The following is a 922,746-nucleotide window of genomic DNA, read 5'->3' on the forward strand; positions in this document are numbered from 1 at the left end:
TTTTATGGTGACTTGCCTCACACATCCCCCAGTATCAGGGGATGGTGCTAATTTGGGATCTCATGCTGAGCTTTATTTTTAACCAGCATAAAATGCTGAAGGAGTCACTTTTTTTGCCGTATCAAAAACGGGAAATCGCAAAGAAAAAATTTCTTGTCGGGCACGCTTTTTAACACGTTGATCTATGCTTGAAAGGAGGCTCTCCAGACAGAGAGAGCACCCACAACGAGGGCGCGCTAATGGCTACTATTGATTCCCTGAACAAGGACAACACACGTCTGAGCGATGGACCCGACTGGACCTTCGAGCTGCTGGATGTCTACCTCGCCGAAATCGACCGGGTAGCAAAACTGTATCGCCTGGATACCTATCCCCATCAAATTGAGGTGATTACCTCTGAACAGATGATGGACGCTTACTCCAGCGTCGGGATGCCGATCAACTATCCGCACTGGTCGTTTGGTAAAAAATTCATTGAAACGGAGCGCCTGTATAAACACGGTCAGCAGGGGCTGGCGTATGAGATTGTGATTAACTCCAATCCGTGTATTGCGTATTTAATGGAAGAGAACACCATTACCATGCAGGCGCTGGTGATGGCCCACGCCTGTTACGGCCATAACTCGTTTTTCAAAAATAACTATCTCTTCCGCAGCTGGACGGATGCCAGCTCCATCGTTGATTACCTGATCTTCGCGCGTAAATACATCACCGACTGCGAAGAGCGTTATGGCGTGGATGAGGTGGAGAAACTGCTCGACTCCTGCCACGCCCTGATGAACTACGGCGTGGACCGCTACAAACGCCCGCAGAAAATCTCCCTGCAGGAGGAGAAAGCCCGACAGAAAAGCCGCGAAGAGTATCTGCAAAGCCAGGTGAACATGCTGTGGCGCACCCTGCCGAAGCGTGAGGAAGAGAAAGCCGTCGCCGAGACGCGTCGTTATCCCTCCGAGCCGCAGGAAAACCTGCTCTACTTTATGGAGAAAAACGCCCCGCTGCTGGAGCCGTGGCAGCGTGAGATCCTGCGCATCGTGCGCAAGGTCAGCCAGTATTTCTATCCGCAGAAACAGACGCAGGTGATGAACGAAGGCTGGGCGACATTCTGGCACTACACCATCCTCAACCATCTGTATGACGAGGGGAAAGTGACCGAGCGGTTCATGATGGAGTTTCTCCACAGCCATACCAACGTCGTGTTTCAGCCGCCTTATAACAGCCCGTGGTACAGCGGGATTAACCCGTATGCGCTTGGCTTTGCGATGTTCCAGGATATTAAGCGTATCTGTCAGTCGCCAACGGAAGAAGACAAGTACTGGTTCCCGGATATCGCCGGTTCAGACTGGCTTGAAACGCTGCATTTTGCGATGCGCGATTTTAAGGACGAGAGCTTTATCAGCCAGTTTATGTCGCCGAAGATCATGCGTGATTTCCGCTTCTTCACCGTGCTGGACGATGATCGTAACAACTACCTGGAGATTTCTGCGATTCATAACGAAGAGGGGTATCGCGAGATCCGCTCACGGCTCTCTTCTCAGTACAACCTGAGCAATCTTGAGCCCAATATTCAGGTCTGGAACGTCGATTTACGCGGTGACCGTTCTCTGACGCTGCGTTATATCCCGCACAACCGCGCGCCGCTGGATAAAGGACGTAAAGAGGTGCTGAAGCATGTTCACCGCCTGTGGGGCTTTGACGTGCAGCTGGAACAGCAGAATGACGACGGCAGCGTAGAACTGCTGGAACGTTGCCCGGCGCGGTTGAATACGTTGTAATGTTTTTTGCCGGGTGGCGGCTACGCCTTACCCGGCCTACGGGTTTTGTAGGCCCGGTAAGCGAAGCGCCACCGGGCGAAAAAAAACCTCTCACTTGAGAGGTTTTTCTTTCAGCGACTCTGAATCGCTAAATCGCCCGGCAGCGTTTTTTGCATGCGATGCCAGATTTCACCGGAATCATGACCGTAGCGACGCACGGTTTCATAAACCTGATCGTGCAGCCCTTCGGTGCAGAGCTTGCTGAGCTTATGGTAGAAACCCAGTGCCAGACTGCGCGCTTCGGGATTGGCAAAGTAGTGACGACCAATGCGGGTATAGAGCCCTTTCATCCCGTTGAGGATAAGACCGTAAATCGGGTTGCCGGAGGCAAACGCCAGACCGCGGAAGACGTTGTAATCGAGGGTGGCAAAGGCATCGGCATGATCTTCGACCTCGTTTGCGCTGGCCAGCACTGCAAGCGCATCTTCCGGGTGCTGACGGAAAGCGGTACGAATAAAGATCGTCGCGATGTTGGTACGCACTGAGAGCAGATTATCAATGAGCTGCGGTACGCTTTCGTGGTCGAGGCGCGCCAGCGTTTCAAGAATGTTCAGCCCCGAGGTTTCCCAGAAGTTGTTTACTTTTGTTGGCTTGCCGTGCTGGATCGTCAACCATCCATCACGCGCCAGTCGCTGAAGCACTTCACGCAGCGTGGTGCGAGTGACGCCAATCAGTTCAGAGAGTTCGCGTTCAGCCGGAAGAATGGACCCTGCAGGGAAGCGATTATTCCAGATGCTTTCAATGATGTACTCTTCCGCGAAACCCGCCGGGCTCTGCGCCTTAATGACCATAGTGAGATTTCCATTACACAGCTTTAGCAAATTGCACTCATCATACCAGAGGCATGCAGCGGCAGGTAGCGCGGTAAAGAGAGAAAAGAGGGATCGCCGTTTCATTTTATGAAATTTACAATGCTCGCTTATCCGCCGCCGGGCCGCAATTTTGCGTATACTGATGTTTTGTTTTACGTGACGGGGAAGGACGTCTGTTGTGGAAATTTCTTTTGGGCGCGCGCTGTGGCGCAATTTTTTAGGTCAGTCTCCTGACTGGTACAAACTGATACTGCTGGTTTTCCTGGTCGTTAACCCCCTTATTTTTAGCGTGAACCCGTTTATCGCCGGATGGCTGCTGGTGGCGGAGTTTATCTTCACCCTGGCAATGGCGCTGAAATGTTACCCTCTGCTGCCTGGCGGTCTGCTGGCTTTTGAAGCAGTGGTCATCGGGATGACGTCTGCTGAGCATGTCAAAGCAGAGCTGGCGTCAAATCTGGAAGTGCTCCTGCTGCTGATATTTATGGTGGCCGGGATCTACTTTATGAAACAGCTGCTGCTGTTTATCTTCACTCGCCTGTTGCTCAGCATTCCGTCTAAAACGGTATTGTCGCTGGCGTTTTGCCTTGCTGCTGCCTTTCTTTCGGCCTTCCTGGATGCCTTGACCGTTGTTGCGGTGGTGATCAGCGTCGCCGTCGGGTTTTACGGGATTTATCACCGCGTGGCCTCGTCCCGCCCGGGCGAAGACTTGCAGGATGACAGCCACGTTGAGGCGCATAACCGTGAGGTGCTGGAGCAGTTCCGCGCGTTTCTGCGCAGTCTGATGATGCATGCTGGCGTAGGGACTGCGTTGGGCGGCGTGATGACCATGGTGGGTGAGCCGCAAAACCTGATCATCGCCAAAGCGGCTGAATGGCATTTTGGCGAGTTTTTCCTGCGCATGGCCCCCGTGAGCGTGCCTGTCCTTATCTGCGGGTTAGCAACCTGCATTCTGGTCGAAAAGTTCAGGGTATTCGGCTACGGCGCGCAACTGCCTGAGCCGGTCCGCAGTGAGCTGCATAAATTTGACGAGCAGAGCCGCAAACAGCGCACGCGGCAAGAGACGCTGCGTCTGATTGCGCAGGGTATCATTGGCGTCTGGCTTATCGTCGCGCTGGCATTGCATCTTGCAGAGGTGGGGTTGATTGGCCTCTCCGTAATTATTCTTGCGACCACCTTTAGCGGCGTAACGGATGAGCATGCTATTGGCAAAGCGTTTACGGAAGCCCTGCCATTTACCGCGCTGCTGGCCGTCTTCTTCGCGGTTGTGGCGGTGATTATCGATCAGCATCTGTTTGCCCCCATAATTACCTTTGTGCTGCAGGCTGCACCAGACGCGCAGCTTACGCTCTTCTATCTGTTCAACGGCCTCCTGTCGTCCATCTCCGATAACGTCTTTGTCGGGACGGTCTACATCAACGAAGCCAAATCTGCGATGGAAGAAGGCATTATTAACGCAGGACAGTTTGAGCTGCTGGCCGTGGCCATCAATACCGGCACTAACCTGCCGTCGGTAGCGACGCCAAATGGACAAGCCGCCTTCCTGTTCCTGCTGACCTCTGCCCTTGCGCCACTCATACGTCTTTCTTATGGAAGAATGGTCTGGATGGCGCTGCCCTATACGCTGGTACTCACAATTGTGGGATTGCTTTGCGTCAAAATTACCCTCATTCCCTGTACGCAATGGCTGATACAAGCGGGTATACTTGCGGCGCACTAAATGAGGCCTCTCGGGCAGTTCGCTGCCCGTTTGCCTTTTCGCACGATAAACATCCGATTACGTTTTATTTCGTCAGGTACAGGTGGCGCGAAAAACGAATTCGTTTACACTGCGCTTTCTAAGCATGTTCCAGGGAAATGATTATGTTGAGATTTTTAAACCAGTGCTCTCGCGGTCGCGGAGCGTGGTTGTTGATGGCCCTGACCGCCTTTGCGCTGGAAATGGTCGCGCTGTGGTTCCAGCACGTGATGGGGCTGAAACCCTGCGTGCTCTGTATCTACGAGCGCTGCGCCCTGTTTGGCATTATGGGTGCGGGCCTCGTAGGCGCCATCGCCCCGAAATCGCCGTTGCGCTACGCGGGTATTGCAATCTGGCTGTACAGCGCCTGGAAAGGAATTGAACTCTCCTGGCAGCACACCATGATGCAGCTGCATCCGTCACCGTTTATGACCTGTGATTTTGCCGCCCGCTTCCCGAGCTGGCTGCCGCTGGATAAATGGCTGCCGCAGGTGTTTGTCGCATCCGGTGACTGCTCTGTCCGTCAGTGGGAATTCCTGACGCTGGAGATGCCACAGTGGCTGGTGGGGATTTTTGTCGCCTACTTCGTCGTGGCGTTGCTGGTGCTGATTGCCCAGCCGTTCAAGCCGAAGAAACGTGATTTGTTCGGAAGGTAAAAGCAAAACGGCAACGTCAGTTTTGTAGGTCGGGTAAGCGCAGCGCCACCCGACACAACAGCGCATAATAAAAAACCCGCCTCGGCGGGTTTTTTATTATCACCGATTAGGGTGATTCATAATATGGTCTTCCCAGTCCCGCACCTCGGACTCTTTCACCGCGATGTGGCGCACCGAAATGCGCTCGCCGTGCATCGCCGCTTTCGAACCAGTCAGCAACGGATGCCAGTCTGGTAACCCTTTCCCTTCCGCCAGCAGGCGATACGCGCAGGTATGGGGCAGCCATTCAAAGGTGGGCAGATTATCACGGGTTAACTTGATGCAGTCCGGCTCAAATTCGAACCGACGTTCATAGTTGCGGCACTGGCAGGTTTTGATGTTCAACTGCTTGCAGGCCACGTTGGTGAAGTAGATTTCGTCCGTATCTTCATCCATCAGCTTGTGCAGGCAGCACTGCCCGCAGCCGTCGCACAATGATTCCCATTCCGCGTCAGTCATGTCGTCAAGAGTTTTGCTTTGCCAGAAAGGGATGTCGTTCATCAGGATGTCCACACGTCAAAAGAAAGCGCACCTTATAACGAGTCTGGCACGTTGTTGCAAGTTTTGCCGCCCTCTTCAGGCGGCAAGATGTGGTTACAGCACGCGGGTTTTCAGCGACAGGCCGTTAAAACCGACCTCCAGCTCATCGCCGCTGAGGAGCGGGCCAACCCCTTCAGGCGTACCGGTCAGGATCACATCTCCGGGTTTCAGGGTGAAGAAGCGGCTCATGTAGGCAATCAGCGGCACAATCTTATGGATCATGTCTGCCGTGCTGCCCTGCTGGCGGATGTCACCGTTCACCTTCAGGCTGAGCGGCGTGTCCTGTGGATCGGTGGTAAATTCACTGACCGGAATGAATCCCGAAATCGGACACGCGTTGTCAAAGCCTTTGGCTTTTTCCCACGGCTGCCCGGCCTTCTTCATTTTTCCCTGCACATCACGCAGCGTCAGATCCAGCGCGACGCCGTAGCCAGCAATCGCTTTCTGAACATGCTCTTCGGAGGCCTGGCGCAGCGTGGCGCCGATCAGCACCGCGAGCTCAACTTCGTGATGCACTGACCCCAGCCCCTGCGGCAACGCCAGCGGCTGGCGGATATCGCAAAGCGCCGTCTCTGGCTTAATAAACAGAACCGGCTCTTCTGGTGTTGCGCTGCCCATCTCCTGAATATGCTTTGCGTAGTTACTGCCCACGCAGACCACTTTGCTGACGGGATAATCCAGTAACGCACCTTGCCAGTTATGATGTTGATACATGCTCGACCCCTAATCGGTTGATGTGATGCGCCCGAAACAGCTGAGACTATTTTTTCCCGTTCGCCTCAAGGTGCTGTTTTAATAAATTCTCAGGCGGTGGTGGAAGCTGTAAATAATAGCCTTGCTCGGCTAATGCCGTTTTCACTTTATCCAGATCGGCATTGACCAGTTTCTTACGACCATCCAGCGGCAGCAGCATCGCCAGCTGTGGTCGGCCAAAGCTCTTCATTAATTCTTCAGGCACGCGTGAAAAATCGTCTTTCTTTTCGACATAAAGATAGGTCTGGTCACGGCTTGTACTTCTGTAGATCACACAAAACATGTTTTTACTCTGAATTAATGGGTGGTTGCTTGCCTCAATATACTCCTGACTATAACATGCCTGATACTCTTCGGAATATCGCAGCGAATGGTTGCGGTTAATAGCAAATTGAGTAAGGCCAGGATGTCAAACACGCCCATCGAGCTTAAAGGCAGTAGCTTCACCTTATCAGTGGTACATTTGCATGATGCAAAACCCGAGGTTATTCGTCAGGCGTTAGAAGACAAAATCGCGCAGGCTCCCGCTTTTCTGAAACACGCCCCTGTTGTTATCAACGTGAGTGGTCTTGAGGCTCCGGTTAACTGGAAACTTCTCCAGCAGGCCGTCTCCTCTACTGGCCTGCGAATTGTCGGCATCAGTGGCTGTAAAGATAGCGAGCTGAAAGCGGAAATCGACCGTGCCGGGCTGCCCCTTCTTAATGAAGGTAAAGAAAAAGCCCCGCGTGCAGCGCCTGCTGCCGTGCAGGCGCCCCCTCCTGTGGTGCAAAACGTTACTCCCGTCACAAAAACGCGAATGATTGACGTACCGGTTCGTTCCGGTCAGCGCATTTATGCACCAAACTGTGATCTGATTGTTACAAGCCACGTCAGTGCTGGCGCAGAGCTTATTGCAGATGGCAATATTCACGTTTACGGTATGATGCGTGGACGTGCGCTCGCAGGCGCAAGTGGCGATCGGGACGCGCAAATATTTTGTACTCACCTGACGGCGGAACTGGTGTCCATCGCAGGTGAATATTGGCTGAGCGACAAGATCCCAGCCGAATTTTATGGCAAAGCGGCTCGTCTGCGACTGGCAGACGACGCGTTGACCGTTCAACCGTTGAATTGATCCCTTTTTAACAAGGAATTTCTATGGCACGCATTATTGTTGTTACTTCGGGTAAAGGAGGCGTTGGCAAGACCACCTCCAGCGCGGCCATCGCTACTGGTTTGGCCCAGAAGGGAAAGAAAACCGTCGTTATCGACTTCGATATCGGCCTGCGTAACCTCGACCTGATTATGGGATGTGAGCGTCGCGTCGTGTATGACTTCGTCAACGTCATTCAGGGCGATGCCACGCTGAACCAGGCGCTGATTAAAGACAAGCGCACCGAGAACCTCTACATCCTCCCGGCCTCTCAGACGCGTGACAAAGACGCCCTGACCCGTGAAGGTGTCGAAAAGGTACTCGAGGAGCTGAGAAAAATGGAGTTCGACTTCGTTGTCTGTGACTCCCCTGCCGGCATCGAAACTGGTGCCCTGATGGCACTCTACTTTGCTGATGAAGCGATCATCACCACCAACCCTGAAGTCTCATCCGTGCGTGACTCCGACCGTATTCTCGGCATCCTCGCCTCCAAATCCCGTCGTGCGGAAAATGGCGAAGAGCCGATCAAAGAGCACCTGCTGCTGACCCGTTATAATCCGGGTCGCGTCAACAAAGGTGACATGCTGAGCATGGAAGACGTACTGGAGATCCTGCGCATTAAGCTGGTGGGCGTCATCCCGGAAGACCAGTCCGTGCTGCGCGCCTCTAACCAGGGCGAGCCCGTGATCCTTGATACGACGGCAGATGCAGGTAAAGCGTATGCTGATACTGTTGACCGTCTGCTGGGAGAAGAACGTCCTTTCCGCTTCATTGAAGAAGAGAAGAAAGGTTTCCTCAAACGCCTGTTCGGAGGATAAGTTATGGCATTACTGGACTTTTTTCTCTCGCGGAAAAAGAACACCGCCAACATCGCAAAAGAACGTCTGCAAATCATCGTTGCGGAGCGTCGTCGTAGCGACGCCGAGCCTCATTACCTGCCGCAGCTGCGTAAGGACATCCTGGAAGTGATCTGTAAGTACGTACAGATTGACCCGGAGATGGTCACGGTGCAGCTGGAGCAAAAAGACGGGGATATTTCGATTCTGGAGCTGAACGTGACGCTACCGGAAGCGGAAGAGTCGCGCCCGTAGGGTTGTGATTTTGTAGCCCCGGTAAGCGCAGCGCCACCGGGGGAATATGCCGGGTATATCGCCCGGCATATTTTTTACCGCGGATACCCTTCCAGCAGGGTATTTAGACGATCGGCCATCAATTCCCCACGCCAGCCCGCCATCAGTTCCGGCAGGCCATTCTGCGGTTTCAGCTTCCAGTGCCAGTTCAGCAGCTGGTTAATCTGACGACGCGATGCCAGCAGCTCAGCACTCAGCTTACTTTCAGTGGCGACGTTCTGCACCAGCGCTTTGATATCCTTAAACGCTTTGCGGTAACCCGGCATATCCATCAGATTCAACAGCGGTTCCGGCAGCGCATCTTCCGGCAACGCCTGCGCTTTTGCGACCAACGCCAGCAGGGTTTTACCGTGGAAACGGATCTCACTGCCCGAAAGCCCAATGCTGTCCAGCTCCCCCAGGCTACCCGGCATATAGCGCGCAACTGCCCAGAGATGTTCCTCGCGCACCACAAAGTTAACCGCCAGATCGCGCTCGCGCGCTTTGCGTAAACGCCAGTCCGCTAACAGCTGCAGGCACGCCAGCTGACGCGTACGCAGCTGCCAGGCGTTGCTGATATCACGCCAGGCGTCTTTCGGATCAACCACTTCCTGGCGACGCAGCTGCGTCATACGACACTCGTCCAGCGCGGCAGAGAGCCAACCGGAGGCCTCCGCCTCTTTCATCAGTTGTCCGGCAATCGGCAGAAGGTAAAACACGTCTGCCGCCGCATATTCCAGCTGACGTTCGGTAAGCGGGCGCGCCAGCCAGTCAGTACGGGATTCACTTTTGTCCAGCGTCAGGCCCGTATACTCCTCCACCATGGCGGCAAAGCCCCAGGAGAGCGGACGACCGCTAAAAGCCGCAAGGATCTGCGTATCGATCAGCGGCTGAGGCATGATGCCAAAGGTATTCAGAAAAACTTCCAGATCTTCACTGCCTGCGTGCAGGTATTTCGTTACTGCCGTATCCAGCAGCAGGTCACGCATCGGCGTCCAGTCGGTGATGCCTAGCGGGTCGATCAGCGAGACGTGCTTGCCGTCATACATCTGAATCAAACCCAGCTGCGGATAGTACGTCCGGGTACGGACAAACTCGGTATCCAGAGCGATGGCAGGAAAGTCGCGCGTCACTTCGCACAGCGAAGCCAGCTCGTCGTTGGTCGTGATCATCTGGTAATTCAAATCGGATTCTCTTTTGTTTGCGCCCATAAAAAACGCCGGCTTAACCGGCGTCAGGGCGATTAACGTGAAGCTCAGGCCTTATTGTCTACTTTGGCACGGGCTTCGTCACGTAATTCTCGTCGTAATATCTTCCCGACGTTGGATTTCGGCAGCTCATCGCGGAATTCCACCAGCTTCGGCACTTTATAGCCCGTCAGCTGACGACGACAGAACGTTATCAGCGCTTCCTCGGTGAGTGAAGGATCTTTTTTGACCACAAATATCTTCACCGCTTCACCGCTGCTGCCGGAAGGCACGCCCACCGCCGCAACTTCCAGCACGCCGCTGTGCTGCATGACCACGTCTTCGATTTCGTTCGGATAGACGTTGAAACCGGAGACCAGAATCATATCTTTTTTGCGATCGACGATGCGCAGGAAGCCTTCGTCATCCATCACCGCAATATCGCCGGTATGCAGCCAGCCGTCTTTAATGATTTCGTCTGTTGCATCCGGGCGTTGCCAGTAGCCCAGCATCACCTGCGGCCCTTTCACGCACAGCTCGCCCGGTTCGCCCGGCGCGACTTCGTTATCGTTGTCATCGACCAGTTTGGCCTCCGTGGAGGGAACCGGCAGGCCAATGCTTCCGCTGTGGTAGTCAATGTCATGCGGGTTGACGCTGACCAGCGGTGCGCATTCCGTCAGGCCATAACCTTCCAGCAGATACTGCCCGGTGAGTTTCACCCAGCGCTCGGCGACCGCCTGCTGAACCGGCATACCGCCTCCCGCAGAGAGGTGCAACGTTGAGAAATCCAGCTGCTGAAATTCTTTGTTGTTGAGCAGCGCGTTGAACAAGGTATTTACCCCGGTCATGGCGGTGAAGGGGTATTTTGCCAGCTCTTTCACCAGCCCCGGAATGTCTCGCGGGTTAGTGATCAGGACGTTTTGACCGCCCAGCTCGATAAACAGCAGGCAGTTCATGGTCAGCGCGAAAATGTGATACAGCGGTAGCGCCGTGATCACCAGTTCTTTGCCCGGATGCAGCAGCGGCCCGTAGGTGGCATTGACCTGTTCAAGGTTTGCCAGCATGTTGCGGTGGGTTAGCATCGCCCCTTTGGCCACGCCGGTTGTGCCACCGGTGTATTGCAGAAAAGCGAGGTCCTCAGAGACCACTTCCGGTTTGACGTATTGCATGCGATAGCCCGCATGCAGCGCACGGCGGAAGGAGATGGCATCCGGCAGATGGTATTTTGGCACCAGGCGCTTGACGTATTTAACCACAAAGTTAACCAGCGTCCCTTTGGCGGTGGACAGCTGATCCCCCATGCGCGTCAGGATGACATGTTTAACCTGGGTTTTGTCGACCACTTTTTCCAGGGTATGGGCAAAGTTAGAAACAATAACTATCGCCACCGCACCGCTGTCATTGAGCTGGTGTTCCAGCTCGCGCGGGGTGTAAAGCGGGTTGACGTTGACGACAATCATCCCGGCACGCAGGATGCCGAACAGCGCCACCGGGTATTGCAGCAGGTTCGGCATCATCAGCGCGACGCGGTCTCCTTTTTGCAGCCCAAGCCCTTCCTGCAGATAGGCCGCAAACGCCCGGCTACGCTCCTCAAGCTTACGGAACGTCATTACCTCGCCCATATTCACAAATGCGGGCTGGTCTGCGTAACGCCTTACCGAGTGTTCAAATAATTCAACCAGGGATTGATAACGGTCAGGATTGATCTCGGCAGGAACATCTGCGGGATAACGGTTAAGCCAAACCTTTTTCAATGCATCACCTCTGAAATGAGTGTTCGTCGTCATCACAACCCCGATAATAAACAGTTTGTTAACATTATATTAACTCAGCGTACCAGTTTATTAATTGTTCAGATTTAAGGTTGCGAAGCGCGTCACTCTTTTTTTTCGTATTATCCGTAAAAAAACAGAGACAGCGGCTAAGCCGCTGTCTCTTTCCTAGCAATAACAGTAAGTTACTCAGTTACGATCGTCTGGACCTGCGCAGGACCGGGGTTATACCAGCCCCAACCCGGGTAACCATAACGATAAGGATGCGGACCCCACATCCACGGGTCAATCGGCTGAGGCGGCATGATCACCTGCTGTGCCAGACGCCAGCGTTTATACCCATTGACCTGCATGGTCATGAATTTATAAGGCGTGTTACCGATTTTACCCTGCACGGCGCCGGTTATCGGTCCGACGACGGTCACCAGTTGCCCACGGAAATCAACGGGATCGAGGAAACCACTGACATCCGCATAGATGCGTCCCCGGGAGGCCTCACCCAGTACGGGTCGCGCACCGCTGTCCAGCGGCACGGTAGCAATCTCCAGCCGGGTTTTCCCCTGCTGGTTCTGCACCTCGATCACTTTCCCGCCGAAGCGCGCTTCCTGGCCGACGTAAAGCTCAGGCGCATTCATCACCCGAACCAGATCCTGCTGGGGCGTCGGGCTACTGCCCTTGATCGCATCAGGGACGGATACGCATCCGCTCAGTGCTATGGCAACCGCGCCTGCCATAAAAAGGCGTACTACTTTAGTCTGAACCGCCATGATGCGACTCCTTTTTCTCAGTTCCTGTTACTGAGATTCACTCGCGGCCCGGAAGTTTCTTCCACGCGACGGTGTTTCGCAAATAAACCGGCTCCGCGTGTTCAACGGCAACGGTTTTTCCTGCTGCGAGCAGCTGAGTGGCAATCGGAAGCATGTCTTCCGCCGCTGGCAGCAGCATGTTGCCGTCCACCAGCGTCACGCCAGTGTCGTTCGCCATGTCTGGCCATGCCGGCCAGCCCGTCCCCACGGTCGCCCACTCGCCGGACAGTTGCTTAAGACGTTCAGTGACCGCGTCAGGTTTAAGTACCGCTTCCGTCTCTTCGCCGTGCCAGACGCCGTTCTCATCACGGGTATATTCCGCCCAGTAAACTTCCCCCATGCGGGCATCAATGGCGGCCAGCACGCGGGTGGCGCCCGTCATACGCCAGGCCCCCTGCGCCATCGTCGCAAGCGTAGAGACGCCGATCATCGGCAGGTCAGCGCCCAGCGCCAGTCCCTGAGCAATGCCAATGCCAATACGGACGCCCGTAAAGCTGCCGGGCCCGCGGCCAAAGGCCAGGGCATCAAGGTCGGTTAAGGCGGTGTTGCCCTGAGTTAAAATGTCTTTTACCAGGGGCAGAATACGTTGGGTGTGTTCCCGTGGGCACTCTTCGAAATGAGCAGAAACAGCACCATCACTCAGCAGAGCAACAGAGCAAGCCTCTGTTGCGGTATCAATAGCCAGAATTCGCATCAGTCGTCGCGCTCTCGCAAGGGTCAGTCACAAAATGGCGCGCATCTTAGCACACTCCGGGGCAAATTACTCCGCCGTTGGGTTTGCCAGAAAACGCACCGCGCGTTTTATATCCCGCGTCCGTGGCGCTGGAGGGAGGCTCGCAAGGAAGGTTGCGCCGTATGGGCGCATGACCAGCCGGTTATCGCAGATAACCAGCACGCCGCGATCGGTCACGTCGCGGATTAAGCGCCCTACCCCTTGCTTGAGCGTGATGACCGCCTCAGGCAGCTGAACCTCGTCGAACGGATCGCCTCCGCGCAGGCGGCAGTCTTCCATCCGCGCTTTCAACAGCGGGTCATCCGGGGAGGTAAACGGTAGTTTGTCGATAATGACCAGCGAGAGCGTATCGCCACGCACATCCACCCCTTCCCAGAAGCTGCTGGTGGCAACCAGCAGGGCATTACCGGCGCTGACAAACTGCTGGAGCAGTTGTCCTTTGCTGGTTTCCCCCTGCAACAGCACCGGCAGAGTCATGGTGGCACGGAACTGCTCGGCGAGGTCACGCATCATGGCGTGCGACGTGCAAAGCATAAAGCAGCGGCCGTTGTTGGCCTCAATCATGGGCTTTAGCATCGCCGCCAGATGACGCGCCGCACCCGGCTGGTTTGGCAGCGGTAAATTGCGCGGGACGCAGAGCAGCGCCTGCTTTTCATAATCAAACGGGCTTGGCAGCAGCAGCGACTCCGCCTGCTCAATGCCGAGGCGCTCGGTAAAGTGGTGCAGATCGTCATTCACCGACAGGGTTGCCGAGGTAAAGATCCAGCTTCCCGGTTTCTGCGCCATCACCTCTTTAAATTTATCGGCCACGGTCAGCGGCGTAAGCGCCAGGGTGAAGTGGCGCGAGGTGCATTCATACCAGTAGCTGTACCCTGGCTGGTTGATTTCTTTCAGCCGTTTCAACCGTCCGCGGTACAACGTGGCGCGTTCGAAGGCGGCATCCAGCAGTGCGGAGCGACCAAGCGACAGCTTCGCGACGTCATAACAGAGTTCAAGGGCATCGTCGAGCAGCAGCAGCGCGCGCTGGATGTTTTTGTCCGCCAGCAGCTCGCGCAGGTTGCCGCGATAGCCGGGTTCACCAAGCTGTAAACGGAAATCCTGCGCGCTTTGCGCCAGGCGGTCGGCACACTTCTGCAACTGCTGGGTATCTTTGAGTTCGGTCCGGTAGGCGATGGTGAAATCTTTTGCCAGGTCCTGCAGCTGGCGGCTGGAGAGCGACTGGCCAAAATACTGGCTGGCGATATCCGGAAGCTGGTGGGCTTCATCGAAGATCATGACATCCGCTTCAGGGATCAGCTCACCGAAGCCGCTGTCCTTAACCACCATATCTGCGAGGAACAGATGGTGGTTGACCACCACCACATCGGCATCCATCGCCGTTTTACGCGCTTTCACCACAAAGCAGTCTTTATACAGCGGACAGTCGCTGCCGAGGCAGTTGTCGTTGGTGCTGGTCACCAGTGGCCAGGCAGGAGAGTCTTCCGGCACGCTCGCACAGGTGCTGATATCCCCCTCTTCCGTCTGGTTGGCCCAGGCGCGAAGGATAATCACGTCGCTCAGGGTCTGAACCGGCAGATCGCCGCCCGCCAGCGCCTGCTGTTCAAGGCGCTCCAGGCAAAGGTAGTTAGAACGGCCTTTCAGCAGCGCCAGTCGGCCCTTGTATTTCAGCGCTTTCGCCACGGTGGGCAAATCACGGCTGTAGAGCTGATCCTGCAGCGCTTTTGAACCGGTGGAGATAATGACCTTCTTTTTCGCCCGCAGCGCCGGAGCGAGATACGCGTAGGTTTTCCCCGTGCCGGTACCGGCCTCGACCACCAGCGGCTGCGCCTTGTCGATAGCGTGCGCTACGGCGTGCGCCATCTGCCGCTGAGGTTCACGCGGTTTGAAGCCGGGAATCGCTTGTGCTAACTGACCTTCAGGGGAAAAATCGTCTGCCACGGTGCTCTCTCACTGTATTTTTGCACAGGGATTATGTCAGTCCCGCCTCTCCAGTGCCACCCCAAATAGTGACGACGCCAGCACAATATGGCAGTCTTGCCGCCTGATGACGAAAAATAACGAGGAAACGTTTATGACGATTAAGCGCATTGATGCCGAAGCCCGCTGGTCTGATGTGGTGATCCACAATCAGACGCTCTACTACACTGGCGTACCGGCTAACCTGGACGCGGATGCCTTCGAGCAAACGGCCAACACGCTGGCGCAAATTGATGCCGTGCTGGAAAAACAGGGCAGCGATAAATCCCGCATTCTGGATGCGACCATTTTTCTGGCCAATAAAGATGATTTTGCGGCGATGAACAAAGCCTGGGATGCATGGGTGGTGGCGGGTCACGCGCCTGTACGCTGCACTGTACAGGCCACGCTGATGAAACCGGAGTATAAGGTCGAAATTAAGATTATCGCGGCGGTTTAAGCCCGATCACTCCTCTTGATCTTCTGGATCATCATCTTCGAATCGCGCCACAATCCGCTCGCCGGAATGACTGGCGCGAATCTCCTGAGCGACGACGGTAATCGCCTGTCCGCTGCTCATTCCCTGGGACATCAGTTCCTGAATTCGCTCAACCGCTTTCTGCTGCTGTTCATGGCTCAGAGAAGGTAAACCTGCAAACATCGTCAACTCCTGCTAAATTATTCGCGCTAATTATTTCACGCTGCCCGGTAGTATGCCACACATGAACATGCGCTTCCCCACTGTATTGACGTTGCCCTGGCGTGCTGACGCCGCGGAGTTCTGGTTTGCCCGCATAAGCCACCTTCCCTTTGCCATACTGCTGCATTCTGGCCATGCGGATCACCCCTACAGCCGCTTTGATATTCTGGTTGCCGACCCGCTTAAAACGCTGACAACCGATGACCTGGCGCCGACGCACGATCCCCTGATGCAGCTTCAGCAAGCGCTCAACGCGTTAGGCTTATCCGCCACACCAGACCCGGATCTCCCTTTTCAGGGTGGCGCGCTTGGTCTGTTTGGCTACGATTTGGGTCGCCGTTTCGAAACGCTGCCCGAGCATGCGCAGGCTGATATTTCCCTGCCAGACATGGCCGTGGGGCTGTATGACTGGGCGTTAATTGTCGATCACCAGAAAAAAACGGTTTCTCTGCTGAGCCATAGTGACGTGCAGGCGCGACTGGCCTGGCTTGAAGCGCAACAGCCCGCCCCGGCCCAGACGTTCAGGCTGACCTCCGGCTGGCGCTCGAATATGAGCGAGACGGAATACGATGAAAAATTCGCGCGCGTTCAGGCGTATCTGCAAAGCGGCGACTGTTATCAGGTGAACCTTGCCCAGCGTTTCCAGGCGACTTATCACGGAGATGAGTGGCAGGCGTTTTCCCGTCTTAATGCCAGCAACAAGGCGCCGTTCAGCGCATTCGTACGTCTGCCTCAGGGCGCTATCCTCAGCCTATCGCCAGAGCGCTTTATTCATCTGGCCGAGGGGGTCATTCAAACCCGCCCGATTAAAGGCACACTACCGCGTCTGGCGGACCCCAACGCCGATCGCCAGCAGGCGGAGAAACTCGCCGCATCGCCGAAAGATCGCGCCGAGAACCTGATGATCGTCGACCTGATGCGTAACGATATTGGCCGCGTCGCCGAACCCGGCAGCGTGCGCGTGCCGGAGCTGTTCGTCGTCGAGCCTTTCCCGGCGGTACATCATCTGGTCAGCACCATTACCGCGCGCCTGCCCGCCACGCGCACCGCCTGCGATCTGCTTCGCGCCGCGTTTCCGGGCGGCTCCATCACCGGAGCCCCCAAAATTCGCGCGATGGCTATCATCGACGAACTGGAACCGCACCGCCGCAACGCCTGGTGCGGCAGTATCGGCTATATCAGCCTGTGCGGCACCATGGATACCAGCATCACCATTCGTACCCTGACGGCCTGCGACGGCAATCTGTACTGCTCTGCAGGCGGTGGCATTGTGGCGGATAGCCAGGTCGAGGCGGAATATCAGGAAACCTTTGATAAAGTTAACCGTATCCTGAAACAACTGGAGAACTAACGGTGGAGAAAGAGAACCTGACGCTGGATGATTTTCTGTCGCGCTTTCAGCTTTTGCGACCGCAGGTCAACCGCGCCACGCTGAATCAACGTCAGGCGGCGGTGCTGATCCCGGTGGTGCGCCGGGAGCAGCCGGGGCTGTTGCTGACGCAGCGCTCGCCGCATATGCGTAAACACGCCGGTCAGGTTGCTTTTCCCGGAGGCGCGGTGGACAGCACCGATGCGTCGCTGATCGCCGCCGCGCTGCGGGAAGCTCAGGAAGAAGTGGCCATCCCGCCTGAGGCGGTCGAGGTGATAGGCGTGCTGCCGCCGGTCGACAGCGTGACCGGTTTTCAGGTCACGCCCGTGGTGGGTATTATCCCGCCGGGCCTGCAGTATCACGCCAGCGTCGATGAAGTGTCAGCCGTGTTTGAGATGCCGCTTGAAGAGGCGCTCCGGCTCAGCCGTTATCATCCGCTGGATATTCAGCGTCGAGGGCATGATCATCGGGTCTGGTTGTCCTGGTATCAGCATTATTTTGTCTGGGGCATGACGGCGGGGATCATTCGTGAACTGGCGCTGCAAATCGGCCTGAAACCTTGACTATACTTTACATTCCATCCTTTTTTGCAGGTTTGCGATCCGCGTCGCGCTATTAGCAAAACCCATCGTTAACCATTAGTTTAATTCATGTGAATAGTTAAGCCGAGGTCGGTGTTCCCTCTTACACTATGCGCAGTTATAACATCGTTACTGGAACCCCGGTAACCCTGTCAGGAGTGTGAAAGTGATTAGTATATTCGACATGTTTAAAGTGGGAATTGGCCCTTCGTCTTCCCATACTGTTGGGCCTATGAAGGCCGGTAAACAGTTCGTCGATGATCTGGTCGAAAAAGGATTACTGGAAAGCGTTACCCGTGTCGCCGTAGACGTTTACGGATCACTGTCATTAACGGGTAAAGGCCACCACACCGATATCGCCATTATTATGGGTCTGGCAGGCAATATGCCGGACACTGTTGATATTGATGCCATCCCGGCATTTATCCGCGACGTGGAAACGCGCGGACGCCTGCTGCTGGCTAACGGCCAGCATGAAGTGGATTTCCCGCAGGATGACGGCATGCGTTTTCGCAGCGACAACCTGCCGCTGCATGAAAACGGCATGACCATTCATGCCTGGAGCGGTGAAAAAGAGATTTACAGCAAAACGTACTACTCCATCGGCGGTGGCTTCATCGTGGATGAAGAGCATTTTGGCAAAGACAGCGTTGGCGACGTCAGCGTCCCGTATCCGTTTAAGTCGGCTACCGAGATGTTGGGGTACTGCAAAGAGACCGGTCTTTCCCTGTCCGGTATGGTTATGCAGAACGAACTGGCGCTGCACAGCAAAAAAGAGATTGAAGACTATTTTGCTAACGTGTGGCAAACCATGCGCGCCTGTATTGACCGCGGGATGAACACCGAAGGCGTATTGCCTGGGCCACTGCGCGTGCCGCGTCGTGCCTCTGCCCTGCGCCGTATGCTGGTGACCACGGATAAATTCTCGAATGACCCGATGAACGTGGTCGACTGGGTAAACATGTTTGCCCTGGCGGTTAACGAAGAGAACGCCGCCGGTGGCCGTGTCGTGACGGCGCCAACCAACGGTGCCTGCGGTATCGTTCCAGCGGTACTGGCCTACTACGATCACTTTATTGAGCCTGTCACGCCCGATATCTATATCCGCTATTTCCTCGCGGCAGGGGCCATCGGCGCGCTGTACAAGATGAACGCGTCCATCTCCGGTGCGGAAGTGGGCTGTCAGGGTGAAGTGGGCGTTGCCTGCTCGATGGCTGCCGCCGGTCTGGCTGAACTGTTGGGTGCAAGCCCTGAACAGGTTTGCGTGGCGGCAGAGATTGGTATGGAGCATAACCTCGGTCTGACCTGTGACCCTGTCGCGGGCCAGGTACAGGTACCGTGCATTGAGCGTAACGCGATTGCCTCTGTCAAAGCGATCAACGCCTCACGCATGGCGATGCGCCGTACCAGCGAACCGCGCGTGTCGCTGGATAAGGTCATCGAAACCATGTACGAAACCGGCAAAGACATGAACGCGAAGTACCGTGAGACGTCGCGTGGTGGTCTGGCTATTAAGGTGCAGTGCGACTAATACTCGCTTTCGCCCATCTGCAACGGATGGGCGAATTTCCCCCCTCTTTCTCGTCTCCTTTCGCTTTCCCCACTACACTTTTACTGTTGCGTCCGGCTTTTGGGGCTGGTGGCTTATCAGGCGACCGTTCATGCAAACTGCACAAACGATCATTAAACATTACCGCCGAAAACGCGTTATCGTCTGTGTGACGGTTGCGATCCTTACGCTCATTCTGACCCTGGGCGCTCGCTTTATTTCTCAGCGCAACGTTAACCAGCAGCGGGTACTCGACTTCAGCAGCCATACCGTTCGCTCTCTGGATAATCTTCTCCTTTCGCTGGAAAAACGCCGCAGCGTGTTCCAGCAGCTGGTGGGTCAGCCCTGCCCTCAGGCACATTTGGCCCTGCGAAAACAGGCGGCCATTTTGCAAACGGTACGCTCCATTGCCCTGATTAAAGACGGTATCCTGTATTGCTCCAGTGTTTTCGGCAGCCGTAATATTCCCATCCGCGACTTTCTCCCGGAATTACCCGCCAGCACGCCGAAGCTGATTTTATCGACCGATCGGTGGCTGATGAAGGGCAGTCCGATCTTGATCCAGTGGAACCCGGTGTCCCAGGACGGGGAAGATGGCGTCATTGAGATCATTAATATTGATTTGATCACCAGAATGATACTGGAGCCCGAGCGTCCACTTATTGATGATGTGGCGTTATCCGTGGGCGATCGTTTTTTGCGCTATGGTCAACGGGTCACCGATAGCCTGACTTTCGGAAAGGCTGGCGCGCTTGTTCAGCTGTCATCCACCCACAACCCCTTCTCCATCATCGTCAGCGGGCCAGGTCCAGGAGAGCTGGCCCTGAAGACCCTGCCCGCGCAGCTTCCGTTGGGTCTTATGCTGAGCCTGCTGCTGGGCTATCTCGCCTGGCTGGCGACGGCGAACAGGATGAGTTTCACGTGGGAGATTGATATGGGCATTGCGGCCCGGGAATTCGAGCTTTTCTGCCAGCCGCTGGTGAATGCCCGTACTCAGGCGTGCGTCGGCGTTGAAATTCTGCTGCGCTGGAATAACCCGCGACAGGGGTGGATCTCCCCGGAAGTGTTTATTCCTCTGGCGGAAGAACATAATCTGATTGTCCCTCTGACACGCTATGTCCTCGCCGAAACCGTACGTCAGATAGGCTACTTTCCTTCCAGCGCCGGTTTTCACATCGGCATTAACGTCGCAGCCAGCCATTTCCGTCACGCGGTGTTGTTACAGGACCTGAACCGCCTCTGGTTCAGCGCTAACCCGAGTCAGCAGCTGGTGATTGAATTAACGGAACGGGATGCCCTTCCGGATGCGGAATATCGTATTGTGCGCGAACTGCATCGCAAAGGGGTGAAGCTTGCCATCGACGATTTTGGTACCGGAAACAGCTCCCTCTCCTGGCTTGAAAAGCTGCACCCGGACGTACTAAAAATCGACCAGTCGTTTATCACCGCCATTGGCACCGACGCCGTGAATTCAACGGTGACGGATATCATCATTGCACTGGGTCAGCGACTCAATATCGAACTGGTGGCTGAAGGGGTCGAAACAGAGGAGCAGGCGCGATATCTGCGCCGCCATGGTGTATCTGTCTTGCAGGGATTTTACTATGCGCGGCCGATGCCGCTGAGAGACTTTCCACAATGGCTGGCGGGAAGTGCTCCCCCGCCAGCACAGCATAACGGACACATTGTGCCCTTAATGCCCCTGCGTTAAGCAGAGCTATTCTTCTTCATCGTGGACAGATTGTTCTTTAACAATACGGACCATATCAACGCGATAGTCGTTGGCTTCAACAATGGTAATGTGCAGCGGCGGCAACTCAATCACATCCCCGATACGCGGGATTTGCCCGTTCACGGCGATAACCAGACCGGCAACGGTCGCGATGTCTTCTTCATCGTTGACCACGTTTTCCACCCCGAGCGTGTGCGAGAGCGCGTGCAGGTCGGTCGTGCCTTTAACCAGCCAGCCTTCGCCGTCGGCGACGATCTCAGGCGTTTCGTCGGCATCCGGGAACTCACCGGCAATCGCTTCCAGCACGTCCAGCGGCGTGACCAGCCCCTGCACCACACCGAACTCGTTGGTGACGATAACGAAGCTACCGCGTGCGCGTCGCAACACGCCCAGCAGGTTGATCGGATCCAGCGTTTCCGGCACGACAATCGCAGGCGATGCAGCCGCAATGGCTTCGACGTTGACGCCCTCTTCCAGGGCCACCAGCATCTCTTTCGCGCGCACGACGCCGATGATCTCATCCAGCTCACCGCGACACACCGGGAACAGGCTGTGCGGTGAAGAGAGCAACTGCTGACGAATTTCATCCACGCTCAGGTTCGCATCGACCCAGCTGATTTCCCCGCGCGGGGTCATGATTCCGCGCAGCGAACGGGAAGCAAGGGAGAGCACGCCGTTGATCATGTAGCGCTCTTCTTCTACAAACGCCCCTTCCGGAACCGGCACCGGATTACGGTTTTCAGTATCAGACTGAACGTTCACCTGGCGACGACCGCCCATCAGACGCAGAATGGCATCCGCGGTCCGGGCACGCAGCGGCTGATTCGACTGCTGCTTAATAAAGTTCCGGCGCGCAATCTGGTTGAACAGTTCAATCAGGATCGAGAAGCCAATCGCGGCGTACAGATAACCTTTCGGAATATGGAAGCCAAAACCTTCCGCTACCAGGCTCAGACCAATCATCAGCAGGAAGCTCAGACAGAGCACAACCACCGTCGGATGTTGGTTGACGAAACGCGTCAGCGGTTTCGACGCCAGCAGCATGACCGCCATAGCAATGACCACAGCCGCCATCATCACCGGGAGATGGTTCACCATGCCGACCGCCGTGATTACCGCATCCAGCGAGAAGACCGCATCCAGCACGACGATCTGCAGCACCACCACCCAGAAACTGGCGTAGCCCTTACCGTGTCCATCGTCGTGCTGACGGTTTTCCAGCCGCTCGTGGAGTTCCGTGGTTGCTTTAAAGAGCAGGAATATCCCCCCGATCAGCATGATTAAATCACGCCCGGAGAAGGTGTAATCCATGACGGAGAACAGCGGTTTTGTCAGCGTGACCATCCAGGAAATGACGGAAAGCAGTCCCAGTCGCATGACCAGCGCCAGCGAGAGGCCAATCAGACGCGCTTTATCACGCTGTTTTGGCGGCAGCTTATCCGCAAGGATGGCGATAAACACCAGGTTATCAATGCCGAGAACGATCTCCAGCACCACCAGCGTGAGCAATCCCACCCAGATTGACGGGTCCATTAAGAATTCCATGACAAGCTCCTGCTAAAGGAATGACGAAACGGTGCCCCACTCAACGTGGGCAAAACAGAGGAAGACAGAGTCGGTACATGGCGAGGATCGCCGGTGAAAAAGGCGCAAATTGGCCTGAAATATGACTGACGTCGGTGACGGTCCATATAGTGGGCTGTAGCCCTATACTCCTGAACAGGTAAACGGAGGCTAAACATATCAGAGACACCAGGTTTTAAGCAAAGATTTACGTTCTTTTGCAAAAACGCAATAAGACTAAATTTGTGTTGAGAATTTTCTCGATCGGGAAAGCTAAATTACGGATCTTCATCACATAAATTATTTTTTCACTGTCTAAAATAATTCGCGGAAGTCTTAGTTTTTTGAACTCTAACCCTTATCTGAATCGATTCGGTTCGCCAATACGATTCTCAGTACGTCTGCCCGGCAGGCGTATTAATGATAATAAAAGGAGGTAGCAAGTGACCATTGCTATTGTCATAGGCACACATGGTTGGGCTGCTGAGCAGCTACTCAAAACGGCAGAGATGCTGTTGGGCGAGCAGGAAAACGTCGGCTGGATCGATTTCGTTCCCGGTGAAAACGCCGAGACGCTGATTGAGAAGTACAACGCTCAACTCTCGAAGCTAGATACCAGCAAAGGCGTGCTGTTTCTCGTTGATACATGGGGCGGCAGCCCGTTCAATGCTGCCAGCCGTATTGTCGTCGATAAAGAGCATTATGAAGTCGTCGCCGGCGTTAATATTCCCATGCTGGTGGAAACCTTTATGGCGCGCGACGACAACCCGACGTTTGATGAGCTTGTCGCCCTGGCGGTTGAAACGGGCCGTGAGGGCGTGAAAGCCCTGAAAGCACAGCCGGTTGAGAAACCCGCTCCCGCGGCAGCAGCAGCACCGAAAGTGGCTACACCGGCAAAACCCATGGGCCCGAATGATTATATGGTCATCGGCCTTGCACGTATTGATGACCGCTTAATCCACGGCCAGGTGGCAACGCGCTGGACTAAAGAGACCAACGTTCGCCGCATTATCGTCGTCAGCGACGAAGTTGCCGCCGACACCGTACGTAAAACCCTTCTGACTCAGGTTGCTCCTCCTGGCGTCACCGCGCACGTGGTGGATGTCGCCAAGATGATCCGCGTTTACAACAACCCGAAATACGCGGGTGAACGCGTAATGCTGCTGTTTACTAACCCGACAGACGTTGAGCGCATTGTTGAAGGCGGCGTGAAAATCACCTCCGTGAACATTGGGGGTATGGCGTTCCGTCAGGGCAAAACGCAGGTCAACAACGCCATTTCAGTCGATGCGAAAGATATCGAGGCATTCAACAAGCTGAATGCGCGCGGTATTGAGCTGGAAGCCCGTAAAGTTTCCACTGACCAGAAACTGAAAATGATGGATTTGATCGGTAAAGTTGGGAAATAAGCCCGCGCCGGTTTTTCACATAAAGCTTATGTAATAGGAGAAGTACAATGGAGATTACCACTCTTCAGATTGTGCTGGTGTTCGTCGTCGCATGTATTGCGGGTATGGAATCCGTACTTGATGAATTTCAGTTCCACCGTCCTCTGGTGGCCTGTACGTTGATTGGTGCCGTTCTGGGTGATATGAAAACCGGTATCATCATCGGGGGTACGCTGGAAATGATCGCCCTCGGCTGGATGAACATCGGTGCTGCCGTTGCGCCAGATGCCGCGCTGGCCTCCATCATTTCGACCGTTCTGGTTATTGCCGGTCATCAGAGTATCGGTGCAGGTATCGCTCTGGCCATCCCTCTGGCCGCAGCAGGCCAGGTTCTGACCATTATCGTACGTACCATCACCGTTGCTTTCCAGCACGCGGCGGATAAGGCGGCAGAAAACGGCAACCTCACGGCACTCTCCTGGATCCACGTTTCATCCCTGTTCCTGCAGGCGATGCGTATCGCCATTCCGGCGGTTATCGTTGCGATCTCAGTCGGTACCAGTGAAGTCCAGAGCATGCTGAACGCCATTCCAGAAGTGGTCACCGGCGGTCTGAACATCGCGGGCGGTATGATCGTGGTCGTTGGTTATGCGATGGTCATTAACATGATGCGCGCAGGCTACCTGATGCCGTTCTTCTACCTCGGCTTCGTCACCGCAGCATTCACCAACTTCAACCTGGTTGCACTGGGTGTCATTGGTGCCGTCATGGCGATTCTCTACATCCAGCTCAGCCCGAAATATAACCGCGTTGCGGGTGCCCCAGCGCAGGCTGCTGGTAACAACGATCTCGATAACGAACTGGACTAACAGGTGAGCGAAATGGTTGATATGACAAAAACTACCACCGAGAAAAAACTCACTCCGGGTGATATTCGTGGCGTGTTCATCCGTTCTAACCTGTTTCAGGGTTCATGGAACTTCGAACGTATGCAGGCGCTGGGCTTCTGCTTCTCCATGGTACCGGCGATCAAGCGCCTGTACCCGGAAAATAACGAAGCACGACGTCAGGCGATTAAGCGTCACCTGGAATTCTTCAACACCCATCCATATGTAGCCGCGCCGGTTCTGGGCGTAACGCTGGCGATGGAAGAGCAGCGTGCCAACGGCGCAGAGATTGACGATGGTGCGATCAACGGTATCAAAGTCGGTCTGATGGGTCCTCTGGCCGGTGTAGGTGACCCTATCTTCTGGGGTACGGTTCGTCCGGTCTTTGCCGCGCTGGGGGCGGGTATCGCCATGAGCGGCAGCTTGCTCGGTCCTCTGCTGTTCTTTATCCTGTTCAACGCGGTGCGCCTGCTGACCCGTTACTACGGCGTGGCCTACGGCTACCGCAAGGGCGTGGATATTGTTAAGGATATGGGCGGCGGCTTCCTGCAGAAACTGACCGAGGGGGCGTCAATCCTCGGCCTGTTTGTGATGGGGGCACTGGTGAACAAGTGGACGCACGTGAACATCCCGCTGGTGGTATCGACCATCACCGGCCAGGATGGTCAGACCCGCGTCACCACCGTGCAGACTATCCTGGATCAGCTGATGCCGGGCCTGGTACCGCTGCTGTTGACCTTCGCCTGTATGTGGCTGCTGCGTAAGAAGGTGAACCCGCTGTGGATCATCGTTGGCTTCTTCGTCATCGGTATCGCGGGCTACGCTGTCGGCCTGCTGGGTCTGTAAAGCAGTAACGTGAGACGCCGGGGGCTTGCCCCCGGTTTTTTATCGGTTATCCGGAGGATGAATGACTGTCACGGACATCGTACTGGTTTTATTTATTGTTGCCCTTATGGCTTACGCTATCTATGACGAGTTCATTATGCCTCGCCGCCACGGCGAGACGCTACTGACCCTTCCCCTCTTACGCCGCGGACGTATTGATGCGTTTATCTTCGCGGGTCTGGTGGTCATTCTGATCTACAATAACGTCACCAGCCACGGTGCAATATTAACCACATGGTTATTATGTGCGCTGGCATTAATGGCGATTTACCTTTTCTGGATCCGTTCGCCAAAACTCATTTTTAAAAAACACGGATTCTTCTTCGCCAACGTATGGATAGAATATAACCGCATTAAAGAGATGAATTTATCCGAAGACGGTGTGTTAGTGATGCAATTAGAACAACGCCGCCTGCTCATCCGGGTCAAGAATATTGATGACCTTGAGAAAATCTACACATTACTCCTTAAAACTCAATAAGTTAAATTTATAGCATCGGCTATATATTACGCTATTTTCTCACCCTGAATATAGCCGTTGCTATATCTGCTATCCTCTTTTGACTTATATTCATTAACGATATTTTCACGCATAAACCTAAATGAAAATCGTTATCAAGAGAGCGAGTAAATTAAGCCTTCCTCGATGTTGTTTTATATTCTCAAAATATGTTAAGGTTGCGCCCGTCGTTGGGGAGTAGCCGATTTCCTGCACGCAGGAAATGTACGTGTCAACATACTCGTTGAAAAACGTGGCACGTACGGATCGCTTTCAGCACGCTTACGGTGCAAAAGAGATCAGGCGAGACCATAGATACATCAACTGCTGTTTACTGGGGGCAGTGATGTGTCATATGGATATCCCCGGTCTGGACGCTGTTATGAATATCTCCGCTACGATCCTTCTCGCTTTTGGCATGTCCATGGACGCTTTTGCTGCCTCCATTGGCAAGGGTGCCACGCTCCAAAAACCTAAATTCTCAGAAGCACTGCGTACCGGGCTGATTTTTGGCGCCATCGAAACGCTGACACCGCTCATGGGTTGGGGTCTGGGTATGCTCGCCAGCCAGTTCGTGCTCGAGTGGAATCACTGGATCGCGTTCGTTCTGCTGGTGTTTCTCGGTGGCCGAATGGTCATCGAGGGTTTTCGCGGCGGGGATGATGAAGATGCTGAACCGCAATACCGCCATGGATTCTGGCTGCTGGTGACAACCGCTATCGCCACAAGCCTTGACGCCATGGCCGTCGGGGTGGGTCTGGCTTTCCTGCAGGTTAACATTATCGCCACTGCGCTGGCCATTGGCTGTGCAACACTGATTATGTCCACGCTGGGCATAATGGTCGGACGCTTTATCGGCCCGCTACTGGGTAAACGCGCCGAGATCTTAGGCGGTATCGTTTTGATCGGCATTGGTGCCCAGATCCTCTGGGCACACTTCGCGGGTTAAGCGTCGCGCTGCCAGACATGGATACTGAAATCTGTCTGGCAGCTAAACGTCGTCCGGGCCGCTAGCGCCGCCCAAACTTCCGGTTTTGCCCGCCACGCGAACGGCGTCATCTGCAACAGTGCTACCGCCTCCTGCCCCTCCAGATCCATTTGATACGCCACTGACTGCTCCTGCTTCAGCGTAAAACCGGCCAGCTGTTCAGAATGGGGGGCATGCAGACGCACGTCATCATAGATGAGCCCTTTCAGTTCCATCAGGTGACGCGGGCCGGGTGTGACGGTGATGACCCATCCGCCGGGTTTCACCACCCGTGCAAGCTCTTGCGCTTTACAGGGAGCATAGATGCGGATGATAGCGTCCATACTGGCATCTTCGAACGGCAACCGGTGGCTTGAAGCCACGCAGTACGTCACGCCAGCGTAGCGTTTAGCCGCCGCGCGAATGGCCACTTTCGACACGTCGAGACCGAATGTTACGGCCCCCTTCTCACGCACCACTTCCGCAAACCGCGCGGTGTAGTATCCTTCTCCACAACCGATATCCAGCATGGCGGACGCCGAATCAGGCAACATATCATCCAGCATCTGCGCAACTGTCTCCCGCAGCGGCAGATAGTGTCCGGCATCGAGAAATGCACGGCGTGCCTGCATCATCTCCGCACTATCGCCCGGATCGCGGGAGCGCTTATGCTGCACCGGCAGAAGATTCACATATCCTTCTTTCGCCATATCAAACTGATGTCCCTGCGGACAACGATAACTTTTATCTGAGCGCATCAGCGACGCATGACAAAGGGGGCAACTGAAGGACATGGCAACTCCGGGGCATAAACCAAAGGGCGAAGTGTACCGCTATTCGCCCCGCTATAAAACGGCTGGATTACCGCATGACGATAAGGTGGTCAGAACCGGCCGGGAGGCCATCAGGTTTTATATTCTCCAGGCGCAGCACGTTGCCCATGATTTCGCTGAAAACCGGCGCTGAAACCGCCCCACCGTAGTACGCCCCGTTTTGAGGCTCGTTAATCACCACGACCAGCGCAAAACGCGGATCGCTCGCAGGCGCGACGCCCGCGGTATAGGCGACATATTTATCGACATATTTGCCGCTGTCATCAATCTTCTTCGCCGTACCGGTTTTTACCGCCACGCGGTAATCACGCACCGCGGCCTTAACGCCACCGCCACCGGGTAGCGCAACGCTCTCCATCATATGCTCCACCTCATGCGCGATCTCCTCCGGCATAACGCGGTGCCCGATAACGGGGGGATCGATGCGGGTGATCGACAGGGGACGCTCCAGTCCAAATCCGCCAATCGTCGCATAGACGTGGGCAAGCTGGAGCGGCGTCACCATCAGGCCATAGCCGAAGGCAAAGGTCGCGCGGTCGAGCTGGCTCCAGTACTTACGCTGTGGCAACAGGCCCGCGCTCTCCCCCGTTAAGCCAAGACCCGTGTTCGTGCCAAAACCAAAGTTCCGGTAGGTATCAAGAAGGTGCTGTATGGGCATCGCCAGTGAGAGCCGGGAGACTCCGGTATCGCTCGATTTCTGCAGGATCCCGGTCATCGTCAGCTCCGGGTAGTAGCCCACGTCGCGAATACGGTGTCCATCAAGTGTATAAGGATGGGTGTCAATCACGCTGTCCGGCTGGACCAGCCCCTGCTGCAGCGCCGTCATCAGCACCAGCGGTTTAACGGTCGAACCGGGTTCGAACGTATCGCTAATAGCCCGGTTACGAAAATCGTTAATTGTCGCGCCTTCCCGGTTATTGGGGTTGAAGTCCGGGTAACTCGCCATGGCGAGTATTTCGCCGGTTGGGATATTGATCAATACCGATGCCCCTGACTCGGCCTTATTCCAGGCCACGGCATTATCCAGCGCGTCTTCGGTAATGGTCTGTAGCCGCTCGTCGATGCTGAGCTGAATGTTATGCGCTGGCGTGGGCGCAACTTCCGTCAGGTTTTCAACCACCCGGCCGTAGCGATCCTCCCTTACCTGTCGGACACCCGCTTTACCCGTCAGCTGAGTATTAAAGCTTTTTTCCACCCCTTCAATGCCCTGCCCGTCAATATTGGTGAAGCCAATCAGATTGGCCGCCACGTGGCCTGCCGGGTAAAAACGGCGCGATTCATCACGCAGGTTAATTCCCGGCAAATTCAGTTTATCAATCCATTTGGCCTGCGCAGGATCAACCTGACGAGCCAGGTAAATGAACCGGCCCCTGGGATTGGCGTTAATGCGCGAAGAGAGGGTATTCAGGGAGAGATGAAGCGCGCTCGCCAGCGCCTGCCAGCGATCGTCAAAACCAACGCCCCCTTTTGCGAGTACCGTTTTAGGGTCGGCCCATACGGCTCTGACGGGCACGCTGACCGCCAGAGGTCGGCCTTCACGATCCGTGATCATCCCTCGTGGAGCATCAATCGTCAGCTGACGCAGCGATCGCATATCTTCCTGCTTCACCAGGTTGTCTGGTTTGATGATTTGTAGCCAGGCAACACGACCCAGTAAAAAAGCCAGACTGCAGAAAATAGCAAAACAGAGCAGCGCAAAACGCGCTGGTGTGAAATTGCCAGCGCTCATAATTAATTTCTTTTTCACCTGAACCCCAGAGCTGTTAAACAACGCTCTGATTTAACGGGAAAAGATGCGCTGAGGGAGGCGAAACTGTGCTTCTAACCTCGCAGCTTTGCAACAAGTTGCTAACGAGACAGAGGATAGTCATATTTTGAAAGATAGGGGCATAAAAAAGCCCCGCATTGTGCGAGGCTTTATGTCTGAGATTGAAGTGCTACGCGCTTCAGTCAGCAGCGGTTCGATCAGATAGCAGTTACGTTAACTGCAGCTGGGCCTTTCTGGCCGTCCTGAATTTCGAACTCAACGTTCTGGCCTTCAGCCAGAGTTTTGAAGCCGTTACCCTGGATTGCAGAGAAGTGTACGAACACGTCTTTGCTGCCGTCAGCAGGAGTAATGAAACCAAAACCTTTAGACTCGTTGAACCACTTAACTTGACCTTTAATCTTTGCCATTTGCAAAATTCCTTAGAGTGTTTTCTTAGCCCGCAGGCATTGACTGAGATAAAACTGAGACATTACTGCATGAGGCACTAATATAAGGTTCGGCAGAGAAGCGGTATTCAACGACAACGTGTTTACTCAGGACTTCTTTACTGAAAATGCCACACATAAACAGAACTGTACCTCGTTTGACCCAAAACGTGTTATCACACACTATGTTTAATATGGCAAGCCATTTTTAAACATGTCTCGATCCGCCGCACAAATTCGAACACTGTCTGTAAGGATTTGCACAATTATGCGCGATACACACAGACAGCTTAACGCTCTTACACAGGCTCTACGGTGCTTTCGCAAGCACTGTAATCTAAGACTTTTTTAACATAGCTCAATCATTACAATGCGTCCAGCAACCGTGAAAAGAAATCTTCGGAATTGATTGAGTTAGAACAAATTGTGAAAACTTATGCTTAAATCATTGCAACGGGGGCGTATTGTTTCAGGAAAAACCCAATGTTAATAATCCGCACCGAACTGTATTAAAATGCAGCAGGTAATAAGGAGGGTTATGCACCAAAATAATGAAATTTTTATGACGCTGCATCAAAACAAGGCAAGCAAAACGTTTCGATAAAAATAAAACATTTTTGAGCGTAGATACATACAGAATATATGCAACAATTCATCGCTTCGTTTATAAGGATAAATAATCGCCAGTTTTCAGTATCCTGAAAGTACTATTAACTGGTGCTAAATTATCTGCCTTACCACTTAACGCGTTTTCAGGGAGGGATTACACCTGGACTGAACCAGACCACAGTCCCTCCCGGGACACGGCAATCAGCGCTCAGCCACCAGACGGATAAAATCGTCCTGATCCTGGTTGTTTTCAGCGACAGCCTCTTTTGACTCGTCTTTCCCTTCCGGTTCGTTAGCCTCGCACAGACGACGCAGCAGCGCATTCTGACGCTTTTGCTGATCGAGCAGCGCTTCCAGCAGTTCAATCTGCTCGTTTGTACGGGAACTGGCACGGTTCACGAAAAACCAAATGACCAGACCCACCAGCAGAACAACCAAAGAGATCATCAGGGATGCTACATTCAGCAACCCTGAGTTCAGTAACTCACCCATTTCACCACCTCAATAAAAACGCCTATTTTACCACTGGTGCGAAGGAAGGAAATCACCTTAAGAAAAAATGCGTGCTACCACGGGATAAACTTATTGATTGCGCAAACGCCGCTAAAAAACTGTACATCCTGATCGCACATCACATTGATCGTCTGCGTCCATAACACCACGCACGCTATCAGTACGACAATCAGAATCACCCAGCGTATTTTTTTCACTCCACACTCCGTCTAAAGACCTGATACAGCCAGGTTATCACGGTGACCTTAAACAAGGACTAACTGTACCAACATCAGGTCTTTTTCAGAATCCTGCACTTGTTTCATTACGTAAACCGTTTAGGCTAGCCTCATGATAACAACGATAAAAGAGGTAACAATGCGCGTAATCATTCGAACGATTATAGTACTGGCGATACTCTGGATTGGACTTTTGTTAACCGGCTACGGTGTGCTTGTGGGAAGCACCGAAAATGCAGCAGGCTTAGGTATTCAGTGTAAGTACGTAACAGCACAAGGCGTAAGCACGGCGCAGTATCTCCATTCTGATAGCGGCATCATTGGTTTAACCAACTGCCCGATACTGAGAAAGATGTCCGTCGTGGTTGATAATGGCTAACTGGCCTGGTTAACCACTGACGAAAAACGCCGCAGAAGATGCGGCGTTTTTTTATGCTAAAACGCGTTAAAAGGGATAGTCGTGATAGCCCATCTGCTCGGAAATCTTACGCGCGGCAGTGTGCAGAATAGCTACATACTCGTGCAGACGCTCTTCTGAGAAGCGCAGGGTTGGGAAAGAGATACTTAAACCCGCGATCACCACGCCAAAACGGTCAAACACCGGAACGCCGATGCAGCGCAGCCCTTCTTCCTGCTCTTCGTTATCTTCGCCGTATCCTTGTTCACGCACCTTGTCGAGTACCGTTAACAGTTCATCAGTATTGGTAATGGTTCGTTCCGTGCTGCGTTTATATTCCACGCCATCAAGGATCTGCTTCACCTCTTCGCGATCGCGCCACGCCAGCAGAACCTTGCCAATTGCCGTGCTATAAAGCGGGTTGCGGCGGCCAATGCGCGAATACATACGCAGGTTGTACATGGAGTCGATTTTATGGATGTAAACAATGCTGTCTTCATCCAGTGCACCCAGGTGAATGGTCTCTTTGGTCAGACGGGAGATCTCACGCATCTGAATGTCCGCGCTGCGGATCAAATCAACGTTTTGCAGCGCCCGGGCACCCAGTTCGAACAGCTTTAGCGTCAGAGAGTATTTTTCAGACTCTCCTTCCTGCGCTACATAACCCAGTGACTTCATGGTTTGCAAAAAGCGGTAAACGGTGCTTTTCGACATCATCACACGCTGCGACAACTCTGTAATACCAATTTCACGCTCTTCTCCGAGCGCCTGTAAGATGCCAAACACCTTCAGCACGGAAGAAACAGAATCTGGCTGTTTATCCAAATCCGCAATTGCCATTTACCACCTCATAGAGAGTGTTTTATAAAAATCAGAACCGGTTTTTATTATAAATTCCTGTGATGTTACCTGCAATCAATGCGCGTTTGTTTCGTTACAAATCTGCGACATATAACGGCGTTAACAGTGCTAAAATCGTTACCCTGAGAATAATTTCACCCTGAGCTTTTTATCCCCGATGGAAAAGAACCTTTCCGATGGTCTGCCTTTGCCCCTGCGGTATGGCGCCATTGCTACGATTATTATTGGGATCTCAATGGCCGTCCTCGATGGCGCGATTGCGAACGTTGCCCTGCCCACTATCGCCAGCGACCTGCAGGCCTCCCCGGCCAGCTCGATATGGATTGTTAACGCCTATCAGATTGCGATTGTGATTTCCCTGCTCTCCTTCTCTTTCCTCGGCGACATGTTCGGCCACCGTCGGGTCTATCAGTGCGGCCTGGTGGTGTTCACCTTTACCTCGCTGTTATGCGCCCTGTCTGACTCATTGCACACGCTGACGCTGGCGCGCATAGCGCAGGGCTTTGGCGGTGCGGCGCTGATGAGTGTAAATACGGCATTGATCCGCTTGATCTATCCGCAACGTCACCTTGGACGCGGGATGGGGATAAACTCGTTTATTGTCGCGGTTTCCTCCGCCGCCGGACCAACAATTGCAGCAGCCATACTTTCTGTCGCCTCATGGCAATGGCTCTTTGCCATAAACGTGCCGCTGGGTATCGTGGCTATCTTCTTTGCCCTGCGTTTTCTTCCTGCTAACGGCCCCAAAAGTACCATGCCGCGTTTTGACGTCCCCAGCGCAGTGATGAATGCACTGACCTTTGGTCTGCTGATTACAGCCCTGAGCGGCTTTGCTCAGGGGCAATCCATGGCGCTTACCGGCATCGAGCTTATCGCCCTGCTGGTAACAGGATTCTTCTTTGTTCGCCGTCAGCTCGCCCTGCCCGTTCCTTTGCTGCCGGTAGATCTGCTGCGTATCCCCCTCTTTTCGCTCTCCATCTGTACGTCCATTTGCTCGTTCTGCGCTCAGATGCTGGCGCTGGTTTCTCTGCCCTTCTTTCTGCAAAGCGTGGTAGGACGTTCGGAGGTGGAGACCGGGCTGCTGCTAACGCCCTGGCCACTGGCGACGATGGTGATGGCGCCGCTGGCGGGTTACTTAATTGAACGTATCCATGCCGGTTTGTTGGGTGCGGTGGGACTGGCCGTCATGGCAACCGGCCTTTTCGCGCTGGCACTGTTACCGTCATCACCCAGCGATCTGGACATCGTCTGGCGCATGATCCTCTGTGGTGCGGGGTTCGGCCTGTTTCAGTCCCCCAATAATCACACCATCATCACCTCTGCCCCCCGTCACCGCAGTGGCGGCGCCAGCGGGATGTTGGGAACTGCGCGCCTTATGGGGCAAAGCAGCGGCGCGGCGCTGGTTGCCCTGATGTTTAACCTTGCCGGGCAAAACGGTAACCACGTTGCGCTGCTCACCGCCGGCGCGCTTGCCACCCTCGCGGCCATCGTCAGCGGTCTGCGCGTTACCCAGCCCAGGGTTCAGGCATAAAAAAAGCCGGGCGGTGAATACGCCTGCCCGGCTTATTGTGACGCTTCGCGTTACTTCAGGTATTCCCCACTGCGCAGAGCTTCAATACGTTTATCCAGCGGCGGGTGAGACATAAACAGCTCACTGAGCGACTTTGATTTACCGTTGATGCAGAAGGCCATCATGCTGTTCGCTTCCTGCGGCTCGTAGCTGGTTTTCAGGCGCTGCAGGGCAGCAATCATCTTCTCGCGTCCCACCAGTTTCGCAGAGCCGGCATCCGCGTGGAATTCACGGTGGCGCGAGAACCACATGGTGATAATACTCGCCAGAATACCGAACACCAGTTCCAGCACCATCGACACGGCGAAGTAGATCAGCGGGTTACCGTTGCTCTCTTCACCTTCATCACGGTTGCCGCCCATAAAGCCCGCCGCAATCTGCGCCAGGATACGGGAGATAAAGATAACGAAGGTGTTCACCACGCCCTGAATCAGCGTCATGGTCACCATGTCGCCGTTGGCAATATGGCTGATTTCGTGAGCGATGACCGCTTCGGCTTCGTCACGGCTCATGTTTTGCAGCAACCCGGTGCTGACAGCAACCAGCGATGCATCACGACGGGCACCCGTAGCAAACGCGTTAATATCGGGCGCATGATAAATGGCCACCTGCGGCATGGCGATCCCGGCCTGACGGGATTGCTGAGCCACCGTATTCATCAGCCACTGTTCCATATCGTTACGCGGCTGCTCAATCACCTCACCGCCGACGGATTTCAGCGCCATCCACTTTGACATCAGCAGGGAAATGAACGAGCCACCAAAACCAAACAGCAGCGCCATAATCAACAGACCCTGAACGCTGCTCGACTGAATTCCTGTCAGGCTTAGCACGAGCCCGAAAACCACCATCACCGCCAGGTTGGTGAGCAGGAAGAGCGCGATTCGCATCATAATTTTCTTTTAACCTCAGTTTAACAAAGCGCACTATGCGATTACCCACATCGTATGGGTATTGCGGCTATTTTCAAGCATCCGGAGGGCGTAAGTCACCAGAAAGACACAACTTTACACAATTGGAAATCTGCCTGACGGAAGGATGCGGAACAAAAAGAAACAGGCACAATTTCTTGTGCCTGTTGGGGGATTATTTCGCCGGAGCGGGTTGCTCAGCAGGCTTATCTTTTTCCAGATTCGCCAGATCGAGGGCGATATGCACCGTCTCGTCCAGGTAAGGATCCGGCTCCTGGTAATCTTTTGGCAGATCGTCCAGTTTCTTGAGCAGAGGCTTACCTTCACGCTTGAAGCGGTCGTTGATACGGGCCAGACGCGTGGCATCGTCTTCGTTGTTCTCTTTCTCACGCTGGGCGTAGTTCAGAGAAACAATATTCCGTTTATCCTTCAGGGCATTGAAACGCGCAATGTCCTTCATGATGTACTGGAATTCCGGATCTTTCGCGATGCGGTCGTTATGCGCTTTCAGCAGTTCAGGGCCAAATTGCGTCATATCACCCGCTTTCACGTAGGTCGCAGCATTGATGCTGTCCCACGGTAACGCGTTATCTTCAAACTTCTCGCCAGTTTCGGTCTCTTCCGTTCCTGTCGGCATCATGATATCCGGCGTGACGCCTTTACGCTGCGTACTGCCGCCGTTGACGCGATAGAACTTCTGAATGGTGTACTGCACTGAACCCAGCGCAGGCCATTCCGGACGCAGCATCTGATCGTAGATACGGTTCAGCGATCGATACTGCTGAACGGTGCCTTTACCAAAGGTTGGCTCACCCACGATCAGCGCACGGCCGTAGTCCTGCATTGCCGCGGCAAAGATCTCAGACGCGGACGCACTGAAGCGGTCGACCAGCACGACCAGCGGGCCTTTGTAGTAGACCACACCGTCGTTGTCGGCATCTTCACGGACTTTACCGTTGTTATCACGCACCTGAACCACAGGGCCAGACGGGATGAAGAGGCCAGAGAGCGATACCGCTTCTGTCAGCGCACCACCACCGTTGCTGCGCAGGTCAATGATGACGCTGCTGACGTTCTGTTTCTCAAGTTTCTGCAGCTGAACCTTCACATCGTCGGTCAGCCCTACGTAGAAGCCTGGGATATCCAGGACACCCACCTTCTCTTTACCCACGGTTTTCACCGACATTTTCACCGCGCGGTCTTCCAGACGGATACGCTCACGAGTCAGGGTAACGATACGGGTTTTAGTGCCTTTACCCGCAGGCAGAATTTCCAGACGAACTTTGCTGCCTTTCGGACCTTTAATCAGCGCAACCACGTCGTCAAGACGCCAGCCAATGACATCGACCATGCCTTTACCGGTTTGTCCGACCCCGACAATGCGGTCACCTACGCTGATCGCTTTGCTTTTGGAGGCCGGGCCACCCGCCACCATGGAGTTGATCACGGTGTAATCATCGTCCATCTGCAGTACCGCACCGATACCTTCCAGAGACAGGCTCATTTCGGTATTGAACTGTTCGGTGTTGCGCGGGGAGAGATAGTTGGTGTGCGGATCGATTTCGTGCGCGAAAGCCGTCATCGCCAGAGAGAAGACATCCTCACTGTTGGTCTGCGCCAGACGACGAATGGCAAATTTGTAACGACGCGTCAGCGTGTCACGGATCTCTTTTTCATCTTTGCCGGTCAGCTTGAGACTCAGTTCGTCGTATTTGACCTTTCCGTCCCACAGCGCATTCAACTCGGCTTCATCTTTCGGCCACGGCGCTTTGCTGCGATCGAGATTAAAATTGTCGTTGCCGGTGAAGTCCATCGGACGTTCGAGCACTTTCAGGGCGTACTGATAGCGTTCAAAGCGGCGCTTTTGCGACAGGTTGTAGAGGTCGTAGAAAAGATCCAGCTTGCCTGACCGCAACTCATCACCCACCTCGGATTTGCGCTTAGCGAACTGCTCGACATCACTGGCGAGCAAAACGTTATGGCTGTAATCCAGCAAGTTCAGATAGCGGTCAAAGATTTTGGCCGAAAAGGCCTGATCGAGATCGAACTGACGATAGTGCGAGCGGGTGAAACGAGACGTCACGCGCTCGCTCACCGTCGCGTGCTGCGTCTCTTCCTTGAGTACCGGAATTTGATCAACGCGCGTGATATCGTCCACTGCGAAAGCATGGCCTGTTATAGCAAACAGACCCGCCAGCGCGGTGAGCTTAAAAAAAGTGTTCATGCCAGGCTTGGCCTCCGTTTCAGAACAACAAGTGTTCTGCGCGTACAATCATTGACATACCAGAAGTCAGCTGTACACGAACGCCATCTTTGGTGATTTCCAGTACGGTGGCGTCCATAGCATTGTTGCCCGCTTTGACCTTCAGCGCCTGACCCACGCTCAGCGCGTTGATGTCAGAAACCGGGGTATGGCGCGGCTCTTCACGAGGCGCACGTGGGGCTTTGGCTGCTGGTTTGTCTGCACGCGGTTTGCGATCGTTATTATCGTGACGACGCGGCGCAGGGCGCGGTTTACGCTCACGACGAGGCGCTTCCTCCTGGCCGTTTGCCGCTGCGGCTTCGCGTTTTTTCGCTTGCTGTTCTGCACGTTGTGCCTGAACGCGTGCTTTGGCTTCTTCAAGCTGCTTGCGTGCGTGTTCAACGTGCTGCTCGTCCAGCTCACCACAAGGGTTGCCGTCGAGATCCACGCGAGTCGCGCCCGGTTTGATACCGTACAGGTAACGCCAGCTCGAAGTATAAAGACGTAAGGCAGAACGCAACTGAGTTTTGCTGAGGTTCATTTCCCCCTCAACGCGCGCTACCAGATCCTGAAAAATACCGACTTTCAGGGGACGAGCTTCACCTTCCGCGCTGAAGCACTGCGGGAAACGCTCGGCCAGAAATGCGATAACTTCTTTACTGCTATTCAACTTAGGTTGATTTTCCATGAAATTTCCTGATTACAACGGACGTTGCCAACAAGCGCAGGCATGAACAGGCGTCATTATAATGACGCTATCAGTAAATGCTACGTTATCCGTTGATTATCCTGCGACGCTCGCAAAGAATTTTTGATAATCGGTGCCGGCAAGGACGTTTTCCAGATTCGCCACCAGCTCGCGCAGCCCTTGCTCGTCCTCGGTTGAGAAGCGACTGAAGACGGTGCTGTCGATATCCAAAACGCCAATAATCTGATTTCTTACCACCAGCGGCAGTACGATCTCAGAATTACTGGCGGCATCACAGGCGATATGCCCGTCAAACGCATGAACATCTTCCACACGCTGTACCTGATTCTCGGCCACCGCAGTACCGCATACACCGCGCCCTACCGGAATACGCACGCAAGCCAGTTTGCCCTGGAACGGGCCAAGTACCAGCGTGTCACCTTCCAGGAGGTAAAAGCCAGCCCAGTTCACGTCAGAGAGACGTTCGAACAACAATGCGCTAGTATTTGCCAGAGTGGCTAAGAAGCTGGTCTCACCCGCCATCAATGCCTTAAAATCGCGGTTCAGATCCGCGTAGAATTCTGTTTTGTTCATTATTCAATCACTTAGTTGTCTTACAAAATTACCGCATAGCCTATTAAAATAAGCATTAAATGCGCTCATGCTCAAGATGAATCCGTTCATGAGTTAATATAACGTTCAACAATACTTATTTGTGCGCAGCTGATGGCCTTAAAAACAACCAAAATTACGCCGACAAAAAAGATAACGGTCCATACGGTAAGAGACGCTTTGCCTCGTGCACATTATCAGCGTTGCCCCCAGTGCGATACGCTTTTTATGTTGCCGAAGATGAAATCGCACCAAAGTGCCTTTTGCCCCCGATGTGACGCGAAAATTCGTGACGGCCGAGACTGGTCGTTAACCCGTCTGGCCGCCATGGCCGTCACCATGCTGCTGCTGATGCCCTTCGCCTGGACCGAGCCCCTGCTGAAGCTCTACCTGCTTGGCGTACGCATTGATGCCAACGTGCTGCAGGGGATCTGGCAGATGACCCGCCAGGGCGATCCGATTACCGCTGCCATGGTGCTGTTTTGCACCGTTGGCGCGCCGCTGGTGCTGGTTGCAGCCATTGCCTATCTGTGGTTTGGCAACATCCTGGGGATGAATCTTCGCCCGGTGCTGCTGATGCTGGATAAACTCAAAGAGTGGGTGATGCTGGATATCTATCTGGTCGGTGTGGGTGTGGCATCAATTAAAGTGCAGGATTATGCTTTTCTGCAGCCGGGCGTCGGGCTTTTTGCCTTTATCTGCCTGGTGCTGCTCAGCATCCTGACGCTGATCCACCTGAACGTTGAGCAACTCTGGGAGCGTTTTTACCCTCAGCGCCCTGCCACCCGTCCGGATGAGAATCTCCGCGTCTGTCTGGGATGCCATTACACCGGGTTGCCCGATCCCCGTGGGCGCTGTCCGCGCTGCCACATACCCTTGCTGCATCGACGCAATAACAGTCTGCAAAAATGCTGGGCGGCGCTGATTGCCTCCCTGGTGTTCTTGATCCCCGCCAATATGCTGCCGATTTCCGTCATTTACGTGAATGGTGCCCGTCAGGAGGATACAATCCTCTCCGGCATTATCTCCCTGGCGCACAGCAACGTTGGGGTTGCGGCCATCGTCTTTATCGCCAGTATTCTGGTTCCTTTTACCAAAGTAATGGTGATGTTCACCCTGCTCATCAGCATTCACTTTAAGTGTGAGCAAGGATTACGAACCCGAATACTGCTTTTGCGATTCGTCACCTGGATTGGCCGCTGGTCCATGTTGGATCTGTTTGTGATTTCGCTGATGATGTCGCTGATCAATCGCGACCAGTTACTTGCTTTTACTATGGGACCCGCAGCTTTTTATTTCGGCTCTGCGGTGATATTGACTATTCTTGCTGTGGAATGGCTGGATAGCCGCTTACTTTGGGATGCACATGAGTCAGGAAACCCCCGCTTCGCCGACTGAAGCGAGAATTAAAACTAAACGCCGCATTTCGCCATTCTGGTTGCTGCCTGTCATCGCCCTGATGATTGCAGGCTGGCTTATCTGGACGAGCTATGAAGATCGCGGAAGTACCGTCACCATTGATTTCCAGACCGCCGACGGCATCGTCGCCGGACGAACCCCCGTTCGTTTTCAGGGGGTTGAAGTCGGTACGGTTCAGGACATCTCACTCGGAAAAGGGCTGAACAAAATTCAGGTGCGGGTCAGCATTAAATCGGACATGCAGGACGCGCTGCGCAGCGAAACGCAGTTCTGGCTGGTCACGCCGAAGGCGTCTCTGGCGGGTGTCTCGGGGCTGGATGCGCTGGTTGGCGGTAACTACATCGGTATGATGCCAGGCAAAGGCGAACCGCAGGATCACTTTGTCGCGCTGGATACGCAGCCAAAATACCGTCTCAATAACGGCGATCTGATGATCCATCTGCAGGCGCCGGATCTCGGCTCACTGAACAGTGGCTCGCTGGTCTATTTCCGAAAAATTCCGGTGGGTCGCGTTTACGATTACGCCATCAATCCTAACAAACAGGGCGTGACCATCGATGTGCTGATCGAAAGGCGATTCACCAACCTGGTGAAAAAAGGCAGCCGCTTCTGGAACGTGTCTGGCGTAGATGCCGACCTCAGCCTGAGCGGTGCTAAAGTGAAGCTGGAGAGCCTGGCCGCGCTGGTAAACGGGGCGATTGCCTTTGACTCCCCGGAGAACTCCAGCCCTGCTGCTGCCGATGATACGTTCGGGTTGTACGCTGATCTGGCGCACAGCCAGCGAGGGGTGATCGTCAAACTTGTTCTGCCCGATGCGAAAGGTCTGAAAGCCGGATCAACACCGCTGATGTATCAGGGTCTGCAGGTAGGTCAGCTCACCAAAATGACGCTCAACCCTGGCGGCTCGGTGACGGGCGAAATGACCGTAGACCCCAGCGTGGTCGATCTCCTGCGCGAGAAAACGCGTATCGAAATGCGCAGTCCGAAGCTCTCTCTTAACGATGCCAGTCTCAGCACTTTGCTGACCGGCAACACGTTTGAACTGATCCCCGGTGAAGGAAAGCCAAGCAATAACTTCGTGATCGCCCCGGCGGATAAAGCCCTGCTGCAAAAACCGGGCGTTGTGACGGTTACGCTAAATGCACCCGAAAGTTATGGTATTGAAGCCGGTCAGCCGCTGATCCTCCACGGTGTCCAGGTGGGTCAGGTTCTGGAGCGAACGCTTTCCGAAAACGGCGTGAGCTTCTCGGTAGCGATCGATCCGCAATACAGCAACCTCGTCCATGGCGACAGTAAATTCGTGGTGAACAGCCGCGTCGATGTGAAGGTAGGCCTGGACGGCGTAGAGTTCCTTGGTGCCAGTGCCAGCGAATGGGTTAACGGCGGCATTCGCATTTTGCCGGGCGATAAAGGCCCCATCCGCGAAAATTACCCGCTGTATGCCAACCTGGACAAAGCGATTGAAAACAGCCTGAGCGATCTGCCGACGACCACGCTGACCTTGAGCGCCGAGACGCTACCGGACGTCCAGGCGGGTTCTGTGGTGCTGTATCGCAAGTTTGAAGTCGGGGAAGTGATCGCCGTTCGCCCGCGTGCGGACGCGTTTGATATCGAACTGCATATCAAGCCGGAGTATCGCAAGCTGCTGACGCCAAACAGCGTCTTCTGGGCCGAAGGCGGCGCGAAAGTTCAGCTTAACGGTAACGGGCTGACCGTGCAGGCCTCCCCGCTCTCACGCGCGCTGCGCGGCGCCATTAGCTTCGATAACCTCAGCGGTGCAGGCGCAAACCTGCGTAAGGGCGATAAGCGTATTCTCTTCCCGTCCGAAACCGCCGCGCGTGCCGTGGGTGGGCAGATTACCCTGCATGCGTTTGATGCCGGTAAGCTGGCGGAAGGCATGCCGATTCGCTACCTGGGCATTGATATCGGCCAGATCCAGAAGCTGACGCTGATCACCTCCCGCAACGAGGTACAGGCCACCGCGGTGCTCTACCCGGAATATGTGCAGACCTTCGCCCGCACCGGTTCCCGCTTCTCGGTGGTGACGCCGCAGATTTCGGCCGCAGGCGTTGAACATCTCGACACTATTCTGCAGCCCTATATCAACGTCGAACCCGGCCAGGGCAATGCACGGCGTGATTTCGAACTGCAGGAAGCCACCATCACCGATTCGCGCTACCTCGGTGGCCTGAGCATTGTGGTGGAAGTCCCGGAAGCAGGCTCACTTGGCATCGGCACGCCGGTTCTGTTCCGCGGTATTGAGGTAGGTACGGTAACGGGTCTGACGCTTGGTACGCTCTCCGATCGTGTAATGGTGGCGTTACGTATCAGCGACCGTTACCAGCACCTGGTACGAAATAACTCAGTATTCTGGCTGGCATCTGGCTACTCGCTGGACTTCGGCCTGACGGGGGGCGTGGTGAAAACCGGTACCTTCAACCAGTTCATCCGTGGCGGTATTGCGTTTGCCACCCCGCCGGGCACGCCACTGGCGCCAAAAGCGCAGTCGGGGAAACACTTCCTGCTGCTCGAAAGCGAACCGAAAGAGTGGCGTGAATGGGGAACGGCCCTGCCGCGTTAATCTGAAAGGCTCCGGTGTCAACGCGCCGGAGCCTTTATGTTACACTGCGCACCTGAACTTTTCCCTGTGGTGTGCACGTGGCTCAAAACTCCGTATTTCTTCCTGAACAATTCCTTTCGCAAATGCGCGAGGCGCTTCCCTCTCACCTGTCGTTAGATGATTTTATCGCCGCCTGCCAGCGTCCGTTACGCCGGAGCATTCGCGTCAACACGCTGAAAATCAGCATTGATGATTTTCTGACGCTGGTTTCCCCCTACCACTGGCAGCTTACGCCGGTGCCCTGGTGTGCAGAGGGGTTTTGGATCGAGCGCGATGACGAAGATGCCGTGCCGCTGGGAAGTACCGCAGAACATCTGAGCGGTCTGTTTTATATTCAGGAAGCCAGTTCGATGCTGCCGGTTGCCGCCCTGTTCGCAGAAGGCAACGCACCTGAACGCGTGATGGACGTTGCCGCCGCGCCCGGCTCGAAAACAACACAAATTGCCGCCCGGATGGGTAATCACGGGGCGATTCTTGCCAACGAATTTTCCGCCAGCCGCGTGAAAGTCTTGCATGCCAACATCAGCCGCTGCGGTATCCAGAATGTCGCCCTGACGCATTTTGACGGACGCGTGTTTGGCGCCGCCTTGCCGGAAGCGTTCGATGCCATTCTGCTCGACGCCCCCTGCTCCGGTGAGGGGGTGGTGCGTAAAGATCCCGATGCGTTAAAGAACTGGTCTGTGGAAAGCAATCTTGAGATCGCTGCCACGCAGCGCGAACTGATCGACAGCGCCTTTCACGCCCTGCGACCCGGCGGCACGCTGGTGTACTCCACCTGTACCCTCAACCGCGATGAAAACGAAGACGTCTGTCTGTGGTTGAAAGCGCAATACCCGGATGCCGTTGAGTTCCTGCCACTTAACGATCTGTTTGCCACGGCAGATGAGGCCGCCACGCCGGAAGGTTTCCTGCACGTGTTCCCACAGATTTACGACTGCGAAGGGTTCTTTGTGGCTCGTCTGCGCAAAACTCAGGCGGTGGCTCCCCTGCCAGCCCCGAAATTTAAGGTCGGCAATTTCCCGTTCGCCCCGCTGAAAGGCCGCGATGCTGTGCAACTTAAAGCCGCCGCCAATAAGGTTGGGCTGATCTGGGATGAGAATCTGCACCTCTGGATGCGTGATAAAGAGATATGGCTGTTCCCGGCACCCATTGAGCCGCTTATTGGTAAAGTCCGTTTTTCACGTATCGGGATCCGCCTGGCGGAAGTGCATAAAAAAGGGTACCGCTGGCAGCACGAAGCGGTCATCGCCCTGGCGGACAGCGATAACACGTTTGAACTGACGCATCAGGAAGCCGAAGAGTGGTATCGTGGTCGCGACGTTTACCCGGAAACTACCCCGTCTCAGGATGAGGTTATTGTGACGTATCAGGGCTTCCCGTTGGGTCTGGCGAAAAAGGTCGGCTCGCGGCTGAAAAATAGTTATCCGCGGGAGTTGGTCCGCGATGGCCGGTTGTTTACGGGTAACAGTCCCACCGACTAAAAAAAAGCGCATTTTTTTACTGGCGATTTTGCTCTCCTTGTCTACGATCAAAAATGGATGCCCATACTGGTCATACCAGATTCTGAAAACCGACCCGGAGAGCACTATGACGAAAACCAGCGTGCGTATTGGCGCTTTTGAGATCGACGACGCAGAGCTGCGCGGCGAAGCACAAGGCGATCGAACGTTAAGTATTCCCTGCAAATCCGACCCGGATTTGTGCATGCAACTCGACGCATGGGATGCGGATACCAGCGTCCCGGCGATACTTGATGGCGAACACTCTGTTCTTTACCGTGAGCATTACGATAGCAAAACCGATGCCTGGGTCATGCGCCTTGCCTGACCTAAAGAGAACCCGCCCGAAGGCGGGTTATTTATTACTGTAGCTGTGCCAGCGTGAAGTAACCGTCGAACACCGCTCCGGTATCAATATAGTGCAGGTTATCAAAATCATACCGCCTGTCGACGGGCGTATGCCCGAACCAGAAATGATCCGCACCGCTAATCCCCTGCCCTTTGCCCACCATAAAGCCCATCAACCTGTCGCGATCCCACAGCACGCGCTGGGCGCTCACCGGTTTTTGCCAGCGGTATTCCGCGGCGGGGTAATCTGCGTGCGCAATAACATTGAGACCGTTTGCGCAGGTTATCTCGATAATATGCGGCAATTCGCGGCAGGCGTTTAGTAACGTTCGCGCCAGCGCCTGCTGCTCGCGATCAAGGCGCGTAAACCACACTCCACCATTCATCGCCCACAACGCAGAATCATTATTGTCCAGACTATCCATTGCCATTTGCTCATGGTTACCCCGCACGGCTCTGAACCATTTCTCATTGATGAGCTGCAGTGTTTTTACGCTGTCAGGACCGCGATCGATCAAATCGCCAACGGAAATAAGCAAATCCTCATACGGATTAAAATGGCGGCGTTTCAGTTCGTCCATAAGCCACTGATAACAGCCATGTATGTCGCTGACAACCCAGACGTGACGCCACATCCCACCCTCTATTCGCTGATACATAAGTCCTCCTTTAAACAGTATAGCCGCCGTATAAAATGCAAAAGACGGGAGTGGTCCTTACAAAGTCAAACAAACGGTAAACCAACCAGAAATAAAGATCCTCACGCTATTAATCCCTTATTCCTGGCTCCTTAGAATAGAGGCAGAAAAAAACGAGGGATCTTCACGTGTCTAATACACACCTGCATAACGATGTGTTCTACCCACATCGCACAAATATAATTTCCGAGCTGGTGAACGGCGAACGTGTCCCGGGACCCATCTGGCGAAAACGCGATTATCGGCTGAAGTTCCTTTTACGTTCGCTTCTGTTCTGGACTTCCACCCGTCGCATGCTGGAAGCCCTTTCAGGGCGTGACGATTTCGACAAACTTCTCGCCGCTCAAATTACATTGCCCAGCAAGACCCATCGGCAGTATCTGATGCGTGGCCTGACCGCGAACGATCGCGCCGACGCTATCGTTAACCATTATTACTGGATCGATAGCCTGAAAGAGCGCGCCCTCGCCCAGGCGCTGACCAGCCCGCAGGAACAAACCGTTGTTCAGTTCCATGCAAAAGAGGGCGTGATCTATACGGTTAATGCATCCTCTGCCGGGAAAGCCGAGCGCGAAGGTGAGAGCACGCTGTGGCTGCGCGATAACGAGGATACGCTGCTTGCCAGCCTGACCTTTAGCGTAGCCCGCAGCAACGGACAACGCGTAATAGTGATTGGCGGGCTTCAGGGCCCCCGCCGCTGCGTGTCGCGGGACGTCATTAAACAATCCACCCGCGCCTGTCACGGCCTGTTTCCTAAACGCGTGCTGATGGAAGTTCTTTTCCAGCTGGCCTTACAGTCATCTGTTAAGGCGATTTTTGCCGTCAGCGACGAGGGACACGTTTTCCGCGCATTGCGCTATCGCCTCAGCAAAGGCCGCCATTTCCACGCCAGCTATGACGAATTCTGGGATTCTCTGGGCGGTAAAAAGGTCTCCGGCTTCTGCTGGCAGCTCCCGCTGCAGATGGAACGCAAATCTCTCGACGAGATCGCGAGCAAGAAGCGTGCGGAATACCGCCGTCGTTTTGAATTGCTTGATGAAATTGAGGCGTCGGTAAAATCCCGCTTTTAAGCACGGCGCTGACTTTCCTTAATTGCTCACAAAAATTTAACAAAACAGGCAAAAAGGGCTGGACTTCCGCCTGCGGTGTTGTGATATGTTTTACGAAGTCGCACAGGATGCATCCGCTGTATAAAGATGATAAAAGACGTAACGTATTGTCTTTCATACAGATAAAAAGAGACCGAATACGATTCCTGTATTCGGTCCAGGGAAATGGCTCTTGGGAGAGAGCCGTGCGCTAAAAGTTGGCATTAATGCAGGCTAAGTCGCCTTGCCTTTTAAGAATAGATGACGACGCCAGGTTTTCCAGTCCACAGTTAAAGCGGCCAGAAAAAAAGCGTTAAATCATCATCAAAAACAAAAAACCGCAGTGCTTTCGCGAGCATCTGCGGTTTTTTATTGGAAACCTGAACGCTAGCAGAGCTTGTCAGCGCGTTCGATAAATGGTGTCAGGCTCATCTTCTGCCCTGGGTGAGCCGGGTCATCAATCTGGATCACGCTGATGGGCTGGCCGCTGCTCTTGCCGCTGGCCACCTGCTGCTCTGCAACCTCATTCAACGGGTATTGCACCAGCGTACTCGGGTTGATCGCGTATAACGCATGGCCCGGACGACAGGTCAGCATCACCTCTTCGCGATTAAACGCCCACTTGTCTTTACCCACTTCAAAACGGCTGACGGTGATCACCTGCGGCGCGGCCAGAGCGCTCCCCGTGCAGGCCAGCAATAAGAGCGAAAGTACTGTTTTTTTCATATGTTAGTTAACCTTGTCAGAAGGGTTCCCAGGTGGCGAACAGGCTGACCGCTGCCAGAACCAGCGCTCCCAGCACCACTTCTGCCTGTGTCATCCTGATAAAAAGCTGTTGTGCCCACCCGGAATCCGGACGAAACCGTGGCACCAGAAAATACCGATTTGCCAGCGCAATTGCCACCATCAACGCCACCAGCGCACATTTGAACAATAAAAGCTGCACGTAGCCAGCCTGCCAGGGAATATGGACGCCCAGAATCAAGAGCGAATTGATCGTCCCTGTGAGCAGCACGCCCGCGACGGCATAGTGGCCTACGCGCGAGAAACGCATCATGGTGTAGATGGCCGCGTTCTGCCAGCGCCCTTTTGCCAGATGCATGCAGAACAGCAGCGGCAGTAATCCGCCGAGCCAGGTTGCGGCACATAACAGATGAACGGCATGATTGAGACGCTGCACAGCCCCCAACGGACCTTCGTTCATCGTCGCGTGGCCTACCCCTGCCAGCAGGACAAACTGCCCCATTGCGAGCAGTAGCAGCCGGGAGCCTTTCAGCGGCGCAAGCCACGCGGCAGCAACCGTAATGGAAGCCAGGATAATTTGCCACAGCCAGACGCTGCCAAACTGCGTCCCCAGTACGCCGTGCCAGACTTGCGGGTTAAACACATCTCCCCAGCCATCGCCCATTAATCCGCCCTGAAGCATGAACATCAGAAGCGCAGCGGCCAGGGTGATTAAAGATGCCACCCGCTGCTGTAGCGCGAAACGCAGAGCCATCAGACGATGGAGAGAGGAAGGCGCCAACCAGACGCTGTATAGCGCATTACCAAAAACGAGCATCAGCGCCGCGAAATGGATAAAGCGAAACCCAACATAGACCAGTGCCAGCATGCTATTTCACGCTAAAGTGATAGCTGCCTTTGGTTTTGTGGCCGTCGACGGAAACCACATGCCAGTCCACCCGGTAGGTTCCGGTCGCCAGCGTTTGCGCCAGCGGAACGATCAGTTGAGCCTTGTTCTTTTCGTCTCGCGTTACGGCTCCCGTTTTGACGACCTGCTTGTGCGCATCCGTCACCACCACATCGCTAAACCCCGGTTCAATACCTTCCGAAAAATTCAGCGTCAGTGACTGCGGAGCGCTCACCACGCTGTCTGCTGCGGGGCTCTGCTGTTTAAGATGCGCATGCGCCAGCACAGCGGGCGAGATAATGACTGATGCCAGAAAAACCAGCGCGCATACCGTGCGTGAAGTGGATAATCCCATCGCGATCATTCCTTTTTGTTATGTCTGTATGCTAAAGAATAACGCTGTATAATAGACGAGTCGAGGATCATCCCACCTCCGCTTGTCATCGTCGCGCAATCGCGGTAACGTTGCCGCCGCATAAACAGGAGAAGGAAATGAAAATCAATCTGGCCGCCCTTCCTCAGGACGAGATGGATAAAGTTAATGTCGATCTCGCAGCCGCTGGCGTTGCGTTCAAAGAGCGTTACAACATGCCCATCGTGGCTGAAGTTGTGGAACGGGAACAACCCGCCCATTTGCGCGACTGGTTCCGGGAAAGATTAATTGCTCACCGTCTCGCTTCGGTCAACCTCTCTCGTCTGCCGTACGAGCCTAAAGTTAAATAAGCTTAACGAGTCGTTACACTTCCTTACGCGAAATCTGGCAGGATAAGAAAACCCTGATTAAATTAGGTGTATTCTTAAATCCCTGCGACTCAGTGTATAAGGAAGTCACGATGTCACAATGGAATATAGCGGCAGCCCAGTATGGCGGGCAGTATCACAGTGTTGATGAACACGTTACCCACCACCTACGCTTCATTGCCGAAGCGGCACAGCAGCAGTGCGATCTGCTGGTCTTCCCGGAACTCTCCTTAACCGGCTCAGGCACAACGACGTTACCTCCCCCACCGTGCGACGCACAGCTGGAACCCTTGCTTGATGCGGCACATTTTTACCAGATTAGCGTTATTGCCGGGCTTCCCCTTGAGCGGAATGGCCAGCGTCAGAAAGGTCTCGTGCTCTTTACGCCCTCTCGGCCGAGCATCGTGCGCTATCCGCAAGGCGGCGGTGCGAGCCTGGTTCCGGGGGATAAACAGCTCACCATCATTGATGCGCAGGGCGATTCCCCCAATCTCGATCCGCAGGCAACGCTGTTCACCAGCAGCCAGTCGGTAAGGGACAACCGCTGGCGGCAGTCCATCAGCACCCTGCAACGCTTTGCACACAAATATGCCATTGCGGTATTAATGGCGAACGCCAGCAACGGCAGCGCATTATGGGATGAAAAAGGCCAGTTGATCGTGCGGGCGGATAAAGGCGAGCTGCTGTTAACCGGCACGCTTAACCGACAGGGTTGGCAAGGCGATATCATTCCTTTAGGCTAAGCGTTTTAAGCTCAGGAGATTTTCATGCTGCGCGTCATTGATACCGAAACTTGCGATCTTCAGGGCGGAATTGTGGAGGTGGCCTCGGTCGACGTCGTTGACGGAAAAATAGTCAACCCGATGAGCCATCTGGTGCGGCCCGATCGCCCTATTAGCCCGCAGGCCATGGCTATCCATCGCATCACTGAATCAATGGTGGCGGATAAACCCTGGATAGAAGACATTATCCCGCACTACTATGGCAGCCCGTGGTATGTCGCCCACAACGCCAGCTTCGACCGTCGGGTTCTCCCCGACATGCCCGGGGAGTGGATTTGCACCATGAAGCTGGCGCGTCGCCTGTGGCCGGGGATCAAATACAGCAATATGGCGCTGTATAAATCCCGCAAGCTCAGCGTCAGAACGCCTGAAGGGCTTCACCATCACCGCGCGCTGTATGACTGCTATATCACCGCTGCGCTGCTGATCGATATTATGAATACTTCCGGCTGGACACCGGATGATATGGCGACGATTACCGGCCGTCCTGCACTGCTGACGACGTTCACCTTCGGAAAATACCGCGGCAGAGCAGTATCGGATATTGCGGATAAAGATCCGGGCTATCTGCGCTGGCTGTATAACAACCTCGACAAGATGAGCCCGGAGCTACGCTTAACCCTGAAGCATTATCTGGGTGAAGCTTAACGTTCAGCCTGGCCTGGAAGCGTATCCTGCGCCAGGCCGATCAAAAAGGCGTATTCCAGCGCCACCCCTTCATAAGATTTAAACCGCCCCGACTTCCCTCCGTGCCCGGAGTCCATATCGGTACAGAGCAGCAGCAGGTTGTCGTCGGTTTTCAGTTCCCGCAGCTTCGCCACCCATTTCGCCGGTTCCCAGTACTGCACCTGTGAGTCGTGCAAACCGGTGGTCACCAGCATGTGCGGGTAGGCTTTCGCTTCCACGTTATCGTACGGGCTGTACGCTTTCATATAGCGATAATAGGTTTCATCCTGTGGATTCCCCCACTCTTCAAACTCCCCGGTCGTCAGCGGGATAGATTCGTCGAGCATGGTGGTGACCACATCGACAAACGGTACCTGCGCAACGATGCCCTTAAAACGCTCGGGACGCTGATTGATCACAGCGCCCATCAGCATGCCGCCCGCGCTGCCGCCCATGCCAAAGCAGAGCTGCGGATCGCCATAGCCTTGTTCAATTAAGGCGTCGCAAACGTCGAGATAATCATTGAACGTGTTTTGCTTTTTCAGGAATTTCCCGTCTTCATACCAATGCTGGCCCAGCTCACCGCCGCCGCGAATATGAGCGATGGCAAAAACAAAGCCGCGATCGAGCAGACTTAATCTGCTGCTGCTGAAGTCGGCATCCATGCTGGAACCATAGGAGCCGTAGCCGTAAACCAGGACAGGGTTTTTACCTTTCTGAAAATGCGCCTTGTGATACACGAGCGAAACCGGCACCTCGACACCATCGCGCGCGGTAACCCACAGGTGTTCGCTACGATAATTGTCGGATTCAAATCCCTTCACTTCTGTTTGCTTCAACACCTGGCGCTGGCCGGTATCCATATCCAGTTCGAACAGCGTATCCGGCGTGGTCATCGACGAGTAGCCATAGCGCAGCCGGGACGATTCAGGCTCAGGATTAAAACCAATCCAGGTGACGTAGGCCGGGTCGTCAAACGCGATCCCTATCACCTCGCGCGTTTTGCGGTTGATTTGCCGGATACTGGTCAACCCCCGCTGACGCTCTTCCACCACCAGCCAGTCGGTAAACAGCGTGAACCCTTCGAGCATCACCTGTTCCCGCGCGGGAATAAGCACCTCCCACTTGCGCTCGTCGCGCACTTTGGTCTTATACAGGCCAAAGTTTTTTCCCTCGCGGTTTGAGCGCAGATAAAAGCTGTGCTGGAAGTGATCCAGACTGTACTCATGGTCTTTTCGGCGTGGCAGAAAGCAGAGCGGCTGGGCATCAGGCAGCTCGGCATCCAGCAGTAGCACCTCTGAGGTGGTTGCGCTGGCAAGAAAGATAATCACATAGTGGCGCGAGGACGTTTTATGCAGGCTGACATAAAACGTTTCGTCTTTCTCCTCATACACCAGTTCGTCATCGGCAGAGTCCGTGCCTACACTGTGGCGCCACACCTGATAAGGCAGCAGCGTGGCGGCGTGCTTTTTAACGTAGTAGACCGTCTCGGAATCGTTCGCCCAGACAAAATCCGGGGAGACGTTTTCCAGCATTTCCGGATACCAGTTACCGGTTTCCAGATTGCGGAATCGCAGGCCATACTGACGACGGGAGAGATAATCCTCCGCCAGCGCCATAATGGTGTTATCCGGGGAGATGGACATACCGCCCAGCGTATAAAACTCGCTGTGGGCGGCACGCTGGTTGGCATCCAGCAGAATATCCCATTCATCCCACTCGGCGCTTAATACCGACTGTCGCTGATAGATGGGATATTCACTGCCGGGCTCGTAGATATGCCGATAACGATAGCCGTTTTTGGTCCAGGGCGCGGAGATATCGCGCTGAGGAATGCGCTGCACCATTTCGTTCAGCAGCTGGTCCTGAAGCGCCTGCTGGCTGGACATGACCTTGCGACCGTAATCGTTTTCTTCATGCAGGTAGTCGAGTACCTCTGGGCGGGAACGTGAATCGTCCCGTAGCCAGTAATAGTTATCTATACGCGTATCGCCATGGGTGGTAATCGCATACGGAGTACGTCGGGCTTTCGGTGGCATGACATCATTCTTTTAAGTTTTACACCCTATAAGGTTGGCAAAACCCGCGCATGATGCAAGCGAAACATGGCTACATCAGCGATAGCTAGCCCTGTAGCGTCTGTTTTTGCTCCCGGATATCCTGCTCGATCCCCTCGCGAACATCCTGAGGAATTTTCAACGCATCGCCCAGGGCGTTGAGATAGCTGCGTTCCATAAAGTGGTCAATATCAATGGCGGCACAGCTCAGGAAATAGAGTTCCAGCGCCTCTTCCTCATTCTGCACGCTTTGCGCCAGACGCTGCGGATCGAGCGGCTGCTCAATGGCCTGCGCCACCAGCGTTCTGCCCTGCTCCTCCACGCCGGCTTCTCGCATCTGCTGCTCGATAGCCGCTCGTTCTTTATCATCAATATGCCCGTCGCTTTTTGCGGCAAACACCAGCGCAAGAATGAGCCGCTCCGTACGCAGATCCAGCGGCGAAGTCTCCTCCCCAAAGTGGGGTTCATCCTGGTGCGCCGCGCGTACCCTGTCCTTGTACTTATTCCACAGCACGGTACCGGCGATAGCGCCGCCACCGGCCAGCAACGCGCCGGTACCGTACTTTGCCAGCAGCTTACGTGAGGATTTATTGGCGACCAGCAGCCCTGCCAGCCCTCCGAGCGCCCCCGGTACCAGCAGTTTGCTGAGCCCCTGGTCGCCTGAACCTGATGTTTTCTGCCCTAACATGGATTGCAGTTGATTTAACCAGCCTGACATGGTTTCCCTCACTTAACGGTTAACATTTCCACAGCGTAAGCGAGCAGGCGTCAGGAAATGTCCGTCGAGGCTAAAGAAGCGCAAATTTCTCGTCGGCCCTTTTGCCCTGCGCAAGACAGACGCAAACGTTTTCGTTTATACTGCGCGCATCTTTTTCAGGGGGAATGTTATGACTCGTTTAGGAACCGCGCTGCGACCTGCGGCGACGCGTGTGATGCTGTTAGGATCGGGCGAGCTGGGGAAAGAAGTCGCCATTGAGTGCCAGCGTTTAGGGGTAGAAGTGATTGCCGTAGACCGCTACGCCGACGCGCCCGCCATGCATGTTGCCCATCGTTCTTATGTGATTAACATGCTGGACGGAGAAGCTCTGCGGACACTCATCACGCAGGAGAAACCGGATTTTGTGGTGCCGGAGATTGAAGCTATCGCGACCGATACGCTGATCGCGCTTGAGCAGGAAGGTCAGCGCGTGGTGCCTTGCGCCAACGCAGCGAAACTGACCATGAACCGCGAAGGCATTCGCCGCCTGGCGGCAGAGGAGCTGGGGCTGCCCACTTCAAGCTACCGTTTTGCGGGCGATAAAACCGCATTCCTGCAGGCCGTCGATGAGATGGGTTACCCGTGCATCATTAAGCCGGTGATGAGCTCCTCCGGAAAAGGACAGAGTTTTATCCGCGACAGCAGCACGCTGGACAAAGCCTGGGATTATGCGCAACAGGGTGGCCGTGCCGGAGCTGGCCGCGTGATCGTCGAGGGGGTGGTGAAGTTTGATTTCGAAATCACCCTGCTTACCGTCAGCGCCGTGGATGGCGTCCATTTCTGCGATCCGATCGGTCACCGCCAGGAGGATGGCGATTACCGCGAATCCTGGCAGCCACAGCAGATGAGCGCCCTGGCGCTGGAACGTGCCCAGGATATCGCCCGTAAAACCGTTCTGGCGTTAGGTGGTTACGGTCTGTTCGGCGTGGAGCTGTTTGTCTGCGGCGACGAGGTGATTTTCAGCGAAGTCTCCCCTCGCCCGCATGACACCGGTATGGTGACGTTGATATCGCAGGATCTCTCCGAGTTCGCCCTGCATGTTCGCGCCTTCCTTGGCCTGCCGGTTGGCGGTATTCGTCAGTACGGCCCGGCGGCCTCGGGGGTGATCCTGCCGCAGCTGACCAGTCAGAACGTGACGTTTGATAACGTCGAGGGCGCAACGGGCGCCGGGTTACAGGTACGTTTGTTCGGTAAGCCGGAGATCGACGGCACCCGTCGTCTGGGCGTGGCGTTAGCAACCGGGAATAACGTCGACGAGGCCATCGCACGCGCTAAAGCGGCGGCAGCGAACGTTGAGGTAGCAGGATAAAAAAAACGGGCCGAAAGGCCCGTTTTTCATACGATAAAAAACTTATTGCTTCGCGCCTTCAACCGCTTCGCGAGCCAGTTTCGTGATGCGATCCCAGTCGCCCGCTTCCAGCGCATCCGCTGGCACCAGCCATGAACCCCCGATGCACAGCACGCTTTTCAGCGCCAGGTAGTCACGGTAGTTCGCCGGAGAGATACCGCCCGTCGGGCAGAAACGCACCTGAGAGAATGGACCTGCAATCGCCTGCAGCGCTTTGGTGCCGCCGTTGGCTTCTGCCGGGAAGAATTTGAACTCTTTCAGGCCGTAGTCCATACCCAGCATCAGTTCAGACACGGTGCTGATACCCGGGATCAAAGGAATAGTGCCTTCGGTCGCTGCTTTCAGCAGCGGCTCGGTCAGGCCAGGGCTGATAGCGAACTGAGCTCCGGCCTCCGTGACTTCTGCCAGCTGTTGCGCGTTGAGAACAGTGCCCGCACCGATGATGGCGTCCGGCACTTCTTTGGCGATAGCGCGAATCGCATCCATCGCGCAGGCGGTACGCAGGGTCACTTCCAGAACACGAACGCCACCCGCAACCAGCGCTTTCGCCATTGGCACAGCGTGCTCCAGCTTGTTTACCACGATAACCGGCACGACAGGGCCAGTGGTCAGGATTGCTTCTGCACTTGTTTTCCAGTTTTTCATCAGAGTCTTCTCTCGCCAGATCGTTAAAATCAAGTCGTCTTAAAACGTAATACAGGTTGCGCCCTGCTCCGCACCGGAGAGTTTCTCACGCAGCGCGCTGAACATTTCGCGTCCGGTCCCCACGCGCGATGCGCTCAGGTCAGGAATATGTGGCTGACGTGCCGCCAGCTCTGCCTCATCCACCAGCAGGGTTAACTCACCTGTCTGACCGTTCACGCGGATCATGTCACCGTCGCGCACTTTCGCCAGCAAACCGCCGTCATAAGCTTCCGGCGTGACGTGGATGGCTGAAGGCACTTTGCCGGATGCACCGGAGAGGCGTCCATCGGTCACTAACGCAATTTTGAAACGGCGGTCCAATAATACACCAAGTGGTGGCATAAGTTTATGTAATTCTGGCATGCCGTTCGCTTTTGGCCCCTGATGACGCACTACCACCACACAGTCTTTATCAAGCAGACCCGCGTCAAAAGCGGGTAATACGTCGTGCTGGCTTTCAAACACCACAGCCGGCGCTTCAATAACCTGGTTCTCTTCCGGTACAGCAGACGTTTTCATCACCGCACGACCGAGGTTGCCGCTCAGCACTTTGGTGCCACCATGAGGAGAGAACGGTTTGTCGATGGTGGCAATCACCTGCGCATCGAGAGATGCGGTCGCCCCGTCGCGCCAGGCCAGCTCGCCATTGTTCAGCCACGGCTCCTGGGTATAGCGCTGCAGGCCAAAGCCTGCCACGGTGTTGACGTCTTCATGCAGCAAACCGCCTTTCAGCAGCTCGCGCATCAGCAGCGGTACGCCACCCGCAGCCTGGAAGTGGTTGATGTCCGCCGGACCGTTCGGGTAAAGACGTGCCATCAGCGGCACCACGGAAGAGATCTCAGAGAAATCATCCCAGTTGATCAGAATGCCCGCCGCGCGCGCCATGGCCACCAGGTGCATGGTGTGGTTGGTCGAACCGCCGGTGGCCAGCAGAGCCACAATACCGTTGACGATCACTTTTTCGTCGACCATTTTGCCCATCGGCATCCATTCATTGCCGTTTCCGGTCAGACGCGTCACCTGACGTGCTGCGGCCTCAGTCAAGGCCTGACGCAGAGGTGCATCCGGCTGGATAAAGGACGAGCCCGGCAGCTGCATGCCCATAAATTCCACCACCATCTGGTTGGTGTTGGCCGTGCCGTAGAATGTACAGGTACCCGGCGCATGGTAGGACGCGGCTTCCGCCTCCAGCAGCGCCTGACGGTCTGCTTTTCCTTCCGCATACAGCTGGCGAATACGCACTTTTTCTTTGTTCGGCAGACCGCTTGCCATCGGGCCAGACGGCACAAAGATCGCGGGCAGATGGCCAAACGACAGCGCTGCCATCACCAGTCCCGGGACGATCTTGTCGCACACGCCCAGGTACAGTGCGCCATCAAACATGTTGTGTGACAGGCCTACTGCAGCAGACATTGCAATCACTTCGCGGCTGAGCAGCGACAGCTCCATACCATCCTGCCCCTGGGTCACGCCGTCGCACATGGCCGGCACGCCACCCGCGACCTGACCTACCGCATTCACGCTGTGCAGCGCGTTACGAATGATATTGGGATAGACCTCATACGGCTGGTGGGCGGAGAGCATGTCGTTATAGGAGGTAATAATGGCGATATTGTTACGCAACATGCTTTTCAGGGAGGCTTTATCATCGGGCTGGCAGGCCGCGAAGCCGTGCGCCAGGTTACCACAGGCCAGCTGAGAGCGATGGACGGTATTGCTCTTTGCCTGTTCAATCCGGGCGAGGTAGGCCGAACGGGTCTCCTTCGAGCGCTCAATAATGCGTTGTGTTACGCGTAACAATGTCGGATTCATAAAAGCTCCTCTAATTTATCTGTCCGGGCTCAGGAGTTTACAACGTCGCTGGCAGTTGTTAACACCGCTGAAACGCTTGCCGTCCGGAGCTCTGGGGCAAAATCACTTCCGGCAGTGTAATAAAAAAAGCGCCGCGGGGAAATCCACGCGGCGCTTAAAAGAATAAAAATTGTGCCACTAGCTGTGTTAGATCATGTTACCGGTAAAATAACACTTTCGGGCTAGTGGATTATCCTACTCAAACTCGTTCCAGGAGCGGCCATCACGGGTGATCATGGCCACCGATGCAACCGGACCCCAGGTGCCCGCCTGATACGGTTTTGGCGCATCCTGATCGGCTGCCCAGGCTTCGGTAATGGAATCGACCCATTTCCACGCCTCTTCCACTTCATCGCGACGCACGAACAGCGCCTGGATACCACGCATGGTTTCCAGCAGCAGACGCTCATAAGCATCCGCGAGGTGCGTCTGGTTGAAGGTTTCGGAGTAGCTCAGATCCAGTTTGGTGGTCTGCAGGTTATGCTTGTGATCCAGGCCCGGCACTTTGTTGAGGATCTGGATATCAACCCCTTCGTCCGGCTGCAAACGAATGGTCAGTTTGTTCTGAGGCAGCTCCTGCCAGGACTCTTTGAACAGGTTCAGTTCCGGGTTTTTGAAGTAGACGACGACTTCGGAACATTTGGTTGGCAGACGTTTACCGGTACGCAGGTAGAACGGCACGCCCGCCCAGCGCCAGTCATCGATATCCACGCGGATCGCCACAAAAGTCTCGGTGTTGCTGGATTTGTTCGCGCCCTCTTCTTCCAGGTAGCCCGGCACTTTTTTGCCTTGCGCAAACCCGGCAGTGTACTGGCCGCGAACGGTCTTCTCGCGCACGTTGGAGCGGTCGATGCGGCGCAGCGACTTGAGCACTTTGACTTTGGCGTCGCGAATGCTGTCTGCCGTCAGGTCAGACGGCGGTGACATGGCGATCATGCACAGAATTTGCAGGAGGTGGTTCTGGATCATGTCGCGCATCTGGCCTGCCTGGTCAAAGTAACCCCAGCGGCCTTCGATACCTACCTCTTCCGCCACGGTGATTTCCACGTGGTCGATAGTGCGGTTGTCCCAGTTATTCACAAACAGGGAGTTAGCAAAACGCAGCGCCAGCAGGTTCAGTACCGTCTCTTTACCGAGATAGTGGTCGATACGGTAAACCTGGCACTCTTCGAAGAACTCTCCCACCTGGTCGTTGATTTCACGCGAGGTTGCCAGAGAGGTACCCAGCGGCTTCTCCATCACCACGCGCGCCGGTTTGGCGTTCAGTTTGGCTTCGCCGAGACCTTTGCAGATGGCGCCGAAAGTGCTTGGCGGCATGGCGAAATAGTTAATGGTGACACGGTTTTTCTGATCCAGCATGGCGCCCAGGCGGTTAAACGCGCTGACGTCATTGACGTCCAGGTTGCAGAAATCAAGACGACCGCTCAGAGTATCCCACAAACTTTCATCAATTTTTTCCTTCATGAAAGTTTCGAGCGCCTCGCGGACGACTTTGGTATAAGCGTCCTTATCCCAGTCGGCGCGCCCTACCCCCAGGATACGGGTATCCGGATGAATTTGGCCCGCTTTCTCCAGTTGATACAGGGAAGGCAGCAATTTTCGGCGTGCAAGATCGCCTTTCGCGCCGAAAATGACCAGGTCACATGCCTGGGCTGTTTGCGTTACCGCCATGTCATTCTCCTCAGTTGGATCACCTGGTACTTCTGCCAGGTATCGTTGTAATTTTATTACAATGCACTGTACTGCTTTTACGTCATTCCCGAAACCATTAGCACTTATCGTCTCGTGCGATACGGCAATTTTTCGCCTTGCAGCCGATTAAGGGGCATTATGACGCAACAAGCGTCGATAATTTGCGCAACAGGGTCATAGCAAAACCCGACATCGATCAAGTAATGAAAAAAAACAACAACATTATCTTGTCGACTGTTACCCTTTATGGAAGCCACAGGGGTAATATCGGCTAATCGAATGAAGATTTCATCCATTTATGAAATCGTTTCCACCCCCACGAGCGCCCTGTTAACAATGAATATGCTTGAAAAAATCCAGTATCAACTGGAACACCTTAGCAAATCCGAGCGAAAAGTGGCTGAAGTCATTCTTGCCTCTCCCGCTCAGGCGATTCATTCAAGCATCGCCGCGCTGGCTCAGGAAGCAGGCGTCAGCGAACCGACCGTTAACCGCTTCTGCCGTAGCCTGGAAACGCGCGGCTTTCCTGATTTTAAACTGCATCTGGCACAAAGTCTGGCAAACGGCACCCCTTATGTTAATCGTAATGTGGATGAAGACGACAGCGTAGATGCCTACACGGCGAAAATTTTTGAGTCAGCTATGGCCACGCTTGACCACGTTCGTCAGTCTCTGGATATGAGTTCGGTGAACCGTGCGGTGGATTTACTTACCCAGGCCAAGCGGATCGCGTTCTTCGGACTAGGGTCGTCGGCCGCCGTGGCGCACGATGCCATGAATAAATTCTTCCGCTTCAACGTGCCGGTGATTTATTCCGATGACATTGTGCTGCAACGCATGAGCTGTATGAATTGCAGTGAAGATGACGTCGTGGTACTCATTTCGCATACTGGCCGCACCAAAAGTCAGGTGGAACTGGCGCAGCTGGCCCGTGAAAACGATGCCATGGTGATCGCCCTCACCACCGCCGGTACGCCGCTGGCACGAGAGGCGACGCTCGCCATTACGCTGGACGTCCCGGAGGATACCGATATGTATATGCCTATGGTTTCCCGTCTGGCACAGCTCACGGTTATAGACGTGCTGGCGACCGGTTTTACCTTGCGCCGGGGCGCAAAATTCAGAGATAACTTGAAGCGAGTCAAGGAAGCGCTGAAGGAATCGCGTTTTGATAAAGAATTGCTCATAAAGAGCGATGTTTCCTTAAAGTAGATAACGAAGACGTAACCAATAATTACGATGTAATGATTTACGGCATTCGGTCCTCTCTTTGCTGCCTTGCGGCAGATGAAGGCCGATTCAATGTTCACGCAACACCAAAGTTGTTTCAGTCAACGGAGTATTACATGTCCAGAAGGCTTCGCAGAACCAAGATCGTTACCACCTTAGGCCCGGCCACCGACCGCGATAATAACCTTGAAAAGATTATCGCCGCGGGTGCCAACGTGGTGCGCATGAACTTCTCTCACGGTACGCCAGAAGACCATAAATTACGTGCCGACAAAGTGCGTGAGATCGCCGCTAAACTGGGCCGCCATGTCGCTATCCTCGGCGATCTGCAGGGTCCTAAAATTCGTGTCTCCACCTTCAAAGAAGGTAAAGTTTTCCTCAATATCGGCGATAAATTCCTGCTGGATGCCAACCTGGGCAAAGGCGAAGGCGATAAAGAAAAAGTCGGGATTGACTATAAAGGCCTGCCAGCTGACGTGGTGCCTGGCGATATCCTGCTGCTCGACGACGGACGCGTACAGCTGAAGGTGCTCGAAGTTCAGGGGATGAAAGTGTTCACCGAAGTCACCGTCGGCGGCCCGCTCTCCAACAATAAAGGTATCAACAAACTGGGCGGCGGCCTCTCTGCTGAAGCGCTGACCGATAAAGACAAAGCGGACATCGTTACTGCGGCTCTGATCGGCGTTGACTACCTGGCAGTCTCCTTCCCACGCTGTGGCGAAGATCTGAACTATGCACGCCGTCTGGCCCGTGATGCAGGCTGTGATGCCAAAATCGTTGCCAAGGTTGAACGCGCGGAAGCCGTTTGCGATCAGGACGCCATGGACGATGTGATCCTGGCTTCTGACGTGGTGATGGTGGCCCGCGGCGACTTGGGTGTGGAAATCGGCGATCCTGAGCTGGTTGGTATCCAGAAAGCGCTGATTCGTCGCGCACGTCAGCTGAACCGCGCGGTGATCACCGCGACCCAGATGATGGAATCCATGATCACCAACCCAATGCCAACCCGTGCGGAGGTGATGGACGTCGCTAACGCCGTGCTGGATGGTACCGATGCGGTAATGCTGTCTGCGGAAACCGCTGCGGGCCAGTATCCTGCTGAAACCGTGGCCGCGATGGCGCGTGTCTGCCTGGGCGCAGAGAAGATCCCAAGCATCAACGTCTCTAAACACCGTCTGGACGTGCAGTTCGACAACGTGGAAGAAGCGATTGCGATGTCTGCCATGTACGCGGCAAACCATCTGAAAGGGGTTACCGCGATCATCACCATGACCGAATCAGGCCGTACCGCGCTGATGACTTCCCGTATCAGCTCCGGTCTGCCGATCTTCGCCATGTCCCGTCATGAACGTACGCTGAACCTGACGGCGCTGTACCGCGGTGTGACGCCGGTGCACTTCGACAGCACCAATGACGGTGTGGCAGCCGCGCACGATGCCGTCAATCTGCTGCGCGACAAAGGTTACCTGGTGTCCGGTGATATCGTTATCGTGACGCAGGGCGATGTGATGAGCACCATCGGTTCAACCAACACCACCCGCGTTATGACCGTCGAGTAACAGCATCTGTATTAAAACGCCCTCTCCAGATGGAGAGGGCGTTTTTTATTTCCTCGGATAAAGCTCTTTGCGTTTATAAGGTTCCGTTTCACCCGGCTTTCGCGTTTTAAGCAGCTTCAATATCCACGTGTACTGCTCGGTATGCGGCCCCACCAGGATTTCCACCTCTTCGTTCATGCGACGCGCAATGGTGTGATCGTCTGCGGTCAGCAGGTCATCCATCGGCGGGCGGACTTCAATGCTCAGACGGTGCGTTTTACCATTATAAACCGGGAAGAGTGGGATCACGCGGGCGCGACACACCTTCATCAGGCGGCCAATCGCCGGAAGTGTGGCTTTGTAGGTCGCAAAGAAGTCGACAAACTCACTGTGCTCCGGTCCGTGGTCCTGATCCGGCAGATAGTAGCCCCAGTATCCCTGACGTACGGACTGAATAAACGGCTTGATACCATCGTTACGCGCATGCAAACGACCGCCAAAACGACGACGTACGGTATTCCAGACAAAGTCGTAGATTTTGTTGCCCTGGTTATGGAACATGGCCGCCATCTTCTGACCCTGAGAAGCCATCAGCATCGCCGGAATGTCGACACCCCAACCGTGAGGAACGAGGAAAATCACCTTCTCGTCATTGCGACGCATTTCGTCAATGATTTCCAGCCCTTTCCAGTCAACACGGTCAACGATTTTTTCCGGCCCTTTCAGCGCCAGCTCTGCCATCATTGCCATTGCCTGCGGCGCGGTGGTATACATCGCATCGATGATAGCCTCGCGCTCGGCATCGCTTTTTTCGGGAAAACAGTAATAGAGGTTGATCTGCGCACGGCGACGCGCGCTTTTGCCTAAACGCCCGGCCAGACGGCCAATTTTCCCCAGCAGGGGATCGCGCAGCGCAGCAGGCAGCATAGCGATGCCTGCAAAGGTGTAGACCCCGAGCCAGGCGCCCCAGTTGCGCGGATGGCGAAAGGATTTTTCAAACTCAGGAATGTATTCAATATTGTTTTTTTTTGTTTCCATGCTGGTTCCAGGGTCTGGTGACGCAAAATTTTATTGATAGTGTAGCGAGGCAGTCGTCCACGCACAAAAGAAAAAGCCGGCGCATACTGACACCGGCTTTTTTCACAAAAACAGAAGGCTTAGTTTAAGCTCAGCTGCGGTATCACCTCTTTCACCTGCGCCAGGTAATCAGAACGATCTTTACCCGTCAGGCCTTCGGTGCGTGGCAGTTTCGCCGTCAGCGGGTTTACGGCCTGTTGGTTAATCCACACTTCATAGTGCAGGTGCGGGCCGGTCGAGCGTCCGGTGTTGCCGGAGAGCGCGATACGGTCGCCACGTTTCACTTTCTGTCCAGGCTTAACCAGCAGTTTACGCAGGTGCATATAGCGGGTGGTGTAGGTACGACCGTGACGCACCGCGACATAGTAGCCTGCGGCACCGCTACGTTTAGCCACGACCACTTCACCATCACCCACAGCCAGCACCGGCGTGCCCTGCGGCATGGCAAAGTCAACGCCACGGTGTGGTGCGACGCGCCCGGTAACCGGGTTCAGACGACGCGGGTTAAAGTTAGAGGAAACGCGGAACTGTTTAGCCGTCGGGAAGCGCATAAAGCCTTTCGCCAGTCCCGTACCGCTGCGATCGTAGAACTTACCGTCTTCGGCACGGATGGCGTAGTAATCTTTGCCATCAGAGCGCAGACGTACGCCCACCAGTTGGCTCTGCTCACGCTTGCCGTCGAGCATTTCGCGAGACATCAGCACGGAAAACTCATCGCCCTTCTTCAGCTTGCGGAAATCCATCTGCCACTGCATGGCTTTGATCACCGCACTGATTTCAGAGCTGGTGAGACCGGCATCACGGGCGCTGGAAACGAAGCTTCCGCCTACTGTGCCTTTCATCACGCTGTTCACCCAGTCGCCCTTCTGCATTTCACTGGTCATTTTGAAACCGTTTGCAGTGCGATCGTAGGTGCGGGTTTCACGGCGGGACATCTCCCAGGTTAACCGCTGGAGATCGCCATCCGCCGTTAAGGTCCAGGAGAGCTGTTGCCCTATTTTCAGGTTACGCAGGTCTTTATCTGCAGCAGCAAGCTGACTGATATTCCCCATGTCGATACCGTACTGGTTGAGCACGCTGCTCAGCGTGTCACCGGTAGAGACAACATACTCGTGGATCCCGGCCTCGTTCTCGATTTTATCGTCCAGTTCATCCTGGGGAATCGCTTCATCTTCCTGAGCAGCCTGGTCGATAGGCTCACTGGCTTCAGGCAGTAAAGAACGGATCTCGCTCTTTTCAAGCTCGATGGTTTTGATGATAGGGGCAGAACTCGGGTGGTAAACATAGGGCCGCCAGACGGCGACCGCTAAGGTGAGTACTGTAAGCGACCCCAGCATAACGCGGTGGGGTCGAGGCAGATTGTTAAATGCCAGGGCGACAGAGCGGGCTATCTGTTGCACGTATTCACTTCCTCGTTAATCTCCTTTCAGGCAGCTCGCATACTGGTTCGCCAGTTGGCTGAGGAACTGCGAATAGCTCGCTTTGCTCAACTGGATATTCGTTCCTAGCGGGTCAAGGGTCCCCATGCGCACGGATGTCCCCCTGGCCACGGCTTCTACGACCGCTGGCCTGAACTGTGGCTCAGCAAAAACGCATGTCGCTTTTTGCTCAACCAACTGTGTTCTGATTTCATGTAAACGCTGCGCACCAGGTTGAATTTCAGGGTTGACGGTGAAGTGCCCAAGCGGGGTCAAACCATAGTGTTTTTCATAGTAGCCATAGGCGTCATGAAAAACGAAATACCCTTTTCCTTTCAACGGTGCGAGCTCATTACCTACCTGCTTATCGGTTGCGGCTAATTGTGCCTCAAAATCCTTCAGGTTGGCGTCTAGTTTGGCTCGACTTTGCGGCATAAGTTCCACTAATTTGTCGTGGATTGCAACCGCTGAAAGCCGCGCTATCTCTGGGGAAAGCCAGAGATGCATGTTGTACTCACCGTGATGGTGATCTCCATCACCTTTTTCACCCTCTGCCGCGTGATGGTCATGTTCATCACCGTCGTCATCCGTGCCTTTCATGAGCAACGGTTTCACGCCGGAAAGCCCGGCAATCGCAACCTGTTTATCGCCTGGAAACTGTTTGGCCGACTTCTGCATAAACGCTTCCATCTCTGGTCCAATCCAGACGACTAAGTCCGCGTTTTGTAAGCGTTTTACATCTGAAGGGCGAAGAGAATAGTCATGCTCAGAGGCCCCGTCAGGCAGCAAAACCTGGGTTTCCGTCACCCCATCGGCAATGGCCGACGCGATGAATCCAAGCGGTTTAAGCGAAGCGACAACCGCCGCGTTAACATCTTGTGCGGTTGTACCCCAAAGGGCAGCGGATAATGCTGCGAAAAGAAGCGTATTTTTATGTAACATAATGCGACTAATCATCGTAGTGAATGCGTGGAATGTGATATTATAACATTCGTTGACTTCTTCAAGCTTAAATTGACATGACGACACTGGTTTCTCTCGATAATATTTCGGTCTCTTTCGGCCAGCGCCGCGTCCTCTCTGACGTGTCGCTGGATCTGAAGCCCGGCAAAATTCTGACGCTGCTTGGTCCTAATGGCGCAGGTAAATCCACGCTGGTACGGGTTGTACTGGGTCTGGTGACGCCCGATGAAGGTGTTATCACCCGCGAGGAAAAATTGCGTATCGGCTATGTGCCTCAGAAATTACATCTGGACGCCACGCTGCCTTTAACGGTGAGTCGCTTTCTGCGCCTGCGCCCCGGCACGCGGAAAGCCGATATTCTCCCGGCGCTGAAACGCGTACAGGCGGGCCACCTTATTGACGCGCCGCTGCAAAAACTTTCCGGGGGTGAGACGCAGCGCGTTTTGCTGGCGCGCGCGCTGTTGAGCAGCCCGCAACTGCTGGTGCTTGATGAGCCTACCCAGGGGGTGGACGTTAATGGTCAGGTCGCGCTTTATGATTTGATCGATCAGCTTCGCCGTGAACTGAATTGCGCCGTGCTGATGGTCTCCCACGATCTCCATCTTGTCATGGCGAAAACGGACGAAGTGCTGTGCCTTAACCATCATATTTGCTGTTCCGGCACGCCTGAAGTGGTCTCGATGCACCCGGAGTTTATCTCCATGTTTGGCCCTCGTGGCGCTGAACAGCTGGGTATTTACCGTCATCATCATAATCACCGCCATGATTTACAGGGACGAATTGTCCTGCGCCGGGGAAATGGACACTCATGATTGAACTGTTACTGCCCGGCTGGCTGGCCGGGATTATGCTTGCCTGCGCCGCGGGTCCACTCGGCTCGTTTGTGGTCTGGCGCAGAATGTCCTATTTCGGTGATACCCTCGCGCACGCCTCTTTGCTGGGCGTGGCTTTTGGTTTACTGCTGGATGTGAATCCCTTCTACGCGGTGATTGTCGTCACCCTGCTGCTGGCAGCCGGGCTGGTCTGGCTGGAGAAACGTCCGCACCTCGCCATTGATACGCTGCTTGGCATTATGGCCCATAGCGCGCTCTCGCTGGGTCTGGTGGTGGTGAGTCTGATGTCGAATATCCGCGTCGACCTGATGGCCTATCTGTTTGGCGATCTGCTTGCCGTGACGCCGGAAGATTTAATTTCCATCGCCTTCGGTGTGGTGGTGGTACTCGGTATTCTGCTCTGGCAGTGGCGTAACCTGCTGGCGATGACCGTCAGCCCGGACCTGGCCTTCGTCGACGGCGTGAAGCTGCAGCGGGTTAAGCTACTGCTGATGCTGGTGACGGCATTAACCATCGGCGTGGCGATGAAGTTCGTCGGGGCGCTGATTATTACCTCGCTGCTGATCATCCCTGCCGCCACGGCGCGCCGTTTTGCCCGCACGCCGGAGCAGATGGCCGGTGTGGCCGTGATTATCGGAATGATTGCGGTAACGGGTGGGTTAACCTTCTCGGCGTTCTATGACACGCCTGCTGGGCCGTCAGTAGTGCTGAGTGCGGCGGTGCTGTTTATTTTCAGCATGATGAAAAAACAACCTAATGCCTGAATGAACGATTAGCGCTTCCACAGAGGGTGGCGCTTCGCTTCATGTGCTGTGATCAACGCATGGCGGGACTTAAACCGCTGGAGTGCGCCCATGTTGGGTGCACACGTAAATAAGCCCCGATGAAATTATCGGGGCTTATTTTATTACCTGGTACACGTTGCTAAATGCAATTTGGCACCTGGGACGTTTATGCCGCCTTCCATATCAAGACACTTGACAATACCATCGGTATCAACTTTTTTCAGCTGTCCGTTAATATAGTCCCAATGACTCGCAATAGGTTCATATTCGCGTATATAAACTTTGCCGCTTGCTGGTGCGAAGGCATATTCTGGATATGTTTCCAGCATCAGCATCCCATTAATAGCGAAATTGACCTCACGAATATTCTGCAATTCTGGATTAGAACCACATGGCTCCATCACCGCCTGCTGGTAAGCAATGCCAGTCATACATAATTTTCGTCCGTTACTGGTATTTTCAAGTTTATTATCCACCATTTTCCATGTTTGGGTTCCGGAAATAGCGGCATTCGCGGCGCCAGACAAAGCCGCCATAGTCAGAGCGGCAATAGTCAGAGCCGTCATTGTTTTCATTTTGTTATTCCTGATGTGATGATGAAATTTATTCATAGCATGGATATCGCTATAAATTCATCATAGAGGGAATAAGCGAATTATCTAAAATGATAGATAGGATAAATTTATCCAAAATAATATGGATGATAATTCAGATGAGGTAACTAATCGGTCAGCGTCGCAGGCGAAATTTAACATCCCGCCTGCTCATCATTACGGCATTGACGGTGGCGTAATGCCGAAATGATTCCACGCCCGCACCGTCGCCATACGACCACGCGGCGTACGCTGTAAGAATCCCTGCTGGATCAGATACGGCTCCAGAACATCCTCGATAGTTTCACGCTCTTCACCGATCGCCGCCGCCAGGTTATCCAGCCCGACCGGTCCGCCAAAGAATTTATCCAGCACCGCCAGCAGCAATTTGCGGTCCATATAGTCAAAGCCTTCGGCATCGACGTTAAGCATATCCAGCGCCTGGGCGGCAATCTCTGCCGAAATGGTGCCATCGTGCTTCACTTCGGCAAAGTCGCGCACGCGACGCAGCAGGCGGTTGGCAATACGCGGCGTACCACGCGAACGCTTCGCCACTTCAAAAGCGCCCTCTTCGCTCATCTCCAGCCCCATATAGCGCGCGCTACGACCGACAATATGCTGCAGGTCCGGCACCTGATAAAACTCCAGACGCTGCACGATACCGAAGCGGTCGCGCAGTGGAGAGGTCAACGATCCGGCACGGGTCGTTGCGCCAATCAGGGTAAACGGCGGCAGATCGATCTTGATGGAGCGCGCAGCCGGGCCTTCACCAATCATGATATCCAGCTGGTAATCTTCCATTGCCGGATAGAGGACTTCCTCTACCACCGGAGACAGACGGTGGATTTCATCGATAAACAGTACGTCATGCGGTTCAAGGTTGGTCAGCATTGCCGCCAGATCGCCGGCTTTCTCCAGCACCGGGCCGGAGGTCGTGCGCAAGTTGACGCCCATTTCATTGGCAACGATATTCGCCAGCGTGGTTTTCCCCAACCCTGGCGGGCCAAAAATCAGCAGGTGATCGAGCGCATCGCCGCGCAGCTTTGCCGCCTGGATGAAAATCTCCATCTGGGAACGTACCTGCGGCTGGCCGATATACTCATCAAGCAGCTTCGGGCGGATCGCACGATCCACCACGTCTTCTGCCTGAAGGGTGCCTGCCGATACCAGGCGGTCTGCTTCAATCATCCTTTACCTCACAATGCAGCGCGCAGCGCTTCACGAATCAGGGTTTCACTGCTGGCATCCGGTTTGGCAATTTTGCTTACCATCCGACTGGCCTCCTGAGGTTTATAGCCCAGCGCCACCAGCGCGGCAACCGCTTCCTGCTCAGCGTCATCATCTGTTGACGGCGCCCCAGGTGACGTCAGAACCAGATCGGTGGCTGGGGTGAACAGATCGCCATGCAGACCTTTAAAGCGGTCTTTCATCTCAACAATCAGACGCTCGGCGGTTTTCTTACCAATCCCCGGGAGTTTAATCAGCGCCGCAGGATCTTCGCGCTCAACGGCATTCACGAACTGCGGAGCAGACATACCGGACAAAATCGCCAGTGCCAGCTTCGGTCCCACGCCGTTGGTTTTAATCAGCTCGCGGAACAGGGTACGTTCCTGCTTGTTGTTGAAGCCGTAAAGCAACTGAGCATCTTCACGCACCACGAACTGAGTAAAGACAATCGCCTCTTTACCCGCGTCCGGCAACTCGTAGAAGCAGGTCATTGGCATGTGGACTTCATAGCCCACGCCACCCACTTCCAGCAGCACTAACGGGGGTTGTTTTTCAATGATGATGCCTCTGAGTCTGCCTATCACGTGACGCTCCTGCGTTCTGGAAAATGTTTGACTGGCGACATAATAAAAAAAGGCTGGATGTTTATCCAGCCTGATTTCTCTTTATCGTAACCTGCCTCGCGCCAGATTGAGCCGCGATTCACTCATTTGCATCGCGTTCTGGCTGACGTGACAGTGGGTAATCGCAATGGCCAGCGCATCGGCGGCATCGGCCTGCGGGTTTGCGGGAAGCTTCAGCAAGGTACGCACCATATGCTGCACCTGGCTTTTCTCCGCGCTACCTATCCCCACCACCGTCTGCTTTACCTGACGTGCGGCATATTCGAACACCGGAAGATCCTGGTTCACGGCGGCAACAATCGCCACGCCGCGCGCCTGCCCCAGCTTTAGCGCCGAATCGGCGTTTTTTGCCATAAAGACCTGCTCAATGGCAAAAAAATCAGGCTGAAACTGGGTGATGATTTCCGACACGCCCGCATAAATCAGCTTCAGGCGCGACGGCAGATCGTCCACTTTGGTGCGAATACAGCCGCTGCCGAGGTAGGTTAGCTGGCGTCCCACCTGGCGGATAACGCCATAACCGGTGACGCGCGAGCCGGGGTCAATCCCAAGGATAATCGACATCACGCGTCTCCCGTAAACGGCTTATACGCTCTCATCAGAGAGTCGCTGCAACCTCATCAGAGATTTCACCGTTGTGATACACTTCCTGCACGTCGTCGCAGTCTTCGAGCATGTCGATCAGACGCAGCAGTTTTGGCGCAGTTTCCGCATCCATGTCCGCTTTGGTGGACGGGATCATGGAGACTTCAGCGTTGTCCGCTTTCAGACCCGCGGCTTCGAGTGCATCGCGCACGGCGCCCATCTCTTCCCACGCGGTGTAAACGTCAATTGCGCCATCATCGTAGGTCACCACGTCTTCCGCACCGGCTTCCAGGGCGGCTTCCATGATCACATCTTCGTCGCCTTTCTCGAAGGAGATGACGCCTTTTTTGCTGAACAGGTAAGAAACGGAACCGTCGGTACCCAGGTTGCCGCCGGTTTTAGTGAATGCATGGCGCACTTCCGCAACGGTACGGTTACGGTTGTCGGACAGGCACTCAACCATCACGGCAGTACCGCCAGGGCCGTAACCTTCATAAATGATGGTTTCCATGTTCGCGTCTTCATCACCGCCTACACCACGTGCGATGGCACGGTTCAGGGTGTCACGCGTCATGTTGTTAGACAGCGCTTTATCCACCGCCGCGCGCAGACGCGGGTTAGAGGCCGGATCGCCGCCGCCCAGACGTGCCGCTGTCACCAGCTCACGAATGATTTTGGTAAAGATCTTACCGCGTTTGGCATCCTGTGCCGCTTTACGGTGTTTGGTGTTGGCCCACTTACTATGACCTGCCATAAAAAGTTCTCCAAAAATCGCGCCTTCTCAGGCAGCGTTAATTACAAATTCTTCAATCGCCTGCCGGTTGCTCCACGACTTGGTCAGTGCGGCGGCATCCGTCGCATCCACCCAGCGGTAGTTCAGGTGTTCGGTAAACACGATCTCCCTCTCATGGGGGAGCGCGAGACAGAACCACGATTCCGTATTGCGCTCAATGCCCGGCGCGTAGCGATGACGTAAATGGCTAAAAATTTCAAACTCCACCGTGCGCTGACAGTCCTTCAGGGTCAGTTGCTCGCGAGCAACATCAATGGTGACCTCTTCCTTTACTTCACGCGCGGCGGCCTGCGGCGCGGTTTCCCCCTCTTCCAGGCTGCCGGTAACCGACTGCCAGAAATCAGGATCGTCGCGCCGCTGCAACATTAGCACCCGCTTCGTGTCCTGGGCATAAATGACAACTAAGACAGAAACGGGAAGCTTGTATGTCATATCAGTTTTTCTCTTCCTTCTTCACCACCTCAATGCCCAGCTCAGCCAGTGCAGTCGGGTTAGCAAAGCTTGGCGCTTCGGTCATCAGACACGCTGCGGCAGTGGTTTTCGGGAAGGCAATAACATCACGAATGTTATCGGTGCCGGTCAGCAGCATGGTCAGACGGTCAAGACCGAAAGCCAGACCTGCGTGTGGCGGTGTACCGTATTTCAGGGCGTCCAGCAGGAAGCCAAATTTCTCACGCTGCTCCTGTTCGTTAATGCCCAGGATGCCGAACACGGTCTGCTGCATTTCGCCGCTGTGAATACGCACGGACCCCCCGCCCACTTCGTAGCCGTTGATCACCATGTCGTAGGCGTTTGCCACCGCATCTTCCGGAGACGCTTTCAGCTCTGCCGCCGTCATGTCTTTTGGCGAGGTGAACGGGTGGTGCATCGCGGTCAAACCGCCCTCACCGTCGTCTTCAAACATCGGGAAGTCGATAACCCACAGCGGTGCCCATTTGGTTTCGTCAGTCAGGCTGAGGTCTTTGCCCAGCTTCAGACGCAACGCGCCCATCGCATCGGCAACCACTTTCTTGTTGTCTGCGCCGAAGAAGATCATGTCGCCATCCTGCGCGCCGGTGCGCTCAAGAATCGCTTCCACGATGTCCGCATTCAGGAACTTCGCAACCGGGCTGGTGATCCCTTCCAGACCTTTCGCACGCTCGGTTACTTTAATATAGGCCAGACCTTTCGCGCCGTAGATCTTAATGAAGTTGCCGTAATCGTCGATCTGCTTACGGCTCAGTGCCGCACCGCCCGGTACGCGCAGGGCTGCAACACGGCCTTTCGGATCGTTAGCCGGGCCGGCAAATACCGCGAACTCAACGGATTTCACCAGGTCTGCAACATCCACCAGCTCCATCGGGTTACGCAGGTCTGGTTTGTCGGAACCGTAACGACGCTCGGCTTCGGCGAAGGTCATGATCGGGAAATCGCCCAGCTCGACGCCTTTCACGTCATTCCACAGGCTACGCACCAGCGCTTCCATCACTTCACGCACCTGCTCGGCGGTCATGAAGGAGGTTTCCACATCGATCTGGGTGAATTCTGGCTGACGGTCAGCACGCAGGTCTTCGTCGCGGAAACATTTGACGATCTGATAGTAGCGATCGAAACCGGACATCATCAGCAGCTGTTTGAACAGCTGTGGAGACTGTGGCAGCGCGTAGAATTTGCCTTTATGTACGCGGGATGGGACCAGATAATCGCGCGCACCTTCCGGTGTGGCTTTGGTCAGCATCGGGGTTTCGATATCGAGGAAACCGTGGTCATCCATGAAACGGCGCACCAGGCTGGTGATTTTCGCACGGGTTTTCAGGCGCTGGGCCATCTCCGGACGACGCAGATCCAGGTAGCGGTATTTCAGACGCGCTTCTTCCGTGTTGACGTGGTTGGAGTCCAGCGGCAGCGCTTCAGCACGGTTAATGATAACCAGATCGGACGCCAGCACTTCAATGGCACCCGTCGCCATGTCTGCGTTGACGTTTTTCTCGTCACGCGCACGCACGGTACCGGTGACCTGAATGCAGAACTCATTACGCAGCTCAGAAGCCAGCTTCAACGCATCCGCACGATCCGGGTCGAAGAACACCTGAACGATACCTTCACGGTCGCGCATATCGATGAAAATAAGGCTACCAAGATCACGACGACGGTTGACCCAACCACACAGGGTGACCTGCTGTCCGACGTGGGACTGACGCAGCTGCCCGCAATATTCTGTACGCATGAGATATCCCTTAATTAGCCGCAGGCTAAATGTCGCCTGGAATGCAGGCTACTATGTCGCAGCTTTCTGTATGTCACAACTGGATGAAAAAAGGCGGCTATTATACTGGAAATTCCGCCGGACGATAAGAGCGAACCACGGCCTGACGGTCGTTTGCTGCACTCTTATTGCGCATTCTCACAAAAATTAACAAAATTATCCGACCCATTACAGGTCATCACGTCGTATGGTGTTACGGAAGTGATTCATTTAACGGGAGTAACGATGTTAACACTGGATGCCAGCAAAACCGCGCTTGTGGTGATTGATTTACAGGAAGGGATCCTGCCCTTTGCCGGTGGCCCGCACGCTGCGGATGATGTGGTTAGCCGCGCCGCTCGTCTGGCGGAAAAATGCCGTGCCAGCGATGCCCCTGTAGTCATGGTGCGCGTCGGCTGGTCCGCTGATTTCGCCGAGGCGTTAAAACAGCCCGTTGATGCACAGGCGCCCGCCCATGCCCTGCCGGAAAACTGGTGGACGTATCCGGTGTCGCTGGGCAAACGCGACAGCGATATCGAAGTGACCAAACGTCAATGGGGCGCATTCTACGGAACCGATCTGGAACTGCAGCTCCGCCGTCGTGGTATCGACACCCTTATTCTGTGCGGCATTTCCACCAACATCGGCGTGGAGTCTACCGCCCGTAACGCCTGGGAGCTGGGCTTTAACCTGGTCATTGCGGAAGATGCCTGCAGCGCGGCTTCCGCGGAACAGCATCAGGGCAGCATGACCCATATCTTCCCGCGTATCGGACGCGTGCGCAGCACGGACGAGATCCTCAGCGCACTATGATGTATGTGGGGTTACCCCAGTGGTCGCACCCGAAATGGGTGCGCCTGGGCATCACCGGCCTGGAAGAATATGCCCGACACTTCAACTGTGTCGAGGGCAACACGACCCTCTACGCGCTGCCTAAAGCGGAGATTGTTGAACGCTGGCGGGAGCAAACGACCGACGATTTCAGGTTCTGTTTTAAGTTTCCGGCGACCATCTCCCACAACGCCGCGCTGCGCAACTGCGGGGATTTAACCGAAGAGTTCTTTACGCGCATGTCGCCACTGGCGAACCGGATTGGGCAATACTGGCTCCAGCTTCCCGCCACGTTCGGCCCGCGCGATCTGCCTGCCCTGTGGCAGTTTCTGGATAGCCTGCCCCGCGAGTTTACCTACGGCGTGGAGGTCAGGCATGCTGAATTTTTTGCCAAAGGTGAAGCAGAAATAGCGCTCAACCGCGGCCTGCTGGAACGTGCGGTCAACCGTGTCATTCTTGACAGTCGCCCCGTCCACAGTGCAATCCCGCACAGTGAAGCGATTGTGGATGCGCAACGCAAAAAACCGAAAGTGCCGGTCCACGCCATCGTCACCGCGCAAAACCCGATGGTCAGGTTCATCGGTAGCGACAACATGCTGCAAAATCAGGCGATGTTCGCCGTCTGGCTGCAAAAATTAGCAAAGTGGGAGCAAACCACTACGCCCTATCTCTTTTTGCACACACCGGATATTGCGCAGGCACCCGAACTGGTCGATGCTCTCTGGCAGGCCTTGCAGGCTGCGGTTCCCACCGTGGGCAACGCCCCCTCCATTCCACAACAATCTTCTCTTTTCTGATATCACCCCCTATCATAGTGAAGTGCCATCTGCCAAAAACAGGGAGTTTGTATGGTCAGCGCGCTGTATGCGGTGTTAGGTGCATTACTGCTGATTAAGTTTTCATTTGATGTTGTGCGTCTGAGAATGCAGTACCGTGTTTCTTATGGTGACGGCGGTTTTTCGGAACTGCAAAGTGCTATCCGCATTCACGGCAATGCAGTCGAATACATCCCCGTCGCCTTGATTTTACTGCTGTTTATGGAGATGAATGGCGCAGAAACTTGGATGGTTCACGTCTGTGGCCTGCTTCTGATTGCTGGCCGGCTTATGCATTATTATGGCTTTCACCACCGCTTATTCCGCTGGCGTCGTTCCGGCATGAGCGCGACCTGGTGTTCGCTTTTGCTGATGGTGCTGGCTAACCTTTGGTATATGCCGTGGGAGTTGGTTTTCTCCCTCCATTAGCGCACAATACGCCACTTTATTTTTCCCGGATTTTTACGTTATGTCAGATCGCGACACGCTTTTTTCCGCGCCTATCGCCAGCCTGGGCGACTGGACCTTCGATGAACGAGTAGCCGAAGTCTTCCCGGATATGATCCAGCGCTCTGTTCCCGGTTATTCCAATATTATCTCTATGATCGGTATGCTGGCTGAGCGCTTCGTTCAACCCGGCACGCAGGTCTATGACCTGGGCTGCTCGCTCGGCGCGGCAACGCTGTCGGTACGTCGTAACATTCATCATGAAGATTGCCGAATCATTGCCGTCGACAACTCCCCGGCGATGGTAGAACGCTGCCGTCGCCATATTGATGCGTATAAAGCCCCTGTACCGGTGGACGTCGTCGAAGGCGATATTCGTGAGATTGAAATTCACAACGCGTCGATGGTCATCCTGAATTTTACCCTGCAGTTCCTGGTGCCTGAAGACCGTCAGCTGCTGCTGGACAAAATTTACCAGGGGCTAAATCCCGGCGGCGCGCTGGTGCTTTCCGAGAAATTCAGCTTTGAGGATGCCGACGTTGGCGAACTGCTGTTCAATATGCACCACGATTTTAAACGTGCGAACGGTTACAGCGAGCTGGAGATCAGCCAGAAGCGCAGCATGCTGGAAAACGTGATGCTGACAGACTCCGTAGAAACCCACAAAGCACGCCTGCGCAAAGCCGGATTTGAGCATAGCGAACTGTGGTTCCAGTGCTTTAACTTTGGCTCACTGGTGGCGCTAAAAGCCGGAGATGCAGCATGATTGAGTTCAGTAATTTCTATCAGCTGATAGCTAAAAACCATCTGTCTCACTGGCTGGAAACTCTGCCCGCGCAGATTGCCGCATGGCAGCGCGATCAGCAGCACGGCCTGTTAAAGCAGTGGTCAAATGCGGTGGAGTATCTGCCAGAGCTGACCCCGCATCGTCTGGACCTGCTTCACAGCGTCACCGCAGAAAGCGAAGCACCGCTCCCGGCCGGGCAGATCAACCGCATCGAAACGCTGATGCGTAACCTGATGCCCTGGCGCAAAGGGCCTTTCTCGCTCTACGGGGTGAACATCAACACCGAATGGCGCTCCGACTGGAAATGGGATCGCGTTCTGCCTCATCTGTCTGACCTGACCGGGCGCACTATTCTGGACGTGGGCTGCGGCAGCGGTTACCACATGTGGCGCATGATTGGCGCAGGCGCGCATCTGGCAGTCGGTATCGACCCAATGCAACTGTTCCTGTGCCAGTTTGAAGCAGTGCGTAAACTGCTGGGCAACGACCAGCGCGCCCACCTGCTGCCGCTGGGAATTGAGCAACTTCCTGCCCTGAAAGCGTTTGATACCGTGTTCTCCATGGGCGTGCTCTATCATCGTCGCTCCCCGCTTGAACATCTGTGGCAGCTGAAAGATCAGCTGGTCAGCGGCGGCGAACTGGTACTGGAAACGCTGGTGATCGAAGGTGACGAACATGCTGTTCTGGTGCCGGGCGATCGCTACGCCCAGATGCGTAACGTCTACTTTATCCCGTCCGCGCTGGCATTGAAGAACTGGCTGGAGAAGTGCGGTTTTGTGGATGTGCGGATTGCCGATATCAGCGTGACGTCACTCGAGGAGCAGCGCCGCACCGACTGGATGATCACCGAGTCGCTGGAGCAGTTCCTTGACCCGGCCGACCACAGCAAAACCATCGAAGGCTATCCGGCACCGATGCGTGCGGTATTGATCGCGACGAAGCCGTAACCCTTTAGCCGGGTGACGGCTACGCCTTACCCGGCATACGCGTCGCACGTTTTCTCCAAAATAGTTCAAGTTGCAGCAAGGCGGCAAGGCGGCAAGGCAGCGAATCCCCGGGAGCTTACATCAGTAAGTGACCGGGGTGAGCGAGGCGGCCAACGCGGCTGCGGCTTGAAATATGAAGGAGAAAAAAAGGCCCCTGTGTAATTTGCAGGGGCCTGGTACAAGCAAGCATCATATTGGGCGACATGATGCGCGGTAAAAATCGGTACGTTGCTACACGTGATAGCGCTCAATCAGCGACTTCATTTCCGCAACCGACTCTCCATCTACACCGTAGCGTGAATACTCATCCGCTTCAGCATCCGTCGACATTGACAGCCCTGTATTGCGATAACGCATGGGTGAAGGTATCCATTTCCCCGCAGAGCTGTGAAGCTCTTCCACCCCGGCGTTTAAAAACCGTTCCAGATTGCCGGCACGGACTCCCGCACCCGCCATTATTATTGGAACACCGGAATGGGCTTTTAGTTCCGTAATTAATTGCAGACCTTTTTCAGCAGAAGACTGTTGCCCTGATGTCAGAACGCGCGCCACACCCAGTTCGGCAAGGGTATCAAACGCTTGCAGTGGGTTTTTGCACATATCAAACGCACGATGAAACGTCACGGCCATTCCTTTTGCGGCGTCCATCACCTGACGCATACGCGGCAGATCGACCTCACCGTCTTCATCCAGCAGGCCGGTCACCAGCCCGGGGAACCCGAGGTCACGAACAAGGGCGATATCTTCAAGCATGGCACTGAACTCACCCGACGTATAACAAAAATCACCGCCGCGAGGACGAATAATGGGGTGTACCGGAAGGGTGACGGCATTACGGGCCGACGTCAGCACGCCGTATGAGGGCGTTAACCCTCCTTCTTTCGGGGCGGCGCACAGTTCAATGCGATCGGCCCCTTTCCGTTGCGCGGTGACGGCACACTCCACGCTATAACAACAAATCTCCAGCAGCGCCATCGACTCCTCCTTAAAATCGGCTTAACGCGCCATCATGGCACGCCTCTTGTTTTGGGTCTCAGCGACGAGTCACAACTCTCAGGCTTCGCTGGCAACGATCTGCTCAATGGTCCACGGATGAAATTTCACCGTCACCTGCCCGTCAGTCACGGCCAGCGTCGGATTAGGCAGACGCTCACGCTCGCCTTTGGGCGAACTTGTCTTCACAAAAATGCCCGGCTGGCTTAATCCCTCGTCTGAGAGCAGGGCCAGCGCGCGCGCGTTCAACGTTTCCGGCTCACCCGGCAGGACGATTTCGATATGCTCCCAGCCTTCGTGCGGGTAACGTTTTTCACCCGGCCATGGCAGTTCTACAACGGTGAATTGCCAGTGCGCCACGCAGACCGGTTCATGCAGTTTGAACAGACAAATGGGACGACCATTAATCATGTTCTCAGAAAGCAACTCACCACACTGTTCAAACCCGCGACGCCAGCGCTCGGCAGTCGCGTTTTGATGGCAGCGCAAAGAGATGTGATCGGCCTCAAGCGGCGCGATATCCAGACCAAGACGGGTGGCAAGTTCTGTGAACGCCTGGGTGAAGCGCGGTAAATCTGCGGAAATATCATGCAGTTCGTCAATGGATTGCCAGTTCGCCATACGTCAGTCTCTTTTCATGTCGCAAAGCCGCTAATTTACTCTGTTGCCCTGTTTCGACCAACCTCTGAATCGCGGTTTTTACGACTGCATGTTTATGCACCTCTTCTCTGGCTGGATTCTGAGCAATCTTCGGGCCCCGCAATGCTGACGGCAGAAGGCATTTGCAGTATACTCCCGCCCTAAATTCTTTAACTGGCGCGGGCGGTTGTAGGCCCGCATCAAAAACGTAAGGTATCCAGGTGAATATTCAGGCTCTTCTCTCCGAAAAAGTCAGTCAGGCACTGATTGCCGCAGGTGCGCCTGCGGATTGCGAACCACAGGTTCGTCAGTCAGCAAAAGTACAGTTTGGCGACTATCAGGCTAATGGCGTGATGGCAGTGGCTAAAAAACTGGGCATGCCGCCGCGACAGCTCGCTGAGCAGGTATTGACGCATCTGGATCTCACCGGTATCGCCAGCAAAACCGAAATCGCTGGCCCGGGCTTTATCAACATTTTCCTGGAGCCTGCATTCCTGGCAAGCCACGTTGACGCGGCGCTGAAATCAGACCGTCTGGGTGTCTCCCGACCACAAGCGCAGACGGTGGTGATCGACTACTCTGCCCCGAACGTGGCGAAAGAGATGCACGTTGGCCACCTGCGTTCCACCATCATTGGTGATGCCGCGGTGCGCACGCTTGAGTTTCTCGGTCACAAGGTAATCCGCGCAAACCACGTTGGCGACTGGGGTACCCAGTTCGGCATGCTGATTGCTTACCTGGAAAAACAGCAGCAGGAAAACGCGGGCGAAATGGCGCTGGCGGACCTGGAAGGGTTCTACCGCGAAGCGAAAAAGCATTACGACGAAGACGAAGCCTTTGCCGAGCGCGCGCGCAGTTACGTCGTCAAGCTGCAGGGCGGGGATCAATACTTCCTCGAGATGTGGCGCAAGCTGGTGGACATCACCATGTCCCAGAACCAGCTTACCTATAACCGTCTGAACGTGACCCTGACCCGTGATGATGTGATGGGTGAGAGCCTTTATAACCCAATGCTGCCGGGCATTGTGGCGGACCTGAAAGCGAAAAACCTGGCGGTTGAGAGCGAAGGTGCAACGGTCGTGTTCCTTGATGAGTACAAAAACAAGGAAGGTGAACCGATGGGCGTGATCATCCAGAAAAAGGATGGCGGCTATCTCTACACCACCACCGATATCGCCTGCGCGAAGTACCGTTACGAAACCCTGCATGCTGACCGTGTGCTTTACTACATCGACTCCCGTCAGCACCAGCACCTGATGCAGGCCTGGACTATCGTGCGTAAAGCCGGTTACGTACCGGATTGCGTTCCGCTGGAACACCACATGTTCGGCATGATGCTCGGTAAAGACGGCAAGCCGTTCAAAACCCGTGCGGGTGGTACCGTGAAGCTGTCTGACCTGCTGGATGAAGCGCTGGAGCGCGCCCGTCGTCTGGTGGCAGAGAAGAACCCGGACATGCCTGCCGACGAGCTGGAAAAACTGGCTAACGCCGTCGGTATCGGCGCGGTGAAATACGCGGATCTCTCTAAAAACCGTACCACCGACTATATCTTCGACTGGGATAACATGCTGGCGTTTGAAGGCAACACGGCGCCTTACATGCAATATGCTTACACCCGCGTGCTCTCGGTGTTCCGTAAAGCGAACATTGATGAAAACGTGCTGGCGAATGCGACCGTGACCATCACGGAAGATCGTGAAGCCCAGCTGGCGGCGCGTCTACTGCAGTTTGAAGAGACGCTGACGGTTGTCGCCCGTGACGGTACGCCGCACGTTATGTGCGCTTACCTGTACGATCTGGCGGGTCTGTTCTCCGGCTTCTACGAGCACTGCCCTATTCTGTCTGCGGAAAATGAATCGGTCCGCAACAGCCGCCTGAAGCTGGCGCAGCTGACGGCGAAGACCCTGAAGCTGGGTCTGGATACCCTGGGTATCGAAACCGTAGAGCGTATGTAATACAAAAAACCCGGCAGCCGCCGGGTTTTTTATTATCAGAAATACTTCCGCAAATACTCCGTCAGACACAGAATCGCCATGGCCTGTCCATAGGGCATCGACGTCAGCGGGATTTGGCGATAAAACGCCAGGTCGCTGCCCATCCCCGTGCCGAACGACGTTTGCAATAACTCCCCTTCCGGCGAGATATTTTTCACGATGCCGCGAATCGCTTTTTCAGCAACGTCAGCATACGCAGGCGCAACATAGCGCTTACGCACCGCTTTCAGGATCCCGTAGGCAAACCCGGCCGTCGCGGACGCCTCCAGGTACGAGCCCGGATCGTCCAGCAGAGTATGCCACAAGCCGCTCTCGTCCTGACACTTTGCCAGCGCGGCAATTTGCGCATTCAATACCTGCACTAGATAACGGCGCACGGCGTTGTTTTCCGGCAAATCAATCAGTTCGAGGAAATCCGGAATCACGATGGTAAGCCAGCTGTTGCCCCTCGCCCAGCGGGCACGGGCAAAGTTATGGTTGCCGTCGTAACTCCAGCCGTGGAACCACAGGCCCGTCTCCCGGTCCATCAGGTTCTGCACGTGCAGCAGGAACTGATACACCGCCTCTTCAACGTACTCCGGTTTGTTGAGCAGTTTGCCGATTTTCGCCAGCGGCAACACCGTCATCATCAGCGTGTCATCCCACATCTGCTGATGATTCTCTTCCGCCAGGGTGATGTGCTGCATGCCACCGTGATCGGTGCGCGGCATCTCGGTCATCGCCCATTCCGCCCAGCTTTCCAGCCACGGCAGCCAGGCCGGGTTATTGGTCTCTTCATAACGACAGGCCAGCGTCAGGAACGGTGACATCGTATTGACGTTTTTGGTAGTGGCACCTTCAGCAAAACGGTCAGCAAACCAGCTGTCGATAATCTCGCGCATGCCTGTGTCACCGGTCTGGCAGTAATACTGCCAGATACCGTACAAACCGACGCCGTGCGTCCATTCCCATCCGGCCCAGCCTTTGGTGTCGATCACGCGCCCGTCGTCCAGCCGCAGCAAAAACTCACCCGTCTTGTCGTGGATATTGACCAGGTTATGCGTCACCTTTTGAATCAGTGCTTTCAGCTCATCTCTGGCGATAAAGCGTTCAGGTTGACGCAATAACGGGCTATGTTTGACAGGCCAAACTTTCATCATCTTAACCTCTGTTGTATGTCGAATTCAGTACTGCACGATCCTTCAGCGAAGGTGCGGCTGGCTTATTGCGATTCAGATAACCGATGTTGTTATTACCCCACAGTGACGCATACGGCATACCGGCCAGCATTTCGACAGTGGCGCGGGCGTGCGGCGTCGCTGATTCCGGTCTCGCATGACCCCACGCACGCATTTTCGCGGTCTCCTCGCGCAGCGTGCTGTGGGTCTGTAAATTCAGTCTGAAGCGCAGGGAAACGAGGAATCCGCAGAACAGCACCAGGAGGGTGCCCACACTCAGGATCATCAAAATGGTATGGCTCACTTCCGCAGGCTGTACTTTCTGACCGCTGACAAAGCCGGACATCTGCATCACGATGCCCACCAGCATCACCGCACCGGCCTGAGAGGCTTTACGGGTGAGGGTCATGATGCCGGCGAAGATCCCTTCGCGGCGCTGACCGGTGATCACTTCGTCCACATCAGCGATGTAGGTATAGGTATTCCACGGCACGTAGTTGATACCGCCGCGGCCAAGACCGGCAATGGCAGAAACCAGCAGCAGCAGAGAATAGATGTCGCTCAGCCCGGCATAATAGAGGACGGCGTAAGAAAGAGAGGCCAGGCCAAACAGTACCACCACCATGCGGTAGGACGGCGCAGGACCAAAGCGAATGCACAGCGGGATCATCCCGAGCACGGCGAGAAACTGGAAGATGGCCATCGTACCGAGCAGGTTAGAGGCCATTGAGGCTTCCTGCATCAGCACAAACACCACGTAGTAGGTGAAGACCGCGTTAAATACATCCTGCGCAATGTAGCCGCCGAGATACATCCCCAGATGCTGGCGGAAAATTTTAATTCGCAGCGTAGAACTCAGTTCCACGAACAGACGATTGAGGCTCTGGCCCAGCGTCAGCTTCTTCTTCTCTTCTTCAGCCCGCAGCGCCGCTTCGGACCATTCCTCACGCGGACGTTCCCAGGTAAAGCACCAGACGAAAATGAGCATCAGGGCGCACAGAACGGAGAAAACCAGGCTTGCATAGAAGAAGGAGACCGCATTGTCTTTACCGAAATGCGTGAGCAATATCCCGGGCAGAAAGGAGGCCAGAATGGCGGACATCTGCGCCATGGAAATACGCGCCCCGGAGAACTTGGTTTTCTGTTTGAAGTCATCGGTCATTTCCGGCACCAGCGTCTCGTACGGCACCAGAATCATGGTGTAGACGATATCAAACACCAGATAAGTCAGCAGGTAATACCAGAAATTCATGTCCCCCACCCACATCAGCGAGTAGCTGAACACGCACGGGATCCCCAGCAGAATAAAGAATTTACGGCGACCAAAGCGCCTTCCGAGCCAGGTCGTACCGAAGTTGTCCGTCAAAAACCCCATTAACGGACTGACAACGGCATCCAGCACCCGTGCCGCGGCAAAAATGAACGTTGCTTCAATCGGTGTGAGTCCACAGAAGGTGGTGTAAAAATACAAAAGCCAGGCCGCCGTCAGGGCGGTGGTACCCGCCCCGAGGAAATCACCTGACCCGTATGCAAGATAATTTGCGAGTCCAATTTTACGTGTTTTCATTGCCGTCAACCCTAATCAATGTTGGGAGACTCCCTGTAAGCAAACCTCGTCCGGGAGCTTTTACACGGCTACAGTAAAGGCATCGACTTCCTGATACCTTTCTGTTTCTGCCATCACGCAGGGGGGGAATGGCAAAAATGCAAAGAGTATCGTCACGCGTGTCACTGATTTATAAAACAGCGTTTCTTTTTCATCAAAAGGTGAGGTCAGTTTTGCGAGCCAGCCATCAGTATTCCCTGATGGCTGGTGAAAAAGCGGGCAGTTAGCGGTAGTTTACAATGACAGAATTGCTCTGCACTTTTAGCGCCGGGATCAAACGTCCCCCGCCCGGCACTTCCCAGATAAAACGCAAAGGTTCAATGGCGGGCACGCCGTTGAACGCCTGCGTCGTGCCATTCTCTCCGTCGATTTCCGTACAGCGACTCTGGGAGCAGAGCCGCACCCGCAGTCCGGCTGGCGTTGGGCCAATCAGTCTGTAATTCCAGACCACCATCCCCATCAGACCGGAAACCGCTTCAGAGGGCGACAGCGGAGTAGAAGACATGGCGACACCCCGGTTGCTCAGGGTCACGCCCATGCTGCTTGCCTGCCAGGCGCCTTCCCCGGCCGCCTGTGCCGCCAGCGGGAAGAGCATAATCCAAAGCCATTTAGCCATTATTTTCCTCCAATCGTCGCCGTCATGCGGATATGACGGTTATCCGACAACTCCATATTCGACAGCACCACCAGCTGGTTCAGGCTGCGACGCAGGAAGCGCGACAGCAGCGGACGCAGCGCATGGTTGACCAGCAGCACCGGTGGCGCCCCCAGCATCTCCTGACGTGCCAGCGCCTCCTGGGTCTGCTCCAGCAGGCGATCCGCCAGACCTGGCTCCAGGCCGCCCCCGCCCTGCAGAGCCTGCAGCAGCAGACGTTCAAGCGGCGTGTCGAGGCCAATCACCTGCACTTCTCCGGTTCCCGGGAACCACTGCTGCGTGATTGCACGCCCCAGCGCCACGCGCACCACCGCCGTCAGCTCGTGCGGATCGCTTTGCAGCGGCGCATGCTCGGCAAGGGTTTCCAGAATGGTTCGCATATCGCGGATCGGCACTTTTTCCTCGAGCAGGTTTTGCAGCACCTTGTGCAGCGTGGTTAACGTCAGCACGCCCGGGACCAGATCTTCCGTCAGCTTCGGCATCTCCTGCGTCACGCGGTCGAGAAGCTGCTGCGCTTCCTGACGACCAAACAGCTCTGCCGAGAATTGCCCAATCAGATGATTAAGGTGGGTTGCCACCACGGTACTGGCTTCGACCACCGTATACCCCTGGATTTGCGCCTGCTCTTTCAGCGCACTTTCAATCCAGATGGCCGCCAGACCAAAGGCCGGATCGACGGTTTGCTCGCCCGGCAGCGTGCCTGCCGCGGTGCCAGGGTTAATGGCCAGCCAGCGACCCGGGTAGGCATCGCCGCTGCCAATTTCGACCCCTTTCATCAGAATACGGTAGCGCGCAGGCGGCAGATCCATATTGTCACGGATGTGAACCACCGGCGGCAGGAAGCCCATATCCTGAGCGAATTTTTTACGGATACTGCGGATACGGCCAAGCAGCTCGCCATCCTGCTGAAAATCCACCATCGGGATCAGGCGATACCCCACTTCCATTCCCAGGGAATCTTCCAGCTGCACGTCGTTCCACGTCGCCTCGACGGCCTGAGTATTCTCCGGCATTTTCACCGGAACCGGATCCGCCGCCGGTTGGGTTTCACGGCCACGCATCCACCAGGCAAGGCCCAGCAGACCCGCCGTAAACAGCAGGAAGACGAGGTTTGGCATGCCCGGTACCAGACCAAGCAGACCCAGAACGGCAGCGGCCAGCAGCATTACGCGCGGGTTACTGAAGAGCTGGCCAACCATCTGCTCGCCAACGTCCTGATCGGTACTCACGCGGGTGACAATCACGCCCGCCGCCGTGGAGATGACCAGCGCCGGGATCTGCGCGACCAGACCATCACCAATAGTCAGCAGCGTGTAGCTTTCCGCCGCGTGGCCCATGTCCATGCCGTGCTGCAATACCCCCACCAGAAGGCCGCCCACCACGTTAATCACCATGATCAGAATGCCCGCGATGGCGTCACCGCGCACAAACTTACTCGCACCGTCCATGGATCCGTAGAAGTCCGCTTCCTGAGTGACTTCCGCACGGCGTTTTTTGGCTTCATCTTCCGCGATTAACCCGGCATTCAGATCGGCGTCGATCGCCATCTGCTTGCCCGGCATCCCGTCCAGCACAAAACGGGCGCCCACTTCCGCAATACGTCCGGCACCTTTGGTGATAACCATAAAGTTGATGATCACGAGGATAACGAATACCACGATACCGATAGCGAAATTACCGCCGACCAGGAAGTGGCCGAAGGCCTCCACCACTTTACCTGCTGCTGCCGCGCCGGTGTGTCCTTCCATCAGAATGATACGCGTGGACGCCACGTTCAGCGCCAGTCGCAGCAGAGTGGTAAACAGCAGAATGGTCGGGAACGCGGCAAACTCCAGGGTCCGCTGAGTGAACATCGCCACCAGCAGCACCATAATGGAGAGCGCAATATTAAACGTGAACAGCAGATCGAGGATGAATGCCGGGAGCGGCAGAACCATCATCGACAAAATTAACAGGATGAGAATCGGCCCGGCGAGGATCTGCCATTGGGTCGATTTCAGGTTGCCGGGCAGGCGCAACATTGCCACCAGATTAGCCATCAGTGTCCTTCTCGTTCATAAAATCCAGCGCGGCAGGCACCGGAAGGTTCTCAGGTTTCACAGGCCGTTGACCCCCGGCCAGACGCCAGCGTTTCAACTGCCATACCCAGGCCAGCACTTCCGCCACCGCGGCGTAGAGTTGTCCCGGGATCTGTTGTCCGATTTCCGCATGGCGGTATAAGGCACGCGCCAGCGGTGGAGCTTCCAGGATCGGCACGCGGTTTTCGGTGCCAATTTCCCGGATACGAAGTGCGATCAGCCCCGCCCCTTTCGCCACCACTTTCGGTGCGCTCATCTTGTTTTCGTCGTAGCGCAAGGCAACGGAATAGTGTGTCGGGTTGGTGACGATGACATCCGCCTTCGGCACATCCTCCATCATGCGCCGACGAGCGGCAGCACGCTGCATCTGACGGATACGCCCTTTAACGTGCGGGTCACCTTCCATCTGCTTATATTCGTCACGGATATCCTGACGTGACATCCGCAGTTTCTTGAAATGGCTATAAAGCTGGAAGATAACGTCAAAACCGACCATCGGGATAATGCTGAGCACCACCAGCAGCGCGCAGAGTCCAACCAGATTCAGGGCATTACTCATGGCAGTAAGGGGCGACTCGCTGATGAGGCGCATCATTTCGGGCCAGTGATACCAGAGGAAGAACCCGGCAGAACTGCCCATCAGCACCGATTTGAGAATAGCCTTGAGCAGCTCGGCGCCGGTCTGCGCCGAAAACATTTTCGCAATGCCCGGCAGTGGGTTCAGCTTCGAAAATTTGGGCTGCAGTGATTTTCCGCTAAACACCAGACCGCCCAGCATGACTGGAGAGACCAGCGCCACCAGCACCACGCCGGTAATTAAGGGCAGCAGCGCAACCATGGCCCCTTTTATTAACTGAATAATCTGGCTGAGGATCAGATTCGGGTCATTGACCATACTGTGGTCAAAACGTAAGCCAGTTGAGAGCATTCCCGCCAGCTTGCGGGCGAGCGACTCCCCACCCCACCAGATAATGCACACCCCTACGACAAGGATCAGCAGGGAGGTCAATTCTCGGGATCGGGGGATCTGCCCTTCCTCACGCGCTTTTTCAAGTCGGTGGGGTGTGGGGGCTTCCGTTTTGTCGTCGTTCTCTTCTGCCACAGTGCATGCTCAGCCCATTACGTCACGGTTATCTTGCCACGGGAGGTTATCGCCAATGGGTAGATAAACCCCTATAATCATGCCCTGTTAACCACTTTAACGATTAAACGCTGTAGCGAGGCCGTTTGCCGTTCAAAAAACGTACAGCTCAGGTTTGGCATTCACTTTTTAATACTGATTATTTTTTAAAAGTGTTTTTAATAAAAATAAATATACAATTTTTAAAAACTGAGTTGGCCGGTTTCATCATCAAAATACGTCTATTTTTTGATCAAAATATACTTATGGATAATATTAAATCGAAAAAATTATAATTGATTTATATCAATGATGGTTTTTCTCCAGTATTAAAATATTTTTCATGACGGTTATAATAATTAATATTAATCTTGACCCGCAATTACTTGAAGGAAATTACCCGCTATACTTCTGCACGGTGTCAATTGAGCCAAAATATTAAATTGAATACCTAACGTGTTTTTAAACTCAGGAGTTTTTGCAGATGGATTTCAAAAATAACTTTATGGCTGGCGCAGTACTTGCGGCCATTTCGATGGGCAGTTTTGCTGCCGAAATGAATGCGGGGACGGTCCACTTTACGGGAGAAATTATTGAACCGAGCTGCACCATTCAGGGTGATAGCGGCACGGACAGTTCGGTCCCTCTGGGGACGTACCCTAAATCTCTTTTTAAGGCGGTCGGAACTGAATCTTCCCTGACCCCGTTCTCGATTACGCTCGCAAACTGCCCGGTAAAGAGCGATGGGCTGCCGGCAGTACAGCTCACCTTTAACGGCACGACGACCCTGACCAATACCTCTACGCTGCTGGATGTCAGCAAAATCACCACCACCGGTGAGACTGCCGCTACCGGTATCGGCGTCGCCGTTAGCCCGGCGGGAAAAGACACTCAACTTATCACCATGGATGGGGCAGAAGGACAGGTTTATATTCAACTGGCCACCCGTACTACCGATACCATTAAAGCCGACTTTAACGCCCGCTATAAGTCATTTGCCGCAACGGTGACCGCTGGCCCTGCCGATGCGGATATGACGGTGAATATTTTATACCGTTAATACCTGTTTATCTAATATTCAGCATGCCACTGATTAGATAATGACACGTAATGCGTCATGCTCCGATAATAGTCCGAAAGCGGACTATTATCATTATTTCAACCTGCTCCAATAAGGGTTTCCCGTGCGCACATCCCTGCTGTTTTTATTATGCCTTCCCGTCATAACAAGTTCGTTTTGTCACGCCGCGGGAATACAAATCGGCCGCACCCGCATAATTTACGATGCTGCAAAAAAGGAAGTTGCCCTGCCGCTTACGAACAGTGAAAAAGAATTGCCCTGGCTGATCCAGACCTGGACAGACACTGGCGATGGCAAAACGCGTGGGCCCTTTATTGTCACGCCCCCCCTCTTTCGACTCGATCCTCAAAAAGAGCAAAGCCTGCGAATCACCTGGAACGGCAGCCCGTTACCGAAAGACAAAGAGACGCTGTTTTATTTGAATGTCCGCACGGTGCCCGCAACCGCCGCAGAGGATGCCGATAAAAACGTGCTACGACTCATCTACAAAACGCGACTGAAGCTGTTCTGGCGTCCCGTGGGGCTCAACGGGACGCCAGGCGAGTCCTGCAAGAATCTGCGCTTCGTTCGCCAGGGCCAGCAGCTGACGGTGATAAACGACAGTGCGTTTTACACCGTTTTTGACTCTCTCTCGCTAGGCTCGCAGAAGCTCGAAAGCGCCGATATGGTGGGGCCAGCATCACGCGTTGATATCCCTCTTCCCGACGCTGCACCGGCGAATGACGTCAGTTGGCGGTGCATTACCGATTACGGCAATGCCTCCGAAAAATACACGTTCCATCTGACCAGGGAATAAACGACAGAATGATTGCAGGACGTAATTTCTTGCCTGTTGGGGGAACCTTTCGGCTGAATTCGGTTACACGCTGTCTGGCGAGTACCCTGATGTTAATGATTTTTTCCGCAGATGCCCGGGAGTATCTCTTTTCCCCTTCCTCACTCGAAGGGGACATGCTGATGCAGCAGGATATCGACCTCTCGCTTTTTACAAAATCGAATGCCCAGTTGCCCGGCACCTACTCTTCCGTCATCACAATCAACGATCGCAGGCTGAAGGATGCCAACATTCGCTACGTCAGCAGATCTGACGGGCGCCTGATCCCCCAATTGAGCCCCGCGATGCTGAGCGCCTGGGGCATTAATATCGACCGTTATCCTCCGTTGCTGAAGCGTCCGGCGGAGGAAACGCTCCCAGAGTCGCTGGATAACTATATTCCACAGGCGTCTGCAGAGCTTGATTTCTCAACAATGACGCTTAGGTTGAGCATCCCCCAGGCCGCGCTGGCTGATAACGGTCGCGATTTTATCGATCCCTCGCGCTGGGACGATGGTGTTCCCGTCCTGTTCAGCGATTATTCGCTGTCGGGCTCGCAAAGCAAAGAAGATCGCGAGGACAGCACAGAAAGCCGCTATCTGAATTTGCGTACCGGGGCGAACCTGGGCGGCTGGCGTCTTCGAAACTACTCAACGTGGAGCAAATCGGACGGCGATTCACAGTGGGATAACATCAACACGTTCCTGCAGCACGACATCGACGCGCTGAGAGCGCAGTTCACCGCGGGCGAGAGCAGCACGCGTGGCGAAGTGTTCGACAGCCTGCAGTATCGGGGCGTCAATCTCGCCACGGACGAAGAAATGTTGCCCTATAGCCAACGCGGTTATGCACCGGTCATTCGCGGCGTCGCAAGCTCGAATGCGGTCGTCTCGGTGCGCCAGAACGGATATCTCATCTACCAGCAGAACGTTGCCCCCGGGGCGTTTGAGATCAACGACCTTTACTCCACCACCAACAGCGGCGACCTGGAAGTGACGGTGAAAGAGGCCGACGGCACCGAACATCACTTTACTCAACCCTACTCAAGCATCGCCATTATGCAGCGCCCGGGACACATGAAGTATGAATTGACGGCGGGCCGTTATCGCGCAGACAGCGGGAGTGACCAAAAGGAGCCCGACTTCCTTCAGGGGAGCGTCATCTACGGCGTCAACAATCTGCTGACCTGGTTTGGCGGGCTAACCCTTTCGCAAGACTATAGTGCCCTCAATACGGGCGCTGGCATCGCGCTGGGGCCGCTGGGTTCGCTCTCTACAGACGTCACCGCCGCCGATACCACGCTTGACGACGGCAGCAAGCATGTCGGCCAGTCCTGGCGCGTACTCTATTCGGGGAAAATTGACGCCACCGATACCAATTTCACGCTTGGCAGTTATCGCTACTCGAGTCGCGGGTATTACAGCTTTGCTGACGCTAATCAGAAGCAGGACGGACACGATAGCGATTTGCTCTTCCGCTATAACAAACGCAACCGCGTTCAGGCCAGTATCAGCCAGAACCTTGCTGGCGTCAGTCTCTATCTTAACGGCTACCAGCAGGACTACTGGGGGACGTCGAAAAAAGAACGCAGCCTGTCGTTAGGTTTTAACACCGTTCTGTCTGGGGTGAGTTATCACCTGGCATATACCTACAGTAAAACGAACGACGAGGAGGCCGACCGGATGGTCTCCTTCGGCTTTAGCGTGCCGCTAACTCGCTGGCTCCCCCGCGCGTGGAGTAGCTATAACATCAGCAACACCAAAAATGGCTACACCCGACACAATATCGGCGTCAACGGAACGCTGCTGGACGACGAACGTTTAAGCTATTCGCTGCAGCAAAGCCATTCTAATCACGATGGGGAGGATACCAGCAGCGTATATGGTACCTATCGTTCTCAATACGCCAACCTGAATGCCGGTTATTACGCCTCTTCCGGCAGCGCGGAGCAGATGAACTACGGGATCAGCGGGGCCATTGTTGCACACCCGCGCGGCGTTACGCTGGCGCAGCCGTTAGGGAGCCAGTTTGCCATTGTCAATGCCAACGGCGCCTCCGGTGTACGCTTCCAGAACCAGCAGGGTATTCAGACAGACTGGCTGGGTAACGCCGTTATCCCGTCCCTGACGCCGTATCAGGAAAATGCGATTCGTATCGACACCGCAAGCCTGCCCGAAAACGTGGAGAGCAGCGATACGTCAATCCGGGTGATCCCTTCACGTAATGCCGCCGTTGAAAGCCGGTTCGATGCGCACGTGGGTTATCGGATGCTGATCGCATTAACCCGCCCCGGCAATCAACGCGTCCCCTTTGGCGCAATCGTCACCAGCGCGAACGCGGACCTGAGCGGCATCGTGGACGATACCAGCACGGTATACCTGGCCGGCGTCGGCGAGCCCACACAGCTCACGGTGAAATGGGGAAAAGCGCCAGACCAACAGTGCGTCGCCCATATTTTACAGCAGGCAGAGGGATACACGGAGAGCCCTAACGGTATCCGTTCAACCCGCGCGCTTTGTCAGCAGGAAACAGCTTATGCTCACTAAAATGAAAAGACGAACCCTTACGGTTTTTCTGACCAGCACGCTGATGCTGGTATCGACGGGGTCTTTCGGCGCCGTCACGGTACTCAAAAATTGTTTCGGAGCCCCACAGACGTATTCCATTGATTACCATCATGAATTTACGTCGACGGAAAACGTTGCAAACAACGATTATGATATTCCGGGTCACCTGGTCGGCGCAGGTGCCGATCTGGAAGCAAACTGCACGTGCCCGGGAAACATGTTTTCGTCAAGCACCGTCTACGAAAAAACCCTGGCTGGCAGTCCCCTTAACCCCGGCACCAGCGGTACTGGCTATCTTACAGATAAAATTGATGCCCACATTACTGGCTATGCGGATGCGATTAACTCCCCGGACGGCAGCTCGCTCACCCCAATCCCGATCAATGAGTACCCGACCCCGCGGGGAAATATGCTTACCGTGCTCGAATCGAGCCTGTCCAAAACAGAAGAAGAAAGCGACGTATGCAGCAATGACTCCCGGCCTGACGGTGGTGCCGCATCGAAACGCAAGTTTCGCTGGAACGTCGTGGCCGTGCTGCTGCACATAAAAAAACCGATACTGGGTGAAGAGGTGATCCCGGCGACGCTCATCGCCCAAAACTACGCCTGCCTTTATATTGGCACCGGTGGAAGCTGCGACGCCACTCAGGCAGAACATGTCTCTGATATCTGGTTTGGCGGTACCCTTTCTGCACCGCTGAGCTGCACCATCAACGCAGGCAGCACGCTTGAAGTCCAGTTTGGCAACATCGTCAGTAAACAGTTTACCCGCAAAGGGCAACCGCCTCAGGGCTATGCCCTAAAAAGCGTCGATATTAACTACCACTGTGACGATAACGCCGTTGGTAATAATGACCGGATAAAGCTCACCCTGACGGCCGACCAGGGCATAGTGGATAGCAGTACGCCCTTCATTGCTAAGCTGCTTGAAAGGGACGATCTGGGCGTGCGGGTGTACGACGAAAATAGCCAGAACGTGGCGCTGGATGGGACTTATGCATTTCCAGTAAATCTGGACGAGCAGGGAAACGGCAGCGTTAAAATACAGGCGGTTCCCGTCAGCACTACGGATGCCACGCCCGCACCGGGGAGCTTCGAAGGAAACGTCACGGTGAAGATGGATCTGCGCTAGAACAGACCCTCAGGTTACGCAGGCAACCTGAGGGTAACGGCACCAATCAGAAGCCGAGGCTGTCCAGCAGATCGTCAACCTGATCCTGGCTTGCCACCACGCCCGCTTTGCTGGCGTCGAGCTGTGGGCCATTGAGCAGGCTTTCGTTCTCGCGTTTTGGACGGGCTGCCGGTTCCGGGATGTTCTCCAGCAGAACCATCAGCAGCTGGCGTTCAATCTCCTGAATCACATCCATCATGCGCTTGATCACCTGACCCGTCAGGTCCTGGAAATCCTGCGCCATCATGATATCCAGCAGTTGGGCGTTGGTGAAGCTGGTGTGGCCCGGCACATCCCCCAGGAACTGACGGGTATCGGTCACCAGCTCGCGGGCATTCGCCAGCTCGATCGGGTTCTCGAACCACTCGTCCCAGCGTTGGGTCAGCGCTTTCGCGCCTTTTTCCATCGCATCCTGATGGGGCTGCGACGCTTCAACGCTGTTCAGCGCACGTTCTGCCGCCTGGGCGGTCATCTGCACAACGTAGTCCAGACGATCTCGCGCGTCAGGAATCGCTTCCGCCGCTTCCGCAATCGCCTGATCCAGACCCAGCTCACGCAGGCTGTCACGCAGCATGCGCGTCAGACTGCCAATACGGACGATGATATCGCTCGGCGAGTGTTCTTCAACGGGTTTCATAGCAGGTTGCAACATTTCCATCACCTCACATGCCGAGTTTCTCGAAGATCTTACCGAGCTTCTCTTCCAGGGTTGCCGCGGTGAATGGCTTCACCACATAGCCGCTTGCGCCCGCCTGTGCAGCAGCAATGATGTTCTCTTTTTTCGCTTCTGCGGTGACCATCAGAACCGGCAAGGACGCCATTCCCGCATCGGCACGAATGGTTTTCAGCAGCTCCAGACCGTCCATGTTTGGCATGTTCCAGTCGGAGATAACAAAACCAAACCCACCCGCCTGCAGTTTGTTCAGCGCATCAACGCCGTCTTCTGCTTCTTCAACGTTGTTGAAGCCCAGCTCTTTCAGCAGGTTGCGCACAATGCGACGCATGGTGGAAAAGTCATCCACAACCAAAAACTTAAGCTCTTTATCCGCCATAAAATAATACTCCTGAGTCAAATACGTATTGCCTGTCCGGCACTGATTTTCGCCAGCATCTGCTGGCTTACCTGGCTAAGATCGACCACTTCGCTCACGCCACCCATATTGATGGCCTCGCGCGGCATGCCGAACACCACACAACTTGCTTCATTCTGCGCAATCGTCCAGGCGCCAGCCTGGTGCATTGCAAGCATTCCGGCGGCACCATCGTTGCCCATCCCCGTCAGGATCACCCCAACGGCGTTGCGCCCCGCATGTTTCGCCACCGAATGAAACAGCACATCCACCGACGGACGGTGCCGGTTGACCGGCGGTCCGTCATGAATTTTGATTTGATAGTTTGCACCGCTGCGCGCCAGCTCCATATGCTTATCACCCGGGGCGATATAGGCATGTCCCGGGAGCACGCGCTCGCCATCTTCCGCCTCTTTCACGCTGATCTGACACAGCTTATTCAGGCGTTCGGCGAACGAGCGGGTAAAGCCTGGCGGCATATGCTGGGTAATCAGAATACCCGGACTTGAAAGCGGCAATGGCTGGAGTACATGACGAATTGCCTCTGTTCCTCCGGTTGACGCCCCAATCACCAGCAGTTTTTCCGAGCTGAGTAACGGGCCGGCCTTCAGGGTTGCCGGGGCGGCCATTGGCTTATGGGCCGCCAGTTTTGCCCGCGATGCGGTACGAATTTTCTCCGCGATCATCTCGCTATACGCCAGCATCCCCTCGCGAATACCGAGCTGCGGTTTGGTGACAAAATCTACCGCCCCCAGCTCCAGCGCGCGCAGGGTGATTTCCGATCCTTTCCCGGTCAGGGAGGAGACCATCACCACCGGCATCGGCCGCAGCCGCATCAATTTCTCCAGGAAATCGATGCCATCCATGCGCGGCATCTCGACATCCAGCGTGAGCACGTCGGGGTTATATTTTTTAATTAAATCCCGCGCGACCAGCGGATCGGGCGCCGTTGCTACCATCTCCATGTCGCTGTGGCTATTGATGATTTCAGTCATGATCTGACGCATCAGCGCTGAATCGTCGACAGACAATACCCTGATTTTACTCATGCTTTTTCCTTACTCAGCGCATATACCGTTTGCCCACGCAGGCTAAACTCTCGCGCGAGGTTGCTGAAGTTTTCCGAGTGCCCGGCAAACAGTAAACCGTCAGGCTTGAGCAACGGAACAAACCGACGCAGAATGTCCTGTTGCGTCGTTTTATCAAAATAAATCATGACGTTACGGCAAAAAATGGCGTCGAATGGCCCCGGCACGTTGTACTGCTTGTCCAGCAGGTTAACGGGCGCGAATTCGACGCAATTCGCCAGCTCCTGGCGTACGCGTACCAGGCCTTCATGCGGGCCTGTCCCACGCATGAAATATCGCTGCAACTGCTGCGGCGACAGCGTTTTCAGTTCGTCCTGCCGATACACGCCGTTGCGCGCCTTCTCCAGCACCTCGGTGTCGATATCGCTGGCGTAAACCTTCCAGCGCCCGGGCGCCATCCCAAGCGTGTCGGCAAGTGTGATTGCCAGCGAGTACGGCTCTTCACCGGTCGAGGCGGCCGCACTCCAGACGCGATACTCCCCGGTACGACGCCGCGCGTGCTCGGCCAGTACCGGGAAGTGGTGGGCTTCGCGGAAAAAGGCCGTCAGGTTAGTGGTTAACGAGTTGATAAAAGCCTGCCACTCTGCGCTGTTCTGGTTGGCTTCGAGCATGCTCAGATAGCGACCAAAATCATCCAGCCCCAGCGTACGCAAGCGCCGCACCAGACGGTTGTAGACCATGTCCCGCTTATGATCCGCAAGCACGATCCCTGCACGCTGGTAGATTAACTGACATATCCGACGAAAATGCGCGTCGGACAGCGCGAGGCGCTGTGTCATCTGCAACAATAATGACGTTTGCCCAGGGGGCATTGGTGATGTCATAGCGCCTTCTTAATTACATTCAGGATACAACTGGCACGGCCTGCGACCGCCCGACTTCTGTTACTGCTTCAACGTGCTCTTTCACATTAAATACCGCGACCAGCCCGGTGAGACGATCCGCCTGGCTGGCCAGCTGATCGGTTGCCGCTGCCGCTTCCTCAACTAACGAGGCATTCTGTTGCGTCACCTGATCCATCTGGCTGACGGCCTGAGCAACCTGCTCAATGCCGCGACGCTGTTCGTCCGACGCAGACGCAATCTCGCCCATGATGTCGTTAACCCGCGTGACGGAGGTGACGATCTCATGCATGGTATGCGCCGCCGTATCCACCAGGGCTGAGCCTTGCTGGACGCGTGATACCGACTCTTCAATCAGGACCTTAATCTCTTTCGCCGCGTTGGCGCTGCGGCTGGCCAGGTTACGCACTTCCCCCGCCACGACCGCAAACCCACGCCCCTGCTCACCGGCGCGCGCCGCTTCTACCGCGGCATTCAGCGCCAGAATGTTGGTCTGGAACGCGATACCGTCGATCACGCTGATGATGTCACCAATCTTTTGCGAGCTGGTGGCAATCTCCTGCATGGTGCTGGCAACGTGAGAGGCCTGATCGCCCCCTTTTTTCGCCGTCATTGCCGCCTGTTTTGACAGGTCAGACGCCTGACGCGCGTTATCGGCGTTCTGGCTGACCGTCGCGGTCAGCTGCTCCATGCTGGCCGCCGTCTGCGCCAGCGAGGCCGCCTGCTGCTCGGTGCGGGAAGAGAGATCGTTGTTGCCTGCCGCAATCTCTGAGATCCCGGTGTGCATGGCATAACTGCCCTGACGCACATCGGAGACGGTTTCCCGCAGTGCACCCTGCATCGCCTTCAGGCTGGCAAAGATCGCCGAAATTTCGTTCTTACCGAACACCGCCACCGGACGCGCCAGATCGCCCTTCGCAATACTGTCGAAGTGGCTGCTGATAATCGCCAGCGGCTCTACAATCATTTTGCGTGACCAGAGCAGTGCCCCACCGGTCAGTAGCCCCGCCAGAATCACGACGACGCCAAAGATCACACCCGACATGTGATAGCTGATACGGCTGTCTTCCTCTGCACGTTGAACAGACTGGTTAATATCCTGCTGCCATGCGTTAAAGCTGCCGTCGAACGCATCCTGTGAGGCCTGCACCGGCGCGGTCATAAAGTCCGAGAGCTGGTTGTTCTCAAGCCAGGTCGCCTGGTGGTCCAGATCGCTGTACCACTGTTCAAAGTTCTTCTTCATGGCGGCTTTCAGCGCGTGCTCTTTCTCGCTGCCCGCCGCCTGCGCCGTGAAAGCGTTAAACTGTGCGCCAGCCTGTTTCAGGCTGCTTCGCGCGGTGGCCATCAGCGCTTTAATGTCATCAGGCGGATAGCTCAGCGCGGTTAAGGTGCCCGCCTTGTTCAGCGCAGTGCTTGCCTGCAACAGCACGGCACGCGTTTGTGCCAGTGCGGAGCGCTGCTGATTACTCGCCTCAACATCCTGCAAATTCTGATAGCCATCGCGAAACGCCCAAAAAGACAACCCGTTACTGCCAACCTGCAACACACCGCAAAGGATCAGAATCAAAAACAGTGTGGTCGAGATACGAATACGATTTAACATCCACGCTCCCATCAAGCGGCAAGCAGCCGCGGTTTAATTGTCAGTCAAAATGTTTCCCAGTTTTCATCTTGTCCGGCCGGTGCAGCACGCAGGCGAGTTGCCGTCGATTCGGCGGCAGGCGCTTTATACGTGGCTTGCGCAGTGACCGTATTTCCAGCGAGTGAAGCGAGACGAAACGCCGAGACGGCCATCTTCAGACGGCTCGCCTGGTCTTCAAGGGCAGCGGCCGCGGCAGCGGACTCCTGCACCAGCGCGGCGTTTTGTTGTGTCACGCGATCCATTTCCGATACCGCCAGGGCAACCTGATCGATACCACGACTCTGCTCATCAGATGCAGAGGCGATTTCACCCATGATGTCCGTTACGCGGGTAACAGCATTCACGATGTCATTCATGGTCTCCCCGGCGCTTTCCACCAGTACCGAGCCGGTATCCACGCGGGAGACGGAGTCTTCAATCAGGGCCTTAATCTCTTTCGCCGCGTTGGCGCTGCGGCTGGCCAAGTTGCGCACTTCCCCGGCAACCACCGCAAACCCGCGACCCTGCTCACCCGCCCTCGCCGCTTCCACGGCGGCGTTCAGCGCCAGAATATTGGTCTGGAAGGCGATGCCGTCGATGACGCTGATGATGTCGGCAATTTTCTTCGAGCTGTCGGCAATTTCGTGCATGGTTTTCACCACGCCATCCACCACGCGGCCGCCGCGCTGCGCCGTCTCGGAGGCGCTTTCTGCCAGCTGAGAGGCCTGACGGGCGTTATCGGCGTTCTGCTTCACGGTTGCGGTAAGCTGCTCCATGCTGGCAGCGGTCTCTTCCAGCGCGGACGCCTGCTGCTCGGTACGGGATGAGAGATCGTTATTCCCCATCGCAATTTCGCTGGTGCCGGTATAGATGGCATCCGTGCCGCTACGCACGTTGGCGACGGTATCGATGAGCGAACGCTGCATATGGTCAACGCTGTTAGCCAGTTCGGTAATCTCATTGCGCCCGGAAACGGCCAGCGTTTTGGTTAGATCGCCACTGGCAATTTCACGAATGTGGGCAATGACGCGACCGAGAGGATTCAGCAGGATGTGGCGAATGCCGTACCACACCGCGACCAGGACAATAACCAGCGCCAGCGCCATCGCCGCCATCTGCCATTTCGCAAAGCGGTAGTCATTCTGGCTTTCCGTAAAGGCCGAGTGATAGAGATCACCACTGGCCTTCGCATATTCCCCGAGCGCGGCGCCGAGTGCGTTTTGCATCCCCTGCGTGGGCTGTGCGAAATAGGCGTCCATGTTGCCGCTCTCCAGGAACTGGATCAGCTCCGTCAGGCCAGCAAAGTAGGCAGTGTATTTTTCATCAATATTCTGGCTAACCTGCGCCATAGCAGGCTGCGGCGCGATCTGTTTGAAGGCGGCGTAGTGTTTTGCGGCGTCAGCCAGGGTGGCGCGGGCATTTTTCAACAGATCGGTCTTCGCGCTGCTCTGCTGATTGTTAGGGTCCATCATCATGCGCGCGGACGAGCGGCTCAGGTTGATACGCGTTTGCAGCATCAGATCCCACGTCGAGGTGAGTTCACTCTGCTGCAGGCGAAGATCGTTCGAGGCGGCGAAACTGTCCTGGTTCTGTTTTAATGACGAGAAAAAAAGCCCGCCGGAGATAAGCTGAAGTAGTGCGAAAATGACCAGCACCATCATAAGCATTGTGACAACGCGGATACGGTTCAACATACAACACCTTCTCATAGATTTATTAACGGTGTTATCGGCACAGGCCACAGGAACTTTACATTTGCGAAAGGGAAAAGCGTGGACTAAAACGCGACGTCAACAATCAGCGTATCGGTGTAGGTACCTGCGGGGGGTGTGGCCTGACTGGTCAGGACCTTCGCGGTGTAGTTGTAGGTGCGCAGTAAACCGTCGGTGCTGACCTGGGACGAGGTCGCGCTGGTCCAGCGTTCGGCGCCGCTGCCGCCCCAGCGGTTGGTGGTGGCTTCTTTATAGATGTCGTAGCTCATATAGTTACTGCCGCTCACCATCCGCCGCACGTTGTTCAGGGCGTTGGCACCATTATTAATGCCAATGGTGTAGGTGCTGCCTTTAGTACAGGTCACGGCAATGGCCTGCGAAACGGTAGGGAAACTTTGTACCAGCGGCGCGCTGTTAAAGTTTACGTCCGGCGTGGTCATGGCACTGCAGTCGTTGGTGACGGTCATGTTCAGCAGAATAGTGGTTGTTGCTGTTCCCGACTGGGGAGATGTACAAAGGCTTCCAAGACCGACGGCGCAGACGTTGTAATTGATGCTGAAGGTCAACAGCACCTGGTAAGGCCCCGCCGTCACGTTTTGTCCGGCGACGGTGCGAAAATAGAGCGGTATGTTGTACCGCTTTGAGCCAAGCAACCCCAGCAGGGTATTACCGCTCCAGGTATACGATTTACTTATCTGCACTTCGCTACTGCTCGCACAACCCGATAATCCACACAGCCGGGTGGGGATCACATCCGTAATACTCGTGTCGTCGGTGCGTTTCAGGTTGGCGCGGCTGTTGCCCGAAACCGACGCCGCGGTGTAATTCAACGTCACCGAATCGTTGGTCAGAATATTCAGTACCGCATCGCATGCCACTACCAGCGTACCGGTGGTTTCCACCTCCCCGGTTCCGCTAAGCGCAAACGACGTGACGCTACCAAACGAGGCATTGACCGTACTGACGGTACACGCCGCCCAGCCCCCGCAGGAGAACAGCAGCAGCATCAACAGCAGCCAGCGTTTCACGGGTCCTCCCGACACACCAGCGGACCGTAGGTTTGCAGCTTATGCTGCGGATTAGGCCCCACGTTCAGGGTCGCCGTGCAGCGCTTCCCGGCAGGCGTGATCACCTCAAGCGGATTGACGTCGCTGAGATTCTCCAGCCAGGCGATCCCGTCATAGCCCACCACCGCATTACTGCGCGAGGCTCGCCGCACCTGGCTTCCAACCGGAATCGCTTGCCCTCGCGCATCATGCAGAATGACGCTTGCCACTCTCTCCTGCTCCATCGGGAAATCCACCAGATAACCGCTGTGACGACGGATGGCAATCCGCCGCTCTGTCTCTTTCAGCCGGGTATCCGCAGGCAGATTCAGCGTATCAATCCGGTAGCTTGCCGGGTAATACGCCGACACCCCGCTGACCAGCAGGTAACCGTTGTTATTCGTTTTACCCACGGGTTGGTTCTCATAGCTGACGGGCACGTCCGGATGACCGTCGGTGCTGATCACCACAAACGCATCGTTGATTTTGTTCGCCGCAAACAGCTCTCCGTCCATCAGGACAATCGCGCCCATTGCCTCGCCCCACCAGGTCATGGTGTCTCTTTCGCCGTAGCCGCCGCCCTGCAGTTCGATGTTGTTATTGCGCCAGCCCAGCGTACCTTGCTGATAATCACTGGATTTTGATTGGTTTGCCCAGGCCATGTTCCAGCTAAAACCGCCGTCAGAAGGCATGGAGTGGTTATAGTTAATCCGCTGCGTGCTGCCCGCATCCGGGGTGTTCTCAACGGTGACGGCAGCGCTGTCGCGTGCGCCCAGCGGCACCTGCAGCGAGAGCGCAACCGTCCAGTCCCCCCGCTGCTGGTCCCGGCTGCCGGCCAGGTAAATGCTGCTTGCGCCCCACAGATTTCGGCTCCACGAGAGATTCAGCAGCTCCGTTTTTTGGCCGTCAAAACTCTCTACGCCAATCCAGGCCGCGCCAATATTGCCGTACTGCCCCATGTTAAACGTCAGAGAATACTGGTCCGTATTGCGGCTGAAGCTGGCGATGGGTTTGTCGTTTTCGTCATACACCGTCGGCTGGTCATAAAGGGCGAGATTGCCAAAACCGCGATCGCGACGCGTGTGCTGGGTGGCCACGCTGAACTCGCTGGTGTTGTACTGGTAACCCCAGTTGATTTGCCCGCCGTTGTCTCCGCGCATGTGGCTTTGTGAGTACGAGGTATTCACTACGCCAAACTGGCCGAGTTTGATCACCGTCCCCGCCCCGCCCAGCGCCAGCTCCTGCGCCCCTTCCGCATGGCCCTCCAGCGTCAGCCAGTCGGTCACCCCGTAGCGATACGAGCCGCTACCGGCAGCAGGACCGTAGTCAAAGTTCCTGATGCCATAGTTACGGCGCAGGCTGCCGAGCGTCACGGCGCCGTCACTCAGCCCTTGTTTGAGCAAATCGCTGGTGACATAAAACGGTAGCGTAGTACTCACCTGACGGCCCAGCGCGTCGGTAGTGACCAGCACCGCATCCCCGGCACCGTTGATATAGGGCAGATTGGTCAGGGTGAAGGGGCCAGGCTGAAGCTGGGTTGAGCCAGAGCGATAGCCGTTGATAAACAGATCCACCGAGGTAGGCACCGCGGCTTCACCCGAAAACTCCGGCAGCGGCCATGTCACCAGGTCCGGGCGCAGGGAGAAATCACGTCCGTAGCTAATACCGCCCATCCGCACGCTGGAGGTCCAGCTCAGGGCATCGCTGATCACATCCCCCGCGCTCAAGGTGGTCGCGTCATCCTCACGGGTTATCAGCAGCGTCGTGTCATAGCGAACATACCCTTCCTGTTGACCGTCGTTTCCGGTGAAATTTTTCCGGGCGTAGCCGGTGGAGGAGAACGAGCCGTTCTCGTTGAAGTAGCGGAATTCATGCCAGAGCGACGCCTGACCGCCGATATGTTCCGTGTGGTTGGTATACAGATCGTAATTCAGCAGCGCCCCGCGCCCATAGTGCGGTTTGGTCTGCGCCGTTTGGGCACTGAAAGGCGTCACCCGGGCACTGATCCAGTCGCGGGGAACGGTCAGCAACAGGCGCTGTGCGGCACTGTCATACGCCACACGAACCTGACTTAGTGAGGAGAGATTCACCTCGCCGGCGGGCACATGTTCCGGGGGGAGCCCCGCGCGCAGCAAATCGGCGCTGGAGATAAAGAAAGCGCCGTTACGTTGCGTCACGGGTACCACCAGACCGGTGTCGTAGTGGTTGAGCACGAGGGCAAGCTGGAAAACAGCCTCATCATTTACCGCCTGCGCCTGAGGAGGCGGCGGTAAACTGTCGTCACCGGGATCGGCCCAGGTTGTGGTGCTGACGCAAAGCAGTAGCATCATTGCCGGCTTCAGTTGACGGGCGTCGACTGCCATTGTTCATCCCTGGCATTAATCTGCGCGCTCATCCGGTCCGGCTGACGAACGCCAGCGGGTATTGGCCAGCTGCGGGTGCTGCCCGGGAGGACGTAACCCAGTAATCCCTCCGCTACGGTGCGTTTCTGTCCGCCCTGCTCCAGTGACACCTGGCTTAATCTGACATGCACATCCCCCTGATTACGTACCTGTAATGCAGGCTGTCCTCCCTCGTGGGTCACGCGCCAGCTCAGGTTTCGGGTCTCGGCCAGGGCATGATGCGCCCCCTCTTTAAGGGTCGGGATACCCTGTCCGTAGACAAACAGCGGAATGGAATAGCGCATCTGTAATTTAAGGCCGATGGAGGGTTCGGCTTTCGCGTCGGGCTGGGGAATTTCATCAACAATAATGCGGTAGGCTTGTTCGACCCCGACAGGGACTGCGCTCTGTTTGATAAGGCGAATCAGCTGTTTATTGCCTTTCTGAATGGTGACAATGGGCGGGCTGGCGACCACGTCCTGCTGCGCGCTGTAGCGTTCGTATCCCCCTTCCTGCTTCCAGCGCACAATACGCACCTGCATCGTCGTTGCGCTGTTTCCCTGGTTCTGGATCCACAGCTCCGTGGCGTTGGCATCTGCGGCAAGCCAGGGATCGATGGGCCAGAGCAGAATGGTGGCCGCCGCCTGCGCCTCGCCTGTGGCCGCGACGCCTGATAAAACACCCGCCAGACACAACTGCCGGAACAATGGCTTCATCGACTCTCTCCCTTTATTACCATGACAAGGTCACGGTGAGCTGATCGGAATAGGTTCCTGCCGGGCTAAAGCCGGTCAGTAGCGCCACGCCAAACAGCGGCAGCGCGATGTTATTGCTGTTGGTATAGGTCACCGGTATTGCCTGGTTAACGCCAATTTCGCTGTTGGCGGCCAGCGAGCTACTGCTGTAGAGCCGGTACGGCACCAGTTCTGTTCCTCCGGACCGCTTCATCCGACGGACGGATGAATAATTTTGACCGCCATTAATGCTCATGCTCAGCGCCACGCCAGGCGTACAGGCGATAGACAACGCCCCGTTTGGCACAAAGCTGGTACTGACTGGCGCGCTTTCCACCCCGTTATGGGTGCCAAAATCCAGCGTACCGAGAAGCCCCCCGCTACCGGTGGCCACCGCGCAACCCGGTACAATGGTCGCGCTGACCTTAAAGGACTGCGATGTCACCGCCCCCGCAGCAGGTATCAGCAACAGCCCGACGATCAGCGCGAAAAAAGGCTGCACGCTTCCCTCTGCGCGTTTGCGCAGACCTGTAAAAGGGGCCTTCATGGCAGTGCAGATCTAATAGGTCACGCTGACGTTAATCGTGTCGGTATAGGTGCCGGGTACCACCGTTACGCTGTTCCCGCCTCCGGTAATGCGGCCGTACAGGGTATAACTGTCGACCCCACCTGCCGTAGACGCGATCGGCAACGCGGTGTTATTGGCAATCACAGAGTTGAACCCGCTGTCGCTGTACAGGCTATAAGCCACGCCCTGTGCCGCGTTGGCCGTATTGACCAGGTAGCGCTCAGGCGTCCCTGGCGACCCCACCACGGAGCCAGGGGCGGTGGAATGGGTATTGCCGGTTATCGCGACCGTATAGCTGGCGGTCGTACACTGGACGGTAAAGGTGTTTCCGCCGCTGGCGCCGCTCAACTGCGTCGTAAGGGTGGAAAACGTTGCGGGATGGGTACCAAAATCGAGCGTCCCGAAGTTAATACCACTTTGCGTGGGCGATCCGTTTATCAGGCAGCCGTTTGTCAGCGTCAGCGTCGCCCCGATGGTGCCGCTGCTGGTAACGGCCAGTACCTGATGAACTACGGTCGTCGTCAGTAATGTGCCTGCACAGATCAAAAGGAGTTTTCTTTTCATTTACCACCCTCCAGAAGACGTCTCCGTTCCCTTGCAACATTTTATTTTTAACGTTCAAGATGTTAGCCCCGCTTAACGTTCCTCTGAGGGGGTTATTGAGAATTTAGTTTACGGATATCGCTTCGACCACCCGACGCAGGGTAGTCACAACCTATGTCTTATTGACAGCATTTATTTTTTAAAAACAGAAAGTTAAACCGAAATAAAAGAATATTCGGGCGCGAAGCCTGAGGATATATCCGCAAAAGTGTGATAAGCGTCACAATATATCGTCTGCACATTAACAACAAAATTAATAAAACTTAAAAACTTGTTGTATCCCCCTACACTTTGCGTCAATTTATGTGCCGAATAATTTCCCGCGCAGTAATAAAAAATCTATATGTATCGGCGCGGGCGACATCTAAAGCGCATAGAGGGTCTTTTTTCGTGGCAAGTGCAAACAAACTCACACTCTTCATCGTGATATTCATGCTGGCGGGTATTCTTTCAGGGGCAGCAATTCATGAATACGCATCTGCGGATGCCATTAAAGCCTGGTCGGATAATATTACCCTGCTGACCGACATCTTCCTTCGTCTGATCAAAATGGTTATTGCGCCCTTGGTCTTCAGTACGCTGACCGTCGGCATTATGAAACTGGGCGAAACCTCCACCATTGGCCGCGTTGGCGGTAAAGCGATGGTGTGGTTTATCAGCTCATCGGTGCTCTCCATTCTGGTCGGACTGTTTATCGTCACGCTGGAGCATCCGGGAAGTGGTCTGAACCTGACGATCCCAACCGAGGCGGTAGATACCGGTCTGGCCGTTGGAGGCATGACGCTGAAAGCGTTTCTGTCTCACACTATTCCAACCAGTATCGCAGGCGCGATGTCGAACAATGAGATCCTGCAGATTGTAGTGTTCTCAATGTTCTTCGGTATCGGCGGTGCGTCGCTGGGGCAGAAATTCAACGCGCCGCTGGTTGCCGCGCTGGATGTGGTTTCCCATATCATGCTGAAGGTAACCGGTTACGTGATGTACGTTGCGCCGCTGGCCATCTTTGCGGCGATCTCCTCCGTCATTGCCACTCAGGGCTTAGGCATTCTGTTGAACTATGCCTCCTTTATTGGCGGTTACTATGTTGCCATCCTTCTCACCTGCCTGGTATTGCTCGCCGTGGGCTATATGGTTTTGAAAAAAGAGGTGTTTCGCCTGGTCAGCATGTTGAAAGACCCGGTACTGGTGGCGTTCACCACCAGCAGTTCTGAAGCCGCCTACCCTAAAACGCTGGAGCAACTGGAGCGTTTTGGCTGCTCACGCAATATCGCCTCTTTTGTTCTGCCAATTGGCTACTCCTTCAACCTGGTGGGGTCGATGGTGTACTGCTCGTTCGCGTCGATGTTTATCGCCCAGGCGTATAACATTCACCTGAGTTTCTCAGAGGTAACGGTACTGATGTTAACCCTGATGCTGGCGTCAAAGGGGATTGCGGGCGTACCGCGTTCGTCCCTGGTGGTGCTGGCTGCGACCATTCCAAGTTTTAATATCCCGGTAGCGGGCATTCTGCTGCTGATGGGGATTGACCACTTCCTGGATATGGGGCGTTCAGCCATTAACGTGCTGGGGAACGGGATTGCGACCGCGATGCTGTCGCAGAATGAAGGGGCGCGGGAAGCGGAAGCTGAGCTGGTAAAGCAGGAAGCGTAAGGATATGAAAGGGGTGAGGCCTGATGCCCTCACCCCGACCCTCTCCCACAGGGAGAGGGAGCAAACATAAAAAACGGCAACTGAGTTGCCGTTTTGCATTTACCTACGCTACGTGATTCGCCGCGATATCCAGCAGCGCCATCTCTTCGCTGTTCAGCAGCTTCTCAATGTTCACCAGAATCAGCATACGCTCGCCGAGCGCACCCAGACCGGTCAGGTATTCGGTCGACAGGGTGACCGCAAACTCCGGCGCAGGGCGAATCTGGTCAGAGGTCAGAGAGAGCACGTCAGATACGCCATCCACCACGATACCCACCACGCGCTGCCCCAGGTTCAGGACGATCACCACGGTGTTGTCATTGTAGTCAACGTCGCCCTGGCTGAACTTCACGCGCAGATCGACGATGGGCACAATGACGCCGCGCAGGTTGGTGACACCTTTAATAAAAGCAGGTGTGTTAGCGATGCGGGTAACCTGATCGTAACCACGAATTTCCTGCACTTTAAGGATATCGATGCCGTACTCCTCATCGCCTAAAGTGAATACCAGGAATTCCTGTCCTGATGGCTCGCCCGCCAGTTTCGTTACATTACTCATACCGGTCATGTTTTTACCTTCTACTTAATCAGGCGGCTGTGTACGCCACACGTTGTTCACGATTTAATCCCTGAAGCGCCGACACATCGACGATCAGCGCCACGCTACCATCACCCAGAATGGTCGCGGCAGAAATACCAGGCACTTTGCGGTAGTTGCTTTCGAGGTTCTTCACCACCACCTGATGCTGACCAATCAGCTGATCAACCAGCAGCGCATAGCGACGGCCCGCACTTTGCAGGATCACCACGATGCCCTGCGTGGCCTCTGTCTTCGCGCCGTCCACTTCGAACACTTTCCACAGTTCCACCAGCGGCAGATATTCCCCGCGCACTTCGAGCACGCGCTCACCGCCCGCCAGCGGATGCAGATCTTCTTCACGCGGCTGCAGGGATTCCATCACCGCGTTCAGCGGAAGAATGAACACTTCGTCTGCCACTTTCACGGACATCCCGTCGAGGATCGCCAGCGTCAGCGGAAGCAGGATGCGAATGGTGGTGCCGGAACCCTGCTTAGACTGGATCTCAACGTGGCCGCCCATCTCCTGGATGTTACGTTTCACCACGTCCATGCCGACGCCGCGCCCGGAAACGTCAGTCACCTGCTCTGCGGTAGAGAAGCCGGGCGCGAAGATCAGCATCCCCACTTCTTCATCGGTCATGTTTTCGTTGACCGCCATGCCCTGCGAAATCGCCTTCGCCAGAATACGCTCGCGGTTAAGACCCGCGCCGTCATCGGTCACTTCGATGCAAATATTCCCGCCCTGATGTTCCGCAGAGAGAATCAAATTGCCCACCGGCGATTTTCCGGCAGCAATGCGGTTTTCCGGCAGTTCAATACCGTGGTCGAGGCTGTTACGCACGAGGTGCGTTAACGGGTCGATGATGCGCTCGATCAGGCTCTTATCCAGCTCGGTGGAGCTACCCATCAGCGTCAGTTCAATCTGTTTATTCAGTTTGCTCGCGAGATCGCGTACCAGGCGCGGGAAGCGGCTGAAGACATATTCCATCGGCATCATACGGATGGACATGACCGATTCCTGCAGATCGCGGGCGTTACGTTGTAACTGACCCATGCTGGTGATCAGATCGCCATGGGTAACCGGGTCCAGTTCATTAGAACGTTGTGCCAGCATCGACTGGGTGATCACCAGTTCGCCCACCAGGTTGATCAGCTGGTCAACCTTCTCAACGGCAACGCGAATGCTGGTGGATTCGCTGGAGCGCGCGGCCGGTTTTTCACCACGTGCAGGTGCAGCAGCGTCTTTTGGCACCGCTTTCAGCGCCGGGGCCGCAGGCGCGACAGCCGGGGTCGGAGCCTGAGCGATGACGGCCACCTCTTCCTGCGCTACCGGAGCTTCCGCTTCGGCGGTTTCGGTTTCGGTTTCGGTTTCGGTTTCGGTTTCGAAGGCAATCTGGTCGGCTTCAATCACAAAGCACAGCACCGCCACGATATCGTCCTGACCAATCCCGTCATCAAGCGTAGCGGCGAGGCTGTCTTTGCCTTTCACGACATTGCTTAACGTCGCCAGGTTACCCAGCTCTTCTTCCAGCAGGTTAACCTCATTCTCTTTCAGGCGTGAAAGCACAACACGCAATTTGCCCGCTTGCGCAGCGGCTGGCGCGGTTTCACCGGCACCAACCGCATCGACAACGCTCAGTTTTGCAGCAGGGACAACGGCTGCTGCGACCTCACCTTTTGCTTCCAGGGCGAGCTGGCGAAGCGCATTGCAGATATATTCAAAGCTGGCGGCATCAGGCTCTGCCGAACTTTTATAGGCGTCGAGCTGTTCCTGCATAATATCTTTGGTTTCCAAAAACAGGTTGATAATGTCGGTATTGAGCTGCATCTCACCGCGTCGTGCTTCATCCAGCAGGTTTTCCATTAAATGGGTTGTTTCCTGCAGGATGGTAAATCCAAACGTTCCGGCTCCGCCCTTAATGGAATGCGCCGCACGGAAGATGGCATTGAGCTGCTCGGAGTCCGGTGCTTCGGGCACCAGGTCGAGCAAATGTTGCTCCATATCGGCCAACAATTCGTCGGCTTCATCAAAAAATGTCTGGTAAAAATCGCTAATATCCATGCTCACGCTATCACCTCGGATTGGCTGGTGGCGATGTTGGAACGGCAGCCGAAGGAACGGCCCCAGGCTGTTTTAAATCGTCCAGTGACTCATTCTGACTTTCGGCGTTTTCATGCAGGATGGCCTGCTCCGCCTGCTGGTTCAGCACTAAAAGACTGATACGACGGTTGATGGCGTCATCCGGCCCGCGGTCGGAGACGCGCATGGTTGCTGCCATGCCGACCACGCGCAGTACCTTGCCATCATCAAGCCCACCGGCCACCAGCTCGCGACGCGAGGCGTTGGCACGATCGGCAGAAAGCTCCCAGTTGCTGTATCCCTTCTCCCCACTGGCGTACGGGAAATCATCCGTGTGGCCTGACAGGCTGATTCGGTTAGGAATGCCGTTCAGCACCGGTGCAATAGCGCGCAGAATATCGCGCATGTACGGCTCAACCTCGGCGCTGCCGGTTTTAAACATCGGACGGTTCTGGCTATCAATGATCTGAATACGCAACCCTTCCTGCACCAGATCGATTTTCAGGTGCGGTCGCAACGCACGCAGTTTGGGGTCAGCCTCAATCAGCTGATCGAGATCGCCACGCAGTTTTTTCAGACGCGCCTGTTCCATCTTCCTCTTCAGCTCGTCGATGTTCGGCTCTTTTTTCACCTCACCCTTCTGCTGGGTGTAATCATCACCGCCGCCAGGAATGGGGCTGTCGCTGTTAGAGATACGCGGCCCACCGGTCACTGCCGTCGCCAGCGGCGTACGGAAATATTCGGCAATCTGGATCAGTTCTTTCGGGCTGGAGATGGAGATCAGCCACATCACCAGAAAGAACGCCATCATTGCAGTCATAAAGTCGGCGTACGCGATTTTCCACGAGCCGTGCGCGCCATGCCCACCGCCCTTGTGCTTGCGTTTTTTTACGATGACGATCGGATGGGACTGGTTTTTCATGCGTCCTCAGTTGTCGTCTGTTGGTTTGGGTTTTTCACCGCGCGCACGTGTTCTTCAAGTTCGATAAACGACGGACGCTCGCTGGAGTAAAGCGTTTTACGGCCAAATTCAACCGCGATCGGCGGCGCATAACCGTTGAGGTTTGAGAGCAGCGTGATCTTCACGCACTGCATCATTTTGGTGGTTTCCGCGCTCTTCTGGCGCAGGACGCTGGCCAGCGGAGAGATAAAACCATAAGCCAGCAAAATACCGAGGAAGGTCCCTACCATCGCATGGGCAATCAGCGCGCCCAGTTCGGCCGCCGGACGATCCGCCGAGGCCAGGGCATGTACCACCCCCATCACCGCCGCAACGATACCGAAAGCCGGAAGCGAGTCACCCACCAGCGCCAGGCTGTTAGCCGGCACTTCAGATTCGCTTTCGTGGGTTTCGATCTCTTCATCCATCAGCGCTTCGATTTCAAAGGTATTCATATTGCCGCTGATGATGAGTCGCAGATAATCGACGATGAAATCAAGCATCATGGCATCAGCCAGAATGCGCGGATAGCTGGCAAAAATTTCGCTCTCTTTCGGGTTTTCAATATCCCGCTCAAGAGAGAACATCCCCTGCTGACGTGACTTCGCCATCAGGCGATAGAGCAGCGCCAGCAGATCCATATACATGCTTTTGGTATATTTCGAGCGACGGAACAGCAATGGAATGGCTTTCAACGTGCCCTTGATGGATTTGCCGTTGTTACCAACGATAAAAGCCCCTACCCCTGCGCCGCCGATGATAATAAGTTCAGCCGGTTGATAGAGTGCTCCAAGGTGCCCGCCGGTCATCATGTAACCGCCGAAAACTGTACCGAGAACTACCAGGTAACCTAATAAGATAAGCACGACATCATCCTTCCGCTAGTGACTATGGCAAGGACGTTCAGTTCGTAGCGTTTACCGTTTGAGGGGTAAAAAAAAGCAGCGGTAATGACTTACCGCTGCTGGAATCTTGCCCACACGTTCGGGTTAAACAGCTTGTTCGATCTGTTCATCCAGCAGTTGTGGAATAATATCGGCAGCATCCCGGGAAAGTTTACGTCTTTTTACTGCGCGGGATGGAGGCTGGCATAAACTACAGGCGAAGCTGCCAACAGGCTGATGAGCATGGGTAATAAAATTGCCATCGCAGCAATTGCAGCGCGACAATTCAAGCATTCCGCTCTCAACAAAACGTACCAGCGTCCATGCGCGGGTCAGTGCCAGCAGGGGGCCTTCGTCCTGCTGCGGGCATTGTTCAAGGTAAAGTTTATACGCTTTGATCACGGCGTCGACGCCGCTACACAAACCGGTTTTCAGAAGGTATTGCCAGGCGTTACAGAACATCGATGCGTGGATATTTTGCTCCCACGTCATAAACCAGTCTGTCGAAAACGGCAACATGCCTTTCGGCGGGGGACTACCACGTAACTCTTTATACAGTTTAATGAGGCGACCACGGCTCAGCTGAGTCTCGCTTTCCAGCATTTGTAAACGAGCACCCAGCGTAATCAGCTCCATGGCAAGCTGTATGTCACGCGCTTCCTGAACAATGCTTTTCTCGCTCATTGCTAGGCCCTTTTCTTACGGGCTGCGTCATCAGGCTGGCTGATTTCGTTAAGCAAGCGAGTGGAGAGAAGAATACCGGTATGGATCTGTTGCAGATCGTCAACACGGGATTCCTGCGTCAGACGCGTGATCGTCTGCGGATTGTCAAAACGGAACTGGCAAACCAGTTGATTCGTTTCGGCCAGTTTTACCATCTGCGGGAGGGTTAAACCACCCAGCATGGTTGCCATTTCTTCGTTAATACCCAGACGAAACATCGCGGACGCTTTGTCCTGACTAATTAAACGCTGCGCGAGCAGTAAATATGACAAATTGATGTCATAGATATGTTTTAGCAACTCGGATGTATGCATTGTTCCCATCCCGAATAACCAACTATTATTTTTATGCGGAAAGACCGCACCCCGTGATGTCGCCGGGAAATCACCCGGTATAAAAAGAAAAGGCTAAATGCATAGTTGAATCTAGGTTTGTATTCATCGAAACGCGCAAGAGTCGAAACGCAGTAACGTCTCTTACGTGGTTTATCATTTCTTACAAATAACTAAGATTTTTCCTAATTCGACGCAAACTCTACTCGTCAGATTTGCCACATACAATGCAGCCACCCTCAAATTTAAAAAAAATGTGATCCACGTCACACAATTTAAGTGAATATCCTCCATAAATCCATCAGTATGACTTGTAGTTTGTTCATTTTTTGCCCAATTGGCACAGTTTTGTATTCTTAATCGACGAATAGTCATGCAGAAGGGTGAAGCGAACTGGCATGTATCGTGCTTTTCCTGCCGTGAGCGCGCCCCGGAAACCTTCACAAGATGCTCATCTTAAGGAAACATTTTTCTTACCGTGAAAAAACATAGAGTTATGCAAGCCGCCCACAAAAATTGTTTCAGAGCGTGATCATTCGAAATATGTTTATAACGGGTTAAAACGATTTAACGGCAAAAGAGGGAAATTGTGTGATTTACGTTAAGTTGTTAATTTTTTTCATTTAGACGCGTTTTTCAGTTATTCTTCTTATAAGAATAATTAATGAATAATTATGATAAGCTTCACACTAATGTCGTAATCCCCTCTTGCAGATCCTGGTCATTCGCGGTAATGGTGATCACACGCTGTCTTTCAGACATCTAAGGAGTGCGACATGAGTTACTCCCATCTGCTTGTATCTGTTGCTGTTTCCCCCGAAAGCCATCTGCTTGTTTCCCGGGCCGTGTCCATCGCCAGGCCCAGCAATGCGCGCATTAGCCTCATCACGCTTGCAGCCGAACCCGAGATGTATAATCAGCTGGCAGCCCCCATGCTGGAAGATATTCGTGAGGTATTGCAGGAAGAAACACAGCAATTTCTGCGAGAGTTGGTAGAAAAGGCACAATATCCTGTTTACGAGACCGTAATTGCGACCGGTGAACTTAATGCTCATATTCTCGACATGTGTCGCAAACAGAATATTGATTTAGTGATTTGCGGGAACCATAACCACAGCTTTTTATCACGCGCAGCTTGCGCGGCAAAATCGATTGTCGCGTCAAGCCAGGTTGATGTGCTGTTAGTGCCGCTTGGGGGGTCGTAAACCCCCCGGAGGAATATCAGGCGAGTTTAGGGAATGTTGCGATCTTTTTTTGCAGATCGCCTTCATGGCTTTGCGGCGTTATTTCGCGGAGATCCTGAATAAAACGCGCCTGCCAGTGATTAATATCGTTCTTACGGATCGTTTCCATCATCTCAGCATGGCGTGAAATGCGCTCCGTCAGCGGCATGGTCAACGCGCGGTTGAGGGCATTAGCCACGTCATCCCTATCGTAAGGGTTCACGATAAGCGCTGACGTGAGCTCATTCGCCGCCCCGGCAAACTGGGAAAGCACCAGTACCCCCGGGTCCGCCGGGTCCTGAGCCGCCACATACTCTTTTGCCACCAGGTTCATCCCGTCACGTAACGGGGTGACCAGCCCCACGTCTGCATAGCGGAAGACTTTCATCAGGATTTTGCGGTCAAAATGCTGATTCAGGTAAAAGAGCGGCGTCCAGCCAAGCTGACCATAGCGACCATTGATGCGCCCCGCTTCCGTTTCCAGCTGGTGACGAATATCCTGGTAGGCCTGAACTTCACCGCGCGACGTTGGCGCTATCTGGGTATAACGGATTTTACCGTGGTGCTGAGGGTATTTATCCAGCAGCGTTTCATAGGCCAGGAAGCGTTCCGGTAGCCCTTTGGAATAATCCAGACGCTCTACCGAGAAGATATTCTTCACATGCTTGAGTTCATTCTTCAGCTGCGCCAGCTTCGGCGGCAGCGGGCCGGAAGCCTGATCCGCAATCTCGTCGGGTTCAATCCCAATCGGATACACTTCGGTGTGGAAGGTTTTCCCCCACGCCGTATGGGTCTTGCCGCCTTTTGTCATCAGTCGCGTTTTACCTGACACCGAATCCAGGAACGCGAGGCGGTCATTTTCGGTCTGGAAGCCCAATAAATCGTAATCACACAGCCCCTCCAGCAGCGCTTCATGCGGCGGCAGTGCGGTAAAGATCTCCGGCGTCGGGAACGGTATGTGCAGGAAGAAGCCAATCCGGTTGTTTACCCCCCTTTTACGCAGCTCTCGGGCGAAGGGCAGCAGGTGATAATCGTGGATCCATAAAATATCGTCTTCCTCTATAAGAGGCAGCAGTTTATCCGCCAGCAGCGCGTTGACGCGCGAGTAGCCTTCGAAGGATTCACGCTGGAATTTGACCAGGTCAAGACGATAATGAAACGCAGGCCACAGCACGGCGTTGGAGAATTGCGAGTAATACTCGTCATAGTCTTTCTCTTTCAGCGCAAAGGATGCCCACGTGATATTCCCACGCGTCACTTTGTTAAGCGGTTTCTCTTCTTCACTGATTTCACCACTCCAGCCAAACCACAGCCCACCAGCAGCTTTCAAGGCACCTAACACCCCTACCGCCAGGCCACCTGCACTGGATTTTTTATCATCAGGCGGTGCAATTCGGTTAGAGACGACGACTAAGCGACCCATAATGATTTCCCCCTTTGTTTTGCGCTATTTGTTGTTGTTGCTGGTTAGCGATATCAGATATCCACTGCCAGACGGCGTCGACATTTGCCAGACGCCATTCTGCAACAGTGTTACCAGGCCCCACCTTAACGGCGATCCCTCCGGCCTGATTCACCACGCGAAATCCGGCCTCGTCGGTCAGATCATCGCCTAAAAATACCGGTATACGTCCCTTAAATGGCGGTTCCGCCATAAACGCCGCAATAGCAGCACCTTTATTAATGCCCTCAGGTTTTATCTCAACGACACACTTCCCCGGCTGCAGCGCGAGCTGCGGGTGTGCATCGACCACGCTACGGGCAATCGCAAATATCGCTGCTTCGTGATGCGGTGCCTGCCGATAGTGCAAGGCGAATGCCATGCCTTTCGCTTCCAGTTCCGTACCCGGGAGTGACGCCAGCGCCGAGGAGAGTTCAGTGTGTAACGCCTGAATTAAGGTATCGGGGAGTGATACAACATGCAGTTGATCATGGATATCGCGGCGCTCCGCTCCGTGTACACCGGCTAGCGGAAAGTGGTAAGGACTGGCGAGCACATCCAGCTCGGCCATTGAGCGCCCTGAAATCAATGCCAATGCGCCCTCGTTCAGTCGAGAGAGCTGCTGTAAATTCTCTAGCACCGTATCCGGTACGACCACGTCGTCAGGATGCGGCTGGATCCCGGCGAGCGTCCCGTCGAGGTCAAAAAAGAAAGCATATTTTCCGGGCAGTACAGGCGGTGCGGTTAACGAGTCAGCCACCCTTTTCCTCCTTACAGTTGATGAGAGGTAAACGCCTTTACCTCTTTCATAGCCATGTAAGTATAGACAGTGTGATGGGGCTCGCCATTTGACAACCGCCCCGCCAGCAAAACTGGCGAGGCGGTTCAGGGGTCAACTATGGTTATAAGTTGAGCAATAAAAAGTCAGCGTCGGGGTTACACGGTACGCTTTGCTTTTTGCTTGTAACGGTCGAATATCACCGCCGCCAGCAGGATCAGACCACGCACCACGTACTGAGAGAACGGCGAAATATTCAGCAGGTTCATGGCGTTCTCTACCGTCCCTAAAATCAGGATACCGGCCACCACATATGAGATTTTTCCGATGCCGCCCTTGAGGGAAACACCCCCTAAAACGCAGGCAGAAATGACGATCAGCTCATAACCAATCGAGGTCATTGGCTGGCCGCTGGTCATACGCGAGGCCAGAATAATCCCGGCGGCGGCAGAAACCAGTCCCGAGAGGACAAAGATAATAATCTTGGTGCGCACCACCGGCACACCGGCCAGACGTGCGGCTTCTTCATTGCCCCCGATCGCCAGAGTATTGCGGCCAAACGTGGTCCGGTTGAGCAGGAAGCCGAACAGGATCAGGCAGGCCACGGTGAGCCAGATTGGCGCAGGCAGGCCCAGCCAGTTGGCGTAACCCAGCGTAAAGAAGCGCTCGTCTTCAATCCCGACCGCTTTACCGTCGGAGATGATATAGGCCAGACCTCGCACAATTTGCATCGTCGCAAGCGTGGTGATCAGGGCGTTAATCTTCAGACGAGCAATGACAAAACCGTTCACCAGGCCGCTAAGCACGCCGAGTAACAGACCCGCCAGCACGCCAATCCACAGGCTTTCTGTCATGTTGATCACCACGGCGGTGGTCACGCCCGCACAGGCGATAACAGAGGCCACCGACAGGTCGAAATCACCGGAGGCCAGACAGAACAGCATACCGCAGGCCACCATGCCGGACATGGAAATGGCCAGGCCCAATCCTTTCATATTAATGAAAGTGGCAAAGTTAGGGACGAAGATCGCACAGGCGACGAAAAGTGCGGCAAAGACCACCAGCATGCCGTACTGATCCCAGATACGACCAAAACTAAAAGCCGACTTCGGCGCTCCGGATGTAGTAACAGAGGACATCATTAACTCCTTACTCAGGCGACTGCCTGGCTGACTTTAGGCATGGCGAGGTTCAACGCCTGTTGTTCATTCGCCTGTTCATGAAGTAATTCACCGGCGATTTCGCCTTCACGCATCACCACAATGCGGTCGGCAACGCCAAGCACCTCCGGCAGATCGCTGGAGGCGAAAAGTACCGCCACGCCGCGTTTTGCCAGTTCATAGATCACGTTATAAATCTCGTGTTTTGCGCCCACATCGATACCGCGCGTCGGCTCATCCAGCAAAATGACCTTCATGTCTTCCGACAACCAGCGGCCTAAAATGGCCTTCTGCTGGTTCCCCCCTGACAGATTCATAATCAACTGTTCCGGGCCGGGCGTTTTAATATTCAGCGAGCGAATATGGTGATCGGCATTGCTCGACTCCCAGCTGTCGTTTATCAGGCAACCCGCGCGAATAAACTTACGGCGGGCGGAAATATTGATGTTGTCACGCACCGAATGCACCGGAATGATCCCTTCCGCTTTGCGGTCTTCCGGACAGAGCATCATTCCTGCCCTGATTGCGTGGGCGGGTTTCTGGATATCAACCTGCTCACCGTCGATGGAGACCCGCCCTGCGGAAATGCGGGTACCTCCGAACAAGCCTTTCATTAATTCGCTGCGCCCCGCCCCTACCAGGCCAAACAGCCCGACGATCTCGCCGCTGCGGACGGATAATGAAACCGGTGTTCTCACGCCTGGCGCTTTCACGTTTTCCAGCCGCAGGCGTTCAGGGCCATACTCGCGCGGCTTCCAGTGATAGATATCGCCCAGATCGCGCCCGACCATCGCCTGAACAAGCTGGTCATGGTTAACCTGCTGCATATCGCTAAAGGTGCGCACATAGCGCCCATCTTTAAAGACGGTAATGGCATCGCTCAGGGCAAATATCTCTTCCATGCGGTGCGAGACGTACAAAATGGTGCGTCCTTCCTGTCGCAACTCGCGGATCACGCGGAACAGGTTTTCGATTTCACGCTTGGAGAGCGAGCTGGTGGGTTCATCGAAAGCAATAATTTTGGCGTTGCGCGCCAGCGCCTTGGCAATTTCAACCATCTGCCACTGGCCGATGGAGAGATATTTCAGCGGCGTCTGGGGATCGACATCCAGACCAAGATGTTTAAGCTGCAGCCCCGCTTCATAATTAAGTAGCGAACGGTTCACCACGCCGCCTTTGTGCGGAAGCTGGCCTAAATAGATATTTTCCGCCACGGTCATCTCGGGAATAAGGTGCAATTCCTGATAGATAATGGCCACCCCGGCATTAAGCGCCGCCGTGGTATCGGCAAAGGCCATCTCTTCGCCGCGAATAGCCAGCGTGCCGGTTGTTGGCGCGTAGTTGCCGCTGAGGATTTTTAACAGCGTGGATTTCCCCGCTCCGTTTTCCCCCATCAGGGCGTGAACCTGTCCGGCATAGCAGTCAAAGCTGATATCGGTCAGCGCATTAACACCGGGGAACGTTTTCCCGATGCCGCGAAAAGAGAGATAGGGATGAGACTGTTGCATAACGACTCCGTGATTCCTGTAGTCTGTACGTCTGGCCCCTTACGGCGAGTAAGGGGCACAATCACAGCGTATTACTTACCGCCCAGTCCTTTTTTCGCCAGTTCCTCTTTGAAGTTGTCGCGGGTGATCAGCACCACGTCGGTCACTTCGGTAAATTTCGGCGGTTCAGCGCCTTTGGTTACCCAGTTGTAGAGCATTTCGCTGGATTTGTAGCCGTGGACATCCGGGCTTGGCAGCAGAGAACCGTAGAAGCCGGTGGCCTGCGCTTTGGAAAGCTCACTGACGGCGTCAACGCCGTTGATGCCAATCCCGATCACATCGGGCGCTTTAAAGCCCTGGCCTTCTGTCGCACGGACCCCACCCAGCACGGTGTTATCGTTCATACCGACCACCAGCCAGTGCTTCACTTCCGGGTGCTGAACCAGCATGGAGTTCGCGGCGTCAAATGCCCCCGGGATATCGTTGGATTTGGTCGGGACTTTATAGATCTGTTTCTCCGGGAAACCGGCCGCTTTCAGCGCGTCCATTGAGCCCGTCGTGCGACGACGTGCCGTGTCCAGCTCATCAGCGGTAATGGCCATGACGGCGGTCTCTTTCACATCCCAGCCGCGTTTCTGCATTTCTTTATAGAGTTCCTGACCCTGACGTTCGCCGATTTTGGTCGCCGCCATCATGACCAGCGGCACGCTGTCCATCGGTTTGCCTTTGGCATTCACGAACTGATCGTCAACGGCAATGACTTTCATGTCATAACCGCGGGCTTTCGCCGCAATGGCGGACCCCAGTTTCGGATCCGGTGTACAGATAACAAAACCTTTTGCACCGCTGGCCGCCAGGCTGTCGATGGCGTTCAGCGTTTTCTCACCGTCGGGCACGGCGATTTTAATCACTTCAAAACCTAAATCTTTCCCGGCTTTATCTGCGAATTTCCACTCGGTCTGGAACCAGGGTTCTTCGGGCTGTTTTACCAGAAAACCGAGTTTTAAATTCTCAGCGATAGCGGATTGTGACATAACGGCAGCCAGACCGATGGCCGCCAGCGCTTTAGTAAATTTGTGCATGGTAAACTCCAGCTTTAGCATTCTTTTCTGTAGGGAATATTTGCGTGCTTCTTATTTAATCGGACTTAAAACAAGGCATTAGCGCTTACCTCGTCATAAGCGTTATTGCTGGTGATAGTTTTAGCGGGAAATTAATCATCCATAAGAGAGCCCCATCACACCGCAGAATTACAGTAATTGCGTACATAAATTCAGCGAAAAATGACATAAAAAAGGCAGGATTTGTCAGACAAATAAAAGAGGGGTGAGCAGAATTATCCATAAGATTAGCTAAGAAGTCCCTGATGCCATTAGACCGGTCACGCCGGGGCTAAGGGTTGAAAGGAACACCCTGCTTTCCATCAAAAAAACACACTCGCGCTGAAAATATATTTCCCGGCAAAAATTGATTTAGCGCAATTTTAATGAAACATCATATATGCGAAATGAATTATCTGTATTTCTTGCTTTCCCAGATAATTATTCCGGCGCAATACCCCCGAAACACAAACCGCAGCACTAAAAACAGACTATCTCTTTATTATCAGTAAGATAGTGAGATTTCATTTCATGGGAATCTATTTGCATATTTGTACTATATTAAATTTTGTAATGTATGGTAAAAACAGCGGGATTAAGACTTTTCTTAAATTAAAGACAACGGTATGCTTATTTATATCGAACACAGGAAGTGAATTTCGGTCAGCTTTGGCACTGCAGAATCTCTTTTTCTGCTCTATTTCTTCGTATTTGCCTGGCGCTCAGGTTAAGCAACGGACATCACGTCCCACAGTCTATAAGGATATGAGTATGGCTACCCAAACGATGATGCAAAAACTTAACGCGCAGATGAACCTTGAGTTTTACGCCTCAAATCTGCACCTTTACCTCAGTGCGTGGTGTTCCGAGAAAAGCCTTACGGGCTCTGCCACGTTCTTTCGTTCACAGGCCCAAAGCAACGTCACCCACATGATGCGCGTCTTTAATTTCCTGAAAGCGGCGGGGGCAAACCCGGTTGTTAAAGCCCTGGAGGGGATCAACGATAATTACTCTTCTCTGGAAGAATTGTTTGAAAAGACGCTTGAAGAGTATGAACAGCGTTGCACGACGCTCAACAAGCTGGCCGATGAAGCCAGAGCGCAGCATGACATGACCACGCTGAAATTCCTGCGCGATATGGATAAAGAGCAGCAGCAGGACGGAATGCTGCTGAAAACCCTTGCGGACGAGATCCATAATGCGCAACAGGCAGGTTTGTGCCCGGAACAAACCGATCGCCACCTGCTCGACATTGTCACAGTGCAGCATCACTGACGCTTTTGACCTGCTCCCGTTCGGAGCAGGTTACCTTCCCTGCGCCAACCTTCTGCTTTTGCTGAGATTTAACAAATCAGATCTCGCTCCCAATGATTAACCACACAACATGTAATGATTTATTTAATTACATAATCATTGACGAGGGAGCAGCATGATCACCATTGAGTTTATTGTCATTCTCCTCTGCCTGCTGACGGGTACACGTTTCGGCGGCATGGGGCTTGGGTTAATCAGCGGGATTGGCCTTTTTATTTTGTGTTTTGTCTTTGGTCTCCAGCCCGGCAAGCCGCCGGTTGACGTGATGTTGACCATTCTCGCCGTGATTGGTTGTGCAGCCACCCTGCAAACTGCCGGTGGGCTCAATGTCATGATGCAATTTGCCGAACGCCTCCTGCGCAAACATCCGCAGCACATCACGCTTCTCGCCCCGTTTACCACCTGGATGCTGACCTTTCTCTGCGGTACCGGCCATGTGGTCTACACCATGTTCCCCATCATTGCGGATATCGCCCTGAAAAAAGGGATCCGACCCGAGCGCCCAATGGCCGTGGCATCGGTAGCATCGCAGATGGCAATCACGGCATCACCGGTTTCCGTCGCCGTCGTGTCGCTGGTCTCCATCCTGGCCGCCCAGCATGGGATCGGTCACGCATGGGGGATCCTGGAAATACTCGCCGTGTCGGTTCCCGCTTCACTTTTTGGTGTCGCCATTGCTGCCCTGTGGAGTTTACGCCGCGGGAAAGATTTGTCTGACGACAGGGAGTTTCAGGAAAAACTAAAAGATCCAAAGCAGCGTGAGTTTATCTATGGCGGTACGGAGACGTTAATGAATCAACGTTTTCCGAAGCAGGCTTACTGGTCGACCTGGATTTTCTTTGCCGGTATTGCCGTGGTTGTCCTGCTCGGGGCCTTCCCCGAACTGCGCCCCGCCTTCGAGTTGAAAGGCAAAATGACGGCGCTGTCGATGAACCTGGTCATTCAGATGATGATGCTCATTGCCGGTGCCGTGATGCTGATGGCCTGCAAGGTCAATGCCTCAGCCATTTCTAACGGCGCGGTATTTAAGGCCGGTATGGTGGCGATTTTCTCGGTGTTCGGGGTGGCGTGGATGAGCGATACCTTTTTCCAGGCGCATCTCGACGAGTTAAAACTGGCGCTGGAAGGCGTGGTGAAAAGCCATCCGTGGACATATGCCATCGTGCTTTTCCTGGTGTCGAAACTGGTGAACAGCCAGGCGGCTGCCCTGACGGCCGTGGCGCCAATGGGGCTGATGCTGGGGATCGATCCAAAAATGCTGATCGCCTTTTTCCCGGCGTCATACGGCTATTTTGTTCTGCCGACCTATCCCAGTGATTTAGCCTGCATCGGCTTCGATCGCTCAGGAACCACCCGCATCGGCAAATTCATCATTAACCACAGCTTCATTCTGCCCGGGTTAATCGGTGTGAGCTGCGCGTGTGCGGCGAGCTACCTGCTGGTACAGACTTTCTTTTAAAGGCATCAACGGGCGACTTACGCGGTCGCCCGTTTGCAGATATTAATGCGACTCGCCCTGCGGGGTGAAGCGCAGCTCAATCAGCGCGATGGCTTTCTGGATCGCACGAAGCGTCACCGGGTCAGCGGCGGCAGGATGGCTGGTGAAATCAATGTTTCTCAGCTGCGTGGACATCTTCTCGCGGACTTCAACCGGGGCAATAACATCCAGAACATCAAGGATTTGCTTAATAACCAGCTGACAGGCAACAACGTCAGAGACCAGTTCCTGATCGGCGCTCAGGTTTTGTGACATGGGGCTTCTCCTTATTTAAAGGCCGTCATAGTATCAAAACGCAGCCCCTGACATCTCCCCTTCGTCACCAGCAGGGACAAAAAAACCCGCCGAAGCAGGTTTTTTTTTATCAGAACATGGCGCCCGGCGGCACGTCTTTAAAGGTGCGGCAGTAATTGGCCCACATACTTTTGAGGATTTTGCGCAGTTTCATTGTGATGCTCCATTAACTTGTCATACAGCTTTATCGTCAATGCGCCTATAATATGACCACCATCACAAAAATCAATGTTTTTGTGACATGCATCACAATTCAATTTACTGCAACACCTGTTAGCCAGCAAAACCGCGAACAAAATCAAAGAGAGAAGGCAGATCGTCCGGCTATTCCTGGCATTGGGCTACGTCTCTGCGGGTACGATAACGTATCTCCATCCACTCAGAGCGAACCATGAAAAGAGTCATCGTAGCCGGTACGATCCTGCTGCTCGCGGGATGCAGCGTTAACCGTCAGGCGGAAATCAGTAGCCTCGACGCACCAAACGGCATTGTCCGCCTCGATTACGGTCAGGCCGTGCTGCAAAATGCCTGGTCTGACGAATATGTAAATAACGGCACCGCAGTGAAAGCCTGCCAGGGTATGGGGTATGCCACCGCCTCTGCCTACGGGCAACCCGTCAAAACCTGTACGCTGATAAGCGGCTCTTTGTGCCTTAACGAAAGCGTGACCATTCAGTATAAATGCATGGGTTATGCCGTTAACCCTAAGTCAAATAATCCCTGGTATTAATCCAAGCTGCCAGCGTTTGCTGGCACTTTATTTAACTAAGAACAAAAACAATTCGCATTAATATAAAACCGACAATGCGTTTTATTCCCATTCGTATTTTGAAGTAATGAATATTTATTTTACGTTTTGCAAATAATTAAATAACAAATTATAGTGTCGCTCATTGTGAACCAGTAATAATAACCCGGAGCGTCACCATGCTGAAAACTGAAATGATCGACAAGCTCAATGCGCAAATGAACCTTGAGCTCTTTTCATCCCTTCTCTACCAGCAGATGAGCGCCTGGTGCAGCTACCACAGCTTTGAAGGTGCGGCCGCGTTTCTGCGTCGCCATGCGCAGGAAGAGATGACCCACATGCAGCGCCTGTTTGACTATCTGACCGACACCGGCAGCCTGCCGCGCATTGAGACCGTGGCCTCGCCTTTTGCCGAGTATAATTCTCTCGATGAACTGTTCCGCGCCACCTACGAGCACGAACAGCTGATCACGCAGAAAATTAACGAACTGGTTCATGCGGCAATGACCAGCCAGGATTATCCAACTTTTAATTTCCTGCAATGGTATGTGGCAGAACAGCATGAAGAAGAGAAGCTGTTTAAATCCGTGCTGGATAAATTATCCCTGGTGGGTAAATCAGGTGAAGGTCTTTACTTTATTGATAAAGAACTTTCCACTCTCGATACACAGAACTAATTTCAACGCGGTGCGGGTTTCCTGCACCGCGTTAATTTACATACATCCTGCGCAGCTGGTACAGCGCCAGTCATGGGGATTGACGGCCTGATAAAAATAGCGGTAGCTGGCCGTCTCAAGCGGAATACCCACCTCGAAAAACAGGTCTGTCAGCCAGTCAACGTTTTCGATAATCCACTCATCTTCCTGTAAGCCTTGTGCAAAGGTTTCATCTTCAGGATCAATAACCGAATAAATTGCCCAGGTGCCCATATCCTTTTCGCGGCGGGACTCAGGCAGCGTCAGAGGCTGGTTCTGCCAGCTTATTATCCAGTGTCCATGGCACAACAGATTGCCTCCCCGGCTCCATGCCGCCGTAAATGGATTCTCCCCCGCCATAAAAAACCCTCACATTATTTTATTATTTGCACGAGTTGTTTACGTTACGCCTGAAATTTGCGCCGTGACATTGCTCTTATGAAGTAGGTATCGCCCCATTAAGGATCACAGTACGCCTAACCTGTAAATATTTAATTACACATCTTGTAACGGTGATTTGACGAATTACGGCTTTTCCCTTACTCTGCGCCGCAGAAATTGTCGCGATTCACCATCGTTGTAGAGGAAAGCGTGAAAAACAGAACCCTGGGAAGTATTTTTATCGTCGCCGGAACGACGATTGGCGCAGGAATGCTGGCAATGCCCCTGGCTGCTGCAGGTGTGGGATTCGGGATGACGCTGCTGCTTCTTGGCACACTCTGGGCGCTGATGTGTTACACCGCGCTGCTATTGCTTGAGGTTTACCAGCACGTGCCCGCCGACACCGGTCTGGGTTCACTGGCGGCGCGCTACCTGGGACGCTACGGTCAGTGGATAACCGGCTTTAGCATGATGTTCCTGATGTACGCCCTGACTGCCGCGTATATTAGCGGGGCCGGGGAGCTCATCGCCTCCAGCGTCAATGACTGGTTTGGCTCTGACATTACCCCGGCGACGGGGGCAATCTTCTTTGCGCTCATCGGCGGCGGCGTGGTCTGCGTGGGGACCTCGCTGGTCGATCTGTTCAATCGTTTTCTCTTCAGCGCCAAAATTCTGTTTCTGATTGTCATGCTGGTCCTGCTGGCACCGCATGTGCACAAGGTTAATCTGCTGACGTTGCCGCTGGAAAAAGGGCTCGCACTTTCCGCTATCCCGGTGATTTTCACCTCGTTTGGCTTCCACGGCAGCGTACCGAGTATTGTCAGCTATATGAACGGCGATATTCGCAAGCTGCGCCGCGTGTTTGTTATCGGCAGCGCGATCCCCCTCATCGCCTATATTTTCTGGCAACTGGTGACGCTGGGCAGCATTGACTCTTCAACCTTTATTGGACTCATGGCGCAGCACGCTGGCCTGAATGGTTTTCTGCTGGCACTGCGCGAGGTCGTCACGTCTCCTCACGTGGAGCTGGCGGTCCACCTGTTTGCCGACCTGGCGCTGGCGACCTCGTTCCTGGGCGTGGCGCTCGGCCTGTTTGATTACCTGGCCGACCTGTTCCAGCGTCGCAATACGGTTAGCGGGCGGTTACAGACGGGGGTAATTACTTTCCTGCCGCCGCTCGCGTTTGCGCTGTTTTACCCACGCGGGTTTGTGATGGCGCTGGGTTACGCCGGCGTGGCGCTGTCGATCCTGGCACTGTTACTCCCTTCCCTGCTGGCATGGAAGAGCCGCCAGCAGCATCCTCAGCAGGGGTACCGCGTGGCGGGAGGAAAACCGCTGCTGGGCATTGTGTTTAGCTGTGGGGTGGTGATTATTCTGGTGCAGGTATTGATTGCCGCCGGCATGTTGCCGGAAGTGGGTTAAATAAAAAAGGGGCTATCTTTAGCCCCTTTTTTATCAATGCAAACAGCAGCTCTTAAACTTCTTCCCGCTGCCGCAAGGACACGGATCGTTACGCCCGACCTTCGTGCCGTTCACAATCGGCTTCTTTGCTTCCGGCTGCTGCGGGTTATCTACCCAGTATTGATATAAACGCAGTGCCGCTGGCTGGATGCGCTCAATGCTGGCGATATAGTCTGCTTCGCTCAGTTCATCCAGCTTCTCGCTGTTCTCTTCCGTACCGTGCAGGGCAATCACTTCGAGATCGGCCTTCAGAGACTCCGGCAAGGCTGACCAGTCCGTCAACGCCACGCCGCGCATATAGCCATAGCACCACTCTTCCACCACGGTGTAGCTCTCACCGTCGACGTCGTTATATCCAAACATCGGCTCAAACTGGTCCGGGTATTCGCTCAGCCGCTCAGCAATGTCGTTCATATGTTTAAAGCAGAGATCGATAAAACGGTTCATTTCACGATCGTTTTTCCAGCGCGGAATGTATTTCTCCCCGCCCCACACGGCCACCAGCCAGGTATCTGGCTCAACGACAACAGGGCCGGAAAGCACTGCGGTAAGCATGCCGTCCAGTTCGGATACGTCAATCACGGACGCATCGTCATGGCCGTAAGACATGAGAGTCTCTTCCAGCCATGCCATTTCGCTTTCATTTAATGGACCTTCCGTCATCGCGGACACTCCTGATAAAAAGGAAAAGATCCTAACACAGTTCTCACGCCGTTCCCGGCTGAAGTTTAGGTCTTTATTGCTGCAAAAGTGTGCAAATCGTGACCCTTGCACAACTTATGGGCTTTAATGTTAACGATATGTGATCTCCGCTGTAATTTCTTCTCCTGCCGCAGGGCGGCAGAACGCGGCGCTCTATACTCAAAGATGTCATAACCCCGTCAAGGGGTTAACCATTCTGGCAACGTTTTTGCTTGCTGTTCTTCGCGCGACGCTGCGCATGGAAACCTCGCCGTATCATGCAGGATGCCGTTCGTTTAGTGCATTTTGTTCTTGCCCGTGTTTTGGATTGGCTGCGCCCTGGGCGTTCAGGTTTACGCCGTGGTGCAAAAACCTCTTTGCTAAGGAACATAATAATGTCGCTGAAATTAATCAGAACTCCCCTGTCTCTTGTGTTAGCTGGTTGTCTGGTGACGGCGTTTTCCGCCCGGGCAGATATCGTGATTGGTGTCGCCGGGCCGTTTACGGGACCCAATGCCACCTATGGCGATCAGTACTGGCACGGCGCAACGCAGGCCGCTGAAGATATTAACGCTGCCGGCGGGATTAACGGTGAGAAAATCAAGCTGGTTCAGGGTGACGATGCGTGCGAGCCTAAACAGGCCGTGGCAGTCGCCAACCGCTTAGTCGACCAGGATAAAGTCAACGCCGTTGTCGGCCATTTCTGCTCCTCATCGACCATGCCCGCCTCTGAGGTGTATAGCGATGCGGGGATCATTTCCATTACCCCCGGCTCGACGAACCCGCTGATCACCGAACGCGGTATGAGCGATATGTTCCGCATGTGCGGCCGCGATGACCAGCAGGGCCAGGTTGCCAGCGACTTCATCATCGATAAGCTAAAAGCCAAACGCGTGGCGATCATTCACGATAAAGACACCTATGGGCAAGGGCTGGCAGACGCCACCAAAGCGGCACTGGCGAAACGCGGGGTCAAGGATGTGATGTACGAGGGGTTATCGCGCGGTGAAAAAGACTTTAACGCGCTGGTGACGAAGATTGGCGCGCAAAAACCGGACGTGGTGTTCTTCGGTGGCTGTCACCCGGAAGCCGGTCCGCTGGTTCGCCAGATGCGTGAACAGGGCGTGCAGGCGAAATTCTTCTCCGGCGACTGCATTGTTAATGAAGAGATGGTGACGGCGGCGGGCGGTCCACAGTATACCAACGGCATTTATATGACTTTCGGTAAAGATCCTCGTCTGATCCCGGACGGTAAAGCAGTGATTGAGAAATTCCGGGCCGCTAAATTCGAACCGGAAGGTTACACCCTCTACTCCTATGCTTCCGTGCAGGCCATTGCTGCTGCGTTTAAAGCCACGGGCGGCAAGGACTCCGCCAAAGCCAGCGAGTGGCTAAAAGCGAATACGGTCGACACGGTGATGGGTAAAAAAGCCTGGGACAGCAAGGGCGATCTGAAAGTCTCCGACTACGTGGTTTACCAGTGGGACGACAAAGGAAAATATAAGGAAGTGCAGTAACGGGACGGAATCACGCTCAACGTCGGCGGGCCTGCCTGCCGGCGCGTAATAAACATCAGGCTGCACACCACGTGCAGCCTATAAAACGAGCGCGCTAAGATGAGTACATTCTTCCTGCAGCAGTTAATCAATGGCTTAACGCTGGGCTCCGTCTACGGCCTCATCGCCATCGGCTACACCATGGTGTATGGCATTATCGGGATGATCAATTTCGCCCACGGCGAAGTGTATATGATTTCCGCTTACCTCTGCGCCATTGGCCTGGCGCTACTCTCTTTCTTCGGCCTGCAGTCATTCCCCCTGCTGATACTGGGAACGCTGGTATTCACCATTGTCGTTACGGGGGTGTACGGCTGGACCATCGAGCGTATTGCTTATAAGCCGTTGCGGAACTCTACGCGCCTGGCACCGCTTATCTCTGCCATCGGGATGTCGCTTATCCTGCAAAACTACGCGCAGCTGAGCCAGGGGCCGCGCCAGCAAGGGGTGCCAACCATGCTCGACGGCGTACTTCGTCTGCATCTGGGCGAAGGTTTTGTGCAAATAACTTATACCAAAGTATTTATCCTGGTCGCCTCGTTTGCCGGCATGCTGGTGCTGACCTGGATAATCAACCATACCCGGCTGGGGCGGATGTGCCGCGCGGTACAGCAGGACCGTAAAATGGCCTCCATTCTGGGGATCAACACCGACCGGATTATCTCCCTGGTCTTTGTCATTGGTGCGGCCATGGCGGGCCTGGCAGGTGTGCTCATCACCATGAATTACGGCACCTTTGATTTCTACGTCGGGTTTGTGATTGGCATTAAGGCGTTTACCGCAGCGGTGCTCGGCGGGATTGGCTCCCTGCCGGGCGCGATGCTCGGTGGGTTGATTCTGGGCGTCGCCGAGGCGCAATTTTCCGGCATGGTGAACTCCGATTATAAAGATGTGTTCTCGTTTGGCTTGCTGGTCTTGATCCTGATTTTTCGCCCTCAGGGTCTGCTTGGCCGCCCGATTGTCGCCAAAGTGTGAAGGAGAATACGATGACCTCTCACGGCTTTTCGCTTAAGCGCTGTATTCTGGACGCCATTTTTTCCGGCCTGATTGCGTTAATCATTTTTGGCCCGATTGCCGGCGTGGTGCTGGACGGATACAGCTTTAACTTCGCCGGACAGCGACTCGCATGGATAGTCGGCATCGTTATGCTGGGTCGTTTTCTGCTGAGCGCTTTTTTAAGTACCGCCCCAGGCGCACGTTTCCAGGCACGTTTTGAAGCCGACAGCGCAGGTGTTTATGTCCGGCCACCGGAATACAAAAGCCGCATGCGCTGGATTATTCCCCTGGTGATTGCCGTTGCCATTTGCTTCCCGTTTGTCGCCACTAAATATGTGCTGACCGTCGCCATTCTCGGGCTGATCTACGTGCTTCTTGGGCTGGGGCTGAACATCGTCGTGGGTCTGGCGGGTTTGCTGGATCTGGGGTATGTCGCTTTCTATGCGATTGGTGCGTACGGACTGGCGCTGGGGTATCAGTATCTCGGCTTAGGCTTCTGGAGCATGCTGCCGCTGGCGGCCATTATGGCCGCTGCCGCGGGCGCCCTGCTCGGTTTTCCGGTACTGCGCATGCACGGCGACTATCTGGCCATTGTCACCCTCGGGTTCGGGGAGATCATTCGCCTGATCCTGAACAACTGGCTGACGTTCACCGGCGGGCCTAATGGCGTGTCGGCCCCTCCTCCTACCTTTTTCGGCCTTGAGTTTGGACGACGCGCAAAAGAAGGCGGCGTGCCTTTTCACGAGTTTTTCCACCTCACCTATAACCCGAACATGAAGTTTATCTTTATCTATACGGTGCTGTTTCTGGTGGTAATGCTGGTGCTCTATATCAAGCACCGCCTGACGCGGATGCCGATCGGCCGGGCGTGGGAAGCCCTGCGGGAAGACGAAATTGCCTGTCGCTCCATGGGGCTCAATCATGTGCTGGTCAAGCTTTCGGCCTTTACGCTGGGCGCATCGACTGCGGGCATCGCCGGGGTATTCTTCGCCACCTATCAGGGGTTCGTGAACCCGACATCGTTTACCTTCTTTGAATCCGCGCTGATCCTCGCCATTGTGGTACTGGGCGGCATGGGGTCTACGCTTGGCGTGGTGCTGGCCGCCTTTGTGCTGACGGTCACGCCGGAACTGCTGCGCAGTTTTGCCGAGTACCGGGTCCTGCTGTTTGGCATGCTGATGGTGGTGATGATGATCTGGCGTCCACGCGGTTTGATCCGCATTAACCGCAGCGGATTTGCCGTGCGTAAGGGCGTCGCGCCATGAACGAAACGATATTGCGCGTTGAACATCTGATGATGCACTTCGGCGGGATTAAGGCGCTAAACGACGTCAACCTGGACGTGCAGCGCGGTTCCATTACTGCCCTGATTGGGCCAAACGGGGCGGGAAAAACCACCGTATTTAACTGCCTGACCGGCTTCTACAGAGCCTCCGGCGGCAATATTTTATTTACCAGCCGCAATAAGACGACCAACGTCATTCAGGTACTCGGGCAAAAATTTCAGCCGGGTGACTGGATTAACCCCGCGCAGTTCGGGCAGCGTCTGTTCTATAAAATGTTTGGCGGAACCCACCTGGTCAACCGCGCCGGGCTGGCACGCACCTTCCAGAACATCCGTCTGTTTCGCGAGATGTCGGTCGTGGAAAATCTGCTGGTCGCACAGCATATGCGCGTTAACCGTAATCTGCTCGCCGGGATCGTTAATTCCCCGGCCTACCGTCGGGCGGAAAGCGACGCCCTCGACAGAGCTTTCTACTGGCTGGAAGTGGTCGATCTGGTGGACTGTGCCAATCGCCTGGCGGGAGAGATGTCGTACGGTCAGCAGCGTCGCCTGGAGATCGCCCGGGCAATGTGTACCGGACCGGAGATGATCTGTCTCGACGAACCTGCCGCCGGGCTAAACCCGGTTGAAACGCATAAGCTGAGCAGCATTATCCGTTTTCTGCGGGATCATCATGACATCACGGTATTACTGATTGAGCATGACATGGGGATGGTGATGGAGATTTCGGACGATATTATCGTGCTCGACCACGGTGACGTGATTGCCAGGGGGAAACCCGCGCAGATCCAGCATGATGAAAAGGTCATTGCCGCCTATCTGGGCACGGATGAAAGCGAGGTCACCCTATGAGCGAACCGCTGCTGGCCTTCCGCGAGGTGGATGTATTTTACGGCGTGATTCAGGCGCTGAAACAGGTCTCCCTTGAGGTGAATACAGGAGAAACCGTGGCGCTGATTGGCGCAAACGGCGCGGGTAAATCGACATTACTGATGTCCATCTTTGGCCAGCCGCGTATCCGCAACGGACAGATCCTTTATCGCGGCGAAGACATCAGCCATAAATCCACCCATTACGTCGCCTCCGGCGGCATTGCGCAGGCACCTGAAGGCAGACGTATCTTTCCGGATATGACCGTCGAAGAGAACCTGCTGATGGGGACCATCCCGATTGGCAACCAGTTTGCGGCCGAAGATATGCAAACGATGTTCGATCTGTTCCCTCGCCTGAAAGAACGGCGTAAACAGCGCGCGATGACCCTGTCCGGCGGAGAACAGCAAATGCTGGCTATCGCCCGGGCGCTGATGAGCCGTCCGACGCTGCTGTTGCTGGATGAGCCCAGCCTGGGCTTAGCCCCGATTGTGGTGAAACAGATTTTCCAGACGCTGCGCGAGCTGGCCCGCAACGGGATGACGATCTTCCTGGTGGAGCAGAATGCGCACCACGCGCTGAAGCTTTCCGATCGCGGGTATGTGATGGTTAACGGGCAGATCCGCCTGAGCGGCAGCGGCGAGGAGCTGCTGGGCAATCAGGAGGTGAGGAAGGCGTATTTGGGTGGGGTGTGACGACACGATGTTCATGCACCATTGAACCAGCTTTATACTGTAACATCGGCAATTCAGCGGCATTTCATGACGTATATCGCTGCACTTATCCTCCTTTAAGCCACAACAATGCTTTCACTGAAACAGGATAAAATAATTTACTCGCGTAAATTCTTTTTATAGGCAATAAGTGTCCTTATGCGATAAAGTAATAAGGTGAAATTCTCACATTATTTTCGCAGCAAAACTATTAGCTAACAGGTGATTTCATGAAGAAATTTATTAAATGGATTTTTTATATCTTTATTGCTTTGATGATTCTGGGATATATCGTCGGTAAAAACGACAAATCGGAAGCAGGCGCGACTTCGTCTTCTGCACCAGTTGCGGATACGCAGAAGTCAGTACCACAAAAAGAAGTGTTTACGACCTCCGCAAAACAGCTTTTTAAAGCTTATGAAGAGAATGAAGTCGCAACCGATGAAAACATGAAAGGTAAGCTCATCTCAGTCAACGGGGTTGTTCAGTCCATTGATAAAGATTTTACAGACTCAATTATCATCGGCTTACAAACAGACAATCAGTTCATGCCTGCACGAATGGAGATGGAAAACTCAGAAAAGGCTACTGCCGTAGCATTGAAAAAAGGACAGCAGGTCACTGTGATTTGTAAAAAAATGATCCGAGTAATGGGTGCACCTTCTGGGCGAGATTGTATATTCGCAAAATAACGAATCGGGAGGGTTACCCTCCCATTCCATTCTTCCGAACACCTGCTGTCGCCCACATCATGCCATTCACCAATACCTGACATGCTTATATAATTCCCCTTATTCCACACACCAACTCCGTTGCAGTATCGGGGCAACATAACAATATGTAGACGCAATGATGTAATCGGTAAGCTGTACTTGCGAAAAGTGGGAATAATGGGAGAGTGAAATTAGAAAATAAAAAAACCACCTTTCGGTGGTTTATACGACACTGCTTATTGCTTTGATTATTCTTTGTTTCCCATGGTAGCCGGAGTGGGACTTGAACCCACACAGCGCGAACGCCGAGGGATTTTAAATCCCTTGTGTCTACCGATTCCACCATCCGGCCAGGGAAGAAAGTGGAGGCGCGTTCCGGAGTCGAACCGGACTAGACGGATTTGCAATCCGCTACATAACCGCTTTGCTAACGCGCCGTAAAACTTTTCTAACTGACACCCGCTACTGCGCATGTCTTTAATCTGGAGCGGGAAACGAGACTCGAACTCGCGACCCCGACCTTGGCAAGGTCGTGCTCTACCAACTGAGCTATTCCCGCATGTCATCAAGTCAACTTCTAAACACTTGATTTCATTATCGTCCGGCTTGCTGTGCCGCCGTTCGATGCGTTGCATTCTACTGATATGACGTTATGAGTCAACGTTATTTTTTGCTTCCCTGGATCGTTTGCTGAAAATTACGGCGAAACGATCACTGATCAAGCAAATCCCCGCGCGCAGCGTTCAAATATTGCAGCATTGACCACAACGTCAGCACTGCCGCTACCCACAGCAGACCAATTCCCGCCCACTCAACCCAGGCGTTTGGACGCCAGAGCATCCAGACCAGCGCCGCCATCTGTGCGGTCGTTTTCACTTTCCCGATCCAGGAGACCGCCACGCTGCTGCGTTTACCCAACTCCGCCATCCACTCACGCAGCGCAGAAATGATGATTTCACGGCCGATCATGGTTGCCGCAGGCAGCGTCACCCACCAGGTATGATAGTGTTCAGCCACCAGCACCATCGCGATAGCAACCATGACCTTATCCGCTACCGGATCGAGAAACGCGCCGAAGCGAGTGCTTTGATTCCAGCGACGCGCCAGATAGCCATCAAACCAGTCCGTTACCGCTGCGATAAGGAAGATCAGTGCGCAGGCAAAAGGTGCCCACACAACCGGCAGATAAAACGCCAGCACGAAGAACGGAATGAGTACAACACGAAAGAGAGTGAGCAACGTAGGGATATTATATTGCATAGTGACGGTAACTATTTGTTGTCAGTAAAATTTAGCTCTATGTTGCTACAGAGCCCTCAATGTTTCAACGAGTAGTAGATCTTTTCTGCCAGCCCTTGCGAAATACCCGGCACTTTTGCAATTTCCTCCATGCTGGCGTTGAGTAATCCTTGCAATCCGCCCATATACTTCAGCAGCATCTGGCGACGTTTTGGCCCGACGCCCTCAATGGTTTCCAGAGTACTGGTATTTTTCACCTTCGCCCGTTTTTTACGGTGCCCGCTGATAGCATGGTCGTGCGATTCATCGCGAATATGCTGGATAACATGCAGCGCCGGAGAGTCTGGCGGCAGAGTGAAGCCCTCACCTTCCGGTTCGAAGAACAACGTCTCCAGACCCGCCTTACGATCGGCCCCTTTCGCCACACCTAACAGCAGCGGATGATTTTTGTCCCACTCAACGTCGAGTGATTCAAATACCGTTTTCGCCTGGCCAAGCTGGCCTTTACCACCGTCAATCAGGATCACATCCGGGATCTTGCTCTCTTCAATTGCTTTACCGTAACGACGACGCAACACCTGATTCATGGCGGCATAGTCGTCTCCCGGCGTAATGCCGGTGATGTTGTAGCGTCGATACTCGGCGCGAAGCGGGCCATTAGCATCAAAAACGACGCAGGATGCTACCGTCTGCTCGCCCATCGTATGGCTGATATCGAAACACTCCATACGTTTCACTTCCGGCAACTTCAGTAGCGTTGCCAGCGCGGTTAACCGCTGGCTGACCGTCGATTGCTGAGACAATTTTGTGGTCAGCGCCGTCGCCGCGTTGGTCCGCGCGAGCTTCAGATAACGCGCCCTGTCGCCGCGGGGTTTGGTTTGTACGTTGACCCGACGGCCCGCCAGCTCGGAAAGCGAATCGGCCAGCAGGGTTTTATCGTCAAGGTTGAAATCGAGCAGGATCTCCGAGGGGAGCGTGCGCATCTGGCTTCCCTGTAGATAGAACTGGCCGACAAAGGTTTCCACCACTTCCCCCAGCTCGGTGCCACCAGGCACTTTAGGGAAATAGCTGCGGCTGCCGAGTACTTTGCCCTGGCGGATAAACAGCACGTGAACACAGGCCATTCCGGCGTCAAAGGAGACGCCGATAACGTCGAGATCGTCACCGGTATTCGAGACAAACTGTTTCTCGGTGACCCGGCGCACCGCCTGAATTTGGTCACGGATCCGTGCGGCCTCTTCAAACTCAAGTGCGGCGCTGGCTTTTTCCATCCGCGCGATCAGCTGGGTTAACACCTGATCGTCTTTTCCGGCTAAGAACAGGCGTACATAGTCCACCTGCTGGGCATACTCATCTTCACTGACCAGCCCGGCGACACAGGGGCCCAGGCAGCGTCCAATCTGGTACTGCAGACACGGACGCGAGCGGTTACGGTAGACACTGTTTTCGCACTGACGAATCGGGAAGATTTTTTGCAGCAGTGCGAGCGTCTCCCGCACGGCATAGCCATTCGGGAAAGGACCAAAATATTCCCCCTTCGCGTGTTTTGCACCACGGTGCATCGCCAGACGCGGATGGGTATCGCCACTCAGGAAGATAAAGGGATAGGATTTATCGTCCCGCAACAGCACGTTATAGCGCGGCTGATAGAGCTTTATATAATTGTGCTCAAGCAGCAGAGCTTCGGTTTCGGTATGCGTGACGGTGACATCAATATTATGAATGAGAGAGACCAGCGCTTCAGTCTTACGGGAGGCAAGGTTGCTGCGAAAATAGCTGGAAAGGCGTTTTTTAAGGTCTTTCGCCTTCCCCACATAGATAACCGTACCGCCAGCGTCATACATCCGATAGACGCCAGGCTGGCTGGTTACCGTTTTCAGAAATGCTTTTGAATCGAACACATCACTCACTGACTTAACAACGTCTCCGCATTACATAAACCATGTCGGATGGCCAGATGAGTCAGTTCAACATCACCATGAATGTTCAGTTTACTGAACATTCGATAACGATAGCTGTTCACCGTTTTCGGGCTGAGGTTCAGCTGTTCCGAGATCTCATTTACCTTCTGACCTTTCGTGATCATCAGCATAATCTGCAATTCGCGCTCAGACAAACTGGCAAACGGGGACTCGCTTTTCTCGGGTTCGATCTGGCTCAAAGCCATCTGTTGCGCAATGTCAGAGGCGATGTAACGCTGCCCGGCAAACACGGAGCGGATGGCATTGACGACCTCCTGCGGAGCGGCACCTTTGCTCAGGTAACCGGCCGCACCCGCCTGCATCACTTTCGCAGGCAGTGGATTTTCAGTATGCACGGTCAGCATGATGACTTTGGTATCTACGAAGGTACGCGCAATTTTGCGCGTTGCCTCAAGGCCACCGATGCCGGGCATGTTCATATCCATCAGCACCACATCGGCGGAGTTTGTGCGGCACCATTTTACGGCATCTTCCCCACAGCACACCTCTCCGGCAACTTTAATCCCTTTTATATCTTCAAGAATGCGTCGTATCCCTGCGCGCACCAGTTCGTGGTCATCAACAAGAAGGACGTTGATCAAAGGAAATGTCTCCAGAATAGGGATAACGCTACTGAGTGATAATTTGGTTTATATTAACGGTTTTCCTCACAAGATTAAAACGTTAAAAAATCGGCTATTCGATTTTGCTCTCGTTTTTGGAAATTAGCCTGTACAGTCCGTGGAAAGAGAGTCCTTGCCATCAGGGCTTTTGCGCTTTTTTTTAAGCATCCGTATTCAAAAAGTTACAAAAACCTTGCTCCTTTTCCTCGGGGAAAACAGTTTTCAGATTTTTGTAACAATAATTAACGGTAAGCAAACCACTCATAAACAATTAATAGTCATACCAGGGCATCAGTCTACCGCCTGGCGGAGTTTACGCAAATAAACAGCGCAGTAAAAGTACGAAAAACAACCGCTGCATTTTTTGCTTCAGCTTGTGGTATACTCCGCCGCCTTGACTTTCGTCGTCGCGCTTTAGCGCCGTTTAATAATGAGGAAAATAAATGAGCACACCTGAATTTGCCACTGCGGAGAATAACCAGGAACTGGCACAGGAAGTAAACTGCCTGAAAGCACTGCTGACGCTGATGCTGCAGGCGATGGGCCAGGCTGATGCTGGTCGTGTGATCATTAAAATGGAAAAGCAAATCGCGCAGATGGAAGACCAGGCGGAATCGGCTGTATTTGCAAACACCGTTAAGCAAATTAAACAAGCGTACCGCCAGTAACAAAAAACGGCTGGATGCACTGCATTCAGCCGTCCGCTCGTCTGTCACGCAGAACGTACTCTCTAATCAGATCAGTCCCGTTGCCGCCGCGTAACAAGCAATCTGGGTTTTGTTGGGTGCATTGAATTTTTTCTGCATATTCTTCTGATGGAAGTTAACCGTATTCTCTGAAATGGAGAGAATGATCGCTATTTCCGCTGACGTCTTCCCTTCCGCAGTCCATTTCAGAATTTCCCGCTCACGCTTGCTGAATTTCATCTCTGGCGGCATCACCATCCCATCTTCAAAACGCAACAGCGTGGTTAATGCCATTTGCACCAGCATTTGCAACCGTAGTTCTATTTCTTCCTGTCTGTACGGCACATCCTGCACACTCGTACGGGAAACCGAGAGGAAACCGAGCGCGTGATTAGGCAGCATCAGACACTGCGTTATTCCCGTGCGTAAACCGTGATCCTGTGCGTTATGCCATAACTCCTGCGCATCCGCGAATAATGCATCCGACCAGGGAAGATGACCCTGAATGAAATTCTCCGGCTTTAAAACCGGATCAATCGCGAAATAGTTCGCGGATTGATATTGCGCCATCCACTGCTTTGGATAAGTGGTTTGCAGCGAGACCTTGGGTCGCGTAAATGGCACGGGATGGCGCACGCAGAGCGCGTAATAATCGAATTCGAGCGCCTGCGTTTGTCGCTGAAGTTCCTGATATACCTCGTCGGCACAGGTCAATTCCTGAAACCGGAGGAAGCAATCCCGTCGCCAGGTGAAAAAGTCTGAATCCTTCATACTTACTAAAAGAAGCCTCTGAAAAGATAATCATTATTATGGTGAATATAACCTAACACATAAAACTTATTTCTAACCACAAAATATCGGCAATAGCACAATTAACTTTACTATTGATAAGGCTTATCTGCGTCGGGTGGAATAAAAAAGCAGACGCCCGGGGCAACAGGGAGAATAATTTGCTCCAGAAAAGATTTCCGGAGCAAATAAGGACAAAAATGCTACTGCATGAGGAATTTTTCAAGGAACTGACGGGTTCGCGGCTGTTGAGGATCCGCAAATAAACTTTTCGCCGGCCCCTGCTCCACAATCCGCCCCTGGTCCATGAAAATGGCCCTGTCCGCCACGTCACGAGCAAAGCTCATTTCATGGGTCACGATGACCATCGTGCGCTTCTCCTGCGCCAGCTGGCGAATGGTGTTCAGCACTTCGCCCACCAGCTCGGGGTCGAGCGCCGAGGTCGGTTCATCAAACAGGATCACGTCAGGGCGCATCGCCAGCGCACGCGCTATCGCCACGCGCTGCTGCTGGCCTCCTGACAGGCGGCGCGGATAGCTGGTCTCTTTACCTGCCAGCCCAACTTTAGCGAGCAGCTCGCGGGCACGCGCCGTCGCGTCCTCTTTTGGCTCACCTTTTACGATAACCGGCCCTTCAATAATGTTTTCCAGTACCGTGCGGTGCGGAAAAAGATTGAAGTTCTGGAACACAAAGCCCACATGCTGACGCAGACGGCGAATTAATCCTTTCTGCTGGCTGATGGATTTACCGGTATCAATCGTAATCTCCCCGACCCGGATGGTGCCCCCTTCCGGTTGTTCAAGCAGGTTAATACTGCGCAGCAGCGTCGTTTTTCCCGACCCGCTCGGCCCGATAATAGCCACCACTTCGCCCTGCTCCACTTCCAGATCGATCCCGTGGAGCACCGTTTGACCATGGAATTTTTTCACCAGGTTTTTAACGTCGATAGCACTCATTTTGGATCACGCTCCTGGCGGTTAAGCTGGTTTTCAAAATAGTTTTGCAGAGCAGACAACACCGTTGCCATCACCCAGTAAATCAGCGAGGCAGCCAGATACATGGTGAAGACTTCAAGGGTGCGCGAGGTAATAAGCTGCGCCTGACGGAACAGTTCAGGCACCTGAATCGTTGCGGCCAGAGAGGTATCTTTGACCAGGCTAATGAAGCTGTTGCTCAGCGGCGGAAGCGCCACACGCGCAGCCTGCGGCAAAATAGCGCGACGCAATGTTTGCCACGGCGTCATCCCGATACTGGCCGCCGCTTCCCACTGACCTTTATCAATGGACGAGATTGCCGCGCGCAGGGTTTCAGAGGTATAGGCCGCCGTATTGAGCGACAGGCCAATCATCGCCGCCGGGATCGGATCCAGCTCGATACCGAATTGCGGTAGACCGTAGTAGATCATAAAGAGCTGAGCAATGAGTGGCGTACCGCGAAACACGGAGATATAAAAACGCGCCAGCCAGCGTACCGGCAGAATGGGCGACATACGCATTAAGGCCAGCACGAAGCCCAGTACGAGGCCGAAGAACATCCCGCCAATACTCAGCTGGAGCGTAAATACCGCACCTTTCAGCAGATACGGCAGGGAATCAATAACCAGTTGTATACTTTCTTGCATTATTATTTTTCGACCTGATTTTTAGACATGAGGATGATAAGCAAACAGCGCGGGCGCCCCGCCGGTGTGCACAAATAAAATCGGCCCTTCATCCTTAAAGCGTTTCTGCGTAATGCCATCTATAAGCCCGGCCATCGCTTTACCCGTATAGACCGGATCAAGCAGTATACCCTCAAGGCGCGCCAGCAGTTTAACCGCCTCCATCCCCTCTTCATTAGGCGTGCCGTAGCCCGGCGCAAAATAGTCATCCCAGAGCAGAATATCGGCTTTTGCCTTAAGCGCCAGCTGCTCTGCCACCGCCTGCTGTAACGTGACCACTTTCGGCTTTTGATCCGCAACGCTGCGGGACACCGTCACGCCTATCAGTTCCACCTCGGGCATCAGCTGCTCCAGCCCCACCGCCAGCCCGGCGTGCGTGCCCGCACTGCCAGACGCGACAACCACGGAGGAGAGGCTCACCGCCCCCTCACACTGCTGCACGATCTCCAGCGCACTTTCCACATAACCCAGCGCGCCCAGCGCATTCGAACCGCCGACAGGGATGACATAAGGACGGAAACCCTGCGCTTCGAGGCGCGTAGCCAGTTCGTCGAGCTGCGCAGTCGGGTCGGTCAACGCATCGACCATCTCCACCTGCACATTAAACAGATCCAGCAGCAGACGATTACCGTTGGTGAGATAATTTTCTGCCCGCGTGCCAATTGGGTTTTCCAGCAGTGCCACGCAATGGAGACCAAGCTTCGCCGCGACTGCCGCCGTCTGACGAACGTGGTTGGACTGGATTGCCCCGGCGGTGATGAGCGTGTCCGCCCCTTCACGCAGTGCATCCGCGGCCAGAAACTCCAGCTTACGCAGCTTGTTGCCCCCCATCGCCATCGGCGTTACGTCATCGCGCTTAATGAAAATATCGCGTCCTACGTAATCAGAAAATCGCGGCAGATACTCCAGCGGAGTCGGCGCGCCGATAAACTCCAGGCGGGGAAAGCGCGTTAAATTCTGTAGTGACATGGGTTCTCCGGTAACTCAGACAAAATGTGATATTTTTCATTATGCACGCAGACGCGTAAGAAATAAAAAAGGCGCTTTTAAAAGCGCCTTTTTTTCACGTCAAAGACTTATTTGGTGACGTCTGCGCCGAACCACTTCTCGGAGAGCGCCTTCAGGCTGCCGTCTTTTTGCATATCAGCAATCGCAGCGTCGATCGCTTTCACCAGGTCTTCGTTACCTTTACGGACCGCAACACCGGATTCCTGACGAGAGAACGCATCACCGGCAACCGCCAGAGTGTTGTTGGTTTTCTTCACCAGATCCAGCGCGGCCAGGCGGTCAACCAGAATGGCGTCAATACGGCCTACGCGCAGATCCTGGTATTTCGTCGGGTCATCATCATAGGTTCGGATGTCCACGCCCTGAACGTTCTGGCGCAGCCACTCCTCGTAGTTAGTGCCCAGGCCGACACCCACTTTTTTACCTTTCAGGTCGGCCGCGGTTTTGATGGTGCCTTCGTTACCTTTCTTCACCAGCGCCTGAATACCGGACACGGTGTACGGCGTGGAGAAGTCATACTTCTTCTTACGCTCGTCAGAAATGGTCACCTGGTTAATCACCACGTCAATGCGTTTGGAATCCAGCGATGCCAGCATACCGTCCCATTTGGTCGGTTTCAGGGAGGCTTTCACGCCGAGGTGTTTTGCCAGTTCTTCGGCAAATTCCACTTCAAAACCGGTCAGTTTGCCGTCGTCGCCCTGGAAGCTGAACGGAGGATAGGTTCCTTCCAGCCCAACCAGCAGCGTTCCGCGCTCTTTTACTTTGTTCAGCAGATTTTCTGCAGCGAACGTTTTCACGCTCATACCCGCAACCAGCGCCACGGCCATAACGCCCATCAACGCCTGACGACCCAGAAGTGCTAATTTCATAAATACCCCGATAGCGTAGAATTTTTACGTAGTGTAGAGAAATCGCCTGCGACGTCAAAGGCGACTGCGCTACATCTTATTCTTTTTTAATATATATCAGAAGTTGTTCCGGCGTGGCCTTTCTGCTTCATCGCACCCGGCATTTGTACCTTATATTGCGCATACTTGCGCAGCGCAATACGGTAGTTGTTGGTGCTGGTGGCAGGCAGCCACGGCTCCAGATTCTCATCCAGATAACCGGTTTTTAGCAGATCGCGAGAGATGTTGTTAACGGTCAGATGCTGTCCAAGGCGGCGCAGGCGAACCACATATTCGCGCACGGTGCCGTGGCTCATCTCCGTTTGTTCAAACAGGAATTGTTTGAAGCCGATAATGTCGAAGAAGTCGCTTTGCTCTTTGCAGTGGAGATCGCCACAGAAACGGCAAAGCGCCACCCACTCTTTCTGCTCTTCGAGCCACGCCGCTTCGTCCATCAACGTGTCGAGGCGAGAGATCGCGATTTTATTCACGATCTCGCCACGGCGAACCAGCGTGATACGATCGAGTAGTTTCTTACAGTGGGCGCAATGCGTCTGGCTGTGTTTAAAGTCTTTCAGGTAGCGGCTTAAAGGCCGTCTTTTTGATTGCTGCACCGTCATGATAACTCCTGGTTGTCAATACGTTGTGCGGCATTTTTCGGGTGAAAAAATCACCTATAACTTACCCAGCTTGGTTCGTAAGCGTTTAATGGCCTGGCTGTGCAACTGGCTAACCCGAGACTCCCCCACCTCCAGAACAGCGCCAATCTCTTTGAGATTAAGCTCTTCCTGGTAATAAAGGGTCAACACCAGCTGTTCGCGTTCAGGCAGCGCTTCAATCGCTTCCATTACGCGCTGGCGTAAATTCCCTTCCATTAAATGGTGTAACGGGTTTTCCTGCTGGTGCTCATCCGTCACCAGCTCGATGCTATCGCCATGCTCTTCGCGCCACTCGTCATAAGAGAAGAGTTGGCTATTATTGGTATCGAGCAACATCTGACGATACTCTTCAACAGCAATGCCAAGACGTTCCGCCACTTCGGTTTCCGTTGCGTTGCGTCCCAGTTCCTGTTCCAGCTGCCCCATCGCATGCGCCACTTCGCGGGCGTTGCGGCGAACACTTCGCGGCACCCAGTCACGGCTGCGCAGTTCGTCCAGCATCGCACCACGAATACGCTGAACTGCGTAAGTCGTAAATGCCGTTCCTTGCAGAGCGTCGTATCGGTCAACTGCATTCAATAACCCGATACCGCCCGCCTGTAGCAGATCGTCAAGTTCCACGCTCGCCGGCAAGCGCACCTGGAGGCGCAATGCTTCGTGACGCACCAGCGGGACATAACGCTGCCACAGCGAGTGTTTATCCATTACACCTTCAGCGGTATAGAGTGAATTCACGATAAACAGCCCTGCGTTAATTGAGTTATCGGCATGATTATCCGATTCTGCAGGGGTTTCAATTGGGTGAATAGTGGGTGAAATGAGGGGTTATTTGGGGGGTTATGCGAATAGCGCTAAATAAAAAACCCCGCCGAAGCGGGGTTTGAGCATTATCAGGCGATTAGCCCTGCAGCAGAGACAGAACCTGCTGAGGAACCTGGTTAGCTTTGGACAGCACGGAGTTACCGGCCTGCTGGATAATCTGCGCTTTAGACATATTGGACACTTCGGTCGCATAGTCGGCGTCCTGAATACGGGACTGCGCTTCAGACAGGTTGGTGGTGGTGTTGTTCAGGTTGGTTACCGCAGAGCTCAGACGGTTCTGTACCGCACCCAGAGAAGAACGGAATTTATCAACAGACGCGATAGCTTTGTCCAGCAGAGCCAGTGGATCTGCAGTAGACACGCCTTTGAACTCGCCAGCTGCGTTCAGGGTAACAGTCTGCGCGTTGTTCAGCGTACCGCCTGCGCCGCCATCAGCGATAGCAGTTGCAGTCAGGGAGTAGTTTTTACCCTGAACTTCAGCATAACCTGCAGCCGCGCCAGCAGCGTCTGCGCCAACTTTAACAGCAACACCGGTCAGTGTACCTGTACCACCGTTTGCATCGGTATAGGTGATGTCAGCGGTGTTCACTTTCACGCTGCCAGTTGCATCGTCAACAGACACAGCGTAGTTGTCAGAACCAGAAGAAACCACGTAGGTCGCAGTAGATGCGCCAGCTGGAGTCTGCACGTTGTGCAGAGTCAGGCTCTTCGCGTCCACACCCAGGGTGGTAGCAACTGCGCTCAGGTCAACATCTTTCAGAGAACCGCTCGCGCCAACCTGAGTGATAGAATCGCTCAGTTTCAGTGCGTTGTTAGAAACAGAGAAGCCGTTCAGACCCAGAGTAGAAGAATCGATCTGCTGCAGGTCGATGGAGATAGTCTGGCCGTCGTTCGCACCAACCTGAATCTTCATGGAACCGTCTTTAGCCAGTACGTTCACGCCGTTGAACTGAGTCTGACCCGATACGCGGTCGATTTCAGACAGACGGGATTTGATTTCGTCCTGGATTGAAGACAGGTCAGAATCAGAGTTAGTACCGGTGGTCGCCTGAACGGTCAGTTCACGAACACGCTGCAGGTTGTTGTTGATTTCAGACAGCGCGCCTTCAGTGGTCTGCGCCAGAGAGATACCGTCGTTAGCGTTACGTGCAGCCTGAGTCAGACCTTTGATGTTAGACGTGAAGCGGTTAGCGATAGCCTGGCCCGCAGCATCATCTTTAGCGCTGTTGATACGCAGACCAGAAGACAGACGCTCGATAGAAGAAGACAGAGCAGACTGGTTCTTGTTGATGTTGTTCTGAGTGATCAGCGAGAGGCTGTTGGTATTAATGACTTGTGCCATGATTTCGATTCCTGTTGTTCATCAAATCTGTTTGGTTAGATTTGGGTTTCCACCCTTCGGCTTCATCGCCGTCAAAGGTGTTATCGTCTGGTCCAAAACAACCTTTAGATTTTTTTTCAGGATCTCGATAATTTTTTTAGCCACGGAAATACTCTTCTCTATTACCGTTATTCCCGCCATTAAAAAAAAGAAATTAACCGTAAACTTTCCCCCATTAAGGCCGATAACCCCACTATTCGTTCTACGTGTCGATAGATTAAGGAATAAATATGGCAAGTATTTCATCATTGGGGATTGGTTCGGGTCTTCAGTTAGCAGACATTCTGGATAGTCTGACCAAGGCCGAAAAAGAGCAGCTAACACCGATTTCCAAACAACAGTCATCTTATACCGCCAAGCTTAGCGCTTACGGCACGTTGAAGAGTTCACTGGAAGCGTTTCAGACCGCCAACACCGCGCTGAATAAAGCCGACTTGTTTACGGCCACCAGCACGGCGAGCAGCACCACGGCATTCAGCGCCACCACCTCCGGCAGCGCGATTGCGGGTAAATACACCATTAGCGTGTCGCAGCTGGCGCAGGCGCAAACGCTGACCACCAAAAATACCCAGGCGGATACTAAAACCGCTATCGCCACGACAGATAGCAAAATTACCTTTACCGCAGGCAACGGTAAAAAACCGGTGACGGTAGATATCAGCGCGGCCAACTCCTCGCTGACCGGCATTCGTGATGCCATTAACAAAGCGGATGCCGGTGTCACCGCCAGTATTATTAACGTCGGTAATGGTCAGTATCGTCTGTCCATCACCTCTACCGAAACCGGGGCGGACAACGCGGTCAGCATCAGCGTGAGCGGCGACAGCGCTCTGCAATCCTTTATGGGTTATAACGGCACCAGCACCGACGCCAGCAACGGGATGACGGAAAGCGTCACCGCGCAGAACGCGAAGCTGAAGGTGAACAACGTAGATATCGAAAACAGCAGCAATACTATCAGCGATGCGCTGGAAGATATCACCCTGAACCTGAACGATGTCACCACCGGCAACCAGACGCTGACGATCACCAAAGATACGTCGAAAGCGGAAACGGCAATGAAAGCCTGGGTGGATGCCTACAACACCCTTCAGGACAGCTTTGCAACATTAACCAAATATACGGCGGTGGATGCAGGTACAGATGCACAGGATGCCAGCAACGGTGCCCTGCTCGGTGACAGCACGCTGCGTACGATCCAGACCCAGTTGAAAACCATGCTGAGCAACACCGTAGGCGGTACCACCTATAAGACGCTGTCGTCACTGGGCATTACCTCAGACCCAAGCTCAGGCAAACTGGAGCTGGACAGCACGAAGCTGAAAAAAGCGCTAACTGATAACCCGATCGCCGTAAAAGATCTGGTTGTGGGCGACGGTAAAGCCACCGGTATCACCACCACCATGGCCACCAATCTGACTGACTGGCTCTCCAGCAAAGGGATTATCCAGGCGGCAAAAGATGGGGTCAGCAAAACGCTGAACAAGCTGACGGATCAATACAACTCAGTCAGCGATCGTATTGATGCTCGTGTGGCACAGTATAAAGCTCAGTTTACCCAGCTGGACGTACTGATGACCTCATTGAACAACACCAGTAGCTACCTGACGCAGCAGTTTGAAAATACGTCCAGCAACAAGTAGTAAACGCTAATCAGACCCGAGGGGGATAACATGTACGGCGCAAAAGGTACACAAGCCTACGCAAAAATAGAGGTTGAAAGCGCGGTGATGAGCGCCAGCCAGCAACAGCTGGTTATCATGCTATTTGATGGAGCCCTCAGCGCGCTGGTTCGCGCGCGTCTGTTCCTGCAAGACGGCAATATCCCGGCAAAGGGACTCGCGATTTCGAAAGCGATCAACATTATCGAGAACGGTCTGAAGGTCGGCCTGGTGGAAAGTAATGGTGATGAGCTCACACAAAACCTGATCGCCCTTTATGCCTATATGGTTCGTCGCCTCCTGCACGCCAATGTGAATAACGACGCCAGCGCCATCGAAGAGGTGGAAACATTGCTGCGCAATATCGCTGACGGGTGGAAGGAGGTTGCCGGTACCCCACAACTGATGCAGGACGCCGTCTAATGAGTAATGCACCGCAGCTCTATACCCTTTATCAGCAACTCCTTGAGCAGAGCCAGTTGATGTTGCGACTGGCCCGGCAGGGGCTATGGGATGATCTGATCATCTGTGAAACCGACTATGTTAATGCGGTGCACTCACTGGCTCGTCTCACTCAGGAAAGTGAACCTTCGATGCAGATTCAGGAGCAGCTTCGCCCGACGCTGCGGGTGATCCTGGACAACGAAGGCCAGGTAAAAACATTGCTGCAAGCCAGAATGGATGAGCTGGCGAAGCTGGTTGGGCAATCCTCCATCCAGAAAACCGTTCTCTCCACCTACGGTAATCAAGGCGGCCATGTCCTGGTTCCGCAAAGTAATAGCGATATCAGTTAGCCATTTAACTGGCGTACGAACATTAACCGTTTCGTACGCCAGCATTTCTGCCAAACCTGCGCCATACTTGAGTTTCGCGACCTCATGGAGATGGTGCATGCGCAACCCAACACTTTTACAATGTTTTCACTGGTATTACCCTGCTGGCGGTGAATTGTGGCGCGAAGTCACGGCGTTAGCCCCTAATCTTAATGAAATCGGCATCAATATGATCTGGCTTCCCCCCGCGTATAAAGGTGCGTCCGGCGGGTATTCGGTTGGCTATGACTCATACGATCTGTTCGATCTCGGCGAATTTGACCAGAAAGGCAGTATCGCCACGAAATACGGTGACAAAGCGCAGCTGCTGGAGGCCATTGAGGCGTTGAAAAGCAATGAAATCGCCGTGCTGCTGGACGTCGTGGTGAACCACAAGATGGGGGCAGACGAGAAAGAGCCTGTCCGCGTTCAGCGCGTGAACGAGCAGGACCGCACGCAAATTGATGATGAAATCATTGAGTGTGAAGCCTGGACCCGCTATACCTTCCCTGCCCGTGCCGGGCAATATTCCCAGTTCATCTGGGATTACAAATGCTTCAGCGGCGTGGACCATATTGAAAACCCGGATGAAGACGGCATCTTTAAAATCGTCAACGACTACACCGGCGAAGGCTGGAACGATCAGGTTGATGATGAGATGGGTAACTTCGATTATCTGATGGGCGAGAACATTGATTTTCGCAATCACGCGGTCACCGAAGAGATCAAATACTGGGCCCGCTGGGTCATGGAACAGACGGGCTGCAACGGTTTTCGTCTGGATGCCGTCAAGCATATTCCCGCATGGTTTTATAAAGAGTGGATTGAGCACGTCCAGGACGTCGCTGACCAGCCGCTGTTTATTGTGGCAGAATACTGGTCCCACGAGGTGGATAAACTGCAGGCCTATATTGACCAGGTCGACGGTAAAACCATGCTCTTTGATGCTCCCCTGCAGATGAAATTCCACGAAGCGTCTCGTCAGGGACGGGATTATGACATGAGCCAGATCTTCACCGGTACGCTGGTGGAGGCGGATCCGTTCCATGCGGTCACTCTCGTCGCTAACCACGACACCCAACCTTTGCAGGCGCTGGAAGCACCGGTCGAAGCCTGGTTTAAACCGCTGGCGTATGCGTTGATCCTGCTGCGGGAAAACGGCGTGCCGAGCGTGTTTTATCCGGATCTCTTCGGGGCGAGCTATGACGATACGGGTGGAGATGGCGAGACCTACCACATCGACATGCCGGTCATTGAGCAGCTTCATGAACTGATCCTCGCCCGGCAGCGTTTTGCCCACGGCGTGCAGACCCTGTTTTTTGACCATCCTAACTGCATCGCCTTCAGCCGCAGCGGTACGGAAGACGATCCCGGCTGTGTGGTAGTGATGTCGAACGGCGACGACGGCGAGAAAGTGATTTGCCTTGGGGAAAATTACGGCGACAAAACGTGGCGTGATTTCCTCGGCAATCGCGAAGAAACGGTCACCACCGCGGCAGATGGCGAAGGCACCTTTACCTGTAATGGAGGGAGTGTCAGCGTTTGGGTAATAGAAGATGCGCTGTAGAAACAATGCCGGGTGGCGCTGACGCTTACCCGGCTTACGGGACGGTACTTTTGTAGGCCGGGCCAGGCGAAACCGCCACCCGGCAACAAACGGCTACGGTAGTTTACTCTCCAGCGGGTTTTTGCTCAGGTAATCAGCACATTCCACCGTTGGGCGGTCAACCTTCTGCAGCTCCATCCCGTCATACTCAAGCGTCGCGCCATCGCGCTCCAGCGGATAGATATCCAGCTTGCGGGTAACGTTGTAGTAGCTGTCTGAACGCAGCATGATTTTACCCGGCACGGCAATCACGCGCTGCCACTGGCGGCAGTCCAGCGTATCGCCCTCTTCGGTCACCACCAGCGTGGCAATCGCTTCAGGACTGACCAGGCTACTCTGCGGTCCTTTTGACTGCCAGTATCCCGCCAGATGCGCCGGGACAGGATGCTTGATTACATCCTGATAGTTATCGACCTGTACGCACCCGGTCAGTGCCAGCAGCGCGCCAGCAATTGCTATTTTTTTCATCATCTTTCCTGCTTTCGAAGAAAAAAATATTGTGGCATTAAAGCGCTGCGGCTGCCAGCGAAGATAAAAGGCTTAAACCTGCATGCCCATCACTTCCTGATACGCCGACACCAGTTTATTCCGCACCTGAATCCCCATCTGGAGGGAAACCGTGGCTTTCTGCAAATCGGCCATCACATCATTCAGCGCCACGCCCGGCTCACCGAGGGTGAATTTCTCCGCCTGGGTACGCGCCGCGGTCTGGGTATCGCTGATACGGTCAAGAGCGGCATGCAGTTGCCCCGCAAAGCTGATGGTCGGCTGTTGTTCTGCCACATTCTGATTACGGGCCGTCATCGCCGTTGCCTGCAACTGACTGATTACCCCTTCAATGCCCTGTATAGCCATGACTCTCCCCTGGATGGTTTTTTACGCGGTCAAGACTAACAGCTTGTCAATAAGATAATGGCGGTAAATAGCGTGAAAAAACCAGGTTATTTGACGCATAGAAAATCCGGAATCATCAAATAATGGCAGGGCCATCAATATGGAACTTTTGTCGTGTTTGCCGACCCGGGAGTCAGTTTTGTTTCTCTACACGAATAACGTAAACCACCAGGATTTAAGAGGTGCGCAATGAGTGCAACAGCATCGACAGCGCCGCAAAATAAATCACTCGAGTGGATGAACCGCCTTCGCGCGAATCCTAAAATCCCGTTGATCGTGGCAGGCGCTGCCGCTATTGCCATCCTTGTAGCGATGGTTTTATGGGCAAAAAGCCCTGATTACCGCACGCTCTATAGCAACCTTTCCGATCAGGATGGCGGTGCCATCGTCACCCAGCTTACCCAGATGAACATCCCTTATCGCTTTGCCGATAACGGCGGTGCCCTTGAGGTGCCTGCTGATAAGGTCCACGAGCTGCGTCTGCGTCTGGCTCAGCAGGGCCTGCCGAAGGGCGGTGCGGTCGGTTTTGAACTGCTGGATCAGGAAAAGTTCGGTATCAGCCAGTTCAGCGAGCAGGTGAACTACCAGCGTGCGCTGGAAGGTGAGCTTGCCCGCACCATTGAAACGTTAGGCCCGGTGAAGAGTGCCCGTGTGCATCTGGCGATGCCTAAGCCTTCTTTATTTGTTCGCGAACAGAAATCCCCTTCAGCTTCCGTGACCGTGAACCTCGAACCTGGCCGCGCGCTGGACGAAGGGCAAATCAGCGCGGTGACGCATCTCGTCTCCAGCGCCGTCGCCGGTCTGCCACCGGGTAACGTGACGGTGGTCGATCAAAGCGGACACCTGCTGACCCAATCCAATACCGCCGGGCGTGACCTGAACGACGCGCAGCTGAAATATGCCGCAGACGTAGAAAACCGTCTCCAGCGTCGCATTGAAGCGATCCTCGGCCCGGTTGTCGGTAACAGCAACGTGCATGCGCAGGTGACCGCGCAGATTGACTTCTCTAATAAAGAACAAACCGAAGAGCAATACAGCCCGAACGGCGATCCGGCTCAGGCGGTGATGCGCTCGCGTCAGATCAACTCCAGCGAACAGGTAGGCGGCGCCTACCCTGGCGGCGTGCCGGGTGCGCTCTCTAACCAGCCGGCTCCGGCAAACGCGGCACCGATTTCCACGCCGCCGGCCAATCAGCAGAACGGTCAGCAAAATAATCAGCAGACCACCTCAACGACCAGTAACGCCGGTCCACGCACCAGTAGCCGTAACGAAACCACGAACTACGAAGTGGATCGGACGATCCGCCACACTAAACTCAACGTGGGCGATATTCAGCGTCTCTCTGTTGCGGTGGTGGTGAACTACAAAACGCTGGCGGATGGCAAACCGTTGCCGTTAACCGCCGAGCAGATGAAGCAGATTGAAAACCTGACCCGCGAAGCAATGGGCTACTCCGAGAAGCGTGGCGACACCCTTAACGTGGTGAACTCGCCGTTCAACGCGGTTGAAGAGACCGGCGGTGAACTGCCGTTCTGGCAACAGCAGGCGTTTATCGACCAGCTGATGTCCGCAGGACGCTGGCTGCTGGTGCTGATTGTCGCGTGGCTGCTGTGGCGTAAGGGCGTTCGTCCACAGCTCCAGCGTCGTGCTGAAGCAGAAAAAGCCGCTCGCGAACAGATGTCTACGCGTCAGGAAACGGAAGAAGCGGTTGAAGTTCGCCTCAGCAAAGATGAGCAGATGCAGCAGCGTCGGGCTAACCAGCGCATGGGCGCCGAAGTGATGAGCCAGCGCATTCGCGAAATGTCAGATAACGATCCGCGCGTCGTGGCGCTGGTCATCCGCCAGTGGATGGGTAACGAACATGAGTAATACGCTTACAGGCACCGATAAAAGCGTCATCCTGCTGATGACCATTGGCGAAGACCGCGCGGCAGAGGTGTTTAAGCACCTCTCCCAGCGGGAAGTGCAAATCCTCAGTGCGGCCATGGCCAACGTGCGTCAGATCTCCAATAAACAGCTGACCGAAGTGCTGTCGGAATTTGAGCAGGAAGCCGAACAGTTTGCCGCGCTCAACGTCAACGCCAACGACTACCTGCGCTCCGTCCTGGTCAAGGCGCTGGGCGAAGAGCGTGCCGCCAGCCTGCTGGAAGACATTCTGGAAACGCGCGATACCGCCAGCGGGATCGAAACGCTTAACTTTATGGAGCCGCAGAGTGCCGCCGACCTTATTCGCGACGAGCACCCGCAGATTATCGCCACCATCCTTGTCCACCTCAAACGGGGTCAGGCAGCCGATATTCTGGCCCTGTTCGAAGAGCGTCTGCGTCACGATGTGATGCTGCGTATCGCAACCTTCGGTGGCGTCCAGCCGGCCGCGCTGGCGGAGCTGACCGAAGTACTGAACAACCTGCTCGACGGTCAGAACCTCAAGCGCAGCAAAATGGGCGGCGTGAGAACGGCGGCGGAAATCATCAACCTGATGAAAACGCAGCAGGAAGAAGCGGTTATTACCGCGGTTCGCGAATTCGACGGCGAGCTGGCACAGAAAATTATCGACGAGATGTTCCTGTTCGAAAACCTGGTCGAAGTGGACGATCGCAGCATCCAGCGCCTGCTCCAGGAAGTGGACTCCGAATCGCTGCTTATCGCCCTCAAAGGTGCCGAACAGCCGCTGCGCGAGAAGTTCCTGCGCAACATGTCTCAGCGTGCGGCGGATATCCTGCGCGACGACCTTGCCAACCGCGGTCCGGTTCGTCTGTCTCAGGTGGAGAACGAACAGAAAGCCATCCTGCTTATTGTTCGTCGTCTGGCGGAAACCGGCGAGATGGTGATTGGCAGCGGAGACGACACTTATGTCTAATGAGCTGTCGTGGAAGCGCTGGACGCCAGACGATCTGGCCCCTCCCCTTTCGGAATTCACGCCCGCGAAGGCCTCGTCCGCAGAGCCTGACGTCGACGTCGAACAGCCCGAACTGAGCGAGGAGGAGCAGCAAGCGCAGATGCTGGCGCAGCTGCAAATGCAGGCGCATGAGCAGGGCTACAATGCCGGTCTGAATGAAGGCCGCCAGAAAGGTCACGATCTGGGCTATCAGGAAGGTCTGGCGAAAGGATTAGAGCACGGTATCGACCAGGCGCGTCAGCAGCAGGCACCGATCCACGCCCGCATGCAGCAGCTGGTCAGCGAGTTCCAGCACACGCTGGACGCGCTGGACAGCGTGATTGCGTCCCGTCTGATGCAAATGGCGCTGGAAGCTGCACGTCAGGTCATCGGCCAGACGCCTGTGGTGGATAACACGGCGCTGATCAAACAGATTCAGGGGCTTCTGCAGCAGGAACCGCTGTTTAGCGGCAAACCGCAGCTGCGCGTTCACCCGGACGATCTGCAGCGCGTTGAGGAGAGCCTGGGGGCAACCCTCAGCCTGCACGGCTGGCGTCTGCGCGGCGATCCGTCGTTACACCACGGCGGCTGCAAAGTCTCTGCCGACGAAGGTGACCTGGATGCCAGCGTCGCCACTCGCTGGCAGGAACTGTGCCGCCTGGCGGCACCGGGAGTCGTCTGATGACCGCACGCCTCACCCGCTGGCTCAACACGCTCGACAACTTTGAGACGAAGATGGCGCAACTGCCATCCGTTCGTCGTTATGGACGACTGACGCGCGCGACCGGTCTGGTACTGGAAGCCACCGGTCTGCAGCTTCCGCTGGGCGCAACCTGCGTGATTGAGCGCCAGGATGGTCAGGAAACGCGTGAAGTCGAAAGCGAAGTGGTTGGATTTAACGGTCAGCGACTGTTCCTGATGCCGCTTGAAGAGGTGGAAGGTATTCTCCCCGGCGCCCGCGTCTACGCGAAAAACATCAGCGGCGACGGCCTGCAAAGCGGGAAACAGCTGCCGCTTGGTCCGGCCCTGCTCGGCCGCGTGCTCGACGGCAGCGGGAAACCGCTGGATGGCCTGCCCGCGCCGGACACCACCGAAACCGGGGCGTTGATCACCCAGCCGTTTAACCCCCTGCAGCGTACCCCTATTGAACATGTGCTGGACACTGGCGTACGGCCGATTAACGCTCTGCTCACGGTAGGACGCGGACAACGTATGGGTTTGTTCGCCGGCTCCGGCGTGGGTAAATCGGTCCTGCTAGGCATGATGGCGCGTTATACCCAGGCCGACGTGATCGTCGTTGGGCTGATCGGTGAGCGTGGCCGTGAAGTCAAAGATTTCATCGAAAACATTCTGGGTGCGGAAGGCCGGGCCCGTTCGGTGGTTATCGCCGCCCCGGCGGATGTGTCCCCCCTGCTACGTATGCAGGGTGCCGCCTACGCCACCCGTATTGCCGAAGATTTCCGCGACCGCGGCAAGCACGTACTGCTGATCATGGACTCCCTCACCCGCTACGCGATGGCGCAGCGTGAAATTGCGCTGGCTATCGGTGAGCCACCGGCCACCAAAGGCTACCCGCCTTCGGTCTTTGCCAAACTTCCTGCGCTGGTTGAACGCGCAGGGAACGGCATCAGCGGCGGTGGCTCCATCACTGCATTTTATACGGTACTGACCGAAGGCGATGACCAGCAGGACCCGATTGCCGACTCCGCGCGCGCCATTCTCGACGGTCATATTGTGTTATCGCGTCGTCTGGCTGAAGCCGGACACTACCCGGCGATTGATATTGAAGCATCCATCAGCCGCGCAATGACGGCGCTGATCACCGAGAAGCATTACGCCCGCGTGCGTAACTTTAAACAACTCCTCTCCAGCTTCCAGCGCAACCGCGATCTGGTCAGCGTGGGGGCGTATGCCAAAGGCAGCGATCCTATGCTCGACAAAGCGATTAGCCTGTGGCCGCAGCTGGAGGCGTTTTTACAACAGGGCATTTTTGAACGTGCCGACTGGGAAGATTCAATCCAGGCTCTGGAGCTGATTTTCCCGCAGGTGTAACACAGGTGGAGGGCGAAGGTCATGGCGCAAAACAGCGCGTTATCAACGCTGAAAGATCTGGCTGAAAAAGAAGTTGATGATGCCGCATTGCAGCTTGGCGCAATGCGACGCGGGTGCCAGCAGGCTGAAGAACAGTTGAAGATGTTAATCGACTATCAGCATGAGTATCGCACCAACCTCAATACCGATATGACCCAGGGCATTGGAAGCCAGCGGTGGATTAACTATCAGCAGTTTATCCAGACGCTGGAGAAGGCGATAGAGCAGCACCGCCAGCAGCTTAACCAGTGGACCCAAAAAGTCGATACCGCGCTGAATTTCTGGCGTGAGAAAAAACAGCGGCTGCAGGCCTGGCAAACCTTACAGGACCGGCAGATCGCAGCCGCGACCCTGGCGGAAAACCGTCTGGATCAGAAAAAAATGGATGAGTTTGCCCAGCGCGCATCAATGAGGAAACCGGAATGATCACACTGCAACAACTGCTGATGAGCGACAGCGACCTGTCGGGCGGGATGCAAACAGGGAAAGGCACCGACGGTGCGCAAGACTTTCTCTCCCTGCTGACGGGTGCCCTGACGGACGCGACGGGCAAGGGCAAAGATGCGCCGCTGACCCTGGCTGACCTGAAAGCCGCTGGCAGTAAGCTGTCAAAAGTCGCTCAGGACGCCAAAGGCGATACCGCGCTGCAGGCCAAAATTGCCGACCTGCTCGCGCGTCAGCCAGCCCTGAGTGGCGATGAAACGGCGCAGCTTGCCACGCCTGAAACCCTGATTTCCGGGCTGGTGCCGCTGTCAAAGGGCGATGCCCTGAAAACGCTCAATGCGGCCAACAGCAAGGATGACAGCAAAAGCGAACTGAGCGAAGAAGAGCTGGCCGGATTAAGCGCGCTGATGGCAATGCTGCCGCACCAGCAGACCAGCACGCCTCACGCGGCGGGCAGTAACGGCGTTTCCGCAACCTCAACGTTGAGTTCAGCGACGCTTTCGCCAAACGCAGCGGGCCACTCCCCCCTGAACGCGGTAGCGGGAGACCACGATAAAGCGCAGCTTTCCGCACCTTATCAGAGTCAGGCGAAAAACAACGGCCCGGATCTCTCCGCCAATGCGCCAGTCACTCCGGTCGTGGCCGCTGCGGCAGAGAAGCAGGAATTCGCCAGTTCTTCTTCATCATCCTCACCCACGGCTACACTGGCGCCGATCATGTCCAGTCATGCCACCAGCCAGCCTGCCGCCACCGTTGCCACCGCGCCGGTGTTAAGCCAGCCGCTGGGTACTCACGAATGGCAGCAGTCCCTGAGCCAGCACATCACGCTGTTCACTAAGCAGGGGCAACAGACTGCGGAGCTGCGCCTGCACCCGGAAGATCTGGGCCAGGTGCAAATCTCGCTTAAACTGGATGATAACCAGGCGCAGCTGCAGATGGTCTCGGCACACAGCCACGTGCGCGCGGCGCTGGAAGCGGCACTGCCTGTCCTGCGGACGTCACTGGCAGAGAACGGTATTCAGCTCTCTCAGAGCAGCGTCAGCAGCGAAAGCTTTGCCGGCCAACAGCAATCCTCATCGCAGCAGCATCAGGCTTCACGTTCCGGTCACAACGGCGGATTTAATGAAGAGAGCGAGGAGCTACTGCCCACCCCTGCCGCCCTGCAATCCGCGGCGCGCGGTAACAGCGCCGTAGACATCTTCGCCTAAACGCCAGAGGTAGCGTGATTATCCCCGTCTTTTCCACGCTTTGACGACGGCAGGACACGGGATAATCACCTTATTAAGCTGTACCGAAACAGGAAGCTCGTATCAGATGACAGACTCCGCTATCACCAAAAAAAGTAAGCGTTCCATCTGGATCCCGCTGCTGGTGTTGATCACGCTCGCCGCCTGCGCTACCGCGGGCTATAGTTACTGGCGTATGCAGCAGGAACCTTCAACCGCTGCCGCCAAAGCCGAACCCGCACCGCCGCCGGCGCCGGTCTTTTTCCCTCTGGACACCTTCACCGTTAACCTCGGTGATGCGGATCGTGTGCTGTATGTCGGTATTACGCTGCGCCTGAAGGATGAAGCCACCCGCGCGCGCCTGAATGATTATCTTCCGGAAGTGCGTAGCCGCCTTCTTCTGCTGTTCTCTCGTCAGGACGCCTCCGCGCTGGCCACCGACGTGGGTAAGCAAAAGCTGGTCGACGCCATCAAAGAGACGCTGGCCACCCCGCTGGTAAACGGTCAACCTAAGCAGGAAGTCACTGACGTTCTGTATACAGCCTTCATTCTGCGGTAACGACATGGGCGACAGTATTCTTTCTCAGGCAGAAATCGATGCGCTGCTTAACGGCGACAGCGATAAAAACGATGATCCGCAACCGGGCCTAACGGGTGACGACAATATTCGTCCCTACGATCCGAATACCCAGCGCCGCGTGGTACGTGAACGTCTGCAGGCGCTGGAGATCATTAACGAACGTTTTGCACGTCAGTTCCGTATGGGGCTGTTCAACCTGTTGCGTCGTAGCCCGGATATCACGGTCGGTGCGATCCGCATTCAGCCGTATCACGAGTTTGCCCGCAACCTGCCGGTGCCAACCAACCTTAACCTGATTCATCTGAAGCCGCTGCGCGGCACCGGTCTGGTCGTGTTTTCGCCAAGCCTGGTGTTCATTGCGGTGGATAACCTGTTCGGCGGCGACGGGCGTTTCCCGACCAAAGTAGAAGGTCGTGAGTTCACCCACACCGAACAGCGCGTCATCAACCGCATGCTGAAGCTGGCGCTGGAGTCCTACAGCGACGCGTGGAAAGCGATTAACCCGCTGGAAGTGGAATACGTTCGTTCCGAGATGCAGGTGAAGTTTACCAATATCACCACCTCCCCGAACGATATCGTCGTCAACACGCCGTTCCACGTTGAGATCGGTAACCTGACCGGCGAGTTCAATATCTGTCTGCCGTTCAGCATGATTGAACCGCTGCGCGAGTTGCTGGTTAACCCGCCGCTGGAAAACTCACGCAACGAAGATCAGAACTGGCGTGAAAACCTGGTTCGCCAGGTCCAGCACTCACAGCTTGAGCTGGTGGCTAACTTTGCCGACATCTCAATGCGGTTATCCCAGATCCTGAAATTACAACCCGGCGACGTTTTGCCGATAGACAAACCCGACCGCATTATTGCCCATGTGGATGGTGTCCCCGTGCTGACAAGCCAGTACGGCACGATTAACGGTCAGTATGCGTTACGCGTTGAGCACTTGATCAACCCGATTTTGAATTCGCTGAATGAGGAACAGCCCAAATGAGTGACATGAACAATCCGTCCGATGAAAACAGCGGAGCACTGGACGATCTGTGGGCTGACGCGTTAAACGAACAAAAAGCGACCCCAACGAAAAGCGCAGCGGATGCGGTATTCCAGCAGCTCGGCGGCGGTGACGTCAGCGGCACGCTGCAGGATATCGACCTGATTATGGACATCCCGGTCAAGCTGACCGTTGAACTGGGACGCACCCGGATGACCATTAAAGAGCTGCTGCGTCTGACGCAGGGTTCCGTCGTGGCGCTTGATGGTCTGGCGGGTGAGCCGCTGGATATTCTGATCAACGGTTATCTGATTGCCCAGGGTGAAGTGGTGGTGGTTGCCGATAAATACGGCGTGCGTATCACGGACATCATCACCCCATCTGAACGTATGCGTCGTCTGAGCCGATAAGTATGAAAACCCAGGCAACACTATCGCAACCGTCTGCCGTTCCCGGTTCCCCGCTGCTCCAGGTGAGCGGGGCGTTGTTCGGTATTATTGCCTTTATTCTTATCGCCGCCTGGCTGGCGAAGCGTTTTGGTCTGGCGGGTAAAACCGCCGGCACCCGCGGCCTGAAGGTGAGCGCCAGCACCACGCTGGGGCCGCGTGAACGCGTGGTTATCGTCGAGGTGGACGATGCGCGTCTGGTTTTGGGTGTCACCGCCTCGAACATCAACGTATTACATAAACTGCCGCCCGCCCCTGTCACGGTGGAGGAGCGCGCACAAGCCCCTGCGGATTTTCAGTCCGTCATGAAGAGTTTGCTTAAGCGTTCCGGGAGATCCTGATGCGCCGTTTGTTATCCCTTACGCTTGCGGGCATTGGCCTGTTTGCTCCCGCGGTTTATGCGCAACTGCCCGGTCTGGTCTCAACGCCCATTGCCGGTGGCGGTCAGAGCTGGTCGCTCCCGGTGCAGACGCTGGTATTCATCACCTCGCTGACCTTTATCCCGGCCATCCTGCTGATGATGACCAGCTTCACCCGCATCATTATCGTCTTTGGTCTGCTGCGAAACGCGCTCGGTACCCCTTCCGCGCCGCCAAACCAGGTGCTGCTGGGGCTGGCGCTGTTTTTGACCTTTTTCATTATGTCGCCGGTCATCGATAAGATTTATACCGACGCGTACCAGCCGTTCAGCGAAGATAAAATCTCCATGCAGGAGGCGCTGGATAAAGGCGCACAGCCGCTGCGGGAATTTATGCTGCGCCAGACGCGCGAAGCGGATCTGGCACTCTTTGTCCGCTTGTCCAATACCGGCGAATTGCAGGGGCCGGAAGCGGTACCCATGCGCGTTCTGCTGCCTGCCTACGTCACCAGCGAGCTGAAAACGGCGTTTCAGATTGGCTTTACCATCTTTATTCCGTTCCTGATTATCGACCTGGTGATCGCCAGCGTCCTGATGGCGCTCGGGATGATGATGGTGCCGCCCGCAACCATTGCCCTGCCCTTTAAGATCATGCTCTTTGTACTGGTCGATGGCTGGCAGCTGCTGGTCAGTTCGCTGGCGCAGAGTTTCTACAGTTAAGGAACGGCAATGACACCCGAATCGGTCATGATGATGGGCACGGAAGCGATGAAAATCGCCATTGCCGTTGCCGCTCCCCTGCTGCTTGTCGCGCTGGTTACCGGTCTGATTATCAGTATTCTGCAGGCCGCCACGCAGATTAACGAAATGACGCTGTCCTTCATTCCAAAAATCATCGCCGTATTCGTGGCGATTATCGTGGCCGGACCGTGGATGCTGAACCTGTTGCTGGACTATATGCGCAACCTGTTTACCAATCTGCCGTACATCATCGGCTGACCTGACGATGCTGCACTTCACCAGCGACCAGTGGGTTCAGTGGCTCGGCGTCTATTTCTGGCCGATGCTGCGCATTCTGGCGCTGATCACCACCGCCCCGATTCTCAGTGAGAAATCGATCCCCAAGCGTGTCAAAGTGGGGCTGGGCATTATCATCACCATCATCGTCGCCCCTTCCCTTCCCCCGGTGGATATTCCGATCTTCTCGGCGAATGCGGTGTGGGTGGCATTACAGCAGGTGATGATTGGCGTTGCCGTAGGCTTTACCATGCAGCTCGCCTTTGCCGCCGTTCGCACGGCCGGGGAGCTGATTGGCCTGCAGATGGGCTTATCGTTCGCCACGTTTGTTGACCCCGGCAGCCACCTCAATATGCCGGTGCTGGCGCGCATTATCGATCTGCTCGCCATGCTGCTGTTCCTGTCGTTTAACGGTCATCTGTGGCTTATCTCCATGCTGGTGGATACTTTTCATACGCTGCCGATTGGTGAAAACCCGGTCAACAGCAATGCCTTTCTCGCGCTCACCCGCGCGGCGGGGCTGATCTTCCTCAACGGCCTGATGCTGGCGTTGCCGATTATCACCCTGCTCCTGACCGTCAACCTGGCATTAGGTCTGTTGAACCGCATGGCACCGCAGCTCTCCATCTTTGTGATCGGTTTTCCGCTGACGTTGACGGTCGGAATTTTATTAATGTCATTACTGATGCCCCTTATCGCCCCCTTCTGTGAACACTTATTCGGCGAGATATTCAATCTGTTAGCTGATATTGTCAGCGAGCTGCCACGTAAATAATAGTCCTCACGATTGATATTGTCTTTCTGAGGATATTCCTAAAATAAAACATGAAAAACATCTTCCAGGATATATCTGACGGGGTTTAATTGTTTCTAACCACCTCACAATACTTAATATTTACTTTACTTTAAGAAGATTCCTGGCAAATTATACGTAACTTTACGGGATAGTGAGTCCGCCTGAAAGTCTTTGTCATGCTCACAGGTTTATTATTTTTTTCCATCCCGTATGGCTGTTTTGAGCTCTCAGGCAGATGGTGAATTATCGTTACGCATTGAGTGAGGGTATGCCATGTCAACGATCATTATGGATTTATGCAGCTACACCCGGCTAGGGTTAACCGGGTACCTGGCAAGCAGAGGGGTAAGAAAGAGAGACATCAACGATGCACACACCGTTGACGAACTCGCAGCCGCTTGTGACGAACTAAAACCAGGCGTGGTGTTTATTAATGAGGACTGTTTCATTCACGATCCAGCCAACAGTCAGCACATTAAGCAAATCATTAATCAGCATCCAAAAACTCTGTTTATTGTTTTTATGGCGATCGCGAATATCCATTTCGATGAGTATTTGTTGGTCCGTAAAAATTTATTGATCAGTTCTAAGTCGATTAAGCCCGAGTCGCTGGATGACATTCTGGGTGATTATTTGAATAAAGAAGTTAAAAATGTAGGAGCGGTTAACTTACCCACCCTATCATTAAGCAGGACTGAATCAAGTATGCTGCGAATGTGGATGGCAGGACAAGGAACTATTCAGATCTCTGACCAGATGAATATTAAAGCAAAAACCGTTTCATCACATAAAGGAAATATTAAAAGGAAAATTAAAACGCATAATAAGCAAGTGATCTATCACGTGGTACGTTTGACCGATAATGTGACGAACGGGATTTTCGTCAACATGCGTTAGTGGCTTAAACCCCTTTGCACCCTACCTTTGATCTCTGGCCAGGCCAGAGATTTTTGCTTATGTGGGCGTTGTCGGGCAACCGCAATGCCACCCGACGCTGTGTTACTCCGCTTTTTCGACAAAAATGCCGTCCGGATGCCCCAGTTCATTAAAAAACCAGATGCCGAGCGGGTAGTCTTCCAGTGATACCAGGTACATTGTCCCCTCACTGAACTCTTCAATTGCCAGTACCACCCCCGGGCGGCGCGGCCCACCGTCCGTTTTAACGGTAACCCGATCGTTGACCTTCATACATTCCTCCTCTGGTTTTGAGCCAGTGTAGAACAAAACGCATGCGCTGACATCGCTGACGGATGCGAATGCCGTTTTTGTGTGCGGTCTATACTTAACCGTGGACACGTTTATATGAGGTACCCCGTAATGAAGACCAACAAAGCGTATAGCGACACCATCAAGCGCGAAGTCGAAGTGGATGTCGATGCCCTGCTGGCCGCCATCAATGAGATCAGTGAATCCGAAGTACGTCGTGCAGAGGATGATTCCGAGAGGGTGATGGTGAACGGGAGGGATTACCATACCTACCGCGAACTGGCGGAGGCCTTCGAGCTTGATATACACGACTTTAGCGTGTCTGAAGCCAATCGATAGCGCGAAAAAAATCCCGGTCATGGGGATGGCCGGGATCAAAACTTGCTTATGCAAGAAGCACTTGAAAATTCGTTACACCAGGAAATCTGATGTACAAACCACACTATCCCCAACGATTTTGTCTGACAAGCATATATTCTTACGGCGAATATAATATTTTTAACATAATCATTTTTGTTATGAGCAATAACGCACGGTGAATGCGGCTTTGGCTGAATCGCGTCTTATAAAGACGGTTTTCCCTTCAGTATTTTTTTAAGAATATTCTTAGGTAGAGGCGCGTGCGCTTTCAGGAGTCATCATGCTTTCACTTCAGGGTCCCCTGCTGGTTTTTTCCGATCTGGATGGATCGCTTCTGGACTTTCATACCTACGAGTGGCAACCCGCGATGCCATGGCTGGACAAACTGCAGGATTATCAGGTGCCGGTGATTCTGTGCAGCAGCAAGAGTGCCGCAGAGATGCTGGATATCCAACAGGATCTGGGCCTGGAGGGGTTACCTTTTATTGCTGAGAACGGCGCGGTCATTCAGCCTGATGTGCGCTGGGAGAGGGGGCAGCGCCAGATCGCAGGGATGACGCATCGGGAAATTCATCCGCTTATTGAGCAAATCCGCCAGCAGGCAGGCTTTAAATTCGTCACGTTTGATGACGTGAACGAACGCGTCATCAGCGAATGGACCGGGCTGACGCGCTACCGTGCGGCGCTTGCACGCAAACACGACGCCTCTGTCACGCTCATCTGGCGTGATACCGACGACGCAATGGTCCGCTTTGAAGAGGCGCTGGCGCAAAGGGGTCTGAAATGTCTACAGGGCGCCCGTTTCTGGCACATTCTGGATGCACGCTGCGGTAAAGACGTGGCGGTTAACTGGCTGATTGCGCAGTACCGCGAGCAGGAAGATTGTGTCCCCACCACACTGGGGCTGGGGGATGGCCCAAACGATGCGCCGCTGCTGGACAGCGTCGACTTCGCCGTGGTGATTAAAAGCATAAACCGCCAGGGCATTACGCTACAGAATGATAGCCCTGAACGGGCTTATCACACGCAGCAGAGCGGTCCCTTAGGCTGGCGGGAAGGGATGGATCACTTTTTCTCCTGATCGCTCCAGCACACCCGGTTACGCCCGCTCTGCTTGGCCTGATACAGCCTGTCGTCCGCGGCAGACTGCAGCTGTTCAAAAACATAGTTCTCTTTTTCCTGCGCGCTGGCAACGCCCAGGGAGGCGCTAATGCGAACGGTCGTGCTCTTTTTCACCAGGATCTCCCTGCTGTTGATGCGTGACCGGATGCGCTCCGCGACCCTTCTCCCCTCTTCCAGGCTGCTCCCCGGCAGGACGACGCAAAACTCTTCCCCGCCCACGCGCCCGGCAACGTCATTTTTGCGCAGCACGCTGGCAATCAACCCTGCGGCATGGGACAGCACTTTGTCACCCGCCTGATGCCCGTACTGGTCATTAATGCATTTGAAATGGTCAAGATCGATCTGTATCACCGTAAACGGCTGACCCTGTTGTCGACAGATCTCCGCAATCCCTTTTGCGCGCTCAAACAGCGCGCCGCGGTTATTCAGACGCGTGAGGGGATCGTGCCAGGCCTGCCACTGCAGGGAGTGCTGCAGGGTGTACATATTGCTGACCATCCTGCGGATGACCAGCCATGAAACAAGCAGCATGGCGGTAAAGAGCGCCCACAGCAGGGCCAGCACAATACTGATACTGCCAAAGTCACCCTGTACGCCTTCGTGCAACGTATGAACGCGTAAGATCACCCCGTCAAAATGATCGAGTCGCTCCCAGCTAATAAAACGGCTTCCAAGGCGAATTCCGCCTCGGGTGTCGTGTTCAATCGCGTGCGCAATTTGCGCCGTTTCAACCTCATCAAAGCGGTTCACCTGACTGCCGTCCACTTCTGACGTGGCAATCATGTTCAGACGCGTGTCATACAGTTGATACTCGCCCTCCGTCCGGTCCTGCGTCGCCTCAGTCAGCAGGCGTTTCATGGTGTGTATGGAGAAATCCATCGCTACCACGCCATACCAGTAATGCTCAAAATAGATGGGCACGCTCGCCGTTATCGTGCGCTCCCCATTGCTCCAGGGCGACGGCGCCGAAATAAACCAGCGCACCGCGCGCGCGCGATTGTGGCGTTCTGAGTGTAAGGTAAACCAGGGTTGGGTCACCAGAAAGTAATAGCGGGCGCTGATATCGTCAGCCATATCAGGCGTGTCTGTCGAAAGATAAAACCCCGCGCGGGAAACGTAGATAATCCGCTCTTCACTTTGCACACCCGACGAGGCCAGGCGCAGTAAATACCCCACTTCCAGCGCGGCAGAAATCTCATTACTGATACGCTCACTATCACGGTTAAGGAGCGTGGATTTTGCAACGAAGGCATCTGACACGCCGTTCAGGGGAAGGGTGCGTTTTTTATCAACGGCCAGCTGCCAGGTTTCATCCGTCCGCACGGCGCTAAAACGAGACACCGCATCGCGCAGGACATCAAACCCCAGGGGGGTCTGTAAGGCATCATGCATGCTGGTGCGGAAAAACAGCATTTTGTCCACGCTGTACTGCAGCTGACGGTCCAGCGACGTGGCGACCGTTTCGAGATGGTTACGCTGGCTGGAGATATACGCCTCCTCCAGGACCACCACCTCACGCCAGGTCAGGAGGGTGGAAAAGACAAGGACGACAAGAAAACAGAGATTAACGATTAACCCCGGATTGCTACGCTTATGCAGCCATTGCAGAAAATATTGTTTTACAACAAAGGTATCGCGCTGCACACACACTCCCTGATTACTGCCTTACACCCGGTACATGAGATAAAAACGCCCGGCAAAGCCGGGCGTTATGTGATTAAGCCTTGTCCCGCTTGTGCTGCCCGTCGCCCGGCTGAAGCTCATCTTCACGAAATGCTTCCCGCTTGATGCTATAGCCATCGTGCCACCGACACTCCACCATTCCGCTGGAATAGCCTGTGACAATCATACGTGGGCCACCTTTCTTAGGCTTAACTTCATCACTGACCAAAAAGACCATACCTGCCTCCTGTATCAGGGTGAAACTGTTTCAATTTAGACGAGGAATAGTCTTTTTGCATACCACAACAGGTAACAATTAGTGCGCCGAACCGCGCATTTTCTCGACCAGTTTCACCGCCGCCACCACGATAGCGCCAACGATAAAGCCCAGCACAAGATTAAGCAGCGTCGGCAGAATAGCGGCCACCACGCTCCCCTGCGCCGAGGAGAACTGTTCGATCGCATGGTGCAGCGGAGCAATGCCGTGGACCACAATACCGCCCCCCACCAGGAACATCGCCAGGGTGCCAACCACCGACAAGCTCTTCATCAACCACGGTGCCAGCGTCAGTAAGCTTTTACCGATGCCTTTTGCCACCGCGCTTGATTTCTCCTCCAGCCAGTAGCCGATATCATCCAGCTTCACGATCAATCCGACCAGACCGTACACGCCGACGGTGACCAGAATGGCGATGCCGGAGAGGATCAACACCTGATTGAGCAGCGGCGCATCGGAGACAATACCCAACGTAATGGCGACGATCTCTGCCGAGAGAATAAAGTCGGTCCGAATGGCGCCTTTGACTTTATCGCGCTCGAAGGTTTTCGGATCCTGCGCGGCCAGCGCGTCCAGACGCTGCTGGCGCATCTCCGGCGTGTCGTTCTGCTTGCGTGCGCTGAAGGAGTGCAGGACTTTCTCCACGCCTTCAAAGCATAAAAATGCCCCGCCAATCATCAGCAACGGCGTGATGGCCCAGGGAATAAATGCACTGATCAGCAGCGCCAGCGGCACCAGGATCACTTTATTCAGAAACGAGCCTTTTGCCACGCCCCACACCACCGGCAGTTCGCGGTTAGCCCGTACACCGCTCACCTGTTGAGCGTTAAGCGATAAATCATCCCCCAGCACACCCGCGGTTTTCTTCGCCGCCAGTTTCCCCATCACGGAAATATCATCCAGTAAGGTGGCAATATCATCCAGCAATGTTAATAAGCTACTTCCTGCCAAAATCGTGATCCTTCTTTTTTTGGTAATTAAGTGAATAGTATGGAGCAAAAGCGCAAACGCGGAAACAGGCACCTCACGTCAACAAAAAATTCACATCAACTACACAATTAAAGGGCTCGCCAGCAGGATAGTTTTCGCGTTTACTATCAGCGACCTTTTTATTTCGTCGTGAGGGATTATGCGTTTCCGGCAACTGCTACCGCTCATCGGGGCACTTTTTTCGCTTTATATCATCTGGGGTTCGACCTACTTTGTCATTCGCATCGGCGTGGAAAGCTGGCCGCCGCTGATGATGGCGGGCATTCGTTTCCTCTCGGCGGGCGTCTTGCTGCTGGCCTTTCTGCTGCTGCGCGGTCATAAGCTACCGCCGCTGCGCCCGATGCTCAACGCCGCCCTGATTGGCCTGCTGCTATTGGCGGTAGGGAATGGGTTTGTGACCATTGCCGAGCACCAGAACGTACCGTCGGGGATCGCCGCCGTGGTCGTTGCCACCGTACCGCTGTTTACCCTCTGCTTCAGCCGTCTTTTTGGCATCCGTACCCGCAAGCTGGAATGGTTGGGGATTGGCATCGGCCTGGCGGGCATTATTCTGCTCAACAGCGGCGGTAACCTGAGCGGCAATCCGTGGGGCGCGATCATTATTCTTATCGGCTCAATGAGCTGGGCGTTTGGTTCGGTATACGGTTCGCGTATCGAACTGCCAACCGGCATGATGGCGGGGGCGATTGAGATGCTTGCCGCGGGGATCGTGCTTCTGATGGCTTCCATGCTGACGGGGGAAAGGCTGACGACCATGCCGGATCTGTCGGGCTTCCTGGCGGTCGGGTATCTGGCGCTGTTTGGTTCGCTCATTGCAATCAATGCCTACATGTTCCTGATCCGCAATGTGTCTCCGGCGGTTGCCACCAGCTATGCCTACGTCAACCCGGTCGTGGCCGTGCTGCTCGGTACCGGGCTCGGCGGGGAAACGCTCTCTCCGATTGAGTGGTTAGCATTAGGGGTGATTGTTTTTGCCGTCGTGCTGGTGACGCTGGGCAAATATTTACTGCCGGCGAAGCCCGTGATTACGCCTTGCGGGGTGGAGAAACCGTAAGCGCGTGGATCCCCTGTGTGTCGATCTGCGCGGTGTGTCCGCCGCCGCAGATCCACTCTTCCAGCCGTTCGCGCAGATCGGCATCGTTCAGTTTTAGCCGCCCTCTCAGCGCACACTCCCAGACGATCAGCACGCGCCAGCCCTGCGCGATAAGCGTGGTGAGATCCCGCGCGTCGCGCGCAACGTTCTTGCCAATCTTCTCCAGCCAGAAATCAGTGCGCGTTGCCGGAACTTTAAACAGGTAACAGTCGTGATGATGCCAGAAACAGCCGTGGGTAAAGATAATGCACTGATACGCGTCGATGACGAAATCCGGTCGTCCCGCCAGCGCGGCATCCTGCACGCGGAAATCAAACCCCGCCTGCGTCAATAATCCGGCCAGACGCTTTTCAATGGCGGTATCACGCGTGCCGATGGCACGCATGTTTTTGCTGCGCGTTGCCTTATCGTGAACGTCCGTCATTGACGGCCTCACTCTGGCGGAGTGCCACCGCCTGCCGGATACGTGAGGCCAGCAGTTTTGCCACCGCCGCAAAGGCGGGCACCACCACCGAGTTACCAAACTGACGGTATGCCTGAGTGTCCGACACCGGAATACGGAAACTGTAGCCCTGCGGCGTTTCAAAGCCCATCAGCCGGGCACATTCCCGTGGCGTGAGGCGTCGTGGACGGTGGAGCTGGTTTTGCGGATCGTCGAAATCCCTCTCGCCCAGCGCTTTATCCCAGCCTCTGTCGATCAGGATTTCCGCGCCGTCTTTATAATAACGGGCGGACAAGGTGCGGGTCACGCTGTGCGGATCGTGAGGATTAACCATGCCAAATCCGAAGCCGTTGCCTTTTGCCTGATGCTTTTTGGCATAGCGGTAGAGGTATTTCCACAGAACGGGCGTAAGGATAAATTTCGCGTCGACCACAGGCTCCAGCAGGTCGGCGACGGTTGGACGACGCTCGGGATACAGAGACGGGATATCCCGCAGGGTAAAATCTCCCTTCAGATTGAGATCGCGGCGGAAGCCGACCAGCACAATGCGCTCGCGATGCTGGGGCAGGAAATGTTTCCCGTCAATGATTTTTGGGTCATCCGCGCCCATATCCTCAGAATCGGCCACGTCGTAACCCAGCTCATCCAGGGTCTGCATAATAATGCGGAAGGTTTTTCCGCCGTCATGGCTCTTTAAGTTTTTGACGTTTTCCAGCACAAAAATGGCCGGACGGCGGGCGTCAATGATGCGGGCCACATCAAAAAACAGCGTTCCCTGCGTATCGCAGGCGAAACCGTGGGCGCGTCCGAGGGCATTCTTTTTCGATACGCCGGCCAGCGAGAAAGGCTGGCAGGGGAAGCCAGCCAGCAGCACGTCGTGCGCCGGGATCGTCTGACGAATATGCCCGGCGGCCTGTTCATCCGTGACGCCGCTTTTATGGCTCAGGGTGACATCACGTATATCGGCGTTGAAGTGATGCTCGTGCGGATCGCAGTACCAGTTCGCTTTATAGGTGCGTACCGCATGTTTGTTCCACTCGCTGGTAAACACGCACTGACCGCCGATGGCTTCAAAACCGTGCCGGATCCCACCGATACCGGCGAACAGATCGATAAAGCGGAATGCATAGTCCGGGTGCGCGGCAGACGGACGCGGAAGCAGGTTTTGCAGATAACGAAACTCACCGTCGCTCAGGCGGCGCCCTGCCCGCTCGCTGGTCAGCAGTCGCTTAAGGATGGCCGGGCTCCAGTGGCTCTCACCGTGCGCTATCAGCTGGTTCGCCACCGTTTTGACATCATAAATATCCAGCAGCTGGCGCAGTAATGCCTGCACCGTTGCCGTTGATTTCTCAGCCTGCTCTGGCGCGGGCCCTGTCACTGATCGATTTTCCTGCATTCTTTTAACCGGAGAATAAAGACTGGGAACAGATTACCACAGTTCAGTTGGGCAAACTGCGACAGAAGCGGTTCTGAATCTGGCTATCCAGCCCGATGCAGTCGCCCTGTAATTCGGCACTGAGTTTCGCCATAAAGTGAACGAGAAAATCGGCGTTATGTTGCGCGAGCTCGCGCCCGACGTCGGTTTGCATTGTATCAGGCAAGCGCAGCAGCTTAGTCTGAAAATGATCGAGGGCAAATGCCCGGTCATCCAGCGAGCGCGCATCGGCAAAGGGATCTTCCGCGTCAAACAGTGCCACGCCCAGCGCCCCCGAGACGGCAAACACGCGCGCCAGGCCAATCGCGCCCAGCGCTTCGAGACGGTCGGCGTCCTGGACAATTTTGGCCTCGATACTTTGCGGCGCAATACCCGCGCTGAAACTGTGCGCCTCGATGGCATGCTCCACGGCGGCAAAGCGATCCGGCGGAAAGTCCGGGAAATCGCGGTGCAGAATGTCCCGCGTTTTGCGCGCCGCCAGACGCGATGACTGACTGCGTTCAGGATGATTTTTCGGCAGGCTAACGATGTCGTGAAAATAGCAGGCGGTCAGGACCACCAGCGGCTCGGCCTGATGATGAATCATTATTTTGCGGGCCGTCATCCAGACGCGTCGGAAGTGCGAAATATCATGCGCACTGTCTTCGCTGGCGTGATGTTCATCAAGCCAGGATTCAAAACGCTGCTGCCACTGTATGGGTTCCATCATTCTATCCTGTGACGAAAACAGGCTGTGGATTATAACACAGCCGAATTAAATGATTTAAAAAATAGAAATGAGAAATACTTAATAATAATTATGCACAATGAATTCAGTTCATTAATTCACATGAAAAATAATGAGAGCTTTAGAAATATTTTGCAATATTTTTACCGATTTAATTACATTTATTTTTGAACCAAAATAACAATCCATAGAATAGTATCAAAATCGTAATTACGGAGGGTGATTACATATATTCATATAAATTATCTTTAAAGGGAATATATAATGAAAAGAAAAGTTCTGGCAATTCTGGTACCCGCATTATTAATGGCTGGCGCAGCAAATGCGGCTGAAATTTATAATAAAAACGGCAACAAAGTTGACCTGTATGGCAAAGTTGATGCGCGTCATACCTTCTCTGACAACCCTGGTGACGACGGCGATGAAACCTATGTACAGGTGGGTTTCAAAGGCGAAACTCAGATTACTAATGAGCTGACGGGTTACGGCCAATGGGAATATAAAACCTACGCCAACGATACTGAAAACGCAGGTGGTAACTCTTTCAACCGTCTGGCGTACGCTGGCCTGAAATATGGCGAATACGGTTCATTTGACTATGGCCGTAATTATGGCGTGGTGTATGACGTTGAAGCCTGGACCGATATGCTGCCAGTATTCGGCGGTGATTCTTACACCTGGACCGATAACTTCATGAACGGCCGTGCTAACGGTCTGGCAACCTACCGTAATAGTGATTTCTTCGGTCTGGTTGAAGGTCTGAATTTCGCGCTGCAGTATCAGGGGGCGAATGAAGATCAGTTTGCTCAAGAAGACCAGGAAGGCACCAAAAACGGTCATAAAGACGTACGCTTCCAGAACGGTGACGGCTTCGGCATGTCTACCTCCTATGACTTCTCGGGCGATCTGTCCGGCCTGAGCCTGGGTGCGGCGTACTCTTCCTCTGACCGTACTAACAAACAGGAAGCAGCAGGCCAATACAGCGCGCGTTTTGCGAGCGGTAAAACAGCTGAAGCGTGGACCCTTGGCGCGAAATACGACGCCAACAACGTCTATTTGGCGATGATGTACGCTGAAACTCGCAACATGACACCATATGGTGATTATGGTATCGCGGATCAGACTCAGAACTTCGAAGCGGTAGCACAGTACCAGTTCGACTTCGGCCTGCGTCCATCCCTGGCATGGGTTTACTCAAAGGGCAAGGACATGGCTTATCCTGGCAATGCCAGCAACCCGCAGGGTCAGCATGGTGACATGGACCTGGTTAACTACATCGACCTGGGCATGACTTACAGCTTCAATAAAAACTTCTCTACCTATGTTGATTACAAAATCAATATGCTGGACAACGATGAAAGCTTCTACGAAGCAAATGGTATCTCTACCGACGACATCGTTGGCGTAGGCATGACCTACCAGTTCTAATTCCCCAAAAATACTAAAGCCCGCACTCGCGGGCTTTTTTTCATTTATAAGAGCCGAATTTACGGCGCTTCCTGCAACGCCACGCGAATAAACCCGTTATTCTGCGCCAGCAGTTCGTGGGCTTTCCATGCATCCAGCCCGGTCAGTACCATCAGGACTGCCGTTTTACAGTTATGGTTACAGCTCTCCAGCGCGGCTTTTGCCTGCGCCCGGGTGCAGCCCCCCGCCTCCATCACAATGGCAATTTGTCGTTCGGCCCATTTGGTATTGCGTGCCTCCAGATCCACCCGCAGGTTGCTGTAAACGCGCCCGGTCCGCACGGCCAGCCCGGTGGTGACCATCGAGAGGATCATTTTTTGCGCAATACCCGCTTTGGTATTGCTAAAGCCTGCCACCACATCAGCTCCCAGCGCCGGGGCAATTACCATGCTTGCCAGCTGCGCCGCTTCACTTTGTGCATCACCGGTTATGATGGCGACCATAGAGCCCAGCGACCATGCATGGCGCATTGCCCCCCAGACCCACGGCGTTTTTCCGCTAACGGTAACCGCCAGCATCATATCGTGTTCACCAAACTTAATGGCCTGCAGATCGGCAACGCCACGCTCGTAGCTCCCTTCCCCTTCCTGTGCCGTCACGGCAATCACAGGGGTTTTGCCCGGCGCATATTCATCGGCAGCCTGTTGTGCGACACGGCCAGACGGCCCCGCCCCGACAATGACCAGACGGCCCCCGTGACTAAGAGTCGCCGCGGCGTTATCCACCACGCGGGCGATCGTCGTTAAACAGGGGGATATTGCAGCGGAAATGAGTGCATCTTCCTGGTGAATGACCTTCAGCATGTCCAGCGTGGACAATCTATCAATATTCATCGTGCTGGCGTGCCGTCTTTCCTTGACCGAACCGGTAAGCATAATGCTCATAAACAGCCTCCTTATTATGAGTACCCACACACTATAAAGTGTTTTATATGGATGACCTGCGAGGAGGGTCACGAAAAGAGGACCAAATCCACGCCTTTACATGGCTTTAAGAAACGCGCGTCATCAGCGATAATTACCCCTTTGTTAATCATCGCGGAGTATTGATGAGCGATTTGCAGCCTTTCCTTCTGACGCGCAAGCGCCCCATGAAACTGAACACGCTGGTCACGTTGATGGTATGCGCGATTATTGCCTCTGTGCTGCTTCTGGTCTTTGCGCTCTACTCCGTTCAGATCACCCGGGCCACCCGCGATGATGTCAAAGACACCGCACTGGGTATCGCCCGCACGCTGGCCGACAGCCCGGAGATCCAGCGAGGTCTGATGCAGTCCCCGCAGGCCGACATCATTCAGCCCATCGCCAAAGCGGTCACCCAACGCAACGATCTGCTGCTCACCGTGGTGACCGACATGCGCGGTATTCGTTACTCGCACCCAAACGAAGCACTGATTGGCCTGCATTTTATTGGTAACGATCTGGAACCCGCCCTGGAAGGTAAAGAGAATGTCTCGGTTAACCGGGGCGCCCTCGCCGAAGCGCTTCGCGTCTTTACCCCGGTTTATGACCGCCAGCACGATCAGATCGGGGTGGTGGTGGTCGGTATCTCTCTCAAAAAGGTGGAAGACCAGATTGCCCGCGGGCGGCTGAATGCGCTCTGGACGATATTATTCAGTATCTTTATGAGTTCGATGGCGATTTGGGGCCTGGTGCGGGTGCTGAAGCGCATTCTGTTCGGCCTCGAACCCTACGAGATATCCGCCCTTTTCGAACAACGTCAGGCGATGCTGCAGTCGCTTCGCGAAGGCGTACTGGCCGTCGATATTCACGGGCGCGTGACGATGATCAACCACACCGCCAGAGAAATTTTACTCCTGCCCTCCGGCAAGCAAACGGAAAACGCCAGCGCACCACTTTTAGCCAGCCTGCGTGAGATTTCAAAAACCGGCGTCGCGCGCCAGGATCAGGAGATCAGCTGTAACGGTCGGCTGTTGCTGTGCAACATGGTGCCGGTCAAAAGCCAGGAGCAGGTCATCGGGGCGATCGCCACCTTCCGCGATAAAACGGAAATCAGCCAGCTGATGCAGCGCATTGATGGCATGGTCAACTACGTCGACGCCCTGCGCAGCCACACGCACGAGTTTATGAATAAACTGCATGTGATCCTTGGCCTGCTGCATATGAAGCGCTATGACAAGCTGGAGGAGTACATCATCCAGACGGCGCATAATTACCAGACGGATATCGGTACGATCCAGAGCAAGGTAAAATCGCCGGTCATTGCCGGGTTCCTGCTGGGTAAAATCAACCGGGCAAAAGAGGCGGGCGTCACCCTGACGCTGGCGGACGAAAGCCAGATACCGGATACCGCCAGCGAAGAGCAGGTCGCGGTGTTGATCACCGCGCTGGGTAACCTGATTGAAAACGCGCTCGACGCGATGGAAGGACAGCAGGAAGGCGAGATCGGCCTGCTGCTGCATTATCAGAATGGCTGGCTTAGTTGCGAAGTCAGCGACGATGGCCCCGGCATTGATCCCACTCAGCTGGAGGCTATTTTTACTAAGGGCTTCTCAACGAAAGGTGAAAACCGCGGCGTTGGGCTGTTCCTTGCTCGCCAGCAGATTCAGAACCTGGGCGGAGAGATCTCCGTGGAGTCTGAGCCTGGCGTCTTTACCCAATTTTTTGTTCACATCCCCTGGGATAGCGAGAGGAATATCGCGTGATAAATGTATTAATTGTCGATGATGACGCCATGGTGGCCGACCTCAACCGTCTGTATGTCAACCGTGTTGAAGGCTTTAGCTGCTGCGGTGTCGCCTCCACGCTCAACCAGGCGAAGGCCATGATTAACGACCCCGGTCAGCCGGTCGATCTGGTGCTACTGGATGTCTATATGCAGCAGGATAACGGGCTGGATCTGCTGCCCGTGATTCGCGCGTCCGGCCGCCCGATCGATGTCATTATGATCTCCTCGGCCGCCGATGCCGCCACGATCCAGACCTCTATCCACTACGGCGTGGTGGATTACCTGATCAAACCCTTCCAGTTCCCGCGCTTTGAAGAGGCGCTCAACGGCTGGAAAGCGAAGCATAACCTGATGGAATCGCATCCGTATTATGAACAGGCCGACGTTGACCGCCTGATCCACGGCGGAGCGCCGGAGCTGGCGGACAGCAAAAAGCTGCCGAAAGGGTTAACGCCGCAGACGCTGCGCACGATCTGCCAGTGGATTGACGCCCACCCGGAGATGGAGTTTTCCACCGATGACCTGGCGAGCGCGGTGAATATCTCCCGCGTCTCGTGCCGCAAATACCTGATCTGGCTGGCGCAAATCAACATTCTGTTCACCAGCATTCACTACGGTGCCACCGGGCGGCCAGTGTATCGTTACCGTCTCCAGCCGGAACAGACGGGGCTGCTTAAGCAGTACTGTCAGTAACGCGGTAGGTATTATCCAGCAACGTAAAGCGGAAGTGGTGCATCGATGAGATCACCACTTCTTTTGTTTTGGTCACAAAAATGGCTTCAATATCCGGGCGAGAGCGCAGCACCGCGCAGCCCTTCTCTATGCCCATGCCGTACATCAGCGTGGTCCAGATATCGCCGTCGATAGACTCTTTTGACACGATGGTGACGCTGTCCAGCGCGTTGTCCAGCGGGTATCCGGTGCGCGGATCGAGAATATGGTGATAGCGCTTGCCGTTTTGCTCAAAGAAGCGCTCGTAGGTTCCTGACGTCACCACGGAGCGGTTTTCCACCGTCATCGCGCCAATCAGCGCGCCGCTGACGAACGGTTTTTTCAGCCCGACGCTCCAGCCCCCTTCCGGTGAGCCCAACGTCTGGATATTTCCCCCCAGGTTGATGAGTCCCCGCTCGGTCCCCTCTTTGTGCAGGTAATCCCGCACCCGGTCAGCGATATAGCCTTTGGCGATGGCGCCCAGGTCGATCTCCATGCCTGCTCTCGCCAGAAACACGCTGCTCTGCGCCTCATCAAGGATGACATCCTCAGGACGGGTAATCGCCAGCAGCGCCGCAATGTCATCAGCAGGCGGAACGCTGTCACCCCGGAAACCAATTTTCCAGCGCTTCACCAGCGGGCCTATCGCCAGGTTAAAAGCGCTGTCCTTGAGCAGGCTTGCCGCTTTTGCACAGCGGATCAGCTCGAACACCGGTCGGCTGACGATGACCGGATGCTGCCCAGCCGCGTGGTTGATGTCCATCACCTGCGAGTGGGCACGGTTGACGGTAAGCAGATCTTCATACTGTTTGATGAGTCGAAACACGCGGGAGGCGAGGGCTTCGTCATGGGTGAAGAGTTTCAGGAGGATGGGGGAACCCATCAGGACGGCGGAGTAACTGTAAACACGGTTATCTGACATGCATGTTTCCTCAGATGTAGCCCCGGCAAGCACCGCGCCGCCGGGGAAATCGCCGGATAACGTTGCGTTTATCCGGCCTACAACACAGGTGCTTTATGCCATTTTTGCGCGCATCGCCGCCTGATGTCCGGCAAGGGTACCAAAAATAATGATGTCTGCCACCGCGTTACCGCCGATACGGTTACCGCCGTGGATCCCGCCGACCACTTCACCCGCAGCAAATGCCCCTGGCAGCACGTTGTGGTTGCTGTCCAGCACGCAGGTTTCAGTGTTGATGGTCACACCGCCCATGGTGTGGTGCACGCCCGGCGCAATCTGAATGGCGTAGAACGGCCCTTCATTGATTGGCGCACGCAGCGCGGTGGTACGGCCAAAATCATCGTCGTGCTGTTTCTCGACAAAGCCGTTGTAGCGTTCCAGCGTTGCCAGGAAGGCGTGATGATCCATGCCCAGCGCTTCGGCCAGGGCTTTTGGTGAGCTGGCGCTGGTCACGAACCCTTTGGCGATGTACTCATCCGCAGCTTTGTTTTTGGCGCGTACGTGTTCATCAAAGACGATGTAAGCGTATTTCTCTGGCAGCGCGATGATCTGCGCGGAGACTTTGTCGCGGGTCGACATTTCGTTGTAGAAGCGCTCCCCTTTCTGATTGACCAGAATCGCCCCGCCGCCGCGGATGGATTCGGAAATCAGGTACGAGGTTTTCTGCTCCACGGTGGGGTGAATCTGAATTTCGCCCATATCCACGGTGCCCGCCCCGATGCGCTCCAGCAGTGCGATACCGCCGCCGGTGGCCCCTTTATGGTTGGTGGTGACGAATCCTTCCAGATCCGGACGGTATTTCACCACCATCTGGCTGTTGGCGCTGAAGCCGCCGGTCGCCACAATCACGCTTTTGGTTGCCACGATGACGGTTTCATTCTCTTCGGTCGTCAGGCGCACGCCGGTCACTTCGCCGTTTTCGAAAATAATGTCACTGACGGAGGTATCCAGCATCACCTCGATGTTGCGTTTGTTGACGTTACGCACCAGACCGCTGATCAGATAGCCGCCTACTGCAGAACCGTCTTTTGGACGGTGAGTACGGTCGATGCTCATCCCGCCGGTGGTGGTGATGTCGTTGAGCATAATGCCGCGGGTTGCCAGCCACTCAATTGCTTCCGGTGCGTTCTCGACAAAGCGACGCAGCAGTTCCGGGTTGTTCTTGTTACCGCCGCCTTTCAGGCTTTCCTGGTAGAACAGCTCTTTACTGTCCTGAATACCCTTCACGCGCTGGAAGCGAGTTTCAGCGGCGTTCATCCCGGCAGAAGCTTTGATGGTGTTACCGCCGATGGTTGGCATTTTCTCGACAATCAGCACGCTTGCGCCTTCGTCGTGCGCCTGAATCGCCGCCGCCAGACCGGCACCGCCGCTGCCCACGACAACCACGTCAACGCTGCGGGTTTCGTTCGGGTCAACGCCCTCCTCTGCCGCCAGCGCTTTACTGGATTTCAGCATCGCTTTAGAAACCGCTTTTTTCACCGCTTCACTCTGGCTGGTTGCGCCGGTGATGGCATCTACGTGCGGGGTGTTGGCATCCAGAATGCGGGTACGGATCTCTTCGAAGCTGGTCACAAACTCAACGTCTTCGCTTGGGCCGGAGGCCAGCGCGATGTCCGCAATGCGGTCGGTTTCCAGGCTGACGTTAATCACCAGCTCGTTAGCGTCGTCCTGCACTTTCTCGACGAAGGTGCCCGGTTTGAATTTAGACTCGCCCATGCTCATGTCGCGGATCATCGCTTCCACCAGCGAGAAGCGCCACAGCGGTTCCGGGATGCTCAGCTCCTCGCGTTTGGTGCTGTCCATAAACAGCTCAAGGCTTTCGCCAGCCGCGATGCGGTCTGTCCAGTCCGGATAAGCGATGGTGGCGCGGCCAACGGCAATCAGGTCGTAACCGTGGTCCAGCGCGTCATTCACGTCTGAAGCATTCACCACGCCGCCCACGCCCATGACCGGAACCTGCGCCAGCGTTTCTGAACGCATCGCGCAGTATTTTTCGATGAGCGGGGTCGGGTCCTGGGTGTCGACAATCGAAGGACGCAGGGTTGCACCGACGGAGAAGTGCAGGTAATCCACGCCGCGCGCGGCCAGTTTCTCCAGCAGGTACATGGTGTCTTCAAAACGGATGCCCGGGACTTCCAGCTCTTCAGGGGAGAAGCGGTAACCAATGATGAAGGCATCATCCGCGTACTGGCGCACCATTTTGTGCGTAATGTCCAGCACTGCCAGCGGGAACTTCGCGCGGTTGTCGCGGCTGCCGCCCCACTCGTCATCGCGCTGGTTAGAGTTCGGTGAGTAGAACTGCTGAATCAGGTAGGTGTTGGCCCCGTGGATTTCCACTCCGTCGAAACCGGCCTGAATGGCGCGACGCACAGCTTCCCCAAACTTGCCGATCATTCCTTCTACTTCTTCGGCGGTCAGTGCAACCGGCGTTGCGGCACCGTCACGCGGTGCGGCCACCGCGCTTGGGCCAACCGGGGTACGGCCACCAATCAGTTTTGGGTCAACCATACGGCCGCCGTGGTAGATCTGCAGCAGCGCTTTCGAACCTTTGGATTTAATCGCCTCTGCGATTTTCGCCAGCCCGGCAATTTTCTCGTCGTTATCAATACCGATGGCGCCCGGGAAGGCGAGACCGAGATCGTCAACGAAGCAGCACTCCACGATGATGGTACCGATGCTGCCGGAGCGAGCCCGGTAGTACTCCACCAGCTCACTGGTGACAGTACCGTCATAGTAGCCGGTACAGGTGGTCATCGGGGCCATTAACAAACGGTTTTTCAGTTCAGTGCCATTCGGTAATGTGAAGGGGCTAAGAATGCGTTCGTTAGTGCTCATAATAGAAACTCCAAACTTTTAAAATTAAGAATTCGTTATCGGGTTTAATTTTTAAATTGGTTGTTATTTGCCGATGTCATGATACTAATATAATGATTTTTTTAGTTTCCAAAGCCATTACGTTAGTTAAAAAACTATTTAATCCCTGAGATAACAGAAATAACACAATGGTGTTAGTGATAATAATTTACCCGTTTACAATAATTTAAAATACGTTAAATAAATATTGGTCATACCAATTTCCTTTAACCATAAAAAATTCAATAAAATCAAACAATAAAAAGAATACCAGATTTGGAATTGTTACAAGAATGATAAAGAAAACGATAAAAATAAATAATAACCCCATACGCCAGAGTGGTTATTAATAAAAGCACGAAAATAACGCTGCACTTCTGTTTTTTTGATCCCGATCAATAGTTGCAGCATCCAAAAGCGCAATATAAAAACATCATCAATTTTTAATTTAACGCACACAGAAAGGCGTTGAATCGTTATTAATGAAAAAACCAAACCGCACCTTTAATAACTAAAAAAAGCAAAGAAACTTAAAAAAACGCATTTGGTTTTTTCTGCACCACCGAATTTTTGACAACTTAAGACGTGAAACTATGAATACAAAAACTGCTGTAACGCCCCCAGTGGCGAACCAGGCATCAAATGGAAAAGCGAAACGACTGCTGATGATGGCGTTGCCCGTCATCGTCGCCGTACTGCTGCTGTTTGTTCCGGTACCGGAAGGTTTACCGCCTTACGCGTGGCACTACTTCGCTATCTTCGTTGGCGTGATCGTCGGGTTGATCTTCGAACCACTGCCTGGCGCGGTGATTGGCCTGACCGGCGTGGTCGCCATTGCGCTGTGTAGCCAGTGGGTGCTCTTCAGCCCGGACCAGCTGGCAGATCCAAAATTCAAGCTGGCAGGCGCCTCCTTCAAATGGGCGGTGAGCGGGTTCGGTAACTCCACGGTCTGGTTGATTTTCGGTGCCTTTATGTTTGCCGCAGGCTATGACAAAACCCGCTTCGGCCGCCGTCTGGCGCTGATTCTGGTAAAATATCTCGGCCGTCGCAGCCTGACGCTCGGGTATGCTATTACCTTTGCAGACCTGCTGCTGGCACCGTTTACCCCGTCCAACACGGCGCGCAGCGGCGGGACCATCTACCCGATTATCGCTAACCTGCCGCCGCTGTACGGCTCAAAACCCAACGACCCAAGCGCGCGCAAAATTGGTTCTTATCTGATGTGGGTGGCTATCACCGCGGCCTGTATCACCAGTTCTATGTTCCTCTCCGCTCTGGCGCCGAACCTGCTGGCGCTGGCGCTGGTGAAAAGCACCGTTGGGATTGATATCTCCTGGGGCACCTGGTTCCTCGCGTTCCTGCCGCTGGGCATCCTGTTGATTCTGACCATGCCGCTGCTGGCCTACTGGTTCTACCCGCCTGAAGTGAAAGTGAATAACGAAGTACCGCTGTGGGCGACCCGCGAGCTGGAAAAACTTGGCAAACTGTCGCGCAATGAGATCCTGCTGCTGGTCTTCGTGTGCTGTGCGTTGCTGATGTGGATCTTCGCCGCCGCGTGGATTGAACCTGCCATGGCTGCCCTGTTAATTGTCGGTCTGATGCTGTGGACCGGTGTGCTGGAGTGGAACGATATCACTGGTAACAAAGCCGCGTGGAACACCTTCGTCTGGTTCGCCACCCTGGTGGCGCTGGCGGATGGCCTCTCCTCTACCGGCTTTATCAGCTGGTTAGGTAAAGAAGGCGGTCTGCTGATGAGCGGTATCTCTCCGGGCGTGGCGACTATCGTCCTGCTGCTGGCGTTCTACCTGCTGCACTACCTGTTTGCCAGCACCACCGCACACACCACCGCGCTGCTGCCCGCGATGCTGACCATCGCCTCCACCATTCCGGGCATGAATATGGAAGTGTTCGTCCTGCTGATGGTGACCTCGCTGGGTGTAATGGGGATCATCACCCCATACGGTACCGGCCCAAGCCCGATTTACTACGGTAGCGGCTACCTGCCAACCAAAGACTACTGGCGCCTGGGCACTATCTTCGGTGCCATCTTCCTGGCGGCCCTGCTGCTGATTGGTTATCCGTGGATGTCGATGATGTTCTGATTTCTGACCGCCGGGGTCTTCCTCCGGCGGTTTTATTTTTGTGGAGCAAGCTATGTCAAACAAACCGTTTATCTACCAGAACCCCTTCCCTCTTTCCCATGACGACACAGAATATTATCTGCTCACCAAAGAGCACGTTTCCGTTGCCGAGTTCGAGGGGCAGGAAATCCTGAAAGTCGAGCCGCAAGCCCTGACGCTGCTGGCGCAGCAGGCCTTCCACGATGCCGCCTTTATGCTGCGTCCTTCTCATCAGAAACAGGTTGCCGCCATTCTTAACGACCCGGAAGCCAGCCAGAACGATAAGTACGTCGCCCTGCAGTTCCTGCGCAACTCTGAAATTGCCGCCAAAGGCGTCCTGCCGACCTGTCAGGATACCGGCACCGCGATCATCATGGGCAAGAAAGGCCAGCGCGTCTGGACCGGCGGCGGTGACGAAGCCGCCCTGAGCCAGGGCGTGTATAACACCTACATTGAAGACAACCTGCGTTATTCCCAGAACGCCGCGCTGGATATGTATAAAGAGGTGAATACCGGCACCAACCTGCCCGCGCAGATTGACCTCTACAGCGTGGACGGTGATGAGTACAAATTCCTGTGCATGGCAAAAGGCGGCGGTTCCGCGAATAAAACCTATCTCTATCAGGAAACCAAAGCGCTGATCGTCCCGGCGAAGCTGAAAAACTATCTCGTTGAGAAGATGCGCACGCTCGGCACCGCCGCCTGCCCGCCTTACCATATCGCGTTTGTGATCGGCGGTACCTCCGCAGAAGCCACGCTGAAAACCGTGAAGCTGGCCTCTACCCGCTACTATGACGCGCTGCCAACCGAAGGTAACGAACATGGCCAGGCGTTCCGCGACGTTAAGCTGGAACAGGAACTGCTCGAGGAAGCGCAGAACCTCGGCCTGGGCGCACAGTTTGGCGGTAAATATTTTGCCCACGACATCCGCGTGATTCGCCTGCCGCGCCACGGCGCGTCCTGCCCGATCGGCATGGGGGTTTCCTGCTCCGCAGACCGCAACATCAAAGCGAAAATCAACCGCGACGGGATCTGGATTGAAAAACTGGAACACAACCCGGGCCAGTATATTCCTGAATCAATGCGTCAGCAGGGTGAAGGCGACGTGGTGAGCATCAACCTGAACAAGCCAATGAACGAGATCCTGGCCCAGCTCTCCGCGCACCCGGTCTCTACCCGTCTGTCGCTGAACGGGACCATCATCGTGGCGCGCGATATTGCCCATGCGAAGCTGAAAGAGCTGCTGGATAACGGCGAGGAACTGCCGCAGTACGTTAAAGATCATCCGATTTACTACGCAGGTCCGGCAAAAACGCCGGAAGGTTATGCCTCTGGCTCACTCGGCCCGACCACCGCGGGACGTATGGACTCGTACGTAGACTTACTGCAATCCCACGGTGCGAGCATGATCATGCTGGCGAAGGGCAACCGCAGCCAGCAGGTAACCGACGCCTGCCATAAGCACGGCGGCTTCTACCTCGGCAGCATTGGCGGTCCGGCGGCGGTGCTGGCGCAAAACAGCATTAAGAGCCTGGAGTGCGTGGCGTATCCTGAACTGGGTATGGAAGCCATCTGGAAAATTGAAGTGGAAAATTTCCCGGCGTTTATCCTGGTGGATGACAAAGGCAACGATTTCTTCCAGCAGATCCAGAATCAACAGTGCAAAGGCTGCTCACAGCGCTGAGGCCTTCCACAACGCCGGTAACAGCGACAGCGTTTCGTTGATAAGCCCGCGCTTGTCGCTACCCGGTTTCCAGATGGTCACCATCGTCTGAGCTATTCCCTGGCTGCCCACCTCGGTGGGCAGCCTTTTTACATCCTTCCACTGCGCCGCATGAAGATGCGTCGGCAAAAATCCCCAGCCGCACCCCTTTTCCAGCAGACCGCGCAGCATCTCAAGTTCGTTGGTAAAAAGGGTATGTCCGGAGATTTGCAGACGGCGCGCGACCGGCTCGTCAGACGCCGCATGCATAATGACCTGCGGCACCAGAGAGAGATCGAGTAGCGAAACCGGAGAGGCGTTATCCCGGAACAGCGCTTTCGAGGCGTAAAAATCCATCTCAATGGACCCTAACGCCCGCCATTCCATCTCATTGCCTACGCTGCGATTACGTGCCTGACAGATCCCAATATCGGCCTCACCGCTGGCGAGCATCGCTTCCGCTTCATCACGCGAGGTGCTGGTCAGGCTCAGCCGAATATTCTGGCTCGCCATTTTTGCTATCAGCGCCTGCAAAAAAACGCGCGGGGTGAACGGATCGTAGACGAGCGCAATATCCTGCGTCGCGCTTTGCGGAACGGCTCTGGCGAACGCCTCAAAGGCTTTTACCTGACGCATCAACAGATGCGCCTGCCGCTGTAACTGCTCCCCCTCCAGCGTTAAACGCAGGGTTCGCCCCTCGCGCAGGAACAACGCGTAACCCAGACCATCTTCCAGAAAATCAATCAGATCGCGCAGGGTCGTGCGGTCTTTACCCAGTTTAGTGGCCGCCTTCACCAGACTGCCATGTTCAGCCACGGCGGTGAACGCCTCAAGCTGGGCAAACGAATAGATCAATGACGCCACGCGATCCTCCACAGTTCCTTTTCGGGGGATTTTCCCCCATAACGCGTTTTTTATTATAGGCCGCGGGTTCGTAAACTGAAGTCCTTCCTGAGCCATACGAGAAAAACATGAAAAACAAAACAAACCGCACTCTGCTCGCGGCGCTGATTGTCAGCAGCCTGCTCTCTCCTGCCGCCATGGCTGCCTGCAACGGTACCGTTCTCGACACCTGTCCTGCCCCTTTTGATACAAAACTGCCGGACGCACATACGATGCTCACCTGGAGCCAGGCCGACCGCGTCGTGGGTTTCCGCAATGACTACCGCAACTATGCGGGCGACGTGTTCCATCACGGCAACGCCTCGCCGTTGCTGGCCGCAGAAAAACCGCTGACCGATGCCCGCTATCAGGTGAATGGCAAGACCTACGATCTTCATGATTACCTGAAACGCCAGAACGTCAGCGGCATGCTGGTATTAAAAAACGGCCACGTTGCCTATAAGTATCTGGGTGAAGGGAATACCGACAGCACGCTCTGGACCTCACGCTCTGTCGGTAAATCGGTGGTCTCTGCGCTGGTTGGGGTAGCGATTAAAGAGGGAAAAATCCACTCCCTCGACGATCTTATTACCCAATATGAACCTGATTTGAAAGGCACCGCCTGGGACGGTGTGACGCTGAGACAGCTTATTACCCACACCTCCGGCGTGGCGTGGAATGAGGACTACACGAATCCGGGATCCGATTTCGCAAAGCTGACAGAGTGCGAAGCCAAACCGGGCACCTATGACTGCGTGCGGACATTAGTAAAAGGGTTACACCGCGTGCACCCTGCGGGCGAAAACTGGTCCTATTCCTCGGGCGGCGCGTGGCTGCTGGGTGACGTGCTTGAACGCGCAACCGGCATGACGCTCGCGGCGTATCTGGAGAAAAGTATCTGGCAACCCTACGGCATGGCCAGCGACGGCGTGTGGCATGCCTACAGCAAAGGCCAGCATGATGTCGGCGCCCACGGCTTTAACGCCACGCTGGAAGACTGGGGCCGCTTCGGTCAGTTCATCCTTCATAACGGCACATTGCCCGGCGGGAAGCAGATCCTGCCCGAAGGCTGGGTAAAACAGTCCTCAGACTGGACGCAGGCAAAAGGTTCGGTGTCCGCCGCGCATCCGAACGGGTTGTATGGCTATCAGTGGTGGAACAACGAAGTGCCGGTTAATGCCACCCACGTCGCGCCAAAGGTCGACAACTCACTTAAAGGGTCGCTCTGGGCGCTGGGGATCTTTGGACAGATGATTATGGTGAATCAGAAAGAGAACCTGGTTATCGTCCAGTGGTCCACCTGGCCGCAGGCGGAACCGTCCTTCAGCGCTCAGCCGCTGGAAGCATCGTTAATGTTTAGCGCAATCGCGAACGCGCTACGCTGATTTTTAGAGCCAGGCGCTGCCTGGCGTCTCCTCTGCGCGATGTCACAAAACAGCGATATCAGCAACTTAGCGAATTAGCGTGAATAAAAAATCACAAGATTGTTAAGTTATTGTTAGGTATGTAAATCCTGGTCAACATCCTGTCATTGATGCACAACGCGCATCAGTTCATTCACTCTTTGCGCTTATTAATTTCCGTTTCCTGATCCAGTTTTCAAAAACAGACGAGCATAACGTCACGATAAAAACTGGAGATAATCATGGTTTCCTCAACCTCACCTGCAACGGTCCGTGCGAAAGCGGGCGCGATTTTTCGCGTCACCTCGGGCAACTTTCTTGAGCAATTCGACTTCTTTCTGTTCGGCTTTTATGCCACCTACATCGCGCATACGTTCTTCCCGGCGAGCAGTGAATTTGCCTCGCTGATGATGACCTTTGCCGTCTTTGGCGCGGGCTTTTTGATGCGTCCGATCGGCGCTATTGTGCTCGGCGCTTACATCGATAAAGTGGGTCGTCGTAAAGGGCTGATTGTCACCTTGTCGATCATGGCTGCCGGAACATTCCTGATTGTGCTTATTCCGTCGTATCAGAGCATTGGGCTGTGGGCACCGCTGCTGGTGCTGACGGGCCGTTTGCTGCAGGGCTTTTCCGCCGGTGCGGAGCTTGGCGGCGTCTCGGTCTATCTGGCAGAAATCGCCACGCCGGGCCGCAAAGGTTTTTACACCAGCTGGCAGTCCGGCAGCCAGCAGGTTGCCATTATGGTCGCCGCGGCGATGGGCTTTGCCCTGAATGCCCTGATGGAGGAGAGCGCCATTCGCGAGTGGGGCTGGCGCATCCCGTTCCTGTTTGGCTGTTTAATCGTGCCGTTCATCTTTTTCCTGCGTCGTAAGCTGGAGGAGACCGAAGCGTTCAACGCACGGCGCCATCATCTGGCGATGCGCCAGGTTTTCAAAACGCTGCTGACAAACTGGCAGGTGGTGGTCGCAGGTATGTTGATGGTAGCGATGACCACCACCGCGTTCTACCTGATCACCGTTTACGCGCCAACCTTCGGCAAAAAAGTGCTGATGCTGAGCGCGTCGGACAGCCTGCTGGTCACGCTGCTGGTGGCCGTCTCTAACTTCATCTGGCTGCCGATAGGTGGAGCCCTCTCGGACCGCTTCGGTCGTAAACCGGTGCTGGTTGTCATGACGCTGCTGGCGCTCGCCACCAGCTACCCGGCACTGACGATGCTGGCGGCGGCCCCCAGCTTCTCCATGATGCTGAGCGTCCTGCTGTGGCTCTCTTTCCTCTACGGCCTGTATAACGGCGCGATGATCCCGGCGCTGACGGAAATCATGCCTGCTGAAGTCCGCGTGGCGGGGTTCTCGCTGGCTTATAGCCTGGCTACCGCCGTCTTTGGCGGTTTCACCCCGGTGATGTCCACCGCGCTGATTGAATACACGGGTGACAAAGCCTCGCCGGGATACTGGATGAGCTTTGCGGCGGTCTGCGCGTTGCTGGCAACGCTCTACCTCTACCGTCGCCGCGCGGCATCACTGCAAAACATCGTTAAGTCACAGGGGGCCGCATGAAACGTACGTCTCGCTCTACCGCCATCGCGCTAATGGCAATGTTCCTGAGCGTCAATGCCTGCGCAGAGGACGTGAAGGTCATGATTTCGGGCGGATTCAAGGCCGCCCTGGAAAAGCTGGCTCCGGAGTATGAACGCCGGACCGGGGATAACATTGTGATCATCCCCGGTCCCTCAATGGGCACTACGCCGCAGGCAATCCCAAACCGGCTCGCGCGCGGAGAGAAAGCCGACGTGGTGATTATGGTGGGCAATGCACTGGCGAAGCTTGAACAGGCCCGTCTGACCCGGCCGGGTACGCGGACTGAACTCGCGGACTCTCCCATCGGCATGGTCGTGAAAAAAGGTGCGGATATCCCTGATATCAGCAGCGAGACGACGCTGCGTAATACCCTGCTGCAGGCTCGCTCCATCGCCTACTCAGACAGCGCCAGCGGCAGGTATGTCAGTGAAGAATTGTTCAAAAAGCTGGGGATTGAAAAGGAGGTGACGGGCAAAGCGACAAAAGTCGAGCGCATTCCGGTCGCATCAGAAGTGGCGAAAGGAAAATACGCCGTCGGGTTCCAGCAGGTCAGCGAGCTGCTGCCGATTCAGGGCGTCACCTTTATCGGTAAAATCCCGGATAATTTGCAATACATCACGCGCTTCGCTGGCGCGGTCACCCGTGACGCGGAACATCCCGCGGAGGGAAAAGCGCTGCTGAACTATCTCGCCTCACCGCCCTCAAGGGGAGTCATCCGCGAGACGGGGATGATCCCCGTTACGTCCGGCGATACTGCTCGGTGATCTGTTTTTCAAGCTCAGCCGCAATATAGGACTGGATGCGCCCCCGGCGTCGGATAAGCCCCACGGTACGCTTCACCTCCGGCGCCACCAGCGGCAAATGGGTCAGCAGCGTGTGCTCTGACGTCGGCATCGACATGGCGGGAACGGCAGCAATGCCGATCCCCGCCTCTACCATACCGAGCATCGTGGTGACATGACGCGTTTCGCAGACGCTGGGACGCTCGGGAATGATATCCCCCAGCAGGCGATCGAGCAGGTTGCGATTGCCGGACGTTTTATCGAGAGAGATGTAATCCTGCTGAAAAAATGCCTGCCACGTCAGCTGGCTCTTCTGCGCCAGCGGGTGATCCTTTCTGCATGCTGCAACATACACATCCTCCACCAGCGGGAAAAATTCGATTTCAGACGACAAGTTTCCTGCGAAGCAAATACCAAAATCCGCCTGGCTTCGGGCCACGGCGTCCATCACGTTGCCCGCGCTGCTGTCGATGAGCTTAATGCGAACGCGCGGATAGCGAGACTGAAAGCGACGGATCACATCGGGCATAAAGTAACAGGCTGCGGAAGGTACCGTGGCCACCGTGATCAGCCCCGTCCGCTCTTCGCTGGCTTTATCGACATCAGCCAGCATTGACTCTACGTTATCGAGCAGCTGCGCGGAGCGTTCCGCAAAGTTTTGCCCGTATAACGTCAGCGAGACGCGGCGGGTGGTTCGGTCAAAGAGTCGGTTCCCCAGCGCGGCTTCCAGCTTTTCAATCCTGCGGCTCAGCGCTGACTGGGACAGGCAGATAGATTCAGCGGCGACACGGAAGTTACCGTATTCCACTAACGCTCTGAAGGCATAGAGATCGTTGAGGTCAAAATTCACGGGCATAGTATCTGGCGGTCCTGTCAGGGAATACGTTACAAAGTCCAAAATAATAACGGCTTATTAACCTGCCGCAACCGGCGCGGTGTCGGAATGCCGTTCAAAGGTCGTTGAGATTGAGACGAATGTGTCCGGCGCGCTCAGCAATAGCGTGTCGTTCCTCTTCCGTCATATCCGCGAGTTGTTTAAAGACAATGCCCAGCCGGGGGTTGTGACCGAGACGTGCCTGGTTACGCACAAAGAAATCCCAGTAAAGCGCATTGAAGGGACACGCCAGCTCACCGGTGCGTTGATTGTGTTGGTACCGACATCCCTGACAGTAGTTACTCATCTTATGGATGTAAGACGCGCTTGAAACATAAGGCTTACTGGCCAGTAAACCGCCATCGCCAAACTGGCTCATGCCGAGAGTATTGGGCAATTCCACCCACTCAAACGCATCAATATACACGCCCAGATACCATTCATGTACCGCCTGCGGCGAGAGACCACCGAGCAGGCTAAAATTCCCGATAATCATCAGGCGCTGGATATGGTGAGCGTAAGCCTCAGTGAGCGACTGTCCAATGGCGTGCGCCAGGCAGCGCATTTGCGTCTCGCCCGTCCAGAACCACTCCGGCAGCGGGGTGTGCTGCTCTAACGCATTCAGCTCCCGATAGCCCGGCATTTGCGACCAGTAGATCCCGCGCACATACTCCCGCCAGCCAAGAATTTGCCGGATGAACCCTTCGACAGCAGGCAACGGCGCATCACCCGAGCGCCATGCCTGCTCGGCGGCGGCAACCACTTCACGGGGATTGAGCATTTTGGTGTTCAGCGCAAATGAAATTAAAGAGTGGAAAAGAAAAGGTTCTTCCGTGTGCATTGCATCCTGCCAGTTACCAAACTGGGGCAGGACGTGCGAAATAAACGCATCCAGCCGGGCTTTAGCTTCAGCACGGTCGACTGGCCAGCGAAAAGTGTTGGCCTGCGGTTCGCCAAAGGTGCGTACGCCGCAGCGTTGGATCTCTTCCCATAATGCTGAGCGATCGTGGCAGATGCGAGAGTCATCCGGAGCAGGCGGTTCACCGGACCAGCGCTTGCGGTTTTCAGCATCGAAATTCCATTTCCCCCCTTCGGGCTCGCCTTCCGGGGTCAACAGCACGCCATGCTGACGACGCATTTCCCGATAAAAATATTCCATTCGCCAGCTTTTACGCGATGCAAAGAACGCGCTCACCTGCTCTCGGGAGGAGAAAAAATGCTCGCTGCTGACGCAGGTCGTCTCGACGGTCGCCGTTTTCGCCCACGCCTGCAACTGCGCATCAAGGCGCCATTCATCGGGCTCCTGCCACATCACCCTGCCAGCATGGTAATGTGCGATAAGCGCGTTGAGATTATCTTCCAGCGCGCCGCGATTTGAACCCTCAGAGAGCCGGACATACCTTACCCGATGCCCCTTCTCTTTTAACTCAGCGGCAAACGCGCGCATGGCCGCGAAGATAGCGATGATTTTCTGAGCATGATGAAGGACATACGCGGTTTCTGCCCGCAGTTCCAGCATCACGTAAATGACATTCGGGCTGCAGGTATCAAACCAGCTGTGATGTGGATTGAGCTGATCGCCCAGAATCAGGCGTAGTTCGGTCAACGGTGGCTCCTGCGACAGCGCTCAGAACAGTATTTGACCTCATCCCAGCATTTCGCCCACTTCTTGCGCCACGTCATGGGCCGCTGGCAGTGCACACACGCTCGACTGGGCAGGTTCTGCTTGTTACCTTTGAAATCACTCATCTTTTCAATACCGGACTGATTTATTCACTCGGGCTGCGGATAAAGGCTACGACAGACATCACAAAATGAAGGTGATGCCTGCAAAGCGCTACCCACTGCTCTGTACGAAATGATAGTTTATTCAGGCTGGAAGTGTAGAAATAAGCCATTTTCTGGCATCTTAACTGAACCTGACTTTCCCATTTTTGTTCAAGTGACGAGTTTGCGAGCAAAGCGATGATTAAGTGGCCCTGGAAAACGAATGAGGCTGGCCGGGATATGGCGCTGCCGTGGGATGACGCGCTGGCGATCCCTGTTCTGGCGAATCTCCAGCCGGACGAACAGTCAAAACTGGTTCAGCTGGCGGATCGTTTTTTGCAGCAAAAACGCCTGGTTCCTCTGCAGGGGTTCGAGCTGGATCCCCTGAAAAACGCGCGTATCGCCCTGCTTTTCTGCCTGCCGGTGCTTGAACTGGGTATCGAGTGGCTGGACGGCTTCCACGAAGTGCTGATCTACCCGGCGCCCTTCATCGTCGACGATGAGTGGGAGGATGACATCGGCCTGGTACACAACCAGCGGGTGGTACAGTCCGGACAAAGCTGGCAGCAAGGGCCGATTATCCTGAACTGGCTCGACATTCAGGACTCGTTCGACGCGTCAGGCTTTAATCTGATCATTCATGAAGTCGCGCATAAGCTGGATACCCGCAACGGCGACCGCGCCAGCGGTGTTCCGCTGATCCCGCTGCGTGAAGTCGCAGGATGGGAGCACGATCTGCATGCGGCGATGGATAACATCCAGGACGAGATCGATCTCGTGGGCGAAAGTGCCGCCAGCATTGATGCCTACGCGGCGACCGACCCCGCAGAGTGCTTCGCGGTGCTTTCAGAGTACTTCTTCAGCGCCCCCGAACTCTTCGCCCCGCGTTTCCCGGCGCTATGGCAGCGTTTTACCCAGTTTTATCAGCAGGATCCGCTTAAGCGTCTGCGTCAAAATGAGGCGGTCGGCCCTTCCCCTCACCAGGTCCATTAATTTTTTTCGACAGGGGTGCGCCCGGTTAACCGTACCCCGATGCTCAGTACGAAAAACAGCACCGCCATTCCCCCTGCCGCCATCGTTAAATACTGCTCACCGAAAAAGCGCGTGACTACGGGCACCAGCAGCGCGCTGATGCCGTAGCCTAACGTATGGCTGGTGGCGATCGCGCCCGCGCCTTTCCCCGTGGTCAGCCGATCGTTCAACAGTAGCTGATAGCCCGGTGTAGCCATCGCCGCGCCGAGCGAGGTGACAGCAATTCCCACGTAAAACAGCGCCAGCCCGGCAATACACATCAACCCAAGTCCTGCCACCATCAATACCGCCGCCATACAGAGCAACGTCAGCGGGCTGAAGTGCTGCGGGCGAACAATCAAAAATTGCGCCGCGAGCGTGGCCAGCGCGGCCAGGCTCAGCAGGAGCGCAACATGGTGGCTGATCTCACGGGCGTTGCCCTCCAGCAAGGGGCTGAGATGCGGCGTGAGGCCAAGCTGCATCAGGCTCACCAGCGCCGCCAGCAGCATCGCCAGCAGCAGGAACGGCAGCATAGAGACCTGCAGACGGGTCGCCTGATGCGCCACCGGCGGCAGCGGAGGGTCGGCCACTTCTCGCAGCACCAGCAGCAGAGCGATAAACGGCGCAATCGCCATGAGCCAGAGCGGTGCCACCGGGTTAATGCTGAGCATCATTGCTGCCAGCGGTGGCCCCAGCAGACGGCCGCAGCTCAGGCCGGAGCTGATGGTGGCCAGCGCCGCCATGCGTTTGTCCAGCCCCGCACGCTGAATAGCCCAGGTCTGGGCGGCAGGCACCATCCCCGACACGGTTAAACCGTAGAGCAGGCGCGAAAAGATCAGCCCCGCCAGCCCCCAGGTGCTCTGGAGCAATCCGGCCGCCATTGCCCAGACCACCACGGCCATCACGGCGAAGCTGGCAAGATAGCCGCTGAGCGAGGCCACCATCACGACCTTACAGCCGCGTCGCTCGCTCTGACGCCCCCACCAGGGCGATGCCGGTAAAAAAAGCATGGAGCCGAACATTAACAGCCCGGCCCAGACCGAGAGCGACAGCCCGGTCAGGTTCACCAGCTGCGGGAGCATGACCAGCAAACCGTTCTGCCCGATGCCCAATAAACCTGCACAGAGTGCCAGCGGCCAGTTGGCTTTAGAGGTGACGTTTTCAGTCAGCGTTTCTGAGTTAGCGCGCATGAGAATGTGAACATAGTGTCAATAAATGTGTGGAAATTATGAAGTTTATGAAAACAAATATTGCAAAAATGGTTGCGAGTGTAAATAGAATGAATATCATAACGAGAATTATTATCAATCATGGAATGAGGTACATCTATGCGTACTCTGCCCCGCTCCGCCGGTACAGACGTTGCGGCCCAGTGTTTTTTAAACGCCCTGCTGCGCGAAACGACGGACTGGCGCTATCTCCCCGCAGCCGCTGCGGATGAGCTGGCGCATATTCATATCCCGCTTTCTCCCGCTCAGGCCCTGCGGGTACCGGTACGCTATTTCTCCCCCACCCAGCACCATCAGTACTGTTTCCCGGCAACGCTTATCCAGAGCGATAGCGACTGCGGTGACGCCGTCACATATACCCAACTGGTTGATTTACTTCTTGAAAAACCATCAGTAAAAGGCGTTCTTGATGCCGATACGCTGGCGCGTTTTAAGCAACGCGTGCTGGAAAGTCATGCACATACCTGGCAGGCGATCGACCTGCGCCACAGCTGGTCCACGCTGCGTGATAAACCGCTGACGTTTGCTGAAGCAGAACAGGCGCTGCTGGTCGGCCACGCATTTCACCCGGCACCGAAGTCGCACGAGCCATTCAACGAAACCGAAGCGCGTCGCTATCTGCCTGATTTTGCCTCCCGTTTCCCGCTGCGCTGGTTTGCCGTTGAGAGCACGCGCATTGCTGGTGACAGCCTGAACGTCTCCCTGCGCGAACGTCTGCTGCGCTTCGCCGCCCAGAGCGCGCCTGAGCTGCTCGGCCACTTCACCGACACGCGCTGGCTGTTGCCTATGCACCCATGGCAGGCAGAGCATCTGCTGGGTCAGGCCTGGTGCCAGCGTCTGGTGGAAAACGGTTCATTGCAGGATCTGGGCGAAGCGGGCGCACAGTGGCTGCCCACCAGCTCGTCCCGCTCGCTGTACTGCGAATCCAACAGCGACATGATTAAATTCTCCCTCAGCGTGCGCCTGACCAATTCCGTGCGCACGCTGTCGGTGAAAGAAGTTAAGCGTGGGATGCGCCTGGCGCGCCTGGCGAAAACGGAACGCTGGCAAACGCTTCAGGCACGCTACCCGACGATGCGCGTGATGCAGGAAGACGGCTGGGCGGGGCTGCGTGACGAAAACGGCGTGGTGCAGGAAGAGAGCCTGATGGCCCTGCGCGTCAATCTGCTGTTTGACACGCCGGACACGCAGACCAACGTGCTGGTCAGCCTGACCCAGGCCGCCCCGGATGGCGGTGACAGCCTGCTGGCTGCGGCAGTGCGTCGTCTGAGCCAGCGTCTGGATTTACCCCTCGCTCAGGCCGCACGCTGCTGGCTGGACGCCTATTGTGACCGCGTGTTACTCCCCCTGTTCAGCGCCGAGGCGGACTACGGCCTGGTGCTGCTCGCCCACCAGCAAAATATCCTGGTTGAGATGCAGCAGGATTTCCCCGTCGGGCTTATCTACCGTGACTGCCAGGGCAGCGCCTGGACCGAAGGAGCCGACGGGTGGCTGAAAGAGGCGGGTGAAACTGACGTGGAAAACCGCTTCGGTGAGAGCCAGCTGCTGCGCTACTTCCCTTACTACCTGCTGCTGAACTCCACCCTTGCGGTGACTGCCGCCCTTGCCGCCGCCGGTTTCGACAGTGAAGAGCGCCTGATGGCGCGCGTGCGTGACGCGCTGGTCGCGCTGCGCCGTACGGCGAAGCAGACCCGCTGCCTTGACTACGTGCTGGACAGCCCGACCTGGAACTGCAAAGGCAACTTCTTCTGTTATCTGCACGATCGCAACGAAAACACCATCGCCGATCCGGCGGTGATCTATTTCGACTTTAGCAACCCGTTCTACAAGGAGAAGGCGTAATGGCCATCGCGAATATCGTCCATTCTGGCTTCGGCTTTCGCTGCACCGCAACGGATACCGCGCTGCCGCTGACGTTAGGTCTCGACGGCAGCGCGGTGCTGGAGCGTCTCGGGGCTATCCCGGCGGGCTGGCTGGTGGAAGCGCTGGATCAGCTGTTTGTCGCCGCACCCGCGCTGACCGGCATTACGCTGCCGTGGGCAACCTGGCAGGATGAACCTCAGGCAAAGGCGCTGTTTAGCCTGGCCCACGGGGATTACCTGGCGCGTGAAACCTTCTGGCAATTGCCGCTCTGGCTGAAAGGTGAACGACCGCAGGCGAGCAACGGTATGCAGTTTGATGAGAGCCGTCAGCTGTACTTCCCGCAGCGCCCTCGCCGCCCCCAGGGTGAGGTGTATCGCCGTTACGATCCGCAAATTAAACGCACGCTGAGCTTCCGCGTGGCCGACGTGGCGCTGGACGGCGAACGATTCACTCAATGGATGAACAACCCGCGCGTGAACGCCTTCTGGGAGATGGCCGGCCCGCAGGCCGAACAGGAAAACTACCTGCGCCGTCAGCTTGACTCGACGTACTGCTACCCGGTTATCGGCTGCTTCGACGACCAGCCGTTCGGCTACTTTGAACTCTACTGGGCGCCAGAAGACCGCATTGGCCGCCACTACCGCTGGCAGCCGTTCGACCGCGGGCTGCATATGCTGGTGGGCGAAGAGCGCTGGCGCGGCGCGCAGTACATCCGCAGCTGGCTGCGCGGTCTGAGCCACTACCTGTATCTGGATGAACCGCGCACGACGCGCATTGTGGCCGAGCCGCGCTTCGACAACCAACGCCTGTTCCGCCACCTGGCGTCCGCCGGTTTCGACACCGCAAAAGAGTTCGACTTCCCGCACAAGCGCTCGCGCCTGATCGTGAGCGAGCGTCACCGCTTCTTCCATGAGGTGAGACTGTGAACGCGCTCTGGCAGAAAGTAAACCGCGAGATGGTGGCGAAGATCCTCGCCGAACTGGAATACGAACGTACCCTGCGCGCTGAGCCGGTTTCATCGGACGGCTGGCGCATCACCATGGGCTCGGAGTCCTGGCAGTTTCGCGCCACGCGCGGGATCTGGGGCTGGCTGCATATCGATCCTGATTCCCTGACCACCGCCAGCGGCGCCGCCGTGGAAGCGGAAAGCGCGCTGCTGCAGCTGGCGACCGTGCTGGAGATGAGCGACGCGCAAACGGCGGAGCATATGGAAGATCTTTACGCCACGCTGCGCGGTGATATTCAGCTGCTCCAGGCGCGTGAAGCGCTGGATGCCGACGCACTGATCCACCTCGACCCGGATGAATTACAGTGTCTGATGAGCGGTCATCCTAAGTTTATTTTCAACAAAGGCCGCCGCGGATGGGGGCTGGATGCCCTGCATCAGTACGCACCTGAGTATCGCGGACGTTTTCGTCTGCACTGGGTTGCCGTTCAGCGTGAACACCTGGTCTGGAGCAGCGACGCCGATTGCGACATTCAGAATCTGCTTGCCAGTACCATGGACAACGCCGAGCGCGTCCGGTTTGAGCATCGCTGGCAGGCGCTGGGGCTCGACGAAAGCTGGCTGCCCGTGCCGCTACACCCGTGGCAGTGGCAGCAGAAAATTGCCATTCACTTCCTGGCGCAGCTGGCGCGCGGTGAGATGGTGGAGCTGGGCGAATTTGGCGATGAGTATCTGGCGCAGCAGTCTCTGCGCACGCTCACCAACGCCAGCCGTCGCGCGCCGTTTGACATCAAGCTGCCGCTGACCATCTATAACACCTCCTGCTATCGCGGCATTCCGGGCAAATACATTGCCGCCGGGCCGCTGGCCTCACGCTGGCTGCAGCAGCAGTTCGCCTCTGACGCCACGCTGATTCGCTGCGGCGCGCAGGTACTGGGTGAACCCGCCGCCGGATATCTGTCGCATCCGGGCTATGCCGCATTACCGAAAGCGCCCTACCGCTATCAGGAGATGCTGGGGGTGATCTGGCGCGAGAATCCGTCCTGTTATTTAGAAGACGGTGAACAGGCGGTGCTGATGGCGGCGCTGATGGAAACCGATAACGCCGGGCGTCCGCTGATCGACGCGTGGATTAAACGCTCGGGGCTAAGCGCCGACGCCTGGCTGGAAAAGCTGTTCGACGCGACGGTGATCCCGTTCTATCACCTGCTCTGCCGCTACGGCGTGGCGCTGATCGCCCACGGTCAGAACGTGACGCTGGTGATGAAAAACTACGTACCGCAGCGCATCCTGCTGAAGGATTTCCAGGGTGATATGCGTCTGGTGGACGAAGATTTCTCGCAGGCGCAGAGCCTGCCGGCGCAGGTGAAGGACGTTACAGCACGTCTGAGCGCGGATTACATCATCCACGACCTGCAAACCGGCAACTTTGTAACGGTGCTGCGCTTTATCTCGCGTCTCACCCTGCAATGCGGCGTGAGCGAAATCCGTTTCTATCAAATCCTGGCGGGGGTATTGCGCCGGTATATGGCTGCGCACCCCGAGCTTGCGGAACGTTTCGCGATGTTCGACCTGTTTAAGCCGCAAATTATTCGCGTGATCCTCAACCCGGTCAAACTGACCTTCTCCGAGCATGACGGCGGCAGCCGCATGCTGCCGAACTACGTTACCGACCTTGATAACCCTCTTTTTCTGGCCTCCCGGGAGTCAGCGCAATGAAAACCTATGATTTCATCGGCATTGGTATTGGCCCGTTTAACCTCAGCATCGCCGCCCTGGCAGAAGGACTGGACGGTTTTAGCTCGCTGTTCCTTGAGCGCAAGCCGCACTTCTCCTGGCACCCGGGGATGATGGTGCCGGACTGCCACATGCAGACCAGCTTCCTGAAGGATCTGGTCAGCGCCGTAGAGCCCACCAACCGCCACAGCTTTCTGAACTACCTGGTGCAGCGTAAAAAGTTCTACCGCTTCCTGACCACCGAACAGCGCACGGTGTCTCGCGAAGAGTTTGCCGATTACCTGTGCTGGGCGGCAGAAAACCTCACCAACCTCGCCTTCAGCCAGCAGGTGCAGCAGGTGAGCTTTGATGAGACAAGCGGTCTGTTTGAGGTCGTGACCCAGCGGGATCGGTTCTTTGCCCGCCACGTCTGCGTGGGGATTGGCAAACAGATTAACCTCCCGGATTGCGTGACGGTGCAGGACGACACCTGTTTCCACGCCAGCGAGATGATGCTGCGCACGCCAAATTTAGCGGGCAAGCGCGTGACCGTCGTCGGTGGCGGCCAGAGCGGTGCCGACCTGTTCTTAAATATCTTCCGCGGGGAATGGGGCCAGCCGCTAAGCCTGAACTGGGTGTCGCGCCGTAACAATTATAACGCGCTGGATGAAGCCGCCTTCGCCAACGAGTACTTCACGCCGGAGTATGTGGACAGCTTCTCCACGCTCGGCGAAGAGGCCCGTCGTCAGATGCTGCACGAGCAGAAGATGACCTCTGACGGCATTACCACCGAGTCCCTGCTGGCAATTTACCGCGCCATGTATCACCGCTTTGAGGTGCTGCGTGAAAAACCGTGGGCGCACCTTTTGCCGTCCCGCTCGGTGACGTCACTGGCGCGTCAGGAAAACGGTCAGCGTCTGAGCATACAGCATCATCTCGACGGCGGTCGCGAACAGCTGGATACCGACGTGGTGATCTTTGCCACCGGTTACCGCGCCGCGCAGCCTGCGTTCCTTGCCCCGCTGTCTCACCGCCTGCATCTGGATACGGACGAAGCCTTCTGCATCAACAACGATTTCACCCTCGAATGGGACGGCCCGCAGAGCAACCGCCTGTTTGCCGTCAATGCCGGGATGCACCGTCTCGGCATTGCTGAACCTCAGCTCAGCCTGATGGCCTGGCGTGCCGCACGCATTCTTAACCGCGCGCATCCTGACGAGCCATTTGAGCTGGCTACCACACCCGGCGTTATCCACTGGCGCACCACCGCCAGCCAGGACAGCAGCCCGGTTTTTAACGCGTTAGAGAAAACGACCGAGTACTGACACACACAATCAGGATCAACATAACAATGAAACGTTCTCATCTTTGGGTTTTAAATCCTTGCTTGCTTGCAATGCTTTCTACCTCTGCGTGGGCGGAAGAACAAAAGGAAGAAAATATCGTGGTCTCCGCCAGCCGTGCACACCGCAGCGTGGCCGAGATGGCGCAGACCACGTGGGTTATTGAACGGTCTGAAATTGAGCAGCAGGTTCAGGGCGGAAAGGAGATTAAAGAAGTCCTGGCGCAGCTGATCCCGGGCATGGACGTCAGCAGCCAGGGGCGTACCAACTACGGTATGAACCTGCGCGGCCGCTCGATGATGGTGATGGTGGACGGCGTGCGCCTGAACTCCTCCCGCAGCGACAGCCGCCAGCTCGACTCCATCGATCCGTTCAACATTGACCGTATCGAAGTGATCTCCGGCGCCACGTCCCTCTACGGCGGCGGCAGCACCGGCGGCCTGGTGAACATCGTCACCAAAAAAGGCCAGCCGGAGACCGAAGTTGAGTTCCAGACCGGAGCAAAAAGCGGCTTTAACAGCCACAACGACCACGATGAGAACGTGTCGGCGGCGATCAGCGGCGGCAACGACAACGCCTCGGGTCGTCTGTCGGTGTCGTATCAGCGTTACGGCGGCTGGTATGACGGCAACGGCGACGAGGTGATCATTGATAACACCCAGACCGGCTTACAGTATTCCGACCGTATTGATGTGATGGGGACCGGCACCCTCAACATTGACGAACACCAGCAGCTTCAGCTCACGACGCAGTACTATAAGAGCGAGTCCGACGGCAAGCATGGCCTGTACCTCGGGAAAAACTTCTCGGCGGTCACGGGCGATGCGACTGCCTATAACAAAGGTAATCTCGATTCTGACCGTATACCGGGTACCGAGCGTCATCTGATTAACCTGCAATACTCCAATACCGACTTCTGGGGCCAGGATCTGGTTGCGCAGATTTACTATCGTGACGAAAGCCTGACCTACTACCCCTTCCCGACCCTGACCAAAGGCGTCGTGAGCAGCATCGGTGCGTCGCAGCAGAAAACCGATTTTTACGGCGGCAAGCTGACGCTGAACAGCAAACCGGTGGATGATTTAACCCTGACCTGGGGTGTGGATGCCGACCATGAAACCTTCGATGCCAATCAGCAGTTCTTTGATCTGAGCAAAGCAGCGGCGAGCGGCGGCATGGAGCTTGATAATGCCTATAACGTGGGCCGCTACCCGGGTTACAGCATTACCAACCTCGCCCCGTTCCTGCAGGCCAGCTACGACATTGACGCCATCACCCTGAGCGGCGGCGTGCGCTACCAGTACACCGAAAACAAGGTGGACGATTTTGTGGGTTACGCCCAGCAGCAGGCCATTGCAACCGGGAAAGCCACCTCCGCAGACGCGGTGCCGGGCGGGAAAACCGATTACAACAACTTCCTGTTTAACGCCGGGATCCTCGGTCGTCTGACCGAACAGCAGCAGCTGTGGTTTAACTTCTCCCAGGGCTTTGAAATTCCGGATCTGGCGAAGTACTACGGTTCCGGGACTTATCAGCTCAGCAACGGTCACTATCGCCTGCTGAACAGCGTGAACGTGAACGACTCGACGCTCGACGGCATCAAGGTCAACGCTTACGAGCTGGGCTGGCGCTACACCGGCGATAACCTGCGTACCCAGGTCGCGGCATATTACTCGCTCTCGGACAAAACGATCACCATCAACAAGACGGACATGACCATCAACCTCGAAGACGACAAGCGTCGTATCTACGGGATTGAAGGCCAGGTGGACTATTTCTTCACCGACAGCGACTGGAGTACGGGCGCGAACTTTAACGCCATTAAGTCTGAAACCCGCGAAAACGGTAAATGGGAGAAGCTGACGGTAGACAGCGCCAGCCCGTCAAAAGCCAGCGCATGGGTCAACTGGGCGCCGGGCGACTGGACCCTGCGCGTGCAGAGCACGCAGACCTTTGACGTGTCAGATGCGGACGGCAAGAAGATCGATGGCTATAACACGGTCGACTTCCTGGGCAGCTACGCCCTGCCGGTGGGTAAAGTGAGCTTCAGCGTGGAAAACGTGTTGGACAAAGACTACACCACCGCCTGGGGCCAGCGCGCGCCGGGGCTGTATAGCCCAACCTACGGTGCACCAGGTCTGTATACCTATAAAGGCCGTGGCCGTACGTTTGGTCTGAACTACTCCGTACTGTTCTAATCCTGTGCGCCGCCTGCGGGCGGCGCAATTTGCTGCGTAATTTCAGCGCGAATTTGCTATAAAATCAGCGATTTGCTGAAATTGTCGGCAAACGAACGAAAAGTACGTTTTCCCCCTTTGACAAGACGAACTGAGGTCGCTACTATGCGCCTCGTTCACACGATTCCTCTGTAGTTCAGTCGGTAGAACGGCGGACTGTTAATCCGTATGTCACTGGTTCGAGTCCAGTCAGAGGAGCCAAATTTAAAAAGCCTGCTTTTAGAGCAGGCTTTTTGATTTTCTGCGTCTCAGATGTTAATTCAGAATCGCATCCAGCCTGGCAAGCACCTCATTCACCACAGCGTCTGGTATGCGTTCCAGCCGCTTGCCGCTCCGGGCAGCCATATCAATGGTTCTGGGCTGGTCGCAGCGAATAGCGCCCATCGTTTTTGTTCCCGCACCGTCCAGGGAGACGGTAAAACCGGCTGTACGTGCAAAGTTTCCACCGCTGGTGATGGGAACAACAACGGGTAACCGGGTCAGCTTGTTAAAAGATGCCTTCGATACGATAAGCACCGGACGTTTTCCGCTTTGTTCATGTCCGGCTGTAGGATCCAGTGAGACGAGCCAAATTTCCCCTCTGTCCATTTACAGGATCTCCTTGCCCACCGCAGGCGCATCAATCCATTCCCGATCCTCGTCGCTCATTTCGGCGTGCGGATCGCACTGTGCCAGCAGTTCCTCAAGCGAATAACGGGGCCGTTTCTGGGGTTCAATAATCAGGCAGCCATTATTTATGGTCATGCCGACTTCGCTGTCCGTCGACAGCTCCAGTGTTTTGAGCACGGCGGGAGGAACCGCCAACATGATGGATCCGCCGACCTTTTTCAGGCGAGTGGTATACATAGAGCACCTCCGAATATTATATTTTAATATAACATCCATGACTGGTGGAGCGCAATTTTTAGTCAGATTCATTATGGTTTCCTTAGTGTAACTAAGCGTGAAGGAGGCCTTAATCCGTCCTAAGACAGATCCGGCAGCTTTCAAAGGCTGCATTACAGGTAAAACGCCGACCATCCTGATACATCGGGCGCTTCTTTCACGTCATGAAGCATTTTGTGCAGGCGGTGGCTTAGTTCGTGGTAAGAAGACCGATAATAGAAAACTGTTTTTGCGGTTCAAAGGATTATGACGGATGAGATAAACGAAATGCGGCGCAGCTTCCGTAAATGGGCTGCGCCGTAAGGACATCAGAGATAGCGTGAAGGCTAGATTTTTTCAGGCGCAACATCTAACGCTTCAGCAATCAATGTTTCGCCTTTGGGCCAACACGGCGGGTAAGCGCATTTGCCAGTGTGGAGGATGCCAGCCCAACCTGACGCGAAAGCGCTGACAGCGAAGTGCCACGTTTTTTCAGCCCGGAGATAATGTCGGCAGGATGCCAGTCAGGCTGCGTCATACTTTGACCTCCACACCGTCGATAAACTTCATGCCACCGGCAGTACGCAACCAACGCGGGGCTTTCATTTTCGCTGCGAAGTAATTAATCAGGTCGTACAGCAGCCAGCAAAGGTGCTTCTCCGTTTCAGAGGCAAATCCCAGCCCCGACAGGGTTTGCGTGATAGCAAGGCAGTAACGACAAAGCTCCGTACATTCAGGCTCAAAACGGGGAGTGGTCGCAGGAAGCGTGTCAACGGTCAGGCTTTCAACCAGATGGGGAGGAACTGGCTCTAACAGTGTGGGTTACAGCAGCGTCAGACAGGTGTTGATTCTCCCGCAAAGCGCCATTTTCAACGAGGGATCGTTGCTTTCAATCAGGGTTTCGACAAAGGTTTCGTAGTGACTGGTGTGTATGGTGAAATCCGTGGTGGCATTAAAGGGAACAACAAGTGACGGGTGTGTCTGAGTGAGGAGTATAGCCATAAGGCAACCTCCGGTATGTGAATTTAAATTCCACCACCGAAGAGACCAATCTTACGGATGGTGAACTGAACGGAGTTGGTCTTACCGGTCATACCTACACCGATGCACCTTGCGATACCCCCCAGCCGCCAATAGAGATGTAGCCGAACGCACGACATAAAAAAAGTGCGAATGCGCCATTATGTCGCAATGACGGTTTTACCCGGGTACTGTACTTTTATCTCTTTGTTTTACCAATCGCCTGTCCGTAAAATAAACGCCAACACGGAATTCATGCTATGAAGGTGAAACTTGTCTGATACGAATATGAGCGGTCCCTCAAACGGTGGTGGCGCGGCAACCAGCAGCGGTATTATCTTTCAACAACAATTAGGCGCGTTTTTCGCCGCTCAGATCCTGAGTAATGACCCGTTGGATCCTTCATTAGTACTGGGTGATGCAGCACCTGTTCGGCTTCGTTTCGAAACTGAAGCGCCAGTTGACGATATTCTTGTGGCAACTTCTGTGGGCGGATTTCTTGCAATTCAGGCAAAAACAACGGTCCCACTTTCAGATAAAGAAAAGAGTCCTTTTTACCGGACAATTGAACAGTTCGTCCAACACTGGCTAACCTGTCGGGATGGTGATGGTTCTCTGGAATGGAACCGCCCTCTGTCGCCGGAGAAAGATCGGCTGATTTTAGCCGTAAGTATCAAAGCATCAGCGACTGTTCGGACCGATCTTTCCGCCGCGTTACGCCATCTTTCCCAGCAAGGCCGCGGAGCTATGAACAGGAAACAGAAATCAGCGTCTGATATTTTCGAACGCTGTGTGTTGACGGCGTGGGGCCGAATTACCACGGAGCCCCGGCCATCAGATCTGTTAGCCGAACTTGCCCGTCTGATTGTCGTTCACGTTGTTGATGTTGAAAATATCGCATCAACACTTCAGATGCGACTTAGCCGCAGTCTTGCCAGAGAAACTGACTCAGCAGCAGCCCTGAGTATTCTTGTCACCACCTGTGGGGAGATAATGTCCCGACGTGGTGGCTGTGATGCATTATTATTACGTAACCTGCTGGCAGGAAAAGGGATTAAACTGGCCGCACCGCCACAATATCAGGCGGATATTCATCAACTTATCCGCCACTCTCAGCACGTTGCCAATGCCTTGCAGCAGTATGAAACCATCGATAATCCCTCCGGCCAGCCGATTACCTTGCGCAGGGAATGCCAGGATGCGGTTGAGCAAGCTGTGCAGTCCGGCTCGCTATTAATTATTGGTGAACCCGGAGCCGGTAAAAGCGGCGTACTGAATGCGCTGGCACGTAGCCTGCGCAATCGTGGGGACGATGTTCTTGAACTGGCGGTTGATCACTATTCGGTTGAGTCACTCGAAGGACTGAGCCGTGAACTCCGGCTGGATCATTGTCTGACTGAAGTGCTTGAAGCATGGGATGGTACGTCTCACGGCTGGCTGATTATTGATGCACTGGATGCGACCCGTGGGGGTAAAGGTGAGGCTGTTTTTCGTCCCCTGATTGAACAGGTACTGAATCAAAAGGGGCGATGGCGCGTTATTGCCTCTATTCGCAGTTTCGATTTGCGTATGGGGGTGAAGCTTCGCGATCTGTTTAAGGGGCATCCTCCAGTGACGGAACGTGCCGATACGCAGTTTTCTTCGGTTCGCCATATTGTTATTCCACGCTGGTCAGATAACGAATTCAGCCAGTTACTGGAACAATCTTCGGCGCTGACAGCAGCACTTAAGCAGCTTTCTGACAGGCTTCGCGATTTAGCAAAAGTACCGTTTAATACACGATTGCTGGCCGACCTGGTTTCGCAATATGCGGATATTAATCTGAGTCGTATTTCATCCCAGAGCGAATTATTAAAACTCTACTGGCAGTATCGCGTTGAGAAACATGGGCTGAATGCCCGGCAGTGTCTTAAGGCTCTGGTTGATCATATGATTGCCACTCGTTCACTCAGGGCTCCATCTCTGTTGACAGGCACAGATGCCGATATGATTGATACACTCTCTCGTGAAGGCGTTGTCGTCAGGGAGGCTAGCGATCGCTGGGTACAGTTTCGTCATCATCTGCTCTTTGACTATGCTGCGGCAAAAATATCATTCGATCCTGACGCACTCATTGCGGGAGCCTTGCGTTTCCCTAAACAGCAGGCTCAGGGATTGTTGCTTTCTCCCGCCCTGGGTTTTGTGCTCCAGGAGATCTGGGATTATAACGAAGATCATCACGGTTTCTGGCAAGCGGTAAGTCATCTGGTTAATGATAGCGATGGCGATCCCATTATCCGTAGTGCAACAGGCCGGATTGCGGCTGAATACCCTGTTGCACAAAACGACCTGCTCTGGCTCGCTAAACGTGTGGCAATGGACGATCAGAACGTTATTTCCACACTCAGTCATCTCTGCGGCGCGCTGGCAATTCGGTTTGAAGATGAAAAAGACGTGGCTCTGCTTCCGTGGGTATATCTGGTCTCTGCTTTAACGCCTGACATCAATAAAGTCGCGGAGACATTGCGATTTTTGCTGCATCCGATTACTAAGCAGGTGACTGATCCTGATCTACGCAATATTCTGGGTACAGCCTGCCGCGCCGTGCTTTCTTATGGCCTTGAGCAGAGTCAGCCGGGCTATTTTGTCAGAAGTGCTATACCTTTCGTTGCAGATACGATCAATACCGATGTTGATGCATCTTGCCGTTTACTGGAGCAAATTATTTCCGTCAAACGTCTCCAGCATTTTGGTTCAGAGGAAATTCCCATTCTCTGTTACAACATCAAGAAAATCGCAGATTATGCTCCTGAGTTTGTTGCCAGCGTATTCGAGTTTGTCTACAGCTACGATGTCACCGAAGAACGGGAAACAACGCTGGGGAACAGCCGAATTCTCCCTCTGAGATCAAACGCCCGACAGGACTATGAATCGGCTCGTTATTCCCTCGGTGAGTTTTTCTCCCATTTTCTCGAACAACATCCCGAGCAGGCTGTTGATGCTGCCGTTAACGCTTTAAATGGATATGTTGCCCGGCACCATCCTGTCGATTCCCCAGTGATGCATTTATCCATTTCCGGGAATGATATCTCTCTTAAAGCCGATCACAGCCACATCTGGGCGTACAATCCTACAGGCGAACACGCGCATGACGGAGAAGTACTGGTTAAGAAACTATTTCAGCATTTGAAAAGCGCGACTGAACCAGACGTGTTAGTTCTCGCAGAACTTTTTCGTCAAAAAGCCTCACTGGCAATCTTCTGGGCCAGGCTCTTTCTGGCGGCAAATGAACGTAATGATAGCCTGGTTGATTTTCTCTGGCCCATTGCCGCGCAGGAAGCGTTTATCCGGAACGAAGACACCCGTAAAGATGCTATCGATTTGGTCAGCAAAGGAATTGCACGGCGTCCAGTGGAGGAACGGCAAATGCTGGAGAATGCAGCATTCCAGTATAATTTCTCTGGCTATATTTACCCGGAAGAAGCAAAGAAACGACTGTTATATCGCCTTTTCAACGCGATTGGCTCAGATAATCTTTCTACTGAAGCCGCCCGGGACTTTCTGAAAAACACGCAGGGAGATGATGAAATATCAGGCAATAAAAGGCTTTTCGATATTTCTCCGGTCAATGTTAGCACGGGTATACCTTATGATTTTATCGAAGGTCTGGATCAAAATGAGCCAGTCAATGCCATGCTTATCAGTGCTGTCAAAACAGCGAAAACTGCACTGGGGTTAACGACAAATAATACACTCTCCTCTGAATTATCGCTGGAAGATGTTTTTGGCATTCTCGAGCCGCTTCGTGAACAACTCAATGCTGTAAATATTCATACCTATGTGCGCACAACTGCAGAGGATGTTATTGTTCGGGCCTGCGCTGCGGCTGTTGAACAGAAATTATTACCGCCTGTAAATGACCATCGGGCAGATGAGCTGACCCCTCATTTTTTGGACTTATTGCATATGACTTCTCGCGCAATATCTCCAACTATCAATGAAGATACCGAGGATAATTTTGCCAACAGCGTTAGCTGGGGCTCTCCTTCACCGAGGATTGATGCTGCACGAATTTTTCTGGATGTAATGCCTTTACGTCCCGATCTGTATGATCTACTGAAACCTGATATCGAAAGGATGCTGGTTGACCCTCACCCGGCCGTTCGTCTTCAGGCATCAACACGCCTGTTAAGGTTGTGGGATATTGCTCCGGATAGCGTATGGCATTACCTGAATGAACGCGTGGAGCAGGAAATCAATACCGGCATAATAGAGCATATAGTTGGGGATGGAATCAGACGTCTGCTATATAACGACCCGACGTATTCCTTCTGTCTTATCCAGAAACTGCTGGGACGTTTTAGTAACGATCCTGAACGTCAGCACCGTATTCGCAAGATAGTTAGCATCGATCTGGCAATTCTCTGGGGAGTCCATGAAATCAGGGAAGCATATGATATTCTTCAAGGCTGGATTGTCGATCCCACTATTTATAGCCATGAACTTAAACAAATTTTATTTACATTAAGGGATGGATTCATTCTTGGCTTTACCGAACAGAGTACACCGAAGGACATTGGAATCAGACGACGGGCGTTAGATATAGCCTATAGCATTATTGATGCTGCAGGAAAAAAACTGGAAGAGTATTCATCCCGCACTGATCTGACAGAGATTGAACTGGAAGACGTAAGGCGCTGTTTTGCAATTATAGACGGAGCATGTCTGCAACTTCGCTTTGTTTGTGAAGGGAAACATAATCCTGAGAAACCATTAGAAAAAGAAGAAGTTAAGAGATTTCTAAACGAAACTGAACTGCACATGCGGCGCATTGGTGATTGCAGTACGCCACACACTATTTACTACCTCCTGGAACTGCTGGAAACGCTTGTTCCTGTCGATCCTGCAAAATGTTTTGATCTGATGGCCCATGCATTACGTCACGGAACAAGGTTTGGTTTCCAGAATGAACATATGGGAATGGAACAGTTGGTAAAAATGATGGGGATGTTTCTTGCTGACTATAAAATCATTTTTGAAGAGGAACACCGACGTACCTGTTTGATAGAAAGCCTGGATATTTTTATGGATGCAGGCTGGCCATCTGCCAGGCGTTTGCTTTATAGGTTGCCGGAGTTGATTCAGTGAATGAACAGGCTCGATATTATCCGGTTTAAAGATATTCAGGCCATAGCATATGGCCTGATAAAGAATAACCCACGTTAAAAGCTGATAAAATTAGTTATGCAGCATCAAACGCGATATTTTTTCCAGAAGAGATGTCTGACTGACTTCATTATAACGGGTGGTATCGTAAGTTAAAGTTCGCAACAGTAATTCAGTTGCTGGTTGCGTCATCACATCAGCCTCCTTACCGTCAAATGTTGTCGCCACCAAATTATAAACTAAGGTAGCCCTGTCCATAATCTGGTTGGGCTGGTTGCTTTTAGTACAAAAAAGTAATGCTTCATTACCTCGTTTTTCAATAAAGAGTTGTTGATACTGGCTGACAGCATGACTTTTAGGTTTTGGCGTTAAGTAGTAAGGCAAACATGTTTTATCCGCTGCACCAAATTTATTAATTTTATCCTGATTATTTTCTGCTACCTGAAGAGAACAACGCTCCGCAGAACCTAATAATCTCGGAATACGAACAGTATTGTATCGCTTAATCACAATCTTATTTATTGTATCAACAAGATAGAAATTATCATCACGCAATTTATCAATACAGTTGATATTCATCCCCGGAACATTATTACGGAAAGCCACCTCATTTGTATACATTTTTGGCTCTGCGATGTTCATTACGCCATGACTGAATATTACGGGCGTGGCAACGCCATAAAAATCATTCCCTCTTCTGTTTCCGGAAGAGGAGCAACGAATTGAGACAAGAATATACTCACCATCGTTAATGTTAAAACCGGTAAGTTTCTTTCTCACCAGCACTGCTTCTTTTAGCCAAAGTTCACTGCGGATCATTTCCAGCTTAGCGACAGGTACTGGATTAAGCACTTTTTTAACCGACTGGGTAACAGGATCTTTTTTATTCTGCTCTATAGATTCAATATTACATCCCTGAAAGACTCGCTGATGATTATTCTCAAAATCAAGGATGAAATCCACTTTTAGCCTTGAATAATAATCCAATAGCTCTTTTTTACCCGCTTTTGCTTCATTCAATGCCTGCCAGGTAGAGTTTAAGAAGGTATCTTCACCAAGAGAAATGCTGGACCCGTTTATTTTTTTAGACTGATTCAGCACCAGATAGTTAACATTTTTATCCAGTTCAATAAGTTCTCGAGGTGGCATTATAACTACTGCACCTAATTCTTTTTTCAGATAGTGAATAAATAGCTGATGCGCCTCTGGATTTTCTCCACTATTAATATTATCTATAATAACTAACGGACGCTGAAGTATTTTACTATTGGTCGTCAAAAAGTTTAACTGGCAGTGGGTAGCATAAAAAACACGTGGCGAGAAAGTGATATTAGCCTGAGACAGGATATCACCGAGCACGCGCTGAACCAGATTCTCTGCGTGATTTTTGCAGCCAGAATAATCCTTACTGGCAAAACGCATATAGGGCATTTTCCGGTATTTTCTACCATCTACTTTCTCAAGCAACTGCAATGATTTTTTACCCTTAATCAGAATCCGACCATAATCGCTGAGTACACCAAGCTCTTCCGCTTTAGCTCTGAAGCAGATCCCTTTCAGAGTAAAGGTGAGGTCACCATAATCCGGGCTGTAAAAGAGGTCACTTTGCAATGCATCTACGTAATAGTTTCCTCTCTTGTCTGGTTCTTCTTTTTGTACGACAGCACCCAGAAAAACTTCGCTATTATAGGCCCCATAACTCACCTCAAAATACTTCCCGGCATTCTCTAAAAAATGTAGTTTCAGACGCAACCCGAGCACAGTTTGAGCAATTTTATATTGATCAAAGCCCTTTATTTTTAGTTCATTAACCCATTGATGATACGGACGGGCATCTGGTGACAGAAACATCACAAGATAGCTGTTTGCTTTTCTTAATGTTTGATACTGAAACTCCCTGTTATTTTTCACTCCCAGCTTTAAGGATAATGTATTTTGAATTTCCCTGTGCAACTCAATAAAAAAATCATCCCATTTCATGGTGTATTCTTTTACCTTGTTGATACAGATTGCATCAATTCCCCAACCATTTGCCGAGGGTAATTGCAGAAGTTTTTCCAACATTACATCAGCAGCATCATGAATATCAAAGAGCTGTGTTCGTGCTTTAGGTGCATAATCTGAAGGCTGAAGGTCCCATTCGGCAGCCATCACAACATCCGTTTCATTATGCTGTAGACTATCAGTTACATCAGTCATAATTCACTCCTAAAAGATTAAGTAAGTATTCATTTATTCTTAATTCTGATTTTATTTTTGCATCATAAGGATTTTTGCCATTATCTTTTTCATAACATGAAATACTTTTAAAAAGGTTATAATAACAGATCCCCTTATGGTTAGAATGTTCGGCACGAATGTTGAGGCTGTTTAAAGCATATCGGGTATTAAGATAAACAACATCAACACCATCAAACTGTGTTTTTTCTTCAACGATTTTCTGCAACTCACTGACTTTCCCCAATGAGTTATTATGCATTTTTTTCGCTAATTGGCGGTTATTTCCTTGCATTCGCCAGTTTTTTACATCGATTGCAACAATCCGGTTCTTGTTAATGCAGTACACATCAAACAGCTCATAACAATGGCTATCCAGATAGTGTGACAGCTCTTGTGGTAGGATGGGCGTAATATTCATTTCCTGGAGCACAAGGTGTAATTGCCATTCACCAATGTTGCCAATCAAAAGTGGCATCAATGAAGGGATGGGAATGTATTGTTGTAAAGGCGTGGCCTCTAATCCCAGAATCTTCGCAAAAATACGCTGTTCAGTTCCGGATGACTCTTCAGCCATGGCTTCATGATATTGGGGTAAACAATATTCCGGTTTGTATGGATTTGCCCCAGCTGAAATATCTGTTAATCCATAACCATCTAAGGTTTTAGCTAGTATCACATTTTCCCAATCGGCAGTGCGCTCCAGATAAAAATGGCTTACACAGTCGCTAAGGTAAGCATTTTTCTTAATAATCGCGTTGCGTTTAAGACGCTTCATATATGACTGAGGATCGGTAAAACAGTCCCGGTGACGTAATGCTTCATTTAACTCAATTGCATTTCGATCACCTTGTCTTGCCAGTGGCAGAATTTTATTTTTCAGTTCGGCTTCAAAGTCACTATACATATTTATTGCTTTAACAACTTTATTTTCAAATTCGCTACGCTGACTATCGGAAGAAAAGCTGGCTTTTAATAAATCCTCTTTTGCGCGTTTGAACCATAGGTGGTTATGCAGACTCAGGGAAGCAAGTAACGGTTGTGCATTTGGATGACGATCCAAATCCCGAAAAACACACAATGCATTATGATGAACACCAGAAGGTAAACGAATAATGCCATCCATTTGGGCATCACGCCGTTCTGTACGGCCAATAGTTTGCATTGCAATTTTATGAAGCTCGACGGTATGTTCAGTATCCAGCAATTGGGCAGCATCAGAATCAACTAGATCCGTATCGAAATCACCAACCTGACGAGGCACGCTTCCATGAGCATAATGCTTGAGTAAGGTAATATAATTTTCCAGCGTGTTTCGCGATGGAGTTGCATTAATCTGACTCCAGTAGCTACCGCAGACCATTGCTAATTCATCAAAGTCGATTTGCTCTGAATCTGCTCCTGTAGGTTCTGACGGTACCGGATAAGTGACATAATAATTAAGCCCTGTGCCAGCCCCCTGGAAGTGGGAAACCATGCATATTGCTAAGTTTTGGTGATCAATTTGCAGATAGTCTCTTACCGGATCTTCCCGGTTGAGTTTTGAATCAAACATGACGACACGTAATCTATGCCGCTCAGCAAAAGGAGTGATTTCAAATACACGAGATAAATCGTTCCCCCGACGTGTTTCATTGTCAAGAATAGCGACCCCACGATAGGGATTTGCACTTAACTTATTGGCACGAAGAAAATTCCCGATAATCGCAAAAAAACGGCTACTGATCCCAATACATAGAATGTGCCGACCAGTATAGGCCGCAAGTAACATACTCTGTAACTGGCGATGAAACTCTCGTTTATGATAGCGATTAAACTGAACGGCTGTAGAGTATGGTTCGAGCATTTTGAGCCACAAACGATATGCATTCCTGAACTCAGGCTCCTCGTTTTGTGGTAAAAACTCCAGTACCTGATCGTCAAATACCTCCAGCGCTACAGGACGATGAAGGTTTCTGTTGTCGCGGATCGCCGACAGGGGCGAAGCAGAATTAACATCCCGCTGCCTGATGCGATAGTTCAAGTCACGGGCGTATTTATCCAGAAACGGGCGGCTGTACTGTCCATTATACGTTGCAGGAAATCCTGCTGTAGCAGACAGTAAAATAATAGTATTACGTGTATTATAAAGCACACGTAATAATGCTATTTCGGGTAACTCCTTAATTAACTCCATCCGAAATTTGAGTAATACCCATCCCCTCAGTTGTTCAGCCTCAATTCTTACCTGTTCACGTGGCGAAAGGGAAAACAATGTCTTGGGTTGAAAATAGGTAAAAAAGTCATCTATCAACTGTTCTTTCTGAGGCTCACTGGAAGATAAATGATCTATATCTCCTTTAATACTTTGGGCTTTACGAATGAAAACAGACAATGGGTTATTCTGATTTGCCATCTCCTGCTGTGCAAGCAAATCGCAGACATGTTTGGGTGTTTCCAACCGGGCAGAGGCTAATAATAGAGCAGTCAGTGTCTGATACATTTCATATAGGGTAAATTCATCTGGAACTTTTTTGTCATCTTCAGAAACATAGACTTCAGTGTATGAATGACGCCCGTGACTACGTAAATGAATACGACGAAGATCTGACTCACGGTAAAATCGCTGAATCTGATAACTGAAAACATTACCAATTAACGCGATAACCTGCTCAGCATTACGACTATCGACGACGATATCAAGCAAACTATTTCTAAAGAGTCTGGTCAGCTTCTTAAGATCGAAATCTGGTCGTAAATCACATTGTAATAAGGCTTTGTTGATCTCATCGACATAATTTTTCAGAGGGATATACCCTGGCGCTCTTTCATCGGAAGAACATTCATCCACATATTCCAGTACACGATGTAAAATTGCCAGTAACGAAGGAAGCTGCTGATCGTCGTTCATTAATGTCTGGCAAACATTCTGCTGGAAGATACGGTAGGCTTCGTGCTCTTCGTCCAGAACTAATGTAAAACGAATATCACGTTGTGCGAAAGGTGAGTCTTCATCGGTTATCCAATATTGCTCTTTTAAGCTCTCAATTCGCTGTGGATTAGTCTGGTTAGCAATCTCGCCTAACGGATTCACTTTGAGGCTTTTTTTCTGACCCAGAACGTGGTCCAGTTGTTGTGAACTCCGGTGATAGCCGCCTTCTTTATCGCGTTTCAGTAACAGCACACTGCCATCGAACTTTTTCGTCGTGGCCAGCAGGATACATCGGCGATACAGTGCAATCTGAAACGGGAAAAGATGTTTAACCATTTCCGTCGCCAGTGCATATCGAGGGTTAGTCGCTTCCCCATCAAGTAAAGCCGCCAGATCCTGATTCAGGGCATTAAGCATCGCCACAGTCGCTTCCTGTAAGCGACCGGCTAAATGAAAACTATTGAGACGTAACTCATCCTCCAGACGTTTTTGCTCAAACGTTGCCCCCACTTTAATCTCTGTTTCCAGACGTACTTCCAGACTATTACGAGCATCAACTTCCGCTTTCAGACGTTGAAAAATGAGCTGAATGTCACCCGACATCAATTTGTCGGCTTGCTTGATCCAGCGGCGATACCGTTCCCGGTTTGTAGGTGTTTTCCCTTCAGGAGATTTCACCCATGAAGTAAAACCAAGATCTGCGATATCCCCTTGCGAAAGATAAGGTAACAATTCAATCTTCTTATCTCGGGCGCGAGCGATAAGTTGTTCCGGGATGTCAATTTGTGATTTCAGCGGTGTGATAAACACCAGATTGCGATGGCTATTGCCTAGGTTGATTGCTGGATTTACGCTTTCGATGTATTGAGCGAAAACGTTATAGCTTTTGCCACTCGCCGTACCATCCTGGGACTGAATCAGTAGTGGTGTATCTGCTTCGGTAAAGGAGTAAAACGTACCGGCCTGTTTTCTTGCTGCGGTAATGGCTTCTCTGACACTGTGTGGTAATGGAAGATGTCGAATGTTTTGATTTTGTTCGGATTGCATGTCTTCAATTCCTTCTGGCACAACTGCAATTTGAAAATCGGGTATGGACGTATTAACGCACCAAACACAGCGTTAGAGGGCTATGTGAAATACTCGCTGAGACGGCTTGTATTCGAGAGGTTGTACGGGCACTTATTATGCTACGCTCAATCGCAACTGTGATGGCAGTTAAGTGCTTATTTTACCTGACATTATGCAAACATCAGAAACTTAATCCCATATTTTTTATATGGAAAAATTCCTGGCTGATGCTGATTGATTTGCTTCAATTTGGCTCATATCTCACCGCTGAGCTACGTCTGGATAAGTAGGCAGATATGGTATAGATGATATGCCGGTTCATTGTAGTTGGCTTGCATGACGGCAAGAAAAATCAGTAATAAATAAGTGGTCATTGTGATGGTCTTGATAACCTCAATTTTTAGGTTTAACTTACCAATCAGCTAGTTAATGGCAAAGGCGATCCCAGTCAGAGGAGCCACATTTGAAAAGCCTGCTTTTTGAGCAGGCTTTTTGCTTTTCTGTTAGCCGTTACTTTCCACAGCCCCTGTCAACTGACGCCAGGCCGCCACTTCCTCATCCAGCCACTCACTAAAGAGAGCCACCTCCGGTTTCGCTTCCGTTAACTGCGATGTCACCAGCCAGTAAGGCCAGGGATAAGGTGCAGTGAAAGGGGTAAGCTGGACCAGTTCGCCCCGGGTGATGGCATCCTGTACCAGAGAGCGACGTTCCAGCGCGATACCTTTACCGAGTCTGACAGCCTCAAGGACTAAATTTGAGTCGTTAATGCATAACCCGCCGGGCACAATATCTTTTTCCAGTCCCGCATTGAAACACCAGGTTTTCCACGACTCCATGGAGAATATGATTTTACTCTTTGCCACCTCTGCTGGCGTTGCCGGGAGGATGCCGCCGTTATAACCGGGTGCTGCAACCACAATCAGTTCATCTGAAAACAGATAATGGCAGTCGCTTCCTTCCCAGTTACCTTTCCCCATGCGTATCGCCACATCTATCCCTTCCTGCTGCATGCTGGTGATCGTCAGACTGGCCTGGATCCGCAGCGTGATGTGTGGATATTTTTCCCGAAACCGCTCCAGACGCGGCAACAACCAGTGACAACCAAAAGACGGCACCATCGCCAGCGTCAGTTCCAGTATTCTCGGTTTCACCTGCACTAACCGGGTAGCATCTGCGATATGATTCAGCGCTTCGCGCACCTGTAACGCGTAGAGACGCCCCTCTTCGTTGATCTGCACCCCTCGCCCATGACGGATAAACAGCTTCACCCCCACCATTTCCTCCAGCACTTTAATCTGCTGGCTGATGGCGGAATGGGTAACGTGAAGCTCTTTCGCCGCAAGCGTTACGCTGCCAAGGCGAGCCACAGCTTCAAAACTACGCAAACTTGCGATAGGTGGAAAATCCGACATGAAACCACTCCCTCATAGACTGAATCTGATAAACGCTAACCGGCCAATCTGTCAGTAATACTAACTCAGGCCGTAAGATACTGATGATATTCGCCATAACGAATTTATTGTAATGTCTGTTTATCATCTTCAATGAAGCGTTTTTTCACACAGACAGGAAAACTGGAATCATGATAAAGCTGATTGGCATGATGGATTCTCCTTATGTACGCCGCGTGGCGGTCTCCCTGGAACTTTATGGCGTTGCGTTTGAAAGCCAGCCGTTGTCCGTATTCAGCACATTTGAGGAATTTTCCCGGATTAACCCTGCGGTAAAAGCGCCAACGCTGGTTCTGGAGAATGGAACACGTCTGATGGACTCGTCTCTCATACTGAATTATTTTGAGGCTCAGGCCGCGCCTGAACGGAGACTCCTGCCCGTGACGCCGGATGCACTGGCGAACGATCTCCAGACGCTGGGCTTTATCCTCGCCGCCGCGGAGAAAGCTGTGCAAAATGTGTACGAACACAACCTGCGCCCGGCGGAGAAAAAACATAATCCGTGGATAGAACGTATTACCGTCCAGCTGCTGGCTGCCTGTCGGGAATGGAACGCGCTGCTGGAAGCCCGTCCGGAAAATGCGGTGGCCGATCAGGTTGCTGTCACCAGTACGGTTATCTGGACATTTATTCAGTCAATGATCCCTCACGTCGTTAACGCCGGGGATTTTAAAAAGATTCAGGCGGTTGCCGACGTTTTCGAAAACCAGGCGGCATTTAAAAAATACCCTTTTAGTTAACGCTTCGCTCGGCGTGTTATGGGGCTTTTCAGCCCCTTTTTTTTAGGCAGGAATCGACAGACCCGCGGTGGTGGCATAGCGACCGTTGAAAAAGATGAGCGGTTCACCTTCAGTATGTAACGAATCCACCACCTCACCGATGAATATCCAGTGATCGCCACCGTCTACCTGACGCCACATTTTACATTCAAGATGCGCGAGTGCCCCGTCAATCAAAGGCAGTTTAAAGCCGCTGACCCGGTGGTCTACGCGATGAAATTTGTCGCTCCCCGCGCTGGCAAAAATATCGCTAACCTGATGCTGATGGCCCGACAGGACATTTATCGCAAAGGCGTCCGCCTCCAGAAAATGCTGAGCGTACCAGGATTGCTTGCGCAGGCTCCAGAGCACCAGCGGGGGTTCCAGGGAGACGGTGTTAAAGCTGCTGATGGTTAGCCCATGGAAATTGTTATCTTTATCCATCATGGTCACGACACACACGCCAGTTGCGAATTGACCAAATACGTTCCGTAATGTTCGGCTATCAAACTGCGCCATATTATTTCACCTCTGCTAAGCCTGAAGACGCGACCTGCTGCAGCGCGCCGGCAAAAATTGTCAGCCCTTCATCCAGAACGCTGTCTTCAATCGTTAGCGGCATTAAAAAGCGGATAGCATTTGCCTGTTTGCCGCATTTAAGAAGAATAAGCCCCTCACGGGCACAGCTTTTGACTAACCGATCGATAAGCCCGGTCGCCGGGGTTCGCTCTCCATGCTCCAGAGAAAAAAGCTCCAGCGCAATCATGGCGCCAGTCCCGCGTATCTCATAGCCAATCGACAGAGGGCTGACAATGGACACTAAAGCGGAGCGCAGACGTTGACCCAGACGCCGGGCTGCGCCCAGCAGGTCCGTCTCTTCAAAGAGCTTAAGTACCGCCAGCGCCGCCGCGCAGGAAAGCGGGTTGCCTGCCCAGGTTCCACCAAGACCGCCCGGTGCCACCTGGTTGATAAGCGACTCACGGCCCACCACGCCAGACAGCGGAAGCCCGCCGGCAACGGATTTACCGAACACAATTAAATCGGCGTCAACACCGGTTTGTTCCATAGCAAAGAACGTCCCCGTGCGCCCCGCGCCAGACTGAACTTCATCCGCGATTAACACGATGCCTTCCCGGTCACAGAGTTCACGCAGAGCACGCATAAACGCAGGCGGCACGACGTAAAACCCGCCCTCTCCCTGAACGGGCTCAATGACGATGGCGGCCACATCCTGGGGGGCAATGTCGCTCGTTAATATCATCTTGAGGCCCGCCAGCGCCTGAGCAATATCACGCTCCGTCTCTCCCTGCGGGAAGGGTGCCCGGAAGACCGGGCCGGGCATGATCCCCATCCCCTGGCTGTAGGGCGCAATTTTGCCGTTCATCGCGAGGGTCATAAACGTACGCCCGTGATAGGCACCGCTGAAAACAATCACACCGCTTCGCCGCGTGGCCACGCGGGCAACCTTAAGCGCGCTTTCCACCGCTTCGGACCCCGTCGTCAGGAGAAAACTCCGTCGGTCAAAATCTCCCGGCATTAAGGCGTTAATACGTTCACACACCGCGATATACGATTCATAAGGGGTGGCGGCAAAACAGCTGTGGGTAAACTGGTGCAGCTGGCGCTCAACGGCCGCGATGACGTTGGGATGAAGATGGCCGGTATTGAGCGCGGCAATGCCGCCGGAAAAATCAATGTAGCGACGGTTGTTGACGTCATACATCACCGCATTTTCCGCTCGTTGAATATAAACCGGATGCATCTGGTTAATACCACGGGCGACGGCACCCTCCCGTCGCTGCAAAAGCTGCTCGACTACAGTATCCATAACGCTCTCCTCAGGGGGCGGTCGGAACAACCGCCCGTCAGGTTATTGATGACGCGCCTGTTGCAACATGGCATCTGCATGCTGGTTTAACTGCTGACGATCGCCATAGCGGTAAGGATCGAGGAAATCGAAACGGACCGGTTTATCTCCGCGGTCGAACAAGTGCCCGATTCCGCCAGGCGCGTTATGAGCCCAGTAGAACAGAGAATCGGCAAATTCCTCCGTTGCCCGGGACAGGTAACGATTGGTGAAATCAGAGAAATCGATGGGGAAATGCTCGCGGTTGTCAGCAAAAAGCGAATGAAGCGTAGCAATCACCTCTTTTTCTGAAAGATTACCGGCGCGATAGGCTTCCATTGTTTCGCAGGCCTTATCGAAAATAGCCTCATAGTAAGGGCTCTCAATGGAAAGATGTCCCGGATAGGTTGCGCTTTCAAATTCCTTCTCAAGCCGCTCGTCATCACCGTGCTGCTGATAGTCGCTGAGGATTTTACGCAGACGCAACACGCCGATGTAACTGCCGCTAATCCAGATACGGAACCACGCATTCCACAGTGGGAAGCTATCAAATGCGGTGAATGAATTTGCCACCAGCCTGTCGTTTACCTTCACCACTTCCAGGCTGTAATCCTGATAGCTGGCGAAATTCGCTGCTGACCAGTCATCCTGTCTGACGGCACGAACAATTTTAGGCGCGACGCGCAGAATCGATTCGAACGTATTCACCAACCCGCGCGAGAACAGCGGATCGACAAAGCCCACTGCATGGCCTAAAAGGCAATAACGCTCCCCTACGCTTTCGCGGCTGGTGTAATTCAGACGAGGTGCAACGGTCCATTCGCGTACCCGTGCCGCGCTCTCAAAGTGACGGGCAACGGAGGGGTGCTCATCGAGAAAACGGGTAAACTCTTCTTCCGGATCGCCTGCGGGACCATGTTTATCAATATCGAACTGCAGGCCGACGCTGCATAAGGTATTGGTCGAATAGGGGTGGTTGTTGAACGGAATAATCCACAGCCATCCGCCTTCAAACATGTGGTGCAGCGTGCTCTGTGAGAGCGGGGTCGGCGAACCGGTCACGTCCGTTGAGGCGATGACGTCTTCATACAGTTTGACCCCTGTCATATGGGTGAACAACGAACGCGTACGGCTCTGCATCTCACGAGCACCTTCGCGCAGGCCAAACTTATCGGCAACCGGTGAACGATAGCCTGCTGCATCCACGACGTACCTGGCTTTTATCTGCTCTTTTCCCAGCTCCAGCAGCATCCCGTCGCCGGTTTCTTCAATCGACTGGATGCGGGTTTGCTGGCGAATATCGGCCCCCAGACGTGCGGCCAGCGCCAGATAATAGGCATCAATATCCTGACGGAACAGATGCGCTTCCGGCGACAATACCGGTGTCGACACAACGTCCTGGGGATTATGCGCTTTATTCTTACCGTTCCATGCAAAGCTGAACGCCAGTTTAATACCGGCGCTCGACGTACCAATATTTTCCATCAGCGCGTGAATTTCCCCCGGCCACGCCAGCTCAGGAATATTGTACTGACGCGCCAGAATTTTCAACAGTACAGCACTTTCCGGCACCATCGATTCCCCGACGGCAAAGCGAGGATGGGTACCGGCATCAATAATTACCACGTTTAATTTCTGTTTTGCCAGAATAGCGCCGAGCATGGTTCCTGCAATACCGCTCCCGATGATGGCCACATCATAATGACTTTGTTTCATTGCTTTACCCTTAATAATATTACTGAGTGACTAACTGAGTTGTTATTTCGATTTCATGTTCACGCGTGTGATCTGCCTGAATCAGAAAAAGATATGTTGCCTGTTGTGTTAACCATTCTCTCGCCAGAGACAGGGCAATTTCTTTGCCAGTGCGCTGCGGCATTGTCAGCACCATGGTGGGTCCCTGAAAGCGATAGCGCGTACAGCAAATGGAAATAGGTGCCCCAACATTGGCATTAATAAAATCGACCGGAGAGACGCGCGATTTTATTGCCAGGTCATGAATAATTTTCTCACTGGTATTCACCGGGAATGCCGTGCCAAACTGAATAATCCCGACGCTTTCAAGATGATTATCCAGCAATGCCTGGTGCTGTTGATAAAGTTCATCGACAGTAAACAGCACATTTAAAGACAATGGGTCGGCTGTTTTTAGCCCCCGGCGCAAGGTCTCATCTAAATCTGACCAGATTAATGAGCGTGCGTTACTCGTAGAAACGATCTTCATAAGCTGCCCCACCTTTTACATTACGGTAAATATCAGGCAGGTGTTAAAACCACCAAACCCAATCGTCATGCTTAACCCGGTCTTTCCCGTTAAGGGCTGAGGCTGCGCGGCAGGTAAATTAAAACGCAGGCCATCAATCGGCTTTTTCAGTTCATACACCGGGGGGATCGTGCCCGCATTGAGGCTATGAATGAGCGCGATGGCTTCCAGCGCCCCTGTCGCCCCCAGCGTATGGCCAAAATTGCCCTTCGTCGCGAAGACCCAGGGACGATGTGTGAAAAACTGGTTATAGGCATTGCTTTCAACCCGATCGTTGGTCAGGGTGCCCGAACCGTGCGCATTAATAAGCGCAATATCGCCAGGTTCAAGTCCCGCCTGCGTCAGGGCACGCTGCAATGCCAGGCGGATGCCATTGCCTTGCTCATCCGGCGCGGTCAAGCCTGCCGCATCGTTAGACGCCCCAGCACCGACAAGCCTTGCCAGCACGCGTGGTGCAGAGCCGCCTTCTCGTTGCAGCACCAGAAAACCGGCCCCTTCTCCGAGAATGGTTCCTTCGTGTGTAGCATCGAACGATTTCAGGGTAGAAAGTGAGAGCGTGCCTAATGCGCTATGGGCCAGACGTTTTGAATCAGTAAGAATATCGGCGCCGCCGCACACGCACAGATCGGCTTGCCCCGTTGCAATTAAATGCGCCCCCAGAAGAAGAGCATCCGAGCCCGAGGAGCAGGCGGTAGAAAGGGCTATCCCTTCCATTCCCAGCGACTCTGCCACCTCGTTGACCCAGCCGTCGAGCGGCTCCCGGCAAAACGCCTCGCTGTCGAGGCGGAATCCCAGACTGGTTCCGACAATCAAAAAGCGTCGCTCCTCCGGCACAGGTTCTGCTGCACCCGAATCCTCTAGCGCCTGGCGGGCCGTGCGTTTCGTCAGAGCGATCAATTTTTCGCGCATTTCGGCAGGCCATTCACCCGGCAGCATGGCGGCCAGATCGGTACGCAAGCTTCGATCCGATGGCGCAGGCGCAATACCGGTTTGTTTTTCCAGTAAAGTCTGGAAAACATCCTCGATACGATCGCCAGACGCAGTTGTCCATCCCATGCCGACAACATTGGCGACATACGTTGTAGTAGTCATCATTTTTTCCTTTACCGCAAAATAGTACGGTAAGCTGGTTAAAGTGAATTAACGATATATCAGTGGAACGCGCGCAAAAATTCGTTTGAAGGTTTATCTTCAAGCGGAGAAGGAGAAAAATTATCTTTAATCTCGCCTGCCGTTAATTCTATCTTTCGTTGATAAGGTTCTTTTTGTAGCCAGCGTGGACTTTCAATAAAATCAAATGCGATGTCTGTCGCATCAAATCCTTCGAGCTCGGCAGGCTTAACCACTTTCCTTCTTTTACGGTCCAGAACCTGTGCATAAGCAGAAATATCAAAATATCGAATGCGATCATCTTCCACTACTGCATTAATACAATGCCAGGGGCGGGGCAAATAAAGATAATTCACAAAAATATTCCGAAGAGAATACACTGGCTTGTTGATTATCTGGCTATACAGTATTGCCGAGACATCGGCCATTTCCGAACAGAAGCAGGGCAAGCGCTGTGTTTGACCCAGCATTTCACGAAGATAATCCTGAGGTGTCAGGTTACGTATGACCTCGTCGCGAAAATGCTCGTAACGTGAAATATAATAATCCCAATGCTCCTCAGGAAATTTGAGGCGAACGATGTCTGCCGGCCATGTTTCAAACACATCTGATTCCTGAAGGACATGGCACATTGTTTTTGGAACTTCACGTAGAATATCATCAAGGCTCGCCAGGTGATATTTTTCAATGACTGCCCGTGCCAGTTCCCGAAGTTCATCATTCATAACATCACCTTACTTATATTGTGTTAAAGAGGCCGCGCCACAATAAACAAAGTTTATATTACGTGGCCGTTCGTGGCGTTTGAGCTTTTTCAGCAGGCTGGCACTGTGCTGCTGGCAATTGGTTTCATTGATCACTGATTCATCGCAGGTCAAAACAATATCGAATCCCGCAATTTGATCCCCTTCATTGACAATTTGGGTCTTGCAGGTCATCACCCCTTTAATTTCCCGGCACAGCTGCTTAACGGCGCCGATATTGACTTTCTCATCCCTGATAACGATAAAATCACTGATTCTGCCTTTGAAAAACAGGAACCCATCAGCGTCCTGGAAGAAGATGTCTCCGGTGCGAAGCCAGCGTTTGCCATCAAGCTCAATGAACGTTTGTCGGTTACCGCGCCCAATGCGCTTGACGAGCAACGTATCAGAACTAATTAGCAACTCCCCCTGCCCGTCCTGGCCGTCTGCACCGGGCAGGATACGAACGTCCGTCTGGTCAATAGGACGTCCGGCTGACGCATAATATCCTCTCCCCAGCAGATGAGCCGGGCATGTCGACACCCGCGGTCCGGCCTCACTGATGCCATAAGTCAGATATAACTCAAGCCATGGCTGTCGGAGTAAAAAGGCTTCCACCTCATTCGGCGCAGCCAAATCGCCCCCAATCGTCAGTTTGTTTAACCCCGGCGGAAGCGTTGTTTCCCAGGCGTTCAACTGTCGCAGCAATACGGGCGTGAGCGAACTGAGGGTCACGCCGTATCGCTGTAAATCATCCAGATAATGGGGTACAGAAAACGGAGGTCCACTGATAACAATTTCGCAGCCCGTCTCCAGGGCAGCAATCATCTGGGCAACCAGCGCGGTGGAATAGCACATCGGCAAACTGATCAATACCCTGTCGCTGGCGCTCATGCCGATACTTTTGGCATGACGCAGCGCGTTACGCCGCAGCGAATCAAAATGATGGACACAGCCGCTGCTGAACGACGACGACGTGCCGGACGTGGCTATCACGACCTGCCCCGGCTGTGTCTGTACGGGTCCGCCATCACGGCATTTTCCCACCTGCCAGCGCCCGAGGGGTTCAGCTGCGCTTACGCCCAGCTCCTGCCATCGTCCTGGCTGAACCGGCGTACGCACCAGCGCCCCCGCCGCAAAGTCCTCATGCATCTGCAGGATGCGTTCTGCTGGCGTGAGCGGCGGGATCAGCGCAGGCACAAAGCCACTGTTGAGGACAGCAAAGAACATATACATCAAGTCCGGGCAGTTCGGCATCGCTATCAGCACCACCCGACCGGGTTCCAGACTCTGCCGCTGCCAGTAATCGACATAGTATTGATAACTCTCTCCTTCAGTGCCGCTGGTCCCCACCGCAGACGTTGCCTGCACCGGAGAAAATAAACCGGCAGGCTCATAGGGAACAAATGCGGCACATTCTTCTGCTCGCGTTAACATTCTCAGGCTCCAAGCTTATTCATAATGAAACGCGAAAGGGTTTGGCACGAATAAAAATTCGCGGGCGAAAACTCTTTATCTTCAACTTTAATATTAAACTCTTCCTCACACTGGAAGCGTAATTCTACAAATCCAATAGAATCCATTCCTACCATTGAGGCGAGACCGGTCTCGTCAGCAATATCTTCGCGCTCGACATCCAGACCAATACGTTCAGCGATGATTTCTTTAATACGATCGACAATTACAGGCATATCCAGTTTCATAATTTTACCCTTTAATGTTTTCAAGTGTTTTATTTACTACAGCGGAAGATGATTCTTTATTTAACCAACGTAATATTGGCGGTGTGGTTGCCGTTACCACGAGCGCCACGATGACCATAATGGAGTAGACGCGTTGTGAAATAAGATGCAATTCGAGCCCGATAGACAGCACAACCAGCTCCATCAGACCACGCGTATTCATGAGCGCGCCAATCATGGAGGCTTCACGAAGGGAATATCCTGAAATACGCGCCCCGAGCAGAGCACCACTGAATTTGGTTATAAATGCCAGTAAGGTGAACCCAATTATCCAGGCAATGTCCTGCGTTGCCATGCTGAAGTCGAAATGCGTTTTCAGACCGGCGCTGACAAACAACACGGGAAGTAAAAGATAGTGCATGAAACCGTTCATACTCGCATGCCATTGCTTCGCTAACCCGGGGATCCGCGCGAACATGCTGCCCGCCAGCAAGGCACCGAAACCACTGTGCAGGTGAAGATACTCCGCTCCCCACGCGCTGACCAAAATCCAAAAAATGATTGCCGGAAATCTCATCTCCGGCCTGTGCGCATACCGTATAAGCAGGGGGACCACGACTTTGCCGGTCACCAACCCATAAAGTACCAGGGCTGCCGTCACGACCGCCAAATACGACCACAGCGAATCAGATTTTCCTTCAACCGCGGCAAATACGCTGTCCAAAGCCAAAATCCCCCAGCCTGTCACATCGGTAAGAATGGCAGCGGTAATGACGGGAGGAATGATGGCCAGGTGAAGCATTTTTAAATCTTCAATGATTCGCACAATGACCGGCAGAGCGGATACCGCCAGCGCCGTTCCCATAAAGATATTAAATAAAAGACGATCGGTTTGTGGCGCCAGTTCGGCATGTACCGAATTTCCCGCTAACATGCCACCGATAAACGGCAGCAGCATGCCCAGGAACGCTATTTTCAATGCAGCGATAGTCTGCTTTCGATGGCCATGATTATGACCATGAAAATGCGACAACCCAATATCGAACATGAGCAGAATCATGCCCAGATTCGCCAGCTTATCTATGGTGGTCAGCGACTCCTGGCTAAATAAAGACGTTTGAAATGAGAACAGAGACATTATCCCGGGAAAGAAAGTCGGTCCCAATAAAACGCCTGCAGCAATATGGCCAATAACCTGTGTTTGACCTATTTGCTCCATAAGTTTGCCGACGACATAGCAGGCAAAAACAATGACCGAAAGCTGAATAATAAACATGGGTATCCCCGCCAATGCTAGCGTTGAGTTTATTGATATTAAAAGTGTTTAGTTCGAAACGTGGGCGACGCTGTTCTCGTTAAAATACCCCATCGCGGTGGTTATCATCGCTATCATCACCATAACGAGGCTCAGCAAACAGATGCCCTGCCAGTCCCACCTTTCATAAACCCACGGACCGGTAACGGATCCGGCTGCGCCCAATGCATAATAAAAGAACATATAAAGCGCATAGATGCTGCTTCTTTTATCCGGATGTAATCCGAGAACACGCGTCTGGTTAGCCACCTGCGCGGCAAAACACCCTAAATCGAATAATATAATGCCCAGCGTAATTCCCGGTAAGGACGCAGGAAAAAGAAATAGTATGGCTATTCCCGCAACCACAAATACCATTCCGCCAAAAATCACGCTGCGACACCCGAAGCGGTCAGCCAGTTTCCCCGCATAGTTCGCCAGTACAAGACCGACGATACCCGCCAGGCCAAATAATCCGGCTGTTCCCGCTGGCAGATGGAGTGGCGGTCTTTGCAGATGAAGCATGATGGTCACCCATAACAGGCTAAAGACGAAAAACCATGCCCCTCCGGTGACGGCAGATTCAATAAGCCGCACGTTACGCAGCAAGCCCGGCAATTGCACCATGACGCTCAGATACCCCGTCTCCCTTGCGGGTTTAACATCAGGCAGGCATCTGATGGCCAGTAGCGCCATGGAGGCCATAACGGCTGCGACGATGGCCAGCATCCCTCGCCAGCCAAGCGCATCGGCCAGACTGCCGCCCACGAGCCTCGCGAGCAAAATTCCTGCCGAAATGCCCATGGTGATCAGTCCGACCGTAGCGCCTTTTGGCGTAATGTGAAATCCAAGCGCATTCAGTTGCACTGCGCTTGTCGCCATGGCGCCTGTCACTATTCCCGCGCTAAAAAGGAGCAACGGCTGACGGGTCAGGGAAGCGGCGAAGAGCGCAAGTGAGAGGAGAATAAACTGAGAAATAATCAGTTTCTTACGGTTAACGCTGTCTCCAAGCGGAACAAGAAACAGTATTCCCAGCATATAACCTATTTGCATGCTCGCCGCAATGAAGCCGGTATAAAACAGAGGCAACTGCAAAGATGCCGCGATAGCGGGCAATACGGGCTGAAGAATATAGTTATTTGCCATAGCCGTACCCGCCGCGATGCTGGCGAACCAGATAAATAACGGCGAAACCGGATTTTCTTGCGCGATATCACTCATTAATCGCCCCCTGTCTTTTTTTTGCCACAATATCAATTGCTACTTTCATTTTTTTCTCGGGAAACGGTAAGACATGCAATAACGTAAATGCAGGTCGGGAATCACGGAAATAGTGCCCATGGATACGCGCTACCTGCTGCCATTCTTCAATTTCAGTCAGATACAGCCTGCTTTGTATTACATCGTCTATTGCATAACCACTGGATTCAAGTATCCCCTTGATCTTATTCAGAACGCATTCCGTTTGCAGTGAGATGTCATCAGATTCAATCTCACCACAAGAATTAAGAGGTCCCGTTTTCGAAATATATAGCCAACCGTCTGCTTCTACCGCTCGCGAGAAACCGAAAGCCTCCTCCCAGCTGCTGCCAGAAGTAATAAGTCTTTTTGATTCCACAATGTCATGCCTTTCATCACAGGGTGAAACAAACATATTACAACCCAATCAAATTTGTCCAGAAAAAATAACAAAAAAATTGACCTGAAATTTAGCAGGTAATTAAGTAAGCATTTCCTGGATAAGCTGTAAGCACAGCTAACCAATCAATATCTAAATTAATAAAATTAAATGATAAATAAGGCAGAAAATTTCCCACAGATAACGGCAATTAAATGTGCTGAGTATTAAAATAATGACTCTTTTATTTAACCGCGAGTTTTTACCGCACGCAGATATTACCCTCACCTAAAAGAATCATATTTCGTTATTTATTTTTATATGTAACTCAATGGAAAATATGAGAAATATTTAAATATAAGACAACCTTATGACGTTACAAAGTATCGTTGTTAATCAGGGTATTCTTAAGAATAAGCGGTCAGGAAATTAAACGGTTTCAATAAAAAAGCCTGCTTTAATTGCAGGCTTGTGCTTCTTGTCGACGGAGACGGCGCTATAAAGGGCTTAAATCTGATAATCAATCGCCACTTCTTCTGGCTCCATCACCTGACGTTTAATCTCATCAACGGACAGCCCGGCGTTGCAAAGTTCGATAAAACGCCACACATAGTTGCGCTGCAGCTGTCCACGCTTCAGGCCGAGCCATACGGTATTGGCATCAAACAGATGACGTGTATCAAGACGCACCAGATCTCCCCCCTCGCGTTCGCCACTGGACTGTTCTGCCACCAGACCTATGCCCAGCCCGAGCTCGACGTAGGTTTTGATTACATCAGAGTCCTGTGCGCTCAGCACCACGTCCGGCGTGAGCCCTTTGCGGTTGAAGGCTTCATCAATGCGCGAGCGTCCGGTAATGCCCTGGCGATAGGTAATCAGCGGCCATTTGGCAATGTCTTCCAGCGTCAAGGGCGAAACCTGATTCAACGGATGATCGGCGGGGAGCAACAAACTGTGATACCAGCGGAACCAGGGAAAAGCCACCAGCAGCGGGTCGTTGCTCAGGCGTTCACTGGCAATGCCGATATCTGCCCCACCGTTTTGCAGCAGCACTTCAATTTCCTGCGGCGTCCCCTGGATAAGCTCCAGGCGGACGTCGGGAAAGAGTTCGCGAAAGGCTTTAATCACCGGCGGCAGGCTATAACGCGCCTGGGTGTGGGTGGTAGCGATAGTGAGAACGCCCGAGGCGTCATTCGTGAAGAGATCCGCCAGGCGGCGCACATTGCTGGCTTCGTTGAGGATCCGCTCCGCAATGGTCAGCAAGGCTTTGCCCGGCTCCGTCATGCCAAGCAGACGTTTGCCGCGACGGATAAAAATCTCTATCCCCAGTTCTTCTTCCAGCTCGCGGATATGGCGACTGACGCCGGACTGAGAGGTATAAAGCATATTGGCGACCTCGGTCAGGTTGTAATCCCGCCTGGCCGCCTCACGGATAATTTTAAGTTGCTGGAAATTCACGATTCACTCCGGCGCATCTGACATAACGCTATTGTTAGAGTCAGCCGCACTGCAGAACAAATAATAAAAACCCGCAACTTATGCTTTTATGGAATATCAGCTCACGAGCTGGAGTTCACGGTTCTCAAGCGATGGCTTGCTGACCAGCGACATCAAAATCTCTTTTACCGCCTGCGCCTGTGGCGTCAGCGAGCCGCGTGCGGACATGTTGAGCGACAGCGGCAGGCTCATCGAAGGCGTGGTGATCCGTGCCATCCAGCCATTTGCCGCACTGCAGAGCGAGCGCGCTGCGGATTCTGGCAACACGGTGACGCCCATTCCGCTGGCAATGGCCGCGGTCAGCGTGGAGAGTGAGTCGATCTCGCCGATGATTTTGGCCGTCAGGCGACGCAGGGAGAATGCTTCATCCACGCGCACACGCACGGCGCTGTAATCACGCGGCAGATAGAGGTTCATTTCTGCCACGGCGGTAAGATCGACGCTCTGCCCCGGACAGTCGCGGGTGCCCACGAGGTAGAGATCTTCTTTCAGCAGCGGCTGGCTGGTGATCCCGGCGACCGGAGAACGATCGTAAAGGACCGCCATATCCAGCTGTCCATTGAGCAGTTTGTCATTGAGTACCGAACCGCTGTTCTCGTGCAGATAGACCAGCACTTCCGGCAGCTCAGCACGAACGGCCTGCAGCAGCGGCATGGTGATAGAAGACGCCGCAGTGCCCGGCGCAAGACCAATGGAAACGTGCCCGCTGAGGGTCTGGCCGACGTTGTTGACCGCCAGTTGCGCCTGTTCGCACTGGCGCAGAATAGTGCGGGCATGGGTATAAAGAATTTTTCCGGCTTCCGTTGGCGTGACGCCGCGTTTGGTACGAATCAATAATTGCTGATCCATCTCGCCTTCCAGAGTAGCCACCTGCTGGCTCAGCGCAGGCTGCGCGATATGCAGCACTTCTGCCGCTTGAGTCAGGCTGCCGATATCGACGATTTTTACGAAGTATTTCAGTCGTCTTAAGTTCATTTTGCCCCCTGTTCGAAATGCTTTGCCGGTACTGGCTATCGTTGTTGAACAGGTTTTGCAATATGAATGCCACTTTTACCGGGCGGTCTGAATTCCTCGCTAAGCGCCTGAAAATAAGGAAACCTAATCATGGAGGGGGGTTTTATTACTGAAACAGCAGTTTATGATCTGCCCCATTAGAGGTATATACGCACCAAAGCGGTGCATTACGCTGTCAAAAACATCACATTGCCGATTTTGTCAGCAAACGATCAAAAGGCGTTGATCCACCCTTTGACAAGCGCGGCTGACGTCGATAATATGCGCCCCGTTCACACGATTCCTCTGTAGTTCAGTCGGTAGAACGGCGGACTGTTAATCCGTATGTCACTGGTTCGAGTCCAGTCAGAGGAGCCAAATTTGAAAAGCCTGCTTTTAAGCAGGCTTTTTGCTTTTCTGCATCTGGTAAAATTGTCGGGTGGCGGCTTCGCCTTACCCGACCTACAAAAACCCCGAATCGTAGGCCGGGTAAGGCGAAGCCGCCACCCGGCGAAAATCACCTCACATACCGATCTTAACCGGCAACCCCGACCGACGTTCCAGCTCCGCTCCCGCGCCCTCGTTAATCAACTGCGTCCGCTGCGCGGCCGAAATGGGCAGAGGCACTTTCCGGGTTGACTCGAATTCCGCCCGATTGCGTGATAGCGGTTCGTGAACCTCCACCCACCGGCTACCGTCCGGCTCTGTCGTCACTTTAACGGGGCGATCGATAATCTGCACACGGGTGCCCACGGGAACATTATCGAAAAGATATTTGATATCGGCGTTACGCAGACGAATACATCCCTGGCTAACCCGTAGCCCGATACCGAAATTCGAGTTGGTGCCGTGAATCGCATACAGCCTGCCGATATATATCGCATACAGGCCCATCGGGTTATCCGGCCCGGCGGGCACGAAGGCCGGAAGCGTTTTCCCCTCTGCCGCATAGGCACGACGCGTATTCGGCGTCGGAGACCAGGTGGGGCCTTCCTGCTTACGCTCAACGGCCGTTACCCAGTTTCGCGGAGTTTCACGCCCGGCCTGACCGATGCCGATGGGCAATACGTCAACGGTATGACTGCCCGGTGGATAATAGTAGAGACGCATTTCCGCCACGTTAACGACAATCCCCTCGCGGACGGTGTCGGGCAAAATCAGTTGCTGGGGGATCACCAGCCGGGTGCCGGACGTAGGCAGAAAAGGATCCACGCCCGGGTTTGCTTCAAGCATATTGCTTAGGCCCTGTCCGTGCTGCGCGGCGAAAGCCTCCAGAGGCAGCGTGTTGCCCTGCGGAACGGTGACGATAATCGGCGTTCCCACCAGACGACTGCCTTCCGGCGGTAGGGTATAGGTTACGGCAAACGCACCGGGAACAGCGGCACACAGCGTAAGGACGAACCAGATAAATCGAATCATAGTTTCCTGCGCTCAAAAAAGAGAAAGCCCGATCTCCGTCAGGCTTTCTCAGCATATACTATCTCACCTCGGTTTTGCGCCACCTGCGTGTCAGCACCTTTTCCGCCTCGACAATCAGGAACATCACAAAACCAATCAGGAAGGTAATGACCCAGTAGCGGAACGGCAGCGCTTCGGTGCCAAACAGCATCTGCATGAACGGCGCGTAAATAATAAGAAGTTGTAGCGCCAGCAGTACGCCGCTCACGATCCAAATCCCTTTATTCTCCAGCAGGCCTTTGCTCAGTGAGAAGCCGTCATTAACGCGGCAGTTAAGCATGTAGAACCACTGCGCGGTCACCAGGGTTTGCAACAGCACGGTGCGGATAAATTCCGCCGAGTAACCGCGCGGCTGTAGCCAGGCTTCCAGCACGAAGGCGCTGATGGCAATCATCAGGCCGACAAACACTACGCGCCAGATGGCATAGCCGTCCATCACATGCAAATTCGCCTTGCGCGGCGGCCGGTTCATGATGTCCTTCTCACCCGCTTCAAACGCCAGGCCAAACGACAGCGTTGCCGATGTTGCCATGTTCATCCACAGGATCAGAACCGGCGTCAGCGGGATGAGGTTCCCCGCCAGCAGCGCAATGATGATCAGCAGGGCCTGGGCGATGTTGCTGGGGATAACGAACAGGATGGTCTTTTTCAGGTTATCGTAAACCCGACGACCCTCGTGCACCGCGCTGGCAATGGTGGCAAAGTTGTCATCCGTTAACACCATGTCCGCGGCTTCCTTGGTGACTTCAGTCCCCTTAATCCCCATGGCGATCCCCACATCCGCCCGCTTGAGCGCCGGAGCGTCATTCACGCCATCCCCGGTCATCCCTACCACTTCCTGTTTACTTTGCAGGGCCTGCACGAGGCGGAATTTATCCTCCGGGCTGGTGCGGGCGAAAATATCGTACTGTTGCGCGGCGTCGCTCAGCTGACGATCGTCCATCGCCTCCAGCTCACGTCCGGTAATAGCGCTTGCGGCGTTACCAATCCCCAACATTTGCCCAATGCTCATCGCCGTTTGCGGGTGGTCGCCGGTGATCATTTTCACGCGGATCCCGGCCTGCAGGCAGTCGGCAATCGCGGTAATGGCCTCCGGACGCGGGGGATCCATCATCCCGGCGATACCGAGCAGAATAATGCCATCCTGCAGGTCAGGGTGATCCAGCTCACGCTGTCCCTCGCGGGCGGGTTTCCAGGCCGCAGCCACCATGCGCAGCCCCTCGCGGGCATACTCTTCAATCTTCCCTTCCCAGTATGGCTGATCGAACGGCTGCAGTCCGTCATTCGTCTGCTGGTACTGGCAGAGACGGAACAGGACGTCCGGCGCGCCGGTGAGTAAAATCACCTCTTCTTCGCCCAGACGGTACAGCGTGGACATGTATTTATACTGCGAATCAAACGGGATTTTACTGCGCATTTCGGTATCCAGCGCGGGAAGCGGGATTTTCGCCGCCAGCACCTTCAGCGCGCCTTCGGTCGGGCCGCCGGTTATTTTCCACAGTCCCTGTTCGTCTTTGATCAGCTGACTGTCGTTACAGAGGTCGATGGTCCGCAGGTAGCGTTCCAGCACGGAACCCTGCGTCACGCTGACGGGCGTCGGATCATCTACGGGGTGAATATTGCCGACCGGCTCGTAGCTTTCTCCCTCCACGCGATAGATCGTATCAGCGGTAATCACCGCCTTGACCGTCATTTCGTTCATGGTCAGGGTGCCGGTTTTATCCGAGCAGATGACCGTCATTGCGCCCAGGGTTTCCACCGTAGGCAACTTACGAATGATGGCCTTACGGCGCGCCATGGCCTGCACGCCAAGCGAAAGGATAATGGAGATGATGGCGGGCAGGCCTTCCGGCACGGCAGCAACGGCTAAGCTGATAAGCGACAGCACCAGTTCAGAAACGGGCATATCCCGGAACAGAAGGCTAAAAACAAACAGCGCCACCATCATCACCAGAATGGTAATGAAGATGGTTTTTCCAAGCTTATCCATCTGCACCATCAGCGGCGTGCGGTGCTTTTCAATGTCGGACATCATCTGATTGATGTGGCCCAGCTCGGTCTCGCCCCCGGTCGCCACCACCACGCCTTTACCGCCGCCAGAGCTGACGGTTGTCCCTGAATAGAGCAAATTGTAGCGATCGCCCAGAGGCAGTTCCCCGCTTAACGCATCGCTGTTTTTCTCAACAACGGTGGATTCACCGGTGAGGATGGCCTCCTCCACGCGAAGGTTATGCGCTTCAATCACGCGCAGGTCCGCAGGGATGCGATCCCCGGCGCGGATCACCACGATATCACCCGGTACCAACGCCGTGGTGGGGATTGTTTCATGATTCCCCTGTCTTACCACCACGGCTTCGCTGGAGAGCATATTACGAATACTCTGCAACGATTTTTCAGCATTGCTCTCCTGAATATGGCCAATCAGCGCGTTGACGATCGCAACCCCAAGGATCACCAGCATGTCTACCCAGTGGCCCATAAAGAGCTTAAGCAACGCGGCCACCAGCAGAACGTAAATCAACACATCGTTAAAATGTGCCAGGAAGCGCAGCCAGGCAGGCTTGCCCTCTTTTTGCGGTAACGCATTCTCTCCATGCTGCTGAAGTCGGACGGATGCCTCAGTGCCGCTAAGCCCTTCCAGGGTGGAGTGAATATTCGACAGGGTTTCGTCAACGGTTTGTTGATAATACGGACGGTCAGGTTTTCCTGTTTTCATCGTTCCTTCCTCAGGTTCTATTCAGAAATCACCTTGCTTTCATGTAATTAACGAATAACGAAAACAGGAACATGGGCGTAACGAACAATACTTGCCGCCTCTGAGCCTAACAAATGGGTTTGAATATTGGGGTTTCGAGAGCCGACAATAATCGCGCCGACGGCAAGTTCATCCGCCAGCTTAATCACCTCATCACGAACATTCCCGCTCCGGACATGGAGGTGAACGCGTTCTTCTGGCAAATTCAATTTTTTGATCAGGTCAGACAGTTTTTCCTTCGAATTATTAATCATATATTCATCCATCTTACGCGCATCTGAAATAAAACCACGCGTCAGTTCGGCTGAAAATTTTGGCATAACGTGCAGCAAATGAATGTCACCCGATGCGCTTTGCGCCAGAAAATGGGCATGCTGCAACGCTTTATCCGCCAGGCTTGTCTCGTAGACATCCACCGGAACGAGAATGTTTTTGTACATATCGAGCATCCTTTTTATAACCAACACGAGAGTGAGAGAAGCAAAAAGCGCATTAAATGCAGGGGGTTGCCCTTAATGCCAGTTACGGTAAAAAGAGATGATTGATATTAAACGTAGCACATGAATATCAGGTTTAGCGCCACCCACTGATAATGGTTATTTAACATTTATCTTTTCGCCGACTATGCTCATAGTCAGCCACCGCTTCCGGCTCATGGAGGAATTTATGTATGGTTTAAGCCTGCTCCGCCTCGGTCTGTTTATTGCGCTTGCCATTATCGCCAGTACGGCGATTGGTTTATTTACCTATATGGTCGTCACTGTTCTGGCAGAATAGTGTCACCCCTGCCCAGGTTATGGAATAAATAAAACAGTTATTTATTAGGGGAATACAGTGAACCGCTACCTCTCTCTTTTACCATTCGTTTTGTTAATGCTCACGGCATGTGACCCGAAACCTAAGCAAGCTCCCCCTCTGCCCAGAATGGTAAAAGTGGCGGAGGTGACGGTCCCCGGTCACGCCCAGCAGCGCGTTTTTCCCGCACGCATTGAATCGGGTGATGCCACAGACCTTTCCTTCAAGCGCGCAGGTCAAATTGAGGCACTCGATATACGTCAGGGTGCAGCCATCAAGCAGGGTCAACAGCTTGCGAGATTAAATGCCCGTGAAGCCCAGCAGCGGGTTAACGACAGACAAACAGCGGCGACGCTGGCCCAGCGGCAGTTCGATCGCTTTCAGACGCTGGCGGGCCGCCAGGCTATCTCTAAAGCAGAGATGGACGTACAGCGCGCGAACCGTGATTCGGCGAATGCGGCGCTAAAGATTGCCCGTGAAGAGCTCAATCAGATGACGCTCGTCGCCCCCTTCAGCGGAACGGTGGCCAGCGTGCATGTCCGAAACCATCAGGTGGTGTCTGCGGGTCAGCCTGTTGTGACTTTAACCCGCACAGACCTGCTGGATGTGGTGTTTAGTATTCCTGAGAACCTGTTCAGGACCTTTGATATTCGTAACGCGCAGTATCGCCCCGTGGTGAGAATTAACGCCTTCCCGGATCGGGAGTTTACCGCCGTCTATAAAGAGCACTCGGGTAGCAGCGATAGCAACACCCTGACCTGGCAGGTGATCCTCACCATGCCGCGCCCGGATGATTTTCCCGCCGTGGGAGGCGTCAGCGGTACGGTGACAATCAATTTAACCAATCTCCCGGCAGGTGCGGGCGCTGAGGCACTGGTCGTCCCGGTGGAGGCGGTCTTTAACCCAAACAACAGCCCGCGCAATGAGCCGCACGTCTGGGTCGTCGTGAGAGAAGGCGACGCGCTCCATCTTGAAGACCGCAAGGTCAGCGTGGGGCAAGTCACCACTGAGGGCGTTGTCATTACGCATGGGCTCAAGGCGGGCGAACGCGTGGTGGCTGCAGGCGTGGGTGAGCTTCATGCTAACCAGCCGGTGCGTATCTGGACGCGTGAACGGGGACTATAATGGATATCTCTCGCCAGTTTATTAATAACCCCATTCGCGTCTGGCTAACGATCCTGCTGCTCGGCGTGGGGGGCATTTTCGCCCTGCTGAACATTGGCAGACTGGAAGATCCGGCCTTTACCATCAAAACGGCCGTGGTCATTACCCACTATCCTGGGGCCTCTGCTCAGCAGGTGGAAGAGGAGGTCACGCTGCCCCTCGAGAATGCCCTTCAGCAGCTGCCCTATCTGGACAATGTCAGCTCTATCTCATCAAACGGCTTGTCGCAAATCACCGTGAACATTGCCTCGCGCTATCATTCGAACGAACTGCCGCAGATTTGGGACGAACTGCGCCGTCGCGTGGGCGATGCCGCGCGCCAGTTCCCACCCGGCGTCGTGACGCCCTTTGTAAATGATGATTTTGGCGATGTCTTCGGCTTTTTCTTCGCGATTTCCGGGGATGAATTCAGCAATCCTGAACTGGTGAGGTATGCCGAGCAGCTGCGTCGTGAACTGATTCTGGTCCCCGGCGTCGGTAAAGTTGCCATCGGCGGGGCCATCAGCCAGCAGGTCAACATCGATATTTCCCTGACCAAAATGGCCGCGCGCGGCATCACGCTGAACCAGCTTTCCGCCCTGCTCGGCAGGCTGAACGTGGTATCCAGCGCCGGAGAAATCACCTCGGGAACGGAATCTATTCGCCTGCATCCAACCGGTGAGTTTGAAAATCTGGATGAACTGGCCGATCTCATCATCACCCCTCCCGGCACCGGGGCAGCGACGCGTCTACGGGATATCGCCACGCTGTCGCGCGGGCTGAACGAATCGCCCGCCAGTATCTACCATGCTAACGGCAGAAAAGCCGTCACGATGGGCGTCTCGTTTATTCCCGGCGTGAACGTGATCGACGTGGGCCACGCGCTGGAGGCGAAGCTAAACCAGATGTCAGCGGAAAAACCGGCGGGGATACACATCGACCTGTTCTACGATCAGGCCGCCGAAGTGGGCCACTCTGTTAACGGTTTTATCATTAACTTTCTGATGGCGCTGGCGATTGTCATCGGCGTGCTGCTGATCTTTATGGGCGTACGCAGCGGGATTATCATCGCGTTTTCCCTCGCGCTTAACGTGCTGGGCACGCTGCTGATCATGTATCTGTGGGGCATTGAGCTGCAGCGTATCTCGCTCGGCGCGCTGATCATCGCCCTCAGCATGCTGGTGGATAACGCCATCGTGATAGTTGAAGGGGTACTGATTGCGCGTCAGCAGGGCTCGCCACTATTGACCGCCATTAGCTACATCATCCGTCGCTCCGCCCTGCCGCTGCTGGGGGCAACGGTGATCGCCATCCTGGCTTTTGCGCCTATCGGGCTGTCGCAGGATTCTACCGGGGAATATTGTAAATCCCTGTTCCAGGTGCTGCTGATTTCCCTGATGCTGAGCTGGTTCTCTGCGCTTACCATCACGCCGGTGCTGATTAAGTGGTGGTTGTTTAAAAACGACGGCGCAGCTGTGAAACCCGACGAGTCAAATCCTTATGACAAACGCCTCTACCGACTTTATCAGCGTCTCCTGAACGCGCTGCTGTTCCAGAAAACGCCGACACTCATCGTGATGGCTGCGCTGCTGGTCGCGTCAGTCTGGGGTTTTGGCGCCGTGCGGCAAAACTTTTTCCCCTCGTCTAATACGCCGATTTTCTTTGTCGACCTGTGGTTACCGTATGGCACCGATATCAAATGGACCGAGAAGATGACCAGTGATATCGAAAAAACCATCAACGGCCAGCCCGGCGTGGAAACCACCGTTTCAACCATCGGTCAGGGCAGCATGCGGTTTATTCTGACCTACAGCGGACAGCGGCAGTACAGCAACTACGCGCAGATCATGGTGCGCATGGATGACCAGCGCAACATCTCCGCATTGACGCGTCACGTCGATGAGTACATTGCGCGAAACTATCCGCAGGTTAACGCCAGCACCAAACGCGTGATGTTTGGCCCCTCCGGGGACAGCGCCATTGAGGTGCGCATCAAGGGTCCCGATCCTGACAGGCTGCGCCTGATTGCCAGCCAGGTGGACGATATTCTGGCGCGCGACCCGGCGACAAGCAGCGTGAGAAACGACTGGCAAAACCGCAGCAAGGTGATCCGTCCGCAGTACGTCGCCGCGCTTGGACGCGAGCTTGGCGTGGACAAGCAGGACGTCGACAACGCGCTGGAGATGAATTTTTCCGGCAGCCGGGCAGGATTATATCGGGAAGGCAGCGACCTGCTCCCTGTCGTGGTGCGCCCGCCGGAGAGCGAACGGCTGGACGCCAATCACCTGAACAACGTGCTGGTCTGGAGCCAGACGCGGCAGCAGTATATCCCGCTAAGTAACGTTGTTAGCCGTTTCTCGCTGGAGTGGGAAGATCCGCTTATTCTGCGCCGCGACCGCTCGCGGGTGCTGACGGTTATGACCGACCCCGATCCCCTCAGCCAGCAAACCTCCGGCGATATTCTCGCCCGGGTGAAGCCGCACATTGACGCCCTCCCTCTGCCCCACGGCTACAGCATCGAGTGGGGAGGCGATGCAGAAAACTCCAGCGAAGCCCAGCAGGGGCTCTTCACCACGCTGCCGATCGGATTCCTGGTCATGTTTGTTATCACAGTGTTGATGTTCAGCTCGGTGAAAAACGCCGTCGCCATCTGGCTGACCGTGCCGCTGGCGCTGATTGGCGTTACGCCGGGATTCTTAATTACCGGGATCCCGTTCGGCTTTATGGCGCTGATTGGTCTCCTGAGCCTGAGCGGAATGCTCATTCGCAACGGCATCGTGTTGGTGGAAGAGATCGAGCAGCAGAAGGCGCATAAAGGTCAGCACGAGGCGATCGTTTACGCCGCCACCTCGCGCCTGCGGCCTATCCTGCTTACCGCATTTACGACCGTACTGGGCCTGGCGCCGCTGCTGCTGGATGTTTTCTTCCAGAGCATGGCCGTTGTGATTATGTTTGGACTGGGGTTTGCGACTATCCTGACGCTGCTGGTTCTTCCTGTAATATATGCATGTTTCCATCGTAAGGACGAAGCCAGACAACAATGAATGCGACAGGACTGAACATTATCAAGACGCTGGGCTGTATGACGGCGGTTACCTTCTTCACCATCTACAACACCTGGGATCGTTATGATTATGACTATCACTGGATCCTGGGGTTTTTAACCTTTATCTCGACGATTGCCACACCGTTGTTTTTTGTGGTGTCAGGCTATCTCGACGGACAGTCCCGGCACGGCAGCCACTGGCAGCTGGGCAAAATTAAAAGCCTGGTGACCGTCTTTCTTTTCTGGATAACGATCTACTACCTGTGGGAGCCGTATCAGCGCGGGTATTTAATCCAGCCGTGGTTCGTGTTTGCGTTTGTCGTGATTTACGCCTTCCACCCTGCGGTGGAATGGCTCAGCCAGCGGCGAGCGTTGTTCTGCACCGCGATTGCTGCACTGCTGGTCTTTTCTTACGGATACGACCTATTATCGGCGCTTTATCCTGACGCGCACGTCCTCTCTCTGTCACCGCAGTATCGGCTGTGGACATGGCTGCTGTTTTATCTGACGGGGCAACTCTTCTGCGACCCCAAAATAGCCGAGTGGATAAGCCGCAAATCGGTGGTTCGGGCAGCGGTTATTGCCATCCCGTTCATCTACCTCTTTACCTGGTTTTACGAGCGCCACTTCTTTTTTGCCCTGTTTAAGGCCGACAGGAACGCTTTTATCCTCACCGGCTCTCAAATTTACATTCTGATCGTCGCGCTGGTGATTGCGGCGAACGGCGTACGCTTTCGCCGCAATGCTGAACTGAAGGAGTCCATCCTGGCCGCCATCAGCAAAACGATGACCGGCGTGTACATTGTGCACTACTCGGTATTTCATCTGCTGACGGCGCTGATACCGGTGACGTCTCTCGGCATGAAGCTGACGCTGATTGTGCTCACGTTCGTCAGCTCAGTTCTCTTCTCCATGCTGGTACTGTCTAACGCTGTGGCAAAAAAGGTGATCACCCTTTAAAAGCCTAAGCGCAGCCAGGCAAAAAGCACGTTCCCGTTGTTATAGGTTCCGGGAATATAGGTGAACTGAACGGTAACGCGCTTATAGCTGGCCGAGAACAGCGGGAAGATGAACGGTAGCGGTACATAGTTTGCAAAATCATCTCGCGCCGTGATCCCCACCGCGGCGCCGAGCCCAAGCCGGAAATCGTTGGCGTCATCCAGATACCAGCCCTTCTCCCAGCCATAGCCCATTGCGGGCTGCCATTCGTTGTGCGAGTCTTTGAACATCATTGCGAAAAGCGCGCTCCAGTTGCCCTCTTCGTTATAGCGGGAGACGCCCAGGCCACCGCCCCACGGCATTTCATTGTAATTGTCGGTTTTTTCTTTGTCGTACATAAAGCGGGCATGCCAGCTCAAAAATGGCAGGTACAGATCGTAACGTTGAGGCTGCTCCCAGGTTTGCGAAATATCATCCGTCAGCGCATTCCACCAGCCGCTGATGCGCTGTTCACCGTAGACGTTGGGCTCCGCGTGAAGCGGTGCGACGAATAAAAACAGGATCATCCAGATTGCCGAAAAGGTGCGTTGCATCGTGATTCCCTCAGCTTAACTCACGCAGCGGTCACTATTACTGTAAACCATTCAGCAGATAACCGCGTCAAGCAGACATAATTATATCGCTGAAGGTGTTGATGAAATTTCTTTATTCAGCGCCATCCGGAAAGATAAAAACGTTTTCTCAGACGTTCTGTCGCGGTAGTCTCATAGGTTCCGTTTATATGACGGCTGCTATGTGAGTGACCTTTTCTTATACCAATAATTAAAATCAGTATGGACAGGACAACTATGGACTCCACCCTCATCTCCGAACGTCCCGGCGAGGAGACCCCTTCGCTCAATCGTGCCCGTCGTGCCGCCCTCGGCAGCTTCGCGGGCGCCGTCGTCGACTGGTATGATTTTCTGCTCTACGGTATCACCGCCGCGCTGGTGTTTAACCGTGAATTCTTCCCCCAGGTCAGCCCCGCGATGGGCACCCTCGCCGCATTTGCCACCTTCGGCGTCGGGTTCCTGTTTCGTCCGCTTGGTGGGGTGATCTTCGGCCACTTCGGCGACCGGCTGGGCCGCAAACGCATGCTAATGCTTACCGTCTGGATGATGGGGATTGCCACTGCGCTGATTGGCATTCTCCCTTCGTTTTCCGCCATTGGCTGGTGGGCACCGGTATTGCTGGTGATACTGCGCGCCATCCAGGGCTTCGCCGTAGGCGGCGAATGGGGCGGTGCGGCGCTGTTGTCCGTTGAGAGCGCACCGAAAAACCGGAAAGCGTTCTACAGCAGCGGCGTACAGGTGGGATATGGCGTGGGGCTGCTGCTGTCGACCGGGCTGGTGTCACTCATCAGCCATTACACCACCGACGAGCAGTTCCTGAGCTGGGGCTGGCGCATTCCGTTTATCTTCAGCATCGTGCTGGTCATTGCCGCGCTGTGGATCCGTAACGGGATGGAGGAGTCGGCAGAATTCGAAAAGCAGCAGGAAAAGCCTTCCGTCAAAAAACGCCTTCCGGTTATGGAAGCCCTCGTCCGGCACCCTGGCGCTTTTCTGAAAATTATCGCCCTGCGCCTGTGTGAGCTGCTGACGATGTACATCGTCACCGCGTTTGCCCTGAACTACTCGACGCAAAATCTCGGTCTGCCGCGTGAGCTATTCCTGAATATTGGTCTGGTGGTCGGCGGGATCAGCTGCCTGACTATCCCCTGTTTCGCCTGGCTGGCGGACAAATTTGGCCGCCGTCGCGTCTATATCACCGGCGCGCTGATTGGTACCCTCAGCGCCTGGCCGTTCTTTATGGCGCTGGAGGCGCAGTCTGTGTTCTGGATTGTCTTCTTCGCCATTATGCTCGCGAACATCGCTCACGATATGGTGGTCTGCGTACAACAGCCGATGTTTACCGAACTGTTTGGCGCGAGCTATCGCTACAGCGGCGCGGGCGTGGGCTACCAGGTTGCCAGCGTGGTCGGCGGCGGCTTCACGCCGTTTATTGCCGCCGCGCTGGTGACCTTCTCCGGGGGAAACTGGCACAGCGTGGCGATTTATCTGCTGGCAGGATGCCTGCTGTCAGCGGCGACGGCGCTACTGATGAAAGAGACGCGCCACAGCTGATCTCCCTTTTGTTTCACAGGCGTGTGACATACTATCGGGTAGAGTCGCACACCTGTGGAACAAGGAGACAGAGATGAATAATAAGGGCTCCAGCCTGACCCCGGCTCAGGCGCTGGAAAAACTCGACGCACTGTATGAACAGTCCGTCAACGCGCTGCGTAGCGCCATCAGCGAATATATCGAAACAGGGAAACTTCCCGACGAAAAGGCCAGAAGTGAGGGCCTTTTTGTTTATCCATCGCTCTCTGTGACCTGGGACGGCAGCGCCAGCACGACGCCAAAAACCCGCGCCTATGCCCGTTTTACCCACTCCGGCTGCTACAGCACCACCGTCACCCGCCCTGCACTGTTCCGCCCTTATCTTGAAGAGCAACTCACGCTGTTATACCAGGATTACGGCGCACACATTGCCGTAGAACCTTCACAGCATGAGATCCCGTATCCTTACGTGATTGACGGTTCGGCGCTAACCCTTGATCGTTCCATGAGCGCGGGACTGACCCGCCATTTCCCAACCACCGAGCTTTCACAGATTGGCGATGAAACGGCAGACGGGATTTATCACCCGGCAGAATTTTCTCCCCTCTCGCACTTTGATGCCCGCCGGGTGGATTTCTCGCTGGCACGCCTGCGCCACTACACCGGCACGCCCGCCGAGCATTTCCAGCCGTTCGTGCTGTTTACCAACTACACCCGTTACGTCGATGAGTTTGTCCGCTGGGGCTGCAGCCAGATCCTTGACCCGGAAAGCCCGTACATCGCGCTCTCCTGTGCGGGCGGGATCTGGATCACCGCAGAGACCGAAGCGCCCGAGCAGGCCATTTCCGACCAGGCATGGAAAAAGCACCAGATGCCTGCCTGGCACCTGATCACCGCCGACGGCCAGGGCATCACGCTGATCAACATCGGCGTGGGGCCGTCGAACGCCAAAACCATCTGCGACCATCTGGCGGTACTGCGCCCGGACGTCTGGCTGATGATCGGCCATTGCGGCGGCCTGCGCGAAAGCCAGCTGATTGGTGATTACGTGCTGGCCCACGCCTACTTACGCGACGACCACGTTCTCGACGCCGTGCTGCCGCCAGACATTCCGATTCCGAGCATCGCTGAAGTGCAGCGCGCGCTGTATGACGCCACCAAAGAGGTGAGCGGCATGCCCGGTGAAGAGGTTAAGCAGCGCCTGCGCACCGGTACGGTGGTCACTACCGATGACCGTAACTGGGAGCTGCGTTACTCCGCCTCCGCGCTGCGGTTCAACCTGAGCCGTGCGGTGGCGATTGATATGGAGAGCGCCACCATTGCCGCGCAGGGGTATCGCTTCCGCGTGCCTTACGGCACCTTGCTCTGCGTGTCCGATAAGCCGCTGCATGGCGAAATCAAGCTGCCGGGTCAGGCCAACCGCTTCTATGAAGGGGCGATATCCGAACACCTGCAAATTGGCATTCGTGCCATTGATTTGCTGCGGGCGGAAGGTGACAAACTGCATTCCCGCAAGTTGCGTACCTTCAACGAGCCACCGTTCCGCTGATAACTATTAAGGAAAATGCATGTCCACCTCATCACCCTTAGCGGCCCTGCGCCAGTGGCTTCAGGAAAACCATCTCGACGGGATAATCGTCCCGCGCGCGGATGCCTGGCAGAGTGAATGCTGCGCGCCGTATGATGAAAAACTGGCCTGGCTGACGGGCTTTGACGGCTCGGCTGGCCTGGCGCTGGTTCTGAAAGACAAAGCGTTGCTGTTCGTCGACGGGCGCTATCAGGTGCAGGCCCGCGTTCAGGTCAACCTGGATGAGATTGAAATTCATCATCTGCACAATGAACCGCTGGCAGCATGGCTGGTGGCAAACGTCGAGCCCGCCACACGCATCGGTTTTGATCCACTGCTGATGACAAATACCGAGTTTACGCAACTTTCTGCCACGCCGTGTCAGCTCGTCCCGCTGAATGCCTCACCGTTTGACACGCTCTGGATCGATCGTCCTGCCGCACCGGCGGGGCCGATCCGTGAAATGCCGGTTGCGGTAAGCGGTGAAAGCAGCGAAGACAAACGTCAGCGCGTTGCCGCCGTGCTGGCCGCGAACAATGCTGATTATCTGGCGGTTACGCTGCCGGATAACATTGCCTGGCTGCTCAACGTACGCGGGTCAGATATCCCCACCAGCCCGGTACCGCTCTCTTTTGCCCTGTTGCGTCGCGACGGTCACGTGGAGTGGTTTGTTAACGACACTAAGCTCAGCGCCCTGCCCGAAGCCGTGCGTAACACGCTCGCCACTGCGCCACAGGACGCCTTTATCGAACGCTGCCGAGAAATTGCAGAAGGTAAACGAGTCATGGTCGATGCCGATTCAGCACCGGTAGCCCTGCGCTTCGCCATTGAACCCCAGGGGGAGATCGTCTGGCAGACCGATCCGATCACCCTGCTGAAAGCCACCAAAAACCCGGTCGAGCTGGCAGGGTATCGTGAATGTCATCACCAGGACGGCGCCGCGTGGGTCAACTTCCTGGCCTGGCTGAGCCGTGAAGTGCCGCGACGTGAAGCGGCTGGAAATCCGTTAACCGAGCTCGAAGTACAGGCGCAACAGCTCGCGTTCCGTAAACAGCAGCCCGGCTTTATCGAGCAGAGCTTTGCGACCATTTCCGCCTCTTCGAGCAACGCGGCGATGTGCCACTATCACTCCAGCGAGGCCAGCAACAAACCCATCGGCCACGATCATTTTTACCTGAATGATTCTGGCGGTCAGTACACTAACGGCACCACCGACGCCACGCGCACGCTTGCCTGGGGTCATGTTCCCCCGCAGCAGCGTATGCATTATACCGCCGTACTGAGAGGCTTTCTGTCGCTGATAACCCTGCAGTTCCCATCCGGCACACACGGGCATCAGCTGGACGCTTTCGCGCGACGTCCGCTGTGGGAAATGGGGCTGGATTACGATCACGGCACGGGACATGGCGTGGGGCATCAGCTTCTTATCCATGAAAACCCACACCGCATCGCCAAAAAGGTTAACCCCTGGCCACTGGTGGCGGGCAATATCATGACCATTGAACCGGGGTATTATCTGGGCGGCAGCCACGGTATCCGCATTGAAAACCAGGTGGAAATTGTTGAAAGCCGCCCGGGGTTCTGCACGTTTTCTTCGCTAACGCTGATCCCGATTGATTTAAGCCAGGTGGAATTGCAGCTGTTGACCGGGCAGGAAAAGCAGTGGCTGGATGAATATCATCAGCAGGTTCGCGAGGCGCTGTCACCGCTGGTGAATAGCGAGGCGCGTCCGTGGCTGATTGAGGCGACGGCGCCGATTAGTTTGGCTCGATAGTGCGGCTTTTGCCGGATGGCGGCTTTGCCTTACCCGGCCTACGGAACAAGTAGGCCCGGTAAGCGCAGCGCCACCGGGCAATACTTCCAGAGATTAAAAAGCAAAAAGCCTGCTTTAAAAGCAGGCTTTTTAAATTTGGCTCCTCTGACTGGACTCGAACCAGTGACATACGGATTAACAGTCCGCCGTTCTACCGACTGAACTACAGAGGAATCGTGTGAACGGGGCGCATATTATCGATGCTCCCCCGGGATGTCAAAGGCAGAATGCAGATTTCCGATCGTTTGCCGATTTATTCTCCATTTCGCGCATTTGTCAGGCATTTTGGCGCGGATATTTCCATAGCCAGCGCCCGCTGACCATACGCCAGTAGAACAGCGCCCCGCGCACGGCCCAGTCAAGGAACATTCCCAGCCAGACACCCACCACGCCCCAGCCAAGCACTACACCTAACGTATAACCCGCCACAACCCGACACCCCCACATGCCGAGCATCGACACCCACATCGCAAAACGAGCATCACGCGCCCCTTTCAGCCCCGCGGGTAGCACCCATGAGGCCGCCCAGATGGGCATAAACGCGGCATTGAGCCAGATAAGGATCTTAACAACCTCTTTCACATCCTGTTCATGGGTATAAAACGCGGCCATCAGCCCGGCAAAGGGGGCGGTTCCCCAGGCGATCGCCGTCAGGCCAATCGTTGACAGCCAGAACACGTGGCGCAGCTGACGTTCCGCCTGGCCTATCTGCCCTTTCCCGAGCCGTTTGCCCGTGATGATGGTCGAGGCTGAACCCAGCGCGTTACCCGGCAGGTTAATCAGCGAGGCGATGGAGAAGGCGATAAAGTTACCGGCGATAACGTCGGTCCCCATACCGGCGACAAACATCTGCGTCAGCAGCTTACCGCCGTTAAACAGCACTGATTCAATACTGGCGGGAATACCAATCCCCATCACTTCCCAGATAATGGCGAAGTTAAAGGGTCGGAAGTAGCTTTTCAGCGTAAGCCGCAGCGAAGGCGTGATGCCCGTCATCAGCACCCCGATAATCGCCGCAGCACCAATGTAGCGAGAAATGGTTAGCCCCAGACCGGCACCGACGAACCCCAACCCTTCCCATGAAAACACGCCGTAGATCAGCACGCTGCTGATGATGATATTCAGGATATTCATCCCGCCGTTGATCAGCAGCGGGATTTTGGTGTTACCTGCCCCGCGCAGCGCACCACTGCCAATCAGCGCGATAGCCGCGGCCGGATAGCTTATGACGGTCATTTCGAGGTAGGTTAGCGCCAGGTCCTTCACCTCGTTCGTGGCTTCCCCGGCGACAACGTCGATAATCTCTTTACCGAAATAGTGGATCACCGCCGCCAGAACGATCGAAAAAATGGTCATGATCATCAGCGACTGGCGAGCCGCCTCGCGGGCCCGTTTGGGGTCAAGCTTGCCGAGGCTGAAGGCCACCACGACGGTTGTCCCAAGGTCGATAGCCGCGAAGAAGGACATCACCACCATGTTGAAGCTGTCCGCCAGCCCAACCCCCGCCATCGCCTCTTTCCCCAGCCAGCTGACAAGGAAGGTGCTCAACACCCCCATCAGCAGTACGCAGGTATTCTCCAGAAAGATAGGCACCGCAAGGGGGGTGATTTCACGCCAGAAGAGGACACGATAGCTTTTACGTTTTGCGTACCAGGGCGTGCGCATGATCGCCTGGCGCAGAGGAGCAGTGACGTTCAAAATGGACCTTAGCGAGAAAAGTTGAAACTCCATTTCAAATGATGGGGGAGAAATGCTCATCCTGCAAAGTATTTTCCTGAAAAAGATGTGTGGATTTACAACAAACTGACGACAGATTCAGCAGTCAGTCGATTTTCTCTAAGATCAGGTTTGACAAAAGTTTTTTCGCCGCTAAGATAAGCCTCCACAACGATTCCTCTGTAGTTCAGTCGGTAGAACGGCGGACTGTTAATCCGTATGTCACTGGTTCGAGTCCAGTCAGAGGAGCCAAATTTAAAAAGCCTGCTTTTAAAGCAGGCTTTTTGCTTTTCTGTGCCTGATAAAATTGTCGGGTGGCGGCTTGCGCCTTACCCGACCTACTAAAATAAAAAAGGCTCTCTGTCACCAGAGAGCCTTTTTCACCATTCATTGCGATTACTCGCTTTTTGCTTCGCCGTTTTTGATTTCGCCCATCACTTTCAGCTTTTTAGAGATATCGCGACGCTCTTTGGACAGCTCAGCATTTTTGATGATGTAGTCATCCACGCGGTCTTCATAGTCGCTCTTCATGCTGGCGATGATGCCCTGAATAGCTTCAACGCTCATGCCTGGCTTGATGTAGTCGCTCAGGTTGTCGAGCAGCAGGACACGTTTCTGGTTGTCACGGATCTTCTTCTCAACGTCCTGGATTTCACGCTGCAGTTTGTTTTTGCGGCGGAACAGGCGGACGAATTCCAGAACATCCTGGAACGAAGGCTTGGTAGTTTCCATTTTTACACCCCTGATAATGTGAGATTCGGATTCGTTAAAGCAACCGTTGTATCAATAACCTTACTGACAGCGGCTGCGAATGACAATGACTATATCGTTTAAAGCTATCATAACCCCAATTGCTGCTGAATCGAAGCAGCAGGCGTCACATCCGCGTTTTATTTGCGCAGCGCCCGGCAAATGAGGTGCGATAACAGTTCAAGCTGCCGGGCCAGTTCCAGGCTCAACCAGACATAGCCATGAATGGGCGTTTCCGCCACGTTATCACCCTGCCGCTCGCTAATAAGCGTTTTCAGCTCCGCCACAATGTCATTCAGACGCTCGCTGTTCGCCAGTATCGGCTGCGGGTTGCCTTCATAGAGCGCATGAGCGATGGTCAACAGGGTTTGCTGCGTCATCTGCTGTGTCTCTTTCAGCGTATGTGCGTTGAGCATCAGCAGATGGCTTGGGCGAGAAGCCCAGTGCGCGTTAATCTGCAGCTCAAGCATGCAGACCAGATTGCGGCTTACGGTCTGAATAGCCTCGAAAATCGCTTTCTGAATATGGGTCTCTTTGCTCGCGGGGGTAATCAGGCCGCGCATTTTGACCACGTCATTAAGGATGGTTTGCAGATGCTTTTCCAGCCGTGGGCGCTCAACCAGATTGGGGGAGAAACCGGCCTGGTAAACGCGGTTAAACGCGGTGACATAGCTGGCCATCTGGATACGCCAGTGCAAAAAAGCACGCTGCGGCCAGATGCCGGTAAACAGCATGGCAAGCAGCGAGCCCAGGATGACATCCCCGCTTCGCCAGAGCGCCGTAGTCATATCCCCGGCCGGTGCGCCAACCACCACCGCAAGCGTGATACCAATCAGCAGCGCCTGATAGGGGCGTTTGCCCAACGCCAGCCAACCGCAGAGGAACATGGCCGCACCGCACCATGCCAGCATGACCGGAAATGAGATAAGCTCCAGCTTCAGGGCAATAAGCCCCAGCGCAGAGCCAAGAACGGTACCGCCGATCCGCTCGAAGGCGCGAGGAACAACGTTCCCCCAAAATGAGATAGGCCCCATCACCACCACCAGCGTGATCAGCGGCCACGTCCCCTCCGGAACATCCAGCAGTCGGACCAGTATAAAGGTCAATACGAACGCCAGCGCAATGCGGCACCCATGCACCACGCGGTAATGTTTGTATAGACGAATTTCAAACGGCGTTAATGATTTGTCGGGACGCACACCCGCTCTCCAGCTACACGGCAAATCACAATTGTACTGTGTTTTCAGCCGGGAGGATCACACCCGGCTGAAAAACCCTTCATTTAGCAGGCTTAAGCCGTTTTGTGCTCTACCGCGATAAACATTTCGATATCCCAGTAACCGTCCGCGTTGCCATCATTGAGATAGCGTTCGAAGCAGGGTTTGAGCGCCATCTGGTATTTATTGTCCTGCAACAGGGAATTGAAGAACTGATACCACGGTGTTGCAAAGTCGTAGTTTTCCACACGCGCCGTGGCCACGGCATAATCACCCGCCGCGATTTCCGTCATCATGACGCCTTCGCTGTTATCCGGGATAACAAAATCCTCCGGTACCGTAACGGCCGTATCACAGCGCAGTTTTTCCGCCGGGACCTCATCAGGATTATCGTAGTAGACCGCCACCCACTCCAGCGGCTCAATGTGACGTCCGTCCACCCACATGACCAGCTGTTCAAATCCCTGCTTAACCGTTTTTTCCCACGGCCCAACAAGATGAAAACCCGCAATCTTACGCTTCTGTTGCTGCTTGATGCTGTAGTCCATACTGCCTCCGCTTATTACTGTATATTTATACACTATAAAACAGGAACAATATTATCGGCAAACGAGGAGTGTTTATTATGTGAGCAGACTCGCAACCCTGCCAGTCTGCTCAGAAAGGTTAGATTTTTTGGTGCAGGTAATCACTGAGGCGAGAGAAAATCCCACCCTTATCAACACGTTCCAGGGTGACCAGCGGCCAGTGTGCCACCACTTTGTCGCGGTCATAGAGCTGGATCTCCCCAACCCGCTGATGTGCGGCAATCGGCGCTTCCAGCTCTTTCTTATCCAGAACGTATTTCGCCTTAATGTTCGCCACTTCCGCTTTCGGTAAAGCCAGCCAGAAGTCCTGATCCGTACCCAGATTTACCTGTTCTTTATCACCGTACCAGATACGTTCTGTCCCTACTTTTTTACCGCTGTGCAGAATCTGCACCGTATCGAAATTCTGCTGACCCCAGTGCAGCAGTTTCCGGGCCTGGTCTTCGCGCCCTTTCGGGCTGTCCGCCCCCATCACCACCGCGATTAAACGGCGCTGACCGTCAACGGCGGAAGCAATCAGGTTAAAGCCCGCGCCAGAAGTGTGCCCCGTTTTGAGGCCATCCACGTTCATGGTTTTATCCCACAGCAGGCCGTTACGGTTTTGCTGGGTGATCCCGTTCCAGGTGAGGCTCTTTTCGCTGTACATATGGTAAAACTCAGGCTCGCCGTGAATGATAGCCCGGGAGAGAACGGCCAGGTCATAGGCCGAGCTGTGTTGACCCGGCGCATCAAGCCCATGGACGGTTTCAAAGTGCGTATCGCGCAGGTTCAGCTTCTGCACATAGTCGTTCATCATCTTCACAAACTGCGGCTGCCCACCCGCTACGTGATCGGCCAGCGCCACGCAGGCGTCGTTGCCGGAATCCACAATCAGCCCGCGGCTTAAGTCCCGCACGGAGACGCGATCGCCCTCTTTCAGGAACATCAGGGATGATCCGTCAAAAACCGGGTTCCCTTTGGCCCATGCGTCACGGCCTACGGTGACAATGTCATCCGGCGTAATGCGATGGCTATCAATGGCCCGATCAACCACATAACCCGTCATCAGCTTAGTAAGGCTCGCCGGATTACGTTGTTGATGTTCGTTGCCCGCCGTTAAGATCTGACCAGTCGTGTAATCCATCAGCACCCACGAGCCCGCCTGAATGGCCGGAGGCTGCGGGGAAAAATCCAGCGGTTCGGCCGCAAAAGCAGATGAGATACTCGAAGCGAGTAAAGAAACAGCAATAAACAGACGGCGTTTCAACGGTATATCCTCAGGTCATTAAAAATCGATGACCTTTTTACGGGAGTTCTGATGTCGTTACCTGGGTTAATTGCAAAAAAATGTGACAGAACGCAGGTTTCACGCTGAATCTGTCTCGCAAATTTGCACCACGGCGGCGCTTTTTATTCGGTCTGACCCGCACGATCGTTTACCATAGTGGCGTCATTTTTTAACAGGATGGTATTACTGGTGTCTGACTCTGCCGCACGCCCCACTTTTTTATTCCACGACTATGAAACCTTTGGCACGCACCCGGCGCTGGACCGACCGGCGCAGTTTGCCGCCATCCGTACCGACGACGAATTCAACATCATTGGCGAGCCTGAGGTCTTTTACTGCAAACCTGCTGATGATTACCTGCCGCAGCCAGGCGCGGTCATGGTCACCGGGATCACCCCTCAGGAAGCGCGGGACAAGGGGGTGAACGAGGCGGAGTTCGCCCGCCGCATCCACGATCTGTTTACCGTCCCCAATACCTGCGTGGTCGGTTACAACAACATCCGTTTCGATGACGAAGTGACCCGCAACGTTTTCTATCGCAACTTCTACGATCCGTACGCCTGGAGCTGGCAGAACCGCAACTCGCGCTGGGATCTGCTGGATATCATGCGCGCCTGTTATGCCCTGCGTCCTGAAGGCATCAACTGGCCGGAAAATGAGGAAGGTCTGACGAGCTTCCGCCTGGAACACCTGACGCGCGCTAATGGCATTGAGCACAGCAATGCCCACGACGCAATGGCGGACGTCTATGCCACTATTGCCATGGCGAAGCTGGTGAAAGCCGCGCAGCCCCGGCTGTTTGAGTATTTGCTGAGCCATCGCAGCAAGCAGAAGCTCATGACCCTTATCGACGTGCCGCAGATGAAACCCCTGGTGCATATCTCCGGTATGTTCGGTGCCTGGCGCGGTAATACCAGCTGGGTGGCACCGCTGGCGTGGCATCCGGACAACCGTAACGCCGTTATTATGGTGGATTTAGCGGGCGATATTTCGCCGCTGCTGGAACTTGACAGCGATACCCTGCGCGAACGGCTCTACACCCCGAAAAATGAGCTTGGTGACCTGCCCGCGGTGCCGGTCAAACTGGTGCATATCAATAAATGTCCGGTACTGGCGCAGGCGAATACGCTGCGCCCGGAGGATGCTGACAGGCTGGGCATTAACCGTCAGCACTGCCTGGATAACCTGAAAGTGCTGCGCGAAAATCCGCAGGTACGCGAGAAAGTGGTCGCGATCTTCGCCGAAGCGGAGCCGTTTGTGCCGTCGGAAAACGTCGATGCACAGCTCTACAACGGCTTCTTCAGCGATGCCGACCGTGCAGCGATGAATATTGTCCTGCAAACCGAGCCGCGGAACCTGCCGGCGCTGGACATCACTTTCGCCGATAAACGCATCGAAAAGCTGATGTTTAATTACCGCGCACGTAACTACCCCGGTACGCTGGATGAAACAGAGCAGGAGCGCTGGCTGCAGCATCGTCGTAACGTGTTTACGCCAGAGTATCTGCACAACTACGCCCAGGAGCTGGAGATGCTTTACGGTCAGTACGAAGGGAATGCAGAGAAACAGGCGCTGCTGAAAGCGCTGTTTCAGTACGCGCAAGAGATAGTCTGAAAATCAGACATAAAAAAGCGGAGACGATGGTCTCCGCTTTTTTTTGCCCGGTGGCGCTTCGCTTACGCGGGCCTACAGGAGTGTTGTTTTGTAGGCCGGGTAAGCGCTAGCGCCACCCGGCGAGTCATCACGCAACGTCTTCGTACTGAGGAACCGGGTTACGGAAGCTCTTCGTTACGCAGGCCAGGTAAACCAGGCCGATACCGCCCCAGATCAGCCCCAGAATCATAGAGCTCTCTTCAAGGTTGATCCACAGCGCACCCACCGTCAGCGCACCACACACTGGCAGCACCAGATAGTTGAAGTGGTCTTTCAGCGTTTTGTTGCGCTTCTCACGGATCCAGAACTGCGAAATCACGGAGAGGTTAACGAAGGTGAACGCCACCAGCGCACCGAAGTTAATCAGCGCAGTTGCAGTTACCAGGTCGAATTTAATCGCCATCAGCGCAATCGCGCCAACCAACAGCACGTTCCACGCCGGAGTACGCCATTTTGGATGCACATAACCGAAGAAGCGAGTCGGGAACACGCCGTCACGGCCCATAACATACATCAGACGAGAAACGCCTGCGTGTGCCGCCATACCGGATGCCAGTACGGTCACGCTGGAAAAAATCAGCACGCCCCACTGGAACGTTTTACCCGCAACATAAAGCATGATTTCAGGCTGCGACGCATCCGGATCTTTAAAGCGAGAGATATCCGGGAAGTACAGCTGCAGGAAGTAGGAGGCACCGATGAAGATCAGGCCGCCAATCAGCGCCGTCAGGAAAATCGCTTTCGGGATCACGCGCTCAGCATCTTTGGTCTCTTCTGACAGAGAAGAGATACCGTCAAAGCCCAGGAACGAGAAGCACAGAATCGTCGCACCGGTAATCATCGGCACAACATGTGCGCCTTCAGACCAGAATGGACGCGTGCTGGTCAGCGTGCCCGCACCTTCACCGTGAGAAACACCGTAGATGATCAGGCCGACGATAACTGCCACGATGCCCATCTGCAGAATAACAATCAGGGTGTTGAAGTTTGCCACGGTCTTGATGCTGCGCAGGTTAGAAATGGTCATAAAGGCCACCAGCGCGACAACAAAGATCCACGACGGCACGGAAGGCACCAGCGCTTCAAAGTAAATTTTTGCCAGCAGAATGTTGATCATCGGCATGAACAGGTAGTCCAGCAGAGATGACCAGCCCACCATAAAGCCAACTGCCGGGCTAATGGATTTCTGAGCATAGGTGTACGCAGAGCCTGCTGACGGGAAACGGCGGACCAGTTTTCCGTAGCTCAGCGCGGTAAAGAGGATCGCGACCAGTGCGAAGGCGTACGCCGTCGCAACGTGACCGTTGGTGAGGCCCGATACGATACCGAATGTATCGAACAGCGTCATCGGTTGCATATAGGCAAGGCCCATCATAACAACCGGAATCAACGTAAGCGTTTTACGTAATTCCACGCGAGAGGTGTTTGGAGTTGCGTTATGCGACATAGTTATTCTCCTTTACGGTGATAACCGCCACGTAAGCGAAAAATTGCCCCATTTCTTTCTTCCTCAGCGACAACAACTGTCGGATTTTAGTAAATATCTATCCGGTACGAAGCCCGGCCTCTTGGTTTTTAGTTTCGTTTCGTACATGCAAAAAAAAATAACCGACGCCTTTTATATCGTCGATTATTCATTTGGTTGCAGCGGCGGCATTTTGCCCCACATCGGATACAAAAGGCAATACTTTGCAACGCACCGGGCCGTTTTCTTTCTGCTAACTGGCTGATTTCTGGACGCCGGGCTGAGAGTAAATTGCCGCGATAGCACTATTTGCTAAAATTTCATCCCGCCACCAGGCGCTCGCAAGCCCGGCGGTTTGTTCATTCCAGCCCATCCATACCGATTCGTTACTGCTTTGAGCAAGTACCTGTTTTTCAACAAGCGCACCGCTATCAATAAACCGCTGCGCCAGATAGCGCGGTAAGTAGCCGCAGCCGAGTCCACTAATTTGCAGTTCCAGCTTAGTTTTAAAGTCAAAAACCGTGATGGCTTCCTGCTCATCAAGCAGTTGCGAGGAAACCGAACATTCCGGGCGAGCGTTATCCCCCACCACGATGGCGCGATAGCCTTTAATCACGCGGCGGTTAAGGGGCTCTGGCTCCTGAGCCAGCGGATGATGAGGCGCCACGGCGAACACCTGCTCCAGCACGCCAAGTCGGGCAAAGCCAAATTCACTCAGCTGGGGGGGCTCATGCAATGCCCCGACAAAAATATCTGCCCTGCCCTGCGTTAAGGCATCCCAGGAGCCGCCAAGCACACCGTTGATGAAGATAAGCCGGGTGACGCTGTGATGTTGATAAAACGCTTCGATCAGCGGGGTCAAAAGAGAGAACGGGAAGGTATCATCCACGCCAATGACCAGCTCGTTCTCCCATCCCTGGTGGAGCTTGACGGCCTGTTTTTCCAGTTCACGAACGGTGTGCAGGACTTCGCGGCCTTTTTCCAGCAGCATCTGTCCGGTACGGGTAAAACGCGCGCGATGTCCGGTGCGATCGAGGATTTGGATATTAAGATCGCTTTCCAGTTTTTGAACGGTGTAACTCAATGCCGAAGGGGTTTTATAGAGCTTTGCTGAAGCAGCCGCAAAGCTTCCCTCTTTTTCCAGTGCATCCAGAATAATAAGAACATCCAGCAGCGGTTTCATGCTCGCCCCCTTCCGGTGTGCGATCGTTTCCGCTGCGGGACTTATTCCATAGGCATCACCAGCGGATCGGGATATTGATACTCAAACCCCAGCTCATGACAAATGCGATTGCCATCAACAATTTTGCCTTTGCTTTCGTCCTTTGCCTCAGCAAAAACCGGCGGAGCCAGGCCAAGCTGACGCGCCATCAGCGGGTAAAACGTGCTGCGCGCAGGATGAGAAGGTGCACATATATTATAGATGTGTCCACCTTTTGGAGCTTTTAAGAGTAGCTCAATCGCGCCAATAACATCCTCAAGATGAACAAGATTGACGACATGCTGCCCGTCCGGCGCCAATTTCCCGGCAAAAAAGCGTCCCGGATGCCGCCCGGGGCCGACCAGCCCCGCCAGACGGACGATATCCACCTGCGTGCCGGGCAAATTATGCAGCCAGTCTTCCAGCTCTTTAAGGACCTTGCCACTCGCGGTCACCGGACGGCGCTCAGTTCCTTCTTTCATTACGCCCGGAGCATCGCCATAGACCGACGTCGAACTGGTAAAAATGATACGCGGAACATGGTGCGCAAGGGCACTGTCGACAATCTCCTGCATTGCCTGCAGATAGAATGATTCACCCGGGCCGCTGCGCCGCGCGGGTAGTGTAATCACCAGCGCATCGACGTTCATCAGCGTGTCCAGATCGTCCGCATCACACACCAGCTCCGGTTCCAGACGCAGTTCAACGCCATCAATACCGCACATGCGTGCCGCTTCGACCCCATCCCTCGTCGTTTTGCTCCCGGTCACCTGCCAGCCTTTCGCGGCTAATGACATCGCCAGCGGCATTCCCAGCCAGCCCAAACCGACAATCGCGACCTTTTTCATGCGAATTCTCCTGACTCTCACTCGTCTTTCATAAGGCTACGCCAGCCTGGCAGAACACACAATTCATAGCATCAATATGAAATGAATTAATGATCAAAAAAAGCCCTTGCAATCTGTCACACAACTGGTTTAGGTTAAAAGACATCAAATGAATAAGCATTCATCGAGAATTTATATGACACGCGTTCAATTTAAACACCACCATCATCACCATCATCCTGACTAGTCTTTCAGGCGATGTGTGCTGGAAGACGTTTGGATCTTCCAGTGGTGCATGAACGCATGATAAAGCCCCCGGAAGATCTTCTTCCGGGGGCTTTTTTTTGGACCAAATTCAGACAGGTTAAAACAGGTTAACGAGGAATAAAGAATGTTAGATAACTCACGCTTACGCATAGCTATTCAAAAATCAGGTCGTTTGAGTGATGATTCACGCGAACTGCTGGCCCGCTGCGGGATTAAAATCAACCTGCACACCCAGCGCCTGATTGCTCTGGCTGAAAACATGCCGATCGACATTCTGCGCGTGCGTGATGACGATATTCCAGGCCTGGTCATGGATGGCGTCGTTGATCTCGGGATTATCGGTGAAAACGTGCTGGAAGAAGAATTGCTGACCCGCCGTGCGCAGGGCGAAGACCCGCGTTACTTCACCCTGCGTCGTCTGGATTTTGGCGGCTGCCGCCTGTCGCTGGCAACGCCGGTTGATGAACCCTGGGACGGTCCGGCCGCGCTGAATGGCAAACGTATCGCCACCTCCTACCCTCACCTGTTAAAGCGTTATCTGGATCAGAAAGGCGTGCAGTTTAAATCCTGCCTGCTGAACGGCTCGGTTGAAGTGGCACCGCGTGCGGGTCTGGCGGACGCTATCTGTGACCTCGTCTCTACCGGCGCGACGCTGGAAGCGAACGGCCTGCGCGAGGTCGAAGTGATTTACCGCTCCAAAGCGTGTCTGATCCAGCGTGATGGCGATATGGCCGATGCCAAGCAGCAGCTCATCGACAAACTGCTGACCCGTATTCAGGGCGTGATTCAGGCACGTGAATCCAAATACATCATGATGCATGCGCCGACCGAGCGTCTGGATGAAGTGATTGCCCTGCTGCCGGGCGCAGAACGTCCAACCATTCTGCCGCTGGCGGGCGATCAGCAGCGCGTGGCAATGCACATGGTCAGTAGCGAAACCCTCTTCTGGGAAACCATGGAAAAACTGAAGGCGCTGGGCGCAAGCTCCATTCTGGTGCTGCCAATTGAGAAGATGATGGAGTAACGGCCATGCGTTTTAACACAATCATCGACTGGAATACCTGTAGCGACGCACAGCAGCACGAGCTGCTGATGCGCCCGGCGATTTCCGCCTCCGAAAGCATCTCCCGCACCGTGGCGGAGATCCTTGATAGCGTCAAAACGCGTGGCGATGACGCGCTGCGTGAATACAGTGCAAAGTTTGATAAAACCGAAGTTGACGCGCTACAGGTCACCGGGCAGGAAATCGCGGAGGCGGAAAGCCGCCTCGGTGACGACATCAAACAGGCGATGGCCGTCGCGGTGAAAAACATTGAGACCTTTCACGTTGCGCAGAAACTGCCGACCGTGGACGTGGAAACCCTGCCCGGCGTGCGTTGTCAGCAGGTGACTCGCCCGGTGGCGTCAGTCGGGCTTTATATCCCTGGCGGTTCAGCGCCGCTGTTTTCAACCGTATTAATGCTCGCAACCCCGGCGCGTATCGCCGGATGCCAGAAAGTGGTGCTGTGCTCTCCGCCACCGATTGCCGATGAGATCCTTTATGCGGCAAAGCTGTGCGGCGTACAGGCAGTCTATAAAGTGGGTGGTGCCCAAGCCATTTCGGCCCTGGCGTTCGGGACTGAATCCATTCCGAAGGTCGACAAAATCTTTGGACCGGGCAACGCGTATGTAACCGAAGCCAAGCGCCAGGTCAGCCAGCGTCTGGACGGTGCGGCAATTGATATGCCAGCCGGCCCTTCTGAGGTACTGGTGATTGCCGACAGCGGCGCAACGCCGGATTTCGTGGCGTCCGACCTGCTTTCACAGGCTGAACACGGCCCGGACTCCCAGGTCATTTTGCTGACACCGGACGCCGATATGGCTAAACGTGTGGGTGAGGCCGTTGAGCGTCAGCTTGCCGACCTGCCCCGTGCCGACACGGCACGCCAGGCGTTATCCGCCAGCCGCCTGATTGTGGCGCGTGACCTGGAGCAGTGCATTGCTATTTCCAACCAGTACGGCCCGGAGCATCTGATTATTCAGACCCGCAACGCCCGCGATCTGGTCGACAGCATTACCAGCGCTGGCTCGGTGTTCCTCGGCGACTGGTCACCGGAATCCGCGGGCGACTACGCTTCTGGTACCAACCACGTTCTGCCGACGTATGGCTATACCTCAACCTGTTCCAGCCTGGGCCTGGCGGATTTCCAGAAACGGATGACCGTGCAGGAACTTTCCCGAGAAGGGTTTGCCTCGCTGGCTTCAACTATTGAGACGCTGGCCGCCGCCGAACGTCTGACTGCCCATAAAAATGCCGTTACGCTGCGCGTTGCTGCGCTGAAGGAGCAAGCATGAACATTGAAGAATTAGCCCGCGAAAATGTCCGTCGCCTGACGCCTTATCAGTCCGCGCGCCGCCTGGGTGGCAAAGGCGATGTCTGGCTGAACGCCAACGAATTCCCGACGGCGGTGCAGTTTGAGCTGTCGCAGCAAACGTTGAACCGTTATCCGGAGTGTCAGCCGAAAGCGGTAATCGAAAACTACGCCCAGTACGCAGGCGTGAAGCCGGAGCAGGTGCTGGTCAGCCGTGGGGCAGACGAAGGCATTGAACTGCTGATCCGCGCGTTCTGCGAGCCGGGAAAAGACGCAGTAATGTACTGCCAGCCGACCTACGGCATGTACAGCGTCAGCGCCGAAACCTTCGGCGTGGCGTGCCGCAACGTGCAGGCGCTGGAGAACTGGCAGCTGGATCTGCAGGGGATTGCCGACAATCTTGACGGCGTAAAAGTCGTGTTTGTCTGCAGCCCGAACAATCCAACCGGGCAGATTATCACGCCACAGGATATTCGTACCCTGCTGGAAATGACGCGCGGTAAAGCGCTGGTGGTCGCGGACGAAGCCTATATTGAGTTCTGCCCACAGGCGACGCTGACAGGCTGGCTTGAGGAGTATCCGCATCTTGTTGTGCTGCGCACACTGTCGAAGGCTTTCGCCCTCGCGGGCTTGCGCTGCGGATTCACCCTGGCGAATAAAGCAGTCATCGACCTGCTTTTGAAAGTCATCGCCCCGTATCCACTCTCCACGCCGGTTGCGGATATTGCGGCACAGGCGTTGACGCCTCAGGGCATTAATGCGATGCGCGAACGCGTGGCGCAGATCCTGGAAGAACGCCAGTACCTGGTCACCGCCCTGAAGGATATTGCGTGCGTGGAGCAGGTGTTTGACTCGGAAACCAATTACATCCTGGTGCGTTTTACCGCCTCGAGTGCCGTATTTAAATCTTTGTGGGATCAGGGCATTATCTTACGAGACCAGAATAAACAACCTTCCCTGAGCGGCTGCCTGCGCATTACCGTAGGCACCCGCGCAGAGAGCCAGCGCGTGATTGACGCCCTGAAAGCGGAGAAAGTATGACCCAGAAGATCCTTTTCATCGATCGTGACGGCACCCTTATTTCAGAGCCACCAGCCGATTTTCAGGTCGATCGTTTCGACAAACTGGCTTTTGAACCGGACGTGATACCGGTGCTGCTTACGCTGCAAAAAGCCGGTTATAAGCTGGTGATGATTACCAACCAGGACGGTCTGGGTACCGACAGCTTCCCGCAGGCAGACTTTGACGGCCCCCATAATTTAATGATGCAGGTGTTGACCTCTCAGGGCGTAGCGTTCGATGAGGTACTGATTTGCCCGCACATGCCAGCCGATGAGTGCGACTGCCGTAAGCCAAAAGTGAAGCTGGTTGAGCGCTATCTGGCTGAGGATATGCTGGATAAAACCAACAGCTATGTCATCGGGGATCGCATCACTGATATTACGCTGGCGGAAAATATGGGCATTGCGGGGCTTCGCTACGACCGCAACAATCTTGGCTGGGCAAAGATTGGCGAACAGCTGACAAAACGTGACCGCTACTCGCACGTTGAACGCAACACCAAAGAGACACAGATTGATGTGAAGGTCTGGCTGGACCGTGAAGGCGGCAGCAAGATCCACACCGGTGTCGGTTTCTTTGACCATATGCTGGACCAGATTGCCACCCACGGCGGTTTCCGCATGGAAATCTCGGTGAAGGGTGACCTTTACATTGACGATCACCACACCGTAGAAGATACCGGTCTGGCGCTGGGTGAAGCCCTGAAGCTAGCGCTCGGAGACAAACGCGGCATCAACCGTTTTGGTTTTGTTCTGCCGATGGACGAATGTCTGGCGCGCTGCGCGATGGACATCTCCGGTCGTCCGCACCTGGAATACAAAGCCGACTTCACCTACCAGCGCGTGGGCGATCTCAGCACCGAAATGGTGGAGCATTTCTTCCGTTCCTTGTCCTACACCATGGGCCTGACGTTGCATCTGAAAACGAAAGGCAAAAACGATCACCACCGCGTGGAAAGTCTGTTTAAAGCCTTTGGCCGTACACTGCGTCAGGCGATCCGCGTGGAAGGTGACGCCCTTCCCTCGTCGAAAGGAGTGCTGTGATGAACGTGGTGATTCTGGATACCGGATGCGCCAATCTGAACTCCGTCAAATCGGCCATTGCGCGCCACGGCTACGAGCCGGTGGTGAGCCGTGATCCGGACGTGGTATTGCGCGCCGACAAGCTTTTCCTGCCCGGCGTAGGCACCGCCCAGGCGGCGATGGATCAGATCCACGAGCGCGAGCTGGTCGATTTGATTAAAGCCTGTACCCAACCGGTACTGGGGATTTGCTTAGGCATGCAGCTTCTGGGTCGCCGCAGCGAAGAGAGCAACGGCGTTGACCTGCTGGGTATTATTGACGAAGACGTACCGAAAATGACCGACCACGGCCTGCCGCTACCGCATATGGGGTGGAACCGCGTTTACGCGAAAGCAGGTGACCGTCTGTTTCGCGGCATCGAAGACGGTGCGTATTTTTACTTCGTGCACAGCTACGCCATGCCGGTGAACGCCCATACCATCGCCCAGTGCAACTACGGCGAGGCATTTACTGCCGCGGTGCAGAAAGACAATTTCTTCGGCGTGCAGTTTCACCCGGAACGTTCGGGCGCCGCGGGCGCGCAGTTGCTGAAAAACTTCCTGGAGATGTGATGATCATTCCCGCTTTAGATTTAATTGACGGCACGGTTGTCCGTCTGCATCAGGGCGATTACGGCCAGCAGCGTGACTACGGGAACGACCCGCTGCCGCGTCTGCAGGATTATGCGGCTCAGGGCGCGCAGGTATTGCATCTGGTGGATTTGACGGGCGCGAAAGATCCGGCGAAACGCCAGATCCCGCTGCTGAAAAACCTGGTTGCTGGCGTTAATGTGCCCGTACAGGTCGGCGGCGGCGTGCGTACGGAAGAGGATGTTGCGGCACTGCTGGATGCAGGCGTGGCGCGCGTGGTGGTAGGCTCAACCGCGGTCAACGATCCTGAGACCGTGAAAGGCTGGTTCCGCCGCTTCGGCGCCGATGCGCTGGTGCTGGCGCTGGACGTTCGCATTGACGAACAAGGTAATAAGCAGGTGGCGATCAGCGGCTGGCAGGAAAACTCCGGGGTAACGCTGGAAGAACTGGTCGAGATGTATCTGCCCGTTGGCCTGAAGCACGTGCTGTGCACCGATATCTCTCGCGACGGTACGCTGGCAGGCTCTAATGTCTCGCTGTATGAAGAGGTTTGTGCACGTTATCCGCAGGTGGCGTTCCAGTCTTCAGGCGGCATCGGCGATATAGACGACGTGGCTGCGCTGCGCGGTACCGGTGTAAAGGGTGTGATTGTAGGCCGTGCCCTGCTGGAAGGTAAATTTACTGTAACGGAGGCGATTCAATGCTGGCAAAACGGATAATCCCTTGTCTTGACGTACGCGACGGTCAGGTTGTGAAAGGCGTGCAGTTCCGCAACCACGAGATTATTGGCGACATCGTTCCGCTGGCAAAACGTTATGCCGATGAAGGCGCAGACGAGCTGGTCTTTTACGATATCACCGCCTCAAGCGATGGTCGCGTGGTCGACAAAAGCTGGGTCGCGCGCGTGGCGGAAGTGATTGATATTCCGTTCTGTGTCGCGGGCGGGATTAAGTCCGCTGACGACGCGGCCAAAATTCTCTCTTTTGGTGCCGACAAGATTTCCATCAACTCCCCTGCCCTGGCCGACCCGGAGCTGATTACCCGTCTGGCCGATCGCTTTGGCGTGCAGTGCATTGTGGTTGGGATCGACACCTGGTATGACGCTGCAACCGGTAAATATCACGTCAACCAGTATACCGGTGATGAGAGCCGGACGCGTGTCACCCAATGGGAAACGCTGGACTGGGTGCAGGAAGTGCAGAAGCGCGGCGCGGGTGAGATTGTGCTGAACATGATGAACCAGGACGGCGTGCGTAACGGGTATGACCTCGAGCAGCTGAAAAAAGTCCGCGCGGTCTGCCACGTGCCGCTGATTGCCTCCGGCGGTGCGGGCACCATGGAGCACTTCCTGGAAGCTTTCCGTGATGCGAACGTAGACGGTGCGCTGGCGGCGTCCGTGTTCCACAAACAGATTATTAATATTGGTGAGTTAAAGACGTACCTGGCCGACCAGGGCGTGGAGATCAGGGTATGTTAACAGAGCAACAACAGGCGCAGCTGGACTGGGAAAAAACTGACGGATTACTGCCGGTGGTTGTACAGCATGCCGTCTCAGGCGAAGTGCTGATGCTGGGGTATATGAACCAGGACGCGCTGGCGAAAACGATCGACAGCGGCAAGGTGACGTTTTTCTCACGCACGAAACAGCGTCTGTGGACCAAAGGTGAAACCTCAGGTCATTTCCTGAATGTGGCCAGCATGGCGCCAGACTGCGATAACGACACCCTGCTGGTGCTGGCCAATCCGATCGGGCCGACCTGCCACAAGGGCACCAGCAGCTGCTTCGGTGAGACGAGCCACCAGTGGCTGTTCCTGTATCAACTGGAACAGCTGCTGGCAGAGCGTAAAACGGCGGATCCTGAAAGCTCTTACACTGCGAAGTTGTACGCCAGCGGAACCAAGCGTATTGCGCAAAAGGTAGGGGAAGAAGGCGTTGAGACTGCGCTGGCTGCGACGGTGCATGACCGCGAGGAGCTGACCAATGAGGCGTCGGATTTGATGTATCACCTTCTGGTACTGCTGCAGGATCAGGAGCTGGATTTGACGGCGGTGATCGAGAATCTTCGTAAGCGCCACAAATAAAAAAACCGGGGAATTTCCCCGGTTTTTTTATATCCAATGTGGTTCAGGATTTGGGTTTGTAGTTACGCAGTGCATTGCGGCCCAGTACCACACCAGAACCAATAATCCCGCCCAGCAGAACCGCCAGAATTAAGGTGATCGCCTTTTTCGGGCTATCACGTCGGACAGGGAGATCCGGCTTCATGACGTAACGATAGACGTGAATCGTGTCTGGATTCACATTCAACTTCTCGATATCCAGTAAGTTTTGTTTCGTCTGATAGTAAGCAGGAGAGAACACTAGCGGGCGAGACGCTTCGTTATCAATCATCGATTTCAGCGCTTCACTACCCAGCAGGAACATAGTTTCCTGGGTCACATCCTGAGTTTGCTGGATCTGTGGGGTCGCGATTTTTGCAGCTTCCGCATTTTTAAGCGCCTCAGTGATCTGTTTGATTCGCAGATCTTTCTGCTCCTGAGCAACCTTTTCCTGGTTTTCCAGAGAGTCATTTAGCGTGGTAATTTGCTGCTTGATATTATCTTTGAGGTCGAGAGAAAGTTCTTTCGCTGTTTGCTGATCAACCTGCTGTATGTATTGCGCCAGCTGTTTTTGAGCCGCTTCTGCAGACTCCCCCTGATAGGAGACGCTTAACGGCAGCGGTTGCCCCTTAACGGTGGTGTCGATAGTCAGCTTTTCTGGAATGTCCTGGTTTTCGAGAGCCTGAGCTAAAGCAGAAAACGAGGAATTGAAACGATTAATAGCACGGTTCTGGATATCCAGCATTGAAGGTGCAGCGCTACCGTAAAGGATATTCAGTGCATTGGCGTAAGTGGCGATCTGCGCCGCATCTGGCTGAGCAATAATGGCGGAGGAAGTCCATTTCTCTTTCGCGACTGTAATGTATACGCCCGCTAATACGATAAAAACCGCAATAAATGCCCCAATTACCCACTTTCCGCGCCAAAGTTGCAGCACTAAATCAAGTAAATCAATTTGCTCCGGGTCAGTACTGCGCGTGACCAGGCTATTGTTGTTTTGCGTCATACAATCCCTAACAGATGAAAAAGGGCAAAAAAAATTATGTTTACGTAGTTTATCTGTTGCTGAGGATTTTTCTATAGGAATTCGATGAGTTATATCGGAAAGATGGGTTATGTATCGGGTGTGCTACGCGCTATCATAGACAAATTCGGATGCCCTATGCATCACAAGAACGAAGCGTTAACGAGGAAAGATATGAAATTTTTGGTAACGGGCGCAGCAGGTTTTATCGGTTCACATGTCAGCAAGCGACTGCTGGACGCAAGCCATCAGGTTGTCGGTATTGATAATCTGAATGACTACTATGACGTCAATCTTAAGCTGGCACGTCTGGACTTGCTCAAATCTGACAATTTCTCTTTCCATAAACTTGATTTAGCCGACCGTGAAGGGATGTCTGCGCTCTTCGCCGATGAGAAGTTTGACCGTGTGATCCATCTGGCCGCGCAGGCTGGGGTTCGCTACTCGCTGGATAATCCACATGCTTATGCAGAAGCCAACCTGGTGGGTCATCTCAACGTGCTGGAAGGCTGTCGCCATAATAAGGTTCAACACCTGCTTTACGCCTCATCCAGCTCCGTTTATGGGCTCAACCGTAAGATGCCTTTCTCTACGGACGATTCAGTGGATCACCCTGTTTCGCTGTATGCGGCAACTAAAAAGGCCAATGAGCTGATGTCGCATACCTATTCTCATTTGTACAACCTGCCAACGACCGGCCTGCGCTTCTTTACCGTGTACGGCCCGTGGGGGCGACCGGACATGGCCTTGTTCAAATTTACCAAAGCAATGATCGAAGATAAGCCGATTGATGTTTACAACTACGGCAAGATGAAGCGCGACTTCACTTACATCGACGATATCGCCGAAGCCATTATTCGTCTGCAGGATGTCATTCCTCAGGCCGATGCAGACTGGACCGTCGAGACCGGTTCCCCGGCGACCAGCTCCGCGCCTTATCGCGTTTACAACATTGGTAATAGCTCTCCGGTCGAGCTTATGGATTACATCACGGCGCTGGAAGAAGCTCTCGGCAAAGAAGCAGAGAAAAACATGATGCCGATTCAACCGGGTGACGTGCTGGAGACCAGCGCGGATACGAAAGCGTTGTATGACGTTATTGGCTTTAAACCGCAGACGTCGGTCAAAGACGGAGTGAAGAACTTTGTCGACTGGTATCGCGCTTTCTACAAGGTCTGAAAATAAAAAACCCGGCTACATGGCCGGGTTTTTTACGTGCGTTAAGAGTAATCAATCGCTTCCGAACAGATCGCGGGTATAGACTTTATCCGCCACGTCCGCCAGCTCTTCCGCCATGCGGTTAGAGATGATCACGTCCGCTTCCTGCTTGAATGCATCCAGATCACGAATCACGCGGGAGTGGAAGAACTCATCTTCCTGCATCGCGGGTTCATAAATAATAACCTGCACCCCTTTAGCCTTAATGCGCTTCATGATGCCCTGAATGGAAGAGGCACGGAAGTTATCTGAACCGCTCTTCATGATCAGACGATACACACCCACAACTTTAGGCTGACGCGCAAGGATGGAGTCAGAGATGAAATCTTTACGCGTGCGGTTGGCATCTACAATGGCTGAAATGAGGTTATTCGGTACAGCCTGATAGTTGGCCAGCAACTGTTTGGTATCTTTTGGCAGGCAGTAGCCGCCGTAACCGAAGGACGGGTTGTTATAGTGGTTGCCGATGCGAGGGTCGAGGCACACGCCTTCTATGATCTGACGGGTATTCAGGCCCAAACTCTCTGCGTAGCTGTCCAGCTCGTTGAAGTACGCTACACGCATCGCCAGATAAGTATTGGCGAACAGCTTGATGGCTTCGGCTTCCGTGGAGTCGGTAAACAGAACCGGAATGTCTTTCTTGATTGCGCCTTCCTGGAGCAGCGCGGCAAAACGCTCCGCCCGCTCAGAGCGCTCACCGATCACGATACGCGAGGGGTGCAGGTTATCGTATAGCGCCCTGCCCTCGCGCAGAAACTCTGGCGAGAAGAAGACATTATCAATACCCAACTCTTCTTTAATCGATTTGGTGAAGCCTACCGGAATGGTCGACTTAATGATCATCACTGCTTGAGGGTTGATTGCGATAACGTCTTTGATCACGGCTTCAACAGTAGAGGTGTTGAAGTAATTGGTTTTGGGATCGTAATCTGTTGGTGTCGCAATGATGACGAAATCTGCACCACGATAGGCATCTTCTTTGTCCGTCGTCGCACGAAAATTCAGAGGTTTGTTGGCAAGATAGTCCTGGATCTCTTTATCGACAATCGGAGACTGCTTCTGATTGAGCATATCTACTTTGGACTGAACGATATCCAGCGCAACCACTTCATGGTTTTGTGCAATCAGGATGCCGTTTGAAAGCCCAACATAGCCCGTTCCGGAGATAGTTATTTTCATTCGTTCAACTTCTTCAAGTTTTGAGTTTCAGGAGGCATAAACACCCCACCGCAATAAACAACTGTTGAGGTTTTTACCTCTTATGTTGAGCGGCTGTCAAGGCGAATGCCTGGCTACAGAAATGAGAAAATGCAGTGGTTTATATGGTGTTAAACGATGCTCGTTGAGCAAAGCAAGTCCACATGGGCGTAAGCGCGATAAAAAAAGCCCGATGAGGTTCATCAGGCTTTGTTATCAGACGGAGTTAAATCAGATTAATCCAGCCATTCGGTATGGAACACACCTTCTTTATCAGTGCGTTTGTAGGTATGCGCACCGAAGTAGTCACGCTGTGCCTGAATCAGGTTCGCCGGCAGTACGGCAGCACGGTAGCTGTCATAGTACGCCACGGCAGCGGAGAAGGTCGGAACCGGAATACCGTTCTGTACAGCGTAAGCAACCACATCACGCAGCGCCTGCTGATATTCATCCGCAATTTTCTTGAAATACGGAGCCAGCAGCAGGTTCGCGATACCCGCGTTTTCTGCATAGGCATCGGTGATTTTCTGCAGGAATTGCGCACGAATGATGCAGCCCGCACGGAAGATCTTCGCGATTTCACCGTAGTTCAAATCCCAGTTGTTCTCGTCAGACGCTGCACGCAGCTGTGAGAAGCCCTGCGCGTAGGAAACGATTTTACCCAGGTACAGAGCACGACGAACTTTCTCAACGAATTCCGCTTTGTCACCCGTTGGCTTAGCCTGCGGACCAGAGAGCACTTTAGATGCCGCAACGCGCTGCTCTTTCAGAGAGGAAATGTAACGTGCAAACACAGATTCGGTGATCAGGGACAGAGGTTCGCCCAGATCCAGAGAGCTCTGGCTGGTCCATTTACCGGTACCCTTGTTCGCTGCTTCATCCAGAATCACATCAACCAGGTATTTACCCTCTTCATCTTTTTTAGTGAAGATATCTTTGGTGATGTCGATCAGGTAGCTGTTCAGCTCACCTTTGTTCCACTCGGTGAAGGTTTCAGCCAGCTCTTCGTTAGAAAGGTTCAGACCGCCTTTGAGCAGGGAGTAGGCTTCTGCAATCAGCTGCATATCACCGTATTCGATACCGTTGTGAACCATCTTAACGTAGTGGCCCGCACCGTCCGGACCGATATAGGTCACGCACGGTTCGCCATCTTCGGCAACCGCTGCGATTTTGGTCAGGATAGGTGCAACCAGTTCGTAGGCTTCTTTCTGGCCGCCAGGCATGATTGATGGGCCTTTCAGGGCGCCCTCTTCACCACCGGAGACACCGGTACCGATGAAGTTAAAGCCTTCAGCAGACAGTTCACGGTTACGACGGATGGTGTCGTGGAAGAAGGTGTTGCCGCCATCAATGATGATGTCGCCTTTATCCAGATACGGTTTCAGGGAATCGATAGCAGCATCGGTACCTGCGCCCGCTTTCACCATTAACAGGATACGACGAGGCGTTTCCAGAGACTCAACGAACTCTTTAACCGTATAGAAAGGAACCAGTTTCTTGCCTGGATTCTCAGCGATGACTTCTTCAGTCTTATCACGGGAGCGGTTGAAAACGGAGACGGTATAACCACGGCTTTCGATGTTGAGCGCCAGGTTGCGCCCCATCACTGCCATACCGACAACGCCGATCTGTTGCTTGGACATTACATACTCCTGTCAGGTGTGGTCACCGCGACTTATGCGCGGCTTGAATGTGTTCACTATGTTAACTCAGTTTCAAAGGTAAAGAGTAGTTGAACATGCTCTATAAGATTTTCTTTCAATGAGATTTTGCATAACGTTCTGTTATCGCCTAAAAATCGCACGCCAAGCGTAATGAACAAATGAAACGGAGGAATGATACATATTCAATTTTTCAAACTCCCTATATATTTGCCATTGCCTCTTACATTTCTTAAATTTATTCCGAGAAATAGAATTGGGTAAAACTCTATACTTCGTAAGAACTTTATTTAATAAATATGCTTTTTTACCTTGCTTAAGCAATTTAAGCCATAAGGCATAATCTTGCCCAGTCCTTATCAATGGCATTTTACAATCGCTAAAAGCTGATTTCCGTAACATAACAGTTGAACAACCTAGAGTAGCTTTTTTACGCAACATGTCAAAGTAATCAAAAGAGCAATTATCGCCCTGGAGATCTACTATCCTTCCAAATCCAGCGCCATTCTCATCAATTATTTCATATGCCGTAAAAGAAAAATCTATATCATTATCTTTCATAAATGAAAGCTGCTCTTTCAATTTGTCTTTATGCCACAAGTCATCGCTATCAAGAAAAGCAATATAATCACCACTGGCTCTATCGATTGAGTTATTTCTACTAACCGCAGCACCTGAATTTGTTATGTTGGTAAAAATTTTGATTCTCAAATCAACTGCAGCGTATTCTTGAACAATAGATGCTGTATTGTCTTTTGAACAATCATCGGTAATCAAAAGCTCCCAATTTGAATGCGACTGATTAACAATTGAATCAATAGACTCTCTAATTGTTTTAGCTGAATTAAAACTGGGCATGATGATGGATATTAAATCATTCATAGTCTAACGAAACTCACGTTCGAATGAATCTTTCCCTAAACCGAAGTAGGATAGTGAATTAGTGAATTGTCTTGTGTTGAGATCTTCATTCACATTCATTTTTTCTAGCCCCTTGGTGAGGGATGTAACAAGTGGAGGAAAATGGTCAATGATATTATCCAAAATTACCGATTGATAACCATTCGCGGTCGTAATCATTTTATACCATATGTCATCTGCATAAGGACATAACTTTTCTATGCTATCAAAATCTGATATTCTCATATCGAGAGCCTTAATAGGATAGCATATACCTGAAACTCCGGTAGGTAGTATATAATTACTTTCATTATGAGTTATATCAGCTAGCGGCCAATATTTATAGGGTTTTAACTGCTCAGTATTGCTTTCAAAGGAAATTACTCTTCCTCTATTGCAAAGGATATGACTATTAACTTTTGGATTTTCGACGAAATTTCGCAGCCAATATTTAGGATAAAACACATCATCATCTGCAGTAACAACAAAACTAAAATCACAATTTGTTTGAGATAAAATATATGATAGTTTTTTAAATGATCTTATATCTCTTTCAACATATCGGACTTTTAGCCCTCTTTTGACTTGTTTTTCTAAAAACCACTTTGCAATAGGGGAAATGTGTTCATCCTTATGAATCCAAAGATATATTACTGAAGGCTTGATCTCTTGAAAGAAAATACTTTCAATAGTTAAAAAAACAAAATTATACCTCCAACCATAAGTAGTTAGTGATACCACAAAATCGGCATGACCATCTTTTAGAGTTGAATGACTAAAACATCCTCTAATTAAAAAGAAAAGTGATAAAACAATTGACTTAAATAATAGTAAAAATCTTCTAAAGTTTTTTTGAATCATTTGATTCCATCCTTCAGTACTGATTCAAATTTTTGTTTATCAACCTCTGTGAGAGATAAAGAATCAGAAATCAAACTCTTCAAAAAAGCATAAGAACTACGAAGACCTAATTTATTTATTTTTAGGAGATTAATCATAACTTTCAAAATAGATGGTATAAGCCACAGATACCACGTGATGCCTAAATGAAGTTTCATATTTACAAATCTATTAAGATAATGAATATAGGCTTTTCGTAAAAGTCTTTCAGGACTTCCTTGTATACTAGCTCCAACTTTATGGTATATAATTGAGTGGGTGTTACAAACTACTTTAGCTTTGTTTTTCAATAGCCTCAAGGCCAATTCTACATCTTCTTCACCAAAGAAAAATCTCTCAGTGAATCTGCCAATCTTTTTAAAGTAAACTGTTTTAAACAACAAACAGCACCCTGTTGCAAAGGTGACTCTAAAAATAGCCCTAGGGAAAATAATATCATTTATATTTTTCTTAGCAAAATAATATTTTCTTGAACCAACCCTGGAAATTTCTCCACCACAATTCCACATGAGACTTTTATCATGATAGTATCGTATTTGAGGTATTACTGCATCAGCGCTATCAATACTTGCTAATAACGGTTCCAAGAAGTCAGGTTCAACAACAGTGTCATTATTAAGAAAAAGAATGTATTCATAGCCGTTTTGTTCAGCATACTCTGCACCAAGATTACACCCTTTTGCGAACCCATGATTTAAAGAACATCTAAATAAATATACATTATTGTGTACCTGTGTATCAATTAATCCATAATTACTGATTAAATCATGTGAAACTGATATTTCTTGCGATTCACCAAAAAGATCTGCCAACCCACCACATAGATATTTATAAGAATCCATATTTGAATCATTATCTATGATAATTAAGTCGGCTAAACCTTGGTTAAATCTTTGGACACTTTTCATGCTTTCACAACATGCCAGAGTGTCTTGAGAGCCATTCCAGTTCAATAATATAATGAGCAGTTTTTTTTTGTTTTCCATTTATCTAAATTCCAATCAGTTTTAAGTTAACCAAATAACAGTATAAACATACCCAAGAAAAAATTATCAAACTTGCTATCCATGACGGTTTGAACTTTGAGACAATAACTGGCAGAGAAAATATAAAAGATACTGCAAACAACTCAAAAGTGCGAGATGCCAAGACAGGAACTGAAGAAAATAGATAAAATATCGTTAGCATAATGCTAAATAGTTTGAGAAATATTACATCCTCAGCTTTAATAATAGATTTTGTACAAGCGTATAAATACAAGACAAAGAATGCGAATGCAGATAAAGTAAACTTACTAAATATGTTCACCTCATCAAAACGACCAAATTGCTCAACCCCTATGATATAAGAAATTGCTTTAGTAGATAAAGGTTCCGGCAAATACCTGAAAAGCGAAATTAGAACAGGATTCATGTCCCCAATGAGCAAGATGATTGCTAACATAATCAGTGGTGATGAGAACACTAAGCTTAGATTTATTTTTTTTGATGATAAAAAAACTAAAGGTAAAAGTATAACCGCACTGAAATGGCACAAACATGCTAGTAAAATTTTGATAATATACTTTTTACGGTCTTGTTTAATTAGGTCCGGAATCGCTAAGAGAAAGAAACTTGATGCAAGCCCAACCCTAATCTGAGTCATTTCATGTAGAATAAAAAACATGCCTGCATAAATAACCAGAGATAATCCAATTCTCTTTGAATATTTTGCTATGGCATAAGTCTTAAAAAATACAGAGAAGGCGGCATAAAGAACAAAAACGATTCGCGTAGTTTCATTAAATAATTTTTCGCTAATATAGCTGAATATTATAAATATTGGCTCTTTAATTTCTGAATTCCCTTTGTAAAAGGAAATTATCTCATCTTGATATGTTAATGAATCATTATCAATACCAATTGGTCTAAATGCTGCGATTAGGAATAAGAGAGTTGAAATTAAAATTAATAAAACCAACTGAAAACTGTTGCTCTGTTTTGCAGCTACTAAATCATGTCTCATGTTACGCTCATAGTTAATGAGTGATCATACTTCTGGTTTCTGAATATTTTCAACGCAAACAAGCAGCTTTGAAATATTGCAAGACACAGTTAACTACATTTACATATCATATAGCATCATCTAAATAAAATTATCATTCCTTTATATGACTGAGAAATCAATATTAGATTCAAATAATTATTTTTATGCTATATAATATTTTATGGAATTAAAAACCTCTGCCTGCTTTCATATATACTAAAACCTCCAAAAGCAGTTCTTAAAATGAGTACATTATTCATTTGAATTGCCTTCCATATTATCTTAGCTTGAAGTAATCGGCCATTTCATTTAGGCAGCACTGAACATTTTCAGTAGATCGTTGATGTTCAGCGAGTATGTGATTATAAACATTTTCTCTTGTGCGTTCTGCCCACTCCTCTTGCTCTTTTGAGAATCCAAAAGAAATACCATATCTGTCCGATAAATTTGGATACCAATCTTCTATCGACTGCCCTTGAGCTGGTACAACATATGACGGGCAACCGCATAACACAGCAAAAATTGAATAGGCGGTGTAATCATCATAACAAATGAATTTTTTAGAGCGTTTGAAAATAGAGGCTACTTCTTTATGACCTAAACCGTCAATTTGTACTGCATTAGCGGGATGTATTTTTTCTTTATAAGTCCCTTTTCTAACCATGAAACAGCAGTCTATATCTTTTACATCATTACTTTCATTATATATATCGATTGGGTAATAAATAACTTTCAATTCACGCTGAGATGTAAACGATCCATCTCTATGAAAATCTTTAATAGCTGAATTAAACTTATAATACATTTCGCCAACTTCATAATCGATGATGGAGGTATGAAAGCCAGGTTGATGCAGTAACCATCTTACGACATGTTTGGCCCTAAGAGGATTACCATTCACTATTTCCGGATATACGACAACACTGTCTTCAGGAATTTTTTTCGCATTCCATAGCGGAGTATTCCATTCAGGATGTGTTTTATAACAGGACTTTGAATGAATCATCCATTTTAATTGCTGCAATAACTTTATACAGGTTATCTTTCCTGAGTAAGATGGCTTTAACTGTACTAGGAAAGCATCATGCTGGCTGAATTCATTAATAATATGACACAAACGATGAAGAACAACGGAACCACCACTATTTTCATCAAAAGAAGGCGCGCATATAAATACTTTCATTTTTTACTCATTTTAAAATCAAAAGAAGGTAACATTCTATGCATTCCAAAAACATACCCCATAGCAATCACCAAACTTCCAAACCCAATAAAAGATAAATAGATGAAAGACAACAACCTGCTTCCGCTAAATAGTTCTATATTAGACATAAAATAATAATAAATGAATTCTATAATTACCAAAGGTAAAATATAAAATGCCATTATTCCTATCCCATTACTGAATCTTTCAATGAGATTATATCCTCCCCACATAACAAATAAGAGGATAGCATTCATTGCATAAAAAATAGACGTACCATCACCATGAAAGTTCTTGGCAATAAAAATATTCAGCGGAATTATTATCATACTAAAAATAACATACACAATTGTATGTTTTTTTAACTCTCCATGGCTATAGAGCAGCAGGAATATTAAATTTGAATAGATTGAAAAAACACCACCTAAAAACAACCATGGTAAATACTTCGATACTTCTGTAGCAAGATGTATGTTATTGCTCCATACAAAAAGTATTTTTTCAGAAAAGAAAAACAAAAAAACACTTAAAGGTATAGTAATCGTTATAATAAATTTAAATGCATTAAAATATAAACGTGAATATTCTCGCGTATCTCTTTCATGGAAATATTTAGTAAGTCTTGGTTGTAAGTATTGATTTAGTGGATCGCTGATAATTGCTAAAATCCCCATTATTGAAACGGCGATGCTATACATCGCATACTCGGATAAGGGCAAAAAACGCGTGAGCGTTAATTTATCGGATTGATTTACTACAACCCACAATATCGTAAGCATTGATAATTGCAATGCAAACGAAAAGAATTTGGAAATCGAAATCTCACCAACACCATCATCAAAGTTAGGTTGTTCACTGATGTTTTTTAAAATTTTTCTCCTAACGCACTCACTAAAAAAAATCATCAGTCCACATGTTAATGCTGCACTCAGAAGCTGCATTACAAAATAAAAAACAACATCGCCTTTGAAGAAATATAATAAAAAGAGTGTAATAGGTTGTGATAGTGTTGTATTTATTAAATTAATCGTTGTAATTGTAACTTGTGATTCATTAGAAAGTAATAGACTTCTGAACGGCCCCTGTAAGTATCTTAGTGCAAAAATACAAAACATCAGTGCTGAACATACGACTATAGTTGAATTTTCAATATTTGTTTTTAGCCATGAGGCGCTAAACTTTATGCTGAAAACGCCTCCTAACAGGACAAGCAATATTGCAATAACTACAAATATTACAATTATTTTCCGATACAGTACGTTAAATTTTTCAAATCTTCTAATGTTTTGCTTCGAAATAATAGCTTCTCTTGTTAAAACCCCACCTACTCCTGCATCTAAAATACTTAAACATGCCTGTAATACTGTAAAGAAGCCAAGTAATCCATATGCTTCTACACCAATCCTTTTTATTAAAAAAGGAATGAGTAAGATTGCAACAACAGCTGTATATATTCTTACGCCATAGATATATGTCAATAACTTGACTTCTTTAATCATTATTTAGATTTCTTGTTAATCAGAAGAGAATTGTCTGGCGATCAAACTAATGTTATGCGACCAAACTATCAGATATAGAAATTTTTTATTTTTTCACATATGAAATCCACTTGCTCTATTGTTAACTCATAGAACATTGGAAGTCTTAACAGACAATCACTAAAATGGTCACTATTTGGCAATTCAACATTATTACCAATTGATAAATAGTAGTCACTTTTATTAAGTGATAAATAATGGAAAACAGAGTGAATTTCGAAACCTTTTAAATAATTAATTAACTCAGTTCTTTTGTCTATATCACTACATACTATATAAAACATATGAGCATTGTTTGTAGCAAACTCGGGAATTACCGGTAGTTTGATAAGCCCTTTAGATTCTATTTCACACAAATTAGAATGATAACGTTCCCATAATGTTTTTCGCTGCTTTTGAATTATCTCTAAATTTTCTAATTGCGCAAAAAGATATGCCGCTATTATATCAGATGGAAGGAAAGATGAACCTATATCGACCCATCCATATTTATTCACTTCGCCCCTGAAAAATGAAGACCTATTAGTACCTTTTTCTCTTATGATCTCAGCTCGTTGAAAATAGCTTTCATCATTTATGACAAGCATTCCACCTTCACCAGAAATAATGTTTTTCGTTTCATGGAATGAAAAAGTACCAAATGTACCAATGCTTCCCAGAGGTCTACCGTTATGGAAGGAGTCAATAGCTTGAGCTGCATCCTCAATGACAGGAATGTTGTATTCACGCGAAATAGACATTATTTCATCCATATCACATGCTACACCTGCATAATGTACGACAATAATAGCTTTAGTCTTTTCGGTAATATTAATTCGAATAGATTCAGGATCTATATTTGGATTGTCAATATAGCTATCAGCAAAAACTAATTTGGCTCCCCGTAATGCAAAAGCATTCACTGTTGATACAAATGTATATGCTGGTGCAATGACTTCATCCCCTGGTTTTATATCAAGTAAGATCGCAGCCATTTCAAGAGCATCGGTACAAGAAGTGGTCAACAATACTTTTTCAAAGTCATATTTATCTTCAAAGAACTCGTGACATTTTTTTGTGAAAAAACCATCACCAGATATTTTACCAAAACTTACCGCTTGAGATATGTAAAAGAGTTCTTTACCTTGTAAGTATGGCTTATTGAACGGAATCATTATTCATCCTTAATATTTTCTACAAAACCTGGAGCTAACTTATCTTTCTCTGATAAAATTACTTCTTTCTCAGAAACTGGCCAATGTACATTTAAAATTGGGTCATTCCATGCAATGCATCGTTCAGAAGTGGGGTTGTAATAATTTGTAGTTTTATATTGGAACTCTGCAGTATCACTAAGAACAACAAATCCGTGGGCAAAACCTTCAGGAATCCATAGCTGACGTTTATTCTCAGCAGAAAGATATACCCCAACCCATTGACCAAATGTCTCTGATTCTTTACGTATATCCACAGCGACGTCAAAAACTTCACCCACTATACAGCGAACTAATTTCCCTTGCGCATAAGGTGCTAGCTGGTAATGAAGACCACGTAGTACATTTTTGCAGGATTTAGAATGGTTATCCTGTACAAATTCAATCTCACGTCCTGTTATTTCTTCAAAGCTTTTCTTATTAAAACTTTCGAAGAAAAATCCTCGCTCATCACCAAAAACTTTCGGCTCAAGTATCAGTACATCTTCAATATCTGTTTTTACAACGTTCATAAATTAGTAGCCTTTAATCATTTTGAGCAGATATTGACCGTAAGCATTCTTTTTCAGTGGTTCAGCAAGTATTTTGACCTGTCCTGCATCAATAAATCCCTTGCGAAAAGCAATTTCTTCCGGACAGGAGACTTTAAGCCCCTGACGCTCTTCAATTGTCGCAATAAAGTTACTCGCTTCAATCAGGCTCTGATGTGTACCCGTATCCAGCCAGGCATAGCCACGCCCCATCATGGCCACTGAAAGACGTCCCTGCTCCAGATAAATACGGTTGATATCCGTGATTTCGAGTTCACCGCGCGCAGACGGTTTAAGGTTTTTAGCCATTTCTACAACATCATTATCGTAGAAATAGAGACCCGTTACGGCATAGTTGCTTTTAGGCTCCAGCGGCTTTTCTTCCAGGCTGATGGCCGTACCGTTTTTATCAAACTCCACAACGCCATAACGTTCAGGGTCGTTAACGTGATAGGCAAATACCGTTGCACCATCATCTTTATTCAGGGCTGCTTCGAGCTGTTTAGGCAAATCATGACCATAGAAAATGTTATCGCCCAAAACCAGCGCGCAGCTATCGTCACCAATGAACTCTTCACCAATGATAAAGGCCTGCGCCAGTCCATCCGGGCTTGGCTGCACTTTATATTGAAGGTTTAACCCCCACTGGCTACCGTCACCCAGAAGCTGTTCAAAGCGTGGGGTATCCTGTGGCGTACTGATGATCAGAATGTCTTTAATCCCCGCCAGCATCAGTGTAGACAGCGGATAGTAAATCATTGGTTTGTCGTAAATGGGCAGCAGTTGTTTACTCACCGCCATGGTCACAGGGTAGAGACGAGTGCCGGATCCACCAGCAAGAATAATACCTTTACGCGTAGCCATTGTAATTTCTCTATAAATGCAAATTGCCCGAATCCGGGCAATTATTTAATGATTAGATTGATTCAGCGGTAAAAAGCTCGGCGAGCATTCGCTTAACGCCCACATCCCATGCCGGTAATACCAGGCCAAAGTTGCGCTGGAATTTCTCTGTATTTAAACGCGAATTATGTGGCCGACGCGCAGGCGTAGGATATGCGGTGGTTGGAACGGCATTGAGTTTTTCAATTTCCAGTTCAATCCCCGCCTTTCTGGCTTCATCGAATACTAGCGCAGCATAGTCATACCAAGTGGTCGTGTCTGATGCAACAAGATGATACAGGCCAGCCACTTCCGGCTTTACCATCGCTACACGGATAGCATGCGCAGTACAGTCAGCCAGTAACTCAGCGCCTGTCGGTGCGCCAACCTGATCGTTGATGACGGAGAGCTCTTTACGCGCTTTCGCCAGGCGAAGCATTGTTTTTGCAAAGTTATTGCCTTTGCCGGCGTAAACCCAACTTGTGCGGAAAATCAGGTGCTTAGCACAATGAGACTGGAGCGCTTTTTCACCCTCGAGCTTGGTCTGCCCATATACATTAAGAGGTGCGGTAGCATCCGTTTCGCACCATGGCGTTTCGCCATCCCCTGGAAACACGTAATCAGTAGAATAGTGTACAACCCAGGCACCGATTTTAGCCGCTTCTTTCGCAATTGCCTCGACGCTGGTTGCGTTGAGCAGCTGAGCGAATTCCTGCTCTGATTCAGCTTTATCGACTGCGGTATGCGCCGCAGCATTGACGATGACGTCGGGCTTAATTGTACGAACGGTTTCAGCGATACCTTCAGGGTTGCTAAAATCACCACAATATTCTTTCGACTGCACATCGAGTGCAATCACGTTCCCTAATGGTGCGAGTGCACGCTGGAGTTCCCAACCCACCTGCCCTGTCTTGCCGAACAGAAGAATGTTCATTATTGACGTTCTCCGTAATTCTGTTCGATCCAGGTCTTGTAGGCACCGCTTTTAACATTGTTTACCCAGTCCTGGTTGCTCAAATACCATTCCACGGTCTTGCGGATACCGCTTTCGAATGTCTCTTCGGGTTTCCAGCCCAGCTCAACGCCAATTTTATGTGCGTCAATTGCGTAGCGCCGATCATGCCCTGGACGGTCAGCGACGTAAGTAATCTGATCGCGATAGGAGCCTTCTTTCGGCACGATTTCATCCAGCAGATCGCAGATGGTGTGTACCACATCCAGATTCTGCTTTTCGTTATGCCCACCAATGTTATATGTTTCACCCGGCTTACCTTGGGTTACAACGGTATACAGCGCACGCGCATGGTCTTCAACATACAGCCAGTCACGTATCTGGTCACCTTTGCCGTAAATTGGCAGCGCTTTACCGTCCAGAGCATTCAAAATCACCAACGGGATCAGCTTCTCAGGGAAATGATACGGACCGTAGTTATTTGAGCAGTTGGTTACAATCGTTGGGAAACCGTAGGTACGCAACCATGCGCGAACCAGGTGATCGCTGGAGGCTTTAGAGGCGGAATACGGGCTGCTTGGCGCATAGGCTGTGGTTTCGGTAAACAGCGGCAACTCAGCAGACGCAGGATGTTCATCAGGGTGAGGCAAATCACCGTACACTTCATCAGTTGAGATGTGGTGGAAACGAAACGCCGCTTTAGCCGCATCATCTAACTTCAACCAGTAGGCACGGGCGGCCTCCAGAAGGACATAGGTACCCACAATGTTAGTTTCAATAAACGCAGCGGGGCCGGTAATAGAACGGTCAACATGACTCTCTGCCGCAAGGTGCATCACCGCATCCGGTTTGTGCTCGTCGAAAATGCGATCCATAGCGGCTCTATCGCAAATGTCTGCATGTTCAAAGACATAACGATCGCTATCATTGACGTCGGTCAGTGACTCCAGGTTACCGGCGTAAGTCAGTTTATCCACATTGACGACCGCATCCTGGGTATTCTTAATAATATGCCGCACAACCGCTGAGCCGATAAATCCGGCACCGCCCGTAACAAGGATTTTCACGTTAGCTATTCCATCTATTGGGTTTATCGAGATATTGATGCTCTGGAACCCGATTAATAATAATGATTTCAGAAATTTTGCACGCTACCGCCCCTGGCTTAACAGCTACCAGTGCACTGAGCGATAGTTAGATAAAGGATTTTGGGTCTGATTACAGACGAAAAACTGCCGTTAATTGTCGTCCTAAATGGCCCTGGAAACAAGCACAAATCGTTACAAATCAGCCCACAATTGAATCAGATAACTGCATGTTATTGCTAGAATTAATAATAAAAAACGGCAGTTACCATTTTGGTTATGTTTGACATAGCCAAATGATAACTGCCGCTTATTCAAAAAGACAAAAAGGAATATCAGTCGTTAGCCAGCAGCTTCTCAATCCGGCTTCTGAACTTCGCCCCTTCCTTCAGGTTACGCAGCCCATAGTTCACAAACGCCTGCATATACCCCATTTTCTTACCGCAGTCATAGCTGTCACCCGTCATCAGCATGGCATCCACAGACTGCTTCTTCGCCAGTTCAGCAATCGCGTCAGTCAGCTGAATACGGTCCCAGGCACCTGGCTCGGTTTTTTCCAGTTCCGCCCAGATATCGGCATTCAGAACATAACGACCCACCGCCATCAGGTCGGAGTCTAGCGTCTGCGGCTGATCCGGTTTTTCGATGAACTCAACGATGCGGCTCACCTGCCCTTCCGTCTCCAGCGCTTCTTTCGTCTGAATCACAGAGTACTCAGAGAGATCGCCCTTCATGCGTTTCGCCAGCACCTGGCTGCGACCGGTTTCGTTGAAACGCGCCACCATGGCCGCCAGGTTGTAGCGCAGCGGATCGGCAGACGCGGTATCAATGATGATGTCCGGAAGAACAACGATGAACGGGTTATCACCGACAACCGGACGGGCACACAGGATGGAGTGGCCCAGCCCCAACGGCTGCGCCTGGCGCACGTTCATGATGGTCACGCCAGGTGGACAAATAGATTGCACTTCCGCCAGCAGCTGGCGTTTGACGCGCTGCTCAAGCAACGCTTCGAGTTCGTAAGAGGTGTCGAAGTGGTTTTCAACCGCATTCTTGGACGAGTGCGTAACCAGGACGATTTCTTTGATCCCTGCAGCAACAATCTCGTCGACGATGTATTGAATCATCGGTTTGTCGACGATCGGCAGCATTTCTTTAGGAATGGCTTTTGTGGCTGGCAGCATATGCATGCCCAGGCCTGCTACCGGAATGACTGCTTTCAAATTAATCATTATTTCTTCCACCTTAAAATGGTTGACGAATTATAGCTCTTAAACCTGTTTTCGCCAGCATGATTTGCCGTAATCCTGAGGTAATGTTACGCCTCAGCATCACAAATTTCTGTAGTTGTAATCTGATTCGATCGCGCTTTTGTGCCAGGAATAGTCTCAAAACAGACGATCGTCGATTATTTGCGCGGAAGTGCAAAGTTCAGCCTTTCCACATTAACCACCTGCTGGTCCACCCGGTCAATATCCACCGAGCTCTGCCCCTTCTCATTCACCGCTTTTATGTTCGCCAATGACAGCAGGGTCTCATCTTTGGCCATAAATTTGCCCCGCACATCCTTACGTAAGTCAAAGTTTATCTTCAGCGCAGGACCGATAGCAGCCTCCTGCATCACGTTGATATTACGTAAGAACAGATGCTGCGGCTTATTGTGCAGCTCAAGCGTCGCGCGCTTCATCTCGACGTTGGTGATCGCCACAAAGGAGGTGGCATTGCCGGATGATATTTGGATTCCGCGCAGCTTATACGCAAGCTGGCGATTATCCAGATGAATATTGTTTAGCTTGAAGTTCTGGGGAATGGACAAATAATCGCCTTTAATGACCCCATAGCCAATTAGCATTCCGGCACTATTGACCATATCGACATTATCAATAATGAAATTATCACACCCATAAATAGCTACCGTGGCGTTATCTATTCCCGCCTTTTTACTGAAGTCGGGGGTAATATTTTTGGCCTTTATATTGCGGATAACAAAGTGTTTACCGTTTTCAACATGCACCAGCTGGCGACAGTTGCTGCCGGTAATGTTGGCCACCACGAAGTTCTTAACGGTCTGTTTTTCAGGATAGTCGTTGTCGTAGGTGCTCCCGGCGAGGCCAATACCGATACCCCAGTTGATCTTGCCGTTGGTGCAGTTGATGTTGTCGATGACGTGATCGGAGATCAGGATATTGCGGTCATTGATCGCCACATTCCACTCAATCGCATCGCCCTGCAGGTGGCTGAATTTGCTGTTGGTAATACGGGCCCCATCGATCTGGTTATGAAAACCCTGACGCAGGATAGCGTAGTTAGCCTGGCTCACGCTGATATTATCAATCAGCAAATTGCGCATCACTTTGGGTTTCTTACCGCCAATGTAGATCTGCGTTACCGGGCCAAACCCACTCATTGCCAGCCCTTTAATCACACAATCTGAGCCACGAACGTCGAGCGTAATGTTCTCCGTGCGCCCTGCCCCTTCGCCAATGACCTTGCAGCCTTCCTGCAGAACAAAGCGGCCGCGCCCGTTGCCGGTTAACGCCCCGCGGATCAGCAGCGTTTTACCGTCAGGAATGAAAATGCCCGTATTGATGTTTTCGCAGGTGAGTCCCGCCGGGACAACGACGATGTCACCCTCTTTAAACGCCTGCTTAAAGGCAGCGATCCAGTCGTTGTTATTGTACTGATTAACAGAGACCGTCTTTCCGCCTGCCGCCCGCGCGAGGCGGGACGACAGCAGCGGCGTGGCCGCCAGTACGGACAGAGAAGAGACAAAAGTGCGTCGGGTAATCTTTTTCAGCATACAACCTCGGCGTTACAGCGTTTGCAGCAGGCTCGCTAACTGGCGATTAATCACCTGCTGGTTAAAATCGGTTTCTACTTTTTGTCTGGCATTGTGAAGCACGGGCTCCAGCGCCTGCTGGTCGATGTCGCTGAAGGCCGCTAACCGGTCAGCAAGGGCCATCGCGTTATTCTCCGGCACCAGCCAGCCGGAATGGTCAGATTTAATCAGCTCCGGGATCCCGCTGTGCAGGGTCGATACCACCGGAATACCCACGGCCATCGCCTCCATCAGCGCCACCGGAATGCCTTCCATGTCACCATCGGCGCCCGTCACGGAGGGCAGCAGGAACACGTCCGCCTCATCGAGCATGGCCTTAACTTCATGGCTCGGCTTAAAGCCCGGCATCTCCACGACATCGTCCAGCTGATACTGTTCGATAAGCGTGCGCAGACGACGTTCCCACGGCCCAATGCCGAGAATGCGATAGTGGAACGCCACCCCGCGCGCTTTTAGCTGACGGCAGGCCTCAATGGCCACATGCAGACCTTTCTTTTCGGTCAGACGTGCCACAGAGATGATCTGTAGCGGTTTTCCCGGCACCTTCACCGGACGACGCGTAAAGCGCGTTAAATCGACGCCCATGCGCGAAACTGCAATCTTCTCACCCGGGCAGCCCATACTTTTCAGGCGTCCGGCCCACAGGTCGCTGATGGGCAGCATCATGTCACCGCGGCGGAAAAGCTGCTGATACTCTGGCGTATAGTGGTTCAACACTTCACGGCTTGAGATGTCGATTCCGTGGAAAATAGTCGCAATCTTGCCGTCTATTACCCCCAGTTCGCGCAGCTTCGCGGCAGTGACACCCGCCGGGCCGAAGTGGGCGATAAACACATCGGCACGATACGGCTGCGCCGTTTGCCCGCAGATGGCCGACAGGATCAGATTGCGAGATTCGGACCCATAGCGGGAAACATTCAGCGCCCGCCAGGTCTGCGGCCGATGGATCCCGCGTAAGGTCTGGCTGGCCCGGTGGCGCAGCTTGCTCAACTTCCCGGAAGGCTCATCCTGCAGCCAGCGGGTTTTCGCCTCCAGCCCATACTGGGTATAGGCCGCATGGGTGTTTTGGGTATCGCCCTTTTGCAGGGCGATAATCTCCACGTCATATCCCATATCGATAAACGCGGTAATTTGGTTCAGCACAAAGGTCTCGGACGACAGCGGAAATTTCAGTAAGAAGAAACCAACCTTCATTTCCCCTCCCGTACGCGGTCGAGTACCGATTTCACCATGCCAATGCCCTTCTCGCGCTCGGCTTTCACCGCCACGGCCAGCCGTTCGTTGATGGCGGGCAGTTGACCCAGCGTGTCCCCCACCATCGCACCAAGCGAACCATCCAGCAGGTGACGAATATCCACTGCCATTTCCGGCATGCCAAGCTGCTGCATAATCCCGGCGGATTTGTGTTCGTAGTTAATGGCGATGGCCGGCGTACCGAAGTTCATGGAGATAATGGCCGAATGCAGGCGGGTGCCGACGGTCAGGTCACAGGCGCCGAGCAGCTTGCCCATTTCAAGGTCGTTCAGCTCATCCATCACAACGTGATAACGGGACGGATCGTTAACCAGGTTGCGCAGATTCAGCGCCACCATGCGGTCATCTTTGTTGTAGCTGTCGATGCCGGTACAGGTGGAAAGCGCCAGTACCTGATAACCGCTGTCCAGCACGCGGTTCACCACGTCGGCAAAGGCTTTCTCATACGCCGCCTGGGTGGTGCCTAGCCGTTTATCAAAGGGAGCCAGTTCACGCAGCGTGATGGCGACCGTTTTTTGTTTTGCCGCCACGTCCAGCCAGTGCTGTACCGCGTAGCTTGCCTGGAAGCTGTCATCCTGATGATCCACCAACCAGGCGGTGTCCACGCCGTGTTCTACTTTAGACGTGTCAATTTCGCTGCGCTTCATCATATCCAGACTCACCGACTCACGCAGGATCAGCGCGTCGCAGTGCCCAAAGACATAGTTCGCCAGCTGGTTAAACTGCGGATCCTGGAAAGGTCCGACGCTGTGGCCAATCATAAACAACGGCTTTTTGGCCATAAACGTGCAGAGCGCATGTTCAAACTGAGGTACGCCGTAGAGATCGACGAAGAACGAACCGCCAACCTGAATAATCGCGTCGTAGCCGGACAGCAGCCGCACGAAATCGGTAAAGCCCTGCGCAATCGCAATGTTGCGCAGCTTGCCGGTATCCGTCACGCGGGAAAGCAGCACCTGGTGCTGGTAGCGACGACGCAGGACTTTCTTCACTCGCCCCATCACGCCTGCGGCGTTGTTATGCTGTTTCATCTGGCTGTAGAGCGGGTCGCCCATTACCGGGCGGTTCAGTAACCAGGATGAGCTGACCGGATAACGGCTCATCACGTCCACTTCGGTCTCAGGCTTAAGGGTGTTAATTGCATCCAGTAAACCGCGCAGGATGGCGCTGTCGCCACGGTTGCCGCAGGTATGGTTGCCAAGAATTAATAATTTCATAATGGCCTCTTAAATAACTAGCCTGCGCGAAGCAGCGTTTTCATTTTTTCGTTACGGCAAAACTGGCGCTTCATTTCGACCACCAGCGCATTGCGTGACAGCACAATCATCACGCCAAATGCCAGCGCGCCGGCGGCCACCTGCACCGCTAGCAGTGCGGCCAGCGGCAGATGGCCGCGAAGGATAATGCCCAGACCGTAGCTCACAGCCAGGGTTGGCAGTGAGAGGTAAAAAGGCAGCCACAGACTCAAAATGTACTGACGGTAGCTGGAGCCCAGCACCGGCTTAATCATGATGAAGTAGCTCAGAACGGTATTGACTACCTGCACCAGCAGGAAGCCCAGCGTGACGCCGATGGCGCCCGCCATATGGCCACCGACGATAATTGCCGGAATAAACAGGAAGGTTTTGAACACGTTGAACTTGAAGCTGATATCCACCCGTGCCTTCGCCATCAGCAGCGAACCAATCGGATTCCCCACAGAGCGCAGCAGTCCCACCACGCAGAGCAATTGCAGGATCGGGATAATGCCGTTCCACTTCTCGCCAAACACCAGCGGTACGAAGTTGCTCGAGACCACCATCAACCCCAGCAGCACCGGGAAGTTGATGATCCCTACCACGGACAGCAGCTTGTAAAAATTAACGCGCAGCTTTTCGGTATCGTCCTGAATCTTGGCAAACGCCGGGAACAGGACGCGGGTGATAATCGGGTTCAGCTTCATCGGCGGTACAACCGCAACGTTATAGGCCAGGTTGTAGCCCCCCGCGACGCTCGCCCCAAGAATACGTGCCAGCACCAGCGTTGAGAGGTTGGTATTCACGTAGTTAATGATGCTGTCCGCCGTCAGCCACGCGCCAAAGCGCAGGTTAGACGAGACGGACGTGAGAGAGAAATGCAGCCCCGGGCGATAAATTTTGCGGCCAAAATAGCCAAACAGCAGCGTACGCACGGCGGAGTTGACCAGGTAACCGAGGATGGCCGTCATCGCCAGCGGCCAGAAATGGGCGCTGACCACGGTGAAGGTAAAGCCCGCCAGCACGGCGCTGGTTTCGATCATGCCGATTTTGTTGAACTCCAGCTCTTTCTGCATCAGCGCGCGGAACTGCTGCCCGTGTGGGATCACCACGAAGGCAAAGGACAATGTGCGCATCAGCGGGGCGAGATCCGGGTTGTGCAGCACGCTGGCGATAGTACCGCTCAGCAGAAAGACCAGCACAAACACGAAAATTCCCAGCCCCACATTCAGCCAGTAGAGCGTGGTCAGCTCCAGATGGCTGATCTCTTTACGCTGGATAATCGAGTTGGCGATACCAAAGTCCGACAGCGTGTCGGCCAGCGCAATAATCACCAGCGAGACGGTCAGCAGGCCGAACTGGTGATTATCAATAATGCGCGCCAGCACCGTCATCTGCACCAGGCCGAGGCCAATGATGACGATGGTCGCCATCGCTGACCACTTGGCGCCGCTGATGGTTTTTTCACGTAAGCTCATCTTAGTACGCCGCTTTGTTCACGAAGCCTTTGAAAATGGTCAGAAAAACAATCTTGATATCGAACCAGAGGCTCCACTCGCGGATGTACTCCAGATCGAACTCGATGCGTTTTTCCATTTTTTCCAGCGTGTCGGTTTCACCGCGCCAGCCGTTGATCTGTGCCCAGCCGGTGATGCCCGGCTTCACCTTATGGCGCAGCATGTAGCCTTCAATCAGCGAGCGGTACTGCTCGTTGTGCGCCACGGCGTGCGGACGGGGGCCAACAATCGACATGCCGCCGGTAAAGACATTGATAAACTGCGGCAGCTCGTCCAGCGAGGTGCGACGCAGGAAGTTACCTACGCGGGTGACGCGCGGATCGTTCTGCGTCGCCTGGGTGACCACCTTGTCGTTCTCCATCACCTTCATAGAGCGGAATTTCCAGACCATGATCGGCTTACCGTCCATGCCGTAGCGGGTCTGACGGAAAATGACCGGGCCGGGGGAGCTCAGCTTCACCGCCAGAGCGATGCAGCACAGTACCGGGGAGATGAGGAGTAAAATCAGCGAAGAGAGCACGATATCCTCCACGCGCTTGAGCACGCGGTTAATGCCCGACAACGGCGTATCGTACAGCGGTACCACCGGTACGCCGTTCACCTCTTCAATACGGGAATGCAGAATGTTAAAGGTAAACACATCCGGGATGAGGATCACCGAGCAGGTGGTATCCGCCAGTTCGCGCATCAGCTGCTTAATGCGGGATTCGTCTTTCATCTGCATGGCGATATAAACGTTGTGAATTTTTCCGGCTTTCGCGTCTTCAATCAGCTGGACGTAATTCCCCGCCCAGTCCGACGGCACGCCGCCCGGTTTCGCGTCGTGATAAATGCCCACCACTTCAAACCCTAACCACGGCTCTTTGCGGAAGCTCTCGAGCAGAACCCTTCCAACCGGTAAATCCCCTGCCACCGCCACAAAGCGACGGTTATAGCCGCGGTTACGCAGCCAGCCCGCGCCAAAGCGGATCAGGGAGCGGCACACCACCATGCCGACGCTGGTCAGCAGATACCAGCTGAGATAGGTCACGAGGCGATTATCGAAATCATGGCTGAACGCTACCAGGCCCGCGCTGAAGATCAGACTCAGGGTCCAGTTCTGCAGCAACAGCATCAGTTCGGTAGTCATTTTCACGCCGCGCCACGAGCGGTAGAAATCGGTCATTCCGCCGATCATCTGAAACACGACCAACGCAATCAGCGCCATCAGCAGATGCATATATAAAAACGGCAGCCCGCCGATCCGACACACCGCCCACAGTCCGCCGACCATGATGGTGATATCAGAAAAACGCTGCACCATAGAGATTAACGATGCATTCGTTCTCGCTCGTTCGCGTTTTTTTAGATTCGTCATCGTTGTTCCTGTATTCGGTTTCCCCTCCCGCCGGGAGGGGCAATTGTTACTGATTCAACAGCGCCAGAATGTCCTTCGTTCGGGCTTCCATCAGCGCCGTATCCGCGCGGGATTCCACGTTCAGGCGCACCACCGGCTCGGTATTAGAAGAGCGCAGGTTAAAGCGCCACTGTGGAAACGCCATGCTGATGCCGTCGGTGCGGTCAACTTCCAGCGCGTGAATGGCAAAGTGTTGCTCCACGCGGGCAATCGCCTCGGCGGGCTGCGCCAGCTTGCTGTTGATCTCCCCGCTCGCCGGGAACGCCGCCATGCGGTCGCGCACCAGCTCACCCAGCGTTTTACCTTTCAGACACAGGAGTTCAGTCACCAGCAGCCACGGGATCATCCCGCTGTCGCAGTAGGCAAAATCACGGAAGTAGTGGTGGGCGCTCATCTCGCCGCCGTAGATAGCGTCTTCTTCACGCATGCGCTCTTTGATAAAGGCGTGACCGGTTTTGGACATCACCGGCGTGCCGCCTGCCGCTGACACCACATCGACGGTGTTCCAGGAAAGACGCGGGTCATGAATGATTTTCGCACCCGGGTTTTTCTCAAGGAACGCTTCCGCCAGCAGGCCGACAATGTAGTAGCCCTCGATGAACTGCCCTTTCTCGTCGAACAGGAAGCAGCGGTCGAAATCGCCGTCAAAGGCAATGCCCATATCCGCGCCGTGCTCAATCACCGCGTTACGGGTGTCGTCGCGGCACTCCGGCAGCAGCGGGTTAGGAATACCGTTCGGGAAGTTGCCGTCCGGGGTGTTGTGCACTTTGATGAAGGTCACCGGCACGTTCAGCGCTTTAAAGCGGGCTTCCAGGGCATCCACCACCGGGCCGGCCGCGCCGTTACCGGAGTTGATAACCAGCTTCAGCGGCTTAAGGTTCGCCACGTTGATGTAGCCCAGCAGGTGATCGATATACTCTTTTTGCAGGTTGATTTGCTTATAGCTGCCGCGTTTCGCGTCGTTCACCGGCGGGAAATCGTTGGCTTCCGCCAGACGCTGCACGTCGCGCAGGCCGGTGTCGCCGCTGATAGGACGCGCACCTTTGCGCACCAGCTTCATGCCGTTGTAGTCCATCGGGTTGTGGCTGGCGGTCACTTCAATACCACCGTCCACGCCCAGGTGGAAGGTGGCAAAGTAAATCTCTTCGGTCCCGGAAAGTCCGATATCCAGCACGTCCACGCCCGCGTCCTGCAACCCTTTCGCCAGCGCCAGCTTAAGGGATTCACTGGTCAGACGCACGTCGCCGCCCAGCACGATGGTCTGCGGCTTCAGGTATTCGCCATAGGCGCGGCCAATGCGCCACGCGATATCTTCATTCAGCTCTTCGCCCAGCTTGCCGCGAATATCGTAGGCTTTAAAACAGGTTAATTTTTCCATGATGACCCCTTTTTCAGGCAACAGTCGGCCCTGACCACTAAATGGCCAAATTGATTTTTTTGTCATTCGTAGGCCCGGCAAGCGCAGCGCCACCGGGCGTATTGCAGAGTGCTACACCCGGCCGTAGCGATCCTGGAAGCGCACGATATCGTCCTCTTCCAGATACGAGCCGGAGCGCACCTCAATTAAATCGAGAGGAATTTTCCCCGGGTTCTCCAGACAGTGCGTGGCCCCCAGCGGAATATAGATGGACTCGTTTTCACCCAGCAGTTTGACTTCGCCGTCGATGGTGACTTTAGCCGTGCCCGCCACCACGACCCAGTGCTCGGCGCGGTGATGGTGCATCTGCACTGACAGCCCTTCGCCCGGCTTCACGGTGATGCGTTTCACCTGATAACGCTCACCTGCATCGATGGAGTCATATTTGCCCCACGGACGGTACACTTCGCGGTGAATGTGGTGTTCGTGTCGGCCATCGGCCTTGATTTGCTCGACCACTTTTTTAACGTCCTGCACGGCGTTACGGTCGGCAATCAGCACGGCGTCTTTGGTCTGGACAACCACCAGATCTTTCACCCCAACCGTGGTCACCAGGCCGGACTCGGCGTAGACGTAACTGTTTTCCGTTTTGTGGCTAATGACATCGCCGTGATGGACGTTACCCTCCGGGGTATGGGCGCTGATCTCCCACAGTGAGGACCAGGAGCCCACATCACTCCAGCCCGCATCCATCGGAACCACAACGGCGTCGGCCGTGCGTTCCATCACCGCATAGTCAATGGACTCTTCCGGGCAGGCGAGGAACGCCTCCTCATCCACGCGGATGAAGTCGAGATCCGGGTCCACCACTGCCATCGCCTTCTCACAGGCATTCAGAATATCCGGACGGTATTTGCGCAGCTCTTCCAGATAGCGCCCGGCACGGAACAGGAACATCCCACTGTTCCAGTAGTACTCACCGCTGGCGACGTAGGCCTGGGCGGTTTCCAGATTCGGTTTTTCGACAAACTGCGCCACATCAAACGCCACGCTGTCGCCTTCGCCAGGCGTCACATTACCGCGGCGAATATAGCCATAGCCGGTTTCTGGCAGATCCGGCACGATGCCGAAGGTCACCAGTTTGCCGCTTTCGGCGTAAGGGATCGCTGCACGCACCGCCTCGCGGAACGCCTCTTCCTGCTGGATAACGTGGTCTGCCGCCAGCACCAGCATCAGCGGGTCACAGTCAGGACTGCTGCGTTTTGCCGCCAGCGCCGCGAGGGCGATAGCAGGCGCGGTATTACGTCCGGCAGGCTCCAGAATGATGTTTTCTGTGAGTTTATTCAGCTGGCGCAGCTGCTCGGCAACAATAAAGCGGTGCTGTTCGTTACAAATCACCACCGGGCTTTCACACTCCACACCGTGCAGACGGTTTACCGTCGTCTGCAGCATGGTGAGGTCACCCTTCAGGCACAGAAATTGTTTTGGATAAAGCACGCGGGACAGTGGCCACAACCGGCTCCCGGATCCACCCGCCATTACGACCGGATACAAAGTGGTTTGACTCATGATTTATCCCCGTATATCTGCAATAAATTGACTCAGCACGTTCTCTTTCTCGAGCGTGCGTTCGGCATATTCACGTGCCACCGTGTTCACTTTTGGCATGGCAAGTGCCTGTTCAATGCCGGAGACCAGTGCCGGGACCGATTCCGGTTCGACGCACACGGCAATCCCCGGATAGCTGTCACACAGCTGGCCTAATTCAGTTTCGGCTTCTGCCGTGATCACCGCGTTGCCGCCCACCGCCAGAATGTTTGTCAGCTTGGAAGGCAACACCGCATCCGCCGCGCCACGTTTTTGTACCACCAGATGGCAGTCGCCCATCTTCAGCAGCGCAGGTAACGCCTCGTAAGACTGAAGCGGGAAGAATTTCACGTTGCTCAGGCCGCGTTCGCTGACCATCTTTTCCAGCCGCGCTTTCCCGCCGCCCTGCCCGACAATCACAAACATCCACGGATGCTCGTTAAGCTGCTGAGCCGCTTCAATCACGCTTTCCAGCCCTTGCTTTTCGCCGATGTTGCCTGAGTAAAGAATGATTTTTTGGTCTTCAGGCAAACCGAGTTGGGCGCGTAGCGTCTGAGCGTCCTGCTCCGTCACGTCGCGAAAACGCGCCACTTCGGACCAGTTCGGGAAGAAGATCACCTTCCGGGCAGGTACGCCCTTCTCCTGCGCCTTGTTCATCATCGAGCGTGAGATGGTCGAAACGTAATCCACGTTATGCAGACCGCTACGCTCAAAGGCGCTGGCGAGCTTCGCCACTTTTCCACCCTTGCCTTTGCCTGCCATCCCCAGGCCCAGCATGGCGTCCACTTCATAATCCTGTATGTGCAGCAGGGTGCGTGCGCCGGAGAGTTTGCCCAGCAGGCGCATGCCCGGCGTGCAAAACAGCGTCGGCACCACACCAATGATGCGATCCGGCTTCCAGCGACGCTGCGCCATCAGCGGGAAAAAACTGCTCAGGGCAAAGCTGCCGAGATGCAGTAGCCGTTTCAGCGTCGAGGGCTGCTTAGGTACATAAAGCGGGCAGCGCCAGACGGTTGCCGCCCCCTCTTCACGACGGTAGCGCCAGCTTGAGTAGCGCTCACCGACTTTCCATTCCGGGTAGTACGGCGGCGCGGTAATGACCCGCACGTCATGTCCCTGGCTCGCCATCCACTCGACCATCTCGCCGGTATATTTCCCGATACCGGTTAATTCCGGCGAGTAGTTAATTCCGTATACGAGGATTTTCATATGCCTGGCACCTCGGCCTGACGATCCGCCAGGAAATACGCCCGACTGTTGTCATGGACGTTCTCGCTTGCCAGAAGCGGCTCCGGTGCCAGCCAGCGGTAGTCGTCATGCTGAGCATCAGGCAGACGCAGGTCTGCCTGAGTCACCTTCAGGCGGAACCCCAGCACGATGTAGTGCGTGGTGAACCCGGTGCCTGAAAAGTTATCGTCATAGAAGTGCTGCCAGACCCCGTAAAACTGGCCCGCCGCCATCGGCAGCTGGAGGCCCAGTTCCGCCAGAGTGAGACGCTCAAACGCATCATGAAGCGTCTCATCCTTCTGCACGCGCCCGCCGGGCACGAACCAGAAGCCCTGTGCAGGACGGTTGGTTCGTTTCCCCAGCAAGAACTCGCCGCGTTCGTTCTCCACGATCAAATCAATCGAGATGAGCGGAGTGGAACGCACCACCGTGGCAAAATCTTCCTGACTTAAAAACATCGTTACCCCCGGAAGCGGTGCTGGTTTTCCAGGAACCACTGGTAGGTGCTGGCCAGCCCCTGCTCCAGTGATACCTCGTGATACCAGCCCAGCTGATGCAGACGGGTCACGTCCAGCAGTTTGCGCGGCGTGCCGTCCGGTTTCGTCGCGTCAAACACCACGCGGCCTTTGTAGCCCACCACCTGCGCGATGGTTTGCGCCAGCTCGCGAATGGTGCAGTCCACGCCGGTTCCCACGTTGATGTGCGACAGCATCGGCTCGGTGTTCTCCTGCCACACTTCGCGATCCAGCTCCATCACGTGAATGCTGGCGGCAGCCATGTCGTCCACGTGCAGGAATTCGCGCATCGGCGTGCCGCTGCCCCACACCACCACATCCGGTGCGTTCTCGGCGGTCGCCTCGTGGAAGCGACGCAGCAGCGCCGGGATCACGTGCGAGTTGCTCGGGTGGAAGTTGTCGTGCGGTCCGTACAGGTTGGTCGGCATCACCGAGCGATAGTCGCGGTTGTACTGACGGTTGTAAGATTCGCAGAGCTTAATCCCGGCAATCTTGGCAATCGCGTAAGGCTCGTTGGTTGCCTCCAGCGTGCCCTGCAGCAGTTCGCTTTCCGCGATCGGCTGTTTTGCCATTTTCGGGTAGATGCAGGATGAACCGAGGAACAGCAGCTTATTCACGTTGTGCAGGTGCGCCGCGTGAATGATGTTGCTCTCAATCATCATGTTCTCGTAGATGAAATCCGCCGGGTAAGTGTTGTTGGCGACAATGCCGCCCACTTTCGCCGCCGCCAGATACACCTGGTCAATGTGTTCGTTAGCAAAGAAGTCCTGCACCGCACGGCTATCGAGCAGGTTCAGCTCGTCGCGCGTGCGGACAACCACTTCTACGTCACCGCGCTGTTCCAGCTGGCGAACAATCGCGGAACCCACCATTCCGCGATGACCGGCGACAAAAATACGTTGTTTTGTCATTCTCAGGACTCCAGCGCGATGGCAACCTCGTAGCCATGAGACTTGAGCAGGGAGTGTTTTTTCGCTGCTTCAAGATCTTTGGCGACCATCTCGGAAACCATCTCCTGCAGAGTGATTTCTGGTTTCCAGCCCAGTTTCTCGTGCGCTTTGGTTGGGTCACCCAGCAGGGTTTCCACTTCAGCAGGACGGAAGTAACGTGGGTCAACCTGAACAATGACGTCGCCTGGTTTCACGCCTGGCGCATCATGGCCGGTTACGGAAACAACGATACCTTTCTCTTCCACGCCGGTACCTTCGAAGCGCAGCTTGATGCCCAGTTGTGCAGCGGCCATCTCAACGAACTGACGTACGGAGTATTGAACGCCGGTCGCGATCACGAAGTCTTCTGGCTGTTCCTGCTGCAGCATCATCCACTGCATTTTCACGTAGTCTTTCGCATGGCCCCAGTCACGCAGGGAGTCCATGTTGCCGAGGTGCAGGCACGATTCCAGACCCTGGGCGATGTTCGCGATAGCGCGGGTGATTTTACGGGTAACGAACGTTTCACCGCGACGTGGGGATTCGTGGTTGAACAGAATACCGTTACAGGCATACATGCCGTAGGATTCACGGTAGTTCACGGTGATCCAGTAGGCGTACAGTTTTGCGACCGCATACGGAGAACGTGGGTAGAACGGCGTGGTCTCTTTCTGTGGGATTTCCTGCACCAGACCGTACAGCTCAGAGGTAGAGGCCTGATAGAAACGGGTTTTCTTCTCCAGACCCAGGAAGCGAATCGCTTCCAGCAGACGCAGAGTACCCATGGCGTCAACGTCAGCGGTGTATTCCGGGGATTCGAAGGAGACCGCCACGTGGCTCATCGCGCCCAGGTTGTACACTTCATCCGGCTGCACTTCCTGCAGGATACGGGTCAGGTTGGAGGTATCGGTCAGGTCGCCGTAGTGCAGGTGGAATTTCGGGTTTGCCGCGTGAGGATCCTGATAAATATGATCGACACGTTCGGTGTTGAACGAAGAGGCACGACGTTTAATACCGTGTACTTCATACCCTTTTTCCAGCAGGAACTCTGCCAGATAAGAACCATCCTGCCCGGTAACGCCGGTGATGAGAGCGACTTTAGACATGTTTATATTCCTCTACTTATGAATTTAATCAGTTTCAACGCGTTCGCGTATCACCACTGCGGGGTTGCCACGGCAAACTTTATTTGCCGGTAGCGATTTAAAAACGCTGCTGCGGGCACCCACTACCGTGCCATCGCCAACAGAAACACCTGGTGCAACAAAAACATCCGTTGCCAGCCAGCATTTTTCACCAATCACAATAGGCGAAGCGGTAATATCAAAATGCTGACTCATAAAATCATGGCTGCCGGTGCACAAATAACACTTCTGTGACACCACCGAATTTGCGCCAATCGTAATTTCGCCAAGGGTATATAACACCGCGTCATCCCCTACCCAGGCGTAATCCCCAAGCGTTAATTTCCAGGGGTAGGTAATTTTTACCGAAGGTCGAATGACTACGTTTTTTCCGATTTTTGCGCCAAACAGACGCAATAAGAATGCTCGCCAGCGGTACAATATTTGTGGTGACCAGGCAAATAACGTTGCCTGAACGGCCCACCACAGCTGCACTTTAATACCGTTGCCGCCCCGAAAGCCTTTCGGCACGGAGAAACCCTTCAAATCCTGCATTGCGTTTCCTTATATTCAGGCTTTGTTATATAAGGTTTTCGTTTTACCTGTCGTCCGCAGGCGTAATAAATAAGACAATTCCGCCCAGAACCCCGGCACGCGTAATATTTTGCGCTGCACGTTTTTGGCATCCTGGCACAATTCCAGATTATTCGATGTTGACACGCCACCCATTGAGAATTCAGAGACCAGCCCTTTAATTCGGCGGAACGGATAGCCCGATTTATACAGGCTGGCGGCCAGGGCATAATCCGATGACACTTTATACTGCAAATCGTATGGCTGTTTTTTCAGACCGTTTACCGGGAAGAAAATGGCCTGATGGCTGGCGGGCAAACTGTGGTAGATATACCAGCCTGGCTTTGCGCTGCGGCACACTTTATGCCCATCACCAAAATCAAGCAGTGCATCGCCAATATACATGGCCTCCTCTTTCTGACGCGCCAGCTGACGGGCAAACAGCGCCACGTCATCATGGAAAACATCGCCAGAATTGAGGAAGATGGCATAACGACCCTGGGCCATGTTAATGCCCTTGTTCATCGCATCGTAAATGCCTTTATCTTTCTCGCTGATGTAACGTAAGTTGAACTCACCGTTGAGTTTTTCCAGAAACTCCGCCGTGCCATCGTTCGAGCCGCCGTCGACCACAATCCACTCAAAAGTGAGGCTTGGATCGCGCGCCAGGTTGCGCAGCGAGCGCCAGGTTTTTACCACCCCTTCGTAATTACGAAAAGCGACAGTAATGACGCTAAGAAACATAAATCACCTCATTTCGTCATACGTTCGTAATATTAAGCGCTTTGCGCAAAATAAACGGACAGACAATCAAGAAAGCATATTCCGGGCTAAATATTGACCCGGTAAAAAACAGCGACACCGGTGTAAACAGATAAAGTTGCACGCGAAAGTTCTGGTTATCACCAAACGCGTTAATCATCATTTTGAAAACTTTAAACAGATACCACAGCGTCAACAGCACGGCGAACCACGAAAAATAAATAATTAACAGATACAGACCATTGTCTATGGTTTTACCGACATCCGCACCGTTAAAGATTCCGAATGATGCAACATATTCGTAAAGTGAGCCGAATCTTACTACACCATCAATATGGGTTAAGGAATAACCCACCATCACCAGCGGACCAATGATGCGATAATAGGACGATGAGCCTTCTGTTCCCAAATCTCCCAGGCGTTCTGAGATGTACGGGAACGCAAATATCACGCCAACCAAAAATACCGTCAGGGAGATAATCGCCAGCGGCAGTTTTTTCTTAATCGCATCTTTGTTCAGGTACTGGAACGCCCACTCCAGCAGGTAAAACAGGATAAATGTCATTACCCCTGAGAACGATCCAGACAGAACAATTCCTGCAAGAATCATAGCATCGGTCTTAGGTGTTTTGATACCAAACTGTTTGATGCTGAGCCAAATTGAGATTAACGCCAGAGCGAAGAACGCCGGTTCAAAATAGAGGGCCGTGGTACGTTTTCCGCCAAACTTAATGAAGTTCAATACATAGCTGTTGCTGTAAATGAGATATTTCGAAATTATCTCCATCAGGCTGCTGCCACCGGTGAGAATAATTTGCGCCATTTCCAGTGCAGCAAGCATAACAATTAACGCAACGGCAATATAAAAGAACCTGAGGATTTTCCGATAATTGTGAGGAGAAATCGTTTTAAACCGAATACTCCAGACCATGCCGATAATAATGACAATATAGACAAACAGCATGGTGGAGGTGACGTATTTACTGGCGTCCAGTGACTGACCAAAGATGTAGTTAAACAGCGTCAGGCCCGTGCCCAACCCCAGGGCAATCATCAGCTTCTTCAGGTTGATTTTATCGACATACAGCAGAAGCAGAACGGGCAAGAAGGTGACGATGGTTATCGGGAAGCTTTCGCCAAGCTGGGCAATTTTGACGTTGACCAGCAGGTAGATCAGCGGCAGCAGCAGATAACTACAGATTCTGATAGAACGAGACATACTCCTCCAGCATCTGTTGTCCACTGTAGGCCTTGCGGCTGCGGTTGCGGAACGATTCCAGGTCAGTGCCAAAAACAGTCTCAGCGATCTGCGCCTTCGGCATCTGCACCAGCGGCAGCACTTCGCCTTCCGAGAACGTTTTACCGCCCGACTTTTCCAGCACTTCACGCGCGGCATCGCTGTGGGTGGCAATCACCGGCACGCCGATGGAAAGCGCTTCGCAGAGGATCAGCGGGTAGTTATCCACGCGGGAGCTGAACACCAGCGCATCCATGCCGTTCAGCGCGCTCATCAGTTTGCGCTTGTCGGTTTCAAACCCGTGGTTCACGACGTTTGCCCCTTCGAACGGGGAAAACTTGCCGAAGGTATGCAGTTCAATCTTGTCACCGAGCGCCATCATGTCGCGCACCAGCTGCTGGTTGGTTTTGCCGTCGTAACGCAGGTCATGCGCAACGATGGCGATTTTCGGTTTACCCGCGGTGTCCGCCACCGGCGTCAGCTCCGCCAGAATGGCTTCCGTCGCCACGTCGATACCGTTGTTGATAATCTGGCAGCGCCCTGCCCCGTAAAGGCTGTTGAAGGCATCGGCCACGTGCTGGCTCGGGGAGATAAACGTGCAGCCGAGCGAGAGCATGTCGCGGAACAGTTTGCGCTTGCCGGTTACCAGCTGGTGAGCACGATCCACTTTCACCGGCGGGTAGTTGCTTAACGTCGGGCATTTCTGGCAGTTATCCTTCCAGCCTTCGCAGCCATCGGTAAAGGCGCAGCGTCCGGTCACGCTCCAGTGATCGTGCAGCGTCCAGACGAAGCGTGTATCAGGCTTGTGCGCCTGCACCTTCTGACAAAACGCCACCACCTCTTCCAGATTCAGCCAGTAGCTGTGCAGGACGTGGAAATGCAGCACAACCGGGCCCGTGGATCGGGTCACAGTGCGATAAAGATTATTCAGGTTGCCAAACAGATCGCGGTTAAACAGGCGGAACAAGGCAATGTTGGCCATCGAGGTCAGACGCGGCGTGTGCTTTTGCACCTGCGGGTAGTTATCGTGACTGACGCTTTTCTTGCCGCCTTTGCCGTAGCCATAAATAAAACGAGACTGAAGTCCTTTTTGCAGTGCGCGCTGGTGCAGATCCAGGGCCACGCCTGCCGCTCCGCCTTCAGCGAGGCGGACGTTAAATTGCAGAATGTTCATTTAATCACCTTCACGCGGGCCTTTTCTCCCATCACCAGCGCGTTGTCCGGAATGCTGTCCAGCACCACGCTGCCCGCACCAATCGTCACGTTGTTACCGATGGTAATGTCACCAATGATCACCACGTTCGCGCCCAGCTCGACGTTATTGCCGATAACCGGGCAGGCCAGGCTGTCTGGCCCTCGGTTGCCAATGGTGACCGCATGACGAATGGTGAAATCATCCCCGGCGACCACGAACTTATTGATCACCACCGCATAGCCGTGGTGAATGGTAAAGCGGCGGCCAATGGTGGCAGCGGCCTGAATTTCATAACCAAAAAAGCATTCAGTAATAATGCGGTACAGCACCAGAACCGGCGCTGCCCAAAGGTTGTTCAGCACGTTTTTCTTGCGCCACACCGAACAAAAATGCGCGATACGGTACGCCAGGACCATGCAGCATGGGCGCAGGCTCCAGCTGTTTGCGCGGCAATCTTCAAGAAACATTATTTCCCCCGAAGTCCATCAGCCAGACGTTTGCCGTTACGGACGGACAGCAGCGTCAGCAGCGTGCGCCAGTTCATGCGCTTATTGCGGATCTGATAGAGGGTAAAGAGCTGATACTTCCGGCTGGCACGGTCGAACTTGTCCTTATGCTTGCGGTAAAAATGGAAGTAGCCCGAGAACTTCTTCGGCGAGGAGGTAATTTGCATCTCCCCGTGATTGATGTGCAGGATCTGCGTGGCCTCTTCCACTTTCCACGGTTCGCCATACTCAACCACCATCCGCAAGAAGATGTCGTAATCCTGCGCGGCTTTCAGTTCGGTATCGAACAGGCACTCCTTAAAGCGCCATGCCCAGGTGAAAACCTGATTGCCGATAATATTGCGCTTGTAGAACAGGCGGCGAGAATAGGGTGATTTCGGGTACAGCGGCAGGCTGGCAGGCTGCGAATAAACTTCACCCTGACAGACATAGTCGTTGGCATACAGGAACGCATGCGTCACCAGCTGTGCTTTATGTGAAAGGAAGACAGACAGTCGGTTCGGGGTCCATTCGTCATCGTCGTCGATGCCGGTCAGATACTGCCCTTTGGCCTGCATAATCGCCTGGTTACGCACCGCGCATGCCCCGGAGTTAATCGGGTTATGGGTGTACATCACGCGCGGATCATTGAGATCGGCGACAAATTTTTGCAGCTGTTCATACGAAGAAGAACAGTCATCCACGATGATCAGTTCCCAGTTGTCATAATCCTGACGTAACACCGACTTGATTGCGCGGATCGCCAGCTGCTGACGATTCCATGTCGGCATATAGATAGAAATCAAAGGGCGTTGTGTGGTCATTTCTTTCTCCTACCCCTCACCCCGGCCCTCTCCCCTGAGGGGATAGGGTGAAAGCGGCACCGAACAGTCCCCTCTCCCCTCAGGGGAGAGGGTTAGGGTGAGGGGTGTAAGGGTATGTTTTGGCTGTTATTTACTGTCAGACTTATATTCGTACTCGTAATAACCGTAATCCTGATACCCGGTCGCGCGGCGGAAGATGGAGTTCAGGATCACCCCTTTCACCTCAATCCCGTTCTGCTCGAAGCGGCTCAGGCTGGTTTCCACTTCTTTCAGAGTGTTCACCGCGTAACGTGCCACCATCAGGGTGGTACCCGCATGGCGGCCTACCACGGCGGCATCGGTCACGGCCAGAATCGGCGGCGTATCGATCAGCACCAGGTCATAGTGTTTGCTCGCCCACTCAATCAGCTGGGAGAAGCGTTCGCTCATCAGCAGTTCCGACGGGTTAGGCGGTATCTGACCACGTGGGATCAGATCGAATCTCGGAATCGAGGTCGGCTTGGCGCTCTGGCTAATCTCCCCCTGCCCCAGCAGGATTTCCGACAGACCGTTAACGTTGTTGGTGCCCAGCAGCTCGTGGGTATAACCCTTGCGCATATCGCAGTCGATCAGCAGCACGCGTTTATTGGTCTGGCTGACGACGGCCGCCAGGTTGGCGCAGACAAAGGTCTTACCGATTGACGGACTGACACCGGTTAACATCAGGACGTTGTTTTTGGCCTGCATCATGGCGAAGTGCAGGCTGGTACGCAGGCTACGTATCGCTTCAATCGCCAGGTCCGTCGGGTTACCCACGGCCAGCAACTGGCTCTGTTTGTATCGCTTAACGCCTTTAATGGTTTTGACGCTGTCACGGGATTTTTGCCACTCGGAAAGCGGGATGCTGGCATAGACGTTGATACCACTCTCTTCCAGCGCCTGCGGGCTTTCGATTCCGCGGTTGAACAGCGAGCGCAGCAGCACACCGACAATGGAGAGCATCAGGCCGAGAATAATGCTGCCGAGAACGATCAGCGCTTTCTTCGGTTTCAGCACGCCGGGCTGGGTAATCGCCGGGTCGACGATGCGCACATCACCCACGGTACTGGCTTCGGTGATTTTCAGCTCCTGCTGTTTGTTCAGCAGCTGCATGTACACCTGCTGGCCAGATTCCACGTCGCGGGTCAGACGCACAATTTCCTGCTGCGTTTTCGGCATCGCGGTTACGCGGTCGTTCAGCTTCGCCTTCTCTTCTTCCAGCGTGCGACGTTTTTCCAGCAGCGTCCGGTAGGCCGGGTGGCGTTTGGTGTACAGCTTGGAAATCTCCGCCTCTTTGAAGGTCAGCTCGTTGAGCTGGGCGTCGATGTTAACCATTGAATCAAGAACCGACTTCGCCTCCAGCGGCAGGTCGACAGAGTCTTTATCCTGACGGTAAGCGTTCAGTTTATTCTCGGCATCATCCAGACGGGCCCGCACTTCCGGGAGCTGTTTAGCAAGGAAAGCCAGGCTTTTCGCCGCTTCCGCCGACTTACGCTCAACGTTCTGCTCAAGATAGTTGCGGGTGATGCTGTTCAGGATGTCGCGGATTTGATCTTTATCTTCACCGGTAAAGGTCATGCTCAGCACGCCGGTGTCCTTACCGTTTTCAGTCACGGTGAGGTTGTTTTGCAGATTGTTGATCATTCCCAGCGTGGAGAATTTGGTGACGGTGAATTCACCGCCCTCCTGGGCGTTGATGGCGCTGACCATCATGCTGACGCCGTCTTTCGTCAGCATCTGGCCCACTTCGCCGCGCGCGCTGAATCCCGCATCGCTGGTCAACTGGTATTGTTTCGGGCCCAGCACCGTCAGGGTAAAGGTTTGATCGCCCGCCCCTTTCGGCAGCACAAAGTCAGTCACCTTTACCGTATCGTTGCTTCGTCCCATCAGGCGATCCCAGCCGGCACCAAAGATCGGGAAGGTATTTTTGGTGACGGAGATATCGAGACCGAGGTCGTGAACCGTTTTCCCCAGTACCAGACGTGACTGAATCAGCTGAATTTCAGCGTCGGATGCCGGTGGTTTGTTCGCCAGCGCAGAGCCAATATCCTGCACCAGCGAGTTGCCGGTATTTTGCTCAATCTGCACCAGCGCGTCGGCGCTGTAGATAGGCGTGGCGAACAGCGTGTAGACGACGGCTGCCGCGGCAAACACAGCGGTAATGCCAAGCACCCACCACTTTGCCTCGATAACCGTGCCGACCAGGCGACCAATATCAATTTCATCACTGCCCGAAGTCGGGGCGGCAGAAGGTCTTGTTTTTTCTGTCATTGTTATCCCTGCTGAGCTTTCAGTGCCTGCGCCCACTGTTGGGCAGACTGGTCAAGTAAGGTGTAAACCGCCTCGAAGGCCTCATGGCTTTTGCGATACGGATCGGGGATTTCGCGTTCATTGTCCCAGTGACCAAACAGCATCACCTTGCCGCGCATCTCCGGTGCGATATCGCATAGCGCATGAATATGGCGTTTTTCCATTGCCAGGATCAGGTCATATTCCCGGCACATGCGGCCGGTGACCTGGCGGGCAATATGCCCGTCAAGGGAGAGGTTATGATCGCGGGCCACGCTCGTTGCGCGCTCATCGGCCGCTTTACCGACCAGCGCGCCAAGGCCTGCGGACTCTACGGTCAGTTCAGGCTGGTAGTGTTTCAACAACCGCTCTGCCGTCGGGGAACGGCAAATGTTCCCCACGCATACCACCAGAATTTTGTTAAACATCGCGGATTACCAGGTATGAATGTCGCGCGCCGTATCCGTCATGTAGCGAACGCCACTGATGGTTGGCAGCAACTGGTTGATCAGACGGTTCCAGCGGGCAACCGGCGCGGTAGTGACATACACCACATCGTATGGCTGGAGGCGGAACGACGTTGCCATCACCAGCGAGGTGGCGTCGGACATATCGAGCTGGTAAATGTTGGCAATCTTGCCTTTGTTGCTGGCGTCGTCCTTAAGTGGGCGAATCACGAAGATGCCGCTGGCGTTGGAGGAGGTCAGATCGATGCCTTCCGCATTGCCCAGCGCTTCGGTCAGCGTCATGCCGCTGAAGTCCATTTTGAGGGTGCTCTGTTTCTTCACTTCACCCATCACGAAGACTTTTAGATCGTCATTGCGCGGTACGTAGAGAATATCGCCCGGATAGAGCAGGCGGTTCTGGGTCAGATCGCCGTTTTGCATCAGCGCCTGCAGTGAGATGCGCTGCTCTTTGCCGTTGTGGGTCAGGACCACGTTGCGCCAGTCGGCACCGTCGGTTAACCCGCCTGCGGCGTTAATGGCATCCAGAACGGTTAACGGTACGTTGGTGATGGCCTGCTGGCCGGATTTATTGACCTGGCCGGAAATGTAGGCTTTTTGCGAGCGGAATGCGGCAATATTAACGTCCACCTGCGGATCGGCGATGTACTGCGCTAAGCGGCCGGTAATATCACTCCGGATCTCGGCAAGGGTTTTCCCGGCAACATGGACTTTACCAATGTAGGGGTAGAACATCGTGCCATCTGACTGTACCCAGTTCCCGGTGTCGCTTGAGCTACGGTACTGGCCCGCAGGCGTGGTCAGTTCAGGGTGGTCCCAGACGGTCACGTTGATCACGTCACCCGGCCCCACGCGATACTGATAAGCGGCGATTTCCTGGTCCAGAGACATATTCGGCTGAGCAACATTCGGACGTGGGCGTAATTGTTCGACCAGACGTGGCGTAAGTGGATAAACATTCACCATTTTGTCGAGATCAAAATCGGCATCCTGTTGCTTGATCACATCCTTACCCATTGTTGACATATTGCTGCCGGGAAAGACCGTGCAACCACTCATCAAGGTCACAGACACCAATAATGGCATCAATTTCATTTTGGATTTCATCATTGATTATTTATCACTTTGGCAGAGTAATTATCCTGTGCAATTTAAATAAGCTTGGGTCGTATTGGGTTTCAGCATGCAGTTAATCAAATAGAAATATAACTGGCATCAGTCCTAAAAAAAGCTTATTCATCCATTGGCTATTGACAGAATAACCGAGGCTGATTCACACGCTTTCAGGCACGCTACCGCCCTTGGCTTTCAGTTACCAATCCACTGACTAAACAATGTGTTATGGATAGACACCCTCTTGAGCAAGGCCTTCTGGAAATATATCAGCCGGGTGAGACACCCAACGGATAATGAATAACCATCCCGGAAGACCAAAACAAAAATAGCAACAACAAGATTTAACATTTGATGCTGGGAGAATTGTTGCAGCTAACCTAATAGCAGGCAAGGAGACAACTGTCCTAATATCTGTTTTTAAGATTAATATTAAGAGCAAAGTTTTGACCTTTTAGGATTTTCTTTATATTGACAAGGCGGGAGTAAAAACCATTATCTGCGATATATCCTAAAATGTTCTCTTTATAATTAAATATACGTATTTTGCTTATTTACACCCCGATGAGTTTGCTCTCTTTTAAGCGTTTCGTATTAAGAGAAATCTCAGCCCGGCATTGCAATTTTCCCCGGCTTTATCCATGATCGAAGTGTGACAATCGTCATATAACAGAAGGTATTGCTATTACTATGGAATGGATTGCCGATCCATCAATCTGGGCCGGGCTGGTGACGCTGGTCGTCATCGAATTAGTGCTCGGGATTGATAATCTGGTCTTTATTGCCATCCTCGCTGAAAAACTGCCCCCTTCCCAGCGCGATCGCGCGCGCGTAACGGGCCTGCTGCTGGCGATGGTGATGCGTTTACTGTTGCTGGCCTCTATCTCCTGGATGGTCACACTCACGCAACCGCTGTTCTCCGTTCACGGCCTCAGCTTTAGCGCCCGCGATCTGATCATGCTCTTCGGCGGGTTTTTCCTGCTGTTCAAAGCCACGGTAGAGCTCAATGAACGGCTCGAAGGTAAAGACAGCGAGAACCCGACCCAGCGACGTGGCGCGAGATTCTGGCCGGTGGTAGCGCAAATCGTGGTGCTGGATGCCGTCTTCTCCCTGGATTCGGTGATCACCGCCGTCGGGATGGTGGACCATCTGGCCGTTATGATGGCAGCGGTGATTATCGCCATCACGCTGATGGTGATGGCGAGCAAGGCACTCACCCGCTTTGTGAACAGCCACCCGACCATCGTGATCCTCTGCCTGAGCTTCCTGCTGATGATTGGCTTTAGCCTGGTGGCCGACGGTTTTGGCTTCCACATTCCGAAAGGCTATTTGTACGCCGCCATTGGTTTCTCCGTCATGATTGAAGCGCTTAACCAGCTGGCGATATTTAACCGCCGCCGCTTCCTTTCCGCTAATCAGACCCTGCGTCAGCGCACGGCCGACACCGTTATGCGCCTGCTGAGCGGTAAAAAAGAGGATGCAGAGCTGGACGCCGAATCTGCTGCCATGCTGGCCGATCACAGCGACGGGCAGATCTTTAACCCGCAGGAGCGCCTGATGATTGAGCGAGTGCTTAACCTTAATGAGCGCACGGTCAGCAGCATCATGACTTCCCGGCATGACATTGAGCATATCGATCTGACGGCACCCGAAGAGCACATCCGCGCCCTGCTGGATAAAAACCAGCACACGCGCGTGGTGGTAACCGGCGGTGAAGAGGAAGAAGAATTACTGGGCGTCGTGCACGTTATCGACCTGCTCCAGCAGCAGCTGCACGGGGAGGCGCTCAATCTGCGCGCCCTGGTACGCCAGCCCCTGGTCTTCCCGGAAGGATTGCAACTGCTCTCTGCCCTTGAGCAATTCCGAAATGCGCGAACGCACTTTGCCTTTGTGGTGGATGAGTTTGGTTCGGTTGAAGGGCTGGTCACGCTCAGCGACGTGATGGAAACCATCGCCGGTAATTTGCCAAACGAAGTGGATGAGATTGATGCCCGCCATGATATTCAGAAAAACGCCGACGGCTCGTGGACGGCCAACGGCCATATGCCGCTGGAAGACCTGGTGCAGTATGTGCCGCTGCCGCTGGATGAAAAGCGGGAGTACCACACCATTGCGGGCCTGCTGATGGAATACTTACAGCGTATCCCGCAGCCAGGTGAAGAGGTTCAGGTAGGTGACTATCGGCTTAAAACGCTGCAGATTGAAAACCATCGCGTGCAGAAAGTGCAGCTCATTCCACTGCGGGATGAGGAAGAACTGGATTTTGAGGTGTAGGTAAAAGCAAAACGGCAACCCCGTTGCCGTTTTTTGTGTTTGCACCCTCTCCCCGTGGGAGAGGGCCGGGGTGAGGGCATCAAGCCGCACTTGCACCCGGCAAAACCAGCATCAAAGCTTATCCAGCAGTTTCTTCATATCCTTGCCGTTCTGGGAATCTTTATTACGATCTGCCCAGCTATTAAGCCGACGTTTCGCTTCATCCTGCAGATGCTTACGCAGGATCTGATCCACCTGAAGGCTGTAATTCAGCGCCTGCCATTTACCATAGACGCTAAGCGGCACTGGCGTCTCTTTCAGGAAATCAATCAGCTTACTTTCGCCCTGCCAGCCGGAAAGTACCCGGACGTTAAAGCGCGTGTCCGCCGTCTCTTTGACCAGATCCAGCGAGCCTTCTCCCGTCAACGACAGCATAGAAGAGGTTCCCTGCATCGCTGCCAGCGTCAGTTGCCCGTTATCCAGCGTCAGATCCGTGGAGAAACTGTCGAGGCGCGTGACGCTATCGTAGTTTTCCTGCGCTTTGACGTCACTGCTGCGCTCCACTGCCTGCTGTACCAGCTGCTGGAAGTTAAGACCTTCCATACGGGAGTCTTTCAGGTCCACGTGCGCCTCGCCCTGCCATTCACGGCGGAAAGCTTCGGCATCAATTTTTGTGCCTGAGAAATCCCCCGCCAGCGTCAACTGCCCTGTCAGGGATATCGGATAGTTAAAGGCTTTAAGGATGGTACCAATCTCAACGTTGTCGAGACGCGGCTGAAATTGCGCGCGGGTTTCGTCCTTACGCACGTCCAGCGTGCCAGGCAGTGAAAGATGCCCTGCCCCCATTTTGCCGCTCAGCTCGGAGATCACCAGCAACCCGTTGTGGTTAAACATCTGGCCGCTCACGTCGGTGAAGTCCATACCGCGCCAGCGCAGGCTGTTGGCTTTCAACAGGATATCGGCCGTGAATCCGCGCAGGGCGTTATAGTCAGGTTGATCAAGATTCGACGAGATAACCGGACGCGACACCGGCGGCTGGCTTTGTCCTGTCTGCACAGCATCGCTGTCCGTTGTGCCAGCCGGTAGCGGCGGCAGGATGTTTTCCAGGTTGAGCTTGTCAAACTGCAGGTTCAGCACCCATTTCGGCTTCTCTTCGAGCGTGACGCTCGCCTGCCCCTTCAGGCTGCTGTCATTGGCCTGCAGGTTGAGGTTATCCAGCTCCAGCTGTTTTTGTTCTTCGCGCCAGACGGCCTGCATCGTCCCCTGTCCGGTGATCCCCTGGGTCGGAAGATCTGCGCCCGTGAGCTGCCAGTTGAGCTGCTGAATATCGGCCGTCAGCTGATGGGGATAGTCTGACGCATTTACCCTGGCATTTAGCGAGAGGGTCAGATCGCGCTGGTCGCGATTCATTCGCCCGCTGAATTCCAGCGACGCAAGATGGTGCGCATCCTGTTCCATCTGCAGATTAATATTGCGAACCGTAACCTGCTCTTGATCCTCATGCTGGAATACCAGCACGCTATCGGCAACTTTCAGTTTGGCAATATCAAAGGACCAGCCCGTATCGGACGGCTCATCCGGTAAGGTATTCTCACGCGGTGCAACCGGCGCATTCGCGTTGCGCACGGCTTCAGTCTGCTGGGTAAGCTGAATGACCGCCCCTTTGAGCATCACCTGGTTAACCTGCAACTGGTGAGAAATGAGGGGGATGAGCGCCACATCGAGACGCATATTGTCCGCAGACACGATCGGCTGGGCAGCGCCCGGTGCCGTTAACGACATGCGGCCAGAGAGAATGCTGAGCTGTGGCCAGACGTGCCAGCGTAGCGGCCCGTCGAGCTTCAGTTGGTAACCACTGCGCGCCTCGACCTGCCGCACCATGTAAGCGCGGAAATCGTTAGGGTTAACCAGCAGAACCAACGCCGAAAGGCCAGCAACCAGCACGACCAGCAAAATCATCAGCGTTGTCAGAACTCTTCTCATGGCATCCTCAATGGACTAACGATCAGTCTTTATCAATACGGCTGGCAACCGCACCCTGCTGGTCGCGGTATTTTGCGTCCTGCCGGCGGTTATAAGGCCTGTCTGCCGGGCCGGTTAGCGGTTCAAAGCTTAACGCACCAATCATCATGCCGGGGCGCAGCGCCAGCGGCAGTTTGCCGGCGTTGAAGAACTCCAGCACGATACGGCCCGACCAGCCGGGATCGATACGGTGCGCGGTCACGTGCACCATCAGCCCCAGACGGGCCAGAGAAGAACGGCCGTCCAGCCAGCCGACGAGATCAGCAGGCAGGGTCACGGATTCGAACGTCACCGCCAGCGCCAGTTCACCTGGATGCAAATAAAAAGCGTCACCTTCGTCAATGACGATTTCGTCACTCATCACGCGATCGAGCGCGGCGCTGACTTCATCCTTCGGCCCGCTGAGGTCGATGAACGGTGCAGTATGGCCACTAAAGGTGCGGAATTTATTCCCCAACCGTACATCAACGGTCACCCCATTGATACGCTCTACAGGAGGACGTGGGGTAATAGACAAACGGCCTTCATCCAGCCAGGCTTCAATATCGCGATCACAAAGACGCATGGCACTTTCTCCTTTCATGCATCGACCCCTGAGACCTTAACATCTCAGGGTAAAACCAGGTTATCTCTGAACGGTACACAATTCGCGCGGCTTATTCAAAAAACTGGCTGATTTTCGCTTTTAAGATATCAATGGCAATGCGGTTTTTGCCTCCGCGCGGCACGATGATATCGGCGTATTGTTTGGAGGGCTCAATAAACTGCAGGAACATCGGACGGACCGTTTTCTGGTATTGCGCCATGACGGAATCCATCGAACGGCCGCGCTCGTTAACGTCTCGCTTGATGCGGCGCATCAGGCAAATATCCAGCGGGGTATCGACGAAAATCGAGAAGTTCATCGATTCACGCAGGCGAGCATCGGTCAGGAGCAGGATACCTTCAAGGATAATCACCTTTTTCGGCTCGATGCGGATCGTCTCCTGGGTGCGGGTGTGTTCTACGTAACTGTAAACGGGCAGCTCAATCGCTTGGCCGCTTTTGAGGGCTTCTAAATGCTGGAACAGTAAACTGTGATCCATTGCATTCGGGTGGTCATAGTTGGTTTTTACGCGCTCTTCCATCGACAGATGGGATTGATCTTTGTAATAGCTGTCTTCGGGAATGACGCCGATGTGCTCATCACCTACTTGTTCACGCAGTTCGCGATAAAGCGTACTGGCAATTAGACTTTTACCTGAAGCCGATGCGCCGGCGATGCCTATAATGACGCACTGATGAGACTTATCAGTCATAAATTTAGCGACCTGATTAACCTGGATGTTAAGGAAGGACGACGCCGGAGCGTCAAACGCGGCAATTATAGGGATTTCGCGGGCGTGATACCAGTCGAAAGCGCAGGTAATGCGAGACAGCCTGTAAAGTTGTGAATTGTTCCCTGAGTGAAATTTTAATGCGCGTTTTTTCAGCGTTTCACAGCGATTTTTTAACCTGTAACTATTTAATAAGTCTATGATGTCAAATTATGAGCAGTCGCCATATGAATTGTAAATTGTTTGTACTAGCATAAACCAAATTATCAAATTCACTCGTACGGACTTCTCTCCTGACGGCACGGCGTCTCTGGATAAAGCGGTAATGAATAAACAATACCAGCGGGTTTTGGTTACCACCCCACATCCTTTATTACGACTTGTCTGTCTGGGCCTGGTCACCTTTATCTTTACCTTATTTTCGCTGGAGCTTACCCGCTTCGGCACCCTGCTGGCGCCGCTCTGGTTCCCCACCGCCATCATGATGGTGGCGTTTTACCGCCACGCGGGAAAAATGTGGCCGGGCATTGCCCTGGCCTGTTCGTTCGGCAATATTCTGGCCTCGTGGATGTTGTTCTCGTGGGGGGCGATTAACCTCACCTACACCGCCATAAATGTGATTGAGGCCGTCGTCGGTGCATTACTACTGCGCAAACTGCTCCCGTGGTATAACCCGCTGCAAAATTTAAGTGACTGGATCCGTCTGGCGATGGGCAGCGCGCTGGTGCCGCCGCTGGTAGGCGGTATTCTGGTGATTTTTCTGGTTCCCGGTCCTGAGCCACTGCGCGATTTCATTGTGTGGGTGTTATCTGAATCCATTGGCGCGCTGGCACTGGTGCCGCTGGGATTACTGTTTAAACCCCACTACCTGCTGCGCCACCGTGATCCGCGACTGCTGCTGGAAACGCTGCTCACAATGGCCGTGACGTTGGCCCTGAGTTGGGCAGCCATCACCTGGCTTCCATGGCCATTTACCTGCGTGATCGTCCTGCTTATGTGGAGCGCCGTGCGCTTACCGCGAATGGAAGCGTTCCTGGTGTTTCTGGTCACCGTGATGGTCGTGTCCCTGATGATTGCCCATAACCCTGAGGCGCTGACCACCCAACACGAAGGGCCGATGATCAACGCGCCCTGGCTGCCGTTCCTGATGCTGCTTCTCCCGGCGAACGTGATGACCATGGTGATGTATGCCTTCCGTGCCGAACGCAAACACATCACTGAAAGCGAAGCGCGTTTTCGTAATGCGATGGAGTATTCCGCCATCGGGATGGCGTTAGTCAGCATTGAGGGGCAGTGGCTACAGGCCAACAAAGCGCTGTGCAATTTCCTCGGTTACAGCCAGTCCGAACTACAGTCACTCACCTTCCAGCAGCTCACCTGGCCGGAAGATTTGCACACCGACCTCGAACAGCTGGAGCAGCTGGTCAACGGCGACATCAACACCTATACCCTTGAAAAGCGCTATTACACGCGCAACGGTGAAGTGGTCTGGGCGCTGCTTGCCGTCTCCGTTGTGCGCCATACCGACGGCTCGCCGCTCTATTTTATCGCCCAGATTGAAGACATTAACGACCTGAAGCAGACCGAGTGGGTCAACAAACGCCTGATGGAGCGCATTACGCTGGCCAACGAAGCGGGCGGCATCGGCATCTGGGAGTGGGATCTGGAGCCTGACATCATCAGCTGGGATAAGCGGATGTTCGAACTGTATGAAATCCCGCCGCACATCAAGCCCACCTGGCAGCTCTGGCACGACACGATGCTGCCGGAAGACCGCGCCCATGCAGAACAGGTGCTGCGGGATTCACTGATCTCACGTCTGCCGTTTAAGCTGGAATTCCGTATCCGCGTGAAGGAAGGCGTGCGCCATATTCGCTCCCTGGCAAACCGGGTGTTGAATAAAGAGGGTGAAGTCGAGCGTTTGCTTGGCATCAACATGGACATGACTGAGGTTAAGCAGCTTAACGAGGCGCTGTTCCAGGAAAAAGAGCGTCTGCATATCACGCTCGACTCCATCGGCGAAGCCGTGCTCTGTACCGATATCGACATGAACGTCACCTTTATGAACCCGGTCGCCGAGAAGATGAGCGGCTGGCTACAAACCGAGGCTATCGGCCAGCCGGTTCTCAAGGTATTACACATCACGTTTGGGGAGCGAGGGCCGCTGATGGAGAACATCCACAGCGGGGATATGTCACGCTCAGATATCGACCAGGACGTGGTGCTGAACTGCCGCACGGGTGGAGCGTTTGACATCCATTACAGCATTACGCCACTCAGCACGCTGGATGGACAAAGTATCGGCTCGGTTATCGTTATTCAGGATGTCACCGAGTCGCGCAAAATGCTGCGTCAGCTGAGTTACAGCGCGTCGCACGATGCCCTGACCCACCTGGCAAACCGGGTCAGCTTTGAAAACCACCTCAAACGACTCCTGCAAACGGTTCGTGAGACGCGGCAGCGTCATGCGCTGGTCTTTATCGATCTGGACCGCTTCAAAGCCGTCAATGATACCGCAGGCCATGCGGCGGGCGATGCCCTGCTGCGGGAACTCTCTTCCATGATGTTAACCATGCTGCGCTCCAGCGATGTGCTGGCGCGTCTGGGGGGTGATGAGTTTGGGCTGTTGCTGCCGGACTGCAATATTGAGAGCGCACGCTATATCACCGGTCGTCTGGTCCATAGCATCAACGACTATCACTTTATGTGGGAAGGCCGCCTGCATCGAATTGGCGCCAGCGCCGGGATCACGCTGATCGATGAACATAACCACCTGGCGTCAGAAGTGATGTCACAGGCAGATATTGCCTGTTATGCCTCGAAAAACAGCGGGCGCGGCATCGTGACGGTTTACGAACCGCAGCAGGAGCGGGATCACAGCACGCGCAGCATGATGTCGCTGGACGAACAATGGCACATGATCAAAGACAATCACCTGATGATGATAGCCCGTAGCGTCGCCTCCCCTCGCATACCGGAGAGCTGTAATTTCTGGCTGATTTCGCTGCGCCTGTGGACCAGCCAGGGCGAAGTCCTGGAGGAACACGCCTTCCGTTCTGGCCTGGCAGAGCCGGAACTGCTGCACGCCCTCGACAGACGCATCTTTAGCGACTTCTTCCGGACATCTGCCGCCAGGATCGCCAGTAAAGGCATGGGGATCGCATTGCCGCTTTCGGCAGCCGGTTTAGCCAGCGTGACGCTGGTCGACGAACTCCTCGATCTTCTTGATAAAAGCCCAATGCCGGGCCGTCTGCTGCATCTGGTGATCCCTGCCGGCGTGGTGTGTGATTCGGATGAGAATCTGCAGCGGGGTTTACAAAAGCTTCGCCAGGCGGGCTGCCGCGTGATCCTCAGCCAGATAGGCCGCGACATGGACATTTTCACCCACCTGAGTCCGAACATGGCCGATTACCTGATGCTGGATGCCGAAGTCGTGAGCAACGTCTATGGCAACCTGATGGATGAGATGATGGTGACCATCGTTCAGGGCCATGCCCAGCGTCTGGGGATGAGAACCATCGCTGGCCCCTGCAACCAGCCCATCATGATGGATACGCTTTCCGGCATTGGCATTGATTTTATCTATGGTGACACCATCGCCGAGCCGCAGCCGCTGGATCTACTGCTCAACACCAGTTATTTCGCCATCAACTGACGGCGCCCAGCCGTCGGTATACCAGATGTGCAGCAGCGCGTAGGAGCGCCACGGCTGCCAGCGCTCGGCATAGCGACGAATTTGCGCAGGCGTCATCCCGGCGAAACGTTGCTTAATCAGATAATCATCAGGAAGAAACACATCTTTCGCCTGCCAGCCGCGAAGGGCGAGGTAATTTGCCGTCCAGCGGCCAATACCCGGCCGTTGTTGTAACGCCTTCATGCCTGCCTCAACGTCCTCAGGCGGCGTGAGCGGAAATGTCCCGTCGACGACCGACTGTGCCAGATGAATCAGCGATTCCGCGCGTTTGACCGGCATCCCGAGCGCTTTGAGCGCCAGCGGGTCGGCAGCCGCCAGGGCTTGTGGGGAGGGAAAGCAGACATAGCCCGGCGCATCCTTGACCGGCTCGCCGCACAGGGCGACAACGCGTGAAGCCAGTTTCGCCGCCATCGCCACGCTGACCAGTTGACCCAGAATGGCCCGCACGCCCTGTTCGTAGGCATCCATCGCCCCGGGCAAACGCAGGCCTGGCCGCGCGGCGCCGAGATCGCCCAAAGTCCGGTGGACGTCCTGCGGATCGCAGGCAAGATCGAACAGACGCCCGATACGCTCAAGGCAAAGTCCGGCCACCAGCGTTAACCCCGGGCTCAGCGTGACCTGTAGCGTATGGGTTTGCGTGTCCGGCGTAACGCGGAAGATCCCCTGACGCCCTTCACAGGCAAAACTGCGCTCGTAATAGCTTTCCGTGACCGTCTCAACCCCCGCCACCGCACGGGCGCCAAGAAAGCCAAACATCCATTGCCAGTCGTAAGGGGGGTGCCAGGTCAGGGTATGCATTGTCGCTCCTTTTTTGTTCCCCTCAGGATAAACTGAAAAAGCGTGTTACGCCTTGCTTTCATATTCCTGTTGTCGCCGGACAGGCATTCCGCTAAAGTCTCGCCCCTTCTCACTGGCATGGGGATTTATTGTGTTTATCGGATTCGACTACGGTACGGCAAACTGCTCGGTTGCAATTATGCAAAACGGGCAACCACAGCTCCTGAAAATGGAAAAAGAGAGCACGCTGCTGCCGTCAATGCTCTGCGCGCCGACGCGTGAAGCGGTGAGCGAGTGGCTGTTCCGCCACCATCAGGTTCCGGCGACTGCGGCAGAAACCCAGGCGCTGCTGCGCCGGGCGGTCAGCTTTAACCGCGAGGAAGATATCGACGTTACGCCTTCCAGCGTGCAGTTCGGCCTCTCTTCACTCGGGCATTACATTGAAGACCCGGAAGAGGTCTACTTTGTTAAATCGCCAAAATCTTTCCTCGGGGCCAGCGGCCTCAAGCCGCAGCAGGTGGCGGTGTTTGAAGACCTGGTATGCGCCATGATGCTGCATATCCGTCATCAGGCGCAGACGCAGGTCCCCGAGACGATTACCCAGGCCGTGATTGGCCGCCCGATCAACTTCCAGGGGCTGGGCGGCGATGAGGCCAACCAGCAGGCGCAGGGGATCCTTGAGCGCGCGGCGCACCGGGCAGGCTTTCGCGACGTGGTGTTCCAGTATGAGCCAGTTGCGGCGGGACTGGACTTTGAGGCCACGTTGACGGAAGAAAAACGGGTGCTGGTCGTGGATATCGGCGGGGGTACAACGGACTGCTCGCTGCTGCTGATGGGGCCGCAGTGGCATCACCGCCGCGACCGTGAAAATAGCCTGCTGGGGCACAGCGGCTGCCGCGTGGGCGGTAACGATCTGGATATCGCCCTGGCATTCAAGAGCCTGATGCCGCTGCTCGGCATGGGCGGGCAAACGGAAAAAGGCATCGCCCTGCCGATCCTGCCGTGGTGGAACGCGATTGCCATCAACGACGTCCCGGCGCAGAGTGATTTTTACAGTACCGCCAACGGCCGCTTCCTGAATGACCTGATGCGTGATGCGCAGGACGCCGATAAAGTCGCCCTGCTGTATAAAGTGTGGCGTCAGCGCCTGAGCTACCGCGTGGTACGCACCGCCGAAGAGAGCAAAATTGCCCTTTCAAACCGCGCTGAACATGCGGTGTCCTTGCCATTTATCAGCGACGATCTGGCCACGGCGATTTCACAGGAGGGGCTGGAGACCGCGCTCGCGCAGCCGCTACAGCGCATACTGGAACAGGTGCAACTCGCGCTGGAGAACGGCAAAGAGAAGCCGGACGTCATCTACCTGACCGGCGGAAGCGCCCGTTCACCGCTGATCAAAAAAGCGCTGGCGGAACAGTTGCCGGGTATTCCGGTTGCCGGTGGCGATGACTTTGGCTCCGTTACCGCGGGGCTGGCGCGCTGGGCGCAGGTGATGTTTAGCTAATGCCGCGGTGCCGGGTGGCGGCTTCGCCTTACCCGGCCCACAAAACCCTCGAACCGTAGGCCGGGTAAGCGAAGCGCCACCCGGCGAAAAAAAAGCACCACACTCAGACAATTCCAGACAGTCTTCCATATTTCCTCCATTTTTCCGCTGTGTTGCCTGACTAAACTAGTATCATTCCCCGAAGTATTCAGGATGAGAACGTATAACGATGAAAGGCCGTAATAAATCCCGCTGGGCAATCGCCGCTGGCATCATTGTGGTGGCACTTGCCGCCGCCTGGTACTGGCACAGCCAATCCGCAAACTCTGGCGCCCCCGCCGGTGCCAACAGCGCATCACAGCGCCCGGCAGGTGGCGGCCGTCACGGTATGCGAGGCGGTGCGCTGGCGCCGGTTCAGGCAGCTACGGCGGTGAGTAAAGCCGTTCCGCGTTATCTGACGGGGCTCGGAACCATTACCGCCGCTAACACCGCCACGGTGCGTAGCCGCGTCGATGGTCAGCTCATTGCGATCCACTTCCAGGAAGGTCAGCAGGTTAAGGCCGGTGACTTACTGGCGGAGATCGACCCAAGCCAGTTTAAGGTGGCCCTCGCCCAGGCGCAGGGACAGCTCGCGAAAGACAAAGCCACCCTTGCCAACGCCCGGCGTGATTTAGCGCGCTATCAGCAGCTGGTAAAAACCAATCTGGTCTCCCGCCAGGAGCTGGACACACAGCAGTCGCTGGTCAGCGAAACGCAGGGCACCATCAAAGCCGACGAAGCCGCCGTGGCCAGCGCCCAGTTACAGCTCGACTGGAGCCGCATCACCGCACCGATTGACGGGCGGGTTGGTCTGAAGCAGGTCGATATCGGCAACCAAATCTCCAGCGGAGATACCACGGGCATCGTGGTGATCACCCAGACTCACCCGATTGATTTAGTCTTTACCCTGCCGGAAAGCGACATTGCGACGGTCATTCAGGCGCAAAAAGCCGGGAAAGGCCTGGTGGTGGAAGCCTGGGACCGCACCAATAAACAGAAGCTCAGCGAAGGTAGCCTGCTCAGCCTGGATAACCAGATCGACACCACGACCGGTACCATTAAGCTGAAGGCCCGCTTTAACAACCAGGACGATGCCCTCTTCCCGAACCAGTTCGTCAACGCGCGAATGCTGGTCGCGACCGAAGAGAACGCGGTGGTGATCCCCACCGCCGCGCTGCAGATGGGTAACGAAGGCAACTTTGTCTGGGTACTGAACAGTGAAAACAAAGTCAGTAAGCATCTGGTGAAAACCGGGATTCAGGACAGTCAGACGGTGGTAATCAGCGCCGGGCTTTCCGCTGGCGACCGCGTGGTCACCGACGGTATCGACCGTCTGACTGAAGGGGCGAAAGTGGAAGTGGTTGAACCTGCGAAACAGGGAGCGGCCTCCTGATGCAGGTTATGCCTCCCGTCGCTACAGGTGGGCCGTCACGCCTGTTTATCCTCCGTCCTGTCGCCACCACGCTGCTGATGGTGGCGATCCTGCTGGCGGGGATTATCGGCTACCGCTTCCTGCCCGTCTCGGCGCTGCCGGAAGTGGATTACCCCACCATTCAGGTGGTGACGCTTTATCCCGGCGCCAGCCCGGACGTGGTGACGTCCGCCATCACCGCCCCGCTGGAGCGCCAGTTTGGGCAGATGTCGGGCCTGAAGCAGATGTCCTCCCAAAGCTCCGGCGGGGCCTCTGTCGTGACGCTACAGTTCCAGCTGACGCTGTCACTGGATGTAGCCGAGCAGGAAGTTCAGGCCGCCATCAATGCGGCCACCAACCTGCTGCCGTCGGACCTGCCTAACCCGCCGGTCTACAGCAAAGTAAACCCGGCGGATCCGCCGATCATGACGCTTGCCGTCACCTCCTCCGCCATGCCAATGACGCAGGTGGAAGACATGGTCGAGACCCGCGTGGCGCAAAAGATTTCTCAGGTCTCCGGCGTCGGTCTCGTCACGCTGGCGGGCGGGCAGCGCCCGGCGGTGCGCGTTAAGCTTAATGCGCAGGCGATTGCCGCACTGGGGCTGACCAGTGAAACCATCCGCACCGCCATCAGCAGCGCCAACGTTAATTCGGCAAAAGGCTCGCTGGACGGCCCAACCCGCGCCGTCACGCTCTCTGCCAACGATCAGATGCAGTCCGCGGATGAATACCGTCAGCTGATTATTGCTTACCAGAACGGCGCCCCGGTGCGTCTGGGCGATGTGGCGACGGTGGAGCAAGGGGCGGAGAATAGCTGGCTTGGCGCATGGGCGAACAAGCAGCAGGCGATCGTAATGAACGTCCAGCGCCAGCCGGGCGCCAACATCATCGAAACCGCCGACAGCATTCGCACCATGCTGCCGCAGCTGATCGAAAGCCTGCCGAAGTCGGTCAGCGTGAAGGTGCTTTCCGACCGCACCACGAACATTCGCGCGTCGGTCACCGACACTCAGTTCGAACTGATGCTGGCGATTGCCCTGGTCGTGATGATTATCTACCTGTTCCTGCGCAACGTCCCGGCAACCATTATTCCCGCCGTCGCCGTGCCGCTCTCGCTGGTTGGCACGTTTGCGGTGATGGTGTTCCTCGATTTTTCAATCAACAACCTAACGCTAATGGCGCTCACCATCGCCACCGGCTTCGTGGTGGACGACGCCATCGTGGTTATCGAGAACATCTCGCGCTATATCGAGAAAGGCGAAAAACCGCTGGCGGCGGCGCTGAAAGGGGCGGGTGAGATCGGCTTTACCATTATCTCGCTGACCTTCTCGCTGATTGCCGTGCTGATCCCGCTGCTGTTTATGGGCGATATCGTCGGGCGACTGTTCCGCGAATTTGCCGTCACGCTGGCGGTGGCCATTTTGATCTCCGCCGTGGTGTCATTGACCCTGACGCCGATGATGTGCGCCCGGATGCTGAGCCACGCGTCCCTGCGCAAGCAAAACCGCTTCTCGCTCGCCTCCGAGCGGATGTTCGAACGGATCATTGCGGCGTATGGTCGCGTGCTGGCCAAAGTGCTGAACCATCCATGGGCCACGCTCGGCGTGGCGCTTGGCACGCTGGCGCTCAGCGTGATGCTGTGGATTTTTATCCCGAAAGGCTTCTTCCCGATTCAGGACAACGGCATTATTCAGGGAACCCTGCAGGCGCCGCAGTCGGTCTCCTTCGCCAATATGGCGCAGCGTCAGCAGCAGGTGTCTGAGATCGTCATGAAAGACCCGGCGGTAGAGAGCCTGACGTCCTACGTTGGCGTCGACGGCACCAACCCGTCGCTGAACAGCGCCCGTCTGCAGATCAACCTCAAACCGCTGGATGAGCGTGACGATCGCGTCAATGCCGTTATTGAACGGCTGCAAAGCGCCGTCGCTCGCGTCCCGGGCGTGGAGCTTTATCTGCAACCGATACAGGATTTGACCATTGATACCCAGGTCAGCCGCACGCAGTACCAGTTTACGCTGCAGGCCACCACGCTGGATGCCCTCAGCACCTGGGTGCCGCAGCTGGTCGATAAGCTAAAAACCCTGCCGCAACTTAACGATGTAAGCAGCGACTGGCAGGACAAAGGGCTGGCCGCGTATGTGAACGTCAACCGCGACACGGCAAGCCGTCTCGGCATTACCATGGCGGACGTGGATAACGCCCTGTATAACGCGTTTGGGCAGCGACTGATCTCCACCATCTACACCCAGGCGAATCAATACCGCGTGGTACTGGAGCACAACACGGAAAATACACCCGGTCTGGCCGGGCTGGATTCGGTGCGCCTGACCAGCAAAGACGGTGGGATTGTGCCGTTAAGCGCTATCGCCACGGTGGAAGAGCGCTATACCCCGCTGTCGATTAACCACCTGGATCAGTTCCCGTCCACCACGATTTCCTTCAACGTGTCGGACAATTATTCGCTCGGCGAAGCGGTGGAGGCGATCCAGGCGGCTGAAAAAGCGCTCAGCTTCCCGTCCGATATTCAGACCCAGTTCCAGGGCAGCACGCTAGCGTTCCAGGCCGCACTGGGCAACACCATCTGGCTGATTGTCGCCGCCGTCGTGGCAATGTACATCGTGCTCGGCGTGCTGTATGAAAGCTTTATCCACCCGATCACCATCCTCTCTACCCTGCCGACGGCAGGCGTGGGGGCGCTGCTGGCATTAATGCTAGCGGGAAGCGAGCTGGACGTGATTGCCATTATCGGCATCATCCTGTTAATTGGGATCGTGAAGAAAAACGCCATCATGATGATCGACTTTGCGCTGGCCGCCGAACGTGAGCAGGGCATGTCGCCGCGTGAGGCTATCTTCCAGGCTTGTCTGCTGCGTTTTCGTCCGATCCTGATGACCACGCTGGCGGCCCTGCTTGGCGCACTGCCGCTGATGCTCAGCACCGGTGTCGGCGCGGAGCTGCGCCGCCCGCTGGGAATAGGCATGGTCGGCGGTCTGCTGGTGAGCCAGGTATTGACCCTGTTCACCACACCGGTGATTTATCTGCTGTTTGACCGTCTGGCGCTGTGGACGAAAAGCCGCTTCCCGAAACGTGAAGAGGAGGCGTAAGTGAAGTTTTTCGCCCTCTTCATTTATCGCCCGGTGGCGACAATATTAATCTCGCTCGCCATCACCCTCTGCGGCGTGCTCGGTTTCCGACTACTGCCGGTGGCTCCCCTGCCGCAGGTGGATTTCCCGGTGATCATGGTCAGCGCCTCGCTGCCGGGCGCCTCACCGGAAACCATGGCGTCATCCGTCGCCACGCCGCTGGAGCGCTCTCTCGGGCGGATTGCCGGGGTCAACGAGATGACCTCCAGCAGTTCGCTCGGCAGTACGCGCATCATTCTGGAGTTCAGCTTCGACCGGGATATTAACGGCGCAGCGCGCGACGTGCAGGCCGCCATCAACGCCGCGCAAAGCCTGCTGCCGAGCGGCATGCCGAGCCGGCCGACCTACCGCAAGGCCAACCCGTCGGATGCGCCGATCATGATCCTGACGCTGACGTCGGATACCTACTCTCAGGGGCAGCTGTACGACTTTGCGTCCACCCAGCTGGCGCAGACGATCTCGCAGATTAACGGCGTCGGTGACGTGAGCGTCGGCGGGAGCTCCCTGCCCGCCGTGCGCGTGGGATTAAACCCGCAGGCGCTGTTCAATCAGGGCGTGTCGCTGGACGATGTGCGATCCGCCATCAGCAACGCCAACGTGCGCAAACCGCAAGGGGCGGTTGAGGACAGCAGCCACCGCTGGCAGATCCACACCAACGACGAGCTGAAAACTGCAGCTGAATATCAGCCGTTGATTATTCACTACAACAACGGCGCGGCGGTACGCTTAAGCGATGTCGCCAGCGTGACGGACTCCGTGCAGGACGTACGCAACGCCGGGATGACCAACGCCAAACCGGCTATCCTGCTGATGATTCGTAAGCTGCCGGAAGCGAACATTATTGAGACGGTGAACAGCATTCGCGCCCGCCTCCCGGAGCTGCAGGAGACTATCCCGGCCGCGATCGATCTGCAAATTGCCCAGGATCGTTCCCCGACCATTCGCGCCTCGCTTGAGGAGGTGGAGCAGACGCTGGTGATCTCCGTCGCACTGGTGATCCTGGTGGTATTCCTGTTCCTGCGCTCCGGTCGGGCGACGCTGATCCCGGCGGTGGCCGTGCCGGTGTCGCTTATTGGCACCTTTGCCGCCATGTACCTGTGCGGGTTTAGCCTCAATAACCTGTCGCTGATGGCCCTGACCATTGCGACGGGTTTTGTGGTGGATGACGCTATCGTGGTGCTGGAGAACATTTCCCGCCATCTGGAAGCGGGCGTGAAGCCACTTCAGGCCGCGCTGCAGGGGACGCGCGAGGTGGGCTTTACGGTGCTCTCCATGAGCCTGTCCCTGGTGGCGGTGTTCCTGCCGCTGCTGCTGATGGGCGGCCTGCCGGGTCGGCTGTTGCGGGAGTTTGCCGTCACGCTTTCGGTCGCCATCGGCATCTCGCTGCTGATTTCGCTGACGCTCACGCCGATGATGTGCGGGTGGATGCTCAAGCGCAGCAAGCCGCACTCCCAGCCGCGTCGCAAAGGCTTTGGCCGTTTCCTGATGGCGATGCAGGAAGGCTATGGCAAATCGCTGAAGTGGGTGCTCAACCATACCCGGCTTGTCGGCCTGGTGCTCATCGGCACCATTGTGCTCAACGTCTGGATGTATATCACCATCCCGAAAACCTTCTTCCCGGAGCAAGATACCGGCGTGCTGATGGGCGGCATTCAGGCGGACCAGAGCATTTCGTTCCAGGCGATGCGCGGCAAGCTGCAGGACTTTATGAAGATCATTCGTGAAGACAACGCCGTGGATAACGTCACCGGCTTTACCGGCGGATCGCGCGTCAACAGCGGGATGATGTTTATCACCCTCAAACCGCGCAGCGAGCGCAATGAAACCGCCCAGCAGGTGATCGATCGCCTGCGGGTCAAGCTCGCCAAAGAGCCGGGGGCCAACCTGTTTTTGATGGCCGTTCAGGATATCCGCGTCGGCGGGCGTCAGGCTAACGCCAGCTATCAGTACACGCTGCTCTCGGATGATTTGGCCGCCCTGCGCGAGTGGGAACCGAAGATCCGCAAGGCGCTGGCCGCCCTGCCGGATCTGGCGGACGTGAACTCCGACCAGCAGGACAACGGCGCAGAGATGGCCCTGACCTACGACCGCGAAACCATGTCGCGGCTGGGCATCAACGTTGAGGCCGCCAACAGCCTGCTGAACAACGCCTTCGGCCAGCGTGAGATCTCGACCATCTACCAGCCAATGAACCAGTACAAGGTGGTGATGGAGGTGGACCCGCGCTACACCCAGGACATCAGCGCCCTGGACAAAATGTTTGTGATTAACAACGACGGCAAGGCGATACCGCTCTCCTACTTTGCCAGCTGGCAGCCAGCCAACGCGCCGCTGTCGGTGAACCACCAGGGGCTGTCAGCGGCGTCGACCATCTCCTTTAACCTGCCCGCCGGATCGTCGCTTTCTGAGGCCAGCGATGCGATCAATCGCGCCATGACGCAGCTCGGCGTGCCGTCCACCGTGCGCGGCAGTTTTGCCGGCACCGCGCAGGTGTTCCAGGAGACGATGAACTCGCAGGTGATTTTGATTCTGGCCGCCATCGCCACGGTCTACATTGTGCTGGGTATCCTGTATGAGAGCTACGTTCACCCGCTGACTATTCTCTCGACGCTACCCTCCGCAGGCGTGGGGGCACTGCTGGCGCTTGAGCTGTTTGGTGCGCCATTCAGCCTTATCGCGCTCATCGGGATCATGCTATTGATCGGTATCGTGAAGAAAAACGCGATTATGATGGTCGACTTCGCGCTGGACGCCCAGCGTAATGGCAATCTCTCCCCGGAAGAGGCGATCTTCCAGGCGTGCCTGCTGCGTTTTCGTCCGATCATGATGACCACCCTGGCGGCACTGTTTGGTGCGTTGCCGCTGGTTGTCTCGGGCGGCGACGGGTCTGAACTGCGCCAGCCGCTGGGGATCACCATTGTCGGCGGCCTGGTGATGAGCCAGCTGCTGACGCTGTACACCACGCCGGTGGTCTATCTGTTCTTCGACCGCCTGCGGCTGCGTTTTTCGCGTAAAAACAGATCCACGGTGACCGAGTAAATGACCGACCTCCCCGCTAACGTTCGCTGGCAGTTATGGATAGTCGCCTTCGGCTTCTTTATGCAGTCGCTGGACACGACCATCGTCAATACTGCCCTCCCCTCCATGGCGAAAAGCCTGGGGGAGAGCCCGCTGCATATGCATATGGTGATTGTCGCCTACGTGCTGACGGTTGCCGTCATGCTGCCTGCCAGCGGCTGGCTGGCGGACAAAGTGGGCGTGCGAAATATCTTCTTTACCGCCATCGTGCTGTTCACCACCGGCTCGCTGTTTTGCGCTCAGGCCAGCACCCTCGACCAGCTGGTCATGGCGCGCGTGCTGCAGGGCGTTGGCGGGGCGATGATGGTGCCCGTCGGGCGGTTAACGGTGATGAAGATTGTCCCGCGCGAGCAGTACATGGCGGCGATGACCTTTGTCACCCTGCCCGGCCAGGTGGGGCCGCTGCTGGGCCCGGCGCTGGGCGGGATGCTGGTGGAGTACGCCTCGTGGCACTGGATTTTCTTAATCAACCTGCCGGTGGGCATCATCGGCGCGATTGCCACCCTGGCGCTGATGCCGAACTACACAATGCAGACGCGTCGCTTCGATTTCTTCGGTTTCATTCTGCTGGCAGCGGGCATGGCCACGCTCACTCTGGCGCTCGACGGACAAAAGGGGCTGGGGATCTCTTCCCTCATGCTCGGTGTTCTGGTCGCCCTCGGCATCTCCGCGATTCTGTGGTACCTGTGGCATGCCAGAGGAAACGATCGGGCCTTGTTCAGCCTGAATTTGTTTAAAAACCCGACCTACCGTCTGGGACTGCTGGGAAGTTTTGCCGGACGTATTGGCAGCGGCATGTTGCCGTTCATGACCCCCGTTTTTCTGCAAATCGGGATGGGATTTTCACCGTTTCACGCGGGCCTGATGATGATCCCGATGGTGCTCGGCAGCATGGGCATGAAGCGCATCGTAGTGCAGGTGGTGAACCGTTTTGGCTATCGTCACGTGCTGGTGGCCGCCACGCTGGGGCTGGCGCTGGTGAGCCTGCTGTTCATGGCCGTGGCGTTAATGGGCTGGTTCTACGTTCTGCCGCTGGTCCTGTTCTGCCAGGGAATCATCAACTCCATGCGTTTCTCGTCGATGAATACCCTGACGCTGAAAGATCTGCCGGACGAACTGGCGAGCAGCGGCAACAGCCTGCTGTCGATGATCATGCAGCTCTCCATGAGCGTGGGGGTGACGATCGCCGGACTGCTGCTCGGCATGTACGGCCAGCACCATCTCAGCGTCGATACGCCGGTGGCGCATCAGATCTTTTTATATACGTATCTCAGCATGGCGGTCATCATCGCCCTGCCCGCATTCATCTTCGCCAGAGTGCCGGATGATACCAGCAAGAACGTCGTGATTAGGCGCGGCAAAAGGAGTGGCTCATGAAATTCTGGCGACCGGGGATCACCGGCAAGCTCTTTGTGGCGATCTTCGCCACCTGTATCGTCCTGCTGATCACCATGCACTGGGCCGTGCGGGTCAGCTTTGAGCGGGGTTTTATTGATTACATTAAGCACGGCAACGAGCAGCGTCTGCAGGGCTTAAGCGATGCGCTGGGCGAGCAGTACGCCCAGCACGGCAACTGGCGTTTTCTGCGCAACAATGACCGCTTTATTTTCCAGATCCTGCGCTCGCTGGAGCACGATACCGGGGACGATCGTCCCGGCCCGGGCATGCCGCCGCACGGCTGGCGCACCCAGTTTTGGGTCATTGACCAGGAGATGCGCACGCTGGTTGGCCCGCGCGCGCCGATTCCGCCGGACGGTACCCGGCGGGCGATTAAGGTCAATAACGCCACCGTCGGCTGGGTTATCGCCTCCCCGGTGGAGCGCCTGACGCGCAATACCGACATCAACTTTGACCGCCAGCAGCGCCGGACCAGTTGGCTGATTGTCGCCCTCTCCACCCTGCTCGCCGCGCTCGCCACCTTCCCGCTGGCGCGCGGTCTGCTCGCCCCGGTAAAGCGGCTGGTGGAAGGGACGCACAAGCTGGCCGCCGGGGATTTCACCACCCGCGTCGATACCCGTAGCCAGGACGAACTCGGCCGGCTGGCGCAGGACTTTAACCAGCTCGCCAGCACGCTGGAGAAAAACCAGCAGATGCGACGCGACTTTATGGCCGATATTTCTCACGAACTGCGCACGCCGCTGGCGGTCCTGCGCGGCGAGCTGGAAGCCATTCAGGACGGCGTGCGTCAGTTTACGCCTGAATCGGTGGCCTCTCTGCAGGCGGAAGTGGGCACACTCACCAAGCTGGTGGATGACCTCCACCAGCTCTCTATGTCCGACGAAGGGGCTCTGGCTTACCAGAAGGCGCCGGTTGATGTTATTAACGTGCTTGAAGTTGCCAGCGGCGCCTTCCGGGAACGGTTTGCCAGCCGCAACCTGAAGATCGATCTCTCCCTGCCGGACAGCGCGGTGGTGTTTGGCGACAAAGATCGTCTGATGCAGCTCTTCAATAATCTGCTGGAAAACAGCCTGCGCTATACCGACAGCGGCGGCGGGCTGCATATCTCCGGCAGACAAGAAAACGGGCGCTTCGCCCTCACCTTCGCCGATTCCGCCCCAGGGGTGCAGGATGCGCAGCTGAACAAGCTGTTCGAACGTTTTTACCGGACCGAAGGCTCCCGCAACCGCGCCAGCGGCGGATCCGGCCTGGGGCTGGCGATTTGCGTTAACATCGTCGAGGCGCATAATGGGACGATCCGCGCCGCCCATTCGCCTTTTGGCGGGGTTAGCATTACAGTAGAGTTACCTCTGGAACGGGATTTATCGAGAGAAGCATGACCGAGTTACCGATTGACGAAAACACGCCACGTATTTTGATTGTCGAAGACGAACCCAAGCTGGGGCAACTGCTGATCGACTATTTACGCGCGGCCAGCTATGCCCCGTCACTGATAAGCCACGGCGACCAGGTATTGGCGTACGTGCGCCAGACGCCGCCGGACCTGATCCTGCTGGACCTGATGCTACCGGGTACCGATGGCCTGACCCTGTGCCGGGAAATTCGTCGCTTCTCCGACGTGCCGATCGTCATGGTCACCGCCAAAATTGAAGAGATTGACCGCCTGCTGGGCCTCGAAATCGGCGCGGACGATTACATCTGTAAACCCTACAGCCCGCGTGAAGTGGTCGCCCGGGTGAAAACCATTCTGCGCCGCTGCAAACCGCAGCGCGAACTGCAGGTGCTGGATGCACAAAGCCCGCTGATTGTCGACGAAAGCCGTTTCCAGGCAAGCTGGCGCAGTAAGCTGCTGGACCTGACGCCTGCCGAATTCCGCCTGCTGAAAACCCTCTCCCACGAGCCGGGAAAAGTGTTCTCCCGCGAACAGCTGCTGAACCACCTGTATGACGATTACCGCGTCGTGACTGACCGCACCATCGACAGCCACATCAAAAACCTGCGCCGCAAGCTGGAGGCGCTGGACGCCGAGCAGTCGTTTATCCGCGCGGTGTACGGCGTGGGGTACCGCTGGGAAGCGGATGCGTGCAGGATTGCGTGACTATAACTTTCAAGCTTTTTCTCATTAAAGCCTCTTTAGTCATAGAGGCTTTTAATAATTACCCCCCCTTAGAAAACTTCAAAAAAAACACTTAAACATATATCTTACACATCGCATTTATAAAAAGTAATTACAATTATTTTTTTAATAAACACTCTCGCTTCCGAACCATCATAATCTTCATGTTCAGCATCCTTAAAGCTCTCCACTCCATCATCAACTTTAACGCAAATTTTTTTATTATGCGCAGAAAGTAATTTATTGCAAAGCGAACGATAATCACGAATATCTTTTTCATCTGGAAAAAACACTAAAGATGCATATGATAAATGCTTACTTTCATCATTTAAAGAATATATCATAAAATCTATGAGGCGTATAATATCCTTATCTATCTCCTTCTTATTGTTACCATTCTTTTTAACTTCGATAATTGAATATACACTACCTTTTGAATTCTCACCCAGAAATTCGCCACCCAACCCTTTATCATAAAAAGCAATATCTACATTTCCATTTCTCCTGGAAAACAACTTTGCAAGACTAGAGCGCAATTTTAATAAGCTTGCTCTATTTGCAAAGTCCCTCATCAAATTAAATCTAAAGTTAAATTTAGCCAAATCTATTACCTGCTCTTCAAAATATAGGCTTTTCTTTAGATACTTATTCATGTTACTGCCCAAGAGAACAGTTACAAGGTACTCTGGCCGTATTTCAAAATCACATTCATTATTAATAGAAAATATCTCATTTAAAGTTTCTTTTGCTGCCTTCATTAGAAATTTACAATAATCTGTACTATGCATTTATCATCATCCTATAATGTAATCATGAACTATTATCGGAGCATTATTTAAAAGATTTAGTTTTTTATAAACTTAAATCCTAACAAGGTCTTCTACTAAGTTACTTGGTTAAAACGCTTCCAAAAGGTTTACCTCCCTGCCCCGCAGCGCTACAATGCCCGCCCTTAAAGTGGGGGATCTCCCCTTACCGCTGCACCTGGTGCATGCGGATCTGACCTGTCATCAGAACGAGAACAAACATGTTTAAACCGGAACTCCTTTCCCCGGCGGGAACGCTGCAAAATATGCGTTACGCTTTCGCCTATGGTGCCGACGCCGTTTACGCGGGCCAGCCTCGCTACTCGCTGCGCGTGCGTAACAACGAATTCAACCACGAGAACCTGCAGCTCGGTATCAACGAAGCGCATGCCCTGGGCAAAAAATTCTACGTGGTGGTCAACATCGCGCCGCACAACGCCAAGCTGAAGACGTTCATCCGTGACCTGAAGCCGGTGGTGGATATGGGGCCGGACGCGCTGATCATGTCGGACCCGGGTTTAATCATGCTGGTTCGGGAGAACTTCCCGGAGATGGATATTCACCTCTCGGTACAGGCTAACGCCGTCAACTGGGCGACGGTGAAGTTCTGGAAGCAGATGGGGCTGACCCGCGTTATCCTGTCTCGCGAATTGTCCCTTGAAGAGATCGAAGAGATCCGCACTCAGGTGCCGGATATGGAGATCGAAATCTTCGTTCACGGCGCGCTGTGCATGGCCTACTCCGGCCGCTGCCTGCTTTCCGGCTATATCAACAAGCGCGACCCGAACCAGGGTACCTGCACCAACGCCTGCCGCTGGGAATACAACGTCCAGGAAGGCAAAGAGGACGACATCGGCAACATTGTCCACAAACATGAGCCGATCCCGGTGACCAACGTTGAGCCGACGCTGGGCATCGGCGCACCGACCGACAGCGTGTTTATGATTGAAGAAGCCAAACGTCCGGGCGAGTACATGACCGCCTTTGAAGACGAACACGGCACCTACATCATGAACTCGAAAGATCTGCGCGCTATCGCACACGTTGAACGCCTGACCCAGATGGGTGTGCACTCCCTCAAGATCGAAGGCCGCACCAAATCCTACTACTACTGCGCGCGTACCGCGCAGGTCTACCGCAAGGCCATCGACGATGCGGCAGCCGGTAAACCGTTCGATACCAGCCTGCTGGAAACTCTGGAAGGCCTGGCGCACCGCGGCTATACCGAGGGCTTCCTGCGTCGTCACACTCACGATGACTACCAGAACTACGAGCACGGCTACTCTGTTTCCGAGCGTCAGCAGTTTGTCGGTGATTTCACCGGTGAGCGCAAAGGCGCGCTGGCCGCCGTCGCGGTAAAAAACAAGTTCACCAAAGGCGACAGCCTGGAGCTGATGACCCCGCAGGGCAATATGAACTTCACGCTGGAGCATCTGGAAAACGGTAAAGGCGAAGCGATTGAGGTTGCCCCGGGTGACGGTCATACCGTCTGGCTGCCGGTTCCGGAAGAGGTGGAGCTGAAATTCGCGCTGCTGATGCGTAATTTCAACGGTGAAAGCACCCGAAACCCACACGGTAAATAGTTAATCAGGGGAATTTTTTCACGGTGGGATAATTCTTAGAATCGGATCACATACCGCTTCGTTCAATACGGGTATTATCCCCCCGCTGAAAAACATAACCCATAAATGCTAGCTGTACCAGGAACCACCTCCTTAGCCTGCGTAATCTCCCTTACGCGGGCTTATTTTTTGCCTTTCATCCTGTTCTTACCCGCTTTTTGCCGCTCTGCTATACACTCTTACTAACGCTAAAAAAGGGAGCAGCGCGGATGGCAACCTATCCAGACAGTTTATTGATTCTCAATGGCAAAAGTGCAGGCAACGATCTGTTGCGTCAGGCAATTCAGGGGTTGCGTGACGATGGCGCACGTATCCACGTGCGGGTAACCTGGGAAAAGGGCGACGCGGCACGCTATATCCATGAAGGCTTAACGTTAGGCGTCAGCACTATTATTTCCGGCGGCGGCGACGGCACCATCAATGAGATCGCCTCTGCGCTTATCGACCTTCCCCCGGCTGACCGCCCGGTGATGGGCATCTTACCGCTCGGCACCGCCAATGATTTCGCCACCAGCGCCGGGATCCCGGAAGATTTAGAGAAAGCACTCCAGCTGGCCATCCTTGGCAAAGCCACCGCGGTAGATATTGCCCAGGTGAATGACAAAACCTGCTTTATTAATATGGCGACGGGCGGATTTGGCACGCGCATCACCAGCGAAACGCCGGAAAAGCTGAAGGCGGCGCTGGGCGGCGTGTCTTATCTGATCCACGGTCTGATGCGCATGGATACCCTTAAGCCAGACCGCTGCGAAATTCATGGCGAGGATTTTCACTGGCAGGGAGATGCGCTGGTGATTGGGATTGGCAATGGCCGTCAGGCAGGCGGCGGACAGCAGCTCTGCCCGGAGGCGCTGATCAATGACGGTCAGCTCCAGCTACGTATTTTCACAGGTGACGGCCTGCTGCCCGCGCTGTTTACCACGCTGACGCAGCCCGAAGAGAGCCCGAATATTATTGCCGGGAAATCGGCATGGTTTGAGGTGAATGCCCCGCACGGGATGACCTTTAATCTCGACGGCGAACCGCTGAGCGGGACGCAGTTCCGCATTGAAGTATTGCCCGGCGCGCTGCAGTGCAGATTGCCGCCGGACTGTGTGCTTTTGCGCTGATTGTATTGCCGGGTGGCGGCTACGCCTTACCCGGCCTACGTTTCGTCCTCAGGTCAGGCAATCGTTACTTTGCTGTCCAGATAGACGTCCTGAACCGCATTGATCAGCTTCACGCCGTCGGCCATCGATTTCTTAAACGCCTTACGGCCCAGGATCAGCCCCATGCCGCCCGCGCGTTTGTTAATAACCGCTGTACGCACCGCATCTGACAGGTCAGTGTCGCCCCCTGCAGCCCCGCCGGAGTTGATCAGCCCCGCGCGGCCCATATAGCAGTTCGCCAGCTGGTAGCGCACGAGGTCGATTGGGTTTTCGCTGGTCAGCTTGCTGTAGACGCGATCGTCGGTATAGCCGAAGTTGACCGCTTTATAGCCACCGTTATTCTCGGCCATTTTCTGCTTCACAATATCCGCGCCGATGGTCGCGGCCAGATGGTTCGCCTGCCCGGTCAGGTCAGCGGAGACGTGGTAATCTACCCCGTCTTTTTTGAACGCTGAGTTACGCAGGTACGCCCACAGCACGGTGACCATACCCAGCTCGTGCGCACGCTCAAACGCCGCAGAGATCTCTTCAATCTGACGGCGGGACTGTTCAGAGCCAAAGTAAATCGTCGCGCCAACGGCCACCGCCCCCATATTGAACGCCTGCTCGACGCTGGCGTAGAGGGTCTGGTCATATTCGGTTGGGTAGCTGAGGGTTTCGTTGTGGTTCAACTTCACGAGGAACGGAATGCGGTGGGCATAGCGACGCGAGACGGAGGCCAGCACGCCGTAGGTGGACGCCACACAGTTACAGCCCGCTTCTATCGCCAGTTCAACGATGTTCTTCGGATCGAAATAGAGCGGATTCGCGGCAAAGGAGGCACCCGCCGAGTGTTCAACGCCCTGGTCTACCGGCAGAATAGAGAGATAGCCGGTGCCACCCAGTCGTCCGGTGTTATAGAGCGTTTGCATATTTCGCAGAACCGCTGGCGGACGGTTGTTATCCACCATCACCCGGTCAACATAGTCATGACCAGGCAGGTAAAGCTGGTCGGCTGGAATGGTCATACAACGATGCTGTAAAAGGCTGTCGGCGTCTTTGCCAAGCAACTGCGCAATATCAGTCATGTGATACTCCCGTAAATCCGACATCGTGTCGGTGTGTGTTTATCCCGTCCCATTTTTTATGGGCAGACTAAGCCTGGTACCGACTTAACCGATTTTCCACCCTTTGCATTTTTTTTCAGCACAATCTGCTGGCTCGATTCGTGTACAACAAAACTGTTACATTGATCAAACAATCGCCACAAAGGTATTTAAAAGGTATTATTGAGTGGTATGTTAAAGGCGTACCCTCACTGACATGCAGGATTAAAAAATGAAAACGAAAGTCCAACTGTCATTCATGATGTTCGTTGAATGGTTTATCTGGGGCGCCTGGTTTGTGCCATTGTGGCTGTGGCTGAGTAAAAGCGGGTTTACCGCCGGGGAAATCGGCTGGTCTTATGCCTGTACCGCCATTGCCGCTATTCTCTCGCCTATTCTGGTCGGCTCGCTGACGGACCGCTTCTTCGCCGCCCAGAAAGTGCTGGCGGTACTGATGTTTGCCGGTGCCATTCTGATGTACTTCGCCGCGCAGCAAACCCAGTTCAGCACCTTCTTCCCGCTGCTGCTGGCTTACTCCCTGACCTATATGCCCACCATCGCACTGACCAACAGTATCGCCTTTGCCAACGTGGGCGATGTCGAAGCCGATTTCCCGCGCATCCGCGTGATGGGAACGATCGGCTGGATCGCCTCCGGGCTGGCGTGCGGGTTCCTGCCGCAAATGCTGGGCTATAGCGACATCTCGGATACCAATATTCCGCTGCTGATGACGGCAGCCAGCTCCGCCCTGCTCGGTGTCTTTGCCCTGTTCCTGCCAGACACGCCGCCGAAGAGTACCGGCAAGCTGGATTTCAAAGTCATGCTGGGGCTGGATGCCCTTATCCTGCTGCGTGATAAAAACTTTCTGGTGTTCTTCTTCTGCTCATTTTTATTCGCCATGCCGCTGGCCTTCTATTACATCTTCGCCAACGGCTATCTCACCGAAGTGGGAATGAAAAACGCCACCGGCTGGATGACGCTCGGTCAGTTCTCCGAAATCTTCTTTATGCTGGCCCTGCCGTTCTTCACCAAACGCTTTGGTATTAAGAAGGTCTTACTGCTGGGTCTGATTACGGCCGCCATTCGCTATGGATTCTTCGTTTACGGCGGCGCGGAACAGTACTTCACCTATGCCCTGCTGTTCCTCGGTATTCTGCTGCATGGCGTGAGCTACGACTTCTACTACGTCACCGCGTATATCTACGTGGATAAAAAAGCGCCGGCGCATATGCGCACCGCCGCGCAAGGCCTGATTACGCTGTGCTGTCAGGGTTTTGGTAGCCTGCTGGGTTACCGCCTGGGCGGCGTGATGATGGAAAAAATGTTCGCCTACAAAGAGCCGGTGAATGGGCTGACCTTCAACTGGGCCGGAATGTGGACATTTGGTGGGATCATGATTGCCGTGATCGCCGTGCTGTTTATGCTGTTTTTCCGCGAATCGGACAAAGAGATCACTGCAATTGAGGTGGTTGATGGCGATGCCGCGCTGACACAAGGGGAAGTTAAATGAAGCAAAACCGTATTCTCGGTGCCCTTTACGGGCAGGCATTAGGCGATGCGATGGGCATGCCGTCAGAGCTGTGGCCGAGAAAGCGCGTTAAGGCGCACTTCGGCTGGATCGACCGCTTTTTACCCGGCCCGGCAGAGAATAATGCAGCCTGTTATTTCAGGCAGGCCGAGTTCACCGATGATACCTCGATGGCGCTGTGTCTGGCGGATGCGATTATCGAATGCGACGGACACATTGATGCGGATGTTATCGGCAAACATATCCTGAACTGGGCGCTCGATTTCGACGCGTTTAATAAGAACGTACTCGGCCCGACATCGAAAATCGCGCTAAACGCGATCCGTGACGGGAAACCGGTCAGTGAACTGGAAAACAACGGCGTGACCAACGGGGCAGCGATGCGAGCCTCCCCGCTGGGCTGCCTGCTCCCGGCCACGCGTCTGGAACATTTTGTGGAGCAGGTGGCACTGGCCTCCAGCCCGACCCATAAATCGGATCTTGCCATCGCCGGTGCGGTGGTGATTGCCTGGGCGGTTTCCCGCGCCATCGACGGGGAACGCTGGCAGAACATCGTCGATGCCCTGCCGGGTATCGCCCGCTATGCGCAGGAGGCGAAAACGACCACCTTCAGTGCATCGCTGGCAGCGCGTATTGAGCTGGCGCTTAAGACAGTGCGGGAAGCTAACGGCATCGACTCCGCCAGCGAGCAGATTTATCAGCTCACGGGCGCGGGAACCAGCACCATTGAATCCGTTCCGGCGGCCATTGCGATGGTGGAACTGGCGGGAACCGACCCGAACCGCTGCGCGGTCCTGTGCGCCAACCTGGGCGGCGACACCGACACCATTGGCGCGATGGCAACGGCCATCTGCGGGGCGTTGCATGGCGTGCAGGCGATTGATCCGGCGCTTAAGGCCGAGCTCGACGCCGTCAACCAGCTCGATTTCGGCCACTATTGCGAAAAACTGCTGCACTACCGGGAGCAAAGGGAGGGCGTATGAACTCGTTTGCCCGACGTCTCGAAACCTTGCATGCCACACGCCCGGTGACGGTGCTGGGCGCGGCGGTGATTGACGTCATCGCCGACGCCTACGCCCTGCCCTGGCGCGGGTGCGATATCGAGCTTAAACAGCAGGGTGTGAATATCGGCGGCTGCGCGCTGAACATTGCCATCGCCCTGAAACGACTCGGCATTGCGGCACAAAACGCCCTTCCCGTCGGCCACGGCGTGTGGGCGGATATTATCCGCAACGCGATGGCAAAACAGGATCTGCACAGCGCCGTGGAGGCCGAAACCGGCGACAACGGCTGGTGCCTGGCGCTGGTAGAGCCTGACGGCGAGCGCACCTTTATGTCGTTTAGCGGGGTGGAGAACCAGTGGCAGCCGGGCTGGCTTGATACGCTGTCTGTACCATCACACAGCCTGGTTTATTTGTCCGGATATCAGCTGGCCTCACCGTGCGGTGAGCTGCTGACGAGCTGGCTGGAAGGGTTACAGGAGGTGACGGCCTTGATCGATTTCGGCCCGCGCATCGGGGATATTCCAGACCCCCTTATGGCGCGGATTATGGCCTGCAGGCCGATCGTGTCGCTTAATCGTCAGGAGGCAGAAATTGCGGCAGAAAGACTGGGGGTAAAGCCTGAAAACCTCGGCGTGGCATGGCAGCGGCGTTTCGGCGCCGCGCTGATTGTCCGTCATGATAAAGACGGCGCGGCCTGGTATGACGGTGACGCTTCAGGCGTTGTTCCGGCGTTTCCGGCCACGGTCGTGGATACCATTGGCGCAGGCGACAGCCATGCGGGCGGTACGCTCGCCGGGCTGGCGGCAGGATGGTCACTGGCAGATGCCATTCTGTTGGGGAATGCCGTGGCATCCTGGGTGGTCAGCCACCGCGGCGGTGATTGCGCCCCCACTCGCGAGGAACTACTCCTCGCACACAAAGACGTATAGATCGCTACGACAGTAGCTGATGCTGTACTCAATCGGCCGGTGTTGCTGGTCAAGCGCAACCTGCTTGATCACCAGCACCGGTATTTTTTCGTCCATCTTGATGTGCGCCTGAAACTCGCTGTCCGGCATACGGGCGCTCACCCGTGAACGGGTACGCTGCGGGAAAATATTCTGACTGCGGAAGTAATCGTACAGCGAAATACCAATCGCATCCGGATCGGGAATTAACCCGACCGGCACCCAGGACTCTTCAATCGACACCGCGTCGTCGTCAACATAGCGAATGCGTTTCAGCATGAACACCTCGCTTTCAGGCTCAAGCGACAGCTGGCTGGCCACCTCTTCCGGGCATTTTACCACCCGTTTATTGACCCACAGCGTGTTGGGCGTTTTACCGCGCAGCACCACCTGCTGAGAAAAACCGCGCGCCTCTTTCAGCGAATATTCGAAGATGTTGTGGATTTGCGTTCCGTAACCCCGGGCACGCGTTACAACGCCCTCGGCTTCCAGCGCCTGCATCGCTTTGCGCACGGTGATGCGCGACACGCCGGTTAACTGGCTGAGATCGCGTTCGCCGGGCAGAATATTCCCGTGCTCCAGCACCCCGCTGCGCACCGCGTTTTTTACCGTTTCGGCAAATTTCAGGTACAGCGGTGTGTTATCGGCCGCGGCGATCCGTTCATTCAGTTGAGCGATTAATCGGGTATGCGCTTGTTCCATCTCTGTTTTCTCAGACGTGGTGTTTCCTGCCAGTATACTGGCTTACCACCATGCATGAAAATGATGAACCGGCCCAATACCGTGACCGACTTCCAGAGTATCGGCTTTTGCCAGCGCCGCCGAGAGCCAGGTCTTCGCTTCGCGTACCGTATCTGCCCAATTGTCATGCCGTGGACGCAGCGCCGCCAGCGCGGCAGAGAGCGTACAGCCAGTGCCGTGGGTATTTTTGGTCTGTACGCGCGGGGCGGTAAAACGCACTTCCCCCTCGCGGGTAAAGAGCCAGTCAGGGCTTTCAGCATCATCCAGGTGCCCACCTTTCATCAGCACTGCGCCAGCCCCCATCGCCAGCAGCGCGTTTCCCTGCGCTTTCATTTCACGTTCAGTTTGCGCATGCGATGTGCCTAACAGCGCGGCGGCCTCCGGCAGATTAGGGGTAATGAGCGCCACCTGCGGCAGCAATTTCCGGCGCAACGTCTCAACCGCGGAAGCGGAAAGCAGCGGATCGCCACTTTTTGCCAGCATCACGGTGTCCAGCACCACGTTTTGCACCTGATAACGCTTCAGTCGTTCTGCCACCGCTTCAACAATGTCCGTTTCGGCCAGCATGCCGATTTTGGTGGTATCAATGCGCACGTCGCTGAACACCGAATCAAGCTGCGCGGCAACAAAATCCGGTTCGATTCGGTAAACCGACTGCACGCCGCGCGTATTTTGCGCCACCAGCGCGGTAATCACTGAACAGCCGTACGCGCCGAGGGCCGAGAAGGTTTTCAGGTCAGCCTGGATACCCGCGCCGCCGCTGGGGTCGGTACCGGCAATGGTCAGGGCGTTAATCCGTTTCATGCCTGCTCCTCCAGCGTATAGAGCGCATCAAGGAACCCGCTGGCAAAACTGCCTGGCCCGCGAGCGTGCGCAACGGCAACCGTTCCGGCACGCTTCATCCATCCGCAGGCGGCGGCAACGTTATCCAGCCTGTCGCCCGGCAGCGAACAGCAGGCCGCGACGACGGCGGAGAGCGCACAGCCCGTACCCACCACGCGGGTCATCAGCGGGTCGCCGCCCGCAACCGTTCGGGTGCGCTGTCCGTCAGTGATGTAATCTATTTCCCCCGTCACCGCCACAATGGTATTAGTCTGACGGGCCAGCGCCTGTGCAGCTGGCACCGCGCTGACCGCGGTATCGGTGGTATCAACGCCGCGCCCACCGGCGCTCATTCCGGCAAGGGCAAGGATTTCGGAGGCATTGCCGCGAATGGCGGCCGGTTTAAGGGCAAGAATTTGGTGGCAAAAGCGGGTGCGGAACGTCAGCGCGCCCACGGCCACCGGGTCCAGCGTCCAGGGCTTTCCTGCCGCCACCGCGCTTTCAATCGCCCGACGCATCGACTGGGCGCGTGGCGAGGTCAACGTGCCGACGTTTATCAGCAGGGCATCGGCAATCCCGGCAAACTGTTCAGCTTCTTCGGCCTCAATCACCATCGCAGGGGATGCGCCAAGCGCCAGCAACACGTTAGCCGTGAAGGTCTGTACGACATCGTTGGTCATGCAATGGGTAAGCGGAGAACGGGTACGGAAATGATGTAAAACGTGTAAATCGAGCAGGTCAGGCTGCATGGGTTCGCTCCTGCCTTGCGTGAAGAAGCGATGACCGGTGAGGCATCTGACTTCCCTACGCTGGCATTATCCAGATCAGGTAATACGGGTATTTCTCAGCCTTCACAAAGAAGGGCACCCCGAGTCATTTACTACAAAATCAAAAGCTTGCGATTAATGCTCCTCATTAATCCCTGATCAGGATAGTAATGCCAGCGGGAAGTCTTGTAAACGGCAAAAGCGGCCCTTTTGGGCTATGTGTGACAGTTTGAGTGACCCAATGTGTGCCATGTAGAATGCTCTTTAGTCGTCAACTACCGCGTAAAAAAAGAGATCATGATGGATTTATAAGCATGGGATAACGTTATCTCTATCGTTTCGAATGCTGTAACAGCGCTGAGTGTGGTTGGCGGCGTCGTCTTCGGAGGGGTTAAACTTCAGGAGATGGTGAAGACCAGAAAAATGGAGCGGGTAATTGATTCAGCAATCGCTCTTAAAGAAAAATTTGACAATCTTTTTGACTTCAACAAAGTACATAAAAAAATCCGGGATTAACCCAGCTCTCATGTTTTCAGTTTTCATTGTCGCTGTTTGTTGAGGAAGTACCTGATAGCGCTGTCGAATCCATGCGTGTGGATGCGGTCAAGTAGGTTGGAACGACTGCATTCAGGCATGCGTGCTAAGGCTGACATTTTGATGATTGAATCGCCACAGTCATTTCGGCGGCGTCAGTCCGGAGGACTTAGAACAGGCCTCGTCGCGAGGGCAGGAAATGTCTACTATCGTGGGGTCAGTCCATTAAATGGCTCTGAGGTGTCTGTTAAACCCGTGGCGATTCAACTCATAAGCTATCGGTTGCAGCCTCTTACCTATTGTTACGAAACGAAGTTTCGCTTAAGTCTAATACTTGTTGCTCCAGTAGTCATTGTTTGTAAAATAACCTCCTTGATTATTTCCATAGCAAGCAAAGGGACTTATGAAACAGTACACCAGCGAGCGAACCCCACAGTCAAGTAACAAATTCGTGTTCCGTGAAGGTGACACGCTCCCGAACGGATTTCTGACAATGCCGGGGAGTAAACACTGATGGGAGTCAGAGGTTACTTTTTGTTTAGAGGTGATAAGACTGTTTGCGGCGGGCTTGAAGACGACATACATGGTAAAAGGATTGCCGGAACGCTACACAGCTTTAGCTCCTGCCCCTGCAAGTCGAAGTTCGTTCCTTCAAACTGGTATGATGATTACGAGCTTGGTGGAGAGCCAACAGTAACGCATATGGATTTGTCTCACCTCGTCGAGATGCCTGAACTTCCGGGACCAATTGCCGCCCCTAAAACTGATACCTTTGCTGACACCTGCAAACCAGAAGATAACCCGCTATTGAACGGTGTTTACATCTGGACTGAAACAACAAGTGCAGGTCATGCTTTCGTTTCGGTGCATGAGAATAATAACATCTACCTGTACACCTATGGACGCTATGGACGCACAGACAGAAGTACGCTAACCGGGGATGGGATTTTAGATTTCTTCCAAGATGAAGATGCACGGAAGTATTACCGTTACGAACTTTATGAAATGGGTGCTCGTGCATTTCGGATTGATGATGCCGAACCTGAATTAATCCGTAAGTTCTTCGAAAAATTATGGAATAACGGTGTATCACCGATACAAACACCAAAGATGCAAGATGGCACAATACGAAGAGGCCGCACGATTGATAAGTATGACGTAACAGGGAATAATTGTACCACCCACTCAGTCGAGGGGATCAAGTTTGCTGGTTCAAAGGTATTCGACCACGGTTACACCTCCACGACTACACAGCTACCAATCGACATAGAAGAAGATTTCACTATCCCGGTATCACTACAAAGTTTTCTTGAATTAAAGAGTGCAGATTATTCCTCAATGCTCGTTGTCGAGATGACAAGCACGTTCAAGCAGCAGTATCCCAATATTGAGAACAAAAACCCTCAACCGTTGGGAGGAAGTGCAAAAATCCAACAAGCAGCGGCTGATTCTGCTGCCGTTGCTGGCTCAGCATCTCCATACTCAGGTGGTACAGTAGGCGGCTCATTGGGGAGCACATACGACTATGAATAAGAAGTTCTGGATCAGATGGGCGAGTATCGCGCTTATCTGCATAACGTATTACGTTATCGTGCTGTATTTCGATCTGGTCTTCGCACTCAACTTTTCAGAGACAATGAGCCAGGGTGGAGAGTTTACATCTTCTCAATGCACCTGGTTTGTTAAGGAGCTATCGCAAAATCACTCTGATTCAGCGTTAGCCTCTATTGTTGGTTTCGCTGTCTGCGTACCTCTGATCCTGCTCATCTTCAAAAAGGTGAGATGACCGCTAAGGGCTGGAAGTCTCCAGCCTTTTCCACTTACCCTTTCCCCAATTTTAGACAATAGAAGCATAAAGCTCGTTGGTGGTAAGACAACGCGCGGAGCCGTTAAGATTACCAACACAAGCCGTCAATCACATAAGAAACTGAGGACAAGGGGAACGTATGCAGGTAGCGCCTAGTGATTCCTGAGCCGCTTTTCTCATGTCCTACCACTTGTTGCAAGTGCGCCAGGTTACCAACCCAACCAGCTAAACATGTTGAAATCATGGTATGCCGGAAACTATGCACTAATCGCCGCTGCCCATAATCATCAAGGTACGGAATACCAAGCTGATCACTAACATCTGCTAAAACTTTGCCGATCTTCGGCATGTTCTTACCCGATACCGGAGAGAAGAATATCTTTTTTTATTCACGGATTTGGTTATTATCAGCGTTATGAATAGAGACCTCAGCCCTGCTTTTTTTAGCAAACTCTCTTCCTGACTATTCCAGTCAAGTACTTATAATTAACCATTATGTTAAATAGAGCGGAAAACGAACAGCAAAATGCACTGTTGTGGCAATTTTTCCCTGTGGTGGCGCTCTGTGGTGCAGCGTGGTGAAGGCGTCGCTGGATGTGTCGCCCTTACGATATTCGCTACACACCCCGCGAAATAATTAGGGTACAAACCATTATACCTGACAGATCATCAATAGAGCCGGGGATATTTCTTTTTACTTCAGCTTTATTCAGTAACAAATTTGTCCACTTTTGAAAGTTTGGGTTATGTCTTAAGCGGTGTAATATGAGCAAATAGCCATCATAAACCTAGGGATAGAAGGATGAAAATGGTATTGCCTGTTGATGGCTATCGTTCAGCAACAGAGTTCATGGAGGCCTTACAGGGCAGTGAGGGAGATACTCACTGGTTGATGAAGAAGGCCGAACACTGGCATGGTGGAATCCATATTTATGACAGTTTTGCGGCTAATGCTGTATTTAAACCCGACAGCCACGGTCTGAAATGCATGGCTGATGGTCAGGTGGTCGCCTGGCGATTAAATGATGATTACCAGACAGCACCGTTCAAAAAGAAGATGCTGAAATTCAGCACCACCTTTGTTCTCATCAAGTCAACCTGCACCCCTGATAAGGACAAAACCAATAACGCGCTGGATTTCTACACTCTGTGGATGCAGATAGCTCCGCTTTCTGAGTATGGGGTTACGGACACACCGACAGCCACTGTGACCGCCAGCGCATTGAAAATCCGTCAGGACAACACATTTTCGGGCTGGATGCGTAACGGAATGTCCCAGGGGATAAACGTTCCCCGCGATGCATTGCGTCACTATGAAGCTCCACAAAACACGCATACTACATTACCGCGCGGTTCAGTCGTAGAGATTGAACAAGAGGCGACTTTTATTCTTAACGGCAAACCGGCTCCATTTATTTTCATTACTGTTGTGTCAGTCCCCGAAGGAGCTAAAACCGGATTATCTGTCGGAGAGTCTGGCTGGATTTCTGGGTTGGATAAGTTTGTTAAGAGGCAAGACATTACATTACCAGCGTGGATGCAGGAAGCACGTAAACATGGCGTATTCAATCAGGTCGTAACGGTATCCGCGGAAGATGCACTTCCGATTAAGGCCGGGGATGTTATAGGTCACCTTAGCCTGAACGAACAACCGTATGGCAATTCTCAGTATTTCTGTCATCTGGAAGTATTCAGCCAGGATGCACGAATGAAGGATTTTCTGACAAATAAGGCTGGCGTAACAAAAGGAGTCGGAGAACTGCACACTCTGGCGGATAAAATGCGCTGGCAGCATCGTGACAGAGATAATTCCTTTGTCGTGGCTGGTGTCGGCGGTGACCCTTCGCCAACAACAGCAGAGCGTTACACTCCCGAAACTCTATGCCGCCGACTGGAGGCCGACGGAAAAAACTGGTATTACATTCCCGGCGAGCTGGCATGGATGGCGGCGGAAGATGTGGAGAGGGCAAATCAATTTGACCTTGAAAAACGGGGATTTATACCTCTGGAACAGGAGGACGCCCCACAAAGCATTTTCCAGACCCCAAAAGAAAGCTGGCTACGACAAGCGTTCGGACGACTTGAAGAATTAGCCAGGGGCGAAACACGGGATATGTATTCCTCCAGCTACACCGAAAAGTATCAGAAGTTGCTAAAGCAGATGGATTCAAACCAGGATGGTGTAATTGATGATGGTGAGCTGTGGCGGTTTCTGCACAACCGTCAGCCACATATCCAGTATCAGGTGCAACGCCTGGTGGTGAAGCATCACAGCGAATGGCTTAAAGACGGTACATCAGCTCTTTGGCAGGCAGCGCTTGATGAACAGGCGAAGAAATATCCTGATCTGGCACTATTCAACCGTGACTTCATCAATAAACTGGTGTGGATGAAGGATGTACCAGAGATCCATAGCGATGAAGCTCTGTGGCATATGCACCCAATAGTGTTTCTTGACGCAGTAAGTGTTTCTTCATTATCCCTTGAAGAGGCAAGGGTAAGGGCATTCATGCGTATGCTCCGAGTCGGAGAAGGCACTGTTGGAGAAACCGGCTATGAAACTTTATTTGGTGGACAGTCCTTTATTAAGGACTACCATAAAGACTTTAGCAATCATCCGCAAATTTCGATTACAAGGGACAATTTAACCTCATCAGCAGCTGGTGCATATCAGGTAATGGGGTATACCTGGAATGACCCCAAAATGATCTCTCACCGTGCAATTGCCGGTATTGCGGATTTCACTCCAAAGTCTCAGGATGAATTTTGTGTTCTAATTTTCAAATATAAAAGAAAACATTCATTAGATAAAATCATGTCCGGCGACATCGATGGTGCATTAGATATTTTAAGTTATGAATGGGCAAGTCTTCCGCCTGGAAGGTATGGTCAGCCAGCGAAAACAAAGTCTGAAGCACTTTCTTTATACAATTATTATCTGGATGAAGAAGTTAAGGGACAAACAGATCTTCACCTTGACATTGGTTATATTACAAAAACAGCGGAGTCAGAATAATGAAAACTTGGCCTTTTACATTATTGTTAATTTCAATAGCAACCCATGCAGACTCAAACTTTGGAGTGTGGAGTACTAGTTGTGATGATGATGGTTTTTCTATTACTATTGACAAAAACACCAATCCACTTGTTGTTAATGACAATCAGATTGTTGTCAATGTTCATTCTAACGAAATATCTAAAGAGAAAGTTGATATTTTCTACGACAGTGTAGCTGATCTTGGCCGAGGTGGAATGAATTTTGATTGGAAGAATGTAAGTTCAACTACGCCTCTGGCAGAATTAAACATCGTTAATCGAAATGGCGAATTGCGATGGAATGGATTTTACGATAGAAAGAAATCCAAATATTATTGGGTGAATGATCCTGATTTTGTACAATCTTATGCAAACAATGGCGTAATTAAATTGCATAAGTGCGAAAAAGAATGAATGTTGCGGAGGGAGCCTGTCAGTAATTCTGTGTAACTGCCACTGTGTTAAAGGTGATCGCTCAGGCGGTCACCGAACTCGATAATAAAACGACTCATTGCCAGCCGCCAGTTCTGGATCGGCATACTCCATTTTTTTGACGCATCCTTGATCGCCAGATAAATAACTTTTCGTACTGAGTCATCCGTCGGGAACACCTTGCGTTTCTTAATCGCGGCACGGATCACGCTGTTCAGGGATTCGATTGCGTTTGTTGTGTAGATGGCCTTGCGGATATCCGGCGGATAACTGAAGAGCGTATTGAGGTTTTCCCAGTGCGCACGCCAGCTTTTGCTGATTTGCGGATATTTATCGTCCCAGACTTCCGCGAACGCATCCAGCGCCATCAGCGCCGCCTCTTCGGTCGGGGCCTGATAAACCGTCTTCAGGCCGCTGGTGACGGCTTTGTAGTCCTTCCACGACACGTATTTCAGGCTGTTACGCACCATATGGATGATGCACAGCTGGATATGGGTCTGTGGGTAGACGCTGTTTATTGCATCCGGGAAGCCTTTCAGACCGTCCACGCAGGCAATCAGGATGTCCTGAAGACCGCGATTTTTCAGCTCTGTCAGCACACTCAGCCAGAACTTTGCACCTTCATTTTCGGCCAGCCACATGCCCAGTAATTCTTTCTGGCCTTCGGTGTTAATGCCCAGTGCGAGGAAGACGGCATTGTTGATTACGCTGCCATTCTGACGGACTTTGACGACAATGCAGTCCATCTAAACAATGGGATACAGCGCATCCAACTGCCGGTTTTGCCACTCCGTGACCTGCTCTTTTACAGCGTCGGTCACTTTAGATATCAGCGTGGGCGACACATCGGCGTCGTACATCTCTTTGAAGGTGGCGACGATTTCGCGGGTAGTCATGCCTTTGGCGTAGAGGGATAAAATCTGGCTGTCCATCTGCGTAATGCGCGTCTGGTGCTGCTTAATCAGCTGCGGTTCGAAGGTGTTTTCACGGTCACGCGGCGTGTTCAGCTCTATCTCGCCGTCATCGCACAACACCGTTTTTGACGAGTAGCCATTGCGGGTGTTTGAGCCTGTTTTGGGCGCATTTTTCTCATGCCCGAGGTGGTCAGTCAGCTCTGCATTAAGCGCCGTTTCGACGGTAAGCTTCGTCAACATGCGGGAAAAAGCATTAAGATCGGCTTCGGTTTTAAGGCCTTTAGCCAGTTCAGCCGCAAGGGCTTTGAGTTTCTTTTCGTCCATAATTGCCTGTCTCCGTTGTTGGAGTGAACATATCAAAATCAGGCAATTACACAATTTTAATTACAGTCTCTGTTATCTCTGTAATAGTGTACCTGATGCTTATTATCGTTGGCGCATGGTTAGGTATTATGTATTAGGCTTATTATATTTGCGGCTATTAAACTTTCTTCTATAGAATATTTTTCATCAAAGGTATTATCGTAATGATAAAGTCACTCTTAGCGGTATTAATAGCTGGCGCTGCCATCCTGCTTTCTGCGTGTACTTCACCTGCTCAGCGCATGGCCGAATGTGAACGCCAGGGCATTAGCAAAGATACCAGCTACCTGGCTGAGCAAAATCGCCAGAATGCTTATAATGAAGCCGCACAAAATGCAGCATGGTCGAACGCGCGTGATGCCGCAGCGGGTACGGGTATCTGGGCTAAAAAAGACGTGAAACAACATGCTCAGGCGGCCAAAGCGGTACACGCCTTTAAATGGGAAGGAATGAAGATCACAATTAAAGGCGAGATCCTGGATGTCGATGGCGTATTGGGCGCGCTGGATGAAAATGAGCCTCAGGCAAAAGTTTATTCACAAGGGCTATACACCTTCATTTACTATCCTGCTAAAGGCAAATTAGCGGTGAGTAAAGAAGGAAAGTTTGAAGGCTACGCAACAAAGATTAAATAGAAAACAGAGGCGACACCTGTCGCCTTTTTAATTTGCAGGCCTTAACGTATTACTCTAGCTGCCACGCCCCGGCATCAATAAGCGATGCGGTTCCCGTCCAGGCAAACATTGCCAGTTCGCGCACCCCTTCATCAGGATAAATGCGGCTGCTCAGGCACGCCTCCCCTTCATTGACAAACACTTCCACTGACGAGCTGTCAACGAACAGGCGCAGGCTTAGCGTGTCGTTCAGGTTCAGCGCGACGCTTCGGGTACCGCACAGGCCATACTGCGGATAATAACGCTCCAGCACCAGGCGCTGCATCTGCGCATCAACATAGACGCGTAAGCCATCTCCAAAACGAATGCCGTATTGCTCTGCACCGCTGTTGGCGCAATCCCACTTCAGCATGACCTCCATCGCGTCGCAGTGTTCCACCAGAGTAATCTGCTGGTTTTTAAGAGTACTTACTGGCCAGGGGAACCACTCTCCCCGGAGGCCTTCGACCTCTCTGGCCGGTCGCATTTGCAGGCGGTTATCCGCACTCAGCGTCAGTTCACGCGGTAAAGAGAGCATGCCAGCCCATCCATCTTCCTGCTCCGGCAGTGGGGATTCCCACATGTCCAGCCAGCCGATAACGATACGGCGGCCATCAGGGGTCAGGAAACTTTGTGGCGCATAGAAATCATGTCCGCGATCCATCTCCACAAACTCACCTTCTCGCACAAAAGGCTGACCAGGCTGCCACTCGCCCAACAGATAGCCACTCTGAAATAGATTACGATTTTTGTATCCTTCAGCCACCACTCCCTGAGGTGAAAACATCAGTACGCGCTTGCCATTGAGAGTGAAAAAGTCAGGGCATTCCCACATATACCCCATCTCTTTTTCTGCCACCGCAAGCACGCCCATATCCTGCCACGCGTGCAGATCTTCAGAGCGATACACGCGCACCTGACCCGTTTCGCCGTCCCGCGCACCGACGACCATGTACCAGCTCTCCCCTTCACGCCACACTTTCGGGTCACGGAAGTGATGCAGGCCAGGCGGCGTGTCAACAACCATGCCTTCCCGGCTAAAATGAATACCATCACGGCTGGTCGCCAGACACTGCACCTGGTAGAGATTTGCCTCATCATCAGGATCGCCGTGGAATTTATGTCCGGTGTAAATCAGCGCAAGCGTATCGCCATCCACCACTGCCGATCCGGAAAAACAGCCATCCTTGTCTTCTGGTCCTTCTGGCGCTAGTGCAACCGGGAGATGTTCCCAGTGAACTAAATCCTTGCTGCGCGCATGGCCCCAGTGCATCGGGCCCCACTGGGTCGAATACGGATGATGTTGATAAAAGGCGTGATACCAGCCATCAAACCAGACCAGGCCATTAGGGTCGTTCATCCAGCCAGCGCGTGCAGCGAGGTGGTAACGCGGATACCAGCGCAGGTTAAGCCCCTCGCGTCTGGACTGAAGTTCCTGCTCTGCTTTCGTAATGGAATACGTCATTTCTCTACTCTTTCGATCAGATAGTGGAAGGTTGCGGCATGAGCGGGTCAGAAGAGGACTTACCCGAGCGCAAAAGGAAGATGGAGATAAACGTGGTGCTGAACACTAACAGCCCCATAATCAGATAAGACTGGGCAAAACCGTATTTCTCATAGCTGTAACCTGCCAGCGGCGACAGGACTGAGGCAATTACCGAGCTTGTACAGGCGAAGCCCACCAGATAAAGGGTGGAAGAGAGCCGCTTATCAAAATGTAAACTGTTGTATTTAAAGATTGAGACCAGCAAAACAGGCAGTTCTACTGCGTGCAATAGTTTGGTTATGGAGATCAATACCGGCCCCTCAACCAAACCCGATGCCACCATACGCATCGCCATCACCATTCCCGCGAAAATCAGGCCATTCTTCGCGCCGAGGCGATTCACCAGCCAGGGGGCGCAGAACATCCCCGCCGCTTCAAGGAAAACCTGGAAGGAGTTGAGGTAGCCGTACATGGCGTTCCCTTCCTGCAACGTCGGGAACTGGGAGGAGAAATAGACCGGAAACTGCTGGTCGTAAACGCCGTAAATGCAGGTCCCGATTACGAAAAACACCAGCGCCCAGAAGCGTGGCAGCGTCAGCAGGCGCAGCGCGTCTTCCAGCGTGACCTTGCCGCCGGAGACCGCTTCCTGCATGGCGTGCGGTGCCGAAGAGACCCTGAGACGCGCCAGCAAAATAAAAAACACCAGTCCTGCGCAGCTCGCGACAGCGAAATTCAGCTTCGGATCGATGTTAAACAAGAGTCCCGCAAAAAAGGTCGCCACTGCCCAGCCAAGCGATCCCCACATCCTCGCTTTGCCGAATTCAAACTGGCTTTGGCGTGCCACGCGCTCAGTATAGGATTCCAGTACCCCTATCCCGCCGTTAAACGTCAAACCGATAAAAACCCCGCCGAAAATACTGCCGAGTAAAACGTTAATCTGCAGCAGATAACCAAACAGCAAAAACGCCGGACCCGAAAGAATGAGCAGACTGGTCAAAAACCAGAGCAGGTTTTTTCGCAGACCGAGCTTGTCCTGAATGAATCCATAGCAGATTTGAGCAAACAGCGCAGAGACTGAAAGCACGGCATAGATAATGCCGGTATCCCCTGCCTTTAAGCCCACTTCCTGGTGGAGCCAGATAGAAAGCAACGAGCCGGAAGACGACCAGGTCACAAAAAAGAAAAACAGTAATGTGCTTAATAAAGGGTAGCTGTGAGAGTGATGCGTTTTCATCATGACATTCTCATGTTGGAGTAATGACGCGATGGTAACGTTAACATAATTTTATTCTCATGCTGTTTGACTAAGATTTATGATGTTAATCACGAAAGTTAACGTTAACATTGAAGGAGTGCGATCGCGATCAAATATTCATCTGTGATCGCTGCACGACACTACCCCTGAACAGGCTTTCCTTTTACATCAGTTACTTAGTTGTATATTCTCTCTTACAGATCATTGACGGAGTAAGAAAATGGCTTCCCTGAAGGACGTCGCAAAGCTGGCGAACGTGTCTCTGATGACCGTATCACGTGCGCTTAACAGCCCAGAGCGCCTAAAACCGGAAACGCTGGCGCGCGTACATCGGGCCATCGAGCAGACCAACTATGTGCCCGATCTGTCCGCCAAGAAGATACGTGGTGCACATGCCTCACCTAAAACCATCGGCGTGCTGGCCCTTGATACGGTGACGACACCTTTCTCGGTGGAGATTACGCTGTCCATTGAAGAGACCGCCAGGATGCACGGCTGGAACAGCTTCGTGATGAATATGTTTAGCGATGATAATCCGGACGCCATTGTCGACCTTCTCCTGTCTCATCGGCCTGACGGGATTATTTACACCACCATGGGGCTACGTCAGGTTCCTATCCCGGCTAAGTTGCTCACCCTGCCCTGTGTGTTAGCCAACTGCGAAAGTGACGGTGAACGGGTAGCCAGCTATATTCCAGATGACGAACTGGGGCAGTACACCGCCGTGCGCGCGTTGCTTGCGGAGGGCTATCAACAACCACTCTGCCTGCATTTGCCTGCGGGCCACCTGGCCACAACCCGACGCCGTCAGGGGCTGGAACGCGCATGCCTTGAAGCGGGAATCGACCCGGATAGCCTGGAGCACAACTATATGGCGCCCGGCGATGAGCACTATCGTGACATTCCCTCAGTGTTGCTGGCGCGCATCCAGAATGGTGTCCCACGGTTCGACGCCGTGATCTGCGGCAACGACCGCATCGCGTTGATGGTCTATCAGACGCTACTGGCGCAAGGGTTTCGCATTCCCGAGGATGTCGCGGTTATCGGCTACGACAATATGGTCGGCATTGGGGAACTCTTCCTCCCTCCGCTCTCTACGGTTCAGTTGCCGCATTATGAAATTGGTCGCCTGAGCGCCCTGCATATTATTAACGGTGAGCAACACCTGGAAACCACACGTGTTGAAAGTCCATATTTAAAGCGTGATTCCGTTGCGCATGCATCCTGACCGCAGCTTTTTGCACAGGTCGCAGAAATAAGCGTGCAAAGGAGGCGGCTTACCTCCTTTTCATCAAGCGAATCGCACAATTTGCCACACTCTTTTTTATGATTTTACAATCAGGGCGTAAAGTACGTAACAGGCTGTTTTTATTTACCATAAAGTGTAATTTCCTCTCCTTAAACGGGGATAAACCCGCCCCTGTAACCCATGTCACAAAACAGTAAACAAATTAACCATTGAGCCCCGTGGCAAAAGGCTCTATATTGGCGGCGTTTTTTTCAGGCCCCATCTGTTTTTTAACTTTTTATTCAATCGTGGCTCATAACGAAGCGGCGGTTGTAGGAGTGATATGATGACGGATAAAGTCCGTATTGACACTGTAGATGCCCACAAAAGCAACGAAACCTATCTGGCCCGTCAGGCCGAGTTTGAATCTAACGTCAGGAGTTATCCGCGCAAACTGCCTTTAGCGATCACTAAAGCAGAAGGCGTGTGGATCACCGATGCAGATAATAAAGAATACCTTGACTGTTTAGCAGGTGCAGGGACCCTTGCGCTTGGACATAACCATCCTGATGTGCTGAAAAGCATCCAAAATGTCATTACCAGCGGCTTGCCGTTACATACACTGGATCTGACGACGCCTCTGAAAGACGCGTTTTCTGAATACCTGCTCTCTCTTCTGCCGGGTCAGGGCAAAGAGTACTGCCTGCAGTTCACCGGTCCATCCGGTGCTGACGCCGTTGAAGCGGCGCTGAAGCTGGCGAAAAAAGTGACCGGTCGTAGCGGTATCATCAGCTTCTCAGGTGGTTACCACGGGATGACCCACGGCGCACTGTCCGTGACGGGTAACCTGTCTCCGAAAGAAGCGGTTGACGGTATGATGCCAGAAGTGCAGTTCATGCCTTACCCGCACGAATACCGCTGCCCACTGGGTATCGGTGGTGAAGCGGGTGTTAAAGCGCTGACCTACTACTTCGACAACCTGATTAACGACGTTGAAAGCGGCGTGCGTAAACCTGCAGCGGTGATCCTCGAAGCCGTTCAGGGTGAAGGCGGCGTGAACCCGGCTCCGGCTGAGTGGCTGCAGCGCATCCGTAAAGTGACGCAGGAACATGGCATTCTGCTGATCCTCGACGAAGTTCAGGCAGGCTTTGCCCGTACCGGTAAATTCTTCGCCTTCGAACACGCGGGCATTGAGCCAGACATTATCGTGATGTCTAAAGCCGTTGGCGGCGGTCTGCCGCTGGCCGTGCTCGGTATCAAAAAGCAGTTCGACGCATGGGCACCGGGTCACCACACCGGCACCTTCCGCGGCAACCAGCTGGCGATGGCAACCGGTCTGACGACGCTGAAAATCCTGAAAGACCAGAACATCGCAGGCAAAGTGGCTGCACAGGGCGAATGGCTGAAAGGCCAGCTGAAAGAGATGGCGAAACGTTATCCGGTCATCGGCCACGTTCGCGGTCTGGGCATGATGATCGGTATTGAGATCGTTAAGCCACACGAAGCGGCTGACCACATGGGTTGCTTCCCGGGCGACGGCGAGCTGTCTGCACTGATTCAGAAGAAATGCTTCGAAGCCGGTCTGATTCTGGAACGTGGTGGTCGCAATGGTATCGTTCTGCGTCTGCTGCCTTCTCTGCTGATCAGCGATGAAGAGCTGAAAATCTTCCTGGATAAATTCGAGCAGGCACTGCTTGCTGCGGGCGTTCGCCCGGCGTAACCGGAGTAGTTGATTACGATGTCAGATTCAAACCCAATTTTGTTCTCCTCTGCGCAGAGTATTGACGCTTATCAGCAGGCGATTGAACAAAGCACTCAGGCTGTGATGCAGTGGCTGAAACAGCCTGAGATGTACCAGGGCAAAACGGTCGCGGAACTGCGCGACCGTATTAAGCTGGATTTCAACCCGAAAGGGCTGGGCAACGAAGCGGCGATTGAACGCGCCGTGGAGTTCTTCCTGAAAGACAGCTTGTCCGTTCATCACCCACAGTGTGTGGCGCACCTGCACTGCCCAAGTCTGGTCGTAAGCCAGGCGGCAGAAGTGCTGATTAACGCCACTAACCAGAGTATGGACTCCTGGGATCAAAGCCCGTCCGCAACCATCATTGAGATCAAACTGATCGAATGGCTGCGTACCCGCGTGGGTTATCAGGCTGGCGACGCAGGTGTTTTCACCAGCGGCGGTACTCAGAGCAACCTGATGGGTCTGATGCTGGCCCGTGATGCGTTCTTCGCGCGTCAGGGTCACTCCGTTCAGCAAGACGGTCTGGTGGGCGATCTGCGTAAGATCCGCGTACTGTGCTCCGAAAACGCGCACTTCTCCGTGCAGAAAAACATGGCGCTGATGGGTCTGGGCTACCAGTCCGTGGTGCAGGTGAAAACGGATGAATTCTCCCGTATGGATCTGTCCGATCTGGCGGCGAAAATTGCGCAGTGCAAAGCGAACGGCGAGCAGATTCTGGCGATCGTCGCGACAGCCGGTACCACCGATGCCGGTGCTATCGACCCGCTGCGTGCGATTGCTGAACTGGCGGCGAAGCAGAACATCTGGGTACACGTTGATGCAGCCTGGGGCGGCGCGCTGCTGATGTCTGAGCAGTATCGTCATTACCTGGACGGTATTGAGCTGGTGGATTCCGTCACGCTGGACTTCCACAAGCAGTTCTTCCAAACCATCAGCTGCGGCGCGTTCCTGCTGAAAGAAGCACGTCACTATGAACTGATGCGCTATCAGGCTGCCTACCTGAACTCTGAGTTCGACGAAGAGGCGGGCGTGCCAAATCTGGTGTCCAAATCTCTGCAGACGACCCGCCGTTTCGACGCGCTGAAGCTGTGGATGAGCCTGGAAGCACTGGGTCAGGAGCAATACGCCGCGATCATCGATCACGGCGTGACGCTGGCGCAGCAGGTTGCCGCCTACGTGAAAGAGCAGCCTGCTCTGGAACTGGTTATGCAGCCACAGCTGGCAAGCGTGCTGTTCCGCTTCCGTGGCCAGGTGCAGATGGACGATGCGGGTATCGCCCTGCTGAACCAGAAAATTGGTGATGCACTGCTGGAGTCTGGTCGTGCGAACGTCGGTGTGACCGAGCATAACGGCGTTACCTGCCTGAAGCTGACGCTGCTGAACCCAACCGTGACGCTGGAGGATATTAAAACCCTGCTGTCTTTGGTTGAGCACACCGCGCAGGAAGTTCTGGCTAAGTAATACAAAACCCCTCTTCCACCGGGAGAGGGGTTATTTTTACAGACCTGCCCACCACATCCTGATTTTTAATCCCCAGTAGCTCGTCCAGCCCGTTGTGGTACTGACCACATTCCCCTTCGATACAATCACCAGCGTCGGCGTTACGCTCACCTGCCACTGTTGTGACACCGCACCGTTTGGATCGTTAATCACCGGCATACTCAGGCTTTTCTTCTCGACCCAGCGAGCCAGCTTCGCATCATCACCGGAACGCATGGCAATACTGATGACGTTACCGCCCTCTTCTGCCAGCTTATCCACCGCCGGTGTCGTATAACGGCAGATGCTACACCACGTTGCCCAGACGTAGATCAGCAGTGGCCGCTCCTGGCTGAGTGCTTCGATATCGTGGCGCTTTCCGTCAATGCTTTGCATTGGGGTGGCACTAAAACTGGCGGGGAGTGTGGGCTTGCGGTATTGATCCACGCCCCACATCACGGCCAGCGCGAGCAAAAAGAAAATGATCCCTTCCCGCGCCCAACGGCGCAGTCGACTCAATTTACGGTTATCCATTATGACCTCTCGTTGTAACGGAGGTCATCTTAACGGGCTGTTCGGCGCGGTGCTGTAAAGAAGTGTCGCGCCACGCTTATTCCTGGGTGTAGCCATAGTCGTAGTGGCTATAGCCCGAGTTGTAATAGAGCGCAGCGGATTTCACGATATCGTTGAGGATAGCGCCATTCACCTGCACGCCCGTTTGCCGCAGACGCTTCAGTGAGTGCTCGACCTCTTTACCGCTGGTTTTTCCAAAACGGGCAACCAGTAGCGTGGTGGCCGCGGCTCTGGTGATCAGCAATGCATCCGTCACGGCAAGTACGGGTGGGGTGTCGATAATGACGATGTCATAAAGTGTGTCGATCCGTGACATTACCGACTGGAAGCGTTCACTCATGAGCAAATCAACGGGATGTGAAGGCCGGGGTCCGCAGGTCAGGACATCAAAACCGCCTTTCTCAAAGCGTTGAACCGCGTCCTGCCATTCTACGTTTCCTCCGAGCACGCTGGACAATCCAAGATGATTGTTCAGTTTGAAAATATTGTGGACATACCCCTTGCGCATATCCGCATCAATAAACAAGACTCGCTGTCCCGCCTGAGCCGCAATCGACGCCAGTGAGGTACTGACCAGGGTCTTTCCGCAGTCCTGCGTAGGACCTGACACCACTACGATCCGGTTTGTTGCATCCATCATCGTAAAATGCAGACTGGTACGGAGCCCGCGCACCGCTTCGATAAACATATCGGTCGGCCGGTCAACAGGCAGGAAAGGTACGTTTGATGTTCTGTGTTTCCAGTGGGAAGCAAACAGGTTTCGCCTGCGCAGATGCGTCTTTTTCCAGAGCCAGACTGAACGCGGGAGCGTCGCCAGAAGCGGTATTCCCTGCATTTCAAGTTGCTCAGATGACGTAATGCCCCGCTTAAAGGCCGAACGCACGAAAACCGTTCCGGTCGAGAGCATTAACCCCATCAGCATGCCCAGCACAATAATAAGCGCTTTACGCGGTTTAATCGGAATGGGCTGCGTCACGGCCGGGTCAATGATCCGCACGTTTCCAATCGCGCTGGAGCGGGAGATATTCAGCTCCTGCTGCCGCGTCAGAAGCTGCAGGTAGATGGTACGCCCGGATTCCACGTCACGACTCAGGCGTAATATTTCCTGCTGCGTGGAGGGCATGGCTGAAACGCGTTTGTTGAGGCGCGTACGCTCCTGCTCGAGCGTTTGTTTCTTTTCCCGTAACGCGCGGTAAGTGGGGTGATCCTTCTTGAAAAGCTGAGAAACCTCTGCTTCACGGAATGTCAGCTCGTTAAGCTGGTTTTCCACATTAACAACCTGATCAAGAACCGACTTTGCCTCCAGAGACAAGTCGACAGAATCACGTTTCTCTCTGTAGGCATTGAGGCGAGCTTCAGCTTCATCCAGCTCCCGACTGATCTTCGGTAATTGAGTCTGTAAAAACGTCAGGCTCCGGGTATCTTGAGCTTCCTGACGCGCGATATTCTGACTGAGATAATTTTCAGCGATTGTATTAAGCACTCTGGCGATCTTACTGGGGTCTTCACCCGCTATGGTTAACGCGATCATACCGCTCTGTTTCGCCGATTCAGCAACCGTAAGCCTCTTTTGAATGGCGTTGATCGCTTCAAGTTTCGTGACGGTTTTGAGGATAAATTGGGTACCCGGAACCGCATCGAGGGATGTCACCAGCAGAGATACCCCATCTTTAACCAGCGCTTTTCCCACAACGCCGTCTACAGCCAGCGTCTTACCCTCAAGATGAAATCGCCCCTGGTCCTGTGCGGTGAGTAAAAGCGTTTGTGGCTCACCTTCCAGAAGCGGAATAGTCAGTGCGCCAATCGTTATTTCATCAGATTTTCGTCCCCGAATCTGTTCCCACACAGGACCGATAACAGGGAGTACGCGCCGCTTAACGTGGTATGTTAGCCCGAGTTGATCAACGGTCTCTCCCAGAATCATCCGTGATTTAAGGAGTAGAAGTTCTGGGGCGACATCAGGGGAGAGATCGGACCCGAACTGGCTTAAGCTTTTAAGTAGCGAGTTATCCTGCTTCGCCTCGACCTGCACCAGGGCATCAGCCTGATAAACTGGCGTGGCGCTAAATGCATAAATCCCCGCACATACCGTGAACAGGAGAGTGATACACGCAATCATGATCCGGTGATCAAACATCTCAGCAAGCAACTGAATGAGATCGATTTCATTATTCTGCGGTGTCGCGGCACCAAATTTGTCTGATTTAGAAGACGACATTACTGCTTCATTCCTTGTTGACTCAAACGACGAGCCCATTCCTGACTGGCTTTTCCCAATTGGTTGAAAACATATTCGAAGGCTTCACGACTTTTGTGATACGGGTCGGGAATGTCCTTGGTTTCCAGCCATTGTCCAAATAACAGCGATTTTCCCCGGTTCTCCGGGGCCATAGTGGCGATAAAACGAAGGTGTTTCGGCTCCATCACCAGAATCAAATCGGATTTTTGTAACAGGCTACGCGTCACCTTGCGGGCAACATGCCCCTCCAGCGAAATACCATGACGCCAGGCCACGGCCTGCGCAGCGGCATCCGCCGGGCATCCTTCGAGACCGAAAATACCTGCCGAGGTCACCTGCCTGCCGGGTAACTGCTGGCGCAACAGCCGTTCACCCATTGGCGAACGGCAAATATTGCCTGTGCAAACCACTAAGATTGAATTGAACATTATTGCGGCCACGATCTGATATAGCGGACGGTTTCGGTCAGATCGTGAACACCTGTGATAGTCGGCACCAGTTGGGTAATGACGCGATTCCAGCGTGAAAGCGGTGCGGTGGTCACATAGACAATGTCATACGGCTCCAGCTGAAACTCCGTGCTTAGTACCATGGCTGACGCATCTTCTGCATTCAGTTGATAGATGTTGGCAATTTTGTCCGCGTCGCCTTTTTTCGCTACCTGTCGAATAACAAAAATGCCGGTGGCATCGGCCATGTTCTGGTTCAAGCCGCCAGCATTTCCCAGCGCTTCGGCCAGCGTCATGCCGCTACGATCCATTTTAAGGGTGCTCTGTTTAACCACCTCCCCCATCACGAACACTTTCAGCGCGTCGTTTCGGGGAACAAACAAGATATCGCCTGGATAAAGCAGCTTGTTTTGCGTTAAATCGCCGTGCTGCATCAGAGCATAGAGGGAAAGACGTGAGTCCTGACCATTATGCGTGAGTACCACATTCCGCCAGTCGGCATCCGCAGATAGCCCACCAGCAGCGTTGACTGCATCCATCACCGTCAGTGGAATATTGGTAATGGGCTGCTGGCCCGATTTCTCTACCTCACCAGTGATATAGGCTTTTTGCGAACGGAAGGAGGCAATGCTGACATCCACCTGAGGGCTCTCAATGACCTTATCCAGTCGCGCGGTAATCTCTTCACGTATCTGTGAAACTGTTTTGCCCGCTACGTGCAGCTTACCGACATAGGGGTAAAAAAGCGTACCGTCGGCGTTGACCCAGTTGCCCGCATCGCTCGCGCTACGATACTGCCCGGCAGGCGTCGTTAATTCAGGGTGATCCCAGACGGTGACCGTCAGGATGTCGCCTGTGCCAATACGGTATTCCCAGTTTTTGAGCTGCTCATCCAGATTAGGATTCGCCTGAGATTTCGACACGGGCGGACGCAGTTTTTCAATCAACCCAGGGGTCACTGGAAAAATTTCTACACGTTTATCCAGTTGATGATTAATTTCTTCACTCGGCGTAACTTTTTTTCCAGACAGACTTAAGTGCTGACCCGGTGAAAATACACACCCTGTTAACTGGCTAAGAAAAAGAAATAATAGTGGGAATGCAGTTGTGTTTTTCATTTATATAAAATGTTGATTTATCGTTGCGCCAGGCGTTACATCTGCAAAAAGAATGCAACTAACACCATGAAATATAATTAGTTATTATTTTAATGGCATTACCATGAAATTCTAAAAAACGAATACGTTCGCTTTAAAAAACTGAGCCGATGCACAATCGTCTAATAAAATCAAAAGTAATATCACTTCATCCGAAGGCGATACTAAAGGGTATTCCTCAGTAAAGCATTCGCTTAACCGCGCAATTTTGATGCTAAAAGTTATTTTCAGAATAGATTAATAAAAATAACAAATACTAGTAATGGTAAATATCGACCACACAAATAAGACCCACACGGTTCGACTACACAAAACTGTCCATTTTTGTTACATTTTTTTCATACACGGCTTGCGTTGATCCTTAAAATGGACTGTCTGCCTTGCTTCATACGCGCGCCCGCAGACAAAACATCTGTAACGATATCACTGGAGAAAAAATGGCTAAGCGTAAATTGCTGCTTCTGGGTGTATTACTGTCTCTGGCGGGATCCGCATTTTCTGCCCCGCAAACCACCGCTGCGCCATCAGGCATCAAAGCCTATGAGGAACAAGAGTTCATCGCTGATTTCACTAAGTTCAAAATCGGCGATACCGCACCGGCGCAGTATCAAACGCCCGAATACACCATCAAACAGTATCAGTTGCGTAACCTGCCGGCACCGGATGCAGGGACCCACTGGACCTACATGGGCGAAAACTACGTCCTGATTGGCGATGCAGATGGCAAAATCTACAAAGCCTATAATGGGGATATCTTCTATCATCGCTGATACGATCGTCATCCGTCCGTGGCAGGAGAGCGATCGACCTTTCCTGCGCACGCTCTATCTCCACGCCCGACGCGATGCCTGGCCCTGGCTTGATGACTCTGGCTGGCATCTGGAAGATTTCGACGCAGCTACCCGGGACGAAGCCATCTGGGTTGCGGAGCAGGACGGCCATCGCCTGGGGTTTGCTTCCGTCTGGACCAACGATAATTTTCTGCACAACCTGTTTGTTGATCCGCAGTATCAGAGCCTGGGTGTCGGACATCTGTTACTTGAGCACGTACAGAAAACGTTTACCAGCACGGGTGCACTGAAGTGTCTGGTGAAGAACAGGCGGGCTATTGCGTTTTACCAGCGACATGGTTGGCACATTGAGGCAACGGGTGATTCTCCGGACGGAGAGTACTATCTGATGCATTATCGGCTGAGTTAACGTCGGGTGGCGGCTTCGCCTTACCCGACCTACGTGATGGTGCCATTTGTAGGCCGGGTAAGCGAAGCGCCACCCGGCATTAAAGTGCAGAGGAGTTACACCGCGCGGAACGCGATTTCGCTCGGAATGACTTCGCCCTGCCAGTAAAGCTGCGCCGCAACGCGCCCCGCCAGCTGACGATACATATCCGCAAATTCGCTGTCCGGACGGCTAACAACCGTCGGTTTTCCACTGTCCAGATCTTCGCGCAGGGTGATATGCAGCGGCATCTGACCCAGCAGTTGGGTATGATACTGTTCGGCCAGCTTTTCTGCGCCACCGGTACCAAAGATTGGCTCGTGGTGCCCACAGTTGCTGCAGATGTGCATGCTCATGTTCTCGACGATACCAAGTACCGGCACCTCCACTTTTTCGAACATGACGATGCCTTTTTTGGCGTCGATCAGCGCGATGTCCTGCGGTGTGGTCACCACCACAGCGCCCGTTACCGGAATGTTCTGCGCCAGCGTCAGCTGGATATCACCGGTACCCGGCGGCATATCCAGCACCAGATAATCGAGATCCGGCCACATGGTTTCCTGCAGCATCTGCATCAGCGCTTTGCTGGCCATCGGGCCGCGCCAGACCATGGCGTTATCGTCAGTCACCAGGTAACCGATTGAGTTGGTCGCCAGCCCATGCGCCACGATCGGCGCCATATGCGTACCGTCCGGCGAGGTTGGACGCTGGTTTTCCGCACCCAGCATGTTTGGAATGGACGGACCATAGATATCGGCATCGAGAATACCCACCTTCGCCCCTTCCGCCGCCAGCGCAAGCGCCAGGTTTACTGCGGTAGACGATTTGCCCACCCCGCCTTTACCTGAGCTCACGGCGATGATGTTTTTCACACCGTTCACGCCAGGCTGATTCTTCACACGCTTCAGCGTGGCGATGCTGTGGCTCAGCTTCCAGTCGATCGCTTTCGCTCCGGTAATGCGCAGCAGCTCAGAGCTGGTCTGCTCTTTCAGCGCATCAAAGGCGGTGCTCCAGACGAAGGGCATCTGCAGCTCAATGTGCAGCGTATCGTCCAGCCACGCAACGTGGTGTAACGCTTTCAGCGTCGTGAGATTATGTTTCAGGGTTGGATGCTGAAAGTTAGCCAGCGTCCCGGCGACCATTGCTCGTAAGGCTTCCGGTGATTTGGCCTGGGATTGAGAACTCATCCCGACTCCTTTGTTCTTGTGAATAAGACCTTAGACAACAAGTTTACCTGAAAGGCCGCGGTTTGTGCTTACTTAATAATGCCCCTTTTGGTAATATCGAAAACCCTTTTCACAGTTAAAAGAAGTAATGCCTACTATGACTCAAGTCGCGAAAAAAATTCTGGTAACGTGCGCCCTGCCGTACGCCAACGGCTCAATCCACCTCGGCCACATGCTGGAGCATATCCAGGCTGATGTCTGGGTCCGTTACCAGCGAATGCGCGGCCACGAGGTAAACTTCATCTGTGCAGACGATGCTCACGGCACGCCGATCATGCTAAAAGCGCAGCAGCTGGGTATCTCCCCGGAACAGATGATTGCCGAAATGAGTCAGGAGCATCAGACCGATTTTGCTGGCTTTGACATCAGCTATGACAACTATCACTCCACCCACAGCGACGAGAACCGTGAGCTGTCGGAGCTGATCTACACGCGTCTGAAAGAGAACGGTTTTATCAAAAACCGCACCATCTCTCAGCTGTACGATCCGGAAAAAGGCATGTTCCTGCCGGACCGTTTCGTCAAAGGCACCTGCCCGAAATGCAAATCACCGGATCAGTACGGCGATAACTGCGAAGTGTGTGGCGCAACTTACAGCCCGACTGAGCTTATCGAGCCGAAATCCGTGGTGTCCGGCGCTACGCCTGTGATGCGTGATTCCGAGCACTTCTTCTTTGACCTGCCATCCTTCAGCGAAATGCTGCAGGCGTGGACCCGCAGCGGCGCGCTGCAGGAGCAGGTGGCGAACAAGATGCAGGAGTGGTTCGAATCCGGTCTGCAACAGTGGGATATCTCCCGCGATGCGCCGTACTTCGGCTTCGAAATCCCGAACGCACCGGGCAAATACTTCTACGTCTGGCTGGACGCACCCATCGGCTACATGGGCTCCTTCAAGAACCTGTGCGACAAGCGTGGCGACACCGTCAGCTTCGACGAATACTGGAAGAAAGATTCCACTGCCGAGTTGTATCACTTCATCGGTAAAGACATCGTTTACTTCCACAGTCTGTTCTGGCCGGCAATGCTGGAAGGCAGCAACTTCCGCAAGCCGAACAACCTGTTCGTGCACGGCTACGTGACGGTTAACGGCGCGAAGATGTCTAAATCTCGCGGGACGTTCATTAAAGCCAGCACCTGGCTGAACCACTTCGACGCGGACAGCCTGCGCTACTACTACACGGCGAAGCTCTCCTCTCGCATCGACGACATTGACCTGAACCTGGAAGATTTCGTCCAGCGCGTGAACGCGGACATCGTCAACAAGGTGGTGAACCTGGCGTCCCGTAACGCAGGCTTTATCGCCAAACGCTTTGACGGCGTGCTCTCCGCAGAGCTGGCCGATCCTGAGCTGTATAAAACCTTCACTGACGCCGCCGCTGCGGTTGGCGAAGCGTGGGAAAGCCGTGAATTCGGTAAAGCCATTCGTGAAATCATGGCGCTGGCAGATGTTGCCAACCGCTATGTAGACGAGCAGGCGCCATGGGTGGTTGCCAAACAGGAAGGCCGCGACGCCGACCTGCAGGCGATCTGCACCATGGGTCTGAACATGTTCCGCGTGCTGATGACCTGGCTGAAACCGGTTCTGCCGCAGCTGGCCGCGCGTGCTGAAGCCTTCCTGAACACCGAACTGACCTGGGATGCTATCCAGCAGCCGCTGCTCAGCCACAAGGTGAACACCTTCAAAGCGCTGTATAACCGCATTGAGATGAAGCAGGTTGAAGCCCTGGTCGAAGCCTCTAAAGAAGAGGTGAAGGCCGCTACAGCACCGGTGACCGGCCCGCTGGCGGACGATCCGATTCAGGAAACCATCACCTTTGACGATTTCGCCAAAGTTGACCTGCGCGTAGCGCTGATTGAAAACGCGGAATTCGTGGAAGGCTCTGACAAGCTGCTGCGCCTGACGCTGGATCTGGGCGGCGAGAAGCGCAACGTCTTCTCCGGCATCCGTTCAGCCTACCCGGATCCACAGGTGCTGATTGGCCGTCAGACCGTGATGGTGGCGAACCTGGCACCGCGTAAAATGCGCTTCGGCATCTCTGAGGGGATGGTGATGGCCGCAGGCCCCGGAGGGAAAGACATTTTCCTGTTAAGCCCTGACGAAGGCGCGAAGCCGGGTCAGCAGGTGAAATAACAAAAAAGCCGGAGATTATCTCCGGCTTTTTTGTTCTCCCTCTCCCTGAGGGAGAGGGTCGGGGTGAGGGCATCAGGCCGCCCCCATACCGTCTTTACGCTTTAGGGTGATGCACCCGGTGGGTCAGCCCGCGCAGAAAATTACGCAGAAACTGATCGCCGCACTCGCGGTAGTTTTTGTGGTCCGGCGCGCGCATCATGGCAGTCACTTCCGGCACGGATACGCGGTATTTTTGCTCCGTCATGATCGCCACAATATCGTCCGTTTTCAGCGAGAACGCGATACGCAGCTTTTTCAGTACCGTGTTGTTGTTCACGCGACGCTCCAGCGCCAGCTCCGGGGCGGACTCATCTTTGCCACGCTTGTCATAAATCAGACCGTTCAGGAAACCCGACAGAATGATGTCGGGGCAGCGCACGAAGCCCTCTTCATCCTCTTTGGTCATCCAGGTGTCAAAACCTGCAGACGTGGATTCCATGTCGGACAGTGCAAGAATGCGCACCATGTCGTTGTTGTTTGCTTTCAGGGTGTAGCGCAGGCTACGGAGAATATCGTTACTGAGCATAGAGCCTTCGAATGTCGATGATGCAATGGCGCGCAGTGTACCAGCTTTACAGGCCAATCGCCTCTTTCAAACTTTTCAGATAGCGGCGGCTGACGGGAACAGTCTGCCCGGCGCGCAGGACCAGCTCGGCCTGGCCGTTGTCTTCCAGGCGGATCTCTTTCAGATGCGCCATGTTCACCAGATACTGGCGATGACAGCGGATCAGCGGCGTGCGGCTCTCCAGCGTGCGCAGAGTCAGTTCGGTAAATCCTTCATTTCCCTCTGCACTGGTGACAAACACGCCGCTCAGTCGGCTACTCACGAAGGCCACATCATCCATCTGCAAAAGATAGATTCGGCTGTGCCCGGTGCACGGGATAAATTTCAGCGGCTGCTGGTTCTCTGGCAGCAGCGTGACATCCTGGACGGTTCGCTCCTGGCGTAACCGGTTCAGGGTCTTTTCCAGCCGCTTCTCTTCAATCGGCTTGAGTAAATAATCAAACGCGTGCTCCTCAAAAGCCTTAACGGCATACTCGTCGAAGGCCGTCAGAAACACGATGTAGGGACGATGCGCCGGGTCGAGCATACCCACCATCTCCAGCCCGCTGATACGCGGCATTTGAATGTCGAGGAACAGCACGTCAGGGCGCAACTTATGCACGGCACCAATGGCCTCAATGGCGTTCGCACACTCTCCCACAACCTCAATATCTGGCTGCTCCTGCAGCAGAACGCGCAGGTTTTCCCGTGCCAGCGGCTCATCATCCACAATCAGCACTCTTAACATGCGTTTTCCTCCAGCGGCAGTCGAACGGTAATACGGGTAAATCGGTCCGGCTCACAGGCCACGGTAATACCGCAGTCGTCGCCAAAGTGGGCACGCAGACGTTTATCCACCAGGCTCATCCCTAGCCCGCCCGACGTGGAAGGCTGATAAAGCCCGGCATTATCTTCAATATCCAGCACCAGATGATGGTTAAAACGGCTGGCAGCAATCGTGATCTCTCCGATCCCGAGCAGCTGCGAAGTTCCATGTTTGATGGCATTTTCCACGATAGGCTGCAGGGTAAAGGCCGGAAGATGCTGATACGCCAGGTCATCCGGGACGGAAAGCGACACCTGCAGGCGAGACTGGAAACGCGCCTGCTCAATCTGCAGATAGGCGTTCACGTGCTCAATCTCATCGGACAGGGTCACTATCTCTGACGGACGTTTCAGGTTCTTGCGGAAAAAGGTCGACAGAAACTGCACCAGCTGCGCGGCCTGATCGCTGTCGCGGCGGATCACCGCTTTAAGCGTATTCAGGGCATTAAACAGGAAATGCGGATTAACCTGCGCATGCAGGAGCTTAATCTCAGACTGCGTTAACAGGGCTTTCTGCCGTTCATACTGCCCGGCGAGGATTTGCGCTGACAGCAGCTGAGCGATCCCCTCCCCCAGCGTGCGGTTGATGGAGCTGAACAGGCGGTTTTTCGCCTCATACAGCTTGATGGTGCCCATCACCCGCTGATTTTCACCGCGCAGCGGAATGACCAGCGTGGAGCCCAGCTTACACTGCGGATGCAGCGAGCAGCGATAAGGCACTTCGTTACCATCGGCATACACCACTTCCCCGGTTTCAATGGCCCGCAGCGTATAGGTTGAGGAGATAGGTTTGCCCGGCAGGTGATGATCGTCCCCGGTGCCAGTAAACGCCAGCAGCTTTTCGCGATCGGTGATGGCGACCGCGCCGATATCGAGTTCTTTGTAGAGCACCTGCGCCACCTTCATGCTGTTCTCCTCGTTGAACCCCTGGCGAAGGATCCCTTCGGTCGAGGCGGCAACCTTCAACGCCGTGGCAGAAAAGGCCGAGGTGTACTTCTCAAACATGGCGCGTTTATCAAGCAGAATGCGCATAAACAGCGCCGCGCCGACGGTGTTAGTCACCATCATCGGGGCCGCAATACTGCTGACCAGGTGCAGCGCATCGTCAAAGGGACGGGCAATCAGCAGGATGATCGCCATCTGCGCCATTTCGGCCACAAAGGTAATCGCCCCGGCAGTGAGCGGGCTAAAGACTTTATCCGGGCGACCACGCTTGATCATGTAGCTGTGTACCAGGCCGCCAAGCAGCCCTTCCACGATCGTAGAGATCATACAGCTGAGCGCCGTCATCCCGCCCATGGAATAACGATGCAGCCCGCCGGTTAACCCCACAAGGCCACCGACGACGGGGCCGCCCAGCAGCCCGCCCATCACCGCGCCGATCGCGCGCGTATTGGCGATAGAGTCTTCGATATGAAGACCAAAATAAGTCCCCATTATGCAAAAAATAGAGAAGGTGACGTAGCAGAGCAGCTTATGCGGCAGACGTACGGTGACCTGCATCAGCGGGATAAAAAGACGCGTTTTGCTCATCAGCCAGGCGATGACCAGAAACACGCACATCTGCTGAAGCAACAGCAGCACCAGATTAAACTCGTACATACTCAAAACCGCACACGCTAAAAACGCGTAACATACACTGTTGCAGGTTTGCTTTCTTTGAAGCATCCCAAAAAAGCGCAAAATCGTGTCCGTTATCACACCTTTTTCCGATCATCGCGCATCCTTCGCATTATTTGTTCAAAAATCAATCAACCCTTCCTGGTTCGGCAAAGTGGGTCTACAGTTAAGCTGGGAACGCGTAAGCTAGGGGGCAAATATGGCGCTTTACACGATAGGTGAAGTGGCACTCCTTTGTGATATCAATCCCGTTACCCTACGGGCGTGGCAGCGACGGTATGGATTGCTTAAACCGCAGAGAACGGACGGCGGACATCGCCTGTTCAACGATGCCGATATCGACCGGATCCGCGAAATTAAAAGCTGGATAGACAACGGCGTGCAGGTCGGTAAAGTGAAGTCCTTGCTGAGCCACGACGACCCGGACACGCAGCACCTTTGGCGCGAACAGCAGGAAACCCTGCTGCGGCTCCTGCAGGCGGGTAATGTGCAGCGCCTGCGCGCATGGATCAAAGAGCAGGGCCGCGATTATCCGGCACAGACACTCATCGCCCATCTTTTCATTCCGCTCCGTCGACGCCTGCAATGCCAGCAGTCCACCCTGCAGGCGCTGCTCAGCATGCTCGACGGCGTGCTGATTAACTACATTGCCGTCTGCCTCGCCTCGGCGAAGAACAAGGCCGGAAAAGATGCGCTGGTGGTCGGATGGAACGTGCACGACACCACCCGCCTGTGGCTGGAAGCGTGGATTGCCACCCAACAGGGCTGGCGCGTGGATGTCCTTGCGCACTCGCTGGCGCAGCTTAAGCCTGAGTTTTTCGACGGCCAGACTCTGCTGGTCTGGTGTGGCGAAGTGCCGTCCGCCACGCAGCAACAGCTGCTGACGGAATGGCGTGAGAATGGGTATCCGGTTTATTCCCTTGGCCCGGATGAGCCATAACGGCATTTAATGGTTCATTAACAGCTGCGCTTCACCGTATAATTGTTCCGTTAACAACAGGAGCACATGATGAAGGCAACCAAACTGGCCGTGATTACCCTTTTTGTCCTGATGGCCGTAAGCGGTATCGGCGGCGTAATGCTGGCAGGGTACTCGTTTATTGTTCGTGGCGGTGTCGGCTGAGGTACATCGCCAGCCGCTCAAAAAGGCGGTCGACGACGATAGCCGCCAGCGCGACCAGCACCGCTCCCTGCACAATATAAGCCGTGTTAAACCCGCTTAAGCCGATAATGATCGGCGTTCCCAGCGTATTGGCCCCCACCGTAGACGCAATGGTCGCCGTCCCGATGTTAATAATCACCGACGTGCGGATCCCGGCAATAATAACCGGTGCTGCAAGCGGCAGTTCCACCTTGCGCAGCCGCTGCCAGCGACTCATCCCCATCCCTTCTGCCACGCTTAACACCGATGCCGGGACAGCCGCAATACCCGCCAGCGTGCCCTGCAGAATGGGCAACACCCCGTATAAAATCAGCGCGATAAGCGCAGGCTGCTGACCAAATCCCATGACCGGCACCGCAATGGCCAGCACCGCCACCGGCGGAAACGTCTGTCCAATAGCCGCGATGGTTTCCACCAGGGGACGAAACTCCCGCCCGGCAGGCCGGGTCACCGCGATACCCGCACCTGTGCCCAGCACAATCGCGACAGAACTGGAGATCGCCACCAGCCAGAGATGCGCCACGGCGAGATTAATAAAGCTCTCCTGCTGGTACACCGGGCGCGGCAGCCCAGGGAAAAGTGCGCTGAACAGTACCGCGCTGTGAGGCATCAAAAACAGTAAGGCGACAAACAGCGCTACCAGCCAGAGGAGCGGATCACGCAGAGCCTTCACGCGTCACCTCCCCGGCCAGCAGATCGCGAAAATGTAAGCTTCCGCACGGTGCCCCCCGGGCATCCGAAACGGGTAGCACTTCACACTGGCGCGCCACAAACGCGGAGAGAGCATCCCGCAGGGTCATTTGCGCCTGTAGCGGTTCACCGGCGAGCGACGTATCCTGTCGACGCATATAATCACCGACCGTGCGCAGGGAGAGCAACCTGACGCCCAGCTCGCTGCGGCCAAAAAACTCACGCACAAAGTCGTTCTTCGGGCTGGTCAGCAGCGCGAGCGGCGCGCCCTGCTGCACCACTTCGCCGTGATCCATCAGGACCAGATGGTCGGCCAGGCGCAGAGCTTCATCAATATCGTGCGTCACGAGGACAATCGTCCTTCCGAGAATGCGGTGAATACGGTTCATTTCCGTCTGCAGCGCCCCGCGCGTCACCGGATCCAGCGCACCAAAGGGTTCGTCCATCAGCAACACCTGCGGATTGGCCGCCAGCGCGCGCGCCACGCCCACGCGCTGCTGCTGCCCACCGGAAAGCTGGTGCGGATAGCGGTCGCGCAAGGCAGGCTCTAACCCCAGCAGAGACATCAGTTCCTCCACACGGTCAGCCGTTTTAGCCCGCGACCATTTCTCCAGCTGCAGCACAGTGGCAATGTTTTGCGCCACCGTCCAGTGGGGAAACAGTCCGATGGACTGAATGGCATAGCCCATCCGACGGCGCAACTCCAGCACCGGCAGACTGCGGATCTCTTCCCCGGCAAAGCGGATCAGCCCACTGTCATGCTCGACCAGACGGTTGATCATCTTCAGCGTGGTGGATTTTCCCGACCCTGACGTACCAATCAGCACGGAAAACGCGCCCTCGGCAAAGTTCAGGTTGAGATGGCTCGCCGCCGGGCGACCCGCAAAGGTTTTACTGACATCATGAAATTCAATCATTGGCGCTTCTCCTGAGCAGCGCGAGCCATAAGGCAAACAGCGCGTCGACAACCACCGCCAGCGCAATCGTGGGCACCACGCCCAGCAACACCAAATCGAGAGCACTGCTCAGCAGCCCCTGGAACACCAGCGCACCAAAGCCACCCGCGCCAATCAGCGCGGCGATCACCGCCATGCCCACGGTCTGAACGGCAACTACCCGCAGGCTGCGCAGCAGCAGGGGTAGCGCCAGCGGGAGCTGTATCTTCCAGAAACACTGCCGCGCGCTCATCCCCATGGCATGGGCGCTTTCCAGCACATCCGGCGCGACCTGGCTTAACCCCGCGACCACGCCGCGCACCAGCGGCAACAGTGCATAGAGCACCAGCGCGATAAGCGCCGGGGTTAATCCCGTTCCGGCGATGCCTGCCGCGCCCAGCACCGGAAACGACTTCACCAGCCCGGCCAGCGGGGCTATCAGCAGGCCAAACAGCGCAACGGAAGGAATCGTCTGGATGACGTTGAGCACGGCAAAAATGCTGCCCTGGCGGGAAGGATGGCGGTAACACCACATGCCCAGCGAAATCCCGAGCAGAAGCGCCGGAAGGAGCGTGCCGAAGAGGATCGTCAGGTGTTGCGCCAGGGCATCATCAAATACCTCCTGGCGGTTGGCGTACTCTTTTAACAGCGAGAGATTGTTCAGCTCCCCGCTGAACAGCAGGAACAAGGGTATACACCATATCTGCGCATTCAGTACCCAGCGCCAGACGGCACTGGAGATGAGTCGACGAATCGCATCGCTGCAGGCCAGCAAACAGAGCGCCAGCCAGAGCCAGAGGCCGCTGCCTATAGAGGTCCTCGCCAGTGGACTTTCCGCCGACGCCATATGCGTCGCCGCCAGTCCGGCGCTCCAGAACAGGAGAACAAACAGCCCTTCGGAGAGGAGCAGCGTCAGCCACTGCGCCGGGCGTCCCTGCCAGAGCGACAGGATCACCCACGCGCCCAGCGACGCCGCCAGCCACCCCGGCGTAAACGGCCAGACCTGCCAGAGCGCTTTGCCCTCCCCCGACATCAGGCGGTTAGGGGCGACATTCACAAACGGTAACGCGACCGCCGCGATGGCCGTGCAGGCCAACAGCAGCAGTACGCGGTTATGACATTTTATTGGCACAGCCCTTTCCCGTTACTTCACAAGCCCTTGTTGTTTCAGGAAGTCGGCGGCCACTTTTTTGGCATCCAGTCCCTCGACGGCAATGCTGGCATTCAGCTGCTGCAGCGTTTTTTCATCCAGCTTTTCGAAGACCGGCTTGAGCCAGTCGGCAATCTCCGGATGGGCTTTCAGCACCGCCTCACGCACGACCGGGGTCGGGGCGTAAATCGGCTGAACGCCTTTAGGATCGGTCAGGGTCTGCAGGCCGAGCGCCGCCACCGGGCCATCGGTACCGTAGGCCATGGCCGCATTAACACCCGAGGTTTGCTGCGCTGCGGCTTTGATGGTCACCGCAGTATCCCCGCCCGCCAGAGAGAGCAGCTGCGCCTGGTCGAGTTTGAAACCGTAGGCTTTTTCGAACGCGGGCAGCGCGTCAGGACGCTCGATAAACTCTGCGGACGCCGCAAGCTTAAAATCACCCTTCTCCTTCAGGTAGCGGCTAAGATCCGTCAGTGAGGTCAGCTTACCTTTCTCCGCCACATCTTTGCGCACAGCGATGGTCCAGGTATTGTTGGCCGGAGCCGGGGTCAGCCAGACCAGTTTGTTCTGTTCCGCGTCGAGTTTTTTGACTTTCTCATACCCGGCTTTGGCGTTTTTCCATGCCGGATCGTTTTCATCTTTAAAGAAGAATGCCCCGTTGCCGGTGTATTCCGGGTAGATATCCAGTTCGCCGGAGGTAATCGCCCCGCGCACCACGGGCGTGGTGCCGAGCTGGACTTTATTGACGGTTTTCAGACCGTGGCTTTCCAGCACCTGCAAAATAATATTCCCGAGCAGCGCGCCTTCGGTATCGATCTTGGAACCCACTTTTACCGGCTCCGCCGCCTGTAACGGCACACTCAGCGCCGCCAGTAATGCCGCCGATCCCAACATCCCCTTAATAATCGTCATTCCGCTATCCTCATTTTTTTGCTGCCTTTTTCAGAGGCTTGAGAGAAAAGCGTAGCTTAAAACGGCAGAATTAACCGTCAAAATGCCTTTTTAGCATAAGGTAAGATGCATCCCCCGCGGGACGGGGGGATGCAAAGGCAGGAAAGGTTACAGCAGTTCGAACTCGCCTTTATTCACGCGAGCGGAGTCCACCCCGATAAAGACGTTAAATTTGCCGGGTTCCGCATCGTATTTCATCTGCTGGTTCCAGAACTTCAGCGCATCCACGTCAATCGGGAAGCTGATGGTTTTGGTTTCACCCGGTTTCAGGTCAACCTTTTCGAAACCACGCAGCTGCTTCACGGGACGACTCATCGACGCAGTGACATCCTGCACGTACATCTGAATCACCGTTGCCCCTTCGCGCTTGCCGGTGTTGGTCACCTCGACGCTGGCGGTCACTTTGCCATCACGCTTCAGGGTCGGGGCCGACATTTTCACCTCGGAGACCTTGAAGGTGGTGTAGCTCAGACCATAACCAAACGGATACAGCGGGCCGTTGGCTTCATCGAAGTAACGTGACGTGTACTTGTTCGGCTTGTCGGCGTTGTACGGGCGACCGGTGTTCAGGTGGCTGTAATAAACCGGGATCTGCCCGACGGAGCGCGGGAAGGACATCGGCAGCTTGCCGGACGGGTTGTAATCGCCAAACAGCACGTCGGCGATAGCGTTACCGCCTTCGGTACCGGCGAACCAGGTTTCCAGAATGGCATCTGCCTGCTGGTCTTCTTTCACCAGCGCCAGCGGACGACCGTTCATCAGCACCAGCACCAGCGGCTTGCCGGTGGCTTTCAGGGCGGCAATCAGATCGCGCTGACTCTGCGGAATAGTGATATCGGTACGGCTGGAAGCTTCATGCGCCATCCCCTGCGCTTCGCCCACGACCGCGACAACGACGTCCGACTGCTTAGCCGCGTTTACCGCTTCGTCGATCATCTCTTTCGGCGTGCGCGGATCGACCTTCACCGCTTCCTCGTACTGGTTGAGGAAGGTGACGATGTCTTTATCATTGGTGACGTTTGCCCCTTTGGCGTACACCACTTTGGCGTTTTCACCGACGGCGCTCTTGATACCGGTCAGCACGGTCACGGACTGATCGGCGACGCCTGCCGCAGACCAGCTGCCCATCACGTCGCGTTTGCTGTCAGCCAGTGGGCCCACCACGGCAATGGTGCCGGATTTTTTCAGCGGCAGCGTGTCGAGGCGGTTCTTCAGCAGCACCAGGCTTTCGCGCGCCACATCACGCGCTTCTTTGCGGTGCAGGCGGCTTTCAGCATTGGTGTCCGCCGGGTCGGAATCCTTTGGCCCCAGGTGGCTGTAAGGATCGTTAAACAACCCCATGTCATATTTCACGTTCAGCACGTGGCGCGTGGCATCGTCCAGCTCCGCCATCGTCACCTTGCCGCTCTTCACCAGCCCCGGCAGGTATTTGCTGTAGTATTCATCGCTCATGCTCATGTTAATGCCAGACTTCAGCGCCACGCGCACGGCGTCTTCCGGGTCGGATGCAGTGCCGTGTTTGATCAGCTCTTTAATCGCGCCGTGGTCAGACACGGTGATGCCCTTAAAGCCCCACTGGTCACGCAGCACGTCTTTCAGCAGCCACGAATCGGAGGTCGCCGGCGTGCCGTTCAGCGAGTTAAGCGCCACCATCACCGCGCCGCTGCCTGCATCCAGCCCTGCCTTGTACGGCGGCATATAGTCGTTGAACAGGCGCTGCGGGCTCATGTCGACAGTGTTGTACTCTTTACCGCCCTCCACTGCGCCATAGGCCGCGAAGTGTTTGACGCTGGTCATCACCGAATAGCGGTCTGCCGGGCTTTTGCCCTGCATCGCTTCCACCATGGTTTTGCCCATCGTGGCGGTTAAATACGTATCTTCACCGAAGCCTTCCGACGCGCGGCCCCAGCGCGGATCGCGCGAGACATCGACCATCGGGGCCCAGGTCATGTTCAGGCCGTCATCCGCCGCTTCATAAGCCGACACGCGACCGACGGTTTTCACCGCATCGAGGTTAAAGGAGGAGGCCAGGCCGAGACTGATAGGGAAGACGGTGCGCTGGCCGTGTACCACGTCATAGGCGAAGAAGAGAGGGATCTTCAGGCGGCTAAGCGCCATCACCTGATCCTGCATTTTGCGGATATCCTGGCGGGTGACGGTGTTAAAGATGGCGCCCACCTGGCTTTCTTTGATCATCTCCCGGATGGCCTCTTTCGGGTTATCCGGGCCGACGCTTATCAGACGCAGCTGGCCGATCTTCTCATCAACCGTCATCTTTTTAAGCAGTTCCGTGACAAATGCGTCCCGGGCTTCAGGCGTAAGCGGGTGATTGCCAAACAACTCATCTGCCAGCGCAGGCTGCAGCGCCAGGCTGACGGCGACACCTAAAGAACATATCCATCTCATGTCGTTACTCTCTCATCATTAACCGCCGGAAGAAGGCCACCGGTCCGGGCGAAAAGCGCAGTGTGCCATAAACCCTCTTTTGCTTGCAGGGTTATTCTCTGATTTTTCTCATGAATAGTAGACCGCGAAACTGTTAATCGCGCTATGCTTTACAGCGAGAAATTTGCCCCACCACAAGGAGTGGAAGATGTCTTCTGTTCGAACTGACGATAACAAAACATTCATTAACGAACTGTCGCGCCTGGTTGGCTCCTCTCACCTGCTCACCGACCCGGCTAAAACCGCCCGCTACCGTAAGGGTTTCCGCTCCGGTCAGGGCGAGGCGCTGGCGGTGGTCTTTCCGGGCACGCTGCTGGAACTGTGGCGCGTGCTGAGCGCCTGCGTTGCCGCCGACAAGATTATATTAATGCAGGCGGCCAACACCGGCCTGACCGAAGGTTCTACGCCGAACGGCAACGATTACGATCGTGACATCGTGATTATCAGCACTCTGCGCCTCGACAAGCTGCATCTGCTGGATAAAGGCGAGCAGGTACTCGCCTTCCCAGGTACCACTCTTTACTCGCTGGAAAAAGCGCTTAAGCCGCTGGGACGCGAACCGCATTCGGTGATCGGCTCCTCCTGCATTGGCGCCTCGGTCGTCGGTGGGATCTGCAATAACTCCGGCGGCTCGCTGGTGCAGCGCGGCCCGGCCTACACCGAGATGTCGCTGTTTGCCCGTATCAATGAAGACGGCAAGCTGACGCTGGTGAACCACCTGGGAATCGATCTCGGCGTAACGCCAGAGCAGATCCTCAGCAAGCTCGACGACGATCGCGTGAAGGACGAAGACGTGCAGCACGACGGCCGCCACGCGCACGACCATGACTACATTACCCGCGTGCGCGATATTGAAGCCGATACGCCGGCGCGCTATAACGCCGACCCTGACCGTCTGTTTGAGTCCTCCGGCTGTGCGGGCAAACTTGCCGTTTTCGCGGTGCGTCTCGACACCTTCCCGGCAGAGAAAAAGCAGCAGGTGTTTTATATCGGCACCAACCAGCCTGAAGTGTTAACCGAAATCCGTCGTCATATTTTGGGCGAATTCACCCACCTGCCGGTGGCAGGCGAATATATGCATCGGGACATTTACGACATTGCCGAGCGTTACGGCAAAGATACGTTCCTGATGATCGACAAGCTCGGCACCGACAAAATGCCGTTCTTCTTCACCATGAAGGGCCGTACCGATGCGATGCTGGAGAAAGTGTCGCTGTTCAAACCTCACTTCACCGACCGCTTTATGCAGAAACTGGGCAACGTTTTCCCGGCGCATTTGCCGGAGCGAATGAAAACCTGGCGTGATAAGTACGAACATCATCTGCTGCTGAAAATGGCCGGTGACGGGATTGCCGAAGCGCAGGCCTGGCTGACCGACTTCTTCAAAACCGCCGAAGGGGATTTCTTCGCCTGTACCCCTGAAGAGGGCAGCAAAGCCTTCCTGCACCGTTTTGCCGCGGCGGGAGCCGCTATCCGTTACCAGGCAGTACACTCCGACGAGGTGGAAGATATCCTGGCGCTGGATATTGCCCTGCGCCGTAACGACACCGAGTGGTTTGAGCATTTGCCGCCGGAAATCGACAGCAAGCTGGTGCATAAGCTCTATTACGGCCATTTTATGTGCTATGTCTTCCATCAGGATTACATTGTCAAAAAAGGGGTTGATGTCCACGAACTGAAAGAGCAGATGCTCGCCCTTCTTCACGAGCGTGGCGCACAATATCCTGCGGAACACAACGTCGGGCATCTTTATAAAGCTCCTGACGCACTTAAGCAGTTTTATCGCGAGAATGACCCTACAAACAGCATGAACCCCGGCATTGGTAAAACAACGCGGAAGAAATACTGGAAAGAGAGCCCAGACGCGGAGCAGCACTTAACGCAAGCGTCTGATTAATTCCTACAGCCAAATTTGAGAGATTGTTTAGCACTTGTTAATCGTAATAGAGTAACGGTCTGTCGCCGGAGAAACGTTTCTCCGGCATGCCATCACGAGGAGCAGGCACATCATGTCGGCTGTTGACGTTTTATCCGAAACCGAACTGGAAGTGCGCGACGCCCTTCCCGATGATGTGCATGCCATCACCGCAATTTATGCCTGGCATGTGCTTCACGGACGCGCGTCATTTGAAGAAGTCCCCCCGACTATCGACGAAATGCGCCAGCGTATGAAAAGCGTGGCTGAGAACGGTTTACCGTGGCTCATCGCGCTGTATCGCGGCATCGTGGTGGGTTACTGCTATGCCAGTCCTTACCGACCGCGACACGCCTACCGCTATACCCTGGAAGAGTCGATTTACGTGGACGCCAGCACCACCGGCCGCGGTTTTGGCACGGCATTAATGGATGCGCTTATCGCACGCTGCGAACAAGGCCCGTGGCGGCAGATGATTGCCGTAGTAGGAGATGGCAATAACAACGCCGGTTCGTTGCGGCTGCATAAAAAGCATGGCTTCGAGATTGTCGGTCAGCTGCGCAGCGTGGGATACAAGAAAGGCGACTGGCGGGATACGGTGATTATGCAGCGCCCGCTCAACGACGGGGACTGGACGCTGCCGGAATAAAAGCAAAACGGTAACCTGGGTTACCGTTTTTAGTGTGTTCTCCCTCTCCCTGTGGGAGAGGGTTGGGGTGAGGGCATCAGCGCGCAGAGGTACCTAATCGTTCTGCGCCGTCGCCATCTGCTCCGCTTTCTGCTTTTTATACGTCAAAGCCGCGGCCGGTACAGGCTGCACTTTCCCGGTCTCAATCCAGGTCCGCAGGCGGCTCGCATCCGCAAAGTGAGTATATTTCCCGAAGGCATCCATCACCACCAGCGCCACCGGCTTACCGTTAAACACGGTACGCATCACCAGACAGTGTCCTGCCGCGTTGGTGAATCCGGTTTTCGTTAGCTGAATGTTCCAGTTATCCCGGTAAACCAGATGGTTAGTGTTGCGGAACGGCAGCGTATAGGCCGGGTTGGCAAAGGTCGCCATCTCTTCACGGGTCGTGCTGAGCTGGCCAATCAGCGGATACTGCTTGCTGGCAATCAGCAGTTTCGTCAGATCGCGGGCCGTCGAGACGTTGTTAATCGACAGACCCGTCGGTTCAACATAGTGCGTATTGTTCATCCCCAGCGCTTTGGCTTTGGCGTTCATCGCGCGAATAAACGCGTCGTAACCGCCAGGATAGTGGTGTGCCAGGCTCGCGGCCGCACGGTTTTCGGATGACATCAGCGCCAGCAGCAGCATGTTTTTACGGCTGATTTCGCTGTTCAGGCGCACGCGAGAGTAGATCCCTTTCATCTCTGGCGTGTGGCTGATATCCACTTTCAGTTTTTCGTCCAGCGGCAGATGGGCATCAAGCACCACCATCGCGGTCATTAATTTGGTTATTGAAGCGATCGGGCGCACCAGGTCCGGATGGCTGGCGTAAATCACCTTATTGGTGTTGAGGTCGACAATCATCGCGCTGCCGGATGCAATTTGCGGCTGGGCAGCAGCAGTGGTCACCGCGGGCGTTTTAGCGACGGCTGGCACAGCAGCGGACGCCCCCAGCAACAGCGCCAGGCTAAGTAAAGAGACTCGGAATTTCAGCATGGTGAGACTTCTGATAATTATTCACGCACGTAATGACGTACACCGCCTGCGTCGACGGATAAACGCAGGCTGGCTTCGGCATCATAGCCGTCACAGTGCTTTGTCGCCAGCGGATAATCGTGAACAGATGCTGCATTGCTGGCATTTACGCCAGCAATGCAGTGAGCTTAGAAGAGACGGTATCCATAACCCCAAAGAATAACCGTCAGTGCCAGTAACGCCTCCAGCACCAGCACACCGATAGCCAGTGTTGAGCTGGAGAAGCTCAGCCCCTCTTCTTTGTTGATATTCAGGAAGGTTGGAACCCCCAGATACAGCAGATAACCTGTGTAACAGAGAGCAATCGTACCGATCAGTGCGCACAACCAGACCAGTGGATACAGTGCAACAATACCGCTTAAGAACAGCGGGGTCGCGACGTATCCAGCGAAGACCATACAGCGCGCAAGCGATGGACGTTGCGGATAGTTACGTGCCATCCAGTGAATGACACGCCCCATGACCGCCACGCCCGCCAGCATCAGGCCATAAAAGAGAATGGCAAGATAAAGCCCGGTAAACCAGGAAAGCTGAACCACGGTGCCGTCACCGAAATTCCAGCCGATTTGTGTTGTGCCAATAAACGCGCATATTACCGGCACCGCGGCCATCAGCAGCACATGGTGGGTGTAATGATGCGAGACCGTTTCGTTCTCACTTTTGATGACATGCATTTCACGATCGGGATGGGAGAAAAGTCCCCAGACATGGTTCATAGCGCCCCCTTGTTGTCGGCCCGTCAGCGATACCTTAAGTATAATGCAGGCTTTAGATTATTTTATGTACAGTGGGAAATTTCCGTTGATTTCCCCGCTGTTGATTCATGGGGTATATGATTAAACGAGGTACGCTGAGGGAGATAACATTTACGTAATGGATATTAACGCACTCATTGAACAATATGGCTATGCTGCGCTGGTCATTGGTAGCGTGGCAGAAGGTGAAACCATCACGCTGTTAGGCGGCGTCGCCGCGCATCAGGGCTTACTGAAATTTCCGCTGGTCGTCGCTGCGGTCGCGCTGGGCGGCATGATTGGCGATCAGCTACTCTACTTTCTGGGTCTGCGCTTTGGTCCGACGCTTCTCAAGCGTTTCGCTAAACACAAAAAGAAAATTAACCGCGCGCAGCGCCTGATCCAGCGCCACCCTTACCTGTTCGTCATAGGCACCCGTTTTATGTACGGCTTCAGGATAATCGGGCCGATACTGATTGGTGCCAGCCGTCTGCCGCCGAAAATTTTCCTGCCGCTGAATATTCTTGGCGCCGTTGCCTGGGCGCTGATCTTTACGACGCTCGGTTACGTGGGAGGCGAGGTGATAGGTCCGTGGCTGCATAATCTCGACCAGCATCTGAAGCACTGGGCATGGTTGCTTGTCGTGGTTGTGGCGGTGATTGGCGTCAGGCTGTGGCTGAAACATCGGGAAAAGGCGCGGGATGAGGCGTAGCCGGGTGCGACCTGATGCCCTGACCCTCACCCTCTCCCACAGGGAGAGGGCAAAAAGTAGCTACCCCTCCGGCTTAAACTGCGGATTCGCCAGCATAAAACCCCCGTCAACGATAAACGATTGCCCGGTGGTATAGCTGGCGTCGCTGTCGCACAGCCACGCCACCAGGCTGGCAATTTCTCTCGTATGCCCGGGGCGCCCCAGCGGGATTTCCGGCATTGAGCCTTCTTTCACTTCGCTGTCGTCCATATCGTTCATGGGTGTGGCAATGGCACCCGGCGCAACGGCGTTCACCAGAATGTTGTGCTTAACCAGTTCTATCGCCATGGATTTGGTCAGGCCGCCGAGCGCATGTTTCGCAGCGGTGTAGGCGCTGGCCTCCGGCAGCGGCGTGTGCTCATGTACCGAGGTAATGTTGACAATTCGCCCCCCTTCCCCCTGCTTCACCATCTGCCGTGCCGCAATCTGCGAACAGAGAAACGCACCGTCCACGTCGACGGTGAAGATGTTCCGCCAGTCGTCAAACGGCATCTCGAGGAAGGGCGCTTTGGTCATCGCCCCGGCATTGTTAACCAGCACGTCCAGCCGACCGAAACGCGCAATCAGCACGTCAATGGCTTCAGCACCTTCCGGGAGCGTGCTTAAATCGAGATGGACAGCCTCTGCTCGCTGCCCCTTCGCTTCCACTTCACGGCAGGTTTCCAGCGCACCTTTTTCATCAGAATGCCAGGTAATGCCAATATCAAACCCACGCTCTGCCAGCATCAGGGCCGTGGTTTTACCAATCCCGGAATCCGATGCGGTAACAATCGCTACTCTGGTCATACTCACCTCCTGAAAAACAGCAAAGAGATAAGTATAGATAACGCATCTTTTTAGCCGTGATGATAGCCGCCCCCCAGCGCCGACGTTAGTTGCAGCGTGGCGTCGATATACTGTCCTTTCAGCATGACCGTCTCAAGGTGTTCTTTAAGCGCCGGGATTCTGGCTTCGCTGACCCGCGACCCCGCAAGGATACCTGCCCTAAAACGAGCCTGCGCCAGCGCCACGACACGTGCCGCGTCTTTTTCGACCTGCTGCTGGTGACGGTTTTTTGCCGTCAGGGTTTCGACTTCGCTGGCCGTACGCGCCACCTGATTCACCGCCTCCACCACCGCTTTGTTGTAGTTCGCGACAGAGAGGTTATTCTGCGCCTGGGCACTATCCAGATTGGCGTTCAGCCTGCCGCTGTCGAAAATCGGCAGGGTCAAACCGGCGGTCACGCCCATCTGCTGAGCGGAAGAGCGGAACAGATCGCTGAGGTGCAGGGCATCCTGCTGTAAGAAGGCCATCAGATTCACGTCAGGATAGAACGCGGCTCTGGCGGCCTCCACCTCGCTCAGGGAGGCTTCGATATACCAGTGCGCCTCCTGAAGATCCGGGCGGCGCGCCAGCAGTTCATATCCCAGCGTTGAAGGGAGCGAGGCTTCTGTCGCAGGCAACGCATGGCGCGTAAGCGCTATGGCCGATGTACCGGTCAACGCAGTCAGTCGCGCTTCAATGGCCTTCATTTTGCCCTTCACGTCCGCTAACTGTTCATCCGTTTTGCTGGCATAAATATCGGTTTCGACGCCCTCCACCGAGGAGGTAATACCGTGCTGATACAGTTCGCGATCGGCATCGATAATATTTTTCTGCTCCTGCTTAATTTGGGAAAGGACATCTCCGGCAGCAGCCTGGGTCTGCCACGCCCAGTAAAGGCGCGCAACGCTGCTGGCAAGCAGCTGGCGAGTCTGCTCCAGCTCCGCTTTTTGCGCATTCACTTTACCGATACGCGCGGCAATCCGGGCGCGATTTTTCCCCCACAGATCCAGATCCCACCCCGCCGTCAGGCCAAAAGTGCCATTGGTGTACCATGGGCCGGTCGTTCCCGCTGCCGGATCGGTCAGCGCGAACGGGCCCATCAGGCCTTCTGCCGACATTTTCTGTCGTTCAACATCCGCAGAAAAATCCAGTTGTGGGCCATCGGCAGCAATAGCGGCCTTCGCCTGTGCTTCCGCGAGCGTAATACGTTGCCGGGCAATTTGCATATCCGGGGCATCCGCTATCGCTTTCGCAATAAGCGCATTCAGCTGCGGGTCGTTATACTCTTTCCACCATTCGTTTTTCGGCCAGTCCGCATGGTTAAGTCGGGTATTTACAGATGCAGCTGTCGCCTGCGTTTTTATTGGCGCTACCGTGGAATGTTCCGGTGCGCACCCAGCCAGCATAAAAACAAGGGGAGCACTCAGAGATAAAATAAGAAAACGTTTCATTACGCCATGCACTCAAAAAATAAAGGCGCAACTTACGCTTGATGACCTTCCGTTTTTTAGTAACGCGTGGCAATCCGCAAATTGTTATACATTTACATAATTAGCAAAATATTCACCCAGTGAATTATTAAAATTTAAATATTACCGCTAGTTATTTTGACTGAATGACCCGCGCAATTTCAGCCGACGTCTGGAGCGTGCGGATCGCCTGAAATAACCCCAGCGCTTCGCTGTATTCTTTACGTAAATAGCTCAGCCACTGCTTGATGCGCGCGACGTGATACAAACCGGTATCACCCTGCTTTTCCAGACGGCTGTATTTTTGCAGCAGCGTCACCACGTCAGCCCATGGCATACGTGGTTCGTTATATTTCACGACGCGACTGAGGTTGGGCACGTTCAGCGCACCGCGGCCAATCATCACCGCATTGCAGCCCGTCTCTTTCAGGCATGCCTGCGCGCTTTCATAATCCCAGATTTCGCCGTTGGCGATCACCGGGATAGTGAGCCGTTTGCGGATCTCGCCAATCGCCTGCCAGTTAATACGCTCAGCTTTATAACCATCTTCCTTGGTGCGGCCATGCACCACCAGCTCGGTGGCCCCAGCCTGCTGCACCGCATCGGCAATTTCAAACTGCTTATCTCCGCTGTCCCAGCCCAGACGAACTTTCACGGTGACCGGCAGATGCGAGGGTACCGCCTCGCGCATGGCTTTTGCGCCGCGATAAATCAGCTCAGGATCCTTGAGTAGCGTTGCCCCGCCGCCGCTGCCGTTGACCAGCTTTGACGGACAACCGCAGTTGAGATCGACGCCATACGAACCCAGCGCCACGGCCCTGGCGGCGTTTTCCGCCAGCCATTCAGGATACTGGCCTAACAGCTGGATCCGCACCAGCGTACCGGAAGGCGTCCGGCTCTGGCGGTGCAGTTCAGGACAGAGACGGTAGAATGACTTTTCTGGCAGCAACATATCGACCACGCGCAAAAACTCCGTCACGCAGAGATCGTAATCGTTCACCTCGGTAAGCAGCTCGCGCACAAGAGAGTCGAGCACGCCTTCCATCGGGGCCAGTAAAACACGCATTCTGAGTACCTGTGAAAAAAGACGCGCTATAGTAGCTGCTCTGTATGTATGTGGAAAGCCCGGCGTTCCATTCCGGAATGTCTGGTATGCTCAAAATTCATGATGTGATCCGTGGCACATTTTCAGGTTTAATTGTATGATGAATGCGTTTCATCAAGGACTATCACCATGAGCAAATCATTGAACATTATCTGGCAATATCTGCGCGCATTCGTCCTGATTTACGCCTGCCTGTATGCCGGGATTTTTATCGCGTCGCTGCTGCCTATCACCATTCCTGGCAGTATTATCGGCATGCTGATCCTCTTTGTTTTACTGGCGCTGCAAATTCTGCCCGCAAAGTGGGTTAACCCCGGCTGTTTCGTCCTCATCCGCTATATGGCGCTGCTTTTCGTGCCCATCGGCGTCGGGGTCATGCAGTATTTTGATTTGCTCAAAGCCCAGTTCGGCCCGATTGTGGTCTCCTGCGCGGTTAGCACGCTGGTGGTTTTCCTTGTCGTGAGCTGGAGTTCACATCTGGTACATGGCGAACGTAACGTCATCGGGGAGAAAACAAAAAAATGATGGCTAATATCTGGTGGTCTCTGCCGTTAACCCTGCTGGTCTTCTTCGCCGCGCGTAAACTTGCCGCACGCTTCAAAATGCCGCTGCTCAACCCCCTGCTGGTGGCGATGGTGGTAATTATTCCTTTCCTGCTGCTCACCGGCATCCCTTACGAACGTTACTTTGCCGGCAGCAAAATTTTAAACGACCTGTTGCAGCCCGCCGTTGTGGCCCTCGCCTTTCCTTTATATGAGCAGCTGCACCAGATCCGCGCCCGCTGGAAATCCATCATTACTATCTGTTTTGTGGGCAGCCTGGTGGCGATGATAACCGGCACGTCGGTGGCGCTATTGATGGGCGCTTCGCCACAAATTGCGGCCTCTATTCTGCCTAAATCGGTGACCACACCTATCGCAATGGCGGTGGGCGGCAGCCTCGGCGGGATCCCGGCCATCAGCGCGATGTGCGTCATTTTCGTCGGTATTCTCGGCGCGGTGTTTGGTCACACCCTCCTGAACGCGATGCGGATCCATACTAAAGCGGCGCGGGGATTGTCGATGGGTACCGCCTCGCACGCCCTGGGTACCGCCCGCTGCGCGGAGCTGGACTATCAGGAAGGGGCTTTTAGCTCCCTGGCGCTGGTGATATGCGGGATTATCACCTCCCTGCTCGCCCCGTTCATTTTCCCGTTGATACTGGCGGTGATGGGCTAAAATTTGCGATGCGTCGCGCAAATTTCATTTTGATTTCATAAGTTGCATACATAATGAGAAGTGGATCACATATAAAGCCCCAGCGGCTCCGTAAACTACCGATCCATTAACCTTTATGAGGCAAACGCCATGCACCCACGTTTTCAAGCTGCCTTCGCTCAGCTTGCAGAGAATTTGCAATCAGCCCTTGCTCCCGTCCTGGCAGATGCACATTTCCCCGCCCTGCTGACGGCAGAGCAGGTCACCATGCTGAAACAAGCAGCGGGACTGGACGAAGACGCGCTGGCTTTCGCACTGCTGCCCCTGGCTGCCGCCTGCGCGCGTGCCGATCTCTCCCACTTCAACGTCGGCGCTATTGCGCGCGGCGTCAGCGGAACCTGGTACTTCGGTGGAAACATGGAGTTCCTGGGCGCAACCATGCAGCAAACCGTTCATGCGGAGCAGAGCGCTATCAGTCACGCCTGGTTGCGCGGTGAAAAGGCCTTGAGCGCCATCACCGTGAACTACACGCCGTGCGGCCACTGCCGTCAGTTTATGAACGAGCTGAACAGCGGGCTGCAACTGCGCATCAACCTGCCGGGACGTGCGCCACATACGCTGGGCGATTACCTGCCGGATGCCTTCGGCCCGAAAGATCTGGACATTAAAACGCTGCTGATGGACGAGCAGGATCATGGTTTCGCCCTGTCCGGCGATGACCTGAGCGAAGCGGCCATTCGTGCGGCTAACAAGAGCCACACTCCGTACAGTAACGCCCCAAGCGGCGTGGCGCTGCAGTGCCGCGATGGCCGAATCTTCACCGGCAGCTATGCGGAAAACGCCGCGTTTAACCCAACGCTGCCGCCGCTGCAGGGTGCGCTCAACCTGCTGAGCCTGAACGGCTACGACTACCCCGACATTCAGCGCGCAATTCTGGCCGAAAAGGCCGATGCGCCACTGATTCAGTGGGATGCTACCGCTGCGACGCTCAAGGCGTTAGGCTGCACGACGATCGACCGCGTACTGCTGGCATAAATCCTTCCGGCGGACTGAAATGTCCGCCACATTGCTGAAAAACCCCTCAGTTGAGTCGCTGTTTCTTGCGCTAACCAGACGGGTAAAGTAGCCTGAGTGAACTTTCATCCACGAACGAGCCATCTCCATGTTAAAGCGCGTTTTTTACAGCCTGTCTGTCCTGGTCGGCATACTGCTGTTGATCGTGCTGGGTCTCGACCGCTGGATGAGCTGGAAAACCGCCCCTTACATCTTTGATGACCTGCAGGACCTGCCCTATCGCCAGGTGGGCGTGGTACTCGGCACCGCCAAGTATTACCGCACCGGGGTGATCAACCAGTATTATCGTTACCGAATTCAGGGCGCGCTGAACGCTTACAACAGCGGCAAGGTGAACTATCTGCTGTTAAGCGGTGATAACGCGCTGCAAAGCTATAACGAACCGGTGACGATGCGTAAGGACCTGATTGCCGCAGGCGTGGATCCTGCCGACATCGTGCTCGACTACGCAGGCTTCCGCACCCTCGACTCCATCGTGCGCACCCGCAAAGTGTTCGACACCAACGACTTCATCATCATCACCCAGCGTTTCCACTGCGAGCGCGCGCTGTTTATTGCGCTGCATATGGGTATTCAGGCGCAGTGCTACGCGGTGCCGTCGCCTAAAGATATGCTGAGCGTGCGCGTGCGCGAATTTGGCGCGCGCTTTGGCGCATTGGCGGACCTCTACATTTTCAAACGTGAACCGCGCTTTTTAGGCCCGCTGGTGCCGATTCCGGCGATGCATGAAGTACCGGAAGACGCGCAGGGTTACCCGGCTGTAACGCCAGAGCAACTGCTTGATATGCAGAAGAAAGAGAAAAAATAGCCCGCCTTTATACTTTCTTTACGCCGGGCATGCTGCTTTTTATCCCCCGTTTACGCCGCCCCATTTAAGCTGAGTTCACTGCCGCTACGGCTTCATTGAAGAATGACTATGAACTCGATAATGAATGCGTTTTTCCTCAAAAGTATCCGTCCGTATTTTAGCTTTCCCGGTTTATCACTCCCTGGCGCACTCAACTCAGGTCTGTGGCTTGATGAAAAAATTGATGCCCTGCAGCACAACATTTCCGTGGAAGTGGCGGATTATCTGGAGCGTTACCCGCAGACAAAACATGTTGACGTTTACCTCAACGATATCAACGGCATTATGCGCGGCAAGCGTCTCTCGGTAGAGAGCATGTTGAATCTGGAAAAAGGCTGCTACTTTCCCCTCTCCGTCTACTCGATGGATCAGAAAGGGAAAATACCCGCCCTGCTGGATGATGAGCCGGATCGACTCTGCATCCCTGTCGCCGGTTCCCTGCGCCCCTCTGCACAAGATCCGCAGCACAACGCGCAGATCCTGCTGACGATGAAAGACAGCGATGGCGCCCCCTGCCCGCTTGAGCCGCGCGTGATACTGCAGAACGTACTGGCCCGCTTCCACCAGCACGGGCTGTTCCCGGTGATTGCCCCGGAAATTGAGTTCTACCTGACGGGGCAGGATACCCATGAGCCGCAGAATCAGGGTTGCTTTCATATGGATACTTCGGCAGAACATACGGCGCTGTTTGACGAAATGGAACAGCTGGCACACCTTCAGCGCATCCCGCTGACAGGGATCGTTGCGGAAGCCGAATCCGGCCAGTTCGAGTTAAACCTGAAGCATAGCCACCGCGTCGTTGAGGTCTGCGATAACGTACTGGCCCTGCGCCGCCTGACCCGCTACGTTGCCGAAAAGCACGGCCTGCAGGCCAATTTTATGGCCAAGCCTTTCAGCCAGCAGTCCGGCAGCGGTTTGCATTTTCATTTCAGTTTGAACAATAGTCAGGGCGAAAACGTCTTCGCTTCACCAGTGAATGCGCTTAACAGCATGATGCGTTTATGCATCGCAGGCCAGCTGGCGCTGATGCCCGCCTCTGTCGCCATTCTGGCGCCGGGCGTCAACGCGTTTCGCCGCCTGCGTAAAAACCTGACGGAACCCGTCTTTAACTCCTGGGGCTATAACACCCGCTCCGCCGCATTGCGTATTCCCTGCTCGGATGACAGCAACCGTCGTATTGAGTACCGACTGGCCGGAGCGGATGCCAATCCGTATCTGGTCGCCGCAACTATCCTCACCGGCATGCTGTACGGGCTGGAAAATATCGAGGAGGACGATTTACCTGAACCTCAGCATGATGAACCCGCACTGCCGCTGTTTCAGCAGGAGGCGATTGAGACATTTTCCCGCTGTCAGTATCTCACCGACAGCCTGGGCGACGCTTTTTCCGAACAGTGGGTGGCCTGCAAGCTTTCAGAGCTCGACTGGTTTGAAAGCATTGTAACTCGCGAAGAGTCTCGTCTTGCGTAGGACAAAAAAAAGCCCGCTCGGTGAGCGGGCCAGGTAAAGCGAGTGACGATTATTTCTTACGTGCGTACTTGAGTGAATCCAGCGCAACGGCGAAGATAATAATCGCGCCTTTAATGATGTACTGCCAGTACGGGTTCACGCCGATGTAGGTCAGGCCGTAGTTGATCACGGTGAAGATGATCACACCGGTGACCACACCGAGTACGGTACCCACGCCGCCGCTGAAGGAGACGCCGCCGACCACACAGGCTGCAATCGCATCCAGTTCGTACATAAAGCCGAGGTTGTTGGTTGCAGAACCGATACGACCCGCTTCCAGCATCCCACCGAAGGCGTAGAACACCCCGGACAGGGCATAGATCATCAGCAGGTTCAGGGCCACGTTGACGCCGGAGACTTTCGCCGCTTCCGGGTTACCGCCGATAGCAAAGATGTTTTTACCAAAGCGCGTTTTGTTCCACAGGATCCAGACAAACGCCACCGCGATCAGCGCATAGAAGGTGATATACGACAGGCGGAAACTGCCCAGCGCGATAAACCCTTGCGTGAAGGTTGAGAAGCCGCTGTCAAAGCCCGAGATAGGAGACGCGCCCACGAAGTCGTAGTAGAGGGAGTTGATACCGTAAACGATGATCATCGTACCCAGCGTGGTGATAAATGGCGTCACGTTCAGGTAAGCGATGATGATACCGTTGATCAGACCAATCACCGCGCCGATGGCGCAGACAATCAGGATCACCACGAAAATCGGCATGGTCGCCATTTCCGGGAAGACCTTGTTGGCGTTTTCCATCGACTGCAGCAGGGTTGCCGCAATAACCGCCGCCAGGCCGACCTGACGACCGGCAGAAAGGTCAGTACCCTGGGTGACGATAAGGCCCGCCACGCCCAGCGCAATGATAATACGCACGGAAGACTGGGTCAGAATGTTACTCAGGTTCAGCAGACTTAAGAACGTAGGGTCCTGAAAAATGATAATGGCCAGCAGGACTAAAAGAACAACGTAAATTCCGCCTTCTTTCAGGTAAGTGAGAAAACTTTTTTTATTTAACGCACTCATGAGGAGCCCCTGATCTTAAAGGTGCAAAGACGCAAGACGCAAAATTTCGTTTTGCGTTGTCGTTTTGGTGTCAACAATACCGGCAACGAGACCATTGCTCATAACCAGAATACGGTCTGTGATCCCTAACAGTTCCGGCATTTCGGAAGAAATAATAATGATCCCTTTATTCTTTTTCGCCAGCTCGGCAATCAGCTGATAAATTTCAAACTTCGCGCCGACGTCAATGCCACGGGTAGGTTCATCCAGCATCAGAATTTCTGGCTGGGTTAATAACCAACGTCCGATAATGACTTTTTGCTGGTTACCCCCCGAAAGCGAACCAATTTGCGTGCGGTGGCCAGGCGTTTTCACGCGCATGGAGTCAATCACCCACTGGGTATCGCTCTTCATGCGGGAGTTATCCAGCAGTCCGACTTTATTTTTGTAATTACGAATATTAGAAATTAACGAGTTAAAGTTAATATCCAGATAAGCATAAATACCCGTCGAACGACGTTCTTCCGTTACCAGCGCAAAACCGTTATTAATGGCTTCGTTGGCATTGTGGTTGTTAATTTTCTTTCCGTGCAGCGTAATGGTGCCCTGGGCCTTCTCACGGATACCAAACAAGGTTTCCACAATGTCGGTACGCTTTGCCCCCACCAGACCGGCAATCCCCAGGATTTCGCCTTTGTGCAGGTCGAAGGAGACATCGCGGATGGACGGCTGACGCAGCGAGGTGAGATTGCGCACTTCAAGAATCACTTCACCCGGCTTGTTCTCTTTGTCCGGGAAGCGCTGGTTAAGGGAGCGGCCAACCATCATGGCGATGATCTTGTCCATATCCAGCCCTTCCAGCGGCTGCGTGGCAATCCACTGGCCGTCGCGCAGGATGGTAATCTCATCGCACAGCTGGAAGATCTCTTCCATTTTGTGAGAGATGTAGACAATGCCGCAGCCGCGTTCTTTCAGCTTACGAATAATGGTAAAAAGGTGATTAACCTCTTTTTCCGTTAATGACGATGTCGGTTCGTCCATGATGACGATTTTCGCATCATAGGAGAACGCTTTGGCAATTTCGATCATCTGCATTTGTGAGACGGATAAGGTTCCCACGCGAGCGCGCGGATCGATATCAATATCCAGCTCATCAAAAATCGCTTTGGTGTCACGATACATTTTGTCCTGATCGACAAAGACACCTTTGGTTGGATAACGCCCCAACCACATGTTATCCATAACGGAACGTTGCAGTACCAGGTTTAATTCCTGGTGAACCATCGAGATACCGTTTTCCAGTGCTTCTTTCGCTGAATGGAAATCGATCTCTTTCCCCTGAAAAAGAATGCTGCCAGAATCTTTTTGATAGATCCCAAAAAGACATTTTAATAATGTTGATTTACCCGCACCGTTCTCCCCCATTAATGCATGAATAGAGTGAGGACGGACTTTTAAATTAACATTATCGAGTGCCTTAACACCGGGAAATGACTTGTTAATACCGTTCATTTCCAACAAGTATTCACCGGTTGACTGAGTAGTTGTGCTGACCATAATTATACCTTGTTGGCCTCGCATATCGCGTTATAAAAGGGCGCAACGAATTGCGCCCAGTGGAGACAGGTTAACTCACTTATTTACCGATAAACTCAGCCAGGTTGGACTGGTCTACGCCCACGTAAGGTACGCGAACGATTTTGTTGTCAATTTTCCAGCTGGTGCCATCTGCCGCGCCTTTACCGTCAGCGAGGTTTTTCGCCAGATCGAAGGTGGCTTTCGCCTGGTTATTGGCATCGTTCAGAACGGTACCGGCCATCGCGCCAGATTTAACCAGCGCCAGCGCTTCTGGCAGGGCATCCACACCGAATACCGGAATGGACGATTTATTGTGGGCTTTCAGCGCTTCTACCGCACCCATTGCCATCGCATCGTTGTTGGCGATAACCACTTCGATTTTGTTCGCGTTAGGGCCGGACAGCCAGGCATCCATCTTATCTTTCGCCTGGGCGGTATCCCACATCGCGGTATCTAATGCCAGCTGCTGGGTTTTCAGGCCCTTATCATTCAGCTCTTTGATAACGTAAGTCGTACGCGCTTCAGCATCCGGGTGACCAGGTTCGCCTTTCAGCAGAACGAACTGGATCTGACCGTCTTTGTTCAGGTCCCAGTTCGGGTTTGCTGCCCAGTGTTTCGCGATCAGATCGCCCTGAATAATGCCGGACTCTTTGGAGTCAGTACCGACGTAATACGCTTTGTCATAGCTATCCAGCGCTTTACGGGAAGGTTCTTTGTTGAAGAAGACGATTGGCACATTCTGGCCGCGCGCTTTTTCAATTACCGTGCCTGCTGCAGCCGGGTCAACCAGGTTGATCGCCAGGGCTTTCACGCCTTTCGCCAGCAGAACGTCGATCTGGTCGTTCTGTTTGGACTGGTCATTCTGGGAGTCATTCATCAGCAGCTGTACGTCTGGCGCTGCTTTCGCATCTTTCTCGATAGCTTTACGTACAACAGACATGAAGTTGTCGTCGTATTTATAAATCGTCACACCAATACGGGTATCTGCAGCGTGCGCTGCTGCACCAAAAAGCATGCTTGCCATTACAGCAGACAGGGTCAACACCTTCTTATTCATGGTATCTCCGGTTTTTTTTATGCAGGGTAGTTCTGGTGAATAACGAGCGGCAGGCAGATGTTAATAAAACGTTACTGACAGCCGACGTTCACTTATAAAATTTCTCTCTTCCGTGGTCGGTAACGCTCCAGAAATGCGTTTTATTCGTTGTTTGCGGCACATTGGCTACTGTTAAAGTGAATAGTCACCGTTACATAGCGTTTCAGCTGCTAAAACGCTGACATCATAGTCAGCACCTTGTTAAGATACTGTGAATTTACTCACAGATTGAAAACGGTTACATCACCTCATGTAATCAGTTAGTGATCGGAGCCACAATTTGCCGCGACGCGACGGAATGTCGACGCACCAGGGTTGGCATGAAGCAATGCGTCGCCCCAGGATCCAGCAGCCCTGCGGCTCCCTGTAAAGCCAGTTCAGTAGCCAGTTTTGCCATAGAAGCAATGGGATAGCGCACCGTGGTCAGCTGCGGGTCGGTGTAACGGGCGATCGGAATGTCGTCAAAGCCAATCAACGACAAATGCTGCGGCACCGCAATGCCGTTATCTTTTAGTGCCGTCAACGCGCCCGCTGCCATGCTGTCGTTATACGCAAACACCGCAGAAAGCTGCAGATTGCGGCCCAGCAACTCCACCATTGCCGCCTCACCGCCCTGCATGTCAGGCGTACCGGTGCCGATCCAGCTCTCTGATGCGGTAATGCCGTGTTCTTTCAGGGCGTTTTGCCAGCCCTCACGCCGGTACGCGTCATCTTCAATTTGATGGCTGGAGGCAAGATAACCGATCCGCTGATGGCCGTTATTGATAAGCATTTTGGTGGCCATCATGGCGCCGCTGACGTTATCCAGCCCAACACAGCGGTGGGCATAGCCCGGCACAATCCGGTTAATCAGCACCATGCCCGGTATCTGTTCCATAAACCCGGCAAGCTCTTCATCACTTAAGGCTTTGGAGTGAACAATCAGGGCGTTACAGCGCTGGCGAATCAGTACTTCGATGGCATGACGCTCTTTCTCCGCCTCATGATAGCTGTTGCCAATCAGCACATATTTTTGATGCTGCTGGGCAACCACATCGACCGCTTTCACCAGCGCACCGAAAAAGGCGTCTGAGACATCCATCACCACCACGCCGATGGTATCGCTGACCTGCGTGGCAAGCGCCTGCGCGTTGGCATTTGGCCGGTACCCGAGCTGGGTCACGGCTTTCATTACGGTTTCACGGGTTTCAGGGCTCACCAGCGCACTGTTGTTCAGTACGCGGGAGACGGTAGCCACAGAAACGCCCGCCAGACGGGCGACATCACGAATGGTGATCATATTCACCATCCTTCAAAGGATTGCAGCAACTCACAGACACCCCCTGTGTTTAGCAAGGTGGCTATTTTGGCAGCGAGAGAAAAGGGACTACGTGAAGAAGCTCACAGTCATGAAAACGCTTACATCCGTTTTGTTAATGATTGTGATCCAGATCGTTATCTGGATGTATTACTCAATGATACCCCTGAAGCATATGCGGTTAACTGACGCCACACCCACTCCAGCGGCCCCTGACGGAAATAACGCAGCCAGATAACGGAAAACGCCAGATTAACCGCCCAGATCGGAATAACAAACGCCAGCAGCCCGAGGCGGTCGAATTTCATAAACAGGCCAAAGCGATAGAAAATCGTGGTGCATATCAACGTTTGCAGGAGGTAATTGCTTAACGCCATGCGCCCGACGCAGGCGACTGCGCTGACAAGCCACAGGCGAGAAAGCTGCGGCCAGAAGCCATATATTAGCGCCGCGTAGCCGATGGTCTGGAATGGCGCGCTCAGTTCACGCGGTACCTGGAGCAGGAAAGCGCACCAGCGATAATCCCAGTGAATGTGCCACTGTATCATCACCGACGGGAGGTTTATCAGCACGCCGAGCAGAACCAGCCCCGCCCCGGTGCGACGATAATGACGCAGGCTGAACTCCCCTTTCAGCCACCCGGTGCGCATCAATGACGCCCCCATCAGCATCATCCCTGCCAGCTGCCAGCCGTATTGCGCCCCCAGCGCAAGAAGGTTATCCCCCAGCATATCCGCCCGGTTGCTAATGGCTTCCGTACCGCCTTTTAGCTTCCAGAACTGCTCGTACTGGAGGTTTGCAGCATCCGGGATCCAGGAACGGTTGGTCGCTTCGCCAGAGATCATCCCCAGCAGCAGCAGCACCCCAAGCCCCATGAGGTAGAGCATCACGCCGGTGTTAAACAGGCTTTTCACGCTGTGCGCATCACGAATGAGACGCCAGCAGATAAGCCCGACTAACCCATACGCGAGAAGAATATCGCCGTCCCAGAAGAACAGACCGTGGATAAAACCGAGGATCACCAGCAGGGTTAAGCGCGACTGGATCCAGCGGGTGCCGCGTTTAAGCAGAAGCTGTAGTCCTGCGCCAAACAGCAGGGCAAAGAGCGTGAGGAATTTAACCTGGGCAAACAGATCAAGGATTGCCCAGGTCCAGGCATCGCTTCGGGTGATGTCGCCGTACCAGGCGGGATTGAGATAAGCGGCCTTCGGCAGACCGAAGGCGCTAATATTCAGCAGCAGGATACCCAGTATGGCGACGCCGCGAACAAAATCGAGCGTGACGTTTCGCTCCATGGTCCCTGCCCTGTGAGATTAGTTGTGGTGACGCACGGCGCGCAGGAACTCCTGGCGGGTGTTCTGGCTCGATTTAAACAGACCGCCCAGCGAAGTGGTGGTGGTTGCACTGGTCGCATCACGTACGCCGCGGGCTTTCACGCAGTAGTGAACGGCATCGATGGAGACCGCCACGTTATTGGTGCCCAGCAGCGTTTGCAGGGCAATCAGGATCTGCTGCGTCAGACGCTCCTGAACCTGAGGACGCTGCGCGAAGAACTGCACAATACGGTTGATCTTCGACAGACCAATCACCGTATCTTTCGGAATGTAAGCCACGGTCGCTTTACCGTCGATAGTGACGAAGTGATGTTCGCAGGTGCTGGTCAGCGTGATATCACGTACCGTGACCATCTCGTCCACCTTCATCTTATTTTCAATAACGGTAATTTTCGGGAAGTTGGCGTAATCCAGGCCAGAGAAAATTTCGTCGACGTACATTTTCGCGATGCGCTTAGGCGTCTCCATCAGACTGTCATCGCTCAGATCGAGATTCAGCAGTTGCATGATCTCGGTCATATGCCCGGAAATCAGACTTTTACGGGTTTCATTGTCCATATCCTCAACGGGCGGACGCAATGGCGTTTCGAGACCGCGCGCAAGCAGGGCTTCATGGACCAGGGCAGCTTCTTTACTGAGTGATGACATTTTCTTCTCCTGCAGGTGTGGCGTCTTTCGCCCTCGTTGTGGCAAAAGTATGCGCTCATTGTGCGTGAGGCGACGCACATAATCCAGTATTCACGACGATAATTATTGCAATTGCTGTTGCCTTTCAGCGTGACGATTCCAGACCAGGGCGCCGCCGATGAACAACGCGACGCCCGCCAGCCCCAGCGCAGGCTCCAGCCGGTGGGTTAGCCAGGTCGATAACGCCGACGTCACCGGGCCAATCAACTGCCCGATGGCATACCCGGTGGTGAGCAGTCCCGCCATATAACGCATGTGGTTCGGTGCCAGCTCTCGGCCGTATAAAAGAGAGAGCTGCACGGCGCAAAGGAACCCACCACCTACCAGCAGCCCGCCCGTCAGCAAACCGCCGATGCCCGGCAGCAGCCAGGCCGCCAGGACACCCGCGCCCTGAAGCCACAGCACGATAGCCAGCCTGCGGTTAGCCGTGGAGATATGTCGCAAGGCAATGCTGAGCGCAATCCCCACCACAGCGGCGAGACCAAAAATCGGCCAGACAAACTGGGCAAACAGGCTGCCGGGAAAGCGCACGGCGGCCATTTGCGATAAAAAGGTCGCCGGAAGGATATAGCCAAATCCCGCCAGGCTGTAGCTCCAGACCAGGCGCTTTAAATCTGCGGTCAGCCGCAACGGCTCAGGCGCAGTCCCCGGGCGATGAAGCTGACCCGCACGCGGCAGATAGCGTGCCACCAGCGCAATCAACACGAGCGCCAGCACGCCGTAGATCTGCCACGCCGCACCGGCCGAAAGGGATTTCGCCTGAATATAGACCGCGAGCAGGCCGCTCAGGGCGATACCCGCGCCGGGGCCGGCAAACACCGCAGCACTGAGCCCCGGTTTACCCAGTTGCCCCAGCCGCTCGTTGGTCCAGGCGGCAATGAGTACCATTGACCAGCCACTCATGCAGCCGATCGCAAAGCGCAGCAGGCCGTGTATGACGGCGTTATCCGCCGCCGCGGAGAGCAGCGTCAATGCAACCGCACCCGTAATGCCGAGCCAGAGCCGCGTTTCAACAAAGCGGTGCGCGCGCATGGCATCCCATGCTCCCACCAGATAGCCAAGATAATTCATCGCCGCCACCAGGCCTGCGCTGGTGAGCGTGAGTTGCCCGGCGGCAATCATCAGCGGTACCTGAGGCGTAAAGGCAAAGCGCCCTATCCCCATCGCCACCACCAGAACGACAAACCCACTAAGCGCAATACGCAGCGCCATGACCGCTCCAATTGTTAAAGAAAAGTAAATTTATGATGCAGCATCTTGCCGTTCCGCGAAAGTGAAAGTTGCTCACAGGTAAATGAAAACGCTGTATTATGATGCTAATGAATAGCTATTCTCATTAAGGAGCCTTGCATGGAACTGCTCGAAGAGCACCGTTGTTTTGAAGGTCGACAGCAGCGCTGGCGGCACGACTCCACCACGCTGAACTGCACCATGACGTTCAGCATTTTCCTGCCACCGGCAGAGAATCCGCCTGTTCTGTTCTGGCTTTCTGGCCTGACCTGCAACGACGAAAACTTCACTACCAAAGCCGGTGCGCAGCGTATTGCGGCCGAGCTGGGTATCGCGCTGGTGATGCCCGATACCAGCCCCCGTGGGGACGATGTGGCGGATGATGCAGGATACGACCTGGGTAAAGGCGCCGGGTTTTACCTGAATGCGACCGAGCAGCCGTGGGCGAGTCACTATCGTATGTATGACTACATCCGTGACGAGCTGCCTGCGCTGATTCAGGCCGAATTCGCGGTAAACGATCGCTGCGCCATCAGCGGACATTCCATGGGCGGACACGGGGCGCTGATCATGGCGCTGAAAAACCCCGGGAAATATACCAGCGTCTCTGCGTTCGCACCGATTGTTAACCCAACGCAGGTACCGTGGGGACAAAAAGCCTTCACCCACTATCTGGGCAAAGATGAAACGAAATGGCAGGAATGGGACAGCTGTACGCTGATGCTGGCGAGCGACTCAGCGAATGCGATCCCGATGCTTATCGATCAGGGCGATGCGGATCAGTTCCTCGCCGGGCAACTCCAGCCCGCCGTTTTAGCTGAAGCGGCACGCCAGAAGGACTGGCCGCTCACGCTGCGCATTCAGCCAGGATATGACCACAGCTATTACTTTATGGCCTCCTTTATTGAGGATCATCTCCGCTTCCACGCGGCGCATTTGTTCGCGTAATTTTCGCTATTTGCCCGATAGCCTCTCGCCTGTCGGGCTTTTCCCCTTATTGACATAATCCTATCCGCTTGAATCCAGGCTATTTTCTTGCCACACACATCAAACACAAATGATTTCAATTATCATTTGTGTTTACAATTATACATTCTTTTGTACAATTCCAGACTCTTCTCCATCACAAAGAGTTCTTACAAGACAAATACATACAGTTCTCAGGGTTATCCCGATGGAGTTTTTTTCTTTTTATACGGAATGTACAAATGACAATACCACGCGTTAAATTGCTGGCCGCCGCCATTGGCGCCGCCACACTTTCCTCCTTCGTTCACGCAGCCGATCAGGACACCGTTGTCGTCACTGCGACGGGTTTTGAACAAAAAATCCAGAATGCCCCCGCCTCCATCTCGGTGATTTCAAAACAGCAGATTGAAGATAAAGCCTACCGTGATGTCACAGATGCCCTGAAAGACGTCCCGGGCGTCGTCGTTACTGGCGGCGGGAGCAGCAGTGATATCAGTATTCGCGGCATGGCATCGCAGTACACGCTGTTCCTGGTGAACGGCAAACGCGTGAGTACGCGCAGTACCCGCCCAAACAGCGACAACTCGGGCATTGAACAAGGCTGGCTGCCGCCGCTGGAGTCCATTGAGCGTATCGAGGTTATCCGTGGCCCGATGTCCTCACTTTACGGCTCTGATGCTATGGGGGGAGTCATCAACGTCATTACCAAAAAAGTGTCGAACACCAAAGCCTGGACAGGTTCGTTGCATGGCGATGCAACCTTCCAGGAAAACAATGATTCCGGTGATATCTTTCAGACCAACGCCTACGCTTCAGGTCCCCTGATTGACGGGCTGCTTGGCGCAAAAGTGACGGGGCTTTTGTCACGCCGCGCAGAAGATAAGATTGTGAACGGGTATAACGAGCAGAAAATGCGTAACGGCGGTATTACGTTGAATTTCACGCCGGACGAGCAAAATGATTTCGACCTCGACTTTGCCCGTGAACTTCAGGACAGAAACAGCACGCCTGGGATGTCGAAAGCGACGGAAACCTGCCGTGGAACGACCTGTACGCCAAATACCAAAAGCGAAACCCGCTATGAACATACCACCTACTCATTAACCCACAGCGGTTATTACGACGACTTCAATACCACCAGCTATATCCAACAGGAAGAGACGAATAACCCGGATCGTGAAATGCGCTCGTACAACACCACCTTCAACAACCAGAACCAGATCTTCCTCGCCGATCATACCCTGACTCTCGGCGGGCAATATCGCTATGAGAAACTGCGCGACAACGGCAATCAGCTGGAGGCTGCCGATGGCCTGAACAAACTGACACGCTGGAGTTGGGCACTGTTTGCCGAAGATGAATGGGCAATGACGGAAAGCTTTACGTTAACCGGCGGCCTGCGCATGGACAAAGACCAAAACTATGGTACTAACTGGACGCCACGTGGTTACGGTGTATGGCACCTCGCCGATCAGTGGACATTGAAAGGCGGGGTTTCTGCGGGCTACCGTGCACCGGACCTGCGTCAGTCGTCTGCCAGCTGGGGGCAGGTAACGGGTGGTGGCCGTCTTGACGGTATCATCGTTGGCAACCCGGATCTGAAACCAGAGAAGAGTCTGAGTGAAGAGATCGCCCTGCTCTGGGATAATAACGACAATCTTAATGCCGGTGTGACGCTGTTCAATACCGACTTCAAAGACAAAATTACTGAAGTTCGCCGCTGTAACAGCAGTTCCGATCCCGCCTGTACGATTGGCGATCACAGCTATGATTTCGTGAGCGACCGCGTCAACGTGGACAAAGCCAACATGCGCGGCGTGGAGTCTACCTTCGGCTGGAAAATCACGCGCGATGTGAACTGGACTGCCAACTACACTTATACGGAATCCGAGCAGAAGAGCGGCCAGTTCTCCGGTAAGCCGTTGAACAAAATGCCAAAACATATGTTAAATACCACCCTGGACTGGCAGGCGACACCAGACGTCGGCTTCTGGAGTCGTCTGAACCTACGCGGTAAAACGTCTGAGTATCTGAGCCGTACATCGATGTCCCAGGGTACACCGTCCTATACCCAGGTGGATGTGGGTCTGCGCTACAACGCGAACAAAAACCTGCTTGTGACTGCCGGTGTGTATAACGTGCTCGATAAGCAAATTGATTACGATACGTATGACACCGTGCTTGATGGACGTCGTTATACCGTGGGCATGACTTACAGCTTCTAACCGCCCCATAAAAAAGCCCGCTCAGTTGAGCGGGCTGAAAGAGAGGAATTGCGGTTATTGTTTAAATCGTTCCGGGAATTCCATTTCACTGTAGCGAACGAAGTGTGTTCCTTTCGTCAGTTTGTAACCAAACCAGATGATCAGGAACAGCGGAATACCGATGTAGGTTGCCGTGACGGCGCCCCAGTCGATAGTATCCGCGAGGAACGCTTCATAGTTCTGGCCCAGCGTAATAATCAGACACAGAATGAAGGCGAAAATTGGCCCCAGCGGGAAGAACCCTGAGCGATACGGCAGGTCGTTCAGATCATGACCTTGCATCACGTAACCGCGACGGAAGCGATAGTGGCTGATGGCAATGCCCAGCCAGGCGATAAAGCCCGTCATCCCGGAGGTGTTAAGCAGCCACAGGTAAACCGTCTGGTTGCCGAACATGGAGGTCAGGAAGCACAGACCGGCAATCACCGTGGTGGCGTACAGAGCGTTACGTGGCACACCACCGCGAGACAGTTTAGCGAAGATGCGCGGCGCTTTACCGTCGCAGGCCAGGGTGTAAAGCATACGGGTGGACGCGTACATACCGGAGTTACCCGCAGACAGCACTGCCGTCAGGATCACCGCATTCATTACCGCCGCCGCAGAGAGCAGTCCCGCGTGCTGGAAGACCAGAGTGAACGGGCTAACGCTGATGTCTTTCACATCGTTACGCAGCAGGCTTGGATCGGTATACGGAATGATCAGGCTGATAATCAGGATCGCGAACACGTAGAACAGCAGGATACGCCAGAAGACCTGACGCACCGCGCGAGGAATGTTCTTCTCCGGGTTTTCAGATTCACCGGCCGCAATGCCAATCAGCTCAGTGCCCTGGAAAGAGAAGCCGACAATCATCGCCACGCCAATCATGGCCGAGAACCCACCGGCAAACGGCGCATCGCCTATTGTCCAGTTGCTCCAGCCCGCAGGCTCTGCCCCTTTGAAAATACCAACGATCATCGCCACACCGACGACGATAAAGATGATGACGGTTGCCACTTTGATCAAAGAGAACCAGTATTCCGCTTCACCAAACCCGCGTACGGAGATGTAGTTCAGCAGGAAAATGACGACCAGGAACAACGCGCTCCAGATCCAGCCCGGCGTGTCCGGGAACCACCAGGTCATCACCAGCTGTGCGGCGACGAGGTCAACGGCGATGGTAACAGCCCAGTTGTACCAGTAGTTCCAGCCCAGCGCGAAGCCGAAGCCTTCTTCCACGTATTTTTGTCCGTAGGTCGAAAACGAACCGGATACCGGCATGTATGCCGCCAGTTCACCCAGGCTGGTCATCAGGAAGTAGACCATCAGGCCAATCAGGATATAAGAGAATAATGCCCCACCCGGGCCAGCTGCCGAAATCGTTGCGCCAGAGGCAACGAAAAGACCTGTACCGATGGAGCCGCCAATGGCGATCATCGTCAGGTGACGCGCCTTGAGTTCACGACGTAGCGTGGGCGCTTCTGTGGTTTTAGTTTCTGAAACCATGTGAAAATGCTGTCCATTCAATAAATGAGGCGCGATTGTAGCAGACGATCGGCGTTCCTTCCGGCAGAAATACTCAGTTATAAGAGAGCTTCATGACGCGGCCAGGATTATAAGTAAAGCATCATTTTTCCCTCCCCCTTTTGGGGAGAGGGCCAGGATGAGGGGCAATTTCACATCTCGCAATAGCGCAGAAAACGCTGCAGCGAACTGGAAAGGTGTTTCTGACGATGATGGATGCACCACAGCGTGCGCACCAGTTTCGGCAATGGAACAGGAATTTCCACCAGCGATCCCGTCTCAAGCTGTTCGGCAATCACGCGTCGGGAAAGGCAGCTGATACCCAGTCCATGACGCACCGCATGCTTAATCGCCTCCGAGTTCCCCAGCTCCATTCCCAGCTGGAAATGCGGCAAATGAGACAGCAGCAGGTAATCGACAATTTCACGCGTGCCGGAACCCTGCTCGCGCAGGATCCACTGAGCCTGCGCCAGGCGCTCCAGCGTCACCTCGCCCTGTAATAAAGAAGAGGCCGGGGAGGCAAACACCACCAGCTCGTCTTCCAGCCAGGGCTCGGCGATGATATCGACGTTGTGGCACGGACCTTCAATGAGACCGATATCCACGCGAAAATCGATCACCGCGTTGATGACGTCCTGGCTGTTACCCACGCTCATCTCCAGCGGCAACGAGGGAAAATCCCGGCGATAGCGGGCAATCACTTCCGGCAGGATGTAGTTACCGATGGTACTGCTGGCAAAAACGCGGATCGCGCCGTTGTCTTCGCGGAACAGCTGTTCAATTTCGATAGCCTGCTCCAGCAGGGCCAGCGCGCGCGGGTAAAGCAGGCGGCCATGCTCATTGACCACCAGACGCTTCCCTACCCTGTCGAAAAGCTGAACGCCTAACTGTCCTTCGAGATCGGTCAACGCCGCACTCACGGCAGACTGAGAGAGCGCCAGCATTTGTGACGCCTGAGTCGTAGAGCCGCTCTTCAGCACTTCGGCAAACACTTCCAGCTGACGCAATGTAATGTGCATGGTCACTTACCACTTATATAGATTGATTATAAGTATATAATCAATTTTATTTTTAAGCCAGTTCGCCGTAACCTTTAGCCAGACAAAGGAGAAGGTTATGTCAGAACTCACCTTACAACATCATCGTACAGTGTGGCACTTCGTGCCGGGTCTCGCGCTCAGTGCCGTCGTCACCGGTGTGGCCTTATGGGGCGGCAGTATACCGGCAGTAGCCGGTGCCGGGTTTAGTGCCTTAACGCTGGCTATTTTGCTCGGCATGGTGGTCGGGAATACCGTCTACCCGCACATCTGGAAATCCTGCGACGGGGGCGTCATTTTCGCCAAACAACATTTATTACGTCTGGGCATTATTCTTTACGGCTTCCGCCTGACCTTTTCGCAGATTGCGGATGTCGGCGTGAGCGGGATTGCCATTGATGTCCTGACCCTTTCGAGCACCTTTATGCTGGCGTGCTTTATCGGCCAGAAGGTGTTTGGCCTGGACAAGCAGACCAGCTGGTTAATTGGCGCAGGCAGCAGCATTTGCGGTGCGGCAGCGGTACTGGCAACGGAACCGGTCGTTAAAGCTGAAGCCAGTAAAGTGACGGTGGCCGTCGCGACGGTGGTTATCTTCGGTACGCTGGCAATCTTCCTTTATCCGGCTATGTATCCGCTGGTGGTGCACTGGTTTAGCCCGGAAACCTACGGCATCTATATCGGTTCGACGATGCACGAGGTGGCGCAGGTGGTCGCAGCAGGTCACGCCATCAATCCGGAAGCGGAAAATGCCGCGGTCATCGCCAAAATGCTGCGCGTCATGATGCTGGCCCCGTTCCTGATTTTCCTGGCCGCGCGGGTTAAGCAACTGGCTCCGGCAGGTGGCAGCGAGAAAAGCAAAATCACCATTCCGTGGTTTGCGATCCTGTTCATCGTGGTCGCTATCTTTAACTCGTTCCACCTGCTGCCAAAAGCGGTCGTGGATATGCTGGTGACGCTGGATACGGTGCTGCTGGCCATGGCGATGGCGGCTCTGGGTGTGACCACGCACGTCAGCGCCCTGAAAAAAGCCGGCGCAAAACCGCTGCTGATGGCGCTGGTGCTCTTTATCTGGCTGATTGTGGGCGGCGGCGCGATTAACCTCGCCGTACACAGCCTGATGGCATAAACCCTCTCGTCGTTCTCCTGTTAACCCGTTATGATAAGCGTTTCGGGTTAACAGGAGTCTTTTTATGAAATATGTTGGAGCGCACGTCAGCGCTGCAGGTGGCCTTGCAAACGCCGCCATTCGCGCCGCCGAAATCGAGGCAACCGCTTTCGCCCTGTTCACCAAAAATCAGCGCCAGTGGCGCGCCGCACCGCTCACCACCGACGTGATTGATGATTTCAAAGCCGCCTGTGAAAAATACCACTACGGGCCAGGCCAGATCCTTCCCCACGACAGCTATCTGATTAACCTCGGTCATCCGGTTCAGGAAGCGCTGGATAAATCCCGCGAGGCGTTCCTTGATGAAGTGCAGCGCTGTGAACAGCTGGGGCTGACGCTGCTGAACTTCCATCCGGGTAGCCATCTGATGCAGATCGACGAAGACGCCTGTCTGGCGCGTATTGCTGAGTCCATCAACATCACCCTGGAGAAAACCAACGGCGTGACCGCGGTGATCGAAAACACCGCCGGTCAGGGCAGCAATCTCGGTTTTAAGTTCGAACATCTGGCGGCGATCATCGACGGCGTGGAAGATAAATCCCGCGTGGGCGTCTGCATTGATACCTGTCACGCGTTTGCGGCCGGTTACGATCTGCGAACAACCGAGGCAACGAAAAACACGTTCGATGAGTTTGAGCGCATCGTGGGCTTCAAGTACCTGCGCGGTATGCACCTCAACGATGCCAAAAGCGCCTTTGGTAGCCGGGTTGACCGCCACCACAGCCTGGGCGAAGGCAATATCGGTCACGATGCATTTCGCTTTATTATGCAGGATGCCCGTTTCGACGGTATCCCCATGGTGCTGGAAACCATCAATCCGGATATCTGGGCGGAAGAGATCGCGTGGCTCAAGGCACAGCAGACCGCTGAACAGGCGGCATAAAAAAAGCCGGGTTGCTTAGCACCCGGCTTTTTTGTTGCTTATCGCTTACGCTGCTTTTGCAACCCCTTCCGCTTCCGGACGTTTCAGCACCGCGTAAGAGAGACCCGCCACCAGCGTACCGGCAATGATTGCCAGCAGGTAACCCAGTACCGGGGTGATAGCGCCAGGGATCAGCAGGACGAACAGACCACCATGTGGTGCCATCAGCTTCGCGCCAATCGCCATGGAGATGGCCCCCGTCACCGCACCGCCCACGATACAGCATGGCAGTACACGCATTGGGTCACGCGCCGCGAACGGGATTGCACCTTCGGTGATGAAGCACAGACCCAGCACCAGCGCCGCTTTACCACCTTCCTGCTGCGCTTTGTCGAACTTACGACGGGCGATAATGGTCGCCAGGCCGAGCGCCAGAGGTGGCACCATACCGGCCGCCATGATCGCCGCCATCGGCGCGTAGGTCTGGGTACTCAGCAGGCCAACGCCAAACGCGTATGCCGCTTTGTTCACCGGACCGCCCATATCGGTACACATCATACCGCCGAGGATTGCGCCCAGCAGAACCGCGTTCGCCGTACCCATGGTTTGCAGCCAGTGGGTCAGACCCGTCAGGATGCCCGCTACCGGTTTACCGATGAGGTAAATCATCGCCAGACCCACCACCAGGCTGGAAATCAGCGGGATGATGAGAATCGGTTTCAGCGCTTCCATACTCTGCGGCAGCTTCAGCTTCGAGCTGATCAGCTTCGCGACGTAACCGGCCAGGAAACCGGCAATGATACCGCCGATAAAGCCGGAACCGGTGCTGACAGCCAGCATACCGCCGATAAGACCCGGCGTCAGGCCAGGACGGTCAGCGATGGAGAAAGCGATAAAGCCTGCCAGAACCGGCACCATCAGCGCGAACGCTGACCCCCCGCCGATCTGCATCAGCGCAGCCGCAAGCGTACCTTCTTCTTTAAATGCTGTAATACCAAACGCAAACGAGAGCGCGATACACAGACCACCCGCCACCACCATCGGCAGCATGTAAGACACACCCGTCAGCAGGTGACGGTAGGCCCCCGCAGACTCTTTCTTCCCTTCGGTGGCGGTTTTAGCCGCACCGGTAGCCTGGTAAGGTTTGGCTTCCGCCAGCGCTTTATCAAATTCCTGAGCGGTCTTTTTCAGCGCCAGGCCGGTTGAGGTGCGGTACATCGGCTTACCGGCAAACTTCGCCAGATCGACTTCGATATCGGCCGCCACAATCACCAGATCGGCTTCCGCCACTTCTTCCGGGGTGATGGCGTTACCGGCACCCACGGAGCCACGGGTTTCGACTTTTACCCACCAGCCGCGTTTTTTCGCTTCGGTTTCAATGGCTTCAGCCGCCATAAAGGTATGCGCTACCCCGGTTGGACACGCCGTTACCGCCACAATGCGTTTCGGCCCGGTGGCCGCAGCCGCGGTCGGTGCTGTCGCGACAGGTGCTCTGTAAACCGACGCGTGGCCTTTCGCTTCACTCAGGAACAGTTCTGGATGTGCCACCGCGCGATTAATATCGCCCAGCCACACTTTTTTGCCGTTCAGCGCACTGTCCGCAGGGATTTTATCACCCAGAACAATCGCCAGTTCAGCATCACCCGGGTTATCAATGATGTCCAGGTGTGCTTTTTGTGCCGCCGCGCCCAGCAGGGTCTTCGCCATATAGGCGCGAGCCTGTCCGAGACCGGAGTCAATGATCAGCAGCGTTTTCATTATTCCTCTCCTGCTGTTAGTTAAAAGGTTTTAAGTCAACGCGCGCCATCATCGCGGCTAACTGGGTACGATCGGTAATACCGACATTGCTCTGGCTCACGGCCAGGGCTGCAACGGCGGTGGCAAGACGTAACGTATGTTCACTGGATTCACGCATCAGCAGGCCGTAAATCAGGCCGCCAACCATCGAATCCCCAGCGCCAACGGTACTCACAACTTCCATTGACGGCGGTTTGGCAATCCATTCGCCAGAAGCGTTAACCCACAACGCGCCTTCTGCACCCAGCGAGATCACGACGTGAGCGATACCCTGCTCACGCAGCGCATGGGCTGCATCAATCACATCTTTTAATTCTGGCAGCTTACGGCCAGCCCAAATCTCCAGTTCGCGGCGATTCGGCTTCACCAGCCATGGAGACGCTTTCAGACCCGCAACCAGTGCGTCACGGCTGCTGTCGAAAATAATGCATGGGCACTGGCTACGCAGGCGCGTCATCCAGTCGGTAAACGCTTCCGGGCTCACGCCGGACGGCAGGCTGCCGCTGACGCACACCATGTCGAACTGACCGAGCCAGGTGAGGGAGTCGTTAACAAAGCGCTCCCAGTCTGACGGGGTGACTTCGAAGCCAGAGAAGTTCAGGTCGGTCACTTCACCGTCTTTCTCCGTCAGCTTGACGTTGATACGGGTACGGCCCTGAACGACCTGGAAGCGGTTAGCAATGCCCAGCTCGCTGAACAGCTGCTGGAAACCGTCCTGGTTATCTTTACCGAGGAATCCACCCACGGTGACATCGATACCGAGATCCTTGAGCACTTTCGCGACGTTAATCCCTTTGCCCGCAGCATGCAGGCCAGTGGTACGCACGAGGTTTACTTCGCCGCGCTCAATCTCCGGGCAAAACCCCACCAGGTCATATGCCGGGTTCAGCGTAATAGTCGCAACACGTCTGCTCATTATGCGCCCTCCCCCAGACCTGCCGCGATGGCGTCGCCAATCGCTTTCAGCGCCTGTTCAGCATCAGCACCCTGCGCGGTGAAACGCAGACGGTGACCTTTCTTCACGCCCAGCGCGACCACTTTCATCAGACTACGGCCGTTGGCCGGTTTGCCCGTGCCATCAAGGTTAGCCACGGTGATCTCACTTTCGAATTGTTTAATGGTATTCACCAGCATGGTGCCTGGACGGGCGTGCAGGCCGTGTTCGTTACGTACCACGAACTCAGCGGTCAGCAGGTCATCCGTCAGCGCGTCATCACTGGTCAGCAGAGCCAGCACGGTGGCAGCATCCGCGTTCAGCAGTTTTTCAGCTTTGTTATTCAGCAGCAGATCGCCCAGACGCTTCAGCACCGACACTGGCTGCTCATCGTTCATCGCCACGGTGACCAGCATGGCGGCAGGCTCACCCTCAACGTCAAACGCTGTGGCTGCACGGCTCACCGCGATAGCACTGCGCAGGTTGCCTTCAGCACTGTCGTTCAGCCAGATACCCTGGCCAAGATTCAACGGTTTATCGTTAATCACACGCGTCACAAAGGTGGCATCAGCCGCCCCGGCTTCTTTAAGACGACCCGCGTTCAGCGCCTGCAGCGTGACCAGATCCGAAGCCACAACATCCAGCGTCAGCGTGTCATTATCCAGTTTCAGCGCTTCACTCTGTTTTTCACCCATCAGCAAGGCACGCAGCTCTTCAGCGGTTGTCGCTGACTTCAGCTGTTCTGCCACGGCGTCATCGCTCAGGACATGCGTTAGCTGACGCAGCAGGCCCAAATGTTCGTCGCTGCTGGCCGCAATGCCGATAGCCACATACGCTACCTGACCTTCGCCCCAGAGCACGCCCTGCGGGAACTGATAAACCTTCACGCCGGTTTTCAGCACCTGGTCGCGGGTGTCTGTTGTACCGTGCGGAATGGCAATCCCATTACCGAGGAAGGTGGAGGTCTGCTGCTCGCGCGCCAGCATACCGTTTACGTAGCCGTCCGCGACGTTGCCTGCCTGCACAAGGGCAGCGGCAACCTGACGAATAGCCTCTTCTTTATCCCCGGCCTGAGCGCCCGGGTGAATATCCTGAACAGATAACTGGAACATGGTTCTCCTCTCCTGCTGAAAGTGAATCGTTTCAGCTTACATGAGAAAAAATACGCTAGCCTGCTCCGTTTGCTAAAACAAGATAGCGCTGAAACGTTTCAAAAAGTCTTGCGCTTTCTGCAATGTCTTGCAAGAAAAGTCGTATTTCCGATCTCAGAATTTAGAGATGCAGCACATTTCTTCCGCATTCAGCTGAATTCTGCTGAAGTTCAGCAAATCAATTTCAGCTAAGTTCAGCCAGCAGGGTGAGAAGTTGAAATGCCATTTTGATTTTTCGTGGCATCATTGACCTCGTCCACTGTTTATTTTTTAGCTAACGGCGTAAACTCCGCCCCTCTCTGTTACTCGCTAATTATAAAACATGCATAACACCCCTGCGGCCACCTCGCCGAAGCCCTTCGATTTGACGTCAACGGCGTTCCTGATTGTTGCCTTCTTCACGGGCATTGCTGGCGCGTTGCAAACCCCAACGCTGAGCTTATTCCTGACCAACGAGGTTCACGCCCGTCCTGCGATGGTTGGCTTCTTTTTTACCGGGAGCGCCATTATCGGCATCCTGGTAAGCCAGTTCCTGGCGGGCCGTTCCGACCGAAAAGGCGATCGTAAAAGCCTGATCGTTTTCTGCTGCCTGATGGGCGTCCTGGCCTGCGTTTTGTTTGCCTGGAACCGTAGCTACTTCATTTTATTGTTCGTGGGGGTTTTTCTGAGCAGCTTTGGCTCAACCGCCAACCCGCAGCTGTTTGCCCTCGCCCGCGAGCATGCTGACCATACCGGGCGTGAAGCGGTGATGTTCAGCTCGGTCCTGCGTGCTCAGGTGTCGCTGGCGTGGGTGATTGGCCCGCCGCTGGCTTACGCGCTGGCGATGGGGTTTGGCTTTACGGTGATGTACCTGAGCGCGGCGGTCGCATTTGTGGCGTGCGGTGCGATGGTGTGGTGCTTCCTGCCGTCAATGCGCAAAGAACCCAAAGTGGTGACAGGCGTTCTGGAGGCCCCGCGCCGTAATCGTCGCGATGCCCTGCTGCTGTTTATTATCTGCACGCTGATGTGGGGCACCAACAGCCTGTATATCATTAACATGCCGCTGTTTATTATTGATGAACTGCATCTGCCGGAGAAACTGGCCGGCATAATGATGGGCACCGCTGCCGGTCTGGAGATCCCGACCATGCTGATAGCGGGCTATTACGCGAAGCGTTTCGGAAAACGTTTTTTGATGCGCATCGCGGCCGTCGCCGGGCTGCTGTTCTACGTTGGTATGCTGACGGTCCATACGCCGGGGCTGCTGCTGGCTTTACAGCTGCTGAACGCCATCTATATCGGGATTCTGGCGGGGATTGGCATGCTCTACTTCCAGGATCTAATGCCGGGCCAGGCAGGCTCAGCGACCACCCTTTATACTAATACCACGCGCGTGGGCTGGATTATTGCAGGATCCATGGCCGGGGTCGTTGCTGAGATCTGGAACTACCACACGGTATTCTGGATTGCGCTGGTGATGTGTACGCTGACCATTGGCTGTCTGGCGAGAATCAAAGACGTTTAAGGCGCGGTGAGCGCTTCCAGCTCAAGCAGATAGAGCATCGCCTGCGCGCGCGAACTGCCGCACATCTCGACCCCAGGCTGTAGCCCGGAGCAGACCTTCGGGCGCAGGGGCGAACCAAAGATCATACACAGGTTGGATTCAGAGAGCTGAACACAGCGGGTATTGGCGGGCTTGCCCTCCGGCATTCCGGGTATCGGGCTTGAAATGGACGGAGCGGTACAGCACGCGCCGCAATCTGGACGACAATCCATACATGCTCTCTCAGTGACGAAGCCCGTGCAGTCGGGCATCGGGCGCACAGTAACACCTTTTGTGCGTTGATAGCAAAAGCCACGAATTCCGCTTGCCTGAAAGGCCGCGCACGAGTAATTTGGCGCGATATTTTTTACCTCCCGTAAACAGGATTATTGCAATGCCAAGAGCGAACGAAATTAAGAAAGGTATGGTACTGAATTACAACGGCAAACTGCTGATTGTGAAAGACATCGACATTCAGGCTCCCAGCGCCCGTGGTGCTGCCACGCTGTACAAAATGCGTTTTGCCGATGTGCGTACCGGCCTGAAAGTGGAAGAGCGCTTTAAAGGTGACGATATTGTCGATACCGTGACCCTGACCCGTCGCTATGTTGATTTCTCTTACGTCGACGGCAATGAGTACGTGTTCATGGATAAAGAAGATTACACCCCGTATATCTTCACCAAAGATCAGATTGAAGAAGAGCTGCTGTTCATCCCTGAAGGCGGTATGCCTGACATGCAGGTTCTGACCTGGGATGGCGTGCTGCTGGCGCTGGAACTGCCTCAGACCGTCGATCTGGAAATCGTTGAGACGGCACCTGGCATCAAGGGCGCATCCGCAAGTGCCCGCAACAAACCTGCCACTCTGACCACCGGTCTGGTTGTGCAGGTGCCGGAATACCTCTCCGCAGGCGAGAAAATCCGCATCCATATCGAAGAAAAACGCTATATGGGTCGCGCTGACTGATAGCGGCGTTTGTCGGGTGGCGGCTTCGCCTTACCCGACCTACAAAAACACAAAAACCGGCTCTCAGGCCGGTTTTTTTGTAGGCCCGGTAAGCGTAGCGCCACCGGGCAACAGAACTTAAAGAAGCTCCGGGTATTTCGTCATCTTCAGCGCCAGCTCAACGCCGCGCACTTCCGCCATCCCTTTCAGTCGGCCTATCGCCGAATAGCCTGGGTTGGTTTTCTTGCGCAGATCGTCCAGCATCTGGTGCCCGTGGTCCGGGCGGAACGGAATAGGACGGACATCGCCAGCCTGCTTACGACGCGCCTCTTCTGCCAGGATGGCATCGACCACTGCGACCATATTGACGTCTCCGCCCAGGTGCGCGGCTTCGTGGAAGGTCTTAGGATTATCCTCCCGGCAGGTTGCGCGCAAATGCGTGAAGTGAATGCGATCGCCAAAGGCTTCAATCATCTGCACCAGGTCGTTATCCGCGCGAACACCGTAGGAACCCGTACACATGGTAAAGCCGTTATAGATGCTGTTGACCGTCTCTTTCAGCCACTGCATATCTTCGATAGTGGAAACGATGCGCGGCAGACCGAGGATAGGACGCGGTGGATCGTCCGGATGCACGGCCAGACGCACGCCGACTTCTTCCGCAACCGGTACGATAGCGCGCAGGAAATAAGCCATGTTTTCACGCAGCTGGTTCTTATCAATATCGCCGTATTCCGCCAGACGCGCGCGGAACTGGTCCAGCGTGTACCCCTCTTCTGCGCCCGGCAGGCCCGCAATGATGTTGCGGGTCAGCTTTTCAATATCCGCTGCACTCGCGTCATTAAACCATTGAAGCGCCTGCTGCTGCTCTTCAGCGGTGTAATCCGCGTCCGCGCCAGGGCGTTTCAGGATGTGCAGCTCAAATGCCGCAAAGGCAATCTGGTCGAAACGCAGCGCTTTTGAGCCGTCCGGCATCGGGTATTCCAGATCGGTCCGCGTCCAGTCCAGAATAGGCATGAAGTTATAGCAAACCGTATCAATGCCGCAGGCCGCCAGGTTGCGAATGCTCTGCTGGTAGTTCGCAATCCAGGTCTGGTAATCCCCGGAATGGGTTTTGATATCTTCGTGGACCGGAATGCTCTCCACGACAGACCAGGTTAATCCCTTCTCCGCCAGCAGCGCCTGGCGCTGTTGAATTTCCTCAACCGGCCAGACCTGGCCGTTAGGAATGTGATGCAGCGCCGTCACGACACCCGTTGCGCCAGCCTGACGCACATCATCAAGAGAAACCGGATCGTTCGGCCCGTACCAACGCCAGGTTTGTTCCATTGCCTCACCCTCTAAAGTTGTTATACCAATATGTGTTACCGCAATGACGACTACCATACATGTTTAGCGTACAGGGTCAACATACCGCCACACGTTGATTGATCCAACTCACAGAACGGGGATATTTACGGCTCACCAATTTTATTTGCTGTCATATAACTTTACACTGGCATTGTTAATTAATGGTTAATCAGGTGTGTATTTCATGAAGACAATTGCCTCCACCTCGCTTCCTGCCCATGTTCAGCAACCTCGCTACGATCGCAAGCAATTACGCTCCCGGATCGTCCATTTTGGCTTTGGCGCATTTCACCGCGCGCACCAGGCGCTGTTAACAAACCGGGTGCTGAATGAAAAAGGCGGCGACTGGGGGATTTGTGAGATTAGCCTCTTTAGCGGCGATGTGCTGATGGGCCAGCTGCGCGGGCAGGATCATCTGTTTACCGTGCTGGAGAAAGGTGCTGAAGGAAATCAGCCAATCATTGTCGGCGCCGTTCATGAATGCCTGAATGCAAAGCTTGACTCGCTGTCCGCCATTATTGAGAAATTTTGTGAGCCCCAGGTGGCGATTGTATCGCTCACCATCACTGAGAAAGGCTACTGCATCGATCCCGCGACCGGTAAGCTGGATCGACAAAACGCGCGGATACAGCACGACCTGGACAACCCCGCCGAACCGCATTCTGCGCCTGGGATCCTGGTCGAGGCGCTACATCGCCGCCGCGAGCGAGGTTTGCCAGCGTTTACCGTGCTTTCCTGTGACAATATTCCTGACAATGGCCACGTGGTGAAAAATGCCGTGCTTGGCATGGCGCAGAAACGTTCCCCGGCGCTGGCGGAGTGGATCGAAGGCCACGTGAGTTTTCCGGGCACGATGGTCGACAGAATTGTTCCCGCGGCGACGGAGGCCTCGCTTGCAGAAATCGCCGATGCGCTCGGCGTCGACGATCCGTGTGCCATCAGCTGCGAGCCGTTTATTCAGTGGGTGGTGGAAGATAATTTTGTTGCCGGGCGTCCGGAGTGGGAAGTGGCAGGTGTCCAGATGGTGCAGGACGTTCTGCCGTGGGAACAGATGAAATTACGCATGCTCAACGGCAGCCACTCTTTCCTGGCGTATCTGGGATACCTGGCAGGGTACGCGCATATTAATGAATGTATGGAGGATGCCGCCTTCCGTGAAGCCGCTCGGCGGTTAATGCTGGAGGAGCAGGCGCCTACGCTGCGTATAAAGGATGTGGACCTGACCGCCTATGCCGACAGCCTGATTGCGCGCTTCGCCAACCCGGCGCTGCAACACCGGACCTGGCAGATTGCGATGGACGGTAGCCAGAAACTGCCGCAACGGATGCTGGATGGCATCCGCATCCACCTTGAGCGAAATACCGACTGGCCTCTTCTGGCACTGGGCGTTGCCGGCTGGATACGGTACGTCAGCGGTACCGACGAACGCGGCAACGCGATTGATGTTCGCGATCCCCTCAGCGATAAAATTCGCGCGATTGTCGGGGCCAGCCGCGACGCTGACCGCGTTAACGCGCTGCTGGGGCTGAGCGAGGTCTTTGGCCACGATCTCCCCCAGAATAGCGTATTTGTTGAGGCGGTAAGCGAGGCATACGCGCGCATCACCCGCCGCGGCGCCCGTCAGGCTGTTATAGAAACGTTAAATATTTAACGATTATTGCGCTTAACGCGAACGGACGTCGCCTCCGTTCGCCCTCCCCCTTCTCATTGGGTACGTTTTTCGCCAGGATAAGAGAATAGTGTTATAGCATCACAATTCTCGTCTGGAGTGCATGTGACCAAAACGAACCTCATCACCGGTTTTCTCGGCAGCGGTAAAACCACCTCAATTCTCCACCTGCTGGCGAATAAAGATCCGGCAGAGAAATGGGCCGTACTGGTCAATGAATTTGGCGAAGTGGGCATTGATGGTGCACTGCTGTCAGAGAGTGGCGCAATGATTAAAGAGATCCCCGGCGGGTGCATGTGCTGCGTCAATGGCCTGCCGATGCAGGTCGGGCTCAATACGCTGCTGCGTCAGGGTAAACCGGACCGCCTGCTGATTGAGCCTACCGGTCTGGGCCATCCGAAGCAGATCCTCGATTTGCTGACCGCACCGGTCTACGAGCCGTGGATCGATCTGCGCGCCACCCTGTGCCTGCTCGACCCGCGTCTGCTGCTTGATGAAAAAGCGGTGGCCAATGAGAACTTCCGCGATCAGCTCGCCTCGGCGGACATTATTGTCGCTAATAAAGAAGATCGCGCCACGGCGGAAAGCCAGGCCGCGCTGGAGGCGTGGTGGCAACATTTCGGCGGCAATCGTACCCGCGTGCAGACCACCCAGGGAAAAATCGATAGCGCCCTGCTCGACCTGCCTCGCCAGAATCTGGCGGAACTCCCGGCCAGCGCAGAGCATGCTCATCACCATCCCGTTAAACAGGGACTGGCGGCGCTTAGCCTGCCAGAGCACCAGCGCTGGCGGCGTAATCTGAATAGCGGCCAGGGATATCAGGCCTGCGGATGGATTTTCGATGCCGATACGGTTTTCGACACCATAGGCATCCTTGAGTGGGCCAGACTTGCGCCGGTTGATCGCGTAAAAGGCATTATGCGCACGCCAGACGGGCTGGTGCGGATCAACCGCCAGGGCGAGGATTTCTTTATCGAAACGCAAAACGTCGCGCCGCCGGATAGCCGAATAGAGTTAATTAGTGCGGTTAACGCCGACTGGAATGCCCTGCAGTCCAGCCTGTTGAAGCTTCGTTTAAGTTCAGGCGGCTAACGTTGCCCCAGTTTTCACTCTATGCTGAACGTTATGACAACTCGATTTCCCCTGATATTACTGCTTAATGTCGCCGGTCTGGCGCTCTTTTTCTCCTGGTATATCCCGGCGAATCACGGTTTCTGGTTCCCGCTGGATTCAGGCCTGTTTCATTTCTTCAACCAGGCGCTGGTGAAGAGCGATGCGTTCCTGTGGCTGGTGGCAATCACCAACAACCGCGCCTTCGACGGCATTTCCTTGCTGGCGATGGGTGGTCTGATGCTCTCTTTCTGGCTCAAAGAGGATGGCACAGGGCGTCGCCGTATCCTGATTATCGGTCTGGTGATGCTTCTGGCTGCGGTGGCTATTAATCAGCTGGCGCAACATCTGATGCCGGTAAAACGCGCCAGCCCGTCGCTCTCTTTCCCGAATATTTACCGCGTCAGCGAATTGCTGCATATTCCAACGAAAGATGCGTCGAAAGACAGTTTTCCGGGCGATCACGGCATGATGCTGCTTATTTTTTCGGGTTTCATGCTGCGCTATTTCGGCAAGAAGGCATTCACTATTGCCCTGCTTATTGTGGTGATATTTGCCTTCCCGCGCGTGATGATTGGCGCTCACTGGCTGACGGATATTGTCGTGGGTTCTCTTTCAGCAGTGCTGATTGGTCTGCCGTGGGTGCTGATGACCCCCTTGAGCGATCGCCTGATTGCCGTTTTTGATCGCTATCTCCCGCGCAGAAAGCAACAAGTATTAAACAAATAACTACCGTTTTTTAACGTTAACCGTCAGGGATCATTGCGATCCCTGATAGATCACGTCCCCCGATCCTTTCACGCTGTCATATTCTCGTCATCGTATTCATGATAAAAATGAAGCAATTGCGCGATAACGCTGCGGATCTGCCGCTATTTTGAGCAATTGCCCATTTTTACTTTCTGTATCACAATTTCTTATAAAAAAAACGGTTTTTTTACTCGCAATACCCCAGGCAATCGGTTAATCTCGAACTCGTTTTGCCCCATAGGGATAATTATTTCGATGGTGAATAATTTTGTGCGCTGTGCCACAAATGTCATCAGAAACAATTGTCTCATTGTGTACAGATAATTAGTCTCGTCACGTTTGGCATTTTTATAACGATATTTGTCGTTAAGGACTTCAAGGGAAAATAAACAAAATGGTCAAATCTCAACCGTTTCTGAGATATATCTTACGGGGGATCCCGGCGATAGCAGTCGCGGTACTGTTATCTGCATGTAGTACATCGAACACCGCAAAGAATATGCATCCTGAGACGCGTGTTGTGGGAACGGAAGATTCCTCTTCACTGCAAGCTTCTCAGGATGAATTTGAAAATATGGTACGTAATCTGGACGTGAAGTCTCGTATTATGGACCAGTATGCTGACTGGAAAGGCGTGCGTTATCGTCTTGGCGGCAATACTAAAAAAGGTATTGACTGTTCCAGTTTTGTACAACGTACGTTCCGTGAGCAATTTGGATTAGATCTTCCGCGTTCGACCTACGAACAGCAGGAGATGGGCAAGTCAATTTCCCGCACCAAACTGCGCACCGGTGACTTAGTTCTGTTCCGTGCTGGTTCAACAGGTCGACACGTTGGCATCTACATTGGTAATGACCAGTTTGTACATGCCTCCACCAGCAGCGGCGTCACCATCTCCAGCATGAACGAACCGTACTGGAAGAAGCGCTACAACGAAGCGCGCCGCGTACTGACACGCAGTTAATATCATGATTGTATCGCTGGTTATCCCTTGGCTGGCGATATAATAAAAAAAAAGCACTGCTTAGGCGGTGCTTTTTTTTGCCCGTTACACTGAATATAATCAGCGGCAATTCAGGAATCACGACGTTTATGCTCACCCGCTACTTCGCCAGTCATCGCAAGATACTGTTCTTCAGCATTATTACCGGCCTGATCGCGGCTATCCTACTGGGCTCATTGCAATTTTTCTGGAGCTACCATAAGCGGGAAATCCGATTCGATACGCTAATTAAGGATGTGAGCATCTACATGGAGAACTATTTCGAGGAGCTGAAAACCTCGATCGACGTACTCCAGCCGCTCACGCTGAATAATTGCCAGGACGTTAACGCGGAGCTTACCTCGCGCGCGGCCTTCAGCATCAACGTGCGCGCCTTTCTGCTGGTCAGAAACAAAATGGCGTTCTGCTCGTCAGCCACAGGGCCGATGAATACGCCGATGGAGGAGCTGATACCCGAACTGCACATCAACAAGCAGATTGATATCGCACTGCTGCCCGGCACGCCCATGCTGCCCAACAGACCCGCCATTGCCATCTGGTATCGTAATCCGTTAGTGAAGGACGGCGGCGTATTCACCTCGGTGAATCTCAACCTGACGCCGTACCTGCTTTATACCGCGCGCCAGGAAGAGTTTGCCGGCATCGCGATTATCATCGGCGACAATGCATTATCCACCGCCTCAAGCACCCTCGTCAGGGCGCGTGATTTACATCAAACGCCTGCGCGCACCGCGACGCTCACAGAGGTCCCTCTGACCATCAAACTGTACGCCAGGGAGTGGACGAGCGACGAGATCCTCTTCGCCCTGTTCTTCGGACTGTTATGCGGGATTGCGGCAGGGTCGCTTAACTTCTACATCCTCACCCTGCGTCTCAACCCGGGCAAAGAAATTCTGAGCGCCATCAAGCGCGGTCAGTTTTATGTGGTTTATCAGCCAGTGGTGGATACGGATGCACTGCAGATGCGGGGCGTTGAAGTGCTGATGCGCTGGAAACACCCGACCATGGGTGAGATCCCACCGGACGCCTTTATCAATTTTGCCGAAGCGCAAAAGCTGATTGTCCCGCTGACGCTGCATCTGTTTGACCTCATCATTCGCGATGCGCCGGTGTTACAAACCGTGCTGCCGCCGGGCGCAAAACTGGGGATCAATATCGCGCCGGGGCATCTGCATGCGGAAAGCTTCAAAGATGATATGCGCACCTTCAAAAGCTTACTGCCGCCAGATTACTTCCAGATCGTGCTGGAGATCACCGAGCGCGACATGCTTAACCATCGGGAAGCCAGCAGCCTCTTCGAATGGCTACATAACGAAGGATTCGAAATCGCCATTGATGATTTCGGTACCGGCCACAGTGCGCTGATCTATCTTGAACATTTCACCATGGACTACCTGAAAATCGACCGTGGGTTTGTCAACGCAATTGGCACCGAAACCGTCACCTCTCCGGTGCTGGATGCTGTGCTGACGCTGGCAAGAAAGCTGAATATGTTAACCGTTGCGGAAGGGGTGGAAACGCCGGAACAGGCAGCCTGGCTGCGTGAGCATGGCGTCCACTTCCTGCAGGGATACTGGATTAGCCGTCCTATGCCGCTGGAACAGTTCCGCACCTGGCAAAATAAGGTGTCGTCTCAGGCCGAATAATTTCACATTGCCTGTGACGTCACTTATTATTCAGCTTAACTGAGCCGGTCTGTAAAAAAGGGAGCCGCCGCGAGATGTTTATGCGCTTCATGTTGCTTTTGTTGGTATTAGCAAGCCTGTCGAGCCAGGCGCAAACCATCAAAGAAAACATCGCGTTCGCCGTGATTGGCGAGCCAAAGTACGCGGTCAATTTTACGCACTTCGATTACGTCAATCCTGCCGCCCCCAAAGGCGGAAAGGTCACGCTCTCCGCCACGGGAACATTTGACAACTTTAACCGCTTCGCCCTGCGTGGCGTCGCCGCGGCGCGAACGGAATCCCTTTACGATACGCTTTTTGTGACCTCCGATGATGAACCCGGCAGCTACTATCCGCTGATTGCTGATAATGTCCGCTACGCGGATAACTTCGCCTGGGCCGAAATTTCGCTCAACCCCCGGGCCCGTTTTCACGATGGTACGCCGGTTAAGGCCAGCGATGTGGCCTTTACGTTTCATAAATTTATGACCGAAGGCGTACCCCAGTTCCGCATTGTGTATAAAGGCGCAACGGTGCGCGCCATTGCCCCCCTGACCGTGCGCATCGAGCTGAGCGAGCCGAATAAAGAGAATATGCTCAGCCTGTTTTCGCTGCCGGTTATGCCTGAATCGTTCTGGAAAAAGCATAAGCTCAGCGACCCGCTCTCCACGCCGCCGCTGGCCGGCGGCCCCTACCGCATCACCGACTGGCGCATGGGGCAGTACGTGGTCTATTCCCGGGTGAAAGATTACTGGGCGGCAAACCTGCCGGTAAACCGTGGGCGCTGGAATTTCGATACCCTTCGCTATGATTACTACCTTGACGATAATGTCGCATTTGAAGCGTTCAAAGCGGGCGCCTTCGATTTACGCGTGGAGAGCAGCGCGAAAAACTGGGCGACCCGTTATATCGGCAAGAATTTCGCGAAAGGCTATATCGTTAAAGACGAGCATAAAAACGAATCCGCCCAGGACACGCGCTGGCTGGCGTTTAATATTCAGCGTCCGGTATTCGCTGACCGCCGCGTTCGGGAAGCGATTTCCCTGGCCTTTGATTTTGAATGGATGAACAAAGCGCTGTTTTACGGGGCTTACAGCCGTGCGAACAGCTATTTCCAGAATACGGAATATGCCGCGCGTGATTATCCGAAAGCCGACGAACTGGTTCTGCTGGCCCCGCTGAAGGCGGAAGTGCCGCCGGAGGTGTTTACCACGGTCTTTCAGCCCCCGGCCTCAAACGGTGACGGCTACGACCGCGACAACCTGCTTAAGGCCAGCAAGCTGCTGGATGAGGCGGGCTGGCACCTTAAAAATCAAAAGCGCGTGGATGCCAAAACGGGTAAGCCTCTCAGCTTTGAGCTGCTGCTCTCATCCGGGGGCAACGATCAGTGGGTACTGCCGTTTAAGCACAACCTGGAGCGACTGGGGATTACCATGAACATTCGCCAGGTCGATAACGCGCAGATCACCAACCGCATGCGCAACCGTGATTACGACATGATGCAGCGTCTGTGGCCGGCTCAGCCGTGGCCGAGCTCGGACCTGCAAATTTCCTGGGCTTCCAGCTACATCGACTCCTCATACAATGCACCAGGCGTAAAAAGCCCGGCGATTGATGCGCTGATTGCGAAAATTGTGGCGGCGCAGGGCGATAAAGAAAAACTCCTGCCGCTCGGCCGTGCCCTCGACAGGGTCTTAACCTGGAACTACTACATGCTGCCCATGTGGTATATGGGCGAAGACCGTCTGGCACGCTGGGATAAATTTTCCGTACCTGCCGTGCGCCCTGTCTACTCGCTGGGCTTTGACACCTGGTGGTATGACGTCAATAAAGCCGCCAGACTGCCCGCTGAGCGGCGATAAGGAATCATCATGGGTGCCTATCTGATTCGCCGTCTGCTGCTGGTCATCCCCACGCTGTGGGCCATCATCACCATTAACTTTTTTATCGTGCAAATCGCCCCCGGCGGCCCGGTCGATCAGGCGATTGCTGCTATTGAGTTTGGTAACAGCGGCGGTATGCCCGGCGGCGGCGGAGAAGGCATGGGCGCGCGCCATGCGCGTACCGGCGTGGGGAATATCAGTGAAAGCCACTATCGCGGCGGGCGCGGGCTTGATCCTGAGGTGATCGCCGAGATCACCCACCGCTACGGCTTCGATAAGCCCATTCACGAGCGCTATTTCAAGATGCTCTGGGATTATATCCGCTTTGATTTTGGCGATAGCCTGTTTCGCAGTGCGTCAGTGTTAACGTTGATCAAGCAAAGCCTGCCGGTTTCGGTCACGCTGGGGCTGTGGGGAACGCTGATTATCTACCTGGTCTCTATCCCGCTCGGGATCCGTAAAGCGGTTTACAACGGCAGCCGCTTCGATATCTGGAGCAGCACCTTCATCATCATCGGCTATGCCATCCCGGCGTTCCTGTTTGCCGTCCTGCTGATCGTCTTCTTTGCCGGGGGCAGCTATTTCGACATCTTCCCGCTACGAGGTTTAGTCTCCGCCGATTTCAGCACGCTGCCGTGGTATCAGAAAATCACCGACTATCTCTGGCATATCACGCTGCCGGTTCTGGCAACGGTGATCGGTGGGTTTGCCGCTCTGACCATGCTGACCAAAAACGCGTTTCTCGATGAAATCCGCAAGCAGTATGTTGTCACGGCCCGCGCCAAAGGGGTCAGCGAGAAGCAAATTATGTGGAAACACGTCTTCCGCAACGCCATGCTGCTGGTGATTGCCGGATTTCCCGCCACGTTCATCAGTATGTTTTTTACCGGCTCACTGTTGATAGAGGTGATGTTCTCGCTCAACGGTCTGGGGCTGCTGGGCTATGAGGCCACCGTGTCGCGTGATTATCCGGTGATGTTTGGCACACTCTATATTTTCACCCTGATTGGCCTGCTGCTGAATATCGTCAGCGATATCAGCTATACGCTGGTCGATCCCCGAATTGATTTTGAGGGCCGCTGATGCCGCGTTTAAGCCCCGTCAACCAGGCCCGCTGGGCCCGTTTTCGCCACAACCGTCGCGGCTACTGGTCGCTGTGGATTTTTGCCGTCCTGTTTGTCCTGAGCATGTGTTCGGAGCTTATCGCCAACGACAAACCGCTGCTGGTGCATTTTAACGACCGCTGGTATGTGCCGGTGCTGGCTAACTACAGCGAAAGCGACTTTGGTGGCCCGTTTGCAACACCGGCGGAGTATCAGGATCCGTGGCTGCGCCAGCAGATTGAGCAGCACGGCTGGGCCCTCTGGGCGCCGGTGCGTTTTGGTGCGAACAGCATAAACTTTGCCACCACGACCCCCTTCCCTTCTCCACCCTCGACGCAAAACTGGCTGGGGACGGACGCTAACGGTGGTGATGTGCTGGCACGCATCCTCTATGGCACACGGATTTCAATTCTCTTTGGGCTGATGCTGACACTCTTCTCCAGCGTGATGGGCGTGGTGGCGGGTGCCGTTCAGGGCTACTACGGCGGGAAAATTGACCTGTGGGGCCAGCGTATCATCGAAGTCTGGTCCGGTATGCCAACGCTATTTTTGATCATCCTGCTGTCCAGCGTGGTACAGCCGAACTTCTGGTGGCTGCTCGGCATCACCGTTCTGTTCGGCTGGATGGCGCTGGTGGGTGTCGTGCGGGCGGAGTTCCTGCGCACCCGTAATTTCGACTATATTCGCGCCGCGCAGGCGCTTGGGGTGAGCGACCGGGGGATCATCTTCCGCCATATGCTGCCTAATGCCGTCGTGGCCACGCTCACCTTCCTGCCGTTTATTCTGTGCAGCTCCATTACCACCCTCACCTCGCTGGATTTTCTGGGCTTTGGCCTGCCGTTGGGCTCACCGTCGCTCGGCGAACTGCTGCTGCAGGGCAAGAATAACCTTCAGGCACCGTGGTTAGGCATCACCGCCTTTCTTTCCGTGGCCGTGCTGCTTTCGCTGCTGATTTTTATTGGCGAAGCCGTGCGCGATGCCTTTGACCCCAATAAGGCGGTATAAGATGACCCAGCCTCTTCTCAGTATTGATAACCTGTCGATTGCTTTCTCGAAACAGGGTGAGACGCGCACCGTGGTCACCGATTTGTCGCTGCAGATCCAGCGCGGTGAAACGCTGGCCCTGGTGGGGGAATCCGGTTCAGGTAAGAGTGTTTCAGCGCTCTCTATCCTGCGGCTGCTGCCTTCACCACCGGCGAGCTATCCGCAGGGGGATATTCTTTTTCACGGCAGTTCACTGCTTCATGCCGACGAACATACCCTGCGCGGTATTCGCGGCAATAAAATTGCCATGATCTTCCAGGAGCCCATGGTCTCTCTCAACCCCCTGCATACCCTGGAGAAACAGCTCTATGAAGTCTTGTCTCTGCACCGGGGCATGCGCAAAGAGGCTGCGCGGGGGGAAATACTGGATTGTCTTGAACGGACGGGCATACGCAATGCGGCCAAACGGCTGAATGATTTTCCGCATCAGCTCTCCGGCGGTGAACGCCAGCGAGTGATGATTGCTATGGCTCTGCTCACCCGGCCCGAACTGTTAATTGCCGACGAGCCGACGACGGCGCTGGACGTGACGGTGCAGGCGCAAATATTGACGCTGCTGCGGGAGCTGCGCGACGAGCTGAACATGAGCCTGCTGTTTATCACGCACAACCTGAGTATTGTGAAAAAGCTAGCGGACAGCGTCGCGGTCATGCAAAACGGCCGATGCGTTGAACAGAATAGCGCATCCACGCTGCTGAACGCGCCACAGCACCCTTATACGCAACGTCTGCTCAACAGCGAACCTTCCGGCGACCCGGTTCCGCTCACGGCCGACAGCACTCCGCTACTGCGCGTTGAGGATTTGTCCGTCTCCTTCCCGATCCGCAAAGGCATTCTGCGGCGTATCGTCGACCCAAACCCGGTCCTGAAAAATATCCGCTTCTCGCTGCGTCCCGGTGAATCCCTGGGGCTGGTGGGCGAATCCGGTTCGGGTAAAAGCACCACCGGTCTGGCACTGCTGCGCTTAATTGCCTCTCAGGGCGAGATCCTTTTTGACGACATGCCGCTGCACCGCTGGAACCGCCGCCAGATGCTGCCGGTGCGCCCGCGTATGCAGGTGGTGTTTCAGGATCCCAACTCCTCACTTAACCCGCGGCTCAGCGTATTGCAGATTGTCGAAGAGGGTTTGTGCGTTCACCAGCCCGGCCTGAACGCGCAGCAGCGTGAGCAGGAGGTCATCCAGGCGATGGCCGAAGTGGGCTTAGATCCCGATACCCGTCACCGTTATCCTGCGGAATTTTCCGGCGGGCAGCGCCAGCGTATCGCCATCGCCCGTGCGTTGATCCTGAAACCGGAGCTAATTATTCTGGATGAACCCACCTCCTCTCTGGACAGAACCGTCCAGGCGCAGATTCTGGCATTGCTGAAAGGGCTACAGGAAAAGCATCGGCTGGCCTATATCTTCATCAGCCACGATCTGCAGGTAGTGCGGGCGCTATGCCATCAGGTGATTGTTTTGCGACAGGGTGAGGTGGTCGAACAGGGGGAATGCCAGCGCGTATTTACTGCGCCAACGCAGAGCTACACGCGCCAGCTGCTGGCAGCAGACTAGCGCTCAGAACGGGTACTGGCCGGAAAAAGGCTCAGCAATCGCAACACCAAAGTTTTTCAGACGGCAGGTGGCGGCAAATTCATCCTGGCTTTTAACAAACAGGCACGGCTCGCCTTCGCACTCCAGTACGGAGCTGTCCACTTCGATATCCGTCAGGGCCTGACTGAGACGCTCCATCACCCGCCACGCATTTTCGTCGCTTGGGCTCAACAGTTTGAGCGCCACAAGGCAATTGTCACAGCCCGCGCCGTTTTGCGGAATCGGTTCAACCTTCGAACCTGCAAAACCCGCCGACCAGCGATAGCTCTGGGGCAAGCGATGGACAATGGAGAGTTGTAATGTATTCACGTTCGTTCCCCGGAAGCAAAATTTACTTCACAATTTATTTACATTTATAGTAACACATCATCGCTAACCTGCACTATTCAGCGCTTTTTTATCGGTATAGAGGTTCGCGTCGGCGCTATATGTACCCGTTTCTGCGATCTAACTCAACCTTTTTGAATACAATGATGTGACTTTTTACATAAATAGATTTTACATAAAATAAACAAACACGGGGTAAACGAACGCGGGTTTGGTTGATATGTATCAACAAAAAAGGCCCTGTCGGGCCTTATCTGCTCATCAATGAGCCGCTTTTCGTGGCCGGCTGGCATAAAGACAGAAGAGGACGGAGCTGGTTGCGCAAAACGCCATCGCCCAGAGCATTGGCCAGGCCGTCGTAAAGGTCGCCATAGACAGTAGTGCCCCGACGATGGCGCCAATGCCGAAGCGGAACGTCCCCGCCAGTGACGATGCGGTCCCCGCCATATGCGGAAACTCATCGAGGATCACCGCCATCGCATTTGAGGATATCATCGACACGCAGCCCACAAAGGCCGCCACGCCAATCACCAGCGCCCAGAAGCCCACGCCCAGGAATGCACTGACCACCAGCCAGACAGCCATCACAAACTGGATCCACAGCCCGGCGCGGAACATGTTCAGCGCGCCGACCCGCCGGACAAAGCGGCTGTTAATAATAGTCAGTACAAACAGGAAGACGATATTGAGCGCAAAATAATAGCCGAAGTGCTGCGGAGAAACATGGTTCAGCTCGATATAAACAAACGGCCCGGCGCTCAGGAAGGAGAACATCCCGGCGAAGCTGAACCCGCTTGCCAACATATAGCTCAGCACGCGCTTGTGGCGAAACAGCGAGGCAAAGTTACCTATTGTGGTGCGAATGTGGAATTTCTGGCGGTGCTCGGCAGGAAGCGTTTCATCAATAAAGAAGAAAATCATTGCAGAGGCCAGCAGTGCGGCCAGCGCCAGGATCCAGAAAATCGCATGCCAGCTAAACCACACCAGAACCGCCCCACCGGCCATCGGAGCCACCAGCGGCGCAATCGTCGTCACCAGCATGACAAACGACATCATGCGGGAGAACTCTTCTTTCGGGTAGATATCACGCATCAGGGCGTTGATCACCACACTCGCTGCAGCAGCGGCCAGACCGTGCAAAAATCGCATGAAAATCAGATGATCGATGGTTTGCGCCAGCGCGCAGGCCACCGCCGCCCCGGCAAAGACCAGCGTTCCGCCCAGAATAACCGGTTTGCGCCCCAGGCTGTCAGCCATCGGGCCGTACAATAACTGGCCGAGAGCAAAGCCGAGAATATAGGTGCTGAGCGTCATCTGTGCGCTGCCTGCCGGTACCCCAAACTGCGCGGAAATGACCGGCAGCGCGGGCAGATACATATCAATAGACAGCGGCATCAACATGGCCAGCAGGCCAAGAATGAAGACAATTTTGAACGACGAGTGTGGCCTGGTGGTCACAGAAATCTCCTGAAATTAGTGCGAAGGCAGACCGACGCTGGCGATCTCTTCTTCCGTCAGCGGGCGATATTCGCCAGGCGCCAGGTCGGGATCGAGCGCGATTGCGCCAATACGTTCGCGATGCAGACCGACAACGCGGTTACCCACTGCGGCAAACATGCGTTTAACCTGATGGTAACGCCCTTCGCTGATGGTAAGACGGACTTCCGTCGGCGTGATCACGTCCAGCACCGCCGGTTTAGTCAGGTCTTTTTCATTATGCAGCTGAACGCCTTTCGCGAATTGCTCTGCCGTGTCATCCGCAACCGGCGACTCCAGCGTGACCAGATAGGTTTTCTCGCAGTGGTGGCGTGGGGAAGTAATACGGTGTGACCACTGCCCGTCGTCGGTCATCAGCACCAGCCCGGTGGTGTCGATGTCGAGGCGGCCCGCGGCATGCAGCTTATGTGCCACCGGTTCGTCGAGGAAATAGAGTACCGTCGGGTGATCGGGATCGTCCGTTGAGCAGACGTAGCCTTCCGGCTTGTGGAGCATGAAGTAGCGCGGGCCGTTCTGCTGGGTCAGCGGATTGCCGTCGTATTCAACCTGATGCTCAGGTTGAAGTTTGAAAGCGCTGTCTCTCACAATGTCGCCATCCACGGTAACGCGGCTGGCGCGAATTTCGCGCCCGGCAATAGCGCGGCTTACGCCGAGTTGCTGAGCGATAAACTTATCAAGTCGCATGAAATCTTTTTAGCCTTAATGGTGCTGGAAGTCGGACCGTGCGTCCGAAAAAGAAGCAGTCAGGAACGGTTCAGTATAATGGTCTGGTTGCGCCACTCAAGGGAAAAAGTTTCGTGGCATACTATATGCGGATTAACGAAACTGAGACACCATGACTTTTACACTTCGTCCCTATCAGCAGGAAGCCGTTGACGCCACCCTCGCCTGGTTTCGCAAACACCGGGAACCGGCGGCGATTGTCCTCCCGACCGGCGCAGGCAAAAGCCTGGTCATTGCCGAGCTGGCCCGCCTGGCGCGTGGCCGCGTGCTGGTGCTGGCGCACGTCAAAGAGCTGGTCGCGCAAAACCACGCCAAGTATTGCGCGCTGGGGCTGGAGGCCGATATTTTCGCCGCCGGGCTCAAGCGTAAAGAGAGCCACGGTAAGGTTGTCTTTGGCAGCGTGCAGTCGGTCGCCCGCAACCTGGATCTGTTTCGCAGCGAATTTTCGCTGCTGATTGTCGACGAGTGTCACCGCATCAGCGATGACGACGACAGCCAGTATCAGCAAATCCTCACGCACCTGAAAGAGGTGAACCCTCACTTACGCCTGCTGGGCCTGACGGCAACCCCGTTTCGCCTGGGCAAAGGCTGGATTTACCGCTTTCATTATCACGGCATGGTGCGTGGCGATGAAAAAGCGCTGTTCAGCGACTGTATCTACGAACTTCCGCTGCGCTACATGATTAAACACGGCTACCTGACGCCGCCCGAGCGGCTGGATATGCCGGTGGTACAGTACGACTTCAGCCGGTTACAGGCGCAGAGCAACGGCTTATTCAGCGAAGCGGATCTCAACCAGGAGTTGAATAAGCAAAAGCGCATAACGCCGCATATCATCAGCCAGATTGAGGAGTTTGCCGCGACGCGCAAAGGGGTGATGATCTTTGCCGCGACAGTCGAGCACGCGCGAGAAATTACCGGACTGCTCCCCGCTGACGACGCCGCGTTAATTACCGGCGAAACGCCCGGCCCTGAGCGTGACAGGTTGATTGAGGCGTTTAAAGCCCAGCAGTTCCGCTATCTGGTGAATGTTTCCGTGTTAACCACCGGTTTTGACGCCCCGCACGTCGACCTGATTGCGATTTTGCGCCCGACGGAATCCGTCAGCCTGTATCAGCAGATTGTCGGTCGTGGTCTGCGCCTGGCACCGGGCAAAACTGACTGTCTGATCCTCGATTACGCCGGTAACCCGCACGATCTTTACTCTCCCGAAGTGGGCACGCCAAAAGGCAAAAGTGACAACGTGCCGGTACAGGTGTTTTGTCCAGCCTGCGGGTTTGCCAACACCTTCTGGGGGAAAACCACCGCCGACGGCACGCTGATCGAACACTTTGGCCGCCGCTGTCAGGGCTGGTTTGAAGATGATGAAGGGCATCGCGAGCAGTGCGATTTCCGTTTTCGTTTCAAAAACTGTCCACAGTGCAACGCCGAAAATGACATTGCCGCCCGCCGCTGCCGTGAGTGCGACACGGTGCTGGTCGACCCGGACGACATGCTGAAAGCGGCGCTGAAGCTGAAAGATGCGCTGGTGCTGCGCTGTTCCGGCATGGCCTTACAGCCGGGCGCGGATGAAAAAGGCGAGTGGCTAAAAATTACCTATTACGACGAGGACGGCGCTGACGTCAGCGAGCGGTTCCGGGTACAGACGCCAGCCCAGCGCACGGCATTTGAGCAACTGTTTATCCGCCCGCATACCCGCACGCCTGGCGTGCCGCTGCGCTGGATCACCGTGGCAGATATCGTGCATCAGCAGGCGCTGCTGCGCCATCCGGATTTTGTTGTCGCCCGCAAGAAAGGCCAGTTCTGGCAGGTACGTGAGAAGGTCTTTGACTATGAAGGTCGCTATCGTCGGGCAAACGAATTGCGTGGTTAGCAGGACTTTTCATTGATGTGAGCGGCGTTTGAGTATAAAATGCCGCCCGCTTCACATCCGTGGGGCAGAACACTCACCTGCTGCTGGGTCGCCTGTAGTAGGGTTTTAAATACAGAGAGAAATCAATGTTCACTATCGAAGCAGAAGTACGTAACGTGCAGGGTAAGGGTGCGAGCCGCCGCCTGCGTACCGCTAACAAGTTCCCGGCTATCGTTTACGGTGGCGAAGCTGCTCCAGTTGCAATCGAACTGGATCACGACAAAGTATGGAACCTGCAGACCAAAGCTGAATTCTACAGCGAAGTTCTGACCATCGTTGTTGGCGGTAAAGAAGAAAAAGTGAAAGTTCAGGCTGTTCAGCGTCACGCGTTCAAGCCAAAACTGACTCACATCGACTTCGTTCGCGCGTAATCGCAAACCTGTCGAGAAAAACCCCGCTTCGGCGGGGTTTTTTTATGGCGATTATTTACCGCCCGAGGTGCGACGCTGAAGCTGATCGCGCAGGTTTGGCGGCGTGCCTTTGATGGTCAGCGTATCGGTGGCAGGATCCCAGAAGATACGTTCCCCCAGCAGCATGGCATCGAAGTTGATGGTTAACCCACCGCCGCTCCCGGCAAATTTGGTTAACTGACGCAGCGTACTGCGATCCGCCGGGAAGCTCTCTTCAAGCTCATAGCCTTTCTCCGCGGTGAACGCCTGGAAGCTGACTTCGCTAACGCCCGCCAGCTCTTTTGAGAGCGACTCCAGCTCAATCTCTTCCCCCGCCTGCAGCTGTTCGTTGCAGTAGCTGTAAACCTGCTGACGCACGTTCTGGCGTTCTGATTTATCGAGCTGCGCCTCAGCCGTAAAGTCATCTACCGCCTGCAACAGCCCTTTGTTCTGCGCTTTGGCGTTAAGTCCTTCGCTGGCGCCGAGGAAATCCATAAAGAAATCGGCCACTTTACGGCCCACACGCCCTTTCAGGAAGGTCAGGTAGCGGGTCGATTCCGGGTTGGTTTCCCACTCGGTCAAATCAATCCGCGCCACAATATCCGCATGGTTGATATCCAGATAATGCGTCGAGCTGATATCCAGTTGCTCATTCACGCGCATGCTGCTCAAGTTATTCAGCACGGTAACCAGCAGATACTCTACCGCCAGGTAGCGATAGTGGCAGAACAGGACGATGCCGCCGTCGGCGAAGGGATATTTTGCCAGCTCGTCGCGCAGACGCCCGGTGGCCGCGCGGCTAAACGCCAGGAAATCCTCTTCCCCCTGACGCTGCAGGCGCAGGCTATCAGCCAGTTCACTCTCTTCGCTGAACAGACCATAGGCTTTATTTTTGGCGCTGTAGACGCGATGCAACTCAGCCATCATTTCCACAACGGTCGCCGTGGGTTCCAGTAACGAATCGCGTAGCACCACTTCAAGGGTTTGCTCATCACGCTTGATAAGCTGGTGCAAGGCAATCTGGTTGATTTCCAGACTCATGATAAACTCTCCTTTTAGACCGGGCGGTATTCAACCACCACCAGGACATGTGTGCAACAACAGATAAAAAAGGGGAAAAAAAGCTGTTGCTACGGTAATATGTTGCCCTTTCATCAACAAACTGATTCTGATTTATGCCACAACATTCCCGCTACAGTGATGAACACGTTGAACAACTGCTCAGTGAGCTGGTCAACGTACTGGAAAAACATAAAACGCCGACCGATCTCTCCCTGATGGTTTTGGGAAATATGGTCACCAACCTTATCAACACCAGCGTTGCTCCGGCTCAGCGTCAGGCGATCGCAAAATCTTTCGCCCAGGCTTTACAGTCATCCGTCAGCAACGACCAGGCCCATTAAGGGAAACGAACAACAGTTTATGGTGACGAATCGTCAGCGCTACCGTGAAAAAGTCTCCCAGATGGTCAGCTGGGGACACTGGTTTGCCCTGTTTAACATTCTGTTAGCGGCGGTGATTGGCTGTCGTTATCTGTTTGTCGCAGACTGGCCAACCACGCTAACCGGGCGTATCTACTCCTGGATAAGCGTTGTCGGTCACTTTAGCTTTTTGGTATTCGCCACCTATCTGCTGATCCTGTTCCCTCTGACGTTTATCGTCATGTCGCAGCGTCTGATGCGGTTCTTATCCGCAATCCTTGCCACAGCAGGGATGACGCTGCTGCTTATCGACAGTGAAGTGTTCACCCGTTTCCACCTGCATCTTAACCCTATCGTCTGGGAACTGGTGATCAACCCTGACCAGAACGAAACGGCTCGTGACTGGCAGCTGATGTTTATCAGCGTCCCGGTGATCCTGCTGATTGAGATGTTGTTCGCCACCTGGAGCTGGCAAAAGCTCCGCAGCCTGACCCGACGCCGCCACTACGCGAAGCCCGTCGCCGCACTCTTTTTCATCTCATTTATCAGTTCGCACATCATGTACATCTGGGCGGATGCTAACTTCTATCGCCCCATTACGATGCAGCGTGCCAACCTGCCGCTCTCGTATCCAATGACGGCCCGTCGTTTCCTTGAGAAACACGGCCTGTTAGATGCCCAGGAGTATCAGCGTCGTCTGGTCGAACAGGGTAATCCGGAAGCGGTCAGCGTTCAGTATCCGCTGAGTGAACTGCGCTATCGCGATATGGGCCGCGGACAAAACGTCCTGCTGATTACCGTCGATGGTCTGAACTATTCCCGTTACGAGAAGCAGATGCCTGCGCTGGCCGATTTCGCGAGTCAAAACGTCTCGTTCACCCAGCATATGAGTTCCGGGAACACTACCGATGCGGGCATCTTTGGCCTGTTCTATGGCATTTCTGCCGGATACATGGATGGCGTACTGGCTGCACGCATTCCTGCGGCGCTAATTACCGGACTGAATCAGCAAGGCTATCAGTTAGGGTTGTTCTCATCCGATGGCTTTAACAGCCCACTCTACCGCCAGGCGCTGTTGTCTGATTTCTCGCTGCCTGCTGCGCAGAGCCAGTCTGATACCCAGACCGCAAACCAGTGGATAAACTGGCTGCAGCGCTACGCCCAGGAAGATAACCGCTGGTTCTCGTGGGTGGCCTTTAACGGCACCACGCTTGACGACAGCAACCAGACTGGCTTTGCCCGCCGATACAGCCGTGCGGCCAGCAATGTTGACGCGCAGATCGGCCGCGTTCTTGACGCGCTACGCGAATCAGGCAAGCTCGATAACACTGTCGTGATTGTGACCGCAGGTCATGGTGTACCGCTCGGCGACGAAACGAAGAGCATGAGCTGGTCACGCCCGAACCTGCATGTACCGCTGGTGATCCACTGGCCGGGAACGCCTGCGCAGCGCATCAATATGCTCACTGAACATAAAGATGTTATGACGACCCTGATGCAACGCCTGCTGCACGTCAGTACGCCAGCAAACGAGTATTCTCAGGGGCAGGATCTCTTCAGCGCCGCGCGCCGCCATAACTGGGTGACATCAGCAGACGGTAACACGCTGGCGGTGACCACACCGACGCTGACGCTGGTGCTGAACAGTAACGGAAATTACCAGACGTATAATCTGCAGGGTGAACGGTTGAAGGACCAGAAACCGCAGCTGAGCCTGTTGCTGCAGGTCCTGACGGATGAGAAGCGCTTTATCGCTAACTGATTAATTATAAACCAGTTAGCGACAGATTCTCTTGCATTCGAAACGGAATCGAGTAGTATCTTTTTATGCGTCGGCACGTAGCGCAGCCTGGTAGCGCACCGTCATGGGGTGTCGGGGGTCGGAGGTTCAAATCCTCTCGTGCCGACCAAAAACACATTGAAAACCAGCCTCTTACGGCTGGTTTTTTTTATGCATAAAAAAGCCACCCCGCAGGATGGCTTCCTTATCGCACGTCGGCGCTTAGTGCTTCTCACGTCCACCCAGGAAGAAAATACCCAGCGGGATGGCAAGCAGAACGGTGAAGACAAGGCTGTAAACGAAGATCATCGCCGATTGCAGAACATACATGCTGGTGGTCCAGGCGGAGAGAGGAATGTTGTACTGTTCGATAACGCCAACAATGGTTGCCCGCCCCACGCACGCGGCCGCAATCATAAACACAACCAGTAGCGCCAGGAGGAACTTGCGGCCTTCAGGTGTTTTCAGTTTTGCACGAACCATCTCTCTTCCCTTTACAGATGAATAACATTATGTGGCGTTCAAAATAACACGATCTGCCGCCAGATACCATTTCAGCACAAAAAACTGGATTTATAGTGCAAGTCAGGTTCATTACACCACTTATATTGAAAATGTAAGTAAATGACGCTAATCATTCATAAGTGTTATGCTAATCTGATTCGGCTCGTTTTGACATAAAGGAATGACAATGAAAAACGCACCTAAATTTGCCATCGCCCTGATTGCCGCGTGCATCAGCACCGGCGCTTTCGCCAGCGAAACCCAAAAAGAGCAGCCGCTGGAAAAAGTTGCCCCCTATCCGAAAGCGGACAAAGGGATGAAACGTCAGGTGATTCAGCTACCGGTTCTGCAGGACGAAGCGAACTACAAAGTGGAGCTGTTGATTGGTAAAACGCTGGAAGTGGATTGTAACCAGCACCGACTGGGCGGCCAGCTGGAGAGCAAAACGCTGGAAGGTTGGGGCTACGATTACTACGTCTTCGACAAAGTGACCTCCCCCGTCTCCACCATGATGGCGTGCCCGGACAGCAAGAAAGAGAAGAAATTTGTAACGGCATATCTGGGTGATAACAGTCTGCTGCGCTATAACAGCAAGTTGCCTGTCGTGGTGTATACGCCTGAAAACGTAGAAGTGAAATACCGCGTATGGAAAGCGGATGAGAATGTCGGACAAGCGGTAGTACGTTGAAATTAAGTCGGGTGGCGGCTTCGCCTTACCCGACCTACAACACTAAAAACGGTAACGAATGTTACCGTTTTGCTTTTACCTTACAGGGCGATATCCGCAACCGGTTTGTTTTCAGCCTGAGGCTTCAGCTCCGCCTTTGGCGCAGCATCCGCTGCCTGCGGCTTCACATATTGCAACTGCAATACGCGGCTGGTGTATTCCAGCTCCTGCTCCGTCGCGTCGACATTCCCGTTCAGCTTCGTACCGTAGGATGGAATAATCGTTTTCAGCTTCGCCTGCCATTCCGGGCTGGCAACTTTATCTTTAAACACTTTTTCCATCAGGTGCAGCATGATTGGCGCAGCAGTAGATGCACCCGGTGACGCGCCCAGCAGCGCGGCAATCGTGCCATCCTTATCGCTCACCACTTCCGTACCCAGACGCAGCACGCCGCCCTCTTTCGGGTCACGCTTGATGATCTGAACACGCTGTCCCGCCTGCCACAGACGCCAGTCTTCTTTCTTCGCCTGCGGATAGTACTCTTTCAGCGCCTCGAAGCGTTCCTCGTCAGAGAGCATCACCTGGCTGATGAGATATTTCACCAGATCGAAGTTATCCAGACCCACGTCCATCATCGGCTTGACGTTAGAGGTGGTCGTGGCGCTGAGCAGATCCCACAGGGAGCCATTTTTCAGGAACTTGGTGGAGAAAGTCGCGAACGGTCCGAACAGCACCACGCGCTTACCGTCAAGCATACGGGTGTCGATGTGCGGAACAGACATCGGCGGTGCACCGACGGAAGCCTGACCGTACACTTTTGCCAGATGACGATTCACCACTTCCGGATTCTCGGATACTAGGAACTGACCGCCAACCGGGAAGCCAGCATAGTCGTCAGCTTCAGGAATACCGGACTCCTGGAGCAGTTTCAGCGCCGCCCCACCGGCACCAATAAAGACAAACTTCGCCTTGATGACGTGCTCGGCTTCGTTGTTTTTCAGATCGGCAACGGTCACACTCCAGCTGTTATCCGCGTTGCGCTTAAATCCACGCACTTCGGTGCTGAGCTGCAGGTTGAAGTTCTCTTTCTTCTTCAGAGACGTCACCAGCTGACGGGTAATTTCGCCATAGTTAACGTCGGTACCAATTTCGGTCCGGGTCGCGGCCACTTTCTGGTTCGGGTCACGACCTTCCATCACCAGCGGCGCCCACTCTTTGATCTGAGCGTGGTCTTCAGAGTATTTCATCCCACGGAAGAGCGTGCTCTGCTGCAGCGCAGCGTAACGCGCGCGCAGGAAGTTGACGTTCTGCTCGCCCCACACAAAGCTCATGTGCGGTACGGTGTTAATGAAGGAGTGCGGGTCATGCATCACGCCGCTGTTGACCTGGTGAGACCAGAACTGGCGTGAGATCTGAAACGCTTCGTTGATCTCTACCGCCTTCTCGATACTAATGGAACCGTCCTTTTTCTGCGGCGTATAGTTCAGTTCCATGAGTGCCGAATGTCCGGTACCGGCGTTGTTCCAGCCGTTCGAACTTTCCTGCGCCACGCCATCAAGGCGCTCGACCATGGTCATGGACCAGTCCGGCTGAAGTTCTTGCAGATAGGTTCCCAGCGTGGCGCTCATGATACCGCCACCAATTAAAAGGACGTCCGTTTCCTGCTCTTTAGGGGTGTCAGCTTTCGCCGCCATAGAGACGGTGTTAAGCCCCACGGCCAGAGAAAAGAGCATGGCAGTCATTTTTTTCATAATTTATGCCTTAGTGTAAAAGTGCTTGATGCGTGGAAATTGCAGGTGAAAAAAGCTGCGGAGGCACGGTAACAACTTTTAAATATTGTTTAAAGGTTACGAAATTATTGTAATTGTGAAATTTAATGGTGGGTTGTTTGTAAGGAATTATCGATGTGGCTGGTAAATCGTGGGTTTACTGGCTAGTATGTGGCGTTTTGTGATCGCGCGCACGGAAGCCTGCCCTAATCTGCGAAGAGTTATGTCCTTACCCCATTCTGCTGTACCCGGCGATGACCGCGTCACCACGGTCCTTAGCTCGCCAAAACTTCTGGTGCGTGAAACGCTGGCGGGCGTCATTACCGCCCTGGCCCTGGTCCCTGAAGTGATCTCATTTTCGGTGGTTGCAGGCGTTGATCCCAAAGTCAGCCTGATCGCCTCCGTGGTGTTGTGTTTTGCTTTGTCTGTGCTGGGCGGTCGTCCGGCGATGGTCACGGCGGCGGCCGGTTCCGTGGCGCTGGTTATTGGCCCGATGGTGCACCAGCACGGCGTGCAGTACATTCTTCCGGCGGTTCTCATGGCGGGGGTGATCCAAATACTGTTTGGCGCACTGGGCATGGCAAGGCTGATGCGCTTTATCCCTCAGTCGGTGATGACCGGGTTTGTTAACGCCCTCGGCATCTTAATTTTCTTTGCTCAGGTTCCGCACTTCTGGAGCCGAAGCCCGTTAATCGTCGGCCTGTTCGTGCTCACGCTGCTTATCGTGCTGTGGGTGCCGCGCTATATCAAAAGCATCCCTTCCCCGCTGATTGCGATAGTGGTGCTCACGTTGTTCACCGTTACCAGCGGGCAAATTCTGCCGACGGTGGGTGATGAAGGCTCGATGAGTGGCGGGTTACCGGGACTGACGGAAATGCTGGTCCCCCTGAACATAGAAACGTTAAGCATTATCTGGCCGTGCGCGTTAAGCATTGCGTTCGTCGGGCTGCTGGAGTCACTGCTGACGGCGAAGCTGGTGGATGAACTGACCGTCACCCCGTCCAGTAAACGCCGTGAAAGCATCGGGTTGGGCGTGGGCAATATCCTGGCCGGGCTCTATGGAGGGATCGCTGGCTGCGCGATGATTGGACAAACCATCGTCAACGTGGAGATGGGGAAAGGCCGAAGCCGTATTTCAACGTTAGCGGCTGGTATCGTTTTGCTGGTGCTGGTGACGGCGCTGAGCGACGTGATGGCTAAAATTCCGATGGCGGTGCTGGCAGGCATTATGGCGATAGTCGCCATCAAAACCTTCAGCTGGCACAGCATTCAGCCCGCAACGGTAAAAAATGCACCTGTTGCGGAAACCGTCGTGATGCTGGTGACGATCGCCGCAACGGTATCAACCGGTAACCTGGCGATTGGCGTGCTGGGGGGGATTATCGTCATGGCACTGCTTCCCGCCCGCATTAAACGTCGTCTTAAAGCAGAAAAAGCGTTGCAAGCCCAAGAAAAATAAAGAAACCACCGGTATCGGTGATGGCAGTGATCATCACGCTCGACCCCACCGCGGGGTCGCGCCCCAGCTTGGTCATGGTCAGTGGAATAATGACCCCCATCATCGATGCCACCAGTAAATTCAGCACCATCGCCAGCATCATCACCCCGCCTAAGGCCATATCGTCATACAGCCACCAGGTGATGCCCCCCATAATGCCGCCCCACACCAGGCCGTTGATCAGCGCCACCCCCATCTCCCTGAAGATCAGAAAGGCGAAATTGCCGGGCTGAATATTTTCCAGCGCCAGCGCGCGGACGATCATCGTGATGGTCTGGTTTCCGGTGTTGCCGCCAATCCCGGCCACAATCGGCATTAATGACGCCAGGGCCACCAGCTGTGAAATGGTGTGTTCAAAGCCATCGATTACGCGGGAGGCGATAAAGGCGGTACACAAATTAATGGCAAGCCACGCCCAGCGCGTTTTCACCGCCTTACCGACGGAGGCGTGGACGTCATCTTCGGCGCTGATCCCCCCGAGCGCGCGCAGGTCGTTATCGGTCTCTTCGTAGACCACGTCAACGATCTCATCAACCGTCAGACGGCCCATCAGCTTGCCGACGGAATCCACGACGGCCGCACTCACGAGGTCGTCACGTTCGAAGGTACGTGCCGCTTTTTCAGCATCGTCTTCCGGAGAGAAGACCATCGGCTCGTTTTCCATCACCTCACTGACTCGCCGCTGGGTGCTGTTAAGCAGGATCGTTTTCAGCTCCAGCTCGCCCAGCAGGGTTTTATCCCGCGAGGTGACGAACAGTTTATCGGTGTTATCCGGCATCTTGCCCAGGCGACGCAGGTAGCGCTGCACGGTACCGAGCGTGACGTCCGGACGCACCGTGATAACGCCAAACTCCATGATCGCGCCGACGCTATTTTTCTCGTAGTGCATCACCTGACGAACGCGCGCGCGCTCATCGGCAGGCAGGGAGGCCAGCAGGCGACCGGTCAGGTTACGCGGCAGGTGTTGTACAAGGTAAATCTGTTCGTCGATATCCAGCGTTTGCAGCGCATCGAGGATGTCCCGGTCGCTCATCTCGTCGATCAGGTCATCCCAGACGTTTTCCGAAGCTTCAAGCAGTACCTGCCCGCGCTCGTGATCCTGCACCAGACGCCACAGGGCGTGACGCTCTTCGGAGGGAAGTGCTTCGAGCGTATCCGCCAGATCCGGCGGGGGTAAATGAGCAACCAGCGCACCTACCTCAGCAATATCGTCGGCTAAAGTGCCGACATCATATTGCTCAGCCAGGGTCAGTTTGCCTAATAACGTAGAAGTGACCGCTTTATCGGTCGTGAGAAGCCAGATGAGTCGCGCACGCTCCTGATCGCGCTGCCTGGCGCTGTTTTTCTTTAATACCGACATCAATCATAAATCCATTAAATGAGTTGGCGTTAAGCATAGCGCGAGGATATGTAAATAAGAATAAACAACGGGACGGGATGAAGAAAAAAACGGCATTAGGGCCACGATCTATCCCCTCTCCCTGTGGGAGAGGGTTAAGGTGAGGGCATCAGGCCGTGCGCGCCACCGCATCACGCGAGGCCGCCGCACGCTCGTCACCGGTCAATTCGCTCAGCTTGCCATCGCGCATCTCCAGCAGACGGTCGGCGTGAATGAAGTAGTGATCGTCGTGGCTAATGGCGAAAATGGTTTTGCCCATCTCCTGCATCAGCGGCAGCAGCACCTGATAGAACTCACGGCGGAAGTGGGGATCCTGATCCGCCGCCCATTCGTCCAGCAGAATGATATCGCGCTCTTCCGCCAGCGCCAGCAGCAGCGCCACGCGCTTCTTCTGCCCTTTAGAGAGCTTCAGGTTGAGAATTTTACCGTCCTGAAGCTCCAGCTTGTGCGACATCTGCAGCTGTGCCAGCCATTTTTCCACCAGCACAGGATTGGCCTGCTGCCCTTCAGGGCCGAGCAGCCGATCGAACAGCCAGACGTCGGTAAATACCGCCGAAAAGAGCTTGCGGTAGTCCTCAGGTTTCCCGGCACTCAGCGCCTTACCGTCCAGCAAAATCTCGCCCGACTGCGGCTGGTAGAGTCCGGTGAGCAACATCGCCAGCGTGGATTTACCGCTGCCGTTACCGCCGATGAGGAACAGCAGTTCACCGCGGTGAATCGTCAGGTTGACCGGCCCCACGGAGAAGGCGTTGTCCTGATAGCGGAACGTCACGTCGCGCAGCTCCAGCGTATGCCAGTCCGGGAAGGCTTGCGGGCGCGGGAATTCCGCCTTAAATGGCGCGAGGTCGAATTTTTTGAGCTTGTTAAACGCCACCTGTGCACTCAGCAAGGTGGGCAATGCGCCGACCGCCGAGAGCAGCGGCGTGCGTAAAAACAGCAGCGTCAGTGAGTAGGTTGCCGCCACGTTGGTGTCCGCCCAGCCCAGGCTGTTCGCCATCCAGAATACCAGGCCAATGGCACCCAGCATCATGATATTTGACCAGTTCACCGCGCTCAGGTGGTAAGTATCGGCGCGGATGATGTGATGCCGATATTCGCGCGCGTCCGGGATATAGAGGTGATTGAAGATATACTCGGCGCGCTCGCGGTTCAGGGTCAGCTCCTTGCGCCCTTCCAGCACCGTCTGGTAATCGTTATACAGTTTATCTTCCGTTTCGCGCAGCACCGCCATGTGTTTATAGACGCGTGACACCAGCACAAAGCCGCCCCAGATGGTAATGGCAATCCACAGAGCGGTCACCGCCAGCATTTTACTGGAGAGCCAGGCAAGATAAGCCGCCGAGCCAAAGGTCAGAATGATCCCCTGCACCAGCTCCGGCAGACGAACAAACGCGATGGTGATAGCCCGCACGTCGCTGGTCAGCCCCGCCAGCAGGGAGGCGCTGCCAAGTTGCTCCACCCGTTCAACCTGAGTGTCCAGGATCCGCTTGATAAATTCGCTGCGCAAACGGAAAACGAAATGGTGGCCGAGCGCGGTTAGCGCCAGCTGAGAGCCAAGCGTAACCGCCATCAACAGCAGCAGCAGGCCGAGAAACTCTGGCAAAACAGAGAGTGAGGTATCGACCATTTCAATCAACCGCACGTTAATAAACGCGATCAGGCCAATACCCAATGCGGCGCTGGCAAGGCTTAACGCCATGACGGCAATGAAGGGCCAGCGATACTGACGCCAGACAAGGAGAAGTAGTTGCATGCAGGCAATCCGGACAATAAAAATCAGCCAGCAGTGTAAACTGCCCGGCGTGTACATCAAGAATAATTCTTATTTTTGTTTACTAAACCCTGCCTGGCGAAACGTCAGGTTAAAACGGTACTCGCCAGTGAGGGGATGCACCCCGGGTTTCAGAGGCTGAATGCCGTGATAATACAGCCGCGATTCCCTGCCCCACACCACCACGTCGCCATGCTCCAGCATAATGCGTTTGAGCGGATCGTTACGGCGTAATCCGCCAAACTGGAAGACGGCAGGAAGCCCTAACGATACCGAGACGATGGGCGCGCGGAGATCGGGTTCATCTTTATCCTGATGCAGGGAGAGTTTCGCGCCAACGGCGTAGCGGTTAATCAGGCAGGCATCCGGTCGGAAGTCAGGATAATCAGCGGCAACGGCAGCCTTGTGGCAGAGAGCCTGAAAAACCGCAGGCATCGGGGGCCACGGCTGGCCGGTCGCGGGATCGTTAGGCGCATACAGGTAGCCTCGTTCATTCGTCGCCCACCCTAATTCGCCGCAGTTCGCCATGGCCACCGACATCGTGTAACCGCCCGGCGTGACCATATGGCGAAACGGGGAAACCGCCGTCACCTCTTCTATACCCGCAAGCAGCGCCGCCGCACGGGAGAGCGCGAAGCGACGCAAAATAACCGCCCCCGGTGCCAGTGGTTCCTGCCAGGGTTCCGCATCCGCAAAAAGATCGAGCATTATCCCTCCTGGCGTTTCGCCTCACGTTTTAGCAATAGCGCTTTTCGCGCCGTCCCCCATCGGTAACCCGACAGTGCGCCATCGTTACGGACAACGCGGTGACAGGGGATCACAATCGCCAGCCTGTTTGCCGCACAGGCTCCCGCGACGGCACGTACCGCGTTGGGTTGTCCAATCGCCTGCGCCACCTGCTGATAACTTGCCGTTTCACCGCAGGGAATTTCACGAAGGGCCTGCCAGACTCGCTGCTGGAACGCGGTTCCGCGTATATCCAGCGGCAGTTCAAGCGGCGCTGCGCGATTATCAATACTGGCAATCACCTGGCGGATACGCTGCACGAAGGCATCTTCCTGCGGCGCGGGCTCTGCTTTTGGAAACAGCGTCGCCAGCTCCCCGGCTAATTCGGCATCGTCATCACCGAGCAGTATTGCGCAAATCCCCCGCTCGCTTTCAGCAACCAGACAGCGTCCTAATGAGCAGTCATCGATGGCGTACTGCACCGCCACGTCGCCTTTGCGGTACTGTTTCGCCGTCATACCCAGCGCATCCGTCGCTTTACGATAATAGCTGCTGCTGTCGGGAAAGCCTGCGGCCAGCACGGCATCGGTAACGGCATCCCCCTGGGCAAGCGCCGCGCGCAGACGTTGACCGCGCGCCGCCTGCTGCCAGGCTTTTGGCGTCATTCCGGTGACGGACTTAAACAGCCGGTGGAAGTGAAAAGGACTCATGGCCACCTGCTGCGCCAGACCGTCCAGCGTTAACGCAGGATCCTGCTCCAGAAGGCGACAGGCGTGCTCCACTTTCGCCAGCTTCTGCTGCTGCGGATCGCATTTATCCGGCATACAGCGCTTGCACGGGCGAAACCCTGCCTCAATGGCATGGTGAACATCAGGATAAAAGTGGACGTTTTTACGCAGGGCGTGACGTGCCCGGCAGGACGGACGACAGACAATCCCCGTCGTTTGCACGGCAAAGACAAACTGATCGTCAGCACGCGGATCGCGAGCCAGTACAGCCTGCCAGCGATCCTCATCGGTCATATAGGTTGGATTTTTCATCATCAGCTCCTCTTACAAGCATACCTGTAGCGTGCCTGAGTGCCACTGATAAAAAACCCGCAACCTTGCTTTTTAATTTTTGTCGCTCACCAGGAAACTGTTGAACTGTGGCGAGCTCCAGGTTTTAAACTCGTCGCCCTCTTTGGTGATCATATACACCGCCAGCCCTTCCTGACGAACCACCTCTTTCGCTTTTTCCGGGCCGAGGACCATTAAGCCGGTATCCCAGGCATCGGCTTCCAGCGCCGTCGGCGCAATCACCGTCACCGAGACCAGATTATGCGCGATCGGCCGCCCGGTCTGCGGATCAATAACATGCGAGATGCGCTTCCCGTCAAGCTCGTAATAGTTACGGTAACTCCCGGAGGTGCTGATGCCATGTCCGTTGATATCGACTATCGCCTGCACGGCATTTTGCCGATCGGTCGGTTTTTGAATCGCTACGCGCCACGGTTTATCGCTGGCGTTCATGCCCCGGCTGACTAACGCACCGCCCACGGAGACCAGATAGCGCGAAATGCCTTCCTGCGTCATCAGCGCGGCAAGGTGATCCGCCGCGTAGCCTTCCCCTACCGTCGACAGATCGACAAACAGATCGGGGATATCTTTTTGCAGGTACTGTTGGCCGTACTGATTGATCACCGTCAGATGCTGCAGCCCTGTCCGGGCACGGGCATCATCAATAGCCGCCTGATCGGGCGTCACCACCGGCTGTTTATTCGGGCCAAATCCCCAGAGGTTCACCAGCGGCCCGACGGTCACGTCCATCGCACCGTTGGTTTTATATCCCACGCGAATGGACTCGGTGACGATATCAGCCATCGCTTCACTCACCGGCCACAGAGACGTACTGGTGGAGAGGTTAAAGCGCATCAGCGCCGAGTCATTTTTGTAGGTCGACAGCAGCTGATCGTCGGCGTCCAGCTGAGCCTGGATTTTGCCGCGAAGCTCTTCCGTGCGCGTTTTATCGAGATTCATCACGCTGACGCGCCAGAAGGTGCCCATCGTTTTGCCTTCGAGCACCGTGGCAGCGGGTGCGTCAGTTTTCGCCACGGGGGCGGGATCGTTACATGCGGTCAGGAAAAAAAGCATAGCCAGAAAGCTGGCGCGTAAAAAAGTCATATCCATTCATTATTATCCTCATGCCAGGGCGGCAAGAGTACACCAAAACGGGTCAATTGTGAGATCCAAAAACACGCACAAAAAAGGGGCCATCAGGCCCCTGAGTCATACTACGACGCGATTAGAACTGGTAAACCAGACCCAGCGCGACGATATCATCAGTACCGATACCGGCCTGACGGGTGAACTCATTTTCATCAACCAGGTTGATTTTGTAATCCACGTAGGTGGACATGTTTTTGTTGAAGTAGTAAGTCGCACCCACATCAACATATTTCAGCAGATCCTGGTCGCCATACCCTTCGATGTCCTTACCTTTAGACTGCAGGTAAGCCACGGATGGACGCAGGCCGAAGTCGAACTGGTACTGAGCAACCACTTCGAAGTTCTGCGCTTTGTTAGCGAAACCGTAGATATCGCTGCTGCTCTGAGAGTTGCCGAAACGTGTTGCGTTATAAGTCTGAGAGTACTGCGCGGCCAGATAGATGTTGTTGGCATCGTATTTCAGGCCACCCGTATAGACTTCGGCGTGATCGCCTTCGCCTTTCAGGGCTGGGTTAGCCGTGTTGTTCTGATCGGCGGTACGTTTGGAAGAAGACATTGCACCACCGATGCTGAAGCCTTCGCCCAGGTTATAGGTCAGGGACGCACCGTAACCGTCGCCGTTCTGTTTCAGGGTGCTACGACCGGTGTCGTTTTCACCGCTTACGCTACCGTTTTTACCCTGATACTGCAGAGCAAAGTTCAGGCCATCCACCAGACCAAAGAAGTCCTGGTTACGGTAGGTTGCCACGCCGTTAGCACGAGATTGCAGGAAGTTGTCTGCACCGTAGGTATCACCACCAAATTCTGGCAGCACGTCAGTCCAGGATGTTACGTCGTAGATCACACCGTAGTTACGACCGTAATCGAAAGAACCCGCTTCAGCGAATTTCAGACCAGCAAACGCCACACGGGTCCAGGCCTGGTTGTCGCTTTCTGTTGTGTTGCCCTGGATCTGGTATTCCCACTGGCCGTAACCGGTCAGCTGATCGTTAACCTGAGTTTCACCTTTGAAGCCAAGACGCATGTAGGTCTGGTCACCGTCAGCACTCTTGTCGTCAGAGAAATAGTGCAGACCATCAACTTTGCCGTACAGATCTAATTTGTTGCCATCTTTGTTATAAATTTCAGCCGCATTTGCTGCGCCTGCTACCAGCAGTGCTGGTACCAGGAGGGACAGTACTTTAACTTTCATTTTATTAACCCTCTGTTATATGCCTTATAATTGCCACTGCTTACTGGCTAACCCTCATTAACCAGTCGGCAATTTCATTCTCCGCAAAATTACAGAATAATCCAATGCGAATATGATACGAAAACTTTGAAGATGTTTCATTCATCTATCAACATGTTTCAGAATGTTAATATCAAGGAACTTTTACAAAGCACAAATAGCTTAGAAAATTAGCATTTATTATCAAAATTAATATTATTCCATTAAATTTCAATGAGTTGGGATATAAATCGTTACAGCACTGAATGACAAAACAAGATCGCACCTAATCTCTAAAATAGCTCTCGCTATCATCATTAACTTTATTTATTACCGTCATTCAGTTTTGAATGTCTGTTTATCCCTAATTGAGCCGAATGCATCGCATTCGGTTTTTTTTTACCCTTCTTTACGTAACTTTTCTTTTTATGTGCTACCAGCACGAAATTGTAACGACTATTAACTAATCCCGTTACGAGGGTCAACCAACGTGCAAAAATTCAGCAGAAACTTAATTTCTTGTTAATTCGTGCTATTTACTGGCGAGAAGTTTCTTTTATTTGTACACGCATCGTGAACTTGTACACTTTTAACGCACATCGCCTCTTCCTCAGTGTTCCCTGAAAAAGTCGCCTGTTCCAGGCCAGTGGCGCTGGAAATTCAGGTATTACCCTTTATACTGCCCTATCGCCACAGAGCACGACCATTACGGGTTAAAGATATCAATGAGTCAGACTGAAACTACCGCCCCGAGCAAATTCTCCCTTCTTCCCGGGAGCATCACCCGTTTCTTTCTTCTTTTGATCGTTGTGTTATTAGTCACCCTGGGCGTGATGGTGCAGAGCGCGGTAAACGCCTGGCTGAAGGACAAGAGCTACCAGGTGGTTGATATCACTCATGCCGTCCACAAGCGCATTGATACCTGGCGCTACGCCACCTGGCAGATTTACGACAATATTGCCGCAGCGCCTGCAAGCGCATCCGGGGATGGGCTTCAGGAGACCCGGCTTAAGCAGGATGTCTACTATCTCGAAAAACCGCAGCGTAAGACTGAGGCGCTTATCTTTGGCTCTCACGACAGCGCAACGCTTGAGATGACGCAGCGTATTTCAACCTATCTGGATACCCTCTGGGGTGCCGAGACGGTGCCGTGGTCGATGTACTATCTGAATGGTCAGGACAACAGCATGATCCTGATCTCGACGCTGCCATTGAAAGATCTCTCTTCTGGTTTTAAAGAGACGACCGTTGGCGGCATTGTCGATTCCCGCCGTGCAGAAATGCTGCAGCAGGCGAATGCCCTTGATGAGCGTGAAAGTTTCTCATCGCTGCGCCGCCTGGCCTGGCAAAATGGTCACTATTTTACCCTGCGTACCACGTTCAACCAGCCGGGACATCTGGCGACGGTCGTGGCGTTTGATTTGCCTATTAATGATTTGATCCCGCCGGATATGCCGCTCGACAGCTTCCGTATGGAGCCAGACAGCAGTACCCAGAACATGCGCGCGGCGTCGGACAAAGAGGCCGCAGAGAGCGTCACCATCTCCTTTAACGGCTCGAAAATTGAAATTGCCTCGTCACTGAACTCAACCGGCATGCGCCTGGTGTGGCAGGTACCGTTTGGCACCCTGCTGCTCGATACCCTGCAAAATATTTTGCTGCCGTTGCTGCTGAATATCGGCCTGCTGGCGCTGGCCCTGTTTGGCTACAGCACCTTCCGCTTCCAGCCGGGACGTCAGAGCGACGCCTCTGCGGTCACCGCGGGCAACACGAATGAACTTCGCGTGTTACGCGCGCTCAATGAAGAGATTGTTTCCGTGCTGCCGCTGGGCGTATTAGTCCACGATCAGGAAGCGAACCGCACGGTGATGAGCAATAAAATTGCAGACCATCTGCTACCGCATCTTAACCTGCAGAACATCACCACCATGGCGGATCAGCACCAGGGGGTTATTCAGGCCACCATCAATAATGAACTGTACGAGATCCGTCAGTTCCGCAGTCAGGTGGCCCCACGCACGCAAATCTTCATTATCCGCGACCAGGATCGCGAAGTGCTGGTGAATAAGAAACTCAAGCAGGCGCAAAGGCTGTATGAGAAGAACCAGCAGGGGCGCGCCGCCTTTATGCAGAATATTGGCGACGCCTTCAAACAGCCGTTAAAAACGCTGGCAACCCAGGCGGCGGCGTTAAACACCTCTGAAAGCCACCAGCTTGCCTGCCAGGCCGACTCGCTGGTTCGTATGGTGGATGAGATCCAGTTAGCGAACATGCTGGAGAATGATTTCTGGAAAGGTACGCCTTCCCTCTTCTCCATTCAGGATCTGATCGATGAAGTGGTTCCGGAAGTCCTGCCGGTGATCAAGCGTAAAGGTCTGCAGCTGCTGATCAACAACCATTTACCGGCGAATGACGAACGCCATGGCGATCGCGAAGCGCTACGTCGCATTCTGCTGATGATTATTCAGTATGCCGTGACCACCACGCAGATCGGCAAGATCACCCTCGAAGTGAGCACCGACGAGTCGGCAGAAGATCGCCTGACGTTCCGCATTCTGGACACCGGGGAAGGCGTCACGACGAGTGAAATTGATAATCTGCACTTCCCGTTCCTGAATGACACACAAAGCGATCATTACGGTAAGGCTAACGCCCTGACCTTCTGGCTGTGCGATCAGCTGGCGCGTAAGCTCGGCGGCCACCTGAATATCAAAGCACGTGAATCGCTCGGCACCCGCTACTCTCTGCACGTGAAAATGGCCGTCAATCCGCAGGAAGAAGATGAAGAACGCCTGCTGGATGACGTGGTGGCGATGGTGGATGTGACCTCAAACGAGATCCGCAACATCGTGGTGCGTCAGTTAGAAAACTGGGGCGCGGCCTGCATCACGCCGGATGAACGACTGGCAAGTCAAGAATTTGATCTGTTTTTAACTGATAATCCGTCTAATCTTACTGCCTCGGGCTTGCTTTTAAGCGATGATGAGTCAGGCGTGCGGAAAATCGGCCCTGGCCAGCTGCGCGTCAACTTTAATATAAGCAATGCGATGCAGGAAGCTGTACTACAACTAATAGAAGAGCAGCTGGCGCAGGATGAGATAACGGAATCCCCGTTAGGCGGCAATGAAAACGCCGAGCTTCACGCCAGCGGATACTATTCACTCTTTGTTGATACAGTACCAGATGATGTTAAGCGGTTGTATACTGAGTCCGCTGCGAATGATTTTGCAGCGCTGGCGCAGACAGCACACCGGCTTAAAGGGGTGTTTGCCATGCTTAATCTGGTTCCCGGCAAGCAGTTATGTGAAACGCTGGAACATCTAATTCGTGAGAAAGATGCCTCTGGCATTGAAAAATACATCAGCGACATTGACGACTACGTCAAAAGCTTGCTGTAGCAAGGTAGCCTTATACATGAACAATATGAACGTAATTATTGCCGATGACCATCCGATTGTACTGTTCGGTATTCGCAAATCGCTTGAACAGATCGAGTGGGTGAATGTAGTCGGTGAATTTGAAGACTCTACAGCACTGATCAATAACCTCCCAAAGCTTGATGCGCACGTGCTCATTACCGATCTCTCCATGCCTGGAGATAAGTACGGTGATGGGATTACGCTCATCAAATATATCAAACGTCACTTCCCGGACATCTCGATCATTGTTCTGACCATGAACAACAACCCGGCGATCCTGAGCGCCGTGCTGGATCTGGACATCGAAGGGATTGTGCTGAAACAAGGCGCACCGACCGATCTGCCAAAAGCGCTCGCTGCGCTGCAGAAAGGCAAGAAGTTCACGCCTGAGAGCGTCTCTCGTCTGCTGGAAAAAATCAGCGCGGGTGGCTACGGTGACAAACGTCTGTCACCGAAAGAGAGCGAAGTTCTGCGCCTGTTCGCTGAAGGTTTCCTGGTGACCGAGATTGCCAAGAAGCTGAACCGCAGTATTAAAACCATCAGCAGCCAGAAGAAATCCGCAATGATGAAGCTGGGTGTGGACAACGATATTGCCTTGCTGAACTATCTCTCCTCCGTGACGCTGAGCGCAACGGACAAGGATTGATCACCGCAGTAAATGCCGGGTGGTGTTCGCGCAAGCGAAGCGCCGCCGGGCAAATAAAAAAGGCCCGAAAGGGCCTTTTTTAGATCCTCGTTTTCCTGACGCGTTCCGCATAGACCGACAAGGTCTGCTTCAGCACGTCCAGCGTGACCGGTTTCGACAGACAGCTGTCCATGCCTGACTCCAGGCATCGCTGTTTCTCTTCCGCCAGCGCGTTCGCCGTGACGCCCACCACCGGCAACGTCAGGCCAAGCTGGCGGATACGTTGCGTCAGACGGTAGCCGTCCATGTTAGGCATGTTGACGTCACTGAGAACGATATCAATATGATTTTTACTCAGCACATTCAGCGCATCCACGCCGTCATTGGCCGTTTTGCACTGGTAGCCAAGCGACCCGAGCTGGTCTGCCAGCAGTCGGCGGTTAATCGGATGGTCATCCACGACCAGAATCATCATATCGTCATTCACTGACGCCAGACCTTCCGGTGACGGCAATTCACCGGCTCCGTCGTTCTCTTCCAGCTGCACTTTGTAGATGCGTGCCAGCAGGCTCAACAGCTCATGCGGCGTGGCGACACTGTGTACCCACTCTCCCGGCGCACGTTCAACCGGTATGCCAATGTGGCGACGACAGAAGAGTACCGTTCCTCTCCCCTGCCACGCCTGTTCCGGCATCTCGTCGGCGATCAGCACGTCATCCGCGTCCGGCGTCTGGTCTTCATAGCGGCACACCCTCACGCCGCTATGGGTAAGCAGCGCCGTCAGGTAATCATTCAGCGAAGCGTTATTCACCGCCAGCCAGCAGCGCTTATCGCTCAGCCCGTCAACCGTCGCTTTTGCCGGATACTGCGCCGAATAGAGCGGAATACGGATGGTGAACTGGCTACCCATGCCGGGCTCGGTATCCACCGAGATATCACCGTCCATCATGCTGACGAGCTTCTCACAAATCGCCAGCCCCAGACCGGTACCCTGGAAGTTACGCTGCACGCCGGTGCCGACCTGGAAGAACGGGTCGAACAGGCGAACCACTTCTTTCGCCGGGATGCCTACACCCGTGTCACGGACGCGAATGCTCAGGTAATCCCCCGCCCGGCAGACGTGTAACACGATACAGCCAATATCGGTGAATTTGATGGCGTTGCTGAGCAGGTTAGAGATGACCTGCTGCAGGCGCATCGGATCGCCGTGCAGCGTCAGCGGCACATCCGGTTCAATAAAGCAGTAGAGCCCCAGCTGTTTACGCACCACCAGCGGCAGATAGTTGGCGCTGATGTGGTTCATCACTTCACGCGGCGAAAACTCCCGCGGTTCGATTTTCAACTGCTCAGACTCAATTTTAGAGAAATCGAGAATATCGCTGATGATTTTCAGCAGCAGACTGGAGGAGTTGTTCATCGCCGTCACCAGCCTGTCGACCCCTTTCGGCAGCTCTTTCGTCTGCAACAGGTCGAGGTTACCGATAATCCCGTACAGTGGCGTACGCAACTCGTGGCTGACGGTGGCAAGGAACATAGATTTCGACTGGCTGGCCTGCTCCGCCGCCTGCGCCATCTCCTGCAACGACTCCTCCATCTTCACGCGTGCGGAGACATCCACCAGCACGCAAATCGCCACGTTTTCATTACGATAGCGGGAGTGAACAAAGCTGATCTGCAGGTTGGTATGGGTGCTGGTGAGCACGTCGACAAAGTTTACCTGCTGACCGCAGATGATTTGCGTCAGCCTTTGACGATCCTCATGCGTCAGCATGTTCAGATAGTTGTGCGCCAGCTCGTTACTCAGGATGTTGGTCCCGTCCTGAGTACGCAGAATACAGATCCCCACCGGTGCGGAGGCGACTATCTTACGGTTAAACTGCTCGTGCTCTTCCAGACGCTGGGCGTCACTTTCGGCGGGAATAAAGATTCTTCGCTCATACATGCGCGCCAGCGTAAACAGCGCCCCTCCCACCAGCAGATTGAGCAGAATTGCATTCATAATCAGAATGCGTATCCGCTCCAGTACCATATCGACCGGCAGCGAGTAGACGATACTCAGCGACGACGGTGGCAGGCTTTTTTTCAGCACCAGCTCACGAAAGCCGGAGGTGTAACCAAACCACGAGCGTTCCTGCATCCAGTGCGGATCGACGTTCAAACGGTTATCCGGCCCGGCAAGCGAGATCAGCTGATGTCCGTTTTCATCCAGAATGGTCACACCCATCGGCAGGCTGCCTGGGGTGAAGAAGTTTTCCATGCGGATGGTCTGCTCAATGCCCAGCAGCGCCTGCAGGCGGTTACCGAGGTAAACCGGCGTCAGCGCGTAGAAATAGCCCACGCCCATGCGCGGCCCCTGGCTAATCCAGAAGATGTTATTCCCGCGCTCGTCCTGCGGCGCATTGCGATATTTCACAATACGCTCATGCAGGCTTTTCAGCGCATCATCACGCTCGACGGGCACGTCGCGCAGGCCGAAGTCAGCCATGCAGAGATTTTCGCTGCCAATCAGGAAGACGCGATTGAGATCGTAGGCGGCGGAAAAATTGTCGCGCCAGTAGCGCATAAACCAGGCGAGGGATTCCAGCGACCCGCGCCAGGTGTTGCTCATGGTGGAGCAGTCGGAGTCCGGGAACAGCGGCTGGAAGTCCGGCACTTCGGTTTTATCATTACGACCGCGAAGCGCCAGGATGCCGTTTTCCGCCGTCAGCCGGTTTTCAGCAATATACTTCAGCTCCTTCATTACATCAGATGTTCGCTGAATGTAACGCTGGGCCTGATCGGAGCTTAAATTAAACTCCTGGCGGATCTCCGCTTCTTTCTTGTGCAGCGCGTTGACGATGTAGAACACCGACAGCAGGACCACCAGCAACCAAAGCAGGAGCGCCAGCGCCCGGAACAGATAGCGAGAAACTTTCAGCGTGGTACGAAAGGAGACGAGGTATTTCAAAGGGGCGAGGCTCCGCCGTCGGGGTCAAAAGAATGTGGTTAAGGTAGCGGTAAACGCGGCTTGCCGCAACGTTCACTTGTCTGCTTACGTAAAAGAAAAGGGCCGGAATCCGGCCCTTTTTGCGTCAGGAGACATTACTCGTCAGCGTCATCCGCTGCATCATCGTCGGTGTCCGCTTCCGGCGCGATTTCATCGTCACCTTCCGCAACGCTACCGTCGATGGAATCGAGCTCTTCGTCATCCACCGGCTCAGCCACGCGCTGCAGACCCACCACGTTTTCATCTTCCGCAGTACGGATGAGGATAACGCCCTGGGTGTTACGACCCACCACGCTGATCTCAGATACGCGTGTACGCACCAGCGTACCGGCATCGGTGATCATCATGATCTGGTCGGCATCATCGACCTGTACCGCACCCACAACGGAACCGTTGCGCTCGGTAACCTTAATAGAGATAACGCCCTGCGTGCCACGTGATTTGGTCGGGTATTCGCTTTCCGCGGTACGTTTACCGTAACCGTTCTGGGTGACGGTCAGGATTGCACCTTCGCCGCGAGGAACGATCAGGGAAACAACGGAATCTTCACCCGCCAGTTTGATACCGCGTACACCGGTCGCTGTACGACCCATTGCGCGCACGGCGTTCTCTTTGAAGCGCACCACTTTACCGGCCGCAGAGAACAGCATGACTTCATCAGAACCGGAGGTCAGATCCACACCGATCAGCTCGTCGCCTTCGTTCAGGTTCACCGCGATGATCCCGGCGGAACGTGGACGGCTGAACTCGGTCAGCGCGGTTTTCTTCACGGTACCGCTGGCGGTCGCCATAAAGACGTTCACGCCCTCTTCGTACTCGCGTACCGGCAGAATGGCGGTGATACGTTCGTTCGCTTCCAGCGGCAGCAGGTTGACGATTGGACGACCACGCGCGCCACGGCTCGCTTCAGGCAGCTGATAGACTTTCATCCAGTACAGACGGCCACGGCTGGAGAAGCAGAGGATCGTGTCGTGGGTGTTGGCCACCAGCAGACGGTCAATAAAGTCTTCTTCTTTAATACGTGCCGCAGACTTGCCCTTGCCGCCACGACGCTGTGCTTCGTAGTCGGTCAACGGCTGATACTTCACATAGCCCTGGTGAGACAGGGTGACCACCACATCTTCGCGGTTGATCAGATCTTCAATGTTGATATCAGAGCTGTTCGCGGTGATTTCGGTGCGGCGCTCGTCGCCAAACTGGTCGCGGACCAGCTCCAGCTCTTCGCGGATCACTTCCATCAGGCGCTCTGCACTGCCCAGAATGTGCAGCAGCTCGGCAATTTGCTCCAGCAGCTCTTTGTATTCGTCGAGCAGTTTTTCATGCTCAAGGCCGGTCAGTTTCTGCAGACGCAGATCCAGAATCGCCTGGGCCTGCTGTTCAGTCAGGTAGTACTGACCGTCACGTACGCCGAACTCAGGTTCCAGCCACTCAGGACGCGCCGCGTCATCACCCGCACGCTCCAGCATCGCCGCCACGTTACCCAGATCCCACGGACGGGATACCAGTCCGGCTTTTGCTTCTGCCGGGGTTGGCGCACGACGGATCAGTTCAATGATCGGGTCGATGTTGGCCAGCGCAACCGCCAGCGCTTCAAGGATGTGCGCACGGTCGCGCGCTTTGCGCAGTTCAAAGATGGTACGGCGGGTCACCACTTCGCGGCGGTGACGCACGAACGCGCTCAGGATCTCTTTCAGGTTCATGATCTTCGGCTGACCATGGTGCAGTGCCACCATGTTGATACCGAAGGAGACCTGAAGCTGAGTCTGGGAGTACAGATTGTTCAGTACAACCTCACCCACCGCGTCGCGTTTGATCTCAATCACGATGCGCATACCGTCTTTGTCAGACTCGTCACGCAGCGCGCTGATGCCTTCAACACGTTTTTCTTTTACCAGCTCGGCGATTTTTTCAATCAGACGGGCTTTGTTCACCTGATACGGGATCTCGTGAACAATAATGGTTTCACGGCCGGTTTTAGCGTCCGCTTCCACTTCGGCGCGGGCACGGATGTAAATCTTGCCGCGACCGGTGCGGTACGCTTCTTCAATACCGCGACGACCGTTGATGATCGCCGCCGTCGGGAAGTCCGGGCCCGGGATGTGCTCCATCAGCCCTTCAATGCTGATGTCTTCATCTTCGATATAGGCCAGGCAGCCGTTGATCACTTCCGTGATGTTGTGCGGCGGAATGTTAGTTGCCATACCCACGGCGATACCGGACGAGCCGTTCACCAGCAGGTTAGGGATTTTCGTCGGCATGACGTCAGGGATTTTTTCCGTGCCGTCGTAGTTATCAACGAAATCAACCGTCTCTTTTTCCAGGTCGGCCATCAGCTCATGGGCAATCTTCGCCAGACGGATTTCCGTATAACGCATTGCCGCGGCGGAGTCGCCGTCGATAGAACCAAAGTTACCCTGACCATCTACCAGCATGTAACGCAGCGAGAATGGCTGCGCCATACGGACGATAGTGTCGTACACCGCGGAATCACCATGGGGATGGTATTTACCGATTACGTCACCAACGACACGGGCAGATTTTTTGTAGGCTTTATTCCAGTCATTGCCCAATACGTTCATGGCGTATAGTACGCGACGGTGTACCGGCTTCAGGCCATCGCGGACGTCCGGCAGCGCACGGCCAACAATGACCGACATCGCATAGTCCAGATAGGAGCTCTTCAGCTCTTCCTCGATGTTAACCGGTGTAATTTCTCTCGCAAGGTCGCTCATCTAACCGCTATCCCTCTACTGTATCCCGGATTCAAAGGTCGCAAATTATAACACAGCCGCGGTGATTGAGGTAAACCTATACGCTTTATTCATGGGGATTGCCTGATATACTCCTTTGTCTTGCTAAATAAGGAGTAAAAGCGCCCATGAATGCCGAAAAATCCCCGGTGGCTCACAACGTTGACCACGAAGAGATTGCCAAATTTGAAGCGGTGGCGTCCCGCTGGTGGGATCTCGAAGGTGAGTTCAAACCGCTGCATCGCATTAACCCGCTGCGTCTGGGCTATATCGCGGAGCGTTCCGGCGGCCTGTTCGGTAAGAAGGTGCTTGATGTCGGCTGCGGCGGCGGCATCCTGGCGGAGAGCATGGCGCGCGAAGGCGCGACGGTCACCGGTCTGGATATGGGCTTTGAACCCTTGCAGGTGGCCCGTCTCCATGCGCTGGAGTCAGGGATCCAGGTTGAATACGTGCAGGAAACCGTGGAAGAACACGCGGCAAAACATGCCCACCAGTATGATGTGGTGACCTGCATGGAGATGCTGGAACACGTTCCCGATCCGCAATCCGTGGTGAACGCCTGCGCAAAACTGGTGAAACCGGGCGGTCAGGTCTTCTTCTCAACCATCAACCGTAACGGTAAAGCCTGGCTGATGGCCGTCGTCGGCGCGGAATATGTGCTGCGCATGGTGCCAAAAGGCACGCACGACGTGAAGAAATTCATCAAGCCTGCTGAATTACTGAGCTGGGTTGATAGGACGTGGCTCAAAGAGCAGCACATTACCGGCCTGCACTACAATCCATTGACCGATAAATTCAAACTCGCCCCGGGCGTGGATGTTAACTATATGTTGCATACAACCGCCAAAAACGACTAACGTCATTCGTTATTCTTATAAATATTGCGCGACATCATGTTGCGCAATTCTGCCCTCCCGTTGAAGAAATCAGCACTCGATCAAATTTTGAATTTTTTTTCTTAATTATTGACATGTCGTCCAGGCCTTACGGTACGAGGACTTAGCCTTTTTTACCCTTTCACAACCTCAATTTAACGTCAAAATCAACCCTTGTGCTGAAAAGATTCGATACTAGAATACTCACCATATAGCGTTTTTCTTATCGCAAACCCCCTATATGTAGTATTTATCCACAGAGTTAGTCACAAGACGGTTCTGTGGATAAGCGGGGGATATTTTTTATTTCACGGACAGGTAAAACCCACATGAATCAGAGTCTGCTGGTGACAAAGCGCGACGGGACGACCGAGCGTATCAATCTGGACAAAATCCATCGAGTTCTCGACTGGGCAGCAGAAGGACTGAACAACGTATCTATCTCCCAGGTTGAACTGCGTTCCCACATTCAGTTCTACGACGGCATCAAAACGTCTGATATCCACGAAACGATTATCAAAGCAGCGGCAGATCTGATCTCCCGCGACGCACCGGATTATCAGTACCTTGCTGCACGTCTGGCGATTTTCCACCTGCGTAAAAAAGCCTACGGCCAGTTTGAGCCGCCTGCGCTTTACGATCACGTGGTGAAAATGGTTGAGCTGGGCAAATACGACACGCATCTGCTGGAAGACTATACGGAAGAAGAGTTCGAGCAGATGAACGGGTTTATCGATCACTGGCGCGATATGAATTTCTCCTATGCGGCGGTGAAGCAGCTCGAAGGCAAATACCTGGTTCAGAACCGCGTTACCGGTGAGATCTACGAAAGCGCCCAGTTCCTCTATATTCTGGTGGCCGCCTGCCTGTTCTCAAACTACCCGCGTGACACCCGTCTGGATTACGTGAAGCGTTTCTACGATGCGGTATCGACGTTCAAGATTTCTCTGCCAACGCCAATCATGTCTGGCGTGCGTACCCCTACCCGTCAGTTCAGCTCCTGCGTACTGATCGAGTGTGGCGACAGCCTGGATTCCATCAATGCGACCTCCAGCGCCATTGTGAAATACGTCTCCCAGCGCGCCGGTATCGGCATCAACGCCGGTCGCATCCGTGCACTGGGCAGCCCGATTCGCGGCGGTGAAGCGTTCCACACCGGCTGTATCCCATTCTACAAGCACTTCCAGACGGCAGTGAAATCCTGCTCTCAGGGCGGCGTGCGCGGCGGTGCTGCGACCCTGTTCTACCCAATGTGGCACCTGGAAGTGGAAAGCCTGCTGGTGCTGAAAAACAACCGTGGCGTGGAAGGCAACCGCGTGCGTCACATGGACTACGGCGTACAGATCAACAAACTGATGTACACCCGTCTGCTGAAAGGGGAAGACATTACCCTGTTCAGCCCGTCCGACGTCCCGGGCCTGTACGACGCGTTCTTCGCCGATCAGGACGAGTTCGAGCGTCTGTACACCAAATATGAAAAAGACGACAGCATCCGCAAGCAGCGCGTGAAGGCGGTCGATCTGTTCTCCCTGATGATGCAGGAGCGTGCCTCTACCGGCCGTATCTACATCCAGAACGTTGACCACTGCAACACCCATAGCCCGTTTGATCCGGTGGTTGCGCCAGTACGCCAGTCTAACCTGTGCCTTGAGATCGCCCTGCCGACCAAGCCGCTGGAAGACGTGAACGACGAAAATGGCGAAATTGCGCTGTGTACGCTGTCTGCGTTCAACCTGGGTGCAATTAAAAGCCTGGACGAGCTGGAAGAGCTGGCCGTGCTGGCGGTTCGCGCTCTCGACGCCCTGCTGGACTACCAGGATTACCCAATTCCGGCCGCTAAACGTGGCGCGATGGGTCGTCGTACCCTGGGTATCGGCGTGATTAACTTCGCCTACTGGCTGGCGAAAAACGGTAAGCGTTACTCCGATGGCAGCGCCAATAACCTGACGCACCAGACGTTCGAAGCCATTCAGTATTACCTGATGAAAGCGTCTAACGAGCTGGCGAAAGAGCAAGGCGCATGCCCGTGGTTCAACGAAACCACCTATGCAAAAGGCATTCTGCCGATCGACACCTACAAGAAAGACCTGGATGCCATCGTCAGCGAGCCGCTGCACCTTGACTGGGAAGGCCTGCGCGAGTCCATCAAGACTCACGGTCTGCGCAACTCCACGCTCTCTGCCCTGATGCCGTCTGAGACCTCTTCGCAGATCTCCAACGCCACTAACGGTATTGAGCCGCCGCGCGGCCACGTCAGCATCAAAGCGTCGAAAGACGGCGTGCTGCGTCAGGTGGTACCGGACTACGAAACACTCGGGAACAACTACGAGCTGCTGTGGGAAATGCCAAACAACGACGGCTACCTGCAGCTGGTGGGTATCATGCAGAAGTTTATCGACCAGTCGATCTCTGCCAATACCAACTATGACCCGACGCGTTTCCCGTCTGGCAAGGTACCGATGCAGCAGCTGTTGAAAGACCTGCTGACCGCCTACAAATTTGGCGTGAAAACGCTGTACTATCACAACACCCGTGACGGTGCAGAAGACGCGCAGGACGACATGGTACCGTCAATTCAGGACGATGGCTGCGAAAGCGGCGCATGTAAGATCTAAGCACTTCGCCGGGTGGCGCTACGCTTACCCGGCCTACGGTTTTGTAGGCCCGGCAAACGCAGTGTTGCCGGGCAATAAAATCTCAACAGGACTCACCGCAATGGCATACACCACATTTTCACAGACGAAAAACGACCAGCTCAAAGAGCCGATGTTCTTTGGCCAGCCGGTCAACGTGGCACGCTACGATCAGCAAAAATATGACATCTTCGAAAAGCTGATTGAAAAGCAACTCTCCTTCTTCTGGCGTCCGGAAGAAGTAGACGTCTCCCGCGATCGCATTGATTACCAGTCGCTGCCGGATCACGAAAAGCATATCTTCATCAGCAACCTGAAGTACCAGACGCTGCTGGATTCCATTCAGGGCCGTAGCCCGAACGTAGCGCTGCTGCCGCTGATTTCCATTCCCGAGCTGGAAACCTGGGTGGAAACCTGGGCGTTCTCCGAGACGATCCACTCCCGCTCTTATACACACATCATCCGCAACATCGTGAACGATCCGGCGGTGGTGTTTGACGATATCGTCACCAACGAGCAGATCCAGAAGCGTGCGGAAGGCATTGCGCACTATTACGACGAACTGATCGAGATGACCAGCTACTGGCACCTGCTGGGCGAAGGTACCCATAACGTGAACGGTAAAACCGTTACCGTGAACCTGCGCGCGCTGAAAAAACAGCTGTACCTGTGCCTGATGAGCGTCAACGCGCTGGAAGCGATCCGCTTCTACGTGAGCTTCGCCTGCTCCTTCGCCTTTGCCGAGCGCAAGCTGATGGAAGGCAACGCCAAAATCATCCGTCTGATCGCCCGTGACGAAGCCCTGCACCTGACCGGCACCCAGCACATGCTGAACCTGCTGCGCAGCGGCACGGATGACCCTGAAATGGCGGAAATCGCCGAAGAGTGCAAGCAGGAGTGCTATGACCTGTTCGTGCTGGCAGCTCAGCAGGAGAAAGAGTGGGCAGACTACCTGTTCCGCGACGGTTCCATGATTGGCCTGAACAAAGACATTCTCTGCCAGTACGTTGAGTACATCACCAACATCCGTATGCAGGCTGTCGGTCTCGACCTGCCGTTCCAGACGCGTTCTAACCCAATCCCGTGGATCAACACCTGGCTGGTGTCCGATAACGTGCAGGTTGCGCCTCAGGAAGTGGAGGTGAGTTCTTACCTGGTCGGTCAGATTGATTCTGAAGTCAACACTGACGACCTGAGCGACTTCCAGCTCTGATGTCACGCGTCACGTTAAGTCTTTCCGGCACTGAGGTGCTGTGTCGGGAGGAGCACCCTTCTCTGCTGGTGGCGCTTGAGGCGCATCAGGTAGAAGTAGAGTACCAGTGTCGTTCCGGCTATTGCGGCTCCTGCCGCTGCCGTCTGGTCGCCGGCCAGGTGGACTGGCTGACCGAACCGCTGGCCTTTATCAACGAAGGGGAAATTTTGCCCTGCTGCTGCCGGGCAAAAGGCGATATTGAGATCGAGATGTGATTGCCCTGATTCCCTCTCCCTGTGGGAGAGGGTTAGTTCGTAGGCCGGGTAAGGCGCAGCCGCCACCCGGCAATTCCAGTGTTAATCCTTCAAAAAACTCACCGCTTTATCCGGGAAATCCGTAAACAACCCGTCCACGCCCGCCTGGTTATACAACACCTCATAAAGCTGATTCACGTCCGTGGCATACGGCGGCAGCTGGTCTGCACGCACGGTATACGGATGGACCTGCATCTTGCTGGCATGCGCCTCTTTCACCATCGCCGTCAGCTTCACGTGACCCGGCGTGGAGCCTTCTGCCACCAGCATGTGGTAATCCGGTCCGATGCCGTCAGCGTACTGCGCAATCTGCTTCATCGCGCCCGGCTTAAACATCCAGTCGTAGTTGTAGTTCACCCACTTCCCGTCTGGCTGTTTCTCCTGGGTTTCATTCCAGTCGGTGTAGGCAATCAGCTGCACCAGATTGAGATCCATCCCCATCTTCGGCTCCAGCTCGGTTTTAATGCGCTTCAGCTCGGCGGCGTCAAAACACTGCAGGTAAACTTTGTCCTTCTTGCTGGTGTAGCCGTACTGCTTCAGGACCTCCAGGGTTTTCGCGGCAATATCCTTCCCTTCCTGATGATGGAACCACGGCGCTTTGATTTCCGGGTAGATACCGATATTTTTACCGGTCGAGTGGTTCAGCCCCTGAACAAACTCTATCTCCTCCTGGAAGGTGTGAATACGGAAGTCAGATTTGCCCATCGGGAAACGTCCCGGATAGACCTGTACCTTCTTGCCGTTTTCAATCTCGAACCCTTCGGTAAACTTCAGGGAGCGGATCTCCGCCAGGGTGAAATCAATGGCGTAGAAACGGCCATCTTTACGCGCGCGGTCCGGGAAACGCTCCGCCACGTCCGTTACGCGGTCAAGATAGTGATCATGCAGGACGACCAGCTGGTCGTCCTTCGTCATCACCAGATCCTGCTCCAGATAATCCGCGCCCTGCGCATAGGCCATCGCTTTCGCCGGCAACGTATGCTCCGGCAGATAGCCGCTCGCGCCGCGGTGGGCAATCACGATTTTATCCGCCGCCAGCGCGGAGCCTGTCATCAGGCCCGCCAGCAGCAGACCGGTGGTTAAATGAGATAATTTCATGGTCATGTTCCTTATTGACGACGCGCCAGCACTTCCGCGTGGTGACGTTTCTCACCGATCATCACGACAATCAACAGCAGTACCGCCAGCACGCTACCGCCAATCATCACCATAAAGCCGCCGTCCCAACCGAAGAAGTCAACGGTGTAGCCCACGATGGCGCTCGCCGCGACCGAACCGCCCAGGTAGCCGAACAGACCGGTAAAGCCTGCCGCCGTGCCTGCCGCTTTTTTCGGTGCCAGTTCCAGGGCATGCAGGCCAATCAGCATGACCGGGCCATAAATCAAGAAGCCGATGACGATCATACAGGCCATGTCTACGCCCGGGTTGCCCGGCGGGTTGAGCCAGTACACCACGGTGGCGATGGTCACCAGGGTCATGAAGAACACGCCTGTTGCACCACGGTTACCTTTAAACACTTTGTCCGACATCCAGCCGCAGATCAGCGTGCCCGGGATCCCCGCGTATTCATACAGGAAGTAGGCCCAGGAGGATTTATCCAGCGCGAAGTGTTTCACCTCTTTCAGGTAGGTCGGTGACCAGTCCAGAATGCCGTAACGCAGCAGATAAACGAACACGTTGGCCACCGCGATGTACCACAGCAGTTTGTTAGGCAGCACGTACTTCATGAAGATCTGCTTCGCGGTCAGCTCTTCTTCGTGCTTCTCGCTGTAATCATCCGGGTAGTCGTCTTTATACTCTTCAATCGGCGGCAGGCCGCAGGATTGCGGCGTATCGCGCATCAGCGCGAAGGCAATAATCGCCACCAGAATGGCACCAAACGCAGGCATGTAGAGCGCAGCGTGCCAGTCGTTGAACCAGGCCATCCCCAGCAGGAACAGCAGCGGCGGAATACCGCCACCCACGTTATGCGCACAGTTCCACACCGACACAATGCCGCCGCGCTCTTTCTGCGACCACCAGTGCACCATGGTACGTCCGCATGGCGGCCATCCCATCCCCTGGAACCAGCCACAGAGGAACAGCAGCACGAACATAACGGCAATGCTGGAGGTTGCCCACGGCACAAACCCCATGAACAACATCACCGCAGCCGCCAGAATCAGACCGGCGGGCAGAAACACGCGCGGATTCGAGCGATCCGACACGGATCCCATAATGAACTTGGAAAAACCATACGCGATAGAGATCCCCGACAGCGCGAACCCCAGATCGCCGCGTGAAAAGCCCTGCTCCACCAGATACGGCATGGCGAGCGCAAAGTTTTTACGCACCAGATAGTACGCCGCGTACCCGAAGAAGATCCCCAGGAAAATTTGCCAACGCAGACGACGGTATAGCGGATCAATCTCTGCCTCTGGCAGACGCGCCCGATGCGGCGCGGGTTTGAAAATACTGAGCATGACAGCCTCCGTGGCCTTGAATTGAATGAGCAGGTGGCTCGCACCTGAATTCCAGAGCCGGGGATGTTAAGAAATCATGGTGATTGTTACTGTGAATCAACGCACAGATTGTTACAGAAATATGACAGAATGCGCAAAAAAGCGCATGAAATCACGTTTCACTTTCGAATTTCGCGCGTTTATGTTCGAAATCAAACAAACCACAGTTTTCATGTGGCTAAATGATAAAAAAACGAACATTGAGGGAAGACAATGACAATTCACGATCCTCGCTACAGCGATGTGATTATCATTGGCGGTGGTGCCACCGGCGCCGGTATCGCTCGCGATTGCGCCCTTCGCGGATTAAGCGTCACGCTTCTGGAACGCCACGATATTGCCACGGGCGCGACCGGGCGAAACCACGGTCTGCTCCACAGCGGCGCGCGATACGCCGTCACTGACGGTGAGTCGGCACGGGAATGTATTGCGGAAAACCAGATCCTCAAGCGTATCGCCCGCCACTGCATTGAACCGACCGATGGCCTCTTTATCACCCTTCCCGAAGATGACCTCGCCTTTCAGGAAACCTTTATCACCGCCTGTAACGCAGCAGGTATTCAGGCGGAGGCCATGGATCCGGCACGGGCACGGCAGCTGGAACCGTCGGTCAACCCGGCGCTTATTGGCGCAGTGAAAGTCCCGGATGGCACCGTCGATCCGTTCCGCCTGACCGCCGCCAATATGCTGGATGCCCGGGAACATGGGGCGCGCATTCTGACCGGACATGAAGTGACCGGACTTATCCGCGAAGGCCATCGCGTCTGCGGCGTGCGGGTGTTTGATACGCAATACCACGAACACAGCGAGCTGTTTGCCTCCGTCGTCATTAATGCCGCGGGGATCTGGGGGCAGCGCATTGCAGAATACGCTGACCTGTCGGTGCGCATGTTCCCGGCGAAAGGCTCGCTGCTGATCCTCGACCATCGCATCAATAACCATGTGATCAACCGCTGCCGCAAACCGTCTGATGCCGATATCCTCGTGCCGGGCGATACCATTTCGCTGATTGGTACGACCTCAACCCACGTCGACTACAGCGACATTGACTACAACCGCGTGACCGCCGAAGAGGTGGATATCCTGCTGCGTGAAGGTGAGAAACTGGCCCCGGTGATGGCCCAGACGCGTATTCTGCGTGCCTACGCGGGCGTGCGTCCTCTTGTCGCCAGCGATAACGATCCGAGCGGACGTAACGTCAGCCGGGGCATCGTGCTGCTCGACCACGCCGAACGCGACGGCATGGACGGATTTATCACCATTACAGGCGGCAAACTAATGACCTACCGCCTGATGGCCGAATGGGCCACCGATGCAGTCTGCCGCAAGCTGGGGAATACCGAGCCGTGCGTGACGGCAGAACAACCGCTGCCAGGATCGCGTCAGTCCACCGAAAAAACGTTGCAAAAAATCATCTCCCTGCCTGCCCCGCTGCGCGGTTCCGCGATTTACCGCCACGGGGACAGAACGCCGGTCTGGCTCGGCGAAGGTCGGCTGAGCCGCAGCCTGGTGTGCGAGTGCGAAGCCGTCACCGCGGGCGAGGTGCAATATGCGGTGGAGAACCTGACGGTCAAGAGCCTGCTCGATCTCCGCCGTCGCACCCGCGTCGGCATGGGAACCTGCCAGGGTGAACTGTGCGCCTGCCGTGCGGCGGGTCTGCTGCAGCGTTTTCATACCACGACTGCCACCCAGTCGCTCGATCAGCTCAGCGCCTTTTTAAACGAGCGCTGGAAAGGCATTCAGCCTGTCGCCTGGGGCGATACCCTGCGTGAGAGCGAGTTTACCCGCTGGGTCTACCAGGGGCTTTGCGGTCTTGAGAAGGAGCAACACGATGAAATTTGATACCGTGATTGTCGGCGGCGGGCTGGCGGGCTTGCTCTGTGGCATCAAGCTCACGAAGCAGGGGCTGCGCTGCGCCATTATCACCCGGGGGCAGAGTGCCCTGCACTTCTCTTCGGGATCGCTGGATCTGGTGGACGACACGTACCGCGACAAACTGCCGCCGGAGCACCCGTATCATCGGGTTGGCGCGCAGCATATTGACCGCTTTGCGCTGGAAACCGAAGCGCTGCTGGTTGACTGCGGTGCGCGTCTGAAGGGGAGCGCCAGGCAAAATCATCAACGCATCACGCCGCTTGGCACCCTGCGTTCCGCGTGGCTCAGCCCGGAGGAGGTCCCCGTTGCCCCTGTGAGCACAGGACGGGTACGGGTCGTGGGTATTAGCGGCTTTCTGGATTTTCAGCCCCATCTTGCGGCGGCGTCACTGTGTCGCCAGGGCGTGAACGCCGAGACGGCAGAGATAGAACTGCCTGAACTGGATGTCCTGCGCGAAAACCCGAGCGAGTTTCGCGCGGTGAATATCGCCCGCTTTCTGGATAACGAAGACAGATGGCCGCTGCTGTATGAGGCGCTCAGACCGCTCGGTGAAACCTGCGATACGCTGTTGATGCCTGCCTGCTTTGGACTCAGCGATAACAGCCTGTGGCGCTGGCTGTCGGACCGTCTGCCCTGCTCGCTCGGCCTGCTGCCAACGCTTCCCCCTTCCGTGCCCGGCATTCGCCTGCATACCCAGCTCCAGCGCCAGTTTGTGGCGCAGGGCGGCGTGTGGATGGCGGGTGACGAGGTGAAAAAAATCACCCTGACGGACGGCGCGGTGAGCGAAATCTGGACCCGCAACCACGGTGATATTCCGCTTCGCGCCCGCTATACGGTGCTGGCAAGCGGCAGTTTCTTCAGCAACGGGCTGCTGAGCAGCCGGGAGGGCATCCGGGAAGCCATTATGGGGCTTGATGTCCGGCAAGGCGCGTCCCGCGCGGACTGGTATCAGTGTGATTTCTTCTCGCCGCAGCCCTGGCAACAGTTCGGCGTGATGGTTGATAACCAACTGCACCCGCAACTGTCCGGTAAGCCCGTCAGGAATCTCTTTGCCATTGGCTCGCTGTTGGGCGGGTACGATCCCATAACTCAGGGGTGCGGTGGCGGGGTCTGCGCCGTCACGGCGCTGTATGTGGCAGAGCAGATTAGCCAGCGCGCGAAGGCGGAACAATGAACGATACCCGTTTTGAAAGCTGCATTAAATGCACGGTCTGCACGACCGTCTGCCCGGTCAGCGGCGTGAACCCGCGCTATCCCGGACCGAAACAGGCCGGGCCGGACGGCGAGCGTCTGCGTCTGAAGGACGGTAAGCTGTACGACGAGGCGCTGAAATACTGTATCAACTGCAAACGCTGTGAAGTCGCCTGCCCGTCGGATGTGAAAATCGGCGATATCATCCAGCGCGCCCGGGCGCGCTACAGCACGCAAAAGCCGACGCTGCGTGACGCAATTCTGAGCCATACCGATCTGATGGGCAGCGTCTCGACGCCGTTTGCACCGCTGGTGAATGCCGCGACCTCGCTCAAGCCGGTGCGCCAGCTGCTGGATGCGACGCTGAAGATAGACCATCACCGCAGCCTGCCGAAATATTCTCACGGCACCTTCCGCCGCTGGTACAAATCCGTCGCGGCGGAGCAGGCGCAGTACGCCGACCAGGTGGCCTTTTTCCACGGCTGCTATGTGAATTACAACCACCCGCAGTTAGGCAAAGACCTGCTGAAGGTGCTAAACGCCATGGGAACGGGCGTTCAGCTACTGAACAAAGAGAAGTGCTGCGGCGTACCGCTGATCGCCAACGGGTTTACCGATAAAGCGCGCAGGCAGGCTCAGAGCAATGTCACGTCACTGCGCGAAGCGATTGTCGATAAAGGTATTCCGGTGCTGGCGACCTCGTCCACCTGTACCTTCACCCTGCGCGATGAGTACCCGCATCTGCTGGACGTGGATAATACCGGCCTGCGCGAGCACATCGAGCTGGCGACACGCTTCCTGTGGCGCAAGCTCGATAGCGGGCAGACGTTGCCGCTGGGGAAATTGCCCCTGAAAGTGGTGTATCACACCCCGTGTCATATGGAGAAAATGGGCTGGTCGCTCTATACGCTTGAGCTGCTGCGGTTAATTCCCGGACTTGAGCTGACGGTGCTGGATTCGCGCTGCTGCGGGATTGCGGGAACCTACGGCTTTAAGCGCGAAAACTACGCAACCTCCCAGGCGATTGGCGCCCCGCTGTTCCGACAGATCGAAGAGAGCGGCGCGGATATCGTGGTGACCGACTGCGAAACCTGTAAATGGCAGATCGAGATGTCCACCAGCAAGCGCTGTGAGCATCCGATTACCCTGTTGGCGAACGCGCTGGGCTGAACATGGCCGGGGCGAACGCCCCGGCACAAACATTACTCGACGAACAGCGACTCAACAACGTTAATCCAGCCGTGCTCGCTGGCGACCTCTTTGCCATTGAGCCAGCGGCGCAGCATATTCAGCGCCATCATGGCGCAGACTTCCTGACGCACCGCCAGACTGTGGCGAGTGATGCTCATTTTAACCCTCAGAGCCCAGGTCCCCTCCGGCGTCGCCAGCGCGACGTTAAGGTGTTCCTCATCCAGCCCACCCACGAACAGCGCCAGACCGGCAAAATGTTTAACCCGTCGCTCCGAGGCCCAGCGGGCGGTTTGCGCCAGGGTCTCCTGCTGGAACGGCACCACTTCGCTGGCCAGCAGCGGCGCGCTGGCGCGCGACAATTGCAGCGCCAGCAGGCCACCGGTGAACTGCTCGCTTAAGGTCACGCTCAGCTGACGATCCTGCAGGTGCTTCGCAATCTGCGCAGGCAACCCCTCCGTCCCTTCAAAGATCAGGCTCTCGCCCGCCACGCGCTGCACTTCGGGCCACAGGGCCAGCATCGCCGCTTTCTGCGTCGCCGGTCCTGTCAGCTTGAGCTCAATGATCGGCATAGAGGAGCGATAGCCCATGGACACGCCCGGCGGCAATTGCAGGTGGTCAAGACTCTGGGCCAGATCGCTTTCAGAACGGCCAAACGTGGTCAGTCGCAGGCACAGCGGAGGTTCAGGCAGGGTAAAACGGTCGCGAAGGCGCGGCAGGATCTGCTGCTCAACCATCACTTTAAATTCGGAAGGTACGCCGGGCGTGAAGAACATCAGGCAACGGTTCAGCTGCAGGGCAAACCCGCACGCGGTGCCGACCGGGTTATCAACCAGCTCAGCACTGGCGGGGATTTCAGCCTGCTTGCGGTTGCTGGGGGCCATAACGCGGCCACGTTCGGAGAAAAAGCGTTCCATCTGTGAAAGCCATGCCTCATGCAGCACCAGCCCTTCACCTTTTGCGGTTGCGGCGGCCAGCGCGCTGAGATCGTCACTGGTAGGACCGAGTCCGCCATTCACGATCAGCACATCGCAGTGTTCGCTCCGCTCACGCAGAATGCTGACCAGCGACTCAAGATTGTCGCCTACCGTATTGCGACGCGTTAACGGTAATCCTTGCTCAAAGAAAAGATCGGCAAGCCAGGCAGCATTGGTATCAATAATTTGTCCATGCAGCACTTCGTCGCCGGTGGATAACATCTCCACGTTAATCATTGTGTTCTCCCGCTTATTTGGTGAAAACACTATAGCGCAAACGCGGGAGGGAGAAGAGAGAAACTGGCGCGACGGAACGCCGCGCCGACAGGATTAGAAGCCTGCGCTTACGCCCACATAGGGACCGTCGGCCAGCGCGTTGTCGCGGTTGCCGTCTTTGCCCGCCAGGTTCAGGTAGCGATAGCCCGCCTCGATGGTAATCGGACGCATGATGGTCCAGCGCGCGCCGGCGTTGGCTTCTTCATAGCTGTCGATACCGCTGGAGAGCGAGTCCGGAGAGTAGTAATACTCGCCAAACAGACCGAAGCTGTCGCCAATTTTCCACTGCAGGCCGCCACCCACCGCTGCCGCATACCCTTCGTCACCGTCGTTCGGGTTGGTATAGATACCTTTACCGCCGACGGTCGCCAGGAATGGACCAAGAGGAATGTTCAGACCCAGACCGAGGCTTGCCGCATCGCCGTCGTCATCGTTATGCGTCCAGCCACCGGTCATCGCCAGACCGGAAGTCTCTGTTCCCAGGCCAAAGCCCAGGTGGGTATAGTCCTGACCCGCCGAGCCGTTGAAGCTGATGGCGTTAGCCGCCGCAGATACAACCATCAGGCCGAAGCCCAGTAATGCCACTTTTTTCATTGTCATGATCCCGCGCAATTTTATAGAGAAGTCCCAAAACCGCGAGATTTTAACCTGAGTCTCCCGGGGATCAAGCACTCTGCGTGCGGCGGGGGGGAAGATTGTAACGATTTGAAACTTGCGGCTTTTTTATGCAAGCAACAGAAAGCGCATTTTGACACACAGGCCACCCAGGGATTCACTGCGGTTGAGTTGCAAATGGCTGCGGTGCAGCCGGGCAATGTCACCCGCCAGTGCCAGCCCGATCCCGGAACCGGCAGCGTCCCCAACGTTGTCCAGGCGGTGGAAAGGGAGCATTGCCTGGTGAATTTGATCCTCTTCAATGCCGGGGCCGCTGTCTTCAACGCGCAGCTCAACGGCACCGGCCTCTGCGCGCAGGAAAACGGTCACGGTCCCGCCTGCTGGGGTATATTTAATCGCGTTCTCCAGCAGGTTAGCGCACAGTTCGCCCAGCAGGACGTCATCGCCTTCGATCATGACCGGCTGCTCCACACCGTCATAACCCAGATCGATCCCTTTGCTCCGCGCCTGCGCCAGTCGGGAGAAGCAGCAGTTCTGCACCACCTGAACCAGATCCACAGGCGAGAACTGACGATCGCCCTGCTCTCTCCCCTTCACCGCCGAAAGCTGCAACAGCCGCTCGGTGAGTACGATAGTCTCATCCAGCGTGGCGTTCATTGCCCGCAGACTCTCCTGCCACAAAGCGGGATCCTGGCGAGTAAGCGCGACAGACACCTGTGTTTTAAGTACCGCCAGCGGCGTTTTGAGCTGGTGCGATGCATCCGCGTTGAAACGTTCCTGACGCGAAAGCACGCCGCGCAGACGGTCGATATAGCGGTTAAAAGCCACAATCAGCAGCCGGGTCTCGGACCAGGGCAACAGCTCCGGCAGCGGTGCCAGCAGGCCCGGCTCGCGCCGCACCATCAGCGAGGAGAGCTGGCGCATCGGACGCAACACGCGGCGCAGCATCCAGGCGGTTAGCACCAGCGTCAGCAGCACCAGCAGCCCCTGCGAAACCCAGGATGAAAAGAGCAACTGGCTGGCGAGATAGCGGCGGGACTGGAGCGTCTCCGCAACGTAAATTTCCGCCATGCCAAAAATAGAATCTTGATTCACGGGCTGCAGCAGACGCGCCACCCGAATCGCCTGCCCGCGATATTCGGTATGGTAAAACCACGCCAGCGCGGGGTAGAGCGTGGTACGCGATGTTGCAGGCGGCATCTTCGGCAGATCGTCATAGCCGGAGATCACCCGCCCGTCGGGGTCGACCACCTTGTAATAGAGCCGGTCGTTCATGTTGAGCTCAAAGCTATCAAGCACCACCCAGGGCACGTCCACCGCCAGCTTGCCGTCGCGCACCTCCAGTCGTTCCGAGATGGTGCGGGCAGAGGATAACAGCGTGCGGTCGTAAGCCTGCGTGGCCGCCTGCAACGCGCTGACGTAGCTGTTAAAGGCTGACAATCCCCACAGCAACAGTAGCGGCAGGCCAAGAAAAAGCAGCAGTTGCAGGTAGAGCGACTGCGGCTTAAACCCTCTCATCGCCGCACTCCAGCACGTATCCCAGCCCCCGCAACGTGGTGATCCGCACGCCGCTGCCGGTGAGCTTCTTTCGCAGGCGGTGAATATAAAGATCGATACTTTCAGGGCTGACGTCGTCGTTCAGGCTGAACACCTGGTCAAAAAGCTGCTGCCGCGAAACCGGACGGGTGCGGCGGTGCATCAGCACTTTCAGCAGAGAGAGCTCGCGCGGCGTCAGGGAAAGCGGTTCATCGCGGAGCAGGAAAAAGCCCTCGTCGTCATACTCCAGCTCCCCAAGACGCTGGCGTTCCTGAGTGCGCCCCTCGCTTCTGCGCAACAGGGCACGCAGCCGGGCGTCAAGCTCCTCCAGCTCAAACGGTTTTGGCAGATAATCATCCGCCCCGGCGTTCAGGCCCTTTACCCGGTCCGCCACGTTGCTGCGCGCAGTCAGGAACAGGACGGGCAGCGTCTGCCCCCGTTTTCTGAGGCGATGGACCACTTCCAGGCCATCAAAACCGGGCATGCCGATGTCCAGAATAGCAACCGCGTAATGTTCTCCCTGCAGCAGATGGTCGGCGGCACGCCCGTCAGACACGCAATCCACGGCGAAGCCCTCCTGCACCAGTGCTTTCTCCAGCCAGTGAGCCAGCTCACGATTATCTTCTGCGAGTAAGAGACGCATGTCACATCCTGTAAAGTTGGTTCCCCATTGAAAGGGAAATGAAAGGTTATTGTTTTAACAATCACGCAACGGAACCGCTACAAGGCGGTTCACATAATCAGAAAAAAGACCCATACCCGTACCCCGGCGTGAGGATAAACGATGAAAAAACACTTACTTTCTACCCTTGCTGCAAGCGCATTCCTGTTGAGTACCTCTGTCGTTCAGGCGCAGGACGCCCCGTCCCGTACCGAATGTATCGCCCCGGCCAAACCGGGTGGCGGTTTCGATCTCACCTGCAAATTGATTCAGGTCAGCATGCTGGAGACGAAGGCCATCGAGAAACCGATGCGCGTGACCTACATGCCCGGCGGCGTGGGCGCGGTGGCCTATAACGCCATCGTCGCACAACGACCTGCGGAAGCGGGGACGGTGGTGGCCTTCTCCGGTGGTTCACTGCTGAACCTGTCTCAGGGCAAGTTTGGCCGTTATGGCGTGGATGACGTGCGCTGGCTGGCGACCGTCGGTACCGACTACGGGATGATTGCCGTGCGTGCCGACTCACCGTGGAAGTCCCTGAAAGACCTGCTCACCGCCATGGAAAAAGATCCGAACAGCGTGGTGATTGGCGCAGGCGCGTCGATCGGTAGCCAGGACTGGATGAAAGCCGCCCTTCTCGCGCAACAGGCGAAGGTTGACCCACACAAAATGCGCTACGTGGCCTTTGAAGGCGGCGGCGAGCCGGTTACGGCACTGATGGGCAACCATGTTCAGGCCGTTTCCGGCGATCTCAGCGAGATGGTGCCCTACCTGAACGGGGACAAAATCCGCGTGCTGGCGGTCTTCTCGGAAAACCGTCTGCCGGGACAGCTGGCTAACGTGCCGACCGCCAAAGAGCAGGGTTACAACCTGGTCTGGCCGATCATCCGCGGGTTCTTCGTCGGGCCAAAAGTGACCGATGCCGAGTACCAGTGGTGGGTCGACGCGTTCAACACACTCCAGCAGACCGAAGCGTTTAAGAAACAGCGCGATCTGCGCGGGCTGTTTGAATTTAACCTGACCGGTAAGCCACTGGATGAGTACGTCAAAAAACAGGTGAATGACTACCGCGAGCAGGCGAAAGCCTTTGGCCTGGCGAAATAACCGGAGGCGCTATGAGCGATCGTATTTTTGCCGGGATATGGCTGCTGATCTGCGTTGGCGGGATGTTTGTCGCCTGGCAGATCCACAGCGAATACAGCTATGAACCCGTAGGGCCACGCCCCTTCCCGATGGGCATTGTCGGCCTGATGCTGCTCTGCTCGGTGGCGCTGCTGTTGCGCCACCCGGACACCGTCGAGTGGCCACCGCGTCGCATTCTGCAGCGTCTGCTGGTGATGGTCATTGTCCTGCTGATGTACGCCTGGGGCTTTGAATGGCTCGGCTTCCCGGTGGCGACCGCCATCCTGACGATGGTGATCGGCATGCTGTTTAACGCCACCCTGCCTGCGGCAGGGATCTCAGGCGTGGTGATGGGGATTTTACTGTGGTACGCCTTTGACCGCCTGCTGGACGTGACGTTACCGCTCGGCGCCTGGCTTAATTAACGGAGCACGCTATGGATACCTGGATTTACCTCTCACAGGGGTTCGCCGTGGCGATGACCCCGGAAAACCTGGTGATCGCCCTGATCGGCTGTTTCGTGGGCACGATTGTCGGCCTGCTGCCGGGTCTTGGGCCGATCAACGGGGTAGCAATTTTACTTCCGCTGGCCTTTGCCCTGCATCTGCCTGCGGAATCGGCGCTGATCCTGCTGGCAACGGTCTATATCGGCTGTGAATATGGCGGGCGCATCTCGTCGATCCTGCTTAACGTGCCGGGAGATGCGGCGGCGATCATGACCGCGCTGGATGGCTATCCGATGGCGCGACAGGGTCGTGGGGGCGTGGCGCTCTCCATTTCAGCGGTCAGTTCGTTCTTTGGCTCGCTGGTTGCCATTGGCGGCATCATTCTGTTTGCACCTGCGCTGGCCCAGTGGTCTCTGGCGTTTGGTCCGGCAGAATATTTTGCCCTGATGGTGTTTGCCATTGCCTGTCTCGGCAGCATGATGGCGCAAAATCCGCTCAAGTCGTTTTTGTCCGCGCTGATTGGCTTAGGGTTAGCCACCGTCGGCGTGGATGCCAACACCGGGGTCTATCGCTTTACCTTCGACAGCGTTCACCTGTCCGACGGCGTGCAGTTTATCGTGGTCGTGATTGGTCTGTTCTCTGTCTCTGAAATCTTACTGATGCTGGAACATACCAGCAGCGGGCAGACGCTGGTGCGCAAAACCGGCCGGATGCTCTTTAGCGCTAAAGAGGGCGCGCAGTGCATCGGCACCACGCTGCGCTCATCGGTAATTGGCTTCTTTGTCGGCATCCTGCCGGGCGCCGGGGCCACCATCGCCAGCGCCATTACCTACATGACCGAGAAAAAGCTCAGCGGCAACAGCGACAGCTTTGGTAAAGGCGATATTCGCGGCGTGGCGGCGCCTGAGGCGGCCAATAACGCCTCGGCCTGTGGCTCGTTTATCCCGATGCTGACCCTTGGCGTACCGGGCTCCGGCACCACGGCGGTGATGATGGGCGCCCTGACGCTCTACAACATCACGCCGGGACCGGCAATGTTTACCGAGCAGCCGGATATTGTCTGGGGGCTGATTGCCGCCCTGCTGATCGCTAACGTGATGCTGCTGGTGATGAATATCCCGCTGATTGGGCTGTTCACCCGCATGTTGACCATTCCCCTGTGGTTCCTGGTCCCGGCGATTGCCGCCGTCTCTGCTGTAGGGGTGTACGCGGTGCACAGCACCACGTTTGACCTGGTGCTGATGGTGGTACTGGGCGTGCTGGGATACATACTCCGTAAGATGCACTTCCCGATGTCACCGCTGATTCTGGGGTTCGTGCTTGGCGAGATGCTGGAGCAGAACCTGCGCCGCGCGCTGTCCATCAGTAACGGCAATATGTCGATCCTGTGGGACAGCAGCGTCGCGAAGGTCCTGTTAGCGCTGGCAATCATGGTGATTGTGGTGCCGCCGGTATTACGCCTGCTGCGCCGTCGCCAGCGCAAACCGGAGCCGGATATCGGATAATTACGCCGACAGCTGGGCATTCACCCACTGTTTTAACGCCTGGCGGGAGATCTTAATCCCGCCATTTTTTAGCTCAGCCGGCAGTACCAGCCAGTGGACCGGCTGCTCAAAGCGCGCCAGTCTGCCCTGGATCCAGTCAGGAAATTGCGCGATATCCGTTCCCGGCTCGCACTCCACCACCGCCACCGGACGTTGTCCAAACTCGGCATCGTCCAGCGGGACGATAAACACCTGGTTAATCTGCGGGTGTGCGGCGATAACACGTTCCAGCGATTCCGGCTGGATCCCCTCTCCTCCGCTGAAAAAGAGATTGTCTATGCGGCCTAAAATCGTCAGTCGCCCGTTATGCCATTCCCCACGGTCGCGGGTGGCGAACCATCCCTGCGCATTGGTCAACGGCATCAGCGCACCGTCCCGCCAGTAGCCGGAAGCCATACTTTCCGCCCTAATCCAGACTTCACCTTCAACGACCTGCACCTCTCTGCCCGGCAGCGCATACCCTACGTCCGGCTCGCCGTCTGCCTCTTTCGCACAGACGGTAGAGGCAAACTCGGTGAGGCCGTAACCGCAGAAGGAGTGAATACCCTGTTCGCGCGCCTGCTGTGTTAAATCAACGGGGATTGCAGCCCCTCCCAACAGCACCGCTTTCAGTGCAACAGGCTTGTGACGATTAAGCAGACGCCAGAGCTGGGTCGGCACCAGCGAGGCGTGGGTGCAGCCGCGTAACGCCTGTTCCAGAGGTTGTTTCTCGCGCACCGTTAAGCGTGCCCCGGCCACCAGCCAGCGCCATAAAATTCCCTGACCGGAAACGTGAAACAGCGGCAGCGAAAGGAGCCAGTCGTCGTTGTCCCCATAGGGCATCAGCGATAACACGCCGCGTGCGCTGGCAAGGTGGGCGGCACAGGTATGCACCGCCGCCTTCGGTAGCCCGGTCGAGCCGGAGGTGAGCGTCATCGAGGCCAGCCGCGCCGGTTGCCATGCAACGCGGTACGCGTCGGCTGGCTCACGCATGCTCAGGGCAGGAAGAGCGTCGTAGCTGCCGTCCAGCACCAGCGCAAAGCGCAGGGTCATCTGGGGGAGCAGCACGTCCAGCAGCGGACGCGGCAGCTGTGGATTCACTGGAAGAATACGCGCGCCGCACTGGAGCAGCGCCAGCCATGCCATCAGCGTTTGCGGGTGGTTATAGGCCAGCAGCAGAACACCGTCACCCTCCTCCACCCCCTGCTGATGAAAGCCCGCGGCAAGGCGATCGATACGCGTGCACAGCTGTTGCCAGCTCAGCGCGTCGTCGTTCAGCCTGAGAGCAGGTTTATCGGCAAACTGCGCACACCAGTGCCGCCATGGCCAGTCGGTAAAACTCATAGCAGCGGCTCCAGCGCCTCAACGCTGAGGCACGGCAGCGCGCTGTCCGGCCACTGGCGGAGAAGCTGAGCCTGCATCAGGTTCAGCGTATCGAGGCCGGGGACAGCGTCAGGCGTTAACCAGGCGGCAATACGTGCCAGTTGGGTCAGCCCAAGGCTGGACTCAATCGACGAACTGATCACCGCCGTCAGACCCAGCGCATGCGCCGCGGCAACCTGCTCGCGGACCTTCGCCAGGCTGCCGGTTAACGTCGGTTTAATCACCACTGCGCTGACGCCCGGCTCGGCAATAAATTCAAAATCGTCTTCGCGCAGGCTTTCATCCCAGGCGATAGCAATCCCCGTTTCACGAGCAAACGCGCGCGAATCGTCGCGGGTTTTGCACGGCTCTTCCAGGAAGGCGATGCGGCTGCGGTACGCCGGGTTGACGTATTTCGCAAACTGCTGCGCCTTAAGCGGCGTCCAGGCGCGGTTTGCGTCAAGACGCAGGTGCAAATCGGGAATCGCTTCCAGCAGCAGGTTGGCAACCATTCCGTCGCGCACCGCTTCGTAGAGACCGACCTTAATTTTCGCCACTTTCTCGCCCGGCATGGTGGAGAGCAACGCAAAGAGCTCGTCCGGGTCGCCCGTGCACAGCGGTGCCGCGCGGTAATTGCCCTCTTCCGGCAGGCTGCCCTCCAGTTCTGCCAGCGCACAGCTGATACCAAAGGCCGCAGAAGGCACGTCCGGCAACGCCGGGTTCGCGCCCTCGCGCCACGCACCTGCCCACGCCAGCAGCGCAGCCTTTGCATCATCGAGCGATTCCAGGCTAAAGCCCGGCAGCGGCGAAATCTCGCCCCAGCCTTCTCGCTCACCCTGCTGGAGATGCACAAAGAAGCCATCACGGGTTTTTAACCGCCGTTCACGCAGCACCACGCCCGCGTCCATCGGTATCTGCCAGCGGTAAACCTGCGCGCGACGCATTACGGGTTCCGTTTGTATTTGCTGAAATCAGGCTGGCGTTTTTCGTTAAACGCGTTGCGTCCTTCCTGACCCTCTTCGGTCATGTAGAACAGCATGGTGGCGTTGCCCGCCAGCTCCTGCAGGCCCGCCTGACCGTCACAGTCAGCGTTGAGTGCCGCCTTCAGGCAGCGCAGCGCCATTGGGCTGTTTTGCAGCATTTCACGGCACCAGCGGACGGTCTCTTTTTCGAGATCGGCAATCGGTACCACGGTATTCACCAGGCCCATATCCAGCGCTTCCTGGGCGTTGTACTGACGGCACAGGAACCAGATTTCACGCGCTTTTTTCTGCCCGACGATGCGCGCCATGTAGGAAGCGCCCCAGCCGCCGTCGAAAGAGCCCACTTTCGGACCGGTCTGGCCGAAGATGGCGTTCTCGGCGGCAATGGTCAGGTCACACATCATGTGCAGCACATGACCGCCGCCGATGGAGTAACCCGCCACCATCGCCACCACCGGTTTCGGGCAGGTGCGGATCTGGCGCTGGAAATCGAGCACGTTCAGGTGATGCGTACCCGCATCGTCCTGGTATCCGCCGTAGTCACCGCGCACTTTCTGATCGCCACCGGAGCAGAAGGCTTTCTCACCTTCGCCGGTCAGGACAATCACGCCGATGTTATCGTCATAGCGAGCATCCGCCAGGGCCTGGATCATCTCCTTGACTGTCAGCGGACGGAAGGCGTTACGCACCTGCGGACGGTTGATGGTGATTTTGGCGATGCCGTCAGCGGATTTGTGGTAACGAATGTCGGTGTAGCCTTCGGAGCAGTCTTGCCATTCGACCGGCGCGTAAAGCATGTTTTCATCAGGATAGATCATAGAGTGTCCTTTGTTCGAAGACGCAGTATCTGAGCCAGACTCGCGGCGACCGCAGCGGGGTTTTCCCGGTGGGCGTTGTGTCCGGCGTTTGGAATTTCATGGCGAACGGCGTGCAGTTCAGCGGCAAGGGCCGCGAACTTTTTATCACGTTCGCCATAGAGGTAATCAAAAGAGAAATGGCGGGTGCTGAGCGCGGGACGTAAATCCGGCTGCCCGGCCAGCGAGGTCGCTTCAAGCATTTTCGCCAGCGTTATGCCGTTGTTTTGGCTGCGCAGGGTAATAAGCGCCTTCCGCTCAGCGTCCGGGAGAGAGGCAAACACCGGCTGCTGGTACCAGTCAGCAAAGACCTTATCCAGCGGTTCGGTGCGAAAACGTGTCGCCCAGCGGTGGTCGGATACCCGCCGCGCATGGCGATCGTCGGCGTTCTGCAGGCCCGGATGTCCGCCCTCAACCATCACGCCCAACAGCCCCTTCGGCTGCTGGCAGGCGTGAAACATCGCAATGCGGCCGCCGAGGGAGTACCCCACCAGCCAGAAATTCAGTATGTTGTAACTAAGCAGAGTCCGGGTCAACAAATCGCTCATCTCCTCGAACCCCGTCACGGTAATATTCCGGGATTCACCGTGCCCCGGCAGGTCAAGATAGAGCCGGGGATACTCGCTCAGCGTCTCCCCGACAACCTGCCACTCGCGGCAGTCTCCGGAAAAACCGTGCAAAAAGACCAGCCAGGGATAGCCTGGTTCTCCGGTCTGCTGCACGCCTGCGAGGATCACAGCTGGCTCACCTGTGCCAGCAGGCTTTGCAGGCTCTGCGCACCGTCGGCATCGTTCACGACCAGCTCAATCAGCGTCGCGCCCGGTTGCTTCCAGGCGCTGCTTAGCGCTGTTTCCAGCTGTTCCCAGCTCTCCGGGCGGTGATATTTCAGGCTGAACATTGCCGCAGCATGTTCAAACTGCACGTTCTGCGGCATCAGATAGAAACGCTCACGCTCGCTCTGGGGCGTTGGCAACAGAGAGAAAATCTGCCCGCCGTTGTTGTTCACGACGATCAGCACAAACGGTGCGGAAGCCTGACGCAGCAGCGCCAGCGCGTTGAGATCGTAGAGCGCGGAGAGATCGCCCACGATCGCCAGCGTCGATTTCGCGCTGGCGCGCTGCACGCCCGCCGCCGTCGAGATCAGCCCATCGATGCCGCTGGCGCCGCGGTTGCTATAAACCGGGTAGCCCGCAGGCAGCTTCGAAAAGGCATCAATCAGACGCACCACCAGGCTATTACCGACAAACAGCTGGCCCTGTTCAGGCAGATACTGACGAATACGGTGCGCCAGACCGGCTTCGCTGAATGTCTCACAGTGCGCTTTGGTGATTTCCCACGCCTGACGAGACAATTCGGGGATTGCCACCGCCCAGGGTTGACGTTTTTCCGCCGGATGCAGGTCCAGCCAGCTCTCAATGTTGCTCACCAGACGGCGGCCACGATGGTGCGCCGGGTCAAGCCGCCCTTCCAGCGGGTCGACCAGCCAGTACTCTTCCGGCGTGCAGGTCGCCTGCCACTGCAGCAGGCGTTTCCCGGTCAGGCTGGCGCCGATCTGGACCACAATCTGCGCCTGTGAAAGCTCAGTGACCGCCTTTGCATTCCCGAGCCAGAGATCGGCGCACGGCAGCGGCTGACCGGTCTGGGAAAGCACGTCGCCAATCAGCGGCCAGCCGAGGGTTTGCGCCCATTCGGCGACCCGCCGGCCTTCGGCGGCGCTCATGCGCCCGGCAATAACCACGCCGCGTTTTTGGCGCCAGAAGAACCAGTCGCGCTGTTTCGCGCTCTCAAGATGCGTTTGCCCGCGCAGCCACGGTTTTTCACTCTGCCACCAGTTACCGAGGGAGCGCTGCCAGTCAAGGCCGGTATCGTCCAGTTCGCCATACAGCGGCTCGGCAAATGGACAGTTAATGTGCAACGCCCCGCTGCGCAATGTCTCCATGGCGTGATCGACCGTGGAGACCAGCCAGCTTGCCGGAATATCCTGGGTAGGACGCGGCAGCGAAACCGTCTGCGAAGGATGCGAAGAAAAGAGTCCCGGCTGGCGAATGGCCTGATTCGCTCCGCAGTCGATAAGCTCAGGAGGACGGTCGGCCGTCAGCAGGATCAGTTTTTCACCGGTTAGCCCCGCTTCAATCAGAGCCGGGTAGAGGTTCGCCACGGCGGTACCGGAGGTGACAATCACCGCCACAGGTTCTTTGCTGACCTTTGCCAGCCCAAGCGCCAGATGCCCAAGGCCACGCTCATCAAAATGGGTGTGATGAATCAATGCCCGATTTTCGGCGGCCGCCAGCGTCAGCGGCGTTGAGCGAGAACCCGGTGCAATACACACGTGCCTGACGCCATGGCGCGTCAGGGCTTCAAGGATCACCGCCGCCCAGCGTCGGTTAAAAGAACTTACTGACATGAGATTGTCCGGTATCAAGAATGCGACACAGTATAAATAATAGAAAAAATTGGAATTTTGATATGAATCGGGATTGCGCGAATCAGTATTAATCCCTAAGGAGCAGAGAGCGCAAGCCAGCGGCTTTATTTTCGATCTCCTGCCACTCCTGCTCCGGGTCAGATCCGCTGACGATGCCCGCCCCGGCGTACAGCCGCAGGGCGTCATCCTGGACGCGCGCCGAGCGCAACGCCACACAGAACTCGCTTTGATCGGGCGATAAATACCCGGCCGAACCGGCGTACCATTCGCGATTGAAAGGCTCGACGTTGTGGATAAACGCACGCGCGGGCTGTCGCGGAAGGCCGGCAACGGCGGCTGTCGGCTGGAGCACATGCAGACACAATTCGTCATCGGCCTGTTTTAGCTCCGTCCAGATACAGCGTCGTAAATGCTGGACTTTACGCAGCCGGACGACCTGAGCAGGCAATACCTCAAGCGTCTGCGTATGGTGCTGAAGACGCTGGCAGATATCTTCCACGACCAGCATATTTTCACGCTGGTTTTTATCATCATTCAGCAACCACTCGCCCAGGCGCTGTGCCTGTTTATCATCCGTATGGCTGGCGACGGTGCCCGCCAGCGCTTCGGTGCGCAGCAGCTTGCCACGTCGCCGCCAGAGGCGCTCGGGCGTGGAGCCGAGGAACGCGTTGCGGGCGTCGAATACCATGCAGAAATGATAGCAGTTGAGATTCAGGGCGCGGCTGGCGGCCATCAGTGCGACAGGATTAACCCGCTGTTTACACAGCAGATCGGTGGCCCGGGCAAGCACGACCTTTTCGAAATCGCCGCGCGCGATAGTCTCCGTCGCCTTGCCGATCAGGGTCAACCATTCCGGTTTTTGCGGCAGGTGCGTTTCGCGCTCAACCTGGACAGACAGCGGACGAATGGCTCTGGCTGGACGGAGTTGCTGGAGTAATTCCAGGGCAGTGCGCGCGTCGTCCTGAAGCGAGCTATCGCTCCACAGCTGCAGGCGCAAGGTGGCGTTGCCAGCGGTACGTCGCCAGAGCAGGCGCGGCAGAAAAAGACTGCCCTGCTCCGGGCTGAATGCGTTGAGGCCGCAGATGCGAGTCTCTTTTGGCGCATGTTCTGCACGCAAGAACTGTGAGGCCAGCGCCAGAGAGGAAAATTGGGTGACCGCCCCCAGCGCAGCCAGCTCTTCATCACCGTTACGCTGCTGCCAGTAAAATTGCGGATAGCACTGCTGCTCGCCAAGCCAGGCGAGAGGATCGAAGGCGTCGTTTAACGGGAAAGAGACGTCGAAATGACGCAGGCCGGGTGTGGCGGGTAACGCTTGCGAAAGCTGGGTTTGCAGTTGCTCCAGCGCAAGGAAAATCGAATTCACGCGAACCTCTCCCTGTTAAAACCGCATATTATACGGGGTACTGAACATAAATAGCAGTACCCACGTATAGGGAGTGGTTAAGCGGCTTAACGACGGGCCAGCAGCAGACCCAGCACCAGCCCTACGGCAGCACCCACCCCAATGCCCTGCCACGGTTTTTCATGGACATAGTCATCGGCACGATAAACCGCTTTTTTGGCACGGTAGTAGTAAGTATCAGACGCATGGCTGACGCGGTTTTTCACTTCATGCAGCGCCTGTTCAGCACGGGCTTTTAACTCAATATATTTCTGATCGGCAGGGTCGCCCGAGGAACGTAACACCTCTTCAAGCGTTTCGCTCAGCAAAGCCAGGTCGTCGTCGATACGGGTATCCCAGGATTGAAATGACATATTTTTCTCCATGTTAGTACACCAGTCCGCTAACTATAGACAACGACGTGCCATTACGCCTGTTTCACTTCTCGTGCCATGCCGATGTGCGGGATACCATCTTCGTCATAAACGTCGGTAACCGGCGTAAAACCAAAATGGCCGTAGAAGGGTTGCAGGTGCGCCTGCGCGCCCAGGTATAACGCCTTGTCCGGCCACTGTTTCCGGCACGCATCCAGCGTTTTTTCCATCAGCTGATAGCCGAGTTTTTCGCCCCGTGCTTTGTTGCTGACAATGACGCGACCTATCACGACGGGCTCAAAATCGTCCTCGCTTTTCAGAATCCTCGCATACGCCACCAGCTCGTTATCCTTCCAGCCGAGAATATGACGGTTTTCCCCTGTGAGATCATCACCGTCGATATCCTGATACGGACAGGTTTGTTCAACCACAAACACTTCGCAGCGCAGTTTGAGCAGCGCGTAGAGCGACTGAACGGTGAGCTCACTATGGTGTAAATCTTGCCACTGGATCATCTCTTTCTCCTTCCTGGGGTTCATCACGTTATACTAAACCCCTCCCCGTTCGGCAAAGGGCTGATTGCATTATGGAACTGATTTTTCTGGGGACGTCTGCTGGCGTGCCAACCCGATCACGAAATGTGACCGCGATACTGCTGGATCTTAAACATCCCACCCGTGGCGGGCTATGGCTGTTTGACTGTGGTGAAGGGACACAACATCAGCTTTTACATACCGCTTATCACCCCGGCAAGCTGGATAAAATTTTCATCACTCACCTGCATGGCGACCATCTTTTTGGCCTTCCCGGTTTGCTTTGCAGCCGCTCAATGGCCGGTAATGCCAACCCGCTGACGATTTATGGGCCTGCGGGGATCCGGGAATTTGTTGAAACCGCGCTACGCCTCAGCGGCTCCTGGACCGACTATCCGCTTGAGGTCGTTGAGATTACCGAAGGCCTGGTTTTCGACGATGGGGATTATCAGGTCACCGCCCGACCGCTTAATCATCCGGTGGAGTGCTATGGCTACCGCATTGAGGAACACGACAAACCCGGCGCGCTGGATGCCGCCGCGCTCATCGCCGATGGCGTAAAGCCTGGACCGCTGTTCCAGCGCCTGAAGCACGGACAGCACGTTACGCTGGAGGACGGGCGCATCATCAACGGCCAGGATTATCTCGCCGCACCTCAGCCGGGCAAAAAACTGGCCATTTTTGGTGACACGGCACCGTGCCCTGCCGCCGTTCAGCTTGCTCAGGGCGTGGACGTGATGGTGCATGAAGCCACGCTGGAGACGGCGATGGAAGAGAAAGCCAACAGTCGGGGCCATAGCTCAACGCGTCAGGCGGCGCTGCTTGCCCGTGACGCAGCTGTCGGCAGGCTCATTATCACCCATGTCAGCTCGCGTTACGACGCGCGGGGGTGCGAAAGCCTGCTGGCAGAGTGTCGGGCGCTGTTCCCGGAATGTGAGCTGGCCGAAGATTTCGCTAAGGTCAGCGTTTAGCCCTTCATTTTTCCCTCAGGATGCCGATAACGATTAAAAGGCCAGCATTTCTCTCGAGGGTAGAATGGATAATTTCCAGAAAGATATTGATGACAGGGCGAATCTGACCCTGTCGAACCGTTTTGAACTGTTGCTGTTCCGTCTTGGCACCTCTCTGAACGACAACAAATCCGAGCTGTTTGGTATTAACGTTTTCAAGCTGCGCGAAATTGTACCGATGCCGGAGTTCACGAAACCTGCCGGCATGAAGTCTCCGCTGATGGGGATGGTGAATATTCGCGATCAGGTGATCCCGGTGATCGATCTGGCCGCCGTGGCGGGCTGTAAACCCACCACCGGGCTGAACATCCTGCTGATTACCGAATATGCCCGCAGCGTGCAGGCGTTTGCCGTGGAGTCGGTTGAGAACATCATGCGTCTGGACTGGAAGCAGGTGCACGCGGCGGAAACTGCCGTCAGCGGGCGCTACATCACCAGTATTGCCTGCCTGGACGAGAAGGCCGATACCAACGAACTGGCGATGGTGCTGGACGTTGAGCAGATCCTGTATGACATCACCCCGGCGAACCACGACCTGCACGCCACGAATCTGAAGACCACTAAATTCAACATCAAGCCGGGTTCTGTGGCGATTGTGGCGGAAGATTCCAAAGTGGCGCGCTCGATGCTGGAGAAAGGTTTGCAGGCGATGGAGATCCCGGCGCAGCTGCATATCACCGGCAAAGATGCGTGGGAAAAAATTAGCCTGCTGGCCGCTCAGGCGCAGGCCGAAGGTGTGCCGATCACCGATAAGATTGCCCTGGTGCTGACCGACCTCGAAATGCCGGAGATGGACGGTTTTACGCTGACGCGCAAAATCAAAACCGACCCGGTACTGAAGGATATTCCGGTGGTGATCCACTCTTCCCTTTCCGGCAACGCCAACGAAGACCATATTCGCAAGGTGAAGGCGGACGGGTACGTGGCGAAGTTTGAGCTGAACGAGCTGTCGTCGGTGATTGAAGAGGTGCTGGATCGCTCGATGAAGAAGATTGATGGGCCGTTGATTAGCCGCAAGCAGCTGGCTTAGGTCTGGTGCGGGCTGGTGCGGGCTGGTGCCCTCACCCCGGCCCTCTCCCACAGGGAGAGGGAGAAAACCATAAAAAAAACCCGCCGAGGCGGGTTTTTTGTTTTTACATCAACGGCATCGCTCGCTGCACGATATCAATCAGCGGCTGCGGATAGATACCGAAGATCAGCACCAGCAGGGCTGAGATAAGCACTACGATACCACCGGCGCTGTACTGCCAGTTAGATGGCGCATCGCGGTTGAGCTGCTGAGGCGCGCTCAGGTAGAGGCTCACGGCAACGCGCAGGTAGTAATAGAGACCAATCGCGGAACCGATAACCACACCGGCAGTCAGCCACCACAGGTGTGCCTGCACACCGACGGCCAGCACGTAGAATTTACCGATAAAGCCCAGCGTCATCGGGATACCCGCCAGAGAGAGCATCATCACGGTCATCACCGCGGACAGGATCGGACGGTGCCAGAACAGACCACGGTAAGAGAACAGTGAGTCGGCATCCGGGCCACGGTATGGGCTGGACATCAGGCTCACCACGCCGAAGGCGCCGAGGCTGCTGAACAGGTAACCGGCCAGATACACGCCCACGGCTTCCATCGACATTTCACCGCTCTGCAGCGCAATCAGCGCCACCATCAGGTAGCCCAGATGAGAGATGGACGAGTAGCCCAGCAGACGCTTGATGTTGGTCTGGCTCAGCGCCATCAGGTTACCGAAGATGATGGAGACGAACGCGATGATGCCCAGCACCACGCGAACCGCTTCACTGTCACCCACCGGCGCGTACAGGAACAGACGCATGACCACACCGAAGATAGCGATTTTGCTCGCTGTCGCCAGGAAGGTCGACACCGGCGCAGGCGCGCCCTGGTATACGTCTGGTGTCCACAGGTGGAACGGAACCAGTGAGAGTTTAAAGCCAAGGCCTACAATCATCATGCCCAGACCCGCCAGCAGCAGCGGCTCGTGGAGCATGCCGTCGCCGAGGCTCTTGCCGAGCGCCATGAAAGAGAGGTTACCGGACTGTGCGTACAGCAGCGCAATACCAAACAGCAGGAACGAGGACGCAGCAGCAGACAGGATGGTGTACTTGATGCTTGCTTCCAGAGAGCGCTTTTGACGGAAGGCGTAACCAATCAGACCGAACAGCGGCAGAGAGATCAGCTCAATACCGAGGAACAGCGCGGCCAGATGGTTAGCATTCGCCAGCAGAATGCCGCCCAGCGCGGCAATCAGAACCAGCAGATAAAACTCTTCTTTGTTGTCGTTGTAGCCTTCGAGCCATGGGTACGCAAAGGTACAGGTCGCCAGGCTCGCCAGCAGCACCAGACCGGTGTAGAGCATGGCATAGCCGTCAACGCGCATCAGCGGCGTGACGTCCATCGCACCGCCCTGGCCAACAAACCAGAGAGAGACTAACGCGGCGTTCAGGCCGATGACCGACAGCGTGGCATTCAGGAAGTGATTGCGTCGCCACGCAATGGAGAGCATCACAACCACCACCGTCAATCCGACGATCAGCAGCGGTAGCAGCGCAATCAGTTGTTGTGGAGTTATTGTCATGGCGATTTACGGCCTTGTAGTAGAAGCAGAATTAACAAACCACTGCTGGATGTTGCCCATCGCACTGTGCGAGGTATCCAGAATCGGCTGCGGGAAGAAGCCCAGCAGCACCAGCAGTACGACCAGCAGCAGGATGATGAACAGCTCACGCAGCGACATCCCCGGCAGTTCTTGTGCAGCAATTTCGCTCTTCGCTTTACCGAAGTAAGCGCGGTGCAGCATCGCCAGCGAGTAGACGGAAGCGAACACCAGACCAAAGGTGGAGATCACGGTGATCACCGGCACCACTTTGAAGCTGCCGAACAGAATCATAAATTCGCCGACGAAGTTACCGGTGCCAGGCATCCCCAGGGTGGCAACCGCGAAGAACATGGAGAGCGCTGGCAGCCATTTAATTTTGCTCCACAGACCGCCCATCATGCGCATGTCACGCGTGTGCAGACGTTCGTACAGCTGACCACACAGGATGAAGAGGCCGGCAGCGGACAGACCGTGCGCAATCATCTGGATCACCGCGCCCTGGTACGCCAGCTGGCTGCCGGTGTAGATGGCAATCAGCACGAAGCCCATGTGGGAAACGGAGGTGTAGGCAATCAGACGCTTGATGTCGTACTGCGTGAAGGCCATCCAGGCACCGTAGAAGATACCGATCACACCGAGCCACATGGCAATCGGGGCAAACTCAGCGGACGCATTCGGGAACAGCGGCAGCGCGAAGCGCAGCAGACCGTAGGCCGCGGTTTTCAGCAAGATGCCCGCCAGGTCAACGGAACCCGCAGTGGGTGCCTGAGAGTGCGCGTCTGGCAGCCAGCCGTGCAGCGGAACCACCGGCATTTTCACCGCGAATGCGATGAAGAAGCCCAGCATCAGCAGGTATTCAACACCGTGCGACATCGGGGTTTTCAGCAGATCTTCGTAGTTGAAGGTCCAGATGCCCGTCGCGTTATGGTGAACAAACACCAGCGCCAGAATGGCAATCAACATCACCAGACCGCTCGCCTGGGTGTAGATGAAGAACTTGGTCGCCGCCGTGATACGCGTTTTACCGTCGGAAGCCTTGTGGCCCCAAAGCGCGATCAGGAAGTACATCGGCACCAGCATCATCTCCCAGAAGAAGAAGAACAGGAACATGTCGATGGCAAGGAACACGCCGATCACGCCGCCCAGGATCCACATCAGGTTCAGGTGGAAAAAGCCCTGGTATTTTTCGATTTCTCGCCAGGAGCAGAGTACCGCCAGAACACCGAGCAGACCGGTCAGCACCACCATCAGCAGCGACAGACCGTCAATCGCCAGGTGGATGGTGATACCGAAACGTGGGATCCAGGGCAGGATGAACTCAGACTGCCACTGCGGGATGCCCGCAGACTGGGTCAGTGAGTAACCGCCCTGCAACCACAGTTGCAGGCCAAGCGCGAGCGTCAATCCCATGGTGATCAGCGCGATCCAGCGCGGCATCTTCACGCCAAAGCGTTCAGTCTGCCAGCACAGGAAGCCGCCGATGAAGGGAATTAATATTAGCCAGGGTAGTAACATGGCGATTTACATTCCTTTTTAAGGCCCCCAGCAGGGGCCTGATTTTCAACGAATTCGAATAAAATTCACTTAACGATCAACGCAACACCATCAGCAGCGCCAGCACGACAACCGCACCGATGCTCATGGACGCCACATACCAGCGCAGGTAACCGTTCTCGCTGTACAGCAGGCCTTTACCTGCAAAGCGGGAGAGGATCGCCGGGATATTCATCAGGCTGTTCAGTGGGTCGCGCTTCAGCAGCCACGCGATGCCCAGGAACGGCTTAACGAAGATCATGTCGTACAGCCAGTCGAAGCCCCACGCGTTGTACCACCAGGTGCCCAGCAGACGGCCAGGCGCGCTGTTGGCAACGGCGGTCACCAGCGTGCGTTTGCCCAGCCACAGCCATGCCGCAATCAGGATGCCCGCAATAGCGACCACACCGGAGGTGATTTCAAGCGTCAGAACGCGACCGTGCTCAAGCTCGGTGGTGTCTGGCAGTACGCCCTGCAGCGGCGGCACAATCATTGCGCCAACGAAGGTGGACAGTACCAGCAGCACAATCAGCGGCAGGTGGTGGGTAATCCCCTTCCCTGCGTGAGCGTGAATTTGTTCTTTACCGTGGAATACGATGAAAATCATACGGAAGGTATACAGGGAGGTCATGAATGCACCGACCAGACCCGCAACCATCAGATTGATATGACCATTCGCCATGGCACCCGCAAGGATTTCGTCCTTACTGAAGAAGCCCGCGGTGATCAGCGGCAGTGCCGCCAGCGCCGCGCCGCCCACCAGGAAGCAGACATACACCAGCGGAATGGACTTACGCAGTCCGCCCATCTTGAAGATGTTCTGCTCGTGGTGGCAGGCCAGAATCACCGAACCGGATGAGAGGAACAGCAGCGCTTTAAAGAACGCGTGCGTCATCAGGTGGAAAATGGCCGCGTCCCACGCCTGAACGCCCAGCGCCAGGAACATATAACCAATCTGGCTCATGGTGGAGTACGCGAGAACGCGTTTGATGTCGGTCTGTACCAGCGCAGCAAAGCCTGCCAGCACCAGCGTGACCGCACCGACGATACCCACCAGATGCAGAATTTCCGGGGTCATCAGGAACAGGCCATGGGTACGCGCAATCAGGTAGACACCGGCGGTGACCATGGTCGCGGCGTGGATCAGCGCGGAGACAGGGGTTGGACCCGCCATCGCGTCGGCCAGCCATGTCTGCAACGGCAGCTGTGCGGATTTACCCACAGCGCCACCCAGCAGCATCAGCGTTGCCCACCACAGCATGTTGTTGCCTGCAGCGGAGTGCGCTGGCGCCAGTTCCACCATTTCGCGGAAGTTCAGCGTGCCCAGTTCGTTGTAAAGAATGAACAGCGCGAAAGCGAGGAAGACGTCACCCACGCGGGTCACGACGAACGCTTTCATGGCCGCTGCACCATTCTTCGGATCGGTGTAGTAGAAGCCAATCAGCAGGTAAGAACACAGACCCACGCCTTCCCAGCCCAGATACATCAGCAGCAGGTTATCGGCCAGCACCAGAACCACCATGCTGGCGATAAACAGGTTGGTGTAGGCGAAGAAGCGGGAGTAACCCTCTTCACCGCGCATATACCAGGAGGCGAACATGTGGATCAGGAAGCCAACGCCGGTGACCACGGAGAGCATGGTCAGCGAGAGGCCGTCCAGCACCAGGTTGAAGCCGATGTTGAAATCACCGACCGACATCCAGGTCCACAGCGGCACGCTGAACGGCTGACGTCCGTTGTTAAAGAAGTCGATCCCCGCATACGCTGTGACCAGCGCAGCCAGACCGATTGAGCCAATGCCCACGGTCGCAGACAGATTCTCAGACCAGCGGCCACGAGAAAACGCCAGCAGCAGGAAGCCAATCAGCGGAAAAATAATGGTTAAGGCAAGCATGTTCATCCACGCAACTCACTTACTGAATCGATGTTCAGATTCTGGCGGCGACGATGGAGCTGCAGCAACAGCGCCAGGCCAATACTCGCTTCGGCAGCCGCGAGGCTGATGGCGAGAATGTACATCACCTGACCATCGGTCTGGCCCCAGTAGCTTCCGGCGACCACGAAGGCCAGCGCGGAGGCGTTAATCATGATTTCCAGACCGATCAGCATAAACAGCAGATTGCGGCGGATAACCAGACCGGTCAGACCCAGAACGAATAAAATCGCAGCGAGGATCAGTCCATGTGTTAAGGGGATCATGCGCGCTCCTCCGTTTTTCTTTTCGCGCGGTCGTCAGTGCGGTTGCTCAGCACCTCGCCAGCACGCTCTTCGCGACCAACGTGGAAAGCAACCACCAGGCCTGCCAGCAGCAGCATAGAGGCCAGTTCCACCGCCAGAACGTATGGGCCAAAGAGCGTGATACCCACCTCTTTAGCGCCGATCGGCGTGCCGTCGATGCCCTGATCGTTCACGCCCAGAATGGCGTAAACAATCACAACCAGCATGATGGCCGACAAAATTGCCGGGCCAATCCACACCTGCGGTTTTAACCACTGACGTTCCTGCTCAATTTCAGAGCCGCCCAGGTTCAGCATCATCACCACGAACACGAACAGCACCATAATGGCCCCGGCGTAGACGATGATTTCCAGCGCACCGGCGAAGTGCGCGCCCAGTGCGAAGAACACCCCGGAGATAGCCAGCAGCGAGATGATTAAGTACAGCAGCGCATGCACCGGATTGGTGTGCGTAATCACTCGCAGCGTAGCCAGGATGGCGATAAGGCCACAGATATAAAAAGCGAATTCCATTGCCCTCTCCTTACGGTAACAGGCTCTTGACGTCGATAGGCTTAGCTTCGTTCTCTGCTTCGCCCTTATCTTTGCCGTCGATTGCCATACCCGCCATCCGGTAGAAGTTATATTCCGGGTATTTGCCCGGACCGGAAATCAGCAGATCCTCTTTCTCGTACACCAGGTCCTGACGCTTGTACTCACCCAGCTCGAAGTCTGGAGTCAGCTGAATCGCCGTGGTTGGGCACGCTTCTTCACACAGACCGCAGAAAATGCAGCGTGAGAAGTTGATGCGGAAGAACTCAGGGTACCAGCGGCCATCTACCGTCTCTGCTTTCTGCAGAGAGATACAGCCGACCGGACACGCTACCGCACACAGGTTACAGGCAACGCAGCGCTCGGAACCGTCCGGGTCGCGCGTCAGCACAATACGACCACGGTAGCGCGGCGGCAGATATACCGGCTCTTCCGGGTACATTCGGGTTTCGCGTTTGGCAAACGCGTGCAGGCCGATCATCCAGATACTGCGTACCTGGGTACCGAAGCCTACCAGTAATTCTTTTAAGGTCATGGTCTATAGCCCCTTATGGCTGCTGCCAGAGAATGACAGCTGCCGTTACCAACAAGTTGACGAGCGTCAGCGGCAGGCACACTTTCCAGCCGAAGGACATTACCTGGTCATAACGTGGACGCGGTAACGCTGCGCGAATCAAAATGAACATCATCATGAAGAACGCGGTTTTCAGCGCGAACCAGATGAACGGCGGTAAGAACGGGCCATGCCAGCCACCAAAGAACAGCGTTACCATCAACGCGGAAATGGTGACGATACCGATGTACTCGCCCACGAAGAACAGACCGAACTTCATACCGGAATATTCGATGTGGTAACCGTCGGCCAGTTCCTGTTCGGCTTCTGGCTGGTCAAACGGGTGACGGTGACACACTGCCACGCCCGCGATAGCAAAGGTAATAAAACCAAAGAACTGCGGGATAACGTTCCAGATGTCAGCCTGGTTGTTGACGATGTCGGTCATGTTGAATGAACCGGCCTGCGCCACCACGCCCATCAGGGAGAGTCCCAGAAACACTTCGTAGCTCAGCGTCTGCGCGGAAGCACGCATCGCACCCAGCAGCGAGTATTTGTTGTTACTGGACCAGCCTGCGAACAGGACCGCGTAAACCGCGAGGCCTGCCATCATCAGGAAGAACAGAATGCCGATGTTCAGGTCAGCGACCACCCAGGTCGGGCTAACGGGAACGATAGCAAATGCCAGCAGCAGCGAGGTGAAGGCGATCATCGGCGCCAGCGTAAAGATCACGCGGTCCGAGAAGCGCGGGATCCAGTCCTCTTTAAAGAACATCTTGATCATGTCCGCGACCAGCTGGAGTGAACCACCCCAGCCCACGCGGTTCGGTCCGTAACGGTTCTGGAACAGACCGAGCAGACGACGTTCACCGAAGCTCATGAACGCGCCGCAGGTGACCACCACCAGCAGGATAACAATCGCTTTCAGAATGCTCAGCAGGATGTCGATAAGATCCGGCGTTAACCAACTCATGCTTTTGCCTCCTGCAGATTATCAAGACGCGCACCCGCCAGAACCGGCGCGATGCCTGGCATACCCATCGGCAGACCCACCTGCCCTGCTGTCAGACTTTCAGAGATAATCAGCGGCAGGCTGATGGTCTGGCCGTCATAGCTAAAGGCAATATTCGCACCCGCGTTAACGCCAAGCTTTGCGGCATCCGCCGGGTTGAGCTTGATGTACGGCTGCGGCATACGGGTCTGGAAGACAGGTGAACGCTGGGACAGCTCGTCGCTACCGAACAGATGGTAGTACGGCGCAATACGCCAGCTACCGTCCTGGGCCTGGAAGCTTGCTGGCACGGTCGTGAAGAAATCCAGACCGGTTTCAGACGCTTCAATCAGACGCACGCCCGGATCGCCGTGGCGCAGGGAACCGCCCACTTCAGCCTGGAACTTGTTCCACGCCTGCGGGGAGTTCCAGCCCGGAGCCCATGCGAACGGGATTTGCGAACGCGGCGCAGACGGCTGGTTGTTCCCTTCCATTGAGAAGGCGAACATGGTGTCTTTATCCTGCGGCTGACGCGGTTCGTGTACGCTGATGTTGGCACGCATTGCGGTACGGCCACTGTAGCGGTGCGGTTCACGTGCCAGTTTCTGGCCGCGAATACGGAAGCTTGCTTCAGGGGCTGCATCTTTAATGCCCGCCAGCTGAGGCAGTTTTTCCACCACCGCGTCGATAACGTGGTCAAGCTGCGTCCAGTCCACTTCACGGCTCTGTACGGTGCTGTGCAGGGAGTGCAGCCAGCGCCAGCTTTCCAGCATCACGGTGTTGCTGTCGTAGTACGCCGGATCATAGACCTGGAAGAAACGCTGTGCGCGACCTTCGTTGTTGATAACGGTACCGTCACTTTCTGCGAAGCTTGCCGCAGAGAGCACCAGGTGTGCTTTGTCCATGATCGCGGTGCGCTGATGGTCGATGACCATGACCAGCGGCGCTTTGGAGAGCGCGGCGTCAACGCGAGCGGCGGAAGCATGGCGATGCAGGTCATTTTCCAGCACCACAACGGCATCCGCAGAACCAGACTCCAGTTCGCTTAACGCCGCTTCCAGCGAGCCGCCGCCAATCATACCCAGACCAATGCTGTTCACCGCACGGGCAATCATGGTCACACCAACATCTGCACCACGGCCTTTCAACGCTTTCGCCACGTTAGCTGCCGCCTGAATGATCTCCGCGCTACCGGCGTTGGTACCGGAAATAATCAGCGGTTTCTTCGCACCAGCCAAAGCCTGAACAATCACGTCAACCTTGTTTTGCAGATCGCGATCCAGTTCAACGGCGGGAGAGTTGTTGTCCAGCGCGTGGGCGATGGCAAAGCCAAGGCGTGCCTGATCTTCAACCGGCGCGCAGTAGGTCCACGCAGCGATATCGTCCAGACGGGTGTTGTCGACGTTGGTCACAAACAGAGGATGCTTCGCACGCTGACCGATGTTCAGGATCGCCGCAATCTGCCAGTCAGCCACTTTCTGCGCCGCAGCCATTTCACGTGCTTTTCCTTTCACCGCCTGACGAACCGCCAGAGCCGCGCGTGCGCCGGTCTGAGTCAAGTCTTCACCCAGCACCAGAACCGCATCGTAGGATTCAATTTCGCGCAGCGCAGGGGTATGAATACCGCCTTCACGCAGCACTTTCAGAACCAGCTGCAGACGTTCCTGCTCGCCCTCGGCGATGCCGGTATAGAAGTTATCCGCGCCAACCAGCTCGCGTAGCGCGAAGTTGCTTTCGATGCTGGCGCGCGGGGAGCCGATACCGATCACTTTCTTCGACTGACGCAGAATATCTGCCGCGCCCTGCATCGCCTGCTCAGCGTTCAGGGTAATGACGTCATCGCCACGGCGCTGAACCGGCTGACGCGGACGGTCTTTCAGGTTCACATAGCCATAGCCGAAACGACCGCGGTCGCACAGGAAGTAGTGGTTAACGGTACCGTTGTAACGGTTTTCGATACGACGCAGTTCGCCGTAACGCTCACCCGGGCTGGTGTTACAGCCGAGGGAACACTGCTGGCAGATGCTAGGCGCAAACTGCATGTCCCATTTACGGTTGTAACGCTCGGAGTGGGTTTTATCCGTGAATACGCCGGTCGGGCAGATTTCTACCAGGTTACCGGAGAACTCGCTTTCCAGCGTTCCGTCTTCCGGGCGACCGAAGTAGACGTTGTCATGCGCGCCATACACGCCCAGATCCTGACCGTCTGCGTAGTCTTTGTAGTAACGCACGCAGCGGTAGCAGGCGATGCAGCGGTTCATTTCGTGAGAGATGAACGGCCCCAGATCCTGGTTACGGTGGGTACGTTTAGTAAAGCGATAGCGACGGAAGCTGTGACCGGTCATTACGGTCATATCCTGAAGGTGGCAGTTACCGCCCTCTTCACAGACCGGACAGTCGTGCGGGTGGTTGGTCATCAACCACTCCACCACGCTTTCGCGGAACTGTTTGGCTTCTTCGTCATCAATCGAAATAAAGGTGCCTTCGGTGGCTGGCGTCATACAGGACATCACCAGGCGACCACGCGTGTCTTCCGCGTTTTGATATTGCTTCACCGCACACTGGCGGCAAGCACCGACGCTGCCCAGCGCCGGATGCCAGCAAAAGTACGGAATATCGAGGCCAAGAGACAGACAAGCTTCCAGAAGGTTGTCCGCCCCGTTGACTTCGTATTCTTTGCCGTCTACATGAATCGTAGCCATTAGCATGCTTCCAGTTGGCTCGGTCGTAACCGAGCGTTAATCAAAATTCTGTCTTTACCAGCGTGCTTTCAGCAGGTTCGGCTGAATCCCATTGATAGAATGGGTATTGCTGAACGGCTGCTTGATGCCTGCTTCGAATTCGTCGCGGAAATATTTAATCGCGCTCTGCAGCGGCTCGACGGCACCCGGTGCGTGGGCACAGAAGGTTTTACCCGGGCCAAGGAATCGACACAGTTGCTCAAGTGTCTCGATATCGCCCGGCTGACCTTCGCCGCGTTCGATAGCACGCAGGATCTTCACGCTCCACGGCAGTCCGTCACGGCAAGGTGTACACCAGCCGCAGGACTCGCGGGCAAAGAACTCTTCCAGGTTACGCACCAGCGAAACCATGCCGATCTCGTGGTCGACGGCCATCGCCAGCGCCGTACCCAGACGGCTGCCTGCTTTACCAATGCTTTCGAATTCCATTGGCAGGTCAAGATGGGCTTCGGTCAGGAAGTCTGTCCCTGCCCCACCCGGCTGCCAGGCTTTGAATTTCAGGCCATCACGCATGCCGCCAGCGTAGTCTTCAAGAATTTCGCGTGCGGTGGTACCGAACGGCAGTTCCCAGACACCCGGGTTTTTCACGCGACCGGAGAAGCCCATCAGCTTGGTACCGGCATCCTTACTTGAAGAGATGCCCTGATACCACTCCACGCCGTTGGCGAGGATAGCCGGAACGTTACACAGGGTTTCAACGTTATTGACGCAGGTCGGTTTACCCCATACGCCGGAGCTTGCCGGGAACGGTGGCTTGGAACGCGGGTTCGCGCGGCGGCCTTCCAGGGAGTTAATCAGCGCGGTTTCTTCACCGCAGATATAACGCCCTGCACCGGTGTGCACGAACAGTTCGAAGTCAAAACCCGTGCCCAGGATGTTTTTACCCAGCAGACCGGCTTCGGTGGCTTCGGCAATCGCACGACGCAGGTTTTCCGCCGCTTCGATGTACTCACCGCGCAGGAAGATATAGCCACGGTACGCTTTCAGCGCAAACGCGGAGATCAGCATGCCTTCCACCAGCAGGTGCGGCAGCTGTTCCATTAGCAGGCGGTCTTTATAGGTGCCCGGCTCCATTTCATCAGCGTTACACAGCAGGTAACGGATGTTCATGGATTCGTCTTTCGGCATCAGGCTCCACTTCAGACCGGTGGAGAAACCTGCTCCGCCGCGGCCTTTCAGGCCCGACTCTTTCACCGCGTTAACGATGTCGTCCGGCGCCATGCCGCCAAGGGCTTTACGCGCACCGGCATAGCCGTTTTTGCTCTGGTATTCGTCAAGCCATACCGGCTGTTTGTCATCACGCAGACGCCAGGTCAGCGGATGCGTCTCAGCAGTACGAATTACAGTTTTCATTTGTACTGCTCCAGCAGGTCAGGAATCGCTTCCGGCGTCAGATGGCTGTGAGTATCCTCATCAATCATCATGGTCGGCCCCTTGTCGCAGTTACCCAGGCAGCAGGTTGGCAGCAGAGTAAAGCGACCATCGAACGTGGTCTGGCCCGGCTTGATATTGAGTTTCTTCTCAATGGCAGCCTGAATGCCCTGATAACCGGTAATGTGGCAGACCACGCTGTCACAGTAGCGGATCACATGGCGGCCCACCGGCTGACGGAAGATCTGGCTGTAGAACGTGGCTACGCCTTCTACGTCACTGGCCGGAATACCCAGCACTTTTGCGATCGCGTAGATCGCCCCATCCGGCACCCAACCACGCTGTTTCTGTACGATTTTCAGCGCTTCAATGGACGCCGCACGCGGGTCTTCGTAGTGGTGCATCTCGTGCTCAATGGCGGCACGCTCTGCGTCACTCAGCTCAAAAGCCTCGGTTTGTGGTTGTTGATTCTCGTGCATAATTAGCGGTCCACATCTGACATAACAAAATCGATACTACCCAGATACACAATCAGGTCGGAGACCAGACTGCCGCGAATGGCGGACGGGATCTGCTGCAGGTGCGCAAAGCTCGGCGTACGCACGCGGGTACGGTAGCTCATGGTGCTGCCGTCACTGGTCAGGTAGTAACTGTTAATACCCTTGGTCGCTTCAATCATCTGGAAGGATTCTTGCGCCGGCATGACCGGGCCCCAGGAAACCTGCAGGAAGTGAGTGATCAGGGTTTCGATATGTTGCAGCGTGCGCTCTTTCGGTGGCGGCGTGGTCAGCGGGTGATCCGCTTTGAACGGGCCTTCCGGCATATTGTTGAGGCACTGCTCAAGGATGCGCAGACTCTGGCGCAGTTCTTCCACTTTCAGCATCACGCGGGTGTAGCAGTCGGAAACACCGCCGCCCACCGGGACCTCAAAGTCGAAGTTCTCATAGCCAGAGTAAGGACGGGCTTTACGCACGTCGAAATCAATACCGGTCGCACGCAGACCTGCACCTGTCGTCCCCCACTCCAGCGCTTCTTTTGCGCCGTAGGCAGCAACGCCCTGGGAACGGCCTTTCAGGATGGTGTTGCGCAGTGCGGCTTTCTCGTAAGAGGCCAGACGTTTCGGCATCCAGTCGAGGAATTCACGCAGCAGACGATCCCAGCCGCGCGGCAGATCGTGTGCCACACCGCCGATACGGAACCAGGCCGGGTGCATACGGAAACCGGTAATCGCTTCCACCAGATCGTAGATTTTCTGACGATCGGTAAAGGCGAAGAAGACCGGGGTCATCGCGCCGACGTCCTGAATGAACGTGGAGATGTACAGCAGGTGGCTGTTAATACGGAACAGTTCTGACAGCATCACGCGAATCACGTTAACGCGATCCGGCGTAACGATACCCGCCAGTTTCTCAACGGCCAGCACGTAAGGCATTTCGTTGACGCAACCGCCCAGGTACTCGATACGGTCGGTATACGGAATGTAGCTGTGCCAGGACTGACGCTCGCCCATCTTCTCAGCACCACGGTGGTGGTAACCGATGTCAGGAACGCAGTCGACAATCTCTTCGCCATCAAGCTGAAGAATAATACGGAATGCACCGTGCGCAGACGGGTGGTTCGGACCGAGGTTGAGGAACATGAAGTCTTCGTTTTCGGTACCGCGCTTCATGCCCCAGTCTTCCGGCTTGAAGGTCAGCGCTTCCATCTCCAGATCCTGCTTGGCTTTGGTCAGCTCAAACGGGTCGAATTCGGTTGCACGTGCCGGGTAGTCTTTACGCAGCGGGTGGCCGGTCCAGGTCTGCGGCATCATGATGCGCGTCAGATGTGGGTGGCCGTCGAAGGTCATGCCGAACATTTCCCAGGTTTCACGCTCATACCAGTTCGCGTTCGGGAAAAGTTTGGTGATTGTCGGCAGATGCATGTCGTTTTCAGACAATGCCACCTTGAGCATGATATCCGTGTTGCGGTCTATTGAGATCAGGTGGTAGAAAACGGAAAAATCCGCAGCAGGGAGACCCTGGCGGTGAGTACGCAGACGCTCATCCATGCCGTGTAAGTCAAACAGCATGACGTAAGGTTTTGGCAATTTCTTGAGGAAATCGACCACTTCCAGTAATTGTTCACGCTTCACCCAAACAACGGGTACCCCGGTGCGGGTCGCCTGAACGGTAAAGGCATCCGGCCCAAAACGGTTGCGCAGTTCGCCAATGACGGGGTCATCCAGATGATCCCGTGTCTGCCATGCGGCTTCTTGCGCGGTTAAGTCGGTCATATTGTTCACCATTGCAAATGGTCCGTGGTGACTGTTAAGCCTGGCTTCGCGCTATTTGAGTAGTGATATGCGAAGGTGTTCTCCAGGCCCACAGGCGCAAATTAAATTTCGTCAGGCGTACGCAGGTTGGTGACGGCAATACGTTCACCACGTTTACGCTCGCGCTCAGATTGCATGTTCGCGCGGTAGACACCCTGATCGCCAACAACCCATGAAAGCGGACGACGCTCTTTACCGATAGACTCCTGCAGCAGCATCAGCGCCTGCATATAGGCTTCTGGACGCGGCGGGCAGCCCGGGATGTAAACATCCACCGGAATGAACTTATCAACGCCCTGCACAACGGAATAAATGTCGTACATGCCGCCAGAGTTTGCACATGCGCCCATGGAAATAACCCATTTTGGCTCCAGCATCTGGTCATAAAGACGCTGAATAACAGGTGCCATCTTGGTAAAGCAGGTACCGGCTACCACCATCAGGTCAGCCTGACGCGGGGATGCACGCAGTACCTCGGCGCCAAAACGCGCAACGTCATGCACCGCAGTGAATGACGTCACCATTTCAACGTAGCAGCAAGAAAGGCCAAAGTTGTAGGGCCAGATAGAGTTCTTACGACCCCAGTTGACCATATCGTGCATGGCATGTTCGAGTTTGCCCATGTACACGCTTTTGTTGACTTCTTGCTCCAGGGGGTCGGTTACGATCTCCTGTTTTTGCAGGGGGTAACGGTCATTCTCACCGTTAGGATCTATGCGGGTGAGCGTATAATCCATCTTATTGCCTCGCTGTTACTGCTGACGATTAGAGATACTGTTTTCCGGGTTGATGTGTTCACGACGTGAACGCACAGGCGTCCAGTCAAGCGCGCCAATACGCACCAGATAAACCAGACCGGCCAGTAACACTAAAATGAAAATTGCGGCCTCGACAAAGCCCACCCAACCACTTTCGCGGATGGAGGTCGACCATGCGAACAGGTAGAGCGCTTCCACGTCGAAGATGACGAAGAACATCGCTACCAGATAGAACTTGGCAGACAGGCGTAAGCGAGCGGAACCTACTGAATCAATACCTGATTCGAAAGGTGTGTTTTTGTGCCTTGCACGGGCGCGACCGCCCAGGAACCAGCCGCCGACTAACATCAGGCAGCACAGGCCAATGGCTACAATAAGAAAGATTGCGAATGCCCAGTGATGAGCGATGACTTCTGTGGATGTTGACATACTCATTGCTTACTCATCAAAAGTGATACCGACGACACTGCTCTTGCTGGCAGATAGGCATCACATCGATTCATGGGGAGGAACAAATAACCTTACACTAACTGTCTGAAATGAGACGTAGACAGCAAAATGATGGGGTTTTTTACTCCTTTCTATAACCTTTTGTCAACTTTAACAAAGGTTTCTTCACATTAAATTACATCGAGCGATTCTCATTAACATTTGGTGCCCTTTAACCCTGGTGGGTACATGACTTTCCGTCAAATGCAGGTTGTTGAATCGTGTCCGTTTTGGAAGTAAAAAAAATAACCCTCCTATTTTGACAGGATTTGCCAACGATTCCTCCCCCCAAATAGGAGTATTTTCTTGATCTGAGACACGCTTTTGTTAATTCAACCAAAAAACCAGCAACATATTTGCTGTTTTTTTAACATCGTTAGGTTATGGATGAAGTTAGAACTGAAAACGAACAGAATTTAAGCAAAAGCATTTATGACATTGATAAATAGACCCTATTTATGAAGCCCCTTCGTCAAACAGGGATAATATTGACAAAAAAAAGCCACTGCGTGCGAAAACGACACGAGTGGCTTTTTTTTTACACTTACATTTTGTTACCAGAATTTTGAGCGTTTGATCACTCAAAGTCACCTTCAACGATCAGGGAATCATCCCCTCCTTCGGAGGTAACATGCTCGTACTGCCACGGGTTATGGTAGTTTTCCATCGCCTCGAACACCACTTTCGCCAGCTCGTTATGACTGGACGCATTATGGCAAAGCAGATACTCAGTATCTGGCAGCGCAGGAAGACCATCAGATTTACCGAGAACGCGCAGGTCAGGGCTCATCATCTCCACCGGACGGGCCGTTACGCCAAGTCCTGCTTTGACGGCGGCACGCACCGCAGGCAGCGTGGACGCTACATACGCCAGACGCCATGGAATATTGGCTTCATTTAATGCCGTCAGCACCATATCGCGGAAAGGGCTCGGATCGTCCAGTAAAACCAGTGGAACGGGCTCCCCTTTTTGCAACACATATTCAGCCGCGCAATACCAGTGCGTTGGCGATCTGCGCAACGTCAGGCAATCAAACTGCCCGGGACGATGCGTGGTGACCACCAGATCGACCTTATTCTCATTTAACATCTCAACCATAAAAGCATTGCGCTTGACGCTCACATCCAGCGCAAGTTTCGGATAAACCGAACTAATTCGGTTGAGAAGAAACGGTAATATCGTATCCGCTGACTCATCAGATGCCCCTAAGGTTAACACCCCCTGAAGGTTGCTAAACATAAGTGACATACATGCTTCATCATTAAAGCGAAGAATTTTCCTGGCATAACCCAGTAGCTGAATACCGTGTTCCGTTAAGAGCTTATTGCGTCCGTGACGGGCAAAAAGCTCTTTACCGACCAGTTGCTCCAGCCGCTGCATTTGCTGGCTAACGGCGGACTGAGTTCGGCAGACGGCGGCAGCAGCTGCTGCAAAAGTGTTGAGATCGGCGACCGCAACAAACGTTCTCAGCAGATCGAGGTCGAGATTCATTATCGGACGATTTGCATTTATCATATCTATTCACTTTCAGGTTGCTCGTGCGGAGCTGCCCGGGTTGAAGCTGTGTGTGTAACAGTTAAGCAATTCCCTCTGAAGATTTTCCCTCGCATCCCGGCCCGGCAGACTGCCTGACAGATAGTTATTGTGCTGCTTTATATCAACAGTCAGAAAGCACGTTTCATGACGATATTTTTATTCTCTTAAACGTTCAGGATATTTAGATGTTCGCAGGTTTATGTAAATTACATTAAAGGCGTGACACCTTTTCTGCCATCTTTATCGCAGCGCTGTCAACGTAGCAGGAGATGTTTTACACATTCCAGCCAGAGATAACTCTAACAATAACAATCAATTAAATCGGAAAACCAGTTTCAGATATACAACATTTGGGTATCTTTCATCTGCTTTACCTAAAGACATCTTAACCCAAATCCACTTTATTTATAAGTCTTATTGCAATATTAAGGAGTAAAGCGCTTTGTTAAGCTTCTCAACTAATTTTATTAAAATTAACTAAAGTTGCATTTTGTTGGTTAATAATAAATAAATTTTAATTTCGATTAAGGTCATTCATTAATAACACTTAACATTATTTTCACATGAGTAACTTTTAGCCGCTGCAGGCTATTACTGCAAGATTTTTTCAACACTCAGGTTTTACGAAAAGTCACGCAGCGTGACTTCTATCTCTCCTCTACGGGTCATTTATTTTACACCGGGATAATATCCATTTTTTACAATGATTTTCAGCACAATCACCCTTAACCAGCGCATTTGACCTTACGTTACGACAGTAAAAGCGGCAACAAACAGCAAAAAAGATTCACCAGAATTTCACAACATGCACAAAATCTTCTACTGCACACCCTTCAAAACGAAGCGTGGGGGGAGTACATTATTCCGTGCTGACTTCCACGGCAGGGAGTGGCAATAATAGCGAAAAGGTTAAAGGTTCATGTCCCCTATCGAAAAATCCAGCAAGCTAGATAACGTCTGTTATGACATCCGTGGCCCGGTTCTGAAAGAGGCAAAACGCCTTGAGGAAGAAGGCAATAAGGTTCTGAAGCTCAACATTGGTAACCCTGCGCCATTTGGTTTTGAAGCGCCGGATGAGATTCTGGTTGATGTGATCCGCAACCTGCCCACAGCGCAAGGCTATTGCGACTCAAAAGGACTTTATTCCGCACGTAAAGCCATTATGCAGCACTACCAGGCTCGCGGCATGCGTGACGTTACCGTAGAAGATATCTACATTGGCAACGGTGTATCTGAACTGATCGTCCAGGCCATGCAGGCGCTGCTGAACAGCGGTGACGAAATGCTGGTTCCCGCGCCAGACTATCCGCTGTGGACGGCTGCCGTATCACTGTCCAGCGGTAAAGCTGTCCATTATCTTTGCGACGAATCCTCTGACTGGTTCCCGGATCTGGATGATATTCGCGCGAAGATTACCCCTCGCACGCGCGGCATCGTAATTATCAACCCGAACAACCCGACGGGCGCGGTCTACTCAAAAGAGCTGTTGATGGAGATCGTTGAGATCGCCCGCCAGCACAACCTGATCATTTTTGCCGACGAAATTTACGACAAGATCCTCTATGACGCGGCGCAACACCACTCCATTGCCGCGCTGGCCCCGGACCTGTTGACCGTTACCTTTAATGGCCTGTCTAAAACCTACCGCGTGGCCGGTTTCCGCCAGGGCTGGATGGTACTCAACGGCCCGAAAAAGCACGCCAAAGGCTATATTGAAGGGCTGGAAATGCTGGCGTCTATGCGTCTTTGCGCCAACGTGCCGGCACAACATGCAATCCAGACCGCGCTCGGTGGCTATCAGAGCATCAGCGAGTTTATCGTCCCTGGAGGCCGCCTGTACGAACAGCGTAACCGCGCGTGGGAGCTGATCAACGATATCCCGGGCGTCTCCTGCGTGAAGCCAAATGGGGCGCTCTATATGTTCCCGAAAATCGACGCGAAGCGCTTCAATATTCACGACGATCAGAAGATGGTGCTCGATTTCCTGTTGCAGGAAAAAGTGCTGCTGGTTCAGGGGACGGCATTTAACTGGCCGTGGCCGGACCATGTGCGTATCGTGACGCTGCCGCGCGAGGACGATCTCGAAATGGCTATCAGCCGCTTCGGGCGATTCCTCTCAGGTTATCATCAGTAACGTAGCCATTCTGCCGGGTGGCGCTGCGCTTACCCGGCCTACAAAATCCGCAAATTTGCATCTTGCCGCCCCTCCCCGCACAATGAAGTCCTGTCGCAGTGAAGACAAAAGGTAACCTATGAGTCAGAGTCATTTCTTTGCCCACCTCTCCCGCCTGAAACTCATCAACCGCTGGCCGCTGATGCGCAACGTGCGCACAGAGAACGTATCAGAGCACAGTCTTCAGGTTGCCATGGTCGCGCACGCGCTGGCCGCCATTAAAAACCGCAAATTTAACGGGCAGGTGAATGCCGAGCGCATCGCATTGCTGGCGATGTACCACGACGCGTCAGAAGTGTTAACCGGTGATCTGCCGACACCGGTGAAATATTTCAACTCGCAGATTGCGCAGGAATATAAGGCCATTGAGAAAATCGCCCAGCAGAAGTTGATCGACATGGTGCCGGAGGAGCTGCGCGATATCTTTGAACCGCTCATCGACGAGCATCAGTATACGGAAGATGAAAAGTCGCTGGTCAAACAGGCCGACGCGCTGTGCGCCTATCTGAAGTGTCTTGAAGAGTTGTCTGCGGGCAATAACGAGTTTTTACTGGCGAAAACGCGTCTGGAAAAAACGCTGGCATCCCGCCGCAGCGAAGAGATGGACTACTTCATGCAGGTATTTGTGCCGAGCTTCCATTTATCGCTGGATGAGATTAGCCAGGATTCACCGTTGTAATTTTAGCCGGGTGGCGGTTTCGCCTTACCCGGCCTACGTTTCTGTGCTCACGCTAAAACGGGAATAAAACCGGAATTAACACCACGCACACCACCATCACCAGCACGGTGAATGGCACGCCAATCTTTACAAAATCACTGAATTTATAATTTCCTGGCCCCAGCACCAGCGTATTGACCGGGGATGAAACCGGCGTCATAAATGCCGCGGAAGCCGCCATCGCCACCATCATCGCAAACGGGTAGGGTGACACGCCCATGGATTTCGCCATCGCCAGCGCAATGGGTGCCATCAGCACCGCCGTGGCGGTATTGGAGATAAACAACCCGATCGTGGCGCACATAATGAACAGGCACACCATCATCAAATACGGTCCGTACCCGCCGCCCATGTCCATGAGCCCTTTAACGATTAAATCTACCCCGCCGGTTTTTTGCAGCGCGAGGGCAAAAGGCATCATCCCCACGATAAGAATGATGCTCGGCCAGTGAATGGCTTTATAAGCGCTCTCGGCGTCGATACAGCGGAATTTCCCCATCAGCAGACAGGCAATGATGGCGGCTATGGGGTTTGGAATTTCATCGGTTAGCATCAGCGCGACCATCAGCACCAGACAAAAAATCGCGTGCGGCGCCTGGCTGTGCGCCGGAGACGCATCGCTCTCCTCAACCGGCATGTTGAGCACCACAAAATCACGCCCTTTTTGCCCGAGTTGGCTAATCAACTTCCAGTTTCCCACCACAAGGAAGATATCCCCCAGCAGGATCGGTTCATCCACGACGGCCCCTTCCATCGCCACGCCGTCGCGCTTCAGCCCCACGACGTTCAGGCCATACCGGGTGCGGAACCCCATTTCGCGCACGGTTTTGCCCAACAGTTCGGACTCGGGGATCAGCGAGACTTCAGCCATACCGACATCCAGCGCCTGATCGGAGAAATACTCCCCGCGCAGCACCATTGGCTCCAGCAGTTGTTCGCTGCAGAACTCGCGCAAATCCACATCCGCAGTGGACATATCGATCAGCAGGACGTCACGCGCCCGAAATTCCGATACGCCATTGACGTTGACGATCACCCGGCGAAAACGGCGCCAGCGTTCCACGCCGATCACGTTCGCCCCATAGCGCTCGCGCAGTTTCAGGTCGTCAAGACGCTGGCCGACCATCGGCGAGCCGGGGCGAATGGCCAGACGCCGTGCCCGCCCCGTGAGGCGGTACTCTTTGATGAGATCGCGGAAAGTGCGCCGCTTCCACCCGTCTTTGTTTTTGTCCTGGTTCTCGCCTTTCAGGGCAAAACGGGTCAGCAGCATATAGACCACGCCCATCGCCAGAATCACCAGACCCAGCGGGGTGACGCTGAAAAAGCTGAAGCCCTGAAAACCTTCCCGGAGCAGCTCACTGTTGACGACCAGGTTCGGCGGCGTCGCCACCAGCGTCATCATACCGCTTATCAAACCGGCAAAACTCAGAGGCATCATCAGGCGCGACGGCGAGCTTTGCATCCGCATGGAGACGCTCAGTACCACCGGGATAAAAATAGCGACCACGCCCGTTGAGCTCATAAACGCCCCCAGCCCGGCAACCGTCAGCATCAGATAGATCAGCATTTTGGTTTCACTGCTGCCGGCCACTTTAACCAGCCACGCGCCCATGATGGTCGCCACACCGGTGCGCACCAGGCCGTCGCCAATAATAAACAGGGCGGCAATCAGGATAACGTTAGGATCGCTGAACCCGGAGAAAGCTTCCGGTAGCGTAAGCGTGCCGCTCAGCACAAACGCGACGATGACAAACAGGGCAACGGCATCCATGCGCACCTTGCCTGTGGCGAAGAGAATAATGGCGATTAAAAGCAGGCTCAGGACCCAAATCAGTTCACCGTTCACAACCTATCCTTGTCAGTGGAAGATGAGGAATTTTGCCATAAAAAAGCCCCAGCAACGTGGGGCTAAATCATGGGATTACATTTTTAGCGAGACGGTTACAACGCCATCGGGCGCCTTAGACACCGCCAGTGCCGTCAGGGAATCCAGCACAAAGTCCGCCTCACTCAGCCGGGGAGACCCCGCCGGAACGTTAACGGCAATGACGTGACTCCCGGCGTTCAGCCCGGCCAGCACGCCGGCCGCCGCGTCTTCCACGACCACGCACTCAGCGGGAGCGAGGCCCAGCAGTTCAGCGCCAAGCAGAAACGCATCCGGCTCTGGCTTGCCGCGCTTAACGCGCTCAGCGGTAATGAACACCTCGGGCTTCGGTAAACCGGCCGCTTTGTGACGGGCATGCGCGACCGGAACAGAGCCGGACGTGACGATAGCCCACGGGATCTGCGCTTCGTTGAGATGTTCAAGCAGTTCGCGTGCGCCAGGCAGTGCAGTGATACCCTCCGTATCGGTGGCCTCAATCTGCTCCAGGTATTTGAACTCCGCCTGAATCTCCTCCTCAGAACGCCCCGCTAAGAAGTGCCGTAATGAGGTTATGGCCTGCTTGCCATGGATGAAATTCAGTACGTCCTGATGGTCGATACCCTGTCTGTCAGCCCAATGGCACCATGAACGCTCCACAACCGGCAGCGAATCCACCAGCGTACCGTCCAGATCAAACAGAAAACCTCTACACTGCACACGCACCTCCGTCAGGCATTAATGATTTGTTGAATTTCGTTGCTGCTTAAATGGTACTGACGCGGGCAGGCGTGCCACGCGCTCAGCATGCGCTGGTATTTATCCCACATTGGGGTCTGCGCGTTAAAGCCGTGGGTACCCGCATCGAAGTGGGTATAACGCCCTTCGGTATTCACCATAAAGCGGACATAGCTCAGATAACGCGCTTCCGTCGCTGCATCAAAGCCTAAGAAGGTGACACGGCGCTCGTCAATGGACTGCTGATCTTTGAGATTAGTCCAGGAAACATGCAGGGCGTGGTACATCTCCATAATGTCGATCACGATGCGGCAGGTTTCTTCTTTCAGCTCACCAAACTCGCGGTCCAGTTCGCGCATTTGCAAACCAAACCCCCGTTCGACGATAGTCTGCAGGCGGCTGTAGCGCGCAGCGTTATCGGGATCAAGCATTGTCATCATTTTGTACTGGTTAGACAAAATCAGACGTTGAGCATGGGTCATTTCCATCTTTCGACTCCTGTAGCGCATTGCACTGTAAAAAAAAGACACGGTAACGGTTTGTTACTGTGCCTTTTTTTGTTGGTCGTTTCGATGATCAATCACAAGTCATCGAGGAATGTTTTATCCAACTGCTTAAAAGCGCGCTTTAACGTGTCCGCCAGCGCCTGGTAATCAGGCTTGCCTTCAACCGGAGCAAGCGCCTGCCCGGCCTCCTCCAGTTTTCCACGGACTTCATAAAACCAGTGTAAAATAGAAGGTGGCAGTGGCGTGATGGACCGTTTTCCTAACCACCACAGCCCCTGCATCGGCAGGCTTAACGCAAAGAGTGCTGTCGCCACGGCCGGGCCAAGCTGTCCGCCTAACGCTATTTGCCAGCACAGGGTAAAAATGGCGACAGGGGGCATAAAGCGAATCGCATAGCGCGTGGCGCGGATGGTGCGATTCTCAATAAACATTGGCGCAAGGCGCTTTTCCATCGGCCACGTCTTTGCGTAATGCTGTCCCCGACGAAACAGACTGAAGAAATTCACGGTAGGGGTTTCGGGTGTCGACATGGCTGTACCTCAACTTCACGTATAAAAATTAAAATTTTTGTGTAAAACCACAACAGGCTATGACAACGTTCAAAATATTTTGTCATCGCTACCCCGTATCGGGTATCCTGTGCCAGCCTGATTGGGCCATAGACGAGAATCATTCACTCGTCAAATTATCGCACATTATGCCATTGGCTGAAAATTGTGCAAAATGGCATAAAATCATAGTTATTTCTTCCATCATGCCACAATGTTCGTTTGGCATGATGTTAATCATAAATGTCCGAGTCATCATGCGTTACGCTGTTAGACTCACTGACGTTTTTTTAGCCACGTATCAATAATAGGTACTTCCATGTCGAGTAAGTTAGTACTGGTTCTGAACTGCGGTAGCTCCTCACTGAAATTCGCCATCATCGATGCGCTCAACGGTGACGAGTACCTCTCTGGTTTGGCCGAATGTTTCCATCTGCCTGAAGCACGTATCAAGTGGAAGATGGACGGCAGCAAACAAGAAGCGGCTTTAGGTGCAGGCGCCGCTCACAGTGAAGCGCTGAACTTTATCGTTAACACTATTCTGGCACAAAAACCAGAACTGTCTGCTCAGCTGACTGCGATTGGTCACCGTATCGTCCACGGCGGCGAAAAATACACCAGTTCCGTCGTGATCGACGAATCTGTTATCCAGGGCATCAAAGATTCTGCCTCTTTTGCTCCGCTGCACAACCCGGCGCACCTGATCGGTATCGCTGAAGCGCTGAAATCCTTCCCGAATCTGAAAGACAAAAACGTGGCCGTGTTCGACACCGCGTTCCATCAGACCATGCCGGAAGAGTCTTACCTCTATGCCCTGCCATACAGCCTGTACAAAGAGCACGGCGTACGTCGTTACGGCGCGCACGGCACCAGCCACTTCTTTGTGACTCAGGAAGCCGCAAAAATCCTGAACAAACCTGTTGAAGAAGTGAACATCATCACCTGCCATCTGGGCAACGGTGGTTCTGTTTCTGCTATCCGCAACGGTAAATGTGTTGATACCTCCATGGGTCTGACCCCTCTGGAAGGTCTGGTGATGGGTACCCGTTCCGGTGACATCGACCCGGCGATCATCTTCCACCTGCACGACACTCTGGGCATGAGCGTTGACGACATCAACAAAATGCTGACTAAAGAGTCTGGCCTGCTGGGTCTGACCGAAGTCACCAGCGACTGCCGCTATGTTGAAGACAACTACGCAGAGAAAGCAGACGCTAAACGTGCAATGGACGTTTACTGCCACCGTCTGGCGAAATACATCGGTTCTTACACTGCGCTGATGGACGGTCGTCTGGACGCGGTTATCTTCACCGGTGGTATCGGTGAGAACGCGGCTATGGTTCGTGAACTGTCCCTGGGCAAACTGGGCGTTCTGGGCTTCGACGTTGATCACGAGCGTAACTTGGCTGCGCGTTTCGGCAAGTCTGGCTTCATCAACAAAGAAGGCACCCGTCCGGCTATCGTTATCCCAACTAACGAAGAGCTGGTCATCGCGCAAGACGCACACCGCCTGACTGCCTGATTCCACACCGCCAGCAATGCTGGCGGTGCTGTTTTGTAACCCGCCCCGTGTCGGCGGTAACGAAAGAGGATAAACCGTGTCCCGTACTATTATGCTGATCCCTACCGGAACCAGCGTCGGCCTGACCAGCGTCAGCCTTGGCGTAATCCGTGCTATGGAACGCAAAGGCGTTCGTCTGAGCGTCTTTAAGCCAATCGCCCAGCCTCGTACCGGTGGCGATGCGCCTGACCAGACCACCACCATCGTTCGCAAAAACTCCAATCTGCCTGCGGCTGAACCGCTGAAGATGAGTCACGTTGAGTCGCTGCTCTCCAGCAACCAAAAAGACGTTTTGATGGAAGAGATCATCGCCAACTACCATGCAAATGCGCAGGACGCAGAAGTGGTGCTGGTTGAAGGTCTGGTCCCGACGCGCAAACACCAGTTTGCTCAGTCTCTGAACTTTGAAATCGCGAAAACCCTGAACGCAGAGATCGTTTTCGTCATGTCCCAGGGCACTGATACCCCGGAACAGCTGAACGAGCGTATCGAACTGACACGCAGCAGCTTCGGCGGCACGAAAAACACCAACATCACCGGCGTGATCGTGAACAAACTGAACGCCCCGGTTGACGATCAGGGCCGTACTCGCCCAGACCTGTCTGAGATCTTCGACGACTCTTCCAAAGCGAAGGTCGTCAAAGTTGATCCGGCGAAACTGCAGGATTCCAGCCCGCTGCCTGTTCTCGGCGCGGTACCCTGGAGCTTCGATCTGATTGCCACCCGTGCAATCGATATGGCGCGTCACCTGAACGCGACCATCGTTAACGAAGGCGATATCAATACCCGCCGCGTGAAGTCCGTGACCTTCTGTGCGCGTAGCATTCCGCACATGCTGGAACACTTCCGCGCAGGTTCCCTGCTGGTAACGTCTGCCGATCGTCCGGACGTGCTGGTTGCAGCGTGTCTGGCGGCGATGAACGGCGTAGAGATCGGTGCCATCCTGCTGACCGGCGCTTACGAGATGGATCCACGCGTGAGCAAGCTGTGCGAACGCGCGTTTGCCACTGGCCTGCCGGTCTTCATGGTGAATACCAACACCTGGCAGACCTCCCTGAGCCTGCAGAGCTTCAACCTGGAAGTGCCGGTTGATGACCACGAGCGTATCGAGAAAGTTCAGGAATACGTTGCAGGTTACATCAACGCAGACTGGATCGAATCCCTGACCGCGACCTCCGAGCGCAGCCGCCGTCTGTCTCCTCCTGCATTCCGTTACCAGCTGACCGAGCTGGCGCGTAAAGCGGGCAAACGCGTTGTTCTGCCAGAAGGTGACGAGCCACGTACCGTTAAAGCGGCGGCTATCTGTGCAGAGCGCGGCATCGCGACCTGTGTGCTGCTGGGTAACCCGGATGAGATCAACCGCGTTGCGGCGTCTCAGGGCGTTGAGCTGGGTGCGGGCATCGAAATCGTTGACCCTGAAGTGGTTCGTGAAAGCTACGTTGCCCGTCTGGTTGAACTGCGTAAGAGCAAGGGCATGACCGAAGCCGTTGCGCGCGAGCAGCTGGAAGACAACGTGGTGCTGGGTACGCTGATGCTGGAGCAGGACGAAGTTGACGGTCTGGTTTCCGGTGCAGTTCACACCACCGCAAACACCATCCGTCCACCGCTGCAGCTGATCAAAACCGCACCGGGCAGTTCTCTGGTCTCCTCTGTGTTCTTCATGCTGCTGCCTGAACAGGTTTATGTTTACGGCGACTGCGCGATCAACCCGGATCCAACCGCAGAGCAGCTGGCTGAGATCGCTATTCAGTCCGCAGATTCCGCGACTGCCTTCGGCATCGAGCCGCGCGTTGCAATGCTCTCCTACTCCACCGGTACTTCTGGTGCAGGTAGCGACGTAGAGAAAGTGCGTGAAGCGACCCGTATTGCTCAGGAAAAACGTCCGGATCTGATGATCGACGGTCCGCTGCAGTACGACGCCGCCGTGATGGCTGACGTGGCAAAATCCAAAGCGCCGAACTCTCCGGTTGCAGGTCGCGCTACCGTGTTCATCTTCCCGGATCTGAACACCGGTAACACCACCTATAAAGCGGTACAGCGTTCAGCAGACCTGATCTCCATCGGGCCAATGCTGCAGGGTATGCGCAAACCTGTGAACGACCTGTCCCGTGGTGCGCTGGTTGACGATATCGTCTATACCATCGCGCTGACGGCGATCCAGTCTTCGCAGCAGCAGTAATTGTAAGGTCTTGCCGGATGGCGCTTCGCTTATCCGGCCTACAGGACCGTAGGCCCGGTAAGCGCTAGCGCCACCGGGCAACAAAAAGGCGACCACAAAGGGTCGCCTTTTTTATTACAGCAGCTCTCGCGCCGCCGACACGATGTCATGTGCCGTCAGGCCGTACTCCTTCTGCAGGAAGTCCTGCGTCCCCACCTGACCGTAACGCTCTTTGACCCCCACGCGTCGCATTGGCACCGGGCAGGTTTCCACCAGCACTTCCGCCACCGCCGAGCCAAGACCGTTGTGAATGCTGTGGTTTTCACAGGTCACGATGCGCCCGGTTTTCTCAGCGTAGTTTTTCACCAGCATACGGTCGATGGGCTTCAGGGTGAACATATCAATAACCGCTGCACTGACCCCCTCCTGCTCCAGCTGACGCGCCGCCTCCAGCGCTTCCGCTACCATAATGCCATTGGCGATAAGCGTAATATCGCTTCCCTCACGCAGCACGTTGCCTTTGCCGATGGTGAAGGTTGAGCCCGGCGCATACACGCTCGGCGCCTGCTTACGGATGGTGCGTACCCAGTAGAAGCCTTCCAGATCGATAAGCTGGCGCAGCACATCGTCAAACATCACCGCGTCGGTCACCTCCATCACCACCGAGTGCGCCAGACCGCGCACGATGCCCATATCCTCGAACGACATATGCGTCCCGCCGTTGTGACAGGCCGTCACGCCAGCATCCGAGGCTATCACCTTCACGTTGTTACGCTGATAGTCCAGGGACATAAACAGCTGGTCGAAGCAGCGTCGGCTGGCAAACGCGGTGAACGTATGCACGAACGGTTTGCGACCGGTGAGCGACAGCCCGGCAGCTGTACCGATCACGTTGGCCTCCATGATGCCGCAGTTAATCACGTGCTGCGGATAATCGCGCGCCACGCCGTCCATCGCCATCGAACTCATCAGGTCCGCTTCCAGGGCGATAATCTCGCTTCCGGCCTCAATCTGCTTTGCCACGAAGCCCGCGTAGACCTTGCGCATCTCAACGGCGTCTTTCTGTCCTGCCGGTGCAACCTTAATCATGTGAAGCCTCCAGTTGGCGAATCGTCTCGTTGAGGGCCGCTTTGCTCTCCGCGGTCAATCGCAGGTGGTGCGAATTGCTGAGCTGTTCGAGATACGGCACCCCCTGCCCTTTAATGCTGTCGAGGATCACCACCTGCGGGCGGGCGTCTTTCGCCGGCACGCGCGACGTCACGTCATGCAGCGCCGGAATGTCGTCTCCCTTCACGGTCACCACGTCAAAACCAAAGGCACGGAATTTCCCTTCGAGGTCAAACGCGCAAATGATTTCATCCAGTTCGCCATCCAGTTGCTGTTTGTTCCAGTCGACGAATACCGTCAGATTGTTCAGACGATGATGGGCAATAAACTGGAAGGCTTCCCAGCACTGTCCCTCGTTCAGCTCGCCGTCACCGACAATGCAGAAAACCCGATTCGGTCGCCCCGCGAGCTTGTGCGATAGCGCCATCCCGCCGGCAATGGAAATCCCCTGCCCCAGCGAACCGGTGGTCGCATCCACGCCGCGTGTTTTCAGGCGATCCGGATGGCTCGGCAGGCGCGTACCGTTCTGGTTCAGGGTGCCCAGCTCCTCCACCGGGAAGTAGCCCTTGATCGCCAGCGTGCTGTACAGCGCCGGGCCCGCATGGCCTTTCGACAGGACAAAGTAGTCACGCTCTGGCCAGTCCGGATCCGCCGGGTCGATTTTCATCACCGCGCCGTACAGCACGGCCAGCGTTTCGACCACCGACATGCTGCCGCCGTAGTGTCCAAATCCGAGCTGCGTCAGCGATTTCAGCGTCTCAAGGCGAATCTGGCGCGCCAGCTCGGTTATCTCATTCTCATTCATGATTTGGCTCCGGTATTTTCCTGCGCGTTACCGCCCGCAGGTTTGTTTTTCGCAAACAGGTTGTAGGCCACCAGCAGCGCGAACAGCGCCACGACCAGCCCGGTGATGGCAAGCGGTGACATGAAGCGCGCCAGGTTACCGAGCACAATCCCCACCGCGCCGAAATCGGCGTCCGAGAAGGTGGTGTTAGCAAAGCCAATCGCGCCCAGCACCGGCAGCAGCAGAACCGGCAGGAAGGTAATCAGCAGACCATTGGCGAAGGCGCCTATCATTGCCCCGCGACGTCCGCCGGTGGCATTACCGAACACGCCCGCCGTTGCACCGGTAAAGAAGTGCGGCACGACGCCCGGGAGGATCAGCACCCAGTTGAACTGCCCGCAGATGAACAACCCGACAATTCCCCCGAGGAAGCTGAACAGGAAGCCAATCAGCACGGCATTTGGCGCATAGGGGTAGACCACCGGGCAGTCCAGCGCGGGGCGTGCGTTCGGCACCAGTTTTTCAGAGAAGCCGGTAAAGGCCGGGACGATTTCCGCCAGAATCAGGCGCACGCCCTGCAGGATGATGAAAACGCCCGCCGCGAAGGTGATCGCCATGATAATGGCGTAAACCAGGTAGTTCTGACCGCCGCTGAAGGTGGCTTCGACGTACTCCCGCCCGGCGCTCACCGCCATGATCAGGTAGATAATCATCATCGTCAGGGAGATAGAGATCGAACTGTCGCGCAGGAAGCTCAGGTTCTTCGGCAGGTTCATCTCTTCGGTTGAACGAGAGCCTTTGCCGACCTTGCTGCCAATCCAGCCGGACAGCACGTAGCCCAGGGTGCCGAAGTGGCCGAAGGCGATCTCATCGTTACCGGTGATGCGCTTCATGTAACGCTGCGCAATGGCCGGGAAGAAAGCCATAATCAGGCCGAGGATCAGCGATCCGGTAAAGACCAGCCCTACCCCCTCAAAGCCCGCCACGGTGAGAATTACGCCAATCATGCACGCCATGTAAAACGTGTGGTGCCCGGTCAGGAAGATGTACTTCAGACGGGTAAAGCGCGCGACGATAATATTCGCTACCATCCCAAACGCCATAATCAGCGCGGTAGAGGCTCCGTATTTTTCCAGCGCAATCGAAACAATCGCTTCATTATTGGGAATGATGCCCTGAATATTAAAGGCGTGCTCGAACATACCCCCCAATGGATTTAATGACCCCACCAGCACCGTGGCGCCACCGCCCAGCACAATAAAACCAAGAATCGTTTTAATGGTTCCCTTCACCACATCTGAAAACGCTTTTTTCTGCGCAACCAGACCGATCAAGGCAATTAATCCGACCAGCACCGAAGGGACTTTTAAAATATCAACAACGAAATTCAGCGTTTCAAGGATAAACATATCCACCTCGCCTTATCAGGATTATTGTCTTTCGAACCAGGCGCGCAGTTGCGCTTCAAGTTCGTTGATATCAATGATGTTATTGATCACCACCAGTTGGCTTTCCGGTACGCTGGCGCTGGCGGCAATATCTTTTGCCATCACGAACAGGTCAGCCGCGCCCGGCGTGGCGGAGGAGAGATCGGAGTGTTCAACCTCGGCGTCAATTTCCAGCTTTTTGAGCACCTTTTTAATGTTCATTTCGACCATAAAACTGCTGCCCAGGCCAGACCCACAAATAGCCATGATTTTCATTGTTGTCCCCTTTTATGAGTAGAGCACGCCCCATCACGCTGGCGCGTAATGTTGTGAATAATCGGATTAAAGAATTAAATCAGAAGCGGTCAATAATGGTTTTAATGTCCTCCAGGGTATTCGCCTGATGTAATTTTTCCATATCTTCGTCGCTGGAAAATAACTCTGCCAGCGATGAGATCATCTCGATATGGCTATGTTTGTCCGGTGCCGCGAGCATAATAATGACATCGACAGGGTCAAACTCCCCGGCACCAAAAGAGACGCCCTGTTTTAGTTTTAGTAATGACAACCCCAGTCCTTTGGCGCCTTCTTCCGGCCGCGCATGCGGCATGGCCAGCCCTGGTGCCAGCACATAATACGGTCCTAAAGCATGGTGCTGCTGAATGATTGCCGTCACGTATTCCGGTTCAATCACCTGCAGCTCCAGTAACGGTTTCGCGCATATCTCCAGCGCCTGCGGCCAGCTTTCAACGCTCTCCTGAAGCGTGATGGTTGTATCATATATCCACTTTTTGAGCACTTTTCACTCCGTCGTCACGCCAAAGATGAGCAAACTTTATTCAACCCATCAATCCTTGACTGCGATCCCGGTCACAAAGATAGCGCTACCAACGATTAACATGCAGAAGTGTGATAGCGCTATCAAAATGCCATCATCGTGTGAAATCACAGCAAAAAAAGGGATTTAAGGCGTATACTGCCTGTCACCTGGAGTGAAGGAAATAAGAACGCGTCTGGTCAGCAGGAAGGTGTATGTCTTTAACCCGAAAACGGCGCAGTACCGGAAAAGTCACGCTCGCGGATGTCGCACAGCTTGCCGGAGTTGGCACGATGACCGTCTCCCGTGCGCTCCGCACGCCGGAACAGGTTTCCGATAAACTGCGTGAAAAAATTGAAGCTGCGGTGCAGGAACTGGGTTATATGCCCAATCTCGCCGCCAGCGCACTGGCATCGGCGTCGTCATGGACGATCGCAATGGTTGTTCCTAATCTTTCCGAAGCTGGGTGTTCAGAGATGTTTGCCGGGCTACAGCAGGTGCTTCAGCCTGCCGGATACCAGATCATGCTGGCCGAGTCTCAGCATCGTCTTGAACAGGAGGAAAAGCTGCTGGAAACGCTGCTGGCGTCAAATATTGCCGCCGCGATCCTGCTCAGCGTGGAGCATACCGACACCGTTCGCCACTGGCTGAAAAATGCCTCCATCCCGGTGATGGAGATGGGTGCTATGCGCGCCGACCCGATTGATATGAATATCGGGATTGATAACGTGGCGGCCATGTATGAGCTAACAGAAATGGTTATTAAGCGCGGCTACCAGAATATCGGCCTGCTGTGCGCCAACCAGGAACAGTGGATTTTTCAACAGCATTTACAGGGCTGGTACAAAGCGATGCTGCGCCATCATCTGTCGCCGAACCGGGTAATTAACGCCGCCATGCCGCCGAGCTTCTCGACCGGTGCGGCGCAGCTGCCTGAGTTTCTGCTGGCGTGGCCGGAGCTGGATGCGCTGGTATGCGTTTCAGACGAACTGGCCTGCGGTGCGCTATATGAGTGTCAGCGTCGGCGAATCAAAGTGCCGGACGATCTTGCCGTCGTAGGCTTTGGGGATAGCGACGTCAGCCGCGTCTGTCAGCCGCCGCTGACGACCATGGCGGTACCGCATCGAAAGATTGGAATTGAGGCCGGGAAAGCGTTACTGGAACGTCTGAATGATGGAGACTGGCGCGACCATAAACCTATCGCGTCCAGCCTGTGTCTGCGGGAAAGCTGTTAAGGCTTATTCAGCCTCTTCCTCTTTTTCCGCTTTATTTTCCGGCTTAGCGGATTCGTTTTTGGCGTTGCGGGTCATCCACAGCGCCAGTGCTTTTAACGAATCCGGCGTGAACTCGTCGCAACGCGCGGTAATCTCTTCCGGCGTCATCCAGCAGACTTCGCTCACTTCTTCTTCCTGCAGGGCGAAAGGCCCGTGGGAAACGCAGCTAAACAGTCCGCCCCAGACGCGGCAATGTTCGTCTTCGAAATAGAACTGCCCGTGTTCAGCAAATGGCACACCGGCAATCCCTAACTCTTCTTCCGCTTCACGACGCGCGGAATCCAGCAGCACTTCATCGGCCTGCACGACACCACCCGCTGTGGCATCCAGCATACCTGGCAGAAAATCTTTCGTGTCCGTGCGACGCTGAACCAGAATCTTGCCCATGCCGTCATGCACAACAATGTAGGTTGCACGGTGACGCAGACGCTCTGCACGCATTTGTTCGCGGCTGGCCTGCGCGATCACTTCATTTTCTTCGCTGACAATGTCAACCCATTCAGTACTTGCCAAATGATTCTGCTCCACCATCGGGAAACCTTCTCGTCTAAGCGCTCTTTCGGCGCGTTTGCAGTTGAGGTGTAACTTACGGATTAATCGCTACCTGCGCAATAACTTGCTGATCATTAAGTGCGATAACGCTCAGGGTATTTCCATCCAGCATGCCATAGCTCGCAGGATATCCGCCTTTCGGTATGCTGACCGACCCCGGGTTAACGTGATAAATTTCACCGCGTTTTTCAGCCACCGGAATATGAGTATGACCGTAAACCAGGACATCGCCAGCCGCGAGTGCCGGGAGATTATCCGGGCCGAAAAGGTGCCCGTGGGTGAGGAACAGGCGGCTGTTTTCCAGCAGTACCTGTTGCCACGGAGCGGTAAGGGGAAAGTGCAGTAGCATCTGGTCGACTTCGCTGTCGCAGTTACCGCGCACGGCAATGATGCGCGAGGCAAACGGATTGAGCTTCTCCGCGACCTGCGCAGGGGCATAGCCTTCCGGCAGCGCATTGCGCGGGCCATGGTTTAACACATCCCCCAGAATCACCAGCCATTGCGCGCCGCTTTGCGCAAACAGAGAAAGCACGCGCTCGGTCGCGGGCAGCGATCCATGGATATCCGACGCAAACATCAATTTCATTCGTCTCTCCCTCGGAAAAATCACTGCCCTTATCATACCTGAAGCGTCAGGGCTTATCAGCCCGCGCGCTTAGCGGAGAGTGCCACATAGCGCTGCACAGAGGCGCGCTGCCACTGGAACGCTGCATAATCCACCAGCAGCTGAGGGACTTCATCGCCGTTGAGGATCAGGCGGTTCAGCATCAGCGCCAGGTCGGTATCGGCAATGCACCATTCACCAAACAGGTTCGGATTGCCATGCGCGAGAAGCGACGTGGCCGTTTCAATCAGTTTTTGGGCGCTGTTCGTGCCTTCCGCGCTCAAAGCTGGCTTTTTCACCCCGGCAAACACGACATCCGTCGAGCGCTCTACACGAATCGGCACCAGGTCGCTACGTAGCCACGCCTGGATCTGCCGCGCACGGGCGCGTTTTTGCAGATCGTGTGGATAGATCCGTTCCCACTCGGGCGGCGCAAAACGATCTTCCAGGTATTCATCGATCGCTGATGATTCGCTCAGCGCAAAGCCGTCAACCTCCAGCACCGGCACGCGTCGGGTGAGATCGTAACCTTGCCACTGCGGTTTGAGATGTTCCCCGCCGTCGAGATCAACGGTCTTCAGCGTAAAAGTAAGCCCTTTTTCAGCCAGCGCAACGTATACGCTCATGACATAGGGGGAAAAGAAATTCGCATCGGACCACAACGTGATTAGGGGCTGGTTCATAACATCCTCATCGGCTGATCGGTTTTTTACTCAACATATAATCTCTTTGCCCCGCTGTCACTTGATGAAAACTCACGATTTACAACAATTACCTATACTCAGTTGTCGTGGCACTACTATTCGCATGGACAGGAGTTGAGAATGATTGACCTTTATTACGCCCCTACCCCAAACGGCCATAAGATCACCCTCTTTCTCGAAGAAGCCGAACTGGATTACAGAATCATTCGCGTGGATATCAGCAAAGGTGAACAGTTCAGTCCTCTCTTTCTGGCTATCTCGCCGAACAATAAAATTCCGGCCATTATTGACAATCAGCCGGCCGACGGGGGAAGACCGTTGAGCCTGTTTGAATCCGGCGAAATTTTGCTCTATCTGGCGGAGAAAACCGGCAAACTCCTGAGCGGGGAGCTGCGTGAACGTCACCATACCTTGCAATGGCTCTTCTGGCAGGCGAGCGGACTTGGGCCCATGCTGGGACAGAATCACCATTTTACCGCTTACGCCCCGCAGCCCATCCCTTATGCGATAGAACGCTATCAGGTGGAGACGCAACGTCTGTATGGCGTGCTAAACCAGCGGCTGGAAAAAACGCCGTGGCTTGGGGGAGATCATTACAGCATTGCCGATATCGCCTGCTGGCCGTGGGTGAATACCCATGAAAAACACCGGATTGATCTCGCGTCCTACCCGGCGGTGAACAACTGGTTTGAACGTATCCGTACCCGCCCGGCCACCGAACGCGCACTGCAAAAAATCCAGCAGATTTAACCTTATAGGAGGCTGTGTGCCTGCAAGCCTCTCATGTATTATGGGCGGCAATTACTGACACGGAGAAGACCTGCAATGTCACAGCCAGACGCTATTATTCGTATAAAAAATTTACGCTTGCGTACCTTCATCGGTATCAAAGAGGAAGAGATTGCCAACCGTCAGGATATTGTCATTAATGTGGTTATTCACTATCCCGCCGACAAAGCGCGGGCCAGCGAAGACATCAATGACGCGCTGAACTACCGCACGATAACCAAAAACATCATTCAGTACGTGGAGAACAACCGCTTCTCTCTGCTGGAGAAATTAACTCAGGATGTGCTCGATATCGCACGCGATCATCACTGGGTCACTTATGCTGAAGTAGAGATCGATAAACTTCACGCCCTGCGCTACGCCGACTCCGTCTCTATGACGTTAAGCTGGCGACGCCAGGGATAAACCTGGAGGTTGTATGAAGATTTTGCTGACCGGCGGTACGGGCCTGATTGGTCGCCATCTCATTGCGCGTCTTCAGGCGCTGCATCATGACATCACCGTGGTGACGCGCAGCCCGGAAAAAGCGCGTCAGGTGCTGGGCGCAGGCGTCGACATCTGGAAAGGGCTGGCTGAGCAGCAAAATCTGGACGGCTTTGATGCCGTCATCAACCTCGCGGGTGAACCCATTGCCGATAAGCGCTGGACCGAAGAGCAGAAACAGCGGCTCTGCAGCAGCCGCTGGAACATCACCGAGAAGCTGGTTGAGCTGATTCGCAACAGCCACACGCCGCCGTCGGTGCTGATTTCGGGCTCAGCGACGGGCTATTACGGCGATCTTGGCGAAGTGGTGGTGACCGAGGAAGAGCCGCCCCACAACGAATTTACCCATAAACTCTGTGCCCAGTGGGAACGCATCGCCTGTGCGGCGCAAAGCGATCGTACCCGCGTCTGCCTGCTGCGTACCGGTGTGGTACTGGCGCCGAATGGCGGTATTTTGGGCAAAATGCTCCCGCCTTTTAAGCTGGGACTCGGTGGACCCATTGGCAACGGCCGTCAGTATCTGGCGTGGATCCATATCGACGATATGGTCAACGGCATTCTCTGGCTGCTGGATAACGATCTGCGCGGACCGTTTAATATGGTTGCGCCATATCCGGTGCGTAATGAACAGTTTGCTCACGCTCTGGGGCACGCCCTGCATCGCCCGGCGATATTGCGCGTACCTGCCACGATGATTCGCCTGATGATGGGTGAAGCGTCCGTGCTGGTATTAGGCGGACAACGGGCGCTACCCAAACGGCTGGAAGCGGCGGGGTTCACGTTCCGCTGGTATGACTTAGAAGAGGCGCTGGGGGATGTGGTGCGGTGAATATGTTACAGTTGTACGCCATGTTCCGATGAAATGACGTAACAATGGCAACCATCACCACTCCCCGGCTTCATCTCACCCCTTTCGAACCCACCGACTGGGCCTTCTTCCGCTCGCTGCGTGAAAACCGCGACATCATGCGCTATATGTCCGCCATCGCGCCGGAAAAAGAGACCCGACGCGTGTTTGCCGCGCGCCTGATGGCCGAGCATGTTTTCGTGATCCGTTTTCGGGATGAGGAGACCCCGCTTGGCGATATTGGCCTGCAAATTAGCCCGGCGAATCATGAAGAGGCAGATATCGGCTATACGGTTGTGCCTGCTGCGCAGGGGAAAGGTATTGCCAGCGAGGCGCTGCGCGCGGTGTGTGATTACGCCTTTAACCAGACCGGCGTGAAGGCCATTAAAGCGTTTGTGCTGGCGGATAACGGCGGGTCGGTGCGCGTGCTGGAGAAAGCCGGGTTTGTGCGTACACAGGTACTGGAAAAGGCATATGAAATTAATGGGGTGCGGTATGACGACTGGGTCTATCGGCTGGAGTGTGGTGCGGTCTGAATGCCGGGCGGCACTGCGGTTTTTGTAGGCCCGGTAAGCGAAGCGCCACCGGGCGATTGGGCTGTACTGCGGTCTGATGCCCTCATCCCAACCCTCTCCCACGGGGAGAGGGAAAACCCCCGTTATTTCAGGGAGCCTTTCAGGAACTGCTGCAGACGCGGGCTTTGCGGATTCGCTAAGACGTCGTCCGGATGGCCCTGCTCTTCAATTTTGCCCTGATGCAGGAAGATGACGTGGTTAGAAACGTTACGGGCAAAGCCCATCTCGTGCGTCACCACCACCATCGTTTTGCCCTCTTCGGCCAGCTTCTGCATGATGCGCAGCACTTCGCCAACGAGTTCAGGATCCAGCGCTGAGGTCGGTTCATCGAACAGCAGCACTTCGGGTTCCATCGCCAGCGCGCGGGCGATGGAGACACGTTGCTGCTGACCGCCGGAGAGGTGCACCGGGTATTTCATCTGCTGACGCTCGTCGATACCCACTTTCGCCAGGTATTTCACCGCGCGCTCGCGGGCTTCCTGTTTGCTCAGGCCCAGCACCTGAATCGGCGCTTCCATCACGTTCTCCAGCACCGTCATGTGGCTCCAGAGGTTGAAGTGCTGGAACACCATGGTCAGACGCGTGCGCAGCAGACGCAGCTGATTCTTATCCGCCACCTTCAGCTGGCCGTCTTTATCGCGTATCAGATTAATATTCTGCCCGCTCACCACAATCGAGCCTTCACTCGGTTTTTCGAGGAAGTTAATGCAGCGCAGGAAGGTACTTTTACCCGAGCCGGATGAGCCGATGATACTGATTACGTCGCCTGCATTCGCCTGCAGCGACACCCCTTTCAGCACTTCATGTTCGCCGTAGCGTTTGTGCAAATCAATAACGTTTAATTTGTTCTCAGCCATCATCTTTCTCAGTGCGTCGAAGAAGGTTTTATATGCTGCAACCAGCGTTTTTCAGCCTTGCGGAACAGGCTAATCAAGACATAAGAGATAATTAAATAGAGCACCGCCGCAATGCCAAACGCGGTAAACGGCTGATAGGTCGCGGAGTTAATATCGCGCGCGATTTTGAGCAGATCCGGCACCGTCGCGGTAAAGGCAAGCGCAGTGGAGTGCAGCATCAGAATCACTTCGTTGCTGTACGCAGGCAGCGCAATACGCAGCGCCGATGGCAGAATAATGCAGCGGTAAAGTTTTACCGACGAAAAGCCATACGCCCGCGCCGCTTCAATCTCGCCATAAGGCACGGAACGAATAGCCCCGGCGAAGATCTCGGTGGTATAGGCACAGGTGTTGAGCGTCAACGCCAGCACCGTACAGTTCAGGCCGCTACGGAAGAACGCATTCAGCATTTCCGTGCCTTTTACGATTTCCAGCGTGTACATGCCTGAATAGAAGACCAGCAGTTGCACGTACAGCGGCGTACCGCGAAAGACGTAGGTAAACAGCCAGATGGGGAACTGAATAAATTTATTGTTCGACACGCGGCCAATGGCGAGAAACACCGCCAGAATGCCGCCCATCACCACGGACGAAATCAGCAGCCACAGCGTGATCGCCACGCCGGTAAAGCGATAGCCATCCGTCCACAGCAGGGATTTCCAGTATTCCTGAATAATCTCAATCACAGGTCAGCCCTCTTCACACCCACGGAGTAGCGACGCTCAAGCAGAAGCAGCACACCATTGGAGACGGTCGTAAAGACCAGATAGATCACGCCACAGACCACCGCAAAGTAGAAGGGCTCCCAGGTGCTTTTACCTGCCAGCTGAGTGGCTTTGACCACATCTTCCAGACCGAGCAAAGAGACCAGCGCCGTCGCTTTGAGGATAACCTGCCAGTTGTTACCAATGCCCGGCAGCGCATAGCGCATCATGGCCGGGAACATGATCCGGCGAAACGTTTGTGAAGAGGTAAAACCAAATGCGGTTGCCGCCTCAATGTGACCTTTCGGCACGGCCATATAAGCACCGCGGAAGGTTTCGGTGAAGTAGGCACCGTAGATAAAACCGAGGGTAATAATACCGGCCACCATCGGGTCGATATCAATTTGTCCCAGTCCCATCGCATCCGTTACGCTGTTTAACGCAATCTGCAGACCATAAAAGATGAGCAGCATCAGCACCAGATCGGGTACGCCGCGAATGAGCGTGGTATAGCCTTCAAAAATGAGCGCCAGCGGTTTGTTAGCCGAAAGCTTCGCCCCTGCGCCTGCCAGACCTATCAGCACCGCCAGCACCACGGAGCTGATAGCCAGCTCAAGGGTGACAAGCGCGCCCTGTAAAATGACGCCAGAAAATCCGTACAGCATACCGCGAGCCCTGTCGTATCGTGAGTGGTGAAACCGTGTCTTTTCCCCTCCCGCATCGGGAGGGGCCGCACGTTATTTGACGGAGCGATTAGCCGCCGTACACATTGAAATCAAAGTACTTTTTCGCCAGCTTGTCATAGGTACCGTCAGCGCGCATTTCCGCAAACGCTTTGTTCAGCGCTTCGCGCAGTTCGTTGTCTTCTTTGCGCAGGCCCATACCGGTACCCACACCGAACAACTTCACATCCTTAATGGACGGACCGCCGAACTTGTAATCTTTGCCCACCGGCGTTTTCAGGAAGCCTTCGCTTGCCGCGACTTCATCCTGGAATGCCGCATCAATACGGCCGGCCGTCAGGTCTGCGTAAATATTTTCCTGGCCCTGATAGGAGACAATTTCGATCCCCTTCGGCGCCCAGTGTTCGTTACCGTAGGTTTCCTGGGTGGTGCCCTGCAGCACGCCCACGCGTTTGCCCTTCAGCGACTCAAGCGTTGGCTGAATATCAGAAGACTTCGCCACTACCAGACGTGAATCGGCCGCGTAGAGTTTGTCGGTGAAGGCAATCTCCTGCTGGCGTTTTTCAGTGATGGAGAGCGAGGACATAATTACGTCGATTTTTTTTGCTTTCAGGGATGGGATAAGCGCGTCCAGCGGGTTCTCAACGTAGGTACATTGCGCTTTGATGCGTTTGCACAGCTCATTGGCCAGATCGATGTCAAAACCCACCAGCTCACCCTTTGAATTCTTCGATTCAAACGGCGCATAGGTTGGATCAGTACCAATACGGATTTTCTGCGGAATGGCTGCGAATGCCGCGGTGGCGCTGGAAAAGGCCAGCACCAGAGATAGTGACAACACGAGTTTTTTCATATTTGTCCTCAACAAACTGTCTTCATACGGGATTTTTACGACGACGGGGTGGTGCTAATGTGCCATTAATCCCCACCTTCAGGCAAAGATTAATGCCTTCGGGCCGGGATATTTTGCATTATAAATGCGTAAGTATGCACAAAGCGATCCAATATAGTGCATTTAACGCACCATACTGGATCACCCCTTCGCCTGATGCCTCTTTTCAGTGCATCACCGTCAGGTCTCAGTCACCGTAGACGTTGAAGTCGAAGTATTTCTTCGCCAGTTTGTCGTAAGTACCGTCTTTACGCAGCTCTGTAAACGCTTTGTCAAAGGCGGCTTTCAGCTCGGTATCATCCTTACGCAGGCCAATACCGGTGCCGTCACCAAAGTATTTTTTGTCTTTCACGGACGGGCCTGCAAAAGCGTAGTCTTTCCCGGCTGGCTGCTTCAGGAAGCCTTCGCTCGCGGCGACTTCATCCTGGAATGCAGCATCCAGACGGCCCGCCGACAGGTCAGAGTAAATCAGATCCTGATTCTGATAGGCAACCACGTCGACACCCTTCTCGCGCCAGTTGGCATTGGCATAACCTTCCTGCGTTGACCCCTGGAGCACGCCAACATGCTTGCCTTTCAGCGAGTCGATGGTCGGCTGGATCGGGGAGCCTTTAGCAGCAATCAGACGTGAATCAGCGGCGTAGAGCTTGTCAGAGAAGGCAATCTCCTGCTGACGTTTTTCGGTGATAGAGAGAGAAGAGATAATGGCGTCGATTTTCTTGGCTTTCAGCGACGGAATTAATGCGTCAAAGTCGCTGCCCACCCATGTGCATTTTACCTGCATGCGTTTGCACATTTCATTTCCCAGATCGATATCAAACCCCACGAAATCGCCTTTCGCATCCTTGGAAGAGAATGGCGCGTAGGTTGCGTCTGTACCGATACGAACCGTCTGTGGAAGCGCTGCATAGCTACCTGCCGCCGCACTTAACCCCACCAGCAAAGACAGAGCCAGAACCGTCTTCTTCATACATTTACCCTCAAGTACCGTGATTTTATTATGTATTGTGTTGTGTGTTGTGTTGCAGGCTTCTCTTGCAGGTCTTATGCCACATTGCCGTCTGGTCAAAACTTCGACGTTAAATATGTTAATAAAACGTTGCGATATTGCCTTAATGGTGAAAGATAGCAGGTCTGCCGAACGAACCGGAGAGAGAAAAAGGGAAAAAACGAATTAAATGTCGAGGATATGATCGCCGTTGCATAATTGCCCTGAAACAGGGCAACGTCTCTTTTCATGCACAGCATGTGTGCACAGAATCAGGCTCCCTGCCAGCGGGTGAAGAGATCTTCCGGCAGGTCGATATCAAACTGATCCAGCACGCGGTTGACGGTCTGGTTGATCACATCATCCAGCGACTGCGGGCGATGATAAAACGCCGGTACCGGCGGCATGATCACGGCGCCCAGCTCGGCGGCCTGGGTCATCAGGCGCAAATGCCCCAGATGTAGCGGCGTTTCCCGCACGCAAAGCACCAGCGGGCGACGTTCCTTCAGCACGACATCCGCCGCGCGCGTTACCAGCGTGTCGGTATAGCTGTTCACAATGCCGGAGAGCGTTTTAATTGAACAGGGCAGGATCACCATGCCAGCGGTTTTAAACGAGCCTGAGGAGATGCTGGCGGCGATATCGCGCACGTCGTGAACGACGTCGGCCAGTGCCTGAACATCACGCAGGGAGAGATCGGTTTCAAGGGAGAGGGTTTGTCGCGCCGCCTGGCTCATCACCAGATGGGTTTCGACTTCCGCTACGTCGCGCAAAACCTGCAGCAGACGTACGCCGTAAATAGCGCCACTGGCACCGCTGAGCCCAACAATGAGTCGTTTCATGATTTTCGCCCTTACTGATTTCAGGGCAGACTGTGCAGGATTTCGCGGGGAGTTGCAAGTGAGGGCGAGCGCCCTCACCTGCAGAGAGATCAACCTTCGTTGTGCATCTCTAAACTTTCGAGATCGTTTTGCAGCTGAACGGCTTTCGCATCGTCGTTGCGCAGCGAATCAAGATAGTCAAGGTACTGCTGGTCGACGTCTTTGGTCACATAGACGCCGTTAAACACGGAGCATTCGAACTGCTGAATCTCCGGGTTCTCGGCGCGCACCGCGTCGATAAGATCGTTCAGATCCTGGAAAATCAGGCCATCGGCGCCGATAATCTGACGAATTTCGTCCACTTCGCGACCGTGCGCAATCAGCTCATTGGCGGTTGGCATATCGATGCCGTACACGTTCGGGAAGCGAATTTCCGGTGCGGCAGACGCCAGATACACTTTCTTCGCCCCCGCTTCGCGCGCCATCTCGATAATCTGCTCAGAGGTGGTACCACGCACGATGGAGTCATCCACCAGCAGAACGTTCTTATCACGGAATTCGGCGCGGTTGGCGTTCAGTTTACGACGTACAGACTTACGGCGCAGGTGCTGGCCCGGCATGATGAAGGTGCGGCCAACGTAGCGGTTCTTCACGAAGCCCTGACGGTAAGGTTTATCCAGAATACGGGCAATTTCCAGAGCGATATCGCAGGAGGTTTCCGGGATAGGAATAACCACGTCGATGTCGAGATCGTCCCATTCGCGAGCAATCTTCTCACCGAGCTTCGTGCCCATATTTACGCGCGCGCTGTAGACGGAAATCTTGTCGATGAAGGAGTCCGGGCGGGCGAAATAGACGTATTCAAACAGGCACGGGTTGCTGACCGGGTTGTCGGCACACTGACGGGTAAACAGCTGGCCCTTCTCGGTGATATACACCGCTTCGCCCGGCGCAACGTCACGCAGGAATTCGAAGCCCAGGGTATCCAGCGCCACGCTCTCAGAGGCAACCATATATTCGGTACGGCCATCGCCAAGGTCGCGCTTGCCCAGCACCAGCGGACGAATGCCGTTTGGATCGCGGAAGGCAACCATACCGTGACCGATAATCATCGCCACGCAGGCGTATGCACCGCGGATCTGGCGGTTGGTCGCAGCAATGGCAGCAAAGATATTGTCTGCTTCCAGCGGGTAGTGACGGAAGTTATCCAGCTCGCTGGCGAACACGTTGAGCAGGATTTCAGAATCAGAGGTGGTGTTAATGTGGCGACGTTTCTCTTCGAACAGCTTTTTACGCAGCTCATGGGCGTTGGTCAGGTTGCCGTTATGGGCAAGGGTGATGCCATACGGTGAGTTGACGTAGAAAGGCTGTGCCTCAGAGGCGCTGGAACTGCCAGCAGTAGGATAACGAACGTGACCGATCCCCATATTACCTTGCAGACGCTGCATATGGCGGGCTTCAAACACATCGTTTACCAGGCCATTCGCCTTACGTAAACGGAAGCAGTTGTTTGCATCAATGGTGATGATACCCGCAGCATCCTGCCCACGGTGCTGAAGCACCGTTAACGCGTCATAAATCGACTGGTTTACCGGCATGAAACCGGCGATACCGACAATACCGCACATTCGTCTTTTCCTCGTTAAGCCACATCTCAGGGTTTATGCCCTGGGCAAAAAACTCGACGAGCTTTGCAGATAGTCAAAGAACCATCTGATGATGAAGCTGAACTCAGGAATGAGCTGCGATTTCTGCCAGTCTTCACTTTTGGAGAACCCGGTGAAGGTATCCAGGAAGAACAGGATGGCGGCCACAATCAGCACACCTCGCAACGCCCCGAAACAGATCCCGAGTACCCTGTCCGTTCCTGACAGACCGGTTTTCTCGACCAGCTGACCTATCACGTAATTGACGATAGCACCAACAATCAGCGTCGCGATAAACAGCACCGCGATGGCGATTCCATTTCGGACCAGTTCATCTTCAAAGCCCGTGAACCAGACAGACAGGTAAGTGTAGTAATGACTGGCAACAAAGAAAGCACAACCCCAAGTCACCAGCGATAACGCTTCACGAACAAAGCCACGGATCAGGCTAACCAGACAGGAAAAACCAATCACCGCAATGATGGCGTAATCAATCCAGACCATATGTGTCCCACGATTTAACGCCCTGTCATCCAGTTCGGGGCGAATTCTAACAGAAAAAGAAAACGTTTGCGTAGGGATTTCCTTCCCGCGCGTAAATAAAAAAGGCGCTGAAAAAATAATCAACGCCACGGTCCTTTTGACATCTCTGTGGACGTCTTCTCCCCCTCACCCCGGCCCTCTCCCTTGAGGGCGAGGGTTAGGGTGAGGGGGAGATCTTATCAGTTCGCGCTATAGTTCATCACCACACCGCTCAGACCGGAGATCTGCTTCAGTTCACCCAGCGAGCCTTTCAGCTTATCTTTAGACGCTTCCGGCCCCACAAGGATACGGGTAATTTTACCCTGCACCGGCGTGGAAGGTGAAGTGTAAACACGATAGCCCGCGCTGCGCAGTTTACCCACGACCTCGTTAACTTTATCGGCGTTTTTCAACGCGCCCAGTTGCACAACATAGGCTTTGCCGGTCGGGGCTGCGTCTTGCTTCGCTGGCGGAGGGGTTTCTGACGCTGCAGCCAGTTGCTCTGCCGCTTTATCACGCGTTGGCTTCGGCTGCGGTTTCTCTACCTGCTTCGGTTTTTCAACAGGCTTCGGCTTCTCTACCGGTACCGGATCAATCTCGATGTTGTTATTCGCCGCCAGACGCGACGGGTCGAGCGACGGCGCAGCGGCATCGCCCGCGCGAACTTCTTCAGCCGCCCCTTCCGGCGGCTGGGCAGGCAGCGCCTGTGTCGCCGCAGGCAGCATATCCGGTTCATCACGGTCGCCCGGTTTCGGCACCAGCGGAATGGCTGCAAACTCGTCCTGATAATGCTTTTTCTGCCCGTCGAGCAGCCCGGGAAGAATAATCACCCCGAGCGCGACCAGCACAATGGTTCCTGTTAAACGGTTCTGAAACTTACTCGCCACCGGTTCTCCCCGCGTCCATCACTTCCATGACATGTGCCACCGTGTGGAAAGAGCCACACACCAGCACGGTATCTTCTGGTTTAGCATCCGCCATCGCGGCATGCCAGGCCTGAGCCACGCTACTATAGATTGCGCCTTTGCCGAGATGTTCCATCAACTGCTCGGCCGTCGCACCACGCGGCCCCTCAAGAGGAGCACAATACCAGCTATCGACCACACTCTCCATGCAGGCCAGCGTGCCACCGATATCTTTATCATGAAGCATACCGATAACCGCCAGCACGCGCCCGGTTTTTGGTAACGATTTGAGACGTCCTGCGAGGTACGCCGCTGCGTGTGGGTTGTGCGCCACGTCCAGGATCAGGCGCGGTGACTCACTCACTATCTGAAAACGTCCCGGCAGCAGCGCATTCTGAATGCCGTCGCGGATCGCCTGATCGCTGACCGCTAATCCGCTGGCGCGCAATGCCGCCAGCGCGGTTGCCGCGTTAGGCTGTGGCACCTGCGGCAGCGGCAGGTTGTCCAGCACTCCCTGCGCATCGCTAAAACGCCAGCCGTTATCCTGAACCTCATATTGCCAGTCAACGCCACGGCGCAGCAACAGAGCGCCCTTCTCCTGGGCCACGTCAGCAATAGTGTGCGGCATATCCGGCTCACCGACCACGGCGGGTTTATTCGCCCGGAAAATACCGGCCTTCTCGCGACCAATGCTTTCACGATCCGGCCCCAGCCAGTCGATATGGTCCAGCGCGATACTGGTGACCACCGCCACGTCCGCATCCACCATATTGGTGGCATCAAGCCGCCCGCCAAGACCCACTTCCAGAATCACCACATCCAGCTGCGCCTGTTTGAACAGCCACAATGCCGAAAGCGTGCCGTACTCGAAATAGGTTAACGAGATATCACCTCGCGCGGCTTCGATTTCCGCGAAAGACGCCGTATGCGCCGATTCCGGCAGCTCGCTGTTCTGCACGCGAACCCGCTCAGTGTAACGTACCAGGTGTGGTGAGCTGTAAACGCCTACCTTGTAACCCGCCGCCATCAGGACGGATTCCAGCGTACGGCAGGTAGTGCCTTTACCGTTGGTGCCTGCGACGGTGAAAACGAAAGGCGCAGGTTTCAGCACGCCCAGACGCGCGGCAACCTGGCTTACGCGCTCAAGCCCCATATCAATGGTTTTACTGTGCAGGTTTTCCAGATAAGAAAGCCACGCGGCCAGGGGCGACGTGGCTTGAGGAATGCTTTTATTTTCCATGATGCCCGGTTGTCATTAGCAGGTTATAAAGCAAAAGGGCAGCGCCATCTGGCCCTGCCCTTTTCAGTTATCAGGCCTCGGGTTCCTGATCCGGTACCACCACCCCTTCGCGCGGCTCATCCGGGTTTGGCGCGGGCAGATTCATCAGCTTCGCCAGAACGCTTGCCAGTTTCAGGCGCATTTCCGGACGGCGGACGATCATATCGATGGCGCCTTTCTCAATGAGGAACTCACTGCGCTGGAAGCCCGGCGGCAGTTTTTCACGAACGGTTTGCTCAATGACGCGAGGACCAGCGAAACCGATCAGTGCTTTTGGCTCAGCAATGTTCAGATCGCCCAGCATCGCGAAGCTTGCAGAGACGCCTCCCATGGTTGGGTCGGTCAGCACGGAAATGTAAGGCAGACCGCGTTCCTGCATTTTCGCCAGCGCCGCAGAGGTTTTCGCCATCTGCATCAGAGACATCAGCGCTTCCTGCATACGTGCTCCGCCAGAGGCAGAGAAGCAGATCAGCGGGCAGTTATCTTCCAGCGCTTGCTCAACGGCACGCACAAAACGTGCGCCCACGACAGAGCCCATTGAGCCACCCATAAAGGAGAACTCAAACGCCGCGGCGACAACCGGCATTTCATGCAGGGTGCCTTTCATGACGATCAGCGCGTCTTTCTCGCCAGTCTCTTTCTGTGCAGAGGCCAGACGATCTTTGTATTTTTTGGAATCGCGGAACTTCAGCACATCTTTTGGCTCAAGCTCGCTGCCCAGTTCTACCAGTGAACCTTCGTCCAGCAGGCTATGCAGGCGGTTACGCGCCGACATACGCATATGGTGGTCACACTTCGGACACACTTCAAGATTGCGTTCCAGCTCTGCACGGTACAGAACCTGGCCGCAGCTATCACACTTCGTCCATACCCCTTCAGGAATGCTCGCTTTGCGCGTTGGGGTAATGTTGCTTTTAATTCGTTCAATCCAGCTCATTGATAACCTTTCTGCCTGAACCTGGTCGTATGCCAGTTTTGCTATAAGAGGCGAATAATGCCATTTTTGCCTCCAACAGACCATGAATGTTGCACATTAAAACATAACAGCCCGAAACTTTGGATAAAAAAGTGGTCGAACCGCCAGCGTGCATTTACTTCGCTTGCTTTGCCGCCGCGCGTTTGTGACGAATAATCTCGATAACGCCAGGCAGTACGGAAAGCACAATAATCGCTACAATCAGTAACTTAAGGTTTTCCTGAACCACCGGCAAGTCGCCAAACAGGTAGCCTGCATAGGTAAACAACAGCACCCACAGCAGCGCGCCCACGACGTTATACATCGCAAAATGACGATAGGACATATGCCCCATTCCCGCCACAAACGGTGCAAATGTGCGCACAATAGGCACAAAACGCGCAAGGATAATGGTTTTTCCGCCATGACGTTCATAAAACGCATGGGTTTTATCCAAATAGCTGCGACGGAAAATTTTAGAATCAGGATTGCTGAACAAGCGCTCACCGAACACCCGGCCAATGGTATAGTTGACGGCATCCCCGATAATTGCGGCAATCACCATCAACACCACCATCAGATGCACGTTCAAATCATTGGTCGGTAGGGCCGATAACGCACCCGCAACAAACAGCAGGGAGTCCCCCGGCAGGAAGGGGGTAACGACCAGACCGGTTTCACAGAACAGAATGAGGAACAGGATGGCATAAACCCAGACGCCATACTGCGCGACCAGTTCCGCCAGGTGAACATCAATATGCAGAATGAAATCAATCAGAAAACGTATTACGTCCATATTGTCTAAGCCTTAATTGCACCTTTGTTTAGTCCGCTAAAAACAGCGGGCCCATTGGCGGTTTTGGCAGGTCAAACCGATCCGGATAGTCTACCGCAACCAGATACAGTCCTTCTGCTTTCGCCGTGGCTGCCGCAAGCGTTCTGTCCTTCGCTGCCAGCAGGTCTGCAATCCAGCTCTCCGGCTGGTGTCCGGCACCCACTTCCATCAGGCTGCCTACAATATTCCGCACCATATGATGTACAAAGGCATTGGCTTTGATATCCACCACCACATACGCGCCAAAACGGCTGACGTTTATGTGCATAACGTTACGCCACGGCGTACGGGACTGACATTGCACCGCACGAAACGACGTAAAGTCATTTTCACCAATCAGACACTGCGCGGCACGATGCATGCGTTCAGCATCGAGCGGTTCATAAAAATGCGTTACGCCCTGGCTTAGCACCGCCGGACGCAGACGCTGGTTGTAGATGACATAGCGGTAGCGACGCGCCGTCGCGCTGAAGCGCGCGTGAAAATCATCCGGCACAGCTTTCACCCAACGCACCGCAATGTCACCAGGTAAATTCGCATTTACACCCAGCGTCCAGGCGGCATCTTTGCGCACGGCAGTGGTTTCAAAGTGGACCACCTGCCCGGTACCGTGAACACCCGCATCCGTTCGGCCTGCGCACAGAACGTTAATCGGCTCGTTTGCCACCTGAGAGAGCGCTTTCTCCAGCTTTTCCTGGACGCTACGCACCTCATTCTGACGCTGCCAGCCATAATATTTACTGCCATCGTACTCGATACCGAGGGCAATTTTATGAACCGGCTTTTGTTCCACTTCTGACATCAGTACAGGTACTCCTGCACCAGTTTCTCAGCAATTTTGACCGCCATCAGCGCGCCGCCAAAACGAACGTTGTCCGCAACGGACCAGAACTGAACCTGCTCCGGCATACCGTAATCGTTCCGCACGCAACCGACTGAAAGATGGGCGCTACCGGTGGCGTCACCGACCTGCGTCGGAAACTCACTCTCTTCGGAAAGTACGATATCTTCACCGCGGCCAAACGCATCGCGCGCTTCTTCCGCCGCCAGCGGGCGCAGGGCTTCAAAACCTACCATCTGCGCGTGACCGTAGAATACCGGCGACTGCACGACGTTTGCGGAAATCATCAGCCCCTCATCCTGCAGAATTTTGCGCGCTTCATCGACGATACGGCGCTCTTCGCGCACGGAACCTTCACGATCCGGCAGCAGTGGCAGCATGTTGAACGCCAGCTGGCGACCGAAGAAATCATCCTCATCAATCGGGATACCGTTCAGCAGCTTCGCGCTCTGCCCGGCCAGCGCATCGACGGCCTTTTTGCCATTTGCGGAGGCAGACAGCAGGCTGGTGACGGTGATACGCGACAGGCCACCGTCGTCAATCAGCGGTTTCAGCGCGGTCAGCAGCTGGCTGGTCAGACTGTTCGGTACCGCGATGATATTACGGTTACGGTAGTCAGCCAGGACATACGGGTTGACATCCGGCACCACCAGCGGCACGTCCGGCTCCATGGCGAACAGACCGCTCAGGTCGATCACCAGGCAACCTGAATTGGTCGCCTCTTCGATGTAAGACGCCGTGGCTTCAGCACCCGCGGCGAAAAATGCCAGCTGCGCCTGGGTCCAGTCAAACGCAGCCGCATCCTGGACCATGACGGATTTACCGTTAAAGCGCAGATGCTCACCCGCACTATCGGTACGCGCCAGCGCATAGATATCGCCCACCGGGAACTGACGCTCAGCAAGGGTTTCGAGCAGGGCTTCGCCCACGGCACCGGTGGCACCTAAAATGGCAATGTTCCAGCCTTCAGACATGGTGGTTTACTCCAGAAATAAAAAAGCGTCCCTGCCGGAGTATCCGACAGGGAGCATTAAGAAGACATTAATGCGCCGGGTGATGAACGGCGTTAAAACCCAGTTTTTTCAGCAGCGTCGCGGCCGTTGCGTCGTCGCACATCACATACAGGGACGACCACTCGCGGCGCTCAACATAGTTCTTACGCAGCTTGTCAAATTCACCCGGGATCCCCGCCACTTTACGCAGCAGCGCATCATCGCGGCGCACATCATACACCAAATGCACCAGCCTTTTCAGCGTTGCCTGATCGAGCGGGCCATGCAGGGTAATGCGGCCAAATTCAGGTGCGGGAAGTAAGGTATCCAGCGCCACCTGCTGCGGATGGCCAATAAACGTGCTGTAGGCTTCAAACACCTGCGTTGTGCCGCGGGCTTTGCCTTCAAGCGTATAGCCCGCGATATGCGCAGTGGCTACGTCCACCTTGTTAAGCAGTTCAACGTTAAGATCCGGCTCCGGCTCCCAGACGTCCAGCACAACGCGGAGGTCTTGTCCTTCATTCAGACATTTCAGCAGCGCGGCGTTGTCCACCACCGGGCCACGGCAGGCATTTATCAGAATAGTGCCAGCCTTCAGACGACGGATCAGTGCTTCATCGGCAAGATGCAGGGACGTATAGGGGCCCTCTTTAAACAGCGGCGTGTGGAACGTCAGCACATCGCACTGTTCAACCAGCTCATCCAGCGAGCGGAAATCCCCTTCCTCACCGTTGTCTTTACGCGGCGGGTCGCACAGCAGCGTGCGAATACCTAACGCCTCCAGGCGCTTTTGCAGGCGTCCACCCACGTTACCCACCCCGACGATCCCCACGGTGCGGTCTTTCAGCACAAAACCGTCGCGCTCGGCCAGCATCAGCAAAGAGGAGAAGACATATTCCACGACGGCAATAGCATTACAGCCGGGCGCGGCGGAAAAGCCGATCCCCGCCTGCTTCAGCCATTGGTCATCCACATGATCGGTCCCTGCCGTTGCGGTTCCGACAAACTTAATCGCTTTTCCGGCGAGCAACGACGCATTTACTTTGGTCACCGAGCGCACCATCAGCGCGTCTGCGTCATCCAGTTCGTTGACCGGGATCGGGCGACCAGGGACAGCCTTAACATTACCCAGGCGGCTAAACAGCTCACGGGCATAAGGCATATTTTCATCAACGAGGATTTTCACGTCTGAGTACCTGTTTGAGAGGAAGTAAACCTGCCAAGTGTGCCATAATCTGGCCGCCAGGCATATACGTCTGCCAGGTTTACGCTGAGTTTTGACTTTAAGGATTTTTGACGATGCAGCCCATTTCAGGTACGCCGCCACGCCCTCCGGGTGAAGGCCCTGTCACGCCAAACGTTGCCGGTGAACAACCGCTATCCACGCAACAGCGCACCGTGCTGGAGCGACTGATCACGCGCCTGATTGCGCTGACTTCACAGCAAAACGCGGAAGTCTGGGCCGGGGTAAAGCATGATTTAGGCGTCAGGAACGACGCACCGCTGCAGTCGCGACATTTCCCTGCTGCCGAGCAAAATCTCAACCAGCGTATTACGACCGCACAGCAGAACCACACCACGCGGCAGATTGTCACGCAACTGACCGAGCTGCTCGGCCAGGGAAATAACCGTCAGGCGGTCAGCGACTTTATCCGCCAGCAGTATGGCCAGACTGCCCTGAGCCAGCTGACGCCAGACCAGCTTAAAACCGTGCTGACGCTGTTGCAGAACAATCAGCTGTCGATCCCACAGCCGCAGCTGCGGCCGGCGACCGAGCGTTCGCTGCTGCCTGCTGAGCACAACACTCTGAATCAAATGGTGACCAAACTGGCCGCCGCCACCGGCGAGTCAACAAAGCTTATCTGGCAATCCATGCTCGAACTGTCCGGCGTAAAGGCGGGCGAGTTGATCCCGGCCAAACAGTTTCCCCATCTGGTGACCTGGCTACAGGCGCGCCAGACGCTCAGCACCCAAAGCGCCCCTACCCTGCATACCGTTCAGGCTGCGCTTAAACAGCCGCTGGAACCGCACGAGTTCGAGGCGATTCGGGATTACGCCCAGCAGAACTGGCAGGCGACACCGCAAACGGTACTGACCACCGCGCAGGTGCAGGATGTGCTCAATCAGATCTTCGTGCGCCGCGCCGAGCGGGAAGGCGGCGTACCGGAGGCAAGAAACATTCAGCCGATCTACAGCCCGCTTTTTGCGCCCGTTGTGGAGACGTTCAGAACGCTCTCCGCCCGTTCGGGATTGTTGTTTATTGCGTTACTGATTGCGCTGGCGATTTTCTGGCTGGTTGCTTAACACTGCCGGGTGGCGGCTTCACCTTACCGGGCCTACGGCTAGTGCGGTTGTAGGCCCGGTAAGCGAAGCGCCACCGGGCAAAAACTACGGCCGGCGAAACGCCACCAGCGTCACCACAATACCCATCACTGCAGAAACAGCACCGGCCAGGAAGACGGACGGATAGCCAAACGAGGTGGCCAGCAGTCCGGCCAGCGGTCCGGTTACTCCGTATGAGATATCCTGAAACGCCGCATAGCCGCCGAGTGCTGTACCACGCACCTGCGGGGCCACACGCTTCACGACTTCCACGCCAAGCGCCGGGAAAATCAACGAGCAACCGCAGCCGGTGAGTGCTGCGCCAATCAGCGCGACAGAGGCGACCGGTGCGTGCCACAGCAGCAGCAGGCCAACGGTCTCTATCATCAGCGATGCCACCGCCACCTTCACGCCACCAAAGCGATCCGGCATCCAGCCGAAGAACACGCGCATCAGCACAAACGCCCCGCCAAACGCGGTGAGCGTAAATCCGGCCATCGCCCAGCCGCGGCTCATAAAGTAGAGCGAGACGAACGTGCCAATCACCGCAAAACCTACGCCCTGCAGCGCCAGGCCCAGACCCGGCTGCCAGATTTGGCCGATCACGCTCCACAGGGAAGGACGCTCCCCTTTGTGAGCGGGTACCTTACGTACCGAGCCGTTAAACGCCCACGCCAGCAGCGGCAACACCATGGTGGTGGCTGCCAGCGCCGCAAAGCCAAACTGGCTATTGATCAGCAGTCCCAGCGGTGCGCCAGCGGCCAGCGCGCCATAAATAGCCATGCCGTTCCAGGACATCACTTTGCCCGAACGAGCAGGCCCCACCAGACCCATTCCCCAGGTCAGGGTACCGGTCAGCAGCTGGCTTTCACCAAAGCCAAGGATTAAACGTCCCAGCACCAGCAGCGCAAATTTATACCCTGCGTCTACCGGCAAAAGCGCGGCTAACAGCCATGCCCCGCCCGCCAGACCACAGGCAAACATCCCCTGTAACGCCGAGCGTTTTGCACCATGCTGATCTGCCAGCCGTCCGGCGTACCCGCGGGTTAACACCGTGGCTAAAAACTGAATGCCCACGGCAATGCCGACCATGGTGTTGCCATAGCCGAGTTCCTGATGAACGAACAGTGGGATCACCGGCAGCGGCAGGCCAACGGTCATGTAGGTCAGAAATACCGCAAAGGCGATTCGGAAAAGGGAAAGGTTACCGGAAGGGGCGCTCTTCTCTGGGATAACAGCCTTCATGCATAACTCCGTGTTGAGGCATAAAAAAAGGGAACCTTCCGGTTCCCTTCTACTATACATTCAAACGCTTATGCTTTGTACTTACGCATTACCAGCGTCGCGTTCGTGCCGCCGAAACCGAAGCTGTTAGACATGACGGTGGTCAGTGTCGCTTCCGTTGGTTTCGTCACGATGTTCAGGCCAGCAGCCTGCTCGTCCATCTCATCAATGTTGATGCTTGGGGCGATAAAGCCGTTTTCCAGCATCAGCAGAGAGTAGATCGCTTCCTGCACGCCCGCAGCACCCAGAGAGTGACCGGTCATTGCTTTGGTGGCAGAAATTGCCGGGCTGTTGTCGCCGAAGACTTCGCGGATCGCACCCAGCTCTTTCACGTCGCCTACCGGAGTAGAGGTGCCGTGAGAGTTCAGGTAGTCGATTGGCGTATCAACGCCGTGCATCGCCATCTTCATGCAGCGCACCGCACCTTCACCGGATGGCGCAACCATGTCGGCGCCATCAGACGTTGCGCCGTAGCCCACGATCTCAGCGTAGATATGCGCACCACGTGCCAGCGCGTGCTCCAGCTCTTCAACCACAACCATACCGCCGCCGCCTGCGATGATGAAGCCATCACGGTGGGCGTCGTAAGTACGGGACGCTTTTTCCGGGGTTTCGTTGTACTTGGTGGACAGAGCGCCCATCGCGTCGAACTCACAGGCCATTTCCCAGCCCAGCTCTTCGCCGCCGCCAGCAAAGACGATGTCCTGTTTACCCAGCTGGATCTGCTCAACCGCGTTACCGATGCAGTGTGCGGACGTCGCACACGCGGAACTGATGGAGTAGTTCACACCGTGGATTTTGAACGGAGTGGCCAGGCATGCGGAAACCGCAGAGCCCATGGCTTTGGTGACCACGTACGGACCTACCGCTTTCAGACCACGCGGGCTACGCATTGCGTCAGCACCGAATACCTGCGCTTTAGATGAGCCGCCGGAACCAGCGATAAGACCTACGCGGGGATTGTTCTGGTAAACTTCCGCGCTCAGACCTGCATCTGCAATCGCTTCCTGCATGGAGAGATAAGCATAAATAGAGGCATCGTTCATGAAACGAACCACTTTGCGGTCAATCAAACCGGTGGTGTCCAGTTTGACGTTACCCCATACGTGGCTACGCATACCTGAATCTTTAAACTCTTCAGAGAAAGTGATCCCGGAGCGTCCTTCACGCAGAGATGCCAGGACTTCCTGCTGGTTATTACCGATGCTGGAAACAATGCCCAGGCCAGTAATCACTGCACGTTTCATTCAATACCTCTGTAAGTCGCACTATAGTAAGTTTCGAGTCGCACAATAGCGTACACTTGTACGCCGAACAAGTCCGATCAGACATTTTCTGCGGAAATTTGCACCGATGGACTCACATCGTTAAGATCGTGCCACTGCCTGTCAGACGAGTAACTTACGTGAAACAAAACGCTATACAACCCGCCAACCTCGAATTCAACGCTGAGGGTACACCTGTTTCCCGAGATTTTGATGACGTCTATTTTTCTAATGATAACGGACTCGAAGAAACTCGCTATGTTTTCCTCGACGGAAACCAGCTCAGCACCCGCTTCCCGGAGCATCCGCGGAGCCTGTTTGTGGTCGCGGAAAGCGGATTCGGCACCGGGCTCAATTTTTTGACCCTCTGGCAGGCGTTTGACCAGTTTCACGCTGCCCACCCTGAGGCTACGCTACAAAGATTACATTTCATCAGTTTCGAAAAATTCCCGCTCACCGCGCACGATCTACGCCTGGCCCATCAACGCTGGCCGGAGCTGGCAACCTGGGCTGAACAGCTTCAGGCACAATGGCCGCCTCACATTGGGGGGTGCCACCGCCTGATTCTGGACGGCGGACGCGTGACGCTGGATTTGTGGCTGGGCGACATCAACGACCTTACCGATAAGCTTGATGATGCGATGAATCAGACGGTGGACGCGTGGTTCCTGGACGGTTTTGCGCCTGCCAAAAACCCGGATATGTGGAGCCAGCATCTGTTTAACGCAATGGCGCGACTTGCGCGTCCGGGCGCAACGCTCGCCACCTTCACCTCAGCAGGCTTTGTTCGCCGCGGCTTGCAGGAAGCGGGCTTTACCATGCAGAAAACCAAAGGTTTTGGCCGCAAGCGCGACATGCTGGTCGGCAGGATGGAGCAGACGCTGGACATCCCCGCCAGTGCACCCTGGTTTGCGCGCAGCGCCAGCGCGTCACGGGAAGTGGCGATAGCAGGCGGAGGGATCGCCAGCGCCCTGCTGTCTCTTGCGCTTATCCACCGTGGCTGGCAGGTGACGCTTTATTGTGCTGACGATGCGCCAGCAGGTGGGGCCTCCGGCAACCGCCAGGGGGCGCTCTATCCCCTTTTAAACGCGCACGATCCGGCACTGTTCCAGTTTTTCCCGGCGGCCTTTACCTTTGCCCGTCGCCTGTATGATGCCCTGCCGGTGACGTTCGATCATGAATGGTGCGGCGTGACGCAGCTCGGCTGGGATGAGAGAAGTCAGCAAAAAATCGCGCAGATGCTGTCCCTGGGACTGCCGGAAGACATTGCGCGGGCGGTAAGCGCGCAAGAGGCCGCCGACACCACCGGCGTTGAAACCTGCTGCGAGGGCATTCAGTATCCGCTCGGCGGCTGGCTGTGCCCGGCTGAACTGACCGCTGCGGCGATTGACCTTGCGCAGTCACGCGGGCTGACGGTCTACTATGCCCACAAGGTTGAATCGCTGTCCCGAACAGAACGCTGGAATTTGCGTTTTGCTGATGGCAAAGAGGCAAGCCATGCCAGCGTTGTGCTGGCGAACGGACATAGCATCAACCAGTTTATCCAGACAGAATCCGTACCGGTTTATCCGGTCGGCGGCCAGGTGAGTCATATCCCTACTACGTCCGAACTGGGCAAACTGCGTCAGGTGCTGTGCTATGACGGCTATCTGACGCCACAAAATCCGTCTAATGGTCATCACTGCATCGGGGCGAGCTATCATCGTGGCGAAGCGGATATGCGCTACAGCGAGGCGGATCAACAGCAAAACCGCCAGCGCCTGATTGACTGCTTCCCGGATGCAGCGTGGGCGAAAGAGGTTGACGTCAGCGAAGGCGCGGCCCGCTGTGGCGTGCGCTGCGCAACGCGCGATCATCTCCCGATGATGGGGAATGTGCCGGATTATGAGGCAACGCTTGAAGCCTATCACGACCTTGCAAACCACCAGGAAACGGTGGTAGCTGCACCGGTTTATCCCGAACTGTTTATGCTGGGTGGGCTGGGTTCGCGTGGATTGTGTTCTGCACCGCTACTGGCTGAAGCCTTAGCCGCACAAATGAGCAACGAGCCGCTACCGCTGGACAGAACAACGCTTGCGGGGCTGAACCCGAATCGATTGTGGGTGCGAAAACTGCTGAAGGGGAAGAAGGTTAAGTAGGGTGCGGACGGGTGCCCTCACCCTAACCCTAACCCTCTCCCACAGGGAGAGGGGATATTCGTAGGCCCGGTAAGCGCAGCGCCACCGGGCGAAATACGATGACTTAGCGTTTAGCCTGCTGGAACAACGTGTCCCACATGCCCAGCACCAGAGACTGGTCGCGCGGGGACAGTTCACCCGCCTGAATCGCCTTTTCCAGGCTGCGGGTGACTTCATCATGCACTGCTTCGGCAGAATGATCGTCTCCTGCCTCCAGCTCGGCAACAGCCAGCGTCAGGTGACCACGCAGATAACCGCTGGCGAACAGCTCATCATCACTGGCGTGTTCCACCATGTCATCAATTAACGCCAGAATGCGTGATTCAAATTCTGCGATCATCTTTTTTCCTCAGTTAAAGATCTTCCGGCCAGGGGAAGCATTCCGCCGTGATCACCGGCGTGTGGTAATAATTCTGTAAAGCCTCGATCAGGCGTGCCGGACGTTCCGGGATGCCTTTCTCAAGATATTCCATCACCTGTGCATGCACGCGGCGCTGGAAGACGATACGGTCTGGCTCGAAGTCGCCTTCGAGGTTGTCACAGCTGACGTTGAACGGGAAACCCGCCGCGACACAGAATAGCCATTCCAGCGCCTGCGGTTTCACTTCCACATCTTCAAACTGGCCCTGGGTTGCGGCGTCGCGTCCGTCCGGACAGTACCAGTAGCCAAAGTCCACCAGCTCGCGACGCGCTTTCCCCGCAATGCACCAGTGCGAAATTTCATGCAGCGCGCTGGCGTAAAAGCCGTGCGCAAAGACGATCCGGTTGTACGGCACTTCGGCATCAGCAGGAAGATAGATCGGTTCGTCGTCGCCTTTAATCAGACGGGTATTAAAATCATCAGCAAAGCAGCCGTTAAAAATCTCAATCAGCTGTTCGTAGTTATGCGTACTGTACATTAGTTCATCCCCAACCAGTGGAGGATCTCCTGTCCATGGCTGTCATAAAGAAGCTTTGCGCTCATGACCGCCGAAACGATGACGATCATCGGGCGGATCAGCTTCTGACCTTTGCTTAATACCAGGCGCGAGCCCGCGCGCGCGCCCAGGAACTGCCCTGCCATCATGACAAAACCGGTTGCCCAGATGACCTTGCCGCCAATGATAAACAGCAACAGGCCACCAAGGTTAGAGGTCGCATTAAGCACTTTGGCATGGGCGGTAGATTTAGCGAGGTTAAAACCGGCCAGCGTCACAAACGCCAGCGCGTAAAACGAGCCTGCGCCCGGGCCAAAGAAGCCGTCGTAAAAACCGACGCAGCCCCCGGCTATCAGGGCAAACGGCAAACCATGCAGGCGACGCTGACGGTCTTCTTCACCGAGCTTTGGCATCAGCAGGAAGTAGAGACCGATGCAGATAACCAGAATCGGCAGGATCTGGCGCAAAATATCGGACTGTACGTGCTGCACCAGCAGCGCGCCCGACGTCGAGCCGATAAAGGTCATCAAAATATTGAGCTTCTGATCGGCGAGGCTCACCACCTTGCGGCGGATAAAATAGAGTGATGCTGAAAGCGAGCCGCCGCAGGCCTGAAGTTTGTTGGTGGCCAGTGCCTGAGCGGGGCTCATGCCCGCCGCCAGCAGTGCGGGTACCGTTAACAACCCGCCGCCGCCAGCAAGCGCATCAATAAACCCGGCTAACATGGCAACAAAAAACAGCACCACCAGCAGCAGCGGGGACACCATAAACAGATCGACGAAATTATCCATTAAAGTACATGCTCATCCAGTAGCGCCTGGCAGGAAGGCGGCAACGGAGGCGGTGTCTTCTTCTCAGGCTTAGAGGTTCCAGGTTTTGCCGGTTCAAACCAGCTCTGCAGCTCCGCACCGCAGCCATCGCCTGGCGGAGGTAACGGCTGATCTTCACATTCCAGGCTGTTTGCCGGGCAACGCAAACGAACGTGCATGTGCGCACGATGCTGGAACCACGGGCGCACTTTGCGCAGCCAGTCGCGGTCAGTTCCGGCATCCAGGCAGAGCTGTTGTTTGATGGCCGGATTCACAAAGATCCGCGTGACGTCGTTATCTTCTGCTGCCAGCTTGATCATGCTGGACACATCCCGCGTCCACAGGGAGGGCACCACGCGCTTACCGTCACTCGCCACCAGATCCAGCGCCTGCGGTTTCAGCAGTTGCGCGGACGTCCAGCGTGTTTTCGGTAGCTGCAGGAAGATATCGACATCCAGTCCGGTCTGGTGGCTGGCGTGCCCGCCGTTAAAGCGCCCGCCCGCAGGCATGCCCATATCGCCAATCAGCATCGTCCCCAGCCCCAGGTTATGTACCTGGTTTCCCAGTCGCTGAATAAACAGCACCAGGTCAGGGTGACCGAAGTAACGGCGCTGGTCGGTACGCATCACCTGATAAGTATCCGATTGCAGCGGAAGTGCCTGCGCGCCGACGATACAGCCGTTCGAAAAGGCGCCGATAGACTGCGCGCTGCCCGCCACCGGATGGGTGATCTTTTGCCACGGCGTGGCGGCCAGACTGGCTCCACTGGCGAGCAGCGCCAGCAGAGCAATTGCGGTTTTTTTCATGGTTACCAGCGTGGAATGGTGGTCGTCACATCCGCATTCTGCGCGCGCTGGCGCAGGAAGTGATCCATCAGCACGATCGCCAGCATCGCTTCTGCGATCGGCACCGCACGGATCCCCACGCAAGGATCGTGACGTCCTTTGGTGATCATCTCAACTTCTTCGCCAGAGCGGTTAATCGTGTGGCCCGGCACGGTAATGCTGGAGGTCGGCTTCAGGGCAATATTCGCAACAATCTGCTGCCCGCTGCTGATCCCGCCGAGGATGCCACCCGCATGGTTGCTCTGGAAGCCCGCTTTCGTGATTTCGTCGCGGTTCTGGCTGCCGCGAAGCTGAACCACGTCAAACCCGTCGCCAATCTCTACGCCCTTCACCGCGTTGATGCTCATCAGCGCGTGCGCAATGTCAGCGTCGAGACGGTCAAACACCGGCTCGCCCCAGCCTGGCGGCACGCCATCGGCCACCACGGTGACCTTCGCCCCAATGGAGTCACCCTCTTTTTTCAGGCCACGCATCAGCTCGTCCAGCGCATCCAGCTTGTCGGCATCGGCGCAGAAGAACGGGTTTTGCTCAACCTGGTCCCAGTCTTTAATGGCCAGCGGAATATCGCCCATCTGGGTCAGACAGCCGCGAATAACGATGCCGAATTTCTGCTGCAGGTATTTTTTGGCAATGGCACCCGCCGCCACGCGCATCGCGGTTTCACGCGCGGAAGAGCGTCCGCCGCCGCGATAATCGCGGAAACCGTACTTTTGCTCGTAGGTATAGTCAGCGTGGCCCGGACGGAATACGTCTTTAATAGCGCCGTAGTCCTGAGAACGCTGGTCGGTGTTTTCGATCAGCAGGCCAATGCTGGTCCCGGTGGTGCGGCCTTCAAAGACGCCAGAGAGAATTTTGACCTGATCCGGCTCGCGACGCTGCGTGGTGTAGCGAGAGGTGCCCGGACGACGGCGGTCAAGGTCGTGCTGCAAATCAGCTTCAGTCAGTTCGATGCCGGGCGGTACGCCGTCAACGATACAACCTAAAGCCAGCCCGTGCGACTCACCAAAGGTGGTCACGCGGAATATCTGTCCAATACTGTTTCCTGCCATCACGGCTCCGATGTTGTTGTTTGTGTTTGAGCGTTGTGAAACGGGCCGAAGCCCGCTGGATTAATCTTTATAGATACTGAAGTATTCGCGCGCGTCGAGCAGCTGCGCTTTGGTCAGCATAAAGACGCCGTCACCGCCGTTATCGAACTCAAGCCAGGTGAACGGCACATCCGGGTACTGCTCTATCAGATGTACCATGCTGTTGCCCACTTCACAAATCAGAACACCGTCGTCGGTCAGGTAATCCGGCGCGCAGGCCAGAATGCGACGAGTCAGCTTCAGGCCGTCAGTGCCTGACGCCAGACCCAGCTCCGGCTCATGACGGTATTCATTTGGCAGATCGGACATGTCTTCCGCGTCGACGTACGGCGGGTTAGTGACGATCAGGTCGTACTGCAGCGTCGGCAGGTCGCGGAACAGATCCGAGCGGATTGGCGTAACGTGCTGGATCAGGCCGTGCTCTTCAATGTTGTGCTCGGTGACGGCCAGCGCGTCGGTAGAGATATCGACGGCGTCCACTTCCGCTTCCGGGAAGGCGTAGGCGCAGGCAATCGCGATACAGCCGCTGCCGGTGCACATATCCAGAATGTGCTGCGGCTGATGGTGAATCAGGCCTTCAAAGTGGTTGTTGATCAGCTCACCAATCGGTGAACGCGGCACCAGCACGCGCTCATCAACATAGAATTCGTGGCCGCAGAACCAGGCTTTGTTGGTCAGGTAGGCGACCGGAATGCGTTCGTTGACGCGGCGGATCACCCGCTCAACAATGCGGTGTTTTTCACTGGAGGTCAGGCGCGCGGTGCGCATGTCTTCCGGAATATCCAGCGGCAGATAAAGAGACGGCAGCACCAGCTGAACGGCCTCATCCCACGGGTTATCGGTACCATGACCGTACCAGATGTTGGCGGCGCTGAAGCGGCTAACCGACCAGCGCAACATGTCCTGTATGGTATGCAGCTCGTTTACTGCTTCATCGACAAATATTTTATCCACTCTTTCCTCCAGGGCATGCTCGCATAATTTTCGGCGGCTAGTTTGCCATGAAGACGGCGATAAATCAGCAATGACGCGTCGCGCTTGAGGTTAAAAAATGCGTTTAGTCGGGTACACTATCGGAAATACGAGATGAGAATGACGAATGAAAAAGAAAACATCGCTCAGCGAGGAGGATCAGGCTCTCTTCCGCCAGCTGATGACCGGGACGCGTAAAATCACGCAGGACACCATTGTCCATCGCCCGCAGCGTAAAAAAATCAGCGACGTTCCGGTCAAACGACTGCTGCAGGAGCAGGCGGATAACAGCCACTATTTTTCAGATGAGTTTCAACCGCTGCTGAATACGCAGGGCGCGGTGAAATACGTACGCGAGGACGTCAGCCACTTTGAACTGAAAAAATTACGTCGCGGAGATTATTCACCGGAGCTGTTTCTCGATCTGCACGGGTTAACGCAGATGCAGGCGAAACAGGAGCTGGGGGCACTGATCGCCGCCTGTCGCCGCGAACACGTGTTTTGCACCTGCGTGATGCACGGCCATGGGAAACATATTCTTAAGCAGCAAACGCCGCTGTGGCTGGCTCAGCATCCACATGTTATGGCGTTTCATCAGGCACCCAAAGAGTACGGCGGAGATGCCGCATTGCTGGTGTTGATAGAAGTTGAGGAGTGGCAACCGCCTGAGTTGCCCTGACAGCATGGCGGGAAGCACATTTGCACCCCGCCCTGTCGCACGTCACGTCAGATAGCTTTTGCCATCTTCAGGTTGCACGGACTCATTTGCCAGTTAAAGACCCCTTTGCCGGTTTCGTCGAGGGTGACGTTGGCAATGGCGGATGTGGTGAACATTGGCGGCGTTTCGCCCGGGCACAACTCAGAAACCAGATAGCCAACCAGTGGCAGGTGGGAAATGACCAGTGCGGAAGCGACACCTTCATTGCACAGTGCCTGAAGGTAGGCGCTGACAAGGCCGACATCACCGCATGGCGTCAGTTCAGGAAGAACATCGACACTGGATGGCAGGTTCATACACTCCCCTACCACGTCCAGCGTCTGTTCAGCACGCAGGAACGGACTCACCAGAACGCGTTCGATATCCACTTTTTGGCCTTTAAGCCAGGTTGCCATCAGACGAGATTCGTCGCAACCACAGACTGTTAAAGGACGTACTGAGTCACTGGCGGCATCGAGTGCCGCGTCGCCGTGACGCATGATAAAAACTTGCATATTGCACCGCTTTTGTTAACCAGAATCACCGGCGTTGACTACCCGCGATAAATGCTCTGAGGTAGAAAACCCGATGGCCGGGCATTGTGCCTGATCCATTCGGTGAATGAAACGCTGTTTTTTACCTCAATGGCGTAAGTATAGTCAATCTCTGTTTACAAAATCGCCAGAACAGGTTCATTCACGTCGGGATTTACCCTTCTTTGACCTCAGCTTACGAGGACAGTTTCCCTTGCAGGCCAAAATGTCTGGCCCCGTTCCGCCATCTGCAATAATTCGTCACACGGTGTAAACCGCGGGCCATATTGCGTTGCCAGACGTTGCAAAATAGCCACCACTTCACCCGCGCCGAGTGTATCCATGTAACGGAACGGGCCGCCAAGGAACGGCGGGAAACCAATACCAAATACGGCGCCGATGTCGCCATCCCGTGCGCTCTTGATCACCTGCTCACCAAAGCAGCGTGCCGCTTCATTGAGCATCATCATCACACAACGTTCAGCACACTGAACGGCGGAGAGTCTCCCCTGACCTGAGGTCGGGATAAGCCCATAAACAGAAGGGTCGACCTGTTTCTTGCTTTTACGCCCTTTCGCGCCGTAAAGATAGAAACCGCGTTCATTTTTTCTGCCTTTGCGATCGTCCTTCAAAATTGCAGAAACAATATTTGCAGGCGGCGCAAAACGATCGCCATACGCGGCTTCCAGTACAGGTATAATTTTAGTGCCGGTGTCTATTCCCACCTCATCCAAAAGTTGGATAGGACCAACGGGGAAGCCAAACTTTACCAGTGCCTCATCGACGTGCTCAATCTTCTCCCCTTCCGTCAGCAGCCGCATCGCTTCGTTGATGTACGGCGCCAGAATACGGTTGACGTAGAAGCCGGCTTTGTCCGCAACCACGATGGGGGTTTTGCCCTGTTTTTTCGCCAGCTTCACCACGGTAGCGATGGTTTGCGGGCTGGTTGTGGCGTGAGGGATCACCTCCACCAGCGGCATTTTTTCTACCGGGCTGAAAAAGTGCAGACCAATCACCTGCTCAGGACGCGCGGCTTTCGCTGCGATATCGCCGATGGGTAATGACGACGTATTCGAGGCAAAAATGGTATGCGGCGCGCAATGCTGTTCAACGTCCGCCACCATCTGCTGCTTGAGCGCCAGATCTTCAAATACGGCTTCAATCACCAGATCGCGGTGCGCAAAACCGCTGTAGTCCGTCGTGCCGGAGATCATCGCCAGGGTTTTATCACGCTCGCTTGCCTTGATATGGCGGCGCTTGACCTTTTGATCAAGGTTCTGCCAGCTGTACTGCAGCGCGTGGTTGATTCCCTTAGGGTTAATGTCTTTGATGCGTACCGGCAGTTTCCCTTTACTTGCGGTAACGAAAGAAATGCCGCCGCCCATCAGTCCACCCCCGAGCACGCCAATTGCACGCAGCGGAGCAGGCTCAGCCTCACTGCCCGGATCTTTTTTCACCTCTGTGCTGGCGAAGAAGATGCTGCGCAGCGCCCGTGACTGCGGCGTCATCGCCAGCTCGCCAAAGGCTTTGGCTTCAGCGGCATAGCCGCTACTGCTTCCCTGAGATAACCCGGTTTCAATCACCTCCAGGATTCGTTTCGCCGCCGGGTAGTTGCCTTTGGTTTTTTGTTCGGTCTTTTTGCCCACCATGTTGAACAGGATCGTCCTTCCCAGAGGACCCGCCAGCACACGCTCTCGCACCGGAAGAGGACGTTTTGGCTGGCGACCTTTCAGCGCCAGTTCTACAGCAGCTTCCAGTAAAATCGAGTGGGGAACGACATCGTCAACCAGACCGGCTTTCAGCGCCTGACGGGCACGCAGCTGCTTGCCGGTGAGAATCATTTCCAGCGCGGTGCTAACCCCTACCAGGCGCGGCAGACGCTGCGTGCCACCGGAACCAGGCAGGAGACCTAATTGCACTTCCGGCAGGCCCAGAACGGTTTTCGCATCGTCAGTACAAATGCGGCTGTGGCAGGCCAGCGCCAGCTCCAGTCCACCCCCCAAACAAGCACCGTGGATCGCGGCAATCACCGGGATCGGCAGCGCGTTGATCTCGGCCATCACCTGCTGCCCCTGACGCGCAAGATCTTCTGCTTCCTGCGCGCTTTGCGCCCGGGCGATCATGTTAATGTCGGCCCCGGCAATAAAGTTATCCGGCTTGGCCGAGATAAACACCAGACCGCGAATGGCCTTGTTTTCGCGGATCTGCCTGAGCATTGCGCGAACCTGAGTGCCAAACTCCGCCTTCAGGGTATTTATTTTTTCGTCAGGCACATCAATGGCGATCACGGCGACGTTATCGAGGCGAACCGTCAGGTTAAATGCAGATGTCATTTCCATTATTCAGCCTCCAGAACCATTGCAGCACCCAGGCCACCCGCCGCACAGGCGGTCACCAGGCCAAACCCGCCACCGCGGCGACGTAGCTCGTGTAATGTCTGAGTAATCATCCTCGCCCCTGTCGCCGCAAACGGATGACCATAGGCAATCGAACCACCCAGCACGTTGAATTTGCTTTGCTCCACTTCACCCGTGGCATGAGCGCGCCCCAGCACATCACGTGCAAAACGCTCGCTTGCCAGCAGCTGTACGTTTGCCAGGGTTTGTGCGGCGAAGGCTTCGTGCATATCAATCAGGGTTAAATCAGCCAGCGTCAGCCCTGCGCGATCCAGCGCCAGCGGCGTGGACCAGGCCGGACCTAACAACATGTCCTGCCAGACATCAATGGCGGTGAAGGCATAGCTGCGCAAATAGCCCAGAGGGGTGATGCCCAGCTCTTTCGCGCGGGATTCGGTCATCAGGATCACGGCGGCTGCCCCATCCGTCAACGGTGTACTGTTGGCCGCAGTCACGGTGCCATGTTTACGGTCGAACGCCGGACGCAGTTTGGCGTAATCCGCCAGCGTCGAGGTACCGCGGATATTGTTGTCTTCAACCAGTGGTTCCCGATAAGGAGGCGTATAGGCGGTCATCACCTCGTCGGTGAGCTTGCCCTCTGACCAGGCTTTCGCCGCCAGCTGATGTGAACGATGCGCCAGCTCGTCCTGCTGCTCACGGGTAATGCCGTAGGTTTTCGCCATCTGTTCCGCGGTATCGCCCATGCGCAGGCCGGTAGAATATTCAGCGACAGCAGGGGGTACAGGCATCAGGTCGCGCAGACGTAAACGCGAGAAGAGTTTGAGCTTCTGACCGGTCGTGCGGGCTTTGTTTGCATCCACCAGAATACGGGCCAGCTTTTTACTGACGCCAATAGGCAGTACCGAAGAGGAATCAGCGCCTCCGGCGATCCCGGCGCGAATGGTGCCCGCCATGAGGCTTTCCGCCACGTTAGCCACCGCCTGAAAACTGGTCGCGCAGGCGCGGCTGACGCTATAGGCATCCGTATGAACGCTCATCCCGGTGCCGAGGACAATTTCTCGCGCAATATTGGGAGCTTCAGGCATCTGAACCACCTGGCCGAAAACCAGCTGTTCAATGACCTCAGGCGGAATTTCGCTGCGAGCCAGCATCTCCCCCACCACCATTTTCCCCAGATCGACAGCCGGTATGCCATGAAACGCCGTTGCCTGACGCGCAAACGGCGTACGCAAACCACTGACAATGGCAATGCGATCGCCCTGACGGGTAATAAGCGGTAATGCCTGACTCATAACACTCCCCTGTAAAAAATTGACGCAAACGTTAAGTGGTCTGACCTGATAATAGTCTTAACCATTTTTTTACATTCAGCCAATTGGGGAAACGAAAAAGTGCGAGGTAAGACACAGAGAAGAAAAAGAAAATGCCCCTGCAGGGCAGAGGCATTTGTGCGGTTTGTTGCCGGGTGGCGGCGTTGCCTTACCCGGCCTACACGATCGTAGGCCCGTGCAAGCGAAGCGCCGCCGGGCAAAAAGATTAACGCAGGCCCAGCTGGAAAATCAGCGTTTCTGCTTCGCAGGCAAACACGAAGTCAATATCCAGCTTCACGCCGCCGTCCACCTCGGTGAAGGTAGATTTGATTTCGCACGGATCGGATTCAACATCACGCGCACGCTTGCTCAGCGCGGACAGGGTCTCTTCCGCTTCAGCGCGGTTGGTGAACACACGGCTGTAAGACGCTGTGCAATCGGAGTTGTCCATGATGGTGCCAACATCCATACAGCAGCAAACCGGGGTTTCATCAGCACTGCATTTACTCATAGCTCAATTTCCTCTGTATTCGCGCAGCGCGCGAGATAAACACGATGCTGCTATTTTACGCCCCAGCGCAGGCTCTCTCCAGCCGTTAATGGCGCAAAATCGGATAAGTGACCAATATCACACTAAAAAATGATCTAAAACAAAAACCACCCTTTTGACTGAGTCGCGATGGTCACATTTTTGCCAACCAGATCTCGTTTCATGAAACATGTTTGAAAATATTAATAAACAAACTTGCAACATCCTAGCTGGTCAGACCTATACTCTGGCCACTGGTCTGATTTGTCTGTCAAACCTCAGACCCTACACTTCGCGCTCCTGTTACGGTATGTAACAATTATTGAATAAAAATAACTCAATGAGGTTATGGTCATGAGCCAGAAAACCCTGTTCAACAAGACTGCGCTGGCAGTCGCAGTGGCAATCGTCTCCACTTCCGCCTGGTCAGCGGGCTTTCAGTTAAACGAATTTTCTTCCTCTGGCCTTGGCCGCGCGTATTCTGGGGAAGGTGCAATTGCTGATGATGCAGGTAACGCCAGCCGTAACCCTGCACTGATCATGATGTTCGATCGCCCGACCTTCTCTGCGGGTGCGGTATATATCGATCCTGATGTCAACATTTCTGGCAAGTCGCCTTACACAGGTGCGAGCCTGAAAGCGGACAATATTGCCCCGACCGCATGGGTACCCAACCTGCACTTCGTTGCACCTATTAATGAGCAATTTGGCTGGGGGGCGTCCGTCACGTCCAACTACGGCCTTGCAACTGAATTCAATAACAACTATCCGGCAGGTGAATACGGCGGTAAAACCGATCTGACGACGCTGAACCTGAACCTGAGCGGTGCTTATCGTCTGAACGACAGCTGGAGCTTTGGTCTGGGCTTTGATGCCGTCTACGCTGATGCAAAAATTGAGCGTTACTCCGGCGAGCAGACTGCCAGCCTGCCGAAAAACAGCAATAAAATTGCCAGCCTGAAAGGTGATGAGTGGGGCTATGGCTGGAACGCCGGTATCCTGTATGAGCTGGACAAAAACAACCGTTGGGGCCTGACCTATCGTTCCGAAGTAAAAATTGACTTTGACGGCGATTACAAGAGCGGCATCCTGGCGCCAGTCAACAACCTGGTTCCAGGCGCGGGTACCACCATTCCATGGGGTACTTCAAACCAGACAGTTCCAGGTTCACTGTCGCTGCATTTACCAGAAATGTGGGAAGTCTCCGGTTACAACCGCGTGGCACCACAATGGGCTATTCACTATAGCCTGGCCTACACCAGCTGGAGCCAGTTCCAGGAGCTGAAAGCAACCGGCAACAATGGTCAAACGCTGTTCTATAAGGATGAAAGCTTCCACGACGCCTATCGTATTGCGTTGGGTACCACCTACTACTACGATAAAAACTGGACTTTCCGCTCCGGTATCGCATTTGACGACAGCCCGGTTCCGGCAGACAAACGTTCCATTTCCATTCCGGATCAGGACCGCTTCTGGTTAAGTGCTGGTGCGACATATGCGTTCAACGAGAATGCGTCCATCGATGCGGGCGTATCTTATATGCACGGTCAGAAAGTGACGTTCCAGGAAGGTCCGTACGAGTTTACCTCTGAAGGTAAAGCCTGGCTGTTCGGTACGAACTTTAACTACGCGTTCTAAGCGCACTGAAATCGAAAAAGGTGAGCATCGCTCACCTTTTTTATTTATTCCGAATCGATATCTTTGAGTTCGTTTTCGATAGCCTTCGCGTTTGGATTCTCCTCCGGCTTCAGCTTGCCACCGTTGGCAATAAAATCGTGATTCTGGAAGTATGCTTCACGCACCATAATGTAAGGATCGGAAGACTGGCGCAGCAGACCGTCTGAGTCGAGCAGTTGCGCACGGGTTTCAATCCCTTCCACCGTCCATTTACCAATCGACAGCGGCCAGGTCAGCCACGACAGGACCGGATACAACGTATCGACCATATCGCCACCATCATCACGCACGGTGAAGCTGCCATAGAACGGCAGGTGGACATACGGACCATAACCTACGCCATAATGCCCCAGGGTGCTGCCGAAGCGGTGCGGTTGTTCACGCTGCAGTTTCGGGTTCGCCATGCCAGCGACATCAATAAAGCCGCCCATCCCCAGCAGGGAGTTCAGGAAGAAGCGAGTAAAGTGCACCATCCCCTGATACGGGTCGCCCTGCAGGAAGTAGTTCACCATAACCGCGGGCTCTTCGAGGTTGCTGGTAAAGTTGCTTAGCCCGTTACGCGCAGGCTGTGGAACATAATCGCGCCATGCCACTGCCACCGGCCGAACCACATACGGATCCAGCACGTTGTAGTTGAAGCTATACATGGAGCGGTTAAATCCTTCGAGAGGATCGGAGCGTCCCGTTTGCTCCCCGGAGCTGGCGCAGCCCACAAGCATCGTCATGCCCAGCGCAAGCGCCGACAGCCGAAGTTTCATAAATATCTCCCTGTTCAGTATGGCTATCGTTGATTGCCATCCGTAACGAAGCATCTGGCGCTCCGTCTGTAAACGTGCAAGTGATTGTAACAGCACGTTTACCGATGTCTATGAGCACAAGCACGGGCAATAAACACCGTGGCTCTGATCTCAGCATAGCCTGGCTTTTGGAATTCGTTTCGCTGGCAATTTTATAATGCCTTTGAAAGAGATGTCTCACCTTTATTGTCATTGCCGCCAATTTAAGAGCATCCCCACAGGCATCCTGATAAAAGCCGCTACGCTTAAAAGAAAGATCAACCTCCGGGAGCCGTTATGAAAGAAGTGGGTGAAGACAAAATTGCAGAGAGCAAAGAGGATATTGAAATTGAGAGCGAGGAGAAAGCGCGCGGCGAGAAGATAGAAGTTGATGAAGATCGCCTCCCCTCCCGCGCGATGGCAATTCACGAACATATACGCCAGGATGGCGAAAAGGAGATGGAGCGCGATGCCATGGCCCTCTTCTGGTCAGCCATCGCTGCGGGACTGTCAATGGGCGCGTCACTGCTCGCAAAAGGGATATTTCATGTTCAACTTGAGGGTGTACCCGGCGGTTTTTTACTGGAGAACCTCGGCTATACCTTCGGCTTTATTATTGTCATCATGGCCCGCCAGCAGCTGTTTACTGAAAACACGGTGACTGCCGTTCTGCCAGTGATGCAAAATCCAACCCTCGGCAATTTCGGTTTATTGTTGCGTTTGTGGGGCGTGGTCCTGCTGGGTAACATTATCGGCACGGGTATCGCCGCCTGGGCGTTTGAATATATGCCGATCTTTGATGAACCTACCCGGGATGCGTTTGTGAAAATTGGCATGGACGTGATGAAAAACACGCCGGCCGAAATGTTCGCAAACGCCATCATCTCCGGCTGGATTATCGCCACGATGGTGTGGATGTTTCCTTCCGCAGGCAGCGCCAAAATTGTGGTGATCATACTGATGACCTGGCTGATTGCCCTGGCGGACACCACGCATATTGTGGTCGGTACCGTTGAAATACTTTATCTGGTCTTTAATGGTACGCTTCACTGGACTGATTTTTTCTGGCCGTTCGCCCTTCCGACGTTGGCCGGGAATATCTGCGGCGGAACGTTTATCTTCGCGCTGTTAAGCCATGCACAAATCCGTAACGACATGTCTAACAAACGCAAAGCTGAGCTAAAGGCGCAGGAGAATGAGGGCAATTCGGCAAAAAAAACGGGCTGAATGGTGACTCTTTGAGCAGTCAGGCGGCGATGCGCTTAACGCAAAGTGTAAATAACGCTATACTCGTGCCGCCTCGTCCCCTTAGTTAAATGGATATAACGAGCCCCTCCTAAGGGCTAGTTGCAGGTTCGATTCCTGCAGGGGACACTTTGACCTTTCTCTCTTTTTTCAGCCAATTTCGCCCCATCAACTCATTGAGCAGAGGCGTCCTGTTTTATTTGAGCATAACGTGTTGCCAGTTGTTTTAAATGCAGCTCAAGTTGAGTCTTCTCCCCTTCAGGAAGTACATTTCCAGCAGGATACTGCGACAGTCGTCGGAGCTGTTCTTCAGCCGGTATCGATTGATTAAATGACTGCATAGCGGAAAAAACCACTGACTTCAGCTCACTGACGGTCATGTATTTCCCCTTCTGCTCATCCAGACCGTTCAGGCGGTGACTCAACTTCTCCAGCGTTGCCATCCCCTGATGCCAGCCGTTCAGTTGTTCTGTTGGTAAAGCCGCGGCATTCCGTTGCTGCTGCCACTGCTGCACCAGAGGCTTAGCCTGCTCCGGCCACAACATCTCAGCCTGTTCCGTGAGTTTTCGGCTGTAAGTCATACTCCAGTCAGGAGGCAATTTATCCAGCAGGGCAAGTTGCTGCTGCGTTTGCGCGATAGCCGTTTTCGGTAACGAAGATTGCTGGCGCAACGTTTTAAGCTGTTCAGATGACAGAGGTGCAGGTAAAGGTGACAATGAGGCTGCAAGCTGAGCCTGTAGCGGGTCAGGACGGTGAAGATACTGCCAACTCCATAATGCAAGTGCGCTTATCACCAGCATGATCCCCATTCCGGCGACGAAAGATTTCCACTTTTTCATCGGACCGGGTATTGCCGTCTGAACGTCAACATTCGCCGGGTACTCCGACTGTGCGACATACACCCATTTTACTGCTTCGTTCCGGGCGTTATCTTCTTCAACAGGACCACTGGCAGAGACGGTTGCTCCCTCGCTGTTTTCCAGCCGGACAGCACTGTTGTGCATCAGGGTACGCAGCGTATCCAGCTGGCTATGATGCTTAAGCTCCAGGCGCTGCAGCACCTCCCCCAGCGCGGTGAGCCGTTGCTCAGCCTGGTACAGCTGGCTGAGGTCGCTGTAATTGAGCGGGAGCGAGCGCATCCGTTGCTGCAGACGCTGACTCAGGCTGCTGAGGATTTCCATGCGGGCATGAACCGGCTGTGGCCACATCGCCCCCCACTGATGACTAATCAGCGCCTCCAGTATCGCCAAACCTTCATTGAGCCCGAATAATCCGGCCAGCTGCGTCCGAGCCAGCGTGTACCAGGCCAGCGTCTGAAGCTCCACGCCGTTCTGCTCAAACAGTGAAAGACAAAGTTTCTCGACATGCTGCCAGTTAACGTCTGGACGCGCCGGATGGGTGAGCTTACTCAGCTCATCACGCAGGGCGGTATAGTCCGGTAGCGTGCGCGGGTCGCCGCCGGTTTTGATTTTACGTGGGATAATGTCATTCATGGCCAGTCGTCCATTTGGCGTATCAGGAGTGAGTGAAGGTCGTCGTTTATGCGGCTTCGCGTGCTGCATATTCAGAGGGGGCTGCAGTACCCGCAGCTATGGCAGAAGCGCCAGAATCAGACCAAAAAATGTGCTCTCATCAAAACGCTGTCCAGAACGTGATAATGCACCCGCCGGAGTATAGGTCCAGTCGCTCACCGTACCTGAACGCATAAATAAACGCCCCAGTGACGATATGCTTCCTTTAGTGTGAAAGGCCGCTTCCACACATCCGGTCACGCCCTGACCGTACAAAAATACCGGCGTAAACGTTACAGACCGGTCGTCGTAATGCAGGACGATACCGGGAATGTCAAAAGCCCCGCCCTCCACCAGCAGGTCCGTGACCGATGCAGTGAACAGCTCCATATTCAGTCCGGTACCTGTCAGCCACGCGTCCATTTGCTCCTGAAGCTGTGCCATTCGCTGGCGGAACGCTGCAATATCGGCCTGAGTTTTGCTGGTAAACGAAACCGGAACTGGCTGTCTGGCCTGTAGTTTTTTGAGGAACTGTGATTTTACTGACATGGTGTTTTCTGGCCTTACAGACGAGTTTTCGTATCGAGATATTGCTGTTGCTTAAGATGCCGCAGGAGAACCCGCCCTTCCGGCATAAACTCGGTGCCGTAGCGCACCAGGCCGATACCTTTGAGCTCAGCATCAATGGCATAACGCAGCTCGCCAGGTACGTTTTGCTCCAGCAGTACTACATCTATCCTTTTCAAACGGGGTTCATATTTGAGCAGGACAGCCGACAGGGTGCCCATAAGTTCATGGGCGGTACCTGGCATACCCTGGAGGATTTTGGTCATATCCGGCAGGCCATAGTCGGGCAGATGCGCCAGCGTGCCGGCGCGGCAGTTGAGAACGCGCTGCATGTTATCCAGTACCGACAGAATGACCTGATTTTCCTCGCTGACCTGGCAGAGGTTCAGGCCACCGGTGAAATTCCCGGTTAGCATTTCATACAGCGACGGCGTGTTATGTCCCTGGGGCATTAGTCGTCCTTAAGTGGTTGCAGTGTCAGAGAGTTATCGCCAGCCTCCAGAATGCGGGGTTTGTCCGGATCCAGTTCGCTGCGGTTGATTACCTGCTTCCAGGTATTGTTGGTCATATCCGGATGGCGAAACAGCCCCACCACAGCAACAAACTGTGCCGCTTCTTCCATGGGCATATCGAGGTTTGCATCACCGCCCGGTTTCACCACGACATCACGACTCGCCAGCAGGTCCTCTTTCAGAAGGGTGGCATCATCCTGAAGCAGTTGCTGATAGACCGTCTTATCAAAGGTTTTGCGGTCTTTGAGCTGGTAAATCCGGACCACCACAGGTTCAGACAACGAATGATTTTCCCGGGAGTCGGTGTTCAGCGCCTCACGTGCGGTGAAGTCCAGATGCAGTACTTTAATTTTTTTATAGAACACGGCATTAAACGCTGACCTGGTACCGTCAGTGACGCTCTGCGTCACTCCGCAGCCCGTCAGAGAGAGTGCCATCAGGGGCAACAGCCAGCGCGTGGTCTTAGTTAAACTTGTACGTAACACGTCGGTTTCCTTGTTGTGGTTTCACAGGCTCCAGCCCGCGGTAATAACCCAGCTCTGTCGTAAAGGTCTCAGGGATGTCATCAGGAAGGCTGTCAGCTCCAGCTCCCAGCACGCCGTTCATTCCCAGCCAGAAAGGATTTTCGCCTAAAGGAGGGGCGGCCAGCAGTCGGACAGGCGTGGTCAGGGTGATCCTGGCCTTAAACCGCCATCCCAGGTACACCCGCAGCATCACCAGAAAATCCTGATACAGCAGACCATCCGGTTTCCAGCCCTGCGCTTCCTGTTCGTTATCGGTCTTGAGTGCGACCAGCAGCTGGCTGCCCGCATCCATTGCTTCGTCCCCTAAAGGCGTATTGCCATCAAGCAGGAAATCGTCATTACCGTAAAAACCCAGAGGCTTACCGATCTCCACCGGTCGAAGGCAGTACGGGCTGACCTTTACGCGGGTATCCGGAGCAAGCAGGCTCACCAGTGCCTGCATCCCTTCCTGGGTTTTGCCTGGCTGCTGCAGAACACCCAGCAGCGCCAGAAAGCGCGACACTGGCGTGGCAATATGGTTTGCCGTACCCGGTATACCCAGCCCCACCAGGCCCAGCAGCGACTGTGAAATGCTGTCGCTACCGCCCGGTTCAAACGTGGCAGGATAGGAGTATTTACGCCAGATGCGGTAAAACTGCGTCAGGATGCGGTGACTGAAGATATCCAGAAAGCCCTGCAGCGCGTCATGCCCTTCCCGTCGCTGCGTAATGTCATCGAGATAGGCCGTCGGTAGCGGTGAGTCGACGCCGTACATCCCCATAAACGTGGTGCGAATAACCGGCGGCTTGCCGCTATCATCCTCGTCGTATTCAACCGCTTTCAGCTCGCTGGCCGGGAACCCCATCCCCGGATGCGGCGCAAAGCGTACCGGGTCATCCGCCGGATGGCTGGTCGAGCCCATCAGCGGTCTGCCAGGATGACGCTTCTCCAGCAGCTGGCATAAACGGTAAAAGTTGATGCGGTGAAGTTCGGCTTCCAGCCGCGGGGTTAGCCGGGAATGCGCCGGTTGTGCTTCTCTTCCCATTCCAGGCGTTCTCCGGTCGGTTGCAGAATAATAATCAGGCGGTTAAACAGATAGATATCGGTATAGAGCGCAAAGAAGCGGCTCAGCATCTCGCCGAACAGACAGATGTCGCCGCGCCCGGCAAAACCATGGCTATCGAGCGTGACTTCAATCTGCACGCCGCGAACAAGGTAACCCTGCTCGAAGCGCTCGGTTTCGCTGTGCTTCACATCAATGATCGCTTCCAGGCGACGGCGATTCATCTCGCTGTCGGTCCACTCATAGAGCGCCAGGGTGCCGCGCAGCACGTCGGCGTTGTCCATCATCGACAGGAAACCGCTGCCAAGGTGGCTCAGCACGCGCCAGTGGAAACGATCCTGGGCCGGGGGATAACAGGGAAGCGTTGGCGCACAGAGGTTACGTACGGCGATGCTGGCTGACGTGGTTTTCATCACCGTATCGAGCACGGTGCTTTGCAGCGCCCGTCGCGGAAGCTGGCCGTTGGTGCCGGTAAGCGTCAGGGACAGGCTCTCGTCTGCCGGTACCGTGTGGTTATCAAACGCTTCACCGCCAAGAATAAGCCAGGTATTGTGCAGACCCGACGGGCCGCGACGCACGCGAGTGTGATAATAATATTCCGGCGCTTCATGGCGCATCATGCCGCCTTTGTGGCGGAAGCTCGAAAACGGCACGTAGGTATGCTGACTCGATGACATCACTGAATCGACCGCGTAAATCTCTGTATGACCGTCCTGCACGCGCATCGGCCGCAGCAGGTATTCAGTTTGCAATGAGTTGAGCGTCAGTGGGTCAGATTCCAGCGGGAACAGGTTTATCACCGGCACGCAGTTCAGGCGCAGATGCTTTTCGGTAAAGCTGAAGTCATACTCCCAGCGTTCCGCCAGCACCACGTCGATTTCAAACCAGGGAAGTTCAGCCGGAAAGACCACGCTTTCCAGACCACGCAGGCCGGTGAACATGAATTTCTCGCGGAAGGTGAAGTACTCCAGCAACAGCTGATATCCGCTAAAGCTGCTGCTGCCCTTCGGCCACAGGTCGTCGTCATCGCCAAATCCCAGCGCGGTGAAATACCCGTCGAGCGGTCTTCTGTCCATGTCGCCTGGCATCCGTAGCCACAGGCGAGCAACATTCATGGTAAAAGCTTCATGCATGGCGCAGGCGAGTGGTGCATCAGCGTTAAAGTAAAGCGGGATCAGGCTGAGATCGACACGGCTCCAGTCGGCAAGAGGGCTGCAGTTGAAGCGCAGGCTGATAACTGAACGCCCATCAGGATCGGTCGACAGGCGGGCGTGCTCCAGCGACAAGGGCTGAAGGGTAATCTCTTTGGTGGTGGTGTACCGGCAGCGCGTGCCCTTCTCGCCGATTGGCCGTGAATTAACCTCGAAGCCTTTGACAATACGCATCTGCTCTTTCATTTCACGCCAGTCAGGGGTGAATTCCACCACCGACATCGACGGAATCGTACGCAGGTAATGCGGCCATAACAGGCTGACCAGCCCTTCGGTCAGTTCGGGCAGATCATCGTCGAGTTTCTCACGCAGCCGACCCATCATGAAGGCAAAGCCTTCAAACAGGCGCTCCACGTACGGGTCCCGCGCGCCCGCTTTATCGAGGTTGAGCATTGCCGCCTGCTCGGGATGAGCACGGGCAAACTCTTCGCCGGCTTCCAGCAGATAGCGCATTTCGGCGTCGTAATAACGCAGGGTTAAATCGTCCATATTGATTTCTGCTTAGTAAATTGCTGCGTGTTAAACACTTAAGCAGACTCTGGGAGTCTGACATGGGGAATCAAATAGAAAAAAGAATCATCACTGCTGGGTACAAAAGGACGGTTTTATGGCGTATTTTTTTGCCATGCCAGGCATCCAGCCCACAGGGCTCCCCTGGCATTCTATATAACCTTTATCCATTAAAGATATCGTGTATCTTTCTGAAAAGATAAACATTCCCAGGACAGTCAACGCTAAGAGGATAAACGTAGTTTTCAATAATTTTTTACCCGATGTAACGGTTATCTGCCTTCCGGCAATAATAACAGGGAAGATCATAGCCAATAACGGTGAGAAAAAAAAGAAAAATGCAGCAGCAAAAACCACCCAAAATGTGAAATTAACGACATCGGGGTATGAAAGATATTCACGTAACTTATAAATACCGAGATATGAAATCCCGATGGAAACCACCAGGAAGAATGCTACGCCGAAAAATGCAATAACTCGTTGTTTAAAAGGATACATTATCAATAATCCATCGGAATAATTTCTTGTAGCGTTTCACGCAAGTATTTTCTGGTTTCAGCAATCACGAACTCTTTCCCGGTCCGTAGCATCCCATCCAGATACATAGCACCAAGATCCCAGAATCCATCCTCGATCTCGCGAGCTTTATCTATAAACTCCTGTTGTGCATTCTCAATTAATTCAAAAAGTTTATCCGTCACTTTAAAATGATCGTCCAGCACGTTCAATGCGATGCTTGCCCCGAGACCAACAAGTACGACAGCCACAAGTGGGCCAATAACAAATGGAGTCATTGTCAATAAAGCACCAGCCCCCCAACTGATAGTAGAAGCAATACCAATTTTTACGACATCTGTTGCCAGTGAGCCTATAAATTCAGCCAGACTGGTACCGTCATTCATTATGAAATCAATGGTACGATACGCGAGAGCAAAATAGAAAGTTATTACAGTGCCTTTTACAATGGTATTTTTAACACCAAACTTCCCAATTCCCAAACTGACCACCTTAGGATTTTTAAGAGCATATACAGGTGCATTTAATATTTTTCGCACCCCTGCATATCCAGTAAGCTTTATAAGCTCAGTTCCATTTTTATTCACGTACACAGTAGATTTAATATCATACAATTTTAAATCTGCAATAAGCATAGTTGTTGTAATGGCATCTTTAATACCCAATCCATAATTTACTGCAATTTGTCCTGGCTGACTTTGTGTCAGATCCACCCAACCATTTTTGTAAAATCCCCATGATGACAGTATTTCATATACTTCGCCGAGCGTAAGTAGCATAACTTCTTGGCTATTGGCCTGAAGCATAGCCCTTAACTTATTATCCGGGAAGTTACGTGTGTTACGTAGAGCCGGGTAGTCTGGCACAAAAACCGATGGTTTTTGCTCACCGGTCAAATAACCAGGCACTTCAGGGGAGGTTTGCGTCTTGGCGGCTGTAAAACCGGCTTCCGATTCTCTAGCGGAAGCTCCACTGCTCTTCTCGTACGTATCATCCATCATTGACGGAATAAACTTCGCCTTACAGGGGCAGGTACTGTAACTGTCGAGGGTTCCGGCCATTCGCCTGTCGTGTATGGTGTCATTGTCGATGCCACCGGCGATTTTGAAAATCCCGGCATGTTTACCGCAGGTGACACTGTCCTGCTCCCGGGCTACAGGTTTATCAAACAGTGTGTGATCCTCTGCGCCCGTGGTTATTCTCCCGCCGCAGGTCGTCTTATCGCCCTGCACCAGATAAAAGCCTTCTGCAGCCATATTTTTCCCTTACTTACATCCAGTTTCGGTTATCCGCAAAGCACCGCACTGCTTGCCGGATCGAGCGCAATCAGACCGGACAGAAGCAAATCCATCTCAGGCTGAAGCCGTGATCTGTCGGTTTCGCTGCGCGAGGCTTTCATGCGCAGCAGTCTGAGTCGGCGGGATTTGACTTCAAACAACAGCGCCGGTGTCCACTGCGTGAGGGTGATGGACTGTGCTGTACTGTCCAGCTCGCCCAGAAGATGGAGGGCAAGTTCATTTTTGCCCTTCTGCTCGGCTATACGCGCCATCAGCAGGCGCAGCAGCCATTTGTCTTTTATGGCGTCGGTGCCCGGGCGGGTCTGCAGCCAATGGAGTGCCGCGTCCAGACCGTCCGTGTCCGCTTTCTCCAGCGCTTCAGGCTCGAGGGTCAGGATATCGTTATCCTCTCCACTGCCGGCACTGACCGGCTCATCCCGCCAGCCGGACATATCGTCCAGTACGCTCTGATTAATCCAGTTCAGCGTGACCTCATCGGCAAATGGCGTCCCGTCATTAAAAGCCAGGGTTTCCAGTCCGGTAAGGCGGCGCAGCAGCCCTTTCAGGTCGGCGGTGATGATATCGGCCAGCACATCCTGCCCCAACTTCACCAGCGCCTGATGGATATACCACTGCAGATCCAGCCAGAGGTGATTGGCACCACGTGAGAAGGTGCTGTCCGCCTGCTCCAGTATCTCCAGCCAGCTCTGCTGCAGGTACAGGCGCTTCAGCATCGCCCGCTGGTCTGCCCGGGGTGGTTCAATGCGTGTTTTCCCTTCGGCATCCGGTGCAGGAATAGCGCTCAGGGTGTCATGCCTCAGGCTCTTCATCAGCCGGTGAGCGGCAAGCCAGCCATCGGGTTGTTCACGCAGATACCCGGTCAACGTGCGTGCCTGCGCCAGCAAATCCTGACCGGACGTGATGCGGCTCATAACGGGTGCGTCAGACTCCGTCGAGTGCGAAGCCAGGAGTTGGGGCTGATTGCCGGCATTCTGAGGTACCACGGCATCCACGCCCCCCGCCTTCATCAGGCGGGATTCCAGCGCGCTGTACAGGGCATTCAGCTCGGGTCGTGACGTTTCCGGCTCTGTTTGCAGAGCGTCATGGATGAGCAACAGCGCGCCTGCCGTGCGAAGGGCATCGTCGCGGACCACTTCTGGCCAGAGTGACAGGCTGTCAAGCAGACGAGAACCTGCAAGCCACTCCAGCGCGGGCTTACGGCTTCGCTCCCGCTGCGGATGAAGTTGCGTTCCGTAGCGCTGCAGCAATCCCGCCACTAACTCAAGCCCTTCGGCAAAGCCTGTTTCACCGTCCTGGTGCAATCGCGCCCAGCAGTAATAGGTCGCAATGCGGATATCTTTGGCGGTAGTCGTCAGCAGTTTTTCGGCAAGCGTACAAATCAGTCCCGTATCGATACCGGAGAGTTTATTCACCTCCTCTCTTATGCGCTGAAAATCATCGTCATACCCGGGCTCTTCTCCTGTTGCACGGGTCTCATTTACCGGGGCAAGCCAGGGGTGCCAACTTTCCGTGCGTGCCTGAGCCTGCTTTCGCAGCTGGGTTTCGTCCGCCTGACAGGCGGCAATCAGATTCTGCAGAGTGTCCATTATTCGCTTTCGTCCATGTCGTTGTCTTCGGTGTTCGCCATCAGCGCCTGAGCCGTGGCCGCGCTGTCAACGCTGAAGATCTCATCCGGCAGCGTGAAGCCGCGCAAAGCCAGTAGCGCCAGCGGCCCACTGCCAAGCTGTGAACGCAATACCCATTGCAGGGTGCGACCATCCGGGGCGGTGAAATTCATCATCCATTGACTGCGGTCGAGCTGCTGACGCTTGCTCTGATCCAGCCAGCGAATAAAGCCCCAGGTTCCGCTGTAGTCGCCGAAGAGACGCGCCCCTGCGTTAACCGTGGTCCAGGTCACCATGGTTCCCGGCTTATAAGTCTCTCCCGGCCAGCGGAAGGACTGCCAGTCAGCCATCTGGTTAAAGTAGTGCAGCTTTTGCCCATCAATCGTCAGTTGCGTTTCCACAACCTGTGGTACCGGACGTGCCTGCAGTTCAAAGCTGATGCCCTGACTGCCATCGGTAAACAGAATGTCCGACAGCTGGGTCAGCTGATTAATGGCGCGCAGAAACGCCGGATTAAAGTTTAACCCCTGACTGTTGACCTTATCCGGCACCCACTGGCTGCCTTCTTTGTGCAATACACCGCTAAGTTCGGTGTTCAGAAAGCGTTCAATACGCCCGCTGTCCTTACGTATAAACTCGGCAAGCATCGGCAAGGAAACATCACTCTTACTCGCCGCAAACGGGAAGCGTCCGTCAAATGCCGTGTGCCAGTTCGCCACGACTGAACGGCTCCACTTATCATTCAGGCTGGCCGCAGACGGCTGAAGCACGGTCTCCCAGGCCTGAGTCAGCGGCTGCACAAACATCGTGCTGCCAAACCCGCTCCACTCTTCGCCAAGGCTTGCCGAAATCAGGCTGCCGTACTGCTGAGTGTCAGTCAGATCCACGCTTTTGCCCTGGAACACGGTCTGCGCCAGGGTTTGCATCATCTCCTGCGGATCTGAGGCGTTTGCAACCTGCTGCAGACGCAGGCGTACCCGGGTAATGCGGGTCAGGTACGTCTGCAGGCTCAGCGAGTTGTCAGCCGACATGACGTTGCTGCCTTTATTTTTACCCAAGAGCTGAAGCAGCGGTCCGAAAGTTTCATCCAGCGGCCCCTGCGGCCCTGACGCAGACTGGTCAATCGCAGGCTTGTCTTTTCCGCCTACCAGATCCTTAGCCGATTTGAGGATCGAATCCGAAAGACCTTCGCTTCGCTGGCCGGTCTGTCCCTGCCAGGCGAGGGTATTCATCAGGGCAATCATCGGAGACTGGCGGACATCACTCATCAGAGTCAGCTGATCCGTCACATCGGCAATATTGTTTGTCGGGTTGAGTTGCAGGCTGTTCAGGAAGCTCAACCAGCTGCCAGCAAAGTCGGTAAAGTAACGTTCTGTCAGACGGGCTTTGAGCGCTTCCGGCGACAGATCGGCCGATACAGTCTTGTGTGAATCACTGAGTACCCAGTCGATTTCATCCCGACGTGAACGGGCTGCCTTCTCTATGGCCTGCTGAACGCCACCTTCCCATGCCTGACGAGAGAACATGCCCGGCACCACCTCCTCGGTGGTGAACAGTCGTCGCGCATCGGTACCGCTGGTCATGTCTTCCAGAGAGATATCTGCAAAGTTACGACGCACGGATTTGAGCATGTTCTCATACAGCGTACTTTCTGCATTGCGGCGGCCAATCTGCTGGAGCAGCACCTGACGACTCTGGCTGACCAACTGCGCATCCGGCGTGATTTTCCACTGTGGCTGCTCAGGCAGTTCGGTGATGTAAAAGGCCCACAAGTCCGGCGACAGGCTTTGCCACAGGCCGGTTGAAATGCCCATGCGCGTAGGCTGCACGCTTTTCATCGTCTGGGCGTAATACGCGCCGTCGGCTTTATCCGGGCGAGCCATCATCAGCCAGGCTTTCAGCTGGTCATACCCCGGCTTCGCCAATTGCGCCCGCTGATCGCTGCCGGGCGCTGAGCCTACCAGCGCAGTGAGCTTCTGTGCCAGGGCGGCATTTGCCGGGTCGCGAATCAGGCGGTTGTTCGCCACGCCGTACCAGGGCAGTAACGCATCGAGCAACTGCTGGTTATGGTCAAGGCCAAAGCGCTGATACCACGGACTCCCCTCCTGAACATTGTGCAGCAGGCGGCCTGCATCATTTCGCAGGTCATGGAGTCCCGTCAGCTGATAGTCGGATACGGAAGGATGTTCAACCAGGTTGCGGGCTTTTCCTGCGACAGAGGAGATTTGTCCGTAGTTCAGTGAAAACGACAGTAGCGTCCCTGCTCCCCAGATTCCGAGAATAACCATCAGCGTCCAGGCAAGGGTCTGTTCCCACGCCATACCGACACGGCGGCCACGCACACGGGTACAGTCGTCAACGATACCCTGCCAGGTCACCGGCAGAGTCAGCGCATGCTGCTGTGATTCCGGGATATATTTCTCAGGGTCGGTCGTTTTCTCTGACGTATCGGCTGGTTTATTCTCCGGCAGGCTAAACATCAGGCCACGCAGTGGAATACGCTGCTGAGAAACTGAGAGCCACGGCAACAGTTGCTGAGCCCAACGGGCGATACCGCCGTCGTTAAGGTTTTGGCCCAGGCGCAGCAGGGCGTCGTGACTGTTGTTTTCGACGATTTGACTCATCCCCTGAGCCCGCAGGGTCGGCAGCATCAGTTCAAGCTGACGGATAATATCTTCTTCTTTAGCGCGCAGGGGAAAAGTAGCCCCCACCGTTTGCTCAGGGCGTTTTGCCTGTGACCACTTGCTGTCGCACAGCTGCCACAGCCAGACCGGTGCTGAATAGCGCAGCAGCTCACTGATTTGTTCCAGGCCGCGTAAATCGCTGTCACTGATTTGTGGGGTCAGGCTAAGCGATTGCGGTAAAACGCGGATAATACCGTCCAGAGGACGACTCCGACGCAGTTTACGTAGCGCGGTGTATTTTTCACGATCGGGCTCAGATGCCAGGCTCCCACCGTATATCAGGACGGTACGGTTGCCTTCAAGCCACTGGTTTTTCTGCAGACCAGGTACGAGGAATTCAATTGCCGCCTCATCGCCAGTAATTAGCAACAGCCGGGTTTTACGACTCCAGTAAAGGCCAATACGTGAGCGGAGATGTCCCCGGATCTTGTTACACATGGTCACCGCAGGGTGAACAGGCGCTTTATCGTTTTCCCGCTTCTTTTTCTCATCATCACCGTTGGTTTTGTCGACAAGCGCATTAAACTCCTGTTTACCGGCATTGCATACCGCCGCCAAAAGCACCACGGATACGACAAGGCCGCAGCATGAAATACATCCGCCGGCGATAAGCCAGTAAATTTGCTGCTGACTTCCGTCTTCAATTCCGGCTATATCCGGATGCTTCCAGATCATGAACGTCATAACGGCTAACAGCAAAAAGAAAATCAATGCGACAGCAAGATAGCGGCCTTCCGTAGTCTTCGGTGCTAAAGGTAGCTTCACGGATCCATCTCCTGTCGGGAAGCAATTGGGGTAATGAGCGTGCTCCACAGCACATTCTGTGTGGTATCACCGCAGATAATCATCTGTGGTAGCTGAGTTTGTCGGGCGATTTCGGTGGCGGCAGCGATAGCCAGCCAGGGGGCCGCGGCACCGGCATGTCCCATGGATGTATCGAGCGAAATGACGGCTTCGTCCTCTACAGACTGCGCAGGGTGAGCATTCTGGCACCCGATAACTTCTGCGCGCTGCTCACCTGTCATCCCGGCAAGCCATAAATTTTTCACGATATTTTCTTTGAGTGGGACGTTCCAGGCAGCCATCCTCATCCCCTCGCTCAGTCCACCTGATGGAGCAGCATCTGGCCGGTGCAGCAGCGCGAGAGGTTCGAGTGCCTCCTGGGTCAGGCGGTTGCCAAGAAGCAGTGCTACGCCGGCCTCAGCTGTGTTGTCAGAATCGGCAGGCTTTAACTGGAGACCCACAATCATTAACATTGCTTTATCTTTAATACGTTCATTCAGCCAGCGGTCAATAACACTGAGACCACTCCCTTCAGCATATTCAACAGGAAGATTAATATTGTTCTTTTGCCAGGCCTCATCCCAGTAATGCCGAATGCTCTCCAGAGGCAGCGATGTTGTTACATCAAAAACTACTACTAATGGAAATTTGTCAGGGATTTGTGCAAAAGGAATATCAGCAATCAGCTGCGAAAAAATATTCGTTATCACGAATTTTAGCGAGTCCTGCGGGCTGGAAGATATTTGGCTCATCCTGGAGCTTTCATTACCATCCCGGTCAACCTGCGAAACAATAATGCTATCGTTGTTTTGCATCGCAATAGCTGTATCTTTCTGAGCAACTGAAGAGTGGCCGGTAATAAAAGTTGCATTCAGTATCTGCAGTGCACGACGTGCCTTGCAGGTTTCTCGAAGTATCCATTGTTCTCTCTGTTTGTCGAAGGCATTTGCTTTGCTATCCTGCAATGCCCACAGAAGCAGACGAGAAGCAAACGTAAAACTCCATAAAACAATAGGCACGCCTAAAGCAATCTTCCAAAAATACAGATTTTCAAAATAACGCCCAAATATACGCATTAATACAACACTGACCAAAAGCATGGCAACCAGAGCAATAAGCCAATGAGAGATTTTTACAGGACTAGACCTAGAGTAGCGTTCTGGCAAATTTTTGAGTGAATATGACATTCATTTTCTCATATTACAAAATAGATACACTGGTTTAGGATAAAAAGGAGGAAACTACGAAACTTATTATAATCATCATACTATGAAAGGCCACAACCAAATAAATGATTATTCTTTCATCGCAGGTTTGAGGAGTTAATTTAGTTTACAGGTAATATCCTCTTCCCCCAGCAATGACACTTGAAAAACACAGCATAAATATGATTAATGAAAAATATCTGAACAAAGCTACTGCCCTCAATATCATTGAGGACTGGAAGGGAGTATCTTTGATCTTATAGACTGGCAAATGGATCTTCCCAAAAGCTTATAGCTAATAATTCCATCAATATTCAACTCATTCGTAAAGATATGCCCAGGGGCTTTTGAGTCGAACGTATAAATTAATAGCCTATTATCTTTCACTGCATAAAAAAGAACTCCATCAAATCCAGAAACTTGATCATCAGAGTAAGATGATAATATTTTGGCAATCTGAGTTCTGGTAGATAAGTCTGTTATGGATTTTATTAGTATATTGACATCAATACCTTTTGGGAACGTATTCAAATATACGTTGTCAATATAAGGGGTATAATCATTTTGATCGCACGAAGGAGTGTGAGGATTGTCCACACCATAATAATTTCTAAAAAAGCCATCAAGGACATATTTATAATCACTTGCAGAAGGCAATGCCTTGACAAGTAAGGATATTCCTCCGGGATCATCTGCCATCACTCTCAATGACAACAACAGTAACATAATTATAGCTATATAATTTTTCATCGACCACCACCTTCATCAACGGAGGGCTGATAATCATGTTGTGACTCCCTGTAAGGAAAAGCTGAAGTTACTGGAAGTCTTCACTGGATTTTATTTATCACATTCCGCAAAGTATTTCTCATCCACAGACAAATTTTCGAGGTCTTTTATTTTAATTTTCCCCACAGCTAGCTTTGAACTAATTTCTTTTGAAAAGCAAAAAAACACGCCAGAATAAAAATATATTTCCTCAATTTTATCTGGTGTATCACCTTTCGATTGATATAAAGCCTCGGTCACATACCATTTAATATCCCTTTTACCTTTAATGATTCGTATCCTGTCAATACCGAGGCATGGTTCAGAATCTTCGGCATATTCAGACTTATAATTCCTGTTAGGTATAAGATATTGATCATTAACTTTGAGAACTAAGTTACATCGACTGTATGGTTCATCTTTACCAGGTAGTCCTTCACGATTAAAAACAAATGGGTATGCGTTTTCTTTGCCTAAACTCTGGAAAACATAATAAGGAGGGAAGCCGGTATCTGGTGCGTTAATTTGATATACTTGTGATAGGCCGTAAGGTTCTCCATCCTTGAAGGTATAATTTTTAACTGCGGATGAAACATCTATATCATCCGCTAATACTCTCATTGAAAAAAAAATCATAGCACAAACAAAACTTTTTGTTAGAATTTTATTATTCATAATTAACCAATCTCTTATTTGCACTGTTTGGTATAATCAACAGTAATTTTTACAGTACTACTACCTTTTTGCACTTCAACTATTTCTTTGGTATCTGTTATTACAGCATCATTTAAATAGTAGAACGCATATCGTGTATAGGCCTGTCGTTCAAAATATCCATACCCACCGCCATTAACTAGAACTGAACATCTACCGATTGATTCTGAAGTAATTCCATTATCAGGCACTCTGTTGATATTCACCTCATGGCTGTGATGTTTTGAAACCCAATAAAAGCCAGCACTATCAGTTGCGCAGAATGAATCCTCTGCGATAATTTTAGGATCGTAACGTGGATACCATTTTTTTAAAAGATCATCATCAATAATAGTATGCTTTTCGCGGGTGCGCTTATCTACCACAGTCTTTCTGGGATCTGCCCAGTAATGTTCACTTGCATTTGTTATCCGACTGTCATCGTACACATATTGAGAGGATTCATCAGGTAATTTATTTTTTGTTCTAAACCCCCTATAGTCATCGAAATTTTGCGGCCAGGTTAGCTGCATGAATCCCCTACCATAAAATGGTTGATAATACTCAGCTGCGGGGGATACAAACTTACCCTTGCTATTTTTTTGGCCTTTTCCGCCTTCAGTCATAGTCCTAAGCATCCCGGTTTCAATATAAATTTGTCCTAAAAATGCAGAGCGTCTAAGTGGGGATATTATATTGTATTTATTACATATATTGTTAAAGTCTTTTGCATACTTTTCCCACCGACCGAACGAAGTAGCCCATGGGACTGTCACGTTAACTGGCTTGCTGGGGTAGCCTTCATAGTATTTCCTTGGAATCATTGAGGAAACCTCTTCATGACTAAGCCATCCGCACGTTCTCAAATGAGAGATAAATTTGGTGGGATTGAAATGCCAGAACCTTCCAGAGCTTAATTCTCCCGAATCAAAACACAGTGCCTCAGCGTGCTGTTTAAACTTACAATAATCCTCTTTACTCATGAGTACCCGGTCCTTCGTTTCCTGTGTTCCCGGGACCGTCCATATGGCCGTTTTTTCCGGCGTGCACTGCTCCCAGGGCAGACCGGTCATCAGCCATTCATACCTGGCATCTAATGTGCTTTTTTCCCACTCAAACGGTAAACGGCAGATAAGCCTGCCGGCTTGAGTTTCGTAACTGCCTTCTTCCTGTAACTTTCTGATGATCGCCGAATTACACTGACTGTGGGTGTCATTGTCATCATCAACCAGCCTCCATCCCGTCCAGTGAGGAAAATCCGCGTCGCTGAACTTTTTAATACCGGGTGCGGCAAGATTGACCACCCCCGTTCCCCCCGGATAACTGACCGTCATCCACAGCGGCGCATCGGCCGGCACCAGCGTCTCATGGTCCGTATTGATGACCCGCCCAAAACGCAGCAATTCAAACCCGGCGCTGGGGCTCTCCTTATAATTCCGCATCGCGGTTTTATAAAGATTGTATTCATAATCTTCACCGTCAGCGTTCACCAGCGGCTCGCCCAGCGGTTCATACATCCCGTCAGTCTGCGTATTTTTTTGGCGGGTCACCATCGTACAGCTGCCCTGTGCCAGAGTCATGCTGACATACAGAGGCGCATTGCTGGTATAGAGCTCAGAAAGTCCGGCTGTGGAAGTGCTGTTTTCTGCCGGTGCCTTATCGTAAAACGTTGTCCCTGCTGGCAGATAAAAATGGATATCGCCGTAAACCGCATCAGTGCGGCCATCTTTCGAAACATCCAGCTCCTCTGTTTTTCTGCCCGTCAGTTTGCTGATGTTGTCATCATCGCAGAAAACCTGAAAGTGAAATTCATTCTGGCCGTCAGTCATGCCGCAGGAGCCTATCGGGTCTTTACGGTAGATTCTGGCATCTGCTTTTACCTCTGCTTCCAGAAACTTCAGATGCATATACAGAGAGTAAAAAACGACCTTACCATTCTCTCCGGAACCAATTTCCGTCTCATGCTTCAGTAAAACATAACCATCATCCGTTCCCCTGACCGCAGCATACTTCAGGGGAAACTGGTCTCTTTTCTCTGCCGGGGAGGGCTTGCGGAACGATACCACCGTCCCGTCAGCGATTGCCCGCACTTTTTCCGGCGTTGTACCCGCATCCGTATGTGATATATGGATACCCCCATGCCAGGACTCTGATGCATTAAGAGGATATCCCCGGCGGGGATTGACCGGCATCATCGCCTCAACCCAGTCTGTGTCAGACTGACTGGCATCTTTTTCTCTCAGAAACGGAGGGCTGATAATCATGTTGTGACTCCCTGTCAGGAAAAGCTGAAGTTACTGGAAGGTTCGGTCGTTTCAGGCGCCACGTTCGGGAAGTCTTCTGGCTTGCTGGCTTTTTGTTTTCGTCCGTAGTGCCCTGCTTTCGTGCGATATTCCCCCTGAGTGGCAGACTCAATAGCATTGCCATCCAGCGTGATATAGCTCCCGCCACCGTTCAGCGTCAGCCTCTTCTTCGCGATGATTCTGATTTCATCTTCGGTGCTGACAATACTGATTTCCTTACGCGCCAGCAGCCCCATCAGGTCGTTCTGCGCCTGTACCTGCACCGGGCCCTGGTTCGCAATAAGCTTAATCCCCATCTTACGAACAAACACGCTCAGGGCATTACCCACCCCGATAAACAAATTTTTCACCACGCTGACGTCCGCATTCTTTCCGGCCGTGGCTATCAGGTTCTGGCCCGCAGACACCTGCAGGTGCTCTCCGCTGGTCAGCGCCACACCCTCCGGTGCGCTGAACAGCAGCACCGACCTTTTGAGGTCCGTCAGCTGCTGTTCCAGCAGTCTGATTTGTGCCTGCAGGTCCGCCGGGTTCGCCGTCGCCTTCTGCGCGTCTTCAGAGAGGGCTCTCATCTGCTCCCGGGCATTCCCCAGGCTGCTGACCGCCGGCTGCATATCCAGCGCCTGGCCCTGCGCTTTCGCCTGACCGTCCGCCGAGATAAAAATCCCTTTCTGCGCCCGGATGGCGCCCCAGCTGTCCGTCCGGAGCTCAAAACCCTCACCGCGCGGTTGTTTTTCAGCATCCACTAAATGCCCAAGATTCAGCTGGCTCTTGCCGCCGTACTCCGTGCTGACCTTGATGTGCTCTTTCCCGCGCTCGTCATCGAGGCGGATTTTGTTGTTCGCCGGGGTACGCAGCACGTTACGCTTATAGTTGCGGATGGTGACGTGGTCCCCGTGCGCCGAGTCGTGCAGCACGCCGGTAATGTACGGACGGTCCGGGTTACCGTCCTCAAAACCAATCGCCACCTCGGTACCCGCCAGCAGCGGCAGATGCAGGCCATAAGTGTCGCCTGCATACGGGCGGGACTGGCGCACCCACAGGCTCTCGAACCCGGTCTCCCAGTTGTCACGGTCAAACAGCATGTTCACGCGATAGCGGCCGTCCTTATCAATATGGCCGTAGGTGTCATTTTCGGTGGTGCTGGTGACGCGGGCCGGCAGGGTACCCGCCATCACCGGACGCGGGCCCGGCTCCGGGCGGAAGCTGAAATCCGCACTGTCCGGAATACCGTCAAAATGAATGCAAAAATCTTCATCCCGCCGCGCATGGCTGCGCATCGCCGTGATGACCACACCGCGGGCAAACACCTCTGCCACTTCATACCCGCCGGTGACCTTCAGCACCTGGCCGGGAGAGAGCGCCGGGCTGCTGGTGATGCCCCGGGCCTGCGTCTGACCATTCAGGTAGCGCTCATGCCGGATGCGGGCATAAAACGCCCCGGACTCGGGTGCCGGATGACGCTCATACGCGATACCCGGCGTCAGATAATTGTCGGCATAGTGGTACGCTTCCCCGTAAGTGGTCGTATCCCCGCGGGTCACATCTACCTGCGCGTTCATGTCCTGCGTGGCCTGGCGGTAGTTGTAGTCCCGCGTGCTGACCTGCTTCTGCACCACGCTGTGATGGCTCTCCATCCCCCACACCGCGTCCACGCCCTGCGAGTGCTGTCCTGAAGGCGGGACCGACGGAAGGGTCAGGCCTTTCTCATACCCCTGCTGACCGTCGTAAAACTCCACCACGTCAATGTTCAGGCGCGTGTCGGTGGTGAAGCGGAACCAGATACCCACCTCACCCAGCAGGCGGGTGATAAAGTGCAGGTCGTTCTCGCCGTACTGCATCACCTGCTCGCGGCGCGGATACTCTCTGGTCAGCGAGAACAGAAAATCCTGGCCGCGCATGCCGTGACGCTCGCGCAGGATTTTTTCCACGATTTGCGGGACCGACATGTCCTGGTAAATCGCGTTCTGGTGCGAACGGTCCAGCAGCGCCAGGCGTGGCTGCAGCGTCAGGGCGTAATGCGTTTCATCCTTCGAGGTGCCGAGCCGCTCAAAACCGGTCACCACGCCCTGAATCACCCGCAGCGGCTGCTGTATTTTAATGCCGTAACCCTGGTCAACCGGGGCCTGCAGCGTCAGCGAGCCGGGCTTCATCAGCATCATCTCTTTACTGATGCCGTGGTCGTGGCTGGTAAACTCAATGCGATAGCTGAACGGCCTGCTCAGGGCTTCGTCGCCGTCAAACGCCAGCACGTCGGGTTCGGCCTCACAGCCTTTCACCGCCAGAAGGTGATGGTTGTGGCTGTATCTGATCGGTGGAGTGTTGCTCATACGCAGTCTCCCTGTAGCCAGTCAAACGCCAGGCCGATCCCCTCCTCTTCGCTCCAGCTGAGGCAAAGCGACTTTGGCTTTTGTTTGGCGGCCATGTGAGAGAGCAACTGCTGACTCAGCACCGGCAAAATCTGTTGATTCAGCAGACTGTCGACGTTGCGCGCGCCCGTATCCGGCAGCAGGCAGGCTGCCGTCAGCGCGTCGTAAAGGCTCTCATCGATATGTGTGGCCAGACCATAGTGACGGTCTAAACGCCTGCTCACCTGCGACAGCTTCATTTCAACAATGGTGCGCATAGCTATCTCGTGGAGCGGTCGGTAAATCACGGTCTGGAAGCGGGCCAGGAGTGCCGGCTGGAAGTGGTCGCGTAATATCGGGCGCAGCAATTCGTGCAGGTCGCCTTCGGTGGCGTCAGGCTGTTCTTCCAGCAACTGCATCAGGTGGTCACTACCGAGATTCGAGGTCATCAGAATAACAGTATTGCGGAAGTCGATTTCACGACCTTCTCCATCACGCATAAAGCCGCGATCGAAGACCTGATAGAACACATTCATGACATCGCGGTGGGCTTTTTCCACTTCATCCAGTAGCACTACACTGTACGGCCGTTTTCGCACGGCTTCGGTCAGAATTCCGCCCTGGCCGTACCCGACATAACCCGGAGGCGAGCCTTTCAGCTGCGAAACCGTATGTGGCTCCTGGTATTCTGAGAGGTTAATCGTGATGAGTGACTTCTCGCCGCCATACATGACATCGGCCAGCGCAAGCGCGGTTTCAGTTTTCCCGACGCCACTCGGCCCCACCAGCAGGAATACGCCCTGCGGTCCGTTCTCGGACGTGAGGCCCGTTTTTGCCGCGCGCAGACGCTGAGCGACGGCCTTAAGCGCCGTATCCTGCCCGACCACGCGCTTCCCTATTTCATTTTCCAGCGTCAGCAGTTCGGTTTGCTCGTCTTTCATCAACGATGACAACGGCACACCTGTCCAGTCGGCTATCACGTTGGCTACGGTGCGTACATCCACATCCAGGGAGAGCAGCGGGTTACCGTGCTGCATCTCGTTAAGTTCCTGATGCAGCTGGTGAGTCTCGCTCTGGCGCGAGATATCCTGACGGCTTTCGAGCAGTTGAGCGGTCAGCTTCAGTTCCTGACCGTACTGGCTTTCGAGTTCATCGAGCGCCACAATCAGGTTTACCTCTTCCTGCTCTATCGCGCTCAGACGTCCAGCATGGCTCTGATTGCCAATCGCGATATCTTCCAGCAGCGCCTGCTTCTCCATGTTGAGTGCGGTGATAGATGCGCGATAACGAATAAGTTGCTCCGGAACCGTGTCGATGCTCATGCGTACGCGGGCGGCAGCGGTATCCAACAGATCCACCGCTTTATCAGGAAGTTGACGTCCCGTCAGATAACGGCGCGACAGGGTAACTGCGGCACGAACCGCATCATCGGTAATGTGCACATGGTGATGTTCGGCGTAGCGGGATTTCAGGCCACGCAGCATCAGGCAGGCGGTATCGTCATCCGGCTCATCGACTTTTACCATCTGGAAGCGGCGCTCCAGGGCTGCATCGCGCTCAAAGTATTGTTTGTATTCAGACCAGGTGGTGGCAGCAATTGTCCGCAGTTCACCACGCGCCAGCGCGGGCTTCAGCAGGTTGGCAGCATCCGCGCCACCGGCCTGGTTGCCAGCACCGATGATGGTATGCGCTTCGTCGATAAACAGCAGAACGGGTACCGGGGACTGCTGTACTGCATCAATGACGTTTTTCAGACGCTGTTCGAACTCCCCCTTCACACCCGCACCCGCCTGCAGCAGGCCGAGGTCAAGCGTACGTAGCACCACGGTTTTGAGCGATTCCGGCACATTGCCTTCGGCAATTCTGAGCGCCAGGCCTTCAACCAGTGCGGTTTTGCCCACGCCCGGCTCGCCAACCAGGATCGGGTTGTTTTTGCGTCGACGGGAGAGAATGTCCACCATCTGACGAATTTCGGTGTCACGACCAAACACCGGATCGATTTTGCCTTCTTTCGCCTTCGCAGTGACATCAAGGGTGAATTTATCCAGCGCATTCTGCAACGCAGGGTTGAGTTCTCCCTCTTTTACTTCTGCACCCACAGGGCGCCCGACGAACTCGACTTCTCCACCATGGCTTTGCGCCAGTTCCGCTTCCTGCTGCACTTCCGGACGTTCATCTGACTGCGCATCAAGCAACGGTCGAAGACGCTCAAGCTGACTCTGGCCCAGGGTCAGCAAAGGCCACAGACCGTTGCAGCGCACCAGGTTTTGTTTCTCAACCAGTGCCATCAGTAAATGCACACTGCGGATATGTTCTTCACCCGCCAGTGAGGCTATCAGCCAGGCTTGCTGCATCAGAGACTGGATGTTTTCTGAAAGCTGCGGCCGGTGGCGTACCGAGCGCGGCTGTTTATCCAGCCAGCCCAGTAAATCCTGCCAGATGCCGTCCATATCCCATTCGTAGCGGCGAGCCAGCACCGTCAGGTCACCTTCCCCCTGCTCCAGCAGCTTCAGCAGCCAGTGCTCCGGCAGAATTTCTGCATGCGCGCGAGTCTGGCAGAGCGAAGCTGCACCTTCCATTGCCCGCGCGCAGTATGGATTAAGACGTCGAAGGAGGATTGCCGGGTTTTCCATGTTGGTTTTACTCACTGTTGTGGACCTTTCGGACACGCTACCGCCCCTGGCCGTTACCGAGGCCCATAAGGTCTGTTTCCGGGATGTGATGTTTTCTTTGCTCAGCGCCCGCAGCGGCAGACGTTCAGCAAAGAGAAAAGCGGACAGGAAAACCTGCCCGCTTGCGACTTACGCAGTAGCGCGTTCGTTCCAGGAGTCGGAATGAATGATGTTGCCGTCTTTGTAGGTCCAGGTGATTTTTTCGTAACGCAGTTCAACGCGCTCAAGGTGGTTGTGCTTCTCTTTAGAAGAATCCTTAACGTCATACATTTCAGGATTCACCTTCACCACCTTCACGTTTTCCAGTTTGGTGTTGAAATACTCCACTTCCTGGCCCGCGTCGTTGATTTTGTACCACTTGAATTCGGCAGACTTCAGGGTCTGACCCGTGGTCACAGCCTTATAAAGATATGGGCTGGAGGAATCGATTTCTTTGGTGAACAGGAATGGCGTGTGGATACGCGTCCCGGTCAGCTTGCCGGTATTGTTATCGGTCGGGATGTACAGGTTGTGTTCCTGAGCCACCACTTCGATGCTGCCTTCACGATCCTGTACGTCTACAGACCCTTTAATGTCCGCGCCGCCATCGTCTTTCAGCCAAAGATAAACAGGAATTGCCATGGAATTACTCTCCATTTAATTGTGATGCGCCATCATCCTGCGATGGCGCCGGGTGTTTGCCGGGTAGCTGACAGGCGTTCGCCTGCGGCACCAGACTGATTTCGACACGACGGTTGAGCGCACGCCCTTCCGGGGTGTCGTTGGTTGCAACAGGACGGCTTTCGCCATAGCCCTGCACAGCAAAGCAGCTTTCAGGTACGTCGCCGGTGTCTCGCATCCAGTTGCGCACTGCCTCGGCACGTTTCAGCGAGAGCATCTGGTTCAGTTGCGGATTTCCGGTGTTATCAGTGTGGCCAGATACGACAATCAGCCAGCCCGGCTTCGCTTTGATGCCCACCAGAGAATTCACCAGCATTTTGGTGGAACCCGCTTTGAGCACGAATTTTCCGGAGTCGAACAACGACATGCTGTCGAGACGCACAATTTTCGGTACCGGTTTGGGTTTCGGCTGTGGTTTAGGAGGCGGTGGCACATACGAGCGGATCGCTTCCAGCACCGGCATCCGGAGACGTTCGCCCTGATAAAGCCCCAGGCCCAGCCGGGCCGGTACGCCGTTACGCGCCAGATCATCCAGCAGCACAGCATCCGCACGCAGGATCGCAACCGCGCTGGCTTTCTGGTCATAGTTATCCATAGAGATGCTGTCGTAACGGGCAATATCGAAGCTCACGCGATGCACTAGCTGGCGATTGTTCCAGCCGCTACTCAGCAGCGCGGCGATCGCCGCCAGGGTGAAAAGACTCAGGACGCAGCGCCAGGTGCGGGCTTGCGATGTGAGCCCGCTCCCTTCCGGTAGCAGCGGCAGGATAAAATCCGGGAACGGGGAAATAATCGTACTGTCCGTTCCCACTGGCTGCCAGCCCGTCACCCGCTGCATCGCAGTGTGACGAGAAAGCCATGCCGTCCAGACCGATGTGGCCAGACTGCCGGCCAGGATCGGTCCCATACCCCACAGCACCGCAACAGGTGCAATGACAGGAACATCGGGGTTTTCATCCATAAAGACAGCTTTGACGTGCTTATGGAACCAGCCCATCAGGCTGTTCATGAGTACTTGCTGTTGCATCGCAGGCGAACCACCCGTGGTGACCCACGCAGCGATTGAGCTCGGCGCTGAAGACTCACGCCAGACCCTCATTCCCTCTCCGGCGATAGCCGCCTGCCAGAGCATGTCATTCGTCATTGCGCTACCAACCTGGCCATTCAGAACCAGCGGCACAGAATGACCCGTTTCCTTACGCAGCTGGCTGATTTGCCAGCGCAGGGCCAGCAGGCGGCTGGTAAGGCGCTCGCTGTCGGCGTGTTTCTGTGGACAGACACTGACCATCACCGACAGCTGACGCCCCCAGTCAGGTCGCAGCCACAGCACCTGCCGGGCGACCTGCTCAAGATCCTGATGATCTTCAACGCGGATCCAGCACCCTTGTGTGACGGCGAGCACCGGAGACGACTGCGGCCAGGTCAGAGGTAGATCGCCACAAACCAACACCACGGGTTGACGGTAAGTGGCTTCAGGAAGGTCATCCAGATGTAAGGTGACGTCAGGTTCAGCACGACGGCTGGCGATATACCAGAACGCGATGATAAGGCCGATTATCGCCAGCATAACGAGCACCGAAACCAGTCGGGATACCGGCAGAAAACCCAGGCAGACCACAGCACTCAGCAGGGCAGCCCACAGCGCAATCCCGCGCTGTTGTGCAGGACTCATTTTACGACTCCCGGCAACAAGGACCGCAGCAGTTGATCGAGCCAATGATCCAGCCCCCACCAGAGCGCAGCAAGAACCACCACGCTAAGGCCAATACGCATGGACCATGATTCAAGCCACCCTCCCATTCCCCGCCCGACACGGCTCTCTGCCAGCACAGGATGCGTCTGCGGATAGCTAAACGGCGCCACCCGTTCATTCAGGGCTGTGACGAGCTTCTGACGTTCCGGATCGTTTAGCGAGCGGAAGTTCCCCAGAAAACCCAGCATCATGACTCGCTGGAAGCAGGTCAGCACGGCACAGTCTGGTGCTGGCTCACGCAGCACATCGCGCATCTTGTCGCACAGGGTGTCACCCGCATCCATCGTGCCAAGAAAATGCCCCTGCAGCGGTATGTCATACCACTGCACACAGGCATCGTCCTCCACACCACGACCTTTGACCGCCTCATCAAGCAATGCACATTGAGCGGAGAGGATATGCTGACAACTGGTCTCATCCAGCTCACTGGCTTTCAGTTCACGCTGAACGCGCTCCACATCCGCGATACAGCGCTCCCACAGAGCCCGCCCTTCTCCTTCCATAAACTGCGGACCATGGCGAAGACTGATAACCTGAAGCCAGGTATCCTGCAGCAAAGCATCAATATCCACCGGCACGGCAGTGCCATGTTTACGTTCATTCATGTTCGCAGTACCGCAAAGAGTTCAAGTTCAGGCTCGCCAAGCATGCCCGGGACGTAAAACATGCATGTTCCGCTCTGGAGCATTTCTGTCGCCAGAGGATGGGAAAGATCGAGACTGAAATACTGGTTTTCCAGGCGCAATGGAATGGCGGCTGGCACATGGCGCAGTGGGGTTAACGGTACGCCCACACGTGAAGAGTTGACGATCCCCCGCACATGGTCAGGACTGCCCACCTTACACTGGCGCGGAAACTGTTCCTGCAGTTGGGCAACCGGTATCGGTGAACGCACGGAAAGGTAGTAATCAGCCCCTTCACGCAGACGTGGGTCATGCAGACGCGCCTGCCAGAAGTGCAGCCGTGGGTCATAGTCGAGTGACAGGGCCACCACGCGGGACGGCAGGCTGGCTTCAAGCAGATCGCCAAGCAAATCAAACAGCGGTGGAAATACCGCATTGAGTTGCTCGTGCTGCCAGACAGGTATGGCGCTCACCTGATGCTCCAGAGAGAAGGTCAGCAGGCTCCCGGCCAGGCGAGAAAGTTCCGGATACAGACGTTCCGGCGGGCTTTGCAGGTTACGCTGGAACTGATCAAGCACGGGCTCGGCACTGTTCAGCGCGTTGAGCAGCCAGAACAGAGATACATCCGCCACGGCGAAATCAGCCATGCGCTCATTGCTTTCACGACGCATTGCCATCAGACGGCAGAGGCGAACTCGCAGCTGGGTCAACAGCTGTTCCAGTTGAGTCACCAGCCAGCGGCTGCCCTGGATAGTCAACAGAGGAGGGAGAAACGTCTCATCTAATTGCCATGAACCCTGTGAATCTTGCTGCAGTCGGGCGACAGGGCAAGTCAGATAATCGCTGTTATTCTGATGATCAAAACGCAGCGTCAGCTCCGGCTGCAACACCGCTATCTGACGGGTATCCTCACCAAAGGCATTGCGAACATCCCGCCAGCTCTGGCGATATCGCACCGGACGCTCAGCGACTTCATCAGGCTTTAAACAGTTGCCGCCGTTCGCCCGCAGCAGCGGAAGCGCCAGCACCACCGTCACCTCCTGTGATTCACTCTCAAGCGACAGCACCGGCGGCAGAGGATCAGCATTGTCGGTATCAATCAGCGTGCCGTCCTGGAAACGGACGTGCAGATGCCGGGCCTGAATACGCCCTAGTTTGAGAGATTCCGGTTCAAAGGTGGCATCAATGACCCCCCACGGGCACGAAAGACCCAGTCGGGCAATACATTCCGCAGACCAGGCCGCATACGCGACCTGTTGCTGAAAATGCTGGGGAGAGACCAGAATGCCCCTGCCCCATAACGGTTGTTCCGTTTTCATCAGCTTCCTGCCTGTTTTACGATTTCGCCTTCGGCATCTGGGAAACCAGTGACAGGTTGACGTCCATGCCTTCGACCTGGAAGTGAGGGATCGCGTACAGCTTCACGCGGAAGAAGCCCGGGTTGTCTTCAATATCTTCAACAACCACTTTCGCATCACGCAGCGGGTGAGACGCCTGCAGTTCATCGCCCGGATCGGTCATTTCAGTGACCAGACTGCGAACCCAGGTGTTCAGCTCCAGTTCAAGCAGGCGACGATCCTTCGTGGTACCGATGTTTTCGCGCTGAATCAGCTTCAGGTAATGGGCGATACGCGACAGCAGGAAGATATACGGCAGACGCGCGTTGATGCGGCTGTTAGCCGTTGCATCTGCAGTGTCATACAGCGCCGGTTTCTGGCTTGAGTTAGCCGAGAAGAAGCAGGCATAGTCGCGGTTTTTGTAGTAGGACAAAGGAATGAAGCCCAGATTCGCAAACTCAAATTCGCGGGTTTCGGGGATCATGACCTCGCTCGGGATTTTTACCTGATTGCCGGTACCGAGATCGTAAAGATGGATAGGCAGGTCCTGAACCGCACCACCGGCCTGCGGACCACGAATCTGTACGCACCAGCCATTATTGATAAAGCTACGCACCATGTTGGAAGCAAAGGCAAAGGAGGCATTCGTCCACAGGTATTTGTCGTGATCCGGACCTTTGACCTCTTCGACATAATTGAAGCTGCGAACGGGAACGGTATCCGGCCCGTACGGTAAACGTCCCAGTACGCGCGGCATGACCAGGCCGATATAACGAGCGTCGTCGGTATCGCGGAACGATTTCCACTTGATGTACTCTGCGCGGTCAAAATAGTTACCAATATCTTTAATCGCAGCGACCTCTTCCATGGACTCTTTAAGGAAGAATTTTGGACCTGCAGAGCCGATAAACGGCATGTGCGCAGCAGCGGATACTTTAGAGATGTTGCGCAGCAGCGCGACATCCTGCGCTGAAGCATCGAACTCGTATGCGGAAATCAGTGCCGCAATTGGCTCGCCGCCTGGGGTGTCATATTCATCAATATAGGTGTGTTTATACAGACCACTCTGGATGATTTCCGGGCTGTCTTCGAAGTCCTGACGCAGGTCTTCTTTAGACATACTCAGCAACTCAATTTTCACGTTCTGGCGAAAATCTGTTTTATCAATCAGCGACTTCACTCCGCGCCACAGACCTTCAACTGCCTGAAACTCCTCATGGTGCATTACCGCGTCCAGCTGACGGCTGATCTGGTAATCGAGTTCAGCAATGTGGTGATCAATCAGGCTTTTATCCAGTTTTTCGACTTTCGCACCGGCTTTGGTCAGACATTCCAGGAAGACCTGCATACCTGCCGTCAGACGTTCATCAGCGGTCGCATCCGACATCGCCTGCGCGTCCTGCCAGATATCCAAGGCGCTCAATTCAGAGACGGGACTTAAGTTGATTTTCTCAAACAGGGAGGCGTAAACCCCACCCGCAGCAGGACGTTCCAGCACCATGCTTTCACCGCCAGCAATATTATTTTGTACAGACATGAGCATTCCTTGATTAATCCGTTAAAACATCGTGATGGTTAAGCTTTTTTGGGTGCCAGTGCGGATAATTCATTGCGCAATTCAGCGCTAAGCGACTGGTCAAGAACGATTTTTTCCAGCTCTTTTCGGAAAGTCTGGTTATCCAACAGGTTGGCCTTGAGATCGCGGAGTAAGTTGCGCATCGCCAGCATCGCCTTCAGCTGTGGTATCTGGGCAGCCACCTGCTCTGGCGTGAAATCTTTCATGCTCTGGAAAGTCAGCTCAATATTGTCCTCACCACCATCATCTGACAGGGTGTTTTTGACGCTCAGATTAACTTTTGGGGAATATTCGGAAAGAACACTGTCGAAATTATTTTTGGTGATATTAACTTTTTCACGCTCAGATATTGGCGCAGCATCCTGACCATTACTGAAATCACCGGCAACAAGCAGTTTTAAGGGTAATTCCATTTTTTTGCTTGCTCCGCCAGTATGCAGGTCAAGCTTCAGGTTAATACGCGCCTTAGGCACTTCATTCTGAAAACTGTCAGACATTTGATCATCCCTCTTTGTTTTGCGATGCAAACTTCACGGTATCGTTCTTGATGCGCAATATTAGAACAATGATCGACCACAAATCAAATACACAGATCATTTATCCGCAATTAGAAAATTCTTAAGAATTTTCCTCTAAGATATTATTGCAACTTATCAGACCAACCCAGAAAAAGAAGCTACTCTTTTTCTGTAAAACAAATATTTGTATCGTAAAAGGGATTGCAGCCAGTCAGATGCTAAAAAAACAATATTGTTTTGATTTGCATCACAGCACTATATCAAAAACACAGGAGAGAACTACTTTAGACTCGATAAAAAGAAAGGTGAATAAATTATGGACTCAGGCACTTCATTCATTGGATGAATAATAAATAAGAACTTTCACAAAGAAAATTCTTATTTATTAAACGAAGAGGTAAAAAAAAATTTGAATACGGAATCTGCCACAAAAAAATAGCGCTTTTAATCCATCCTCTCTCGAAGAGGCTTCCTGCCCGACTCAGGTGGAAGGTGTTCTCATGACTGACTGCCTATAAAAAGTGTAAAATCAACCACCTCCTTGACTGCCGCTTTTTTAATCAAAAACGAGTAATAGCACATAACGTATAACGGTGCTACATTACGCCGCCCACCCAAATCAGCAGTGGTCAGGCAACGCCGTAAAGTTCGGTAAAGCCTGAAACCATCACCTTGAAGAACGGTCTTAATGGCACGTCGTATCGCACACGCTGCGCTACCTTTACAGGCTTCACATAGGTTTTACTATCTTGTCTCAATCCAAATTTGAACGTGCGTTTTTACACCCGCGTTACTGGTTTACATGGTTTGGTCTTGGCGTACTCTGGCTGCTGGTGCAACTTCCCTACCCTGTGCTGCGTTTGCTGGGGTCGAAACTGGGCAGCGCCTCTCGCTATTTCCTGAAACGTCGCGAAGCCATCGCGCGCAAAAACATCGAGCTTTGCTTTCCTCAGTATAATGCTGAAGAGCGCGAAAAATTGATCTCTGAAAACTTTAAATCTATCGGTATGGCGCTGCTCGAAACCGGTATGGCCTGGTTCTGGTCGGATGAACGCGTCCGCAAGTGGTTTGATGTCGAAGGGCTGGACAACCTTAAACGCGCGCAGTTGCAGAACCGCGGTGTGATGGTTGTGGGCGTTCACTTTATGTCGCTGGAGTTGGGTGGCCGGGTGATGGGTCTTTGCCAGCCAATGATGGCGACCTACAGACCGCACAATAGCCCGGTAATGGAGTGGGTACAGACACGCGGCCGCATGCGTTCCAATAAAGCGATGATCAGCCGTAATAATCTGCGTGGAATGGTCGGTGCCCTGAAGAAAGGTGAAGCCGTCTGGTTTGCTCCTGACCAGGATTATGGACGTAAAGGCAGCAGCTTTGCCCCCTTCTTTGCCGTTAAAGACGTGGCGACAACCAACGGTACCTTTGTGATTTCGCGGTTGTCAGGCGCCGCCATGCTGACCGTGACGATGGTGAGAAAAGCGGATAAATCAGGCTATCGTCTGCACATCTCTCCTGAAATGGCCAACTATCCTGAAAACGAATGCGAAGCCGCAGCGTTTATCAACAAGGTCATCGAAACTGAAATCATGCGCGCGCCAGAGCAATATCTCTGGATGCATCGCCGTTTCAAAACGCGCCCACTTGGCGAGGCCTCGCTCTATATTTAAGTCCCGCGTGACGGTTAGTTTCGATAAGAAACTAACCTTTTCAATCACCTGTAATAACCCCGTGTAACGGTTTTTCGTCACGTCGCTCAAAGTGAATTTATTGCCTTGCGAAATCAAACTGTCGCCGTTCCACGACACCCGTAAGTGTCGGAAATTATTTAAAAAAATCCCTCTTGTCACCCCTCATTTTTAGGCGTACATTAGCGCCGTCTGGCTACAGGAAAGCACAGAATTCTGAGCTGGAGTCGGCGGCATAGCGGGAAAATTCTCATTTCCGTTTTGGCCGGATTTCAGTTCTCTATACTCAGTTGGACTCTGTTTTTAAATGCGTACCACAAGATACGCGGAGCGATGAAACGTGAAATATTTCTTTATGGGCATTTCGGTGATCGTTTTAGTCTGGGCCGGAACCTTTGCCCTGATGATCTAGTGAAGAACATGCAGTCAAAAAGACAGGAGCCATAGGCTCCTGTCTTTTTATGTCATGATGATGCGGGGTGTTCGGAGACGCTCTTTGTTGAGAGCAGGCCATCGGCCCGGAACATACTCTTGATGCCCCTCACCGCCTGACGAATACGGTCGCTATTTTCGATTAAAGCAAAGCGCACGTGGGTGTCACCGTAATCACCAAAGCCAATGCCCGGTGAAACACACACCTTCGCGTCCTGCAGCAGTTTTTTAGCAAACTCAAGCGATCCCATTGCCGCATACGGCTCCGGAATTTTCGCCCAGACGTACATGGACGCTTTCGGCATTTCCACCATCCAGCCCGCTTCATGTAACCCTTTTACCAGCACGTCGCGGCGGCGTTTATACTGGGCTGCAATGTCGTGAACGCATTGCTGATCGCCTTCAAGCGCCGCAATAGCGGCAACCTGTAGCGGCGTAAAGGTGCCGTAATCGTGATAGCTCTTGATTCGCGCCAGCGCACTCACCAGCGTTTTGTTACCCACCATAAAACCAATACGCCAGCCCGCCATGTTGTAGCTTTTCGACAGGGTAAAGAATTCTACCGCCACGTCACGCGCCCCCGGCACCTGCATGATTGAAGGCGCTTTCCAGCCGTCATAGACGATATCCGCATACGCCAAATCATGTACCACCAGCACGTCATAACGCTTAGCCAGGGCCACAACCTTCTCAAAGAAATCGAGCTCCACGCACTGCGCCGTCGGGTTGGACGGGAAACCCAGGATCATCATCTTGGGTTTCGGATAGCTTTCGCGAATTGCGCGCTCCAGCTCGTTGAAGAAATCGACGCCTTCCACCAGCGGTACAGAACGTACCTGCGCCCCGGCTATCACCGCGCCGTAAATATGGATTGGGTAACTCGGATTGGGAACCAGTACCGTATCACCGTGATCCAGCGTGGCCAGCATCAGGTGCGCCAGCCCCTCTTTCGAGCCGATGGTCACAATGGCTTCACTTTCAGGATCGATATCAACCTGATAACGATCCTGATACCAGCGCGAGATCGCGCGGCGTAATCTGGGAATACCGCGCGAGGTTGAGTAGCCGTGCGTATCCGGACGCTGGGCAACCGTGCAGAGCTTCTCAACGATATGCGGTGGCGTGGGGCCGTCAGGGTTGCCCATGCTGAAATCAATGATGTCTTCGCCGCGCCGACGCGCAGCCATTTTCAGTTCAGCGGTGATATTGAAAACATAAGGGGGGAGACGATCGATACGCGTAAAACGGCGTTCAGGACTGAATTCAGCCATAGATTCCTCAGATTAACGTTAGCGCCCGGACCGTCCGAGCGACGCTGCCACTGATGTGACATGCTTAGAAAATAACCTGAAAAAAATCACGCTGTCGAGAGGGAAATGAAAAAAAAGAGAACCCCATGAAAACCGGAACACGGGTACGCCTTAAAGCGGAAGGAGGGGGACTTATATCGGCTTTCCGTTATCTATTGTTTAACACAATGATATCAAAACAGTTACCGGACGATGCGACAGCAGGAAAAGATCGGGAGGTATCAATCCTCATTCGATAATCCCCTTTCTAAAACAGGGTTTTTCCTCATTTGATAAACCTGACGGATAGCTGGTCAATATGCCCCAGGTTTTTTATCATGGTTCTTTCCCGTTTTCCCAGGTCTGCTCGTGCACGAAATATTCACTATGCTGCTGGCGGTTTTTGACCGCGCAGCATTAATGCTGATTTGCCTGTTCTTCCTTATTCGCATTCGCCTGTTTCGCGAGCTGTTGCATAAATCTGCTCACTCGCCGAAAGAACTGCTGGCCGTCACCGCTATCTTTTCGCTCTTTGCGCTGTTCAGCACCTGGTCCGGCGTGCCGGTAGAGGGCTCGCTGGTTAACGTGCGGATTATCGCCGTCATGTCTGGCGGAATTTTGTTTGGTCCGTGGGTAGGTGTCATCACCGGCGTGATTGCCGGAACCCATCGCTACCTGATTGATATCGGCGGCGTCACGGCGGTGCCGTGCTTTATTACCAGCATTATCGCCGGGGTACTATCCGGCTGGATCAGCCGTAAAATCCCGAAAAAGCAGCGCTGGCGCGCCGGGATCCTCGCAGGCATGGTGTGCGAAACGCTGACCATGATCCTGGTTGTCGTCTGGGCTCCCACGACCGCGCTGGGGCTGGATATCGTCTCGAAAATCGGCATCCCTATGATTCTGGGTAGCGTGTGCATCGGTTTTATCGTGCTGCTGGTGCAGAGTGTGGAAGGGGAAAAAGAGGCCAGTGCCGCTCGCCAGGCCAAGCTGGCGCTGGATATCGCCAACAAAACGCTGCCGCTTTTCCGCCACGTTAACGCGGAGTCGTTGCGTCAGGTCTGCGAGATTATTCGCCACGACATTCACGCGGATGCCGTCGCTATCACCAATATTGACCACGTGCTGGCTTACGTCGGCGTTGGCGAGCACAACTACCGCGACAATGATGACACGATAAGCCCGACCACCAGACAAGCGATTAACTACGGTAAAATCATTATTAAAAACAATGATGAAGCCCACCGAACGCCGGAGATCCACTCTATGCTGGTGATCCCGCTTTGGGAGAAAGGCGTGGTGACGGGCACGCTGAAAATTTATTACTGTCACGCGCATCAGATCACCTCAACGCTGCAGGAGATGGCGATAGGTCTGTCGCAGATCATCTCCACGCAGCTTGAGGTCTCCCGGGCGGAACAGTTACGCGAGATGGCAAATAAGGCAGAGCTGCGCGCGCTGCAGAGCAAAATCAATCCCCATTTCCTGTTTAACGCGTTAAACGCCATCTCCTCTTCGATTCGTTTGAATCCGGACACCGCGCGCCAGCTGATTTTCAACCTGTCGCGTTATCTGCGCTACAACATTGAGTTGAGGGATGACGAGCAGATCGACATCAAAAAAGAGCTGTATCAGATTAAAGACTACATCGCGATCGAGCAGGCGCGCTTCGGCGACAAACTGACGGTCATTTACGATATTGATGAAGAGGTCAACTGCGTGATCCCGAGCCTGCTGATCCAGCCGCTGGTCGAAAACGCCATTGTTCACGGTATTCAGCCCTGTAAAGGCAAAGGTGTGGTCACCATTAGCATCACCGAAAGCGGCAACCGGGTGCGTATCGCCGTGCGCGATACCGGCCACGGGATTGACCCAAAAGTCATCGAGCGCGTGGAGTCTAATGAGATGCCGGGGAATAAAATCGGGCTGCTGAATGTGCATCACAGGGTCAAGCTGCTCTACGGCGATGGGCTGCATATTCACCGTCTTGAACCCGGCACTGAAATCGCTTTTTACGTCCCGAATGAACGCTCCCCTGTTCATGCGACGGCATCACTGTTACCTCAGGGTGAGTAATATGAAAGTCATTATCGTTGAAGATGAAATTCTGGCTCAACAGGAGCTCACCTGGCTCATCAAAACCCACAGTCAGATGGAGATTGTGGGTATCTTTGACGATGGGCTGGACGTGCTGAAATTTCTGCAGCATAACCGGGTCGACGCCATTTTTCTGGATATTAATATTCCTTCGCTGGACGGCGTCTTGCTGGCGCAAAACATCAATCAGTTTGCCCACAAGCCGTTTATTGTGTTCGTTACCGCCTGGAAAGAGCATGCCGTTGAGGCCTTCGAACTGGAGGCGTTTGACTATATTCTGAAACCTTACCAGGAGTCGCGGATTGTCAGCATGCTGCAAAAGCTGGAGGCCGCATGGCAGCAACAGAGCGCTCCGGTCACCGCCAGCCCGACGGTACGGGAAAACGACACCATTAATCTGGTCAAGGATGAACGCATCATCGTGACGCCAGTGAATGATATCTACTACGCCGAAGCGCATGAGAAGATGACGTTTGTCTATACGCGGCGGGAATCGTTTGTCATGGCGATGAACATTACCGAATTCTGCGGCAAGCTGCCGTCGGCCCACTTTTTCCGCTGCCACCGTTCGTTCTGCGTGAATTTAAATAAGATCCGCGAGATCGAGCCGTGGTTTAACAACACCTACATTTTGCGTCTGAAGGATCTGGATTTTCAGGTGCCGGTGAGCCGCAGCAAGGTGAAAGAGTTCCGTCAACTGATGCACCTGTAAAACGCCCTCTCCCGGCGGAGAGGGCTCTGTATCAGAGGATTTGCCCGAGAACCTGACGCAGATGGGCACCCGAACCCAGCAGGCCAGGGTTATCATGCACGATAAGATAAACAGGAATATCCTGCACGTAGCTTCTGAAGCGTCCTTTATCTTCAAACCCACCGCGGAAACCTGAAGCTTTAAAGAAGTCGAGGAAGCGTGGCACAATCCCGCCCGCAATATAGACCCCACCAAAGGTGCCCAGCGTTAGCGCCAGGTTGCCGCCGAAACGCCCCATGATGACGCAGAACAGCGACAGAGCACGACGGCAGTCGATGCAGCTGTCCGCCAGCGCGCGTTCGGTGACGTCTTTCGGCTGCAGGTTTTCCGGCAGACGTCCGTCCGATTTCACAATTGCACGGTACAGGTTCACCAGCCCGGGTCCAGACAGGACGCGCTCGGCGGAGACGTGGCCGATCTCAGCGCGTAACTCTTCGAGAATAATGCCCTCTTCTTCGCTGTTTGGCGCAAAGTCTACATGACCGCCCTCACCCGGCAGGCTTACCCAGCGCCGATCAACATGCACCAGATGCGAAACGCCCAGACCCGTACCGGCACCGTAAACCGCAATCGGCTTTCCCTCGACCGGTTCAGCGCCGCCGAACTGGATCAGATGCTCTGGCTTGAGCATCGGGATCGCCATAGACACGGCGGTGAAGTCATTGATGATTTCCAGATGCGCAAAACCGAGGTTCTTTTTCATCTCTGCAATAGAGAATGCCCAGGTATGGTTGGTCATGGCGACCCAGTCGCCAGTTATCGGGCAGGCAATGGCAATGCAGCCATCCTCGACGCTCACCTGATGTTCATCCAGATAGACGCGGACAACGGCCTCAAGGCTGGGATAATCCAGCCCCGAGTAGGTTTTCGCCCGGGAAATTTCACCGCTACTTACATCGCATAATGCGAGGCGCGCGTTCGTGCCGCCCACATCACCTACCAAAGCATACTTTGTCATTCTTCTACTGCTCCGCTAAAGTCAGAATAAATCTTTGGGACACTGTAAATTCAAGGCGTGATAACAACAACGACTGGAAGGTGAATGCCCATGGATTATCGATCTTCGTCACAGAATAACTTTACCGTTTCAGCACCTTTTGCACTATTGCCATAAAGCTGATTGTGCAGAGTAACGTTATACCTTTTGTACAAGGAAATCATCATGCTCCACCCGCGAGCCAGAACCATGCTGTTGCTGGCAATTCCGGCGCTCATCATTGGCGTGGCGTCAAGCCTGGTACTCATTGTCGTGATGAAAGTCGCGTCGGTGCTGCAAGCCCTGCTATGGACGGCGCTTCCGGCGAAACTGGGGATCACCGCTGATTCTTCAGCGTGGATCATTTTGATGCTGACGTTAACCGGTATTGCGGTAGGCCTGGTGATCCGATTCAGTCCCGGCCACGCCGGACCGGACCCGGCGCTGGAGCCGCTGATTGGCGCCCCGGTTCCGCCCTCTGCGCTGCCGGGGTTGATCATCGCGTTAATTGTGGGCCTGGCGGGCGGCGTCAGCCTCGGACCCGAGCATCCCATTATGGCGGTGAATATTGGTCTGGCGGTGTTCCTGGGCTCACGCATTTTACCGCGCGTGGGTGCGCTGGACTGGACGATCCTCGCCTCCGCAGGCACCATCGGGGCGCTTTTCGGCACGCCCGTCGCTGCCGCGCTGATTTTTTCACAGACGCTTACCAGCAACAATGATGTCCCGCTCTGGGACAAACTGTTTGCTCCCCTGATGGCCGCGGCGGCGGGCGCGCTAACAACCAGTCTGTTTTTCCATCCCCACTTCTCCCTCTCTCTGCCCCACTACGGAGAGATGCGAATAGCGGATATTTTCAGCGGTGCCATCGTCGTTGCAATTGCCATCGCGCTGGGGATGGTCGCGGTATGGTGTCTGCCGCGCCTGCACCGGCTGGTGCATAAACTCAAGCATCCGGTGTTGATTCTGGGCACAGGGGGATTGATCCTCGGTATTTTAGGCACCATCGGCGGGACGGTGACGCTGTTTAAAGGCCTGGACGAGATGCAGCAGCTGGCATTCAGTCAGGTATTTAGCGTTTCCGATTATCTGCTGTTTGCCGTCATCAAACTGGCGGCGCTGGTCGTCGCGGCTGCGTGCGGTTTCCGCGGTGGACGCATTTTCCCGGCAGTCTTTGTCGGCGTGGCGCTGGGGCTGATGTTGCACGAACATGTGGATGCGGTTCCGGCGGCAATTACCGTCTCCTGCTCGATTCTGGGTCTGGTTCTGGTGGTGACGCGTGACGCATGGCTGAGCCTGTTTATGGCGGCGGTTGTGGTGCCGGATTCGACGCTGTTCCCGCTGCTCTGCATCGTGATGTTGCCCGCCTGGCTCCTGCTGGCGGGCAAACCGATGATGATGGCCTGGCGAAACGATAAGTAATCAGGCGCTGTTGCGCGCTTCCAGCGCTTTGGTGAGCGCGCTCAGCAGCGGCGGTATGTCGGATTTCGGCAGCATGACCTCGATCAGCGAAAGCCGCTCGTGGTGCGCCACTTTTTCCAGCACATCCACCAGCTCACCTGCCTCACTCACCTGCCAGCACTCGGCCTGAGGCGCGAGACTCAGCGCCTGTGGAAGGTGCGTCCAGTTCCAGAGCGCAATATCGTTATACCGTTGCTCCGGTCCATGGATGGCCCTTTCGACCGTGTACCCTTCGTTGTTCAGCACCAGAATGATCGGACGTTGTTTATCACGCAACATCGACCCGAGCTCCTGAATAGTCAGCTGCGCCGCGCCATCCCCCGTCAGCACTATCACACGCCGGTTCGGGGAAGCCGTTTGTGCGCCAAACGCTGCGGCCAGCGTGTAGCCGATCGACCCCCACAGCGGCTGGACGATAAAATTCACGTCAGCCGGAAGGCGCAGGTCAATGGCGCCGAAGGCCGACGTTCCCTGATCGGCAAGGATGATGTCTCCTGGGCGAATAAACGTTTGCAACGTTTTCCAGAAATTCTCCTGGGTCAGCGCGCCCTGCGGCTGAGGGAAGCTCATTGCGCGATGGGAAGCTGGCGCAGGTTTATCATGCACATGCTGTTTGCACAGTTCCACCAGCGTTTCGATTGCCTGAAGCATCGGGATGCCGGTAAACCAGACGTCACCGACGCGGGCAGCGTGAGGCTGAACTTCTATCGTTTGGGCCGGGGTTAGCTGATGGGTGAAACCGGCGGTGAGGGTATCGGTAAAACGGGTGCCGATGCACAGTACCGTATCCGCCCCTTCAATCGCCTCTTTTACCGGGCCGGCGCTTGCCGAGCCGCTGTATGTGCCGTAAAAACCGGCATGACGTTCGTCGAATATCCCTTTACCCATTAGCATCGTGGCGTGCGCCATCGGCACGTCCTTCACCCACTTCTGTAGCGCATGCTTGTGTCCATGGCGCAGAACAAGGAAATCAGCTAACAGCGCGGTGCGCTTGCTGGTTGCCAGTTTATTTTCCGCAGCATCCCGAAACGCTTTCAGGCAGGCACTGTCGGCATGGGCATGGTGAAGTGTGAGAGCGTTTACAGGAGGCGTGGCGGCTTTTTTTGCCACGTCGGCAGGTAACATCAAATAGCCGGGACGACGCTCCCGGAGCATGGTGGTCAGAACCCGGTCGATTTCATAGCAGGCGTTTTGTTCGGTCAGGATCGCCTGAGCGACGGTAATCGGCTCGCTCATATGATAAAAATGGCGGAACTCCCCATCACCCAGCGTATGGTGCAGCAGTTCCCCTCGTTGCTGTGACGCCGTCCCCGGCGCCCCGACAATATGCAATACCGGAACGTGCTCGGCATAGCTTCCCGCGATGCCATTCATGGCACTTAACTCGCCTACACCGAATGTAGTGAGCAGCGCGGCGAAGCCCTTACAGCGGGCATATCCGTCAGCAGCATACGATGCGTTTAATTCGTTGGCACAGCCCACCCAACAGATGTCGGGGCTATCTATTACATGGTCGAGAAACTGCAGGTTATAGTCGCCCGGCACGCCAAACAGATGATCGGCTCCACAATCAGTAAGACGGTCCAGCAGGTAATCGGCGACGCAGTATGGGGTACGCATGAACAGGTATCCTTCTAATGTTGACCTCACTTTGAGTATTAGAGAAGCGTGATGGCTGTCCAGAATCAGCGGTAAGAAGGGTATGGAAAGAATGCTTTACAAAAAAGGCTGCGCTATGCTGCTTTTTTTCACGTTAATGTAAACGCATACACTGATTTTTCTCATCTGCGCACGAGGTCATAAAATGGGTTATCAGCCGGATAAAAATCGTTACCAGACAATGCAGTATCGTCGCTGCGGTCAAAGCGGGCTCAGGTTGCCCGTCATATCGCTAGGTCTGTGGCATAACTTTGGGGACGCCACGCGTCTCGAAAACAGCCGTCAACTTTTACAGCGCGCCTTCGACCTGGGTATTACGCATTTCGACCTTGCCAATAACTATGGTCCTCCACCGGGGTCGGCCGAGCGTAATTTTGGGAGTATTTTGCAGGAGGATTTTCTGCCCTGGCGCGACGAGCTGATTATCTCCACGAAAGCGGGATATACCATGTGGGACGGCCCCTACGGCGACTGGGGATCGCGCAAATATCTGCTGGCAAGCCTGGATCAAAGCCTGAAACGCATGGGGCTGGAGTATGTCGATATCTTCTATCATCACCGTCCTGACCCGGAAACCCCGCTGACTGAAACCATGAAAGCGCTTGACCATCTGGTGCGCCAGGGAAAAGCGCTGTATGTCGGGTTATCCAACTATCCTGCAGAGCTGGCGCGAAAAGCGATTGATATCCTGAATGACCTTGGCACGCCCTGCCTGATCCACCAGCCGAAATACTCCATGTTTGAACGAGGACCGGAAGGGGGTTTACTGGCCGTGCTACAGGAAAAAGGCGTCGGCTGTATTCCCTTCTCGCCGCTGGCGGGAGGACAGCTCACCAACCGATATCTGAACGGTATTCCCGCAGACTCCCGTGCGGCAAGTGGCAGTCAGTTCCTCAACCCGGATCAGATCACTGAAGAGAAGCTGGAAAAAGTGCGTAAGCTCAATGCCCTGGCGGAAGACCGCGGCCAGAAGCTATCGCAGATGGCGCTGGCCTGGGTGTTGCGCCATGACGACGTGACGTCGGTGCTGATTGGGGCAAGTCAAGCGGCTCAAATTGATGACGCCGTTGGCATGCTGGAAAACCGCCATTTCTCCGCGGAAGAGCTGAACCTTATTGAAGAAATCCTGAGCAGCTCAAAATAAAACCACTTTTAGCAAAAAGTGCTCTGAACCTGGAATTCGGAGTTGAGGCGATGAAACGAGGCTTTACCAACTCGTAATATTGCGTTAACAGGCCCCACAAAGGCCCCGATCGTGAAGGAGAAAGAGTATGTTCAGGTCACTGATTCTTGCAGCGGTATTACTGGCTTCCGCCCCGCTCATCGCCACTGCTGGCGAAATCACCCTGTTGCCATCAGTAAAATTACAAATTGGCGATCGTGACGACTACGGCAGATACTGGGACGGTGGCTACTGGCGCGACCGTGACTACTGGAACCGTCATTATGAATGGCGCGGTGACCGCTGGCGCAGGCACGATAATGGCCTGCATCGCGGCTGGTACAAAAACAATGCCTATGAACGCGGCTACCGCGAAGGCTGGAACGATCGTGACGACCGCCGCGGTGGCTGGGGTCACGGCCCAAAAGGACACGGTGGTCACGGCCACGGTCGTCATTAATGTAAAAAAGGAGCCTTTCGGCTCCTTTCTCTTTTATAACCCCAGCGCTGTGCCAATCAACAGCCATAAATTTAGCGCCACCACTACTACCACAATCGCCCAACCTGTCCGTTTCACCAGCGTCGAGTTAACCAGATCGCCCATCAGGGCTGGATTACTGGTAAAAATCAGCAGAGGAACCAGCGCCAGCGCGATACCAAAACTCAGCAGCACCTGACTCATCACCAGAATTCGCGTGGGATCAAGCCCCATCAGAATTACAACAAATGACGGCAGCATGGTGACGGAACGACGAACCCATAGGGGAATATGGAAGCGCACAAATCCCTGCATCACCACTTGCCCTGCCAGCGTGCCCACCACCGTGGAAGAGAGACCGGCAGCCACCAGGCTCAAACCAAAAATCGTGGCAGCAGCATGGCTCAGTAACGGCTCCAGCGTGAGATACGCCTGGTCGAGATCGGCAATACCGGTATGACCGTTAAAGTGAAAAGCGGCGGCTGCGGTGGCCATCATCGCCAGGTTCACAAAACCCGCGATGGTCATGGCAATCGCCACATCCCATTTGGTTGCCGAATAACGTTCTTTACGCGTCCCACCGTGAAGATGCTGGGTCAGCGAAGAGTGCAGATAAATGACATGCGGCATAATGGTCGCCCCAAGCACCCCGGCAGCCAGGAACACGGCTTCCGACGTTGGCAGGCTGGGGATCACCATGCCTTTACCAAGCTGTACCAAATTTGGCTGGGAGAATATCAGCTCGACAATATAGGCCGCCGCGACAAACAGCAGCAGACCACCAATCACCTTTTCAAGCGGCTTTTGCCCCCGACGCTGTAACATCAGGATCAGGAAAGTGGCAATCCCGGTCAGGACCGCCCCTTGCAATAGCGATACGCCCAGAATCAGCTTAAAGCCGATCGCCGCACCGATAAATTCAGCGAGATCGGTTGCCATGGCGATGATTTCAGCCTGCACCCAGTAGAGCCAGACGGCCGGACGTGGGTAGTGGTCGCGGATCTGTTCTGCCAGGTTTTTGCCCGTAGCAATCCCCAGTTTTGCTGAGAGCATTTGAATCAGCATCGCCATCAGGTTCGCCCAGACGACCACCCACAACAACTTATAGCCGAAGCTGGCCCCGGCCTGAATATTGGTCGCAAAATTACCCGGATCGATATAGCCGATGGCAGCAATGAACGCAGGTCCCATTAATGCGAACCGCAGCTTGCGCGCCGCTCTGCCACTGCTACCCTCTACGCGACTGTTAGTCATTATCTGCCTCTGGAAATATAGCCTTTGCTATGTTTAATGCTATCAAAATGAGAATGATTATCAAGATCACTTAAGTGGTTTAACATGATTTCTCTGATAGCTAAGAACGATAGATGGGCAGGTGGTGCGACTTCACAGAATGTGAAAATGCGCAGTCATTTGTGAAGCGTAGCACACAAACTTAACTTTTCACTCATTTACCTAACATAACGAAAATGTATTGTGGATCACTATTTTTGAGACTCGTCACAGGATGTAACTATAGTGTGTCCTTGATCTCGTTTTCTTTTCGCTTGTTGCATAGAATGTGCACGAAAATTAAACCTGCCTCATATTTGGAGCAAATATGGACCGCGTCCTTCATTTTGTCCTGGCACTTGTTGTCGTTACTGCACTCGCATTGCTGGTCAGCACAGACCGCAAAAAAATTCGTATTCGTTATGTTGTCCAGTTGCTGGTCATTGAAGTTTTACTTGCGTGGTTCTTCCTGAACTCCAACGTAGGTCTCGGCTTCGTAAAAGGCTTCTCCGAAATGTTCGAAAAACTGCTCGGATTCGCCAACGAAGGGACCAACTTTGTCTTCGGTAAAATGAACGACGAAGGTCTGGCGTTCTTCTTCCTGAAGGTGCTGTGCCCAATCGTCTTCATCTCCGCGCTCATCGGTATTCTGCAGCACATCCGTGTTCTGCCGTTCGTGATTCGTGGAATTGGTTTCCTGTTATCCAAAGTCAACGGCATGGGCAAGCTGGAGTCTTTCAACGCCGTCAGTTCCCTGATCCTCGGTCAGTCTGAGAACTTCATCGCGTATAAAGATATTCTCGGCAAAATGTCGCGTAACCGCATGTACACCATGGCGGCAACCGCAATGTCTACCGTTTCCATGTCTATCGTGGGCGCGTATATGACCATGCTGGAGCCAAAATATGTTGTCGCTGCGCTGGTTCTGAACATGTTCAGCACCTTTATCGTGCTGTCGCTGATCAACCCATACCGCGTTGACGCCAGCGAAGAGAACATCCAGATGTCCAACCTGCACGAAGGCCAGAGCTTCTTCGAAATGCTGGGCGAGTACATTCTGGCCGGTTTCAAAGTGGCGGTTATCGTTGCCGCCATGCTGATCGGCTTCATTGCGCTGATCTCTGCGCTGAACGCCCTGTTCGCCGCGGTGCTGGGTATCTCCTTCCAGGGTATTCTGGGCTACATCTTCTATCCTGTTGCCTGGGTGATGGGTGTTCCGGCTCACGAAGCGCTGCAGGTGGGCAGTATCATGGCAACCAAACTGGTTTCTAACGAATTCGTTGCGATGATGGATCTGCAGAAAATTGCCAGCACGCTTTCTCCGCGCGCGGAAGGCATCCTGTCCGTGTTCCTGGTCTCCTTCGCGAACTTCTCGTCCATCGGTATTATCGCCGGGGCGATTAAAGGCCTGAACGAAGAACAGGGTAACGTGGTTTCACGCTTTGGCCTGAAACTGGTGTATGGCTCCACTCTGGTGAGCGTTCTGTCCGCGTCCATCGCAGCGCTGGTCCTGTAACGTTTACTGCAAAACAAAAAACCGGGAGCAAGCTCCCGGTTTTTTTATGCCCGAATTTCTTCCAGCGGTTTGGGTTTACCTATCAGGTAGCCCTGCAGGTAATCCACGCCGAAGCGAAGCAACATCTCCCGCTGTGCGGGTGTTTCGACATACTCCGCCACCACACATAGCGATTTCGTCTTCGCCAGATTACACATCGACTGGACGATCATCGCATCCATGTCATCAGTACAAATGTCTTTAACAAAGCAGCCGTCAATTTTGATGATATCCGCCTGCAGACGTCTGAGACGCTCGTAGTTGGCGTACCCCGTACCAAAATCATCAATAGCAATCCGGAATCCACAATCCCGCAGTTGCTGAATATTATTGATGCTGCAACCTGAATTGGAGAAAGCCTGCTCTTCGGTGATCTCAATGACCACGGTTTGAGGGGCAACGCCGTATCGTTCAAACAGCGCACAAATCTCGGTCGCCACCTCTTTTTGCATCAGCGTGAGCGGCATCAGATTGACGGAGAAACGGGCCCCAGGCTGCGTCGCAGGATGATCTCGCAGCCACAGCAGTAATTTTTCCATAACGCACATATCAAACCGGTGGCTAAGGTTGAACTGGGCAATCAGCGGAATAAAGCGATCAGGGGTGATGATTTCGCCCTCGCTCTCCATACGCGTCAGAATTTCGTAGTAACCGCTACCGTCTGCCTTCTGGATCGGTTGCGCGTATAAATGGAACTGACCCGCCTCCAGGGCATGCTTAATCCGCGCTAACATCAGGACGCGCTCTGTTGTTTGTCCTGATGCAGCCTCCAGGCTATTCGTCAGCGCAAGTACGTTCTGTCCTGCACAAGATTGCTCAGCCAGCCAGCTTAGTTGCCCCAGCGTGTGATGCAATTTTTCACCGTTTTCGACCATCCCCCAGGAGGCACCAAACTCAATATCCAGCCCGGTGTTGTTCCAGAAAATTTTCCGGCTGTTCAACCGATCAACCATATGCTGGAGACGCTCAGCAATTTCCGGCCCCAGCAAGACCACCACCAGCTCGCTTCCGGGCAACTGGAAGAGCATCTCGTCCTTTTGCAGAAGGGGCTGCAGCGACGAGGCGATCGTGCGTTTGCAGTGGACCCGCATCAGGATCCCGTAATGGCGGCTTAAAAATTCCAGGTTATCCATGCGCAGAATGCACACTTTGGCATCCTGGTGAATCTCAAGATACTCCTCCAGCGCACGGATATTGGGCAAACCGGTCAGCGGATCGGTCAGCGCTCTGCCCTGCCATCCCCGCTTCAGCCACTCGCTACGCTGGTAAATCCGCGACATGTAAAGCAAGCAGATGGCAAACGAGATCAGCACGGACAGGATAAAGGAAAGTGAATGGCCTGACTCCACACCATTCAGGAAGTTATAGTTGTAGGTCAACAGCAGAAGCGCTGAAGCAGCCCAAAGCAGAGAGATAAGTGCATAGGTCAGGCGGCTTATCGCTAAGGTAAAGAGAATAAAAATCAGCGGCATTAAATAGCCCGCTATAACAGGGGATTCAAAAGGGCCACATAAAACAGCGAGAATGAAGCCTAGAAGCATGAGCCAGACAAATATAAACAATGAATTCTTATGGAAAAAAATGGGCTTCACGCTTCGTCGCCAGAAGGTAATGGCATAACGAGGATTAATTATCATTCTTAACGGGTAATAGAACATCATGGTAAAAATCAGCGCCGCGCCTATCAGACTTTGAATATCCACGACGTTATAAATTACCGTCCCTTCACCGAAGAAGGTGGAGATAGTTACCGGGAAATCAAACAAATAGCCCGCTAAATACATCGACATTTTAATGCCGAGTGGCACAATAAAACCGAGCCAGAATATCCGTAATCCAATGTGCTTGTTAGGAATGCAGTAGCGCCAGCGCCTGCCCAGCATGAGGCGCAACAAGCCGCACGCCGCGAACAACGCAAAGGTCTGACAAAACAGCAATACTGAATATTGTAGCGGTGCTAAATTAATATAGAATAAATTAGTGACAGTAAAACCTAACAGAATGGGAAGAATTGCCCGACGACCAAATAACAGAATTACCGCCAGCATAACGCTCAGGGGTAACCACGCTAAATAAACGTCGTGACCATTCACAATCGCGCGCGGGGAGAGATAACGGGAGAAAGGAACCGCGATCAGGCATATCGCCAGGGCAATTATAAATATCTTTACATTATTGTGCGTTTTTCTATTCATTAAGCTGATGCGATTATTATCCGTTCATATCATTGACCGGATGGATAATAGGTTTATTAATTGTGCGAATCAAGTTGAAGTCTATTTATGGACAGGTTTATTGATTTCGATTGAGGTCAGGTACAGGAATACCTTCTTTTTGATAACAAAATGCGGTGGTGAACGTTACAAACAGATAAAAAAAACCCTCGTCTTTTGACGAGGGTTTAAAATTTTGGTGGAGCTAAGCGGGATCGAACCGCTGACCTCTTGCATGCCATGCAAGCGCTCTCCCAGCTGAGCTATAGCCCCACATGTGACTTTACTGACCGCACTCTGTTGGGTTCAGAGTTTGGTGGAGCTAAGCGGGATCGAACCGCTGACCTCTTGCATGCCATGCAAGCGCTCTCCCAGCTGAGCTATAGCCCCATCGTAAAGCTGTCATGTTGACGGGCGGCATAATATGAATTCCGCCGCGGAGTGTCAACGGCAAATTCATTGACCGTGATTCAATCGCCGAAAATTCATGCAAATGAATCACTTTGCGAGCCTGCTCGCAGTCATGAGTTAAGCCTGTCACGTTTTCACGTTAAACGGTGCTATAAAATGAGCCGTTAATTAACCCCACGAATATTCAGGAAATTGTATGATCAAGGAACGAATGACGCCGGAAGAGTTAGCCCTGCTCACCGGCTATAGCCGACAGACCATCAATAAATGGGTACGCAAAGAGGGTTGGATAACGTCACCAAAACCAGGCGTCCAGGGGGGCAAAGCACGCCTGGTACATGTGAATGAAAAGGTGCGTGACTTTATCCGCAGCGCGCGACGGGCAACGGAGACATCCGCAATGCCTGACGGCATCAGCAATGAGCGTTCGCTTCATACCCTCCTCCTGACGCTGGCAAATGAAATGACGCCAGAAGAGCAGAAGCAGATGACATCACTGTTACTGCGGGAAGGGATTACCGGTTTGTTACAACGCCTGGGAATTCGCGACCAGAATTAATATGAAAAGATTACGTAGCAAAATGACCACGGAAGAGCTGGCGGAGAGTTTAGGCGTTGCCAGGCAAACGGTGAATCGCTGGATACGCCAGCAGGGATGGGAGACCGAAGGTCTCAATGGTGTGAAAGGCGGTCGGGCGAGGCTCATACACGTCGATGCGCGCGTGAAGGAACATATCATGCGCCTCCCGGCTATCCGAAACCGTCAGGCAGTGTACCACCTGGCAGAGACAACAGCGCCATACATTGTCCCCTCCTCTACTCTGCGACCGGATATCATTGCGACGCTGGAAAACCTGACGCCGTCTGAACAGGAACGTCTGGATGCATTCCTGAAGCGCGAAGGGTTACGCGGCTTTCTTACCCGTCTGAATCTGGCTGAATATACGGCATAAAAAAACGGCAGGTCACCCTGCCGTTCTGCCAGACTAAAATGTGATTACTGCTGGTTTTCACGTGCCGCAATAAAGTCCAGCGCTTTGTTAATACGCGCCACGCTGCGTGATTTACCAATTGCATGCACGGTCACATCCAGTGCCGGGGACTGGCCCGCACCGGTCACCGCAACACGCAGCGGCATACCGACTTTACCCATACCAACTTCCAGCTCGTCCGCCGTCGCCTGAATAGCGTGATGCACGTTCTCTGCGGTCCAGTCAGCGATCGCAGTCAGCTTGTCTCGCACCACTTCCAGCGGCTGACGCGCAACCGGGCGGAGGTGTTTCTTCGCCGCATCCGCGTCAAACTCATCAAATTCTTCATAGAAGTAGCGGCAGCTTTCAGCCATTTCTTTCAGCGTTTTGCAGCGCTCGCCGAGCAGTTTCACCAGGTCCGCCAGTTCAGGGCCTGTACGGGTATCAATATTTGCCTGCTCAATGTGCCACTGCAGGTAAGTCGCCACGTATTCTGGCGGCATGGTATTGATGTAATGATGGTTCAGCCACTGCAGCTTATCGGTATTAAATGCGCTCGCTGATTTGCTCACTGAGCTCAGAGAAAAGAGTTCGATCATCTCTTCGCGGCTGAAGATCTCCTGGTCGCCGTGGGCCCAGCCCAGACGCACCAGATAGTTCAGCAGCGCTTCCGGCAAATAACCGTCATCGCGATACTGCATAACGCTGACAGCGCCGTGACGTTTAGACAGTTTTTTCCCGTCGTCGCCGTTGATCATGGAAACGTGTGCATAGACAGGCACAGGGGCATTCAGCGCTTTCAGAATGTTGATCTGGCGCGGCGTGTTGTTGATATGGTCTTCACCACGGACAACGTGGGTAATTTCCATATCCCAGTCGTCAACCACAACGCAGAAGTTATAGGTTGGAGAACCATCTGTACGGCGGATGATCAGATCGTCCAGCTCCTGGTTGCTGAATTCGATCGGGCCACGGATCTGGTCGTCAAAGATCACCGAGCCATCCTGCGGGTTAGCAAAACGCACCACGCACGGTTCATCAGCAGCATGCTCGCTATGGTCATGGCGGCAGCGGCCGTCATAACGCGGCTTTTCACCGTTTGCCATCTGCTCTTCACGCAGCGCATCCAGACGCTCTTTGGAGCAGTAGCATTTATACGCCGTGCCCGCGACCAGCATCTCATCAATAACTGCGTTATAGCGGTCAAAACGTTTGGTCTGGAAATACGGGCCTTCATCCCACTCCAGGTTCAGCCAGTTCATCCCATCCATAATGGCTTCAATTGCTTCCGGCGTGGAGCGCTCAAGATCGGTGTCTTCAATACGCAGCACGAACTCACCTTTGTTGTGGCGTGCAAAAAGCCAGGAATAGAGAGCAGTACGAGCACCACCGACGTGCAGATAGCCTGTCGGGCTCGGCGCGAAGCGAGTTTTGATTTTCATGAAATGGCCTTACGTTATAAAGATGCCGGCAATCGGCAAATCCCGGGGAAAAAACAATGGGCAATATTCTATCACTGTGGGGGGATTCCTCAATGTTCATCCCTTTATCATGAGCGAGTTTGCTGTTTTTGTTTAGAAATCATGCGCCACCGCCCGTTTTGCGATCGTTTTGTTTAATTTTACGACGAACGAATAAAAACTTTAGAAAATGCGTTGACTCATTTTCAACTCTCCCTATAATGCGACTCCACACAGCGGGGGTGATTAGCTCAGTTGGTAGAGCATCTCCTTTACACGGAGGGGGTCGGCGGTTCGAGCCCGTCATCACCCACCATCTACTTCGGTAGACTCGCAGTGTAGATAAGTGTTGAGATTGGGCGATTAGCTCAGTTGGTAGAGCATCTCCTTTACACGGAGGGGGTCGGCGGTTCGAGCCCGTCATCGCCCACCATTCTCATCTTATCGCAGCAATTCCGAAATGGGCGATTAGCTCAGTTGGTAGAGCATCTCCTTTACACGGAGGGGGTCGGCGGTTCGAGCCCGTCATCGCCCACCATTTCGGGTCGTTAGCTCAGTTGGTAGAGCAGTTGACTTTTAATCAATTGGTCGCAGGTTCGAATCCTGCACGACCCACCAATGCAAAAAAGCGCCCTAAAGGCGCTTTTTTGCTATCTGCGATATGGATGATTCGAACCTGCAGCAGGTTCGAGCCGAACGCAGTGAGGCACCGGAGCCGTTTATGGCGACGGCCCGAAGGGCGAGCGAAGCGAGTCATCCTGCACGACCCACCAATGTAAAAAAGCGCCCTAAAGGCGCTTTTTTGCTATCTGCGCATCTGCAGTTTGTCTACTTTCCTGCCGTCAACGTCTCAATCAACGTCTTCACCGCCGGCGTCACCTGTTTCTCGTTATACACGACATACAAATCTGCCGGAATACGCTCTTTCAGCGGGCGAAACACCACGCCCGGCCACTGCATTTGCGCGTAACTGTCGGCAGCGAGCGTAATCCCCATCCCCATGCTTATCATCGCCAGTACCGTTTGTGGCTCTACGGCTTCGCGTACAATCATCGGTGAAAAACCGGCCTGCTGGCAGACGCGATGTAAAAATGCCCAGTCAGAATGTGCTGACGGCATCGTGACGAAATACTCGTCCTGTAAATCAGCAAGCGCAACGCAGGGTTCCCTGACCAGCCGGTGATCTTCCGGCATCGCCACAAGAAACGCCGCCTCGCGCAACCGCACGCTGGTAAACCCCGCGGTGGGTTCCGTTGCCATTCGCCAGATCCCAATATCCAGCTCCTGACGCTCAAGCAGCGCCATCTGCATGACCGGCGACTTTTCGCGAAAAACGACATCAACATTCGGATGTTCTTTCAAAAAAGTGCGCATAACCGTGCGCACCTCACTCCACATGGCGGTACCGACAATACCCAGCTCAATACGCCCTGCCTCACCCCGGCCAATTTGTTCGACGCGCGCCAGAGCCTGATTTGCGCTGGCAAGCAGCCGACGAGACTCTTCCATCAGCACTTTACCCGCATGCGTCAACGCGACGCTTCGCGAGTGGCGAATAAACAGTAACGTGCCCAGCTGGCTTTCCAGCTCTTTAATGTGCAGGCTTAATGGCGGCTGGGACATATTGAGACGGGCCGCAGCCCGTCCAAAATGCAGTTCCTCCGCCACGGCCAGAAAATAGCGCAGCAGCTTGAGGTCGGTTCGATAGACGCGTTCCATCAAAACATATCCTGGCGATAACACTTAAGCGCCTACCTTAAAGCCTTTCACCGCAGAGAGGGGAAATTTAGTGCGCAACTGTGCGCATCTCGCTGTTTTTACTGGCGTGGTGGTAGTTAAAGCTGAAATAAAACACTACGGCCAGTACCAGGGCATAGGCTGCAAACACCAGCCAGATCGTCTGCCAGTCTTTCACCCCATCCACCGAGAAATAATCAACTGCCATACCGCTCAATACCGATCCGAAATAAGCCCCAATACCGTTAACCGTCGTCATAAACAGCCCCTGTGCGCTGGCGCGAATATCGGTGCTGACCTCCTGTTCGACAAACACTGAGCCGGAAATATTGAAGAAGTCGAATGCACAGCCATAGACAATCATGGAAAGCATGAGCAGCACAAAGCCCGTTGCGGAGGGGTCGCCAAAGGCAAACAGACCAAACCGGAGCATCCAGGCCACCATGCTCATCAGCATCACGGCTTTAATACCAAACCGTCCGAGGAAGTACGGAATGGTCAGAATGAAGAACACCTCTGACATTTGCGAAACGGAGAGCAAAATGGACGGGTACCTGACGATAAAGCTATCTGCATACGCCGGATTACGGGCAAAATCATGCAGGAAGGGGCTACCGAAGGTATTGGTGATCTGCAGCACAGCACCCAGCAGCATCGCGAACAAAAAGAACACCGCCATGCGAGGCTGTTTAAAAAGAACAAAGGCATTAAGGCCCAGCTTGCTGGCCAGAGACTGGGACGTTTTCTGCTTTGCCACGGGAATGGCCGGCAACGTCAAAGAATAGAGCGCCAGCAGCAGAGACGCGCCAGCTGCAATATAAAGCTGCACGTTGCTTAGCTCCGCCCCCATCAGGCTTATGGCCCACATTGCCGCAATAAAGCCCACGGTGCCATACACCCGCACGCGCGGAAAATGGCTTACCGTCTCCAGACCCGCCTGCTCAAGACAGGAATAGGAGATCGTATTCGACAGCGCAATGGTGGGCATAAAGGCCATCGCATTGACCAGCATGACCCAGAACATCAGGCCGGGCTCATTCACCTGCGCGGCGTAACAGAGTGCGGCGGCACAGACGAGGTGGCAAATGACGTAGGCGCGGTCTGCCCGTAGCCATTTGTCGGCAATGATTCCCACCAGCGAAGGCATAACGATCGCGGCAAGGCCTTTGGAGCTGTAGACCATGCCCACGTCGGAGCCGGTAAAGTGTAGGGTGTTGATCATGTAAGCACCGAGGGTAACCAGCCAACTCCCCCAGATAAAATATTGCATAAAGGACATCATCTTTAAGCGAGTCGTGATGTTCATAGCCCATTCCTTATAGCAGTGTGGCCCTGACGGGCCACTTTATTGTTTTACTCAGGCAATATGGCGGAGAAAACCGCAGATAAGATTGATGAAGTTCTGGCGTGAGAGCTCAGCCGCCGCGAGCGTCTGCTCATGCGACAGCTTTACCTCGCCCAAACCTTCGGCGAGGTTGGTAATTGCAGAAACGGCTACAACCTTCAGGCCACAGTGGCGTGCGGAAATCACTTCCGGCACCACGGACATGCCGACCACATCGCCGCCGATAATTTGCATCATGCGGATCTCTGCCGCCGTCTCGAAGTTCGGGCCCGGATAAGAGACAAATACCCCTTCATGCAGCGGGAAACCCTCTTTCGCCGCCACGGTTTGCAGCATCGCACGGTAATCCGCGTCGTAAGCATTGGCCAGGGAGAAGAAACGGTCGCCAAAGCGCTCATCGTTCAGCCCCACCATCGGCGTGCCAGGCATGGTATTGATATGGTCGCTCAGGGCAACCAGGCTCCCCGGCAGAACTTCCGGGCGCAATGAGCCTGCCGCATTGGTGCTAAACAGCAACTCACATCCCAGCAGTTTGAACGTGCGGATCGCATCGGTCATGATGGTCATCCCGCGCCCCTCATAGAAGTGCCCTCGCCCTTTCATACAGGCAACAGGCACCCCGGCAAGATGCCCCAGCACCAGCTCGCCTGCGTGGCCGTGGACGGTGCTCACCGGGAAGCCCGGCAGTTTTTCATAGCTCAGGGAAACGGCATCATCAATCTGGTCGGCGAGCGCGCCAAGGCCAGAGCCGAGAATAAACGCCACGCGAGGCGTGAAGTCAGGCTTAGCCGCACGGATAATATCGGCGCAGTACCACGGGTTATTTGAGAGGGTCATAGAGGCTCCTTGAGAATGAAGATCGCGATAGCATGGATCGCATGACCCTAGTCTTATATCCGGAGCCTGCGGGTGACCTCCAATACACTTTCCCGACACCATCAATACTGTTTTTGTATCAATGTAACGCCCTGCCAGATATGGCTGTTTTGCTCAAGCTAATCCCGTCAGTGCCGATACCTCTGTTTTATAACGCGAGGAAAAAGTATGACGACCATTCAGGCTTCAGCCCCACCCATTCAAACCAGCGGCGGCGGGAGTGGGGCTTCCGGCGGGAACGATATTGCTGCGCAAATCAGCCGTATTCTCGACAAAATCCAACAGCTGACTCAGCAGTTAAAAGAGCTGGCGGACAGTTCCGGCAGTGCAGATGAAAAGAAAAAGCAGCAGGAGCTCATTCAGACCCAAATCACCGTGCTACAGGCGCAGCTCGCCGCGCTGCAGCACCAGCAGGCTGAAGAGGAGCAAAAGAAACAGGAGCAAGCGCCGGGTAAAGTGGAAGGGGTGAATAGCCCGACAGACGATCATCAGATCGATATCTATATTTAATCGTCGGATGCGTTAAACAGTGGGTCGCGTATGCGGGCCTCGGTTAATCGCTGTGCCTGGATACGCACCACTTCCCATATAGCCTGCGCCGCCCCCGAGAGGGAACGATTTTTGCGCCGTACTAACATCAGTTTTCGCTCGACAACAGGCGTTAAACGCTTCACGGCCAGTCGGCTCCCCTGCGGCAGGGGGAGCGCCAGAGCGGGCAACACGCTGATCCCAATTCCGGCTTCCACCATGGGAAACAGCGTGGCCGGATGCCCAATTTCCTGCACGATGGTGGCCTTTACGCCCTGATTAACCAGCGCGGAATCGATCAGCGGACGGCTGCCGGAGGCATAATCCTGCAAAACCAGGTTCGCGCCCTGCAGGGACTGCCAGTTGACCGCCGGCAAGGTTGCCAGCGGATCGTCATCCCGGCAGAGCAGTAAAAAAGGCTCAGAAAGCACGCTTTCGCACGCCAGGTCGCTCACCTGGCCGGGGTCGATCACAATACCAAAATCCACATCTCCCTGACGGATGCTTTCCAGCACCCACTGCTGCGGCCGGTCATGCAACACAAAATCAATGTCCGGATAGCGGTGGTTTCCCTCCGCGATACACTGCGGGATAAGGTGTGCCGATATTGTCTGGCTGGCTGCGACCCGCACGGTGCCCGAAAGCTGCTGCCCCAGCCTTCCCACGTCTCTGAGCGTGCTGTTCAGTTCATCCAGCAGACGTTCGAGGCGCTGGGCCAGCTGCTGCCCTGCTTCGGTCAGCACCACTTCGCGTGTGGTACGGTCAAGCAACCGCACGCCGGTCTGATTTTCCAGCTCTTTCACGCTGTGGCTGACGGCTGACTGGCTGAGGCCAATCATCTCTCCTGCCCGGCTGAAGCTACGGGCATGGGCGACGGTGACAAAAATACGAAGCTGGCGTAAGGAGTAATTCATCTGTTTAATTCATGAATGAATGCAATAAATCAATTTTATTTCTCAAATGGAAAAAAGCACAATAGCGACATCTGTTTTCAGGAGTCATTATGAAACTATTTCGTATTGTTGATCCGTTTACGCTTACTCTGGTGGTCACCGTTTTACTGGCCTCGTTTTTCCCGGCCCGCGGTGGTTTCGTCCCGTTTTTTGAGGGGCTGACGACGGCCGCTATCGCGCTGCTGTTCTTTATGCACGGCGCAAAACTCTCCCGCGAAGCGATTATCGCGGGTGGTGGCCACTGGCGACTGCACCTCTGGGTGATGTGCAGCACCTTTATTCTGTTCCCCATCCTCGGGGTGCTGTTTGCGTGGTGGGCGCCAGTTAACGTCGACCCGGCACTCTATACCGGTTTTTTGTATCTCTGTATTCTGCCAGCCACCGTGCAGTCGGCCATTGCGTTTACCTCCCTCGCGGGTGGCAACGTTGCGGCCGCGGTCTGCTCCGCATCGGCATCCAGCCTGTTAGGGATTTTCGTCTCCCCGCTGCTGGTGGGGCTGCTGATGAACATGCATGGCGCGGAAGGTAACCTTGAGCAGGTGGGCAGGATCTGTCTGCAACTGCTGCTGCCCTTTGTCCTGGGCCATCTCTCGCGCCCGTGGACAGGTGCGTTTGTGACGAAGCATAAAAAGTGGATCTCCAAAACCGACCAGACCTCAATTCTGCTGGTGGTTTACTCCGCCTTCAGCGAAGCGGTCGTGAACGGGATCTGGCACAAGGTGGGCGCAGGCTCACTGCTGTTTATCGTGGTCGTCAGCATTGTCCTGCTGGCGATTGTCATTGCCGTAAACGTCTTTGTGGCACGTAAATGCGGCTTCAACAAAGCAGATGAAATTACGATTGTTTTCTGCGGTTCGAAGAAGAGCCTGGCGAACGGTATCCCGATGGCCAACATTCTGTTCCCGACCTCGGTAATTGGGATGATGGTATTGCCGCTGATGATTTTTCATCAGATCCAGCTGATGGTCTGCGCCGTGCTGGCGCGTCGCTATAAACGTCAGACGGAAAAACTGGCGCAGGAAGAGACCCGCGCCGCGAAGGCTTAAGGACGTTTCAGGGGCTGAACCAGCTGGGTCAGCCCCTCGGTTTTGATCAGTAGCGTAATAGCCATCAGCTCGCCCAGTCGCCCGGCCGGGAACTCATCCTTACGGGCAAACCACAGCAGATACTCCTCCGGCAAATCGATCAGCCTGCGGCCCTTATATTTACCGAACGGCATCTCCGTATTGGCGATCGCAACGAGCTGCTCTTTTTCCACGTTACTCTCCTAACAGACGCATCATTTCCGCTTCGTCGATAACCTCAATGCCGAGTTCCTGGGCTTTCGCCAGCTTCGAACCCGCTGCTTCCCCGGCAATCACCAGGTCGGTTTTCTTCGACACGCTGCCCGCCACTTTTGCGCCCAGCGCCACCAGACGCGCTTTCGCATCGTCGCGTGAAAGCTGGCTCAGGCTGCCGGTCAGCACCACCGTTTTACCGGCGAACGGACTGTCGATCTCTTCGGCATTAACCACCATCGGCGCGGGCCATTTGATGCCCTCTGCCAGCAGTTTGCCAATGACTTCGCGGTTGCTCTCTTCCGCAAAGAAGTTAAAGACGTGCGTGGCGACTACAATGCCGACATCCGGCACTTTCTGCAGCTCGTCGATGCTTGCCTTTTCCAGCGCCTCCAGCGTGCCAAAGTACGCCGCCAGACCTGCTGCCGTTGCCTCCCCCACTTCACGGATGCCCAGCGCGTAAAGGAAACGGGCGAAGGTGGTCTCTTTTGCGGCTTCCAGAGCGTTAACCACGTTCTGCGCCGACTTCGGCCCCATGCGATCCAGACCGGTCAGCTTGCCCGCCGTCAGTTTGAAGAGATCCGCTGGCGTATGCACATACTCTTTTTCAACCAGTTGATCGATAATCTTATCGCCCATGCCGTCGACGTCCATGGCGCGACGGGAGACGAAGTGCTTCAGTGACTCTTTACGCTGCGCGCCACAGATCAGGCCGCCCGTACAGCGCGCTACCGCCTCACCTTCAACACGCTCCACGTCAGAGCCACACACCGGGCAATGGGTCGGGAAGACCACTTCACGCGTATCATCAGGGCGTTCAGACTCAACGACGTTTACCACCTGCGGAATAACATCGCCCGCGCGACGAACCACCACTTTGTCACCAATCCGCAGGCCCAGACGTTCAATCTCATCGGCGTTATGCAGCGTGGCGTTACTCACCAGCACGCCCGCGACCTGCACAGGCTCAAGACGGGCGACCGGGGTAATGGCGCCCGTACGGCCGACCTGGAACTCCACGTCGCGAACGAAGGTCATCTGTTCCTGAGCAGGAAACTTAAACGCAACCGCCCAGCGCGGCGCACGCGCCACAAAGCCGAGTTGCTCCTGAAGCGCCAGTGAGTTCACCTTAATGACAACGCCATCAATATCAAAACCGAGCGTCGGACGGTCCGCTTCCACCTTGTGGTAGAACGCGAGTACCGCTTCTGGCGAGTCACAGAGCTGTACGCGGTTACTTACCGGCAGGCCCCACGCCTTAAACTGCATCAGGCGCCCGAGGTGCGTATCCGGCAGCTCGCCTCCCTCCAGGATCCCCACGCCGTAGCAGAAGAAAGTGAGCGGTCGCTTCGCGGTGATACGCGGGTCAAGCTGGCGCAAAGAGCCTGCCGCCGCATTACGCGGGTTAGCAAATACTTTCCCGCCGGTGCGGCGCGCTTCTTCGTTGATTTTCTCGAAACCCGCCTGCGGCAGGAACACCTCGCCGCGCACTTCCAGACGCGCAGGAATGTTGTCCCCCTGCAGCTTCAGCGGAATTGCGCGGATGGTACGCACGTTGGTCGTAATGTCTTCACCCGTCGTGCCGTCGCCACGCGTGGCGGCACGCACCAGCACGCCGTTTTCGTAGAGAAGACTGACCGCCAGGCCATCAAGCTTCAGCTCGCAGCACCAGGTGAGAGCGTCGCTGCTTTTCAGACGGTCCTGCACGCGCTTGTTAAACGCGAGGAAGCTCTCTTCATCAAAGACGTTATCCAGCGACAGCATCGGTACTTCATGGCGTACCTGGCTGAACGCTCCCAGCGGCTCGGCACCGACACGCTGGGTGGGAGAATCCGGCGTAATGAGTTCCGGGTGCTGCGCCTCCAGTTCGCGCAGCTCGCGCATCAGGCGGTCATACTCCGCATCCGGCACCTCCGGCGCGTCCATAACATGATAGAGATATTCATGATGGCGAAGCGTGGTTCGCAGGTCAGTGAGTTGTTGTTCTATTGAGTCCATATCGCACCATCAATGAGAAAAAACCCCCGACATGCGGGGGTTGAGGAGGAGTTGACGTAAACGCGATGATTACGCGTTGGCTTCCTTAACTTCGCGGATGCGGTCCTGATACTCGCGCAGTTTCTGCGGGGTCATCATTCGACGCTGATCGTCGAGCACCACACCGCCTACTTCGTCAGCGATGTGCTGAGCGGATTGCAACATCAGCTTAAAGTTTTGCAGTTCATCACCGTAAGAGGGCACCTGCATAAAGATGGTGACACCTGGGGTCACGAAATCACCGGTCATTTCCGGATCAAAAGTACCCGGGTTGACCATATTGGCCAGGCTGAACAGCGCCGGGCCGCTACCGTCAGGGCTCAGGTGGCGATGGAAAATATTCATGTCGCCAAACTTGAAGCCTGCCTGTTGAATACTGTTAAGCAGCACATCACCGTTGAGATGGCTACCGTGATGCGCGGCCACGTTCATGATGATCACCGCTTCTTTACGCTGCGGTTTTTCAACAACCGGTTCTGGCTCAGCTACTGGTTCTGGCTCAACATGCTGTGCTGGAGCAGGCTGCGGCGCTGGCTGCACATGAACAGGCTGCTGCGGCTGTTGTACCGGCTGCGCGGGCTGTTGTTGCACAGGCTGCTGCACGGGCTGCGGTTGAACCGGCTGTGGCGCAGCAGGCTGCTGATGGACAGGCTGTTGCGGCGGCTGGCGCACAGGCTCTTCTACCGGCTGCGGCGCCTGCTGGCGCGGCTGAGCAGAGGCGTACGGCGGTTGATACTGGTGCTGCGCAGGACGGGGGGCTTCATGCTCCCCATGAGCCGCGCCGGGCGCAGTATTGACCCGATGAACACGAACTTCACCCACGCCGTCATCGTCGCGACCGTCGATGTCATCTTCAATGTCATCGTCATCACGACTGGACTTCATGCGCTTCAGTGGGCGATCGCGGAACATCGAAGAACGCTCTTTACGGCTGGTCCAGAAACCATGTACCAGTAAAGCGATTATGGCGATCGCGCCAACAATGATTAATATCAGACGCAAATCCTGCATCATTATATTCTCTGTTGTTCTAACACCTTGCCACCACGGCAAACATTTACTCACTAAGAGTATTTGCCGTTTACGTCAAGTGCAAGTGTGTGCAGAGCATTCACAGCATAAAGATGAAGGAAATCGTGCTTTTTGCTGGTTTTTCGAACATTTCCGAACTGGTCATTAGCCTACAAGTGGATAATATAGGCGGCAATTCCACTGGTTGTGAAAAAAGGAGTACAGCCTGGTTATGGTTTCAACATCGTCTTCTCCCCCACGCAGCGGCGTCTGGTATTTTTCTCAGGGCTGGAAACTGGTTTCACTGCCGGGTATCCGACGCTTCGTCATCCTTCCGCTGTTGATCAACATTCTTCTGATGGGCGGCGCGTTCTGGTGGCTTTTTACAAAGCTCGAGAGCTGGATCCCTGCGTTAATGAGCTATGTGCCCGACTGGCTACAGTGGCTGAACTATCTGCTCTGGCCGGTGGCGGTTATCTCCGTGCTGCTGGTGTTCGGCTATTTCTTCTCAACCATCGCTAACTGGATAGCCGCACCGTTTAACGGCCTGCTGGCAGAACAGCTGGAGGCGCGGCTTACCGGCGCGACGCCGCCGGACACGGGCGTGCTCGGGATCATGAAAGATATCCCCCGCATCATGAAGCGCGAGTGGCAGAAATTTGCCTGGTACCTCCCCCGGGCGGTAGTGCTGCTTATCCTCTATTTTGTGCCCGGCATTGGCCAGACCGTGGCGCCGGTGCTGTGGTTCCTGTTCAGCGCCTGGATGCTCGCCATCCAGTATTGTGATTATCCGTTCGATAACCACAAGGTACCGTTTAAAGCGATGCGCAACGCCCTGCGTACCCAGAAGGTCGCCAATATGCAGTTCGGCGCGCTAACCAGCCTGTTCACGATGATTCCCTTCCTGAACCTGTTCATCATGCCGGTTGCTGTGTGCGGCGCGACGGCAATGTGGGTGGACTGCTACCGTGCTAAGCACGCGTTATGGAAATAATGCAAAAATGTGTAAAGCAGGGGTGGCTTATGCCGCCCCTTATTCCATACTGATCCCCATTATTTCCTTGCAGTATATAGATATGCGAATTCCTTACTTCCCCCTCCCTGCTTAGCAGGTATGCTGGGGCGGTATCCCAATTTCATACAGTTAAGGACAGGCCATGAGTAAGATTTATGAAGACAACTCGCTGACTATCGGTCATACGCCCCTGGTTCGACTGAACCGTATCGGTAATGGACGCATTCTGGCGAAGGTCGAATCTCGTAACCCGAGCTTCAGCGTAAAATGCCGTATCGGTGCAAACATGATTTGGGATGCTGAAAAACGTGGCGTGCTGAAGCCTGGCGTTGAACTGGTTGAACCGACCAGCGGTAACACCGGTATCGCTCTGGCCTATGTCGCTGCCGCGCGTGGCTACAAACTGACGCTGACCATGCCGGAAACCATGAGTATCGAACGCCGCAAACTGCTCAAAGCACTCGGCGCGAACCTGGTACTGACCGAAGGTGCGAAGGGCATGAAAGGTGCCATTCAGAAAGCGGAAGAGATTGTCGCCAGCGATCCGGCAAAATATCTGCTGCTGCAGCAGTTCAGCAACCCGGCTAACCCGGAAATTCACGAGAAGACCACTGGACCGGAAATCTGGGAAGATACTGACGGTCAGGTTGACGTGTTTATCTCCGGCGTTGGTACCGGCGGCACCCTGACCGGCGTGTCACGCTATATAAAAGGCACAAAAGGTAAAAAAGATCTGATCACCGTTGCGGTTGAACCCACCGACTCACCGGTTATCACCCAGGCACTGGCAGGCGAAGAGCTCAAGCCGGGTCCGCATAAAATCCAGGGTATTGGCGCGGGCTTCATTCCGGGCAACCTGGATCTGAAGCTGATCGATAAAGTGGTCACCATCACTAACGAAGAAGCCATCTCTACCGCGCGTCGTCTGATGGATGAAGAAGGCATTCTCGCCGGTATCTCTTCCGGTGCGGCTGTTGCGGCAGCGCTCAAACTTCAGGAAGATGAAGCCTTTACCAATAAGAATATTGTGGTTATCCTTCCTTCCTCGGGTGAGCGTTACTTGAGCACCGCACTGTTTGCCGATCTGTTCACTGAAAAAGAGCTGCAACAGTAATGCCAGCATGTTAATAACGCGTAAAAAAGCACCTTTTCAGGTGCTTTTTTGTGGCCTGCTTCAAACTTTTGCCCCTCCTGGCATTGCTTCACCCCGTTGGGTCTGGTATTTAAACCAGCAATTATTTTGATGCGTGAAATTAATCAGTGAACGAAATAGCCTTGCTGAATCGATTTTATGATTTGGTTCAAGTCTTGCTTTCGCTGCATAATGTTTAATGACGATCGAAACGTCAGCGCTAACAATACAGGCTAAAGTTCAGTCGCCAGGCTAGACTTTAGTTCCACAACACTAAACCTATAAGTTGGGGAAATACAATGTTCCAGCAAGAAGTTACCATTACCGCTCCGAACGGTCTGCACACCCGCCCTGCTGCTCAGTTTGTTAAAGAAGCGAAAGGCTTCACTTCTGAAATCACTGTGACTTCCAACGGCAAAAGCGCCAGCGCAAAAAGCCTGTTCAAACTGCAGACTCTGGGCCTGACTCAGGGCACCGTAGTCACCATTTCTGCGGAAGGTGAAGACGAGCAGAAAGCAGTTGAGCATCTGGTAAAACTGATGGCTGAGCTCGAGTAAGTTTCCGGGTTCTTTTAAATATCAGTCACAAGTAAGGTAGGGTTATGATTTCAGGCATTTTAGCATCCCCGGGTATCGCTTTCGGCAAAGCACTGCTGCTGAAAGAAGACGAGATCGTCATCGACCGGAAAAAAATTTCTGCCGACAAGGTTGATCAGGAAGTTGAACGTTTTCTGAGCGGTCGTGCCAAGGCATCTGCGCAACTGGAAGCAATCAAAACTAAAGCTGGCGAAACTTTCGGTGAAGAAAAAGAAGCCATCTTCGAAGGGCATATCATGCTGCTCGAAGATGAGGAGCTGGAGCAGGAAATCATAGCCCTGATTAAAGATAAAGGCATGACGGCCGACGCGGCTGCGCATGAAGTTATCGAAGGTCAGGCAACTGCCCTGGAAGAACTGGATGATGAATACCTGAAAGAACGTGCGGCTGACGTACGTGACATCGGTAAGCGCCTGCTGCGCAACATCCTGGGTCTGGCCATCATCGACCTGAGCGCGATTCAGGATGAAGTGATCCTGGTTGCCGCTGACCTCACCCCGTCCGAAACCGCACAGCTGAACCTGAAAAAGGTCCTCGGTTTCATTACCGACGCGGGTGGCCGTACTTCCCACACCTCTATTATGGCCCGTTCTCTGGAATTGCCTGCCATCGTGGGTACCGGTAGCGTCACCTCTCAGGTGAAAAACGGCGACTATCTGATTCTGGATGCCGTAAACAATCTGGTTTACGTCAACCCAACAAACGAAGAGATCGAAAAACTGCGCGCGGTTCAGGAGCAAGTTGCGACTGAAAAAGCGGAACTCGCTAAGCTGAAAGACCTGCCAGCCATCACCCTGGACGGCCATCAGGTTGAAGTGTGCGCAAACATCGGTACCGTACGTGACGTTGAAGGCGCTGAGCGCAACGGTGCGGAAGGTGTGGGTCTCTATCGTACAGAATTCCTGTTCATGGACCGTGACGCGCTGCCTACTGAAGAAGAGCAGTTTGCTGCGTATAAAGCCGTAGCAGAAGCGTGTGGCTCTCAGGCGGTTATCGTCCGTACTATGGACATCGGTGGCGACAAAGAGTTGCCATACATGAACTTCCCGAAAGAAGAGAACCCGTTCCTGGGCTGGCGTGCAGTGCGTATCGCCATGGATCGCAAAGAGATCCTGCGTGACCAGGTGCGCGCAATTCTGCGTGCCTCTGCTTTCGGTAAACTGCGCATCATGTTCCCGATGATCATCTCTGTTGAAGAAGTGCGTGCACTGAAGAAAGAGATCGAAATCTACAAACAGGAACTGCGCGACGAAGGTAAAGCGTTTGACGAGTCAATCGAGATCGGCGTGATGGTGGAAACCCCAGCAGCCGCGACCATTGCGCGTCATTTAGCCAAAGAAGTTGATTTCTTTAGTATCGGCACCAATGATTTAACGCAGTACACCCTGGCAGTTGACCGTGGTAATGATATGATTTCACATCTCTACCAGCCAATGTCACCGTCCGTACTGAACTTGATCAAGCAAGTTATTGATGCTTCTCATGCAGAAGGTAAATGGACTGGCATGTGTGGTGAGCTTGCAGGCGACGAACGTGCTACACTTCTGTTGCTGGGTATGGGTCTGGACGAATTCTCTATGAGCGCCATTTCCATCCCGCGCATTAAGAAGATTATCCGTAACACGAACTTCGAAGATGCGAAGGTGTTAGCAGAGCAGGCTCTTGCTCAACCGACAACGGACGAGTTAATGACGCTGGTTAACAAGTTCATTGAAGAAAAAACAATCTGCTAATCCACGAGATGCGGCCCAAATTACTGCTTAGGAGAAGATCATGGGTTTGTTCGATAAACTGAAATCTCTGGTTTCTGATGATAAGAAAGACTCCGGAACTATTGAGATTGTTGCTCCGCTCTCCGGCGAGATCGTCAACATCGAAGACGTGCCGGATGTAGTGTTTGCTGAGAAAATCGTTGGTGATGGCATTGCTATCAAACCAACTGGCAACAAAATGGTTGCTCCAGTTGACGGCACCATCGGTAAAATTTTTGAAACCAACCATGCGTTCTCTATCGAATCTGATAGCGGTATCGAACTGTTCGTTCACTTCGGTATCGACACCGTTGAACTGAAAGGCGAAGGCTTCAAACGTATCGCGGAAGAAGGCCAGCGTGTGAAAGTTGGCGACCCGGTAATTGAATTCGATCTGCCACTGCTGGAAGAAAAAGCCAAGTCTACCCTGACGCCGGTTGTTATCTCCAACATGGACGAAATCAAAGAACTGATCAAACTGTCTGGCAGCGTCACCGTGGGTGAAACCCCGGTTATCCGCATCAAGAAGTAATTCTTGCCGTACAGAAAAATGGCGCCTTCGGGCGCCATTTTTGTTTATGCGGGAAGGATAAGCTCGTCGTACCCTTTCGACTGGGTGTACAACATCACGTCAGTCACCCGATCCCCCGCCATGCGGATAGCATCGGCAACGGTTTTCCCCTCAACGATACCACTGACCAGCTCGGAACAGAACAGATCGCCCGTCCCTTTCAGATCGGTTTCTACGCGCGGATGCGCGCTAACGGTAACGCCCTCTTTCGTCACCAGCACCACGTGGATGTTGTGCGGGTCGTCAGCGACCGGCGCGCTGGTAATCGCCACCCATTTCAGGGAATCGGAAAGCAGCCCCTGCGCTGCCGCGACGGCGCTTTCCGGCGTGCGGCACGGTTTTCCGCTTAATACTTCCAGTTCATAGACGTTTGGCGTAATACCCTGCGCCAGCGGCAACAGGTGCTCCCGATACGCTTGCGGAATATCCGGCTTCACGTACATTCCACTGTCAATGTCGCCAATAACCGGGTCGACCAGTACCAGCAGGTCAGGATGGTGCGCTTTGACCGCCTTCAGCCACTGAGCCAACAGGGCGATCTGGCTGGCGCTGCCCATATAACCGGTGGTAACCGCTTTAAGCTCGCGCAGGATCTCGCGTTCTTCCAGCGCCTTCAGGTAGCCGCTGAACCACTCATCGGGGATCACGCCGCCGTAGAAAGTGTCATAGTGCGGCGTATTGCTGAACAATACCGTCGGCACGGCGGTGACGTTCAGCCTGTGGGTACGAATATTCGGAACCGCAATGCTGTTCCCCACGCTGCCATAAACCACCTGCGACTGCACTGCGACAATATCGGTTTGCTGCGCCCGGGTGTTATCCCGGAATAAAATCATCTCCATGACGCTTAAATTCCCGCCCCCTGCGAATAACTCTCTTCACCAAAGACGCCGGTAGACAGATAGCGATCGCCGCGGTCGCAGATAATCGCGACCACAACGGCGCCTGGATTCGCCTGCGCAACGCGCAACGCCCCCGCTACCGCGCCACCCGAGCTGACCCCGCAGAAGATGCCTTCACGCACGGCCAGCTCACGCATGGTATTCTCCGCCTCGCGCTGGTGAATATCCAGCACCTGATCCACCAGCTGCGCATTAAAAATACCCGGCATGTATTCTGCTGGCCAACGGCGTATCCCCGGAATGCTGCTCCCCTCTTCCGGCTGCAGGCCAACGATAGTGACGGCTTTTTCCTGCTCGCGCAGAAAACGCGACACGCCGGTGATGGTGCCGGTGGTGCCCATGCTGGAGACAAAATGGGTAATACGTCCGTCGGTTTGCTGCCAGATTTCCGGGCCGGTGGTGGTGTAATGCGCGTAGGGATTATCCGGGTTGTTGAACTGATCGAGCAACTTACCTTCGCCACGCTCCGCCATTTCTAAGGCTAAATCGCGTGCGCCTTCCATCCCCTGCTCTTTGGTGACCAAAATCAGCTCGGCCCCGTAGGCGCGCATTGCGGCGCGGCGCTCCTGGCTCATGTTGTCCGGCATCAGCAGCTTCATGCGGTAGCCTTTCAATGCCGCAATCATTGCCAGTGCAATCCCGGTATTGCCGCTGGTGGCCTCAATCAACACGTCGCCGGGCTTTATCTCACCGCGTTTTTCAGCCTGAACAATCATCGACAGCGCCGCACGGTCTTTCACCGAGCCTGCCGGATTATTGCCCTCAAGTTTGACCCAGATTTCACTTCCGTTGTCTGGCCCCATGCGCTGAAGCTTGACCAGAGGAGTGTTGCCGATGGTGTGTTCGAGTGTAGTCACGATTTTTACTCAATAAAAAAGCCGGGGGCGCGCAGCGATCCCGGCCTACAAGACTCAGTGATAACTGTAGGCCCGGTAAGCGCAGCGCCACCGGGCGATAAACATCCTAATAACCTATCAGGCTGACTCCGCCAGAGCAATATTCTCGCGCGTCTCGATGCGCTCCTTCCCGTGATAAATGCGGGCATGCTGCAGACCGACAAACAGACGCTCGCCCCGGTGCGGCGGCACATCATCACGCATGACGACGGTCAGCTGCTCGGTATACCAGCCCAGCGGCTGTACCACCAATTGGGTGTAGTGCCCTTTAGGGCTAGCTTCCAGTACCTGCACTGGCAGCGGTGAATCCAGGCTGGTGCGGCGGCTCACGTCCACTTCCCACGGACGCAGGAACAGATCGACCGGCCCCTGATGCGCGGAGGTATAGCCCAGCGGCCAGCGGTGCGCGCCGACGTGGAACTGTCCACCGCGAATGGTGCCCTGCAGACGGTTCACTTCACCCATAAATTCCAGCACGAAACGGGTCGCCGGTTCACGCCAGAGCTGCTCCGGCTCGTCAACCTGCTCGATGTTGCCCTGGCTCATGACCACCACGCGGTCCGCCACTTCCATCGCCTCTTCCTGATCGTGGGTCACAAAGACGCTGGTAAACTTCAGCTCTTCATGCAGCTGACGCAGCCAGCGGCGAAGTTCTTTACGCACCTGCGCATCCAGCGCACCGAACGGTTCGTCCAGCAGCAGAATTTGCGGCTCAACGGCCAGCGCACGTGCCAGCGCGACACGCTGTTTCTGTCCGCCAGACAGCTGCGCCGGGAAACGATCCGCCAGATGTGCCAGCTGCACCATCTCCAGCAGCTTAGTCACTTTCGCTTTGATGGTGGCGGCATCCGGGCGTTCGCGACGCGGCAGCACGGTCAGGCCAAACGCGATGTTATCAAACACGGTCATGTGGCGGAACAGCGCATAGTGCTGGAACACAAAACCCACTTTACGATCGCGGGCATGCAGGCGGCTCACGTCGGTGCCGTGAAAGCGAATGTGCCCGCTGGTCTGATGCTCAAGCCCGGCGATAATACGCAGCAGCGTGGTTTTACCCGAGCCAGACGGCCCCAGCAGCGCCACCATTTGTCCGGAAGGGATATCCAGCGAGATATCATTCAGCACCTGGGTGCGACCAAAAGACTTCTTAATATTGGCAATCTCAATGCTCATGATTTCCCTCCTGATGCTGACGTTTTTCCTGATTCTCTAAACGCCACTGCACCACACTCTTCAAAAACAGGGTCAAAATAGCCATCAGCGTCAGTAACGCTGCGGCAGTAAAGGAACCGACGGTGTTGTAGTCCTGTTCCAGTAATTCAATCTGTAACGGCAGCGACAGGGTTTCACCGCGGATGGAGCCGGATACGACGGAAACGGCACCAAACTCACCAATCGCTCGGGCGTTGGTCAGCACCACGCCGTAAAGCAGCGCCCAGCGGATATTTGGCAGCGTCACGCGACGGAACATCTGCCAGCCTGACGCGCCCAGCAGCACCGCCGCTTCGTCTTCGTTGCTCCCCTGGCTTAACATCACCGGCACCAGTTCGCGCACCACAAACGGACACGTCACGAAGATAGTCACCAGCACCATGCCCGGCCAGGCGAACATGACCTGCAGGTTATGCTCATCCAGCCAGCCGCCCAGCGGACCGTTAGAACCGTAAAAGAGCAGGTACACCAGACCCGCCACCACCGGCGACACGGCAAACGGAATATCCAGCAGGGTCAGCAGCAGCTGACGTCCCGGGAAGTTAAAACGCGTCACCAGCCACGCCAGCAGCGTCCCGAACACCAGGTTCACCGGCACGGTGATCAGGGCAATCAGTACGGTCAGCCAGATGGCATGGAGCATGTCCGGATTCGCCAGGTTCTCCAGCGCGGGCATCAGCCCCTTGCTGAACGCCTGAACGAAGATATACACCGTCGGCACGACGAGAATGAGGGCGGACACCAGCACGCCCACGCCAATCAGAAACCATTTACCCCAGTTGATACGGGGAGCATCGTATCGCTTCAATTGCGTAACTTCCGCCATCAGTGACCTACCACACGTCGACCAAAGCGACTTTGCAGAGTGTTAATTGAGTACAGCAGCAGCAGTGAGGCTGCGAGGATCACCGAAGCAATGGCGCTCGCCGCCGGATAATCAAACTCCTGAAGACGGATGAAGATCATCAGCGAGGTGACCTCCGTCTTCCAGGCAATGTTCCCGGCGATAAAAATCACCGCGCCGAACTCACCGAGGCTGCGGGTAAACGACAGCGCAACGCCCGCCATCAGTGCCGGGGAGAGTTCCGGCAACACGACCTTGCGGAAACTCTGCCAGCGCGTGGCCCCCAGCGTTTCCGCCGCTTCTTCATATTCCGGACCCAGCTCTTCCAGCACCGGCTGCACGGTACGCACCACAAACGGGATGCTGGTAAAGGCCATCGCCACCGCGATACCAAGCCAGGTATAGGTGACTTTGATATCAAGCTTTGCCAGCCACTCACCGTACAGTCCGTTCACGGAGAAGAGCGACGCAAGGGTTAAGCCCGCAACAGCCGTCGGCAGCGCAAACGGCAGATCCATCAGTGCGTCAAGCAGCGTGCGGCCAGGGAAACGATAGCGGGTTAAGATCCACGCCATCAGCAGGCCGAACACACCGTTAAAAATGGAGGCGACAAACGCCGACAGCAGCGTCACTTTATAGGCGGCCACCACCTGCGGGTTGGTGACCACGTCCCAGTACTGCGCCCAGCTCATCTGCGCAAGCTGCATCACCAGTGCGCTGAGCGGCAACAACAGGATCAGGCAGACGAACAGCAGGCTGGTCCCCAGACTTAAGGTAAAGCCCGGCAGCACGCGTTTGGTCGAGACTGCAAACATTACTTACGCCCCGCCGCCAGCAACTTGTCTAACTCACCGCCGCTGGCAAAGTGCGTTTTCATCACCTCAGGCCAGGAGCCGAAATGATCTTCCACGTGGAACAGTGCGGTCTGTGGGAATTTATCCTTCAGTTTGTTCATCACGTCCGGGTTATTCACGCGGTAGTAGTAATCGGTAATGATGGTCTGCGCCTGCGGGCTGTACAGATAGTTGAGATAGGCTTTTGCCGCTTTCTCAGTACCGTTTGCCTTCACGTTTTTATCCACCCACGCCACCGGGAATTCGGCCAGAATGTTGGTTTTCGGGATAACCACCTCAAAGCCCTGCACTTCATACTGTTTGCGGATGTTGTTCACTTCCGACTCAAAGCTGATCAGCACATCGCCCAGCCCACGTTCTGCGAAGGTGGTGGTTGCCCCGCGGCCGCCGGTATCAAACACTTCAACGTTTTTCAGGAACTGGGTCATGAACTGCTCGGTTTTGGCTTTATCGTTACCGTCAGCCTTGTCCGCCGCACCCCACGCCGCCAAATAGGTGTAACGCGCATTACCGGAGGTTTTTGGGTTCGGGAAAATCAGCTTCACGTCAGAACGCACCAGGTCGCTCCAGTCGTGGATATTTTTCGGGTTACCTTTACGCACCAGGAAGCCCATGGTGGAATAGAACGGCGAGCTGTTATTCGGCAGACGGCTCTGCCAGTCAGCAGGGATAAGTTTGCCCTTGTCGTGCAGGATCTGCACGTCAGTAACCTGGTTGTAGGTCACGACATCCGCCTTCAGTCCCTGCAATATCGCCAGCGCCTGTTTGGAAGAACCGGCATGGGACTGTTTGATGGTCAGCTTATCGCCGTTATTGTCTTTCGCCCACTGCTGTTCAAACGGTGGGTTAAGGGCGGCAAACAGCTCGCGGGAGACGTCATACGAACTGTTCAGCAGCTCAGTCGCCTGCGCCTGGGCCACCAGCAATAAACCTGCCAGCGCCAGAGTTCCTTTTTTCAGTACAGTAACGGCCATTGCGCACCCTTATAAATGTGATGACTATCTTATAGTCATAATATTTATAACGAGGTCGAAAGGAGTAACGGTTTTATATACCGTTTGGTGATTTAGAAGCAGAAAAGGGAATAAGGCTGCAATCCCCCTCTCCCCTGCGGGGAGAGGGTTCGGGTGAGGGGCGTTAAAGCGCCAGCAGACGCTCAACGGACGGCGCGAAGTAGTAGCCGCCGGTTACCGGTTTGGTGAAGCGCAGCATCGCGTCGCGCTTGCCGTCAGTGTCGCCGAACATGCTCATCAACTGCTGCTCGATGTTATACAGGCGTGCGCAGTACGCGCAGAAGTAAAGACCGTGGGTGCCGCTTGCAGTGCCATACGGCAGGCTCTGGCGGACAATCTTCAGCCCTTTGCCCTCTTCTTTGAGGTCAACGCGGGTCAGGTGAGAGGTCACCGGACGGTCATCGCCGTCGATCTCTTCGTTCGCCTCTTTGGTGCGACCAATCATCATCTCCTGGTCATGCACGCTCATGCGGTTAAGCTGCTTGAGATTATGCTCCCAGCGCTGCACGAACACGTAACTGCCGCCCGCATCCACGCCATCTTTGATGACCGCCACGTCACGACGCGTCTCTTCACCCGCCGGGTTTTCCGTGCCGTCGACGAAGCCGCTCAGATCGCGCTCTTCTACCCAACGGAAACCGTGAACTTCTTCCTGCACCTCAATGCTGTCGCCGAACGCTGCTACCGCGGCCTGGGCAACGGAGAAGTTAACATCGTGACGCAGAGAGAGAATATGAATCAGCAGATCGTACTGGGTGGCCGGGGCCAGACCTTTACCGTAAGGGATAAAGTCTTTCAGCTCTTCCGCCCCTTCGCCGCCGCTCAGCTGACGCCAGACGTTATTGCCAAAAGCAACAACGGCGCCGAGATGGGCATCCGGGAATTTGGCCTGGAAAGTCGCCAGTTTATCAACAAACGCTTTACTGGCCGCACGCAGGGCATCCACATCCCCTTTGACATTGGCTTCGATCCAAATCGCCGCGCGGCAATGTTCTGGCAAAATGCCACTCTGAACCTGAGACATCGCTCCTCCTGAAATAAAGATGCCACGTCAGCGTGGCATTGATGGCGGGTATTATACCCGGATTTCAGCGAGGCGGTTTGTTCAGACGCAAATTACTGCTTCCAGACTATTTTGCTCACTTTCCAGCTTTTCAGCGTGTCGTCAGACGGCATTAATCCCTCCGGACCGCTCCAGGTACCGATGAAGACATAGCTGATGTGCTGGCTGCCTTCCGCCTTACATTCCACCGCGACGCCCTCGTCGGAAGGCGCGCTGGTGCAGTTGCCAAAGGCTTGTTTATACAGATCGCTAAACGGCGTACCCACTTTCACACCGCTGGCGGTCGGGATTTCGTCGTCGAGCACCGCAATACGGTTCACAGTGCCTTTATCGCCATTAATCACCAGCGCCAGTTTGTCCCCTTTTAGCGCTTCAAAGTACCGCACAATGTTGCCATTCTCGGTTTTCATGCCGCTACGCAGGCGGTAGTCACTGCTCAGGGCGTCCTGAATGGCATCCTGATCGAGCGCGGTTGATGCGGTAATTTTTCCTACGCCCTGCTCGGTCAATTCCGTGGACGCGCCAAACCAGTTCCACGGATAGGCTGCGGACCAGTTGATGGAGGAGAGCGTTGAACAGCCGGTTAATGCCAGCGGGAGAGCGCATAAAAGTAAACGCAGCGATTTCATTGAAACGTCCTTACGTGTTAAATCAACGCTTGTTGGAGTACGACTTCGGTAAAAAGTGCCGTTCTAATCTGACTCTTGCGTAAAACAGGCGCGTAAACGAGGATTTGTCAGCAGCCACAGCAACGCCACAATATCCGCGATCACCAGCGCAATCCCGATACCCGTTAGCGGTTCACCGTACCACCAGAGTACAGGCTGCCAAAAGAGTAGCGCAGTCTGGGCAATGATCAGCAGCCAGCGAAGCGCCCCCCAAAAGCGTGGAATCATATGCCGCCGTCCGCTGACCAAAAACGCCAGAACGGCGGGAATGCCCGGCAGTAAGCCAAGCCAGAAAGCATCGTGATCGGGATAGAAGAGATTCAGCAGCGTGTCGCCCTGCCCGCGCGACGCGCCAGCCATCACAAACAGCACCCAGGTTCGCGCCTGCAGCAGCAGAACGCACCAGAATAAAAAAGGCAGCCTGAGGCGGCCCTGCGCGTCATAGTCTCCCGGGTGGATCTCAGTACTCTTCATCTTCGATCAGGCGCTTACCTAAATTCAGCACGTCAGAGTGCTCATAGCCCAGACGTTCATACATGCCCAGCACCACATCGTTATCTTCCCGCACCATGATCTGAATTTTCGGGCAGCCGCGAGCAATCAGCTTCTTCTCAAGCCGGTTCAGTAACGCATTCGCGATGCCACGCCCACGGTATTCCGGATGGACCCCCAGATAATAAGCCGAGCCGCGATGGCCGTCATAGCCGCCCATGACGGTGCCGACAACCTCGCCATTCACTTCCGCGACCAAAAACAGACTGACGTCGTGATTCACCTTCCGTTCGATGTCCATCTCCGGATCGTTCCACGGACGCAGCAAATCGCAGCGCTCCCAAAGGGTGATCACCTCTTCGAAATCTTCCTGGCGAAAAACGCGTATCTCCATGGTATTAACCGCCTTTTCGGGTTCAAAAACAGTGATTATGGCGCGTACGGGACGTTTAGCCAATAACCGGGGAAAATCTCGCCAAAATTTGGCATAATGTCACTTTGTCACGTATTGAAATGAAAAGTAAAACAATTCTCAATAAGGACTGTCGTAACGGGAAACACGATACGATATAACACCAGGACCCCTTTTTTTAGTATTCAGGCCGCATGAGCACATTCAAACCATTAAAAGCACTCACATCGCGTCGTCAGGTTCTCAAAGCGGGGCTGGCGGCCTTAACGTTAACCGGTATTGCAAAGCAGGCTCAGGCGAAAGACGAGAGCACGCTCAAAACCAGTAACGGACACAGTAAACCCAAAACCAAAAAGCCAGGCGCAAAGCGTCTGGTGATGCTGGACCCGGGCCACGGCGGGATTGATACCGGCGCCATCGGCAAAAACGGGTCAAAAGAAAAACACGTCGTGCTGGCGATTGCAAAAAACGTGCGCGCAATTTTACGCAGCAACGGCATTGACGCCCGGCTGACGCGCTCTGGCGACACCTTTATCCCGCTGTATGACCGCGTGGAGATCGCCCATCAACACGGCGCGGATCTGTTTATGTCGATTCACGCTGACGGCTTTACCAACCCGTCAGCCGCGGGCGCGTCGGTGTTTGCCCTGTCCAACCGTGGGGCCAGTAGCGCCATGGCAAAATACCTCTCCGACCGTGAGAACCGGGCGGATGAAGTGGCCGGGAAGAAGGCCACGGACAAAGATCATCTGTTACAGCAGGTGCTGTTCGACCTCGTGCAGACGGACACCATCAAAAATAGCCTGACGCTCGGCTCGCATATCCTCAAACGGATTAAGCCGGTGCACCGCTTGCACAGTAAAAGCACCGAGCAGGCGGCGTTTGTGGTGCTGAAGTCACCTTCAATTCCGTCCGTACTTGTGGAAACATCTTTTATTACCAACCCGGAAGAAGAGCGGCTGCTCGGCACCACGGCGTTTCGCCAGAAGATTGCTAACGCCATCGCCTCCGGCATTATCAGTTACTTCAACTGGTTCGATAACCAAAAAGCGCACGCCAGGAAACGTTAATGAAACCCAATGCTCAACTGGTCAAAACGTTCCTGCTGCAACTGCAGGATGAGATTTGCCAGAAACTGGCCGCCGCAGACGGCGGTGAATTTCAGGAGGATAACTGGCTGCGTGAGGCAGGCGGCGGTGGCCGCAGCCGCGTATTGCGAAATGGCGGCATCTTTGAACAGGCGGGGGTGAATTTTTCCCACGTTCATGGTGACGCTATGCCCGCCTCTGCGACAGCGCATCGTCCTGAGCTGGCGGGCCGAAGTTTTGAAGCGATGGGCGTTTCGCTGGTGGTGCATCCGCATAATCCGTTTGTGCCGACCAGTCACGCTAACGTACGCTTTTTCATTGCTGAAAAACCGGGGGCCGATCCGGTCTGGTGGTTCGGCGGCGGTTTCGACTTAACGCCCTACTACGGTTTCGAAGAGGACGCCGTGCATTGGCACACCACCGCGCGCGACCTTTGTCTGCCGTTTGGCGAAGACGTCTACCCGAAATTTAAAAAGTGGTGCGATGACTACTTTTACCTGAAGCACCGCGACGAGCAGCGCGGCATCGGTGGACTGTTCTTTGACGATCTCAACACGCCCGATTTTGATACCGCGTTCAGCTTTATGCGCGCGGTGGGCGAAGGCTTTACTGAGGCCTATTTGCCCATTGTCGAACGTCGTAAAGATATCGACTATGGCGTGCGCGAGCGCGAATTCCAGCTTTATCGCCGCGGGCGCTACGTGGAGTTTAACCTGGTGTGGGATCGCGGGACGCTCTTCGGCCTGCAGACCGGCGGGCGCACGGAGTCGATTTTAATGTCAATGCCGCCGCTGGTACGCTGGGAATACTGTTACGAGCCAAAAGAAGGCAGCCCGGAGGCTGCCTTGAGTGAGTTTCTGAAAGTACGCGACTGGGTGTAATTGCCGGATGGCGCTGCGCTTATCCGGCCTGGTTAACCCGTAGGTCGGGTAAGCGAACGCGCCACCCTACGCACCGCCGCTACAGAGGCTGCGTCTGCGCCTCAACCACCGCCAGCGCCACCATGTTCACAATGCGGCGCACAGAGGCAATCGGCGTTAATACATGCACCGGTTTCGCCACGCCCATCAGTACCGGCCCTACGGTCACCCCTTCAGAGCTGGATACGCGCAGCAGGTTGTAGCTGATACGCGCCGCTTCCACGTTCGGCATAATCAGGATGTTTGCCGAGCCTTTCAGCGGGCTGTCCGGCATACGCTCGTTGCGGATGCTTTCCACCAGCGCGGCATCGCCGTGCATTTCTCCGTCAATCATCAGCTCCGGCGCACGCTCGCGCACCAGCTCCAGCGTCTGACGCATTTTGCACGCCGCCGCTGATTTAGACGAACCAAAGTTAGAGTGCGATAGCAGCGCCACTTTCGGCTCAATACCAAAGCGACGCACGGTTTCTGCCGCCATCACGGTGATCTCCGCCAGCTCGTCCGGGGTTGGATCGTCGTTAACGTAGGTATCGGCGATAAACGTGTTCCCGCTTGGCAGCAGCAGCGCGTTCATCGCTCCGGCGGCGTGAACCCCTTCGCGGTAGCCGAAGATCTCCTGCACCACGCTGAAATGCTCGTGGTAATCGCCGATGGTACCGCAGATCAGCGCATCCGCTTCGCCGCGATGGACCATAATCGCGCCGATCACCGTGGTATTGCTGATCACCGCCCGCTGCGCCTGCTCCTGGGTGATCCCACGACGCTTCATGATCGCGTAGTATTCGTTCCAGTACTCTTTAAAGCGCGGATCGGATTCGTTATTGACGATCTCAAAGTCCACACCCGGCTTAATCTGCAGCCCCAGTTTCTGAATGCGCATTTCGATCACGCTCGGACGACCGATCAGGATCGGCTTCGCCAGCCCGAGACTCACCAGCTCCTGGGTGGCATGCAGCACGCGCGCCTCTTCCCCTTCCGCCAGCACCACGCGTTTTGCGTCCGCGCGGGCCTGAGAGAAAATTGGCTTCATAAACAGGTTGGTTTTGTAGACGAACTCGGTGAGTTTATCGACGTAAGCGTCGAAGTCCTGGATCGGGCGCGTTGCCACGCCGGAGTCCATTGCCGCTTTGGCCACCGCTGGCGCGATCTTCACGATCAGTCGCGGGTCAAACGGTTTAGGGATGATGTAGTCAGGCCCGAAGCTCAGATCCTGATCGCCATAGGCAGAAGCCACCACTTCGCTCTGCTCGGCATGCGCCAGTTCCGCGATGGCATGAACCGCTGCCAGCTTCATCTCTTCGTTGATCGCCGTTGCGCCAACGTCCAGCGCGCCACGGAAGATGAACGGGAAGCAGAGCACGTTGTTCACCTGGTTCGGGTAGTCCGAACGGCCGGTACAGATAATGGCGTCTTCACGCACCGCTTTCGCCAGCGGCGGCAGAATTTCCGGTTCAGGGTTCGCCAGGGCCAGGATCATTGGCGCACGCGCCATCTTCTTCACCATCTCCTGGGTCAGCACTTTCGGGCCCGAGCAGCCAAGGAAGATGTCCGCACCGTCAATCACGTCCTCAAGAGTGCGTTTTCCGTCATCGTCCACCGCATACGCCGCTTTGGTTTCCGCCATGTTTGGCTCACGGCCTTTGTAGATCACGCCTTTGGAATCGCAAACCACGATGTTGTGTTTCTGCATCCCCAGCGCCACCAGCAGGTTCATACAGGCGATGGCCGCCGCGCCCGCGCCGGAGACCACCATACGCACGTCGGAAAGATTTTTCTCGACCACGCGCAGGCCGTTCAGAATGGCGGCGGTGCTGATAATGGCCGTACCGTGCTGGTCGTCATGGAACACGGGGATGTTCATACGCTCGCGCAGCTTCTGCTCGATATAGAAACATTCCGGCGCTTTGATGTCTTCCAGGTTGATACCGCCGAAGGTTGGCTCCAGCGCGGCGACGACGTTAATGAATTTATCCGGGTCCAGCTCGTCCACTTCGATATCGAACACGTCGATACCGGCGAATTTCTTGAACAGAACGCCCTTCCCTTCCATCACCGGCTTACCCGCCAGCGCACCAATGTTGCCAAGGCCGAGTACCGCCGTACCGTTAGAGATCACCGCGACCAGGTTACCGCGCGCGGTGTACTTATAGGCCGCCAGCGGATCTTTTTCGATTTCCAGACACGGTGCCGCCACGCCCGGTGAGTAGGCAAGCGCCAGATCGCGCTGAGTCGCCAGCGGCTTGGTTGGGGAAACCTGGATTTTGCCCGGAACGGGGAACTCGTGAAAATCGAGGGCACTCTGTTTCAACTGCTCATCCATCTTATTTTTCCTTTCACGTATCGGTCAAAAGGGTGACGTTTGCGATCCTGATGCACACCCTGGTGTGCCGACTAGTATCGCCTCAGGACAGCGCATAAACTTTGAAGGCTGCCAAACTCTCACCATCACACATTAAAAATTGTTATCAATTTATAACAGCCATGTTACCCGTCTCAAAAGCAATGCCTCCCCCGTCTGCTATGCTTTTTTGTTAAGTCCATCATGATTTTCTCAGAAGTGTGAACTAACGCACTCATCTAACTCTTTTATTTCCAAGGAGTAATGATTTATGAACCAGCTAGACGGCATCAAACAATTCACCACCGTGGTTGCGGACAGCGGCGATATCGAGTCGATTCGCCACTATCAGCCGGAGGACGCGACCACCAACCCTTCCCTGCTTCTGAAAGCGGCAGGGCTTGCCCATTTTAGCCATCTGATTGATGACGCGATTGCTTACGGCAAGAAGCGCGGCAAAACGCAGGAGCAACAGGTTGCCGAAGCCAGCGACAAACTGGCGGTTAATTTTGGTGCAGAAATTCTGAAAAGCATTCCAGGACGCGTCTCGACCGAAGTGGACGCCCGCCTCTCGTTCGATAAAGAAAAGAGTATTACGAAAGCGCGTCGTCTGGTTGAACTCTACCAGGAGCAGGGAATTGATACGTCACGCATTCTGATCAAGCTCGCGTCGACGTGGGAAGGTATCCGCGCGGCAGAGGTGCTGGAAAAAGAGGGTATCCACTGCAACCTGACGCTGCTGTTCTCGTTTGCACAGGCACGCGCCTGTGCTGAAGCGGGCGTGTTCCTCGTCTCGCCGTTTGTCGGGCGCATCTACGACTGGTATCAGGCGAAACAGCCCATGGACCCGTACGTAGTCGAGGAAGATCCGGGCGTGAAGTCAGTGCGAAATATCTACGACTACTACAAACAGCACCGCTATGAAACCATCGTGATGGGGGCCAGCTTCCGCCGTACCGAGCAGATCCTCGCCCTGGCAGGCTGCGACCGCCTGACCATCTCCCCTAACCTGCTTAAAGAATTGCAGGACAAAGAAGAGACGGTGATCCGCAAACTGGTGCCAACCTCCACCGTCCTGCCGAAACCGAAGGCCATGACCGAAGCCGAGTTCCGCTGGGAGCACAATCAGGACGCGATGGCCGTGGATAAACTGGCGGAAGGCATCCGCCTGTTCGCCGTCGACCAGCGCAAACTCGAAGACCTACTCGCCGCCAAACTTTAACCTTGCCATGGAGTGAACTATGTCCCGTAAAGAGCTCGCCAATGCCATCCGCGCCCTCAGCATGGATGCCGTGCAGAAAGCCAATTCCGGCCACCCTGGCGCCCCCATGGGCATGGCTGATATTGCCGAAGTGTTGTGGAACGACTTCCTGAAGCACAACCCCAACGATCCTGCCTGGTACGATCGTGACCGCTTTATTCTGTCTAACGGCCACGCCTCGATGCTGCTCTACAGCCTGCTGCACCTGTCCGGCTATGATCTGCCGCTTGAGGAGCTGAAGAATTTCCGCCAGCTGCATTCGAAAACCCCGGGTCACCCGGAAATCGGCTATACGCCGGGTGTCGAAACCACCACCGGACCGCTGGGTCAGGGGCTGGCCAACGCCGTCGGACTCGCGATTGCCGAACGCACGCTGGCGGCACAGTTTAACCAGCCGGACCACGAGATTGTCGATCACTACACGTATGTGTTTATGGGTGACGGTTGCCTGATGGAGGGGATTTCGCATGAAGTCTGCTCGCTGGCGGGCACGCTGGGGCTCGGCAAGCTGATCGGTTTTTACGACCACAACGGCATCTCCATTGACGGGGAAACCGAGGGCTGGTTCACCGACGACACGGCGAAACGCTTCGAAGCCTATCACTGGCACGTCGTGCATGAGATCGACGGCCACGATCCTGAAGCGGTGAAAAAAGCGATTCAGGAAGCGCAGAGCGTGAAGGACAAACCGTCCCTGATTATCTGCCGTACGGTCATCGGCTTTGGCTCACCAAACAAAGCAGGTAAAGAAGAAGCGCACGGCGCGGCGCTCGGCGAAGAAGAGGTGGCACTGACCCGACAGAAACTGGGCTGGAAATACCCGCCGTTTGAGATCCCGAAAGAGATCTACAAGGCATGGGATGCGCGCGAAACGGGTGAAAAAGCCCAGCATGCCTGGAACGAAAAATTTGCCGCCTACAAAAAAGCATATCCGGAACTGGCGGCTGAGTTTTCCCGCCGCATGAGCGGTGGACTGCCGGAAGACTGGGACCATAAAACCCAGGCACTGATTGAAAACCTGCAGTCTAACCCGGCGAAAATCGCCACCCGTAAGGCGTCGCAAAACACCCTGAATGCCATCGGCCCTATCCTGCCCGAACTGCTCGGCGGCTCGGCGGATCTGGCGCCGAGTAACCTGACCATCTGGTCGGGCTCGAAATCGCTGAAAGAGGACATCGCCGGAAACTATATCCACTACGGCGTGCGCGAGTTCGGGATGACCGCCATTGCCAACGGCATCGCCCATCACGGCGGCTTCGTGCCCTACACCGCCACCTTCCTGATGTTCGTTGAGTACGCCCGTAACGCAGCGCGCATGGCGGCGCTGATGAAGGCCCGGCAGATCATGGTCTACACCCACGACTCTATCGGGCTGGGTGAAGATGGCCCGACGCACCAGGCGGTGGAACAGCTGGCGAGCCTGCGCTTAACGCCAAACTTCAGCACATGGCGTCCGTGCGATCAGGTCGAAGCGGCAGTGGGCTGGAAGCTGGCGGTTGAGCGCCATAACGGCCCGACGGCGCTGATCCTGTCGCGTCAAAACCTGGCCCAAATTGAACGCACCCCGGAGCAGGTGAAAAATATCGCCCGCGGCGGGTACATCCTGAAGGACAGCGGCGGCAAACCGGACGTGATCCTGATTGCCACGGGTTCTGAGGTGGAAATCACGGTGAAAGCGGCGGAGAAACTGACTGCCGAAGGTCACGCGGTGCGCGTCGTTTCCCTGCCTTCAACGGATATCTTTGATGCCCAGGACGAGGCATACCGTGAATCGGTGCTCCCCTCCAGCGTCGCGGCGCGCGTGGCGGTGGAAGCGGGAATTGCCGACTACTGGTATAAGTATGTGGGGTTGAAAGGGGCGATTGTCGGTATGCGGGGCTACGGTGAGTCCGCCCCTGCCGACAAGCTGTTCCCGTACTTCGGCTTTACCGTTGAGAACGTGGTGGAGAAGGCGTTGAGTGTGCTTTAGTGCGGTCTTCGTTGCCGGGTGGCGGCTACGCCTTACCCGGCCTACAACACCATCAAATCGTAAGCCGGACTACCGCGTGATCCACAGCGTGGGCCAGGCGTCCGGCCCGTTCCAGTTATCGCAGCTTGGCTCTTCCGCATACCGCACCAGGCGGAAGCGCTGGCCGTCGAAACGCCAGCGCGTCTGGATCCCACAATCACCGATCCCACGCCCCAGTGCGAGCGTCGTCAGCTCGCGTGCTTTTTCATCGAAGCTGGCGTTCATCAGTTCCATATCGCTACTCTGACTGGACGGGGTAAACGGCAGACGCAGCCTGACGCTGCGCGCGGTGAACGGTTTTTTACGCGATACCAGCCACGCCAGATCGACCGTATTGTAAGCCCCCGCCTCGCAGCTGACGATCAGCAGCGCTTTATCATCCGTTAATGCGGTGACGCGCACTTCGCGGCGGTTAGGATCCAGCGAGCACTGGCTGTTGTTCATCCGCCAGGTGCCGTAATCCAGCAGATCGTTCAGTTCAGCGTGGGAGAGTGGCGTTGGCGTGGGGTTCACCACGGCCACCTTTTTTAATGCCGGAGCTGGAGGCACGCTCAGCGGCGGGCTATCCCCTTTTTTAATCCATGCTGTTTCGCTCCCCACGCGCTTTTGCTGAGCGTCGATAAACAGCAGCGCCGCTTTCAGTCCGACCAGAGAGATCGTCTGCTTCCCTCCGCGCAGGGTCAGCCTCTGTCCTTCCTGAATCGTTTTCAGAAACGTGGTGAGGGTACCCGTATCGTCAGTCTTGAGATGCCAGGGCGTTAACTGCCAGTGCTGGGCATTGAGTTTTAAGGGAACGTCGTCGAGCAGCAGTCGGGGGGCGATGTCAGGCTCTTTTACCGGAGGAGCCGAAAGCCCGCCGAGATCGATACGCAGGCTGGCGTCCGTTTTTGCCCCAGCGCTACGGCTCAGCGTCATCACCAGCCCGCGGTGTTCACCGGTATTTCGGGCAACGCAAAAATTCTGGTTATTGCAGGTGACCTGCCAGTCAGAGAAAGACTGCTGCGCAGGTGCAGCCCACACCAGAGGTGCGGGTAGCACGCAAAAAAAGAAGAGAAGCAAAACGCAGTAGCGCATGAATGGCACAGCCCCGGAAACGAAAAGGTCAATCTGGGGCGTATCTTCGTGCCCTGGACGGGCGGGCTCAATCGGATTTATCGGATAGATTTATCTGAAATATAACTTATCACCGGACCTGCGCGGCGTTCATCACGCCGCTGGTTTGCAGATACTGCAGCAGGATCACCGCTTTACCGTCGCGTATCTCGCCGCTTTTCACCATTTCCAGCGCCTGAGCGAAGGGCATTTCAAGCACTTCAATATCTTCATCCTCGACCCCGCCGCCGCGGTGAGTACGCTGAGCGTCGGTGTATTCCGCAACGAAGAAGTGGACCAGCTCGGTCACCCCGCCTGGAGACATGAAAAGCTCAAAGACTTTTTGTACCGCACCCACCTCAAAACCCGTTTCTTCTATGGCTTCTTTGCGAATACAGACTTCCGGCTCATCGTCATCAAGCAGACCGGCGCAGGTTTCAATCAGGCGCCCGTCCGCGTTGCCATTGACCCATGTCGCCACCCGAAACTGACGAATCAATACCACGCTTTGCTTTTCGCGGTTATACAGCAGAATGGTAGCGCCATTGCCCCGGTCGTAGACTTCGCGTTTATGGCGAATAACGTCCCCGTTCTTACGGGTTAAATCGTAAGTGATGTTACGCAGGACAAAGTAATTTTCAGAAAGGATTTTGTCTTTGATAACGGTAATGTTCAGGGACATACGGGCTCCACGGCAAAATGAGTCTGTTTATACTACGCCGTGACGCTCGCTTTGTCGCCCGTGGGTTCAGACGGCGCGTTTCTCGCTGGATGATGTTTCCGGTTGTGCCAGGCGCAATAACCTTACTGTACGTATGAATAAAGTGTTTACTCATCACTGCGTTATCAGGCAATGTACACCTGCCCGAAACGTCTGATTATTTCTCCCAGAGAGCCGTTCTGTGACCGTTAAGCGACCCGTTTCCGGAAGCCTTGCCTGGGCTTTCTTTTCGATAATTGTTCTCTCCGTGCTGACCAGCAGCGTCGCGCTACTGACGCTTGCCAGCAGCCAGCGCGACGCTGAAGCCATCAACGTTGCGGGTTCACTGCGCATGCAGAGCTATCGTCTCGGTTACGAGATGCAGCGTAACAGCCCTTCCCTTATGGCGCATCGTGAGAACTGGCGGCAGACATTGAGCGCACCTTCCCTGCAAAAGCTGAACCGCTGGTACGTTCCGGGCAATGTCAAAACGCGCTACCAGCAACTGCAGTTTGCCTGGCTGGAAATGGATAAGCACATCGCCCGCGGTGACAGCGCATGGTATGCCGCGCATATTGAGGATTTTGTCGGCCGCATTGATGCCTTTGTGCTCGCCCTCCAGCATTACAGTGAACATAAAATCCAGACAGTGACCCTCCTCTCTCTGGCTGGCGCCCTCGGGATCCTGCTGCTGACGCTGTTTACCCTGCGGCGTATCCGCCGCCAGGTCGTATTACCGCTGAATAATCTGGTGGCGGCCAGCGAGCGGATTGAGCGAGGTGAATTTACGACGCCTGCGCCGGATACCGCCCTACCCAACGAGCTGGGCCAACTTTCCCGCGCTTTCAACCATATGTCGGGGGAGCTACACACCCTTTATCGGTCGCTTGAAGCTTCCGTGGCGGAAAAGACACGACATTTGCACGAAGCCCACCAGCAGCTCGACATGCTGTTTAAATGCTCCCAGGCGTTGAATACGGGGCAGATAGACAGCCATTGTTTTCGGCACATATTGCAGATTGTCCATGAATATACTCAGATGAATTACCTGGAACTCCGCACCAGCGACGACTGGCGACTGTGTGAAGGGGCCGCGTCGGGCAGCATCCCGATGCAAAATCTGCCGGTACTGATGCAGGACACCCTTTACGGTGAGCTGCGCTGGCAAAGCGAGACGGACAGCGTTCCCCTCCCGCTGATGAGAAGCGTGGCGACCATGCTCGGGCGCGGGCTGTACTTTAACCAGGCGCAAAAGCATTACCAGCAGCTGCTGCTGATGGAAGAACGCGCCACCATCGCCCGGGAACTGCACGATTCGCTGGCGCAGGTGCTGTCTTATCTGCGGATCCAGCTTGCCCTGCTTAAACGCGCGGTGCCAGCGGATAATGCTCCCGCGCAAACTATCATCACCGACTTCTCTCGCGAGCTGAACGACGCCTGGCAGCAGCTGCGCGAGCTGCTGACGACCTTCCGCCTGACGTTAAATCATGCGAATTTACCCGCGGCGCTGCAGGAGTCTCTCGATGCCCTGCAGAGCCAGACGCAGGCCAGGCTGCACCTCGACTGTCGTCTCTCCTCCCTGGCGCTTGACGCCCAGAAACAGGTGCATTTGTTGCAGATCGTCCGGGAAGCCGTTCTGAATGCGATTAAGCACGCCCAGGCCAGCGAAATTACCGTTAGCTGCGTAACGGCGGTGGATGGCACGCACAGCGTCAGCATTCGCGACAACGGCATCGGGATTGGCGAGGCAAGCGAACCGCCCGGACACTACGGACTGAACATTATGCGTGAGCGCGCACAACGACTCGGAGGCATGCTGCACTTTTCGCAACCGCAAAACGGCGGCACGCTGGTCTGCGTGACGTTCCCGGTACCTGCGCCGTTAACGGGTAAATAACGGTAAAGAGGCAAGCGCAGGGAAAAGCGCATGATAATTTACACTATCTCCTTTATTTCTCCACGTTTGACCTGGGCCTTACCGCTAAAGTTAGGCGGGCAATAAACAATAATGACGTGCAGCAAAACGAGGTCACTTTTACATGGCGAATTTTTTCATCGATCGCCCCATTTTTGCCTGGGTGCTTGCCATCCTGTTGTGTCTGACAGGTGTCCTGGCGATTACTTCTCTTCCTGTTGAGCAATATCCCGATCTGGCACCGCCTAATGTGCGTGTCACCGCAAACTACCCCGGCGCTTCCGCACAAACGCTGGAAAACACCGTGACGCAGGTTATCGAGCAGAACATGACGGGTCTGGATAACCTGATGTACATGTCCTCGCAAAGCAGCGCCACGGGACAAGCAACGGTTACCCTGAGCTTTAAGGCGGGCACCGACCCGGACGAAGCGGTGCAGCAGGTACAAAACCAGCTTCAGTCGGCCATGCGTAAGCTGCCCCAGGCGGTGCAGAACCAGGGCGTTACCGTACGTAAAACCGGTGATACTAACATTTTGACCATCGCGTTTGTCTCCACCGATGGCTCAATGGATAAACAGGACATTGCGGACTACGTCGCCAGTAATATTCAGGACCCGCTCAGCCGTATTAACGGCGTGGGGGATATCGACGCCTACGGCTCACAATACTCCATGCGTATCTGGCTCGATCCCAACAAGCTGAACAGCTATCAGATGACGGCCACCGACGTGACGGATGCCATCAAAGCCCAGAACGCACAAATTGCCGTGGGGCAACTGGGAGGAACGCCTTCCGTTGATAAACAAGCCCTGAACGCCACCATTAATTCGCAATCCCTGCTTCAGACACCGGACCAGTTCCGCAACATCACCCTGCGCGTGAATCAGGATGGCTCAGAAGTGCGTCTGAGCGATGTGGCGACGGTGGAAATGGGTGCTGAGAAATACGACTACCTGAGCCGATTTAACGGCAACCCGGCCTCTGGCCTTGGGATAAAGCTGGCCTCCGGCGCAAACGAAATGGCGACGGCGAAACTGGTGCTGGACCGTCTGGATGAGCTGTCGCAGTATTTCCCGCACGGGCTGGAGTATAAAGTCGCCTATGAAACCACTTCCTTCGTAAAAGCCTCGATTGAGGATGTGGTAAAGACCCTGCTGGAAGCGATTGCCCTGGTATTCCTGGTCATGTATCTGTTCCTGCAAAACTTCCGCGCCACGCTGATCCCCACTATTGCCGTCCCCGTGGTGCTGCTGGGTACCTTTTCGGTGCTTTACGCGTTCGGGTACAGCATTAACACCCTGACGATGTTTGCCATGGTGCTGGCAATTGGCCTGCTGGTGGATGATGCCATTGTAGTGGTCGAAAACGTCGAGCGCATCATGAGCGAAGAAGGTCTTTCCCCGCGCCAGGCCACGCGAAAATCCATGGGTCAAATTCAGGGGGCGTTAGTCGGCATTGCGATGGTGTTGTCGGCGGTCTTTATCCCGATGGCCTTCTTCGGCGGCACGACCGGCGCGATTTACCGCCAGTTCTCGATAACCATCGTCTCAGCAATGGTACTCTCCGTACTGGTGGCCCTGATCCTCACCCCTGCGCTTTGCGCCACCCTCCTCAAGCCGCTGCACAAAGGGGAACATCACGGTCAGAAAGGGTTCTTCGGCTGGTTTAACCGGATGTTCAACCGCAATGCCGCCCGGTATGAATCTGCGGTCGGTAAAGTGCTGCACCGCAGCCTGCGCTGGATGATGATTTACGTTGTACTGCTGGGCGGCATGGTGTGGCTGTTTCTGCATTTGCCCACCTCGTTCCTGCCGATGGAAGACCGGGGGATGTTCATCACCTCGGTGCAGCTCCCGAGCGGCTCAACGCAGCAGCAGACGCTGAAAGTGGTCCAGAACGTAGAGCAGTACTTCTTCACCCACGAGAAAGATAACGTTGTGTCGGTCTTCTCGACCGTTGGCTCCGGCCCGGGCGGGAACGGGCAGAACGTCGCCCGTATGTTTGTCCGTCTGAAAGACTGGAATGAACGGAACACCCAAACGGGAACCTCATTTGCCATCATTGAACGTGCCACTAAAGCCTTTTCCCGTATTAAAGAGGCGCGCGTCTTTGCGAGCAGTCCGCCAGCGATCAGCGGCCTGGGGAGTTCTGCCGGGTTTGATATGGAGCTGCAGGATCACGCCGGCGCGGGCCACGATGCGCTGATGGCGGCACGCGACAAATTGTTAGCGCTGGCAGGTAACGATTCTGGCCTGACCCGCGTGCGCCACAACGGCCTGGACGACAGCCCGCAGCTTCAGGTGGATATCGACCAGCGTAAGGCGCAGGCGCTGGGCGTCTCCATCGACGATATCAACGACACCCTGCAAACGGCGTGGGGCTCGAGCTATGTGAACGACTTTATGGATCGCGGTCGCGTGAAAAAAGTATATGTTCAGTCCGCCGCGCCGTACCGCATGCTGCCGGATGATATTAACCGCTGGTTTGTTCGCAATAACAGCGGCGGGATGGTTCCCTTCTCGGCGTTTGCCACCTCGCGCTGGGAGAGCGGTTCGCCGCGTCTGGAGCGCTATAACGGTTATTCTGCGGTGGAAATCGTCGGGGAAGCCGCGCCGGGCGTAAGTACCGGCACGGCCATGGACACCATGGAAAAACTGGTGCAACAGCTGCCCGCCGGTTTTGGTCTGGAATGGACGGCCATGTCTTACCAGGAACGTCTCTCCGGCGCGCAGGCCCCCGCGCTTTATGCCCTTTCTCTGCTGGTGGTGTTCCTCTGCCTTGCCGCGCTGTATGAGAGCTGGTCGGTTCCGTTCTCGGTCATGCTGGTGGTGCCGCTTGGAGTTATCGGTGCGCTGCTGGCAACCTGGATGCGCGGCCTGGAAAACGATGTTTACTTCCAGGTCGGGCTGCTGACGGTGATCGGCTTGTCGGCGAAAAACGCCATTCTGATCGTTGAGTTTGCCAACGAGATGAATGCCAAAGGCCACGAGCTGATGGCCGCCACGCTACATGCCTGCCGTCAGCGACTGCGCCCGATCCTGATGACCTCGCTGGCCTTTATTTTTGGCGTATTGCCAATGGCAACCAGCACGGGTGCAGGTTCCAGCAGCCAGCACGCGGTCGGTACCGGGGTAATGGGGGGCATGATTTCGGCCACCATCCTGGCCATTTATTTCGTGCCGCTGTTCTTTGTGCTGGTGCGTCGTCGCTTCCCTCTCAGAGAGCGGCAGGAATAACATTCAGCCATAAAAAAGGCGGCTTTATCAGCCGCCTTTTTATTGTGTGATTAATTCACACTATGATTATTTTACTTATTTAAGTGCTCTTGCAATTCTTACTGAATGTCATTTACGAAGCATGCCTTCGATAAAATCTTTCCAGTTCCCCAGTTCACGTTCAATCATAACAACCTCTCTTATTATTATGCGCATTCTACGAAAACGTATCATCATTGTGAAGACTATTTAACCAATTGCTGTGATTGTACCCCGCCACCGTTGGGGATTTATGATAAATATGAATGGAGAATCTTAAATTTTGTGTGACGGCCAGCAATATTTTGAAATAACCCTACGAACGGGTGAGCTTTATTTTACCCGCTGAGTTTGTTAGCAATTTATACCCGATGGACATCTATGCTTAAATGATGAAAGAATATTCAGCGTACAGATGTGCGTTGAATTAAGCAGACGTGTAAATCCAGAGTATTCCTGAATGTGTTATATTCTGCTTAAGGATATATCTTCGAATTTATTGAACATTTAATCGTCATAAGGACAAAAGGATTCACCATGGTTGTGATGTACGGCATTAAAAATTGCGACACCATCAAAAAAGCCCGCCGCTGGCTGGAAGCGAACCACATCGAGTACCGCTTCCACGATTACCGTGCCGATGGGCTTGATGCAGATTTTCTGCATAACGCCATCAATGAACTGGGCTGGGAGGCACTGCTTAACACCCGCGGTACCACCTGGCGTAAACTGGACGAATCCCTGCGCGCCAGCATCGTTGATGCCGACAGCGCGGCAAAACTGATGCGTGAAATGCCGGCAATTATCAAACGCCCATTGCTCTGCAAGCCAGGTCAGCCTATGCTGCTGGGTTTCAGTGAAACCCTTTATTCTGACTTTTTCGTTGAGGTGTAGTGTATGTCATGCCCGGTCATTGAGCTGACTCAACAGCTTATTCGCCGTCCTTCCCTTAGCCCGGACGACGCAGGTTGTCAGGCATTAATGATTGAGCGCCTGCGTGCCATCGGTTTTACCGTTGAACGCATGGATTTTGGCGATACTCAGAACTTCTGGGCGTGGCGCGGCCAGGGTGAAACGCTGGCGTTTGCCGGGCATACTGACGTCGTTCCCGCAGGTGACGCAGATCGCTGGATTAACCCGCCGTTTGAACCGACCATCCGCGATGGCATGCTCTTTGGCCGCGGCGCGGCAGACATGAAAGGCTCGCTGGCGGCGATGGTGGTCGCGGCTGAACGCTTCGTGGCTCAGCATCCGAACCACAAAAACCGTCTCGCGTTTTTGGTCACCTCCGACGAAGAAGCCAGTGCCCATAACGGTACCGTGAAGGTGGTTGAAGCGCTGATGGCGCGCAACGAGCGTCTCGACTACTGTCTGGTCGGCGAGCCGTCCAGTACCGAAGTGGTGGGCGATGTCGTGAAAAACGGTCGCCGTGGCTCACTGACCTGTAACCTGACCATTCACGGCGTTCAGGGACATGTTGCTTATCCACATCTGGCCGATAACCCCGTTCATCGCGCTGCGCCAATGCTGAGCGAACTGGTGGCGATTGAGTGGGATAAAGGTAACGAGTTCTTCCCCCCGACCAGCATGCAGATTGCTAACGTCAAGGCCGGGACCGGCAGCAACAACGTGATCCCGGGGGACTTCTTCGTCCAGTTCAACTTCCGCTTCAGCACCGAACTGACCGATGAGATGATCAAAGCGCGCGTTGTCGCGCTGCTGGAAAAATATCACCTGCGCTACACCGTGGACTGGTGGCTTTCCGGCCAGCCGTTCCTGACGCAGCGCGGCAAACTGGTTGATGCGGTAGTGAACGCCATCGAGCACTATAATGAAATTAAGCCACAACTGCTGACGACGGGTGGCACTTCAGACGGACGCTTTATCGCCCGTATGGGAGCTCAGGTTGTCGAACTGGGGCCAGTAAACGCAACCATTCATAAAATAAATGAGTGTGTTAATGCGGCAGATTTGCAACTGCTGGCTCGTATGTATCAACGTATTATGGAGCAACTCGTCGCCTGACGAATGCTCTGAGAGGAATAGCGAATGGATTGGCTTTCAAAGTACTGGTGGATTCTGGTGCTGGTGTTTCTGGTCGGCGTACTGCTCAACGTGATTAAAGACCTTAAGCGCGTTGACCACAAAAAGTTTCTTGCGAACAAGCCGGATCTCCCGCCACACCGCGATTTTAACGACAAGTGGGACGATGACGACGACTGGCCGAAGAAAGACCAGAAGAAGTAATTGTTAATCTCACCCCTCCCCCTAACCCTCGCCCCTGGGGGGGAGGGGGAAAGTGCCTACATAAACTCAACAATATTATCGTCATTCGGCTTGCCGCCGCTGAGCGCTTCATCAAAGTAGTGCTTCGGTACGGTATAACGCAGATGATCGAGCGCGAATTGCATGCTGCGGTCGTCAATCGCATGGCCCAGATCGTCAACGATATCCAGCGTCACATCCCCACCTTCACGAATCAATGCTTCCTGAGCGGCAACCGCATGTGAAAGCTCAATGACCCGGTCTTCACCACCGTGGATCAGATGGATCGTGGTCTGCGTAGTCGCACTCGTAGGCAGCGTCGCAAAGCGGCCGTTAAACGCGATCACCCGTGAAACCAGACCCGGCTGCGCTTTCACACTTTCCAGGGACATGATAGATCCCTGCGAGAAGCCAATCAGCGCGGTCGCGTCAGCACCCACGCCGCTCTGCTGCTGCCAGTAGCGTACGATGTCGATAAACGTGGGCATGATGGCATCAATGCGCGCCTGACGGTTCTCCTCCGTCACGCCCTGAACCGGAAACCACTGTCGTCCGTTCGGACCACACGGTTCTACGCCGCCGATGCTGACAATCAATGCTTCAGGGAAAACAGGCGCAAACCAGCTACCAATCTGCCCCATATTGACGGCATTATCGCCAACACCATGAAACAGAAGCAGTAACTGTTTAGCCGGTTTGTCAGGGCTTTGAACAACAAAATGGTCGTGTTTCATGGCGGTCTCCTTAATTGATGAGCAGGATTTTACGCCTCTGCGGGGTAATGACCATGCCACTTTACTGAAGAAGTCATTGAAAAAATTGCCATTGCAAAATGTCTGCTTTCAACTGCTGACAGTACGAATAATCAAGGCTCTCAAGCGCTTGCGCGGTTTCATCGCGAAGCTTTGCCAGTAACGCTTTTCGCCCGACCGCTTCGCTTCTCCCCTCGATTTTCCCGCGCAGCGCCGGAAGGGGCATATCGGTGGCTAACAGCAACCGCGTCAGCGCGGCTACCGAGGTTGAAAACGCCCGGTGCGCAAAAGCAAACCCCGCCAGCTCCAGCCAGTCGTCACTATTAAGGGTAGCTTCCCAGGCATCAGTCACCGGGATCTTTTCGCCATTCCAGGCCGACAGGACGCGCATATCGCGGCATAAACGCCGATGTGCCTGCATACACAGTTGATGCCCGGCTTCGCTCTGCGGCAGCAGCGCCATCGCCGTGTAACACCCGCTGCTGGCTTCCCGATGACTGCCCATTCGCACCAGCACAAACCCGCACCGCTGCCAGAAACGCCACAGCTCGTCGGTATAACCAAAACTCACGGAGAGATAATCTTCACCGCTGGCGTTCAGGATCAGCCGCTGACCAATGCCTTCCCGCTGACGACGGGGATGAACCGCAATGCGGCTAATCCGTCGGCCTTTCAGCGTCGCCGCAAGAGGCGTTCCGCCGTGCGCCGCCAGCGACTGCGCCACAAGGTTCCCTCGTGGACGACGAGAGCCCGCCCACACCGCCCGGCTGAGTTCGGGGATCAATCCGCCCTCGTCCACCAGCCAGAGCGCGCCCGCAATATCAGCCCCCGCGTCCGCAACCGCAAAGTGCTGGCCGGGGGCGTCCATCATCCGGCGTAAATCGAGCGGTGAGGTCCGGTAGTGGGCAGCACAGAGCAGTTCATAAACGCTTGCCACTCGTGCCAGGTCGCTCTCCCACTCTTGTGGCTCCAGAGACCTTACAGACACCTCACCTTCCGGTTTGTGGTCGATAAGCGCATCGTCAAACAGCAGCGTATTCGCCACGATCCGTTCAAGCGGACATCCGGCCGCCCAGCGAATGGGGGTGGATAAGGTATAACGCTGCAGCCCACTGAACCGGGCGCAGAACTTCAGCAGAAATCCCCTGCCCGTCCCTTCGTAACCCTGAACCGTAGTGGTCAGTAATACGCGGGGAAAGCGTGTCACCAGCTTCTCCAGCAGCGGGCCTGGGATGGCTGCCGCTTCATCGACAATCAGCCAGTCGGCCTGCAGCGTGGAGTCCAGCAGCGCATCGGGTGCCATAAAGTGAAAACGCTCGCCCGCGAAACGCGCGATGACATCCGCTGCGCCTTTCGCCGGGGCCGTCACCACCGCACTCCCTTGGATGCTGCCCAGCAGCATCCCCGCCAGCGCTGACTTTCCGCGTCCGCGAGGTGCCGTCACGGCAGCGATGCCCGCAGGCATGACCAAAAGCGCGTCGAGGATCGCCGCCTGCTCACGCTGCGGCTCACCGCTGGCGGGCTGCCAGACGGGTAAATCTGGCGCAGCGGGAAGCGTCAGGGGATGATGCTGTTGCCAGACGATCGCATCCGTATCGGCGGCAAGCGTCCGGCAAAAATGGTGAACAAAGTGCGGGGTAGCGATCGGCTCTGCGCTGTCACTCCAGCGCACAGAATCGCTGTCTGGCCTGTCGGCCCAGCCAGAGAACGGTGGTACTCGCAGTACGAGGAGGCTCCCGGCGCGCAACGTTCCGCTGAGTGCGGCGAATGCGGAGACGTCAAACCCGGCATGCGCGTCAAACACAGCATGCAGGTATTCGCGTCCCAACAGTCCGCCGATGGCTTTAGACGGGTTTTCATTCAGCCACAGCCAGTCTCCCGGTAAAGCATCACGCAGGGCGGTGGCCTGGCTCAGCGTCCACGGCTCATCGCCCGTGAGCACCACCAGACGGCGGTGCCCGGTTCGCTCAAGCTCGCGTATCAGATGTGCAAACGACACCATCACATGGCTTTGCCGAAGGTATTACACTGGGCAGGATCACCGCTGTCAAAACCGCGTTTAAACCAGCTGTAACGCTGTTGCGACGTACCGTGAGTGAAGCTGTCCGGTACGACACGTCCCTGGCTTTGCTGCTGAAGACGGTCATCGCCGATGGCCTGCGCCGCGTTTAATGCCTCTTCAAGATCGCCGGATTCCAGTACGCCCTGCTGCTGCATGCTGTGCCCCCAGACGCCTGCGAAGCAGTCCGCCTGCAGTTCCATCTTGACGGAAAGACGATTCACTTCAGCCTGAGACGCATTTTGCTGTAGCTGACGCACTTTTGGCTCAATGCCCAGCAGCTTCTGCACATGGTGCCCGACTTCATGCGCGATAACGTAGCCCTGGGCAAAATCACCGTCAGCGCCAAGCTTGCGTTTCATGTCATCGTAAAAAGAGAGATCGATATAGACGGTGCCATCTGCCGGGCAGTAGAACGGCCCCATCACAGATTGACCGGTACCACATCCGGTACGGGTTGCGCCCCGGTACATCACCAGTTTCGGCTGCTGATAGGTGCGCCCCATCTTCTCGAACTGCTGACCCCATGTATCTTCAGTGGTCGCGAGAATAACGGAGGTAAATTTGGCCGCTTCATCTTCGTTCGGGCTGATGGAGCGCGGAGACTGTGGTTGCTGTTGCAGCGGCTGACCGGTCATCAAACCGGTGAGGTCGACCCCGTAATAGCCAGCGACCAGCACCACAATCAGCAGGATGATACCGCCCTTGCCGCTGGGTAGCCGAAAGCCGGGTCCCCCCATTGAAGGACCGCCGCCGCCATCACTGCGCCTGTCTTCTACATTGTCACTTTCACGACGCCCTTGCCAGCGCATAACCACCTCGAACTATTCCATTAATAATAGCTATGATCGTAGGCGGTTAACGGCAAGATTACCATAGGAAACAAAGGTAAGACGCCAAAGGATGCAAACATCCTTTGGCAAGTGAGGGAGTTAGTCGAGCTTAACGCCTAAACGGTGAGCAACCGCTTCATAGGCTTCAATCAGGCCACCCAGGCTCTGACGGAAACGGTCTTTGTCCATTTTATCCAGGGTTTCTTTGTCCCACAGGCGGCTACCGTCCGGGGAGAACTCATCACCCAGCACCACTTCGCCTTTGAACAGACCGAACTCCAGCTTGAAGTCGACGAGGATCAGGCCCGCATCGTCAAACAGCTTTTTCAGCACGTCGTTGGCTTTGTAGGTCAGCTCTTTCATGCGCGCCAGGTTCTCTTTATTGACCCAGCCGAAGGTTTCGCAGTAGGAATCATTGACCATCGGATCGTGCATGGCATCGTTTTTCAGGAACAGGTCGAACAGCGGTGGATTCAGTTCGATACCTTCTTCAATACCCAGACGCTTCACCAGGGAGCCCGCTGCACGGTTACGAATAACGCACTCAACCGGAACCATATCCAGTTTTTTCACCAGACATTCCGTATCAGACAGCAACGCTTCCATCTGAGTCGGGATACCCGCTTCGGCCAGTTTGGTCATAATGAAGTGGTTGAACTTGTTGTTCACCATGCCTTTACGATCGAACTGCTCAATGCGCGCGCCATCCCCTGCTGACGTATCATTGCGGAACTCGAGCACCAACAGATCCGGGTTTTCCGTGCTGTATACGGTCTTCGCTTTGCCACGATACAACTCAGCTTGCTTCTGCATCTTCATTACTCCTGGTGTGATGATTTGTGTTCAAAACTGGGCATATTATGCCACGCACACGTTTGCGTAGCACGAAAATAAAAAGGGCGGGATTAACCCGCCCTCGTAGTTATTTGCTGAATGCTGCCTGGAAGACAGCGACCAGCGCATCGTTCTGCGACTGGGTCAGCGTGTGACCTTTTGGATCGATAAACTGCAGACTACTGCGGTTATCAAGGTCGCCTACCTGAATCTTGTAATCACCGGAGGCAAGCTGAGGATCTTTGGCGCCCAGCTCCAGCCATGCACTGTCGGACAGTGGCTTATAGGTTGCCGTCATGCTACCGGTTGAACGGGTGCTGTCGGTCACTTTCATGCCCACTTTTTCCAGCGTCGCTGGCAGACGCTGCCAGGTCTGGTTAAACGGTGCACGCACCACCAACATTGGCAGGCCGGTATCGTCCGCACCGCTCTGAACGTCGAAGGTGACGCCGTTACGGCTCTGCGCCGCATTTGCGGCATCAGTCGCAGTCTTATCCAGACCCGCGGCAATCACGTTCAGCATTTCAGTGCTGTAACGCTGCAGGGAGGCGGCATCCGCAACCGGTTTGCCCGCCTGCTCCAGGTTTAATAGCTTAACGTTAACCGCCTGCTGATAACCCTGTGGTTTAACGGAGACTTGATAACGTCCACGGTACTGCTGATCTTCATCCAGCCGGTTCCACTCGATCCAGTCGGTGGTTAAGGTCTGGCTGGCGTCATCGCGTTTATCAATGGTGTAGTTCTTCGCCTGAATAACGCTCACCACCTGTGGCCACAGATTGCTTCCGCGCGCGCTTTCAACCAGCAGAGACGCCGTATCACCGGTGAACTGGGTACGCGCTCCGCTGACCAGCGCCAGAGGCTGAGCTGGTGGACGAATATCAAGCGCTTTACCCACCAGACCACTGCCATTGGTGACGGGGATATTATAATCGCCGTTCTGAATCGGCAGGATCATACCAGCCGGTGCATGAAGTTCAGCAAGCGGGGTCGCATCCAGATAGGATTCATCACCGCTCACCTGGCGCTTGTAGCGCGAGTCTGAACTACAGGCAGCGAGCAGCATAACAAGCGAAACACTCGCAACCTTCGCCAGGCGCGACTTCTGTACTGAATAAGCCATCAAATCTCCCTAAACTTTACAGCAAACCGGCATGCTTCAGCGCTGCCCTGACGATGTCGCGACCGTGGTCGGTAATCGGTGTCATTGGCAAACGCAGCGTATCGGATGCTACAAGTCCCAACTCCTTACACGCCCATTTCACGGGGATCGGATTGGGTTCGACAAATAATTTATTGTGCAGCGGCATCAGGCGCTGGTTAATGACGCGTGCCTCATCAAAGTGACCGGCTGCGGCCAGTTTGCACATTTCAGCCATATCGCGCGCCGCAACGTTTGACGTTACGGAGATCACGCCATGACCACCGAGCTGCATAAAGTCCAGCGCGGTCGCATCATCACCACTCAACAGGATAAAGTCGTCTGAAACCAGCTCTTTGATCTGATGAACGCGGCTTAAGTTCCCTGTCGCCTCTTTAATACCGATAATATTTTTTACTTCCGAGAGACGACCAACGGTTTCCGGCAGCATATCGCAGCCAGTACGGGACGGCACATTATACAGAATTTGTGGCAAGTCAGTATGTTCAGCGATGGCTTTGAAGTGCTGGAACAAACCTTCCTGGGTAGGACGGTTGTAATAAGGGGTCACCGTCAGACAGCCTACGATGCCGCTGTCATTAAAACGTTTGGTCAGGCTGATCGCTTCTGCGGTTGCATTAGCGCCTGTCCCCGCGATGACCGGAATACGTCCGTCAGCCAGCTCCAGGGTCAGCATAACCACATCGCCATGCTCTTCGTGGCTCAGCGTTGCAGATTCACCGGTAGTCCCTACCGAAACGATCGCCGAGGTTCCATTGGCGACATGGTAATCAATCAGCTTCTTCATGCTAGACCGGCAGACGTTACCTTTTTCATCCATCGGTGTTACAAGCGCGACAATACTTCCCGTGAACATGAGCCATCCTCTGTGCGAACAAGAGCCTCAATGGTACGTTTGGAACTGTAATAAAAGCAAGCGACCTGAGGCCCTCAGGCGGTTGTATGCATGTTTTTTTTATGCTTTCCTTAGGAAGACTTAACCATGCAAAGGAAGAACAGGTTTGACAACCTCATCACAACATTACCTGGTTATCACTGCGCTGGGTGCCGACAGGCCGGGTATCGTGAACACCATCACCCGTCACGTGAGCAGCTGCGGCTGTAATATCGAAGACAGCCGTCTGGCAATGCTCGGCGAAGAGTTCACGTTTATCATGCTGCTGTCCGGAACATGGAATGCCATTACCCTTATTGAATCCACCCTGCCGCTGAAAGGCGCGGAGCTGGATTTGCTGATCGTGATGAAACGCACTACCGCGCGCCCGCGCCCGGCCATGCCCGCTACCGTCTGGGTGCAGGTTGAAGTCACTGATTCCCCGCATCTGATCGAGCGTTTTACCGCGCTGTTCGACAGCCATCAGATGAACATTGCCGAGCTCGTTTCCCGCACGCAACCGGGCGACGAGAGCACCGTTCCCACGCTCTTTATTCAAATCACTGCACACAGCCCTGCCTCACAGGATGCGTCAAATATCGAGCAAGCGTTCAAAGCCCTCTGTACAGAATTAAACGCGCAGGGCAGTATAAGCGTCGTCAATTATTCGCAGCACGAACAGGATGGAGTTGAGTAATGAATCCACTGAAAGCCGGTGACATCGCACCGAAATTTAGCTTACCGGATCAAGACGGTGAGCAAGTAAATTTGACCGACTTCCAGGGACAGCGTGTTCTGGTCTATTTCTACCCGAAAGCCATGACCCCCGGCTGCACCGTACAGGCCTGCGGCTTACGCGATAACATGGACGACTTGAAAAAAGTCGGTGTGGAAGTGCTGGGTATCAGCACCGATAAACCAGAAAAGCTGTCACGATTTGCGGAAAAAGAGCTGCTGAACTTTACGCTCCTTTCCGACGAAGACCACCAGGTTTGCGAGCAGTTTGGCGTCTGGGGTGAGAAAACGTTTATGGGTAAAACCTATGACGGCATTCACCGCATCAGCTTCCTGATTGACGCTGACGGTAAAGTTGAACATGTGTTTGACGACTTCAAAACCAGTAATCACCACGACGTGGTGTTGAACTGGCTGAAAGCAAACGCCTGATCAACAGCAAAAAGGCAACGTCAGTTGCCTTTTTTAATGTTTGCTCCCTCTCCCGTGGGAGAGGGTTGGGGTGAGGGCATCAGCCCGCACAAAATCTACTTCTCTTCCACCGCCGGTACATCCGGCCATGCGTGCACCACCGCTTTAATCAGCGTGGCCAGCGGAATCGCAAAGAACACGCCCCAGAACCCCCACAGCCCGCCGAAAATTACCACGGATAAGATAATCACCAGCGGATGCAGGTTTACCGCTTCGGAGAACAGCACCGGTACCAGCAGGTTCCCGTCAAGCCCCTGAATAATCAGGTACACCGCGAAGCAGCTCCAGAACTCCGTCCCCAGACCAAACTGGAACAGCGCGACGCCCACCACCGGAATGGTGACCACAAACGCGCCGATGTACGGAATCAGGACCGAGAATCCCACCAGCACGGCCAGCAGCAGCGAGTAGTTGAGGCCGAAGATCACGAAACCAATCCAGGTTGCTACCCCCACCACCATCATCTCCAGCACCTTGCCGCGAATGTAGTTAGTGATCTGCTGGTTCATCTCTTCCCAGACCTGCCCCGCCAGCCCGCGGTTGCGCGGCAAAATACGCCGCACGGCGTTAAGCATCTGGTCTTTATCTTTGACCAGGAAGAAAACCATCAGCGGCACGAGCACGAGGTAAACGGCCAGAGTGAGCAGCCCCACCAGTGAGGCCAGCGAATATTTCACCACCGAGTCGCCCATCGTCATGATGCGGGCACGCATGTTTTCCGCCATCGCGTCGATGATACCGGCGTCCATCAACGCGGGATAACGGCGCGGCAGGGTGGCGGCGAAATCAGAGAGCTTATTCAACATGCCGGGCATATCGCGGATCAGGTAGATCCCCTGCTGCCAGGCCACGGGCATCACCACGAAGGCCATCAACAGCAGAATGCCGACAAACAGCACCAGGACGATGCTTGCCGCCCAGCGACGAGAACAACCGATATGTTCCAGGCGCGCCGTTGGCCACTCCAGCAGATACGCCAGCACAATCGCCACCAGCAGAGGCGCGAGAAGGCCGCTGAAGAAGAACAGAATACCGAATCCGGCAACCAGAATAACCAACAAAGCAATGGCTTCCGGGTCACTGAACCGACGCCGGTACCACTGCATTAACATTTCGAGCATACAACCCTTCCCTGAATCGAATGGCGGGAGTGAGACGGTGAATTGTATCTAACTGTCACAAAAAAGACTTTCGCTTTTTGTATCCCTGTCACAATCCGCAAAAGCCTGATGAATGGGATTTTCTTCATGCTGTAACACAGCTACACTCGCAGGGCAGCAGAGATGAACGATATGGCGGTTCATCGGTCAAATTAGCACATCCAATATACAGGACAGTGGTTATGTTCAGGCAGTTGAGAAAAACACTGGTTGCAACACTGATTGCCGCAGTGACGGTCGGTCAGGTGTTGCCCGCTTTCGCTGACTCGTCCGACTCATTGCCGGACATGGGCACCACAGCAGGAAGCACGCTCTCTATCGGGCAAGAGATGCAAATGGGCGATTACTATGTTCGCCAGCTGCGCGGCAGCGCCCCGCTGATTAACGATCCTTTGCTGGTACAGTATATTAACGGGCTGGGGATGCGTCTGGTGGCGCACGCCGACTCGGTCAAAACGCCCTTCCATTTCTATTTAATCAATAACGACGAAATTAACGCCTTCGCCTTCTTTGGCGGGAACGTGGTGCTGCATTCGGCGTTATTTCGCTACTCTGACAACGAAAGCCAGCTGGCTTCGGTGATGGCGCACGAAATTTCACACGTCACCCAGCGCCACCTGGCGCGTGCAATGGAAGACCAGAAGCGCAATGCCCCGCTCACCTGGGTGGGCGCGCTGGGTTCTATTCTGCTCGCAATGGCCAGCCCACAGGCGGGGATGGCGGCACTGACCGGTACGCTGGCCGGAACGCGTCAGGGGATGATCAGCTTCACCCAGCAAAACGAACAGGAAGCGGACCGTATCGGCATTCAGGTTTTACAGCGTTCGGGCTTTGACCCGCAGGCCATGCCGACTTTCCTGGAAAAACTGCTCGATCAGGCACGTTACTCTTCCCGTCCCCCGGAAATTTTACTCACCCACCCGTTACCGGAAAGCCGTTTGTCGGATGCCCGTAACCGTGCCAACCAGATGCGCCCGGTCGTCGTGCAGTCTTCTCAGGACTTCTACATGGCGAAAGTGCGAACGCTCGGCATGTACAACTCCGGGCGTAACCAGCTTACCAGCGATCTGCTGGACACCCTGGCGAAAGGCAACGTGCGTGAAAAAAACGCCGCGCAGTATGGCCAGGCATTACAGGCGATGGAAGCCAGCAAATACGACGACGCGCGTAAAGCGCTGCAGCCCCTGCTGGCCGCAGATCCGAATAACCCATGGTATCTCGATCTCTCGACGGATATCGATCTGGGGCAGAAGAAAACTACCGATGCGATTAACCGCCTGAAAGGGGCGAAAGACATACGCACCAACCCGGTGCTACAGCTTAACCTTGCTAACGCTTACTTACAGGGCGGTCAGCCAGCGGAGGCTGTGACCATCCTGAACCGCTATACCTTTAACAATAAAGATGACCAGAACGGCTGGGAATTGCTCGCCCAGGCCCAGGGGCAACTGGGTAACCGCGATCAGGAACTGGCCGCGCGTGCTGAAGGCCTGGCACTGGCGGGTCGCCTCGATCAGGCGATTTCCTTGTTGAGCAGTGCCAGCTCGCAGGTCAAACTCGGCAGCCTGCAACAGGCCCGCTACGACGCGCGTATCGACCAGCTGCGTAGTCTGCAACAACGCTTTAAGCCGTACGAGAAGATGTAACCAAGGAGAAGTCATGACAGACGCGGTAAAAATTTATCATAACCCTCGCTGCTCCAAGAGCCGCGACACGCTCAGCCTGCTGAAGTCTAACGGTATCGACCCTGACGTGGTGTTGTATCTCGACACACCGCCGGACGCGCAGACGCTTCGTCAGCTGCTGCACATGCTGGGAATGGGCAGCGCGCGCGAACTGATGCGCCAGAAAGAGGATCTGTATAAGTCACTGAATCTGGACGACACGTACCTCAGCGAAGACCAGCTGATTCAGGCGATGGTTGAGAATCCAAAGCTGATTGAGCGACCGATTGTGGTGGCAAACGGTAAAGCACGCATCGGCCGTCCGCCGGAAGATGTCCTCGACATCCTCTAGTCCTTACGCCGCAGCGCTTCCAGAAACGCCTGCGGCGTACTTTCTCCCAGCTTTTTCTGCGTTTTACCCCGGTTATAAAACTCGCATAGCGTGATAACAACCTCTCCAGCCGGTTCATCATTAACTCGCGGAATAATATCCCGGAGCGGTAGCGCCACCTGCAGCGCATTGTGCTTGTGTGGATGAGCGTTAACAACAACGTCTTGTGCAGGCAGCGTCGGTTCAAAACCGAAAGTCTCAAGAGATTGTATATCAGCAGGGCAGGCCTCCAGCAGCGCGCGCGTCCAGGTAGTGAGCAACTGCGGTGAAAGACCCGCATAGAGCCGGGCATAACACCAGCCGCTCACCGGTTCGCGCGCCCAGAGCAGGTGTTGTTCGCCCCCATCATCCATATGCAGCGACAAAGGCTGATGATACAGCAGCAGCGTATGCGGCCTGATGCCAGCTTTCAGCGCCTTTTTTCCCTGTAACGAAGCCCCTTTTTGTTTCGCGGGTGCCGGTTTGAGATAGCGACTCAACGTTGCCCGTGAGACGGGGATGCCCAGGATGTCGTTAACTATCTGCAGCAATTCATCTAATGGCGCACCTGATATGTCGCGCAGGGCATTAACCAGTGCAACCTGCTCTTGTCTCAGCGCTTTGTGTATCACTTTTGGCGTAGTGTGGTTATCCGAAACCCGATCGCGGTTGCGCCAGCGCCTGACGGTAGTGACCGAGATCCCCAGCTCAATGGCCAGTTCCCGGTCGCTTTTATCAGACTGCTGAAGGTAGCGGCGGATACGCGGCGTGGTGGTGGCATTGGCGTGCAGTTTGATTTCCATTCCAATCCTCCTGAAACCAATCTTATGAGATTTACATTATACAAGCGATTGCTTTGTGACCGATTTCACCTTTCGCTCACCGCGCTTCACTGATAATCCACAGACATAACATAAACAATACCCCTCAATCTTGTACGGAGTTCGCAATGAACAATGTTCTGGGATTTCTTGAAGCAAAACTGATGCCGCTGGCGGCGAAAACGGCCCAGCAGCGCCATCTCGGGGCCATTCGTGGTGCCTACGTTTCATTCATGCCATTTATCATCGTCGGATCCATTCTGCTCGTCATCTCGTCGTTCCCGAATCAAACCTATCAGCAGTTTATGTCTCAGGCCTTTGGTGAGAGCTGGAGCGCGATTATCGAAATTCCGTTCAATGCGGTCTTCTCCACCATGTCGCTGTTTATCAGCTTCCTGGTCGCCTTCCGCCTGGCCGAACACTATGGCGAGGACCGTATCTCCTGCGGCATCCTGGCATTGGTCGCATTTTTAATCCTGACGCCGTTTATCAAAGTGGCGGAAAACGGCGGCATTACCGTCATACCGGTAGAGTGGATTGGCAGCAAGGGGCTGTTTGTGGCGATGATCGGTTCGCTGCTGTGGACGGAACTGTTTTGCTGGCTGAAGCGCAAAAATCTGGTCATTAAAATGCCGGACGGCGTGCCGCCTGCGGTACAGGAGTCCTTCGCGGCGCTGATCCCGGCCCTGCTGGTCATGATACTGGTGCTGGGTATCCGCATCATCTTCGAAAATACCCACTACAACACCATCCATCAGTTCATTTACGAGGTGGTCGCCACGCCGGTACGCCACTACGGCACCTCTTACTTTGGCGCGCTGATGACCGTATTCAGCATCACTATTCTGTGGTCAGTGGGGATTAACTCCGGCTCGATGATCAACGGCATCATTCGTCCGCTGTGGATGGAAAACCAGACCGATAACATCGCCGCCATTCAGGCGGGCACGACGCCGCCGCACATTATTACTGAACAGTTTTTTGACATGATCTGGATGGGGGGAGCGGGCGCCACGCTGTCGCTGGTGATTGCGATGCTGATTTTCGCCCGCAGTAAAAACATGCGCGAAGTGGCGCGCCTCGGCGCGGGGGCGTCGGTGTTTAACATTAACGAGCCGATCCTGTTTGGCCTGCCGGTGATCATGAACCCGATCATGCTTATTCCGTTCAACCTGGTGCCGCTGGTGCTGGTTACCGTGCAGTATGCGGCGATGAAAATTGGCGCGGTCGCCGTCACCACCGGGGTGTTTATCCCCTGGACGCTGCCACCGGTCATCAGCGGTTTTATCGTTACCGGGCACCTGAGCGGCAGCGTGATGCAGCTTATCAACCTGCTGATTGGCGCCATGTTGTACCTGCCTTTCATGCGTATCGTGGACAAACAGTACCGTGCTGCGGAGCTGAGCACGGTCACACAAACTGACACCACCCTTGCAAAACAGGAGTAAAGCATGTGGGGAATTATCGCAACCTGGCGAATGGCGCTTGAAGGCGTAACGGAATCTGCATCTGCCCTGGCGGCGGGAAAACCGGTCTCAGCAGCGGTGGTGGATGCCGTCGCTGCCGTGGAAGACTTCCCGCTGTATAAATCCGTCGGCTATGGCGGGCTGCCTACCGAAAATGGCGAAGTCGAGCTGGATGCGGCGTACATGGACGGCGACACGCTGGCGTTCGGCGCCGTAGGAAATCTGGTGGATATCGCCAATCCGGTGCGCGTGGCGCACGCGCTGAGCCGCCAGCGCTACAACAGCCTGCTGGTCGGCCAGGGCGCACGTGAATGGGCACTGAGCCAGGGCTTTGCCGACAAAACCATGCTCACGGAGCGCGCCATGCAGCACTACCGCAAGCGCTGCCGCGAGACGCTGGATAAAGGCTTAAGTCCGTACGACGGACACGATACCGTCGGCATTATCGGTCTTGATAAGCAGGGTTCCATGAGCGTAGCCACCTCCACCAGCGGCCTGTTTATGAAAAAACGCGGCCGCATTGGGGATTCCCCCATTATCGGCTCCGGCTTTTACTGCGACAGCGAAACCGGTGCCGCTACCGCCACGGGCGTCGGTGAAGATCTGATGAAAGGCTGCACCAGCTACGAAATCGTTCGCCGGATGGCGCAAGGCATGTCGCCGCAGCAGGCCGCAGATTCAGTGGTGTTCGAGCTGGAAGATAAGCTGATGTCGCGCTTTGGTCGCGCGGGCGATCTCTCCGTGGTGTGCATGAATAACAAGGGCGAGTTCGGCGCCGCGACGAATATCAAAACCTTTTCGTTTGTGGTGGCGACGGCTCGACAGCCTCTCACCGTTTATCGCACAGAGCGTCTGCGGGAAAAAACGCATTATCACGCGGTAGACGATGAATGGATGCAGGCCTATGCCGCGCGGATCCGCGCCCCGATTGAGGAGTCATGATGATTACATATCAACTCATTACCGCACTTTCCGACGCAAAGCCGCAAAGCCATTTCATCGCCCGCACCGCCTGTGCGCATTTGCCGCAAACTGCGCTTATCGCGGAAATGCGCGAGTCCAGCGGCATCGCTGACGCCCGCTTTGGCTGCGCCCCTTTTGCCCGGATCACGCTGCTCCCGGATGCGCTCTGGCACGATAGCCTGACAGAAGGATTGCTCACGGCGCTGCGCCCGCTGCTGGCCTCACCCGTGAGTCCCGATGTGATGCTGGACGTGACAAATATCGACGACGTCGTGCTGGCGCAAGTGCTGCGTTTTCTCTTTAATCAGGCGCACCGGCTGAGCGATTTGCAGCTAAAGAAAACCGACGATGACGTCCGTATTGCGCATATCACCGCCCTCTGCCTGCCGGAACAACAGGCGAAGCTGGAGAGTGTTTTCCGCCAGCAGCAGGCTATCGCGCACGGCATGGTCGCGGCACGACGTCTGGCGGATATCCCCTCTGACCGGTGTACGCCGCAGTTTGTGGTAGAAGAGGCACTAAAGCTCTGCGCCCTCTTCCCCGCCCTGCGCTGCGAAGTGCTCAACGAAAAAGAGATTGTTGAGCACGGCCTGGGTCTACTGCACGCCGTGGGCAAAGGGGCGAGCTGCCCGCCACGTCTGCTGGCGATGCATTATGATGGCACTCACGACGGCCCGGTGCGCTGCTATGTGGGAAAAGGCATCACCTTTGATACCGGCGGTCTGTGGCTGAAAGAAGGTGCGGGCATGTACACCATGAAATATGACATGTGCGGGGCGGCTAACGTGCTGGGGCTGATGCTCACCGTGGCAGAGCTGGGATTACCCGTACGCATCATGGGCGTGCTGGCACTGGCAGAAAATGCCATCGGCCCCAATGCCATGCAGCCCGGCACGGTGGCAACAGCCTGCAACGGCACCACGGTTGAAATCAACAATACCGATGCTGAAGGTCGACTGGTGCTGGCGGATGCCATCGCCTGGGCCAGCCAGCGGCATCCGCAGACGCGCTATATTATTGATATGGCGACCTTAACCGGTGCAGTCGTGAAGGCGCTGGGGTATGAGCTAAGCGGGCTAATGACGCAGGATGAACCGCTGCGCAGTGCGCTGACGCAGGCAGGGAAACAGAGTGGCGACGAAGTGTGGTCCCTGCCGCTGGATGCGCGGTTGAAAAAGCAGACCGACAGCGCCATCGCCGATCTGTGCAACACGCCAACCAACAATGCGGCGATAAGCGCCTCGGCGGCGTGGTTGCTGCATCACTTCTGCCCGCCAACCATTCCGTGGGCGCATCTGGATATCAGCGGCACGGCACTGTGGCGTGAAGGGGGACGGAGCGTGGCATCAGGACGGCCGATTCCACTTCTGGTAGAGCATCTGTTGGAGGATCTTTAGCCGGGTGGCGGCTACGCCTTACCCGGCCTACAAAGAGCACCTGTAGGCCCGGTAAGCGCAGCCGCCACCCGGCAAAAAACTCAAAGCTTAAGGATATCTTTCACAAACGGAATGGTCAGCTTGCGCTGGGCGGTAATGGAAGCGCGATCGAGCTGATCGAGCGTATCGAACAGGGTGCGCATTTCCCTGTCCAGGCGCTTGAGCAGGAAACGGCCCACGTCTTCCGGCAGCTCAAAGCCACGCTGCTTTGCGCGCAGCTGTAATGCCTGAAGCTTATCTTCATCCGACAGCGGCTGGAGCTTGTAGATTTGCCCCCAGTCCAGACGTGACGCCAGATCCGGCAACCCAAGATTGAGCTGGCGCGGTGGACGATCGCCGGTGATCAGCAGTCGGGTTTTGCCCGACTCCAGAATGCGGTTATAGAGGTTAAAGATCGCCATTTCCCACGGCTCATCCCCCGCCACGCATTCGATATTATCGATGCAGACCAGGGAGAGATGTTCCATTCCCTCCAGCACGTCAGGCACGAACCAGGTACGTTTATCCAGCGGCACATAGCCTACCGCATCACCGCGCGCCGAAAGCTCCGCGCAGGCGGCATGCAACAGGTGGCTGCGCCCCGCGCCTTCGCGTGACCAGATATAGATGTATCCGCTGTGCTCCTGGCGCAGCACGTTTTGCAGTGCAGCCAGTAAAGAGGGGTTATCACCCGGCCAGAAACTCGCAAAAGTTTCATCGTCAGGGAGATAGAGTGGCAGAGAGAGCTGTGCCGGTCCGTTCAGAAGTACCTCAACCAGATCTTACGTAAAATCGGAACGGAGTTTAACACGGAACCAGCAAGGAGAGAACCGGGCGGATCGTCCACCCGGTTAAAGGATCAATGTGGCGCTTTTTCGCTTTCGTCAGCGTCCAGGACCACCTCTTCCGGGCGGATCACCGAGATCAGCTTGAAAATCAGGCTCAGGCCCACGCCGACGATGGTCGCCAGCGCCATGCCTTTCAGCTCGGCCGCACCGATGTGCACCTTCGCACCGCTCACGCCGATAATCAGAATGACCGAGGTGAGGATCAGGTTCTGCGCTTTGCTGTAATCCACTTTCGATTCAATCAGCACGCGAATCCCGGAGGCACCGATTACCCCGTACAGCAGCAGCGAGACGCCGCCCATGACCGGCACCGGGATGATCTGAATCGCTGCCGCCAGCTTGCCCACGCAGGAGAGCAGAATGGCAATAATCGCCGCGCCGCCAATAACCCAGGTGCTGTAGACGCGGGTGATTGCCATCACGCCGATGTTCTCACCGTACGTGGTGTTTGGCGTGGATCCGAAGAAACCGGAGATGATGGTGGAGAAACCGTTCGCAAACATGGAGCGGTGCAGACCCGGGTCGCGGATTAAATCACGCTTTACGATGTTCGCCGTTACCACCAGGTGGCCGACGTGCTCCGCAATCACGACCAGTGCGGCGGGCAGAATGGTGAAGATAGCAAACCACTCGAAGCGCGGGGTGTAGAAGGTTGGCAGCGCGAACCAGTGCGCCTCGGCAATCGGTGTGGTATCCACCACGCCCATCACGAAGGAGAGCGCATAGCCCGCCAGCACGCCGATCAGGATCGGGATAATCGCCATAAAGCCGCGGAACAGCACGGAGCCAAACACCGTCACGCCCAGCGTCACCATCGAGATAATGATGGTTTTAGAATCCGGCGATTGCCCGTCCGCAGGCAGCAGACCGGCCATATTCGCCGCCACGCCCGCCAGTTCGAGACCGATGACGGCAACGATTGCGCCCATCGCCGCAGGGGGGAACATCACGTCCAGCCAGCCGGTACCGGCTTTCTTCACAATGAAGGAGACCAGGCAGAACAGTACGCCACACATGATAAAGCCGCCCAGCGCCACTTCATAACCCAGCGGCAGCAGCAATAGCACCGGAGAGATAAAGGCGAAGCTCGACCCGAGATACGCCGGGATTTTGCCTTTACAGATAAAGAGGTACATCAGCGTACCGATGCCGTTGAACAGCAGCACGGTAGCCGGGTTAATGTGAAACAGGATTGGCACCAGCACGGTTGCGCCAAACATGGCGAACAGGTGCTGCAAACTAAGCGGGATAGTCTGTAAAAGCGGCGGTTTTTCACTCACCCCGATAGCACGGCGCGTCATAGTGTTTTCCTCTGAGTTTTGTTGTTGGTGTTTTATTCAAAAAAAAGCCGACTATCAAAGTCGGCTTTTTTATCGTTATTCGATTATTTCGTACCAAAGATCTTATCGCCGGCATCGCCGAGCCCCGGGATGATGTATCCGTGCTCGTTAAGACCCTGGTCGATAGAGGCGGTGTACAGCTCAACGTCCGGGTGCGCTTTTTCCAGCGCCGCGATCCCTTCCGGTGCCGCAACGAGTACCAGCACCTTAATGCTGCTGCAGCCCGCTTTTTTCAGCAGGTCAATGGTGGCGATCATTGAACCGCCGGTCGCCAGCATAGGGTCAACCACCAGCGCCATACGTTCGTCGATGTTGGACACCAGCTTCTGGAAGTAAGGAACCGGCTCCAGCGTCTCTTCATTACGGTAGATACCGACCACGCTGATGCGCGCGCTGGGTACGTGCTCCAGCACGCCTTCCATCATACCCAGACCGGCACGCAGGATAGGCACGACGGTAATTTTCTTCCCTTTGATCTGCTCAACCTGCACCGGGCCGTTCCAGCCTTCGATGGTGACTTTTTCCGTTTCCAGATCAGAGGTTGCTTCGTAGGTCAGCAGGCTGCCCACTTCAGAAGCCAGTTCGCGAAAACGCTTCGTGCTGATGTCATGCTCACGCATCAGGCCCAACTTGTGTTTAACGAGTGGGTGTTTCACTTCCACAATCTTCATTCTCTTTCTCCTCTGAGGTGGCATCCGCAAAAAAATCGCGGGATTATACCGCTTTTTTCGGATTGCGCCATACCCATCTTGCTTGACATATGTCAATCAAAGACAAAAAAGCCGGAGGCTGGGCTCCGGCTTGGGTGCGGGGTTCTGCCGGGTGGCGCTAACGCTTACCCGGCCTACACGTCCCGTAGGCCCGGTAAGCGCAGCGCCACCGGGCAATTATAGCTGCTCGCCGTTGCTCGCAATCACCTGCTTATACCAGTCGAAGGACTTTTTCTTGCTGCGGTTCAGCGTGCCGTTCCCTTCATTGTCTTTATCTACAAAGATAAAGCCGTAGCGTTTTTTCATTTCACCGGTGCCGGCAGACACAAGGTCGATACAGCCCCACGGGGTGTAGCCCATCAGGTCTACGCCATCTTCCACCACCGCTTTTTTCATCTCGCGGATGTGCGCAGAAAGGTAATCAATGCGGTACCGATCGTTTACCGTGCCGTCACTCTCCTGCACGTCAATCGCGCCAAAGCCGTTTTCAACAATGAACAGCGGCAGCTGGTAGTGATCCCAGAACCAGTTCAGTGAGTAGCGCAGCCCAACCGGGTCAATCTGCCAGCCCCAGTCGGATTTCTGCACATACGGGTTAGAGACCAGGCTCTTGCTCTCGTCGTAATCAAGCTGCGGGTTGTCCGCCGTCGCCTTGGTGGCAAAGGACATGTAATAGCTGAAGCCAATATAATCAACGCACCCCTGGCGCAGCGCTGCTTTATCCTCGTCGGTGATATCCAGCGCGAACCCGCGACGTTCAAAGTAGTTGAGCAGATGCTGCGGGTACTTACCGCGGACGTGCACGTCGGTAAACCAGTAGCGACGGTGCATCGCATTCATCGCCATCATCATATCGTCCGGCGCGCAGGTCAGCGGATAGATAGGACACATAGCAATCATGCAGCCGATCTGCAGCGACGGATTAATTTCGCGTCCCGCCTTCACCGCCAGGGCGCTGGCCACCAGCTCGTAGTGCGCGGCCTGGAACATGACCGGCTCACGGTCTTCACCCGGCGCATACTTCAACCCGGAGTTGGTGAACGGCGCAAAATCTTCGTGGAAGTTAGCCTGGTTGTTGATCTCATTGAAGGTCATCCAGTATTTCACTTTATGCTGATAGCGCTGGAAGACCACTTTTGCAAAACGAACGAAAAAGTCGATCAGCTTACGGTTGCGCCAGCCGCCGTATTCCGTCACCAGGTGGAAAGGCATCTCGAAGTGAGAAAGCGTAATAACCGGTTCGATGCCGTACTTCAGGCATTCGTCGAACAGATCGTCATAGAATTTCAGGCCAGCCTCATTAGGCTCCCGCTCGTCGCCTTTCGGGAAGATACGCGTCCAGGCGATGGAGGTACGGAAACATTTGAACCCCATCTCGGCAAAGAGTCTGATGTCTTCTTTATAACGATGGTAGAAATCAATGGCTTCATGGTTAGGGTAATTCTTCCCTTCCAGCACGCCGTTGGTGATTTCACGCGGTACGCCATGCGCACCCGCCGTCATGACGTCGGCAACGCTTACGCCCTTGCCGCCCTCTTTCCAGCCGCCTTCCAGCTGATGCGCCGCAACGGCACCACCCCACAGAAAATCTGCTTTAAATCCTGACATTCGCTTTCCCTCATTCTGCGTTATTTTCTGCAAAAACAATTACAGAAACCGGTTTCAGTTCGATGATGTGCAAAGGGGTTATCCGTTGCAAGCAGATCACCGAAACCGGTTTCATTTTCGTGAACAGAGTCAAGTTTGTTGCCCCGCAATGGCCAGAGAGAAAAAAAGATCCCTCCACCGAGAATAGGCTCGCAAACGTTTGCCTGGACTGTTAGAATTGCGCCGATTTTTCTTACTAGCTATGCAATCGCGTGGGGACTTGAGCCGTGACCAACAAAACTTCTCTCAGCTACAAAGATGCCGGTGTTGATATTGACGCAGGTAATGCGCTGGTTGACCGAATCAAAGGTGTGGTGAAAAAAACCCGCCGCCCGGAAGTGATGGGGGGTCTGGGTGGATTCGGCGCACTGTGCGCGCTGCCGCAAAAATATCGTGAACCTGTTCTGGTCTCGGGAACTGACGGCGTAGGCACCAAACTGCGCCTGGCGATGGATTTAAAACGTCACGACACGATCGGTATCGATCTGGTTGCGATGTGCGTGAATGACCTGGTGGTTCAGGGTGCAGAACCCCTGTTCTTCCTCGATTACTACGCGACCGGCAAACTGGATGTGGATACCGCAGCCAGCGTCATTAACGGTATCGCCGAAGGCTGTCTGCAGTCCGGCTGCGCGCTGGTGGGCGGTGAAACCGCGGAAATGCCTGGCATGTATCACGGCGAAGATTATGACGTCGCAGGCTTCTGCGTCGGTGTAGTAGAAAAATCAGAAATTATCGACGGCAGCAAAGTGGCTGATGGTGATGTGCTGATTGCGCTGGCTTCCAGCGGCCCACACTCCAACGGCTACTCTCTGGTGCGTAAAATTCTCGAAGTCAGCGGTTGCGACCCACAAACCACTGAGCTTGAAGGTAAACCGCTGGCTGACCATCTGCTGGCCCCGACCCGCATCTACGTGAAAAACGTGCTGGAGCTTATCGAGAACGTTGACGTTCACGCCATTGCCCACCTGACCGGCGGCGGCTTCTGGGAAAACATTCCGCGCGTCCTGCCGGATAACACCCAGGCGGTGATCGACGAATCCTCATGGCAGTGGCCGGCGGTCTTTAACTGGCTGCAGACCGCAGGCAACGTGAGTTCTCACGAAATGTACCGCACCTTTAACTGCGGCGTGGGCATGGTTATCGCCCTGCCAGCAAGCGAAGCCGATAAAGCGGTTAAGCTGTTGACCGAGAAAGGTGAAAACGCGTGGAAAATCGGTACGATTAAAGCCTCCGATTCCGAAGAGCGTGTGGTCATTGAATGAAAAACATCGTGGTGCTCATTTCCGGCAACGGAAGTAATTTGCAGGCCATAATAGACGCCTGCAAACAGAAGAAAATTAACGGCACCATTCGGGCAGTATTCAGCAACAAGGCCGACGCGTTCGGCCTTGAGCGCGCGCGGCAAGAGAGCATTCCCGCGCACGCGCTGGAAGCCAGCCAGTTCGCCGGGCGTGAAGCCTTCGACCGCGAACTGGTTAACGAGATTGATGCCTATGCACCGGACGTGGTCGTACTGGCGGGCTATATGCGTATTCTGAGCCCGGCGTTTGTCGAACACTTCGCCGGGCGACTTCTGAATATCCACCCTTCCCTGCTGCCAAAATATCCCGGCCTGCACACACACCGTCAGGTGCTGGAAAATGGCGATGAGGAGCACGGTACCTCTGTGCATTTCGTCACCGACGAACTGGACGGTGGCCCGGTGATCCTGCAGGCGAAAGTCCCGGTCTTTGATGGCGACAACGAAGACGACGTGACCGAGCGCGTGCAAACCCAGGAACACGCCATCTACCCGCTGGTGGTCAGCTGGTTTGTTGACGGGCGTCTTGAAATGCGCGACGGTGCAGCCTGGCTGGACGGCGTTAAGCTTCCGCCTCAGGGTTATGCGGCCGAAGAGTAGTTTGTTATGTCGGGTGGCGCTACGCTTACCCGACTTCTTGCATTACCCGATATTGCCTCCCCCAACTCTCTAAAATCCCCAACAAAAAAAATAACTGTCATACTTTTCTGGCACTGTTGGACATATCGTGGAAATGCTCGCCATAATAAGGACGAGACGGATTTACCACGTCCTGTGATTGAACTGGAGTGTGAGCTGTAATGGGTCAGGAAAAGTTATATATCGAGAAAGAGCTAAGCTGGTTAGCATTTAACGAACGTGTACTCCAGGAAGCGGCCGACAAAAGTAACCCGCTGATCGAACGCATGCGTTTTTTGGGCATTTATTCCAACAACCTGGATGAGTTCTACAAGGTTCGCTTTGCCGAGCTGAAAAGACGGATCATCATCAGCGAAGAACAGGGCTTAAATTCTCACTCGCGGCATCTGCTGGGTAAAATCCAGTCCCGCGTGTTGAAAGCCGATCAGGAGTTTGACGGCCTGTATAACGAACTGCTGCTGGAGATGGCACGCAATCAAATCTTCCTGATTAACGAACGTCAGCTTTCCGTTAACCAACAAAACTGGCTGCGCCACTACTTCAAACATTATCTCCGCCAGCACATTACCCCGATTCTGATTAACCGCGAAACCGACCTGGTGCAGTTCCTGAAGGATGACTACACCTATCTGGCCGTGGAAATTATTCGCGGTGAGTCCATCAGCTACGCGCTGCTGGAGATCCCGTCTGACAAGGTGCCGCGCTTTGTGAACCTGCCGCCGGAAACCCCGCGCAGACGCAAGCCAATGATCCTGCTGGATAACATCCTGCGTTACTGTCTGGACGACATCTTCAAAGGCTTCTTCGACTACGATGCGCTAAACGCCTACTCGATGAAGATGACCCGTGACGCCGAATACGACCTGGTCCACGAGATGGAAGCCAGCCTGATGGAGCTGATGTCCTCCAGCCTGAAACAGCGCCTGACGGCCGAGCCGGTACGCTTTGTTTACCAGCGCGATATGCCGGACGCCATGGTGGAGATGCTGCGCGAGAAACTGACCATTTCGCGCTATGACTCCATCGTACCCGGTGGCCGTTACCACAACTTTAAAGACTTTATTGGCTTCCCTAACGTTGGCAAAGCCAACCTGGTGAACAAGCCGCTGCCGCGCCTGCGCCATCTCTGGTTTGATAAATTCCGCAACGGGTTTGACGCCATTCGCGAACGTGACGTCCTGCTCTACTATCCGTACCACACGTTTGAACACGTGCTTGAACTGCTGCGTCAGGCCTCTTTCGACCCGAGCGTGCTGGCGATCAAAATCAACATCTACCGCGTGGCAAAAGATTCCCGCATCATCGACGCGATGATCCATGCGGCGCACAACGGCAAAAAAGTGACCGTGGTAGTAGAGCTGCAGGCACGTTTCGATGAAGAAGCCAACATTCACTGGGCGCGCCGTCTGACGGAAGCGGGTGTGCACGTCATCTTCTCCGCGCCTGGGCTTAAAATTCACGCCAAGCTGTTCCTGATCTCCCGTAAAGAGGGCGAAGACGTGGTGCGTTATGCCCACATCGGAACCGGGAACTTCAACGAGAAAACGGCGCGGATTTACACCGACTATTCGCTGCTCACCGCCGACGCCCGCATCACTAACGAAGTGCGCCGTGTATTTAACTTTATTGAGAACCCGTACCGCCCGGTGAGCTTTGACTATCTGCTGGTCTCGCCGCAGAACTCGCGCCGCCTGCTGTACGATATGATCGATAAAGAGATCGCCAATGCCCAGAAAGGTTTGTCATCTGGCATCACGCTGAAGCTTAACAACCTGGTCGATAAAGGTCTGGTGGACCGTCTGTATGCGGCGTCCAGTTCCGGCGTGCCGGTTAACCTGCTGATCCGCGGCATGTGCTCGCTGATCCCGGAACTGGAAGGCATCAGCGACAATATTCGCGTTATCAGCATTGTTGATCGCTACCTGGAACACGATCGGGTCTATATTTTCGATAATGCGGGTGATAAACAGGTCTATCTCTCTTCGGCAGACTGGATGACGCGCAATATTGACTATCGAATTGAAGTCGCGACCCCGCTGCTGGATCCGCGTCTGAAACAGCGTATCCTCGACATTATCGAGATCCTGTTCAGCGATACGGTGAAAGCGCGCTATATCGACAAAGAACTCAGTAACCGCTATGTACCGCGCGGCAATCGTCGTAAAGTGCGGTCGCAACTGGCGATTTACGACTATATCAAATCACTCGAGCAACCCGATTAACCTATGCCGATAAATGATAAGACCCCACGCCCGCAGGAATTCGCCGCGGTCGATCTTGGCTCTAACAGTTTCCACATGGTCATCGCCCGTGAGGTGGATGGCGCGCTGCAGATCATCGGTCGTCTGAAGCAGCGCGTACACCTGGCGGATGGTCTTGATGAACGCAGCATGCTGAGCGAAGAGGCGATGGAGCGCGGCTTAAACTGCCTGTCCCTGTTTGCTGAGCGCCTGCAGGGCTTCTCGCCTTCCAGCGTTTGCATTGTGGGGACCCACACGCTGCGCCAGGCGCTGAACGCCCCGGAGTTCCTCAAGCGGGCCGAAAAAGTGATCCCCTACCCGATTGAGATCATCTCCGGTAACGAGGAAGCGCGTCTGATTTTCATGGGTGTTGAGCACACCCAGCCGGAAAAAGGGCGCAAGCTGGTTATCGACATTGGTGGGGGTTCTACGGAACTGGTGATCGGCGAAGACTTTGAGCCGCGTCTGGTGGAAAGCCGCCGTATGGGCTGCGTCAGCTTCGCGCAGATGTATTTCCCGGGCGGCGCCATCACCCGTGAAAACTTCCAGCGGGCGCGTATGGCCGCGGTCCAGAAGCTGGAAAATCTGGCCTGGCAGTACCGTATTCAGGGCTGGAACGTGGCGCTGGGCGCGTCGGGTACCATCAAGGCGGCGCATGAAGTCCTGCTGGCGATGGGTGAAAAAGACGGGTTTATCACGCCTGAACGCCTGACCCTGCTGACCGAAGAAGTGCTGAAGCATAAAAGTTTTGACGCCCTAAGCCTGCCGGGTCTTTCTGACGAACGTAAGGCGGTATTTGTACCGGGTCTGGCTATCCTCTGCGGCGTGTTTGATGCGCTTGCCATTAAGGAGCTGCGTCTCTCCGACGGTGCGCTGCGTGAAGGCGTGCTGTATGAGATGGAAGGCCGCTTCCGCCATCAGGACATTCGCAGCCGCACCGCGCAAAGCCTGGCCAACCAGTACAACATCGACCGCGAGCAGGCGAAGCGCGTGCTGGAAACAACGGTCCAGATGTACGAACAGTGGGAAGAACAGAATCCTAAGCTCGCGCACCCGCAGCTTGCCGCCCTGCTGAAATGGGCCGCGATGCTGCACGAGGTGGGGCTGAACATTAATCACAGCGGGATGCACCGCCATTCGGCCTATATTCTGCAAAACAGCGATCTGCCTGGCTTTAACCAGGAGCAGCAAACCATGATGGCGACGCTGGTGCGTTATCACCGCAAGGCCATCAAGCTCGACGATCTGCCGCGCTTCACGCTGTTCAAGAAGAAGCAGTTCCTGCCGCTCATCCAGCTGCTGCGTCTGGGCGTGCTGCTCAATAACCAGCGTCAGGCCACCACGACGCCGCCGACGCTGAAGCTGACAACCGACGATCACCACTGGACGCTGAGCTTCCCGCACGACTGGTTCAGCCAGAACGCGCTGGTCCTGCTGGATCTGGAAAAAGAGCAGCAGTACTGGGAAGCGGTCACCGGCTGGATGCTCAAAATCAAGGAAGAGAGCGCCGACGTCGCCGCATGATGACTCAGGCGTCCGCGGTGGACGCCTCAGTTTCCGCCAGTGACTCAAGCGCAACCGGCTTGCCAATCAGATAACCCTGCACATAATCGATGCCTAGCGCGTGAACCGCGCTACGTATCTCTTCGGTCTCGACATACTCCGCCACCACCAGCATCTTCTTCATGCGTGCCAGATGGCAGATAGACGCCACAATCTGATAGTCCAGACTGTTGTTGACGATATTACGGATGAAGCTGCCGTCAATCTTGAGAATGTCGGCATCCACGCTTTTCAGCCGCGCATAGCTCGCATAACCGGTACCGAAATCATCAATCGCAATGCGTACCCCCATTTTCTGCAACTGCCTGAGGATGTGTAGCGCCTGTTCCGCGTTGCAGAAGGTGCTGCACTCCGTCACTTCAAAGATCAGCTGCCACGGCTCGATGGCATAGTGGGTCAGCAGACGACTCACCTCGAGCGGGAACTGCACCCGACACACCGTTGAAGGGGCCAGATTAATGGCAAAGCGCTGGCCGGGCAGTTTCTCGCGGTGCGCTGCAAGGAAGCGCAGCGTGTGGTCCAGTACCCACAAATCCACCCGCGAAGAGAGTCCAAACTCCTGGGCAACGGGCAGGAATTGTTCAGGCGAGATTAACAGCCCGTTTGCATCGGTCATGCGCAGCAGCACTTCGTGATAGCTGTCCCCCCGCAGGCCGCGCACAGGCTGAACCAGCAGCGTGAATTCGTTGTTATCCAGCGCACGCTGCAGGCGACTCATCACCGCGACTTTATCCTTCAGGCTACGCTGCAGGTGGACGGCACCACGTTGCTGAAGGTTTTCCGGGTGGTTAGAGGAGAGCGACAGGTCAGCCACTACCCCCAGCTCGCCCAGCACCAGATAGAGGTGGTTGACGGGCGAACGTACATAGCAGTAGCTCACGCCCACCTGCGGCTGCAACGGTATGCCATCCCAGATAAAGCGGAACTGTTTGATATGCTCGTCCAGAGTTTCAATCCGCTGCTGGTGCGATTCCGCGTTAAGGCGAATCGCCAGGTCACAGCCCGTGAGGTGATAAACCTTTTCGTTGGACTGGAGCCTGGCATTAATCCATTGCGCCAGCCGCTGTTTGTACTGAATGCGCAGCAACACGCCATAGTTACGCCCCAGAATCTCCAGCTCAGGAATACGCACTAAACAGAGCGCCGACCACGGGTTTTTCGCCAGATCGCGCGACAGCGCCCGCAGGTTAGGCATATGCATAACCGGGTCGAGTAACGCCAGCCTGCGGGCACGCTTGTTCACCGCGCGCTGCCGGGTCGCCAGCATCGACATGTAAATCACCACGAACGAAAAGACCAGGTAACTGGAAGAGGTGATCGCCAGCTGAATGTCGTATCCCTGGTTGATTGGGATATAGCGGTAAAAATAGTGGATAGACACCAGCAGTATCGGCGTCCAAATAAGCGAAATCAGCTTATAGCCAAAGCGCATCGCCCCCCAGAGCATCACCGGCATCAGCAACGACAGGGTATAGTTGGTGGTGAAAATGGAACTGTTTTCATTCATCGGGAGCAGCAGCAGCGAAATCAGCCCGCCGAGCGCAACAGCCCAAATCAGAAACTCAGCGGGCGTCACTTTTGCGTCTATCTGGCTACGGATCTGCGAGATGAGACTGTTGAGATAACGCGGATGGCGAATCAGGCGGATCAGCAGATAACATAGCGGCACGCCCGTCAGCCCGCTGACCAGCAGGGCCTGATAGTTAATCAGCGTGCGAATATTAAAAGGGTTCAGCCCCGCCAGGCTCTGACGACTCTCATATATGCCGAGATACACCGCAAACTGGAACAGCACCAGAAACAGCGTCGCAGGGCAGAAGGCCTGCCAGAACATACGCTGCGCCATCAGCCGCACGTCGCCATAGGCCGTCATATTTCGTCTGGGCGCAAAAACCCGATAGCCGCCCCAGCTGAGCACTAACGGGACGATAAAATGGAACACACCGGCGACGGTTTCGAACAGCCCGACCGACGGGTAATAGCGAATAAACAGCGCCAGTACAATACCGGGCAGAGCTTCCAGACCAAAAAACATCATCAGCGAAAGCAAAAAAGAGAGCGGTAAATAATAGAGCGCCGCAATGCCGTCGCCCAGCTGCGTGAACGTATTCGCCACGCTCAGCACGGGCAGTAACCCCACCGGCAAAATAAGCGGCAATGCCCACCAGCGGTTTTTATTGTTTTTAAGAAAAGCGAAAATGTTCATAGATGCCCGGTTAAACCCCTTTTACTCCAGAGGGAAAATAAAGACAGGCATCCAACCTGACCTGACGCCGCCCCGGTGATGTGCAGGGCGAACAGTGTGGAGGAGGGATTTTAAATACCAGAGCCGGGAATCCGTTGACTTAAATCAAACTATTTTATGCAAATAAGCCTTACATGCGTTTTTTTTGAAATAATTTTCCTCATATTATCAATATGGTAAATGCAACAATCAATTTCAATAACAATAATTAATGTAAACACTGACGGTTATTTACACATTGCGGAATTGACCCTGTCTTTCCGCTGTGCCTTAATATCCCCATCGCCCAAAAGGGCATGCCCAGGAAAAAGAGAGTGAGTCAGGCCACGCGTATGCGCAAACGACACCGTTTTAACACCCGAATGACCCGCATCATACTGCTCATCAGCTTTCTGTTTTTCTTTGGCCGCTTCGTTTACTCTTCCATTGGCGCCTGGTATCACCATCAGGACAAGATCCAGTCGCAGCAGACCAGCCTGAACGTCGACGCCGCTGACCGCTAGCCCGCCGGATGGTTTTGCACCAGCCGAATAATTCCTGCTATCCCTTTGCTAAGGATCTTATCCTGCCGCATTACGATAGCCAGCTGTCGCTGCAGCATGGGCGTCAGCGACATCACGCACAGCCCTTCACGGTCAGCCTCATGCGCTACCGCCATTCCTGGAACGATACTGTAGCCCAGCCCCACGCGAACCATACGCTTAATCGCCTCAATGCTGCCAAGCTGCATCACCGGTGCGATCGTTAATCCGCTGGCAGCAAACCAGCCATCAATGAGCGTCCGGGTACTGCTGCCTGACTCAAAGGCGATCAGCGACTGAGCATGGAGCACCTCCGGGGTTAAGTGCCTGAAAGCGTCCTGCTGCGCCTGCGAAGCAATAAAGACAAACTCCTCGTCCATCACCGGCATGACGTCCAGCGCTTTGCCGCTGACCGGCAGCGTCACCAGCCCCATATCGAGACGGTTCTCTTCGATAGCCCGGACGATGTCGAGCGTGTTGCCCGTGGTTACGCCCACCCGCAGGAGCGGATAGTCGCGGCGCAGTTGCTCCAGTAACGGCGGCAAAAGATGGATACAGGCCGTCGCCCCCGTGCCAAGCGTAATGGTCCCGCTAACATCGTGTCTGAACGCACCCACGGACTGGAGGGTTTCATCCACCACCTGCTGAATGCGTTCCCCGTGGGCCAGCAGGGCCTCTCCGGCGGCCGTCGCCTTAATGCCTCGCCCGGTACGTTCCACCAGGCGCGTTTGCAAAAACTGCTCCAGCTGACGTACCTGCATGCTGACAGCGGGCTGGGAAATGCCCATCAGATCCGCCGCAGCGGAAAAACTGCCGCGCTGGATCACCAGCCGGAACGTCGCGAGATAGCCCAGATTAAGCGTCGTCATTCAAAGTTTCTCTTATACCGCGCATAAGGTTGCAGACCTGTTTGCACAATACCTCGCTCGCTATGCTGGGGACAACTGCATAACGGAATGAAACAATGGAAACTCCTGCCCTGCCTCGTCGACTCGCCCTCACTGCCGGATGTCATCAACTCATCAACTGGGGGATCTCGTTTTATATGCCCGGTACCTTCGCGCTGGCGATATCAGCCGATCGGGGGTGGTCATCACCACAGATTTACCTCGGCCTGACGCTGGCAATGCTGGTGATGGCGGCGGCCTCCCCTTTCGTCGCCCACCTGCTGGAACGCTTTGGCGGCCAGAGGGTGGTGATGAGTGGCACGTTGCTGATCGCCGCAGGCTGCGCGGGTATGGCATATACCCAGACGTTATTTGGTTGGTATTGCGTCTGGCTGATCACCGGCATCGGGATGCGCCTGTCGCTGTACGATGCGCTGTTCGCCGCGCTGGTGAACCTCTACGGTCAGCAGGCGCGAAGAACAATCTCACGCGTCACGCTGGCGGGCGGGCTGGCATCCGCCGTCTTCTGGCCGCTGGGTGATGGCCTGCTCCACCTTATGAGCTGGCAAGAGGCGCTAAGGGTTTATGCCCTCTTTGGCCTGCTGAGCGCGGCGCTGATCCGCTCGCTTCCCCGGCAGCGGCTAACGGTGACGACAAAGGTCACCGCGCCACCTCTGCGCAACGAACGACGAAACGGCTGGCTTTATGCAGCCTTCATCGCCCTTTTCACCTTTGTCTCCAGCGGTACGTCTACCCATCTGCCAGAGTTTATCGCCAGCTTCGGCCTGCCGGTCACGATCGGCATCCTGTGGGGGATAGGTCAGACGGGGGCTCGCTCGCTGGAGGTGCTGGCGGGTGCCCGCTTAACGCCGTTCAAACTGACCCTTTTCACCGCCCTTGCCATGCCGCTCTGCTTTCTGATTGGGCTAAGCAGCACCCGGTTTGCCTGGTGTGCCGCCGGGTTTGTGCTGGGTTTTGGTGCCATCAACGGGCTAATGACGATAGTCAAAGCGAACCTGCCGCTGGAACTGTTTAGCGTGGAGAGCTATGCCCGCCGCACCGGTATGCTGCTTATTCCTGGCCAGCTCACAGCAGCGGCTTCACCGTTTGCCTGTGCATGGTTAAACAAAACGCTGGGGATCGCCGGAACAATGTGGGTATCAACGGGGCTGACGCTGGTGATTGCCGGGCTGGCGATAGCGATTGTGCGCCGTCCCGGCAGGCAAACTGTAACGCACTGTATCCAGCGCACCACGCAGACAAACGGGTACAAAACACCGCCTCAGGCAAATATCACCGATACATAAAAATGGTTTTCTTTCCCTGTCGTCATTCATAACCGGAGGAGAGAGACCGATGATTCGTCGATATGTACTTTTACCCGTACTCGCCCTGGCATCTGTAGCGCATGTCCAGGCCACACCGCTGGGCAACCTCAGCGCCGCCGATGTTAATGGCCCAGCCGCCGTTGCGCCGTTGGCACAGCCGCAGCCGCCCGCAAAGCTGATAGTCGATCCACCGCTTGCCGGGCCGCTAAGCAAAGGCGCGGTGTTTATTCAGTACCGGGCCGAAAACCTGCGCATTGAACCTGTATTTGGGCCCGACGCGCTGAAAGTCACACCTCGCATCGGCCACATCCACGTCGTGGTAGATGACGCGCCGTGGCACTGGGCTGACGCCAGCGGAGAGCCGGTGATTCTGGTGGGTCTGCCCGCCGGTAAGCACAAGGTGACGATTATTCTGGCCGATCCGACGCATAAGCCCCTCGATCACAAAACCATCGAATTCACCGTGCCGCCCCACGCGGCGATCCACCATTTTTAAGGAGTCTGAAGATGAAAGCACTGTCTGTACTGACAGCAGGCCTGCTGGCGCTTTCGGCCAGCGCTTTTGCGGAGAATAAAACCAGCGTCGTGCTGGTGCACGGCGCGTTTGCCGACGGCAGCAGCTGGAATAAGGTGATTACCCGGCTGCAAAAACACCATACCGAGGTTATCGCCGTTCAGCTCCCGCTTACGTCGCTAAAAGATGACGTTGCGGCCACCCAGCGCGCCATCGCCCGTGCTAAGGGGGACGTCGTGCTGGTCGGTCACTCCTGGGGTGGCACCGTGATTAGCGAAGCGGGCAACGATGCACGGGTTAAATCGCTGGTTTACGTGGCGGCGTTCGCGCCGGATTCCGGCCAGTCGACGGCAGAGCTGGCGAATACCTTCCCGGCCCCGCCCGGAAGTGCAGGCATCGCTAAAACGGCTGACGGCGACTTATACCTGCCGACCGAAGCCGTCAGGAAGGATTTCGCACCGGATGTGAAACCGGCTGAACAACTGACCATCGCCGCCACGCAGGGGCCAATTAAAGCCGATGCATTTGGCGAAAAGGTCACTCACGCCGCGTGGCACAATAAGCCGAGCTGGTATGTGGTGAGTGAGAATGACCGGATGATTAACCCCGCGCTTGAGCGCGCTATGGCGAAGACGATCCACGCGAAAATCACCGGGGTCGCGGCGAGTCACGTGTCGATGGTGAGCCAGCCAGAGGCCATCGCCCGAACAATTGAGCAGGCGTTAGAAGCAAGGTAAGCGTTTCACAGGCCGGGTAAGCGCAGCGCCACCCGGCAAAAACCCGCTTCAGTGCTTGCCTGTAGTGGGATAATCCTGATTAATCCACGCGTGGTCTTCTTCCCAGGTAAACATCCATTTGCGTACCGGGCCGGCCATCACGTTGAGGTAATAGCTATCGTACCCTGCCATCGTCGCCACCGGGTGATATCCCTTCGGCACCATGACCACATCACGGTCGTAGACCGCCATGCACTCGTCCAGCATTCTGTCGTCGGTGTAGACGCGCTGCATGCAGAACCCCTGCTCCGGGTTGAGGCGATGGTAGTAGGTCTCCTCCAGGTACGTCTCCTGCGGCGGGTTATCCGTGTCGTGCTTGTGGCTCGGGTAGGAACTGGTACACCCTTCGTTGGTCCAGACCTCCACTACCAGCAGGCTGTCGGCAGATTTACCTTCCGGCAGAATGTTATGCACATAGCGCTGGTTGTGCCCCTTGCCGCGCGCCTCGCCGTCGATGTCCTGCGGCGCAATCAGCCGCGTCGGGTATGTGCCTTTGCCCGGCGCAGCGCAGACGGCCAGCTCCAGCGTCGTCAGCGCCGTCACCTGCACCGTCTCCTGCGGGGTGACGTACACCGCCCACGGCTTAATGCGCTCAAACGGGCTCATCCGCTCGCCAATATCGTTAAACTGCGCGGAGGGCGTGCTGATGGAGGCGCGTCCGGCGACCAGCACCAGGCAGCGCTCTTCGTTGATGGCGGGCAGCGTCAGCACCTGCCCCTCCTGCAATTCATATGCCTCAAAACCGACATATCCCCATCCCGCACTTTCCGGCGTAACGGACTGGGTGCGCCCCTCAGCATTCGGCTGTTGCCAGCGTGATAACAGACGTGACATGTCACCTCCTCAGATAAGCCCGGCGTCGTGCGCCAGGCGGCTCAGGTTGTTATACCCCAGACGGGCATAGGTCAGCGGATGGGCAATCGCCGGATCCTGCTCCGCCTCGACCACCAGCCAGCCGTGATAATCCTGAGCTTTCAGCAGCCGCATGATCGGCGGGTAATCGACGCATCCGTCACCCGGTACGGTAAATACGCCGCTTAGCACCGCATCGAGGAAGCTGGTTTTGCGGTTTTTAACGTCCGCCAGCACGTCGGCACGCACGTCTTTGCAGTGAACGTGGTTGATGCGCGACGCCCAGCGCTGCGCCACCGCCAGCGGGTCGGCTCCGGCAAAGGTCAGATGGCCGGTATCCAGCAGTAACCCCACTTCCTCACCGGTGTGGGTCATCAGGTTGTCCACGTCGTCGGCGGACTCAATCACCGTGCCCATATGGTGATGGTAGGCAATCTGCACCCCCTGCTGCTGCGTATAGCGGGCAAATTCGCTGAGCTTCTCCCCGTACTCCTTCCAGCGTTCCTGCGGGAAGCGCGGGCGCAGATGCACCGGGGTCTGCTGCTCGCCGTGAATACAGCCGCTCACTTCCGCAAAGACCAGCACCTTCGCCCCCAGCTCGCGCAGCAGCGTCAGGTGGGGCTGCACGGCGGCGATCTCCTCCTCCACGCTGCGCTCCAGCAGGCGGCCAGAATACCAGCCGGAGACCAGCTGCAGGTCGTGGCGCTGTAAAATCGGGCCGAGCAGGCGCGCCTCGCGCGGGAATTTATTGCCCAGTTCGAAACCGGCAAAACCGGCCTCTTTGCCTTCGCTCAGGCAGGTCTCCAGCGACGTCTCCGCGCCGAGGGAAGGCAGATCGTCGTTCGTCCACGTCAGCGGGTTAATGCCCAGTTGTACACTCATTGTCTTCTCCATTATGCGTGTCCGCGCTCGCGCCACCAGGCGATAAGCTGCAGGTAGTTGTCCCGGATGCGCGCCACCAGCTGCGCATCGTCAATATCGTGTTTCAGCCACGCGCGGGAGGCGTCGCCAAACAGCGTGCGCCCCACGGCGAAGCCTTTAACCAGAGTCTGCCCTGCGGCGGCTTTGAAGTCGGCACGCAGCTGCTCTGCCGGGGCATCCAGACCGAGGATCACCACCCCGCGGCAGTGCGGGTCCCGACGTTCGATAATCTCGTTCAGTGCCGTCCAGCCGCTGGCTGAGAGCGGCGGCAGTTTCCACCAGTCAGGGTAAATCCCCAGGTTGTAGAAACGGGAGATGGCGCGCAGGTAGAGCGCGTCGCTGCGCGGCATGCTGGCGGGCAATATCACCTCCAGCAGCAGTTCATGCCCGGACTGGCAGCAGGCGTGGTACACCTCGGCGATTTTCTGCTCCTGCTCAAGGCGCAGGCCGTGGGCATCTTCCGGATGGAAAAAGACCAGACATTTCACCACGTGCTCCTGCGGCCAGCTGATGAGCTGGGTGCCGATGTTACCGTGCTCCATCTCCAGCGGCCGGGAGCCCGGCAGCTCGATGGGACGACCAATCCACCACCCTTCCCCGGTGATAGCGTTTAGCGCATCCTGACCAAAGGTGCCGTCGCACAGCAGACCGGCTTTACCCTCCAGCCCGGCGCGGTTTGCCGCCTCGCGGCTGGCCTGGAGGATCAGCTGCTTCAGTGCCGGAATGCGCCCGATCGACGCACTGCACTGCAGCGCCATCTCTTCCAGCTGGCTGCGATGGTCGAAAGCCATCACGCACAGCTCCGGCCATTCGCGGCGGCGGGTCGTCACCCGGTGGAGATGGTTAAGACGCGGGTCAAGATCCGGGCGGGGAACACGTGCGGCGCGGGAAAGATAATCATCCAGCTCTGTTTTGCTCGGCATCGCCGGAGCGCAGCCGTGGCGGGAGACCACCAGCGCACCGCAGGCATTGGCATAGCGGCACGCCTGCTCCCAGCCTTCGTCGTTCAGGTAACCGCGCAGCAGGCCGGACATAAACGCGTCCCCTGCGCCGAGGACATTCAGCACCTCGACGCGCACGCCGGTCACCGTCAGGCCGTCGTCCAGACGAGGCGGAATGGCATCGGTATAGACCGAACAGCCCAGCGCGCCGCGTTTGCAGACCAGCGTAGCCTGACTCACGCCACGCACCTGCGCCAGCGCCAGCAGGGTATCGGTGCTGCCGCCCGCAATGTGGAACTCCTCCTCGGTACCGACAATCACGTCGAAGAGGTGCAGCACCTCCTGCAGCTCGCGGGTGACCTTATCGGCGGCGATAAAGCGCGTTTCCCCGTCGCCTAAGGAGGTCAGCCCCCACAGCACCGGACGGTAGTCGATATCCAGCACCGTGCGCACGCCGTGGCGGCGGGCATAGCCCAGCGCCGTCAGCACCGCCTCGCGGGTCTGGGGATGAGAAAGGTGAGTCCCGGTAATGGCAAGACACCGTGCGGAGGCAATGTAACTTTCGTCCACATCGCTGGCGGTAATCGCCATATCCGCGCAGTTATCGCGATAAAAAATCAGAGGAAAAGTGTCCCGGTCTTTAATGCCGAGGAGCACCAGCGCCGTGAGGCGTTCTTTGTCGGTAATCAGATGGCTGGTATCGCAGCCCACCTGGTTTAACTCTTCCCGCAGGAAGCGGCCCATATGTTCATCGCCGACGCGCGCCAGCATCGACGAGCGTAACCCCTGGCGCGCGGTGCCGTACGCCACGTTGCCGGACGACCCGCCAAGATATTTGGCGAAGCTCGACACATCTTCCAGACGGGCGCCAATTTGCTGACTGTAGAGGTCTACCGCCACGCGGCCCATGCATATCACATCAAACTGCTTTTCCACGTTGAACCCTCTTCAGACAATGTCGTTCACGTTCAGCCAGCGGCCTTCCAGGTGTGAGAGTGCTATCGCGTCCAGCACGCGAGACACCTTCCAGCCCTCTTCGAAGTCCGGCCACATCGGCGCGTCGGCGGCAATCCCGTCCACCAGGTCACGCACCTCCACCGTTTTTTGATCGTTAAAGCCAATCCCATGGCCTGCACCCATGCAGAACGCACCGTAGTCCGGGTGAGCCGGGCCGACGAGCAGCGTGCGGAACCCCTGACGGTTCACCGGGTCGTCATGCAGATAGAGCTTCAGCTCGGCCATGCGCTCCTGAGTGAAACTGATGGCACCTTTCGTCCCGGTGATGACATACGACAGCCCCATCTTGCGGCCGCAGGCGACGCGGGAGGTTTCAATGACGCCCTGCGCCCCGCCCGCAAAACGCACCATCGCGTGGGCCTGATCCTCGTTTTCGACGGCAATCATTTCTGCCGAACCCGCCTTCGCCGGACGTGCCGGGACCACGATCTTCAGGTCGCCGCAGACCTGCTCGATATCTCCCACCAGGTACTGGGCCATATTGACGATATGCGCCGCGAGGTCACCCAGCGCCCCCAGGCCTGCGGTCTCTTTGAAGCAGTGCCAGTGAATGGGCGAGAGCGGGTCGGCCATATAATCTTCGTTGTGAGTGCCGTAGAAGTGGATCACCTCGCCAATCTCGCCGCGCGCAATAATCTCCTTCGCCAGCTGCGCGGTCGGGTTTTTCATGTAGTTGAACCCCACCAGCGTTTTCACCCCTGCCCGCTTTGCGGCGTCGACCATTTCACGCGCGTCATGGGCGTTGAGCGCCAGCGGCTTTTCGGAGTAAACGTGTTTGCCGTGACGGATCGCCTCCAGCGCCATCTCTTTATGCAGATGGTTGGGAGAGCAAATATCCACCACGTCAATGGCCGGGTCGGCCACCAGCGCCCGCCAGTCCCCGGTGGAGCGGTTGAAGCCAAACGCCTGCGCCCGCGCTGCCGCCAGTTCCGGCGTAACTTCCGCCACCATCTCGCGCACCAGCCTGCCACGCAGGTTGAACACCGTCGGGGCCTGGGCATAGGCGATGGCGTGCGCCTTGCCGATATACCCGGTGCCAATCAATCCAATACGAACCTCTTTCATCATGATCCTCACAGTGCGCCGCGACGGCTCTTGGCGTAGGTGTCAAACGCCACCGCCAGAACGATAATTAATCCGGTGATAATTTGCTGGTAGTAGGCTGAGACGTTCATCAGCACCAGGCCGTTAATCAGAATGCCCATGATGATGGAGCCGATAATGGTGCCGCCAATACGCCCGTAACCGCCCATCAGCGAGGTACCGCCGATCACCACCGAAGCGATGACGCGCAGCTCAAAGGAGATACCGGCTACCGCCTCGGCGCTTCCCAGACGCGCGCTCAGAATGAAGCCCGCCAGCCCCGCCAGACAGCCAATCAGCACGTAGACGCTGACCAGCACGCGCTTGACGTTCACCCCCGCCAGACGTGCCGCCTCCGGGTTTCCGCCAATGGCGTAGACGAAACGGCCCCAGCGGGTTTTATGCAGCGCCAGATACCCCCCGAGGGCGACGAGGGCGAATATCCAGATAGGAATGGAGATGCCGAGCAACTCCCCGCGCCCCCACCAGCGGTAACCCGGGTCGAAACCGGCAATCGGCGCGCCGTCGTTAATCACCAGCGTCAGGCCACGCCAGATGGTCATCCCGCCGAGGGTAACAATAAACGGCGGCAGGCGCAGGCGCGTGACGCCCAGACCATGCAGGAAGCCAATTGCCGTGCCCATCGCCAGACAAATCCCCAGCCCAATCAGCCAGCTCATGCCTCCCCAGGCGTTCGGGTCTACGGTGGTGAAGTTGTCCCCCTTGATCACGTACGCCGCAGTCATGGCGCACACCGCCAGAATGGAGCCGACGGAGAGATCGATCCCGGCGGTCAGGATGACGAAAGTCATCCCCACGGCCATGATCCCGTAGATGGAGACTTCAGTTAATATGTTGAAAATATTGCGTTCAGAGAAAAAGTTGCTGTTCTGCGACTGGAAGAAGATCAGCAGCAGGATCATGAAAATCAGCACCCCGAATCGCTCGAAGAAGGCGATGGGATCGATGCGTCCGGCGCGTTTGACCGGGGCCTGCGTTTTAGAAATCATCTGCGTCATGAGAAACTCCGTTATGCCGCGTTCAGGGCGTTGTGGTTGATGGCCATCATCGTCATCAGCCGTTCTTCGTTAGCGTCGTCACCGTGGATCTCGCCGGTCACCCGCCCTTCACTGAGGGTGATGATCCGGTCAGATACCGCCATCACTTCAGGCAGATCGGAGGAGATCACGATCACCGCCACGCCCTTTTTCGCCATCTCAAACAGCACCTGGTGCACTTCCGATTTGGTGCCCACGTCGATACCGCGCGTCGGCTCATCGACAATCAGCACCCGGGGATTGAGCGCCATGCAGCGCGCGAGGATCACCTTTTGCTGGTTACCGCCGGAGAGCTTGCGCACCTCCTGCGCGCTGTTGACCATTTTGATCTGCAGCGCCTGGCGGTAGGACTCAATCAGGTCGTCCTCTTTGCGGGTATTCACGAACCAGCGCCACTGCAGCAGCGAGGAGAGGCAGGAGAGCGACAGGTTGTCGCGAATCGACAGCCCCAGCACCGCCCCCTCTTTTTTACGGTCTTCCGGTACCAGCGCCACGCCCTGATCGAGGGCGTAGAGCGGGTCGCGCGGCTGGTACGGCACGCCGTCCAGCTCAAAGCTGCCGGAGGTAAAGGCATCTGCGCCGAACAGACAGCGCGCCACTTCGGTACGCCCCGCGCCCACCAGGCCAGCAATCCCTAACACTTCCCCGGCGTGGACGTGGAAGCTGATGTCGTGCAGGGCAATGCCGTGGGGATCGAGCGGCGGCTTCTCGCGGCTCAGCCCCTTCACCGCCAGGCGGACGGGTTTGTCTTCATGATGCGTTTCGCTGGCCGGACGACGATTAAAGGCCACGTCGCGCCCGACCATCAGGCGGATCAGCTGCTCAACGTTGGTTTCTGCCACCGCACCGGTACCGGTGAAACGGCCGTCCTGGAAAACGGTGAAGCGGTCGCAGAGCTGGAAAACTTCATGCAGACGGTGGGTAACGTAAATAATGCTCACCCCGCGGTTTTTCAGCTCACGCACCACGCGGTGCAGGCTTTCCACCTCGCTGTCGCTCAGCGCGGCAGAAGGTTCATCCATGATAATCAGCCTGGCGTTGAGGGTCAGCGCCCGGGCAATCTCCACCATCTGCTGCTGGGCGACGCTCAGGCGGGCCACCGGCGTGGTTGGCGCAACGTTCAGCTGCAGGTAATCGAGAATGACCTGCGCCTCCTGGTTAACCGCTTTTTCGTCGACGATCAGGTTACGTTTGCGCGGTTCGCGCCCGAGAAACATGTTTTCCGCGACGGTCATATTGGGCAGCAGGTTAAATTCCTGATAGATGGTGATAATGCCCTTGTTTTGCCGCTCAACGGGGGAATCATCCACCGGCAGCATTTCGCCGTTAAACCAGATATCCCCCCGGGTTTGCGGCTGCGCGCCCGCGAGCGCCTTCAGCAGCGTGGATTTTCCCGCTCCGTTTTCCCCCAGCAGGGCATGGATCTCCCCCGCGCCGACGGTCAGCTGAGCGCTGCTCAGCGCCCAGACGCCGGAAAAACTTTTGGCCAGGTCGGTCACTTTCAGTAAGGGTTGCGACATCGGTCTGCTCCTCCTTTAGAGTGCGCCGCCGCTCGCGCGGCGGCTGCGGATACGTCAGTTAACGGCCTCACCGATACGTTCTGCCTGCTGCAGATTCTCTTTGGTGATCAGCGTCGGCGGGTAGTCGGCCCCGGTGATGGCTTTCTTCTCGCGCACGTTGGCCACCAGCTGGCTCATCGCCGTCTGCACCGCAAAGCCCGGACGCTGATCCGCCGTTACCGCCAGCCAACCGTCGCGCACGCGGGCCAGCGCTTCCGGTACCGCATCAAAACCGGTGACCAGAATTTCGCCCGGCTTCACGCCCTGGCTCTGCAGCGCTTCAATCGCGCCCAGCGCCATATCGTCGTTAGCGGAGAGGATCACCTGCGGGCGCTTCGGCAGAGAAGGCAGAACGCTTTCCACGATGCGCATCCCTTCCGAACGCATCCAGTTTCCGGTCTGATCGGCGACGATCTTGTACTTATCCCCGCCCGCCTTCAGGCTGTCGCGGATCCCTTTGGTGCGTTCAATATTGGAGGAGGAGCCCGGCTGACCGGTCAGCAGAATAATCTCCGCTCCGTCGGGGAATTTGGTTTTCACGAAGTCGCCAATCGCCTGGCCGCCTTTGTAGTTATTAGCCCCGAAGTGCGGCACTTTTTTCTGGCTGTCGACGGAGCGGTCAAGGGTCACCACCGGCAGCTTCGCATCCTGAATTTCATCTACCGCGCTGGAGACGGCGTTTACGTCATTCGGGGAGACGATAAAGCCCTGCGCCCCACGGGTGATGGCATTTTCCAGGTCTGCCACCTGTTTCGGTGAACTGCCCTGCCCGTCCAGCACCTGAAGCTTCACGCCCATCTCTTTTGCGGCTTTCACCGCCGTGCGCTGCATGTGTACTTCAAACGGCATGGCCAGGTTTGGCGTACTGAAAACAATTTGCTCGTTTTCGGCGAGGGCAGCCCCGGACGTCATGGCGATGAGGGCGGCTACGATCAGTTTTTTCATTATTATGTCTCTCTGTGTAGGGTGGTTGTGTTTAGAGGACGATCTCGCGCTGGCTACGCAGCGACTCCAGCGCTTTATCCGCGAGGTACAGCGCACGTTCACCATCATCACCGCTGCAGTCAGGCACCGCTTCGCCGCGCAGGACCGCAACAAAGTGTTCCCATTCCGCGGCGTAAGCGGATTTGTAGCGCTGCAGGAAGAAGTGTTCCGGCAGCGCGCTGGTGCAGCCCTGTTTGCCGTAGTGCTGCACCAGGTTTTCCAGAATATTGCCCGCGCACAGCAGCCCTTCGGAGCCGTGCAGCTCCAGGCGCTGGTCGTATCCGTAAGATGAGCGGCGGCTGTTGACGATGGTCGCCATCGCGCCGGAGGCATATTTCAGAACGATAAATGCGGTGTCGATATCCCCCGCCTCGCCAATCGCCGGATCGACCAGGTTACTGCCCTGGGCATAGACCGACACCGGCTCTTCGCCCATGATGAAGCGCGCCATATCAAAGTCGTGAATGGTCATATCGCGGAACATGCCGCCGGAGACACGCACGTACTCTGCAGGCGGCGGAGACGGGTCGCGGGAGATAATCAGCAACGATTCCGGCTTGCCGATGCGCCCGGCCTGGGCGTCGGTTTTCACCCGGCGGAACTGCGGGTCAAAGCGGCGGTTAAAGCCGATAAACAGCGGCACGTCGTACTCTTTGACCACTTTCAGGCAGTCGCGCACGCGGGCAAGGTCGAGGTGTACCGGCTTTTCGCAAAAGATGGCTTTGCCATGGCGGGCGGCCATTTCAATCAGGTCCGCGTGGGTATCGGTGGCGGAGGCAATCAGCACGGCGTGAACGTTAGGGTCGGTCATCGCTTCATCCAGGCTCTGCTGACGGGCCTGATACTGCGTGGCGAGACGGGTGGCAAATTCCTGATTCGGGTCAACCACGGACCAGAGCGTGGTCGCGCCGTGGCTGGCGATGTTAGCTGCATGTACCTGGCCAATTCGGCCAGCGCCCAGTAAAGCAATGTTAAACATAACGGCTCCCGGTGTTGGTGAATGCTGTGAACTAACGACCCTATAAATAAAACATTTATTTCATTTTTATAAATAGTGAAAATTATGTTTTTGAGTGCGGGTTAACACTTTTGAGATGAATGAGATAAATTTTGTTATCAATCTCACAACATGGGAGAAGGTGCTGCTAACCCCTCACCCCTGCCCTCTCCCCAAAGGGGCGAGGGAGAAAAGAGTGCACCACACCATCCCCTCTCCCCTTTGGGGAGAGGGTTAGGGTGAGGGGAAAATGAAATGAAAATTTCGTTAAGGCGGGAAAACTTAATACTGGCGGGCTTTTTTCACCTGCGCCTGCGTTTGCAGAGCGGCTTCACGCACGGCAGAAGACGCCGCCACCTGCGCGTCGCCGGTTCGCCACCACGAGGCGTAGTCATGGGTCATGGTCTTCGGGAGCACCTTGATGTCCAGCAGCGTCGGGCCCGGATGCGCGCGTGACGCCTCCAGCGCCGCCAGCAGGCTTTGCTCATCGTTCACCCGCCACGCGCGGCAGCCGTAGCTTTCCGCGTTTTGGGCAAAATCGACCTCCACCAGCGGCCCGTCCAGCCGTCCGGTTTCCGGGTTGCGATGGCGGTTTTCGGTGCCAAAGCTCCCCATGCCATGCCCCATCTGCAGATTGTTAATGCAGCCAAAGCTGGCGTTATCAAACAGCAGAACGGTGACCTTAATCCCCTCCTGCACCGCGGTTTGCAGCTCGGAGTGCAGCATCATGTACGAGCCATCCCCCACCATGGCGTACACCGGCTGGTCGGGTCTGGCGAGCTTCGCACCGATGGCCGCCGCAATCTCGTAGCCCATGCAGGAGTATCCGTATTCCAGGTGATAGCTATCCGGCGTTTTCACCTGCCAGAGCCGCTGTAAATCGCCCGGCAGCGATCCGGCCGCCCCCACCACGATGGCGCTATCTTCAATATGCTGGTTGATCAACCCCAGCACCCGCGTCTGGGTCAGGCGAGTGTTGAGCGTTTCGCCATATTCCACCAGCTGGCTATCCAGGTGCCCTGCCACTTCGGGCGCATCAGCAGGATGCCACTGGCTATCCCACAGGCGACGGCACTCGTCGCGCCACGCGGATTTCGCCTGGGCGATCGCGTCTCCCCAGCTGCTGCGATAATCCCTGAGCGCGTGGGTTAAGGCCTGAAGCCCGGTTTGGGCATCGGCGATCAGTGCGGTGGCGTCCAGCTTCAGGGCGTCGAACTCCGCCACGTTCAGCAGCAGAAATTCGACGTCCGGATGGGAAAAGAGCGCCTTGGAGCCAGTGGTAAAGTCCGTGAGACGCGTGCCGATGCCAATCACTAAATCCGCCTGGGGCGCGAGCTGGTTGGCCGCCAGTCCCCCCGTCACCCCAACGCCACCCAGGTTAAGTGGGTGGTCACTTACCAGCGCCCCCTTCCCGGCCTGGGTTTCGGCAAACGGCAGCTGCAGCGTCTCGACAAATTCGCGAAACGCCTCATGCGCGCCGGAATAGCGCACGCCGCCGCCGCACACCACCAGCGGACGACGCTTGCGGGCGATCAGCGCCCGCGCCTGCGCCAGACGCTGCGGGTCAGGCGGACGACGTTCGATGTGGTGCACGCGGCGCGCGAAGAAGCTCAGGGGATAATCCCATGCTTCCCCCTGCACGTCCTGCGGCAGGCAGAGGGTCACCGCCCCGGTATTGGCGGGGTCAGTAAGCGTTCGCATCGCGCTTAGCATGGCGCTCATCAGCTGCTCGGGACGGTTGATGCGGTCCCAGTAGCGAGAGACAGGACGGAAGCAGTCGTTGGTACTGATGCTGAGATCGTGATACTGCTCGATCTGCTGCAGCACCGGGTCCGGCTGGCGGCTGGCGTAGATATCGCCCGGCAGTAATAGCAGCGGAATGCGGTTCGCCGTAGCGGTTGCCGCCGCGGTCACCATATTGGCGGCGCCCGGCCCGACGGAGGAGGTGACGGCGAAAATGCGCTGACGGCGGTGCTGTTTGGCGAATCCCGTCGCCATATGGGCAATGCCTTGCTCGTTGCAGCCCTGCATCACCTGCAAATGGCCCGGATCTTGTTCCAGCGCCTGGCCGATGCCGAGCACGTTACCGTGCCCGAAAATAGTCGCCACGCCCTCCACGAAGGGCATTTCGTCGCCATCCACGCTGACGTATTGTTGATTAAGGAATCGGACCAGCGCCTGGGCCATAGTCATACGTTCGGTTTGCATAACGCCTCCTGTCAGCCCAGCGTTGGCATGGAGAACGCAGCGCCTGTCTCCTGCTGCATTTCCGGCCAGCGTGCGGTGATGGTTTTCATTCGGGTGTAGAAACGCACGCCGTCGTTGCCGTGGACGTTGAGCGCACCAAAGATAGAGCGCTTCCAGCCACCGAAACTGTGGAATGCCATCGGCACCGGGATCGGCACATTGACCCCGACCATGCCCGCCTGCACCTCTTCGCAGAAGCGACGCGCGCAGCCGCCGTCACGGGTGAAAATTGCCGAACCATTACCATATTCATGGCGGTTAATCAGGTCCACCGCGCTGGCGTAATCTGCTACGCGCACCACAGAAAGCACCGGGCCGAAAATCTCTTCTTTATAGATGGTCATCTCCGGGGTGACGTTATCAAACAGCGTCGGCCCGACGAAGTAGCCCTGCTCGTGTCCCTGCACGCTGAAGCCGCGACCGTCAACGCGAAGGGTCGCGCCCTGCGCTTCCCCGCTGTCGATATAGCCCAGCACCTTGCTGCGGTGCGCCGAGGAGATGAGCGGCCCCATTTCGTTTTCCGGCGTCTGGTCCAGACCCGGCCCGACGCGCAGGGCGGCAATCTGTTTTTCCAGCCGGGCGCAGAGGTCATCGGCGGTTTTATCCCCCACCGCCAGCACCACCGAGAGCGCCATGCAGCGCTCCCCCGCCGCACCGAAGCCTGCACCCATAATGGCGTTGGCGGCCATCTCCATGTCGGCATCCGGCATGAGAATACAGTGATTTTTCGCGCCACCCAGTGCCTGACAGCGCTTTCCGTGGGCGGATGCGGTCTGGTAAATGTATTCGGCAATCGGCGTGGAGCCGACAAAGCTCACCGCCTGCACGCGCGGGTCGGTCAGGAGCACGTCAACGGACTCTTTGTCACCCTGCACCACGTTGAACACGCCGTCCGGCAGGCCAGCCTCTTTCAGCAGCTGCGCCAGCGCGAGCGCCAGGGAGGGATCTTTTTCTGACGGTTTCAGCACGAAGGTGTTTCCGGTCGCCAGCGCAATCGGGAACATCCACATCGGCACCATCGCCGGGAAGTTAAACGGCGTGATCCCAACGCAGACCCCGAGCGGCTGCATCAGCGAGTGGCTGTCAACGCCGGTGCCGACGTTGGCTGAGTGCTCACCTTTTTGCAGATGCGGGATACCGCAGGCAAATTCCACCACTTCCAGACCACGGGTGAGTTCGCCCACCGCGTCGGAGAAGACCTTGCCGTGCTCTTCGCTGATGAGACGGGCCAGGCGATCCATGTTCTCTTCCAGCAGCGCCTTGAAGCGGAACATCACGCGCGCGCGCTTAAGCGGAGCATGACGCGCCCACGCAGGAAACGCCTGCTGCGCGGCGGCAATTGCCTGCTCCGTTTCCTGTGCCGTACTCATCACCACCTGGCGGATCTGCTTGCCAGTGGCCGGGTTGAAGATCGCCTGAACGCGCTGGCCTGAACCGGTGACACATTCGCCGTGAATAAAATTCGCTACCGTCTCCATCCTTAACCTCTCGCTGTTGATACGTGACTGTTACCTGAACACTGTGTACCGAACACTATATATGAAACAAATATTCCATTTTAAGTTGAAATAAAATAAATGATGATTATTGTGATCAAGGATGGATTTTTATGTTAACAGCCAACAATACTGACGCAGCGTGCGCTATTAAGGCATTTCGGGCGTGGGAATGACTGAAGCTTCTGTTTCATTTTTGCTGCCAGATGGATGGCCGACATTTAAAAGACGCGGTTTTGCGTTTAGAATCACAGGACTGTATTTGGGGGATAACATGACGACAGCAACCAGCCTGAACGAACTGCAGCAGCAAATCCGCGATCGCTACGATAGCCTGAGCAAGAGGCTGCAGCAGGTCTCCCGCTATGTGCTGGATAATACGAACAGCGTGGCCTTTGATACGGTTGCCGTGATTGCCGAGCGCGCCGACGTGCCGCCCTCGACGCTGATCCGCTTCGCCAACGCCTTTGACTTCACCGGCTTCAACGAAATGAAACAGCTGTTTCGCATGAACCTGGTGGAGGAGACCGCCAGCTACAGCGACCGTGCCCGGCTGTTCCGCGAAATGGAGAGCGAGGCCGTGCCCGAAACCCCGCTCGATATCCTGCAGGAGTTCGCCCGTTCAAACGCCCAGGCGCTACAGCAGCTGGCCGCCCGCGCCGAACCGGAAATGCTGGAGCGCGCGGTACAGCTGCTGGCCGACGCCGACACCATCTACATCGCCGGTCTGCGCCGCTCCTTTAGCGTCGCGGCCTACCTCACCTATGCCCTGAGCCACCTGGAGTGTCGCCCTATTCTGCTCGACGGTATGGGTGGGATGCTGCGCGAGCAGATCAGCCGCATTAAGGCGCGCGACATTGTGGTATCGATCAGCTTCTCGCCGTATGCGGAAGAGACGGTGATGGTCAGCGAAACCGCCGCCAGCGTCGGCGCGCGGCAGATTGTGATTACGGACAGCCAGATCAGCCCGCTGGCGACGTTCAGCGATCTTTGCTTTGTAGTGAAAGAGGCACAGGTGGACGCGTTTCGGTCCCAGTCGGCGACGCTGTGCCTGGTGCAGTCGCTGGTGGTGGCACTGGCTTATCGGTTGGGTGAAGGGAAGTGAGGGATAAACAAAAACTGTATGAGCAAGCGTGAGATCAGAGGGATATTATCCCCAATCGAATACTAATCAGAAATAAATATGCAGAAAGAACAATTCATATGGAGTTTAAAATGGATTCATATTTAGATATTTTGCCTAAAGGTTGTACAGCTGTTGCTGTCAAAACCAAGGGGCACAACTTTTTCATCGATCATAAGGGATTATCATCTACTGGTTGTTGGGTTGTATCAAAAGACAGGGTCGATGATTATGTAATTGTTTTTCACCAAACAAGCACCCTTAATCATATCTACATTGGTGAATTTGTCGAAAAAAAAGCTGAAGAGTATACCGAAAGAAAAGGAAAGCAATATCCGCGCTATCGAATCTACATAAAAAATCTGAAATTAGCCTTAAAAACAAATACAAACTGGACTTCTTTTGTTGGAAAAGGCAATGGGGGCTTCGAAAGGATATATTTGAAAAACGAAGGACAGGTAAATCCTAGATATTTAGATCCCGACTCAACTGAAGCCGAAGAGGGATATAGAAAAGACTCAAGTCGAATGACAAGTGCAAGAGATAAAAAATTAGCTGAAGCACGGAAGAAAAAGGATAACTACACTTGTCAGTCATGTGAGAAACGATACTTCGTAAACAATAAATACATTATAGATTGTCACCACATAAATCCAATCAGTTTAGGAAAAAGAAAAACAATTTTAGATGACCTTATTTCGCTGTGCCCAACATGTCATCGAATTGCACATACTCGAATTCCCCCATATTCTTTGAAAGAGTTAAAAGGCTTTGTAGAAAGCTTTACTTAAATGTACGCTTTATAAAATATATTAAAAAATGACGAAATTAGTTCTAAATTTCGTATTTTTGAATTTTGACAGGAAATTTTACAGTCGTGTAGATGTTTAGCTGGTCAATTTACGGGATAATAGCACAGTCATCTCCGCGGAGCAGGACTGAGGGGCGAATACGCCCTTCAGTCCCTTTGCCAAGGCATAGCACAGAGTGAGAGCCGTTTTACAAAGAGCAGAACTCCCAAAGGAAATCAAACACTATCTCCCTATGAGGTGGTTTGAGGTGACAATAAAAAACCCTCTGTAAAAAAGAGGGTTAAATTCACTTTTACCTGTTCATGAAAACACAGGAAGAGTTATCTGCTTATTCCCACTCAATCGTAGCCGGTGGCTTACCGCTGATGTCATACACCACGCGGGAAATACCGTTCACTTCGTTGATGATGCGGTTAGACACGCGGCCTAAGAAGTCATACGGCAGGTGCGCCCAGTGCGCGGTCATGAAGTCGATGGTTTCCACCGCACGCAGGGAGACAACCCAGTCGTACTTACGGCCATCACCCATCACGCCGACAGAGCGAACCGGCAGGAACACGGTGAACGCCTGGCTTACTTTGTTGTACAGGTCAGCTTTGTGCAGCTCTTCGATGAAGATCGCGTCTGCGCGACGCAGCAGGTCGCAGTACTCTTTCTTCACTTCACCCAGTACGCGCACGCCGAGACCCGGGCCCGGGAACGGATGACGGTAGAGCATGTCGTACGGCAGACCCAGTTCCAGACCGATCTTGCGTACTTCATCTTTGAACAGCTCGCGCAGCGGTTCAACCAGACCCATCTTCATCTCTTTCGGCAGGCCGCCCACGTTGTGGTGAGATTTGATGACGTGTGCTTTACCGGTTGCTGAAGCAGCTGATTCAATCACGTCAGGATAGATAGTGCCCTGTGCCAGCCATTTAACGTCTTCCAGCCTCAGCGCTTCTTCGTCGAACACTTCCACGAATACGCGGCCGATGATTTTACGCTTGGCTTCCGGATCGTTCTCGCCTTTCAGCGCGTCCAGGAAGCGCTGCTCGCCTTCCACATGAACGATGTTCAGACCGAAGTGGTCACCGAACATGTCCATCACCTGCTGGGCTTCGTTCAGACGCAGCAGACCGTTGTCCACGAAGACGCAGGTCAGGTTTTTGCCGATGGCGCGGTGCAGCAGCATCGCGGTCACGGAGGAGTCCACGCCGCCGGAGAGGCCGAGGATCACTTTGTCATCACCAACCTGCTGGCGGATACGCTCCACGGCGTCGTCGATGATTTTTGCCGGGGTCCACAGCGCTTCACACTGGCAGATGTCGCGCACGAAGCGCTCCAGCATGCGCATACCCTGACGGGTGTGGGTCACTTCCGGGTGGAACTGCACGCCGTAGAAGCGTTTTTCTTCGTTCGCCATGATCGCGAACGGGCAGCTTTCGGTGCTGGCAACGGTTACGAAGTCAGACGGGATAGCGGTGACCTTGTCGCCGTGGCTCATCCACACGTCCAGCAGCGGTTTGCCGTCAGCGGTCAGGGAGTCTTCGATACCACGCACCAGTGCGCTGTCGGTGACGACTTCTACCTGTGCATAGCCGAACTCACGCTCGTTAGAGCCTTCTACGTGGCCGCCCAGCTGCATGGCCATGGTCTGCATACCGTAGCAGACGCCGAATACCGGCACGCCTGCTTCGAACACGTACTGCGGCGCGCGCGGGCTGTTCTCTTCGGTGGTGCTTTCCGGGCCGCCGGACAGGATGATGCCGCTTGGATTGAATTCGCGAATCTGTGCTTCCGTGACATCCCACGCCCACAGTTCGCAGTAAACGCCCAGTTCACGTACGCGACGCGCCACCAGCTGAGTGTACTGAGAACCAAAATCGAGGATGAGGATGCGATGTTTATGAATGTTTTCCGTCATTGACGCTAATTCCGAGGCAAGTGAAACAGATTAAATAAATCGCCCGACACGAGGTCGGGCGAAGAAAAATCAGGAGCCCAGACGATAGTTCGGGGACTCTTTGGTGATCGTCACGTCGTGAACGTGGCTCTCCTGGATACCCGCACCGCTGATGCGTACGAATTCCGCTTTGGTACGCAGCAGGTCAATGGTACCACAGCCGGTAAGACCCATACAGGAGCGCAGGCCGCCCATCTGCTGGTGAATGATCTCTTTCAGACGGCCTTTATAAGCAACGCGGCCTTCGATACCTTCCGGCACCAGTTTGTCAGCGGCGTTATCGGTCTGGAAGTAACGGTCAGAGGAACCTTTGGACATCGCGCCCAGGGAGCCCATCCCACGATAGGATTTGTAAGAACGGCCCTGGTAGAGTTCGATTTCACCCGGGGATTCTTCGGTGCCGGCCAGCATGGAGCCCACCATCACGGCAGCAGCGCCCGCGGCGATGGCTTTCGCGATGTCGCCAGAGAAGCGGATACCGCCGTCAGCGATAACCGGAATACCGGTGCCTTCCAGCGCTTCAACCGCGTCAGATACCGCGGTGATCTGCGGAACGCCCACGCCGGTGACGATACGGGTAGTACAGATAGAGCCTGGACCGATACCTACTTTCACCGCGCTGCAGCCGGCATCAGCCAGCGCACGAGCGCCTGCGCCTGTTGCCACGTTGCCGCCGATAATCTGCAGGTCCGGGTACTTAGCACGGGTGTCACGAATACGCTGCAGAACGCCTTCAGAGTGGCCGTGTGAGGAGTCGATCAGCAGGACGTCAACGCCCGCAGCCACCAGCGCATCAACACGCTCTTCGTTACCGGCACCGGCACCCACCGCTGCACCCACGCGCAGACGGCCATGCTCGTCTTTACAGGCGTTAGGTTTACGTTCTGCTTTCTGGAAATCTTTCACGGTGATCATGCCGCGCAGATGGAAGTTCGCATCCACAACCAGCGCTTTCTCAACGCGTTTTTCGTGCATTTTCGCCAGCACTACGTCGCGGGTTTCACCTTCGCGAACGGTCACCAGACGCTCTTTTGGCGTCATGTAGACGCTGACAGGCTGGTTCAGGTCAGTCACGAAGCGCACGTCACGGCCGGTGATGATGCCAACCAGCTCGTTATCTTCGGTCACAACCGGGTAACCGGCGAAGCCGTTACGTTCGGTCAGGGCTTTCACTTCGTGCAGGGTGGTGGTTGGCAGAACGGTCTGAGGGTCAGACACAATGCCGGATTCATGTTTCTTCACGCGGCGAACTTCTTCCGCCTGACGCTCGATAGACATGTTTTTATGGATAAAGCCAATGCCGCCTTCCTGTGCCAGGGCGATAGCCAGGCGCGCTTCAGTCACGGTGTCCATTGCCGCGGAGAGCATAGGAATGTTCAGACGAATGGTTTTCGTCAACTGCGTGCTGAGGTCGGCAGTATTCGGCAGAACGGTGGAATGAGCGGGAACGAGGAGGACGTCGTCAAACGTCAGTGCTTCTTTAGCGATACGTAGCATGGGCAATATCTCTGACCTGGGTGGTTAAATATTGCCGTGGCATTATACAGAGCGTAACCGATTGCATCTACACTTTTTTAAAAAAAATGCTTGCGATTGCCTCTCAGCAGGTTACTATCGACTGAATAACTTGCTGATTTAGAATTTGATCCCGCTCACATGTTATCCTCTCAATCCCCCTCAATTTATACCGTCAGCCGCCTGAATCAGACGGTGCGTTTGCTGCTTGAGCAGGAAATGGGGCAGGTCTGGATCAGCGGTGAGATCTCTAACTTCACGCAGCCCTCTTCCGGCCACTGGTACTTTACCTTAAAAGACGACACCGCCCAGGTGCGCTGCGCGATGTTCCGCAACAGCAACCGCCGCGTGACGTTTCGTCCGCAGCACGGCCAGCAGGTTCTGGTTCGCGCCAATATTACCCTGTATGAACCGCGCGGTGATTATCAAATTATCGTCGAGAGTATGCAGCCTGCGGGCGAAGGGCTATTGCAGCAGAAGTATGAGCAGTTAAAAGCAACGCTTTCTGCCGAGGGGCTTTTCGACCAGCAGTTTAAAAAACCGCTGCCCTCTCCTGCCCACTGCGTTGGGGTCATTACCTCAAAAACCGGTGCGGCACTGCATGATATTTTACACGTACTCAAGCGTCGCGACCCTTCCCTGCCCGTCATCATCTACCCGACCGCCGTGCAGGGCGACGATGCACCGGGCCAGATTGTGCGCGCCATTGCGCTGGCGAACGCGCGCCGGGAGTGTGACGTACTCATCGTCGGGCGCGGTGGCGGCTCGCTGGAAGACCTGTGGAGCTTTAACGACGAGCGCGTGGCGCGGGCAATCTTTGCCAGCCTTATCCCGGTCGTGAGTGCCGTCGGGCATGAAACGGACGTGACGATAGCCGATTTTGTCGCGGATTTACGTGCACCTACGCCTTCCGCGGCGGCAGAAGTGGTGAGTCGTAACCAGCTTGAGCTGCTGCGTCAGATCCAGAACGGCCAGCAGCGCCTTGAAATGGCGATGGACTACTTCCTCGCCAACCGTACCCGTCGCTTTACCCAGCTTCATCATCGTCTGCAGCAGCAGCACCCGCAGCTGCGCCTGGCGCGTCAGCAGACGGTGCTGGATCGTCTGCGCCAGCGCATGAATATCGCGCTGGATACTCAGCTGAAACGCGCCGTTTCGCGCCAGCAGCGCGTGACGCAGCGCCTTAACCAGCAAAATCCGCAGCCGAAAATTTACCGCGCGCAAACGCGGATTCAGCAGCTGGAGTTTCGTCTGGCGGAGACTCTCCGCGCCCGGCTGAGTACCACCCGCGAACGTTTTGGCAATGCGGTGACCCATCTTGAAGCGGTCAGCCCCCTCTCCACGCTGGCGCGCGGCTATAGCGTCACCACCGCGACGGACGGGAAAGTGCTGAAACAAACCAAACAGGTCAAAGCCGGGGATGTGCTGACCACCCGCCTGTCTGACGGCTGGGTAGAAAGCGAAGTGAAATCAATTAAACCGGTGAAAAAGACGCGTCAGCGCAAAACCGGATAATTCTTCGCCGGTTACTTACTATACTGCAGCTATTCCCTTTTTTAATAAGGAGAGCTGCATGACCCATCTTTATAGCGTTATTCCCCCTTATATTCTGCGTCGTATTATCGAAACGGGTTCCGAGCCGCAGCAGCGCTGCGCCCGTCAGACCTTAACCCATGTGCAGACGTTAATGGCCCATATGCCGGGCAAGCCCGCCGCCCCGCACGTGAATAAAGCCGGTCAGCTGGAGCGCGATATTTACGATGCGAAGCAAACCCAGGAGCTGCCGGGTACCCAGGTACGTTATGAGGGTCAGCCGTCGAATGGCGATGTCGCAGTCGATGAAGCCTACGCGTATTTAGGGATTACCCATGATTTCTTCTGGAAAGAATATCAGCGCGATTCACTCGATAATAAAGGGCTTATTTTGACCGGGACCGTTCACTACGGCCGGGAATATCAGAACGCCTTCTGGAATGGTCAGCAGATGGTATTTGGCGACGGCGACGGGGAAATATTTAATCGCTTCACGATTGCCATTGACGTGGTGGCGCACGAACTGAGCCACGGCGTAACCGAGACCGAGGCCGGACTGATCTATTTTGAACAGTCGGGCGCGCTAAACGAGTCTCTCTCTGACGTGTTTGGCTCGCTGGTGAAACAGTATCATCTGAAGCAAACCGCCGATAAAGCAGACTGGCTGATTGGTGAAGGGCTGCTGGCCGCAGGAATTAACGGCAAAGGGCTGCGCTCGATGTCTGAACCCGGCACCGCCTACGATGACCCGCTGCTCGGCAAAGATCCGCAGCCCGCGCACATGAAAGATTTCATTAAAACGCGCGAGGATAACGGCGGCGTGCATCTGAACTCCGGTATCCCCAACCGGGCGTTTTATCTGGCCGCGACGGCGATTGGCGGTCACGCATGGGAAAAAGCGGGTTATGCCTGGTACGACACAGTTTGCGATCGCAATCTGGCGCAGGATGCAGATTTTGAGGCCTTTGCAAAACTAACGATCGCGCACGGAGAGAAACGCTCCGGTAGCGACGTCGGAGCGGCCATAAAACAAGCCTGGGAACAGGTGGGAGTGCTGTAAATGCAGGTTCCGGAACTGACGGATGACGCCGTAGTTGAGCTGGCCCGGGAAGGCGGCGTCGCTTTTATTCCTAAGCTGAGCGGTCAGCGCACCATCGCGCTGTCCTCGCTCAATGAAGCCCAGCGCCAGCGCCTGGTGAGCATCCTGGAGCAGGCGTTTCCACGCGGCCAGCCGCCCGGGCAAGCCACGTCACCCGGCAGCGGTGACCAGCGCTATTTCCGCATCCAGATTATCTGGACCGGGCAGAATCAGGCACATTATGCCGATATCATCGTGCTGGTGCCCGAGCAGGAAGCACCCGAGTCGCTGGTCGAACTGTGGCAGAAAGGCGAAGGCTGCGTGTGTGATTAGCGTTCTGCCGGAATAAACTCCACGCGTTTTTTAGAGATTAAGCCGTGGCCGTTCTGGCAGAAATAATCCACCGCGCCACAGGCTTTTAAAACCTGGAGCGGCTGATGGCACGCCGGGCAACGGGCTTCAAGCGCAATGTCTTTGTTACAGTTCTCGCAGTGCGCCACCCCATTCTGAGGCTCCAGCGTTGCCTGGCAATCCGGGCAGGTAATCGTCATGGTGACTCCTTCAAAGCATTCAGGTCTGGGGTAATTTTACCACGTTGCGTTCAGTGCGGACCACGCAACTGTTGCTGCAAGGTCAGCAGCAGCGCAACTTCCTCGATCCGACGGCGCGTGGTACGGCTCACCTCCTGCGGATCCCGCTCAAACAGACTTTTATCGCCAAGAATATGTCCCGCAAGACAGTGCTCGTAGATTGTGCCGGGGAGAGACCAGCGCTGAATATCATCCCCCTCAATGACCTCCAGCACATCTTCCGCGTCGCGCCGGTCGTGACTGATGGTGCGCCCGTCACGCAGATGCAGACGCAAGCCTTTTTGCCCGCCCGCAGGTCCTGCGTATTTGTTAAGCCAGATGTCCACCGGTACGCCGCTGATGCTTCCCTGAAGATGCGCCTCGCCTTCCGCCGTGGTCAGGTCTCCTTTTGCAATAACGCGGCCCAGACGGTCTTTAGCGGCAACGACCTGTAGCGTCATCTCGTCATGGCCCCCCAGAAAGCGCATCGTTTCACGCAGCATCGCCAGCACATGCGTACCGATATCCAGAATCACGCCATCAGGGTGACGAAGCGTTCTGGTATCCGGTTCACCGGTGGCGAAATTAAGCGCGATGGGTTCGCCGACAGCGTTGTACCCGCTTGGCTCCTGCAAAAAGCCTTCGATTCTGACGACGTCAGAAAAATGATCGACCAGCGAGCGCTTCGCCGTTTCGGTGCGCGCCATCCAGTGGTCGAGCGCCAGCACTCGGGATGCCGCACCGGGCGTGGCCAGCAGCGCATTAAGCTTATCTATTTGGGGAAGCGTGGCGACAATCGGTTTTTCTATCACAATCCGGGAGATCGGTGAGGCGATTGCCTGCTCAAGCACCTCAAGATGTTGCAGCGATGCGGTAGTGATAAACAGGGTATCAAGCGGGGTGGCAAGCAGTTCCGCAAGCGAGGCGCAGCGCATCACGCCTTCAGGGTGCTTTGCCGGGAGAACATCAAACCCGAAACAACGAACCGGGCGGCCATACAGGTTACGCAATGCGGGCAGATACGCTGTCTCCACTACCGCACCAAGACCAACAAATCCTAACTGCATATTTTCACCTCAGGGAATAACGTGCCGGGGCGTAACGCCAGCCTCGGCACGCTGAGGTTTATGAGGCGCTAGCTGCTGGTTTCGTTTGCGCATTTTCCAGCATACGACGCACCGGAACAATGAGGACGATCAGCACCGCGGCACAAATCAGCAGCGCGATGGAGCAGCGGGCGAAAAGATCCGGCAGCATATCCAGCTGGTCGGCCTTCACGTGACCGCCAATCAGGCCCGCCGCCAGGTTACCCAAGGCACTGGCGCAGAACCACAGACCCATCATCTGGCCGCGCATTCTTTCCGGCGCCAGCAGGGTCATGGTCGCCAGACCGATCGGGCTCAGGCACAGTTCACCCAGCGTCAGCATCAGGATACTGCCCACCAGCCAGAACGGCGACACACCCGCCCCACCGTTGCTCAGTACATTCTGTGCCGCCAGCATCATCAGGCCAAAGCCCGCTGCTGCACACAGAATACCGATCACGAATTTGGTGATACTGCTTGGGCGGATGTTCTTCGTCGCGAGCTTCGGCCATGCCCAGCTGAACACCGGGGCCAGCAGGATGATGAACAGCGCGTTAATCGACTGGAACCAAACCGCCGGGATTTCAAAATCACCGATCATGCGGTTAGTGTAGTCGTTGGCAAACAGGTTGAACGAGGTTGGCTTCTGCTCAAACGCAGACCAGAAGAACGCCGCTGAGACCAGCAGAATAAAGCACACCAGCAGTCTGGCGCGTTCTTTACGGTTCAGGCCAGCAAAAACAAACAGATAAATAAAGTAGAGGGCAACAGACGCCGCAATCACGTAGACCAGCACGCTGGCTACCGCGACCGGGTTAATCACAATCACGCCCTGCGCAATCAGCGTCACGAGCGTTGCCACACCTGCCGCCAGCACCAGCAGCCAGATGCCCACGCCATTACGCTTCACCACCGGACTGTTCCAGGTGGAATCCAGACCGACTTCGCTGTCATAGCGTTTCATCGCCGGAACCGCAAACACGCGGAAGATAATCAGCGCCACCAGCATCCCGATGCCGCCAATACCAAAGCCCCAGTGCCAGCCGTGGGTTTTAATCAGCCAGCCGGAAATCAGCGGGGCAATGAACGAGCCCATGTTGATGCCCATATAGAACAGCGAGAAACCGCCGTCACGACGCGCATCGCCTTTTTTATACAGAGTCCCCACCATGACCGAGATACAGGTCTTGAACAGGCCAGAGCCGAGCACGATGAACATCAGGCCGATAAAGAACAGGTTGTCACCCATGATGGCCGACAGCGCAATCGACAGGTGGCCGAGCGCAATCAGAATTGAACCGTACCAGACGGCTCTCTGCTGCCCAAGCCAGTTATCCGCCAGCCAGCCCCCCGGCAGCGCGGCCAGGTACATGGTCCCGGCAAAGATACCGACAATCGCCGAGGCGTTTTCACGGGCCAGCCCCATCCCGCCGTCATAGACGGTGGCGGCCATAAACAGGATCAGTAACGGACGAATGCCGTAAAACGAGAAACGCTCCCACATCTCGGTGAAAAACAGTGAACCGAGCGGATACGGATGGCCGAAGAACGTTCGGCTCTCTTTTTGATTAACAGAGGATTGCATAATTCTCCCGAAAGGTATGTGTCGTGCTTGTAAACACCAGCAAGTACGCCGGCCAGTTACGTATCTGACCGATTTTTTACATGCGGCGAAAAGTTAGTTAACCATTTGATAACCAGATGCTAGTTTTGTCTAGTACCGGGCCCGGGACTTTAAGACGAAAATTCGACGATTGTCTACTTTCTTAGTTTTAAACATGGTTAAAAGTGAATAGTGATTGACATCACACAGAGAAAACCGGCGGTATGATTGGGCAAAAAAAAGCCCGCGACATGCGCGGGCTTTTGTGAGTTCAGCAAAGCTTATTTGCTTTTCTTAATGTGCTTAATCAAACGCTTACGCTTACGCATCTGGTTCGGCGTCAGGGTGTTGCGCTTGTTAGCGAACGGGTTTTCCCCTTCCTTGAACTGGATGCGGATAGGCGTGCCCATCACGTCCAGCGATTTACGGAAGTAGTTCATCAGATAGCGCTTGTAGGAATCCGGCAGGTCTTTCACCTGGTTGCCGTGGATAACCACGATTGGCGGGTTATAACCCCCGGCGTGAGCATATTTCAGCTTCACGCGGCGACCGCGTACCAGCGGCGGCTGATGATCTTCTGCAGCCATATTCATGATGCGGGTCAGCATGGCGGTGCTCTGACGACGGGTGGAGCTGTCGTAGGCTTCACGTACGGATTCGAACAGGTTACCGACGCCGCTGCCGTGCAGGGCAGAAATAAAGTGCACGCGCGCAAAGTCGATAAAGCCCAGACGGAAGTCGAGGGTCTCTTTCACCTGCTCGCGCACTTCATTGCTGAGGCCATCCCATTTGTTGACCACGATAACCAGTGAGCGCCCACTATTGAGGATAAAGCCGAGCAGAGAGAGATCCTGATCGGAGATTCCTTCGCGTGCATCAATGACCAGCATGACGACGTTGGCATCTTCAATCGCCTGCAGGGTTTTGATAACGGAGAATTTTTCCACCACATCGGTGATTTTCCCGCGCTTACGTACCCCGGCGGTGTCAATGAGGACATACTCACGTTCATCGCGCTGCATCGGGATGTAGATGCTGTCGCGCGTGGTGCCAGGCATGTCGTAAACGACCACGCGCTCTTCACCCAGAATACGGTTAGTAAGTGTAGACTTACCTACGTTTGGACGCCCCACGATAGCCAGCTTGATTGGCAGATCCTGCGGATTGAAGTCGTCTTCAGGCTCTTCTTCGCCCTCAACGCCCTCTTCAAACTGCGCCCAGTATTCAGCGTCTTCGTCTACCTCTTCCGGCGGGTTAACTTCATCAACCCATGGCAGCAGAACGGTTTCCAGCAGGCTGGTCACGCCGCGACCGTGCGATGCCGCAATGGGATAGATTTCACCCAGGCCTAAAGACCAGAAGTCCGCAACGGCCTGATCGGCATCGATGCCGTCAGTTTTGTTCGCCACCAGGAAAGTGGGCTTTTCACGCGAGCGCAGGTGTTTGGCGATGGCGGAGTCTGCCGGCATCAGGCCAGCGCGCGCATCCACCATAAACAGCACCACGTCCGCTTCTTCAATCGCCAGCAATGACTGTTCCGCCATGCGGGTTTCAACGCCGTCCTCTGTACCGTCAATACCACCGGTATCAATACAGATGAACTCGCGTCCTTCCACCTCTGCACGACCGTACTTACGGTCACGCGTCAGCCCCGGGAAATCCGCAACCAGCGCATCACGGGTGCGTGTTAAACGGTTAAAAAGAGTGGATTTTCCAACGTTAGGGCGCCCGACAAGCGCGACCACAGGTACCATGTTTGAAGCCTCATAAAATTCAAATAAACGTCGCATTCGCGGCGTTTTTAAAAATGTCAAAACGGCTCCTGAGTGAACAGGAGCCGTTTAGTATACTACAACCGCCGGGTAATTAACGCGTGATCGCGTACAGCGTACCGTCTTTTGCCTGAATCAGCAGTTTGCCGTCAGCCACAACCGGATCGGTCAGGAAACCAGAGCTGTCGACTTTTTGCTGTGCAACAAAGCGGCCGTTATCCGGATCAATCCAGTGCATATACCCTTCGCTGTCGCCTACCACCAGGCTGCCGTTGTACAGTGCTGGCGCGGTCAGCAGACGGTGCAGCAGATCGCTTTGCGTCCACAGGGTCACGCCGCCTTCAGTGCTCAGCGCCAGCAGACGGTCGTTCTGGTCAACCATATAGATACGGTTACCGTCCACGATGAAATCATTTACAGAACCCAGTTCACGTTTCCACATGATCTGGCCGCTGCGCAGATCCAGCGCGGTGAGGTTACCGTTATAGGCCAGCGCGTAAACCACACCGTCTACGATGACCGGCGTTGTGTCGACGTCGCTCAGACGGTCAATTTCCGTTGAGCCTGTAGCCTGAGAGATACGCTGCTGCCAGATCATCTGACCCTGCTGCATCAGCACGGCACTCACGCGACCGTTATCACCGCCTACAATTGCTGCACCGAATGCGGTAGCAGGCGCAGATTCACCGCGCAGAGAGAGCGCAGGCATGTCAAGGTTGACGGTCCATTTCACCAGACCGTCCGCTTCGTTCAGCGCCTGCAGCTGGCCGTTGCTGGTATGAATCAGCACCAGGCCGTCGCTCACGACCGGGCGAGACAGGGATTCACCGGCCACGGTAGTTTGCCAGGCAATGGAGCCGTCGCTGGTGTTCAGGGCATAAACCTGCGCCTTTTCGCTACCCACGTAGACATGACCACCGGCAACCGTCAGGCCGCCAGACAGCAGTGCAGGTTTACGGGAGAACCAGCCATCTTTTTCCGCCAGGTTAACAGACCAGACTTCTTTTCCGTCATCAGCATTGACCGCTTTCACGGTACCTTTACGATCGGCGGCATAAACAACGCTGTCCGCAAAGGCCGGATGAAGGTTGGAATAAAAGTCACCAATACCATTACCAACGGAGACATCCCACGCGGTAGAAGGGGTAAACTGGTTTTCAACCGTCGGCAGTGGGGACATTTTTACAACGTCTTCTTCGCCACTGAACAGTGAACAACCACTCAATAACGTAACAGAAAGCAGTCCTGGCAGAAGTAATTTACGCAATTGCATCGGGTCCCTCTCAGACGGACAAATTATTTATTTTCATCTGCATCATTTCGCTCAGCGCAGGTGAAGCTTTGCTATCCACGCCAGCTTGCCACGCTTTACGCGCGCCCGCTTTGTCACCTTTGCTCAGCAGCGCTTCACCGCGCAGATCGGCAACGATGGCAGCAAAACCTTCGCCTTTAACGGTATCGAGCGTTTTCAGCGCATCGTCAGCTTTTTTCTGCTGAACCTGAATACGTGCCAGGCGCAGATTAATCACTGCTTTCAGGTTTTCATCGCTGGCAGCAGCAAGACCCTGAGTCAACTGAGCAACAGCTTTATCCAGTTCGTTCTTATCAACGTACTGCTGAGCCACTTCCAGCGCAGCCAGCGCGCCGTAGGTGTTTTTGTTGTCAGCAGCAAATTTCTCTGCCGCAACCAGCGTTTGTGGCTGATCGGCACGAATCGCGCTCACGGTATTTTCATAGGTCAGAGACGCGCCGCGCGCGGTATCCGCCTGATGATTGTTCCAGTAACGCCAGCCAATCAGCGCGCCCACACCCAAAATCACCCCAACAACCAGCGCTTTGCCGTTCTCAACAAAGAAGCGTTTAATCGCGTCGACCTGATCGTGTTCGTTCTCGTAAATTTCCACGCAGTCTTTCTCCTTAGCCCAATAGAGTGCGCAAATGCGCCGCAACGCCGTCCTGCGTTACCGTTGTTTGCTCACCAGAGCGCAGGTCTTTAACTACCACTTCGCCGTTAGCCACTTCGGACTCACCCAGCACCAGTGCAATACTTGCGCCCCACTTATCGGCACGAGCAAACTGTTTTTTGAAGTTGCCGCCGCCATGATTGGTCATCAGCTTAACGCCCGGCAGCGCATCGCGCACGCGTTCGGCAAGCTGCATCGCCGCAGACTGCGTTTCCGCGCCTGAGGCCACCAGGTATATATCGACAACGGAATCTGCTTTAAATTCCGGATTAACAGCCTGAACTAACAAAACAAGTCGCTCAAGGCCCATCGCGAAGCCAACACCAGGTGCTGCACGGCCACCCAGTTGCTCAACCAGACCGTCATAACGACCGCCGGCACACACGGTGCCTTGTGAACCGAGGCTGGTGGTCACCCACTCAAACACGGTGCGGTTGTAGTAGTCCAGGCCGCGCACCAGACGCTGGTTCACGGTGTAGGAAATGCCCGCCGCTTCAAGCAGCTTGCACAGGCCGGTAAAGTGTTCGCGAGACTCGTCGTCCAGGTAGTCACCCAGTGCAGGTGCATCATTCAGCAGCGCCTGCACATCCGGGTTTTTGGAATCCAGCACGCGCAGCGGGTTGCTGTACATGCGGCGTTTGCAGTCTTCGTCCAGCTTGTCTTTATGCTGTTCCAGGAATGCAACCAGCGCATCACGATAGTTCGCACGCGCTTCCAGAGAACCGATAGAGTTCAACTCCAGCGAAACGTGCTCAGCAATACCGAGCGCGCGCCACCAGCGGGCCGTCAGCATAATCAGTTCGGCGTCGATGTCCGGACCCTGCAGGCCAAACACTTCCACACCCAGCTGGTTGAACTGACGATAACGACCTTTCTGCGGACGTTCGTGGCGGAACATCGGGCCGATATACCACAGGCGCTGCTCCTGATTGTACAGAAGACCATGTTCGATGCCGGCGCGTACGCAGCCCGCCGTCCCTTCCGGACGCAGAGTCAGGCTGTCGCCGTTGCGGTCCTCAAAGGTGTACATCTCTTTTTCAACCACATCGGTCACTTCGCCGATCGCGCGTTTGAATAACGGGGTCTGCTCTACAATCGGCAAACGGATTTCGCTGTAACCGTAGCTGCCGAGCACCTGCTTCAGTGTGCCTTCAATGCGCTGCCAGATGGCGGTTTCGCCAGGCAGGTAATCGTTCATGCCGCGGATGGCTTGAATGTTTTTTGCCACGTTTATTCTCTTTCTATATACAAAAAAAACCCAAAGAATGGGTTCAATCATACATGGGAAGCGGCACGCTTCCCATCACGTTATTTTTCAACCTGCTGAACGCTAATACGCTGTGTCTCGTCCATCATCGCGGCTTTAGCGCGGATGCGAGCTTCGAGCTGGTCGATCATGTCACTATTATCCAGACGATCTTTACGAACGCCATCTTCATAGAGACCACTTTTCTTGTTACCGCCGGTCACGCCCAATGTGGACACCAGCGCTTCACCCGGACCGTTCACCACGCAGCCGATGATGGAGACGTCCATCGGGGTGATGATATCTTCCAGACGCTGCTCCAGGGCATTCACCGTACCGATCACATCAAATTCCTGACGCGAGCAGGTTGGGCAGGCAATGAAGTTGATCCCACGCGCACGAATACGCAGTGATTTCAGGATATCGAAACCGACCTTGATCTCTTCTACCGGATCGGCCGCCAGCGAAACGCGCAGGGTGTCACCGATCCCTTCAGAGAGCAGCAGTCCCAGACCGATCGCGGATTTGACAGAACCGCTACGCAGGCCACCCGCTTCGGTAATCCCGAGATGCAGAGGCTGATCGATCTGTTTTGCCAGCAGGCGGTACGACTCCACCGCGAGGAATACATCAGACGCTTTTACGCTAACTTTGAACTGATCGAAGTTAAGACGATCGAGATGATCGACATGGCGCATCGCGGATTCGAGCAGCGCCTGCGGCGTGGGTTCACCGTATTTTTCCTGCAGATCTTTTTCCAGCGATCCCGCGTTGACGCCGATACGGATAGGGATATTTTTGTCACGGGCGCAGTCCACCACCATGCGGATGCGCTCTTCGTTACCGATGTTGCCCGGGTTAATACGCAGGCAATCAACACCGTATTCGGCGACTTTCAGCGCGATACGGTAGTCGAAGTGGATATCCGCTACCAGCGGAACGCTGACCTGCTGTTTGATCAGCTTGAACGCCTCTGCGGCATCCATGGTGGGCACGGAGACGCGAACAATGTCCGCGCCTACACGCTCTAATGCTTTGATTTGATTGACCGTTGCTTCCACGTCCGTGGTGCGCGTGTTGGTCATCGACTGAACGGCGATGGGTGCCCCATCGCCGACTGGCACATTCCCAACGTAAATCCGTTTCGATTTTCTACGTTGAATCGGAGCCTGGTTATGCATGAAAAATCTCCCGCGTTGCCCGTCTGTTACTGTGCTGCTGATTGTTCGGCATTAACGGTAAGACGTGCAACCTGGTTAGTTCTGATAAAGCGGCTCAGGTCGACAGGTTTTCCTTGATACTGGATCTGTACCGCTGCCGGAGCGCCGATTTTAAGTTTGTAAGGTGCCTGACCCGTTAGGTTTAACGTGCCATCTTTCCGCTGCAGGCCGCTAAACAGTTTTTTACCTGTCGCGTCAGTGACTTCCAGCCAGCAGTCGGCAGTGAAGTTCATCACCAGCGCGTTTGGATCGGCTGCTGGTGCGGCAGTCGCCGCCGGGTCGGTTGGCAGGGATGCCGCGGTATTGTCCGTTGGCTGAGTCGCCGCAGGCGCGTTCGCCGCAGTATCAACATTCGCCTGAGAAGGGGCAACGACCGCGTTCTGATCCTGAGCCTGAGGCGCAGCGGTGTTAGCCGTGGCTGCCGGAGCCTGCGCCGCATCGGTTGCCGGAGCCGTTGTTTGCGGCTCGCTTGAGGTGGCTGCACCGTCGGTGTTCAGCGGGACGCTCTGAGCGCCACCATTCCCTGCCTGATTGAGTTCAGCAGAGGATTGATCGGCCATGGTGGTGATCTCTTCCTGCTGCGCCTTATGGTTTTGCCACCACCACGCGCCGGTCAGGCCGATCACCACAAACAGCACCAGCCAGGTAAAGCTCATCAGCCAGCCATCACGTTTTTTACGACGTTTCCCCAGGGAGAAAGTTTGCATCGGCGCCACTTTCGCTGCGCGAACCGGTGCCTGCTTCTCCATCATTGGCAGTAATTCGTTTTCGGGGATGTGCACCAGTTTTGCGTAAGAGCGGATATAACCGCGCAGAAATGTTGAAGCCAGATCGGCAGGCGCCTTATCTTCTTCAATATCGCGAACCGTGGAAACCTTCAGGCACAAGCGTTCTGCAACGGCTTGCTGGCTGAGTCCGAGTTGTTCACGGGCGTTGCGAAGACGAACGCCAGTGGAGAGTGCTTCATGTTGGTCGTGAGTGGCTTCAGTATTCATTCGCTACAACTACTGGTACGTGAAAAAAAGGGTTCAGGTGCCGGTGAGTCACAATGCCACCCGCACCGCGAAACTTCAGGTCAGTTAACCTTGAACAGACAGTATAAGACTGTCAGCCCGGAGATGACAGTACAGCCCTGCCCGAACGGCTAAACTGTTGTTACGTCGTTACATACTGCCCGAAAGTCGGATGAAACGCACCGTAATTATTGATCAGTCTTCACGAATCTGACTGATTATTCAGTAAGATTATGCATCACGGCGCAGATAATGCGCCGTGAGTGCATAATAATCAAACAGCTTTGACCGCAATCGTCTCACCCTGCATGCGTTTACGCAGGGTACGTTTGGTTCGGTCAATGACATCGCCAGCCAGTTGTCCACACGCTGCATCAATATCATCACCACGGGTTTTACGCACGATAGTGGTGAAACCATACTCCATCAGTACCTTGGAGAAACGGTCGATACGGCTGTTCGAACTACGGCCATACGGCGCCCCCGGGAACGGGTTCCATGGGATCAGGTTGATTTTGCATGGCGTATCTTTCAGCAGCTCAGCCAGTTGATGCGCGTGCTCGGTACCGTCGTTAACGTGGTCAAGCATCACGTACTCGATGGTGACGCGGCCCTGGTTGGCGTTGGATTTCTCCAGGTAGCGGCGCACGGCAGCGAGGAAGGTTTCGATATTGTACTTTTTGTTGATCGGTACAATTTCGTCACGAATTTCATCGTTTGGTGCGTGCAGGGAGATAGCCAGCGCAACGTCAATCATGTCGCCAAGCTTATCCAGCGCAGGGACAACGCCTGACGTCGACAGCGTCACACGACGCTTGGACAGGCCAAAACCGAAGTCATCCAGCATGATTTCCATTGCCGGTACCACGTTAGTCAGGTTCAACAGCGGCTCACCCATCCCCATCATCACCACGTTGGTGATAGGACGCGTACCGGTCACTTTTGCCGCACCGACGATTTTCGCCGCACGCCAGACCTGGCCGATAATTTCAGAAACGCGCAGGTTACGGTTGAACCCTTGCTGTGCGGTAGAGCAGAATTTGCACTCCAGCGCGCAGCCCACCTGGGAGGAGACACACAGCGTGGCGCGGTCTTCTTCCGGGATATAGACGGTTTCAACGCGCTGATCGCCTACGGCAATCGCCCATTTGATGGTGCCATCGGCAGAGCGCTGCTCTTCCACCACTTCCGGGGCGCGGATTTCAGCCACTTCTTTGAGCTTGTTACGCAGCACTTTGTTGATGTCAGTCATTTCATCAAAGTTGTCGCTGCAGTAGTGGTACATCCATTTCATCACCTGATCGGCACGAAACGGCTTCTCACCCATATCTTTAAAGAACTCGCGCATCTGCTGACGGTTCAGGTCCAGCAGGTTAATTTTTCCATTTTTATTGGGAACCGCAGGAATGGCGACTTCGGAGGTATTCACTAATTCAGACATAATATTTTCCGGCCTCGTTGTTACACGTTGTGGCCCCTGGAGGGTTGAATAGAAACGCCCCGGACAGCGGTCTGCTCATCCGGGGCGTTGCATTGTACAAAGTCTGGCGCAGGGATGCCACGTTTGCACGTGGCATTTACGAAATTAATGTGTAAACGAAACCGTTAAATTAACGGGTGCGTGGACACACTTCGCCTTCTGCGAAGAAGAAGGCGATTTCGCGTGCAGCAGATTCAACGGAGTCAGAACCGTGGGTGCCGTTCTCGGTGAAGCTGTCCGCGTAGTCAGCGCGCAGGGTACCGGCCAGCGCGTTGTCCGGGTTGGTTGCACCCAGCAGATCGCGATGGCGCTGTACTGCGTTCTCGCCTTCCAGCACGGATACCACGATAGGACCGGAGGTCATGAACTCAACCAGACCGTCAAAGAATGGACGGCCTTCGTGCTCAGCGTAGAAACCGCGAGCCTGCTCAACGGTCAGGTGCAGCATTTTGGTGCCAACAATTTTGAACCCTGCTGATTCAAAGCGAGCGAAGATGCTGCCAATAACGTTTTTTGCCACCGCGTTTGGTTTGATGATGGAAAAAGTACGTTCAATAGCCATGATAACCTCTGTCAATGTTCTGTTGTTTTGCATACCTGAGTATGGTGTGGCGCGGATTATAATGAGCAATAGCGCCATTGCCTATGGTTCTGCATAACATTTTTTTAAAATGAGACGAAGATTAGCAACAGGTCGAATCGCGCATAGCGAAGTGATGGCGTGAACAGAGGGGGCAGTGCTTTTCATCCATCCTGAATGACCAGAAATGAAGATGACACGTCAGGCAAACAGCCTCACAGGCAGGCGTCACGCTGCTTTTCGCGCTCTGTTCTGTCTGCGTTATGCTTATCGCGCCATGCTGACACACCGCTTCGCACCCCCCACACCCGGTACAGCGTCCGGTTTCCACCACCAGCGTGGCATTCTCAAAACGAATTGCGTTTTCCGTGCAGCTTCGCCAGCATGCCCCACACAACATACATTTTCCGATGTCGAGAACGATATCTGACTCACTAAATCCTGCGAATGCCCTGCGCAGCTGACGCTGGCCCGGCACGACGTTACAGCGGCGCACATCCTCCCGCGGAACATACATAAGCGCACGGCGGGCAATATTCACCTCGTTGATCGGGTCAGGCTTAAAAGCCCATACCGCTTCACCCCGTCGACGAAGCACAAGATTAAGCCGGGCAAGCGCCAGTAACCAGGCCGGGTAGTGTTCCGCTTCAATACTGATAAAACGCACACCGTGTTGCGCGTGCCATAGCAGCAGCTCATTCACCCCTGGGGCATGTTCAGTAAAAGGCCCAACGAGGGTATCGCCACGCAGAAAGCGTTTTCGCGGCGTGATCTCGGTAATGGCCTCGGTGGGACAGACGAACAGGCAGTCACCGCAGCCTATACAGCGCTGTTCATCAACCGAGATGCCCATTTCAGTAAAAGAAAAAACCTGCGCGGGACAAACGTCCGCGCAGGCACTGCAGGCAGCATGGCGAAAACGGCAACGCACACACGCATGCGTCACCTCTATCGCCGGGGATAATGACAATTCGCCCATCAGCCAATACTGAAGAAAACGAAGCGCAGCATAAGCTCACCCACGATCAACAGCGCACTGCCCAGCAGCATTGGGCCTCGCACCGCTTTCAGACCGCCCGCGGCAAAGCACAGCATACCCGCAACCGAAACGCACCAGCTCAGCAGATGTACCGTGCGCAGTTGCTCCAGCATCTGCAACGGTGCGTGAGGGAACGTCACCACGGTGTTATCCATGGTCGCAATGTCTGCCAGCCAGACGGGCTGCATGACCAGACGCACAAGCACCAGCAGCGCGACAATAACAACCGCCGCACGCACGGAAGTTTGGCAGCGCAGCCCAACGGCCATGCAGGCTGAGCCTGTGATCCCCACCGAGCCGATGAACAGCACCAGAGTGTTAATGTGCTGCCAGGTCACCACCGACGTATGCATGTAGATCTGCGCCATGCAGAACACATCCACCAGCCCGACAACACCGGCCACAACCAACAGCAGCTTCCAGCCTGGTTTTTTGGCAAACATCAGCAGCGTCGCAAGGCCCAGTGCCGCAAGGTAAAGGCTGGCAAAGACGATCTCACGGCTCAGCCAGGAGCTGGAAACATGGCGCAGCGCGTTAAGGGCGTTGAGCGGATAGCCCATGTGCAGCGCCGAGGAGAGAAGCCCCAGACTGGCCAGGACAAACGCCCCGGCAGCGGGCAGCAGCAGACGAGATTGCGATGCACGCGCCTCGCCAAACGCCAGCCAGAGGGTCACGCCTACCGATCCCTGCAGGAACAGCGTAAATATCAGCAACGGTAACTCATGCATGACGCTTCCCCTCTTTCTCTGCACCCTGATGCGCTTTGATTACCAGGTTCGGTTGTGTGATGGAAGAATCAGGCAAACCTTTCACATCGCAGACCGCGCCGTATTTCTCCCGAAGTTCATCAATGGGTCCGAATTTGATCGCTTCGAGCGGACAGGTCGCCACACAGACTGGCTGCTCCCCCTTTGCCTGGAGATCCACGCAAAAATCGCATTTCGACATCTGTCCGGTCTGCTCATTGAGCTGCGGCGCGCCGTAAGGACATGACCATGCGCAGTAGCCGCAGCCAACGCACTTGTCCGTATCGACGCGCACGATGCCGTCGCCCGGACGCTTGTGCATCGCGGTAGTCGGGCAGTTTTTGGTGCAGACCGGGTCCGCACAGTGGTTACAAGAAATAGAGAGCGTGTAAGCAAAAACGTTATTGCTGACGCCCCCTTGCCCGGTTGGAATGAAATTTCCGCCGTTGACTTCATAAACGCGGCGGAAACGACGTCCAACCTCAAGGTTATTTTTATCTTTGCACGCCACCTGACAGGCCTTGCAGCCCGAACAGCGGGAGGAGTCGATATAAAAACCCAGTTGTTTATCGCTCACCGGCGCGTAGTGTTTAAACTGACTCATGCTTTCGCTACCTCCACCAGCATGGTTTGATGAGAATTCCCTTTCGCAAGCGCGGTAATACGGGCTGAACTGAGGACGTTCGCGCAACCGCCTTTATCAATACCCTGCTCGTCCGGCTGCCACCAGGCACCAGCCTGCATGGCAACGACGCCCGGAATGATGCGCGGCGTCACCACGGCCGGGATTTCACAAATGCCGCGCGCGTTATGGATGCGCACGGTATCGCCCTGTGCAATGCCGCGCTTTTGCGCATCCTGCGGGTTAATCCACAGCTTTTGCTGCTGGGCTTCAATCAACCACGGGTTAGCATATTGAGTTGAGTTGGCACGGTTTTTCCCTTTCCAGGTAATCAGCTGAAGCGGGAAGGTTTTCGCCAGTTCATCTTCCGGCCCTTCATGAGCGGGAACGTAGTGCGATAGCGCCGGAATTTCCGGGTGATGCATGTCGTACAGGCGCTTCGAGAAGATCTCTATCTTCCCGGACGGCGTCGGGAACGGATGATTTTGCGGATCGCGAATGTTGTCTTCAAAGGCAACGTACGGCGCGCTTTTGAAAAGATGCTGACGCGTCTTCTGTAGCGTCGCAAAGTCCGGCAGATTTTCCTCCGGCATCGCCAGCCGCGTCTGCTCCCAGATGTGCTCAATCCACGCTTTTTCGTCACGGCCCTCGCTGAACGCGGGTTCAATGCCGAGCTTCGCGGCAACCTCGCGCAGCCAGTCGTAATCTGAACGGCGCTCAAACTCAGGCTCAATCAGCTTTTCCGACAGGATCAGATAGCTCGCGGTCCCCCAGGTTTCGCCAATATTCCAGCGCTCCATAAAGCTGGTTTCCGGCAGGAGAAGATCGGCGTATCTGGCGCTCGGCGTCATAAACAGATCGCTTGCGACAATAAATTCGATTTTCGACTCGTCTTCCAGCACGCGGGTCGCCTGATGGAGATCCGGGTTCTGGTTAGCCAGGTAATTGCCGGCCAGCGAGAACAGGATGCGGATATTGCTGTCCAGCTTGTCTGCGTCTTTCAGACCGACTTCAGCCGTCACCTGAGAAGCATCGTCGGCGGCCTGCACCCAGTTCATCACCGATATTTTGGCCTTTACCGGGTTATCCGGCATTTCGGGCCCAACGGCAAATTTGCGGTTAGCGCAGCCGCCATAGCCTGCCGCCCAGCCGCCTTTTACGCCGACGTTACCCGTTAGCGTCGCCAGTAACGTTGAGCCGCGCGCGGTGCGCTCGCCGCAGTTGTGACGCTGCGGCCCCCAACCCTGGATCAGTGCAGCAGGTTTAGTATTTGCGTAGTCGCGAGCCAGCTGACGGATAGTCTGCGCAGGCACATGGGTAATTTTCTCGGCCCACTCAGGGGTTTTCGCCACGCCGTCTTTTGCCCCGCTCAGGTAAGCCATCAGGGATTCATTGGCCGGAACGCCTTCCGGCATTGATGCTTCGTCAAAGCCCAGGGTATAGCGCTGAATGAAGTCGCGATCGTGCAGGTTCTCTGTGACGATCACGAACATCATGGCATCCATCAGGGCGTTATCGGTGGCAGGAAGCAGCGGGATCCACTGATCGGCAAGGGAGGAAACCGTGTCTGAATAGCGCGGATCGACAACGATAAAGCGGGTGCCGTTTTGCTTCATCTTCTGGAAGAAGTAGTTGCTGTGACCAAAAATCGTCTCCGTCGGGTTATGGCCCCAGAGGATGACCAGTTTCGTATCAAGCAGTGTATCCAGAGAACTGCCGCTGGCGGCGGTACCATAGGTATACGGCGTGGCTGCCGCCGTGTTGCCCATACTGACCGAGTGATAGCTTTCGAGGTAGCCGCCCGTTAAGTTGAGCAGACGACGAACCATTTTATCGCCGGAAAACGTTCCGCCAGAAACTGCGGTGCCCACATGAACATAGCGTGAAGCCGCACCGTATTTTTGCGTAATCGTTTTTAATTGATTCGCAATCAGCGTCGTGGCTTCATCCCAGGTAATACGTTCGAATTTTCCTTCGCCACGTTTACCTGTACGCTTCATTGGATATTTAAGCCGATCGGGATGATAAACAAATTTCCGATACGCTCTGCCACGAACGCAGGCACGCATAACCGGCATCTGCGGATCCAATGCATTATCCGGGCGCGTGGAAATACGGGTGACAACGCCTTCGCTGACGTGAGCTCGAATATCACACTTCCCCCCGCAGTCAAACGTGCTGCAGGTTTGCACCACTTTTTCTTCCGGCGCCGCACGTGTTGCCGCGGCGTCCTGCGCCTGCACGGTGCGGGTTGTCACAACAAGCGGAAGGGCGGCGAGCGCCGATCCTGCCTGAATAAATTGACGCCGGGATATCTCGGGAATAAAACCCTCTCCCTGATTTTTATTTTTTTTCATTGCTCGTTCCTTCAAATAAAAACGCATTCTCGTTTTTTTTCAGGAACGAATGTTGATAATTATCAAGCTAACGCTTTAGGGGTAAAACTTAACGGCCCAGCTCGAAATTTACCGTCGCCGTTTGTCCTGCCTCATCCATCACAAATAATTGATAATTACCCGGCAAATATAATTTTAATGAATAATTATAATTCCGTCCTTTTAACGGTTCTCCGTTTAAAAACCACCAGCGCTCACCTTCTCCACCTGTCGTACTGACAGAAAGCGTCACATTTCCTTCACCCGGGAGTCGCTTAATCACAGCTCCCTCTCTGATTCCCGAAATCATAAGCGGTGCCGCATTGTTATTATCCAGAGGCGGACAGACTGTTGATTTCGCAGGAAGACGCGCCGTCCTTTTTTCTGCTGCTGGCAGCCACGACTCCAGCGGCAGCGGCCAGACATCGAGGATTTTCTCCGCGGCATCCGGGCAATCTGCTGCAACACGCTTACCCGTTTTATCAAGCCAGACCGGGAAACGAATGCCGCGAATACCTTCCTGTTCCGGTAAAAGCAGCGTAGGCGGCTCACTTCCTTCCAGCAACCATGTGGAAAGGCGACGCCGACAGTTTTCACTGCCTTCCGGCAGCGACTGACCGCCAGGCCAGCAGATCACACCCTGCCCGACGCTCTCCGGACGCGGATCGCGCGGCAGGCGGGCTTCGTCTACCGTCGAGCGAGACTGAAGCAGGTTATTTACCTGATTCAGGAGCGGCACCGCGCTGGCAAAACCAAACTGCCCGGCCACGGGCGTACCGTCCGGTCGTCCGGTCCAGATGCCAATGACGTAACGGGCGTTCAGACCTATTGCCCAGGCATCACGGTAGCCGTAGCTGGTGCCGGTTTTCCACGCCAGCGGCGCAATTTGCGGTAGCGCACTGTCCGGCAGCGGCTGCGCCTCGTTGGCGAGAATACGGCGAATAATCCACGCTGAACCTGCCGATAACAGCGGGCGTTCAACAAGCGCGTCGCCAGGCTGGAAGCGCAGCCTTCCCGCCTTGCCGTGTCGGGCAAAGGCGCTGTAGGCAGCGGCGATATCGGCCAGCCGCGCGCCTGCACCTCCCAAAATCAGCGACAAATTCGGTTGCGCCCCCGCAGGCAGGATCAGCGGCAGCCCGGCATTGCTCAGCATTCCGGCAAAACGCTTTGGCCCGTAGGCTTCCAGCACCTGCACCGCCGGCAGATTGAGGGAGCGTACCAGCGCTTCACTCATGCTGACCGGCCCGTGGAAGCCGCTGTCGAAATTTCCGGGGCGATAATCACCGGTTTTTCGAGGAACGTCCTGAAGCAATGAGGCGGGATGGATCAGGCCATCATCCAGCGCCATACCGTAAATAAAGGGTTTCAGCACCGATCCCGGCGATCGGATCGCATTGACCATATCAACATGGCTAAATCGACTGTCGTCGTTAATATCCACCGAACCGACCCAGCCGCGCACTTTCATATCCGTATGATCCACGACAATCATCGCCAGCGAGCTGCGTGCCGGCAGGCGGGATTTCCAGTTCATCGCCAGCTCTTCCAGCTGTCGTTGTAGTCCGGCATCCAGCGTGGTGACAATTTTTGTGTCGCGGCTTTTGCCGAGCATCATGCGAGCAAAAAGCGGCGCCAACTGCGGCATCTGACGGGGAGCCAGCCATACCGGCTCTTCACGGGACTCTTTTACCTGTTTTTCTGACCAGACGCCCTGGGTCATCATGCGGTCGAGCACTTTATTGCGTGCCGCTTCGGCCCGCTCCGGCCAGCGGTCCGGGCGCAGACGACTTGGTGCCTGCGGCAGTACGGCCAGCAGCGCTGCATCGGAGTAGCTAAGCTGCGAAGGTGGTTTCCCCAGATAGGTCCAGCTTGCTGCCCCTACCCCCTGCAGCGTGCCGCCAAACGGGGCACGGTTGAGATACAGCGTAAGAATATCGCGTTTGGAGAGATGCCACTCCAGCTGCATCGCCCGCCAGAGCTGACGGATCTTTCCACCGAAGGTGCGCGGATGCGGATCCAGCAGGCGCGCCACCTGCATGGTAAGCGTACTTCCACCCGAGACCACTCTCCCGGAGGTCAGATCCTGCCAGGCGGCGCGCATGACAGAGAGTGGGTTTACGCCGGGATGATCCCAGAACCAGCGATCTTCATACTGGATTAGCGCCTCAAGATAGCGGGGAGAGACCTCTTCAATGGTCACCGGATAGCGCCAGATGCCCTCCGCGTCAGCAAAACGCCACAGCGGCGTGCCGTTCTCATCCACCACCACCCGGGCGGGGTTAACCTCTTTCAGAGGTAACGGCCACAGGCGGTCGGCGGCGAAAACCAGCCCCCATAAAATGAGAAGCGCTCCCGCCAGCCAGAGCCAGCGGGAGCGTGTCAGACGTGCTTTCAGCATATTACGGAACAACAATCAGCGGGCCGCTGGCCGCACCCGTTGCCCGCCACTGCGGAACGTACATAGACTCCACCATCGGGACCGGCACCTGGTAAGTTCCCGGTGTGACGGCGCGCGCCAGGTAAACCAGCGTGACCGGCTGACCTTCGTTGACCGGCACAGCGGCCACAAAGCGGTCGTCGCGGAACTCCATATGCTGAATATCCGCCTGCTGCATCTGGCTCAGCAGGTTTTGCACCTCGCTGCCGCTGTCCTGCAGGCTGGCGCTGCTGCTCGCCAGGTTCTGGTTTTCCAGCTCCAGACCCGCCGGGAGAAGATCCACCACCAGCGCATCCGGCACGTTCTGGCTGGCTTTCACCTCAAGCCACACCAGTACCAGTTCACCACTCTTCAGAGATGAGAGCGATTTACTGCTGCCGTCGGTTGCCAGGATATGACGTTCAATCTGCAGCACGTTCGAGCTCGGCTGAGGCGCATATTCCGGATAACCCGTGCTGTCCAGGCGAACCCACAGTGGCGAAGTGCCGGTATTGGTCACCTGCAGCGCACCAAGCTGGTCGCCGTTGACGTTTTGTACCAGCGATGTATCACCGCCTGAGGCGGTATCAGACAGCGAGGTTTTCGCCTGCCATGCACCTGACAGAGTTTGCAGCGAACGTCCGGCCAGGAAGAGGGCATTACTCTCCTGAGTAGACAGCCAGCGCTGGCTGAAAGCCTGTTCAGACAGCGCATTCAGCAACGTATTTTGCGCATTCGGCAGCAGCTTGTACTCTTCCAGCAGGGAGAGCATCAACGCGTTATCGCGCAACTGACTACCGTAATCGGCCATCCAATTTTTGCTGTCGTTACGCGGCGTTTTGAGCGCCAGGTCCAGTGCCTGCTGGCTGCGTGGGGCATCGCCCATCAGTTTGAGCGCCATACCCAGCTGCATCAGCGGCAGCCCGGAAGCAGCCTGAGCGTGACGATCCCAGATTTCGCGCAGCGCACCCAGAGGTGCTTTTTGCTGGCGCGCCAGCACCAGAGCGGCATAAGCCTGTACGGCAAATTTGCTGGCCTGGGTGTCGTCGCTGTAGCGAATGGACATCATGCCCGGATCCTGCAGGTAGCGCAGCAGGCGGCTATTGGCGTTATTTACGGCTTCGGCAGGCACGCTGTAGCCTTGCTCGCCTGCACGCACCAGGAAGTCAGTGACATAGGCGGTTAACCAGTACTCTTCCGGGCCGTTTTTATCCCACAACGCAAAACCGCCCTCCTCGCGCTGCATCTGCAGCAGACGCGAGATCCCAATATCAATGGCAGCACGGCGCTTGTCATCCGTGTCGCCCTTAATACCAAGCGCGGTGAGCTGCGCCGCGTTGGTGTAGAGCGACGGGAACAGGCCACTCGTGGTTTGTTCCAGACAGCCATACGGATACGCCTGCAGTTCACGAATATAGCGCGCCAGGTTTAGCGGTGGTTTACCGCTCAGCAGGAGTTGCCCCTGCAGAGTGGCTGGAGAGAAACCGCTACTATGCTGCGCCGGTGCGGTCCAGGATTCACCCGGGTTCAGCATCGTTCCGGTATTGACCGTCTGTGCCGGGAATGCCGGACGTACACCGATTTTCCAGCTTTTCTGCTGCGGTGCGAAGGTTTCGCCCGGAAGCTGCAGGCCGGTAACCTGTGCCGTCACCTCACCGTCGCCATAGCCTTCCAGCGCACGTACTGGAATAAACAGGGTGCTACGCGCGCCCGGCGGCAGCTGAACCGGCTGCGGCGGCGCGCCCTCCAGGGACAGTTTGCCTGTCGCAGTCAGGGCAACGTTCAGCGTTTGCGGCTGGTCGGTCAGGTTGGTCAGATCCAGCGTCAGGCGCGAGGTATCTCCACTCGCCAGGAAACGCGGGGTGTTCAGCTCGGTAATGACCGGTGCGGCCACCACAACCTTGCTTTCACTGCTGCCAAAATCATCTTCCGTCCAGGCCTGTGCCATCAGGCGCAGCTCGCCGTTGAAGTCTCCAATCGGCAGCGTAACGGTACCTTCCCCGTTAGCATCCAGCGTAACCGGCTGAGCCTGCTGGGCAATAATGGTGACGTGGTTCACCGGCGGTTTGCCGCCGCGCTTCAGTTCATCGCCATCACCGCCGAAGCGCAGCGCCGCCATGCGGCCCTGCCCTTCAATGACCTGGCCGTAGATATCGTAGATATCCGCGCCGTAGCGCTTCTGGCCGAAGAACGCCTGCCACGGATCTGGCGTAACGTAATCGGTAATGTTCAGCACGCCGCTGTCCACTGCCGAAACCAGCACGTTCACTTTCTGTGGAACCGCCCCCTCTTTCACGCTGGCTTTCACCTTCACAGAGAGCGTCTGATTTGGCCGCATTTTCTGCGGGTTATCGAGCGCAATGTTCAGGCGACGATTTTCGTCTCCCATCGGCAGATGCAGCAGACCAACCGCGCGTTTCGGCGTAGCGGATTTCGATTTATCCCCAGGGCGCACCACCAGTGTGCTGAGGTAGAGATCGTGACGTTTCCAGGCTTTATCGACCGGAATCGAGAGATCGAGCCCGTTTGCCGGTACGTCGATCTCTTTCCACCACAGCGGCCCTTCGCTGGATTCGATCATGGCATAACCCTTGCCTGCGGCGGGTGCAGCGATATGCAGCTGGATGGTATCGCCTGGCTGATAAGCGGGTTTATCCAGCTTCAGCGTCACGCGGTCAGGGCGTGCTGCCCCCGTGCCATCGCTGTTATCCTGCCAGCTGTATCCCGCCCAGAAGCGCACGCTACTGACCATCTCATCAGGCGCTTTCACCTCCAGACGGTATGAGCCCCACTCCACCGGGAAAGTGACCTTGCCGGTTTCATCGGCCTTGAGGCTAAGCTCCTGTTCACCTTCAACCAGATCCTTTTGATCGAACTGAGACTGCCAGCCTTCGCTCTCAGACCAGTTCCAGAAGTAGTCGCGGCGCTCGCGGATCAGGCGCACCTGTAAGCCGGATACCGCTTTTTTCGCCCCGCTGGCATCGGCATAAACGATGTCAAAGCTGGCATTACCGTTTTCGTCAACAATGGGTTGGTTGACGGTGGTATCCGTGCGGTAGTCGTATACGGCCTTGCTGGCGAACTGAGGACGGATACCCGGCAGTTCAGCCGCCGGCCAGATGGCCTGCTCAGCGCGACGCGTCACCGGGCGACCGCCCGACTCCAGCAGGCTGGCCTGCAGGATCAGCTGTAGCGGCGAGTGCACTTCTTTCCACTGGCTTTCAGTCGTAACCTGCCCGCGCCCCTGTTCGTCCAGCGTAAGCTGCACTTCATCCAGACTGCGGCTCAGGTTTTCCTCAGCGATGTCCCCAAACTGGAAGCCTGGCAGTGCAGGCACGGCCTCACGCAGTGGGCGGAGGAAAAGCTGGCCCTGCAGTGAATTCCCATTAGCCGGCGCACCGTACAGGTAATAGCCTACTACGTTAAAGTCCACGTCATCCTGCGGGGAAACCGGTGCTTTTTGACCTGTCAGATTCAGCGCCATACGCTCAGGCATGAAATCTTCCACGTGGAAATCCCACAGACGCTGCTGGTTATCACCTGTGTTCGCGCGGATATGCCACATGCCGGTCTGCGCACCGCTATCCAGCGGATAGTTAAAACGATAGAGCCCGTTTTCTGGCTTAACGACCATCGTGCGCGCCACCTGTCCATCCGGACGCAACACGTCAAGCTTCACAGGCTGGTCGGGGAGCGGCTTTCCGTCGCTGTCGCGCAGTAAGCCGTTGAGGATCACGGTTTCACCCGGGCGATAGAGATCGCGCGGACCAAACATAAAGAACTGCTTGCTGTAGCCCGGATTACCGGCGATATCAAACTCCGCCAGATCGAGCGCCGGAAGTTTGAGATCAAGCAGCGTGGTCTGGCCATCTTTGCTCGCCAGAATCAGCGCGGCCTCTTTGTCGGTTTCAAGCGTTGCATGACCGTCCGCATCGCTTTTCGCCTCGGCAAGGGTCTGCCCTTTGTCATTCAGCAGCGTGACGGTGACACCGGACTGCGCCGCACCGTTTTCCAGACTCTGGGTAAAGATGTCCAGGCGGTTGTGGTAACGGTGAGCGGATAACCCGACATCGCTCAGGGTAAAGAGGGTTGCGGCATTGCTGTAGTTGTAGTGCCCGGCCTGGTTCATGACCGCGATATAGACGCCAGACTGCTGGAGCGGCTTGATATCCTTGAGCGGCAGAAGCAGTTTTTCACGGGTATTGCGCGCCGGATTGAGATCAAAGCGACCGGTATAAACCAGTTCCGCCATCTTCAGCAGGTTGTCGGATTCCCAGTTGGTCAGGGAGTTACGGTACTCCCACTGACTGACAAAGGAAGCCAGCGATTCCGGCTTCACGCGGTAGAAATTAACGTCCACATTGTTGACGTTGAGCGCCATCACCGGCAGCCCTTCCACCACTTTGCCCGGCAGCAGCGATCCGCGGCTGGCAAAACCGACCGTCGGTTCGACATCCCGGGTGGTGATCGCTTTTTCATAATCAATGTCGAACGTTGCTTTGTTCAGCGCCTGTAAACCACGTTCGACGGTGACAACCAGATTACGGTTGGGCTCCAGATGACGCAGGCGAAGCTCTTTCAGGTTAGGCGCAAGTTCCCACGCCCCGTCAACCTTGCCACTTTTCTTATCCACGACATGCACTGTTTTCGCGAAATCCTGGTCGGGATTCAACGGAACAGAGAAGGTCAACACCAGAGTGGCGGCGCCGTCCAGCTGTACTTCAGAGGCATCCAGTAGGGTTAATGCTTTGCCCTGGCTCTGTGCCGCCAGTTTTGCCAGTTTTTCTGCATCAGGCTTTTCAGCCGCTTTCGGGGTTGATGTGGTGGATGCTGCGGGAGCCGCAGTCTGAGATTTATCGTCGCTGTTGTCACAGCCGACAAGCGTAAATGTGGTAAGCAGCGCGAGAGAGATCGCGGCTAAGCGAAACGGTTTCATCCTTTGTCCCTGGCCTGAGGGGGCCTGTTGGTCGTCGTCCGGATAAGTATTATCCGCAAGTTTCGTTAATACAAAAAGTCCAATTTTAGAATCTGGAAAGCGCCTCGCAGAATCGCCATGTCCGGCGGCGTGGAGGTGGAACCGCGATCACAGAGCATAACGTCACATGTTACCTTTCACGTCATTTGTTTTTAAAACAATAAGATAGCTGGATAAAAGCATCAGGAGCCTGCTAGTTTTATGACCATGACGCACCCCGAGTGCGCGGTTCAATAAGAGAGAAAGCCATGAAACGAGCCGTGAACGCCCTACAAAATTTCGGAAAATCATTGTACGGCCCCGTACTTATCTTACCGATCGTCGGTCTGTTTATCGCCTTTGGTAACGTATTGGGTAACGGCAACCTGGCCGAGTACCTGCCGTTTCTTGGCCATCCGCTCATTCAGAGTATCGGCCAGCTGATTTCCAAATCCGCCGTGTCGGTGCTGGTCAACCTGGCGCTGGTGTTTGCCGTCGGGATCCCGATTGGGCTGGCAACGCGCGATAAAGGCTACGCGGCGCTGATTGGTCTGGTGACCTTCGTGGTGTTTATCAACGCCATGAACGTAACGTTACAGCTTCAGGGTGAGCTTGCGCCTGCCGGGCAGATGAAAGCCGCGGGTCAAAGCATGGTGCTGGGCGTTCAGGTGCTGGAGATGGGTGTTTTCGCCGGGATCCTGACCGGGGCGCTCTCCGGCTACCTTTACAACAAATATTCCGGCGTACAGTTTAACGGTGCGATGGCGATTTACTCCGGCCACTGCTTTGTCGCGATTGTGATGCTGCCCGTCTCCATGCTGCTCGGCGTGGTAATGAGCGAAATCTGGCCGTACGCTCAGCACGGGATTAGCGCGCTGGCGCTGGCCATTAAAGGCTCAGGTCCGTTCGGCGTAGCCATTTACGGTTTCCTTGAGCGCATTCTGGTACCGACTGGCCTGCATCATCTGGTTTATACCCCGTTCCTCTATACCGAACTCGGGGGGACGCAGGAGGTGTGCGGCGCAACCTATCAGGGCGCGCGCAATATCTACTTCGCCGAAATGGCCTGCCCGGAGGTGAAGCAGCTCAGCAGCACCGTGGTGTGGGACGCGCGCGGCATCAGCAAAATGTTCGGCCTGCCCGCCGCCGCGCTGGCGATGTATATGACCGCAAAACCGGAACGCAAAGTTGTTGCGAAAGCCATTTTGATCCCGGCAGCGCTGACCTCGCTGCTGGTCGGCGTCACCGAGCCGATTGAGTTCTCCTTCCTGTTCGTCGCGCCGCTGCTGTTCGTGGTTCACGCGGTGCTGACCGGCATCGGCATGATGCTGTTCTCGCTATTTGGCGTTCACGCCATCGGTGCCAACGGGATCATTGATTTCATTCTCTACAACCTGCCGCTCGGCACAGAGAAATCCAACTGGCCAATGTACATCCTGGTAGGGCTGATCATGTTTTCCCTCTACTTCACGGTGTTCCGCTTCCTTATTCTGCGCTTCAACATGAAGACCCCAGGCCGTGAGGATGAGGATCAGGAGACACGTCTCTACAGCAAGCAGGAGTACCAGGCGAGGGGCAATAACGACGGGCTGGGTGAGTCCATCGTAGTGGGCCTCGGCGGCAGGGAGAATATTGAGGTTGTGGATAACTGCTATACCCGCTTACGCGTCACGGTGAAGGACGTCGACATCATCGACGAGCCGCGCCTGAAAGCGACCGGCGCGAAAGGGGTCATCAAACAAGGTAACAACGTTCAGGTAGTCTACGGGCTGCATGTCAAAAAAATGCGAGAAGCCGTTGAGACGTTTCTCTGAAAGGAGCTAAAGATGTTTACACCCCCCTTTATTCTGTCGATTGCCGGTGGCGGCAGCACCTACACGCCGGGTATTGTGAAAAGCCTGATGGTACGTCTGCATGACTTCCCGCTGGCCGAAATCCGCCTCTATGACATCGACGAGGCGCGTCAGAACACCATCGCGCCGGTGGTTGAGAAAGTGATTCGTGACCACAGTGAAAGCATCAAATTCACCGTCACCACTGACCCGGAAGTGGCGTTCAGCGGCGCACATTTCGTCTTCGCCCAGATGCGGGTCGGTCAGTATAAAATGCGCGAGCAGGATGAGAAGATCCCACTGCGGCACGGCGTGGTCGGCCAGGAGACTTGCGGTCCCGGCGGCCTGGCGTACGGACTGCGCACGATCCTGCCGATGGTAGAGCTTATCGATCGGGTGGATCGCTACGCGCATGAAAAAGCCTGGATCGTGAACTACTCCAACCCGGCAGCGATCGTGGCGGAAGGCGTGCGCCGCCTGCGCCCGAACGCGCGGGTGCTGAACATCTGCGATATGCCCGTCGCCGCAATGCGCAATATGGGCGCCATTCTGGGCGTGGATCGCCACAAGCTGGAGGTGGACTATTTCGGCCTGAACCACTTCGGCTGGTTTACCCGCGTGCTGGTGGACGGCGAAGACAAGCTGCCCGAACTGCGCAAACATATCGCGAAGTTTGGCCTGTTGACGGAAGACGCCGCCAAAACCGATCCGCAACATTCTGATCCTTCCTGGGTGAAGACCTGGCGCAACATCAAGCCCGTCATGGATAACTTCCCGGAGTACCTGCCGAACCCGTATCTGCAGTATTACCTGATGCCAAACCAGATTGTGGAGCATCAGAACCCGGACTATACCCGCGCCAACGAAGTGATGGACGGGCGTGAGAAAAAACTCTTTGCTGCTGCGCAAGAGTACAAGCGCACCGGGATCCTGCCGGATGCCTTCCACGTGGGCGTCCACGGCGAGTTTATCGTCGACGTGGCCTGCTCGCTGGCCTTTAACCTGCGCAGCCGCCATCTGGTGATGGTGGAAAACCGCGGGGCGATTACCAACCTGCCATACGATGCGATGGTGGAAGTGCCCGCCTATATCACCTCCGAAGGACCAGAGCCTGTGCGCATCGGTCGGGTGCCGCTGTTCCATCAGACCCTGCTGCAACAGCAGCTGGCATCCGAACAGCTGCTGGTGGAGGCGACCATCGAAGGCAGTTATGAGAAAGCCCTGCAGGCCTTCACCCTGAACCGCACCGTGCCGACCATGGCGCACGCGAAAGCAATTCTGGATGAGATGATCGAAGCCAACCGCGACTACTGGCCCGCGCTGCAAAAGGCCTGGCAGAATGGCGAAACGGTGAAAAAATAGGGGCTTGCTCGCGAGTTGAACGTGGTTTGCTTGTCGGTGTCATAAAAAACACCGACAATCCTTTTTTACGGAAAAGAATGGAGGCATCCCATGTCCACCTCATATTTTGTCGCCGCCGACTGGCTGATTGAGCACGGCGACGACCCGGAAGTCCAGATTATTGACGCGCGGATGGCCCCAGCCGGGCAGGAACATCTTCGTGATATGCTCGCTGAATACCGTGCCGGCCATCTGCCTGGCGCGGTATTTTTTGATATTGAAGCCCTCTCCGATCACAACTCTCCCCTGCCGCACATGCTGCCGCGCCCGGAAGCCTTTTCCGTGGCGATGCGCGAGCTGGGCGTGAGCCGCGACAAGCATCTGGTTGTTTACGATGAGGGCAACCTCTTTTCCGCACCGCGCGCGTGGTGGATGTTAAAACAGTTTGGCGTAGAGAAAGTGTCAATTCTGGCAGGCGGTCTGGCGGGCTGGAAGCGTGATGACCTGCCGCTTCAGCAGGGTGATGTCACGCTGCCGGAAGGCGATTTCGATGCCACGTTTGACGCACACGTCGTCAAACGTTTGACTGACGTACTGGTCGTTAGCCACGAGAAGACGGCGCAAATTGTCGATGCCCGTCCTGCTCCTCGCTTTAATGCCGAAGCGGATGAACCGCGTCCGGGTCTGAAGCGTGGACATATTCCGGGCGCGCTGAACGTGCCGTGGGGCGATCTGGTTTTTGAAGGGGAGCTGAAAACCACCGATGAACTGCGCGCCATTTTTGACCGTGCGGGTGTGGATTTACATCGTCCGATCATTGCCAGCTGCGGTTCCGGCGTAACGGCCTGCGTGGTGATTCTGGCACTTGCCACCCTCGGGGTTAACGACGTCACTCTTTACGACGGCGCCTGGAGCGAATGGGGTGCGCGAGACGATCTGCCGGTTGAACCGGCAAAATAATGGATAACCGCCTGGCCACGCTGTTAACGCGCGGGGCGTCACTGACCCGCGCGGAGTATCGCGTCCTCGCCCACCTCACGGAGCATCCGCTGCTGGTGGGCAATATCACGGTGCGCGAGCTGGCGCAGGCGACATTTGTTTCTACCGCCACCATTATGCGGCTGTGTCAGAAGCTGGGGTTCAGCGGTTTTAGCGAGTTTATCTGGCACTGCAAGCAGCTGCTTTCTGACACGCCGCATATCGCCGTGCAGGGGCAATCGCTCCCTGAGCTGCCTGCCCTTTTTAATCAATTCATCGCCAACTATCAGCAAACTTTTCAGTGGGTCACCCAGGACAAACGCCAGCAGTTTGCCAACCTGCTGCGCCAGAAAGAGAGCTTTTTTCTCTACGGTGCCGGGTTTTCCTATCTGTTTGCCGAGTACCTGACCAAGAAATTGCAGGTGTTGGGCAAAACGGCATTTATCTCCGGGCCGGGGGACAGCCGGAACATTTTTCTCAGCAACGCCGCCCGCTATCAGGTGTTCATTGCCGTTTCACGCAGCGGCGAAACGGAGCAGGTGCTGGATAAAGCGCGAATTGCCAAAAACGTCGGGATGACCGTCGTCGCGTTTACCCGCGCCTCGGCCAATACGCTGGCGGGGATGGCGGACGTACACTTTGCCCTCTATGACGAAGCGGTACATTTCGCTGCTGAAGCAGCAGGCGTGACGTCATTTGAGTCGAATCTGGTGCTGCTGATGGATTTACTGCTGCTGGAAGCAACGGGGTGAAGTTCACCCCGCGTCATCAGATAATGCGGTTGGTTTTGAGATCGCGCAGGAACCCGCCCCAGCGACGCTCATAAAACGGCGTGATGTGCTCGGTAATAAAATGGCTGATGCCCTTCTCACCTTTCGTCACCTGGCAGATATCAATCGGCTCATCGCCCGGCAGCGTGTCGGTCGCCACGCTTCCCGCCGCCTGAATGATGTCGTCGATATCGCCATCTGCTTCAATACCGATCAGCAGCACCGGTTGCTCGTCGGCATTCTCTTTAATGGAGCAGAGGAATGCGCGCCTGACGGGCTTGAGCGTTTTGAAGAGCGTGGTCAGGGAATCAATCATCTGCGCGGGCGGCTCGGCCACTTCTGAGAGCAGCAGCGTTTCCCCCCCTTCCAGCACTTCCTGAGTGCTGAGCGGATTGCCCTCTTCACCCATCAGGTGACTGATTTCACGCGGGGTGAACTCTTTCCCGGTTGGCAGTTTGGCGTTGAGGAACAGGGTCTGGCCCAACGTCATTTCAAACAGCGTACGCACCGGCATCACCACGAATGCCTGTTCATCTTCCACAGCTTCCTGCAGCGCTTCCAGTGAGGTAAAGAACGGGATCACTGAAGAGCCATCGTCTTTCTCCCAGTGCAGCAGATCCAGCGCGCTGTCTTCCACAACCTGCTCACCTTCCGCCGCGGTGCCTGGCACCCAGACGGTAGATTCCAGCAACGTGCGGAAAAATGCCGGACGGTGAGCGGGCTCGGTGGCCGCCTGTTCCAGCAGAGTTTCTAATTCGTTTTTGGTTTCGGACATAGTTTGGCTACTTCACAATTGCCCGGCGGCGCTACGCTTGCACGGGCCTACGGGTTTTGTAGGCCGGGTAAGCGTAGCGCCACCCGGCAAAAAAGGTTACTCAGCCGTCAGCAGGTTCGCCACGGTACGCACGCCCAGACCGGTCGCACCCGCGGACCACTGTTCTACCGCTGCTTTACGGTAGGTTGCGGAGCAGTCGATGTGCAGCCAGCCTTCGTGATAGTTCTCAACGAAGTGAGACAGGAAGCCTGCTGCGGTACTTGCCCCTGCCGGATACGCCGCGCTTGCGGTGTTATTCAGCTCGGCAAAATTGGACGGCAGCTGGCTGCGGTGGAACTCGGCCAGCGGCAGACGCCAGAATGGCTCGTTTTCCGCAGCAGCGCTTGCCAGCAGGCGTGCGGCCAGCTTGTCATCGAAGCTGAACAGCGCATGGTAGTCGTTCCCCAGGGCGGTTTTCGCCGCACCGGTCAGGGTCGCCATGTCGATAATCAGTTCAGGTTTCTGCGCAGAGGCGTCAATCAGGCCATCAGCCAGCACCAGGCGGCCTTCGGCATCGGTGTTCATCACTTCAACATTTTTGCCGTTGCGGTAGCGAATGATGTCGCCCAGCTTGAAGGCATTGCCGCTGACCATGTTGTCGGCACAGCACAGGTAAAGCTTCACGCGCTTGTTCAGGCCGCGGGTAATCGCGAACGCCAGCGCACCAGTAATGGTTGCCGCGCCGCCCATGTCGGACTTCATGGAGTCCATGAACGCGCTCTGCTTCAGGCTGTAGCCGCCGGTGTCAAAAGTAATGCCTTTGCCGACCAGGCAGGCAAAGACAGGCGCTTCTTTATCGCCGGTTGGGTTGTAATCCAGCGCCAGCAGGACCGGAGGTCGCTCAGAGCCACGGCCTACGGTGTGGATACCCATATAGTTCTGCTCGCGCAGGTCTTCACCTTTGGTAATACGGTAGGACATTTTGTCGCCCGCCACGCCGCACAGCAGGTCAACGGCGCGCTGCGCCAGCTGCTCAGGACCTAACTCTTCCGCCGGGGCGTTGATGGTGTCGCGCACCCAGTCGATGATCTGCAGGCGGCTTTCCAGCTCTTTCTGACCTGCTTCGTCGAGGTTTGCCCACTCAATTTTGCGGGTGCCTTTCGGACCTTTGTACCCCGCCCAGAATGCCCAGCTGCGGTCGGTGTCCCAGCCTTCGCCTTCCAGCGAGACATGTTTGATCCCCAGACCGTCGATTTTGCGCGCGGCGCGCTGGATCAGGCCCAAATCATCGTTGCCCGTCAGGTGCAGGGTAATACCGTCGTTATTGATGCTGTAGCTGGCTTTCTCGCCCCAGCGCGCGTCGGCAGGCTGCGTAGAGAGCGTAATCTTCATCGCTTCGGTCATTTTATTTATCCTTATTAGCAAACGGGCCGCCTGAAGGCAGCCCGTTAAGTGATTTACTCTGCTTCATCTAACCAGACTAACAGAATCGCCTCCAGAATTTTTTCATTGGATGCGTTTGGATCGTCGTCGAAATCGTCTAAATCGCAGATCCACTGGTGCATGTCGGTGAATCGTACGGTTTTCGGATCGAGATCCGGGTTCGCGTCGTAGAGCGCTTCGCCGATCTCACGGCTGTCTGTCCACTTCAGTCCCATATTAATGCTCGCGTGCGTGGTTGATGGTGTAGCGTGGGAATTCCACGACCAGATCTTCGTCGGTCACCGCGGCCTGGCAGCTTAAGCGGCTGTCTGGCTCCAGACCCCATGCTTTATCCAGCATGTCGTCTTCGTCTTCGGTGCTTTCGGCGAGCGAGTCAAAACCTTCACGCACGATGCAGTGACAGGTAGTGCAGGCACAGGATTTTTCACAGGCGTGTTCCACTTCGATACCTGCGCGCAGGGCAACATCGAGAATGGTTTCGCCGGTCTTCGCTTCCAGAACAGCGCCATCCGGACAAAGGTCCGCATGAGGCAAAATAACAATCTTTGGCATATTAAACCTCGTCCACGGACTGGCCTTTCAGCGCGACGCGGACGGATTTGTCCATGCGGCGAGCGGCGAAGTCCTGGGTTTGTTTATCAACGTTTTTAATGGCTTCTTCTATTGCGTCAGCATCATTGCCCATGGCGACGACGCTTAAGTGCGCGGCAGCCTCGTCAATCACCTGACGCTCAGCGGCGCTTAACAGCGCGGCATCGGCATTGAGTGCCCCGGTCAGGCTTTCCAGCACGCGTGCGGCTTCCACTTTCTGTTCCGCCAGCATACGCGCCTTCACATCCTGCTCGGCGTAGCTCATTGAGTCCTGAATCATGGAGGCGATCTCGCCATCGGTCAGGCCGTAGGACGGCTTCACCTGGATGGACGATTCCACGCCGGTGGATTTTTCCATCGCCGTGACGCTCAGCAGGCCGTCCGCATCAACCTGGAAGGTAACGCGAATATGCGCCCCGCCCGCTGGCAACGCCGGGATACCGCGCAGTGCAAAGCGCGCCAGAGAGCGGCAGTCCTGCACCAGTTCGCGTTCGCCCTGCATGACGTGGATGGACATCGCAGTCTGGCCGTCTTTAAAGGTGGTGAACTCCTGCGCGCGCGCCACCGGAATGGTGGTGTTACGCGGGATGACTTTCTCCACCAGGCCACCCATGGTTTCTAAACCAAGGGACAGCGGGATAACGTCCAGCAGCAGCATTTCACTGTCCGGCTTGTTGCCGACCAGAATATCGGCCTGAATGGCCGCGCCCACGGCAACCACTTTGTCCGGATCGATGGCGGTCAGCGGCGTGCGGCCAAAGAACTCACCTACACGTTCGCGCACCAGCGGCACACGGGTAGAACCGCCGACCATGACCACTTCCAGCACCTCGTCAGCCTCAACGCCCGCATCTTTCAATGCGCGACGGCAGGCCAGCAGCGTGCGTTTCACCAAAGGTGCGATCAGATCGTTAAACTGGTCACGGGAGATTTCCCCCTGCCAGCCCGCCACGTTCACGGTAACCGTCTGCGCATCGCTGAGGGCAATTTTGGCGTCAATGGCGGCATCCAGCAGTTCACGCTGGACGCGCGCATCGCTGCGATCGGCAATCCCCGCCTGCTCACGAATGTAATCCGCCAGCAGATGGTCGAAGTCATCGCCGCCCAGCGCGGAATCCCCGCCGGTCGCCAGCACTTCAAATACGCCACGGCTTAAGCGCAGGATGGAGATATCAAAGGTACCGCCGCCGAGGTCGTAAACGGCAATCACCCCTTCCTGACCGGAGTCGAGGCCGTAGGCAATGGCCGCCGCCGTCGGTTCGTTCAGCAGGCGTAATACGTGCAGGCCCGCCAGACGGGCGGCGTCCTTGGTGCCCTGACGCTGTGCATCGTCAAAATAGGCCGGAACGGTAATCACCACGCCGTCGAGATCGCCGCCGAGCGTCGCCGTAGCGCGCGCTGCCAGCGCCTTCAGGATGTCCGAAGAAACACGGATCGGGTTCAGCAGACCAGCCTCGGTCGCGATCATCGGCAGGCCGTTTTCACTGGCCTGAAGCTGATACGGCAGATGCGGGTAACGGGTCTGAATATCGGCCAGCGAACGGCCCATCATGCGCTTAACCGAGCTGATGGTGTTGGCCGGATCGCGCGCGGCGTTGGCGCGCGCGTCGTAGCCTACCGCGTGACCCTGCTGCTGGTAGTGGACCACGGAAGGCAGCAGATGGCGGCCCTGCTCGTCAGCCAGCGTTTCCGCCTGGCCGCTACGCACGGTCGCCACGAGAGAATTGGTGGTGCCCAGGTCAATACCCACCGCCAGACGACGCTGGTGCGGTGCGGCACTTAAGCCAGGCTCACTAATTTGTAATAAGGCCATAATTGCTTCCGAAATTAAAAATCGAGCAGCTTTTCTTCGAGTTGTTCAGCACTGCTTCGCAGTTTATCGAGAAAACGGAGTTTGCGCACAGTGTCTGCCGCCACGTCCCAGGTCTCGTTGTTCAGTTGCTCCACCATCTGCTGATGGCGGGTATCAAACATACCCTTCACGCGCGTGATAAAGCTTTCCAGCCGCGCTTCGTCTTTGGCCTGTTCAATCTCATCCAGCTCTTCGCGCAGCTCCAGCTGTTCCATCAGAAACGCCGTATCGCGAACGGTATGCTGTTCGCTCGCCAGATCAAAACCGTGGAGCGAGAGCAGATATTCAGCACGCGCCAGCGGATGACGCAGCGTCTGCCAGGCCTGATTAATGGTGGCAGAGTGCGAAACTGCAGCCAACTGCTCGGCCTGCGTCCCGCTGGCGAATTTATCCGGATGGTACTGACGCTGCAAATCCTGAAAACGGACCGTCAGCGCCTGAAGATCGATCGGGTATTGAGCGGGTAGTCCGAAGAGAGTGAAGTAATCCATAACAATCTCAGGGGTAGCCTGTTAGAACAAACCCCACGCGCAGCAAAGCCACGGTGGGGTTTCGGATGACGCGCGGTTAAACGTGGAAGCTTTCGCCGCAACCACACTCGTCTTTGACGTTCGGGTTCGTGAATTTGAACCCTTCGTTCAGGCCTTCTTTGACGAAGTCCAGCTGAGTGCCGTTGAGGAATTGCAGGCTTTTGCCATCGACCACCACCTTCACGCCCTTGTCTTCAAACACGGTGTCATCAGACGCCGGCTCGTCAACAAACTCCAGTACGTAAGCCATACCAGAACAGCCGGAGGTACGTACGCCCAGTCGCAGGCCAAAGCCTTTACCACGGTTCGCCAGAAAAGAGCTTACTCGCGCGGCAGCGCTGTCGCTAAGGGTAATCGACATACTCAAACCTCAATTATTTTGCTTCACGTTTGCTTTTGTAATCCGCAATGGCGGCTTTGATCGCGTCTTCTGCCAGAATAGAACAGTGAATTTTCACCGGTGGCAGTTCGAGTTCTTCAGCAATATCCGTGTTCTTGATTGCCTGTGCTTCGTCCAGAGACTTGCCCTTCACCCATTCGGTGACCAGGGAGCTGGACGCAATGGCAGAACCGCAGCCGTAGGTCTTGAAACGCGCGTCTTCAATGATACCTTCATTGTTGACTTTAATCTGCAACTTCATCACGTCGCCACACGCCGGTGCACCCACCATGCCGCTACCAACAGATTCGTCGCTGTTGTCAAAAGAGCCAACGTTGCGCGGGTTTTCGTAATGATCGATGACTTTTTCGCTGTATGCCATGATTGAATTCTCCTTATGTACCGATTAGTGATGTGACCATTCAATGCTGTTCAGATCCACGCCCTGCTTAAACATTTCCCACAGTGGAGAAAGGTCACGCAGACGGCCGATGGAGTTACGAACCAGCTTGATGGTGTAGTCAATCTCTTCTTCGGTAGTGAAACGACCTAAAGAGAAACGGATAGAGCTGTGTGCCAGCTCGTCAGTCATACCCAGCGCGCGCAGCACGTAGGATGGCTCCAGGCTTGCAGACGTACAGGCAGAACCGGAAGAAACGGCCAGGTCTTTGAGGGCCATGATCAGCGACTCGCCTTCAACATAGTTGAAGCTGACGTTGAGGATGTTTGGCGCGCCCTGCTCGAGATCGCCGTTCAGATACACTTCTTCCATATCCTTCACGCCGTCCCACAGACGGTTACGCAGCGTGCGCAGGCGTGCCATCTCGGTTTCCATCTCTTCTTTCGCAATGCGGTAGGCTTCGCCCATGCCCACGATCTGGTGTACAGGCAGCGTACCGGAACGCATGCCGCGCTCATGACCGCCACCGTGCATCTGTGCTTCGATGCGGATACGTGGCTTACGACGAACGTACAGCGCGCCGATCCCTTTCGGGCCATAGATTTTGTGGCCGGAGAAGGACATCAGGTCCACTTTCAGCTGGCTCAGGTCGATAGGCAGTTTGCCCACGCTCTGGGTCGCATCTACGTGGTAGATAATACCGCGCGCACGGCACATTTCACCGATGGTGGCGATGTCCTGAACGACGCCGATTTCGTTGTTGACGTGCATGATGGAGACCAGAATGGTGTCATCACGCATCGCTGCTTCGAGCTCTTTCAGGTCGATGATACCGTTGCTCTGCGGCGCCAGATAAGTCACTTCGTACCCTTCACGCTCCAGCTGACGGCAGGTGTCCAGCACGGCTTTGTGTTCGGTTTTGCTGGTGATAATGTGCTTGCCTTTTTTCTGATAAAAGTTGGCTGCACCTTTGATCGCCAGGTTGTCGGATTCGGTCGCACCGGAGGTGAAAACAATCTCACGCGGGTCGGCACCCACCAGGTCAGCAATCTGATTACGGGCGATATCAACCGCCTCTTCAGCATGCCAGCCAAAACGGTGTGAACGGGAAGCTGGGTTACCAAAGTTTCCGTCCAGGGTCAGACACTGCATCATTTTCTCGGCAACACGCGGGTCCACCGGCGTGGTTGCGGAGTAATCGAGATAAATCGGTAATTTCATTGCTCTATAAACTCCGTACATCGCTTCAATGCAAGGAATCAGGCAACCGGCTGGATGTACGACCGAGTACGCGGGGCGCGGTGCCCCGGCCTGATTCTGAAATACTTATCGTTTTATTACGCGCGCAGTTTGACGTCGATGGCGTCCTGCGCGCGGGTGCTGCGTTGGGAATCATGGCTGTGCTGACGGCCTGATACATCCAGAACTTCCTGGTTATTCACCAGCTCACCGAGGGTGATGTTGTTCAGGAAGCCGGTCAGACGGTCGCTCAGATCGCGCCACAGCGCGTGGGTCAGGCACTTATCGCCGCCCTGGCAGCCGCCTTTACCCTGGCAACGGGTCGCGTCGACGGATTCGTCAACTGCGCTAATCACTTCACCCACTGCAATACTGCCCGCGTCTTTACCCAGCAGATAACCGCCGCCCGGGCCACGAACGCTGGAAACCAGTCCATTTTTACGCAGTCTGGAGAACAGCTGTTCCAGATAGGAGAGGGAGATCCCTTGTCGTTCAGAAATATCAGCCAACGGAACCGGGCCCGCTTCGGAGTTGAGCGCAACGTCCAGCATCGCGGTCACGGCATAACGCCCTTTAGATGTCAGTCTCATGTCTTACTTAACCTCAAACTCGCCCCTGCCCGGGGTTTTTTATTGTAAAATGGGGGTATTGCATAGCAGGGCCAAGTCTGACATTCCTGACTAAAATGGTCAACTATTTACTTGACTGTTTTAGTCAGGTATTTAACCTTCTGTGCCGTTTTTTGTCGGGTGGCGCTGCGCTTACCCGACCTACAAAACCGTGTCGTATCACAAGGGTGCTGCCTGATGCCCTCACCCCAGCCCTCTCCCACGGGGAGAGGGAGAATGCGTGGTAGGTCGGGTAAGCGAAGCGCCACCCGGCGAACAGACGACACTACTCCTTATTCTTTTGCTCAATCGACGCCAGAATGCCGCGCAGGATGTTCAGCTCCTGGCTTTCCGGGCGCGCGCGGGTGAACAAACGACGCAGCTTGTTCATCACCTGGCCTGGATGGCCTTCACGAATAAAGCCGGTCGAAAGCAGCGTCTGCTCCAGGTGACCATAGAAACGCTCCAGGTCATCCACCAGCGGGTAGGCCGTCTCTTCTTTAGGCTCTACCTCTTTCTCCTGCGTCGCCAGCCACGCCATACGCACTTCGTAGGCGATCACCTGCACTGCCATCGCCAGGTTCAGCGAGCTGTATTCCGGGTTAGCGGCAATCGCCACATGGTAGTGGCATTTCTGCAGTTCATCGTTGGTCAGGCCAACGCGTTCACGGCCAAACACCAGCGCAACCGGCGCCTGCTCTGCCTCAGAGACACTCTTCAGACCACATTCGCGCGGGTCCAGCATCGGCCACGGCAATGTGCGGGAGCGAGCGCTGGTGCCGACCACCAGGCTGCAGCCTGCCAGCGCTTCGTCGAGGGTATCGACGATCTGCGCGTTGCCAATCACGTCGCTGGCTCCGGCGGCCAGGGCGATGGCCTGTGAGTCTGGCTTCACCAGCGGGTTAACCAGCCACAGGTTCGTTAAGCCCATGGTTTTCATAGCGCGGGCAACGGAGCCCATGTTGCCGGTGTGCGATGTTTCGACCAGCACGATTCGAATATTTTGCAGCATAATTTTTAGTGTCTGAATTCAGCGTCTGAAGAATATTCGGGCATATTATCATAAACGAGAGACATAATCCGATCCCGCTGCTATACTCTGCGCCGATTTTCCTGTTCTTTAACATCCAGTGAGAGAGACCGATGCATCCGATGCTGACCATCGCCGTGCGCGCAGCGCGCAAGGCGGGTAATGTAATTGCCAAACACTACGAAACGCCAGACTCCGTAGAAACCAGCCAGAAAGGCAGCAATGATTTCGTGACGAATGTCGATAAAGCCGCAGAAGCGATTATTATCGAAACGATCCGCAAATCTTACCCGCAGCACACCATCATCACCGAAGAAAGCGGTGAACATGAAGGTACCGATCAGGATGTTCAATGGGTTATCGATCCACTGGATGGCACCACCAACTTCGTTAAACGCCTGCCACACTTCTCTGTGTCTATCGCCGTACGCATCAAAGGCCGTACTGAAGTCGCTGTTGTGTACGATCCAATGCGTAACGAACTGTTCACCGCTACCCGCGGTCAGGGCGCACAGCTGAACGGCTACCGTCTGCGCTGCAGCAACGCTCGCGATCTGGACGGCACCATCCTGGCGACCGGTTTCCCGTTCAAGGCGAAACAGCACGCAACCACCTACATGAATATCCTGGGCAAACTGTTCACCGAATGCGCGGACTTCCGTCGCACCGGTTCTGCTGCGCTGGATCTGGCTTACGTGGCGACCGGCCGCGTTGACGGATACTTCGAGCTGTCTCTGAAGCCATGGGATTTTGCCGCGGGCGAGCTGATCGCACGTGAAGCAGGTGCCATCGTGTGTGATTTCACCGGCGGCCATAACTATATGTCTACCGGCAACATCGTTGCAGGTAACCCACGTGTCGTTAAAGCCATGCTGGCAAACATGCGTGATGAACTGAGCGACGCGCTGAAGCGTTAATCGAGCGTATTATGCCCGGTGGCGCTACGCTTACCGGGCCTACAAAATCCCTCAGGTACGTCAGAAAGGCCGCAATCCCCTTCCCACCGGCACCGCGCTCATCCACATCGTCACCGCCGCCACCAGCAGAATCACCCCGCCCGCCAGCGCGAGCGTTGTCCATCCGACCTGTCGCCACAGCACCGGCGTTTTATTGCCGCTGAGTTTAACCGCCAGCTGACGGAAGCTGTGCACCAGCAACGCCAGCGAAGAAATCGTCAGTGACGTTCCAGCCGCCATCGCCAGCGCAGAAAGCATTCCCCAGCCAAACACGCCAATCACCTTGCTGAACAACAACACCATGATTGCCCCCGAGCACGGGCGCATCCCCATCGAGAGCACAATCATCAGCCGCGCACGCCAGTCATCACCGTTCTGTAGCTGTTCCTGCGTCGGCAGATGCTGATGTCCGCAGCCACAGTTTTCATCGTGAACGTGATGCGGCGTAAAAGTCCTGAATTGCGGTTTTTGCAGCAGCGCGCGCAGTTTTTTCAGTGCTCGCCAGCAGAGGATCAGCCCCAACACGCCCACCAGCGCATAGCTCCCCTTTTCCAGCCAGAAGCTACTCATGTGCAGCTGCCGGGCTGGAAGCTGAAGAAGTGAAAGCACCACGACAACCAGCCCAATCGCCACGCCCCCCTGAAGCAGCGAGGAGGCCAGCGTAAGACCCATGCTCGATTTCAGCTTCGACGGATGGGTCGCAAGCCAGGTGGTGATAACGATTTTGCCATGCCCAGGCCCCAGCGCATGCAGCACCCCGTAGATAAAGCTGAACGCCAGCAGGGAACCGCCCGCTTTCGTTGGGTTCTCCGCCACCGCTTTCAGTAAACCACTCATCTGCTGGTTCACCTCGCGTTGCCAGATGATGCTTTTCATCATCACCTGCGGCCAGGCCTGCCACAGCCAGAGCGAACCGCCAATAGCTAACAGTATAAAAAGCGCCAGCGGCCAAAGATGAAGCCAGCGGCGAGATTTGCGGGACGGAGAAGCGATCACTGACATTGTAACGTCACCTCCTGCGCGAACTGTTTACCCAACTCCATGTCCTCCGGTGGCGCATCTTCTTTATCAAGAGAGACGGCAAAGTTCAGCGTCTCTTCGCTGGGATTCGGGGTGTGAACCGCCATTTTGCAGGTTTTCTGCAACGAGGCCGGAAGCTGTACATCGCTCTCGTCGGCGTAGTGCATGTCGACGTAGTAGGTTGGGTCAAAAGTGGAAAAAGTATATTTTTGCCCTGCCAGCGGCTGCGGGTGCGCCAGCGGAAGGACGAACGTCAGCACCGCCTGATGCCCGTCGCGTGACATACCATACTCCGTGGGTCGGTTAAGAAACTTCACCTTCTGGCCGTTATGCCAGAACTCGGTGAAGTAGTGCTGACCCAGCACGTTAGCCATCACTTCCGCCGCCAGCTTTTTCCAGATTTCATCGCCGGGCTTCGCATTTCCCGCATCATAAAGCAGGTCAGCCGAGGTGATTTCATCCATCGTCCAGCGCATCTTCAGGCCACTTAACTGCGTGCCGTCGGTGACCAGTTCGGTTTTCAGGCTGATAAAACTGTGAGGGTGCGCGCTGGTGGTGAAGGAGATAACCGCCAAAAATAACGCCATCGCACTGTGTTTAACTGTCTGCATCAATTCCTCACGTCAAAAATTCTGTGATGTTCTCCAGCAATCCTGAGTGAAAGGCCTGCCGGTGCGCTTTTCAGCCCCCATCCTTTAGCTATTCTTATCAAACATTCACACTGGATACCCGACAGATGATGACGACGCTTGAAATTCCATCTGTGCTTTCCAGTTCGCAGCGCCGTTGCCAGGTGCTTTTAATGCTTTACCTGCCCGATGCTGCCGTCACCGCACAGAGCATAATCGCAGCCAACGGCGTGGACGACGTCCTGGCACGGCAAGATATAGCCGAGACGCGCGATGAAATCCAGCGCTATCACCGGCTGGATATCGTCACGCACCACGACGGCAGCTACCGGATTGAAGGCACTGCCCTGAACCAGCGTTTATGCCTGCTGCACTGGCTGCGCAGGGCGCTCCGCCTTTGCCCGCAGTTTGTCTCGCACCAGTTTACGCCAGCGTTAAAAACCGCGCTTAAACAACACGGCATCGCGCGGCCACTTTACGACGATGCTAACCTGCGGGCGTTAATCAACTTCTGCTCGCGCAAGCTGCAGCGGCAGTTTGAGTGTCGCGACATCCAGTTCTTACAGCTCTACTTACAGTATTGCCTTATCCAGCACCACCTGGGGAATACGCCACAATTTTCCCATGCCCAGCGCAGCTGGACGCAGTCGCGGGGAGAGTATTTTACGGCGCAGGAGATCGTCCGTCACTGGAAGCGGCGCGTTCCTCAGGGCGCGCATGTGGATGAGCAGTTGTTTCTGGCGCTGCTGTTTATGATGCTCCGCACGCCCGATCCGGTGCTGGATAAGCACCAGCAGGATGAGCGTTTGCGTCGCGCCATCGTGCGCATGGTGGCCCGTTTTCGCTCGCAGACCGGGATGAACTTCAGCGACGAGCAAGGACTGACCGATCAGCTGTATATCCATCTGTCTCAGGCGCTGGACCGTTCCCTGTTTGAAATTGGCATCGACAACAGCCTGCCAGAGGAGATCCATCGTCTCTATCCCCGGCTGTTACGCACCACGAAAGAGGCGTTGTTTGAGCTGGAAGCGGAGTTTGGCCTGCGTTTTTCCGATGAAGAGATGAGCCTGGTCGCGGTGATTTTCGGCGCCTGGCTGATGCAGGAGTCCGATCTCCATGAAAAGCAGGTGGTGCTGTTGACCGGGGAAGATAAATCCTGTGAGGAGCTGATTGAACAGCAGCTGCGCGAGTTGACGCTGCTGCCGCTCAATATTCGCTATCTGACGTTGCAGGCTTTTCAGAAAGAGGGCGCGCCGCGCGAAGCCGCGCTGGTGGTCACCCCCTATCCTGTTGCCCTGCCGCTGTTCTCGCCGCCGTTGATCCACGCGGTTGAATCACTGAATGCGCAGCAGCAAGAGCATATTCGCGCGATGCTGGAGTCGTAGTTACGCGCGTGCGGCCACTTTTGGTCGAACAAACATCGCCGGTAGCGCCACCAGCGCCATTACCCAGAAGACGCCGTGCCCGAGGTGTTGATACAGGAAACCGGCAAAGACCGTCATCACCGCAATACTGCCGCCCATTGCTACCGCGGAATAGACCGACTGCAGACGAATCACGTCCCCGCCCTCACGCGCAGCGATATAGCGCATCGCCGCCAGGTGACATACGGTGAAGGTGCCGCAGTGCAGAATTTGCGCCACGATCAGCCATGGCAGATCCGTCGTCCAGCCCATAATACCCCAGCGTGCCACGCCGCAAATCGCCGAAAGCAGCAGCAGATCGCGCGCGCCAAAACGGCGGAACAGCTTTTTGCTCAGGGCGAAAATAATGACTTCGGCCACCACGCCCAGCGACCAGAGATAACCAACCGCAGAGGCAGAGTAGCCCGCCCCCTGCCAGTAGATAGCGCTGAAGCCATAGTACGCCGCATGCGCCCCCTGAAGCAGACAGACGCACGCCAGAAAGCGCCAGCTCTGTGCGACCAGGCTCCGCCAGGCTGGCCAGCCCGCGCTCTCCTGTTGGCGATTTTCTCCCTGCGGCATCACGGATGGACGTAACAGCATTCCCAGCAGCATCGACGCTATCCCGATGCTCAGCAGAGCCAGAATCGCACGGTAGTCGTAAAGGCTGACCAGTTTCCCCACCAGCGCGGAACCGATAACAAAAGCAATAGAGCCCCACAGGCGCACGCGGCCATAGTCCATGGTGATCTGCTTTTGCCAGGTGTTCGCCAGCGCATCCGTCAGAGGAACCAGCGGAGAGAAGAACAGGTTAAAGCCGACCATCACCACCATCAGCCAGGCAAACTGATGGCTTACCCAGAAGCAGGCGACAAAGACCAGGGTGAGCAGCGCGAGAATGCGTACAGCCTTGATCAGCAGAGAGGGATCGCTGACGCGCGGGGCAATCAGCAGGCTGCCAAGAAAACGCGCCACCAGTCCGGCCCCCAGCAGAACGCCGATGGTCTCTGGAGTCAGGCCGATTCCCTTGAGCCAGACGCTCCAGAATGGCAGAAAAATACCGTAGCTAAAGAAATAGGTGAAATAGCTGAGCGCCAGCCAGCGCGTGGAATGCAAGACCATGAATCCCTCCCGAAATGGAGGCCATAGTCTGGCGAGAATAGAAAAATTAAGCAAGTAGATAGCCTGCTATAAATTAACGAAAAATTAACATATCGTGCAGTCGTCAGGCTTATGGCAGGGAATGAAAATGTGTATTACGTTTAAATTACTCCACTTGCAGAGGTTTTCTGCCATGAACTCACTACGTTATCTCGATTTTGGTCAGTCACGCCATCTGTTGTTGTTGATTGCCCGTATCGCGCTTGTCGTCCTGTTTATTATCTTTGGTTATCCGAAACTGACGGGGTTTAGCGGCACCGTACAATATATGACCTCGCTGGGGACACCGATGCCCATGCTGGCGGCCATTATTGCGGTGGTGATGGAGGTGCCAGCCGCCATCCTGATCGTACTGGGCTTTTTCACCCGCCCTCTTGCCGTGCTGTTTGTGTTCTACACGCTGGGCACGGCGGTGATTGGTCACCATTACTGGAATATGACCGGTGACGCGGTCGTACCGAATATGATTAATTTCTACAAGAATGTCAGTATTGCGGGCGCATTTATATTGCTGGCGATTGTGGGTCCAGGCGCAATATCCCTTGACCGCCGTTAAGCCATAAAAAAAGGCCGCACGCGCGGCCTTTTAACGTTCTGCTGAGCAGAGGAATTATGCGTATACCGGGAAGCGTGCGCAGATATCCAGAACTTTACCTTTGACGCGCTCGATAACCGCTTCGTCATTGATGTTGTCCAGAACGTCACACATCCAGCCAGCCAGCTCTTTCACTTCCGCTTCTTTAAAGCCGCGACGCGTCACAGCCGGAGAACCGATACGGATACCGGACGTCACGAACGGGCTCTTCGGATCGTTTGGCACGCTGTTTTTGTTCACGGTGATGTTAGCGCGGCCCAGGGCAGCGTCAGCTTCTTTACCGGTCAGGTTCTTATCAACCAGATCCAGCAGGAACAGGTGGTTTTCAGTACCGCCAGAAACCACTTTATAGCCACGGTTCAGGAACACTTCCACCATCGCTTTGGCGTTCTTAGCAACCTGCTGCTGATAAACCTTGAACTCTGGCTCCATCGCTTCTTTCAGCGCTACCGCTTTTGCCGCGATAACGTGCATCAGCGGGCCGCCCTGCGCGCTTGGGAACACGGCAGAGTTCAGTTTTTTGTACAGCTCTTCGTCACCGCCTTTCGCCAGGATCAGGCCACCGCGTGGACCCGCCAGGGTTTTATGGGTAGTGGTGGTCACAACGTGAGCGTGCGGAACCGGGTTCGGGTAAACGCCAGCGGCAATCAGACCCGCTACGTGCGCCATGTCGACGAACAGGTAAGCACCGATGCTGTCTGCGATTTCACGCATTTTTGCCCAGTCAACGATACCGGAGTAAGCAGAGAAGCCACCGATGATCATCTTCGGTTTATGCTCTTTAGCCTGCTTCGCCATGTCTTCGTAGTCAATTTTACCGGACTCATCGATACCGTAAGGGATGATGTTGTACAGTTTGCCGGAGAAGTTCACCGGGGAGCCGTGAGTCAGGTGGCCGCCCTGCGCCAGGTTCATACCCAGCACCGTATCGCCCGGCTGCAGCAGCGCGGTGTAAACGGCGAAGTTAGCCTGAGAGCCGGAGTGCGGCTGCACGTTCGCGTAGTCAGCGCCAAAGAGTTCTTTCGCACGGTCGATTGCCAGCTGCTCAACGATATCAACGTACTCGCAACCGCCGTAGTAGCGCTTGCCTGGATAACCTTCAGCGTATTTGTTGGTCAGCTGAGAACCCTGTGCCTGCATGACGCGCGGGCTGGTGTAGTTTTCGGAGGCGATCAGTTCGATGTGCTCTTCCTGACGTACTTTTTCCTGCTCCATAGCCTGCCACAGTTCGGCATCATAATCGGCAATGTTCATTTCACGCTTTAACATCCGCATCTCCTGACTCAGCTAACAAGTAAATTTTGGCCTGAAAAGGCAGTCCTGTTGGACGACGGGCAACAGTATAACTGAATAGTTCTGTGATAACAGGTCTTGACAAACGATTTTACGCAAACGTTTTCCTTCACGCCACGCAAGGGTTTGAGGAATAAAGCGCTCCCCTGTTTCAACGGATTTCTTTTCAGGTTTGTGATGCATATTTTTCATCTTGCAAAGAACCATTTACAACGCAGGGGTATTTTTTATAAGATGCATTTAAAATACATCATTAAAGTTACATCAAAAGGACGCGCTCATGCTCGACGCTCAAACCATCGCTACCGTTAAAGCCACCATCCCCCTGCTGGTGGAAACCGGTCCTAAACTCACCGCTCATTTTTACGATCGCATGTTCACGCATAACCCAGAGTTGAAAGAGATTTTCAACATGAGTAACCAGCGTAATGGCGATCAGCGTGAAGCCCTGTTCAACGCCATCGCGGCCTACGCCAGCAACATTGAAAACCTGGCGGCATTACTGCCTGCGGTGGAAAAAATCGCGCAGAAGCACACCAGCTTCCAGATCAAACCCGAGCAGTACAATATTGTCGGCGGCCACCTGCTGGCAACGCTGGACGAAATGTTCAGCCCGGGCCAGGAGGTACTTGACGCCTGGGGTAAAGCCTACGGCGTGCTGGCAAACGTCTTCATCAACCGTGAAGCGCAGATCTACAGTGAAAACGCCAGCAAGAACGGCGGCTGGGAAGGCACGCGCGCCTTCCGCATCGTTGAGAAAACACCGCGCAGCGCATTGATCACCAGTTTTGAATTTGAACCGGTGGATGGTCAGCCGGTAGCGGATTATCAGCCAGGCCAATATCTCGGCGTGTGGCTGAAGCCTGAAGGTTTTCCGCATCAGGAGATCCGCCAGTATTCCCTGACCCGCAAACCCGACGGCAAAGGCTATCGTATTGCGGTGAAACGCGAGGACGGCGGCCAGGTTTCCAGCTGGCTGCATAACGAAGCCAGCGTGGGTGACGTCGTTCACCTGGCCGCACCGGCGGGTGACTTCTTCATGGCGGTAGACGCTACTACCCCGGTAACGCTGATCTCGGCTGGTGTCGGCCAAACGCCAATGCTGGCGATGCTGGATACGCTGGCGAAAGCAAACCACAGCGCACAGGTCAACTGGTTCCATGCCGCAGAGAACGGCGATGTGCATGCCTTTGCGGACGAAGTGAAAACGCTGGGCGCGACGCTGCCCCGCTTCACTGCGCATACCTGGTATCGCCTGCCAACGGAAGCAGACCGCGCAGCCGCACGTTTTGACAGCGAAGGGTTGATGAATTTAAGCCAGCATGAAGGGGCGTTCAGCGCGCCGGATATGCAGTTCTACGTCTGCGGACCGGTGGCGTTTATGCAATATGCCGCGAAGCAGCTGGTGGCGCTGGGTGTGAATAAAGACAACATTCATTACGAATGTTTCGGCCCGCATAAAGTGCTGTAATGCAAAAAGCCCCTCGAACGAGGGGCTTTTTTTTCGCCGGGTGGCGGCTACGCCTTACCCGGCCTACAAAACCGTTGGCATCGTTAAATCGCGGCGTCGTCTTCTTCGCCGGTACGGATACGGATCACGCGCGCCACGTCAAAGACGAAGATTTTACCGTCGCCAATTTTGCCCGTCTGCGCCGTGCGGATGATGGTATCCACGCAGGTATCGACGATGTCATCGCTGACCACGATTTCAATTTTCACTTTCGGCAGAAAATCGACCATGTACTCTGCGCCACGATAAAGCTCGGTGTGGCCTTTCTGACGACCAAAACCTTTCACTTCCGTCACGGTCATCCCGGTGATGCCGACTTCCGCCAGCGCTTCACGCACATCATCCAGTTTGAAAGGTTTAATAATCGCATCAATCTTTTTCATGGTGGGTCCTTAAACGCTTGCCTGTAAGCTGCCTCGTAATCGATTGCTCACAGTACCATACGGCATTACTCTTTAAAATCGTTTGCTTCCAGCTCGTGGCGTGAGAGCAGCTTGTAAAACTCGGTGCGGTTGCGTCCGGCCATTCGCGCTGCGTGGGTCACGTTGCCTTTGGTGATCTGCAGCAGCTTGCGCAGATAGTTCAGCTCGAACTGGTTACGCGCTTCGGCGAACGTCGGCAAGGCCGTGTTTTCCCCTTCCAGCGCCTGCTCCACCAGCGCATCGCTGATAACGGGCGATGACGTCAACGCCACACACTGCTCAATCACGTTTACCAGCTGGCGAACGTTACCCGGCCAGCTGGCCGCCATCAGCCGTTTCATCGCATCGGTGGAAAACGCGCGGACAAACGGTTTATGGCGATCAGCCGCCTGACGCAACAGGTGATTCGCCAGCAGCGGAATATCTTCAGCACGCTCCGCCAGTGCCGGGATTTTGAGATTCACCACGTTCAGACGGTAGTAGAGGTCTTCACGAAACTCGTTGCGCGCCATCACTTTTGGTAAGTCGCGGTGGGTGGCGGAAATAATTCGTACGTTAATATCAATATCGCGGTTGCTGCCCAGCGGGCGCACTTTACGCTCCTGAAGCACGCGCAGCAGTTTGACCTGTAGCGGCGCAGGCATGTCACCAATCTCGTCGAGGAACAGCGTGCCGCCTTCCGCGGCCTGGAACAGCCCTTCCCGGCTGCTTACCGCGCCGGTGAAGGCGCCACGGGCATGACCAAACAGTTCGGACTCAAGCAATTGTTCCGGAAGCGCGCCGCAGTTAATGGCAATAAAGGCATTTTTGCTGCGCGGGCTGGCGTTGTGGATCGCCTGCGCCAGGATCTCTTTCCCTGTTCCGCTCTGGCCGTTAATCAGCACGCTGACGTCGGACTGGGCGACCATCCGCGCCTGCTCAAGCAGACGTAGCATGATCGGGCTGCGGGTTACAATGGATTCACGCCACGCGTCGTCGCCAGAGGGTGCCGCGTGCTCCAGCGCGCTGTCGATGGCTTTGTAGAGTGCGTCTTTATCTACCGGCTTGGTGAGGAAGCTGAATACGCCCTGCTGGGTTGCGGCGACGGCATCCGGAATTGACCCGTGTGCCGTCAGGATAATCACCGGCATGCCCGGCTGCTGCTTCTGGATCTCCGCGAACAGCTGCAGGCCGTCCATTTCGTCCATCCGCAGATCGCTGATGACCAGATCAATTTTCTCGCGGCTAAGGACTTTCAGCCCTTCCTGTCCGCTTTCCGCAGTCACTACGCTGTAGCCTTCACTCACCAGACGCATCCCCAGCAGCTTTAACAGCCCGGGATCGTCATCCACCAGTAAGAGATGGGCAGGTTTACGGCTCGTCATGCTTCACATCCTCTTGTTTCTGCGTGTCGCTGTCCGGTGCTGCGGATGCGCTACCAGGCTGATATTTGCGCGACGAGAGCTGTCTTTCGATATCGGTCAGGTTTTCCAGCTTGCGCGTCGTGGTATCCAGCTGAGTGCGTAAATGCTGTTGCTGTTGACGCAGCGTATCAAGTTCGCTGTCGGTGGACTGCTGGAGCTTGCTGTAGCGAGAACGCTCTTCAGACAGCTGAAGCTGTAAGGTCTGACCATCCCGCCAGAGCTGGTATACCGGTCGTACCTGTACCGGGAGCGCGATCGTAAAGGTATCCAGCCGGGTCACATTAGCCCGGCGTTCGACGGGGGTGATTTTCGCATCGGCCAGTAGAATTCCCCGCTTGAAAGCGTCCTGCCAGGTGTCGTCATCCAGCATCGCCGCTTTCGAACGGGCGTCCACCGGCGCAAGACGCTGGGCACAATCTATTCCGCGCAGCCAGAACAGCGGATTATTTTCGACATCATGCCCTGACAAATTCCAGATGTCGTCACAGCGGGTAGAGAGGAAATCCGCCAGCTGGTTATCCGGCCATTTATCTTCTTGTTTACCGCTTATCGCACTTTGTGGCGCATGGGAAACGCACCCTGCCAGAAATAAACAAGGTAAACCCAGGCGAAATGTGTTGCTGGAAAACACCGCACGTACGGCGCGGAAAAAGACGTGTGACATACTCACCAGACTTAGATTCATTTTATTGGTTTTTCCGGCTCAGGGGCAGTTCAATACGGAAGCAAACATCCGCACGTTCGTCCGTGGCAATGTTTAGCTCACCCTGCATGCGTCGTATGCAGTCCCGGGCGATGCTTAAGCCCAGACCACTTCCTTTTACCGCACCCTTCCGCTGATGACTCCCCTGGAAAAAGGGTTCGAAGATCATGGTTTTTTCGTCATCAGGGATCGGGGTGCCGGTGTTAGCGACGTCAATAAACACCCGGGAACCCATCGTATAACTTCGGATATAAATGTTACCGGATTCAGTACCATAGTGCACCGCATTGGAGTAAAGATTATCCAGAACGCTCATTAAAAGCATCGGTTCAGCGAGACAGGCAGGCGCACTCAACTCCACCCCGGTATGCATCATTTTAGCTCTTGCTGGCAAGCTATGGGCGGAGATCACCATATCCACCAGCGGCGCAATCTCGACCTCTTCAAGAACGACCGCCCCGTCAGCCAGCTTGCGGTTGTAATCCAGCAGCTGTTCAATCAGCTTTTGCAGGTTGCGGCTGCTGGCATCCAGAATCTCAACAATTTCTTTCTGTTCTGGCGTTAGCGGCCCTGCTACCTCGTCTGCCAGCAGCTCCGTTCCTTCACGCATGCTGGCGAGCGGCGTTTTCAGTTCATGGGAAATATGGCGCAAGAACTGATGACGCTGGGATTCCAGCCACGCCAGACGCTCAGACAGCCAGATAATACGCTGACCAACGGAGCGCAGCTCGCGCGGGCCTTTAAAGGAAACCGAATCCCCGAGCGATTTCCCCTCTCCAAGACGGTTGATCATACGCTGAATGCCCTTCACCGGGCCGATGATCATACGGGTAAAGAGCAGAACCAGCCCGAGACTCACCAGGAAAAGCACCAGTGCCTGCCAGCCGAAGAACTGCCCGCGTTCGGCTATCTCCTGCTGCAGCTGCTGACCGCGAGAGAAAATGACCGTGCGGGTTGACTGCACCATCTCGGTGTTGGCGGCAGCAAACGCTTCAAGACGCGCGGCGGCGGCGGCATCCGGCCCGCTATTGTGGCATTGCAGCTGCGCAAGATCGTTCAGATCCTGACGCAATGCCTGATACAGCTTGTCGTCGGGCAACACGCCCGCATGCGCGTCCAGCATCTCGCTGTAGCGCTTGCGTTGACTCTGGTAAACCTTTTCCAGCGTCCGATCGTCAAGCACGCAGTACTGGCGATAGCTACGCTCCATCTCCAGCGCGGCGTTGGTCATCGCTTCACTGCGTCTGGCGTCGATAAGCGTGGTGCGGTTAGTCAGTGCGGCCTGAGCGCTCAGCGCGTTAAGGCTTTGCCAGGCCTGCCAGGCGAGGATCAGCAATGGCAGCAGGATTAGCAGGAAGGCCATCATCACGAGCTGTCGCAGGGAGCGGGGAAAAACGGGCCAGCGTTTCAACGCATTACTCTCTTCATGGGGGTTTACGCAGAGCGTAACTGAGTCTGCCCTTCAGATACAACAAAGCCGGGTAAAAACCCGGCTTTGTTGTGGAATAAGGCGGTGCCTAACTCGACGTTTCGCCCTGGCCTGATAAAGCATCGCTATGATCAGTAGTTGGACGGCAGGCACCTTTTTGTGCGTCATTCGAAGTTTATGTAGCACGTCCCGAAGGGGCTGACATAAGAAGGTGAATGAGCCACTGGTTAACATTATGCAACACCCGTGCCAGAATGCAAAACAAAACATTAACACATTGATATATAAACATTTTACCAACTTCACCTGTTCATTATCGTTTGAATGATTTCCAGGCTAAGTGTCGCTATTAAGCAACACCTTAACAGGAACCTGTTCTGCCATATATAAATCAATGAGTTAAATGTCTCCTTTTGGAGACAGTCGCAAACCGTCTTTGTCGCAATTTTGCGACACACATAAAAAAGCCCGGTGCGCTACGCTTACCGGGCCTGGAAGGTACCTGCTTTACATCTTAACCCAACTGTTTACGCGCATTGCGGAAGATACGCATCCACGGGCTGTCCTCGCCCCAGTTTTCCGGGTGCCAGGAGTTGCTCACGGTACGGAACACGCGCTCCGGGTGCGGCATCATAATGGTTGCACGACCACTTTCGCTGGTGACTGCCGTAATACCGTTGACCGAGCCGTTCGGGTTAGCCGGATAGGTTTCGGTGACCTTGCCGAAGTTATCGACAAAGCGCAGCGCCACCAGACCTTTGCTTTCAAGCTGAGCCAGATGTGCTGCATCACGCACTTCTACCTGACCTTCACCGTGGGACACGGCGATTGGCATCTGTGATCCGACCATGCCCTGCAGCAGCAGAGATGGGCTTTGTGTCACTTCCACCAGGCTGAAGCGCGCTTCAAAGCGGTCAGACTGGTTACGCACAAAGCGCGGCCAGGCTTCGCTGCCCGGGATAAGCTCGCGCAGGTTGGACATCATCTGGCAACCGTTACACACGCCCAGCGCCAGCGTTTGCGGACGGTGGAAGAAGGTTTCGAACTCGTCGCGCACGCGGCTGTTAAACAGAATGGACTTCGCCCAGCCTTCACCGGCGCCCAGTACGTCACCGTATGAGAAACCACCGCAGGCCACCAGCGCCTGGAAATCTTCCAGACCGGTACGCCCGGCCAGCAGATCGCTCATGTGAACGTCGATGGCGTCAAAGCCCGCACGGTGGAAGGCAGCCGCCATTTCAACGTGGGAGTTAACGCCCTGCTCGCGCAGCACGGCCACCTTCGGACGTGCACCCGTCGCAATGTACGGCGCGGCGATGTCTTCGTTGATGTCGAAGGAGAGCTTCACGTTCAGGCCTGGATCGCTGTCGTTAGCCTTCGCGTTATGCTCCTGATCGGCACATTCCGGGTTATCACGCAGGCGCTGCATCTGCCAGGTCGTTTCCGCCCACCACATACGCAGCGTGGTGCGGCTTTCGCTGAAGACGGCATGACCGTCAGCTTCAATGACAAAGCGGTCGCCCTGTACGGCTTTACCCAGATAATGTACGCAGTCTGCCAGACCGTGCTGCGCAAGAATGGCTTCAACCGCATCGCGGTCTGCCGCACGCACCTGAATCACCGCGCCCAGCTCTTCATTGAACAGCGCTGCCAGGCGGTCTTCACCCAGAGAGGCAATATTCGCCTCCACACCACAGTGGCCGGTGAAGGCCATCTCTGCCAGCGTGACCAGCAGTCCGCCGTCGGAGCGGTCGTGGTAGGCCAGCAGCTTACGCTGCGCGACCAGCGCCTGAATTGCATCGTAGAAGCCTTTTAACTGGGCCACGTCACGCACATCGGCCGGTGTATCACCCAGCTGACGATAAACCTGCGCCAGCGCCGTGGCACCCAGCGCGTTGTGACCTTTACCCAGGTCAATCAGCAACAGGGCGTTGTCTTCGGTCGCAAGCTGCGGCGTCACGGTGTGACGTACGTCTTCCACGCGCGCAAAGGCGGAGATGATCAGCGACAGCGGAGAAGTGATCTCGCGCTGCTCGTTGCCTTCCTGCCAGCGGGTTTTCATCGACATGGAGTCTTTGCCCACCGGAATGGTCAGCCCAAGCGCAGGACACAGCTCTTCGCCCACCGCTTTCACGGCTTCATACAGGCCCGCATCCTCGCCAGGGTGACCGGCAGCGGCCATCCAGTTAGCGGAGAGCTTGATACGTTTGATATCGCCAATCTGCGTCGCGGCAATGTTGGTCAGCGCTTCACCCACAGCCAGGCGGGCGGACGCGGCGAAGTCCAGCAGCGCCACAGGCGTGCGTTCGCCCAGGGCCATCGCTTCACCGTAGTAGCTGTCGAGACTCGCGGTGGTTACGGCACAGTTCGCGACCGGGATCTGCCACGGGCCGACCATCTGATCGCGCGAGACCATACCGGTTACGGTACGGTCGCCAATGGTGACCAGGAAGGTTTTCTCTGCCACCGCCGGCAGGTGCAGCACGCGGTTGACCGCTTCTGCAACGGTGATGCCCTGGCGATCCAGCGCTTTGCCCGCTGCTTTACGCGTTTGCACGTCGCGGGTCATCTTCGGCGTTTTACCGAGCAGAACGTCCAGCGGCAGATCGATCGGCTGGTTGTCGAAATGGGTGTCGCTCAGGGTCAGGTGCTTCTCTTCGGTCGCTTCGCCGATGACGGCATACGGCGCGCGCTCACGGCGGCACAGCTCGTCAAACAGCGGCAGTTGATCCGCTGCAACCGCCAGAACATAACGTTCCTGGGATTCGTTACACCAGATTTCCAGCGGGCTCATGCCTGGCTCATCGCTCAGGATATCGCGCAGGTTGAAGCGGCCACCGCGTCCGCCATCGCTCACCAGCTCCGGCATGGCGTTAGACAGACCGCCCGCGCCCACGTCATGGATAAAGAGAATCGGGTTCGCGTCGCCCAGCTGCCAGCAGCGGTCGATGACTTCCTGGCAGCGACGCTCCATTTCCGGGTTGTCGCGCTGAACGGAAGCAAAGTCGAGATCCGCATCTGACTGACCGGAGGTCATGGAGGATGCCGCGCCGCCGCCCAGGCCGATGTTCATCGCCGGGCCGCCCAGCACGATCAGCTTCGCGCCAACCACGATCTCGCCTTTCTGGACGTGATCGGCACGGATATTGCCGATCCCACCCGCCAGCATGATCGGTTTGTGATAGCCACGCAGCTCTTCGCCGTTATGACTGTCCACTTTCTCTTCATAGGTACGGAAGTAGCCGTTCAGTGCCGGACGGCCAAATTCGTTGTTGAATGCCGCGCCGCCCAGTGGACCGTCGGTCATGATATCCAGCGCGGTCACAATGCGCTCTGGCTTGCCGAAATCCTCTTCCCATGGCTGCTCAAAGCCCGGGATGCGCAGGTTGGAGACGGAGAAACCAACCAGGCCCGCTTTTGGTTTCGCACCACGTCCCGTTGCACCTTCATCACGGATTTCACCGCCTGAACCGGTGGCCGCACCCGGCCACGGGGAAATTGCCGTCGGGTGGTTGTGGGTTTCCACTTTCATCAGGATATGCGCAGGCTCCTGATGGAAGTCGTAACGACCGGTAGCGTGGTCGGCAAAATAGCGCCCAACCTCGGAGCCTTCCATCACCGCGGCATTGTCTTTATAGGCAGACAGCACGTGGTCGGGGGTTTGCTCCATGGTGTTTTTGATCATTTTGAACAGCGATTTAGGCTGCTGTTCGCCGTCAATAATCCAGTCGGCGTTGAAAATTTTATGGCGGCAGTGCTCGGAGTTGGCCTGCGCGAACATGTAGAGCTCGATGTCGTTCGGGTTGCGGTTCAGCTTAACAAACGCATCCTGCAGGTAGTCGATTTCGTCTTCTGCCAGCGCCAGGCCGAGACGCAGGTTAGCGTCAATCAGCGCCTGACGGCCCTGCCCCAGCAGGTCTACGCTTTGTACCGGCGCAGGCTGATGGTGGGAGAAGAGCTTCTGTGCGTCATCAAGAGAGGCAAACACGCTTTCCATCATGCGGTCATGCAGCTCGGCGGCAACCGCCTGCCACTGCGCGTCGCTCAGGGTCGAGGCGTCAACGTAGTAGGCCACGCCGCGCTCCAGACGGTTAATCTGGCTCAGGCCGCAGTTGTGGGCAATGTCGGTGGCTTTAGAAGACCAGGGGGAGATGGTGCCCGGACGCGGCGTCGCAAGGATCAGTTTGCCGGTTGGCGTATGGCTACTCAGATTTGGGCCATACTTGAGCAGGCGTTCCAGCTGTACGCGCTCCTCTGCATTCAGGGGGGCATTCAGGTCAGCAAAATGGACATACTCAGCGTAAATATTGCTTACCGGAAGGTCGGCCGCCTGAAAACGTGCCAGCAGTTTGTTAATACGGAAGGCAGACAGTGCAGGCGAACCACGCAGAATTTCCATCATAAGTCTCTCGTCTTCGAAGCGCCGGGGCGCTTTCAGTGTGCGCAAGGGGGGAAAACGGGCGTCATTATAGAGAATCCTGAGCGCCGACGAAACCGTTTGCGTGGAAATAAAATTGGCGGAGACATTTAGCAATAGATGTGACCTGTCTCTCTAATTGGTTGCCAAGTGGCGCAAGTTTACGCAAAATGCCGCTCATTCAATGGCAAACCTGATTATCAAACATGGCTACAGCATACTGAGGCAACCGGCGTCGCAGAGAATTAACTAATTGAAAAAATTAAAGATTAATTATCTGCTCATCGGCATTGTTACGTTGCTGCTGGCAGTGGCCCTCTGGCCTTCCATCCCCTGGTTCGGCAAAGCCGAAAACCGTATCGCCGCCATTCAGGAGCGGGGGGAGCTGCGCGTCAGTACGCTCAACTCTCCGCTGATTTACAGCGACATTAACGGCAAAATTATTGGCCTTGATTATGAACTGGCGCAGCAGTTCGCCGATTATCTTGGCGTGAAGCTTAAAATTACCGTTCGCCAGAATATCAACCAGCTGTTCGACGACCTTGATAACAACGATGCCGACATACTGGCAGCCGGTCTGGTCTATAACAGTGAGCGTAGCAAAAACTATCAACCGGGCCCGACCTATTACTCCGTTTCGCAACAGCTGGTCTATCGCGTCGGGAGTCTGCGGCCACGCACGCTGGCCTCCATTAACGATCAACAGCTGACCATTGCGCCCGGCCATGTGGTGATTGAGGATCTGCGTGAGCTGAAAGAGAAGAAATACCCCGACCTGAGCTGGAAGGTTGATCCGAAACTGGGCACAACGGAGCTGCTGGAGCAGGTAAAAGATCAGAAACTGCCCTACACCATTGCCGATTCGGTTGCGATCAGTCTGTTCCAGCGCGTGCATCCTGAAATTGCCGTAGCGCTCGACGTTACCGACGAGCAGCCGGTGACCTGGTTTAGTCAGCTCGATGACGATCAGACTCTTTCTGCGGCCATGCTCGATTTCTATAACACCATCAATGAAGACGGCACGCTGGCACGCCTGGAGGAGAAGTATCTCGGCCACGGTGATGACTTTGACTATGTTGACACCCGCAGCTTCCTGCGCGCGGTAGATAGCGTCCTGCCAGACCTGCAGCCATTATTCGAAAAATACGCCCAGGAGATTGACTGGAAACTGCTGGCGGCTATTTCGTATCAGGAGTCCCACTGGGACACCCAGGCCACCTCACCGACCGGCGTGCGTGGCTTAATGATGTTAACCAAAAATACCGCGCTGAGCCTGGGCGTGAATGACCGTACCGATGCGGAACAGAGCATCAGCGGCGGGGCTCGCTATCTTCAGGATATGATGGCCAAAGTGCCGGAAACGGTGCCGGAAGAGGAACGGATCTGGTTTGCGCTGGCAGCCTACAATATGGGCTACGCGCATATGCTTGACGCGCGGGCGCTGACCGCGAAAACGAAAGGTAACCCGGACAGCTGGTCAGACGTAAAGCAACGTCTACCGCTGCTAAGCCAGAAGCCGTGGTATAACAAGCTGACTTACGGCTACGCGCGCGGACATGAAGCCTACGCCTACGTGGAAAATATCCGTAAGTATCAGATTAGCCTGGTCGGCTATCTGCTCGAGAAAGAAAAAGAGGCGACAGAGGCAAGACAGCTGGCTGAGAGTTATCCGGTTGTGGCGCCGGACGAGCTTAATCGTCCGACAACTTCAATTCTGCCTTTTGTTGCTTTTTCTGCTGACGGCGCATTCGAAAGAAATCGCTTAATAGCGCCGAACACGCTGGTGCAAGTACCCCACCGATAGTTTTCACTTGGTGATTCATCCCTGGATGACCCAGCACGTCCAGCAGAGAACCGGCCGCACCGGTTTTTTCATCCCGCGCGCCAAAGACCAGCGTACCAATCCGGCTGTGCACCATCGCCCCAGAACACATCACGCACGGCTCAAGCGTCACATACAGCGTGGTATCAAGCAGACGATAGTTTTGCAGCACCATTCCGCCCTGACGAAGGGCCATGATTTCAGCGTGCGCAGTCGGATCGTGACGGCCAATCGGGCGGTTCCACCCTTCCCCTATCACCTGGTTATTGTGGACAAGCACGGCACCCACGGGCACTTCTCCCTCGTCCCAGGCGCGCTGGGCAAGCGTAAGCGCATGGCGCATCCAGTATTCATGATCGCGTTCAGGGTTGCACAACGGTTGATACTCCAGTCTAAAAGCGGGCGGCATTATACACACCCGCTATAGATAAGACTATTCGAGTTGCTGAAGTTCGCCTGCGGGCGTGACGCGCCAGCGATGCTGGCAAAAAAAGAGCAGCGGGTTGTCCTGTTTGCTGTCGCTGTAGCCGCTGTAGAGACGCAGCGGCGTGCCGATGCGTTTCTCCAGCTGCACCACTTTTTCATGCCCCAGGCAGCGCATACTCAGTACCCAGCCGCCGTAACCACGGGCAATTTGTGTGGCGATAAGATTCACGCGCGGCAGCCAGGGCGTATCAAAATAAACCTGTTCAACCAGCGTCTGCGGGGAGCCCGTGATCAACCAGATGTCGGCATCGTTGGCGTCGAGGTAACTGGTGAGGCGCGCCTGTACAACCGGGAACGCGGCGACATGACCGCGAAACCAGTGCGCAAACTCCTTTTCGAGCTGTTTGAGCCGCGCTTCGCTGTGGCCAAACGTACATCCCCAGAGCAGCAGGCTCATCGGCCAGCGCGCCGCCCGGCCTTTCACCAGCAGCGCGATGCCGATCGCCGGTAACAGCGGTAAGACGAGCAGCGCATTCAGAGGCTGGCGCCGCAGCAGGTAGCGCATAAACGAACCAAACATATCCTGCTGATGCAGCGTTCCATCCAGATCGAAAAAGACAACGCGACGCTCGTGATTTGCCAAACCTTACTCCTCTGGGTCGTTGAATCCTAACAGCCAGGTAAACAGGAACCCGGCGATCACCGCTACAGAATAGCCTAACAGATAGAGCATCACTTTTCCGGTCACGATAGTTAACGCCAGCGGCAAACCGGAGAGACCAAACGTAATGACGGTAGCAACTTTCCAGTAGCTAATGAGCGCCCCGCCGACCGCGCCGCCCAGACAGGCAGCCAGGAACGGTTTACCCAGCGGCAACGTGACGCCAAAAATCAGCGGTTCGCCAATGCCGAGCAATCCAACCGGAAGCGCGCCTTTAATCACTTTTTTCAGGCGTGCGTTGCGGGTTTTCAGCAGTACGGCAATCGCCGCACCGACCTGCCCCACCCCCGCCATTGAGAGTATAGGCAGCAGCGCGTTGTAACCGTGCGCCTGCACCAGTTCGACGTGGATCGGCACCAGTCCCTGATGCAGACCGGTCAGCACCAGCGGCAGGAAGGTGCCTGACAGCACCGCCCCCACTAACAAACCGCCGCGGTCAATGGCCAGAGACGCGCCATGAGCGATGGCATCAGAGATCCATCCCCCTAATGGCTGAAGAACCACAATCGCCACACTACCGGTAATTAACGTGGTCAGCAGGGGGTTGAGGATGAGTTCAATCGAGCCGGGCAATACCGCGCGAAGTCTTTTCTCAATCCAGCACATCAGGATGACCACCAGCAGCACGGCAATCACCCCGCCGCGACCAGGCTGGAGCGCCTCGCCAAACAGCGTAATTTGCGCCAGCTGCGGGCTGGAGAGAATGCCCGCCATCACGCCCCCCATCGCCAGCGAACCGCCAAACACTTTGGCGGTATTCACCCCGACCAGAATGTTCATAATGGCAAACACCGCGCTGCCGAAGATCCCCAGAATACCCAACAGGTTCGGATACTGGGTGGCAAAGTCCCCGACGATATCCGGACGCTTGAGAATATTGATAATCCCGGTGATCAAGCCGGAAGCAATAAACGCCGGGATCAGCGGGATAAAGACATTTGCCAGCTGTCGTAGCGCGTCGCTCATGGGGGCTTTGTATTTCGCCTTCGCCTGCGCTTTGGTGCGCGCAGCATCGTCGAGCGTCACACTCGCGCCGCCGCCCATCAGCGCGCGCATGGCATCAACCACCTGCGCCGCTTTCCCCGGCCCGACGATCAGCTGGTGTTGCTGCCCCTGCTTCACGTAACCGCTGACACCGGAAAGCTTCTTCAGGCCCGGCACATCCAGCTGGTCGTCGTTATGCACCTCGACGCGCACGCGCGTCATGCAGTTTTCCAGACGCTGAATATTCTCTTCTCCGCCGATCCCTCGCAGGATATCGCTGGCGAGCGCTGCTGTTTTGTCCATACACGCCTCTGTTAGTTTTCTAATGCCGCCCGTAAGAAGCCATTATGCGCATCGAGTCTGGCTCGCGCGGCCGCCGCATCCAGCCCACTTAAGATCATCAATATGGCGGGTTTAACATCGTGATCGGTCTGTTGGAGGACCGCTTCTGCCTCTTCACGGCCTGCGCCTGTCGCCTCCATCACCATACGGCAGGCTCTGTCCACCAGCTTGACGTTAGTGGCCTGCATATCCACCATCAGGTTCTGATACACCTTGCCGAACTTCACCATCGCACCGGTGGAGATCATATTGAGCACCAGCTTTTGCGCGGTACCGGATTTCAGGCGCGTGGAGCCGGTGAGCGCTTCTGGCCCGACAACCGGGGAGATGGCGATGGCGGCCACCTGAGCGATTGGAGAGCCGGGGTTACAGGAGATGGCGACCGTCGTGCAGCCGGTCTGGTTGGCGTATTCCAGACCGCCAATGACGTACGGCGTGCGCCCGGATGCCGCCAGCCCGACGACCAGATCGTTCGCCGTCAGAGTAAGTGCCTTCAGGTCATCCTCACCCAGCTGTTTGTTATCTTCCGCCCCTTCAACGGCTTTCAGCAGCGCACCAGGCCCCCCCGCAATCAGCCCGACCACCAGCCCATGCGGCACGCCAAACGTTGGCGGACATTCGGAGGCGTCCAGCACGCCGAGACGGCCGCTGGTACCGGCACCCATGTAGATAATGCGGCCACCTGCTTTGAGGGCTTCCGCCGCCGCATCGACCGCTTTCGCTACCTCAGGTAATGTCTCTTTCACTGCCTGCGCGACCAGCGTATCCTGTTGATTAAAGCGGTTAACCAGCTCCAGAGTAGAGAGCGCATCCAGATCCATGGTTTGCGGGTTACGCGTTTCAGAAACAAGTGAGCCAAGATTCATTTTTTGTACCTCAAGAATTTTTAATTCATAATAATCACACTATAATGGAATATAAAATTCATTCAGGCGAGCAAAATTCGTATTTGCGTAGACAATCACATTTCCGCCGGGAGTACTTATGAACTGTTTAATTCGCATTCGCCAGCGCTACGCCGGCTTTGCTCAAAGCGACAAAAAACTGGCGGACTTTCTGCTTTCTCAGCCTGACCGCGCCCGTCATCTCAGCTCGCAACAGCTGGCAAGCGAAGCCGGGGTAAGTCAGTCAAGCGTGGTGAAATTTGCCCAGAAGATCGGTTTTAAAGGCTTCCCTGCCCTTAAGCTGGCAATTAGCGAAGCGCTGGTGAGTAATCCCAACCCGCAATCTATGCCGGTGCATAACCAGATCCGCGGGGATGATCCAATGCGTGTGGTCGGGGAAAAGCTGATTAAAGAGAACGTCGCGGCCATGCATGCCACCCTCGACGTGAATACCGAAGAGAAGTTACTGGAAAGCGTGGCGATGCTGCGAGCGGCGCGGCGTATTATTTTAACCGGTATTGGCGCATCCGGCCTGGTGGCGCGTAATTTTGGCTGGAAGCTGACCAAAATCGGTTTTAACGCGATTGTCGAGCAGGATATGCACGCCCTGCTGGCGACCGTGCAGGCGATGGATCCTGAAGATCTGCTGCTGGCCATCTCCTATTCCGGTGAGCGCCGCGAGATTAACATGGCAACGGACGAAGTGCTGCGCGTCGGCGGCAAAATCCTCGCCATCACCGGGTTCACCCCGAATGCCCTGCAACAGCGGGCCACGCGCTGTCTGTATACCATTGCCGAAGAGCAGGCCACGCGCAGCGCGGCGATCTCGTCAACCAGTGCGCAAATGATGCTGACGGACCTGCTGTTTATGGCGCTGGTGCAGCAGGATTTAGAGCGGGCGCCAGAGCGCATTCGCCATAGTGAAGAGCTGGTAAAAAAACTGGTCTGAGTAAGGAATGAGCGTATAATGCCCGCCCTGTTTGTGATGTTTCTGAGAATTTCCTGATGGCGCTGTTAATTACCAAAAAATGCATCAATTGCGATATGTGCGAACCGGAATGCCCGAACCAGGCGATTTCGATGGGCGACAGCATTTATGAGATTAACAGCGACCGCTGCACCGAATGCGTCGGCCACTATGAAACGCCGACCTGTCAGAAAGTGTGCCCGATCCCGAATACCATCCTGAAGGATCCGGCACACGTTGAGAGTGAAGAGCAGCTGTGGGATAAGTTTGTCTTGCTGCACCACGCGGACAAACTCTAGCTTTCAATAATCACCGTTGCGCAGGCGTAGTGACGTTCGTCCGCGAGCGTCACATGCATGTGATTCACGCCCAGTTTCTCCGCAAGCTTTTGCGCCTCGCCCCATAACCGCAGGCGCGGCTTGCCCAGTTCGTCGTTAAATACTTCAAACTGATTAAACGCGAGGCCGTTACGAATGCCCGTACCGAACGCTTTGGCTGCCGCCTCTTTTACCGCAAAACGTTTTGCCAGAAAGCGCACCGGCTGCTGATGCGCTTCCCAGATGGCCCATTCGTTATCGCTGAGCACGCGTCTTGCCAGGCGCTCGCCGCTACGGGCGATCACCGCTTCTATGCGGGCTATCTCAACGATATCAGTGCCTAAGCCCAGAATGGCCATTACTGACGCGCTTCCAGCATCAGGCGTTTCATTTCTGAGACCGCCTCTTTCAGGCCGCTCATCACCGCACGACCAATAATCGCATGACCGATATTCAGCTCATGCATCTCCGGCAGGGCAGCGATAGCCTTAACGTTATGGTAGGTCAGGCCGTGTCCGGCGTTAACCTTCAGCCCCAGGCTCGCCGCGTAGGTGGCCGCTTTGGCAATACGCTCCAGCTCTTTGGCTTGCTCAGCATCGTTTTTGGCATCGGCATAGCAGCCAGTGTGAATTTCGATATACGGCGCGCCAACGTCCGCAGCGGCTTTGATCTGCGCGAAGTCGGCATCGATAAACAGGGAAACCAGGATACCGGCATCCGCCAGACGTTTGCAGGCATCGCGCATTTTATCGATCTGCCCAGCCACATCAAGACCGCCTTCGGTGGTCACTTCCTGACGTTTTTCCGGCACCAGGCAGCAGAAATGGGGTTGAGTCTCGCAGGCAATGGCCAGCATCTCTTCCGTGACCGCCATCTCCAGATTCATGCGCGTATCCAGCGTCTGACGCAGAATACGCACGTCGCGGTCGGTGATGTGGCGGCGGTCTTCACGCAGGTGAACGGTAATGCCGTCGGCGCCAGCCTGTTCGGCGATAAATGCCGCCTGAACCGGATCGGGATAAGCCGTGCCGCGTGCGTTACGCAGCGTGGCAATGTGATCAATATTGACGCCTAACAGTAATTCAGCCATGACAATCCTCGGTATTTTGGTTCATTTCCCTTCCCCCTCCGGGAGAGGGCAACGTTAACGTTTTGGCATAAACTGCCTGAATAATTCGCGGCTCTTTAAGGGCTTGCCGCCAAGATACGGCTTGAGGGCGATCCGGGTAAAGCGTTTTGCTGCGCGCAGGGTGTCCTGATCGGGAAACTCGCGCGCATAAAGCGCCCGAAGCTGGCGCCCGGTAAAGGTACTGTTATCAATCACGATACTGGCGATAAACCCTTTTTCTTCCCGATAGCGGTAGGTCATCGCGTCTTCGACCTCGTCTCCGCTTCCCGCACAATGCAGAAAATCGACGCCGTATCCCAGATGCCCCAGCAGCGCCAGTTCAAAACGTCGCAAGGCAGGTTCAGGCGTGCCGGTTGCCCCTGCGAGGGCCTGGATACAGTGCAGATAATCGAAGAAAAGTTCAGAGAAGCGAGTCTCATGTTCAAGAACCCGTGAGATGAGTTCATTGACATACAGACCGCTGTACAGGGTGATACCAGAAAGAGGAAGCGCCAGGGAGACGGCTTCAGCGCTGCGCAGGGTTTTCACTTCCCCTCGCCCACCAAAGCGGACCAGCAGCGGCGTGAAAGGCTGTAGGGCACCTTTCAGATTAGAACGTTTGGAACGTGCGCCTTTCGCTACAAGGCGCACGCGACCGGACTCTTCCGTGAAGACGTCCAGCATCAGGCTGGTTTCGCTCCAGGGACGACTATGCAGGACGAAGGCGCGCTGCCATCCTTCCATCATACTCGTCGTCTTAGGTTACTGGTCTTCGCCGTAACCGAGGCTGCGCAGAGCACGCTCATCATCGGCCCAGCCAGATTTCACTTTCACCCACAGCTCCAGGTGAACCGGCGCTTCAAACATCTCCATCATGTCTTTACGGGCTTCAATACCGATGGTTTTGATCTTGGCACCTTTGTTGCCGATCACCATCTTCTTCTGCCCCTCACGCTCAACGAGGATCAGGCCGTTAATGTCGTAGCCGCCGCGCTCGTTGGTCTGGAAACGCTCGATCTCCACCGTCACAGAGTACGGCAGTTCCGCGCCCAGGAAACGCATCAGCTTTTCACGGATGATTTCAGACGCCATAAAGCGCTGAGAACGATCGGTGATGTAGTCTTCCGGGAAGTGATGAATCGCTTCCGGAAGATGCTTACGCACGATGCCCGCGATGGTATCGACGTTCAGGCCAGTCTCTGCAGACAGCGGAACGATATCGAGGAAGTTCATCTGGCTGCCCAGCCACTGAAGATGCGGCAGCAGGTCAGCCTTTTCCTGCACGTTGTCAACTTTATTGACCGCGAGGATGACCGGCGTTTTGCCGTCACGTAGCTTGTTCAGCACCATTTCGTCGTCCGGCGTCCAGCGGGTGCCTTCCACAACGAAAATGACCAGTTCTACATCACCAATCGAGCTGCTCGCCGCTTTGTTCATCAGACGGTTAATGGCACGCTTCTCTTCCATGTGCAGGCCCGGAGTATCGACGTAGATCGCCTGATACGCGCCTTCAGTATGGATGCCGACAATGCGGTGACGCGTGGTCTGCGCCTTACGCGAGGTAATAGAAATCTTCTGCCCAAGCAGATTATTCAGCAGGGTGGATTTGCCGACGTTCGGACGTCCGACGATGGCAATAAATCCGCAATACGTTTTTTCTTCGCTCATTCCAGCTCCAGCATTTTTAACGCCTGTTCGGCGGCAGCCTGTTCAGCCTTACGACGGCTTGAACCTGTGCCCACCACCGGTTCACTCAGGCCACTGACCTGGCAATGGATGGTAAATTCCTGATCGTGCGCTTCACCACGTACCTGCACCACCAGATAAGATGGCAGCGGCAGATGACGGCCCTGCAAATATTCCTGCAGACGCGTTTTCGGATCTTTTTGTTTATCGCCCGGGCTGATTTCGTCCAGACGGCTCTGATACCAGTTGAGGATCAGCTTTTCTACGGTCTGGATATCGCTGTCCAGGAACACACCACCAATTAATGCTTCGACCGTATCGGCAAGAATAGATTCACGACGGAAGCCGCCGCTTTTCAGTTCACCCGGCCCAAGACGCAGACATTCGCCCAGTTCAAATTCGCGCGCGATTTCCGCAAGGGTATTCCCCCGAACCAGCGTGGCACGCATGCGGCTCATATCCCCCTCGTCAACACGCGGGAAACGATGATAAAGCGCATTCGCAATCACGAAACTTAAAATTGAGTCGCCTAAAAACTCAAGACGCTCATTATGCTTGCTGCTGGCACTGCGGTGGGTTAATGCCTGTTGCAACAACTCCTGATGATGAAAAGTGTAGCCCAGCTTCCGTTGAAGCCGATTAATTACGATGGGGTTCATGCGATACCAATAAATGAATGCGTCAAAAATGCAGCACACGAAACCGACCTGAGAAAACCAACGCGGTTTCGTGTGCCGTGGCACCCTTGCAGGGCCAACCTTAAACTTCGGGGGAATATTCTATACACAACGACAGGGGATGTCGTTAGTTCAAAGAGATTTATCGAGGAAATAATTCACGTAGCCGCTAATTAAAGCGGCTACGCGTTCATTTATTGAGAATTAATGGATTCCGCCAATGCGATTCAGGCGTACACCGGTCGGCCATTCGCCTTCCTGTTTCTCAAAACTCATCCAGATTGCGGTGGCTTTACCGACCAAATTCGCCTCAGGCACAAATCCCCAGTAACGGCTGTCCGCAGAATTATCGCGGTTATCCCCCATCATGAAGTAATGTCCCGGCGGTACAATCCAGCTCGCCAGCTGCTGACCCGGCTGCTGATAATACATACCCACCTGATCCTGCGCGATTGGCACCGTGAGGATACGGTGAGTCACATCACCCAGCGTCTCTTTGCGCTCGACCAGACGAATACCGTTCTCTTTGGTTTCGCCTTTTGGCACCTGGAAGAACCCGCTGGTCGCTTCACCGCCGTTACGACGGGCAAAGGTCTGCACAAAATCACTCGGCTCAACGTTTGAGTAGGTGATGGGCAGTGCGTTTTCACACGCGGTGCCAGAACTGCAGCCAGGCTGAACGGTAACTTCCTTGGCGACCGGATCGTAGGTCACTTTATCACCCGGCAGGCCAACCGCACGCTTGATGTAGTCCAGACGCGGATCTTCCGGGTATTTGAACACCACGATGTCGCCACGCTTCGGATGACCGGTTTCGATCAGCGTTTTCTGGTAGATAGGATCTTTAATGCCGTAGGCAAACTTCTCTACCAGAATAAAATCACCAATCAGCAGCGTTGGCATCATTGAACCGGATGGGATCTGGAACGGCTCGTAAATAAACGATCGCACCACCAGCACAATGGCCAGCACCGGGAATACCGAGGCGCCCGTTTCCAGCCAGCCCGGTTTCGGGCCGACTTTTTTCAGGGTTTTCGCATCCAGCTGGTCGCCAGTGGCTGCCTGTGCGGCAGCCTGACGCTCACGGCGTTTTGGGGCGAAGATAAACTTATCCAGACACCACAGCAGACCTGTCACCAGGGTAGCAATGACCAGGATCAGGGCAAACATGTTCGCCATGCCAACTCCTTAAAGGTTATTTGCCGTCTTTACCAACATGAAGAATGGCAAGGAATGCTTCCTGTGGCAGCTCAACGTTACCGACCTGCTTCATACGCTTCTTACCTTCTTTCTGCTTCTGCAGCAGCTTTTTCTTACGACTGACGTCACCGCCGTAGCACTTCGCCAGAACGTTTTTACGCAGCTGTTTCACCGTAGAACGCGCGATAATGTGGTTACCAATGGCCGCCTGAATCGCGATGTCGAACTGCTGACGCGGGATCAGATCTTTCATTTTCTCAACCAGCTCGCGACCACGGTACGGCGCATTGTCGTTGTGGGTGATCAGGGCCAGCGCATCCACACGCTCACCGTTGATCAGCACGTCCACACGCACCATGTTGGAGGCCTGGAAACGCTTGAAGTTGTAATCCAGGGACGCATAGCCACGGGAGGTAGACTTCAGGCGATCGAAGAAGTCGAGTACCACTTCCGCCATCGGGATTTCATAGGTCAGCGCCACCTGGTTACCGTGGTAGACCATGTTGGTCTGCACGCCACGCTTCTCAATACACAGTGTAATGACGTTGCCCAGGAACTCCTGTGGCAGCAGCATGTGACACTCTGCAATCGGCTCACGCAGTTCGTGGATATTGTTCAGCGGCGGCAGCTTGGACGGGCTATCGACGTAGATCACTTCTTTCGAGGTGGTTTCTACCTCATACACAACGGTCGGTGCGGTGGTGATCAGATCCAGATCGTATTCACGTTCCAGACGCTCCTGAATGATCTCCATGTGCAGCAGGCCGAGGAAGCCACAGCGGAAACCGAAGCCCAGCGCCGTTGAGCTTTCTGGCTCGTAGAACAGGGAAGCATCGTTCAGGCTCAGTTTACCGAGCGCATCACGGAAGTTTTCATAGTCATCTGAGCTGACCGGGAACAGACCCGCGTAAACCTGCGGTTTCACCTTTTTAAAACCTGGCAGCGCTTTATCTGCCGGGTTACGCGCACCGGTCAGGGTATCGCCCACTGGCGCGCCGAGGATGTCTTTAATGGCACAAACCAGCCAGCCTACCTCGCCGCATTTCAGCTCGGTACGGTCAACCTGTTTTGGCGTGAAGATACCCAGACGGTCGGCGTTGTAGACCTGTCCGGTACTCATCACCTTGATTTTGTCGCCTTTACGCATGGTGCCGTTTTTAATACGCACCAGAGAGACAACACCAAGGTAGTTATCGAACCAGGAGTCGATGATCAGCGCCTGCAGTGGGCCATCCGGGTCGCCTTCCGGGGCCGGGATGTCACGCACCAGGCGTTCCAGCACATCGGTCACGCCCACACCGGTTTTCGCGGAGCAGCGCACGGCATCCGTCGCGTCAATGCCGACAATATCTTCAATCTCTTCCGCGACGCGTTCAGGGTCGGCAGCTGGCAGGTCGATTTTATTCAGAACCGGCACAACCTCGAGATCCATTTCCATCGCGGTATAGCAGTTTGCCAGGGTCTGGGCTTCAACACCCTGCCCGGCATCGACGACCAGCAGCGCACCTTCACAGGCCGCCAGCGAGCGTGATACTTCATAGGAGAAGTCAACGTGGCCTGGGGTGTCGATAAAGTTCAGTTGATAGGTTTCACCATCAGCCGCTTTGTAATCCAGCGTAACGCTTTGCGCCTTAATGGTGATACCGCGTTCGCGTTCCAGGTCCATGGAGTCCAGAACCTGGGCTTCCATTTCACGATCAGACAGGCCACCGCAAATCTGGATAATACGGTCAGACAGCGTCGACTTACCGTGGTCAATGTGAGCAATGATCGAAAAGTTACGTATGTTCTTCATATAGTTAAATAATTATGCCTTACGAATTCCTGGAGGCCGCTGTTCTTAGCCTGACGTTTTTCAGTGCGAAAACGCAGCATTCTACACTACATCCTCGCTACCTGGAAATGCACTTAGAGACAGGTATAGCGTGAAGAAAGGGCGTTTTCTGTATTAGGACGTAAAAATTGATAAAGCCCGATGGATCATCGGGCCTCAGAAGAGAGCGTCTCGACACGAAGCTGGTCTGGTGCCAACCCAACGCTGAGAATGACAGGCTGCCACTCTTCGCGCGCGGCAAGCTTCGGTGAGAGACCTTTAGCAAGCCAGAATCCCCCGATGCCCCCCAACGCGGCACCACACATGGCGGCCACATCGGTACCAAATAGGGTCTGGAAAAGGCCGCCCATGATAAATAACCCGACCAACGGAGAGAGATAGACCAGCATCGCGGAACCGAGCAGACTGCCTTCCGCAATCCCCAGTTCAACCTTCTGCCCCGCCACCAGCGGCTGTTCACTTGGCACAGAGATAGTATGCGACGTTTGCGGCCCAAGCTTGTTCAGCACGCGGCTGCCGCACCCGGCACGGGATGCGCAGCTATTGCATGAGGCTTTGACATCGCAACTGACTCGCGCAACGCCATTTTGCCACGAGACGACGGTTGCCCACTCTTTAATCATTGCGCGGCCCTGAATTTAATGCTGTCTGAAATGCGCTTCGCCGTCTGCGGAGGTAATTCACCCACAATCGTGATCTCTGCGTTATCACGTACCGTGGTGCTCACCGTGCGACGTCCGGTACGAAGCATTTGCTCAGAGCTGTTTGCCGTTGCGCGGTTGATATTCACCGAGAAACTGAACAAACCGTCGGAATAGAGGCGCGACTCAACGGGCGTGTCAATAGTTGGCAACTGACGACGGCTGCTGGACACTTCGCTAAAGCCTTGCGGGATCCAGGAAGGAACCCAGTTGAAGTTAACGGAATCCCCTGCCGGAACAGAAAGCAGCGGCGGCAGGCTGGCTTTGGCCAGATTCTGCATGCTGTTGCCAACCTGATTGTTCACGCTGAAGGAGATCACGCGGAACTGTTCAAGCGTTTCACCGTCGCGGTCAAGCAGGTCCACACGCATCGGCAGCTTGGTTTCCGCATCAATCCAGACGATATAGCTGTAGCGCGTGCCATCGCGAGCAACCACGCGGATCACTTCACACAGTCTGTCTGCGATGCGCGTACGCCCTACCGAAATAAAATCGTAGTAAGGGGCCAGCCGCTTGAAGTCGGTATAGATGAGTGATGGCAGAGAATCAACGATATAGTCGCCATTGAGCGTGAAAGGCTCCAGGCCGGGCTCGAAATAGCTGATTTCGTTGCCTCGCTGGACAACTTCCCGACGCGGACCATCCATCTGTAAAAGCTGGGCGAGTGGCTGATTATCAAGACGGGCATGACGATAGCGTAACGACTCGACGCCCTGCTTATTGATGCTAATAAATGCCAACTCGTAATTGAGTGACTGGCTGGCCAGATTCATTTGCTGCAACAACGCCCCGGATGAAACATCAGCCGAGGCGTTGGCAGAGAAGAACAGGCTACCCGCCATCAGAGACATGGCGAACCAAAGTTGCTTCATTACTGCGATTGCGTTCCTAAAGTTTGGTTTCCGGGCACCTGCACAGCAGCTTGCTGGGTTTGGGCCTGCTCAAACTGAAGCTGTTCAGAGTGCAGACGACGCTGCAACTCGTAATCCTGCAACATCGCATTAATGCGACGGCGCTGCTCCTGCACCTGCTGTTGCTGACCGCCGCTGGCGGAAGCATCAGCCGGTACGCCCAGGCTAACCGGGCTCGCTTTGCCCATCATCGGCAGTGTGTTAAACACTGGCGCTTCTGGCTGCTGAGTAGTTTCAGACTGAGTATTATAGTGCTGGACGCCAACGATAACTGCAAGCGATACGCATGCAGCAACCCCCATTTGGGTGAGCTGGCTGGCCCACGGACGCACCTTTTGCCAGAACGGCATTTTCTGCCACTGGTGAGGTGCAGGTTGAGCTTCAGGAATCAGCGGAGTGGTCTGATGAACAGGCTCATTCTCAATGGCCGCCATCACGCGGGCAGAGATATCGAAATGGAGAACCTCGCCGGTATCGCCGCGCAGCGTGTCACGGATGAGATGGTAACTCTCCCAGGTCTCTTGCATTTCGGGAGAATGAGACAGCTCGTTGAGCAGCTCACTATCCAGCGTCTCACCATCCATTAAAGCGGAAAGTTTTTCTTTCTGCATGCCTAATACCTTTTCCAGTATCCCGCTATCGTCAACGCCTGATAAGCGGTTGAACTTTATTATCAATAGCTTCTCGCGCACGGAAGATTCGTGAACGCACCGTGCCGACCGGACAATCCATGATAGCGGCTATCTCTTCATAGCTCAGACCATCAAGCTCCCGTAACGTAATTGCCATGCGTAAATCTTCCGGGAGCGACTCGATCGTGCGAAAAACAATTTGTCTCAGTTCTTCTGACAACATTAAGTTCTCAGGGTTCGAAATTTCTTTCAGCGCACCGCCACTTTCGAAGTTTTCGGCGTCGATAGCGTCTACATCACTGGACGGCGGACGACGACCCTGAGCAACCAGATAATTCTTTGCCGTATTAACAGCAATACGGTACAGCCAGGTATAAAAAGCACTATCTCCCCGGAAAGAATCCAGCGCGCGATAGGCCTTAATAAAAGACTCTTGCACCACATCAGGCACATCACCTGACGGTACATAGCGGGAAACCAGACTCGCCACCTTATGCTGGTAGCGCACCACCAGTAAGTTAAAGGCTTTCTGATCTCCCTTCTGGACCCGTTCAACCAGGACCTGGTCCGTTAACTGCTCGCTCATCCGAGGTAATGTCTCCCCAAACCTAAATTCCACGCGTTATCGAAACGCCACTCTAAAAACACCGCACTTTGAGCAAGCACCGAGTTAGAGTGTCCGATCGTCAATAAGTTCCGTAACGCCTTTGTTTTTGTTCATCGCGCCGCAGACTGTTCATTTTCTCTCATTATAAGTCTGTTCACGATACGCACCACTTTCTGACAAGAAACATCTTTTTTCCCGCGAGAAGAGTAACGCAACCCAGTCTTTATTTCACCACAAAATCTGACGCTAACGATCTGCTTCGCAAAATAATTTCATTCCTTTACCCGCTATTTACTCCGTCTTACGCGTTTAGCCATTGCAACAACCTCTAAAAAAAACGTGCGATAAATCGCACTCAGGTGCTATTCTGACCCAACACTGTTTAGTAAATTAAACAACAATCATGAACACAACATCTGAACTCCATTGTGATGTCCTGATCATCGGTAGCGGCGCTGCCGGTCTCTCTCTGGCGCTGCGCCTGGCCGAGCATCAAAACGTTATCGTTCTGAGCAAAGGACCGATAAGTGAAGGTTCCACATTTTATGCCCAGGGCGGCATTGCCGCCGTGTTTGACGAGACCGACAGCATAGCGTCGCACGTAGAAGATACGTTGATTGCCGGCGCCGGGATCGTGGATGCGCACGCCGCAGAGTTCGTTGCCAGCAATGCCCGCCATTGCGTTCAGTGGCTCATCGATCAGGGCGTATTATTTGATACCCAGATTCAGCCTAACGGTGAAGAGAGCTACCACCTCACGCGCGAAGGCGGCCATAGCCACCGCCGCATCCTGCACGCAGCGGATGCCACCGGTAAAGAGGTGGAGACCACGCTGGTGGGTAAAGCGCTTAACCATCCTAATATTCGGGTTCTTGAGCGCAGTAATGCCGTTGACCTGATTATTTCCGACAAGATTGGCCTGCCTGGTCCGCGTCGCGTGGTGGGTGCATGGGTCTGGAACCGTAATAAAGAGAAGGTTGAAACCTGTCAGGCGAAGGCCGTTGTACTGGCGACGGGCGGTGCCTCTAAGGTGTATCAGTACACCACTAACCCGGACATCGCTTCCGGAGACGGTATCGCCATGGCCTGGCGCGCAGGCTGCCGCGTGGCGAATCTCGAATTTAATCAGTTTCACCCAACAGCCCTGTTCCACCCTCAGGCGCGCAACTTCCTGCTGACGGAAGCCCTGCGCGGTGAAGGCGCTTATCTGAAACGCCCTGACGGTACCCGCTTTATGCCGGACTTTGACGCGCGTGGCGAGCTGGCCCCTCGCGATATCGTTGCCCGCGCCATCGACCATGAAATGAAACGTCTGGGCGTGGACTGCATGTATCTCGATATCAGCCATAAGCCAGCCGCATTCATTCGCCAGCATTTCCCGATGATTTACGAAAAACTGCTGAACCTGGGGATTGATTTGACCCGCGATCCGGTGCCCATTGTGCCTGCGGCCCACTATACCTGCGGGGGCGTGATGGTTGACGATCACGGGCGCACCGACGTAGAAGGTCTGTATGCTATCGGCGAAGTGAGCTATACCGGCCTTCACGGCGCGAACCGTATGGCGTCGAACTCGCTGCTTGAGTGTCTGGTGTACGGCTGGTCAGCGGCGGAAGACATCACGAAACGCATGCCTTACGCCCGCGAGACTGAGCACTTACCTGCCTGGGATGAAAGCCGCGTGGATAACCCGGACGAGCTGGTCGTGATCCAGCACAACTGGCATGAGCTACGGCTGTTTATGTGGGACTACGTAGGGATTGTGCGCACCACAAAACGTCTGGAACGTGCGTTGCGCCGCATTACTATGCTGCAGCAGGAAATTGATGAATATTATGCCCATTTCCGCGTATCCAATAATCTGCTGGAGCTGCGCAATCTGGTGCAGGTTGCCGAGCTGATTGTTCGCTGCGCCATGATGCGTAAAGAGAGCCGCGGCTTGCACTACACCCTGGACTACCCGGATCAGCTTGCTGAATCCGGCCCGTCGATACTGGCTCCGCAGGTTCACATAAACAGATAAAATGCCTGGGTCAGAGCAGTGTAATCTTCGGAATAACGCTGGTCTGGCCCTCGAATCACCATACGGTCATTAAAGCATTCACCTTCTTTTGGCGAGAGCGCCAGCAGCACGCGGTGCGGCAGTCGTCCTTCCGTATCAGAAATGTCAGTTCGCAAACGTAATGTCCAGCCAATCTCCTGCGCCAGACCAATAAATGTATTACCCGTGCTTTCTGGCAACACTACGCAAAAAAATCCCTCTTCAGTGATGAGTTCAGCCGCGCTGGTAAGCAGTGCTTTATGATCGAGTGAACCGGTATAACGCGCCTGTTCACGTTCAGGGGTACCACACTCGACACCGGGCGCGTAGTAAGGAGGGTTGCTGACGATAAGATCGTAACGCGCAGTTTGTTCAGGCGCCCAGACCAGCACATCCGCACATTGAACGCGAATCCGGTCTGCCCAGGGGGATTCGGCCGCATTTTCACTCGCCTGCCCTGCAGCCTGCGCATCGAGCTCAACGGCATCAATCGTGACATGCTCTTCCGTACGCTGGGCCAGCATCAACGCCACCAGCCCGCTGCCGGTACCGATATCAAGAATACGTTTAACACCTGCGACAGGGGCCCATGCTCCCAGTAAAATACCGTCGGTGCCGACTTTCATGGCACAGCGATCGTGGGCGACAAAAAATTGTTTAAACGTAAAACCATCGCGGCGCAACTGCGCTTTGAGTTGAGACATGTCAGGGCAACCTTCTAAGTGAAACTGGAGTAGCATAGGGGAAAGCGAAGGCACCGCAAAGCGATATCCATACAAACAGATGAAGATTACAGCCGTAACGTCTATAATCAGCGCCCCACACAGAGGTAGAACATGACTGTAACGACTTTTTCCGAACTTGAACTCGATGAAAGCCTGCTCAATGCACTTGAGAGCAAAGGCTTTACACGCCCGACCGCCATTCAGGCAGCGGCCATTCCGCCTGCGCTTGAGGGCCGCGATGTGCTCGGTTCTGCGCCAACCGGCACGGGGAAGACAGCAGCCTATTTGCTGCCTGTGTTGCAGCACCTGCTCGACTTTCCACGAAAAAAATCAGGCCCACCGCGTATTTTGATCCTGACGCCTACGCGCGAGCTGGCCATGCAGGTTGCCGATCACGCGCGTGAGCTGGCGGCTAACACCCATCTGGATATCGCCACTATTACCGGCGGCGTGGCGTATATGAACCACGCCGAAGTGTTCAGCGAAAACCAGGATATCGTTGTTGCGACGACGGGCCGTTTGCTGCAGTACATTAAAGAAGAGAACTTCGACTGCCGCGCGGTAGAAACGCTGATTCTGGATGAAGCCGACCGTATGCTGGACATGGGCTTCGCACAGGATATCGAACATATTGCGGGCGAGACGCGCTGGCGTAACCAGACGATGCTGTTCTCTGCCACCCTTGAAGGGGACGCGATTAAAGATTTCGCCGAGCGTCTGCTGGAAGATCCGGTTGAAGTCTCTGCGACGCCCTCTACGCGTGAGCGCAAGAAGATCCACCAGTGGTATTACCGTGCGGACAACCTTGAGCACAAGGTCGAATTACTGAAGCACCTGCTGAAGCAGGAAGATGCTCTGCGTACCATCGTCTTTGTGCGTAAACGCGAGCGCGTGCACGAGCTGGCAGAAATGCTGCGTAATGCGGGCATTAATAACTGCTACCTCGAAGGTGAGATGGCGCAGGTTAAGCGTACCGAAGGCATCAAACGCCTGACCGATGGCCGCGTGAACGTGCTGGTGGCGACAGACGTTGCCGCACGCGGGATCGACATTCCGGACGTGAGCCACGTGATCAACTTCGATATGCCGCGCAGTGGTGATACCTATCTGCACCGCATTGGCCGTACCGGTCGCGCCGGACGTAAAGGTACTGCGATTTCACTGGTTGAAGCGCACGATCACCTGCTGCTGCAAAAAATTGGTCGCTATGTTGATGAGCCGCTGAAATCTCGCGTCATTGACGGCCTGCGCCCAACTACCCGCGCGCCGAGTGAAAAAATGACGGGCAAACCGTCCAAGAAAGCACTCGCAAAACGCGCTGAGAGAAAAGAGAAAGAAAAAGAGAAGCCGCGCGTTAAGCAACGCCACCGCGATACCAAAAACATTGGTAAGCGTCGTAAGCCAAGCGCTGCCGCGCAGGATACGAAAACTGAAGAGTAAGAAAAAGCCGGGGATTTCCCCGGCTTTTTTATTCACCCCCGAAACTGGAACCTTACAGGCTTTCAGTAAAGGTACGCGCGATAACGTCGCGCTGCTGCTCTGGGGTCAGTGAGTTAAAACGAACCGCATAGCCAGACACGCGAATAGTCAGCTGTGGGTACTTTTCAGGGTGCTCAACGGCATCCATCAGCGTTTCACGACGCAGAACGTTAACGTTCAGGTGCTGACCGCCTTCCACGCGCACTTCCGGTTTCACTTCCATTGGGATTTCACGATATTCGATTTCGCCCAGTTTGCTCACTGGCACGATCTCATCTTCAGTAAAACCGGCTTTTGCAACCACGCAGCGTGCTTCGTTTTTCTCGCTGTCCAGCAGCCAGAAAGAATTGAGCAGATCGTCATTTGCAGCTTTAGTAATCTGGATACCTGTAATCATGTGTTGCCTCCCTTAGGCTACATTAACTGGTGTCGGCCTCACACGGCCAATTGGTAAAACCATTGTTTCTTGTGTGCATATATATCACTCGCACCCCGGCGATTTATTGATTTAAATCAACAAAAACACCAACCACATAAAGAGTATGGTTTGAATTTATTGTTTTAGATCAATTTCAGCACCTTACCAATTCAACTGGTTGTGTATCTTTTCAAAATAAATTTAGTTACTTAGCGCACGTTTCAGCGCGTCATTTTGCTCACTGGCGTTTAACAGGTAAGCTAGAAACAGAATGAGATTCGCAGGAGAGCGAGATGACCACACCGTTGACATGGCACGATGTGCTGGCAGAAGAAAAACAACAACCCTATTTTATCAATACACTCAGCACCGTTGCAGCTGAACGTCAGTCCGGGCAGACGATTTATCCGCCGCAGAAAGATGTGTTCAACGCCTTTCGTTACACTGAGCTGAGCGATGTGAAGGTGGTCATTCTTGGCCAGGATCCGTATCACGGCCCGGGTCAGGCACACGGGCTGGCGTTCTCCGTCCGTCCGGGCGTGGCTATCCCCCCTTCTCTGCTCAATATGTATAAAGAGCTTGAGGGAACCGTTCCTGGCTTCACCCGCCCCACCCACGGTTACCTGGAAAGCTGGGCGCATCAGGGTGTGCTGCTGTTAAATACGGTACTCACTGTACGGGCGGGTCAGGCACATTCTCACGCCAGCCTGGGCTGGGAAACCTTTACCGATAAGGTTATTAGCCTGATCAACGAACATCGTGAAGGCGTGGTGTTTTTACTGTGGGGTTCTCACGCGCAAAAGAAAGGGGCGATTATCGACCGTCAGCGCCATCACGTTTTAAAAGCGCCGCACCCGTCTCCGCTGTCGGCACATCGCGGTTTCTTCGGCAGTAATCACTTTGTTCTGGCGAATGAATGGCTGGAAAAACGTGGCGAAACGCCAATTGACTGGATGCCAGTGTTACCGGCAGAGAGCGAGTAGGATTTGAATGTGCCGGGCCAGACCCGGCACATTGAGAGGCTTATGCCTTATTCTGACGCCACCATTCCGCCAGCAGTACGCCGGTCGCAACGGACACGTTCAAACTTTCTACATTACCTGTCCCGTCGATAGAGACGCTCAGATCAGCGCTGGAAAGCGCCGCGTCAGACAGACCGTCACGTTCCTGACCTAATACCAGCACCATTTTACGCGGCAGCGTCGCTTTAAACAGCGGCGTACCAGCATGGCTCGACGTGGTCACGATGGAATAACCCGCTTTACGGAACTGCTCAAGGGCGTCCAGCACGCTGTCGCCGGTGATCGGCTGCACATGCTCCGCTCCGCCTTCTGCAGTGCGGATAGCGGCACCGGATTCCAGCAGTGCAGCATCCTGTAACAGCACACCCTTCACGCCAAAGTGCGCGCAGCTGCGCATCATCGCGCCCAGGTTGTGCGGGTTGCCTACATCTTCCAGCGCCAGCACGCAGTCATCGGCATCCGCCTGGCTGACCCACTGCTGCACGGTGGTGCCGTTACGTTTTTTGATCAGGAAGCAGACGCCGCCGTGGTGCTCGGTACCGGACGCTTTGGTCAGCTCGGCATCATCCACCACGTGGTAGGCTTTACGGTTCGCAGCCATCCAGCGCAGTGCTTCTTTAAAGCGCGGGGTCACGCTCTGGATAAACCAGGCGCGGACGATACACTCAGGGCGGCTCTGGAACAGCGCCTGGCAGGCGTTCTCGCCATACACGCGGGTCTCTTCCGCACGCTGACGGCGCAGCACTTCCGGATCGATAAAGCTTTTACCGCTGATACCGCCGTGATCGGCTTTCTCTGGCGTCTCATCGCCCGGGGCGCGAGAAACGGTGCGCCACGGGGAGGCGTTGTCACGCGAGAAGTCATCACGCGGACGATCGTCGCGTGGACGGTCACTACGTGGGCGGTCGGAACGCGGACGGTCATCGCGTTTGCGATCGTCACGTTTGCGGTCATCACCGCGGGTGTTTCTGTCATCGCGGGCGGGGCGACGGCCACCGTCTGCACGAGAAGACGCCGGACGCCCGCCACCTTTTCCGGTACGCGGATTTTGGGTGCGTTTATCAGAGTCATCATCACTGCGGACATACATCACTTTGACCTTGCCGCTTTTGTTTTTCATTTCGTCGTTCATGCTTTTCTCCACCAGCGCTGCGCGAAGCGCGCAGATTACCTGATGTGCCAGCGCATAGCCATAATTTCGTACAAAAGCCTGTGACTATTGTTCTCATTGAATAAAACGCATTGTTGTTTCAAACAGGCTCATTGATAATATGTAACATATTAGAAACATTATCGGCGTTCTGCCGCTGTCCCACGGCTCTATCAGAGGTTAGTTATGAATACCGTATGTGCCAACTGTCAGGCTCTTAATCGCATTCCGGACGATCGGATTGACGATGGTGCGAAATGCGGACGTTGTGGCCACGAACTGTTTGATGGCGATGTCATTAACGCGACGGGTGCTACGCTGGACAAACTCCTCAAGGACGATCTCCCGGTGGTGGTCGATTTCTGGGCACCGTGGTGCGGTCCATGCCGAAGCTTCGCGCCAATCTTTGAAGACGTGGCCGAAGAGCGCAGCGGTAAGATGCGTTTTGTTAAGGTGAATACCGAGGCGGAACGCGAGCTTAGCGCACGTTTCCGCATTCGCAGCATCCCGACCATTATGATCTTTAAAAACGGTGAAGTCGTCGACATGCTCAATGGCGCAGTACCGAAAGCGCCGTTTGACAGCTGGTTAAACGAATCACTGTAACTTTCACGGGGCACATCTTGTGCCCCGCTCCCGCCTCTGCGAAAATGGCGTTTTTCCTTCACTTCGCCCATGACCGATAACGCTGTCCTCCTGTTACGCGCCGAACGCCTTGCACGCGCCACTCGTCCTTTTCTTGCCCGTGGCAATCGCATTCGTCGCTGCCAGCGCTGCCTGCTTCCGCTTAAAGTTTGCCTGTGCGAAACGCTGGCACCCAGTACGGCTAAAAGCCGTTTTTGTCTGGTCATGTTTGATACCGAGCCGATGAAACCCAGTAATACAGGGCGGCTGATTGCCGATATTCTGCCGGATACTGCCGCGTTTCAATGGTCCCGCACCGAGCCGCCACAGGCCCTGCTCGATCTGGTGACAAACCCGGACTATCAGCCGATGGTCGTTTTCCCGGCCTCTTACGCAGGCGACAATCGTCAGGTGCTTTCGGCGCCACCGTCCGGTAAGCCACCGCTGTTTATTATGCTGGACGGCACATGGACCGAAGCGCGGAAAATGTTTCGCAAAAGCCCTTACCTTGACGCGCTGCCGGTCATTTCTGTCGATCTTTCCCGCGTCTCGGCTTATCGCCTGCGTGAAGCGCATGCTGACGGACAATATTGCACCGCCGAGGTGGCCATCGCGCTGCTGGATTTAGCCGGGGATACCGCAGCAGCAGGCGCCCTGGGCAACCATTTCTCTTGTTTCCGGGAACGCTATCTGGCGGGAAAAACCATTCATAAGGGCAGCATCACAGCAACAGAGTCAGAAAGCGTTTAAAATCATCAGGTCGCTTGCAATCACGGGAGACTTGCATGAGCCAGCGAGGGTTAGAAGCGCTATTACGTCCTAAATCCATTGCCGTTATCGGCGCATCCATGAAACCGGATCGGGCAGGCTATCTGATGATGCGCAACCTGCTCGCGGGAGGATTTAATGGCCCCGTCATGCCCGTCACGCCGGCTTATAAGGCCGTTCAGGGGGTGCTGGCATGGCCAGATGTGCAGAGCCTGCCTTTTGTGCCGGACCTCGCCGTGCTGTGTACGAATGCGAAACGCAATCTGGAACTGCTGGAAGCACTTGGCAAGAAAGGGTGTAAAACCTGCATTATTCTCTCGTCTCGACCTGAACAGCAACCCGAACTGCTCGCCTACGCCAGCCGCTACCAGATGCGTATCCTTGGTCCGAACAGCCTGGGCCTGCTCGCCCCCTGGCAGGGGTTGAATGCCAGTTTCTCCCCGGTACCGATCCGCAAAGGCAAACTGGCGTTTATCTCGCAGTCGGCTGCAGTATCGAACACTATCCTCGACTGGGCGCAACAGCGCGAAATGGGTTTCTCCTACTTCATTGCCCTGGGCGACAGCCTGGATATCGACGTTGATGAGCTTCTGGATTTCCTGGCTCGTGACAGCAAAACCAGCGCGATACTCCTTTATCTTGAGCATCTGAGCGACGCCCGTCGTTTTGTATCGGCTTCACGAAGTGCTTCGCGCAATAAGCCGATCCTGGTTATCAAAAGCGGTCGCAGTCCTGCTGCCCAGCGTCTCCTGCAGTCTCATTCCGGCATGGATCCCGCCTGGGATGCCGCCATCCAGCGCGCGGGGTTACTGCGGGTGCAGGATACGCACGAGCTTTTTTCCGCCGTTGAGACGCTCAGCCACATGCGCCCACTGCGTGGCGAGAAATTAATGATTGTCAGCAATGGTGCGGCCCCTGCTGCGCTTGCGCTGGATGAACTGTGGCTGCGCAACGGAAAGCTGGCAACGCTGGGTGAAGAGACGCTTCAACGCCTCAGAGAGGCGCTTCCGACAAGCGTGATGCCCGGCAATCCGCTTGATTTGCGCGATGACGCCAGCAGCGATCGCTATATTCGGGCTATCTCAATTTTGCTGGATAGTCAGGACTTCGATGCATTGATGATTATCCACTCCCCCAGCGCAGTCGCGCCGGGCAGTGAAAGTGCGCGCGCGTTAATTGAAGCTGTACGCAACCATCCGCGCGGCAAATATGTCACTCTGCTGACAAACTGGTGCGGTGAGTTTTCATCTCAGGAGGCACGACGTCTGTTCAGCGAAGCCGGTCTGCCAACCTACCGTACGCCGGAAGGGACTATCACCGCATTTATGCATATGGTGGAATATCGCCGCAATCAGAAGCAGCTACGCGAAACCCCGGCGCTACCTGGTAACCTGACGGCGAATACCGTCGACGTTCATCGACTCTTGCAGCAGGCTATTGAAGAGGGCGCGACATCGCTTGATACGCATGAAGTGCAGCCCATTCTGGGCAGCTACGGGATGCAAACCCTGCCAACCTGGATCGCCAGCGACAGCGCCGAGGCAGTACATATTGCGGAGCAGATTGGCTATCCGGTCGCTCTTAAGCTGCGCTCTCCCGATATACCGCATAAATCAGATGTTCAGGGTGTCATGTTATATCTGCGTACGGCAACGGAGGTACAGCAGGCAGCTGATGCCATTTTTGATCGCGTTAAGATGGCCTGGCCGCAGGCCCGGATCCACGGACTGCTGGTACAAAGCATGGCTAACCGCGCAGGCGCTCAGGAACTACGAGTCGTGGTAGAGCACGATCCCGTCTTCGGCCCGCTTATTATGCTGGGAGAAGGTGGCGTGGAGTGGCACCCGGAGGAACAGGCTGTCGTTGCTTTACCGCCGCTGAACATGAACCTCGCGCGCTATCTGATCATTCAGGCGATTAAAAGCAAAAAGATCCGTGGCCGCAGTGCCTTGCGTCCGCTCGATATTGCCGGGTTAAGTCAATTCCTGGTGCAGGTGTCTAATCTGATCGTGGATTGTGCCGAGATCCAGCGGCTGGATATCCATCCGCTACTCGCTTCCGGCAATGAGTTTACGGCGCTGGACGTGACGCTAGATATCGCGCCCTTCGAAGGGGACAGAGAGAGCCGCCTGGCAATCCGTCCATATCCTCTGCATCTGGAGGAGTGGGTAGAGATGAAAAATGGGGAACGCGTCCTGTTCCGCCCAATTCTGCCGGAAGATGAACCCCAGCTGCGGGCCTTTATCTCTCAGGTTACAAAAGAAGATCTCTACTACCGCTATTTTAGCGAAATCAACGAATTTACCCACGATGATTTAGCCAATATGACCCAGATCGACTACGATCGAGAAATGGCGTTTGTTGCCGTGCGTCGTGCAGGTCATGATGATGAGATCCTCGGCGTCACGCGAGCCATTTCTGACCCGGATAATGTCGATGCGGAGTTTGCCGTGCTGGTGCGCTCCGATCTTAAAGGCCTGGGGCTGGGTAGACGACTGCTGGAAAAACTCATCAGTTATACGCGAGATCACGGATTGTTGCGCCTGAATGGCATTACTATGCCAAACAATCGCGGTATGGTGACCCTGGCGCGAAAACTCGGATTTGACGTTGATATTCAGCTGGAGGAAGGTATTGTTGCCTTGTCCCTCGTCCTGACATCAGCAGACAAACACGAGTAACCTACTGGAAATGTTACCCACTTTGGACGGGACTGGTGGTATCATTGTCCGCTTATGTTGTTTGCATGGTACAGACAACCCTTCAATGAACAGAGAAGAAACGCACTGTGATGTTGTCAAAATTTAAGCGTAATAAACATCAACAACACCTTGCTCAACTACCGAAGATTTCTCAGTCAGTTGATGATGTAGAGTTCTTTTATGCTCCCGCTCATTTTCGGGAAACGCTTCTGGAAAAGATTGCCAGCGCCACGCGACGCATTTGCATTGTGGCCCTGTATCTTGAACAAGATGAAGGCGGTCGTGCGATCCTCAACGCACTCTATGAAGCTAAACGTCAGCGTCCGGAACTGGATGTTCGCGTACTGGTTGACTGGCATCGCGCTCAGCGTGGCCGTATCGGCGCAGCCGCTTCCAATACTAATGCAGACTGGTATTGTCGCACGGCGCAGGAAAATCCTGGCGTCGATGTCCCTGTTTATGGCGTACCCGTTAATACCCGTGAAGCACTCGGTGTCCTTCATTTTAAAGGGTTCATCATTGATGACAGCGTCCTGTACAGCGGCGCAAGCCTGAATGATGTCTACCTTCATCAGCTCGATAAATATCGCTACGACCGCTACCACCTGATTCGTAATCCACAGATGGCCGATATCATGTTCAACTGGGTTGATAAAAACCTGGTACACGGTCGTGGTGTTAATCGCCTTGACGATCCTGAGCGTCCTAAAAGCCCGGAGATCAAAAATGATGTTCGCGCTTTCCGCCAGGAGTTGCGCGATGCGGTCTACCATTTCCAGGGCGATGCGAACAACGAAGAGTTATCTGTTACCCCGCTGGTAGGGCTCGGCAAATCAAGCCTGCTGAACAAAACGATCTTCCATTTGATGCCATGTGCAGAGCAGAAACTCACCATCTGTACGCCATACTTCAACCTTCCTGCCGTGCTGGTGCGAAATATCATTCAGCTACTGCGCGACGGTAAAAAAGTGGAAATTATCGTCGGCGATAAAACAGCAAACGACTTTTTCATCCCTGAAGACCAGCCGTTCAAAATCATCGGTGCGCTGCCTTATCTTTATGAGATTAACCTGCGTCGTTTCCTGAGCCGTTTACAGTATTACGTCAACACTGACCAGCTGGTTGTGCGTCTGTGGAAAGATGAAGACAACAGTTACCACCTGAAAGGAATGTGGGTCGACGATGAGTGGATGCTGCTGACCGGTAACAACCTTAACCCACGCGCCTGGAGACTGGATCTGGAAAACGCCATTCTCATCCATGACCCGCAGCATGAGTTAGCCGCCCAGCGTGAACGTGAGCTGGAGTTGATTCGCACGCATACTACGGTGGTTAACCATTACCGCGAACTACAGAGCATTGCCGATTATCCGGTGAAAGTCCGTAAGTTGATCCGCCGTTTACGTCGTATCCGTATCGACCGACTTATCAGCCGTATTCTGTAATGTCAGAGCCCTGTCACCCGCAGGGCTTTTTTATGGAGCCCGTTGATGCGTACTTCTCTGCTACTGAGCGTCCTCTTTCTGAGTGGCTGCAGCCATATGGCCAACGATAGCTGGTCCGGACAGGATAAGGCTCAGCACTTCCTCGCCTCCGCAATGCTGTCTGCAGCCGGTAACGAATATGCACAGCATCAGGGATACAGCCGGGACCGGAGCGCAGCGATAGGATTGATGTTCTCAGTAAGCCTTGGAGCATCAAAAGAACTGTGGGATAGCCGCCCCGCGGGGAGCGGCTGGAGCTGGAAAGATTTCGCCTGGGACGTCGCCGGTGCAACCACCGGTTATGCCGTCTGGCAGATGGCGCATTATTAAAGACGAATGCCCTTCCCTTTGCGATGCAGCATCAGGGAGACAATAAAGGCCAGCACCCCCATTACCGTCACATACCAGAAGAATGTCGTTTCACTTCCCCATGATTTAAGCGACAACGCTACATACTCCGCCGATCCGCCAAACAGCGCATTGGCTACCGCATATGAGAGCCCTACCCCTAGCGCTCGTACCTGTGCCGGGAACATTTCGGCTTTCAGTATTCCGCTGATCGAGGTGTAGAAACTGACAATCACCATCGCCAGCATCACCAGTGCAAATGCGGCATATGGCGAGGAGACATGCTGAAGGGCTGTCAAAATAGGGACAGTACACAGCGCTGACAGCCCACCAAAGATCAGCATTGACGTACGGCGACCAATCTTATCGGAAAGCGCACCGATAATCGGTTGTATGAGCATAAAGACAAAAAGTGCCACTGTCATAACAACGCTGGCGACGTTTGCGTGCATTCCGGTGGTGTTCACCAGATACTTTTGCATATAGGTGGTGAAAGTGTAAAAACTGAGAGAGCCGCCCGCAGTGAAGCCCAGCACCATCAGGAAAGCTTTGCGGTTTCGCCATAAACCTTTGAATGTTCCCGCCTCCTTTAGCGTCCTGACCTCTTTCTGCGAGGTTTCATCTAACTGACGGCGTAACCAAAGTGCGACAATCGCCAGTGCTGCGCCCAGTGCGAAAGGAATTCGCCATCCCCAGGTGTGAAGTTGTTCGTCTGTCAGGATCTGCTGCAGGATCACCACCACAAGAATCGCCAGCAATTGACCACCAATGAGCGTGACGTACTGGAATGAGGCGTAAAAACCTTTGCGGCCTTCCAGGGCAACTTCACTCATGTAGGTCGCACTGGTACCGTATTCACCGCCCACCGATAGTCCCTGGAATAAGCGAGCCAGCAAAAGCAGCGCAGGCGCCCATGTCCCGATCGATTCATATCCTGGTAAGCAGGCGATCACCAGAGATCCAAAGCACATCATACAAACCGAGATCAGCATGGAGGCCTTGCGCCCGCGACGATCCGCAATACGCCCAAACAGCCAGCCCCCAATGGGTCGCATTAAGAATCCGGCGGCAAATACCCCTGCCGTTTGTAGTAGCTGTGTTGTGGTGTTGCCGGACGGGAAGAAGATATGTGCGAAGTAGAGTGAACAGAATGAGTAGACGTAGAAGTCAAACCATTCAACCAGATTCCCGGAAGAGGCGCTGACGATTGCCCATACCCTTCTTCGGGTATCACTGTTAGCCAGCGTCCCGTTTGATGTAATACTTTCTGTCATTGTGATTATGCTCCTGCCATAAACAGCGGTGTATTGAGCCAGGAGACTCAATTACCTCGTAAATGAAATGTTATAATTTTGTTATAAATAACATTGAGACAGGGATCACACATTCCATTAGCAGGGTAAGAGATTAAGAGAAAGGCCAGGGGAGAAAAACCAAAAGCAAAAAACCCCGCACCTTACGGTACGGGGTTCTTCTTAATTGATGCCTGGCAGTTCCCTACTCTCACATGGGGAGACCCCACACTACCATCGGCGCTACGGCGTTTCACTTCTGAGTTCGGCATGGGGTCAGGTGGGACCACCGCGCTAAAGCCGCCAGGCAAATTCTGTAATCTGTATCAGGCTGAAAATCGTCTCTCACCGCCAAAACAGCTTCGGCGTTGTAAGGTTAAGCCTCACGGTTCATTAGTATCGGTTAGCTCAACGCATCGCTGCGCTTACACACCCGACCTATCAACGTCGTCGTCTTCAACGTTCCTTCAGGAGACTTATAGTCTCAGGGAGAACTCATCTCGGGGCAAGTTTCGTGCTTAGATGCTTTCAGCACTTATCTCTTCCGCATTTAGCTACCGGGCAGTGCCATTGGCATGACAACCCGAACACCAGTGATGCGTCCACTCCGGTCCTCTCGTACTAGGAGCAGCCCCCCTCAATTCTCCAGCGCCCACGGCAGATAGGGACCGAACTGTCTCACGACGTTCTAAACCCAGCTCGCGTACCACTTTAAATGGCGAACAGCCATACCCTTGGGACCTACTTCAGCCCCAGGATGTGATGAGCCGACATCGAGGTGCCAAACACCGCCGTCGATATGAACTCTTGGGCGGTATCAGCCTGTTATCCCCGGAGTACCTTTTATCCGTTGAGCGATGGCCCTTCCATTCAGAACCACCGGATCACTATGACCTGCTTTCGCACCTGCTCGAGCCGTCACTCTCGCAGTCAAGCTAGCTTATGCCATTGCACTAACCTCCTGATGTCCGACCAGGATTAGCTAACCTTCGTGCTCCTCCGTTACTCTTTGGGAGGAGACCGCCCCAGTCAAACTACCCACCAGACACTGTCCGCAACCCGGATTACGGGTCTACGTTAGAACACCAGCCATTAAAGGGTGGTATTTCAAGGTCGGCTCCACGCAGACTGGCGTCCACGCTTCAAAGCCTCCCACCTATCCTACACATCAAGGACCAGTGTTCAGTGTCAAGCTATAGTAAAGGTTCACGGGGTCTTTCCGTCTTGCCGCGGGTACACTGCATCTTCACAGCGAGTTCAATTTCACTGAGTCTCGGGTGGAGACAGCCTGGCCATCATTACGCCATTCGTGCAGGTCGGAACTTACCCGACAAGGAATTTCGCTACCTTAGGACCGTTATAGTTACGGCCGCCGTTTACCGGGGCTTCGATCAAGAGCTTCGCGTTGCCGCTAACCCCATCAATTAACCTTCCGGCACCGGGCAGGCGTCACACCGTATACGTCCACTTTCGTGTTTGCACAGTGCTGTGTTTTTAATAAACAGTTGCAGCCAGCTGGTATCTTCGACTGATTTCAGCTCCACCCGCAGGGGCTTCACCTACATATCAGCGTGCCTTCTCCCGAAGTTACGGCACCATTTTGCCTAGTTCCTTCACCCGAGTTCTCTCAAGCGCCTTGGTATTCTCTACCTGACCACCTGTGTCGGTTTGGGGTACGATTTCGTGTTACCTGATGCTTAGAGGCTTTTCCTGGAAGCAGGGCATTTGTTACTTCAGCACCGTAGTGCCTCGTCATCACACCTCAGCGTTAATAAGGTACCGGATTTACCTGGAACCTCCGCCTACATGCTTAAACCGGGACAACCGTCGCCCGGCTAACATAGCCTTCTCCGTCCCCCCTTCGCAGTAACACCAAGTACAGGAATATTAACCTGTTTCCCATCGACTACGCCTTTCGGCCTCGCCTTAGGGGTCGACTCACCCTGCCCCGATTAACGTTGGACAGGAACCCTTGGTCTTCCGGCGAGCGGGCTTTTCACCCGCTTTATCGTTACTTATGTCAGCATTCGCACTTCTGATACCTCCAGCAACCCTCACAGGCCACCTTCAACGGCTTACAGAACGCTCCCCTACCCAACAACACATAGTGTCGCTGCCGCAGCTTCGGTGCATGGTTTAGCCCCGTTACATCTTCCGCGCAGGCCGACTCGACCAGTGAGCTATTACGCTTTCTTTAAATGATGGCTGCTTCTAAGCCAACATCCTGGCTGTCTGTGCCTTCCCACATCGTTTCCCACTTAACCATGACTTTGGGACCTTAGCTGGCGGTCTGGGTTGTTTCCCTCTTCACGACGGACGTTAGCACCCGCCGTGTGTCTCCCGTGATAACATTCTTCGGTATTCGTAGTTTGCATCGGGTTGGTAAGCCGGGATGGCCCCCTAGCCGAAACAGTGCTCTACCCCCGAAGATGAGTTCACGAGGCGCTACCTAAATAGCTTTCGGGGAGAACCAGCTATCTCCCGGTTTGATTGGCCTTTCACCCCCAGCCACAGGTCATCCGCTAATTTTTCAACATTAGTCGGTTCGGTCCTCCAGTTAGTGTTACCCAACCTTCAACCTGCCCATGGCTAGATCACCGGGTTTCGGGTCTATACCCTGCAACTTAACGCCCAGTTAAGACTCGGTTTCCCTTCGGCTCCCCTATACGGTTAACCTTGCTACAGAATATAAGTCGCTGACCCATTATACAAAAGGTACGCAGTCACCTAACAAGTAGGCTCCCACTGCTTGTACGTACACGGTTTCAGGTTCTTTTTCACTCCCCTCGCCGGGGTTCTTTTCGCCTTTCCCTCACGGTACTGGTTCACTATCGGTCAGTCAGGAGTATTTAGCCTTGGAGGATGGTCCCCCCATATTCAGACAGGATACCACGTGTCCCGCCCTACTCTTCGAGTTCACAACCTGTGCATTTTCGTGTACGGGACTATCACCCTGTACCGTCGGACTTTCCAGACCGTTCCACTAACACACAAGCTGATTCAGACTCCGGGCTGCTCCCCGTTCGCTCGCCGCTACTGGGGGAATCTCGGTTGATTTCTTTTCCTCGGGGTACTTAGATGTTTCAGTTCCCCCGGTTCGCCTCGTTAACCTATGTATTCAGTTAACGATAGTGCAACGAATTGCACTGGGTTTCCCCATTCGGACATCGCCGGGTCAAAGGTTCATATCACCTCGCCGGCGCTTTTCGCAGATTAGCACGTCCTTCATCGCCTCTGACTGCCAGGGCATCCACCGTGTACGCTTAGTCGCTTAACCTCACAACCCGAAGATGTTTCTTTCGATTCATCATCGGTTTGCGAAAATTTGAGAGACTCGAACACACATAACATGTGTGTCGTTTCAATTTTCAGCTTGATCCAGATTTTTAAAGAGCAAATATCTCAAACATGACTCGCAAGTCAGTTTTGAGATATGACGGCAGGTGACTTTCACTCACGAACCAGCAAGTGGCGTCCCCTAGGGGATTCGAACCCCTGTTACCGCCGTGAAAGGGCGGTGTCCTGGGCCTCTAGACGAAGGGGACACTGAAGTCTCAATCGCAAGACGCCTTGCTATTTACTTTTCATCAGACAATCTGTGTGAGCACTACAAAGGCAGGTTCTTTAAGGTAAGGAGGTGATCCAACCGCAGGTTCCCCTACGGTTACCTTGTTACGACTTCACCCCAGTCATGAATCACAAAGTGGTAAGCGCCCTCCCGAAGGTTAAGCTACCTACTTCTTTTGCAACCCACTCCCATGGTGTGACGGGCGGTGTGTACAAGGCCCGGGAACGTATTCACCGTAGCATTCTGATCTACGATTACTAGCGATTCCGACTTCATGGAGTCGAGTTGCAGACTCCAATCCGGACTACGACGCACTTTATGAGGTCCGCTTGCTCTCGCGAGGTCGCTTCTCTTTGTATGCGCCATTGTAGCACGTGTGTAGCCCTACTCGTAAGGGCCATGATGACTTGACGTCATCCCCACCTTCCTCCAGTTTATCACTGGCAGTCTCCTTTGAGTTCCCGGCCGGACCGCTGGCAACAAAGGATAAGGGTTGCGCTCGTTGCGGGACTTAACCCAACATTTCACAACACGAGCTGACGACAGCCATGCAGCACCTGTCTCAGAGTTCCCGAAGGCACCAAAGCATCTCTGCTAAGTTCTCTGGATGTCAAGAGTAGGTAAGGTTCTTCGCGTTGCATCGAATTAAACCACATGCTCCACCGCTTGTGCGGGCCCCCGTCAATTCATTTGAGTTTTAACCTTGCGGCCGTACTCCCCAGGCGGTCGACTTAACGCGTTAGCTCCGGAAGCCACGCCTCAAGGGCACAACCTCCAAGTCGACATCGTTTACGGCGTGGACTACCAGGGTATCTAATCCTGTTTGCTCCCCACGCTTTCGCACCTGAGCGTCAGTCTTTGTCCAGGGGGCCGCCTTCGCCACCGGTATTCCTCCAGATCTCTACGCATTTCACCGCTACACCTGGAATTCTACCCCCCTCTACAAGACTCTAGCCTGCCAGTTTCGAATGCAGTTCCCAGGTTGAGCCCGGGGATTTCACATCCGACTTGACAGACCGCCTGCGTGCGCTTTACGCCCAGTAATTCCGATTAACGCTTGCACCCTCCGTATTACCGCGGCTGCTGGCACGGAGTTAGCCGGTGCTTCTTCTGCGGGTAACGTCAATTGCTGCGGTTATTAACCACAACACCTTCCTCCCCGCTGAAAGTACTTTACAACCCGAAGGCCTTCTTCATACACGCGGCATGGCTGCATCAGGCTTGCGCCCATTGTGCAATATTCCCCACTGCTGCCTCCCGTAGGAGTCTGGACCGTGTCTCAGTTCCAGTGTGGCTGGTCATCCTCTCAGACCAGCTAGGGATCGTCGCCTAGGTGAGCCGTTACCCCACCTACTAGCTAATCCCATCTGGGCACATCTGATGGCAAGAGGCCCGAAGGTCCCCCTCTTTGGTCTTGCGACGTTATGCGGTATTAGCTACCGTTTCCAGTAGTTATCCCCCTCCATCAGGCAGTTTCCCAGACATTACTCACCCGTCCGCCACTCGTCACCCGAGAGCAAGCTCTCTGTGCTACCGTTCGACTTGCATGTGTTAGGCCTGCCGCCAGCGTTCAATCTGAGCCATGATCAAACTCTTCAATTTAAGTTTGATGCTCGTGAATTAAACTTCGTAATGAATTACGTATGTTCACTCAGAGACTTGGTATTCATTTTTCGTCCGAGGACGTTAAGAATCCATGTCACTTTGAGTGCCCACACAGATTGTCTGATAAATTGTTAAAGAGCAGTGCAACGCGGCTTTCGCTCACCGTTGCGAGGTGGCGTATATTACGCTTTCCTCTTTCAGAGTCAAGCGTTTATTTTGCTTTTCTCTGCTGACCCGGCGGCTTGTGTGCCGTTGTTCCGTGTCAGTGGAGGCGCATTATAGGGAGTAATTCCGAACCTGCAAGGATAAAGTGAAAATTATTTACTGACTGCTCACTTTCCAGGCAAAACACTTCCCAGACCTCAATTCTCGCCTGGTTTTTAAACAAAAACGAGCCGCAAGCGGCTCGTTTTTGCGTTTTGTGACTTACTGCACTGCCACAATGCGATCGTCGTTGGCTTCCAGACGGATAACTTTGCCCGGAATCAGCTCCCCGGACAGGATCTGCTGCGCCAGCGGGTTTTCGATCTGCTGCTGGATAGCACGTTTCAACGGACGCGCACCATACACCGGATCATAACCGTTCTCGCTCAACAATTTCAGCGCATCGTCAGAGATGTGAATTTCATATCCACGCTCTTCCAGACGTTTGTACAGACGCTGCAGCTGGATCTGCGCAATCGACGCAATGTGTTTCTCACCCAGAGGATGGAACACCACCACTTCATCAATACGGTTGATGAACTCTGGACGGAAGCTATGGCTGACAACCCCCATCACCAGATCCTTCATATGGCCGTAGTCCAGCTCACCGAAACGTTCCTGAATCAAATCAGAACCCAGGTTCGATGTCATAATGACGACCGTATTACGGAAGTCGACCGTTCTCCCCTGCCCGTCAGTCAGACGGCCATCATCCAGCACCTGAAGCAGAATGTTGAACACATCCGGGTGCGCTTTTTCCACCTCATCCAGCAGAATGACGGAATAAGGACGGCGACGCACCGCTTCTGTCAGATAGCCACCTTCTTCATAACCGACATATCCTGGAGGTGCCCCGACCAGACGCGAGACGGAGTGTTTTTCCATAAACTCGGACATGTCGATGCGCACCATCGCATCGTCGCTATCGAACATAAAGTTAGCCAGTGCTTTGCACAGCTCGGTCTTACCGACACCGGTCGGCCCCAGGAACAGGAACGAACCAATCGGGCGATTAGGATCGGACAGCCCCGCACGGCTACGGCGGATGGCATTGGAGACGGCCTCAACCGCCTCGTCCTGACCGATCACGCGCTGATGCAGATCCTGCTCCATACGCAGCAGTTTATCGCGTTCGCTTTCCATCATGCGCGCCACCGGAATACCGGTCCAGCGAGCCAGCACTTCCGCAATTTCTGCATCCGTCACTTTATTACGTAACAGACGCATGGTTTTGCCTTCCGACTGCGTGGCGATCTCAAGCTGTTTTTCCAGCTCAGGGATTTTGCCGTACTGCAACTCGGACATTCGCGCCAGATCGCCCACACGGCGAGCCTGTTCGATGGCAATTTTCGCCTGCTCAAGTTCCGCTTTAATGGTCTGCGTGCCAGACAGTGAAGCTTTCTCGGCTTTCCACTCTTCTTCCAGCTCAGAATACTGACGCTCTTTGTCGTCCAGTTCTTCGTTGAGCATATCGAGGCGTTTCTTACTGGCTTCATCAGACTCTTTCTTCAGCGCCTGCTGTTCCAGCTTGAGCTGAATGATACGACGGTCGAGCCTGTCCAGCTCTTCCGGTTTCGAGTCAATCTGCATACGAATGCTCGACGCCGCTTCATCAATCAGGTCGATCGCTTTATCCGGCAACTGACGGTCAGCAATATAACGGTGCGAAAGCGTCGCCGCCGCCACAATCGCCGGGTCGGTGATTTGCACATGGTGATGCAGCTCATAACGTTCTTTCAGACCACGCAAAATCGCGATGGTATCTTCAACGCTTGGCTCGGCAACAAACACTTTCTGGAAACGACGTTCCAGAGCAGCATCTTTCTCAATGTACTGGCGGTACTCATCCAGCGTCGTGGCGCCAACGCAATGCAGTTCACCACGTGCCAGGGCTGGTTTCAGCATGTTCCCGGCATCCATCGCGCCGTCGGCCTTACCGGCCCCCACCATGGTGTGCAGTTCGTCAATAAACAGAATGACGTTGCCTTCCTGTTTAGCCAGGTCGTTAAGCACACCTTTCAGACGCTCTTCAAACTCACCGCGGTATTTCGCCCCGGCCACCAGCGCCCCCATATCCAGTGCCAGCACGCGGCGACCTTTCAGCCCTTCCGGCACTTCACCGTTTACGATACGCTGCGCCAGCCCTTCAACAATGGCGGTTTTACCCACACCGGGCTCACCAATCAGAACCGGGTTGTTCTTGGTACGACGCTGCAATACCTGAATCGTACGGCGGATCTCTTCGTCACGGCCGATGACCGGGTCAAGTTTGCCCTGCTCAGCACGTTCGGTCAGATCGACCGTAAATTTCTTCAAAGCCTGACGTTGGTCTTCGGCTCCCTGATCGTTCACGCTTTCACCTCCGCGCATTTTCTCAATCGCCTGAGTCACATTGGCGGTGGTTGCACCGGCAGATTTCAGCAGGTCGGTTAAGGTACCGCGTGATTCAAGCGCCGCCAGAACAAACAGCTCTGACGAAATAAAGTTGTCCCCACGTTTTTGCGCCAGCTTGTCGCAAAGGTTCAGCACGCGCACCAGATCCTGAGACGGCTGAACATCACCGCCGGTACCTTCTACCTGCGGTAAACGGCTCAGTGCCTGATCGATAGCGGTGCGTAACTGGCCAGCATTAATGCCAGCAGACGTTAATAAAGGACGTACCGATCCCCCTTCCTGATTCAGCAAGGCGCTCATTAAATGAAGAGGTTCGATGAATTGGTTGTCGTGCCCCAGCGCGAGCGACTGGGCATCGGCAAGAGCAAGCTGGAATTTATTAGTAAGACGATCCAGACGCATAACTCCTCCCATAAACAGGTCAAATTTGCTACTGGAGATTAAATGAGGTCATCCCTCAATTATTCAAGGTTAATGATCTGAATTATGTGAAAAGAAAACGGCACGTTCCGGATCGTCTTGATTCTTTAGGTTATATCAGCCAAATAAAACTTGCCATACGACCCGTAGTCTTGTCGCGGCGATAAGAGAAAAAATCACCCTTTTCAGTGAAAGTACAGCGATCTCCGCCGAAGATCTGCGTGACACCGACGCTATTCAGGCGCTGACGGGCAAGCTGGTAAATATCTGCCAGATATTTTTCACCGGAAGGCTGAAAAGCCTCAGCGGCTTGCGGATCTTTTTCCATGAATGCTTCGCGAACTTCCGGCCCCACTTCAAAAGCACGAGGGCCAATCGCCGGGCCCAGCCAGGCCATGATATTGGCGGAATCATCGTTAAAGCAGGCGACGGTCTCTTCCAGCACGCCCTCACACAATCCACGCCAGCCTGCATGCGCGGCAGCCACTTCAGTACCTACCCGGTTACAGAACAAAACCGGCAGACAATCGGCGGTCATAACGGCACAAACCGTGCCCGGAGTATTGCTGTAAGAGGCGTCTGCGCGTTTAGAAGCGTAAGGTTCTCCCGTCAGCTTCAGCACCGCTTTACCATGAACCTGTTCCAGCCAGACCGGTTTCGAAGGCAGATTCCCCGCAGCAAACAGACGCCTGCGGTTCTCTTCTACATGATCCAGGTTATCGCCACAGTGTGCGCCGAGATTCAACGACTCCCACGCGCCCTGGCTGACTCCGCCAGTACGGGTTGAGCTGCAGGCGGCCACGCCTTCAGGTAGTGGCCACTCCGGGACAATCAGTTTGGTCATAACCAGTCCACGTGGTCCTTATGTTCTTCGAAATCAGCACGCATGGCGTCAATCAGTTCCACCATATCCTGTGGGAGAGGCGCATGCCACTCCATCTGAATACCGGTGATGGGGTGATAGAGACGCAGCATGGTCGCGTGCAGCGCCTGACGATCGAACTTGCGCAGTACGCTGATGAACTCATCCGATGCGCCTTTTGGCGGACGCGGACGACCGCCGTATACCTGATCCCCCACCAGCGGATGGGTAATGTGGGCCATATGAACACGGATCTGGTGCGTACGACCGGTTTCCAGGCGCAGGCGCAGGCGCGTATGAATACGGAAGTGCTCCATAATGCGATAGTGCGTCACCGCTGGTTTCCCCATCGGGTGCACCGACATATGAGTGCGTTTAGTCGGGTGACGGCTAATCGGTTCTTCTACCGTGCCGCCAGCGGTCATGTGGCCAATGGCTACCGCTTCGTATTCACGGGTAATTTCACGCAGCTGCAGTGATTCCACCAGACGGGTCTGAGCAGGAACGGTCTTTGCCACGACCATCAGACCTGTGGTGTCTTTATCCAGACGGTGAACGATACCCGCGCGCGGGACATCAGCAATCGGCGGATAGTAATGGAGAAGCGCATTAAGTACCGTACCGTCAGGGTTCCCCGCCCCCGGATGAACAACCAGGTCGCGCGGCTTGTTGATCACCAGAATGTCATCATCTTCATAGACGATGTCCAGTGGGATATCCTGCGGCTCGAAGCGGATTTCCTCTTCGATTTCAGCATTGATGGCAACAGCTTCCCCACCAAACACTTTCTCTTTTGGTTTGTCCCAGATCTTGCCGTTTACCAGCACGCGCTGGTCAAGGATCCATTCTTTTATGCGTGAACGCGAATAATCAGGGAACAATTCGGCCAAAGCCTGATCTAAGCGTTGACCGAGCTGATTTTCGGAGACTGTTGCGGTGAGTTCTACTCGTTGTGCCATAAACTGCTTCTTTGTTTAACGTTGGGTTTTACGGCTTTGCCGTTTAATATAGTGTGCTATTGTAGCTGGTCTTAATCGGGAGCAGGAACAGAGTTTCTCCCGGACAAACATTTGAGGAAAGTCAAAACGTCATGACGCGCATGAAATATCTGGTGGCAGCGGCCACGTTGAGCCTGGCTTTGGTGGGCTGCTCCGGTTCGAATGAACAGGTCCCTGACAATCCGCCGAATGAAATCTATGCGACTGCACAACAAAAGTTGCAGGACGGTAACTGGAAACAGGCGATAACGCAACTGGAAGCGTTGGATAATCGCTATCCATTTGGTCCGTATTCGCAGCAGGTACAATTAGATCTTATCTACGCCTACTACAAAAATGCCGACCTGCCGCTGGCTCAGGCAACTATCGATCGTTTCATGCGTCTGAATCCGACTCATCCTAACATCGATTACGTCATGTACATGCGCGGTCTGACCAACATGGCGCTGGATGACAGTGCTCTGCAGGGCTTCTTCGGCGTGGATCGTTCCGATCGTGATCCCCAGCATGCGCGTGATGCCTTCAATGACTTCTCCAAACTGGTGCGCGGCTATCCGAACAGTCAGTACGTGACCGACGCGACCAAACGTCTGGTGTTCCTGAAAGATCGCCTGGCGAAGTATGAATATTCCGTTGCGGAATACTATACCCGCCGTGGCGCATGGGTTGCCGTGGTTAACCGCGTAGAAGGTATGCTGCGTGATTACCCGGATACTCAGGCAACACGTGACGGCCTGAAGCTGATGGAAAATGCTTACCGTCAGATGCAGATGACCACTCAGGCTGAAAAAGTGGCGAAAATTATCGCCGCGAATAGCAGCAACACCTGATAGTGCTTCAATGCAAAACGGCAGCCCTAAGGCTGCCGTTTTTGTATCTATTTCTGATATTCGCTGAAGCGCTTTATCTCAACTCATCCCGTCAACTATGACCGCAATTTTTGCCTTCCACAAGGTAAATCTCACCTCTTCCTGCCCTGCCTCACAAAAAAGATTCCCTGACAAAAACCGACAAAATAACGTGATCTAAATCACACATTTTGACATTAGGTCGGGTATGCTGGAATCACCAAGACGGAAAGACAAGAGGTAAAATTTATGACAATGAACATTACCAGTAAACAAATGGAAATTACTCCGGCAATTCGCCAGCACGTCGCAGACCGTCTCGCCAAACTGGATAAATGGCAAACTCACCTGATTAACCCGCATATCATTCTGTCTAAGGAGCCACAGGGTTTCATCGCTGACGCAACTATCAATACTCCAAACGGCCATCTGGTCGCCAGCGCAAAACATGAAGATATGTACACGGCTATTAACGATTTGATCAACAAGCTGGAACGGCAGCTCAATAAAGTGCAACACAAAGGTGAAGCCCGTCGCGCCGCATCCTCGGTGAAAGACGCCAGCTTCGCGGAAGAAGTTGAAGAAGAGTAATCCTTTAAATTGAGTGTACCGCCAACGCGCCTTCGGGCGCGTTTTTTATTGACAGGGTGAAAACAGTACAGGTACTTTAACGATATCAATCACAGGATGATGTTATGAAACTTACGCCGTTCTTCTTCGCATTCTTTTTTACCTTCCCCTGACCGGGAGGCGTTTCGTCGTGTGATAAAGAATGCGAAGACGAACAACAAGGCCTCCCACACCGGGGGGCCTTTTTTATTGATAACGATAAAATGAGACAGGCGACACTATGACACCGGAAAACCCGTTACTGGACCTGCGCGTAAAAATCAGCGCGCTGGATGAGAAATTACTGGCACTGCTGGCCGAACGTCGCATGCTCGCCGTTGAAGTAGGGAAAGCCAAACTGGACTCCCATCGTCCGGTACGTGATATTGACCGCGAACGCGATCTGCTGGAACGTCTGATCCAGCTCGGCAAAGTGCACCACCTCGATGCCCATTACATCACCCGGTTGTTCCAGCTCATCATTGAAGACTCCGTTCTCACTCAGCAAGCGCTGCTCCAGCAGCATCTGAACAAAACTAACCCGCATTCTGCGCGTATCGCCTTCCTCGGCCCGAAAGGCTCTTACTCTCACCTGGCCGCACGTCAGTATGCCGCTCGCCATTTCGAAGAATTTATTGAGAGCGGCTGCGCAAAATTTGCCGATATCTTTAACCAGGTCGAGACCGGCCAGGCGGATTACGCCGTCGTGCCCATTGAAAACACCAGCTCGGGTGCCATCAACGACGTTTACGATTTGCTGCAGCACACCAGCCTGTCGCTGGTTGGCGAGCTGACGATCCCTATCGATCACTGCGTGCTGGTCTCCGGCTCAACCGATCTGAGCAAGATAGAAACCGTCTACAGTCATCCCCAGCCGTTCCAGCAGTGCAGCCAGTTCCTGAACCGCTATCCGAACTGGAAAATCGAGTACACCGAAAGCACCTCCGCGGCAATGGAAAAAGTGGCGCAGGCTAACTCGCCAGCCGTCGCTGCACTCGGTAGCGAGGCGGGTGGCGCGTTGTATGGCTTACAGGTGCTGGAGCGCAACCTGGCAAACCAGACGCAAAATATTACCCGTTTCGTGGTGCTGGCGCGCAAGTCCATCAATGTGTCAGACCAGGTGCCAGCGAAAACCACGCTGCTGATGGCGACCGGACAACAGGCGGGTGCACTGGTTGAAGCCCTGCTGGTGCTGCGCAACCACAACCTGATCATGACCAAACTGGAATCGCGTCCAATTCACGGTAACCCGTGGGAAGAGATGTTTTATCTCGATATCCAGGCCAACCTGGAGTCTGCCTCCATGCAGAAGGCCCTGCGTGAACTGGGTGAGATAACCCGTTCCATGAAAGTGCTGGGCTGCTATCCGAGCGAAAACGTCGTGCCTGTCGATCCAAGCTAACGTTCGATAAAGCGACTTTTCTTCATCCCTGCCACAGTTACGGGCAGGGTGAAGATGGCGCCGGAGAGCGGATACTCAGCCACCTCTTCTGCATCCATATTTTCCCGCGTGGTCGTAATGAACAGCGTTTTCATATCATCGCCGCCAAAGCAGACCATCGTCGGGCAACGTACAGGCAAGCGATACTCTTCCAGCTGCTCCCCTTGCGGTGAAAAACGTGCGATACGCCAGCCGTCAAACAGTGCGCTCCAGTAGCAGCCTTCCACATCGACTGCCGCGCCGTCCGGTATCCCTTCGCTCTCTTTAAACTGACAAAAGATCTCACGTCTGCCGGGTTCACCCTGCTCATCAACCGGAGTGCGATAGATCACGCCATTGGGCGTATCGGAGGTATACATCCACCGCTTATCCGGACTAAACGCTAAGCCGTTATGCCCGTGAATATCACACTGGATCACTTTCGGTGTCAGATCGTTGTCGATACGCATCAGCAGCGCGCCGTTGTAATCCCCCGGCCCCCAGAACGTGCCCGCATAAAAGCGTCCCAGGTGATCGGTACCCCCATCATTAAAACGCGCGAGCTGCGGGTTAGAGGGGTTATCACACACCTTGCGCTGCAGGAGGCCATGCTTATCGGCAAGCCAGATGCCATTGCGCATGGCCACGATAAACCCGCCGCGTTCACGCAACGCAAAACAGCCCACTTCCTCATGGAAAGAGAGCACGGTGTGTTCTGCCGTTGGCAGATGATATCGGTGGATTTCGCCTTCCAGGATATCGGCCCAGTAGAGCGCATGCTCTTCAGCGCTCCATGTCGGACATTCAGGCAGGTGCCCGGTGTAATTCAATAGCAGCTGCGGTTCAGCCATGACAGTTCCCCAAAATGAAAAAAGCCAGCAATGCTGGCTTTCAGTATATACATCATCGGATTACTGGCGACTGTCATTTGCCTGGCGCAACAGCGTGCGGCTTTCGCTCTGGAAACGCGTGGCGTAATCACCGAACCAATGCTCCACTTTACGGAAACTGTCGATAAACGCCTGCTTGTCGCCATGCTCCAGCAGCGTAATGGCTTCGCCAAAGCGCTGATAATAACGTTTGATCAGTGCCAGATTATTTTCGGACGACATAATAATGTCGGCGTAAAGCTGGGGATCCTGCGCAAACAGACGGCCAACCATCGCCAGTTCCAGACGATAGATCGGTGATGAGAGCGCCAGCAGCTGTTCAAGCTGCACGTTCTCTTCCGCCAGATGCAGACCGTAGGCAAAGGTCGCAAAGTGGCGCAGTGCCTGAATAAACGCCATGTTCTGATCGTGCTCAACCGCGCTGATGCGGTGCAGTCGTGCGCCCCATACCTGAATCTGTTCGAGGAACCACTGATAGGCTTCCGGCTGACGCCCGTCGCAGTAAACCACCACTTGCTTCGCCAGGCTGCCGCTGTCCGGGCCAAACATCGGGTGCAGACCCAGTACCGGGCCCGTATGCGCGGCCAGCATTGCCTGCAGCGGACCATTTTTGACAGAAGCAAGGTCCACCAGGATGCAATCCTGCGGTAAAGGCGGAAGTTTTCCGATGATCTGCTCCGTCACGTGGATCGGCACGCTGACGATAACCATTCCCGCGTCTTTCATCAGTTCTGGCGCCTGGGCCCAGTCCTCTTTCTCCAGAATGCGCACCTGGTAGCCAGAAAGCGTCAGCATTTTTTCAAACAGACGCCCCATCTGCCCGCCGCCGCCGACAATCACCACCGGACGCAGGGACGGACAGAGGGTTTTGAAGCCTTTGTCGTTTTCGCTGGAATAGGATTCGCGCATTACGCGACGCAGCACATCTTCAATCAAATCCGGCGAAACACCCAGCGACTGGGCCTCTTTACGACGGGAAGCCAGCATTGAGGCTTCGCGCTCCGGAACGTAAATCGGCAGGCCGTATTTACTTTTTACTTCACCGACTTCAGCAACCAGTGCCATACGGCGCGCCAGCAGATCCAGCAGCGCCTTGTCCACTTCATCAATTTGATCGCGTAATGCGGTCAATTCAGCAACCATAGCTAACCTCTTAAGCCAGACGCGTCGCCAACTGGCCATTTAAATCTTTATGGATCTCACGCAGCAGCGCATCGGTGGTTTCCCAGCTGATGCAGGCATCCGTCACGGAGACGCCGTGCTTCATCGCACTTCGCGGTTGTTCAGATGACTGATTACCTTCATGAATGTTGCTCTCAATCATCAGACCGATAATCGAACGGTTGCCGTCTTTGATCTGTGCGACCACGGATTCGGCAACCGCGGGCTGGCGACGATAATCTTTATTCGAATTACCATGACTGCAATCTACCATCAGTGCCGGGCGCAGTCCCGCCTGCTCCATCTCTTTTTCACACTGCGCCACATCTGCCGGGCTGTAGTTTGGCGCTTTACCGCCGCGCAGGATCACATGACCGTCCGGGTTACCCTGAGTTTGCAGGAGGCACACCTGGCCCGCCTGGTTGATACCCACAAAACGGTGCGGCATTGCGGCGGCGCGCATAGCGTTGATCGCCGTCGCCAGACTGCCATCGGTACCGTTTTTAAAACCAACCGGCATCGACAGACCAGACGCCATCTCGCGGTGGGTTTGCGATTCCGTCGTCCGCGCACCAATCGCAGACCAGCTGAACAGATCGCCCAGGTATTGCGGGCTGTTCGGATCAAGCGCTTCGGTTGCCAGCGGCAGCCCCATGCTAACCAGCTCCACCAGCAGGCGACGCGCAATCTTCAGCCCTGCTTCCACATCAAACGAGCCATCCATGTGCGGATCGTTAATCAACCCTTTCCAGCCAACGGTCGTGCGTGGCTTCTCAAAATAGACGCGCATCACCAGATAGAGGCTATCGCTGACCTCCTCCGCTAATGCTTTAAATCGATGAGCGTACTCAATGGCGGTTTCAGGATCGTGAATAGAGCAAGGACCACAGACCACCAGCAGGCGCGGATCGCGACCAGCGATAATGTCAGAAATGGTCTGGCGAGAGTGCTCAATTTGAGCCTCCTGCGCGGCACTCAGCGGGAATGCTGCTTTCAGTTGATCCGGGGTAATTAAAACCTGTTCGTCAGTGATATGTACGTTGTTCAGCGCGTCTTTTTGCATGATGGCGATCCTGTAATGCTCGTTTGCGATAGTTGTTATCCTCGATGAGGTGAAGCAACGATACCACAACAAGTAAAGATTTCAATCCAAAATCCGTAAATATTACTTTACATAAGCTAATTATTAGCAAAAAACAGCCGTTAAATACGTAAACTTTAAATTACACTCCGCTTTTCTTCCGCCAGGCTATGCTGAAGAAAAAAGGAGAATCGCTATGCGCTCAATTGCTCTGGTGCTGTTGTTGCTGTTTTTATCGGGCTGCCAGATTAATCCTTACACTTTTCAGCCCCACTGGACGAGTCCGGACTGGTTCAGTGCAGGAAAAGAAGACGCCATGAATGGCCTGGTGGTTAAAGATAACCAGACCCTGGCCGATAGTTTTAATGACCCTGATGTTGATCGTAGCGAATATCTCCGCGGCTACGCTGATGGTCAGAAGAAAGTGTGCGAAGAAGGTTTTATTCATGCCTGGGGATTAGCGGGCAAATCTTATCCAGCCAGTTGTGATAGCGTTGAAAATGCTGTGAAACTCCGTGCGTCATGGCAAAAAGGAATGGACGAAAGTATGCGTTCCAGCAGACTTAATTAAGTCTGTGTTTATCCCCTGGAAAATAAACCACTGTAGGATTTAGCTTAGGTCAGCCGAAGGCTATTTCTGACATAATGACGGCTCAGACAAACAATGGTATTCTGCCCGCATCTCTTAAGGACATCTATTTCCGGAGCGGTACGGCGGATTCTGGTGAGAAATTCATACTTGATCTCTTTGTTCCGACTCACTCTGGTGTTAATGCTGTTTCTTATGGTGGGCCCGGCGACGGCAGGCGCGCTCACGGAGACGGATAAATCGGTACGTTCGATTGTCTCGGGGATTGTGAGCTATACGCGATGGCCGTCACTTTCCGGACAGCCCAGGCTTTGCATTTATGCCACCTCTCACTACACGCACGCACTCAGCGGCAATGAAGGGCATACCGAGTTACCCTACACTCCCGTTATTGTCCGTAACGATCGGGAAGCCCTGGACGCGACGTGCGATGCTGTTTATTTCGGGTCTGAACCGCCGGCAAAACAACTTGAATTAATAAGTCAATATCAGGGCAGAGCATTGCTATTAATCTCAGAGCAAAATCCGGAATGTGTTATTGGCAGTGCTTTTTGCCTGATAATCGAACGTGGCCAGGTGCGGTTTTCCGTCAATCTGGATGCATTGACGCGCAGTGGTGTCAGGGTCAATCCCGATGTATTAATGCTTGCACGGAATAAGCAGCATGGATAAAGATTTCACCTCGACGCCACGTCCAACGTTTAAAAGAACGCTGAGGCGAAACAGCATGATAAGCGTCATCATCACGATGACGCTTATATGGCTGTTACTCTGTTTTGCTTCCGTCGTGACGTTAAAACAATACGCGCAAAAGAATCTCGAATTAACCGGCGCCACCATGAGCCACAGTCTTGAAGCCTCTCTGGTTTTCAACGATTCGTTGGCCGCCAACGAAACCCTCGCAGCCCTGGGTAAGCAGGGGCAGTTTGCCGTAGCAGAAGTCATTAACGTACACAAAAAGCGTTTTGCATACTGGTCCTGGAATCCGAAGGATAATAACGACACGCTGGGGGCGCTGGTCAGCCGCTGGCTTTTCCCTGTACCGATTGCACAGCCAATCATGCATAACGGTTCGATGATCGGCGAAATTCGCCTTACCGCGCGTGACAGTCTGATTAGCCACTTCATCTGGATGTCGTTTGCCGTTCTTACCGGCTGTATTCTTTTTGCTACCGTCGTCGCGATCGCCATTACCCACTCTCTGCATCACGGTATGGTCACGGCCCTGCAAAATATCACCGATGTGGTGCATGACGTCCGCACAAACCGTAATTTCTCCCGACGGGTGAAAGATGGGCGTATCGAAGAATTTCACCAGTTTGGTGAAGACTTCAACAGCCTCCTGGATGAGATGGAGGAGTGGCAGCTTAAGCTTCAGGCGAAAAATGCCCAACTATTGCGTACCGCCATGCACGATCCGCTCACCGGCCTTGCTAACCGCGCAGCGTTTCGTAACAGCATTGCGGCACTGATGAACGACCCTTCGGCGAGAATAAATTCGGCCCTGCTCTTCCTTGATGGTGATAATTTTAAGTTTATCAATGACACCTGGGGACACGCGGCAGGAGACTGCGTGCTGATTGAAGTCGCCAGCAGGATGGTGGAATTTGGCGATAAGCGCCATCAGTCCTATCGCCTTGGCGGTGACGAATTTGCCATGGTGCTGTACGGCGTTCATTCTGAGCTTGAAGTTCAACACATTTGTGCTGCGTTATCGCAGCAGTTTATCCGTCCGTTTGATCTGCATAACGGACAAAAAGCATCGATGTCACTCAGCATTGGCTTTGCTCTGGCGTGGGAAAATGCGTCCGTTGAAGCATTACTGGAAAAAGCCGACCGCAATATGTACCAGGTCAAAAACCAGCGTACAAAAACAATAAGTTAGAAAGGATATACTATGTTAAAACGATACTTCGCGCCGTTAGTCCTGGCCTCACTGGTTCTGGCAGGCTGTCAGTCGCCGCCTGAAGGTAAATTCACGCCAGAACAAATTGCAGCGATGAAGTCCTACGGTTTTAACGAACTGAACGGCGACTGGTCCCTGGGATTATCGGATACCATTCTGTTTGATAAAAATGACGCCAGACTTCGTTCCGAAAGTGAAACACAGATCCAATCCATGGCCTCTCGTCTGGCGAAAACCGGCCTGAATCACGCTCGAATGGATGGTCATACGGATAATTACGGCGAAGAAAGTTACAACGAAGCGCTGTCGTTAAAACGTGCCAATGCCGTTGCCGACGCATGGGCGAAGGGAGCGAATATCCCGCGCGAGAATCTCACCACCCGGGGATTAGGCAAAAAATACCCGATTGCGAGCAACAGTACCGCGCAAGGGCGCGCTGAAAACCGCCGGGTATCAGTGGTTATCAGCACGCCATAGGGTTATTTAGCGGATGATTCGGCGAGCGACACGCCTGTTGCCGCTCGCCAGCGTAGCCAGTCGATCAGAATAAACAGCGCCAGACTCACCCCCATCACAGGCAAAGCCAGCCCCAATAGCACGCTGATGATGAGCGTAACACCTCTTCCCCATCCTGACAGCGCCAGCCAGCACTGACAAAGCGTTTGTACCGGATTGACTGCCGATTGTGCCGGGCGACGCATCCACCACATCCGGTACCCCCAGATGATAAGCACGCACAGGGCAAGCCCGAAGGCAACGAGCAGCAGCTGATTCACCAGCCCGAATAAAATCCCCATATGGAAATCTACGCCCCAGCGGGTCAGTTTTGCCATTAGCGGGAAATCCTCAAAACGGGTTCTGTCCAGAACCTGCATCGTACCGGGATCAACCGCAACCGCATCCACCTGAGTTGGCCAGCTGCGATCGATTTCCGTCACGGTCCAGGCACGGTCCGCCGTTTTCGCCGGGCGGATCTCAAGCTTGCTGGCATCAATCCCCGCTTTACGCGCCGCGTTTAATACGCCATCAAATTGCGTCAGGTCCATCGCCATTTCAGGCATCATCATGCCAGCATGGTGACCGCGATGCTCCGCGTGTTCGTCCATCATGGCAGGCGCACCTGAAAGCGTGGTGTTCACCTGAGGCGTAAGCCAGTTCATTTGTGCCCGGAGTTTATCGACGTTTCCGCCCGCCCACTGCGACCACGTCAGGCCGGTTGCGGAGAACAACAGCATTCCGCCCAGCAGGATCCAGCCTAATACCACATGCACACGACGACGGTTCTGGAAGCGGTTGTTAATTCGCCGTTTCGGTCGGGTATAAAACCACAGGGCAATACCGCCCAATCCGGCAACCCACATCCACGACGCGGCCAGTTCACTATAGAGACGCCCGATATCACCCAGCATCAAAGAGGTATGCAAATAATCAATGGTCTGGCGCAGCGGTAAAATCCCGCTGGTGCCGTACACCGTCATATCCCCCAGCACCGCCAGATTTACCGGATCGACAAAGATAGCCCGGTTTTCCGATGGCCCCAGCGTCGGGTCAGCAAACATCACGCGGGTGGTTTCGCCTTCAACCAGCCCCGGACGAACGGCGTGCAAACGCAAATCTGAGCCCACGATTTTTTCCGCCACGGCAATTTGGTTCGCCAGCGGCTGCGGCTCGCCCGCGGAATCGGTGTGGAGCGCGTGCCGATAGAGGACATTTTCCAGCTGTGGCGTCGCCACATACAGCGTACCGGTTAACGCAGCGAAGAAGATAAACGGGCCAACAAACAGCCCGATGTAGAAATGGAGGCGACGCAGCAGGTTTCCCCATGCCGCGCGCGGTGTGCAGGTAGTCATACTTTTCCTTTTTAAGGCAAAAAGTTATCGATATTTTTTTAAAGGGAGAAAGCAGACTGCCGCGGCGGCGCGCGGGTATCGGGGTAAAGCCAGGGGAAAAAGTGCCAGTGGCTGACCGCCTGACGCGGCGGCTTAAGGCGAAGCCGTTGCAGCACCACGCAGAGCAGGACGATCAGCGCCAGCATCATGCCAGGTACATGCGCTAACAGCACGCAGTAACCGCACGCTTCCGCATGGTCGACAGGCATCGTATGAGGCGTATCGCCATGATGCGCGTCCATCGACATCATGCTCATGTCATGATGCATGCCCGGCATGGCACTCATGGGATCTTTCTGCAAGGAGACGGAGATAAGCGGCGCTACCACGATCAGCAGGATCGCAAACAGCGCGGTCAAGGCCGCTGCGCGTTTCCAGTTGTGCTGATGCAGTACGTTGCCCACTTTCCCTCCATTCAAGAGGCAAGCATTGTAAATGATTTATGACAAAAGGGTTAATGCGAGAGGTGCGATGCGATAAAAAAAGGGCCGGCCTTTCGGCCAGCCCTTTCTAACAGGATGTCGCTTAAGCGAATCTTAGTTCAGACGCTCTTTAATACGAGCAGACTTACCAGTACGCTCACGCAGGTAGTACAGTTTAGCTTTACGTACAGCACCACGACGTTTAACAGCAATGCTGTCAACTACCGGAGAGTGAGTCTGGAAGACACGCTCAACGCCTTCGCCGTTGGAAATTTTACGAACAGTGAATGCAGAGTGCAGACCGCGGTTACGAATAGCGATAACCACGCCCTCGAATGCCTGCAGACGTTTTTTGGAACCTTCAACAACCCATACTTTCACTTCCACGGTGTCACCTGGACGGAAGGAAGGTACGTCCTGCTTCATCTGCTCTTGTTCAAGTTGCTTAATAATGTTGCTCATAATTTAATCTCTTATCCTGGGTAAACTGATATTCGGGAGCGTATTACGCCTTCCCATCATGTTCATGCTGCTGGTTCGCGTGTTCAGTTTTGAACTCGGCCAGCAACTTTGCTTGCTCTTCAGTCAGAGCCAGGTTTTCCAGAAGTTCAGGTCTTCTAAGCCAGGTTCGGCCCAGCGACTGCTTCAAACGCCAGCGACGTATCTCGGCATGGTTTCCAGACAGTAACACCGCCGGGACTTCCATCCCTTCTAACACTTCAGGACGAGTATAGTGTGGGCAGTCCAGCAACCCATCGGCAAAGGAATCTTCCGTTGCCGAAGCTTCATGGCCCAGTACACCCGGAATGAACCGGGCAACGGAGTCAATCAGCGTCATCGCTGGTAACTCACCACCGCTGAGAACGTAATCGCCGATAGACCATTCTTCGTCAATCTCGGTTTGAATTACGCGCTCATCTATCCCTTCGTAGCGACCACAGACCAGAATCAGCTTTTGATTCGTCGCCAGTTCGCTCACGCCCGCTTGATCAAGCTTGCGTCCCTGAGGTGACAGATAAATCACCTTTGCGCCTTCACCTGCCGCGGCTTTTGCTGTGTGAATGGCATCCCGCAAGGGTTGTACCATCATCAACATCCCCGGTCCGCCGCCGTAAGGACGATCGTCCACGGTACGGTGCCGGTCATGCGTGAAGTCACGAGGACTCCAGCTCTGGATGCTCAGCAGGCCATTCTTTACTGCCCGGCCAGTTACCCCGTAATCGGTAATCGCGCGGAACATTTCAGGAAACAGGCTAATTATGCCAATCCACATAGCGCCGTCTTTTACCGTTTATCCGGAGAATTTAAAAACCAGGATCCCAATCTACTTCAATGGTTTGAGTAGTGAGATCGACTTTCTTGATAACCTGTCCATCGAGGAACGGGACCAACCGCTCCTTGATGCCAAATGCATCTTTCAGGTTTGCCTTAATGACGAGAACGTCATTTGACCCGGTTTCCATCATATCGATGACTTTTCCCAGGCTGTAGCCTTCGGTAGTGACTACCTGGCAACCCATAAGGTCTTTCCAGTAGTAGTCGCCCTCTTCCAGCTGCGGCAACTGCGACGAATCCACGACAATTTCACAATTAGTCAGCGCATTCGCGGCATCACGATCGTCAATGCCTTTCAGCTTGATGATGATGTCCTGATTGTGGTGACGCCAGCTTTCCAGCTCGACCTCTTCCCACTTACCGGCTTTCTGGATAAACCAGGGCTGGTAATCAAAAATGCTATCAGCGTCTTCAGTGGAGGAAAACACTCTGAGCCAACCACGGATACCGTAGCAAGAACCCATTTTTCCCAATACGATCGGTTCAACAGGTGCTTTATTGCTCATCATGACCACCGTGACAGATTAAGCTGCTTTGTTTGCTGCTTTGATCAGCGTAGCAACGCGATCGGAAACAGTAGCGCCCTGGCCAACCCAGTGAGCGATACGATCCAGATCCAGACGAGTTTCTTCTTCTGCGCCAGCGGCCAGTGGGTTGAAGAAACCAACGCGCTCGATGAAGCGACCGTTGCGTGCATTACGGCTGTCAGTGACAACAACCTGGTAGAACGGACGCTTTTTAGCGCCGTGACGAGCTAAACGAATAGTTACCATAACATCCTCTTGTGTGAATAAAACAACCGGGCCCCATCGAGGAACGGAGCCCGGGTGTCATATTAAAAGCCCGAAAATTTTACTCATTTTCGGGCAAAAAGCAATCTCAAAAGCGATTATCGCCCAGGAAAGCCGGGTGGCATCATGCCTTTCATCCCGCGCATCATCTTCGCCATGCCGCCTTTCTTCATTTTCTTCATCATGCGCTGCATGTCGTCGAACTGTTTCAGAAGGCGGTTAACGTCCTGCACCTGCATGCCGCAACCGGCTGCGATACGGCGTTTACGGGAACCTTTGATGATGTCCGGGTTAGCGCGTTCTTTCAACGTCATCGAGTTGATGATCGCCTCCATACGCACCAGCACTTTGTCATCCATCTGCGCTTTCACGTTGTCTGGGATCTGCCCCATGCCCGGCAGTTTGCCCATCAGGCTGGCCATGCCGCCCATGTTTTTCATCTGGCGCAACTGCTCAAGGAAGTCGGTCAGATCGAAACCGTCGCCTTTTTTCAGCTTGCTGGCGAGTTTTTCCGCCTGCGCACGGTCAACCTTGCTCTCGATATCTTCAATCAGCGACAGCACGTCGCCCATGCCGAGGATACGGGAGGCAATACGATCCGGGTGGAACGGCTCCAGCGCTTCGGTTTTCTCGCCCACGCCAAGGAATTTAATCGGCTTACCGGTGATGTGGCGAATCGAGAGCGCCGCACCGCCGCGGGCGTCGCCGTCCACTTTGGTCAGCACCACGCCGGTTAACGGCAGCGCTTCGTTAAACGCTTTCGCGGTATTCGCCGCATCCTGACCGGTCATGGCGTCGACAACAAACAGGGTCTCTACCGGGTTGATAGAGGCATGCACCTGCTTGATCTCATCCATCATCGCTTCGTCAACGTGCAGACGACCGGCGGTATCCACCAGCAGCACGTCGTAGAATTTCAGCTTCGCCTCTTTCAGCGCGGCGTTAACGATGTCGACAGGCTTCTGGGCCACGTCTGACGGGAAGAAATCCACACCAACCTGCTCGGCCAGGGTTTCCAGCTGTTTGATCGCCGCCGGGCGATAGACGTCCGCAGAGACCACCAGCACTTTCTTCTTGTGCTTCTCACGCAGGAATTTACCCAGCTTACCGACGCTGGTCGTTTTACCCGCCCCCTGCAGGCCCGCCATCAGCACCACGGCCGGTGGCTGAGCCGCCAGGTTAAGCACCTGGTTCTCTTCGCCCATCGCCGAAACCAGTTCGTTACGAACGATTTTGACGAACTCCTGACCCGGGGTCAGGCTCTTGTTAACTTCATGACCAACCGCCTTCTCTTTAACGCGGTTGATAAAATCACGAACAACCGGCAACGCGACGTCTGCTTCCAGCAGCGCCATGCGCACTTCGCGCAGCGTTTCCTTGATGTTCTCTTCAGTAAGGCGTCCGCGGCCGCTGATGTTGCGCAGCGTGCGCGACAAACGATCGGTTAAATTATCAAACATTGTCTCTCGCCTGAGTAGAAACGTTGGGCCGCATTGAGCGACACATACACAGAATTTTGCCGGAGTATAACATGAAGGCGTCTTTGTTGTTATGCAACGGTTGGAGCAGGCGTCACGTAACGTTATACTGCTTCTCTTTCTTATTAAGACAACTGTCGATGCCTATATGCCTGTTTTCGCACTGATCGCCCTTGTTGCCTACTCTGTCAGCCTCGCGCTGATCGTTCCCGGACTGCTGCAAAAAAACAGCGGCTGGCGGCGCATGGCTATTCTTTCCGCGGTGATCGCACTGATAAGCCACGCGTTTGCGCTGGAATCACGTATCATCCCCGGCGACGGCAGCGTGCAAAACCTGAGCGTCCTCAACGTCGGCTCGCTGGTCAGTTTGATGATCTGTACGGTAATGACCATCGTGGCGTCTAAAAATCGCGGCTGGCTGCTGCTACCGATTGTTTATACCTTCGCGCTGATCAATCTGGCCTTAGCCACCTTTATGCCCAATGAATTCATTACGCATCTGGAAGCGACCCCGGGGATGCTGGTGCATATCGGCCTGTCGCTGTTTGCCTACGCGACGTTAATCATCGCGGCGCTTTACGCCATGCAGCTCGCCTGGATTGACTACCAGTTGAAAAACAAAAAGCTGGCGTTTAACCATGAAATGCCGCCGCTGATGGTCATTGAGCGTAAGATGTTCCACATCACCCAGGTCGGGGTGGTGCTGCTGACGCTCACGCTCTGCACAGGCCTGTTCTACATGAAGAACCTGTTCAGCGTGGAGAATATCGATAAAGCGGTGCTCTCCATCATCGCGTGGTTTGTCTATATTGCCCTGTTATGGGGCCATTATCATGAAGGCTGGCGCGGTCGCCGCGTGGTCTGGTTCAACGTCGCGGGGGCGGGCATTCTCACCCTTGCCTATTTTGGCAGCCGCTTCATACAGCAATTTGCTGGCTAAGAAACAAAGGAGTTCCCCCTGGAACACATCTCTACCACCACGCTGATCGTTATCCTGATCGTCATGGTGGTCATCTCCGCCTATTTCTCCGGCTCGGAAACCGGCATGATGACCCTAAACCGCTACCGGTTACGTCATCGTGCCAAACAGGGTAACCGTGCCGCACGTCGCGTTGAAAAACTGCTCCGCAAGCCGGATCAACTGATAAGCCTGGTGCTCATCGGTAACAACCTCGTCAATATTCTTGCCTCTGCTCTGGGCACCATCGTCGGTATGCGCCTGTACGGCAACGCCGGGGTCGCTATCGCCACCGGTGTGCTGACGTTTGTGGTACTGGTGTTTGCTGAAGTGCTGCCTAAGACCATCGCCGCGCTTTACCCGGAGAAAGTCGCCTACCCGAGCAGCTTCCTGCTGGCGCCGCTGCAAATCCTGATGATGCCGCTGGTCTGGTTGCTGAATATGGTGACGCGCGTACTGATGCGGATGGTGGGCATCAAAGCCGATGTCACCATCAGCAGCGCGCTCAGCAAAGAGGAACTGCGCACCATCGTGCACGAATCCCGCACGCAGATTTCCCGGCGCAATCAGGACATGCTCCTGTCGGTGCTGGATCTGGAAAAAGTGAGCGTGAACGACATCATGGTGCCGCGGAACGAAATCGTCGGCATTGATATCAATGACGACTGGAAAGCCATCGTCCGCCAGCTGACGCACTCCCCGCACGGGCGCATCGTGCTCTATCGCGACTCGCTGGATGACGCCATCAGCATGCTGCGCGTGCGTGAAGCGTATCGTCTGATGACCGAGAAAAAAGAGTTCACCAAAGAGGTTATGCTGCGCGCCGCCGACGAAATTTACTATGTGCCGGAAGGAACACCGCTCAGCACGCAGCTGGTTAAATTCCAGCGCAACAAGAAAAAAGTCGGCCTGGTCGTCAATGAATACGGCGACATTCAGGGACTGGTGACGGTCGAAGATATTCTGGAAGAGATAGTCGGCGACTTTACTACGTCAATGTCGCCTTCTCTCGCGGAAGAGGTCACCCCGCAAAACGACGGTTCAGTGCTGATTGACGGGAGCGCGAACATTCGCGAACTCAATAAAGCCTTTAACTGGCATTTGCCGGAAGATGAAGCGCGTACGATTAACGGGATGATTCTGGAAGCGCTGGAGGAGATCCCGGCGGCAGGCACGCGGGTGCGCATTGAGCAGTACGATATTGATATCCTGGACGTGCAGGACAATATGATTAAGCAGGTGAAGGTTCTGCCCGTCACGCCGCTTCGGGAGAGTATTGCCGAATAAAATGTAGGCCGGGTAAGGCGAACGCCGCCACCCGGCACTACAGGTAGCAAATTACGCTTTCGCTTTCGCCACGGTCACCATCGCAGCGCGAATGGTACGGCCGTTCAGGGTATACCCTTTCTGCATCACGCCCAGCACTTTACCGGCTTCAATCTCTTCAGATTCGACCATCGCAATCGCCTGGTGGACGTTTGGATCCAGCGGAACGTTGGTATCGGCAATTACTTCCACGCCAAACTTACGCACCACGTCGAGCATGGATTTCAGCGTCAGTTCGATACCTTCGATCATCGCCGCATTGTCCGGGTTCGCTTTATCAGCCACTTCCAGGGCGCGATCGAGGCTATCAATCACCGGCAGCAGTTCGTTGACGAATTTCTCCAGCGCGAATTTATGCGCCTTCTCAACGTCCTGCTCGGTACGACGACGCAGGTTTTCCATTTCCGCCTTAATGCGCAGAACACTTTCGCGTTCGCGATTCTGTGCTTCTACCAGTTGGGCTTCCAGATTCGCAATTTTTTCATCGCGCGGGTCCACCTGCTCAGCAGATGCGTCTGGCTCTACTGCCTCAACTTCATCGTGCTGTTCCGTGATAATTTCTTCAGGGGCTTGCCCCTCAGGCGTTTTCTGTTCTTTACTACTCATGAATTTCTCCGCGTTTTTCTGCATTCATCTCGCTAACTTCGCTTATTATGGGGATCAGTTTCCTGGATTCAAGGGAACAAGAGAGATTGTCATCATTCATCAGGCACAAGGACCTCCAGAAAATGAATAATCATTTCAGGTGTATTGGGATCGTCGGGCATCCGCGTCACCCTACCGCATTGACGACACATGAAATGTTGTATCGCTGGTTGTGTAGCAAAGGCTATGAAGTGATGGTCGAGCAGCAGATTGCGCAGGAGCTGCAGCTCAAGAGCGTCAAAACCGGCACGCTGGCAGAGATTGGTCAACAGGCCGATCTCGCCGTGGTGGTGGGCGGTGACGGAAACATGCTCGGTGCCGCACGCACGCTGGCGCGCTATGACATCAAGGTTATCGGCATCAACCGAGGCAATCTCGGCTTTTTAACCGATCTCGATCCGGACAACGCGCAACAGCAACTGGCTGACGTGCTGGAAGGTCACTATATCAGCGAAAAGCGCTTCTTACTGGAAGCGCAGGTGTGCCAGCAGGACTGCCAGAAGCGCATCAGCACCGCGATTAACGAGGTCGTACTTCACCCCGGTAAAGTGGCGCATATGATTGAGTTCGAAGTCTATATCGACGAAATCTTTGCCTTCTCGCAGCGCTCTGACGGGCTGATTATCTCCACTCCAACCGGCTCAACCGCCTACTCACTTTCTGCGGGTGGCCCCATTCTGACGCCCTCGCTGGATGCCATTACCCTGGTGCCAATGTTCCCGCACACGCTCTCCGCCCGCCCGTTGGTCATCAACGGTGACAGCACGATACGTCTGCGCTTCTCGCACCGCCGTAACGACCTGGAGATCAGCTGCGACAGCCAGATTGCGCTGCCTATCCAGGAAGGTGAAGATGTTCTCATTCGCCGATGCGATTACCACCTGAACCTGATTCACCCGAAAGATTACAGCTATTTCAACACATTAAGCTCGAAGCTCGGCTGGTCAAAAAAATTGTTCTGATTTTACATCCAGGACTTTACTGTATAAAAAACCAGTTTATACTGTATGAAAACACAGTCATGGTTTTTCATACAGGAAAGCAATTATGCTGGCACAACTGACCATCAGCAACTTTGCCATAGTTCGTGAGCTTGAGATCGATTTCCACAGCGGCATGACGGCGATCACCGGGGAAACCGGTGCGGGTAAATCCATTGCCATTGATGCCCTCGGCTTGTGCCTTGGCGGCCGCGCCGAGGGAGACATGGTGCGCAGGGGCGCAAACCGCGCCGACCTGTGCGCCCGCTTCTCCCTGAAAGACACGCCTGCCGCCCAGCGCTGGCTCGAACAGAACCAGCTTGAAGATGGGCGTGAGTGTTTACTTCGCCGCGTGATCAGCAGCGACGGCCGTACCCGTGGTTTTATCAACGGCACGGCGGTCCCCCTCTCTCAGCTTCGCGAACTCGGCCAGCTGCTTATTCAGATCCACGGTCAGCACGCGCATCAGCAGTTAGTCAAACCAGAACAGCAGAAAGCATTGCTTGATGGCTATGCGGGTGAGTACGCGCTTACTCAGCTCATGGCAGAACACTACCGTCTGTGGCATCAGAGCTGCCGGGAGCTGGCTCAGCATCAGCAGCAAAGCCAGGAGCGCGCCGCGCGTGCGGAGCTGCTGGCGTACCAGCTTAAGGAGCTGAACGAATTCAATCCGCAGGCGGGTGAGTTTGAGCAAATCGACGAGGAGTACAAGCGCCTCGCCAACAGTGGCCACCTGCTCTCAACCAGCCAGAATGCGCTCAATATGCTCGCTGATGGCGAAGACGCGAACCTGCAGAGCCAGCTCTATAGCGTTCGTCAGCTGATCACCGAGCTGGCTGGCATGGACAGCAAACTCTCTGGCGTACTGGATATGCTGGAAGAGGCCGCGATTCAAATCTCAGAAGCCAGTGACGAACTGCGCCACTACTGTGAGCGTCTGGATCTCGACCCGAACCGTCTGTTTGAACTGGAACAGCGCATCTCCCGTCAGATCGCCCTGGCGCGTAAGCACCATGTTACGCCGGAAGAGCTCCCGGGCTACTATCAGGCTCTGCTGGAAGAGCAGCAGCAGCTTGACGATCAGGCTGACTCGCAGGAAACCCTTTCTCTGGCGGTGAACCTGCATCATGAACAGGCGCTGGCCACAGCGCAAAAGCTGCATGAAATCCGTCAGCATTACGCTCAGGAACTCAGCCAGCACATCACCGACAGCATGCATACGCTGGCAATGCCGCACGGTGTATTCACCATTGATGTTCGCTTTGAAGAGCATCACCTGACGGCGGAAGGTGCGGATCGCATTGAGTTCCGTGTCACCACCAACCCAGGCCAACCACTACAGGCTATCTCCAAAGTCGCCTCCGGCGGCGAGCTGTCGCGTATTGCGCTGGCGATTCAGGTTATTACCGCGCGTAAAATGGAAACCCCGGCGCTGATTTTCGATGAGGTGGATGTCGGGATCAGCGGTCCAACGGCGGCGGTTGTCGGCAAACTGCTGCGTCAGTTAGGCGAATCAACGCAGGTGATGTGCGTCACTCACCTGCCGCAGGTTGCGGGCTGTGGTCATCATCACTTTATTGTCAGCAAAGAAACCGATGGCGAAATGACGGAAACGCACATGATGCCCCTCGATAAACGTGCGCGTCTGCAGGAGCTGGCACGCCTGCTCGGCGGTAGTGAAGTCACGCGTAATACGCTCGCGAACGCGAAAGAACTGCTGGCGGCATAAACTTTTTCGGGATCTCAGGGTCATAGAGAACAACAAAAACGCCGCCAGACCGGTTTCAAAGTGGGGCAAGGTCTATTATCATCGGCATATTACATATGAGCCGCGTTCTGCTCGGGCCCGAAAAGGAATCAAATCACTATGCGTTGTAAAATGCTGACCGCTGCCGCAGCGGTTCTTCTGATGTTGACCGCAGGCTGTTCCACTCTGGAGAAAGTGGTTTACCGTCCTGACATCAACCAGGGGAACTACCTTACCCCTAACGATGTGTCCAAAATCCGTGTGGGGATGACACAACAGCAGGTCGCTTATGCACTGGGAACCCCGATGATGTCCGATCCGTTCGGCACTAACACCTGGTTCTATGTATTCCGTCAGCAGCCAGGCCACGAAGATGTGACCCAGCAGACCCTGACGCTGACTTTCAGCAGCGCCGGTGTGTTGACAAACATCGACAACAAACCTGCCCTGACCAAATAATCAGGCGTCAGAAATGCAAAAAGGTGCTCAATGAGCACCTTTTTTGTTTTCTGTTGATCCCCTCGCCCCTCTGGGGAGAGGGTTAGGGTGAGGGGTTGTAAGCACTACTTACTCGCCTTCTCGGCACGCTGGCGACGCAGCTCTTTCGGGTCGGCAATCAGCGGACGATAAATCTCCACCCGATCGCCCTCTTTCAGCACGTCACCCAGCTTCACCGGACGGCTGTAAATACCGACCTTATTTTTCGCCAGGTCAATGTCACTGCGAAGCTCGAGGATGCCGGACGCGCGGATAGCCGCTTCTACGGTCGCGCCCTCGTCCAGCGTCACGCGCTGCAAATACTGCTTATCTGGCAGCGCGTACACCACTTCCACAGCGATCTTATGCGACACTGTAAACCTCTTTGGCGCGGGTCGTGAACGCCTGAACCATATTCGAGGCCAGCTCTTTAAAAATGCGGCCAAACGCCAGCTCAATCAGCTTATTGGTAAACTCAAAGTCCAGATGGAACTCAATACGGCAGGCGTCCGCGCTCAGTGGGGTAAACTTCCAGCCCCCCATCAGCGTTTTAAACGGACCATCGACCAGATGCATCAAAATACTCTGATTGCTGGTCAGCGTATTGCGGGTGGTGAACGTCTTGCTGATCCCCGCTTTGGAGACATCCACCGCCGCGGTCATCTGCGTCGGGCCAGACTCCAGAACGCGGCTTCCGGTACACCCCGGAATAAATTCTGGATAAGACTGAACATCGTTCACTAACTGATACATCTGTTCCGCGCTGTAAGGCACAAGCGCAGTACGGCTAATCTGAGGCATAGCATTTTCCATGGTCACACAACGGACAAATAATAACATTTATCACCTGTTAAAAAAACGCTAAGCCTCATCTCGTGCTAAGATAGCGCGTTAGACCTCACAGGACGCAATGAGGTGACTTTTTGAAATCAGATTACCGACGGCTTTACGACACTTATGACGAAGAAAAAAGCACATAAACCAGGCTCGGCGACCATTGCGCTCAACAAGCGTGCGCGCCACGAGTATTTCATTGAAGAAGAATTCGAAGCTGGCCTTGCGTTACAGGGCTGGGAAGTAAAATCGCTGCGCGCCGGGAAAGCCAATATCGGCGACAGCTACGTGATCCTGAAAGATGGCGAAGCTTTCCTGTTCGGCGCGAACTTTACGCCGCTGACCGTCGCCTCGTCACACTACGTGTGTGACCCAACGCGCACCCGTAAGCTGCTGCTAAATAAGCGTGAGCTGGAATCTCTTTACGGACGCATCAACCGCGAAGGTTTCACCGTGGTCGCCCTGTCGCTGTACTGGAAAAACGCCTGGTGCAAGGTGAAGGTTGGCGTGGCGAAGGGTAAAAAGCAGCACGACAAACGTACTGACCTGAAAGAGCGCGAGTGGCAGCTTGATAAAGCGCGCATCATGAAAAACGCAGGACGTTGATTCTGCACACTTATTGTACTATTCAATAAGTTAGCGTTCCGGGCTGGTATCCAGGAAGTGAAATCTGGTATACTCAGTTCAACACTATTGGGGCTGATTCTGGATTCGACGGGATTTGCGAAACCCAAGGTGCATGCCGAGGGGCGGTTTGCCTCGTTAAAAGCCGCAAAAAAATAGTCGCAAACGACGAAAACTACGCTTTAGCAGCTTAATAACCTGCTCTGAGCCCTCTCTCCCTAGCTTCCGCTCTTAAGACGGGGATCAAAGAGAGGTCAAACCCAAAAGAGATCGCGTGGAAGCCCTGCCTGGGGTTGAAGCGTTAAAACTAATCAGGCTAGTTCGTTAGTGGCGTGTCTGTCCGCAGCTGGCGTGCGAATGTAAAGACAAACTAAGCATGTAGTACCGAGGATGTAGAAATTTCGGACGCGGGTTCAACTCCCGCCAGCTCCACCAAAATTCTGCATCGGTGATTACCAGAGTCATCCGATGAAGTCCTAAGAGCCCGCACGGCGCAAGCCCTGCGGGCTTTTTTGTGTCTGTCGTTGTCCGAGGGCATCCGGCTAAACCCAGAGAAATTCGGTACACGTTTATGTTCGCCGCCTGGTACAGCGTATTAATGAGATTATGATTTACGCGGTAAATACCGACTTGATTGACGCAAACCCAACTTCAGGAGCTGGAATGGCTTTTGAGATGCCTAAAATGCAAAATATGCCCACGCTTAGACCAGAAGAATTACCAAGTCTGATGCGTTATTTGGTTATGTCAAATCTGTCTGTTCCTACTCGCTGTCTAATTGAGTGACAACTCCTAACCTTGTACGCCCTTCTTAAGCCTCCGATACCCGGTGGGAAGAGATCGACCTCGACTCAAAACTCTGGACAATTCCCGCTGAACGAATGAAAGCGAAGCGTGAACATTTAATTCGTCTATCTCCTCAGGAGATTTATATTCTTGAAATCATAGCCCCAATCATTAAGCGCCATGATCATGGTTTTCCAAGTAGAAATGCTCCTAAGAAAGCTATGAATAGCCAGACGGCTAATGCTGCACTAAAAAGAGTTGACTGGAATAGGAAACTAGTTGCTCACGGCTTACGCTCGAGATCTAGCACGACGCTTAATGAAGAAGGATTTAATCCAGACGTCATTGAAGCAGCACTAGCTCATTCTGATAAGAATGAGCTACGAAGAGCATATAATCGCTCTGTCTTTTTACAACAAAGAGTAGAACTGATGCTGTGGAGGGGGAATTTTGTAGAAAATTAAAGAGGTTGAAGCAACCTCATCCCTTAGTGTGTGCATTGCTGCTCTTGAGCGTCATAGGGTAGGTCAGGTTACAAGTAACTTACCTACCGTAATCAGCCCTAGTATATCGAAAAATCGTGTAGGGCATATTGGTTGCTTCAACAACAAATTAGCAATTCAATAGGCTTTTTTCAATTGTTTTTTTTCTAAGAAATTCAAAAGATCGACATTACTCCAGTCCACAAACCAAGGATTTGCTACAGAATAACTGATAAAACCATCTATTTTTTCATTGTTAGGAGTAGCCTCTTGCAATTCTTTTAAAATTGACTTCAACCATATTCTCTTCCATTTTAAATCAATATACGGGCAAGACATAACATCCAAGAAGAGCATTGCCTTTTCACTATAATCTAAAATACTATCACTTGACATTAACTTGGAGTTAATAACATCAACAACTTTACTCTTAAGTGTATTATAAATTTTTTTATTCTTTACAATATAAAGGCAGGACACTATATCAAAATAAGAATCAACTTCACTAAAAATATTCTCAACCAACTGTTTTGATAAATATCTTTCTTGATCTAGCTCACCTATAACATACATAATATTATATGCTTCAAGGCTAATCAGATTGTCTATGGCTACTTTGCTATTATTAGCAGATTTAAGAAAGTCTTCAATTTCAAAATAAACATATGATGCAATAAGCTCACTGTATGATGGTACTTTAGCCTTAAAATATCTGACAGCCACGATAAGTATTGATGCCAATTTATATGATGAACTTACAGAAGGAGCAACTCTGAAAAAGAACAATGAAATATTGAGCAAAACATACATTGCATTATATATATCTTTATCTTCGACTTGATTAACTGAAGAAGTTAATCTTTTAATTCTTTCAAAAATCGCCGACACAATATAAGAGGCAACCTCACCATATCCCGCATTATTTTCGGCACATACTATTTTGACCTCATCTATAAATTTGTTAGCTAGTTTCCTATTATTATATATTGGCTTTGCAATTAATTTCATTTCATCATCATACCCAAGAAAAGATTCAATAAATAAATTCATTCTTTGATTGACATGATGTATAATTTTCGTTTTTGCTGTGATAAAAGGTCGAGTGTTTTTTGTTACTTTACCCAAATTTATATGCATGTTATATTCACTCAATTTATCAGCGTAAACCTTGTATATAATTTCGGCATTAGTTTCAGTTTTAGCAAAAATAAACACATCATCAACATAACGGCGAATATCATAATCGATACCTTTGCATATCGATGGTTCAATATTATTTAATTTAAATTGAACATTTAAATCTATTTTTTGAAATATTACCTCAGCAAATATTCGACTGATTTCTGGACCGATAATTACTCCATGGGTCTCGTTAAAGTTGCAACGTTGCATTAACTTATCAAAAGCATCACCAAAGTTTAATGATTTATTAGCTAACATACCTTTAGTGAAAGTCTTGTTTTTTGCTGCCCAAGAAATTGAATGAGTATAGATACTATCAAAACATTTTGAAACATCTAATGTATATAACGTATTATATTTACGCTCAAGGTCAATAAACTCACTAGACATAAAGAACTTATAAAGGCGATCATATCCGTGATAGCCAAAATATGAAGAAGCATGTCGAGTCAATAGTTCATTTTTGTATGTATCAACAGGCCCTCTCTTATATAAATTTTTGTCTTCCAACAAGTTTTTATAATAATAAGTACTTGCAACCTTAACCGGTCGCCGAATAGAAAAATCACTACGGGAACAAAAATTGATCATCATTTGATTAAAATGGAGATAAAAATCTCGCATTTCAATCTGAGATATGGGGTGCGGGAAGGCTAAACGTCGAAACTCCGTCTCATTTTTATTAATTTTAAAGACATAGGGAATGGTATACCTTCCCTTCTTCTTTTCCCCAAAAATTACCCTCTGAATCAATGCCTTAGCAGTATCATTGGCCGTTGGATATTTAACTACATTGTTATAAAAACCATCATTGGACACTATTATAGGTGTTTCATAAGGTATAGTTTCAGTAACTAAAACCCTATTAAAATCTTTTTTGTTAACTCTTACTTCCTTTTTTTTAGACATATTTCCAACACCTTTGAATTTTCATCATCTTTGAAGCAGAGTAATGGAAGAAATGACGTTTTTCATGGCCTCTAACAAAACTAATCTTAAGTAATCGATATTTTTTGAATTGGTTTAAGTTCGCATGAAAATCAAAGAAAACCTTACCGCTAGATGATAATACAGCTTTTCTTAAAAATATATCCAGTTCAGCAAGGCGCTTGGAGGATTTAGCATCAATAAGGGGATAATTAAAATGAATGCCCGACAACCGTTTTAATACTCTATCTGAGTCTAAAACACTAAAGTTTGTGGAAAGGAATTTTAGCCTTTCACATAGCAACTCAAAATCATTGGTTTTATTAAAATCAATAATCGAATAAATCACTCTGCTTTTTACTTTATTAGCCTTTGAATGTGCAAGATCAATTTCAATTACCCTATGGAATCCTCTTATGTTGCACTCTTCAATTTTATCTCCAACGCTAAAATCGTACCCTAAATATTCAAAGGATAATAATTTTTTGGAGGGTGCAGTGTTTGTTTTTTTAGCAGATTTTGGAATCAGATCGCTAATATAATATTTCTTCCCTTCATTAAATTGCAATCCATTCGGAAGGATTGATTTTACATTCTCGACAAAAGCATCACTATCTTCATAACCACTAGTGACAATAACGATATCATCTACATACCTAGCATAATAAAAAACGGAGTATTCATCTTTCACTTGATTATCGAAATCATACATTAGTAACTCTGCTAGGTATGCACTTATTGATAATCCTCTTGGTATCCCTTTCCCACCATTAAGATAAAACGAATAAAGAAATTCCTTTAGGAGTTGCTTTGTTTTAAGTTCTAACCGTTCCAATCCATCAATTTTATTGAATATATAGTTTTTATCGAAAGATTCATAAAATGAAGATACATCCAGCCTGTATATTTTATACTGTGAGCACTCTGATAAAAAAACACTTAATGTATCAACAATCTTTGTTCGAGAAGGTAATCTTAATTGATATAGTTTAGATAAATTTTTTTTAATTTTCCTCAAGACCAATACATCAGCTAATTCATCGGCCCAATATACTGTTTTCCCTCTTAAAACGGATGAGCGTAAATTATACCCCAGGAACCCATCTTTATATCTTTCGATAGCCAAGTTAATAGTCTTTTCTCGAACACTGTCTAGACACAATGCTCTATTTTTATGGAAATCCTCAGGCTTGAAGCATCGTGAGAGCGTGCGCGGATTGAAAGACTGATCATACATACAATCATCCTGACTTAAGTTTTATATAATATTAATATTGCCTCCGCGAAGAATTCCTTTCAAGTCTTTTAGCGCGCAATGCTCTCCCCGCCCCGCCTACCCGCTTAAGGGGGCGCTTTTAATGCAGGTGCAAGACCGGCCTCAGGGCGCGCCAGTGCTGACGCTGGCGGGGATTCAGTGTCGGTAAAACGCATGCATAACCATGCACCTTATACATGTATGGCTCTTTCACGTGAAAACAGCGGGGTTTGCGGGGAGTTTTTGAAAGGACTACTGTGCAGTCAGTTCTGCACGGCGTCGGGTGTAATTCAGGTTCTGTGTGGGGGCGAATTTTCACGATTATCATCGCACGAGGCCGTGTCAGGTCTGAATCCGATGGCCGTTAAAACGTTATTATCCTGCGCCGAATAATTAATTATTTCATAGGCCGCCAGCCAGACCTGCTGCGCCTCATGAAGATAGTCGACCATATGTTGCATAACACTGCGCCGAACGGCGGAATGTTGCTCAGAAAAGTTCATCAGCTAAGGGGCAAGGGCGACGGCCAGCTCCGCGCAGTACGTCTACATAAAATCATTCAGACGGTTACGGATACTGATGCACTGCACCTCCTGCGAGCGGATATAACGCCCGGCAGTCTGATTAATTTCCCATTTTTTCACGCCGATAATCTCGCGCAGCGTTTGCAGGCTATGGACGCTGTGGCCCCTACCGGCAAGCTGTTATCGGTATGCCTGTTCGACCTGCTTCAGTTCATCCCTGCATTGCATCCAGTTGGATTTATTGGCCTGACAGGCCTCAAAGGTTTTCTGTGGCGTCAGTGTGGTCACGTATGTTTCTCCTGATGGCTGGCCGTGCTTACTCACCGGCACGGTTAACGGTGGTCACCGGTGAACGTATAACCCCGTCAATGGATTAAAGCGTGCGAAACGTGGCCAAGCATTCGATGTGCATTCACTGACGATAGCGCGGTTTAACATTCTCAGACAGTGGACGGTTGGTGCGGGTATGCAAACTTATTTAATAGGACAAGCAATAAAACATACTTATGCCACACTTTCTTTAAACCATCTTTAACCTGCTTTTCGAGAAGAACATAAAATCAGCCCACTACCAAAGAGCGCTGAACCAGCAAAGTAATCCCTAATAACAATATCCATTCTTTTGAATCAACAAATCATTCATAGCAAAGCACACCTAACTCCCTCGGCATCCTATTGAAATAAAAGAAAAAACATAAAATTAAAAGCTTGACCAATCAATTTTAAAAAGACCTTTTTCCTATTATGTGCTAAAAATTTATTCAACGCATCTCAGAGCCAATGACAGGAATAATGAGAATATGGATACGACGTTGCTGAGCGCATTAGATACCGATGGACGCGATAAATTCGAAAGCGCAATAAATGCTTTGCAGGGCGATGTTTCCGCTGCTGCCACGAGGTTGTCAGTTGATCCCCGCTTACGCCTTGAGTACTCAAAACGAATCAAAGAAATGTCCGCTGACTTAAGGGCAAAGGCCAATGCAGGTGTGATCTCATGGGAAAAGGCGGCGCAAGAAGCCCAGACAACCCGAAATCTTATAATGGATATGGTGAGATCGCGCAGCACTTCACTTGGACGGGCAATGGCCGAACGTATAAAAAGTGAGGGTAAAACGCTTAATGAGTTGGTAGCGAAAAAAGCGAAAGCTTTATTCGGCCCTCAGGCAAATTTTAATAGCCTTTCGGAAACACAGAAAAATCAGATATATGCAAGTATCGTTGAATCCGCAGGCAAGTCTAACCCACAAGTAAACATGAAAATGATGCAACTCTCTCGCATTGGAAGGGGCCTGATTGTTCTTTCAATCGCGATTTCTGTTTACGAAATTTATACCGCTGATGATAAGGTTTCTGAATCAGGCAGACAGATAGCTATTAACGGTGCAGGTATTGCTGGTGCTGCTGCAGGTGGCGCAATGGCCGGATTAATGTGTGGGCCAGGCGCGCCTGTTTGCGTGCTCATCGGTGGCTTCGTCGGCGGCGCTCTTGCTGCATGGGAAATGGGACGTTTGTGGAATTGATTATGCAACAGGTTAATTCAATATCTTTGGTAAAGGTTCGCAACGCTACCGATGTATCTCAGGCTCAATCTGACGTTGTGCTAAATAGTAAAAGCACCGGCATTATTGTACCGGGGCAAGTGTTTGAAGCAGCGGTCCAGGTTAATGAGCAGCGTTACATCCTGTTTCTTACGGATGACATTATTTTCGAGGAATCCCTGACGATTGCCCTTATTGACGTTCATGACGGACTTAAAGAAATTGTTCGTATTGGAAATGAGTACTCGACAGGGAGTTTTGCGGATCTCCAGGTCAATGACGATAGCGTAGATTTCACGTTTATTGGGGACAATATCTGGACACTGAAAGTATCAGATTCACCTCGCCTGCGACTTCCTTTTGTTTCCGATCCAAAAGGTGTTAAACGGGAGTCTGGTCTGAAAAAGTACATAACGATTTCTGCCACACCGGCGTCGGAAAACATAAGCTGAAGTCATTATTTAACAGAATGAAAAGGCTGTCTGCTGAGCTTGATAAATGCTTCTGAGAATTATGCAGACACAGATAGCCAACCAGAATCGGTAATAACCCCATTCATCTGATGAAATCCTGAAAGCCTACACGGTACAACCGCTGCGGGCTGATCAGTACCATCCCCCCACCGCTCCCCTTTCCCTTTGACACACATCAACGACACCTCCCCTCCCGCGATTCAGAATAAAAAAATACCACCCAGTGCTACGGATTAGCCGCCCCACCCGGAAGGAAACCCACCATGTACAGACCATAACCGTCATACTTTTCATTCTCCTGACCCTCGCCGCCCTCGCAGAAATAGGCGTTTTATCCTTTGGATAATCCTTAGGCAAAATACCCCGCGTCAGGATGCATTGATCTCATTACAGTTTTTTCCTAAAGCCATCCCGCTTCGCCTGTGCCAGGCTGAATCACGCTCATAACCGAAAACGTTAAATGAGGATATTATGAAAAAAACAATTATCGCATTATCTGCCGTTCTGCTGGCTTCCCCAGTATTTGCTGCGACCACACATGCAACTGATGATACCGTCGCGGCAGCGAACGCAAACGCCAATGAGGCGAAGCAAAAACTGCACGAAGAGCAGAACAAAGGTGAAGAGCTGAAGCTGCAACAGCAGCATGCTGCGGAAGGTAAAAGCGAGAGCCTGGGCAGCAAGGTCAGCGAAGATTCCCAGAAAGCCTGGCATAAAACCAAAGAAGGCACCGAGAAAGGGTGGGATGCCACCAAAGAAGGCGCTGAGAAAGGCTGGAATAAAACCAAAGAAGGTGCCAGCGAGCTGGAAAAGAAAGTCACTGAGTAATCTTTACGCTCAAAAAAAGGCCGCGCTTGCGGCCTTTTTTATTTCTTCGAATATAATTAGCCCCTCAGGCGTTTACGCAGTGCGCGTTTATCGGAGAAACCACTATGTATCGCCTTTTTGCCATTCTGACCGCCCTGCTGTTATGCCCGTCCCTGTACGCCGCCCCAAAAAGCTATCTTATCGACAGCGATAACACCGCTATTCGGCTATCGTGGCATGCCTTCGGCGGCATCCTCTCATGGGCGACGTTCAGCGGTGTAACGGGTGCCGTGACGCTCAACCCGGATAACGACGTCGACGACTATATTCACGTGACCATTCCCGTAGCGACGCTGGTGGCTTCTAACAAATTGCTCACCTGGCAGCTGAAAAGCGACATGTTTTTTGAATCCGAGCGCTACCCGACCATCGAGTTCGTCAGCTCACGCGTGGTCGCCCTGAGCGCCGGGCGGTTCAGGGTATTCGGCACGCTGATCGTACGAAACATTGCCCGGCCGGTGATCCTGGAGGCCGTGTTGAAAGACCCGCATGCACAGGCCCCCCGGCTTGATGCCACCACGGCGATCTCGCGCGCATCCTATGGAATGGATAAGTTTGCGCTGGTCGTGGACGATCGTATAGCCATTGCCATTGCAATCAAGACGAACGATGTGCCGTCATCCTGAGATGAGGCGCTGTAGCTGCTCCGCGTTTGCCCGCAGGTGAGACGGCGGATTGCGGCCAATCAGGACAAATTGATAGCCCGCATCCTGCCACCACGCCAGGTTCATGCTGTGCCGCTGCTCCTGGCGGAGCGAGGCCGTCGCCTTCTCATCGACAGGCGAGATACAGAGCGCCATTGGGCCGTAGTCGGCGTTGAGCCAGGCAATCTGCGCGATAGAGGTCGTTTCATAGCGCAGCATGCGCACCATTTTAAGCTCTGCCCCTCGCAGAATAAGCTGCGACATAGTTAGCTTCATGCCGATATCCTGCGCCGCCCGTTCGAGCCCGCGCTGCAGGACCGGCGCTGCGCTGTCCATATCCAGCAGCGTCTCGACGCTGTACAGGGACATATATTGCGCTTCGAGGTCGCGAATATGGGCGTTCTCATCCGCTGGCGCGGAAGCGGGCCGCAACAGGTAGCCCAGCCCGGAGCCGACCATCAAAAAGCTGACCGACGCGGCAATCAGCGCCCGCCTGCTGACGCCAACCGGCGTGGAGGGCCGTGGGTCAGGAAGCGCCGTCAGACGCGCCTGCATCGTCTCAAGAGGCGCATCATCCAGCAGGGAGGCAAACGCCCCGGCGTAATCCTGGCTGCTTTTCATCAGTTCGGCGGTTCGCCCGGAGAGGCGTTCGTCACTGTTTAAATGCTCTTCAAATTGCTGTGCGTCGGCGCGGCACATCTCGCCATCTATCCATGCCACGATAGCGTCGTCGTTATAGGGCGGTGCAAAACGGTGCGCGTTCAAGAACGTTTCTCCTTTACCGGAGGCAGTGCGTCGACGGACCTGGCAAGCCGAGCCCGTGCCGTGGCCAGCCGGCTCATCACGGTACCGATCGGCACTGCCAGCGTGTCCGCCGCCTCCTGGTAGGTAAAGCCTTCGACATAAACCAAAAATACCGCGTTACGCTGGGCTTCGGGCAAGGCGTTAACGCGCTGCATCACCTTCAGATAATGCAGGCGCGTCTCATCCTGTTCGCGGGTATCCGGCGCGAGGAGTTCGTCGCTGGCCACAAATCCCTGCCCCTGACGCACGTATCGCGCCCGAAGTTCAGAGATCCAGATGGAGTGCAGGATCGCGAACAGCCACCTGTCGATGCGTGTGCCCGGCGTATACTGGCTGCTTTTTTCAAGCGCACGCACGCAGGTGGACTGAACCAGCTCTTCGGCGATATCCCTGTTGCGCGACAACACCAGTCCATAGCGCCAGAGACGCGACAGGTGTGCGGCTAACTGTTGACGAACCTCACTGGTTGCGATGAGTTTTCCCTCCACGAGAAAATCAGGATTCCGGATGTCCGTTGATGGCGGCCTGCAGGTCGCGATACTCCTCGCAGGACTGGCCACAAATACCGGCAATCACCTTCAGTTGTTCTTTCGCGAGATCGGGTCGTCCTTTTACCATCCACGCTTCACCGAGATACTCCCGGGCTTTGGCATAATCCGGTGCGATAGCCAGCGCGCGCTGGTAGTAACCAATGCCTTCGTCCGTACGGCCAAGTTTGCGCGTGGCGAACCCGCGATAGTTCCACGCTTCAGCCGTATTGCTATTTTTCAGTGAATCAAGCAGATTCAGCGCCGCCTGGTACTCCCCTTTCTTCGCGAGATGGTACGCATAGTTGGTTTTGTCCTGATCGCTGAGGCTGCTGCTCTTGTCCGGCACGCATTTCTGGGTGGCGCTGTCATAAACCTGTCCGGAAGGACAGTCGGGCGTTTTGCTCTCGGTACTATTATCGCCCATTGCCAGCGCCAGCGGAGACAGCAGGGAAAAAATCAGCACCGGGATCAGGCGAAACGAGGTCGTGTTCATATAAAGCTCCTGGGTTAGAAGGGAGTGACGTCAGTAAACGCCCGACCGGCGGTTTTTATTCATTCTTCCGCGATTTTTTACCGTCCAGAAAATCATGCCTGCGACGTAATCACATTGAAAATAAATCAGGTTATTTTATATCTATCTTCCCATTATTATTATCCTGCAACCGCTAGCAGAGTTTTAACCCCCTACAAGAATATATTTTATTACACCGGTGATATAATATATCTTATATCAAAAACGTTACCCTAACTTAAACACACATTAAGCACGATTAAATAATCACAATTTAAATTATATTTAAAACATCTCCCAACAATAATTACACTGCATCTTCAGGATGACTAAGTCACAACACACAGAAAATAAAAATCCATAAAAACATAACGATAGAAAAACACATCAATAAACACCATCAATACATTAATGCCCTCTTCATTGTTTACCCCTTTATTTACGCAAGCTTAATTTGCACATTCAGAGTTTTCTGGCTATATCATTTTTATCTCCTCAAAACAAATTCCTCTATTAATTACAGGGTTTTATAAGACGCAAAACACGAATAAAACGTATTTCTTTCATATGTAATTAGATTCGCTCTGATGTTGCCACTCTGAATTCTGGCGGGCATCGTTCGCTCTAAAAAAGACGGTGAGGTCTGTTTAATTAACATTCACTCCGCCGGGGGCGCCCTTTACCTTCTACAGAGATGGCTCGTCTTGCTCGCCGTTCACGGTAACTCTGCTGGAGTCATAACGAAATGAGCCAAATCTCTGTTATATCGAAACTTACTGGCGTGGAAACGACAACGGAAGGCACTCAGGTCACGCTGAGCCATTCCTCTATCGTTGAGCTTCATGTAGAGCGAGCTGATGTCTCCCATTTCGCGCGAAGTGGTAACGATCTGGTGGTGACACTGCACTCAGGGGAAGTGATAACCCTTAAAAATTTCTACGTCACGGACGCGCAGGGCGTAAGCCAGCTGGTACTCCAGGACAGCGACGGTGCGTTATGGTGGATAGAAGATCCTGCCGGGGCCGCCACGTATGAATCTATCGCGTCGACAGACGTGCTGCTTGCGGCATCCGGAAGTGATACCGGTGGCGCGGCCATCTGGCCATGGGCGCTGGGCGGTATTGTTGCCGCAGGCGGCATCGCGGCGGCGGCAAGCACCGGTGGTGGTGGCGGGGGGGGTGACGATGATGACAACGGCAGCAACCCCGGCACGCCGACAAACCCTTCCGATCCGGATACCACTCCTCCGAATGCGCCATCCGGCCTTCAGTTCTCGCCGGATGGTAAAACCGTCTCCGGTACCGCCGAACCGGGCAGTACCATCACGCTGAAAGACGCCGACGGCAACGTCATCGGCACCGGTAAAACCGGCAGCGACGGTAAATTCACCATCGACCTGGGGACGCCGCTGACTAACGGCGAACAAATTACCGCCACCGCGACGGATTCCTCCGGGAATACCAGCCCGGGCACGACCGTAACCGCTCCGGACACCACCGCGCCGGATGCCCCGGACATCCTGCTGGTAAATGACGATGCCGGCGACAAAGCGGGCCCGCTGGAAAACGGCCAGCGCACCGATGATGCCCGCCCGACCTTCAGCGGTATCGGCGAGCCAGGCAGCACCATCACTCTCTACGATAACGGCAAGCAGATTGGCACCACTACGGTGGATGCTAAAGGTAGCTGGAGCTTTACCCCCACCACCGATCTCGCCAACGGCAGCCACACCATTACCACAACCGCGACCGATGCGGCAGGCAATACCAGCCCGGCATCCACTGCCGTCAGTTTTGTTGTCGATACGGTTGCGCCCGGCGCGCCCACCATTAGCAGCGCAACGGACGATATTGATCCCGGCAAAGGAACAGTAAGCAGCGGAGGCAGCACTAACGATCCGCGTCCTCAGCTCTCGGGTACCGCCGAACCAGGCTCCACCGTAACCATCTATGACGGCTCTGTCGCTATTGGCACGGCGGTCACCGGCAGCAACGGCACGTGGACCTTCACGCCATCGGTCAATCTTGGTGAAAGCACCCACCAGTTCACCATTCGGGCAACCGATGCCGCTGGCAACACCGGACCCGCCTCTCCGGTATTCACCCTCACCGTGGATCTCACCCCTCCGGCAACGCCCACGGCGATTGTACTGAGCGATGAGACCGGGGCCATTAAAGGCGCAATTACCGCTGGCCAGTTCACCGACTCCTCTGAACCACTGCTGGCGGGACGGGGAGAGCCTGGCGGCACAATCCAGGTCTATGACAATGGTGTGCTAATTGGGCAAACCACCGTGCTGCCAAACGGCACCTGGAGTCTCAGGCCAGACAACCCGCTCGCGGAAGGCCCGCACTCAATCACCATTAAACAAACCGATGCGGCGGGCAACCAGAGCGCAGAATCGCAGCCGGTGAACTTTACCGTGGATACCACGCCACCGGCGCTGCCCGTTATTGCCATTAACCCGGTGGGAACCCAGGTTACCGGCACCGCCGAGCCAGGCAGCAAAATCGTCATCACCAACAGCAACGGCGACGTGATTGGCCGCGCCACCACTGACGGCAACGGTAACTTTGTTGCGACCCTTTCGCCTGCACAAACAAACGGCGAGCAGCTTTCGGTGGTAGCCACTGACGCGGCGGGCAACCAGAGTCCGGCTGCGTCCCTCACCGCACCGGACACAACACCCGATATCCTCTCTGTGGTGGATGATCAACCCGGCGTCACAGGCCCCATCAGCCAGAATGGGATTACCAATGACCGCACCCCTACCCTGAACGGCACGGCGGAGCCAGGCTCGACCATCACCATCCATAGCGGCGGCGACGTCCTCGGCACGGTTGTTGTTCCATCATCTGGCCAGTGGACCTTTACGCCATCCACCCCGCTGGCCGAAGGTGCCCATGTACTGACGGCGACATCAAGCAACGGTAACGTTTCAAACGCCTGGACCATTACCATTGACGGAACGGCGCCTGATGCGCCCGCCATCACCCAGCTTGTCGATAATGTCCCTGGGGGCACCGGCCCGGTGGGTGTCAACGACACCACCAATGACGCAACGCCGACGCTCAACGGTACCGGTGAACCCGGCTCAACGATCACCATCCGTCTGGATGGCGTCGATATTGGCACCGCGGTGGTCGGTAGCAGCGGCGCGTGGACCTTTACGCCCACCACGCCGGTTGGCGACGGCACGCATACCCTGACCGCGATCGCCACCGACGTCGCCGGTAACACCAGCCCGGTATCCGGTGGATTTACCTTTACCGTTGATACCACCCCACCGCCGGTCGCGACGCTGGCAACCGTCATCGACGACGCCGGAGACGTTAAAGGCCCGCTCAGCAGCGGCGATACCACGGATGACACCCAGCCGTTACTTCAGGGGAGCGCCCCGGATGGCACGGTCATCACCGTGTATGACGGCACCACGCTGCTCGGTACCGCAACGCTCGACGGCAGCGGCGGCTGGAGCTTTACCCCTACCACGCCGCTCACCGACGGCCCGCATTCGCTGACGATCCATGCCACAGATGCCGCCGGGAATACCTCGATTTCGGATCCGTTTGAGCTGGTGATTGATACCGTCGCACCGGCCACACCGGACACGCCAGCCATCACCGTAAACCCGGATGGCTCAGCACCCACGTCGCTGAACCCGGGGGAAACCACCCGTGATACTACGCCGACGCTGAGCGGTACCGGTAATCCGGGCGATACGGTGACGATTTACAACGGCACCGACAAAATCGGTGACGCCGTGGTGGACGGCGACGGCAACTGGAGCTGGACGCCATCCACCGACCTGCCCAACGGCACCTATGACATTACCCTGACCGTCACCAACAAGGACGGCGCGGGCAACGAAAGCGCCCCGTCCCAGCCGGTGACTATCACCATCGACACCGACGCGCCGGCTGCGCCCGCGGTCCCGGTCATTACCGACAGCGTCAGCCAGATAACCGGCCCGGTTGCCGATGGCGAAACCATCAACGATCCGCGTCCGGTACTGAGTGGGACCGGCACGCCGAATGACGTGATTACCATTTACGACAGCGTTGATGGCGGCACGCCAACCGCCGTGGGTAATGTCACGGTAGACGGCAACGGCAACTGGAGCTGGCGTCCTGAAAGCGCCATTGACGAGGGCAGCCACGAATTTACCGCTACCGCCACCGACGAGGCGGGTAACGTCTCTGACCCTTCTACGGGGATCACCATCACCGTCGATACCATCGCACCGGATACCCCGGTGATTAGCGCCGTCGCCGGTGAGCCGAATGGCGGTTTTACTACAGATACCACACCAACCGTCGGCGGAACCGGTGTGACGGGTGAAACGGTGATCGTCTACAACAACGGCGTCGAGCTTGGAAGCGTGGTTGTGGTTAACGGCGAATGGTCTTTGACCCTGCCCACACAGACGGATGGCCCGCTGAACATCACCGTTGCGGCAGTTGACGCAGCGGGTAACCTCAGCACACTCAGCCCGGTCTATACCGTCACCGTCGATACCACTGATCCTGAGATCCCGCTGATTAACAGCGTTGAAGACAGCCAGCTCACCAACGGGACGCTCTACACCCGCGACGGTACACCAACCCTCAACGGCACCGGCGAGCCGGGTTCCACCGTGATTGTCAGCGTGGACGGTACGCCATCCACAGTACAGGTCACCGTCCAGTCGGATGGGACCTGGAGCTGGACCGCCGACACCACGCTGGCGGAAGGCCCACACAGCTTCACCGTCTCGTCGGTCGACCCGGCAGGTAACGCTTCCGGAGACTCTGCGCCGCTTGCCGTCACGGTGGATACCGTGCTTCCGGCAGCGCCGGACAATATCAGCGTGGCCGCACAGGGGACGCCGCTGACCGGTACCGGCGAAGAGGGCGCCACCATTATCGTCAAAGACGCCAGCGGTAACATGATCGGTACCGGGGTGGTCTCCGGCGGCAACTTCTCCGTGGCGCTCAGCCCGGCCCAGCAGGACGGCGCGGCGCTGACCATCACCGCCACGGATGCCGCAGGGAATCTCAGCCCTGAAGCCTCCTATACCGTCACCGGTACGCAGCCGAACCTCCCGGACGTGCCCGTCATTACGTTCATCAACGACGATACGACCCCGGTCACGGGCGATGTGAAAGACAAAACCACCAACGACACGACGCCGACCCTTGTCGGGACGGCAGAGCCAGGCAGCATAATCACTGTCTATCAGGATGGCGTGCAGGTTCTGCTGCCAACCGTGACCGCCGATGCAAACGGCAACTGGAGCTATACGCCAGCTCTGCCGCTGGGTGAAGGAGCGCACACCTTTGAGGTCACCGCCACGCTGAATGGCGAAACCAGCGGACGTTCGCCGGTGGCGACCGTCACTGTTGATCTCACCGCCCCTGACGCGCCTGCCATTGGCGCAGTTATTGATGATGTCGGCCCGGGCACCGGCCCTCTCACGGACGGGCAGACCACCAATGACAACCGCCCAACCCTGACCGGTAGCGGCACGGCGGGCGATACTATCTCCATTTACAGCAACGGCACCCTGCTGGGCACCACCGTGGTCGGCCAGACGGGTAACTGGAGCTTCACGCCGTCCGCGCTGGCGGAGGGCAATAACGTCCTGACCATCCGTGAAACCGATCCGGCGGGCAACCAGAGTGCACCATCGGCAGGCTTCACCATCGTGGTTGACACCAGCTCCACCACCCCGGAGATTGTTAACGTCACCGATGATGTCGGCAATACCGCCACGACCGTGATCAGCGGCAATACTACCAACGACGCAACGCCTACCCTCTCCGGTACGGCGGAAGCGAACAGCGTGGTGACGATCTTTGATGGCAATACGCAGCTTGGCATCGTCACGGCGGACGGTACCGGCGCGTGGAGCTTTACGCCTGAGACCGCCCTCGTCGAAGGGCCACACAGCTTCACCGTCAAGGCCACCGATCCGCAGGGTAACGTCAGCCTGTCGTCAAACGCCTGGAGCGTGGTGGTTGACCTGACGGCGCCAACGGTCCCCGTGCTGGAAACCGTCAGCGACAACGTGGCGGGCGGGATTGTCGGTAATCTCACCACCGGCCAGGTCACCAATGACACCACGCCAACGCTCAGCGGGACAGGCGCTGTCGGCAGTACCATCCACATCCTGAACAATGGCGTGGAAATCGGTACCGCACCGGTAGACAGTAACGGAAACTGGAGCTTTACCCCTAATCCGGCGCTGGGAGATGGCAGCTATAACATTCGCATCAACGCCAGCGATGCCGCCGGTAACGTCTCAGCCAACTCGCCGGTTTTCGCCTTCACGATCGACACCGCAGGCCCAGCCGCACCGGTGGTCACCAGCGTGATTGACGATGTCGGTCCGGTAACCGGGACGCTCACCAGCGGAAACAGCACCAACGACACAAAACCCACCTTCAACGGCACGGGCGAAGTCGGTTCCACGGTGCACATCATTGTTGATGGCAGCGAGATTGGTACCGCGGTCGTCAATGCTCAAGGGAACTGGACCTTCACCCCGGGTACCGCGCTCACGGAAGGGCCACATGCCATCACCTTCAACGCCACCGATACTGCAGGCAATACCGGCAGCACGTCGGCACCGATTAACCTGACGGTGGATACCTCCGCACCGACAGCGCCGTCCATTTTGACCGCGAGCGATAACGTGGGCAGCGTTCAGACACCGCTCTCCTCCGGGCAGAGTACGGACGACACCACCCCAACCCTTAGCGGCACAGCCGCGGCCAACGCGACCATCACTGTCTATCAGGACGGGCAGCAGGTCGGCACCGCCCAGACTGACGGCAGCGGCGCGTGGAGCTTTACCCCGTCCACAGCGCTGGCGAATGGTAGCCACACCTGGTCCGTCACGGCCACCGATGCGGCGGGCAACGTCAGCCCCGCATCGCCTGACTTTACGCTGGTGGTGGATACCACTGCGCCTAACGCGCCGGTTATCAGCCAGGCGGTTGATGACGTGGGCACGATCATCGGCCCTGTCAGCTCTGGACAAAGCACCGACGACACCCTTCCGCGTCTCGTTGGTACCAGCGAGCCGTTTGCCACGGTGAACATTTATGAAGGAACGACGCTGGTGGGCACCGGTACCGCGGATGCCAGCGGAAACTGGAGCATTCTGCTGACCACCTCGCTGGCAACCGGTCTACATAGCTTTACGGCTCAGGCGACGGATGCGGCAGGTAACACCAGCGCGCCGTCAGCGACCTTCAACCTGACCATCGACACCACGCCGCCTGCGCAGCCGGTGCTGAGCAGCATTGTGGATGACGTCGGGAATGCCGCCACGCCTGTCGCCAATGGCGGATTGACCAACGACGCGCAGCCAACCCTCACCGGGACGGCGGAAGCGGGCGCGACGGTGAAAATCTTCGATAACGGCGTGCAGATTGGCAGCGTTGTCGCCGCCGGCGGTAACTGGAGCTTTACTCCATCCCCAGCGCTCAGCGATGGTCAACACAGCCTGACGTTTACCGCCACCGATGCGGCGGGCAACGCCAGCGCACCCACCACCGGGTATGTGATCAACGTGGATGCCACCGCGCCAGCCGCACCGGTCATCAGCGCGATTGTAGACGACGTGGGCAGCGTTACCGGGCCGGTGACGGGCAATAACCCGACCAACGACACCCGACCAGCGTTGAGCGGTACCGCCGAAGCCAATGCGACGGTGCGTATCTACGACGGTAGCACGCTGGTTGGAACGGTCACCGCCGATGCCAACGGCAACTGGACGCTGGCGCAAACCACCACCACGCTGACGGAAGGTTCGCACAGCTTCACCGCCACCGCCACCGATGCCGCGGGCAATACCAGCGCGCCATCGACCGTGACCACAATCCTGGTTGACCTGACGGCACCGGGCGCACCGACCAGCCTGCAGGTGATCGCTAACGGAACCCAGGTCACCGGTACCGCTGAAGCGGGCAGCACCGTCACCATCACCAGCGGTACCGGAACGGTGCTCGGTACCGCGACCGCGGACGGTAACGGCAATTTTAGTGCTACCCTCACCCCGGCGCAGACCAACGGTGAAGCGCTGCTGGTCTACGCGACCGATAAGGCAGGTAACGCTGGCGTCAGCGCCTCGGTGGTTGCGCCATCAACCAACATTCCAAACGCGCCGGTTATCGCCAACATTGACGATAACATCGGTAGCGTTACCGGAGGGCTGACCAACGGTAAAACCACCGATGACACCACGCCAACCCTGAGCGGCACCGCACAGCCGAACGCCACCGTCACGCTGTATAACAACGGCGTGTCGATGGGTACGGTAGTGGCGGATGCCAGCGGTAACTGGAGTTTTACGACCCCGGCATTAAGCGAGGGATCGCACGCCTTTACTGCCACGGCAACCAACTCAGCCGGCACCAGTCCGATCTCGCTCTCGACAACCGTTATCGTCGACGTGACGGCGCCAAACGCGCCTGCCGGGACCTTTAACGCTGACGGCAGCGTATTGACCGGTACGGCGGAAGCGGGCAGCACCGTCACCATCCGCCTCGCGGACGGGTCAACGGTGACCACCACCGCAGACAGCAATGGCGCCTACAGCTACACCTTCCTCAACAAACAGACCGAAGGCCAGACGCTGCAGATCACCGCCACCGACGCGGCGGGCAACACCTCGCTGCCCGGCTCGGCGATCGCGCCGGTGGTGCCGCTCTCCGCCAGCAATAACGTCGAAGAGTTGGATCTCAGTACCACGGCCACCGTCACCAACAGCCAGTACAGCGACTACGGCTTCCTGCTGGTCGGCGCCGTGGGCAACGTCCTGATGCTGCTCGGGAACGACACCGCGCAGGTGAACTTCACGGTGGGCAACGGCGGGAGCGCGGATATCGTGGTGAACGCCAACGCCACGGGGGCTGTGCTCTCTCTGCTTAACACCCTTGAGCTGGTGGTGCAGCACTACGTCAACGGCGCCTGGACCACCGTGGTGGATACCGGACAGCCGCAGTTTGCTGACCTGCTGACCCTCGGTGCCACCGGCGTATCGCTGAACCTGACCGGGCTGGCTGACGGCAACTACCGTGTGCTCAGCTATAACACCAACCTGCTGGCGACCGGCTCCTACACCAGCCTCGACGTGGCGGTGAAAGAGACCGGTCCGGGCACGGTCACGGGCGATACCAGCCTCAACGGGAACGTGATTCTGGATACAGACCCGACCGCTGGCAGCGACAACGCCCCGGCCGGAACCACGATCTCCGCCGTTACGAATGCGCAAGGTGTTACCACCAACATCAATGCCGACGGGACGGTGGTCCAGGGACAATACGGTACGCTGACCATTAACCGCGACGGCAGCTACTCCTACACCCTGACCGACACCAGTGCGGCAGTCATTGGCCGGACAGAGAGCTTCACCTACACCATCACCCATAACGGCGTCAGCGCCTCGGCACAGCTGGTGGTGTCGCTCGGAACGGGAACCGTCAGCAACGGCATTGTCGCCGTGGACGATACCAACGCCCTGACCTTCGACACCAGCGTGCACGAAATCAATAACGGCACCTCGTCTCAGGGCGGCTTTACCCTGGTGGGTATCAATCTCGGCAACACGCTGGGGCTTAACCTGTTGGACGATATGACCAACCCCATTATCTATAACGTGGAGGAAGGTACCACCCGCACCATGACCATCCAGGCCTCCGTTGGCGGCGTGGCGCTGGCGTCGGTGTTTGATTTGTACGTCTATAAATTTAACAACGCCACCCAGACTTTCGAGCAGGTACGCGTCGAGTCGGGCTGGCTGCGTGCCCCGCTGCTGGGCGGCACGTCACCTCAGCTGACGCTGCAATTGCCTGCCGGGGAGTACCTGTTCCTGCTGAATACCGCGTCCGGGATCACCGCCCTGACGGCCTACACGCTGAGCGTTCTGCAGGATCATGTCTACAGCGTATCGAGTATCAGCGAGACGACCACGGGCGACGTGCTGGCGAATGACCCGGTTCCAGCAGGCACGCTGGTTACCGAAGTGAACGGCGTGGCGGTCAACGGCACTGGCACCACCACCATTCAGGGGGAATACGGCACGCTGACCATTAATTCATCCGGTCAGTACACCTATACACTGAGGAGTGGTGTCGGTGTGGACCATATCAGCACGCCGGATACCTTCGTCTATACCGTCACCGCGCCAGACGGCACGAAAGACACGGCATCGCTCAACATCACTCCAACCGCCCAGCCGATGAATGCGGTGAACGATGTTAGCGCCGTGATGGATGTAACGTCAGTACACCATACGTCAGCGTACTCCGATACCACCGTGGGTACGGCAAGCTGGACGACAGCCTTGCTCTCGTCAACCCAGGGCAGCGGCAGCGGAACCTTCGTGGTGGATCCAAACACCGCGCTGCATAACGCCTCGCTGCACTTTAACGTGGCCTCGTTGCTGGCACTGGGCGGGCTGACGGTGAACTGGACAATCAGCGACGGCTCGGGCGTGATCCGCAGCGGCTCCTTCAGCGGTGGCTCGCTGCTGGGCGGCAGTATTGACGTTCCGCTGACCGGGCTGGATCTCAACGCCGGGACCTACACGCTGAGCTATACCGGTAGCGTACCGGGGCTGAGCGTCGGGAACATTACCATTACCCCAAGCGTCAACGGCACCACTTACTCGCTGACTGATTTTGACGCCACAGGCACTCACACCGTCAACGGCAATATCTTTGACGGCACCGACTCGGGCGGCGTGCTGGATCAGCTCCACTCGGTGGATACACGCGTCAGTATTACCGGCTACAACGGCGTGACCACCACGCTGGATCCGTACACCGGCAGCGCAACCGTCAATATCACCGGCCATTACGGCACCCTGGCGATTGCCGCTGACGGGCATTACACCTATACCCTCAACAGCGGGGTATCGCTCTCATCCATGACCTCGAAGGAGACCTTCAACTACACCCTGACCGATGCCACCGGGAAGACGGACAGCGCCTCGCTGACCATCAACATGGCGCCGCAGTTCATCAGCTCTGAACACAACGACGTCATTACCGGCACCGCCTACGGCGACACGCTGATTTACCAGGTGCTGAACAATACGGTAGGGAATGCCACGGGGGGGAACGTCAGCAGCACCGCGGGCGACCACTGGACCGGCTTCTCGCTGGCGCAGGGGGATAAAATCGACATTAGCGACCTGCTGGTGGGCTGGAACGGTAGCGCCTCCACGCTCGGGAACTACCTCCATGTCACTAATAGTAATGGTAATACCGTGATCTCCATCGACCGTGACGGTGCAGGGAGCACCTACACTAATACCACGCTCGTGACGCTTGATGGCGTTCAAACCACCTACGACGAGCTCGTTAACCAGCAACACATCATTACCACATAACAGCTGTAGTACTAACCCGGGCGCACAGCGCCCGGGGATTAATAATAAAGCTGCACTTATTTTATTAGGGACATGACATGGGAATGAAGATGCCTTACTGGTGGCTCTCGTGCTGCCTGATATCTGTGCCCGCTCTGTGCGCGAATCCGGCGGCGACCATCAATACCGGACAACTGCGCGAAACGCAGGAACTCCCCTCACTGAATGGCCGTGTCGCCCCTGCGGCTGGCAACGCCGCGCCCGGCTCATTACAGCTTGGCGAGGCCGTCAACCGTGCCGTTACCTGGCATCCGGCGATCGGTGAAGCCGTGGGCAAACTCTACGAACAGAGCGAAGAAGTCGACGTCGCCAAATCGAAATACTATCCGCAAATTAACGCGGGCATGGACAACGGGTACTCCCACGACGGCGATCAGAACGGCTTTACGCCGTCGCTGGTGCTCTCTCTTTCACAAATGCTCTACGACTTCGGCAAAGTGGCCAGCCAGGTACGGGCCGAAAATGCCGGCGTTGCCCAGCAGCAGGCCAACGTGCTGGTGAGCATCGACACCATCGCCCACGATACCGCCATCGCCATGGTGCAGGTGCAAACCTGGCAGCAGATGGTCGACACCGCCAAAGAGCAGCTCGATGCCCTCTCCTCAATAGGCACACTGACCCGTCAGCGTAACGACGAAGGGGCGACCTCGCTTTCTGACGTGGTGCAGACCGACGCACGTATTGAAGGGGCGCGCGCGCAGCTGATGCAGTATCAGGCCAGCCTCGACAGCGCCCGTGCCACGCTGATGAGCTTTCTCGGCTGGAACAGCCTGAACGCGATCAGCAATGATTTTCCGCAAAAGCTGGCCCGCAGCTGTGACATCGCCGAGCCGGACGATCGTCTGGTTCCGTCTGTCCTTGCCGCCTGGGCCCAGGCCAACGTCGCCCAGGCCAACCTCGACTACGCCGACGCGCAAATGACGCCAACCGTCTCGCTGGAGCCGGAGGTCCGTCACTATCTGAACGATCGCTACGCGGGCAGCGAAACGCGGGATCGCACGCAATATTCCGCCTGGGTGAAGGTGCAAATGCCGCTCTATCAGGGCGGCGGCCTCACCGCCCGGCGTAACGCTGCCGGACACGCGGTGGAAGCGGCGCAGTCGACCATTCAGCGTACCCGTCTTGATGTCCGCCAGAAACTGCTGGAGGCCCGCAGCCAGGTGATGAGCCTGCAAAGCACGCTGCAAATTCAGGGCCGCCAGGAGGCGCTCAGCGCCCGTACCCGCGAGCTTTACCAGCAGCAGTATCTCGATCTCGGCTCGCGCCCGCTGCTGGACGTGCTCAACGCCGAGCAGGAGGTCTATCAGGCACGCTTCACCCAGCAACAGACCCTCGGTCAGTTGCACCAGTTACAGCTCAACTGCCTCTATAACACCGGACAATTGCGTCATGCGTTCGATCTTGATAACCGCACCATCCAGACCGTGGAGATCCAGCCATGAAGCAACGCGAAATTCCGCAAGAAGAAACCATGACAGATGAGGCGCTGGCGCAGTGGGCGCAGGCGTTTGGCTTTGTTGCCACGCGCTACCGCGTCGCCTGCTCGCCCGGAGCGCTGATTGCGAGCGCCCCCTGGCTGAAAGGCAAACCGATGGTACCTGCCCTGACGCAGCTTGCCCGGGAAGCCGGGCTGACGTTCCAGCTGCTCACGGCCGATCGGCAGTCGATCAACAGCTGGCGCCTGCCGGTGGTGGTGGCGCTGAACGACGGAAAAATTGGCGTGGTCGACAGCTTCGACGGGGAAGACACGCTGGACGTCAGCTTTTTCGACGACAAGATGCATACCAACCGTCTGTCGATGAGCGCGCTGCTGCCCACCATCCGCCACGTTATTGCCCTGCGCCCGCTGGCCGCGCTGAAGGACAGCCGCGTGGATGCCTACATCTCGAAATACCGCCCGGACTGGCTCTACCGGCTGGTGATGCGCGATCTGCGCCCGTACAGCTGGGTGATGCTGGCAGCCTTGTTCATCAACCTGCTCTCCCTCTCCGGCATTGTCTTTTCCATGCAGGTGTATGACCGGGTGATCCCTGCCCAGTCCTACCCGACGCTTTACGTCCTGACCATCGGCGTGCTGATCGCCACCCTGTTTGGTTTTGTGCTGCGCGTGGCGCGCGGACACATTATGGATCTGCTGGGCAAACGCTCGGATCTGCGGGTCTCAGACCGCGTGTTCGGCCACGCCCTGCGGCTGCGCCACAGCGCCATTCCGCGCTCCACCGGCAGCTTTATCTCCCAGCTGCGCGAGCTGGAGCAGATCCGCGAGATGGTGACCTCTTCCACCATCTCGACCATTGTCGACCTGCCCTTTTTCTTCCTGTTTGTGGTGGTACTGGCGATCATCGCGCCGCAGCTGGCGTGGATCGCCCCGGTCGCGGCGGTGATCATGGTCCTGCCCGGCCTGCTGCTGCAGAAGAAGCTGGCGGAGCTGGCGAAGCAGTCGGCGCATGAATCAACCCTGCGCAACGCGGTGCTGGTGGAGAGCGTGCAGGGGCTGGAGGACATCAAGCTGATGCAGGCGGAGAACCGCTTTTTGCAGCAGTGGAACAGCTATATCCAGATCACCGCCGAATCCGGCCTGCGCACCCGCGAACTGACGCAGAACCTGATCAGCTGGGGGATGACCATCCAGAGCCTGGTCTACGCCGCGGTGATTGTGGTCGGCGCGCCAATGGTGATCGACGGCACCCTGACCACCGGTTCGGTGGTTGCCGCGTCGATGCTGGCCTCCCGGATGATCGCGCCGATGGCGACGCTGTGCGGCGTGCTGGCCCGCTGGCAGCAGGTGAAGGCCGCCAAAGAGGGGCTGGACAGCATTATGCAGCTGCCGACCGAGAACCAGCGCGAAGAAACGCCGATCCGCCAGGACGTCCTGCGCGGACACTATCTTTTCGAACAGGCGCAATTTCGCTATCAACCGGACGATCCGCGCATGGCGCTACGCATTAACCGTCTGGAGATCAAGCCGGGCGAGAAAGTGGCGATCCTTGGACGTAACGGCGCGGGCAAGTCGACACTGCTACAGGCCATGGCGGGCGGAATGGATCTGGCGGCGGGCGAATTGCGGCTTGATAACCTCAGCCTGCCACATCTCGACGTGGCGGACGTGCGGCGCAACGTCGGCTTTATGACCCAGAACGCGCGGCTGTTTTACGGCACCCTGCGCGAGAACATCACCCTTGGCATGCCACGCGCCACCGACGAAGAAATTTTCGAGGCGCTGGAGTTAACCGGCGCAGCGGGCTTTGTGCAGAAACTGCCCAAAGGGCTGGACTACCCGATCATGGAAAACGGCGTGGGGCTTTCCGGCGGGCAGCGGCAGTCCATTCTGCTGGCGAGGATGCTACTGCGCGATCCGAATATCGTGCTGATGGATGAACCGACCGCGTCGCTGGATGAGCACACTGAACGGGAGTTTATCCAGCGTCTGGGCGACTGGCTCGGCAACCGTACCTTGATTGTCGCCACCCACCGCGTGCCGGTGCTGGAGCTGGTGGAGCGCGTGGTCGTACTGAAAGAAGGGATGCTGGTGATGGACGCGCCAAAAGCGCAGGCGCTTAACAACAGCCGCATTCAGCAACAGCAGCAGCAGGCAGCAACCGGACGGGAGTGGAAAAATGAAAATCAGTCAGCGTGACGTTGCCGCAATGGACGATCTGGATAACGCGCTTGAATCCGAAAGTGGCTACACCGGCGCACGTCGAATCGTCATCTTCTCGTTGCTGATGTTTGTGGCCCTGGGCGTCTGGGCATGGTTTGGCGTGCTGGATGAGGTCTCAACCGGCTCGGGGAAAGTGATCCCCAGCTCGCGCGAACAAGTATTACAGTCGCTCGACGGCGGGATCCTCACCGAGCTGAACGTTCATGAGGGCGATCAGGTGCAGGCCGGACAGGTGCTGGCGCGGCTTGATCCGACGCGTTCCGAATCGAACGTCGGTGAAAGTGCAGCGCGCTACCGCGCGTCACTGGCTTCCAGCGCACGTCTGAATGCCGAGGTGAACGATCTCCCGCTAACGTTCCCGCCTTCGCTGGCAAAATGGCCGGATCTGATTGCCGCCGAAACGCGGCTCTACAACTCCCGCCGTGCGCAGCTGGATGATACCCAACGGGAGCTGCGCGCCGCGTTAGATCTCGCCAATAAAGAGCTGGCGATCACCCAAAGGCTGGTTAAAACCGGGGCCGCCAGCCATGTGGAGGTGCTGCGCCTGCAGCGACAGAAAAGTGACCTGGAGTTGAAGCTCACCGACGTGCGCTCGCAGTATTACGTTCAGGCGCGCGAAGCGTTATCCAAGGCTAACGCGGAAGTGGATATGGTTTCCGCGGTCCTTAAAGGCCGCCAGGATTCCGTCACCCGCCTGACGGTAAAATCCCCGGTGCGCGGGATTGTGAAAAACATCAAAGTCACCACCATCGGCGGCGTGATCCCGCCTAACGGCGAGCTGATGGAGATTGTGCCGGTGGACGATCACCTGCTGATTGAAACCCGCCTCTCGCCGCGCGATATCGCCTTTATCCACCCGAACCAGGAGGCGCTGGTCAAAATCACCGCCTACGATTACGCCATCTACGGCGGTCTGCATGGGGTGGTAGAGACCATTTCACCGGACACCATCCAGGACGAAGCCAAGCCGGAAGTGTTCTATTACAGGGTGTTTATCCGCACCAGCCAGGATTACCTGGTCAATAAAGCGGGCAGGCACTTCTCGATTGTACCGGGCATGATTGCGACAGTGGACATCAAGACCGGCGAGAAAACGGTGCTGGATTATCTGATTAAGCCGTTTAACCGGGCGAAAGAGGCGCTGCGGGAGCGGTAGTCAATCGCCTTACCAGTCCTACACACTAAAGCTAAGGGGAATGCGGTTTTCTCCCTCTCCCTGTGGGAGAGGGTTGGGGTGAGGGCGTCAGACCGCAACACAGAAAAAATTCACCGCCGATAGGGCGTTAAAACGGGCGAAAGCATTCGATATCAGCGCTGAATTCTGGCTGAATCTGCAACAAAATATGGAAAACCGAGGGATGAGAATCCCCCCCCCTAACATAACCTCCCCCGCCTTATCTGCTAAAGTAGCCCAAATTCATTTTTCAGGAAGAAATCATGCTCCAACGAACCATTGTCTGCCCCATCATCCAGAACGACGGTGCCTATCTGCTGTGTAAAATGGCCGACGATCGCGGCGTGTTTCCCGGTCAATGGGCCCTCTCCGGCGGCGGAATGGAACCGGGAGAAACCATGGAACAGGCGTTGCGCCGTGAGATCCGCGAAGAGCTGGGCGAAGCGCTGGAGATCGTCTCGGTCACGCCATGGGCTTTTCGCGATGACATCAGGGTAAAAACCTACGCCGATGGCACCACCGAGGAGATTTATATGATCTATCTGATCTTCGACTGCATGAGCGCCAACCGGGACGTCACGTTTAATGAGGAGTTTCAGGAGATCGCCTGGGTTAATCCGGAATCGTTAAAAGATCTGGATCTCAACGAAGCTACCCGCATGACCTTCGCGCAAAAGAGTCTTCTTTAATCGCCCACTGCCCCGGCGTTTTACCGGTCCATGTTCTGAAAACCTCAATGAATGCGCTGACGCTGCTGTAGCCGCAGGACAGCGCAATCCACCCTACCGGATTCCCTGCCGCCAGTTAACGAAGTTCATTCCGCCCGGCGAAGTGCGGTACGATTATACACCCCAACATACCGCGCAAATTTCCCTAGAAATACGCCGGCAAACACGCCCCCGGAGACGATCGCCAGCGCGCTCATGGCGGGCTGTTGCATCGTCTGAGGCGAAACCGCGCTCATCACCCCCAGCACATACTTCACCCCAAACGCCAACATCATAAACGGCAGCGCGGTGTAGTCTGCCTGGCGGTAAAGCGTACGCGGCGCATCTGCCCGGGTGATAACCGCCCGCTTAATCAGGAGATACCCCAGCGCGGCACCGGCGAAGATCCCCCCCGTCCACAATGCGACAGTCGCAGGCGTCAACGTGCGATAGAGCACCAGATCGTAAATATCCCACACCAGAAAGATCGCCGGGATAATGGCAAGCCTCTCCAGCGTAACGGTGGCGGGCCTGCGGGCTTTGATACCACGGGAGATGAGGAAGATAAACAACACCCACACCCAGGCGGGCGTGTGCGTAACAACACCGATCAGAAATTCAAACATGGAACTCACCATGAACGATCGCGGCCGTGCCGCCCTGAACGCGTATTGCGCATAACGGCAGGAATGCCATTATGCGCAGGTCTTTTAAAGCGATTTCTTCAGGCGCTGCACCGCCTCTTTCAGCTGCTCATCTGTTGGTGTCACAAACGACATGCGCAGCGTAGTCTGGTCCGGTTCATTGCAGTAGAAAAACTCGCCCGGCACAAATACCACGCCGTTGCTTAACGTCTTTTCCAGCCAGCGGGTGGTATTCATCCCGTTGTTCATTTTCGCCCACAGGAACATGCCGCCTTTAGGCTTGTGGAACGACATCACATCACCCAGCTCCGCTTCCAGTTCGGTGGCGAAGGTCTGGTATTTCTGGCGATAAGCTTCGCGGATCATCTTAATCTGCCCGGCCAGGCGACCGGTTTTCAGATACTCATACGTCATTAACTGCGACAGCGTGCTGGTGTGCAGGTCGGTGGTTTGCTTAAGGTTCACCACCGCACGCTTCAGCCACTCCGGCACCAGCACCCAGCCTACGCGGGTGCCCGGCGCGAGTATTTTAGAGAAGGTTGAGGTGTAGACCACGTTCTCTTCGTTACCGATATCTTTGGCATGGGCAATTAACGGGCGGAAGACCTCATCGGTGTAGTTAATTTCGCTGTACGGGTCGTCTTCAATAATGACGAAATCATAGCGTTTCGATAATTCCACCAGATGTTTACGACGCGCTTCAGAGAGCGTCACGCCGCCCGGGTTACCAAAGGTCGGGACGATATAAACCGCTTTGATGGTTTTTTTTGCCACCAGCGCCTCAAGTTCGTCGACCTTCATGCCGTCGCCGTCGGTGCCGACGGACTCAAAATTCGCCTGCGCCAGGCCGAAAACCTGCAGCGCGGCAAGATAGGTTGGACGCTCGACGACGACGGTATCGCCTGGGTTAATTAATGCACGCGCCAGCACGTCGAGAGACTGCTGCGAACCGGACGTCACCACCACGTCATCGGCTTTACAGGCAATGCCTCGTCCTTCACAGATGCGTTGGATCTCTTCCCGCAGTCCTGGAAAACCTTCGGTCAGACCATACTGAAACGCCTCGCCAAAATGTTGCGATAAGACGGCATCCGCGGCTATTTTAAGCCCTTCGTGATCGAACAAATCGGGGTTCGGAATCCCTCCGCCCAGCGAAATCACGCCAGCCATTTTGCTATGTTTTAATAATTCACGGATGGCAGATGATTGCAGGCCCTGCGCGCTGCTGGCGAGTTTGTTTGCAGACATTCTTTGATTACCTTCTTTTTTTATATTGTGCCCAATCTTAGCAGAATATGAGCGATAAATTCCGTTAGCTTCGGAAGAGGACGTAAATCCTGGCGCCACAATAAATGCACCGGCCTCGGCGCGGGGGTGAACGGCTCCAGTACCCGAATCAGCCTGCCGCTTGCCAGCTCTTCCGCCACCAGCACTTCCGGTTGTAGCAACAGCCCCGCCCCTGCGCGTGCCGCCATACGCAGGCCATAGCCGTCGTTACATCTTAAGATGGCATCACGCTTCCAGCGTACTTCCCCTTCCACGCCCGGTAACCGCCACTCGTTACGCGCGGTCCATACCGTGTGCGAAAGACACAGATGATCCACCAGATCGGCAGGCGTTTGCGGCGTACCGTGTCGCGCTAAATAGTCCGGTGCGGCGCAGATCACCATGTTGTAGGGGCACAAATATTTCGCCACCAGATCGTCATTGCGAATATCACCAATGCGAATGGCCAGATCGACCCCCTCCTCCACCAGATCGACCATTCGGTTAGTCAGATCCAGTTCGATGCGCACCTGCGGGTAACGTTGTAAAAAGGTGGCGGTGAGCGGGGCGATCACGCAGCCGCCAAACGAGGTAGGCGCAGTGACGCGCAGGGTTCCGGCCGGTGTGGCACGCAGGCGTTCAACCGCGTTTTCGGCGATTGAGACCTGCTCCAGCACCCGTCTGGCCTCTTCAAAATAGACGCGGCCCGCATCCGTCAGGCTCTGACGACGCGTATTACGCTCAAGCAGGCGGGTGCCAAGCCGGGACTCCAGCAACGCAATATACTTTCCCACCATGACCGCCGACATCTCAAGGCGGGAGGCCGCGCCGGTAAAGCTGCCGCTTTCTACCACCGCGATAAACGTCTCCATGCCGCGAAGCTTATCCATATTCCGAACCTCTGGTTAGCAATCTTCTAACTTTAGCCCAGTTTATCTGACTTTTTATTTATTAAAGAATGAGGGCTCACAACATGAGGAGTCGGATATGAAAATCGTGATTATTGGTGCCAGCGGTACGGTCGGTCAGGCAGTAACAGAAGCGCTAAGCCGCCGTCATGAGGTGATCCGCGTAGGTCGTACACAGGGCGACTATCAGGTGGATATCACCTCGCAGGAGAGCGTGCAGGCGCTGTTCGAGAAAATTGGCCGGGTGGATGCCATTGTCTCCGCCAGCGGTGGCCTCTACTTTGGCCCGCTTGCGACCATGAAAGACAGCGACTTTAATCAGGGCCTGCAGGATAAACTTCTGGGGCAGGTGCGCCTTGCGCTAACCGGCCAGCACTATCTGAACGAAGGTGGCTCTATCACCCTGATTAGCGGCATTGTGGCGCACGAGCCGATTGCCCAGGGAGTAAACGCCACCACCGTGAATGCCGCACTGGAAGGGTTTGTTCGCGCCGCAGCCTGTGAGCTGCCGCGCGGGATCCGCATTAACCTGATTAGCCCGACGGTCCTGACGGAATCCGCTGAAGCGTACGACGGTTTCTTCCCCGGCTTTGAGAGCGTCCCCGCTGCAACCGTGGCGCAGGCCTATCGCCGCAGCGTGGAAGGGGTACAGAGCGGTCGGGTGTATAAGGTTGGTTACTGAGCCTTACGGGCGGCGATCAGCACCAGCATCGGGCGCTCTGCCTCTTCGGCCAGCGCGGGGCAGGCCGCAATTTGCCCCTGCGTTGGCCCCCATTCGTTGACTTCGCTTATCGTTAATCCGGCCTTGATCAGCGCGTTGAGCGTGGTGCCCAGCGTACGGTGATACTTGATGACCCCGTCCGCCAGCCAGTTGCTGACGCGCTGGCTCTCGTCCTGATAATGATTCACGCCCCAGAACCGCTCGCCGTTGTCGTCGGTCAGCCAGCCCTGGCGGGTGGCGCAGGTGTAAATGGGGTGCTCCATCGAGAAGACCAGGCTGCCACCGGGTTTAAGCGCGCGCTGAACGTTGGCGAATAACGTATCCAGTTCCGGCAGGTAGTGCAGTGCCAGCGAGCTGTAGACCAGGTCGAGGCTGTTATCTTTGAGCGCCAGCGACTCCAGATCGCTACGCTGATAATGAATCTGTGGGTCAGCGGTAAGCTCCGCAGCCCGGGCGAGCATCTTTTCTGAGATATCAACACCCGTGATGTCAGATGCACCCAGTTCGCGCGCAGCGCGACAAAACCAGCCGTAGCCGCAGCCGAGATCGATAACCGATTTGCCGGTTAAATCGGGCAGCATGCTTTTTAGCGCCGGCCACTCCGGCGCACCGTCCAGCCCCTGCACCGAGCGCGGAAGCTGGGCGTAGCCTTCGAAAAACGCCGGGTTGTCGTAGATATTTTGTGCCATGGCAGATCCCTCTTTAAGAATGTGACTCCCAGTATAAAACATTGCCGGGTGGCGCTGCGCTTACCCGGCCTACGATTTGAGGGTTACAGTAGGCCGGGTAAGGCGAAGCCGTCACCCGGCTCGCCTTTAGCCCACAGTACCCCAGACCAGATTTCCCTTATGGAACGTCGCGGTACGCGGTGAAATCCGCGCCACGGCTTCGGCGGAGCACGAGGCATCCACCAGCACAAAGCTGGCGTCGTCCTGCGCTTTCGGCCACACCCGTTCGCCTTTGTCGTTCAGCGGCAGAACGTCACCGGTCGCGATACCGAGCGCCCGGGAGAGCGTCTGCTCGTTCGGGCGAATGTACAGCTGCGCGTAAAGATTGGCTTTTTCCAGCATATCTCCCAGGCCGTACGGCGACCAGTGGTCGATCACGCTGTCGGTGCCGGTCATGACAAACACGCCCTTATCACGCAGCTGTTTCAGCGGCATATGGAGGGTACCAATCGGCACGGTAGAAGCGATGGTCACCTGCTGCGCCGCCATACGGGTCGCAATCGCATCCACCTCCTGCTCGTTAAGCGTCGCCAGCGCGAAGGCGTGGCTGATAGTCAGCTTGCCCTTCAGCTCCGGCGTTTTCTCCACCGTTTCCACCATGTAATTCACCGCCGCCACGCCCGCCGGGCTGGTTTCATGCAGGTGAATATCCACCCCTTTGTCGTAATCCAGCGCAATCTGGAACATCAGATCGAGGGATTTCTCCATCGCGCCGTCGACGTTCGTCGGGTCCAGCCCGCCCACGTAGTGCGCACCGGCCTGCATCGCGTCGCGCATCAGTTTTTCAGAATGGGAAAGCAGCAGTCCGTGCTGTGGAAACGCGACAATTTCACAGTCAAAGCCAGGCTGGCGGCGCGATAACACCGCCTGCAGATTTTCCAGGTTTTTCAGGCCGGAAACCGGCTCAATGTTGCAGTGGCTGCGGGCGATGGTGGAACCTTTCGACTGGATCAGGTCGATAAGTGCCTCCGCGCGTTCCTGGGTGTAGGGCTGCAGTTCCGGCAGCAGCTTCTGCTCAAGGCGGATCATGTCCTGAATCGTGGTCCCCGCCGGGCGGTTCAGGGAGCGCCACGGACCGCCGTAGAAGGTTTTATCCAGATGGATGTGCATGTCGCGCATCGCCGGGAGCATCAGTTTTTTACCCGCGTCATAGTGAGGCAGAGACGCGTCGGCGTGGCTAATGTTATCGCGCAGGGCGACGATCTTGCCGTCTTTAATCTCCAGCGTTTTCAGCTCGGTGCGAGTGCTCGTCGCCACGCTGCCGTCGAAAGTAAACCCGGCTTCGAGCAGCACGTTGTCCAGATAGTAATGCTTCGCGGTGATGTTCATCGGTTTACCGGTCTCGCAGGCGGGCGCAGCGGTATCCGCAGCATACGCGACGGAGCCGGTGGCACCAAACAGCGCGCAGGCGGTGACCATTTTGCCGCTCTGGCTGATAAATTCGCGGCGGCTTTTATTATCATTCATCTTATTTTCCTTCATTCACAATATGGGTACCGGTTTCCCCGCGCAGTGCCGCGGGCAGACAGTCCGGGGAGGTGATAATCACTCGCCTGCCGCCGTGGTGTAAAAATTCCAGCGAGGCCACGATTTTGGGCAACATGCTCCCTGCCGGGAAATGGCCTTCCTCCATGTAGCGCGTCATCTGCGCCACGTTGACGGTATCCAGCGCCTGCTGGTTCGGCTTGCCGAAGTGAATACACACCTTCTCCACGCCGGTGGTGATGACCAGCACGTCGGCGCGGATCTCCCGTGCCAGCAGCGCGGTGGAGAGGTCTTTATCTATTACCGCGTCGACGCTGCGGTAGTCGCCCTGCTCCGAGCGCACGACGGGAATTCCTCCACCGCCCGCGCCGATCACCACAAAACCTTTTTGCGTCAGCGCCTTGATGGCATCTGCCTCTACGATGCGCAGCGGCTGCGGCGAGGCCACGACGCGGCGATAGCCGCGGCCTGAATCCTCGACAAAATGCCAGTCCGGGTGCGCCTGCTGCAGATCATTGCGCTGCGCCTCGCTGAAGAAAGCGCCAATCGGTTTCGTCGGGTGCGTAAAGCCGGGATCGTCTTTATCCACTTCGACCTGGGTGACGACCGTGACCGCTTTTTGCTCCCCGCGCCCCGCCAGGCGGTTATTGAGTGCCTGCTGGATCAGGTAGCCGATTCCGCCCTGGGTATCCGCGACGCAGTTTGCCAGCGGCGTCAGAGGGAGCCCTTCCCGTTCGTGAGCGATTTCGGCCCGGCGCAGATCCAGCCCCACCTGGGGACCGTTGCCGTGGGTGAGTACGATGTCATAGTCGGAGGCCAGCATCTCGAGCACGGACTCTGCCACCGCTTTGACCGCCTGCGCCTGATGCTCAACCGACTGGCTGGCGTTGTCTTTGATAATGCTGTTGCCGCCGATGGCGACGACCATAAGCTCTTTCATACGTTTTCCTTCGCAACGGTACCAGTCGCAGCGCTCGCCGCTTCGCGGCTATCCAGCACATGCTTCACTACAAACATGCCGCCCATCATCAGGTAGGCCGTAACGAACATCAGCGAACTGCCTTCGGCAAAGCCCACCACCGGGGCGTGGATCACCCCAAACAGTGCCAGCAGCGCCCCACCCGCGGCCGCAACGGCCCCGCGCAGCGGCTTGTTGATGATGGCGAAGATAGCGATACAGCCCCACAGCATGCTGGCAAGCGGCGCGCCGTTGCCGAGATGCATCAACCCTTCGTAGTAAATCCCTTTGCTGTGCAGCACGTCGGTGCCGATTTTCGCTGCGCTGGTCCCTGCCGCATTCATCACGCTGTTCATCATGGTGAGCGCCCAGTTGGCGATCCACGGGAACAGGCAGATGAAGATGACGGGCACCTCCACTTTCGGCGTTTCCCGCACCACCTGGTTAGCGGTAACGACGCCGATAAACACCAGAATGGGCACGATGGCAGTCATCGGAATGATGGCGAGCATAAACGCCCCCAGCCCGAACAGCGGCACGATGAACATGGTCACCCCGGAAGCCAGCGTGTAGCCAATGCTGGCCCCCATCGCTTTCCAGCCCGGGTGGCCGACGTAGACCGTGACCGGGAACGGGTTACCCATCAGGCAGCCCAGCATCGACGCCAGACCGTTCGCCAGCATCACCTTACGGGTCGGGTACTCATCCCCCGCCGCGTGGGCGCTTTCGATGTTCTCCAGGTCAAAGATATAGTTCGCCAGCCCCAGCGGCACGGCGGATGCCAGATACGGCAGCGCGTGCGGCAGCCCCTGCATAAAGCTGTCGACGTGCACTTCCGGCGGGTTAAAGCCGAAGGATGACATAGACGCCTTAATGGCTTCCGGGCTTTGCAGCCCCGAGATCCACGCTAATGCCGTACCGGCAATCAGCAACAGCAGACCGGTCGGGATTTTGGCGAAAATCGGCTTTTTGCCGAACCAGTTGATAAAAATCAGCAGCAGTACGATGAATGACACGGTCGGCGCTTCAAACGCCTGCAGCATCGGGTTCATCGCCAGCAGCAGCAGGCCTAAACCGGAGAGACACGACAGCAGCACGGTGCGCGGGATCATCTTGCGGATGGTCTCCCCGAGGAACGAACCGCCCGCGAGGATCATTGCTTCCACAAAGCACCACACCAGACCGATCTGAATCGCGAAATCCGCATCCCCGGTCTGCTGGTAGACGGGCATGAGGACCAGGAAGGTCACGGTAAAAATCGACGGCGCGCTCGGGCCGGACGGCAGCGCCGTCACGTCCGTGCGCCCGGTGGCACGGGCCATCTGCAGGCCAAACCAGGCATAACAGATGCTCGCCACCAGCACCGCCAGCCCGAAGGCTGGTGCGATGCGTCCATAAACAATCTCCTTCGGGATGCCGACGACAAAAATGAGCAGCCCCATCATGGTCAGCAAATTGGTCAGGTTGTTGGTCATCAACCCGAAATAAGCCGCCCAGTCACCTCTTTTCCACTCCAGTTTCATGTTTTTCATGGATGCATGCCTTATAAAACGTAGCGATCGCGGAAGGTCAACAGCGCCTTTTCAAAACAGCTGAACGGCGGGTGAACGATGCCCGCCCCAATCATGCCGATACCGGCGTCCTTGTGGGCAATGGCGGTATTAATGACCGGCAAAATGCCGCTGCCTGCCACTTTGGTGATGTCGATGGCAGTCGGGATGCCCATAAAAGAGAGCAGCGGAATGGTGACGTTCGGGTTTTCGCCGAGGGTGATTTCGCGCATCTGCCGGGAGAAGTCGATGGCTTCTTCCACCGTGCCGCCCACCAGCGCCACAATCGCCGGCGCCGTCGCCATGGCAAAACCGCCGATGCCGTAGGTTTCCGTAATTGCGCTGTCGCCGATATCCAGCCCGCAGTCTTCCGGCTTATAGCCCGCAAACATCGGGCCAATGACCTGCTGCGCCGGGCCGGTGAACCATTGCCCCGGCAGGCCGGAGACACGCAGACCGAACTCGTAGCCGTTGCGCGCCATGGTGGTGACAACGGTGCTGTACTCAATGCCGTGGGCGGCGTCCAGCGCGGCTTTGCACATTGCCATCCACGTTGGGCCGGAGAAGTAGTCGCTGCTGGCGACAAACTCGAACACCTCACGCTGCTGCTCAACAGGATAACCCGCCTGGATCAGACCCGGCGTCAGGGCCTGGATCAGCAGCGTGGTGCCCGCGTTGTTGCGGTTGTGGCACTCGTCGCCCATGTGCAGCGCCTGGGCCAGCATCAGACGAAGATCGATTTCACCGACGATCTTCATCGCGTCGCGCAGCATCGGGCCGAGCACGTCGCGCATCCAGTTCAGGCGGTCAATCACGCTCTGGTCGTTGGCGCCCATGCGCAGGATCTTCGCCATCTGCTCGCTGAGGTTGGTGAACGCGCGGTTGCCGTAGGTTTTGTTCTCAACGATGTGCATAAACATCGACGCGGAGGTGACGCCCGCCATCGAGCCCACGCAGTCGTGCTCGTGGCACGGCGAGAAGGTGATTTCCCCTGAAGCGGCGAGCCTTGCAGCCTCCTCCAGATCCGCCGCCAGCCCCTCGAACACCAGCGCGCCGGTGACCGCCCCTTTCATCGCCCCGCACATGTTTTCCCACGAGACAGGCGGACCGGCGTGAAGGATGGTGGTGCGGGTCATGCCCGGCACGACGTTAATCGCCTGGTCATAGCCCACCAGCACCGGGTGGGACTGAATAATGCGCTCAAGCGCGATGTGGTTAGCGGCGGCAATTTTCTCCGCCAGCGATTTTTCGGCCAGTTGATCGAGCGCCTCAACGATCTGCATGTTACCCTGCCCTGGCGGCGTCCAGTCGAGCTGGGTCACGGGAACGTGCTGTTTTTTGAGGTCGTCGCTGAACATCGCGATACCGACGTTAATCACGTTCAGCGGCTGGTTAAATAAGGTGGTCATTATGCGTTCTCCCCTTTGCAGACAAATTCGCGAGCCAGTAATCCGGTATTGGTGCTGCTGCTGGCCCAGATGACGCCCGCATCGGTCAGGAGCTGGCACTGCTGAGCAAGCTTCTGCGGATCCTGGTCGGTACCAAGCACATAGCCTAAGATCGCCAGCGGACGGCTGTCGGCCTTCGCGATCGCCTGCGCCTCTTTGATCGCGTCGAGCATCACGCCAACCGGATCCTCATGCGCGCCAAACCCGAGCACAAAATCCATCACGATGACCCCCACCTGCGGATCGCGCGCCTCCTGCAGCAGGCGGCTGATGCGGTTGGTCGGGTCGATCATCGGGTGCGGTTTGCCGTTGGTGAAATCATCATCGCCAAAATCGAGGAAGGTATGGGCCTGGCTGACGTTGATGTCGCTCAGACGCTTCGCCGGATCCGGCTGGATGTTGCTGTAGACGTCGTCGTACTTCTCCAGCGCCGCAAACATCGCTTCGTCGCACAGGGTCCCACCGCAGAAGAGCCCACGAATGTATTTTTGCTGCGGGGTCAGGCGGGCGCGCACCTCTTCAATCAGCGGCCAGTTGAGCGGGTGCAAATCCAGAGACGCTTTGTCGATGCCGGTAAGGAGTACCGCTTTCAGGGCTGCCTCTTTGGTGGCTCGGGCAAACTGCAGACCGTCTTCATCAGCGGGCGGTACGTTGCGGCCGAGGAAACACACGACGACGGGCTTGAGGCAGGCGCGGGCGCGGGCGAGGACTTTTTCAGCCACCGCGGGTGCGGGTGGCTTGGAGATGAGGGCAATCACCTGGGTGCCTTCATCGGCCTCCAGCATGTCGATGGCGTCGAGCATCATCAGGCCGCCGATTTTCTCGCTGAGATCGCGCCCGCCGGTGCCAATCAGCTGCGACACACCGCCGCCGAATTCATGAATGCGCACGCTGAGTTCCTGGCTGCCGGTCCCGGAAGCGCCGACAATCCCAATCGTCCCGCGACGTACCGCGTTAGCGAAGCACAGCCCCGCGCCGTTGATAATGGCGGTGCCGCAGTCCGGCCCCATCATCAGCAGCCCTTTCTGGTGGGCCAGCTGCTTCAGCGCCAGCTCGTCATCGAGCGACACGTTATCGGAAAAGAGCATGACGTTAAGATCGTTTTCCAGCGCCTGACGTGCTTCGCGGGCGGCGAAGGTGCCGTTGACGGAGATCACCGCAAGATTGCTGTCCGGGCGATGGGTTTTGGCGCTGGCAATCGTGGCGTAGCGCGCTTCGTGGGAGCCTGCACGCTCTTTGCGCGTAAATAACGCTTCGATGGCCGCCAGCGTTTCATCATTCGCCGCATCGCCTTTAATAACGATCATCAGATCGCCGTTTTTCGCGTTTTCTAATTCCGGCGTCAGCAGTCCAAGGTTTTTTAATACGCCTTTATTCATCTCCGTCGCCATCGCCACAAAGGCCTGTTCAACTCCCGGCAATTTATTGGCTTTTGTGGAAACGGACATTAATGAGACGGAGTCAAAATAAGTGTTCTTTTTAATCACGATTTTTGTGGGCATTATTTTCTCCTGAAAGCGGATAAAAGGGGGGCCGCCGTCGTGCAAAATGCACGTCGGTAAAAATGCTTTTTTATTAAGCGGCCAGCCGGAACAGGCTGACCGTCGTTTTTACGCGCCGGCCGCCAGCAGCAGGTCGGCGATCGCGTGGTAGCCTTTTTCCCGCGCCAGCTCGAGCGGGGTTTTACCGTATTTATCGGTCATGTGCGGGTTCGCGCCGTTATCCAGTAACAGCTTCACAATTTCCTGCTGTTTCTCGCCGCCGTCATTCAACACGATGGCCTCCAGCAGCGGCGTCCAGCCGACAAAGTTGGTGTGGTTGACGTTAATATCGGTTTTTGCCAACAGCTCGCGCACAATTTCAACGTGGCCTTTCTCACTGGCCGGGGTAATCCCCACGCCACCGAAGCGCGTCAGGCGATCCAGGTCCGGATTTGCCGGAAGAACGATGCGCAGTAACGTTAAATCATTGGTAAGGCAGCTAATCAGGAAGGGGTTAAAACAGGTCTGGTCCTGTTTATCAATATCCGCACCGGCTGCAATTAAAAATTCCACACAGGCATAATGCTTTTTCAGGCTGGCAATAATAATGGCGGTTCTTTTCTGGCGGTTGGTGGCGTTAATATCCACGCCTTTCTCCAGACAGGCTTTTAGCGCGTCGACGTTCCCCTCTTCTGCCGCCAGCAGAAATTCCGTCACCAGTGCAGTTGCAGACATATTCAGACTCCCTATGTTTCATTTCTGATGACCTGAGAATAGCAACAGCCTGGTGATAAAAGAATCCGCTTAAAATTCATTCATCGACAGGCAATTCATTGTTGAGTTAAATTCAACGGTTCAGCTAAAACGTGCGTCTGTGCAACCTTTTTCTTATGTTTTACCGCTTTTTAGCGCCTCAGGCTGCATTATCCTTATGGCTGAAAAAGCCTTGTGCCGCGCGGCCCTGAGCAAATAGTCAGAACTGTGACCGGCTTCAAATGTGATGTAAAAGCGCTGTTAAAATATGTTCAAAACTGATGGCAACCAGGAGCCGTAATATGAATTCCATCTTTACCGAAGAGAACCTGCTGGCCTTCACCACTGCGGCACGTTTTGGCAGTTTCAGCAAAGCCGCCGCCGAGCTGGGCGTGACCACCTCGGCTATCAGTTACACCATTAAACGCATGGAGACCGGTCTGGACGTGGTGCTGTTTGTGCGTAACACGCGCAGCATTGAGCTGACCGAATCTGGCTTTTACTTTTACCGCAAGGCAACCGACCTGCTGAACGACTTTCACGCCATCAAGCGCGGAATTGATACCATTTCGCAGGGCATTGAGGCGCGGGTGCGTATCTGTATCAATCAGCTTTTGTATACTCCACGCCATACTGCACGCCTGCTGCAGGTGCTGAAAAAGCAGTTTCCCACCTGCCAGATCACAGTGACCACCGAGGTGTATAACGGCGTATGGGATTCCATCATCAACAACCAGGCCAATATCGCGATTGGTGCGCCGGACACCCTGCTCGACGGCGGCGGCATTGATTACACCGAGATTGGCGCCATCCGCTGGGTATTTGCTATCGCACCGGAACATCCGCTGGCCTTTGTCCCCGAGCCGATTGCGGAGAGCCAGCTGCGGCTATATCCCAACATCATGGTGGAAGATACCGCGCACACCATTAATAAGAAGGTCGGCTGGCTGCTGCACGGGCAGGAGGCGATACTGGTGCCGGATTTCAACACCAAGTGCCAGTGTCAGATTCTGGGAGAAGGGATTGGCTTTTTGCCGGAATACATGGCCCGCGAGGCGGTAGAAGACGGGCTACTGGTCACCCGACGCATCAACAATCCGCGTCAGGATTCCCGCATGCTGCTTGCCACACAACATGCGGCGACCGGCCAGGTCACTCGCTGGATCAAACAACAGTTTGGTCCAGCGGGCGTGCTGACGAACATCTACAGCGATTTACTCTGGCGGGCTTAGCTTTTTGTTTGTACCCAAAACGCGTGGATAAGACCGGGAATGTAACCCAGCAAGGTCAAAAGAATATTCAGGATAAACGCCCAGCCAAACCCCTTACCGAGCAGCACGCCCAGCGGAGGAAGAATAATCGTAAAGACAATACGCCAAAAACCCATAAGCACTCCGTACAAGCTAACCAGTTGAAAATAAATAAGAGTATGACTCTAAGCGTAGCCAGTTTATCGGCTTCTGCCATCCAGACCCGTCCCATTTACCCTCTTTTACGCTTTTGGCAGTGGTGTAACGCACCGGAATAGTTTAGCATTCACTTAATTAAGTAAATACTAAACTAAAATGACTGAACTTGAACAACTCCAGGCCAGCGCTGAGCAGGCCGCCGCCCTGTTGAAAGCGATGAGTAATCCACGTCGGCTGCTGATCCTCTGCACATTATGCGGAGCTCCCGGCACCCGCGCGGGCGACCTGGCGCGTGCCACCGGGCTGAGTCCTTCCGCCACGTCGCAGCATCTGGCGCGTATGCGTGAGGAAGGGCTTATCGACAGCACCCGTGAGGCGCAGCGCATTCTTTATTTCATTAAAAACGATGCGGTGCTTCAGCTCATCAGCACCCTGAAAACCCTTTATTGTCCGTAAGGAGTCGCCATGTCACTTCCGCTGATTACACCGCAACAGGCCAAAGCCCGCGTGGCCGAGGGCGCCAGACTCATAGATATTCGTGATACCGACGAATATGCCCGCGAGCATATTTCCGGGGCAGAGTCAGTACCGCTAGCCACCTTACCCGGCGGACTTAACGCACGGGCGGGTGAAATAGTGCTTTTTCACTGCCAGTCCGGTGCCAGGACGTCCGGGAATGCTGACCGCCTGGCCCAGGCGGCGTCACCCGCTCAGGCATTTGTGGTCGAGGGGGGCATTCAGGGCTGGAAGCAGGCCGGGCTGCTGACCGTTGAAGATAAATCCCAGCCTCTCCCGCTGATGCGTCAGGTGCAAATCGCGGCCGGGCTGTTGATTCTCTGCGGCGTGGTGCTGGGCTATAGCGTCTCCAGCGGTTTTTTCCTGCTCAGCGGTTTTGTGGGCGCCGGGCTGCTGTTCGCCGGTGTAACGGGATTTTGCGGTATGGCGAGACTGCTCAAGGTGATGCCATGGAACCGGCGTACCTCATAAGCAGTAATCTGTGAAAGTCACTGTACCCGGCGTCATACGTGGGCTAAGGTGAAGATCGCTTAAACGATGAGGAGGTAATATGTTTTCTGTCGGTGATTATGTGCAACCGCGTAAAGGCGGCCCGAAGCTGAAAGTGCTCGAAGTGAATGGTGAAAGCGTTGTGGCGGTTCAGGCCAGTAATGAACAAGGCGAAAAATATACCCTGAAAGCGGCCGATCTGGCGCCGTATACTGAAGAAGGTGATTTTGGCGTCTGCTGAACAGACAACCGGGCGGCGATTACCGCCCGGCTTACGCATTAGATCAGAAAATCATCCAGCGATTTACCCTCTGCCAGCGCGCTGGCAATAGGCTTCGGCGTGCGGCCCTGGCCGGTCCACGTTTTCTCTTCACCGTTCTGATCAATAAAGCGATATTTCGCTTCACGCGGTTTACGCTTTTTAGTCGGTTTACCCGTCTGCGCCAGCTCGGAACCCAGCAGATCGGTCGGTGAAATACCATCGGCTTTCATCAGCTCCAGCAGGGCATTAATTTTCTCCTGCTGCTCAGCACGCTGCTGCTCTAATTCCGCCAGCTCACTGCGTTTCTCTTCAGTAACGACCCTGACCTTTTCCAGCATTTCCTCAAGAACGTCCAGGGATAATTCACGCGCCATCGCGCGCAGGGTTCGGATATTATTAAGATTCTGTAACGTCAAAGACATATTATTTGAAAACCTTTTCTTTGGGGTAAATAGATAAATCACCCACAGAATAATTCATTTCGGCCAGAATATCTACCCAAGGGTCCGCAGGGGCATCAGTGTAAATATATTTAAATATTAACGTTAATAATAACGCAGGATGCCGGCGAGCCTGGTGCGAATCTAATCACCACATCAATATAAATGGTCAACTTTAATTCAAATTACAGCATACTGCGCCGCCATCCAGACAAGGATGACTCACCCTGGCCGCCTCGAAAATCAAGCCTTTGTTTTTTATGAAAAAGAACCTTAACAAGACAGATTATAACGAGCAGAACAAAAAACACTCAATTTTAGAGAATTTTGTGGACAAAAGGCGATTAAATAAAAATTAATCACTAGTTGTTAGTTCAAACACAGAGAGATACGCTATACACGTCAAACAAAGCAACCTAAAGCACTAATCGCCGAAGGGAAATCGTTTCCACTGTGTTCTTCTCAAGGAGTTCAGACATGTTCTCGCCGCAATCTCGCCTGCGCCACGCTGTGGCGGATACTTTTGCGATGGTTGTTTACTGTTCCGTCGTGAACATGCTGATTGAAATATTCCTCTCAGGAATGACCTTTGAGCAGTCACTTTCTTCGCGTCTGGTGGCCATCCCGGTCAACATTATTATCGCATGGCCATACGGGTTATACCGCGATGCGGTCATGCGTTTCGCCCGTCGTATCAGCCCCGCAGGCTGGGTAAAAAACCTGGCGGACGTGCTGGCTTATGTGACGTTCCAGTCTCCGGTATATGTGGCTATTCTGTTAACCGTGGGCGCAGACTGGCACCAGATCGTCGCGGCGGTCAGTTCGAATATCGTTATTTCGATGTTGATGGGCGCCGTATACGGCTATTTCCTCGACTACTGCCGCCGTCTGTTCAAAGTCAGTCAGTACAGCCAGGCGAAAGCGTGATGTGAAGCGACTGGCGAATGCCAGTCGCCAGTTTACTGTACGTCGCCAAACAGTCCCTTCAGAAACCGCTCCAGCGCCATGCGCGAACTGAAGCCATGCGGAATACCATAATGCTCATGCGTTTCTCCGCCTAAATAGAGCGGGAATTGCTGATAATGATCGCAGGTTTTAATATCCGAGGCAGGCTCAGCAAATGACAGACTTCTGTCTTTCAGCGTCGGGTGAATAATGAGAGCAGTACGTCCCATTCTGGCTTCACGATTAACATACACATAATTCTCACCGCGGCGATATCCATACGCTTTTGACGTCACCTCATCCATGGTGAATCCCTCTTTTTCAAGAACGCGTGCCACCTCGTCAGGTCGTAAATACATATCTTTTCCTCGTTATCTTTTCCTGCCCGGCAACCTTACAGTATTCAGCATTAGCAGGGCTTTCAGAATAGTCCATAAACTGCCGGATAACGCGTGACGCGCTTCAGATATTAAATTTCTGAACTAAACTGATCGGGAACGCAAATTTACGGAGGATCGTATGTTTAACAGACCGAACCGAAACGATATTAACGACGACGCGCAGGATATTCGTAATGATGTCAGCCAATTAGCGGACACGCTGGAAGAGGTGCTGAAGTCCTGGGGATCTGACGCGAAGGACGAAGCGGATGCCGCAAAACGTAAGGCTCAGTCTCTGCTCCGTGAAACCCGCGCCAGAATGAACGGACGTTCACGCGCCACGCAGGCTGCCTGCGACATGGCAAGCTGTGCAACGACCTTCGTACGTGAAAAGCCACTGTGTACGCTGGGAACGGTCGCAGCGGTCGGCATCTTTGTCGGCGCCCTGCTCAGCCTGCGAAAATAAGTGCGGCTTCTCATCAGCCCCGGTGGCCTCAGGCGCCGGGGCTTTTCTTTGCCTTATCCTTTGAAAAACCCGTGCAGCCCGCCCTGCCCCGCTGAGCTCATCACCAGGGCAACATCAATCTGAATTTCCCATATCTTGTATGGTTGAAACTTAAGATAACTACATCTAGTATCCCCTTTAGCAAGACACACACAACCTGACGCGATGACTCGCGCCGCTCTCTCATTTTAAATGGAAATACGAATCATGAGCATTATTATTTACACTCGTAACAATTGTGTTCAGTGCCACGCCACCAAACGGGCGATGGAAAGCCGTGGAATGGTTTTTGAGATGGTGAATATCGACCAGCAGCCTGAGGCCGCTGAGACCCTTCGGGCGCAGGGATTCCGTCAGCTCCCGGTGGTCATTGCCGGTGAAACCCGGTGGTCCGGCTTTCGCCCGGACATGATTAACCGTCTGAGCGCCCAGGCCGCCAGCGCATGAGTGGGCTGGTCTACTTCTCCAGCAGCTCGGAAAACACGCTTCGCTTTATCGAGCGCGTCGGGCTGCCTGCGGTGCGTATTCCGCTTAATGAGCGGGAACGTATTCAGGTAGACGAACCTTACATTCTGGTGGTGCCCAGCTATGGCGGTGGCGGTACGGCAGGCGCCGTGCCTCGCCAGGTGATCCGCTTTCTTAACGATCCGCATAACCGCAGGCTTATCCGTGGCGTGATCGCGGCAGGCAATCGTAATTTCGGCGATGCCTTTGGCCGCGCCGGGGATGTCATCTCTCAAAAATGCGGCGTGCCGTATCTCTATCGCTTCGAACTGATGGGGACACAGCAGGACGTAGAAAATGTGCGAAAAGGAGTGAACGAATTTTGGCAACGACAACCGCAGAACGGATAATCCAGGCAACACCTGATTACCACGCATTAAACGCAATGCTTAACCTCTATGATCGGGAGGGGCGCATTCAGTTTGGCAAAGATCATGAGGCGGTGGAGGCCTTTTTCGCCGCCCACGTCCGTCCAAACAGCGTCGTTTTTGGCAGCCAGCAGGAACGCCTCGACTTTCTGGTTAAAGAGGGCTATTACGAGGAGCGCGTGTTGACCCGCTACGACCGCGCCTTCGTGGTGAAGCTTTTCGAGCGCGCGCATGCGAGCGGTTTTCATTTCCAGACCTTCCTCGGCGCGTGGAAGTATTACACCAGCTACACCCTGAAAACCTTCGACGGTAAACGCTACCTGGAGCATTTTGAAGATCGCGTCGTGATGGTTGCGCTGACCCTTGCCCAGGGCGATGAAGCGTTGGCTGAACGGCTGATGGAGGAGATCCTCGCCGGGCGCTTCCAGCCCGCTACGCCAACGTTTCTCAACTGCGGTAAGGCCCAGCGCGGCGAGCTGGTCTCCTGCTTCCTGCTGCGCATCGAAGACAATATGGAGTCGATTGGCCGTGCGGTAAACTCGGCGCTTCAGCTTTCCAAACGCGGCGGCGGCGTGGCGTTTCTGCTCTCGAACCTGCGTGAAGCGGGCGCGCCGATCAAACGCATTGAAAACCAGTCTTCCGGCGTGATCCCGGTGATGAAGATGCTGGAAGATGCATTCTCCTACGCCAACCAGCTTGGCGCACGCCAGGGCGCCGGGGCGGTTTACCTGCACGCGCATCATCCCGATATTCTGCGTTTTCTGGATACCAAACGCGAAAATGCCGACGAAAAAATCCGTATCAAAACCCTGTCGCTGGGGGTGGTGATCCCGGATATCACCTTTAAACTGGCCAAAGAGAATGCCGAGATGGCGCTCTTTTCGCCGTATGACGTTGAGCGTATTTACGGCAAACCCTTTGGCGACGTAGCCATCAGCGAGCGCTACGAGGAGCTGGTAGCCGACGAGCGCATCCGCAAAAAAACCATCAACGCCCGCGATTTCTTCCAGACGCTGGCAGAAATCCAGTTTGAGTCTGGCTATCCGTACATCATGTACGAGGATACGGTAAACCGCGCGAACCCGATTGCCGGACGCATCAACATGAGCAACCTGTGCTCGGAGATTTTGCAGGTCAACAGCGCGTCAACATACGACGAGAACCTGGACTACGCGGCTATCGGCAAGGATATCTCCTGTAACCTCGGGTCGCTGAATATCGCCCACACCATGGATTCCCCTGACGTCGGCCGCACGGTGGAGACGGCCATTCGCGGACTGACGGCGGTATCGGACATGAGCCACATCCGCAGCGTGCCCTCCATTGAAGCGGGTAACGCCGCGTCGCACGCTATCGGCCTGGGGCAGATGAACCTTCACGGCTACCTGGCACGCGAAGGCATCGCCTACGGCAGTCCGGAAGGGCTGGATTTTACTAACCTCTATTTCTATACCATCACCTGGCATGCGCTGCACACCTCAATGATGCTGGCGCGCGAGCGCAACCAGCGGTTCGCGGGATTTGAACAGTCGCGCTACGCCAGCGGGGAATATTTTAACCAGTATCTTGAAGGCGAGTGGCAGCCGAAAACTGCAAAAGTGCGCGATCTCTTTGCCCGCGCGGGGATAACCCTGCCGACGCGCGAGATGTGGCAGCAGCTGCGTGATGACGTGATGCGCCACGGTATCTATAACCAGAACCTCCAGGCCGTGCCGCCGACCGGGTCTATCTCGTATATCAACCATGCCACGTCGAGCATTCATCCGATTGTGTCGAAAATTGAAATTCGCAAGGAAGGCAAGACCGGACGCGTTTACTACCCTGCCCCGTTTATGACCAACGACAACCTGACGCTGTATCAGGATGCGTATGAAATCGGCCCGGAAAAAATCATCGATACCTACGCCGAAGCGACAAAACACGTGGATCAGGGGCTGTCGCTGACGCTCTTCTTCCCGGATACCGCCACCACGCGGGATATCAACAAAGCGCAGATCTACGCCTGGAAGAAAGGCATCAAAACGCTTTACTACATTCGCCTGCGCCAGCTTGCGCTGGAAGGCACCGAAATCGAAGGCTGCGTGTCCTGCGCGCTGTAAGGAGAAAGGATGAAACTGTCACGCGTGAATGCCGTTAACTGGAACAAAATCCAGGACGATAAAGATCTGGAGGTATGGAACCGCCTGACCAGCAACTTCTGGCTGCCGGAAAAAGTCCCGCTCTCCAATGATATTCCGGCCTGGCAAACCCTGAGCCACGCCGAGCAACAATTGACGATCCGCGTCTTTACCGGCCTGACGCTCCTGGACACCATCCAGAACACCGTTGGTGCCCCGGCGTTGATGGCTGACGCGCTGACGCCGCATGAAGAGGCGGTGATGTCGAACATCAGCTTTATGGAGGCGGTGCACGCCCGCTCTTACAGCTCGATTTTTTCCACGCTGTGCCAGACCAAAGACGTGGATGCGGCTTACGCCTGGAGTGAAGAGAGCGCGTCATTGCAGCGTAAGGCTGCGCTGGTGCTTGAGTATTATCGGGCCGACGAGCCGCTGAAAAAGAAGGTCGCCAGCGTGTTTCTGGAATCCTTCCTCTTCTACTCCGGCTTCTGGCTGCCAATGTACTGGTCGAGCCGGGGCAAGCTCACCAACACCGCCGACCTGATTCGGCTCATCATTCGGGATGAAGCGGTGCACGGGTATTACATCGGCTATAAATACCAGAAAGGTCTGGAGAAAATCAGTACGGAAAAACGCGATGAACTAAAAGGGTTTGCGCTCGATTTGCTGATGGATCTGTACGATAACGAGCTGAGCTATACCGAAGAGCTATACGCCGGAACGGGCTGGGAAGAAGACGTCAAAGCGTTCCTCTGCTACAACGCCAACAAGGCGCTGATGAACCTTGGTTACGAGGCGCTGTTTCCGCCGGAGATGGCGGAAGTGAACCCGGCCATTCTGGCGGCGCTGTCGCCTAATGCCGACGAAAACCACGATTTCTTCTCCGGGTCCGGTTCATCGTATGTGATGGGCAAAGCGGTGGTGACGAAAGACGAAGACTGGGATTTTTAATGAGTGAATTAACGTTCATTAATTAAATATAAATCCCTTAATTTCTACCAGAATATTTCCCTGGGAACTACACTGTAATTCCTCCGTCATATTCGCCTGAATCACACCGATTCAGGCGAAATTCCCCGATGCAGCAGCAAAAATTTAAGAAAAACTCAAATGACGCTCAGCCCTTTACTCATGGGAAATTCAGCCGTTTCGCTTACCTGAAAATCCCCGTCATAAGCAAACGCAGGGTTGTCTCAGATTCTCAGTATGTTAGGGTTATGCCCGTTAACAATTTACCATGGTAATCATATTGGCATAAACAAATAACAGGACACTCTCTATTGCATGGCAATTAAATTAGAAGTGAAAAATCTTTATAAAGTATTTGGCGAGCATCCACAGCGCGCATTCAAATATATTGAAAAAGGCCTTACGAAAGAGCAAATTCTGGAAAAAACCGGGCTATCGCTTGGCGTTAAAGACGCCAGTCTGGCCATTGAAGAAGGCGAGATTTTTGTCATCATGGGGTTATCCGGTTCGGGTAAATCCACTATGGTTCGCCTTCTCAATCGCCTGATTGAACCCACCCGCGGACAGGTGCTGATTGACGGCGTGGATATCGCCAGAATATCAGACGCAGAGCTCCGCGAGGTGCGCAGAAAGAAGATTGCAATGGTGTTCCAGTCATTCGCGCTAATGCCGCATATGACGGTGCTGGATAATGCCGCTTTCGGTATGGAATTAGCGGGCGTTGCTGCGCAAGAACGTCAGGAAAAAGCGCTTGATGCGCTGCGTCAGGTTGGGCTCGAAAATTATGCTCACGCCTACCCGGATGAACTTTCCGGCGGGATGCGTCAGCGTGTGGGTTTAGCCCGCGCATTAGCCATTAATCCAGACATATTATTAATGGATGAAGCCTTCTCCGCGCTCGACCCGTTAATTCGCACCGAGATGCAGGATGAGCTGGTAAAATTACAGGCAAAACATCAGCGAACCATTGTCTTTATTTCCCATGATTTAGATGAAGCCATGCGTATTGGCGACCGAATTGCCATTATGCAAAATGGTGAGGTGGTGCAGGTCGGCACGCCGGATGAAATACTGAATAATCCGGCAAATGATTACGTGCGTACCTTCTTCCGTGGCGTGGATATTAGCCATGTGTTTAGCGCGAAAGATATTGCCCGTCGAACGCCAAACGGCATTATCCGTAAAACGCCAGGTTTTGGTCCACGCTCCGCGCTTAAGCTTCTGCAGGACGAAGACCGTGAATACGGTTATCTGGTTGAACGCGGCAATAAATTTGTCGGCATTGTCTCCATCGACTCCCTGAAAACCGCCCTTAGCGAAAATCAGGGAATCGATGCGGCGTTAATTGACGCTCCCCTTGCCGTGGACGCCGAAACGCCGCTCAGCGAGTTGCTCTCCCACGTCGGCCAGGCACCGTGTGCCGTTCCGGTCGTCGGGGAAGAACAACAGTACGTCGGCATCATCTCAAAACGCATGTTGCTGCAGGCTTTAGATCGCGAGGGAGCAAACAATGACCGATCAATCTAACCCGTGGGGCACCACTGAAGCAGCGGACAGCGCTGCGCAATCTGCCGATGCGTGGGGCTCCACGCCAGCACCTGCCGATGGCGGTGGCACGGCGGACTGGCTCAACAGCGCACCTGCGCCTGCGCCAGAACACTTCAACATTATGGATCCGTTCCATAAAACGCTGATCCCACTCGATAGCTGGGTCACGGAGGGGATCGACTGGGTAGTAACGCATTTTCGTCCGCTCTTTCAGGGGATCCGCGTCCCGGTGGATTACATCCTCAACGGCTTCCAGCAGCTGATGCTCGGTATGCCAGCGCCGGTCGCGATCGTTTTGTTCTCGCTGATCGCCTGGCAGTTCGGTAGCGCAGGAATGGGGATCGCCACGCTGATTTCGCTGATTGCCATTGGCGCCATTGGCGCCTGGTCGCAGGCGATGATCACCCTGGCACTGGTGCTGACCGCCCTGCTCTTCTGTATTGTCATCGGCCTGCCGATGGGGATCTGGCTGGCACGTAGCCCGCGGGCGGCGAAGATCATTCGTCCGCTGCTGGATGCGATGCAGACCACACCGGCATTCGTCTATCTGGTGCCTATCGTAATGCTGTTCGGTATCGGTAACGTGCCGGGCGTGGTGGTAACCATTATCTTCGCCCTGCCGCCGATTATTCGTCTGACCATCCTGGGCATTAACCAGGTGCCGGCCGATCTGATCGAAGCGTCACGCTCGTTTGGTGCCAGCCCGCGTCAGATGCTGTTTAAGGTTCAGCTCCCGCTGGCGATGCCGACCATCATGGCAGGCGTTAACCAGACGCTGATGCTGGCGCTGTCGATGGTGGTCATTGCCTCAATGATCGCCGTGGGCGGTCTGGGCCAGATGGTGCTGCGCGGTATTGGCCGTCTCGACATGGGGCTGGCTACCGTCGGCGGCGTGGGCATTGTGATCCTCGCCATTATTCTTGACCGCCTGACACAGGCTGTCGGTCGTGATTCACGCAGTCGCGGCAACCGTCGCTGGTATACCACCGGCCCTGTCGGGTTATTCACCCGCCCTTTCACGAAATCAAAATAAGGAACAACGATGCGACATAACGTACTTTTTGCCACAGCGTTTGCCACCCTTGTCTCCACCAGCACGTTTGCAGCTGACCTGCCGGGTAAAGGCATCACCGTGCAGCCGGTGCAGAGCACCATTTCGGAAGAGAGCTTCCAGACGCTCATCGTCAGCCGAGCCCTGGAAAAACTGGGCTACACGGTCAACACGCCGAGCGAAGTGGATTACAACGTGGGCTATACCTCGATTGCCTCCGGTGATGCCACCTTTACCGCGGTGAACTGGCAGCCGCTGCACGACGATATGTATGCCGCCGCCGGTGGCGACAAGAAATTCTATCGTGAAGGCACCTTCGTAACCGGTGCAGCGCAGGGTTATCTGATCGACAAGAAAACCGCCGATAAGTACCACATCACCAATATTGAACAGCTGAAAGATCCTAAGATCGCCAAACTGTTCGACACCAACGGTGACGGTAAAGCCGACATGATGGGTTGCTCACCGGGCTGGGGCTGTGAAGCGGTGATTAATCACCAGAACAAAGCCTATGACCTGGCGAAGACGGTTGATGTCAGCCACGGCAACTATTCGGCGATGATGGCCGACACCATTGCCCGCTTCAAAGAGGGTAAACCGGTGATCTACTACACCTGGACGCCGTACTGGGTGAGCGACGTGCTGAAGCCGGGTAAAGACGTGGTGTGGCTGCAGGTGCCATTCTCCTCCCTGCCGGGCGAGCAGAAGGATATTGACACCAAATTGCCGAACGGCATGAACTACGGCTTCCCGGTGAATACCATGCATATTGTGGCGAACAAAGCGTGGGCCGAGAAAAACCCGGCGGCAGCAAAATTGTTCTCGGTAATGAAACTGCCACTGGCGGATATCAATGCTCAGAACGCCATGATGCATGCGGGCAAATCGTCTGAAGCGGATGTCAAAGGTCACGTCGACGGCTGGATCAAAGCCCACCAGCAGCAGTTTGACGGCTGGGTGAAAGAGGCGCTTGCGGCGCAGAAGTAAAGCACAAAGCCTTACCCCTCACCCTAACCCTCTCCCCTTTGGGGAGAGGGCCGGGGTGAGGGGGCACCAGACCGCACGATCCCCCTAAACCGCACAATCCATCACCCAACAATCCCCCCACCTTAACAATCATTCGCTATTATGGTTTCCGGAAAAATAATCACTTAACGAACGATTCCTGAAACTCATGACAAAAACAACTCCAGGGCTTAGCCCCGCACTTATCCTTTTAATGTCCGTGGCAACGGGTCTGGCCGTCGCCAGCAACTATTACGCGCAACCCCTTCTCGACACCATCGCCCGCGCGTTCAACCTTTCTGCCAGTTCCGCTGGCTTCATCGTGACGGCAGCACAGCTCGGCTACGCCGCCGGGTTGCTGTTCCTAGTGCCGCTTGGCGATATGTTTGAACGCCGGATGCTGATTGTTTCGATGACGCTGCTGGCAGCAGGTGGCATGCTGATCACCGCCAGCAGCCAGTCGCTGACGATGATGATCGTCGGTACCGCGCTGACAGGGCTGTTCTCCGTCGTCGCGCAAATCCTGGTACCCCTCGCCGCGACGCTGGCCTCCCCGGACAAACGTGGCAAGGTAGTGGGCACCATCATGAGCGGCCTGCTGCTGGGGATTTTGCTGGCGCGTACCGTGGCAGGACTACTGGCAAGCCTCGGCGGCTGGCGCACCGTTTACTGGGTGGCGAGCGTGTTAATGGTGGTGATGGCGCTGGCGCTGTGGCGCGGCCTGCCGAAGGTGAAGCAAGAGAACCATCTTAACTATCCGCAGCTTCTGGCCTCCGTGTTCAGCCTGTTCACTCAGGATAAACTCCTGCGCACCCGCGCCCTGCTGGGATGTTTGACCTTCGCCAACTTCAGTATTCTCTGGACCTCAATGGCGTTTCTGCTCGCGGCACCGCCGTTTAACTATTCTGAAGGCGTCATTGGTCTGTTCGGCCTGGCCGGTGCTGCGGGAGCGCTGGGTGCGCGTCCGGCGGGTGGGCTGGCCGACAAAGGCAAATCACATTTGACCACCACCGCCGGGCTGGTTTTGCTCCTGCTCTCCTGGGCGGCGATCTGGTATGGACACGTCTCGGTGCTGGCGCTGATCGTCGGTATTCTGGTACTCGACCTCACCGTACAGGGTGTCCACATTACTAATCAGACCGTGATTTATCGCGTGAAACCCGAAGCGCGTAATCGCCTCACCGCCGGATACATGACCAGCTACTTCATTGGTGGTGCTGCCGGTTCATTAATTTCAGCGTCGGCGTGGCAGCATGCCGGCTGGTCGGGCGTGTGTGGGATTGGGGCCATCGTTGCCGCGCTCAACCTTCTTGTATGGTGGCGCGGCTACCATCGCCAGGAGGCGATTCACTAAGTTTTACATTGCTTTGGGCCTCTTAGGGTATAAAGGGGCCCTGCAGTCTGTTAATGTAAACGTAATCATTTATCCCAGAAATTTTAATGTGGGTGACATATCTACAATTGGCATGAATAGTTCAGACCCCCGTCCTCACATCCTCTCTTCTACGGGTTCACACCCTACTCTTTCTGTGCTCACCGGGTCACGGACTTACCCGGCGCTTTCTGACGGTGACATTCATTTGGCGGATATAACCGCACAAATAATTCATTTACATTATTTGTCACTGTCGTTACTATATCGGCTGTAATTAATGAGGTTATGCCCAAATGGATAGTTCGTTTACGCCCATTGAACAAATGCTTAAATTCCGCGCCAGTCGCCATGAGGACTTCCCGTATCAGGAAATCCTGCTGACTCGCCTGTGCATGCACATGCAGGGTAAGCTTCTGGAAAACCGTAATAAGATGCTGAAAGCTCAAGGGATTAACGAGACGTTGTTTATGGCGTTGATTACGCTGGAGTCTCAGGAAAACCACAGTATTCAGCCTTCTGAGCTGAGCTGCGCGCTGGGCTCTTCCCGTACCAATGCAACCCGTATTGCCGATGAGCTGGAAAAGCGCGGCTGGATTGAACGCCGTGAAAGCGACAACGATCGTCGTTGCCTGCATCTGCAACTGACCGACAAAGGTCACGAATTCCTGCGTGAGGTACTGCCACCTCAGCACAATTGCCTGCACAAACTCTGGTCTGCCCTCAGCACCGCCGAGCGCGACCAGCTTGAGCACATCACGCGCAAGCTGCTCACCCGTCTGGATCAGATGGATGAAGATGGCGCCATTCTTGAGGCGCTGCGCTAACGCGACGACACGCTCAACAATCCAGATTCATAAGAAAACCGACAGGCCAGCACGTCACACTGCTGGCCTTTCTGACAACAGGTCGGCTCAGCCGATGTGAAAATAAGAAGATCGTGGAGAACAACAATGAGCGCAAATGCGGAGAGCACTAACCCGCAGCAACCGGCCAACAAGAAAGGCAAACGTAAAAGTGCCCTTCTTCTGTTGACCTTGCTCTTTATTATTATTGCCGTGGCATATGGGATCTATTGGTTTTTAGTATTGCGTCATGCTGAAGAGACAGACGACGCCTACGTGGCAGGGAACCAGGTACAGATTATGGCGCAGGTGTCGGGCAGCGTGACGAAAGTCTGGGCTGACAATACCGACTTTGTGCAAAAAGGCGATGTGTTGGTCACCCTCGATCCGACTGACGCGCAGCAGGCATTTGAGAAAGCCCAGACCGCGCTGGCCTCCAGCGTTCGTCAGACCCGCCAGCTGATGATCAACAGTAAACAGCTACAGGCCAATATCGACGTGCAGAAAACTGCACTCGCCCAGGCGCAGAGCGACCTCAACCGCCGCGTACCGCTCGGCACCGCCAACCTGATTGGCCGTGAAGAGCTGCAACACGCCCGCGATGCCGTTGCCAGCGCTCAGGCGCAGCTGGATGTGGCGATTCAACAGTACAATGCCAACCAGGCAATGGTGCTGGGCACCAGCCTTGAAAACCAGCCCGCCGTGCAGCAGGCGGCGACTGAAGTGCGTAACGCATGGCTAGCCCTGCAGCGTACCAAAATCGTCAGCCCGATGACCGGCTATGTCTCCCGCCGTTCCGTTCAGCCTGGGGCGCAGATCAGCCCGACCACGCCGCTGATGGCGGTCGTTCCGGCAGACAATCTGTGGGTAGACGCTAACTTTAAAGAGACGCAACTTGCCCATATGCGTATCGGCCAGACCGCGACGGTTGTCAGCGACATCTACGGCGATGACGTGAAGTACACCGGGAAAGTGGTTGGCCTGGACATGGGTACCGGCAGCGCCTTCTCCCTGCTGCCTGCGCAGAACGCCACCGGTAACTGGATCAAAGTGGTTCAGCGTCTGCCTGTGCGTATTGAACTGGATGCAAAACAGCTGGCGGATCACCCGCTGCGTATCGGCCTCTCAACGCTTGTGACGGTTGATACCGCGAACCGCGACGGTCAGATCCTGGCAAGCCAGGTGCGTAGCAGCCCGGCTTATGAAAGTAACGCCCGTGAAATTAGCCTCGATCCGGTCAACAAGCTGATCGATGACATCGTGAAGGCAAACGCCGGTTAATCCGAAGGTGAGCGTTATGCAACAGCAAAAGCCGCAAAAACCGCTGGAAGGCGCGCAGCTGGTCATTATGACCATTGCGCTGTCGCTGGCGACATTCATGCAGGTGCTGGACTCCACCATCGCAAACGTGGCGATCCCGACCATCGCCGGTAACCTTGGCTCGTCGCTGAGCCAGGGGACCTGGGTCATTACCTCATTCGGGGTGGCAAACGCCATCTCCATTCCGATCACCGGCTGGCTGGCAAAGCGCGTCGGTGAGGTGAAGCTGTTCCTGTGGTCTACGGTGGCGTTTGTGCTGGCCTCCTGGGCATGCGGCATGTCAAACAGCCTGACAATGTTGATTTTCTTCCGCGTCATTCAGGGGATTGTCGCCGGGCCGCTGATCCCGCTTTCCCAGAGTTTGCTGCTGAGCAACTATCCCCCTGCGAAACGCTCCGTCGCGCTGGCGCTCTGGTCAATGACCGTGATCGTCGCGCCTATCTGCGGACCCATTCTCGGCGGATACATCAGCGATAACTATCACTGGGGCTGGATCTTCTTCATCAACGTACCGATTGGCGCCGTCGTGGTATTAATGACGCTGCAATCGCTGCGGGGACGAGAGACGCGCACCGAACAGCGGCGTATCGACAGCATCGGGCTGGCGCTGCTGATCCTGGGTATCGGTAGCCTGCAGATCATGCTCGACCGGGGTAAAGAGCTCGACTGGTTCAACTCGCAGGAGATCGTCATCCTGACCATTGTCGCGGTGGTGTCGCTCAGCTTCCTGATTGTCTGGGAGCTGACGGACGACAACCCGATAGTCGATCTCTCGCTGTTTAAGTCGCGAAACTTCACCATCGGCTGTCTGTGTATCAGCCTCGCCTATATGCTCTACTTCGGCGCGATTGTTCTGCTGCCACAGCTGTTGCAGGAGGTGTATGGCTATACCGCAACCTGGGCGGGGCTGGCGTCTGCACCTGTTGGAGTGATCCCGGTTCTGCTGTCGCCGATCATTGGCCGCTTCGCCCATAAGCTCGACATGCGTCGTCTGGTGACGTTCAGCTTCATCATGTACGCGGTGTGCTTCTACTGGCGTGCGTATACCTTCGAGCCAGGAATGGACTTTGGCGCCTCGGCGTGGCCGCAGTTTATTCAGGGCTTCGCGGTCGCGTGCTTCTTTATGCCGCTAACCACCATCACGCTCTCCGGCTTACCCCCTGAGCGTCTGGCGGCGGCGTCGAGCCTGTCGAACTTCACCCGAACGCTGGCGGGCTCCATCGGGACGTCGATCACCACCACCCTGTGGACGAACCGTGAATCGATGCACCATGCCCAGCTGACCGAAGCGGTGAATCCGTACAACCCGAATGCCCAGCAGATGTACAGCCAGCTGCAGGGCATGGGGATGACGGAGCAGCAGGCATCCGGCTGGATTGCCCAGCAGATCACCAGCCAGGGACTGATTATCTCGGCCAACGAGATTTTCTGGATTTCGGCAGGGATCTTCATCGTCCTGCTGGGGCTGGTGTGGTTTGCCAGACCACCGTTTGGTGCCGGTGGCGGGGGCGGTGGCGCGCACTAGTCCTCTGCGGCGGTTGCCGGGTGGCGGCTACGATAACCGGGCCGCCATCCGCAGGCCCGGTTGTCCAAAACGCGATAGCAATTGTCATTTCCGATAAAGCAGCGCGCCTGAAATCTCGTCACGATAGTGAAAAGACAACAGGAGCGCACCATGCTGAACACACCCGCAGACAAATACACGCCTTACCCTACTCTCTCTCTGCCCGATCGCCGCTGGCCGGAGCAGCGCATCACCCGCGCGCCGCGCTGGCTCTCAACCGACTTACGCGACGGCAACCAGGCGCTGGCCGAGCCGATGGACAGCGCCCGCAAGCTCCAGTTTTGGGATCTTCTGCTGAGCTGCGGCTTTAAGGAGATTGAGGTCGCCTTTCCTTCCGCCTCACAGACGGACTTCAACTTTGTTCGCCAGCTGATTGAAGAGAACCGCATCCCGGATGACGTCACCATTCAGGTGCTCACGCAGGCGCGGGAAGATCTGATCGTCCGCACCTTTGAGTCCCTGCGCGGCGCAAAGCAGGCCACGGTACATCTTTATAACGCCACCGCCCCGCTGTTCCGTCGTCTGGTGTTTGGCATGGAGAAGGCGCAAATCGTCGAGCTGGCTACGCGCTCCACCCGCCTTATTCGTCAGCTGTGTGAAGAGAACCCGGATACCCACTGGCAGTATGAATATTCACCGGAAACCTTCTGTTTTACCGAGCCGGAGTTTGCGCTGGAAATTTGTGAGGCCGTGGCAGAGATCTGGCAGCCGTGCGATGCGCGTCCGATGATCATCAACTTACCGGCCACCGTTGAAGTCAGTACGCCAAACGTCTATGCCGATCAGATTGAATATTTCTGCCGTCACTTCAGCCGCCGCGCCGACGTCTGCATCAGCGTGCATCCGCATAACGACCGCGGCACCGGCGTCGCCAGCGCGGAGCTGGCCGTCATGGCCGGGGCTGACCGCGTCGAGGGCTGTCTGTTTGGTAACGGCGAGCGGACGGGCAACGTCTGCCTGGTGACGCTGGCGATGAACCTCTACAGCCAGGGCGTTAGCCCCGACCTGGACTTTAGCGATATGAACCGGGTGGTGGAGGTGGTGGAAACCTGCAACCAGCTGCCGATACACCCGCGCCATCCGTGGGCAGGACGGCTGGCCTATACCGCCTTCTCCGGTTCGCACCAGGACGCGATCAAAAAAGGCTTTGATGCCCGCAAGCCTGGCGAGCGCTGGGAGATGCCCTACCTGCCTGTTGACCCTCAGGATATCGGCTGCACCTATGAAGCGGTGATCCGCGTGAACAGCCAGTCAGGGAAAAGCGGTAGCGCGTGGCTTATCGAGCAAAATCATGGGCTGAAACTGCCCCGCGCCCTGCAGCAGGATTTCAGCCAGCACGTGCAGCAGGAAACCGACCGCCACGGAAAAGAGATGACGCAAAATGCACTGTGGCAGCTGTTCCGCACCCGCTACGGTCTGGTGGAAACACCGCAGTTTGCGCTGCAATCGTACCGCAGCGACAGTCAGCAGGATGGCCAGCTGCGTTTAACGGCAAGCGTCACAACGCAGGGGGGGACGCGTCAGCTTGAGGGACACGGGAATGGCTTGCTGTCCGCTGCCGCTCATGGCCTGAGCCGCTGGATTAACGCGCCGTTTGTAATTAAGGATTATCACGAACACACGCTGGGTGAACGCAGCGACAGCCGCTCGGTGGCATACATTCGCTGTCTGTTCCAGGACGGTACCAGCCGCTGGGGCGTAGGCATTGATAGCGACGTTGCACGCGCATCGCTTCAGGCGCTCTTTAATGCGGTCAGTCGTTCTTAAAATAATCGCTGGGTGAGATACCCATCACCCGGCGGAACATGGCCGTAAAGGCGCTGTGGCTGCCGTAACCCAGATCCAGCGCCACACCTAATACCGGCTGGCCCTGCGCCAGCCGCACTAAGGCTTCCAGCAGCCGAGCCCTTCTCACCCACTCGCTGTAGCGTAATCCCGTCTGCTGCTGAAAATGACGATTCAGCGTGCGCTCGCTCATGCCAAGCGCGCTCGCGCTCTGTTGACTGTTCCAGCTCTCTCCTGGCGACTGACGGATCTGTCGGCACAGCTGGCGTAACGGTTCACTTTCCGGCTCCGGCAGATGAAACGGCAGCACCGGCATGATGCGAAGCTCATCCAGAATGAGTTCATACACGCGCTCGTCACGGCTTCCCGGTGAGTACGATTCAGGCAGTGAGAGGGCGGAGAGGATCAGCTCGCGCAACAGGGGCGAGATCTGCACGATCTGGCACGTGGCCGGGAGATCGGCTCGCGCCAGTGGATCGATAAACAGCGTTCGCGCCGCTACGCTACCGGTGATGCGCAGGGCGTGTTGTGTCCCCGCAGGAAGCCAGACGCCGCGTCCGGGGGGTACCACCCAACAGCCAGATGCCGTTTCAACCCGCACGACGCCCGTCAGGCTGTGCAGCAACTGCGCGCAGTCGTGCTGGTGCCATGGCTCACTGTCGCCATGAACGTAATCATGGGCAAACGGAACAAGGGGACGATGGGTAAAGGAGAACGTTGAGGTTGTGGTCATGGGCTAAACAACCCTCACCCTACCCTCTCCCGGAGGGAGAGGGAAAAGGTGCACTAGATGTGCAGTTCCTGCAGTTTTTCTTTCGGCAGGGCCAGCTCTTCGTTGCTGTTCACGCGAACATCACGCTCGATGATGTGACGAGCGATGTCCTGCGCTTCTTCCAGAGAGTGCATCTGGTAAGTCCCGCACTGGTAAACGTTCAGCTCTGGGATCTGGTTCTGCTCTTTCACCTTCAGCACGTCTTCCATGGCCGCTTTCCACGCGTCTGCAACGCGTTTCTCTTCCGGCTGACCGATCAGGCTCATGTAGAAACCGGTACGGCAGCCCATCGGAGAGATATCGATAATCTCAACGCCGTTACCGTTCAGGTGGTCGCGCATAAATCCGGCGAAAAGGTGCTCCAGCGTGTGAATGCCTTTCTCTGGCATCACTTCTTTGTTCGGCACGCAGAAGCGCAGATCGAAGACGGTGATTGTGTCGCCGTGCGGGGTGTGCATGGTCTTCGCCACGCGGACTGCAGGTGCTTCCATACGGGTATGGTCGACAGTAAAGCTATCTAATAACGGCATACGTCACCTCCGATAGTGATTTTTTTTAAAATAAACTGAACTCTTCTACACAATGCGCGTCTGAGTATATGAAAGACGCGCATTTGTTATCATCATCCCTGAATTCAGAGATGTATATTTTGGCCACAGCGATGTGGCCTTTTTCTTTTGGTTCAAGCCTGTTTCGCCAGAAACGCTTCAAACGACTCCGTATCCGCCGCTTCAACCTCTTTCTGACGCACCACGGACGCATCGCGTTCTGCTTCAAAATCCGCTTCGCGCAGGATCTCTAATGGCTCCTGCATCAGCATCTCACGGTATTCCGCGGAGAGTGCACGCCCGGTACCACCAATGCCCTGATCAATCATAGAACGCAGAATGCGTGCTGAGAATGTCAGTTCCGGGTTATCGAAGCACTCTACCAACTGGTCGCAGATCTGTTGGTAGGCGTCGCCGCCGTCAATGCTGTCCAGAGTCCGGGCAACACGCTTCAGGTCACGGAACAGATCTTTACCCACTTTGGTCAGCGGGAACTGTGCCGTTTCGCAGCCAATACCCAGCGTCAGACCCGGCTTACGCCCTTCCAGAATCACGCGATTCCAGTTTGTACGGGTGCAAAGCAGTTCGTCTGCACTCATTTCCGGCGCATCCGCCAGCGCACACCAGACCATAAACAGATCCAGGAAGCGAACCTGCTGCTCATCAACGCCAATCGGTGAGAACGGGTTGATATCCAGCGAACGTACTTCAATGTATTCAATGCCGCCGCGCTGTAGCGCATCCGACGGGGTTTCACCGCTGCGCGTCACGCGCTTAGGACGAATCGGCGCATACAGTTCGTTTTCAATCTGCAACACGTTGCTGTTGATTTGCAGGCGTTTGCCGTCTTTTTCGAGGCCGATTTTCGCGTACTCTTCCGACGGGGTTTTGATCGCCCGCTTCAATCCTGCCACATATTCGTGCAATTCGTTAAACGTAATACCGAGATTGCTTTGCGATTTATTGGTATAGCCCAAATCGCTCATGCGCAGAGACGTCGCGTACGGGAGATAGTACATGCCGCACTCGGTCTTTTCGAACGGCAGCGTGGTGGGTTTCCCCTGCAGGAACGAAGAGCAAATGGCAGGTGACGCGCCAAAGAGATACGGGATCACCCAGCCGAAACGGTAATAGTTGCGGATCAGACGGAAATACCCGGCTGAGATCGCTTCTTTGTCCGTTTCTCCCCCTTTCGCCTGCCAGAACGCCATCGGCAGCGAGAAATTGTAGTGCACGCCAGAGATGGTCTGCATTAATGCGCCGTAGCGATTTTTCAGACCTTCGCGATAGAGCGTTTTCAGCCGACCGATATTTGACGTGCCGTACTGCGCCAGCTCAATCTCCTGGCCCTGTTCGATATAGCACGGCATGCTGAGCGGCCACATACGCTCGTCACCAAGATTGCGCGCCGTATAGCGATGAATATCGCGCAAGATTGTCAGCATGTGATCAATATCGCCGTCCACCGGCGTGATGAACTCCAGCAGCGCTTCAGCGAAATCGGTTGTGATCCATTTATGTGTCAGCGCCGAGCCTAACGCCTTCGGGTGACCCGTCGTCGCTAAGCTACCGTCCGCGTTAACGCGCAGCGTTTCACGCTCAAGACCACGCTGAATACCCTTCAGAGCCTGAGGGTGGTTTTCCAGCCAGGCCAGCGCCTGAGATACGTCCGGGATCAAATTGACCTCCCGCCTGTCAAAGTAATGTTACTCAGCATAATTGTAATGGTTGACGATTGAAGGTCGCGTATTCATTCCACCAATTAGTGCCACCACGTCATACCCTGTAGTGTTGCCCACGCCACGAGAACATAGCGCAACGCCTTGCCAAGGCACAAAAAAAAGAGCACCGGTCCCCAGGAGATGCGCATCCATCCCGCCAGCAGACACAGTAAATCGCCTATTACAGGCATCCAGCTTAATAACAGCGTGGCAGCGCCATAGCGTTTTAGCCAGCCAACTGCCTTTTCCTGCCAGCGCGACGTTTTGCGCAGCGGAAAGAAACGCCCAAGAATAACGTTAGTCAGCCCTCCAAGGCTATTACCCATTGTTGCTATTAATACAAGTAGCCAGGGCTGACTGGCGCCGGACAACAACATCGCCACCAGCACCACTTCCGAATTTCCCGGTAACAGCGTGGCGCTTAAAAAACTGCTGGCGAATAATGAGGCAAGTGACAATGCGTCACTCACAGTAAGCGCACATCCACCGCATCCATTCCGGCATCACGTGCGGCCTGGATACCAAAATCGGCATCCTCAAACACGACGCATTTTGCCGCCGGTACGCCCATTAATTCTGCGCAGAGCAGGAAGGTGTCCGGTGCTGGCTTGTGACGCTTAACATGATCGGCAGCGACGACAGCTGAAAAATAGTGGCGCAGGCCAAGATGGTTGAGCAAGGCTTCTGCAATCGCGCTCTCGCTGCCCGTGCCGACAGACATAGGGCGACGTCCGTGCCACGCTTTAACCACGTCGATAAGGGGTAAAGGTTGTACGGTGTCTAACAGTATGGCTTTAACCGCATCGGTTTTTTCGCGCGCGAGCAGGTAGGGGTCGAGATCGGCCTGATTCAGTTCAATCACGGCCTGCGCAATACGCCAGGTTGGGGATCCGTTGAGGGCTATCATCGCCTGCAGGTCGAAACGCATACCGTAGCGGCCCAGGACCTCGGTCCAGGCTTGACGATGCGTGGGTTCGGTATCCAGCAGGGTGCCATCCATATCGAAGATCAAACCGTCATACTGTGCGTACATCGTGTTCTCGCTAAACGATTAACAAAGCATTACTTTATCGTAAATGGTGGTTTTTGTCGCTGATTGCGAAGTGATAACAATGAGAGTGATTAAGAACTAAACATCGAAGGAGACGATAAGAAGAGATGGTGCATCCGGGAGGATTACTTGGCTACGCCTCGCCCTACGGGCCGTTGCTGAAGCAACGTTATCCTCCCTGGTGCTTGCGTTTAACTCGCAGACCTTGAAACAACAGTATGGCTGTTATCTCGGAGAATATGGTGCATCCGGGAGGATTCGAACCTCCGACCGCTCGGTTCGTAGCCGAGTACTCTATCCAGCTGAGCTACGGATGCATCAGGGAAATGCTTTAAGAAACAGTAAATGGTGCATCCGGGAGGATTCGAACCTCCGACCGCTCGGTTCGTAGCCGAGTACTCTATCCAGCTGAGCTACGGATGCATCAGGGAACTGCTTTCAGAAATAGTAAATGGTGCATCCGGGAGGATTCGAACCTCCGACCGCTCGGTTCGTAGCCGAGTACTCTATCCAGCTGAGCTACGGATGCATCGGGATTTACTACTGTACTGCTCGATATTCATATCACTTCGAAAGCAATATGAAGTAATAGATGGTGCATCCGGGAGGATTCGAACCTCCGACCGCTCGGTTCGTAGCCGAGTACTCTATCCAGCTGAGCTACGGATGCAAAATGGCGGTGAGGCGGGGATTCGAACCCCGGATGCAGCTTTTGACCGCATACTCCCTTAGCAGGGGAGCGCCTTCAGCCTCTCGGCCACCTCACCACACAACGCCTCTTTCGAGTGCTTCGAGTAACTCGTTAAGAGCTTCTCGTCGCTGCGTGGCGCATATATTACTTTCTGGGACTTATAAGTCAAACAATTTTCCAAAAGCTTTTATCGTTTGCACAAATCACACGCAATTCGCATGTAAAACCCGCAAAGAGGGTGTTTTATAAGCGGATTTTGCATCGAACTTCTCAAAAAAGGTTTGTAGAAAGGGTGGGGTTGGGGCGCGTTAAGAATAGTAGAGTGGTTAAAAAGAGAGCGGTTGAAATGAAACGGTAATGTTGAGCAGGAAAAATGACAGGAGGGTTGCGTCTCGCCCGACAGCGAGACGCGACAATATCAGTAACTGGACTGCTGGGATTTTTCAGCCTGGATACGCTGGTAGATCTCTTCACGGTGGACAGATACTTCTTTAGGAGCATTAACACCAATACGTACCTGGTTACCCTTTACCCCTAAAACTGTCACGGTGACCTCATCCCCAATCATGAGGGTCTCACCAACTCGACGAGTCAGAATCAGCATTCTTTGCTCCTTGAAAGATTAAAAGAGTCGGGTCTCTTGTATCCCGGCATTATCCATCATATAACGCCAAAAAGTAAGCGATGACAAACACGTAAAGTGTAAGCAGTCACGGCATCACATTCTGTTAAACGTAAGTTTAGCCGATATACACAAACTCAACCTGACTTTATCGTTATCGATAGCACAGTGAACAAGACGCCATAACGTTGCCGCTATGGCGTCTGATTGTGCTTTGTAGTTATTACAGTTTCGCGCTCACCCAGCTTTCTACACTGGCCAAAGCTTGCGGAAGTGCCGCCGCATCCGTACCACCGGCTTGCGCCATGTCTGGACGACCGCCTCCCTTGCCACCCACCTGCTGGGCGACCATACCAATCAGTTCCCCTGCTTTTACGCGGTCGGTCACATCCTTAGAGACGCCCGCAATCAGAGAAACCTTACCTTCTGCCACTGTCGCCAGCACGATAACGGTAGAACCAAGCTGGTTCTTGAGATCGTCGACCATAGTACGCAGCATCTTAGGCTCAACGCCCGCCAGATCGCTGACCAGCAGTTTGACGCCCTTAATGTCTACCGCTTTGCTGGAGAGGTTTGCACTCTCCTGCGCCGCAGCCTGTTCTTTCAGCTGCTGGAGCTCTTTTTCCAGCTGACGGGTACGCTCCAGCGCAACACGCACTTTCTCGCCCAGATTCTGGCTATCGCCTTTCAGCAGCTGCGCGATGTCGTGCAGCTGATCGCTCTGCGCATGCAGGTTGGCAATTGCGCCTTCACCGGTTACCGCTTCAATACGACGCACGCCAGCCGCCGTACCCGACTCGGAAACGATGCGGAACAGGCCGATGTCACCGGTGCGCGATGCGTGAGTACCACCGCACAGTTCGGTCGAGAAGTCGCCCATGCTCAGTACGCGAACACGTTCGTCATATTTCTCACCAAACAGCGCCATCGCACCTTTTTTCTTCGCGTCCTCGAGGTCCATGATATGGGTCTCGATCGGCAGGTTACGACGGATCTGAGCGTTCACCAGATCCTCCACCGCACGGATTTCCGACGGTTTCATCGCTTCAAAGTGCGAGAAGTCGAAACGCAGCACTTTGTCATTAACCAGAGAACCTTTCTGTGCAACATGGGTGCCCAGCACGTCGCGCAGGGCAGCGTGCATCAGGTGGGTTGCAGAGTGGTTCAGACGAATACGCGCACGGCGTGCTTCATCAACATTCGCCTGCACGCCCTCGCCCACTTTCAGCGAACCGGAAACCAGTTTGCCCTGGTGACCAATCGCCTGACCGAATTTCTGGGTGTCGCTTACGCTGAAGCTGAAACCATTGCCTTTCAGTTCGCCCTTATCGCCAACCTGGCCGCCGGACTCAGCGTAGAACGGCGTTTTGTCCAGAATGACAACCGCATCCTGACCTGCACTGATGCTGTCTACGGCTTTACCGTCAACAAACAGGGCGGTCACTTTACCGGTCAGTTCCAGTGCGTCGTAGCCTTTGAATTCAGACGCGCTATCAACGCGGATCATCGCGTTGTAGTCTGCGCCGAAACCGCTGGATTCACGCGCACGACGACGCTGTTCTTCCATCGCGGCTTCGAAGCCCGCTTCGTCAACTTTGATGTTACGCTCACGGCAAACGTCCGCCGTCAGGTCAACCGGGAAGCCGTAGGTGTCGTACAGGCGGAAAGCGGTTTCGCCATCCAGCGTGTCGCCCTTCAGTTTTGCCAGTTCTTCATCCAGCAGCGCCAGACCGCGCTCCAGCGTACGGGCAAACTGCTCTTCTTCGGTTTTCAGAACCTGCTCTACCTGCGCCTGCTGGCGTTTCAGCTCGTCACCGGCTGCACCCATCACGCCAATCAGTGGCCCAACGAGTTTGTAGAAGAAGGTGTCCTTCGCGCCCAGCATGTTGCCATGACGGATCGCACGACGAATGATACGACGCAGCACGTAGCCACGGTTTTCATTCGACGGGATTACGCCGTCGGCAATCAGGAACGCACAAGAACGAATGTGGTCTGCAATCACGCGCAGCGATTTGTTGTTCAGATCGGTCGCACCGGTCACTTCCGCAACGGCTTTGATCAGGGTGCTGAACAGGTCAATTTCGTAGTTGGAGTTAACGTGTTGCAGAACGGCGGCAATACGCTCCAGGCCCATACCGGTATCAACGGACGGTTTCGGCAGTGGCTCCATGGTACCGTCTGCCTGACGATTGAACTGCATGAAGACGATGTTCCAGATCTCAATATAGCGATCGCCGTCTTCTTCCGGGCTGCCAGGAGGTCCACCCCAGATGTGGTCGCCGTGATCGTAGAAGATCTCGGTGCACGGACCGCAAGGACCGGTATCACCCATCTGCCAGAAGTTGTCAGACGCGTATGGCGCGCCTTTGTTATCACCGATGCGAATAATGCGCTCGCGCGGGATACCGACCTCTTTTTCCCAGATTTCGTAGGCTTCGTCATCGGTTTCATAGACGGTAACCCACAGACGCTCTTTCGGCAGGTTGAACCAGTTTTCACCGGTCAGCAGTTCCCACGCATATTGAATGGCATCGTGTTTGAAATAGTCGCCGAAGCTGAAGTTACCCAGCATTTCGAAGAACGTGTGGTGACGCGCGGTGTAACCGACGTTTTCCAGGTCGTTGTGTTTACCGCCCGCACGCACGCAACGCTGTGATGTTGTGGCGCGGGAATAATTACGCTTGTCGAGACCAAGGAACACATCCTTGAACTGGTTCATCCCGGCGTTGGTAAACAGTAAAGTCGGGTCGTTGTTCGGTACCAGGGAGCTGCTGGCAACAACCTGGTGTCCCTTACTATGGAAAAAATCGAGAAACGCCTGACGGATCTCAGCGGTGCTCTTGCTCATAATTATCCTGAAATCAAGCTAACGAAATGTCGCAGCCAGCCTGTATCGATAAACCGTTGGACAGACCAGCTACTGGAAAAAGTGGGAATAAGATAAGTTTTCTTTGGTGGGAAGTAAAATCCCGCATGCGTTCAATCCACAAAATTGCGCCAGATATCCTGAATATCTTCCATCAGAAAGCCGCGGTAGAGCAAAAAGCGCTGGATTTTGACTTTATCTGAAAAATCACGCGGCAGCGGTTCGCCGTACTTTCGAATCGCCTGCTCTTTCGCCAGTTCACACCAGTCTGTGTCGCATTCACGCATCGCTTTTTCAATCGATTCCCGGGCCACCCCTTTCTGATTCAGTTCCTGACGGATGCGTGCAGGACCGTAGCCTTTACGTCCGCGGCTGGCGAGAAAGCGGGCGGCAAAGCGTTCGTCATCGAGGTAATGATGTTCATAGCACCAGGCAACCACGCGGTCATAATCTTCGGCAGTGGCATCAATCTCTTCCGGCCCGTTTTTGCTCATGACAGGCGCTGACAGTTTTCGTCTTAGCTCCTGTTCGCTGTGGTCACGCACGGCAAGTATACGTACGGCACGGTCCAGCAAGCGCGAGTAGGCGGGTCGGCGTGTGGTCGGTTCACTCATATAAAACCTGCAGATTCAGAAATGCAAAAAGGGCCGCATCAGCAGCCCTTCATCTTTACACGAGAGACTTAAAAGTCTTCGTTGGTTTCTTCAGCATCCGCAGCATCCACCACGAAATCAGGTTTAGAGTCCTGGTTGCTCAGCAGAAGCTCACGCACCTTCTTCTCAATCTCTTTCGCCGCAGCCGGGTTCTCTTTCAGCCAGGAAATCGCATTCGCTTTACCCTGACCAATTTTGTCACCGTTATAGCTATACCAGGCGCCCGCTTTTTCAATCAGCTTCTCTTTCACGCCCAGGTCAACCAGCTCACCGAAGAAGTTAATCCCTTCGCCGTAGAGGATCTGGAATTCAGCCTGTTTGAACGGTGCGGCGATTTTGTTCTTCACAACCTTCACGCGCGTTTCGCTACCAACGACGTTTTCACCCTCTTTCACCGCGCCGATACGGCGGATATCCAGACGGACAGAGGCGTAGAATTTCAGTGCGTTACCACCGGTTGTGGTTTCCGGGTTACCGAACATCACACCAATTTTCATACGGATCTGGTTGATGAAGATCAGCAGCGTGTTGGACTGCTTCAGGTTACCTGCCAGCTTACGCATCGCCTGGCTCATCATACGTGCCGCGAGGCCCATGTGAGAGTCGCCGATTTCACCTTCGATTTCCGCTTTTGGCGTCAGTGCAGCAACGGAGTCGACCACGATAACGTCAACAGCACCAGAGCGCGCCAGCGCGTCACAAATTTCCAGCGCCTGCTCACCGGTGTCCGGCTGAGAACACAGCAGGTTGTCGATGTCCACGCCCAGTTTACGCGCATAAACAGGATCCAGCGCGTGCTCGGCATCGATAAACGCACAGGTTTTACCTTCGCGCTGTGCCGCAGCAATCACCTGCAGCGTCAGGGTGGTTTTACCGGAGGACTCTGGCCCGTAGATCTCTACGATACGGCCCATTGGCAGACCGCCCGCGCCCAGCGCGATGTCCAGAGAAAGCGAACCGGTGGAGATCGTTTCAACATCCATGGTACGGTCTTCACCCAGGCGCATGATGGAGCCTTTACCGAATTGCTTTTCGATCTGGCCCAGTGCTGCCGCCAACGCTTTCTGTTTGTTTTCGTCGATAGCCATTATTACTCCTGTCATGCCGGGAGAAGCGACTGTGCTTCACCGTGGATTTCTGTTCTGTTGGTGCAATTATACTGTATAGTCATACAGTATCAAGTGTTTTGTAGAAATTGTTGCCAGAGCGTTTTTAACGCATATTCCGTTGCCTGACGACGCACGCTTTCACGGTCGCCGCTAAAGCACTCCCGGCGAGTGATCCCTTCACCTTTTGAGGTCGCAAAACCAAACCAGACGGTGCCTACGGGCTTCACGTCACTGCCGCCGTCCGGGCCCGCGATGCCGCTGATTGAAATCGCGTAATCTGCCCGCGCCTCTTTTAGCGCGCCAATGGCCATCTCGATCACCACCGGCTCGCTGACCGCGCCGTGCTGTTCCAGCGTGGATTCACGCACGCCAATCATCTGTGCTTTAGCTTCGTTACTGTAGGTCACAAAGCCGCGTTCAAACCAGGCGGAACTGCCGGCAATATCGGTAATCGCTTTCGCCACCCAGCCGCCGGTGCAGGATTCCGCGGTGGTAAGGGTCGCCCCGCGTTGCTTAAGCGCCAGTCCGACTATCTCGCTAAGCTGCATCAATTCATGGTCAGTCATTCTCGCTCCAGGCTTCAGAAAAACGTGCAGCACAAGATAGCACTTTCTCGTCAAATATGGGGATGCGCTTCGGGTTTTACGAGGGGGCTTCAGAAAAAAGCCGATGCGGGCGCACCGGCTATGGGGAGGTTATTTCATACTGTCAGCGAGGGTGTTCACGTTGTGGCGAAATGCCTTAACGTAGGTATCAGCAACCCCACCTTTTGCCGACAGGGCTTCCGGGTAAAGTTCGCCTCCCGGCTGCGCGCCTGTCGCCGTCGCAATTTGCTTCACCAGACGCGGATCGAGCTGGTTTTCCATAAACCAGGTTTTCACGCCATCGGCTTTGATCTGATTGATAATCTCAGCGACCTGCGCTGCGCTGGCCTCGCTCTCTGAAGAGAGCCCTTGCGGTGCCATGAAGGTGACGCCATACGCGCGGCTAAAATAGCCGAATGCGTCATGGCTGGTCAGCACGTTACGTTTTTCCTGTGGGATCTGGCTAAAGCGGGTTTTGGCCCAGCCGTCCAGTTGCGTCAGTTGCGCGATATACGGCTGGCCTGAAGCCTCCAGTGCCGCTTTATCCTCTGGATCTGCTTTCACCAGCCCGTTCAGAATATTTTGTGCATACAGCGCACCGTTCGCCGCGCTATTCCAGGCATGCGGGTCGGTCACGGTCTTTCCATCTTCCTCGAGCGTGTGCGTTTTTACCCCGGTTGAGGCCACAACCAGCTGCCCTTTGAAACCGGAGGCTTTCACCAGACGGTCGAGCCACCCTTCCAGCCCCAGGCCGTTGACCACCACCACGTCAGCCTTGCTCAGCGCCGCGCTGTCTTTAGGTGACGGTTCGAAGGTATGCGGATCGCCGTCCGGCCCGACCAGCGTCGTCACGTTCACATGGTCGCCGCCCACTTCCTGCGTAATATCTCCCAGTATCGAAAAGCTGGTCACCACATTCAGCGTTTTCGCCATCACGCCGTTCGACAGCATACCCAGCGCAAGCGCCATCACTAATCCTGTAAGTTTCATCGTTTCCCCTTGCCTTAAAAAAGCGCGCGCAGACTGCCAGCCAGCCTGCTTCGCGTGCCAAATAAAACAGAAATAAAGAACAACGCGCTGGCGGTCAGCACAATGGACGGTCCGGCGGGCAGACTGATTGCCCAGGACAAACTTAAGCCCAGCCACGCGCAGAAAATTCCGCTGATGCCGGCCATCAAAAGCAAACCTGGCAATGTGCGCACCCAGCAGCGTGCCGCCACCGCCGGGAGCATCATCAGCCCGACGGCCATCAGCGTGCCGAGCACCTGAAAACCGGCCACCAGGTTAAGCACCAGCAGCGCCAGAAACAGTCCGTGGAGCAGGCCGGGCAACCCGCGGGCATTGACCTGCAACCAGGCGGTATCAAAGGCTTCGGTCACCAGCCCACGATAGAAAATCGCCAGCGTTATCAGGGTGAACATGCAAACGCCCGTGACAAACAGCGCCGCATCGTTGTCCACCGCAAGAATGGAACCAAACAGCAGATGCAGCAGATCGACATTCGACCCGCGCAGCGACACCAGCGTGACGCCCAGTGCCAGTGAGCCAAGGTAAAATCCGGCAAAGCTGGCATCCTCTTTAAGCGGCGTGCGTCGGCTGACCAGGCCGGCCACCAGCGCCACGGTAATGCCGGCAATAAAACCACCGATACTCATCGCCAGCAGCGACATACCGCTGAGCAAATACCCTACGGCGACACCGGGTAAAATGGCGTGAGAAAGGGCATCACCCATCAGGCTCATCCGGCGCAGCTGGAGGAATACGCCGAGTGCGGTGGTACTGACAGAAAGGGCCAGGCAGACCACCAGCGCACGACGCATAAAGCCGTACTCAATAAACGGCTGGAAAAAGAGATGCCAAATCATGCCACCCTCACCCGCTCGGTTTTCCAGTGGGGAATGTCAGCATCCAGCATTAATGTTTGCGGGAAGTGGCGTGCCACACGCTCGCTGTCATGCAATACCGCAAGCAGAGTCTGGCCCTGCATATACATCTCCAGCATCAGATCCATCAGCACGTTGCAGGTCGCTTCGTCGACGCCGGTGAAAGGCTCATCGAGCATCACAAGCGGTGCCTGCTGCACTAAAACGCGGGCAAATAACATGCGCTGAAACTGCCCGCCGGAGAGTTCATCAATGGTGGAAAGCGCCATCGACGCCAGCCCGACCCGCTCCAGCGCGCTGGCAATGCGTAACCGCGTTTCCCGACGAAACCCGGATAAGAGCGATATGCACGGCCAGCAGCCCATACTCACCACGTCCTGAACGGTGAGCGGAAATTGCGCCTCGAGTGCGTGGCGCTGTGCCAGCCAGCCAATCACCGGGCGCTTACCCTGCCAGCGAAAGCTGCCGCCCACGGGAGGAATAAACCCGGCAAGCGTCTTCAGCAGCGTGGATTTTCCGCAGCCATTGGCGCCGACGATAGCCGTCATACTGCCGCGCTCAATCGTGCCTGAGAGGGGCCGCGTTACAGGCTGGCGGTCATAGCCCGCGACCAGTTCGTTCATCAGGATCATGGCAGCGCCACCGCCCAGCGCACGGCCAGCCCGATAAAAACAATAAGCACCAGCGCCAGTAAAAGCCGAACCGGAGCAGACAGAGAGAAAAGGGATGTTGACATCTCGATACCGCGTTAAATGTTATAACATAACAATAATAAAAGGTGATTGAGATGTAAATGGCGGGTTTGAAAAGGGAGTGTGGCGAAATGTTTCTGTAAAACGTCCCTCTCCCGTGGGAGAGGGTCAGGGTGAGGGCATCAGGCCTACCCGTCAGAGCGACTTACTGACTAAACGGTGACGCCGCCGGCACGCGGGCCTGCGAGACCGCCAGCCCCAGCTGCCACACGGCCATGGCATAATGAGTGCTGTGGTTATAGCGGGTGATGGTGTAGAAGTTCGGCATGCCGTACCAGTACTGATAACCGGTTCCCACGTCCAGACGCAGCAGGCTTACCTGGTCAACATTGCCCAGCGGCTGCGTTGGCGTTAAGCCTGCCGCCGTCAGCTGCGCGACGCTGTATTTGGTTTTAAAGCCGTTTTCCAGACCAAATGCCTCGCCGTTCGCCTGCACGGCTACCTGTCCACCTGGCGTCCAGCCGTGCGCTTTGAAGTAGTTTGCCACGCTGCCGATGGCATCCACCGGATCCCACAGGTTGATATGACCATCGCCATTGAAGTCGACGGCATATTGTTTATAGGAGGATGGCATAAACTGGCCGTAGCCCATCGCACCGGCAAACGAACCTTTCAGATCGAGCGGGTCGTCCTGCTCGTTGCGCGCCATCAGCAGGAAGGTTTCCAGCTCGGAAGAGAAATACTCCGCGCGGCGCGGGTAGTTAAAGGAGAGCGTCGCCAGCGCATCGAGGATGCGGGTTTTGCCCATTACGCGGCCCCAGCGGGTTTCCACGCCGATAATCCCGACGATGATCTCCGGCGGCACGCCGTATACCTGCCACGCGCGATTAAGGGCATCTTCATACTGATTCCAGAACACCACGCCGTTTTGCACGTTGTCCGGGGTAATAAACTGTTTGCGATAGCGCAACCATGCGCCGTTTGGCCCGGTAGGGACCTGTGCCGTCGGTGCCTGTCTGTCCATCAGGCGCAGCACGTAGTCCAGACGCTTTGCCTGGGACAAAATTTCGTGCAGCTGCTGGCGGTCAAAGCCGTGTTTGCTCACCATTTTATCAATGAACTGCTCGGCCGCCGGGTTATTCGCGAAGTCGCCACCCATCTGCATCATATTGTGCTGCGGCTCCAGCAGGAACCCTCCGGAAGGGGCGCCAGCCGTTTGCTGAACAGCTTCGGTCTTAGGTTTGCTACTGCAGGCAGACAGCAAAATAAGCGCTGGCAACAGCGCTGCATAACGACGCTTGAACATGAGACATCCATTTAACGGGTTCGATAAGAACCCAGTATGGTAAAGCATCCGTAACACCTCAAGGAAGCGGTACGCACCTCCCCAACGCAAATCCGTGCTTTTTTCCACCGGAAATCATTCATCACATCAATTAACTTTCAAAATAATCCATTTTTCTTTCATTGTGAGATCTAACTAACACTTTAAAACCTTTCAAAGTGATTATTATTAGCCCCAGTAATACAAAACAAAAAAGCCCCACAGGAGAGAAGAATGATAGAAACCATCACCCACGGCGCCGAGTGGTTCATCGGGCTGTTTCAGAAAGGCGGAGAAGTGTTCACCGGCATGGTGACCGGGATCCTGCCCCTGCTGATCAGCCTGCTGGTGATCATGAACGCGCTGATTAACTTTATCGGCCAGCATCGCATTGAACGCTTCGCTCAGCGCTGCGCCGGGAACCCGCTGTCCCGCTACCTGATTTTGCCGTTCATCGGCACCTTCGTGTTCTGCAACCCGATGACCTTAAGCCTCGGCCGCTTTATGCCAGAAAAGTACAAGCCGAGTTATTACGCCGCCGCCTCCTACAGCTGCCATTCGATGAACGGCCTGTTCCCGCACATCAACCCCGGAGAGCTGTTTGTTTACCTCGGTATCGCCAGCGGCCTTACCACCCTTGGTCTGCCGCTCGGCCCACTGGCGGTCAGTTACCTGCTGGTTGGCCTGGTGACCAACTTCTTCCGCGGCTGGGTCACAGACCTCACCACCGCCATTTTCGAGAAAAAAATGGGTATCCAGCTTGAACAAAAAGTCCATCTTTCAGGAGCCACAGCATGAACCGGATCCGCATTGAGAAAGGCACGGGTGGCTGGGGCGGCCCGCTGGAGTTCGACGCCACCGAAGGCAAAAAGATCGTTTACATCACCGCAGGCACGCGCCCGGCGATCGTCGATAAGCTGCGTGAGCTGACCGGCTGGGAAGCCGTCGATGGCTTTAAAGAGGGTGAGCCGCCGGAAGCGGAAATCGGCGTGGCGGTGATCGACTGCGGCGGCACGCTGCGCTGCGGCATCTATCCGAAGCGGCGTATTCCGACGGTGAATATCCACTCCACCGGCAAATCCGGCCCGCTGGCACAGTACATCCTTGAAGACATCTATGTGTCGGGCGTGAAAGAGGACAACATCACTCTGGTGAATGGCAGTCCCGCGCCGCAAAAAGTGGCCCCGCGAGATTACGATACCAGCAAGAAAATCACCGAGCAGAGCGACGGCCTGCTGGCGAAGGTCGGGATGGGGATGGGCTCCGCCGTGGCGGTGCTGTTCCAGTCCGGGCGCGACACCATCGACACGGTACTGAAAACCATTCTGCCGTTTATGGCGTTCGTCTCGGCGCTGATCGGCATCATCATGGCGTCCGGCCTGGGCGACTGGATTGCCCACGGCCTCGCCCCGCTCGCCAGCCACCCGCTCGGGCTGGTGACGCTGGCCCTGATCTGCTCCTTCCCGCTGCTGTCGCCGTTCCTCGGCCCGGGCGCGGTGATCGCTCAGGTCATCGGCGTACTGATTGGCGTGCAGATTGGCCTCGGCAATATTCCGCCACACCTCGCCCTGCCTGCCCTGTTTGCCATTAACGCCCAGGCCGCGTGCGACTTCATCCCCGTCGGACTGTCACTGGCCGAAGCGCGCCAGGACACCGTGCGCGTAGGCGTGCCGTCCGTACTGGTCAGCCGCTTCCTGACGGGCGCGCCGACGGTGCTGATTGCCTGGTTTGTCTCCGGCTTTATCTATCAATAAGAGGTTCCTGCGATGACCGTGATTTATCAGACCACCATTACCCGCATCGGCCAGAGCGCAGCGGATGCGCTCAGCGACCAGATGCTGATTACTTTCCGCGAAGGTGCCCCGGCGGATATCGAAGAGTTTTGCTTTATTCACTGCCACGGCGAGCTTAACGGCGAGCTGAAAGCAGGAAGCCAGCTGGAGCTGGGCGAGACGCGCTATGCGGTAACCGCCGTCGGCGATGTCGCCGAGCAAAACCTGCGCGAACTGGGCCATATCACCCTGCGTTTTGACGGACAGCCGCAGGCGGAGTATCCCGGTACGGTTCACGTAGCGGGCCCGGTTCCGCAGGCTGTCACCCCAGGCTGCACGTTAAAATTTGTTGCGTAATTAAGGAGAAACACATGAGTCAGGTTGCCGTTGTCATTGGTGGAGGACAAACCTTAGGTGAGTTCCTTTGCCGTGGGCTTGCCGCAGAAGGCTACCGCGTGGCGGTCGTGGATATTCAGAGTGAAAAAGCCGCCCGCGTGGCGGACACCATCAACACCGAATTTGGTGAAGGGATGGCGTACGGGTTTGGTGCCGACGCCACCAGCGAGCAAAGCGTAATGGCGCTCGCCCGCGGCGTGGACGAGATTTTTGGACGTACCGACCTGCTGGTCTACAGCGCGGGAATTGCGAAAGCGGCGTTTATCAGCGATTTCGAACTGGGGGATTTTGACCGCTCGCTGCAGGTCAATCTGGTGGGTTATTTCCTCTGCGCCCGCGAGTTTTCCCGCCTGATGATCCGCGACGGTATTCAGGGGCGCATTATTCAGATCAACTCGAAATCCGGGAAAGTGGGCAGCAAGCACAACTCCGGCTACAGCGCGGCCAAGTTTGGCGGCGTGGGGCTGACGCAGTCTCTGGCGCTGGATCTGGCCGAATACGGCATTACCGTTCACTCGTTGATGCTGGGCAACCTGCTGAAATCGCCAATGTTCCAGTCCCTGCTGCCGCAGTACGCCACCAAGCTCGGCATCAAGGCTGAGGACGTTGAGCAGTACTACATCGACAAAGTGCCGCTGAAGCGCGGGTGCGATTATCAGGACGTGCTGAACATGCTGCTGTTTTACGCCAGCCCGAAAGCGTCGTACTGCACCGGGCAGTCGATTAACGTCACCGGCGGGCAGGTGATGTTCTGATCGAGCGGTTTTGCCCGGTGGCGCTAACGCTTACCGGGCCTACAAAAACCTTCAAACCGTAGGCCGGGTAAGGCGCAGCCGCCACCCGGCAATTAAAGGAGTCAATATGGTCACCGCACTCATCACCGTCGCCGCCCTCGCCTGGATCTGCCAGATGGCGTTTGGCGGCTGGCAGATCCATCAGTTCAACCGCGCGTTTGATGCCCTGTGTCAGAAAGGTCGCGTGGGCGTCGGGCGTTCCGGCGGACGCTTTAAACCGCGCGTGGTGGTCGCCGTTGTGTTGGATGAACACGATCGCGTATGCGATTCCCTGATCATGCGTGGCATGACGGTGTTTGCTCGTCCGACTAAAATCCAGGCAATCAACGGCATTTCACTGCAGGAATTACGGCCTGATGTGATCTTTCCCCATGATTCAGGCTGTCAGAATGCACTATCATTAGCGCTTAATCTGAAACATGGATAATTTCGTTGTGAAAGCTATAGACTTGCGAAATTATCATTTCGCAACCTAAGGAACGAAGCGCCTATGAAACCACGTCAGCGGCAGGCGGCCATTCTCGAGTATCTGCAAAAGCAGGGGAAATGCTCGGTGGAGGATCTGGCCCACTACTTTGACACCACCGGCACGACAATACGCAAGGACCTGGTATTGCTCGAAAACTCTGGCGCCGTCATCCGAACTTACGGCGGGGTGATGCTGAATAAGGACGAAGCTGACCCGCCTATCGATCACAAAACGCTGATCAATACCCACCAGAAAGCGCTTATTGCCGAGGCAGCGGTAAAATTTATTCACGATGGTGATTCCATCATCCTCGACGCAGGCAGCACCGTCCTGCAAATGATCCCCCTGCTCAGCCGCTTTAACAACATCACGGTGATGACCAACAGCCTGCATATCGTCAACGCCCTGTCGGAATTTGACAGCGAGCAGACTATCCTGATGCCCGGCGGCACCTTTCGCAAAAAATCGGCGTCGTTTCACGGTCAGCTGGCCGAGAACGCTTTCGACCACTTCAGCTTCGATAAGCTGTTTATGGGCACCGACGGCATCGATCTGAACGCAGGCGTCACGACCTTCAATGAGGTATTCAGCGTCAGTAAAGCGATGTGCAACGCCGCACGGGAAGTGATTTTGATGGCAGACTCGTCGAAGTTTGGCCGCAAAAGCCCCAACATTGTCTGTAGCCTTGAAAGCGTTGATAAGCTGATTACCGACGCGGGGATTGATCCGGCGTTCAAAAAGGCGCTGGAAGAGAAAGGTATCGACGTGATCGTAACCGGAGAGAGAGATGAGTGATTTTCTGTTAGAAACGGGCCGCCAGACGCTGATGCTGGAGCTGCAGGAAGCCAGCCGCCTGCCAGAACGTCTGGGCGAGGATTTTGTCCGCGCCGCCAACACGATTATCCACTGCGAAGGCAAAGTGATCGTGGCGGGCATCGGTAAATCCGGCCATATCGGCAAAAAAATTGCCGCGACGCTGGCGAGCACCGGCACCCCGGCCTTCTTCGTGCATCCCGCCGAGGCGCTGCATGGCGATCTGGGGATGATTGAAAGCCGCGATGTGATGCTGTTTATCTCCTACTCCGGTTCGGCCAAAGAGCTGGATCTCATTATTCCGCGCCTGCAGGAGAAATCGGTCGCTCTGCTGGCGATGACCGGCAAATCCCGCTCGCCGCTGGCGCTGGCCGCTAAAGCGACGCTGGATATTTCCGTTGAGCGTGAAGCCTGCCCGATGCACCTTGCCCCGACCTCCAGCACCGTCAACACCCTCATGATGGGTGACGCGCTGGCGATGGCGGTGATGCAGGCGCGCGGATTTAACGAAGAAGATTTTGCCCGCTCGCATCCGGCGGGCGCGCTCGGCGCGCGGCTGCTCAATAAGGTTCATCATCTGATGCGCACTGACGATGCCATTCCGCAGGTCAAGCTCGATACCAGCGTGATGGACGCGATGCTGGAACTGAGCCGCACCGGGCTGGGGCTGGTCGCGGTGTGTGACGACCACGGTAGCGTCCAGGGCGTATTCACTGACGGCGACCTGCGGCGCTGGCTGGTGGGGGGTGGCAAACTGGAAACGAAAGTGTCTGACGCGATGACCGAAGGCGGGCTGACGCTGAATGCCGACAGCCGCGCCATTGAGGCCAAAGAGGTGCTGATGAAGCGCAAAATCACCGCCGCACCGGTGGTGGATGACGCCGGCAAGCTCTGCGGTGCCATCAACCTGCAGGATTTCTACCAGGCGGGGATTATTTAACCCTTCAGCCCAAGACGCTTCGCCAGCCGGTGCAGGTTGGCGACGTCCATCTCCAGCGCCCGCGCGCACGCCGCCCAGCTGCGGTTGTTCTGCTCCAGCGCGCGGGTAATCATCTGACGCTGGAACGCTTCCGTCGCCTCGCGCAGGTTTTCATTTGCATTCTCCGGCACACGCTGAGCCACCGCCTGCACGGCGTCATCGTGCAACGCAAAATGACGCGCGTGGATCACAACCTCATCACCCGCACGCGCCGCCCGCGCCAGCACCACCGCACGGTGAATCGCATGCTCCAGCTCGCGCACGTTACCCGGCCAGCCGTAGCTCAACAGATGCGCCCTTGCCCCCGGGCTGAGTACCACGCGGGAAAGCCCCATTCTGAGACGGCATTGCTCGCAGAAATAGCCCGCCAGCAGAACCACATCTTCTCCGCGCTCGCGCAGCGGCGGCACGGTAAGCGGGAACACGCTCAGACGGTGGAAAAGATCCGCGCGGAAATGCCCGGCCAGCACCGCTTCTCGCAGATCGCGGTTGGTCGCCGCCAGCACGCGCACGTCCACCCGTAAGCTGCGGTCATCCCCCACGCGCTGGATGTCACCGTACTGCAATACGCGCAGCAGTTTGGCCTGGAGCGAGAGCGAAAGCTCTCCAATCTCATCGAGAAACAGCGTCCCGTTATCGGCCATCTCAAACTTACCGCTGCGGTTGCTGATGGCCCCGGTAAATGCCCCTTTGACGTGACCAAACAGCTCGCTTTCCGCCACGCTCTCCGGCAATGCGGCACAGTTAAGGTATACGAGCGGGTTGGCCGCGCGTGGTGAGGCTTCATGAATTGACTTCGCCACCAGCTCTTTACCGGTGCCGGTTTCACCGAAGATCAGCACGTTCAGGTCGGACGCGGCGACAATCTCAATCTCTTTTTTAAGCTGCGCTATGCCCGGCGACAGACCGATCATCTCCGTGTGCGCCACCGGCTCAAACGCCGACGGGCTGCCGGGAAGAATATTCTGGCTTTCCAGCTGTTCTATCAGCAACGCGTTATTGAGCGCCCCGGAGGCCAGCGCGGCAATCAGCCTTAACTCTTCATCACTGAAGGTGTCGAACTGGTCCGGCGACATGCCGTCGAGGGTTAATGCGCCAATCAGGTGTTGTCCGGCAAACAGCGGCAGACCGATACAGGCGTGCACCTTCAGGCTCTCCTGCCCCGGGATCAGACCGTCGTAGGGATCCGGCAAGTCGCTGTCCGCCGGGAAACGTACCACGTCACCCGCACGGGCAATGGTTTCCAGCCGCGGATGCCCTTCAAGAGTAAACCGCCGCCCGAGAACATCTTTCGCGAGCCCGTCGATAGCCAGCGGAATAAATTGTCTCCCCTCGTAGCGCAACAGCGCCGAGGCATCGCACGCCAGCACGTGACGCAGCGTGGAGATAAGCCGCTGAAAACGGTCCTGATGACCGATACCGGTTTGCAGTTCAATGGCGATCTTCGCCAGCACATCTACGGAAAAACTCATGGCTGCCTCGCTGTCATTTTGACAATAAATAGTGTCATATTGACCGTCATCAGGATAGTCATAATGACTACTCATCACGAGGTATAGAAAAAATAATCCATTAAAATCAAAAAGATAAAAGTTGGCACGCAATGTGATATAGGCAAATCATCTTATTCAAACACGCTGTATTACGTTGAGGTTGCTATGTCTATTCTGGTTAAAAATAACATTCATTGGGTGGGTCAACGTGACTGGGAGGTGCGTGATTTCCACGGGACGGAATACAAAACGCTGCGCGGCAGCAGCTACAACAGCTATCTTATCCGTGAAGGCAAAAACGTACTGATCGATACCGTCGATCATAAATTCAGCCGCGAGTTCGTGCAGAACCTGCGCAGCGAAATCGATCTCGACGCAATCGACTACATCATCATCAACCACGCTGAAGAGGATCACGCCGGTGCGTTGACCGAGCTGATGTCGTACATTCCGAATACACCGATCTACTGCACCACCAACGCCATCGACTCGATCAACGGTCATCACCATCATCCGGAATGGAATTTCCACACAGTGAAAACCGGCGACTCTCTGGATATCGGCAACGGCAAACAGCTGATCTTCGTTGAAACCCCGATGCTGCACTGGCCGGACAGCATGATGACCTACATGACCGGCGACGCGGTATTGTTCAGCAACGACGCCTTTGGCCAGCACTACTGTGACGAACGCCTGTTCAATGATGAAGTGGATCAGACCGAACTGTTTGAGCAGTGCCAGCGCTACTACGCCAACATTCTGACCCCGTTCAGCCGTCTGGTGACGCCAAAAATCACCGAGATCCTCGGCTTTAACCTGCCGGTGGACATGATTGCCACCTCCCACGGCGTGGTGTGGCGTGAAAACCCCACCCAGATCGTTGAGCTGTACCTGAAATGGGCGGCGGATTATCAGGAAGACCGCATCACGATTTTCTACGACACCATGTCCAATAACACCCGCATGATGGCGGACGCCATAGCCCAGGGCATCAACGAAGTGGATCCGAACGTGGCGGTGAAAATCTTCAACGTGGCGCGCAGCGATAAAAACGAGATCCTCACCAATGTCTTCCGCTCAAAAGGCGTGCTGGTGGGCACCTCCACGATGAACAACGTGATGATGCCGAAAATTGCTGGCCTGGTGGAAGAGATGACCGGCCTGCGTTTTCGCAACAAACGCGCCAGCGCGTTTGGCTCTCACGGCTGGAGCGGCGGCGCGGTAGATCGCCTCTCTACCCGTCTGCAGGATGCAGGTTTTGAGATGTCCCTGAGTCTGAAAGCGAAATGGCGCCCGGATATCGACGCGCTGGAAATTTGCCGTCAGCATGGCCGCGACATTGCCCGTCAGTGGGCGCTCGCACCGCTTCCTGAGGCGTCTGCAAAACCTACCGAACAGCAGGAAGCCTGTGCCTGTGCAGCTGCCGCTGCTGCACACCTCGGCCCACGCATGCAGTGCAGCGTTTGCCAGTGGATATATGACCCGGAACGGGGCGAACCCCTTCAGGACGTTGCCCCGGGCACACCGTGGTGCGACGTGCCGGATACCTTCCTCTGCCCGGAATGTTCCCTCGGTAAAGACGTCTTTGACGAACTGGGTACGGAGGCAAAATGAATCACGGCATCGTCATCATCGGTTCGGGCTTCGCCGCCCGCCAGCTGGTGAAAAATATCCGCAAACAGGACGCTAACGTGCCGGTGACGGTGATCGCCGCCGACAGCGTGGATGAGTACAACAAGCCTGATTTAAGCCATGTCATCAGCCAGAATCAGCGCGCCGAAGACCTCACCCGCCAGACGGCGGGGGAGTTCGCGGAACAGTTTAACCTGCGCCTGTTTCCCTACACCTGGGTTACCGATATCGACGCCGCCGCGCACGTCGTGAAGGCGAAAGACAAAATCTGGCAGTACGACAAGCTGGTGCTGGCCACGGGGGCCTCTGCCTTTGTGCCACCCGTTGAAGGGCGAGAGCTGATGATCACCCTAAACAGCCAGCAGGAGTATCAGGCAAGCGAAACGGGGCTTCGCGATGCGCAACGCGTGATGATCGTCGGCGGTGGGCTGATTGGTACCGAGCTGGCGATGGATTTCTGCCGCGCGGGAAAAACCGTTACCCTGGTTGACCACGCGGCGAGCATTCTGTCGGCGCTGATGCCCGCAGAAGTAAGCAGCCGCTTACAGCATCGACTGACCGACATGGGCGTCCATCTGCTGCTCAAATCGCAGTTACAGAGTCTGAGCAAAACCGCAGGCGGCATTCGTGGGGCGCTCGACCGCAACCGCAGCGTTGAGGTGGATGCGGTGGTTGCCGCGACGGGTCTGCGCCCGGAAACCGCGCTGGCACATCGCGCAGGCGCCGAAACAGACCGCGGCGTAAAGGTCGACAGCTACCTGCAAACCTCACAGCCGGACATTTATGCCCTGGGCGACTGCGCGGAAATTAACGGCCGGGTGCTGCCGTTCCTGCAACCGATCCAGTTGAGCGCCATGATCCTGGCGAAAAACCTGATCGGCGTCAGCGCGCCGCTAAAGCTTCCGCCGATGCTGGTGAAGGTGAAAACGCCGGACCTGCCGCTGCACCTTGCGGGAGAAACGCAGCGACAGGATCTGAGCTGGCAAATCGCCATTGAATCACAGGGGATGGTGGCGCGCGGCATCGACGCAGATGACCAACTGCGCGCCTTTGTGGTGAGCGAAGAGAGAATGAAGGAGGCGTTCGCGCTGCTGAAATCGCTACCTGCTTAACCGTCGTATTGCCGGGTGGCGCTGCGCTTACCCGGCCTACAAAACAACAAAAAGAGAGTTGAGGCAAAAATTCAGGAGCGCACCACCAGCGCATCGTAGCCTCGCCAGCGGTAGTTGGCCATGGAGATCAGCCAGCAGGCGACAAACAGCCCGACCACCACAAATCCGGCGTTGCCGAGGTTATCGTTCACCGCGCCCACCACATCCCAGACGCCGCCGCTAAGGGCAAATTTATCCATCAGCAGACCCAGCGCTTCCAGCCCACCAATGAACAGCGCCACCACCACGGAGGTACCGGTAATGGTCATGTTGTAGTAGAGCTTGCGCTGCGGTTTGTTAAACGCCCAGCCGTAGGCACCGACCATCAGCAAATTGTCGAGGGTATCCACCAGCGCCATACCGCTGGCGAAGAGCGCCGGGAAGATCATGATTGACCACACCGACATCCCGCTGGAGGCGCTGGCGGCAGAAATCCCCAGCACGCCAATTTCAGTGGCGGTATCAAACCCGAGACCAAACAGGAAGCCCACCAGGTACATCTGCCAGCTTTTATTGACGAGGCGGAAGGTTTTGCCAAACAGCCAGCTCATCACCCCACCCTGGGCGGGAAGCTCCACGTCGCTGCGGGCCGCATGCCCCTTTTTCAGCGCCTGGAAACTGCACCATACGCCGCGCAAAATCACCATATTCACCAGCGCCATCGCCAGCAGGAAGGTGGCGGAAACGGCGGTGCCAATCAGGCTCCCGGTCTCGTGGAACCATGCCATATTTTTCTGAAACGCCGTGGCGGTGGCGGCGATAGCGATGGAAGCCAGCACCACGATAGTGGAGTGCCCCAGCGAGAACCACGCCCCCACGCCGGACGGGCGTTTGCCCTGCTGCATCATCTTACGCGTCACGGTATCAATGGCAGCAATGTGGTCGGCATCCACCGCATGACGCAGCCCGTAACACCAGGCCAGCAGGCTTGCCGCCATCAGCGCCGTACTGCCGCTGAAGGTGTGCCATGCCCAGCCCCAGGCCAGCAGGTTTGCCATTACCAGTGCCAGCAGCAGAAGCGCGGCGCGAGGTTCATTGCGTAACAGTCGTAACATTTTAAATCCTTTGTGAACATGACCGGGCAGCGGCGACCACCGCCTGCCCGAAGGAGATCGCTCCGTCACCTGCAGGCAGGCGCGAAGGAAAAAGAAGCGTAAAGTCAGAAAGATAATGCCGCAGGCGCGCGCGCAGCAGGCGGTTATGTAACACACCGCCACTGAGGCAGATTGTTGAAAGCGATAAGCGTCGGGCATGGGATGCGGCATGCTCCGACAGCCCTCTGGCCAGCGCATCGTGAAACGCCCACGCGCGCTCGCAGGGCTCCGCCTGCCAGGCAAGCCACTGTTGCCAGAAAAGTGCAAGGTCGTCCACCGACAGCGTAACCGGGTGTTTCACACCGTTGCACCGTGCCGCCAGCGCCTCCAGCCTGCAGGCCGCTTCGCCTTCGTAGCGCTGCGTATCGATGCCCAGCGCACAGGCAACCGCATCAAACAGGCGTCCACAGGACGAGGCCCGCGGCGCGTTGATGCCACGCTGGATCGCCGTCGCCAGTAGCGGCCAGTTCTGGCCCTGCACTGCCCGCGTTTCCGGGAACTGCTGCCAGTCAGGCACAAAGGCCAGGCAGTGGGCGAGCAAATTGCGCCACGGCTGTTTCGCTGCCAGATCGCCCCCCGGCAGCGCAACGGCAGGCAGGCCACCCAAATGTTCGCAGTCGACATAGTTCACCCGCAGGCACTCTCCGCCCCACAGCGCGCCGTTCTCGCCCATGCCGATCCCGTCCAGCGTCAGGGCGATAACGTCCCCACCGCCGAGCGGCCAGCCATTTTCAGCCAGACACGCCGCCGCATGGGCATGATGATGCAGCACGGTTTCAACGGGCAGCGCCTGCTCCAGCGCCCACTGACGGGCGTGATACGCCGGATGGGCATCGCACACGACACGCGCGGGCTTAAAGGCATAAACCTGTTGCATCATTGCCAGCGCCGAACGCCACTGTGCGTCGACCCCCTCGTCACTGAGATCGCCAAAATGCGGGCTCAACACAGCCTGATTTCCGCGCACCAGGCAGAAGGTATTTTTCATCTCTGCCCCGGTTGACAATATGGCAGGGATATCGTCAAACCCGGCGGGTAACGTGATGGCATCCGGCACAAAACCGCGCGCGCGACGCAGCATCGCGCCATCCCGATCCACCACCGAATCATCCATCCGTTGCAGAATATCGCGGTTGTGCAGCAGGAAGCCGTCAGCCATGTCGCGGAGCGCATCCAGCGCTTCCTGATTCGTCATCGCAGGCGGGTGGCCGCTGAGGTTACCGGAGGTCATCACCAGCGGACGCTGGCAGTCCATCATCAGTAAATGCTGAATCGGATTCGCAGGCAGCATCACGCCGACACAATCTAGCCCCGGCGCAATGGCCTCAGGCAGCGCGGGAAGCGAGGCTTTGGGCGTCAACACAATGGGCGCAGCAGGAGAGCGTAGCAGGGTCTGCATCGCCTCCGGCAGGTCATCCGCATCGGGGATCATCACCGCCAGCGGCTTCGTCGGGCGCTGTTTGCGTGCCCGTAGCGTCGCCACCGCCTGCGGGTTAAGCGCGTCGCAGGCAAGGTGAAAGCCTCCCAGCCCCTTGATGGCGACAATACCGCCGCTTTTTAGCTTCTCCACTGCGGCGCGTAATGCCGGTTCGCGCGTGGCGACGCTGTCCCCGGCTCGCCACATCAGCGCTGGACCGCAGTCCGGGCAGGCCACCGGCTGAGCGTGGAAACGCCGATCGGCCGGGTTGCGATACTCGGTTTCACACGGTGCGCACAGCGGGAAGTCGGCCATTGACGTGGCCGGGCGATCGTAGGGCATGGCGCGGATGATGGTGAAGCGCGGGCCGCAATGGGTACAGTTGATAAACGGGTAACGATAACGGCGCTCGCGGGGATCGCGCATCTCCGCCAGGCACGCCGGACAGGTGGCGGCATCCGGCACGATTTGCGTGTCCATCGCCCCGCTCTCGCTCTGGCGGATGGTAAAATCCGTCGGCAGAGCGGACCAGCTAAAGGGCTGCGTGTCTACGTCGTCAATCCGCGCCAGCGGTGGGCAGTCCTGGCGCAGCCTCGCGGTAAAGTCCCCCCCATTACCCGCGAGACGCACCAGGACACCCTCTCCGTCGTTACAGACGTCGCCCGTCAGCATCATCTGGTGTGCCAGCTGCCAGACAAAGGGACGAAACCCTACGCCCTGCACTTTGCCACGCACCCGAAGCTGTACGCCGTTAACGCGCATTGCGACTTAAAACAGCAGCGATGACGAGGTGTCAAACGCTGCGCGACGGCGTTTTTCTGCGCTCATCTGCTCGAGCTTGTCGCGATCCACGCAGACCAGCGCGTGGGTCGGGCAGGCTTCCATACAGGCCGGGCCAGCTTCGCGGTGGTAGCAAAGGTCGCATTTGTTGGCCTCGGCTTTCTCCGCCCGCACGCTCAGGCCCATACCGCTATTGCGTACTACCGGACGGACAACCACTTCCATCGCGCCATACGGGCAGGCGACCACGCAGGTTTTACAGCCAATGCAGCGCTCCTGCATCACATGCACAAAGCCCTTCTCGCGTTTAATCGCCCCGTTCGGGCAGACGTTCGCGCACGGTGCGTCTTCGCACTGGCGACAAATAGCGGCGGTGGAAATATTCACGCCTTTAATGACGTGGATGCGTGGCAAAAACGTGTCGGGGGTAAGTGATGCGCAATCCTGCTCCGCCTGATGGGAAACCACGCACGCCACTTCACAGGTACGGCAACCAATGCACTTACTGGCATCGGCCATAATAAAACGGTTCATCTGCTTCTCCAGCATTACAGTTATGCGCGGAGCTATTCATAAACCGTGCCAATTATTAACCAATTGATTTTAAATGACTTTAAAAATCACAGTCGCGCTGTCATCGTCACTTATGACGATGACAGCTGTCGACATCAGCAGTGGGGGCCGTCAGTCACGGAGTCGCGCAGGATAAGCTCGCCGGAGAACGTTTGCTGATATTTGAATTCACCGCCGTCGAGCATGAAAATCAGACGACTGATGGTTTCCTGGATCATCTCCGTGACCGGAATACGCACGCTGGAGAGCGAAGGCACAATGTACGGCGCTATCGCCACGTCGTCGAAGCCGATGACTGACACCGCGTCCGGCGTGGCAACGCCGCTCTCGTGCAGCTGTTTAATGGCGCCAATCGCCATGTCGTCATTGCTCGCCACCAGCGCCGTAAAGCGTTCGCCGCGTGCGAGCAGTTCGGATACCGCCGCCGCGCCGCTGGCCGGGTTCCACTTCCCTTCGGCGATAAGCTCGTCGCGCAAGGCAATACCGTGCTGCGTCAGCGCATCTTTGTAACCGGACAGTCGCTCAACGCCGGTCGGGGAATCCAGCGAACCGGTGATAAACGCAATCTCCCGGTGCCCTTTTGCAATCAGCTGCGACACCGCGTCCTGACAGGAAGCTTTATGATCGGACCAGACGCTGTGGCTGCTGTTTTTCCGCAGGCGGCGGTTGAGCACCATAATCGGCTGCTCACACTTCTCGACGATCGCATCCAGTTCATCCACGTTCAAAAAGCGCGGGTAGATGATCACCGCGTCGCAGCGCATATCGAGCAGATACTGGATCGCCTCGCGCTCTTCATCGGCGCTGTGCTTGCCGTCCGCGAGGATCAACTGCCGCCCTTTCTCTTCCGTCATTCGTGCGGCATGAAACAGCAGTTCGCTAAAGTAGACGCCGTGATAAAGGGTGTTCGTCACCACCAGCCCCAGGGTCTGGGTACGTTTGGTCGCCAGGTTTCGCGCCAGTAAATTCGGGCGATAACCGCTCTCTTCAATGGCCTGAAAAACCCGGTCTTTGGTCTCCTGGCTGACATAGCCATTTCCCGACAGCACGCGGGATACCGTCGCTTTCGAAACGCCTGCCCGCTTCGCCACTTCAAGCATCGTGGTCATGTTGTTATTCCATCTGAATCTGATGAAGCGCAGTGTACTGCACTGCAGAAAAATTGTCGCAGCGGCGAAATCACGCTTTCGCTACCGACCAGTGATCGTCATCACGAATTGAAAAAATGACCAAAAATCGATCTTGTTTCACTCAAAGAAACTCATGATGATTATGTGGAACCGGTTTCCTACATTTCACACAACGATAACAGGATCACATCCGATGGCCAAAAATTACGCTGCGCTGGCGAACGACGTTATCAGCGCGCTGGGCGGCAAAGAGAACATCGTCGCCGTCACCCACTGCATGACGCGACTGCGTTTCGTTCTGAAAGACGAAACCCTCACCGACGCCGCGCGCCTGAAAAGCATCAGCGGCGTGCTTGGCGTAGTGCGTAACGACAACCAGTGCCAGGTGATCATTGGCAACACGGTTTCTCAGGCCTACCGCGAAGTGGTAAGCCTGCTGCCCGTTGACCTGCAGCCCGCGGTGCCGGAAGGCCCGCAGAAGCTGACGTTACGCCGCATTGGCGCCGGGATCCTCGACGCGCTGATCGGCACCATGTCGCCGCTGATCCCCGCGATCATCGGCGGTTCGATGGTCAAGCTGCTGGCGATGATCCTTGAGATGACCGGCGTGCTGCCAAAGGGCGCGCCAACGCTTACCATTCTGACGGTGATTGGCGACGGGGCATTCTTCTTCCTGCCGCTGATGGTGGCCGCCTCGGCGGCAGTGAAATTCAAAACCAATATGTCGCTGGCGATCGCCATTGCGGGCGTGCTGGTGCACCCGAGCTTTATCGAGCTGATGGCGAAAGCCGCGCAGGGCGAGCATGTTGAGTTCGCCTTTATCCCGGTGACGGCGGTGAAATACACCTACACCGTTATCCCCGCGCTGGTGATGACCTGGTGCCTGTCTTACATCGAACGCTGGGTCGATCGCATTACCCCGGCGGTGACGAAAAACTTCCTCAAGCCGATGCTGATCGTCCTGATTGCCGCCCCGCTCGCCATCGTGCTGATTGGGCCGCTCGGGATCTGGATCGGGAGCGCTATCTCCGCACTGGTTTACACCATTCACGGCTATCTGGGCTGGCTCTCCGTCGCCATCATGGGCGCACTCTGGCCGCTGCTGGTCATGACGGGGATGCACCGCGTCTTTACGCCAACCATCATTCAGACCATTGCCGAAACGGGTAAAGAAGGGATGGTCATGCCGTCAGAAATCGGCGCCAACCTGTCGCTCGGCGGTTCGTCTTTAGCGGTGGCATGGAAAACCAAAAACCCGGAACTGCGCCAGACGGCGCTGGCTGCAGCGGCTTCTGCCATCATGGCGGGGATCTCTGAACCGGCACTGTACGGTGTGGCGGTACGTCTCAAGCGTCCGCTGATTGCAAGCCTGATCAGCGGCTTTATCTGCGGCGCGGTGGCTGGCATCGCGGGTCTTGCCAGCCACTCCATGGCGGCGCCGGGGCTGTTTACCAGCGTGCAATTCTTCGACCCGGCCAACCCGATGACCATCGTCTGGGTATTCGGCGTGATGGCGCTGGCAGTTGTGCTGTCGTTTGTTCTGACCCTGCTGTTAGGGTTTGAGGATATCCCGGTCGAAGACGAGGCCGAAAAAGCGCGCGCTCTGCAGACCGCGCCGGTACAGAACAACGCAGCAAAAGCATAAATTGAAAGCGAGGTAAGAATGTCTGTTTTTCCACAAGGATTTTTATGGGGCGGCGCGCTTGCCGCTAACCAGAGTGAAGGTGCTTACCGTGAAGGCGGCAAAGGACTGACGACGGTCGATATGATCCCCCACGGTGCCAATCGTCTGGCGGTGAAGCTCGGTAAGGAAAAGCGTTTTTCGCTGCGTGACGACGAGTTTTACCCGAGCCACGAGGCGATTGATTTTTACCATCGCTATAAAGAAGACATCGCCCTGATGGCGGAGATGGGCTTTACGGTATTCCGCACCTCGATTGCCTGGAGCCGCCTCTACCCGAACGGTGACGAACCGCTGCCGAACAAAGAGGGCATAGCCTTTTACCGCGCGGTATTTGAGGAGTGCAAAAAGTACAACATCGAGCCGCTGGTCACGCTCTGCCACTTCGACGTGCCGATGCACCTTGTGACGGAATACGGCTCCTGGCGCAACCGCAAGATGGTCGACTTCTTCGCCCGCTACGCCCGCACCTGCTTTGAGGCGTTTGACGGGCTGGTAAAATACTGGCTGACTTTCAACGAAATCAACATCATGCTGCACAGCCCGTTCTCCGGTGCCGGGCTGGTGTTTGAGGAAGGTGAAAACGAAGATCAGGTAAAATATCAGGCCGCGCACCACGAGCTGGTGGCGAGCGCGCTGGCAACCAAAATCGCTCACGAGGTGAACCCGGAAAATCAGGTGGGCTGCATGCTGGCGGGCGGTAACTTCTATCCGTACTCCTGCAAACCGGAAGACGTGTGGATGGCGCTGGAGAAAGACCGCGAGAACCTGTTCTTTATCGACGTGCAGGCACGCGGCCGCTATCCGGCCTACTCGGATCGCGTGTTCCGTGAGAAAGGCGTGGTCATTGTCAAAGACACCGGCGATGACGAGCTGCTGAAAAACACCGTCGATTTTGTCTCGTTCAGCTATTACGCCTCGCGCTGCGCGTCGGCGGATATGAACGCGGGCAACACCAGCGCGGCAAACATCGTGAAGTCCCTGCGTAACCCGCACATTCAGGTGAGCGAATGGGGCTGGGGCATTGACCCGCTTGGCCTGCGCATCACCATGAACATGATGTACGACCGCTACCAAAAGCCGCTGTTCCTGGTGGAAAACGGCCTGGGTGCGAAAGATGTCATTGATGAAAACGGCGAGATTAACGACGACTACCGCATCAGCTATCTGCGCGAGCATATCCGCGCGATGGGTGATGCGATTGAGGACGGCGTGCCGCTGATGGGCTACACCACCTGGGGCTGTATCGACCTGGTTTCAGCGTCTACCGGCGAAATGAGCAAACGCTACGGGTTCGTGTACGTTGACCGCGACGATGCGGGGAACGGCACGCTGGACCGGAAGCGCAAGAAATCGTTCTGGTGGTATAAGAAGGTGATTGCGAGTAACGGGGGCGATCTCGAGTAGCCTGTTGCCCTCACCCCGGCTCTCTCCCACAGGGAGAGGGAACGGGTTTGGTAGGCCGGGTAAGGCGAAGCCGCCACCCGGCACTGCTCAGAGCGGAGAAAACCCCCCGTCCCCAACCCACCCTTCAAGCCGTGAATAAACCACTTCCACCGCCTCTTTTACCGGCGGCGTCATCGGGTAATAAAACCCAACAATGTCCGGCTGAATCCCCAGGAACAGCACCTCGCCCACGTCGTCCTTGATCTGATCCACGAGGTAATTCAGCGGCATATTGTGGGTCGTCATCATAAACATCCCGGCAATGTCGTCCGGGTCAATGAGTCGGATCTCACCGGGGTTGAGCCCCATATCGGTAGCATCGACAATCAGCAGCCTCTCCGGGCGCAGCTCGCGGATGGCGACCACGTCATTTTCTGGCGCGCTACCGCCGTCAATCACCACCCAGTTACCCTGCGGATTCGCGGCGCACATCTCTGCCAGCAGCGGGCCCGCGCCGTCGTCGCCCATCATGCTGTTGCCGACACACAGTAAAACGTCAGTCACGTAATCTCCTCACCATCAGGTAGATGGCACTCTCCTGATGAATATCATGCAGCATGCCGAGCAACGTTTTGCTCCACGCCTGCTGTTCGGCGGATTGCCTGCTCAGCGCCGCATCAAAGGCGTTGGCGAGCATCGCAATGTGGTTGGCATCGATGACGATCTCACCGTACTTTGGCACGCCTTCCATTTTACGCCGCGCCGTGCTGCCCTCCTCCAGCGTGGCGATCCACGCCAGATACTCAGGCCAGGGGCAGCTCAGCGCGGCCTCCAGACAGTCAATCACCCCGAGGTGATGCCCAATCGCCAGGCTGTAATAGACCACCTGCTGCGCCGCATCCGGCGTGGCATCGTTCTCATCAATAAACTTACGGCTCAGTTGACTGAACACCACCGTTTCACTCATCGGATACGCGCCTCGTCCACAATGCTGTTCAGGTTCGCCACAATCTCATTCAGACGCGGATCGTTTTCCGCCTCCAGCCAGCGGGCTACCTGCTGCTCGCCCTGGCTCAGCAAACGCAGATAATCGTCGGCAATCTGACGACCATAACGGTAGCCCGCCAGCCTGCGCGCCGTACGGTCGACCTTCACCCGCAGCGGCTGCACCATATCCGGATGGAGGAGCATCGCGGGCTGGTTGTCGAGCTCGCCCGGTTCACGGGCGTGGATTTTCTGCTCCAGCAGGCCAAGCGCCATCGCAAAGCCGTACAGCGTGGCGGCAGGCGTCGGCGGGCAGCCCGGAATATAAACATCCACCGGTACGATTTTGTCGGTGCCGCCCCAGACGCAGTAGAGATCGTGGAAGATGCCGCCGCTGTTGCCGCAGGCACCGTAGGAGATGCAGATTTTCGGGTCTGGCGCAGACTGCCAGGCACGCAGCGCGGGCGAGCGCATGGCACGGGTGACCGCCCCGGTAAACAGCAGAATATCCGCATGGCGCGGAGACGGCACCACTTTGATACCGAAGCGTTCAGCGTCAAACAGCGGCGACAGCGTAGCGAAGATCTCGATCTCGCAGCCGTTACAGCCGCCGCAGTCCACGCGGTAGACGTAGGCCGAACGTTTGATTTTTTTCAGCAGCGACGCCTTCATGCTGGCAATGGATTCCTCCACCGTCATTGGCACCGGCATGCCATTGTCGTCGCGCGGGCCGAGTAAGTGTTCCATCAGCTGGCCTCTCTCATATGGCGGGTGATATCAATCCGGTCGGACGGCAGCAGGCATTTCTGACGCTTACACTCCGGGCAGGTTTCAAAACTTTCACGGTGATGTTCCGCCCGGACGTCACCGTTGTGCTGCAGCAGCGCGATGGCGTAGTCGATCTCTTTTTGCACGGCGAACGGACGCTTGCAGACGCGGCAGTGACACAGCGTGAAACGCGACTGCTGGAGGAAATCGGCTTTCTTCCACACTGCCAGCTCGTACTCCTGCGACAGGCGAATGGCGACCGTCGGGCAAACTTCCTCGCAGCGGCCGCAGAAAATGCAGCGTCCGAGGTTAAACTGCCAGGCCAGTTCGCCGGTTTTGAGATCCGTTTCCACCGTCAGGGCATTCGACGGGCAGGCATTGACGCAGGCCGCGCAGCCTATGCACTGCTGCGGATTGTGCTCCGGCTTGCCGCGAAAGTTTTTATCGACCGGCATCGGCTCCAGCGGATAACGGCTGGTCTGCGTGCCGGTTTTGATCACTTTTTTGATAAAGGTAAACATGACGAGTCCTTATTTCAGCGGCGAGTTCTTACGCTCGATGCTGTAGCGCTCAAGCTCTTTGTACGGCACCACCTGACTTTTCTTCTTGCGCACGTCCACCACGGTCATGCGGTCGGTGCAGGAGTAGCACGGGTCGAGGCTACCGATGATCAGCGGCGCATCGGAGACCGTATTGCCGCGCAGCATGTAGCGCAGCGTTGGCCAGTTGGCGTAGGTCGCCGCACGGCAGCGCCAGCGGTAGAGCTTCTGGTTGTCGCCAGTCATGCTCCAGTGGATATCGTCCCCGCGCGGCGCTTCTGCAAAGCCGAGCGCGAAGCGGTTCGGGATGTAGGTGAAGCCCTCTACCATCAGCGGACCGCCCGGCAGGTTATCGAGGCCGAAGTCGATCATGTTCAGGGCAGTGAACACCTCGTTAATGCGGACTTTCAGACGTGAGATGACGTCGCAGCCCTGCTCGCTGTGCACGGTCATGGGCAGCAGGCCGTAGCCGACGAACGGGTGATCGGCGCGGGTGTCGCGGGCGTGGCCGCTGGCGCGCACCATCGGGCCGACGTTGCTGAAGTCGCGGGCAATTTCCGGATCAAGACGGCCAATCCCTACGGTGCGCTGCTCGATGTTTGGCGTGCTGAGCAGCATATCCACCAGCTCCTGCACGTCCCGGCGCATCTGCTGCGCCAGCTGACGGGTCTGGATCATGTCATCTTTCAGCAGGTCGCGGCGGATCCCGCCGATCAGGTTCAGCCCGTAGGTTTTACGTGCCCCGGTGAGGATCTCCGCCATCTTCATCGACGCCTCACGCACGCGGAAGAACTGCATAAACCCGGAGTCAAAACCGACGAAGTGGCAGGCCAGGCCGAGGTTTAGCAGGTGCGAGTGCAGACGTTCCACCTCCAGCAGAATGGCGCGGATCATCTGCGCACGTTCCGGCACCACGATCCCCATACCGTTTTCTACCGACGTGGTGTAAGCGGTGCTGTGGGCAAAGCCGCAGATGCCGCACACGCGGTCAGAAAGGAACGTCACTTCGTTGTAGCCCATGCGGGTTTCCGCCAGCTTTTCCATGCCGCGATGGACGTAGAACAGGCGGTAGTCGGCGTCGATAATGTTTTCGCCGTCGACGAACAGACGAAAGTGGCCCGGTTCGTCGGAGGTGACGTGCAGCGGACCAATCGGCACCACGTTGTTCTTTTTGCTGCCCAGCTCGTTGATGAACTCGTAGGTTTCGCTGTCGGTGGTCGGCGCCGGGCGCTGGCGGTAGTCCATGCTGTCTTTACGCAGCGGATAGAGTTCATCCGGCCAGTCGTCCGGCAGCACCAGACGGCGCTCGTCCGGCAGGCCGACCGGCACCAGGCCGTACATGTCGCGCACTTCGCGTTCGCCCCAGACGGCAGCAGGCACCCGCGGCGTAACGGACGGATATTCCGGCTTATTCGGATCGACTTCAACGCGCACGGTCAGCCAGCACTTCTCGCCCTGCTCCATCGACATCACGTAGTACACGGCGTAATTGCCGCACAGCTGGCGCTCGTCGTTACCGAACAGCACCGACAGCCAGCCGCCCTGCTGGTAGTAAAGAAACTCCACCACCTCCGGCAGGTCGTTCACCTTTATGGTGACGGTGATCTGGTCTTTGGTTTGCCAGGACTCTTCCAGCACCACGCCGGGGAAAGCCTGGTGCAACGCGGCGAGATACTGCTGACCTTTCTTTTCTTCAGACATAAACACTCTCTTTAATCACGCCACCAGCAAGGAGACGAACGCTAAAAATGCAAAGCCAAAACCGGCCCAGGTGATGCGCGAGGTCGCCACAAAACGCAGACGCGCCATGCTGTTCTCGAACAGCGCAATCACCAGCACGCCGATAAGCAGCTTGATCGCAGCAACCACGAAGGCCAGCACCAGGCCGCCCGCGGAAAAGTGCGTCATCTGCCCCCACGGGAAGAAGACGCCGACAAACATCTGCAACACCACCAGCTGCTTGAGGCTGATCCCCCACTTCAGTACCGCAAAGCCGTAGCCGCTGTATTCGGTGAGTGGCCCCTCCTGTAATTCCTGCTCGGCTTCCGCGAGATCGAACGGCAGTTTGCCCATCTCAATAAACGTGGCGAACGCGCAGGCGCAGAGTGCCAGCACCAGCGGAATGGAGCGGCTTATCGGCCAGTGATAAACGGTATGGGTGATAAAGCTGATATGGGTGGAGCCTGCGACCTGCGCGGCGACCCACAGCCCCAGCAGCAGGATCGGCTCAACCAGCACACCCAGCATCGCCTCGCGACTGGCACCGAGGCCGGTAAACGGACTCCCGGTGTCCAGACCCGCAATCGCAAAGAAGAAACGGGCGATGGCGAAGAGGTAGATAAGCGTGATCAGATCGCCGAGCGCAGGCAGCGGTGAGCCCACCGTGACGACGGGCAGCGCGGTGGCGATGGTGAGCATCACGCCAACCATCACAAACGGCGTCAGGCGAAAGACCCAGCCTGCAGCATCGGGCGCCACGCTCTGGCGAGAGAGCAGCTTGAAGAGATCGCGGTACTCCTGGAGCACGCCAGGCCCGCGACGGTTGTGCATCCGGGCGCGCGCCACGCGCGTGATGCCCGAGAGCAGCGGCGCAACGGCAAACAGCACCAGCGCCTGAAGAATTGCCAGTAACAGACTCATGTCAGGCTCCTCGTGAAATCACAATGACCACCAGCACCGACAGCTCAATCAGCGCCAGACGGCGGAACAGTGCGGGCGCAGCAGCACTCTGCCAGCCCAGAACCCAACCCTGCGGGTTGAGCCAGTGGCGCAGCTTCAGCACGGCGGCGAAGTTCTCTTTTACCGGCATGGCGAAACCGTGGGCGGTGATGACCATTGACTGCTCGTGTTCGTAGCCGCAGGCCCAGGCTGCGCTGCGCGCACGGGAGGCGAGTCGATCGCGTTTAAAGAACAGCATCAGCACGAACGGCAGCAGCGGAGAGGCAATCAGCAGCAGGGCTATCATCGGTTGGGAAACGGTGGTTTGTGCCGTCTCAAGCGGCAACGGAATAGCGTTTCCGAGCAGCGGCAGCAGCCACGGCGCGGCAATCCCACCCGCGATGCAGCACAGCGCCAGCGCAACCACGCTGGTGGCCATCAATACCGGTGCACAGCAGGCATTTTCAGCCTCACGCGTGCGCGGTGCGCCAAGGAAGGTAACGCCGTAGACTTTCGCCATACACATCACCGCCAGCGCCCCGGTAATCGCCAGGCCGACCGCCAACAGCGGCCCCAGCAAACGGCCGATAAACGCATCGCTCTGACCGAGCGCGAAGAAAGACTGGTAGATCACCCACTCGCCGGCAAAACCGTTCAGTGGCGGCAGCGCGGCCATCGCCATCAGCCCCACCAGCATCGCCAGGGAAATCACCGGCATCTTTTTGCCAATGCCGCCGAGCTTTTCGATATCCCGATGACCGGTGCGGAACCAGACGCTGCCCGCGCCGAGGAACAGGGTGCTTTTAAACAGGCTGTGGTTGACGAGGTGATACAGACCACCGATAAACCCGGCGGCAATCAACGCGGGCTGATTCAGCGCCAGACCGGTGACGCCCGCGCCAAGACCGAGCAGGATAATGCCGATATTTTCGAGCGTGTGGTACGCCAGCAAACGCTGGATGTTGTGCTCCATCAGCGCGTACAGGCCACCCACGAACGCGGTGATCATCCCGGCCAGCAGCAGCACGACACCCCACCACAGCGGCGGTTGCCCGCTGGTCAGCGTGAGTACCAAAATCCCGAATAAACCCACTTTCATCACCACCACAGAGAACAGCGCGGCGGCGGGCGCGGAGGCATTGGCATGCGCCTGCGGCACCCAGCCGTGCAGCGGGATGATCCCGGCGAGCAGGCCAAAGCCCACAACGCCCAGCAGCCAGACGTCATTCCCCAGCGAATAACCCTTAAGCGCTGAGAAATCCAGCGTGCCGAAGCGTTGCCACACCAGCCAGCAGGCCAGCGCCAGCAGCAGCGTGCCGAGGCGACCGAGAGCAAACCACAGCTTGCCGGAGGCGCTACAGCCCGTCAGGAACACGCCGCACAGGGCCATAATTTCGGCCATCACCACCAGCGCGCCAAGATTGCTGGCGATAACGGTGCAGACCGCCGTCGCCATGAGCAGGTTTACCAGCAGACCATTAGCTCTGGTGTGCTGGTGGCGGTGCCAGTCGATATTGAACAGGCTGACAAACAGCCCGCACAGACCGAACGTCACCAGCCAGATGGCATTCAGCGGCGTAATCTCAACGCTGTGACGAATCAGCGGCATCACGGCCTCTGTGGATTGCCCCCCCAGCAGAACGACACCGCCTGCCGCGAGCGTCATCAGGCTGCCGAGCGCCCCGCCGATACCGGCTATCCAGCCGCTCAGTATTTTATGGAAAGAGAAGAGCAGCGCCAGCACGGCGGCGGCCGCAAAGTACGCTACGGCGCTGTTAATCATGTCTATCGCGTTCATTTCGCCCCCTCGTTAAGCGCCTGCAGAAGTGAAAGATCGCCGATGTCAGTATTAATGGTCAGCTCGCGCTTGCGTTTGCTGGTACGGGCGATATCGCGGATGTTAACCAGAATGAGCGCCTTGGTCGGACAGGTCCGCACGCAGGCCGGTCCCTGTTCATCAAAGCTGCACAGGTCACACTTCACCGCCACGGCGCGGATGCCGGGAACCCAGTCCAGTAGCGTACTTACGCGTGCCGGAGCCGGTGGCGCGGGCGGCGCTTTCGGGGAGTTGGCATTGGCCGGAATGTGCAGCGGACGGCTGCCGGAAAATTCAATGGCGCCGAACGGGCAGGCAATGCCGCACAGCTTGCAGCTGACGCACAGGCTTTCGTTCAGCTGGACCGCGCCATCAACGCGGGTGATGGCATTCACCGGACAAACACCCGCGCAGGGGGCATCTTCACAGTGGTGGCAGAGCTGCGGAGCAGACTCTTTTTCATTACGCATGACGCGAAGGCGCGGCATGGACTGCAGCCCGTGCAGGCGGTGAGTTTCCGAACACGCCGCCTCACAGGTTCGACAGCCAATACAGACCGTCGAGTCAGCAATTACAAAACGGTTCACCGGGCAATCCTCAGGTGATGGTCATTTTTGACGACGAAAAGCTGTCTTCTCGACACTTTTCGACACTCGGTTCTCAGGCAACGTTTGCGGAAGGGTTTCCGGCGATCAGCTGTTTCAGGTCGACCGGTAAGTCGTGTTCAACCGCGTGATAAAGCCCGTTGTAAACCGGCGCGATTTTCTCCAGATAGTGTTCAAGCACCTGCTGGCGATCGCGGTTGCTGACGTAGCCATCGACCATGCCGTCAGCCATCAGTTGCGCTTGCGCAATACACTGTTTTTCACCCTCTTTGTTCTCGACGTAGTACTCAATGGTGTGGCTGTTAAAGCTGTCTGCCAGGGTGACAAAGACCGTGAAGTGGCCGAAGAGGACAAAGCGCATATCGCCTTGCGCCGCACAACTCATCGCATGATGCAGACGCGCTTTTGACAGGGTGATCCCCTGAACCAGAGAGTTGCAGTAGAGGTGCCACTGCTCCTGTAGCTGCTGGTGGCGCTGCGCGATGTAATCCGCTTTTTCGCTGATTTCCCAAATAGTCATAAAAGGTATCCGGTTAATGGAGATAGCGGCTGTTAAGCAGATTCCGTGCCAGTTTTTAATTAACTGATTTTATTGGTCTTTAATTTCAAAACTGCTGTCAACGCGGCGGTGTCGACGTGTCATTTCGACAGCATTGACATCGTCACGCCCTGACAAAATACAGGCTGGCACTGTTATTGCATTACCGGGGCAATTCATTGAGGAGGCGTCATGCACGAAATCACCCTCTGCCAGCGAGCGCTTGAACTTATCGAACAGCAGGCAGTGCAAAACCACGCGAAACGCGTCACCGGCGTCTGGCTGAAGATCGGGGCATTTTCCTGCGTCGAGACCAGCGCCCTGACCTTCTGTTTTGAGCTGGTATGCCGCGGCACGCTGGCGGAAGGCTGCGAACTGCATATCGACGAGCAGCAGGCGGAGTGCTGGTGCGAGCAGTGTCAGCAGTACGTCACGCTGCTCTCCTCAAAGGTTCAGCGCTGTCCGCAGTGCCAGCGTACCGGGCTGCGGATCGTGGCGGATGACGGTATGCAGATCCAACGCCTCGAAATCGAGAAGGAGTAATGTATGTGTAGTACCTGCGGTTGCGCCGAAGGCAACCTGTATATAGAAGGGGACGAACACCGCCCCCACTCCGCGTTTCGCTCCGCGCCCTTTTCCCCTGCCCCGCGTCCTGCGGCAGTTCTGACCGGCATTACCTTTGCGCCGCAACGCTCTGACGCGGGCGACCTGCACTACGGCCACGGCGAAGCGGGCACTCATGCGCCGGGCATGAGCCAGCGGCAGATGCTGGACGTCGAGATCAACGTGCTGGACAAAAATAACCAGCTCGCGGCCCGCAATCGCGCGCGCTTTGCCGCCCGCAAACAGCTGGTGCTGAACCTGGTCTCCAGCCCGGGTTCAGGCAAAACCACGCTGTTAACAGAAACACTCAAGCGCCTGAACAAACGCGTCTCTTGCGCGGTGATCGAGGGCGATCAGCAGACCGTAAACGATGCCGCGCGCATTCGTGAAACCGGCACCCCGGCGATTCAGGTCAACACGGGCAAAGGCTGCCATCTGGATGCGCAGATGGTTGCCGATGCCGCACCGCGTTTGCCGCTTGAAGAGAGCGGCATCCTGTTTATTGAAAACGTCGGTAACCTCGTGTGCCCGGCGAGCTTTGACCTCGGCGAGCACCACAAAGTCGCGGTGCTCTCCGTCACCGAAGGGGAAGACAAGCCGCTGAAGTACCCGCATATGTTTGCCGCCGCCTCCCTGATGTTGCTGAACAAAGTCGACCTGCTGCCGTACCTGAATTTCGACGTGGAGAAATGTCTGGCGTATGCCCGCGAAGTGAATCCGGAGATTGCGATCGTGCTGGTCTCCGCCACGCGCGGCGACGGCATGGACGCATGGCTAAACTGGCTGGAGAGCGAACGATGTGCATAGGCGTACCCGGACAAATTCAGGCAATCGACGGTAACCAGGCCAGGGTAGAGGTCTGCGGTATATTGCGCGATGTGGATCTGACGCTGGTGGGCTGTACCGATGAAACCGGCGCGTCACGTCTCGGCCAGTGGGTGCTGGTCCATGTGGGCTTTGCAATGAGCGTGATTAACGAAGCGGAAGCCCGCGACACGCTGGATGCGCTGCAAAACATGTTTGACGTGGAGCCTGACGTGGGCGCCCTGCTGTACGGCGAGGAGCGGTAGCACATGCGTTACGTTGATGAATACCGCGCGCCAGAACAGGTACTGCAGCTTATCGGGCACCTGAAAACACGGGCGGCGCTGCTGAACAACACGAAAGAAAGGCCGCTGCGGATCATGGAGGTGTGCGGCGGACACACGCACGCCATCTTCAAATTTGGCCTCGACCAGCTACTGCCAGATAACATCGAGTTTATCCACGGCCCCGGCTGCCCGGTCTGCGTGTTGCCAATGGGCCGCATCGACAGCTGTATTGAAATTGCCAGCCAGCCTGACGTCATTTTCTGTACCTTTGGCGATGCGATGCGCGTGCCGGGGAAAAATGGCTCGCTGCTGCAGGCGAAAGCGCTCGGTGCGGACGTGCGGATCGTCTACTCGCCAATGGATGCCCTGACGCTGGCGAGGGATAACCCTGAGCGCAACGTCGTCTTTTTTGGGCTGGGTTTTGAAACCACTATGCCCGCGACGGCCATTACGCTGCAGCAGGCCAAAGCCCGCAACGTCACTAATTTTTTCTTTTTCTGTCAGCACATCACGCTCATTCCCACGCTGCGCAGCCTGCTGGAGGAGCCGGATAACGGTATCGACGCCTTTCTGGCGCCGGGACACGTCAGCATGGTGATTGGCACAGACGCCTACGGTTTCATCTCTGAACAGTACAATCGTCCGTTAGTGGTCGCTGGTTTCGAGCCACTTGATCTACTGCAAGGTGTGACCATGCTGGTTGAGCAGAAAATAGCGGCCCTGAGTGCGGTCGAAAACCAGTACCGCCGCGTGGTGCCCGATGCGGGAAATGAACGGGCCCAGCAGGCCATTGCCGACGTGTTTAGCGTTGAAGGCGACAGCGAGTGGCGCGGTCTGGGGCTGATTGCCGAATCCGGCGTGCGCCTCACGCCAGCCTATCGCGCGTTTGATGCAGAAACACATTTCCGCCCGCAGCCGCAGCAGGTGTGCGACGATCCCCGTTCTCGCTGTGGCGACGTGCTCACCGGTAAGTGTAAACCTCATCAATGCCCGTTATTTGGCAACACCTGTAACCCGCAAACCGCGTTTGGCGCGCTGATGGTCTCCTCCGAAGGGGCATGCGCCGCGTGGTATCAATATCGCAACCAGGAGTGTGAAGCATGAACACGGTGGAAATGGCGCACGGAAGCGGTGGGCAGGCGATGCAGCAGTTGATTAACCGGCTGTTTATGGAGGCTTTTAACAACCCCTGGCTCGCCGAGCAGGAAGACCAGGCGCGCATCGCGCTCTCGACACTCACTGCCCAGGGCGACAGGCTGGCGTTCTCCACCGACAGCTACGTCATTGACCCGCTGTTTTTCCCGGGCGGTGATATCGGCAAGCTCGCCATCTGCGGCACGGCCAACGACGTTGCCGTCAGCGGCGCCATTCCGCGCTACCTCTCCTGCGGGTTTATCCTTGAAGAGGGGCTGCCGATGGAGACGCTCACGGCGGTGGTCAACAGCATGGCACAGACGGCGCGCGAGGCGGGGATCGCTGTCGTCACCGGCGATACCAAAGTGGTTCAGCGCGGCGCCGCCGACAAACTGTTTATCAACACCGCCGGGATGGGCGCGATCCCCGCCGACATCCACTGGGGCGCACAGCAACTTAGCGTGGGCGACGTTCTGCTGGTGAGCGGCACCCTGGGATGCCATGGCGCGACGATTCTTAATCTGCGTGAAGGGTTAGGGCTGGACGGCGAACTGCGTAGCGACTGTGCAGTGCTTACCCCGCTTATTCAGACGCTGCGCGCCATTCCTGGTGTGAAAGCCCTGCGCGACGCCACCCGTGGCGGCGTGAATGCCGTCGTCCACGAGTTCGCCGTAAGCTGCGGGTGCGGGATTGAACTGACCGAGCGTGGTCTGCCTGTCAAACCCGCCGTACGCGGGCTGTGCGAGATGCTAGGGCTTGATCCCCTCAACTTTGCGAACGAAGGCAAGCTGGTGATCGGCGTTGAACGCGCAGCGGCGGAATCTGTCCTGGCCGGGCTGCGGTCGCATCCATTAGGGAAAGATGCCGCCATCATTGGGGAAGTGGTTGAGCGCAAAGGGGTGCGCCTGACCGGGCTTTACGGCGTGAAGCGCACACTGGATCTGCCGCACGCTGAACCGTTACCCCGAATTTGCTAGAACCGCGCCATAAGCGGTCAGCACTGAATGTCTCTTTTCTGCCAGTTTCAATTGGAAAGCAATAATGCCGTATACACCGATGAGCGATCTTGGACAGCAGGGCCTGTTTGATATCACGCGCACACTTTTACAGCAGCCCGATCTCAGCGCGCTAAGCGATGCTTTGACGCGACTGGTCAGGCAATCAGCCCTGGCAGACAGCGCCGCAATTGTGCTCTGGCATAGCGGAACGCAACGCGCGAGCTACTACTCAACGCGTGATAATGGCAAAACGTTTGAATACGAAGATGAAACGTATCTGGCGCATGGTCCGGTGCGCCGCATTCTCTCCCGTCCGGAAGCCCTGCACTGCAATTTTGAGGAGTTCAGGATGGCGTGGCCGCGGCTTGCCGGGAGCAACCTCTATCAGCCTTTTGGCCACTACAGCATGCTGCCGCTGGCGGCGGAGGGCCATATCTTTGGCGGCTGCGAGTTCATCCGCACGACCGACCGGCCCTGGAGCGAAGCGGAGTACGAGCGTCTGCACACCTTTACCCAGATTGTGGCCGTGGTGGCAGAGCAGATCCAAAGTCGCGTCACCAATAACGTGGATTACGACCTGCTGAGCCGCGAGCGCGATAACTTCCGCATCCTGGTGGCAATCACTAACGCCGTGCTGTCACGTCTCGATATGGATGAGCTGGTCAGCGAAGTCTCAAAAGAGATCCACCACTATTTCAAAATCGACGCTATCAGTATTGCGCTGCGGGGGCATCGCAAGGGCAAGCTGAATATCTATTCCACGCACTATCTCGATGAAGCCAACCCGGCGCATGAGCAAAGTGAAGTGGATGAAGCGGGCACCCTTTCTGAACGGGTATTCAAAAGCAAAGAGATCCTCCTGCTTAACCTGAGCGAACAGGATCCGGTGGCGCCGTATGAGCGAATGCTGTTTAACACCTGGGGCAACAAGATCCAGACCCTGTGCCTGCTACCGCTGATGTCCGGCAACACCATGCTTGGCGTGCTGAAACTGGCGCAGTGTGATGAAGCCGTGTTTACCACCGCCAACCTGAAGCTGCTGCGCCAGATTGCCGAGCGTATCTCCATCGCGCTGGATAACGCCCTCGCCTATCAGGAGATCCATCGCCTGAAAGAGCGGCTGGTGGACGAGAACCTGGCCCTGACCGAGCAGCTTAATAATGTGGACAGCGAGTTTGGCGAAATCATCGGGCGCAGCGATGCGATGTACAGCGTCCTCAAGCAGGTGGAAATGGTGGCGCAGAGCGACAGCACGGTGCTGATTTTGGGTGAAACCGGCACGGGTAAAGAGCTGATTGCCAGAGCCATCCACAACCTGAGCAATCGCAACAGCCGCCGGATGGTGAAGATGAACTGCGCGGCGATGCCTGCGGGCCTGCTGGAAAGTGACCTCTTCGGCCACGAGCGCGGCGCATTTACCGGGGCCAGCAGCCAGCGCCTGGGGCGTTTTGAACTGGCCGATAAAAGCTCGCTGTTCCTCGACGAAGTGGGCGATATGCCGCTGGAGTTGCAGCCTAAACTGCTGCGCGTCTTGCAGGAGCAGGAGTTTGAGCGCCTTGGCAGCAACAAGCTTATCCAGACTGACGTGCGGCTGATTGCCGCCACCAACCGCGACCTGAAAAAAATGGTCGCCGACCGCGAATTCAGAAGCGATCTCTACTATCGCCTGAACGTCTTCCCGATCTGCCTGCCCCCGCTGCGCGAACGTCCGGAAGATATCCCCCTGCTGGTAAAAGCCTTTACCGCGAAGATCGCCCGCCGAATGGGGCGAAATATTGACAGTATTCCTGCCGAAACGCTACGCACCCTCTCGTCGATGGAGTGGCCGGGTAACGTCCGCGAACTGGAAAACGTCATTGAGCGTGCGGTGCTGCTCACGCGTGGCAATGTGCTGCAACTCTCCCTTCCGGAGGTTTCTCTGCCTGAAACGACCGTGACCGCAGCCGAGATCGCAAAAGAGGGAGAAGATGAATATCAGCTCATTATGCGCGTGCTGAAAGAGACGAACGGCGTGGTTGCCGGCCCGAAAGGGGCTGCCCAGCGTTTAGGCTTAAAACGCACGACCCTGCTGTCGCGCATGAAGCGCCTCGGGATTGATAAAGAGAACCTGCTGTAAGTCCGCAATCTGGCGGTGTTATTCTGGCACCGCCTTTTGTCACCCTGCGCAATTGTCCCTCATTGACACAAAATCGTTTCCTCTGTATAAAATTCCGCCTTAATAATGAGTTTCATTTGCATCAAAAAATAATTTTAATGAAGGGTAGCGTTTAATGAAAAAGGTCATCTGCGCGTTGGGCCTGGCGATTGCGTCGGTCAGTTCTGCTCTGGCAACCACATATCCTCTGACCATTGAAAACTGTGGTTATAAAGAGACCTTCACCAAAGCGCCGGAACGCGTCGTGGCCCTGGGTCAGAATACCGTCGAAATTTTGCTCCTGCTCGGCCTGCAGGATAAGGTGAAGGCCAGCGCCTTCTGGCCGACCAAAGTGCTGCCGCAGCTGGCTGAACAGAACGCAAAAATCAAAACCCTGACGGTAGAAATCCCTACGCTTGAATCTATCCTTGCGCAAAATCCTGATTTTGTACCTGCCCAGCTTCCTCTGTTACTTGGGCCTGAGAGTAAGGTCGCAAAACGTGAAGATTTGGCGACCGTCGGTGTGAATAGCTACGTCTCACCGGGCATGTGCGCGACCAAAAAAGCCACAGGAGATATGTACGGCAGCCGCCAGAAGCTGTGGGACATGACCTATCTCTATAAGGAGATTGAGGATTTTGCCAAAATCTTTAACGTGGAAGATCGCGGCCAGGCCGTCATTGCCGATTTCAAAAAACGTGAGGCTGACCTGCGCCAGGAGTTTGGTAAAAACAAAAAGGACCTCTCCTTTGTTTTCTGGTTCTCAAGCTCCTCTCCTTCGGCTGATGCTTACGTCGGCGGTAAAAACAGCGCCTCCGGATTTATTGCCAACGTGCTGGGCGGGCACAACGCCATTACATCTGAAACCGAATGGCCAACCGTGGGCTGGGAAAGCATTATTGCCGCTAATCCGGATGTGATTGTGGTCTCCAGCCTGGACCGTAACCGCTGGGCGCTGGATAACGCGGAAGAAAAAATCAAATTCCTGAAAAACGATCCTGCCGTCAGCCAGCTTGATGCCGTCAAAAAAGGCCATATCGTGGTGATGGACGGCCAGGCGATGAACCCAACGATTCGTACAATTTACGGTGCTGAACAGGTGGGTGAACAGCTCAGAAAACTGGGGCTGAACTGATGACAGCCGCTGTACTTCAGGCCCGCCAGGGCCTGTTCCTGACCACGTCTGCTCTGCTTGCCATTGTACTGTTGTTTCTGGTCATCGCCCTTGGCGTCAGCGTCGGTGAACTGTCCATCCCGCTGGATAACGTGTTTTATGCTATCAGCAATAAAATGGGGCTCACCGAGGTTCCGCTCAACCGCATCTATGAGAGCGTTATCTGGGACTTTCGCCTGAGCCGTGCGCTGGTTGCTGCCTGCTGTGGCGCCGGGCTAGCCATCTGCGGTGCCGTCCTGCAAAGTCTGTTGAAGAACGCGCTGGCGGAACCCTATGTTCTCGGCGTGTCTGCGGGGGCCTCAACCGGAGCGGTTTCCGTCGTGGTGCTGGGTGTGGGAACGGGAGCCGTTTCGCTCTCAGCTGGGGCCTTCGCGGGTGCCTTCGCCGCCTTTGCATTTGTCGCTTTTCTGACAAACGGCGCACGCGGCGGCAATGAACGCACTATTCTGGCAGGCGTTGCGGCTTCGCAGTTGTTCAATGCCATTACCGCCTACACTATCAGCACGTCAGCCAGCGCACAGCAGGCGCGAGATGTCATGTTCTGGCTGCTGGGCAGCTTCAGCGGCGTACGCTGGCCGGAATTCCAGCTGGTACTGGTGGTGGTCCTGCTGGGGTTAGCCGTTTGCCTCTACTATTCCCGGGCGCTGGATGCCTTTACGTTTGGTGACGACGCTGCCGCATCGCTGGGGATTGCCGTTCCCTGGGTACGCCTGGCGTTATTTATCACGACCGCACTGATTACCGCGACCATCGTCAGTATGGCAGGCTCCATCGGCTTTGTGGGGCTGGTGGTTCCGCACGTCATGCGTTTCCTGTTCGGACCTTTGCATCGCACGCTGCTCATTGCCAGCGCGCTGGCCGGGGCGATCCTGATGGTGCTGGCAGACATTGCCTCACGCATGCTGATTGCGCCGCAAAGCCTGCCCGTCGGCGTAGTGACCGCACTGGTGGGCGTTCCCTTCTTTGCCGTGATTATTTACCGTTCAAGGAATAAGTGATGAGTATCTGCGCTGAAAATATTACCTGGAAGGTCGGCAAAAAGGCGATCGTCAATGACGTCTCGCTGAAGGTCTCCCGGGGGGAAACCGTCGGCCTGCTGGGCCCAAACGGCTGCGGAAAATCGTCTCTTTTGCGTATCCTCGCGGGACTGCGTCGCCCGGATGCGGGCCGCGTGACGCTGGACGGGCAGGACATCTCCCGCATCGCCAAAAAGCAGCTTGCCCGCCGGGTAGCGTTCGTTGAGCAGCACGGGATGACCGACGCCAACATGCGCGTGCGCGACGTGGTGAAACTTGGACGAATTCCGCACCACTCTGCTTTTTCCAACTGGAGCACGCACGATGACGAGACCGTCACGGCGGCACTGCAACGCGTGGATATGCTGGATAAAAGCGACCAGGGCTGGCTGAGCCTCTCCGGCGGAGAGCGCCAGCGGGTGCACATTGCCCGCGCGCTGGCCCAGACCCCAACGGAAATCCTGCTGGACGAACCGACCAACCACCTGGACATTCATCATCAGATGCAACTGATGCAGCTGATCAGCGAATTACCGGTCACCAGCATTGTCGCTATCCACGATCTCAACCACGCCTCGATGTTCTGCGACTCGCTGATTGTGATGCAGAAGGGGCAAATTGTGGCGACGGGGACACCTCAGGACATCTTATCCGAGTCGTTGCTGTGGGATGTTTTCCGGGTCAAAACCAAAATTGAGATCTCGCCGTTCCATGGCAAAAAGCACATCCACTTTATCGTTTAGGGGCGCGTAAATCACAATGCTCCTTCGCCCAGCCGCCACGCTCTGGCCGCCCGTCTTACTGGGTAGCCAGTTTGTTTTCAACATTGGCTTTTACGCCGTCGTTCCTTTCCTGGCGATATTCCTGCGCGACGACATGCTGCTCTCCGGCGGACTGATCGGGCTGATTCTGGGCCTGCGCACCTTCTCCCAGCAGGGGATGTTTATCGTTGGCGGTGCCCTCTCGGACCGGTTTGGCGCGAAAGTGGTTATCCTCAGCGGCTGTATTGTTCGTGTTTCAGGTTATCTGCTGCTGGCCTTCGGGGAATCGCTCTCGCCGATTATTGTGGGCGCATGTCTGACGGGCATCGGCGGCGCATTATTTTCCCCTTCGATTGAGGCATTGCTGGCCAAAGCGGGCACGCACAGTGAGGCGAAAGGGACACGAAGCCGGGCGGAGTGGTTTGCACTGTTTGCAGTCTGCGGGGAACTCGGCGCGGTACTGGGCCCGGTTGCTGGCGCCCTGTTAACGGGACTTGGCTTCCGCCAGGTGGCGCTGGCGGGTGCAGGGGTCTTTATTATTGCGTTAGTGGTGCTCTACTTCTGCCTTCCTGCTTCTGGCCGCCGTTCGCAAACGCTGAAAATACAGCCCTGGTGGACAACCTTCCGCCAGCCTCGCTTCGTCGCCTTCATCATTGCCTATAGCTCATGGCTGTTAAGCTACAACCAGCTTTATCTGGCGCTGCCGGTGGAGATCCAGCGATCTGGTGGTAACGAGAAAGATCTCGGTCCGCTTTTTATGCTCGCCTCCGTGCTGATCATTACCTTACAGCTGCCGCTGGCACGCTTTGCCCGCCGCGTGGGCGCGGTGAGGATCCTGCCGGTGGGCTTTTTGCTGCTTTCTACGGCCTTCGCGAGCGTAGCGATGTTTGCAGCGACTGAACCGCCGGAGGGCTGGTTACGGTTGCTGCCGTCGGTCTTATTTGTCACGTTACTGACGCTGGGACAAATGCTGCTGGTCCCCTCGGCAAAAGATCTCATTCCGCGGTTCGCCGAGGAATCAACGTTGGGGGCGCATTATGGCGCACTCGCCACCGCCGGAGGGATGGCGGTACTGGCGGGAAATTTGTTGTTTGGCAGTCTGCTGGATCGCGCGCTGGTGCCTTCGGCTCAGGCAATATACCCCTGGCTGCTGCTGGCCCTCTTCCCGTTGTGCAGCGCCCTGGCCCTGCAGGTAATTTGCCGCCCACTGCGAAGCTGAACGGCTCACTTTTTCGGGCGATACTTTTCCGGTAATTCCGGCACCGGACGACGATCGTCAATCAGATGACGAACGGTCAGGACAGGATGATGCCATAACATGCGTGGCCCCGCCCAGCGCATAATCTGCTTCATTTCTTCCCGCTTTGCGGGCTGGTAGCAGTGTACCGGACACTGTTTACAGGCAGGCTTTTCTTCACCAAAAACACACTTATCCAGGCGCTTATCGGCATACGCGTTCAGCGCCTGATAATGCCCCTCTTCCCGAGACGCCTGCGGGCACTGCTTTTCAAACAACGCGATCATTTTCGCGATAGTCTCTTTTTCTCGTGATATGCGTTTACCGGACATAGCGACTTACCGATTAATAAGATGCATCAATAATACTCTTTTAAACCCTGAATTTCAGTTGTTGCATTCCGTTTTCTGAAGCCTGATTCCAGCATTAATGCTACACCTCCTGAAAATCACGGGTATTTTATACAGGCATCAGGAGTGACCGTTGTCCGTATTGTCTGGAGGTTCTATGCAAGAGATCGCGACTGGCAAACCCTACCGCCATTTAAAAGTGGGATATTTCAGAAAACGTCACGAGGATCGAAAAACTAAGATACCTAAGCGTTACAGCGTACATGCGGCGTTGAGCTTAAAAGGGGACTGGCTTGAAAAGGCGGGCTTTACTACCAACGCCCAGGTCAGGGTGGGCGTGGAGCATGGCAAAATTGTCATCGAGTTGATGCCGGAAGGCACGTCGTAAAGCCGCGACATTTTTCTGCGACATCGCTTTTTTTCATGCGACAATAGCAGGAACTAACGGCCACTGAGCCGCTCAAAACGGTTTCTTTTCAAAGAAATGGACATCATAACTCCATGAGCACAATCGACAATTTCGACGCACATACGCCGATGATGCAGCAGTATCTGAAGCTGAAAGCACAGCATCCGGAAATCCTGCTGTTTTACCGTATGGGCGATTTTTACGAGCTGTTTTATGACGATGCCAAACGTGCATCGCAGTTGCTCGACATTTCGCTGACCAAACGTGGCGCATCGGCAGGTGAGCCCATCCCGATGGCAGGCATCCCGCACCATGCGGTAGAGAACTACCTGGCCAAACTGGTCAATCAGGGAGAATCCGTCGCCATTTGCGAACAGATTGGCGATCCGGCGACGTCGAAGGGGCCGGTTGAACGCAAAGTCGTGCGCATCGTCACGCCAGGTACCATCAGTGATGAAGCCCTGCTTCAGGAGCGCCAGGATAACCTGCTGGCGGCGCTGTGGCAGGACGGCAAAGGGTTTGGTTATGCCACACTGGACATCAGCTCCGGGCGTTTTCGTCTGAGTGAACCCGCTGACCGTGAAACGATGGCTGCAGAATTGCAGCGCACCAACCCGGCTGAGCTGCTCTATGCCGAAGATTTCGCCGAGATGGCGCTGATTGAAGGTCGCCGAGGTTTACGCCGTCGCCCGCTGTGGGAATTCGAAATAGATACCGCGCGCCAGCAGCTGAATCTGCAGTTTGGCACCCGCGACTTGATCGGTTTTGGCGTTGAAAATGCGCCGCGCGGGTTGTGTGCAGCAGGTTGTCTGCTGCAATACGTGAAAGACACCCAACGCACCGCCCTGCCGCATATCCGTTCTATCACCATGGAGCGCCAGCAGGACAGCATCATCATGGATGCCGCCACGCGCCGCAACCTGGAGATCACGCAGAACCTGGCGGGTGGCATAGAAAATACCCTCGCGTCGGTCCTCGACAGCACGGTGACGCCGATGGGGAGCCGTATGCTGAAACGCTGGCTGCATATGCCCATTCGCGATACGAATACGCTTGTCTGCCGTCAACAGACGATTGCCGCATTGCAGGATCGTTACACCGAGCTGCAGCCCGTTCTGCGCCAGGTGGGCGATCTCGAGCGTATCCTTGCCCGTCTGGCATTGCGCACCGCGCGCCCACGCGATCTCGCACGTATGCGTCATGCTTTCCAGCAGTTACCGGAACTGCGTGCTCAGTTGAGCGACGTTGACAGCGCTCCGGTTCAGAAACTCCGTGAAACGATGGGCGAGTTTACCGAGCTTCGCGAACTGCTGGAACGCGCCATTATCGATGCGCCTCCGGTTCTGGTGCGTGACGGCGGCGTCATTGCCCCTGGCTACAACGAGGAGCTGGACGAATGGCGGGCGCTGGCAGACGGTGCAACGGATTATCTTGATAAACTGGAAATCCGCGAGCGCGAGCGTCTTGGGCTCGACACCCTGAAAGTGGGGTATAACGCGGTACACGGTTACTATATTCAGATCAGCCGCGGGCAGAGCCATCTGGCACCAATTCACTACGTCCGTCGTCAGACGTTGAAAAACGCCGAGCGCTACATTATTCCCGAGCTGAAAGAGTACGAAGACAAAGTGCTCACCTCGAAAGGTAAAGCACTGGCGCTGGAAAAACAGCTGTATGAAGAGCTGTTTGACATGCTGATGCCACACCTGGCCGATCTGCAGCTTAGCGCCAGCGCGCTGGCGGAACTGGATGTGCTGGTGAACCTGGCTGAACGCGCGGAAACGCTGAACTATACCTGTCCGACCTTTACCGACAAGCCCGGTATCCGCATCGCTGAAGGCCGTCACCCGGTGGTCGAGCAGGTACTGAATGAGCCGTTCATCGCCAACCCGCTGAACCTCTCGCCGCAGCGAAGAATGCTGATCATTACCGGGCCAAACATGGGCGGTAAAAGTACCTATATGCGCCAGACCGCTTTGATTGCGCTGCTCGCCTATATCGGCAGCTACGTCCCGGCGCAACACGTTGAGATTGGCCCTATCGACCGTATCTTTACCCGCGTCGGGGCGGCAGACGATCTGGCGAGCGGTCGCTCAACCTTTATGGTGGAGATGACCGAAACGGCTAACATTCTGCACAACGCGACGGAACACAGTCTGGTGCTGATGGACGAAGTCGGACGCGGAACATCAACCTACGATGGCCTGTCGCTGGCATGGGCCTGCGCTGAAAGCCTCGCGAACAAAATCAAAGCCATGACGCTGTTCGCCACCCATTACTTCGAGCTGACGCAGCTACCGGAGAAGATGGAAGGGGTGGCTAACGTCCACCTTGATGCGCTGGAACACGGCGATACCATCGCCTTCATGCACACGGTGCAGGACGGTGCGGCGAGCAAGAGCTATGGCCTGGCCGTCGCGGCGCTGGCTGGCGTACCGAAAGAGGTAATTAAGCGCGCGCGTCAGAAACTGCGTGAGCTGGAAAGCCTGTCACCGAATGCGGCGGCGACGCAGATTGATGGCACGCAGATGTCGCTGCTTGTGCCTGCGGAAGAGACGTCGCCTGCGGTGGAAGCACTTGAGAATCTCGACCCGGATTCACTGACGCCGCGTCAGGCGCTGGAGTGGATTTATCGGTTGAAGAGTCTGGTGTAGTTCTCTGCGATCTTTATTGCCCGGTGGCGCTGCGCTTACCGGGCCTACGGGTTTTGTAGGCCGGGTATAGCGAAGCCGCCACCCGGCTTTTTTTACAGCAGCGGTGGGATCGTCGGCACCTGCGGTGCCTCGTCAATATCCTTCTGCGTCATACGAAACGCTTCCGGATAATGTTCACGGCTGGTGCGGCGCAGCGGCTCGGTATCGCGCCAGGTATAGAGACAATGCTGGCACTGATAAACCGTCCAGACCCCCTTCACGGGTGATGTCGCCATCACTTCAATATGTTCATCGGCACAACGTGGACAAATCATCTTTTCCTCCTTATTGACGTGCTGCCAGCATCGCGGTCAGTTTTTCAGCCCAGGCTTTGGTCTCAGGCAGATCCTGTACCGGCTGGCTATAGTGGCCTCGGGTATCCGGGGCGACAGGCGTCGTCGCATCAATAATCAGTTTGTCGGTAATGCCCGCCGGGCTGGAGCCTGGGTCGAGTTCAAGCACCGACATGTTCGGCAGTTGCACCAGATCGCCTGCCGGGTTGACCTTCGATGACAGCGCCCACATCACCTGCGGGAGGTTGAACGGGTCAACATCTTCATCCACCATAATCACCATCTTCACGTAGCCCAGGCCATGCGGCGTAGTCATGGCACGCAAACCGACCGCGCGGGCAAAACCGCCGTAACGCTTTTTGGTGGAGATAATCGCCAGCAAACCGTGGGTGTACATCGCGTTCACCGCCTGCACTTCCGGGAATTCGGCTTTCAGCTGCTGGTATAACGGCACGCAGGTGGCTGGGCCCATCAGATAGTCAATTTCGGTCCACGGCATACCGAGGTACAGGGATTCGAAAATCGGTTTCGTGCGATAAGAAACTTTATCAATACGTACCACCGTCATATTACGGCCACCGGAATAGTGCCCGGTAAACTCTCCAAACGGCCCTTCGATTTCACGTTTACGACCTTCAATCACCCCTTCCAGGATCACTTCAGAGCCCCACGGTACATCGAAGCCGGTCAACGGTGCGGTGGCAATCGGGTATGGGCTTTCGCGCAGGGCACCCGCCATCTCATATTCTGACTGATCGTATTTCAGCGGCGTCGCGCCCATCAGGGTGATGATCGGATCGTTGCCGAGAGTAATTGCAATCGGCAGATCTTCCCCACGCTCTTCCGCTTTATGCAGATGCAGGGCGATATCGTGCATCGGCACCGGCTGCAGGCCGAGCTTGCGCTTACCTTTCACCTCCATGCGATAAATGCCGACGTTCTGCTTGCCGAAATTATCCGGGTCAAGCGGATCGCGCGAAACAACGCACGCTTTGTCGAGATAAAAACCACCGTCTCCGTCATTCAGGCGAAACAGCGGCAGGATGTCGAACAGGTTGATGTCTTCACCGTCCACCGTATTCTCAGCCCAGGCCGGGTTGGCGCGGCGCTCCGGTGCGATGGGGAATTTATCCCAGCGGCGGATAAACTCGTCGATCTGTTTTTTTACCGGGGTATTCGCAGGCAGCCCCATCGAAATGGCGTGGTTCTGCCAGGAGCCGATGGTGTTCATCACCACGCGGGCATCGGTAAACCCGCGAATATTGTCAAACCACAGCGCGGGCGCACCGTCGCCAATGCGACCGGTGGCGTTGGCTGCCGCCGCCAGATCCGGCTCCGCATTCACCTCTTCCTCAATTTTCAGCAGTTGCCCTTGCTCATCGAGTGCCTGCAGAAAGCTTCTCAAATCATCAAATGCCATTTTTATTCTCCTGTGAAAAATCTTTCGCCTCCCGCAGCCCATTCCAGCGGCGTGCCTTTTTATGCTCCAGACCAAACTGGTCGAGCACGCGGGTCACGATATGCTGGGTGATGTCATCGGCGGTCTGCGGATGGTTGTAATACGCAGGCATGGGCGGCACCATCGCCACGCCCATTCGGGAAAGCGCCAGCATGTTCTCCAGATGGATGGTGCTGAGCGGCGTTTCGCGGGGAACCAGCACCAGCTTGCGCCCCTCTTTCAACACCACATCCGCCGCACGGCCCACCAGCCCTTCGGCGTAGCCTGCGCGGATCCCCGCCAGCGTTTTCATGCTGCAGGGAATAACGATCATGCCGTCGGTACGAAACGACCCGGAGGAGATAGTGGCGGCCTGGTCAGCCGGGCTGTGGACAACGTCAGCCAGCGCAGCAACGTCCTGCGCGGTGTAAGGCGTTTCCAGCTCGATGGTGGTTTTAGCCCACTTCGACATCACCAGATGCGTTTCCACCTCAGGCATCTCCCGCAGCGCCTGCAGCAGCGCCACGCCCAGCGGAGCCCCCGTCGCCCCCGTCATTCCCACGATCAATCTCATTCATCACCTCAATTAATTTGTTCGTGTACGAACATTATAGGTAAACTACTCCCGGATCGTTTTTCTGACAAGATCGTTCGCATACGATCACACTAATTGCTAAAAAATGCCGCGTTATCATCCCGGGCTTTAGCGGCTATCATAGGGGGAGATTTTTTCCGTCGGAGTGTTCATGGAACTAAGACAAGAGGCGTTCCACCTGTTACGTCAGCTTTTTCAACAGCATACCGCGCAGTGGCAACATGCCTTACCGGAGCTAACCAAGCCGCAGTATGCGGTTATGCGCTCTGTTGCCGAGCATCCGGGCATTGAACAGGTGGCATTGACCGAAGTGGCAGTCAGTACGAAAGCGACCCTGGCGGAAATGCTGAGCCGCATGGAGGCGCGCGGGCTGGTCAAACGCGAGCATGACCCCGCCGATAAGCGCCGCCGGTTTGTCTTCCTGACACCAGAAGGCGAAGCCCTGCTTGAAGGCTGCAAGCCGGTAAGCAATGAAGTAGATGAGGCATTTTTAGGGCGCCTGAGTCAGGCCGAGCGGGAGCAGTTCTCCGCGCTTATCAAGAAAATGATGCACGATTAATTCACGCTGGCGCGCATAAAATCAATAAAGGTGCGTACTTTCGCCGGCACGTGCCGGGCATCCGGATAAACCGCGTAAATGCCCTGCCGCGCGAAGGTATATTCCGGTAAAACCGGCACCAGTTTTCCCGTATCCAGCGCATCGCGCACCAGCCATTCCGGCAGTAATGCCACTCCACCTCCGGCGAGTGCAAAGGCCATAAGAGCCTGCGCACTGTCGGCAAACAGGCGCGGCGCTTTTTTTATCTCCAGCGTGTCGGGCAAACCACCGGCATTTTTCACCTGCCAGCGCAGCGGCGAGGTTAAGCGCTCGTGGATAATCCAGTCCGCATGGGCAAGCTGCGCCAGCGATGCGATCGGATGAGTAACGAGCCACTCGGGTGTCGCAACGGGCAGGATCGAAAAGTGCGCGATCAATGCAGCGTGATAGCGTGAATCGGTAAGCGTTCCCAATCGGATAGCCACATCAAAGCGCTCTGAGATAAGGTCGGCATGCAGTGATGACGAAACATGACGCACGCGAAGATCCGGGTGCTGCTGGCTGAACCTTGCCAGCATCGGCACCACGACCTGTGAGCCATACTCAGGCGTGGTCGTGATCCGCAACTCCCCGGTGAGCCCGGCATGATTCGCGCGGACATCATCCTGCAACTGTTCTGCATCCTTCAGAAGCGCGACGCTGCGTTGATGAAAAAGAGTACCCGCGTCGGTTAACGTCAGGCGGCGGGTGGATCGCAGCAACAGGGTAACGCCCAGTTCGGCTTCGAGCTGACGAATATTAAAGCTGACCACGGCTTTTGTCAGCCCCATCGCCTCAGCTGCCGCAGTGAAACTGCCGGTGTCTGCCACCGCAACAAACATCTGCGTCCGCTGTAAGTTAATCATCATTACGCCTTTTACCGTCAAAATATTTTTGACAGTATATCGCGCTTTGTCTGGTTTATCCGTACCTGGCGCGTCGATACGATACGCCTCCTCACGGGAGGAACCACCATGACCTATCGCAGCAAAGTCGCCGTTGTCTATCTGCTGGGCTTTTTTCTTGATTTGATTAACATGTTTATTGCCAGCGTCGCTTTTCCGGCAATGGCTCACGCCTTTCACGCCACGCCTTCAGCACTTGCCTGGGTCAGTAACGGGTACATTGCTGGTCTGACGCTGGTGATCCCGTTTAGCAGCGTGCTCACGCGCCGAATCGGACCGAAGCGCGTCATCCTGCTCTCGCTTTTTCTGTTCAGCGCTGCCTCTGCTGCGGCAGGCTTGTCTGCCACGCTGGAAAGCCTGATTGCCTGGCGAGTGTTGCAGGGGGTGGGAGGAGGCTTATTGATTCCCGTTGGACAGGCGTTGACCTGGCAACAGTTTAAGCCTCACGAGCGAGCCAGACTCTCCTCAGCGGTTATGCTGGTCGCACTGCTTGCCCCCGCCTGCTCCCCTGCTCTCGGAGGCGTGCTGG

815 protein-coding genes, 21 tRNA genes, 3 rRNA genes, 2 other RNA genes, 8 pseudogenes, 2 riboswitches and 2 other annotated features (1 of these 853 cut by a window edge) are annotated in these 922,746 nt (G+C 55.0%); of the genes and pseudogenes, 337 read left to right on the forward strand and 512 right to left on the reverse strand.

Going from position 1 to position 922,746, the window contains the following annotated elements; translation table 11 throughout:
- Positions 1-239: 239 nt before the first annotated feature.
- Positions 240-1,772, forward strand: coding sequence for a SpoVR family protein (locus tag ABFI50_RS00240; protein WP_180261658.1), 1,533 nt, complete (start codon positions 240-242; stop codon positions 1,770-1,772).
- A gap of 110 nt (positions 1,773-1,882) precedes the next feature.
- Here the strand turns inward: ABFI50_RS00240 and fadR are convergent, their stop codons facing one another.
- Positions 1,883-2,602 (reverse strand): fatty acid metabolism transcriptional regulator FadR, encoded by a 720-nt coding sequence (gene fadR / locus ABFI50_RS00245; RefSeq protein ID WP_014884259.1) that lies wholly within the window; start codon positions 2,600-2,602, stop codon positions 1,883-1,885.
- A gap of 199 nt (positions 2,603-2,801) precedes the next feature.
- On the opposite strand from fadR, the gene nhaB reads away from it, so the two are divergent.
- Complete coding sequence (gene nhaB, locus ABFI50_RS00250; RefSeq protein ID WP_023330627.1) at positions 2,802-4,340, forward strand: Na(+)/H(+) antiporter NhaB; 1,539 nt, start codon at positions 2,802-2,804, stop codon at positions 4,338-4,340.
- Positions 4,341-4,483: 143 nt separating this feature from the next.
- Positions 4,484-5,014 (forward strand): disulfide bond formation protein DsbB, encoded by a 531-nt coding sequence (gene dsbB / locus ABFI50_RS00255; RefSeq protein WP_032641201.1) that lies wholly within the window; start codon positions 4,484-4,486, stop codon positions 5,012-5,014.
- Between the two features lie 99 nt (positions 5,015-5,113).
- Here the strand turns inward: dsbB and ABFI50_RS00260 are convergent, their stop codons facing one another.
- The 3 genes from ABFI50_RS00260 to ABFI50_RS00270 all read right to left on the reverse strand — a co-directional run bounded on the left by ABFI50_RS00260 (position 5,114) and on the right by ABFI50_RS00270 (position 6,629).
- Positions 5,114-5,554, reverse strand: coding sequence for a YcgN family cysteine cluster protein (locus ABFI50_RS00260; protein ID WP_014884262.1), 441 nt, complete (start codon positions 5,552-5,554; stop codon positions 5,114-5,116).
- A gap of 93 nt (positions 5,555-5,647) precedes the next feature.
- Complete coding sequence (locus ABFI50_RS00265) at positions 5,648-6,307, reverse strand: fumarylacetoacetate hydrolase family protein (protein ID WP_045134178.1); 660 nt, start codon at positions 6,305-6,307, stop codon at positions 5,648-5,650.
- Positions 6,308-6,353: 46 nt separating this feature from the next.
- Positions 6,354-6,629 (reverse strand): YcgL domain-containing protein, encoded by a 276-nt coding sequence (locus tag ABFI50_RS00270; protein ID WP_014884264.1) that lies wholly within the window; start codon positions 6,627-6,629, stop codon positions 6,354-6,356.
- Positions 6,630-6,752: 123 nt separating this feature from the next.
- On the opposite strand from ABFI50_RS00270, the gene minC reads away from it, so the two are divergent.
- From minC to minE, 3 genes are read left to right on the forward strand one after another with little or no spacing between them, the layout of a single operon-like run.
- Complete coding sequence (gene minC, locus ABFI50_RS00275) at positions 6,753-7,460, forward strand: septum site-determining protein MinC (RefSeq protein ID WP_023330629.1); 708 nt, start codon at positions 6,753-6,755, stop codon at positions 7,458-7,460.
- Between the two features lie 23 nt (positions 7,461-7,483).
- A complete protein-coding gene (gene minD, locus ABFI50_RS00280; protein WP_014884266.1) occupies positions 7,484-8,296 on the forward strand; it encodes a septum site-determining protein MinD in 813 nt (270 codons plus the stop codon).
- 3 nt (positions 8,297-8,299) lie between these two features.
- Positions 8,300-8,569, forward strand: a complete 270-nt coding sequence (minE, locus tag ABFI50_RS00285) for a cell division topological specificity factor MinE (protein ID WP_008500504.1) — start codon at positions 8,300-8,302, stop codon at positions 8,567-8,569.
- 74 nt (positions 8,570-8,643) lie between these two features.
- Here minE and rnd read toward each other — a convergent pair whose 3' ends face one another.
- The 5 genes from rnd to ABFI50_RS00310 form a co-directional block, all read right to left on the reverse strand.
- Positions 8,644-9,759, reverse strand: a complete 1,116-nt coding sequence (gene rnd, locus ABFI50_RS00290) for a ribonuclease D (RefSeq protein WP_162184518.1) — start codon at positions 9,757-9,759, stop codon at positions 8,644-8,646.
- 83 nt (positions 9,760-9,842) lie between these two features.
- Complete coding sequence (fadD, locus tag ABFI50_RS00295; protein WP_014884268.1) at positions 9,843-11,528, reverse strand: long-chain-fatty-acid--CoA ligase FadD; 1,686 nt, start codon at positions 11,526-11,528, stop codon at positions 9,843-9,845.
- Between the two features lie 203 nt (positions 11,529-11,731).
- Positions 11,732-12,313, reverse strand: coding sequence for a Slp family lipoprotein (locus ABFI50_RS00300; RefSeq protein ID WP_014884269.1), 582 nt, complete (start codon positions 12,311-12,313; stop codon positions 11,732-11,734).
- A 37-nt stretch (positions 12,314-12,350) separates the two neighbouring features.
- On the reverse strand, positions 12,351-13,046 hold the full coding sequence (tsaB, locus tag ABFI50_RS00305) for a tRNA (adenosine(37)-N6)-threonylcarbamoyltransferase complex dimerization subunit type 1 TsaB (RefSeq protein WP_014884270.1): 696 nt from the start codon (positions 13,044-13,046) through the stop codon (positions 12,351-12,353).
- A gap of 66 nt (positions 13,047-13,112) precedes the next feature.
- Positions 13,113-15,023, reverse strand: coding sequence for an ATP-dependent DNA helicase (locus ABFI50_RS00310; RefSeq protein WP_023330632.1), 1,911 nt, complete (start codon positions 15,021-15,023; stop codon positions 13,113-13,115).
- A 133-nt stretch (positions 15,024-15,156) separates the two neighbouring features.
- On the opposite strand from ABFI50_RS00310, the gene ABFI50_RS00315 reads away from it, so the two are divergent.
- Positions 15,157-15,501 (forward strand): RidA family protein, encoded by a 345-nt coding sequence (locus ABFI50_RS00315; RefSeq protein WP_014884272.1) that lies wholly within the window; start codon positions 15,157-15,159, stop codon positions 15,499-15,501.
- 6 nt (positions 15,502-15,507) lie between these two features.
- Here ABFI50_RS00315 and ABFI50_RS00320 read toward each other — a convergent pair whose 3' ends face one another.
- Positions 15,508-15,702, reverse strand: coding sequence for a YoaH family protein (locus tag ABFI50_RS00320; RefSeq protein ID WP_014884273.1), 195 nt, complete (start codon positions 15,700-15,702; stop codon positions 15,508-15,510).
- Between the two features lie 61 nt (positions 15,703-15,763).
- Between ABFI50_RS00320 and pabB the strand changes: the two genes are divergently transcribed.
- The 4 genes from pabB (at position 15,764) to ABFI50_RS00340 (ending at position 20,951) form a co-directional block, all read left to right on the forward strand.
- Positions 15,764-17,092, forward strand: coding sequence for an aminodeoxychorismate synthase component 1 (pabB, locus tag ABFI50_RS00325; RefSeq protein ID WP_045268884.1), 1,329 nt, complete (start codon positions 15,764-15,766; stop codon positions 17,090-17,092).
- Positions 17,093-17,094: 2 nt separating this feature from the next.
- Entirely contained in the window at positions 17,095-17,673 is a 579-nt protein-coding gene (locus ABFI50_RS00330) for a CoA pyrophosphatase (RefSeq protein WP_014884275.1), read from the forward strand.
- Between the two features lie 184 nt (positions 17,674-17,857).
- The gene (sdaA, locus tag ABFI50_RS00335) at positions 17,858-19,222 is read left to right on the forward strand and encodes an L-serine ammonia-lyase (protein WP_023330634.1); all 1,365 of its coding nucleotides are present in this window, start codon (positions 17,858-17,860) and stop codon (positions 19,220-19,222) included.
- Positions 19,223-19,352: 130 nt separating this feature from the next.
- On the forward strand, positions 19,353-20,951 hold the full coding sequence (locus ABFI50_RS00340) for a cyclic diguanylate phosphodiesterase (RefSeq protein ID WP_045268885.1): 1,599 nt from the start codon (positions 19,353-19,355) through the stop codon (positions 20,949-20,951).
- 6 nt (positions 20,952-20,957) lie between these two features.
- Here the strand turns inward: ABFI50_RS00340 and yoaE are convergent, their stop codons facing one another.
- Positions 20,958-22,517, reverse strand: a complete 1,560-nt coding sequence (gene yoaE, locus ABFI50_RS00345) for a CNNM family cation transport protein YoaE (RefSeq protein WP_014884278.1) — start codon at positions 22,515-22,517, stop codon at positions 20,958-20,960.
- A gap of 461 nt (positions 22,518-22,978) precedes the next feature.
- Here yoaE and manX point away from each other — a divergent pair, with 461 nt between their 5' ends.
- The 5 genes from manX (at position 22,979) to mntP (ending at position 27,143) form a co-directional block, all read left to right on the forward strand.
- Positions 22,979-23,944 carry a PTS mannose transporter subunit IIAB gene (gene manX / locus ABFI50_RS00350; protein ID WP_023330636.1) on the forward strand — a complete coding sequence of 322 codons (966 nt, stop codon included), beginning with the start codon at positions 22,979-22,981 and terminating at the stop codon, positions 23,942-23,944.
- A 47-nt stretch (positions 23,945-23,991) separates the two neighbouring features.
- Positions 23,992-24,792: a PTS mannose transporter subunit IIC gene (gene manY / locus ABFI50_RS00355; protein ID WP_008500490.1), complete on the forward strand. Its 801-nt coding sequence runs from the start codon at positions 23,992-23,994 to the stop codon at positions 24,790-24,792.
- Between the two features lie 12 nt (positions 24,793-24,804).
- Positions 24,805-25,656 carry a PTS mannose transporter subunit IID gene (locus ABFI50_RS00360; protein ID WP_006810994.1) on the forward strand — a complete coding sequence of 284 codons (852 nt, stop codon included), beginning with the start codon at positions 24,805-24,807 and terminating at the stop codon, positions 25,654-25,656.
- A 61-nt stretch (positions 25,657-25,717) separates the two neighbouring features.
- Positions 25,718-26,176: a DUF986 family protein gene (locus ABFI50_RS00365; RefSeq protein ID WP_045268886.1), complete on the forward strand. Its 459-nt coding sequence runs from the start codon at positions 25,718-25,720 to the stop codon at positions 26,174-26,176.
- Between the two features lie 199 nt (positions 26,177-26,375).
- Positions 26,376-26,566: riboswitch (yybP-ykoY riboswitch) on the forward strand.
- Between the two features lie 10 nt (positions 26,567-26,576).
- A complete protein-coding gene (mntP, locus tag ABFI50_RS00370) occupies positions 26,577-27,143 on the forward strand; it encodes a manganese efflux pump MntP (RefSeq protein ID WP_045268916.1) in 567 nt (188 codons plus the stop codon).
- On the opposite strand, the gene rlmA is transcribed toward mntP, so the two are convergent.
- The 6 genes and pseudogenes from rlmA to mgrB form a co-directional block, all read right to left on the reverse strand.
- Positions 27,140-27,955 (reverse strand): 23S rRNA (guanine(745)-N(1))-methyltransferase, encoded by an 816-nt coding sequence (gene rlmA / locus ABFI50_RS00375; protein ID WP_032636216.1) that lies wholly within the window; start codon positions 27,953-27,955, stop codon positions 27,140-27,142. The genes mntP and rlmA overlap by 4 nt on opposite strands.
- Before the next feature lie 67 nt (positions 27,956-28,022).
- Positions 28,023-29,723 carry a peptidoglycan glycosyltransferase FtsI gene (gene ftsI / locus ABFI50_RS00380; protein WP_023330640.1) on the reverse strand — a complete coding sequence of 567 codons (1,701 nt, stop codon included), beginning with the start codon at positions 29,721-29,723 and terminating at the stop codon, positions 28,023-28,025.
- Between the two features lie 236 nt (positions 29,724-29,959).
- The gene (gene cspE, locus ABFI50_RS00385; protein ID WP_001062678.1) at positions 29,960-30,169 is read right to left on the reverse strand and encodes a transcription antiterminator/RNA stability regulator CspE; all 210 of its coding nucleotides are present in this window, start codon (positions 30,167-30,169) and stop codon (positions 29,960-29,962) included.
- Positions 30,170-30,181: 12 nt separating this feature from the next.
- Positions 30,182-30,326, reverse strand: a pseudogene (locus tag ABFI50_RS00390) (DUF2627 domain-containing protein).
- Positions 30,327-30,997: 671 nt separating this feature from the next.
- Complete coding sequence (locus ABFI50_RS00395) at positions 30,998-31,288, reverse strand: YebO family protein (protein ID WP_014884285.1); 291 nt, start codon at positions 31,286-31,288, stop codon at positions 30,998-31,000.
- A gap of 74 nt (positions 31,289-31,362) precedes the next feature.
- On the reverse strand, positions 31,363-31,506 hold the full coding sequence (gene mgrB / locus ABFI50_RS00400) for a PhoP/PhoQ regulator MgrB (protein WP_014884286.1): 144 nt from the start codon (positions 31,504-31,506) through the stop codon (positions 31,363-31,365).
- Positions 31,507-31,666: 160 nt separating this feature from the next.
- Between mgrB and ABFI50_RS00405 the strand changes: the two genes are divergently transcribed.
- Positions 31,667-31,906: a YobH family protein gene (locus tag ABFI50_RS00405; protein WP_071922113.1), complete on the forward strand. Its 240-nt coding sequence runs from the start codon at positions 31,667-31,669 to the stop codon at positions 31,904-31,906.
- Between the two features lie 66 nt (positions 31,907-31,972).
- Here the strand turns inward: ABFI50_RS00405 and kdgR are convergent, their stop codons facing one another.
- Positions 31,973-32,764, reverse strand: a complete 792-nt coding sequence (kdgR, locus tag ABFI50_RS00410; protein ID WP_014884288.1) for a DNA-binding transcriptional regulator KdgR — start codon at positions 32,762-32,764, stop codon at positions 31,973-31,975.
- 178 nt (positions 32,765-32,942) lie between these two features.
- Between kdgR and ABFI50_RS00415 the strand changes: the two genes are divergently transcribed.
- A complete protein-coding gene (locus ABFI50_RS00415) occupies positions 32,943-34,316 on the forward strand; it encodes an MFS transporter (protein WP_023338427.1) in 1,374 nt (457 codons plus the stop codon).
- Between the two features lie 50 nt (positions 34,317-34,366).
- Here the strand turns inward: ABFI50_RS00415 and htpX are convergent, their stop codons facing one another.
- From htpX to ABFI50_RS00435, 4 genes are all read right to left on the reverse strand, one after another.
- Entirely contained in the window at positions 34,367-35,248 is an 882-nt protein-coding gene (htpX, locus tag ABFI50_RS00420) for a protease HtpX (RefSeq protein WP_014884290.1), read from the reverse strand.
- A gap of 193 nt (positions 35,249-35,441) precedes the next feature.
- Positions 35,442-37,490 carry a carboxy terminal-processing peptidase gene (prc, locus tag ABFI50_RS00425; RefSeq protein ID WP_014884291.1) on the reverse strand — a complete coding sequence of 683 codons (2,049 nt, stop codon included), beginning with the start codon at positions 37,488-37,490 and terminating at the stop codon, positions 35,442-35,444.
- 19 nt (positions 37,491-37,509) lie between these two features.
- Positions 37,510-38,196, reverse strand: a complete 687-nt coding sequence (gene proQ, locus ABFI50_RS00430) for an RNA chaperone ProQ (RefSeq protein WP_014884292.1) — start codon at positions 38,194-38,196, stop codon at positions 37,510-37,512.
- A gap of 96 nt (positions 38,197-38,292) precedes the next feature.
- A complete protein-coding gene (locus ABFI50_RS00435; protein WP_063433480.1) occupies positions 38,293-38,790 on the reverse strand; it encodes a GAF domain-containing protein in 498 nt (165 codons plus the stop codon).
- A gap of 132 nt (positions 38,791-38,922) precedes the next feature.
- On the opposite strand from ABFI50_RS00435, the gene yebS reads away from it, so the two are divergent.
- The 4 genes from yebS (at position 38,923) to ABFI50_RS00455 (ending at position 44,674) form a co-directional block, all read left to right on the forward strand.
- Positions 38,923-40,206 (forward strand): membrane integrity lipid transport subunit YebS, encoded by a 1,284-nt coding sequence (gene yebS, locus ABFI50_RS00440; protein ID WP_063943272.1) that lies wholly within the window; start codon positions 38,923-38,925, stop codon positions 40,204-40,206.
- A complete protein-coding gene (locus ABFI50_RS00445; protein ID WP_014884295.1) occupies positions 40,175-42,808 on the forward strand; it encodes a PqiB family protein in 2,634 nt (877 codons plus the stop codon). Before yebS ends, ABFI50_RS00445 begins: the two co-directional genes overlap by 32 nt.
- A 77-nt stretch (positions 42,809-42,885) precedes the next feature.
- Positions 42,886-44,328 carry a 16S rRNA (cytosine(1407)-C(5))-methyltransferase RsmF gene (gene rsmF, locus ABFI50_RS00450; protein ID WP_347485135.1) on the forward strand — a complete coding sequence of 481 codons (1,443 nt, stop codon included), beginning with the start codon at positions 42,886-42,888 and terminating at the stop codon, positions 44,326-44,328.
- A gap of 106 nt (positions 44,329-44,434) precedes the next feature.
- Complete coding sequence (locus tag ABFI50_RS00455; RefSeq protein WP_008500472.1) at positions 44,435-44,674, forward strand: YebV family protein; 240 nt, start codon at positions 44,435-44,437, stop codon at positions 44,672-44,674.
- A 34-nt stretch (positions 44,675-44,708) separates the two neighbouring features.
- Here ABFI50_RS00455 and pphA read toward each other — a convergent pair whose 3' ends face one another.
- Positions 44,709-45,353, reverse strand: a complete 645-nt coding sequence (pphA, locus tag ABFI50_RS00460; RefSeq protein WP_014884297.1) for a protein-serine/threonine phosphatase — start codon at positions 45,351-45,353, stop codon at positions 44,709-44,711.
- A gap of 167 nt (positions 45,354-45,520) precedes the next feature.
- On the opposite strand from pphA, the gene ABFI50_RS00465 reads away from it, so the two are divergent.
- Positions 45,521-46,462 carry a VirK/YbjX family protein gene (locus ABFI50_RS00465; RefSeq protein WP_045281182.1) on the forward strand — a complete coding sequence of 314 codons (942 nt, stop codon included), beginning with the start codon at positions 45,521-45,523 and terminating at the stop codon, positions 46,460-46,462.
- Between the two features lie 405 nt (positions 46,463-46,867).
- Here the strand turns inward: ABFI50_RS00465 and ABFI50_RS00470 are convergent, their stop codons facing one another.
- The 3 genes from ABFI50_RS00470 to yobA are packed head-to-tail and all read right to left on the reverse strand — an operon-like array spanning position 46,868 to position 48,465.
- The gene (locus tag ABFI50_RS00470) at positions 46,868-47,206 is read right to left on the reverse strand and encodes a YebY family protein (RefSeq protein WP_014884299.1); all 339 of its coding nucleotides are present in this window, start codon (positions 47,204-47,206) and stop codon (positions 46,868-46,870) included.
- 16 nt (positions 47,207-47,222) lie between these two features.
- Entirely contained in the window at positions 47,223-48,092 is an 870-nt protein-coding gene (gene copD, locus ABFI50_RS00475) for a copper homeostasis membrane protein CopD (RefSeq protein WP_248217625.1), read from the reverse strand.
- A 1-nt stretch (position 48,093) separates the two neighbouring features.
- A complete protein-coding gene (gene yobA, locus ABFI50_RS00480) occupies positions 48,094-48,465 on the reverse strand; it encodes a CopC domain-containing protein YobA (RefSeq protein WP_063433488.1) in 372 nt (123 codons plus the stop codon).
- Positions 48,466-48,602: 137 nt separating this feature from the next.
- Here yobA and ABFI50_RS00485 point away from each other — a divergent pair, with 137 nt between their 5' ends.
- The 3 genes from ABFI50_RS00485 (at position 48,603) to exoX (ending at position 50,281) form a co-directional block, all read left to right on the forward strand.
- Complete coding sequence (locus ABFI50_RS00485) at positions 48,603-48,833, forward strand: DNA polymerase III subunit theta (protein ID WP_013096102.1); 231 nt, start codon at positions 48,603-48,605, stop codon at positions 48,831-48,833.
- Positions 48,834-48,943: 110 nt separating this feature from the next.
- Entirely contained in the window at positions 48,944-49,594 is a 651-nt protein-coding gene (locus tag ABFI50_RS00490) for a carbon-nitrogen hydrolase family protein (RefSeq protein WP_248217623.1), read from the forward strand.
- A gap of 24 nt (positions 49,595-49,618) precedes the next feature.
- Complete coding sequence (gene exoX / locus ABFI50_RS00495; RefSeq protein WP_014884303.1) at positions 49,619-50,281, forward strand: exodeoxyribonuclease X; 663 nt, start codon at positions 49,619-49,621, stop codon at positions 50,279-50,281.
- Here exoX and ptrB read toward each other — a convergent pair.
- Positions 50,278-52,338, reverse strand: a complete 2,061-nt coding sequence (ptrB, locus tag ABFI50_RS00500) for an oligopeptidase B (protein ID WP_045268896.1) — start codon at positions 52,336-52,338, stop codon at positions 50,278-50,280. The genes exoX and ptrB overlap by 4 nt on opposite strands.
- Before the next feature lie 85 nt (positions 52,339-52,423).
- Positions 52,424-53,074, reverse strand: coding sequence for a tellurite resistance TerB family protein (locus ABFI50_RS00505; protein WP_023338434.1), 651 nt, complete (start codon positions 53,072-53,074; stop codon positions 52,424-52,426).
- A 169-nt stretch (positions 53,075-53,243) separates the two neighbouring features.
- Here ABFI50_RS00505 and purT point away from each other — a divergent pair, with 169 nt between their 5' ends.
- Positions 53,244-54,422 carry a formate-dependent phosphoribosylglycinamide formyltransferase gene (gene purT, locus ABFI50_RS00510; RefSeq protein WP_045268897.1) on the forward strand — a complete coding sequence of 393 codons (1,179 nt, stop codon included), beginning with the start codon at positions 53,244-53,246 and terminating at the stop codon, positions 54,420-54,422.
- A 42-nt stretch (positions 54,423-54,464) separates the two neighbouring features.
- On the opposite strand, the gene kdgA is transcribed toward purT, so the two are convergent.
- The 3 genes from kdgA to zwf all read right to left on the reverse strand — a co-directional run bounded on the left by kdgA (position 54,465) and on the right by zwf (position 58,667).
- Positions 54,465-55,106: a bifunctional 4-hydroxy-2-oxoglutarate aldolase/2-dehydro-3-deoxy-phosphogluconate aldolase gene (gene kdgA, locus ABFI50_RS00515; RefSeq protein WP_014884307.1), complete on the reverse strand. Its 642-nt coding sequence runs from the start codon at positions 55,104-55,106 to the stop codon at positions 54,465-54,467.
- 39 nt (positions 55,107-55,145) lie between these two features.
- Positions 55,146-56,957 (reverse strand): phosphogluconate dehydratase, encoded by a 1,812-nt coding sequence (gene edd, locus ABFI50_RS00520; protein ID WP_023330717.1) that lies wholly within the window; start codon positions 56,955-56,957, stop codon positions 55,146-55,148.
- Positions 56,958-57,191: 234 nt separating this feature from the next.
- Entirely contained in the window at positions 57,192-58,667 is a 1,476-nt protein-coding gene (gene zwf, locus ABFI50_RS00525; RefSeq protein ID WP_014884309.1) for a glucose-6-phosphate dehydrogenase, read from the reverse strand.
- A 357-nt stretch (positions 58,668-59,024) separates the two neighbouring features.
- Here zwf and ABFI50_RS00530 point away from each other — a divergent pair, with 357 nt between their 5' ends.
- Entirely contained in the window at positions 59,025-59,900 is an 876-nt protein-coding gene (locus ABFI50_RS00530; protein ID WP_032629265.1) for a MurR/RpiR family transcriptional regulator, read from the forward strand.
- 134 nt (positions 59,901-60,034) lie between these two features.
- Positions 60,035-61,477 (forward strand): pyruvate kinase, encoded by a 1,443-nt coding sequence (gene pyk / locus ABFI50_RS00535; protein ID WP_008500455.1) that lies wholly within the window; start codon positions 60,035-60,037, stop codon positions 61,475-61,477.
- A 45-nt stretch (positions 61,478-61,522) separates the two neighbouring features.
- Here the strand turns inward: pyk and lpxM are convergent, their stop codons facing one another.
- The 3 genes from lpxM to znuA form a co-directional block, all read right to left on the reverse strand.
- Positions 61,523-62,494 (reverse strand): lauroyl-Kdo(2)-lipid IV(A) myristoyltransferase, encoded by a 972-nt coding sequence (lpxM, locus tag ABFI50_RS00540; RefSeq protein WP_063433494.1) that lies wholly within the window; start codon positions 62,492-62,494, stop codon positions 61,523-61,525.
- 119 nt (positions 62,495-62,613) lie between these two features.
- The gene (gene mepM / locus ABFI50_RS00545; protein WP_014884312.1) at positions 62,614-63,933 is read right to left on the reverse strand and encodes a murein DD-endopeptidase MepM; all 1,320 of its coding nucleotides are present in this window, start codon (positions 63,931-63,933) and stop codon (positions 62,614-62,616) included.
- A gap of 15 nt (positions 63,934-63,948) precedes the next feature.
- Positions 63,949-64,893 (reverse strand): zinc ABC transporter substrate-binding protein ZnuA, encoded by a 945-nt coding sequence (gene znuA / locus ABFI50_RS00550; RefSeq protein WP_176260802.1) that lies wholly within the window; start codon positions 64,891-64,893, stop codon positions 63,949-63,951.
- A 77-nt stretch (positions 64,894-64,970) separates the two neighbouring features.
- Here znuA and znuC point away from each other — a divergent pair, with 77 nt between their 5' ends.
- Together znuC and znuB are read left to right on the forward strand one after the other, a co-directional pair.
- Entirely contained in the window at positions 64,971-65,726 is a 756-nt protein-coding gene (znuC, locus tag ABFI50_RS00555; protein ID WP_014884314.1) for a zinc ABC transporter ATP-binding protein ZnuC, read from the forward strand.
- Positions 65,723-66,511 carry a zinc ABC transporter permease subunit ZnuB gene (gene znuB / locus ABFI50_RS00560; RefSeq protein WP_023330721.1) on the forward strand — a complete coding sequence of 263 codons (789 nt, stop codon included), beginning with the start codon at positions 65,723-65,725 and terminating at the stop codon, positions 66,509-66,511. The genes znuC and znuB overlap by 4 nt, the downstream gene beginning before the upstream one ends.
- Positions 66,512-66,654: 143 nt before the next feature.
- On the opposite strand, the gene ABFI50_RS00565 is transcribed toward znuB, so the two are convergent.
- The 7 genes from ABFI50_RS00565 to aspS all read right to left on the reverse strand — a co-directional run bounded on the left by ABFI50_RS00565 (position 66,655) and on the right by aspS (position 72,559).
- On the reverse strand, positions 66,655-67,107 hold the full coding sequence (locus tag ABFI50_RS00565; RefSeq protein ID WP_023330722.1) for a hypothetical protein: 453 nt from the start codon (positions 67,105-67,107) through the stop codon (positions 66,655-66,657).
- A gap of 195 nt (positions 67,108-67,302) precedes the next feature.
- A complete protein-coding gene (ruvB, locus tag ABFI50_RS00570) occupies positions 67,303-68,313 on the reverse strand; it encodes a Holliday junction branch migration DNA helicase RuvB (RefSeq protein ID WP_014884317.1) in 1,011 nt (336 codons plus the stop codon).
- Positions 68,314-68,321: 8 nt separating this feature from the next.
- Positions 68,322-68,936, reverse strand: coding sequence for a Holliday junction branch migration protein RuvA (gene ruvA, locus ABFI50_RS00575; protein ID WP_023330723.1), 615 nt, complete (start codon positions 68,934-68,936; stop codon positions 68,322-68,324).
- Between the two features lie 81 nt (positions 68,937-69,017).
- A complete protein-coding gene (gene ruvC / locus ABFI50_RS00580) occupies positions 69,018-69,539 on the reverse strand; it encodes a crossover junction endodeoxyribonuclease RuvC (RefSeq protein ID WP_014884319.1) in 522 nt (173 codons plus the stop codon).
- 34 nt (positions 69,540-69,573) lie between these two features.
- A complete protein-coding gene (locus ABFI50_RS00585) occupies positions 69,574-70,314 on the reverse strand; it encodes a YebC/PmpR family DNA-binding transcriptional regulator (protein WP_014884320.1) in 741 nt (246 codons plus the stop codon).
- A 27-nt stretch (positions 70,315-70,341) separates the two neighbouring features.
- A complete protein-coding gene (nudB, locus tag ABFI50_RS00590) occupies positions 70,342-70,785 on the reverse strand; it encodes a dihydroneopterin triphosphate diphosphatase (RefSeq protein ID WP_014884321.1) in 444 nt (147 codons plus the stop codon).
- Position 70,786: 1 nt separating this feature from the next.
- On the reverse strand, positions 70,787-72,559 hold the full coding sequence (gene aspS, locus ABFI50_RS00595; protein ID WP_014884322.1) for an aspartate--tRNA ligase: 1,773 nt from the start codon (positions 72,557-72,559) through the stop codon (positions 70,787-70,789).
- A 264-nt stretch (positions 72,560-72,823) separates the two neighbouring features.
- On the opposite strand from aspS, the gene ABFI50_RS00600 reads away from it, so the two are divergent.
- From ABFI50_RS00600 to cmoB, 5 genes are read left to right on the forward strand one after another with little or no spacing between them, the layout of a single operon-like run.
- Positions 72,824-73,390: a hydrolase gene (locus tag ABFI50_RS00600; protein ID WP_176260800.1), complete on the forward strand. Its 567-nt coding sequence runs from the start codon at positions 72,824-72,826 to the stop codon at positions 73,388-73,390.
- Entirely contained in the window at positions 73,387-74,205 is an 819-nt protein-coding gene (locus tag ABFI50_RS00605) for a DUF72 domain-containing protein (protein WP_014884324.1), read from the forward strand. The genes ABFI50_RS00600 and ABFI50_RS00605 overlap by 4 nt, the downstream gene beginning before the upstream one ends.
- A 51-nt stretch (positions 74,206-74,256) precedes the next feature.
- Positions 74,257-74,652, forward strand: coding sequence for an MAPEG family protein (locus tag ABFI50_RS00610; RefSeq protein ID WP_014884325.1), 396 nt, complete (start codon positions 74,257-74,259; stop codon positions 74,650-74,652).
- Positions 74,653-74,692: 40 nt separating this feature from the next.
- Positions 74,693-75,436: a carboxy-S-adenosyl-L-methionine synthase CmoA gene (gene cmoA, locus ABFI50_RS00615; protein WP_196362056.1), complete on the forward strand. Its 744-nt coding sequence runs from the start codon at positions 74,693-74,695 to the stop codon at positions 75,434-75,436.
- On the forward strand, positions 75,433-76,404 hold the full coding sequence (gene cmoB / locus ABFI50_RS00620) for a tRNA 5-methoxyuridine(34)/uridine 5-oxyacetic acid(34) synthase CmoB (RefSeq protein ID WP_196362057.1): 972 nt from the start codon (positions 75,433-75,435) through the stop codon (positions 76,402-76,404). Before cmoA ends, cmoB begins: the two co-directional genes overlap by 4 nt.
- A gap of 270 nt (positions 76,405-76,674) precedes the next feature.
- Here the strand turns inward: cmoB and cutC are convergent, their stop codons facing one another.
- Positions 76,675-77,418 (reverse strand): copper homeostasis protein CutC, encoded by a 744-nt coding sequence (gene cutC / locus ABFI50_RS00625; RefSeq protein WP_196362058.1) that lies wholly within the window; start codon positions 77,416-77,418, stop codon positions 76,675-76,677.
- A gap of 78 nt (positions 77,419-77,496) precedes the next feature.
- Positions 77,497-78,057 carry a VOC family protein gene (locus ABFI50_RS00630; RefSeq protein WP_014884329.1) on the reverse strand — a complete coding sequence of 187 codons (561 nt, stop codon included), beginning with the start codon at positions 78,055-78,057 and terminating at the stop codon, positions 77,497-77,499.
- 239 nt (positions 78,058-78,296) lie between these two features.
- Here ABFI50_RS00630 and argS point away from each other — a divergent pair, with 239 nt between their 5' ends.
- Positions 78,297-80,030, forward strand: coding sequence for an arginine--tRNA ligase (gene argS / locus ABFI50_RS00635; protein WP_014884330.1), 1,734 nt, complete (start codon positions 78,297-78,299; stop codon positions 80,028-80,030).
- A gap of 35 nt (positions 80,031-80,065) precedes the next feature.
- On the opposite strand, the gene ABFI50_RS00640 is transcribed toward argS, so the two are convergent.
- The 5 genes from ABFI50_RS00640 to flhB form a co-directional block, all read right to left on the reverse strand.
- Entirely contained in the window at positions 80,066-81,205 is a 1,140-nt protein-coding gene (locus tag ABFI50_RS00640; RefSeq protein ID WP_063666631.1) for a glycoside hydrolase family 105 protein, read from the reverse strand.
- Between the two features lie 4 nt (positions 81,206-81,209).
- On the reverse strand, positions 81,210-82,793 hold the full coding sequence (locus ABFI50_RS00645; protein ID WP_063666333.1) for an MFS transporter: 1,584 nt from the start codon (positions 82,791-82,793) through the stop codon (positions 81,210-81,212).
- Between the two features lie 262 nt (positions 82,794-83,055).
- On the reverse strand, positions 83,056-83,448 hold the full coding sequence (locus ABFI50_RS00650; RefSeq protein WP_014884333.1) for a flagellar protein FlhE: 393 nt from the start codon (positions 83,446-83,448) through the stop codon (positions 83,056-83,058).
- Positions 83,448-85,526 carry a flagellar biosynthesis protein FlhA gene (flhA, locus tag ABFI50_RS00655; RefSeq protein WP_014884334.1) on the reverse strand — a complete coding sequence of 693 codons (2,079 nt, stop codon included), beginning with the start codon at positions 85,524-85,526 and terminating at the stop codon, positions 83,448-83,450. The genes ABFI50_RS00650 and flhA (ABFI50_RS00655) overlap by 1 nt, the downstream gene beginning before the upstream one ends.
- Positions 85,519-86,667, reverse strand: coding sequence for a flagellar biosynthesis protein FlhB (flhB, locus tag ABFI50_RS00660; protein WP_023330732.1), 1,149 nt, complete (start codon positions 86,665-86,667; stop codon positions 85,519-85,521). The genes flhA (ABFI50_RS00655) and flhB overlap by 8 nt, the downstream gene beginning before the upstream one ends.
- Before the next feature lie 502 nt (positions 86,668-87,169).
- Between flhB and ABFI50_RS00665 the strand changes: the two genes are divergently transcribed.
- From ABFI50_RS00665 to ABFI50_RS00680, 4 genes are all read left to right on the forward strand, one after another.
- The gene (locus tag ABFI50_RS00665) at positions 87,170-87,745 is read left to right on the forward strand and encodes a fimbrial protein (RefSeq protein ID WP_347485145.1); all 576 of its coding nucleotides are present in this window, start codon (positions 87,170-87,172) and stop codon (positions 87,743-87,745) included.
- A gap of 124 nt (positions 87,746-87,869) precedes the next feature.
- Positions 87,870-88,562, forward strand: a complete 693-nt coding sequence (locus ABFI50_RS00670) for a molecular chaperone (RefSeq protein WP_196362085.1) — start codon at positions 87,870-87,872, stop codon at positions 88,560-88,562.
- A gap of 89 nt (positions 88,563-88,651) precedes the next feature.
- Positions 88,652-91,126 (forward strand): fimbria/pilus outer membrane usher protein, encoded by a 2,475-nt coding sequence (locus tag ABFI50_RS00675; RefSeq protein ID WP_164079452.1) that lies wholly within the window; start codon positions 88,652-88,654, stop codon positions 91,124-91,126.
- Positions 91,116-92,279 carry a fimbrial protein gene (locus ABFI50_RS00680; protein ID WP_347485147.1) on the forward strand — a complete coding sequence of 388 codons (1,164 nt, stop codon included), beginning with the start codon at positions 91,116-91,118 and terminating at the stop codon, positions 92,277-92,279. The genes ABFI50_RS00675 and ABFI50_RS00680 overlap by 11 nt, the downstream gene beginning before the upstream one ends.
- Before the next feature lie 46 nt (positions 92,280-92,325).
- Here the strand turns inward: ABFI50_RS00680 and cheZ are convergent, their stop codons facing one another.
- The 11 genes from cheZ to ABFI50_RS00735 form a co-directional block, all read right to left on the reverse strand.
- Entirely contained in the window at positions 92,326-92,970 is a 645-nt protein-coding gene (cheZ, locus tag ABFI50_RS00685) for a protein phosphatase CheZ (protein ID WP_014884340.1), read from the reverse strand.
- A 10-nt stretch (positions 92,971-92,980) separates the two neighbouring features.
- Positions 92,981-93,370: a chemotaxis response regulator CheY gene (cheY, locus tag ABFI50_RS00690; RefSeq protein WP_000763862.1), complete on the reverse strand. Its 390-nt coding sequence runs from the start codon at positions 93,368-93,370 to the stop codon at positions 92,981-92,983.
- Between the two features lie 17 nt (positions 93,371-93,387).
- The gene (locus tag ABFI50_RS00695; protein ID WP_014884341.1) at positions 93,388-94,437 is read right to left on the reverse strand and encodes a chemotaxis response regulator protein-glutamate methylesterase; all 1,050 of its coding nucleotides are present in this window, start codon (positions 94,435-94,437) and stop codon (positions 93,388-93,390) included.
- Positions 94,434-95,300, reverse strand: coding sequence for a protein-glutamate O-methyltransferase CheR (cheR, locus tag ABFI50_RS00700; protein ID WP_014884342.1), 867 nt, complete (start codon positions 95,298-95,300; stop codon positions 94,434-94,436). The genes ABFI50_RS00695 and cheR overlap by 4 nt, the downstream gene beginning before the upstream one ends.
- Positions 95,301-95,319: 19 nt before the next feature.
- Positions 95,320-96,921 (reverse strand): methyl-accepting chemotaxis protein IV, encoded by a 1,602-nt coding sequence (tap, locus tag ABFI50_RS00705; RefSeq protein ID WP_250128079.1) that lies wholly within the window; start codon positions 96,919-96,921, stop codon positions 95,320-95,322.
- Between the two features lie 44 nt (positions 96,922-96,965).
- Positions 96,966-98,633 carry a methyl-accepting chemotaxis protein II gene (gene tar / locus ABFI50_RS00710; RefSeq protein ID WP_045281170.1) on the reverse strand — a complete coding sequence of 556 codons (1,668 nt, stop codon included), beginning with the start codon at positions 98,631-98,633 and terminating at the stop codon, positions 96,966-96,968.
- An 83-nt stretch (positions 98,634-98,716) separates the two neighbouring features.
- Complete coding sequence (locus ABFI50_RS00715) at positions 98,717-99,679, reverse strand: spore coat U domain-containing protein (protein WP_347485148.1); 963 nt, start codon at positions 99,677-99,679, stop codon at positions 98,717-98,719.
- The gene (locus ABFI50_RS00720; RefSeq protein WP_347485150.1) at positions 99,676-102,060 is read right to left on the reverse strand and encodes a fimbria/pilus outer membrane usher protein; all 2,385 of its coding nucleotides are present in this window, start codon (positions 102,058-102,060) and stop codon (positions 99,676-99,678) included. Before ABFI50_RS00720 ends, ABFI50_RS00715 begins: the two co-directional genes overlap by 4 nt.
- Positions 102,036-102,794: a molecular chaperone gene (locus ABFI50_RS00725; RefSeq protein ID WP_014884347.1), complete on the reverse strand. Its 759-nt coding sequence runs from the start codon at positions 102,792-102,794 to the stop codon at positions 102,036-102,038. The genes ABFI50_RS00720 and ABFI50_RS00725 overlap by 25 nt, the downstream gene beginning before the upstream one ends.
- Positions 102,795-102,810: 16 nt before the next feature.
- Positions 102,811-103,359 carry a spore coat U domain-containing protein gene (locus tag ABFI50_RS00730; RefSeq protein WP_032629056.1) on the reverse strand — a complete coding sequence of 183 codons (549 nt, stop codon included), beginning with the start codon at positions 103,357-103,359 and terminating at the stop codon, positions 102,811-102,813.
- A gap of 12 nt (positions 103,360-103,371) precedes the next feature.
- Positions 103,372-103,944, reverse strand: coding sequence for a spore coat protein U domain-containing protein (locus ABFI50_RS00735; RefSeq protein ID WP_063666330.1), 573 nt, complete (start codon positions 103,942-103,944; stop codon positions 103,372-103,374).
- Between the two features lie 429 nt (positions 103,945-104,373).
- Between ABFI50_RS00735 and ABFI50_RS00740 the strand changes: the two genes are divergently transcribed.
- Entirely contained in the window at positions 104,374-105,633 is a 1,260-nt protein-coding gene (locus ABFI50_RS00740; protein ID WP_014884350.1) for a dicarboxylate/amino acid:cation symporter, read from the forward strand.
- Positions 105,634-105,736: 103 nt separating this feature from the next.
- On the opposite strand, the gene cheW is transcribed toward ABFI50_RS00740, so the two are convergent.
- From cheW to flhD, 6 genes are all read right to left on the reverse strand, one after another.
- A complete protein-coding gene (gene cheW / locus ABFI50_RS00745) occupies positions 105,737-106,240 on the reverse strand; it encodes a chemotaxis protein CheW (RefSeq protein ID WP_014884351.1) in 504 nt (167 codons plus the stop codon).
- Positions 106,241-106,259: 19 nt separating this feature from the next.
- Complete coding sequence (gene cheA / locus ABFI50_RS00750; RefSeq protein ID WP_063666328.1) at positions 106,260-108,320, reverse strand: chemotaxis protein CheA; 2,061 nt, start codon at positions 108,318-108,320, stop codon at positions 106,260-106,262.
- 4 nt (positions 108,321-108,324) lie between these two features.
- A complete protein-coding gene (gene motB / locus ABFI50_RS00755) occupies positions 108,325-109,254 on the reverse strand; it encodes a flagellar motor protein MotB (protein ID WP_014884353.1) in 930 nt (309 codons plus the stop codon).
- Positions 109,251-110,138, reverse strand: a complete 888-nt coding sequence (gene motA, locus ABFI50_RS00760; protein WP_008500417.1) for a flagellar motor stator protein MotA — start codon at positions 110,136-110,138, stop codon at positions 109,251-109,253. The genes motB and motA overlap by 4 nt, the downstream gene beginning before the upstream one ends.
- A 123-nt stretch (positions 110,139-110,261) precedes the next feature.
- A complete protein-coding gene (gene flhC, locus ABFI50_RS00765) occupies positions 110,262-110,840 on the reverse strand; it encodes a flagellar transcriptional regulator FlhC (RefSeq protein WP_014884354.1) in 579 nt (192 codons plus the stop codon).
- 2 nt (positions 110,841-110,842) lie between these two features.
- The gene (gene flhD, locus ABFI50_RS00770; RefSeq protein WP_013096050.1) at positions 110,843-111,193 is read right to left on the reverse strand and encodes a flagellar transcriptional regulator FlhD; all 351 of its coding nucleotides are present in this window, start codon (positions 111,191-111,193) and stop codon (positions 110,843-110,845) included.
- 794 nt (positions 111,194-111,987) lie between these two features.
- On the opposite strand from flhD, the gene uspC reads away from it, so the two are divergent.
- Positions 111,988-112,416, forward strand: a complete 429-nt coding sequence (gene uspC, locus ABFI50_RS00775; RefSeq protein ID WP_014884355.1) for a universal stress protein UspC — start codon at positions 111,988-111,990, stop codon at positions 112,414-112,416.
- 16 nt (positions 112,417-112,432) lie between these two features.
- On the opposite strand, the gene otsA is transcribed toward uspC, so the two are convergent.
- The 5 genes from otsA to araF all read right to left on the reverse strand — a co-directional run bounded on the left by otsA (position 112,433) and on the right by araF (position 118,382).
- Positions 112,433-113,857, reverse strand: coding sequence for an alpha,alpha-trehalose-phosphate synthase (gene otsA, locus ABFI50_RS00780; RefSeq protein ID WP_014884356.1), 1,425 nt, complete (start codon positions 113,855-113,857; stop codon positions 112,433-112,435).
- Positions 113,832-114,635 (reverse strand): trehalose-phosphatase, encoded by an 804-nt coding sequence (gene otsB / locus ABFI50_RS00785; RefSeq protein WP_014884357.1) that lies wholly within the window; start codon positions 114,633-114,635, stop codon positions 113,832-113,834. Before otsB ends, otsA begins: the two co-directional genes overlap by 26 nt.
- A gap of 176 nt (positions 114,636-114,811) precedes the next feature.
- On the reverse strand, positions 114,812-115,792 hold the full coding sequence (gene araH / locus ABFI50_RS00790; protein ID WP_014884358.1) for an arabinose ABC transporter permease AraH: 981 nt from the start codon (positions 115,790-115,792) through the stop codon (positions 114,812-114,814).
- 14 nt (positions 115,793-115,806) lie between these two features.
- Positions 115,807-117,321: an L-arabinose ABC transporter ATP-binding protein AraG gene (araG, locus tag ABFI50_RS00795; protein WP_014884359.1), complete on the reverse strand. Its 1,515-nt coding sequence runs from the start codon at positions 117,319-117,321 to the stop codon at positions 115,807-115,809.
- A 71-nt stretch (positions 117,322-117,392) separates the two neighbouring features.
- Positions 117,393-118,382 (reverse strand): arabinose ABC transporter substrate-binding protein AraF, encoded by a 990-nt coding sequence (gene araF / locus ABFI50_RS00800; protein ID WP_008500409.1) that lies wholly within the window; start codon positions 118,380-118,382, stop codon positions 117,393-117,395.
- 789 nt (positions 118,383-119,171) lie between these two features.
- On the opposite strand from araF, the gene ABFI50_RS00805 reads away from it, so the two are divergent.
- Positions 119,172-119,675, forward strand: coding sequence for a non-heme ferritin-like protein (locus tag ABFI50_RS00805; protein ID WP_014884361.1), 504 nt, complete (start codon positions 119,172-119,174; stop codon positions 119,673-119,675).
- Positions 119,676-119,829: 154 nt separating this feature from the next.
- The gene (locus tag ABFI50_RS00810) at positions 119,830-121,173 is read left to right on the forward strand and encodes an anaerobic C4-dicarboxylate transporter (protein ID WP_014884362.1); all 1,344 of its coding nucleotides are present in this window, start codon (positions 119,830-119,832) and stop codon (positions 121,171-121,173) included.
- 42 nt (positions 121,174-121,215) lie between these two features.
- Here ABFI50_RS00810 and ABFI50_RS00815 read toward each other — a convergent pair whose 3' ends face one another.
- Positions 121,216-121,467 carry a DUF2766 family protein gene (locus ABFI50_RS00815; protein ID WP_014884363.1) on the reverse strand — a complete coding sequence of 84 codons (252 nt, stop codon included), beginning with the start codon at positions 121,465-121,467 and terminating at the stop codon, positions 121,216-121,218.
- A 109-nt stretch (positions 121,468-121,576) separates the two neighbouring features.
- Positions 121,577-121,660, reverse strand: a complete 84-nt coding sequence (gene azuC, locus ABFI50_RS00820) for a stress response protein AzuC (RefSeq protein ID WP_014884364.1) — start codon at positions 121,658-121,660, stop codon at positions 121,577-121,579.
- 237 nt (positions 121,661-121,897) lie between these two features.
- On the opposite strand from azuC, the gene yecR reads away from it, so the two are divergent.
- Both yecR and ftnA read left to right on the forward strand, forming a co-directional pair.
- The gene (gene yecR, locus ABFI50_RS00825; RefSeq protein ID WP_014884365.1) at positions 121,898-122,236 is read left to right on the forward strand and encodes a YecR family lipoprotein; all 339 of its coding nucleotides are present in this window, start codon (positions 121,898-121,900) and stop codon (positions 122,234-122,236) included.
- A gap of 197 nt (positions 122,237-122,433) precedes the next feature.
- Entirely contained in the window at positions 122,434-122,931 is a 498-nt protein-coding gene (gene ftnA / locus ABFI50_RS00830) for a non-heme ferritin (RefSeq protein ID WP_014884366.1), read from the forward strand.
- Positions 122,932-122,967: 36 nt separating this feature from the next.
- Here the strand turns inward: ftnA and ABFI50_RS00835 are convergent, their stop codons facing one another.
- Entirely contained in the window at positions 122,968-123,309 is a 342-nt protein-coding gene (locus ABFI50_RS00835; RefSeq protein ID WP_023338446.1) for a hypothetical protein, read from the reverse strand.
- A 231-nt stretch (positions 123,310-123,540) separates the two neighbouring features.
- On the opposite strand from ABFI50_RS00835, the gene tyrP reads away from it, so the two are divergent.
- On the forward strand, positions 123,541-124,752 hold the full coding sequence (gene tyrP / locus ABFI50_RS00840; RefSeq protein ID WP_023338447.1) for a tyrosine transporter TyrP: 1,212 nt from the start codon (positions 123,541-123,543) through the stop codon (positions 124,750-124,752).
- A gap of 33 nt (positions 124,753-124,785) precedes the next feature.
- On the opposite strand, the gene ABFI50_RS00845 is transcribed toward tyrP, so the two are convergent.
- On the reverse strand, positions 124,786-125,454 hold the full coding sequence (locus ABFI50_RS00845) for a YecA family protein (protein WP_023330747.1): 669 nt from the start codon (positions 125,452-125,454) through the stop codon (positions 124,786-124,788).
- 413 nt (positions 125,455-125,867) lie between these two features.
- Here ABFI50_RS00845 and ABFI50_RS00850 point away from each other — a divergent pair, with 413 nt between their 5' ends.
- From ABFI50_RS00850 to ABFI50_RS00875, 6 genes are all read left to right on the forward strand, one after another.
- A complete protein-coding gene (locus ABFI50_RS00850) occupies positions 125,868-126,989 on the forward strand; it encodes a branched-chain amino acid ABC transporter substrate-binding protein (protein WP_014884370.1) in 1,122 nt (373 codons plus the stop codon).
- Between the two features lie 99 nt (positions 126,990-127,088).
- On the forward strand, positions 127,089-128,003 hold the full coding sequence (locus tag ABFI50_RS00855) for a branched-chain amino acid ABC transporter permease (RefSeq protein WP_014884371.1): 915 nt from the start codon (positions 127,089-127,091) through the stop codon (positions 128,001-128,003).
- An 11-nt stretch (positions 128,004-128,014) separates the two neighbouring features.
- Positions 128,015-129,289: a high-affinity branched-chain amino acid ABC transporter permease LivM gene (gene livM / locus ABFI50_RS00860; RefSeq protein ID WP_023337448.1), complete on the forward strand. Its 1,275-nt coding sequence runs from the start codon at positions 128,015-128,017 to the stop codon at positions 129,287-129,289.
- Complete coding sequence (locus tag ABFI50_RS00865; RefSeq protein ID WP_014884373.1) at positions 129,286-130,161, forward strand: ATP-binding cassette domain-containing protein; 876 nt, start codon at positions 129,286-129,288, stop codon at positions 130,159-130,161. The genes livM and ABFI50_RS00865 overlap by 4 nt, the downstream gene beginning before the upstream one ends.
- Positions 130,158-130,874: an ABC transporter ATP-binding protein gene (locus ABFI50_RS00870; protein WP_045135357.1), complete on the forward strand. Its 717-nt coding sequence runs from the start codon at positions 130,158-130,160 to the stop codon at positions 130,872-130,874. Before ABFI50_RS00865 ends, ABFI50_RS00870 begins: the two co-directional genes overlap by 4 nt.
- Before the next feature lie 248 nt (positions 130,875-131,122).
- On the forward strand, positions 131,123-131,584 hold the full coding sequence (locus ABFI50_RS00875) for a hypothetical protein (protein ID WP_014884375.1): 462 nt from the start codon (positions 131,123-131,125) through the stop codon (positions 131,582-131,584).
- Between the two features lie 286 nt (positions 131,585-131,870).
- Here ABFI50_RS00875 and ABFI50_RS00880 read toward each other — a convergent pair.
- The 6 genes from ABFI50_RS00880 to uvrY all read right to left on the reverse strand — a co-directional run bounded on the left by ABFI50_RS00880 (position 131,871) and on the right by uvrY (position 135,407).
- Positions 131,871-131,957, reverse strand: a tRNA-Leu gene (locus ABFI50_RS00880).
- A gap of 11 nt (positions 131,958-131,968) precedes the next feature.
- Positions 131,969-132,042: transfer RNA gene (locus ABFI50_RS00885), tRNA-Cys, on the reverse strand.
- Between the two features lie 46 nt (positions 132,043-132,088).
- Positions 132,089-132,164, reverse strand: a tRNA-Gly gene (locus ABFI50_RS00890).
- 152 nt (positions 132,165-132,316) lie between these two features.
- The gene (pgsA, locus tag ABFI50_RS00895) at positions 132,317-132,865 is read right to left on the reverse strand and encodes a CDP-diacylglycerol--glycerol-3-phosphate 3-phosphatidyltransferase (RefSeq protein ID WP_008500348.1); all 549 of its coding nucleotides are present in this window, start codon (positions 132,863-132,865) and stop codon (positions 132,317-132,319) included.
- 56 nt (positions 132,866-132,921) lie between these two features.
- Positions 132,922-134,754, reverse strand: coding sequence for an excinuclease ABC subunit UvrC (gene uvrC / locus ABFI50_RS00900; RefSeq protein ID WP_248217825.1), 1,833 nt, complete (start codon positions 134,752-134,754; stop codon positions 132,922-132,924).
- The gene (uvrY, locus tag ABFI50_RS00905; RefSeq protein WP_014884377.1) at positions 134,751-135,407 is read right to left on the reverse strand and encodes a UvrY/SirA/GacA family response regulator transcription factor; all 657 of its coding nucleotides are present in this window, start codon (positions 135,405-135,407) and stop codon (positions 134,751-134,753) included. Before uvrY ends, uvrC begins: the two co-directional genes overlap by 4 nt.
- A gap of 464 nt (positions 135,408-135,871) precedes the next feature.
- Here uvrY and ABFI50_RS00910 point away from each other — a divergent pair, with 464 nt between their 5' ends.
- Positions 135,872-136,096, forward strand: a complete 225-nt coding sequence (locus tag ABFI50_RS00910) for a DUF2594 family protein (protein WP_014832453.1) — start codon at positions 135,872-135,874, stop codon at positions 136,094-136,096.
- 66 nt (positions 136,097-136,162) lie between these two features.
- On the opposite strand, the gene sdiA is transcribed toward ABFI50_RS00910, so the two are convergent.
- From sdiA to ABFI50_RS00950, 8 genes are all read right to left on the reverse strand, one after another.
- The gene (gene sdiA, locus ABFI50_RS00915; protein WP_196347391.1) at positions 136,163-136,885 is read right to left on the reverse strand and encodes a transcriptional regulator SdiA; all 723 of its coding nucleotides are present in this window, start codon (positions 136,883-136,885) and stop codon (positions 136,163-136,165) included.
- 221 nt (positions 136,886-137,106) lie between these two features.
- Entirely contained in the window at positions 137,107-137,859 is a 753-nt protein-coding gene (gene tcyN, locus ABFI50_RS00920; RefSeq protein ID WP_014884379.1) for an L-cystine ABC transporter ATP-binding protein TcyN, read from the reverse strand.
- On the reverse strand, positions 137,856-138,524 hold the full coding sequence (tcyL, locus tag ABFI50_RS00925) for a cystine ABC transporter permease (RefSeq protein ID WP_014884380.1): 669 nt from the start codon (positions 138,522-138,524) through the stop codon (positions 137,856-137,858). Before tcyL ends, tcyN begins: the two co-directional genes overlap by 4 nt.
- Positions 138,525-138,545: 21 nt before the next feature.
- Positions 138,546-139,532: a D-cysteine desulfhydrase gene (gene dcyD, locus ABFI50_RS00930; protein ID WP_347485156.1), complete on the reverse strand. Its 987-nt coding sequence runs from the start codon at positions 139,530-139,532 to the stop codon at positions 138,546-138,548.
- Between the two features lie 107 nt (positions 139,533-139,639).
- On the reverse strand, positions 139,640-140,440 hold the full coding sequence (tcyJ, locus tag ABFI50_RS00935) for a cystine ABC transporter substrate-binding protein (protein WP_014884382.1): 801 nt from the start codon (positions 140,438-140,440) through the stop codon (positions 139,640-139,642).
- A gap of 86 nt (positions 140,441-140,526) precedes the next feature.
- Positions 140,527-141,078, reverse strand: a complete 552-nt coding sequence (gene fliZ / locus ABFI50_RS00940; RefSeq protein WP_014884383.1) for a flagella biosynthesis regulatory protein FliZ — start codon at positions 141,076-141,078, stop codon at positions 140,527-140,529.
- Positions 141,079-141,132: 54 nt separating this feature from the next.
- Positions 141,133-141,852 (reverse strand): RNA polymerase sigma factor FliA, encoded by a 720-nt coding sequence (locus tag ABFI50_RS00945; protein ID WP_014170714.1) that lies wholly within the window; start codon positions 141,850-141,852, stop codon positions 141,133-141,135.
- Between the two features lie 163 nt (positions 141,853-142,015).
- On the reverse strand, positions 142,016-143,281 hold the full coding sequence (locus ABFI50_RS00950; protein WP_048997448.1) for a FliC/FljB family flagellin: 1,266 nt from the start codon (positions 143,279-143,281) through the stop codon (positions 142,016-142,018).
- A 269-nt stretch (positions 143,282-143,550) separates the two neighbouring features.
- Here ABFI50_RS00950 and fliD point away from each other — a divergent pair, with 269 nt between their 5' ends.
- The 4 genes from fliD (at position 143,551) to amyA (ending at position 147,360) form a co-directional block, all read left to right on the forward strand.
- A complete protein-coding gene (gene fliD / locus ABFI50_RS00955) occupies positions 143,551-144,963 on the forward strand; it encodes a flagellar filament capping protein FliD (RefSeq protein WP_047344735.1) in 1,413 nt (470 codons plus the stop codon).
- A gap of 30 nt (positions 144,964-144,993) precedes the next feature.
- Positions 144,994-145,404, forward strand: coding sequence for a flagellar export chaperone FliS (gene fliS / locus ABFI50_RS00960; protein ID WP_014884387.1), 411 nt, complete (start codon positions 144,994-144,996; stop codon positions 145,402-145,404).
- A complete protein-coding gene (gene fliT, locus ABFI50_RS00965; protein WP_014884388.1) occupies positions 145,404-145,775 on the forward strand; it encodes a flagella biosynthesis regulatory protein FliT in 372 nt (123 codons plus the stop codon). The genes fliS and fliT overlap by 1 nt, the downstream gene beginning before the upstream one ends.
- A 97-nt stretch (positions 145,776-145,872) precedes the next feature.
- On the forward strand, positions 145,873-147,360 hold the full coding sequence (gene amyA, locus ABFI50_RS00970) for an alpha-amylase (protein WP_347485158.1): 1,488 nt from the start codon (positions 145,873-145,875) through the stop codon (positions 147,358-147,360).
- A gap of 93 nt (positions 147,361-147,453) precedes the next feature.
- Here the strand turns inward: amyA and yedD are convergent, their stop codons facing one another.
- Both yedD and fliE read right to left on the reverse strand, forming a co-directional pair.
- Positions 147,454-147,867 (reverse strand): lipoprotein YedD, encoded by a 414-nt coding sequence (yedD, locus tag ABFI50_RS00975; protein ID WP_045135351.1) that lies wholly within the window; start codon positions 147,865-147,867, stop codon positions 147,454-147,456.
- A gap of 72 nt (positions 147,868-147,939) precedes the next feature.
- Entirely contained in the window at positions 147,940-148,254 is a 315-nt protein-coding gene (gene fliE / locus ABFI50_RS00980) for a flagellar hook-basal body complex protein FliE (RefSeq protein ID WP_014884391.1), read from the reverse strand.
- 228 nt (positions 148,255-148,482) lie between these two features.
- On the opposite strand from fliE, the gene fliF reads away from it, so the two are divergent.
- The 14 genes and pseudogenes from fliF to rcsA all read left to right on the forward strand — a co-directional run bounded on the left by fliF (position 148,483) and on the right by rcsA (position 160,014).
- Complete coding sequence (gene fliF, locus ABFI50_RS00985; protein WP_023330812.1) at positions 148,483-150,162, forward strand: flagellar basal-body MS-ring/collar protein FliF; 1,680 nt, start codon at positions 148,483-148,485, stop codon at positions 150,160-150,162.
- A complete protein-coding gene (gene fliG / locus ABFI50_RS00990; RefSeq protein WP_008500327.1) occupies positions 150,155-151,153 on the forward strand; it encodes a flagellar motor switch protein FliG in 999 nt (332 codons plus the stop codon). Before fliF ends, fliG begins: the two co-directional genes overlap by 8 nt.
- Complete coding sequence (gene fliH, locus ABFI50_RS00995; protein WP_088126599.1) at positions 151,146-151,853, forward strand: flagellar assembly protein FliH; 708 nt, start codon at positions 151,146-151,148, stop codon at positions 151,851-151,853. The genes fliG and fliH overlap by 8 nt, the downstream gene beginning before the upstream one ends.
- Complete coding sequence (fliI, locus tag ABFI50_RS01000) at positions 151,853-153,223, forward strand: flagellar protein export ATPase FliI (protein ID WP_014884394.1); 1,371 nt, start codon at positions 151,853-151,855, stop codon at positions 153,221-153,223. The genes fliH and fliI overlap by 1 nt, the downstream gene beginning before the upstream one ends.
- A 21-nt stretch (positions 153,224-153,244) precedes the next feature.
- Positions 153,245-153,688 carry a flagellar export protein FliJ gene (gene fliJ, locus ABFI50_RS01005; RefSeq protein WP_014884395.1) on the forward strand — a complete coding sequence of 148 codons (444 nt, stop codon included), beginning with the start codon at positions 153,245-153,247 and terminating at the stop codon, positions 153,686-153,688.
- Positions 153,685-154,914 carry a flagellar hook length control protein FliK gene (gene fliK, locus ABFI50_RS01010; protein ID WP_045269878.1) on the forward strand — a complete coding sequence of 410 codons (1,230 nt, stop codon included), beginning with the start codon at positions 153,685-153,687 and terminating at the stop codon, positions 154,912-154,914. Before fliJ ends, fliK begins: the two co-directional genes overlap by 4 nt.
- A gap of 106 nt (positions 154,915-155,020) precedes the next feature.
- Positions 155,021-155,491 (forward strand): flagellar basal body-associated protein FliL, encoded by a 471-nt coding sequence (gene fliL / locus ABFI50_RS01015; protein WP_014884397.1) that lies wholly within the window; start codon positions 155,021-155,023, stop codon positions 155,489-155,491.
- Between the two features lie 4 nt (positions 155,492-155,495).
- Entirely contained in the window at positions 155,496-156,500 is a 1,005-nt protein-coding gene (gene fliM / locus ABFI50_RS01020; RefSeq protein WP_014884398.1) for a flagellar motor switch protein FliM, read from the forward strand.
- Positions 156,497-156,910 carry a flagellar motor switch protein FliN gene (fliN, locus tag ABFI50_RS01025; RefSeq protein ID WP_014884399.1) on the forward strand — a complete coding sequence of 138 codons (414 nt, stop codon included), beginning with the start codon at positions 156,497-156,499 and terminating at the stop codon, positions 156,908-156,910. The genes fliM and fliN overlap by 4 nt, the downstream gene beginning before the upstream one ends.
- Positions 156,911-156,912: 2 nt before the next feature.
- Entirely contained in the window at positions 156,913-157,287 is a 375-nt protein-coding gene (gene fliO / locus ABFI50_RS01030; protein ID WP_014884400.1) for a flagellar biosynthetic protein FliO, read from the forward strand.
- Positions 157,287-158,024 (forward strand): flagellar type III secretion system pore protein FliP, encoded by a 738-nt coding sequence (gene fliP, locus ABFI50_RS01035; RefSeq protein WP_014884401.1) that lies wholly within the window; start codon positions 157,287-157,289, stop codon positions 158,022-158,024. Before fliO ends, fliP begins: the two co-directional genes overlap by 1 nt.
- A 9-nt stretch (positions 158,025-158,033) precedes the next feature.
- Positions 158,034-158,303 (forward strand): flagellar biosynthesis protein FliQ, encoded by a 270-nt coding sequence (fliQ, locus tag ABFI50_RS01040; RefSeq protein WP_008500315.1) that lies wholly within the window; start codon positions 158,034-158,036, stop codon positions 158,301-158,303.
- Between the two features lie 7 nt (positions 158,304-158,310).
- A pseudogene (gene fliR / locus ABFI50_RS01045) lies at positions 158,311-159,112 on the forward strand (flagellar biosynthetic protein FliR).
- Between the two features lie 278 nt (positions 159,113-159,390).
- Positions 159,391-160,014, forward strand: a complete 624-nt coding sequence (rcsA, locus tag ABFI50_RS01050) for a transcriptional regulator RcsA (protein WP_008500313.1) — start codon at positions 159,391-159,393, stop codon at positions 160,012-160,014.
- Between the two features lie 102 nt (positions 160,015-160,116).
- Here rcsA and dsrB read toward each other — a convergent pair whose 3' ends face one another.
- Complete coding sequence (gene dsrB, locus ABFI50_RS01055) at positions 160,117-160,305, reverse strand: protein DsrB (protein ID WP_013097741.1); 189 nt, start codon at positions 160,303-160,305, stop codon at positions 160,117-160,119.
- Positions 160,306-160,434: 129 nt separating this feature from the next.
- On the opposite strand from dsrB, the gene yodD reads away from it, so the two are divergent.
- Positions 160,435-160,662, forward strand: a complete 228-nt coding sequence (gene yodD / locus ABFI50_RS01060) for a YodD family peroxide/acid resistance protein (protein WP_014884403.1) — start codon at positions 160,435-160,437, stop codon at positions 160,660-160,662.
- A gap of 301 nt (positions 160,663-160,963) precedes the next feature.
- The gene (locus ABFI50_RS01065) at positions 160,964-161,764 is read left to right on the forward strand and encodes a mannosyl-3-phosphoglycerate phosphatase-related protein (protein ID WP_045269254.1); all 801 of its coding nucleotides are present in this window, start codon (positions 160,964-160,966) and stop codon (positions 161,762-161,764) included.
- Here ABFI50_RS01065 and dgcQ read toward each other — a convergent pair.
- The 3 genes from dgcQ to ABFI50_RS01080 form a co-directional block, all read right to left on the reverse strand.
- The gene (gene dgcQ / locus ABFI50_RS01070; RefSeq protein WP_045269255.1) at positions 161,749-163,449 is read right to left on the reverse strand and encodes a cellulose biosynthesis regulator diguanylate cyclase DgcQ; all 1,701 of its coding nucleotides are present in this window, start codon (positions 163,447-163,449) and stop codon (positions 161,749-161,751) included. The genes ABFI50_RS01065 and dgcQ overlap by 16 nt on opposite strands.
- 73 nt (positions 163,450-163,522) lie before the next feature.
- Complete coding sequence (locus tag ABFI50_RS01075) at positions 163,523-163,705, reverse strand: DUF2158 domain-containing protein (RefSeq protein ID WP_008500307.1); 183 nt, start codon at positions 163,703-163,705, stop codon at positions 163,523-163,525.
- A 78-nt stretch (positions 163,706-163,783) separates the two neighbouring features.
- Positions 163,784-164,695, reverse strand: coding sequence for a DUF808 domain-containing protein (locus ABFI50_RS01080; RefSeq protein WP_014884406.1), 912 nt, complete (start codon positions 164,693-164,695; stop codon positions 163,784-163,786).
- Positions 164,696-164,873: 178 nt separating this feature from the next.
- Between ABFI50_RS01080 and yedA the strand changes: the two genes are divergently transcribed.
- The gene (gene yedA / locus ABFI50_RS01085; RefSeq protein ID WP_045269257.1) at positions 164,874-165,788 is read left to right on the forward strand and encodes a drug/metabolite exporter YedA; all 915 of its coding nucleotides are present in this window, start codon (positions 164,874-164,876) and stop codon (positions 165,786-165,788) included.
- Here the strand turns inward: yedA and ABFI50_RS01090 are convergent.
- The 3 genes from ABFI50_RS01090 to ABFI50_RS01100 all read right to left on the reverse strand — a co-directional run bounded on the left by ABFI50_RS01090 (position 165,760) and on the right by ABFI50_RS01100 (position 168,410).
- The gene (locus ABFI50_RS01090; protein ID WP_023330822.1) at positions 165,760-166,251 is read right to left on the reverse strand and encodes a very short patch repair endonuclease; all 492 of its coding nucleotides are present in this window, start codon (positions 166,249-166,251) and stop codon (positions 165,760-165,762) included. The genes yedA and ABFI50_RS01090 overlap by 29 nt on opposite strands.
- Positions 166,232-167,647, reverse strand: a complete 1,416-nt coding sequence (locus ABFI50_RS01095) for a DNA cytosine methyltransferase (RefSeq protein ID WP_045269258.1) — start codon at positions 167,645-167,647, stop codon at positions 166,232-166,234. The genes ABFI50_RS01090 and ABFI50_RS01095 overlap by 20 nt, the downstream gene beginning before the upstream one ends.
- Positions 167,648-167,708: 61 nt before the next feature.
- Positions 167,709-168,410: a phosphohydrolase gene (locus ABFI50_RS01100; protein ID WP_045269259.1), complete on the reverse strand. Its 702-nt coding sequence runs from the start codon at positions 168,408-168,410 to the stop codon at positions 167,709-167,711.
- Between the two features lie 285 nt (positions 168,411-168,695).
- On the opposite strand from ABFI50_RS01100, the gene ompC reads away from it, so the two are divergent.
- Positions 168,696-169,859 carry a porin OmpC gene (ompC, locus tag ABFI50_RS01105; RefSeq protein ID WP_045269260.1) on the forward strand — a complete coding sequence of 388 codons (1,164 nt, stop codon included), beginning with the start codon at positions 168,696-168,698 and terminating at the stop codon, positions 169,857-169,859.
- 59 nt (positions 169,860-169,918) lie between these two features.
- On the opposite strand, the gene ABFI50_RS01110 is transcribed toward ompC, so the two are convergent.
- On the reverse strand, positions 169,919-170,782 hold the full coding sequence (locus ABFI50_RS01110) for an N-acetylmuramic acid 6-phosphate etherase (RefSeq protein ID WP_014884412.1): 864 nt from the start codon (positions 170,780-170,782) through the stop codon (positions 169,919-169,921).
- Positions 170,783-170,946: 164 nt separating this feature from the next.
- Between ABFI50_RS01110 and ABFI50_RS01115 the strand changes: the two genes are divergently transcribed.
- Together ABFI50_RS01115 and dcuR are read left to right on the forward strand one after the other, a co-directional pair.
- On the forward strand, positions 170,947-172,563 hold the full coding sequence (locus tag ABFI50_RS01115; protein ID WP_045269261.1) for a sensor histidine kinase: 1,617 nt from the start codon (positions 170,947-170,949) through the stop codon (positions 172,561-172,563).
- Positions 172,560-173,279: a two-component system response regulator DcuR gene (gene dcuR / locus ABFI50_RS01120; RefSeq protein WP_014884414.1), complete on the forward strand. Its 720-nt coding sequence runs from the start codon at positions 172,560-172,562 to the stop codon at positions 173,277-173,279. The genes ABFI50_RS01115 and dcuR overlap by 4 nt, the downstream gene beginning before the upstream one ends.
- Here the strand turns inward: dcuR and ABFI50_RS01125 are convergent.
- Positions 173,260-174,219, reverse strand: coding sequence for an FAD:protein FMN transferase (locus ABFI50_RS01125; protein ID WP_088126595.1), 960 nt, complete (start codon positions 174,217-174,219; stop codon positions 173,260-173,262). The genes dcuR and ABFI50_RS01125 overlap by 20 nt on opposite strands.
- 93 nt (positions 174,220-174,312) lie before the next feature.
- Positions 174,313-177,093: a flavocytochrome c gene (locus tag ABFI50_RS01130; RefSeq protein WP_045269262.1), complete on the reverse strand. Its 2,781-nt coding sequence runs from the start codon at positions 177,091-177,093 to the stop codon at positions 174,313-174,315.
- A gap of 611 nt (positions 177,094-177,704) precedes the next feature.
- Here ABFI50_RS01130 and ABFI50_RS01135 point away from each other — a divergent pair.
- Both ABFI50_RS01135 and fumA read left to right on the forward strand, forming a co-directional pair.
- On the forward strand, positions 177,705-179,213 hold the full coding sequence (locus tag ABFI50_RS01135; RefSeq protein WP_014884418.1) for an anion permease: 1,509 nt from the start codon (positions 177,705-177,707) through the stop codon (positions 179,211-179,213).
- 52 nt (positions 179,214-179,265) lie between these two features.
- Complete coding sequence (gene fumA / locus ABFI50_RS01140) at positions 179,266-180,915, forward strand: class I fumarate hydratase FumA (RefSeq protein WP_088126594.1); 1,650 nt, start codon at positions 179,266-179,268, stop codon at positions 180,913-180,915.
- Here fumA and ABFI50_RS01145 read toward each other — a convergent pair.
- On the reverse strand, positions 180,904-181,809 hold the full coding sequence (locus ABFI50_RS01145) for a LysR family transcriptional regulator (protein WP_347485166.1): 906 nt from the start codon (positions 181,807-181,809) through the stop codon (positions 180,904-180,906). The two genes, fumA and ABFI50_RS01145, sit on opposite strands and share 12 nt — an antisense overlap.
- Before the next feature lie 95 nt (positions 181,810-181,904).
- Here ABFI50_RS01145 and ABFI50_RS01150 point away from each other — a divergent pair, with 95 nt between their 5' ends.
- The 3 genes from ABFI50_RS01150 to ABFI50_RS01160 all read left to right on the forward strand — a co-directional run bounded on the left by ABFI50_RS01150 (position 181,905) and on the right by ABFI50_RS01160 (position 185,559).
- On the forward strand, positions 181,905-183,200 hold the full coding sequence (locus ABFI50_RS01150) for a serine hydrolase (protein WP_032636106.1): 1,296 nt from the start codon (positions 181,905-181,907) through the stop codon (positions 183,198-183,200).
- A 260-nt stretch (positions 183,201-183,460) separates the two neighbouring features.
- Positions 183,461-184,774, forward strand: a complete 1,314-nt coding sequence (locus tag ABFI50_RS01155; protein ID WP_333187049.1) for an MFS transporter — start codon at positions 183,461-183,463, stop codon at positions 184,772-184,774.
- Positions 184,771-185,559 carry a substrate-binding domain-containing protein gene (locus tag ABFI50_RS01160; RefSeq protein WP_088126590.1) on the forward strand — a complete coding sequence of 263 codons (789 nt, stop codon included), beginning with the start codon at positions 184,771-184,773 and terminating at the stop codon, positions 185,557-185,559. Before ABFI50_RS01155 ends, ABFI50_RS01160 begins: the two co-directional genes overlap by 4 nt.
- Here the strand turns inward: ABFI50_RS01160 and ABFI50_RS01165 are convergent.
- The 3 genes from ABFI50_RS01165 to ABFI50_RS01175 all read right to left on the reverse strand — a co-directional run bounded on the left by ABFI50_RS01165 (position 185,534) and on the right by ABFI50_RS01175 (position 188,200).
- Positions 185,534-186,433, reverse strand: a complete 900-nt coding sequence (locus ABFI50_RS01165) for a LysR family transcriptional regulator (RefSeq protein ID WP_088126589.1) — start codon at positions 186,431-186,433, stop codon at positions 185,534-185,536. The genes ABFI50_RS01160 and ABFI50_RS01165 overlap by 26 nt on opposite strands.
- A 94-nt stretch (positions 186,434-186,527) precedes the next feature.
- Positions 186,528-188,057, reverse strand: coding sequence for a cryptochrome/photolyase family protein (locus ABFI50_RS01170; protein WP_196347381.1), 1,530 nt, complete (start codon positions 188,055-188,057; stop codon positions 186,528-186,530).
- Positions 188,054-188,200 (reverse strand): DUF2256 domain-containing protein, encoded by a 147-nt coding sequence (locus ABFI50_RS01175; RefSeq protein ID WP_014884425.1) that lies wholly within the window; start codon positions 188,198-188,200, stop codon positions 188,054-188,056. The genes ABFI50_RS01170 and ABFI50_RS01175 overlap by 4 nt, the downstream gene beginning before the upstream one ends.
- A gap of 216 nt (positions 188,201-188,416) precedes the next feature.
- On the opposite strand from ABFI50_RS01175, the gene mtfA reads away from it, so the two are divergent.
- Positions 188,417-189,211, forward strand: coding sequence for a DgsA anti-repressor MtfA (mtfA, locus tag ABFI50_RS01180; protein WP_014884426.1), 795 nt, complete (start codon positions 188,417-188,419; stop codon positions 189,209-189,211).
- On the opposite strand, the gene ABFI50_RS01185 is transcribed toward mtfA, so the two are convergent.
- Complete coding sequence (locus ABFI50_RS01185; protein ID WP_047625740.1) at positions 189,208-190,419, reverse strand: MFS transporter; 1,212 nt, start codon at positions 190,417-190,419, stop codon at positions 189,208-189,210. The two genes, mtfA and ABFI50_RS01185, sit on opposite strands and share 4 nt — an antisense overlap.
- Before the next feature lie 138 nt (positions 190,420-190,557).
- Here ABFI50_RS01185 and ABFI50_RS01190 point away from each other — a divergent pair, with 138 nt between their 5' ends.
- The 6 genes from ABFI50_RS01190 (at position 190,558) to ABFI50_RS01215 (ending at position 198,764) form a co-directional block, all read left to right on the forward strand.
- A complete protein-coding gene (locus ABFI50_RS01190; protein ID WP_048995882.1) occupies positions 190,558-192,300 on the forward strand; it encodes an IucA/IucC family protein in 1,743 nt (580 codons plus the stop codon).
- Positions 192,300-193,247 (forward strand): GNAT family N-acetyltransferase, encoded by a 948-nt coding sequence (locus ABFI50_RS01195; RefSeq protein ID WP_196347377.1) that lies wholly within the window; start codon positions 192,300-192,302, stop codon positions 193,245-193,247. The genes ABFI50_RS01190 and ABFI50_RS01195 overlap by 1 nt, the downstream gene beginning before the upstream one ends.
- Entirely contained in the window at positions 193,244-194,986 is a 1,743-nt protein-coding gene (gene iucC / locus ABFI50_RS01200) for an aerobactin synthase IucC (RefSeq protein ID WP_332872835.1), read from the forward strand. Before ABFI50_RS01195 ends, iucC begins: the two co-directional genes overlap by 4 nt.
- Positions 194,983-196,308, forward strand: a complete 1,326-nt coding sequence (locus tag ABFI50_RS01205; RefSeq protein ID WP_196347375.1) for a SidA/IucD/PvdA family monooxygenase — start codon at positions 194,983-194,985, stop codon at positions 196,306-196,308. The genes iucC and ABFI50_RS01205 overlap by 4 nt, the downstream gene beginning before the upstream one ends.
- Positions 196,309-196,334: 26 nt before the next feature.
- Positions 196,335-198,524 (forward strand): TonB-dependent siderophore receptor, encoded by a 2,190-nt coding sequence (locus ABFI50_RS01210; RefSeq protein WP_347485170.1) that lies wholly within the window; start codon positions 196,335-196,337, stop codon positions 198,522-198,524.
- A 164-nt stretch (positions 198,525-198,688) separates the two neighbouring features.
- Positions 198,689-198,764: transfer RNA gene (locus ABFI50_RS01215), tRNA-Asn, on the forward strand.
- A 54-nt stretch (positions 198,765-198,818) separates the two neighbouring features.
- Here the strand turns inward: ABFI50_RS01215 and ABFI50_RS01220 are convergent.
- From ABFI50_RS01220 to ABFI50_RS01235, 4 genes and pseudogenes are all read right to left on the reverse strand, one after another.
- Positions 198,819-199,151 (reverse strand): type II toxin-antitoxin system PemK/MazF family toxin, encoded by a 333-nt coding sequence (locus ABFI50_RS01220; RefSeq protein WP_045134957.1) that lies wholly within the window; start codon positions 199,149-199,151, stop codon positions 198,819-198,821.
- Positions 199,152-199,409, reverse strand: coding sequence for an antitoxin (locus tag ABFI50_RS01225; RefSeq protein ID WP_117581268.1), 258 nt, complete (start codon positions 199,407-199,409; stop codon positions 199,152-199,154). It lies immediately after the preceding gene.
- Positions 199,410-199,774: 365 nt separating this feature from the next.
- A pseudogene (locus ABFI50_RS01230) lies at positions 199,775-199,965 on the reverse strand (helix-turn-helix transcriptional regulator).
- A pseudogene (locus tag ABFI50_RS01235) lies at positions 199,962-200,429 on the reverse strand (hypothetical protein). Before ABFI50_RS01235 ends, ABFI50_RS01230 begins: the two co-directional pseudogenes overlap by 4 nt.
- A gap of 291 nt (positions 200,430-200,720) precedes the next feature.
- Between ABFI50_RS01235 and ABFI50_RS01240 the strand changes: the two are divergent.
- Positions 200,721-205,574, forward strand: a complete 4,854-nt coding sequence (locus tag ABFI50_RS01240) for an ATP-binding protein (RefSeq protein ID WP_347485172.1) — start codon at positions 200,721-200,723, stop codon at positions 205,572-205,574.
- A gap of 90 nt (positions 205,575-205,664) precedes the next feature.
- Here ABFI50_RS01240 and ABFI50_RS01245 read toward each other — a convergent pair whose 3' ends face one another.
- From ABFI50_RS01245 to ABFI50_RS01255, 3 genes are all read right to left on the reverse strand, one after another.
- Positions 205,665-207,791, reverse strand: a complete 2,127-nt coding sequence (locus tag ABFI50_RS01245) for a hypothetical protein (protein ID WP_347485173.1) — start codon at positions 207,789-207,791, stop codon at positions 205,665-205,667.
- The gene (locus ABFI50_RS01250) at positions 207,784-211,767 is read right to left on the reverse strand and encodes a hypothetical protein (protein ID WP_347485175.1); all 3,984 of its coding nucleotides are present in this window, start codon (positions 211,765-211,767) and stop codon (positions 207,784-207,786) included. The genes ABFI50_RS01245 and ABFI50_RS01250 overlap by 8 nt, the downstream gene beginning before the upstream one ends.
- Before the next feature lie 524 nt (positions 211,768-212,291).
- Positions 212,292-213,200, reverse strand: a complete 909-nt coding sequence (locus ABFI50_RS01255) for a LysR substrate-binding domain-containing protein (RefSeq protein WP_014884433.1) — start codon at positions 213,198-213,200, stop codon at positions 212,292-212,294.
- Between the two features lie 170 nt (positions 213,201-213,370).
- Between ABFI50_RS01255 and ABFI50_RS01260 the strand changes: the two genes are divergently transcribed.
- Complete coding sequence (locus ABFI50_RS01260) at positions 213,371-213,979, forward strand: glutathione S-transferase family protein (protein WP_347485176.1); 609 nt, start codon at positions 213,371-213,373, stop codon at positions 213,977-213,979.
- Positions 213,980-214,021: 42 nt separating this feature from the next.
- On the opposite strand, the gene ABFI50_RS01265 is transcribed toward ABFI50_RS01260, so the two are convergent.
- The 13 genes from ABFI50_RS01265 to nac all read right to left on the reverse strand — a co-directional run bounded on the left by ABFI50_RS01265 (position 214,022) and on the right by nac (position 227,025).
- Entirely contained in the window at positions 214,022-214,516 is a 495-nt protein-coding gene (locus tag ABFI50_RS01265; RefSeq protein WP_023337497.1) for a flavin reductase family protein, read from the reverse strand.
- Between the two features lies 1 nt (position 214,517).
- On the reverse strand, positions 214,518-215,825 hold the full coding sequence (locus tag ABFI50_RS01270; protein WP_014884436.1) for an aminotransferase class III-fold pyridoxal phosphate-dependent enzyme: 1,308 nt from the start codon (positions 215,823-215,825) through the stop codon (positions 214,518-214,520).
- A gap of 42 nt (positions 215,826-215,867) precedes the next feature.
- The gene (locus ABFI50_RS01275) at positions 215,868-217,559 is read right to left on the reverse strand and encodes a tryptophan 7-halogenase (RefSeq protein WP_347485178.1); all 1,692 of its coding nucleotides are present in this window, start codon (positions 217,557-217,559) and stop codon (positions 215,868-215,870) included.
- Between the two features lie 19 nt (positions 217,560-217,578).
- Complete coding sequence (locus tag ABFI50_RS01280) at positions 217,579-218,067, reverse strand: hypothetical protein (protein WP_248189172.1); 489 nt, start codon at positions 218,065-218,067, stop codon at positions 217,579-217,581.
- Positions 218,068-218,082: 15 nt separating this feature from the next.
- Positions 218,083-219,201, reverse strand: a complete 1,119-nt coding sequence (locus ABFI50_RS01285) for a beta-ketoacyl synthase N-terminal-like domain-containing protein (RefSeq protein ID WP_023337501.1) — start codon at positions 219,199-219,201, stop codon at positions 218,083-218,085.
- Between the two features lie 56 nt (positions 219,202-219,257).
- Entirely contained in the window at positions 219,258-219,941 is a 684-nt protein-coding gene (locus tag ABFI50_RS01290) for a hypothetical protein (RefSeq protein WP_014884440.1), read from the reverse strand.
- Positions 219,942-219,950: 9 nt separating this feature from the next.
- Positions 219,951-221,396: a class I adenylate-forming enzyme family protein gene (locus ABFI50_RS01295; protein ID WP_347485179.1), complete on the reverse strand. Its 1,446-nt coding sequence runs from the start codon at positions 221,394-221,396 to the stop codon at positions 219,951-219,953.
- Positions 221,397-221,398: 2 nt separating this feature from the next.
- Positions 221,399-221,662 (reverse strand): acyl carrier protein, encoded by a 264-nt coding sequence (locus ABFI50_RS01300; RefSeq protein ID WP_014884442.1) that lies wholly within the window; start codon positions 221,660-221,662, stop codon positions 221,399-221,401.
- A gap of 4 nt (positions 221,663-221,666) precedes the next feature.
- A complete protein-coding gene (locus ABFI50_RS01305) occupies positions 221,667-222,917 on the reverse strand; it encodes a cation:proton antiporter (protein ID WP_347485180.1) in 1,251 nt (416 codons plus the stop codon).
- A 48-nt stretch (positions 222,918-222,965) separates the two neighbouring features.
- Positions 222,966-224,156 (reverse strand): MFS transporter, encoded by a 1,191-nt coding sequence (locus ABFI50_RS01310; protein ID WP_347485181.1) that lies wholly within the window; start codon positions 224,154-224,156, stop codon positions 222,966-222,968.
- Positions 224,149-224,553, reverse strand: a complete 405-nt coding sequence (locus ABFI50_RS01315; protein WP_032629102.1) for a Rid family hydrolase — start codon at positions 224,551-224,553, stop codon at positions 224,149-224,151. Before ABFI50_RS01315 ends, ABFI50_RS01310 begins: the two co-directional genes overlap by 8 nt.
- A gap of 507 nt (positions 224,554-225,060) precedes the next feature.
- The gene (cbl, locus tag ABFI50_RS01320; protein WP_023330849.1) at positions 225,061-226,011 is read right to left on the reverse strand and encodes an HTH-type transcriptional regulator Cbl; all 951 of its coding nucleotides are present in this window, start codon (positions 226,009-226,011) and stop codon (positions 225,061-225,063) included.
- Between the two features lie 96 nt (positions 226,012-226,107).
- Positions 226,108-227,025 (reverse strand): nitrogen assimilation transcriptional regulator NAC, encoded by a 918-nt coding sequence (gene nac / locus ABFI50_RS01325; RefSeq protein ID WP_014884446.1) that lies wholly within the window; start codon positions 227,023-227,025, stop codon positions 226,108-226,110.
- Positions 227,026-227,345: 320 nt separating this feature from the next.
- Here nac and ABFI50_RS01330 point away from each other — a divergent pair.
- Positions 227,346-227,421 (forward strand) — tRNA-Asn (locus ABFI50_RS01330).
- A gap of 144 nt (positions 227,422-227,565) precedes the next feature.
- On the opposite strand, the gene ldtA is transcribed toward ABFI50_RS01330, so the two are convergent.
- The 3 genes from ldtA to ABFI50_RS01345 are packed head-to-tail and all read right to left on the reverse strand — an operon-like array spanning position 227,566 to position 231,696.
- Positions 227,566-228,462 carry a L,D-transpeptidase gene (ldtA, locus tag ABFI50_RS01335; protein WP_179121047.1) on the reverse strand — a complete coding sequence of 299 codons (897 nt, stop codon included), beginning with the start codon at positions 228,460-228,462 and terminating at the stop codon, positions 227,566-227,568.
- Between the two features lie 58 nt (positions 228,463-228,520).
- The gene (locus ABFI50_RS01340; protein WP_063943674.1) at positions 228,521-231,217 is read right to left on the reverse strand and encodes a cation-transporting P-type ATPase; all 2,697 of its coding nucleotides are present in this window, start codon (positions 231,215-231,217) and stop codon (positions 228,521-228,523) included.
- A gap of 47 nt (positions 231,218-231,264) precedes the next feature.
- Positions 231,265-231,696: a universal stress protein gene (locus ABFI50_RS01345; protein ID WP_063943676.1), complete on the reverse strand. Its 432-nt coding sequence runs from the start codon at positions 231,694-231,696 to the stop codon at positions 231,265-231,267.
- 394 nt (positions 231,697-232,090) lie between these two features.
- On the opposite strand from ABFI50_RS01345, the gene ABFI50_RS01350 reads away from it, so the two are divergent.
- From ABFI50_RS01350 to ABFI50_RS01360, 3 genes are read left to right on the forward strand one after another with little or no spacing between them, the layout of a single operon-like run.
- Complete coding sequence (locus tag ABFI50_RS01350; protein WP_047028203.1) at positions 232,091-233,176, forward strand: efflux RND transporter periplasmic adaptor subunit; 1,086 nt, start codon at positions 232,091-232,093, stop codon at positions 233,174-233,176.
- Positions 233,176-236,238, forward strand: coding sequence for an efflux RND transporter permease subunit (locus ABFI50_RS01355; protein WP_214600053.1), 3,063 nt, complete (start codon positions 233,176-233,178; stop codon positions 236,236-236,238). The genes ABFI50_RS01350 and ABFI50_RS01355 overlap by 1 nt, the downstream gene beginning before the upstream one ends.
- Complete coding sequence (locus ABFI50_RS01360; RefSeq protein WP_014884453.1) at positions 236,235-237,200, forward strand: acyltransferase family protein; 966 nt, start codon at positions 236,235-236,237, stop codon at positions 237,198-237,200. Before ABFI50_RS01355 ends, ABFI50_RS01360 begins: the two co-directional genes overlap by 4 nt.
- On the opposite strand, the gene pagP is transcribed toward ABFI50_RS01360, so the two are convergent.
- Positions 237,197-237,772, reverse strand: coding sequence for a lipid IV(A) palmitoyltransferase PagP (pagP, locus tag ABFI50_RS01365; protein ID WP_347485184.1), 576 nt, complete (start codon positions 237,770-237,772; stop codon positions 237,197-237,199). The genes ABFI50_RS01360 and pagP overlap by 4 nt on opposite strands.
- 255 nt (positions 237,773-238,027) lie before the next feature.
- On the opposite strand from pagP, the gene shiA reads away from it, so the two are divergent.
- The 3 genes from shiA to ABFI50_RS01380 all read left to right on the forward strand — a co-directional run bounded on the left by shiA (position 238,028) and on the right by ABFI50_RS01380 (position 242,661).
- Positions 238,028-239,341 carry a shikimate transporter gene (gene shiA, locus ABFI50_RS01370; protein WP_014884455.1) on the forward strand — a complete coding sequence of 438 codons (1,314 nt, stop codon included), beginning with the start codon at positions 238,028-238,030 and terminating at the stop codon, positions 239,339-239,341.
- 73 nt (positions 239,342-239,414) lie between these two features.
- A complete protein-coding gene (locus ABFI50_RS01375) occupies positions 239,415-240,869 on the forward strand; it encodes an AMP nucleosidase (RefSeq protein ID WP_347485186.1) in 1,455 nt (484 codons plus the stop codon).
- Between the two features lie 19 nt (positions 240,870-240,888).
- Positions 240,889-242,661, forward strand: a complete 1,773-nt coding sequence (locus tag ABFI50_RS01380; protein WP_182115574.1) for an aminopeptidase P family protein — start codon at positions 240,889-240,891, stop codon at positions 242,659-242,661.
- Positions 242,662-242,797: 136 nt separating this feature from the next.
- Here ABFI50_RS01380 and ABFI50_RS01385 read toward each other — a convergent pair.
- A tRNA-Asn gene (locus ABFI50_RS01385) sits at positions 242,798-242,873 on the reverse strand.
- A 103-nt stretch (positions 242,874-242,976) separates the two neighbouring features.
- Entirely contained in the window at positions 242,977-244,431 is a 1,455-nt protein-coding gene (gene emmdR, locus ABFI50_RS01390; protein ID WP_121496143.1) for a multidrug efflux MATE transporter EmmdR, read from the reverse strand.
- Between the two features lie 161 nt (positions 244,432-244,592).
- Here emmdR and ABFI50_RS01395 point away from each other — a divergent pair.
- Positions 244,593-244,668, forward strand: a tRNA-Asn gene (locus ABFI50_RS01395).
- 144 nt (positions 244,669-244,812) lie between these two features.
- On the opposite strand, the gene ABFI50_RS01400 is transcribed toward ABFI50_RS01395, so the two are convergent.
- The 4 genes from ABFI50_RS01400 to dacD form a co-directional block, all read right to left on the reverse strand.
- On the reverse strand, positions 244,813-245,148 hold the full coding sequence (locus ABFI50_RS01400; RefSeq protein ID WP_008499467.1) for a DUF496 family protein: 336 nt from the start codon (positions 245,146-245,148) through the stop codon (positions 244,813-244,815).
- Positions 245,149-245,306: 158 nt separating this feature from the next.
- Positions 245,307-246,365: an FUSC family protein gene (locus ABFI50_RS01405; protein WP_014884459.1), complete on the reverse strand. Its 1,059-nt coding sequence runs from the start codon at positions 246,363-246,365 to the stop codon at positions 245,307-245,309.
- A 92-nt stretch (positions 246,366-246,457) separates the two neighbouring features.
- On the reverse strand, positions 246,458-246,931 hold the full coding sequence (sbmC, locus tag ABFI50_RS01410; protein WP_014884460.1) for a DNA gyrase inhibitor SbmC: 474 nt from the start codon (positions 246,929-246,931) through the stop codon (positions 246,458-246,460).
- A 118-nt stretch (positions 246,932-247,049) separates the two neighbouring features.
- On the reverse strand, positions 247,050-248,216 hold the full coding sequence (dacD, locus tag ABFI50_RS01415; protein WP_014884461.1) for a serine-type D-Ala-D-Ala carboxypeptidase DacD: 1,167 nt from the start codon (positions 248,214-248,216) through the stop codon (positions 247,050-247,052).
- 207 nt (positions 248,217-248,423) lie between these two features.
- On the opposite strand from dacD, the gene sbcB reads away from it, so the two are divergent.
- Positions 248,424-249,851 (forward strand): exodeoxyribonuclease I, encoded by a 1,428-nt coding sequence (sbcB, locus tag ABFI50_RS01420; RefSeq protein WP_169809476.1) that lies wholly within the window; start codon positions 248,424-248,426, stop codon positions 249,849-249,851.
- Positions 249,852-249,978: 127 nt separating this feature from the next.
- On the opposite strand, the gene ABFI50_RS01425 is transcribed toward sbcB, so the two are convergent.
- The 4 genes from ABFI50_RS01425 to ABFI50_RS01440 form a co-directional block, all read right to left on the reverse strand.
- Entirely contained in the window at positions 249,979-251,337 is a 1,359-nt protein-coding gene (locus tag ABFI50_RS01425) for an APC family permease (protein WP_014884463.1), read from the reverse strand.
- Complete coding sequence (gene yoeI / locus ABFI50_RS01430) at positions 251,327-251,389, reverse strand: membrane protein YoeI (protein WP_099458931.1); 63 nt, start codon at positions 251,387-251,389, stop codon at positions 251,327-251,329. The genes ABFI50_RS01425 and yoeI overlap by 11 nt, the downstream gene beginning before the upstream one ends.
- Positions 251,390-251,608: 219 nt before the next feature.
- Complete coding sequence (locus tag ABFI50_RS01435) at positions 251,609-252,538, reverse strand: LysR substrate-binding domain-containing protein (RefSeq protein ID WP_045134941.1); 930 nt, start codon at positions 252,536-252,538, stop codon at positions 251,609-251,611.
- Between the two features lie 41 nt (positions 252,539-252,579).
- Positions 252,580-253,404, reverse strand: a complete 825-nt coding sequence (locus ABFI50_RS01440; protein ID WP_196347365.1) for an SDR family oxidoreductase — start codon at positions 253,402-253,404, stop codon at positions 252,580-252,582.
- Positions 253,405-253,579: 175 nt separating this feature from the next.
- Between ABFI50_RS01440 and hisL the strand changes: the two genes are divergently transcribed.
- The 9 genes from hisL (at position 253,580) to hisIE (ending at position 260,796) form a co-directional block, all read left to right on the forward strand.
- Positions 253,580-253,630, forward strand: coding sequence for a his operon leader peptide (hisL, locus tag ABFI50_RS01445; RefSeq protein ID WP_001364200.1), 51 nt, complete (start codon positions 253,580-253,582; stop codon positions 253,628-253,630).
- Positions 253,606-253,729, forward strand: a sequence feature (His leader region). (Overlaps the previous gene by 25 nt.)
- Before the next feature lie 45 nt (positions 253,730-253,774).
- Positions 253,775-254,674, forward strand: a complete 900-nt coding sequence (gene hisG, locus ABFI50_RS01450) for an ATP phosphoribosyltransferase (protein ID WP_023330857.1) — start codon at positions 253,775-253,777, stop codon at positions 254,672-254,674.
- Positions 254,675-254,679: 5 nt separating this feature from the next.
- Positions 254,680-255,984: a histidinol dehydrogenase gene (gene hisD / locus ABFI50_RS01455; RefSeq protein ID WP_347485189.1), complete on the forward strand. Its 1,305-nt coding sequence runs from the start codon at positions 254,680-254,682 to the stop codon at positions 255,982-255,984.
- On the forward strand, positions 255,981-257,042 hold the full coding sequence (gene hisC / locus ABFI50_RS01460) for a histidinol-phosphate transaminase (protein WP_014884468.1): 1,062 nt from the start codon (positions 255,981-255,983) through the stop codon (positions 257,040-257,042). The genes hisD and hisC overlap by 4 nt, the downstream gene beginning before the upstream one ends.
- Positions 257,039-258,106: a bifunctional histidinol-phosphatase/imidazoleglycerol-phosphate dehydratase HisB gene (gene hisB / locus ABFI50_RS01465; RefSeq protein WP_347485191.1), complete on the forward strand. Its 1,068-nt coding sequence runs from the start codon at positions 257,039-257,041 to the stop codon at positions 258,104-258,106. The genes hisC and hisB overlap by 4 nt, the downstream gene beginning before the upstream one ends.
- Positions 258,106-258,696 (forward strand): imidazole glycerol phosphate synthase subunit HisH, encoded by a 591-nt coding sequence (gene hisH / locus ABFI50_RS01470; RefSeq protein WP_014884470.1) that lies wholly within the window; start codon positions 258,106-258,108, stop codon positions 258,694-258,696. Before hisB ends, hisH begins: the two co-directional genes overlap by 1 nt.
- Positions 258,696-259,433, forward strand: a complete 738-nt coding sequence (hisA, locus tag ABFI50_RS01475; protein WP_023330861.1) for a 1-(5-phosphoribosyl)-5-[(5-phosphoribosylamino)methylideneamino]imidazole-4-carboxamide isomerase — start codon at positions 258,696-258,698, stop codon at positions 259,431-259,433. Before hisH ends, hisA begins: the two co-directional genes overlap by 1 nt.
- Positions 259,415-260,191, forward strand: a complete 777-nt coding sequence (gene hisF, locus ABFI50_RS01480; RefSeq protein WP_023330862.1) for an imidazole glycerol phosphate synthase subunit HisF — start codon at positions 259,415-259,417, stop codon at positions 260,189-260,191. Before hisA ends, hisF begins: the two co-directional genes overlap by 19 nt.
- A complete protein-coding gene (gene hisIE, locus ABFI50_RS01485) occupies positions 260,185-260,796 on the forward strand; it encodes a bifunctional phosphoribosyl-AMP cyclohydrolase/phosphoribosyl-ATP diphosphatase HisIE (protein WP_347485192.1) in 612 nt (203 codons plus the stop codon). Before hisF ends, hisIE begins: the two co-directional genes overlap by 7 nt.
- A gap of 43 nt (positions 260,797-260,839) precedes the next feature.
- Here hisIE and wzzB read toward each other — a convergent pair whose 3' ends face one another.
- Positions 260,840-261,820, reverse strand: a complete 981-nt coding sequence (wzzB, locus tag ABFI50_RS01490) for an LPS O-antigen chain length determinant protein WzzB (RefSeq protein ID WP_023337515.1) — start codon at positions 261,818-261,820, stop codon at positions 260,840-260,842.
- Positions 261,821-262,012: 192 nt separating this feature from the next.
- Between wzzB and ABFI50_RS01495 the strand changes: the two genes are divergently transcribed.
- Positions 262,013-263,017: an NAD-dependent epimerase gene (locus ABFI50_RS01495; RefSeq protein ID WP_282374562.1), complete on the forward strand. Its 1,005-nt coding sequence runs from the start codon at positions 262,013-262,015 to the stop codon at positions 263,015-263,017.
- A gap of 51 nt (positions 263,018-263,068) precedes the next feature.
- Here ABFI50_RS01495 and ugd read toward each other — a convergent pair whose 3' ends face one another.
- The 34 genes from ugd to ABFI50_RS01665 form a co-directional block, all read right to left on the reverse strand.
- Positions 263,069-264,235, reverse strand: a complete 1,167-nt coding sequence (ugd, locus tag ABFI50_RS01500; RefSeq protein ID WP_014884475.1) for a UDP-glucose 6-dehydrogenase — start codon at positions 264,233-264,235, stop codon at positions 263,069-263,071.
- 254 nt (positions 264,236-264,489) lie between these two features.
- Positions 264,490-265,896: an NADP-dependent phosphogluconate dehydrogenase gene (gndA, locus tag ABFI50_RS01505; RefSeq protein WP_282374561.1), complete on the reverse strand. Its 1,407-nt coding sequence runs from the start codon at positions 265,894-265,896 to the stop codon at positions 264,490-264,492.
- Positions 265,897-266,037: 141 nt separating this feature from the next.
- Complete coding sequence (locus ABFI50_RS01510) at positions 266,038-266,796, reverse strand: glycosyltransferase family 2 protein (RefSeq protein WP_282374560.1); 759 nt, start codon at positions 266,794-266,796, stop codon at positions 266,038-266,040.
- A gap of 3 nt (positions 266,797-266,799) precedes the next feature.
- Complete coding sequence (locus ABFI50_RS01515; protein ID WP_282374559.1) at positions 266,800-267,675, reverse strand: hypothetical protein; 876 nt, start codon at positions 267,673-267,675, stop codon at positions 266,800-266,802.
- The gene (locus tag ABFI50_RS01520; protein ID WP_347485193.1) at positions 267,672-268,700 is read right to left on the reverse strand and encodes a glycosyltransferase family 2 protein; all 1,029 of its coding nucleotides are present in this window, start codon (positions 268,698-268,700) and stop codon (positions 267,672-267,674) included. The genes ABFI50_RS01515 and ABFI50_RS01520 overlap by 4 nt, the downstream gene beginning before the upstream one ends.
- A 4-nt stretch (positions 268,701-268,704) precedes the next feature.
- The gene (locus tag ABFI50_RS01525; RefSeq protein WP_282374557.1) at positions 268,705-269,718 is read right to left on the reverse strand and encodes an EpsG family protein; all 1,014 of its coding nucleotides are present in this window, start codon (positions 269,716-269,718) and stop codon (positions 268,705-268,707) included.
- A gap of 298 nt (positions 269,719-270,016) precedes the next feature.
- Positions 270,017-270,922, reverse strand: coding sequence for a WavQ (locus ABFI50_RS01530; RefSeq protein ID WP_282374556.1), 906 nt, complete (start codon positions 270,920-270,922; stop codon positions 270,017-270,019).
- On the reverse strand, positions 270,919-272,442 hold the full coding sequence (locus ABFI50_RS01535; RefSeq protein WP_347485195.1) for an oligosaccharide flippase family protein: 1,524 nt from the start codon (positions 272,440-272,442) through the stop codon (positions 270,919-270,921). The genes ABFI50_RS01530 and ABFI50_RS01535 overlap by 4 nt, the downstream gene beginning before the upstream one ends.
- 68 nt (positions 272,443-272,510) lie before the next feature.
- Positions 272,511-273,635, reverse strand: a complete 1,125-nt coding sequence (gene rffA / locus ABFI50_RS01540; RefSeq protein ID WP_347485196.1) for a dTDP-4-amino-4,6-dideoxygalactose transaminase — start codon at positions 273,633-273,635, stop codon at positions 272,511-272,513.
- The gene (gene rfbC / locus ABFI50_RS01545) at positions 273,635-274,186 is read right to left on the reverse strand and encodes a dTDP-4-dehydrorhamnose 3,5-epimerase (protein ID WP_282374551.1); all 552 of its coding nucleotides are present in this window, start codon (positions 274,184-274,186) and stop codon (positions 273,635-273,637) included. The genes rffA and rfbC overlap by 1 nt, the downstream gene beginning before the upstream one ends.
- A gap of 3 nt (positions 274,187-274,189) precedes the next feature.
- Positions 274,190-275,068 (reverse strand): glucose-1-phosphate thymidylyltransferase RfbA, encoded by an 879-nt coding sequence (gene rfbA, locus ABFI50_RS01550; protein WP_282374549.1) that lies wholly within the window; start codon positions 275,066-275,068, stop codon positions 274,190-274,192.
- A 52-nt stretch (positions 275,069-275,120) separates the two neighbouring features.
- On the reverse strand, positions 275,121-276,020 hold the full coding sequence (gene rfbD, locus ABFI50_RS01555) for a dTDP-4-dehydrorhamnose reductase (protein WP_032636060.1): 900 nt from the start codon (positions 276,018-276,020) through the stop codon (positions 275,121-275,123).
- The gene (gene rfbB, locus ABFI50_RS01560) at positions 276,020-277,105 is read right to left on the reverse strand and encodes a dTDP-glucose 4,6-dehydratase (protein WP_032636059.1); all 1,086 of its coding nucleotides are present in this window, start codon (positions 277,103-277,105) and stop codon (positions 276,020-276,022) included. Before rfbB ends, rfbD begins: the two co-directional genes overlap by 1 nt.
- Before the next feature lie 353 nt (positions 277,106-277,458).
- Positions 277,459-278,355, reverse strand: a complete 897-nt coding sequence (gene galF / locus ABFI50_RS01565) for a GalU regulator GalF (RefSeq protein ID WP_032636058.1) — start codon at positions 278,353-278,355, stop codon at positions 277,459-277,461.
- 176 nt (positions 278,356-278,531) lie between these two features.
- Positions 278,532-279,923, reverse strand: a complete 1,392-nt coding sequence (gene wcaM, locus ABFI50_RS01570) for a colanic acid biosynthesis protein WcaM (protein WP_047625691.1) — start codon at positions 279,921-279,923, stop codon at positions 278,532-278,534.
- A 12-nt stretch (positions 279,924-279,935) separates the two neighbouring features.
- Positions 279,936-281,156, reverse strand: coding sequence for a colanic acid biosynthesis glycosyltransferase WcaL (wcaL, locus tag ABFI50_RS01575; RefSeq protein ID WP_023330877.1), 1,221 nt, complete (start codon positions 281,154-281,156; stop codon positions 279,936-279,938).
- Positions 281,153-282,433, reverse strand: coding sequence for a colanic acid biosynthesis pyruvyl transferase WcaK (gene wcaK, locus ABFI50_RS01580; RefSeq protein ID WP_023330878.1), 1,281 nt, complete (start codon positions 282,431-282,433; stop codon positions 281,153-281,155). Before wcaK ends, wcaL begins: the two co-directional genes overlap by 4 nt.
- A 17-nt stretch (positions 282,434-282,450) precedes the next feature.
- The gene (gene wzxC / locus ABFI50_RS01585; RefSeq protein ID WP_248217440.1) at positions 282,451-283,929 is read right to left on the reverse strand and encodes an MOP flippase family protein; all 1,479 of its coding nucleotides are present in this window, start codon (positions 283,927-283,929) and stop codon (positions 282,451-282,453) included.
- 1 nt (position 283,930) lies between these two features.
- Positions 283,931-285,325: an undecaprenyl-phosphate glucose phosphotransferase gene (gene wcaJ, locus ABFI50_RS01590; RefSeq protein ID WP_014884496.1), complete on the reverse strand. Its 1,395-nt coding sequence runs from the start codon at positions 285,323-285,325 to the stop codon at positions 283,931-283,933.
- A gap of 46 nt (positions 285,326-285,371) precedes the next feature.
- Complete coding sequence (cpsG, locus tag ABFI50_RS01595; protein WP_032636056.1) at positions 285,372-286,742, reverse strand: colanic acid biosynthesis phosphomannomutase CpsG; 1,371 nt, start codon at positions 286,740-286,742, stop codon at positions 285,372-285,374.
- A 111-nt stretch (positions 286,743-286,853) separates the two neighbouring features.
- Entirely contained in the window at positions 286,854-288,290 is a 1,437-nt protein-coding gene (gene cpsB / locus ABFI50_RS01600) for a mannose-1-phosphate guanyltransferase (RefSeq protein ID WP_014884498.1), read from the reverse strand.
- Positions 288,291-288,293: 3 nt separating this feature from the next.
- The gene (gene wcaI, locus ABFI50_RS01605; RefSeq protein ID WP_047027443.1) at positions 288,294-289,517 is read right to left on the reverse strand and encodes a colanic acid biosynthesis fucosyltransferase WcaI; all 1,224 of its coding nucleotides are present in this window, start codon (positions 289,515-289,517) and stop codon (positions 288,294-288,296) included.
- Entirely contained in the window at positions 289,514-289,993 is a 480-nt protein-coding gene (locus ABFI50_RS01610) for a GDP-mannose mannosyl hydrolase (protein ID WP_014884500.1), read from the reverse strand. The genes wcaI and ABFI50_RS01610 overlap by 4 nt, the downstream gene beginning before the upstream one ends.
- A 2-nt stretch (positions 289,994-289,995) precedes the next feature.
- Complete coding sequence (locus tag ABFI50_RS01615) at positions 289,996-290,961, reverse strand: GDP-L-fucose synthase (protein ID WP_014884501.1); 966 nt, start codon at positions 290,959-290,961, stop codon at positions 289,996-289,998.
- Between the two features lie 2 nt (positions 290,962-290,963).
- Positions 290,964-292,085: a GDP-mannose 4,6-dehydratase gene (gene gmd, locus ABFI50_RS01620; protein WP_014884502.1), complete on the reverse strand. Its 1,122-nt coding sequence runs from the start codon at positions 292,083-292,085 to the stop codon at positions 290,964-290,966.
- Positions 292,086-292,109: 24 nt separating this feature from the next.
- Positions 292,110-292,658: a colanic acid biosynthesis acetyltransferase WcaF gene (wcaF, locus tag ABFI50_RS01625; protein WP_023330881.1), complete on the reverse strand. Its 549-nt coding sequence runs from the start codon at positions 292,656-292,658 to the stop codon at positions 292,110-292,112.
- A 15-nt stretch (positions 292,659-292,673) separates the two neighbouring features.
- A complete protein-coding gene (gene wcaE, locus ABFI50_RS01630) occupies positions 292,674-293,420 on the reverse strand; it encodes a colanic acid biosynthesis glycosyltransferase WcaE (RefSeq protein WP_023330882.1) in 747 nt (248 codons plus the stop codon).
- 16 nt (positions 293,421-293,436) lie between these two features.
- The gene (gene wcaD, locus ABFI50_RS01635; RefSeq protein WP_014884505.1) at positions 293,437-294,657 is read right to left on the reverse strand and encodes a colanic acid polymerase WcaD; all 1,221 of its coding nucleotides are present in this window, start codon (positions 294,655-294,657) and stop codon (positions 293,437-293,439) included.
- Positions 294,632-295,849 (reverse strand): colanic acid biosynthesis glycosyltransferase WcaC, encoded by a 1,218-nt coding sequence (gene wcaC / locus ABFI50_RS01640; protein WP_248189183.1) that lies wholly within the window; start codon positions 295,847-295,849, stop codon positions 294,632-294,634. Before wcaC ends, wcaD begins: the two co-directional genes overlap by 26 nt.
- Positions 295,846-296,337, reverse strand: a complete 492-nt coding sequence (wcaB, locus tag ABFI50_RS01645) for a colanic acid biosynthesis acetyltransferase WcaB (RefSeq protein WP_347485198.1) — start codon at positions 296,335-296,337, stop codon at positions 295,846-295,848. The genes wcaC and wcaB overlap by 4 nt, the downstream gene beginning before the upstream one ends.
- Complete coding sequence (gene wcaA / locus ABFI50_RS01650; RefSeq protein WP_045268756.1) at positions 296,337-297,179, reverse strand: colanic acid biosynthesis glycosyltransferase WcaA; 843 nt, start codon at positions 297,177-297,179, stop codon at positions 296,337-296,339. The genes wcaB and wcaA overlap by 1 nt, the downstream gene beginning before the upstream one ends.
- A 126-nt stretch (positions 297,180-297,305) precedes the next feature.
- A complete protein-coding gene (gene wzc / locus ABFI50_RS01655) occupies positions 297,306-299,468 on the reverse strand; it encodes a tyrosine-protein kinase Wzc (RefSeq protein ID WP_342859765.1) in 2,163 nt (720 codons plus the stop codon).
- 2 nt (positions 299,469-299,470) lie between these two features.
- Positions 299,471-299,914, reverse strand: coding sequence for a low molecular weight protein-tyrosine-phosphatase Wzb (wzb, locus tag ABFI50_RS01660; protein WP_014884509.1), 444 nt, complete (start codon positions 299,912-299,914; stop codon positions 299,471-299,473).
- A gap of 6 nt (positions 299,915-299,920) precedes the next feature.
- Complete coding sequence (locus ABFI50_RS01665; RefSeq protein ID WP_014884510.1) at positions 299,921-301,060, reverse strand: polysaccharide export protein; 1,140 nt, start codon at positions 301,058-301,060, stop codon at positions 299,921-299,923.
- 693 nt (positions 301,061-301,753) lie between these two features.
- On the opposite strand from ABFI50_RS01665, the gene ABFI50_RS01670 reads away from it, so the two are divergent.
- Positions 301,754-303,337 (forward strand): TerC family protein, encoded by a 1,584-nt coding sequence (locus ABFI50_RS01670; protein ID WP_342859764.1) that lies wholly within the window; start codon positions 301,754-301,756, stop codon positions 303,335-303,337.
- Between the two features lie 111 nt (positions 303,338-303,448).
- Here the strand turns inward: ABFI50_RS01670 and asmA are convergent, their stop codons facing one another.
- From asmA to udk, 3 genes are all read right to left on the reverse strand, one after another.
- Positions 303,449-305,299, reverse strand: a complete 1,851-nt coding sequence (asmA, locus tag ABFI50_RS01675; protein WP_347485202.1) for an outer membrane assembly protein AsmA — start codon at positions 305,297-305,299, stop codon at positions 303,449-303,451.
- A 22-nt stretch (positions 305,300-305,321) separates the two neighbouring features.
- Positions 305,322-305,903, reverse strand: coding sequence for a dCTP deaminase (gene dcd / locus ABFI50_RS01680; RefSeq protein ID WP_014884513.1), 582 nt, complete (start codon positions 305,901-305,903; stop codon positions 305,322-305,324).
- A gap of 91 nt (positions 305,904-305,994) precedes the next feature.
- Positions 305,995-306,636 (reverse strand): uridine kinase, encoded by a 642-nt coding sequence (udk, locus tag ABFI50_RS01685; protein ID WP_008500855.1) that lies wholly within the window; start codon positions 306,634-306,636, stop codon positions 305,995-305,997.
- A 343-nt stretch (positions 306,637-306,979) separates the two neighbouring features.
- Here udk and ABFI50_RS01690 point away from each other — a divergent pair, with 343 nt between their 5' ends.
- Positions 306,980-310,309: a diguanylate cyclase gene (locus tag ABFI50_RS01690; protein ID WP_014884514.1), complete on the forward strand. Its 3,330-nt coding sequence runs from the start codon at positions 306,980-306,982 to the stop codon at positions 310,307-310,309.
- Here the strand turns inward: ABFI50_RS01690 and alkA are convergent.
- Positions 310,274-311,146, reverse strand: coding sequence for a DNA-3-methyladenine glycosylase 2 (alkA, locus tag ABFI50_RS01695; RefSeq protein WP_063433719.1), 873 nt, complete (start codon positions 311,144-311,146; stop codon positions 310,274-310,276). The genes ABFI50_RS01690 and alkA overlap by 36 nt on opposite strands.
- 130 nt (positions 311,147-311,276) lie before the next feature.
- Here alkA and yegD point away from each other — a divergent pair, with 130 nt between their 5' ends.
- The 7 genes from yegD to baeR all read left to right on the forward strand — a co-directional run bounded on the left by yegD (position 311,277) and on the right by baeR (position 323,775).
- Positions 311,277-312,629: a molecular chaperone gene (yegD, locus tag ABFI50_RS01700; protein ID WP_023330888.1), complete on the forward strand. Its 1,353-nt coding sequence runs from the start codon at positions 311,277-311,279 to the stop codon at positions 312,627-312,629.
- Between the two features lie 208 nt (positions 312,630-312,837).
- Entirely contained in the window at positions 312,838-314,040 is a 1,203-nt protein-coding gene (locus ABFI50_RS01705; protein ID WP_014884517.1) for an MdtA/MuxA family multidrug efflux RND transporter periplasmic adaptor subunit, read from the forward strand.
- Positions 314,040-317,162, forward strand: coding sequence for an MdtB/MuxB family multidrug efflux RND transporter permease subunit (locus ABFI50_RS01710; RefSeq protein WP_014884518.1), 3,123 nt, complete (start codon positions 314,040-314,042; stop codon positions 317,160-317,162). Before ABFI50_RS01705 ends, ABFI50_RS01710 begins: the two co-directional genes overlap by 1 nt.
- Complete coding sequence (gene mdtC / locus ABFI50_RS01715) at positions 317,163-320,240, forward strand: multidrug efflux RND transporter permease subunit MdtC (protein WP_117581226.1); 3,078 nt, start codon at positions 317,163-317,165, stop codon at positions 320,238-320,240.
- Positions 320,241-321,656 (forward strand): MFS transporter, encoded by a 1,416-nt coding sequence (locus ABFI50_RS01720; protein WP_248217446.1) that lies wholly within the window; start codon positions 320,241-320,243, stop codon positions 321,654-321,656.
- Positions 321,653-323,056, forward strand: coding sequence for a two-component system sensor histidine kinase BaeS (baeS, locus tag ABFI50_RS01725; protein ID WP_166479355.1), 1,404 nt, complete (start codon positions 321,653-321,655; stop codon positions 323,054-323,056). Before ABFI50_RS01720 ends, baeS begins: the two co-directional genes overlap by 4 nt.
- Positions 323,053-323,775 (forward strand): two-component system response regulator BaeR, encoded by a 723-nt coding sequence (gene baeR / locus ABFI50_RS01730; protein WP_014884522.1) that lies wholly within the window; start codon positions 323,053-323,055, stop codon positions 323,773-323,775. The genes baeS and baeR overlap by 4 nt, the downstream gene beginning before the upstream one ends.
- Positions 323,776-323,879: 104 nt before the next feature.
- On the opposite strand, the gene ABFI50_RS01735 is transcribed toward baeR, so the two are convergent.
- On the reverse strand, positions 323,880-324,581 hold the full coding sequence (locus ABFI50_RS01735; protein ID WP_282374539.1) for a hypothetical protein: 702 nt from the start codon (positions 324,579-324,581) through the stop codon (positions 323,880-323,882).
- A 239-nt stretch (positions 324,582-324,820) separates the two neighbouring features.
- Between ABFI50_RS01735 and yegQ the strand changes: the two genes are divergently transcribed.
- Positions 324,821-326,182 (forward strand): tRNA 5-hydroxyuridine modification protein YegQ, encoded by a 1,362-nt coding sequence (gene yegQ / locus ABFI50_RS01740; protein WP_008500866.1) that lies wholly within the window; start codon positions 324,821-324,823, stop codon positions 326,180-326,182.
- Positions 326,183-326,430: 248 nt separating this feature from the next.
- Entirely contained in the window at positions 326,431-327,330 is a 900-nt protein-coding gene (gene yegS, locus ABFI50_RS01745; protein WP_023330892.1) for a lipid kinase YegS, read from the forward strand.
- 53 nt (positions 327,331-327,383) lie between these two features.
- On the opposite strand, the gene fbaB is transcribed toward yegS, so the two are convergent.
- Positions 327,384-328,436 (reverse strand): class I fructose-bisphosphate aldolase, encoded by a 1,053-nt coding sequence (gene fbaB, locus ABFI50_RS01750; RefSeq protein WP_014170857.1) that lies wholly within the window; start codon positions 328,434-328,436, stop codon positions 327,384-327,386.
- 250 nt (positions 328,437-328,686) lie between these two features.
- On the opposite strand from fbaB, the gene ABFI50_RS01755 reads away from it, so the two are divergent.
- From ABFI50_RS01755 to ABFI50_RS01765, 3 genes are read left to right on the forward strand one after another with little or no spacing between them, the layout of a single operon-like run.
- The gene (locus tag ABFI50_RS01755) at positions 328,687-329,964 is read left to right on the forward strand and encodes a nucleoside permease (protein WP_014884524.1); all 1,278 of its coding nucleotides are present in this window, start codon (positions 328,687-328,689) and stop codon (positions 329,962-329,964) included.
- Positions 329,961-330,965 carry an ADP-ribosylglycohydrolase family protein gene (locus tag ABFI50_RS01760; protein WP_032636046.1) on the forward strand — a complete coding sequence of 335 codons (1,005 nt, stop codon included), beginning with the start codon at positions 329,961-329,963 and terminating at the stop codon, positions 330,963-330,965. Before ABFI50_RS01755 ends, ABFI50_RS01760 begins: the two co-directional genes overlap by 4 nt.
- Entirely contained in the window at positions 330,962-331,915 is a 954-nt protein-coding gene (locus ABFI50_RS01765; RefSeq protein ID WP_347485205.1) for a PfkB family carbohydrate kinase, read from the forward strand. The genes ABFI50_RS01760 and ABFI50_RS01765 overlap by 4 nt, the downstream gene beginning before the upstream one ends.
- Here the strand turns inward: ABFI50_RS01765 and ABFI50_RS01770 are convergent.
- The 3 genes from ABFI50_RS01770 to thiM are packed head-to-tail and all read right to left on the reverse strand — an operon-like array spanning position 331,889 to position 334,245.
- Positions 331,889-332,635, reverse strand: coding sequence for a GntR family transcriptional regulator (locus ABFI50_RS01770; RefSeq protein WP_023330895.1), 747 nt, complete (start codon positions 332,633-332,635; stop codon positions 331,889-331,891). The genes ABFI50_RS01765 and ABFI50_RS01770 overlap by 27 nt on opposite strands.
- Before the next feature lie 42 nt (positions 332,636-332,677).
- On the reverse strand, positions 332,678-333,478 hold the full coding sequence (gene thiD, locus ABFI50_RS01775; RefSeq protein WP_200924350.1) for a bifunctional hydroxymethylpyrimidine kinase/phosphomethylpyrimidine kinase: 801 nt from the start codon (positions 333,476-333,478) through the stop codon (positions 332,678-332,680).
- Positions 333,475-334,245 (reverse strand): hydroxyethylthiazole kinase, encoded by a 771-nt coding sequence (gene thiM, locus ABFI50_RS01780; RefSeq protein WP_347485208.1) that lies wholly within the window; start codon positions 334,243-334,245, stop codon positions 333,475-333,477. The genes thiD and thiM overlap by 4 nt, the downstream gene beginning before the upstream one ends.
- Positions 334,246-334,280: 35 nt before the next feature.
- Positions 334,281-334,377: riboswitch (TPP riboswitch) on the reverse strand.
- A gap of 933 nt (positions 334,378-335,310) precedes the next feature.
- On the opposite strand from thiM, the gene ABFI50_RS01785 reads away from it, so the two are divergent.
- Positions 335,311-336,330, forward strand: coding sequence for a PAAR domain-containing protein (locus tag ABFI50_RS01785; protein WP_347485209.1), 1,020 nt, complete (start codon positions 335,311-335,313; stop codon positions 336,328-336,330).
- The gene (locus tag ABFI50_RS01790) at positions 336,323-336,583 is read left to right on the forward strand and encodes a hypothetical protein (RefSeq protein ID WP_048997549.1); all 261 of its coding nucleotides are present in this window, start codon (positions 336,323-336,325) and stop codon (positions 336,581-336,583) included. The genes ABFI50_RS01785 and ABFI50_RS01790 overlap by 8 nt, the downstream gene beginning before the upstream one ends.
- Before the next feature lie 109 nt (positions 336,584-336,692).
- Here the strand turns inward: ABFI50_RS01790 and ABFI50_RS01795 are convergent.
- Positions 336,693-336,998: pseudogene (locus tag ABFI50_RS01795) on the reverse strand (integrase); the annotation flags it as partial.
- A 408-nt stretch (positions 336,999-337,406) separates the two neighbouring features.
- On the opposite strand from ABFI50_RS01795, the gene ABFI50_RS01800 reads away from it, so the two are divergent.
- Both ABFI50_RS01800 and ABFI50_RS01805 read left to right on the forward strand, forming a co-directional pair.
- Positions 337,407-339,620, forward strand: a complete 2,214-nt coding sequence (locus ABFI50_RS01800; protein WP_347485210.1) for a glycoside hydrolase family 104 protein — start codon at positions 337,407-337,409, stop codon at positions 339,618-339,620.
- The gene (locus ABFI50_RS01805) at positions 339,620-340,054 is read left to right on the forward strand and encodes a hypothetical protein (protein WP_347485211.1); all 435 of its coding nucleotides are present in this window, start codon (positions 339,620-339,622) and stop codon (positions 340,052-340,054) included. The genes ABFI50_RS01800 and ABFI50_RS01805 overlap by 1 nt, the downstream gene beginning before the upstream one ends.
- Before the next feature lie 47 nt (positions 340,055-340,101).
- Here the strand turns inward: ABFI50_RS01805 and ABFI50_RS01810 are convergent.
- Positions 340,102-341,310, reverse strand: a pseudogene (locus ABFI50_RS01810) (IS256 family transposase).
- Between the two features lie 203 nt (positions 341,311-341,513).
- On the opposite strand from ABFI50_RS01810, the gene ABFI50_RS01815 reads away from it, so the two are divergent.
- Entirely contained in the window at positions 341,514-341,984 is a 471-nt protein-coding gene (locus ABFI50_RS01815) for a hypothetical protein (RefSeq protein WP_347485212.1), read from the forward strand.
- Between the two features lie 49 nt (positions 341,985-342,033).
- Here ABFI50_RS01815 and ABFI50_RS01820 read toward each other — a convergent pair whose 3' ends face one another.
- Positions 342,034-343,467, reverse strand: a complete 1,434-nt coding sequence (locus ABFI50_RS01820) for a glycoside hydrolase family 32 protein (protein WP_347485213.1) — start codon at positions 343,465-343,467, stop codon at positions 342,034-342,036.
- A gap of 16 nt (positions 343,468-343,483) precedes the next feature.
- On the reverse strand, positions 343,484-344,725 hold the full coding sequence (locus ABFI50_RS01825) for an MFS transporter (RefSeq protein WP_347485214.1): 1,242 nt from the start codon (positions 344,723-344,725) through the stop codon (positions 343,484-343,486).
- A gap of 238 nt (positions 344,726-344,963) precedes the next feature.
- On the opposite strand from ABFI50_RS01825, the gene ABFI50_RS01830 reads away from it, so the two are divergent.
- The 3 genes from ABFI50_RS01830 to ABFI50_RS01840 all read left to right on the forward strand — a co-directional run bounded on the left by ABFI50_RS01830 (position 344,964) and on the right by ABFI50_RS01840 (position 349,176).
- Positions 344,964-345,971 (forward strand): LacI family DNA-binding transcriptional regulator, encoded by a 1,008-nt coding sequence (locus tag ABFI50_RS01830; RefSeq protein WP_176260742.1) that lies wholly within the window; start codon positions 344,964-344,966, stop codon positions 345,969-345,971.
- A 343-nt stretch (positions 345,972-346,314) separates the two neighbouring features.
- On the forward strand, positions 346,315-347,691 hold the full coding sequence (locus tag ABFI50_RS01835; RefSeq protein ID WP_014884533.1) for a diaminobutyrate--2-oxoglutarate transaminase: 1,377 nt from the start codon (positions 346,315-346,317) through the stop codon (positions 347,689-347,691).
- An 18-nt stretch (positions 347,692-347,709) separates the two neighbouring features.
- A complete protein-coding gene (locus ABFI50_RS01840; protein WP_347485216.1) occupies positions 347,710-349,176 on the forward strand; it encodes an aspartate aminotransferase family protein in 1,467 nt (488 codons plus the stop codon).
- 36 nt (positions 349,177-349,212) lie between these two features.
- On the opposite strand, the gene ABFI50_RS01845 is transcribed toward ABFI50_RS01840, so the two are convergent.
- The 4 genes from ABFI50_RS01845 to ABFI50_RS01860 all read right to left on the reverse strand — a co-directional run bounded on the left by ABFI50_RS01845 (position 349,213) and on the right by ABFI50_RS01860 (position 353,573).
- Positions 349,213-349,728 carry a protein disulfide oxidoreductase gene (locus tag ABFI50_RS01845; protein WP_232932748.1) on the reverse strand — a complete coding sequence of 172 codons (516 nt, stop codon included), beginning with the start codon at positions 349,726-349,728 and terminating at the stop codon, positions 349,213-349,215.
- Between the two features lie 76 nt (positions 349,729-349,804).
- Positions 349,805-351,985: a polysaccharide biosynthesis tyrosine autokinase gene (locus tag ABFI50_RS01850; protein WP_347485217.1), complete on the reverse strand. Its 2,181-nt coding sequence runs from the start codon at positions 351,983-351,985 to the stop codon at positions 349,805-349,807.
- Positions 351,985-352,434 (reverse strand): phosphotyrosine protein phosphatase, encoded by a 450-nt coding sequence (locus ABFI50_RS01855; protein WP_023330908.1) that lies wholly within the window; start codon positions 352,432-352,434, stop codon positions 351,985-351,987. Before ABFI50_RS01855 ends, ABFI50_RS01850 begins: the two co-directional genes overlap by 1 nt.
- The gene (locus ABFI50_RS01860) at positions 352,434-353,573 is read right to left on the reverse strand and encodes a polysaccharide export protein (protein WP_023330909.1); all 1,140 of its coding nucleotides are present in this window, start codon (positions 353,571-353,573) and stop codon (positions 352,434-352,436) included. Before ABFI50_RS01860 ends, ABFI50_RS01855 begins: the two co-directional genes overlap by 1 nt.
- Positions 353,574-354,049: 476 nt before the next feature.
- Here ABFI50_RS01860 and ABFI50_RS01865 point away from each other — a divergent pair, with 476 nt between their 5' ends.
- Together ABFI50_RS01865 and ABFI50_RS01870 are read left to right on the forward strand one after the other, a co-directional pair.
- Positions 354,050-354,382 carry an RcnB family protein gene (locus tag ABFI50_RS01865; RefSeq protein WP_121528063.1) on the forward strand — a complete coding sequence of 111 codons (333 nt, stop codon included), beginning with the start codon at positions 354,050-354,052 and terminating at the stop codon, positions 354,380-354,382.
- Positions 354,333-354,812: a GNAT family N-acetyltransferase gene (locus ABFI50_RS01870; RefSeq protein ID WP_032629315.1), complete on the forward strand. Its 480-nt coding sequence runs from the start codon at positions 354,333-354,335 to the stop codon at positions 354,810-354,812. The genes ABFI50_RS01865 and ABFI50_RS01870 overlap by 50 nt, the downstream gene beginning before the upstream one ends.
- Before the next feature lie 95 nt (positions 354,813-354,907).
- Here ABFI50_RS01870 and apbC read toward each other — a convergent pair whose 3' ends face one another.
- Positions 354,908-356,017: an iron-sulfur cluster carrier protein ApbC gene (gene apbC / locus ABFI50_RS01875; RefSeq protein WP_023330911.1), complete on the reverse strand. Its 1,110-nt coding sequence runs from the start codon at positions 356,015-356,017 to the stop codon at positions 354,908-354,910.
- 136 nt (positions 356,018-356,153) lie between these two features.
- Here apbC and metG point away from each other — a divergent pair, with 136 nt between their 5' ends.
- Complete coding sequence (metG, locus tag ABFI50_RS01880) at positions 356,154-358,187, forward strand: methionine--tRNA ligase (protein ID WP_347485218.1); 2,034 nt, start codon at positions 356,154-356,156, stop codon at positions 358,185-358,187.
- Positions 358,188-358,281: 94 nt separating this feature from the next.
- On the opposite strand, the gene ABFI50_RS01885 is transcribed toward metG, so the two are convergent.
- The 3 genes from ABFI50_RS01885 to ABFI50_RS01895 are packed head-to-tail and all read right to left on the reverse strand — an operon-like array spanning position 358,282 to position 361,197.
- Entirely contained in the window at positions 358,282-358,752 is a 471-nt protein-coding gene (locus ABFI50_RS01885) for a DUF1456 family protein (RefSeq protein WP_014884542.1), read from the reverse strand.
- A 46-nt stretch (positions 358,753-358,798) separates the two neighbouring features.
- Positions 358,799-359,518, reverse strand: coding sequence for a two-component system response regulator BtsR (gene btsR, locus ABFI50_RS01890; RefSeq protein ID WP_014884543.1), 720 nt, complete (start codon positions 359,516-359,518; stop codon positions 358,799-358,801).
- Positions 359,512-361,197, reverse strand: coding sequence for a sensor histidine kinase (locus tag ABFI50_RS01895; RefSeq protein WP_014884544.1), 1,686 nt, complete (start codon positions 361,195-361,197; stop codon positions 359,512-359,514). Before ABFI50_RS01895 ends, btsR begins: the two co-directional genes overlap by 7 nt.
- A gap of 217 nt (positions 361,198-361,414) precedes the next feature.
- Here ABFI50_RS01895 and mlrA point away from each other — a divergent pair, with 217 nt between their 5' ends.
- The gene (mlrA, locus tag ABFI50_RS01900) at positions 361,415-362,155 is read left to right on the forward strand and encodes an HTH-type transcriptional regulator MlrA (RefSeq protein WP_014884545.1); all 741 of its coding nucleotides are present in this window, start codon (positions 361,415-361,417) and stop codon (positions 362,153-362,155) included.
- Positions 362,156-362,224: 69 nt separating this feature from the next.
- Positions 362,225-362,338 carry a protein YohO gene (locus tag ABFI50_RS01905; protein WP_010433613.1) on the forward strand — a complete coding sequence of 38 codons (114 nt, stop codon included), beginning with the start codon at positions 362,225-362,227 and terminating at the stop codon, positions 362,336-362,338.
- Here ABFI50_RS01905 and ABFI50_RS01910 read toward each other — a convergent pair.
- From ABFI50_RS01910 to bglX, 5 genes are all read right to left on the reverse strand, one after another.
- A complete protein-coding gene (locus ABFI50_RS01910; RefSeq protein WP_014884546.1) occupies positions 362,313-363,050 on the reverse strand; it encodes an ABC transporter permease in 738 nt (245 codons plus the stop codon). The genes ABFI50_RS01905 and ABFI50_RS01910 overlap by 26 nt on opposite strands.
- Positions 363,034-363,984, reverse strand: coding sequence for an ABC transporter ATP-binding protein (locus tag ABFI50_RS01915; protein ID WP_347485220.1), 951 nt, complete (start codon positions 363,982-363,984; stop codon positions 363,034-363,036). The genes ABFI50_RS01910 and ABFI50_RS01915 overlap by 17 nt, the downstream gene beginning before the upstream one ends.
- Positions 363,977-365,134 carry an ABC transporter permease gene (locus ABFI50_RS01920; RefSeq protein WP_087529865.1) on the reverse strand — a complete coding sequence of 386 codons (1,158 nt, stop codon included), beginning with the start codon at positions 365,132-365,134 and terminating at the stop codon, positions 363,977-363,979. The genes ABFI50_RS01915 and ABFI50_RS01920 overlap by 8 nt, the downstream gene beginning before the upstream one ends.
- A 12-nt stretch (positions 365,135-365,146) precedes the next feature.
- Complete coding sequence (locus tag ABFI50_RS01925) at positions 365,147-366,064, reverse strand: ABC transporter substrate-binding protein (RefSeq protein ID WP_014884549.1); 918 nt, start codon at positions 366,062-366,064, stop codon at positions 365,147-365,149.
- 147 nt (positions 366,065-366,211) lie between these two features.
- A complete protein-coding gene (gene bglX / locus ABFI50_RS01930) occupies positions 366,212-368,509 on the reverse strand; it encodes a beta-glucosidase BglX (RefSeq protein WP_023337541.1) in 2,298 nt (765 codons plus the stop codon).
- 187 nt (positions 368,510-368,696) lie between these two features.
- On the opposite strand from bglX, the gene dld reads away from it, so the two are divergent.
- Both dld and ABFI50_RS01940 read left to right on the forward strand, forming a co-directional pair.
- A complete protein-coding gene (gene dld, locus ABFI50_RS01935) occupies positions 368,697-370,445 on the forward strand; it encodes a D-lactate dehydrogenase (protein WP_347485222.1) in 1,749 nt (582 codons plus the stop codon).
- A gap of 112 nt (positions 370,446-370,557) precedes the next feature.
- Entirely contained in the window at positions 370,558-371,112 is a 555-nt protein-coding gene (locus tag ABFI50_RS01940) for a GNAT family N-acetyltransferase (protein WP_014884551.1), read from the forward strand.
- Positions 371,113-371,205: 93 nt separating this feature from the next.
- Here ABFI50_RS01940 and pbpG read toward each other — a convergent pair whose 3' ends face one another.
- Positions 371,206-372,129: a D-alanyl-D-alanine endopeptidase gene (gene pbpG / locus ABFI50_RS01945; protein ID WP_014884552.1), complete on the reverse strand. Its 924-nt coding sequence runs from the start codon at positions 372,127-372,129 to the stop codon at positions 371,206-371,208.
- A gap of 167 nt (positions 372,130-372,296) precedes the next feature.
- Positions 372,297-372,884: a Yip1 family protein gene (locus tag ABFI50_RS01950; protein ID WP_014884553.1), complete on the reverse strand. Its 588-nt coding sequence runs from the start codon at positions 372,882-372,884 to the stop codon at positions 372,297-372,299.
- Positions 372,885-373,041: 157 nt separating this feature from the next.
- Between ABFI50_RS01950 and ABFI50_RS01955 the strand changes: the two genes are divergently transcribed.
- Positions 373,042-373,614: a DedA family protein gene (locus tag ABFI50_RS01955; RefSeq protein ID WP_014884554.1), complete on the forward strand. Its 573-nt coding sequence runs from the start codon at positions 373,042-373,044 to the stop codon at positions 373,612-373,614.
- Between the two features lie 60 nt (positions 373,615-373,674).
- Here the strand turns inward: ABFI50_RS01955 and ABFI50_RS01960 are convergent, their stop codons facing one another.
- The 3 genes from ABFI50_RS01960 to dusC form a co-directional block, all read right to left on the reverse strand.
- Positions 373,675-374,439 carry an SDR family oxidoreductase gene (locus ABFI50_RS01960; protein ID WP_072253180.1) on the reverse strand — a complete coding sequence of 255 codons (765 nt, stop codon included), beginning with the start codon at positions 374,437-374,439 and terminating at the stop codon, positions 373,675-373,677.
- 50 nt (positions 374,440-374,489) lie between these two features.
- Positions 374,490-375,908 (reverse strand): multidrug resistance outer membrane protein MdtQ, encoded by a 1,419-nt coding sequence (mdtQ, locus tag ABFI50_RS01965; RefSeq protein WP_320728932.1) that lies wholly within the window; start codon positions 375,906-375,908, stop codon positions 374,490-374,492.
- A gap of 151 nt (positions 375,909-376,059) precedes the next feature.
- Positions 376,060-376,992, reverse strand: a complete 933-nt coding sequence (dusC, locus tag ABFI50_RS01970; protein ID WP_023330920.1) for a tRNA dihydrouridine(16) synthase DusC — start codon at positions 376,990-376,992, stop codon at positions 376,060-376,062.
- A 168-nt stretch (positions 376,993-377,160) separates the two neighbouring features.
- On the opposite strand from dusC, the gene ABFI50_RS01975 reads away from it, so the two are divergent.
- From ABFI50_RS01975 to ABFI50_RS01995, 5 genes are all read left to right on the forward strand, one after another.
- Positions 377,161-377,556: a CidA/LrgA family protein gene (locus ABFI50_RS01975; protein ID WP_014884558.1), complete on the forward strand. Its 396-nt coding sequence runs from the start codon at positions 377,161-377,163 to the stop codon at positions 377,554-377,556.
- Positions 377,553-378,248 (forward strand): CidB/LrgB family autolysis modulator, encoded by a 696-nt coding sequence (locus ABFI50_RS01980; protein WP_014884559.1) that lies wholly within the window; start codon positions 377,553-377,555, stop codon positions 378,246-378,248. The genes ABFI50_RS01975 and ABFI50_RS01980 overlap by 4 nt, the downstream gene beginning before the upstream one ends.
- 129 nt (positions 378,249-378,377) lie before the next feature.
- The gene (cdd, locus tag ABFI50_RS01985) at positions 378,378-379,262 is read left to right on the forward strand and encodes a cytidine deaminase (RefSeq protein WP_014884560.1); all 885 of its coding nucleotides are present in this window, start codon (positions 378,378-378,380) and stop codon (positions 379,260-379,262) included.
- 127 nt (positions 379,263-379,389) lie between these two features.
- Positions 379,390-380,109: an outer membrane permeability protein SanA gene (gene sanA / locus ABFI50_RS01990; protein ID WP_014884561.1), complete on the forward strand. Its 720-nt coding sequence runs from the start codon at positions 379,390-379,392 to the stop codon at positions 380,107-380,109.
- 120 nt (positions 380,110-380,229) lie between these two features.
- Positions 380,230-381,618, forward strand: a complete 1,389-nt coding sequence (locus ABFI50_RS01995; RefSeq protein ID WP_347486068.1) for a glutamine synthetase family protein — start codon at positions 380,230-380,232, stop codon at positions 381,616-381,618.
- Between the two features lie 49 nt (positions 381,619-381,667).
- Here the strand turns inward: ABFI50_RS01995 and mglC are convergent, their stop codons facing one another.
- The 7 genes from mglC to ABFI50_RS02030 form a co-directional block, all read right to left on the reverse strand.
- On the reverse strand, positions 381,668-382,678 hold the full coding sequence (gene mglC / locus ABFI50_RS02000; RefSeq protein WP_013097952.1) for a galactose/methyl galactoside ABC transporter permease MglC: 1,011 nt from the start codon (positions 382,676-382,678) through the stop codon (positions 381,668-381,670).
- A 15-nt stretch (positions 382,679-382,693) separates the two neighbouring features.
- Positions 382,694-384,214, reverse strand: coding sequence for a galactose/methyl galactoside ABC transporter ATP-binding protein MglA (gene mglA, locus ABFI50_RS02005; protein ID WP_014884563.1), 1,521 nt, complete (start codon positions 384,212-384,214; stop codon positions 382,694-382,696).
- Between the two features lie 79 nt (positions 384,215-384,293).
- Positions 384,294-385,292, reverse strand: a complete 999-nt coding sequence (mglB, locus tag ABFI50_RS02010) for a galactose/glucose ABC transporter substrate-binding protein MglB (protein WP_014884564.1) — start codon at positions 385,290-385,292, stop codon at positions 384,294-384,296.
- Between the two features lie 295 nt (positions 385,293-385,587).
- Positions 385,588-386,610, reverse strand: a complete 1,023-nt coding sequence (gene galS / locus ABFI50_RS02015) for an HTH-type transcriptional regulator GalS (protein WP_014884565.1) — start codon at positions 386,608-386,610, stop codon at positions 385,588-385,590.
- A gap of 155 nt (positions 386,611-386,765) precedes the next feature.
- The gene (gene yeiB, locus ABFI50_RS02020) at positions 386,766-387,923 is read right to left on the reverse strand and encodes a DUF418 domain-containing protein YeiB (RefSeq protein WP_347485230.1); all 1,158 of its coding nucleotides are present in this window, start codon (positions 387,921-387,923) and stop codon (positions 386,766-386,768) included.
- An 18-nt stretch (positions 387,924-387,941) separates the two neighbouring features.
- A complete protein-coding gene (folE, locus tag ABFI50_RS02025; protein ID WP_014884567.1) occupies positions 387,942-388,610 on the reverse strand; it encodes a GTP cyclohydrolase I FolE in 669 nt (222 codons plus the stop codon).
- Positions 388,611-388,712: 102 nt separating this feature from the next.
- Positions 388,713-389,861, reverse strand: coding sequence for a YbfB/YjiJ family MFS transporter (locus tag ABFI50_RS02030; RefSeq protein WP_347485232.1), 1,149 nt, complete (start codon positions 389,859-389,861; stop codon positions 388,713-388,715).
- Positions 389,862-389,999: 138 nt separating this feature from the next.
- Between ABFI50_RS02030 and fghA the strand changes: the two genes are divergently transcribed.
- Positions 390,000-390,827 carry an S-formylglutathione hydrolase gene (fghA, locus tag ABFI50_RS02035; protein WP_347485233.1) on the forward strand — a complete coding sequence of 276 codons (828 nt, stop codon included), beginning with the start codon at positions 390,000-390,002 and terminating at the stop codon, positions 390,825-390,827.
- A 260-nt stretch (positions 390,828-391,087) separates the two neighbouring features.
- Positions 391,088-393,073 carry a ligand-gated channel protein gene (locus ABFI50_RS02040; protein WP_045134304.1) on the forward strand — a complete coding sequence of 662 codons (1,986 nt, stop codon included), beginning with the start codon at positions 391,088-391,090 and terminating at the stop codon, positions 393,071-393,073.
- Positions 393,074-393,127: 54 nt separating this feature from the next.
- On the opposite strand, the gene lysP is transcribed toward ABFI50_RS02040, so the two are convergent.
- Complete coding sequence (lysP, locus tag ABFI50_RS02045) at positions 393,128-394,597, reverse strand: lysine-specific permease (protein ID WP_014884571.1); 1,470 nt, start codon at positions 394,595-394,597, stop codon at positions 393,128-393,130.
- 170 nt (positions 394,598-394,767) lie between these two features.
- Positions 394,768-395,634 carry a DNA-binding transcriptional regulator YeiE gene (gene yieE / locus ABFI50_RS02050; protein WP_014884572.1) on the reverse strand — a complete coding sequence of 289 codons (867 nt, stop codon included), beginning with the start codon at positions 395,632-395,634 and terminating at the stop codon, positions 394,768-394,770.
- Positions 395,635-395,731: 97 nt separating this feature from the next.
- Here yieE and ABFI50_RS02055 point away from each other — a divergent pair, with 97 nt between their 5' ends.
- Positions 395,732-396,778 (forward strand): YeiH family protein, encoded by a 1,047-nt coding sequence (locus tag ABFI50_RS02055; protein ID WP_347485235.1) that lies wholly within the window; start codon positions 395,732-395,734, stop codon positions 396,776-396,778.
- A gap of 64 nt (positions 396,779-396,842) precedes the next feature.
- Complete coding sequence (gene nfo / locus ABFI50_RS02060; RefSeq protein ID WP_014884574.1) at positions 396,843-397,700, forward strand: deoxyribonuclease IV; 858 nt, start codon at positions 396,843-396,845, stop codon at positions 397,698-397,700.
- A gap of 45 nt (positions 397,701-397,745) precedes the next feature.
- On the opposite strand, the gene fruA is transcribed toward nfo, so the two are convergent.
- The 3 genes from fruA to fruB are packed head-to-tail and all read right to left on the reverse strand — an operon-like array spanning position 397,746 to position 401,522.
- Positions 397,746-399,437: a PTS fructose transporter subunit IIBC gene (fruA, locus tag ABFI50_RS02065; RefSeq protein ID WP_347485237.1), complete on the reverse strand. Its 1,692-nt coding sequence runs from the start codon at positions 399,435-399,437 to the stop codon at positions 397,746-397,748.
- A 16-nt stretch (positions 399,438-399,453) separates the two neighbouring features.
- Positions 399,454-400,392: a 1-phosphofructokinase gene (gene fruK / locus ABFI50_RS02070; RefSeq protein ID WP_008500936.1), complete on the reverse strand. Its 939-nt coding sequence runs from the start codon at positions 400,390-400,392 to the stop codon at positions 399,454-399,456.
- Entirely contained in the window at positions 400,392-401,522 is a 1,131-nt protein-coding gene (gene fruB, locus ABFI50_RS02075; RefSeq protein WP_023330930.1) for a fused PTS fructose transporter subunit IIA/HPr protein, read from the reverse strand. Before fruB ends, fruK begins: the two co-directional genes overlap by 1 nt.
- A 361-nt stretch (positions 401,523-401,883) precedes the next feature.
- Here fruB and setB point away from each other — a divergent pair, with 361 nt between their 5' ends.
- The gene (gene setB, locus ABFI50_RS02080; protein ID WP_045134307.1) at positions 401,884-403,065 is read left to right on the forward strand and encodes a sugar efflux transporter SetB; all 1,182 of its coding nucleotides are present in this window, start codon (positions 401,884-401,886) and stop codon (positions 403,063-403,065) included.
- Here setB and ABFI50_RS02085 read toward each other — a convergent pair.
- Complete coding sequence (locus tag ABFI50_RS02085) at positions 403,062-403,316, reverse strand: YkgJ family cysteine cluster protein (RefSeq protein WP_023330932.1); 255 nt, start codon at positions 403,314-403,316, stop codon at positions 403,062-403,064. The two genes, setB and ABFI50_RS02085, sit on opposite strands and share 4 nt — an antisense overlap.
- A 161-nt stretch (positions 403,317-403,477) precedes the next feature.
- Between ABFI50_RS02085 and yeiP the strand changes: the two genes are divergently transcribed.
- Positions 403,478-404,050 carry an elongation factor P-like protein YeiP gene (gene yeiP, locus ABFI50_RS02090; RefSeq protein WP_014884579.1) on the forward strand — a complete coding sequence of 191 codons (573 nt, stop codon included), beginning with the start codon at positions 403,478-403,480 and terminating at the stop codon, positions 404,048-404,050.
- 117 nt (positions 404,051-404,167) lie between these two features.
- Here the strand turns inward: yeiP and uxuA are convergent, their stop codons facing one another.
- The gene (gene uxuA / locus ABFI50_RS02095; protein WP_014884580.1) at positions 404,168-405,358 is read right to left on the reverse strand and encodes a mannonate dehydratase; all 1,191 of its coding nucleotides are present in this window, start codon (positions 405,356-405,358) and stop codon (positions 404,168-404,170) included.
- 205 nt (positions 405,359-405,563) lie between these two features.
- On the opposite strand from uxuA, the gene ABFI50_RS02100 reads away from it, so the two are divergent.
- The 9 genes from ABFI50_RS02100 to yejF all read left to right on the forward strand — a co-directional run bounded on the left by ABFI50_RS02100 (position 405,564) and on the right by yejF (position 417,157).
- The gene (locus ABFI50_RS02100; RefSeq protein WP_048997185.1) at positions 405,564-407,030 is read left to right on the forward strand and encodes a fructuronate reductase; all 1,467 of its coding nucleotides are present in this window, start codon (positions 405,564-405,566) and stop codon (positions 407,028-407,030) included.
- Positions 407,031-407,153: 123 nt separating this feature from the next.
- Positions 407,154-408,140, forward strand: a complete 987-nt coding sequence (locus ABFI50_RS02105; protein ID WP_347485240.1) for a GTP-binding protein — start codon at positions 407,154-407,156, stop codon at positions 408,138-408,140.
- Between the two features lie 33 nt (positions 408,141-408,173).
- A complete protein-coding gene (locus tag ABFI50_RS02110; RefSeq protein WP_176260730.1) occupies positions 408,174-408,887 on the forward strand; it encodes a phosphatase PAP2 family protein in 714 nt (237 codons plus the stop codon).
- A gap of 415 nt (positions 408,888-409,302) precedes the next feature.
- Positions 409,303-409,872: a bifunctional murein DD-endopeptidase/murein LD-carboxypeptidase gene (gene mepS / locus ABFI50_RS02115; RefSeq protein ID WP_014884584.1), complete on the forward strand. Its 570-nt coding sequence runs from the start codon at positions 409,303-409,305 to the stop codon at positions 409,870-409,872.
- Positions 409,873-410,000: 128 nt separating this feature from the next.
- Positions 410,001-411,557 carry a cyclic di-GMP phosphodiesterase gene (locus tag ABFI50_RS02120; protein ID WP_014884585.1) on the forward strand — a complete coding sequence of 519 codons (1,557 nt, stop codon included), beginning with the start codon at positions 410,001-410,003 and terminating at the stop codon, positions 411,555-411,557.
- Positions 411,558-411,631: 74 nt separating this feature from the next.
- Entirely contained in the window at positions 411,632-413,437 is a 1,806-nt protein-coding gene (locus ABFI50_RS02125) for an extracellular solute-binding protein (protein ID WP_063667315.1), read from the forward strand.
- A gap of 9 nt (positions 413,438-413,446) precedes the next feature.
- Positions 413,447-414,541, forward strand: a complete 1,095-nt coding sequence (locus ABFI50_RS02130) for a microcin C ABC transporter permease YejB (protein WP_063667314.1) — start codon at positions 413,447-413,449, stop codon at positions 414,539-414,541.
- Complete coding sequence (locus ABFI50_RS02135; protein WP_014884588.1) at positions 414,541-415,566, forward strand: ABC transporter permease; 1,026 nt, start codon at positions 414,541-414,543, stop codon at positions 415,564-415,566. Before ABFI50_RS02130 ends, ABFI50_RS02135 begins: the two co-directional genes overlap by 1 nt.
- 1 nt (position 415,567) lies before the next feature.
- Entirely contained in the window at positions 415,568-417,157 is a 1,590-nt protein-coding gene (yejF, locus tag ABFI50_RS02140) for a microcin C ABC transporter ATP-binding protein YejF (protein ID WP_063614249.1), read from the forward strand.
- A gap of 3 nt (positions 417,158-417,160) precedes the next feature.
- Here yejF and ABFI50_RS02145 read toward each other — a convergent pair whose 3' ends face one another.
- The 3 genes from ABFI50_RS02145 to rsuA form a co-directional block, all read right to left on the reverse strand.
- Entirely contained in the window at positions 417,161-417,505 is a 345-nt protein-coding gene (locus ABFI50_RS02145; RefSeq protein ID WP_063614247.1) for a YejG family protein, read from the reverse strand.
- Positions 417,506-417,784: 279 nt separating this feature from the next.
- Positions 417,785-418,981 (reverse strand): Bcr/CflA family multidrug efflux MFS transporter, encoded by a 1,197-nt coding sequence (locus tag ABFI50_RS02150; protein ID WP_014884591.1) that lies wholly within the window; start codon positions 418,979-418,981, stop codon positions 417,785-417,787.
- 15 nt (positions 418,982-418,996) lie between these two features.
- Positions 418,997-419,704 carry a 16S rRNA pseudouridine(516) synthase RsuA gene (rsuA, locus tag ABFI50_RS02155; RefSeq protein ID WP_014884592.1) on the reverse strand — a complete coding sequence of 236 codons (708 nt, stop codon included), beginning with the start codon at positions 419,702-419,704 and terminating at the stop codon, positions 418,997-418,999.
- Between the two features lie 151 nt (positions 419,705-419,855).
- Between rsuA and ABFI50_RS02160 the strand changes: the two genes are divergently transcribed.
- A complete protein-coding gene (locus tag ABFI50_RS02160; RefSeq protein WP_014884593.1) occupies positions 419,856-421,616 on the forward strand; it encodes a DEAD/DEAH box helicase in 1,761 nt (586 codons plus the stop codon).
- A 125-nt stretch (positions 421,617-421,741) separates the two neighbouring features.
- Complete coding sequence (gene rplY / locus ABFI50_RS02165; RefSeq protein ID WP_014884594.1) at positions 421,742-422,026, forward strand: 50S ribosomal protein L25; 285 nt, start codon at positions 421,742-421,744, stop codon at positions 422,024-422,026.
- Positions 422,027-422,077: 51 nt separating this feature from the next.
- On the opposite strand, the gene yejK is transcribed toward rplY, so the two are convergent.
- Positions 422,078-423,085: a nucleoid-associated protein YejK gene (gene yejK / locus ABFI50_RS02170; protein WP_014884595.1), complete on the reverse strand. Its 1,008-nt coding sequence runs from the start codon at positions 423,083-423,085 to the stop codon at positions 422,078-422,080.
- Positions 423,086-423,219: 134 nt separating this feature from the next.
- Here yejK and ABFI50_RS02175 point away from each other — a divergent pair, with 134 nt between their 5' ends.
- From ABFI50_RS02175 to ABFI50_RS02185, 3 genes are all read left to right on the forward strand, one after another.
- Positions 423,220-423,447 carry a YejL family protein gene (locus ABFI50_RS02175; RefSeq protein WP_014884596.1) on the forward strand — a complete coding sequence of 76 codons (228 nt, stop codon included), beginning with the start codon at positions 423,220-423,222 and terminating at the stop codon, positions 423,445-423,447.
- A 19-nt stretch (positions 423,448-423,466) separates the two neighbouring features.
- Positions 423,467-425,227 (forward strand): LPS biosynthesis-modulating metalloenzyme YejM, encoded by a 1,761-nt coding sequence (gene yejM / locus ABFI50_RS02180; RefSeq protein ID WP_023330941.1) that lies wholly within the window; start codon positions 423,467-423,469, stop codon positions 425,225-425,227.
- 71 nt (positions 425,228-425,298) lie between these two features.
- Positions 425,299-425,375: transfer RNA gene (locus ABFI50_RS02185), tRNA-Pro, on the forward strand.
- 92 nt (positions 425,376-425,467) lie between these two features.
- Here the strand turns inward: ABFI50_RS02185 and ABFI50_RS02190 are convergent.
- Positions 425,468-425,728: a DUF2534 family protein gene (locus ABFI50_RS02190; RefSeq protein WP_008500962.1), complete on the reverse strand. Its 261-nt coding sequence runs from the start codon at positions 425,726-425,728 to the stop codon at positions 425,468-425,470.
- Between the two features lie 208 nt (positions 425,729-425,936).
- Between ABFI50_RS02190 and eco the strand changes: the two genes are divergently transcribed.
- A complete protein-coding gene (gene eco, locus ABFI50_RS02195; RefSeq protein WP_087529880.1) occupies positions 425,937-426,437 on the forward strand; it encodes a serine protease inhibitor ecotin in 501 nt (166 codons plus the stop codon).
- An 80-nt stretch (positions 426,438-426,517) separates the two neighbouring features.
- On the opposite strand, the gene mqo is transcribed toward eco, so the two are convergent.
- Positions 426,518-428,167 carry a malate dehydrogenase (quinone) gene (gene mqo, locus ABFI50_RS02200; RefSeq protein ID WP_014884599.1) on the reverse strand — a complete coding sequence of 550 codons (1,650 nt, stop codon included), beginning with the start codon at positions 428,165-428,167 and terminating at the stop codon, positions 426,518-426,520.
- Positions 428,168-428,354: 187 nt separating this feature from the next.
- Between mqo and ABFI50_RS02205 the strand changes: the two genes are divergently transcribed.
- Positions 428,355-429,644: a SulP family inorganic anion transporter gene (locus ABFI50_RS02205; protein WP_347486070.1), complete on the forward strand. Its 1,290-nt coding sequence runs from the start codon at positions 428,355-428,357 to the stop codon at positions 429,642-429,644.
- On the opposite strand, the gene mgtE is transcribed toward ABFI50_RS02205, so the two are convergent.
- The 6 genes from mgtE to ABFI50_RS02235 form a co-directional block, all read right to left on the reverse strand.
- Positions 429,607-431,043, reverse strand: a complete 1,437-nt coding sequence (mgtE, locus tag ABFI50_RS02210; RefSeq protein WP_014884601.1) for a magnesium transporter — start codon at positions 431,041-431,043, stop codon at positions 429,607-429,609. The two genes, ABFI50_RS02205 and mgtE, sit on opposite strands and share 38 nt — an antisense overlap.
- 148 nt (positions 431,044-431,191) lie before the next feature.
- Positions 431,192-432,835, reverse strand: coding sequence for a multidrug ABC transporter permease/ATP-binding protein (locus ABFI50_RS02215; RefSeq protein ID WP_045281828.1), 1,644 nt, complete (start codon positions 432,833-432,835; stop codon positions 431,192-431,194).
- Positions 432,836-432,904: 69 nt separating this feature from the next.
- Positions 432,905-433,561 (reverse strand): DNA oxidative demethylase AlkB, encoded by a 657-nt coding sequence (gene alkB, locus ABFI50_RS02220; protein WP_176260725.1) that lies wholly within the window; start codon positions 433,559-433,561, stop codon positions 432,905-432,907.
- The gene (gene ada, locus ABFI50_RS02225) at positions 433,561-434,619 is read right to left on the reverse strand and encodes a bifunctional DNA-binding transcriptional regulator/O6-methylguanine-DNA methyltransferase Ada (protein WP_347486072.1); all 1,059 of its coding nucleotides are present in this window, start codon (positions 434,617-434,619) and stop codon (positions 433,561-433,563) included. The genes alkB and ada overlap by 1 nt, the downstream gene beginning before the upstream one ends.
- A 72-nt stretch (positions 434,620-434,691) precedes the next feature.
- On the reverse strand, positions 434,692-435,747 hold the full coding sequence (apbE, locus tag ABFI50_RS02230; protein ID WP_047026907.1) for an FAD:protein FMN transferase ApbE: 1,056 nt from the start codon (positions 435,745-435,747) through the stop codon (positions 434,692-434,694).
- Positions 435,748-435,862: 115 nt separating this feature from the next.
- Positions 435,863-436,978: a porin OmpC gene (locus tag ABFI50_RS02235; protein ID WP_014884606.1), complete on the reverse strand. Its 1,116-nt coding sequence runs from the start codon at positions 436,976-436,978 to the stop codon at positions 435,863-435,865.
- 743 nt (positions 436,979-437,721) lie between these two features.
- On the opposite strand from ABFI50_RS02235, the gene rcsD reads away from it, so the two are divergent.
- Entirely contained in the window at positions 437,722-440,394 is a 2,673-nt protein-coding gene (gene rcsD / locus ABFI50_RS02240; RefSeq protein WP_014884607.1) for a phosphotransferase RcsD, read from the forward strand.
- 16 nt (positions 440,395-440,410) lie between these two features.
- Complete coding sequence (gene rcsB / locus ABFI50_RS02245; protein ID WP_003859405.1) at positions 440,411-441,061, forward strand: response regulator transcription factor RcsB; 651 nt, start codon at positions 440,411-440,413, stop codon at positions 441,059-441,061.
- A 79-nt stretch (positions 441,062-441,140) separates the two neighbouring features.
- Here the strand turns inward: rcsB and rcsC are convergent, their stop codons facing one another.
- Both rcsC and gyrA read right to left on the reverse strand, forming a co-directional pair.
- Complete coding sequence (gene rcsC / locus ABFI50_RS02250; RefSeq protein ID WP_023330948.1) at positions 441,141-443,987, reverse strand: two-component system sensor histidine kinase RcsC; 2,847 nt, start codon at positions 443,985-443,987, stop codon at positions 441,141-441,143.
- Positions 443,988-444,121: 134 nt separating this feature from the next.
- Complete coding sequence (gene gyrA / locus ABFI50_RS02255; protein WP_014884608.1) at positions 444,122-446,758, reverse strand: DNA topoisomerase (ATP-hydrolyzing) subunit A; 2,637 nt, start codon at positions 446,756-446,758, stop codon at positions 444,122-444,124.
- A 146-nt stretch (positions 446,759-446,904) separates the two neighbouring features.
- Between gyrA and ubiG the strand changes: the two genes are divergently transcribed.
- The 4 genes from ubiG (at position 446,905) to yfaE (ending at position 451,751) form a co-directional block, all read left to right on the forward strand.
- Positions 446,905-447,633 carry a bifunctional 2-polyprenyl-6-hydroxyphenol methylase/3-demethylubiquinol 3-O-methyltransferase UbiG gene (ubiG, locus tag ABFI50_RS02260; RefSeq protein ID WP_014884609.1) on the forward strand — a complete coding sequence of 243 codons (729 nt, stop codon included), beginning with the start codon at positions 446,905-446,907 and terminating at the stop codon, positions 447,631-447,633.
- A gap of 347 nt (positions 447,634-447,980) precedes the next feature.
- On the forward strand, positions 447,981-450,266 hold the full coding sequence (gene nrdA, locus ABFI50_RS02265) for a class 1a ribonucleoside-diphosphate reductase subunit alpha (RefSeq protein WP_014884610.1): 2,286 nt from the start codon (positions 447,981-447,983) through the stop codon (positions 450,264-450,266).
- A 100-nt stretch (positions 450,267-450,366) separates the two neighbouring features.
- Positions 450,367-451,497 (forward strand): class Ia ribonucleoside-diphosphate reductase subunit beta, encoded by a 1,131-nt coding sequence (nrdB, locus tag ABFI50_RS02270; protein WP_014884611.1) that lies wholly within the window; start codon positions 450,367-450,369, stop codon positions 451,495-451,497.
- Positions 451,497-451,751: a class I ribonucleotide reductase maintenance protein YfaE gene (gene yfaE, locus ABFI50_RS02275; protein ID WP_008500234.1), complete on the forward strand. Its 255-nt coding sequence runs from the start codon at positions 451,497-451,499 to the stop codon at positions 451,749-451,751. Before nrdB ends, yfaE begins: the two co-directional genes overlap by 1 nt.
- A gap of 81 nt (positions 451,752-451,832) precedes the next feature.
- On the opposite strand, the gene glpQ is transcribed toward yfaE, so the two are convergent.
- Both glpQ and glpT read right to left on the reverse strand, forming a co-directional pair.
- Positions 451,833-452,888, reverse strand: a complete 1,056-nt coding sequence (gene glpQ, locus ABFI50_RS02280; protein ID WP_050862915.1) for a glycerophosphodiester phosphodiesterase — start codon at positions 452,886-452,888, stop codon at positions 451,833-451,835.
- 11 nt (positions 452,889-452,899) lie between these two features.
- Positions 452,900-454,252, reverse strand: coding sequence for a glycerol-3-phosphate transporter (glpT, locus tag ABFI50_RS02285; protein WP_014884613.1), 1,353 nt, complete (start codon positions 454,250-454,252; stop codon positions 452,900-452,902).
- Between the two features lie 252 nt (positions 454,253-454,504).
- Here glpT and glpA point away from each other — a divergent pair, with 252 nt between their 5' ends.
- Genes glpA through glpC form a run of 3 tightly spaced genes read left to right on the forward strand, consistent with a single transcriptional unit; the run spans position 454,505 to position 458,527 of the window.
- Positions 454,505-456,133 carry an anaerobic glycerol-3-phosphate dehydrogenase subunit A gene (gene glpA, locus ABFI50_RS02290; protein ID WP_347485250.1) on the forward strand — a complete coding sequence of 543 codons (1,629 nt, stop codon included), beginning with the start codon at positions 454,505-454,507 and terminating at the stop codon, positions 456,131-456,133.
- Positions 456,123-457,340, forward strand: coding sequence for a glycerol-3-phosphate dehydrogenase subunit GlpB (gene glpB / locus ABFI50_RS02295; protein ID WP_180253204.1), 1,218 nt, complete (start codon positions 456,123-456,125; stop codon positions 457,338-457,340). Before glpA ends, glpB begins: the two co-directional genes overlap by 11 nt.
- On the forward strand, positions 457,337-458,527 hold the full coding sequence (gene glpC, locus ABFI50_RS02300) for an anaerobic glycerol-3-phosphate dehydrogenase subunit GlpC (RefSeq protein ID WP_048997198.1): 1,191 nt from the start codon (positions 457,337-457,339) through the stop codon (positions 458,525-458,527). Before glpB ends, glpC begins: the two co-directional genes overlap by 4 nt.
- A gap of 32 nt (positions 458,528-458,559) precedes the next feature.
- On the opposite strand, the gene ABFI50_RS02305 is transcribed toward glpC, so the two are convergent.
- The 4 genes from ABFI50_RS02305 to tctD form a co-directional block, all read right to left on the reverse strand.
- A complete protein-coding gene (locus ABFI50_RS02305) occupies positions 458,560-459,759 on the reverse strand; it encodes a nicotinamide mononucleotide deamidase-related protein YfaY (protein ID WP_023330954.1) in 1,200 nt (399 codons plus the stop codon).
- Positions 459,760-459,852: 93 nt separating this feature from the next.
- On the reverse strand, positions 459,853-460,392 hold the full coding sequence (locus ABFI50_RS02310; RefSeq protein ID WP_023330955.1) for a YfaZ family outer membrane protein: 540 nt from the start codon (positions 460,390-460,392) through the stop codon (positions 459,853-459,855).
- A 129-nt stretch (positions 460,393-460,521) separates the two neighbouring features.
- Positions 460,522-461,931 carry a sensor histidine kinase gene (locus tag ABFI50_RS02315; protein WP_023330956.1) on the reverse strand — a complete coding sequence of 470 codons (1,410 nt, stop codon included), beginning with the start codon at positions 461,929-461,931 and terminating at the stop codon, positions 460,522-460,524.
- Positions 461,918-462,592, reverse strand: a complete 675-nt coding sequence (gene tctD / locus ABFI50_RS02320; RefSeq protein ID WP_014884620.1) for a transcriptional regulator TctD — start codon at positions 462,590-462,592, stop codon at positions 461,918-461,920. Before tctD ends, ABFI50_RS02315 begins: the two co-directional genes overlap by 14 nt.
- 141 nt (positions 462,593-462,733) lie before the next feature.
- Here tctD and ABFI50_RS02325 point away from each other — a divergent pair, with 141 nt between their 5' ends.
- The 3 genes from ABFI50_RS02325 to ABFI50_RS02335 are packed head-to-tail and all read left to right on the forward strand — an operon-like array spanning position 462,734 to position 465,683.
- On the forward strand, positions 462,734-463,714 hold the full coding sequence (locus ABFI50_RS02325) for a tripartite tricarboxylate transporter substrate binding protein (protein ID WP_045281815.1): 981 nt from the start codon (positions 462,734-462,736) through the stop codon (positions 463,712-463,714).
- 11 nt (positions 463,715-463,725) lie between these two features.
- Complete coding sequence (locus ABFI50_RS02330) at positions 463,726-464,157, forward strand: tripartite tricarboxylate transporter TctB family protein (RefSeq protein ID WP_347485252.1); 432 nt, start codon at positions 463,726-463,728, stop codon at positions 464,155-464,157.
- An 11-nt stretch (positions 464,158-464,168) separates the two neighbouring features.
- Positions 464,169-465,683 carry a tripartite tricarboxylate transporter permease gene (locus ABFI50_RS02335; protein WP_014884623.1) on the forward strand — a complete coding sequence of 505 codons (1,515 nt, stop codon included), beginning with the start codon at positions 464,169-464,171 and terminating at the stop codon, positions 465,681-465,683.
- Here ABFI50_RS02335 and menE read toward each other — a convergent pair whose 3' ends face one another.
- The 8 genes from menE to ABFI50_RS02375 all read right to left on the reverse strand — a co-directional run bounded on the left by menE (position 465,684) and on the right by ABFI50_RS02375 (position 473,595).
- A complete protein-coding gene (gene menE / locus ABFI50_RS02340; protein ID WP_071922020.1) occupies positions 465,684-467,045 on the reverse strand; it encodes an o-succinylbenzoate--CoA ligase in 1,362 nt (453 codons plus the stop codon).
- A complete protein-coding gene (menC, locus tag ABFI50_RS02345; RefSeq protein ID WP_047344834.1) occupies positions 467,042-468,007 on the reverse strand; it encodes an o-succinylbenzoate synthase in 966 nt (321 codons plus the stop codon). The genes menE and menC overlap by 4 nt, the downstream gene beginning before the upstream one ends.
- Complete coding sequence (gene menB, locus ABFI50_RS02350; RefSeq protein ID WP_013098093.1) at positions 468,007-468,864, reverse strand: 1,4-dihydroxy-2-naphthoyl-CoA synthase; 858 nt, start codon at positions 468,862-468,864, stop codon at positions 468,007-468,009. Before menB ends, menC begins: the two co-directional genes overlap by 1 nt.
- Positions 468,861-469,637, reverse strand: a complete 777-nt coding sequence (gene menH, locus ABFI50_RS02355) for a 2-succinyl-6-hydroxy-2,4-cyclohexadiene-1-carboxylate synthase (protein WP_050862921.1) — start codon at positions 469,635-469,637, stop codon at positions 468,861-468,863. The genes menB and menH overlap by 4 nt, the downstream gene beginning before the upstream one ends.
- Positions 469,634-471,304 (reverse strand): 2-succinyl-5-enolpyruvyl-6-hydroxy-3-cyclohexene-1-carboxylic-acid synthase, encoded by a 1,671-nt coding sequence (gene menD, locus ABFI50_RS02360; protein WP_347485256.1) that lies wholly within the window; start codon positions 471,302-471,304, stop codon positions 469,634-469,636. The genes menH and menD overlap by 4 nt, the downstream gene beginning before the upstream one ends.
- Positions 471,305-471,392: 88 nt before the next feature.
- Complete coding sequence (menF, locus tag ABFI50_RS02365; protein ID WP_347485257.1) at positions 471,393-472,688, reverse strand: isochorismate synthase MenF; 1,296 nt, start codon at positions 472,686-472,688, stop codon at positions 471,393-471,395.
- A gap of 86 nt (positions 472,689-472,774) precedes the next feature.
- Positions 472,775-473,080: a stress response protein ElaB gene (gene elaB, locus ABFI50_RS02370; protein WP_008500219.1), complete on the reverse strand. Its 306-nt coding sequence runs from the start codon at positions 473,078-473,080 to the stop codon at positions 472,775-472,777.
- Positions 473,081-473,133: 53 nt separating this feature from the next.
- Positions 473,134-473,595 (reverse strand): GNAT family N-acetyltransferase, encoded by a 462-nt coding sequence (locus ABFI50_RS02375; RefSeq protein WP_023338569.1) that lies wholly within the window; start codon positions 473,593-473,595, stop codon positions 473,134-473,136.
- A 71-nt stretch (positions 473,596-473,666) separates the two neighbouring features.
- On the opposite strand from ABFI50_RS02375, the gene rbn reads away from it, so the two are divergent.
- Positions 473,667-474,584: a ribonuclease BN gene (rbn, locus tag ABFI50_RS02380; protein WP_180262435.1), complete on the forward strand. Its 918-nt coding sequence runs from the start codon at positions 473,667-473,669 to the stop codon at positions 474,582-474,584.
- A 64-nt stretch (positions 474,585-474,648) separates the two neighbouring features.
- Entirely contained in the window at positions 474,649-475,653 is a 1,005-nt protein-coding gene (locus ABFI50_RS02385; protein ID WP_014884631.1) for a chemotaxis protein, read from the forward strand.
- 103 nt (positions 475,654-475,756) lie between these two features.
- Here the strand turns inward: ABFI50_RS02385 and nuoN are convergent, their stop codons facing one another.
- The 14 genes from nuoN to lrhA all read right to left on the reverse strand — a co-directional run bounded on the left by nuoN (position 475,757) and on the right by lrhA (position 492,266).
- Positions 475,757-477,214: an NADH-quinone oxidoreductase subunit NuoN gene (gene nuoN / locus ABFI50_RS02390; protein WP_014884632.1), complete on the reverse strand. Its 1,458-nt coding sequence runs from the start codon at positions 477,212-477,214 to the stop codon at positions 475,757-475,759.
- Between the two features lie 6 nt (positions 477,215-477,220).
- On the reverse strand, positions 477,221-478,750 hold the full coding sequence (gene nuoM, locus ABFI50_RS02395) for an NADH-quinone oxidoreductase subunit M (protein WP_014884633.1): 1,530 nt from the start codon (positions 478,748-478,750) through the stop codon (positions 477,221-477,223).
- A 76-nt stretch (positions 478,751-478,826) separates the two neighbouring features.
- Positions 478,827-480,668, reverse strand: a complete 1,842-nt coding sequence (gene nuoL, locus ABFI50_RS02400; RefSeq protein ID WP_347485261.1) for an NADH-quinone oxidoreductase subunit L — start codon at positions 480,666-480,668, stop codon at positions 478,827-478,829.
- Positions 480,665-480,967: an NADH-quinone oxidoreductase subunit NuoK gene (nuoK, locus tag ABFI50_RS02405; RefSeq protein ID WP_003861496.1), complete on the reverse strand. Its 303-nt coding sequence runs from the start codon at positions 480,965-480,967 to the stop codon at positions 480,665-480,667. The genes nuoL and nuoK overlap by 4 nt, the downstream gene beginning before the upstream one ends.
- Positions 480,964-481,518: an NADH-quinone oxidoreductase subunit J gene (nuoJ, locus tag ABFI50_RS02410; protein ID WP_008500212.1), complete on the reverse strand. Its 555-nt coding sequence runs from the start codon at positions 481,516-481,518 to the stop codon at positions 480,964-480,966. Before nuoJ ends, nuoK begins: the two co-directional genes overlap by 4 nt.
- 10 nt (positions 481,519-481,528) lie before the next feature.
- On the reverse strand, positions 481,529-482,071 hold the full coding sequence (gene nuoI / locus ABFI50_RS02415; RefSeq protein ID WP_003861491.1) for an NADH-quinone oxidoreductase subunit NuoI: 543 nt from the start codon (positions 482,069-482,071) through the stop codon (positions 481,529-481,531).
- 13 nt (positions 482,072-482,084) lie between these two features.
- Positions 482,085-483,062: an NADH-quinone oxidoreductase subunit NuoH gene (gene nuoH, locus ABFI50_RS02420; protein ID WP_008500211.1), complete on the reverse strand. Its 978-nt coding sequence runs from the start codon at positions 483,060-483,062 to the stop codon at positions 482,085-482,087.
- Positions 483,059-485,782: an NADH-quinone oxidoreductase subunit NuoG gene (gene nuoG, locus ABFI50_RS02425; RefSeq protein ID WP_347485267.1), complete on the reverse strand. Its 2,724-nt coding sequence runs from the start codon at positions 485,780-485,782 to the stop codon at positions 483,059-483,061. Before nuoG ends, nuoH begins: the two co-directional genes overlap by 4 nt.
- Before the next feature lie 54 nt (positions 485,783-485,836).
- The gene (gene nuoF, locus ABFI50_RS02430) at positions 485,837-487,174 is read right to left on the reverse strand and encodes an NADH-quinone oxidoreductase subunit NuoF (RefSeq protein ID WP_003861487.1); all 1,338 of its coding nucleotides are present in this window, start codon (positions 487,172-487,174) and stop codon (positions 485,837-485,839) included.
- The gene (gene nuoE / locus ABFI50_RS02435) at positions 487,171-487,671 is read right to left on the reverse strand and encodes an NADH-quinone oxidoreductase subunit NuoE (RefSeq protein WP_014884636.1); all 501 of its coding nucleotides are present in this window, start codon (positions 487,669-487,671) and stop codon (positions 487,171-487,173) included. Before nuoE ends, nuoF begins: the two co-directional genes overlap by 4 nt.
- A gap of 2 nt (positions 487,672-487,673) precedes the next feature.
- Entirely contained in the window at positions 487,674-489,476 is a 1,803-nt protein-coding gene (gene nuoC, locus ABFI50_RS02440; protein ID WP_014884637.1) for an NADH-quinone oxidoreductase subunit C/D, read from the reverse strand.
- Positions 489,477-489,565: 89 nt separating this feature from the next.
- Entirely contained in the window at positions 489,566-490,240 is a 675-nt protein-coding gene (gene nuoB / locus ABFI50_RS02445; protein WP_003861482.1) for an NADH-quinone oxidoreductase subunit NuoB, read from the reverse strand.
- Positions 490,241-490,255: 15 nt separating this feature from the next.
- Entirely contained in the window at positions 490,256-490,696 is a 441-nt protein-coding gene (nuoA, locus tag ABFI50_RS02450; protein ID WP_014071109.1) for an NADH-quinone oxidoreductase subunit NuoA, read from the reverse strand.
- Between the two features lie 631 nt (positions 490,697-491,327).
- Positions 491,328-492,266: a transcriptional regulator LrhA gene (lrhA, locus tag ABFI50_RS02455; protein WP_014884638.1), complete on the reverse strand. Its 939-nt coding sequence runs from the start codon at positions 492,264-492,266 to the stop codon at positions 491,328-491,330.
- A 940-nt stretch (positions 492,267-493,206) separates the two neighbouring features.
- On the opposite strand from lrhA, the gene alaA reads away from it, so the two are divergent.
- Together alaA and yfbR are read left to right on the forward strand one after the other, a co-directional pair.
- Positions 493,207-494,421 (forward strand): alanine transaminase AlaA, encoded by a 1,215-nt coding sequence (alaA, locus tag ABFI50_RS02460; RefSeq protein ID WP_003861471.1) that lies wholly within the window; start codon positions 493,207-493,209, stop codon positions 494,419-494,421.
- 118 nt (positions 494,422-494,539) lie between these two features.
- On the forward strand, positions 494,540-495,139 hold the full coding sequence (yfbR, locus tag ABFI50_RS02465) for a 5'-deoxynucleotidase (RefSeq protein ID WP_023330968.1): 600 nt from the start codon (positions 494,540-494,542) through the stop codon (positions 495,137-495,139).
- 52 nt (positions 495,140-495,191) lie between these two features.
- Here yfbR and ABFI50_RS02470 read toward each other — a convergent pair whose 3' ends face one another.
- From ABFI50_RS02470 to yfbV, 4 genes are all read right to left on the reverse strand, one after another.
- Positions 495,192-497,024: an SLC13 family permease gene (locus ABFI50_RS02470; RefSeq protein ID WP_023338572.1), complete on the reverse strand. Its 1,833-nt coding sequence runs from the start codon at positions 497,022-497,024 to the stop codon at positions 495,192-495,194.
- Between the two features lie 75 nt (positions 497,025-497,099).
- Entirely contained in the window at positions 497,100-497,759 is a 660-nt protein-coding gene (locus ABFI50_RS02475; protein WP_014884641.1) for a sugar phosphatase, read from the reverse strand.
- Positions 497,760-497,770: 11 nt separating this feature from the next.
- Entirely contained in the window at positions 497,771-498,265 is a 495-nt protein-coding gene (locus ABFI50_RS02480) for a YfbU family protein (RefSeq protein WP_008502874.1), read from the reverse strand.
- 92 nt (positions 498,266-498,357) lie between these two features.
- The gene (yfbV, locus tag ABFI50_RS02485; protein WP_014884642.1) at positions 498,358-498,813 is read right to left on the reverse strand and encodes a terminus macrodomain insulation protein YfbV; all 456 of its coding nucleotides are present in this window, start codon (positions 498,811-498,813) and stop codon (positions 498,358-498,360) included.
- Positions 498,814-499,150: 337 nt separating this feature from the next.
- Here yfbV and ackA point away from each other — a divergent pair, with 337 nt between their 5' ends.
- The gene (gene ackA / locus ABFI50_RS02490) at positions 499,151-500,353 is read left to right on the forward strand and encodes an acetate kinase (RefSeq protein WP_014884643.1); all 1,203 of its coding nucleotides are present in this window, start codon (positions 499,151-499,153) and stop codon (positions 500,351-500,353) included.
- Between the two features lie 76 nt (positions 500,354-500,429).
- Positions 500,430-502,571, forward strand: coding sequence for a phosphate acetyltransferase (pta, locus tag ABFI50_RS02495; protein WP_347485272.1), 2,142 nt, complete (start codon positions 500,430-500,432; stop codon positions 502,569-502,571).
- A 114-nt stretch (positions 502,572-502,685) separates the two neighbouring features.
- Here the strand turns inward: pta and ABFI50_RS02500 are convergent, their stop codons facing one another.
- The 5 genes from ABFI50_RS02500 to ABFI50_RS02520 all read right to left on the reverse strand — a co-directional run bounded on the left by ABFI50_RS02500 (position 502,686) and on the right by ABFI50_RS02520 (position 506,667).
- Positions 502,686-503,639: a transketolase family protein gene (locus tag ABFI50_RS02500; protein WP_347485274.1), complete on the reverse strand. Its 954-nt coding sequence runs from the start codon at positions 503,637-503,639 to the stop codon at positions 502,686-502,688.
- Positions 503,632-504,462, reverse strand: coding sequence for a transketolase (locus tag ABFI50_RS02505; protein ID WP_347485276.1), 831 nt, complete (start codon positions 504,460-504,462; stop codon positions 503,632-503,634). Before ABFI50_RS02505 ends, ABFI50_RS02500 begins: the two co-directional genes overlap by 8 nt.
- Positions 504,459-505,850 carry a PTS ascorbate transporter subunit IIC gene (locus tag ABFI50_RS02510; protein ID WP_347485278.1) on the reverse strand — a complete coding sequence of 464 codons (1,392 nt, stop codon included), beginning with the start codon at positions 505,848-505,850 and terminating at the stop codon, positions 504,459-504,461. Before ABFI50_RS02510 ends, ABFI50_RS02505 begins: the two co-directional genes overlap by 4 nt.
- Positions 505,851-505,871: 21 nt before the next feature.
- Positions 505,872-506,144 (reverse strand): PTS sugar transporter subunit IIB, encoded by a 273-nt coding sequence (locus tag ABFI50_RS02515; protein ID WP_014884648.1) that lies wholly within the window; start codon positions 506,142-506,144, stop codon positions 505,872-505,874.
- A 79-nt stretch (positions 506,145-506,223) separates the two neighbouring features.
- Entirely contained in the window at positions 506,224-506,667 is a 444-nt protein-coding gene (locus ABFI50_RS02520; RefSeq protein WP_014884649.1) for a PTS sugar transporter subunit IIA, read from the reverse strand.
- Between the two features lie 233 nt (positions 506,668-506,900).
- Here ABFI50_RS02520 and ABFI50_RS02525 point away from each other — a divergent pair, with 233 nt between their 5' ends.
- Positions 506,901-507,920, forward strand: coding sequence for a LacI family DNA-binding transcriptional regulator (locus ABFI50_RS02525; protein ID WP_014884650.1), 1,020 nt, complete (start codon positions 506,901-506,903; stop codon positions 507,918-507,920).
- A 3-nt stretch (positions 507,921-507,923) separates the two neighbouring features.
- On the opposite strand, the gene yfcD is transcribed toward ABFI50_RS02525, so the two are convergent.
- The 3 genes from yfcD to yfcF are packed head-to-tail and all read right to left on the reverse strand — an operon-like array spanning position 507,924 to position 509,798.
- Entirely contained in the window at positions 507,924-508,490 is a 567-nt protein-coding gene (gene yfcD / locus ABFI50_RS02530) for an NUDIX hydrolase YfcD (RefSeq protein ID WP_006811396.1), read from the reverse strand.
- Between the two features lie 55 nt (positions 508,491-508,545).
- Positions 508,546-509,097, reverse strand: coding sequence for a phosphodiesterase (yfcE, locus tag ABFI50_RS02535; RefSeq protein WP_014884651.1), 552 nt, complete (start codon positions 509,095-509,097; stop codon positions 508,546-508,548).
- Positions 509,098-509,153: 56 nt separating this feature from the next.
- Positions 509,154-509,798 carry a glutathione transferase gene (gene yfcF / locus ABFI50_RS02540; protein ID WP_032635979.1) on the reverse strand — a complete coding sequence of 215 codons (645 nt, stop codon included), beginning with the start codon at positions 509,796-509,798 and terminating at the stop codon, positions 509,154-509,156.
- A gap of 141 nt (positions 509,799-509,939) precedes the next feature.
- Here yfcF and yfcG point away from each other — a divergent pair, with 141 nt between their 5' ends.
- The 4 genes from yfcG to ABFI50_RS02560 all read left to right on the forward strand — a co-directional run bounded on the left by yfcG (position 509,940) and on the right by ABFI50_RS02560 (position 512,474).
- A complete protein-coding gene (gene yfcG, locus ABFI50_RS02545; RefSeq protein WP_014884653.1) occupies positions 509,940-510,569 on the forward strand; it encodes a GSH-dependent disulfide bond oxidoreductase in 630 nt (209 codons plus the stop codon).
- A gap of 75 nt (positions 510,570-510,644) precedes the next feature.
- Entirely contained in the window at positions 510,645-511,013 is a 369-nt protein-coding gene (gene folX, locus ABFI50_RS02550; RefSeq protein WP_023330977.1) for a dihydroneopterin triphosphate 2'-epimerase, read from the forward strand.
- A gap of 13 nt (positions 511,014-511,026) precedes the next feature.
- Complete coding sequence (locus ABFI50_RS02555; protein WP_248217242.1) at positions 511,027-511,920, forward strand: TIGR01777 family oxidoreductase; 894 nt, start codon at positions 511,027-511,029, stop codon at positions 511,918-511,920.
- A gap of 44 nt (positions 511,921-511,964) precedes the next feature.
- Entirely contained in the window at positions 511,965-512,474 is a 510-nt protein-coding gene (locus ABFI50_RS02560) for a GNAT family N-acetyltransferase (protein WP_176260717.1), read from the forward strand.
- A 122-nt stretch (positions 512,475-512,596) separates the two neighbouring features.
- On the opposite strand, the gene hisP is transcribed toward ABFI50_RS02560, so the two are convergent.
- From hisP to pdxB, 15 genes are all read right to left on the reverse strand, one after another.
- The gene (gene hisP, locus ABFI50_RS02565) at positions 512,597-513,370 is read right to left on the reverse strand and encodes a histidine ABC transporter ATP-binding protein HisP (RefSeq protein ID WP_014884660.1); all 774 of its coding nucleotides are present in this window, start codon (positions 513,368-513,370) and stop codon (positions 512,597-512,599) included.
- A gap of 8 nt (positions 513,371-513,378) precedes the next feature.
- The gene (locus ABFI50_RS02570) at positions 513,379-514,095 is read right to left on the reverse strand and encodes an ABC transporter permease (protein ID WP_008502590.1); all 717 of its coding nucleotides are present in this window, start codon (positions 514,093-514,095) and stop codon (positions 513,379-513,381) included.
- The gene (locus ABFI50_RS02575; protein WP_014884661.1) at positions 514,092-514,778 is read right to left on the reverse strand and encodes a histidine ABC transporter permease HisQ; all 687 of its coding nucleotides are present in this window, start codon (positions 514,776-514,778) and stop codon (positions 514,092-514,094) included. The genes ABFI50_RS02570 and ABFI50_RS02575 overlap by 4 nt, the downstream gene beginning before the upstream one ends.
- Positions 514,779-514,866: 88 nt before the next feature.
- Positions 514,867-515,649: a histidine ABC transporter substrate-binding protein HisJ gene (gene hisJ, locus ABFI50_RS02580; protein ID WP_008502592.1), complete on the reverse strand. Its 783-nt coding sequence runs from the start codon at positions 515,647-515,649 to the stop codon at positions 514,867-514,869.
- Between the two features lie 226 nt (positions 515,650-515,875).
- A complete protein-coding gene (argT, locus tag ABFI50_RS02585) occupies positions 515,876-516,658 on the reverse strand; it encodes a lysine/arginine/ornithine ABC transporter substrate-binding protein ArgT (protein ID WP_014884662.1) in 783 nt (260 codons plus the stop codon).
- 290 nt (positions 516,659-516,948) lie between these two features.
- On the reverse strand, positions 516,949-517,518 hold the full coding sequence (locus ABFI50_RS02590) for a UbiX family flavin prenyltransferase (protein WP_213783757.1): 570 nt from the start codon (positions 517,516-517,518) through the stop codon (positions 516,949-516,951).
- 89 nt (positions 517,519-517,607) lie between these two features.
- On the reverse strand, positions 517,608-519,125 hold the full coding sequence (gene purF / locus ABFI50_RS02595; protein WP_014884664.1) for an amidophosphoribosyltransferase: 1,518 nt from the start codon (positions 519,123-519,125) through the stop codon (positions 517,608-517,610).
- A 33-nt stretch (positions 519,126-519,158) separates the two neighbouring features.
- On the reverse strand, positions 519,159-519,647 hold the full coding sequence (gene cvpA / locus ABFI50_RS02600) for a colicin V production protein (RefSeq protein WP_000262116.1): 489 nt from the start codon (positions 519,645-519,647) through the stop codon (positions 519,159-519,161).
- A 218-nt stretch (positions 519,648-519,865) separates the two neighbouring features.
- On the reverse strand, positions 519,866-520,552 hold the full coding sequence (gene dedD / locus ABFI50_RS02605) for a cell division protein DedD (protein ID WP_248189216.1): 687 nt from the start codon (positions 520,550-520,552) through the stop codon (positions 519,866-519,868).
- Entirely contained in the window at positions 520,542-521,810 is a 1,269-nt protein-coding gene (gene folC, locus ABFI50_RS02610) for a bifunctional tetrahydrofolate synthase/dihydrofolate synthase (RefSeq protein ID WP_063943738.1), read from the reverse strand. The genes dedD and folC overlap by 11 nt, the downstream gene beginning before the upstream one ends.
- Before the next feature lie 70 nt (positions 521,811-521,880).
- On the reverse strand, positions 521,881-522,786 hold the full coding sequence (gene accD, locus ABFI50_RS02615) for an acetyl-CoA carboxylase, carboxyltransferase subunit beta (protein ID WP_014884667.1): 906 nt from the start codon (positions 522,784-522,786) through the stop codon (positions 521,881-521,883).
- A gap of 154 nt (positions 522,787-522,940) precedes the next feature.
- Positions 522,941-523,600, reverse strand: a complete 660-nt coding sequence (locus ABFI50_RS02620; RefSeq protein WP_014884668.1) for a DedA family protein — start codon at positions 523,598-523,600, stop codon at positions 522,941-522,943.
- Between the two features lie 28 nt (positions 523,601-523,628).
- The gene (gene truA, locus ABFI50_RS02625; protein ID WP_014884669.1) at positions 523,629-524,441 is read right to left on the reverse strand and encodes a tRNA pseudouridine(38-40) synthase TruA; all 813 of its coding nucleotides are present in this window, start codon (positions 524,439-524,441) and stop codon (positions 523,629-523,631) included.
- Complete coding sequence (locus ABFI50_RS02630; protein WP_023330985.1) at positions 524,441-525,454, reverse strand: aspartate-semialdehyde dehydrogenase; 1,014 nt, start codon at positions 525,452-525,454, stop codon at positions 524,441-524,443. Before ABFI50_RS02630 ends, truA begins: the two co-directional genes overlap by 1 nt.
- Before the next feature lie 67 nt (positions 525,455-525,521).
- On the reverse strand, positions 525,522-526,658 hold the full coding sequence (gene pdxB / locus ABFI50_RS02635) for a 4-phosphoerythronate dehydrogenase PdxB (RefSeq protein WP_045269240.1): 1,137 nt from the start codon (positions 526,656-526,658) through the stop codon (positions 525,522-525,524).
- A 113-nt stretch (positions 526,659-526,771) separates the two neighbouring features.
- On the opposite strand from pdxB, the gene flk reads away from it, so the two are divergent.
- The gene (gene flk, locus ABFI50_RS02640) at positions 526,772-527,776 is read left to right on the forward strand and encodes a flagella biosynthesis regulator Flk (RefSeq protein ID WP_248189218.1); all 1,005 of its coding nucleotides are present in this window, start codon (positions 526,772-526,774) and stop codon (positions 527,774-527,776) included.
- Positions 527,777-527,860: 84 nt separating this feature from the next.
- On the opposite strand, the gene ABFI50_RS02645 is transcribed toward flk, so the two are convergent.
- Both ABFI50_RS02645 and fabB read right to left on the reverse strand, forming a co-directional pair.
- Complete coding sequence (locus ABFI50_RS02645) at positions 527,861-529,039, reverse strand: MFS transporter (RefSeq protein ID WP_347485290.1); 1,179 nt, start codon at positions 529,037-529,039, stop codon at positions 527,861-527,863.
- A gap of 68 nt (positions 529,040-529,107) precedes the next feature.
- Positions 529,108-530,325 (reverse strand): beta-ketoacyl-ACP synthase I, encoded by a 1,218-nt coding sequence (gene fabB / locus ABFI50_RS02650; protein ID WP_014884674.1) that lies wholly within the window; start codon positions 530,323-530,325, stop codon positions 529,108-529,110.
- A gap of 158 nt (positions 530,326-530,483) precedes the next feature.
- On the opposite strand from fabB, the gene mnmC reads away from it, so the two are divergent.
- Complete coding sequence (mnmC, locus tag ABFI50_RS02655) at positions 530,484-532,481, forward strand: bifunctional tRNA (5-methylaminomethyl-2-thiouridine)(34)-methyltransferase MnmD/FAD-dependent 5-carboxymethylaminomethyl-2-thiouridine(34) oxidoreductase MnmC (protein WP_347485293.1); 1,998 nt, start codon at positions 530,484-530,486, stop codon at positions 532,479-532,481.
- A 103-nt stretch (positions 532,482-532,584) separates the two neighbouring features.
- On the opposite strand, the gene ABFI50_RS02660 is transcribed toward mnmC, so the two are convergent.
- Genes ABFI50_RS02660 through prmB form a run of 6 tightly spaced genes read right to left on the reverse strand, consistent with a single transcriptional unit; the run spans position 532,585 to position 537,133 of the window.
- Complete coding sequence (locus ABFI50_RS02660; protein WP_014884676.1) at positions 532,585-532,860, reverse strand: YfcL family protein; 276 nt, start codon at positions 532,858-532,860, stop codon at positions 532,585-532,587.
- 13 nt (positions 532,861-532,873) lie between these two features.
- The gene (locus ABFI50_RS02665) at positions 532,874-533,419 is read right to left on the reverse strand and encodes an elongation factor P hydroxylase (protein ID WP_071922004.1); all 546 of its coding nucleotides are present in this window, start codon (positions 533,417-533,419) and stop codon (positions 532,874-532,876) included.
- Positions 533,419-534,228 carry a sulfite exporter TauE/SafE family protein gene (locus ABFI50_RS02670; RefSeq protein WP_023330989.1) on the reverse strand — a complete coding sequence of 270 codons (810 nt, stop codon included), beginning with the start codon at positions 534,226-534,228 and terminating at the stop codon, positions 533,419-533,421. The genes ABFI50_RS02665 and ABFI50_RS02670 overlap by 1 nt, the downstream gene beginning before the upstream one ends.
- Positions 534,228-535,052: a penicillin-insensitive murein endopeptidase gene (gene mepA, locus ABFI50_RS02675; protein ID WP_014884679.1), complete on the reverse strand. Its 825-nt coding sequence runs from the start codon at positions 535,050-535,052 to the stop codon at positions 534,228-534,230. Before mepA ends, ABFI50_RS02670 begins: the two co-directional genes overlap by 1 nt.
- A gap of 2 nt (positions 535,053-535,054) precedes the next feature.
- Positions 535,055-536,140, reverse strand: coding sequence for a chorismate synthase (aroC, locus tag ABFI50_RS02680; protein ID WP_014884680.1), 1,086 nt, complete (start codon positions 536,138-536,140; stop codon positions 535,055-535,057).
- A gap of 60 nt (positions 536,141-536,200) precedes the next feature.
- Positions 536,201-537,133: a 50S ribosomal protein L3 N(5)-glutamine methyltransferase gene (prmB, locus tag ABFI50_RS02685; protein ID WP_213783755.1), complete on the reverse strand. Its 933-nt coding sequence runs from the start codon at positions 537,131-537,133 to the stop codon at positions 536,201-536,203.
- A 145-nt stretch (positions 537,134-537,278) separates the two neighbouring features.
- Between prmB and smrB the strand changes: the two genes are divergently transcribed.
- Positions 537,279-537,830, forward strand: a complete 552-nt coding sequence (gene smrB / locus ABFI50_RS02690; protein WP_045281766.1) for an endonuclease SmrB — start codon at positions 537,279-537,281, stop codon at positions 537,828-537,830.
- Positions 537,831-537,877: 47 nt separating this feature from the next.
- Here the strand turns inward: smrB and sixA are convergent, their stop codons facing one another.
- The 4 genes from sixA to ABFI50_RS02710 all read right to left on the reverse strand — a co-directional run bounded on the left by sixA (position 537,878) and on the right by ABFI50_RS02710 (position 542,559).
- Positions 537,878-538,363, reverse strand: a complete 486-nt coding sequence (gene sixA, locus ABFI50_RS02695) for a phosphohistidine phosphatase SixA (protein WP_014884683.1) — start codon at positions 538,361-538,363, stop codon at positions 537,878-537,880.
- 209 nt (positions 538,364-538,572) lie between these two features.
- A complete protein-coding gene (gene fadJ / locus ABFI50_RS02700; RefSeq protein ID WP_347485300.1) occupies positions 538,573-540,720 on the reverse strand; it encodes a fatty acid oxidation complex subunit alpha FadJ in 2,148 nt (715 codons plus the stop codon).
- Entirely contained in the window at positions 540,720-542,030 is a 1,311-nt protein-coding gene (gene fadI, locus ABFI50_RS02705; protein ID WP_347485301.1) for an acetyl-CoA C-acyltransferase FadI, read from the reverse strand. The genes fadJ and fadI overlap by 1 nt, the downstream gene beginning before the upstream one ends.
- A 244-nt stretch (positions 542,031-542,274) precedes the next feature.
- Entirely contained in the window at positions 542,275-542,559 is a 285-nt protein-coding gene (locus ABFI50_RS02710; RefSeq protein ID WP_014884686.1) for a YfcZ/YiiS family protein, read from the reverse strand.
- Between the two features lie 372 nt (positions 542,560-542,931).
- Between ABFI50_RS02710 and fadL the strand changes: the two genes are divergently transcribed.
- Positions 542,932-544,215, forward strand: coding sequence for a long-chain fatty acid transporter FadL (gene fadL, locus ABFI50_RS02715; RefSeq protein ID WP_014884687.1), 1,284 nt, complete (start codon positions 542,932-542,934; stop codon positions 544,213-544,215).
- Positions 544,216-544,259: 44 nt separating this feature from the next.
- On the opposite strand, the gene mlaA is transcribed toward fadL, so the two are convergent.
- The gene (gene mlaA / locus ABFI50_RS02720; RefSeq protein WP_023338584.1) at positions 544,260-545,012 is read right to left on the reverse strand and encodes a phospholipid-binding lipoprotein MlaA; all 753 of its coding nucleotides are present in this window, start codon (positions 545,010-545,012) and stop codon (positions 544,260-544,262) included.
- Positions 545,013-545,327: 315 nt separating this feature from the next.
- Between mlaA and ABFI50_RS02725 the strand changes: the two genes are divergently transcribed.
- On the forward strand, positions 545,328-546,257 hold the full coding sequence (locus ABFI50_RS02725; protein WP_014884689.1) for a formate/nitrite transporter family protein: 930 nt from the start codon (positions 545,328-545,330) through the stop codon (positions 546,255-546,257).
- Between the two features lie 75 nt (positions 546,258-546,332).
- Positions 546,333-546,404: transfer RNA gene (locus tag ABFI50_RS02730), tRNA-Arg, on the forward strand.
- Between the two features lie 44 nt (positions 546,405-546,448).
- Here ABFI50_RS02730 and ABFI50_RS02735 read toward each other — a convergent pair.
- The 22 genes from ABFI50_RS02735 to tssB all read right to left on the reverse strand — a co-directional run bounded on the left by ABFI50_RS02735 (position 546,449) and on the right by tssB (position 575,469).
- Entirely contained in the window at positions 546,449-547,768 is a 1,320-nt protein-coding gene (locus ABFI50_RS02735; protein ID WP_347485304.1) for a VasL domain-containing protein, read from the reverse strand.
- A 96-nt stretch (positions 547,769-547,864) separates the two neighbouring features.
- Positions 547,865-548,335, reverse strand: a complete 471-nt coding sequence (locus ABFI50_RS02740; protein WP_023331000.1) for a hypothetical protein — start codon at positions 548,333-548,335, stop codon at positions 547,865-547,867.
- Positions 548,336-548,349: 14 nt separating this feature from the next.
- Positions 548,350-548,805, reverse strand: a complete 456-nt coding sequence (gene tssE / locus ABFI50_RS02745; RefSeq protein ID WP_045269247.1) for a type VI secretion system baseplate subunit TssE — start codon at positions 548,803-548,805, stop codon at positions 548,350-548,352.
- The gene (tssJ, locus tag ABFI50_RS02750; protein ID WP_023338587.1) at positions 548,805-549,350 is read right to left on the reverse strand and encodes a type VI secretion system lipoprotein TssJ; all 546 of its coding nucleotides are present in this window, start codon (positions 549,348-549,350) and stop codon (positions 548,805-548,807) included. Before tssJ ends, tssE begins: the two co-directional genes overlap by 1 nt.
- The gene (tssG, locus tag ABFI50_RS02755) at positions 549,328-550,413 is read right to left on the reverse strand and encodes a type VI secretion system baseplate subunit TssG (protein ID WP_347485306.1); all 1,086 of its coding nucleotides are present in this window, start codon (positions 550,411-550,413) and stop codon (positions 549,328-549,330) included. The genes tssJ and tssG overlap by 23 nt, the downstream gene beginning before the upstream one ends.
- Positions 550,377-552,131 (reverse strand): type VI secretion system baseplate subunit TssF, encoded by a 1,755-nt coding sequence (gene tssF / locus ABFI50_RS02760; protein WP_179121099.1) that lies wholly within the window; start codon positions 552,129-552,131, stop codon positions 550,377-550,379. Before tssF ends, tssG begins: the two co-directional genes overlap by 37 nt.
- Before the next feature lie 90 nt (positions 552,132-552,221).
- On the reverse strand, positions 552,222-552,650 hold the full coding sequence (locus ABFI50_RS02765) for a hypothetical protein (protein ID WP_179121100.1): 429 nt from the start codon (positions 552,648-552,650) through the stop codon (positions 552,222-552,224).
- Positions 552,651-552,652: 2 nt separating this feature from the next.
- A complete protein-coding gene (locus ABFI50_RS02770) occupies positions 552,653-553,924 on the reverse strand; it encodes a PAAR domain-containing protein (RefSeq protein ID WP_248217237.1) in 1,272 nt (423 codons plus the stop codon).
- 29 nt (positions 553,925-553,953) lie between these two features.
- Positions 553,954-555,552 (reverse strand): type VI secretion system protein TssA, encoded by a 1,599-nt coding sequence (gene tssA / locus ABFI50_RS02775; protein ID WP_248217235.1) that lies wholly within the window; start codon positions 555,550-555,552, stop codon positions 553,954-553,956.
- Positions 555,552-559,019, reverse strand: coding sequence for an ImcF-related family protein (locus ABFI50_RS02780; RefSeq protein ID WP_248217233.1), 3,468 nt, complete (start codon positions 559,017-559,019; stop codon positions 555,552-555,554). The genes tssA and ABFI50_RS02780 overlap by 1 nt, the downstream gene beginning before the upstream one ends.
- Positions 559,016-560,224 (reverse strand): hypothetical protein, encoded by a 1,209-nt coding sequence (locus ABFI50_RS02785; protein WP_048997223.1) that lies wholly within the window; start codon positions 560,222-560,224, stop codon positions 559,016-559,018. The genes ABFI50_RS02780 and ABFI50_RS02785 overlap by 4 nt, the downstream gene beginning before the upstream one ends.
- Before the next feature lie 243 nt (positions 560,225-560,467).
- Positions 560,468-560,992 (reverse strand): hypothetical protein, encoded by a 525-nt coding sequence (locus tag ABFI50_RS02790; protein ID WP_048997224.1) that lies wholly within the window; start codon positions 560,990-560,992, stop codon positions 560,468-560,470.
- A gap of 90 nt (positions 560,993-561,082) precedes the next feature.
- Complete coding sequence (locus ABFI50_RS02795) at positions 561,083-561,685, reverse strand: hypothetical protein (RefSeq protein ID WP_048996829.1); 603 nt, start codon at positions 561,683-561,685, stop codon at positions 561,083-561,085.
- Positions 561,686-561,699: 14 nt separating this feature from the next.
- Positions 561,700-563,967 carry a M23 family metallopeptidase gene (locus ABFI50_RS02800; protein ID WP_347485311.1) on the reverse strand — a complete coding sequence of 756 codons (2,268 nt, stop codon included), beginning with the start codon at positions 563,965-563,967 and terminating at the stop codon, positions 561,700-561,702.
- 14 nt (positions 563,968-563,981) lie between these two features.
- Positions 563,982-566,333: a type VI secretion system tip protein VgrG gene (gene vgrG, locus ABFI50_RS02805; protein WP_248217319.1), complete on the reverse strand. Its 2,352-nt coding sequence runs from the start codon at positions 566,331-566,333 to the stop codon at positions 563,982-563,984.
- The gene (gene tssH, locus ABFI50_RS02810) at positions 566,330-568,984 is read right to left on the reverse strand and encodes a type VI secretion system ATPase TssH (protein ID WP_248217326.1); all 2,655 of its coding nucleotides are present in this window, start codon (positions 568,982-568,984) and stop codon (positions 566,330-566,332) included. The genes vgrG and tssH overlap by 4 nt, the downstream gene beginning before the upstream one ends.
- A gap of 168 nt (positions 568,985-569,152) precedes the next feature.
- Entirely contained in the window at positions 569,153-569,644 is a 492-nt protein-coding gene (locus ABFI50_RS02815) for an Hcp family type VI secretion system effector (RefSeq protein WP_047344865.1), read from the reverse strand.
- A 4-nt stretch (positions 569,645-569,648) separates the two neighbouring features.
- Positions 569,649-571,355, reverse strand: a complete 1,707-nt coding sequence (locus ABFI50_RS02820; RefSeq protein WP_282374507.1) for an OmpA family protein — start codon at positions 571,353-571,355, stop codon at positions 569,649-569,651.
- The gene (gene tssL / locus ABFI50_RS02825) at positions 571,352-572,041 is read right to left on the reverse strand and encodes a type VI secretion system protein TssL, short form (RefSeq protein WP_282374506.1); all 690 of its coding nucleotides are present in this window, start codon (positions 572,039-572,041) and stop codon (positions 571,352-571,354) included. Before tssL ends, ABFI50_RS02820 begins: the two co-directional genes overlap by 4 nt.
- Positions 572,038-573,381 carry a type VI secretion system baseplate subunit TssK gene (tssK, locus tag ABFI50_RS02830; protein WP_282374611.1) on the reverse strand — a complete coding sequence of 448 codons (1,344 nt, stop codon included), beginning with the start codon at positions 573,379-573,381 and terminating at the stop codon, positions 572,038-572,040. The genes tssL and tssK overlap by 4 nt, the downstream gene beginning before the upstream one ends.
- 13 nt (positions 573,382-573,394) lie before the next feature.
- Positions 573,395-574,939 carry a type VI secretion system contractile sheath large subunit gene (gene tssC / locus ABFI50_RS02835; protein WP_032629132.1) on the reverse strand — a complete coding sequence of 515 codons (1,545 nt, stop codon included), beginning with the start codon at positions 574,937-574,939 and terminating at the stop codon, positions 573,395-573,397.
- A gap of 32 nt (positions 574,940-574,971) precedes the next feature.
- The gene (gene tssB / locus ABFI50_RS02840) at positions 574,972-575,469 is read right to left on the reverse strand and encodes a type VI secretion system contractile sheath small subunit (RefSeq protein ID WP_014884714.1); all 498 of its coding nucleotides are present in this window, start codon (positions 575,467-575,469) and stop codon (positions 574,972-574,974) included.
- A 767-nt stretch (positions 575,470-576,236) separates the two neighbouring features.
- Between tssB and lpxP the strand changes: the two genes are divergently transcribed.
- Together lpxP and ypdK are read left to right on the forward strand one after the other, a co-directional pair.
- The gene (lpxP, locus tag ABFI50_RS02845) at positions 576,237-577,157 is read left to right on the forward strand and encodes a kdo(2)-lipid IV(A) palmitoleoyltransferase (protein WP_087529900.1); all 921 of its coding nucleotides are present in this window, start codon (positions 576,237-576,239) and stop codon (positions 577,155-577,157) included.
- 358 nt (positions 577,158-577,515) lie between these two features.
- The gene (gene ypdK, locus ABFI50_RS02850; RefSeq protein ID WP_099458937.1) at positions 577,516-577,587 is read left to right on the forward strand and encodes a membrane protein YpdK; all 72 of its coding nucleotides are present in this window, start codon (positions 577,516-577,518) and stop codon (positions 577,585-577,587) included.
- 52 nt (positions 577,588-577,639) lie between these two features.
- Here ypdK and alaC read toward each other — a convergent pair whose 3' ends face one another.
- A complete protein-coding gene (alaC, locus tag ABFI50_RS02855) occupies positions 577,640-578,878 on the reverse strand; it encodes an alanine transaminase (protein ID WP_014884716.1) in 1,239 nt (412 codons plus the stop codon).
- Positions 578,879-579,265: 387 nt separating this feature from the next.
- Between alaC and ABFI50_RS02860 the strand changes: the two genes are divergently transcribed.
- Both ABFI50_RS02860 and ABFI50_RS02865 read left to right on the forward strand, forming a co-directional pair.
- The gene (locus ABFI50_RS02860; protein ID WP_050861905.1) at positions 579,266-580,972 is read left to right on the forward strand and encodes a sensor histidine kinase; all 1,707 of its coding nucleotides are present in this window, start codon (positions 579,266-579,268) and stop codon (positions 580,970-580,972) included.
- 1 nt (position 580,973) lies between these two features.
- Positions 580,974-581,705: a LytTR family DNA-binding domain-containing protein gene (locus ABFI50_RS02865; RefSeq protein WP_045269731.1), complete on the forward strand. Its 732-nt coding sequence runs from the start codon at positions 580,974-580,976 to the stop codon at positions 581,703-581,705.
- 31 nt (positions 581,706-581,736) lie between these two features.
- Here the strand turns inward: ABFI50_RS02865 and glk are convergent, their stop codons facing one another.
- Entirely contained in the window at positions 581,737-582,702 is a 966-nt protein-coding gene (gene glk, locus ABFI50_RS02870; protein ID WP_014884719.1) for a glucokinase, read from the reverse strand.
- 204 nt (positions 582,703-582,906) lie between these two features.
- Between glk and ABFI50_RS02875 the strand changes: the two genes are divergently transcribed.
- Positions 582,907-584,142: an ion channel protein gene (locus tag ABFI50_RS02875; RefSeq protein WP_014884720.1), complete on the forward strand. Its 1,236-nt coding sequence runs from the start codon at positions 582,907-582,909 to the stop codon at positions 584,140-584,142.
- Here the strand turns inward: ABFI50_RS02875 and ipdC are convergent, their stop codons facing one another.
- Positions 584,143-585,801: an indolepyruvate decarboxylase gene (gene ipdC / locus ABFI50_RS02880; protein WP_282374504.1), complete on the reverse strand. Its 1,659-nt coding sequence runs from the start codon at positions 585,799-585,801 to the stop codon at positions 584,143-584,145. It lies immediately after the preceding gene.
- Between the two features lie 184 nt (positions 585,802-585,985).
- On the opposite strand from ipdC, the gene mgrA reads away from it, so the two are divergent.
- Both mgrA and ABFI50_RS02890 read left to right on the forward strand, forming a co-directional pair.
- A complete protein-coding gene (gene mgrA, locus ABFI50_RS02885; RefSeq protein WP_071921988.1) occupies positions 585,986-586,984 on the forward strand; it encodes an L-glyceraldehyde 3-phosphate reductase in 999 nt (332 codons plus the stop codon).
- Between the two features lie 127 nt (positions 586,985-587,111).
- A complete protein-coding gene (locus ABFI50_RS02890; protein ID WP_014884723.1) occupies positions 587,112-587,462 on the forward strand; it encodes a DUF2502 domain-containing protein in 351 nt (116 codons plus the stop codon).
- 33 nt (positions 587,463-587,495) lie between these two features.
- On the opposite strand, the gene ABFI50_RS02895 is transcribed toward ABFI50_RS02890, so the two are convergent.
- Positions 587,496-588,734, reverse strand: coding sequence for an Nramp family divalent metal transporter (locus ABFI50_RS02895; protein WP_014884724.1), 1,239 nt, complete (start codon positions 588,732-588,734; stop codon positions 587,496-587,498).
- Positions 588,735-589,080: 346 nt separating this feature from the next.
- Between ABFI50_RS02895 and ABFI50_RS02900 the strand changes: the two genes are divergently transcribed.
- Positions 589,081-590,268, forward strand: a complete 1,188-nt coding sequence (locus ABFI50_RS02900; RefSeq protein ID WP_014884725.1) for a NupC/NupG family nucleoside CNT transporter — start codon at positions 589,081-589,083, stop codon at positions 590,266-590,268.
- Positions 590,269-590,312: 44 nt separating this feature from the next.
- Here the strand turns inward: ABFI50_RS02900 and ABFI50_RS02905 are convergent, their stop codons facing one another.
- The 3 genes from ABFI50_RS02905 to ABFI50_RS02915 form a co-directional block, all read right to left on the reverse strand.
- The gene (locus ABFI50_RS02905; protein ID WP_071921987.1) at positions 590,313-592,502 is read right to left on the reverse strand and encodes an EAL domain-containing protein; all 2,190 of its coding nucleotides are present in this window, start codon (positions 592,500-592,502) and stop codon (positions 590,313-590,315) included.
- A gap of 215 nt (positions 592,503-592,717) precedes the next feature.
- Positions 592,718-592,793 (reverse strand) — tRNA-Ala (locus tag ABFI50_RS02910).
- 41 nt (positions 592,794-592,834) lie between these two features.
- Positions 592,835-592,910 (reverse strand) — tRNA-Ala (locus ABFI50_RS02915).
- A gap of 217 nt (positions 592,911-593,127) precedes the next feature.
- Between ABFI50_RS02915 and ABFI50_RS02920 the strand changes: the two genes are divergently transcribed.
- Positions 593,128-593,490, forward strand: a complete 363-nt coding sequence (locus tag ABFI50_RS02920; protein ID WP_014884727.1) for a YfeC-like transcriptional regulator — start codon at positions 593,128-593,130, stop codon at positions 593,488-593,490.
- 1 nt (position 593,491) lies between these two features.
- Entirely contained in the window at positions 593,492-593,884 is a 393-nt protein-coding gene (locus tag ABFI50_RS02925; protein ID WP_032629138.1) for a YfeC-like transcriptional regulator, read from the forward strand.
- Between the two features lie 44 nt (positions 593,885-593,928).
- Here ABFI50_RS02925 and gltX read toward each other — a convergent pair whose 3' ends face one another.
- Positions 593,929-595,344: a glutamate--tRNA ligase gene (gene gltX / locus ABFI50_RS02930; protein WP_023331032.1), complete on the reverse strand. Its 1,416-nt coding sequence runs from the start codon at positions 595,342-595,344 to the stop codon at positions 593,929-593,931.
- A 258-nt stretch (positions 595,345-595,602) separates the two neighbouring features.
- On the opposite strand from gltX, the gene ABFI50_RS02935 reads away from it, so the two are divergent.
- The 5 genes from ABFI50_RS02935 (at position 595,603) to ABFI50_RS02955 (ending at position 596,135) form a co-directional block, all read left to right on the forward strand.
- Positions 595,603-595,678, forward strand: a tRNA-Val gene (locus ABFI50_RS02935).
- A gap of 41 nt (positions 595,679-595,719) precedes the next feature.
- Positions 595,720-595,795 (forward strand) — tRNA-Val (locus ABFI50_RS02940).
- A gap of 29 nt (positions 595,796-595,824) precedes the next feature.
- A tRNA-Val gene (locus ABFI50_RS02945) sits at positions 595,825-595,900 on the forward strand.
- A gap of 4 nt (positions 595,901-595,904) precedes the next feature.
- Positions 595,905-595,980 (forward strand) — tRNA-Lys (locus tag ABFI50_RS02950).
- Positions 595,981-596,009: 29 nt separating this feature from the next.
- Positions 596,010-596,135: non-coding RNA, RtT sRNA (locus ABFI50_RS02955), on the forward strand.
- A gap of 55 nt (positions 596,136-596,190) precedes the next feature.
- On the opposite strand, the gene ABFI50_RS02960 is transcribed toward ABFI50_RS02955, so the two are convergent.
- From ABFI50_RS02960 to xapA, 3 genes are all read right to left on the reverse strand, one after another.
- Positions 596,191-597,081: a LysR family transcriptional regulator gene (locus tag ABFI50_RS02960; protein WP_063943762.1), complete on the reverse strand. Its 891-nt coding sequence runs from the start codon at positions 597,079-597,081 to the stop codon at positions 596,191-596,193.
- Between the two features lie 67 nt (positions 597,082-597,148).
- Positions 597,149-598,405 (reverse strand): nucleoside permease, encoded by a 1,257-nt coding sequence (locus tag ABFI50_RS02965; protein ID WP_023331034.1) that lies wholly within the window; start codon positions 598,403-598,405, stop codon positions 597,149-597,151.
- Positions 598,406-598,456: 51 nt separating this feature from the next.
- On the reverse strand, positions 598,457-599,281 hold the full coding sequence (xapA, locus tag ABFI50_RS02970; protein WP_014884731.1) for a xanthosine phosphorylase: 825 nt from the start codon (positions 599,279-599,281) through the stop codon (positions 598,457-598,459).
- A 207-nt stretch (positions 599,282-599,488) separates the two neighbouring features.
- On the opposite strand from xapA, the gene ABFI50_RS02975 reads away from it, so the two are divergent.
- Positions 599,489-599,830: a FlxA-like family protein gene (locus ABFI50_RS02975; protein WP_014884732.1), complete on the forward strand. Its 342-nt coding sequence runs from the start codon at positions 599,489-599,491 to the stop codon at positions 599,828-599,830.
- Here the strand turns inward: ABFI50_RS02975 and ABFI50_RS02980 are convergent.
- On the reverse strand, positions 599,827-600,762 hold the full coding sequence (locus ABFI50_RS02980; protein WP_014884733.1) for a LysR family transcriptional regulator: 936 nt from the start codon (positions 600,760-600,762) through the stop codon (positions 599,827-599,829). The two genes, ABFI50_RS02975 and ABFI50_RS02980, sit on opposite strands and share 4 nt — an antisense overlap.
- Before the next feature lie 89 nt (positions 600,763-600,851).
- Here ABFI50_RS02980 and ABFI50_RS02985 point away from each other — a divergent pair, with 89 nt between their 5' ends.
- Positions 600,852-601,847 (forward strand): bile acid:sodium symporter family protein, encoded by a 996-nt coding sequence (locus ABFI50_RS02985; RefSeq protein ID WP_014884734.1) that lies wholly within the window; start codon positions 600,852-600,854, stop codon positions 601,845-601,847.
- On the opposite strand, the gene ABFI50_RS02990 is transcribed toward ABFI50_RS02985, so the two are convergent.
- The 3 genes from ABFI50_RS02990 to zipA form a co-directional block, all read right to left on the reverse strand.
- Complete coding sequence (locus ABFI50_RS02990) at positions 601,844-602,059, reverse strand: DUF3820 family protein (protein WP_014884735.1); 216 nt, start codon at positions 602,057-602,059, stop codon at positions 601,844-601,846. The two genes, ABFI50_RS02985 and ABFI50_RS02990, sit on opposite strands and share 4 nt — an antisense overlap.
- 1 nt (position 602,060) lies before the next feature.
- A complete protein-coding gene (gene ligA, locus ABFI50_RS02995) occupies positions 602,061-604,076 on the reverse strand; it encodes an NAD-dependent DNA ligase LigA (protein WP_248217307.1) in 2,016 nt (671 codons plus the stop codon).
- Between the two features lie 69 nt (positions 604,077-604,145).
- The gene (zipA, locus tag ABFI50_RS03000) at positions 604,146-605,129 is read right to left on the reverse strand and encodes a cell division protein ZipA (protein ID WP_045134549.1); all 984 of its coding nucleotides are present in this window, start codon (positions 605,127-605,129) and stop codon (positions 604,146-604,148) included.
- A 229-nt stretch (positions 605,130-605,358) separates the two neighbouring features.
- Between zipA and cysZ the strand changes: the two genes are divergently transcribed.
- From cysZ to crr, 5 genes are all read left to right on the forward strand, one after another.
- Positions 605,359-606,120: a sulfate transporter CysZ gene (gene cysZ, locus ABFI50_RS03005; protein WP_023338618.1), complete on the forward strand. Its 762-nt coding sequence runs from the start codon at positions 605,359-605,361 to the stop codon at positions 606,118-606,120.
- A 163-nt stretch (positions 606,121-606,283) separates the two neighbouring features.
- Positions 606,284-607,255: a cysteine synthase A gene (gene cysK, locus ABFI50_RS03010; protein ID WP_014884739.1), complete on the forward strand. Its 972-nt coding sequence runs from the start codon at positions 606,284-606,286 to the stop codon at positions 607,253-607,255.
- A gap of 317 nt (positions 607,256-607,572) precedes the next feature.
- Positions 607,573-607,830, forward strand: coding sequence for a phosphocarrier protein Hpr (gene ptsH / locus ABFI50_RS03015; protein ID WP_000487600.1), 258 nt, complete (start codon positions 607,573-607,575; stop codon positions 607,828-607,830).
- Positions 607,831-607,874: 44 nt separating this feature from the next.
- Positions 607,875-609,602 (forward strand): phosphoenolpyruvate-protein phosphotransferase PtsI, encoded by a 1,728-nt coding sequence (ptsI, locus tag ABFI50_RS03020; RefSeq protein WP_014884740.1) that lies wholly within the window; start codon positions 607,875-607,877, stop codon positions 609,600-609,602.
- A 40-nt stretch (positions 609,603-609,642) separates the two neighbouring features.
- On the forward strand, positions 609,643-610,152 hold the full coding sequence (gene crr, locus ABFI50_RS03025) for a PTS glucose transporter subunit IIA (protein WP_003861316.1): 510 nt from the start codon (positions 609,643-609,645) through the stop codon (positions 610,150-610,152).
- A 44-nt stretch (positions 610,153-610,196) separates the two neighbouring features.
- On the opposite strand, the gene pdxK is transcribed toward crr, so the two are convergent.
- The 10 genes from pdxK to ABFI50_RS03075 all read right to left on the reverse strand — a co-directional run bounded on the left by pdxK (position 610,197) and on the right by ABFI50_RS03075 (position 618,529).
- Positions 610,197-611,033, reverse strand: coding sequence for a pyridoxine/pyridoxal/pyridoxamine kinase (gene pdxK / locus ABFI50_RS03030; RefSeq protein WP_023338619.1), 837 nt, complete (start codon positions 611,031-611,033; stop codon positions 610,197-610,199).
- Positions 611,034-611,038: 5 nt separating this feature from the next.
- The gene (cysM, locus tag ABFI50_RS03035) at positions 611,039-611,950 is read right to left on the reverse strand and encodes a cysteine synthase CysM (RefSeq protein ID WP_045268314.1); all 912 of its coding nucleotides are present in this window, start codon (positions 611,948-611,950) and stop codon (positions 611,039-611,041) included.
- A 117-nt stretch (positions 611,951-612,067) separates the two neighbouring features.
- Complete coding sequence (gene cysA, locus ABFI50_RS03040; protein ID WP_248217305.1) at positions 612,068-613,162, reverse strand: sulfate/thiosulfate ABC transporter ATP-binding protein CysA; 1,095 nt, start codon at positions 613,160-613,162, stop codon at positions 612,068-612,070.
- On the reverse strand, positions 613,152-614,027 hold the full coding sequence (gene cysW, locus ABFI50_RS03045; RefSeq protein WP_023331041.1) for a sulfate/thiosulfate ABC transporter permease CysW: 876 nt from the start codon (positions 614,025-614,027) through the stop codon (positions 613,152-613,154). The genes cysA and cysW overlap by 11 nt, the downstream gene beginning before the upstream one ends.
- Positions 614,027-614,860 carry a sulfate/thiosulfate ABC transporter permease CysT gene (cysT, locus tag ABFI50_RS03050; RefSeq protein ID WP_014884745.1) on the reverse strand — a complete coding sequence of 278 codons (834 nt, stop codon included), beginning with the start codon at positions 614,858-614,860 and terminating at the stop codon, positions 614,027-614,029. Before cysT ends, cysW begins: the two co-directional genes overlap by 1 nt.
- Positions 614,860-615,873, reverse strand: coding sequence for a sulfate ABC transporter substrate-binding protein (locus ABFI50_RS03055; RefSeq protein WP_248217303.1), 1,014 nt, complete (start codon positions 615,871-615,873; stop codon positions 614,860-614,862). Before ABFI50_RS03055 ends, cysT begins: the two co-directional genes overlap by 1 nt.
- 163 nt (positions 615,874-616,036) lie before the next feature.
- Positions 616,037-616,936 (reverse strand): Dyp-type peroxidase, encoded by a 900-nt coding sequence (locus ABFI50_RS03060; protein ID WP_023331044.1) that lies wholly within the window; start codon positions 616,934-616,936, stop codon positions 616,037-616,039.
- Positions 616,937-617,028: 92 nt separating this feature from the next.
- The gene (locus ABFI50_RS03065; RefSeq protein ID WP_048996833.1) at positions 617,029-617,604 is read right to left on the reverse strand and encodes an RpoE-regulated lipoprotein; all 576 of its coding nucleotides are present in this window, start codon (positions 617,602-617,604) and stop codon (positions 617,029-617,031) included.
- 63 nt (positions 617,605-617,667) lie between these two features.
- On the reverse strand, positions 617,668-618,117 hold the full coding sequence (locus ABFI50_RS03070; RefSeq protein ID WP_232932832.1) for a DUF2919 domain-containing protein: 450 nt from the start codon (positions 618,115-618,117) through the stop codon (positions 617,668-617,670).
- On the reverse strand, positions 618,104-618,529 hold the full coding sequence (locus ABFI50_RS03075; RefSeq protein ID WP_014884750.1) for a GNAT family acetyltransferase: 426 nt from the start codon (positions 618,527-618,529) through the stop codon (positions 618,104-618,106). The genes ABFI50_RS03070 and ABFI50_RS03075 overlap by 14 nt, the downstream gene beginning before the upstream one ends.
- A 212-nt stretch (positions 618,530-618,741) precedes the next feature.
- On the opposite strand from ABFI50_RS03075, the gene amiA reads away from it, so the two are divergent.
- Positions 618,742-619,617, forward strand: a complete 876-nt coding sequence (gene amiA, locus ABFI50_RS03080; RefSeq protein WP_014884751.1) for an N-acetylmuramoyl-L-alanine amidase AmiA — start codon at positions 618,742-618,744, stop codon at positions 619,615-619,617.
- Positions 619,617-620,516, forward strand: a complete 900-nt coding sequence (gene hemF / locus ABFI50_RS03085) for an oxygen-dependent coproporphyrinogen oxidase (protein ID WP_045268317.1) — start codon at positions 619,617-619,619, stop codon at positions 620,514-620,516. Before amiA ends, hemF begins: the two co-directional genes overlap by 1 nt.
- 79 nt (positions 620,517-620,595) lie before the next feature.
- Here hemF and maeB read toward each other — a convergent pair whose 3' ends face one another.
- Complete coding sequence (maeB, locus tag ABFI50_RS03090) at positions 620,596-622,875, reverse strand: NADP-dependent oxaloacetate-decarboxylating malate dehydrogenase (RefSeq protein ID WP_014884753.1); 2,280 nt, start codon at positions 622,873-622,875, stop codon at positions 620,596-620,598.
- 289 nt (positions 622,876-623,164) lie between these two features.
- Here maeB and tal point away from each other — a divergent pair, with 289 nt between their 5' ends.
- Together tal and tkt are read left to right on the forward strand one after the other, a co-directional pair.
- Positions 623,165-624,115, forward strand: a complete 951-nt coding sequence (gene tal, locus ABFI50_RS03095) for a transaldolase (RefSeq protein ID WP_014884754.1) — start codon at positions 623,165-623,167, stop codon at positions 624,113-624,115.
- Between the two features lie 19 nt (positions 624,116-624,134).
- Positions 624,135-626,123 carry a transketolase gene (gene tkt, locus ABFI50_RS03100; protein ID WP_347485331.1) on the forward strand — a complete coding sequence of 663 codons (1,989 nt, stop codon included), beginning with the start codon at positions 624,135-624,137 and terminating at the stop codon, positions 626,121-626,123.
- Between the two features lie 69 nt (positions 626,124-626,192).
- On the opposite strand, the gene ABFI50_RS03105 is transcribed toward tkt, so the two are convergent.
- Complete coding sequence (locus ABFI50_RS03105; RefSeq protein ID WP_045281124.1) at positions 626,193-627,236, reverse strand: DUF1176 domain-containing protein; 1,044 nt, start codon at positions 627,234-627,236, stop codon at positions 626,193-626,195.
- A gap of 109 nt (positions 627,237-627,345) precedes the next feature.
- Positions 627,346-627,936, reverse strand: a complete 591-nt coding sequence (gene nudK / locus ABFI50_RS03110) for a GDP-mannose pyrophosphatase NudK (RefSeq protein ID WP_014884757.1) — start codon at positions 627,934-627,936, stop codon at positions 627,346-627,348.
- A gap of 220 nt (positions 627,937-628,156) precedes the next feature.
- Between nudK and narQ the strand changes: the two genes are divergently transcribed.
- Both narQ and acrD read left to right on the forward strand, forming a co-directional pair.
- Positions 628,157-629,851: a nitrate/nitrite two-component system sensor histidine kinase NarQ gene (narQ, locus tag ABFI50_RS03115; RefSeq protein WP_347485332.1), complete on the forward strand. Its 1,695-nt coding sequence runs from the start codon at positions 628,157-628,159 to the stop codon at positions 629,849-629,851.
- Between the two features lie 142 nt (positions 629,852-629,993).
- Positions 629,994-633,107 (forward strand): multidrug efflux RND transporter permease AcrD, encoded by a 3,114-nt coding sequence (acrD, locus tag ABFI50_RS03120; protein WP_200924426.1) that lies wholly within the window; start codon positions 629,994-629,996, stop codon positions 633,105-633,107.
- Positions 633,108-633,215: 108 nt separating this feature from the next.
- On the opposite strand, the gene ypfM is transcribed toward acrD, so the two are convergent.
- A complete protein-coding gene (ypfM, locus tag ABFI50_RS03125) occupies positions 633,216-633,275 on the reverse strand; it encodes a protein YpfM (RefSeq protein ID WP_015572204.1) in 60 nt (19 codons plus the stop codon).
- 387 nt (positions 633,276-633,662) lie between these two features.
- Here ypfM and ABFI50_RS03130 point away from each other — a divergent pair, with 387 nt between their 5' ends.
- From ABFI50_RS03130 to ABFI50_RS03140, 3 genes are read left to right on the forward strand one after another with little or no spacing between them, the layout of a single operon-like run.
- On the forward strand, positions 633,663-634,019 hold the full coding sequence (locus tag ABFI50_RS03130) for an ArsC family reductase (protein ID WP_014884760.1): 357 nt from the start codon (positions 633,663-633,665) through the stop codon (positions 634,017-634,019).
- 3 nt (positions 634,020-634,022) lie between these two features.
- Positions 634,023-635,150, forward strand: coding sequence for a succinyl-diaminopimelate desuccinylase (dapE, locus tag ABFI50_RS03135; RefSeq protein WP_014884761.1), 1,128 nt, complete (start codon positions 634,023-634,025; stop codon positions 635,148-635,150).
- A 24-nt stretch (positions 635,151-635,174) separates the two neighbouring features.
- Positions 635,175-635,372 carry a YpfN family protein gene (locus ABFI50_RS03140; RefSeq protein WP_014171111.1) on the forward strand — a complete coding sequence of 66 codons (198 nt, stop codon included), beginning with the start codon at positions 635,175-635,177 and terminating at the stop codon, positions 635,370-635,372.
- Between the two features lie 56 nt (positions 635,373-635,428).
- Here the strand turns inward: ABFI50_RS03140 and ypfH are convergent, their stop codons facing one another.
- The 6 genes from ypfH to dapA all read right to left on the reverse strand — a co-directional run bounded on the left by ypfH (position 635,429) and on the right by dapA (position 641,886).
- The gene (gene ypfH, locus ABFI50_RS03145; protein ID WP_014884762.1) at positions 635,429-636,124 is read right to left on the reverse strand and encodes an esterase; all 696 of its coding nucleotides are present in this window, start codon (positions 636,122-636,124) and stop codon (positions 635,429-635,431) included.
- A gap of 73 nt (positions 636,125-636,197) precedes the next feature.
- Positions 636,198-638,144, reverse strand: a complete 1,947-nt coding sequence (locus ABFI50_RS03150) for a GNAT family N-acetyltransferase (protein ID WP_248217324.1) — start codon at positions 638,142-638,144, stop codon at positions 636,198-636,200.
- A complete protein-coding gene (locus ABFI50_RS03155) occupies positions 638,144-639,013 on the reverse strand; it encodes a neutral zinc metallopeptidase (protein WP_014884764.1) in 870 nt (289 codons plus the stop codon). The genes ABFI50_RS03150 and ABFI50_RS03155 overlap by 1 nt, the downstream gene beginning before the upstream one ends.
- A 120-nt stretch (positions 639,014-639,133) precedes the next feature.
- The gene (purC, locus tag ABFI50_RS03160; RefSeq protein ID WP_008501631.1) at positions 639,134-639,847 is read right to left on the reverse strand and encodes a phosphoribosylaminoimidazolesuccinocarboxamide synthase; all 714 of its coding nucleotides are present in this window, start codon (positions 639,845-639,847) and stop codon (positions 639,134-639,136) included.
- A gap of 109 nt (positions 639,848-639,956) precedes the next feature.
- Complete coding sequence (bamC, locus tag ABFI50_RS03165; RefSeq protein ID WP_014884765.1) at positions 639,957-640,991, reverse strand: outer membrane protein assembly factor BamC; 1,035 nt, start codon at positions 640,989-640,991, stop codon at positions 639,957-639,959.
- A gap of 16 nt (positions 640,992-641,007) precedes the next feature.
- Positions 641,008-641,886, reverse strand: coding sequence for a 4-hydroxy-tetrahydrodipicolinate synthase (gene dapA, locus ABFI50_RS03170; RefSeq protein WP_014884766.1), 879 nt, complete (start codon positions 641,884-641,886; stop codon positions 641,008-641,010).
- A gap of 145 nt (positions 641,887-642,031) precedes the next feature.
- Here dapA and ABFI50_RS03175 point away from each other — a divergent pair, with 145 nt between their 5' ends.
- The gene (locus ABFI50_RS03175) at positions 642,032-642,601 is read left to right on the forward strand and encodes a glycine cleavage system transcriptional repressor (RefSeq protein ID WP_014884767.1); all 570 of its coding nucleotides are present in this window, start codon (positions 642,032-642,034) and stop codon (positions 642,599-642,601) included.
- Positions 642,601-643,071 (forward strand): thioredoxin-dependent thiol peroxidase, encoded by a 471-nt coding sequence (gene bcp, locus ABFI50_RS03180; protein ID WP_014884768.1) that lies wholly within the window; start codon positions 642,601-642,603, stop codon positions 643,069-643,071. Before ABFI50_RS03175 ends, bcp begins: the two co-directional genes overlap by 1 nt.
- A 95-nt stretch (positions 643,072-643,166) precedes the next feature.
- Here the strand turns inward: bcp and ABFI50_RS03185 are convergent, their stop codons facing one another.
- A complete protein-coding gene (locus ABFI50_RS03185; protein ID WP_014884769.1) occupies positions 643,167-644,231 on the reverse strand; it encodes an AI-2E family transporter in 1,065 nt (354 codons plus the stop codon).
- Positions 644,232-644,452: 221 nt separating this feature from the next.
- Here ABFI50_RS03185 and bepA point away from each other — a divergent pair, with 221 nt between their 5' ends.
- On the forward strand, positions 644,453-645,916 hold the full coding sequence (bepA, locus tag ABFI50_RS03190; protein WP_023337587.1) for a beta-barrel assembly-enhancing protease: 1,464 nt from the start codon (positions 644,453-644,455) through the stop codon (positions 645,914-645,916).
- A gap of 13 nt (positions 645,917-645,929) precedes the next feature.
- Positions 645,930-646,286 (forward strand): arsenate reductase (glutaredoxin), encoded by a 357-nt coding sequence (gene arsC / locus ABFI50_RS03195; RefSeq protein ID WP_045281130.1) that lies wholly within the window; start codon positions 645,930-645,932, stop codon positions 646,284-646,286.
- Here arsC and ABFI50_RS03200 read toward each other — a convergent pair.
- Positions 646,283-647,107 carry a hypothetical protein gene (locus ABFI50_RS03200; RefSeq protein WP_087529924.1) on the reverse strand — a complete coding sequence of 275 codons (825 nt, stop codon included), beginning with the start codon at positions 647,105-647,107 and terminating at the stop codon, positions 646,283-646,285. The two genes, arsC and ABFI50_RS03200, sit on opposite strands and share 4 nt — an antisense overlap.
- A gap of 146 nt (positions 647,108-647,253) precedes the next feature.
- Between ABFI50_RS03200 and celB the strand changes: the two genes are divergently transcribed.
- Genes celB through ABFI50_RS03215 form a run of 3 tightly spaced genes read left to right on the forward strand, consistent with a single transcriptional unit; the run spans position 647,254 to position 650,951 of the window.
- Positions 647,254-648,573: a PTS cellobiose transporter subunit IIC gene (celB, locus tag ABFI50_RS03205; RefSeq protein WP_023337590.1), complete on the forward strand. Its 1,320-nt coding sequence runs from the start codon at positions 647,254-647,256 to the stop codon at positions 648,571-648,573.
- Positions 648,574-648,576: 3 nt separating this feature from the next.
- On the forward strand, positions 648,577-649,533 hold the full coding sequence (locus tag ABFI50_RS03210; protein ID WP_014884773.1) for a N(4)-(beta-N-acetylglucosaminyl)-L-asparaginase: 957 nt from the start codon (positions 648,577-648,579) through the stop codon (positions 649,531-649,533).
- The gene (locus ABFI50_RS03215; protein ID WP_241820236.1) at positions 649,533-650,951 is read left to right on the forward strand and encodes a leucyl aminopeptidase family protein; all 1,419 of its coding nucleotides are present in this window, start codon (positions 649,533-649,535) and stop codon (positions 650,949-650,951) included. Before ABFI50_RS03210 ends, ABFI50_RS03215 begins: the two co-directional genes overlap by 1 nt.
- Positions 650,952-651,031: 80 nt before the next feature.
- On the opposite strand, the gene ABFI50_RS03220 is transcribed toward ABFI50_RS03215, so the two are convergent.
- From ABFI50_RS03220 to ABFI50_RS03235, 4 genes are all read right to left on the reverse strand, one after another.
- Positions 651,032-651,733, reverse strand: a complete 702-nt coding sequence (locus ABFI50_RS03220; RefSeq protein ID WP_213014348.1) for a DnaA inactivator Hda — start codon at positions 651,731-651,733, stop codon at positions 651,032-651,034.
- Between the two features lie 95 nt (positions 651,734-651,828).
- Positions 651,829-653,118: a uracil permease gene (gene uraA, locus ABFI50_RS03225; protein ID WP_347485338.1), complete on the reverse strand. Its 1,290-nt coding sequence runs from the start codon at positions 653,116-653,118 to the stop codon at positions 651,829-651,831.
- Positions 653,119-653,201: 83 nt separating this feature from the next.
- On the reverse strand, positions 653,202-653,828 hold the full coding sequence (gene upp / locus ABFI50_RS03230) for a uracil phosphoribosyltransferase (protein ID WP_008501641.1): 627 nt from the start codon (positions 653,826-653,828) through the stop codon (positions 653,202-653,204).
- 216 nt (positions 653,829-654,044) lie between these two features.
- Positions 654,045-655,475 (reverse strand): 6-phospho-beta-glucosidase, encoded by a 1,431-nt coding sequence (locus tag ABFI50_RS03235; protein WP_014884777.1) that lies wholly within the window; start codon positions 655,473-655,475, stop codon positions 654,045-654,047.
- 266 nt (positions 655,476-655,741) lie between these two features.
- Here ABFI50_RS03235 and purM point away from each other — a divergent pair, with 266 nt between their 5' ends.
- The 4 genes from purM to ppx all read left to right on the forward strand — a co-directional run bounded on the left by purM (position 655,742) and on the right by ppx (position 661,220).
- The gene (purM, locus tag ABFI50_RS03240) at positions 655,742-656,779 is read left to right on the forward strand and encodes a phosphoribosylformylglycinamidine cyclo-ligase (protein WP_023331057.1); all 1,038 of its coding nucleotides are present in this window, start codon (positions 655,742-655,744) and stop codon (positions 656,777-656,779) included.
- Complete coding sequence (gene purN / locus ABFI50_RS03245; protein WP_014884779.1) at positions 656,776-657,417, forward strand: phosphoribosylglycinamide formyltransferase; 642 nt, start codon at positions 656,776-656,778, stop codon at positions 657,415-657,417. Before purM ends, purN begins: the two co-directional genes overlap by 4 nt.
- Before the next feature lie 200 nt (positions 657,418-657,617).
- Positions 657,618-659,678, forward strand: a complete 2,061-nt coding sequence (ppk1, locus tag ABFI50_RS03250; protein WP_014884780.1) for a polyphosphate kinase 1 — start codon at positions 657,618-657,620, stop codon at positions 659,676-659,678.
- 3 nt (positions 659,679-659,681) lie between these two features.
- Entirely contained in the window at positions 659,682-661,220 is a 1,539-nt protein-coding gene (ppx, locus tag ABFI50_RS03255; protein ID WP_014884781.1) for an exopolyphosphatase, read from the forward strand.
- Positions 661,221-661,224: 4 nt separating this feature from the next.
- On the opposite strand, the gene ABFI50_RS03260 is transcribed toward ppx, so the two are convergent.
- Positions 661,225-663,465, reverse strand: a complete 2,241-nt coding sequence (locus ABFI50_RS03260) for an EAL domain-containing protein (protein ID WP_014884782.1) — start codon at positions 663,463-663,465, stop codon at positions 661,225-661,227.
- A 371-nt stretch (positions 663,466-663,836) separates the two neighbouring features.
- Here ABFI50_RS03260 and ABFI50_RS03265 point away from each other — a divergent pair, with 371 nt between their 5' ends.
- Entirely contained in the window at positions 663,837-664,007 is a 171-nt protein-coding gene (locus ABFI50_RS03265; protein ID WP_032637831.1) for a YfgG family protein, read from the forward strand.
- Here ABFI50_RS03265 and ABFI50_RS03270 read toward each other — a convergent pair.
- Positions 664,004-664,894: a LysR family transcriptional regulator gene (locus tag ABFI50_RS03270; protein ID WP_014884784.1), complete on the reverse strand. Its 891-nt coding sequence runs from the start codon at positions 664,892-664,894 to the stop codon at positions 664,004-664,006. The two genes, ABFI50_RS03265 and ABFI50_RS03270, sit on opposite strands and share 4 nt — an antisense overlap.
- 95 nt (positions 664,895-664,989) lie before the next feature.
- On the opposite strand from ABFI50_RS03270, the gene ABFI50_RS03275 reads away from it, so the two are divergent.
- The 3 genes from ABFI50_RS03275 to ABFI50_RS03285 are packed head-to-tail and all read left to right on the forward strand — an operon-like array spanning position 664,990 to position 667,491.
- Positions 664,990-666,219, forward strand: coding sequence for an MFS transporter (locus ABFI50_RS03275; RefSeq protein WP_041163063.1), 1,230 nt, complete (start codon positions 664,990-664,992; stop codon positions 666,217-666,219).
- 49 nt (positions 666,220-666,268) lie between these two features.
- The gene (locus ABFI50_RS03280; RefSeq protein ID WP_014884786.1) at positions 666,269-666,736 is read left to right on the forward strand and encodes a DUF6130 family protein; all 468 of its coding nucleotides are present in this window, start codon (positions 666,269-666,271) and stop codon (positions 666,734-666,736) included.
- An 11-nt stretch (positions 666,737-666,747) separates the two neighbouring features.
- Positions 666,748-667,491, forward strand: a complete 744-nt coding sequence (locus tag ABFI50_RS03285; RefSeq protein ID WP_014884787.1) for an alpha/beta hydrolase — start codon at positions 666,748-666,750, stop codon at positions 667,489-667,491.
- Between the two features lie 48 nt (positions 667,492-667,539).
- On the opposite strand, the gene iolB is transcribed toward ABFI50_RS03285, so the two are convergent.
- The 10 genes from iolB to ABFI50_RS03335 form a co-directional block, all read right to left on the reverse strand.
- Entirely contained in the window at positions 667,540-668,364 is an 825-nt protein-coding gene (gene iolB / locus ABFI50_RS03290; protein WP_014884788.1) for a 5-deoxy-glucuronate isomerase, read from the reverse strand.
- 9 nt (positions 668,365-668,373) lie between these two features.
- Positions 668,374-669,264, reverse strand: a complete 891-nt coding sequence (iolE, locus tag ABFI50_RS03295) for a myo-inosose-2 dehydratase (RefSeq protein WP_014884789.1) — start codon at positions 669,262-669,264, stop codon at positions 668,374-668,376.
- A gap of 11 nt (positions 669,265-669,275) precedes the next feature.
- On the reverse strand, positions 669,276-671,180 hold the full coding sequence (gene iolC, locus ABFI50_RS03300) for a 5-dehydro-2-deoxygluconokinase (RefSeq protein WP_014884790.1): 1,905 nt from the start codon (positions 671,178-671,180) through the stop codon (positions 669,276-669,278).
- Positions 671,181-671,192: 12 nt separating this feature from the next.
- A complete protein-coding gene (locus tag ABFI50_RS03305; protein ID WP_014884791.1) occupies positions 671,193-672,326 on the reverse strand; it encodes a Gfo/Idh/MocA family oxidoreductase in 1,134 nt (377 codons plus the stop codon).
- Between the two features lie 8 nt (positions 672,327-672,334).
- Positions 672,335-673,363 carry an ABC transporter permease gene (locus ABFI50_RS03310; protein ID WP_014884792.1) on the reverse strand — a complete coding sequence of 343 codons (1,029 nt, stop codon included), beginning with the start codon at positions 673,361-673,363 and terminating at the stop codon, positions 672,335-672,337.
- An 11-nt stretch (positions 673,364-673,374) separates the two neighbouring features.
- The gene (locus tag ABFI50_RS03315) at positions 673,375-674,922 is read right to left on the reverse strand and encodes a sugar ABC transporter ATP-binding protein (RefSeq protein WP_014884793.1); all 1,548 of its coding nucleotides are present in this window, start codon (positions 674,920-674,922) and stop codon (positions 673,375-673,377) included.
- A gap of 54 nt (positions 674,923-674,976) precedes the next feature.
- Positions 674,977-675,906 carry a substrate-binding domain-containing protein gene (locus ABFI50_RS03320; RefSeq protein ID WP_014884794.1) on the reverse strand — a complete coding sequence of 310 codons (930 nt, stop codon included), beginning with the start codon at positions 675,904-675,906 and terminating at the stop codon, positions 674,977-674,979.
- A gap of 31 nt (positions 675,907-675,937) precedes the next feature.
- On the reverse strand, positions 675,938-676,924 hold the full coding sequence (gene iolG / locus ABFI50_RS03325) for an inositol 2-dehydrogenase (RefSeq protein WP_347485346.1): 987 nt from the start codon (positions 676,922-676,924) through the stop codon (positions 675,938-675,940).
- A gap of 300 nt (positions 676,925-677,224) precedes the next feature.
- Positions 677,225-679,150: a 3D-(3,5/4)-trihydroxycyclohexane-1,2-dione acylhydrolase (decyclizing) gene (gene iolD, locus ABFI50_RS03330; RefSeq protein WP_347485348.1), complete on the reverse strand. Its 1,926-nt coding sequence runs from the start codon at positions 679,148-679,150 to the stop codon at positions 677,225-677,227.
- Between the two features lie 11 nt (positions 679,151-679,161).
- Positions 679,162-680,667, reverse strand: a complete 1,506-nt coding sequence (locus tag ABFI50_RS03335; protein WP_014884797.1) for a CoA-acylating methylmalonate-semialdehyde dehydrogenase — start codon at positions 680,665-680,667, stop codon at positions 679,162-679,164.
- A 292-nt stretch (positions 680,668-680,959) separates the two neighbouring features.
- Here ABFI50_RS03335 and ABFI50_RS03340 point away from each other — a divergent pair, with 292 nt between their 5' ends.
- Both ABFI50_RS03340 and ABFI50_RS03345 read left to right on the forward strand, forming a co-directional pair.
- Positions 680,960-681,790, forward strand: coding sequence for a MurR/RpiR family transcriptional regulator (locus tag ABFI50_RS03340; RefSeq protein WP_008502123.1), 831 nt, complete (start codon positions 680,960-680,962; stop codon positions 681,788-681,790).
- A 110-nt stretch (positions 681,791-681,900) separates the two neighbouring features.
- A complete protein-coding gene (locus ABFI50_RS03345) occupies positions 681,901-682,599 on the forward strand; it encodes an HNH endonuclease (RefSeq protein ID WP_099458936.1) in 699 nt (232 codons plus the stop codon).
- A 349-nt stretch (positions 682,600-682,948) separates the two neighbouring features.
- Here the strand turns inward: ABFI50_RS03345 and guaA are convergent, their stop codons facing one another.
- On the reverse strand, positions 682,949-684,526 hold the full coding sequence (gene guaA, locus ABFI50_RS03350; RefSeq protein WP_088127151.1) for a glutamine-hydrolyzing GMP synthase: 1,578 nt from the start codon (positions 684,524-684,526) through the stop codon (positions 682,949-682,951).
- A gap of 69 nt (positions 684,527-684,595) precedes the next feature.
- Positions 684,596-686,062: an IMP dehydrogenase gene (gene guaB / locus ABFI50_RS03355; protein WP_014884799.1), complete on the reverse strand. Its 1,467-nt coding sequence runs from the start codon at positions 686,060-686,062 to the stop codon at positions 684,596-684,598.
- Positions 686,063-686,221: 159 nt separating this feature from the next.
- On the opposite strand from guaB, the gene xseA reads away from it, so the two are divergent.
- The 3 genes from xseA to ABFI50_RS03370 are packed head-to-tail and all read left to right on the forward strand — an operon-like array spanning position 686,222 to position 689,024.
- Positions 686,222-687,595 (forward strand): exodeoxyribonuclease VII large subunit, encoded by a 1,374-nt coding sequence (gene xseA, locus ABFI50_RS03360; protein WP_047344891.1) that lies wholly within the window; start codon positions 686,222-686,224, stop codon positions 687,593-687,595.
- Positions 687,596-687,653: 58 nt separating this feature from the next.
- Positions 687,654-688,673, forward strand: a complete 1,020-nt coding sequence (locus ABFI50_RS03365) for a M4 family metallopeptidase (RefSeq protein WP_014884801.1) — start codon at positions 687,654-687,656, stop codon at positions 688,671-688,673.
- Positions 688,674-689,024, forward strand: a complete 351-nt coding sequence (locus ABFI50_RS03370; RefSeq protein WP_014884802.1) for a protealysin inhibitor emfourin — start codon at positions 688,674-688,676, stop codon at positions 689,022-689,024.
- Here the strand turns inward: ABFI50_RS03370 and ABFI50_RS03375 are convergent.
- The 17 genes from ABFI50_RS03375 to ABFI50_RS03455 all read right to left on the reverse strand — a co-directional run bounded on the left by ABFI50_RS03375 (position 689,021) and on the right by ABFI50_RS03455 (position 713,357).
- A complete protein-coding gene (locus tag ABFI50_RS03375; protein ID WP_088127152.1) occupies positions 689,021-689,242 on the reverse strand; it encodes a zinc ribbon domain-containing protein in 222 nt (73 codons plus the stop codon). The two genes, ABFI50_RS03370 and ABFI50_RS03375, sit on opposite strands and share 4 nt — an antisense overlap.
- Before the next feature lie 50 nt (positions 689,243-689,292).
- Entirely contained in the window at positions 689,293-690,327 is a 1,035-nt protein-coding gene (locus ABFI50_RS03380; RefSeq protein ID WP_088127153.1) for an oxidoreductase, read from the reverse strand.
- A gap of 58 nt (positions 690,328-690,385) precedes the next feature.
- Positions 690,386-691,930 (reverse strand): peptide MFS transporter, encoded by a 1,545-nt coding sequence (locus tag ABFI50_RS03385; RefSeq protein ID WP_023331072.1) that lies wholly within the window; start codon positions 691,928-691,930, stop codon positions 690,386-690,388.
- Positions 691,931-692,229: 299 nt separating this feature from the next.
- Positions 692,230-693,702 carry a ribosome biogenesis GTPase Der gene (gene der / locus ABFI50_RS03390; RefSeq protein WP_014884806.1) on the reverse strand — a complete coding sequence of 491 codons (1,473 nt, stop codon included), beginning with the start codon at positions 693,700-693,702 and terminating at the stop codon, positions 692,230-692,232.
- Positions 693,703-693,814: 112 nt separating this feature from the next.
- Positions 693,815-694,993 (reverse strand): outer membrane protein assembly factor BamB, encoded by a 1,179-nt coding sequence (gene bamB / locus ABFI50_RS03395; protein ID WP_014884807.1) that lies wholly within the window; start codon positions 694,991-694,993, stop codon positions 693,815-693,817.
- A gap of 10 nt (positions 694,994-695,003) precedes the next feature.
- Complete coding sequence (locus tag ABFI50_RS03400; protein ID WP_014884808.1) at positions 695,004-695,624, reverse strand: YfgM family protein; 621 nt, start codon at positions 695,622-695,624, stop codon at positions 695,004-695,006.
- Between the two features lie 13 nt (positions 695,625-695,637).
- Positions 695,638-696,912 carry a histidine--tRNA ligase gene (gene hisS, locus ABFI50_RS03405; RefSeq protein ID WP_088127154.1) on the reverse strand — a complete coding sequence of 425 codons (1,275 nt, stop codon included), beginning with the start codon at positions 696,910-696,912 and terminating at the stop codon, positions 695,638-695,640.
- An 80-nt stretch (positions 696,913-696,992) separates the two neighbouring features.
- The gene (gene ispG / locus ABFI50_RS03410; RefSeq protein ID WP_023337626.1) at positions 696,993-698,111 is read right to left on the reverse strand and encodes a flavodoxin-dependent (E)-4-hydroxy-3-methylbut-2-enyl-diphosphate synthase; all 1,119 of its coding nucleotides are present in this window, start codon (positions 698,109-698,111) and stop codon (positions 696,993-696,995) included.
- A gap of 26 nt (positions 698,112-698,137) precedes the next feature.
- Positions 698,138-699,145, reverse strand: a complete 1,008-nt coding sequence (gene rodZ / locus ABFI50_RS03415) for a cytoskeleton protein RodZ (protein ID WP_023338666.1) — start codon at positions 699,143-699,145, stop codon at positions 698,138-698,140.
- Positions 699,146-699,437: 292 nt separating this feature from the next.
- Complete coding sequence (locus ABFI50_RS03420; RefSeq protein ID WP_014884812.1) at positions 699,438-700,604, reverse strand: bifunctional tRNA (adenosine(37)-C2)-methyltransferase TrmG/ribosomal RNA large subunit methyltransferase RlmN; 1,167 nt, start codon at positions 700,602-700,604, stop codon at positions 699,438-699,440.
- A gap of 169 nt (positions 700,605-700,773) precedes the next feature.
- Positions 700,774-701,205, reverse strand: coding sequence for a nucleoside-diphosphate kinase (ndk, locus tag ABFI50_RS03425; protein ID WP_003860625.1), 432 nt, complete (start codon positions 701,203-701,205; stop codon positions 700,774-700,776).
- A 121-nt stretch (positions 701,206-701,326) separates the two neighbouring features.
- Complete coding sequence (locus ABFI50_RS03430; protein ID WP_088127155.1) at positions 701,327-702,202, reverse strand: 4Fe-4S binding protein; 876 nt, start codon at positions 702,200-702,202, stop codon at positions 701,327-701,329.
- A complete protein-coding gene (locus tag ABFI50_RS03435) occupies positions 702,202-702,990 on the reverse strand; it encodes a DmsC/YnfH family molybdoenzyme membrane anchor subunit (RefSeq protein ID WP_347485358.1) in 789 nt (262 codons plus the stop codon). Before ABFI50_RS03435 ends, ABFI50_RS03430 begins: the two co-directional genes overlap by 1 nt.
- Positions 702,983-703,612: a DMSO/selenate family reductase complex B subunit gene (locus tag ABFI50_RS03440; RefSeq protein WP_032635853.1), complete on the reverse strand. Its 630-nt coding sequence runs from the start codon at positions 703,610-703,612 to the stop codon at positions 702,983-702,985. Before ABFI50_RS03440 ends, ABFI50_RS03435 begins: the two co-directional genes overlap by 8 nt.
- Positions 703,609-705,987 carry a DMSO/selenate family reductase complex A subunit gene (locus tag ABFI50_RS03445; RefSeq protein ID WP_347485361.1) on the reverse strand — a complete coding sequence of 793 codons (2,379 nt, stop codon included), beginning with the start codon at positions 705,985-705,987 and terminating at the stop codon, positions 703,609-703,611. Before ABFI50_RS03445 ends, ABFI50_RS03440 begins: the two co-directional genes overlap by 4 nt.
- A gap of 88 nt (positions 705,988-706,075) precedes the next feature.
- Positions 706,076-708,403, reverse strand: coding sequence for a peptidoglycan glycosyltransferase PbpC (gene pbpC, locus ABFI50_RS03450; protein ID WP_347485363.1), 2,328 nt, complete (start codon positions 708,401-708,403; stop codon positions 706,076-706,078).
- A gap of 1 nt (position 708,404) precedes the next feature.
- Positions 708,405-713,357, reverse strand: coding sequence for an alpha-2-macroglobulin (locus ABFI50_RS03455; RefSeq protein ID WP_045281156.1), 4,953 nt, complete (start codon positions 713,355-713,357; stop codon positions 708,405-708,407).
- A 287-nt stretch (positions 713,358-713,644) separates the two neighbouring features.
- Between ABFI50_RS03455 and ABFI50_RS03460 the strand changes: the two genes are divergently transcribed.
- The 4 genes from ABFI50_RS03460 to ABFI50_RS03475 all read left to right on the forward strand — a co-directional run bounded on the left by ABFI50_RS03460 (position 713,645) and on the right by ABFI50_RS03475 (position 718,278).
- Positions 713,645-715,189: a PTS transporter subunit EIIC gene (locus ABFI50_RS03460; protein ID WP_045281157.1), complete on the forward strand. Its 1,545-nt coding sequence runs from the start codon at positions 713,645-713,647 to the stop codon at positions 715,187-715,189.
- 12 nt (positions 715,190-715,201) lie between these two features.
- Positions 715,202-716,569: a 6-phospho-alpha-glucosidase gene (locus ABFI50_RS03465; protein WP_023331083.1), complete on the forward strand. Its 1,368-nt coding sequence runs from the start codon at positions 715,202-715,204 to the stop codon at positions 716,567-716,569.
- A 90-nt stretch (positions 716,570-716,659) separates the two neighbouring features.
- Positions 716,660-717,508: a 3-mercaptopyruvate sulfurtransferase gene (gene sseA, locus ABFI50_RS03470; protein WP_032635841.1), complete on the forward strand. Its 849-nt coding sequence runs from the start codon at positions 716,660-716,662 to the stop codon at positions 717,506-717,508.
- Positions 717,508-718,278, forward strand: a complete 771-nt coding sequence (locus ABFI50_RS03475; protein ID WP_014884822.1) for a MurR/RpiR family transcriptional regulator — start codon at positions 717,508-717,510, stop codon at positions 718,276-718,278. Before sseA ends, ABFI50_RS03475 begins: the two co-directional genes overlap by 1 nt.
- 16 nt (positions 718,279-718,294) lie before the next feature.
- On the opposite strand, the gene sseB is transcribed toward ABFI50_RS03475, so the two are convergent.
- From sseB to trmJ, 11 genes are all read right to left on the reverse strand, one after another.
- Positions 718,295-719,071, reverse strand: coding sequence for an enhanced serine sensitivity protein SseB (sseB, locus tag ABFI50_RS03480; RefSeq protein ID WP_014884823.1), 777 nt, complete (start codon positions 719,069-719,071; stop codon positions 718,295-718,297).
- A gap of 96 nt (positions 719,072-719,167) precedes the next feature.
- Positions 719,168-720,454 carry an aminopeptidase PepB gene (gene pepB / locus ABFI50_RS03485; RefSeq protein WP_023331086.1) on the reverse strand — a complete coding sequence of 429 codons (1,287 nt, stop codon included), beginning with the start codon at positions 720,452-720,454 and terminating at the stop codon, positions 719,168-719,170.
- 53 nt (positions 720,455-720,507) lie between these two features.
- On the reverse strand, positions 720,508-720,708 hold the full coding sequence (iscX, locus tag ABFI50_RS03490) for a Fe-S cluster assembly protein IscX (protein WP_014171178.1): 201 nt from the start codon (positions 720,706-720,708) through the stop codon (positions 720,508-720,510).
- A 1-nt stretch (position 720,709) separates the two neighbouring features.
- On the reverse strand, positions 720,710-721,045 hold the full coding sequence (gene fdx, locus ABFI50_RS03495; protein WP_003860652.1) for an ISC system 2Fe-2S type ferredoxin: 336 nt from the start codon (positions 721,043-721,045) through the stop codon (positions 720,710-720,712).
- Position 721,046: 1 nt separating this feature from the next.
- Entirely contained in the window at positions 721,047-722,897 is a 1,851-nt protein-coding gene (gene hscA / locus ABFI50_RS03500) for a Fe-S protein assembly chaperone HscA (protein WP_014884825.1), read from the reverse strand.
- 14 nt (positions 722,898-722,911) lie between these two features.
- Positions 722,912-723,427, reverse strand: a complete 516-nt coding sequence (hscB, locus tag ABFI50_RS03505) for a co-chaperone HscB (protein ID WP_003860657.1) — start codon at positions 723,425-723,427, stop codon at positions 722,912-722,914.
- 76 nt (positions 723,428-723,503) lie between these two features.
- Positions 723,504-723,827: an iron-sulfur cluster assembly protein IscA gene (iscA, locus tag ABFI50_RS03510; protein ID WP_003860659.1), complete on the reverse strand. Its 324-nt coding sequence runs from the start codon at positions 723,825-723,827 to the stop codon at positions 723,504-723,506.
- Positions 723,828-723,840: 13 nt separating this feature from the next.
- On the reverse strand, positions 723,841-724,227 hold the full coding sequence (iscU, locus tag ABFI50_RS03515) for a Fe-S cluster assembly scaffold IscU (protein ID WP_003860661.1): 387 nt from the start codon (positions 724,225-724,227) through the stop codon (positions 723,841-723,843).
- 24 nt (positions 724,228-724,251) lie between these two features.
- Positions 724,252-725,466, reverse strand: a complete 1,215-nt coding sequence (gene iscS, locus ABFI50_RS03520; protein WP_008502157.1) for a cysteine desulfurase — start codon at positions 725,464-725,466, stop codon at positions 724,252-724,254.
- A 116-nt stretch (positions 725,467-725,582) separates the two neighbouring features.
- The gene (gene iscR, locus ABFI50_RS03525; RefSeq protein ID WP_008502158.1) at positions 725,583-726,074 is read right to left on the reverse strand and encodes a Fe-S cluster assembly transcriptional regulator IscR; all 492 of its coding nucleotides are present in this window, start codon (positions 726,072-726,074) and stop codon (positions 725,583-725,585) included.
- 304 nt (positions 726,075-726,378) lie between these two features.
- Complete coding sequence (trmJ, locus tag ABFI50_RS03530; RefSeq protein ID WP_008502159.1) at positions 726,379-727,104, reverse strand: tRNA (cytosine(32)/uridine(32)-2'-O)-methyltransferase TrmJ; 726 nt, start codon at positions 727,102-727,104, stop codon at positions 726,379-726,381.
- Between the two features lie 131 nt (positions 727,105-727,235).
- On the opposite strand from trmJ, the gene suhB reads away from it, so the two are divergent.
- Positions 727,236-728,039, forward strand: a complete 804-nt coding sequence (gene suhB / locus ABFI50_RS03535) for an inositol-1-monophosphatase (protein WP_003860668.1) — start codon at positions 727,236-727,238, stop codon at positions 728,037-728,039.
- A gap of 60 nt (positions 728,040-728,099) precedes the next feature.
- Here suhB and ABFI50_RS03540 read toward each other — a convergent pair whose 3' ends face one another.
- Both ABFI50_RS03540 and ABFI50_RS03545 read right to left on the reverse strand, forming a co-directional pair.
- Positions 728,100-729,080 carry a nickel/cobalt transporter gene (locus ABFI50_RS03540; protein WP_014884827.1) on the reverse strand — a complete coding sequence of 327 codons (981 nt, stop codon included), beginning with the start codon at positions 729,078-729,080 and terminating at the stop codon, positions 728,100-728,102.
- Positions 729,071-729,709: a DUF1007 family protein gene (locus ABFI50_RS03545; protein ID WP_058691201.1), complete on the reverse strand. Its 639-nt coding sequence runs from the start codon at positions 729,707-729,709 to the stop codon at positions 729,071-729,073. The genes ABFI50_RS03540 and ABFI50_RS03545 overlap by 10 nt, the downstream gene beginning before the upstream one ends.
- A 125-nt stretch (positions 729,710-729,834) precedes the next feature.
- Here ABFI50_RS03545 and csiE point away from each other — a divergent pair, with 125 nt between their 5' ends.
- Positions 729,835-731,112, forward strand: a complete 1,278-nt coding sequence (csiE, locus tag ABFI50_RS03550) for a stationary phase inducible protein CsiE (protein ID WP_023337632.1) — start codon at positions 729,835-729,837, stop codon at positions 731,110-731,112.
- On the opposite strand, the gene ABFI50_RS03555 is transcribed toward csiE, so the two are convergent.
- Positions 731,113-732,252, reverse strand: a complete 1,140-nt coding sequence (locus ABFI50_RS03555; RefSeq protein WP_063667020.1) for a 3-phenylpropionate MFS transporter — start codon at positions 732,250-732,252, stop codon at positions 731,113-731,115. It lies immediately after the preceding gene.
- 172 nt (positions 732,253-732,424) lie between these two features.
- On the opposite strand from ABFI50_RS03555, the gene ABFI50_RS03560 reads away from it, so the two are divergent.
- Positions 732,425-732,847, forward strand: coding sequence for a DoxX family protein (locus ABFI50_RS03560; RefSeq protein ID WP_014884830.1), 423 nt, complete (start codon positions 732,425-732,427; stop codon positions 732,845-732,847).
- Positions 732,848-732,901: 54 nt separating this feature from the next.
- Here ABFI50_RS03560 and glyA read toward each other — a convergent pair whose 3' ends face one another.
- Positions 732,902-734,155 carry a serine hydroxymethyltransferase gene (glyA, locus tag ABFI50_RS03565; protein ID WP_008502165.1) on the reverse strand — a complete coding sequence of 418 codons (1,254 nt, stop codon included), beginning with the start codon at positions 734,153-734,155 and terminating at the stop codon, positions 732,902-732,904.
- A 304-nt stretch (positions 734,156-734,459) separates the two neighbouring features.
- On the opposite strand from glyA, the gene hmpA reads away from it, so the two are divergent.
- Positions 734,460-735,650 (forward strand): NO-inducible flavohemoprotein, encoded by a 1,191-nt coding sequence (gene hmpA, locus ABFI50_RS03570; protein ID WP_063667015.1) that lies wholly within the window; start codon positions 734,460-734,462, stop codon positions 735,648-735,650.
- Positions 735,651-735,733: 83 nt separating this feature from the next.
- Here hmpA and glnB read toward each other — a convergent pair whose 3' ends face one another.
- The 5 genes from glnB to purL all read right to left on the reverse strand — a co-directional run bounded on the left by glnB (position 735,734) and on the right by purL (position 744,048).
- Positions 735,734-736,072 carry a nitrogen regulatory protein P-II gene (glnB, locus tag ABFI50_RS03575; protein ID WP_003860685.1) on the reverse strand — a complete coding sequence of 113 codons (339 nt, stop codon included), beginning with the start codon at positions 736,070-736,072 and terminating at the stop codon, positions 735,734-735,736.
- A 65-nt stretch (positions 736,073-736,137) separates the two neighbouring features.
- Positions 736,138-737,475: a two-component system response regulator GlrR gene (gene glrR / locus ABFI50_RS03580; protein ID WP_014884832.1), complete on the reverse strand. Its 1,338-nt coding sequence runs from the start codon at positions 737,473-737,475 to the stop codon at positions 736,138-736,140.
- Positions 737,462-738,199, reverse strand: coding sequence for a two-component system QseEF-associated lipoprotein QseG (qseG, locus tag ABFI50_RS03585; RefSeq protein WP_023337635.1), 738 nt, complete (start codon positions 738,197-738,199; stop codon positions 737,462-737,464). The genes glrR and qseG overlap by 14 nt, the downstream gene beginning before the upstream one ends.
- 1 nt (position 738,200) lies before the next feature.
- A complete protein-coding gene (gene qseE / locus ABFI50_RS03590; protein ID WP_014884834.1) occupies positions 738,201-739,628 on the reverse strand; it encodes a two component system sensor histidine kinase QseE/GlrK in 1,428 nt (475 codons plus the stop codon).
- A gap of 532 nt (positions 739,629-740,160) precedes the next feature.
- On the reverse strand, positions 740,161-744,048 hold the full coding sequence (gene purL / locus ABFI50_RS03595; RefSeq protein ID WP_023331091.1) for a phosphoribosylformylglycinamidine synthase: 3,888 nt from the start codon (positions 744,046-744,048) through the stop codon (positions 740,161-740,163).
- Positions 744,049-744,316: 268 nt separating this feature from the next.
- Between purL and mltF the strand changes: the two genes are divergently transcribed.
- The gene (gene mltF, locus ABFI50_RS03600) at positions 744,317-745,867 is read left to right on the forward strand and encodes a membrane-bound lytic murein transglycosylase MltF (RefSeq protein WP_014884836.1); all 1,551 of its coding nucleotides are present in this window, start codon (positions 744,317-744,319) and stop codon (positions 745,865-745,867) included.
- Here mltF and tadA read toward each other — a convergent pair.
- From tadA to murQ, 4 genes are read right to left on the reverse strand one after another with little or no spacing between them, the layout of a single operon-like run.
- Positions 745,755-746,294: a tRNA adenosine(34) deaminase TadA gene (gene tadA / locus ABFI50_RS03605; RefSeq protein WP_014884837.1), complete on the reverse strand. Its 540-nt coding sequence runs from the start codon at positions 746,292-746,294 to the stop codon at positions 745,755-745,757. The genes mltF and tadA overlap by 113 nt on opposite strands.
- Before the next feature lie 24 nt (positions 746,295-746,318).
- Positions 746,319-746,954, reverse strand: coding sequence for a phosphatidylglycerophosphatase C (yfhb, locus tag ABFI50_RS03610; protein ID WP_347485380.1), 636 nt, complete (start codon positions 746,952-746,954; stop codon positions 746,319-746,321).
- A gap of 3 nt (positions 746,955-746,957) precedes the next feature.
- Positions 746,958-748,319 (reverse strand): PTS transporter subunit EIIC, encoded by a 1,362-nt coding sequence (locus tag ABFI50_RS03615; RefSeq protein WP_014884839.1) that lies wholly within the window; start codon positions 748,317-748,319, stop codon positions 746,958-746,960.
- A gap of 11 nt (positions 748,320-748,330) precedes the next feature.
- A complete protein-coding gene (gene murQ, locus ABFI50_RS03620) occupies positions 748,331-749,224 on the reverse strand; it encodes an N-acetylmuramic acid 6-phosphate etherase (protein ID WP_063433625.1) in 894 nt (297 codons plus the stop codon).
- 118 nt (positions 749,225-749,342) lie between these two features.
- Here murQ and ABFI50_RS03625 point away from each other — a divergent pair, with 118 nt between their 5' ends.
- Positions 749,343-750,191, forward strand: coding sequence for a MurR/RpiR family transcriptional regulator (locus tag ABFI50_RS03625; protein ID WP_014884841.1), 849 nt, complete (start codon positions 749,343-749,345; stop codon positions 750,189-750,191).
- Between the two features lie 56 nt (positions 750,192-750,247).
- Positions 750,248-750,508: a YfhL family 4Fe-4S dicluster ferredoxin gene (locus ABFI50_RS03630; RefSeq protein ID WP_014884842.1), complete on the forward strand. Its 261-nt coding sequence runs from the start codon at positions 750,248-750,250 to the stop codon at positions 750,506-750,508.
- Here the strand turns inward: ABFI50_RS03630 and acpS are convergent.
- The 11 genes from acpS to rpoE form a co-directional block, all read right to left on the reverse strand.
- The gene (acpS, locus tag ABFI50_RS03635) at positions 750,505-750,885 is read right to left on the reverse strand and encodes a holo-ACP synthase (RefSeq protein WP_014884843.1); all 381 of its coding nucleotides are present in this window, start codon (positions 750,883-750,885) and stop codon (positions 750,505-750,507) included. The genes ABFI50_RS03630 and acpS overlap by 4 nt on opposite strands.
- Positions 750,885-751,616 carry a pyridoxine 5'-phosphate synthase gene (pdxJ, locus tag ABFI50_RS03640; RefSeq protein ID WP_023331095.1) on the reverse strand — a complete coding sequence of 244 codons (732 nt, stop codon included), beginning with the start codon at positions 751,614-751,616 and terminating at the stop codon, positions 750,885-750,887. Before pdxJ ends, acpS begins: the two co-directional genes overlap by 1 nt.
- Positions 751,617-751,670: 54 nt before the next feature.
- Positions 751,671-752,378, reverse strand: coding sequence for a DNA repair protein RecO (recO, locus tag ABFI50_RS03645; RefSeq protein WP_023331096.1), 708 nt, complete (start codon positions 752,376-752,378; stop codon positions 751,671-751,673).
- Between the two features lie 18 nt (positions 752,379-752,396).
- The gene (gene era, locus ABFI50_RS03650; RefSeq protein WP_006176722.1) at positions 752,397-753,302 is read right to left on the reverse strand and encodes a GTPase Era; all 906 of its coding nucleotides are present in this window, start codon (positions 753,300-753,302) and stop codon (positions 752,397-752,399) included.
- Entirely contained in the window at positions 753,299-753,979 is a 681-nt protein-coding gene (gene rnc / locus ABFI50_RS03655) for a ribonuclease III (RefSeq protein ID WP_010434072.1), read from the reverse strand. The genes era and rnc overlap by 4 nt, the downstream gene beginning before the upstream one ends.
- A gap of 222 nt (positions 753,980-754,201) precedes the next feature.
- The gene (gene lepB, locus ABFI50_RS03660) at positions 754,202-755,176 is read right to left on the reverse strand and encodes a signal peptidase I (protein ID WP_014884846.1); all 975 of its coding nucleotides are present in this window, start codon (positions 755,174-755,176) and stop codon (positions 754,202-754,204) included.
- Positions 755,177-755,192: 16 nt separating this feature from the next.
- Positions 755,193-756,992 (reverse strand): translation elongation factor 4, encoded by a 1,800-nt coding sequence (gene lepA, locus ABFI50_RS03665; RefSeq protein ID WP_014884847.1) that lies wholly within the window; start codon positions 756,990-756,992, stop codon positions 755,193-755,195.
- Positions 756,993-757,177: 185 nt separating this feature from the next.
- The gene (gene rseC / locus ABFI50_RS03670; protein WP_014884848.1) at positions 757,178-757,654 is read right to left on the reverse strand and encodes a SoxR-reducing system protein RseC; all 477 of its coding nucleotides are present in this window, start codon (positions 757,652-757,654) and stop codon (positions 757,178-757,180) included.
- On the reverse strand, positions 757,651-758,604 hold the full coding sequence (rseB, locus tag ABFI50_RS03675) for a sigma-E factor regulatory protein RseB (protein WP_023331097.1): 954 nt from the start codon (positions 758,602-758,604) through the stop codon (positions 757,651-757,653). The genes rseC and rseB overlap by 4 nt, the downstream gene beginning before the upstream one ends.
- Positions 758,604-759,254 carry an anti-sigma-E factor RseA gene (gene rseA / locus ABFI50_RS03680; protein ID WP_248217271.1) on the reverse strand — a complete coding sequence of 217 codons (651 nt, stop codon included), beginning with the start codon at positions 759,252-759,254 and terminating at the stop codon, positions 758,604-758,606. Before rseA ends, rseB begins: the two co-directional genes overlap by 1 nt.
- A 31-nt stretch (positions 759,255-759,285) precedes the next feature.
- Complete coding sequence (gene rpoE, locus ABFI50_RS03685; RefSeq protein WP_006176728.1) at positions 759,286-759,861, reverse strand: RNA polymerase sigma factor RpoE; 576 nt, start codon at positions 759,859-759,861, stop codon at positions 759,286-759,288.
- Positions 759,862-760,285: 424 nt separating this feature from the next.
- On the opposite strand from rpoE, the gene nadB reads away from it, so the two are divergent.
- Complete coding sequence (gene nadB, locus ABFI50_RS03690) at positions 760,286-761,905, forward strand: L-aspartate oxidase (RefSeq protein WP_176260676.1); 1,620 nt, start codon at positions 760,286-760,288, stop codon at positions 761,903-761,905.
- Here the strand turns inward: nadB and ABFI50_RS03695 are convergent.
- Positions 761,890-762,627 carry a tRNA1(Val) (adenine(37)-N6)-methyltransferase gene (locus ABFI50_RS03695; protein WP_014884851.1) on the reverse strand — a complete coding sequence of 246 codons (738 nt, stop codon included), beginning with the start codon at positions 762,625-762,627 and terminating at the stop codon, positions 761,890-761,892. The two genes, nadB and ABFI50_RS03695, sit on opposite strands and share 16 nt — an antisense overlap.
- 132 nt (positions 762,628-762,759) lie before the next feature.
- Between ABFI50_RS03695 and srmB the strand changes: the two genes are divergently transcribed.
- Entirely contained in the window at positions 762,760-764,088 is a 1,329-nt protein-coding gene (gene srmB, locus ABFI50_RS03700; protein ID WP_014884852.1) for an ATP-dependent RNA helicase SrmB, read from the forward strand.
- 52 nt (positions 764,089-764,140) lie between these two features.
- On the opposite strand, the gene grcA is transcribed toward srmB, so the two are convergent.
- Positions 764,141-764,524, reverse strand: coding sequence for an autonomous glycyl radical cofactor GrcA (grcA, locus tag ABFI50_RS03705; RefSeq protein ID WP_014884853.1), 384 nt, complete (start codon positions 764,522-764,524; stop codon positions 764,141-764,143).
- Between the two features lie 314 nt (positions 764,525-764,838).
- Here grcA and ung point away from each other — a divergent pair, with 314 nt between their 5' ends.
- Positions 764,839-765,528: a uracil-DNA glycosylase gene (ung, locus tag ABFI50_RS03710; RefSeq protein WP_014884854.1), complete on the forward strand. Its 690-nt coding sequence runs from the start codon at positions 764,839-764,841 to the stop codon at positions 765,526-765,528.
- A 40-nt stretch (positions 765,529-765,568) separates the two neighbouring features.
- On the opposite strand, the gene ABFI50_RS03715 is transcribed toward ung, so the two are convergent.
- Positions 765,569-766,699 (reverse strand): tRNA/rRNA methyltransferase, encoded by a 1,131-nt coding sequence (locus ABFI50_RS03715; RefSeq protein ID WP_014884855.1) that lies wholly within the window; start codon positions 766,697-766,699, stop codon positions 765,569-765,571.
- 204 nt (positions 766,700-766,903) lie between these two features.
- Between ABFI50_RS03715 and trxC the strand changes: the two genes are divergently transcribed.
- The 5 genes from trxC to ABFI50_RS03740 all read left to right on the forward strand — a co-directional run bounded on the left by trxC (position 766,904) and on the right by ABFI50_RS03740 (position 772,625).
- The gene (gene trxC, locus ABFI50_RS03720) at positions 766,904-767,323 is read left to right on the forward strand and encodes a thioredoxin TrxC (protein ID WP_014884856.1); all 420 of its coding nucleotides are present in this window, start codon (positions 766,904-766,906) and stop codon (positions 767,321-767,323) included.
- 69 nt (positions 767,324-767,392) lie between these two features.
- Positions 767,393-768,091: a tRNA-uridine aminocarboxypropyltransferase gene (gene tapT / locus ABFI50_RS03725; protein WP_045135188.1), complete on the forward strand. Its 699-nt coding sequence runs from the start codon at positions 767,393-767,395 to the stop codon at positions 768,089-768,091.
- A gap of 35 nt (positions 768,092-768,126) precedes the next feature.
- The gene (pat, locus tag ABFI50_RS03730) at positions 768,127-770,790 is read left to right on the forward strand and encodes a protein lysine acetyltransferase (RefSeq protein ID WP_347485393.1); all 2,664 of its coding nucleotides are present in this window, start codon (positions 768,127-768,129) and stop codon (positions 770,788-770,790) included.
- 110 nt (positions 770,791-770,900) lie between these two features.
- Positions 770,901-772,256: a CDP-diacylglycerol--serine O-phosphatidyltransferase gene (gene pssA / locus ABFI50_RS03735; protein ID WP_023331103.1), complete on the forward strand. Its 1,356-nt coding sequence runs from the start codon at positions 770,901-770,903 to the stop codon at positions 772,254-772,256.
- A 45-nt stretch (positions 772,257-772,301) separates the two neighbouring features.
- Positions 772,302-772,625, forward strand: coding sequence for a YfiM family lipoprotein (locus ABFI50_RS03740; protein WP_014884860.1), 324 nt, complete (start codon positions 772,302-772,304; stop codon positions 772,623-772,625).
- Here ABFI50_RS03740 and ABFI50_RS03745 read toward each other — a convergent pair.
- The 8 genes from ABFI50_RS03745 to rluD form a co-directional block, all read right to left on the reverse strand.
- On the reverse strand, positions 772,622-773,917 hold the full coding sequence (locus ABFI50_RS03745; RefSeq protein WP_047344914.1) for an MFS transporter: 1,296 nt from the start codon (positions 773,915-773,917) through the stop codon (positions 772,622-772,624). The genes ABFI50_RS03740 and ABFI50_RS03745 overlap by 4 nt on opposite strands.
- A gap of 210 nt (positions 773,918-774,127) precedes the next feature.
- Positions 774,128-774,243: ribosomal RNA gene (gene rrf / locus ABFI50_RS03750) — 5S ribosomal RNA — on the reverse strand.
- Between the two features lie 64 nt (positions 774,244-774,307).
- Positions 774,308-777,212 (reverse strand): 23S ribosomal RNA (locus tag ABFI50_RS03755).
- 192 nt (positions 777,213-777,404) lie between these two features.
- A tRNA-Glu gene (locus tag ABFI50_RS03760) sits at positions 777,405-777,480 on the reverse strand.
- An 85-nt stretch (positions 777,481-777,565) separates the two neighbouring features.
- Positions 777,566-779,105, reverse strand: a 16S ribosomal RNA gene (locus ABFI50_RS03765).
- The 16S, 23S and 5S rRNA genes sit together here with 1 tRNA gene alongside, the layout of an rRNA operon.
- A gap of 429 nt (positions 779,106-779,534) precedes the next feature.
- The gene (gene clpB / locus ABFI50_RS03770) at positions 779,535-782,108 is read right to left on the reverse strand and encodes an ATP-dependent chaperone ClpB (protein WP_014884862.1); all 2,574 of its coding nucleotides are present in this window, start codon (positions 782,106-782,108) and stop codon (positions 779,535-779,537) included.
- 130 nt (positions 782,109-782,238) lie between these two features.
- Positions 782,239-782,970, reverse strand: a complete 732-nt coding sequence (yfiH, locus tag ABFI50_RS03775) for a purine nucleoside phosphorylase YfiH (protein WP_045135202.1) — start codon at positions 782,968-782,970, stop codon at positions 782,239-782,241.
- Positions 782,967-783,947 (reverse strand): 23S rRNA pseudouridine(1911/1915/1917) synthase RluD, encoded by a 981-nt coding sequence (rluD, locus tag ABFI50_RS03780; RefSeq protein ID WP_014884864.1) that lies wholly within the window; start codon positions 783,945-783,947, stop codon positions 782,967-782,969. The genes yfiH and rluD overlap by 4 nt, the downstream gene beginning before the upstream one ends.
- Before the next feature lie 131 nt (positions 783,948-784,078).
- Between rluD and bamD the strand changes: the two genes are divergently transcribed.
- The 4 genes from bamD (at position 784,079) to pheA (ending at position 786,845) form a co-directional block, all read left to right on the forward strand.
- The gene (bamD, locus tag ABFI50_RS03785) at positions 784,079-784,816 is read left to right on the forward strand and encodes an outer membrane protein assembly factor BamD (RefSeq protein WP_014884865.1); all 738 of its coding nucleotides are present in this window, start codon (positions 784,079-784,081) and stop codon (positions 784,814-784,816) included.
- A 267-nt stretch (positions 784,817-785,083) separates the two neighbouring features.
- A complete protein-coding gene (gene raiA, locus ABFI50_RS03790; protein WP_014884866.1) occupies positions 785,084-785,425 on the forward strand; it encodes a ribosome-associated translation inhibitor RaiA in 342 nt (113 codons plus the stop codon).
- A 103-nt stretch (positions 785,426-785,528) separates the two neighbouring features.
- Positions 785,529-785,654: a sequence feature (Phe leader region), on the forward strand.
- Positions 785,530-785,577 carry a pheA operon leader peptide PheL gene (gene pheL / locus ABFI50_RS03795; RefSeq protein ID WP_100249759.1) on the forward strand — a complete coding sequence of 16 codons (48 nt, stop codon included), beginning with the start codon at positions 785,530-785,532 and terminating at the stop codon, positions 785,575-785,577. It overlaps the preceding feature by 48 nt.
- A 30-nt stretch (positions 785,655-785,684) precedes the next feature.
- Positions 785,685-786,845 carry a bifunctional chorismate mutase/prephenate dehydratase gene (pheA, locus tag ABFI50_RS03800; RefSeq protein ID WP_047343624.1) on the forward strand — a complete coding sequence of 387 codons (1,161 nt, stop codon included), beginning with the start codon at positions 785,685-785,687 and terminating at the stop codon, positions 786,843-786,845.
- Here pheA and ABFI50_RS03805 read toward each other — a convergent pair.
- The 3 genes from ABFI50_RS03805 to aroF are packed head-to-tail and all read right to left on the reverse strand — an operon-like array spanning position 786,842 to position 789,977.
- Positions 786,842-787,714, reverse strand: coding sequence for an SMP-30/gluconolactonase/LRE family protein (locus ABFI50_RS03805; RefSeq protein ID WP_087530272.1), 873 nt, complete (start codon positions 787,712-787,714; stop codon positions 786,842-786,844). The two genes, pheA and ABFI50_RS03805, sit on opposite strands and share 4 nt — an antisense overlap.
- 60 nt (positions 787,715-787,774) lie before the next feature.
- Positions 787,775-788,896: a bifunctional chorismate mutase/prephenate dehydrogenase gene (tyrA, locus tag ABFI50_RS03810; protein ID WP_023337646.1), complete on the reverse strand. Its 1,122-nt coding sequence runs from the start codon at positions 788,894-788,896 to the stop codon at positions 787,775-787,777.
- Between the two features lie 10 nt (positions 788,897-788,906).
- Positions 788,907-789,977: a 3-deoxy-7-phosphoheptulonate synthase AroF gene (gene aroF / locus ABFI50_RS03815; protein WP_014884870.1), complete on the reverse strand. Its 1,071-nt coding sequence runs from the start codon at positions 789,975-789,977 to the stop codon at positions 788,907-788,909.
- A 214-nt stretch (positions 789,978-790,191) separates the two neighbouring features.
- On the opposite strand from aroF, the gene ABFI50_RS03820 reads away from it, so the two are divergent.
- From ABFI50_RS03820 to ABFI50_RS03835, 4 genes are all read left to right on the forward strand, one after another.
- On the forward strand, positions 790,192-790,566 hold the full coding sequence (locus tag ABFI50_RS03820) for a DUF2799 domain-containing protein (protein ID WP_050863234.1): 375 nt from the start codon (positions 790,192-790,194) through the stop codon (positions 790,564-790,566).
- Between the two features lie 201 nt (positions 790,567-790,767).
- On the forward strand, positions 790,768-791,256 hold the full coding sequence (locus ABFI50_RS03825; protein WP_072169712.1) for a YfiR family protein: 489 nt from the start codon (positions 790,768-790,770) through the stop codon (positions 791,254-791,256).
- On the forward strand, positions 791,249-792,469 hold the full coding sequence (gene dgcN, locus ABFI50_RS03830) for a diguanylate cyclase DgcN (protein ID WP_014884873.1): 1,221 nt from the start codon (positions 791,249-791,251) through the stop codon (positions 792,467-792,469). Before ABFI50_RS03825 ends, dgcN begins: the two co-directional genes overlap by 8 nt.
- 12 nt (positions 792,470-792,481) lie before the next feature.
- Positions 792,482-792,967, forward strand: a complete 486-nt coding sequence (locus tag ABFI50_RS03835) for an OmpA family protein (protein WP_023331110.1) — start codon at positions 792,482-792,484, stop codon at positions 792,965-792,967.
- Positions 792,968-792,969: 2 nt separating this feature from the next.
- Here the strand turns inward: ABFI50_RS03835 and ABFI50_RS03840 are convergent, their stop codons facing one another.
- From ABFI50_RS03840 to ffh, 7 genes are all read right to left on the reverse strand, one after another.
- Entirely contained in the window at positions 792,970-794,340 is a 1,371-nt protein-coding gene (locus ABFI50_RS03840; RefSeq protein WP_058690866.1) for a PepSY-associated TM helix domain-containing protein, read from the reverse strand.
- 38 nt (positions 794,341-794,378) lie between these two features.
- Positions 794,379-794,783, reverse strand: coding sequence for a DUF2946 domain-containing protein (locus ABFI50_RS03845; RefSeq protein ID WP_023337651.1), 405 nt, complete (start codon positions 794,781-794,783; stop codon positions 794,379-794,381).
- A 132-nt stretch (positions 794,784-794,915) separates the two neighbouring features.
- On the reverse strand, positions 794,916-795,263 hold the full coding sequence (rplS, locus tag ABFI50_RS03850) for a 50S ribosomal protein L19 (RefSeq protein WP_002914145.1): 348 nt from the start codon (positions 795,261-795,263) through the stop codon (positions 794,916-794,918).
- Between the two features lie 43 nt (positions 795,264-795,306).
- Positions 795,307-796,074, reverse strand: coding sequence for a tRNA (guanosine(37)-N1)-methyltransferase TrmD (gene trmD / locus ABFI50_RS03855; RefSeq protein WP_014884877.1), 768 nt, complete (start codon positions 796,072-796,074; stop codon positions 795,307-795,309).
- Between the two features lie 31 nt (positions 796,075-796,105).
- Positions 796,106-796,645 (reverse strand): ribosome maturation factor RimM, encoded by a 540-nt coding sequence (gene rimM / locus ABFI50_RS03860; RefSeq protein ID WP_003863136.1) that lies wholly within the window; start codon positions 796,643-796,645, stop codon positions 796,106-796,108.
- A gap of 15 nt (positions 796,646-796,660) precedes the next feature.
- Entirely contained in the window at positions 796,661-796,909 is a 249-nt protein-coding gene (gene rpsP / locus ABFI50_RS03865) for a 30S ribosomal protein S16 (RefSeq protein WP_003863133.1), read from the reverse strand.
- A 116-nt stretch (positions 796,910-797,025) separates the two neighbouring features.
- Positions 797,026-798,387 (reverse strand): signal recognition particle protein, encoded by a 1,362-nt coding sequence (gene ffh / locus ABFI50_RS03870; protein ID WP_014884878.1) that lies wholly within the window; start codon positions 798,385-798,387, stop codon positions 797,026-797,028.
- A gap of 166 nt (positions 798,388-798,553) precedes the next feature.
- On the opposite strand from ffh, the gene ABFI50_RS03875 reads away from it, so the two are divergent.
- Together ABFI50_RS03875 and ABFI50_RS03880 are read left to right on the forward strand one after the other, a co-directional pair.
- The gene (locus tag ABFI50_RS03875) at positions 798,554-799,345 is read left to right on the forward strand and encodes an inner membrane protein YpjD (RefSeq protein WP_347485407.1); all 792 of its coding nucleotides are present in this window, start codon (positions 798,554-798,556) and stop codon (positions 799,343-799,345) included.
- Positions 799,346-799,363: 18 nt separating this feature from the next.
- Positions 799,364-800,650: an HlyC/CorC family transporter gene (locus ABFI50_RS03880; protein WP_032629440.1), complete on the forward strand. Its 1,287-nt coding sequence runs from the start codon at positions 799,364-799,366 to the stop codon at positions 800,648-800,650.
- A 51-nt stretch (positions 800,651-800,701) separates the two neighbouring features.
- On the opposite strand, the gene grpE is transcribed toward ABFI50_RS03880, so the two are convergent.
- A complete protein-coding gene (gene grpE / locus ABFI50_RS03885; protein WP_014884881.1) occupies positions 800,702-801,295 on the reverse strand; it encodes a nucleotide exchange factor GrpE in 594 nt (197 codons plus the stop codon).
- Positions 801,296-801,417: 122 nt separating this feature from the next.
- On the opposite strand from grpE, the gene nadK reads away from it, so the two are divergent.
- The 3 genes from nadK to bamE all read left to right on the forward strand — a co-directional run bounded on the left by nadK (position 801,418) and on the right by bamE (position 804,520).
- Positions 801,418-802,296: an NAD(+) kinase gene (gene nadK / locus ABFI50_RS03890; protein WP_008502500.1), complete on the forward strand. Its 879-nt coding sequence runs from the start codon at positions 801,418-801,420 to the stop codon at positions 802,294-802,296.
- 85 nt (positions 802,297-802,381) lie between these two features.
- Complete coding sequence (recN, locus tag ABFI50_RS03895; RefSeq protein WP_087530266.1) at positions 802,382-804,043, forward strand: DNA repair protein RecN; 1,662 nt, start codon at positions 802,382-802,384, stop codon at positions 804,041-804,043.
- A gap of 138 nt (positions 804,044-804,181) precedes the next feature.
- Positions 804,182-804,520 (forward strand): outer membrane protein assembly factor BamE, encoded by a 339-nt coding sequence (gene bamE, locus ABFI50_RS03900; RefSeq protein ID WP_014884883.1) that lies wholly within the window; start codon positions 804,182-804,184, stop codon positions 804,518-804,520.
- A 104-nt stretch (positions 804,521-804,624) separates the two neighbouring features.
- Here bamE and ABFI50_RS03905 read toward each other — a convergent pair whose 3' ends face one another.
- Both ABFI50_RS03905 and ABFI50_RS03910 read right to left on the reverse strand, forming a co-directional pair.
- A complete protein-coding gene (locus ABFI50_RS03905) occupies positions 804,625-804,912 on the reverse strand; it encodes an RnfH family protein (protein WP_347485409.1) in 288 nt (95 codons plus the stop codon).
- The gene (locus tag ABFI50_RS03910; protein ID WP_014832955.1) at positions 804,902-805,339 is read right to left on the reverse strand and encodes a type II toxin-antitoxin system RatA family toxin; all 438 of its coding nucleotides are present in this window, start codon (positions 805,337-805,339) and stop codon (positions 804,902-804,904) included. The genes ABFI50_RS03905 and ABFI50_RS03910 overlap by 11 nt, the downstream gene beginning before the upstream one ends.
- A gap of 156 nt (positions 805,340-805,495) precedes the next feature.
- Between ABFI50_RS03910 and smpB the strand changes: the two genes are divergently transcribed.
- From smpB to ABFI50_RS03925, 3 genes and pseudogenes are all read left to right on the forward strand, one after another.
- Complete coding sequence (gene smpB / locus ABFI50_RS03915) at positions 805,496-805,978, forward strand: SsrA-binding protein SmpB (RefSeq protein ID WP_008502505.1); 483 nt, start codon at positions 805,496-805,498, stop codon at positions 805,976-805,978.
- A gap of 89 nt (positions 805,979-806,067) precedes the next feature.
- Positions 806,068-806,431: a transfer-messenger RNA gene (ssrA, locus tag ABFI50_RS03920) on the forward strand.
- 138 nt (positions 806,432-806,569) lie between these two features.
- Positions 806,570-807,246: pseudogene (locus ABFI50_RS03925) on the forward strand (tyrosine-type recombinase/integrase); the annotation flags it as partial.
- Between the two features lie 156 nt (positions 807,247-807,402).
- Here ABFI50_RS03925 and drt3b read toward each other — a convergent pair.
- From drt3b to ABFI50_RS03940, 3 genes and pseudogenes are all read right to left on the reverse strand, one after another.
- Entirely contained in the window at positions 807,403-809,355 is a 1,953-nt protein-coding gene (gene drt3b / locus ABFI50_RS03930) for an antiviral reverse transcriptase Drt3b (protein WP_248197278.1), read from the reverse strand.
- Positions 809,348-810,610: an antiviral reverse transcriptase Drt3a gene (gene drt3a, locus ABFI50_RS03935; protein WP_248197276.1), complete on the reverse strand. Its 1,263-nt coding sequence runs from the start codon at positions 810,608-810,610 to the stop codon at positions 809,348-809,350. Before drt3a ends, drt3b begins: the two co-directional genes overlap by 8 nt.
- A 270-nt stretch (positions 810,611-810,880) precedes the next feature.
- Positions 810,881-811,440: pseudogene (locus ABFI50_RS03940) on the reverse strand (phage polarity suppression protein).
- Positions 811,441-811,952: 512 nt separating this feature from the next.
- Here ABFI50_RS03940 and ABFI50_RS03945 point away from each other — a divergent pair.
- From ABFI50_RS03945 to ABFI50_RS03960, 4 genes are all read left to right on the forward strand, one after another.
- Positions 811,953-812,675: a hypothetical protein gene (locus tag ABFI50_RS03945; RefSeq protein WP_347485414.1), complete on the forward strand. Its 723-nt coding sequence runs from the start codon at positions 811,953-811,955 to the stop codon at positions 812,673-812,675.
- Between the two features lie 2 nt (positions 812,676-812,677).
- Positions 812,678-813,145, forward strand: a complete 468-nt coding sequence (locus tag ABFI50_RS03950; RefSeq protein ID WP_347485416.1) for a hypothetical protein — start codon at positions 812,678-812,680, stop codon at positions 813,143-813,145.
- 492 nt (positions 813,146-813,637) lie between these two features.
- Positions 813,638-813,994 carry a hypothetical protein gene (locus tag ABFI50_RS03955; RefSeq protein ID WP_047624948.1) on the forward strand — a complete coding sequence of 119 codons (357 nt, stop codon included), beginning with the start codon at positions 813,638-813,640 and terminating at the stop codon, positions 813,992-813,994.
- 104 nt (positions 813,995-814,098) lie between these two features.
- A complete protein-coding gene (locus ABFI50_RS03960; RefSeq protein ID WP_213783866.1) occupies positions 814,099-814,659 on the forward strand; it encodes a YceI family protein in 561 nt (186 codons plus the stop codon).
- On the opposite strand, the gene ABFI50_RS03965 is transcribed toward ABFI50_RS03960, so the two are convergent.
- From ABFI50_RS03965 to ABFI50_RS03975, 3 genes are read right to left on the reverse strand one after another with little or no spacing between them, the layout of a single operon-like run.
- On the reverse strand, positions 814,651-815,442 hold the full coding sequence (locus ABFI50_RS03965; protein WP_023331123.1) for a hypothetical protein: 792 nt from the start codon (positions 815,440-815,442) through the stop codon (positions 814,651-814,653). The genes ABFI50_RS03960 and ABFI50_RS03965 overlap by 9 nt on opposite strands.
- Positions 815,439-815,969: a sigma-70 family RNA polymerase sigma factor gene (locus ABFI50_RS03970; RefSeq protein WP_045281725.1), complete on the reverse strand. Its 531-nt coding sequence runs from the start codon at positions 815,967-815,969 to the stop codon at positions 815,439-815,441. The genes ABFI50_RS03965 and ABFI50_RS03970 overlap by 4 nt, the downstream gene beginning before the upstream one ends.
- 7 nt (positions 815,970-815,976) lie before the next feature.
- Positions 815,977-816,504: a tetratricopeptide repeat protein gene (locus ABFI50_RS03975; RefSeq protein ID WP_014884932.1), complete on the reverse strand. Its 528-nt coding sequence runs from the start codon at positions 816,502-816,504 to the stop codon at positions 815,977-815,979.
- A 763-nt stretch (positions 816,505-817,267) separates the two neighbouring features.
- On the opposite strand from ABFI50_RS03975, the gene ABFI50_RS03980 reads away from it, so the two are divergent.
- The 5 genes from ABFI50_RS03980 (at position 817,268) to nudI (ending at position 833,468) form a co-directional block, all read left to right on the forward strand.
- Entirely contained in the window at positions 817,268-827,905 is a 10,638-nt protein-coding gene (locus ABFI50_RS03980; protein WP_347485420.1) for a BapA/Bap/LapF family large adhesin, read from the forward strand.
- 77 nt (positions 827,906-827,982) lie between these two features.
- Positions 827,983-829,386: a TolC family outer membrane protein gene (locus tag ABFI50_RS03985; RefSeq protein WP_023337674.1), complete on the forward strand. Its 1,404-nt coding sequence runs from the start codon at positions 827,983-827,985 to the stop codon at positions 829,384-829,386.
- Positions 829,383-831,581, forward strand: coding sequence for a type I secretion system permease/ATPase (locus ABFI50_RS03990; RefSeq protein WP_088127211.1), 2,199 nt, complete (start codon positions 829,383-829,385; stop codon positions 831,579-831,581). Before ABFI50_RS03985 ends, ABFI50_RS03990 begins: the two co-directional genes overlap by 4 nt.
- 10 nt (positions 831,582-831,591) lie before the next feature.
- On the forward strand, positions 831,592-832,761 hold the full coding sequence (locus ABFI50_RS03995; RefSeq protein WP_086527819.1) for an HlyD family type I secretion periplasmic adaptor subunit: 1,170 nt from the start codon (positions 831,592-831,594) through the stop codon (positions 832,759-832,761).
- A gap of 281 nt (positions 832,762-833,042) precedes the next feature.
- Complete coding sequence (gene nudI, locus ABFI50_RS04000) at positions 833,043-833,468, forward strand: nucleoside triphosphatase NudI (protein WP_048996638.1); 426 nt, start codon at positions 833,043-833,045, stop codon at positions 833,466-833,468.
- Here nudI and ABFI50_RS04005 read toward each other — a convergent pair.
- The 4 genes from ABFI50_RS04005 to ABFI50_RS04020 form a co-directional block, all read right to left on the reverse strand.
- Complete coding sequence (locus tag ABFI50_RS04005; protein ID WP_318594527.1) at positions 833,431-833,583, reverse strand: AraC family transcriptional regulator; 153 nt, start codon at positions 833,581-833,583, stop codon at positions 833,431-833,433. The two genes, nudI and ABFI50_RS04005, sit on opposite strands and share 38 nt — an antisense overlap.
- Before the next feature lie 10 nt (positions 833,584-833,593).
- A complete protein-coding gene (locus ABFI50_RS04010) occupies positions 833,594-834,112 on the reverse strand; it encodes a DUF6622 family protein (RefSeq protein WP_048996636.1) in 519 nt (172 codons plus the stop codon).
- 84 nt (positions 834,113-834,196) lie between these two features.
- Positions 834,197-835,378 carry a PLP-dependent aminotransferase family protein gene (locus tag ABFI50_RS04015; protein WP_032635745.1) on the reverse strand — a complete coding sequence of 394 codons (1,182 nt, stop codon included), beginning with the start codon at positions 835,376-835,378 and terminating at the stop codon, positions 834,197-834,199.
- 20 nt (positions 835,379-835,398) lie between these two features.
- Entirely contained in the window at positions 835,399-836,286 is an 888-nt protein-coding gene (locus ABFI50_RS04020) for a LysR family transcriptional regulator (protein WP_023331133.1), read from the reverse strand.
- 97 nt (positions 836,287-836,383) lie between these two features.
- Between ABFI50_RS04020 and ABFI50_RS04025 the strand changes: the two genes are divergently transcribed.
- Positions 836,384-836,986 carry a short chain dehydrogenase gene (locus ABFI50_RS04025; RefSeq protein WP_014884943.1) on the forward strand — a complete coding sequence of 201 codons (603 nt, stop codon included), beginning with the start codon at positions 836,384-836,386 and terminating at the stop codon, positions 836,984-836,986.
- Here ABFI50_RS04025 and ABFI50_RS04030 read toward each other — a convergent pair.
- The 7 genes from ABFI50_RS04030 to ABFI50_RS04060 form a co-directional block, all read right to left on the reverse strand.
- Positions 836,980-837,714 carry a class I SAM-dependent methyltransferase gene (locus ABFI50_RS04030; protein ID WP_176260314.1) on the reverse strand — a complete coding sequence of 245 codons (735 nt, stop codon included), beginning with the start codon at positions 837,712-837,714 and terminating at the stop codon, positions 836,980-836,982. The two genes, ABFI50_RS04025 and ABFI50_RS04030, sit on opposite strands and share 7 nt — an antisense overlap.
- A gap of 126 nt (positions 837,715-837,840) precedes the next feature.
- Positions 837,841-839,220 carry an amidohydrolase family protein gene (locus ABFI50_RS04035; RefSeq protein WP_014884945.1) on the reverse strand — a complete coding sequence of 460 codons (1,380 nt, stop codon included), beginning with the start codon at positions 839,218-839,220 and terminating at the stop codon, positions 837,841-837,843.
- Position 839,221: 1 nt separating this feature from the next.
- The gene (locus tag ABFI50_RS04040; protein ID WP_023331135.1) at positions 839,222-840,178 is read right to left on the reverse strand and encodes a carbamate kinase family protein; all 957 of its coding nucleotides are present in this window, start codon (positions 840,176-840,178) and stop codon (positions 839,222-839,224) included.
- Positions 840,175-841,728, reverse strand: coding sequence for a hypothetical protein (locus ABFI50_RS04045; protein ID WP_014884947.1), 1,554 nt, complete (start codon positions 841,726-841,728; stop codon positions 840,175-840,177). Before ABFI50_RS04045 ends, ABFI50_RS04040 begins: the two co-directional genes overlap by 4 nt.
- Before the next feature lie 11 nt (positions 841,729-841,739).
- A complete protein-coding gene (locus ABFI50_RS04050; protein WP_045134069.1) occupies positions 841,740-843,155 on the reverse strand; it encodes a DUF1116 domain-containing protein in 1,416 nt (471 codons plus the stop codon).
- On the reverse strand, positions 843,155-844,696 hold the full coding sequence (fdrA, locus tag ABFI50_RS04055) for an acyl-CoA synthetase FdrA (RefSeq protein WP_045134070.1): 1,542 nt from the start codon (positions 844,694-844,696) through the stop codon (positions 843,155-843,157). Before fdrA ends, ABFI50_RS04050 begins: the two co-directional genes overlap by 1 nt.
- A 108-nt stretch (positions 844,697-844,804) precedes the next feature.
- A complete protein-coding gene (locus tag ABFI50_RS04060) occupies positions 844,805-845,410 on the reverse strand; it encodes an ankyrin repeat domain-containing protein (protein WP_014884950.1) in 606 nt (201 codons plus the stop codon).
- 320 nt (positions 845,411-845,730) lie between these two features.
- On the opposite strand from ABFI50_RS04060, the gene ABFI50_RS04065 reads away from it, so the two are divergent.
- Positions 845,731-846,660 carry a LysR substrate-binding domain-containing protein gene (locus ABFI50_RS04065; protein WP_014884951.1) on the forward strand — a complete coding sequence of 310 codons (930 nt, stop codon included), beginning with the start codon at positions 845,731-845,733 and terminating at the stop codon, positions 846,658-846,660.
- Here the strand turns inward: ABFI50_RS04065 and ABFI50_RS04070 are convergent.
- Positions 846,657-846,815, reverse strand: coding sequence for a YqaE/Pmp3 family membrane protein (locus ABFI50_RS04070; RefSeq protein WP_014884952.1), 159 nt, complete (start codon positions 846,813-846,815; stop codon positions 846,657-846,659). The genes ABFI50_RS04065 and ABFI50_RS04070 overlap by 4 nt on opposite strands.
- 178 nt (positions 846,816-846,993) lie before the next feature.
- On the opposite strand from ABFI50_RS04070, the gene ABFI50_RS04075 reads away from it, so the two are divergent.
- From ABFI50_RS04075 to ABFI50_RS04085, 3 genes are all read left to right on the forward strand, one after another.
- On the forward strand, positions 846,994-847,293 hold the full coding sequence (locus ABFI50_RS04075; RefSeq protein ID WP_014884953.1) for a metalloregulator ArsR/SmtB family transcription factor: 300 nt from the start codon (positions 846,994-846,996) through the stop codon (positions 847,291-847,293).
- A gap of 9 nt (positions 847,294-847,302) precedes the next feature.
- Complete coding sequence (locus tag ABFI50_RS04080; protein WP_014884954.1) at positions 847,303-847,824, forward strand: rhodanese family protein; 522 nt, start codon at positions 847,303-847,305, stop codon at positions 847,822-847,824.
- Positions 847,825-847,903: 79 nt separating this feature from the next.
- Positions 847,904-848,083 (forward strand): hypothetical protein, encoded by a 180-nt coding sequence (locus ABFI50_RS04085; RefSeq protein WP_047343679.1) that lies wholly within the window; start codon positions 847,904-847,906, stop codon positions 848,081-848,083.
- A 38-nt stretch (positions 848,084-848,121) separates the two neighbouring features.
- Here the strand turns inward: ABFI50_RS04085 and stpA are convergent, their stop codons facing one another.
- Positions 848,122-848,526 carry a DNA-binding protein StpA gene (gene stpA, locus ABFI50_RS04090; protein WP_014884956.1) on the reverse strand — a complete coding sequence of 135 codons (405 nt, stop codon included), beginning with the start codon at positions 848,524-848,526 and terminating at the stop codon, positions 848,122-848,124.
- Between the two features lie 495 nt (positions 848,527-849,021).
- Between stpA and alaE the strand changes: the two genes are divergently transcribed.
- Positions 849,022-849,471, forward strand: coding sequence for an L-alanine exporter AlaE (gene alaE / locus ABFI50_RS04095; RefSeq protein WP_023331140.1), 450 nt, complete (start codon positions 849,022-849,024; stop codon positions 849,469-849,471).
- Positions 849,472-849,503: 32 nt separating this feature from the next.
- On the opposite strand, the gene ABFI50_RS04100 is transcribed toward alaE, so the two are convergent.
- Positions 849,504-849,848: a DUF2002 family protein gene (locus tag ABFI50_RS04100; protein WP_006811693.1), complete on the reverse strand. Its 345-nt coding sequence runs from the start codon at positions 849,846-849,848 to the stop codon at positions 849,504-849,506.
- Between the two features lie 160 nt (positions 849,849-850,008).
- Between ABFI50_RS04100 and ABFI50_RS04105 the strand changes: the two genes are divergently transcribed.
- From ABFI50_RS04105 to leuA, 13 genes are all read left to right on the forward strand, one after another.
- Positions 850,009-850,335, forward strand: coding sequence for a DUF883 domain-containing protein (locus ABFI50_RS04105; protein WP_023308924.1), 327 nt, complete (start codon positions 850,009-850,011; stop codon positions 850,333-850,335).
- Positions 850,336-850,581: 246 nt separating this feature from the next.
- Positions 850,582-850,821, forward strand: coding sequence for a glutaredoxin-like protein NrdH (gene nrdH / locus ABFI50_RS04110; protein ID WP_014884959.1), 240 nt, complete (start codon positions 850,582-850,584; stop codon positions 850,819-850,821).
- Entirely contained in the window at positions 850,818-851,228 is a 411-nt protein-coding gene (gene nrdI, locus ABFI50_RS04115) for a class Ib ribonucleoside-diphosphate reductase assembly flavoprotein NrdI (RefSeq protein WP_014884960.1), read from the forward strand. Before nrdH ends, nrdI begins: the two co-directional genes overlap by 4 nt.
- Positions 851,201-853,345 carry a class 1b ribonucleoside-diphosphate reductase subunit alpha gene (gene nrdE / locus ABFI50_RS04120; protein ID WP_347485430.1) on the forward strand — a complete coding sequence of 715 codons (2,145 nt, stop codon included), beginning with the start codon at positions 851,201-851,203 and terminating at the stop codon, positions 853,343-853,345. The genes nrdI and nrdE overlap by 28 nt, the downstream gene beginning before the upstream one ends.
- A gap of 9 nt (positions 853,346-853,354) precedes the next feature.
- Positions 853,355-854,314: a class 1b ribonucleoside-diphosphate reductase subunit beta gene (gene nrdF, locus ABFI50_RS04125; protein ID WP_347485432.1), complete on the forward strand. Its 960-nt coding sequence runs from the start codon at positions 853,355-853,357 to the stop codon at positions 854,312-854,314.
- A 333-nt stretch (positions 854,315-854,647) separates the two neighbouring features.
- On the forward strand, positions 854,648-855,859 hold the full coding sequence (proV, locus tag ABFI50_RS04130; RefSeq protein WP_014884963.1) for a glycine betaine/L-proline ABC transporter ATP-binding protein ProV: 1,212 nt from the start codon (positions 854,648-854,650) through the stop codon (positions 855,857-855,859).
- Positions 855,843-856,913, forward strand: a complete 1,071-nt coding sequence (gene proW, locus ABFI50_RS04135; RefSeq protein ID WP_045134075.1) for a glycine betaine/L-proline ABC transporter permease ProW — start codon at positions 855,843-855,845, stop codon at positions 856,911-856,913. Before proV ends, proW begins: the two co-directional genes overlap by 17 nt.
- 9 nt (positions 856,914-856,922) lie before the next feature.
- On the forward strand, positions 856,923-857,918 hold the full coding sequence (proX, locus tag ABFI50_RS04140; protein WP_023331143.1) for a glycine betaine/L-proline ABC transporter substrate-binding protein ProX: 996 nt from the start codon (positions 856,923-856,925) through the stop codon (positions 857,916-857,918).
- A gap of 187 nt (positions 857,919-858,105) precedes the next feature.
- Complete coding sequence (locus tag ABFI50_RS04145; RefSeq protein ID WP_014884966.1) at positions 858,106-859,290, forward strand: MFS transporter; 1,185 nt, start codon at positions 858,106-858,108, stop codon at positions 859,288-859,290.
- Positions 859,291-859,604: 314 nt separating this feature from the next.
- Positions 859,605-860,135, forward strand: a complete 531-nt coding sequence (gene mprA / locus ABFI50_RS04150) for a transcriptional repressor MprA (protein ID WP_014884967.1) — start codon at positions 859,605-859,607, stop codon at positions 860,133-860,135.
- A gap of 126 nt (positions 860,136-860,261) precedes the next feature.
- On the forward strand, positions 860,262-861,434 hold the full coding sequence (emrA, locus tag ABFI50_RS04155) for a multidrug efflux MFS transporter periplasmic adaptor subunit EmrA (protein WP_014884968.1): 1,173 nt from the start codon (positions 860,262-860,264) through the stop codon (positions 861,432-861,434).
- A gap of 16 nt (positions 861,435-861,450) precedes the next feature.
- Positions 861,451-862,998 (forward strand): multidrug efflux MFS transporter permease subunit EmrB, encoded by a 1,548-nt coding sequence (gene emrB, locus ABFI50_RS04160; protein WP_014884969.1) that lies wholly within the window; start codon positions 861,451-861,453, stop codon positions 862,996-862,998.
- A 150-nt stretch (positions 862,999-863,148) separates the two neighbouring features.
- On the forward strand, positions 863,149-864,804 hold the full coding sequence (gene leuA / locus ABFI50_RS04165; protein ID WP_063614169.1) for a 2-isopropylmalate synthase: 1,656 nt from the start codon (positions 863,149-863,151) through the stop codon (positions 864,802-864,804).
- On the opposite strand, the gene ABFI50_RS04170 is transcribed toward leuA, so the two are convergent.
- The 19 genes from ABFI50_RS04170 to mltB form a co-directional block, all read right to left on the reverse strand.
- The gene (locus tag ABFI50_RS04170) at positions 864,791-865,555 is read right to left on the reverse strand and encodes a helix-turn-helix transcriptional regulator (protein WP_014884971.1); all 765 of its coding nucleotides are present in this window, start codon (positions 865,553-865,555) and stop codon (positions 864,791-864,793) included. The genes leuA and ABFI50_RS04170 overlap by 14 nt on opposite strands.
- Positions 865,556-865,608: 53 nt before the next feature.
- The gene (gene luxS, locus ABFI50_RS04175; protein ID WP_014884972.1) at positions 865,609-866,124 is read right to left on the reverse strand and encodes an S-ribosylhomocysteine lyase; all 516 of its coding nucleotides are present in this window, start codon (positions 866,122-866,124) and stop codon (positions 865,609-865,611) included.
- A 152-nt stretch (positions 866,125-866,276) separates the two neighbouring features.
- The gene (gene gshA / locus ABFI50_RS04180; RefSeq protein WP_014884973.1) at positions 866,277-867,821 is read right to left on the reverse strand and encodes a glutamate--cysteine ligase; all 1,545 of its coding nucleotides are present in this window, start codon (positions 867,819-867,821) and stop codon (positions 866,277-866,279) included.
- A gap of 83 nt (positions 867,822-867,904) precedes the next feature.
- The gene (locus ABFI50_RS04185) at positions 867,905-868,333 is read right to left on the reverse strand and encodes a YqaA family protein (RefSeq protein ID WP_252071173.1); all 429 of its coding nucleotides are present in this window, start codon (positions 868,331-868,333) and stop codon (positions 867,905-867,907) included.
- Positions 868,330-868,896, reverse strand: coding sequence for a fructose-1-phosphate/6-phosphogluconate phosphatase (gene yqaB, locus ABFI50_RS04190; RefSeq protein ID WP_014884975.1), 567 nt, complete (start codon positions 868,894-868,896; stop codon positions 868,330-868,332). Before yqaB ends, ABFI50_RS04185 begins: the two co-directional genes overlap by 4 nt.
- A gap of 258 nt (positions 868,897-869,154) precedes the next feature.
- A tRNA-Arg gene (locus tag ABFI50_RS04195) sits at positions 869,155-869,231 on the reverse strand.
- Between the two features lie 29 nt (positions 869,232-869,260).
- Positions 869,261-869,337: transfer RNA gene (locus ABFI50_RS04200), tRNA-Arg, on the reverse strand.
- Between the two features lie 29 nt (positions 869,338-869,366).
- Positions 869,367-869,443 (reverse strand) — tRNA-Arg (locus tag ABFI50_RS04205).
- A gap of 64 nt (positions 869,444-869,507) precedes the next feature.
- Positions 869,508-869,584: transfer RNA gene (locus ABFI50_RS04210), tRNA-Arg, on the reverse strand.
- A 4-nt stretch (positions 869,585-869,588) separates the two neighbouring features.
- A tRNA-Ser gene (locus ABFI50_RS04215) sits at positions 869,589-869,681 on the reverse strand.
- 342 nt (positions 869,682-870,023) lie between these two features.
- Positions 870,024-870,209, reverse strand: a complete 186-nt coding sequence (gene csrA, locus ABFI50_RS04220; RefSeq protein ID WP_000906486.1) for a carbon storage regulator CsrA — start codon at positions 870,207-870,209, stop codon at positions 870,024-870,026.
- Positions 870,210-870,450: 241 nt separating this feature from the next.
- Entirely contained in the window at positions 870,451-873,078 is a 2,628-nt protein-coding gene (alaS, locus tag ABFI50_RS04225) for an alanine--tRNA ligase (protein WP_248217106.1), read from the reverse strand.
- Positions 873,079-873,209: 131 nt separating this feature from the next.
- Positions 873,210-873,710: a recombination regulator RecX gene (gene recX / locus ABFI50_RS04230; protein WP_014884977.1), complete on the reverse strand. Its 501-nt coding sequence runs from the start codon at positions 873,708-873,710 to the stop codon at positions 873,210-873,212.
- Positions 873,711-873,778: 68 nt separating this feature from the next.
- Positions 873,779-874,837 carry a recombinase RecA gene (recA, locus tag ABFI50_RS04235; protein ID WP_014884978.1) on the reverse strand — a complete coding sequence of 353 codons (1,059 nt, stop codon included), beginning with the start codon at positions 874,835-874,837 and terminating at the stop codon, positions 873,779-873,781.
- Between the two features lie 89 nt (positions 874,838-874,926).
- Positions 874,927-875,424 carry a nicotinamide-nucleotide amidase gene (gene pncC, locus ABFI50_RS04240; protein ID WP_023331148.1) on the reverse strand — a complete coding sequence of 166 codons (498 nt, stop codon included), beginning with the start codon at positions 875,422-875,424 and terminating at the stop codon, positions 874,927-874,929.
- A 129-nt stretch (positions 875,425-875,553) separates the two neighbouring features.
- Positions 875,554-876,432 carry a metal ABC transporter substrate-binding protein gene (locus ABFI50_RS04245; RefSeq protein ID WP_032635721.1) on the reverse strand — a complete coding sequence of 293 codons (879 nt, stop codon included), beginning with the start codon at positions 876,430-876,432 and terminating at the stop codon, positions 875,554-875,556.
- Between the two features lie 14 nt (positions 876,433-876,446).
- On the reverse strand, positions 876,447-877,307 hold the full coding sequence (locus ABFI50_RS04250; protein ID WP_014884981.1) for a metal ABC transporter permease: 861 nt from the start codon (positions 877,305-877,307) through the stop codon (positions 876,447-876,449).
- Positions 877,304-877,957 carry an ATP-binding cassette domain-containing protein gene (locus ABFI50_RS04255; RefSeq protein ID WP_347485443.1) on the reverse strand — a complete coding sequence of 218 codons (654 nt, stop codon included), beginning with the start codon at positions 877,955-877,957 and terminating at the stop codon, positions 877,304-877,306. The genes ABFI50_RS04250 and ABFI50_RS04255 overlap by 4 nt, the downstream gene beginning before the upstream one ends.
- A gap of 265 nt (positions 877,958-878,222) precedes the next feature.
- A complete protein-coding gene (mltB, locus tag ABFI50_RS04260; protein ID WP_023331153.1) occupies positions 878,223-879,323 on the reverse strand; it encodes a lytic murein transglycosylase B in 1,101 nt (366 codons plus the stop codon).
- A 252-nt stretch (positions 879,324-879,575) separates the two neighbouring features.
- Here mltB and srlA point away from each other — a divergent pair, with 252 nt between their 5' ends.
- The 7 genes from srlA to gutQ all read left to right on the forward strand — a co-directional run bounded on the left by srlA (position 879,576) and on the right by gutQ (position 884,525).
- Positions 879,576-880,139: a PTS glucitol/sorbitol transporter subunit IIC gene (gene srlA / locus ABFI50_RS04265; protein WP_023331154.1), complete on the forward strand. Its 564-nt coding sequence runs from the start codon at positions 879,576-879,578 to the stop codon at positions 880,137-880,139.
- A complete protein-coding gene (locus ABFI50_RS04270; protein WP_014884986.1) occupies positions 880,136-881,095 on the forward strand; it encodes a PTS glucitol/sorbitol transporter subunit IIB in 960 nt (319 codons plus the stop codon). The genes srlA and ABFI50_RS04270 overlap by 4 nt, the downstream gene beginning before the upstream one ends.
- 12 nt (positions 881,096-881,107) lie before the next feature.
- Entirely contained in the window at positions 881,108-881,470 is a 363-nt protein-coding gene (gene srlB / locus ABFI50_RS04275) for a PTS glucitol/sorbitol transporter subunit IIA (protein WP_014884987.1), read from the forward strand.
- A gap of 14 nt (positions 881,471-881,484) precedes the next feature.
- Positions 881,485-882,264 (forward strand): sorbitol-6-phosphate dehydrogenase, encoded by a 780-nt coding sequence (gene srlD / locus ABFI50_RS04280; RefSeq protein ID WP_014884988.1) that lies wholly within the window; start codon positions 881,485-881,487, stop codon positions 882,262-882,264.
- Between the two features lie 106 nt (positions 882,265-882,370).
- Positions 882,371-882,730 (forward strand): transcriptional regulator GutM, encoded by a 360-nt coding sequence (gene gutM, locus ABFI50_RS04285; protein WP_014884989.1) that lies wholly within the window; start codon positions 882,371-882,373, stop codon positions 882,728-882,730.
- A gap of 63 nt (positions 882,731-882,793) precedes the next feature.
- The gene (locus ABFI50_RS04290; protein WP_014884990.1) at positions 882,794-883,567 is read left to right on the forward strand and encodes a DNA-binding transcriptional repressor; all 774 of its coding nucleotides are present in this window, start codon (positions 882,794-882,796) and stop codon (positions 883,565-883,567) included.
- Positions 883,560-884,525 carry an arabinose-5-phosphate isomerase GutQ gene (gutQ, locus tag ABFI50_RS04295; protein ID WP_193970324.1) on the forward strand — a complete coding sequence of 322 codons (966 nt, stop codon included), beginning with the start codon at positions 883,560-883,562 and terminating at the stop codon, positions 884,523-884,525. Before ABFI50_RS04290 ends, gutQ begins: the two co-directional genes overlap by 8 nt.
- On the opposite strand, the gene norR is transcribed toward gutQ, so the two are convergent.
- On the reverse strand, positions 884,522-886,036 hold the full coding sequence (norR, locus tag ABFI50_RS04300; RefSeq protein ID WP_059372609.1) for a nitric oxide reductase transcriptional regulator NorR: 1,515 nt from the start codon (positions 886,034-886,036) through the stop codon (positions 884,522-884,524). The two genes, gutQ and norR, sit on opposite strands and share 4 nt — an antisense overlap.
- 186 nt (positions 886,037-886,222) lie before the next feature.
- Here norR and norV point away from each other — a divergent pair, with 186 nt between their 5' ends.
- Positions 886,223-887,671, forward strand: a complete 1,449-nt coding sequence (gene norV, locus ABFI50_RS04305) for an anaerobic nitric oxide reductase flavorubredoxin (protein WP_023331158.1) — start codon at positions 886,223-886,225, stop codon at positions 887,669-887,671.
- The gene (gene norW / locus ABFI50_RS04310; protein ID WP_347485449.1) at positions 887,668-888,801 is read left to right on the forward strand and encodes an NADH:flavorubredoxin reductase NorW; all 1,134 of its coding nucleotides are present in this window, start codon (positions 887,668-887,670) and stop codon (positions 888,799-888,801) included. Before norV ends, norW begins: the two co-directional genes overlap by 4 nt.
- 71 nt (positions 888,802-888,872) lie before the next feature.
- Here norW and ABFI50_RS04315 read toward each other — a convergent pair whose 3' ends face one another.
- The 4 genes from ABFI50_RS04315 to ABFI50_RS04330 form a co-directional block, all read right to left on the reverse strand.
- Entirely contained in the window at positions 888,873-889,895 is a 1,023-nt protein-coding gene (locus tag ABFI50_RS04315; protein ID WP_048997132.1) for a HoxN/HupN/NixA family nickel/cobalt transporter, read from the reverse strand.
- A 1-nt stretch (position 889,896) separates the two neighbouring features.
- Positions 889,897-892,113 carry a carbamoyltransferase HypF gene (gene hypF, locus ABFI50_RS04320; RefSeq protein WP_179121156.1) on the reverse strand — a complete coding sequence of 739 codons (2,217 nt, stop codon included), beginning with the start codon at positions 892,111-892,113 and terminating at the stop codon, positions 889,897-889,899.
- Between the two features lie 6 nt (positions 892,114-892,119).
- Positions 892,120-892,665: an electron transport protein HydN gene (gene hydN, locus ABFI50_RS04325; RefSeq protein WP_008499565.1), complete on the reverse strand. Its 546-nt coding sequence runs from the start codon at positions 892,663-892,665 to the stop codon at positions 892,120-892,122.
- A 134-nt stretch (positions 892,666-892,799) separates the two neighbouring features.
- Complete coding sequence (locus tag ABFI50_RS04330) at positions 892,800-893,813, reverse strand: LacI family DNA-binding transcriptional regulator (protein ID WP_023337691.1); 1,014 nt, start codon at positions 893,811-893,813, stop codon at positions 892,800-892,802.
- A gap of 214 nt (positions 893,814-894,027) precedes the next feature.
- Between ABFI50_RS04330 and ascF the strand changes: the two genes are divergently transcribed.
- Both ascF and ABFI50_RS04340 read left to right on the forward strand, forming a co-directional pair.
- Positions 894,028-895,479, forward strand: a complete 1,452-nt coding sequence (gene ascF, locus ABFI50_RS04335; protein ID WP_014884997.1) for a PTS cellobiose/arbutin/salicin transporter subunit IIBC — start codon at positions 894,028-894,030, stop codon at positions 895,477-895,479.
- Between the two features lie 18 nt (positions 895,480-895,497).
- Positions 895,498-896,922 (forward strand): 6-phospho-beta-glucosidase, encoded by a 1,425-nt coding sequence (locus ABFI50_RS04340; RefSeq protein ID WP_014884998.1) that lies wholly within the window; start codon positions 895,498-895,500, stop codon positions 896,920-896,922.
- 87 nt (positions 896,923-897,009) lie between these two features.
- Here ABFI50_RS04340 and hycI read toward each other — a convergent pair whose 3' ends face one another.
- The 9 genes from hycI to hycA form a co-directional block, all read right to left on the reverse strand.
- The gene (gene hycI / locus ABFI50_RS04345) at positions 897,010-897,465 is read right to left on the reverse strand and encodes a hydrogenase maturation peptidase HycI (protein WP_014884999.1); all 456 of its coding nucleotides are present in this window, start codon (positions 897,463-897,465) and stop codon (positions 897,010-897,012) included.
- Complete coding sequence (locus ABFI50_RS04350) at positions 897,458-897,868, reverse strand: formate hydrogenlyase maturation HycH family protein (RefSeq protein ID WP_014885000.1); 411 nt, start codon at positions 897,866-897,868, stop codon at positions 897,458-897,460. The genes hycI and ABFI50_RS04350 overlap by 8 nt, the downstream gene beginning before the upstream one ends.
- Positions 897,865-898,632 (reverse strand): NADH-quinone oxidoreductase subunit B family protein, encoded by a 768-nt coding sequence (locus ABFI50_RS04355; protein ID WP_014885001.1) that lies wholly within the window; start codon positions 898,630-898,632, stop codon positions 897,865-897,867. Before ABFI50_RS04355 ends, ABFI50_RS04350 begins: the two co-directional genes overlap by 4 nt.
- Positions 898,632-899,174, reverse strand: a complete 543-nt coding sequence (locus tag ABFI50_RS04360; protein WP_023331165.1) for a formate hydrogenlyase complex iron-sulfur subunit — start codon at positions 899,172-899,174, stop codon at positions 898,632-898,634. The genes ABFI50_RS04355 and ABFI50_RS04360 overlap by 1 nt, the downstream gene beginning before the upstream one ends.
- 9 nt (positions 899,175-899,183) lie before the next feature.
- A complete protein-coding gene (gene hycE, locus ABFI50_RS04365; RefSeq protein ID WP_023331166.1) occupies positions 899,184-900,893 on the reverse strand; it encodes a formate hydrogenlyase subunit HycE in 1,710 nt (569 codons plus the stop codon).
- A 15-nt stretch (positions 900,894-900,908) separates the two neighbouring features.
- On the reverse strand, positions 900,909-901,832 hold the full coding sequence (locus ABFI50_RS04370; RefSeq protein WP_180262244.1) for a respiratory chain complex I subunit 1 family protein: 924 nt from the start codon (positions 901,830-901,832) through the stop codon (positions 900,909-900,911).
- Between the two features lies 1 nt (position 901,833).
- On the reverse strand, positions 901,834-903,648 hold the full coding sequence (gene hycC / locus ABFI50_RS04375; RefSeq protein ID WP_347485455.1) for a formate hydrogenlyase subunit 3: 1,815 nt from the start codon (positions 903,646-903,648) through the stop codon (positions 901,834-901,836).
- On the reverse strand, positions 903,645-904,253 hold the full coding sequence (locus tag ABFI50_RS04380; RefSeq protein ID WP_047027321.1) for a 4Fe-4S dicluster domain-containing protein: 609 nt from the start codon (positions 904,251-904,253) through the stop codon (positions 903,645-903,647). Before ABFI50_RS04380 ends, hycC begins: the two co-directional genes overlap by 4 nt.
- Before the next feature lie 73 nt (positions 904,254-904,326).
- Positions 904,327-904,791: a formate hydrogenlyase regulator HycA gene (gene hycA / locus ABFI50_RS04385; protein WP_014885007.1), complete on the reverse strand. Its 465-nt coding sequence runs from the start codon at positions 904,789-904,791 to the stop codon at positions 904,327-904,329.
- Positions 904,792-905,001: 210 nt separating this feature from the next.
- Between hycA and hypA the strand changes: the two genes are divergently transcribed.
- From hypA to ABFI50_RS04435, 10 genes are all read left to right on the forward strand, one after another.
- On the forward strand, positions 905,002-905,352 hold the full coding sequence (gene hypA, locus ABFI50_RS04390) for a hydrogenase maturation nickel metallochaperone HypA (RefSeq protein ID WP_032635694.1): 351 nt from the start codon (positions 905,002-905,004) through the stop codon (positions 905,350-905,352).
- Between the two features lie 3 nt (positions 905,353-905,355).
- Positions 905,356-906,219, forward strand: coding sequence for a hydrogenase nickel incorporation protein HypB (hypB, locus tag ABFI50_RS04395; protein WP_196347858.1), 864 nt, complete (start codon positions 905,356-905,358; stop codon positions 906,217-906,219).
- Positions 906,210-906,482 (forward strand): HypC/HybG/HupF family hydrogenase formation chaperone, encoded by a 273-nt coding sequence (locus ABFI50_RS04400; RefSeq protein WP_032635693.1) that lies wholly within the window; start codon positions 906,210-906,212, stop codon positions 906,480-906,482. The genes hypB and ABFI50_RS04400 overlap by 10 nt, the downstream gene beginning before the upstream one ends.
- 3 nt (positions 906,483-906,485) lie before the next feature.
- Positions 906,486-907,607: a hydrogenase formation protein HypD gene (gene hypD, locus ABFI50_RS04405; protein ID WP_063434612.1), complete on the forward strand. Its 1,122-nt coding sequence runs from the start codon at positions 906,486-906,488 to the stop codon at positions 907,605-907,607.
- Entirely contained in the window at positions 907,604-908,614 is a 1,011-nt protein-coding gene (gene hypE / locus ABFI50_RS04410) for a hydrogenase expression/formation protein HypE (RefSeq protein WP_023331173.1), read from the forward strand. The genes hypD and hypE overlap by 4 nt, the downstream gene beginning before the upstream one ends.
- A 64-nt stretch (positions 908,615-908,678) precedes the next feature.
- On the forward strand, positions 908,679-910,751 hold the full coding sequence (gene flhA / locus ABFI50_RS04415; protein WP_023331174.1) for a formate hydrogenlyase transcriptional activator FlhA: 2,073 nt from the start codon (positions 908,679-908,681) through the stop codon (positions 910,749-910,751).
- Between the two features lie 154 nt (positions 910,752-910,905).
- On the forward strand, positions 910,906-911,904 hold the full coding sequence (locus ABFI50_RS04420; RefSeq protein WP_023331175.1) for an ABC transporter substrate-binding protein: 999 nt from the start codon (positions 910,906-910,908) through the stop codon (positions 911,902-911,904).
- The gene (locus ABFI50_RS04425) at positions 911,904-912,941 is read left to right on the forward strand and encodes an iron chelate uptake ABC transporter family permease subunit (protein WP_014885014.1); all 1,038 of its coding nucleotides are present in this window, start codon (positions 911,904-911,906) and stop codon (positions 912,939-912,941) included. The genes ABFI50_RS04420 and ABFI50_RS04425 overlap by 1 nt, the downstream gene beginning before the upstream one ends.
- Positions 912,941-913,702 (forward strand): ABC transporter ATP-binding protein, encoded by a 762-nt coding sequence (locus tag ABFI50_RS04430; protein ID WP_014885015.1) that lies wholly within the window; start codon positions 912,941-912,943, stop codon positions 913,700-913,702. The genes ABFI50_RS04425 and ABFI50_RS04430 overlap by 1 nt, the downstream gene beginning before the upstream one ends.
- Before the next feature lie 16 nt (positions 913,703-913,718).
- Entirely contained in the window at positions 913,719-914,939 is a 1,221-nt protein-coding gene (locus ABFI50_RS04435; protein WP_014885016.1) for an MFS transporter, read from the forward strand.
- 5 nt (positions 914,940-914,944) lie between these two features.
- Here the strand turns inward: ABFI50_RS04435 and ABFI50_RS04440 are convergent, their stop codons facing one another.
- Complete coding sequence (locus ABFI50_RS04440; RefSeq protein ID WP_193970333.1) at positions 914,945-915,289, reverse strand: nitrous oxide-stimulated promoter family protein; 345 nt, start codon at positions 915,287-915,289, stop codon at positions 914,945-914,947.
- Between the two features lie 175 nt (positions 915,290-915,464).
- Here ABFI50_RS04440 and ABFI50_RS04445 point away from each other — a divergent pair, with 175 nt between their 5' ends.
- Complete coding sequence (locus ABFI50_RS04445; protein ID WP_014885018.1) at positions 915,465-915,695, forward strand: SymE family type I addiction module toxin; 231 nt, start codon at positions 915,465-915,467, stop codon at positions 915,693-915,695.
- A gap of 113 nt (positions 915,696-915,808) precedes the next feature.
- Positions 915,809-918,370, forward strand: a complete 2,562-nt coding sequence (mutS, locus tag ABFI50_RS04450) for a DNA mismatch repair protein MutS (RefSeq protein WP_179121166.1) — start codon at positions 915,809-915,811, stop codon at positions 918,368-918,370.
- Between the two features lie 92 nt (positions 918,371-918,462).
- Here mutS and ABFI50_RS04455 read toward each other — a convergent pair whose 3' ends face one another.
- Genes ABFI50_RS04455 through ABFI50_RS04465 form a run of 3 tightly spaced genes read right to left on the reverse strand, consistent with a single transcriptional unit; the run spans position 918,463 to position 920,714 of the window.
- The gene (locus ABFI50_RS04455; RefSeq protein ID WP_003862116.1) at positions 918,463-918,684 is read right to left on the reverse strand and encodes a non-oxidative hydroxyarylic acid decarboxylases subunit D; all 222 of its coding nucleotides are present in this window, start codon (positions 918,682-918,684) and stop codon (positions 918,463-918,465) included.
- A 10-nt stretch (positions 918,685-918,694) separates the two neighbouring features.
- Entirely contained in the window at positions 918,695-920,122 is a 1,428-nt protein-coding gene (locus ABFI50_RS04460; protein ID WP_032635686.1) for a non-oxidative hydroxyarylic acid decarboxylases subunit C, read from the reverse strand.
- A complete protein-coding gene (locus ABFI50_RS04465) occupies positions 920,112-920,714 on the reverse strand; it encodes a non-oxidative hydroxyarylic acid decarboxylases subunit B (RefSeq protein WP_014885021.1) in 603 nt (200 codons plus the stop codon). Before ABFI50_RS04465 ends, ABFI50_RS04460 begins: the two co-directional genes overlap by 11 nt.
- 172 nt (positions 920,715-920,886) lie before the next feature.
- On the opposite strand from ABFI50_RS04465, the gene ABFI50_RS04470 reads away from it, so the two are divergent.
- On the forward strand, positions 920,887-921,294 hold the full coding sequence (locus ABFI50_RS04470; protein ID WP_023331181.1) for a MarR family transcriptional regulator: 408 nt from the start codon (positions 920,887-920,889) through the stop codon (positions 921,292-921,294).
- Here ABFI50_RS04470 and ABFI50_RS04475 read toward each other — a convergent pair.
- A complete protein-coding gene (locus ABFI50_RS04475) occupies positions 921,291-922,178 on the reverse strand; it encodes a LysR family transcriptional regulator (RefSeq protein ID WP_023331182.1) in 888 nt (295 codons plus the stop codon). The two genes, ABFI50_RS04470 and ABFI50_RS04475, sit on opposite strands and share 4 nt — an antisense overlap.
- 108 nt (positions 922,179-922,286) lie before the next feature.
- Here ABFI50_RS04475 and ABFI50_RS04480 point away from each other — a divergent pair, with 108 nt between their 5' ends.
- A protein-coding gene (locus ABFI50_RS04480) for an MFS transporter (RefSeq protein ID WP_023337696.1) crosses the window boundary here: on the forward strand, positions 922,287-922,746 show its start. Its footprint extends 749 nt past the window's final position; 460 of the gene's 1,209 nt are visible here — the first part of the coding sequence; it begins with the start codon at positions 922,287-922,289; its stop codon lies beyond the right edge, outside the window.

This window comes from Enterobacter sp. HNDS-6 (genome assembly GCF_039850505.1).
In the GTDB taxonomy this organism is placed as follows: domain Bacteria; phylum Pseudomonadota; class Gammaproteobacteria; order Enterobacterales; family Enterobacteriaceae; genus Enterobacter; species Enterobacter kobei.

What these genes read in the sequence shown, in the direction of transcription:
- ABFI50_RS00415 (WP_023338427.1), top strand. Translation starts at nt 32,943, where the DNA reads ATGGAAAAGAACCTTTCCGATGGTCTGCCTTTGCCCCTGCGGTATGGC.
- alaE (WP_023331140.1), top strand. Translation starts at nt 849,022, where the DNA reads ATGTTCTCGCCGCAATCTCGCCTGCGCCACGCTGTGGCGGATACTTTT.
- trmJ (WP_008502159.1), bottom strand. Translation starts at nt 727,104, where the DNA reads ATGCTGCAAAATATTCGAATCGTGCTGGTCGAAACATCGCACACCGGC.
- kdgA (WP_014884307.1), bottom strand. Translation starts at nt 55,106, where the DNA reads ATGAAAAACTGGAAAACAAGTGCAGAAGCAATCCTGACCACTGGCCCT.
- ndk (WP_003860625.1), bottom strand. Translation starts at nt 701,205, where the DNA reads ATGGCTATTGAACGTACTTTTTCCATCATCAAACCAAACGCGGTGGCA.
- ABFI50_RS03105 (WP_045281124.1), bottom strand. Translation starts at nt 627,236, where the DNA reads ATGCGCTACTGCGTTTTGCTTCTCTTCTTTTTTTGCGTGCTACCCGCA.
- ABFI50_RS04085 (WP_047343679.1), top strand. Translation starts at nt 847,904, where the DNA reads ATGTTTTCTGTCGGTGATTATGTGCAACCGCGTAAAGGCGGCCCGAAG.
- rimM (WP_003863136.1), bottom strand. Translation starts at nt 796,645, where the DNA reads ATGATGAGCAATAAAGCACCTGTTGAACCGATCGTATTGGGAAAAATG.
- menB (WP_013098093.1), bottom strand. Translation starts at nt 468,864, where the DNA reads ATGATCTATCCTGATGAAAACATGCTTTACGCGCCGGTCGAATGGCAA.
- ABFI50_RS02110 (WP_176260730.1), top strand. Translation starts at nt 408,174, where the DNA reads ATGACAACTCGATTTCCCCTGATATTACTGCTTAATGTCGCCGGTCTG.
- fliG (WP_008500327.1), top strand. Translation starts at nt 150,155, where the DNA reads ATGAGTAATACGCTTACAGGCACCGATAAAAGCGTCATCCTGCTGATG.
- hypE (WP_023331173.1), top strand. Translation starts at nt 907,604, where the DNA reads ATGAACACGGTGGAAATGGCGCACGGAAGCGGTGGGCAGGCGATGCAG.
- pagP (WP_347485184.1), bottom strand. Translation starts at nt 237,772, where the DNA reads ATGCAACGCACCTTTTCGGCAATCTGGATGATCCTGTTTTTATTCGTC.
- celB (WP_023337590.1), top strand. Translation starts at nt 647,254, where the DNA reads ATGAACAATGTTCTGGGATTTCTTGAAGCAAAACTGATGCCGCTGGCG.
- rfbD (WP_032636060.1), bottom strand. Translation starts at nt 276,020, where the DNA reads ATGAACATTCTTCTGTTCGGCAAGACAGGGCAGGTGGGTTGGGAACTC.
- ABFI50_RS00530 (WP_032629265.1), top strand. Translation starts at nt 59,025, where the DNA reads ATGAATATGCTTGAAAAAATCCAGTATCAACTGGAACACCTTAGCAAA.
- tssF (WP_179121099.1), bottom strand. Translation starts at nt 552,131, where the DNA reads ATGGACGATTTAACCCTGCGTTATTACGACGCCGAAATGCGCTATCTG.
- emmdR (WP_121496143.1), bottom strand. Translation starts at nt 244,431, where the DNA reads ATGGAGTTTCAACTTTTCTCGCTAAGGTCCATTTTGAACGTCACTGCT.
- ABFI50_RS01535 (WP_347485195.1), bottom strand. Translation starts at nt 272,442, where the DNA reads ATGATTAAAGAAGTCAAGTTATTGACATATATCTATGGCGTAAGAATA.
- ABFI50_RS01830 (WP_176260742.1), top strand. Translation starts at nt 344,964, where the DNA reads ATGGCTTCCCTGAAGGACGTCGCAAAGCTGGCGAACGTGTCTCTGATG.
- ABFI50_RS03365 (WP_014884801.1), top strand. Translation starts at nt 687,654, where the DNA reads ATGACCCATCTTTATAGCGTTATTCCCCCTTATATTCTGCGTCGTATT.
- upp (WP_008501641.1), bottom strand. Translation starts at nt 653,828, where the DNA reads ATGAAGATTGTGGAAGTGAAACACCCACTCGTTAAACACAAGTTGGGC.
- pat (WP_347485393.1), top strand. Translation starts at nt 768,127, where the DNA reads ATGAGCCAGCGAGGGTTAGAAGCGCTATTACGTCCTAAATCCATTGCC.
- hisP (WP_014884660.1), bottom strand. Translation starts at nt 513,370, where the DNA reads ATGGCTGAGAACAAATTAAACGTTATTGATTTGCACAAACGCTACGGC.
- iscS (WP_008502157.1), bottom strand. Translation starts at nt 725,466, where the DNA reads ATGAAATTACCGATTTATCTCGATTACTCCGCAACCACGCCGGTGGAC.
- ABFI50_RS00340 (WP_045268885.1), top strand. Translation starts at nt 19,353, where the DNA reads ATGCAAACTGCACAAACGATCATTAAACATTACCGCCGAAAACGCGTT.
- wzb (WP_014884509.1), bottom strand. Translation starts at nt 299,914, where the DNA reads ATGTTTAACAAAATTCTGGTGGTATGCGTGGGGAACATTTGCCGTTCC.
- ABFI50_RS03835 (WP_023331110.1), top strand. Translation starts at nt 792,482, where the DNA reads ATGTTAAAACGATACTTCGCGCCGTTAGTCCTGGCCTCACTGGTTCTG.
- mgrA (WP_071921988.1), top strand. Translation starts at nt 585,986, where the DNA reads ATGGGTTATCAGCCGGATAAAAATCGTTACCAGACAATGCAGTATCGT.
- fliE (WP_014884391.1), bottom strand. Translation starts at nt 148,254, where the DNA reads ATGGCTATACAGGGCATTGAAGGGGTAATCAGTCAGTTGCAGGCAACG.
- proV (WP_014884963.1), top strand. Translation starts at nt 854,648, where the DNA reads ATGGCAATTAAATTAGAAGTGAAAAATCTTTATAAAGTATTTGGCGAG.
- yfbR (WP_023330968.1), top strand. Translation starts at nt 494,540, where the DNA reads ATGAGTCAGAGTCATTTCTTTGCCCACCTCTCCCGCCTGAAACTCATC.
- ptsH (WP_000487600.1), top strand. Translation starts at nt 607,573, where the DNA reads ATGTTCCAGCAAGAAGTTACCATTACCGCTCCGAACGGTCTGCACACC.
- norV (WP_023331158.1), top strand. Translation starts at nt 886,223, where the DNA reads ATGTCTATTCTGGTTAAAAATAACATTCATTGGGTGGGTCAACGTGAC.
- ABFI50_RS01130 (WP_045269262.1), bottom strand. Translation starts at nt 177,093, where the DNA reads ATGAGCACTAACGAACGCATTCTTAGCCCCTTCACATTACCGAATGGC.
- nrdB (WP_014884611.1), top strand. Translation starts at nt 450,367, where the DNA reads ATGGCATACACCACATTTTCACAGACGAAAAACGACCAGCTCAAAGAG.
- ABFI50_RS03820 (WP_050863234.1), top strand. Translation starts at nt 790,192, where the DNA reads ATGCGCTCAATTGCTCTGGTGCTGTTGTTGCTGTTTTTATCGGGCTGC.
- ABFI50_RS03985 (WP_023337674.1), top strand. Translation starts at nt 827,983, where the DNA reads ATGGGAATGAAGATGCCTTACTGGTGGCTCTCGTGCTGCCTGATATCT.
- ABFI50_RS03840 (WP_058690866.1), bottom strand. Translation starts at nt 794,340, where the DNA reads ATGACTACCTGCACACCGCGCGCGGCATGGGGAAACCTGCTGCGTCGC.
- yfaE (WP_008500234.1), top strand. Translation starts at nt 451,497, where the DNA reads ATGTCACGCGTCACGTTAAGTCTTTCCGGCACTGAGGTGCTGTGTCGG.
- ABFI50_RS02125 (WP_063667315.1), top strand. Translation starts at nt 411,632, where the DNA reads ATGTTTATGCGCTTCATGTTGCTTTTGTTGGTATTAGCAAGCCTGTCG.
- ABFI50_RS03695 (WP_014884851.1), bottom strand. Translation starts at nt 762,627, where the DNA reads ATGTCTCAACTCAAAGCGCAGTTGCGCCGCGATGGTTTTACGTTTAAA.
- glrR (WP_014884832.1), bottom strand. Translation starts at nt 737,475, where the DNA reads ATGACGAGCCGTAAACCTGCCCATCTCTTACTGGTGGATGACGATCCC.
- yedA (WP_045269257.1), top strand. Translation starts at nt 164,874, where the DNA reads ATGCGTTTCCGGCAACTGCTACCGCTCATCGGGGCACTTTTTTCGCTT.
- ABFI50_RS02630 (WP_023330985.1), bottom strand. Translation starts at nt 525,454, where the DNA reads ATGTCTGAAGGCTGGAACATTGCCATTTTAGGTGCCACCGGTGCCGTG.
- ABFI50_RS02875 (WP_014884720.1), top strand. Translation starts at nt 582,907, where the DNA reads ATGCTCCACCCGCGAGCCAGAACCATGCTGTTGCTGGCAATTCCGGCG.
- ABFI50_RS02175 (WP_014884596.1), top strand. Translation starts at nt 423,220, where the DNA reads ATGCCACAACATTCCCGCTACAGTGATGAACACGTTGAACAACTGCTC.
- baeS (WP_166479355.1), top strand. Translation starts at nt 321,653, where the DNA reads ATGAAATTCTGGCGACCGGGGATCACCGGCAAGCTCTTTGTGGCGATC.
- yegS (WP_023330892.1), top strand. Translation starts at nt 326,431, where the DNA reads ATGGCAACCTATCCAGACAGTTTATTGATTCTCAATGGCAAAAGTGCA.
- hisIE (WP_347485192.1), top strand. Translation starts at nt 260,185, where the DNA reads ATGTTAACAGAGCAACAACAGGCGCAGCTGGACTGGGAAAAAACTGAC.
- ABFI50_RS01285 (WP_023337501.1), bottom strand. Translation starts at nt 219,201, where the DNA reads ATGATGACTACTACAACGTATGTCGCCAATGTTGTCGGCATGGGATGG.
- yfiH (WP_045135202.1), bottom strand. Translation starts at nt 782,970, where the DNA reads ATGACCAAACTGATTGTCCCGGAGTGGCCACTACCTGAAGGCGTGGCC.
- pbpG (WP_014884552.1), bottom strand. Translation starts at nt 372,129, where the DNA reads ATGCTGAAATTCCGAGTCTCTTTACTTAGCCTGGCGCTGTTGCTGGGG.
- minE (WP_008500504.1), top strand. Translation starts at nt 8,300, where the DNA reads ATGGCATTACTGGACTTTTTTCTCTCGCGGAAAAAGAACACCGCCAAC.
- ABFI50_RS01155 (WP_333187049.1), top strand. Translation starts at nt 183,461, where the DNA reads ATGGTTTCCTCAACCTCACCTGCAACGGTCCGTGCGAAAGCGGGCGCG.
- ABFI50_RS04045 (WP_014884947.1), bottom strand. Translation starts at nt 841,728, where the DNA reads ATGAAAAACATGAAACTGGAGTGGAAAAGAGGTGACTGGGCGGCTTAT.
- recA (WP_014884978.1), bottom strand. Translation starts at nt 874,837, where the DNA reads ATGGCTATCGACGAAAACAAACAGAAAGCGTTGGCGGCAGCACTGGGC.
- ABFI50_RS01190 (WP_048995882.1), top strand. Translation starts at nt 190,558, where the DNA reads ATGCGTACTCTGCCCCGCTCCGCCGGTACAGACGTTGCGGCCCAGTGT.
- ABFI50_RS03825 (WP_072169712.1), top strand. Translation starts at nt 790,768, where the DNA reads ATGCTGTTTCTTATGGTGGGCCCGGCGACGGCAGGCGCGCTCACGGAG.
- glpQ (WP_050862915.1), bottom strand. Translation starts at nt 452,888, where the DNA reads ATGAAATTATCTCATTTAACCACCGGTCTGCTGCTGGCGGGCCTGATG.
- ffh (WP_014884878.1), bottom strand. Translation starts at nt 798,387, where the DNA reads ATGTTTGATAATTTAACCGATCGTTTGTCGCGCACGCTGCGCAACATC.
- cutC (WP_196362058.1), bottom strand. Translation starts at nt 77,418, where the DNA reads ATGGCGCTGCTGGAGATTTGTTGTTATAGCGTGGAGTGTGCCGTCACC.
- ABFI50_RS00585 (WP_014884320.1), bottom strand. Translation starts at nt 70,314, where the DNA reads ATGGCAGGTCATAGTAAGTGGGCCAACACCAAACACCGTAAAGCGGCA.
- ABFI50_RS02790 (WP_048997224.1), bottom strand. Translation starts at nt 560,992, where the DNA reads ATGAAAAATTATATAGCTATAATTATGTTACTGTTGTTGTCATTGAGA.
- ABFI50_RS02505 (WP_347485276.1), bottom strand. Translation starts at nt 504,462, where the DNA reads ATGAATGAGAATGAGATAACCGAGCTGGCGCGCCAGATTCGCCTTGAG.
- ABFI50_RS03380 (WP_088127153.1), bottom strand. Translation starts at nt 690,327, where the DNA reads ATGCAGTTAGGATTTGTTGGTCTTGGTGCGGTAGTGGAGACAGCGTAT.
- ABFI50_RS02500 (WP_347485274.1), bottom strand. Translation starts at nt 503,639, where the DNA reads ATGATTAAGGTTGCACCGGCAGGACAGAAAGACGCCGTTGAGATGCGC.
- rcsA (WP_008500313.1), top strand. Translation starts at nt 159,391, where the DNA reads ATGTCAACGATCATTATGGATTTATGCAGCTACACCCGGCTAGGGTTA.
- iscA (WP_003860659.1), bottom strand. Translation starts at nt 723,827, where the DNA reads ATGTCGATTACCCTTAGCGACAGCGCTGCCGCGCGAGTAAGCTCTTTT.
- hisJ (WP_008502592.1), bottom strand. Translation starts at nt 515,649, where the DNA reads ATGAAAAAACTCGTGTTGTCACTATCTCTGGTGCTGGCCTTTTCCAGC.
- pdxK (WP_023338619.1), bottom strand. Translation starts at nt 611,033, where the DNA reads ATGGAGATGATTTTATTCCGGGATAACACCCGGGCGCAGCAAACCGAT.
- ABFI50_RS04475 (WP_023331182.1), bottom strand. Translation starts at nt 922,178, where the DNA reads ATGATTAACTTACAGCGGACGCAGATGTTTGTTGCGGTGGCAGACACC.
- ABFI50_RS03435 (WP_347485358.1), bottom strand. Translation starts at nt 702,990, where the DNA reads ATGCATGAGTTACCGTTGCTGATATTTACGCTGTTCCTGCAGGGATCG.
- ABFI50_RS02515 (WP_014884648.1), bottom strand. Translation starts at nt 506,144, where the DNA reads ATGAAAATCATGGCTATTTGTGGGTCTGGCCTGGGCAGCAGTTTTATG.
- yejF (WP_063614249.1), top strand. Translation starts at nt 415,568, where the DNA reads ATGACCCAGCCTCTTCTCAGTATTGATAACCTGTCGATTGCTTTCTCG.
- clpB (WP_014884862.1), bottom strand. Translation starts at nt 782,108, where the DNA reads ATGCGTCTGGATCGTCTTACTAATAAATTCCAGCTTGCTCTTGCCGAT.
- ABFI50_RS01345 (WP_063943676.1), bottom strand. Translation starts at nt 231,696, where the DNA reads ATGTACAAAAACATTCTCGTTCCGGTGGATGTCTACGAGACAAGCCTG.
- ABFI50_RS03140 (WP_014171111.1), top strand. Translation starts at nt 635,175, where the DNA reads ATGGATTGGCTTTCAAAGTACTGGTGGATTCTGGTGCTGGTGTTTCTG.
- fliD (WP_047344735.1), top strand. Translation starts at nt 143,551, where the DNA reads ATGGCAAGTATTTCATCATTGGGGATTGGTTCGGGTCTTCAGTTAGCA.
- glpC (WP_048997198.1), top strand. Translation starts at nt 457,337, where the DNA reads ATGAACGATACCCGTTTTGAAAGCTGCATTAAATGCACGGTCTGCACG.
- rfbC (WP_282374551.1), bottom strand. Translation starts at nt 274,186, where the DNA reads ATGAACGTTGTAAAAACAGATATTGAAGATGTACTGATACTTGAGCCG.
- luxS (WP_014884972.1), bottom strand. Translation starts at nt 866,124, where the DNA reads ATGCCGTTATTAGATAGCTTTACTGTCGACCATACCCGTATGGAAGCA.
- ABFI50_RS03980 (WP_347485420.1), top strand. Translation starts at nt 817,268, where the DNA reads ATGAGCCAAATCTCTGTTATATCGAAACTTACTGGCGTGGAAACGACA.
- wzxC (WP_248217440.1), bottom strand. Translation starts at nt 283,929, where the DNA reads ATGAGCTTACGTGAAAAAACCATCAGCGGCGCCAAGTGGTCAGCGATG.
- ABFI50_RS02770 (WP_248217237.1), bottom strand. Translation starts at nt 553,924, where the DNA reads ATGGCTGCAGAAGGCTTTTATCTGGTGCAGGGCGATAAGACGACCTGC.
- ABFI50_RS03975 (WP_014884932.1), bottom strand. Translation starts at nt 816,504, where the DNA reads ATGAACACGACCTCGTTTCGCCTGATCCCGGTGCTGATTTTTTCCCTG.
- ABFI50_RS00645 (WP_063666333.1), bottom strand. Translation starts at nt 82,793, where the DNA reads ATGAAAACACGTAAAATTGGACTCGCAAATTATCTTGCATACGGGTCA.
- ABFI50_RS01800 (WP_347485210.1), top strand. Translation starts at nt 337,407, where the DNA reads ATGAAAATGGTATTGCCTGTTGATGGCTATCGTTCAGCAACAGAGTTC.
- ABFI50_RS04360 (WP_023331165.1), bottom strand. Translation starts at nt 899,174, where the DNA reads ATGTTTACCTTTATCAAAAAAGTGATCAAAACCGGCACGCAGACCAGC.
- rplY (WP_014884594.1), top strand. Translation starts at nt 421,742, where the DNA reads ATGTTCACTATCGAAGCAGAAGTACGTAACGTGCAGGGTAAGGGTGCG.
- mglA (WP_014884563.1), bottom strand. Translation starts at nt 384,214, where the DNA reads ATGGTCAGCACAACTACTCAGTCAACCGGTGAATACTTGTTGGAAATG.
- nuoB (WP_003861482.1), bottom strand. Translation starts at nt 490,240, where the DNA reads ATGGATTATACGCTCACCCGCATAGATCCTAACGGTGAGAATGACCGT.
- truA (WP_014884669.1), bottom strand. Translation starts at nt 524,441, where the DNA reads ATGTCAGAAGTGGAACAAAAGCCGGTTCATAAAATTGCCCTCGGTATC.
- ABFI50_RS00455 (WP_008500472.1), top strand. Translation starts at nt 44,435, where the DNA reads ATGACGAAAACCAGCGTGCGTATTGGCGCTTTTGAGATCGACGACGCA.
- ABFI50_RS03275 (WP_041163063.1), top strand. Translation starts at nt 664,990, where the DNA reads ATGGAAACTCCTGCCCTGCCTCGTCGACTCGCCCTCACTGCCGGATGT.
- ABFI50_RS02120 (WP_014884585.1), top strand. Translation starts at nt 410,001, where the DNA reads ATGCTCACCCGCTACTTCGCCAGTCATCGCAAGATACTGTTCTTCAGC.
- purT (WP_045268897.1), top strand. Translation starts at nt 53,244, where the DNA reads ATGACTCGTTTAGGAACCGCGCTGCGACCTGCGGCGACGCGTGTGATG.
- ABFI50_RS02735 (WP_347485304.1), bottom strand. Translation starts at nt 547,768, where the DNA reads ATGAATGACATTATCCCACGTAAAATCAAAACCGGCGGCGACCCGCGC.
- ABFI50_RS01425 (WP_014884463.1), bottom strand. Translation starts at nt 251,337, where the DNA reads ATGTCGCATAACGCAACTCCAAACACCTCTCGCGTGGAATTACGTAAA.
- leuA (WP_063614169.1), top strand. Translation starts at nt 863,149, where the DNA reads ATGCTGAACACACCCGCAGACAAATACACGCCTTACCCTACTCTCTCT.
- ABFI50_RS01375 (WP_347485186.1), top strand. Translation starts at nt 239,415, where the DNA reads ATGAATAATAAGGGCTCCAGCCTGACCCCGGCTCAGGCGCTGGAAAAA.
- ruvB (WP_014884317.1), bottom strand. Translation starts at nt 68,313, where the DNA reads ATGATTGAAGCAGACCGCCTGGTATCGGCAGGCACCCTTCAGGCAGAA.
- nrdF (WP_347485432.1), top strand. Translation starts at nt 853,355, where the DNA reads ATGAAACTGTCACGCGTGAATGCCGTTAACTGGAACAAAATCCAGGAC.
- ABFI50_RS04250 (WP_014884981.1), bottom strand. Translation starts at nt 877,307, where the DNA reads ATGATTTGGCATCTCTTTTTCCAGCCGTTTATTGAGTACGGCTTTATG.
- drt3b (WP_248197278.1), bottom strand. Translation starts at nt 809,355, where the DNA reads ATGTCTAAAAAAAAGGAAGTAAGAGTTAACAAAAAAGATTTTAATAGG.
- ABFI50_RS00665 (WP_347485145.1), top strand. Translation starts at nt 87,170, where the DNA reads ATGGATTTCAAAAATAACTTTATGGCTGGCGCAGTACTTGCGGCCATT.
- recN (WP_087530266.1), top strand. Translation starts at nt 802,382, where the DNA reads ATGCTGGCACAACTGACCATCAGCAACTTTGCCATAGTTCGTGAGCTT.
- ABFI50_RS03200 (WP_087529924.1), bottom strand. Translation starts at nt 647,107, where the DNA reads ATGGAAATCAAACTGCACGCCAATGCCACCACCACGCCGCGTATCCGC.
- ABFI50_RS00610 (WP_014884325.1), top strand. Translation starts at nt 74,257, where the DNA reads ATGGTCAGCGCGCTGTATGCGGTGTTAGGTGCATTACTGCTGATTAAG.
- ABFI50_RS00490 (WP_248217623.1), top strand. Translation starts at nt 48,944, where the DNA reads ATGTCACAATGGAATATAGCGGCAGCCCAGTATGGCGGGCAGTATCAC.
- ABFI50_RS02960 (WP_063943762.1), bottom strand. Translation starts at nt 597,081, where the DNA reads ATGGAACGCGTCTATCGAACCGACCTCAAGCTGCTGCGCTATTTTCTG.
- ABFI50_RS02800 (WP_347485311.1), bottom strand. Translation starts at nt 563,967, where the DNA reads ATGATTATCAGCCCTCCGTTTCTGAGAGAAAAAGATGCCAGTCAGTCT.
- prc (WP_014884291.1), bottom strand. Translation starts at nt 37,490, where the DNA reads ATGAACACTTTTTTTAAGCTCACCGCGCTGGCGGGTCTGTTTGCTATA.
- mepS (WP_014884584.1), top strand. Translation starts at nt 409,303, where the DNA reads ATGGTCAAATCTCAACCGTTTCTGAGATATATCTTACGGGGGATCCCG.
- ABFI50_RS00565 (WP_023330722.1), bottom strand. Translation starts at nt 67,107, where the DNA reads ATGAAAACAATGACGGCTCTGACTATTGCCGCTCTGACTATGGCGGCT.
- purL (WP_023331091.1), bottom strand. Translation starts at nt 744,048, where the DNA reads ATGATGGAAATTCTGCGTGGTTCGCCTGCACTGTCTGCCTTCCGTATT.
- ABFI50_RS01175 (WP_014884425.1), bottom strand. Translation starts at nt 188,200, where the DNA reads ATGAGTGATTTCAAAGGTAACAAGCAGAACCTGCCCAGTCGAGCGTGT.
- ABFI50_RS01705 (WP_014884517.1), top strand. Translation starts at nt 312,838, where the DNA reads ATGAAAGGCCGTAATAAATCCCGCTGGGCAATCGCCGCTGGCATCATT.
- murQ (WP_063433625.1), bottom strand. Translation starts at nt 749,224, where the DNA reads ATGAATCTTGGCTCACTTGTTTCTGAAACGCGTAACCCGCAAACCATG.
- ABFI50_RS01265 (WP_023337497.1), bottom strand. Translation starts at nt 214,516, where the DNA reads ATGGCGCAGTTTGATAGCCGAACATTACGGAACGTATTTGGTCAATTC.
- znuC (WP_014884314.1), top strand. Translation starts at nt 64,971, where the DNA reads ATGACGACACTGGTTTCTCTCGATAATATTTCGGTCTCTTTCGGCCAG.
- ABFI50_RS01515 (WP_282374559.1), bottom strand. Translation starts at nt 267,675, where the DNA reads ATGATTCAAAAAAACTTTAGAAGATTTTTACTATTATTTAAGTCAATT.
- tsaB (WP_014884270.1), bottom strand. Translation starts at nt 13,046, where the DNA reads ATGCGAATTCTGGCTATTGATACCGCAACAGAGGCTTGCTCTGTTGCT.
- dapE (WP_014884761.1), top strand. Translation starts at nt 634,023, where the DNA reads ATGTCATGCCCGGTCATTGAGCTGACTCAACAGCTTATTCGCCGTCCT.
- apbE (WP_047026907.1), bottom strand. Translation starts at nt 435,747, where the DNA reads ATGGATATGACTTTTTTACGCGCCAGCTTTCTGGCTATGCTTTTTTTC.
- hscB (WP_003860657.1), bottom strand. Translation starts at nt 723,427, where the DNA reads ATGGATTACTTCACTCTCTTCGGACTACCCGCTCAATACCCGATCGAT.
- nuoK (WP_003861496.1), bottom strand. Translation starts at nt 480,967, where the DNA reads ATGATCCCCTTAACACATGGACTGATCCTCGCTGCGATTTTATTCGTT.
- iscR (WP_008502158.1), bottom strand. Translation starts at nt 726,074, where the DNA reads ATGAGACTGACATCTAAAGGGCGTTATGCCGTGACCGCGATGCTGGAC.
- ABFI50_RS04035 (WP_014884945.1), bottom strand. Translation starts at nt 839,220, where the DNA reads ATGAATGATAATAAAAGCCGCCGCGAATTTATCAGCCAGAGCGGCAAA.
- ABFI50_RS03060 (WP_023331044.1), bottom strand. Translation starts at nt 616,936, where the DNA reads ATGTCTCAGGTTCAGAGTGGCATTTTGCCAGAACATTGCCGCGCGGCG.
- htpX (WP_014884290.1), bottom strand. Translation starts at nt 35,248, where the DNA reads ATGATGCGAATCGCGCTCTTCCTGCTCACCAACCTGGCGGTGATGGTG.
- cdd (WP_014884560.1), top strand. Translation starts at nt 378,378, where the DNA reads ATGCACCCACGTTTTCAAGCTGCCTTCGCTCAGCTTGCAGAGAATTTG.
- menE (WP_071922020.1), bottom strand. Translation starts at nt 467,045, where the DNA reads ATGAGTTTTACCGACTGGCCATGGCGGCACTGGTGTGCGCAGTTTGCC.
- ABFI50_RS00435 (WP_063433480.1), bottom strand. Translation starts at nt 38,790, where the DNA reads ATGAACAAAACAGAATTCTACGCGGATCTGAACCGCGATTTTAAGGCA.
- bamC (WP_014884765.1), bottom strand. Translation starts at nt 640,991, where the DNA reads ATGGCTTATTCAGTACAGAAGTCGCGCCTGGCGAAGGTTGCGAGTGTT.
- menC (WP_047344834.1), bottom strand. Translation starts at nt 468,007, where the DNA reads ATGCGTCGCGCGCAGGTTTACCGCTGGCAGATACCGATGGACGCGGGC.
- pbpC (WP_347485363.1), bottom strand. Translation starts at nt 708,403, where the DNA reads ATGCTGAAAGCACGTCTGACACGCTCCCGCTGGCTCTGGCTGGCGGGA.
- hycE (WP_023331166.1), bottom strand. Translation starts at nt 900,893, where the DNA reads ATGTCTGAAGAAAAGAAAGGTCAGCAGTATCTCGCCGCGTTGCACCAG.
- ABFI50_RS01980 (WP_014884559.1), top strand. Translation starts at nt 377,553, where the DNA reads ATGATGGCTAATATCTGGTGGTCTCTGCCGTTAACCCTGCTGGTCTTC.
- hisB (WP_347485191.1), top strand. Translation starts at nt 257,039, where the DNA reads ATGACCCAGAAGATCCTTTTCATCGATCGTGACGGCACCCTTATTTCA.
- edd (WP_023330717.1), bottom strand. Translation starts at nt 56,957, where the DNA reads ATGAATCCGACATTGTTACGCGTAACACAACGCATTATTGAGCGCTCG.
- ABFI50_RS04350 (WP_014885000.1), bottom strand. Translation starts at nt 897,868, where the DNA reads ATGAGTGAAACGGTGGTGTTCAGTCAACTGAGCCGTAAGTTTATTGAT.
- rsuA (WP_014884592.1), bottom strand. Translation starts at nt 419,704, where the DNA reads ATGCGACTTGATAAGTTTATCGCTCAGCAACTCGGCGTAAGCCGCGCT.
- ABFI50_RS03715 (WP_014884855.1), bottom strand. Translation starts at nt 766,699, where the DNA reads ATGAACGACGAAATGAAAAACAAAAGCGGCAAGGTCAAAGTGATGTAT.
- ABFI50_RS01940 (WP_014884551.1), top strand. Translation starts at nt 370,558, where the DNA reads ATGTCGGCTGTTGACGTTTTATCCGAAACCGAACTGGAAGTGCGCGAC.
- ABFI50_RS02525 (WP_014884650.1), top strand. Translation starts at nt 506,901, where the DNA reads ATGTCTTTAACCCGAAAACGGCGCAGTACCGGAAAAGTCACGCTCGCG.
- wcaM (WP_047625691.1), bottom strand. Translation starts at nt 279,923, where the DNA reads ATGCTGAAAAAGATTACCCGACGCACTTTTGTCTCTTCTCTGTCCGTA.
- ldtA (WP_179121047.1), bottom strand. Translation starts at nt 228,462, where the DNA reads ATGATTCGATTTATCTGGTTCGTCCTTACGCTGTGTGCCGCTGTTCCC.
- fruK (WP_008500936.1), bottom strand. Translation starts at nt 400,392, where the DNA reads ATGAGCAGACGTGTTGCGACTATTACGCTGAACCCGGCATATGACCTG.
- ABFI50_RS04435 (WP_014885016.1), top strand. Translation starts at nt 913,719, where the DNA reads ATGCTCCTTCGCCCAGCCGCCACGCTCTGGCCGCCCGTCTTACTGGGT.
- exoX (WP_014884303.1), top strand. Translation starts at nt 49,619, where the DNA reads ATGCTGCGCGTCATTGATACCGAAACTTGCGATCTTCAGGGCGGAATT.
- ABFI50_RS01355 (WP_214600053.1), top strand. Translation starts at nt 233,176, where the DNA reads ATGGATATCTCTCGCCAGTTTATTAATAACCCCATTCGCGTCTGGCTA.
- pncC (WP_023331148.1), bottom strand. Translation starts at nt 875,424, where the DNA reads ATGACTGACCATGAATTGATGCAGCTTAGCGAGATAGTCGGACTGGCG.
- hypB (WP_196347858.1), top strand. Translation starts at nt 905,356, where the DNA reads ATGTGTAGTACCTGCGGTTGCGCCGAAGGCAACCTGTATATAGAAGGG.
- nuoL (WP_347485261.1), bottom strand. Translation starts at nt 480,668, where the DNA reads ATGAACATGCTTGCCTTAACCATTATTTTTCCGCTGATTGGCTTCCTG.
- iolE (WP_014884789.1), bottom strand. Translation starts at nt 669,264, where the DNA reads ATGAGTGTACAACTGGGCATTAACCCGCTGACGTGGACGAACGACGAT.
- ABFI50_RS00265 (WP_045134178.1), bottom strand. Translation starts at nt 6,307, where the DNA reads ATGTATCAACATCATAACTGGCAAGGTGCGTTACTGGATTATCCCGTC.
- ABFI50_RS04060 (WP_014884950.1), bottom strand. Translation starts at nt 845,410, where the DNA reads ATGTCTGCAACTGCACTGGTGACGGAATTTCTGCTGGCGGCAGAAGAG.
- ABFI50_RS01160 (WP_088126590.1), top strand. Translation starts at nt 184,771, where the DNA reads ATGAAACGTACGTCTCGCTCTACCGCCATCGCGCTAATGGCAATGTTC.
- srlB (WP_014884987.1), top strand. Translation starts at nt 881,108, where the DNA reads ATGACCGTGATTTATCAGACCACCATTACCCGCATCGGCCAGAGCGCA.
- ABFI50_RS01950 (WP_014884553.1), bottom strand. Translation starts at nt 372,884, where the DNA reads ATGAACCATGTCTGGGGACTTTTCTCCCATCCCGATCGTGAAATGCAT.
- tssL (WP_282374506.1), bottom strand. Translation starts at nt 572,041, where the DNA reads ATGAATGAACGTAAACATGGCACTGCCGTGCCGGTGGATATTGATGCT.
- ABFI50_RS01885 (WP_014884542.1), bottom strand. Translation starts at nt 358,752, where the DNA reads ATGCTCAGTAACGATATTCTCCGTAGCCTGCGCTACACCCTGAAAGCA.
- ABFI50_RS01270 (WP_014884436.1), bottom strand. Translation starts at nt 215,825, where the DNA reads ATGGATACTGTAGTCGAGCAGCTTTTGCAGCGACGGGAGGGTGCCGTC.
- galS (WP_014884565.1), bottom strand. Translation starts at nt 386,610, where the DNA reads ATGATCACCATTCGTGATGTCGCCCGTCTGGCGGGCGTTTCTGTGGCT.
- ABFI50_RS03375 (WP_088127152.1), bottom strand. Translation starts at nt 689,242, where the DNA reads ATGACGATTACCTGCCCGGATTGCCAGGCAACGCTGGAGCCTCAGAAT.
- norW (WP_347485449.1), top strand. Translation starts at nt 887,668, where the DNA reads ATGAATCACGGCATCGTCATCATCGGTTCGGGCTTCGCCGCCCGCCAG.
- cheW (WP_014884351.1), bottom strand. Translation starts at nt 106,240, where the DNA reads ATGACCGGTATGAGTAATGTAACGAAACTGGCGGGCGAGCCATCAGGA.
- ABFI50_RS01400 (WP_008499467.1), bottom strand. Translation starts at nt 245,148, where the DNA reads ATGGAAACTACCAAGCCTTCGTTCCAGGATGTTCTGGAATTCGTCCGC.
- sanA (WP_014884561.1), top strand. Translation starts at nt 379,390, where the DNA reads ATGTTAAAGCGCGTTTTTTACAGCCTGTCTGTCCTGGTCGGCATACTG.
- ipdC (WP_282374504.1), bottom strand. Translation starts at nt 585,801, where the DNA reads ATGCGTACCCCATACTGCGTCGCCGATTACCTGCTGGACCGTCTTACT.
- yodD (WP_014884403.1), top strand. Translation starts at nt 160,435, where the DNA reads ATGAAGACCAACAAAGCGTATAGCGACACCATCAAGCGCGAAGTCGAA.
- ABFI50_RS02040 (WP_045134304.1), top strand. Translation starts at nt 391,088, where the DNA reads ATGACAATACCACGCGTTAAATTGCTGGCCGCCGCCATTGGCGCCGCC.
- apbC (WP_023330911.1), bottom strand. Translation starts at nt 356,017, where the DNA reads ATGAGTTCTCAATCCCAGGCCAAATCACCGGAAGCCTTACGAGCAATG.
- fliO (WP_014884400.1), top strand. Translation starts at nt 156,913, where the DNA reads ATGAAAACCCAGGCAACACTATCGCAACCGTCTGCCGTTCCCGGTTCC.
- yebS (WP_063943272.1), top strand. Translation starts at nt 38,923, where the DNA reads ATGGCCTTAAAAACAACCAAAATTACGCCGACAAAAAAGATAACGGTC.
- hisF (WP_023330862.1), top strand. Translation starts at nt 259,415, where the DNA reads ATGCTGGCAAAACGGATAATCCCTTGTCTTGACGTACGCGACGGTCAG.
- ABFI50_RS03315 (WP_014884793.1), bottom strand. Translation starts at nt 674,922, where the DNA reads ATGTCGCAACCCTTACTGAAAGTGACCGACCTGGCCAAAAGTTTTTCC.
- cysT (WP_014884745.1), bottom strand. Translation starts at nt 614,860, where the DNA reads ATGTTTGCAGTCTCGACCAAACGCGTGCTGCCGGGCTTTACCTTAAGT.
- tssB (WP_014884714.1), bottom strand. Translation starts at nt 575,469, where the DNA reads ATGTCTGACAGTTTTCAGAATGAAGTGCCTAAGGCGCGTATTAACCTG.
- ABFI50_RS02330 (WP_347485252.1), top strand. Translation starts at nt 463,726, where the DNA reads ATGAGCGATCGTATTTTTGCCGGGATATGGCTGCTGATCTGCGTTGGC.
- wzzB (WP_023337515.1), bottom strand. Translation starts at nt 261,820, where the DNA reads ATGACGCAAAACAACAATAGCCTGGTCACGCGCAGTACTGACCCGGAG.
- ABFI50_RS02670 (WP_023330989.1), bottom strand. Translation starts at nt 534,228, where the DNA reads ATGGATAATTTCGTCGATCTGTTTATGGTGTCCCCGCTGCTGCTGGTG.
- nuoJ (WP_008500212.1), bottom strand. Translation starts at nt 481,518, where the DNA reads ATGGAATTCGCTTTTTATATCTGTGGCCTTATCGCCATCCTGGCTACG.
- nuoF (WP_003861487.1), bottom strand. Translation starts at nt 487,174, where the DNA reads ATGAAAACTGTAATTCGTACTGCTGAGACGCATCCGCTGACCTGGCGT.
- ABFI50_RS03745 (WP_047344914.1), bottom strand. Translation starts at nt 773,917, where the DNA reads ATGACAGAAAGTATTACATCAAACGGGACGCTGGCTAACAGTGATACC.
- fbaB (WP_014170857.1), bottom strand. Translation starts at nt 328,436, where the DNA reads ATGACTGATATTGCGCAGTTGCTTGGCAAAGACGCCGACAGCCTTTTA.
- wzc (WP_342859765.1), bottom strand. Translation starts at nt 299,468, where the DNA reads ATGACAGAAAAAACAAGACCTTCTGCCGCCCCGACTTCGGGCAGTGAT.
- ABFI50_RS04460 (WP_032635686.1), bottom strand. Translation starts at nt 920,122, where the DNA reads ATGGCATTTGATGATTTGAGAAGCTTTCTGCAGGCACTCGATGAGCAA.
- ABFI50_RS02085 (WP_023330932.1), bottom strand. Translation starts at nt 403,316, where the DNA reads ATGGATTGTCGTCCAGATTGCGGCGCGTGCTGTACCGCTCCGTCCATT.
- ABFI50_RS02900 (WP_014884725.1), top strand. Translation starts at nt 589,081, where the DNA reads ATGGACCGCGTCCTTCATTTTGTCCTGGCACTTGTTGTCGTTACTGCA.
- mntP (WP_045268916.1), top strand. Translation starts at nt 26,577, where the DNA reads ATGAATATCTCCGCTACGATCCTTCTCGCTTTTGGCATGTCCATGGAC.
- dsrB (WP_013097741.1), bottom strand. Translation starts at nt 160,305, where the DNA reads ATGAAGGTCAACGATCGGGTTACCGTTAAAACGGACGGTGGGCCGCGC.
- mepA (WP_014884679.1), bottom strand. Translation starts at nt 535,052, where the DNA reads ATGAAAAAAACCGCAATTGCTCTGCTGGCGCTGCTCGCCAGTGGAGCC.
- ABFI50_RS00730 (WP_032629056.1), bottom strand. Translation starts at nt 103,359, where the DNA reads ATGAAGGCCCCTTTTACAGGTCTGCGCAAACGCGCAGAGGGAAGCGTG.
- manY (WP_008500490.1), top strand. Translation starts at nt 23,992, where the DNA reads ATGGAGATTACCACTCTTCAGATTGTGCTGGTGTTCGTCGTCGCATGT.
- yqaB (WP_014884975.1), bottom strand. Translation starts at nt 868,896, where the DNA reads ATGTACGCACAGTATGACGGTTTGATCTTCGATATGGATGGCACCCTG.
- ABFI50_RS04030 (WP_176260314.1), bottom strand. Translation starts at nt 837,714, where the DNA reads ATGGCACAAAATATCTACGACAACCCGGCGTTTTTCGAAGGCTACGCC.
- fadI (WP_347485301.1), bottom strand. Translation starts at nt 542,030, where the DNA reads ATGAGTCAGGCATTACCGCTTATTACCCGTCAGGGCGATCGCATTGCC.
- cspE (WP_001062678.1), bottom strand. Translation starts at nt 30,169, where the DNA reads ATGGCAAAGATTAAAGGTCAAGTTAAGTGGTTCAACGAGTCTAAAGGT.
- hycC (WP_347485455.1), bottom strand. Translation starts at nt 903,648, where the DNA reads ATGAACGCGATAGACATGATTAACAGCGCCGTAGCGTACTTTGCGGCC.
- ABFI50_RS00605 (WP_014884324.1), top strand. Translation starts at nt 73,387, where the DNA reads ATGATGTATGTGGGGTTACCCCAGTGGTCGCACCCGAAATGGGTGCGC.
- eco (WP_087529880.1), top strand. Translation starts at nt 425,937, where the DNA reads ATGAAAAACGCACCTAAATTTGCCATCGCCCTGATTGCCGCGTGCATC.
- cpsB (WP_014884498.1), bottom strand. Translation starts at nt 288,290, where the DNA reads ATGAGTCAAACCACTTTGTATCCGGTCGTAATGGCGGGTGGATCCGGG.
- tap (WP_250128079.1), bottom strand. Translation starts at nt 96,921, where the DNA reads ATGTTAAATCGTATTCGTATCTCGACCACACTGTTTTTGATTCTGATC.
- ABFI50_RS01610 (WP_014884500.1), bottom strand. Translation starts at nt 289,993, where the DNA reads ATGTTTTTAAGTCAGGAAGATTTTGCCACGGTGGTGCGTTCCACTCCG.
- guaA (WP_088127151.1), bottom strand. Translation starts at nt 684,526, where the DNA reads ATGACGGAAAACATTCATAAACATCGCATCCTCATCCTCGATTTTGGT.
- mdtQ (WP_320728932.1), bottom strand. Translation starts at nt 375,908, where the DNA reads ATGAAACGTTTTCTTATTTTATCTCTGAGTGCTCCCCTTGTTTTTATG.
- ABFI50_RS01760 (WP_032636046.1), top strand. Translation starts at nt 329,961, where the DNA reads ATGAAGCAAAACCGTATTCTCGGTGCCCTTTACGGGCAGGCATTAGGC.
- zwf (WP_014884309.1), bottom strand. Translation starts at nt 58,667, where the DNA reads ATGGCGGTAACGCAAACAGCCCAGGCATGTGACCTGGTCATTTTCGGC.
- ftnA (WP_014884366.1), top strand. Translation starts at nt 122,434, where the DNA reads ATGCTGAAAACTGAAATGATCGACAAGCTCAATGCGCAAATGAACCTT.
- ABFI50_RS04455 (WP_003862116.1), bottom strand. Translation starts at nt 918,684, where the DNA reads ATGATTTGTCCACGTTGTGCCGATGAACATATTGAAGTGATGGCGACA.
- ABFI50_RS02980 (WP_014884733.1), bottom strand. Translation starts at nt 600,762, where the DNA reads ATGAATTACTCCTTACGCCAGCTTCGTATTTTTGTCACCGTCGCCCAT.
- crr (WP_003861316.1), top strand. Translation starts at nt 609,643, where the DNA reads ATGGGTTTGTTCGATAAACTGAAATCTCTGGTTTCTGATGATAAGAAA.
- nudB (WP_014884321.1), bottom strand. Translation starts at nt 70,785, where the DNA reads ATGACATACAAGCTTCCCGTTTCTGTCTTAGTTGTCATTTATGCCCAG.
- ABFI50_RS02160 (WP_014884593.1), top strand. Translation starts at nt 419,856, where the DNA reads ATGACTTTTACACTTCGTCCCTATCAGCAGGAAGCCGTTGACGCCACC.
- ubiG (WP_014884609.1), top strand. Translation starts at nt 446,905, where the DNA reads ATGAATGCCGAAAAATCCCCGGTGGCTCACAACGTTGACCACGAAGAG.
- ABFI50_RS01735 (WP_282374539.1), bottom strand. Translation starts at nt 324,581, where the DNA reads ATGCATAGTACAGATTATTGTAAATTTCTAATGAAGGCAGCAAAAGAA.
- ABFI50_RS01840 (WP_347485216.1), top strand. Translation starts at nt 347,710, where the DNA reads ATGTCAGATTCAAACCCAATTTTGTTCTCCTCTGCGCAGAGTATTGAC.
- motB (WP_014884353.1), bottom strand. Translation starts at nt 109,254, where the DNA reads ATGAAAAACCAGTCCCATCCGATCGTCATCGTAAAAAAACGCAAGCAC.
- metG (WP_347485218.1), top strand. Translation starts at nt 356,154, where the DNA reads ATGACTCAAGTCGCGAAAAAAATTCTGGTAACGTGCGCCCTGCCGTAC.
- smpB (WP_008502505.1), top strand. Translation starts at nt 805,496, where the DNA reads ATGACGAAGAAAAAAGCACATAAACCAGGCTCGGCGACCATTGCGCTC.
- livM (WP_023337448.1), top strand. Translation starts at nt 128,015, where the DNA reads ATGACCTCTCACGGCTTTTCGCTTAAGCGCTGTATTCTGGACGCCATT.
- lysP (WP_014884571.1), bottom strand. Translation starts at nt 394,597, where the DNA reads ATGGTTTCAGAAACTAAAACCACAGAAGCGCCCACGCTACGTCGTGAA.
- ABFI50_RS04340 (WP_014884998.1), top strand. Translation starts at nt 895,498, where the DNA reads ATGTCTGTTTTTCCACAAGGATTTTTATGGGGCGGCGCGCTTGCCGCT.
- wcaC (WP_248189183.1), bottom strand. Translation starts at nt 295,849, where the DNA reads ATGAACATTCTGCAATTTAACGTCCGCCTCGCTGAAGGCGGAGCGGCA.
- ABFI50_RS00720 (WP_347485150.1), bottom strand. Translation starts at nt 102,060, where the DNA reads ATGGCAGTCGACGCCCGTCAACTGAAGCCGGCAATGATGCTACTGCTT.
- ABFI50_RS02560 (WP_176260717.1), top strand. Translation starts at nt 511,965, where the DNA reads ATGGCAACCATCACCACTCCCCGGCTTCATCTCACCCCTTTCGAACCC.
- ABFI50_RS02325 (WP_045281815.1), top strand. Translation starts at nt 462,734, where the DNA reads ATGAAAAAACACTTACTTTCTACCCTTGCTGCAAGCGCATTCCTGTTG.
- ABFI50_RS03420 (WP_014884812.1), bottom strand. Translation starts at nt 700,604, where the DNA reads ATGTCTGAATTAGTGAATACCTCCGAAGTCGCCATTCCTGCGGTTCCC.
- ABFI50_RS00675 (WP_164079452.1), top strand. Translation starts at nt 88,652, where the DNA reads ATGTTAATGATTTTTTCCGCAGATGCCCGGGAGTATCTCTTTTCCCCT.
- ABFI50_RS04145 (WP_014884966.1), top strand. Translation starts at nt 858,106, where the DNA reads ATGACAAAAACAACTCCAGGGCTTAGCCCCGCACTTATCCTTTTAATG.
- ABFI50_RS01090 (WP_023330822.1), bottom strand. Translation starts at nt 166,251, where the DNA reads ATGACGGACGTTCACGATAAGGCAACGCGCAGCAAAAACATGCGTGCC.
- ABFI50_RS01805 (WP_347485211.1), top strand. Translation starts at nt 339,620, where the DNA reads ATGAAAACTTGGCCTTTTACATTATTGTTAATTTCAATAGCAACCCAT.
- ABFI50_RS04440 (WP_193970333.1), bottom strand. Translation starts at nt 915,289, where the DNA reads ATGTCCGGTAAACGCATATCACGAGAAAAAGAGACTATCGCGAAAATG.
- ABFI50_RS03055 (WP_248217303.1), bottom strand. Translation starts at nt 615,873, where the DNA reads ATGGCCGTTACTGTACTGAAAAAAGGAACTCTGGCGCTGGCAGGTTTA.
- nuoA (WP_014071109.1), bottom strand. Translation starts at nt 490,696, where the DNA reads ATGAGTATGTCAACATCCACAGAAGTCATCGCTCATCACTGGGCATTC.
- glpT (WP_014884613.1), bottom strand. Translation starts at nt 454,252, where the DNA reads ATGCTCAGTATTTTCAAACCCGCGCCGCATCGGGCGCGTCTGCCAGAG.
- drt3a (WP_248197276.1), bottom strand. Translation starts at nt 810,610, where the DNA reads ATGTATGATCAGTCTTTCAATCCGCGCACGCTCTCACGATGCTTCAAG.
- ABFI50_RS04100 (WP_006811693.1), bottom strand. Translation starts at nt 849,848, where the DNA reads ATGTATTTACGACCTGACGAGGTGGCACGCGTTCTTGAAAAAGAGGGA.
- flhA (WP_014884334.1), bottom strand. Translation starts at nt 85,526, where the DNA reads ATGGCTAATCTGGTGGCAATGTTGCGCCTGCCCGGCAACCTGAAATCG.
- ABFI50_RS01295 (WP_347485179.1), bottom strand. Translation starts at nt 221,396, where the DNA reads ATGTTAACGCGAGCAGAAGAATGTGCCGCATTTGTTCCCTATGAGCCT.
- wcaA (WP_045268756.1), bottom strand. Translation starts at nt 297,179, where the DNA reads ATGACCACACAACGCCCTTTGATTTCTATCTATATGCCGACATGGAAT.
- yeiP (WP_014884579.1), top strand. Translation starts at nt 403,478, where the DNA reads ATGCCAAGAGCGAACGAAATTAAGAAAGGTATGGTACTGAATTACAAC.
- ABFI50_RS01820 (WP_347485213.1), bottom strand. Translation starts at nt 343,467, where the DNA reads ATGACGTATTCCATTACGAAAGCAGAGCAGGAACTTCAGTCCAGACGC.
- fliI (WP_014884394.1), top strand. Translation starts at nt 151,853, where the DNA reads ATGACCGCACGCCTCACCCGCTGGCTCAACACGCTCGACAACTTTGAG.
- amiA (WP_014884751.1), top strand. Translation starts at nt 618,742, where the DNA reads ATGAGCACATTCAAACCATTAAAAGCACTCACATCGCGTCGTCAGGTT.
- ABFI50_RS01065 (WP_045269254.1), top strand. Translation starts at nt 160,964, where the DNA reads ATGCTTTCACTTCAGGGTCCCCTGCTGGTTTTTTCCGATCTGGATGGA.
- ABFI50_RS03805 (WP_087530272.1), bottom strand. Translation starts at nt 787,714, where the DNA reads ATGGCTGAACCGCAGCTGCTATTGAATTACACCGGGCACCTGCCTGAA.
- hscA (WP_014884825.1), bottom strand. Translation starts at nt 722,897, where the DNA reads ATGGCCTTATTACAAATTAGTGAGCCTGGCTTAAGTGCCGCACCGCAC.
- ABFI50_RS01670 (WP_342859764.1), top strand. Translation starts at nt 301,754, where the DNA reads ATGGAATGGATTGCCGATCCATCAATCTGGGCCGGGCTGGTGACGCTG.
- ABFI50_RS02820 (WP_282374507.1), bottom strand. Translation starts at nt 571,355, where the DNA reads ATGAGTCCTGCACAACAGCGCGGGATTGCGCTGTGGGCTGCCCTGCTG.
- ABFI50_RS00725 (WP_014884347.1), bottom strand. Translation starts at nt 102,794, where the DNA reads ATGAAGCCATTGTTCCGGCAGTTGTGTCTGGCGGGTGTTTTATCAGGC.
- ABFI50_RS02385 (WP_014884631.1), top strand. Translation starts at nt 474,649, where the DNA reads ATGGATAATTTCCAGAAAGATATTGATGACAGGGCGAATCTGACCCTG.
- ABFI50_RS04170 (WP_014884971.1), bottom strand. Translation starts at nt 865,555, where the DNA reads ATGACCACAACCTCAACGTTCTCCTTTACCCATCGTCCCCTTGTTCCG.
- cysK (WP_014884739.1), top strand. Translation starts at nt 606,284, where the DNA reads ATGAGTAAGATTTATGAAGACAACTCGCTGACTATCGGTCATACGCCC.
- ABFI50_RS01195 (WP_196347377.1), top strand. Translation starts at nt 192,300, where the DNA reads ATGGCCATCGCGAATATCGTCCATTCTGGCTTCGGCTTTCGCTGCACC.
- hypA (WP_032635694.1), top strand. Translation starts at nt 905,002, where the DNA reads ATGCACGAAATCACCCTCTGCCAGCGAGCGCTTGAACTTATCGAACAG.
- tcyN (WP_014884379.1), bottom strand. Translation starts at nt 137,859, where the DNA reads ATGAGTGCTATCGACGTTAAAAACCTGGTGAAAAAATTCCATGGTCAA.
- ABFI50_RS03910 (WP_014832955.1), bottom strand. Translation starts at nt 805,339, where the DNA reads ATGCCTCAGATTAGCCGTACTGCGCTTGTGCCTTACAGCGCGGAACAG.
- ABFI50_RS04105 (WP_023308924.1), top strand. Translation starts at nt 850,009, where the DNA reads ATGTTTAACAGACCGAACCGAAACGATATTAACGACGACGCGCAGGAT.
- ABFI50_RS00875 (WP_014884375.1), top strand. Translation starts at nt 131,123, where the DNA reads ATGAAGAAATTTATTAAATGGATTTTTTATATCTTTATTGCTTTGATG.
- aroC (WP_014884680.1), bottom strand. Translation starts at nt 536,140, where the DNA reads ATGGCAGGAAACAGTATTGGACAGATATTCCGCGTGACCACCTTTGGT.
- ABFI50_RS03070 (WP_232932832.1), bottom strand. Translation starts at nt 618,117, where the DNA reads ATGAAGAGTACTGAGATCCACCCGGGAGACTATGACGCGCAGGGCCGC.
- ABFI50_RS03280 (WP_014884786.1), top strand. Translation starts at nt 666,269, where the DNA reads ATGATTCGTCGATATGTACTTTTACCCGTACTCGCCCTGGCATCTGTA.
- kdgR (WP_014884288.1), bottom strand. Translation starts at nt 32,764, where the DNA reads ATGGCAATTGCGGATTTGGATAAACAGCCAGATTCTGTTTCTTCCGTG.
- ABFI50_RS03465 (WP_023331083.1), top strand. Translation starts at nt 715,202, where the DNA reads ATGTTTACACCCCCCTTTATTCTGTCGATTGCCGGTGGCGGCAGCACC.
- sseA (WP_032635841.1), top strand. Translation starts at nt 716,660, where the DNA reads ATGTCCACCTCATATTTTGTCGCCGCCGACTGGCTGATTGAGCACGGC.
- hypF (WP_179121156.1), bottom strand. Translation starts at nt 892,113, where the DNA reads ATGCGCGTTAACGGCGTACAGCTTCGGGTGCGTGGCAAAGTGCAGGGC.
- rluD (WP_014884864.1), bottom strand. Translation starts at nt 783,947, where the DNA reads ATGGCACAACGAGTAGAACTCACCGCAACAGTCTCCGAAAATCAGCTC.
- araH (WP_014884358.1), bottom strand. Translation starts at nt 115,792, where the DNA reads ATGTCCTCTGTTACTACATCCGGAGCGCCGAAGTCGGCTTTTAGTTTT.
- ABFI50_RS03445 (WP_347485361.1), bottom strand. Translation starts at nt 705,987, where the DNA reads ATGAAAAAAAATAAAAATCAGGGAGAGGGTTTTATTCCCGAGATATCC.
- rlmA (WP_032636216.1), bottom strand. Translation starts at nt 27,955, where the DNA reads ATGTCCTTCAGTTGCCCCCTTTGTCATGCGTCGCTGATGCGCTCAGAT.
- smrB (WP_045281766.1), top strand. Translation starts at nt 537,279, where the DNA reads ATGAAAAAGAAAACATCGCTCAGCGAGGAGGATCAGGCTCTCTTCCGC.
- tssE (WP_045269247.1), bottom strand. Translation starts at nt 548,805, where the DNA reads ATGCCCCAGGGACATAACACGCCGTCGCTGTATGAAATGCTAACCGGG.
- accD (WP_014884667.1), bottom strand. Translation starts at nt 522,786, where the DNA reads ATGAGCTGGATTGAACGAATTAAAAGCAACATTACCCCAACGCGCAAA.
- ABFI50_RS01275 (WP_347485178.1), bottom strand. Translation starts at nt 217,559, where the DNA reads ATGAAACAAAGTCATTATGATGTGGCCATCATCGGGAGCGGTATTGCA.
- grpE (WP_014884881.1), bottom strand. Translation starts at nt 801,295, where the DNA reads ATGAGTAGTAAAGAACAGAAAACGCCTGAGGGGCAAGCCCCTGAAGAA.
- ABFI50_RS01785 (WP_347485209.1), top strand. Translation starts at nt 335,311, where the DNA reads ATGGGAGTCAGAGGTTACTTTTTGTTTAGAGGTGATAAGACTGTTTGC.
- ABFI50_RS01250 (WP_347485175.1), bottom strand. Translation starts at nt 211,767, where the DNA reads ATGCAATCCGAACAAAATCAAAACATTCGACATCTTCCATTACCACAC.
- nuoM (WP_014884633.1), bottom strand. Translation starts at nt 478,750, where the DNA reads ATGTTACTACCCTGGCTAATATTAATTCCCTTCATCGGCGGCTTCCTG.
- mprA (WP_014884967.1), top strand. Translation starts at nt 859,605, where the DNA reads ATGGATAGTTCGTTTACGCCCATTGAACAAATGCTTAAATTCCGCGCC.
- ABFI50_RS03740 (WP_014884860.1), top strand. Translation starts at nt 772,302, where the DNA reads ATGCGTACTTCTCTGCTACTGAGCGTCCTCTTTCTGAGTGGCTGCAGC.
- gndA (WP_282374561.1), bottom strand. Translation starts at nt 265,896, where the DNA reads ATGTCCAAGCAACAGATCGGCGTTGTCGGTATGGCAGTGATGGGGCGC.
- ABFI50_RS03185 (WP_014884769.1), bottom strand. Translation starts at nt 644,231, where the DNA reads ATGCTCGAAATGTTAATGCAGTGGTACCGGCGTCGGTTCAGTGACCCG.
- mlaA (WP_023338584.1), bottom strand. Translation starts at nt 545,012, where the DNA reads ATGAAACTTCGGCTGTCGGCGCTTGCGCTGGGCATGACGATGCTTGTG.
- thiD (WP_200924350.1), bottom strand. Translation starts at nt 333,478, where the DNA reads ATGAAACGGATTAACGCCCTGACCATTGCCGGTACCGACCCCAGCGGC.
- ABFI50_RS03320 (WP_014884794.1), bottom strand. Translation starts at nt 675,906, where the DNA reads ATGAAAAAACTGATCGTAGCCGCCCTCATCGCCATGACGTCCGGGGCT.
- fliF (WP_023330812.1), top strand. Translation starts at nt 148,483, where the DNA reads ATGAGTGCAACAGCATCGACAGCGCCGCAAAATAAATCACTCGAGTGG.
- mglB (WP_014884564.1), bottom strand. Translation starts at nt 385,292, where the DNA reads ATGAATAAGAAGGTGTTGACCCTGTCTGCTGTAATGGCAAGCATGCTT.
- proX (WP_023331143.1), top strand. Translation starts at nt 856,923, where the DNA reads ATGCGACATAACGTACTTTTTGCCACAGCGTTTGCCACCCTTGTCTCC.
- ABFI50_RS01790 (WP_048997549.1), top strand. Translation starts at nt 336,323, where the DNA reads ATGAATAAGAAGTTCTGGATCAGATGGGCGAGTATCGCGCTTATCTGC.
- fliT (WP_014884388.1), top strand. Translation starts at nt 145,404, where the DNA reads ATGAGTAATGCACCGCAGCTCTATACCCTTTATCAGCAACTCCTTGAG.
- ABFI50_RS02030 (WP_347485232.1), bottom strand. Translation starts at nt 389,861, where the DNA reads ATGGCGCTGCGTATTGCGCTTAGTGGGTTTGTCGTTCTGGTGGTGGCG.
- tctD (WP_014884620.1), bottom strand. Translation starts at nt 462,592, where the DNA reads ATGCGTCTCTTACTCGCAGAAGATAATCGTGAGCTGGCTCACTGGCTG.
- ABFI50_RS02975 (WP_014884732.1), top strand. Translation starts at nt 599,489, where the DNA reads ATGACGACCATTCAGGCTTCAGCCCCACCCATTCAAACCAGCGGCGGC.
- ABFI50_RS03260 (WP_014884782.1), bottom strand. Translation starts at nt 663,465, where the DNA reads ATGAACATTTTCGCTTTTCTTAAAAACAATAAAAACCGCTGGTGGGCA.
- ABFI50_RS00405 (WP_071922113.1), top strand. Translation starts at nt 31,667, where the DNA reads ATGCGCGTAATCATTCGAACGATTATAGTACTGGCGATACTCTGGATT.
- nuoI (WP_003861491.1), bottom strand. Translation starts at nt 482,071, where the DNA reads ATGACCTTAAAAGAATTACTGGTAGGCTTCGGTACCCAGGTACGCAGT.
- ABFI50_RS02205 (WP_347486070.1), top strand. Translation starts at nt 428,355, where the DNA reads ATGTGGCGTTTTGTGATCGCGCGCACGGAAGCCTGCCCTAATCTGCGA.
- pgsA (WP_008500348.1), bottom strand. Translation starts at nt 132,865, where the DNA reads ATGCAATATAATATCCCTACGTTGCTCACTCTCTTTCGTGTTGTACTC.
- hydN (WP_008499565.1), bottom strand. Translation starts at nt 892,665, where the DNA reads ATGAACCGTTTTATTATGGCCGATGCCAGTAAGTGCATTGGTTGCCGT.
- bamD (WP_014884865.1), top strand. Translation starts at nt 784,079, where the DNA reads ATGACGCGCATGAAATATCTGGTGGCAGCGGCCACGTTGAGCCTGGCT.
- ABFI50_RS01665 (WP_014884510.1), bottom strand. Translation starts at nt 301,060, where the DNA reads ATGATGAAATCCAAAATGAAATTGATGCCATTATTGGTGTCTGTGACC.
- era (WP_006176722.1), bottom strand. Translation starts at nt 753,302, where the DNA reads ATGAGCGAAGAAAAAACGTATTGCGGATTTATTGCCATCGTCGGACGT.
- araF (WP_008500409.1), bottom strand. Translation starts at nt 118,382, where the DNA reads ATGCACAAATTTACTAAAGCGCTGGCGGCCATCGGTCTGGCTGCCGTT.
- yedD (WP_045135351.1), bottom strand. Translation starts at nt 147,867, where the DNA reads ATGAAAAAAATAGCAATTGCTGGCGCGCTGCTGGCACTGACCGGGTGC.
- srlA (WP_023331154.1), top strand. Translation starts at nt 879,576, where the DNA reads ATGATAGAAACCATCACCCACGGCGCCGAGTGGTTCATCGGGCTGTTT.
- ABFI50_RS01855 (WP_023330908.1), bottom strand. Translation starts at nt 352,434, where the DNA reads ATGTTCAATTCAATCTTAGTGGTTTGCACAGGCAATATTTGCCGTTCG.
- rpsP (WP_003863133.1), bottom strand. Translation starts at nt 796,909, where the DNA reads ATGGTAACTATTCGTTTAGCTCGTCACGGCGCTAAAAAGCGTCCGTTC.
- folE (WP_014884567.1), bottom strand. Translation starts at nt 388,610, where the DNA reads ATGTCATCACTCAGTAAAGAAGCTGCCCTGGTCCATGAAGCCCTGCTT.
- cpsG (WP_032636056.1), bottom strand. Translation starts at nt 286,742, where the DNA reads ATGGAAAAATTAACCTGTTTTAAAGCCTACGATATTCGCGGCAAGCTG.
- ABFI50_RS01185 (WP_047625740.1), bottom strand. Translation starts at nt 190,419, where the DNA reads ATGCGCGCTAACTCAGAAACGCTGACTGAAAACGTCACCTCTAAAGCC.
- ABFI50_RS01815 (WP_347485212.1), top strand. Translation starts at nt 341,514, where the DNA reads ATGATAAAGTCACTCTTAGCGGTATTAATAGCTGGCGCTGCCATCCTG.
- hisG (WP_023330857.1), top strand. Translation starts at nt 253,775, where the DNA reads ATGTTAGATAACTCACGCTTACGCATAGCTATTCAAAAATCAGGTCGT.
- fliQ (WP_008500315.1), top strand. Translation starts at nt 158,034, where the DNA reads ATGACACCCGAATCGGTCATGATGATGGGCACGGAAGCGATGAAAATC.
- thiM (WP_347485208.1), bottom strand. Translation starts at nt 334,245, where the DNA reads ATGCAGCCTGACCTGCTCGATTTACACGTTTTACATCATTTCCGTACC.
- fdrA (WP_045134070.1), bottom strand. Translation starts at nt 844,696, where the DNA reads ATGCCCACAAAAATCGTGATTAAAAAGAACACTTATTTTGACTCCGTC.
- ABFI50_RS04315 (WP_048997132.1), bottom strand. Translation starts at nt 889,895, where the DNA reads ATGTTACGACTGTTACGCAATGAACCTCGCGCCGCGCTTCTGCTGCTG.
- ABFI50_RS01165 (WP_088126589.1), bottom strand. Translation starts at nt 186,433, where the DNA reads ATGCCCGTGAATTTTGACCTCAACGATCTCTATGCCTTCAGAGCGTTA.
- ABFI50_RS01870 (WP_032629315.1), top strand. Translation starts at nt 354,333, where the DNA reads ATGGCAAAATCTACAAAGCCTATAATGGGGATATCTTCTATCATCGCT.
- bcp (WP_014884768.1), top strand. Translation starts at nt 642,601, where the DNA reads ATGAATCCACTGAAAGCCGGTGACATCGCACCGAAATTTAGCTTACCG.
- elaB (WP_008500219.1), bottom strand. Translation starts at nt 473,080, where the DNA reads ATGTCATTTCAATCCTGGGATACCCGTATCGACGACGACCTGGCTTTG.
- rffA (WP_347485196.1), bottom strand. Translation starts at nt 273,635, where the DNA reads ATGATTCCGTTCAATAAGCCATACTTACAAGGTAAAGAACTCTTTTAC.
- hisC (WP_014884468.1), top strand. Translation starts at nt 255,981, where the DNA reads ATGAACATTGAAGAATTAGCCCGCGAAAATGTCCGTCGCCTGACGCCT.
- ABFI50_RS03945 (WP_347485414.1), top strand. Translation starts at nt 811,953, where the DNA reads ATGGATACGACGTTGCTGAGCGCATTAGATACCGATGGACGCGATAAA.
- ABFI50_RS01205 (WP_196347375.1), top strand. Translation starts at nt 194,983, where the DNA reads ATGAAAACCTATGATTTCATCGGCATTGGTATTGGCCCGTTTAACCTC.
- ABFI50_RS01530 (WP_282374556.1), bottom strand. Translation starts at nt 270,922, where the DNA reads ATGAAAGTATTTATATGCGCGCCTTCTTTTGATGAAAATAGTGGTGGT.
- yfcF (WP_032635979.1), bottom strand. Translation starts at nt 509,798, where the DNA reads ATGAACCAGCCCCTAATCACGTTGTGGTCCGATGCGAATTTCTTTTCC.
- fruB (WP_023330930.1), bottom strand. Translation starts at nt 401,522, where the DNA reads ATGTTCCAGTTATCTGTTCAGGATATTCACCCGGGCGCTCAGGCCGGG.
- norR (WP_059372609.1), bottom strand. Translation starts at nt 886,036, where the DNA reads ATGAGTTTTTCCGTAGATGTGCTGGCGAAGATCGCCATTGAACTGCAA.
- ABFI50_RS02135 (WP_014884588.1), top strand. Translation starts at nt 414,541, where the DNA reads ATGCCGCGTTTAAGCCCCGTCAACCAGGCCCGCTGGGCCCGTTTTCGC.
- ABFI50_RS00485 (WP_013096102.1), top strand. Translation starts at nt 48,603, where the DNA reads ATGAAAATCAATCTGGCCGCCCTTCCTCAGGACGAGATGGATAAAGTT.
- emrA (WP_014884968.1), top strand. Translation starts at nt 860,262, where the DNA reads ATGAGCGCAAATGCGGAGAGCACTAACCCGCAGCAACCGGCCAACAAG.
- fadR (WP_014884259.1), bottom strand. Translation starts at nt 2,602, where the DNA reads ATGGTCATTAAGGCGCAGAGCCCGGCGGGTTTCGCGGAAGAGTACATC.
- rseC (WP_014884848.1), bottom strand. Translation starts at nt 757,654, where the DNA reads ATGATTAAAGAGTGGGCAACCGTCGTCTCGTGGCAAAATGGCGTTGCG.
- pyk (WP_008500455.1), top strand. Translation starts at nt 60,035, where the DNA reads ATGTCCAGAAGGCTTCGCAGAACCAAGATCGTTACCACCTTAGGCCCG.
- menD (WP_347485256.1), bottom strand. Translation starts at nt 471,304, where the DNA reads ATGTCAGTAAGTTCTTTTAACCGACGCTGGGCGGCGGTGATCCTTGAA.
- ABFI50_RS01100 (WP_045269259.1), bottom strand. Translation starts at nt 168,410, where the DNA reads ATGGAACCCATACAGTGGCAGCAGCGTTTTGAATCCTGGCTTGATGAA.
- nadB (WP_176260676.1), top strand. Translation starts at nt 760,286, where the DNA reads ATGAACACAACATCTGAACTCCATTGTGATGTCCTGATCATCGGTAGC.
- ABFI50_RS01110 (WP_014884412.1), bottom strand. Translation starts at nt 170,782, where the DNA reads ATGAGCATTATGCTTACCGGTTCGGTCAAGGAAAGACGGCACGCCAGC.
- hycA (WP_014885007.1), bottom strand. Translation starts at nt 904,791, where the DNA reads ATGACTATTTGGGAAATCAGCGAAAAAGCGGATTACATCGCGCAGCGC.
- flhA (WP_023331174.1), top strand. Translation starts at nt 908,679, where the DNA reads ATGCCGTATACACCGATGAGCGATCTTGGACAGCAGGGCCTGTTTGAT.
- tssG (WP_347485306.1), bottom strand. Translation starts at nt 550,413, where the DNA reads ATGGGAAGAGAAGCACAACCGGCGCATTCCCGGCTAACCCCGCGGCTG.
- srlD (WP_014884988.1), top strand. Translation starts at nt 881,485, where the DNA reads ATGAGTCAGGTTGCCGTTGTCATTGGTGGAGGACAAACCTTAGGTGAG.
- ABFI50_RS00845 (WP_023330747.1), bottom strand. Translation starts at nt 125,454, where the DNA reads ATGACGGAAGGTCCATTAAATGAAAGCGAAATGGCATGGCTGGAAGAG.
- ABFI50_RS04065 (WP_014884951.1), top strand. Translation starts at nt 845,731, where the DNA reads ATGAATTCCATCTTTACCGAAGAGAACCTGCTGGCCTTCACCACTGCG.
- cheR (WP_014884342.1), bottom strand. Translation starts at nt 95,300, where the DNA reads ATGACATCACCAATGCCCCCTGGGCAAACGTCATTATTGTTGCAGATG.
- ABFI50_RS01210 (WP_347485170.1), top strand. Translation starts at nt 196,335, where the DNA reads ATGAAACGTTCTCATCTTTGGGTTTTAAATCCTTGCTTGCTTGCAATG.
- gmd (WP_014884502.1), bottom strand. Translation starts at nt 292,085, where the DNA reads ATGTCTAAAGTCGCTCTCATCACCGGCGTTACCGGGCAGGATGGTTCT.
- ABFI50_RS01115 (WP_045269261.1), top strand. Translation starts at nt 170,947, where the DNA reads ATGAGCGATTTGCAGCCTTTCCTTCTGACGCGCAAGCGCCCCATGAAA.
- amyA (WP_347485158.1), top strand. Translation starts at nt 145,873, where the DNA reads ATGCGCAACCCAACACTTTTACAATGTTTTCACTGGTATTACCCTGCT.
- ung (WP_014884854.1), top strand. Translation starts at nt 764,839, where the DNA reads ATGACCACACCGTTGACATGGCACGATGTGCTGGCAGAAGAAAAACAA.
- ABFI50_RS00320 (WP_014884273.1), bottom strand. Translation starts at nt 15,702, where the DNA reads ATGTTTGCAGGTTTACCTTCTCTGAGCCATGAACAGCAGCAGAAAGCG.
- iolB (WP_014884788.1), bottom strand. Translation starts at nt 668,364, where the DNA reads ATGTCACGTCTGTTATCACGCTGGCAACAGCCGAATGCTGAGGGGCGC.
- ABFI50_RS02895 (WP_014884724.1), bottom strand. Translation starts at nt 588,734, where the DNA reads ATGACTAACAGTCGCGTAGAGGGTAGCAGTGGCAGAGCGGCGCGCAAG.
- iolD (WP_347485348.1), bottom strand. Translation starts at nt 679,150, where the DNA reads ATGCAAACCGAACGTATGACTATGGCCCAGGCGCTGGTCCGATTCCTT.
- cheZ (WP_014884340.1), bottom strand. Translation starts at nt 92,970, where the DNA reads ATGTTGCAACCTGCTATGAAACCCGTTGAAGAACACTCGCCGAGCGAT.
- ABFI50_RS03370 (WP_014884802.1), top strand. Translation starts at nt 688,674, where the DNA reads ATGCAGGTTCCGGAACTGACGGATGACGCCGTAGTTGAGCTGGCCCGG.
- nrdI (WP_014884960.1), top strand. Translation starts at nt 850,818, where the DNA reads ATGAGTGGGCTGGTCTACTTCTCCAGCAGCTCGGAAAACACGCTTCGC.
- ABFI50_RS00365 (WP_045268886.1), top strand. Translation starts at nt 25,718, where the DNA reads ATGACTGTCACGGACATCGTACTGGTTTTATTTATTGTTGCCCTTATG.
- fliL (WP_014884397.1), top strand. Translation starts at nt 155,021, where the DNA reads ATGACAGACTCCGCTATCACCAAAAAAAGTAAGCGTTCCATCTGGATC.
- ABFI50_RS00315 (WP_014884272.1), top strand. Translation starts at nt 15,157, where the DNA reads ATGACGATTAAGCGCATTGATGCCGAAGCCCGCTGGTCTGATGTGGTG.
- fliM (WP_014884398.1), top strand. Translation starts at nt 155,496, where the DNA reads ATGGGCGACAGTATTCTTTCTCAGGCAGAAATCGATGCGCTGCTTAAC.
- rpoE (WP_006176728.1), bottom strand. Translation starts at nt 759,861, where the DNA reads ATGAGCGAGCAGTTAACGGACCAGGTCCTGGTTGAACGGGTCCAGAAG.
- ABFI50_RS02235 (WP_014884606.1), bottom strand. Translation starts at nt 436,978, where the DNA reads ATGAAAGTTAAAGTACTGTCCCTCCTGGTACCAGCACTGCTGGTAGCA.
- lpxM (WP_063433494.1), bottom strand. Translation starts at nt 62,494, where the DNA reads ATGGAAACAAAAAAAAACAATATTGAATACATTCCTGAGTTTGAAAAA.
- ABFI50_RS03995 (WP_086527819.1), top strand. Translation starts at nt 831,592, where the DNA reads ATGGACGATCTGGATAACGCGCTTGAATCCGAAAGTGGCTACACCGGC.
- mltB (WP_023331153.1), bottom strand. Translation starts at nt 879,323, where the DNA reads ATGTTCAAGCGTCGTTATGCAGCGCTGTTGCCAGCGCTTATTTTGCTG.
- ABFI50_RS02575 (WP_014884661.1), bottom strand. Translation starts at nt 514,778, where the DNA reads ATGCTGTACGGATTTTCTGGCGTCATTTTACAGGGCGCGCTTGTCACC.
- ABFI50_RS03265 (WP_032637831.1), top strand. Translation starts at nt 663,837, where the DNA reads ATGCGCAAACGACACCGTTTTAACACCCGAATGACCCGCATCATACTG.
- ABFI50_RS03955 (WP_047624948.1), top strand. Translation starts at nt 813,638, where the DNA reads ATGAAAAAAACAATTATCGCATTATCTGCCGTTCTGCTGGCTTCCCCA.
- ABFI50_RS01995 (WP_347486068.1), top strand. Translation starts at nt 380,230, where the DNA reads ATGAATGCGTTTTTCCTCAAAAGTATCCGTCCGTATTTTAGCTTTCCC.
- mglC (WP_013097952.1), bottom strand. Translation starts at nt 382,678, where the DNA reads ATGAGTGCGTTAAATAAAAAAAGTTTTCTCACTTACCTGAAAGAAGGC.
- dcd (WP_014884513.1), bottom strand. Translation starts at nt 305,903, where the DNA reads ATGCGTCTTTGTGATCGCGATATTGAAGCCTGGCTGGATGAAGGCCGT.
- ABFI50_RS03385 (WP_023331072.1), bottom strand. Translation starts at nt 691,930, where the DNA reads ATGCAATCCTCTGTTAATCAAAAAGAGAGCCGAACGTTCTTCGGCCAT.
- ABFI50_RS02190 (WP_008500962.1), bottom strand. Translation starts at nt 425,728, where the DNA reads ATGGTTCGTGCAAAACTGAAAACACCTGAAGGCCGCAAGTTCCTCCTG.
- ABFI50_RS00240 (WP_180261658.1), top strand. Translation starts at nt 240, where the DNA reads ATGGCTACTATTGATTCCCTGAACAAGGACAACACACGTCTGAGCGAT.
- pabB (WP_045268884.1), top strand. Translation starts at nt 15,764, where the DNA reads ATGAACATGCGCTTCCCCACTGTATTGACGTTGCCCTGGCGTGCTGAC.
- ABFI50_RS02315 (WP_023330956.1), bottom strand. Translation starts at nt 461,931, where the DNA reads ATGAGAGGGTTTAAGCCGCAGTCGCTCTACCTGCAACTGCTGCTTTTT.
- maeB (WP_014884753.1), bottom strand. Translation starts at nt 622,875, where the DNA reads ATGGATGAGCAGTTGAAACAGAGTGCCCTCGATTTTCACGAGTTCCCC.
- yegQ (WP_008500866.1), top strand. Translation starts at nt 324,821, where the DNA reads ATGTTTAAACCGGAACTCCTTTCCCCGGCGGGAACGCTGCAAAATATG.
- ABFI50_RS01340 (WP_063943674.1), bottom strand. Translation starts at nt 231,217, where the DNA reads ATGAAAACAGGAAAACCTGACCGTCCGTATTATCAACAAACCGTTGAC.
- ABFI50_RS01865 (WP_121528063.1), top strand. Translation starts at nt 354,050, where the DNA reads ATGGCTAAGCGTAAATTGCTGCTTCTGGGTGTATTACTGTCTCTGGCG.
- ABFI50_RS00300 (WP_014884269.1), bottom strand. Translation starts at nt 12,313, where the DNA reads ATGGCGGTTCAGACTAAAGTAGTACGCCTTTTTATGGCAGGCGCGGTT.
- ABFI50_RS01905 (WP_010433613.1), top strand. Translation starts at nt 362,225, where the DNA reads ATGAAGGCAACCAAACTGGCCGTGATTACCCTTTTTGTCCTGATGGCC.
- tapT (WP_045135188.1), top strand. Translation starts at nt 767,393, where the DNA reads ATGACCGATAACGCTGTCCTCCTGTTACGCGCCGAACGCCTTGCACGC.
- glpA (WP_347485250.1), top strand. Translation starts at nt 454,505, where the DNA reads ATGACAATTCACGATCCTCGCTACAGCGATGTGATTATCATTGGCGGT.
- purC (WP_008501631.1), bottom strand. Translation starts at nt 639,847, where the DNA reads ATGCAGAAGCAAGCTGAGTTGTATCGTGGCAAAGCGAAGACCGTATAC.
- ABFI50_RS02725 (WP_014884689.1), top strand. Translation starts at nt 545,328, where the DNA reads ATGAAAGAAGTGGGTGAAGACAAAATTGCAGAGAGCAAAGAGGATATT.
- nuoE (WP_014884636.1), bottom strand. Translation starts at nt 487,671, where the DNA reads ATGCACGAGAATCAACAACCACAAACCGAGGCTTTTGAGCTGAGTGAC.
- ABFI50_RS00835 (WP_023338446.1), bottom strand. Translation starts at nt 123,309, where the DNA reads ATGGCGGGGGAGAATCCATTTACGGCGGCATGGAGCCGGGGAGGCAAT.
- rnc (WP_010434072.1), bottom strand. Translation starts at nt 753,979, where the DNA reads ATGAACCCCATCGTAATTAATCGGCTTCAACGGAAGCTGGGCTACACT.
- ABFI50_RS03475 (WP_014884822.1), top strand. Translation starts at nt 717,508, where the DNA reads ATGGATAACCGCCTGGCCACGCTGTTAACGCGCGGGGCGTCACTGACC.
- ABFI50_RS02215 (WP_045281828.1), bottom strand. Translation starts at nt 432,835, where the DNA reads ATGCAACTACTTCTCCTTGTCTGGCGTCAGTATCGCTGGCCCTTCATT.
- ptrB (WP_045268896.1), bottom strand. Translation starts at nt 52,338, where the DNA reads ATGCCACCGAAAGCCCGACGTACTCCGTATGCGATTACCACCCATGGC.
- ABFI50_RS03335 (WP_014884797.1), bottom strand. Translation starts at nt 680,667, where the DNA reads ATGGAGACGGTAGCGAATTTTATTCACGGCGAATGTGTCACCGGTTCA.
- ABFI50_RS02740 (WP_023331000.1), bottom strand. Translation starts at nt 548,335, where the DNA reads ATGTCAGTAAAATCACAGTTCCTCAAAAAACTACAGGCCAGACAGCCA.
- ABFI50_RS01360 (WP_014884453.1), top strand. Translation starts at nt 236,235, where the DNA reads ATGAATGCGACAGGACTGAACATTATCAAGACGCTGGGCTGTATGACG.
- nuoG (WP_347485267.1), bottom strand. Translation starts at nt 485,782, where the DNA reads ATGGCTACGATTCATGTAGACGGCAAAGAATACGAAGTCAACGGGGCG.
- ABFI50_RS04040 (WP_023331135.1), bottom strand. Translation starts at nt 840,178, where the DNA reads ATGAAAGAGCTTATGGTCGTCGCCATCGGCGGCAACAGCATTATCAAA.
- ABFI50_RS00870 (WP_045135357.1), top strand. Translation starts at nt 130,158, where the DNA reads ATGAGCGAACCGCTGCTGGCCTTCCGCGAGGTGGATGTATTTTACGGC.
- xapA (WP_014884731.1), bottom strand. Translation starts at nt 599,281, where the DNA reads ATGACCCTCTCAAATAACCCGTGGTACTGCGCCGATATTATCCGTGCG.
- ABFI50_RS01075 (WP_008500307.1), bottom strand. Translation starts at nt 163,705, where the DNA reads ATGGTCTTTTTGGTCAGTGATGAAGTTAAGCCTAAGAAAGGTGGCCCA.
- uspC (WP_014884355.1), top strand. Translation starts at nt 111,988, where the DNA reads ATGAGTTACTCCCATCTGCTTGTATCTGTTGCTGTTTCCCCCGAAAGC.
- ABFI50_RS01955 (WP_014884554.1), top strand. Translation starts at nt 373,042, where the DNA reads ATGGATATTAACGCACTCATTGAACAATATGGCTATGCTGCGCTGGTC.
- iscX (WP_014171178.1), bottom strand. Translation starts at nt 720,708, where the DNA reads ATGGGACTGAAGTGGACAGACAGCCGTGAGATCGGCGAAGCGCTCTAC.
- wcaD (WP_014884505.1), bottom strand. Translation starts at nt 294,657, where the DNA reads ATGTCTCGTTCTATCAGAATCTGTAGTTATCTGCTGCTGCCGCTGATC.
- ABFI50_RS01260 (WP_347485176.1), top strand. Translation starts at nt 213,371, where the DNA reads ATGATAAAGCTGATTGGCATGATGGATTCTCCTTATGTACGCCGCGTG.
- fdx (WP_003860652.1), bottom strand. Translation starts at nt 721,045, where the DNA reads ATGCCAAAGATTGTTATTTTGCCTCATGCGGACCTTTGTCCGGATGGC.
- ABFI50_RS00600 (WP_176260800.1), top strand. Translation starts at nt 72,824, where the DNA reads ATGTTAACACTGGATGCCAGCAAAACCGCGCTTGTGGTGATTGATTTA.
- ABFI50_RS03075 (WP_014884750.1), bottom strand. Translation starts at nt 618,529, where the DNA reads ATGGAGATACGCGTTTTTCGCCAGGAAGATTTCGAAGAGGTGATCACC.
- araG (WP_014884359.1), bottom strand. Translation starts at nt 117,321, where the DNA reads ATGCAACAGTCTCATCCCTATCTCTCTTTTCGCGGCATCGGGAAAACG.
- nuoC (WP_014884637.1), bottom strand. Translation starts at nt 489,476, where the DNA reads ATGGTGAACAATATGACCGACTTAACCGCGCAAGAAGCCGCATGGCAG.
- folC (WP_063943738.1), bottom strand. Translation starts at nt 521,810, where the DNA reads ATGGAAAATAAAAGCATTCCTCAAGCCACGTCGCCCCTGGCCGCGTGG.
- trxC (WP_014884856.1), top strand. Translation starts at nt 766,904, where the DNA reads ATGAATACCGTATGTGCCAACTGTCAGGCTCTTAATCGCATTCCGGAC.
- lepA (WP_014884847.1), bottom strand. Translation starts at nt 756,992, where the DNA reads ATGAAGAACATACGTAACTTTTCGATCATTGCTCACATTGACCACGGT.
- yfcD (WP_006811396.1), bottom strand. Translation starts at nt 508,490, where the DNA reads ATGGTGGAGCAGAATCATTTGGCAAGTACTGAATGGGTTGACATTGTC.
- glk (WP_014884719.1), bottom strand. Translation starts at nt 582,702, where the DNA reads ATGACAAAGTATGCTTTGGTAGGTGATGTGGGCGGCACGAACGCGCGC.
- fliN (WP_014884399.1), top strand. Translation starts at nt 156,497, where the DNA reads ATGAGTGACATGAACAATCCGTCCGATGAAAACAGCGGAGCACTGGAC.
- ABFI50_RS04470 (WP_023331181.1), top strand. Translation starts at nt 920,887, where the DNA reads ATGGAACTAAGACAAGAGGCGTTCCACCTGTTACGTCAGCTTTTTCAA.
- ABFI50_RS02055 (WP_347485235.1), top strand. Translation starts at nt 395,732, where the DNA reads ATGTCAGAACTCACCTTACAACATCATCGTACAGTGTGGCACTTCGTG.
- alaC (WP_014884716.1), bottom strand. Translation starts at nt 578,878, where the DNA reads ATGGCTGAATTCAGTCCTGAACGCCGTTTTACGCGTATCGATCGTCTC.
- wcaB (WP_347485198.1), bottom strand. Translation starts at nt 296,337, where the DNA reads ATGTTTCTTGAAGATTGCCGCGCAAACAGCTGGAGCCTGCGCCCATGC.
- csiE (WP_023337632.1), top strand. Translation starts at nt 729,835, where the DNA reads ATGATGACGACGCTTGAAATTCCATCTGTGCTTTCCAGTTCGCAGCGC.
- znuB (WP_023330721.1), top strand. Translation starts at nt 65,723, where the DNA reads ATGATTGAACTGTTACTGCCCGGCTGGCTGGCCGGGATTATGCTTGCC.
- sseB (WP_014884823.1), bottom strand. Translation starts at nt 719,071, where the DNA reads ATGTCCGAAACCAAAAACGAATTAGAAACTCTGCTGGAACAGGCGGCC.
- ABFI50_RS01520 (WP_347485193.1), bottom strand. Translation starts at nt 268,700, where the DNA reads ATGGAAAACAAAAAAAAACTGCTCATTATATTATTGAACTGGAATGGC.
- ppx (WP_014884781.1), top strand. Translation starts at nt 659,682, where the DNA reads ATGCCGATAAATGATAAGACCCCACGCCCGCAGGAATTCGCCGCGGTC.
- rfbA (WP_282374549.1), bottom strand. Translation starts at nt 275,068, where the DNA reads ATGGCTACGCGTAAAGGTATTATTCTTGCTGGTGGATCCGGCACTCGT.
- wcaF (WP_023330881.1), bottom strand. Translation starts at nt 292,658, where the DNA reads ATGCAGGATTTGAAGGGTTTCTCCGTGCCGAAAGGCTTTCGGGGCGGC.
- recO (WP_023331096.1), bottom strand. Translation starts at nt 752,378, where the DNA reads ATGGAAGGATGGCAGCGCGCCTTCGTCCTGCATAGTCGTCCCTGGAGC.
- yeiB (WP_347485230.1), bottom strand. Translation starts at nt 387,923, where the DNA reads ATGGAGCGAAACGTCACGCTCGATTTTGTTCGCGGCGTCGCCATACTG.
- mgtE (WP_014884601.1), bottom strand. Translation starts at nt 431,043, where the DNA reads ATGTCGGTATTAAAGAAAAACAGCGCCAGGCAGCGCGATCAGGAGCGT.
- ABFI50_RS00640 (WP_063666631.1), bottom strand. Translation starts at nt 81,205, where the DNA reads ATGAAAGTTTGGCCTGTCAAACATAGCCCGTTATTGCGTCAACCTGAA.
- ABFI50_RS04270 (WP_014884986.1), top strand. Translation starts at nt 880,136, where the DNA reads ATGAACCGGATCCGCATTGAGAAAGGCACGGGTGGCTGGGGCGGCCCG.
- ABFI50_RS03460 (WP_045281157.1), top strand. Translation starts at nt 713,645, where the DNA reads ATGAAACGAGCCGTGAACGCCCTACAAAATTTCGGAAAATCATTGTAC.
- ABFI50_RS01380 (WP_182115574.1), top strand. Translation starts at nt 240,889, where the DNA reads ATGTCCACCTCATCACCCTTAGCGGCCCTGCGCCAGTGGCTTCAGGAA.
- hemF (WP_045268317.1), top strand. Translation starts at nt 619,617, where the DNA reads ATGAAACCCAATGCTCAACTGGTCAAAACGTTCCTGCTGCAACTGCAG.
- ABFI50_RS04255 (WP_347485443.1), bottom strand. Translation starts at nt 877,957, where the DNA reads ATGATCCTGATGAACGAACTGGTCGCGGGCTATGACCGCCAGCCTGTA.
- fliZ (WP_014884383.1), bottom strand. Translation starts at nt 141,078, where the DNA reads ATGACGGTGCAGCAATCAAAAAGACGGCCTTTAAGCCGCTACCTGAAA.
- yobA (WP_063433488.1), bottom strand. Translation starts at nt 48,465, where the DNA reads ATGGGATTATCCACTTCACGCACGGTATGCGCGCTGGTTTTTCTGGCA.
- ABFI50_RS03875 (WP_347485407.1), top strand. Translation starts at nt 798,554, where the DNA reads ATGCCTGTTTTCGCACTGATCGCCCTTGTTGCCTACTCTGTCAGCCTC.
- fruA (WP_347485237.1), bottom strand. Translation starts at nt 399,437, where the DNA reads ATGAAAACGCTGCTGATCATTGACTCCGGTCTCGGACAGGCTCGCGCC.
- ABFI50_RS04370 (WP_180262244.1), bottom strand. Translation starts at nt 901,832, where the DNA reads ATGAGTCTGTTACTGGCAATTCTTCAGGCGCTGGTGCTGTTTGCCGTT.
- tadA (WP_014884837.1), bottom strand. Translation starts at nt 746,294, where the DNA reads ATGCCGCCCGCTTTTAGACTGGAGTATCAACCGTTGTGCAACCCTGAA.
- glyA (WP_008502165.1), bottom strand. Translation starts at nt 734,155, where the DNA reads ATGTTAAAGCGTGAAATGAACATTGCCGATTATGATGCCGAACTGTGG.
- ABFI50_RS00360 (WP_006810994.1), top strand. Translation starts at nt 24,805, where the DNA reads ATGGTTGATATGACAAAAACTACCACCGAGAAAAAACTCACTCCGGGT.
- hisD (WP_347485189.1), top strand. Translation starts at nt 254,680, where the DNA reads ATGCGTTTTAACACAATCATCGACTGGAATACCTGTAGCGACGCACAG.
- ABFI50_RS00815 (WP_014884363.1), bottom strand. Translation starts at nt 121,467, where the DNA reads ATGTCACAAAACCTGAGCGCCGATCAGGAACTGGTCTCTGACGTTGTT.
- ABFI50_RS01720 (WP_248217446.1), top strand. Translation starts at nt 320,241, where the DNA reads ATGACCGACCTCCCCGCTAACGTTCGCTGGCAGTTATGGATAGTCGCC.
- fliS (WP_014884387.1), top strand. Translation starts at nt 144,994, where the DNA reads ATGTACGGCGCAAAAGGTACACAAGCCTACGCAAAAATAGAGGTTGAA.
- ABFI50_RS03310 (WP_014884792.1), bottom strand. Translation starts at nt 673,363, where the DNA reads ATGACGCAGATGATTTCTAAAACGCAGGCCCCGGTCAAACGCGCCGGA.
- ABFI50_RS00810 (WP_014884362.1), top strand. Translation starts at nt 119,830, where the DNA reads ATGATCACCATTGAGTTTATTGTCATTCTCCTCTGCCTGCTGACGGGT.
- otsA (WP_014884356.1), bottom strand. Translation starts at nt 113,857, where the DNA reads ATGGGTCGCTTAGTCGTCGTCTCTAACCGAATTGCACCGCCTGATGAT.
- ABFI50_RS02130 (WP_063667314.1), top strand. Translation starts at nt 413,447, where the DNA reads ATGGGTGCCTATCTGATTCGCCGTCTGCTGCTGGTCATCCCCACGCTG.
- emrB (WP_014884969.1), top strand. Translation starts at nt 861,451, where the DNA reads ATGCAACAGCAAAAGCCGCAAAAACCGCTGGAAGGCGCGCAGCTGGTC.
- ABFI50_RS03625 (WP_014884841.1), top strand. Translation starts at nt 749,343, where the DNA reads ATGAACTGTTTAATTCGCATTCGCCAGCGCTACGCCGGCTTTGCTCAA.
- ABFI50_RS01710 (WP_014884518.1), top strand. Translation starts at nt 314,040, where the DNA reads ATGCAGGTTATGCCTCCCGTCGCTACAGGTGGGCCGTCACGCCTGTTT.
- fliK (WP_045269878.1), top strand. Translation starts at nt 153,685, where the DNA reads ATGATCACACTGCAACAACTGCTGATGAGCGACAGCGACCTGTCGGGC.
- ypfH (WP_014884762.1), bottom strand. Translation starts at nt 636,124, where the DNA reads ATGAAACACGACCATTTTGTTGTTCAAAGCCCTGACAAACCGGCTAAA.
- ABFI50_RS00950 (WP_048997448.1), bottom strand. Translation starts at nt 143,281, where the DNA reads ATGGCACAAGTCATTAATACCAACAGCCTCTCGCTGATCACTCAGAAC.
- ABFI50_RS04355 (WP_014885001.1), bottom strand. Translation starts at nt 898,632, where the DNA reads ATGGAACACTTACTCGGCCCGCGCGACGACAATGGCATGCCGGTGCCA.
- ABFI50_RS03990 (WP_088127211.1), top strand. Translation starts at nt 829,383, where the DNA reads ATGAAGCAACGCGAAATTCCGCAAGAAGAAACCATGACAGATGAGGCG.
- ABFI50_RS02665 (WP_071922004.1), bottom strand. Translation starts at nt 533,419, where the DNA reads ATGTACAGTACGCATAACTACGAACAGCTGATTGAGATTTTTAACGGC.
- cysW (WP_023331041.1), bottom strand. Translation starts at nt 614,027, where the DNA reads ATGGCGGAAGTTACGCAATTGAAGCGATACGATGCTCCCCGTATCAAC.
- vgrG (WP_248217319.1), bottom strand. Translation starts at nt 566,333, where the DNA reads ATGAGCAACACTCCACCGATCAGATACAGCCACAACCATCACCTTCTG.
- ascF (WP_014884997.1), top strand. Translation starts at nt 894,028, where the DNA reads ATGGCCAAAAATTACGCTGCGCTGGCGAACGACGTTATCAGCGCGCTG.
- ispG (WP_023337626.1), bottom strand. Translation starts at nt 698,111, where the DNA reads ATGCATAACCAGGCTCCGATTCAACGTAGAAAATCGAAACGGATTTAC.
- ABFI50_RS01765 (WP_347485205.1), top strand. Translation starts at nt 330,962, where the DNA reads ATGAACTCGTTTGCCCGACGTCTCGAAACCTTGCATGCCACACGCCCG.
- ABFI50_RS02905 (WP_071921987.1), bottom strand. Translation starts at nt 592,502, where the DNA reads ATGAATAGAAAAACGCACAATAATGTAAAGATATTTATAATTGCCCTG.
- glpB (WP_180253204.1), top strand. Translation starts at nt 456,123, where the DNA reads ATGAAATTTGATACCGTGATTGTCGGCGGCGGGCTGGCGGGCTTGCTC.
- ABFI50_RS01860 (WP_023330909.1), bottom strand. Translation starts at nt 353,573, where the DNA reads ATGAAAAACACAACTGCATTCCCACTATTATTTCTTTTTCTTAGCCAG.
- ABFI50_RS04430 (WP_014885015.1), top strand. Translation starts at nt 912,941, where the DNA reads ATGAGTATCTGCGCTGAAAATATTACCTGGAAGGTCGGCAAAAAGGCG.
- aspS (WP_014884322.1), bottom strand. Translation starts at nt 72,559, where the DNA reads ATGCGTACAGAATATTGCGGGCAGCTGCGTCAGTCCCACGTCGGACAG.
- ABFI50_RS01125 (WP_088126595.1), bottom strand. Translation starts at nt 174,219, where the DNA reads ATGTCAGATAACCGTGTTTACAGTTACTCCGCCGTCCTGATGGGTTCC.
- btsR (WP_014884543.1), bottom strand. Translation starts at nt 359,518, where the DNA reads ATGTTAAGAGTGCTGATTGTGGATGATGAGCCGCTGGCACGGGAAAAC.
- ABFI50_RS00395 (WP_014884285.1), bottom strand. Translation starts at nt 31,288, where the DNA reads ATGGGTGAGTTACTGAACTCAGGGTTGCTGAATGTAGCATCCCTGATG.
- hypD (WP_063434612.1), top strand. Translation starts at nt 906,486, where the DNA reads ATGCGTTACGTTGATGAATACCGCGCGCCAGAACAGGTACTGCAGCTT.
- ABFI50_RS02480 (WP_008502874.1), bottom strand. Translation starts at nt 498,265, where the DNA reads ATGGAAATGACCCATGCTCAACGTCTGATTTTGTCTAACCAGTACAAA.
- ABFI50_RS03630 (WP_014884842.1), top strand. Translation starts at nt 750,248, where the DNA reads ATGGCGCTGTTAATTACCAAAAAATGCATCAATTGCGATATGTGCGAA.
- ABFI50_RS03305 (WP_014884791.1), bottom strand. Translation starts at nt 672,326, where the DNA reads ATGAAAGAGGTTCGTATTGGATTGATTGGCACCGGGTATATCGGCAAG.
- znuA (WP_176260802.1), bottom strand. Translation starts at nt 64,893, where the DNA reads ATGTTACATAAAAATACGCTTCTTTTCGCAGCATTATCCGCTGCCCTT.
- wcaL (WP_023330877.1), bottom strand. Translation starts at nt 281,156, where the DNA reads ATGAAGGTTGGTTTCTTCTTACTGAAATTTCCGCTGTCGTCCGAGACC.
- shiA (WP_014884455.1), top strand. Translation starts at nt 238,028, where the DNA reads ATGGACTCCACCCTCATCTCCGAACGTCCCGGCGAGGAGACCCCTTCG.
- rnd (WP_162184518.1), bottom strand. Translation starts at nt 9,759, where the DNA reads ATGATCACGACCAACGACGAGCTGGCTTCGCTGTGCGAAGTGACGCGC.
- ABFI50_RS00470 (WP_014884299.1), bottom strand. Translation starts at nt 47,206, where the DNA reads ATGAAAAAAACAGTACTTTCGCTCTTATTGCTGGCCTGCACGGGGAGC.
- minD (WP_014884266.1), top strand. Translation starts at nt 7,484, where the DNA reads ATGGCACGCATTATTGTTGTTACTTCGGGTAAAGGAGGCGTTGGCAAG.
- ABFI50_RS01915 (WP_347485220.1), bottom strand. Translation starts at nt 363,984, where the DNA reads ATGATTGAATTTCATGATGTCAGTAAAACCTTTGCGGGTCGCCCGGCG.
- grcA (WP_014884853.1), bottom strand. Translation starts at nt 764,524, where the DNA reads ATGATTACAGGTATCCAGATTACTAAAGCTGCAAATGACGATCTGCTC.
- ABFI50_RS02795 (WP_048996829.1), bottom strand. Translation starts at nt 561,685, where the DNA reads ATGAATAATAAAATTCTAACAAAAAGTTTTGTTTGTGCTATGATTTTT.
- ABFI50_RS04245 (WP_032635721.1), bottom strand. Translation starts at nt 876,432, where the DNA reads ATGAAACTTACAGGATTAGTGATGGCGCTTGCGCTGGGTATGCTGTCG.
- ABFI50_RS03235 (WP_014884777.1), bottom strand. Translation starts at nt 655,475, where the DNA reads ATGTCAGGATTTAAAGCAGATTTTCTGTGGGGTGGTGCCGTTGCGGCG.
- ABFI50_RS01280 (WP_248189172.1), bottom strand. Translation starts at nt 218,067, where the DNA reads ATGAAGATCGTTTCTACGAGTAACGCACGCTCATTAATCTGGTCAGAT.
- glnB (WP_003860685.1), bottom strand. Translation starts at nt 736,072, where the DNA reads ATGAAAAAGATTGATGCGATTATTAAACCTTTCAAACTGGATGATGTG.
- ABFI50_RS04445 (WP_014885018.1), top strand. Translation starts at nt 915,465, where the DNA reads ATGCAAGAGATCGCGACTGGCAAACCCTACCGCCATTTAAAAGTGGGA.
- ABFI50_RS01895 (WP_014884544.1), bottom strand. Translation starts at nt 361,197, where the DNA reads ATGTACGAGTTTAATCTGGTGCTGCTGTTGCTTCAGCAGATGTGCGTG.
- ABFI50_RS04050 (WP_045134069.1), bottom strand. Translation starts at nt 843,155, where the DNA reads ATGACCACCTTATTTAACCAGCCGCTGAACGTGATTAACGTCGGTATC.
- dgcN (WP_014884873.1), top strand. Translation starts at nt 791,249, where the DNA reads ATGGATAAAGATTTCACCTCGACGCCACGTCCAACGTTTAAAAGAACG.
- ABFI50_RS01825 (WP_347485214.1), bottom strand. Translation starts at nt 344,725, where the DNA reads ATGATGAAAACGCATCACTCTCACAGCTACCCTTTATTAAGCACATTA.
- copD (WP_248217625.1), bottom strand. Translation starts at nt 48,092, where the DNA reads ATGCTGGCACTGGTCTATGTTGGGTTTCGCTTTATCCATTTCGCGGCG.
- recX (WP_014884977.1), bottom strand. Translation starts at nt 873,710, where the DNA reads ATGAGTGAACCGACCACACGCCGACCCGCCTACTCGCGCTTGCTGGAC.
- raiA (WP_014884866.1), top strand. Translation starts at nt 785,084, where the DNA reads ATGACAATGAACATTACCAGTAAACAAATGGAAATTACTCCGGCAATT.
- ABFI50_RS00445 (WP_014884295.1), top strand. Translation starts at nt 40,175, where the DNA reads ATGAGTCAGGAAACCCCCGCTTCGCCGACTGAAGCGAGAATTAAAACT.
- ABFI50_RS01975 (WP_014884558.1), top strand. Translation starts at nt 377,161, where the DNA reads ATGAGCAAATCATTGAACATTATCTGGCAATATCTGCGCGCATTCGTC.
- ABFI50_RS04400 (WP_032635693.1), top strand. Translation starts at nt 906,210, where the DNA reads ATGTGCATAGGCGTACCCGGACAAATTCAGGCAATCGACGGTAACCAG.
- ABFI50_RS00680 (WP_347485147.1), top strand. Translation starts at nt 91,116, where the DNA reads ATGCTCACTAAAATGAAAAGACGAACCCTTACGGTTTTTCTGACCAGC.
- ppk1 (WP_014884780.1), top strand. Translation starts at nt 657,618, where the DNA reads ATGGGTCAGGAAAAGTTATATATCGAGAAAGAGCTAAGCTGGTTAGCA.
- aroF (WP_014884870.1), bottom strand. Translation starts at nt 789,977, where the DNA reads ATGCAAAAAGACGCGCTGAACAACGTACATATCACTGACGAACAGGTT.
- ABFI50_RS00865 (WP_014884373.1), top strand. Translation starts at nt 129,286, where the DNA reads ATGAACGAAACGATATTGCGCGTTGAACATCTGATGATGCACTTCGGC.
- ABFI50_RS01440 (WP_196347365.1), bottom strand. Translation starts at nt 253,404, where the DNA reads ATGAAAAAGGTCGCGATTGTCGGTTTGGGCTGGCTGGGAATGCCGCTG.
- ABFI50_RS03130 (WP_014884760.1), top strand. Translation starts at nt 633,663, where the DNA reads ATGGTTGTGATGTACGGCATTAAAAATTGCGACACCATCAAAAAAGCC.
- nudK (WP_014884757.1), bottom strand. Translation starts at nt 627,936, where the DNA reads ATGTCCCTGAACATTACCGTTATCAAAGACAAAATCCTTTCTGAAAAT.
- ABFI50_RS04425 (WP_014885014.1), top strand. Translation starts at nt 911,904, where the DNA reads ATGACAGCCGCTGTACTTCAGGCCCGCCAGGGCCTGTTCCTGACCACG.
- ABFI50_RS04080 (WP_014884954.1), top strand. Translation starts at nt 847,303, where the DNA reads ATGTCACTTCCGCTGATTACACCGCAACAGGCCAAAGCCCGCGTGGCC.
- uxuA (WP_014884580.1), bottom strand. Translation starts at nt 405,358, where the DNA reads ATGGAACAAACCTGGCGTTGGTACGGGCCGAACGATCCGGTTTCTCTT.
- yfbV (WP_014884642.1), bottom strand. Translation starts at nt 498,813, where the DNA reads ATGTCGACACCCGAAACCCCTACCGTGAATTTCTTCAGTCTGTTTCGT.
- yoaE (WP_014884278.1), bottom strand. Translation starts at nt 22,517, where the DNA reads ATGGAATTCTTAATGGACCCGTCAATCTGGGTGGGATTGCTCACGCTG.
- ABFI50_RS01510 (WP_282374560.1), bottom strand. Translation starts at nt 266,796, where the DNA reads ATGAATGATTTAATATCCATCATCATGCCCAGTTTTAATTCAGCTAAA.
- ABFI50_RS01310 (WP_347485181.1), bottom strand. Translation starts at nt 224,156, where the DNA reads ATGAGTGATATCGCGCAAGAAAATCCGGTTTCGCCGTTATTTATCTGG.
- mutS (WP_179121166.1), top strand. Translation starts at nt 915,809, where the DNA reads ATGAGCACAATCGACAATTTCGACGCACATACGCCGATGATGCAGCAG.
- cmoB (WP_196362057.1), top strand. Translation starts at nt 75,433, where the DNA reads ATGATTGAGTTCAGTAATTTCTATCAGCTGATAGCTAAAAACCATCTG.
- ABFI50_RS01305 (WP_347485180.1), bottom strand. Translation starts at nt 222,917, where the DNA reads ATGTTTATTATTCAGCTTTCGGTCATTGTTTTTGCCTGCTATGTCGTC.
- ABFI50_RS01290 (WP_014884440.1), bottom strand. Translation starts at nt 219,941, where the DNA reads ATGAATGATGAACTTCGGGAACTGGCACGGGCAGTCATTGAAAAATAT.
- yfcE (WP_014884651.1), bottom strand. Translation starts at nt 509,097, where the DNA reads ATGAAATTGATGTTTGCGTCGGATATCCATGGATCGCTGCCCGCGACC.
- ackA (WP_014884643.1), top strand. Translation starts at nt 499,151, where the DNA reads ATGTCGAGTAAGTTAGTACTGGTTCTGAACTGCGGTAGCTCCTCACTG.
- ftsI (WP_023330640.1), bottom strand. Translation starts at nt 29,723, where the DNA reads ATGAGCGCTGGCAATTTCACACCAGCGCGTTTTGCGCTGCTCTGTTTT.
- ABFI50_RS01770 (WP_023330895.1), bottom strand. Translation starts at nt 332,635, where the DNA reads ATGGAACAAGCGCATACCCGATTAATCGCTCAACTGAATGAACGGATC.
- bglX (WP_023337541.1), bottom strand. Translation starts at nt 368,509, where the DNA reads ATGAGATGGATATGTTCTTTAGGTGTCGCCGTCAGCCTGGCGCTGCAG.
- ABFI50_RS03155 (WP_014884764.1), bottom strand. Translation starts at nt 639,013, where the DNA reads ATGCGCTGGCAAGGGCGTCGTGAAAGTGACAATGTAGAAGACAGGCGC.
- ABFI50_RS01960 (WP_072253180.1), bottom strand. Translation starts at nt 374,439, where the DNA reads ATGACCAGAGTAGCGATTGTTACCGCATCGGATTCCGGGATTGGTAAA.
- ABFI50_RS04015 (WP_032635745.1), bottom strand. Translation starts at nt 835,378, where the DNA reads ATGTCTGCAAACAAACTCGCCAGCAGCGCGCAGGGCCTGCAATCATCT.
- ABFI50_RS04070 (WP_014884952.1), bottom strand. Translation starts at nt 846,815, where the DNA reads ATGGGTTTTTGGCGTATTGTCTTTACGATTATTCTTCCTCCGCTGGGC.
- ABFI50_RS02375 (WP_023338569.1), bottom strand. Translation starts at nt 473,595, where the DNA reads ATGATCCAGTGGCAAGATTTACACCATAGTGAGCTCACCGTTCAGTCG.
- nac (WP_014884446.1), bottom strand. Translation starts at nt 227,025, where the DNA reads ATGAACTTAAGACGACTGAAATACTTCGTAAAAATCGTCGATATCGGC.
- ABFI50_RS02890 (WP_014884723.1), top strand. Translation starts at nt 587,112, where the DNA reads ATGTTCAGGTCACTGATTCTTGCAGCGGTATTACTGGCTTCCGCCCCG.
- tssH (WP_248217326.1), bottom strand. Translation starts at nt 568,984, where the DNA reads ATGGAAAACCCGGCAATCCTCCTTCGACGTCTTAATCCATACTGCGCG.
- dapA (WP_014884766.1), bottom strand. Translation starts at nt 641,886, where the DNA reads ATGTTCACGGGAAGTATTGTCGCGCTTGTAACACCGATGGATGAAAAA.
- der (WP_014884806.1), bottom strand. Translation starts at nt 693,702, where the DNA reads ATGGTACCTGTGGTCGCGCTTGTCGGGCGCCCTAACGTTGGAAAATCC.
- ABFI50_RS03615 (WP_014884839.1), bottom strand. Translation starts at nt 748,319, where the DNA reads ATGGACAAAACAGCAGCGCTCGCCAGCGATATCCTGCGAGGGATCGGC.
- cmoA (WP_196362056.1), top strand. Translation starts at nt 74,693, where the DNA reads ATGTCAGATCGCGACACGCTTTTTTCCGCGCCTATCGCCAGCCTGGGC.
- ABFI50_RS02590 (WP_213783757.1), bottom strand. Translation starts at nt 517,518, where the DNA reads ATGAAACGACTCATTGTTGGGCTCAGCGGTGCCAGTGGCGCTATTTAC.
- ABFI50_RS00270 (WP_014884264.1), bottom strand. Translation starts at nt 6,629, where the DNA reads ATGTTTTGTGTGATCTACAGAAGTACAAGCCGTGACCAGACCTATCTT.
- pphA (WP_014884297.1), bottom strand. Translation starts at nt 45,353, where the DNA reads ATGTATCAGCGAATAGAGGGTGGGATGTGGCGTCACGTCTGGGTTGTC.
- ABFI50_RS04025 (WP_014884943.1), top strand. Translation starts at nt 836,384, where the DNA reads ATGAAAATCGTGATTATTGGTGCCAGCGGTACGGTCGGTCAGGCAGTA.
- ABFI50_RS02645 (WP_347485290.1), bottom strand. Translation starts at nt 529,039, where the DNA reads ATGAAGGCTGTTATCCCAGAGAAGAGCGCCCCTTCCGGTAACCTTTCC.
- nuoH (WP_008500211.1), bottom strand. Translation starts at nt 483,062, where the DNA reads ATGAGTTGGTTAACGCCGGATCTTATCGACATCCTGCTGAGCATTCTG.
- yejM (WP_023330941.1), top strand. Translation starts at nt 423,467, where the DNA reads ATGGTGACGAATCGTCAGCGCTACCGTGAAAAAGTCTCCCAGATGGTC.
- ada (WP_347486072.1), bottom strand. Translation starts at nt 434,619, where the DNA reads ATGAAAAATCCAACCTATATGACCGATGAGGATCGCTGGCAGGCTGTA.
- minC (WP_023330629.1), top strand. Translation starts at nt 6,753, where the DNA reads ATGTCAAACACGCCCATCGAGCTTAAAGGCAGTAGCTTCACCTTATCA.
- ABFI50_RS02660 (WP_014884676.1), bottom strand. Translation starts at nt 532,860, where the DNA reads ATGATCGCAGAATTTGAATCACGCATTCTGGCGTTAATTGATGACATG.
- lrhA (WP_014884638.1), bottom strand. Translation starts at nt 492,266, where the DNA reads ATGATAAATGCAAATCGTCCGATAATGAATCTCGACCTCGATCTGCTG.
- argT (WP_014884662.1), bottom strand. Translation starts at nt 516,658, where the DNA reads ATGAAGAAGACGGTTCTGGCTCTGTCTTTGCTGGTGGGGTTAAGTGCG.
- fliJ (WP_014884395.1), top strand. Translation starts at nt 153,245, where the DNA reads ATGGCGCAAAACAGCGCGTTATCAACGCTGAAAGATCTGGCTGAAAAA.
- ABFI50_RS02815 (WP_047344865.1), bottom strand. Translation starts at nt 569,644, where the DNA reads ATGGCAATTCCTGTTTATCTTTGGCTGAAAGACGATGGCGGCGCGGAC.
- tssA (WP_248217235.1), bottom strand. Translation starts at nt 555,552, where the DNA reads ATGGACACTCTGCAGAATCTGATTGCCGCCTGTCAGGCGGACGAAACC.
- ABFI50_RS02305 (WP_023330954.1), bottom strand. Translation starts at nt 459,759, where the DNA reads ATGATTAACGTGGAGATGTTATCCACCGGCGACGAAGTGCTGCATGGA.
- udk (WP_008500855.1), bottom strand. Translation starts at nt 306,636, where the DNA reads ATGACTGATAAGTCTCATCAGTGCGTCATTATAGGCATCGCCGGCGCA.
- suhB (WP_003860668.1), top strand. Translation starts at nt 727,236, where the DNA reads ATGCATCCGATGCTGACCATCGCCGTGCGCGCAGCGCGCAAGGCGGGT.
- ABFI50_RS04020 (WP_023331133.1), bottom strand. Translation starts at nt 836,286, where the DNA reads ATGGATAAGCTTCGCGGCATGGAGACGTTTATCGCGGTGGTAGAAAGC.
- fliH (WP_088126599.1), top strand. Translation starts at nt 151,146, where the DNA reads ATGTCTAATGAGCTGTCGTGGAAGCGCTGGACGCCAGACGATCTGGCC.
- rplS (WP_002914145.1), bottom strand. Translation starts at nt 795,263, where the DNA reads ATGAGCAACATTATTAAGCAACTTGAACAAGAGCAGATGAAGCAGGAC.
- rseB (WP_023331097.1), bottom strand. Translation starts at nt 758,604, where the DNA reads ATGAAGCAACTTTGGTTCGCCATGTCTCTGATGGCGGGTAGCCTGTTC.
- rcsB (WP_003859405.1), top strand. Translation starts at nt 440,411, where the DNA reads ATGAACAATATGAACGTAATTATTGCCGATGACCATCCGATTGTACTG.
- tssC (WP_032629132.1), bottom strand. Translation starts at nt 574,939, where the DNA reads ATGCTCATGTCTGTACAAAATAATATTGCTGGCGGTGAAAGCATGGTG.
- ABFI50_RS02965 (WP_023331034.1), bottom strand. Translation starts at nt 598,405, where the DNA reads ATGAACATCACGACTCGCTTAAAGATGATGTCCTTTATGCAATATTTT.
- ABFI50_RS03560 (WP_014884830.1), top strand. Translation starts at nt 732,425, where the DNA reads ATGAACTCACTACGTTATCTCGATTTTGGTCAGTCACGCCATCTGTTG.
- wcaE (WP_023330882.1), bottom strand. Translation starts at nt 293,420, where the DNA reads ATGTTTCTTAGCGTCATTACTGTCGCTTTTCGTAATTACGAAGGGGTG.
- dcyD (WP_347485156.1), bottom strand. Translation starts at nt 139,532, where the DNA reads ATGTCACTACAGAATTTAACGCGCTTTCCCCGCCTGGAGTTTATCGGC.
- ABFI50_RS01220 (WP_045134957.1), bottom strand. Translation starts at nt 199,151, where the DNA reads ATGGACAGAGGGGAAATTTGGCTCGTCTCACTGGATCCTACAGCCGGA.
- xseA (WP_047344891.1), top strand. Translation starts at nt 686,222, where the DNA reads ATGTTATCCTCTCAATCCCCCTCAATTTATACCGTCAGCCGCCTGAAT.
- tcyJ (WP_014884382.1), bottom strand. Translation starts at nt 140,440, where the DNA reads ATGAAATTAGCACTTCTGGGTCGTCAGGCGTTGATGGGCGTTATGGCC.
- nudI (WP_048996638.1), top strand. Translation starts at nt 833,043, where the DNA reads ATGCTCCAACGAACCATTGTCTGCCCCATCATCCAGAACGACGGTGCC.
- ABFI50_RS02985 (WP_014884734.1), top strand. Translation starts at nt 600,852, where the DNA reads ATGAAACTATTTCGTATTGTTGATCCGTTTACGCTTACTCTGGTGGTC.
- purF (WP_014884664.1), bottom strand. Translation starts at nt 519,125, where the DNA reads ATGTGCGGTATTGTCGGTATCGCCGGTTTCATGCCGGTAAACCAGTCG.
- ligA (WP_248217307.1), bottom strand. Translation starts at nt 604,076, where the DNA reads ATGGACTCAATAGAACAACAACTCACTGACCTGCGAACCACGCTTCGC.
- ABFI50_RS03065 (WP_048996833.1), bottom strand. Translation starts at nt 617,604, where the DNA reads ATGAAATCGCTGCGTTTACTTTTATGCGCTCTCCCGCTGGCATTAACC.
- ABFI50_RS03430 (WP_088127155.1), bottom strand. Translation starts at nt 702,202, where the DNA reads ATGGGCGAATTGTCATTATCCCCGGCGATAGAGGTGACGCATGCGTGT.
- ABFI50_RS01245 (WP_347485173.1), bottom strand. Translation starts at nt 207,791, where the DNA reads ATGACTGATGTAACTGATAGTCTACAGCATAATGAAACGGATGTTGTG.
- ABFI50_RS01690 (WP_014884514.1), top strand. Translation starts at nt 306,980, where the DNA reads ATGAATAAACAATACCAGCGGGTTTTGGTTACCACCCCACATCCTTTA.
- ABFI50_RS01850 (WP_347485217.1), bottom strand. Translation starts at nt 351,985, where the DNA reads ATGTCGTCTTCTAAATCAGACAAATTTGGTGCCGCGACACCGCAGAAT.
- hisA (WP_023330861.1), top strand. Translation starts at nt 258,696, where the DNA reads ATGATCATTCCCGCTTTAGATTTAATTGACGGCACGGTTGTCCGTCTG.
- ABFI50_RS04075 (WP_014884953.1), top strand. Translation starts at nt 846,994, where the DNA reads ATGACTGAACTTGAACAACTCCAGGCCAGCGCTGAGCAGGCCGCCGCC.
- alkB (WP_176260725.1), bottom strand. Translation starts at nt 433,561, where the DNA reads ATGCTCGATCTTTTTGCGGATGCGGAACCCTGGCAGGAACCACTGGCA.
- setB (WP_045134307.1), top strand. Translation starts at nt 401,884, where the DNA reads ATGCATAACACCCCTGCGGCCACCTCGCCGAAGCCCTTCGATTTGACG.
- sixA (WP_014884683.1), bottom strand. Translation starts at nt 538,363, where the DNA reads ATGCAAGTTTTTATCATGCGTCACGGCGACGCGGCACTCGATGCCGCC.
- dusC (WP_023330920.1), bottom strand. Translation starts at nt 376,992, where the DNA reads ATGCGTGTTTTACTGGCCCCGATGGAAGGCGTGCTCGACTCTCTTGTG.
- dsbB (WP_032641201.1), top strand. Translation starts at nt 4,484, where the DNA reads ATGTTGAGATTTTTAAACCAGTGCTCTCGCGGTCGCGGAGCGTGGTTG.
- galF (WP_032636058.1), bottom strand. Translation starts at nt 278,355, where the DNA reads ATGATTAATTTGAAAGCAGTCATTCCGGTAGCAGGCCTGGGCATGCAT.
- ABFI50_RS02710 (WP_014884686.1), bottom strand. Translation starts at nt 542,559, where the DNA reads ATGAGTAAATGCAGTGCTGATGAAACCCCGGTTTGCTGCTGTATGGAT.
- ABFI50_RS01615 (WP_014884501.1), bottom strand. Translation starts at nt 290,961, where the DNA reads ATGACAAAACAACGTATTTTTGTCGCCGGTCATCGCGGAATGGTGGGT.
- ompC (WP_045269260.1), top strand. Translation starts at nt 168,696, where the DNA reads ATGAAAAGAAAAGTTCTGGCAATTCTGGTACCCGCATTATTAATGGCT.
- ABFI50_RS03440 (WP_032635853.1), bottom strand. Translation starts at nt 703,612, where the DNA reads ATGAGTCAGTTTAAACACTACGCGCCGGTGAGCGATAAACAACTGGGT.
- guaB (WP_014884799.1), bottom strand. Translation starts at nt 686,062, where the DNA reads ATGCTACGTATCGCTAAAGAAGCACTGACGTTTGACGACGTCCTCCTC.
- rseA (WP_248217271.1), bottom strand. Translation starts at nt 759,254, where the DNA reads ATGCAGAAAGAAAAACTTTCCGCTTTAATGGATGGTGAGACGCTGGAT.
- flk (WP_248189218.1), top strand. Translation starts at nt 526,772, where the DNA reads ATGCAGCCCATTTCAGGTACGCCGCCACGCCCTCCGGGTGAAGGCCCT.
- ABFI50_RS01255 (WP_014884433.1), bottom strand. Translation starts at nt 213,200, where the DNA reads ATGTCGGATTTTCCACCTATCGCAAGTTTGCGTAGTTTTGAAGCTGTG.
- ABFI50_RS02620 (WP_014884668.1), bottom strand. Translation starts at nt 523,600, where the DNA reads ATGGACGTAATACGTTTTCTGATTGATTTCATTCTGCATATTGATGTT.
- fghA (WP_347485233.1), top strand. Translation starts at nt 390,000, where the DNA reads ATGGAACTGCTCGAAGAGCACCGTTGTTTTGAAGGTCGACAGCAGCGC.
- ABFI50_RS01495 (WP_282374562.1), top strand. Translation starts at nt 262,013, where the DNA reads ATGAAATTTTTGGTAACGGGCGCAGCAGGTTTTATCGGTTCACATGTC.
- cysA (WP_248217305.1), bottom strand. Translation starts at nt 613,162, where the DNA reads ATGAGCATTGAGATTGCCAATATTAAGAAGTCTTTTGGTCGCACCCAG.
- ABFI50_RS03545 (WP_058691201.1), bottom strand. Translation starts at nt 729,709, where the DNA reads ATGCAGACAGTTAAACACAGTGCGATGGCGTTATTTTTGGCGGTTATC.
- tyrA (WP_023337646.1), bottom strand. Translation starts at nt 788,896, where the DNA reads ATGGTTGCTGAATTGACCGCATTACGCGATCAAATTGATGAAGTGGAC.
- ABFI50_RS03340 (WP_008502123.1), top strand. Translation starts at nt 680,960, where the DNA reads ATGACGACAGCAACCAGCCTGAACGAACTGCAGCAGCAAATCCGCGAT.
- ABFI50_RS02510 (WP_347485278.1), bottom strand. Translation starts at nt 505,850, where the DNA reads ATGTTTATCCTTGAAACGCTGAATTTCGTTGTTGATATTTTAAAAGTC.
- alaS (WP_248217106.1), bottom strand. Translation starts at nt 873,078, where the DNA reads ATGAGCAAGAGCACCGCTGAGATCCGTCAGGCGTTTCTCGATTTTTTC.
- sbmC (WP_014884460.1), bottom strand. Translation starts at nt 246,931, where the DNA reads ATGGACTACAGCATCAAGCAGCAACAGAAGCGTAAGATTGCGGGTTTT.
- ABFI50_RS03285 (WP_014884787.1), top strand. Translation starts at nt 666,748, where the DNA reads ATGAAAGCACTGTCTGTACTGACAGCAGGCCTGCTGGCGCTTTCGGCC.
- arsC (WP_045281130.1), top strand. Translation starts at nt 645,930, where the DNA reads ATGACAGACGCGGTAAAAATTTATCATAACCCTCGCTGCTCCAAGAGC.
- nadK (WP_008502500.1), top strand. Translation starts at nt 801,418, where the DNA reads ATGAATAATCATTTCAGGTGTATTGGGATCGTCGGGCATCCGCGTCAC.
- yfcG (WP_014884653.1), top strand. Translation starts at nt 509,940, where the DNA reads ATGATTGACCTTTATTACGCCCCTACCCCAAACGGCCATAAGATCACC.
- cvpA (WP_000262116.1), bottom strand. Translation starts at nt 519,647, where the DNA reads ATGGTCTGGATTGATTACGCCATCATTGCGGTGATTGGTTTTTCCTGT.
- ABFI50_RS02335 (WP_014884623.1), top strand. Translation starts at nt 464,169, where the DNA reads ATGGATACCTGGATTTACCTCTCACAGGGGTTCGCCGTGGCGATGACC.
- tkt (WP_347485331.1), top strand. Translation starts at nt 624,135, where the DNA reads ATGTCCCGTAAAGAGCTCGCCAATGCCATCCGCGCCCTCAGCATGGAT.
- hisH (WP_014884470.1), top strand. Translation starts at nt 258,106, where the DNA reads ATGAACGTGGTGATTCTGGATACCGGATGCGCCAATCTGAACTCCGTC.
- ABFI50_RS02100 (WP_048997185.1), top strand. Translation starts at nt 405,564, where the DNA reads ATGAAGACAATTGCCTCCACCTCGCTTCCTGCCCATGTTCAGCAACCT.
- yecR (WP_014884365.1), top strand. Translation starts at nt 121,898, where the DNA reads ATGAAAAGAGTCATCGTAGCCGGTACGATCCTGCTGCTCGCGGGATGC.
- ABFI50_RS02310 (WP_023330955.1), bottom strand. Translation starts at nt 460,392, where the DNA reads ATGAAAAAAGTGGCATTACTGGGCTTCGGCCTGATGGTTGTATCTGCG.
- gltX (WP_023331032.1), bottom strand. Translation starts at nt 595,344, where the DNA reads ATGAAAATCAAAACTCGCTTCGCGCCGAGCCCGACAGGCTATCTGCAC.
- asmA (WP_347485202.1), bottom strand. Translation starts at nt 305,299, where the DNA reads ATGAGAAGAGTTCTGACAACGCTGATGATTTTGCTGGTCGTGCTGGTT.
- fliP (WP_014884401.1), top strand. Translation starts at nt 157,287, where the DNA reads ATGCGCCGTTTGTTATCCCTTACGCTTGCGGGCATTGGCCTGTTTGCT.
- ABFI50_RS03270 (WP_014884784.1), bottom strand. Translation starts at nt 664,894, where the DNA reads ATGACGACGCTTAATCTGGGCTATCTCGCGACGTTCCGGCTGGTGATC.
- ABFI50_RS01525 (WP_282374557.1), bottom strand. Translation starts at nt 269,718, where the DNA reads ATGAGACATGATTTAGTAGCTGCAAAACAGAGCAACAGTTTTCAGTTG.
- ABFI50_RS03555 (WP_063667020.1), bottom strand. Translation starts at nt 732,252, where the DNA reads ATGGTCTTGCATTCCACGCGCTGGCTGGCGCTCAGCTATTTCACCTAT.
- sdiA (WP_196347391.1), bottom strand. Translation starts at nt 136,885, where the DNA reads ATGAAGGATTCAGACTTTTTCACCTGGCGACGGGATTGCTTCCTCCGG.
- folX (WP_023330977.1), top strand. Translation starts at nt 510,645, where the DNA reads ATGTCACAGCCAGACGCTATTATTCGTATAAAAAATTTACGCTTGCGT.
- iolG (WP_347485346.1), bottom strand. Translation starts at nt 676,924, where the DNA reads ATGTTTAACATTGCTTTACTGGGCGCTGGCCGAATTGGCCAGGTACAT.
- srmB (WP_014884852.1), top strand. Translation starts at nt 762,760, where the DNA reads ATGACTGTAACGACTTTTTCCGAACTTGAACTCGATGAAAGCCTGCTC.
- ABFI50_RS01925 (WP_014884549.1), bottom strand. Translation starts at nt 366,064, where the DNA reads ATGACGATTATTAAGGGGATGTTGGGATCGGCGGCATTACTGGCGGCG.
- mqo (WP_014884599.1), bottom strand. Translation starts at nt 428,167, where the DNA reads ATGAAAAAAATGACTGCCATGCTCTTTTCTCTGGCCGTGGGGCTTAAC.
- ABFI50_RS00505 (WP_023338434.1), bottom strand. Translation starts at nt 53,074, where the DNA reads ATGTCAGGCTGGTTAAATCAACTGCAATCCATGTTAGGGCAGAAAACA.
- fadL (WP_014884687.1), top strand. Translation starts at nt 542,932, where the DNA reads ATGAGCCAGAAAACCCTGTTCAACAAGACTGCGCTGGCAGTCGCAGTG.
- yieE (WP_014884572.1), bottom strand. Translation starts at nt 395,634, where the DNA reads ATGCACATTACATTGCGTCAGCTGGAAGTGTTTGCCGAAGTGCTGAAG.
- ABFI50_RS01135 (WP_014884418.1), top strand. Translation starts at nt 177,705, where the DNA reads ATGAATACAAAAACTGCTGTAACGCCCCCAGTGGCGAACCAGGCATCA.
- ABFI50_RS03950 (WP_347485416.1), top strand. Translation starts at nt 812,678, where the DNA reads ATGCAACAGGTTAATTCAATATCTTTGGTAAAGGTTCGCAACGCTACC.
- ABFI50_RS00805 (WP_014884361.1), top strand. Translation starts at nt 119,172, where the DNA reads ATGGCTACCCAAACGATGATGCAAAAACTTAACGCGCAGATGAACCTT.
- flhC (WP_014884354.1), bottom strand. Translation starts at nt 110,840, where the DNA reads ATGAGCGAGAAAAGCATTGTTCAGGAAGCGCGTGACATACAGCTTGCC.
- nrdA (WP_014884610.1), top strand. Translation starts at nt 447,981, where the DNA reads ATGAATCAGAGTCTGCTGGTGACAAAGCGCGACGGGACGACCGAGCGT.
- ABFI50_RS01845 (WP_232932748.1), bottom strand. Translation starts at nt 349,728, where the DNA reads ATGGATAACCGTAAATTGAGTCGACTGCGCCGTTGGGCGCGGGAAGGG.
- gyrA (WP_014884608.1), bottom strand. Translation starts at nt 446,758, where the DNA reads ATGAGCGACCTTGCGAGAGAAATTACACCGGTTAACATCGAGGAAGAG.
- ABFI50_RS00695 (WP_014884341.1), bottom strand. Translation starts at nt 94,437, where the DNA reads ATGAGTAAAATCAGGGTATTGTCTGTCGACGATTCAGCGCTGATGCGT.
- gutM (WP_014884989.1), top strand. Translation starts at nt 882,371, where the DNA reads ATGGTCACCGCACTCATCACCGTCGCCGCCCTCGCCTGGATCTGCCAG.
- tar (WP_045281170.1), bottom strand. Translation starts at nt 98,633, where the DNA reads ATGTTGAACCGTATCCGCGTTGTCACAATGCTTATGATGGTGCTGGTC.
- ABFI50_RS02865 (WP_045269731.1), top strand. Translation starts at nt 580,974, where the DNA reads ATGAAAGTCATTATCGTTGAAGATGAAATTCTGGCTCAACAGGAGCTC.
- ABFI50_RS01150 (WP_032636106.1), top strand. Translation starts at nt 181,905, where the DNA reads ATGAAAAACAAAACAAACCGCACTCTGCTCGCGGCGCTGATTGTCAGC.
- fadJ (WP_347485300.1), bottom strand. Translation starts at nt 540,720, where the DNA reads ATGGAAATGACATCTGCATTTAACCTGACGGTTCGCCTCGATAACGTC.
- ABFI50_RS03455 (WP_045281156.1), bottom strand. Translation starts at nt 713,357, where the DNA reads ATGAAACCGTTTCGCTTAGCCGCGATCTCTCTCGCGCTGCTTACCACA.
- pepB (WP_023331086.1), bottom strand. Translation starts at nt 720,454, where the DNA reads ATGACCGAAGCGATGAAGATTACGCTCTCTACGCAGCCTGCCGACGCG.
- ABFI50_RS00260 (WP_014884262.1), bottom strand. Translation starts at nt 5,554, where the DNA reads ATGAACGACATCCCTTTCTGGCAAAGCAAAACTCTTGACGACATGACT.
- ABFI50_RS02785 (WP_048997223.1), bottom strand. Translation starts at nt 560,224, where the DNA reads ATGTCATATTCACTCAAAAATTTGCCAGAACGCTACTCTAGGTCTAGT.
- ABFI50_RS01435 (WP_045134941.1), bottom strand. Translation starts at nt 252,538, where the DNA reads ATGAAACCGCTGCTGGATGTTCTTATTATTCTGGATGCACTGGAAAAA.
- ABFI50_RS02765 (WP_179121100.1), bottom strand. Translation starts at nt 552,650, where the DNA reads ATGTATCCTTTTAAACAACGAGTTATTGCATTTTTCGGCGTAGCATTC.
- nrdH (WP_014884959.1), top strand. Translation starts at nt 850,582, where the DNA reads ATGAGCATTATTATTTACACTCGTAACAATTGTGTTCAGTGCCACGCC.
- ptsI (WP_014884740.1), top strand. Translation starts at nt 607,875, where the DNA reads ATGATTTCAGGCATTTTAGCATCCCCGGGTATCGCTTTCGGCAAAGCA.
- ABFI50_RS02920 (WP_014884727.1), top strand. Translation starts at nt 593,128, where the DNA reads ATGATCAAGGAACGAATGACGCCGGAAGAGTTAGCCCTGCTCACCGGC.
- yejK (WP_014884595.1), bottom strand. Translation starts at nt 423,085, where the DNA reads ATGAGTCTGGAAATCAACCAGATTGCCTTGCACCAGCTTATCAAGCGT.
- nfo (WP_014884574.1), top strand. Translation starts at nt 396,843, where the DNA reads ATGAAATATGTTGGAGCGCACGTCAGCGCTGCAGGTGGCCTTGCAAAC.
- ABFI50_RS00855 (WP_014884371.1), top strand. Translation starts at nt 127,089, where the DNA reads ATGAGTACATTCTTCCTGCAGCAGTTAATCAATGGCTTAACGCTGGGC.
- ABFI50_RS03215 (WP_241820236.1), top strand. Translation starts at nt 649,533, where the DNA reads ATGATTACATATCAACTCATTACCGCACTTTCCGACGCAAAGCCGCAA.
- csrA (WP_000906486.1), bottom strand. Translation starts at nt 870,209, where the DNA reads ATGCTGATTCTGACTCGTCGAGTTGGTGAGACCCTCATGATTGGGGAT.
- azuC (WP_014884364.1), bottom strand. Translation starts at nt 121,660, where the DNA reads ATGAAACTGCGCAAAATCCTCAAAAGTATGTGGGCCAATTACTGCCGC.
- proQ (WP_014884292.1), bottom strand. Translation starts at nt 38,196, where the DNA reads ATGGAAAATCAACCTAAGTTGAATAGCAGTAAAGAAGTTATCGCATTT.
- rbn (WP_180262435.1), top strand. Translation starts at nt 473,667, where the DNA reads ATGGAACTGATTTTTCTGGGGACGTCTGCTGGCGTGCCAACCCGATCA.
- bepA (WP_023337587.1), top strand. Translation starts at nt 644,453, where the DNA reads ATGTTCAGGCAGTTGAGAAAAACACTGGTTGCAACACTGATTGCCGCA.
- ABFI50_RS01300 (WP_014884442.1), bottom strand. Translation starts at nt 221,662, where the DNA reads ATGAAACTGGATATGCCTGTAATTGTCGATCGTATTAAAGAAATCATC.
- trmD (WP_014884877.1), bottom strand. Translation starts at nt 796,074, where the DNA reads ATGTGGATTGGCATAATTAGCCTGTTTCCTGAAATGTTCCGCGCGATT.
- tcyL (WP_014884380.1), bottom strand. Translation starts at nt 138,524, where the DNA reads ATGCAAGAAAGTATACAACTGGTTATTGATTCCCTGCCGTATCTGCTG.
- acrD (WP_200924426.1), top strand. Translation starts at nt 629,994, where the DNA reads ATGGCGAATTTTTTCATCGATCGCCCCATTTTTGCCTGGGTGCTTGCC.
- wcaK (WP_023330878.1), bottom strand. Translation starts at nt 282,433, where the DNA reads ATGAAATTATTAATTCTTGGCAACCATACCTGCGGCAACCGTGGCGAC.
- wcaJ (WP_014884496.1), bottom strand. Translation starts at nt 285,325, where the DNA reads ATGACGAATCTAAAAAAACGCGAACGAGCGAGAACGAATGCATCGTTA.
- flhD (WP_013096050.1), bottom strand. Translation starts at nt 111,193, where the DNA reads ATGCATACATCCGAGTTGCTAAAACATATCTATGACATCAATTTGTCA.
- ABFI50_RS03960 (WP_213783866.1), top strand. Translation starts at nt 814,099, where the DNA reads ATGTATCGCCTTTTTGCCATTCTGACCGCCCTGCTGTTATGCCCGTCC.
- ABFI50_RS02925 (WP_032629138.1), top strand. Translation starts at nt 593,492, where the DNA reads ATGAAAAGATTACGTAGCAAAATGACCACGGAAGAGCTGGCGGAGAGT.
- bamB (WP_014884807.1), bottom strand. Translation starts at nt 694,993, where the DNA reads ATGCAATTGCGTAAATTACTTCTGCCAGGACTGCTTTCTGTTACGTTA.
- ABFI50_RS00735 (WP_063666330.1), bottom strand. Translation starts at nt 103,944, where the DNA reads ATGAAAAGAAAACTCCTTTTGATCTGTGCAGGCACATTACTGACGACG.
- mlrA (WP_014884545.1), top strand. Translation starts at nt 361,415, where the DNA reads ATGGCGCTTTACACGATAGGTGAAGTGGCACTCCTTTGTGATATCAAT.
- qseG (WP_023337635.1), bottom strand. Translation starts at nt 738,199, where the DNA reads ATGAATCTAAGTCTGGTGAGTATGTCACACGTCTTTTTCCGCGCCGTA.
- pssA (WP_023331103.1), top strand. Translation starts at nt 770,901, where the DNA reads ATGTTGTCAAAATTTAAGCGTAATAAACATCAACAACACCTTGCTCAA.
- bamE (WP_014884883.1), top strand. Translation starts at nt 804,182, where the DNA reads ATGCGTTGTAAAATGCTGACCGCTGCCGCAGCGGTTCTTCTGATGTTG.
- ABFI50_RS01835 (WP_014884533.1), top strand. Translation starts at nt 346,315, where the DNA reads ATGATGACGGATAAAGTCCGTATTGACACTGTAGATGCCCACAAAAGC.
- ABFI50_RS03540 (WP_014884827.1), bottom strand. Translation starts at nt 729,080, where the DNA reads ATGTCAGTGATCGCTTCTCCGTCCCGCAAATCTCGCCGCTGGCTTCAT.
- pdxJ (WP_023331095.1), bottom strand. Translation starts at nt 751,616, where the DNA reads ATGGCTGAATTACTGTTAGGCGTCAATATTGATCACATTGCCACGCTG.
- proW (WP_045134075.1), top strand. Translation starts at nt 855,843, where the DNA reads ATGACCGATCAATCTAACCCGTGGGGCACCACTGAAGCAGCGGACAGC.
- ugd (WP_014884475.1), bottom strand. Translation starts at nt 264,235, where the DNA reads ATGAAAATAACTATCTCCGGAACGGGCTATGTTGGGCTTTCAAACGGC.
- ABFI50_RS04290 (WP_014884990.1), top strand. Translation starts at nt 882,794, where the DNA reads ATGAAACCACGTCAGCGGCAGGCGGCCATTCTCGAGTATCTGCAAAAG.
- dld (WP_347485222.1), top strand. Translation starts at nt 368,697, where the DNA reads ATGTCTTCTGTTCGAACTGACGATAACAAAACATTCATTAACGAACTG.
- baeR (WP_014884522.1), top strand. Translation starts at nt 323,053, where the DNA reads ATGACCGAGTTACCGATTGACGAAAACACGCCACGTATTTTGATTGTC.
- ABFI50_RS01755 (WP_014884524.1), top strand. Translation starts at nt 328,687, where the DNA reads ATGAAAACGAAAGTCCAACTGTCATTCATGATGTTCGTTGAATGGTTT.
- cheY (WP_000763862.1), bottom strand. Translation starts at nt 93,370, where the DNA reads ATGGCGGATAAAGAGCTTAAGTTTTTGGTTGTGGATGACTTTTCCACC.
- purN (WP_014884779.1), top strand. Translation starts at nt 656,776, where the DNA reads ATGAAAAACATCGTGGTGCTCATTTCCGGCAACGGAAGTAATTTGCAG.
- ABFI50_RS04010 (WP_048996636.1), bottom strand. Translation starts at nt 834,112, where the DNA reads ATGTTTGAATTTCTGATCGGTGTTGTTACGCACACGCCCGCCTGGGTG.
- ruvC (WP_014884319.1), bottom strand. Translation starts at nt 69,539, where the DNA reads ATGTCGATTATCCTTGGGATTGACCCCGGCTCGCGCGTCACCGGTTAT.
- cysZ (WP_023338618.1), top strand. Translation starts at nt 605,359, where the DNA reads ATGGTTTCAACATCGTCTTCTCCCCCACGCAGCGGCGTCTGGTATTTT.
- ABFI50_RS03345 (WP_099458936.1), top strand. Translation starts at nt 681,901, where the DNA reads ATGGATTCATATTTAGATATTTTGCCTAAAGGTTGTACAGCTGTTGCT.
- alkA (WP_063433719.1), bottom strand. Translation starts at nt 311,146, where the DNA reads ATGCATACCCTGACCTGGCACCCCCCTTACGACTGGCAATGGATGTTT.
- acpS (WP_014884843.1), bottom strand. Translation starts at nt 750,885, where the DNA reads ATGGCCATTCTGGGCTTAGGCACTGATATCGTTGAGATAGCCCGCATA.
- uraA (WP_347485338.1), bottom strand. Translation starts at nt 653,118, where the DNA reads ATGACGCGCCGTGCTATCGGGGTGAGTGAAAAACCGCCGCTTTTACAG.
- ABFI50_RS04330 (WP_023337691.1), bottom strand. Translation starts at nt 893,813, where the DNA reads ATGACCACGATGCTTGAAGTGGCGAAGCGGGCAGGCGTTTCGAAAGCG.
- ABFI50_RS00850 (WP_014884370.1), top strand. Translation starts at nt 125,868, where the DNA reads ATGTCGCTGAAATTAATCAGAACTCCCCTGTCTCTTGTGTTAGCTGGT.
- rodZ (WP_023338666.1), bottom strand. Translation starts at nt 699,145, where the DNA reads ATGAATACTGAAGCCACTCACGACCAACATGAAGCACTCTCCACTGGC.
- ABFI50_RS00650 (WP_014884333.1), bottom strand. Translation starts at nt 83,448, where the DNA reads ATGGCTAAATGGCTTTGGATTATGCTCTTCCCGCTGGCGGCACAGGCG.
- iscU (WP_003860661.1), bottom strand. Translation starts at nt 724,227, where the DNA reads ATGGCATACAGCGAAAAAGTCATCGATCATTACGAAAACCCGCGCAAC.
- stpA (WP_014884956.1), bottom strand. Translation starts at nt 848,526, where the DNA reads ATGTCTTTGACGTTACAGAATCTTAATAATATCCGAACCCTGCGCGCG.
- tal (WP_014884754.1), top strand. Translation starts at nt 623,165, where the DNA reads ATGAACCAGCTAGACGGCATCAAACAATTCACCACCGTGGTTGCGGAC.
- ABFI50_RS01225 (WP_117581268.1), bottom strand. Translation starts at nt 199,409, where the DNA reads ATGTATACCACTCGCCTGAAAAAGGTCGGCGGATCCATCATGTTGGCG.
- rcsD (WP_014884607.1), top strand. Translation starts at nt 437,722, where the DNA reads ATGAGTCAGACTGAAACTACCGCCCCGAGCAAATTCTCCCTTCTTCCC.
- nuoN (WP_014884632.1), bottom strand. Translation starts at nt 477,214, where the DNA reads ATGACAATAACTCCACAACAACTGATTGCGCTGCTACCGCTGCTGATC.
- wcaI (WP_047027443.1), bottom strand. Translation starts at nt 289,517, where the DNA reads ATGAAAATCCTCGTATACGGAATTAACTACTCGCCGGAATTAACCGGT.
- lepB (WP_014884846.1), bottom strand. Translation starts at nt 755,176, where the DNA reads ATGGCGAACATGTTTGCCCTGATCCTGGTCATTGCTACCCTGGTGACA.
- gutQ (WP_193970324.1), top strand. Translation starts at nt 883,560, where the DNA reads ATGAGTGATTTTCTGTTAGAAACGGGCCGCCAGACGCTGATGCTGGAG.
- mtfA (WP_014884426.1), top strand. Translation starts at nt 188,417, where the DNA reads ATGATTAAGTGGCCCTGGAAAACGAATGAGGCTGGCCGGGATATGGCG.
- ABFI50_RS04465 (WP_014885021.1), bottom strand. Translation starts at nt 920,714, where the DNA reads ATGAGATTGATCGTGGGAATGACGGGGGCGACGGGGGCTCCGCTGGGC.
- zipA (WP_045134549.1), bottom strand. Translation starts at nt 605,129, where the DNA reads ATGATGCAGGATTTGCGTCTGATATTAATCATTGTTGGCGCGATCGCC.
- fabB (WP_014884674.1), bottom strand. Translation starts at nt 530,325, where the DNA reads ATGAAACGTGCAGTGATTACTGGCCTGGGCATTGTTTCCAGCATCGGT.
- ABFI50_RS03150 (WP_248217324.1), bottom strand. Translation starts at nt 638,144, where the DNA reads ATGGTGTCGTTTGCACATCTGATACGCGAGCTTGAGCGAACCGGGCAC.
- ABFI50_RS02555 (WP_248217242.1), top strand. Translation starts at nt 511,027, where the DNA reads ATGAAGATTTTGCTGACCGGCGGTACGGGCCTGATTGGTCGCCATCTC.
- ABFI50_RS04420 (WP_023331175.1), top strand. Translation starts at nt 910,906, where the DNA reads ATGAAAAAGGTCATCTGCGCGTTGGGCCTGGCGATTGCGTCGGTCAGT.
- pheA (WP_047343624.1), top strand. Translation starts at nt 785,685, where the DNA reads ATGACACCGGAAAACCCGTTACTGGACCTGCGCGTAAAAATCAGCGCG.
- fumA (WP_088126594.1), top strand. Translation starts at nt 179,266, where the DNA reads ATGTCAAACAAACCGTTTATCTACCAGAACCCCTTCCCTCTTTCCCAT.
- ABFI50_RS03210 (WP_014884773.1), top strand. Translation starts at nt 648,577, where the DNA reads ATGTGGGGAATTATCGCAACCTGGCGAATGGCGCTTGAAGGCGTAACG.
- hmpA (WP_063667015.1), top strand. Translation starts at nt 734,460, where the DNA reads ATGCTCGACGCTCAAACCATCGCTACCGTTAAAGCCACCATCCCCCTG.
- alaA (WP_003861471.1), top strand. Translation starts at nt 493,207, where the DNA reads ATGTCCCCTATCGAAAAATCCAGCAAGCTAGATAACGTCTGTTATGAC.
- ABFI50_RS00630 (WP_014884329.1), bottom strand. Translation starts at nt 78,057, where the DNA reads ATGGCGAACTGGCAATCCATTGACGAACTGCATGATATTTCCGCAGAT.
- ABFI50_RS00910 (WP_014832453.1), top strand. Translation starts at nt 135,872, where the DNA reads ATGAGCACACCTGAATTTGCCACTGCGGAGAATAACCAGGAACTGGCA.